Source organism: Microbacterium sp. LWH12-1.2 (assembly GCF_040675825.1).
Taxonomy (GTDB): Bacteria; Actinomycetota; Actinomycetes; order Actinomycetales; family Microbacteriaceae; genus Microbacterium.
Genome location: NZ_JBEGIJ010000001.1, coordinates 2539610 through 3440958, shown reverse-complemented (window position 1 = coordinate 3440958; position 901349 = coordinate 2539610). Strand labels below are relative to the sequence as shown.

Here is a 901349-nt window from a genome sequence, read left to right as displayed (position 1 = left end):
CGGGGATCATCGCGCAGGAGGTGCTCCGCCAGCCGTTCGTCGCGCTCGTCACGCATGTCGTCGCAGCTCTCATCGCAAGCGCGTTCAACCCGGCGTGGACGCTGCGCTTCCTCGGCACCGCACTCCTGTTCGGCGCCATCCAGGAGGGTGTCGCCGCCCTCACGCGGTACCGGTCCTGGGGCCCGTGGCGCTTCTTCATCTCCGCGGCGGTGATCGGCGTGCTCGTCGCCGTCGTCGTCTACTTCGCCGCGCACCTGTCTGTGATGGCGCCGTGGGCGCAGATCCTGTACCTGACGATCTCGGTCCTCGGTCCGATCGCCTGGACGGCCGTCGGCCTGGGGATCGGCTCGGCGCTGCGCCGCGCCGGCGTGGCACGGCGATGACGAACGCGGAGCGGCGAACGCCGGCATCCACCACCGGATGGCGAATCAGGTAAGGCTAGGCTAAGTTAAGAGGGTATTCGACCGCCTACCCGAGGTTCCGCCGTGCGCTCATCCGCGCCTCTGCTTCGCGTGCGTGACCTCACCCTCACTCACGTGGATGCGGCGTTCCCCTCCCCCCGTGAGGTGAACCTCGACATCCACCCTGGCGAGGTCGTCCTGCTGCTCGGCCCATCCGGCTCGGGCAAATCGACATTCACGCTCGCGCTGAACGGACTCATCCCGCACGCGCTGCCGACGAGCATGTCCGGCACGGTCGAGGCCGGCGGGCTCGACACCGCGACCACACCGACGGCGATGCTCAGCACCCGGGTCGGTATGGTCTTCCAGGACCCCGACGCGCAGATCGTCACCGGAAGCGTCTACGACGAGGTGGCCTTTGGCCCGGAGAACCTGCTGCTGCCGGTCGCAGAGGTGCATCGGCGATCCGAGGAGGCCCTGCGCCGGGTGGGTCTCTGGGATCGTCGCGCGGACAACCCCGACCGGCTCTCCGGCGGCGGTCGCCAACGCCTCGCGATCGCCTGCGCACTCGCTCTGGGTTCGCCGTTGATCGTGCTCGACGAGCCGACGGCCAACCTCGACACGCAGGGCATCGACGACGTCTACGCCGCTCTCGCCGACGTCGTGGCCGAGGGCGATCGGGCCATCCTGCTCGTCGAGCACAACCTGGATGCGGCGATGGAGCTCGTCACCCGGACGATCGTCCTCGATCGCACGGGCCGCGTCGCTTTCGACGGCCCCGCGGCCGAGATCATCCGCGCGCATACCGACGAGCTGATCGAGATGGGCGTGTGGCTGCCGGCCGCGACCCTCGCCGCGCGGCGGCTGGAAGCGGACGGCATCCGCCTCGACCCGCTCCCGGTGACGCCGGAACAGCTGGCCGAGGCGCTGGGCACGGTACAGATGCATGCCCAAAGTACGGATGCAGGTCGAAAAGCGCCCGATTCGACCGACATCCGTACTTTCGCCCGACAGGTGCACTCCGGCGATGCGGGCGAGGGCGACTCGATCGTCCGAGCCCGCGGGCTCACCGTCCGGCGGCACCGCACCGAGATCCTCCACGGCATCGATCTCGACATCGCCGTCGGCAGTCTCACTGCGATCGTCGGTGCGAACGGTGCCGGCAAGACGACGCTGATCCAGGCGCTGGCAGGCGTCGTCCCGCCGCCGAGGCATCAGGTCGTCGTCGACGGTCTCGACGCGGGCTCCGCCTCCCCGCGGGATCTCGCCGCCCGCATCGGCTTCGTCTTCCAGAATCCCGAACATCAGTTCATCGCGCACACGGTGTTCGACGAGCTCGCCCACGGCCTGCGGCTGCGGCACACGCCGGATGCCGAGGTCGCAGAGCGCGTCCACGAGATGCTCGAGCGCTTCGGACTCGAAGCCAAGACCGACGTGCATCCGTTCCTCCTCTCCGGAGGCGAGAAGCGCCGGCTCTCGGTGGGCACGGCCCTGATCGCCCGGCCGCGTGTGCTCGCCCTCGACGAGCCGACCTTCGGCCAGGACAGGGCTCGGGCATCCGAGATGCTCACGCTCCTGGAGTCCCTCCGCGACGCCGGCACGACAATCGTGCTCGTCACCCATGACCTGCAGCTCGTCGCGGACCACACGACGCACACCGTCGTGCTCGCCGAGGGGCGCGTGCACGCGGCGGGCTCGACAGCAGATCTCTTCCGCGACGAGGCGTTGTTCGCCGAGGCGGGTCTTCGACTGCCCGTGCTGCACCGGATGCTGCCGCCCGCGCTGCGCGGAAGGATCCGCGAGGCATGACGACCACGACCGTCATCGACCCGTACGCCGTCGCGGCGCCCGCATCACGCCGGCAGTTCCTGCACGGCCTGAATCCGCTCTCGAAGGTCATCGGCGTCGCGCCGGCCATGGTGGCGCTGGTCTTCGTCCGAGACATGACCACCCCGACCGCGTTCCTCCTCGTCGCCTACGCACTGATCCTGGTCGGCGCTCGGCTCACTCGGCGCACCGCGGCGCTGCTGCTTCTCGCGCTGCCGGCCGGCGTGACGGCCATCGGCATCGGATTCTCGCTGTGGGTGGATGCGGCACGCGTCGACGACACCGCCCCCGTCCTGCAGCTCGGCGGTTGGACGCTGTTCGCCGGCGCGCTCGACATCGGCTTCGCGACCGGGCTGCGGCTCGGCGCCATCCTCGCACTCGCCCTCATCGGCGGCCTCACCACGACCGGCCCCGACCTGGTGCGCGCGAGCGTGCAGCAGCTGCGCGTGCCGTACCGGATCGGATACACCGCACTGGCGGCGTTCCGATTCGTCCCCCGCTTCGGTCATGAGCTCGCAGTGATCCGTGCCGCGCATCGCGTGCGCGGCCATCACGGTGGGAGCGGCCCCTTCTCGCGCATCGCCCGCGGCTGGGGCTACATCGTGCCGCTGCTTGCCGGCGCGATCCGGCACGCGGAGCGCGTCGCGCTCGCCATGGACTCCCGCGCGTTCGGAGCCCACCCCACCCGCACCGAGCGCCACCTCGTGCCGTTCCGCACACGCGATTGGATCTTCATCGCACTGTGCCTGGCGGCATCCGCCCTCATCTTCATCATCACCTTCCGCTTTTGAGAGAAAGGCGCCCCATGGCGTTCAGCAAGCTCGTCAAGCCCGAGTCGTCGGAGCTCATCCACCTCACCGTGCTGCGCTCGGAACGACTTTCACCGCACTGGATGAGAATCACGTTCGGCGAGGGCGAGATCGCGAAGTTCCGCCCGATGGGCTTCGACCAGTGGTTCCGGCTGTTCCTGCCGATCGCGGGAGAAGCAGGGCTCGAGCGGGTTCCGGCGAAGGCCAACAAGATGTTCGGATACTTGAAGTTCCTGCGCATCCCGGATGACGAGCGCCCGGTGATGCGCAACTACACGGTGCGCGCCTACCGGCCGGCCGTGGGCGAGCAGGGCGCGGAGATCGACGTCGACTTCGTGCTGCACGGATCGGCCGCCGACGGCACTGCCGGCCCGGCATCGCGCTGGGCCGAGACCTGCCAGCCGGGAGAGCACGTGCTGATCATCGACGAGGGCCTGACGTTCAATCCGCAGCGCGGCACGGAGCGGGTTGTACTCGTGGGTGATGAGACCGCACTGCCGGCCATCGCATCCATCTGCGCCTCCCTTCCCGCCGACGCCACCGGAACGGCGATCATCGAGGTGCCCTCCGACGATGACGCGCTCGAATTCCCGCATCCCTCAGGAGTCGAGGTGAGCTGGGTCGTGCGCGCGCATGAGCAGCAGCCCGGCACGGTCGCACTGGCCCGGCTCCGGGAGACCGAACTCCCGGAAGCACCGTTCCACACCTACGGCGCCGGCGAACAGGCTCTCGCCTCCGGCGTGCGCAAGCATCTCGTCGGCGAGCGCGACGTCGACAAGAACCTGGTCAGCTTCTGCGGGTACTGGAAGATCGGGGCCGCATCCCCGGCGTCCAAGGCCGCACGCGAGGCCGCAGCGGAGCCCCTGGCATGAGCGGGACGGATGCGGGGAATGCAACGGCCGACCGCCATGCGGCATCCGAGACGAATCCCAATGTCGGTGCGACGTCAGAAACCCATCCGGCAGACCCGTCCGGGGTGCCTTCTCGACCTCGCACGGGAGCAGCGGGCCGATTCCGCCTGCCGACGGCGATCCTGCTGACCTGCGCAGCGCTCGGGGTGGCCGGCGCGCTGCTGCTCGCCCCGGCGAACTGGATCTCGACCCTGATGTTCGCTGGATTGCCGTTCGTGAGCGTCGCGCTGGCCGGGCTCTGGCTGCTGCCGTCGGTGATCGCCCTCCGGCTGCTCAAGCGCCCGTTGGTCGGACTGCTCGTCGGCCTTCTCGCCGGGCTCATCCTCGTGCCGTTCTCCGGATACGGCTTCAACAGCGTGCTCACGAACCTGTGGTGGGCGGCGTTCACCGAGCTGCCGTTCCTGTTCGTGATCTGGCGCTACTGGGGCACGTGGCTGCACTACCTCGGCGCGGTCATCGTCGGCATCGTCTATCCGGTGCTGGCCTGGGTCTCGTTCGACCTCGGGTCGATGAGCACCGGCGTGCAGGTGGCGTTCTTCGCCATCACGCTGGCGAGCTGCGTCGGCGCGACCGCCCTCGGCATCCTCATCGCCGATCGCCTGCGCACGGCCGGAGTCGGCGGGCGCGCTCGGCGAGCCTGAGTCACCCGCCAGGCCGGGCCCCGCCCTGGTGGATCCTCGCCCGCGCACACCTTCGGGGAGTCTCGGCGACACGCCGCACAGCGGCATCCCTCACTGGGGTATCGCGAAGCGACTCCGAAGGTGTGCACGCATCGAAGGGGCGACTCAGAAGTCGTTCACCACGGCGAAATGAACGAGGGCCCCGGATGCGGCATCCGGGGCCCTCGTGAAACGTGACGTCAGCGCTTGCCGACGATCTGGCGACCGACGAGGTCGCGCATGATCTCATTGGTGCCGCCGTAGATGCGGTGCACGCGGGCATCGGTGAAGGCCCGCGCGATCGGGTACTCCATGATGTAGCCGTAGCCGCCGTGCAGCTGCACGCCGGTGTCGAGCACCTCCCACTCGCGCTCCGTCGCCCAGAACTTGACCTTCGCCGCGTCTTCCGCGGTGAGCTTCTTGTCCTTGTACGCGAGCAGGGCGCGGTCGATGTAGGCCCACATCGCGTCAGTGGTCGCCGACATGTCAGCGAGCCGGAAGCGCGTGTTCTGGAAGTCGGCGATGCGCTCGCCGAACGCCTCGCGGTCCTTCGTGTAGGCCACGGTCCAGTCCAGGGCCGCCTGCGCGGCCGCCGCTGCGGCGACGCCGATCGACAGGCGCTCAAGGGGCAGGTTCAGCATCAGCTGGATGAAACCCTGACCCTCCTTGCCGCTGATCAGGTTCTCGTCGGGGACGAACACGTCGGTGAAGCTGAGCTCGGCGGTGTCCCAGCCGTGGAAGCCCATCTTGCTGAGCTTCTTGCCCTGGTCGAAGCCCTCCATGCCCTTCTCGACGAGCAGCAGGCTGAACGCGTCGGGGCGGTTGCCCTCTCCGGTCTTCACGAAGGTCACGACCACGTCGGCCGTCGTGCCAGACGAGATGAACGTCTTCGCGCCGTTGAGGATGTAGCCGCCGTCGACCTTCTTCGCGTTGGTCTTGATGCCACGGAGGTCGGAACCGGCACCCGGATCGGTCATGGCGAGTGCGCCGAGCACCTCACCGGTCGCCATGCGGGGCAGCCACTTCTCCTTCTGCTCCTGCGTGCCCATGTGCACGAGGTAGGGAACGGCTAGGTCGTCCTGGATGCCGAATGCCCCGGCGAGCGAACCGGCGCCGGCCGCGATGACCTCCTCCATGACGATCGTGCGGAAGCGGTAATCCTGCAGCATTCCCGCGCCGCCGAACTCCTCCGGAACGGAGAGTCCGATCAGGCCGGCTTCGCCGGCTGCGAGCATGGTCGCGCGGTCGATCTCACCCGCAGCATCCCACTTCTCGATCGCCGCGTTGTTCACGTGGCGCTTGACGAAATCCTTGACGAGGTCGCGAAAAGCCTCGTGGTCCTCTTCGTAGATGTCGCGTTCCATGCCGTCCTCCTGAACGTTCGTGCGTCATTGCTCCGGCGATTCTATGTCGGTACGCCGCAGGGAAGACAGCCATTGTGAGAATGCATCCCACAATTCATGAGACTGGGTACCGCGATTGTGGGAAGCCGCCAGCCGCGATCATCGGGCTCCGTATCGCGACTCAGTGCGGGTAGTCGGGAGCAGCCGGCAGGCCGAAGAACTCCTCGAGCGTGTGGAAGCCGCCGTCGTGATAGGCGGCCGCGAGGTCCACCCCGATGTAGCGGATATGCCAGGGCTCGGGCTCGTAGCCCGTCACCCCGGTGCCGACCGTCTCGTACCGGACGATGAATCCGTGCTCCCAGCCGTGCGCCGCCACCCAGTCGCTCTGCGGGGTGCCACCGAAACCGTCGATCCCTCCGCAGCCGCCTCCACAGGCGACGACATCGAGCGCGAGTCCGGTCTGGTGCTCACTGTGTCCGGGGCGAGCCGATCCGGCATCCGCCTCGGCCTGCCCCAGGTCCTCCACGTACGACTCGTACGTGGCCACCTGCAGCCCGTAGGAGCGGTATCCGTTGTTCGCCCCGAGCTGCCCCACTCCGGCAGCATCCGCGGCCTGGGCCAGCTCACCCGCGGCCGCAGCCACTTCTGGCCGCACCTGATTCGCGCTCGTCGTCGTCTGCATCGGCAGCGGCGCCAGCACCGGAGGGGCGTAATCCATCGGCACGAGAGGTCGTGCCTTGTTCACGACGACCCAGCTGTGCGCAGGATCGTCGAGGGCGATGCACGGCGCGTTGCCGGCGACCACAGCGGCGCGGAAGCTCTCGCCGCCGCCGAATCCTGCGACCGTCGCCGCGTCGTCTCCCGCCGCCAGCGCCTGCTGGACCGCCGGGTCCGCGCACGGATCGACCGCCGGTGTCGCTCCGACGTCGACTGCCGGCACCTCCAGCACGGCCAAGGGCTCCGGTTGCACGGCCGCAGACGTCGACGCATCGGAAGCGCCGGCCAAGGAGAGCAGCACGCCGAGCGCGGTGATCGCGAGACCGATGGGCAGAGCAGGTCCGTGGATCGGGGATCGCGACTCCGCATGCTGTGGCTGCGGGGCGGCGTACATCCCTCCATTGTCCCCCATCCTCACTGATCGAACATAAATCCCCTTTCGGCTTGACACTCATTCGTTCATATGTTCGCATAGAGTATGCGGTGGCAGGGACAGAAGGTCGGAGATGTGGATGCCGCCGCCCTGCCAGGAATGGAAGATCGCTCCAGCGTCCTCCGCTCGGTGACCACGCCCGAGTTCGCCGGGATGACGTTCCACGAGGTGCTCAGCAAGTCGGCGCTCAACCGCGTGCCCGGTGCCTCGCGGATGCCGTTCAGCTGGACGATCAATCCCTATCGTGGGTGCAGTCATGCGTGCGTTTATTGCTTCGCCCGCGGCACGCACGAGTACCTCGACCTCGACGGCGGCGGGGACTTCGATTCGCAGATCGTCGTGAAGGTCAACGTCGCCGAAGTGTTGGAGAAGGAGCTCCGTCGCGGCAGCTGGGATCATGAGCTGGTCGCCCTGGGGACGAACACCGACCCGTATCAGCGCGCTGAGGGCCGTTACCAGCTGATGCCCGGGATCATCGAGACGCTCGCCGCCTCGGGCACGCCGTTCTCGGTGTTGACCAAGGGCACCTTGATCCGGCGCGACATCCCCTTGCTCGTAAAGGCCGCGCAGCGCGTACCCGTCGACGTGCAGATGTCCATCGCCATGTACGACGATGAGCTCCAGAAGGCGATCGAGCCCGGCACGCCCAGCACCCAGGCGCGTCTGGACACCGTGCGGGCGCTCGCGGACGCCGGGTTCCGGGTCGGGGTCTTCCTGATGCCGATCCTGCCGCACCTCACCGACTCGGTCGCGGCGATCGACGAGGCACTCCAGCGCATCAAGGCATCCGGTGCCGCCTACGTCATCTACGGCGCCCTCCACCTGCGTCCGGGCGTGAAGCCCTGGTTCATCCAGTGGCTGGGCGAGTTCCGTCCTGACCTCCTCTCGTCGTACCGGGCGCTCTACCCGGGTACGGCATCCGTCGCCCCGAAGGCGTACCGGCAGTGGCTCGCGAAACGCACCCGCCCTCTCATCCGCGCGCATGGCCTGGACGGTCGTGACGAGGATGACGTCACTCCACCGCGACGGATGTCGGCTCGCTCCGCGCCGGTCGCGGCACCCGCTCCTGCGCCGGCGATGCTGTTCTGACGGCTGTGGATTCGCGGAGAGCAGTGAGCGCGTAGGCTCGACGGTTATGGCCATCGGCGCAATGATCCACACCTTCACCGTGCAACTCGCCGATATGGACCGCGGCGTCTACGACGACTTCACGCTCCGCGTGGCACGGCATCCCTCCGAGACGGATGCGTACATGCTCACTCGTGTGCTGGCCTACTGCCTGGAGTACGGCGAGGGGATCACCTTCGGCGACGGCATCTCGTCCACCGAGGAGCCCGCCGTGCTGGTGCGTGATCTCACCGGCCGGATCCTCACCTGGATCGAGGTCGGAGCCCCGGATGCCGAACGGCTGCACTACGGCAGCAAACTCGCCGAGCGCACCACCGTCTACACCCACCGTGATCCGGCGAAGGTGATGGCACCGTGGGTCGGGAAGCGCATCCATCAGTCTGACGCGCTCACCCTGCACAGTTTCGACCCGGGCTTCATCGACTCCGCCGTCGGCGTGCTCGAGCGGCGCAACACCCTCACGCTCTCGGTCACGGAACGAGAGCTGTACCTCGACCTGAACGGGACGACGCTGACCTCTGCGGTCCACGAGCACCGACTCGACTAGAGCGCGGCGACAGGCGTCTTCGGCTCAGCGAGCGACGTCCGCATCCGGAACCAGGTACTGCCGCTGCAGCCAGGCACCGAACTTCCGCACGTTCAGGCAGCTTTCGGCCGTCGAGCACTTCAACACGGAGTCGTGGGAGGCGTACGCAGCAAAGGCCTCGAGCTTGCGCTGCAGCTCGTCGCCCCCGAGGTTCACGCCGTTCCACTCGCTGGGGTACCCGACGGCGTACTGGACCTTCGCGCTCTCGACCACACCCCGATCGACGAGGTTCGCGACCAGGGTGCCGGTGGCGGAGTGGTCAGGGTGGTCGCCATGCGCCAGCGGAGACACAGCAGGCATGTGGGCGAGCACCGCCTGCGGCGCATACGCGGTCACCACTTCGGCGACGGTGGCTTCCAGCGCCGCGAGCGTGACCTGCTGGCCGGTGTCGATCGTCGTTATCGCTTCGATGGCCCCTGAGAGGAGCTGGGGCAGCGCCTGGTTGCCGGTGGCGCTGAAACCACTCGAGTCCAGGCCCCCGTCCGGCAGCCGCACGAACAGCAACGCGACGCGAGCATCACCGACGGGCGAGGTCGTGGTGATCGTCAGACCGCTGCGCAGCCCGACCGTCATATCGGCCCACTCGCCCTCGGCGCCGCGGATGATGTCATACGCCGCCCGGATGCCCCGCTCTCGGTTCGCTGCGTACTCCGGGCCCTTTCCGGCGTCGGAGCCCGTGATGAAGAGCGTCCGGATGCACTGGCCTGCGGCCAGCGCGTTCGGGATCGTCGGGCTGCCGAAGATCAGGTCATCGTCGTAGTGCGCCCACACCGTGACCGTCGCCGCGGAGGCACAGGGCGCCGTGTACTGCAGGGGTGAGACGAAGGTCGCCGGCTGCGCAGGAGCCTGCGTGACCAGAGCGATCAGGCCGCACTGCGCCGTGGCGGCCATGAAATCGATGGCGTTTGCGGCGGACTCGGGGAGTTCGCTCAGCACGTCGGCGGCGACCGTCGCGGGGCACTGCTGCTCGGTGATCTCGGCGATGCGCGCCGCGGTCAAGGAGTTCGCGGGCGGTGTGGGCGTCGGCGTGGAGGTCGCGGTCGATGTCGGTTCCGCCGTCGGCGGCGCGACACACGCAGCGAGCAGCGAGGCGAGGACTGCGGTGATCAGAACGGCTCCGGCAGCGCGCCTCCGCGCGCGTGCACTCGGTCGAAACACGATCATTCATAACCCCCCGGTCGACTGTCACTGCGCACATGATCGACGACGCACGGGAAGGCGATCAACGTTCTGGGGGCAGCCGTCGGCCACCCCCAGAACTCCTAGCCATATTCTTAGCAGATCAGCGCGTCCTGAGAGGTCACGCCGTGAGGTCGGCCGCGCTCGGCGCCCGACCGGTGATCTCCTCGAGGATGTCGTCATCGATGCGCGCGTTCTCGAACGGCGCGTCGATCTCTGCACGATCGAGCAGTTCCGTCATCCGGCGCTGACGCTGGCGTGTGATCAGCGTGACCACTCGGCCGGAGCGGCCAGCGCGGCCAGTACGGCCGGAGCGGTGCAGGTACGTCTTGTACTCGTCCGGAGCATCCGCCTGCACGACGAGGTCGATGTCGTCGACGTGGATGCCGCGAGCCGCGACGTCGGTCGCGACCAGAACATTCACTCGACCCGACGTGAGACGCTCGAGGTTGCGCGTGCGCTTGGCCTGGTTGAGGTCTCCGTGCAGCGAAACCGCGGGAATCCCCGCGTCGTCGAACTGCTCGGCGAGCATGTCGGCGTAGGCGCGAGTACGGGCGAAGACCAGCGTCTTGCCTGCGCGGTCGACGAGCGAGGTGAGGATCTCGGCCTTGTCGCGGTGCTCGATCACGAGCACGCGGTGCTCGATCGTGCTGGAGTCCTGGTCCTCACCGGCGACCTCGAAGACGGCCGGGTCCACCAGGAATTCGTCGACGAGAGCCGCGACCTCACGGTCGAGCGTCGCCGAGAAGAGCAGCTTCTGGCTGCCCTCGGCGGTGTGCCGGAGGATGCGCTGCACAGGCTCGACGAAGCCGAGCTCGCACATGTGGTCGGCCTCGTCGAGCACCGCGATGCGGCAGTCCGAGAGGTCGAGCTTGCCCTGGTTGATGAGGTCCTCGACGCGACCGGGGGTGCCGATGATGATGTCGACGCCCTTCTTCAGTGCGCCCACCTGACGACCCTGCGGCACGCCGCCGTAGATCTGCGTGGTGAACAGGCCGACGCTGCGTGCGATCGGCTGAATGGTGCGGTCGATCTGCAGAGCGAGCTCGCGCGTCGGAGCGAGGATGATCGCGCGCGGGGAGCGACCGAACTCGCGGCGCTTGCCGGCCTGCGACTTCAGGACGTTCTCGACGAGCGGCGCACCGAACGCGATGGTCTTGCCCGAGCCGGTGCGGCCACGGGCGAGCACGTCACGGCCCTCGAGGACCGCGGGAATGCTGGCGGCCTGGATCGCGAACGGCGAGGCGGCGCCCATGTTGTTCAGCGTCTCGACGATGTTCGAGCCGAGGCCGAGGTCTCCGAAGCTCACGCCGTCGACGGCGACAGCCTCGATGGACTGCGCCTCGAGACGCTCGTGCACGACGTCCTCGGTCTGCTCGGTCTTCGCCTTGGACGACTTGTCCCAGTTGTCGCGGGTGGGACGGTCCTCGCGGCGCGGGCGGTCGTTGGAGTCGCGACGCGGGCGGTCGCTCGCGTCACGACGCGGGCGGTCGTCACGGTCGAAGCGCGGGCGCTCGGCGGAGGTGCGATCGAACCGTGGGCGGTCAGAGCCGCGATCGTCGCGGCGCGGACGCTCGTCACGATCGAAGCGCGGACGCTCGCTCGCGTCACGACGCGGACGCTCGTCACGATCGAAACGCGGACGCTCGGTGCGGTAGGCGCCGCCCGTCGACGGGCGGGTGCGCTCGCCACCGCGGTCATCGCGGTTCGGGCGGGCATCGCGGTCGAAGCGCGGACGGCCTGCGGCGTCGCGGTGTGCTCCGGATCCGGTCGACGGGCGGGGACGCTCGTCGCGGCTGTCGTCGAAGGAACGGTTCAGTCGATCACGATCGAAGGCGCGGCGTGCGCGATCGCCGTCGAAGGAACGGTTCGGACGCTCGTCACGATCGGACCGCGGACGCTCGGACGCGTTCCGGTCGAAACGGGGGCGATCGGAGCCGCCGCCGCGGTAGTTCCCGGTTCCGGTCGACGGGCGCTGCCCGCGGTCCTGGCCGGCACGGTCATCGCGGTAGGTGCCTGCACCGGTCGGACGCTCGGTCGAGTTCCGCTCGAAACGCTGGCGGGCATCGCCACTGCTGCGGTACGAACCCGCGCCGCGGTCGTCACGGCGGGGGCGGTCGTCGAAACGACGGGCCGACCCGGCGGCCGGACGGTCGGTGTAACGCGGACGGTCGGCGCCGCCGGACGTGCGCGGACGCTCATCGCGGTGGTGCGGGGCCTCGCGGCGTCCCGACTCGGCGCGATTGCGGATGCCGCGTGCCTCGTCGCGGCCGGCGCGCTCCTGCGCGCTCCAGCGCTGCTTCGGCGCACCCGACTCCGCCTCGACGGGGCGGTGTCCACGGTGGCCGGCGCTGCGGCTGCCCGGACGGCGGTCGTAGCCGCCGGCTGCGGGAGAGGAGCGGCGTTCGGTGGAATCCGCTCGGCCTCCACGCTCGCCGTCCGACGACGGTGCGCCGTGGTGACGGTCGTGGAAGGAAGTCTTCTTCGCGGCGAAACGCGGCTCGAAGTTACGGGCGGGCCGGCCGCCCTGGGGCTTCTTGTTCTTGGGCATTGATGCAGTCCTTCTGGGTTCTCGCACGAGAACAGCGCTGCGCGCACGCGCGAGCACCCAGCGCCTCATCAAAGATCAAGACAAAAGCTCGGGGTCCGGACTGTCAGCGGCCGGGGCCATTCATGTGATGGTTGATTTGCGTCGATCGACGCTCACCATCGGCCCCTGGACTCACACTTCTTACACAAAAACGTCCGCGCTCTGCGCGGGTGTCCGAAGCCGACCGCACAAGTTTAGCGGATGCGCCTGAGAAACCTCCCCGTACGATGACTTGGTGACCACGTACTCCCCCACCGGCACCCAGGTGCACCTCCGCCGCGGCGACGTCACCGCGCAGATCTCGCAGGTCGGAGCATCCCTGCGCTCCTTGGCCATCGGCACCGTCGACCTCGTGCCGCCGTACCCCGCCGACGCGCCGACGCCGGCCTGCTCCGGAGTCGTGCTGACGCCGTGGCCGAACCGTGTGCGCGACGGTCGATGGAACGACGGCGACACCGTGCGGCAGCTCGCCATCACCGAGCCGGCGAAGAACAATGCCAGCCATGGTCTGCTCCGCTTCAGCGCCTACGAGATCGATCAGACGGATGCCGCGGCCACCCTGACGGCGACAATCGTGCCGCAGACCGGCTACCCCTACCTGGTCGAGACCTCGGTCACCTATCTGCTGACCGACGCCGGCATCGAGGTCATCCATGTCCTCGTGAACCGGTCGGCCGAGTCCGCGCCGGTCGCGCTCGGGACGCATCCCTTCGTCACGATCGGCGATGTCGACGCGCACGACCTCGTGCTGCGGGTACCCGCGGAGACGACATTCGACACCGACGAGCGGATGCTGCCCATCGGCACCCGGCCCGCCGACGCGGCGCTCCGCGACGGGGTCAGGCTCGGCGACGTGACGCTCGACACCGGCTTCACCGACCTGAGCCGCGACGCCGACGGCCGCGTACGGCATTCGCTCACCGCTCCCGACGGCCGTCGCGTCACCCTGTGGCAGGGCGAGGGCTTCGACTACGTGCAGGTCTACACGACCACCGGCTATCCCGGGCAGGAGCTCGCGGTCGCCATCGAGCCGATGACCGCTCCCGCCGACGCGTTCAACAGCGGCCTCGGCATCCGCCACCTCGCACCCGGCGAGAGCTGGACCCTGCACTGGGGCATCGAGCTCGGCTGACGTCTCTTCTCGAATGACGCGTTTCGTCTCGCTGCGCTCGCTCAACGACCGGGTTAGTCCATCGGTCGTTGAGCGAAGGAGCGCCAGCGACTGAGACGAAACGCGCCCATCCGACCTCGACGCCGAAGCTACTCCGACGGGTGCTCGCGGAGCTCCCGACGGGTCAGCGGATGCGCGTGCGGCAGCACGGACTCGGATGCCGCGGCATCCGTCCCCGACTCCGAAGCATCGCCGGAACCGCTGCCGACATCGCCGGCACCAGCCCGCTTCGCCCGCCGACGCTCGCGTGCGCCCTCGACGAGGTTGTACAGCGTCGGCAGCACGATGAGCGTCAGGACGGTCGACGAGATGAGCCCGCCGATCACGACGATCGCGAGCGGCTGCGAGATGAACCCGCCGTGCCCGGTGATGCCGAGCGCCATCGGCGTGAGCGCGAAGATCGTCGCCAGTGCGGTCATCAGAATCGGACGCAGACGCTTCTCTCCACCGGCCATCACCGCGTCGGCGGTCGACAGCCCCTTCTCGCGGTACTGGTTGACCAGGTCGATGAGCACGATCGCGTTCGTCACCACGATGCCGATGAGCATCAGCACCCCGATGAGAGAAGCGACACCGAGCGGCACACCGGTGACGATCTGCAGCAGGATCGCACCGGTCGCCGCGAATGGCACAGAGACGAGCAGCAGCAGCGGCTGACGCAACGACTTGAACGTCGCGACCATCACCACGTAGACGATCAGGATCGCGGCGAGCATGGCCAGCCCCAGCTGCGAGAACGAGTCGGCCTGCTGAGTCGCGACGCCGCCGACGGCGGCAGACGCTCCATCCGGCAGCTCGACAGCGGCGAGCGCCTCGTTGACCGAAGCGGTGGCGACGGCGAGGTTGTCGGATGCCGGCGGCACCGTGACCGTCGCCGTGCGACGCCCCTGCTCCGTGGAGATGGAGGTGGGCCCGTTGCGCTCCTCAACGGTGGCGATGTCCTGCAGCTGCACGAGGCCGAGCGGAGTCGGGATCGTGAGCGCACGCAGCGCATCCGCCGTCGCCGGCGGCTCGGATGCGGCGAGGTAGACGGTCAGCGCCGTGTCACCGATCTCGATCGAGCCGAGCTGTTCCGGACGCATCGTGTTCGACACGATGGAGCCGACCGCGACCTCGGAGAGGCCGCGTTCCGCTGCCGCCGCGCGATCGACGACGACCGCGATGTACGGCAATGACGCCGCAAGGTTGTCGGTGACCTGACCGACGCCGTCTCGTCCCTCGAGCTCGTCGACGACCGCTGACGTCGCGGTCTGCAGATCCTCGGAATTCGAAGCGGTGACGGTGATCTCGATATCACTGGATCCGAAGCCGGAGCTCGCCGCGACGGCGATCTCGCCGACATCCGACAGCGAATCGATCGCATCCTGCACGTCGGCGCGCAGCGCCTCCTGGTCGGCGTCGCCGTCGGTCAGGACCGAGTAGGTCACACCGGCGCTTCCGGAGAACGCATCGCGCAGCGCCGACCCGCTCGAGCCGATCGAGGCCTGCACGTGCTCGACACCGTCGACGCCGAGCAGCGCCTCCTCGACGGCGATCGCCGCGTCGGACTTCGCCTCCAGGCTCGCGGTCGGGCCGAGATCCTGCGTGACGCGCATCGTGTTCTGACCGGAGTCGCTGAGGAAGTTCACCTTCATCAACGGCGCTGCCGCGAGGGTGGCACCGAGCACGACGACGGCGAGGATCACCGTGACCGCCGAGTGCTTCAGAGTCCAGCCGAGGATCGGGCGGTACATGCGCTGCAGCGGCGTCGGCGGGGCGTCCGGATGCTCCGGATCGATGGCCTTGCCGTTCTCGTCGAGCAGCTCCTTGCCCGGCCGGAGGAACCAGTACGCGAGCACCGGGACGATCGTCAGCGAGACCAGCAGCGAGGCGATCATCGCGATCGACACCGTCACCGCGAACGGACGGAAGAGCTCGCCGACCATGTCGCCGACGAACACGATCGGCAGGAATACGGCGACCGTGGTGATCGTGGAGGAGGTGACCGCCATGGCGACCTCGCGCACGGCGAGCCGGATCGCATCGCCCTTGTCGGCGTCGCCGACGTAGTGCCGCTTGATGTTCTCGATGACGACGATCGAGTCATCCACGACGCGACCGATCGCGATCGTCAACGCACCGAGCGTGAGGATGTTCAACGAATAGCCGAACGCCTGCAGACCGATGAACGTGATCAGCACCGACGTCGGGATGGAGATCGCCGTCACCAGCGTCGATCGGATCGACAGCAGGAAGACGAGGATGATGATCACCGCGAAAGCGAGCCCGAGCAGACCCTCGGTGGCGAGCGTCTCGATCGACTGCACGATGAACGGCGCCTGATCGAAGATCACCGTGAACTCGGCATCCGGGAACGCCTTGCCGATCTCGTCGAGTGCCGCGAGCACGCCCTGCGAGACCTCGACGGTGTTCGCCGCCGGGAGCTTGGTGATCGAGATCGACAGCGCGTCCTCGCCGTCGACACGGGAGATGGACGAGACCGGGTCGGATTCCTGCGCGACCGTCGCGACGTCGCCGATCGTCGCCGCGGAGCCGACCAGCGGGAGTGCCGCGAGTTCTTCGACGGAGGTGATCTTCGCACCCGTCTGCACCGTGAGCGTCTGGCCGTTCTCGGTGATGTCACCGCCGGGGAAGAGCGTGCCGTTCTGCTGCAGCGCCTGACTGATCGCCTGCGTGCTGAGGCGCTGTTCGGCGAGGGCTGCGGCGTCAGGGGTGATGGTGATCCGCTGGCCGATGCCGCCGACGATCTGTGCGGCGTTGACGCCGTCGACGTCTTCGAGGTCGGGGATCGCGACGCGCTCGAGTTCGGCCTGGGCGTTCTCGGCGTCGTCGAAGCCGGTGACGGCGACCTGGATGACCGGGAAGTCATCGATCGCCACGGCGAGCACCTGCGGGCTCACATCGTCGGGAAGCTGCTGCGCGACCCGGTTGATCGCCTGCTGGATCTTCTGCTCGGCCGTCGCGAGATTCGTGCCGTACGCGAATGTCGCCTGCACGATCGAGGCGTTCGTCGTGCTCGTCGCCGTCGTCGATTCGAGTCCTGGCACGCCCTGGATCGCCGACTCGATGGGCGTGGACACGTCGTTCTCGACGACCTCGGGCGAGGCCCCGGGATACGTGGTCATCACGATCAGGTTGGGCAGCTCCAGCGACGGGATGAGCTCCTGCTTGAGGTTCGTCAGCGCGAGGCCGCCGAACACCGCGGCGACGATCGTGATGAGTGCGATGAGCGCGCGGTTCTTGAGGCTCAGGACGGCGAGGTTCGACACGGCTGTTCTCTCTCGGTCGGATCAGGCGGATGCAGGTGCGGATGCGGTGGATGCGGATGTGAGGATGCCGTTGAGGGCGTCGCGGATGAGGCTCTCGTCGAGCGGCTCGTCGTGGATCTGTGCGTGCCAGAGTACGCCGTCGATGAAGACGGCGGCCGCCCTGGCACGATCGGTTCCGTGAACGGGAGCGATGAAGGCGACGACCTCGTCCGACCAGTGCCTGGCGAGCTCGCGCACGCGAGGATCGTGCACGGCTGCGGTGACGACGGCACGGTCCGCCTGGACGGCACGCGCGTCTTCGAGACCCCCGTGGATGAGACGCGCGAGCCCTGCCGGTGTGACGCCGTCGGCGATCACGGCCTGCCGCGTGATGTCGATACGCAGCTCGACTTCGGCGGCGAGCGCATGCAGAGCGGCGTCGCGGAGGTCGTCGAGCGTGGCGAAGTACTGGGTCGTGGCGCCGAGCGGCACCCCGGCTCGGGCGGCGACCTTGCGGTGCGTGATCGCGTCGACGCCGATCTCGACGATCAGCTCGGAGGCGGCGGCGACGATCTCGCGTCGGCGCGCCTCAGGGTCGCGTCTCCTGCGCGTCACCGCATCCGGCATCGCCCACCCCCTTCTGTACATTTGTACATTCACTGCGCTTGGAGAACGCTGAGAGGCGAAGTTCACGCCTTTCGACCGCCCCGCTCAGGACATTCGTCTCTGTCTCCGCGACACCGTCCTCCGGAGAATGGGAAGGCATGGTCTCGTTCCCCCCAGGAGGCCGGTTCCCGGAGGTCCCCCATGGTCGCAAGGCCTCGTTTCCCGTTCGCACTTCTCGCAGCCGCCATCGTGTTCACCGCGGCGCTGGCAGGGGCCGCACCCGCCGCGAGCGGCACGACCGGCTCGACGGCGCCGACGGCGCCGACGGTCAGCATTCTGGATGACGATCCGACGATGATCCTCGGGTGGGCGTCGCACGACCTGCCCACGATGGCCACGGAAGAAACCGCCTTCGGCAGGAGCAACGGGATGCTCTCCACCTACGTCGATTTCGTGCAGTCTCCTGGATTCCCGCACGACGACGTCGATGCCGCCGAGGCCCGCGGCTCGGCCCTGCTGATCGCCTGGGAACCATGGGACTGGAATCGGCCCGCCGATCAGCAACCCGAGTTCGCCCCGCGCCGGATCGCCGCCGGTGAGTACGACACCCAGCTGACGGCGTGGCTGACCGAGGCCGCGCAGCGCACCGCCGACGCGGAGATCATCGTGCGCTTCGCTCCCGAGATGGACGACTCGAGCCGCCCCTGGTCGAGCGGCACGGCCGCCGGGAGCAGCACACCGGCGGAGTACATCGCGATGTGGCGTCACGTGTACGCGATCAAGCAGGCGGTCGCGCCCGAGGTGGTCTTCCTCTGGAATCCTCTGAACTACGGAGCCGGGCCGCATCCCTTCGAGTCGTACTTCCCCGGATCTGCGCATGTCGACGCTCTCGCGCTCGACGGCTTCAACTGGGGCTACGTCCGGACGGGCTCGGCCGGGTGGCAGAGCCCGGAGGACGTCTTCGGGTTCTCGACTCCGAACGGCCCGGTGCCGAGGCTCAAAGCGCTGGCCGGCGCGAAGCCGTGGGGCATCGCCGAAGTGGCATCCGCCCCCGACGACCCCGCCGATTTCCAACCGGGAGGCCCCGGTTACGGGGCCTGGGGCACGTGGGTGCACCAATGGCCTGCGAACCCGCCGTACGAACAGACGCCACAGGATTGGATCACCCAGGAAGGCTGGTCGCGGATGCTGATCGAGCGGGCGAGCGACGCCGGGGCCTCCTTCGTCGGCTTCTTCCACACTGTGAAGGAGACCGACTGGCGCCTCACGGACACTCTCATCGGCCGCGACGTGTTCAACGACGCCTCGTAGTCGGCGGGCCTACGCGACCTGCCCCCGCGCGAAGTACTCGACCAGCTCGGGATCGAGCGACGGAACGTCGATCGCGGAGCCGTCAGAGCGCAGTGACTGCGTCGCGAGAATTCCGGCCGCCACCGCTTCCCGCGCCGCAACCGGCGAGGTCTCGGTGAGCCCGCCGTCACGGACGAACCGGAGGAATTCAGCGACCAGCAGAGCGTCGGCACCATCGTGCCCCGCGTCCGGGACCTCGGGCACGATGAAGGTCTCGTCGGCCTCGGCCGCGCCACGGTGACGGCGGTTCCAGAGCTTGACCTCGCTCCCCGCGGTGTCGCCGAAGTTCTCGATGCGCCCCGCGGTGCCGATGACGGTGTAGTTGCGCCAGTAGTCCGGCGTGAAGTGGCATTGCTGATACGAGGCCATGATCCCGCCGGTCAGCCGCATGTTCACCATCGAGATGTCCTCGACGTCGATCACCGGGTGCAGACCCGTGAGCGAGGTGGGCGGCCAGTTGTCGACACTGAACCAGTCCGGCATCCGCTCGCCGGTGCGCTCGCGACGATCGGTGATGTCTCCGTAGACGCTGAGCTCACCCATCGCGGCGACCTGCTCGGTGTAGGCGCCGGCCAGCCAATGGATGATGTCGATGTCGTGCGCGCCCTTCTGCAGGAGCAACCCGGTGGTGCGGCGACGGTCGGCGTGCCAGTCCTTGAAGTAGAAGTCCCCGCCGTGGCCGACGAAATGACGCACCCAGACGGCCTTGACGTCACCGATGCGCCCGTCCTGGATGAGGTCGCGCATCAGCGTGATCACGGGCATGTGCCGCATGTTGTGACCGATGTACAACCGACTGCCTGTGCGGCGGGCAGTCTCGAGCATCGCGTCGGCGTCGGCGAGATGGATCGCGAGCGGCTTCTCGCAGAAGACGGCGACGCCCGCTTCGAGGGCGCGGATGCTGAGGGCTGCGTGCGTGTCGTCCGGCGTGAGCACCATCACGGCGTCGACCCCTGAGGCGAGCAGTTCGTCGAGCGAGTCCGTGACGAGTGCGTCCGGCACGAGGCGACGCGCGTCATCGCGGGCGCGCTCTGAGGGGTCGCAGATCGCGGTGATGCGCGATCCCTCGCCCGGTCGCTGCACCTCCTCTCGGAGAGAGGCGCGCGCGCCGAAGCCGATGATGCCGATCTTGAGATCCACGATGGTCCTTCTGGGAGTCGATTGTGAGGGAAAGGGCGAGACCGTCACCGGGAGCGGGACGGGGGTGCGTCGAGATCTGTCGACGCACCGGGGAAGAGCGACCACTCGAACTCGTGAAGCTGCCCGCGCGGCGGGTCCTTCGCGAGAGCGCAGTCGACGAGGATGCGCGCGTGACGCTCATAGAAGTCGGTGGGGCCGACGGTGGTGAGCGTCGGCGCGATGAGACGGGCATCCGGTGTGTTGCCCACACCGATCACCGCGACGTCATGCGGCACGCGCAGGCCGAGCATGTGCGCCGCGTTGATCGCGGCGATCGCAGCGAAGTCGGTGGTGGCGTAGATCGCGGACGGCCGATTCTCGCCCGTGAGCAAGCGGACCGCGGCGGCGAAGGCGCTCGCCTGCGTCTCCGTGTAGGTCTCCGTCCACGACGGAGCCGGGTCGATGCCGGCATCCGCCATCCGCTGCACGTAGGCCGAGTACCGCGTGCGCTGGGTCGCCGAGAGCGTGACGGCGGCCTCGGCGGCGAGGCATCCGATGGCGGTGTGCCGCTCGAGAAGGTGATCCATGGCGATCTCGCACCCGGGAAGGGCATCGGAGCGGACGACATCGAACCCCTCGGGTTCGAGGTGCTCGGAGAAGACGACGAGGCGCTGGCCGCGTTTGACCAGATCGTTGATCCTCGTGCGGGTCTGCTCGTCGGATCCGATGGCGTCCAGAAATGCGACGTCGCTTTCGAGACGGTCGAGGGCCGTGTACCAGTCGCCGTCGGCGAGGATGAGAGTGGTCAGGCCGTGCCGGTTCGCCTCGGCGTTCACGGCGTCAGCCACCGCCAGAGACCACGGGTCGCTGAGCATGTGCAGCGAGAGCTGCACGGTGCCGCTGCGACCGGTCCGGATGGTGCGCGCGGCACTGTTCGGGCGGTAGTTGAGCGCTTCGGCCGAGGCGAGGACGCGGGCCGCGGTCGCCTCGGCGACGCCGGGACCCGCGGCGCCCGCACGTCCCGAGAGAACGTACGACACCGTCGCCGTCGACACCCCGGCATGCTCGGCGACCATCCGAAGCGTCGGACGACGCGATTCCTGTTGTCTCCGCCCCGCCATCGCTCAGCCCTTCGATCCGCTGAACGCGATGCCCTGGATGAACTGTCGCTGCAGGATCATGAACGTCACCAGCATCGGCAGGGTCGCCAGCAGTGCGCCCGCCATCAGCACCGGGTAGTCGGTGCCGTGGATCCCGACGAGCTGGGAGAGCCCGACCGAGAGCGGCATCTTGGCGGGGTCGGTCGTCACGATCAACGGCCAGAGCAAGTCGTTCCACGACCAGAGCACAGTGAACACCACGAGAGCGATGATGCCAGGCTTCGCCAGCGGAACCATGATCTGCCAGAACGTCTGCCACGGATTCGCTCCGTCGATGCGCGCCGCCTCTTCGAGTTCGGCCGGCATCGACATGAAGAACTGACGCATCAGGAACGTCCCGAAGGCGCTGAAGATACCGGGCACGATCAGAGCTTGCAGCGTGTTCAGCCAGCCGAGCGCCTGGATGATCTCGTACTGCGGCAGCAGATACAGCTGCGAGGGGACCATGAGCACCGACAGGAACACGACGAACAGCGCGTTGCGTCCGGGGAACGGAATGCGCGCGAAGGCATAGCCCGCCATCGTGCACAGCACGACCTGGCCGATCGTGCGGCCGACGGTGAGCAGCACCGAGTTCGCGAACATCTGCGCGAACGGCATCGACTCGAACACTTCCGCGAAGTTCGTGAAGACCCATTCGCGGGGCAGGAAGCTCGGGGGCACCTGAACCGAGTCGGACAGCGTCTTGAACGAGGTCAGCAGCTGCCAGATGAAGGGGAAGACCATCAGCACCGCCCCGACGGCGAGCACGACGTGCACGATCCAGATCGCGCGGTTCTTCGGCTTTCCGGCGCGGCGATCCTCGCCGGCGGGGGAGGCGCCGACCACGGCGCGTGTGTCGAGCGAGACGTCACTCATAGTGCACCCACTTCTTCTGCAGGCGGAACTGCACGACCGTGAGCAGCAGGATGATCACGAGCAGCAAGAAGGCGACGGCGGCCGCGTACCCGCGGTCGTTGTCGAGGAAACCCGCTTCGTAGAACAGGTAAACCACCGTGCGGGTGTTCGGCATCGCAGGGTTGCTGCGGCCGAGCATCATGTAGATGAGGTCGAAGACCTGCAGGGCGCCGATCACGCTGATGACGCTCACGAAGAAGATCGACGGCGACAGGAGCGGAATCGTGATGGAGAAGAACTTGCGCACGGGGCCGGCGCCATCCAGGTCCGCGGCCTCCATGATCGTGTCGGGAATGCCCTGGAGTCCGGCGAGGAAGATGACGATGTTCGTGCCGAGCCCCGCCCAGATGCCGACGACGGCGATCGCGATCAGTGCCGTGTTCGGGTCGGTGAGCCAGCTGCGCCCGTCGATCCCGATGGCGCCGAGTCCGGCGTTGAGCACGCCGTAGTCGCCGTTGTAGATCATTCGCCACACCAGCGCGATCGCGGCGGGCATCGTGACGACGGGGATGAAGTAGAGCGTCCGGTACGCGCTTCGCCCCTGGAGTCCTGTGGTGTTCAGGAGCGCGGCGATCGCGACGGCGAGCGGGATGCCGATCAACGCGATCACCGTGTACAGAGCGGTGTTGCGGAGGGCCCCGATCAGCTCGGGGTCCTGGAAGAGCCGCGCGTAGTTCTCGATCCCCACCCATTCGGCGCCGCCGAACGGCCCGGATTTCGTGAAGGAGATGATGAGGGTGCGCACGGTCGGCCAGAGATAGAAGACCGCGATACCCAGCGCTGTGGGGCCGATGAACACCAGTGCCCACCATGGGGAGGCTCCGGGGCTGCGCCGGCGGCGGCGGATGCCGGGGCTGGGGGCCTCCGGCATCCGCTCTGCCGACGTGCCGGCGCGAGACGCGACGACGCTCATATGTCGTTACTCCTGCTCCGCGTCCAGCGCGGCCTGCATCTTCTCGGCGAGGTCCTTGAGTCCGGCCTCAGGGGTGACCGCACCCGACCAGACCTGCGAGAGGATCTCGCTTTCGATGCTCGTCCACGCCGAGGTGTTCTTCGAGACCGGGTACGGGACGGCCGTCTCGAGCGCGTCGATGTAGACCTGCAAGTCGTACTGCGGGAGCGCGTCGACCCAGCCCTGCTGAGTGCCGTTGAAAGCGGGGATCACCGTACCGGTCTCGGCCTGGATCTTCGCCGCTTCCTCACCGCTCGCGAACGCCGCGAACGCCTTCGCCTCGGCCAGGTGCGGGCTCTTCGCGTTGGCGACGTTGCCCACGCCGTGGATCACGCTCTGGTTTCCCTCGGCGCCGGCGGGAAGGGGAGCCACATCGACCTTGTCGGCGATGTCGGCGTTGTCACCGTAGGCGATCGCCGCCCACGAGCCGTTCTGGAACATGGCCACCTTGCCCGAGAGGAAGAAATCCTCCGGGTTCGTGTCGGTCATCTGCTGCGCCGTCGGCGACGATCCGGCCGCGATGAGGTCGGTCCACAGCTCGATGCCGGCGAGAGCCTCCGGCGTGCCGTAGCCCGTCTCGGTGCCATCCGCCGAGACGACCTCGCCGCCGGCCTGGGCGATCGAGTTGTAGAAGTTCTCCTGCCCGTACTGGCTGGCAGCGATGCCGAACTGGCCCTTCGCCGGGTCGGTGAGCTTGCCCGCCGCGGCGGTGAAGTCATCCCAGGTCCAGCCCGCGGTCGGGTACTCGACACCGGCCGCGTCGAAGAGTTCCTTGTTGTACCAGAGGGCGACGGTGTCGAAGTCCTTGGGAGCGCCGAAGAGCTTGCCGTCGTACGTGTAGAGGTCGACCAGACCCTCGGGGTAATCGGCGGTGTCGACGCCGGCGTCGTCGAGAGGCGCGAGCTGGCCGTTCGACGCGTACAGCTGGAAGTTCGGGCCGTTCATCCAGAAGACGTCGGCGGCCGATCCACCGGTAGCTGCGGTCTGCAGCTTGGTGAAGTACTCCTTGTACGGCGTGACCTGGATGTCGATCGTGACGTTCGGGTTCTCCTTGGTGAAAGCGGCGGCGATCTCCTCCATCGCGGGCTTCTGGTTCTCATCCCAGATCGCATAGCTGAGGGTGACGTCGCCGCCCTCGGAGGAGCCTTCACCCCCGGTCGAGGACGAGCATGCGCTGAGCGCGAGGACGGCTGCCGCTGAGGCTGCGAAGGCGCCGAGGGTGCGGCGGGAAAGGCGGGCCATGGGTGTCTCCTTTGACGGGTGCTACGGGTGCGAGGGGGGATCACTCGGGTCTGTGACCGATCGTGTTAAACGATTAGCAAGGAGAGTAGCCCGCGCTGGCGACCTGCGCAAGCGCGGGTTCAGATCAGGGAACCGAGAGCGAGGCCGAGGCCCGCCGCGAGAAGCCCGAGCACGAGCATCCCCACCGCGTTGAAAGCGGATGCCGGGCGCTCGCCGTCGCGCCAGAGGGCGACCGTATCGAGCATCGCCGTGCTGAACGTCGTGTAGCCGCCGAGCAGGCCGGCGCCGAGGAGAAACGCCTGGTCAGGGATAACAGCGGTGACGACACCGAGCGCGAAGGAGCCGGTGAGGTTCACCAGCAGAATCCCCCAGGGGAAGCGCCGCCCTGCCACCTGCGCGACACCGAGATCGACGAGGTAGCGAAGTGTCGCACCGAGGCCTCCGGCGAGCGCGGCGCCGACGAACAGCAACGGACTCATGACGTCGCCTCTGCACGAGGACGTCCGAGTCGCAGCCCGCCCGCCGCCGCAGCGAGGCCGAGCACGAGGGTGCCTCCGGCATAGGCGATCGCGATGAGCGGAGCATCCGCCCACAGCGCCACCGTCCCCGTCATGAACGCGCTATAGGTCGTGAACCCGCCGAGCAGACCGGTGCCGAGGAAGAGCCGCAGTCCGGTCGTGGCGGGAAGCCGAGCAGTGAGGATGCCGATCAGCAGGGCCCCGATGAGGTTCGCCATGAGCACCGCGACCGGGAAACCGCCGGCGTCCGGTACCGCGAGACCCAGCCCGAGTCGGGCCGCCGTTCCCACCGTGCCACCCACGGCGACGAGCAGGACGCGAACGAGGGGGGCAGTGTTCACGCCCGCCACTCTAGCCCGCCGGCCGATCTCGGTACGCCCTGGGTGCGTTCGCCACAGCCTCGAGCGTTCGCCAGATCGATGTCCGCTCCACGCCGGACACGCACACGAGATACTCGGTGACGGTGACCACCGGATCGCTCAGGTCGAGCATCACCAGGCGCGGGTCGTCGAGCATCTCATCTTCTGCGACGATGCCGATGCCCAATCCGGCCGCGACAGCGGCGAGGACGGCCTCTCGCGTATCGGCGACCATGCCGTACGACAGCTCGACCCCTGCGTCCGCGGCTGCTTCCTCCAGCGAGGCCCGTGTGACGCTGCCGCGTTCGCGTCCGATCAGCCGTTCCCCGGCGAGGTCGGCGAGCGCGAGCTTCTTCCCACCGGCCCTCGGGTGATCCGTGCGCACGACAGCCACGAGATCCTGCGCGCGGAGCGCAACGCGGTGCAGCGCCGGATCGTCCGGCACATCGGCCGCGACGCCCGCATCGGCACGACGGCTGCGCACGGCGTCGATCACCGCGGTCGAGTTCCCCGCAGTGACCTCGAACCTGGCGCCCGGATGATCGTGGCGCGCTTCGGCGAGCAACGGCATCAGGTACCCCGGCGCGTCAGCGGCGATCCGGAAGACCTCACCTCCGAGGTGGGCGGCATCGGCGAGGTGGCGCTCCGCGACGTCGGCGAGTTCGAAAAGCGGCCGAGTGATCTCGTGCAGAGCAGCGCCGACCTCGGTGGGAGCGCCCGTACGGCGATCGATGAGCTGCACGTCGCGAGCACGTTCGAGCGCCGCCAGTTGCGCCGAAACGGCCGGCTGGGTGATACCGAGGAACCGCGCAGCGGCCGTGATGCTCCCGGACGCGACGATGGCCTCGAAGACCCGGAGCTGCGCGAGCGACATAAACAAATCTTATGTGCACATAACCTCACTCCGTGGAGTTCTCCGTCGTCGAGTCCTAGTCTGAGCGCATGACGACGATGGGCGGGCACGAGATGACGGCACGGCGGAACCACGTCCTGATCGTCGGGTGGGACGGCGTCCGCGATGACACCCTCCGCGCGGCGCGCACTCCACATCTCGACGAGATCGCCGCTGACGGATTCCTCGCCACCGTGCGCGTGCACGAGAAGAACCCGACGATCTCCGGACCTGTGTGGTCGACGATGGCCACGGGTGTCTACCGCGATCTCCACGGAGTGCACGACAACGACTTCCACGCGAACGCCTTCGACCGGTATCCCGACGTGCTCACCCAGGTCCGCGCCGCGCAGCCCGGCGCCACGACGTTCGCCGCCGGCGCGTGGGCGCCGCTCGTAGAAGAAGCATCGGGCGGACCGCTCTTCGCCGGAGGCGGTTACCGACCAGGGCTGCCCGAGCGATCCGAGGACGGCCCCCTCGAGACTGTCGCGGCCATGGACGAGGCCGTCATCTCGCGAGTCGCGCGGGAACTGCGCCACCGCGACCACTCCGTCGTCTTCGCCTACGCGGCACTCCCGGACATCGTCGGTCATACCGAGGGTGTGACGGAGCGCTACCGCGTCTCGGTCGAGACCTGCGACGAGCAGCTCGGCGTGCTCATGGCAGCGATCGACGCGCGCCCGACTGGCGGACAGGAGGACTGGACGATCATCGTCCTCACCGATCATGGGCACCGCGACGAGGGCGACCACGGCGGCGACAGCGACGAGGAGCGCCTGGCATGGATCGCCGCGCGCGGACCCGGAATCGACAGGGCACCCGTCGGAGTCGATCACGCCGACGTGGTGCCGCACGTGCTCCAGACCCTCGGGCTGGGCGTGCGTGAAGACCTTCCCGGGCGGCCGTTCGGTGCACGTCCGGTATGAGCACGGTCGTGCTCGTCGCCCTGCTCGGCTCGGCGGTCATGCACGCGACATGGAACGCGATGGCGAAGGCGATCACGGATCGGCTCGTCTCGTCCTCGCTGATCGGATGCGTGTACTTCGTGATCGGCGCCATCGGCGTGTTCGTGCTTCCCGCGCCGCACGCCGCAGCCTGGCCGGCCCTGATCGTCTCGGCGCTCCTGCAGACCGCGTACCTCATTCTGCTCACCGCGGTGTACTCGCACCTCGACCTGGGTGTCGCCTACCCGTTCACGCGCGGACTGGCCGTTCTCGGCGTGACGGTGCTTTCGGTGCTGGTGCTCGGGGAACGGCTGAGCACCGTGCAGTACGCGGGCGTCGCGATCGTCATCACCGCTCTGTTCGCGCTGACGCTCGGCCGACGACGACGCTGGCCACGCAGCGGATTGCTCCTGGCCATCGCGGTGGGCGCGTGCGTGACCACGTACTCGTTCGTCGACGGCGTCGGCGTGCGCGCCTCCGGAACACCGCTGGGCTACGCGGCCTGGCTTTTCCTGCTGCAGGGCGCCGCCGTTCCGTTGTGCGCCCTGGCACTGTCACGCGACCGACGGAGGCATCTCGTCGCACTCGGCGAGAACGCGCGGATCGGGATCGTCAGCGGGATACTGTCTCTCGCCGCCTACACGATCGTCCTCTGGGCCCAGGCTGAGGCTCCGCTCGCACTCGTCTCTGCGCTGCGCGAGACCGGGGTGATCGCCGCAGCCCTCATCGGCATACTCGTGTTCAAGGAAAGGCCCGGCCCCATCGGCGTCGCCGCGGCCGTGGCAGCGACGGCCGGGATCATCGCCGTTCGCGTCGGATCGTAGGTTCTGCACCTGTCAGATCCGGCCTCGCGCTGCCCACGAGCACCGATCGCAGCGCACGGCCGCGTTTCGTCTCATCGCTGCGCTCGTCGCTCAACGACCGGGTGCCGACAGCCCCCGGTCGTTGAGCGAGCGAAGCGAGACGAAACGTCCCGCCGACTACAGGTTGGCCTCCGCGTAGATGCGGAGCGCGTCACGGACGAACTCGGCACCCTGGGTGCCGCCGTCCGCCGTCGCGTAGTTCGCGCCGAAGCGCGGATCGGCGACGTACATCTCGCCGAGACCGATCACGTACGCCTTCGCGTCGCCTCCGGGCACGGCGGCCGGGGTGCCAGGGACGTCCGTCAGCCACTCGACGTGGCGACGTGCGACGTCCTGGGCGTCGGCGGATGCCGGATCGATGCCGCTCTCCGCGGCGGCGATCCAGTCGCGTCCGAGGTCGGACACGCGCTGCTGCCATGCGGTGCGCTCGGCATCCGTCATCCCGCGCCACCAGGGGTCGCTGTCGGCGTAGGCCTTCTTGCCCCAGCGCTCTTCGACCTCGTCCTTGTACTGGGTGTGGTCGAAACCGTCGAACATGTTCTCTGCCATGAGGGTTTCACCTCCTTTCAATGCGTTGATTGTGGATTCGACCGACACGATCTGCCGCGTCAGCCGGTTCTGCTCCTCGCGCAGGAGCGCGAGGTGGGTCTCGAGCGCGGATGCCTCACTGCGCTCCTTCTCGAGCACTTCGCGCACCTGCGGCAGACCCAGGCCGAGTTCGCGCAGCAGCAGAATCCTCTGCAGCCGCACGAGGGCATGTTCGTCGTAGTGCCGATACCCGTTGCGCGCGATCCGCGACGGCGCGAGCAGCCCGATGTCGTCGTAGTGACGCAGCGTGCGGCTCGTGGTGCCCGCGAGGCGGGCGATCTCCTGGATCGACCAGTCGCGCCTGTCCATGGCATCCTCCTTCCGTGTCGATATCTCCACCGTAGAAGTTGCCGCTACGTCAATGTCAAGCGCGAACTCTTCACGACTTGTTGATGCGCGCGATACACCCGCTCGCTACCGTCGATACGTGCCAGAGAACCGCGATGCCACCCACCCGCTCGCCCTTGCCCCCGTCACCGCTCCACCGAGCACGGTGGACGGGTTCGTGCAGGAGTTCCTGCGCAACCTCAACTTCCACTGCGGGGTCGCCCTCTCGGCATCCAGCCCGAACGATCGCTATCTCGCGCTTGCCTACACCGTTCGCGACTACCTGATGGCGCGCTGGCTCGAAGACCTGCGCCGCCAGAAGGAGGCACCGTCCAAGAGCGTCTGCTATCTCTCCGCCGAGTACCTCCTGGGGCGCCAGCTCGACAACAATCTGCTGGCGAGCGGTCTGACCGAGATCGCGGCAGAGGCGCTCGCCGCCTGCGGGATCGAGCTCGACGACCTGCGCGCGCAGGAGGTCGAGCCCGGCCTCGGCAACGGCGGCCTCGGTCGTCTTGCCGCGTGCTTCATCGACTCCCTCGCGACCATGGGCGTGCCGAACATCGGCTACGGCATCCGCTACGAGTACGGCATCTTCCGACAGACCTTCATCGACGGCCAGCAGGTCGAGCAGCCGGATGCCTGGCTGACGATGGGCTCCCCCTGGGAGTTCCCGCACCCGGAGGCCGCGCAGACCATCTCGTTCGGCGGTCGCACGGAGCAGTTCGACGACGGCGGCGTGATGCGCAGTCGGTGGATCCCGGCGTGGAACGTGCAGGCGGTGCCCTACAACTACATGGTTCCCGGATTCCAGAACGGGCGCGTGAACACGCTGCGACTCTGGAGCGCGGTCGCCACGGATGCCTTCGACCTGCGCATCTTCAACTCCGGCGACTACGAGGAGGCCGTGCGCGCGCAGACGTACGCCGCAACCATCTCGAAAGTGCTGTACCCCGAGGACTCGACCCCGCAGGGGAAGGAGCTGCGGCTGCAGCAGCAGTACTTCTTCGTCGCAGCATCCATCCACGACTTCCTCGACACCATGATCGCCGACGATTTCGACCTGACGGAGCTGCCTGGGCGGGTGATCTTCCAGCTCAACGACACCCATCCCGTGATCGCGGTGCCCGAGTTCATGCGGGTGCTCGTCGACGAGAAGGGAATGGCGTGGGATGCCGCATGGCAGATCACCCGGCAGTGCTTCGCCTACACCTGTCACACGCTGCTGCCGGAGGCGCTCGAGGTGTGGTCGGTCGAGCTGCTGGGCCGGCTGCTCCCCCGCCACCTGGAGATCATCTACCGCATCAACGAGGAGTTCCTCGCGGCGGTGCGCGAGCGCTTCGGTGACGACGAGATGCGCATCCGCAATATGTCGATCATCGCCGAGCATCCTGAGCGCTCGGTCCGGATGGCGTACCTCGCGACGGTCGCCGGCGCGCAGGTGAACGGCGTCGCCGAGCTGCACTCCCAGCTGCTGCGAGACAACGTGCTGCCCGACTTCAACGAGTTCTACCCCGGCAAGTTCACCAACGTCACGAACGGGGTCACCCCGCGACGGTTCCTGCGTCTGGCGAATCCAGAGCTCTCCGACCTCATCACGGCCGCGATCGGCGACGGCTGGGTCACCGACCTCGAGCGGCTCCGCGACCTCGAGCCGTTCGCAGCGGATGCCGAGTTCCGCACCGCGTTCGCCGGGGTGAAGGCGGCGAACAAGCGCCGCCTGAGCGAGGTCCTTCTGGAGCGGGACGGCTTCGAGGTCAGCGACGGGCACATGCTCGACGTGATGGTGAAGCGGCTGCACGAGTACAAGCGGCAGATGCTCAAGGTGCTGCACATCGTCAGCGCCTACGAGGGCGTCGTGTCGGGGCGGGTGGCCGTCGGCGAGATTCAGCCGCGCACGTTCATCTTCGGCGCGAAGGCCGCCCCCGGCTACGCGATGGCGAAGCGGATCATCCACCTCATCAATGCGGTCGGCGCTGTCGTCAACACCGATCCTCGCCTCGAGGGGCGGCTGAAGGTGATCTTCCCGCCCAACTACAACGTCACCCTCGCCGAGCGGGTCATCCCCGCCGCCGACCTCTCCGAGCAGATCTCACTCGCCGGCAAGGAGGCATCCGGAACCGGAAACATGAAGTTCGCGCTCAACGGGGCTCTCACGATCGGCACCGACGACGGCGCGAACGTCGAGATCCGCGAACTCGTCGGCGACGAGAACTTCTTCCTGTTCGGGATGAGCGAGCCAGAGGTGGAGGCGCTCGCCGTGCGCGGGTACCGCCCCAGCGAGTTCTACCAGGCCGATGAGGGGCTGCGCCGGGCGATCGACCTGATCGCCTCCGGCACCTTCTCCAGCGGCGATCGGTCGGTCTTCGAGCCGATCGTGTCGAATCTGCTCTACGACGACCGCTTCATGGTGCTCGCCGACTACTCCGCGTACATCGCGGCGCAGGCCAGGGTGGATGCCGCCTACGCCGACCAGGATGCCTGGACGCGCTCGGCCATCCTCAACGTCGCCCGCTGCGGCTATTTCTCCTCCGACCGGTCGATCCGCGACTACATCGACCGCATCTGGCACACGCCGCCGGCGTTCTGAGGCGCGCTCCTGTCAGCGTTCAAAGAGCGCAAACGGCTGCATTTTGCCCGCGGATGCAGCCGTTTGCGCTCTTTGAACGGAACAGGGCTTGACAGACTCGCGATATATCGTGTTACTGTGATGACACGCGATATATCGCGAATCCCCAGACACAGGAGAAGGACATGACCGAGAAGTGGCTCATCGCCCCCGGCGAAGAACGCGTCATCGACATCGAATCCGTGACGCGCCTCAAGGTGGGCCTCGTCGGCGGACAGATCGACATCATCGCCCACGACGAGCCGGGCATCCGCATCGAGGTGCACGGCGTCACCATCAAGGACCTCCGCGTGGAGTCCCACGGCGGCGAGGTCGAGATCGACCACCCGCAGCTGGGCTGGGACAACTTCCTCGAGGTCTTCCGCAACTTCGGCTCGGGCGGACCGCGCGCCGAGGTGAGCGTCGCCGTTCCGCGCGCGATCGCCCTCAACATGGGCGTCGTCAGCGCGGGGGCGCTCGTCTCCGGCATCAGCAACGACGCCCGCCTCAGCACCGTCTCCGGCGACATCATCGTCGACACGCTCATCGGCGATCTGACGGTGAACTCGGTCTCCGGCGACGTGCAGGTACGCGGCCTCACCGGCTCGCTCAGCGCCAACAGCGTCTCCGGCGATGTGGCTGTCACCGGCGCCGTGCGCAAGGCGACGATCGACACCGTCTCCGGCGCTGCCCTGGTGGACGCCGTGGGAGACGTGAACACGATCAACCTGAACACGGTCGCCGGATCCAGCACCGTCCGCCTCGACGAGACGCTGCCCGCGAATTACGTCGCGCGCTCGATGAGCGGCCGGATCCTGATCGACGGGATCGAGCGCAACTCCTCCGGTCCGAGCAACTACACGGGCTCGACCGGAGAACTCGCCGGACGCTTCGTCGACGTGCGCGCCAACTCGGTGTCGGGTTCCATCACCGTGCTGCGCCGCGCCACGGCATCCGTCGCCGACGACGCGGAGTGGGAATCATGAGCCCCGCAGTCTTCTCGCACGGCGATCTGCGCCTGTACCTGTTGTCGCTGCTCGCCGAGGCGCCGCAGCACGGGTACGGCATCATCCAGGCTCTCACCGATCGCACCGGCGGCACCTACACGCCCAGCGCCGGCACCATCTATCCGCGGCTCGCGAAGCTCGAGGAAGAAGGCCTGGTGACGAAGACCGTCGACGGCCGCACCACGATCTATTCCATCACGGAAGCCGGTCGCGCAGAGCTCGCCTCCCGCGAAGGGGACCTGGCCGGCATCGAGTCCGGCCTCGCGGACTCGGTGCGGCTGATCGCCAACGAGGTGCGCCAGAGCGTGCAGGATGCGATGAAGAGCCTCCGTGCCGACCTCGCATCGGCCGAGCGCGACGAGCGGAGCGCAGCGAAGGCCCGCCCGCGGACACCGGCGGGCGACGCCCGGGTTTCCAGTCGCGAAGAGCTGCACCGGGCGGATGCTCTGATCAATGCCTTCCGTGCACAGGTGCGCACCGACCTGCGCACGCATGTCGCTCGGGGCGGCGAACTGCCGGCATCCATCGTCACCGACCTCGAGGGCGCCCTGGATACCGCTGCCCGCGGCATCACCGTCGGGCTCAACTCACTGGGCCGCTGACCGCTGACCGCTGACCGCTGACCGCGCAACCCTCACCCGTTCGTTGAGCGAGGAGCGCAGCGACGAGACGAAACGCGTCACTCCGCACTCGACATCGGAGTGACGCGTTTCGTCGCGCTGCGCTCGCTCGACAACCGGCTCCGGCCTAGGACTCCGGCCAGATCTCCTTCTGGTCGTCCGGCACGGATTCGCCGAGCGGGACCACAAGAATCGAACGATGCTGCCGATGCGCGAGGCGCGCGGCGACGGACCCGGTGAAGAACTCTCTGATCGATTCACCGATACCGCGCTTGCGTGTGCCCACGACGATCAACTGAGCATCGACCTTACCCGCGAGCTGCTTGATCGCCAGCGCCGGGTCACCGACGAGTTGCCGCGCCGTCCAGGTGAGGCCGGTGCGGTCGAGGATCTCCCCCGCTTCGGCCTGCACAGCGTCGAACTCGGCCTCACCCGCATCGAGGTTGAGATCGATGGGCGCGGAGTGCACGTAGCCGTCTGGATCCTCGTAGGTGACGAAACGGGTGACGTCGACGTGGACGACGATGAGCGGCGCGTTCAGCAATCGGGCATAGCGGGCGGCCTCATCAAGCACATGCCGGGCCTGGCCCGGTTGCATCCCGACGATCACCGCTTTCTGCAATGCGACGTTCTGTGCGGCTTCGTCGGATGGAGTGGAGGTGTTGTCTGACATGAGAATCGTTCCCTTCACCTGCCTGGCAGCGGCCAGAGGCCCTTACGCGCGTGCTATTCTGAATGCTACTCTTACCGGCCGCACGCCGGTGCCGTGAATGCGTCGGGCCCGAGTTTGCCCGCACCTCAACTCGTGAAGGGGGTCGCGCATGGGCCGTGGCCGTCAGAAGGCGAAACACACCAAGATCGCCCGCGAACTCAAGTCGTACAGTCCGTCGGTGAACTACTCGGCGCTGGAGCGCGAGCTTGCGCATCCGAGCGACGAGAACGAGTACGTCGACAAGTGGGCAGATCAATACGAAGACGAAGACGAGGACGAACTCGAGAAGGCGTAACCGCCGACTCATTCCTCGGTCTCCCCCGCGCTTTGCGCGGGGGATTCTTCGTATCAGCCGGTCACCAGCGACCGTGCCGGCGTTCCCACTCGTCCTCGATCGTGCGACGGCGCCCGGCGATATAGCCGGCCGGCAGCGAGACGATGAGCACTCCGGCCATCACGATCAACGGCACCTGCCACCCACCGGTGACCTCGTGCAGCATGCCGATCAGCAGCGGGAAGACCGCCGCGATCGCGTAGCCGATGCTCTGCACGAACCCGCTCAGCGCGACAGCGCTCTCCGGGGTGCGCGCGCGGATGCTCAGCAGCACCAGACTCAACGGGAACATGATCGCCGACAGTCCGTAGATCATCACCCACACGGCGAGCGCCAGGGTCGGCACGAAGAGCAGACCCGCGAGACCGACGAGTCCCGCGCCGGCCGCGAAGAAGAAGAGCGGCCGCGTCGCCTGGAAGCGCACCACCAGGATCGGCACGACCATCGAGCACGGAAGCGCGACCAGCGCGAACAACGAGAGCAGGAACCCGGCCGTCGCCGGCGTCACGCCGCCGACGTCGACCAGCAGGGTCGGCAACCATGCGAACGACACGTACGCGGTCGTGGAGGAGGCGCCGAAGACGATGGCGAGCGCCCACGCCAGCGGTAGCCGCCAGAGCCGCCCGAAGATCCGAGGGTTGGCCGGCGAGACGGCGATCGGTCCGGTGGCGACCTCGACGGCATCCGGCGCGAAGGGGCGCGCGATCTGGTCCGACTCCTCGACGACGGGCGGGGCGACCACCACGTCGGCCTTTCCTTGCACCAGCAGCGTCAGCCACGGGATCAGGGCGAGCGCGGCGCAGACGCCCCACATCCCCAGTGATACCCGCCAGCCCAGCGTGTCGGCCACCGGGACCGCGAGCATCGGCGGCAGGAAGGTGGAGACGGCCATCGTGGTGGAGTACAGCGTCATCATGACGCCGAGCCGGTCGGGGAAGTACTTCTTGACCAGCGGCGGCAGCAGCACGTTGCCCGACCCGACTCCCGCGAACACGACCACCGTCGCACCGAGCAGGGTGGTGGCATCGACCGCGAAGCCGCGCAGCAGGAGACCTGCAGCCATCACGGCGATGGCCGCGACGGCGACCCGCTCCAGTCCGAAGCGACGCTCGAGCAGCGGGGTGATCAGCCCGAAGATCGCGAAGCACACCGGCGGTGCCGCACCGATCAGCCCGATGACGACCGACGAAAGCGCGAAGTCACGATCGATGTGATCGACCACGGGCGACAACGAGGCGACGGCCGAGCGCAGCGAGAACGCGACCAGCAAGATGCCCAGCAGCGCGAGCGCCCGGCCCTGCCACAGCGGCCGAGTGCTCGACGTCATGACGTCTGCGACCCCTCGACCCACGCCAGATACTCGTCGGTGACGGTGCCGGTGACATAGTGACCGTCGAAGCAACTCATATCGAGCTCGGTCACCGCCGACCCCTCGGTGATCGCGGCCTTCAGGTCGTCGACCTCCTGGTAGACGAGATGGTCGCAGCCGAGTTCCTCGGCGATCTCCGGGATGGTGCGCCCATGCGCGATGAGTTCGTGACGCGACGGCATGTTGATGCCGTAAACGTGCGGATGCCGCACCGGCGGCGCCGCCGAAGCGAAGGTCACCGAGATCGCCCCGGCATCCCGTGCCATCTGGATGATCTGCTTGCTCGTCGTGCCGCGCACGATCGAGTCGTCGATGAGCAGCACGTTCTTGCCCTGGAACTCCGTCGACATCGCATTGAGCTTCTGACGGACGCTCTTCTTGCGCACTGCCTGGCCGGGCATGATGAAGGTTCGTCCGACGTAGCGGTTCTTGTAGAAGCCTTCGCGGTACTCGATCCCGAGCTTGCGCGCGACCTCCATCGCTGCGGGGCGCGACGAGTCGGGGATCGGCATGACGACGTCGATCTTGTCCATCGGCACGTGCTTGGCGATCGTGTCGGCGAGCCGGTCGCCCATCCGCAGCCGCGACTCGTAGACCGAGATGCCGTTCATCACCGAGTCAGGGCGGGCGAGGTAGACGTACTCGAACGCGCAGGGCGTGAGCCGGGGATCCGTCGCGCACTGTTTGCTGTGCAGCTCGCCCTCGCTGGTGATGAACACCGCTTCGCCGGGCTCGATCTCGCGGACGACCTCGTAGTCGGCGTTCTCCAGCACGAGCGACTCACTCGCGACGACCCACTCGTCGCCCTTCGGGTTGCCGTCCTGGTCGCGTCCGATGCGGTGACCGAGGATGAGCGGGCGGATGCCGAAGGGATCGCGGAACGCGAGCAGACCGTATCCGGCGATCACCGCGATCACCGCGTAGGCGCCTTCGATGCGCTCCTGCGTGCGCGCCACGGCCTCGAAGACGCGCTCGGGCTCGAGGTCGACGGCCGAGGTCGTCGACTGCAGTTCGCCGGCCAGGACGTTCAGCAGCAGCTCGGTGTCGCTCGACGAGTTCAGATGGCGACGGTCGCGCTGTGCCATGTCGGCGGTGAGCTCACGGGTGTTGGTGAGGTTGCCGTTGTGGATGAGGATGATGCCGTACGGCGCGTTCACGTAGAACGGCTGCATCTCCTCTTCGCTCGAGGCGGTTCCCTTGGTGGCGTAACGCACATGGCCCAGGCCCACATTGCCGAGAAGCGCACGCATGTCGCGGGTGCGGAACGCCTCACGCACCATCCCCTGCGCTTTGGCGTTGTGCATGATGCCGTTCGGCTCTGCCGTGGCGATGCCCGTCGCATCCTGGCCGCGATGCTGCAGCAGCAGGAGTGCGTCGTAGATGTCCTGATTGACCGGGGCTGTCCCCACCATTCCGACGATGCCGCACATGGGGTGTTATTTCGCTCCGTCCGCGTACGCGCCGACAAGGCGCACCGCTCCGCCGTCGACGCCCTTGGCGCCCTGTTCGAATTCTCCTGCCGGCCGCGCGCCGAAGCCCACGGTTCCGACCTGCCACGCAGGCATGCCCTCTGCGGACAGCGCCGCGATCGCGGCATCCTTCTTGTCTGCGGCGATGACCGCGAGGAAGCCGATGCCGAGATTCCAGGTGCCCTCGGCCGACTCGAGAGTGGAGCCGGCGATGTCGCTGAGCACCCGGAACACCGGGCTCGGCGACCAGGAGTTGCGGTCGACCTCGGCCCAGCTGCCCTGCGGGAGCACGCGCGCGAGGTTCGCCGCGATTCCGCCGCCGGTGACGTGGCTGAGAGCGTGGACGCCGCCGCCGAGCGTCTCGATCAGGCGCAGTAGGGGAAGCGTGTAGAGGCGCGTGGGCTCGAGAAGCGCCTCGCCCCAGGTCGTGCCGAGATCGGCAGCGTTGTCGCCGTAGCCGATACCTGCGCGCGTGACGATGTGGCGCACGAGGGAGAAGCCGTTGGAGTGCAGACCGCTGGAGGCGACCGCGATGACGGCGTCGCCGTCGCGCACACGATCCGCGCCGAGGATGGCATCGGCCTCGACCACGCCCGTCGCAGCTCCCGCCACGTCGTAGTCACGCGGCCCGAGGAGGCCGGGGTGCTCGGCGGTCTCACCACCGACGAGGGCGGTTCCCGTCGCGGAGCAGGCCTGCGCGATGCCGCGGACGATGTCGGCGATGCGCTCTGGCACGACCTTGCCGCAGGCGATGTAGTCGGTCATGAACAGGGGCTTCGCCCCCACCACGACGATGTCATCGACGACCATGCCGACCAGATCCTGGCCGATGGTGTCGTGCTTGTCGATGGCCTGCGCGATCGCGACCTTCGTGCCGACGCCGTCGGTGCTGCTGGCGAGCAACGGGCGCCGATAGCCGAGAAGCGCACTGGCGTCGAAGAGTCCGGCGAATCCGCCGACGCCTCCGAGCACTTCGGGGCCGTGCGTCGCGCGCACGGACGACTTCATCAGCTCGACGGCCAGATCGCCTGCAGCGGTGTCGACACCTGCTGCGGCGTACGTGTTAGTGGGGGAGTCTGCCACCCGTCAAGCCTACCGCCCGCACGGGGGGCGGCACTCCGCCGAAAGATCCTCGAACGCCAGGTCCGGACGCGCCTACGATGGGGCCATGGCCGACAAGCCGCAGTGGCTGATCCGAGAGGACGCGAGCGTCCCTGTGCTCCTCGCGCTCGCACTCCGGCAGACGCTCGGCGTGCGCCTTCCGGAAGATCTGCCCAGTCTTCGCGAGCTGCCGGTCCGCGCGCCGGACGCGGCGGATGCCTCACCTGAAGTCGAGGCCCAATGGCGCGAGTACTGGGACATGACGGTCGAACCGCGCGCGCATCCCTCCGGCGTACCGCTCGAACTCGTCGACGGTTTCGAGACGCTGGTCGCCCTGCCGGCGACGGGCGCCGAGGAGCTCCGCGCGGCGATCGCGCCGCATGCGGCATCCGCTCTGCAGTTCGCGCGAGGAGCGCACGACCGCTACGTGCGTTCGATTCGGAGCACGACGAGCGGCAGAGCCGGCATCAGTCATCCCGGCGGCGACTCGTACCGTGCCTACGCGAGTGCGATCGCCGAATTCGAACGCGACATCGGGCGCCGTGCGCACTCGTTCGAACTGAACGTGCAAGTGCTGCCGTTCTCGCAACGCGGCATCTGGTGGATCGGTGCGCTCACCGTGGCCGTCACCGACGGCATGCGTCGCGACATCGTCGCCTTCGACGCGGCGATCCGTCCGATCATCGCCGAGCTGGCGTGAGTCCGATCAGTCGGACTCGGTGATCGTCTCGCGGTCGACCAGGGCGACGCGATCATGGCGGCGGGCCACCCGCTCGAGGATCAGCGCGACGACCCCGCCGAGGGCGATGCCGATCGGGACCGTCCACAGCAGGGCGAACCCGAACACCTGGCTCGGCGGGTAGACGACATCGAGGGCGACGGACTGCTCGTAACTGCCCGTCACGGTGATGATGCCGGCTGCGATGATGCCGAGCACGACGCCGATTCCCATGAACACGCCGTACCGCGGCACACGGCGCACCGTCACTTCGACGGTCTGGTGAGAATCGGTGGGGGCCATGGAACCATTGTCCCACCGTTCGCCGGTAACGGTACCTCGGCCTGCGCTCGCGCGGGATCACTCTTTCGGCTCGAAGTGCGGAATGTCGGCGAGATCGGCCGATCGGAGCCGGCATCCATGATCCCGAGCCGACAAACTGGTCGGACGGCGGGCGGGCGGATGGCGCGGCGGGGCGAATCCCGGGACTACGGCCGCACCGGCAGCACGTCGCTGAGGTCGGCGCGGATGCCGGAGGCGCTGATGCGCCCCGAGGCTGCGGCGTCAGCCCAGGGCTCGGAGCCTGTCGCGACGGCGATCCAGGTCGCGGCATCCATCTCCACCACGTTCGGCGGCGTGCCGCGCGTGTGCCGGGGACCCTGGATGACCTGCACCGCGCCGAACGGAGGAACGCGCACCTCGACGCTGTTGCCCGGGGCCTTCTCGTCGAGCAGCTGCAGCAGATAGCGGACGGCGGTCGCGAGCGCCGCTCGCGGTGGCTTCACTCCTGAAGCATCCGCGAGGTGCACCGTTTCGAGGGCTGCTCGCCCCTCGCCGGTGTCGATCCTCTTGGCCATCAGTCGGTCGTCCCTTCCCGCGCGCTGCGTCCTGTCGATCCGCCGAGCCTACCTCCGGCATCCTGATCCGCCACCGGACCAGTCCATCCCCGTGCGGATTAGGCTCGGACCATGAGCACGCCGCATCCCGAGGGGGCCCGCGCCCAGTTGCTCGCCGCGACCTCGGACTACGACTGGACGGGCCGGTTTCCGCAGCTCGCTGACACGGATGCAGCCAACGACGCGGCCGTGCTCATCCTGTTCGGCGTGCTCGACGGCATCCCGGCCCCGCACTCCGACACCGCGGTGGCAAAAGATCTCGATGTGCTGCTGCAGCGCCGCGCTTCGACCCTGTCCTCGCACCCGGGACAGGTCTCGTTCCCTGGTGGACGCCGCGATCCGGGCGATGCCGACGCGATCGCCACCGCCTTGCGCGAGGCTCAGGAGGAGACCGGGCTCGACCCGGCCGGTGTCGAGGTGCTCACGCCGCTTCCGGTGATCCCGCTCGCGGTCAGCAACCACCGGGTGACGCCCGTGCTCGCATGGTGGCGCATGCCCTCCCGCGTCGCAGCCGTCGATCACGCCGAGACCGTCGACGTGTTCCGGGTGCCGGTGGCCCAACTGCTCGACCCGGCGACGCGGTACACCTCGGTGCGACAGCACGGCGACCTCACCTTTCGCGCCCCGGCCTTCGACGTCGACGGCACGATCGTCTGGGGCTTCACGGCGATGGTGCTCGACGGGATCTTCGAGGCCGCGGGATGGACCGTGCCCTGGGACGTCGCTGATGAGCGTCCGATCTGAGGCGTGACGCGTTCATAACTCAGGAAGAACCTGACCGACACAACGCAGAGCGGCCCGGATGGGGCTCGAAGGCCCGAAGTTTCCTGAATTGCGAACCGGTGACCGGCGGCCGCGCGTGCCACAACTCCGGAGAAACACCGCGCGGCGGGCGCCTTGGCCCCGAATCCGGCTCATGGGCCGCCCGCTCTCCGGAGTTATGGACGGAAACCCCGGCTGACCCCCTCGGTAGGCTGTACAGGTGAAGATCCTCGTCCTCGGTTCCGGTGCCCGTGAGCACGCGATCATCCTCGCCCTGCGAGCAGAGCAGGCTGAGCACGACATTCTCGTCTCGCCCGGCAATGCCGGCATCGCGCAGGATGCGACCCCCGTCAACGTCGACCCGCTCGACGGCGGCGCGGTGACCGCGTTCGCGAACGAGCACGCCGTCGACCTCGTGGTGATCGGTCCCGAAGCGCCTCTCGTGGCGGGCGTCGCCGACGCGCTGCGCGCCCACGGCATCCCGGTCTTCGGTCCGGGCAAGGCCGCCGCGCAGCTGGAGGGCTCGAAGTCCTTCGCGAAGCGGGTGATGGATGCTGCCGGCGTGCCGACCGGACGCGCCGTGCGCGCCGCCACCGCGTCAGAAGTCGAGGCCGCATTCGATGACCTCGGCGCCCCCTACGTCGTGAAGGCCGACGGACTCGCCGCAGGCAAGGGCGTCATCGTCACCTCCGACCGCGCCGAAGCGCTCGCGCATGCCGCGCATTATCTGCCGGCCGGGCCCCTGCTCATCGAGGAGTTCCTCTCCGGCCCCGAGGTGTCGCTCTTCTTCCTCAGCGACGGCGACACCGTACGGGCGCTCAGCCCGGCGCAGGACTTCAAGCGAGCGCTCGACGGCGACGCCGGTCCCAACACCGGCGGCATGGGCGCATACTCCCCCCTGCCCTGGCTGGCCGAGCAGTTCGGCAGCGAGCAGGAGTTCGTCGACGAGATCACCCGCGATGTCGCGCTTCCGGTCATCCGCCAATTGGATGCCGAGGGCACGCCGTTCATCGGTCTGCTGTACGCCGGACTGATCCTCACCCCTGCCGGGGTACGGGTCATCGAGTTCAACGCGCGCTTCGGCGATCCCGAGACGCAGGTGGTGCTTCCCCGCCTGGTCACACCCCTGTCAGAGCTGCTGTTCGCCGCCGCATCCGGCACCCTCGAAGACCAGCCCGACCCCGTCTTCAGCGACGACGTCGCGATCACCGTGGTTCTCGCCAGCGAGGGTTACCCTGAGGCGCCGCAGACCGGCCGCCCGATCGAAGGGCTGGCGGATGCCGCTGCCGTCGACGGCGTCCGCATCGTGCATGCCGCGACCGCGGGCCCCGATGCTCCTGGCGGCTCGCTCGTCGCGACCGGCGGTCGTGTGCTGAACGTCGTCGCCGTGGCATCCGACTTCCGCACCGCGCGCGAACGCGCCTACGACGCGATCGGCCGTATCGAGCTCGAGGGCTCGCACTTCCGCACCGACATCGCCGCCCGCGTCGCCGAGTAGCGCCGAGCGCTACCACTGACGACCAGCTGGTTCCCGTCGCAAAAAAGCACGGTTCCCGTGCGGAATACCGGGCTCTTTCGCGACGGGAGGGCGTGGAGCCGGTCTCCGCTACAGCTCGATCCAGTACCGACGCAGCAGCGCGTGCCCGCGCGCCGATTGGTCGGTGACGTCCTGCAGAACGCCGCCGGCACGCTCGATGGTGCGAGAGGATCCGACGTTGTCGTCATCGCACGTCAGCAGCACGCGCTCGAGGCCGACCTCCCTGGCACGGTCGAGGCTCAGCGCAAGCGCCGCGGATGCGTACCCCTGGCGACGACGGGATTCCCGGACGGCGTAGCCGATGTGGCCGCCGACCTCGCTGAGATAGTCGTTCAGCGCGTGCCGGAACGACAGCGTGCCGATGACCTCGTGGTCATCGACAATCCAGTACATGTCGTCGCGCACGAACCCCTCAGGCAGCTCCGCGTCCGGGTCGGCGAACAGTGCGGCCTTGGCGATGAGCGCGTCGAGTGTCGCCCGGTCCGGCGTCACCGGAGCCGTCAGCCCCGAGCCGTCGATGTGCGATTCGCCGAACTCGGCCATGGCCGAAGACCAGCTGTCGAACAGTTCGGTAGTGGGGCGCATGAGTGCGATCGTCATCGGTCCAGCCCAGCAGACGGATGCGGCGAACGCAAAACGACGCGGGCGTCTAGCGGAGGTCGACCGCGGAAGACGGTTTGCCGCGCAGGAAGAGCACCGCGACGACCCCGAACAGGATGAGCACCGCCGGCATGAGCATCGTCTGCGCCATCGCATCGGCGAACGGCGCGGCGACCGCCGGCGGCAGCGACCCGCCGCCCATGCCACCCGGCGCATCTCCTGCGCCCGGAAGGTTCGCCTCGATGCGGCTCTGCATGAACGCGGCGATCGCGGCGGAGCCGAGCACCGAGCCGACGGTCCTGGTGGTGTTGTAGATGCCGGCGCCGGCGCCGGCCTGGAGCCGAGGCAGGTTGCGTGTCGCCGTGGTGGCCAGCGGCCCCCACATTCCGGCGTTCCCGATCCCGAGGATCGCCGACGGCACGAGCAGCCATGCGGTATCGACCTCGGTGTTCATCAGGAAGGCGAACAGGAACAGCGCGGCGGAGACGAGCAGCAGTCCGGGCACGAGCATGATGCGAGGGTCGATCCGATCGAGCACCTTCCCGGCGAACGGCGAGAGCACGCCGGCGGCCACGGCCATCGGGATCATCAGCAGCGCCGCCTCGGTGGGCGTGAGCCCCCGGGCCAGCTGCAGGAAGAACATCAACGGCAGCGACATGCTCGTCACGGTGAAGCCGACGGTCGCGATGGCGACGTTCGACCAGGAGAAGTTGCGGTCGCGGAACAGCGCCATCGGCACCAGCGGTTCGTTCTTGGTGCGCGCCTGGTACCAGAGGAAGAACGTGAGCACCACGACACCCGCCGCGATGAGACCCCACACCGAGATCGGCCCCCAGATCATGCCCCAGTCGTGAGCCTCGCCCTCCTGCAGCCCGAAGACGATGAGGAACAGCGCGACCGCACTGAGAAAGACCCCGGGAATGTCGAAGCGGTGCGGATGCGTCTCGAGCTTCGGCACCAGCAACAGAGCGAGCACGAAACCCAGGATGCCGATGGGGAGGTTCACGAAGAAGATCGCCTCCCACCCGAATGCGTCGACCAGCAGTCCACCGGCCAGCGGCCCGACGAGCATCGCCACGCCGGATGTGCCGCCCCACAGTCCCATCGCCGCACCTCGGCGGTCGGGCGGGAACGTGCGGGTGATCACAGCCATCGTCTGCGGGGTCATGCAGGCCGCACCAAGCCCCTGCGCCGCGCGCGCGATGATGAGGCCCTCGAGCGTCGTCGACAGCCCGCACCACAGCGACGCGAGCGTGAAGACGGCGAGGCCGATCAGGTAGATGTTCTTCGGCCCGAAGCGGTCGCCGAGCCGCCCGGTGATCAGCAGCGGCACCGCGTAGGCGAGCAGATAGGCGCTGGTGACCCAGACGACGTTGTCGAGATTGTTCGTGTCCGGATCGAGTGCGGCCTTGATCGCCGGATTCGCCACCGACACGATCGTCGTGTCGACGAGGATCATGAAGAAGCCGATCACCATCGCCCAGAGCGCCGGCCAGGGGCTGCGCGGTTGCAGGATCGAACCGGTCGTGGTGCGCTCAGGGGAAGTCACGGCGCAACGCTACACCCGGGATCCGACATGCGGACGGCATCCCTCCCCCGCGTGCGCAGGTGATATCGAGACCCACACCTGCCGCCGAGACCCACGCTCACAGACGTGGGTCTCGGCGCCGAGTGTGGGTCTCGGCGAACCGCAGGACGACATCCAGGGATCGCTCCCGCACCGGGTCGCTACCGGAGCGTCGCTGCGAGCTGCTCCGCGGTCAGGTCCCGGTCGGCGTAGACGAGCCGCATCACCGAAGGGTCAGGGTTCCCTGCATCCGGCCCGCGGTGCACCAGATGCAGCCCGAGCTTCTCAGCTACTCGAGCGGAGGCGTGATTGTGCTCGACGAGGAAGGCGATCACCGGGCGGTCGGGACGAATCGCCCGCGCGCGCTCGATGGCGGCGCCGGCGATCTCGGTCGCATAGCCGTGACCGTGATGATCGGCCGCGATCCGGTAGCCCACGTTCCACACTTCGCCGCCCAGCAGCGTGCACCCGCCGTTTCCGATCACGTCGCCGGTACTCCGCAGCCGCACCACCGACGATCCCAGCCCGGCCTCGTTCCAGCTGCGCTCCCAGCGCTCCATCATCGCCACGGTCGTGGCGAGCTCCCTGTGCCGCAGGCTCGGGAAGTGCGTCCACACTCTGGGATCCGCGTTGATCGTGTGAACGGCATCCAGATCCGCGGGACTCGGGCGAGACAAGCGCAGGCGCGGGGTGAGCAGGTCGTCGGACACCGTTCCAGGGTAGGCAGTCCCGACGACATCCGGATGCTCGTCGACGCAGTCCGCGCCCGGTATCCGGCCCCACCGCAGAGCGACACCGGCCGAACCGCGATAATGGCAGGGTGAGCACTCCTTCTGAAGGCACGGCACAGAGCGTCCCCGGCTGGCGGCACATCTACTCCGGCAAGGTCCGCGACCTGTTCGCGTCGGCGGATGCTGCGGACACCCGCATCCTCGTCGTCGCCAGCGATCGGGTGAGCGCCTTCGATTTCGTACTTTCACCGGGTATCCCGGAGAAAGGCGCGCTGCTCACGCGGCTCAGCCGCTGGTGGTTCGCCCAGCTCTCCGACGTGCCCAATCACCTCGCCGAGGGCGAGATCCCGGCGTCCGTGGCCGACCGGGCCATGCTCGCGCAGTCGCTCGAAATGCTGCCCATCGAATGCGTGGTGCGCGGGTACATCACCGGCTCGGGGTGGGCCGAGTATCAGGAGAGCGGCACCGTGTGCGGCATTCCGCTGCCGGCGGGGCTGCAGAACGGCGACCGACTGCCGGAACCGCTGTTCACCCCGGCGTACAAGGCCCCGATGGGCGAGCACGACGAGAACATCACCTTCGAGCAGACGGTCGAGCTGGTCGGCGCCGAACGCGCTGCCGAGCTGCGCGATACGTCGCTGGCGATCTACGCGCGGGCCGCAGCCATCGCCGAGGAGAAGGGTCTGATCCTCGCCGACACGAAGTTCGAGTTCGGGACGGATGCCGACGGCACGCTGCGCCTCGCCGACGAGGTGCTCACGAGCGACTCGTCCCGGTACTGGGATGCCGAATCCTGGCGTGCGGGCTCGACTCCGAACGAGCGCATGGCGAGCTTCGACAAGCAGATCGTCCGCGACTGGCTGGCGGCCAACTGGGACAAGCAGGGCGAGCCGCCGCTGCTTCCGAAGGACATCGTCGCCCGCACCGCAGACCGATACCGCGAGCTGATCGACCGCCTGGGGGCCTGACGCTTCTCCGACAGGATCGGCGCTGCCTCTTGCGCATGCCGCGGAACACGCGTTGCATGGGAGGTCCACAGGCCGTCAAGGAGGATCGCCATGTCCGTTGCACGCGTTACCACCATCACCGCCCGCTCGACAGAGAGCTTCGAGGATGCCGTCCGGCTCGGGATCGCGAGGTCGAGCGAGACTCTTCGCAACGTCAGCGGCGCCTGGGTCAAAGAGCACAAGGTCGGCGTCAGCGACGGCGCGATCACCGAGTGGCAGGTGACGCTCGAGGTCACCTTCGTCCTCGACTGACGTCCGGCGTCGGGCCCCGTCCGCACGTGCGATCGGGCGCACGAGCTCATCGACGGCGAGCCGATAGTGTTTCCCCAGTTCTACCCTGACCCTGAGGAGCACGCATGCCGCTGTGGAACCTGCACGGAGACGGTCGCACCGTCGAACCCGGTGCCGTCGTCCGACCCGATGAGCGTCTGAACTGGCCCGCCACGATCGCGATCGGCGTGCAGCACGTCGTCGCGATGTTCGGCGCGACCTTCCTGGTTCCGATCCTCACCGGGTTCCCCGTCTCGACGACACTGCTGTTCTCCGGCCTGGGGACCTTGCTGTTCCTGCTGCTGACCCGCAACCGTCTGCCCAGCTACCTCGGCTCCTCTTTCGCCTTCATCGCCCCGATCACGGCGCTCAATGCAGGTCAGGCCCTCGAGTCCGCCGAACAGATCACGCAGGCGCTACTCGGTGTCGTCGCCGCCGGTGTGCTGCTCGCACTCGTCGGATTCCTCGTACAGGCGGTCGGCACCGGCTGGATCGACCGGCTCATGCCGCCGGTGGTGGCCGGCTCCATCGTCGCTCTGATCGGCTTCAACCTCGCTCCGGCCGCATGGAACAACTTCCAGCAGCAGCCGGAGCTCGCGACCGTGACGCTGACAGCCGTGGTTCTCTTCAGCGTGCTGTTCCGCGGGTTCCTCGGGCGCATCTCGATCTTCCTCGGCGTCATCGTCGGGTACATCGTCGCGCTCTTCACCGGTCAGGTGAAGTTCGACGGCGTCGCCGAGGCGGCCTGGGTCGGACTGCCCGACTTCCACCTCGCCGCGGTCGGCGATCCGGTCGCCTGGGGTCTGGTACCGATGTTCCTGCCCGTCGTACTCGTGCTCATCGCCGAGAACGTCGGACACGTGCGCGGTGTCGCGACCATGACGAACGACCCGTCGATCAACAAGCACACCGGCCGCGCCCTCCTTGCCGACGGCCTGGCGACCACTCTCGCGGGTGGCTTCGGCGGATCGGGAACGACGACCTACGGAGAGAACATCGGCGTGATGGCGGCGACTCGCGTCTACTCGACCGCCGCGTACTGGGTCGCCGGCGTCGTCGCGATCCTGCTCGCGTTCTCGCCGAAGGTCGGCGTCATCTTCAACACGATCCCCGCCGGTGTTCTCGGTGGCGTCACCACGGCGCTCTACGGCCTGATCGGCGTCATCGGCATCAAGATCTGGGTCGACAACCGCGTCGACTTCTCACGCCCGGTGAACCAGTACACCGTGGCCGTGTCGTTCGTCATCGCGATCGCCGGCTTCGCGATGAGCTGGGGCAGCTTCCAGCTCGGCGCGATCGTGCTCGGCACGGTCGCGGCTCTGCTCATCTACCACCTGGGCAACGCGATCGCCCGGTGGCGCAAGAGCGGCGCCGATGACGGCGGCCCGATTCCGGCTGTCGGTCCGCTGGGCGGCGACCCCGCTTAACGGGAGCAGCTGTGGGATCCGGATGCGTCGTCAGGAGCATCCGGATCCACTCGTTCCGATCTCCGAACTTCCGCAACGCACTCACTGCCGTATAGATTTATCGCTGAATGCTCATTCAGCCTATGAAGAGCACCGGATCCCCCTTCAGGAGCGCCCATGCACCCCTCTGCCCGCGTCGACCTCAACGACCTCGGCTCGATCATCGGCTGGCTCATCGGACAGTGGTGGGTCTGGGCGATCGTCGGCGTCGTGGTGCTGTTCTTCCTCGTGGTGTGGATCCTGCCGGACGCCAAGGTGAAGGCATCCGAGCAGTACTCGACGACCGACACCGAGGCCAACGAGATCGCGCTCGGATTCCTGCAGATCACCAACATGCCATCCGGTCCGTGGAACGATCCGACGGCCTCCGACCTCGGTGACCGCGAGAAAGCGGCCCTCGTCGCCCAGTGGGGCGTGGCCACCCGCGAGGACTGGCTGGAGAACATCGAGCGCTTGACGACGGTGCGCCGCCGCCGCGAGATGTGGACCCTCTACCTCGCCGTGCGCGCGACGGCGGCCGAGCGACTGGGACGCACGCCGAAGGCGAAGGAATGGCTCGCCGCCATCGTCGAGGAGGGCGGCGACAAGCGCGACGCCCGCTCCTTCGTCACGGCGATCGAGTACATCGAGCAGGAAGTGCGCAAGCGCGTCGGGAAGGACATCGTCACCCCCGGCCTCTTCGTGAAAACCCTCGACGGCTACGCCATCGGGCAAGCCGTCGCGATGACCACCTGGGGAGTCGCCCTCGGTCACGGTGACGTCGCCGAGGCGCGGTCGATCATCCACCGCATCAACAGCGAGTCCCGAGGAGCCTTCTCGTCGTGGGCGGACTTCGGCCTCAGCTACATCGCCGGCCGTGTCATGCACTGGAGCGACGGAGATGTCGACGAGAAGTCGTTCGAGAAGTTCGGCGACGGCTGGTCGGACTTCAAGGCGGCCGGCACCGAGAAGCGCAACGGTCCGTGGGCGACGCTGTCGTGGAGCCGGTAGCCGTCGATCTGGACCCGCTGCGACGCAGCGCCGGATTCCGCGACATCCTCGCGTACGAGCGCATCTGCGGCACGCCGCTGTACCGGCGCTTCGTCGTCATCCTCATCGCGGTGCTGCTGTTCGCGGCGGCCATGCTCGCCGGGCTCTGGTGGCTCGGTCGCAACGATGTGCTCGCCGTCGCCCCGGTCCTCGGGGCATTCGTCGTCGTCTACCCGCTTCTCGCCGCCGTCGGCTTCATCTGGTACGCCATCGACCTGAGCCGCCGGGTGAAGGTCGCCGCCTTCGCGTGGCAGAACGGCTGGGCCTATGCCGACAGCCTCGAGCGCACTCGACGCCCCGGCGCCGCGTTCGCTCGCGTCGCACGCGGACGGGAACGAGCGGTCGTGGCGTGCGAAGATCCGCGGATGCCGTTCGAGCTCGGCAGGCACTTCTCGATCGCACGCGGTCAGGAAGCCGCGACGATTCAGCGACCGTTCGCCTTCATCGAGCTGCCGCTGCCCACCGCGGTGCCGCACATCGTGCTGGCGAATCGGAAGCGCAGCATCATCCCGACGCTGGGCCTCGGCCGAGGAGCCGCGCGAATGGAACTCGAGGGGGAGTTCGCGAAGATCTTCCGCCTCATCGTCCCGCAGGGGTATCAACAGGACGCGCTCTACATCTTCACCCCTGATCTGATGGCCCGGGTGCTCGACCTCGGCTCGGCCACCGAGATCGAACTCGTCTCCGATCGGCTCTACGTGTATCTGCCGAACAGCACGAGATTCGATCGCCCCGAAACGATGACGGCCGCGCTCGTCCTCGCCGAAGAGTTCCACCGGCGCTTCGCCGCCCGCACCGAGCTGTACCGCGACGACAGCGCGGGTGCACTCGCGGCCCATGCGGGGGTCTCGGTCGGACTGCGCGGTCAGCGGCTCGCCGGTCGCGGCATCTCTGTGATCGCGATCGCCGGCACCGCGGGAGTGCTCCTGCTCTCCGCAGGGATGACCGCGTTCACGTTCTTCGGCGGCGATGTGCTGCGGGTGCTGGGCGTCGGCTGACGCGCGGCGCCGGGCGCGGATTCAGAGGATGACGGCGAGCAGTCCGTCAGCCATGACCGCGGAACCGACATCGGCGCGCGCCGACAGTGTGCCGGCTCGATGGGCGGCGACCGTGGTCTCCATCTTCATCGCGTCGATCACGGCGACGGGGGTTCCCTCGGCGACTTCCGCCCCCTCCCCGACGAGCCAGCGCACGATCGTTCCCGGTGCCGGGGCACGCAGCTCGCGCGGATCCGGGCCGGATGCCTCCGGTCCGACCGTCACGCCCTGCCCGAACCCCGCCAGCAGCGTGAGCGGCAGGCCGAGCATCACCCGTCGACCGTCGATCTCGACCGGGAAGCGCTGCAGCGCGGCATCCGCCGACGGAGCGGGCCGCAGCTGAGGCTCGAGCCGGGGCAGCAGCGTGCTCTCGATCCACTGCGTGTGCACGGCGAAGGTCGCCGTCGCGAACGCCTCTTCGTCGAGTGCGAGCCTGTCGAACGGGATGACGGTCGCCGGGCCCTCGACCGCGAGCTCGCGCAGCGCCCTGTGTGCGCGCACGAGGGCGTCGTCGCGCGTGCCGGCGTGCACGATGAGCTTCGCGATCATCGAGTCGAAGGCGGGCTGGACGACATCGCCCGCCTCGATGCCGCTGTCCCAGCGCACGCCGGGGCCGCCGGGTACGCGCAGCGTCTCGACGAGGCCAGGACTCGGCAGGAACCCGCGACCGGGGTCCTCGGCGTTGATCCGGAACTCGAAGGCGTGCCCGATAGGCGCCGGAGTCGTGGAGATCGACATCCCCTCGCCGAACGCGATGCGGAACTGCTCGCGCACCAGATCGACGCCGGTGACCTCTTCGGTGACCGGATGCTCCACCTGGAGCCGGGTGTTCACCTCGAGAAAGGAGATCGTGCCGTCCGCAGCGAGGAGGAACTCGACGGTCCCCGCCCCGCGGTACTGCACCTCGGCGCAGATCTCCCGCGACGCCTGGTGGATCAGGGAGCGCTGCTCCTCAGTGAGGCCGGGAGCCGGGGCCTCCTCGATGAGCTTCTGATTGCGGCGCTGCATCGAGCAGTCCCGGTCGCCCACGACGACCACCGTGCCGCGACCGTCGCCGAGCACCTGCACCTCGATGTGACGCGGACTCTCCAGGAACCGCTCCACGAAGCACTCGCCACGGCCGAACGCGGCGATCGCCTCACGGGTCGCCGCGTCGAAGGCATCGGCGACCTCTGCCAGCTCGCGGACGACCTTCAGCCCGCGCCCGCCGCCACCGAACGCGGCCTTGATCGCGATCGGGAGTCCGTGCTGCTCGGCGAAGGCGACCGCCTCAGCCGGGCCGGCGAGCGGCTGATCGGTGCCGGCTGCGAGCGGCGCTCCGACGCGCTGCGCGATGCGGCGCGCCGTCATCTTGTCACCCAGGGCCTCGATGCTCGCCGGCGCCGGGCCGATCCAGACGAGTCCGGCGTCCTCGACCGCCCGAGCGAACTCGGCACTCTCGGAGAGGAAGCCGTAGCCGGGGTGCACGGCATCCGCTCCCGTCCGCTTCGCGGCATCCAGCAGCGCGTCGACGGAGAGGTAGGTGGTGGCGGCCGTCGTGCCGCCGAGCCCTGCGGCTTCGTCGGCCAGACGCACGTGCATCGCGTCGGCATCCTGATCGGCGTACACCGCGATCGAGTGGTGACCCGCCTCCGCACACGCCCGGATGACACGGACGGCGATCTCGCCGCGGTTGGCGATCAGGATCTTCTTCATGATGTTCCCTCTGCGGAGTGTGCGACGGGTTCGGCACCGGTCGCAGCGACGAATCGGATGCGAACGCCCGGCGGCAGTTGCCCGGCGAGGTCGAGACTGCGATCGGTGAGTGCGCCGATGATCGGATAGCCACCGGTGAGCGGGTGGTCGGGCAGGAACAGCACCGGCTGACCGTCCGGCGGCACCTGGATCGCGCCGGTGACAGCGCCTTCGCTGGGCAGTTCGCCTGCGACGGCCCGCTCCAGCGGGACTTCTCCCTGCAGCCGGATCCCGACGCGATCGGAGCGCGGAGTCACCTCCCAGTCCTGGCCGAGGAGCGCATCGAGGGCGGGCTCGGTGAACCAGTCGTCGCGCGGACCGAGCGTGATCTCGAGTTCGACCGTCTCCCCCGACGCGGGCAGACGACGCGGGATCGGCTGCGGGGAGACCGCGTGCGGTGCCGTACGGGGGTCGCCCAGGGCGACGACGTCACTGACCGCCAACGGTTCCGGGCCGAGGCCGGCGAGAGTGTCGGTGGACACACTGCCGAGGGAGGGCGGGGCGACGATCCCGCCGCGCACCGCGATCACGAAGCGCAGGCCACGATCGGGATGCCCGAGCTGGAGTTCGTCGCCGTCGGCGAGCGCGAAAGGCACGCCATGCGGGATGCTGCGGCGAACGCCGTCTCGGTCGGTGAGGGTGATCTCCCCCATCGCCCCGGTGACGGCGGCGACGTCCGCACCGTGGAAGCGGAGCACCGCACCGCCCACGCTTTCCAGGACGCCGGCCCCTCGGGCGTTTCCCACCGCGCGATTCGCATCGCGGACCGCGGTGCGGTCGGCCGCGCCGGATGCCGAGACGCCGAGAGCCGCGTGCCCCGGGCGGCCGAGGTCCTGCACGAGCAGCTGCAGCGAGGCGCGGACGATCTCGATGCGCGGGGCTGACGTCGCGCTCGAAGTGTCGCTCAACGACCGCGGGTTGTCATTCTGGTCGTCGGAGGAGAGCGTTTCGTCTCGTCGCTGGCGCTCCTCGCTCAACGACCGCGGGTTGTCATTCTGGTCGTTGAGCGAGGGAGCGGAGCGACCGAGACGAAACGCAGTCTCCGACGTTCGACTCCCCGTCACGACGGCTTCCCGGTCAGCCCGCTCGAAGCGCACCGACGTGCCCGGCGAGAGGAGCGCCGGCGGATCGCGGTCGATGTCCCACATCGCCGCATCCGTGTGTCCGATCAGCTGCCAGCCGCCCGGACTCTCCCTCGGGTACACGCCGGTGAAGTGCCCCGCGAGGGCGACGGAGCCCGCGGGAACCCGCGTGCGGGGCGAGGAACGCCGGGGCACGTCGAACAACGGATCCGACGAGACCGCGTATCCGAATCCGGGCGCGAAGCCGGAGAACGCGACCTGCCATTCGGCCGCGAGGTGCCGGGCGATCACCGCCTCAACGGACTCGCCGAGCAGAGTCGACACGTCCTCCAGGTCTTCACCGTCGTAGCGCACCGGGATGGTCACGTCCCGGACGTGCGGCACGTGGGCGGCGTCGATGCGCGTGGTCCTGAGAACTGTCGCGAGCTCGGATGCCGAGATCCGCAGCGGGTCGAACCGCACCAGGACAGTGCGGGCAGCGGGGATGAGCTCGTCGATCCCCGCAACGTCCGCCCAGGCGAGATTGAGGCGCATGGCCTCGTCGAGGTCGGCCGCTTCGACGAGAAGAGCCCGATCGGATGCCGTGAGGATGCGCATCAGCCGCGGCGCTCCGCGTCGTGAGGGCCTGTGATGGACGGGAGCGTCATCTCAGACTCCGGCGAACGTCGCGATGACGATTCCGGCGCTTTCAAGCAGGCGCCGCGTCTCCGCCGCCATCGCCACGGATCCGCGGCTGTCACCGTGCACGCAGATCGATTGCGCTTCCACCCGCACGTCGGTCCCGTCGATCGCGCGGACGACCCCCTCTTGCGCCAGTCGCAGCATCCGCTCGGCGACGGCGGACGCATCGTGCAGCACCGCGCCCTCCTGCGTTCGCGAGACCAGCTGACCGTCCGGCAGATAGGCCCGGTCGGCGAAGGCCTCGGCCGCGACGGCGAGACCCGCACGTCGGGCGACGTCGAGAACGACTCCGCCGGCGAGACCCAGCAGCACGAGCCGTGGATTCACCGCACGGATCGCCGCGACGACATCCTTCGCCTGACGTTCGTCGCGGGCGATGGTGTTGTAGAGCGCGCCATGGGGCTTGACGTAGGCGACGGTGCCGCCGACCGAGCGGGTGAGCGCCTCCAGCGCGCCGAGCTGGTACTCGACATGCGCCTGCAGCGTCGCGGAGTCGATGTCGACAATCGTGCGACCGAAGTTCTCGTAGTCACGGTAACCCGGGTGCGCGCCGATCGTGACGCCGTTGCGCACCGCTGCGGCGACGGTCGCCCGGATCCCCTCGGGGCTACCGGCGTGGAAGCCGCAGGAGACGTTGGCGCTGGTGACGATTGCGAGCATCGCGTCGTCGTCGCTCACGATCCGGTCGGGAACGTTCTCCCCGAGGTCCGAGTTCAGATCGATGGTCGCCATCAGATCACGCTCCGGTTCCGAGCAGCGCGAAGATGGGGACGATCGAGACGGCGCCCATGTACCAGGTGAGCGCGGTGGCCAGGGTCCCGGCGACCAGGAGCCAGATCGGGTACTTCTTGGCGCCGAGCAGGTCGCGACGGAACCAGCCGATGTACATGAAGACGGTGAGACCGATCGGGAGGATGAGCCCGTTGAATCCGCCGACGAAGACCAGGATCGCTGCCGGGGCGGTGCCGATCGACACGTAGACGATGAACGACACCACGATGAAGGCGACGGTCGCCAACTGCAACGGCCATCCGCCGGCGAGCTTCTTGTTGAACGTGGAGAGGAAGGTCGCCGAGGTGTATGCCGCACCGATGACCGAGCTGATCGCAGCCGCCCAGAAGATCGCTCCGAAGATGCGGATGCCGCCGTCGCCCAGCGCCGCGCCGAAGGCCTGCCCCGCGGGGTTGGCAGCGTTGGTGGTGAGGTCGAGGGTCACGCCGGAGGCCACGACCCCGAGGATCGCGAGGAAGAGCACGTAACGCATCAGGCCGGTGACCAGGATGCCGTTGGCTGCGGCCTTCATCACCGGCCCGGCGTACGCAGGTCCGGTGTGGCCGGAGTCGAGGTAGCGGTGCGCGCCGGAGTACGTGATGTACCCGCCGACGGTGCCGCCGACGATCGTGGTGATCGTGGCGAAGTTCAGCTGGTCCGGCAGGAAGGTCTGCCGAAGCGCATCGCCGACGGGCGGATTGGTGATGAAGGCGACGATCACGGTCATGACGATCATTCCGACGCCGAGGATCAGCACGACGATGTCCATGACCTTGCCGGCGCGCTTCACCAGGAACAGCGCGATCGCGATGCCGCCGGTGATCATGCCGCCGAGCTTCGCGTCGATGCCGAGCAGGGCGTTCAGCCCCAGCCCGCCGCCGGCGATGTTTCCGATGTTGAAGGCGAGGCCTCCGATGACCACGAGCACGGCGATCACATGACCGGAGAACGGGATCGCGGAGTTCGCCAGCTCGCCGGCGCGCTTGCCTGACGAGGTGATCATCCGCCAGATGTTCAGCTGCACCGCGATGTCGACCAGGATCGAGATCAGGATCGCGAACGCGAACGCGGCGCCCATCGTCGCGGTGAACGTGGCGGTCTGGGTGATGAAACCGGGGCCGATGGCGGAGGTCGCCATGAGGAAGATCGCGCCGATGACGGCGCTGCGGCCCACACGCTTCTTCGCGGCGGCCAGTCGCGCATCGTTTTCGGGGGTGGAAGTGGCGGGAGGGGCGGCAGCAGGAGTCTGCTCGGACATGAGGTTCCCATCGTCATTGGCGGGTGCGGGTCGAGTGCGGGTTTCCAAGAGTGTAGAACATTCCCGGCAAGATTGTTCAACAATTTTCACCATAGTGCGGAGGATGCAGCCGGGAACTGCCCTACGCTGATGCCGTGGCACAACAGGCAGTGCTGGCCGACGTCCTTCGCCAGCAGATCATCGACGGCGAGTTCTCACCGGGCGCACGCCTCTCTGAAACGGTTCTCGCCGAGCGCTTCGAGGTCTCCCGGAACACACTCCGCGAGGCTTTCCGCGTCCTCGAGGAGCAGGGGCTGATCGAACACATCCCCCATCGCGGGGTCTCGGTGGCCTCTCCCACGATCGCCGACGTGGTCGACATCTACCGCGCTCGCCGGGTGATCGAATGCACCGCACTGCGGCATTCCGAGCCCGAACATCCTGCCGTCCAGCGCATGCGCGATGCCGTCGAGGCCGCCGAGGCCGGGATCTCCCGCGCCACCCCGCGCGATGAGGCAGCGTGGCGTGAGGTTGGAAGCGCGAACATGGCGTTCCACGTGGCCATCGTCGACCTCGCCGACAGCCCCCGCCTGGCTCGCACCTACCGCGACGTCGCAGCCGAGCTGCGTCTCGCCTTCCTCGAGATCGACGATCCGCGTTCGTTGCACGAGCCCTTCGTACGCAGGAACCGCGCCGTGCTCACGGCCTTTCTCGAACACGGGGCGGATGCGGGTGCTGAGGAATTGGAGCGGTATCTCGTCCAGTCCGAACGCACGGTGCTCGGCGCCTTCGCGCGCATGGGCAAGGGCTGAGCGACACCGAGACTAGTCGGCGACGGCGCCAGCCGCCCGCGGCCGGTGCTCACCGTCGCCTGATCCGGGCGCCAGTGGGAGCGGCTCGGCAGGGGCGGGGAGATCGTAGATCCGGTAGACCCACCGCCGCGCGGCTTCCAGCGGATATGTGGCGCCGTACACCGCGTACTTCACGACGATGCCCTCGAGCGTCGTGCGCAGCATGATCTCTTCGACAGCGGGGTCATCGGCGCCCCGCTCGCGGAACATGTCTCGAACCGCGTCCTCCGCGGCGATGACAGCCGCAGCATGCCGCTCTTCCGCCTCGGCGAACAGCCGGTGCGTCGACGGCTGCTGCTGCATGGCGAGCACGGCGCGCTGCAACGGTAGGGCGAAGGCTGTCGCCATCAACGCCGAATCGATCACGCCGGCCAGTCGCGCATCGGCGTCGCCCTGCGCGCGGGCGAGACCGAAGAGCATGTCGAACCAGCGGTCGATCACGGCAGCGACGAGTTGCTCCTTGCCGCCGAAATAGTAATTGACCAGACCCTGGGCGACGCGCGCGCGACCGGTGATCTCGGCAATGCTCGCTCCGGCGACGCCGCGTTCGCTGAAAAGCTCGACGGCCGCCTGCAGGATGCTCTCGCGCGAGCGTTCGCGGGCGATTCGGTTCTGCTCCTCGGAGCGGGCCATGCGGCATCCTCCTCCCGTGACCACCGGATTTTCCTCACGGGCTCTCTGCCGTATAGATTACTCGTTGAATGCTCATTCAACTTAAGTGATCGAGCATCCTCGTTGCCGCTGCCGTTCGCGCGCAGCCAGCACAGACCACGAGCGCGGGCCCGTTCAGGGGGAGCAGCGGGCCCGCGCCCGTGTGTTGCTCAGCGGCGGATACCCGAGGCCCCGCCCGGCATCGCGGCGCATGAGGAGACGCAGATGGTCGCCATTCGGCGACGGATGCGGCCACGGGCGCCTCCTCCCCACCAGGCGGGGACGCAGATGGTCGCCAAAGGGTCGTGGATGCGGCCACGGACGACCCCTGGCTGGGCGGCCCTGGCCGGGCGAAACCCTGAACCGAGCGACTTAGGCCGAGGCGCGCACCACGAGTTCGGTCGACAGGATCGTCGCGTGCGCGGGCTCGAGGCCCGCGAGCACGTCGAGCAGGACCGAAGCCATCGTCTCGCCCTGCGCGTACATGGGCTGACGGATCGTGGTGAGCGGCGGATCCACCGCGACCGCGACCTGCGAGTCGTCGAAGCCGATGACGGCGACGTCATCCGGAACCCGGACCCCTGCGCCGCGGAGCACCTGCAGCACACCCCTCGCCATCAGGTCGCTGGCCACGAAGATGGCATCGGGCAAGGCTGACCCGGATGCCAGCAGCCGGCGCGCGGCCTCGGCAGCGCCCTCCTCACTGAACCCGCCGTCGATCTCGGCGACCGGCTCGAGACCCGCCCCGGCGAGCGCCTCCCGGAACCCATGAAGACGGTCGACGGCTGCGGGCATCGTCAGTGATCCGGTCACGGTGGCGATCCGACGGTGCCCGCGGTCGATCAGGTACTGGGCTGCGTCGCGGCCGCCCAGCACATTGTCGACGTCGACCATGTAGTCGTTGGGCCGCGCCGTGATCGGCCGGCCGCCGAACACGACCGGCACCGACTCGGCGATGCGGTCCACGAAGGAGTCGCTGGTGTGGTGCGACACGATGATCGCCCCGTCGACGCCCCCGTTGCGCACGAAGCTCGTCGTCTTCTCCCCTGGATCGTCGCTGGCGATCAGGAGGTTCAAGATGTAGTCCGACCGGATCATCCGCGCGCTGATGCCGGCGACGATGGCCGCGAAGAACGGGTCGCCGAAGAAACGCGTGGTGTCTTCGGGAACGATCAGCGCGATGGCGTGCGTCTGCCGACTGGCGAGGGTTCGCGCCGCACGGTTCGGCACGTAGTTCAGACGCTGGATCGCATCCTGCACCGCGGTGAGTGCTTCCGCGCTCACCGCCGTCGAGCCGTTGACGACCCGCGAAACCGTGGAGCGCGACACTCCGGCGGTCGCGGCGACCTCTTCGATCGTCGCCCTCGTCATCGGCATCCTCCTGTGGCGCAACGTTCCGGGCCGGCCCGCCGGGATCGATTCACGGAAGGCTGATCGACCGTGGTCACACGGCGCGCGCTGCGATGATTCGAGCGTACTCCCGGCCGCTGTCCTTGAGGATCCGCTCCTGGGTGTCGTACTCGACGCGGACGATGCCGAAGCGCTTCTCGTAGCCCCACGCCCACTCGTAATTGTCGAGCAGCGACCAGTAGAAGTAGCCGCGCACGTCGATGCCGGCGTCGATCGCATCGACGATCGCCTTGACATGCTCGACGAGGAATGTACGGCGCTCGGCATCCGGAACCGTGTCGCCTTCGCGCACGTCATCGTAGGCGGCGCCGTTCTCGGTGACGTACAGCGGAATGCCGTCGGCGTACTCGTCGGAGACGCGTCGCAGCAGACGGGTCAGCCCTTCCGGCTGCACCTCCCACCCCATGGCGGTGCGCGGCAGCCCGCGCTCGACCCAGTGGATACCGTCGGTCGACGGGAACGGGGAGGCCGTCTTCCGCTCCGTCGGCGCATCGCCGCCTGGCGCCGCCTGCTCCGGAACACTTCCGGCCACCATCTCGCCGTGGTAGTAGTTCACGCCCAGGGCGTCGAGCGGAGTGGAGATCGCATCGAGATCGCCAGGCAGAACCGCCTGTTCCCAACGGGAGACTGCGTCGCTGTCGACCTTGCGGAAGTCGCGGATGACGTCGTCGGGGTAGTTCCCGCGGAAGATCGGGTCGAGGAACCAGCGGTTGAACTGTCCGTCGATGCGACGGGCGGCGTCGATGTCGGCGGGAGCATCCGGGTCAGCGGGATCCGCGACGGTGAGGTTCAGGGTGATGCCGAGTTCGAGCTTCGGGTCGCGCGTACGCAGCTCCTGCACGGTCTTGCCGTGGGCCAGAAGGAGATGATGCGCGGCGAGCATCCCGTCGCCGACGTCCATGCGCCCTGGGGCATGGACGCCCGCGGTGTAGGAGAGGAACGATGAGCACCACGGCTCGTTGAGCGTCGTCCAGTAGTGCACCCGATCGCCCAGGGCGTCGTGCATGGTGTCCGCGTACTCCAGGAAACGGCTCACGGTGTCGCGGTTCGTCCAGCCGCCCTGCAGCTCCAGCGCCTGCGGCATGTCCCAGTGGTAAAGGGTCAGCCACGGCACGATGTCCTTGCCGAGCAACTCGTCGACGAGCCGCTTGTAGAAGTCGACGCCCTTCGCGTTGACGGCTCCGCCGTCAGGACGAACCCGCGACCACGAGGTCGAGAAGCGGTACGTCTGCAGCCCCAGTTCCTTCATCAGCGCGACGTCCTGCGGGTACCGGTGGTAGTGGTCGCAGGCCACGTCGCCGTTGTCGGCGTTGATCACCGCGCCAGGCACACGGGCGAACGCATCCCAGATCGAAGCGGTGCGACCGTCTTCGAAAGCCGCGCCCTCGATCTGGTACGCGGCCGTCGCAGCACCGAAGAGGAAGTTCTCTGGGAAGGGTCGGGTCATGGAGGTCATCCTTTCACTGCGCCCTGCATGATGCCACTGACCAGCTGACGGCCAGCCACGACGAAGAGCAGGAGCAGCGGAATGGTCGACAGCAGCACCCCGGCGAGCACGATCGAGTAGTCGACGAAGTGGTTCGACTGGAGCAGGGAGAGGGCGACGGGGAGCGTCGGGTCCTGGCGATCGAGCACGATGAAGGGCCAGAAGAAGTTGTTCCAGGCCGAGACGAATGTGAAGAGCCCGAGCATCGCTGCTGCGGGCCGCGCCGCCGGTACGCCGATCGTCCAGAAGGTGCGGAACGAGGATGCACCATCCATGCGCGCCGCCTCGATGAGCTCGTCCGGCACCGCCTGCCCCAGGTACTGCGTCATCCAGAAGACGCCGAACGCGCTCGTCAGCGCCGGGATGATGATCGCGCCGGTGCTGCCCGTCCAGCCGAGTTCGCTGAACAGCACGTAGAGCGGCACGACGCCGAGCTGGGTCGGCACCGCCATCGTTCCGACGACGAACGCCAGCAGCCAGCCGCGTCCCTTGAACTTCAGTTTCGCGAACGCCCAGCCCGCGAGCGTGGAGAAGAACACGACGGATGCCGCGATCAGCGCCGACGTGTAGATCGAGTTCCACAGCGCACGCCAGAAGTTCACCGCCGGATCATTCATGACAGCCAGCGCGTTCTGCCAGAAGTTCCCGCCGGGGATCCACGACATGTTCGGATCGCGGAGGGTATAGGCGTCGCCCGAGCCGATGAGGAAGGACCAGTAGAAGGGGAACACACTGCCGAGCAGCACGATGCCGAGCGTCGCGTAGACGATCCACCCAGGACGCGAGCCCCTCACATGGCGGGTCCTCCGACTGCGACCCCCCGCCGAACCGCCCAGGGCCCTCCGACCAGTCCGCGGACTCGTCTCTTCCACGGCGTCCGTCTTGTCGATCACGCTCATGACGGCATCCGTCCCTTTTTCTTGATCGGTGTGCGGACCGAGTTCGCGGCATCGCCACGGACGAGTGCCCGCGTGACGAGAAGGTTGATCATGCCGATCACCAGCACGATGACGAAGAGGATCCACGCGAGCGCCGCGGCGCGGCCGAAGTTCCACTCCCCCCAGCCGATGTTGTAGAGGTACAGCGTGATCGTCAGCCACTGGCTGTTCGCGCCGCCGGTGCCGTACTGGTCGTACATGCGGGGCTCGTCGAAGATCTGCAGGCCGCCGATCGTCGACGTGATGATCACGAAGATGAGCGTCGGCCGCAAACTCGGCAGCGTGATCGCGAAGAACTGGCGCACCTTGCCGGCGCCGTCGACGGTGGCCGCCTCGTAGTAGTCCCGCGGGATGGCCTGCATCGCCGCGAGCAGGATGAGCGTGTTGTACCCGGTCCAGCGGAAGTTCACCATGGTCGCGATCGCGATGTGACTCGCGAAGGCGTTGGAATGCCAGGGGATCGCACCGATGCCGATGTCGGCCAGCAGCGAGTTCACGATGCCGTACTTGTCGCCGAACATGTTGCTGAAGATGAGGGCCACCGCGACGGGCGCCATCACGTACGGCACCAGGACGCCCATCCGCCAGAAGGTCTTCCCCCGGATGTTCTGATCGAGCACGGCGGCGATCGCGACGGCCGCGATCAGCTGGGGGATGCTGGAGAGCAGGAAGATGCTGAATGTATTGCGCAGCGCCACCCAGAACTTCGGCTGGCCGAGGATGTAGGCGTACTGCTCGAAGCCGATGAACTCGCCGTTCCCGCGGACCTGGTCCCAGTCCATGAACGAGATGACGGCGGTATAGGCGATCGGGAACATCCCGACCACGAGGAAGAGCAGGAAGAACGGCGAGATGTAGAGGTACGGCGAAAGCTTCAGATCCCAGCGCGCACGGCGCTGACTGAAGCCGACTCGCCTCGGCGGTGCGGCGGATGCGACGGATGCGACGGTCATGAGGATCCTTGGGTTCGTCGATGGCTCGACCGGTTCCGGTCGTTGAGCGAGGGAGCGCAGCGACCGAGACGAAACGCGGTGATTGCGTAGCCGCGTTTCGTCTCGCTCCGCTCGCTCAACGACCGGAGGGCGCTTGCTACTTGATGGCCTCGACTTCGGAGACCCACTGGTCCCAGCTGGTCGTGGCATCCTGCGTGCCGTCCTCGACGCGGGTGAGCGCCTTCTGCATGGCGTCGTTGATCTGGAAGTAGAACTCGCCCTTGAACGGCGCGACCGTCACGGCCTTCGCGCGCTCGGAGAGGATCTGACCGACCGGCGCCCCGCCGAAGTATTCGTTGGTGCTGTCGAGCAGCGTCGAGTCGGTGAGGGCGTCGTTCTGGCTCGGGAAGGTCCCCGCGTTCGCGAATGCCTTGACCTGCTGCTCGGGTGCGGTCAGCCAGTCTGCGAGCTCCTGGGCAGCGGCCACGTTCTTGCCGGTGGACGGGACGGTCAAGTACGAGCCGCCCCAGTTGCCGCCGCCGTTCGGGAAGACGTCGGCGATGTCCCAGGTGGTGACGTCCTTCGCGTTGCCCTCGATGACACCGAGCATCCAGCCGGGGCAGAGCATGGTCGCGAACGCGCCGTTGGAGACGCCGGCGAACCAGTCGTCGGACCACTGGCCGAGGTGCGCCGACTGGCTCTTGCTGGCCGCGAGCAGCTGGTCGTAGATGTCCTTGACCTCGCCGTTCTCGGTGGCGACGATGTCACCGGACTTCGGGTCCTCGTAGGCGGCCTCGATCTGGTTGATCATGCCCTGGTAGGTGCCGCCGGCCGAATCGAAGAAGGCCTTGCCCGTGGCATCCGTGTACTTCTGGCCGACCTCGAAGTACTTCGCCCAGTCCCCCTCGAGGAGAGCGGCGACTTCCTCGCGGTCGGTCGGCAGCCCGGCTGCGGCGAACAGGTCGGTGCGGTAGCAGACGCCTTCGGGGCCGATGTCGGTGCCGTAGCCGATGAGGTTGCCCTCGGCATCCGTCGCCGCCTCGGTCTTCCAGTCCAGCCAGCGGTCCTTCAGGTCGTCGCCGACCGGAGCGAGCAGGTCGGAGTACTTCATGACCTCGGGGAGCCAGTCGACCTCGATGGCCTCGATGTCGGCGAGACCGGTCTTGCCGAGCTTCTGGAAGTAGTTCTCGCGTGCGTCGTTGCTGGTCGCGGCGCGGTTGTGCACGATCTTCACGTTCGGGTGCTCGTCCATGTACTCCTGGAGGAGCTCGTCGGTGTAGCCGAAGTCGTTGAACGTGGCGACGGTCAGCGTCACCTCGGCGTTCGGGTCGCTGCTGCCGCCCTCCGCGCCGGATGCGCAGCCGGCGAGGGCGAGAGCAGAGATGGAGGCGACGGCGGCCGTCGTGAGGATCCGCCGTTGGGCGCGTGTATTCACAGGTCACTCCTTTGTGTGTGGATGGGATGCAGTGGTGCAGGTCGTGGGCGCTCGGCGTTGATCTTCAATACCGTGGGAGCGCTCCCACGAGGTGTCAGCCACTGTATGGGAGCGCTCCCACGAAAGTCAAGCGATGCCGATCGACGGGGCTCGCAGACCCTCAGCGGGGTAACCTTGCCCGGTGCCTCCCGCCGAACTGTCGCCTTCCCTCGTCCGCGCCGAAACGCTGATCCGCTCTGTGCCGGACTACCCGCAGCCGGGCATCGTGTTCCGCGACATCACGCCGTTGCTGGCGGATGCCGAGGCGCTGCGCGTCACGACCGAGGCCATCATCGAGCCGTTCGCCGGCCAGTTCGATGTAGTCGCCGGCGTCGAGGCGCGCGGGTTCATCCTGGCCGGAGCCGCCGCGATCGCCGCCGGAGTCGGGTTCATCCCGATCCGCAAGGCGGGCAAACTGCCCCGGCCGGCGGCATCCGTCGACTATGCCCTCGAGTACGGCACCGCGACGATCGAGATGCACGATGATCTGCCGGCGGGTTCACGCGTTCTGCTCATCGACGACGTGCTCGCCACCGGCGGCACTCTCGCGGCCGGTCGCCAGATCCTCGAGCGCCTCGGCTGCCAGGTCGCCGGCATCTCGGTGCTCTTCGAGATCCAGGGCCTCGGCGGCCGCGACGTCATCGGCGACGTGCACACGGTCTTCCACTCCTGACCGCCGCGTGGGGGGATGCCGCGGGCCGGTAGACTGAGGCGGCCAGCCTTCCCGCGACTTCTGGAGCCGTTCATGCCCATCATCGTCGTCGACGTCATGCCCAAGCCCGAACTGCTCGACCCGCAGGGGAAGGCCGTCTCCGGAGCGTTCGCACGCCTGGGCGTCGAGGGCTTCACCGATGTCCGCATCGGAAAGCGCTTCGAACTCACCGTCGAGGGCGAGGTCACCGACGAGATTCTCGCCGAGGCCAAGCGCATCGCAGACGAGGTGCTCTCCAACTCCGTGATCGAAGACGTCGTCGGCATCGAGGTCGCCGAGTGACCGTCCGCATCGGTGTCATCACCTTCCCCGGCTCGCTCGACGACCGCGACGCGCAGCGCGCCGTCCGCATCGCGGGGGCCGAGCCCGTCGCGCTCTGGCACGGTTCGCACGACCTCGACGGTGTCGACGCCCTCGTGCTTCCCGGTGGCTTCAGCTACGGCGACTACCTGCGCGCCGGCGCGATCGCCGCTCTCTCGCCGATCATGGCCGAGGTGAAGGACGCCGCAGCCAAGGGCATGCCCGTCCTCGGCATCTGCAACGGCTTCCAGATGCTCGTCGAGGCGCATCTGCTGCCCGGCGGCCTGATCCGCAACGGCCACCAGCACTTCGTGCGCCGCGACCAGCGACTGACGGTCGAGAACTCCGACACCGCGTGGACCAACTCCTTCCGCACCGGCCAGGAGATCGTGATCCCGCTCAAGAACGCCGATGGCGGCTACATCGCCGACGAGCAGACACTCGACCGCATCGAAGGCGAGGGCCTCGTCGCCTTCCGCTACGCGGGCGTGAACCCGAACGGCTCGCTCCGCGACATCGCCGGCCTCACGAACGAGGCCGGGAACGTCGTCGGTCTGATGCCGCATCCGGAGCACGCGACCGAGGCCGGCTTCGGCCCCGACACGGCAGCAGCGATGCGATCCGGCATCGATGGCATCGGCTTCTTCGCGAGCGCGATCGCCGCGGTCGCCCGCGTCGCAGCTTAAGGCGTCGCGGAAGCATCCGTCCGTCGCGGCATCCGTCCGTTCCGGCATCCGTCGTCCGCGGCATCCGTCCGTCCGCGGCATCCGTCCGTCGCGTTCCACATGCAGGACGAACGTACGGATGCAGGACCGATCAACGGCGTTTCATCCTGCATCCGTGATTCGGCCCTGCACGTGGCACAGCAGGCGGGGACGGATGCTCGGTGCTATCCGAGGGCCGGCGGCCACACCCCGATCAGCACGGCCATCACGAGGACCGTGACGAGTTCGTGTGCGATGTTCATCGTGGTCAGCGCCGTCGGGCGCCCTTCGAACGCGTCGTGCGTGATGAAACGCGCCGCGGTGAATCCGGCCCACAGCGTGACCCCGGTGATGAGGGCCGCACCGAAGAACGACCCGTCGTAGAAGTGCCAGGCGATCGCCGTTGCACCGGCGAGCACCCATGCGGTGATGAAGCTCACGATCACGGTCGTGATGATGGCCATCGTCGCGCTGGCAGCCGGCTTGTCCATGTCGACGTTCGCCAGTTTCGACCAGCGCGTGCCGAAGACCTTCGGCGCGTACCAGATCGATCCGACGAGCATGCTCGACGCCGTCGCCAGCAGCACCGCCCAGTAGTTGATCTCAGGAACCATGATGTCTCCTCGCCGTCAGGGCGGATCCGGAAGACCCGTCTTGCGCTGAGCGTAGCCCTGCGCCTGCAAGCGCGGCAGAGGCACGCAGGCGCAAAACCTCACCGAACCGATTCGATCCCGCATCTACCAAGACTGTAAGCGTTTGCACTATTCTGATCGCATGGCACAGCTTGAGCAGATCGCAGCCCCCGGTTCCGAGTGGTGGCGCAGCGCGGTCATCTACCAGATCTACCCCCGCTCCTTCGCGGACGCGTCCGGCGACGGCATCGGCGATCTTCCCGGTATCACCTCGCGCCTCGATGACCTCCAGGAGTTGGGCATCGACGCGATCTGGCTGAGCCCGTTCATGACGAGCCCGCAGAAGGATGCGGGTTACGACGTCGCCGACTACCGCGACGTCGACCCGATCTTCGGCACGCTCGCCGACTTCGACGAGATGCTCGCGCAGGCGCACGCCCGCAGCATCCGCGTCATCGTCGACCTCGTCCCCAACCACTCCTCGGATCAGCACGTCTGGTTCCAGGAGGCCCTGAAGGCCGCCCCCGGCAGCCGCGAGCGCGGGCGCTACGTGTTCCGCGACGGTCGCGGCAAGAACGGCGAGCTTCCTCCGAACAACTGGGAATCCGTGTTCGGCGGCGGGATGTGGGAGCGCGTGATCGAGGCCGACGGCACTCCCGGCCAGTGGTACCTGCACATCTTCGACCCCAGCCAGCCGGATTTCGACTGGACCAACGCCGAGGTCCGCGAGGAGTTCCGCTCGATCCTGCGCTTCTGGCTCGACCGCGGAGTCGACGGCTTCCGCGTCGACGTCGCGCACGGCATGGTCAAGGAGGCGGGTCTTCCCGACTACGCACCGGTCGCGGATGCCGACTCGATGGGTGGCGGCGAGGAGAACGTCCCCTACTGGGGCCAGGACGAGGTGCACGACATCTACCGCGACTGGCACCAGCTGCTCGCGGAGTACGACGGCGATCGCGCCCTGTGCGGCGAGGCCTGGCTGCCGACTCTGAAGAAGACGGCGCTCTGGGTGCGACCGGATGAGATGCACCAGACGTTCAACTTCCCGTATCTGATGACTGCCTGGGACGCTGAGGCTCTCGGCGCGGTGATCCGCGAATCGCTGGACGAGTTCGGCAAGGTCGGCGCGCCCAGCACCTGGGTGCTCTCGAATCACGATGTCGTGCGGCACGCCTCGCGTCTTGCCCTGACGGCAGAGAACCCGCAGGGCGAGGGCATCGGACCGGAGACTCCCGACAAGCCGGACACCGCCATCGGGCTGGCCCGCGCCCGCGCGGCGACCACGCTGATGCTCGCCCTCCCCGGCTCGTCGTACCTGTATCAGGGTGAAGAGCTCGGCCTGCCCGAGGCGATGGAGATCCCCGACGAGTTCCGTCAGGACCCGACCTGGTTCCGCACGAACGGTGAGCGCTACGGCCGCGACGGCTGCCGCGTTCCGCTGCCGTGGGAGGCGGATGCTCCGGCCTTCGGCTTCAACGACACCGGAGACTCCTGGCTCCCGCAGCCGGCCGAGTGGACGCAGTACGCGCGCGACACCGAGAGCGCGGACCCCACCTCGACCCTGTCCCTGTACAAGGAGCTGCTGGCCGAGCGCCGCGCGCGCGGCCTCGGCAGCGGCTCGCTGGTCTGGGAGGACGCCGGAGCGGATGCTGTGGCCTTCCGCCGTGGCGACATCCACGTCGCGGCGAACCTGGGCACCGAACCGCTCGAGCTCGGCGAGGATGTCACGTTCGTGCTGCAGAGCCAGCCGTTCGATGGCACGGCGCTGCCCGTCGACACCGCCGCCTGGTACACCAAGGGCTGAACGCCTGTCATGGCGAGCATCGATGAGGTCGCGCGACTGGCCGGAGTCTCCACGGCGACGGTGTCGCGCGCCCTCAGCGGACGCGGGCACGTCTCCGAATCATCTCGGGAACGAGTGCGCGCGGCGGCTCACCAGCTCGGCTACGTCGTCTCATCACGGGCATCGAGCCTGGCCTCCGGGCGCACGAAGAACATCGGCGTCGTCGTCCCGTTCCTGGATCGATGGTTCTTCAGCGCGGTACTGTCGGGGGTTTCCAGCGCTCTGATGCGTCAGGGCTACGACATCACGCTGTACAACATCACCGCCGACCGCGACGTCCGCAGCGAGGTGTTCGACACCTTCCTGCGGCGTCAGCGGGTGGATGCCGTCATCGCGGTGTCGATCGAGCTCGACGAGAACGAGACACGTCAACTGATCGACCTCGGACTCCCCGTCATCGCGATCGGCGGTCCGAATCCGAACCTCGACACCCTGACGGTCGACGATGTGGCCGTGGCGCAACTCGCCACCGAGCATCTGATCGGGCTCGGCCACCGCGACATCGCGCACATCGGCGCGAACCCGGAGTTCGACCTCGACTTCCACATCCCGACGAACCGGCGCCTCGGATTCGAGAAGGGGTTGGCGGCGGCCGGCATCCCGTTGAATCCGGCCTTCCTGGAGCCGGCCGACTTCACCGTCGGCGGTGGCTATCGAGCGGCCAAGCAACTGCTCGGCCGCCCCGGCCCCCGGCCGACGGCGGTGTTCGCAGCATCCGACGAGATGGCGATCGGCGCGATCCTCGCCGCACGGGACCTGGGCTTCCGGGTGCCGGAGGACCTCTCGATCGTCGGCATCGACGGCCACGAGCTCGGGGAGTTCTTCCAGCTCACGACGGTCGATCAGTTCCCCCTCGGGCAGGGCGAGCGGGCCGCGGACGCCGTCCTCGCCAAGCTCGAGGACGGCACCGCCGCTCCGGCGAGGAAGCACGCCGATCTCCCGTTCGAGCTCATCGTTCGAGGAACCACTTCCCGCGTCTGAGCCCCGAACAAAAGATGGACACCGTCCACGCAACCGGCATACTGGGGCGATGGACGCTATCAACGACCTTGTGACCTCGCTCGGCGGACAGCTGTGGACCTGGATCGTTCTTCCGATCCTCGTCGTGCTCGGGCTGTACTTCACCGTCCGCTCCGGCGTCGTGCAGTTCCGGATGATCCCCGAGATGTTCCGCACGCTCACGAACAAGACTCCGTTGGGCAACGACGGCAAGCCGCAATCGGTGTCGGCATTCCAGGCGTTCACGATCTCCGCGGCATCCCGCGTCGGTGTCGGCAACATCGCCGGCGTCGGTACCGCGATCGCGATCGGCGGCCCCGGGGCCGTGTTCTGGATGTGGACGATGGCCTTCATCGGCGGAGCGTCGAGCTTCATCGAGTCGACGCTCGGACAGACGTTCAAGGTGCGCGACAAGGACGGCTTCCGCGGCGGACCCGCCTATTACATGCAGAACGGCCTGAAGGCGCGGTGGATGGGCATCACGTTCGCCATTGTGCTCATCCTGTGCTTCCCGATGGCGTTCAACTCTTTGCAGGCGAACACGATCAGTGCCACCGTCTCCGGGAGCTTCGGCGGCGAGGTCGGCTGGATTCCGTGGCTGGTCGGCGGTGTCCTCGCTGTTCTCACGTCGCTCGTGATCTTCGGCGGCGTCCGCCGCATCGCCTCGGTCTCACAGGCGGTCGTCCCGCTGATGGCCCTGCTGTACCTGATCCTCGGCCTCGTCATCGTCGGCATCCACATCGAGCGGCTCCCTGAGGTGTTCCTCTCGATCTACACGCAGGCCTGGGGCACACAGGAGGTCGTCGGCGGCACGATCGGGGCGATCATCATGGTCGGCGCGCAGCGCGGCATGTTCTCCAACGAGGCCGGTCTCGGATCGGCGCCGAACGCGGGCGCCACCGCGGCCGTCACCCACCCGGTCAAGCAGGGCCTGGTTCAGACGCTCGGCGTGTACTTCGACACGTTCCTGGTGTGCTCGATCACGGCGTTCATCGTGCTCATCGCGACGCCTGATCTGGCGAATGCCGAGCGCGGCATCGTGCTGACGCAGAACGCCCTGGTGAGTTCGCTCGGATCGTGGTCGAACATCCTGCTGAGCATCATCATCTTCCTGCTCGCCTTCAGCTCGATCCTCGGCAACTACTACTACGGCGAGTCCAACATCGAGTTCATCAACTCCAAGCCCGCGGTGCTCACCGCGTTCCGGGTAGTCGTCGTCGCCGTCGTGTTCCTCGGGTCGATCGCCTCGGCCGACCTCATCTGGAACACGGCCGACGGGATCATGGGGGTCATGGCGATCATCAACCTCATCGCCATCGCTCTACTGTCCGGCATCGCGTTCAAGCTCCTGAAGGATTACTCCGATCAGCGCCGTGCGGGACTCGATCCGGTGTTCACGCGGGCTCGGCTGCCGGAGGTGACCGGCATCGAGTGCTGGGAGGACGAGCTCAGCGTCACCGGGCCGATTCCGGTCTCCGGGAGCGCGCGCCGGCCCTGACACCGGAGCCCCTTCCGCCGGGCTGAACAACTGTTTATACTCCTGAACATGCGTTCAGCACCGGACGATCTAACGACACGCGCGCGTATCCGCGACGCGGCGATCGGATGCTTCGCTCGACGCGGGTTCGGCGGCACGACACTGCGCCAGATCGCGACCGAGGCCGATGTGAGCGCTGCGCTGATCCTGCACCACTTCGGCAGCAAGGACGGCCTGCGTGACGCGTGCGACGCCTTCGTGGTCGGGTCATTCATAGACGACAGGGACGGGATCACCGGGACAGCCGCGGCCGACATGATGCGCGCCGCTCTCGACACCCCGGAGAAGTACACGCCCCTGCTGGAGTACATGGCCCGGATGCTCGTGGACTCCTCTGCGGCATCCGATCGCCTGTTCGACGCGTTTCTCGCGGGGACTCGCGAGATGCTCGAGCGTCAGATCGAGGTGGGGATCATGCGCCCGCAACCTGATCTCGATGCCACGGCCGCGTACATGACGCTCTACGGACTCGGCCCTGTGCTCCTGCAGCGCCACTTGGCGCGGAGCCTCGGCGAGGACAGGCTGACGACGCAGCTGCTCGAACGGTCCACTCTCCCCGTGCTCGAGATCTTCACGCACGGGCTCTATACGGATGACCGGCTGCTCGTGGCCGCCCATGAGGCGCTGAACCGCAAAACCGGCCCCCGCTCGGACAAGGGTGAGAACGACCCGAATCAGGATCCCGATCCGCCTCGGTGAGGCGTGCTCTCCGTGACCCTGATCGTCTCCACCTGAAAGGAGCAGGGACAATGAACCCTGCCATCGACCTCTCCGACCTGCACAAGAAATACGGCCGCCACACGGCGGTCGACGGCCTGAACCTCTCCATCGAGCCAGGATCGGTCTTCGGCTTGATCGGCCCGAACGGCGCCGGCAAGACCACCACCCTGCGGATGATCCTGGACATCATCCGCCCGACCTCCGGCGCCATCCGCGTGCTCGGCGAGGATCCCCGCACCGCCGGCCCGTCGCTCCGCCGTCGCATCGGCTTCATCCCCGGAGAGCTCCGACTGGAGGGCCGGACGACCGGCCGGCGGATGCTGGATTTCTATGCCGAGGTGTCCGGGCCGGTGCGCTCCGGCGCCATCGACCAGCTCTCCTCCAGGCTCGGGCTTGATCTGACGCGCCCCGTCCACACCCTGTCGAAGGGCAACAAGCAGAAGCTCGGGATCGTGCAGGCGTTCATGCACGAGCCTGAGCTGCTGGTGCTCGATGAGCCGACGAGCGGGCTGGACCCGCTGGTGCAGCGGGAGTTCCTCCAACTCGTGCGTGAGGCGCGCGGACGAGGCCAGACGGTGCTGCTGAGCTCGCACGTGCTCAGCGAGATTCAGCAGACGGCTGATGCCGTGGCCGTGCTGAGCGCGGGTCGCATCGTCGCCGAGGGCGACGTCGCATCCCTTCGCCTCGGCGCCATCCGCCGGGTGCGAGCCGGGTTCAGTGAGACCGACCCTGAGGTGCTGCGCGTCGCACTCACGCGCATCCCGCACATCGCCGATCTGGAGATCACGAGCGGGGATGGATCGGTGCGGCTCTCCGCCACCGTCGACGGCGACATCGATCCGTTCATCAAGGCGATCGCCCGTCATCACCTCGTCGACCTCGCGGTCGAGGAACCGGATCTCGAGGAGTCCGTCCTGCGGCTCTACGGCAGTCCGGGCTCGACGACAGAGGGAGGCGACCATGCGTAAGCCGCTGCCTGTCTTCCGGCGGGCGCTGCGCGAATCATGGCGTGGCCTGCTGGGGTGGACCATCGGCATCGCCGGAGTCCTTTTCATGTACCTGCCGCTGTTCCCGAGCATCGGCGGCAACGGGCAGATGCAGCAGATCATCGACAGCATGCCCCCCGAATTGGTGAACGCTCTCGGCTACGACCAGATCGGCACCGGCGCCGGATATGCGCAGGGCACGTTCTACGGGCTCATCGGATTCCTGCTGGTGACGATCGCCGCCGTCAGCTGGGGAGGCGAGGCTATCGGCGGGGCGGAGGAATCCGGCCGCCTGGAGCTGGATCTCACCCACGGCGTCAGCAGGGCGGCGTATGCGCTGCAGGCCGCTGCGGCGATTCTGATCAGAGTGATCTGGCTCGGCCTCTTCGCCGCGATCGTCGTTCTCGCCCTGAACGATTCCGCGTCACTCGGCATCGAGCCGGGGCGCATCGTCGACGCGACCGTCGTGTTCGTCGGTGTCACGATGCTGTCCGGCGCCATCGCCCTGTTCATCGGTGCGTTGACCGGTCGTCGCAGCCGCGGGGTCGCCGCGGGCGCCGGGATCGCCGTGCTCGGATACGCGTTCAACGCGATCGCGAATCAGACCGCGGATGCGGAATGGCTGCGCATCCTCTCGCCGTACTCCTGGGCCTTCCACCAACCGCCGCTCGTCGACGGACTGGATCCCGCCGGATGCGCAGCACTGTGGATCACGACGGCCGTGCTCATCGCGGGCAGCGCCTGGGCCTTGCGGCGGCGCGACGTCGTGGGGTGACCGTTCGCGGCGTCTGAGGCGCCAAAAAGTGGGGCTGCGGACGCCTGAGTACGCAGATTCTTGACGCCTCCGCTGCAGCGCTCGGCCTCACGTTAGAGTCGGTGTCGAGTGCTTTTCTCGGCGCTCGACACCCGATTCTTCTGCGTCGGCCGACCGACGCCTGCGCAGCAGCGCGCACTCCGACGATCGCTCGCCGCGAGCCGCACCCCCAGGAGGGTTCATGACTGCCGTCAGTCCGACGCGCGACGGCGCGTCCCGTTACCGAATCGAGCCGACGGTCATGCAGGCGCTGCGGAGCCCGCGCCTGCTGACCCGTGAGGTGCTGGCCGGCCTGGTCGTCGCGCTCGCGCTCATCCCGGAGGCGATCGCTTTCTCGATCATCGCCGGTGTCGACCCTCGGCTCGGCCTGTTCTCCTCGTTCATCATGGCCGTCGCGATCGCTTTCCTCGGCGGCCGCCCGGCGATGATCACGGCCGCGACCGGAGCGATTGCCCTGGTCATCGCCCCGGTCGTCCGCGAGTACGGCATGGACTACTTCATCGCCACCGTGCTGCTCGGTGGCGTCATCCAGATCGTGCTGGCGCTGCTCGGCGTCGCGAAGCTGATGCGCTTCATTCCCCGCTCGGTAATGGTCGGATTCGTCAACGCGCTGGCGATCCTGATCTTCCTCGCCCAGCTCCCCCAGCTCTTCGATGTGCCGTGGCTCGTCTACCCGCTCGTCGCCGCGGGCCTGCTCATCCTCTTCCTGATGCCACGCATCACGAAAGTGATCCCCGCACCGCTGGTGGCCATCGTCTTCCTCACCGCTGCTGTCGTCGTCTTCGGATGGAACGTGCCGAACGTCGGTGACCAGGGCGAGCTCCCGCAGAGCCTGCCGGAGTTGTTCATCCCGAACGTGCCGCTGAATCTCGAGACGCTCGGCATCATCGCGCCCTACGCCCTGGCGATGGCCGCCGTCGGCCTGCTGGAGTCCCTGATGACCGCCAAGCTCGTCGACGACATCACCGACACGCACTCACGCAAGACCCGCGAGGCCTGGGGCCAGGGCGTGGCGAACATCCTCTCGGGTGCCTTCGGCGGCATGGGCGGCTGCGCGATGATCGGTCAGACGATGATCAACGTCAAGGCATCCGGTGCCAGGACGCGCATCTCGACCTTCCTCGCCGGCGTCTTCCTGCTCGTACTGATCCTCGCTCTCGGCGACGTCGTCGAGATCATCCCGATGGCCGCGCTCGTCGCAGTGATGTTCCTGGTCTCCTTCGCGACGTTCGACTGGCACAGCATCCGCCCCGCGACTTTGAAGCGGATGCCGAAGAGCGAGACCGCCGTCATGCTCATCACCGTGATCGCCACCGTCTGGACCCACAACCTCGCGATCGGAGTGATCCTCGGCGTTCTCGCCGCGATGGTCATGTTCGCCCGGCGCGTCGCCCATTTCGTCACGGTGACGCGCGCAGTCACCGAGTCGACAGCCCACTACGCGGTCGACGGCGAACTGTTCTTCGCCTCCAGCAACGACCTCACCACCCAGTTCGAGTACACCGACGACCCCGAGCGCATCATCATCGACATGAGCGGCTCCCACATCTGGGATGCGTCGACCGTCGCCGCACTCGACGCCGTCGTCACCAAGTACGAGCAGCGGGGCAAGACGGTCGAGATCCGTGGCCTCAACGACACCGCGGCGGCCCTCCACCGGCGCCTGACAGGCAACCTCGGCGGAGGTCACTGAGAACGCAGCGAGCATCGTGTGACGCGGCGGCCGATTTCGTGGAGTAGTGTCCTTGCTCGTGGCTTCACACACTTCCGTCCGCCGCCGGCTCGCGAAGAGCCGCCCCCTGGCGCCCGCTCAGACGATCGCCGTCGGGTTCGGGGTGGCGATCCTCGTGGGGGCGGTCATCCTGATGCTGCCTGCCTCCTCGGCCGCGGGCACCTGGACGGGACCGATCGAAGCCCTGTTCACGTCGACATCGGCGGTGTGCGTCACCGGACTGATCGTGGTCGACACAGCTGTGCACTGGAGCCCGTTCGGGAAGATCGTGATCCTGGCGCTGATCCAACTCGGCGGTCTCGGCATCATGCTCTTCGCCGCGTTGGTGGGCTTGGCGTTGGCCCGCCGGTTCACGGTGCGCTCGCGCTTGATCACCAGTACCGAGACCAAGACCGCTGGCGCCGGAGACCTGAAGAGGATCGCCACCGGCATCCTCGTCACGACTGTTGCGATCGAGGTGATGGTGGCTCTGGTGCTCTTCGTCCGATTCACCACGGGATACGGATACGACGTCGGCCGTGCAACCTGGCATGCTGTCTTCCACTCCGTGTCCTCGTTCAACAACGCCGGCTTCGCGCTCTACACCGACAGCCTGATGGGATTCGTCTCGGACCCCTGGATCTGCCTGCCGATCTGCATCGCGATCATCCTGGGAGGTCTCGGTTTCCCCGTGCTTCGCCAGCTGCGCCGAGAGTTCCGACGCCCGCTGCACTGGACGATGAACACGCGGATCGTCCTCGCCACGACGGGTGCCCTCCTAGCACTCAGCACCGCCTATGTGCTGCTCATGGAGTGGAACAACCCGGGCACGCTGGGCACGCTCACACCGGGTTCTCGAGTGCTCGCCGGCTTCTTCCACGCCGTGCAGGCGCGGACGGCCGGCTTCAACTCGGTCGACGTCGCGCAGATGCACGACGAGACATGGCTGGGCACGGACGTCTTGATGTTCATCGGCGGCGGTCCCGCCGGTACCGCCGGTGGCATCAAGGTGACGACATTCGCGGTGCTGTTCTTCATCATGTGGACAGAGTTGCGCGGAGGCACCGCCGTGAACGTCTTCGGCAAGCGGCTCTCTCGCGCCGTGCACCGAGAGGCCATCACCGTCGTCATCGTCGCACTGGGAGCGATCATGGCAGCGGTGATCGCCATCCTCGCGATGACCGACCTCGACCTCGATCAGGTGCTGTTCGAAGTCGTCTCTGCCTTCGGCACGGTCGGCATGTCCACCGGAATCACCGCACAGCTGCCGCAGGCCGCGCAGATCATCCTCATCCTGCTCATGTTCCTCGGCCGACTCGGCCCGCTCACCCTCGGGTCGGCGCTCGCTCTCCGGGAGCGCAGGACTGCCTACGAACTCCCCAAGGAGCGGCCCGCGATCGGCTGAACGCCCCGACGCCGAGCATTTCTCACCCCTCGAAAGGACTCACGTGCCCAAGTTTCTCTCGTTCGGCCAGGACGCCCGGCGGATCGCCGAGGCCGACTCGGTCGCCGTCATCGGCCTCGGCCGGTTCGGCACCTCGCTCGCGCTCGAGCTGATGGCATCCGGCACCGAGGTGCTCGGAATCGACGCCGACGAAGACATCGTCCAGGCGTTGAATGGCGAACTCACCCAGGTCGTCCGCGCCGATTCGACGCGTCTCGACGTTCTGGAACAGCTCGCGATCGGCGAGTTCGACCGGGTCGTGGTGTCCATCGGCTCCGACATCACCGCATCGATCCTCACGGCTTCACTTCTGCTGCAGCTCAAGGTGCCTGTGATCTGGGCGAAGGCCGTTGACGAACGCCACGGCGCGGTGCTCGAGCAGCTCGGCGTGCACAAGGTCGTGTATCCGGAGAAGGACATGGGCCGCCGGGTGGCGCACCTCGTGCGCGGCGCAGCGGCCGACTACCTCGAGATCGACAAGGGCTACGCGATCGTGAAGACGGTCGCACCCCAGCATCTGCACGGCATCACTCTCACCGAAGGACAGGTGCGCGGCACCCATGGCGTCACGATCGCCGCGTACCGTTCATCGACCCACGGAGAGTGGCGAAACGCTCAGGCCGACACCATCCTCCGCGACGGCGACACGGTGCTCGTGGTGGGACCGACGATCGACGTCGAGAAGTTCGCGCAGCTGCGCTGAGGTCAGACGGAGCGGAGCGCGTCGGCGGCGGCATCCAGCGCGCCCTCGGTGAGCGCGAAATACGCCCACTTGCCGCGCTGCTCGCGCGTGACGAAGCCGGCGTCGGCGAGCAGTTTCATGTGGTGGGAGACGGTGCCCTGCGACAGGCCGACCGGATCGATGAGGTCGCAGATGCAGGCCTCGCCGCCATCGGCCGCGGCGATGAGCGAGAGCAACCGGATGCGCGTCGGATCGCCCAGCGCCTTGAAGACGTGCGCGATGCGCTCGGCGTCTTCCGCAGTGAGCGAAGACGTGATCGGCGGCACGCAGCACGACGGCGCTTCGATGGTCATTGGCAGGCTCACCCCTCCAGTCTGCCACGTATTGACATTCTTCGATAGATGCGTAACAGTCGTCATATTGAAGAATCTCGATTTGAGGAGATGTGATGTCTGAGCTTCCTGTCGTCGTCATCGGAGCAGGCCCGCAGGGCCTCGCCGCCGCAGCGCACCTCGTCGAACGCGGCCTCGACGTCGTCGTCGTCGAACGCGGGGATGGGCCTGCGGCCGCGGTTTCGGACTGGGGACATGTGCGCCTCTTCTCCGCGTGGGCCGAACTCACCGACACGGCGGGAAGGCGGCTTCTCGAACCGACCGGATGGAGCGCGCCTGCGTCAGGCTTCCCGACCGGCGCTGAGTGGGTGAGCGGATACCTCGCTCCCCTCGCGGATGCCCTCGGCGAGCGCATCCGGTATGCGACCACGGTGACCGGCGTGTCCCGCCAGGGCCGAGACAAGGTCGTCGACGCCGGTCGCAAGAGCCAGCCCTTCGCGGTGCACACCGTCGATGCGAACGGCAACGACGCCCGGCTCCTCGCCCGAGCGGTCATCGACGCGAGCGGCACCTGGTCACTCCCCAATCCCGCCGGCGCCGACGGCTTCCCGGCACTCGGCGAGGCCGGCGCCGCTGAACGGATCTCCTATCGCATCCCGAATGATGTCGCCGCTCTCGCTGGCCAGCACATCGTCGTCGTGGGCGCCGGGCACTCCGCCACGCACGCCGTCCTGCGGCTGAGCGAGCTCGCACGCCGCTCGCCGGGAACGCGTGTGACCTGGCTGCTGCGCCGAGGCAGCGCGACGAATGTCTTCGGCGGAGGTGCGGGAGACGATCTTCCGGAACGCGCAGCACTGGGGTCGCGCGCGCGCAAAGTGATCGAATCCGGTGTCGTCGACCTGGTGACCGGATTCCGCGTCGCCGAGCTCCAGACGGATGCCGATGCCCTCACGGTCATCGCCGAGGACGGCAGGGAGATCACCGACGTCGCGCATGTCTACGCCCTCACCGGATTCCGGCCGGACACCGGCATCCTGCGCGAACTGCGCATCGATCTGGATCCGGTGCTCGACGCCGTCGCCGGAATCGCAGCCGACATCGACCCCAACATCCACTCCTGCGGCTCGGTGTCGGCGACGGGCGCACGCCAGCTCGCTCAACCCGAACCCGGCCTCTTCATCGTCGGCGTGAAGTCCTACGGGCGCGCGCCGACCTTCCTCGCCCTGACCGGGTACGAGCAGGTGCGCAGTGTGGTCGCCCATCTCGCCGGCGATCATGAGGCGGCGGCGCGCAACGAGCTCGCCCTTCCGGAGACCGGGGTCTGCGGCGGCTCCGGCGACTTCGATGAGGCGGCGGCGGGCGGATGCTGCGCCGCTCCGGCGGTGCTGCAGATCGGCCGGCCGGTGGGAGCATCCGTCTGACGTGATTCGCGGAGCCGGGGCGGCGCGTGTCGGCGGCCCGGTTCCGGTACTCAGGTGTGGGCGTCCTCGAGCTCTTCGAGCACCTCGAACGGTGATTCGACGTCGCCGCGCCACGCCTCGATGCCCTCCCGGATCGCGAGGGCCGCCACGATGAGAGCGGCGGCCGAATCCGCCCACCACCAGCCGAGCAGGCTGTTCAGGAGGAGACCGAGGAAGACGGCGCCGGAGAGATAGACGCACAGGATGAGTTGCTTCGCATCTGCGACAACGCTCTTCGAGTCCAGCTCGCGACCGGTACGCACCTCGAGCCATGCCAGCAGCGGCATGACGATGAGGCTGAGCGCCGTGATCCCCAATCCGAGCGGAGTATGCGTTGGACCTTCCTGTCCGAACAGGGCCAGTACCGCGTCGATCGTGACGTAGGCGGCGAGGAGGAAGAAGGCGAGGCCGACGACGCGGACGGTGCGCTTCTCCCAGCGCTCGGGGTTCTTCCGGGTGAACTGCCACGCGATCGCGGCAGCCGAGAGCACCTCTACTGCCGAATCAAGGCCGAACCCGATCAGTGCCGCCGACGAGGCGACGACTCCGGCCCACACCGCGATGAGGCCCTCGATCACGTTGTAGGTGATCGTGAAGGCGACGATGAACCGGACCCGTCGGTGCAGCCGGACGCGCCTTTCCACGGTGAGCTCGGTCACGCGCCGGCATCCGTTCCGCAGCATCCGGGCACCGCGCAGGCGGCATCCATGCAGGGGGCGTTCTCATCGACCGCGAGGGTCACGTCCACGAGTGCCGTCAGCGCTGCAGCAAGATGCGGGTCGGCGATCTCGTATCGCGTCTGGCGGCCCTCCGGCTCGGCGACCACGATGCCGCAGTCGCGGAGGCACGTCAGGTGGTTCGAGACGTTCGAGCGGGTGAGATCGAGAGTGCGCGACAGCACCGCAGGGTAGCTGGGCCCGGCAATGAGCGTCATCAGGATGCGGGATCTCGTCGGATCGGCCATCGCACGGCCGAGCCGGTTCATCACGTCGAGCCGTGAGGCAATAGTCAGCATGCAATGACTATACAGTCACCACTGACTAATTGAATTGCATCGGAATCCTCTTAGGTCAAGTGCGTCTCTGCCGCCAGGAGCCGTCTTACGCCACGAAGAGCAGGACGAACGACAGCACCAGTCCCGCTCCCCCGGCGCTGGCAAGGGCGATCGCAACGACCTGGATCGCGTGGAGGGCAGGTCGCCGGGGTTCGAAACTCATCACGCGCGGGTGCTTCTCGCTGATGAAGGCCGGGGCTTCTTCGCGCCCGCGCCAGTGCTCGGCTTCGGATGCGCGGAGGGGACGTTCCCAGAAGTCACCGGCGGTGTACCAGCGCGCGCGCGCTCGCTCGGCTTCCTCCAGGATGACGACCTCGATGGGATGCCACCGGCCGTCGTGAGCCCTGCCGATGGCGACAACCAGGAGCAGCGGGATCCCGATGCCGAGCCCGATCCACGCGATGATGTCGGCGATACTGCCGAGAACGTCCAGCGCGTCCATGGTCTTCCTGTCTGATGAGAGCATTCCAACCACCGCGGCTGTCGCTCATATAGAGAGGAGAGTATCGGCCTCCCGTGCGAGGCGAGCGCGGGAGCAGGACGAAACCCGGCTTCGAGCCGCCAGATGACCAGCAAGTGAACTCTTCCAGGGCAGCTTGCGGCTTGAATTGATATCCGTCAATATAGATACATATCGATTCACGCTGCTCATCTTCTGGCGCTCACCACCGCCCCGTTCACTGGTGAAAGGACCCCGTCATGAACGCGACATCCATGGCTGCAGACTTCTGCAGTCCCGTCGCCACCCATGCGATCGGGCAGGATGCCGCAGCATCCGTCGCCACGACGCTCAAGGCGCTCGCCGATCCGTTGCGACTGCGGATGCTGTCGGCCATCGCCTCCGACCCGCGGGGCGAGTCCTGCGTCTGCGACCTGGCAGAGCTCGCAGAGGTCGCCCAGCCGACCGTCTCGCATCACCTCAAGGTCCTCAAGGACGTCGGCGTCCTGACTTCCGAGCGGCGCGGCACCTGGGTCTGGTACCGCATCAATCCGGACCGCCGCCGTGCCGTCACCGCGCTCCTGGACTCGTTCGCGCCCGCCACGGTCGCCGCTCCATGGCGCAACGACTCAGTGGACGATGGGCTGCGGCCGGACTTCGACGCGCGCGTCACACGCCTCGCCGGCGAGCTCGCCGCTGAGGTGCCGCAACTCGACGCGGGGGTCGTGTTCGCGATCGTGCGCGAGTCGTACACCGGCCTCGCCCGCACGGCGCGGGTCAGCTCGGCGCTGATCCCCCTCACCGAGCGCTTCGCCCGTCAGCGCCTGAGCGACCTCACCCGCGACCGCGACGCGGGCGTGCCTCAGGTACTGTTCGTCTGCGTCGCCAACGCCGGCCGGTCGCAGCTCGCCGCGGCCCTTGTGAATCAGATCGCCGGCGGCAAGGTCGTCGCCCGCTCGGCCGGGTCCAGCCCGGCCGACGTCATCCACCCGCACGTGCGGTCGCTCCTTGCGGAGATCGAGGGGGACGCGGCATCCGAGCGCTTCCCGAAGCCGCTCACCGACGACGCCGTCCGCGCAGCCGACGTCGTCGTCACGATGGGATGCGGCGACGTCTGCCCCATCATCCCCGGCGTCCGCTACGAGGACTGGGCCGTGGGTGACCCGGCCCTCGCCTCTGTGGAGGGCGTCGAAGCCATCCGTGACGACATCGCCGCCCGCGTCCGCATCCTCGTCGACGACGTTCTCAACTGACCACTCACTCGGGAGACACCATGACTGACACCACCACCAAGCCCTCTGTTCTCTTCGTCTGCGTGCACAACGCCGGCCGCTCGCAGATGGCCGCAGGATTCCTCCGCGACATCGCCGGCGACCGCGTCGAGGTGCGCTCTGCCGGTTCCATGCCAGCCGACCAGATCAACCCGATCGCCGTCGAGGCGATGGCCGAGCTCGGAATCGACATCACCGCCGAAGCTCCGAAGGTGCTGACGACCGAGGCCGTGCAGGCATCCGACGTCGTCATCACGATGGGCTGCGGCGATGCCTGCCCGTTCTTCCCCGGCAAGCGCTACGAAGACTGGAAGCTCGATGATCCGGCAGGCCAGGGCATCGACTCCGTGCGTCCGATCCGCGACGAGATCCGCGACCGCATCGAGGCGCTCGTGGGCGAACTGCTGGGCTGAGGGCGAGCGGACCCGGTGCCACGAGGACGTCGGGGATCCGTCGGCGCGCCCGGCAACCGTCTGGCGCGCCGCCGGTCAGCGAAGGTCGGCACCGGGTACGAAGAAGCAACCGGTGGCGTCCGTCGTGGTGTGACGGATCAGGTCGTCGAGCTCGTCGAGCCTGCGCTGCGTGGCGATGAAGGTCTGCGGGTCGTTCATGAACGCGACGAACAGGACGCCGGCCGCGCCGTCGACGTCGAAGCTGTAGCTGCGTCGCAGCATCAGCGGGCGACCGATGTTCGCGGGGTGCGCACGACGCGCATGTGATGCATTCGGGGTGAGCGTCTGCCCGTCGACGGTCTTCGCGAACAGGTCGACCTCAGCCATGGTGTCGCCGCCAGACAGCGGAGCACCGGTGTCGCGTCGACGACCGATCGCCCGCTCCTGCTCGTCGACGGAGGCACTGAGAAATGCGCCGCCGACAGTCATCCGACGCAGCACGACGAACGTGTCGTCAGAGCCATGGATCCACACACCCGAGGCCTGCTCGTCCGCGCTCCGTGGATTGATGATGCCGTCGACGAACCCGATTCCGGTGCGCATCGTGCCCTCCGGCGTCGGCGCGTCGCGGTACCCGGTTCTCGACCACACGACGTCAACGGCACCGAGCACATCGAGAAGTGTCGCGTGAACCTCTGCCACCGCGAACGACGTCTCGGCGCAGATCTGCAGCATGATGTCGCCGTCGGCGAGCAGGTCAGCGCGGTCGCCGGCGAACGCGGGCAGGTCGGCCGCCAGCGCCGCACGGTCCGGCCACAGCTCGCGGGCGATCGGCGCGGAGAAGCCGATCGTGACCGTGACGTCACCGGCGTCTGTCGGCACATCACGGGGCACGTCCGCGAGCTGTCTCGCGCTGTCCAGGATGTCTGCGGCGCCCCGGCCAGGGAGGCGAAGCACGCTGACCAGCACGTGGCGCTGTGGGACGGCCGGGTATGTGATGCCGGCGATCCCGGAAACCGGCGTCGCCGAGGAACCGCCCGACGGCAACGGGGTCGGCCGGCCAGGCGGCAGCACTGACGACGGTGGGTCTCCGCCGGCAGCGACACCGTGCAACAGCCACCCCGCAGCACCGGCGACCGCCGCGGCACCGGCGACGGTGAACAGATCCCTGCGGCTGTGTGCTGTGGACCGCCGCCGAGCCTCGTGCTCAGGCTCGTGCTCAGTCATCCGTGCCGACCAGCTCGCTGAGCTCGCTCGGTACCGGCTCGGGCGTGGCTTCGCGATCGACGGTGAAGACCAGTGCGTCGCCGCCGTCATCGAATCTGGCGAGCAGGCCGCCATCGAGCCACAGTCGAGTGGTGCCGCCGGCACCATCCGGCGAAGGCAGCCGATAGACGTCGAGTCCGTCCTCGCTGCCGAGGTAGCGCGCGTCGGACTGCCGCAGCAGCTGCGCGTTCTCCGGGCGGTCGGTGGCGAGGGAGAACACCACGAGCAGCAGACCGAGATCGCCCTCGCTCCACGACACGCTCTGCCAGCGGCCGGCGGACTCCAGCGCGTACCCGTCCTCGTGCAGCAGCACACGCTGTTCGACGGCGAGCTCGGCGGGGCCACGCCGAATGGTGCCCCACGCCAGATGGTCGCCGGTGTCGACGGTGAGCGCTGCCGTGACGTGATCTGTCGCCGCGGGATCGCCGATCGTCGCATCGACGACGAGCTCACCGGCCGTCGAGAGCTGGAAGCGTGTCTGGGCGAGCTGCTCCGACTGCTCGACGGTGAGCGGCTCACCGGTGTCGGACAGCCCGCCGCAGCCGCCGAGCAGCAGCGTCCCGGCGATGAGCGCGGCGACGATGCCAGCCCGTCTCACGACGCGTCCTCGAGCAGAGCGGCGTCGGGGACGGGGATGGCATCGGTGTCGGGGAGGTTGACGGTTGTCGGCAGTCTGCGCGGCGTCTCGTCCACATCGTCGAGGCCGGGGCGTGTCGGAGGCAGATCGACCGCTGCGAAACTGACGCCGGCAGGAGCCGCGGGCTGCGTGTAGCCGCCAGGCGCGACATCCGGCTCGGCACAGCCACCGGCGAGCAGCGTGGAGGGGTCTGCAGTGGCCCCGGCGCTGAGCGCGAAGCAATTGTCGGCGCCGAGTGCATGCGCGGTCGCGGTGTATGCGACGTCCAGGCCGTTGCCCGCCCACGCGTTGTCAGCGATGCGGTTGTCCGTCGGCGCGAAGTCCTCCGACGACGTCAACCAGACGCCGACGTTCGCGTTACCGGTGATCAGATTCGCACGCACCTCCGCAGCCACGGTGCCACCGAGGCCGATGCCGGTTCCGAATGCGCCGCTCGCCTGCGTCGGCGTCCGCTCCTCGACGTTGTCGGCGATCACATTGCCGACAATGCGGACGCCCTCGGTCGGCCCGTGTGCTTCGAGGTAGTTGGACAGCACGCTGATACCGATGCGATTCTCGACGATGCGATTGCCGGTGATCACGACGTTCGACGCATTGGCGAGCTCGAGCCCGACCGCATTCCACTGCATCACGTTGTCGGCGACGAGTGCGGTGCAGTCTGCACACTGACCGATGTAGATGCCGGAGTCCGAGCCGCCGCTGGCCAGGTTGTCACGGATGACACCGTCGGTTCTGTTGAACGCGTAGATGCCGTACAGACCATTGTTCTGTGCAGTGACGAACTGTACGAGGTAGCCGGGCACGGGATCCGGCGCGGCCTCCGGGACGTAGCCGTCCGGACCGCGCGCGATACCCGCGCCGTTCTCGTCGGTGACGCCGGTGATGAGCACGCCGTTCTGCAGGTAGTTCCGCACGGTGAGGTTCTCGACCGTCACGCGCTCACCGGTGCCGACCACGCCGTGGCTGAGCGTGAGCTCGCCGTCCAGCACGACCTCGTTGCGGTCCTCGCCGCGCACCGTGACGTCATCGGCGGTCACTGCGAGTGTCCCGTGATAAGTGCCGGGCGCGATGAGGATGATGCCACCGTCAGCGACGAGCCCGCCCGCCTCGTCCAGCGTCGCGTCAGCCGGCACATGGACGACCTCCAGCGCGGACGGCGCAGCCTCCGGGCTACTGCACGCGACGAGTGCCGAAACGACACCCGATACGGCGAGCACACCGACGAGCACACGCAGGGCACCCGCATAGGGCTTCACGGAAGAACGCATGGGCACGGAACTCCTTCAGATCGACACCGAGTCTTGCAGACGAAACCGGGCCCGCCGCTGTTCGCGACGGGCCCGGTTTGATGGGTGTTACTGCTGAGCGGCTCGGCGGCGTGCGATGAAGATCACAGCACCACCGATCATCAGCGCGAGCGCCAGCCCGCCGATCGGCAGGAGGTTGGCTCCACCGGTCGCCGGGAGCCCGCCCCCGGCCGGCGTGGGTGTCGGCTCGACCGGCGAGAGAACGTAGCCCACGTCGTAGGTCGGTTCGTCTGCCTCGCCGGGCGCTCCGGAGTTGTTGCCCTCGGCCGGGGTGGTGACCGGCACGCGTCCGGTCGCCGGGTCGGCGTTCGAGTCAGCAGCACGGTCGCTGCCCTGACCCGGCTGGGTCAGTGTGAACCACTCACCGTCGAGTTCGACCGAGGTCGGGAACTCGAGGAAGTAGTCCGTGCTCGGCTGCAGATCGGTGAACGCGTAGTAGCCGTTCTCATCCGTCGTCGTCTCGGCGACGAGCTCACCGTCCTCGTCGAACAGCTTGACGGTCACGCCAGGAAGCGGGCGCTCACCGGCGTCCTGGATCCCATCGCGGTCGTCATCGAGCCAGACATAGTCGCCGATGGATACGAGGTCCGGCACGAAACCGAAGTCGAGCGTGGCATCGCGTGCACCATCGACGGTCAGGTCGCCCGAGGCCGCGCTTCCGGTCGACGAGTCCGTCTCGCCTTCGCCGACGCCCGGCGTGGTGGGCTTGTAGCCCGCCGGAGGCGTCACGGTGACGGTGTACGACTGACCGGGCTCAAGCGCGGGCAGATCGTCGAACGAGTACTTCCCGTCCGAATCGGTCTTCGTTGCAGGGACCGGATCGCCGAACACATTGGTCACCGGCTCGCCGTCAGGACCGGTCAGCGTCAGCACCGCATCCGGGATACCGGGCTCACCCGCATCCTGCACGCCATCGCCGTCCGTGTCGATCCACACGAAGTCACCGACCGACACGCTCGGAATCACGTACCCCGCATCGATCGTCGGGTCATCAGCCTGACCGGGCTCACCCGAGTTGTCACCCGATGCCGGAGCGGTGAACGAGTATCGTCCATCCGCACCGGGGTTCGAGTCAGCGCCACGATCCGACCCTGCGCCCGGCTGCGTCAGCGGGAGCTGTTCGCCGTCGACGGTCACCGTGGTCGGGAACTGGATCGTGTACTCACCCGACGGAGTCAGGTCCGTGAACACGTAGTATCCGTCCGAGTCGGTCGTGGTGCGAGCAACCTCGACACCCTCACCGTCGTACAGGATCACCTCGACACCCGGCAGCGGACGCTCGCCCGCCTCCTGGATGCCATCGCGGTCCGTGTCAAGCCACACATAGTCACCGACGGAGACCAGTACCGGCAGGACGTACCCGGCGTCGATGGTCGGGTCATCAGCCAGACCTGGCTCAGCCGAGTTCTCACCGTCGACGGGTGTCGTGAACGTCACGCGACCCGTCTCGGGGTCGGCGTCCGAGTCCGCCGCGTCGTCATCACCGGCGTTCGGCCGCGTCAGTGCCACAGTCTCACCATCGATGGTCGCCGTCATCGGGAACTGGATCGAGTACTCCGAGCTCGCGACGAGATCGGTGAACACGTAGTACCCGTCCGCATCCGTCGTCGTCCGCGCGACCTCGACACCGTTGCGGTCGTGGAGGATCACCTCGACACCCGCAACCGGCGTCTCATCGGCGTCCTGGATGCCGTCACGGTCCTCGTCGAACCAGACATAGTCACCGACCGACACCAGCGTCGGCACGAACCCGAAGTCGATGGAGTGATCGTTGACACCAGCCGCCGGGGTGGTCACCGACGCGAACACGATGTCCGCATCAGACACCTCACCGTTGCTGTCGATTCCCCGGTTCGGACCCGCGCCGAACTCGGTCGGCGAGTACCCCGCGAGCGGTCCACCAGCCTCGAAGTCACTCGCACGGTCCAGACGGACCTCGTACTCTGTGTCCGGAAGCAGACCGTCAGCGGTATCGAACCAGTACTCACCGTTGGCATCGGTCTCCGTCGTCGCAACCACGTTGCCATCAACGTCATACAGGCTCACCTGAATACCGGCGATACCGCCCTCAGTCGGACCCTGGACACCATCCTGATCAGTGTCAGACCAGATCCGGTTGCCGATCTGCTGCGTCTGCTCGAGCACCAGCGCCTCGAGGTCAGCGAGACCCATGCCCTTGAAGAACGCGGTGGTCACCAGTGCATTGCCGCGGTTCTGGCCGGTATTCACGTCGTAGGCGCGCAGCCCGTTGGAGTTGATAGCGCCGGTCGCGTCCATGGTGTTGCTGACGATCGTCCCGCTGCCGGGAACCGTCGCCACACCCGAGAACGCTGCCTGGGCGTGGAACGCGCCGGTGTCGCTGAAGTCGTGTGCGGGGTTGGCGAAGTCGAGGGCGGTGACATCCTCGGCGAACGCGACGAGGTCACCCGTCGCGACGACGTTCCCGTAGGACGGGGTGTCGCCCTCCTTCTGGCCCACGTACATGCCGAGTCCGTACTGGTCGCCGCTGCGGTCGCGGAAGCTCAGCACCATCTCGCCGTTCTCAACGAACTCGACGTCACCGAGCATCGGCTGCGGCACGACGAACTGCGGCCACCAACCGACCGCCGGAGCGTTCAGTCCACCGTTGATGCACAGCTGCGGAACGTCATCCGTCCAGACACGCCAGTCCACCGGGTCGCAGCTGGAGTGCAACGAGCCGCCGAACGGGCCGTTCTGGCCGGCGCGGGGCACGGTCTCCGAGACCTGGCCCTGCACCACGCTGATCGGCGTGGCACCGACCGTGCCGTCCTCCGCGCGCTCGTACTCGAGGACGTAGCTCTCCATGTCACTGCCGCAGACCGCCCCGACGAACAGGTTCCCCTCACGCTGTCCGAGGCCCATAGGCGCCCAGTCGCTCTCGCAGGTGTCCGGTGCCGCGATCTGCAGCGTCTGCAGCGGCGCCGGGTTGAGGGCCTCCTGCACCGGGTAGACCACCAGCTCCTCGGTGTTCAGGTTGATCGTGGTGAGGAAGCGGTTGTCCGGGGTGACGTCGACATCACCCAGCGCCTCACGGCCGACGGCCGTACGGAAGTCGAAGTCGTGGTGCACGAAGCCGTCTGCAGGGTTCATCGGCCCGAGGTCGTGCTCGGTGCCTCCCGCGTCAGCGACCGTGGTGTAGATCTCCCAGTCACCGGTGACGGTGTTCACACGGTAAATGGCGCCGGACCCGCCGGGGCCGTACAGCGATCCACGCTTGGCGTATGCGCCCGCGTAGAGGTCGAGGTTCTCGCTGTCGATGCCGATGCCGTAGACGGCGCCGATGGTGTTCGTCGATGTGATCTGCGACGCACTCCCATTCAGCTTGTAGTCGATCCCGTAGACCTCGACGCCGTTGTTCTGCTCGGGCCAGATGTCGTTGGGGAGGACAGCCGAGTACAGACGTGCACCGTCGACACCGAGCGTGGTGTAGTCCACGTATCCGACCGAGAAGGCGGTATCCGCGCCGTTGCGCACGTCGACGAAGGACACGGCGGGTGCGAACTCCGCACCGGAGTGGCCATCGGCGATCTGCGCCTCGCTGTAGATCGAGGCGTTCGGGTTGACCACTTCGATGCGATACCGACCACCGACCAGAGTGTTCTCGGCTGCAGCGAGTGTGGCGACGCCGTCGCCATCCGTCTCAACGGTGATGAACTCGCCGTCGATGTCGTGGATACGGACTTGCACGCCCGACAGCGCGACGTCCAGCCCGTCATGCGTCCGATTGACGTTGGCGTCCTGCACCACGGTCACGGAGATGGTCCCGTCACCCGTCGCTGCGACGGCTGAACTCGCACCTCCCACAGAGAGGAGCGTCACCGCCAACGCGCCGACTGCACCTCCAGCAACAAATCTCTTCACAGAACACTCCCATTCGAGGCGGCACGTCGACGCGCCGGAAATCGCGCTCGTGGGGGCACCGCAGATCGTGAAGCCGAGCAGGTGCACTCGGCGACCTCAAAGATAGCCGGATCCAGCAAATGGAAAGCGATACTTCATGAAGTCACGCGAGCGTCAGGTGTCGGTTTTTGCCCAGGTCACATGCGAAAATCCAAACACCGACGGTGTCGTCTCGAGCTCGCACTCCCCGGAAACGTGACCCCCGATGGGGGTCACGTTTGGGGCGAACTGGTGGGCTGATCAGGAGAGCGTCACGCCGATGGCGGTGGCATGTAGCTGAGCCTGTCGAAGCACAGCCGGATATCGGTGATTCGCCCATCCTCCACACGGAAGAGTTCACTGGCCAGTGTGGTGTCGGTGACGGCGGTTTGCGGGAAGTACCAGAGCGCCACCCGGTCGCCGTCCGTCATACGAGTGAGTTCGGGAGCCCCGGTGAGCATGGGGACGAATCTGGAGAGGTACTCCCGCCAGTGGGCCTTCGTCGTGATCGCGGGATCCGGCGCTGCACATACGACGGAGTCCGACAGGTACGTCAGCGCGAGCTCGACGTCTCCTCCGGTCCAGGCTCGGTGATACGCCTCCACGGTGGCAACAGGCGTCGGTACGTTCGTCATCTCTTGCACTCCTTCGGTATCGGTCATTGCGACGGCGTCCAGGTGTCAGGCGGAAGCCGCTGCCCGGTGGCGGCGAGGGCGAGCCGGGCAACGAAGTGGTCCCATCCGTCGACGTGTCCTGGCACCGCGCTCTCCGGCAGGTCTGTGTGCACGACCTCGACTCGCGTGCCGCCGTCGGTCGCACTCAGCTCGAACGACACCGTCGACGATCCGGGTGGCAGCTCCTCGCTCCCCTCGAAACCCCATGACACCGTCACCCGACGCGGCCGGTCGACTTCGAGGAAGATCCCCCGGGCGCCGTACCCGGCGATGTTCACGGAGAACTCTCCGCCCGGAGTCGGCTCGACCTGAGCCCAGTCGCCCATCCATGCCGTGATCCCCTTTGCGGTCACCAGGTACTCGAAGACCCGTTCCGGGGGCGCGGCGATGTCGATGCTCGAGCGGTGCTCAGCCATCGTCCTCACCCACCCCGGCTCCCTCGATCGCATTCTTGAGCCGCGTCAGCCGCTCCGGCCAGAAGTCGTCGAAGAACGCCTTGCCCACCACAAGACCCTCCACCCGGACTGCGTACAGGTGCCGGGTGCCCGATCGTGTGCCCGACACCAGGCCCGCTTCGCGAAGCACCTTCAGGTGATGCGACACGATCTGCTGCGACAGGCCGAGCTCGCTCGCGATCTCGCCGACCGGTCGATGACCGGTGCGCACCAGCGCGAGGATGGCCCGACGGTTGCCATCCGACAGGGCGTGAAACGCGTGGTCAAGACTCAGAGCTTCCATGAGCACCTCCGCGCTCATCATGCTCCACAAACAGCCACTTGTACAAGTGTTTGTTTGTGACGACCCCGCGCCGAATCAGCGCGCGGCGATGAGTCCGCGCGTCGCCGTCTGCGCCCTGCTGAACCGCTCCTGAACGTCGGCCCAGTTCACGATCTCCCAGAACGCCTTGACGTAATCGGCGCGCACATTGCGGTAGTCCAGGTAGTACGCGTGCTCCCAGACGTCGAGCTGCAGCAGCGGGATCACGCCGAGCGGCGCGTTCCCCTGCTGATCGAACAGCTGGAAGATCACGGGCCTGGCCCCGATGCTGTCCCAGGCGAGCACAGCCCACCCGGAGCCCTGCACACCGAGCGCAGTGGCGGTGAAGTGCGCACGGAAAGCGTCGATCGATCCGAACGAGTCGGCGAGCGCAGCGGCGAGCTCGCCCTCGGGCACCCCACCGCCGTTCGGCGAGAGGTTCTGCCAGAACACCGAGTGGTTGATGTGACCACCCAGATTGAAGGCGAGATCCTTCTCGAGCTTGTTCACGTTCGAGAGATCCCCCGCATCTCGCGCGGCCGCGAGCTGCTCCAGAGCCGTGTTGGCACCGGTGACGTAGGCCTGGTGGTGCTTGGTGTGGTGCAGCTCCATGATCGTGCCGGAGATGTGCGGTTCGAGGGCGGAGAAGTCGTACGGCAGTTCGGGAAGCGTGTACAGGGCAGACATGGGGGGGGTTCCTTTCGAGCGTGGTTCAGGGTGGTTCAGGTCAGAGGTGCGACGAGTGGCGCAGGGTGCGCGAGCGAGTGGAACCCGCGGTCCAGGTAGACGACCGGTCGACCCTGCGGGCCGTGGAGCACGTCGAGCACTTCGGCGATGACGACCGTCGACGAGCCGACGGCTACCGTGTGCAGCGACCGGCAGCGCAGTGCGGCGCGTGCGGAAGCGAGAAACGGTTCGCCGGTCTCGAGTGCCGTCCAGCCCTGTTCCGCAGTGAAGCGATCAGCACCGCTCGTCGCGAAGCTCTGGGCGAGGGCGGCGTGCTCATCGTCGATGAGATGCACGACGAAGGTGTCGGCGCCGAGGATCGCGCCGGCGGAGCCTGTCGCCCGCGTCACCGAGAAGACGATCGCGGCCGGGTCAACGGCGACGGAGGCGACGCTCGATGCTGTGAGGCCGACCGGGCCGTCGTCGGTCATCGCGGTGATGATGGCGACGCCGGCCGGATGGGTGCGGAAGGCCGCCTTGAGTCCTTCGCCGACGGGCGTCGGAACGGGATTCGCCGTCATCGGACCGCCTCCCCGATCGGGAGCGCGTGACCGAGCATCTCTTCTCTGGCCACGAGCTTGGTCCGCTCCCGCCCACGCTCGGCGCCTGCGCGGCGTTCTGCGTCGTCGATGCGCAGCCAGCCGGCGAAGTCGACGGCACCGGCGAGCGCGTCGAGCGGATCGGCCGCACGCTCAGCAGGCTCCTCGACCAGATCACCGAGGTCATCGAGCACGTGCCGCACGGTCTGGGCGGCGTCCGACTTGGTCGAACCGATGAGCCCGACCGGTCCTCTCTTGATCCAGCCGGTGGCGTACAGGCGGGGGATGCGGGCGCCGTCGGCGTCGGTGACGCGTCCCTCGACGTGCGGCACCACACCGCGCTCGGCATCGAACGGCATGCCGGGAACCGGAGTGGATCGGTATCCGATCGCGCGGTAGACGGCCGCGACGTCGTAGCGGAGCATCTCTCCGGTGCCGACCATCCGCCCGAGTTCGTCGGAGGCGGTCCGTTCCATCTCGATCCCGGTCACGGCCCCTGTGCCGAGCAACCGCACCGGTCGCTGCCGCAGGTGCAGGTGGATACGACGCGACGCGGTCTTCGTCGACGGAGTGCGACTCGCCCACTCGGTGAGTGTGCGAACGATGATCCTGCGCTGCGAGAACTGTTCGATCATCCGTTCGGCATGCGCGTCGAGCACCAGCTCATCCGGGTCGACGATGACGTCGACATCGTGCTGATCGGCGAGCTCGCGCAGCTCGAGCGCCGAGAAGCGCACGTCGGCGGGGCCACGCCGCGCGAACAGATGCACATCGCGCACGGGGCTGGCCGCGAGCTGCTCGAGGACGATGTCGGGAGTATCGGTGTGCGCGAGCGCTGCGGCGTGCTTGGCGAGGATCCGGGTGACGTCGAGCGCGACGTTGCCCGCTCCGAGCACGGCGACGGACTCGGCGGTGAGCGGCCAGCTGCGCGGCACATCGGGATGCCCGTCGTACCAGGCGACGAAGTCGGCGGCTCCGAAGGAACCGGGCAGATCGATGCCGGGGATGTCGAGCGGCACGTCGAGGTCGGCGCCGGTCGCGACGATCACGCCGTCGTAGGCGGCTCGGAGCTCGGCGATGCCGATGTCGGCACCGACTTCGACATTGCAGCGCAGCCGGATCCGCGGGTTCGTGAGCACCTCGTGCAGGGCGTCGGTGATTTTCCGGATCCGCGGGTGATCAGGGGCGACCCCGTATCGCACCAGACCGTAAGGGGCGGGGAGCTTCTCGAACAGGTCGACGGTTGCGGTGGGCGAGAGCCCGAGCAGGATGTCGGCGGTGTAGATGCCGGCGGGGCCGGCTCCGACGATGGCGACTCGCGGTTCAGCGACGTTCATTCGGGTTCTTGTCACGTTCTCCACGGTAAAACCTCAAGTAGGCTTGAGGTCAAATCGAGCAGCGGGAGGGTCCGGATTGACGCCTGAAGACATCACGGACGCACCACCGCACGCGCCGGACGAATTGCTCAGCATCGGTGAGATGAGCCGACGGACAGGCGTGGCCGTGTCAGCACTGCACTTCTACGAGAAGCTCGGCCTGATCGCTTCGACGCGCACTCCGGGCAATCAGCGCCGATACGCGCGCCACATGCTGCGCCGGGTCTCCCTCATCACCGTGGCCAAGCGGCTCGGCATTCCGCTCGCGGACGTGCAGGATGCCTTCGCCGACGTCCCGCTCGCCGTCACCCCCAGCCATGAGGACTGGCAGCGCGCATCGCGTCGCTGGAAGCGCGCGCTGGAACGACGCCGAGAAGGCATCGAACGCCTGGAGAAGGAGCTGACCGGATGCATCGGCTGCGGCTGCCTGTCCATGAAGGCCTGCGGCCTGCTCAACCCTGACGATGCACTCGCCAGCCGAGGTGCGGGTCCACAGCGATTGCAGGGTTCGGATGACCCCGCACCCCGCCACTGACCCGGACGCCGCCTGGCCACTGATGCGAGATGGCGGCGCACTAGGGTGATGGCATGACGATCGACCTCGAGGCCCTGTACATCGACCTGCACCAGCATCCGGAGCTGTCCTTCCAGGAGACGCGCACGGCCGGCGTCGCCGCCGGCCACCTGCGTGACCTGGGGCTCGAGGTGGAGGAGGGCGTCGGGATCACCGGCGTCGTCGGGCTGCTGCGCAACGGCGACGGGCCTGTCGTCTGGCTCCGCGCCGACATGGACGGACTGCCCGTCGAGGAGCAGACCGGGCTCGCGTATGCGAGCACGGCGAAGGGCATCGACCCGACGGGAACCGCCGTCCCCGTCATGCACGCCTGCGGCCACGACATGCACGTCACCGCCATGATCGGCGCCGTCGAGAAGCTCGTCGCCGAACGCGACGACTGGTCGGGAACGCTGGTCGTCATCATCCAGCCCGCTGAGGAATACGGAGCAGGCGCACGAGCGATGCTCGACGACGGCATTCTGGCCCGCTACCCGAAACCGGACATCGTGCTCGGTCAGCACGTCACCCCGCTGCCTGCCGGCATCATCGGAGTGCGCAGCGGCACCCAGATGGCCGCATCCGACGGCCTCACCGTGACCCTGCATGGTCGCGGCGGACACGGTTCGCGCCCGCACGCCACGATCGACCCCGTCGTGATGGCGGCGGCGACCGTGATGCGCCTGCAGACCATCACCTCTCGCGAGATCGATCCGCAGGGCGTCGCCGTCGTGACGGTCGGTTCGATCCACGCCGGGCTGAAGAACAACATCATCCCCGCCGAGGCGAAGCTCGAGCTCAGCCTCCGGTACCCGAACGACGAGATGCGCGACAAGGTGCTCGCGAGCGTCGAGCGCATCGTGCGGGCCGAGGCCGCGGCATCCGGCGCAGAGCGCGAACCCGAGATCCGCACCGACCACACTCTGCCGGCCACCATCAACGACGAAGACGCCACGGCGCGGGTCACCAGTGCGCTGCAGCGCGCCCTCGGTGAAGCATCCGTCATGGACCCCGGCATGTTCACCGGCAGCGAGGACGTGTCCTGGTTCGCCCGCGATGCCGGTGCTCCCCTGGTGTTCTGGTTCTGGGGCGGAGCGGATCCGGTGAAGTTCGCCGAGGCGACGGCAGCGGGCCGGCAGGCCGAGGACATCCCGACGAACCACTCGCCGTACTACGCGCCGGAGATCCACCCCACCATCGAGGTCGGCGTCACGGCGCTGTCCGCGGCGGCGCGGGAGTTCCTCGGCTGAGTCGCGGCTGCCACGCTCCGTGCACAACTCAGGAAGATCCGCTCCGGTACTCACCGTCCGCGCCCGAATAGGCCCGGTCGCTGGAGTTCTTCCTGAGTTGTGAACCGCGAAGCACCAGCCTGAGCGGCCGACTACACCGCGATCACACGCGGCGGAGCGAGCTCGCGCGGCCGCACGCCGTGCGCCTCGCGGTGCAGGCGCTCCATGCGCACGTCGAGCTCGCTCGCTGCATCGGCCGCATCGGTGAGGCTGTCGACGAGGTGGCCGGGAACCTGGCCCTGGAACTTGTAATGGATCTTGTGCTCGAGGCTGGCCCAGAAGTCCATCGCGATGGTGCGGAACTGCACCTCGACCGGCACCGCGATCGGGCCGGTCGAGAGGAACACGGGAACCTCGATGATCGTGTGCAGACTCTTGTAGCCGTTCGGCTTCGGGTCGGCGATGTAGTCCTTGACCAGTCGGATGCTGACGTCGTCCTGCTGGGTGAGCAGATCGAAGAGGCGGTACACGTCGGCGACGAAACTGCAGGTCACCCGGATGCCCGCGATGTCGGTGATCTCCGCACGGATGGTGTCGAAGTCGGGCTCGATCCCCTTGCGGGCGACCTTCTCGACGATGCTGTCCGGAGTCTTGATCCGGCTCTTGACGTGCTCGATCGGGTTGTACGCGTGGTTGTGCGTGAACTCGTCACGGAGGATCGAGATCTTGGTCTCGACCTCCCGCATCCCGAACTCGTACTCCCGGAGGAAGCGCTGGAACTGATCGCGGAGATCCTTCGCCTCGGCGATGGCCTGCTCGTCGACGGAAACCGTGCTCATGATCCTGACGTTACGCATCCGTGATCGGAATCGCCTGGGTGTTCGCCCGCAGCGGATGCCCTCACACGCCGATCGTCAGTGCGGCCGTGTATCCCTGGGAGACGCCGCCGGTCATGGTCGCGATCTGGTGGATGCCGTCGTCGTCGCCGAAGACGTTGTCACCGGCCAGCGTCACCCTGGATGCGTTGGTCACGCTCTTCTCGTAGCCGCCGGTCGCGTACACCGCCGCGTTGCTCTCCTCGGGGAGGGCGATCTGCGATGTCTTCACGATCGGGCCGGTCGCGACCGCCGATGCGACATCCCGGTAGACCTCGAAGTGGATATGCGGCCAGCGGCCGTCGTAGCAGGCCGGGTAGATCGAGGTGAATCGCACAGTGCCGGTGTCGTCGGTCTCCTGGACTCCGCGGAGATAGTTCTCGTCTTTCGCAGCATCCGAGTACAGCGAGTAGTTCCCGTCCCGGTCGCAGTGCCAGAGGTAGACGCCGGCCCCGACGAGGGCGCTGCCAGTCGCGGCGTCGCGCACCGTGAGCACGATCTCCAGCGGGACGCCCTCGGCGGTCGTCGTCGAGGATCCGAAGCTGGAGCGGATGTCCCGGCGCACGATCCCGGAATCATCGAGGACGTTCACGCCGTTCGATCCGTCGGCGGGGTAAGGCCCGGCCGTCTCGTCCGGCACTTCGCCTTCCACCGTCACACCGTCGCCCTCCGCCTCTGGTGCTCCGCCGGGTCCGCCGGATCCGCTCGGCGCACCGGAACCGCTGGCCTCTCCGGACGAGTTCCCTGCCGAGGATGCCACCGGCGCGCACGCGGCGAGCAGCGCCGTCGCGGCCACTCCGCCGAAGATGCCCAGGGCCCGTCGCCGGTTCACCAGCGTGCGGATGTCGTAGACCAGCCCGCGGTGGTCCTCGTCGATCTCGTTGCCATCCTTATCGATCCAGCGCGGATCGGTCGTCATCTCGCTCATGATCTCTCCCGTCGTCTGGAGCCAGAGAATCAAGGCACGCTGTGCGAACGATAGGTCGGGGCGGAGCGGATGCTGTGGCTCAACGATGCGAATCCTATGAGCGCAGATCCAGAGAACCCGTCCCGAGGGCCGGCGTCGCCGAAGCGTAAGAATTCCGTAAGGGCGTCCGCACACCCCGTAGGGATTCCGTAAGGATGTCGTGAGGATCGCCACCGCAGGCGTATCGTCGCCGCTCGTGGCAAATGAATCCCGGAGCCTGCCGGACACCCCGCAGCTCGCGAAGCGCATCCTCATCGGGGATCCGCTGACCAACGAGCACCTCGAGGGTCAGCTGCTGCCGAAGCGCATGGCGCTGCCGATCTTCGCCTCCGACGCGCTGAGCTCCGTGGCGTACGCCCCGCAGGAACTGGTGATGATCCTGCTGATCGGCGGACTCACCTTTCTGTCATTCACGCCGATCGTGGCCGTATGCGTCATCGTGCTGCTGCTCGTGGTCGTGCTCAGCTATCGCCAGCTCATCAAGGCGTACCCCTCCGGCGGCGGCGACTACGAGGTGGCGTCGAAGAATCTCGGCGAGATCCCCGGCGTCGTCGTGGCGGCTGCCCTCCTCGTGGATTACGTACTGACGGTCGCTGTGTCGGTGGCATCCGGCGTCGACAACATCATCTCGGCCGTTCCGGCGCTCGACCCGTTCCGGGTATGGCTCGCCGTCGGCTTCGTCATCCTGATCATCGTCGTGAATCTGCGCGGTGTGCGTGAGGCGTCCCTCGTGTTCGCGATCCCGACCTACGTCTTCATCGCCTCGGTCGGCTTCATGATCGTCACCGGTCTGGTCCGCACGTTCCTCGGCGATGCACCGGTCGCTTCCAGCGCCGAGTTCGCCGTGCACGCCGAAGACCTCAGCCAGGCGGCAGCGATCCTGCTCGTTCTGCGGGCCTTCTCGAGCGGATGCTCCGCCCTCACCGGCGTCGAAGCCGTCTCGAACGGCGTTCCCGCCTTCCGCGCGCCCAAGGTGCGAAACGCGCAGTCCACCCTCGTATTGATGGGCACGATCGCAATCGGCCTGTTCGCCGGTCTGACCGCGCTCGCCCTGATCACCGGCGTGCACTACGCCGAGAACCCCTGCGACCTGGTCGGCTTCGACTGCACGAACCCGCAGCCGAGCCTGATGGCACAGGTGGCGAGCGCCACGTTCGGTGGCGGCAGCATCCTCTTCTTCATCGTGCAGGCGGCGACCGCCTGCGTGCTGCTGCTCGCCGCGAACACCGCGTTCAACGGCTTCCCGTTGCTCGGCTCGGTGCTCGCCCGCGACGGCTATGCCCCGAAGGCTCTGAACACCCGCGGCGACCGGCTCGTCTTCTCGAACGGCATGATCGCCCTGGGCATCGTCGCGATGATCGTGCTCATCGTGTTCCAGGCGAAGTTGACTACGCTCATCCAGCTGTACATCATCGGCGTCTTCGTGTCGTTCTCGCTCGGCCAGCTCGGCATGGTGCGGCACTGGCGACGCATCCTGCGCCGGCCGGCCGAAGGAAGCACCGGCGTGCAGGCCACGGCATCCGATCGCCGCTCTGCGCGCGTCGGCCTGATCATCAACTCCGTCGGCGCGAGCCTCACGATCCTCGTGCTCGTCATCGTCACGATCACGAAATTCACCCACGGCGCGTATCTGGTGTTCTTCGCCATCCCGGTGCTCGCGTTCCTGATGATGGGCGTGAAGCGGTACTACCGCGATGTCGAGCACGAGATCGCGATCGATGACGTCACGCATTTCGGCGCCAACGGAGACCTCGCCCTCGTGCTGGTCAACCGGCTGCAGAAGCCGGTCGTGAAAGCCGTCGAGTATGCCGTCGCGGCGAAGCACGGCAAGACTCTCGCTGTGCACGTGGGGGTTGCCGCCGATGACGCCACCGAGCTGCAGCAGCAGTGGGCCGATCATCTGATGCCGGTCCCCCTGGTGATCATCGAATCGCCGTACCGGTCGTTCGCGCAGCCGGTGGCGCAGTTCATCAACCAGTACCGCGAGAAGCACGGCTCGTCCGTCGTGACGGTCTATCTTCCGCAGTACATCGTCGGGCACTGGTGGGAGACGTTCCTGCACAACCGACGCGCCCGTCGGTTGGCGAACCAGCTGATGCTCGTGCACGGCGTCTCGATCACGCTCGTGCCGTGGCTGCTGGACTCCTCCGAGCTCATCTACGGACGTCGCTCCCGCCCGCTGCCGGGCCAGGAGCGTGCCGGCCGCCCCGTCGTCGTGAACGGCCGGCGTGCGCACCGGCCTGCCGGTCCGCCGCAGGACTGATGCCGCGCGTCACCCGGCGACGAGGGCGAGCACCAGAGTGGCTGCGACGACCGTCGGTACCGCGACGGCGAGGCCCCACAGCATGAAGCGGGGCCAGCTGATCGTCACGCCGAGCGCCACGATCCGGTGATGCCACAACAGCGTCGCGAGCGATGCCCACGGCGTGACGAGGGGGCCGAGGTTGACGCCGATCAGCAACGCCATCAACGCCACCGGGTCTCCTGCGGCAGGCTCCAGGATCAGGTACGCCGGGAGGTTGTTCACGCCGTTGGCGGCGAGGGCGCCGATTCCCGCGAGTTGCAGGAGCGCCGCCGGCCCGTGATCGTCGGGGGCCAGCGCCGTCAGGAAATCGAGGATGCCGTTGGCGTGCGCGGTCTCCACCAGGACGAACAGCGCAGCCGCGAGTCCGACCGCGGACCACGGCACCAGACCGAGCCGCAGCACATGTCGACGCCGCACCGCGAACAGCACGACCAGGAGCAGGGCGGCGGCCGTGGCGGGGATCCACACGTCGTGCGTCACCGTGAGCAACGGAAGCAGCGCGATCAGCACCGCGGCTGCGCCCCAGAAGAGCACACGGTCAGAGGGTGTCCCCGGCGGCGGCACGCGGTAGCCGCCGAACAGAGTGCGCCGGTGCACGATGGTGAGGATCGCGACCGGGATGAGGACCCCGATCAGCGTCGGCGCCCAGCTGAGCGCGATGAACGCTGCCGGGTCACCGCCCACCGCTGGCGCGGCGAGCAGGTTCGCGAGGTTCGAGACCGGCAGCGCGAGGGATGCCGTGTTCGCCAGCCACACCGTCGCGAGCGCGAACGGGAGCGGTGAGACGCCGATGCTCTGCGCCAGCACCACGACGACCGGGGTCACGATCACTGCCGTCGTGTCGAGCGAGAGGAACACCGTGCTGACCACGGCGAGCGCGACGACCGATGCCCAGAGCGCCAGAACCTGCCCCCGCCCCCAGCGGGCGAGCCTCTGCGCGAGCACATCGAAGACACCGGCATCGCGGGCGAGTTCGGCGACGATCGTGATCGCGACCACGAATCCCAGCACGGGCACGATGCGCAGCCCGAGCGCACCGGCATCCGGTGCAGGAAGGATGCCGGTGACGACGACGATCGCGGCGACGCCGGCCAGCACGAGGACGATGATCGACCCCCTGCTGAGCGTTCGTCGTGCCGCAGTCACTCCGAGAGCATACGACGGCTTCCCCTTGGACACCTGCCGTGAGCAAGCCGCATGCGTCACGGCGAAGGGCGTAGGGGAACCGTGAGGATCGTCGTCGACACGCGTCAGCCGGAGTTGTATCGACTCCGTGCTCGACATCCTCTACCTCGCGCTGACTCTCGCGCTCTTCGCCCTCGTCTCGCTGACCGCAAAGGGGGTGGAGCGGCTGTGATCGTCTTCGAGATCATCGCTGCAGCTCTCGCACTCGCAGCGATCGCCTACCTCGTGGTCGCCCTCGTCGCCCCGGAGAAGTTCTGATGGGCGCGGGCATCTGGTTCGGCATCCTGCAGGCGGCGACGCTCATCATCGCGCTCGTGCTCCTGTACCGGCCCCTCGGCGACTACATCGCCCACGTGTACACCTCGGCACGCGATCTGCGCGTCGAACGCGGCTTCTACCGCCTCATCGGCGTGAACCCTTCGTCCGAGCAGACCTGGCGCGCGTACGCCCGCAGCGTGCTCGTGTTCTCCGCGGCCGGGCTCCTCCTCGTCTACGGCCTGCAGCGGCTCCAGGCGTTCCTTCCGGAATCCCTGGGCCTCCCGGCCGTCCCCGCGGGCCTCGCATTCAACACCGCGGCATCCTTCGTCGCCAACACGAACTGGCAGTCCTACTCCCCCGAGCAGACGATGGGCTACACGGTGCAGCTCGCCGGCCTCACCGTGCAGAACTTCGTCTCCGCCGCCGTCGGCCTCACCGTCGCCATCGCACTGACCCGTGGGCTCGCCCGCCGGGGCTCGGCGACGATCGGCAACTTCTGGGTCGACCTGATCCGCGGGCTCGGCCGGCTGCTGCTGCCGATCGCGTTCATCGGCGCAGTCGCGCTCATCATCGGCGGCGTCGTGCAGAACTTCGCCGGCTTCACCGAGGTGCAGACCATCGGCGGCACGGCGCAGTCGATTCCGGGCGGACCGGTCGCGTCGCAGGAGGCGATCAAGCTGCTCGGCACGAACGGCGGCGGCTTCTTCAACGCCAACTCGGCGCACCCGTTCGAGAACCCGACCGGGTGGACCAACCTGCTGCAGATCCTGCTCATCCTCGCCATCCCGTTCGCGCTCCCCCGCGCCTTCGGACGCATGATCGGCGACAACCGCCAGGGGTACGCGATCGCCGCCGTCATGGGCACGATCTTCCTGGTCTCGACCTTCGCGCTCTCGGCACTCGAACTGGCAGGACGCGGCTCGGCGCCGGAACTCGCCGGAGCGGCGATGGAGGGCAAGGAACAGCGCTTCGGCATCCTGGGATCCACCCTCTTCGGCAGCGCGAGCACGCTCACCTCGACCGGAGCGGTCAACTCGATGCACGACTCGTACACCGCTCTCGGTGGCATGATGCCGATGCTGAACATGATGCTCGGAGAGGTCGCTCCCGGCGGTGTGGGCTCCGGCCTGTACGGGATGCTCGTACTCGCGATCATCGCCGTCTTCGTGGGCGGGCTGCTCGTCGGACGCTCCCCGGAATACCTCGGCAAGCGGATCGGCCCGCGCGAGATCAAGCTCGCGAGCCTCTACATCCTCGTCGTCCCTGCGCTCGTGCTCGGCGGTACCGCCCTGAGCTTCGCGATTCCCGGGATCCGGGAAGACGTCGAGTCGACCAGCATCCTGAACCCGGGCGTCCATGGGATGAGCGAGGTGCTCTATGCGTTCACCTCGGCGGCGAACAACAACGGCTCGGCCTTCGCCGGACTCACGGCGAACACCCCGTGGTTCAACACGGCGCTGGGCGTGGCGATGCTGCTCGGGCGATTCCTCCCGATCGTGCTCGTGCTCGCACTGGCCGGTTCGTTCGCCGCGCAGGAGCGAGTACCGGCCACCGCGGGCACCCTCCCCACCCATCGGCCGCAGTTCGTCGGCCTCCTCCTCGCCGTGACGGTCATCGTCACCGCACTCACCTATTTCCCGGTCCTCACTCTGGGGCCGCTCGCTGAAGGACTCGTCTGACATGACCATCGTCACCTCCACCCCCGAGATGCAGGATGCCGCGGCATCCGCCTCCGCTTCATCCGAGACCGCGAAGCCTCGCGCGTTCGGCTGGGCGCAACTCGTCCAGGCCCTGCCCGGCGCCCTGCGCAAGCTCGATCCCCGAGCCCTCGTGCGCAACCCCGTCATGCTTCTCGTCTGGGCCGGCGCCGTGTTCACGACCGTTCTCGCGATCGCCGAACCCTTCCTCGGCGGCCCCGGGGAATCCGGCGGCACTGCCGTGCCGCCGATGTTCACCTGGGGCATCGCGGTCTGGCTGTGGTTGACCGTGCTCTTCGCGAACGTCGCCGAGTCCGTGGCCGAGGGCCGCGGCAAGGCGCAGGCGGCGAGTCTGCGCGAGACGCGCACCAGCACCCTCGCCCGTCGGGTCACCGGCTACGACGCGGCGCAGGACGCCGCCGCCGTACGCACCGAGACGGAGCAGGTCTCCTCGGCCGACCTGCAGCGCGACGACATCGTGATCGTGGAGGCCGGCGAACTGATCCCCGGTGACGGCGACATCGTCTCCGGTATCGCGACCGTCGACGAATCGGCGATCACGGGCGAGAGCGCCCCCGTCATCCGCGAGTCCGGCGGCGACCGCAGCGCCGTCACCGGTGGCACCCGCGTGCTGTCCGACCGGATCGTGATGCGCATCACGTCGAAACCGGGCGAGACCTTCGTCGACCGGATGATCGCCCTCGTCGAGGGTGCGAGCCGCCAGCGCACGCCGAACGAGATCGCCCTCAACATCCTGCTGGCGAGCCTGTCCATCGTGTTCCTGATCGTGGTCCTCGCCCTCAACCCGATCGCCGCCTACGCCGCGTCGCCCGTGAGCATCCCGGTGCTCATCGCCCTGCTCGTCTGCCTCATCCCGACGACGATCGGCGCCCTGCTGTCGGCCATCGGCATCGCCGGCATGGACCGACTGGTGCAGCGCAACGTGCTGGCGATGTCCGGGCGCGCGGTCGAGGCCGCCGGAGACGTGACGACGCTTCTGCTCGACAAGACCGGAACCATCACCTACGGAAACCGCCGTGCACACGAGGTGCTGCCGCTTCCGGGCGTCGACGCCGACGAGCTGCTCCGCACGGCCGCTCTCTCCTCGCTGGCAGACCCGACACCGGAGGGCGCATCGATCGTCGAACTGGCTGCGGCACGCGGCATCCGGGTCGCGGAACCGGCGGATGCGATCGTCGTGCCGTTCACCGCGCAGACCCGGATGAGCGGACTGGATCTCGCCGACGGCACCCAGATCCGCAAGGGCGCCGGATCAGCGGTTCGCGCCTGGCTCGAGATCACCGGAGACGACGTCGAGCTGACGAGCCGTACCGATGCCGTCGCGCAGAGCGGCGGCACGCCCCTCGTCGTCGCCGTGAAAGCGCCTGCAGGCGCCGGCCGCGTGCTCGGCGTCGTCCACCTCAAGGACATCGTGAAGGAGGGCCTGAGGGAGCGCTTCGAGGAACTGCGCAGCATGGGAATCCGCACGGTCATGATCACCGGCGACAACCCGCTCACGGCGAAGGCGATCGCCGCCGAGGCCGGCGTCGACGACTTCCTCGCGGAGGCCACTCCCGAGGACAAGCTCGCGCTCATCCGCCGGGAGCAGGATGGCGGCCGGCTCGTCGCGATGACCGGCGACGGCACCAACGATGCCCCGGCCCTCGCCCAGGCGGACGTCGGGGTGGCGATGAACACCGGCACCTCCGCCGCGAAGGAGGCCGGCAACATGGTCGACCTCGATTCCGATCCCACGAAGCTCATCGACATCGTGCGCATCGGCAAGCAGCTGCTGATCACCAGGGGAGCTCTCACGACCTTCTCCCTGGCGAACGACATCGCGAAGTACTTCGCGATCATCCCGGCGATGTTCATGGGGGTCTTCCCCGGACTGGCAGCGCTCAACATCATGCAGCTGCACTCGCCGGCATCCGCCGTGACGAGCGCGATCATCTTCAACGCGATCGTGATCGTCTTCCTCATCCCGCTCGCCCTGCGCGGGGTGAAGTACCGGCCGGCGAGCGCCTCGCAGATCCTGCAGCGCAACCTGCTCATCTACGGCCTGGGCGGTGTGATCGCGCCGTTCATCGGGATCAAGCTCATCGACCTCGTCGTCAGCCTGATCCCCGGCTTCTGACCCTCCCCGATCCGACAAGGAAGAGACATGTCTTCATTCCGCACCACCGTGCGCACCACCGGCGTCGCGGTCCGCGCGATGCTCGTCCTCACGCTGATCCTTGGCGTCGGCTACACCCTCGTCGTCACCGGCGCCGGGCAGCTCCTCCTCCCCTGGCAGGCGAATGGCTCTCCCCTCGCCGACGGAAAAGGCACCGTGGTCGGCAGTGCGCTGATCGGCCAGTCCTTCACCGATGCCGACGGCGAGGCGCTGCCGGAGTACTTCCAGTCACGACCGTCGGCGGCCGGCGACGGCTATGACGGAGCCAGCTCCAGCGGCAGCAACCTCGGGCCGGAGAACCCCGATCTCGTCGCCGCGATCGAGGAGCGTCGCACGACGATCGCCGAGCGCGAGGGCGTCGCGCCCGCGCAGGTTCCGGCGGATGCCGTCACGGCATCCGCATCCGGACTCGACCCGCACATCAGCGTCGCCTATGCGTTGCTCCAGGTCCCCAGGGTGGCAGCGGAGCGAGGCCTCTCCGAAGCAGAGGTGCTCTCGCTCGTGGAGTCTAGGATTCAAGGGCGGGATCTGGGATTCCTCGGCGAAGAGCGCGTCAACGTCGCAGAACTCAATCTCGCTCTTGACGAGCGGGAGGGCGCATGACCGGAGAGCGGATGCAGCGACGTGGTCGCCTCCGCGTGCTGCTCGGTGCAGCCCCTGGGGTCGGGAAGACCTACGAGATGCTCGCCGAGGGCCGTCGGCTTCACGACGAGGGCCGGGATGTCGTCATCGCGATCGTCGAGACCCATGAACGCGAGGCGACGCTGGCGCAGACCGTCGGCCTGCCCGAGGTGGCCCGACGGATCGACAGCCACCGCGGCGTCGAGCTCTCCGAACTCGACCTCGATGCGGTCATCGCCCGCGCCCCGGAGATCGCCCTCGTCGACGAGCTCGCGCACACGAACATCCCCGGTTCGCAGCATTCGAAGCGCTGGCAGGACGTCGAAGTGCTGCTGGATGCCGGCATCGACGTCATCACGACGGTCAACGTCCAGCACATCGAGTCGTTGAACGCGGTCGTGGAGAAGATCACCGGCATCGCCCAGCAGGAGACGATCCCCGATGCCGTCGTCCGTGCCGCCGACGAGATCGAAGTCGTGGACCTCGCCCCGCAGTCGCTGCGGGACAGGCTCTCGGCGGGGCTCGTCTACCCGGCCGAGCGCATCGATGCGGCGCTGTCGAACTACTTCCGTCTCGGCAACCTGACCGCACTCCGCGAGCTCGCCCTGCTGTGGCTGGCCGATGAAGTCGACAGTGCCCTGCGCAGCTATCGGGCCGACCACGGCATCGAGGGCACGTGGCAGGCCAGGGAACGCGTGGTCGTCGCATTGACCGGTGGCCCTGAGGGCGAGACCCTGCTTCGCCGCGGTGCCAGGATCGCTGCCCGATCCGCGGGCGGGGTGCTCCTCGCCGTGCACGTATCGGCGCAGGACGGGTTGCGAAACGACTCACCCGGGGCGTTGACGGCCCAGCGCACCCTGGTCGAGTCGCTGGGTGGCAGCTATCACCAGATCGTCGGCAACGACATCCCGGAGACCCTGGTGGAGTTCGCCCAGTCCGTCGATGCCACTCAGGTGGTGATCGGCGTGAGCCGACGCGGTCGTCTGATGACAGCACTGACGGGCCCGGGGATCGGTGCGGAGATCATCCGTCACTCCGGCGACATCGACGTGCACATCGTCACCCACGCGGCGGCCGGCGGACGCGCCTCGCTCCCGAAGATCACGGGTGGGGCGCTCGGATGGCGCCGCCAGGTGCTCGGATTCGCCGTCGCGCTCGCCTTCGGGCCGCTGCTGTCCTGGCTGATGTTCACGTTCCGCAGCCCCGAGTCGATCACCGCCGAGGTTCTCGCATATCAGCTGCTCGTCGTGGTGGTCGCGCTCATCGGAGGGCTGCGCCCTGCGGTGTTCGCCGCCGTGCTCTCCGGCATCACCCTGGACTTCCTCTTCGTCGCGCCGCAGTTCACGATCACGATCGCTCATCCCCTGCATGTGCTCGCGCTCGCCCTGTACGTCACGATCGCGATCCTGGTGAGCATCATCGTCGATCAGGCCGCGCGTCGGGCTCGCACCGCCAAGCGCGCCACGGCTGAGGCCGAGTTGCTGGCCGCGGTCGCGGGCAACGTGCTCCGCGGTGACAACGCCGTGCTCGCGCTCGTGAGTCGTACCCGTGAGGCGTTCGGGCTGAGCGGGGTGCGCCTGCTCGACGCCGACGGCGAGGTGCTCGCGCGCGACGGGGAGCCGTTGCGGGACGGAAGAGCGATCACGGTGCCGGTCGGATCCGGCGATGCCCCGCGCGCGATGCTCGAACTGCATGGCGGGCCGCTGGACGGTCCGGCCCGGCGACTGCTCGACGCGATCGTCGCCCAGTTGTCGGCAGCGATCGAGCACACCGACCTCCGTGCGACGGCGCGCGAGGCGGTCACCCTCGCCGAGACCGATCAGGTGCGAAGCGCCCTGCTCTCGGCGCTGAGTCACGACCTCCGCCGCCCGCTCGCATCAGCGGTCGCCGCCATCGGCGGTCTGCGGGGGGCCGGTGCACTGTCCGCCGCCGATCGGGACGAGCTCCTCGCCACCGCCGATGAAAGCCTGGGCACGCTGTCGACGCTCATCACCGATCTGCTCGACGTGAGTCGAGTGCAGGCGGGTGTGCTCGCCGTGTCCGCGACGCGGATGGATGCCGCCGGCAGCATCCTCGCCGCCATCGACGAGCTGTCTTTCGGCCCGTCCGATGTCGAACTCGCGCTCGACCCCTCGCTGCCGCCGCTGCAGGCCGATCCGGTGCTGCTGCAGCGGGTGCTGGTGAACGTCCTCGCCAACGCGCACCGGCATTCCCCGGATGGACGACAGGTGATCGTGTCGACGAGCCGGCTCGGTGCGCGCGCGGAGATCCGGATCATCGACCGCGGAGAGGGCGTGCCCGCGAACCGGCGCGACAGCATGTTCCAGCCGTTCCAACGCTATGGCGACACCGACAACACCACCGGACTCGGTCTGGGACTCGCGCTGTCTCGCGGGTTCACCGAGGGCATGGGCGGTAGCCTGACTCCGGAGGATACGCCGGGAGGCGGCCTCACCATGGTCATCTCTCTGCCCCTGGCCGCAGAACAGTCCGACACGGAGGAAGCGCAGCAGTGAAGCTCCTCATCGCCGACGACGACCCCCAGATGGTGAGGGCCCTGCGCATCACCCTGGCGGCGCACGGCTACGAGGTGATCACCGCCGCCGACGGCGCCGCCGCCATCACCACCGCGGCGCAGACGCATCCGGACATCATCCTGCTCGATCTGGGGATGCCGAAGATGAACGGCATCGAGGTCATCCAGGCTCTGCGCGGCTGGACGAGCGCACCGATCATCGTCGTCTCTGGCCGCACCGGCTCTGCCGACAAGGTCGATGCGCTGGATGCCGGAGCCGACGACTTCGTCACCAAGCCCTTCCAGGTCGACGAGCTGCTCGCGCGGCTGCGCGCGCTCGCCCGACGCACGGCTCCCGCGGCCGGAGAGTCGACGGTGAGCTTCGGCGACGTCGTCGTCGACCTGTCAGCGAAGGCGGTGACCCGAGCGGGCGCACGCGTGCACCTGACTCCGACGGAGTGGCGGATGCTGGAGCATCTGTGCCGGCATCCGGGCGCCCTCGTCACACGGCAGGACCTGCTGAAGGAGATCTGGGGCAGCGAACAGGTGTCCGACTCCGGCTATCTGCGCCTGTACATGTCCCAGCTGCGCAAGAAGCTCGAGCTCTCGCCCGCCGCACCCGTGCACCTGCTGACCGAGTCAGGGATGGGCTACCGCCTCGTGCTGTGAGCACGCTCGTGCGCCTCAGATCTGCGGCGGCGGTGCCGCCAGCGCCCTAAGCGGCAACAGGCGCCGGGATCTCCGCTGGAGCGGGAACCTGCGACCAGCGGAAGCGGTCGACGAGACCGGACACCTGAGGAACGCGCGACAGGATCAGCAGCAGACCGTAGCCCAGCATCCCTCCCGCGATGTTGGAGAGGAGGTCATTGACGTCTGCGATGTGCCCTCCGGCGAAGAATTTCTGCGCCGCCAACTGAGCCACCTCGATGCCGAGGCTGGTTCCGGCCACGGCGATGAGGACCTTCCACCAGGATGGCTTCGCCAGCAGCAGCGCACTGAGGATGCCGAGCGGCACGAACACCAGGATGTTCGTCACAGCGTCGCCCCACTCGTAGTCGGCGAAGGGGATGATCGTCAGCCCGGGAATCCAGTTGGTGCCGCCGGTGATGGGGTTGAGATAGATCGGGAAGATCGTGTTCCCCACGATGCCGGCGGCGTACACGGCGAGAGCTGCGGCCACCATGGCGCGCGGAACGGAGAAGATCCGCTCGGCATTGAGGCGCCAGAGCAGCAGCGCGAAGATCACGGCGCCGAGGGGGATGACCACCGGCAGCACCGGGATCTGCTGAAAGGGGTCGTTCATAGGGAAACAGGTTACCGAGCGCTGTTATGGATGCTCTGCACCAGCGCAGCGTCGATGAGCACCTCGGCGGCCGCCCTGGCCTGCGCGGCGACCTGCGGGTCGGCGGAGATCGCCGCGGTGCTCTGCGCCCCTTCGGCGAGGATGGACAGCTGAGCTGCGAGCGTCGCGGGCGCGCCCGACTCTGCGGCGAGCGAGGCCATGTACTTCTGGAACGACGCCTTGTGTTCGCGCACGATCTGCGCGACCTCAGGGTTGGTGCCGCCGAGCTCGCCGAACGCGTTGATGAAGGCGCAGCCGCGGAAGCCGTCCGTGCAGAACCATCCCTCGAGGTATCGATAGACCGCGAGCAGTCGGGTGCGCGGGTCGGTGCCGGCATCCGCCACCGCGGCCGTGAGCGACGTCTCCCACTCGTGGTGCTTGCGTTGCAGGACCGCGGCGACGATGTCCGTCTTGGCGGGGAACAGCGCATACAGCCGGCGCAGCGACACGCCGGCCGCCGTGCGCAGCTCATCCATCCCGACGGCCGCGTATCCCTTGCGGTAGTAGAGCTCCTCGGCGGCGGCGAGGATGCGCTCGCGAGCCTCTTCTTCGGTCATACCAAGAGTTTACTTGACAAGAGAACGTTCGTTCTCTAGATTGATGACATCAAGTGAGAACGATCGTTCTCGCAGACAGAGAGGAAACGATCATGGGTTACATCACCGTCGGCACGGAGAACAGCACGTCCATCGAGCTCTACTACGAGGACCAGGGCGCCGGCCAGCCCGTCGTGCTGATCCACGGCTACCCGCTGAACGGCCACAGCTGGGAGCGCCAGACCCGCGAACTCCTCGACCAGGGCTACCGCGTCATCACCTACGACCGTCGCGGCTTCGGCCAGTCGTCGAAGGTGGGCACCGGCTATGACTACGACACCTTCGCCGCCGATCTGAACACCGTGCTCGAGACCCTGGATCTGCGCGATGTCGTCCTCGTCGGCTTCTCGATGGGCACCGGCGAACTCGCCCGCTATGTCGCCCGCTATGGACACGAGCGTGTCGCGAAGCTGGCGTTCCTCGCCTCGCTCGAGCCCTTCCTCGTGCAGCGCGATGACAACCCCGAAGGCGTTCCGCAGGAGGTCTTCGACGGGATCGCCGCGGCCGCGAAGGGCGATCGCTACGCCTGGTTCACGCAGTTCTACAACGACTTCTACAACCTCGACGAGAACCTCGGCTCGCGCATCAGCCAGGAGGTCGTCACCGCCAACTGGAACCTCTCCGTCACCAGCGCTCCGGTCGCGGCCTACGCCGTCGTGCCGGCCTGGATCGAGGACTTCCGCGGCGACGTCGAGGCGGTGCGCGCGGCGGGCAAGCCCACGCTGATCCTGCACGGCACGAAGGACAACATCCTCCCCATCGACGCCACCGCCCGCCGCTTCCACCAGGCGGTGCCTGAGGCCGACTACGTCGAGGTCGAGGGCGCGCCGCACGGCCTCCTCTGGACCCACGCCGACGAGGTCAACGCCGCGCTGAAGGAGTTCCTCACGAAGTAGCGCCTCGCCGTGGCATCCGCTCTTCCAGATCTGGGGAGCGGATGCCGCGTCATCCGGCGTCCCGAGATCAGGAGGACCGCCCGAGATCAGGAGAATCCCGCGAAGATTCTCCTGATCTCGGGCGGTCCTCCTGTTTTCGGCGATGGCGCCACCGCAGCAATGAGACGGCGGCCGGTGCGCCTAGGCGTCGCGCGAGCGCCAGAGCAGCCAGACGAAGTACGGCGCTCCGAGCAGTGCCACGATGAGCCCGGCAGGCAGCTGGGCCGGCTGGATGACCGTGCGTCCGAGGGTGTCGGCGAGGGCGACGAGCACGGCCCCGAGCAGCACGGATACCGGGATCACGCGCGCGTGCCGTGAGCCGACCAGCGCGCGGGCGGCATGCGGGGCGACCAGCCCGACGAAGCCGATTACGCCGACAGCCGCGACGCTGAACGATGCCAGCACGGCGGCAAGGAGCAGCAGGCCGAGCCGGGTGCGCTCCAGGCTGATGCCGACCAGGCGCGGGGTGTCCTCATCGAGAGACATCACATCGAGCTCCCGCCGGGCCATGAAGACCAGCGGCAGGGCGATGGCGAGCACGACGGCGACCGGCACGACCTGCTCCCAGATCCGCCCGTACGTCGTACCGGAGAGCCAGGTGTACACCTTCGGGGTGTCCCACGGATTCGCGCGCAGGAGGAAGAACGTCGTCAATGCGGTCGTGCCGTAGGACACCCCGATGCCGATGAGGATGAACCGGTCGGCGTTCAGCCCGCGCCGCCAGGCCAGGCCGTAGACGAGGGCGAACGCGAGGAGCGAACCGACCAGCGCAGCGGCGATCATGCCGGCGGTCGAGGCGACGGCGCTGGTCACCACCAGGACCGCGCCGAGACCGGCGCCGCCGGTGACACCGAGGATGCCGGGATCGGCCAGCGGATTGCGGCTGACGGCCTGGAAGATGCCGCCCGACAGTGCGAGTGCTCCCCCGGCCACGACCGCGGCGATCACCCGCGGCGCGCGCTCGTCGAGCGAGAACGAGATCAGCGGCGGAGCCTCGCCGCGCAGCCACAGGGCGATGTCTCCGGTGAGCAGCCAGGTGCTCCCTGCCAGCAGGCCGAGCAGCACAGCCCCGATCACGGCGGCCACCGTCACGACGAGAACAAGGCGGAACCGCCGCGTGCTACGGACACCGAACCGCACCTTCGGCGGCTCGCGCGTCGGTCCGGAGTCGCGCAGTCGGCGCGCCATCAAGACGAGCACGACGGCGCCGAGCAGCGTCGTGGCGACACCGGTTGGCACCGCGATCGCCGCCTCCGCGCCGATGATGGCCCGCAGCAGCGCGTCGGAGAGGATCACCACGATCGCACCGAGCAGTCCGGAGACCGGGATGAGCAGCACGTGACGGTGCAGGATCGGCACGACACGGGCGAGCAGTCGCGCGAGTACCGGAGCGCACAGTCCGACGAATCCCATCGGGCCGGCGAGCGTGACCGATACAGCGATCAGCACGACGGCGAGCAGGATGCCGACGACCCGGGTCGACCGGATCGGAACCCCGAGCGACGACGCCGTATCATCGCCGAGAGCGAGAACGTCGAAGCGCCGGGAGAGCAGGAGCGCCAGAATCGTGGCCACCACGACGACGGGCGCTGCTTGCAGGAACGCATCCAACCCGAGCTGCGACAGACTGCCACTGCCCCAGGCGAACAACCCCTCGGTCTCCTCGTCGAAGAGCACCAGCAGCGTCGATGTGCACGCCTGGAAGGCGAGCGCGAGGGCGGAGCCGGCGAGGATGAGGCGGGTCGTCGAAGAGCCTGCGCCCCCGGCGAGGCCCAGGACGATACCGGCGGCGATGATACCGCCGGCGAACGCGACGGCACCCGATGCCCACACCGGAATCGCGATGCCGAACGCGGCGACGGCTGTCACGGCCAGGTAGGAACCAGCGGTGACACCCAGGGTGTCGGGTGAGGCCAGCGCGTTACGCGCGAGGGACTGCAGGATGAGGCCGGCGACGCCGAGCGCGATGCCGACCGCAGCCCCCGCGGCGAGGCGCGGAAGGCGCGATCCGACGAGGATCGCCCCATCTGTGAACGAGGCGTCGCTGGTTCCCTGCGTGAGGTGCCAGAACCCGACCGCGGCGAGCGCGACCACGAGAGCGCCGAGAACGACGATCCCCCGGACGACGCTTGATCCGCCGGTCCGGGCGTCTCCAGCCCCGTCCGTGCCGGGCGAGACGACCGACGACCCGGACGACGCCTGCGCGACGCCTGACCCGGAGGCCGTCTGTTCATCCGACGCGGACGGGAGCTGGAGGCGGGTCACTTCGAGAGGACCTCAAGGTAGGCGTCGATGATCTGCTCGGTCGAGCGCGGTCCGCCGAACATCCACACACCCGCCGGGAACGCGTGGATGCGCTTGTCCTGCACTGCGGGCAGCGACTTCCAGACCGCGTTGTCGGCGACGGCATCGATGAAGATGCTGCCGTCGGTCTCCCTGGTGCCTGCGTAGAAGAGGCTCGCGTCACCCGCTGCCGTCATGCCTTCGATGTCGGTCTGGCCGAGACCGTACGCTGCGTCGACCTCACCAGTCCATGCGTTGGTCAGGCCGAGCGCCTCGCCGACCTCGCCGACCAGCGAGCCCTGACCGTAGGGGCGCAGTCGCACGTTGCTGCCATCGACCCAGCCGTCGAAGAAGACGAACTCGTCGGTGTCGGCAACGCGGTCGGCGACCTCCGCCTTCGCGGAGGCCAGGTGTGCTTCGAACTCGTCGGTCACGACCGCAGCTCGATCTTCGCGACCGGTCGCCTGGGCGATCAGGTCGAACGTGGTGAGCATCTGGGCGAGCGGGTCGGCGGTGTCGGCACCGAGGGTCGCGAGTACCGGGATGCCGTATGCCTCGAGCTGAGCGATGATCGCGTCATCGCGCACGAAGGCCTCGACGATGACGAGGTCGGGATCCGCGGCGACCAGCGCATCGAGGTTCGGCTCCTGCCGGGTGCCGACATCCTTCACATCTGCTGGGAGTTCCTCCGCCTTGACCCACGTGTTGTATCCCTCGACGTCTGCGACGGCGACCGGGGTGACGCAGAGCGTGAGAGCGTCCTCGATCTGCTGCCACTCGAGCACCGCGATCCGCTCGGCGGGCTTGTCGAGCTCGATCTTGCGGTCGAACGCATCGGTGAGCGTCACCGCACCGGTCGAGGTCTCCGTGGAGTCGGCGGAGCAGTCCTCGCTGGCCGCGGAGACCGGCTTGTCCGTGCCGGCCGAAGTCGGCTGAGTCGTACCGCACGCGGTGAGCGCGAGTAGCAGGGCGCTGCCGAGAGCGAGCGCGGTCAAGGGAGTCTTCTTCATGGTTCCTCTATCGGGGTCGGGGACGAGGGAGATCTATCGGGATGCCGGGACGGCACGGTGCCGCTCGTGGTGACGGCCACGGGGGATGACGCGGACGAGGCCGGTCTCGGCATCCACCACGGTGTCGATGCGCAGCCCGTACACGAGAGAGAGGTTCTCGCCGGTCAGTACGTCGGCGGGGAGCCCGGACGCGTGCACTCGGCCCTGGTGCAGCAGCACGATCTCATCGGCGACCGATGCGGCATGGTCGAGGTCGTGCAGCACAACACCGAGGGCCGTGCCGTGGTTGTCAGCGAGGTCGCGCACCAGGTCGAGCGTTTCGATCTGGTAGCGCAGATCGAGGTGGTTGGTCGGCTCGTCCAGAAGCAGCACTCCGGTGTCCTGCGCCAGCGCCGTGGCGAGCCACACCCGCTGCAGCTCGCCGCCGGAGAGCTGATCGACGGCGCGATGCGCCATCTCGCTCAACCCGGTGAGAGCGAGCGCGTGCGCGATGGCCGCCCGGTCAGCGTCGGTCGTTCCGGAAAACCTCCCGCGGTGCGGGTGGCGGCCGTACGCGACGACGTCTGCGACCTCGATGCCCGACGGATGCGGACGCGACTGCGAGAGCATCGCGACCGTGCGAGCGAACTCCTTCGCGGAGAGCGTCGACACGTCGCGCGCATCTGCCCCTTCTCCGACCTGCACCGTTCCGCCGCCGATGCGATGCAGGCGGGCGAGGGCACGGAGCGCCGTCGACTTGCCACTGCCGTTCGGACCGATCAGGGCGGTCACGCGCCCCGGCGTGAGTCGCAGCGACACGTCGTGCACGACACGGGTTCGTCCGTAGCTCAGCGCGAGCGCATCGCCACGCAGAGCGGCGGATGCCGGGAGCTCGTTGGTGGTCACGTTAGGAGAGCCTAACCTATTGCGCTGCCGCCCGTGAAGCCCTGTGCAGCAGGTACTCGCGCTCCGAGGGGCGCGGATCGGGCGGAGCAAGCCAGGAGAGCGTGCGTACGAGCACAGTCATCCACCCCAGTCCCAGCCCGACGACGATCACCTCCAGCACGGTGAGCGAGTACACCCGCAGCGGATCACGGAGCACGACCGCGACGACGAGCAGCACGCAGACGCCGATGGTGAAGAGGACCAGCATGCGCGGCGGGCCGGGCATGACCGCCGTCGTCAGCGCCGCTGCGGCGAGGAACAGGACCAGGGTGCTGATCGTCGCGACGTTGTGCGCGATCTCGCCACGATGCACCGGGAGCGCGCCCACGGCGGCGAGCGCGACGCCGGTGGACGACCACAGCACGACCACAGCGCCGATCCGGCCGAGCGCGCTGTCGCCCCGCAACCTGTGCAGATCGCGTCCGATGTACGCTCCGACGGTCGCGACCAGAAGCCCCGCCACCACGAGTGTGCCGTTGAACGCCCAGGAACCCGCGCCGACGCCGAGCTGCGAGAAGTTCAGTTCCCACCACCGCGGGTCGGTGGCCGTGAGCATGGCGAGAAGAGTGCCGATCACGACGTATCCGAGCAGCAGGGTTGCGAGATCGGAGGTGCGCAACCCCGCCACGGCGTCGAATGCCAGGCGCCCGCCGACAGCGCTCGCGATGCCGATCACGATCCCGCCCCCGAAGGGCGGCAGCTCGAGCCCTTTCAGCGCGACGCCGAGGATCTCGCTCGCTAGAAGCACGCCGAGAGCCGTGACCCCGGCGAACGCGACGGTGAGGGCCGCGGCCGACCCCGCCGAGATGATCCGCTGCCACCGCGGCATCACCGCCTGCTCGACACGTCGACGCAGCAACGTGCCGAGGATGAAGGTCGCGGCTGCGATGACGCCGGCGACCACCGCAGCCGGGATGCCGACAGAGCCGGCGCCGGCGACCGGGCGCGGGTTGCCCCAGAGCACGAGAGTGCCCACGCCGATTCCGACGAGGAAGCAGATCGCCGTCGCCCGGATCGCGCGGAACTCCTGCCTCATCTGTCGGCTCTGGTCCACGCATCCATCGAACCATGAACCGACCACGCCTCTTGGCGCCAGAGACAGGAGCGAGCTCCCACCACCGGTCAGGAAACGGCCTGTCGGCATCCGCGAAAGGGGGAGGCCCTACCCATGCGAGGGACTTCGGGGCGCCATCAGACGCCGATCGTGGAGACCAGCACGCCACCCTCGGTCGGCAACACCCGCCAGACGCTGCCTTTGCCTTCGACCCGGAGCTCGCCATGGCCCACGATCAGGGCGGTGCGCTCGTCGATGCCGAGCCCGCCCTGGACCAGCCCGGACTCGACCGCGGCGACCAGTCGGGAAAGCATGCCGCGCTGAGCCACATGTACCTCGATGGCCACGTCGACGAGGCCGATGCCGGTCTCGATCTCCAACTCGTCGCCCGCTTCGTCGGGGTCCTCGGGTGAGACGACCGTGCCACCGATGCGCGAGCCGCTTCCGAGCGAGCCCTCCGCGGCGATCATCGCTCCGGCCGACACGCCGAGGTAGGGCACGCCCTCGGCAACCAGCCGGCGCAACTCACCGAACACCGGCTCGAGCCCTGCGCGCACATCCTCGACGACGCCGCCCCCCACCGCGATGCCATCGACGTCGGCGATCGCGCCGAGCCCGATCGGCTCGCCGGGTCGCCCCGCGGTGAGGTGCACCTCGATCGCGGTTCCCGTTGCGGACTCGGCGAGAAGCTCGCCCAGCGCCGCCGCCTTCTCCTCGGCCTCGGGGTGCAGTGAGATCACGGCGATCCGCGGCCGCGCGTGGCCCGCTCGCAGCGCCGCTTCGGCGACGAACGGCGCGTAGAGCGCGGCATCCGCAGCCGTGGTCGCGCCGCCGCCGATGAGGTGCACGCTCATGCGACACCGTCCCCCGCTGCGACGGCACGCGATGGTGCCGCCTCACGGAACTGGTCCCCGGTGAGGATCTCGCGGCGCATTCCGTCGATGCGGGTGCCCGCATCGTTCGCATCGAACGTCATCCGAAGAGCCTACTGGGCGTCAAGGCGGCCCCTCAGCCCCGCATCGCGACGCCGCGACGCCAGTAGCCCATGAATGCGACCTGGGACCGGTCGATACCGAGATCCTTGACGAGGTGGCGACGCAGCGTCGTCACGACTCCGCTCTCTCCGGCGATCCAGAAGTAGCGCTCGGCCGGGCCATCGCCGGAGGCGATCTCCTCACCGAGGCCGGAGTAGTCCGGCGTCTCCCACACCAGATCTTCACCCTCGATGTCCTTCACGGTGATCTCGGCGCTGGCATCGGAATCGCCGAGATAGTCGAGCACCGTCGGGATCAGCCGCAGCCCGTGCAGCGCGTCGCCGCGGGGCAACCAGTGCACCTCGACGCCAGCCGGGGCATCGATCTGCAGGATGTCCTCGGCCAGCGGCACCTCGATGAACGCGATGCCGCGAAGATCTCGTGGGGCATCCTCCAGGACGCGGGCGATCGCGGGAGCGGCCGTCTCATCGCCGGCGAGCACGACGGACCGCGCGGCGCCGGGGTCGTACTCGATGCCGCCTCGGTCCTCGCGTCCGCGCCGCGGGCCGACGATCATCAGCGCGTCGCCCACGGCCGCGGTGCTCGCCCAGCTCGATGCCGGACCGGTGAGCCCGGGCTGCAGGTGCAGCACGAAATCGACGACCACCTCGGTGCCGGCGTCCGAGACTCGCAGTTCCCGCACGGAATACGTGCGCATCGACCCGCGCTCGTCCTCCGGCACTGCCAGATACGCGCCCCACCAATCGTCGTCCGTGCGGTCGAGCGGCGGGAGGATGCCGGATGCCGGCGGGAAGATGATCTTGATCCTGACGTCGAACATCTCCCCCGGCATGCCGAACTCGTGGAGCTCATCGCCGCCGAACGTGATCCGCACGAAGTTCGGCGAGACCCGCTCGACGGCGCGCACCTCGGCGCGAGCGAGGATGTACGACGGACGCGTGCGCGTGGTTGCCTCAGCGGACATGGTGCCTCCCGATTGGTGTGACCAGCGGCTTTCCGGAAACCGGGTCTGTGGTGATCTGATTCGCCAGGCCGAAGACCTCTTCGACGAGCGCACTGGTGAGGACGTCGTGTGGTGCGCCGACCGCGTGGACCCGGCCGTCCTTCATCGCGACGAGCTCGTCCGCGTATCGCGCGGCGAGATTGAGGTCGTGCAGGACCATGACGATCGTGGTGCCGCGCGAGACGCTGAGATCGGTGAGCAGGTCGAGCACCTCGACCTGATGCGCGACATCGAGAAAGGTGGTCGGCTCGTCGAGCAGGAGAATATCGGTCTCCTGCGCCAGGGCCATCGCGATCCAGACGCGCTGGCGCTGTCCGCCGGAGAGCTCGTCGACACTGCGGTCGGCGAGGTCGGCGGTGCCGGTGGCCGCGAGCGCGTCGGCCACGATCTCGTAGTCGTGCATGCTCCAGCGCGAGAGCACCTTCTGGTGCGGATGCCGCCCCCGGCCGACCAGATCGGCGACGGCGATGCCCTCGGGCGCGATCGGCGATTGCGGTAGGAGACCTAGGATCCTGGCGACTTCCTTCGTCGGGCGGGCGTGCACGGACTTGCCGTCGAGGATCACGTGACCCGCGCTCGGCGACTGCAGGCGCGCCAGCGATCGCAGCAGCGTCGACTTGCCGCATCCGTTCGCTCCGACGATCGTGGTGATCTTGCCCGGCGCGATCGCCAGGTCGAGCGCGTCGATGACGGTCCGATCGCCATAGGCGAGGGTGACCCCCTCGGCGGAGAGTGTGTGCGACTGCGTCATAGCGAGCCTCCCGAGCGGTTGGTGCGGATGAGGAGGTAGATGAGATACGGGGCACCGAGGACGCCGGTGATGACGCCGACGGGGTAGCGCGCGTCGAACAGGTTCTGACCGATCAGATCGCCGGCGAGCACCAGGGCGGCGCCGACGAGCGCCGACGGCAGCAGGAGGTTCGCACCCGGTCCCGTGATGCGCGCCGCAATGGGTCCGGCCATGAACGCGACGAACGCGATCGGGCCGGTTGCCGCCGTCGCGAAGGCGAGCAGCGCGACAGCACCCAGGATGAACAGCAGTCGAGTGCCGTTCACCCGCAGACCGAGCCCGGCAGCGGAATCGTCGCCGAGTTGCAGCATCCCCAGCGCCCTCCCCTGGGAGAACATCAACGGCAGGATCACCAGGCACGCGATGGCGAGCGGGGCGATGCGATCCCAGGAAGCACTGTTGAGGCTGCCGGTCAACCACAGCATCGCCGTCTGAATGTCCCATTGGGCGGCGCGCGAGAGCACGTACGAGACGATGCTCTGCAGCATCGCCGCGACGCCGATCCCGATGAGGATCAGCCTGGTGCCCGCGAACCCGCCCTTGTTGGAGAGCAGGTAGATCGCGATCGCCGTGAGGAGGGCACCGGCCAGTGCCATCACCGACACGAGCGGGCCGCTGACCGAGAGCACCACGATACCGACCACCGCCGCGGCGCTGGCGCCTTCGGCGATGCCGATGATGTCGGGGGAGGCCAGTGGATTGCGCAGCAGCGTCTGGAACGCGACGCCCGCGATGCCGAAGCAGGCGCCGGCGAGCACGGCGAGCACAGTGCGCGGAAGGCGCAGTTCACCGATGGAGTATGAGGCTCCAGGCACCGTCTCGCCGAGGATGACACGGATCACTTCGCCAGGCCCGTAGAACGTGTTGCCGACCATGAGCGCCACCGCGGCGAGGACGAGAAGCAGCACGCCGAGCACCACGCTGGCAGTGGCGTGGCGGCGGTGGCGGGCACGGCGCCCGGCGATGATCGCGGCGGTCACAGTTCGCGCACCTTCTGGCGGCGGACGATCCAGATGAAGAACGGAGCGCCGATCACCGCGGTGATGATGCCGACCTGGATCTCTTCGGAGGAAGGAGCGATGACGCGTCCGATGACATCGCTGGCGACGAGCAGCGCCGAGCCGGCGAGAGCGGAGAAGGGCAGCAACCACCGGTGGTCGGTGCCGATGAGCATCCGGCAGATGTGCGGAACGACCAGGCCGACGAAGCCGATGGGTCCGGCGATGGCCGTCGCGGCTCCGGCGAGGATCACCGCGCCGAGGGCGGAGACGAGGCGGGTGCGGAAGACGTGCTCACCGAGGCCGGCGGCGAGGTCGTCACCGAGGGCGAGCGAGTTCATGCCGCGTGCACACGCGAAGCAGATGAGAGCGCCGAGGGCGAGCACGGGCGCGGTGATGGCGAGGCGTGTCCAGTCCGCGCCGCCGACGCCGCCGATCTGCCAGGACTGGAACACCTGAAGCAGATCGACCCGGGGGAGCATGATGGCGCTGATGAGCGAACCGAGGGCGGCGGATGTCGCCGCCCCGGCGAGAGCCAGCTTGAGAGGCGTCGCCCCGCCGCGGCCGAGGGCGCCGACCGCGTAGACGAAGGTCGCCGCGATGGCCGCGCCGACGATCGCCACGATCATGTAGCCGTACTGGCTCGAGAGTCCGAAGAACGCGATGCCGATGACGACGGCGAGAGAGGCGCCGTTGGAGACACCGAGGATGCCGGGGTCGGCGATCGGGTTGCGGGTGACGGCCTGCATGGTCGCCCCGGAGAGCGCGAGTGCCGCCCCGATCGCGATGGCCAGGACCGTGCGCGGGATCCGTTTGATGACCGCCGCCTGCGCGACGGTGTCGTCATGACCCGTAAGCGCGGCGGCGATGTCACCGGCGCTCACGGATCGCGTCCCGAAGGAGATGGAGAGGATGCTGAGGACGAGGATGACTCCGACCCCGGCGAGCAGCCAGAGGGTACGCACCAGCGCCGGGCGCCGCAGTGCAGCGGCGCCCGGCGTGAGGATCCGAGTCGCGGTGGTCACTCCGCCGCGAGGAGAGGTGCCTCGAGGACGGCGAAGTAGTCGTCAAGGCCCCACGGGATCGACAGCGGCGACGGGTTGGCCGACGCGGCGAGCGGTGTGGCGTCGCCGAGCACGGCGATGCGCCCTTCAGCGATCGCGGGGATCTTCGACAGCAGCGGGTCGGCCTGCAGCAAAGGGATGATCGACTCGTCGCCGTAGGTGACGAACACGTCGACATCGTCGAACAGCTCGGCTTCTTCGGAGCTGACCGTCAGGTAGAACTGGTCGCTGTCGGCGTTGTCCTCGACGATCGAGGGCATCGGGAAGCCGATTCCGTGCAGGTAGCCGGGGCGCGTGTCGATCGCGGTGTAGTAGCCGATCTGGCTGAGGTCGGTCGGATCGATGTAGGAGAACAGGAGCTTCTTGTCCTTCAAGCCGTTGTGCGCATCGATCGCCGCATCCGCGTCGGCGTGCAGCTGCTCGATGAGTGCCGCGCCCTCGTCGGCGAGGCCGATCGCTTCGGAGTTCATCGTGATCATGTCATCGACCGAGGTGCCCCAGGCGACCTCGGGGTAGGCGACGACCGGCGCGATCTTCGTGAGCTGGTCGTACTCCTCCTGCGTCAGGCCGGAGTAGGAGGCGAGGATGACGTCGGGCTGGGTGTCGGCGATCGCCTCGTAGTCGAGACCGTCGTCGTTGTTGAACAGGACGGGGGTCTCGGCCCCCAGCTCTTCGAGCTTGTCTTCGACCCAGGGCAGCACGCCGTCACCGTCGTCATCGCCCCACGTGGCCGCGGCCATTCCGACGGGAACGACGCCGAGCGCCAGCGGCACCTCGTGGTTCGCCCATGCGATGGTCGCGATGCGTTCGGGCTTCTCGGTGATGGTGGTCTCACCGTAGACATGCTCGATGGTCACGGGGAAAGCACCGGCGGACGCCGGGTTGCCGGAGCCGGCAGCAGAGTCGCTGGTCGGTGCGGTCGCGCAGGCCGCGAGGCCGAGAGAGAGGACCACGGCGGAGCCGAGGCCGATGAGTCGAGAAGTGCGCACGGGCATTCCCTTCGGGTATGGAACGGGGGGAGGCGCGAATGCGCGGAGGCTTTGGTAAGCCTGTCCTAACTTATCAGATGGTTAGGGTTGCCTCAGTTCCCGCCCGCCATGCCGCGAGCCCGCGCCCGGACATGCGAAAAGCCGGCCGCGCCCGAAGGCAGCGACCGGCTTGAAGCGCTCAGAGATCAAACTCGGAGCGGTTCTCGCATTCAGAGCGGGCGAATGTTCGCAGCCTGCATGCCCTTGGGGCCACGCTCAGCGTCGAATTCGACCTTCTGGTTCTCGCGAAGCTCCTTGAAGCCAGAGCCGGAGATAGCCGAGAAGTGGGCGAAAAGATCGTCCGAGCCGTCATCGGGAGCGATGAAGCCGAAGCCCTTTTCCGAGTTGAACCATTTCACAGTGCCAGTGGCCATGTGTTTCTTCTTTCTGTTGATCGGGCCGTTTGCACGGCCTTGAGCGCCGCGCCGGAACCTCCGGCGGGCACGTGCGGGGACGCTCTCATGAAGAGAGGCCACGGAATGGGGGGCGCTGAGGACGTGTCCTTCAGCGCCGGCGGGACGGGCTGCGACGAGCCCGATGATGGCGGATGCCGCGACGGCGGCCTCGGCGTCGTGCGCCGAGTCGTGATGACCGAGGTCCTGGCCGCGCGCGCCGAAAGCGGCGGCGCCGTCGAATTCAACGACGACGTAGCCGGCGTATTCGCCGGCACGGGTGGCCACTCGGACGTCGACGTCGGCGTCGCGCCAGTGGAGTTCTTGGCTGGGTGCGCATGCACCGCAGCCGACTGCGTTTGACAAGTGAAGAAGCTTTCGGTGGGATCCGTGCCGAACCGATCGGGGCACAGAGATTCGGATCCTGGTATTAGGGCCACACACGTCGCACAATGCGTTCGCGGGCCGGTGATGAATGATGCCTCCGGTAGGAGGGACGTTCCCACCGTACCATGCCCACCCGGAATTGGACCTGGCAGTTCTCCCCACGGTCAACGGGCCACCAGTTCGACCGCGTCGATCTGCCGCGCGGCCAGCGCCGCTTCGGTGCGCGTACTGACTCCGAGTTTGCGAAGCACAGCCGACACATGCACGCTGACGGTCTTCACACTGATGTAGAGACGTTCGCCGATCTGCCGGTTGCTGAGCCCCTCGGCGACGAGCGCGAGCACCTGACGCTCCCTCGCCGTGAGGTGCTCGGCCTCCCCGGAGTCGACGCCGGCACTGGCATCCGCGCGCAGCCCGGCGGCATCGGCGAAGGTGCTGACGGCGGTCTGGAGCTGCACGTGGCCGAGCTTCTCGGCGACGGTCGACGCTTCGGCGAGCAAGACGGCGGCAGCCGCGCGGTCGCCGCTGTCGACCAGCATCCGTCCCAGCTCCAACCGGGTGATCACCCGGAAAGTGACGGGCATGTCGTCGCCATCGGCGACGGACACCGCGTGCTGCAGGGCGGGAATGGTCGGCGCGAGCAACGCGTCGAGAATCGACCACCATGCCCCGGCGCGCAACTGCTCGGGCTGAGCCTGCCAGGCCGCACGTACGGCGTCGACGGCGGGAGCGACGACACCGCCGTCGGCACGCAGCGCGGCGATGATCCATCCGGCTTGCAGCAGCAACCGTCGCTGGTGCAGAAGGACCGGGCCCTCGTCGTTCAGCATCGCGAGAATCGCGTCGAGAGCGCCGGTGAGGTCGCCACTGCTCTCGGCCACCGCCACCTTCATGACCACACCGTCGTACCAGATCTGGCGCTCCACCTGTCCGGTCTCTTCGAACGCCGGCATCAGCCCCCGCAGCAGTTCGGCGGCTTCCTCGGACCGCCCACGCCAAGCGAGCAATCGCACCTGCGACATGGTCGTGTACAGGCGGAACACCCGCAGCGTGCTCTTCTCCAGATCGCGTGCGAGAAGCTGCTCCGCCCTCTCGATGTATCCGAGTTCGAGAAGCGGCGACACCATGTTCTGCGTGAGGATCGACCCCGACGTGCGCTCGACACCGAGCGAGCGCGCGCGCCCGAACCCCTCTTCCGCGACCTGCACCGCCTCGCGATAGCGACCGAGCAGGGTCAGCGTGTCCGAGAAGTTCACCCGGTAGCGCAGCTCGGCGTTCGACTCCACGGCGCGCACCCGCGCGGTCTCGTAGGCGGTGAAGCCACCGACGAGGTCGCCGAGATGCACCAGGCTCCCCCCGCGAACGTTGGCCGCAACGGAGATCTCGGTGTCGGAACCGGCGCGCTCGGCGAATTCCTGTGCGCGCGCCGCGAAATCGATCGCCTTCTGCCGGTGACCTGCGACCATGTGCCGGCTGGCGAGGTAGTTCAGGATCGAGGCGCGCAGGCGATCGTCATCGACCCCGGCATCGAGCACGTCAAGCGCCTCGCTCAGCAGTTCGATCGGCCCAGGGCGGCCCAGATTGGTCAGGTACAGCGCCTTGTCGCGCAGCAGGCGCACATGGGTCCGGGGGTCGACCACCGCCGGATCGATCTCGCCGAGGGCGACGTTCACCACCGCCAGCGCACGCTCGCCGTCGCCGGCGTTGCGCAGCACGGAGCCGAGCAGCGCGAGCAACGGGATGCGTTCGATGCCGGCCGCATCCGCCGCATCTGAAACCCGCGGCCAGAGTTCGAGCGCCAACTCGCCGAAACGGGCAGCGCTCGCGAAGGCATAGCGGGTCTTGGCGTGCAGCATCGCGGCGACGGATGCCGTGAGCGTCCGCCGATCGTCCTGCGCGAGTTGCCAGTGATACGCGAGCGCGGCCGCATCGCCGCTGCCGGTTCCCGCGCAGTTCTCTTCGAGCATCTCCGCATACGCGCGGTGCAGCCGAGCACGCTCACCGGGGAGAAGATCGCCGTGCACGGCCTCGCGCAGCAGCGCATGCCGGAAGCGGTAGCCGTCGTCGACGACGATGAGAATGCCGCTGCGCGCAGCCTCGCGCAGCGCATCGTCGAGCTGAGTCTCGGAGATGTCGACCAGCCGCGAGAGCAGCGAATGCGACAGCGGCCGCTCGGAGCCCGACGTCACCTGGACCACACGGCGGGCATCGGCGCCGAGTCGGTCGAAGCGGCCGAGCAGAAGGTCGCGAAGCCCCTCGGGCAACGGACCGGACGCGCAGCAGGCGATCTCCTCGATGAAGAACGGCACGCCCTCGGCGCGCTCCTGCATCCGCTCCAGCGCACCCTCGGTGAGAGGCCGTCCGACGAGCTGCTCCGCGAGCTGGCGCACCGCGCCCTCATCGAGACGCTTCAATGCGATGCGTTCCAGCAGTCGCGCCCTGCTCGCCTCACCGATGAAGCCGCTCACGGCGTCGCCGCGGCGCACGTCATCGCTGCGGCAGCTGATCACCAGCAGGATGCGCCCGCGGGTGAGCGTGCGCAGGAGGAACGACAGCATCGCCAGGGTCGAATCATCCGCCCAGTGCACGTCCTCGACGATCAGTACCTGCGGCGCACGCTCTGCCGCCACTTCGATGAGGGTGGCGATCGCATCACGCAGCCGCTCCGGGCTGGTGTGCGCACGGTCGGTGGGAACGTCGACGAGTTCGGGCAACAGCATCCCGAGTGCCTCGGCGCCGACGCCGACCGCCGCCCGCGTCTGCTCGATGCCCAGCAGAGCGACGAGCGAGCGCAGGATGCCGGTGAGGGGGCCGTACGGCGTGCGCGCCGATCCCAGATCGAGGCACCAGCCGACGTGCACGTCGGCACGGGTGGCGATCTCTTCGCCGAACTCGCGCAGCAGCCGGGACTTGCCGATGCCCGCCTCGCCCTCGACGAGCACGGCGGCGGGTGTTCCTTCGGTGGTGCGCTCGAACATCCCGCGCAGCAGGGCGAGGTCGGCGTCGCGGCCGACCATCGCCGCGATCGGGACGGATGGGAGCATGAAGACATCGTCCCACTCTCCACGGACATCAGGGGCGTCCGGGGCGGCTGTCTTCATGGCATTCACCGTCACCGCAGGGATCACCGGGCTGCAGCGGGCTCGCACGGCGCCGCGGCACGACGCGATGCGGATGCGGATGCGGATGCGGAATCCGACGCCACCCGGCGGGAGGCGACATCCGGGGCCGTCCCCGTCGTCGCCGATACGGGCGCCGCGGTCGCCCGCGGTGCGCGGCCCACCATGCGGCGGATCGCCCGACGCAGAACGCCCTCAGGACGGAGGACGACCTGGTCGGCGTGCTCCTTGATGAAGCGACGGCGTGCGAGCGCCCGCTCCAGCTGCTCGAGTTCGAGCTCGGTCGTACGTTGGCTGAGATAGGGGTGTTCGAACATGAGGTTCTCCTGACGGTTTGCTGTACCCCTACATTCCGCTCTGAGGCCCCCTGCCGACATCGGACGGATGCCCTATCTTCGGCGCGGATCTGAGGCGGCATCCGTCTAGGGTGGCCTCATGCCCGTCAGTCGCAGCCGCCGTGCCCGCGTGGATCGTCGGCGACGCCGGCGGGTGGCGGCAGCCGACAACGACCTGACGCCGGCGGAATGGGACGCGCTGCGGCGGGAGTGGGGCGGATGCGCGTACTGCGGCATCGGCGACGTCCCGTTGCAGAAGGACTGCGTGCAGCCGATCTCACGCGGCGGCCGCTACACGGTGACGAACGTGGTCCCCGCGTGCGGCTCCTGCAACGCCAGCAAGTCGAACGGCGAGGTGACGAGCTGGCTGCGGCGCCGCGGGCTCGATGAGAGCGCGTTCCTGCTGCGCCACCATGCCGTGCAGCTGTCCTTCGTGACGGACGACCAGCCGGACTGAGCCGCGGACCGGTCAGGCGCGCAGGAGCGTGGCGCGCAGCGACGGCCGAGATTCCGGCGGGACGACGATGGCGAGCATCCGCACGAGTGTCGTCATCCACACCAGGCCGAGCCCGATCACGATCGCTTCCAATGCCGTGACCGAGTAGAGCCCGAAGAACACCCACAGCAGCACCGCGAGCACGACGAGGGCGACCACCCCGATCGTGGTCACCACGAGAGCACGCGGCGGCTTCGAGATCACGAATGTGGTGGATGCAGCGGCTGCCCCGAACAGCACCAGCGCGCCGAACGCGACGATGTTGTGCACGACGGGCGCCGCGTGCAGCGGGAACAGCCCGACCGCGGCGAGCGCGACCCCGGTCGCCGCCCAGAGCGCGACCACTCCGCCGATGCGGGGCAGTGGAGCATCACCGCGCAGCCGATGCAGGTCGCGTCCGATGTACGAGCCGACCGTCGCCACCAGGAGCCCGGCGACGACGAGCGTGCCGTTGAAGGCCCAGGAGCCGGTCCCGAGGCCGAGCTGCGAGAAGTTGCGCTCCCACCAGCGCGGGTCGGTGGCGGTGAGCATCGCGAAGAGCGTGCCGATGATGAGGAATCCGAAGAGGAGACCGGCGAGGTCTCCGGTGCGCAGGGTGATCCCGGCGTCGAACGCGAATCGGCCGGCGAACGCACTCGCCGCACCGGTGAGCAGACCGCCGCCGAGAGCGGAGAGCTCCAGCCCCTGCAGACCGACGCCGAGGATCTCGCCGGCGAGGAGCACCCCCATCGCGGCGACGGCGCCGAACGCGATGGTGAGCGCGATCGCAGAGACGTCGGAGATCACCGCCTGCCAGCGCGGCATCGGCGCGGTCTCACCGCGTCGGTGCAGAACGGTGCTGGCCACGAACGCGGTCGCCGCACAGATCGCGGCGACGCCTGCCGCGGGGAACACGACGGAGCCGTCCCCGGCCAGCGGACGCGGAACCCCCTGAAGCAGCAGCATCCCCGCGCCGGTGCCAACGGCGAAGCACAGCACCATGGCCCAGATCGCCTGGGTCTCCTGCCGAAGCCGCCGCGCCGTGTCCATGACTCCATCGAAGCACGGGTCGCCGACGCGGCGTCCAACCCCGCCGAGATCGCGCCGGTCACCCCCGCAACCATCGCTGCCGGAGCCATGCTCCGATCACGAATCGCGTGTCGTCGGCATCGATGTCGACACCGATCGATGCAGCGGCGCGGCGCAGGCGATAGTGCACGGTCGCCCGATGCACACCGAGTTGATCTGCCACCTCGGCGATCCGGCCGCCGTGCGTCACGTACGCCTCGAACAGCTCGATCGTCTCGGCTGGGGCCTCGGCCAGACGACGAAGCGGCTCCGGGAGCAGGTGCTCCGGCGGCTCGTCCGCGAGGAGAGTCGCAATCGACGCGGCGATCGGGTCGGCGCTCCAGGATGCCGATCGACTGCCCCGCGACCGCGCGACGCGCACCGCGATCAGCGCCTGCTCGTACGACTCCCACGACGCGACCAGTTCGTCGACCGGCGCCCCGATGCCGAGGACGGCGCCGAGCGGCTCCTGCGCGTCGGAGGCGTCCGTCTCGCGAATGATCGCGGCAACGACACTGCCGATCGCTTCCGGAGTCGGCTCATTCCGGAAACCGATCAGGATGAACGTCTCCGGCATGGTCGGCACGAAGCTGTAAGCGTCGATCATCGGGGTGGTGATCGCGCGCAGCAGCGCGTGCGAGATCACCTCGCGTGGGGGTGGCCCTCCCCACGGCGCCCACTCGGCATTCAGCGAGAGGCAGAGCGCCACGAATCGACGCGATCGCGTGAACATGCCGAGCTCGATGAGCTCGTTCGCTGCATTTTCTCTGCTCGGTGCATCAGAGGTGAGCAGACCGAGCATCTCGGATTCGACCTCGGCGTTCACCGCTTCGATCGACTGTGAGATGTTCACCAGCACGGCGCGCAGCGTCTCGACCGTCTCCGTGATGAGGACGACCTCGCCGGGGGTGAGCGGCTCGACGAGAGTGACCCACAGAAACCCGAGCACGCCGTAGCGCGAGCGCAGCGTGATCGAGAGTCGCGCGTACTCGATCCCGAAAGCGGGATCGGGCTCGATCACACGGGGCGCGCGTTGTGCGTGCAGCCGTCGGTTGCGCAGCTCGGCGGCGAGGGCATCCGTCGGGCGCCGCTCCGACAACGTCTGCAGCCGCGCCGGGTCGAGATCGCCGTAGTGAGCGCTACTGGCGAGCAGCACGAACTCGGCATCTTCGAGCACCACGGACCGGCGCAGCGACATCGCGAGCCGATCGACGGTCTCCTGCACGGTGTCGAACATCGGGCCTCCGCTACCTGACCGGCGAGACGCCTCTGATCCTACGCCGCGGACCGCACGAGGACCCGTCACACGACGAGCTCTCCACCCTTCACGACTGCCGAAACATCGCAGAAACGCTCGATCGCCCCAAGGTGCGCTCCACGGACCGCAACGAGGTCGGCGTACCGCCCGGGAGCGATCGCTCCGATATCGGCCGATCGCCCGAGGCAGTCGGCCGCGACGGTCGTCGCCGATTGCAGCGCCTGCATGGGAGTCATTCCCCACTCGACGAACTCCGCCAACTGGCCGGCGTTCCTGCCATGGGGGAACACGATCGCGTCGGTGCCGTACGCGATGCGCACGCCGGCCTCGATGGCGAGCCGCACGGCGGCACGCGCCGAGGCACCCACCGCAGCCGTCTTCGCCCGGACGCCGGCCGGATGATTCTCCCGCTCGGCGTGCTCCTCGACCCACTGCAGCAGATAGGTGGTCGGCACGTAATAGGTGCCGTGCTCGATCATCGCCGACATGGCGGCCTCGCCGAGCAGGGTGCCGTGCTCGATGGTCCGGGCACCGGCGCGGATCGCCCGCAGCGCGCCCTCTTCACCGTGCGCGTGGGCCGCGACGTAGAGACCGTAGAGAGCCGCCTCTTCGACACAGGCCCGCAGCTCGGCCTCGGTGTACTCGGGCGCGCCGGGGTTCGTGCCCGAGGCGTAGACGGCCCCGGTGGTGATGACCTTGATCACATCTGCTCCGCGGTGCGCGATCCGACGCACCGCCGAGCGCACCTCGTCGACCGAATCGGCCACGCCGAAGCGGTAGGACTTCGGAAGTTCGATGTCGACGGCGAGGTCGGTGATCTCTCCTCCGCCGGACGAGCAGGTGACGTAGGCGCCGGCGCACACCATGCGCGGACCTTCGCAGATGCCGGAGTCGATGGCATCACGCAAGTCGCAGTCGACGAAGGCGCGGAAGCTGCCGACGTCACGAACGGTCGTGAATCCCGCGCGCAGCGTGGCACGAGCGTGGCGCACTCCCAGGAGCGCGTCGCGGGCCGGCGAGCCGGTCAGGAATGGACTGTAGCTGCCTCGTTCGAGCTCGCCGATGAGGTGCGTGTGCAGATCAATCAGCCCGGGGGCGACGAGGTGCTCGCTCAGGTCGAGTACGTCGTCACCGCCGTGCCGCGAGATGGACCATGGCTCGACGGCGGCGATGCGCTCACCCTCGAGAACGATGGCATGGTCGGTCAGCACCTCTCCGGTGAGCACATCGGCGATTGCTCCGGCACGGATGGTCCTGACGGTGTTCGTTGCAGTGGTCATCGAACGACCTCTCTTTCCTCGGTGGTGACCAGGCGTCTACCGACGACGACCCGCACGATGATCATGGCGACGGCGACGACAGCGCCGACGATGGCGAAGCCGGCGAAATAGCCGGTCTCGTTCTCTCCCGGGATGAACCCTTCGCCGGCGACGCCGGCCGCGGCGATGCCGATCGCGACGGAGAGGTAGTGCACCGAGAGCATGCGCGTCTCGAATCCCTCGGGAGCGACGGCTGTGGCAAGGGAAATACCGGATGGCGAGACGACGACGTCGGAGGCGCCGAAGACGAACACGATGAAGACGAGCACGATGATCGGAGTGAGTCCGCCGACTCCGGAGGCCGCGGCGAGCCACCCCATCCCGAGCGCGCATCCGGCGAACGCGACGGCGAACTTCACAGGCAGCGACGGCTGCCGCTCCCCCAGCGCTCCCCAGACTGCTGCGAGGATCGGCGCGACGATGATCGTGCACAGCGGCGCGATGCCGAGCACCATCGACGGCGGGAGTTCGACACCGAAGATGACCCGGTCGGTGCTCGCCTCGGAGTGGATCGCCACGGTCGTGTACAGCTGCTGATAGAGCATCGCGAATACACCCGTCGCGCAGAAGAAAGGCAGATAGCGCAGCACCCGTCGCTTGTGCTCGCGGTCGAGGTCGTGGCGGGTGAGCAGCTTGGCCAGCACCCCGACGGCGACGACGAGCGCTCCGATACCGACGAACGTCGCCGGGTTCCAGCCGGCTGACACCGTGCCGATGACAACCGCAACAGCCATGACGACGCCGAGGATCGGCCAGGCGAGCGCCCAGCCGTGAACGCCGCGGCCCACGAGGACGGGGGCTGTGGCCTCGGTCCCGCGGCGGAACGGCAGGTACACGAGCAGACCGACCAGGATCGCGATCGCGGACGTGAGGAACCCGATCCGGAAGCCGTACTCCGTCTGCAGCACGCCGGTGAGAGTGATGCCGACCATGGCGCCGCCCGCGCTTCCGAGGTAGTAGATGGTGAAGCCCGACTCGCGCTTGGACTCGTGCGTGTTGAGCGTTCCTCCCAGCAACGTGCCCTCGCTGACCCACATCGACGCGGCCCCGAATGCGATCGCGAGGAGCCCGATCGTCAGACCGATATGACCCGGTACGAGCGCGAGCACGAGGTAGCCGATGAACGCGAGCACCGCGCCCCATCGCAACCCACGGCCGGCACCGAGCACATTGTCGGCCAACCAGCCGGCGAAGATCGTCGCGAGGAAGGTCGAGGCGCTGTACGTCGACACGATCGCGATCGCCACAGAGGGGGACAATTCGAGTCCCCCCTCACTGCTGGCGAAGTACACGTAATACACGAGGATCGTCTGCATGCCGTAGTAGGCGAGGGCATCGAATCCCGCAAAGCCGGCCACGGGATACATCGTCCGGGGCAGGCCGAAGAACGTACGCGCTGTCGGTGGAGCGCTGGTCGAGCTGCTGACGGTCATTGCGCCTCCATTGGTGCATGGGGTGCCGCGATGCGGCTTCGGGTTGTCGAGAGTCAATCCGATCGCGGACTCCGGCGGTTTCGACAGCGGTGGAAATCTGAGACGAGAAATACGACGAGTGTCGCAGACGCGATCCTCGTCGGAGCGGTGACGATGGTCGAGTGAGCAACGACGCAGATCTCCCCTTCTCCCGAGACGAGTACACCGACCGCCTTCGACGCATGCGACGAGCGATGGCAGACGCCGACGTCACGGTCGCCATCCTCACCGCCCCCGACACGATGGCGTGGCTGACCGGCTATCGCGTCCGCTGGTATCGCCAGCACACGTCGACGTCGATGCCGCCGGCGCAGTGCATCGTCGTGCACGTCGAGGAGGGAAGCCCGTTCATCATCGATGCCGGCTACCACGAGGAGCTCGCTCGCACCGGGACTGTGCTCGACGACGTCCGCACGCTCCCCACGTCCTCGGAGATGCACGAGGCGTCACTCGCCGACTATGTCGCCTTCCTCGCCGACCAGATACGCCCATGGGCGGGCACACGGGTGGGGATGGAACGGTGGAGCTGCATCCCGAGCCCCGCCGTCGCCGACGTCGTCGACGCCATGCTCGAGGGTCTCGGATGCCGCATCGTCGATGTCACGCTGCCGTTCCGCGGCATCCGGCGTCTGAAGAGCCCCGCCGAGATCAGCAAGGTCGAACAGGCGCAGGCGGCGACGGATGCCGGCATCCGCGCGATCCTGGCAGAGGCCACTCCCCAGACGACCGAGCTCGAGGCGTGGGGCATCTATTCACTGGGCATGGTGCGCGCGGGCGGGGAGCCGGCGGCGCTGCACGAGACGGTAGCCGCAGGCGCCACGGTCTCCGCCTTGCACCGACTCAGCGGGCGTACAGCCCTCGGCTCCGGCCCGGTCGTGCATCCTGACATGGCCTCGTCTGTCGACGGATACCACGCCAGGGCCACCCGACCCTTGATGTTCGACGGGGTCTCCGATGAGAGCCGGCGACAGGTCGCCATCGCCGCCGGGGCGTACGACCTGGTCCTGCAGTACGGGAAGGTCGGCGCACCGTGGGGACAGCTGATCGGCGCCCTTCGCTCCTACTTCGCGGACAGCGGGGCGCCAGGTGCCGGCTCAGCCGCGTACGAACTCGGGCTCTCCGTCGCACCCACCGACTTCGTCGGTGAATTCACCTGGGGGATGGACGACGAAAGAGACGACGTCATCGAAGCGGGACTTGTGACGAACTTCGAGTCCTGGACGTCGCTGATCCTCGTCGACACCGTCGTCTTCGAGGAGGCCGGTCCTCGATTCCTCTCGTCACTGCCGCGCGACGTCCTGGAGTTCGCATGACCGCGGCGCCCTGGAATGAGCAGTTCGTGCTGCACACGGCGGCAGGTTCGATCCGCGTGCGCGAGTGGGGTGATCCCGACGGCCCTCTCGTCGTCTTCCATCACGGCACGCCGAGCAGTTCGATCGCCGTTCCTGGCGGCTGGGACGGTCCCTCTGCGGCCGGCGTCAGGCTGTGCTCGTACGACAGGCCAGGCTATGGCGGCTCACCTTCGACACCAGGGCGAACGGTCGCCGATGCTGCGGAGTGGAGCGCACGCATCGCAGACGCTTGCGGTGCGGATCTTTTCGCGGTGATGGGCACATCGGGTGGGGGGCCGCACGCCGTCGCGGCCGCCGCGCTTCTGCCGGAGCGGGTCACTGCGCTCTGCGTCGACGTGGGTCTCGGCCCCGCCCGTCTCGGCTTCGACGCCGCGAGCGGGATGGTGGACGAGACGGTCGCCGAGATCGATGCCGCGCGCCGAGGCGAGAACGCGCTGCGCGAGCATCTGGGATCGCTCGGCCCCGGCACGGATGCCTTGAACGACTGGATGGCTCGACTGCCCGAGAGCGATCGCGAGGTGCTCGGCCGTGCCGATGTGCAACACGAGGAAGCGGTCGAGGCGACGGAGTGGGCCGTGCACGGCATCGACGGCTGGGTGGAGGACGACCTCGCATTGTTCAACAGGGAGTGGGCATTCGACACAGACGACGTGCGGATGCCGACAAGGCTCATCTACGGCTGTGCCGATGTGCTCGTTCCTGCGTCGCACGGCGAAGCCTGGCTCGAGTTGATCCCGCACGCGGAGATGCACCTCGTGCCCGGCGGCGGGCACTGGCTGCGCGACCACGAGGTGGAGGCGCTCCGCTGGTGCCGCGGTAAGGCCCGGGCTGCCGCGCGGTCATCCGGTCACGTGCGCCACTGACACGACGGCGTTCGTCCGCCGCGCCTCCTCGGCGAGCCAGACCACTCGGTGCGTCGCGAGGCTCTCCTCCGGCCCGGACAGCAGGACCGATCGGTCCCCGGTGCGCACCGCGTGGAGGAACGCCTGGACGAGCGCGTCATCCGCACCGCCATGGCCGTCGGCGGCACTGGCGTTGCCCCGCGACTCGGGAACGACCTCGTACTTGCGGTCCTCCACGAAGTCATGGACCACCAGCGTGCGCCCATCCCCCTCGATGCTCCCGGCTGTTCCGAACAGCCTGGTCTTGCGGAAGTCCAGCTCCGTGAATGCCGTGACGGTGAAGGATGCGGTGACGCCGCCCTGGTACTCGATGTTCACGACTTGATGATCGACGACATCGTTCTGTCCGTCGAAGACGCAGCGGCCGTACGGCCCGTCCCGAAGAGCGCGATCGATGCCGGATGCCGTGACATCGGTGGTGAGCACGGCGAGGGGCCACCGCTCGAACGTCTCGTCGCCGAGGAAGCCACGATAGATCTTCGTCGCGGAGTAGGCGCAGGTGTTCTGCAGCGGGCAATCCAGGCAGCGTGCCGTCGCGTTGGCCGGCTTGCTCTCCGGCCGGAAGTGCAGGAGGCTCCCGAAGGACGACACCCTCTCGACGGGAAGCCCCACGATGTACGACAGCCAGTCGATGTCGTGACTGCTCTTGGTGAGCAGCATCGGTCCGGAGTCCTCCTCGCGAGCCCAGTTGCCTCGCACGTAGGAGTGGGCGAAATGCCACCAGCCGATCGGCTCGAGGTGCTCGACCGAGACCAGACGGCCGATCGCCCCCTCGTCGAGCAGGTTCTTGAGGGTCTGCGAGTAGCTCGAATACCGCATCACATGGCAGACCGCGAGCATCACTCCGGCCTCTTCGGCCGCCGCCACGATGCGCGCCGATTCCTCCTCGGTCGGAGCCATCGGCTTCTCCAGCAGCAAGTGGTAGCCGGCACGAGCGAGGCCGATCGCCGGCTCGGCATGCAGCCGGTCGGGGGTCGAGACGACGACCGCGTCCGCGATCATCGTCGGCAGTGCGGCGATCTCCTGCCACGTGTCGTAGACGATCACGGGCTGCGCGGAGAGCTCCGCGAGGAATGCCCGCAGCCGCGCTTCGTCCGGTTCGACGACGGCGGTGATCAGCGCACCCTCGGCGACCGCGCGTCGCGCATAACCGGTTCCTCGTGAGCCCGCGCCGATGATGGCGAGACGGGTGGGGACGACGGCGGTCATTTAAGAGCTCCTTGAACGAGCCCAGCGACGAATTTGCGCTGGAAGATGAAGTAGAGGACGACGATCGGCAGGATGACGATGAGGGTTCCGGCGGCGAGCAGCGGAATGTTCTCGCCGTACTGCTGGACGAAGGTGCCCAGGCCCGACGGCGCGGTGCGGCGGGCAGGATCGCGGATCAGGATGAGCGCGAGCAGGAACTGGTTCCAGGCCCACATGAACGTCAGCAAGGCGTACGTGATGATGGCCGGCCGCGCACCGGGGATGAGGATCTGCACGAGCGTGCGGAAGCGGCCGGCGCCGTCGAGCTGCGCAGCCTCGATGATCTCGGCAGGCACGGACTCGAAGTGCGTCCGCATCCAGAAGATCCCGAACGGCATGAACGCGCCGACCAGAGGCAGGATGACCGCCCAATAGGTGTCGATGAGTCCGGTCGACCTCATCGCGAAGTACAGCGGGATCACGATCGCTTCGTAGGGCAGGGTGAGACCGGCGATGAAGAAGGCGAAGAGCGCCCCCTTCGCGGGCATCCGCATCATCCCCATCGCGTAGCCGGCGAGCGTGGAGCAGATCACCGCGATCGGCACGACCACCACGGCGATGATCGCGCTGGATGCGAGGAGGGATCCGAAGCCGGCCATGCTCCACGCCGTGAGGAAGTTTCCCCACTGCGGGTCGGTGGGCCAGGTCAGCCGCGGGACCAGAGTGTCGGCGGGCTGCAGAGCGGCCGAGACCAGCGCGAGGAAAGGGAGCACGACGCTGAGTGCCGCGACCAGGAGGAACGCCGCGGAAAGGATGCGGGAGGCGGGGGATCTCATGCGTTGCGCCTTCCGGCTCGGCCGATGAGCGCGACGAAGACGAGGATGATCGCGCTGAGGACGGTGGCCAGCGCGCACGCGAGACCGACCTCGTTGGACGTGAAGACGAGCTTGTAGATGAGCACCCCAGGGACGATGGTCTGGTATCCGGGACCTCCACCGGTGGTGACGTAGACGATGTCGAAACTCGCGAGCGCAGAGATGAGGGTGACCGTGGCCGCGACGACGATCTCGGCCCGCACGCCTGGCACGGTCACGTGCCAGAACTGCCGGATCGGTCCGCAGCGATCCAGGCGCGCGGCTTCGTAGAGCGAGGGATCGATCTTCTGGATGCCGGCGAGCAGAAGCATCATGCAGAGCCCGGTCGTCACCCAGGTGCCGATCACGCCGACGGCGGGATAGGCCCAGGTGAAGTCGCCGAGCCACGCACGCGCCACGTCGCCGAGGCCGATCGCGGTGAGGCCCTGGTTGATGGGCCCGTCGGCTGCATAGAGATACCGCCAGATGACGCCGACGGCGACGAGCGGAAGGATCTGCGGAAGGAAGAGGATGGTCCGCACCAGTCCCGATCCGCGCCGAGGGCGGGCGGCGATCACCGCGGCGATGATCAGGCCCAGGATGACGGGGAACACCGTATAGAACACGATGAACCCGAGGCCGTTGCGGAGCGCGGTGAGCAGGCGCTCGTCGGTGACGACCTTGACGTAGTTCTCGACACCGGCCCATGTGGCCGCGCCGATGCCGTCCCAGTTCCAGAACGAGAGCCAGATGCTCTGCACCCAGGGCGCGACGATGAAAGTTCCGTAGAACACGAACGCCGGAAGGATGTAGAGGAGTGCGCTCCAGCCGCGGCGGGGGCGGCGAGGGGAGCCGGCGATGTGCGCCGACTCCCCCCGCGTGCGGGACAACGATGTCGTCATGGTCAGCCCGCGTGCGCCTTCGCCCAGTCATCCTGGATCGATGCCAGGAAGTCGTCCACCGAGAGCTGCCCGGCGATGAGCTGCTGGGTGCCCGCCTTCAGCGTGTCGTTCATCGTGGCCGTGGCGTTGTTGTTGAACGCGACCAGTCCGTCTGCCTCGGCGACCTTCGCCCAGGAGGCGACGATGTCGCCCTGGAGGGTCCCCTCCTCGGCGACGGCGACGGTCGGGTCGTTCGGCATGAACCCCTGAGCGAACTGCTGCTCGCTCGCCTCTGAGGATCGCAGGAAGTCGAGGAACGCGGCCGCTTCATTCGGGTGCTCGCTCTGCGCCGAGATGGCGTAGGCGACGGACGTGCCGATTCCGGTGACGTTCGCACCGGGGAAGGGCAGGAAGCCCGCACTGTCACCCAGCCCGTCGCCGATCTTGCCCGCATCCCAGATGCCGTCGACGAGGAACAGCCCCTTACCCGCGATGAAGTTGTCCACCGCGCCCTGCAGATCCGTGCCGTTGGCTGTCGTGGCATCGCCGAGGTACCCGGCCTTCTGCCAGGCGGCGAGCGTCTCGGCGGCGGTGCGGTTGGCCGCCGTGTCGAAGGTCTCCCCCTCGTGACCGAAGGCCCAGGCGTTGGCGTCGTCGGCGCCTGCTTCACCCTGCCCGAGGAGCTGGACGATGAAGGCCGCATGTCCCTCGGCATTGCCGAGCTGGACGGGCAGCGCACCGGCGCTGCTCGCCTTCTCCAGAGAGGCCTCGAGCTCCGCCAGCGACGTCGGCGCCGTGATGCCGAGCTGTGCGGCGAGAGCCTTGTTGTAGTAGACGCCGACGAGCGAGAAGCCCGCCGGCGCTGCGACGAGAGCGCCGCCATCGCCGAGGGTTGATCCGTCCTCGGCCACGCGCCACTGGTTGAGCTGATTGGCGGGGAAGAAGTCGTCCCATCCGTACAGGCCGGCGTAGTCGTCGAGGGGCAGCACGAGCTTGTTCTTGACGGTGTTGGCGACGGCGTTGAGCAGCACGATGTCCGGGGACTGATCTCCGGACAGGTTCAGGTTGACGCTCTGGTTGTAGTCGTCGTAGTTCGTCTGCGAGTACTCGATGGCGATGTTCGGGTGTTCGGCTTCGAAAGCCGCGATCGTCGCCTCGGTGGCTGCGCCGGACTCGGGGGTGGACATCAGGGTGAGGGTGATCTCGTCGGTGGTCAGCTCGGTGCTGGCCTCGATGTCGGCTGCGCTGTCGTTGGTCGTCGCGCCGGGAGCGCAGGCAGTGAGAGCGATGCCGAGAAGCGTGCTCGCCGCGAGGGGCGCGAGCACGAGTCGGGTGCGTCGTTGCATGTGATTGTCGCTTTCCAGGTGAGGGGAGTCTTTATTTTGCAACTCTCCGTGGTAATTCCCCAAGATAGGTCACCACCTGCAGGCTGTCAAGCCGCATGACGCGCGGATGTGATAGTCAGGAGACGTGACATCCCCCGCGCTCGGAACCGACCTCGCAGCAATGCGGCGCCTCAACGACCAGGCCGTGCTGACCACACTCTGGGACACGACCGAACCGATGACGGCCACCCACCTGGCCGCATCGACAGGACTTTCCCGCACCACCGTCGAGGCTGTGCTCTCCGGGATGCTCGAGAACGAGCTGATCCGCGCCGAGCAGCTGCGACCGACACGCGCCGGCCGTCCGGCACGCGGATATCGGCTCGCCGCTGATCGCGGCATCGTCATCGGGATCGACATCGGCCCCCACGGCATCGCCGGCATCGCCGGTGATCTGCGCGGCACGGTCACCGCTCCCCACCGCCGCATCGAACAGGACCTCTCCGGCGGCGAAGACGCGGTGACCGCGATCCTCGGGGTCGTGGACGCACTGCTCGCGGAAGCGGGAAAGTCGGCCGACGATCTCGCCGCACTCACCGTCGGCATCCCGGGCATCGTCGACGCCAACGGCCACCCGGTGAAGACGACCGTCGTTCCGGATTGGCTCGTGATCGACATCGATGCGCACCTCCGGCGGGCCTACCCGCAGACGACGATCTTCTTCGACAACGACACCAAGCTCGCCGCGCTCGCCGAGATCGAGAACGGCACGATCGGCTCCGACGAGACCGCCGTGGTTCTGCGTATCGGCAATCGGATCTCGGCCGCGTCCGTCGTGGACGGGCGAGTCGCACGTGGCGCGCACGGCGCGGCCGGCGAGATCGGCGCTCTCGGTCGCGTGGCGTGGCCGCAGGCTCAGGAACGACTTTCCGCCCGAGCCGAGGGAGGCATCGAGACCCTGTTCACCGGCGGCAACGATGACGCCGTGGCCGAGTTCGCCGCCGGGATCGCCGACGGCCTCGGCGCGCTCGTGCTCGCGATAGACCCCCATGCGGTCGTGGTCAGCAGCAGCATCCCCGAAGGGTCCGGTCGGATCGCCGATGCCCTGCGGGTCGAGCTCTCGGAGCGCGCCCTGTTCATCCCCGAGCTCCGCGCGTCGACGCTCGGGGCAGCGGCACCGTGCCTCGGAGCTCTCGCAGTGAGCAGTGCCTCCGGTCGCGAGCAGCTCTTCGCACACACGTCTTGACAATTACGTAAGAGTCCGGGTTAATTGTCCTCGTCGGACCGGCGCACCCCCGCGACCCTCCGATCTATCGATCAAAGTCGATCCTTGAGGAGCAAGATGATCCGCCGAACATTCCCCCGCAGACTCGCGGCGGCTGCCGTCACCGCGACCGCCCTGAGCGCCCTCGTGCTCGCAGCCCCGCCGGCATGGGCCGCCGATACGCCCCCGAATCCGGTCGACAAGCCGGGCTACACCCTGGACTTCAGCGAAGAGTTCAGCGGGACGACGCTCAACACCGACAAGTGGCTGCCCAATTACCTCCCGCACTGGGTACCGGCCTCCGACATCGCCGACACAGCGGCGCGGTACACGATCTCGAACGGCACCATCAAACTCCGCGTCGATCAGGACCAGCCGCCGTGGAACCCCGACCAGGACGGCACCGTCGTGTCTTCGGCGATCCAGACGTACAACCAGAACAACTGGCATCCGTTCAACGGCAGTGCCGTGAACCGGAACAACCTTCCCACCTTCAACGGCTACTCGACCAAGTACGGGTACTTCGAGGTCAGGGCGAAGAAGTCGAACGCGGGCGGCGGCGGCCATCAGGCCGTGTGGCTCGTCGGCACCAACACGACGGGCGGCCAGGCCGAGATCGACTTCATCGAGACGTTCTTCAGCACCCCGACCAATTGGCGCATCGCGGCCTACGGCTGGGGCGACCCGAACTTCCTGAGCTCGTGGCACCTGTCCAACGTCCCGGTCTCCGGCTCGCCCACGACCGAGTTCCACATCTACTCGATGGACTGGACGCCCACCGAACTGAAGTTCTACTACGACGGCCAGCTGGTGAAGACGATCAACGACGCCCCGAACACGGCCATGGGCATCATCATGAACATCTACACCGGCGCCGGCTCCGGCCAGCCGAACGACGTGTGGCCGAAGCAGTGGGAAGTCGACTACCTGCGCGTCTACAAGGACAACGCCGGGTACACCGAGGCAGTGTCTCCCACCTGGAAACTCATCAACAACCGGCACAGGGCAGGAGCCGTCAACGTCGAGCCGAACGACGGCCTCGTCCGGTTCGGTGAAGTGCCCAGCACCTACTGGAGCGCGCAATGGGTTCCGGAGACGACGGCATCAGGTGCGATCAAGTACCGCAACCGATGGACGAACCAGTACCTCTACGTGAACGGCACGACCGTGCGTCACGGCACCGCCGCAACGGCGGGAACGGCGGCCGAGTGGTCGGCGCCGTCTGCGGGCAGCGGCTACGTCCGCATCCAGAATGCGTCCGGCGCCCTGCACGTCGAGAACGGCAACGGCAAAGTCGAGTTCGGCAGCGTGCCCAGCACGTGGTGGTCCTCCCACTGGCAGCTGAACGCCGCACCCGCCAACTGACGATCCGCGAACCGGGAGGAGGGCTGACGGCCCTCCTCCCGTGAGGAGCACATCATGAAGAGCATCCGTTCGAGCAGACTCGTCTCGATCGCCATCGCCCTCGCGGTCGCCTCGGTCAGCGCCGCAGGACTGTCGGGGTGCACCGATACGCCGCCGGCGGCATCCCCCCAGGCCGATGCGAGTCCCACCCCGCGATTCGACCCCGACGCCACGCTGTGGACCATCGCATCGACGGGGGAGCAACTGGACCTCGAGGATGCCGACGTGCAGGCGTTGCAGAAGGTCGTCGCGCTCCACTCCGGAGCATCCGACAATCGGTCGCCGGGTACCGCCACCGCGTCGGTCGCGGCCGAGACGTCGTACTTCACCCCCGCGTTCGCCGAGAGGCTCTCCGTACAGGGATACAACGATGCCGTCGTCGCGCTGTACGTCGACAACGATCTGACGATCGAGCAGACAGGGGTCGCGTGGATGCCGTCGAGCATCGATGCCGACCGCGCGCACGCGACGGTCGGATTCGAATCGCTCTTCCAGATCGTCGGCGCATCGGAGGGATATCTTCATGAGCTCGACGTCGCAGCCGGAACCCAGCTCGCCCAGCCGCGCGAGTACACGCTGACGAAGGTCGACGGGCAATGGCTCATCGACGACATCGCGAAGGGGCCTCTTCGAAAGACGACGGGCGCGCCCTAGCGATCCCGGGGGATGCAGCATGCACGGCTAGCGTTATCGGCATGCGCATCCCTGCCACGATCCGCGCTGCGAAGCGGGCCCCACTGCTGCAGGTCGTGAAATCCGCCGCGGCGACGATCGCCGCGTGGTTGCTGGCGGGCTGGGCGTTTCCCGGGCAGCTTCCGGTCTTCGCCGCGATCGCGGCGCTGCTGGTCGTGCAGCCGAGCGTGAACCAGTCGCTGTCGAAGGCACTCGAGCGCAGCATCGGTGTCATCGTGGGCGTCGTCATCGCCGTCGCCCTCGGTCTGCTCCTCGGATCCCCGAGCTGGATCGTGCTCCTGGCGATCGTGGTCGCGATGCTCGTCGCGTGGGTGCTCAGAGCGACTCCTGGGACCGGCAATCAGGTGGCGATCTCGGCGATGCTCGTCCTCGCCCTGGGGTCATCCAGTCCGGAGTACGCCATCGCGCGCATCGCGGAGACGCTCATCGGCGTCGTCATCGGCATCGTCGTCAATGCGCTCATCGTCCCGCCCGTGCTCATCGCTCCCGCCCGGCGCGACCTGGGGCTTCTCGGCGCCGAGCTCGCCGCAAGCCTCGACCGCCTCGCCGATGCCCTGCCGGAACCGCAGGCGCCGGCGGCTCTGCAGGAGCTGATGCTGGAGGTGCGACTGCTGCGGCCGATGAAGAATGCCGCCGAAGCATCCATCGCCGCCGGCGAGGAGTCCCTGACGCTGAACCCGCGCCGCTCCACGCACCGCGCCGACCTGCAGGAGATGCGCGCTCTTCTGCAGAAGATGTCACCGATCGTCACCCAGGTGATCGGGATGACGCGCGCCTACTTCGATCACTACGACGATGCGCTCGGCGAGGAGCCGGCCGTCGCGGCGATCGCGGAACAGCTGCGGCGCGCGGGGCACGATGTGCGCCTCGCCGTGCAGATCGCCGAGGTGTCGCCCGACCCCGAGACTCTGACCTCGTCGATCCCCGCGCTGACCGCGCCGCTCGTCATCCGCCCACCGTCATCGGCGCACTGGATTCTCGTCGGCTCGCTGATGGAGGATCTCCGGCGCATCCGCGGGCAGCTCGTCGGGGAGGACTGACCTCGAGTTCAGAGAGCGCGAACGGCTGGATCTCAGCCCGAAATGGAGCCGTTTGCGCTCTGCGAACGCCGGCGACCCGTCGTCAGAGGAGCGGATCGGCGTCGTTGCGCTTGTCGTCGTACATCGCCTGATCGGCGCGGACCAGAGCGGTGTCGACGGTATCGCCGGGTTTCATCTGCGCGACTCCCCATGACCACGGGTGCGTCGCGAACTCACGGAGCCGATGCATCAACAACCTGGCCTCTTCGGCGTCCGTCTCCGGCAGCAGCATCGCGAACTCGTCACCGCCGAGCCGGCCCACGATGTCGGACGAGCGCGAGAGCGACATCCACTGTGCAGAGAGCGATCTGAGCACGAAATCCCCTGCCGCGTGCCCGGCCCCGTCGTTGACCGACTTGAACTTGTCGAGATCGAGGACCGCGATGCTGACGGGGCGATCATGACGCGCGGCGCGCCGGAACTCCATCCCGGATTTCGCCACGAAGCCGCGACGATTGAGCGCGCCGGTGAGCTCGTCGGTGTGCGATTCGAGCCGGATGCGGTGACGGACGAAAAGCCCCGCTTCCAGGCAGAGCCAGGTGAACAGGGCCGCACCGAAGAGATTCACCGGCCCCAGAAGGGCATTGGTCCCTTCGACGGCTGTCGTGTACGGCCCGTAGACGATCGCGCCGCCCACGAATGCAAGGATCGCGAGTTCGCCGAGCCGCGCGATACGGGCGCCGTAGAACCAGGAGAAGTACATGGCCATGAGCGGAAGCTCCTGCAGCGCGGCGATGGCGTTCTGCCGTTCGTCGGAGAACCCGAGGTAATAGGCCGAGACGACCGCGTGCGCGACGACGAGGGCGATTCCGGTCCAACGCGCGAGTTCCACCCCGAAGAGGGCGACCATCACGACGAGCGCAAGACAGATGCCGAGAATACCGATCGAGAGCACCTGCTCGAACAGGGTGAGATCTTTCTCGAACAACTCGAAAGCGCCCAGGGCGGCGAACAAGAGGGCGATGGCGGCTGTCACCACGGAATAGGTCGACGTGCGCTCGCGCACATGCCGCAACCATCCCGTCCGCAGCCAGCGGAGATCCTCCGCGTCAGCAGCGCGGATGTCCTGGACGACCATGTTCCTACTCCCCCCGGCGCGTTCTGACACCGTCCCGACATCCAGGCTAGACGCTCCTCCGGTGAAGACGCTGTCCGGAGCTACACTGAATCGTGCCAAACCACGCCAGCCTCGACGCCGAGGGTGCCACGACGCGCATGACGATCGTTTTCCAGCCGATCGTCGACCTCCATCTCTGGCGCGTCGTCGGTTTCGAAGCACTCGCCCGCTTCGCAGACGGCGCTCCGCCGCCCGCCCACCTCGCCAGGGCAGAGGCCGCCGGTTCCCGGGAGGAACTGGAGCTCGACCTGATCCGCAACGCCGTGAGCGCTGCGGTCGCCTTGCCCTCTGACGCGTTCGTCACGCTCAACGCCTCCGGTTCCACCATCCTTCGGCCAGAGATGGCCGAGATCCTCGAACCCTGTGCGCGACCCTGGGGACTCGAGATCTATGAGGGGGCGACCACCGCGAGCCTCGCCGCCGTGCGAGAGCGGGTCACCGGTCTCGGCGGACAACTCCTCGTCGATGACGCCGGTGCAGCCAGCGCCGACGAGGCGAGGATCACGACGCTGCGCCCCGAAGTCGTCAAGATCGATCGCACCCTGTTCTGGCAGGTGGCCGCCGACGACACAGCGCGGGGCGTGCTCGAAGGCCTGCTCGCCGCGGCGCGCGAAAGCGGCGCGAAAATCCTCGTCGAAGGCGTCTCCGACGACGCCGAGGTCGAACGGGCGCGCGCTCTCGGCTCGGATCTCGCGCAGGGCTTCCATCTCGGGGTCCCCACCCCGGCCGAGGGCGTCCCCGAGATGCTCGCCGAGCTACACCGGCGCGTCGGGGTGGATGCTCCGGGTCTCTGACCGTCGGCTCGCGCCGCGATGGCGACGCAGCCGCACCTTCGGGAAGATCTTGATGCTGCCGAGCACCACGTAGATCACCGTGTTGATCGCGACGAACGTCGCCAGTACGCCGAACCAGTCGGAATACAGAACCGACTCCGGCAGCAGGAATCCGGCGGGTGCGATCATGCGACGACCGCCTTCTCGGCTCCGTGGTCGACGTGCTTCCAGGTGGCGCTTCGCCCGAAGGCGATCTCGAACACGCCCCGGAGGAAGGCGAGGTTCAGGAAGCAGTCGTACACGAGCTCGGGGAACACGAGCATCGCGATGATCCTCGCCCGCCACCCTCCGCGCCAGACCGTGACGGTGCGCTCGATCGAGAAGAGCACTCCGATGCCGATCCAGAACGGGAACCACACCCATGTGTCCATCGCGACGATCATCAGGATGATCAGCGCGAAGTACGTGAACAGCGCGAGCACGCCGTAGCCGATGCCGATCTGCTGCGCCCAGTAGCGGAGGGTCTGCGGCGTCACCCCGTATGCTCCGAGGTTCTCGAGGGCCCCGCGCTGCCAGCGCAGACGCTGCGCCCACAGCATCCGCCAACTCGGCATGAGCTCGGTCACCACCGAGCAGGCGGTCGGTGAGATGGTGAGGCCGCCGAGCGACTTGATCGCGATCGTGAGCTCGTTGTCCTCGGTGAGGGCGAAGGTGTCGTAGACCTCGCCGTGAGTGCCGGGCAGCTCCGTGCCGCGGGCGTCCGCGACGGCGCGCAGCGCTGCCGAGCGGAACACGGATGCCGTGCCGGTGAGCACGAAGACGCGACCATCCCGGCGGCGGATCTCGCGCTGGTAGCGGGTGTACTCGTTGCGCTGGAACTGACCGAGGAGGCCGTGGCCTTCCTCCCCTTCGAAGAGGCCCCCGACAGCCATCAGGGCACGATCGTCGCTGAAGCGGCGCATCGCCTCGGCGAGGAAGTCATCGCCGATCTGGCTGTCGGCATCCATCACCATCACGGTGTCGTTGTCACCCAGATCCGGCAGCAGATCCTGCAGCGCCTGATTGAGGGCGCCGCCCTTCTTGTGCGTGTTCCCGACGGTCTCGAAGACCTCGGCACCGTGCTCTCTGGCGACGGCGACGGTGCGATCCGTGCAGTTGTCGGCGACCACGACGACTCGGGCAGGAGGCGACGTCTGCTGCTGCAGCGACCGCAGCGTGAGCGGCAGCGAGGCCTCTTCGTTGTGCGCGGGGATCAGCACCGTCACCGTCACATCGCCGGCGAACACCCCGCGGGTGCGTTCCATCACCGCGCGCGGCGCGAGCAGGAGCCCGGTCACCTCGGTGTCGGCACGGCGATAGCGGCCGGCGACCACCCGTTCGCTGATCACGACGAAGAGCACGAGCAGCAGGGCGATACCGACAGCAGCGGCCAGCACGCCGAGGTGAGGCAGCTCGGTGCTGTAGAGGATCTTCCACGCACCGGCGAGGGTCAACTGCGCCGGCTCCCAGAGGACGGGCGGATCGGTCACCGCGATCCCCCACCACAGCAGCCCGGCGGCGAGCAGCACGATCACGATCACCGCCAGACCGACGGTTCGTTGGAAGAACCTGTTCACGACGTCACCCCTCACTGTGAGCGCGAGCGCTCACCCTCCCCCCGCCACGATGTCATGGACCGACGCCGCCTGCCAGTCGACGGATGCTGTTACCGCGATCATTCGTCGTTGACTCTCTGGTGCCGCCGCGCACACAATGAGGATCATGACTTCCCCGGCGTCGACGACGACCATGACCGACGACCCCAAGCTGCTCGACTACAACGCCTGGCTCTTCCAGTCTCAGGCGACAGACGAGCAGCGCGCCGGCCAGGCAGAGCGCCAGGCGGCGATCCTGGCCGCGGCCGAGGGCACGATCGCCTCGGAATGCTTCATCTCGGAGCTGGCCATGGTGCAACCCACCCGGTTCCGCCTCGGCGACCGCAGCTATATCGCAGCCCACGCCTATGTCACCGGCAGCATCGCCATCGGCGCGGACTGCACCGTCAACGCCTTCACCGTGGTGCGCGGAACCGTGACGCTCGGTGACGGCGTGCGGATCGGCGCCCACACCTCGATCCTGGGCTTCAATCATTCGATGGCCCCTGACCGGCCAGTGCACAAGCAGCCGGGAACCGAGATCGGCATCACGATCGGAGACGACGTCTGGATCGGCTCCAACGCGGTCATCGTCGACGGTGTGATGATCGGGAGTCACGCCGTGATCGGTGCCGGATCCGTGGTGACCAAGGACGTCGCCGAGTGGGCCGTCGTCGCGGGCAACCCGGCGCGGTTCATCCGGGATCGTCGCCAGACGAAGCCCGCCCGGGGCGCAGCGCGCGCGGAGACGGCTGCTCTCCTGGCCGAGTTCTCGGCCCGGGCGCGAGATCAGCGCGAGCAGGTGCTCGACCACTATTGGCAACCGGGGGCGCTGGCGCCCGACGGCACCCCGACCGGTCGCTTCTTCGACCCGCAGGCGGGTCAGCCGACTCTTCGGGCGCATGCGGATGCTGTCGAGATCTCCTTCCTGCTGAGCGATGAACCTCCCGCTCAGCTCAGCGCGCACGACCACGTCGAGCGCCTCCGGCAGAACCAGGATCCGCTGACCGGGCTCATCCCGCTGCTCACTGGCGACGGTCTGCATGGACCCGCTCCCACCGGATGGGAGCAAGGCGAAACGCACTATCACGTGCTCAGCCAGGGCTACGCGCTCGATCTGCTCGGCGCCCGATTCGAGCATCCGATCCGCACGATCCAGACGATGAGCACGACCGACCTGATCGATTCCTTGAACACCCTGCCATGGCGCGATCATGGGTGGAGCGCCGGAGCCACGGTCGATGCCCTGGGCACCGCGATGCTGCGCAACTTCCTCGCCGAAGGCGAGCGCTCGGCCCGGTCCACGGCCCACTTCGATGCGCTGATCGGCTGGCTGGTCACACACGCGCACCGCGAAACGGGCATGTGGTCGCGCCCCCGGCAATCCGACGGGATGCTGCAGCCGGTCAACGGTTATTACCGGGCCACCCGGGGCACGTTCGCGCAGTTCGGCATCCCGCTGCCGCATCCCGACCAGGCCATCGATGCGGTCCTCGAGCACGCCGAGGACCGCCGTCATTTCGGGCCCGGCCGGACCACTGCCTGCAACGTGCTCGACGTGGCGCATCCGCTCTGGCTGACCAGCCGCCAGTCGGGACATCGCCGCGCCGAGATCGAGGCCTGGGCCCTGAGCCAAATCGGCACGGTCATCGACCAATGGCGCGACGGGCAGGGATTCTCGTTCGCCCATGCACCGACGAGCGGCCCGACTCGGGCATCACACCGACCGGGACTGCAGGGGACGGAGATGTGGCTGGCCACCCTCTGGTACCTCGCCGACCTGTGCGATCTGGCGGAATCCCTGGACTATCGCCCTCGCGGCGTGCACCGCCCGGAGCCGGCCATCGACCTCTACACCTGAGGCGTTCCCGGCGACCATCACCTTCGAAGAGCGCAAAGGGTTGCATCTGCGGCGCAGATCAAGCCCTTTGCGCTCTGCGAACCGGCCTACCCTGGTCCCATGGCCGAAATGACCCTGCCGAAGGCCCTCGCCGAACTCGCCGCCCTCGAAGACCCGAAGATGCGCGCCGCGAACGAGAAGCGCGGCGACGATCATGGCATCAACCTCAGCAGGATGCGTGCGCTCGCGAAGCGCGTCAAGATCGATCAGCCGCTTGCACACGAGTTGTGGGCGACCGGTGAGACCCCGGCCCGACTGCTGGCCCTCCTGATCTGCAAGCCCCGCGAATTCACCGCCGACGAACTCGACGCGATGCTCCGCGAGACGGCGGCCCCGAAGGTGAACGACTGGTTCGTGAACTACGTCGCGAAGAAGACGCCGCTCGCCGAGGAGCTGCGACGGCGCTGGTTCGAGGACGCCGACCCGACTGTCGCCGCTGCCGCATGGTCACTCACCACCGACCGCGTCGTCAAGAAACCCGAAGGGCTCGACCTCGAGCGTCTGCTCGACCTCATCGAACGCGATCTGAAGGACGCGCCTGCCCGCCTGCAGTGGTCGATGAACGAGTCCCTTGCCCAGATCGGCATCCACCATCCGGAGCACCGCGCCAGGGCGCTCGAGATCGGTGAGCGCCTGCAGGTACTGGCCGACTACCCCACTCCGCCCGGATGCACGTCTCCGTTCGCCCCGCTCTGGATCGGCGAGATGGTGCGCCGCCAGGAGCGCTGAGTTCCGGCATCCGCGCGGGTCTTGGCCCGGAGAACCACCTTGCTTCGGCCTTTCACGGCCGCGGTGCGCCGGCATGATGCGTCCCGTCGACGTTCTACGGAGGCCACAGGACGTCTTCGCACCTCCGACGCCCGCGTGGTTGCGATAACAGTAAGCCACATTCACGATTGATTTCCCGGCCCCGCAGCCTTGTTTTCGCAAACATTTCCTGCAACGATCAGTGACGATCCGACTTCCGGATGCTGATTCGAAGGAGAGCCAGTGATGAATCCCCCGAACCGCCCGAGGCGGCGACTGACCGGAATCGGAGTGGGCTGCGCGCTCGTCGCCGCCGGCCTCTCGCCGTTCGCCGCGTCCCCGGCCTGGAGCGCTGAGGCCTCGGCCGATCTCGTGCTCCGCACGGGCACCCTGGAAGTACGTGCATCCAGCGGCTTCCCCCAGGTGATCACGTACACCGACCGCGACAGCGGCGCCGTGATGAACGGCAACGACACCGCCCTCACCTCACTCGAGATCAACGGCACCGCACACGCGGTCGAGGTCACATCGGAGAAGACGAGCAAGAACAGTGCGCGGTACCAGATCACTCCCGGTGACCTGCCGGGTGTCCGGCTCACCGCCGAAATCAGCGTGAAGAAGAACGTCGTCACGCTCGCGATCACCGAGATCATCGATCCCGACGGCGTGGTCAAGAGCCTGCGCATCCCGGGGCACAACCTCGTCACCGTCTCGTCCGCCGAGCCGGGGGCCGCCGTCGCCGCGGCCAATCTCTCCGTCGACCGCAACGCCTCCGGTGACGTCTTCCTGCCGGTCACGGCCGAGACACCGCTCGATGCCGCACCGAAGTCGTCGAACACGATCATCGCGAACACCGGACAGCTGGCCGCCGCCTTCACGACGAACGCTCTGTACGACACCTCCTCCGGCCCTTCCCAGAAGGACTCGGGGAACTTCTGGCGCCAGGCCACGGCGGCCGACGGCCAGGTCGAGGTCGGAATCTCCAGCGGACAGTGGCTCTATCGCGCCGCAGAGTCCGAAGCGACGGAGGAGCTTCCCTGGGTCAAGGTCGCCATCACACCCGACGCCAACGCGGACGGCGCTGTGGACTGGCAGGACGGCGCCATCGCGCTCCGCGGCATCCGCATCGCCCCGAACAAGGGCGACCAGACGCCGGACAACGTCATCACTCACATCCCGTTCAACTTCGCCTCGCAGGCGACGCATCCGTTCCTGCGCACTCTCGACGACGTCAAGCGGATCTCGCTGGCGACCGACGGGCTCGGACAGGTCGCGATGCTCAAGGGGTACACGAGCGAGGGCCACGACTCGGCGAACACCGACTACGGCGACAACTTCAACGAGCGCGCGGGCGGCCTGGAGGAACTCAACGAGGCCCTCGCCACAGGGAAGAAGTGGAACGCATCGTTCGGCGTGCACATCAACGCCACGGAGATCTACCCGGAGGCGAACTCCTTCAGCGATGAGATCGCCGACGAGGGCGCGAAGGGCTGGAACTGGCTCGATCAGTCGTTCTACATCGATCAGCGCTACGACCGGGTTTCCGGCGAGCTGGACAAGCGGATCGGCGAACTCGCGGATGCCACCAACGACAACCTGGACTTCGCCTACGTCGACGTCTACTACGAGCACGGGTGGCTGGCACAGACGCTGCAGGACTCCCTCATCGATCACGGGTTCCGCGTCGGTTCCGAGTGGGCCGACAAGCTCGCCGAGAACAACACCTGGTCGCACTGGGCCAATGACGAGAAATACGGCGGCTCGAGCAACAAGGGCGTCAACTCGCAGATCCTGCGCTTCGTGAACAACACCCAGGCCGATGTCTGGAACCCCGACGCGCGCCTGGGCACGAGCCACATCATCGAGTTCGAGGGCTGGACGGGGCAGAACGACTACACCGCGTTCACCCGGAATGTGTGGCAGGCGAACCTGCCGACGAAGTTCCTCCAGCACCACGAGATCACCCGGTGGACGGACGAGGCGATCGAGCTCGAGGACGACGTGCGCGTCACCGGGACCACCGCCGCCGATCGCTCGATCACCGACGGAGGCGCAGAGGTGCTTCGAGGCGACACGTACCTGCTGCCGTGGTCGTCGAAGGACAAGGACACTCGCGACAAGCTCTACCACTACAACCCGAGCGGCGGCAGCACCACGTGGCAGCTGACCTCGGAGTTCAGCGGAAACAGCTCGCTGCAGCTTTTCGCGCTGGGTGACAACGGCCGCACCAAGGTCGCCGATCTGCCTGTCACCGGTGGCGCTGTCACGATCGACGCGCAGCCCGGGCAGCCGTACGTGCTCGCGGCTGGCACGAAGATTGATGCCGCGAGCGCGCTTCCGCAGACCGCGAAGTTCGGGCAGCACACGCCGGTGCAGGATCCCGGCTTCAATGAGACCGACCTCGCCTCGTGGAACCCGCAAGGCGCGGCATCCGTCGACCTCGATGGCCTCGGCCGACGTTCGGCCCTGCTCGGAGCCGGCGAGGCGTCGATCAGCCAGAAGCTGCGCGCACTCGATGCCGGTACCTACACCGTGAGCGCGTGGGTCGGCATCGACCCTGGTGCGACGCGCCCCACCACGCTCAGCGTGAAGGTGCCTGGAGGCGAGAACGGGTCGGTGACCGTCGACGCCTCGACGATCACGAACACGGTGGCCGCCGACGAGTGGCACAGCACGAACCTGCAGCGTCTGAAGGCCACGGTCACGATCCCGGAGGACGGCACGAAGCCGACCCTCACGATCGCGGCCGGCGCTGGTGACGCTTCGGTGCGCATCGACAACGTGCGCGTGATCAAGACCACGGGTTCCGAGCTCGGTGACGGTGTGATCGTCTCCGAGGACTTCGAGAACGTGGATGCCGGTTGGGGTCCGTTCTTCAAGGGAGATGCCGGCGGTGTCACCGACCCGCGCACGCACATCTCCGAGCGGAACGAGCCGTATACGCAAGCCGGGTGGAACGATCGTCCCATCGACACGATCCTGAACGGCGACTGGTCGCTGATGGCGCACGAGGAGAACTCCGGGCTCGTCTACCGGACGTCCGACTACACCGTGCCCTTCGAGCAGGGCCACCGTTACCGGGTGAGCTTCGACTACCAGTCGACCCTCGCCGACGAGTACGCCTGGGTGAACGGATACGACTCGACGACCGGGCCGGTGGTGACGCAGACGACGCCGTTCGACACCGTGCGCGAAACGACTCGCTTCGAGCAGATCATCGACGCGAGCCCCTGTGGCGCGACGTTCGTCGGTCTGCAGCGGACCGGAGGCGGCGTCGCCGACCTGATCCTCGACGACTTCGTCGTGGAGGACCTGGGCCCGGCCGACTCCATCCCCGCATGCGCCCAGTTGAGCGGCGACCTCGGACCGGACGTCGTGCAGCAGGGCGTTCCGCAGGAGTTCGTCACGACGTTCACCTCTGACGAGCCCGCTCCCATCTCGGATGTGGCGGTGACGCTGGAGCTGCCTGAGGGCTGGACGGCAGAGGCGAAGACCGCCGCTACCGCGGCCGAGCTCGCTCCGACCGAACGACTCGTCACGACCTGGAGCATCACCGCTCCGGCATCCGCAGACGGGGCATATCCGGTGATCGCGAACGCGTCGTACCGCACGACGGTCGATCCGATCGGTGAGCGGAGCATCAGCGCGACCACCACCGTACGCACCCTGCCCAAGCCACCGCAGAGCGACGTGTTCGCGAGCGACCACGACTGGGTGCGGGCGACGAACGGGTGGGGGCCGGTCGAACGCGACCTCTCCAACGGAGAGCAGGGAACCGGCGACGGCTCGCCGCTCACACTCAACGGGGTCGTCTACGAGAAGGGACTCGGAGCGCACGCGGCGAGCACCGTCCGGTACTACCTCGGCGGCTACTGCACGGCGTTCACCAGCTCCGTCGGCATCGACGACAAGCAGGCGACGCGCGGATCCGTGACCTTCTCGGTGATCGCCGACGGCCGCACCGTCGTCACCTCCCCGGTGATGAAGGCGACCAGCACGACCTTCGAGCTCAGCGCCGACGTCACGGGTGCACAGTTCGTCGACCTCGTTCTGGGCGATGCGGGCGATGGCGTCGGCAACGACCATGGCGACTGGGCCGATGCGAAGTTCCGCTGCTCGGACACTCCCGTCGACGGCGGGGATCCTGTCGCACCGAAGGGAACCGCATACGTCAGCGACCTCCCCTTCCTGAGCGAGGCCAACGGGTGGGGGCCGATCGAACGGGACCTGTCGAACGGCGAGGACGCGGCCGGCGACGGCACAGCCCTCACCATCGGCGGAGTCGCTTTCGCCAAGGGTCTCGGCACGCACGCCGATTCCTCGGTGAAGGTCTACCTCGGCGGGGCGTGCACGACCTTCACCGCCGTGCTCGGACTCGACGACTCGAAGGACGAGAAGGGAGAGGGCAACGTGATCTACAAGGTCTCGGGCGATGACGCTCTCCTGCATCAGTCGGCGGCCGTGCTGTGGAGCGATCCCGGCACGCCGATCGAGATCGACGTCACCGGCGTCGACGTGCTCGAGCTCGTCGTCGACCGCAACGGCGTGGACTTCAGGGACCACGCGAACTGGGCGGACGCGAAGGTGGTCTGCGCGCCGTAGTCGCTGAGCAGACGGAAGGGCGGATGCTTCGGCATCCGCCCTTCTTCGTACCGTGAGCAACCAGCGCTCACGCGACGCGGGCGACCGGCCCGCACATGAGAACCGCCCCGAGGCTTTGACCTCGGGGCGGTTCGCTGTATCGCCTGCGCTCAGGAGCCGATGAACTCCTCGACCTCGCCGAAACCGGGCTGCTCCCGGATCTCGACGACATCGCCGAGGCGATCCGTGTCGAGCACATGAATCTCATTCCGGCCCTCGCGCCACAGCGGTGCCGGGGCGTACAGCGTCTCCTGCGGGCCGATCTCCCAGTAGCGGCCGAGCAGGAAGCCGTTCAGCCACACCATCCCCTTCGCTCCGCCGGGGAACGCGAGCCAGGCGTCGGCAGGCTCGGCGATGTCGAACACCGCCGTCGCGACACCCGCGACCGACGCCGCGCCGGACGTCGTCGGCGCATCCTGCGGGAGGATGCGGTGCGTCCAGCCGTGCACGAAGCGCCGGCCGATCATCACTCCGTTCATGATGCCCTTGTCCTCGCCAGTGCGAGGACCGTAGTTGATGCGGCCGAGGCTCTCGACGACGATGGTCAGCCGTCCGCTGCCACCCGCTGCCGGGAGGGCGAGCGAGGTCGAGCCGTCGCGCTCGAGCACGCCGAGGCGCTGCTCGTCGAGGAACACGATCGCGCGGTCGTGCAGCACGGGCACGCTGAGCATCGCGTCGACATCGAAGGTGCAGTCGGCCTGATACGCGACGAACCCGTCCTCCGCCCCGATCTGATCGAACGTGAGCGGCGCGGGCGCTTCGGCGACGACGGATGCCGCGCCGACCGCATCCAGAAGCGAGGCCCGAGCGACCAGGGCGGCACGAGCCGCGGACTGCCGACGGGGCGGCTCCGGGATCGCCGGGAGCGGCTCGGTGTGGAACGGCGCGAACGCCGCACGCAGCGCATGGAACTTCGCGTTCAGCGAGCCGTCCTCGCCGATGGGGGCGTCCGAGTCGTAGCTGGTGACGGTGGGCTGGAGGACGCCGTCGTGGTTCGCGCCGTTCCACAGACCGAAGTTCGTGCCGCCGTGAGCCATGTAGAGGCTCACGGAACCCCCGGCGTCCAGCAGCTCGTCCACGGTGCCGATCATGCCGTCGGCCGAACGAACGTGGTGACGCTCACCCCAGTGATCGAACCAGCCGCCCCAGAGTTCGCTGCACATGAGTGCGACGTCGTCGGGCTTCAGCTCCTGGGCCTGGGCGACTCCGGTTCCGAACGTGAACGTGGGCATGGCACCTGCGACGCTGCCGTTGCGGACCATGTCCGCGGTGATCCCGTCTGCCGTGGTCAGCAGCTCGACGATGCCGCGCGCACGCAGTCCATCGCGCAGGTGCGTGAGGTAGGCGGCATCGCTCCCGAAGGATCCGTACTCGTTCTCGACCTGCACGGCGACGATCGGCCCGCCGTGAGCGGCCTGGAGCGGCACGAGCCGCGGCAGCAGCTCGTCGTACCAGGCGTCGACGCCGGCGAGGAAGATCGGATCGCCCGTCCGGACGGCCGGCGTCTGACCGCTGAGCCAGAACGGGATGCCGCCGTTCGACCATTCGGCACAGATGTAGGGGCTCGGCCGGACGAAGACGTCGAGCCCGACCTCGCCGGCGATGCGGATGAACCGCTCGATATCGCGCCAGCCATCGAAGCGGACATCGCCCTGGATGCGCTCGTGGAAGTTCCAGGCGATGTAGGTGTCGACGGTGTTCGCCCCCATCGCGGCAAGTCGGCGCAGCCGGTCCTCCCACTGGTCGGGGTGCACACGGAAGTAGTGGATCGCTCCGGAGAGGATGCGATGCGGACGTCCGTCACGCAGCATCTCCCCGTTGCGCCACGTCAGCGTCGACGTGGTGCGGGCGGCCGCGTGTGCAGCCGGCATGAGGGTGTCGGTCATGAAACTCCTGAGGCAGTGTTTGCGTTCACATTATCGCACCGCTGTCACTGCAGCATCCCGTGTCTGCGCCGAATGATCGCTACCATGGGCCCATGTCTCCGCGCCGCGCCCCTGAGGATCGTGCCCCCAGCCAGGTGGATGTCGCTCGCCTGGCCGGAGTCTCGGCCCAGACCGTCTCCCGGGTGATGTCGGGACTGGACAACGTCCGTCCTGACACGGCCCGCCGCGTGCATTCCGCTGTCGAGCAGCTCGGCTACCGCGTGCACGCCGCAGCCGCCTCGCTCGCGTCCGGGCGCACCCGCATCCTCGGTGTGATCGTCGTCTCGACCGATCGGTATTCTTCGGCGGCCCTCGGCGTCGGCATCGAGCAGGCCGCGGCCGCGAACGGCTATACCGTCACCACAGCGGCCGTCGCCGATCACGCTTCCACCGACGCCTTCCTCGACGCCTTCGACCGCTTGGAGCGCCAGGGGGCCGAAGGCATCGTGCTCGGCGTGCCTATCGAGCTCGACAGCCCCTCGATGAGAACGCGAACACAGCGCACCCCGGCGACCCGCACCGATCGCGTCACCCTGGAGACCGGCGCACCGCTGGCCGTGGACCAGAACGAGATCGCCCGGCTCGCCGTCGAGCACCTCCTCGATCTCGGACATCAGACGGTGTGGCACGTCTCCGGCGACGAGTACTGGGCCGAAACCGTACAGCGCCGCCAGGTCTGGGAGCAGGTGCTCATCGAGCGCGGCATCACGCCGCCGCCGGTCATCCCCGGCGATTGGACACCGGAATCCGGTTATCGCGCCGGCCGGACGATCGCCGCGATCCCGGGCGCCACCGCCGTATTCGTCAGCAGCGACGAGATGGCTTTCGGCGTCATCCGGGCCCTGCACGAGGCCGGTCGGAACGTGCCGGAGGAGGTCTCGGTGGTCAGCGTCGACGACATCGCCCTCGCCGCCTACGCCTCCCCGGCGCTCACCACGGTGCGTCAGCCCTTCGAGGCGCTCGGCCGGGCCGCCGCGCTGCGTCTGATCGCCGAGATCGAGGGCACGGATCCCGTCGGCGACATCCCGCCGATCACCCCCACGCTCGTCGTGCGGTCATCGACGGCGCCGCCGCCCGCCTGAGCATCCGCCCCCTCCCGCCCCCTGAGCATCCGTCCGACCCTGAGCATCCGCCCCGCCCCGCGGAACACGTGCATGCCCAAAACACAGATGCAGGTCGAAACCGTGCTTCTCGACCTGCATCCGAGATCTGAGCAGACAGGTGTACCGTCGCCGTCCTACGGGGATGTCGCCGACCGCGTGCGGTCGCGGCAGCGCCATCACGCCGGTGCAGCATCCGCCCTCACTACGCTGATCACATGAGCACCCACATCGCCGCAGAGCCCGGCCAGATCGCCCCCGTCGTCCTCTTCCCCGGGGACCCGCTGCGGGCGAAGTGGATCGCGGAGACCTTCCTCGAGGACGCCGAGCTGTACTCGCAGACCCGCGGGATGCTCGGCTTCACCGGAACGTGGGAGGGCCACCGCGTCTCGGTTCAGGGCTCCGGCATGGGCCAGCCGTCGATGGCGATCTACGCGAACGAGCTGTTCGACTCGTACGACGTGCAGACCGTGGTCCGCGTGGGCTCATGCGGCGCGCTCACCGAGCGCCTGGCGGTGCGAGACATCATCATCGCCAACGGCGCCTGCACCGACTCCGGGATCAACCGGGTGCGCTTCCACGGATTGGACTACGCGCCGGTTGCCGACTTCGGCCTGCTGCGCGCTGCCGTCGAGGCGAGCGAGCAGATGACCCTCGACAGCGCGGCGCACGTCGGCCTGCTGCTCTCGAGCGATCAGTTCTACAGCACCCGCCCCGAGCTCAACGATCCGTTCGTGAAGCACGGGGTACTCGGAGTCGAGATGGAGACGAGCGGGCTGTACACACTGGCTGCGTACTACGGTCGGCGTGCACTCAGCATCTGCACCGTCTCCGATCACATCGTCACCGGCGAAGAGACGACGGCGCAGGAGCGCGAGCAGACGTTCGGCGACATGATCCGCATCGCGCTGCGTGCGGCGACCTCGGGCTGAGCCCCGCCAGCTCAGCGGACAGGCGCGTCCTCCGTCGCACGGGAGGCGAGGTAGTCCTCCCACGTCGACTCGCCTCGGACAGCGGCATCACCGGCGAGGTTGTCGCCGGCTCGGTAGGCACGACCGACGGCACCGGGGATCCCGAATCGCAGAAGCCGATGCCCGCGCCCGCGTGCACTGTCGAAGGAGCGCACCATGTCGGCGATCTCCTGCACGCGCGGCCCGACGAGATCCGCTGCGCGACCGACCGGGTCTCCGAGAGTGAGCTCAGCGAGTCGCGCTGCGACTTCCGTCACAGCGACGGACTCGAAGCACAACCCACGCGGAGCCGACCGCATCCGGGACAGGACCTTCACCATCGGCAGGGCGAAGTCATGCAGTTGCGCCACGCGCAGGATGGTCCAGGGGATTCCCGATGTCTGGAACGCGGCCTCGGCGGCTGCCTTGGCCCGGAAGTAGCCGATGGGCATGCGGTCAGCGCCGGTCACGGAGATGAGCACGAGGTGCCGCGCACCGGCTCGCCGGGCGGCCGCCACGAGGTTCTGCGCCGCAATGTCGTCGCCCTTGGCTCCACCGGCGAGGTGGAGCACGGTCTCGACTCCGTCGAGCGCAAGATCAAGCCCAGTGCCCTGCACCGTGTCGCCTTCGACGTACTCGATGCCGGGCTCAGCCTGCCGGGAGTGTCTGCTGAGAATGCGGACCTCTCGCCCTGCCGCACGCAGGAGCGGAACGGTGTGCCGTCCGATGTTTCCGGTGCCCCCTGTGACCAGAATGGGAGTGCTCATGATGTCGTCCTTTCGTTTCGTCGTGCCGACCTGTCACATCTCGGTCAGTTCATCCGTCGAGATCATGACGATCGACGATGAGGAGATGTGACATGAATGACGAAGAACTTGCCCGGCGGTTCGAGTGCACCCGCCCGCGGCTCAGGTCCATCGCGACACGACTCCTCGGATCGAGCGCCGATGCCGAGGACGCGGTTCAGGAGACGTGGCTGCGCCTGGCGCGATCGAATGCTGCCGAGATCGACAACCTCGACGCCTGGTGCACGACCGTCGTCTCCCGCATCAGCCTCGACATGCTCCGTGCCCCCCGGTCGAGCCGAGAGAGGTCGTGGCACGTCGAGCCGTGGCGCGATGAGCCCGTGGATCCTGCCCCGGATCTTGCCGACCTCGTCGATCAGTCGGACCGCGTCAACGTGGCGCTGCTCGTGGTGCTGGACGCCCTGACGCCCGCCGAGCGGATCGCCTTCGTCCTGCACGACATCTTCGGCCAACCGTTCGATGAGGTGGCCGAGGCGGTGGGGCGTTCCCCGGAGGCTGCCAGGCAACTGGCTTCTCGCGCGCGGCGCCGCCTGCGCGATACATCAGCACCCGCCCGCGCTGACCGCCGCCGAGGGCGCGCTCTCGTCGAGGCGTGGCTCGCGGCAGTGCAGAACGGCGACCTCGGCGGACTGCTCGGCTTACTGCACGACGACGCCACCCTGCACGCCGACTACGGGACGAGCACGCAGACGTTGACAGGTGCCGATGAGATCGCCGCTCAAGCCGTGCTCGCCGCCCGGCTCGCCGCTCACTCCACGCCCGTCTTGATCGATGGTCACCCCGGAGTCGCCGCTGCCTTCGACGATCGCGTCGTGTCGCTGATGTGGTTCGAGATCTCCGACGACGATCGCGTCGTCGCTCTGCACGTCCTCGCTGATCCGACCCGACTGCAGGGAATCTCGGTCTGACGCTCGGGTGAGGGATGATCGAAGGACCATGACTTCCCCTTCGCGGCTCGATCCCGCCGCCGTTCCCGATGCCGCCGACCCGGATGCCGTGTACCTGGCCTTCGCGGAGTGGGTCGAGTCGACCGGCATCAGCATGTACCCGGCACAGGACGAGGCGGTCATCGAGATCGTGTCGGGGAACAACCTGATCCTCAGCACGCCGACCGGCACCGGCAAGTCTCTCGTCGCGGTCGGCGCGCACTTCGCGGCCCTCGCAGCCGGGCGTCGCAGCTACTACACCGCGCCGATCAAGGCCCTGGTGAGCGAGAAGTTCTTCGCCCTGGTCGATGTCTTCGGTGCAGAGAACGTCGGCATGGTGACGGGCGACTCGGCCGTCAACGCCGATGCGCCGATCATCTGCTGCACGGCAGAGATCCTCGCGAACCTCGCACTGCGTCAGGGGCCGACGGCGAATGTCGGCCAGGTCGTCATGGACGAGTTCCACTTCTACGCCGACCCCGATCGCGGCTGGGCATGGCAGGTGCCGCTGCTGACGCTTCCGCAGGCGCAGTTCATCCTGATGTCGGCGACGCTCGGTGATGTGACCGTGCTGGCGGAGGATCTGACCCGGCGCACCGGCCGTGAGACGGCCACAGTCACCGGCGTGGAGCGTCCGGTGCCGCTGCACTTCTTCTATGAGATGACGCCGATCCACGAGACGATCGACGATCTGCTGAACACCGGCCAGGCGCCGATCTACATCGTGCACTTCTCGCAGGCCGCGGCGATGGAGCGCGCCCAGTCCCTGTCCAGCACGAAGATCGCGACCCGGGAGCAACGCGACGTGATCGCTGAGCTGATCGGCGGGTTCCGGTTCACCACGGCATTCGGCAAGACGCTGTCGCGGTTCCTGCGCGCCGGCATCGGCGTGCACCACGCTGGCATGCTGCCGAAGTACCGCCGCCTCGTCGAACAGCTCGCCCAGCGCGGCCTGCTGCGCGTGATCTGCGGCACCGACACTCTCGGCGTCGGCATCAACGTGCCGATCCGCACCGTGCTGCTCACCGCACTCACGAAGTTCGACGGCACCCGGATGCGCCAGCTCAACGCCCGCGAGTTCCACCAGATCGCCGGGCGAGCGGGACGCGCGGGGTACGACACCTCTGGCACCGTCGTCGCCGAGGCACCCGATCACGAGACCGAGAATGCCGCTGCGATCCGCAAGGCGGGCGATGATCCGAAGAAGAAGCGCAAGCTCATCCGCAAGAAGGCACCGGACGGATTCGTGTCGTGGGGCGAGCCGTCGTTCCGCAAGCTGATCGACGCCACCCCCGAAACACTTACCTCGCACATGCAGATCACGAGCAGCATGATGCTGAACGTGATCGGCCGCGGTGGCGACGTATTCGCCAATATGCGCTCACTGGTATACGACAACCACGAACCGCGTTCCCGCCAGCGCGAGCTCGCCATCCGTGCCATTGGCATCTACCGCACGCTCCGCGAATCCGGCATCGTCGAACGCACCGCCGACGGGGAGATCCGCCTCACCGTCGACTTGCAGCCGAACTTCGCCCTGAACCAGCCGCTGTCGCCGTTCGCCCTGGCGGCGTTCGAGCTACTCGACCCCGAGGCGCCCGGCTTCGCGCTGGACATGGTCTCGATCGTGGAGTCGACACTGGATGACCCGCGTGCCGTGCTGAGCCAGCAGGAGTTCCTCGCTCGCGGCGAGGCTGTCGCCACGATGAAGCGCGAGGGCATCGAGTACGACGAGCGGATGGAACTGCTCGAGGAGATCACCTACCCGAAGCCCCTCGACGAGCTGCTCACCGCCGCCTTCGAGACGTTCAGCGCCGCGCAGCCGTGGATCCGCGACTTCGAACTGCATCCGAAGGCCGTGGTCCGCGACATGTACGAACGAGCCATGTCGTTCGGGGAATATGTCGCCTACTACAAGATCGCCCGTTCCGAGGGTGTGGTGCTGCGCTACCTCTCCGATGCGTACCGTGCGGCATCGCAGACCATCCCGGAGGAACTGAAGACCGAGGATCTGCGCGATCTCATCGAGTGGCTCGGCGAACTGGTGCGCCAGGTCGACTCCAGCCTGCTCGACGAGTGGGAGGAGCTGATCGCCGGGCACATCCCGCCGCACGGCTCCGACGAACCGATCGTCCCGCCCGCGCCGAAGCGCCTCACCAGCAACACCCGCGCCTTCCGCATCCTGGTGCGCAACGAGCTGTTCCGTCGCGTGCAGCTGGCCGCCCGCGAAGACGTCGACGCGCTGGCCGAGTTGGACACCGACTTCGGAGCGGCCGGGTGGGATGCCGCCCTCGACGCCTACTTCGCCGAGCACGACGAGATCCTCACCGGCGCGGATGCCCGCAGCTCCAAGCTGCTGCTGCTCGACGAGGGCACGACCGTGTGGACCGCGCATCAGATCATCGACGACCCGGCCGGCGATCATGACTGGCGCATCACCGCGACCGTCGACCTCGCGGCATCCGATGAGGCCGGCGAAGCCGTCGTCACCGTGACCGCGGTCGATCGGCTCTAGCTCGACGGACGGGTGCGGCCGTCCGCCGCACCCGCCTCCGGTTCCGAATCACGCGAAGGCGTCGGGGTACAGCGCCTGCGCGATCTGGTGCACGACCGAGATGTTCCCCAGCGTGCCCGGGAATGTGTCCGCGGTCGAGATGGCGATCAGGCGATCGTCGCGAACCGCTGGCATGTCGGGGAAGGTGGCCGTGAGGTACGCACGGGTGGCGGCCTCGTGCGCCGGATCCGTCACGGCGAACACGAGAGCGTCAGGCGATTCCGCCGCGAGCGATTCCGGGGTGATCTCTGCGGCGAAGAAGTCGCCGAACGCGGCATCCTCCGGGCTGAACACGTTGTCGGCGCCGGCCCGTCGAAGAATGTCGTACTCGATTCCCGCGCCGACCGCCGTCAGCGACGTTCCGTCGACGTAGATCTGCGCCACACGCAGCTTGTCGTCGACCTGCTCCACGGCGGCGTCGACCACGGCGAGGTCGGCCTTCGATTCATCGATGAGGGACTCCGCCTTGTCTTCGACGTCGAAGATCGTCCCGAGGTTCTCGAGGTCGATGAAGAGATCGTCGACCGTTCCTTCCATGCGTCGCTCGAAGCATCCGCCGGTGGCGACGTACGCGGCGACGCCGGCCTCCTGCAGCTGTTCGATGCTGGCGAAGCCCTGCTCGGCGGTGAACTCGTAGGTCGTCGGCGAGTAGACGAAATCGGGTTCGACTGCGAGGAGCGCTTCGCGGTTCGGCGGCGAGTCCGCCCCGAGCACGGGGACATCGGCTGCCAGTGCGGCGACGTCGGCGGGAAGCGCCTGCGCTGTGGCCTGCGCCTGACCGACGAGCCGGTCGGCGAGCCCCAGGCGCAGCAGCAGCTCGGTCTGCGAGGGGTGCAGGCCGACCACGGCGGTCGGTGTCTCGGGCACCACGACAGTGCGGCCGCAGTTCTCGATCGTGACCGAGCCCGCCGATGAGGAGGGCGGCTGGGCGGAGGCGACTCCCGCCCCGCATCCGGTCAGACCGAGGATGCTCAACCCTCCCAGTGCAGTCATCAGGATGCTGGCGGATCGCGTGCGGGGTTTCATTCGGTTCTCCTTGGTGATGAGGGCGGGTGGTTCCCGCCCGAGGGGGTGAGAGGGTGGAAAGTCATCGCCCGGGCGCCCGTGCCCTCTTCCACCGCGACGCGTGCCGTCACGCGGAACACGTCGCTCACACGCGCCGGTGTGAGCACCACGTCGGGTCGCCCGAAGGCCACCAGGTTCCCGGCGTCGAGAACGGCGATGTCGTCGCAGAATGACGCCGCGATGTTCAGGTCGTGGAGAGCGGCGATGACGGTCTTGCCGAGACCGGTGACGACGCGCATCAGGTCGAGTTGATGAGAGATGTCGAGGTGGTTGGTGGGTTCATCGAGCACGAGGATCTCGCCGTCCTGCGCGAGGGCACGGGCCAGCATCACGCGCTGCCGCTGTCCGCCGGAGAGCTGACGCATCAGGCGGTCTCCGAGATCGGCGACGTCGGCGGCGCGCAGCGACTCGTCGGCGATCCGCAGATCCTCCGGAGAGTCTCGCGTGAAGGGCGGCCGGTGCGGCGCGCGGCCGACGAGCACCGTCTCCCGCACTGTGAGATCGAAATCGGACGGCGCATCCTGCAGCATCACCGACACCGTCCGTGCGAGCACCCGGGGTGCGAGTTCTGCGACGTCATCGCCGTCGACGCAGACCCGGCCACGGAGAGGCCGACGGCCGGTGAACAATGTGCGCAGGAGGGTCGATTTGCCGCTGCCGTTCGGACCGACGAGTCCGACGATCCGGCCGCGGCCGATCGTCAGGTCGATTCCGCGGAGTACGACGCGACCGCCGAGCGCGACGTCGACGCCTTCGAAGGAGATGGTCATCTGTCGATTCCCGCTTTCTCGCCGCCCCGGCGCATCAGCCAGAGGAAGAACGGGGCCCCGACGAAGGCGGTGAGGATGCCGAGGGGGATCTCGGATGGAGCGGCGACCGTGCGCGCGAGCAGGTCGGCGACCATCAGGAAGAGTGTGCCGGCGAGCACGGTGATGGGGAGCATCCGCCGGTGATCGGAGCCGACGAAGATGCGCGCGACATGGGGGATCACGAGCCCGACGAAACCGATGCCTCCGCTGACGGCGACGATCGCCCCGGTGAGGAGCGACGCGATGACGAGGAGCGCTCCGCGCAGTCGCGTCGTGCGCACCCCGACGGCGAGCGCGGATTCATCGCCGGCCAGCAGCGCGTTCATCGACCTGGCGAGGCCGAACACGGCGACGGATGCGATCAGGAGAGCCACCGTCGGGATGAGAAGCGACGACATCGTCGCTGCCGACACGCTTCCCAGCAGGAAGAACATCACGCTCACGACGTTCTGAGCGTCTGTCGTGATCGTGAGATAGCTCGTCACCGCACTCAGCAGTGACCCCAGCGCCACACCGGCGAGGATCATTCTGGTCGGCGACAGCTCACCGCGGCGCCGTGCGAGAAGCGCCACCAGGATGCAAGCGATCACGGCGCCGGCGAAGGCCGCGCCGCTCATGGTGAGCCCGGCGAACGCCGCCCCACCCGAGACGATGACGAGCACCGCTCCGACACTCGCTCCCGAGGAGACGCCGAGGATGTACGGCTCGGCGAGCGGGTTTCGAACGACGACCTGCATGATCGCCCCGGCGAGGGCGAGGCCGGCTCCGGAGAGCCCGGCGAGGAGCGCGCGCGGCAGCCGGAACTGCCACACCGCCTGGTCCTGCAGCGTCGACAGGCTGCCGTCCGACATCCACGGCATGTCGGCCACCAGATGACCGATCACGATCTTCGCGGCGTCGATCCCACTGACCTCGACCTGCCCCGTTGCTCCGGATACGACGAGCACGGCGAGAATCGACGCCACCAGCGCAGAGATCGGGATCGCCAGCGAGAGCCTGCGCCGGCTTCCTCGTTCTCGGCCTTTCTTGTGGATGGTCGGCTGTGCCGCGCTGGTCATTCGCTGTGTTCCATCGTGAGGCGGGCGGCGAAGTCCAGCGCGGTCAGTCCCAGTTCGTGGAGACTCGTCAGATCATTGGAACCGTGCCCCGCGGCCGGAGCGGTCCACATGCGCGCGGAGCCCCCTGCCCGCAGGAGCGCCTCCACCGTGCGCACGGTGTCCCGAGCGATGACGCGCGTGTCCTTCTCCAGCACGATTCCGAGAAACTCCGGGGTCGCGGACCCACGCGGCAACGCCTCGGCCTGCGAGAGCGGTGAGATCCGTCGCACCCGCTCGCGCCCTTCCGGAGTGCCGTCATCGCCGAACTCCGACTTCCAGAGCCTTCCCAAAGGGTGACCATCAAGGCCGAGGAGATCGAGCGGAGCTCCGGTCGTCACCACCCCGGCGCACAGGCCGGGATGCTCGAGCGCGCAGCTCGCGACGATGACGCCGCCGAGCGATGCCCCCACCAGGACGAGCAGCTCGGGTCGGGTGATCCCCCGATCGACAAGGGCTCGTGCCACGGCGGCCAGATCTGCGATCGTGCGGTGCTTGTTCGACCCGCTCCCGGCATCCCGCCACTGCACGCCGTGCTCGCCACCCCCTCGGAGCTGCGCTGTCGCGTACGCGCCGCCGTGTGCGAGCCATGCCGGGATCGTCGGCTCGAATGCGGGCAGGTACGCAACACCGAACCCGCCGTAGCAGGTGAGGATGAGAGGCCTCGGGATGGACGGATCCGGATCGGACGTGACGTGCACCACGAGATCCGCTCCGTCATCGGTGCGGATCTCGTGCCGAACCGTGGTTGCCCCGGAGGGCGCCGGCGCCGCGCGTCGATCCAGGGTCGCGATCCTGTCACACTCGACGATCTGCGGCGGAGTCAATGGTCCTTCCACAGCGACGTGGAGTACTCCAGCGTCCACGCTGATTCCGGTCGCCGACACGGCGTCGTGGCCGGCGGTCACTTCCTGTGTGCGCACGATCTGTCCGTCGCGGAGAGTGACGATGACGCTCCGCCCGCCGCGCACCACCAGCACGACGACCTGCTCGCCCTGCACCGCGACGTCGACGATCTGCTCGGTGGAGTCCCATCTCCACCGGATGCCGCCGTCGATGTCGACGGCGTCCAGGCCCGCATCGCGCCAGACGAGGATGCCGTCTGCGAGGGGCATCGCCCGGAACAGCGCGGCGAAGGTACCCAGGCAGGTGTCCGACGCGCGGTCGATGAGCACCGTGCCCCCGTCTGTCGCACGTCGAGCCAGCAGCCCGCCGCGACCGCCGCGGAAGAAACGTACGCGGGTGCCCTGGGCGGTGGCGGTCGCCTCCCACTCGCCGCTCTCGACGTCGAGGCTGACGATCTGGTCGTCCCTGCTCGCGACGACCTCGAGCCGCCGCGAGTCCGCCTTCCAGAGGACCGTGTCGTAACGAATACGGATGTGCGGATGCACGCGCATCTCTCCGGTATGCGCGTCGATGATGGCGAGTACGGCGTTCTCGTCGGCATCCGCGGCCCATTCGGCAGCGATCAGCCGACCGTCCGGCGATGGCGCGATCCGGTGGAGGTGCCCTTCGGGCTCGGCGACGCACCGCCCATCGCTCCGATACACACCGCGGCGGACCCGCCCCGCCTTGCGCCCGAGTGAGAATCCCGCGTTCGGCAGGCCGGGACGCCCGTACTCCTCCCCCTGCGAGAGCGCGGCGGAGAGCGAATCCGTGAGCGCGCTCATCGGCCGACCAGGTCGTTCAGCGGTCGGTCGGATGCCGCCCAGAAGAGGTGTCCGCCCTCGTTCAGCGGCGTGGGGAACTCCACGATCTCCGTATCGCCGTCGCGGATGAGGAGGAGGCGGGAATCGCCACCGCTGGTCACCGCGATCGTGTCACCGGACGGGTCGAGAGCGATCGACCGGCGCTGCGCGGGCAGGCCGTCGACGGAATCCCACGGCAGGTGACCGGGGCGCGGCGGGTGTGTCATCGCCGGGATCGGGAGGTGCTGCGCCACGCGATCTTCGGCCCTGTCGACGGTGACCACGGCATCGCCGTCGGGGTGGATGACCGCCACGGCAGCCGTTCCGGCCCCGAGCGCGAAGCGGAAGGCGAGACCCGGCGGCAACGGCACCGATCTTGTGGCACCGGTGTCGAGATCGATGTCGACGAAGGTGTTGGTCCACACCGCCCAGGCGCCGGCCGCAGGAGAACCCCCTCGAACGATGCCCGTCGCATGCCCGCTGTCCGGGTCGAGCCGTAGGTAGTACGGCCTGCCGTCTCCCGGCCAGGGGATCACTCCGAGAGCGCGGGGCTCACCGCGATCGACGACGAATCGTTCGAGCCCTCGACCGGTCGCCACGGCCATGATCCCCGTCTGCGGATGCACGACATCGCCGTGACCGTCTGCCGCGAGGTCATCCAGGATCCGTCCCCGAAGCACCGGCACATGCGGGCCGACTTCGAGGGCCGACCCCAGCGGCACCGCTTCGATCGCGCCGGGTTCGCGGTGGCGCAGCAGGATCGTCGGCTCCCCGGTGGTCTGATCCGCGGCGACGACCACGCCGGGCTCACCGGTCCTCGCTCGGAAGCGCACGGAACTCTCGCGCACCAGATCGACGACGGTGACGACATCGCTCCACGGAGCCTCGTTCATCCCCGTCCCCGAGGTGACGACCACGTGTCGACCGTCGTGGTCGCAGGCGATGTGCTCGGCGGGGATCGCGATCGGGATCCGCCGCACCGAGGAATCGTCGCCGACCACGAGAGCGCCGTCGGCGTCATCCGCGAACGCCCAGCGACCGCTCGCGCCCTTCGGCAGTGCGAGGAATCCGGCGTGCTCGGCGAGCGTCGCCTCGACGACGACACGCGGGAGCGAACCGTCGACCGCGTAGACGACATCTGCGCGGTAATCAGCGACGAGGAGAGGGGGCGAAGAGGGCATGTCTGAAACAATAGTAGATATTGAGAATCATTATCATTTAGAGTCGGAGCCGTTCACCTCGTGAACCCGCTCGGCGAGACCGCCGAGCGGAATTCCCCACAGAAGGAGCAACTCATGGACAAGCAGATCCTCTCCGAGATCGAAGAGACCGAGCAGCTGGCCCACCTCTCGGCAACGCACTCCAACGCGCTGGTCGAGAACCCCTTCGACTGATCGCAGTGCTGCCCCGCGTCGTCTGACGTGACCACCCCCGGCCGGGCGCCACGCGCGTCCGGCCGGGCTATGAAGGAAGAGTCGAATGAGTCGAGAACGCCGGGTCATCCCCCTCGCCGGCCACGGGGCGCACCTCATCGCGAGCGATGACGGTCGAAGCGTCGTCCGGATGCGCACCGGTCGTTATGCCGTTCTGAGCGCGCAGCCCGAAGGCCTTGAGGGTGCTCTCACCCGGGCGCCCGAGCGGGCTCGAGAGGACCAGCGCGCCTACCTCGAACGCCTATCCGCGGAACTCGGTGCACGAGACGCCGCCGACGACGCCACGAGGTGGCCCCCGCATCGCCGCTCCGTATGCCTGCTCGGCGAAGGCCGAGTCCTCGATGATCTGACGATCGCGCTCGACGCGTGGGGCATCCGCACGACCCGACTGGGAGCCGACGAAGCTCCACCCCGCGATGCGACTCTCGTGCTCGCATACGCCGACCACGGTGGCGAACGCTCCCGCTGGACGCGGTTCGATGAGCTCCCCGGCCGCGGCGTCGCCTGGCTCCGCGTGTACCGCGAGGGAGAGTGCGTGCTCATCGACCCCCTCGCCGTGACAGCAGGCGACGCCACGTCGGAGCAGGTCTCTCGACGGCGGGTCGCCGCAAGCCTCGTTCCAGACGAGGTCGATGCCTGGCAGCGCAACATCGCCGACGCCGGCACGCCCATCGACGCCGCAGCCTCAGCTCTCGCCGTCGCCCGGGTCCTGCAGATCCTGCTTGCCTGGGCGCAGGGCAGTGATGCCCTCGAATCGTTCCGCCGCACCCTGTGGAAGCTCGTCCCGGCGACCGGGACCGTGACCGAGCACACCGTCGTCGCTTACCCCGAAGCACCCCGATCGGTCCTGGCGTGACGCCGCCCCGGGGCGCGCACCCCCACCATTGCCTGGCCGAGGACGGGGCAACGCTGCGCGGGTGGCGCTGGGATCCGCCCTCGATCCGCGGCGTCGTCCTCATCCGGACGCCCTACGGCGCCTGGCGCCATGCCGAGACGGCGCTCGCCTGGACTCGTCGAGGTTTCCGCTGCATCATCCAGGACGTCCGCGGCCGGCATTCCTCAGACGGCTCGTGGAACCCCTACCTCACCGAACGACGCGACGGCTGCGCGACGGCGGATGCTGTCGCCGCCGAGAACCCCGGGCTCCCCCTCGTCTTCTCGGGCGGATCGTACGCCGCGCACACCGCCCTCGAAGCAGCGCACTCCGGGCACGCCCAGGCGCTTGCGCTCCAGGTCCCGGCGCTCGGCCTCGCCGAGACCGCGTGGGACGAGCAGGGCGAGCCGCAGCTCTGGCACCGCATCGGCTGGTGGCATCAGCATGCGCGCGGACCGCGCTCCCTGCCCGCACTCTCCGCCGCCGAACTCGCCGACCGGGTCGAACGCGCGGCCACGATCGGCGTGCAGAAGGCCGCTGAGGAATGGGGCTGGCCCGACGGCACTCTCGCCGGATGGCGACGACTCTGGTCGGCCTCGCGCCTCGATCTGCACCACGAATACGGCTCTGTCTCTGTTCCTCTGATGCTGGTCCGCGGTGACGACGACTTCTTCTTCTCGGATGCCGGGCTCCTGGCGAGTGCATGGCAAGGACCGGTGCACGTCGTCGATGGGCCATGGGGGCATCGCCTGAGCGCCGGCATCACCGACGAAACGCTCCGCGCTCGGCTGAAGGCGGCCGGTGGGCTCGGCGGTGTTCTCGACGCGTGGCTGGCGAAGAACGGACTCGTCGCCGGCGACATCGCGGATGCCGTCATCGATCTCCCCGACAGTCGACGATCGCGTTCGGTGTTCGACACCGATCTCGGCGACTGGCGCCACGAAAGGACACCATGATGCCGCGCATCGACGCACCGGCCCCACCGACAGCGCTGTCTGCAGATTCGCTCGTCGACGCCGAATGCGGAATCATCCGTTCGGTTCGCGCCGTGGAGCACCCCGAGGGCGCCCCGCACGCCTATCTCGCGTTGACCGCGTCGGTGTCGGATGCGCGGCGCCTGGGTGAATGGCCGGCCGATCGGGTCTCGCTCGGCACATCGTTCGGCGATGTCGCCCAGGCGCGCATCGCCGCCATCGGCGAGGGCGTCGAGCGGTACTGCGGAAACTGGCTTCCCGCCGACCTCCCCCCGACGGAGCTGCGCGTGGGCACCTCGGCAGACCTGACGGCCGACGGCCTGCCCTGCGCCACAGCCGAGGACCTCCCCCGGTTCTCGTCCTGGCAGCTCGCGCGACCGAGGTTTCCTTATGAGCCCCTGCGGGCGGATACACCGACGCTCTGGTCCCGGTGCGTGGATCTCGACGGCGAGCCCCTGTGGCTCCCGGCATCCCTCGTGTACCTGAACTGGCGGCAGTCGAGATTCCGTTCGCTCCCGCGCACGCACCATCTCAACTACGCCGGCATCGCCACCGGGGCGGGTGTCGACGATGCGCGCGACCGGGGCGTGCTCGAGATCGTCGAACGCGACGCTCTCGAAGTGTGGTGGCACCTGGACGGCCCCACTTTCGGCATCGATCCGGCGACCGTTCCCGGTCTCATGGACGACCTCCGCGGAAGTGACCTCCAGGTGTGGCTGGTGGCGATGCCCTCCGAGTTCGCTCCGGCCGTCGCCGCGCTCGTCTACGACGAGAAGAGAGGAATCTACGCGGCGGGGTTCTCGGCGGCTCTCGATCCCGCGCGAGCGGCGCGCAAGGCCGTGCTGGAAGCGGTGCACACCTGGATCTACACCCAGGGATGCACGAGTGCCGACGGCTGGGTCTTCCGCGCGGTCGCCGAGGGCCTGATGGCGAAGGGACTCACCCTCGACTTCCGACCGGACGCCGACTACGCCGCAGCCGCCGGGCCGCAGTTCGAGAAGGTCATCGATCTCGGCGCGCACGTGCAGGTCTGGCTCGACCCGGCGACCCATCAGGAGGCGCGCCGATTCCGATCGCCGAGCCTCGGCATCCGTCCCCTGAGTGCTCTACAACCGGCAACGATGGCCGATGTCTACGAGCGGCTTCGGCTTCGCGGCCATCGGGTCCTGACCCGCGACCTCACCACCTCGGATGTGCGGCAGACCGCTCTGCGCGTCGTGCGCACCTTCATCACCGGGCTCGTCCCCAATGCTCCTGCCGCGTTCTCCTACCTGGGGATGCCGCGGTTCCGCGAGGCCGCGGAAGAGCGCGGCTGGCGCTCGTCGTGGACCGGAGGGCCCGACGACTTCACTCTCGTTCCCCCTCCCCACATGTGAGCGTCCGATGCCTCTCTCTCCGCACGGAACGACGAACGGCGATCACCTGCCCGCGCCGCTCGACGCGGCGTTCTCCGGCGCCGTCCCCGGAACGACGCTGCCTCCTGGCCCCCGCATGAACGCCTGGGCTGCGGCCGGCGCCGTGCAGGGGCACGTTCACGGACCACTCGGTGACCTGCTACCGGCGCTCTGGCGTGCCGGTGAGCTCCATCAGAACACCGACGGAACACCCACGAAGATTCGTCGGCGCCCGGTACCGTCGGCCGGCGCCTGCTACGGCGTGCAGACCCACATCGTTTCGGCCGATGGCACGCGGCGCATCCTCGACACGGAGAGCGTCACGCTGTGGCGACGAGACGCGGCGCGCGATCTCGCGGCCGGGTGGCCGGTCGGCACGGACACGAATCCGAACGATCATCTGGTGTTCACCGTGCTGCCAGGGCGCACCTTCGGCCGCTACCGTCACCGCGCCTGGCCGCTGTGGATCGCTGATGTCGCCTACGCCGTCGCGGCGGTGAGATTTCTGCTGACCGGTCGGGCCGGCGCCGAACACTTCGGTCCATCCACGCGCCTGCGCGCCCTTCTCGGTGTGCCTCCTGCCGCCGATACCGAGGCCTGGATGCGCCGCGGGCTCGTTCCGGAGATTCCGCTCGCGGCCGTGGAGCTCAGTGGTGAGCGCGAGGTGCATCCGGAGCGTGTGCGGGCGCTGCGGGCGCGCCGTTCCCCCTCTCTCATCGAGTTCCTCGAGCGCGCCGAGCTCGCACCGCCACCCGCTGCTGTCGAGACTGTGGCACGAGCATCCGGCCAGACATGGGTGCGGGGCGCATCTTCGGTGCGGTCGTGGTCGATCCCGCGCACCGCGTCGACATCAGAGATCGGGACCGCCCTGTGGAGCGCCCACCTCTCCGCCGCCGGCCAGTGCTACACGGCCGCGCTCTCCGGGACTCTCCGCACCCGTCCTGTCTCAGGATTCACCCCCGTTCGCGATCGCTGGATCCTGCACGCCCTCGCCACCATCCCGACCTCCGGAGGCCACCCATGATGATCGTGCCCGAACTGTGGCGAGAAGCCCGCGCCTTCCCGCGTGAGCTCACGATGAGCGTCGTCCTGCTCCTGCTCGTCTTCGGCACTCACCTGCTGCAGGCCTGGGCGCTCGCCTGGTCGCTGGCCGCATTCGTCGACGGCGATATGACCGATGCTCTTGTCGGAATCGGTGGGATCCTCGGCATCGGAGTGTCGCGGATCCTGCTGTCGCTCGCTCAGGCGAGTGCCGCCGCCGCGCTCGGCGGAAGAGTGCGCGAGGGGCTGCGCCGGCGAGCCGTCACCGCCGCGCTCGACCCCGCGCGCCTGCACGATGCTTCGCTGCGTGATGGCTCGGTCCAGGCGACGCTCGGGGATGGGATCGACGGCACCGATGCCTACGTCTCGAGGTACATCCCCGCCGTCGTGCAACTCGCCGTCGGCAGTCTTGTCGCCGTCGTCCTACTGGGGTCGATATCACCGGTCGCCGCGCTCTGCGTGGGGGTGGGAGTGCTCCTGGCAATCGTCGGTCCCCTGGCATGGAAGCGGATGCTCGCGCGGCGCGGCTTCGAGCACTGGGACAGTTACGAGGCGCTCGGCGGCGACATGCTGGAATCGCTCCGGGGCATGGCGACGCTGCGGGTGCTGGGCGATGTCGCTGGAACCCGGGCGCTGCTGCACTCGAGGTCGGAGGCGCTGCGCCGCGCGACGGAGCGCGTGATGCGTTCGTCTTTGGCCGAGACCGCCGTGACCGACGTCGCCGTCCAGGCGGGATCTGTCTCGGCCGCCTTCGTCGCCGTCATCGATGTCGTGACGGGCGCGCCGCCCCGCGTCGAGGTGTACGCGATTCTGCTCCTCTCGTCCGAGGTGTTCCGCCCCGTGCGTGAGCTCTCGCGGCACTGGCACGCCGGGTTCCTCGGTTTGACCGCGGTGCCGGGTCTCGCCGCGCTCGGTGCCTTCCGCATTCCCGAGGCCGGCACCGAGGCGGGCACCGCAGCCGGTACTGAGGCGATCCGCGACGCCTCGACCCCTTCCGCCGGCGGCGAGGTGTTGCGGGTCTCGGGCCTCACCTATCGATACCCCGGTGCGTCTGAAGACGTCCTCCGTGGTGTCGATCTCCGCGCGGAGAAGGGCACCGTGCACGCGATCGTCGGGGCATCCGGATCCGGAAAGTCGACGCTGTTCGACCTCCTCCTCGGTTTCCTCACGCCGACAGCGGGCACCATCGAGATCGACGGTCGCGCTCTCCGCGCGGCCGACATCGCCGTCGTCTCGCAGCGCCCCGTGCTCTTCGCCGGGACGATCCGCGAAAACGTCGACCTCTTCGGAGCCGACGACCTCGATGTCGAAGCCGCGTGCGCAGCCGCAGGCATCCTGGACGAGATCCGAGCGATTCCGGGAGGATTCGACGCGGCCGTGAGCGAAGCCGGCACGAGCCTGTCAGGCGGGCAGCGCCAACGGCTCGCCCTCGCCCGTGCGCTTCTCGCGCGCCGGCCGGTGCTGCTCGTCGATGAACCGACGAGCGCGCTCGATGACCGCAGCGCGCTGACCGTCGCGGACACCCTGGAACGGGTCGCCGCGGAGCGCATCGTCATCATGATCAGCCACCGGCCAGAGGCGCTGGAGCGCGTGACCGACGTGCGGCTTCTCGATCAGGGCGTCCTCGTGAAGGCGGCATCATGACCGAGGCCACGACCGCGACCGTTTTCGCACGCCTGCTCCCGCCGCTGAGACCGGAGTGGCGGGGGATCATCGGGAGCTACCTGATCGGAACGGCGAGCACCGTCGCGCTGACCGCGATCGCCGTGCTCGCCGCGCTCGGCGTCGGACACGCGGTCGTGAGCGGCGATTGGCCACCCACCGCGTGGTGGGTCAGCCTTTCGGCACTCGTGCTGTTGCGCGCGATCCTCACCTGGCGGGAGATGGATGTCTCCCACGCGCTCGCCTACCGGGTGCTCGCACGCCTGCGGGTCACCCTCTTCGACGCCTACTCGCGCAGTGTTCCCGGTCGCAGGCGGGAGCACTCCGGCCGTGCGGCCGCCGTGGTGATGACCGATATCGAGAAGCTCGAGTTCTTCTACGCGCACACGCTTGCGCAGATCGGCGCATCCGTCACGCTCTTCCTGCTGTCCCTGATCGGAGCGGCAGTGATCATGCCGGCGGCCGCCCTGGTCGTGCTCTTCGGTGGCGCCATCGTCGCCCTCACTGCGCTTCTCGGGGCTGCGCCCGCGCGACGGATCGGCGCCCAGGAGCAGCGAGAGCGCGAGGATCAGTCGGAGAAGCTCGTCGACGCTCTCGGTGCGATGCGGGAGATCCTCGCGTACGGACTGCAGGACAGGATCGTACGGGAAGCCGTGGACGGCACCCGGCGCGCGGCGCGCACCTCACGACGGCGCGCTCTGATCGCCGAAGCCGTCAACGGCACGCGCGAGCTCATCCTGACCGCGGTCGTCATCAGCATCATCCTGCTCGCACTCGTCACGTCCGGTCCCGGCGGGATCGGAGCGCAGGGAGGCGGGGTAGCCGCGCTGCTTCCCGCCCTCGTCACGCTGTCCGTCGCCGGGGTGGCCGCGATCGCTGAGGCCAGCCACACCGTCACGGAACTCCATCCCCTCGCGGCGAGCGCACGGCGCGTCGCCGCGGCGATCTCTCGCCCGGCGGTGGTGGCCGATGTCGCCGATCCGATCCACCTCCCCCAAGGCCCGCTCGGCGTTCGCTTCGACGACGTCTCGTTCTCGTACGACGATCAGACTCGGGCGCTGCACAGATGGTCGATGGAGATCGCGCCGCGGGAGCACGTCGGCCTCGCCGGAGCTTCCGGTGCCGGCAAGAGCACGGTCATCGCGTTGGCCGCGCGCCTCTGGGATCCGGAGCACGGCACCATCGCGCTCGTCGACGATGCAGGCAGGGTCTACCCACTCGATGCCATCGCGGAAGAAGACCTCCGCACCGCGGTCGCCGTGGTCGAGCAGGACGCCCGCCTGTTCCACGGCACCGTGCGTGAGAACCTCCTGCGCGGAGCATCGCCTCGTGACGATGGCGCCCTCCACGCTGTGCTCGAACGTGTCGGCGCCGACACCTGGATCACGCTCGATGATCAGATCGGCGAACACGGCGTCCGGCTCTCGGGAGGTCAGCGGGCCCGGCTGGCGCTGGCCCGCGCCCTCGTGCGGGAGCCGCGGGTGCTCATCGTCGACGAGATCACCGCGAGTCTCGACCCGGCGACCGAGCGCCGCATCTCCGACGTGCTCGCGGGCTTCGACGGCACGGTGATCGCCGCCTCGCATCGCCGGGAGACGCTAGAACGCCTCGAGCGCGTGATCCGCATCGCGCCCGACCGAGTGCCTGCGACGGTGATCGGGGAACGCTGAGCGCCGATCAAACGTTCGCCGAGCTCGCGGTCGTCGTCGGTCAGGCCGACCGCAGCTGCTCCCACTGCTCGCGGGTCAGGAACGCCAGCTGGCCGGTCTTATCGGGAAGCTCGACCTCTGGGCCGAAGGTGAATCCCGATCTCCGGATCCTGTCGACGGCGCGCTCGTTGCGGATGTCCGGTTCGACCACGATGCGATCGACCTCGGGACGCGCGAACAGGAACTCGGCGATCACGCCGCCGACCCGCGCGGTGTAACCGGGAACCCGCTCCCCTCGACCACCGAGGAGGAAGTGGATTCCCGCGTCACCCGGTTGCACGTCGTAGACCTCGCCGAGCGGGTCGTGCTCGGGCTCGTAGGTCTGGAGCAGCACGATCGGCACCCCATCACGCCGCACGAGGAACGCATGGTGGCTGGGCAGCCCGTCGACAAAGAGGTACAGATCACGCAGGTCGTCGCGGGACAGCTCAGCCAGACCCCAGAACCGGGAATCAGGACGGGTCACCCATTCGTGGATGACGTCGAGATCGGCCACCGGGTCGAGCACCGTGAAGGTGATGCTCCCCAGCACCGGGGAATCCGTGGTGTAGACGGTGGTGCCGGCCGGGCCGGACACCAGCCGGGCGCTTCGTGTGGCGGTCATGCTGCTCCCGTTGATCGATCGAGTCGGAGGATGCTCCAGTCGGTGACGACCCGCGTCGGGCGGACGCCGACCCAGGGATCGAACTGGTTGCTGAAGTGCGGTGAGTCGGGGGCTCCGGAGGCGCCGAAGGGCACACTCCAGAGGCTCGCGTCGCGGTCGGCGAGGTCCCACGCCCACCGGGCGACGGATCCGCGCCAACTGCGGTCGGTGAGGCCGGGCGTCGAGCCGGTGCAGCGCACCGAGTCTCCGTCTCCGGAGAGTTCCGCGTCGAAAGACGGCCCCGACGAGTTGATACCGGGCACGTCCGCAAGAACGTGCAGGGGGAGCATCCGATGCCTGGTACCCCACGCGGATGCCGATGCGGCTCGGGTCAGTGCGGCCGCGGCGATCTCGTCGGCATCCGCTTGCAGCAGCGGGTGGCGCAGCAGTCGAGGAAGCGCCGCAGCCACCTGCCCTTCGATACGCAGCCAGGGATCGAAGACCGCCCCGAACCCGTGCGCTGCGTGCAGCGGGGCGAGAGCCGGATGCGCCGCGACCGCCTGCACCAGAGCGCTGCGCCAGGCGGCGAAGATCCCGGCGGCGAGAGATCCGGCGTCCATGCGCCCGTCCCAGTCGGCGAGCAGATCGCGAGCCGCAGCGACCGGTGCGGCGAGCTCTCCCGCGGGGAGCAGCGCCCGCAATGCGAACCACGAGCCGCTCACGGTGTCACCCCAGATCTCGGGGAAGTCGGTCGCGCGGCGCGGGCGCACCGCGTCGAGCAGCAGCGTGATCCGCTCGGCGCGATGCGCAGAGGGGTACGCCCAGCCCAGGTCGATCTGCTCGGTCGACGGACGTTCGTTGGCGTCGACGGCGACATCGGTGACCGCGACGGCAGCGGGCATCGTCCGGTCGGGAGCGGATACGGCGACCACCGCATCCAGTGCCAGACGACGCTCATTCCTCCCCCGCTGCGGCACGGTGCCCACCGTTGCCGACAGCACCGTCCCCTCACGGTCGGCGGCGAGGAGGCGGTTGACGGGATCGACCCACGACGCGAACGCGGCAACCACGTCGCCCGCAGTGCGGGCGCGCAGCAGCGGAAGCAGCGCGTCGGCTCCGAGGTCGGCGTTCGTCCGAGCCGGGTGGCGGATGCTCCATGCCCGCAGTTCGTCACCGTGCGGGCGCAGGTCGGTGACGACGCATCCGCGCGCCGTCTCCAGCGCCTCGACCTCGACGTCGGCGCCGCCGCGCACCCGGACCACGGATCGCTGCACGTCGACCACGTCCCAGCCGTCGGGCCCGAGCGCCTCGTACCCGTCGCCGCGCACGCGGATCCGCTCCTGGAAGATGTCGACGCTGTGCGCGATCGCATTCGTGATGCCCCATGCCGCCGATCCGGTGTGGCCGAAGTGCGGCACGCCTGGCACGCCGGGAAAGGCCAGGCCGATCACGTCGAACTCGTCGCAGGCGAGGCGGATCTGCTGATAGACGCCGGGGAGCTCGAAGATCCGATGCGGGTCGCCGGCGAGCAGCGGCATCCCACTCTCCGTGCGCGAACCGTGCAGTGCCCACGCGTTGCTCCCCGACGTGGGGGTGGTCTCGTCGGCGGCATCACCGGCGAAGACATCGACCCAGTCGTCGCCCAGCGCCGCGGCGACGTGCTCGCGCCACAGCACCGTCGGGAATGTCGAGAACAGCACGTGCGCGACGTGCAGCACCCCGAGCGGATCGTGGTCGCTCCACGGCGTCAGCGGGCGAGCGTCGCCGAACGCCTGATCCAGGGCGCGGAACTCGGCAGCATGCTGCCCGACGGCGTCCATGCCGCGCCGAACCCCCGTCGCGTAGTCGCCGATGAACCGCCACGTCTCCCCGTCGAGCCGCTCGAAGGCGCGGCGCGCGGTGTCGTCCAGCCGAGCCCGGCGCGCGAAGACGTCCCACGGGACGCCCGCCGCGCCGATGAGCTCGGAGAGCTGCCCCGAGGAGCGCAGCCGATCGACCTCGATCTGCCATCCGCGGTCACGAGCCGTGACCTCGCCCTGCGCGACGGCGAGGTCACGCAGGTCGGTCGCGCGGATGTGCGGGATGCCGAGTTCATCGCGGTAGACCTCTGCCATCCCGTCAGCTTCCCACGGGCGCGAGCTGCGGGATCCGTGCCCGCCCGATCGGGTTCACCAGGGTGCCGGCGTACATCAACGATGCCGACTGGTCCGCGAGGTCGACCATCCGCAGGGTGTTGCGCAGCTGGAGCCGGTTGAGGCACGAGTGCGCGAAGGAATCCGCCCGCAGGTCGACGAGGGAGTCCAGCCCAGGATGCTCGGCGGCATGCTCGTCGACGGTCTCGGCCACGATCCGCCAGAACTCCGTCTCGGGCAGCGTCCCGTCGATGTGCAGGATGCCGGCGAGGTGGCGCAGCACGCCGTCGAAGACGTCGGTGAAGATCGCGAGCGCCTTCTCCTGATCGTCGACCGGCGACACGGTCCGGCGGATGTCCTCCGGAACGTCGCGCTCGGCGAGCAGGGCGATCTCCTCGCCGATGTCCTTCATGAAGACGCCGGTGGGCACATGGTTCTCGAGGATGAGGATGAGGTTCTCGCCGTGCGGCATGAATGCGAGGTCGTGCGCGAGCAGGCAGTGCACGATCGGGCGCAGGTACACCCGCAGGTAGGCACGCACCCACTCGGCGGCAGAGCGACCGGATGCGCGGATGAGAGACGTGGCCATCGACGCACCGTCGTGGTCGCGGTGCAGCAGCGACGCCATCGTGGCGAGCTGCTGTGATCCGGTGATCAGTGGCATCGGGCTCTCCCGCCAGAGCGCCGCGAGCATCTTGCGGTGCGCCGACGGCTCAGGGGTGCGGTGGTACGCGTCGCCGGTGTACCCGATCGATGCGCGTTCCCGCAGCACGCGGAACCCGGATTCGCGCAGCGTCGCGTCCCCCGCGACGAGGTCGGCGACCCAGTCGTTGATGGCCGGAGTGACGCGCATGTAGGCCGGCGAGAGGCCGCGGAGGAACCCCATGTTCTGCACGGCCAGCGCGGTCTTCACGTAGTGCCGCTGCGGATGCGAGACGTTGAACATCGTCCGCACAGACTGCTGGGCGCGGTACTCGTCGTCGCTCTCACCGATCAGCACCAGATCACGACGGGCCAGGTCGGGGGCGAAGGTGATCGCGACCCGGTTCTCCCACTGCCACGGATGCACCGGCAGCAGGTGGAAGTCGGCGGGATCCTCGCCGACGTCGGCGAGTCGAGAGGCGAAGCGCTCGCGCTCGGCGGGGTTCAGTTCGCCGGCGAGCAGCGTCTCCTCATCGAGCCCGGCGCCGAGCGCCAGGTGCGATGCCGATCGGCGAGCGGCCACCCAGACCAGGCGGAACGGGCGGCCGGCCTCCGGCGCGAAGGCGGCGTGGTCGGCGACGCCGAAGCCGATGCGTCCGTTGTTCGCGACGAACCCGGGGTGCCCCTCGGTCATCGCCCCCTCGATCGTCTGGAAGTCGGCATCGGCGAGAGCATCCGCCGTCGGCCCGCCCTGCGCGATCTTGAACATCGCCCCGGCCAGGGTGGAGGCGATCTCTTCGAGGTAGAGCGGCAACAACTCGTCCGACAGGCCGAGAAGCGGCTGCAGTTCGAGGATGAGCGCCTGCGCATCGAGGGGCGCCGTGCGTCCGTCGACGAAGCGATGGATGCTGTCCTCGTCGATGATCCAGTGCGCCAGCGCCGTGCGAACGGCGTCGAACCGGTACTCGGCGTCGCCGGACGGAACCGCGAGGCGCCATCCTCCGTCGGCGAGCGGCTCGGGGGTGATGAGTCGCTCGTGGCTGAACTCTGCGATCGCCTTGGCGACGAGGTGGCGCTGAGCGCGCTCGAGCGCGACGGGGGTCAGGTGGGTGGCGGGGGCGGTCATGCGCGTCCTCCTCGGACGGGATCGTGCGTCTCAGCGAGTTCGGATGCCGCGAACGCGGCGCGCGCGCACACCGACAGCATCGCGGTCTTGGTGTGGCCGCCATCGTCGACGGCGACTTCGCGCAGCTCTGTGAAGCCGGCCCGCACGTTCTTCGTGCGGATGCGGTCGTTGCGCACATCGGGCTCGACGACGACCCGCTGTGCGCCGAGTCCCTCGAAGCACCAGGCCATCACGGCGCCGAAGACGGCGTCGGTGAGTCCGTGCCTGGGCTCGCCGATCGGGGGTGAGATCAGCACGTGCATGCCGAGGTCGCCGGGGATCGCGTCGTGGATGCCGGTCAGCAGCACGCGAGACGGGTCGTAGGTCTCGGCGTAGAAGGTGGGGATACCGTCGACCAGGCCGAGCCAGGCGTCCTGTGCCGGATGCGCCAGGATGCCGTCGAGATAGGCCACGACGCCGGCCGTGTCCACGTCGCCCATGCCCCAGAACGCCGCGTGCGGATCGGCGAGCCATGCCCGCAGCACGGCCGCGTCGCGTTGCGGATCGGCGGCGATGAGCGCGATGGCGAGGTCGGTGGAGACGATCATCGGACCGCCTCCGTCGCCGGCTGCTCCGGACGCACGGCGCCCTGTGGTACCCCGAACTCCTGGAACGCGATGCGGCGCTCGATGGGATAGACCTCGCGGCCGAGGATCGACGCGAGGATCGACGAGTTGCGCCAGGCCCCGAAGCCGAGGTCCGGCGCGGTCAGCCCGTGGGTGTGCTCCTCGCCGTTCTGCACGAAGATCCGGCCACGGCCGCCGTCGACGCTGTAATCGCGGGCGACGTCGAGCCTGCCGAGTGCATCCCAGTCGAGTCGGTCGGCGACGCCGGCGAGGAACGGCGGCGTCTCGGCGGCGTACCCGGTGGCGAGGATCAGCGATGCGGTCTCGCGCTCGTGGTCCTGGCCGAGTTGCCCGTGCCGCAGTCCGAGCCGGTAGGTGCTGCCGTCCCACTCGGCCGAGGTCACCTCGGTGTCGGTCAGCAGCGTTGTGCGCACCGGGCCGTCGGCGCTGAGCCGGTAGAGGGTGTCGTAGATGTCGTCGATGAGGTCGGCGGAGATGCCCTTGTACAGGCTCCGCTGCTCGCGGCCGAGGTGCTGGCGCTGGCCGATCGGAAGCGCATGGAAGTGGTCGGTGTACTCGGGAGAGGTCATCTCGAGAGTGAGCTTGGTGTACTCCATCGGGAAGAACCGCGGCGATCGCGTGATCCAGTCGAGGCGGTATCCGCCGTCGCGGGCGCCGTCGAGGAGGTCGCGGTAGATCTCCGCCGCCGACTGCCCGCTGCCGACGACGGTGATCGAATCCGTCGCGCGCAGCTCGTCACGGCGCTCCATGTACTCCGAGCTGTGCACGGCCTGGCCGGCGACGTCGCGCAGTTCGCGGGGCACGGACGGGCGGGTGCCGACGCCGACGACGACATGACGCGCGCGGATCTCGCGCTCCTCGCCGGTGTCGGTGCGCATCGCCCGCACCGTGTACACGCCTTCGGCTTCGTCGTGCTCGATCGAGACGACTTCGTGATTCCACCGCAGGTTGGGGAGCCGGCTCGCCGCCCAGCGGCAGTAGGAGTCGTATTCGGCGCGCAGTGCGTAGAAGCTCTCCCGGATGTAGAAGGGGTAGAGCCGGCCGGTGTGCTTCAACCAGTTGAGGAACGAGAACTCCGAGGTCGGATCGGCCATCGTCACGAGATCGGCGAGGAACGGCACCTGGATGGTCGCGCCCTCGATCATCATTCCGTGGTGCCACCGGAATCCGTCTTCCCGATCGAGGAAGACCGCATCGAGCCCGGTCGGATGCGCGAGGCAGGCGAGCCCCAGATTGAACGGCCCGATTCCGACGCCGACCAGGTCGTGGATGTGGCCGCTCATGCGTCGGCCCCGACCAGTTCGAGTTCGTCATCGATGCTGGCCAGCGTCGAGGCGGCATCCTTCACCATCGCGAGGATCTCGCGCACGTCATCGAGCGTGGTCTCGGGGTTGAGCAGCGTGAACTTGAGGCACGGCCGCCCCGCGATGACCGTCTTCGCGACGAGCGCGCGCCCCGACTCGAAGAGCACCCGACGCACACCGGCGACGAGCGCGTCCTGCTCGGCAGCAGAGGCGCCGTCCGGACGCACGCGGAACAGCACGGTGCTGAGCTGGGTGCGGCCGACGAGTTCGAGTTCTGGGTCGTCGTCGACGACGTCGCCGACCTCGACGGCCAGGTCGATCACGGCGTCGAACATCTCACCGATGTGGTCGGCTCCGATCGCCCGCAGCGACACCCACAGCTTCAGTGCGTCGAAGCGACGAGTCGTCTGCAGCGACTTGTCGACCTGATTCGGCTCGTCGTTCTCGAGCGGGTTGAGGTAGTCGGCGTGCCACGCTCCGGCCGCGAGGTCGCGGCGCTCGCGCACCAGGATCGCGCTCGACGAGACCGGCTGGAAGAAGCTCTTGTGGAAGTCGACCGTTACCGACCGCGCTCGCTCGATGCCCGTCAGCAGGTGCCGGCGACGGCGCGACACCAGGAGCCCGCACCCGTAGGCGGCATCGACGTGCAGCCAGACGCTATGCGCGTCGCACACGTCGGCGATCCGCATGATCGGGTCGATCACGCCGCGATCGGTCGTGCCGCCGGTGGCGACGACCGCCATCGGCACGCGCCCTTCTGCGGTTGCCGCGTCGATCGCCGCGTCGAGTGCGGACGGCAGCATCCGTCCTTCGCCGTCGTCGGCGACCTCGATGACCGCGTCGTCGGCGAGGCCGAGCAGCAGCGCCGACTTCCCCACGCTGAAGTGACTCGACGCCGTCGCGAACACGACCATGCGCGAGAGCGCGATCGATCGCGGCTCCTCGATCGTCGACACGGCCGCCTCCCTGGCGAGGAACAGGGCGTGGAAGTTCGACTGCGTGCCCCCGGAGGTGAAGACACCGTCACCCGAGTCGAATCCGACCCATCCGGTCGCCGTCTCGATGAGGCGGCGCTCCATCAAGGTGCCCACCGTGGACTGGTCATAGGTGTCGACCGAGGTGTTCACCGCGGCGAGGATGCTCTCTGCGGCGACAGCGGGAATCACGACCGGGCAGTTGAGATGCGCGGCGTAGCCCGGGTGGTGGAACCACACGGCGTTCGCGAGGAAGAGCTCGTCGATCTCCTGGATGGCCGCCGCCCCGCCGACTCCCGATCCGGCGAGATCGACGCCGTCGACGAGCCGCTGCAGTTCGGCGCGCGACGCGCCGGACGAGGGTTGGGTCACTTCGGCGAAACGCGCGGCGACCCGAGCAGAGCTCTCATCGACCAACGAGCGATAGTCATCCGTCGTGGACGCGGTCAGCAGCTCAGACATTCAACCAGACTCCTCAAGTTAGGTATGCCTACCCTACATAGTGAGAAGTTCCGGCGCGAAACCGAGCGTCATGTTTCAGTGCCCTCCCGGTCGTTGCGTGGGTCCCCGCGAGACGAAACGGGTCGATCTGACCGCCCACGTCAGAACAACGCGTTTCGTCTCGGTCGCTGCGCTCCCTCGCTCAACGACCGGGGCGAGCTCGCTCAGCGGACGACGGGGGCGAGTGCCGGCACCATGGCACTGTGCACCAGGCGCGCGACGAGCTCGGGATAGGCGACCCCCGCAGCCTGGAACATCCGCGGGACCTGCGACGCCGCGGTCATGCCCGGCATGGTGTTGACCTCGTTCAGCACCGGCCCGTCTTCGGTGAGGAAGAAGTCCATCCGGGCGACGCCCGAGCACCCGAGCGCGTCGAACATGGTCAGCGCAGCCTCCGTCAGAGCGCGCCGATCCGCGTCGCTCAGCTCCGCCGGCACCGTGAAACGTGCAGAGCCGTCGTACTTCGCCGCGGTGTCGAACAGGCCCTCGGCGTGGATCTCCAGCGGCGGCGGCGCCCAGACGGTCCCGTCCGCATCGCGCATCACGGCCACGTCGATCTCGCGGCCGCGCATCACCCGCTCGACGAGGATGCGGCGGTCGTACTCCGCCGCGGTGCGCAGCGCCGAACGCAGCTGCGCGGCGTCGCGCACCAGTGTCACGCCGTAGCTGGATCCGGCCGAGACCGGTTTGACCACCACGTCCTCATCGAACTCGAGGTCGTCGATCTCGTCGACGGAGATGGCGATTCCCGGCGCGGTGCGGACGCCGACCGCATCCGCCACGAGCTTCGTCACCCACTTGTCCATGCCGATCGCCCCGGCACCCGACCCGGACCCGACCACCGGCGTGTGCGCGAGAGCGCACAGCGCGGCGAGCGCACCGTCCTCGCCGAGTGCACCGTGCACCGCGGGGAACACCACGTCGGCCCGGTCGATCAGCGCCACCGCAGCCGCGAGCGATCCCGCCGCACCCGCGCCCAGCGCGATGCCCTCCTGGATCCAGGTGCCGTCCCGCGCGATCGTCACGGCGGTGACGGCGAAACCGCCCGATCGCAGCGCGCTTCCGACGGCAGCGGCGGACGCCAGAGAGACCTCGTGCTCGGCGTTCTGCCCCCCGCCGATGACCAGGACGTTCGTGCTCATGTGGTGCTCCTCTTCACTCGCGGCCCGATGCCGGCGACGATCGTATGCGGGATGGTTGCGGCCCAATCGGCCCATTCATGGATGCTCGGAACGGCTCCCCCGTCGGGGCCGAACACGGTCGCGACCGTGCCGTGCGGGAAGGCCTCGGCACCGGTGTCGATCACGATCTGGTCCATCGACACGTGGCCGACGATGCGATGCCGCCGGCCGCCGATCTCGACGGCGGCGTTCGCCGACAGTCCGCGGGGGATGCCGTCGGCGTAGCCGAGTCCGATGACGCTCAGGTGCGTGTCGCGGTCGGTGACGTGGAACCCTCCGTAGCCGACGGGCGTGCCCCTCGACGCTCGGGCGGTGTGCACGATCGGCGCGGTCAGCCGCGAGGCGCCGTTCAGGGCGATGGTGCCGGACGGATCGATGCCGACGAGTCCTGCACCGATCCTGACCATGTCGAAATGCGTCGCGCGATCGGTCAGCGCCCCCGATGTCGCGGCGAGATGGACGAACAGCCGTCCGAGTCCTGAGCGGTGTGCCGCGGTGACGGCGGCATCCATCCGTAGGACGGCGGCGGCGTTCTGCGCGGGATCGGCGTAGTCGGCCAGTGGCAGATGCCCCATGAGGGCCACGACGTCGATCCTGCCGAGGCCGTGGCCCGCACGCGCCAGACGGAAGAGCTCCTCCCAGTGCTCACTCGGGCATCCGCCGCGAGCCATCCCGGTGTCGACGTTCAGGTGCACACGGATCGCGGGGTCACCCAGCGGCCCGGCATCCACGATCAACTGCCGCAGCTCGTCGACCGAGGCCACCGCGACGTCGATCCGGTCGGCGGCCGCGCGCGCGGCGTCGATGCCGGAAGGATGCAGCCAGGCGAGGATCGGCACGGTCAGCCCTGCCGCCCTCAGCGCAGACCCCTCGGTGATATCGGTGACCCCGAGCTGCTCGGCGCCGGCCGCGACCGCCGCCTGGGCCACCGCGATCGCCCCGTGCCCGTAACCGTCGGCCTTCACGACGGCCATGATCCGCGCGTCGGTCCGCGCCTGCACGCGGCGGACATTGGCTGCAACCGCGACCGGCAGCACCTGCAACGTGGGGCCCTGCAGGTGCGGCCCTGCTGAGGTCATCGTGGCAGCAGACCGGAAGAGCGTCATCGGGTCATCCGCGGGTCGACGCTGGCATCGCTGTACATCTCCGGGCAACCGTCGTCGATCGCCTCCGGACGCAGTTCGTAGTGCCAGGACTCATTGGCGTAGATCTGGCAGAGGCCGTACTGCGCGCCGTTCTGCATCAGCCAGTCGAGCGCGGTGAGCGGCCCCAGATCGACCGCTTGGCCGCTCACGTGCGCCGATGCCGTGGGCGGCGCCACCCAGCGCGACGCCTCTTCGATCGAGCCGTAGTCGGCGACGGCATCCGTCAGCAGTTTCTCCTGCAGCGCCGTCGAACGCCACCCGCCGTTGACCTCGAACTCGACGCCGTCGACAGCGGCATCCGTCGCCGCACGCCGCAGAGCCTCGAGGAGTGCGGGATCGAGCTTGCTCACCGCGGGAAGGTGATCGTCGAACACCGAGGGCCGAGCATCGTCGCGGATCACGCCGTCGGCTTCGCTCGGGGCAAGGGTGGTGCCAGCGGGGGCATGACCAGGATCGCCGGACGTCGCGGTGGAAGTCGGCGTGTTGGCGGATGCCGCCTCCAGCGCCTGCTGGGTGACGATCACTCCAGCGGCGACGAGGCCGATCGCGATGCCGGCCGCGGCGAGACGCCGGCCGAGGAAGCGGGGAGCAGAGGTGTCGTTCATGTTCCCCAGTCAAGGGGGCCGCGTGTTGCCCTGCCGTATGCACATTTGCATATGCTCGCGATATGTCGGGGTGCGTAGGATCTGAGCCATGCGTGTGCTGATCGTCGAGGACGAGCTCTATCTCGCCGAGGCCATCCGCGACGGTCTGCGGCTCGAGGCGATCGCGTCCGACATCGCCGGCGACGGCGACACCGCCCTCGAGCAATTGAGCATCAACGCGTATGACATCGCCGTGCTCGACCGCGACATCCCCGGCCCCTCCGGCGATGAGGTGGCGCAGTGGATCGTGGCGTCGGGCAGCGGCATCCCCATCCTGATGCTCACGGCCGCCGACCGTCTCGACGATAAGGCGACGGGGTTCGAGCTGGGCGCCGACGACTACCTCACCAAGCCCTTCGAGATGCGCGAGCTCGTGCTGCGGCTGCGTGCTCTCGACCGTCGGCGCGTGCGTACGCGGCCACCCGTGCACGAGATCGCGGGGCTCCGCCTGGATCCGTTCCGGCGCGAGGTCTTTCGAGACGGCCGCTATGTCGCGCTGACCCGCAAGCAGTTCGCCGTGCTCGAGGTGCTCGTCGATGCGGCCGGCGGTGTCGTCAGCGCCGAGGAGCTGCTCGAACGCGCATGGGACGAGAATGCCGACCCGTTCACGAACGCCGTGCGGATCACGGTGTCGTCGCTGCGCAAGCGGCTGGGCGAGCCCTGGCTGATCCTCACGGTTCCCGGGGTGGGCTACCGGATCGAGACGGAAGCGGATGCCGAAGGGGCGGATGCCGGTGCCTAGGCGTCGGGGGATGAGCGCCCGGATGAAGCTCACGCTGAGCTACGCGCTCGTCGTCGTGCTGGCCGGAGCCGCTCTCCTCACTGCCGTGGGGCTGTTCCTGCTGCGATACGTGCCTGATGTGCAGATTCCGCAGATGCTCCCCGGTGAATTCATCCCCAACCGCTCCGATCTGCTGCGTGCCTTCGCGCCTGTGGCGGTTAAGGTGATGCTCCTCCTGGTCGTGTGCGGGTTCGTGGGCGGCTGGATCCTCGCGGGACGCATGCTCGCTCCCCTCGCCCGCATCGGCGATGCTGCGACGCTGGCCGCACAGGGATCGCTCTCGCACCGGATCGCGCTCCCCGGCCCGCGTGACGAGTTCCGCGACCTGGCCGACGTGTTCGACTCGATGCTCGAGCAGCTCGAGGCGCATGTCGCAGAACAGCAGCGCTTCGCCGCGAACGCCTCGCACGAACTCCGAACCCCGCTCGCGATCTCCCAGGCCCTGCTGGAGGTCGCTCGGTCTGATCCGGGTCGCGATGTGGATGCTCTCATCGATCGCCTGCAGGAGGTCAACACCAGGGCGATCGATCTGACCGAGGCGTTGCTGCTGCTGAGCCGTGCCGACGGTCGCGCATTCGTCCGTGAGGTCGTCGATCTCTCGCTCTCCTCCGAAGAGGCGGTCGAGACGCTGGCCCCGCTCGCCGATCGGCGCCGTGTCTCCCTGGACGTCGGCGGCGACGCCGCCCGCACCCTCGGATCGCCGGCGCTCCTGCAGCAGCTGGTCACGAACCTCGTGCACAACGCCATCGTGCACAACCTTGCCGAGGGCGGCACCGTGACGGTGCGCACCTATGCGCGCCCCGAGGCGATCGCGCTCGTCGTGGAGAACACCGGAGCCGTGCTTCCGCCGCACCTGGTCGCGATCCTCGCCGAGCCGTTCCAGCGCGGCGCCTCGCGCACCCGTGGCGACGATCATGCCGGCATCGGGCTGGGCCTCGCCATCGCGCAACGGATCACCGAGGCTCACGACGGCTCCCTGCACCTCACTCCCCGCGTCGGCGGCGGGTTGAACGTGACGGTGTGGCTGCCGCATCCGTATCCCGGGCCCCTGGTCTGACCTTCCGGCCTCCGCGTTCGGGTCCTTTTCGTGGTCTCGCGTGTGCCACCTGTCGGACGAAGTTGCATCTGCAGGACGATCCGTCGGGATCGGTCCGACATCTGCAACATGGTCCGACAAGTGGCATCCGATCGAGCCTCGTGATCTACTCGGCCACCCCGGCAGCCCTGGTGAACCTCGCCGCCATGTCGACGAGAGCCCGTCGGACGTCCTCCCCCTCCAGTAGCTCGAACTCGATCCCGGACATCCCGAGGTACAAGGCGAACTCCTCGGGTGAGCGCGAGCCGGCGGTGAGGATGCTGGTGCCGCCGCCCTCGTCGACGACCTCGGCGACCGTGACATCGAAGTGGCGGGAGACGACAGCGGCCGGTGCGTGCATCCGCAGTCGGGCGCGGTACGGATAGGGCGCGGTGGTGATGCTCCGCGTCGTGAACTGACGGAGGGCGTCGTCGGGGATGTCACGCTCCGGGAACTCGTCGCGCAGGATGAGCGGATGCCGCATCCGATCGACCCGCAGGGTGCGCCAGCCTTCGCGCTCCGGATCCCAGGCGACGAGGTACCAACGCTCCGCCGTGTGCACGATGCGGTGCGGTTCGACCGCTCGCCGCACCTCGACGCCGTCGTGGCGCGTGTAGTCGATCTGCATCCGCCGTCGCTCGGCGATCGCGGATGCGACGGTCGTGACCACGTCGAGGTCGACGTCGTCACGGCGCGACGACAGTGACACCATCGCCCGCTCGACGTCGATGATCTGGCGGCGGGTCGCCGGCGACAGCGATTGCTCCAGCTTCGCCAGTGCGCGCGCCGAGGCGTCTTCGATGCCGGTGACGACGCTGGTCGCGGCGGCGCGCAGCCCGACGGCGATCGCGACGGACTCGTCAGCGGAGAGGGTCAGTGGAGGGACAGCCGCTCCGGCGCCGAGCCGGTAGCCGCCGTGACGCCCTCGGGTCGCCTCGATCCCGTAGCCGAGTTCACGCAGATCGTCGATGTCGCGCCGGAGGGTGCGCCCGCTCACTTCGAGGCGGTCGCGCAGTTCCGCCCCGCTCCATTCCCGTCGTGCCTGCAGAAGCGAGAGCAGTTCGAGAGTGCGTCCGGTCGTCCGTGTCATGCTCCGAGTCTCTTTCGTTATCAGGACATATTATGGCCGGTTATGGCGAGAGCCTGAAGATATGAACACGAACCAGACCGACAGCCGCATCCGCCCCTTCCGCATCGAGATCCCCGAGACGGGGGTCGACGACCTCCGCTCGCGGCTGCAGAACGCGCGCTTCGCCGACCCGCTCCCGGTGGATGACCGGAGCACCGGCATCCCCTCCGCCGAACTGCGTGACCTCGTGACTCGATGGGCGCAGCACGACTGGCGCGCGACCGAGGAGCGGCTGAACGCGCTGCCGCAGATCATCACGAACATCGACGGCCAGAACATCCACGCCGTACACGTGCGCTCCCCGCACCCCGATGCGACACCCCTGCTGCTGATGCACGGCTGGCCGGGATCCTTCCTGGAGTTCGAAGGACTCATCGGCCCGCTCACCGATCCGGTCGCCCATGGCGGAGACGCCTCCGACGCCTTCGACATCGTCATCCCCTCGCATCCGGGGTTCGGGTTCTCGATGCCCCTGGTCGGCACGGACTGGGGGCGCGGCGACATCGCCGTCGTGATGCTCGAGCTGATGACCAGACTCGGATACGAGCGCTTCGTGGTGCAGGGCGGCGACGTGGGCGCGGGTGTCGCTCCGGAGATGGCGCGCCTCGCTCCGGAACGGGTGATCGGGGTGCACGCGAACGGCTCGCTCGGAACGTTCCTGGGCGAACTCGACGAGGAGACCGCTGCATCGCTGAAGCCCGTGGAACACGACCGCCTGCGCCGGGTCTCGGAGTTCATGCAGAAGGAGTTCGGCTACATCGCGATCCAGTCGACGCGCCCTGGCCTGATCGGCGCGATGCTCGCAGACAGTCCGGTCGCGCAGTTCGCCTGGATCCTCGACAAGTTCCAGGAGTGGACGCATCCGGCCGAGAAGCCCGCGGCCGAGATCGTCGGCGAGCGCTTCCTGTTCGAGAACGCCTCGCTGTACTGGTTCACATCCTCAGGCGGCACGTCCGCCTATGTCGCCTATGCGCAGGATGCCGAGTGGGGCGCGCAGCCCGAGAGCTCGGGTGTCCCCACCGCCGTCATCGTCTTCGCGCACGACGTCGGTCTGCGCTTCGCCGAGGAGAAGACGAACAACATCGTCCGCTGGACCGACGTCGAAGGGCGCGGCGGACACTTCGCCGCTCTCGAGGAGCCCGAGATGCTCGTGTCCGACGTGCGGGCGTTCATTCGCGAACTCCGCTGAGTCTCTCGCCGACACAGTGATCTGCGCCACTTGTCGGACCACGTTGCACCTGCAGGACGATTCCTCGAGATCGGTCCGACAACTGCAACATGGTCCGACAAGTGGCACGAGATGATCAGCCGACCAGCGGGAGCAGGATCTCGGTGACCGAGTCATTCGGCGCGGTGACCGCCGGGTCGGTGAGGTACGCCTCGAACACCGGATGATCCCGAGGCTCTTCGCCGGATGCGGGCAGCCACTGACCGTACAGCCAGAGGTAGGCCCGGTGCATCGACGCGTACGGCCCGACATAGCGCATGACCGCGTGGCGCCCGGCCGGGATCGTCCTTCGTTCCAGGGGCGCCGGAACTGCGGCATCCTCGGTGAGGACGACTCCCGCCGCCGAACGCAGTGCGGAGACGGGAACGGCCTCGGGATCATCCTCGTAGATCGCGATCATCCGTCGACCGTCACCCATCCGATCCCGCACGCGCGCGAACGCCTGGCCGATGTCGATGTACGCCCCTCGATGCGGGGAGACGGCGAGAACGAACTCCTCCGTCTCGCGGATCTCCACCGGATGCGCATCGAGGCGCTCCGGCTGGGCGGTTCGAAAGACCGCATGCGCACCGTCTTCGCGAAAGCGGCCGGGCGGCATGCCGTAGCCGCGCGACAGAGCACGAGTGAACGTCTCCACCCCGGAGAAGCCGGCCCGACGTGCGATCCGCGGGATCGACAGGTCCGTCTCGACCAGCATCGAGGCTGCGCGTTCGAGCCGAAGCCGCTGCACGGCTTGAGCCGCGGTCTCTCCACGCACCGCACGGTAGACGCGATGCCAGTGATACGGCGAGAACCTCGCCACCTCCGCGAGGATCCCGAGGTCCAGATCGTCATCGAGATGCTCGTAGATGTACGCAGTCACCTCATCGAGTTGCTGGTGGTACTGCGCGGCTCTCACGATGCCGAGCGTAGACCCAGCGAGATCTCGATGCCGCCATCCGCCGCGTACCGCTCGAAGTCGGCGAGATAGCTGAGATCGAGGCCTTCTCGTGCCCAGATCCGTTGCCATGCCTCGCCGACGAGGTCGGGGCGGCCTGCTTCCAGTTCGACGACCTCGCGCTCGGATCGCGGCACGACCACGGAGGCCAACCCCTCCGGAACGGCGGCCCCATCGGCGACACGGTGGCCGATGATGAGCGTGTAGTCCCCGAGGTTGTCGACACCCGCATTCTCGTGATCGGCGTACACGGCGTAAACGTCTCCTCCGGCATCCGTCCTGCCCGCGACATCCGCCTGCACGAATGCCGCCCAGTGCGGCGGGATCGTCGCCGCAGCCTCCCGGTTGTTCGTGCGCAGGGGAAGGCCGACGACGGTGAACTGCTCCTGTGTGATTGTCATGGCTTCAGCCTGCCCGCCCCGGTTTGACGATTCTTGCGGTGTTCGCCGACAAATCGCGCCCGAAGCAGCGACACTCACCAGGGACTGGGCTCGTAGTCCTTCAGGAACACGCCGTGGATGTCTTCGCCGGCCTCGCCGCGCACGATCGGGTCGTACACCCGGGCCGCGCCGTCGACGAGATCGAGCGGGGCGTGGAAACCCTCTTCGGCGAGGCGGACCTTCGTGTAGTGCGGGCGCTCGTCGGTGATCCAGCCGGTGTCGACGGCGGTCATCAGGATGCCGTCGGTCTCGAGCATCTCGCCGGCACTGGTGCGGGTGAGCATGTTCAGCGCGGCCTTCGCCATGTTCGTGTGCGGATGCCCCGGGCCCTTGTAGCGGCGCGAGAACTGCCCCTCCATCGCCGAGACGTTGACGACGTACTTCCGGTGCGAAGCGGATGCTGCCATCGAGGGCCGCAGTCGGCTGATCAGCAGGAACGGCGCCGTGGTGTTGCAGAGCTGCACCTCGAGCATCTCGAGCGGATCGACCTGGTCGATCGACTGCACCCAGCTGTTCACGCGGTTCACGTCGGGAACGAGTCCGCCTGCGTCGATCGCCGTGCCGTCCGCGTGCTTCGCCAGCGACGACGACCCAGGAGCCATCGCGAGCCGCGCGAGGTCCTCGGCGGTGAGCGACTGGCCGCCCTGCTCGGCGACGGTGCCGCCGAGGGCGGCGACAGACAGCAGCGGATGCGCATCGACGGACGCCTGCAGCGCCTGAGGATGCTGATCGTTCGTGTGCCCGAAGGTCTCCATCTCGGGCAGGGGACCGTCGGGAAGCGGCTGCAGCTCGGCATCCGCCAGCAGCGAGTACGAACCCGGCGAGCGCCGCACGGTCTGCGCCGCGTTGTTGATGAGGATGTCGAGCGGCCCCTGGGCGGCGACGGAGTCGGCCAGGCCGATCACCTGAGCGGGATCGCGCAGGTCGATGCCCACGACGCGCAGGCGGTGCAGCCACTCGCCCGAATCGGGCAGGGCCGAGAAGCGGCGAACGGCGTCGCGGGGGAAGCGCGTCGTGATCGTGGTGTGCGCGCCGTCGCGGAGCAGCCGCAGCGCGATGTGCATGCCGATCTTCGCGCGGCCGCCGGTGAGCAGCGCGCGCTTGCCTGTCAGGTCGGCGTGGGCGTTGCGCTTGCCGTGGCTGAAGCGCGCACAATCGGGGCACAGCTGGTGATAGAAGGCGTCGACGAGCGTGTACGGCTGCTTGCAGATGTAGCAGTTGCGGGGCTTCAGCAGCTCGCCGGCGATCGGTGCGTCGATGACACTGGTCGCGAGGTCGTTGCCGCGCGTCTCGTCGTCGATGCGGTCCGGAGCGCCGGTCGCGGTGCGTGCGACCACCGCCTTGTCGGCCTCGGCGATGGCATCCCGGATCTGCTTGCGCCGGACGCGCTTGACGGCCTTGAACATCGCGGCCGTCGCGCGGCGCATGGTGACGAAGTCCGGATGCTCCTCGTCGAGCTGGTCCATCTGCGTGAGGACGCGCAACGCGGTGGCGAGGTCTTCGGGGTCGATGCCGGCGCCGTCGTCAGCGGGAGCAGTCGGGGCGTCGGTCATTGTGCCGATTTTACGCGACTGAGCTGGGCGTTCGGTCCGTCCGAGAGCGCCGCCTGCCAGCGCGGATCTCGGAGATCAGCAGCTTCTTCGCACGATGTGGCCGAATTCGTCCGAAGAACGTGCAGATCTGCGAAGAACGCGCAGCGCGCAGCAGGCCGCTCAGCCCAGCGCGCGCTGCCGACGAAGCGCGGTGAGGACGGTCCCGTTCGCGCCGGCCCATTCCCCGAGGGATGCCGGGATGATCGGCGGCACGCGATGGAACGTCGCGCGCTCCGCGACGTAGCGTTCCGCGAGCGTGACCAGGTGGTGCGGCGCCTGAGCGAGACCGCCGCCGATGACGATGCCTCCCGGGTCCACGAGAGCGCACAGCGTGAGGATCGCCTCGGCGAGCGCCGACGAGGCATGCTGCACGATCGTCGTCGCGGCCGTGTCGCCCGCACTGAACGCGGTGAAGAGCGACTCCGTTCCGCCCGAGCCGCCGGCTGCCGTCCAGGCGGTATGCAGCGCCGGAGCACCGATGATCGTCTCCAGGCAGCCGAGCCTTCCGCACGAGCACATGCTTCCGGCCGGGTCGATCGTGATGTGCCCGAGTTCGCCGGCTGACCCGTGAGCGCCGGGCACGACCCGGCCGTCGACCACGTGCGCACCGGCGATACCGGTGCCGAGCGCGAGCACGAAGATGTCCTCGACGCCCTTGCCCGCGCCCCACGACGCTTCGGCGATGGCGGCGGCGTGGCCGTCGTTGATGACATCCACCGGGATTCCGAGTTCTGCTCCGAGCCGCTCGCCGAGGGCGCACCCGTCGAGGGCGGGGATGTTCGTGGACCGCACGACGACGCCGTTGCGTTCGTCGACGATCCCCGGGATCGAGAGGACGAGCCGGGTCAGCGTCCGTTCGCCTCGCACCGCCTCGGCGATCGCGGCGAGCCCGTCCACCGGCGCCCGCTTCGGCGTCGCGTTCCGTCCACGGGCCAGCGGTACGGGAGGCTCGGCGATCGAAGCATCCGCCCTGGCGAGCAGATGCTTGACGCTCGATCCGCCGACGTCGATGCCGAGCACGGCGGACCCGCCGTGCTCGGCAGCCGTTCGTCCCTCCGGGCCCTTTGTCGCGTCGGTGGCAGCGCCGATCACGACGCCATCGCCCGGGCTGCGGCCCGGGCCTCCCGCCGGAGCGCCTGTTTGTCCGGGTCGGGAACGGGGACGGATGCCAGCAGTCGACGACTGTACGGATGCTGCGGCGCGAGGAGCACGTCGTCGGCAGAGCCCGTCTCGACGATCTCTCCCTTCAGCATCACGGCGACGCGATCGGAGATCTCGTGCACGACGGCGAGGTCATGGCTGATGAAGAGGCAGGCGAAGTGCATCTTCTCCTGCAGCGTGCGCAGGACCTCGAGCACCGCCGCCTGCACGGAGACATCGAGAGCGGAGGTCGGCTCGTCGGCGATGATGAGTTCCGGCTCCAGCGCGATCGCCCTGGCGAGGCCGATGCGCTGACGCTGGCCGCCGGAGAGTTCATGCGGGTACCGGGTCGCGTAGTTTGTCGGCAGCTCGACCGCGTCGAGCAGCTCGGCCACTCTGATTCGGCGCTGCGCAGCCGTCGTGGGGAACTTCCGTCGCTGCACCAGCATCGGCTCCGCGATCGCTTCGCCGACGGTCATCCGCGGGTCCAGGCTCGAACCGGGGTCCTGGAAGATCGCTCCGACGCGTCCGCGGAGCTCGCGCTCGCGGCGACGCGATGCTCCGCCGCGGCCGACCTTCTCGCCGAACAGCGTGATCTCGCCACCGGACAGCGGCAGCAGGCCGAGGGCAGCGCGTCCGAGCGTCGATTTCCCGGACCCGGATTCACCGACGAGACCGAGGATCTCTCCCGGTTGGATGCGCAGGCTCACGCCGTCGAGCGCGAGGAACGGGCGTCCCGCGCGGCGATACGTCACGCTCGCGTCGACCAGCTCGAGCACGGCCGCCGTCTGGGGGACTTCGACGCTCCGCTCGACGACGGAGGCGAGATCGGGAAGCGACGGCACGGCGCTCAGCAGTTTCTTCGTGTACTCCTCGCGCGGTGCAGTGAGGACAGTGCGGGTGTCGCCCACCTCGACCATCGTGCCGCGGAACATCACGGCGACGCGATCGGCGATGTCGGCGACGACGCCCATGTTGTGCGTGACGAGGAGGAACGCCGTTCCCGATTCCGCCGCGAGGCGCCGGATGAGGTCGAGGATCTCGGCCTGCACGGTGACGTCGAGCGCGGTCGTCGGTTCGTCGGCGATGATCAACTGGGGCTCGCACGCGAGGGCGATCGCGATGACGACGCGCTGACGCTGTCCCCCAGACAGCTCATGCGGGTAGCTCTTGGCCCGACGGACCGGCTCGGGGATTCCGACCCGCTGCAGGAGCTCGACGGCGCTCTCCCACGCGGCGGCCTTCGAGACGGGACTGTGGTTGAGGATCGCCTCGGTGATCTGGTCACCGATCCGCATGCTGGGATTCAGCGCGGTCATCGGCTCCTGGAACACCATCGAGATCTCGGCGCCGCGCACGGCGTTCATCTCGGACTCGCCGAGAGGCAGCAGTTCGCGCCCGCCGAGACGGATCGAACCGGTGACGGTGGCCGAGCGCGGCAGCAGCTTCAGCACAGCCATGGCCGTGACCGACTTGCCGGAACCCGACTCGCCGACGAGAGCGAGGACCTCGCCCGGATGAACCTCGAGATCGATCCCCTTCACGGCCTGGACGGGACCGTCCTCGGTGCGGAAGGTGACCTCGAGGTCGGTGATCGACAGCAGTGCGTCGCTCATGCGGCACGCCCCTTCACGTCGAAGAAGTCACGGAGCCCGTCACCGATGCTGTTGAACGCGCACACGGTGAGGACGATGCAGAAACCGGCGGGGAAGATCAGCCACCATGCGCCGGCGTAGGTGTACGTGATGCCGCTGGTGAGCATGGCACCCCAGTCGGTGGCCGGCTTCTGCAGGCCCATGCCGAGGAACGAGATGTACGCGACGAGCAGGATGGCGTCGGCGACCTGGAACGTCGCATTGACGACGATCGTGCCGACCGTGTTCGGCACGATGTGCTTGAGAACCGCGCGGGGGTGGGTGCCGCCCATCGCGCGCAGAGCCAGCACGTACTCCCGCGACTTCAGCGAGATCGACTCTGCACGCACGAGACGCGCAGGCACGAGCCAGGAGACGAGTCCGATGACGCAGATCATCAGCGGCACGCTCGGTCGCAGGATCGCGGAGAGGATGAGCAGCAGGAATGTCGCCGGGATCGCGATGCCGGCGTCGACGACGCGCATCATCACGGTGTCGACCGCACCGCCGACGTATCCGGCGATGGCTCCCCACAGCGTTCCGATGACCGTGGCGAGCACACCGGCGGCGAGACCGATGAGGATCGATACCTGCCCGCCCATCATCAGGCGACCGAGCACGTCGTAGCCGACGTCGTCGGTGCCCAGCGGGTGACCGGCCGTTCCTGGGGGAAGCATCGTGCTGCGCAGGTCCGTGTGGATCTGATCGGTCGGGTGCACGAGCGGGCCCAGGAAGCAGAAGAGCAGGAACAGCACGATGGTCACGATGCCGAAGACCGCGAGCTTGTTCTGCAGGAAGCGCCGCATGCCGCGCTGACGCGGGGTCAACGTGCGGGTCAGGATGGTCGTCGTGCTCACGAGAGCTCCTCACGGGTGCGCGGGTCGAGCAGCGCCTGGATGATGTCGGCGAGCAGCGAGCCGATGACGGTCGCGAGCGCGATGACCAGGATGCAGCCGAGCAGGACGGGGTAGTCGGATGTCTGGGCCGATGTCCAGAACAGCAGACCCATGCCGGGGTAGTTGAAGAGCGACTCGACGACGATCATGCCGCCGAACATCACGGGCAGGTAATAGCCCAGCATCGCGATCACCGGCGTCAGGGAGTTGCGCACGACGTGACGGGTGATCACGACGCGCACCGAGGTGCCCTTCGCCCGCGCCGTGCGGACGTAGTCTTCGGAGAGGTTGTCGATCGTGGCCGATCGCATGTATCGCGAGAACGTGGCGATGATGCCGAGCGCGGCGGTGAGCACTGGAAGCACCAGACCGGCCGGATTCGCCAGCACGTCGCCGACGGTCTCTCCCTGCGGTGCCTGCGCGGGCACGAGCCGCAGCCACTGCGCGAACACGATCACGAGGATCAGCCCGAGGAAGAACGACGGCGTCGAGTAGACGATGAAGTTCCAGGTCGTCAGCACGTAGTCCGCGGTCTTGCCGCGGCGAACCGCCTGGAAGATGCCCATCGGGATCGCGACGATGAGCGCGACCAGCATCGAGATGAGGGCGAGGATCAGCGTCTTCGGGAGCCGCTGGCCGATGGCATCCGCCACCGGCCGATTGAGCTTGAACGAATCGCCGAGATCGCCCTGGACCAGCTGCCCGAGGAAGTTGAAGTACTGCTGCCAGAGCGGCAGGTCGAACCCGTTCTCACGGTTGAACGCGTCGATCTGCTCCTGCGACGCCTGCATCCCGAGGATGCCGGCCGCAGGCCCTTGCGGCATGGCGAGGTGGAGCAGCGCGAACACGATCAGCGTCACGATGAGGATGACGATCCCGCCCTGGCCGACCCGTCGCAACAGGTACCACCAGAACCGAGAGCCGCCGGCCCTCTCCTTCTTCTGCGCGCTCTGCGCTGCTTCCACCACGCTCATGTCACCTACCTGTTACTTGGTCCAGGACCAGCGCTGCGGCAGGAACGACGCACCCGGGTCCTGGTGGGCGATGTCGAGTCCGTCACGGACGACCGAGACCTGGTAGACCGGGTTCGGCATCCACATGACCGGAAGGTCGGTGGCGAGGAACTCCGAGTACTTCTTGGCGATCTCCGGGTCGGTCGAGAACGCCATCGCCTGGACGAGCTCCTCGGCCTCGGCGTTGTCGTACTGTCCCGCGTTCCACTTGGTGTCCTTCGCGAAGACGCGCTCACCGGTGGCGTAGGGCGGGAAGTACCAGCTGCCTGCCGTGCCGAAGAAGACGAGCTCCCACGTGCAGGTGGTGCCGGTCTTGCACTCCTGGGCCTGGGTGAGAACGCTGTCCAGCGGCTTCGAGTCGATCGTCATCTTGACGCCGACCTTGCCGAGCGAGGACTGGATCTCCGCCATCATGTTGTCGGTCTCCTGCGAGCCGCTCTGGGTGGTGACGACGATCTCCGCCTTCTCACCGGCAGCGATGCCCTCGCCGCACTGTCCGGCGCCGGCTCCGGCATCCACGCACTCGAGCGTGCCTTCGGAGTTCTTCTTCCAGCCGTTGTCCGTGAAGAGCTTCGCGGCCGCCTTCACATCGAAGGGGTACGGGTTGTTCTTCTGCACGTCGGACAGACCGATGGAGTCCGCCGTCTGCGGGATGGGGCCGTAGTCGGGGGTGGCCGCACCGTGCCACACGACCTCGGAGATGGTCTCCTGGTCGATGGCCTGCTGCAGCGCCTGACGCACGTAGAGCTGCTTGTAGAAGGCGCCCTTGGTCGGGTTGGCGAAGTTGTACGGCATGTACGTGATCGACCAACCGGCCCACGGCTCGATGCTGTAACCCAGGTCAGTGAACTGCTTCTCGTTCGTCAGCTGCGAGCTGGTGACGTAGCCGTAGTCGACATCGCCGGAGCGCACGACGTTCATCTCGGCGTCTGCCGAGGTGAACGGCAGGAACTCCACGTTCTCGATGCTGGGCTTGTCTTCACCCGTGTACTTCTTGTTCGCGGTGAGCTCGACGAGGCCGGAGTCCGACCAGCTCTTCACCGTGTAGGGGCCGGCGACGGTCTTCCACAGCTCATTGGTGGCGTAGGTCTTCATGTCCTCGGCCTCGGAGAAGAGGTAGTCGAGCACCTGCGTCGAACCGGCGGCGTCGCGGTCGTGGTCACCGATCTCGCCGTCGGCGCTCGTCTTGTCCCAGACGTGCTGCGGCATCGGGTAGATGAGGCTGAGCTGGTTGCCGAGGAGGAACTCCTCGTTGTAGACCTTGTCCATCGTCAGCGAGAAGGTCTTCTCGTCGATGGTCGTGAACGCGACGATGTTGTCGGGCATGAGACCGGCCGAATACCCGCCGGTCCGCTCGCCGTTGAAGCGCACGAGGTTGTACCAGAACTCCACGTCACGAGAGGTGACGGGCTCGCCATCGGACCAGTCGAGGTCGTTGAGCGTGATGGTGATCGTCTTCTGGTCCTCGGAGAATTCGTAGGACTTCGCGGCGGAGGCGAGCTCGTCCCAGCCCATCTCTCCGTCGACGCCGTTGTATTCGAACAGGCGCGGCCACATCGTCGCCTTGATGGCGCTGTTGTGCGTGGCCATCTTGTCCGGCGACGAGATCGGCAGGATCCAGTTCGGTCCGGTGCCCACCTGGAGCGCGAAGCTGACCGAGTCCTTCTCGGACTCTGCTCCGTTGCCGCCCTGCGTGCCCGCCTGACAGGCGGTCAGGGCGAGGGTCGCGACGGCAAGCGCGCCCAGCGGGGCGAGCAACCGGCGACGCAGCGACTGAGTTCGCATAGAAACCTCCTTGTTCAACGCCTCACCGGGGAGACGTTCGTCCGAAATGTGACGTACTTTGCATCATGCCCGAAGTAAGTACGGGAAAATGGTCAGCCTTGTTACGTTTGAGTAACTTACTTAGTTCGCAATCGAAGAAACTCGACGGCTTCGCTCAGCGAACGATCTCGGCCTTCAGGTCCGGAGACTCCGCGAAAGCATCGAAGGGGTGCATCGGGCGCTCGATCCGGTGATGACCGAGTCGATCCAGATCCTGATCGACGCCACCGGGGGTGAGCGCCAGCGTCCAGCCGCGCATGATGGCGTAGAGCTCTGGCTCGAGGTAGCCGATCTTCGTCACCACGATCTGCGCGGATGCCGGGTCGAGTCCGATCGACGTGAAATCCGAGACGTCGTGGTAGGCCTTGCGGAACTCCGTCACGATCACGTGGAGGCCGCCCACCCGGATCACGGCGATGCCACCGGCATCCACATCCCCCTCCTGCAGACTGTGCAGGATCCCGTCGACGACCACGGGACCATGCGGCCCGCTGTCGATGCGCGCGCCGACCTCGACCGAGACCCGATCCCCGATCGCATGAGCGCGCAGGACGTCGATGGCGCCCTTGTCGAACACGGATGCGCAGAGCGTCACCGGCGCATCGTCGGAGGTGAGCTCTGGCTTCTGCAGCAGCTGCGCGAGCGTCCAGGTGACGTCGCCGGTGCCACCGGCGCCGGGGTTGTCGCCCGAGTCGCTGATGAAGTACGGGGTGTCGGATGCCGCCAGACCCGCGGCGACTCCCTCATCGAGGGTTCCCGGAGGGCCGACGAACTCGAAGTCGTCGCGCACATCCCAGAACGCCCGCCCGAGTTCCTCGGCAGCACTCGCGGTCGCCGTCTCGTCGTCGCCGGTGACCACCACGGTGGCGTGGCAGCGCGGCTCGTCCGCCCAGGCGTAGCCGATCCAGATCGCGGCATCCGTGATGCCGGGACGCGCCTCGATCTCCGGGATGCGGGCGTACAGGCTCTTGGCCGGCTCGACGCGGGTGCTGGTCTTCTCGCCGGGAAGAAGGATCGGCACACGCACCCAGGCGCGGTGCCGAGTGACGCCGTCCTCCAGGGCGTGCACGAGGTTGCGGATCGCGCGGTCGCGGGTCTCCCAGGTGTCCTCGTGCGGGGCGAGGCGGTAGCAGGTGATGATGTCGACGTTCTCGACGAGAGTCCGCGAGACATTGCCGTGCAGGTCCATCGATGCGGAGACGACGACGTCGGGTCCGATCACCGCGCGGATGGCGCTGATGAGGTCGCCCTCGGCGTCATCCATCCCGACGACGCTCATCGCGCCGTGGATGTCGAAGAACAGTCCGTCGAGCGTCGCACCGTCGGCGACGAGGTCGGCAAGACCGTCGCAGATCCGCGCCTTGATGCTGTCGTAGACCTCGCGGAGCACGGCGCCGCCGGGAATCGATCGCGCGTAGTAGACGGGCAGCCAATCGGCACGGTCCGTGAGCTCGCCGTCGCGCAGGGCGTCGTAGCGATTCACCAGATCGTCGCCCTCGACGCGCTGGAAGTCCCGTTCGCCGGCTCGATGCGGCGAGAAGGTGCTGGACTCGATCGCCATGCCGGCGATCGCGATGCGGGGGCGCGAGGGGGTTTCCGTCATGCCTACGAGTTTAGGGCTCCACTCGAAGCCAAACGCAATACTTGATCCGAATCCGCGAAAACTTAGATCGATTGCCGCACTTTATGCCGGTGTGCGCAGTTCCTCATCGATGCGCGCCGGGTCGAGCATCCGCTCCAGCAGCTCCCAGCCGACGCCACGCGCGCCGGCAAGCGCACCGGCTCGGCTCACGCCGATCTCGAGCGAATCGGTCGACATCGGCAGGCAGAGCGTGAACAGCGCCTGCCGGACTCCCGCGACGAAGGCGTCGGCCGTGGCGAGGCGCCCGCCGAGCGCCAACGCCTGCGGGTTGAAGAAGTTGATGATGGTGGCGAGCACCTCACCCGTTCGCGCACCGGCCTCTCGCAGCAGCGACGTGGCCTTGGGGTGCGCATCCTGCGCGAGGGCGAGGACGTCGTCGAGCGTCTCCACCGACACGCCCGCTTCCTTCAGCGCATCGACGATCGCCGCCCCGCTCGCGACCACGTCGAGGCAGCCCACCCGACCGCAGGAGCAGATGATCGGTGGGGCGTTGTGCAACGCCACGTGGCTGATGTCGCCGGCGACCCCGCGGAACCCCCGGTACACCGCGCCATCGAGAATGATCCCGCAGCCGATTCCGCTGCCGGCTTTGACGAAGACCAGCTGCTTCTCGTCGCCGCCGCGCTCGATGTACTCGCCGACGGCCATGGCGTTGGCGTCGTTGTCGATGAGGTACGGCAGACCGGTGACGGATCCGAGGACCTCGCCCACGTCGACGCCGTTCCAACCCGGCATCCGGGTGGGCGCGAGCAGCCGCGAGGTGCGCGAATCCACCGGCCCTGGCAGGCTCATCGCGATCCCCTCGATGCGCAGGCCATCGTGCTCAGCCGCCAACTGCTGCGCGAACTCCCAGACCTGGCTGACGACGCTCTCGACACCGTCGAACAGCGAGACCTGCACGACGGTGGATGCGACGATGTCCGCCCGGCGGTCGAGGAGTGCGATCGTCGCGTGGCGCTCACCGAGGTCGACGCCGGCGACGACACTGCCGCCGCCCTTCACCGCCAGCACGCGCGGACGACGCCCTCCCCGGGATTCGCCCTGGCCGTTCTCCTCGATGAAGCCGTGGGAGATGAGCTCCTCGACCCGGAGCGCGACCGTCGACGCCGACAGTCCGGTCAGGCGCGCCAGATCAGCGCGGGATTGGGCACGGCCGGTGCGCACCAGCCGAAAGAGCTCGCCCTCGGAATGCAGGGTCTGTGTCGCCGGGGTCACGGTGTCCTCGAATCATCTTGTTCCGTTGATCAAACAAAGATACTCATAAGACTGGAGTAATGTCACGGATCCGGCCCACCCGCGCATCCCCACCGCATCCGCCGCGCCCCGCTCCGGTCGCACGTGACGTCGCCCGGCCGGCCCCACACCCGCACGAACTGCGACCGGAACGAGCGAAGGGAGACTCAGACCGACGCGCCGAGCGGACTGACCTCACGAGCGTCGGCCCGCGCCACGGACCGGACGCTGATCAGGTGCAGCACCAGGGTCAGCGCGACGATTCCGGCAGACAGCAGCGGCAGCCGGTCGGCGGCGACTCCGACGGTCAGCGCCAGACCGCCGAGGGCACTGCCCAACGCGCTGCCCATCGACATCGCACTGCCGTTGAGCGCGAGCACGAACGCCGCCGATTCGGGCGCCATCGCGCCCAGACGCGCCTGCAGCGGCACCCCGGATCCGCCGTTGAAGAACGCGCAGGCGACGAACCACAGCACCGCGGCGGTCGCTCCGAGCACACCGGGAAGGAGGAGTCCGGCCGCGCCCAGGAGCGCCGCGACGATGAGCGAGCCGATGATCAGGGTGATCACGCGGGTCGGCGAGATGCGGTCGGTGAGGTGCCCCGAGATGATGTTGCCGGCCAGGCTCACGATCCCGTACCCGAACATCACGGCGATCATCCCGAATCCGTCTCCCACCCGGGGGACGAAGATCAGCGTCGCGTAGGTGAAGCAGAAGTAGCTCGCGCACATGAGGCCGGCCGGGATCAGCAGGGCGAAGAGAATGTTCCCCTGCGTCAACGGCCGAAGGGATTCCCGCAGCTTCAGCGGCGGAAGGTGCAGGCGCGGCACTCTCAGGATGATCCCGACGAGTGCTGCGGTTCCGGCACCCACGACCATGAACAATGGAACGCGCCAGTCCTGCTGGCCGACCACGAGCCCGATCGGCACACCCAGTGCGGTGGCCGCCAGCCATCCGCCCATGACGAGCGACAACGCGCGCCCGCGGCGCTCGGGCCGCGCCTTCGCGATCACGTAGGCGGCGATCACGGCGTTCAGCAGCCCGCCGCCCAGGGCGGAGATCACGCGACCGGTCATCGCCCACGCGTAGGAAGGCGCGAGGGCGACGATGAGGTTGCCGACGACGAACACGGCCAGCGAACCGATGATGGTGGCCTTGCGCTCCCAGCGCCCGGTCAGCGCGCCGAGCAGAGGTCCGGCGACGGCACCGGTGAACGCGAACACCGTCATGAGCTGCCCGGCGGCCGCCTCGGTGACCTCGAAGTCGTCGGCGATCTGCGGCAGGAGCCCGGCGAGCACATACCCGTCGATCCCCATCGAGAAGGTCGCCACGGCCAACCACAGCAACGCCCCGACACCCGCGCTCCGGGTCTCATCCATCTTCTGCACCCGATCATCTAAGCAGAGGCCTGGGACCCGAGGGCCCGTTTTAGTAAATCGTCCTGCTATATATAGGCACCCCAGACTCTGCCCCGGCATCCGTCTCGGCATCCGCCCCGTTCACAGAGCGCAAAGGGTTCGATTCCAGACCAAGATCGAGCCCTTTGCGCTCCGTGAACGCGGGAGGAGGGCTACCGCGACAGCCCCACCGCGAGGTCGATGAACAGTGCGGCCGACCAGCCGAAGGCGGTGGTCGCACGGTCGGCCTTCTGGCCGGTGCGCGGATTGAAGTACTCGTGCGGACCGCCGCCGTGGACGACGAGCGCCACTTTACAAAACGCAGAGGTTGTCAAGAGGTGCCTCGTTGGCTCACCCACCGACGCTGGCGCAGAATGTCTCCATGAGCGCATCCGACCCGCACCTGATCGGCCCCGGCCTGCTTCCTACTCCCTTCACCGCCGCCGCGATCCGCGACGCCACCGGCGCGGGAAAGACGATCAGACTGCGTGTCGAACTGCCGGACGGATCGTCTTTCGAGCGGGTGAACCGGTTTCGGGAGACGGATGCCGAGGGCGCGACGCTCGACCGCTGGAACAGCGAAACACCGGATGACGTCGCCTCCGGGCGGGTCACCTGGGTCGAGCTCCAGGGCCACGCTGCTTTCCCTGCCGAGCGCACCACCCTGTCGACCGAGACCCTGGAGCTGCCGATCGGACGAGTGGAGTGCCTGCGCTACGTCACGCGCGATGCGCCGGACACTGAGCCGGAGACGTTCTGGTTCTCGATCGCCCACCCGGGGATGCCGGTGCGCTACGAGGCGCCGGCCGATGGCGGCGTGATCCGGACCATCGTCGTGAGCATCGAGCGGGACTGACGACGGTTCACTCGAGCACACAAAAGGGCGGGCCCGGTTCCCCGGCGCCCGCCCTCTCGATTCAGCGTCGACCTCAGTGACCGGCACCGCCGACCACGACGAACTCGTTCGGCACGACGTCCAGATCGGCCGTGGCCACCGACTCACCGGTGTGCAGGTCGATCGCGTGGATCTTCTTCGCCGCCGGCTCGGTCACGTACGCGATGTCGCCGACCACGCGCAGGCCGGGGTGCGGCTGCTGCCACTCCCCCGGGCTCTCCCAGGGCTCGATGACGCTCCACGAATCCTGAACCGCGCCGGCTTCGTCGAGCAGGTACAGCGAACCGTCCGCGCCCAGCACGACGATGTTGTCATGGCCGTCGCGGCCGACACCACGCCAGGTGTACTCGACGCCGTCCGGCAGTTCGACGACGGACAGCGCGTTCGCCTTCGTGTCGACGATGGCGAGTTCGGAGAGCAGGTACCCCTCCTGGTCGGGATCGGACTTGTAGTCGCCGACCGCGATGGAGCTCGTCTCGGTGACGTAGGCGTTGCCGGTGCGGCCGAACTCATCGGGCGCGTCGAGCTTCGTGAAGGCGCCGTCGGCGAAGAGCAGCACGCCGTCCTCGCAGCCGAACATGATGACCTCACCCTTCAGCGCACCTTCGCCGTGCACGGACGGGCACTGCTCGTTGCGGGCGAGCTCGGAGCCGTCAGCGGCGAGGTGGCGCACACCGCTGCGGGTGTCGGGCGTCCCGATCGTCGAGAGCACGGAGCCGTCGGACAACTCGATCGCGACCCCGTGGTGAGCGGACTCCGAGGAGAGCGTGTCGGCCTCGGGCAGCGTACCGCTGCCGATGTCGTCGGTGTCGAAGATGCGCACCTCGCCGGTGCCGTCGTCGAAGAGCGCCGTGCGCCCGGCGTGCGGAACGACGTGGCCGGCCGCGATGGCATCGAACACCTCTCCGGTGAACTCCACCCCTCCGGAGGCGAGGCCGGTGCCGAGCACATGGAAACCGTCCTCCGCCGTGACGAAGACGTGTCCGTCGTGGTCGCCGGCGCTGTTGACGCGAAGGAATCCATCGCGTTCCACGCCGCCGACGGTTTCGAGGGTCTCGCCGTCGAGCACGAGGATGCCGCCGTCATAGGAGACCGCGACGCGGGTGTCGCCTTCGTGCTGGTGCTCGGCGGAGGCGTCGGGATCGCCGGATCCGGATGCCGATGGCGCCGGAGTCGCGCATCCGGCGAGCGCGACGACGGCGAAGGCCGCGAGGGCCCCGGCCGCGAAGCGGGTGCGGGCAGGTCGGAACATGGTGTTCTCTCTTTCTTCTGTGGTGTGGGGGCGCGGCGTCTCAGCCGACCTGCTGGAGGAACCAGGGCTGCAGGTCGGCGAAGGTCCGGGTGACGACCGCGCCGTCGCGATGATCGATCTCATGGACCGCTCCCGCCGCGGGGTCGGTGAGGTAGGCGTGGTCGGCGTCGACGATCAATCGCACGCGTTCGCGAAGGGCGGGGTCGCTGACGGATGCGGCGACCAGCGGTTCGGTGCGGGCGAGCACGGCGCCGTCGGCGGCGAGCACGCGTACGCGTCCGCCGGCGTCGACCACGACCGTCCGATCGGCGTCGTCGCCGATGGCCACGGCGCGCACCAGAGGTTCGTCCGAGGGAAGCAGCGTCCAGGTGCGCTGCCGCACGTCCAGGAGCCAGGCGCCCTGCGTACCGGCGACGCCGGCGAGATCGGGCCGATCGGGGCGGCCGGACAGCTCGGCGACCGGAGTCGCCCCCTCGGGATACGGGATGGCTTCAGCGACGACCTCGCCCCCGGTCTCGCGAGTGAAGAGCACGGCGCCGGTGGTGCAGGCGAAGACCGCGCCCACACGGGTGGTGTCGGCATCCGTCACTCCCGGGCACGGCATCCCCCGATCCGGCTGGAGGGCCCCGGAGTCGTCGACGACCTCGATCGCGGCGGAATCGGATGCCACGAGCAGATGTCCGGCGAAGGGAAGAACCGGGCCAGCGGGTGCGAGCGGGGCAGCGCTGCGCGGCGGGTCGACGAGATCACCGTCGAGGTCGTCGTGGGTGAGATCGACGAGGTCTCCGTCTTCGCCGAACAACGCGATACGACGGTCACCCACGCCGACGGTGACCGCGCCGGCACCGTCGATCGCCCCGAGGGTGCGCGCCTCGGTCTGGAACGAGTGCGAGTGGTCTCCGTGAGGCATGGTCCAGCGACCGGTGTCGACGACGTCGACGGCAGTGCGCGCGCCGTCCTGGCGGGTGACGGCGATGAAGCGCCCATCGCCCTGGACGCTCGCGACGCCTGCTCGAGCCTTCGCGAGCACCGAACGGTCCTGAGTCGCCAGGTCGATGAGAGTCAGTTCGCCGTTCTCGTCGCCGACGACCAGGGCACGTGCCGGCTCTGCGATCTCGCCGACCCCTTCGATGTCACTGGTGCGCGGCGCGGCGTCGGGCGTCGGTGCAGCAGACGGCGCACACGCCGAGACGGCGAACGCCGTGAGGAGCGCGGCGGGCAGGAGAACGAGGCGGCGGTGAGCGATGCGATGCATAGAATGCCCACCTTATTGAGAAGGGTTATCAATATCAATTCGGTGAGGGTGGCGTCGTCGCTTTCGACCGCCGACCCGACGACTCGCGGATGACCGAGCGGCGAAGTCGGAGGCCCGGCGTAGGGTCGGAGCATGAGCAGCTCAGCATCTGCAGAACGTCACGGGGTCGTCCCGTCCTACCTGCTCGCGCGTCTCGCCGAATCCGGCCGATTCCCCCGCGCCGCCGCTGCGGCGCGACAGACGCTGACCAGCGGGCGCCCTCCTTTCCGGGCACGCATCGACCTGTCGATCGACGAGAACGGCGACCTCGTCGCACAGCTCTCCGACGCCCCGAACCGCACGATCAGCGATGCCGGCAACACGCAGCAGCTTCCGGGCGCCGTGGTGCGCAACGAAGACGATCCGCCGGTGGCCGACACCTCGGTGAACGAGGCGTTCGATGGCCTCGGTGCGACCTTCGAGCTGTTGCTGTCAGCCTTCGGCCGCAACTCGCTCAACGACGCCGGAGCCCCGCTCGACGCCACGGTGCACTACGGCGTCGACTACGACAACGCGTTCTGGGACGGCGAGCGCATGGTCTTCGGCGACGGCGACGGCGAGGTGTTCCGCGGGTTCACCGGTTCGATCACGGTCATCGGGCACGAGCTGGCGCACGGCGTCATCCAGCACACCGCGAACCTCGAGTACCAGGGCCAGCCCGGCGCTCTGAACGAGTCGATCGCCGACGTCCTCGGCGCCCTGACCGAGCAGTTCCTCCTCGACCAGACGGCTGATGCGGCGACATGGCTGATCGGCGCCGAGATCTTCACCGACGCCGTCGAGGGCAAGGCACTGCGTTCCATGCTCGAGCCGGGCACCGCCTACGACGACGATGAGCTGGGCAAGGATCCGCAGCCGGCGCATATGAGCGACTTCGTGCAGACCACGGAAGACAACGGCGGCGTGCACATCAACTCCGGCATCCCGAATCGCGCCTTCGCCCTGTTCGCGCGCGACCTCGGCGGCAACGCCTGGGAGCGGGCCGGAACCGTCTGGTACCGCGCGCTGACCGGAGGGTTGTCGAGCACCGCCACCTTCACGGAGTTCGCCGACGCCACGGTCGCCGCCGCCTCCGCGCTCGATTCTGCGCACAGCAGCGATCCCGCTGGGCGTGCGAAGACCGCGGATGCCGCTCGACGCGCGTGGCGCGCCGTGGGAGTCTATGAGGATGAGCGAGTCCCCTCCACTCGGTGAGGAGCGCGAGCCGACTGCGGAGCGCGAGCCGACTGCGGAGCGCGAGCCGACTGCGGAGCGCGAGCCGACTGCGGAGCGCGAACCGGACGACCTGGGACCGGCGCGCGGTCGGAAGCCGTCCGGCCAGGGCGGCACGGTCGTCATCGCGGTCGTGCGCATGGGCGGCATCGCGGGCATCTCTCGTCGCTGGCAGGTCGAAGCCGAGCCCGCCGAGGCCCCCCAGTGGATCGCGCTCATCGACCAGTGCCCCTGGGATCAGACCTCGAACGACCAGCCCGGCGCCGATCGATTCGTCTGGAGCATCCGCGCCAGGACGCCGTCGGAGCGCAGGGAGCAGGACGTCCCGGATTCGGAGCTCTCCGGCCCGTGGCGCGAGCTCGTCGATGCGGTGCGCAAGGCGAAGGGCTGAGCGGCCTACGCTGTTCCTGGAATCCGTGACGGACCAGGAAAGAGAGATCGAATGCTCACCGCCGACGAAGCCACCCGCCTCCTCCAGCATGCGACAGACGCCCGCACCCGAGGCGATCTGCTCCTCCACCTGCAGGTCGAGGTCAGCCGCCTCACCGGCGAGGCGTCATCGTGGGGCTCCGCCGAGAACGCCCTCGCGAGCAACGAGAGCATCGGCTACTTCCTCAGCCAGGTCGAGGGGATCGGCTGGCGTCTCGAGCACACCGGATACACCTTCGTCGAAGCAGGAGCCACGACCTCGGCCCGGATGCTGAGCACCGGAACGGGTGTCGTCAACCACGGCGCCGTGGCGGGCTACTTCACCTTCCGCCGGGTCTGACGACACCGTCGCCGACCCCGGCACTGCGGTGCTCATCCGCGCACGTAGACATTTCGGTTAATGATCAGTAATCTAAATTCCGTCCGATCATTGCCGATGGAGGGTCACCGTGCCGAACGCGTCTGCCTACCGTGAGCTCGTCGACGAGCTCCGCGAACGGACGGCCACGGCCCGCCTCGGCGGGCCCGCGAAGTCCCGCGAGAAGCATGTCGCCCGCGGCAAACTGCTCGCGCGCGACCGCGTCGACCAGCTCCTCGACGTCGGCAGCCCCTTCCTCGAAGTCGCCCCGCTCGCCGGCTACGACCTCTACGGTGGCGACTGCCCATCCGGCGGCGTGGTCGCCGGCGTCGGACTGATCCACGGCCGGCACGTGATGGTCGTCGCCAACGACGCCACGGTGAAGGGCGGCACCTACTACCCGATCACGGTCAAGAAGCACCTGCGCGCGCAGGAGATCGCCGCCGAGAACCGGCTCCCCTGCGTCTACCTGGTCGATTCCGGCGGCGCCTTCCTGCCGATGCAGGACGAGGTCTTCCCCGACCGCGATCACTTCGGGCGCATCTTCTACAACCAGGCGCGGATGTCGCGCGACGGCATCCCGCAGATCGCGGCGGTCCTCGGCTCGAGCACCGCCGGCGGCGCCTACGTCCCCGCGATGAGCGACGAGACGGTGATCGTCCGCGGCCAGGGCACGATCTTCCTCGGCGGACCGCCCCTGGTGAAGGCCGCGACCGGTGAGGTCGTTACGGCGGAAGAACTCGGCGGAGGCGAGGTGCACACCCGCGTCTCCGGCGTCGCCGATCACCTCGCCGAGAACGACGCCCATGCGCTGCAGATCGTCCGCGACATCGTTGCGACGCTCCCGCCGTCGCCCGCCTACGTCGTTGCCCCCGAAGAAGAGGTCGCTGCACCGGCATCCGTCGACCTGCTCGATGTGGTCCCGGTCGAGCTGACCGTGCCCTACGACGCCCGCGAGATCATCCGCGCGGTCGTCGACGGCGGCGAGTTCGCCGAGTTCAAGCGCGAATACGGCACGACCCTGATCACCGCGTTCGCGCGGATCCACGGGCACCGGGTCGGCATCATCGCGAACAACGGCGTGCTCTTCGGCGAATCGGCCGAGAAGGGTGCGCACTTCATCCAGCTTTGCGACCAGCGCCGCACCCCGCTGGTGTTCCTGCAGAACATCACCGGCTTCATGGTCGGCCGCGAGTACGAGGCCGGCGGCATCGCCAAGCACGGCGCCAAGATGGTCAACGCCGTCGCCTGCGCCACCGTGCCGAAGCTCACCGTCGTCGTGGGCGGATCCTTCGGTGCCGGCACGTACTCGATGTGCGGCCGCGCCTACTCGCCGCGCTTCCTCTGGCTCTGGCCAGGCGCGCGCGTCTCGGTGATGGGCGGACCGCAGGCGGCATCCGTGCTCTCGACCGTCCGTCGCGACCAGATCGAAGCCGCCGGCGGCACCTGGTCGGCCGAGGACGAGGCTGACTTCCAGGCTCCGATCCGCGCCGCCTACGACACGCAGGGCAGCCCATACTACTCCACCGCTCGCCTGTGGGATGACGGCATCATCGAGCCGGACCAGACCAGAGACGTGCTCGGCCTCGCGCTCGACGTCATCATGCGGGCCCCCTTCGACCAGCCGGGCTACGGCGTCTTCAGGATGTGAGTGAAGTGTTCGATACCGTCCTCATCGCCAATCGCGGCGAGATCGCCTGCCGCATCATCGCGACGCTGCGCCGTCTCGGCATCCGTTCGGTCGCCGTCTACAGCGATGCGGATGCCGGCGCTCGCCATGTCGCGCTGGCCGACGTCGCCATCCGGATCGGTCCGGCGCCTGCGGCGCAGAGCTACCTGAGCATCGACGCCGTGATCGCCGCCGCCCGCGAGACCGGGGCGCAGGCGATCCATCCGGGCTACGGTTTCCTCGCCGAGAACGCCGAGTTCGCGCAGTCGTGCGCCGATGCCGGCATCGTCTTCATCGGGCCGACGCCCGAGGCGATCCGCACGATGGGCGACAAGATCACCGCGAAGAACACGGTCTCCGCCCGCGATGTGCCGACAGTCCCCGGCATCGCGCGCGTCGGGTTGGCGGACGCCGACCTCATCGACGCGGCGCCGGGCATCGGCTACCCGCTGCTCATCAAGCCTTCGGCCGGCGGCGGCGGCAAGGGCATGCACGTCGTCTCCGAAGCCGGCGAACTGGCGGCGGCGATCGCCGCCGCGCGCCGTGAGGCACAGGCCAGCTTCGGCGATGACTCGCTGTTCCTGGAGCGCTACCTCACGACACCCCGGCACATCGAGGTGCAGGTGCTCGCCGACCGGCACGGCAATGTGATCCACCTCGGCGAGCGCGAGTGCTCGTTGCAGCGACGCCATCAGAAGGTCATCGAAGAGGCGCCGTCGCCGCTGCTCGACGAGACGACCCGCGCCGCGATCGGTCTCGCCGCGTGCGAGACCGCCCGCAGTGTCGCCTACGAGGGCGCCGGCACAGTCGAGTTCATCGTCGAGGCGACTCGGCCGGACGAGTTCTTCTTCATGGAGATGAACACCCGGCTGCAGGTGGAGCATCCGGTCACCGAGCAGATCAGCGGCATCGATCTCGTCGAGCAGCAGCTGCGTATCGCGGCGGGCGAGGTCCTGGCCATCGCCCAGGACGATGTCGTGCTGAACGGCCACAGCATCGAGGCACGCGTCTACGCCGAGGACCCGACGGCGGGCTTCCTGCCCACCGGCGGTCACGTCGACCTGGTCTCGCATCCGGCCGGGCCCGGCATCAGGGTGGACACCGCCATCGACACCGGACTCGACGTCTCGATCGACTACGACCCGATGCTGGCCAAGGTCATCGCCTGGGGCGCGACCCGCGATGAGGCCCGGCGCCGCCTGGTGCGCGCACTCGACGAGACGGCCGTCTTCGGGTTCCCGGTGAACGTGGAGTTCATGCGCCTGCTGCTCGAGCTGCCCGAGGTGGTCGCCGGCGATCTCGACACCGGCCTGATCGCCCGACGGCTCGACGACATCGCGTTCGCCGAGGCCGACGACCGGGTCTTCGCCGAGGCGGCATTGCTGCTCGACTCTGCGGCACCGGTCGGCGGTGACCCATGGCGACGGCATGACGGCTGGCGTCTCGGGGATGCGGCGCCGCGGCGCTATGCGCTGCACTCCGGCGTGCACCGTCGCGTGGCCTTCGTGTCCGGATCGGGTACCGGACTCTCGGTGCGGGTCGAGCAGGTCGGCGACGAGCCTGCGGAGGACGCCGCCCCTGTCGCGGCATCCGTCCGCCCGCGCGGCGACCACCGGTACACGATCGACATCGCCGGCGAGGCGCGCACGATCTCGGCGATGACATCGACCGGTCGGGTCGCCGTCGCACACGGCGGCGCGGTCTTCGACGTCGCCGTCGAGCGCCTCGCACACGGCGCCGGCGACGATGCGGCGAGCGTCCCCCAGCTCGATTCACCGATGCCGGGCACCGTCGTGCTGGTGTCAGTCGAGAACGGCGCGCACGTCGAGGAGGGCGATCCGGTGATCGTCGTCGAGGCCATGAAGATGGAGCATGTGCTGCGCGCCGGCGTCTCCGGCACCGTGTCGTTGCGCGCCGCTCAGGGCGATACCGTGTCGCGAGGGCAGACACTCGCCGTCATCACCCCCGCGGCTTCCGCCGACGACGGTGACGCCGACGACAGTGACGAGAAGGAGCAGCGATGAGTGGCCAGCGCATCGAGCAGCGCGGACTCTACTTCGAGGAGTTCGAAGAGGGATCGGTGTACCTGCACCGCCCCGGTCGCACGGTCACCGAGGCCGACAATGTCCTCTTCACGACGCTCACGATGAACACGCAGGCGCTGCATCTGGATGCCGCCTGGAGCGCCGGCACCGAGTTCGGCGAGCGCGTGGTGAACAGCATGTTCACCCTGTCGACCCTGGTCGGGCTCTCGGTGTCGCAGCTGACCATGGGCACGATCGTCGCGAACCTCGGCTTCAGCGACGTATCGTTCCCCGCGCCCGTCCGCGTCGGCGACACCCTGTACGCCGAGACGCTGATCGTGTCGAAGCGGCGCTCGTCGTCGCGGCCCACCCAGGGCATCGTGCAGTTCGCGCACACCATGCGCAACCAGGACGGCGCGGTCGTCGCCGTCGCGACCAGGTCGACGCTGATGCAGTGCCTGCCCGCGGCATCCGAGGCCGAGCCGGCATCCGAGGAGTCCTGATGAACGGTCCCGCTCTCCTGTTCTGCCCCGGCGACCGCGGCGACCGGTACGAGAAGGCGCTCGCGGCGGCCGACTCGGTCATCCTCGACCTCGAAGACGCCGTGGCGCCCGACGACAAGCCCGCCGCGCGGGAGCAGGTGGCGGCATCCACTCTCGATCCCGCCCGTGTGATCGTGCGGGTGAATCCGGCGACCACCGCCGAGCATCCGCTCGACCTCGAGGCACTGGCCCGCACCGAGTACCGCACCGTGATGCTCGCCAAGACCGAGAGCACCACCGACCTCGATGCTCTGCACGCCGGCGGCTACCGGGTGCTCGCGCTCTGCGAGACGGCGACCGGCGTCGAGCGCGCGGGCGAGATCGCTGCGCATCCGGCCGTAATCGGCCTGATGTGGGGCGCGGAGGACCTGATCGCGAGCATGGGCGGGCGCTCGAGCCGCTACGACGACGGCCGCTACCGCGACGTCGCCCGCTACGCGCGTTCACGGGTGCTCGTCGCCGCGAAGGCCGCCGGGAAGCTCGCCATCGACGCAGTGCACGTCGACATCGCGGACACCGCTGGTCTTCAGGACGAGGTGTCGGATGCCGCCGCCAGCGGCTTCGACGCCACGGCCTGCATCCACCCGTCGCAGGCCGCCGTCATCCGCGACGGATTCGCCGCGACGCCGGAAGAGGCCGCATGGGCCGAGCGCGTGCTCGCCGAAGCCGACGTGCAGCCCGGGGTATTCCGCTTCGAGGGGAAGATGGTCGACGAGCCCGTGCTGCGCCAGGCCCGCGCGATCCTCGGGCGTTAGTCCCGCCGTTCCACCCGGCGTACGTCAGCCTGCCTGCCTGCTCGCCTGCCTGCCCGCCTGCCCGCCTGCCTGCCTGCCTGCCTGCCCGAACCTCGCAGAACAGCAGCAATCTCGCAGACATCCGCCGCATCTCTGCGAAGTTCGCGCAGATCTGCGAAGTTCGCGTCGCACCCGAAGCCAGCAGGGGACGCAGATTGCCGCTTCCCATCGGACGACGCGGCAATGTGTGCCCCTTCCCCGCGCGAAAGGCACCGCCCGAAGCCAACAGGGGACGCAGATTGCCGCTTCTGGTCGCGTGAGGCGGCAGTACGCGACCCCTCCCGAGGAGAGAGAGCCCAGAGACCTCAGGAGGCGGCGAGCACGCGCAGCGCCGACGACGCGAGGATGTCACGCACGTCGTCAGACTCGGCATTGTCGGGATTGTGCGAGGTTGAGTTGAGCAGGCCGAAGACCGCGTGCATGACGATCTGCAGGTGCGCGGTCGGCACGGCGGGGCGGATGCGGCTGACGACGTCGACCCAGAGGTTGAGGTACTGGCGCTGCAGCATCCGCACGCGCCGGTTCGCCTCGTCGGGAAGAGTGCCGAGCTCGCGATCCTGCACGCGGATGATGTCGCGATGCGCGAGCGCGAATTCGAGATGGAAGTCCACCAGGTCGCGCAGCAGCACCTCGTCGGAATCGTGGGGCTTCTCGACGATGTCTTTGCCCCCTTGCAGGAGGTACTCGCTGATGCCGAGCAGGATCTCCTCGAGCATCGCCTCCTTGCTCGGGAAGTGCCGGTAGAGCGCCGGTCCGCTGACGCCGATCGCCGCTCCGAGTTCACCGATGGAGACGGCGTGGAATCCGCGCTCGGCGAAGAGCCGCGCGGCGGCGTCGAGGAACCGCCGGCGCGTCCGCGCCTTGCCCGTTGCTCGCGCCGTTGCCATCACGTCCTGATGCTACCGCCCCCTGGACATTCCGGTAAACGGTCGATAACCTATATTTCAGTTATCGATCGTTTACCAAGCGTGCCCGAGGGAAAGTGGGTCCCCATGTCCGAGTCGCTGCAGTCCGAGCTTCCCGACGAGTACCGCCAGCTGTCGGCCGCCGTGCGCGACTTCACGAACGAGGTCGTCGCTCCCGTCTCGGCGAAGCACGACCGGGAGCACTCGTTCCCCTACGAGGTCGTGGCCGGGATGGCCGAGATGGGCCTGTTCGGTCTGCCGTTCCCCGAGGAGTACGGCGGCATGGGTGGCGACTACTTCGCCCTCTGCCTCGCCCTCGAAGAGATCGCGAAGGTCGACCAGAGCGTGGCGATCACCCTTGAGGCCGGAGTCTCGCTCGGTGCGATGCCGGTGTACCGCTTCGGCACCGAGGAGCAGAAGCAGCAGTGGCTCCCCCAGCTCGCCTCGGGTGAGGCGCTCGGCGCCTTCGGTCTGACCGAACCGGATGCCGGCAGCGACGCCAGCGGCACCCGCACCACCGCGAAGGAAGACGGCGACGAGTGGGTGATCAACGGCAGCAAGCAGTTCATCACGAACTCCGGCACCGACATCACCTCTCTCATCACACTCACCGCGGTCACCGGCGAGACGGCCAAGGGCAAGGAGATCTCCACGTTCCTGGTTCCCGCCGGCACCCCGGGGCTGACGGTCGCGCCGCCCTACGACAAGGTCGGCTGGAACGCCTCCGACACGCACGGCCTCGCCTTCGACGACCTGCGGATCCCGAGCGAGAACCTCCTCGGCGAGCGCGGCCGCGGCTACGCGAACTTCCTGCGCATCCTCGACGAGGGGCGCATCGCGATCGCCGCGCTCGCGGTCGGGGCGGCACAGGGATGCGTCGACGAGAGCGTCCGCTATGCGAAGGAGCGCCACGCCTTCGGCACGAACATCGGCAGCCACCAGGCGATCGCCTTCAAGATCGCTCGGATGGAGGCGCGCGCCCACGTCGCCCGTCGTGCCTACTACCAGGCGGCTGCTCTGCTGCTGGCCGGCAAGCCGTTCAAGCAGGAGGCGGCGATCGCGAAGCTCGTCGCGAGCGAGGCCGCGATGGACAACTCCCGCGACGCGACGCAGATCTTCGGCGGCAACGGCTTCATGAACGAGTACCCGGTCGCTCGGCACTACCGCGACTCGAAGATCCTCGAGATCGGCGAGGGCACGACCGAGGTCCAGCTGATGCTGATCGCGCGCGGCCTCGGACTCTGAACGGGCGAGTAGGCTCGCCCCCATGAGCACGAATGACGCGGTCATCGTCGCCGCGAAACGTACCGCGGTCGGCGTCGGCAAGCCCGAGAAGGGCGCCCTGTCCGGCATCCATTCGGTCGATCTCTCCACCTACCCGATCCGCGCGGTCCTCGCCGAGACCGGGATCGATCCGGCGCTGATCGACGACGTCATCTGGGGGTGCGTGTCGCAGGTCGGCGAGCAGTCCTTCAACGTCGGGCGCAACGCCGTGCTCGCGGCCGGGCTTCCGGAGTCGGTGCCGGGCCGGACGGTCGACCGACAGTGCGGATCCTCACAGCAGGCGATCCAGGATGCCGCGGCATCGCTCATCGCCGGGTACGCCGACGTCGTGATCGCCGGCGGCGTCGAGGTGATGTCCCGTACGCCGATGTTCTCCAGCACCGGCGGCCTCGACCCCTTCGGCACGCTCATGCACGAGCGGTACCCGAACCTGGGGAACCAGGGCGTCGGCGCCGAGCTGATCGCCGCGAAGTGGGGTCTCAGCCGCACCGATCTCGACAGCATCGCGGTCGAGTCGCATGCGCGGGCGGCGGATGCCGTGCAGCGCGGACTCTTCGCAGAGGAGATCGTTCCGGTCGGTGACGTGGTCACGGATCAGGGCATCCGCCCCGGGAGCACGCTCGAGAAGCTGGCGACGTTGCCGAGCCCGTTCGTCGAGAACGGGCTCGTGACGGCGGGCAACGCCTCGCAGATCTCCGACGGTGCGGCGGCCGTGCTCATGATGACGAGCGCGAAGGCCGCGTCTCTGGGACTGACGCCGATCGCCCGGGTGCACAGCGTCGCCGTGGTCGGATCGGACCCGATCATGATGCTGACCGGTCCGATCGCGGCGACCGCGAAGGTGCTGCAACGGGCCGGGCTCTCGGTCGACGACATCGGAGCGTTCGAGGTGAACGAGGCGTTCGCGTCCGTGCTCGGCGCCTGGCTGCAGGAAACCGGCGCGGACCCGGCGAAGGTCAATCCGCGCGGCGGTGCGATCGCACTGGGGCATCCGCTCGGAGCATCCGGCGCACGACTCACCACGACGCTGCTGCACCACATGCGCGCGAACGGCATCCGCTACGGACTGCAAACGATGTGCGAGGGCGGCGGCATGGCCAACGCCACCATCTACGAACTGCTCTGAGTCAGCGGCCGGCGCAGCGACGGTCGCAGATGGTCGTCTCTCGGCGAATGATGCGACCAAGTACGTCCTCTCCCGGTGCGCTTCCTCCATGCGCGGGTCGCAGATGGTCGCCTCTCGACCGCCGACGCGACCAAGTGCGTCCCCTCACGGCGCGCACCCTCCACACGAGGGTCGCAGATGGTCACCACTGGGCGAACGATGCGACCATGTGCGTCCCCTCACGGTGCCGGCGCGGGAGTTCGGCCCCGCAAAGTCGCCGACGGCGCACGATGGACTCATGGGACTGTTCCAGAACCGACCGGAAGAACAAGAGAACGTGTGGGCCGGCCTGCCCGCGGAGCCGCGCGGCGACGAGGACCAGGTCGATACGCTCTCGACCTCGTCGGTCGACCCGCTGACCGTGGGGCTCGGCGCCTCGGTCAGCTCGATCGTGTTCCCCGTCGCGCCGCCGGCGCCGGAGGCGGTCGTGATCGAGGATGCCGAGCCGAAGGACCCCGAGGACTGAGCTGAGCGCGCAGCGCGCTCTGCGCTCTGCCGGACTTCTGCGCCTTCTTCGCACGAATCCGAGGAATTCCTGCGAAGTTGGTGCGATTCTGCGTGGGAAGCGCACGCCCGGACGCGCCGGAGCACCCACCCGGCCACCGTTACGGTGGAGGGATGACGATCACCGCCGCCGCAGACGGCTCCGCCCTGGGCAATCCGGGCCCGAACGGCTGGGCCTGGTACATCGACGACGCGAACTGGGCGGCGGGCGGATCGCCGCACGGCACGAACAATCAGGGCGAGCTGCAGGCCGTCCTCGAGCTGCTGCGGGCAACAGCCGGCAGTGACGAGAAGCTCGTGATCGAGTGCGACAGCCGCTACGTGATCGACTCGGTGACCAAGTGGATGCCGGGCTGGAAGCGTCGCGGATGGCGCAAGGCCGATGGCGGACCGGTGCTCAACCGCGAGCTGATCGAGGGTATCGACGAGGCGATGCGCGGGCGCGACATCCGTTTCGAGTGGGTGAAGGGGCACGCCGGGCACCCGCTGAACGAGGCCGCCGATGAGCGGGCGAACGCCGCCGCGAAGGCGTACCAGCAGAAGCAGGAACCCCGCCGCGGACCCGGGTTCGTCGGCGCCGGAGGCGCGGGTGCTGCGGTCGCGGCATCGGCGCCCGTCGCGGCCGGGGCAGCCTCCGCACGATCGGATGCCGAGACTTCGGCCGATCGCGGCGCGGATTCCGAGCAGCGCCCGGCCGCATCCGCATCGGTTGCGGCAGCAGCACCGCTCTGGGCGGAGATGTCCGATCTCCTCGACGGCCTCGATGCCCCCCTCGCGGATCCGATCGAGTTGCACCTCACGCTCTCCGGCCCCGAGCACGCCCGCCTGCAGGATCGCGCTGCCGCCCAGGGCGTCTCCCTCGAAGAGGCACTGCGCCGCCTGATCTGAGCCTCGGGTTCATCCCGAGCACACCCTCGTCACCACGGGCACCGTCGGCGACCCCTTCGGCGCGCCCGGAAAGCCGACGGCATCCGATGGGCAGGCGGCCCTTCTTGACAAGATAACTGAGTTGACTCATAATTGAGTACACTCGTTATCTTGATCGAACCCGCGTCCGCGGAGCCGAAGGAGCATCAGCCATGAGAGCGTTCATCCTCTCGAAGTACAAGACCCCACTGCGTGAGGCGGATGTGCCGGAACCCGTTGTCGGCGAGCACGACATCCTCGTTCGGGTGCAGGCCGCCGGCCTCAACCCGCTTGACGAGAAGATCCGCCTGGGTGAGTTCACGGCGATCCTGCCCTACCGGCTGCCGATCACTCTCGGCCACGACGTGGCCGGCGTCGTCATTCGAGTGGGTGCCGCCGTCCGCCGGTTCACGCCCGGCGATGAGGTCTATGCGAGGCCCCGCGACGGACGCATCGGAGGCTTCGCCGAACGGATCGCCATCCACGAAGACGATGCCGCGCTCAAGCCGGCATCGAGCACCATGGACGAGGCCGGCTCGCTACCCCTGGTCGCACTCACCGCATGGCAGGCGCTGGTCGAGCTCGGCGACGTGCACGCGGAGCAGAAGGTGCTCGTGCACGCCGGGGCAGGCGGCGTCGGCTCCATCGCGATCCAGCTCGCGAAGCATCTGGGTGCGTACGTGGCGACCACGGCCAGCGCGTCGAACGCGTCGTTCGTCCGGGAACTCGGCGCCGACCGGGTCATCGACTATCGCAATGAGGACTTCGAGCAGGCACTCAGCGGCTATGACCTCGTCATCGACAGCCTCGGCGGCGAGAACCTCGAGAAGTCGCTCCGCGTCGTGCGCCCCGGCGGAATGGCCATCAGCATCGCCGGGCCACCCACACCCGACTTCGCCAGAGCATCCGGACTCAACCCGCTGCTGCGGATCGCCGTCGCCGGAATGAGCAGCAGGATCCGGAAGCAGGCGAAGCGACTCGGCGTCAGCTATCAGTTCCTCCTCATGCGCGCGAGCGGCGACCAGCTGCGCGAGATCACGGCTCTCCTCGACGGTGGCGTCATCCGTCCCGTCGTCGGACGCGTCTTCCCCTTCGACGAGACCGTCCAGGCCCTCGAGTCTTTAACGGCCGGCGGCATCCGCGGCAAGGCCGTGATCAGCAACCCCTGATCGCGCCTCTGCAGCGCCCGCACCCCACACCATCCCACGAACAAGGAGCACCATCATGAACAGCACATCGAACGAACCCGTCATCACGTCGTACGCCCAGGCGCCGGCCAAGACCATCACCGCGGGAGGCGTCACCTACGCCTACCGCGAGCTCGGCCCGAAGGGCGGCATCCCCGTCGTGTTCTTCGTCCACCTCGCCGCGACGCTCGACAACTGGGATCCTCGGATCATCGACCCCATCGCCCAGCACCGGCACATCATCACCTTCGACCAGCGCGGCGTCGGCGCCTCGAGCGGCACAGTGCCGAGCACGCTGGAGGCGGCAGCCGACGACGCCTACGCGTTCATCACGGCGCTGGGCCACGACACGATCGACGTGTTCTCGTTCTCGATGGGCGGCATGATCGCTCAGGATCTCGTCATCAAGCATCCGAATCTCGTGCGAAGGCTGATCCTGACCGGCACCGGCCCTCGGGGTGGCAAGGACATGGACAAGGTCGTCCGCACAACGTACGGGGATATCGTCCGGGCGACGCTGACCCGCTCGGACCCGAAGGAGTTCCTCTTCTTCAACCGCGATGCCCTGGGCAAGCGTGCCGGCAAGGCGTTCATCCGGCGTCTCTCCGAGCGCACGGTGGATCGGGATGCGGCGATCGGCACGAAGGCATTCCAGACTCAGCTCAAGGCGATCCAGCGTTTCGGTCGCTCGGGTCCCTCCGATCTGTCGCGGATCACGCAGCCGACGCTCATCGCCAACGGCGACAACGACCGGATGGTCCCCTCGGTGCTGTCCGAGGATCTGCACCGGCGCATCGCCGGTTCCGAACTCGTCATCTACCCGAATTCCGGCCACGGCGGCATCTTCCAGTACCACGAGCAGTTCGCGCCGACGGCAGTCGAGTTCCTCACCCGATGACTCGCGCATCCCACGACGCGAGAGCCGAGTTCGGCCCGCTCGACCGCCGTGGGAGAATCGTCAGACGCTATCGATATCGTTCTCGAGGACACCAATGACTGTCGACACCCCCGCACTGGGTCGGCGCGAGCGCAACAAGCTCGACAAGCTCGAGCGCATCACCGCGGCGGCGAGCGAACTCTTCGCAGACCGCGGGGTCGACGATGTCACGACGCAGGAGATCGCCGACCGCGCCGACATCGGCACCGGAACGCTCTTCCTCTACGCGAAGACGAAGGGCGAGCTCCTGCTGCTCGTGCAGAACTCGATGTACGCCGCGGCGCTCGAGCAGGGTCGCACCGATGCCGCGGCCACGCAGACCGTGCATGACGGCGCCCTGGCCGTCATCCGTCCGGTCGTCGAGTGCAACCGCAAGCAGATCGACAATGGGCGCACGTACCTCCGCGAGATGGTCTTCGGCGATCCGGAGGAACCGCACCACAGCCAGGCGCTCGACCTCACGAATCAGACCGAGGAGCTCCTCGCCGAGGTCATCGTGCGTGACGGACGAGTGATCCCCGAAGCGGCTCGCACGCTCGCTCATGTCGTCTCGGCGATCATGTTCGTCAGCATGGCTGCGACCGTCAACGCCGAGCGTTCGGTCGCTGAAATCGTCGAAGAGATCGCGGTGCAGATCCGCGAGATCCTGCCGGGCTGACAGGCATCCGCCCTCGCGGTTCACAACCTCAAGAATCTGGCGGACGCAGAAATCCGGCCGATTCCCGAGGGAACCGGCCGGATTCTGAGGAGTTGTGAACGGTCAGACCGTAAGCAGCTCCCGCTCGAGGCGAGCGTACGAGGCCTCCATGCCGTCGGCCATGCCGGTGGCGAGGATCATGTCGCGCGTCTCCTTGTCGGGGTACTCGATGAGGGCGGTGATGAGCGTCGCGCCGTCCTCCTCGTAGAGGTTGAGGTCGTTCAGCGTCTCGGGGCTCGCCATGCCCTGCATCCGCTCGGTCGTGACGGCCCGGCGCGGGGCGTCGATGAGCAGTACTTCACCTTCGAACCCGAAGGGCTGCCCCTCGGTGTCGCCCACGGGTGCCCAGGAATTGCGGTAGCTCTGGCCCGGCTCGGTACCGATGACGCACTCGGTCATCTCCCATCCGTCCGGCCCGAGCATCCACCTGCGCATCAGCTCCTCCTCGTTGAACGCGCGCCAGACCAGCTCACGCGGACCATCGACGAGACGCGTGATGCGCACGTGGGTGTCGTCGAGCAGCTCGACCCGGGTGCCCTTGCCCTGCGCGTAGTCGCGGAGGTCCTGCAGTACGGTGTCGAGCTGAGCCATCGACATCTTCAGACCCTCGACCATGCCCATGCCGACGAGCTGTTCGATCGCTTCGACAGAGGGGAAGTGGCTCGTCGAGACCATGCGGGTGCCCTCAGCAGTCGGCTCGAAGTCGAACGTCATGCGCGTTGCGGGGAAGTCCGCGAGCGGCTTGCCTTCTTCGTCGGCGAAGGTGTCGATCACCTCGAAACGGCTCGGCGCCTCGATCGCGAGGAACTCCCACGACGCCGAGGAGCGCTCGCCCCGGGGCCCGTTCATCGTGTAGTTCGCGCGGCCGCCGACCGTGTGGTCCCAGGAGGTGAACGTCGCCGGCCATCCGGGAGGACCCCAGAAGCGCTCGAGCTGGCGCGGGTCGCTGTAGGCGCTCCAGACCCGCTCGACGGGTGCTGCGAAATCCGCCGTGACCGTCATGGTCAGGTTCTCGGTGTCGGTGGTGACATCGGTGACAGGCATTTCACTCTCCTTGTTCGGTTCGTGCGATGGGGGATGCCGGCGGTTCGGCCAGCAGATCGTCAAGGCGGGCAATACGCGCCCGCCAGAGCTCTTCGTAGCGGGCGAGGAGCGCTTTGGCTCGGGCGATCATCTCGGGATTCGCGCGGACGAGCCGCTCGCGTCCTTCGGCGCGCTTGACGATGAGATTCGCTGCTTCGAGCACGGCCACGTGCTTCTGCACCGCCGCGAACGACATCTCGTAGTCGACCGCGAGGGTCGACACCGACTGCTCTCGCTCGATCGTCCGGCGGAGGATGTCCCGTCGGGTCGAGGCCGCCAATGCGTGGAACACACGGTCGATCTCCGCTTCGCTGAGTTCTCTTTGTACAACCATTTGGTTGTAGGTTACGACGGAGCGGATGCCGTGTCAAGAGGTTCTTCGGCGGGAGCGGGTTGAGGTGAGACAAACACGCATTGCGCGGCACGCGGGCCGATTGAGGTGACTCCCAGCTATTCAGCGAGGGCGATTGCCAGTCGGGGAAGCTCGCGGCCGGGAATGGAACCACTAGGCGAGGCACCAATCCGTCGAGCGCCAAAGCGCAGATAGAACGACTCCGCGCCTGGATCAGCGTCGAGTTCCAGGCGCGTGAACCCTGCGGCCCGCGCGGCGTGCAGCGTGTGCTCGAGCAGCATTCGGCCGCAGCCGGTGCCGATCGCAGACGGATCAATGAACAACGCCGATAGTTCGCCGTCGTTCGGGTCACCTTTCAGAAGGCTGAAGCCAAGAACCGTACCGTCTTGCTCCACGACCCACATCAGCCCTGACCCACAGACCGTCGCATCGAAAGTCAACTCAGCTCGGCACGCTTCAAGAAACTCGGCTGAATACCCCCAGTGACCCTTCGAGCGCAGAGCCAACGCTGAGATCTCTTCATGCTCCTCGGGCCGCGCCTCCCGTATGTGCAAATCACTCACGATTCTCACTATGCACGCCACGGCGTCCAAGACGCCAGCCGCCGGGGATGACGTGCCGCGAACGATGAGCTCGCGCCCCACCTTCGAGCGAGTCGACAAATCTCGATATTCTAGCGCTAGAATAGCCCTCATGACCCTCACCCCGACCGAACTGACGATCCTCGGTCTCATCGCAGAGCAGCCGAGGCACGGCTACGACCTCGAACAGGTGATCGAACAGCGCGGGATCCGCCGCTGGGCAGAGATCGGCTTCTCGTCGATCTACTACGTGCTCACGAAGCTCGAAGGTCGAGGACTCATCGCATCCGACGACACGCAGACCAGCGCCAAGTCCAAGCGGGTGTTCCACGCCACCGCCGCCGGGCTGCAGGCCGCCGAAGAAGGCGCCGTCGCATGCATCGCCGACCAGCGAACCGTCGCGCATCCCATGCTCGTCGGGCTCGCCAACCTGCCGCTGATCTCCGACAAGGACTACCTCGACGCCCTGCAACGACGCCTGACCTGGATCGATGCGCGGATCAGCGCCGTCACGGCCGCCGAGCACTCTCAGGCCCCACTCCCTCACGCCGCCCGCGAAGTCTTCTCCTACTCGCTGAGCCTCCTCCAGGCAGAAAGGGCGTGGCTCGCGACGCGAGTCCAGGTGCCCCATGAATGAATCACGGCCTCGAACGAGCAGTGCCAGGCAGGTCATCGACGGCATCCCCACCTCCGGCGGATTGCATTGCGAGACAACGGCGCTCGGCGTTCTCCTGACGCATGCCGGACTCTCGCTGTCCGAGCCGATGCTGTTCGGCCTGGGCGCAGGACTGTCGTTCATCTATTGGGATTCCAAGCAGCAGGCCCTGCCGTTCCTCGGCGGACGGGTCAAGCCGTTCGCGCTCACCCAGGCCCTGACATCCCGCCTGGGAGTGACCTTGCGTGCGGAGGAGACGACCTCGGCACGGAAGGCATGGGATCACCTGCGCATGACGATCGACCGCGGCATCCCCGTCGGCCTGCAGCTCGACAGCCACGATCTGGAGTACTTCGGATCCCGGGTGCATTTCGCCGGCCACGTCGTCGCCATGTACGGGTACGACGATGACACGGCTTACCTCGTCGACACGGCCCAGCAGGGTGGCGAGGTCTCGACGAGCTTGGAGAGCCTGGCGCGGGCTCGAGCAGCACGCGGGCCGATGTCAGCGCACCACCGCGCCTTCACCGTTGACGTGCCCGTCGCAGCGACACGGCCCGAGCGGATCCGCGAATCGATCGCCCCTGCGATCACTGCCTGCGCGAAGGAGTTCCTCGCACCCCCGATTGCCAACATCGGCAACCGGGGCATCCTCACGACGGCGAAGCGCATTCCGCTGTGGTTCGACCGAGTCGCTGACCCTGCTCGTGATCTCCCCGTCATCGCGATGCTGATGGAGCGGGCGGGCACAGGAGGAGCGCTGTTCCGAAACCTGTATCGGGACTTCCTGACCGAGAGCGTGGAACTCGTCGAACACAGATCCCACGCGGACATCATCGGTGAGGGCGCAGCCCGGTTCGCGGAATCCGCTCTGCTCTGGACACGCGTCTCAGAACTGATCGCCCGCGCCGGCAGCGCGGGCGATGCGGACCACCTGACCGAGGCGGCCGAAGTGCTCCGAGAGATCGCAGCGATCGAGACCGCGGCGATGACGTCACTCGCCTCGCTGGAGAAAGCCTGACGTACGTCGAGGCAGAACAGACACCTTCGGCCAGCCCACACCTCGCGGAATTCTGACCTGAGTGCAGAAAGTGCTCGGCGCGCCACGAGGAGTCTTGACCTCGCCGAAGCGACGCCAATACCTTGAGCGAGCTTGGACGCGTCGATGAGGCAAAGAAGCCGATCCCGACCTTCCACGGCCTGCTCGCCGACCAGACGAGCAGAATCGCTCAGATCAAAAAGGATCATTGTATGCGACTCACGAGAAAACTCGCGCTCGCCGCCACCGCGGCAGCCGTACTCACCATCGGCGCGGTCATCCCCGCTGCCGGCGCGACCTCGGTCGATGACGACGCCGACGTTCCCTCCTTCCAGGAGTTCGCGGCGTCGACCTACCGAGACATCGACGGCAGCTACATCGTCAACGGCGACGAAGTCCTCTCGGATCGAGGGGAGTTGCGGGAGTTCTACGACCTTCTCATCGGCCCCGAGACACCGACCGACGGCCTCATCGTCAACACGGTGGGCGGCATCGACGACAAGTGGTCGGCCTCGCAGGTGAGCAATCTCACCTACTGCGTCAGTACGAAGTTCGGCACGCGTCACGCCGATGTCGTGAGCGCGATGGCCAGCGGTGCGGCGCTCTGGGAGTCCGCATCCCCGAGGATCAACTTCGTGTACGTCGGCAGCGCTGACGGCAACTGCACCACGCGCAACAAGTCGGTCGTGTTCTCGGTCGAGCCCGTGCAGACGTCGCAGTACATCGCTCGCGCGTTCTTCCCGAGCACCGCGGACCGTCAGCAGAACGTGCTCATCGACGACTCGATCTGGTCCTCCGGCTCGTGGACGCCGACGAACATCCTCGGCCACGAGCTCGGCCACGTTCTCGGCTTCCGCCACGAGCACACCCGCCCCGAATCGGGCACGTGCTTCGAGGACACCAACTGGCGTCCGCTGACGCCGTACGACTCGTCGTCGATCATGCACTACCCGCAGTGCAACGGCACGTCCGACGACCTGTCGATGACGAGCGCCGACCGCACCGGTGTCGTCAGCCTCTACGGCGGCTGAGACCCCCTCACCGCAGAATCCGCTGGGCCCGGTCGTTCTCGACCGGGCCCAGCGTCCGTCTCTGACGATGCTGCCGGCTACGCCCGAGCCACCTTCCGGCGCGCGACCACCAGCGCAGCGGCACCGGCGGTGAGCAGAAGCACACCGATCCCCCCGGTGAACGCATCCATTTCGACACCCGTCGCGGCGAGCTCCGACCCCGGCACGGTGTCATCGATCGGAGTCGTGTCCCCGATCAGCGGGCTCTCGGCCATCGCCACCCCCGTGAGGCAGCGCTTGAGCTCGGTGAGCTTGACCCAGTGCGAGCCGTCGGCGACCGGACGGCAGCCCTCGGCGAAAGCGATCTCGCGCTCGTTGTAGAGCATCCGCACGAGCGGGGTGAAGGCGGTCCCCGTCGCCGGATCGATACCCTCGCGGGCCACGACATCCCACTGCACGTTCGCTCCCATCGGCGTCACCTCGGCACCGCGCCACGGGTTCGTCGCGTAGTCGTAGATGTCGGCGGCGGAAGCCGGTGCGGCATTGTCGGGCGCGGCGACGGTCGAGCCGGGCAGCCCCAGCAGGGCAGCGAAGGGAACGATCGTCTCGGCATGCGCGAAGCGGAAGGTCGCGGCCACGTCACCACCTGCGACGCGCGCGTCGATCGTCGCGAAGAAGTCGTCGAGCAGCGGCTGGGCGATGGCGAAGGTCTCGGTGTGGCCGGCGAGGCTCGGACCCTTCTCGTAGAAGTCCTCGGAGTCGAGGAGATAGGCGAACCATTCGGCATCCGCCTCGTGGCCCTCGAAGTAGGCGTTGAAGTCGAAAGTGTGGGGCTCGACGTTCTCCTCGGCCATGTCGACGGCGATGATGTACAGGTTGTACAGCGTCATCGCCGCGTCGACGGTGCTCTCGATCGACTTCTCCGGGTCGCCGCAGGCGTCGGGGTCGGCCGCCGGGTCCGCGCCGGGTGCGCAGGCGACGGCACCGTGTTCTGTGCCATCCACGGTGTTGAACCAGATGTGCGCATCATCCGTGCCGATCGCGGCGATGAACTCGGGCGTGAAGATTCCGGACAGCAGGTCTTCGGCGACCTCCACCGAGCGTGGCAGGTCTTCGATGTAGTCCGTCGCAGCGGCGATGGTGCCGCCGTCATCGGTCTGGGCTTCGATGTACGCCTCGTACGCCTCCGCGCGCTCGCGCTCGGGGCTGCCCTCCGCCTTGTCCGTGCCGTCGGGGTTCTCGACCTTGTGGAAGTAGAGCAGGTCGGGGCGCGGTTCCAGCGGCACGGCGAGGTCAGGGGCGGATGCTCCGGCATCCGCCCCCGCGTCACCGAAGCCGAGCAGGAAGTTCTCTCCCGACTCGGTCGCCCGCGCTTCGCCCGAGGTCTCGGCGATGATGCGATCGCCGCCGACAGCGGCATCCGCGAAGAGACCCGTGTTGCGTTCGAAGGCGCGCGCGCCGATGCCCTGGTGCTGAGTCTCACCCTGACCGGTCAGCATGCCGTAGCCGTTCTCGACATTCGCTGCGGTGATGGCGTCGAGGTTGGCGACGAACTGCGCGCCGATCTCGGGTGTGAGGAACCCGTTCTCGGCCTCGGCCGTCGCTGCGACGAGGTGCAGGAGAGCGTCGTACTTGTATCCGGAGAGTCCGCGCGATCCGTGCCGGGCGACGGACTCCGTGGCGATCGGCGCATATCCGGCGGGAGCCGCCTGATAGGCGTCGATGTCGGCCTGCGTCGGGGCGATGTAGGGCTGCTTGCTGCTGTAGAAGCCGTCGTCGGATGACTGCTCCTCGGCGTGCGCGGGAGCAGCGAAGGCGAGCGCGGCGACGACACCGAATGCGACGGCCGCGGAGGCGATCGTTCGTGAGCGGGGCGGGTGGGGCTGGGGAATCACGGCGATCTCCGATGAGCAGGGCCGCGGACGTTCGGGCCGAGGGATAGAGATACCGGGCGCGAATGAACAGAATGTGGCGCGCAGGCGACCGATCGTCATCTCACGCCGCGAGCATCCGCCCGATTCGCGTCACTCTGTAACCGAGCGCACCACCCGGGCCGGCGACCCGACAGCGACCGACCCGGCGGGAACGTCCTTGGTCACGACGGATGCCGCTCCGATGACCGCGTCATCGCCGATGGTCACACCCGGGAGAATCGTGGCATTGGAGCCGACCCAGACATTGCGACCGATCACCACCGGACGCGGATGCATGTCGCCTCGCCTGTTCGGCGCGAGGTCGTGGTTGAGCGTGGCGATCACGACGTTGTGGCCGATCAGAGAGTCATCGCCGATGGTCACACCGCCCTGATCCTGGAAAGTGCAGCCCGCGTTGATGAAGATGCGCCTGCCGAAGGTGATGTTCTTGCCGAAGTCGGCCGTGAACGGCGGGAACACGGTGACCGTCTCGTCGACCGGTCGCCCCGTCAGCTCGGAAAGCAGTTCGCGCACGCGAGCGGGCTCGTGGTAGCCGCTGTTCAGCTCACCCGTGATGCGCATCGCGTTCTGACTCGTCTGGAGCATCACCGCATGCAGAGGCGAATCGCCCAGGATGGACTCGCCCGCGTTCAGCGCGTCCAGAAGATCTCGGAGTTCCATGGAGGCCTCTCATCCGTCAACCGTCCGGTCAGACTACGCGAGCGGATCGCTCCCATGGGAAGCGGATGACTGCCGACGCGAGCATCCGCCCCTCAGCGCCGCCCGATGCCGGCGAACATCGCGTACAGCAGCGGCACGGCGGATGCCGCGATGAGCACCGTACCGAGAACGGGATTGGGTGTGAGAAGGACGCCGCCACCGACCAGCATCCCGGCGAAGAGCACGGCCGCAACAGCACGACGCCCGATGCGCACGAGCGAATCCAGCCGTCGTTCGAGCCGCGACGTGTCGAACGACACCGTGCCGTCGTCGATGCGCGTGATGACATCGTCGATCCGCTTCGGGAGACGCATCGTGACGGCGACAGTCTCCATCGCCTGTTGCGCCAATGTCATGGCCAGGTTGCCGCTCTCGTCGCGCAGTAGTCGCCCGGCGTACGGCTCGGCCGCATCCCAGACGTTGAACGCCGGATTGAGGCCGCTGCACATGCCTGACGTCAGCGACACCGCACGGATGAGCAGCAGCATGTTCTCCGGAAGCTGCAGCGGGAGCGAGCGCACCATGTCGCCGAACTCATCGGCGAAGTCGCTGAACTCGCGCGGGTCCACCTTGCTCAGCTCGGCGAATCCCATGCCGCCGAAGCGGGCGAACAGCGCGGTGAGGGCGCGCTCGAGTTCGACGGTGTCGGCCGACGGCAGCAGCACGCCGATCTCGCGTGCGGCCACGACGAGCCCCTTGCTGTCGCGTCCAGCGACCGCGATGAGGAGCGTGCGCAGGCCGTCGCGCAGGTTCGGTGCGACCTCGGCCATCATGCCGAAATCGATGAACGTCAGTCGGAAGTTCTGGGCGCCCGGGGCGGCCTCTGGAACCGGTGTCACGAAGATGTTCCCCGGGTGCGGATCGGCGTGCACGAAGCTGTGCGTGAACACCTGATCGAACATGACCTCGGCGAACACGTCGGCCACCTCGGACGGGTCGATGCCGGCCGCACGCAGTGCCGTCTTGTCGTTGATCTTGATCGCCGTGACATCCGACAGCGTGAGCACCCGGCGGGTGATCCGCTCCCAGACGAGCTGGGGAGTGTCGACGCGCGGATCGTCGGCGAAGTTCGCGGCGAACCGCTCGGCGTTGGCCGCCTCGTGCAGGTAGTCGATCTCTTCGCGGCTCGTCTGCGCGAACTCCTCGACGAGGGCGGGGGCGTCGACCCGGTCGGCGACGATGCGCACCCGCCGCAGCCAGCCGGCCACCCGACGGAGCGCGGCGAGGTCGACCGCGACGATCTCGTCGATGCCGGGGCGCTGCACCTTCACGACGACGTTCCCGAGCCCGGTGTCGGCGGCGTCGAGGGCGGAGAGCCGGGCACGGTGCACCTGACCGAGGGATGCCGCAGCGACCGGCACCTCGTCGAACCAGGCGTAGGCACGCTCCAGCGGCACGCCCAGCTCGGCCTCAGCGAGCTGCTTGATGGCCGCGAACGGCACCGCGGGCACCTCGTCCTGCAGACCCTCGAGCTCGGCGGTGATCTCCGGCGGGAGCACATCGAGCCGGGAGGACATGAACTGCCCGACCTTGATCATCAAGCCCCCGAGACTCACGGCGAGCGTGTGGAAGCGCCGCGCGAAGCGCTGCATCCGCGCCGGGCGAGTGCGCTCGGACACCGAGCTCAGGCCGAAGCGCGGCAGCACGAGCTCGAACCACCAGATCTTGATGAACTCGCGGGCCGCGAACGAGAGGATGCGGCGATAGCGGGCGCGGTGGGCGGATGCCGGCGGCAGCGAGCCGGCAGAAATGCGGCGAGGGGCCGGCATGCCGGGAATCGAACGCGGCGGATCGGCGGCCGCCGGGGCCGGACGCGCCTCCCCTGCCGGAAGCCGGGTGTCATCCCGGCCGCCGGGGACCTGCTCGCTCAGCGACTGGGAAGGCTCGGGCATGCCTGCGGCATCCGTCATCGACCCACCCCCTGCTCGCCGGTCCTCAACGCGGGAACCTGACTCCGCCATCCCCGATCAGTCCTGAGCGAGGATCGAGTACAGCCTACGGCGGGCCTCGTCGAGCACCTCGATCGCCTGCTGTACCTGCTCCGGGCTTCCGCTTCGGCCGATCTGCGCGGCGGCAGCGGCGAGATCGACGCCCGCCTTGGGCAGTGCGCTGAAGCGAGCGCTGTCGCGCCCGCCGTCCTTCTCCGCCGACGACACCCAGGGTGCCGGGGTGTCGCTCGACTCATCCGCGACCGCGCGGCCGGCTTCGGTGAGCGAGTAGGTCTTGCGACCGTTCTGCTCCTCCGCCTCGATGAGTCCCTCGTCGGCGAGCAGCTGCAGCGTCGGGTAGACCGAGCCGGCGCTGGGCTTCCACGATCCACCGCTGCGCTCGGCGATCTCGTTGATGATCTGGTAGCCGTGCATCGGCTTCTCGGCGAGGAGCGTGAGCACTGCCGTGCGCACATCGCCGCGGGCCATGCGGGAGCCGCCGCCGGGCCGCTGATCGAATGTCTTGCGCAGCTGGTCCATGGCTTCGAAGAGAGCGGATGCCGGACCGCCGGCGCCGCCGAATCCCGACCCGCCGAACGGGTTCGAGGGGAATGAGTTGTTCATGGTGACCTCCCGTGAGTGGTTCGAACGATACTCAACGATATATCGCTCACCCTGGAGATGGGCTTTGAATCTCTCGGGTCGATCGGGAGGGAAGTCACACGGCCCGGGCGCCTGCCTCGGAGAAGTACGCTTCCCTCGGCCAGAATCCGGGAATACGGCCGAGGCAAGCGCACAAGGCCGAGACAGGCGCACGGCCAGGCAGGCGGATGCTGCCGGCTACCGCCCCGCCAGCAGCTCCTGCATCCGTTCAACCTCGGCCGCCGGCATTCCGTACCCGTGCTCCGGCGCCGGGTACACGCCTTCGCGCACCTCGGCGGTGTACTGCTCGACGCCGGCGATAGCGGCCGTGCGCAGGTCGGCATATCGCTTCACGAAGCGAGCCGCGCCGCCGTCGTAGATGCCGAGCAGGTCGTGGAACACGAGCACCTGGCCGTCGGTGGCGGCACCGGCGCCGATCCCGATCACCGGGATCTCCATGAGCGGCATGATCGCCGCGGTCACGTCACTCGGAATCGCCTCGAGGACAATCGCGGAGCATCCGGCCTCCTGCAGCGCGACGGCGCTGTCGCGCAGGCGCAGCGCCTCCTCGGCCGTGCGGCCCTGTGCGCGATAGCCGCCGAGCGAGGTGGCGGTCTGCGGGGTCAAGCCGACGTGCCCCACCACCGGGATGCCAGCCGCGACGATCGCCCTGGCCCGATCGACCGAGGTGCCGCCGCGCTCGATCTTCACCAGGTCGCAGCCGGTCTCCTTGACGAAGCGCTGGGCTGTCGCGACGGCGATGGCATCAGAGGCCTCGTACGAGCCGAAGGGCAGATCCGCGATGAGCAACGGTGCCTGCAAGCCGCGCCGCACCGCGGCGGTCAGCATGATCATCTCGTCGACCGTGACCGGCACGGTGCTGTCGTATCCGAGAACGGTCATCGCAGCCGAGTCGCCGACGAGCACGACGTCGACGCCGGCGGCATCGACGATCTGCGCACTCGGGTAGTCGTAGGCGGTGACCATCACGATCGGCTCGCCCGCTGCCTTCTTCGCCGCGAGGTCGCCGAGAGTGATGCGCTTCTTCGGAGCGGCGTGGGCGCTCATGCCCGACCGGCCGTCAGGAGCTGATCGACCGCGGCGTCGACCTGGATGATCGCGTTGCCGCGGTCGACGTGCACGACGACAGGCTCGTAGGTCTCGAGATCTTCCGGCGAGTAGTCGCCGTAGGAGACGACGATGATCGTGTCGCCGGAGTGCACGAGCCGGGCCGCGGCACCGTTGACCTGCATCACGCCCGAGCCGCGCGCGCCGGCGATCGTGTACGTCTCGAAGCGGGCACCGTTGTCGACGTCGAGCACGTGGACCTGCTCGTGCGCGAGGATGTCGGCGGCCTCGAGCAGGTCGGGGTCGATCGTGATCGAGCCGACGTAGTTCAGGTCGCTGCCGGTGATCGTGGCGCGGTGGATCTTCGACTTCAGCATGACGCGACGCATCAGGCGTCCCCTCTCAAGATGTGGTTGTCGATCAGTCGTGCGGCGCCGACGCGAGCGGCGACGGCGAGGAGGGCATCGTTCTCGACACGGGTGATCTCGTGCAGATCGTCGGCGTCGCGTAACTCGAGGTATTCAGGGCTGATGCCCGCGTCGGCGAGCACGCGGCGCGCGGCATCCAGAATCGGCTCGCTCTGGCGCTCGCCCTGCTGATACAGAGCGGATGCCGCATCGAGCGCCCGATTGAGCGCGGCCGCCTGCTGCCGCGCGGCCGGGTCGAGGTAGACGTTGCGCGAGCTCATGGCGAGCCCGTCGGCCTCGCGCACGATCGGGCACGCTTCGATGCGCACGTCGAGGTCGAGGTCACGCACGACACGACGCACGACGAGCACCTGCTGCGCATCCTTCTGCCCGAAGTAGGCGACGTCGGGCCGCACGATGCCGAACAGCTTCGTGACGACCGTGGCGACACCGTCGAAGTGGTGCGTTCCACGGCTGGCGCCGTCGAGCACCTCGGTGAGGCCCGCGACGTGGATCGTCGTGGCGAAGCCGTCGGGATAGACCTCTTCGACGGCAGGAGCGAAGAGGATGTCGGCGCCCTCCGCCTCAGCGAGAGCGGCGTCGCCTGCTTCGTCGCGCGGGTAGGCGCCGAGGTCTTCGTTGGCACCGAACTGGGTCGGGTTCACGAAGAGCGAGACGACGACGAGGTCGGATGCTTCGCGCGCACGCCGCATGAGCGAGAGGTGCCCCTCGTGGAACGCGCCCATGGTCGGCACCAGCCCGACGGATGCGCCGGTGTCGCGCGCGACGCGGACGGCGTCGCGTATCTCGGCGATCGTGCGGATGATCCTCATGCCCGGTGCTCCTCTTCACGGACGGCGACGGCGTCGCGGCTGGCGGCGATGACGCGCGTGCGGTCGCACAGTTCGTCGAACAGTGCGAGCAACTCAGGCTGCGTCTCGGCGATGGCGGCGCGCTGGCGATCCACGGTCGCTTCGTCGCCCCGGGCGATCGGGCCGGTGAGAGCCCCCGCTGCGCCGGCATCGGCCCAGTTCTCGATGCTCCGGCGGACGAGCGGAGCGAGCAGCATCCTGGCGTCGCTCGCCGGGATGCCGGATGCGTTCGCAACCTGCTCGGCGGCGTCGAGCACGGCGAGCACGAGGTTCGAGGCGAGAGACGCGGAGGCGTGGTAGCCCGCACGTCCGCTGTCCTCGACACGGAACGGACGGGCGCCGAGCATCTCTGTAAGCGCGCTGGCCGCGGCCAGCGCCTCGTCGGTACGCCCATCGACAGCGCAGCCGACGCCGCGGAACACGTCCGGCGCCTCGGCACCCGTGAAGGTCTGCAGCGGGTGCAGGCTGAAGTCCACGTCGTCGAGCGGCGTCGCTCCGGAGACATGGCCAATGAGACCGGCGTGCGGCCGCGCCGCGAGAGCGGCGTCGGCGATCGCCGAGTCAGGAACACAGAGCAGGGCGATGTCGACGTCGGGGATCCGCTCCTCGCGCCGGATCGGCCCGTACACCTCGATGTCCGCCGCACGGAGAGCCCGCGCGAGTACGCCGCCGAGGCGACCGGCACCGAGGACGGCGACGGTCGTTGCAGGCGCGAGGGAGGGGGCGAGTGTGCTCATCGGTGTGCGACGAGTATCCTGCGTTGCGAGGCCACGGGACAAATCATACAGAAATGTGCACACTCTGGCTCGCAATGAGCTTTACATTTTGGTCAACAGTACAAGACATAAATTGTCATTCTGCATTTCAGGCCGAAGCGCGCGAAAGGGCGCGGGCCGGAGCGAATCCGACCCGCGCCCTCTCGGTGCGGTTGCTAGGCGGTGCGGCGGCGCCAGGCGAACATCGCGGCGCCAGACAGCATCAGAAGCAGCGCGACCCCTGCAATGCCGAGCGGAAGCGCGCCACCGGTCTGCGGCAGCTCGTTCACCCCGGGAGTGCCGGGATGAGCCGGGTCAACGGGCACCACCGGGTCGACCGGCTCAACCGGATCAACCGGATCAACAGGCTCCACCGGCTCGCGAACGATCACACCCGCATCCCAGGTGGGATCGATGCCCTCTGTCGCGCGAACGTCGAACCACTCGTAGTCATGCGTGAGATGGATGTTGTCATCCCCCAGCACGATCGTCTGGGTGATTCCGGTCGACGGGTCGGCGTCCGAATCGATCGCGTCGTCCGAGCCGGCATCCTGCTGCGTGAAGACGTAGACCTTCTGCTGCGTCTCGGTCAGCGTGAACGTGACCTCGTACTCACCTGCAGGCAGCTCGTCGAACACGTAGCGGCCGCGATCGTCGGTCGTCGTGGTCGCGATGACCCCGCCGTCCTTGATCAGCTCGACCGTGACACCTGGCAGCACCTGCTCGGAATCATCCTGCCGGCCGTCCTTGTCTGCGTCGATCCAGACGACGTCGCCGATGGCGTACGTCTTGTCCGGTTCGACGGTCTCGCCCGGGGTGTTGAAGAGCACGACGTCCTCGGATGCTCCGCTCACCTCGACCGTGATGGGGCTCAACTGGTCGGTCTTCTCGTAGCCGGTCGGAGCGACATCCTCGCGCAGCCAGTAGGTTCCGATCTCGGCGACGACCGGCGTCTTCCCCTCGGCGGTCACGATCTTGCCGTCGACGACGCGCAGGTCACTCAGCACCACGGTCTGCTGGTCGTCCGCCAACACGGAGAACCGCGCGCCGGAGTCGGTGATCAGCTTGGCGGCATCCGTGCTGTCGCGCTTGAGCAGGCTCAGCGGGTAGTCGTTGGTCGGGGTGATCGTGGCGCCGACGGCCCCGATCATGTTGGTGACACCGACGTTCGCCTTGTAGTCGACGAGTCGAACCTTGAAGTAGACCGCGAGCGTCTCACCGCTGACCAGTCGACCCTTCTCGACGGTGACGGTGTCCGTATCCGCGTCGTAGACGGCCGTGATGGCCGAGCCGGGCACCATGTAGCTCGCGCCGTCGACGGTCTGGCCGGATGCGATGTCACCCGGTGCGACGAATCCGACGAACTCCACACCCGCGGGCAGGAAGTCGACGACGTCTTCGACCATGTTGGTGAACGTGCCATGCGGCATCAGCTCGACGCGGTAGACGAATTCGCTCTGTGCGAGGTTTCCCTCCGCATCCGTCTTGACCCGAAGGTTTCCGGTGAAGGCGTCGTTCGCCGCGTCGTAGACGCGCTTGCGGACCTCCATCTCGTTACCGAAGCTGGTGGCCTTCGTGCTGGAGCTCGACGTGTAGACGATCTCCTGCCCCTCGCCCTCGTAGCGCGCGGTATTGGCGATCTCGATGGTCTGCTTGCCCTGCAGCACGTGCGTCGGCAGCTTGAGTGTGATCGTCCATGTGCCCGTCAGAGGCTCTGCCGCAGAGGCGCCCCACGCGGCATCCTTCGGGAACGCCGCGTTGGGGGCGATCACGAGATTGCCGTCGGCATCGAGCGACAGGTCGAACGTGTCGCCGTCGAGCGGGTAGTTCCACTCGTACATCCCGGTGATGGATGCCCGGATCGCCGGCAGCGTCTCCTCGGTCACGTCGAAGACGGAGTGGTCGACGACATCGATGATGCGCGAGGACGCCGCATCTCCGACATCCCGACCGATCGTGAACGTGTACGGGACGGTGATGGACGTGCCGCTCGTCGCCGTGATGGTGCCGCCTGCGGTGGACTTGTCGAACCGCTGCGGGTCGTCGACGCCCCCTGTGGTGTCTTTGGGGGCGGTGATCGTCGTGGATGCACCCTTCCACTCGTACCGTCCGTCGGCGTATTCGAAGAAGGCACTGTTGTCGACCCGGTACTGGGTCTCGTACTGCGTCTCGTGGCTGGCGTTCTGCGGCAGCGAGTCGATGGTCGCCTCGGCCTTCAGCGTGTACGTCTTGGTGACATCCTGGCCGACGTTGATGAACAGGTTCTGCCCGTCGATGACGTAGGTGTGCACGTACTCGTCTGCGGCGATCGTGGTCCTGATGTCTCCCGAGAGTCCGTCTGCCGGAGTCAGGGTGATCTCGTCGCCGTTCTGGTCGGTGACGACGAGGAAGGTGTCGGCGTCGGTGTTCCAGGATGCTTCGGCCGGCAGCGCGTCGAGGATGACGACGTTGCGCGACAGCGCGAACGGGCCGTCGGCGAAGTCGGCGAAGACGGTCAGGTCGGCGCGAAGCGTGTAGGTGACCTCGATGCCCTCACCGAGGGTGGCCCCGGCTGCGAGGGGCTTGTCGAGCGCGACGGATGACGGGTCGACGCTCTTGCCGAACGCGGTTCCGGTGCCGGGGCGCTGCTGCCCCTGAACGTTGCCCCGGATCGTCGTGGTCGCGGAGTGCTTCTGACCGTTGACGTCGACCTGGTTGGTGAGCGAGACGGAGTAGCCTCCGCCGTTGACCTTGTCGACACCGTCGTAGGCCTGCTGCAGCTGGGCGCGCACATCATCGAGTGCCGCGGCATCCGCGATGGTGGCCTTGTAGGTGAAGGCGTAGACCGAGTTCGCCTCGGCTGCGAACGAATGAGTGAAGCTCGTGCCCGAGATCACCGGGAGGCCGTCGAGGGCGGTACTGACCGGGTTGAGGTCGTCGGCATCGCGTACGACCTTGGTGCCGGCGAGCGAGCCGTCGACGAACGCGAGGTTCGCGCCGAGGGTGTCGCTGACGGTGACGTCGCGGGCATCCTTGCTCGACACGGTGACCGTGTAGGCGAGTTCGATGTCGAGCACGCTCGGGTCGATGACGACCTCGCCGTTGACGACCGTGTGCGGGATAGAGGCCCAGCCGACCGTCTTGTTCGACCAGGTGCCGGTCTCCTGCGGGGTGTTGCCCGGCTCGGTCACGATGACGCGCTGAGTGGTGGTTTCGCCATCCACGTTCCAGACCAGGTCGCGCACCTCGGAGTTCTCGACCTCGTCGACGGTGAAGCTCAGGTCGAGGACGCCCTGGTTCACATCGGTGGGGAACGGGTCCTTGAAGGTGACGATGAGCTGACCCGCATCGTTGACCACGAGTGATTCGACGGCGGTGTTGCCGCCCGACACGACCAGCGCGGCGTCGGGGATCGTGATCCCCTCCGGAAGCGTGATGGTGGCCACGGCACCGTCATCCATGCTGCCGTAGCCCACCTGGAACGCGTAGGTCCCTCCCTCGGTGAGGACGGGCGAGCCATTGTGACTGCTACCGGATTCGACCGGGATCACGGTGACCTTGCCACCCGCGGCGAACGCCGGGGTACTGAGGCCCCCAACAGCGAGCAAAGCGACCAGGATTCCGGCCAACCAGTGCATGAAAGTGCGCGCGCGCGAGTGCGGCGCGATGTACTCAGACATCAAATTCTCCCCAGAGAACAACAAAAAGGGACACGTGTGAAAACACGCGTCCCTGCGTCAACACCGCAATCGCGGCGCCCGATCATCAACCCCGGCTCAGGGCATGGATGACCAGGCGGGGGACAATCCCCTGCACTGAGAGAGACGCTGATGGATCGCGTTCATTACGCGGTTCTCGGAAATTGATGGGAGCGTTTCCAACCCGGGTCCGAAGCGTGCGCTCCGCACCCCTGCGACGCCGCCTACAGACCTTCCGCGATCTCCTTGATCGCGGCGAGACGGCGATCCCAGTCACGGCCGATCCTGTCGAGCTTCTGCGCGGTCGCACTGAGTTCGGCGCCGATCACCCGGAACCGCACCTCCCGGCCGACGCGAACGGGCTCGACCAGACCGACTTCCTGCAGCACTGCGAGGTGCTTCGCGATGGCCTGGCGGGTGACCGGGAGGCGCCCGGCAAGGGCGGATGCCGAAGCATCCCCCTCGCCGAGCGCCGCCAGGATGCTCCACCGGGTCTCGTCGCCGAGTGCCGCGAACATCGGAACCAGGGTGCCTGTGGTCACGAGGCACCTTCGAGCAGGGCGACGAGCTTGTCGAGCTCTTCGTCCCATCCGGTGCGGTGGCTCTCGAGGTTCGCGATCGGGTCGGAGGTGCGGTCGAAGCCGGTCTCGACGACGGTCAGCTGCGTGCCGCCCTCGACCGCTTCGAGCGTGAAGGTGAAGACGGTAGAGCCACCCTCGAGGTCGGCGGTCGGGCCGCCGAGCGCGTCGTCGTTGCCCCAACGGTAGGCGATGAGGGTCGGCTCTTCACGTGCTTCGATCCGCAGCGGGATCGACCCGTATTCGGGGAACGTCAGCGTGCCAGTGGCACCGACGCCGGCACCGTCGAGCACGGCCTGGCCGAACCAGCGGGAGATGTACTCCGGCTCGGTCACGGCCTGCCACACCTTGTCGGGAGTGGCGGCGATGCGGATCGTCCGGCGCACCGAGAAGGTGCTCTCATCGACGACGGATGCCTCGTTTTCAGTCATGTTCACCATGATGGATCCTTTCGAGCGTTACGTGCGGGTGTTTGACGGCCGGTCGACCATCTGCAACTCCAGAGTTGCACAGCATCCCTCTTATTGCAACCATCAAGTTGCACTGAGTTACGGCTCCCCGTACCCGCAAGCACGCCTATCCGCAAGGGACCTGGCGCGGGAGAAGATCCCTCATACGCTCGGGGCATGACCGAGCTCACACAGCCCACCGGCCACGAACCCGCCCTTCGCGCTGCACCCCGACCAGACGGATCCGCTCCGCGCGCACTCGTGCTGGGAGCGACCGGCTACATCGGCGGGCGGCTCACGCCCCGCCTGCTGTCGGCCGGATACCGCGTGCGGGTGCTCGCGCGAGACGCGGCGCGCGTGGCGTCATTTCCGTGGGGCGCCGAGTGCGAGGTGGTCGAGGGAGAGGCGGCCGATGCGGATGCTGTCGCGACGGCCATGGCCGATGTCGACGTCGTCTTCTATCTGATCCATTCGATGAGCGCCGGCAAGGGGTTCGAGGAGGCCGACGATCTCGCCGCGCATACGATCGCGACGGCGGCGGCCGAGGCGGGCGTGGGCCGGATCGTGTACCTCGGCGGCCTGCATCCCGATGACGTGAAGCTGTCGCCGCACCTGCAGTCACGCGTGCGGGTGGGTGAGATCTTCCTCGAGTCGGGAGTGCCGACGCTCGTGCTCCAGGCAGGCGTCGTGATCGGTTCGGGGTCGGCGTCGTTCGAGATGATCCGGCACCTCACCGATGTGCTGCCGTACATGCCGGCGCCGAAGTGGGTGCGCAACCGTATCCAGCCGATCGCCGTGCGCGACGTGCTGCACTATCTGCTCGGTGCCGCCCGTGTCGATCCCGAGGTGAATCGGGCCGTCGACATCGGCGGGCCCGACGTGCTGCGCTACGGCCAGATGATGAACGGCTACGCGGTCGAGGCCGGACTCCCCCAGCGCGCCATCGCCGCGCTGCCCGTGCTGACGCCGGGGCTCGCATCGCACTGGGTGAACCTGGTGACGCCGGTGCCGCGGTCGATCGCCCGCCCGCTCGTCGCGTCGCTGCAGAACGAGTGCGTCGTGAAGGATCGCGCCGTCGACGAGTTGATCCCGCCGCCTTCCGGGGGCCTCACCCCCTACCGTCGGGCGGTGTCGCTCGCGCTCGGACGCGTGGGCGCCGACAGTGTGGAGACGAGCTGGCAGGATTCCGAAGTGTCCGGCGCTCCGAGCGACCCGCTGCCGAGCGATCCGGACTGGGCAGGGCGCACGGTCTTCACCGATGTGCGGTCGGTGAAGACGGCGGCATCCGTTGAGGATCTGTGGCGGGTGATCGTCGGGATCGGCGGCGAGAACGGCTGGTACTCATCGCCGCTGCTGTGGGCGGTGCGCGGCTGGATGGACCGGCTCGTCGGCGGGATCGGATTGCAGCGCGGACGCCGCAGTCGGGCGATGGCGCGGGTCGGCGATGCGATCGACTTCTGGCGCGTCGAGGCCGTGGAGGTTCCGGGAACCGGGCCGACGGCCGAAGAGCGACGCGGCGGGCTGCTGCGGTTGCGCGCCGAGATGAAAGTGCCCGGATCGGCGTGGCTCGAGCTGCGCGCGGTGCCCGATGGTGGCGGCGCTCGGTATGAGCAGCGCGCGGTCTTCTTTCCGCGCGGGTTGGGCGGCCGCCTCTACTGGCTCGCGGTACTGCCGTTCCACGGGTTCATCTTCGCGGGGATGGCGGCGCGGATCGTGGGGGCGGCGGAGGGTGCTGATCTGTCGAAGTGATTCACGGCTCGAGCGAGCCGTGAATGACACCCCAGGTCTTCGTCGACTCGTTCAGCAGCACGGGCACCTCTGAGTCCGGTGCGGTGCGGGCTGCAGCCACGCACCCGGGCTGGCCACAGGCGTGCGTGACGAACTCATCAGACGGCACCCGCAGTTGAAGTTGGTAGCGAATGCTCTCATCGGTCGTCTCGTACGCCGCGACCACGGGCAACGAGACCGTGGTTCCGACCTCTTTGAGCTTCGCGGCCGCCACGGCGTTGACGTCTGCGTTGAGCCAAAGACCGACGCCGAGCGCCACGATGATCAGGCAGCCGAGCAACACCAGCACGACCCCCCACCAGTCGAAGATCATCCGGACAGTCAGTGCGAACCCGCCGATACCCAACAGCGCCACGAGGATCGCAGTCACCCGCTGCGCCGTCACCTCGCTGCGACGGGCCAGGTCGACCTGCGTCCATTCGAGCGTCGCTGCACGGTTCATGGCACACACTCTAGGCGCGGGTGCGGCCGAAAGGGAGGGCTGATCGCGCGCGCATCGGATCACTGGTGCGGATGTACTCTGGTGTCGTGCATTGGCAGCAGCGATTTTTGCACCCCCGGCCGGGTTATGGCCGCGGGGTCCTAGACGTGCGCTCGTAGCGCAGTCGGTCTCCGCAGGTGCGGCCGGGGGAATCCCCACTCTTTCGCCACCTGCAATCGTTTCGGAGACCTCCATGTCGCACGACTATCTGACCCCTGCCCAGCTCCACCGCGCACTGAACCTGCGCGACCTCACCAACCCCGCGCAAGGTGCGCACGCCATCCAGGCCCTTCTCGGATCGGTGGCGACCGCCTTGCAGTCCGAGTGGGGCAACACCGTCCGCTACGTGAGGTCGACCCCGATCGTGCCGGTGAGCGAGAACTACGACCGCCTCGGCTACGACGCCGGAGACGTCACTCGCGCTCGTCGCTACACCCGCTACATCAGCCCCACCGTGATGCTGCGCAGTCACACGAGCGCCGACCTCCCGCGTGCCCTCGAAGACTACGCGGGACGAAGCGAGGTCGATGAGCTGATCGTGACCCCTGGTCTCGCCTACCGGCGTGACCAGGTCGACCGCAGCCACGTGGGCGAGCCGCACCAGGTGGATCTCTGGCGCATCCGCAGTACTCCCGAGACCGATGACGCAGACATGATCACGATGATCGAGCGCCTGGTTCAGGCGGTGCTTCCGGGCGCCGAGTGGAAGACGACCGATGCCACCCACCCGTACACCGTCGGCGGGCGGCAGATCGACGTGCTCCACGACGGCGAATGGCTCGAGCTCGCCGAATGCGGACGCATTCATCCCGAGGTGCTGCGCGGGTCTGGCCTCGACCCCGAACGGTGGTCCGGCCTTGCGCTCGGCATGGGGCTGGAACGAGCGCTCATGCTGCGCAAGGGCATCCCCGACATCCGCTACCTCCGGTCGGAAGACCCGCGCATCGCCACCCAGATGCTCACCCTGGAACCGTGGCAGCACGTCTCCCCGCTCCCCGCATCTCGACGCGACATCTCGGTCGTGATGCCGTCAGCGGAAGACGAGGAGACGCTCGGCGACCGCATCCGCACCGCACTGGGAGACGACGCGGATGTCATCGAATCCGTCGATGTGCTCAGCCGTACCACGCACGAGGAACTTCCGGTGGCGGCGCGATCCCGCCTGGGCACTCGAGACGGTCAGGTCAATCTTCTGCTGCGGATCGTTCTGCGTCCCATCGACCGCACACTCACCTCCGACCAGGCCAACGCGATCCGCAACACGATCTATCGGGCCGTGCACGAAGGGCCGGTGCTGGAACTGGTCTGAGCTCCGATGGATGCCGGCGCCGAGGTCCGTGTCACCTCCACAGGGTCAGGATCTCGGCGCCGTCATCGGTGATGGCGATGGTGTGCTCGCTGTGTGCGGTCCGGCATCCTGTCGCGCTTCGCAGCGTCCAGCCGTCGGCGTCGGTGACGAGCCGGTCGGTGTCGGCCATGAGCCAGGGTTCGAGGGCGAGCAGCAGCCCGGCGCGCAACCGGTATCCGCGACCGGGGCGCCCGTCGTTGGCGACGTGCGGATCCTGGTGCATCGTCGTTCCGATGCCGTGGCCGCCGAACTCCATGTTGATCGGATACCCCGCCGAGCTCAGCACCGACCCGATCGCGTGCGAGATGTCTCCGATGCGCGCGCCCGGCCGCGCGACGGCGATTCCCACGGCGAGCGCACGCTCGGTCGCATCGATCATGGCGAGATCGGCCGGTGCCGACGCGGAGCCGACGACGAAGCTGACGGCCGAGTCGGCGGCGATCCCTCGCAACGAGACGGCGAGGTCGAGCGTGAGCAGATCGCCGTCACGGAGCGCGTAGTCGTGCGGCATCCCGTGCAGCACCGCATCGTTGACCGCCGTGCAGATGTAGTGGCCGAACGGCCCGCGGCCGAACGAGGGCGCGTAGTCGACGTAGCAGGATTCCGCGCCGGCAGCGCCGATCATCTCCTTCGCCCATCGGTCGAGATCGAGGAGGTTCGTGCCGGCGGTACTGCGACTCTTCAGCGTCTGCAGGATGTCGGCGACGAGGGCACCGGCGTCGCGCGCCCGGGTGAGCTCTGCCGCATTGAGGATCTCGATCATGATTGCCTTCTCGTCGCACCAATAACTATCCCGGTAATACTATCCCGGGATTACAATAGGCATCATGATGGTCAGGCTTCCCCTCACGCCCGCCGAGGTCGAGCGCGGCGAGCGCCTCGGCGCAGTACTGCGCCAGGCCCGCGGCGAGCGCTCCATGCTCACGGTCGCCCTCGATGCCGGCGTATCGCCCGAGACGCTGCGCAAGATCGAGTCGGGCCGCGTGGCCACGCCCGCGTTCTCGACCGTTGCAGCGATCGCCGGGGTGCTGGGCCTGTCGCTCGATGAGGTGTGGGCGGAGATCGGGACGGATGCCGCCGGCGCGGAGCGCCGCGACCGCATCGCCTCCTGACGCGGGGCTCCGAAAGACCTTCGGATCAGGCCCGCTTGCGGCTCGCGATCCTGTCGGTGAGCAGCTGCACCTCGGCCGGATCCGCGTCGCGGGCAAGGGCGACGTAGTGGTCCATGACGGCCGGCCGGTAGCGCACGGGCATCGTCTGTCCTGGGGCGAGTCGGGTGAGCCCGGTGATCGTGAAGGCTTCGTCTGCGATACCGCGGAACGAGAGGCCGTCGGCGGTCTCGACGTCGAGCATCAGGACCAGGCGTGGGTTGCTGTTGACCTCGCGCCAGTCGACGAGAACGCCGAGCGCAAGCGTCCCCGCGCGCAGTTCGGCATTGCGCGCGCGGGCATCGCTGCTCATGACGGGATTCGGGGTGACGCCCGGAAAGTCGGGCCCGACGCCGAGCGAGTCCCGACTCAGGTCGGGCCTGAGCTGCTCCATCACGCCCTTGTCGTTGTTCACCGAGTCGAACAACTTGTCCAACTTCCCGCCGAACATTTTGCCGATCGTCTTGCCGATCATCCTGAGCCCTCCTTCAGCACTCGGGCCGGATCTCCGCCTAGCGCCCTTCGTTCCCGCGATTGTATGTCACGGCATTTCGGGCCCGTCTTCGTCGAACTCGCGGAGCTGCGCCGTCATGTCGCCGCCGGCATCGCCGGTGTTGACGGTGCCCTTCGGCTCGAACAGGATCGCGTGCACCTCTTCGGCCGCCTTCGGGCAGTGCTCGACGCCCTTCGGAACGACGAAGATGTCGTTCGGACCAAGCACGACGTCGCGATCACGGAGCTGGATCGTCAGCTCGCCGCGGATCACCATGAACAGTTCGTCGGTGTCGGGGTGGGTGTGCCAGACGAACTCCCCCTGCAGTTTCACAACCTTGACGTCGTAGTCGTTGACGCTGGTGAGGCGGTGCGGCTGCCAGTGCTCGGAGATCGTGGACAGGGCGGTCTCTACATTGCGGACGTCATCGCTCATGTCTCGAGCCTAAGAGAGCGTGCGCGGTCAGCGGCTCTCGATCGCCAGGCGGCCCGCGAGAAGAACGTAGGTCGCGGCGAAGGTGCGACGAAGCCACGTCATCACCTTGGGGCGGCTGATGACCTGGGCGCGCATCGTCGCGGCGAACACTCCGTAGATGGCGAACACGATGAAGGTGAGCGCCATGAATACCAGGCTGAGCCCCACCATCTGCCAGGTTCCGTTCGCGGCACCGGCCGGCACGAACTGGGGCAGGAACGCGAAGAAGAAGATCGTCAGCTTCGGGTTCAGCAGGTTGATGAGCACAGCGGTGCGGATGACTCGCCAGAACGAGACCGGAGCAGCATCCTCGTCGACCTGGATGGCCGACGTGTCGCGCAGCGTCTGCCAGGCGAGGAACAGCAGGTACGCGACGCCGAGCCACTTGATGGTCTCGAACGCGACGGCGGATGCGTTCAGGATCGCGGCGAGTCCCGTGATGGCGGCGACCATGTGCGGGATCACTCCGAGCGTGCAACCGAATGCAGCAACGATGCCCGCCTTCGTGCCGCGCGAGAGACCTGCGGCGATCGAATAGACGGCGCCCGTGCCGGGAGTGGCGACGACCACGAGAGTGGTGATCAGGAATGCAATGCTCATGAACCCGCCTTCAGAGTCGTTGCTTCCGCACAGTACCGGGGCGCACCGACAGGCGTCCAGTAGACACCGAAACGAAGACGCGGGGCCCGGCGTGATGCCGAGACCCCGCGTCGAGTTCTGCCGGTTGGCTCACGCCATCCGGCTCAGACCCACTGCACGAGCTGGATCAGCACGCCGTTCGGGTCGAGCACCTGGAAGTAGCGCTCGCCCCACGGCTCCGTCTCGATCGGGGTCGCGACGGGCACGAGGTTCTGCAGGCGCTCCCACTCCGCGTCGATGTCGTCGACGACGAACACGACGAGCAGCCCGGCGCCCGCCGCGGCGGCATGCGTTTCGGGCTTGAAGGTCGCGAGCCCGGTGCGCAGATAGATGACGTTGAACCCGGCGTCGTCGCGCCGCAGCGAGACGAAACCGTCGGCCGCCATGGCGATCTCGAAGCCGAAGTGCTCGGTCAGGAAGGCGCCGGACGCCTCCGGGTCGGCGACGTTGAGGGAGATTGCGGATTCGGTGATGTTCATGGGAAGCATCCTCTCATAGATCTACGTACGCTGTACGTAGTTAGATACAATGAGAACATGACCGAAGATATTCCCGGCTTGATCGCCCTGCTCTGGCGGCATGAGCGCACGGCAGCGCCGAGACGAGGGCCGAAGCCCCGGTTAACGGTCGACGGCCTGGTTTCGGCCGCGATCGAACTCGCGGATGCCGAGGGGGCGGATGCCGTCTCGATGCGCGGCGTGGCGACGGCGCTGGGAAGTTCGGCGATGTCGCTCTACTCGTACGTCCCCGACAAGTCCACGCTGGTCGCGCTCATGGCGGATCAGGTCACTGCGGCGATGCGCCACGGAGACTACGACGACCCGGATTGGCGGGCGCGGCTCGATCGCCTCGCCCACGACAACCTCGACCTGCATCTCGCCCATCCCTGGCTCGGCGCGATCCGCGCCGAGACGCCGCCGCTCGGCCCCGGCGTCATCGGCAAGTACGAACGAGAGCTCGCCGCGATCACACCGCTGGGTCTTTCTGCAGTCGACACCGATGCGAGCCTCAGCCTCATCATCGGCTTCGCCCGTTCGTCGGCCGCCGACCTCGCGGCGGCTGTGGCGCCGGATCCCGAGTGGTGGCAGGTCGCCGGCCCCGCGCTCGCCGCGCATGTGACGCCGCAGCGCTTTCCGCTCGCCGACGCGATTGGCAGCGCGGCCGGCGCTGAGCACAACGCCGCCTACGATGCGCGGCACGCATGGCGGTTCGGCCTCGATCGCATCCTGGACGGCATCGCGAGCATGACCGGCGCCGCGAAGGCGTGAACGGCCGGCAAGAGCATCCTCGCCGGCCGTTCCGTGATTACTTGTTGGCGGCGATGGTCTCGGTGATCCAGCCCGCGTATGCGGTCACGTCGGTGTACAGGCCGGGGCCCTTTTCGCATGACGGGCTCTGCGCGCCGGGCCCGGAGGTGACGCCGATCAGCTCCCAGCGGCCGGCGCTGCCGCGCTGAATCTGGGGACCACCCGAGTCGCCGTTGCAGGCCATCGCGTCGGGGGTCTGGCTGAGCGTGCACAGGCGGGTGTCTCCCGCGTATCCGGGCCCGCAGTCGGCGATGTCGCCGCGGACGGTGTCGAGCTCACGGAGCTTCTTCGACATCTTCCACTTCGAAGGATCCTCGTTGGTCTTGGTGATGCCGAAGCCGAGGATGCGCGTGTCTGTCCCCGGTGCACCTGCGGCCTCTGCGATCGCGATCGGCTTGTTCTTGACCGGGCGGTCGAGCCTGACCAGCGCGATGTCGTTCTGGTTGGGCTGGCCCTGCGCGTAGTCCGGCGACATGAACACCTGAGCGATGTCGCGGACGGTTCCGCCGGAGGTGCGCTTCTCGCTTCCGATGCGGACAGTCCCCTCGGCGAACGATCCGATCTCCCCGTCGAGGCAGTGCGCGGCGGTCACCACCCATTCCGCGTCGATCAGCGCTGCGCCGCAATTGCCGCCCTTGAGGCCGGCGAGCGGAGCCTCGATGGGGATGCTGGCCATGAACGGGTACTTCTCGGTGGGCTGGGAGCCGTTGATGATGGACTTGACGCCGCCACGGTCGGCGCTCACACCGCCGGGCAGACCGCCGGCGGTGAGGGCGAGGCAACAGGCCGCGCCAGCGATGACGGCGACCGCCGAGCGGGTGACGATGCGGCGAACTGAGGTGATTCCAGACAAGAGTGAGTCCTTCTTTTGGTGCATTCTGCAACGGGCAGGTGAGGCGAGTTCGAATCGATGAGTCCGGCTTCATCGGCGGGTTTCTCGACCTGCACGTGGGGGCGCTCTGCTCATAGTTCGACGCTACGAAGTGTGGAGGGGCGGGCCCAGCCTGCTGGCTACCGGGTTAGGGGTGGGGCTGGCTATATGGAGGTGTCGGCTGAATGCCGCACCGCCGGTGTCGCCTCGGCACTTCGCATCCGCCATGATCGGACCATGCAAGAAGCGTTGGCGCACCAACTCGACCACCGCGCGGTGCGCGATGATCGCATCTCAGTCCGCAGCTTGACCGTCACAAACACATTTGTGAATTGCACAGCTCAACGAGCCGCGGAGGCGCCGTCGTCATGATTAGTCGGCCACCTATCACTGTCGTCGGTGCAGTGATAATCCGCGATGGAAGCGTTCTTGCGGCGCAACGCGCATCCGGCCGGCATCTCGCGGGCCTCTGGGAGTTCCCCGGCGGAAAGATCGAGAGCGGCGAATCCGCGAGTGACGCTTTACGTCGCGAGATTGTTGAAGAGCTCGGTTGCCAAATCGACGTCGGGGTCGAGATCGTGACGACGCCTCACGCGTATGAAACGGTCTCGATTGAGTTGACGACCTTCTACGTGACCATCCGCTCGGGACAACCACACGCTTCAGAGCACGCTGAACTCCGATGGGTGCCCTTCCGAGACCTCAGCCATTTGGCTTGGGCTCCGGCGGACGTGCCAACGGTCGAAGCAATCCTTCTACAACACGGCGACTAACTACGCGGCAAACAACGCATACTTCTGCGCCAGCCTGTCCTTGGACGGATGCTCAGCTTTGCGCTTCGGCAACATCAGAGACCGCCCATGCATGTCTTGCAGTCCGTGACGGAGCATCGGTCCGTCGACCTCCTCAAGAAGATCGCGGTCGATCCGTACTTCGTAGTCAGGAGTGATGCCTAACAGGTTCTGGTCGTAGGAAGCATGATGAATCTTGCACAAGGCGAGCCCGTTCGTCACCTCTGCGACCCCCTCCAGATTGGAGTCGGGGATGATGTGCGCAGCATCGAGGAGCTCTGCATGCTTGAGTTCGCAGATCGCGCACGCCGTTTCATACGCACGAAGTACGCGGGCACGGAACATCGGTTGGTGCAGCCGCGCTTTGACCAGTCTCTCGGCATACCGCCGTTCGGTCTCTTTGAGATTCAGCGGATCATCGAAGAACCGAAGTGACTCATCCAACGCAACGTGCACCTCGCGTCGAGAAGGATCGTCGTGCACGACGTAGGCCGGATAGAAGGCGACAAAGTAGCCTGCCCGCACCCCAAGAAAATAGACCAGGGGATCGGCATCGTTGTAGGCATTTCGCAGCTTCACGTTGTCGCCACCGTCACGCGACTGATACGAATAGCGAACGAGTCCTTCGGGGCTGATGCCGTCCGAGTATTCTGTCTTCTTCGAACTCGTCATGATGGTGAGAGTCGAATCAAAGTCGGCCGGATTTCGAATGCCGCGGCCGGTGTCGAGCAGCGGGATGCGCTCGCCGTTGAACGAGTAATTGATCAGCTCGGCGCGGCTGAACTCGTACGCGCCCGCATTCCGTCGCAGGTCAAGCCAGCGGAAAATGTCTTCACGGATAGCTTGTTGTTCCGAGCGCGCGCGGGTCATGAGCTCAAGGTATCGCCTGGGGCAGACGCAATGGCGTGGGCCTCAAGCACCCTGAACGGGGATGAGGTCATTCTTTGATTTCACCACGCCATCCGAGCCGCCATCAGGCCCCACGTCGTTACTTCGAGTTCGGAAGGGGGTCCTGATTGTTCGCTGGGCGTTGAGGACCTTCGTTCCGCTCCGAGTGTTCTCCCTGATCGTGACGTCACTCGTCGCTGCTAACGTCACTCACATGCCGTCTCCCACAACTCTCGCCGCCCTCCGCGCCTTCGTCGCCGAGCGGGACTGGGACCAGTTTCACTCGCCGGAGAACCTGGCGAAGAGCATCTCGATCGAGGCATCCGAACTACTTGAGTGCTTCCAGTGGTCCCCCGATTTCAACCAGCAGCGCGTCGAGGAAGAGCTGGCGGACGTCGTCACCTATTGCATCCACCTGGCGAACAAGATCGGTGTCGATCTCGACGAGATCGTCATGCGCAAGCTCGAGTCCACCGGAAAGAAGTACCCCGTCGATCTCGCGAGAGGGCGCATGACGAAGTACACAGAACTCGTCGAGGACCAGGAGTGACTGGCTTCAGCATCCATCGTCTACCGTTCCGGCGCGGCCACGTCGACGAATGGGCGAAGACGAATCCGCAGCACAGCGACTGGCCCGTCGTCTACGTCATCGATGGCGTTGCCCGGCCCAAGACGCCCCGACTCTACGTCGGTGAGACCACCAGCGCGCAGAAGCGCATGCGTCAGCACCTCGCCGGTTCGAAGAAGAACGAAGGACTTGAGTCCGTCCGGGTCGTCATCGACCAGAAGTTCAACAAGTCAGTGTGCCTCGACCTCGAGGCCCATCTCATCCGCTGGTTCCACGGCGACGGCCGGTACGAAATCCTCAACGGCAATGACGGGCTCAGCAACGCGCAGTACTACGACCGCGACCTCTACCGCGAATCGTTCCGCGACGTCTTCGAGGCGCTCCGCGCTGAGGGTCTCTTCTCGCGCAGCATCCCGCAGATCGAGAATTCTGATCTGTTCAAGCTCTCGCCCTTCAAAGCGCTGACAGACGACCAGGCAGTTGCGATCACCGATATCGTGGAGGGCCTACTCGAGGACCTGCAGCATCCGAATGCGAGATCGACGCTTGTCGTCCAGGGCAATCCGGGAACTGGCAAGACGATCATCGCGATCTTCCTCATGAAGCTGCTCGCCGACATCCGCGACTACCAGGATCACGAGGACGTCGAACCGGACTCGATGTTCTCGGAGTTCTTCGTGCCTGAGAACCGCGAGTTATTGAAGAACCTGCGGATGGCTCTGGTCATCCCGCAGCAATCGCTGCGCGAGTCGGTGCGGAAGGTATTCCGAAAGACCCCGAAGCTGGACCCGAAAATGGTGCTCACGCCGTTCCAGATCGGTGAGTCTTCTGAGACGTTCGACCTAGTGCTCGTCGATGAGACGCACCGGCTCGGACAGCGCGCGAACCAGGCGTCGGGTGTGCAGAACAAGAAGTTCCGCGACATCAACACCGCGCTTTACGGAGCGGATGATCAGCGCTACACCCAGCTCGACTGGATCAAGGCGCGTTCCAAGCATCAGCTGTTGCTCGTCGACGGTGAGCAGAGTGTGCGTCCGCATGACCTGTCGCCGACGCTGCTCGCCGCCGAACTACGGGCGGCGAAGGATGCTCATCGCCACTATCGCCTGACCACGCAGATGCGAGTACAGGCCGGCGCGGACTACGTGGAGTTCGTTCGCGCCTTGCTCCGGGGCGAGGACGCCGCTCGGCCTGATCTCGGCGAGTATGACCTGCGCTTCTTCGACGACCTGGGCGAGATGCGAGCGGCGATCCGTGAGAAGGATGCCGAGGTCGGGCTTTCACGGCTCGTCGCCGGGTATGCGTGGGATTGGGTATCTCGACGAGACCCCGCGGCGTTCGACATCGAGCTCGACGGTGAGCAGATGCGCTGGAACAGCACGGACAAGGACTGGATCAACTCTCCCGGGGCGCTGGAGGAGGTCGGTTCAATCCACACCGTGCAGGGGTACGACCTGAACTACGCGGGTGTGATCGTCGGCGCGGATTTGCGCGTGGATCCCTCGTCCGGCCTGATAGTTGCCGATTGGGAGAACTACCGCGACAAGAAGGGCAAGGAGAATACCGGGCACCTCAAGGGCGCATTCTCCGACGAAGACCTGCTCATTTTCATCCGGAACATCTACGGGGTGCTGCTGACGCGCGGGATGCTCGGAACCTACGTGTACGTGTGCGATCTGGGGTTGCGTGAACGGTTGCGTACGCTCCTAAGCTGAGCGCGTCGCAGCTGTTGGGTCCATTTCTGAAGACTCGCGCTTGTCAGGGGACACTCGAAGCGATAGACACAGCAGAGGCGCACTGCCGCGCTTGCGATTCGTCGCCTCGACCCGAGAGGTGCACCACATGTCCCAGCCGCCTGCCGCCTGGCATCCCGATCCGCAGAATCCGGGCCAGTTGCGGTGGTGGGACGGCACTCAGTGGACGAGCACAACGGCACCGGCACCAGCTGTCGCCGTGTCTTCGCCGCTCCAGCAGGCCGCGCCAGAAGTACCTACGAAGCCTCGAACCGGCTGGCGCACCGCCGGAATCATCGTCGGATCGCTCGTCGTCGGAGGGCTCCTCGCACGCTTGTCTCCGGTCGCGATCGGGCTCGCAGCCATCGCGGTTATCGGCGTCGCCTTGTTCGTACTGTTTTCACGACCAGTGCCAGCACTTGGGCTTCGATCTCGAGCATCAGGCCTTGCTGCGCTAGGAGTTGCGGCGTTGCTCGTCACGGGCGGTGGCATCGCCAGCGCCAACACCGGCAGTACCGACGGGCCAACCGCATCCGATCCTCAGACCTTCGTGAGCGTTCCGACATCGACCTCGAAGCCCACTCCGACGCCGACTCCCACGACATTCGGGGTGGCAACCGAGGAAGTGCCCCTGCCGTTCGAATTGACGACCGTCGATGACCCTCTGCTTGACCAGGGTACGAACGCTCTGGTCACTGCCGGAGTGAACGGCCTCAAAGTCATCACCTATCGAGTGACGATGGTCGACGGCACCGAAATCTCCCGCGAAGTCATCAAAGAGGTCGTGCAAACGGCGCCAGTGAACGAAGTGACCGCCATCGGCAGCAAGGCACCCGTCGCGGCGCCCGTGCCATTCGCGCAACAGGGCGGCGGAGACTGCGATTCAAACTACGCGGACGCGTGTGTTCCAATATCCAGCGACGTGGACTGCGCTGGTGGCAGCGGCAACGGCCCCGATTACGTTCAGGGCCCGGTTCGCATCGTCGGCAGCGACATCTATGATCTCGACCGGGATGGAGATGGCATCGCCTGCGACTGACCGGTACGGCCCTGTGGGAGGCAGTCAGCGAGAGTCGTCCGGACGGCGATCACGCGCCTCGAAAGCACGGCGTCCAAAGCGCCACGGAGACGGAGGCGCTGAAATGCTGCCATCGATTGGCGTGCATTTGTTCACGAAACGAGAACGTCAGAACGTAGATGTTGATTGCTCCGCCCAAAGCCAAGGCCGGCCCTCGCGAGTGGTCGCCGGGGCTCCGGCGCTAGCCGATCGTTATCGCGGCGAGCGCAGCGCCGCCCTCGACCAGTCCGCCGCTCGTGACGCCAACGAAGATCTGCTGGACCAGGCCCCGCCAACCGCGCTTTCGCTCGGACGTCGATGCCTCCGCCGCTGCCTGAAATGCAACACGGAGGCGCTCGACTGCGGCCGTGTAATCAAACGTTCGGCCCGCGACGTCGTCGTCAAGCGCATACCTGATCTCAGCGATCAGTCGCCGAAGGTACGACATCAATGCCGAATCCATCTCGGTGTCACCCGTGAGCAAGACGTCAGCTTGATCCATGAGGCTCCGTAGCGACGGAATCCGCGAATCATCGAAAGCAAGTACCTTGTCATCGAGGAACGAGCTGAGGCTTTCGAGTTGGTCAAGTGCGGCCTCAGCCAGCACATGGTCGGGATGACTCACTTGGGTACCCCAACCAAACTGCAGCATCAGCGGAACCCGCGCCCAGACCCTCAGGTGACGTTGATGCACCGCGACGCGGTAGTTCCGACTGGCCAAGAAGCGCAGTTGTCCAGACAGGATCTCGATCAGGGCGAATGCCCTACGGATCTCCTCGATCCCCTCGTCGGCGGGGGTGAGAACGGCAGACATTGTCACTCCGGGCTGCTCAGCAACCCTTTGCCTCCAGGATGAAAACAGCGTGTGCAGTTCCTCGGCGGCGTTGCTCATTCGCACATGCTATCGGCCTCCTGCCGTCCGTGACCGCGTCCAGGTGACGCACAATCGAGGTGAACCATGGGCCAAGGTCGACTGGTCGAAGCTGACGTACGTGTGCGCGCGCTTCAACTCATCGGTTCAGGGCATCAAGGGCGAGGACATCGCGCAAGATCGCTGACCACTCGCTCGACGGCGGACGCTACGGCGTCACCTGCACCGAGAGCATCTGGCGCAGGTACTCCATGCTCGCCGCATAGAGGGAACAACCGAGGCTGTCGCCACAACTCGGCCCCTTCATCCGAACACCGGGTCTGCTGCATTATGCATAGCCAGCGGCATCCAGTTCAGCGACGCCGCAGCGCCGCCCCCATAGCCGCAACCGCCTCTTCCAGAATCGGCCGCGGCGTAGCAAACACGACCCTCACATAGTCCTCATACCCGCGCCCGAGCAGCCGTCCTTCGGTGAGCACGACGCCCGCCTGCTCGCGGAAGAACTCCGCCGGCGGTCCATCGATCCCGAGCGCCTTCGTATCGATCCACCCGATATAGGTCGCCTCCGGCGCTCGATACACCGCACCCGGGAGATGCTCCGAGACCAGCGATCCGAGCAGCGACCGCGATCCATCTAGGTACGCAAGAACCCCGTCGAGCCACGGCTTGCCCAGCCGGTACGCGGCGGTCGACGCCACCACGCCCAGCGTCGCCGCCCCATGCTGCACCGAGAATCCAAACCCGCGGTAGAGCTCCTGGTCGGCGTCGTTCGAGGTGATCAGCTGCGCGGTCTTGAGCCCCGGGATGTTCCACGCCTTCGACGCACTCGTGCCGGTCACGGTGTGCGCAGCGGTCGCATCCGACACCGACGCGTACGGGATGAACGGCCGCCCGTCGAACCGCAGCGGCGCGTGGATCTCGTCGGCGAACACCCGGCCGCCGTGCCGCTCGACGATCTTGGCGATGGCTTCCAGCTCGGCCCGTGACGCAACGGTGCCGGTGGGGTTGTGCGGGTTGCACAGCACGAGGGTGCGCGCACCGGCGGCGAACGCCTCATCGATGCGCTGCAGGTCGTGCTGCCAGCGTCCGTCGACCTCGACACCGGGAACCTCGATCACCGGATGCCCGATCGCGGGCAGGTACGAGAGGAACGGCATGTACGCCGGCGTCGGCACGATCACCGGAGACCCGGCCGGCGCGTACTCCTCGACGGCCACGCGGAGCACTGCCATCACATCGGAGACGGGGTGCACACGCTCGGGATCGACCGTCCAGCCGTACTCGTCGCGCATCCAGTCGGACGTCGCGACACCGAGCTCCGCCGCCACCGAGGGCGAGAGGTAGCCGAGGTTCTCCTCGTCGATCGCGCGGTGCATGGCCGCGGCGATCTCGGGGGCGACGCCGAAGTCCATCTCCGCCACCCAGGCGCCGATGCGTCCGGGGTGCAGACTCCACTTGCGGCTCTCCGGGCGGTCGAGATGGAACCGGGTCCGGGAGTCGAATGGATGCTGGGCTGTGCGCGTGCCGTCGTCGATCACGGTGGGCGGCTCTCAGCTCACTCGCCGACATCGACAGGCGGCGCTCACACGAGACGAGCCGGCCTCCGCGCGCTGGCCGAGACAGGACGAGCGACGCGGCTGATCGCCGGCGGTCGTGGTCTGGATCTCGGGCACGGGGCACTCCTTCGTCGCGGAACACCCAATCTAGGGATGCCCCCGCGCTGCCGCACGTCTCATTTCCGTCCGTGACGTCAGGCGGGCTTGGAGTCGATACCTATGTCGCGCTGGATGTGGCTGCGGGCGTGGGCGATCGCGGGCGCGAGGTCGGTGTAGAGGTGGTTGTGGTGACGGAGGGACGCGATCACGCCGATGCGGGTGGCGAGCTGCAGATGTTCGGGCGGGATCCCTTTGATGAGGACTGTGATCCCGCGGCGCTCGAGGGTGTGGACGAGTTCGGTGAGGACCTGGGCGCCCGTGGCATCGAGGACCTGCAGGCCGGAGAGGCGCAGGATCACCACGGACACGTTCTGGATGGTCCCGATGCCGGTGACGATGCGCTCGGCCGCGCCGAAGAACAGGGCCCCGTCGAGGCGGAACACAGCGATGCGTTCATCCCCAGGCTCCGCGGGCGGGGGAAGTTCTTCCCGGTGGACGCCAGCGGAGTTCGCGAGGCGGCGCAAGGTGAAGAACGCAGCGGCGAGGATGCCGATCCCAACGGCGTAGATGAGGTCGACGCTTACGGTGATCACCGCGGTGATCACGAATACAGCCGCGTCGGAGCGAGTGGAGCGGAGGATCGTGCGGACGGTGGTGAGGGAGATCATCCGGATTGCGGTCACCATCAGCACCCCCGACAGGGCAGCAAGGGGAATGATCGAGACAACGGTGCTGGCGACGTAGACGACGATCAACAGGATCAGGGAGTGGACGATGGCCGCGAGGCGGGTGCGGGCGCCGGAGCGGATGTTCACCGCCGTGCGAGCGATCGCGCCCGTTGCAGGCATCCCCCCGAACAGCCCGGATCCGAGGGAGGCGAGGCCCTGGCCGACGAGTTCCCGGTCGGCGTCATACGGGCCGGTGTCGGAGATCGAGGCGGCGACTCGTGCGGACAGAAGCGACTCGATCGCCGCGAGAGCCGCGATCGTGAATGCCGGCCCCACCAGCGCCAGCACCGTCGCTGGATCCCCGATCGGGAGGATCGGGGCGGGCAGCGATGTGGGGAGTTCCCCGATCGTCGGCACCGGAACCCGGAACATCACAACCAGCACGGTGACCACGATGATCGCGATGATCGAACCGGGGAGAGCCCTGTGCAGTTTCGGGGCCAGCACCATGATCGCCGCGACCCCAGCTGCGACGGCCAGCGACCACCACATCGGGCCCAGATCGACCGTCCCGGCTGCTTCGATGGCTGCGATAGCGGCGTTACTGCTGTGGCCGGCGACCACCCCGAGAGCGGCAGGGATCTGCTGCAGGAAGATGATGACCGCGATCCCCAGCGTGAAGCCCTCGATGACAGGCCACGGGATGAAAGTCACCGCGTTCCCCAGGCGCAGCATCCCCGCGAGGAGCACGATAGCCCCAGCCATCACGCACACCAGGGGGAGAACGGTGATCCCGTGAGTCGCGATCACCGGGCCGAGAACGACGACCATCGCCCCAGTGGGGCCGGAGACCTGCACGTTGGACCCACCGAAGACGGCCGCAATGACCCCGGCGATGATTGCGGTCACCAGACCGGAGGCGGCACCAGCACCCGAGGACACCCCGAATGCCAAAGCGAGCGGCAGCGCCACGACGCCGACCGTCACGCCGGCGAGCAGATCTCGCCGCCACGACCGCGGGACCTCCCGGTAGTCCGCCCACCGGGGCAGCAGCCCGGCCAGTCCTCGAGTCATCGGTGCGACCCTGGGATCTGTTACGCCGTGCCGGGGCGCGAAATGTCGGGAAGGGACGCGGCGGATACCAGCTGCTGCTGCGTCGAATACAGCACCTCGGTCAGCAAAGCGCGGGCGGCGCCGAGAAGATCCACGACCTGTGGATGCGCCACCCGGTAGAACACCAGGCTTCCTCGACGTTCGGCTGAAACAAGGTGATGCTTACGGAGCACCGACAGGTGCTGCGACAGATGCGACGCCTCCAGCCCCGTATCAGCCAGCAGGTCGGCCACCGAGGTCTCCGGTTGTGAAGACAGCACCTCCAGCACCCGCACCCGCACCGGATGCGAGAGCCCCTTGAACAGGTTCGCCTTCACTTCGTACAACGGACGCTGCGCACCCCACGTCTCCGCCACAAGAACACCTCCAGTTTGATGAATCCATCATATGATGGAAATACACATTTCTTGTTCGCACCGCTGCATGATTGGACTTGCGATGAAGAACGCCTTCGCTCTCACCCTCACCCTAGGGTTGCTGCTGTTCGGGATCTGGCTCCTCGGCACCGCGTTCTCCGCCGCAACCGGGCAGGCACTTGTCTTCATCGGCGGCCTGCTCTGCATTGCCCTGGCCTGGATGATCCCCCTGCTCATCCTTCCCTCCCGTGAACGACGCTAACCCCACCACACTGCACCGCGAGCTTCCGCACGTGCGCCGCGCCACCCTGACCTGCACATATCAGTCACCGACTGGGAAACCCATCCAGCTCCGCCGCGGGGACCATGTCCACGTCGGCTCCGCCGATCACCCACGCCAAGGATTCGAGTTCGTCCTCACCGCCGACGGGCACGGATGGGTACCCGCACGCCACCTCACGAACGACCGCCCCACGGCCGTCATCCGCTTCGCCTACGACACCAGCGAACTCGATGCCACCGAGGGTGACCGCGTCACCGTCGTCGTCGACGACCCGCACACCGGGCAATCCTGGTGCCGCACCCGTGACGGACGCGAAGGATGGCTCCCCCGCCACATCCTCGGCTGACCTCACCCGCCTCGCGGTGTGATGAGTTCATCATGCCGCGGTATCGTGGAGAGCATGGTCGACGCCCTTCCTCTCTGCCCTTCCTGCTCCGGTGAGCACACCTACGAAATGAGCACGCTCTACGTCTGCCCGCTGTGCGGATTCGAATGGGCCGCGTCCACGCCGTCAGACAACGAGACTGCCCCGCAAGGCCTCGTCGTGAAAGACGCGGTCGGCAACGTGCTCGCCGACGGAGACACAGTCGTGGTCACGTCCTCGATCAAAGTGAAAGGCTCTCCGCAGGGCATCAAGGCCGGAACGAAAATCCGCAACATCCGCCTCATCGACCCCGTGAACGGGCACGATATCGACTGCAAGGTTGATGGATTCGGAGCCATGCTGCTGAAATCGAGCCTCGTGAAGAAGGCCTGACCAGGCCGAGGCCGCGAGGCTCGATCCCCCGCACCGCACCGGTCCCGCCCGAGGAGGACGCCTCTAAGCTGGCCGCATGCAAATCGAGGATGCCTTCACAGCTGTGGCCATCGGGTTCGAGGCGCTGGGCGCAGGCGCCATCGTGGTCGGGCTCGCGATCGCGGTCGTGCTTGGCGTGCGCTCGCTTCGGCGCGGCGAGAGTGGCCGGAAGGCGTTCGCGGTGGTGCGCAATGCCCTGGGCTCAGCGATTCTGCTCGGACTGGAGATCCTCGTCGCCGCCGACCTCATCCGCACGATCACGTCGAAGCCATCCATCGAGAGTGCGCTGGTCCTCGGCCTGATCGTCCTGATCCGGACCGTCCTGTCGATCTCCATCCAGATCGAGATCGAGGGCGTCGTACCGTGGCGACGTGCCCTGCTGCGCAGTGGTGGGAGCATGCTCGCGGACGCCATCGATCGCGACCGGCAGGCTACCGACCAACACGCTGAAGACTCTCCGAAATAGGGCCGACCGCATTGTCTGACGAGAAAGCCGCGTCTGCCCTCGAGTAGGCGGGGAGTCAGGGTCACCGCAGCGCTGATGGGAAGATGGTGACATGACCCCGTCGAGGATGCCTGCCGTTCTGCGCGGCTTCTCGGCGGCGTCGCTGGCGACGTTCGCCGCACTGGCTGGTCACGTGACGGGTGGCGGGCAGATGCCCGGCCCGTTGGGCATCGTGGTGCCCTGGATCTTCTCGTTCATGGTGTGCGTGCTGCTCGCGGGACGGAAGCTCTCCGTCATCCGTTTGAGCATCTCTGTCGCGATCAGCCAGCTCCTGTTCCACGTCCTGTTCGTTCTCGGCATGATCGAGCCCTCCGGAATCGCAGTCGGTCACGTGCACGGCGCTCCCATCGTCCTGCCCGGCGGTGCCGGCATGACGGAGGCCGTTGTCGCGGATGGCACGATGTGGTTCGGGCACCTGCTGGCTGCAATCGCCACTGTTGCCATCGCGCATCGTGGGGAGCGGATGCTGCTCGCTCTTCGTGAGCTCGCCATCCAGGCCGTTCTCTGGGTGCGCCGTCGCGTGGATGCTGTGCTGGGCTCGCCCGAGCTCCTCGACGTGCGCGATCTCGGCCTGGCGCTGGACCGCACGCGCCCTCTCGAGTCGCGGATACTGGCGACTCTTCGGGGTCGCGCCCCGCCTGCGGCTCACGCGATCTGATCCGCACCGGTTCTCGTCTGACACCGGTGTGTTCCCGCCCGGGCGCTCTGCGTGCCCTGGGCTTCTGAACAACCGTTGGCGTCGCCCGTCGGCGCCCGACGAGAGGCTTTCTCATGTCCTTATTGCGCCGAATCGGTGCCGGGTTGGCGGTGGTCCTGATCGCCGTGCTGGCGACGGCGGTACCGGCATCCGCCCACGACCAATTGGCCTCCAGCACGCCGGCAGAAGGCGAAGCATTGGAGACCGCTCCCGACGAGGTCGTGATGACGTTCACGGGCGATCTCATCGTCCTCGATGCGTCGATGACGGGGGCGGTGGTCATGGTCGTCGATGCATCAGGACGCGACTGGGTCTCGGGAGAGATCGTCGTCGATGGACGCACGGTGACCGCGCAGCTCGAAGCCGGCATGCCGGTCGCGGGCTATCAGGTGCGGTGGCAGGTCGTCTCCGAAGACGGGCATCCCATCTCGGGGGCGATCCCGTTCACGATCGGCGACGCTGCTCCGATGGTCACCGCCGGGAACAGCGACAGCGCGACGAACAGTGACGTCGCCGCAACAGATCAGATCGCAGACGAATCGAGCAGCGTCGTTCGGATGCTGCTCGTCGGGGCAGGCGGCGCAGCGATCGCTGCCGCCGGCTTCGCCCTCTATCGATTCCTCCGTCGCCGGAAGGCGACAGCCGCACCGCCGGAACCCGGCGATGACGCGGCAGAACATATCTGAAAGGCACTACACGATGAACACTTCCCAGACCCTCCCTCGCGCCGCGGCGCTGCTGGCCGTCTCGTTGCTCGCTCTGACCGGTTGCGCCACAACGGCTGCGCCGGCATCCGAGGATTCGAAACCTGCCGGTGATGTCGTGACGATCGAGGACGCGTGGGTGAAGTCCGCCCCTGACGGCATGTCCGCCGCCTTCGGGGTGCTCGAGAACACCGGTGACGAGGATGTGACGGTCGTCTCCGTCGAATCCGACTCCTCGTCGATGATCGAGCTGCACGAGACGGTGGAGAACGAGGCCGGAGAGATGGTGATGCGACAGATCGAGGGGGGATTCGTCATTCCCGCCGGGGGTGAGCTGGCCCTTGAGCCGGGTGCGAACCACATCATGCTGATGGACCTCGCGCGGCCGCTCGTCGCGGGCAGCGAGGCCACCTTCACCCTGACGTTCTCTGATGACTCGACCTACGAATTCACCGCTCCGGTGAAGGACTACTCGGGTGCCAACGAGAACTACGAGGAGAGCGACGACCACGAAGGCATGGATCACTGATGCCTGCGCCCGCTGAGGGCGCGCCCACCGGTCTCGGTCGGTCGACCCGGCGGCAGTTCCTCCTCGGAGGAGCTGTCGCCGGGATCGGCGCGGCCGCGGCGATCGGTGTGGACTTCGCGCTCAACCGTCCAGACACGAACGAGAGCACAGCACCCTCGACACCCATGAACGGTGATGAGAAGGTGCCCTTCTTCGGAACCCACCAGGCTGGTGTCGACACCGCCGCCCAGGCTCACGGGATCTTCGTCGGGCTGGATCTGCACGAGGGCGTCGACGCGGCGTCTCTCGTCCGTCTGATGCGGATCCTCACCGATGATGCGGCGCGGCTCACCCAGGGGACACCGGCGTTGGCCGACTCCGAACCCGAGCTCGCGCTGTCGCCCGCGCGTCTGACGGTCACCTTCGGGTTCGGCCCCGGGTTCGTCGCCCGGGCTGCCGTTCCGGGGCCGGGCTGGCTCGCCCCTCTTCCTGCGTTCGGGGTCGACCGGTTGCAGCCGGAGTTCTCCGATGGTGACCTGCTGCTGCAGGTGAACGGCGACGACCCGCTCACGGTGGCGCACGCGATGCGCATGCTCCTGAAAGATGCGCGCGGATTCGCGACGATCCGTTGGACGCAGCACGGATTCCGGCGTGCATACGGCACCGAGCGACCCGGGACGACGATGCGCAACCTCTTCGGGCAGGTCGACGGCACGACCAACCCGCAACCGGGGACGAAGGACTTCGACCAGGTCGTCTGGGCAGAGGATGGCTGGCTCGCCGGCGGCACCGGAGTAGTGATCCGACGCATCCGGATGGACCTGGACAAGTGGGACCGCCTCGACCGGAGCGGACGCGACGCGTCGGTGGGAAGGAGCATCGCGAATGGGGCGCCGCTGACGGGGACGGATGAGTTCGACGAACCGGACTTCGAAGCGAAGACCGCCATCGGGTTCCCGGTGATCCCGCAGTTCGCCCATATCCGCCGAGCGCGCGGTGACGACGGAGAGCGCATCTTCCGCCGCGGCTACAACTACGACGAACGTCCCCTCGGAGCAGAGGTCTCCGAATCAGGGCTCATCTTCGTCTCCTACCAGGCCGACATCGAAAGCCAGTTCATCCCGATGCAGCGACGACTCGATGAGCTCGACCTGCTCAACGAGTGGACCGTGCCCATCGGCTCCGCCGTCTTCGCGATCCCGCCCGGATGCGCCGAAGACGGCTTCATCGGAGACTCCCTTCTCTCCTGAGAGGGCCACGCTCGCTTACGGCAGGTCAGGGTCTTTGCGCTCCGCGTCGGCCGGCAAGTGGTTCGGGAAGTCTGTCTCTCCGATACCGCCGGGCCCATAGAACGCTTCGACGAACCGACGCGCCTGTGTGACGAGTTCCGGCGCAGCGATCTGACCAGAAGACGGAGCCACGGTGAACCCATATGTGCCGCCGGCCGGGCCGTTGAGCCATGAAAAGTCGTAACTCATGGTGCCGTCAGGTTGGATTCGTTCGCTGACTCGAAATCGCTCTCCGTGCACAACAACCTCGAACGGATCCATCCCGCGATTCTAGGGTTGGCCGCCGCGAGCCCTGCCGGGCTTGACGAGGGCGTCCCTCCTCCGGTCAAACACTCGACATAGAGATTTCATCCGCAAACCGATTGTCTTACCCCAAGCGAGTTGACAAACTGGGGGCTTGCGCCGATTCCGTCGGGATTCTCCCGGCCGGGTGGCAGGCGCCGATACCTGAAATGGGGATCCATGGGCCTCTTCGATCGCATGAAGGACAAAGCCACCGGCGGGCAGGACTGGGCCGCACAGGCTGCAGCGGCGCAGGAACTCGCCAATCAACATCTGCGCGATGCCGGCTACACCGACGGTTCTCCCGTCACCATGGCGAACGCCGGAAGCGTCGGCGCCGACATGTATGCCGACCGCGAGGTGCTCACCGCCTACGGCAATGAACTGAACCGGATCATCGCCATCGGTCACAGCGGCACCTCGGTCATCCGCTCAGCCGTCGACACCGGTGAACGCATTTCCGGCAACCCGTGGTTCCAGCTCGAGGTGGAAGTGACGCTCGCCGGCGGTGCGCCGTACGTCGTATCGAAGCGCGAGATGGTGGCACCGATGTTCATCGCCAACTACGCGGTGGGAAGCACGCACGACGTCAAGGTCGATCCGGCCGACGCCCAGAACATCGCCTTCACGAGCTGAGCATGGGCATCTTCGGCGACATCGGTCGTTTGATGAAGGCCGGTGCGAAGCAGACCATGAACACCGACTATGCGGCGAACCTCAAGCACTCGGCCGACCTCGCCGAGCAGTACACGGCCTACGACCCGAACGCCCCGCACGGCACGCACGGAGCCGCCACGGCCAACCCCTTCGCGAACATGGCCGCGTTCGAGACCATGCTGCGAGGCTCCGGCACCGTGGTGAGCCTTGCGCCCACCGGCGCAGTTGTCGAGACCACGCCGATCTATGCCGTGGAGCTCGATCTCAAGCTCGAGGGCCAGGACGCCTACCGCACGAGCTACCAGACGCTGATCGCCGACGGCGCTCTGTCGAACTGGCAGCCGGGGTCGGTTCTGCCGTTTCGCGTTTCGCCCACGGACCCGCACTCGCTCATGCTCGGCTGATCCTCTCCATCGCAAAGAGCAGGTCACCCTCGCCGAGAACGGACGAGGGTGACCACGCTCGACTGCATCGGGCGTCGCCGAGTCAAGGGATCACGATGACCTTGCCAGGGATCCGCCCCTGCGCCGCCTCGGCGTGGAGCGCCCTCAGCTCGGTAAGCGGAATCCGACGCGTGACCTCCACGCGCAGATCGCCGCTGTCAACGAGCGACACCAGCTCGGCGAGCTTCTCGACGTCACTGCGCACGTAGACGACGACAGAGCGCACGTTGCGCTCGGCATCGTCGGGAGCGGGCATCCAGGCGGTGGTGCTCACGACGACTCCCCCGGATCGGACGAGGCTCACCAAGGCGGTGAACTCGGCCGGCTCGATGGGCGCGAGGTTGAGCAGAAGATCCACGGGTTCGGCGACCGTGTCGAGCACGTCGACCTCGGTGTGGTCGATGATCTCGTCGGCACCGGCTGCACGGACGGCATCCGCACTCCGGGGACTCGCTGTGGCGATGACGTACGCGCCGGCGCGCTTGGCGAGAGCGATCGCGTACTTGCCCACGACACCACCGGCGCCGACGATGAGTACGCGCTGACCGGCCTCGAGTCCGCCGTCGTCGAACAGCGCCTGCCGGGCGGTCAGTGCGACGGACGGGAACGCGGCGGCATCCGCGAGCGGGACGCGGGTGGGCGCCGGCACGAGTGCATTCGCCGGTGCGAGCACATGCTCGGCCGCTCCGCCGTCTTCGCCCATCGGCAGGAAGCCGATCACCGCGTCACCCAGCGCGAAGCCCTCGACGCCCTCGCCGATCGCGTCGACGGTGCCGGAGACGTCGTACCCCGGCACGTGCGGCAGCGTCAGCGGAATCGGCAGGAACCCTGCGCGCATGCCGTTGTCGGCGGCACTGAACGCGGATGCTGCGACGCGCACTCGCACCTGCCCTGACGCCGGGACCGGCTGCTCGATCTCCTCGTACTGGAGCACCTCGGGGCCGCCCACTTCGTGGAACCGTACTGCCTTCATGTCTTTTCCTCTCATCGGGTGCTTCGAATTCGAAGCATTAACCCGAAGGTAGCACTGCTTCGAATTTGAAGCAACACGTATACTGGACTCATGACGACACCCGCCCCGCAGCTCACCCCGCAGGAGCTCGCCGCCTACTTCGCGTTCACCGAGGTGAGCAGCCTGCTGCGGCACGCGGTCGAGACGCAGCTGCGCGAGGTCGGAAAGCTCAGCTACGTGCAGTTCCAGCTGCTCGCGCGACTCGGCGACGCTGCGGACGGCAGCCAGCGGATGACCGACCTGGCGGACGGCGTCGTCTACAGCCGCAGCGGCCTGACGTATCAGGCGCAGCTGCTCGAGGGGCGCGGGCTGATCACGCGCGCACCCTCGCCTGACGACGAACGCAGCACCATCGTGACGATCACCGACGAGGGCCGCGCGGTTCTTGCAGCTGTGTTCCCCGGGCACATCGAGGTCGTCAGCAGCATGCTTTTCGCGTCGCTGGAGGAGGGCGATGTCGACACGCTCGCGCGGGTGATGACACAGGTGAGCGGGCATCTGCGCGCCAACCCGCCGCGATCTGCGGCGCCGAGGCGCACGAAGAAGGACTGAGTCCGCCGGCGCCGAGGCGCTCGCTTCTGTTGGCTACCGCGTTGCTTACCAACACTTATCCCCTTAAGTGTTGGTAACATGGGTTTGTGCCCACACCTACGGCCGACATTCGCATTCCGGTCGATCAGATCTCGTATGAGACGTTCGACTGGAAGCCTGGCGCGCCCGCGATGCACTCGCGCGCGGAGGTGGACCGCCAGACGGGCTCGTATGAGGCGGCGATCACGGCGCCCATTGCGGACTGGACTCCCCGCATCAACGCTGAGGATTCCGCCGATATCGAAGATGCCACCCGTCAAGTGGTGGAGTTCGACACGCACGCACAACGCGTTCTCGGCACCGACAATCCGGCCCTCGGCCCGATGACGGCGATCCTGCTGCGCACCGAGTCGGCATCCAGCTCCCAGATCGAGCAGCTCACGACATCCGCGAAGCAGCTCGCCCTCGCCGAGATCGACGAGGGCGACAAGGCCAACGCCCTCACGGTCATCGGCAACGTCCGAGCGATGGAGGCGGCACTCCAGCTGGCTGACGACATCAGCGAGGAGTCGATCCTCGCCATGCATAAGGCGCTGATGCTCCACCAGCGCAACTTCGCCAAGGATGATGCCGGCCGATTCCGCGCCGAGCAGGTGTGGATCGGCCCCGGTGAGGCCGGCCCTCGGATGGCCGATTTCGTCGCACCGCATCACGACCGCATCCCCGGTGCGATTGCCGACCTCGTGCGCTTCGTCAAGCGTCACGACGTTCCGGTACTCGTCCAGGTCGCCGCCGCGCACGCCCAGTTCGAAACCATCCACCCGTTCACGGATGGAAACGGCCGCACTGGCAGGGCGCTCGCGCAATCGATCCTGCGCAACAAGGGTCTCGTCGACTCCACCGCGGTACCCATCTCAGCGGGGCTCCTGGTCAACACCGAGCGTTACTTCGCGGCGCTCACCGCCTACCGCGCCGGCGACGCCGGTCCGATCATCCGGGAGTTCGCTTCAGCGAGTCGAGTCGCCGCGTCCACGGGCACGAAACTCGTCGACGACCTCGTGGTCCAGCTTGAGGATGCCCGCGCGAAGATGCAGAGCATTCGAGCGGATGCAGCAGCGTGGAGAGTCCTTCCTGCTCTCGTCGGCCAGCCTGCGGTGAACACGAAGTACCTGATGAGCGAGCTCGGCTTCGGGGAGATGGCAGCGTTGCGCGCGCTGGACACTCTCACCGCGCGCGGCGTCCTCACCGAGACCACGGGGAGGGCTCGCAGCCGAGTCTGGGAGCATCGCGGCATCTTCGAGGTGCTCGATTCGTACGCTGCCGAAATCCGTCGGCTTTCGGCGCGCTGACACCGGGCGGCTCAGCCCACCGGCATCCGCCCCATGGCCACGCTGTCGGATGCTGTCCGCCCGTCGGGCAGCGTCAGGGAGTCAGGCGTCGTCGGCGTCACGCGTCGCGCCCCGCCCGACCAGCATCCGCACCACCGTTCCCACGACCCCGATCACGAGCGCGACCACCGTCGGCAACCAGATCTCCTGCAGCACCAACGGGAACACCTCCATCGACGCCTTCGCCATCTCGACGACATCGCCCTTCAGCACACGCATCCCGAGTCCGTACTGGATCGCCGTGAACAGCGCCGGCACGACCCACAGCGCCAGCAGCGCCACGGCCCACACGATGATCCGCCAGAGCGGACGCACGCCGCCCCACACGAGCGCCGCACCGACGATCACGGCCGGCAGCCAGTAGACCAGGGTCGACAGGAACTCCGGTGGACTGACCTCACCAGTGAACGCGACGACCCACCGGGCGACCCAGCTCGCGAACGGCACCGCGGCGAGCGCGACGCCGAGCGAGACCACGCCCACCGAACGCCTCGACGTCATCACGAACCCCAGCTGCGCCATGAGCATGGCGGCGATGCTGCCGGCGAGCATCCCGGCGAAGTAGAGCCACGCCCGCGCATCCCCACCGTCGGCGATCCCCAGACCCTCGGCGAGAACCCCGAAGGACTGCACGACGGCGATCAGATGCACCAGCAAGACTCCCAGCGCGCCCGGCCACGCCGCGAGACCTCGACCCCGCGCCAGGAAGTGCACCGCGAGCCCGGAGAACACCCCGCCGAGCAGCACGAGCGAGAACAGCAGGGTCGCGTAGTACTGACTGAGCGGCAGCAGGGCGAACGGCATGTCTTCGGGCCGCGTCGTCGTCGCCCAGAGGTTCTGCAACGGCAGCTGTCCGCCGCCGACCAGCCATGGCAGCAGGCCCAGGATGCCGCCGGCGATACCGATCACGAACGACAGGATGCCCGGTCGGCGCTTCGTGGCCACGACAGCGGATTCGTCAGTCATGGGGACACCGTGTCACAGGATGCCGGATGCCGCCGGATGGCGCGGCGAAAAGCGGTCTCAGGCGTTTACGCCGCCGAACCTCTCCGCCGACGCGACCTGCTGCGCCACGCGTCGTAGGGCCAGCAGCAGGGGCTCGACGAGCACCGAACCGAGCACCACGTACCGCACTGCGGCCTCGGCCGACTCGGTCGGCACCCCGGCGACCTCCGCGTCGGCGATCTGGCGGATGCTCTTCAGGTGCACCGGCATCACGTCGACCGGCACCTCGAACCCGGCACCCTCGAGCGCCTGCAGCGCGCGAGCGACGGCATACAGCACAGCGTCGTCGCACATCCCCGGCTTCCACCCCAGCCCGGCCACCAGCCGCTGCGTCTCGGTGAGATCCAGGCTCTCGTCGACGGGCGGAGTGATGGCGGCGTGGGCCGTGCCCAGCAGATCGTGCGCGTTCGCCGGCGGGTTGTCGAGAGCATCCAGCACACGCCGGGTCTCGGCGATGCTCACTCCGGAATCGAGCAGCGCGCGGATGACGCGCAGCCGCTGCGCGTGCACCTCGCCGTACGCGGCTTGTGTGGGCGCGCTCCGCTCGCCTTCAGGCAGCAACCCCTCGCGCAGGTAGTACTTGATCGTCGGCACCGTCACACCGGTCTGCGCCGACAGTTCGGAAATTCTCATCGCCACCTCTTGACATCGATAGTAGCGCTATCCATTATGGATAGTGGAACTATCCATTTGAGAGAAGGATCCCATGTCCCGAGTCATCACCGGACGCATGACCCATCGCTACGACGGCGAGCTGGTCGTGTTCCACATCGGAATGCAGATCAACCGCTGGTGGCGTCCGGATCTGTGGATGCCCGCATTCCTTGCCATGCCCCGGATGCTGCGCGAGCTCGCCACCGACAAGGAGTCAGGCTTCCTCGGCTACGAACTGCTGCTCGGTGGCGGCGGGCCGTACGTCGTGCAGTACTGGTCATCGATCGACAAGCTCTACGCCTACGCTTCGAGCCCCTCGCAGGAGCACCGCCCGGCATGGACCCGCTTCAACAAGGCGGCCCGCAAGGCCCCTGGCGCCGTCGGCATCTGGCACGAGACGTTTCTCGTCGAGCGCGCTGAGAGCATCTACGTCTCGACGAAGCCGATGGGTCTGCCCAAGGCGACCGAGCTCGTCGAAGTCGGTCGCAAGCAGGATCGTGCGCGGGCCCGCTTCGACAGTGGACGCACGGCGGTTACACCTCGGGAACCCGTCGCGCGCCAGGCATCCGTCTCTCCGTAGGACCTGTACGCCCCGCTCGGACTTGCGCGCTTGCCTCGGCCATTTTCCGGGAATCTGGCCGAGGGAAGCGCACTTGGCCGAGCCAAGCGCACGCCCGACCAGGCCGCGATCCGGCACAGGCGGCGGATGCTACGGCGCGGCGATCCCGCGCAGCAGCACGTCGACGGTGGCATCGACGCGCTCCGCCGTGAACGGCCGACCGAGGAGCGCAGCGTACGACGCCATCGCGACGAACTGGTCGGCGATGACCTCGGCATCCGCATCCGCCCGCACGTCGCCCGCCACCTTCGCGCGCTCGATGCGCTCGACGATCCAGGCGATGATCGGGCCGGCGAGCCGCTGGTTCAGCACCTCGCCCAGCTGCGGATCGGTCGCCGTAATCGCGATCAGCGCCCGCGCGAGCGCCGTATTCTCGGCGCTGCCCACGTGGGTCGTCATCTGCTTCACCCAGGCACGCAGGTCGCCGGCCAGGTCATCCGTCGTCGGCAGCGAGACGTCGGCTCCCGGCAGCTCGCCCTCGAGCAGCGCCTCACCGAGGATCGCCGCCTTCGACGGCCACCACCGGTAGATGGTCTGCTTCGAGACATCCGCCTCCGCAGCGAGCCCCTCGATCGTCACCGCGTCGTACCCTTCGGCACTGAGCGCGCGCCGCATCGCCGCCAGCACCGACTGGCGTGCTTTCTCACTGCGAGGACGAGGCACCCTCTGAGCGTATCGAGGCGTACACTCGAACATAAGTAGACGCACCGTTGCGAAATGCCAGAAGGAGAGATCATGGCCCTCACTGCACAGTCCACTATCGGCGAATGGCTCGACGACGAGGTCGGCGGACCGATCGTCCGCGCCCTCTTCGCGCAGACCGGCGCCGACCCCGAACTCCTCACGCCGGTCCTCGGACTGCCGCTGCAGCAGCTCGTGGTCCTGAGCCAGGGCGCCATGCCGCAGTCGGTCGTCGACGACCTCGTGCGCGCGGCGAACGGCGGCGAGATTCCCACCGAATCCGGCACGACCGGATGGGCCGAGCAGATCACGCCAGGGCGCTTCACCGGCAAGACGGTCATCGTCACCGGTGCCGCCTCCGGAATCGGCAGGGCCACGGCATCGCGCATCGCCCGCGAAGGCGGACGTGTGATCGCCGCAGACATCTCGGCCGAGAAGCTCGATGCCCTGAAGGCAGAGCTCCCCCAGATCACCGTTGTCGCCGGAGACCTCACCAAGCAGGACGCGATCGATGCGGTCGTCGCCACCGCCGGGGGGCAGATCGATGCCCTCGCGAACGTCGCCGGCATCAACGACGACTTCTCACCCGCCGGCGAGACGCCGGATGCCGTGTGGGACCGTGTCATCGCGATCAACCTCACGGCGCCGTTCAAGCTCATGCGGGCTGTGCTCCCGATCATGGAAGCAGCGGGTCGCGGGGCGATCCTCAACGTCTCCAGCGAGGCGGGCCTGCGCGGTAATGCCTCCGGCAACGCCTACACGGCCAGCAAGCACGGCATCGTCGGCGTCACGAAGTCCGCCGCATTCATGTACGGCCCCCGAGGCATCCGCGTGAACTCCGTCGCCCCCGGCGGCGTCGCCACCGGCATCCCGATGCCGCCGAACATGTCGGAGTACGGCTCCGGCCGCCTCGCCCCATTCCAGCAGGCGATCCCGAGCGTCGCGACGGCCGAGCACCTCGCCGCATCGATCACGTTCCTGCTGTCGGATGACGCCGATTCTGATAGTTGGCGATATCGCGCCGACACGAGTGGAAGTCCTGGCTCTGGTAGTAACCCGGGTAGTTGTAGTGCTGGTACTGGGTGCCCGCCCAGCCGGTGCCCCCGGCGGACTGCCCCGACATGTGGTTGATCACCGCGTCGACGATCACCTTCACGCCAGCGTCATTACAGGTGTCGATCATGCTCTGGAACTCGGCCTCGGAACCGAGCCGTGAGTCGAGCTTGTACGAAACCGGCTGGTAGTGGGTCCACCACTGCGCACCGAGCACGTGCTCCTGCGGAGGCGACGTCTGCACGAATCCGTACCCGGCGGGACCGAGTGTGTCGGTGCACTCGCTGGCGATGGCGTTCCAGGTGTACGAGAACATCACGGCGGTGGTGTCGTTCGGCCCGGGGGCGGCCGCGGCAGCAGGGGCGGGTGGTGCGGTGATAGCGAAGGCGGGAACGGCGAGCATGACAGCAGCCGCGATGGCGAGCGCCGTTCTCCCCCGTGTCCTCTTCGGTGATCGAGTGTGCAGAGCGTTCGGGAACATCGACAGTCCTTCCGATGGGATCACCCACGCGGCGTCATCGCCACGCGATCGAACGCACGTCAGCGTGCGCTGTGACGACCGTAGCGACGTTGATGGACGGAGTGCAAGCGTTTACAGAAGTACGTCGGATGGGATTGCCGATCGTTCGAGATGGCTTGTTTTTTGGGGTCTTCTGCGAGATCGGGATAAGGAAGCGCTTACATAACGGAGTGTTCCGCGCGTCGGATCGCGTGCCGCAAACCCCGCCGATCGGCGCCAGCATCCGCTCCCGTCGCCTCCGCTGGGAGATGGGTTTCGCTGGTTCCGGCGCCTTCTCACCAGCGAAACCCATCCCTCGAAGCGGGGCCTGGCGCGGCCGGTAGACTGGTCATGCCCCGCTCGGCCCCTTCCTTTGGAGTGCGCGTGACCACCGCCCCCGCAGCATCTGCCCACAAGCACGTCCCCGACTCCGTTTCGAACGCTGTCGCGACGCCCGAGAAGGAGCAGCCGTACGGCGCCCTCGGACTCAAGGACGACGAGTACGCCCGCATCAAGGAGATCCTCGGTCGCCGCCCCACGTCGGGCGAGCTGGCGATGTACTCGGTGATGTGGAGCGAGCACTGCTCCTACAAGTCGTCGAAGAACTACCTGCGCCGCTTCGGCCAGAAGGTCTCCGACGAGATGAAGGAACGCCTGATGGTGGGCATGGGCCAGAACGCGGGCGTCATCGACGTCGGCGAGGGCTGGGCCGTCACGTTCAAGGCCGAGTCGCACAACCACCCCTCCTTCATCGAGCCGTTCCAGGGCGCGGCCACGGGTGTCGGCGGCATCGTCCGCGACATCATCTCGATGGGCGCACGCCCGGTCGCCGTGATGGATGCTCTCCGCTTCGGCGCGATCGACCACCCCGACACCGCCCGCGTCGTGCACGGCGTCACCAGCGGCATCAGCTTCTACGGCAACTGCCTCGGCCTGCCGAACATCGGCGGCGAGACCGTCTTCGACTCGGTCTACCAGGCCAACCCGCTCGTCAACGCGCTCGCGGTCGGCGTGCTCCGCCACGAAGACCTCAAGCTCGCGAACGCCACGGGCGTCGGCAACAAGGTCGTGCTCTTCGGCGCCCGCACCGGCGGCGACGGCATCGGCGGCGCCAGCATCCTGGCATCCGACTCCTTCGACGACGGCGGCCCGACCAAGCGCCCCGCCGTGCAGGTCGGCGACCCCTTCGCCGAGAAGGTGCTCATCGAGTGCTGTCTCGAGCTCTACAAGGCCGAGCTCGTCGAGGCCATCCAGGACCTCGGTGCCGCGGGTATCTCCTGCGCGACCAGCGAGCTCGCCGCCAACGGCAACAGCGGCATGAAGGTCTCGCTCGACAACGTGCTGCTGCGCGACCCCTCGCTCACGGCCGAGGAGATCCTCATGTCGGAGTCGCAGGAGCGCATGATGGCGATCGTGGCGCCCGAGAAGCTCGACGCGTTCTTCGAGGTCGTGAACAAGTGGGAGGTCGAGACCTCCGTGCTCGGCGAGGTCACCGGAGACGGCCGCCTCATCATCGACTGGCAGGGCGAGCGCATCGTCGACGTCGACCCCTCGACCGTCGCGGTCGACGGCCCGGTCTACGACCGTCCGGTCGCCTACCCGACGTGGATCGACGCGCTCCAGGCGGATGCTGCCGAGAACCTGCCCCGCTCGAACGACCCGGCCGAGCTGCGGACGCAGTTCCTGAACCTCGTGGGCTCCCCGAACCTCGCCGACACGTCGTGGATCACCAACCAGTACGACTACTTCGTGCTCGGCAACACGGCCCTCGCCTTCCCCGATGACGCCGGCATGATCCGCGTCGACGAGGAGTCCGGCCTCGGCTTCGCGATCTCCACCGACGCCAACGGCCGCTACTGCCAGCTCGACCCGTACGCGGGTGCACAGCTGGCCCTCGCCGAGGCGTACCGCAACGTCGCCGTCACCGGCGCCACCCCGACGGCGATCACCGACTGCCTGAACTTCGGCTCGCCGGAGAACCCCGAGGTCATGTGGCAGTTCGGGCAGACGGTCGACGGCCTCGCCGACGGATGCTTCGAACTGGGCACCCCGGTCACCGGCGGCAACGTCTCGTTCTACAACCAGACCGGCGACGTGCCGATCCACCCGACCCCGCTGGTCGGCGTGCTCGGCATCATCGACGACGTCTCGCGCCGCATCCCCTCCGGATGGCAGGACGAGGGCCAGAACATCTACCTCCTCGGCACCACCGCCACCGAACTCTCGGGTTCGGCATGGGCCGACGTCGTGCACAACCACCTCGGCGGACTCCCGCCGAAGGTCGACCTCCCCGGAGAGAAGCGCCTCGCCGGCCTGCTCGCCGCCGCCCGCGACGAGTGGCTGATCTCGTCGGCCCACGATGTCTCCGAGGGCGGCCTTGCGCAGACCCTCGCCGAGGGCGTCATGCGCTTCGGCGTCGGCGCACGCGTCTGGCTGAACGAGATCATCGAGCGCGACGGAGTGGATGCCGCATCCGCTCTGTTCTCCGAGTCGACCGGCCGCGTGATCGTGACCGTGCCCCGCGAAGACGACGTGAAGTTCCAGGGCCTCTGCGCCGGTCGCAACTACCCGGTGCTGCGCATCGGTGTGACGGACAACCACCCGGATGGCGCCTCGCTCGAGGTGCAGGACGTCTTCACAGTGCCGGTCGCCGAGCTGCGCGAGCGTTCGCGCGCGACGCTGCCGTCGTACTTCGGGCCGACGGTGTCGGAGCCGGTCAAGGCATGAGCGATCTCAGCACGCAGGACCGGGGCGAGGACTACGGCGATCTCGGCGAGCGCCGCAACCGCCGCATCCGCATCGTCGCGTGGACGACGATCATCGCGCTGATCCTCGGCGGCGGCGGCGCGACCGTGCTGACGCTGCTGTTCGGCTGAGCCACCGCCACCCGAGACCGCTCAGAGCACCTCGGCTCCCTCGAACATCGAGAAGTCGAGTTCGCGCGGGGGCTTCTCACCGAAGGTGCGCTGCCACAGCATCGCGATGCGGTCTTCTCCCTCACGGAAGTTCGCAGGAAGGATGCCGCCGCCACGGAGCAGGGCGGCCGCGGACTCGCGGTCGCCGACCTCCAGTTCCGCCTCGACGAGAGCAAGGCGCACGCGAGCGGTGACCGATCCGGTCAGCACTTCGTCGCGGAGTGCCGTGATCGCCAAGCCCCGAACCTGTTCGAAGTCCTCCGCGCGCCGCAGGACGTCGAGCGTTTCCAGGATCAGCGCCGCCCGTTCCGGTGAACCGGCAGAGGTGAGGGCGATCGCATCGCGGAGGCGCCGCGCAGCATCCGCCGCGTCCCCCTGCTGCAGAGCGACGAAACCGAGCGCACGCGTCGCGGCCGCTGACGGCGCTGCGACGTTCGATGCCCGCAGATGCACCCGAGCCGCCTCGGCATCACCGGTGACGTGCGCGAGGACGCCGAGGTGGTACTGCGCGAAGGCATCGGTATCGGCCCCAGGGATGCTCCGGAGTTGGCGCTCCCACCGGTCACCGCGGACGTGGGATCCCACGAACGCGGTCGGCGGAATCACCCCGTGCACGACCAGGTCGTTCCACGGCGCAGAGTCGTCGCCCTCGACCACGGGGAACGGCGTGGGCGTCTCGTCGATCCACTCGTCGGCGCGACGCAGCGTCCGCTCGACAGCGCCCCAGCCCGACCCGCGATTCAGGATGCTCAGCGGGGCACGCCGCGCGAAGTCGGAGAGCTCGCCGTGGAGGGCGTCGATGTCGTGCGTGGAAAGCCGAGACTGCACGTCTCGGTCGGCCGCCTGGATCGCGTCCGGGGTGGCGTGCTCGGGCCCGGCGCCGTCGACCCGGACCTTCCCGAACACCTCGGTCCAGCTCCACTCCGCGCGTGCGGGCATCTCGAGGTACTCGAACTGTGTGGGCGCGAGCCCCGCCTGGATCTCGGCGTAGCGCCCGCCCTCCGGCGAGAGCCACTCCTGCCAGCGACGCGCGCCCTGGCCGTTGCCCCAGCAGAACAGCTTCCTGCCCACGAGTCGTGCGGTCGACGCGTGCAGAAGCCCGGTGCCGTCTTCGCCGATGGCGGTGATCCAGGGAACGTCGATCCCGGTGCCGTCGAAGAAGTAGTCGGCGGCGCCCGGATGCTGTCCCGGCAGGGTGATGTCGATGTCGCCACGGTACGGTGCATCGATCCCGACCAGCCGGCCGCTGTAGTCCGAGGCGTACGTCGTGCGAGATGCCGCGATCACACGAGTGCCGTCCGTCTCGGGGACCGCGATGTTCGTCCACCAGTACATCGATGCCGAGGCGGTGTCCGGATTCACCACTCGCACGTGCACGGCCAGCAGATCGGAGTCGTGCGCGAGGTGCACGTCGATCGCGAAGACCAGTCCGCGAGCCCGCTCGAACTCCCACATGCGCAGGCCCGGCGCGCCGCCAGGCCCGTCCACGACGGCGGCATGGAGCGGGTCGCAGGTGGTGGGCGAGTGCCCGCGCATGCCGATGTTGAACTCGACCCCTCCGGCGAACCACGCGTCGCGGAGGGCCAGGTTCGCCGGCTGGAAGGCCTTGTTGGCAGAGAGCAGCTCGGCGCCGCTGGCCACATCGACGAGCGACCAGATGCGCCCGCCGAGGCTCGGCACGATCGTCGCCCGGAGGTGCTCGTTCTCGAGAACGACGACGTCGATGTCGCGCGTGCGCCGTTCCCGGTCGTACTCCGACTGCGGGTGGTAGGGGAACGACCACGGCGGCGGCGCTGCAGCCACGCGCGCGGCGATGTCGTCGGGCACGCTCGTGGCGTCGGCGCGCAAGCGAGTGACGGCCTCCGCTTCGAGCGGCGGGAACGGCCCCGGTCGGCCGATCTCGCCCGCAGACAGGGTGAGTACGGACTGTCGGATCGTGGTGGTCATCTCGCAGCTTCCGGGGTCGTTTCTTCGTTGAAATCCTCGACGGCGTCAGCCGGGATCGGGGAGTCTGCGGACGCGCATTCTGCGAAACAATACCCCGATGCCGCCGCGCCGCAGAAGGGGCGGCGAACCTCTCGTCGGGGGTCGCGAGTAGCATCCCTGCCATGACCATCAGACTTGAGAACATCGGCATCGCCGTCCGCGACCTCGAAGAGACGATCTCGTTCTTCTCCGACCTCGGTCTCACCGTGCTCGGGCGTGACGAGGTCAGCGGAGAATGGGCCGACACCGCCGTCGGTCTCGACGGCAACCACGCCAAGATCGCGGTGCTCCAGACGCCCGACGGCCAGGGCCAGATCGAGCTCTTCGAGTACATCCACCCCGAGGCGATCGAGACCGATCCGACGATGCCGAACGAGATCGGGATGCACCGCATCGCCTTCTCCGTCGACGATATCGACGCTTCTCTGGCCATCGCCGCGCGGCACGGGTATCACCCGCTCCGCGGGGTCGCGAACTACCAGGACGTCTACACGCTCACCTATCTTCGCGGTCCCAGCGGCATCCTCGTGATGTTCGCGCAGGATCTCACGAAGAGCTGACGAGCGCGCGGATCGCGTCGTCCGGCATCCGTTCACCTGGCCGCCATCCACCGGCCATCACGGTGTCACTGCGGCGGCGCGCGCCACCGATTGACTCATCGATATGAGAAGAGTCTCCCGCGCCATCGCCGCCGCGACCGTCGCCGCGACCGCAGTCACCTTGCTCCTCGCCGCTCCGGCGCAGGCATCGAATCAGACCACTCCGACCTCGAAGATGCACGCGTTCGAGCCGACGCTCGTCGCGTGGGCCGAGCTCTCGGCCGACTTCCTCGCCGAAGGCCCCGCATCCGGTGCGCAGGCATCGCCGGGCAACGGCCGGCGGGGGCCCTGGGACGGCCAGGTGATCCCCGGCTTCTCGGCGGTGATCGACAACGGCGACGGCACCTTCTGGGCGCAGCCCGACAACGGCTTCGGCGCGAAAGGCAACTCGGCCGACTTCCTGCTGCGCAGCTACCTCGTGCGTCCGGACTGGCAGACCGCCGAGGGCGGGTCCGGCGAGATCGCCGTCGAGCGCTTCATCTCGTACAACGACCGCAACGGGGTGCTCGACTTCCCGATCGTGAACGACGGCACCGCGGAGCGCCTGCTCACCGGTGCGGACTTCGACATCGAATCGGTCGTCCGGGCGAAGGACGGCAGCTTCTGGGTCGGCGAGGAGTTCGGTCCGTTCCTGCTGCACTTCGACGCCGAGGGCACGCTCCTCGAGACGCCCTTCTCGATCGACGGTGCGAAGTCGCCGCAGAACCCGTACCTGCAGCTCGGCGAGACCCCGCGGGTGCGCGCGAGCCGCGGGTTCGAAGCACTCGCCAGCTCGGTCAACGGGCGCTACCTCTACCCGATCGTCGAAGGCTCATACGCCGACGACACCGACCTCCGCCGCCGCGAGATCCTCGAGTTCGACACGAAGAAGGGCGCCTACACCGGGCGCACCTGGAGCTACCAGACCGACCAGGAGCCGAACGTCATCGGCGACGCCTTCACGGTCAAGAACAACGTGCTGCTCGTCGTCGAGCGCGACGACTTCGAGGGCGACCAGGCGGTGACCAAGCGCATCTACGAGATCAACCTGAAGAAGACGGATGCCGACGGCTACCTCGAGAAGACCCTGGTGCTCGACGCCCTCCGCATCGCCAACCCCGACGGTCTCAGCGCCGGCAACGGCTACGGCAGCGGCGAGGTGTTCTCGATGCCCGTGCAGTCCCTCGAGACGATCGTGCAGCTGCGCGACGGCCGCCTGCTGATCGCCAACGACAACAACTTCCCCGGTAACGACGCCCGCGTGCCCGGCACCCCCGACGACACCGAGTTCGCCGTCATCGACCTCGAGCGCACGAAGGTCGAGCCCGAGCTCGTCACCGTCATCGGCCACCGGGGCGCGAGCGGCTACCGCCCCGAGCACACCCTCGCCGCCTACGAGCAGGCGATCGTGCAGTGCGCCGACTACATCGAGCCCGACGTGGTCTCGACCAAGGACGGCGTTCTCGTCGCCCGCCACGAGAACGAGATCAGCGGCACCACCGATGTCTCGGCCCGGCCCGAGTTCGCCGACCGCAAGACGACGAAGATCATCGACGGGGCGAGCATCACGGGCTGGTTCACCGAAGACTTCACCTTCGCCGAGCTGCGCACACTGCGGGCGAAGGAGCGCCTGCCGCAGGTGCGCCCGGGAAACACTGCCTTCGACGGTCTGTATCTCATTCCGACGCTCGACGAGGTCATCGACCTCGCGCGCCACTCGGTCAGCTGCGACGGCCGCCAGATCGGCGTCTACCCCGAGACGAAGCATCCGTCCTACTTCGACTCGATCGGCCTCTCGCTCGAGGAGCCGCTCGTCGACGCCCTCGAGAGCAACGGGGTCAACGACGCGGATGCGCCCGTGATCGTGCAGAGCTTCGAGGTGTCGAATCTGCAGGACCTCGACGAGCGGACCGACGTACGACTGGCCCAGCTGGTGAGCTCGTCGGGACGCCCGTACGACTTCACGGTCGCGGGTGACTCGCGCACATACGCCGACCTGGTGACGCCGACCGGCCTCGCCGAGATCGCGGGCTATGCCGACGGGGTGGGCGTCGAGAAGTCGGTGCTGATCCCGCGCACGCCGGCGGGCACTCTCGCCGCGCCGTCACCCGTAATCGCGGATGCGCACGCGGCCGGCCTCTCGGTGCACGGCTGGACGTTCCGTCTTGAGAACCAGTACCTGCCCGCCGAGTTCCGCTCCTCGAGCGACCCGTTCGCGGCGGGTGACCTCGCCGGCGAGATCCAGGTCTTCCTCGATGCGGGAATGGACGGCATCTTCAGCGACCAGCCCGACATCGCGGCGACCGTCGGCTAGCCCGAAGCATCCGCTTCACTGATGCCCCGGCCCTGGCGCCGGGGCATCAGTGTGTTCACAACCGGCGCCCGCAGGCGTATCGTCTGGCGGAGAACGGAGGACGCCCATGACCATCCAGCCCTTCGACGTGAGCCTCGACGACAACATCGAGGGTTACCTGATCGGGTCGCCGGTGAGCATCATCCGCGAGTTCGCCTCGGCTCCCGGAACAGGGCCGCGCCTGCACCGGCATCCGTACGTCGAGACGTTCGTCATCCACCGCGGCCGGGCCCTATTCACCGTCGGCGACGAGCAGGTCATCGGCGCGGGCGGTCAGATCCTCGTCGTGCCGGCGCTCGTCTCGCACCGCTTCGAGGTGCTCGACGGCGGCACGTACGAGGCGACGCACGTGCACGCGAACGATCGCTTCGTGACGGAGTGGCTCGAGTAGCGGTGCTGGGCGGGATCAGCTCGCCGGGTCGTACCCGAACTCTCTTAGCTCCTGCGCGCATCGGCAAGCTGCCGCGATCTTCCCTGCCCACTCGATCGCGTCCTCTCGGGTCGGCAACTCGAGCACGGTGAACCCGCCGGTGAGCTCGGAGCCCGGATGGATCTCGGTGCTCACCGAGCCGCTGGCGGAGACCAGCACCGGACCGACCTCCTCGTTGATACCGCCGCCGAACACGTAGACGCCGGCAGCCTTCGCCTCCTCAATCACGGCGTGCGACTCGGCGACGACGATCGGGAACTCCTCGGCGGTGAGCACCATGGCTTCGCTCGGAAACGAGATGAGGTACTTGGTCATGGCTCGATGGTACGACTGCGCCTCGAGTGAGGGAATGCCGTGCTGAGTCGCCCGACCCAGCCCTGTGCGGATGCGAGGATGAGGCATGCGTGCTGTTGAGGGGCCCAACCGGACCGCACTGCGCGTTGTCCGCTTCGTGTTGGTCGCGGCCGGCTCTCTTCTGTTGTTCCGCTGGCAGTGGCTCGCCTGTGCGAGCGCGTACAACGAGGCGTACGAAGAGGGCCAACGGATGCCCGGGTCGATGGACGGGTTCGGGTTCGTGTTCGGGGTCGTTCCCGTGATCGCGCTGTCCGTCGTGGTCGTCGCCGCCTTCACCTGGACGCTTTTCGGCCGGGTCGAGTCCTTCCGGTCAGGCGTGTGGGCGATCCTGATCGGGGTCCTGCGCGCCGCGGCATTGGCGCTTCTCGTCACGGCTCTGACGTGTGGGGCGGCGTTCCTCTTCGTCGAGGCGGAACTCGGGGGACAGATATTCGACCCTGTCAGTTATCGAGAGGCGTACGTGCCGTGATCCACTCGTCTCGACGCGGCGCGGAGGTGCGAGGGACTGCCCAGCCACCCGGCCGAACCGCCCTGCATGTCGTCCTCTTCACCGCGACCGCCTTCAGTTCCGTGCTGTTGTTCATGAAGGGCTGGGACGAGTGCGCGACGAAGTACCGACGGGAATTCGATGAGTACGAGCCCGTGGCGGGGTTCGGTTTCACGTTCGGGATCATCCCCCTGATCGTGATGCTCATCTTCGTCGCCGCCGCCCTCACCTGGACGCTGCTCGCCCTGCTCGACGTCCGCCGCGCAGCGGGGCTCGCACTTCTCGCCGCCGCCCTGATGTGCGGCGCGGCGCTCCTCATCGTTCATGCACAATACGGCGGCTCGATCTTCGACCCCGCGACGTACGTGATCCGCCCACTGGCATCGATCGGTCTGTGAGGCGCCCGGTCTGTCAGCGACTCAGGCTCGATTCCAGGGCGGCGTCGGGAACTCGCTCGGCGGCTCCGGCCACCCGATGGTCAGAACGCAGAGCACCACGACGCCGATGATGCTGATCGCCGTGAGGACCACCGACGTCACGCGCACCCCACGTGACGGCCGCTGCTGGCCACCACGCATCACCGCGAATGAGCCGCCCAGCAGCCCGAGCCAGACGATCAGGGAGAAGATCGCGAAACCGACGCCGATCCCGCTCTCCGATTCGTCCCAGTAGACGCGCTCGATGAAGCCGCCGTCCCAGCCGACGCCGGCGAGCCCGAGCCAGCCTGCGCCGAAGACGCCGCTCACCGTCGCGACGAGCCACAGCAGGATCCCCGTCACCTGCCTCATCGAGGCTCATGCCACTCGGTCATTCGGTCACTGTAGCGGCTGACCGGCCGCGTCCTCGCTGCATCACCAGTGTCAGACGGTCCACCTAGGGTGAGGGGATGCCTCAGGATGCGCGAGCGCGACTGGACGAACTGCGAGCGGATGCCGCAGCCAGGGTCACCGCTGTCGCAGACGCGCTCGACGCGCTCACGCACGACCGGAGCAGCCTGAACGATGATGACGAACATGACCCGGAAGGTGTCCCGCTGTCGGCGGAGTGGTCACGGCTGCAGGGCCTCGCCGAGGCGGCACGTTCCGAGCTGACACAGGTCCACGCGGCGCTCGCGCGCCTCGACGACGGCACCTACGGCATCTGCACCCGATGCGGTCAGCCGATTCCCGCGGCACGCCTCGAGGTACGGCCGTTCGCCGAACTGTGCGTGCCGTGCGCCGAGAAGCAGCGCTGAGACAGGCGCGTCGGGCGCCTCAGCGCTGCGGCGTGCGCAGTTCTCCGCCGACGGGCCAGCGCCCGTTCAACCGGTGGAACTCGATGTGCGCGAGCAACGGCGACACGTCGTAGGCCGCAAGGTTGACGCTGAACTTCGTCCCTGTCGAGGACTTCACGAACAGCATCCGCTGTCCTCCTCGGTCGACCATCCGATAGTCGGCGATGTCGCTGTAGCGGATCACCTTGGCGACGCCGAAGATGGTCGCGAAGGCGATCTCGTCGCGTCCGGGCGCGATGTACCAGTTGTTGTACATCAGCAGGAACAGCAGCCCGCCGGCGACCATCACGACCGAGGCGATGCGGAACGGAACCGGGTCGCGCATGTTGCCGCTGCCGAACGCCAGCAGCGACATGAACAACCCCAGACCGAGCAGCACCCAGGCGGTGATCAGGACGAACTTCGGCATCCGGATGCGGTCCGGCTGGCTCTTCGCACGATTCGGCTTCTTGAACGCCCGGCGCACGAGGACCACCACCAGGATCAGCGCCGCCGCGAAGAGCAGGAACTTCAGCACGACGGCGGTGATCATCTACTGACGGTACCAAGGGTTCGCCCGTCGCTCGCGCCCCTCCCCGGTCGTTGAGCGAGGGAGCGCAGCGACCGAGACGAAACGCGTCGATCCCACGGTCGACGTCAGATGACGCGTTTCGTCTCGCTGCGCTCGCTCAACGAGCAGGAGGTATCAGCGCCGCGTCTTTCGTCCCGTGCGCGCCGGCGTTGTCACGTCGAACAGCTCCGGATGACGCGCCCGCACCGCCTCGAGGTCGTCGAAGACGAAACGGAGATGCTCGCGCAGCGCGCCGATGGCGGCATCCGCATCGCCTGCGGCGAGCGCGTCGAGCACCCGCTCATGGTCGTCGACGTAGTCCTGAACGGCGCGGGTGGCACTCATACCCACGTAGCGGGCACGGTCGAGATGACCCTTCGCCGCACTGACCGCCGCCCAGGCGTTGGCGTGTCCGGCGAGCCCCAGCAGCGCGCGATGGAACTCTTCATCCAGCGGGTAGAACGCGTCCCGATCGGACGCGGAGCGCTGACGGGCGATGATGTCGCGCAGCATCCGCTCGTCGTCCTCCGACGGCGCAGAGCATGCCGCGAGGGAAGCGAGCTCGATGGCCTCGCGGATGAACTGCGCTTCTCGCACCCGGTCGGGATCGATGCGGGTGACGTAGGTGCCGCTCTGCGGCCGCACCTCGACGAGGCCCTCCTGCGCGATGAGCAGCAGCGCCTCGCGGACCGGCTGCCGGCTGAGGCCGAGAGCCGCAGCGAGCTCGTTCTCGGACAGCAGCGCCCCGGGGGCGAACACGCCATGAACGATGTCGTCGCGGATCCGGCCGTAGGCGAGCGCACGCGCGGTGGGGCGGATCACGGGCTCGGGCATACGGTCACGATAGCTTGACGCAACTGGTATGGCAGTGACACGATGGTGATTGCCATACCAGTTTCGCGGCGCATGCGTCGCAACGAGCGCAGGAGCAAAGATGCCCATCGACAAGGCCGAAGTCATCGTCACGAGCCCTGATCGCAACTTCGTCACCCTCAAGATCACGACCGCCGACGGAGTGACCGGCCTCGGCGATGCGACTCTGAACGGCCGCGAACTCGCCGTCGTCGCCTATCTCACCGAGCACGTCGTCCCGCTGCTGATCGGCGCCGACGAGGACCGCATCGAAGACACCTGGCAGTTCCTCTACCGCAGCTGCTACTGGCGCCGCGGACCCGTGACGATGGCCGCCATCGCCGCCGTGGACATGGCTCTGTGGGACATCAAGGGCAAGAAGGCCGGCATGCCCGTCTACCAGCTGCTCGGCGGAGCATCCCGCACCGGACTCCTCGCCTACGGCCACGCGTCCGGCAAGGAGATCCCCGAGCTCTTCGACTCGGTGCGCTCGCACCTCGAGCAGGGCTACCGTGCGATCCGCATCCAGACCGGCGTGCCGGGGCTGAAGGCCATCTACGGCATCGCCTCGCAGTCGGCGGATGCCGGGGGCGGCGAGTCCCGCTACGACCACGAGCCCGCCCGGCGCGGTGCGAAGCCGGTCGAGGAGGACTGGGACACCCGCTCGTACCTGCACCACCTTCCCGGCGTCTTCGAAGCCGTGCGCAACGAGTTCGGACCCGATATCCCCCTGCTGCACGACGGTCACCACCGGATGACGCCGATCCAGGCCGCGAAGCTCGGCAAGTCGCTCGAGCCCTACGACCTGTTCTGGCTCGAGGACTGCACTCCGGCCGAGAACCAGGAGGCGCTGCGGCTCGTCCGCCAGCACACCACCACTCCGCTCGCGATCGGCGAGATCTTCAACACGGTCTGGGACTTCAAGGACATCATCCGCGACCAGCTCATCGACTACGTGCGCGGCGCCGTCACCCACATGGGCGGAATCACGGCTCTCAAGAAGACTCTCGACTATGCCGCGATGTACCAGATCAAGTCGGGCATGCACGGCCCGACCGACATCTCGCCCGTCGGCATGGCCGCGGCGATGCACCTGGGCCTCGCGATCCACAACTTCGGCATCCAGGAGTACATGCAGCACGGCAGCCGCACGAACGAGGTGTTCCAGCAGTCGTTCACCTGGCAGAACGGCCTGCTGCACCCGGGCGACAACCCGGGTCTCGGCGTCGAACTCGAACTCGACGAGGCAGGCAAGTACCCGTACGAGCAGGCCTACCTGCCGTACAACCGCCTCGCCGACGGCACCGTTCACGATTGGTGAGAGTGGCGGACCGTCTGGGCGGGGGTTCTGCGTAGGCTGACGCCATGAGCGAGACGATGAGGTCCGACCGCATCCGCCAGGTGATCGTCGCCGTCACGGTGCTGGCGGCCGTGGTGCTCGCGTTCGTGGGATCGGGTGTGCTCGGAGGCACCCCGATCAAGGATGCCGCTGGCGGCGCGTTCGCCTCGGATGCGACCGTGCTCGCGCCCACCGGGGCAGCGTTCGGAATCTGGTCGGTCATCTACCTCGGTCTGTTCGGTTACGCCGTCTGGCAGGCGTTCCCGGCGCAGGCGGCCAAGCCCATCCATCGCGCAGTCGGCTACGGGATCGCCGCATCGTCGCTGCTCAACGCGGTATGGATCGCCTGCGTGCAGGCGTCGCGCATCGCCGAGTCGACGGTGATCATCGTCGTGCTGCTCGTGGTGCTGCTGGCGACGTTCGCCCGGCTGCGCCGCCGCCCCCGCCGTGGGACCGTCGCCGAGATCGTCCTCGTCGACGGCACCGTCGGGCTCTATCTCGGATGGGTCACCGTTGCGACGGCGGCGAACCTCGCCGCCTGGCTCACGGCGATCGGCGTCGACGGATGGGCGGAGGCACCGGCGTGGCCGGCCATCGTCGCGCTCTGCGTCGTGGGTCTGCTGGCGATCGCCACAGCATGGAGCGGCGGACGCTGGGCACCCGCCGTCGCGACCTACTGGGGGCTCGCCTGGATCGCCGTCGAACGCTGGACCGGTGCCCCCGCGGAACCCACCGTCGCCTGGACGGCGATCATCCTCGCGGTCGTGGTTCTCGGCGTCAGCGCCTGGTCGTTCTTCCGCCGAATCCGCAGAACCTGACGATCGGCGCGCGAAGTAGGCTGAGGCCATCATGCAACCGCTCTTCGACTTTCTCGGGCACTACTGGTGGCTGGCGTTCCCGCTCCTCGGGATGGCCGGCGGTGCCGCGAAGGCATGGGAACAGGGCGCGAAGCGCCGGCACGAGCGTCGCATCGAGACGCTGCGCGTGAAGGCACAGCTGAAGACGGCCGAGTTCGAAGCCCGCACGCTCACTCAGCAGCAGAAGCGCGGCGGACCGCAGATCGTCGACACGACGGCATCCGTCGCCCCGAACGAACTCCTCGGCAGGCTCTTCACCGAGCACGACGAGATCACCGCCCGCTGGCTCGACTACGAGCTCGACGTGGCCAAGCTCATCGCCTTCCCGGCGATGAGCGACGGACGTCAGCCGCTGACGGCCGCGTTCCTGCGCGCGAAGAAGACGGCGGATGCTCTGCGCCCGACGTCAGCCGGCGCCAAGGTGACCGAGCAGCAGGTCTCCGAGTACCTCGACGCGGTCGGCAACTACGCCGTCGCGTTCGAGATCGCCGAGAAGGACGCCCGGCGCCTGCGCGACTCGACCTTCACCGCACCCGAGCGCAAGCGCCTTGAGCGCGCGCAGCAGCTACTCAAGGTCGCCATCGATGATTCGGCCACGCAGGCCGAGCGCAACGTCGCGTACAAGCGCGTGCGTGAAGAGCTCGACGGCCTGATCCTGCTCTCCGACGATGCCGTGACTGTGCTGGAGAAGCAGGTCGCCCGGGAGATCGCGGCACCGGCCCCGAAACCGGCGCCCGAGCCCGAGCGGATGCCGCAGGCCGACCCGCGTCGCCTTCCCGATGCGAACGGCTGATCGGTGACCGACCCTGTGGACGACGCGTCTCCGCTGCGCGTGGGAATCGTCGGCGCCGGTGGCATCGCGCCACCGCACATCACGGCCCTCCTCGCTCTCGGCGTTCAGGTCAGCATCCTCGCCCGCAGCGGCGCTCGCGCACTCGCCGATCGCCACGGCCTCACTCTCGTCGACTCCCTCGACGACCTGATCGACCAGGTCGACGTCATCGACATCCTCACGCCGACGACCACGCATGCCGACATCGCGCTGCGTGCGATCGCCCGCGGAAGGCATGTCATCTGCGAGAAGCCGCTCGCCGCAGACGCCGACGAGGCGGCCGGCCTGGTGCGTGCGGCTGCGGAAGCCGGCACCCGGCTGTTCCCCGCTCATGTCGTGCGGTACTTCAGCGACTACGCCTGGGCGAAGCAGGAGATCGACGCGGGGCGCATCGGCGACCTCGTGGAGCAGAATCTGCTGCGCAGGGTCGCCGCGCCTCCCAGCGGATGGTTCTTCGACGAGGATGCCGGGGGCGGACTGATTCGCGATCTGATGATCCACGACCTCGACCAGGCCGTCTGGGTCGCCGGCCCTGCGACGACGGTGTCGGCCACCCAGGATCCGCCGTCGGGCGCTGGCCGAGTCACTCCGCCGGTGCGTGCCGAGGTCGTGCTCACGCATCGAAACGGCGTCGTCAGCCGGGTCTGCGCCGAGTGGGCCGAGGCGGGTACGCCGTTCCGCACCCGAGCCAAGTTCGTCGGTACCGGTGGAGTGCTGCGGATCGGGAACAACGACGACTCCGAAGATTCGGCACCCCTGCTGCATGTGCCGCCGGCATCCGACACCGATCCCTATCTCGCCCAGCTCGCTGACTTCGTCGAGGCGCTCCGCGAGCGACGCGATGCCCGAGTATCTCCGGCGGACGGCGTCGCGGCCGTGGCGTTGGTGGATGCGGCGTATGCGTCCCTCGCATCCGGGCAGCCCGTCTCGCTCGCACCGTGAGCGGAGGCTCGCGGCGATCAGCGGCGACGGGGCGAACATCCTCGCGGTCGCGGTTCTCGGCGTCAGAGCCTGGTCATCTTTCCGCCGAATCCGCAGCTCAACCCCAGCCGGCGCGTTACACGAAGAGCCGGGTACCCGAATCTTCGGGTACCCGGCTCTTCGCGGTCTGACGAGCGTCAGTCCTGGATCAGCTTGCGACGACGCATAATCATCAGCATGATGCCTGCCGCAACAAGGAGCAGGGCACCGGCTGACGCGCTGAGCGGCACCAGCATGTCGCCACCTGTCACGGCGAGGCCGCCGTCACCGGTTCCGCCGTTGCCACCCGTTCCGGGACGCGGAGTCGGAGTCGGGGTCGGGGTCGGGGTCGTTCCGGCGGCAGTGACCTCGAGCTCCGCGCTCACGACCGTCGTCGAGGTGTCATCCTTGACGACAACCTGGTGTGTGCCCAAAGCGGCACCAGCGGGAATGAGCAACTGCGTCTCCAGCGTGCCCTCAGCGTTGATGACCGCGTCGGCCAACTTCTCATCATCCAGCCAGATCGACACGGCCACACCCGGACCGAATCCGCTCAGCGCCGCGTCCAGCGACCCTCCCGCCTCGACGGACGTCGCACTCAGCGTCAGCTTCGGATCAACGACCGGCTGACAGCCAGCCTGATTCAACTGCGTCACTTGAGCCTGGCTCAGAGCACGGTCGAATACACAAACGTCATCCAGCAGTCCGTTGTAAGCCTCTCCCCATGGAGCAGCTCCCAGCATCATTTTGGTCGTCGTGTCAGGAAGCGGCCCGAGATTCGTTGCATCGCTTGCCACCAGGTCACCGTCGACATAGACCTTCATACCCAACGTGTGATCATAGGAAGCCACATAGTGGTGCCAACTGTCGTCTGCGTAGGTCCATGGGAACACCAGCGACTTGGCACTGGACGAGCCATTGAGCCAATAGGCCACCTGAGCTTTACCTCCGCCAATAAACTGCAGTGGCGTGAAACGCTGATCGTGACGGACAACGCCGACGTAGCCTGTTGACGCCTGTGAAGTCTTGAACCACAGCGACACGGTCTCGTCTCCTCTGGGAGTCAGAGTTGCCGAAGGGCTGACCTCGACCCGTGAGCCGCCGTTGAAGGCGAGCGCACCATCGTACTTGCCCGAATCGGTCCACGTCGGGTTGCCGATCAGTGCTCCGGCATTGTCCTTACCTGAGGAATCGCCGACGATTTCGCCGGAGCCTTCATCGAACTTCCAGTGCGCCACCAATTCGGCGGACTTCGTCGTTACGCGAATGCTTGCCGTCAGGGCAACGCCGTTCGGATTGTCGACTCCGATCGGCATCGTTGCAACGCCCGTAACCATAAAAGTCTGCGGAGTCGTAGCAGTCGGGTCGTAGCTGGCACCACTAGGGTCCCAATTCACAAACGCGTCCACGTCACCGGAGGACGTTGCAAGCGATACCTTGCCGGGCAGATCAAGAGCTTCTGGTGTCTTCGCTGCTCCGATATGCGCTACCGCATCTGCCGACGGATTGATGCCGACAAGGCTCGCAGTGGGCTGAGGGTCGCCGGCGTACAGTCGGACACCAACCGCATACTCCCCCACGGACAAATTCGCATCTTGAATATTCGAGGCGGTACGCCCATCGATGACCAGATTGTGGATCTGCACACCGTCGACGGTATGGGTCGAATCAATTCCGGTGATCAGTGAAGGTTCTTCGTTCGGCCCGGTTGTGTAATAAATATCCTGGAAGGTCAAATTTCTAATATTGCCGCTCGTCGAGTTCCATGGCGCAAATGGTGTGACCTTGAACAGACTTCCCATGGAGTTACGTTCCACAACAATGTTCTTGAAGACCATGTTCCTCATGAGCCCCTCTTGCCCCGCGGCAACTCCGATCACACCGTTCTGCACTACTTCCGCTTCGTAGTGATTGATGATGTAGATGTTGGTGGCGGAGAAATCATCGAGCGGCGTTCCATAGAGGTTGCCGACGCCGGTCATCATGCTGTGCGCCTTCTGGCCGAAGATCACGACGTTGTCCCATGAAATGTGATCGTTCGAAGCATCGCTGACGAGAGCGTCATCGGAAGTCCTGAGATAGGAGTTCTTGACGGTCACGTAACTGTTGCCGCCGGTGCTGACGATGCCATCTCCCTCCAGCATCGCGGTGAACCCCTTGAAGTTATCGACCGTTACATGGGTTGATTTGTGGATGTTGATCTGCTGTCTTTCCGGGTTGACCACTACGACGCCCTCAACGGTGACATTGTCCGAGTTGAAGATCACGATGCCAGGCATCTCAGGGTTTCTCGAGCGATCCGCGTTGGTGAAATCGCCGCACCACCTTGAAACATCGATCACACCCCGGCCCCTGATCGTGATGTCGGTCGTTCGCGGCGCCTGCTCCCAGCCCGGCTGGGTACCGAAAGGGTTGGTCTTGATCTGAGCCTGCACGACTGCACCACCTTGGAGATAGACAGTCGTTCCGCTAGGCACGTAGATGACATCCTGAGTAGCTGTACCGCCTCCGTAGTGCGTAGGGAGGGTCTCCCGTGTGATCCTCGGATCGTTGCCGTAGGCATGAAGACCCGCCTCGAAGAACATCACATTCGGATCATCCCGAGAAGGGATGTCGGTTTCGATCGGGTTAGCGAAGACCTGCAGCGCTTCATACATATCGCCGTTGACTTCCAGCACGACGTTCATCGGCTCGGTGAGCGAGATCGTGATCACGTTGCCGTCGATTGAGGGCTCGATACCGTAGGACTGGGGCCAGACCTTTGCCGAATCGACGGGTCCGCCGGTGTAGGTGATCTGCAATTCCACAGGACCCGAGCAGTCGAACATGACAAACCCGACAGGTGTTGTCACATCGGATTCTCCGCTCTTCATCACCCGGGCAGAGTACGGGAATAGGTTCGAGAACGCCCCATCAGGAGCTCGCACGCGTGCTGTGAAATTCGAAACACTTGGCGTTCCCTCAGGCGGGTCGGGATAGGTGACAAGTTCGCTTGCGGCGCTGGCTTCGCTTGCAGTACGCGCATCACTTGCAGCACTACCTTCGCTCGCTTGAAGCACGAGAGCACCAGACAGAATCGACGCACTGATCATCACACTGAGCATTGTTCTCAGAACGGTTCTTGCTTTTTTCGTGTTGGGCATGTTCACGCCTCCTTGCGTGTTTTGGATTGCGGTGCGCTTCAGCGTTAGCGCGACGGCGAACTCCGCCCGCGTGGTCAGGATCGTCGAACCTGATTTATGAAGCGGGTTTTCATTATCTCGATCTGAACCTATCTGATGCCTGCATTTGGGTCAAGCACCGTCTGGGACCTGCTCAGTCTCCGCCGTGCAGGAAATTTAAAAACTTAGACACAAAACGGTGATCATCGGCGTGCTCACACTCGCGGACAGACGGAGCTTCTTTGGGGGGACGCCCTTGGGTCTAGTCGTGCCTGCGGTCGGTGTTCGTAGGCAGCGCGGCGGCGATCCGCGCCAGGAGACCACCATCGACACGAAGCTCTGCACCGGTGACGAAGCTGGCGGCATCGCTGGCGAGGAACGAGACCGCGGTGCCGATCTCGCTCGGCCGGGCGACTCTTCCGAGTGCGTGGGCGGCGCCCCAGTCCGCAATCGTCTGCTCGACCCCTTGCCCGGTTCCGTCGGACCACATCGCCGCCGCGGAGCGGAGCATCGGCGTGTCGACCGAACCTGGGGCGACCGAGTTGACTCGCACGCCGTATTTGGCTTCGTCGACAGCCATTGCGCGGCAGAGTGCATTGAGCGCGCCTTTACTGGCTGCGTACGCGACCACGGAGGCCTGCGTCGCCGTTGCCTGAACCGACGAGACGATCGTCACAGTTCCGACGTTCCGTCGAATCTCCAGCAGCGCCGCGCGGGTGGCGAGGAAGACGCCCCGCACATTCACGTCGAACACCTCTCCCCAAGTTTCAAGCGAGGTGGAGATCGTGTCGCCGTACCGCTGGATGCCCGCCGCGGTAACCAGGTGGTCGAGCCGACCGAACGCCTCAAGAGCTGCTCCGACGGCATTCTTCGCCGTCCGCTCCTCTTCGATCGGGCCGAAAGTTCCGAGAGCGGTCCCGCCCACGGCACGGATGTGTTCAACGGTCTCGTCGACGTAGTCCTCGGTGAGCCCGTGCACGACGACGGAGGCGCCTTCACGTGCAAGAGTCTCCGCGATTCCGCGGCCGATGCCCTGAGAGCCTCCGGTTACGAGCACGACCCGTCCTCCGTGCCTGCGAGGAATGAAACCTGTCACAATCTTCACCGCACCTCGTCGATGGCGGATGCCTCGTTCGCTGATACCGCCCTCGACCCCTTGCGCACACCCTTGCGTCGGCTCGAGTCCCGCGCACGGACCTCGCCCCGCATCGAGACAGTGTCGAGATCACCGTCGTTGGTGTCGGTTCCCATTGTGCGCAGGTCCTCCTTTTTCAGGCGGTGGGTTGGCGGGGCGAACGCCGATCGACGCGAAGATCGCAAGGTACTCACGTCCCGCCGCAATCGTGCGTTCGCCCACGAGAGTTGCGCACTGAGCCTGAGACCGGTCACACCGGATGGATTTCTCAGTGAGGCAAAGAGGCGCTCGGGAACTCCAACCGGAACTCGTATGTTTGATCTTCCTCGAACCACATCCGGTAGTTCGTACCCCACACGTTGTTGTGGAGCAAGAAGTGGAACCCCTCTCGAAGGTTGCCGTACGCGTTGCCGTAGTGGAGCAGATTCTGTTCGCCGATCGCAACCACAGCCGCGTCGAGGCTGGTGATCATCACGTCTTCCGCCGCGTGCTCGAGCGCTTCCACGGCATGCATCCGACGGTTTCCGTCACGCACGACATCGCTTGGGTCGATGAGCATTCCGAGCTTGCGCATGCGCCAACCTTCTGTCTCGGCGACCGACGGCGCCAATGAGAACCAACTCGCCTCAGGGAGCCGATTCGCATCCTTCTGGCTGACGCGCAGTTCGATCGAAAGCCCCGAGCAGTCGTCTGACGCCCGGTAGTCGATCTCGACGATGCGAGGCGCACCCAGGCGTTCCGCAGCATCCACTGACATCGCGGCGGTCACACGCAACACGTCTGCAGTTCCCTCCCGCCAGGTCCGGGCGTCGAGAACGAAAGGCCGGAACACCTCTCTTCGAGGGGCGGGCGTGCCGGACTCGAAGCCCGGCTTTCCGAAGTCGGCAACCGCCCAACCGGCGTGCAGGTCGAGGCGGCGGCAGTAGTTGTCGAACCACACCTGGTAGTCCTCTGGCGCGAAACTCTCGTAGCGGTACTGCCCGATGGGCTGCTGCGCCGCCCAGTCGTGGCCCGAACGGTCTCGGAGCAGGCTCAACGCGCCGTCCTCGGCGATTGCGACCTCGAACGCGCCGAGCTTCGTGTCTCCGAGAACCGGTACAGAATCCGCGGGCTCAGCCGACCTCACCGGAGGAGCGATCGCCGCCTGAACGGCGGATCGAGCCGCTTCAGGTAGACGCTCAATTGCGTGCTCCAGGAAGTCTCGCTTGTCCTGCCACGACTGTTCATACGCCGAGTACGACCAGCCCTGTTGCGGCCGAACCTTGAGGGCCGCCTCGAGTTGCGGTGCGTAGCGCTCGGGGTTCGCCGAGATGTCGATCTCGTCGCGTTTTCTGGCTGCTTGGAAGGCCGACTTCTCGTAGTTCACGAAGTCCGGCAGGAACACCTGTCCGGATTCTCCCCACGTGTGCTCGGCGACAAGCAGCAGTCCCTCGCCGAGATCTGCCATCTGATCGGCGGAGAGTGGTGCGGGGGACCCGTGTGTCCATGCATCGTGTGCGCGTGACAGACGACGGTATCGCGACAGCACCTGCGGGTCGCTCGCGACGCCGTGGATCCAGGTGTCGCCGATCTCGCTTTCGATGCAGGGCAGGTCATCGCGGAACTCGTTGATCGCCACTGCGAACTGGTCGAGCGTGGAACTCATGATCTCGGCGTCCGGGTAGTTGGTCCGGAGTTCGTCATAGACAGCCATGACCGACGACTCCGTCGGAGGACCATAGTTGTCGTTCGTGAAGGCAATGTAGAGCGCTTGATCCCCGACCATCGTGAGTTTCTCGGGGTCGATGCGGGAGGTTCCATAGTCCCCCTCATAGATGACGACGATCTCCGATCCGTCAGGTGCTCGCCAGCGGAATGCGTCCGGAACGTCAGGTACCGCACTGACCGGGTTCACGCCGAGATGCAGGAGTTCCACGCCCCCTGCACGGAGCAGCGGAACCACGCCGACGGTGTGGCCTGGCACGTCCGTCATCTTCGCCGCCACCGTCGAGCGCCCATATATGCGATCAAGCTCCTGCGAGATGCCGAGACCGAACTCGAAGAGGCTGCGATCGGTGAGCTCGCTCTGGATCGTCATCGGCATTGCGTGCCATGCGATCTTGCCTTCCCGGATGGCTCGGTCGACGTTGCTGCGTTGCTGCTCGGTTCCGTTGCGCAGCGCGTGACTGACAAGCCACGAACCGGTAGTCCAGGTGAATTGCTCTTGACTGCCCCCCTCGGCGAGACGGTCTGCAAGGGCGATCGCTGCCGGAATGAACTCGTCGACATATCGTGCGATCACGGTCGCCGGATAATCCGTGTATCCGATGTCGAGGTGGGTCTTCTGCAGAACGTGGATGGTGCGAGGCGAAGCCACGGACAGTCCTTTCGATGGTGTGGCGGGGGCGGAGACAGCGATGTTCATTCCTTGACGGCTCCCTGCAGGAACCCGCGGATCAGTTGGCGCTGGAAGATGAGGAACACGATGAGCACCGGGATCATGACGATGATCGTTCCGGCCGCCAGAAGCGGGACATCCTTGCCGTGCTGCGTGATGAACTGCCCGAGTCCGGCAGGCGCGGTGCGATGGCTCGCGTCCTGGATGAGGATCAGTGCCAGCAGATACTGGTTCCAGCTCCACAGGAAGAAGAGGAGCGCGAGCGTTCCAATTGCTGGGCGCGCGGTCGGCATCAGGATGCGCCAGAACACCTGCCAATGGTTCGCTCCGTCGATCTCGCCGGCCTCCAGCAGTGATTTCGGCACGGAGTCGAAGTGCGTGCGCATCCAGAAGACGCCGAAGGGCATGAAAAGTCCGAGGAGCGGCAAGATCAGTGCGAAGTAGGTGTCGAGGATCCCGAGCGGCCGGAACATGTAGAACAGCGGCACGACGACGACCTCGTACGGGAGGGTAAGCCCGGCGAGAAACACGGCGAGCACCGCCGCCCGGCCCCGGAAAGTCATGGTTCCCATGGCGTATCCCGCGAGGCTCGCCATGATCACGCCGATGATCACCACGGCGACCGCAACGATGGCACTCGACATGAAGAGGCTGAGGAACCCACCGTCGGTCCACGCCCTCGCAAAGTTCCCCCACGCCGGTTGGGCAGGCCAGCTCACTCCCCGAACGATGGAGCCTGCAGGTTGCAGCGCCGCCGCGAAGATCGCGACGAACGGCACCATGATGGCTGCGGCGACGGCGATCAGGAAGGCCGGCGCAATGACGACCTCGAGACGTGAGCGGATCATTTCTTCTCCCGTACCAGGCCGTTGATAAGGATGACGACGAGGTAGACCAACAGGCTCAACACGATGGCAAGGGCGGATGCCTGCCCCACACGGCCGTTCGTGAACGCCTGGTTGTAGATCTCGACGCCGGGAACCATCGTCTGCGTTCCCGGGCCACCCCGAGTCATGATGTAGACGACGTCAAAACTCGCCAGGGCGGAGATCACCGTTAGCGTCGCCGCTACCGCGATCTCGCCGCGGAGCTGCGGCAGGGTCACCGTGAAGAACTCCGTGATGGCGCCGCCACCGTCGAGTCGGACCGCTTCATACAGGCCCGGGTCGATCTTCTGGATCCCCGAGAGCAGCAGCACGAGGCAGAGCCCAGTGCTGACCCACGTGCCGACGAGGCCGACGGCGGGGAACGCCCAGGTGTAGTCGCCCAGCCAGGCCCGGGCGAACACGCCGAGTCCGACCGTTTCGAGGGCCTGATTCAACAGCCCATCCTCGGAGTAGATCCAGCGCCACGCCACTCCGACTGCGACGAGCGGGACGATCTGCGGGAGGAACACGATCGCCCGGACTGCACCCCAGCTGTGGCGGCGCCGTGCGAAGACCGCCGCCAGGATCAGCGCGAAGGTGATCGGCAACACCGTGAAGAAGAAGATGAGGAGCACGGCGTTGAGGAGTGCGGCGAACTGCTCAGGCTCCGTAAAGACCCTGACGTAGTTCTCGAGGCCGACCCAGGTCGCCAGGCCGACACCGTTCCATTCAAAGAACGAGTACCAGAGGCTGTTGACATAGGGGTAGATGACGAACGCGAGGTAGAAGGCGGCCGCCGGGGCGAGGTAGAGCCATGCGACTCCACCTCGCGTCCGCCGCCCGGATCGGGGCAAGGACATGTTTTATCCGTGCACCGAGTCCCAGTCCTGTTGGACTGCCTCGATCAGTTCACTCGCCGTGGTCCGCCCCGCGATGAGATCCTGGGTTTCACGAATGAACGTGTCGTTCATGCTCACGGTCGCTCCGGCGAATGCTGTGACGGAGCCGTCCGCCGCGCTCGTGGCAGCAAAGCTGTTCACGATGTCGTCAATGACGCCAGCCTTCGGGCTGAGCTTGCTCGTATCCTGCGGGAGGAACCCCGCGGCGAAGATCGCTGCAGAGGCTTCAGAAGAGTGGAAGAAATCCAGGAATGCCGCAGCCGCATTCTTGTGCTTGCTCTTCTCGGAGATCGCATAGGCGATGCTGCCGCCCGCGCCGGTCGGTTTGGTGCCCGGGAAGCTGAAGAAGCCGGCGTTCTCTCCCATCGCGTCGTCGATAGCAGCGGAGTCCCAGTTCCCGTCGATGAAGAACATTCCCTCACCGGCAGTGAACTTACCGACCGCTTCGCCGAGGTCGGTCCCATTCACCTCCGTCGAAGAGGGGAAGTAGCCGCTCTCATTCCACTCGACAAGCTTGTCGACGGCCGTGCGGTTGGCGGGTGTGTCGAACGTGTTGCCGGGCTTTCCCCACACCCAATCGCGCCATTCGGAAGCGCCGCCTGTGGACTGCCCGATCTCCTGGATCGTGAATCCGGCGTGCCCCTGTGCATTGCCGAACTGGATCGGGAGGACGCCAGCATTCTTCGCCTTCGCAAGAGCCGCTTCGAATTCTTCGAGCGACTGCGGGAGTTCGGTGACGCCAGCCTTCGCGAGGAGTTCCTTGTTGTAATACACGCCGACGTGGAAGAACCCCGTGGGCAATGCGATCTGGTTGGCGCCACCGGCGCTCACGAGGTCCTCGCCGACCGCGTAGTCCCCCAGCTGGCCCGCGGAGTACACGTCATCCCAGCCGTATGCATCTACGTAGTCGTTCAAGTTGAGGATCAGGCCGTCCTTCGCCAGATTCCCGGTGATGTTGACGAGCACGATGTCGGGTGAGCTGTTCGACGCGAGCTGCAGCGGAAGCTGCTTGTTGTACTCGTCGAAAGTGGTCTCCTGGTGCTCGACCGTGATGTTCGGGTACTTCTCGTTGAACGCCTCGATGATCGCGGGCAGCGGTGCACCGGACTCGGGCGTGGAGACGATCTTAATCGTGACTTTCTCGGAGCCGACATCGGTCGAAACCGCCTGCGCCTCGCTCGCACTCTGGCCGCCTGAGCCGGGTGCGCAGCCGACGAGTGTGAGTCCGAGCGCAAGCGCGATTGCGCTGGCGGCGGCCGCCGTGTGCTGTGCCTTCATGGGAGATCCCTTCGTGATCTTGGAGCAACTTCGTCGTTGTCGCATCGCGGCGAGGAGCCTGATATCTGGATGCGCCCGCACTCTGGTCGCTGGTGCAGCCAGAGAACGGTTCACGGATCAATATACACAAATATGAATCCGACTTCCATTATTTCTAGCTCGACTGCTCACACCGGGAAAACCGTGTATCTGCGGGTTCAGAAGTCGGCGACCAGCCCGAGCACGCGAGACTCGACGTGGTCAAGCGCGAGGCGCGCAGCACCTACCGCTACTGCTCGGTCACCGAGCTCCGAGATCTCGACACGCGGGTGAAGGACGGCCGCATGCACAGCGAGCCGGCGCCTGATAGCAGCTGCCAGGGACGGACCGGCCTTGGAGATACCACCACCGACAACGATGAGTTCTGGGTCGATTGCGAGAGACAACGCGGCGAGACCCACCGCGACCGCATTCGCATAGCGCTCAACCGCGGCGATCGCTCCGGGATTACCGTCACGCGCGGCCTCGAACACTTCGAGCGCCGTCCCCTCCTGAGCGCCGGTCGCCGCGGCGTAGTCGGAGATCAAGCGCGCGAAGGAGTCCGCCCACTCGAGGATCCTCATCTCACCGACGGCACCGGCGGCACCGGACGTCCCTCTGTGAATACGACCTCCGATTACTGACCCGGCTGCTGTTCGGAAGCCTGCGAGCAGATACACGAAATCATTCGTTCCCCTGCCTGCGCCGTATCGGAACTCGCCGAGGGTGGCGACCAACGTGTCGCTCTCGACAAGGACCTCGCAATTCAGCATCCTGCTGACCTGCGGACCGAGATCGATCCCCTCCCATTCCGGGAGCGCGGGCGAGAACGTGATCCGCCCGGAGGCATCGCTGAGGCCCGGCGCGCCGAGGCCAACAGCGAGCAACTTCGCATGATGGCCGTTCGCATCGACCGCCTGGGCAATCGCATCGACGACGGCCCTGACTCTCACCGATCCTGTCAGACTCGCCGAGGTCTCGACTCGTTGCTCACCCACCGTTTCGCCGTTGAGATCTTGCAACAGCACGACGATCTTGTGCACACCGATGTCCACCCCGGCGATCACGGCAGCGTCCGCAGCGAATCCGAAGCGCACGGCTGGCCGCCCAGCCCCCATGGGAACTGCTGGGCTCAATCGCTTGACCAAGCCGTGGCGCTCCAGATCCGTCGCCGCCGCCAGCACTGTCGGACGCGACAAGCCGGTCAACCCCGCTATCTCGGAAACCGTCAGCGATTCACGCCCACGCAGGGCGGCGAGCGTTGCGACCGACAAAGGGTCTGTCACAGGGGCAATCTGAGGCCGCTTATGCATCGAGTCCCTCCAAATTTTTGAATGTCATTTCACATTATCCCGGCAAGCTCGACGGTTAGGCATTTCTCCTCAGCTGTCGGGTGATCGACCGGACGGCGAGGACCACAACTGCCGCGACGTCGTGGAAGCCTGAATTGACACCTACCGCGGCGAATCCGGCCTCCGAGCCATCACCCTCTGGCTCGAGCAGCGAGGAGACAACGCGCCAGGGCCGAAGCCCTGGTGGGTCAGTATTCCTGGAATGCCGGCGCCTGCGCGCGCTGAGTGGCGGTCGCCTGACGGTTCAGTCCCTCGCACCAGCTCGGATACAGACGGAATCCGCGCTTGCCGGGGCCTCGCACCGATGTGATGCCCAGCTCCGCAAGATGCTCGGCGGTGAACCGGAACAGTCCGCGGCCGCCTCCCTGCTCCACGAAGACGAGCAGACCGGCGGCGGTATCGCTGCTGCCGAACGGCACGGTCTTGCCGTCATCGTCCCGTCGCCAGAACGCGACGAACGCCCCCGGCTTGGTCGGCGTGTTCCGCGCCGTGCGGATGTGCCACGCAGCGCCGTCGATCTCGATCCGACCCGATTCGTAGTCGCTGTTCTGCGGCTCAGGGAGGACCGACGCCGAGATCCCCTTCTCGGCCGCGTACGTCTCGAATGCGCTGAAGGTCATCCGAGCCACGCTACAGCGACGCGCCTCCCGCGGTCGTCAGACCCCGCTCGATGCGGTCCGCCGCGGCGTCACCCACATCGTGATGTCGGCGTGCACCACGACCGCGCCACCGGGATCGGTGACATCGACGGAGACGATCACGTCACGCGCCTCATCCGCGGCCAGCGTCTCCAGTCCCTCGATCGTGCCGACGGCGGTGAGCGTGCCCTTCGCCTTCAGGAGGTACCCGACGTTCATGCCCTTGGGGATCCAGCGGTGCGTCTCCGGCAGCGAGAAGTCGATGGTGGTGCCGGCCACGAGCTCGGCCAGGTTGCAGCACGCGATGGCGTGCACGGTGCCGATGTGATTGTGCACTCCCCACCGGTCGCGGATGCGCGCTTCGCCGCGCCCCGGCTCGAGCGAGACGATCATGGGGCGGATGGTGCGGAAGTACGGAGCCTTCATGCTCACGATCGCGCTGAAGATCCGCATGCCGAGCGGGCGGGTACGCAATGCCTGGTACGTCTTCTTGATGGGGGAGGTCGTCATTGTTCTCCTTGTCGCGGCCTCCCGGCATCCTGGCATCCTGCGCTCGATTCGCAGGAGTAAGCTGTCGAATCGGGCCAAAGGCCCCCGAGAGTCCGAAAGGCGGTGATGGCGATGTCCGACGATAGTTACGGCGCCGCCCTCGCTGCGTCGCGACTCCCTGCGCTTGCGCGTTGAGCATCCGCTCCGCATTCGCACGTCCTTCTCTGCAGCCGTCGGCGGCGTCATCCCCGCACCCCTGACGAAAACTGCGCACTCAGCCTGAAGCTGCCGTGCGCCTGCGAGAACGGAAGCGCATCATGGCGCTCATCGACAACGGCGTATACGTCTACGGACGTCGCGTGGAGACCCTGACCAACCTCGACGACACATCGCGCACTCTCGGTGCGCTCGGCGGCATCGCGTGGATCGGCCTGTACCGGCCGAGCCCGCAGGAGGTCGCGTCGGTCGCACGCGAATTCGACCTGCATCCGCTCGCCGTGGAGGACGCTCTCTCCGGTCACCAGCGCTCGAAGGTGGAGCGCTACGGCGACACCCTCTTCGCGGTGCTGCGCCCCGCCCGCTACCGCGACGAGCAGGAGTCGATCGAGTTCGGCGAGCTGCACCTGTTCATCGGCCCCGACTTCGTCGTGACGATCCGGCACGCCGAGTCGCCGAATCTCGCGGCCGTGCGCCGACGCATGGAGGCGAACCCCGAGCTGCTCGCGATGGGCCCCGAGGCCGTGCTCTACGCGATCCTCGACGAGGTCGTCGACGAGTACGAGCCGATCGTCGCCGGTCTCGAGAACGACATCGACGAGATCGAGGACCAGCTGTTCGGCGACAGCGACGACGACGCTCTCTCCCGGCGCATCTACCAGCTCTCGCGCGAGGTCATCAACTTCCAGCGGGCGGTGCATCCGCTGAGCGGGATGCTCGAGTGGCTGCGCCGAGGATCCGACAAGTACCGCATCGACGAAGAGCTGCAGCGGTCGCTGCGCGATGTGCTCGACCACGTCATCCGGGTCAACGAGCGGGTGGACTCGTTCCGCGCGATCCTGGAGAACGCGCTCACCGTGCACTCCGCCCTGGTCTCGCGCCGGCAGTCCGACGCGAGCCTGGCGCAGAACGACGAGATCAAGAAGATCTCCTCGTGGGCGGCGATCATCTTCGCGCCGACGCTGGTCGGCACCGTGTACGGCATGAACTTCGACGTGATGCCGGAGCTGCACTGGAGCTTCGGCTACCCGCTCGCGATCGGTGGGATGGCGGCGTTCGCGGTCGCGCTGTACGGGGTGTTCAAGTACAAGAGATGGCTCTGAGCCGGGACGGAGGCGGCGCCGCGGTAGGGTGATCACCGACGGAGGGATGCCGCGTGATCACTCGGTTCGAGGAACTTGACTGGCAGCAGACCCCGATCGGGGACCTCATGCTGCGGCGCCGCACGGAGCCGGCGGTCGGCCAGGAGATCTACGAGGTCAAGCTCGGTGACGAGTACCTGATGTCGAGCCTGTTCACCGTCGCAGAGGAAGAACTCGCGAACCTCGGCCTCGCCGCCGTCGATGGCGACGATCTGTCGGTGCTGGTCGGTGGCCTCGGCCTCGGGTACACGGCGGTCGCCGCGTTGCGCGACGACCGGGTGCGTGCGCTCACGGTGATCGACCGGCTCGGCGCGGTGATCGGCTGGCACGAACGGATGCTGCTGCCGGCGTCGACCGAACTCGTCGGCGACCCGCGCACGACCCTGGTCGAGGACGATTTCTTCGCCGTCATGCGCGCGGAACCCGCGGAGGGGCATCCGGGTTACTCGGCCATCCTGCTCGACGTGGATCACTCGCCGCGCCATCAGCTGGATCCCACGCACGCCGACCTCTACGACGCTGCCGGTCTACGCCGACTCGACCGACACCTCGCTTCTGGCGGCGTCTTCGCACTCTGGTCGGATGACCCGCCCGACGACGTCTTCATGGTCGAACTCGACGCGGTGTTCGACGACACCGCTGCCCACATCGTCGACTTCGACAACCCCGTCACCGGCGGCGTCTCTTCCAACACGGTCTACGTCGCGCGCAGTCGACGCTGAGACGGGAAGACCTCGAGGGTCGGCGCGGTTGCACGTACAGTCATCCTGATCCGCCTCGAAAGGACGCCATGCGCATCGATCTGACCGGCAAGACCGCCCTCGTCACCGGCTCCACCCAGGGAATCGGGCGCGCGATCGCCGCGACATTGGCGGATGCCGGAGCGCGCGTCGCCGTGAACGGACGAAAGCCCGACGTCGTGGCATCCGTCATCGCCGACCTCACGGCGGAGTCCGCCGATCGCGACCTCATCGCCGCTCCTGGTGATGTGACGACCGAGGCCGGCGCGACGGCGGTGCTCGAGGCGACCGGTGACGTCGACGTACTCGTGAACAACCTCGGCATCTTCGGAGCGACACCGGCGCTCGAGATCACCGACGAGGAGTGGCGCCGTTATTTCGAGGTGAACGTTCTCTCGGCGGTGCGGCTGACCCGCGAGACGCTGCCCGGCATGACGCAGCGGGGCTGGGGACGCGTGCTGAACATCGCGAGCGACTCGGCCGTGGTCACCCCGACCGAGATGATCCACTACGGAATGTCGAAGACGGCCCTTCTCGCCGTCTCCCGCGGGTTCGCGAAGGATGCCGCCGGCACCGGCGTCACCGTCAACTCGGTGCTCGCCGGACCCACGCACACCGGTGGCGTGGAGGACTTCGTCTACGAACTCGTCGACCGCTCGCTGCCGTGGGACGAAGCACAGCGCGAGTTCATGAAGGTGCACCGCCCGCAGTCGCTGCTGCAGCGGCTCATCGAGCCGGAGGAGATCGCGAACATGGTCGCCTACCTCTCCTCTCCGCTGGCATCGGCCACGACCGGCGCCGCGGTGCGCGTCGACGGCGGGTACATCGACTCGATCGTGCCCTGACGCTCGCTCCGGTTGCGGCGTCGAGCACTCGCTCCGGTCGCAGAAAGTCCCGGAATTCGGCTCGAATACCAGGACTTCTTGCGACGGGAGTGCGCGGTCACCGACGCTGAGGAGGCCCGCTCTCCGGTCTGTCGATGCGTGAGATGACGTGGAGTGGGGCGTCGATCGGGTTGTCCGGTTCCATGTCCCCTTCACCGACCCGTCGGAAACCGGCCTTCTCGAGCGCCCGCCAGGATGCGACGTTGCCCGCGACGACGCCGACGATGATCGCAGGGCAGTCCGGATAGCTCGACCACGTATCGGCGACCACGGCCCGGATGATCGCCGAGCCGAGCCCCTGACCCGTGCGGGACAGATCGGCGATGAGATAGTCGATCGTCACCGCACCCGGCGGCACCTCGACGATCTCGCCGAGCTCCGCGAAGTCCTCGGCGTAGTCGGCGATGCGGGATCGCTGCATGAGCGCGGTCGGCTGACCGTCGACGAAGACGAGGAGATCTTCGCCCGCCTCCTCACCGCGGGTACCGGGGCCGAAGTCTCTCGCCACCCCTTCCGGCGTGAAGTCGTGATGCCAGTAGCGGTGAACATGGGGCCTCGCGAGCCAGTCGCTGAGCAGCGGGAAGTCCGCCTCTACGACCGTTCTCCATTCGATGGTCGGCGCGCGTTCGTCGTCCCGCATGATCGAAGTCTCGCACGCAGCGGACGACGTGCGGCGAGGACGAACCTCACCGAGTTGAGCGAAAGAGCCCGCTCCGGTCGCAAGAAGTCCCGGAATTCGGCTCGAATACCGGGACTTTTTGCGACGAGAGGCTCTTGTCACCTCGTAGGACGGAACTGCCGTACCGGCGCGAGCGCCCAGATGCCGAGCAGAGCGGCGGCGAGCGTGGCGGCGACCGCTGCCCATGGCACGCTTGCGGCACCTCCCTGCTCGTACGCGACGCCCGCGACGATGGGCCCGACGAAGGCTCCGAGGTTCAGGGCGACGGTCGCATACGCCCCACCGAGAACAGGGGCATCCGTGGCCTCCCGGACGATGCGTCCGATCAGGGCGGATCCGACGGCGAACGACAGCGCCCCGCAGAGCACCGCGAGAAGCGACAGCATCACGGGTGACGAGATCAGGACCGCGAATGCCGACCATGCGCCGGCGAGAGCGACCGTTCCGACCGAGATCCAGGACCGCTCTCGCCGTGCCGCCCACCGACCGGTCGCGGCGACGCCGAGAAACGCGCCGATCCCGAACCCGGCGAGGAGCAGAGGAATCAGAGCGGCATCAATGCCGGCATCCGCCCCGATCACGCCGAGGAAGGTGAAGACCCCGAAGGTCGCGGCGTTGACGAGAACAGCGAGCACGATCGCGCCGAGCACCGGGCGCCGACGGAGCTCTGCGAGTTCACCGACGAGACGGATGCGCGGTGTCACCGCGTTCTGCGTGAGCGAACGATCCAGGAGCAGGGCGATCAATGCCGGCAGACAGAGCAGCACCACACCCCAGAACGTCGCCCGCCACCCGAACGCGTTCGCGACGAGGGCTCCCGCCGGCACACCGACGATCGTGGCCAGCGTGGTGCCGGCGAGAAGTGTCGCGACGGCCCGGGTCGTCTGACCTGCCGGAACCAGACGGCCCACCGTCGCGAGAGCGATGGCGAGGAAACCGGCGTTCGCGAGAGCCGCAATCACTCGCGTGGTCAACAGCACCTCGAACGACGGGGCGATCGCGCCGACGACGTGCGCGAGCACGAACACCAGGAGAAACGAGATGAGCGCGCGGCGTGGACTCCAGCGCGCGCCGATCAGCGCCATCGCCGGAGCGCCGACGACCATGCCGATGGCGAAGGCCGAGGTGAGAGTCCCGACGGTCGCGGGCGATACCGCCAGCTCGTCGGAGATCGGAAGGAGGAGGCCGGCGAGCATGAACTCGCTGGTGCCCTGAGCGAAGATCGCCAGAGCAAGGACATAGAGCAAAAAGGGCATGAAGCATCCAGACGTGCGAGGTCGCGTCATCCCGCAGGAGAGCGACTGAGCGAAGAGGGGTCGACAGGATGCGGGGAGCGCACGACGTGCGACTCGACCCGCGACCTAGCGTCTGTCTGCTTCAGGACTCACAACGAGAAGCCTACGCCTCGAAAGCGTTCAGGAAGCGGTGTCGAGCTCTCTGACCTCGACACCGTCGACCTCGAGCTCGTCATCGAGCTGCACCAAGATCCGCGACGTGGGGAACTGCTTCGGCGCGAGGAAGGAGAGCAGCACGGCGTCGGCGAACACGACGACCGAGGTGGCCTCCAGATCGTCGCGCAGGTCGATCTGCTCGATCACCGGCTCGTCATCGACCGCATCCTCGATGTCCTCGGCGACCTCGTCGATCACAGCCCGCCAGCGGGATTCACCCACAGAGAGGATGCGCGAGACGGCCTCGATGAGCGCGTCCTGATCGAGCTCGTCCTCGTCGTCCTCGTCCTGGAGTTCCGGGTCGACGTTGACCGTCACGACGGCGCCGGCGGCGTCGATGCTCGCCCGCCCGTAGATCAACCCGTTCTCGGCGACCGGTTCATCGAGCAGACCGCTGTCGACGATGCGTGCGAGGAGAGAATCGAGCTGAGCGGAAGACATGAGACCAGTCTTTCGCATCCGGCCCCGGCATGGGGCGCGGCGTTCCCAACGGCGCAAAGTGGGGCCGGATCCCTGCGGATCCGGCCCCACCCCGCGCAGTTCGCGCGTTACTGTCGCGAACCGATCTCCTCGACCGGTCGACCTCGCATCGCCGAGCGCGTCGCCACGGCCAGCGCAGCCAGCGCAAGAGCGCACATCGAACCGATCACGACCAGCGACTGCAGGAGCGGCAGCGTCGGGATCGGCTGCCCGCTGATCCCCATGCTCATTCCGATGAGCGGCGGGATGGCGATCGCGACGCCGAACACCATCGCGATCAGCGCGAGCATCACCGCCTCGGTGCGCATCATGCCGCGCACCTGACGGCGGGAGGCACCGATCAGCTGCAGGAGCGCGAACTCCCGCGACCGCTCACCGGTCGCCATCATCAGTGTGTTCACCACGGCGATCGCGATGTAGCCGAGGATGACGATCAGAGCGACCGCGTTCACCCAGCCCTGCTGCGAGCGCCCGTCGGCACCGGCCGCCTGGGCTCCGCTGCCACCGCCGACCACGAATCCGGCATCCGTCAGTGCGGTGCGCACGTTCTCGACGTCGTCACCCGCGTTGACCAGGGCGAATCCGCTCAGCGCACTGGTGGTGTGCTGTCGAACCACCTCGCCCGACATCGTGATGTCGCCGAATCCCAGTCCACGTCCGTAGATCGCGACGACCTCCGCCTCGAAAGGCACCCCGTCGCCGAAGCGTCCGACGAGGGGGTCGCCGACATCGAGACCGAGGGTCTGCCTGGCATCCGTGCTGAGCGCGACCTCACCGGCGCCGGCGAGGGCGTCCAGAGAGCCCTCCTTGACCTGAAGATCCATCGTGCTCTCCGCGGCATCCGTATCGATGCCCTGCAGCACGAGCGCAGTGCGGGTGATCTCCTCTTTTCCGAGTTCGTGATGATCGAGAACGGCCTGACTCACCGTGACCGGGTTGACCGCGACGACTCCGGACTGCTCCTCGATCAGCTGGATGCCCTCATCCGACAGCCCGCCGGGCGCGCTCACCCGCAGCTGGGAGATCACACCCGCCTGCGTCTGGGCGTTCGCCTCGCTGGCGATCATGGCGGGGGCGCCGAGCTGCACGAGCCCCAGCGAGATCCCCAAGGCGATCGGGGTGATCGCACTGGCCAGTCGGCGCGCGTTCGCCGTGCCGTTCGCAGAGGCGAGGAACCCCGCCGCCGACGTCTTCCGGAGCACCGCTCCGAGGAAACGCACGGTGAAGCTCACCAGCACGGGCCCCAGCAGCGCGAGCGCGATGATCAGGATGATCGATGCTCCCGCCGCCGCACCCGCTGCGCTCTGACCGCGCACGACGAGCGGCACCGTCGAGATCGAGAGCCCGGCAGCGGCGAAGACGATCCCGGTGATCATGCGTCCGAGGCTGACCGATGTCGGGCCGGTGGCCGATTCGCGCAGCGCTTCGATCGGGTCGATCTTCGCCGGACGGCTGGCGGCGATCCGAGCCGCACCCCACGCAGCGCCGAGCACGAGCAGCGCTGCGACGGCGGCCGGAATCGGGCTCGCAGCGAGTGCGAAGTCACCGGGGATCACTCCGGCCTGGACGAACGCGCCCTGCAGCACGGTGGCGAGGAAGTATCCGGGAACGATGCCGATCGCCGCGGCGATCGCCGAGACCGTCAGCACCTCTCGTGCGACCAGGCGGCGCACCTGTGCGGAGCTCGCCCCGACCGCACGGAGCAGAGCGAAGTCGCGGCGGCGCGACTGCACCGACAGCGAGAGCGTACCCGAGACGATGAACATCGCCACGAGAAGGCAGGTGCCGGCGAAGGCGGAGCCGATGGAGACGAGCGATGCCCGCGCCGCCCCGGAATCGAGGAACTCGACATCGCCCCGGCCGGCGCCCGTCTGCGCGGTGACCTCGGGGAAGCGTTCGGAGATGGCGTCGGCCAGAGCCTGCGACGTCGTGCCGTCGGCGGCGAAGACGCCGAGGATCTGGGCGTCGCCGTTTCCGGAGTCGAGCTGCGCGATGCGGGCCTCACTGAGGAACACGTGCCCGATTCGCACCGGTTCGGTCGCGGCATCCGCGATGCCGACGACGCGGTACTCGGCGCGGTCGCCGCCGTGCGACAGGGTCAGCACATCGCCGAGACCGGCGGTCGATGAGGCGGTGACGACGACCTCGTCACGCCCCGATGGTGCGTTGCCCGAACTGATCTCGAAGCCGCTCAGAGCGGATGCCGACCACGGATGCGCCTCGATGGGACCTGCATCCGAGGCGAGCGTGACCGTGACGTCGGCGACGACGGCCTCGACGCCGGGGAGCGCGGCGATGACGTCGGCCGCGTCGTCCGGCAGCGATGCCCGCTCGACGAGCGGTACCGGGAGGTCTTCCGGAACATCGACGGCCTGGCTGCCGCCGACGATGACATCGGCGTTCGTGTAACGCTCGGGGGCGAGTCCGCCGCGCATGCCGGATTCGACGAGAACGCCGAGACCCGTGATGAGGGCCGTGGCCACGAGCACAGACACGGCGACGCCGACGAAGCTGCCCGGGTTGTGGCGCAGATCGGCGCGGACGAGTCGGCCGAAGCCGAGGTGAGTGGTCGCCATCACCACTCCCCGAGCGCGCTCATGCGGTCGGTGATCTGCGCGGGGCTCGCTCCGTCGAGGTGACCGGCGAAGGCGCCGTCTGCGAGGAAGATCACCCGATCGGCGTGCGAGGCGACCACCGGGTCGTGGGTGACGACGACGACCGTCTGATCCAGTTCGCGTGCGGTGTGCGCGAGAAGGTCGAGCACCTGCTTGCCGGAGCGCGAGTCGAGGGCGCCAGTGGGTTCATCGCCGAAGACGACGTAGGGACGGGTGACGAGCGCGCGGGCGATCGCGACCCGCTGCTGCTGACCGCCGGAGAGCTCGGAGGGCCGACGGTCACGGCGATCGGCGAGGCCGACGGATTCGAGGAGGAAGTCCAGCCATGATCGCTCGACGGAACGGCCGGCGAGCAGCAGCGGCAGTGTGATGTTCTCCTCCACCGACAGCGCCGGAAGAAGGTTGTACGCCTGGAAGACGAAGCCCACGTGGTCCCGTCGGAACACGGTGAGCGCCTTGCGCCGCATCCCCGAGATCTCGGTTCCGCCGAGACGGACCGTTCCCGTGCTGGGAGTGTCGAGACCGGCCGCGCAGTGCAACAGCGTGCTCTTGCCGGAGCCGGACGGTCCCATGATCGCGGTGAAGGTGCCGCGCCCGAGAGTGAGGTTGACGCCGCGGAGTGCGGTGACGGCGTTGGCGCCGGAACCGTACTTCTTGACGACGGATTCAAGGCGCAGGGCCTCGGTGGATTGCGGCATCGCTGGGGCGGCACCGGGAAGAAGTGAAGTCATGCTTCGACGATAGAAAGGTTCGAACGGCGGCCCCATCCAGCAGAACACCGCATCGATGGTGGTGCTGGCTATACCGTGCGAACTCGTCCGCTGCGGCAGACTTGCAAGATGGGTGAACGGATGCGGCGCTGGCTGCGCGACTGGCGATTCGTCGCCGTCGAGGCGGGGACGTCCGTCGTCTCCGTCATCCTGTTCTGCGTGGGTCTCGTGCTGCTGCCGCTCATGCTCATCACGGGCGGGGTGCTGTTGATGCCGGAGGCCGTGAAGGCACTGCAGCGATGGAGTGACGTTGCCAGGCGCCGCATCGGCCGGTATCGGGGAGAGACGATCCTCGGATCGAACGCCTCCCTTCCACCGGGGTCGAACCTTGATCAGCGGCTGAGGTATGCGTTCTCGCGTTCTTCGGGGCGCGATGCGCTCTGGCTCACAGTGCACGCACTCCCTGTGATGTTCGTCTCGCTGCCGGTCGCCATGATCCCGCTGGGCGTCATCAGCTCGCTCGCTGTTCCGTTCTACTGGCAGTCCGCCCCCGCCGATGACCCACTCACGGCACCGTATCCGATCACCTCGTGGGAACTCGCTGCGACCATGCCGCTCATCGCGATCGCGTATGCGCTCGTCTCATGGTGGTTGATCCCCGCAGTGGCCCGGCTGCTGTCGTGGATCTCGGCACGCCTGCTCGCCGCTCCCCCGAAGACGCTCCTCGCTGAACGAGTGGATGCGCTGACCCTCAGCCGCGCCGCGGCTCTCGACGCGCACGCGTCAGAACTGCGTCGCATCGAACGCGACCTGCACGACGGCGCACAGAACCGGCTGGTCAGCGTGGTGATGATGCTGGGCCTCGCGGAGCGCGCACTCGAGACCGGCGCGGGCGACGCCCTCGCTCCGCTCCGACGAGCGCAGGATGCCGCGACCGACGCGCTGGCCGGGCTGCGCCGCACCGTGCACGACATCTACCCCCCGATCCTCGACGAACTGGGGCTCGAAGGCGCATTGGCGTCATTGGCCGGGCGGAGCGTCGTTCCGTGCACCCTCGAGATCGATGATGTGCGTCGGGTACCGGCCGCGGTCGAGTCGGCGAGCTACTTCGTCGTCGCCGAAGCGCTCACCAATGTGAACAAGTACAGTGAGGCCGCCCACGTGGTGGTGCGGGTCTCGCGCGACGACGACCGTCTGCTGATCGACGTCGAAGACGACGGGGGCGGCGGTGCCACCGAGCGCCCCGGTGGGGGGATCGCCGGCATTCGACGGCGCGTCGAGGCCTTCGAGGGCACCCTGACAGTGACGAGTCCGGCCGGCGGCCCGACTCAGATGAGAGCGGAGCTGCTGTGCGGATCGTGATCGCCGAAGACGACACCCTGCTGCGCGAGGGGCTCGCTCTCCTGCTGCGCAGCGAAGGTTTCGATGTCATCGCCACCGTCGACAACGGGATCGACTTCCTCACCCACCTCGACGACGCGGATGCCGCGGTGCTCGACGTGCGGATGCCGCCGACGTTCACCAGCGAGGGCCTGAAGGCTGCTGCCGAGGCACGATCCCGTCGCCCCGGGTTCCCCGTGCTGGTGCTCTCTGCGTATGTCGAGGACCGGTACGCCGGGGAGCTGCTCGCGGCCGGGGCCGACGGGCTCGGCTACCTGCTCAAGGAACGCGTCGGCAAGGTGGCGTCGTTCGTGGATGCGCTGCGCCGGGTGGCCGCCGGCGGCACCGTGATGGACCCGGAGGTGATCTCTCAGCTGATGAGCCGGCGCCGCGCCGACGACCCGGTGCAGAGCCTCACCCCGCGTGAACGCGAAGTGCTCGACCTCATGGCCGAAGGCCTCGACAACACCACGATCGCCGGGCGCCTCTTCGTCACCGAGACCGCGGTGAGCAAGCACATCGGCAACATCTTCGCGAAGCTCGGCCTCGCCTCCAGCGACAGCGGGCATCGCCGGGTGCTCGCCGTGCTGGCGTATCTGCGCAGCTGACCCTCGGCATCCACCACCTGTCGTCGGGCACGACGAAACGCTCCGCCCGGTGTTCCCCCTCCGGCGGAGCGTTTCGTCGCGCCCGTCACACGGTGCGCAGCGCAGCCGTCGGCGACAGCCGTGCCGCACTGACTGCCGGGTACAGCCCGGCGATCACACCGACCGCGAGCGCGACGATCGGTCCGCCGACCAGCACGGCGACCGGAATCGTCGCGACCTGCGACTGGATCGCCGCATAGACGAAGACCCCGATACCTCCCAGCAGGACCCCGGCGAGGCCGCCGAGGCCCCCCAGCACGATCGCCTCCGCCACGAACTGTCCGGCGATCTGGCCCGATCGCGCACCCAGCGCACGCCGGAGTCCGATCTCACCTCGGCGCTCCAGCACTGCCACCACCATGGTGTTCGCGATGCCGATGCCGCCGACGAGCAGTGCGATCGCCGCGAGGCCGACCGCGAGTCCTGAGAGCGAATCGTTCGCCGTCTCGCGCGCACCGGCGAGGTCACCGAGCCCACTCACCTGAACGTATTCAGAGGAGGGGTTGGCGGCACGGGCGACCGCTTCCCGCACGGCCTCGCTGGTCTTGCCGTCGGCCATGCGCACATAGATGGACGCGATGGTGTCGTCATCCTTGCCGGATACGTGCTCGGCTGCCCAGCGATCGCCGAGGAACGCGCTCGCGTCGATGCTCTCCGCGAGCCCGGCAGCATCGAGGATGCCGATGACGGTGTACCACTGCTCGCCGATCCAGACCCGCACCCCCGGCGCCGTGACGCCCATGCGCGCCGCGGCGGATGCTCCGAGCACTGTCACCGGCAGCGAGCGGTTGGCCTCGTCGAACCAGGAGCCCTGCGCCACGGAACCCTCGACCGAAGACAGGAAGTCCGGGCTGGCTGCGTACGCGGTCAATCCGTTTCCCTGGCTTTCCGGGATGAGGTCGTTGCGGTAGACGCCGGTGCCCTCCGGCACCTTCTCGAGCACCCCGACCTCTTCCACACCGTCGACGCGGCCGATCATTCCCGGAGAGGTGTCCGGCAACGGGACCGGCTTGTTGTCCGGCCCATAGCCCGGCTCGACGACGAGCATGTTGGCTCCGAGCGAGTCGAGTTCGGCGAGCAGTTCGGCCTGGTTGGATGCTGCGATGCCCGTGATCGCGGTGAGCGCGGCGATCCCGACCGCGACTCCGAGCGCCGAGAGCGCCGTCCGCATCTTGCGGCTGCGCGGGCCGATCAGGGCCGTGCGGATGCTGTCGGCGACGCTCAGTCGCGGCATCCGATCACCTCTGCGCCTCATCGTCCGCTCCCCGCCAGATCGACCAGCGCCGTGTCGCTCACCAGTCGTCCGTCGTGGATGTTCAGCTGACGCTGCGTGCGCGACGCGATATGAGAGTCGTGAGTGATGATCACGACAGCCGTGCCCGAGTCCGAGATGGAGGTGAGCAGCTCGAGGATGCGTTCCCCGGTGCTCGAGTCGAGAGCTCCCGTCGGTTCATCGGCGAACAGCACCGACGGTTCTCCGACCACCGCTCTGGCGATCGCCACGCGTTGCTGCTCACCGCCGGACAGCTGCCCAGGGCGGTGCTTCATGCGAGCGCCGAGACCCACCCGCTCGAGAGCGAGGGCGGCCCGCGAGAGCCGCTCTGCGGCGGGCACGCCCGAGTACAGCAGACCGAGGGCGACGTTCTCCAGCGCGCTGAGCGCCGGCAGCAGGAAGAACTGCTGGAACACGAAACCGATCCGGCGAGCGCGCAAGGCGGCCCGCTCCCGTTCGCCGAGGGCGGCGACATCGGTCCCGTCGATCAGCACCGTGCCGCTGGTGGGATCGTCGAGGGTGCCCATGATCGAGAGCATGGTGCTCTTTCCCGATCCCGATGCCCCGACCACCGAGACCAGCTCGCCGCTCCCGATGGCCAGGCTCACATCGTGCAGCACGCGAAGCGGCGGGCTGCCCGGGTACTCCTTGACCACGTCGATGAGCTCCACCACGGTGTCGGTGTCGACCCTGTCCGACTCGAGGCCGGCGGGGATCACGATGTCCGCGAGCGCTGCCTCCGACATCACTGTGCCCGACCCCGCCGGAGTCGACACGGTGGTGCCCGGCATCACTGCGCCACCACCACGGCATCGCCTTCGGCGAGGTCTCCACCGACGATCTGCACCCGGGAGTCGGCGATGAGGCCGACCTCCACGGCCACGCGCTCGACCTTCCACTTCTTGCGCAGCACGTCCACGGCGTAGCCGCCGTCTGTGGTCGCCACGAGAGCGGTGACCGGAACGACGAGGGCATCCTTCACCTCCGAGGTCGCGAACACGACCTTCACCGCGCGCAGACCGATCCCCTGCCCCGCCGCCGGGTCGGTGAAGTCGACGGTTGCCGTCGGCGGGGTGGTCTCGCCCTCCTTCTCGGTCGGCTGACCACCGGGGTCGACGACGGTGATCGTCGACGGCACCTCTGTGCCGTCCGGGAGGATGACCGTCACCGGAGTACCGGGCAGGATCTCTCGTGCCTGCGCATCGGTGAGCTTGGCGATCACGCGAAGACCGGTGCTCGTGTAGGTGAGAGGGCTCGAACTCGCCGGATCCCCCAGCTTCGCCTTGACCGCTTCGACGCGCACCGACGCGGCCGTGATGGCCACGATGTCACCCAGCGCGACGACCCCGGTCTGAGGAACGCCGAGCGACTTCTGCCACGCTTTGATCGACGCTGTCGTGACCTTCGTGAACTCGTCGTCGACGGTGAGATCGGTGCCGAATCCGAGGTCGGCGAGGGCCTGCTCCAGCTGGCGGACATCGGGGCCGTCCTCCACCTCGGCACCCAGGTCGCGCCAGAAGGGCCGCTCACCCCGAACGGCGATCACCGGCCTGCCGTCGACTTCGTAGACCGCTTGGCCGACGCCGATGACATCCCCGGCCTTCGGCAGCCTCGTGATCGTTCCGCCACGACCGGGGAGAGGAATGGATGCGCCGTAGCTGAGGCTGCCGTTGAGACGCAGGTCGGAGGTGAGAGTGGTGAGCTCGGCGAGCGCCGTGACGGGGCCGTCATCACCCTTGTCCGCGGCCTCGGCGGCCGATTGCCACGGCTGCAATACGGCGAGCGCTATTCCCGCCGCCACCAGCACGAGTGCGATCGGGGAGAGGATCCAGGCTGCTCGGCGACTCATTTCTCACCCTCGGGGATCACGGTCGCCTGCATGAAGCCGCCTTCGAAGAACTCGCCGATCACCGCGAACCAGTCGAAGTCGAGCGATTCGATGCTCTTCTGATCGATGAACGGCGGCATCTCCCCCAGCTCGTCCTCGCAGGCCGTGAGCAGAGCGCGGGCTTCGTCTTCGGTGATCCCTGCGGGCAGCTGAAGCGTTCCCTCGGCGTCGGGATCGGCGAAGTCGGCGAAGCCGTTCTCGCGTGCACAGCCGGCGAACGCCAGACTCGCCTTGATCATGGCCTCCGCATCGAACTTGAGCGCCTCCGTCGCCTCCGCACCCGACATGTCGGGTTCGGGCTGTTCGAACTCGGGGACCTTCTCCTCGCAGGTCGCCCATGCCTCGCGCTGACCGCCCTCCTCGGGGTAGCCGTTGGCGGTGGTCGAAGCCATCCACGTGCCGTCGTCGTCCGTCGAGATCATGGTCATGCCCATGTCTTCGCCGCCCCCTTCGCCGAACGCCATGGAACCGCCATCCACAGTTCCCAGGGGACTGTCTTCCGGGGCGTCCGGCATGAGCATGCCGACCTGACCGCCTTCGATGATCTTCGCCGTCTGACCTTCGCCGGTCAGGCAGGTCACGAATCGGGCGGCAGCGGCGTCGTTGGCCGCGTCGTCCTTCTTGTCTGCTGCCGGTGCCGCGCAGGCGGCGAGTGCGACGACCGTCAGGATGACGGGGATCGCTGCTAGCGAGCGGCGTGCTTTCACGGTGAACATGTCATTCCCTCTCTCGCGGTCGCAGCTCGTCCGCAACCCTGCAGTCAGTTCTATGGAGGCGGTGGTTTGCTAGCGGTATGAGCCCGCCTAACCGGAAACTAACCGCGGCGCATGCACCCTCGGATGAGGGAGGTGCCATGCGGCTGCTGCTGGTGGAGGATGAGGCCGATCTGGCCGACACGCTGGCCGATGGCCTGCGCCGCGAGGGGTACCTCGTGGATGTCGCACGCGACGGATCGAGCGCGTTGAGCGCGGCCGCGTCGTCCGACATCGACGTGATCGTGCTCGACCGCGATCTGCCGGTGCTGAACGGCGATGCGGTGTGCCGCACGCTGGTCGCGCAGCAGTATCCGGCGCGCATCCTGATGCTCACCGCCGCCGGCACGCTCAATGACCGGGTCGAGGGGCTCGATCTCGGTGCGGATGACTACCTCGCCAAGCCGTTCGCCTATGTGGAGCTGCTCGCCCGGATCCGAGCACTCAGCCGCCGCAGCAACTCGGCCAGGCCGAACGCGGTCCTCGAATTCGCCGGAGTACGTCTCGATGTGATGAGACGCGTCGTCGAGCGAGACGGTGTGCCGATGAGGCTCACCCTCAAGGAGTTCGGTGTGCTGGAGGCGCTGCTCGCGGCCGAGGGCGGCTACGTGAGCTCGGATGACCTGCTCGACGACGTGTGGGACGAGCCGCTGGAGCGCACCCGCGGCGTGGTCAAGATCGTGGTGCACACGCTGCGCCGCAAACTCGGGGCACCAGCGGTGATCCAATCCGCCGCCGGCCACGGCTATCGGATGGGGACGACATGAGACGCATGAGTTTTCGCACGCGGCTGGTGATCATCATCACCGGGGTGTTCATCGCGGCCGGAGCCGCTCTGCTCGCCGTGCAGTACCTGGTCGTGCAGGGGTTGTTCGCCTCGGCGATCACGTTCACCGCCCAGAGCTGCGTACCGGCGACCTCGATCTCCGGCACCCCGGGGTTCACCGACATGAACGGTCTCGTCGAGAACACAGCGATCCCGGATGCCTCGGCGACGATCGACGGCACGACCGCGACCGGCTGCACCTACTTCGACACGGTGTCGATCGCAGCGGAGACGGCGGCTCCCCTCGAGGGCGCGCAGATCGACACGGTCGGCGGCGCGGTGCTGCAGCAGTCGACGTTCCTCGCCGACGAGGTCGGCGGCGGACTGCTGCTGTGGTCGATCGTGACGCTCGTGGCCTTCACCGGGGTCGCCGCCGCCATCGCGTTCTGGCTCGCCCAGCGTTCGCTCGATCGCATCGGAGAGGTCACCGCCACCGCGCGCGACATCTCCGAGCGCGATCTGGGCCGTCGCCTCGACCTGCCAGGACCGGACGACGAGATCAAAGAACTCGGCGACACGATCGACGGCATGCTCGACCGACTGCAGACGGCCTTCACCGCACAGGACCGATTCGTCGCGAACGCCTCGCACGAGCTGCGCACGCCCCTCACCACGACGCGCACCGCCCTGGAGATCCCCCTGGAGCAGGGCAGCGTGCCCGCCGAGCTCGAACCCAACATGCGCCGCGCGCTCCGCGCCACCGAACAGAGCGAGCGCCTCATCACCGCACTCCTCACACTCGCCCGTTCACGGACAGGTCTGGAGAGCACCGAGACCGTCGAACTCGGCGAGGTGATCGAGGCCGAGGTCGACGAGCTCGCCCGGCAGGACGTGGTCGTGCACACGGACATCGCACCGATATCGGTCGAGGGCGACGGCGTGCTGCTGGCGCGAGCCGTGCGCAATCTTCTCGAGAACGGCGTACGTCACAACGTGCCCGACGGCGAATTGTGGGTGCGGTGCCGCCGTGACGGCGACCACGCAGTGATCGAGGTGGAGAACACCGGAGCGCCCATCGCCGCATCGACGCTGTCGCTGCTCACCGAGCCGTTCTACCGCGGTGATGCGAGCCGCACCTCCGCGGGGCCGGACGGCACCGGCCTCGGCCTCGCCATCGTGCAGAGCATCGCGACGACCCACGGCGGCGAGGTGCACCTGACCGCTCGGGAGGGCGGCGGACTGATCGCCGCCCTCCACGTACCTGCGGCGACCGTCTGAAGACACCGCCGCAGGCCTCGGCCGCTAGATCAGGACTGCGGCCAGTCCTCGACCTTGACGAGCGTGCGGCCGCGGAGCGTGTAGATGACACCCTCCTCGTCGACGTTGAGGTGCGGGCCGCTGTACCAGCCGCCGTTGATGTCCGCCACGACGACTGTCACCGCGAACGTCTTCGGGTCGATCCGGAACAGGGTCGAGTCGGACACGCCATAGATCACTCCGCGTGCCGCCTTGAGCGCCGCGAAGCCCTTGACCAGCGCGCCGTGGTCGGCGGTGTGCACGATCTTCTGGCGTGGCCCGTCGATCACGACGAGCCCACCCTTGATCGTGAGCGCGAAGACGTAGCGCCCGTGACTCTCCAGCGCGGCGATCCCGTTCGGCAACCCGGTCTCGATGCGCCAGAGTTCACGGCCCGCCACCGGATCCCACGCCACGACCGTGCCGCGAGGACCGGTCTTCTGCGCGTTGTCGCCGCCGAGGTACGCGATGCCACCCGACGTCGTCACCGCACGGACCATCTGGATGTCGTCGATCGGATTGATCACGGAGGTGCTCGTCCCCGTCACCGGGTCGAACGTCCAGATCGATCCGCCGCCCTCGGTGTCCGACTGCGCAGCGACCAGGAGCAGTTCGTTCACGTCGTCCCAGCGGGTGTCGAGCGGGCGGTTCTGCGCCGTCGGCGCCTCCATCGCCTGCTGCATCGGCTGCCCCGATGCCGGGTCGTACCGCCAGATGCCCTGCGAGCTGTACTGCCCCGTGTAGAGGACACCGCCGAGCACTTCGGCATCTTTCGCCTCCCCCGGTGAGCGCAGGTTGATCACGCCTCCACCACGGAGGTCGTGCCGCGCAACACCGCCGTTTCCGCCGACATATGCATAGCCGGCACCCACCGCGATGCCCATGCAGGTCTGTGGGCTGACCGGTGCACCGGCCTCGCCGAGATCGATCGTCCTCGATACCGTGCCGTCGCCTCGCACAGTGGCGACGTAGCCGTATCCCGACACGGCAAGAAGCTCACCGTCGAGCGGGTCGAGGCCCCACATCTCACCGAGGTCGACCCCGACGTCGAAGAGGCCGAGTGCGCCGCTGGTGGGAGTCCAGCGGATCAAGCGGGTCTCATTGGCGAAGAAGACGTCGTCCCCCAGCACTGCGAAGTTCTTCGCGGTCTTTCCGATGGAGGTCGCCAGCAGGTACGTCGAGGGGTCGGCGAGGCTTATCGCCGCAACCTTGGTCGGTTCGGCCCCTCCCGCCGTGGAGGCGAGCAATCGGTCGCCATCGATCATCAATTCGCGGATGCTCGGGTCGGCCTTCATCTCGGCCGGGGTGATGTCCGAGTACACGCGCGTCGCGCGGTCGTACGCGTACAGCGTGGCGCGGCTCGATCCTGATCCGCCCCCGAATGTCGTTCCCGCGCCGTAGTAGACGGTGGTGTCGGTGGCCGCGACGGCACGTGCCAGTGTCGCCGACGGGTCGGGGACACCCAGGTCCGTGATCTGCTCGGTGGCGGGGTCGTACTGCCAGAGTTTCGGGGCGATGCCCGCGCCGGACGTTCCGCCGGCGGCGAAAAGGACGCCGTCTGGCGCCACGGCGAGGTCGCGCACGTCGCGATCGCCGAGCTCACCGAGGGCGACCGCCGGGTTCTGAGGCTGGTTCAGATCCCAGCGGTACAGGTTCGGAGTTCCCGCCGCTTTCTGCAGGACACCGGCGTAGAGGATCCGGCGTTCGCGGTCCAGCGCCAGCGCCTGGATGCTGTGCCCGCTGGTGAGGTTCGTGGTGTGCAGGACCTTGCCTGATGCGACATCGAGTGCCAGGATGCTGACCGGCTCGAGGTTGCGCGAGCCGATATAGCAGACGCCGTCGAGCAGCACGCCGCTCATCAGCGAATACTGCATCATGCCGGGACCGATGTCGGTGATACGCGTGGTCTTGCGGCCAGCGGGACGCTTCGGCCCGGCAGGGCGCGGCGCGGCCGCGAACGCCGGTGAGACGGTGGCCGCCGTCATACCTGCGGCGAGGATGCCGGACAGCCCGAGCTGCAGCGCGGTGCGGCGGGAGACGTTCTGTGAGGGGGACATGTGAACTCCTTCGGTCTTCATTGAACGGGGATGATTACGGTTCTTCCGGCCTTCAGGCCGTGATGGAGAGGAGACCCGCTTCGACTTCGTATTCGAGCGGCTCTCCGGCGGCGAGGCGGCGGAGCTCGTCGAGCACAGCGCCCGAGAGTCTGCCCAGTTCTCGCCCCAGCGACCCCGCGATGTGCGGAGTCAGCAGGGCGTTGTCGGAGTGGTAGAGCGGATGCTCCGGATCCAGGACCCACGGAACAGTGACGTCGAGGATCGCGAACAGCTCTCCGGCGAGGACCCGGCGGGTGAGCGCATCCTGGTCGAGGAGCTCGCCGCGCGCGGTGTTCACCAGCGTCGAGCCTCGGCGCATCAGGCCGATGCCCCGCGCGTCGACGAGGTTCAGCGTCGACGGCAGGGACGGCGCGTGGATCGAGACGACGTCGCTGGTGGAGAGGAGCTCATCGAGCGAGACGGACGAGACGCCCAGTTCTCCTGCCTCGGCGGCGGAGAGGTAGGGATCGTAGACGACCACCTCGTAGGCGTAGCCGTGGAGCATCTCGATGACGATGCGGCCGATCTTCGACGCACCGACGATCCCGATCCGCAGGCCGTAGTTCCCCATGCCGGGGAACGCGGCCTCCACATCGAACTCCTGCTGCTCGGCCTGGTAGCGCGCCGCGATCGGCAGCACCCGCTTGCCGGCCAGGACGATCATCGCGACGGTGTATTCCGCAACGGGCACGGCGTTCACCGCGGCGGCACTGCTCACGGCGATGCCGCGATCGATGACCTCCGGCCCGAGATAGCCCTTCACCGACCCGGCCGCGTGCAGGATCGCCTCCAGCTTCGGGGCGGCAGCCAGGACATCGGCGTCGACGCGAGGTGCGCCCCACCCGGTGACGAGCACCTCGACGTCCGACAGCACGTCGCGCGCGGCATCCGACCCGAACTCCGTGAGGTACCCGGCGATGTCGGCGACCTGCTCGAAATCGACGATGCGATGCGGGGGGAACACGCGCTGACGGACGGATGCTCCCATCGCGAATGCGATGCGGGGACGACGGCTCACTTGACGCTCCCTGCGGACAGGCCGGAGCGCCAGAAGCGCTGCAGCATCACGAAGGCGAGGATGAGGGGGAGCACCGAGATGAATGATCCGGCGATGACGAGGGTGGAGAACTCGGGGTTCTGCTGCACCTGGCTCTGCCACAGGGCGATGCCGACGCTCGACGGGAACAGATCGCGGTTCTGCAGCATGATCAGCGGCAGCATGAAGTTGTTCCAGATGCCGACGAACTGGAAGAGGGCGATCGTGACGAATCCGGGCATCAGCATCGGCATCCCGACCTGGAGGAAGCTGCGTATCGGCCCCGCACCGTCGACCCGGGCGGCCTCGAGCGTCTCCGCGGGGAGGTATCCGGAGGAGAACACCCGGGCGAGGTACACGCTGAACGGGTTGCACAGCGTCGGGATCAGCACCGCCCAGATCGTGTTGGTCAGTCCGACGGACGCCGCGAGGAGGTACAGCGGGATGACGGTCGCCGTGTTCGGGATGAGCACGCCGATGAGCACGGCGGAGTACAGTCCGCCCTTGCCGCGGAACTCGAATTTGTCGAAGGCATAGCCGGCCATCAGGGAGATGAAGCCGCCGATGATCGCGCCTCCGCCGGCGTAGAGGATGCTGTTGCCGAGCCACCGCAGGAAGATGCCGTCGTCCTGGACGAGCAGCCGCTGGATGTTGACGACGAAGTCGCTGCCGAAGGCGAAGGCATCGCCCGAATAGAGCTCACCCGCGTTCTTGGTCGACGCGAAGACGAGCCACAGCAGCGGCAGCACCATGTAGGCGGAGCCGATGATCAGGAGCGCGTTGACTCCGAAGACGGAGGGCAGGTGCCGAGAACTGCGCGATCGGCGCGGACTCCGCGCTGTGTTCGCGGATGCCGCGGCACGCGTCTTCGGACGGTCGGTCACGGTTGTCATCGCGTCGGCTCCTTCGAGGTGAATCGGGTGACGACCCAGGACAGGACGCCGGCGAGCAGGGCGAGCAAGATGGATGCCGCCGCCGCCTGGGGCAGGTCGTTCCGGTTGAACGCCGCGTCGTAGGCCCACATGTTGGGCACCCAGGTACTGGTGACGGCGGTCGTCGCGGACGACAGGATCTTCGGCTCGGTGAACAGTTGCAGCGAGCCGATGACGGTGAACAGCAGGGCGACGCCGATGGCCGGCCAGACGAGAGGGGTCTTGATCGAGAGCGCGGTGCGGATCTCGCCGGCGCCGTCGACCTTCGCGGCCTCGAGCACTTCGCGGGGAACCGCCTGCAGGGCGGTGAACAGGATGATCACGTTATAGCCGGCCCACTCCCACACCGCGATGTTGACCATCGAGGGGAGGACCAGCTGCACCGAGAGGAAATCGAGGGCGATGCCGCCGGATTCCAGTGCCTTCACGATCGGGCTCACGCCCGGCGTGTACAGGTAGGCCCAGATGAGGGCGGCGATCACGCCGGGTACGGCGTGCGGGAGGAACAGGAGCAGCTGGAAGGCCCGCTTGGCGTAGGCGACGGTCGCGTCGAGCAGCAGGGCGAGCACGAGGGCGACGGCGAGCAGCGAGGGAACGTAGAGGATGCAGTAGATCGCGAGCCGGCCGAAGCCATCCGTGAAGGTGCGGTCGGCGAGGACGTCGAGGTAGTTCCCGATACCGACGAACTCGACGGTGGCGCCGCCGAAGCCGAGGCCGCTGCGCTTCTCGGCGAACAGGCTCATCCCGATCGCGTAGATCACCGGGGCGATCATCGTCAGGGCGAACAGGGCGAAGAACGGAATCAGGAAGATCGAGGCGGTGCGCCCTCCCGTGCCCGGGATCGTCTTTCGCATTGTGCGCCGCGGCGCACGGATCTGGCTGGTCATCGTCGATGCCCTTCGATCGGGATCGTGGGGTGGGTGCGTCAAGAGGCCCACCCCACGATCGATCCGGTTACTCCGTGATGTCGAGGCCGAGCTTCTCGAGCCCGTCCACGGTGCTGGTCTGCGTCGCGGCCAGCGCGTCACTCAGGGTGGCGGCGCTCGTGACGGAGTCCTTGAGCGCGGTGCTGGTGAGGTCGTACTTCGGACCCCAGGCCCACGAGCCCAGGTTCGCGGAGGCCTCGTCGAACACCTCGTAGATGTCGTTCGCGTAGTAGTCGGTCGGGGCGACTGCTGCTGCGGTCTCGTTCAAGCCCGGGTACGCGAGGTACGCGGTGCCGACGGCGCCACGCGCCTCGACCGCATCCTTGGAGGTGGTGAGCCACGTGAGGAACACCGCTGCGGCTGCCTCGTTGTCGGAGTCGGCGGGGATGGCGAAGCCGGTGCCGCCGCTCAGCGCGCCGCTGGGCTTGCCGTCCCAGGTGGGAGGGGCCGCTGCGATCCACTTTCCGGCCTGGCCGGCCGCCTCGGTGCGGGTCTTCAGACCGGAGGCGCTCCAGGAGCCGCCGACCCACGCGTTGACCACGCCGCTGTTGAGGTCAGCGGTCCACTCGTCGCTGAATCCGAGCTGCTTCTTGACGAGGCCCTCGTCGATGAGGCGCTGCCAGTACTCGGCGACCTTGTTCGACTTCTTGTCGTCGATCGCGACGTTCCAGTGATCGCTGTCGACGCCGAACCATTCGGCACCGGCCTGCCACGACATCGGAGCCAGCTGCGGCTCGTTGGTGAAGAAGCTGGTGAGGTAGGCGTTCGGGTTCACGGCCTTGACGGCGCGTGCAGCATCCTCGAACTCGTCCCAGGTGGTGGGGACCTCGACACCGGCGGCTTCGAGGACGTCCTGGCGATACCAGATGACCATGGGCGGCGCGTCGTACGGCAGCGCGTAGGCCGCGTCGCCGAAGGAGACGAGCGAGCGGACCTGCTCGTCGTACTCGCCGAGGATGTCAGACGAGACGAGCTCGTCGACCGGCTTCAGCTGCTCTGCCGCGACGAAGCCGGGGAGGCGGTCGTACTCGATGCCGACGACGTCGGGGCCGCTGCCGGACTCGATGGCGGCGGAGAGCTTGGTGTAACCTCCGTTGGCGCCGTTGGGGATCTCCTCGAAGTTGACCGTGATGTCATCCTGACTCGCGTTGAACGCGGCGGCGACATCGGCCATGCCGCTCAGCGAGGACCAGAAGGTCACCTCACCGGTGGCGGGAGGAGCGCTCTCGGTCTTCTCGGGCTCGACCGGGGTGGCGCTGCCGGCGCAGCCGGCAAGCAGGGCGGAGGCGACCACAAGGGCGCCAGTGGCGGTAAGGGTGCGACGCAGGGACATCGGCGGGTTCTCCTTTGAATCGTTGACCGTGCCCTTCGATCATTCGACACCCGCGGAGATTAACCTAGACGATTGCTAACTTTCTAACAAAACCTAACATTCAGATGGCGCGGACAGTGGATTCCCTGACCACGAGCGAGGGAAGCAAGGCCATGCGCACGATCGTGTGCGGCGTGCCGGCAACCTGCTTCAGACGGTCGACGCAGAGTCGCAGAGCCGCGTGGCCGAGTTCGTGCTTCGGTGGGGCGACGGCCGTCAGCGGCACAGCCGCGAACGCCGAGACCTCGTCGTCGTACGCGATGACCGCGAAGTCCTCTGGCACGCGGAGACCACGCTCCAGCACCAGATCCACGAACGCCATGGCATCGGAGTCACCGAGGAGGATGGCCGCCGTCACACCCTGCTCGACGCACGTGCTGAGAAGAGCGTCCAACTCCGCGATCTCGGCGCTCTCACCGAAGGGCGGTCGCGCCAGGTCATGACGCAGCGCAACGGCGGACTCCTGATCGATCTCGCCCATGGCACGCCGGAATCCCGCGTCGAGGCCCGCGACCGTGGCCGAAGGTCTCGCCGCGAGCGCGATGCCCGTGTGCCCCTGTTCGGCGAGATGCCGAACCGCCACTTCGGCGCCGTGCGCGTGATCCGTGCGCACCCACTCGAGCCGGCCCGCGATGTGTTCATCCACCGACCGCTCGACCATGACGACGGGCACATCGGCCTGTTCGAGTATCCGCTGCAGCGGCGATCGGTCGACGATCACATCATGCGGAGTGATCATGAGCGCGTCGACGCCGCTGGCGATGAGACGCTCGGCCTGGCGGTACTCCTCTTCCGGCGAGTAGTTCGTCGCGCCCACGACGAGGCGGCAGTTCAATTCCCTGGCGGCCTGGCTCGCTCCGCGGATCACTTCGGGGAAGTAGTAATTCGTCGTCGGGACGATCATGCCGATGGTCGCGACGGGCCGCGCCCTGGCCACCGAGCCCTGCGTATGCGCCGCCTGCTGCTGGGCCACGGCGAGCGAGATCGCTCCGCCGTGCACGCGCGCCAGCAGACCTCGTTCCTCCAGCACGACCAGATCGCGCCAGAGCGTCATGGGCGTGACGCCGAGGCGTGGCGCCAGCGACGAACTCTGCACCGAGCCACGGAGTTCGAGTTCTCGGAGGATCGCATCGTGGCGTGCAGCTGCGGTCATCCGCTCCTCCGTCAGGATCTTTCGATTACAACAGAACCCAACATAGCCCGGTGCGAGTCACCGCGCCTCGCGCGTCACCCAGCGGCAGCTCTCAGTCGCTGACGACCCAGTCGAACTGGTCACCGTGCTCTTCGAGCCAGGCGTCGACGGCATCCGCTTCCTTGCCCTCGCCGAACTCGTTGACCACGAGATCCTCGAGCGCACCGTACTGCTCGTCGTCGAGCTTGATCTGCTCGATCAGTTCGGCCGCCTCGGGGAACTCTGCCGCGAAGCCCTTGGCGCCGAGGAAGTGCAGCCCCTCGGCCTCACCCATCGCGCCCTTCGGGTCTTCGAGGTCCTTCACCGGGAAGGCATCGTTGGCCCAGAACGGCCGCCACAGTGTGACGACGATGTCCTCCTGCTTCTCCGTCGCCGCCTTCAGCTCGGTGAGCATGGCCGCGGTCGACGACGTCACCAGGGTGTACTCGCCGTCGAGGCCGTACGCCGAGAGCATCTCGCCTGCCTGCGCCGTCAGCCCGGCCCCCGGTTCGATCCCGATGACCTTGCCGCCGACGTCGCCCCCGCGGCCGGCGAGATCATCGATCGAGTCGATGTCCGAGTACTCCGGAACCGCGATCGTGAGCTTGGCGTTGGCGTAGTACGTGCCGAGATCCTCGATGTCGTCACCGTACTTCTCGATGTACTCGGCATGGGTGAGCTCTGGCCACGCCGAAGGGTAGAGGTCGACGTCGCCCTGCGCCAGCCCCGCGTACAGGGGGCCGGCTTCGGTGAGCGTCTTCATCTCGACGTCGTAGCCGAGCTTCTCGAGCTGATCCTGCATCAGGTAGGCCGTACTGAGACCATCGGTCCAGCTCGGCAGATAGCCCAGGGTGATCGTGCCCTTGTCGCCGGTCGCACCACTGGTGCCGCCTCCGGTCAGGTCGCTGGTACCGCCCGCCCCGTCGGTCGCGCAGCCGGCGAGAGCGAGGGATGCGACGGCGCCGAGCGCCGCGATGCTCATGAGTCTGTTCTTACGCATTCTGCAGCTCCTTCTCTTCGACGTGCACCGGGGTCGCATCCGCCAGCAGAGCGGATGCCGCGGCCGCGCGCTGCGCCGAGCGACGCCGTGCGAGCATTCCGAGCAGCGACGCCGGGTTCTTGCCCAGCGATCCGAGTGCCGCCGTGACGCGATCGAGGAAGACGGCGATGAGCACGACACCCAGCCCCGCCTCGACGCCCTTGGCGATGTTCACGGTCGAGATCGCCTCGACGACCATCTTCCCGAGGCCGTCGGCGCCGGCCATGCCGGCGATCACGGCCATCGACAGGGCGAGCATGATGACCTGGTTGACGCCGGCGAGGATCGTCGGCATCGCGAGCGGGAGCTGAATGCCCCGCAGGATCTGACCCGGCTTCGCGCCGAACGCCTGACCTGCTTCGACGGTCTCCGAGTCCACTCCGCGGATGCCGAGTTCGGTGAGGCGGACGCCAGGAGGCAGCGCGAAGATGACCGTCGCGACGAGCCCGGGAACCACGCCGATACTGAAGAACACGATCGCGGGAATCAGATACACGAAGGCGGGCATCGTCTGCATGAAGTCGAGGATCGGCTTCAGCACGGTGCGCACCGTCGAATTGCGCGCGGACCAGATGCCGAGCGGTATCACGATGAGTACCGCGACCACCGCGGCGACGAGCACCAGGGCGAGCGTCTGCATCGCCGGAACCCAGAGGCCCATCGCGACGATCAGTCCGAAGGAGATCACCGTGCCGATGGCGAGCTGCCACGATCGCACCAGCCACGCGATCAGCGCCGCGGCGACGATGACGACGTAGAAGTACGGCAGCAGGAGCAGGAAGGTGAGGCCCTCGACGAGGAAGGTCACGACGAAGGAGATGACGTCGAGCAGGCCGTCCAGGTTGTCCTTGATCCAGTCGACGCCGGATTCGACCCACGTTCCGATGGGGAGATGGAAGTTCATCGCGTCGCCCCCTCGTTCGCGGCCTGGGCCCCGGAGGCGGTCGCCGCCTCAGCAGTCCAGCCGTCATCGAGCACGGCGTCGATCTCGGCCTGCGGCATCGGGAAGAGCGGGAGCGTGAGCTCGCCGGTCGCACCGGGCCCGGGGCCGAGGGCTGCGAGCAGGGTGACGCGAGGAATGACACCCACCAGGCGTCCATCGGCGTTCGTCACCGCCAGCGGCACGGGCGACTCGACCGACGGGACGAACAGATTCATCAGCACCTCGTCCTCGTTCACCGCCTGCGGAACAGGCTTGATGATCGATTCGAGCGTCGTCACTCCCTTACGGACGAGCTTGACGGCATCCCGATCGGTGACGATGCCGACCAGCTGACGGTCGCGATCCACGACGTACGTCGCCGACATGTAGGCGTCCCGCATCTGACGCAGCGCCGTACGCGGGCCTGCGGTCGCGGCGACGACAGGGCGAGGGCGCTCCATGACGTTCGCGGCGGTGAGCACACGGGCACGATCGACGTCCTGCACGAACTGCTCGACGTAGTCGTTCGCCGGGTCGGTCAGGATGTCTTCCGGGGTGCCGATCTGCACGATGCGGCCATCGCGCATCACGGCGATCCGGTCGCCGAGGAACATCGCCTCGTTGAGGTCGTGCGTGATGAACACGATCGTCTTCTGCAATTTCTGCTGCAGTTCGAGCAGCTGCTCCTGCATCTCACGACGGATGAGCGGGTCGAGAGCGCTGAACGCCTCGTCCATGAGCAGGATGTCGCTGTCGGCCGCGAGAGCGCGGGCGATGCCGACGCGCTGCTGCATGCCGCCGGAGAGCTCACTGGGCAGTTTGTCGCCCTGGCCGGCGAGTCCGACGAGAGTCAGGATCTCCTCGGCCTCGGCGAGCCGCTCGGCTCGGGGCGTGCCCTTGAGCTCGAGCGGATAGGCGACGTTGGCTGCCACGGTGCGATGGGGCAGCAGGGCGAAGTGCTGGAAGACCATCGAGATGCGGTCGCGACGGATCTCGCGCAGGCGCGATGTCGGGATGCCGGTGATGGTGTCGCCGTTCACGGTGACGGATCCGTCGGTGGCCTCATGCAGGCCGTTGAGCATGCGGATGATGGTGGACTTGCCGGAGCCGGACAGTCCCATGATCACGAAGATCTCACCGCGATTCACGGTGAAACTCGCGTCGATGACGGCTGCGGTTCCGGCATCCGCGATGTCGGTTCGGCTCTCGCCGGATTTCAGCCGACGGACGGCTTGGTTCGGATTCCTCCCGAACACTTTGTACAGATGGCGCGCTTCAAGTGCGGTTTCGGACACGTTTCCCCTGCGGCGCGCAGTGATGCGCGCCTGCTTCGGTCACGCCCGGGTGACGTTCACGTGGCCGTCTCGACATGCTGCACTGACGGCGCGGGCGGCGGATTTCGGATCCACCGCAAAGAACATCGACCGTACGCCCGCGCCTCTTCGTAGTGCAGATTTCGAAGGAAGGACGCGGCCGCGGACTGGTCTCGGGCCTTCCGGCCCGCATTCCAACGTAACTAAATGGCCGATCAGGGGCAAATCCGCATATCGACGGAGTGCCGGGTTTCGTCGGCTGACCGGGGGATTGGACGGATGTGCGAAACGAGGTCGCCTGCGCGCGCCGAGCCGCCCCGACGCTCATGCGCGAATCGTGAGCAGAGGATTCCTCAGCCGTGAACGCTCCGCGTGACCGTGAACTTCGGAGTGCGGTGCACCTGCTCGGTCGGGCCGACGATCCTCGTCAGCTCGGCCTTGTATCCGAGGGACGAGTTGTAGACCGTCCAGAGTTCGCCACCGGGCCGGAGCAGGCGAGCGGATGCCTCGAACAGGCGGGTCGCTGCACCGGTGTGGACGCTGTTGCCGAGGTGGAACGGCGGGTTGAGCAGCACGATGTCGGCGCTCGCGTCTGCGAGGTCGGACCCGGCGTCGTCGTGGGTCACCGTGACGCGATCGGCGACTCCGTTCGCGGCGACGGTCGCGCGCGCCGACGCAACGGCCGCGGCAGAGCGGTCGGTCGCGACTACGCGGGCGTCGGGGTGCGCGAGGGCATAGGCCACGGCGAGCGCGCCGGTGCCGCAGCCGAGGTCGATGACGGTTTCCCCGGTCGTTGAGCGAGCGGAGCGAGACGAAACGCCCGATGCAAACGTCGCCGGATGGATGGTGCGTTTCGTCTCGTCGCGAAGACCCGCACTGAGCGAGCGCATGCGAGTCGAAGTGTCCTCGCTCAACGACCGAGAAGGCGGGACGCCCAGCCCGAGCACCTCAAGCAGCACCCGGGTGCCGATGTCGAGGCGCGCCCCGGCGAAGGCGCCGCCATGCGCAACGAGGATGAGCCCGTCATGCTCCGCACGCACCGGGAACGGCGGTTCGGCCGGAACCTCGCGCGGCTCGCTCGCCACGATCAGCCGAGACTTCCGCTCCGCACGCTCGGCCTGCACCCGCGCGAAAGTGCGACCGAGCACCTCGTTCTGCGCGAGGGTCATGTGCTTGACGCGCCCGCCGGCGACGAGCACGACGTCGGACGCAGCCCAACGGGCGACAGCGTCTGCGATCTCCTCGAGTTCGGCGAGCGCCTTCGGCAGCTGCAGCAGCACGAGCCGGGCACCGGGGAGCAGGTCGCGCTCGAGTTCGTGTTCGGCGAAACCTTCGAGGCCCATCTCTTCCGCGTTGCGCGCGAGCGCACGCCGACCGGTGGCCAGATCCTGGTGCACGCGGATGCCTCGGAATCCGGCATCCGTCAGCGCCAGGGTGATCGCCCCGTACTCGTCGCCGATCACCGCGATCTCAGGGCCGGCGATGTCCCGCTCTTCGGCGAGCGCGAGCGCTCTCCTGACGAGCAACTCATCGGTGGCATCCCATGCCTGCAGATTGTCGGCCTCGACGTCGGGCCAGCGGCGCAAGCGACTGTAGGGGAACTCCGGCACCAGCCCACTGTACGCGCCGCCGATACGACCTACCTGTCGACGGACGGAGAGCGCGTGGACTCCCGGATCACGAGTCCGGTCGTGAGCACCTGAGAACCAGGCGTGGACTCGTTCCGCATCATCGCGAGCAGGGCGGCCGCCGCTGCTTCGCCTTTCGCGTCGATGTCCTGACGGACCGTTGTCAGCGCGGGCGAAACGCGGGCGGCCAGCGGGCTGTCATCGAATCCGACGACCGACAGGTCCTCGGGCACACGGATGCCTCTGGCTCTGGCCTGCTCGATCACTTCCAGCGCGGCGAGGTCGGACCACGCCAGGACAGCGGTCGGCGGAGCGTCGAGCATCCGGCCGATCCGCGTCTTCAGGATCTCGTCGATCGCCAGGCCCGGCGTTCCGACGATGCGCGGCACGATGCCGCTCTCCGTCAGCGCCCGAATCCAGCCGCCCAGACGCTCGGCGGTGGTCGATGTCGCAGAGGCCAGCACGCTCTCGGAGGGCGGCTCGTCGTCCGCATCGACCGTCGGCACGACGAGCGCGATATCGGAATGCCCCAGGTCGATCAGGTGCTGCGCCGCTTCATGGGCGCCTGTGCTGTTGTCGAGCGAGATGCTCGGCATTCCGGGAATCGGCGCACCTTCGACCGTCACGACCGGCAGACGGCGCGCCGTCAACGCCGTGACGGCCTTGGTCCGCGGCGTGCAGGAGTAGATGATCGCGCCGTCCATCGCGACGTCGCGCGCAGGAACGACCCCGTCGTGAGACGAGGAGTGCAGGAGGACGAGCGAGTAGCCCGCATCGGCGAGTGATCCCGCCACTGCGCGGACGAACCCGACCGCGACTTCGTCTGTGAACGCATCGCGAGGCGAGTTCGTCAGCACCATGCCGACGACTCCCGTGCGGCCCGAGGCCAGCGCGCGCGCTGCAGGGTCGGGGCCGGAGTAGCCCAACGCCTGCGCGGCATCCATGATCCTGGTCCGAAGATCGGCGGACAGCTGATCCGGGCGCGAGAACGCATTCGAAACCGTCATCCGGCTCACACCGACATGCTCGGCTATGGTCTGCAGCGTCACGCGCGCCATCCCGTCCACCTCCATCATCATTCTGCCCGACCGAGTCCTATGCGCGTTCGGAGGCGACGGCGGCGCACCTCGGGCGAGGCGGCTCGATGACCTCGGCGGCACGTCGCAGTCCGCGAGCGAGCGCCTCTCGGACTCGCCGTATCGCGACCGCGCGGCGCTGCGCCGCGTAGTGGCGATCGCGGGCGCTCAATGCCTCCCGTCGCCGCTGATCGTGGGGGTCGAGTGTCCCCGCGATGTACTCCGCCGAGACAAGCGCGGAGATCGTCGAGTGGTCCATGATGCTTCCTTTCTGTATCGGTACAGAAAGACATTACTGTACCGGTACAGACGAGTCAAGAGAAAACTCGATCTCGAATCGGGTTGACACGCTCCCGGGTTCTATGGTTACTTAGTCGAGTAACTAACCCACTAACCGCGGAGGACACGTGATCGAAGAAGGCAAACCCCTCTTCCTCCAGATCGCCGAGCAGATCGAGGACTCGATCCTCGAGGGTTCGCTCGCCGAGGAGGCCCAGGCGCCCTCGACCAACGAGCTCGCCGCGTTCTACCGCATCAACCCCGCAACCGCAGCGAAGGGAGTCGCCGTGCTCACCGACAAGGGAGTGATCTACAAGCGCCGAGGCATCGGCATGTTCGTCTCCGAGGGAGCACGAACTCTGCTGCTCGGCGAACGGCGCGAGGTCTTCGCCGACCGCTACATCGACCCGCTCCTCGCCGAAGCCCGCACGCTCGGCCTCGACGCCTCCGACCTTGCGGCGCTGCTCACCGAGCGCGCCGCCCAGATCACCAACGCAGAAGGGAAGAACCCCGCATGACCACCGTCATCGAGGTGCACAACCTCACCAAGCGCTACAAGAACAAGCGCGCGCTCGACAACGTCTCGCTCACCGTCGAGGGCGGCGCCATCTACGGCCTCCTGGGTCGCAACGGCGCCGGCAAGACGACTCTGATGTCGATCCTCACCGCGCAGAACTTCGCCAGCGAAGGTTCGGTACGGGTGTTCGGCGAGCACCCGTACGAGAACACCCACGTTCTGAGCCGGCTGTGCTTCGTGAGGGAAAGCCAGAAGTACCCCGAGGATGCGACTCCCAAGGTCGCGCTCCGTTCGGCGGCGCTGTTCTTCCCGAACTGGGATCAGGACCTCGCCGACCAGCTCATCGAGGACTTCCAGCTGCCGATGAAGCAGCGGATCAAGAAGCTCTCTCGGGGGCAGCTCTCCGCCGTCGGCGTGATCATCGGCCTCGCTTCCCGCGCCGAGATCACCTTCTTCGACGAGCCCTACCTCGGCCTCGACGCGGTCGCTCGGCAGATCTTCTACGATCGCCTGCTGGCGGATTACTCCGAGCATCCGCGCACGATCATCCTGTCGTCGCATCTGATCGACGAGGTCTCCAACCTCATCGAGAAGGTGATCGTCATCGACAACGGACGCATCATCCTCGACGAGGACACGGATGCCGTGCGCGACCGCGCCGTCACGATCGTCGGCGAGGCCGCGAAGGTCGACGCCTGGACGACCGGGCGCGAAGTGCTGCACCGCGAATCGCTCGGCCGGGTGGCATCCGTCACCATCCTCGGCACGCTGTCGGCCGAAGACCGCACAGCGCTGAACGCCGAGGGTCTCGATCTCGCACCCGTCTCGCTCCAGCAACTGATCGTGCGCCTGACCCAGAAGGAATCGGGCGCGAACATCCTCGAGGAGGTCCGCTGATGCTTCGCACTCTGAAGGTCATCCGTCTGCAGCTCATCAACAAGCAGACATACATCTGGGTTCCGCTGATGATCGTCGGCGGCTCTCTGCTCATCTCGATCCTCATCTCCGCGATGATCCCGATCGATGAGCCCAAGTACGGTGGCGGCAGCCAGGCTCCGCTGTGGTACTTCCTGTTCGTCGGCATCCAAGCGCTGACGATGACGTTCCCGTTCTCGCAGGCGCTGAGCGTCACGCGCCGGGAGTTCTATCTCGGGACCCTCATCACGGCGGCGCTGACCAGCGCAATCCTGGGCGCGATCTTCATCGTCGGCGGGCTGATCGAGCTGGCGACGAACGGGTGGGGCGTGAACGGGTGGTTCTTCCACCTGCCTTGGGTCTGGGAGGCGGGGCCGCTCGCGGCCGGGTTCGTGTACTTCACCCTGGCCCTGTTCATCTTCATCATCGGATTCACCTGCGCCACGATCTACAAGAGCTGGGGAACGATGGTGCTCACCATCATCGGGCTGGGCCTCGGACTGGTCATGGTCGGCCTGGTGTACCTGGCAACCAGCCTCGAGCTCTGGGGGAATGTCTGGACCGGCATCCTCGACCTCGGTGCCCTCGGCCTCGCGCTGTGGGGGCTCGTCGCCATCGCGATCATGGCCGGGGTCTCGTTCCTCGCCTTCCGGAGGGCGATTCCCTGAGCGCAGGCTCAGCCCGGCCCGGATGCCGCGATCGCACGCTCGTGCGGTCGCGGCATCCTCGTCTGGATTCCCGCGCCGCCCGTCGGTCGCGGTCAGATGCGGTCGTCGGCCGCAAGCAGGTCGAGATCCCAGAAGCGGGCCTCCGGATCGCTGCCGTCATGCGACTCGGCAGCCTCGTCCATCGCCTCGTTGATCCGCTCGAGCAGGGCGTCGAACTCGGCCACGCTCAGCCGCAGCGTCCGCTGAGTGAACGCGCCGTGCACATCGGTGTCCCGGCCCGAGACATACTCCGGCGTCCAGGCGATGACCCGCTGCATCATCGCGTGATGCTCCTCGGCGAGCGCCCGGATCATGACCCCGCTGAGCTCCTCATCGGGCACGGGGCTCTCCGGGCCGCCGACGTTGAGCGCGAGCTTCTTCGCCGCCCACACCCGGTCGCGTCGGTCGCGGGCGTGCTCCGGGGCCTCTGCGATGAGACCGGCGTCGGCCAGGACGCGCAGGTGAAAGCTCACGCTGTTGGCCGGAACCGACAGGTCGGCGGCGATGTCGGCAGCACGCAGGTGCTCGCGGCGGCCGAACAACCGGATGATCTGCCGACGGAGCGGGTGACTGTACGCCTTCATCATGGCCGACGTCATCCAGACAGGATCCGGCTTGATTCGCTGCTCCGACATATCGAGAGTGTACCCGCAACGGAAATCGCGCAATAAGCATTGCGCAATTTCTCTTGCGGATCTACTCTCGAACCATGACGATCGCGCCGCCCCTGCACCGCCTCTCCCGTAACCGGCGCTACCTCGTCTGGCTGATCAGCGACACGAGCAAGGGTTTAGCGGCCTCCCTGTTCGGCTTCGCCATCCCGCTGCTGGCGCTCATCGTGACCGGAGACCCGGCGCAAGCGGGCATCATCGCCGGCGCCGGCATGGTCACCCGCCTGCTCACCACGCTTGCGGGCGGCGTGCTCGCCGACCGGCATCGGCGGATCGCGCTGATGCTGCTCGGATCACTCATCGGCATCGTTCTCGCCGCGGCCTTCACGGTGATCGCGCTCGGTGGAGGGCTCACCTTCTTCACGCTGCTGCTCGCCGACGTACTGCTCGCCGCGCGCAGCGGGCTCTTCGACGTCGCCGGCGAGAGTGCAATCAAGGAGATCGTTCCGGATGCGGCGATGGGGCGTGCGCAGGCGGCCAATCAGGGTCGGGATGCGGCCCTCCAGCTCGCGGGCGGCCCGTTGGGCGGTCTGCTGCTCGGTATCGGCGGGTGGGCGGTCGGCGCCGCGATGACGCTGTGCCACCTCGTCGCCGCGGGGACGGCATGGATGCTGCAGCGCGCGATCCGCCGCGAGAGCGACGCGGGATCCATCACCGACGACACGCCCCCGATCGCCGAGAAGGATGACACCGCGCCGGTCAGACCCAGCGCGTGGGCCGAGATCCGGGAGGGATTCGGGTGGCTGATGTCGCGCCCGGACCTCGGTGGTGTGCTGCTCATCATCACCATCGTGAACCTCGGGTTCAACGCCGCGACCACCACCGTCGTCTACGCGCTGCAGCAGGCAGGACACTCGGAAGCACTGATCGGCGCGCTTTCGGCGGTGTTCGGTGCGGTGATGCTGGTAGGAGCAGTGATCGCGCCGATGCTCGTTCCGCGCATCGGAGCCGGCACGCTGGCCGTCTTCGGGATCATCGGCATCACCGCCGGCGCCGCCGTGGTCTCGATGGTCACAGAGCCGTGGACGATCGCCGTCGTCCTCGGTGCCGCCGTGTTCCTGCTTCCCGCCTTGAACGCGTCGATGATGGGGTACTTCATGGTCGCCACCCCGACGCACCTGCTGGGCCGGGCGAACAGCGCGGCCGGCATCCTCGGCATGGGGGCGATGCCCCTCGCCCCGCTCATCGCCGGATTCGGTCTCACCTGGCTCGGCCGCGAGATGACGCTTCTGGTGTGTGCGGCGCTGTGCGCCGCAGCCGTCGTCCTCGCGGTCTCCAACAAGGCACTGCGCGCCCTTCCCGTCGAGTCACGGTGGGTCGAGCACGCGAAGCAGTACGAGACACTCCCCTAGGGTGGCGTGAGAGCAGATCTCGGGAGGGGCTCGATGCGCAGGTCGAAGTGGTCGAGCACGGCACTGGAGGTCTTCTGTGCTCTGGTGACGGCGCTCATCCTGACCTGGACCGTCGCACACGTCGTCCCGACGACTGTGCACACTCCTGCGCAGCTGCGCAACGTGGCATTCGGGTGGCCGTTCCCCTGGTATCACCAGGATCTCAGCCGCTACGAGCCCGCCACATTCCCCGACGACATGTACATCGTCGGGGACAGGGTCGATCCGCTTCCCACGACGGTCGACGTGTTCGCCCTGACCGGCGATGTCCTCGTCACGGCGGTCATCCTCTGGCTCGTCGTCGGCGCTCTCATCGCGCTGCTCCGACCGAGGATCGCGCGTGCACTCGATGCCAGACGCAAGGCTCATTCACGCGAGACTTGACTCTGACACTGTGGAAGACGGGAGAACTGAGACATGTTGTCAATCGGAGCCTTCGCGCAGATCGGACAGGTGACCCACCGGATGCTCCGGCACTGGGACACCGCCGGCCTGCTCGTTCCGGTCCATGTCGACGAGTTCACCGGCTACCGCTCTTACGACCCCTCGCAGCTGGAAAGACTGCACCGGATCGTCGCGCTGCGTCACCTGGGCTTCGGCCTCGACGACATCGCGCTGATCCTCGAGCAGGGGATCGACGCCGACCGGATCGCGGTGCTGCTGCGCGTCCGTCAGGCGGAGGTCGAGGAGGAGCACAGGGTCGCCGCGAACCGGCTCATCGACGTGGAACGCAGGCTCCACCTCATCGAGAAGGAGAAACGCATGTCACCCATCGAGATCATCGAGAAGCCGCTGCCCGCAGTGCAGCTCGCCGCGCACACGGCATCCGTCCCGCAGGCCGAGGTCGGAGACGCGGTCGGCCCGCTGTTCGCAAGCATCGAGGACGTGCTCGGCGACGAGTATGGAGCACTGTCGACCCCGATCGCCCAGTACCGGCTCACCGAGGACGGCATGGAGATCACCGCCGGATACGCGTACAACGGCGACCGTCGCGCGGACTTCGAGTTCGTTGATCTGCCTGCGGTCGAGGTCGCGATCTGCGGCGTGCACCTCGGCTCCATGGACGGCATCCGGGAGAGCTGGGATGCCGTGCACTCCGAGATCCTCGCGCGCGGCTACGTGCCCAACGGCCCGTGCCGCGAGCTCTATGTGCGCGCGGTGTCGGAGGACCAATCCGACTGGGTCACCGAACTGCAGCAACCCGTCGCGCGGCCCTGACCCGGCATCCGCATTCCGGTGCGACCTGCAGGACCGATGCACACCTGCAGGACGACACGCCATCGGATGCTCCGACAACTGTGACATCGTCCTGCAGAACGCACCGTCCCGCCGGCGCGCAGCCCGTTTGTGAAAGAAGGAACCCCCGATGACTCGGGGGTTCCTTCCTGGGGTGAGGCCTGTGCGGTTTACGGCACGCGCGAGCCTGAGGTCTTCTCGCTCAGGAACTCCGAGGAGAGCGAGGTGTTCACGTAAGTCGGGGTCAGCGCACCGCCCGCAGACGGGTAGAGCCAGACGACGGGCAGCGGGACGAGGTTCGCCGCTCCGTTGAGGATGCCGACGTAGGTGTACTGCACCGATCCGCTTGCGGTCTCCGCGGGGGCGGGGCCGACCCGGACCCAGCCGTTGAGGGTGCGCTCTTCGAGCCGGTAGCTCGTCGGGTCGGCGACGCCGTTGCCTGCGCCCCACTGGACCGTCACGGTCACCACGCCGGAGCGGAAAGCGCCTGCGGGCTGCGCGTCGCCGGTGTCAGGGTTGAAGGACTCGAAGCCGACGTTCTGCCCCGTGTTGACCTGCACGCGGTTCGGCTGCGTCAGCGTCCAGGTCTGCAGCGACGTGCCGCCCTGCCACACGGAGAGACCGCCACCGGGCGCCGGCTGCGGCTCCGGCGGAGTGACGCTGGCCGCGGCGAGCGGCGTCGCGACGGCCACCGCGATCACCGGCACCGACCATGCCGCCGCCTTGATCAGGGTTCGTCGGGTCGGCTTGGAGATCGAAGTGGATGCAGAGGGGTAGTGATCGTTCACGTGTGGCTTTCTTGTTCAGGGCGAGGCATCAGGGCGTGTCCTCACGGGAAACGGCACGACAGGAGCCGGCCCAAGAGCCGCGCGACGTTCTGCGCGCAGCTCGCGGACTGCGATGACGTGTCGTGCTCACGTTCGGGCACGGCGTCGTGTCGCCATCGACATCGGGGATCTGCCACGGCATGGCAGACGACCGACCGGGCGCGATGAGCCTATGGCGGACGGGATCGCCGCTCCTGGCCCCCTCGTTTTCTTCACCCCGGACCTTCACCCCGCACGCCGCCGTAAGCTCGACGGGTGTCCGCCGCCCCTCGTCCCGCCCTCGCGGCATCCACGCCGACGAGGGCACTTCTCGTCTCGGCAGCTCTCGCCGCGGTGCAGACCGGCATCTTCTTGGCGCTGCTTCCGGTGATGGCCGCCGCGGCTCCGGCGGCGCCTCCCCTCTATGCCGTTCTCGCCTCGGCGAACACGGCACTGCCTCTGCTCGCCCGCATCGTGACCCGCGCCGCCGGTACGGCGACGATCACCGCGGGAATCACAGCGATCATGATCGTCGCCTTCTCACCCATCGGTTTGCTGTCAGCGATACCGCTGCTGACAGCCGGCATCGTCTTCGATCTCGTGACGTGGAAGGGGCCGGTGACGACGCTCCGCCTCACCGTCGGCGCCGCCGCCGTGGCAGTGGCTCTTTTCGGGATCTCGTTGGCGGCGTTCTCGCCCGAGCACCTCACGCCCTTCGTGCTGACGGCGACCCTGGCCGGAAGACTGATCGGCGAAAGCGTGGTCGCCGTGCTCGTGAGCACGATTGCGCGGATGCTGCGAAGGGCCGGCGTCGGCCGCTAGGCGCTCAGCCGTCGCTGTCGAGGAGTCGCAGTTCGTGGCTCCGGGAGATCGCCGAGGCCCGATCCGGCACGTCGAGCTTCCGGTAGAGGCTGCGCAGTTGCGTCTTGATCGTGTTCACCGAGACTCCGAGCTCATCGGCGATACCCGGAAGCGGTTCGCTGGAATGCAGCGCTCGGAGAACCACGCGCTCGCGCCCCGAGAGACGGGGACGCCGACGTCTCGGCGGAAAGATGCTCGACTCGGGCGCGATCCCGCCTTCGCGCTTTCCGAGCAACTCCCGGACAACCATCAGGTCGCTCGGCGGAAGATGCGTGAGCGGTGTGCGAAGCCGTCGGTCGGCGAGCACGGCGTCGAGCACGCGAAGGGGCCGGGATGCCGCGCCGACTCCCGCTGTCTTGATCGTCGCCGCCACGGTGATGGCCGCGGCCTCGGCGCGCAGCCGCGCGTTCGGTGCCACGGAATCCGTACGCGAGAGCAGATGCAGAGCATCGAACGGGCGACCGTCCGTCAGCGCGATGCGGGCCGCCAGCACGACGCGCTCGAAGCCGTCGCCGGCAGCATCCTGTTCCAGGATCTGCTTCGCACGGGGGTCGGAGCCGCGTGCGAGATGCAGGTGGACGCGGGAGGCAGCCAATCGCTGCCGCGCCACCGTTCGCGACGCCTCCTTCCCTCGTGCGGCGACCAGCGACTCCAGCCGTTCGAGCCCGGCCTCGGGCGCATGCGCCTCCAGGAGCACCCGCGTCTCGACCGATGCTATGACCAGCCAATGCTCGCTGGTCTCGCGGTGCGGATCGAAAGCGCTCACGTGTGCCGACGCCGCCGCGACATCTCCGCCTTCGAGAGCGAGAAGCGCTTCGGCGACGCGGTAGAAGGTGCCCTGGTAGCCGTCCAGGAGCGGCGCGGCCCAGTCGCCCTCGCGGATGAGTCCCGCGTAGTGCTCCGCCTCGGGCATGTTCCCGTCGAGTGCGTGCGCGCCGGCGAGCAGGGCGACACTGTGGAAAGCGCTCGGCGAGTTCCGTGCGGACGCGAGAGCAGCGGCGAACGCCCACGCCTCAATCGCGGACCGTCCGTGCCCCGCGTAGAAAAGGCAGAGCCCCAGCTGCGTGCAGACCCGTGGGATCGCGTTCCGGTAGGGCTCCCAGTCGCTCTCGGGCATCTCAGTGAGAAGCCGCAGCGCCCGCACGGCGACCTCGCTGGAGCGTCGGTTCCACCCGACGAGCCGGAGAGCGACGCTCTGCGCGGTCCAGATGTACAGGCGCTCCAAGGTGGAAACCGCGCGGCGCGGCGAGTCCGCTGACGCGATCGCGGTCCGTAGCAGCTGCAGCCCCCGCAGGCGCCTCACCTTGGTGCCCAGGTAACAGATCGCCAGCAGCATCACGAGCAGAGGCTGGTCCTTGAGTCGCGCCGTGGGCAACGACCCCAGCGTGTCGATCACTGCTCGACCATGCCGTTCGAGCAGTTCGTACCAGCCGACGAGCACGACGTGGGCCGCCAGCGCGAGGTCGTCCGCATCGATGGCGAGACGCAGCGCATCGAGAGGGGCACCTCGTCGTAGTGCCTCCCGCGCCGCCGTCGAGCGCAGCTCCGGCAATTCCGTCGAGAACGAACGGCGCTTCTCGTGCTGCAGGAACGACCGCAGTGGAGGCGTGAAGGAGAACAGACCGGCATCGGACCAGGTGCCGAACCCGAGGGAGGCTGCCTCATCGAGAATCGCCTCGCCGCGAGGATCGCTGCTGAGCACCACGGACGTGCCGTGATCGATGGCGTCGGCGGTACTCATCCGCGCCAGTGCGGCCAGGAATCCGTCGCCACGAGCGGCATCCTCGAACTGCAGATGGAGATAGTCGTCCACGACAGCCATCGCGGCGGTGGAGAACGCGATCCGCTGCTTCGGGCGGTGCGACTCGGCGATCGCTCGGAGCGCCACCGGTAGTCCGCCGGTCGCACGATGCAGACGTTCAGCCGCGCCGTGGTCCACCTCGAGGAAACGCGCGACCTCCCCGAGATCGAACATCAGCTCCTTCGGACCGATGATCGTCCTGTCGACATACAGAGCCGCAGCGGGGCTCTCGAAGAACGTCACTCGATCGACGGCGATGACGAGCCTGATGTGCGGTGCGTGCACGACGGCTCTCACGAGCTCCTGCGCATCGCGCGACGAGATCCCGCCGGCGTCGTCGAGGACGATCACACAGGTGGGCGCGTTCGCCAGTACCTCGGAGAGGGCGGGCCAGGTTCTTGCCTCGGTGTCGGCGGCGTCGGCGTCGACACCGGCGTCGCCCGAGCGGATGCCGGCACCAGCCATCTGCCGCGAGATGCGCGCGGCCAGATCCGAGGCGCCCGTGTCGCGGGCGCGTGCACGAATCCACACGGCGTCACCGTCACGGTGCCGGTCCCACGCGGCGATGGCAGTGGCCTTGCCTGCGCCGTGCACCGCACGAACGACGGTGAGCTGTGCCGGCGTGTCGAAGAGCGCGTGAATCCTCGGCCGATCCAGCGCGGCTGCCGAGAGATGCGGCCTGCCCCCGCCTTCCAGCACGTCGATCGTCACGATCGCCCCCTTCCCCGAACCCCGTAGCCAGAGTATTGCCATCCCTGGGTACCGCGGCGTTCTGCGGCGAGCGGCTACTCCGCGAGCAGCACCTCGTAGCCGGCGGCGCGCAGCGCCGCGACCTCCGCCGCATCCGCTCCGACATCCGTGATCACGGTGGGGAACAGGTCAGCCCCGCCGACCGCCGTGAAGGCCGTGATGCCGAGTTTGCTGCCGTCGGTGACGACCACGGCGCGGCGCGCGCGCTCGGCCATCAGCCGGTTCACCGCGGCTTCGCGCTCGTCCTGCGTGGTCGCTCCGCCCTCGGCATCCAGCCCGTTGACCCCGATGAACGCGATATCGAGCCGCACTCCGCGCAGCAGCTGCTCGACGAACGGGCCGACGAGTTCGTAGCTTCGCGAGTGGATGACGCCGCCGGTGACGACGACCTTGATGTCGGGACGGGTGGCGAGCTGAGCGGCGATGTTCACCGCGTTCGTCACCACGGTGATGCCGCGGACCGCAAGGTCGTCTCTCGCGGCGAGCGCTGCGGCGATCGCGGTGGTGGTCGTGCCCCCGGACAGGCCGACCACGGTGCCTGGCGCGACGAGAGCGGCCGCGGCCTGGGCGATGCTCTCCTTCTCATGTGTGCGCAAGTGGCTCTTGTACCGGATCGGCAGCTCGTAGGCGACGGTCTGCGCCACCGCTCCGCCATGCGTGCGGGTGAGCAGGCGCTGCTCGGCGAGGCTGTCGAGGTCGCGTCGCGTCGTCGCCGGAGAGGCCCCGAACTGCTCGACGAGGTCGTCCACCGTGACCTCGCCGGCGACCGCCAGCAGGTCGAGGATGCCGTTCAGGCGGGCTGCCCGCTTCATGCCGACGCTCCACGGAACGGGTGCGCAGCGCGGGTCATGAGCGCACCGCCACGTCTTGCAGCGCGAACAGCTGCAGCATCCGGCTCGCCTCTGCCGCCAAGGCGTCCCGCGCGGGTGCGAGGTACTTGCGCGAGTCGACGAGACGCTCATCGGCCGAGAGCCGTTCTCTGACCGCCCTGGTGAAGAAACCGTTCAGGTGCGTCGACACGTTGATCTTCGTCATTCCGGCGCGCACGGCGTCGGCGATCACGGCATCCGCGACCCCGGAGGAACCGTGCAGCACCAGGGGCACCGCCAACGCGGCATGCAATCGCGCGATGAGCTCGAGGTCGAGAGAGGCCGTCCTCGCCGTCATCGCGTGCGAGGAGCCGACCGCCACGGCGAGGGCATCCACGCCGGTGGCCGCGACGAACGCGCGGGCCTCGTCCGGGTCGGTGCGCACACCCGGTGCATGCGCGCCGTCCTTGCCGCCGACCTCGCCCAGTTCACCCTCGATGTAGACGCCGGCGGCATGCGCTCGCTCGGCGACCGCGGCGGTCAGGGCGACGTTGTCGTCGTACGGCAGGGCTCCGCCGTCGAACATCACCGACCCGAAGCCGAGGGCGATCGCCTCGTCGACGAGCTCGGGCCGCTCTGCATGGTCGAGATGCACCGCCACCGGAGTCGTGGCTCGGCGCGCGACAGCGAGCGTCGCCAGTGCGATCGGCTCGAGTCCGCCGTGATAGTCGGCGCAGTTCTGCGAGATCTGCAGGATCACCGGCAGCTGCGATCGCTCCGATGCCCGCACCAGCCCCTCCGCGGTCTCGAGATGGATGACGTTGAACGCGCCGATCCCGGTGCCGGCGGCGGATGCGGCGGCGATGAGGTCGCGGGCGCTGGCAAGAGTCATTCGGGGTCCTTCGGGTCGTAGTCGTGCGAGGGAGACGCGGGCTCGGCAGGCAGTGGACGGATCTCGACCGCGCGCTCCAGGTCGGGCCAGCTGCTGTGGATCTCGCCGGCGAGCGGCATCAGCACGGCCGCCGCCGACCACGCCGTCGCCCGGCGGAGGATCTGCTCGGGGTCGTCCACTCCTGCATCCAGCAGCACCGCACACGCGGCGACGGCTGCGTCGCCGGCTCCGGTCGGATTGCCCGCGAGCGATGCGGGGAGGCGAGCGTGGAGGATATGCAGCGTACCGAGAGGATCAACGCGTTTCGTCTCGCTTCGCTCGCTCAACGACCGGGGGGCGGCCGCGCTGATCGCCAGCATCCCGTCGGCTCCTCGAGACAGCAGCACCAGGGATGCTCCGCGATCCAGCAGCACCCTGGCGCCCTCGATCGGGTCGTCGAGGCCGGTGGCCTCGGCGAGTTCGGCGGCATTGGGCTTGAGGACGGATGCTCCGGCATCCGCTGCCTGTAGCAGGGCAGGGCCGGAGGTATCGACGATGACCGGAACGCCGGCATCGCGGCCGATTCCGATCAGGAGGGGCAGCAGAGTGTCAGGGGCACCGGGCGGGAGGCTGCCCGAGATCACGAGCACCCCGGCACCAGGCAGCCCGTCGGCGACCTCGCCGACGAGCATCGCCCACTCGGCGTCCGTGGGGTTGATTCCGCGCTCGTTGACGACCGTCGTGTCGCCGAGACTCTCGTCCACGAGCGCGATACTGCGCCTGGTGGAGCCGGCGACCGGCACCAGCCGATGCGGAACGCCACTCGCCTGCAGCTCGGCCGCGAACTCCTCGCCGGTGCGCCCGCCGACGGTGGTGATCGCTCGCGCACCGGCGCCCTGCGCATGCGCGACCCTGGCGACGTTGAGGCCCTTGCCGCCGGCGCGGGCCACTGCGGCATCCGCACGGTGCGTCTCGGCTACCCGGATGCTGTCGAGGTGCCAGGTGAGATCGAGCGCCGGGTTCGGTGTGACTGTGAGGATCATGCGATCTCCCGCGCGCGGAGGGCGGCTCCGAGGATGCCGGCGTTGCCGGAGAGTTCGGCCGGTACCAGTTCGGGGATGCGATGGAAACTGAGACGCGCGGCGAGACGGGCCCGCAGTTCGTCGAACAGCGCGCCCCCGGCCCGGGAAAGGCCTCCGCCGATCACGACCGCTTCCGGTGCGACGACCGCCGTGATCTGCGCGAGCGACATCGTGAGGGCATCCAACGCGGAACTCCAGATCTCGGCGGCGACCTCATCACCGGCCGCCGCGCGCGCGATGACGTCCTTCGCACCGTCCGGCGTGACGCCGGTGGCTTCCCGGTAGCGCCGCGCGATGGCACCGGCCGACGCGACCGCCTCCAGGCAGCCGCGCGCACCGCATGCGCACAGCGGCCCGTCGGCGATCGGCGAATGCCCGATCTCGCCCGCATAACCGCCGGCGGTGTACGGCACTCCGCCCACGAGCAGCGCACCGGCGATCCCGGTGCCGATGACGAGCACGACCGAGTTCTGGTACGCACGCGCTCCGCCGAGCCGGTGCTCGGCCCAGCTGGCGGCGCGCACATCGTGATCGAACGCGACCGGGAGTCCGAGCCGCGCTGCGGCCAGGTCACGCAGCGGTGAATCATGCCAGCCGAGATTGCTCGCGAAGACGCCGAGCCCGGCATCCGCATCGACGATGCCCGGAACGACCAGCCCCGCCGCCTGCGGCACCACATTCGGATACGCGGCGCGCAGCTCGGCCGCGAGCACGCCGAGTCGCTCGATCAGAACCTCGGTGCGGTCGCCCCGAGCCACCGGGGTCGGAGTGCGCCGCAGACCCCACGCGGTGCCGTCGGCGTCGAACAGCGCCGACTTGATGTCGGTGCCGCCCACGTCGAAGGCCAGCACGGGGGCGCCGGCGCCGAGCGAACGCACCTCGGCGAGGGTCTCGCCGGAGGCGTCGCGCTCGACGTCCGGCACCGCCGCATCCTCAGGCGTGGCCATCACCGATCCGTTCAGGCGTCCAGGATGACGGAACGGCTGAGGTTCCGCGGCTGGTCGGGGTCGAGGCCGCGGGCGACGGCGCGATCGAGTGCGACCCGGTGCAGCCGAACGAGGTCGGCCATCGGGTCGATCGAACTCTGCTCGAAGCGCGCGCCGGTGGCTTCGACCTGCGCGGCGAGACCCTCAGGCGCCTCTCCGAACTGCCAGGTCACACGGCCGGGCGCGGCGATCGCGATCGGACCGTGGCGGTACTCCATCGAGGGGTACGACTCGGTCCAGGACTGCGAGGATTCGCGCATCTTCAGCGCGGCCTCGTGCGCGAGACCGACGGTCCAGCCACGGCCGAGGAACGAGTACTGCTCGGCATCGAGGAGCGCGGCGTCATCCGTCGAATCCAGAACGGCGCGAGCGTCGGCGATCGCCTGACTGAGGTCTTCTCCGAGCGAGGCGCGGAAGAGAGCCAGCGCGGTGGTCGCGAACCGCGTCTGCACGACCGACTTCTCGTCGGCGAACGGCAGCAGCACGGCGTCGTCGACGAGCGAGACGAGCGGCGACTCCGGATCTCCGATCACGCCGATCGTCCGGACGCGTCCTCGGAGGCCTTCGACGAGCTCGAGCACCTCGGTCGTCGTGCCGGAGCGGGTGAGCGCGACGACGGCGTCGTAGCCGCGGTCGACGAACGACTCGGATGCCGCGAACGCATCGGTCTCGCCGAAGCCGGCGGTCTCGCGCAGCACGGCGTAGGACTGCGCCATGAACCAGGAGGTGCCGCATCCGACGACCGCGACGCGTGCGCCCTTGGCGGGAAGGGCTTGCTGCCCCTCACGCAGATCGGCGGCCTGCGCCCACATATCGGGCTGCGAAGTGAGCTCTTCACGCATGTGTGCGCCAGGCAGGGAATCGGTCATCGATGGGACCCTTTCATCAAAGATGCATATTTGTGATTGTTTTAAGCCGGTTTCGATCATAGAGTATCGCTCGATGAGAACAACATGGGGTTCGAGATTCGCCGGGCGTCACCGAAAGCGGGCGAGCGTCGCGGTGAGCGTCGCGAGCGTTTCGTCCGTCGTCGGCACCCCGCCGGCGCGCAGCGCGAGCACGCCCGCTCCGATGACCCCGTCGACGACCGGACGCAGATCCAGGCCGACCGCGGCAGCTCCGAGGCGCCTCATGAAAGCATCCCGCACCGCTCCAGGGCGCGACAGCACGCCACCTCCCGCGACGAGCGGCCCCGGTCCGGTCAGGACGGCGATCAGCGAGTCGGCGAGATGCTCGCCCGCCCGGCGCAGGATGCGCTCGGCCACCGGATCACCTTCGGTCGCGAACGCGAGCGGCGCCAGCGAGGCGAGCTCGATCGGCGGCCGGGCGTACAGCGCGTCGACGATCCGCTCCAGCATGACCGAGCGGCCGTCGCCGCGCGTGGGCTCCGAGGGGATGCCGAGATGATCGAGCACCCCGCGCGTCAGCGCCGTCTCCGGTCCCGTGGCGTCGAGATCCTGCACTACGGCCCTGGCGACGCGGCGCCCGATCCAGAAGCCGCTGCCGCGGTCGCCGAGCAGCCAGCCCAGACCGTCGCTCGCCACGTCGATCCGACCGCCCGAGATGCGGATGACGCTCGCCCCGGTGCCGGACACGATCGCGTACCCGAACTCCTCCGCAGTCCCGCTGAAGTACGTCGCCAGCAGGTCGGACTCGAAGGCGAGCCGTCCGGTGAAGCCGGCAGCGGTCAGCCGGTCGCGAAGCCGGTCCGCCCCGGCACCGGACGCCCGCTGTCCGGCCATGGCCGCGGTGATCACGGCGATGTCGCCCACCGCACAGCCGGCCGACGCGACCGCCCCCTGAACGGCCTCCAGCACGCCGTCCGCCGCCCGCTCAGGACCCGCAGAGATCGGGTTGCCGCGCCCGCCGACGCCGTAGCCGAGACACGCCCCGCCGGCGTTCGTCAGCACCGCCCTGGTCGACGTTCCACCGGCGTCCACGCCCAACATCAACATGTCGTGACCCATTTGTTATGCGTCCTAACTTGACCTTGATGCGCCGTGAGCATAGCTTCAACCCAAGGGAAATCCCGGGGTCGGATTCTGGAGGCAATGGTGCCACGCAGCATGGGCCTCGGCAATGGCGAGGCCGGCAACCCGACGACCTGTCAGTGAAGCAGTTCCAGCAAGGAGACCCGCGATGACCGATGCGTCAGACCTGTTCCGCGAGGCGCAGACCCGACTCGCGGAGCTGACCGCTCGAGCCGAATCCGGTGCCTTCGACGGTGCGATCGGACTGCTGGTCGGCGCTCTCGACGGCGGCGGCGTCATCCACGCCTTCGGCACCGGACACTCCGAAGCCTTCGCGATGGAGATCTCCGGGCGCGCAGGCGGACTCATCCCGACCAACCGCTTCGCGCTCCGCGACATCGTGATGCACGGAGATCGCGACGTCGAGGTGCTCACCGGCGCGTTGGAGCGCGAACCGTGGGTCGTCGACGAGCTCATGGCAACCGTCCCGGTAGGCGAGAACGACATCTTCGTGATCGCCTCGAACTCCGGCGTGAACGGATCCATCGTCGGCGCAGCGCTGTGGGCGAAAGAGCACGGGCACAGCGTGATCGCGGTGACCAGCCTGGAGCACACCGCACGCGTGCAGCCGAAGCATCCGTCCGGCACGCGTCTCAGCGAGGTCGCCGACATCGTCATCGACAACCTCGCCCCCTACGGCGACACGACTCTCGAGGTCGCCGACGGCATCGGAGCCGGCGCGATCTCGTCGATCACCGCCGCATACATCGCTCAGCTGCTCACGCTCGGGGTGGCGCGCACGATCGCCGACCGCGGCGAGACGCCCCCGATGTACATCTCCGCCAACATTCCCGGCGGCGACGACCACAACTCAGTCCTCGAAGACCGCTACCGCGGCCGCATCCGACGGGGCGCCTGAGCGCACCCGACACACCCTCACCGATCACACCACAACGAAAGGTACGAAGATGGAACTCAACAACCAGTCCATCAGCCGCCGCAACCTGCTGCGCGGTGCAGCCGCGACGGCGCTGCTGCTGCCCTTTGGCATGTCCCTCGCATCCTGCGCCGCACCCGGCGGCGGCGGAAGCACCGGACCCAAGGGCGAGGTGACATCCGACAACCCGTTCGGTGTCGCAGCCAACACGACCGTCGACGCGGTCATCTTCAACGGCGGCTACGGCGTCGACTACGTCGAGAACGCCGCGAAGCTGATGGAGAAGAGCAAGGGCCTCGACGGCGTCACCGTCAAGGTCTCGCCCTCGACCAAGATCGCCACCGAACTGCAGCCGCGCTTCGTCGGCGGCAACCCGCCGGACCTCATCGACAACTCCGGCGCGAACTCGATCGGCTGGAACACGATCATCGACCAGCTCGAAGACCTCACCTCGGTGATCGACTCCGAGAACCTCGAGGGCGAGAAGATCCGCGACACGCTGTACGGCGGCGTCGAGGCTCCCGGTACGTTCGACGGCAAGTTCGTCGCACTGAACTACGTCATGACCGTGTACGGCCTGTGGTACTCGTCGAGCCTGTTCGAGGAGAACGGCTGGAAGGTGCCGACGAGCTGGCAGGACCTCAAGGCTCTCGGCGAGGCCGCAAAGGCACAGGGCAAGTTCCTGTTCCTCTGGGGCAAGGAAGCGGCGACCTACTACCAGACGATGGTCGTCGACTCGGCCGTCATCCAGGGTGGCGACGACGTGCGCCTGCCGCTCGAGAACCTCGAAGAGGGATGCTGGTCCAACCCGGTCATCCAGGACATCCTGACGATCTTCCACGACCTGATCGCGTCGGGTTACGTGAAGCCGGGCGGTTCGGGCACGCAGTTCACCGAGGCGCAGGCGCAGTGGAGCAACAAGCAGGAGGCGCTGCTGTACCCGTCGGGCTCGTGGATCGAGAACGAGATGAAGTCGCAGACGAAGGAGGGCTTCGCGATGAAGGGCCTCGCTGAGCTGCCCCTCAACACCAGCCAGACGACCCCGGCCGGCACGATGCGCGCCGAGGCCGGCGAGCCGTTCGTCGTTCCGACCAAGGCGAAGAACCCGGCCGGTGGCAAGGAGCTGCTGCGCACGATGCTCTCGAAGGAGTCGGCGACCGCCTTCGCGAAGGAGAAGCTCGCTCCGACGATCGTCAAGGGCACCGTTCCCGAAGACGGCTTCGGCTCGACCGCACTCGTGTCGCAGTCGGAACTGCTGGCGACCGCCGGTGAGAACGTCTTCACCATCAAGTCGTTCAACCTGTACGGCATGAACAGCGACCAGCTGCCGATCTGGAACTCGTTCCTCGACGGCAAGATGACGGTCGCTGAGATCACGCAGCAGCTGCAGGCCCTCACCGACAAGGTCCGCGACGACGACTCGGTCAACAAGATCGAGATCAAGTGACCTCACTTCCCGGTCTTGACTCGGCGACGAACACCGCCGCAGTCATCACTCCCAAGACGGGGCGGCGCAAGCCGCCCCGTCTTGGGCAGCGCCCGCTGACCTTCGATTACGTCTCCTTCCTGCTGGTGTTCCTCGTCCTGCCGGTGGCGATCTTCCTGATCTTCGTGATCTCGCCGTTCGTGCAGGCCGTGTATTACTCGATGACGAACTGGACCGGCTTCTCGCCGGAGATGGACTTCGTCGGGCTCAAGAACTTCGGTCGACTCTTCTCCGACTCGACGTTCCTCCAGGCCATGGGCAACAACATCCTTCTGGCGATCGCCGTGCCGCTGATCACCCTGTCGATCGCGCTCGTCTTCGCGAGCATGATCACGGTCGGCGGCCCGAGCAGCGGTCAGGTTCGCGGCCTCGGCGGATCGAGTTTCTACCGCGTCGTCTCGTTCTTCCCGTACGTCATCCCCGCGATCGTGATCGGCATCCTCTGGGCGCTGATCTACTCGCCGGAGGGGCTGCTCAACGGCATCCTCGATGCCGCCGGACTGGACGTGAAGGGCTTCGCCTGGCTCGGTGACGAACGCACCGCGATGGGCGCTTCCATCTTCGTGATCGTCTGGGGCATGGTCGGCTTCTACATGGTGCTGTTCATCGCCGCGATCAAGGGCATCCCTGCCGAGACCTATGAGGCCGCCCGCATCGACGGTGCCGGCCGATTCCGCACGACGATCTCGATCACCCTCCCGCTGATCCGCGACAACGTGCAGACCGCGTACATCTATATCGGCATCATGGCACTCGACGCGTTCGTCTACATGGCGGCCCTGAACGCCACCGGCGGCCCCGGTAACACCACCCTCGTGATGTCGCAGTACCTGTACCGCACCGCATTCGAGAAGAGCCAGTTCGGCCTGGCGAGCGCCATGGGCGTCGTGCTCGCGGTGATCACGCTGCTGTTCGCCGCGCTCGTGTTCCTGGTCAACAGACTCACCGGCGGCAAAGACGATGGGGGACGCATATGAGCGACAAGACGCAGACCCTGATCTCGATCGATCCGAAGCGCGCCCGCAAGAATCCGGTTCTGGTCCGCAAGACCAGGACGACGACCGGCGACAAGGTCGTCGGCACCATCTCGCACATCGTGCTGGCCATCTGGTCGATCGTGGTGATCCTGCCGCTGCTGTGGACGCTGTTCAGCTCGTTCAAGTCCACCTCGGAGATCTTCGAATCGCCGTTCACGCTGCCGTCGTCGTGGGACTTCACGAACTACATCAACGCCTGGACGAAGCACAACTTCGGCCAGATGTTCCTGAACACGATCATCGTGGTCGGCGTCTCGCTGGTCCTGGTGATGCTGCTCGGCGCGATGTGCGCCTACGTGCTCGCGCGGTTCTCGGTGCCCGGCAGCAGGGTGATCTACTACCTGATGCTCGCGGGCCTCACCTTCCCGGTGTTCCTCGCGATCGTTCCGCTGTTCTTCGTCCTGCAGGGGATCGGATTGCTCGGCACCCTGCCGGGTCTGATCATCACCTATGTGGCGTTCGCCCTGCCGTTCACGGTGTTCTTCCTCTACTCGTTCTTCAAGTCGTTGCCGTACGAGATCCAGGAAGCCGCCTATGTCGACGGCGCGAGCGAATGGCGCACCTTCTTCCAGGTGATGCTTCCGATGGCCAAGCCCGGCCTGGCCGCGGTCGGCATCCTGAACTTCCTCGGCCTGTGGAATCAGTTCCTGCTGCCCGTCGCGTTGAACCCGAACTCATCGCAGTACGTGCTGTCGCAGGGAATGGCGGCGTTCGCGTCGGCCGCAGGGTACGAGGTCGACCAGGGCGCTCTGTTCGCCGCGGTGATCATCACGATCGTGCCGGTGCTCCTGGTGTACATCTTCTTCCAGCGTCAGCTGCAGGGATCGGTGTCGCAGGGCACCTCGAAGTAGCCTCACGCTGAAGGCCCCGGAACGCCGTTGCGTTCCGGGGCCTTCAGCATTCTCAGGCGGATGCCACGACCCGGTAGGTCATTCCGACATGACCGCTCGGGTGCGAGACGACACGGACCAGGTCGAGTCGACGCTGGCCGAGCGACGTCGGCGTGAACGAGCGCCCCTCGCCGATGAGCACCGGTACGACGCGGAGGCGCAGCTCATCGATCAGACCCGCCTCGAACAGCGCGTCGGCGAGCTCGAGGCTGCCCCAGACGACGATCCGGCCGTACCGCTTCTTGAGATCGGCGACTGCACGTGTGGCGTCACCTCGGAGAATCTCGATCGCCCCGTCGCCCCAGGGCGCCTCGGTGAGCGTGTTCGAGATGACGAACTTCGGCAGGCGGTTGATCGGCTCTGCGACGACCTCGACCTCGGGGTCGGCCGTCGGCCAGTACCCCGCGAACATCCGGTAGGTGTTCGCGCCCAGCAGGATCGCGTCGACGCCCTGAAGGAACGCGAGCTGGTCGTCGTCATTGGCGTTGCCGACATCGGCGGCATCCATGAAGCCGATGCCGCCGTCGGGTTCTGCGGCGTATCCGTCGACGCTCACGATCTGCTCGACCGTGAGGAGGCCCATCAGGATGCCTCCCCGCCGAGATGCTCGACGAGGATGTCGAACGCCGAGTCCCAGCCGTCGTAGACGAACTCATCGCCGGGTGCACCGTCGAAACCCTGCAGATGGAACGTCATCAGCGTCTCATCGCCGGCATCGCCGTGCGTCGCGAAGTCGACGGTGATGACCGGGGCGGATTCGTCAGGATCGCCCTGAGATCCCCAGGTGAAGACGAGCCGCTCCGGCGGCGTGATCTCGCGGTACACCCCGGTGGTGGGATATTCCGTGCCGTCCGGCGCGATCATCGTGTAGCGGTACCGGCCGCCTGGCCGCGCGTCGATCTCGACGCTCTCCCGGGGGAGATTCACACCTCGCGGATGCCACCAGAAGATGGCCTCGTCGGGATCGGTCCAGGCGCGCCACACCAGGTCGCGGGGCGCGTCGAAGACACGGGTGATGGTGAACTGCTTCTGGCTCGTCGCCGTCTGGTCAGGCATCGGTCGTTCCTTTCAGCTCCTGGAGTCGCTCACTGAGCACGTCGAAGCGCGCGTTCCACTCGGCACGGTGCCGCTCGACCCAGGCCGCGGCCTCGTCGAGGGGTTCCGTGCGGAGCGTGCACCGTCGCCATTGCGCGTCGACGGTCCGCTCGACGAGACCGGCGCGCTCGAGCACCTTGAGGTGCTGCGAGATCGCGGGGCGGCTCATCGCGAACGGCTCGGCCAGTTCTCCGACGGTCGTCGAGCCGCTGCTGAGGCGCGAGATCATCGCACGCCTGGTCGGATCGGCGAGTGCCTGGAAGACGAGGCTGAGTTCGTCCGCTGCATCCATGTAAGCAAATCCTTAATTAGTGGATGGCTTAACTATGCGCGCGTGCGAGGGCGCCGTCAAGCCTTCCGTGCGGCATCGGTGATATCCGCCGAGCGCAGCGGACCCTCGTCAGCGGCCTTCGGCCGCCTCGGTGTGATGGCGGATGACCTCGGCCACGACGAAGTTGAACCACTTCTCGGCGAACTCGGGGTCGAGGTGAGCCTCTTCGGCGAGCGCCCGAAGGCGGGCTGTCTGCTGCTCTTCGCGCCGCGGGTCGGATGCCGGCATCTCATGCTCGGCCTTGAGGTGCCCGACCTGCTGGGTGGCGCGGAAACGCTCGGCCAGCATGAAGATGAGGGCGGCATCGATGTTGTCGATCGTGGCACGCAGCCGTAGCAGTTCTTCCCGGGGGTCCATGGCTGCTGTCATGCCCCTACTCTAGGAGGTTCCGCCGCCGTCGATCCCAGCTGTGACACCGATATCGTGAGGGCATGAGCAACGACGAATCGACGACACCCGACGTCATCGACGACACCCCGCCCGTCGAGGTGCCGCCGTCGCCCGCCCCCTCCCTCGCATCAGTGCCGCGCGCCGTGGTCATCGAGCCGATGACGCCGAGCCGCTCGTTCTGGACGCGCATCGACCGGCCCTTCGTCTTCGGGTTCCTGGTCACGCTCGGGGGACTCGCGGCTGTTCTGCTGGGTCTTGCCCTGTCGAACCTCGCGACCGTGCTCATCTATATCGCGCTGGCGCTCTTCGCGGCTCTCGGCCTCGACCCCGCCGTCCGGTTCCTCGAGCGGCGCGGCCTCTCCCGCGCCGTGGCCGTGGCCGTCGTGATCCTCGGACTCATCGTGGTCGTCGCGCTGATCCTGTGGATGGTGCTTCCGATCGTGATCGAGCAGATCGCCAGCTTCGTCCGCTCGGTGCCGGCGATGATCCAGGAGTTCACCGCGACCGATCTCTACGCCACCCTCGACAGGCAGTTCGGCGACCAGTTCCAGACCCTCGTCGCCGATATTCAGAAGTTCCTCTCCGACCCGGGCAACATCGCCGCGATCGGCGGCGGCGCCCTGCAGGTGGGTGCCTCGATCGCGACGGGCATCTCCGGCGCCATCGTCGTACTCGTGCTCACGATCTATTTCGTCGCCACGCTTCCCGGGATGAAGAAGGGGATGCTCAGCCTCGCCCCGGCCCGCGACCGCGCCCGCACCGCAGACATCACCGATCTGATCACCGATGCGGTCGGCGGCTACGTGATGGGGATGGTCGTACTGGCCTTCTTCAACGCGATGATCGCTCTCGTGCTGTACACAGCGCTCGGCCTGCCCTTCCCGCCGCTGATGGCGACCGTCGCGTTCTGCGTCACCCTGATCCCGCTGGTCGGCTCCGTGATGTTCTGGGTCATCGGCACCGGACTCGCCCTGTTCACCGACCCGGTGGCCGCGCTCATCTTCGGGATCATCTACCTCGTCTACATGCAGGTCGAGGCGTATGTGATCACCCCCCGCGTGATGAACAGGGCGATCTCGATCCCTGGCTCACTCGTGGTGATCGGCGCTCTCGCCGGAGGCACACTGCTCGGGCTCCTCGGCGCGCTGGTGGCCGTGCCGGTTGCGGCATCCATCCTGATCATCATCAAGCAGGTGTGGGTGCCGCGTCAGGACGCCAGGGTCTAGAGCTCCTGATCGACGATGCCGACGAATCGGCTTCCGACGCCCTCGAACTGGCCGCGATGGTGCCCATCAGCCGCCTTCGGAAGTTCGCCGAGTGCGTGGTGGCGGCAACTGACGTACGTGAAATCGGGCCACCACTTCTTGGGCCTGGTCGTCTCGCTGTAGCCGCACACTTCGCAGGTCAGGGTGACCCACACGGGGCGGGCGCCCTTCTTGCGGTTCGACCGCGACTGGACGAGCCACGTGGGCGGGTCCTGTTCGAGCGCCACGAGCTCGGCTTCGCTCGCCCCGTCGCCGAATCCGTGCCGGTCGGCCATCTCCAGGGAGATGTCGAGCCGTTGGGCGAGATCTCGCTTCGAGATCATGCCGATCTATCCGTTGCCATGGGCTCCATTGTCTCAGGCCGCACGCCCGCACGCAGAGGGGGCCTTCCGATGGTCATCGGAAAGCCCCCTCTCTGTCCGGTCAGAGCAGGCCGTTCTTCTCCAGCCAGGACTTCGCGATGTCGGCCGCCGACTTCTGGTCGACCGTGCTCTGCACGTTGAGGCCCACCAGTTCCTCGGCGGTGAGCTTCGCGCTGATGGCGTTGATGACGTCGGCGATCTCGTCGGCGACGTCGCTCGAGGCGATCGGCACGACGTTCGAGGCCAGGATGATGTTCTCCGGGTCTTCGAGTGCGACGATCTCCTCCGTCTGGAAAGCCGGGTCTGCCGAGTAGATGTCGGCGACCTGGATCTCGCCGGCCAGCAGCGACTCCAGCGTGGTCGGCCCGGTCGCGGAGAACGCCAGGTCGACGCCGTAGACCTCCTTGGCCGCGGCCGGCCCATACGGACGCTCCTCGAACTCGGGAGCGGCGCCGATCGTGACCGGAGTGGTGACCTTCGACAGGTCGGAGATGCTCGTCAGCTTGTTCGCGTCGGCGAAGCTCTTCAGCACCGTGTAGGTGTCCTGATCGGATGCCTCGGCGTACTCGAGTGCGGTGAGGCCATCGGGCAGTGCATCCTGCAGAGCCGCATACACGTCGTCGGGGCTGGTCGCGGTGGCGCTGTCGTCGAGATACTCGAGCAGGTTGCCCGTGTACTCGGGGAACAGGTCGATCGCGCCGGACTCCACGTCGGGCATGTACACGTCGCGCTGGCCGATGGTGAACTGGCGGTCGACCGTGAAGTCGGCCGCCTCGAGGGCCTGGGCGTAGATCTCGGCGATGATCTCGTTCGAGTAGTACGCCTGCGATCCGATGACGATGGTGTCGTCACCGCCGCCGCCTGCGCCGGTCTCCTCGGACGGCGCGTCGAGCGGGTTGCTGCTCGCACAGCCGGCGAGAACGAGGGATGCGGCAAGGGCGAGGCCCCCCGCGAGAGCGAGTCGAGACTTACGTGCTGTGAACATGGGGCTTCTCTTTCTCTGGAGCTTTCTGGGGTCTTGAGGTCGGGGACGCATGCGGTCAGGCGGGCGCCGGTGAGGCGTGGGCAGATGAGGATCGCGCGCGGCGGCGCTCCCGCGCGGGCACCGCGCGCACCCCCGCCGGGACAGCGGCGTGCTGGGCGAGGGCGAGCAGCAGGTCGACGAGCAGAGCGAGCAGCGCGACGAGGATCGCACCGCCGAGGACCTGGTCGAACTTCTGCAGCGGAATGCCCTGGATGATCGGCCAGCCGAGGCCGCCCAGGTTCACGTAGGCGGCGATGGTGACCGTAGCGATGACCTGGAGCAGCGCCGACCGCAGCCCGCCGACCAGCAGCGGCAACCCCAGTGGCACCTCCACTTTCCAGAACACCTGCCACTCGGTCATCCCCATCGCCCGTGCGGCATCCAGCACGCGGCGATCGATCGCCTCCAACCCGGTGTAGGCGCCCGCGAGGAGTGACGGGATGGCGAGGAGCACGAAGGTGATGATCGCGGCCTCCGGCACGCGCAGCACGCCCAGCAGCAGGACCATCAGCACCATCAGGCCGAACGACGGGATCGCCCTGGCGGCCCCCGAGATCGCGACGGCGATCTCTCGACCGCGACCGGTGTGCCCGATGAGCCATCCCGCGGGCAGGGCGATGAGCGCGGCGATCAGGACCGAGATGAGCGTGTAGGCGATGTGCTGGCCGAACAGGACCGGAAGAGCGTAGGTGCCCTGCCACCGATCAGGCGAGAACAGCCAGGCGAAAGCATCGGCGAAAAGGTTCATGCGGCCGCCCTCATCGTCGCCGCCGGGCTCGGCGCGGTCTTCGCGGTCTTCGCCACTGCACGAGTCCAGGGCATCAGCGCCCGCCCCGCGAGCAGCAGCAGGAAGTCGACGATCAGCGCGATCACCACGACGGCGATCACTCCGGCGAGGACCTCCGCGATGATGCGGCGCTGCAGACCGTCGGTGAACAGGTATCCGAGGTTTCGGACGCCGATCAGGATGCCCACCGTGGCGAGGGAGATCGTGCTGACGGCGGTCACCCGGAGACCCGCGAGGATCACGGGCCCGGCGAGCGGGAACTCGACCGCCCAGAATCGCCGGAACGGCGCGAAACCGGTGGCGGTGGCGGCCTGGCGCACACCGTCGTCCACCGAATCGAGCCCGTCTGCGACGGCCCGCACCAGGATCGCGACGGCGTAGATCGTCAGCGCGATGATGAGGTTGGCCTCGCTCCTCGCCGAATAGCCGACGACGGAGGGCAGGAGGATCAGCAGCGCCAACGAGGGGATCGTGTACAGCAGCCCGGTGAGCGCGATGATCGGACCGCGGACGAGGCGGTAGCGCCACGCCACCCATCCGAGCGGCAGCGACAGCAGGAAGCCGAGCACGATCGGCACGACGCTCTGCCGGAGGTGCGCCGCGGTCAGCTCGAGGATGAGCCCGAGGTTGTCGAGGACCCAGGTCACAGCGAGCCGTCCTGCGCACGACTTCCGGCGACGGCATCCGCCGTGTCGGCGACTTCGGCCTGCTCGACGATCGCGCCCTGCGTGCGCCCCTCTGAGTCGACGACGACGGTGCCGCGTGGCGTCTGCTTGAGGTGCAGTGCACGTCGGCCGCGCTCGACGCCGATGAACGCCGAGACGAAATCATTCGCCGGATTCTCGATGATCTCGCTCGGGCTGCCCACCTGCACGATGCGCGCGCCCTTGTCGAGGATCACGACCTGGTCGCCGAGCAGGAATGCCTCGTCGATGTCGTGGGTCACGAAGACGACCGTCTTGTCGAGCTCGTGCTGCAGCCGGATGGTCTCCTGCTGCAGATCGGCGCGGACGATCGGATCGACGGCTCCGAACGGCTCGTCCATGAGCAGGATGTTCGGGTCGGCGGCGAGTCCGCGGGCGACGCCGACGCGCTGCTGCTGTCCGCCGGACAGCTGACTCGGGTACCGATCGGCGAGACTCTGGGCGAGGCCCACGGTGTCGAGAAGTTCCCGTGCCCGCTGATGCGCGGCCGACCGGCTCACCCCGTTCAGCCGCAGCACGGTCGCCACGTTGTCGATCACCGTGAAGTGCGGCATGAGTCCGGAGTTCTGCATGACGTAACCGATGCTCCGGCGAAGCGCGACCGGATCGCCGCCGAGCACGCTCTCGCCGTCGATCTCGACGTCACCGGACGTCGGCTCGACCATGCGGTTGATCATCCGCAGGAGCGTGGTCTTGCCGCATCCCGATGACCCGACGAACACGGTCGTCTTTCGCGAGGGCAGCACGAGGCTGAAATCGTCGACGGCCACGGTGCCATCGGGGAACTGCTTCGTGACGGAACGGAACTCGATCATGGGCTGGTCTCCAGACGGTCGATCGACTCGATTTCGAGCGTATAAGAGGTCACGGACATCCTGGGCAGGGTTGTGCCGACCGGGTTCGATGTGCACACAGATGCACCGCTGACCCGGACGCGCGGCCTACCGCGGAGATCCTTGGTCTGTTCGGAGCCGAAGCACGGACGGATTGGACCGTGCACCGCGCTCGGAGGTGCGAGGTGAGCGAGTCACGCGGAGTCCCGTCCGTACGCCTCGAGCAGCCGGAGCCAGACCTCGCTCATCGTCGGATACGCGGGCACCGCATGCCAGAGGCGGGAGATCGGCACTTCGCCGACGACGGCGACGGTGGCCGCCTGAAGGAGCTCGGCGACGCCGGGGCCGACGAACGTCGCCCCGAGGATCACGTCGCGCTCGGTGTCGACGACGAGTCGCGCCTGGCCTTCGAAGCCGTCCTCGTACAGTCGCGCGCCGTCCACGTGCCCCAGGTCGTAGTCGACAACCCGCACGGCGTTTCCCGCTTCCCGCGCGGCATGCTCGGTGAGTCCGACCGATGCGGCCTCCGGCTCGGAGAACGTGACCTGAGGCACGGCCGCGTGGTCGGCGGTGGCGGCATGACGGCCCCATCCTGCGGCATCCACGGTCTCCCCCTTGGCCCTCGCCGCGATGACATCGCCGGCGGCCCGCGCCTGGTACTTGCCCTGGTGGGTGAGCAGCGCACGGCCGTTGACGTCGCCGACCGCGTAGAGCCAATCCATCCCGGGTACGCGCAGCGTGTCATCCGTCTGGATCCATCGGCCGGGGGTGAGGCCGACGGCCTCCAGGCCGATGTCGTCACTGCGGGCCCGACGCCCGGTCGCGACCAGCACCTCGTTCGCCGTGATCTCACTGCCGTCGTCGAGCGCGATGGTCACTCCGGATGGGTCTCGACGCACCGATGTCGTGCCGGTGCTGGTACGGAGGTCGACGCCGAGCCCGCGAAGGCCTGCGGCGACCCGCTCCCCCGCGAACGGCTCCATCGATCCGAGCAGCTCCCCGCGGGCGATCAGCGTCACCGTCGAGCCGAGGCTCGCGTAGGCGGTCGCCATCTCCACCGCGACAACGCCACCCCCGATGATCGCGAGCGCGTCGGGCACCTCCTGGGCGCTCGTCGCCTCTCGGCTCGTCCAGGGCGACGCGTCACGCAATCCATCGATCGGCGGGATGACCGCATCCGATCCGGTGCTGATCGCGACCGCGTGCCGCGCCTTCAGCACCCGGGTCGCCCCGTCCGCGTCGGTGACGGTGACTTCGCGTTCCCCGGTGAGACGGCCGTGCCCGCGCGCGAGATCGATGCCGGCGGAGTTCAGCCACTGCACCTGTCCGTCATCCGACCAGTTGCTGGCGAACCCGTCGCGGCGGGCGAGCACCGCGCGCACGTCGAGCGCTCCGGTCACGGCCTCGGCCGCACCACCGACGCGCTGAGCCGCGCGGAGCGCCTGCGCCGGACGCAGCAAAGCCTTCGACGGCATGCACGCCCAGTAGGAGCATTCGCCGCCCACGAGTTCGCTCTCCACGATGATCGCGCTGAGCCCCGCCTGCACGGCGCGATCGGCGACGTTCTCACCGACCGGCCCTCCGCCCAGGATGATCAGGTCAAACTCTTCGGTCGCCATCGTCGCCTCTTCCTCCGGGTCTGGCCGCAGAGCCCAGTCTCACCGAAGTGCAACGTCGAGTCACGGACTTTGTTCCGCATCCGACGCGCTCAGGGAATCAGCACGACCTTTCCGCGCTGACGACGCTCCTCGATGGCCGCGTGCGCGGCGGCGGCATCCTCCAGCGGGAACTCGTCGACCGGAGGCGCCGTTCGCCCCTCCGCGACCGCATCGAGCGCACGGCGCTCCAGCACGCGCAGCTGCGTGACCGGACGCCCGAGCGGAACCGTGACCGTGAGGGAGCGTTCGACGATGTCGTCGGTGTCGAGCCGCACGGGCGCACCGCTCGACCATCCGATGATCACGATGCGTGCGCCGCGCCCGAGTGTCTCGACAGCGGCCCTGCCGATCGCGCCGCCGACGCCGTCGAGCAGCAGTGACGGCGTCTTCCCGCCGAGTGCCGCGATCATGCGTTCGGGCCATGTCTCGTCCGTGGCATCCAGTGGCAGAAAACGACCGCGATCAGCCGCAGACACGGCATCGAGCCGCTCGACGACGGCCCGCTTCGCCTCGCCCCCGAAGAGCGCGACCACCGTGGACCCCGCCGACAGCGCCAGCTGGACGAGCTGGCTGCCGAGCCCGCCGGATGCGCCGGGGACGATGACGACGTCGCCCTCCTGCATCCCCGCGTGCTCGAGCACGAGCTGCGCCGTGCGCCCCGTGCCGATCGCGGCGACCGCTTGCGCAAAGGGCACGGCGTCCGGGATGACGTGAAGGGCGGTCGCCGGAGCGAGTGCGAACTCGGCGTACCCGCCGTTCAGGAATCCGACGTGTGCGACGACGCGCGCGCCGAGGAGATTCTCGTCGACGTCGGCCGCCACGGCATCCACGATGCCGGCGACTTCACGGCCGGGCGTCATCGGAAGAAGTGTCTGCGGCATCGCCGCGGGGCCTTCGCCGCGGCGGATGTCGGTATCCACGGCGTGCACGCCCGCCGCGCCGACCCGGATGCGCACCTGACCCTCGCCGGGCTCCGGCATCGGCACGTCTTCAACGGTGAGTACTTCCGGCCCGCCGAGTTCACGCTGAACGACCGCTCTCATGGTTCCCGCTCTCCCGATATCCGTGGTCATGCTTTCGCCTCCGTGCTCGTCGAGGCGCTGCTGATATCCGCCCGTACCCGGGGCGCCAGGACGGCAGCCGCGACGGCGAGGGCACCGGCGAGGGCGAAGACGGCCGTGAAGGGATCCCCGGTGGTCGCCACAGCGGCGAACAACGCCCCGGTGATGGCGAGAGCCAGAGCGCTCCCGAAGGAGTCGGCGACCGTCATCGCCGCGCTGTTGAACCCCTGGGTCTCCGGGGTCGACATTCCGAGCGTCAGCGCACTCGACCTCGGGCTCATCAGCCCCATCCCGGTGCCCGCGATGATCCACGCGACGGCGATCGTCGCGGCATCCCAGCGGAACGCCGCCGTCAGCACCGTCAGAAGGATGCCCGCCAGCACCAGCAGGGTGCCGACCCGCACCGCCGTCACGCTGGACAAGCGCGCACCCATCCGCCCCTGCACCGTCGCAGCGGTGGACCATGCCAGCGCACCACCGGTCAGCGCGAGCCCCGCGAGCGTGGGTGACAGGGCGTACCGATCGGTCAGCAAGTACGGCAGGTAGACCTGCGTGCCGAAGAAGGCGGCGGCACCGAGTCCGCGGACCAGGATGACCGCCGGAAGACCGCGGCCTGCGCGCAGGGTACCCGGCGGAACCAGTGCCCGCACCGCGACGAGCGCGATGATCACCGCGCCGATCGCGAGTACGGGCCCGAGGCCGGGCACATCGCTCAGGAGGTCTAGTGCGAGCACGGCCAGCGCCGCGAGCACCGACCAGCCGAGGCGACCGTAGGCCCACGGCGTCGACGGGTCGCCGGCGTCATCGGACAGTCCTCGGAGCGCGGGAATCACCATGAGCAGTGCCGCCAGGACGAGGATGACGACGCCGAGGAACACCCAGTGCCAGCTCCAGAGCTCCGTCACCGCGCCAGCGAGCGTCGGTCCGATCAACGAGGGCACGACCCAGGCTGCCGCGAACCCGGCGAAGATCGCCGGGTGGAGGTCGGGCGGGTACACCCGGGCGACGACGACATACAGGGCCACCATCAGCGCTCCGCTTCCCAGCCCCTGGGCGAAGCGTCCCGCGACCAGGACCTCCATACTGGGCGCGAGTCCGGCGATCAGCAGGCCGACGACGAAGACGGTGACAGCCGTGTACAGCGGTCCCTTCGGCCCGCGCCGATCCGCCCAGTTGCCCGCTGCGACCATCCCGATCACGCCGGTGGCGAGCGGGCCTGCGAACGCCAGCGCGTACAGACTCTCGCCGTTCAGATCGGCACTCACAACGGGCATCACGGTGGTCACGGCCAGCGATTCGAATGCGCCGAGGAACACGAGCGCGCACGCGCCGATGGTGATCCAGAGATACCCGCTGCTCATGATCCCGGGCGCGGAGGTCTTCGCCGTCCGCACTTCTTCGGTGTTCGTTGTCATGAGGACGACGCTAAGACTTCAACTATGGTTGAGGTCAAGTGACCGGCGTGGCGAGGAGAAGAGCATGCCCCAATTGGTCGGCGACAAGAACCGCCAGCTCACGATCGGCGAGCTCTCCGCCCGCAGCGGGGTGGCCGCATCCGCCCTTCATTTCTACGAAAGAAACGGCCTGATCTTCTCCGAGCGCACCGCGGGCAACCAGCGCCGCTACGGCCGCGACACTCTGCGTCGCGTCGCGTTCATCAGGGTCTCGCAGCGCGTCGGCATCCCGCTCAAGGACATCCGCACGGCGCTCGAGTCGCTTCCCGAAGGCCGCACACCCACGAAGCGGGACTGGGCGCGGCTCTCGCAGCGCTGGCGCGATGAACTCGACGCGCGCATCCGACAGCTGGAGCATCTGCGGCGCGACCTCGACGGATGCATCGGGTGCGGTTGCCTGAGCCTGAACTCCTGCGCGCTGCAGAACCCCGGCGATGTGCTCGGACGCAACGGCGCCGGCCCGATCCGCTGGCTCGCGAAGGGCGGACACCCCGTCGCGGAGTGACGGCTCCCCCGCCGAGTGTTCACAATTCAGGAAGAACAGCAGCGACACCCGGTGCAGCCGGGTGTTTCGGACTGATTCGCCGCAACTTTCCTGAGTTGTGAACGTACCGAGCGGGTGACGGGCCCGCGTGAGAGGGCGGGAGGGCGCCTCAGCGCACCGGCAGGAAGTGCGTCGGCGTCGGGGCGGGTGCCTGATGGCGGATGCCCAGGGGCGCGCCCGTGCGCTCGTCGAGGTCGAGCAGGCTGATCGTGTCGGACCGCTGCCCGGCGACGAGCAGCTTGCCCTCGTGCACGAGGTGGTGCCGCGGCCAGTCCACGCCGGAGTCGGCGAGGGCGATCGGTTCCAGGGCCGCACCGCCGTCACGGACCCGTAGCGCCGCGATCGTGTTGCTGCCGCGCAGCGCCGTGTACAGGAAGGCGCCATCGCGGGTGCGGGCGAGCTCGGCGGGGAAGTCGAATCCGACCTGGGCGATGGGGGCCGACAACGTGGACGACACCACACCCCACTGGCCTTCGCGGGACGCCGCAAGCGTGAACACCTCGCACGAGTACTCGGTGACGACGTGCAGGTGTCCGCTCGGATGCATCACCATGTGCCGCGGCCCCGTGCCCTGCGGCAGCACGACCTCGTGGTCGAGGATGAGACCGCTCGCGGAGGCACGCCAGATGCGCACCAGATCGAAGCCGAGGTCGGTGGTCGCGATGCGGCCGTCCGGAAGGAACGCGGCGGCGTGCGCGTGCGATTCGCGTTCCATGCCGCTTTCGGCATACGGGTCGGATGCGGCGATGCCTGTGCCCGCGGGGGCGGCGTCATCCGGGTCGGGTTCGCCGAAGAATGCGGCACGCAGCGCGGCCGCACGGTTGTCGGTATCCGGGATCAGCCGGCCGGCGGCGTCGACACCGATGCGCACCACGCGGCCGTCGCCGTAGCAGCTGGCGATCAGCGAGGAGCCGCTCGGCGAGACGGCGACGTGGCAGACGTACTTCCCGACCGGCACCGGCTCTCCGAGTGGCGACAGCGACGACTCGCCGGTGCGCGCGAAGGCCTGCACCGCGGCATCACCCTCCAGCGCCGCGTAGACGACATCGAGGGTCGGATGCTGCGCCAGCCACGACGGCGACGGCGTATCGGTGACCGCACCGCGATAGGCGAGCGACGTGGCCTCACGCCCTTCGTCTCCCGCCAGCATCCCGATGCCCGCGGCCGAACCATCCATGCCGGGGCCGTAGCCGCCGATCCAGAAACGTGTCACGAGTGCGAGGCTCAGTCGACCAGGTCGTGACGGACGATGACCTGATCGCGCTCGGGCCCGACGCCGATCACCGAGATGCGGGTGCCGCTCATCGCCTCGAGTGCCAGAACGTAGTCCTGCGCGTTCTTCGGCATGTCCTCGAACGTGCGCGCGGTCGAGATGTCCTCGCTCCAGCCCGGGTAGTACTCCAGGATCGGCTTCGCGTGGTGGAAGTCGGTCTGGTTCACCGGCACCTCGTCGAAGCGCACGCCGTCGACGTCGTAGGCGACGCAGACCGGGATCTGCTCAAGGCCGGTGAGGATGTCGAGCTTGGTGAGCACAAGATCCGTGATGCCGTTCACCCTGGTCGCGTAGCGCGTGATCGGGGCGTCGTACCAGCCCACCCGGCGGGGACGCCCGGTGGTGGTGCCGAACTCGAAGCCGCGCGAGCGCAGCCATTCGCCCTGCTCATCGAAGAGCTCGGTGGGGAAGGGACCGGAGCCGACGCGGGTCGTGTACGCCTTGACGATGCCGACGATGCGGTCGAGGCTGCCGGGGCCGACACCCGATCCGGTCGAGGCGCCACCGGCGGTCGCGGACGACGAGGTCACGAACGGGTAGGTGCCGTGGTCGACGTCGAGCATGGTCGCCTGGCCGCCTTCGAAGACGACGACCTCATTGCGATCGAGGGCCTCGGCGAGGAGGTAGCCGGTGTCGGCGACCATCGGACGCAGCCGCTCGGCGTAGGAGAGCAGGTCTTCGACGACCTCGTCGGCGGTGATCGCGCGACGGTTGAAGATCTTCACCAGCAGGTGGTTCTTCTGGTCGAGTGCGCCCTCCACCTTCTGGCGCAGGATGTTCTCGTCGAAGAGATCCTGCACGCGGATGCCGACGCGGTTGATCTTGTCGGCGTAGGCCGGGCCGATGCCGCGGCCGGTAGTGCCGATCATGCGCTTGCCGAGGAAGCGTTCGGTGACCTTGTCGAGCGTGCGGTGGTACTGCGTGATGATGTGCGCGTTCGCGCTGACGCGCAGCCGGGAGACGTCGATGCCACGGGCCGAGAGCGCCTCGAGCTCGAAGAAGAGCACTTCGAGGTCGATGACCACGCCGTTGCCGATCACCGGGGTCACTCCGGGCGAGAGGATGCCGGAAGGCAGCAGGTGCAGCGCGTACTTCTCGTCGCCGACGACGACGGTGTGCCCGGCGTTGTTGCCGCCGTTGAACTTCACCACCCAGTCGGTGCGCTCACCGAGCAGATCGGTGGCCTTGCCCTTTCCTTCGTCGCCCCACTGCACGCCGATGATCACGATTCCTGGCATGGGTAACCCCCCTGCTTTCGCCGGGCTTGCACCGGCCGATGAGCTGGCCCTATTCGGGCGGTCCCCATCCTACCGAAGGGCTGTACAGATGCCGTTGGGCCGGTGCCTCACGCCGAAACGAGGGTTCCCTCAGGAGACGGAGTCAGCCTCACTCTGCTTCATGCCGGAAAGGCTGGCTCGGCAGACCTGGCGGGAAATGGACGACGGATGGCGTTCCAGCCGGTCGCCCGATGTCGGTGGCCGCTGGGAGTATCGGTAGATGCCAGAAGTCACCGGCCGCACCCCGGCCCTGTCGAGCGCCGCCGTCGACAAGTCGCGCGCCCCGCTCGTTCTCGTCGCTGCGCTCGTCACGGTCGTGCTGTGGGCGTCGGCATTCATCGGCATCCGCGGAGCCGGCCCGCACTACGACCCTGGCGCCTTGGCGCTGCTGCGGATGGCCGTCGGCTCCGTCGCGCTGGGGATCATCGCGCTGCGGCACGGCATCCGCATGCCCGAGCGCCGCCACTGGCTGCTCGTGGTCGTCTGGGGCGTCGGCTGGTTCTGCGTCTACAACCTGGCTCTCAACAGCGCAGAGCTCACGCTCGATGCCGGCACCGCGGCGATGGTCGTGAATCTCGCGCCTCTCATGGTCGTCGTCTTCAGTGGCCTGTTCCTGCGCGAGGGCTTCCCCAAACCGCTGCTGATCGGGGCGCCGATCGCTTTCCTCGGCGTGGTGCTGATCGGCATGAACTCCTCGACGAGCGCCGGTCTCGACATCACCGGTCTGCTGCTCGCCCTGCTCGCGGCCGTGATGTACGCGGGCTGCACGCTGGTGCAGAAGCACCTGCTGACCTCGGGGGTCGACGCGACGACGCTGACCTGGCTCGGAGCGATCGTCGGCACCATCGCGCTGCTCCCGTGGGTGGGCCGTCTCGTCGCCGACCTGCAGACGGCGCCGCTCGATGCCACCCTGTGGGTCGTCTATCTGGGCATCTTCCCCACCGCGATCGCCTTCACGACCTGGGCCTACGTTCTGCAGCGCAGCACCGCAGGGCAGACCTCGGCGACGACGTATGTCGTGCCCGCGATCGCAATCCTGATGTCGTGGATGATCCTCGGCGAGGTCCCCACGCTGATGATGTTCATCGGCGGGGCGCTCTGCCTGCTGGGCGTTCTCGTCACGCGGATGCGACGGCGCGCTCGAACCTGACCGCGCGCGGCGTTCAGCGCGAGGAGAGCGTGTTCGCCGAGACCCCGGAGCGCGCCAGAGCCTCCTCTGCCTGCGACCGCTTCAGTTCGAGCGACGCCCCTATCTCCGCGGCGAGCCGTGGTCGCACGCGCACGAGGTCGTCCACGACGGCGAGTGGCAGCACCAGCACCGTGAGGATCTCACTCGCGGTCGTCGCGACCCTGGTGCGCTCGCGGGTGAGTGCACTCTGACCGATGAGCTCGCCGGGCTCGCTGACGCCGACGTCGATGCGTGCGTCGCCGATCTCCACGCGCAATGACGCACGACCCGAGACGATGATCCGCACCTCGTCGGGAACGACTCCCGCCGGCAGCACGACCTCCGCGACGCCGTAGCGCTCGAGCCTCGCCCCCTCGAGAACGCCCTCGCGATCCTCCTCACGCAGGTGCAGCGTGGGACCGACGGCATCCAGAGCCTGAGCCAGTCGAGCCGGATCGGCGACCGGATCGGTGGCATCTCCATCCAGGGCGAGCCCCCGGCGCCGCGCCGCGTACCAGAGCCAGGAGAGGTACACGGTCAGCGCCTGTGGAGCGTCGGGCGGTGCAGTGACCGGAACGGAGACCGTGTATGCCGCAGCACCCGAGTACTCGACGCTGGCCCGCTCGCCGACCGCTCGCATCGGCAGCCCGTCGGCGAGTTCGACCAGCAGCGACATCACCTCGTGCGGAGGGTCGTCCGTGGAGAACTTCAACGACGCCGTCGCCCAGTACGGTCCTGCCGGTTCGCTCATGTTCGTGAACGAGGCACCGGACAGGGTCGCGTTGGGCACGATCTGGATGCCGCCGCCGGTCTCGATGTGCACGGCGCGCCAGTTCACCTCGACCACCCGGCCTTTGACACCGCCGGTGTCGAGCCAGTCCCCGATCTTGAACGGCTGTTCGAACAGGAGGAGGAGCCCGGAGATCACACCGCCGACGGCATTCTGAAGCGCCAGACCGATGACGAGCGACCCGACGCCGAGGGCGGCGAAGAGGCCTCCGACGTCGGCCCCCCAGACCCAGGAGAACAGGATGGCGAGACCCACCACGACGAGGATGAGGCGGGCGATCTCGACGAAGATCGTGGGGATGCGCTGCTGCCAGGTGCCCACTCGCGCATTGGCGAAGAGGGCGACGTTGAAGGATGACAGCACGAGCAGGATCACCAGGAACCCGAACACCGTCGCGACGACCCTGACCCATACGGCGTCGGCCGGGGACTGGATGGCGAAGGCGAGCAGGGCGAAGAGGGCGCCGACCGGGACCACCCAGTTGCGCATGAGCGTCAGCGGACCTGCGAGCGGATGCTGACGACGACTGAGGAATCCGATCAACTCGGTCAGGACGACGAGCAGGGTCGGAACCCCCACGGCGAGTGCGATCACCCACCAGCCCCAGCCGTCTGCGAACGCCTCCTCGATCATCTCAGGCCACCTTCCAGACGGTCTCGGTGCGTCCCTGAGACTCGACGGTCCCCGCCTCGACGTAGGTGTAGCCCTCGCGGGTGCGGTCGTAGACGGTCTGGCTGACGTAGACCCCTGGCTCACCGGTCACCGATCTGACCCGGTAGGCCAGGCTCACGGCATCCCCCCACAGGTCGTAGGCGAGACTCGTGCGGCCGACGAGGCCGCTGGTGACGGTGCCGGTGTCGACGCCGGCGCGCAATCCGATCGACGTGCCGTTCTGCGCGTTGAACCGCTCGATCACGTCGACCAGGCTTCTCGCGAACTCCACGCTGCGGCGCACGTTGTCGACCCGCGGCACGGAAAGACCCGAAGACGCCAGGTAGCCGCCGCGAAGGGTGCGGACTTTCTCGACGCCGGTCTTCTGCGCTGCTTCGTCGAATCCGCGCATGAGCGCGTTCAGGTAACCGATCTCCTCTTCGCCGTTGAGATTGCTGGCGAGTTCGTCGAATCCGGTGAGCTCCGCGAAGACGACCGATACGTTCTCGTGCGCCTCGGCGATCGCCTCGTCGCCCTGCTTGTACCGTGCGGCGACGCTCTCGGGCATCAGGGTGTGCAGCAGCTTCTCGTTCTCGATGCGCTGCTCGTCGATGAGCTCCTGCTTGATCCGCAGGCTCGACGCCATGTCGTTGAATGCGTTACCGAGGTCGCCGAATTCGTCTCGTGATCCCTGCGGCACCTGCACCGCGAGATCACCGGCGGCCACGCGACGCACCGCCTCGACGAGTCGGTGGATCGGCCGCGTGAACACCTGGGCGAGTACCAGCGAGAGCAGAGAGACTCCGAGGAGGATGCCGAGCAAGGAGAGCAGCACATTGCGCGTGAAATCGGCGACCGGCGCGAACGCCTCAGCGGTGTCGATGCGCGCGATGATCACCCAGTCGAGGCCGTCGATCTCCAGGGGGGCATAGGCGGTGACGCTGTCGCCGCCGATGTAGTCGCGCCCCACGATCGTTCCACTGCGTCCGGCCTGGGCCTCCTGCACCGCTGTCGTCTGCACGGGCTGCAGAAGAACCGTCCCCTTGATCTCGCCGATGCGCTCCGCGATCGTCGGGGCGATCCCGCCGGCGATGAGCTGTTTGACGTAGGCCTCCGGGTCTTCCTCGAGGCGGCGAGAGGTGCTGCGCATGAGATCGTCACGACCGACCAGGTAGACCTCTCCGGTGTCGCCGAGTCCCTGGCTCTTCCACCCCTCATTGCCGGTCATCACGTTGTTGACGGCATCGAGGGAGACCTGGAAGGCGATGGCACCCGTGATGCCGCTGTCGTTGCCGACCGGGGAGATCACCCACATCGTGGGGATGTTCATGGAGGGGATCCAGCGCATGAAGTCGGTGATGCCGAGCGCGTCGACCGAGTTCGTCGCGATGGTGTCGCGATAGGTCTGCGCGAAGGCGGTATCGCGGTACGGGCCGGTGTTGAGATTCGTGCCGAGGTCGACGCCCTTGTACGCCGAGAAGACGACGTCTCCCTCGAGGTTGAGCAGCAGAGCATCTTCGTAACCGGCCTCCTCGATCAGCCGTGAGAAGTAGTCGCCGTAGCGCTCGGCCCCCGCGGAATAGGACGATCCGTCGCCGGAGTCATTCGCGCGCAGCAGGGTGTCGTAGTCCGCGTCGAAGTCGAGGTTGCGCGTCGTGTACTGGAGCTGGAGGTAGCGGCCGGCATTCGACTCGGGGATGAATGCCTCGGTCCCGTACTCTTCGCCGGTGCGATCCTCGAGCGCGGGAACGAAGGTGTTCGAGTAGTACGCCTCGAGCTGGTCCTGCTGCTCGTCGGTGATCACCGTCTGCTGCAGCTCGTCGAAGGCCGCGTTCAACGTCGTCGAAAGCGTCTGCGCGCTGAGGTTTCGCGAGTGCAGCGACGCCGCCTCTTTGGCGTCCTCAACGGCCTCGAGCACTTCGGAGGCGCGCATGGACCGGATCGTGATGAGCTGGTCGATGGCCGCGTCATGCAGCGCCTGACGCCCGTTGACGAAGCCGACGGCGCCGATGACGATCGACGACAGCAGGCTCACCGCAAGCAGCATGATGAGGAGTTTCGACTGGATGCTGAGCCCGCCGCGCCGGCGCCGCACCCTGTCTCCGATGCCTGTGCCGACCATTCCCGTGCCGGTGTCGCTCATGTGCCCTCCGCTGTGCCTGATCCGCCCGTTGTCTCCCCGCCCCGGCCCCCAGGTCAGACACTAGCCACATATCGGCGTGCCAGCCACGAAACGGGGCGGATCAGCCCTGCCCCCGGCCTCGAACGCGCCGAAGCCGCGCGGCTCGGCAGAGCGGTCGGTATTCTGACGCGCGGAGGAAACATGACGACCTGGTGGCCCTACGCACGATTCGCAGCATCCGCACTCGCACTCGCCGCGATCATCGCGCAGCTGTCCCGCTCACTTCAGAACGCCCTCGCTGCAACGACCGACTGGGGTGGGCATCTGCTCACCGTCGGCACGAACTTCCTCAGTTTCTTCACGATCGAGTCGAACCTCCTGGTGGCGATCGTGCTGGCCATCGGCGGCATCTGGGCGCTGCGCCATCGAGGCGACACAGACTCCGAACCGCAGTGGTTCGCGGTGCTGCTCGTCTGTGTGAGCACGTACATGATCGTGACCGGCATCGTCTACAACCTGCTGCTCAGGAATGTGGAACTGCCCCAGGGCGTGACCGTCGTCTGGGCGAACGAGGTGCTGCACGTCGTCATCCCGCTGTTCCTGCTCGCCGATGTGCTGTTCGCCCCGCGGCGCCGCATGGTCGGCTGGAGCACGGTGCTCGTCGCCGCGATCTATCCGATCGTCTGGGTCGTGTACACACTCGTCCGCGCGAACCTCATCGTCGCTCCGGCGACGGGAGAAGCCTGGTGGTATCCGTATCCGTTCCTGAATCCGCACTCCGTTCCGGGAGGGTACCTGGGTGTCAGCGGCTACGTCGTCGGCATCGCGGCAGCCATCATCGCCGTCGCCTGCTTCGTGGTGTGGGTGGGACGACGTCGCGATCGACGAAATCCACGATCGTCCGAGTGAACAGCTCCGGGTCCTGGATGCTCCAGACGTGCGGCATGCGCGGCGCGATCCAGGTGCGCGTCTGCGGCATCGCCGCCTCGAGCGCGGGGAACGCCGCCCGCACACTCTTCGGCTCCCGTTCCCCGGCGATCGCGAGCATCGGCCCGGTGTAGTCGAACCTCCCCGCCTGCATCGATCCGGCGAAGACCTCGCCGTACATGCCGTGCGCCGTCTCCTTGCTCACGCCGGTCCCTGCCGCGATGAACCGCTCTCGGGAGTCCGCCGGAATGCGGAACATCGCGGCCTGCATCCGCCAGAACCATCGCCGTTCCCAGACGGCCAGCTGCAGTTCGGCGACGCGACGCTCGATCCCGCCGAGGCCGAGCATCATCGCCCCGGTCACCATGCAGGAGCGCACGACGTCAGGGTGACGGGCCGCAAGATGGACGCCGATCACTCCGCCCATCGAGAGTCCGACGACGTGCGCGCGTCCGCCAACGGCGCGCTCACGGATGATCGCCGCGATGTCGTCGGCCGCTCCACCGAGTCCTGGCCAGCGCTCCGCGGCGCGCGTGTCGAAGCCGATCACGTCGGGGGTGATCAGATGCCGGCCCATGAGGGCCTCGACCTGCGGCTCCCACATCCAGCTGCCGACGTTCCCGCCGTGCAGCAGGATGATCGACTCCCCCGACCGCGGCCCGTGCTCGATCGGGTACTCGGCATTCATCGAGCCACCTGCGCTTCCAGCATCCGCCGGGTCGAGCGGAGCCAGTCGAGCTCTGCCTCTCCCTGCTGCAGTCCCGAGTCGAGCGTCGCGACACGGAGCAGGGCGTCGAGATCGCCGCTCGGCCGGGGCAGCGCTCGCAGCTGATCGAGTCCGGCGCGCACCATCGCCTCTCGTTCATCGAGGAGCGCGAGGATGCCGTCGACGCCGAGAGGGGCGGCGAAGAAGAGCCGCGCGAGGAACGGCTCCTTGGGCTGCAGGTCCTCCAGCGGTGCACGGAGCCATCCCGCCAGCTCTGCTCTCCCCGTCTCTGTCAGCGCGTGCACCCGACGATCGGGCCTGCCCTGCTGCGGAATCGTACGGGTGGTGATCGCCCCGTCCGCCTCGAGGCGGTCCAGCGTGCGATAGATCTGCGATTGGTCGGCGTGCCAGAAGTGCGCGACGGAGCGCTCGAAGGCGCGACCGAGGTCGTACCCGCTCTGCGGGGCGAGATCGAGGAGCCCGAGGATGGCATGACGGAGCTGCATGTTTATAGGATTACACATATATAGGACAATGCAAGTATTAAGTGGCTCGTCAGCCCCTCGCAGATGGGGATTTGTGCCCACGGCCGGATGGTTCTCGCACAAACGCCAGCGGTTACGCTGTCTGTCTGGGGGAGATGACCGCATCGCGCCTCCCCTGCGTCAGCGAGGAGACAAATCATGATCGATCCATACCCCGCAGCAGGTGCGGCCTCCGCTCCTCCGCCTCCGCCCGCGCCACCGGCGCCGGCCCCGCCCGCACCGTCGGCACCGCCGACTCCCGCCCCCTCGGTCGCTGCGGGAGCCAAGGCAGCCCCCACGGACTCTGAGATCGCGCGTGCCGGCGACATCCTCAAGATCATCTCCGACGCGTACTCGGCGAAGATGGTGGGTCAGGAACGTCTGCGGATGAGCTTGCTCGTCGCCCTCATCGCCGGCGGCCACATCCTGCTCGAGAGCGTCCCCGGGCTTGCCAAGACCACGGCCGCGAGCACCCTCGCCGACACCGTGAAGGCACAGTTCAAGCGCATCCAGTGCACACCGGATCTGCTGCCGAGCGACATCACCGGAAACCAGATCTACGACGCCGCCACCGGGTCGTTCCGCACGGTCCTCGGCCCCGTGCACGCGAACTTCGTGCTGCTCGATGAGATCAACCGCTCCAGCGCGAAGACGCAGAGCGCGATGCTCGAAGCGATGCAGGAGCACCAGACCACCATCGGCGGTGAAGTGCACCACCTGCCCAAGCCGTTCCTCGTGATCGCCACGCAGAACCCGATCGAGCAGGAGGGCACGTACGAGCTGCCCGAGGCGCAGATGGACCGTTTCCTGCTCAAGGAGATCGTCGAGTACCCGAGCCCGGCCGACGAGCTCGAGATCCTCACCCGCATCGACTCCGGCGTGCTCGACCCCGAGCGCCATGTGACGAGCGCCGTCACCCTCGACGACGTGCATCTGCTGCAGGACGTCGCCAGCCGCATCTACGTCGATCCGGCGATCCGCAACTACATCGTGTCGATCGCGTACGTCACCAGGAACCCGGCACCGTACATCGGCGAGGAGCGCGCCCGCTACATCAAGTACGGCGCCAGCCCCCGCGCGAGCATCGCGTTCCTGCAGGCGTCCCGCGCTCTTGCGCTGCTGAACGGCCGTGCGCATGTACTCCCCGAGGACATCAGGGAGCTGCGGCACCTCATCCTCCGGCACCGCGTACTCCTCACCTTCGAGGCCGACGCCGAAGGCATCCGCAGCGAGGAGATCATCGACCAGATCTTCGCGGCTGTACCGACCCCCTGACCCTTCGACCCATGGCCAGCCTGATCACCCAGGTGAAGAGCAAGCTCTTCATCCACTCCTCGCGCAAGTCGATGCATGCGTTGGACGGCGCCTATGCGTCGCTGCTGCACGGCCGCAGCCTCGACTTCGAGGATCTGCGCAAGTACGAGTACGGCGATCAGGTGCGCGACATCGATTGGCGGGCGACGGCCAAGCAGGGCACGCCCCTGGTGAAGCGTCATCGAGCGTTGCGGATGCACACGGTGCTGTTCATCGTGGACACCGGCCGTTCCATGCAGGCGCTGGCATATGACGAGAAACCCATGAAGGACCTCGCCATCATCGCGACCGGCGCCCTGGGCGTCCTGGCCCTCCGGCATGGCGACGACTTCACCGTGGTCTACGGCGATGCCGGTGGGGTACGGCGGCGCGCTCCCGGTCGCAGCGAGGGTGCGCTCGAGCATGCCCTGCGCACGATCGACACCGCGATCCGCGAGAGCGCGGCACCCAGCGCCCGAGACGACCTGCTCTCGTTCGTGACCCGCACGATCTCCCGGCGGATGATCGTGGTCGTGGTGACGGACGAAGCACCGATCACGGATGAGACGGAGCGCACGCTTCGCCGGATGCGCGTGCAGCACGACGTGCTGTGGCTCACGCTCCGTGACGCCGACCCGGTTCTCGACCATGCCACCGGACGCATACGTTCCGATGTGGACAGCCGATGGGAGGTTCCCGAGTTCGTGCAGGGCGACCTCGACATCGTGCGGGAGCTCACCGCGCAGAGCGAGGCGGATGCTGCGCGCCTGGTTGAGGTGCTGAAACGTCTCGAGATCAGCCATGCCTCCCTGGACGGGCAGGACGACGCCGTGCCGCAGCTGCTACGGCTGCTGGCATCGCGATCAGGATCCGTGCGGGGTGCCAATGCCCGGCTCTGACGAGTTCTACCCTCCCGCCCAGTACGGCTGGGGATGGATGCTGCTCGCGATCGGCGTGCTCTCGCTGCTGGTTCTCGCCGCCTGGCTGGTGATCTTCCTCACTCGGCCGCGCCGCAGCGTCACGATCGCCGGGGCATCCGAGGCGCCTCCGCTGCTGACGGTCGACGTCCTCTCCCAGCTGCGCGTCGAGTACTTCGATCGCATCCAGCGGGTCGAGACCGATTATCGCGAGGGACGCCTGTCGGCGCGGCACGCGAATCTCGAACTCAGTCGAGTGGTGCGCACCTTCGTGAACGAGTACAGCGGCCTCGAAGCACCGGTGCTCGCGCTCGACGACCTCATCGCCCGCGGCGTGCACCCCGCGCTCATCGACGCGATGGGCCGGCACTACTATCCGAGCATCTTCCGCCAGGGTCCGGCGATCGATCCCCTCGCCGGCGCCGAGGCGGCACGGACGGTGGTGCGCACATGGCACTAGCGAACTTCTGGATGATCATCGTCGCGATCGCGGTCATCGTCGTGGCCATCGCGATCGGACTCGTGCTCGGCCTGCGCCGCGGTTCGCGTGGTGGCACCGAGGAGACGGCCCGGATCGCCCGCGCCGAGCGACTGCGCGCGCTGCCGACCTATCGGCAGGCGCTCCGCCGCCGCGTGCTCGCGCTCTCGGGGATCCTGATCCTCGGCACGATCGCGACGGTCGCCGCCGGGGTCGTTGCCGCGCGCCCCATGTCGTCGCAGACGATCCAGCCCGTGAACACCAGCCGCGACATCATGCTCTGCCTCGACGTCTCCGGCTCGATGAGCGAGGTCGACGTCGAGGTGCTGTCCGTCTTCGAAGAGCTGCTCGCGGACTTCGAGGGCGAACGGATCGGACTGACGATCTTCAACAGCTCGCCGGTGCAGATCTTCCCCCTCACCGACGACTACGACTTCATCCGTGAGCACCTCGCCGATATCCGGGAGAGCTTCGACTACATCGACGAGGTGCCGGAGCACTGGGTCGGCACGCTCAACGGTGCCGGAGCATCGCTCATCGGCGACGGTCTCGCCGCGTGCGCGCTGGGCTTCGACCACCCCGACCAGGAGCGCTCGCGCTCGGTCATCCTGGCCACCGACAACGAGGTGAACGGAGCCTCCATCGTCACACTCGAAGAAGCGGCTGCGTACGCCAAGTCGAAAGGCGTGCGGGTCTTCGGCCTGAATCCGGTGCAGGGAAAGGATGCGGAGGTCAGCGCTCAACTGACGGAGGCCGCCGAGATGACGGGCGGCACCGCGTACGGGCTGCGCGACACGACGACCGTCGCCGACATCGTCGCCCAGGTGCAGGAGCAGGAGGCGACCGAGCTGCGCGGTCAGGCCCAGGTGGTGTGGACCGACACCCCGAACCTCTGGATCGTGGTGCTCATGATCGCTGCGCTGTCGTTCATCGTGATGCTGTGGAGGGTGCGACTGTGATCTTCCAGCCTGTTCTGCATCCGCTGCTGCTCCTGCTGCTGTGCGCCCCTGTCGCCGCTGTCGCGGTGATGGCCATGGTGCGTTCCAAGGACAAGGCTCTCTGGGCGCTGCGTCTGGTGCTGCTGCTCGCCTGCTTCGTGATGTTCCTGCGCCCAGGGATCCCGGGCGGCGCGACCCAGACTCTCGCCACCGACACCGACATCGTGCTGGTCGTCGACACCACGGCGAGCATCGTCGCCGAGGACTGGAATGGCGAAGAGCCGCGCCTGGACGGCGTGCGCGACGACATCCAGGCGATCGTCGACGAGTACCCCGGTGCGCGCTTCGCCCTGATCACCTTCGATGCGTCGGCGCAGCTGCGGTTGCCGTTGACCACCGACACCACGGCGCTCATCTCGTCGCTGGAGGTTCTCCGGCCGGAGGTCACCAGTCAGTCCCGCGGCAGCTCGATCGGCATCGCCAATCGGCTCCTCACCGACACGCTGAAGGGGGCATCCGAACGCGCGTCCGACCGTTCGCGGATGGTGTTCTACTTCGGCGACGGCGAGCAGACGGCCAGCTCCTCTCCCGAATCCTTCCGCTCCAGCGCGAAGTATGCCGATGCCGGCATGGTCTTCGGCTACGGCACCAGCGAGGGCGGACCGATGAGATTGACCACCGGTTCGGTCGGCGACGGCGACGCGGAGTACATCGAGAATCAGGGCGAGCCCGCGATGTCGGTCATCGACGAGCAGACCCTGCAGACCCTCGCCGGCGAACTGGGGCTCGAGTACCAGCACCGCACGGCGGATGCCGAGCCGGAGCTGCCAGAGGCACCGACGACCACGACCAGCTACTCCGAGTCCGGCTCGGTCGGCAACGTCATCGAGCTGTACTGGATCGCAGCCCTTGCCGTCGTCGCCCTCCTCGGCTTCGAGTTGGCACGCGCGACGATGCTGATCGCCCGGCTCCGGCAGCAGGGCGCGCCGGCATCGACATCGGCTGCGGGCGTTTCGTCTCGCTCCGCTCGCTCAACGACCGGGGGAGAAAGCTCCGCTCGCTCAACAACCGGGGGAGAAAGCCCCGCTCGCTCAACGACCGGGGAATCCACCCCCCGGTCGTTGAGCGACGAGCGCAGCGAGGAGACGAAACGCGCCTCTCCGGCGTCGACGCCGAATGAGGGAGGTGCCTCATGAGCGAGACCCCCCACGCCGAGGCGGCATCCGCCCTGCTGGCATCGAATCGCAGGCGCCGCCGCATCCGGTTCTGGATCGCGATCGGCACCCTCCCGCTCACGCTCGCCGCGCTGCTGTTCGTCGGCAAGCTGCTGAGCATGTACGCATTCGCGCACCAGTCGATCACCTCCTATGTGGTCGGCGACTATTCGTCGTCGGAGTCCGCGGCCCGCGGCCAGGAGTTCCTCAACTGGTTCGAGCCGTACAAGGCTCCGTACAACGTCGGGACGGCACTCGGCGCCGCCGAACAGTTGCCGCAGGCGCAGGTGAAGCTCGAGGAGGCACTCCGACTCGCGCAGGGCCTTGAAGTGTGCGCCGTCCGCATCAACCTGGCGCTGGTCGTCGAGCGGAGAGGCGACGCGGCCAGAGCGGAGGGCGACGGTGTCTCGGCGGCCGAGTTCTACGGCGAGGCGCTGACGGTGACGCTGGAGACTCCGGAGGAGTGCAACAGCGAGGACGCGCAGAACCAGTCGCCGGATCCGAACCGCGACATGAGCGAGTCTCTCGAGCAGCTCAAGGATCGCCTGCAGCAGAAGCAGCAGGAGCAGCAGGAGCAGCAGTCACCCGAGGAGCAGGAGCAGCCCGAGGAGCAGCAACCGGAACCGCAGCCCTCGGAGGAGAAACTCGAGGACCTGCAGGAGAAACTGGAGCAGGGCACCGAGGAGCGCGACCAGCAGCAGAACGGCGACGACCCCGGGGGATCGGGAACGGACAAGCCATGGTGACGGATCACGAGAAGCAGCGCGCCCGGTACGTGGCGGGTACCGAGGGCGCTCCGCCGCTGCCTCCGCCCGGCGGCTATGCCGGTGCGCGGCGAGCGCAGTCTCCGTCATGGCCTCTCCCTGCGACACCCGCGCAGCCGACAGTGGTGACCGCCGAGTCCACCACGCAGCCGTCGAGCGCCCTCGGCTGGATCGCCCTGGTCAGTGGCATCCTCTTCGCGCTCATCCTGCTCGGCACCCTCGTCGCCGGTGGCACCGACCTGCTGTACGGCGTGACGATGCTCGCGCTGCAGCTCGTCGTCGTGGCCGTCATCATCGCCGCGCTGGTGACGAAGAGAGGACGGATGCTGGGCGCCGTCGCGCTGGCGATCACCCTGGTGCTGAATGTCGCGACCGTCGGCGCAATGAGTGCGGTGCAGACCTCCGCCTCCGGCAACTACGACGGAATGAAGTCCGACGAGCAGAAGCACGAGGAGGCGTACCCGGGGATCAAGGACACCGACCCGGGGGACATCCTCGGTCAGTCCTCGCTGGAAGAGGTGCGCGCCGCGTCGGAGAGCCTCCTCACCGAGATCCGCGAGCGCCTCAGTGAGGAGTTCGGGTACACCTGGGTCGAGGCGGGTGCCGAGGATCTCCGTCCCGAACGCAACGGTTACGGTGGCGAATCCATGCTGGTCGAGTTCACCTCGCCCGGCTGGGCGACGAACGAGCCGATCCAGGACTACGACGAGAAGCTCGAGGTGATGGCCGTCATCAACGAGGTCGTCACCGCGCACGGGCTGTGGGAGCTGTACTCGTTCAACGACCCGTCCTCGGGTCTCGAGCCTTCGATGCTCGCGAAGCTCTACGGCACCGACGACCCGCGCACGCAACACACCTGGGAGTACTACACCGAGAACTATCCGGAGCCGCTGCGGTTCTACGCGAATGTCTTTGACCTCTCGAACGACTCCACCGGAGACTTCCTGAAGACCCGTGAGGCACAGAACACCCGCACTGGCGAGCCGCTCGAGGGATTGCAGATCGCCGTCCTGGCCAGTCAACTGCTCAGCGAGTCCGATCGTGCGGAGTTCGAGAAGAAGCTCGGCGAGTATCCCGGGTTCTGATCGCCGAATGTCGTCGATGGACATTCGGTCGGACATCCCGCACTTCTGAACCATCCGAGAGGGCGCGCCCGGCCTCGGAATCCCCCTGATTCACAGGCATCTGACGCCCCAGACAACTTCGGACAACGGCCGCCGATCCGGCTCGCGTCGAGGCCCCGGTTGTCTTACGCTGTCATTCGATCAGCCGCCTGCCCCGATGCCGTTCGGGGCCGCAGACGAGAGATTCACGCCGATGCCGCACTCCCCTCACCAGCGGGCCGCACTCCGATGAGCGCGCTCGACCTTCTCGCGATGGATGCGGGGCAGACCGGCACCAAGGTGCGTCTGCGCTGGGACGACGGGACCTCCCGTGATGATCTGCTCCCCGGCGTGCTGACCGATCGCCCGCTGCTGCCGCAGCTGGCGGACATCGCCGAGCGGATCGCGCACGTCGCCGGCGATGCCCCCGCGACACTGGCGATCGGTGTCTCCGGCGTGACCGACGTCCACGCGGAGGCCGAAGGACTGATCCGTCGACCTGGCCTCGCCGGCGTGCAGCGGGTGATCGTCGCCCACGACTCGGTGACCTCGTTCCTCGGCGTCCTCGGCGATCGGCACGGAGCGGTTCTCGCCGTCGGCACTGGTGTGGTGACGCTCGGCGTCGGCCCTCGGTCGGCTGTCCGCGTGGACGGCTGGGGCAACATCATGGGCGACGCGGGCAGTGGGTACTGGATCGGACGCAAAGCTCTGGATGCGGTGATGCGCGCGCATGACGGGCGTGGGGCCGCGACCGCTCTCACCGCCGTTGTGCAGGAGCGCTGGCCCGACCTGGAGGCGGCGTACACCCAGTTGCAGGCGGCCCCCGATCGGGTGCGGCTCGTGGCCTCGTTCGCGGCGCCGACTGCCGAGCTCGCGGCGAACGGCGACGCGGTGGCCCTGGCGATCTGCCGCGCCGCCGCGGAGGAGCTGGCGCTCTCGGTCACGTCGGCGCTGCGGTCGACGGATGCTCCCGCGGATGCTCCGGTCGGCGCCATCGGAGGCGTGCTGCAGTCGGATCTCATCCGCGAGGCTTTCGAAGTGAATGTGCGCGTCGTGCGCCCAGAGGTGCGCTTCGTGCCGCCGCTGGGCACCGGGCTCGACGGGGCAGCCGCGCTCGCAGACCTCGCGCCGCGGCATCCGCTTCGCGAGCAGTTGGCACAGGCGGTTCGGACGTCGAGCGAGGTGGCCGCATGAGCGCACTGTTCTGGGAGATCGACAACACGCCCCGCGACTACGCCTGGGGCCAGATCGACGGAGTCGCGCGCGTGCGCGGCACCGCAGGGCATGGGAACCGCGAGGCCGAGCTCTGGCTCGGCGCGCACCCGTCGGCCCCGAGCATCTTCGTCGGGGATGCGCCATGGCCGGCGCTCGACGAGTGGGAGCGGGCCAGTGGTGGCCGCCTGCCGTTCCTGCTGAAGATCCTGTGCGCGGCCGAGCCGCTGTCGCTGCAGGCGCATCCCAGCACCGCGCAGGCCCAGGAGGGCTTCGCGCGGGAGAACGAACTCGGCATCCCGCTGGATGCCGCGCATCGCAACTACCGCGACCCGCACGCCAAGCCGGAACTGATCGTGGCATTGCACGATGGCTTCGAGGCGTTGTGCGGATTCCGCGCGGTGGTCGACGTGCAGGCGGATCTTGACGCACTGGCCGCGCTGACCGCAACGGACGAACTGCCGGGGCTGCAGACCTGGCGCGACCTGCTCGCCGGGGAAGACGGCATCCGCCGCGCGTTCCTCTGGCTGCTCTCCGGTGACGATGCGATCCCGCCGCTGGTATCGGCTGCGGTTTCCGCCGGTGCGCACGACGCCCGGTTCACCGTGCTCACACCCATCGCCACGGCTCACCCTGGCGACCCGGGCATCCTCGGCGCGCTGATGCTGCAGCACGTGACGCTGCGGGCCGGTGAGGCGCTCTGGCTGCCCGCGGGCAACATCCACGCGTACCTGCTCGGCGCGGGGATCGAGTTGATGGGCCCGAGCGACAATGTTCTGCGCGGCGGTCTCACGCCGAAGCACATCGACACCGAGGAGCTCGGGCGGGTGCTGGATGCCCGCGAGGGCGGCGACCCGCGGCTCGTTCCGGAGGAACGGGGTGACGGCGTGCGCCTGTTCCACCCCGGTGGAGATGAGGGCAATCCCGGGTTCGAGCTCTATGCGAGCGAGGGTTCCGGTGAGATCAGCATCCCCGGTCCGGGCATCGCGCTGGTGACGGATGGTTCCTTCACCCTCGAATCCGAAGGGGAGCACATCGAGGTTCCGCGTGGTCGAGCCGTGTTCATCGCGCGCAGTGCGGCGATCCGCGTCGAGGGTGCAGGCCGGCTGTTCCTCGCGACCGGGGCCTGAGGCCGGGCACCTGCGGCGGTGCTCGATTCGGATACCTGGGCCGGGTCCCGAGTCGGTGCTGAGTCGAGTGTCCGAGCCGAGGCTGAGCGGGCGCCGGGCCAAGCACCCGCGGCGAACCGTCTGAGCCGTTGAACCGTTGAACCGTTGAACCGTTGAACCGTTGAACCGAGTCGATCAACCGCGTCGGAGACGCCGGTCGCGCGTGGCATTCGCGACCGTCGCGCGCCGGGCCGAGCCACGCGACCGGCTCGACGGCCCCGCCGCGCATGACATCCGCGGGCGGTCACGCGCCGCGTCGCGATCACCGAGCTCCGTCGCTCAGACTCGGAGCGGCGTCCGGGATGCACGCGGGGTGCGCCACGCCTGGGCGGGGTCCCACCAGGCGGGCCCACGGATCTGGGGCACACCGTTCGCCATGCGGATCTCCCACCCGGAGTGGTCGAGAGATCGGTGATGCCACCAGCACAACGGGACGCCGTTGTCGGTGTGCGTCGGGCCACCGCGGGCGTGTTCGGTCACGTGGTGGATCTCGCACCAGGACGCGGACACGTGGCATCCGGGGATGAGGCACTCCTTGTCGCGGGCGATGATCGCGCGGCGCTGATGGACGGTGAAGACCCGGTCGGTGACGGTGATCCCGATGATGCGACCTTCGTCGAACAGCACCCGCTGGATGGTGCCGGTGCAACCCGTGTGCGCGGCGACGCTGAGCGGAACGGAGGTGTCGCCGCCGGGGATGGTGGCCCATCCGGTGCCGGCGGCGTAGTCCTTGGCGTCGACGTGCACGACGAGCGTCGGGGCAGCACCGGCCAGCGTCGGCATGTCGTGGTGGCGAGCGGCGATCCCGAGGGCAGCGGCGAGCGCGTCGTGGCGCTTCTGTCCGGCCGTACGGGGGTCGATGACGTTCCGCGGGTCGGAGTTGAACGGGTCCTCGTCGGCGTCGTCGCCGAGTGCCTCCTCGGTGGGCCGGAACGCGACACCAGGTGCGGGTGCCCCGCCCACCTTCGGATTGTTCTGCGCGTCCATGATCAACTGCAGTTGCGCGGCGGTATCGGGAAGGATGTTCCCGCGGAGCGGGTGCACCCCGTTGCGGATACGACCGATGGTCAGATACCGCTGGTGCTGGGCGTCGCGGTCGGTGGGCTCGGCCCCATCGGGGTCGAGCACCATCGCAAGGTACTGCGAGGCCTGCCTCAGATCGTCAGGTGTGGCCGGCGGTGCCAGGTCCTGTGGTTCGGAACCCGCGTCAGACGCTTCTGCGCTGAAACCCCGGGCGTACTCGGCGAGGTGCGTGTCGGCGCGAAGCCTGTCCTCTACCCCGATCCGGTCTGCTGCCTGATCGAGTGCCCCGGTCGCGGCCAGCAACCCCGCGACACCGATTCCGCCGTCCAGCATCGCATCGCGCAGCGCGGGCCACCGAGCTGGCAGACGCTCACCGGACACAAGGCTGATCTCGCGCTCCACCGCCCTTGCAGCCTTCACGACGCGGCTCGCTCCTGAGGCATCCGTGAGGAGCGCACGCTGAAGAAGCTCGTTCATGCTGCGGCATCCGAAAGCGACTTCGAACCCGGGTTCGACCGACGACACCGTCTCCACGACCACCGCTTCCAGGAGCCGCAGCGCCTCGCCGGCTCTACGGAGAACGGCTAGCTTCTCGGCATCCGACAGCCCCGCGATGGAGTCCGCGCGCAGCAGCCCGAAGAGGTCGGAGACGACCTCTTCCAGGACTTCGTCGGGGCTGTTCATACCTCCCATTCAACACGGGGCCACCGACATTCCGGCCTCGATTTCAGGCTGATGAGAGAATGATTTTGAGCGATCACGAACCCCGGCTATGGCGCGCGGCGGCAGGGTCGCAACTACGCTGAAATCTATGTCGACGCCCCCAGTGATCGTGATCGGCGCTGGAATCCTGGGCGCATCGATCACCTATCACCTTGCCGCCCGCGGCGCGGATGTCGCCCTCGTCGATGCGGGCCTGCCGGGCGCCGGCGCAACGAGACATTCCTTCGGCTGGATCGGCCGCTCGCCCAGCGATCTCAGCCCTGCAGGGGAATTGCGCGCGCTCGGCCGTCTTCATTGGGAACGCCTCGCACGAGAAGTCCCCGGTCTCGATGTCCATTGGTCAGGCGCCCTCGTCTGGGGCGACCATTTCGCCAGTGTGGCAACCCGGGATGGCCAGGCGGCGATGCGCGAGCCGCACCTGACGGCACCGCCGGCGCTCTCGGAATTTCGTCCGGACGACGGGTGGCTGAATCCCACCCGCGCCACTGAGGCGTTGATCAGTGCCGCACAGGCGAATGGCGCTTCTGTGAGGTTCGGCACTCCCGTCACTCGACTGGTCAGCTCTCGAGGTGGCGTGATCGACGGTATCGAGCTTGGCTCGGAGAAGCTGAATGCTTCAACGGTGGTCGTGGCGGCAGGCATCGGGTCATCGGCCCTCTGCGCGACAGCCGGACTGGAGCTGCCGATGGTCTCGAGCCCCGCCATCATGGTGAGACTCCGGGCTCCCTCGGGCATCGTCCGGGGCATCGTCGCCAACGACCTGTTCGAAGCGCGCCAGGACGTCGACGGGACCGTGCTCATGCCACTCGACTACAACAAGGAGTCTTCGACGGAAGAGCTGATGCAGGCTGGCGAGGACGCGCGCCGTCTGTTCGGGGAGTCGTTCACAGGCGCACAGGAAGCGGCCCTGCTGAGCGCGGAGATCGGGTGGCGACCGATGACCGCGGACGGCGAGCCAAGAGTCGGCTACGCCGGAACGCCCGGCGTGTACGTCGCCGTGGCGCATCCCGGGATCACGCTCGCCTCCGTCATCGGAGATGCGGCGGCCGAGGAGATTCTGACGCGGACCGCCCGAGACGAGCTGGCTCGCTACCGACCCTCCGCGGAACATCTGGACAACACCTGATCAATCCTCGGTGGTGCGCAGGTCCTCCACTTTCTCGCTCTCGCGCGCCGCCAGCCTCCGTTCGATCCGAAGGACGTTGTCCCGCGTCCGTCGGATGGCGTCCGTCGTGAATTGCATCAGGGGCGTGTGGACGACAGCGGTAGCCGCCTCCGCGTCTGCGTGCAGCAGGAGTTCCACCGCAGCCGCGGCCTCATCGACGGTGGCCGTGTTCGTGACGAGACGTGCGATCTCTTCGAGCACGCCGGCACTCTCGACGAGCGCCTTCTGGTGACGGTGGTTCTGGCGGAGGTCCTCGACTTCTTCAGCCGGCGTGCGGGCGCGCGAATGGAATCGCGTTCTGTGCTGTTCGATCTGTTCCTGAGTGAGCTCGAGCGGCAGGGGTGTGGTCGTCACGACGGGCAGCATCGCGAGCATCGCGTGCAGTTCATAGCGACCAGGTTGAAGCGGTCGCCATTGCGACTCGTCGATGCTGACGTGGACTCGCGCGTATTCTCCCGGGTCCAGCGGAACGGCCGGGTTCTGCCCGCCGAAGTAACCGAAGCTCGTCCCCGTGTCTGCGATTCCAGGTCCCTTGATGGTGCCGATGACGAGGAAGGGATCGCCGTCCGGCCTCCATCTCGCCTCGCCCGTGTTCACGATGTCGATCACGAACACGCCGTTGGCTGCTTCGTCCTGGCTGAGCGGCGCCCACCGGAGAACGAGTCCCCGCGCACGCTCCACCCGGCTTCGACGGACTGGGAGCGATTCGGGGTAGACGCTCACGGGGGGAGCTGGTGCCCCGAACTGGTCGACGCCGATCTGCGCCACACGCCAGTTTGCCGCCGAGGCCCCCTCGGGCGCACCTATCACCACGCCGCCGGAATCCTGCCGGCGGAGCACACGCCATCCGTCAGCCGGCACGTCGCCACGGGAACCGTCTTCGAACTCCACGCCGAGCTGAGCGAGCAGCGATACAAAGCTCTCACCGGTGCCGAGGAGCGCCTCGGAATCGACATCGAGCGAACCGATTTGAGGATCGTCAGCGTTCGGACTCACCTCTTGATCGTGACATAAGAGGGTGGGATGCACAGCCGGTATCTGCCTTGCAGGTTTCTCCAGCCGACGGGGATGCCCGCGGAACGTATCCCGCGGGCATCCCCGGATCGTCTACCTCACCACGCAGGAACGCGAGTTCTCCCAGCCCCAGCCATCACCGTCCGGGTCGGATGCTGCGCTCACGCAGTACGGGTACCCGTTCGGAGCAGTGCCCCCGCTTGCGCGCACGACGCAGGAACGCGAGTCCTCCCAGCCCCAGCCGTCACCGTCGGGGTCGGATGCCGCGCTCACGCAGTACGGGTAGCCGTTCGGAGCGGTGTCACCGCCGGTACCACCACCCGTGCCGAAAACACTGGCGACCTGCGGCGAGCGCGCCTTCAAGCCGTCGGCGCCGTTGATGAAGCGCTCGCCCCATGGTGTCAGCGACGATGCGTTGAAGCCGCTCGCCATGTCGAGGTACTCGACCCCGCCGCTGTTGCCCGACCACGACCACCCGAGCATCCCGATGCCCGTGCTGCGGGTGTAGCTCATGATGGTCGCCTCGTCGGGGTTGCCGTCGGAGTGATCGATGCCGAACTCGCCGACCATGAGCGGCAGCCCGCGGCTGCGGAACGAGTCGATGTACGAGCGCACCTCGGCCGCGGTGTCGAAGACGCCGTACATGTGCACGCTGAACACCGTGTTGCCGTCGGCCGCGGCGACCGTCGTCGCGTTATCGCGCATCGTGAACGACCAGTCCTGCCCCCAGTTCGGAGCGTCCGCGATGAGGGTGTGCGTGAGACCGGCCGTGCGCAGCGTCTGGATCGCCGAGATCGTCGCCGACGTCCAGTTCTGATAGCCCGCGTTGCCGAAGGGCTCATTGCCGAGGTTGATCATCACGTACTTCTCCTGGCCGATCAGCGCCTGCTTGATGCTGGTCCAGTACTGCGCCGCCGCGGCGAGCGTTCCGGCGGCGGCATCCTCTCCGTAGCCGGTGGTGTCGTGGTTCTCCAGAATGCAGACGAGCTGGTTCTCCTTGCACTGGGAGATGACGCTGGTCACCTCCGCGGCCGATGTGGTTCCGTAACGGCCGCCACTGATGACGACGCGAACGGAATTGGCTCCCGCGGCGCGGATCGCCGCGAACGAGCCGGTCTGGCTCGGATACCAGACGTGCGCGTGATTGATCCCCTGTGGGACGAACTCCGTGCCGTTGGCGTCGAGGATGCGACCGCCGCTCACCGAGAATCCGGGGGTTGCAGCGGTGGCCGCCGTGGGGGCGGTGCACAGCGCTGCGAGCGCGATCACCGCGCCGATCAGCAGTGCGAAAAGGCGTTTCATCATTGATCTCCTTCGCTGCGAGCGTCGGCGCTCGCGTTGTGGGGTGCAGCAACTGCGGCCGCGTGATGAGGCAGCCGCAGCCCGGTCAGCGGGGGCTGACGAGGTCGACAGACGCCGCTCCGGTGTGGTGCGGGGTCAGAAACGCATCCCGTTCGGCGTTCTGCGATGTCTTTTCGACCTCGCGTCAGGGGGCGGGACGGGGCGGAGGGGGCGGGATGCGGTCAGCGACGAGTCTTGGCCAGGTACCTCTCGCGCAGGTACCGGCCAGCGGGCTTGCCGTAGGGGCAGTAGCCGTCATTGGCGTCGGCATCACCCTGCGCATAGAGCGCGGGCGGCCAGTCCCACAGCATGAAACCGCGCATCCATGGCCGCGCATCGCACGCGTCGAACAAGGCCCGGTAGTAGCGCAATTGCTCTTCGCCCGAGGGCGCGCCGACGAGGTTCCAGTCGTTCGGCTTCTCCGGTGAGCCGACGCGCGACGGGCAGCCGGCCTCCATGAAGAAGAACGGCTTCCCGGATGCCGCGACGACCGATTCGATACGGTCGAGCTCGGCCTCCCAGCTGTCGATCGGGTAGTACCCGCTCGAGGTGATCACGTCGACGGCATCCCACCACGTGACGTGGTCCTCCTGGTACTTGTCGCAGTTGTAGGTGACGATGCCGGAGTACACCTCGCGCACGGCCGCGATCAGTGCCCGCCACTCGCTCTCACGGGCGTCTGCCCGCACCATCTCGCAGCCGATGCAGAGCATCTCGCAGCCCTCGGCCTCGGCGATCCCGGCCGCGTGCAGGATGAACTCCGTGTACGCGGCGAACCACTCGCTCCAACTCGGCTCACCGGGGACATCCCAGTCGAAGAACCCGATGTAGGCACGCCAGGTGCCGTCGCTGACGTTCACGACCGGCTTCAGGCACACCTTCAATCCGTGCGCCTTGGCTTCGCGAATGGCACCGACGATCTCCTTCACGGTGACGGTGGGAGCCTGGTCCCAGGGCATCTCGGTCGACTGCGCCGTGGTCTGTTCGACCGCGTACGCGATGGCGGTCCAGTTCACTCCGTGATCCACCATCGCCGCCATCGATGCGGATGCTGCGGGAGCGGCCCACGTGCCGCGGATGCCGGTCCATCCCCACGTCATCCCCGCGACGTAGGGCGCGAGAGCCTCGTCAGCGCGTTTCGTCTCGCGGAGACCCGCACTGAGCGAGCGCCAGCGAGTCGAAGTGTCGCTCAACGAACGGGGATCGGCATTCATCGAGCGACCAGATCATTCGCTGTCCGGACCACGCGCTCGGAGGTGAACTCTTCGGCGCTGGCCTCGGCGGGATGCCGCACCAGGAACGTCGCCGCCTCGCCGGGCAGCAGCGTCACGAGTCCCTGCTCGGTGTAGGCCGCCGGATCGACCTTGTCGACGAGCAGCGAGAGATCACGCACCAGGGTGGCAGCGCTCACCCGCACCTCGGTGCCGCCCTCGACCGGTGTCGTCTGGAACGACAGCGAAGCCGCGGCGAGCGCCGAGTCGCGCGGCTCGGCGTAGAACCAGAACCCGCGCTCACCGGCATCGACCACCAATACCTCGGCGGCGGCATCCGACGGCGTCGTCACCGCGGCATCGAGAGCGATCGTCACCGCGCCCCACGCCTCGACGGCGAACGGCACATCGACGCTCGCCAGTGCGGCGCCGTCAAACGTCAGCCGCCGCACCGACAGCATTCCCGACCACTCATCAGCCGTGTCATTGCTCAGCACGGCGGCGAGCCCCTCGCCTCGCGGCTGCACCGAGACCACCCGCGGCGCGAACGCGATCTTGAGCGCATGCCAGAGGGGCTTCAAGCGCTCATCGCCGTCGATCGCGGCCCACGACGTGACCGGCCAGCAGTCGTTGAGCTGCCAGACGACGGCACCCATCGTGTGCGGCGCCCACGAGCGGAAGTGCTCCAGGGCGAAGCGCACAGCGTTCGCCTGATTCAGCTGCATGGCCCAGTGCCAGCTCTCCATGTCGGCGGGCATCCGGAAGTGCGGGAGCAACCCGTGGGTCAGCTTGACGTTGCCCTCCATCGCCTTCTGATGCACGATCATGCCCGGCGATTCGGGAGTGAGCGGTGCGTCACTGACCGAGCGCACCAGGGTCGACCACGCCGGCGGCCCCTGCCAGCCGAACTCGGCCACGAATCTCGGGCGCTGGTCGCGGTATGTCGGGTAGTCGAGGCGATTCCACTGCTCCCAGAGGTGCATGGTGCCGTGCGGTTCGGCGTTCGGATGCTCTCCGCCAGGACTGAACGGGCTGCCGGGGCTGTACGGCACGTGCGGGGCGAGTTCAGCGACGAGGTTCGGGAAGAGCTCGTGGTAGTAGTAGGCGCCCCAGGTCTTGCCGTCGAGAGAGGTCTTCCACCCCCAGTCCTCGAACCCCCACAGGTTCTCGTTGTTGCCGGTGAGCAGCACCAGCGAGGGGTGCACCGCGAGCCGCGGGATCTGCTGGCGTGCCTCCGCCTCGATCTCGCTGCGCAGCGGCTCTTCCTCCGGGTACGCCGCGCAGGCGAACAGGAAGTCCTGCCAGGTCAGCAGTCCCAGCTCGTCGCAGAGTTCGTAGAAGTCCTCGGATTCATAGATGCCGCCGCCCCACACCCGCACGAGGTTGAGGTTCGCGGCTACAGCCTGACGCAGTCGGCGCTCGTACCGAGCGCGATCGACCCGCACGGGCAGCGCGTCGTCGGGAATCCAGTTGACGCCCTTCACGAAGATCGGTCGGCCGTTCACGACCAGTGTGAACGGGGTGCCCTCGGCATCCGGCGTCGTGTTCCATTCGACCGTGCGGAAGCCGACCCGTCGGGTCGTCTCATCGCGCACGCCGTCGTCGCTGCGAAGCGAGACGGATGCCTCGTACAGCGGCTGATCGCCGTGACCGACCGGCCACCAGCGCTCGACGTCGGCGGCCTCGACCGCGACCGAGGCCGTGTCACCGACGACCTGCGCCGAGACACTCGATCCGCCGAGCGACGCCACGACCGTGAGCGGCGTGGTGGCCGCATCCGCCCGCTCGATGTCGATGTCGATGTCGACCCGACCTCCGGCTGACGTGGGAGCGGCCGCGAACCGGGCCTCCGCGATGCGCGCGACAGACCAGGATTCCAGGCGCACCGGGCGCCAGATGCCGGAGGTGTAGGTCGCGATGCCCCAGTCCCAACCGAAGTTCGACGCGGATTTGCGGATCGCCTCGTACGGCAGCGGATACGGGCGGGGGCGGGCGCCGAGCTCGAGACTCTGCGCATTCGCGTACCGGATCGGCGAACGGAAGGCGACCTCGAGCGTGTTCGCGCCCTCGACCAGCAGCGCACGCACGTCGACGCGGAAGGAGCGGTGCTGGTTCGCCGACTCGAGCACGACCTGCCCGTTCAGGCGGACCGTCGCCACGGTGTCGAGGCCGTCGAACACCAGGTCGTGCCGCTCGTGAGCATCGGGTACCCACTCGAAGCTCGTCGCGTATGTCCAGTCGACCAACCCGATCCAGGCGAGGAGCGCCTCGTTGTCATCGAGGTACGGGTCGGGGATGAGACCGGCGGCGAGCAGGTCGGTGTGCACACAGCCCGGCACAGCGGCCGGCACGGCATCGGGGAGCGCGAACGTCTGGGGCGCCGGCCCGGATGCGGCGGTCAGGCTCCATCCGGAGTGCAGGTCCCGGCGGACCGGGGCGATGAGCGTGGCGGGGATGTCGAGGGTCATTTGACTGCTCCGGAGGTGAGGCCCTTGTAGATCCACCGCTGAAGCAGGAGGAACGCGATGAGGGTCGGGACGATGACGATGAGTGCGCCGGCGGAGATGATCTCCCACTGCGAGCCGAACGGGCCCTTGAACCGGAACAAGGAGGTCGAGATGAGATCTTCTGAGGGGAGATAGAGGAACGGTGAGTAGAACTCGTTGTACACCGCGATGCCCTTGATGATCACGACGGTTGCGATCGCCGGCTTGAGCAGCGGCAGGATGATGCGCCAGTAGATCGTCCACCTGTTCGCGCCGTCGATCATCGCCGCCTCGTCGAGCGAGACGGGGATCGACGCCATGAACTGGATGAACAGGTAGATCGCGATGATGTCGGTGCCCATGAAGAGCAGGATCAGCGCGGCCTTGGTGTCGTAGAGCCCCAGGCCGTTGATCACCTGGAACGTCGCCACCTGACTCGTCACGCTCGGAATGAGCGTCGCCACCAGGAACAGGCCCATCACGAGCTTGCGCCCACGGAACTCGAATCGGTCGAGCGCATACGCCGTCATGGTGCCCAGGATGATCGTGCCGACCAGGGATACCCCGAGCACGATCAGCGTGTTCACGAAGCCCATGAACATGTCGCCGCGGGTGAACGCGGTGACGAAGTTGTCGAAGTTGAACCAGTTCTGCGGCGGTTCGAGCGCGCCCGTTGCGCCGTACTCCTGCGCCGTCTTGAGGCTGGCGAACACCACGGAGACCAGAGGCAGCAGGGTGCACAACGCGGCGATGATCAGGCTGAGGTACTTCGCCGTGCTCGCGGAGATGCCTCGTGCGCGTATTGCGATCAGGTCGGGTCCGCGGCGCGTGCGACCCCGCGGATTGACGGCGGGGTTCGTGGTCGTGGCGGTCATGTCAGATCCACCTTCTCGTCGGGGAAGAGCCTGCGCTGGATCCAGGTGACCGCCAGCACGATGAGGAGTAGGACCACGGCCATCGCGGAGGCGAGACCGACCTGGCGGAAGTTGAATGCGGACTGGATCGTCTGGATCACGAAGGTCGAAGTGCCGTTCGCGCCGCCGGTCATGATGAACGGGATCTCGAAGACGCTGAGCGAGCCGGCGACCGCGAGGATGAACGAGAGCCCGATCACACGGCGGATGCCGGGGAACACGATCGCCCAGAACTGCTGCCATTTGCTCGCACCGTCGAGCTCCGCCGCCTCGTACAGTTCGCTGGGCAGCGATTGGATCGCACCGAGGAACAGCACGAAGTTCATGCCCATGTAGCGCCAGACGCTGGTGCCCGCGAGCGACCAGTTCGCGATGTCGGGGTCGCCCAGCCACTGCGGGGGCTCGGCGACGCCGAACCACGACAGCATCGTGTCGAGCGTGCCGCCCGGCTGGAAGAGGTAGAGGAAGACGAAGCCGATCGCGACGCCGTTGATCAGGTAGGGGAAGAACAGGATTCCGCGGAAGAGGTTCTGGAATCGTGTCGAGAAGCTGAGGATCGTGGCGAAGTAGAGAGCGAGGCCCATCTGCACGAACGAGGCGGCGAAGTAGTACAGGCTGACCCCGAACACCTGGAGGATGCGCGGGTCGGTGAACACCTGGACGTAGTTGTCGAACCCGATGAAGTTCTTCTCGAGATCGAGCCCGTCCCAGTCCGTGAAGCTGTACCAGATCAGGTTCACGGCGGGCCAATAGGTCAGCAGCAGCAGCAGGCTGACGGCCACGGCGATGAACAGGTACGGCGTGAGCCGCCGCATCATCTTTCCGCGCGCCGCCCGGCTCGAAGCGGGCCCGGAGGGCCGCTCGATGCGGCCCTCCGGTGCGCTGCCGACGACCGTCTCCGGTGTCGTTATCGCCATGTCACACTCTCCGTCGCGTCGATTCAGTCCGTCAGCCGGCGAGGGTTTCGACCGAGGTCGCCCAGCGCTCGTTGAGCTCGGCGAAGTAGCTCTCCTTGTCGCCGTCGGCAGCGCCGCGGGCGACGTCGACGAGCTTCTGCCGGTAGATCTGACCCCACAGGTCGATCTGGGAGTCGTTGGACACGTCGCTGAGCAGGCTCTCCTCGCCGGCCGGTGCCGGGTTGGTCTCCATGAGCTCGACCTTCTCCACGGTGAAGTCGCCCAGGTTGGCCGGGAGCTCCTTCTCGGTGACGGTCGAGATCATGCCCTGGGTCTCGGTGAAGCCCGAGTCCTCGATGAGCCACTGGATGAACGCCCAGGCGGCCGCCTTGTTCTTCGAGTGCTTGCTGACACCGAGGTTGTAGTCGCCGCCGATGATGGAGTACTGCGTGCCGTCGACGCTCGTGGGGAATGCCATGTAGCCGATGTCGTCGGCTGACGCCCCGTTGTCCTCCGCAGCAGCCTGCATCTGCGAGATCGCCCACGAGCCGAGCGTCATCGCAGCGATCTTGCCGGTGCCGATGTCGATCTTGGACTGCTCCCAGTTGGTCGTCAGCGGGTCGGGCTCGGTGAGTCCGGCCTCGACGGCGTCGTAGAGGAGGGAGTCGATCGCGTAGATGTCGGTGCCCTCCGTCCACGGAGCGTCGTCCTTGGCCATGTGGATGCCGGCGTCGGGGTCGTTCGTGATGGAGCCGAGGTTGCTGAACGCCTGCGACAGCGGCCATCCGTCCTTGTAGTTGGTGTACAGCGGAATCGCGTCGGTGCCGTCCTTGACCTTCTTCAGAGCGTCGAGGAACTCGTCGGGCGTCTTGGGGAGTTCGGCGACTCCGGCCGCTTCGAAGACCTTCTTGTTGTAGAGCACGCCCTGCGCGTTCCCGCCGATGGCGAGGCCGTACTGGGTGCCGTCGTAGGTGTGCGTGTTCAGGAACCGGTAGGTCTCTGCGAATTCGCTCGTCTCGCCGAGCGGCTCGAGGAACTGCTCGAACTGACTGGGCTGCATGGTCGGGATGCCGATCACGTCGCCGTAGTTCTTCGTGGAGAGACGCGTCTTCATCTCCCCCTCGTAGTCGGTGATGCCCTCGAACGTGAGCTTCACGTCGGGGTACTCCTTGTTGAACTCCTCGGCGTACGCCTCGAACGTGCCGTCTTCGACGAGGTCGGTGCGCCAGGTCACGACCTTGACGTCACCCTTCACCTCGCCGTCGATCGTGTTGTCTGGATTGCTCGACGCGCCTGCCGAGCACCCGCTCAATGCGATCGCCGCCACGGCGAGCGCTGCTGCTGCCACCACTGTCTTCTTTGCCATGTGAGGACTCCTTGTCAGGTTCACCCTTGAACTGGGGCCGCCCCGGTGTGCGGTGGGGCTGCTCGGGACAGATTAGGCCGCTGAGCCCGCGATCTGCAACTAAATGTCAGCGCTGTCTAGCATCATTTCTTTGCAATTTTGGCCGGTCTAAATCGCTTTGAACGGGGCTTTCTTTGAATGCCTCATCGACGGAGAATGAACTAATGTCTCATAAATGTCCTTCGATAGACACGGTCAGGGGTGTTTGCTAGGCTCTCCCTGCCGATCGGTGTCGCGAAGGAGCAGAAGATGGCAGTGCAGCCCAGGGCGACACTCGACGACGTCGCCCGCCTCGCCGGGGTCAGTTCGAAGACCGTCTCCCGCGTCTATGCCGATCGTGAGCTGGTCTCGCCCGAGACCGTCGAGCGCGTGCTCAGCGCCGCGAAACGGCTGCGCTTCCGCCCGAACACGCTGGCACGCAGCCTTCGCCGCGGAGGCGCCACGAACGCGATCGGCTTCATCATGGGCGATCTCGGCAACCCCTTCTACTACAAGGTGGCCTCCGGCATCGAGGAAGAACTGCGCAGCAGCGGCCACGCCCTGATCGTCGCGACGACCGATGACACCCCTGATGGCGAGGAACGGGTAGCCGACGCCCTGCTCGCCCAGCGCATCGGCGCTCTCCTGCTCATTCCGGTGGCCGACGATCAGTCGTATCTCGAAGGAGAGCGGCAACTGGGCACGCCGGTCATCGCGCTCGATCGCCCCGCCCGCAATCTCGTCGCCGACTCGATCGTCCTGGAGAACCGACGTGGCGCCCATGGTGCGACCGTGAAGCTGCTCGAGCGGGGCCATCGGAAGATCGCGTACGTCTGCAATCCGGCCGATGTCTACACCCAAGCCGAACGACTGCGCGGCTATCGCGAGGCCATGGCCGCGTACGGCGTGCACGACACCGCCGCACTCGAGCGGCTGGTCGATGACCGCGCGATCGGCGGCGAGGAGATCGTCGGCGCACTCCTCGACGAATCCGATCCTCCGACCGCGATCATCACCGGCAACAACCGAATGACGGTCGGCGCCCTGCGTGCTCTGCGTGCACGCCCCGACCGCGCCGAACCGGCGCTCATCGGCTTCGACGACTTCGACACGGCCGACGTGCTCGGCGTCACCGTGGTGTCATATGATCCCGTCGAGCTCGGCCGTCAGGCCGCGAAGCTCGCCATCGCACGCATGGCCGAGCCGACCGGGTTCACGAGCCAGATCGAGCTGCCGACCTGGCTGATCGAGCGCGGTTCGGGCGAACGTCCCCCCATCGTCGAAGGAGAATCCCGTTGACCGCTCCGCTCGTGCACCTCGAATCTCACGGTACGTCCGTCATCATCGACCTCTCGACGGTCGGCCTTCCCAGCGTGCTGCACTGGGGAGCGCCGCTCCGCACCGGACTCGAAGGTCACGATGACGCCCTCCGGGCAGCGCTATCGCGCCAGAGCGTGCCCCGCACACTCGACGCACCGTGGCAGGTATCGCTCTCTCCGCAGGAGGCCGACGCATGGAGCGGCCGACCCGGCCTGCAGCTGCGTTCCGAAGGTGTCCTGCTGCACCCGCGATGGCAGGTGAGCTCAACGGATGCCACGCCGGACCGCTGCGCCTTCACGGCCAGGGACGAAGCCGGCGGCGTGGAGCTGACGATCGAGCTCGCGATCGAGGCGGGCGGCGGCGTGCGCGTCGACCAGCGACTGCGGCACATCGGCGTCACCGGCTCCCCGTCGGTCGAGGTGGATTGGCTGGAGAGCATCCTCCCCGTGCCGACGACGACGGACCACCTGCTCACCTTCGATGGGCGGTGGGCGCGGGAGAAGCGCCCCGTCGTGACGGCGATGCCGGTCGGATCCACCGTGCGGCAGTCGCGGCGCGGACGCCCCGGCCACGATTCGCCCACCCTGCTGGTGGCGTCGGAGGGTGCGCCGCGGTGGAACGAAGGAAGGCTGTGGGCCACCCACGTCGCCTGGTCGTCGGACGCCACCTATCGCATCGACCGGATCACCGACTCGGTGACGCAGTTCGGCGGAGGCGAGGTCCTGCGCCCGGGAGAGATCGTGCTCGCGCCCGGTGATGAACTGGCCGCACCCTCGGTGCTCTTCGCGCACTCCGAGGAGGGGCTCGACGGCATCGCAGCCGCCTTCCACTCCCTTCTGCGTGCCCGCCGACAGCATCCGTCCTCTCCCCGGCCGTTCGTGCTCAACACCTGGGAAGCCGTGTACTTCGATCACGACCCCGAGAAGGTCGCCGCGCTCGCCGAGCGTGCGGCCGCGGTCGGCGTGGAGCGGTTCGTTCTCGACGACGGCTGGTTCGCCGGCAGACGCGACGACACCACGAGTCTCGGCGACTGGATCGTGGACCGCCGTGTCTGGCCGGATGGACTCGGCCCGCTGGCCGCGCGCGTCCATGAGCTCGGAATGGAGTTCGGGCTGTGGTTCGAACCCGAAATGGTGAGCCTCGACTCCGACGTCGCGCGGGCGCATCCTGATTGGCTGCTGCACGACCCCCGCCATCTCGATCACGACCCGTCTCTGTCCTGGCGCACGCAGTTCGTTCTCGACCTCGCGAACCCCGGCGCGTACGCGCACGTGTACGGCCAGATCGACGCCCTCGTCGCCGAGCTCGGCATCGACTTCATCAAATGGGACCACAACCGCGATCTCGTCGACAGCGTCCACGACGGCCGCCCCGGCGAGCACGCGCAGACCCTCGCGGTCTATCGCATGTTCGATGAGCTGAAGGCCGCACATCCCGGCCTCGAGATCGAGTCGTGCTCGTCCGGCGGGGCGCGCACCGACCTCGGTATGCTCGCCCACGCCGACCGCGTCTGGGCGAGCGACTCCAACGATCCGGTCGAGCGTCAGGACATCCAGCGCTGGACCGGGATGCTGCTGCCACCGGAACTCGTCGGCGCCCACGTCGGACCGGCAGAGACGCACAGCAACGGTCGGGTCACGCCCCTGTCCTACCGGATGGCGACGAGCCTGATGGGATCGTCCGGGCTGGAGTGGGACATCCTCGGCTGCTCACCGGAGGAGACGGAGGCCATCTCCCACTTCGCCGCGCTCTACAAGGAGCTGCGCCCCATCGTCCACGGCGGCCGCACCGTGCATCCGGACCTGCGGGATCCGGCGTGGCGCGTCACGGGATTCGTCACGGATGCCGCGTCCGTCTACGTCGTCGCGACCGTCGCGAGCCTGGAAGACGCCAGAGCCGAGCGCCTGCGGTTCGCCGGCCTCGACCCGACGCGCCGCTACCGGGTGCGGGTGCGCCGGGAGATCGGCGAGGCCCGCTGCGGGTGGGTCGCTCCGGAATGGTTCACCGGGGAGGGGATCGAACTCCCGGGCGGCGTACTCACCGAGGTGGGAATCCAGCTGCCGACGCTGTGGCCGCTGCAGGCTTTCGTGCTGCACGCAGAAGCGGTCTAGGGTACGACGGTGGGAACCAGCGCGCACGCGAAGCAGACGGTGACGATCGCCGAGATCGCCGAGCGCGCCGGTGTGTCTCCCGGTGCGGTCTCCTTCGCTCTCAACGGACGCAAGGGGGTCTCGGAGAGCACCAGGGCGCGGATCCTCCTGGTGGCCGATGAGCTGGGCTGGGCGCCGGGTGCCGCGGCCAAGGCGCTGACGGCGAAGAAGACGAACAGCTTCGGCCTGGTGCTGGCACGTGACCCGCGAAGCCTCGGCGCCGAATCGTTCTTCATGCAGTTCCTCGCGGGGATGGAGAGCGAGCTGTCGCCACGCGGATACGGCCTGTTGCTGCAGGTGGCGCCTGATTCCGCGAGTGAGCTGAAGACGCTTCGTCGCTGGCGCACGACCAGGCGCGTCGACGGGGTGCTCCTCGTCGATCTGCATGTCGACGATCCGCGCGCCGAGTACTTCGCCAAGCATCCGGAGTTCCCGGCTGTCGCCGTCGCGGATCCTTCCGCGGCGCCGGGACTCACCACGGTGTGGACCGACGACGCCGAGGCGATGCGCGAGGCGGTCAGGGCCCTCGCCGGGCTCGGGCACCGCCGGATCGCGCGCATCGCCGGTCTCTCCGACCTCGCCCACACGCAGATCCGCAATGCGGCGTTCGATGACGAGATCCATGCCCTCGGGTGCGAGGGCACGCTGCTGCGCACCGACTACTCCCCGGAAGAGGGCGCGCGTGCGACGGAGCAGGCGCTGGCGTCTGAGCATCCGCCGACCGCCTTCGTGTACGACAACGACATCATGGCGATCGCCTCGCTCGCGGTCTTCTCCCGCGCCGGCCTGCGCGTACCCGAGGACGCCTCGGTCATCGCCTGGGACGACTCTCTGATCTGCCGGTACATGGCACCGGCGCTCACGACGCTGAGCCACGACGTGGTCGCCTTCGGCGCGCACGCCACCCGGCGGCTGTTCGACGTGCTCGGCGGTGCTGCGCCGAACGCCTTCCTCGATTCGACACCGCGGTTGGAGACGCGCGGGTCGACCGGGGCCGCCATCGGGATGTGAGCAGGACTCAACTGGCGAGCGTCAGCGGCAGCATCGGTCTCAGGTGAGATCCCCCGGCACGAAGAAGCAGCCGGAGGCATCGGTGCGGGTGTGCGCGATCAGGTCATCGTCTTCGTCGAGCCGTCGCTGGGTCGCGATGAAGGTCTGCGGATCAGCCAGGTAGGCGATGAACAGAAGCCCCGCGCCCTCGGCCGGATCGAAGCTGTAGCTGCGTCGAAGCATCAACGCGCGACCGAGGTTCGCCGGATGGGCGCGACGGGCATGGCTGGTGCGCGGCGTGAGCGGATGCCCATCGGCCGCCTTGCTGAACAGATCGACGTCGTCGAGCGGTCCCCCGCCGGACAGCGGTTCGCCGGTGTCCTTGCGTCGCCCGATCGCGCGCTCCTGATCGGCATCCGAGAGCGCGATGAAGGAGGGGACGATCCGCATGCGCCGCAGCACCAGATGGGTGTCGCGGTGCTTCGCATCGGTCCAGACGCCCGCCGCGAGCAGCTCGGCGGTTCTCGGGTTCACGATCCCGTCGACGAATCCGGTCGATGTCCGGGCCGTGCCGTGCGGAGTCGGTGCGTCCCGATACCCGCTTCGCTCCCACTCGAGGACGTGATCGCCCAGCATTCTGCGGATGCCGACGACGATCTGCGTGACCGCCGCCGCCGTCTCCGCACAGACCTGCAGCGCGAGATCTCCGCCGGTGGCGACGCTCTCTTCATCGTGGGCGAAGGCCGGCAGCTCGATCGTGGCCGAGGCCCGTTCGCCCCAGAGCGACCGGGCCACCGCAGGAGCGAACCCGACCGTGACGGTGGGCTCGCCTGCGTCCTCGGGGAGCGCAGGCAACTCCTGCGAAACGCGGATCGCGAGCTCACGAATCGCCGATGCGTCCCGGCCCGGGACACTCACGACGCCGACCCAGACGTACCGCTGTGGAATCGCCGGCCAGGTGATTCCTGGACGCCGCTCCGCCGACGGCAGGGGGCTCGCCGATGGAGACGCCGCCGCACCGCCCGGTTGCTCTCCCGGCTGGGTGTCGGCGGGTGCATCGGATTCGCCGGACCGGCCCAGCGCCCATCCGGCGGCTCCGGCGACCAGCGCGGTTCCGGCTGCGGCGAACAGTCCTCGGCGGGTGGGCGGCGCGGGGCTGGATGCCTCCTCCGGGATGGCGGCATTCGCTTCGTCTGTACCGCTCACCCGTTCCCCTCGGCGAGCAGGTCGACGGCGGGCGGGACGATTCCGGAAAGGTCGGGAAGCTCGACACGATCCGGCAGGGAGCGCGGCTCCTCTGTCACGTCTTTCAGGCCGGTGCGCTCGGGAGGCAGTGGCACGTCCGAGAACACCACACCGTCCGGGGCCGGCGGCTGCCGGAAGACGCCGGCGGGGAGAGGATCCGCACACCCGGCTGAGGTGAGCTCAGCCGGATCGGCTGTCGCTCCTGCCCCCAGTTCGAAGCAGTTGTTCGAGCCGAGGGCGGCCGAGGCGGGCGTGAACGCCGCATCAAGGGCGTTGCCGCCCCAGGCGTTCCCCGACACGCGAGTGCCCATCGGCGCGAAATCCTCTGACGAGGTGACCCAGATCCCCACCGAAGCATTGCCGGAGATCGTGTTCGCGCGCACCTCCGCGTCGACGGTGCCCGCGAGTCCGACGCCGATGCCGAACGCGCCGCCGGCATGCACCGGCGTCTCGTGCTCGTTGTTGTCCGCGATGAGATTGCCCACGATCTGGACCGACGCGGTGGGACCGTGCGCCTCCAGATAGTTGCTCAGGACGCTGATGCCGATGCGATTGCCGACGATGCGATTGCCCTGCACGACGACCTGCGAAGCGTTCGCCAGCTCGAGGCCGGCGGCGTTGGAGACGAGCACGTTGCCCTGCACCAGGGCGTTGCAGTCTTCGCACTGCCCGACATAGATGCCGGAATCGGAGCCGCCACTCGCCAGATTGTCGCGGATGACCCCGCCGGTGCGGTTGAACGCGTAGATCCCGTACAACCCGTTGTTCTCGGCCGTCACGGCCTGCACGAGGTACCCCGGCACCGGCGGCGGCGTCTTGCCTGGCAGGTATCCGTCGGGACCGCGTGCGACGCCCGCGCCGCTCTCGTCGGTGACGCCCGTGATCAGCACGCCGTTCTGCAGGAAGTTGCGCACCGTGAGGTTCTCCACGGTCACCCGCTCTCCGGTGCCGACCACGCCGTTGCTGCGCGTGCGTTCTCCGTCGAGAACAACGCCATTCCGATCGAGCCCTCGAACTGTCACGTCGTCGGCGTGGACCTCGAGCGACTCGGTGTACGTACCGGGCGAGATCAGGATGATCCCGCCATCGGCGATGAGGGCGCCCGCCTCGGCCAGCGTCGAATCCTCGGGAACGCGCACGAGGTCCCGGACGGCAGGCTCGGGTGCGCTCGCGGCGCAACCGGACAGGGATGCGGCGATCACCGCCACGGCAGCCACCACCGAGGAGCGAATGAATCGTGTTCTCACGCTGCCCACCAATGTTCCTGAGTCGATCGGTCAATCATCGCAGAGCTCATCACCGCCCTCAGCGGCGCTGCCGCCTCTCGAGGACGGCGCTTCGAGTGGTACCGGCTGGAGACGCGAACAAGACAGGCGGGCCGGCCATCGAATGATGACCGGCCCACCTGCTCGCTGGTGCCTTACAGGACCGACGATGCCGTCCGGCGCCGTCGGAGCGCCACGAGCCCACCACCGATGAGGAGGAGCATCAGGCCAGCGACGATGGACATCGTCATGGGCCCACCACCGGTGATGGCCAGCGGCGGCTGAGCCTTGACCACACCGGCATCGATCGTCAGATCTTCCTGATTCTCGGGGGTGACCTCGAACTCCGGGGTCACGCCGATCAGCGGGTTCCCCGTCGTCGGCGTCGGGTTGGAGTCGACCGTCTCATCGTCGCCCGCGTTCGGCGGCGTGAAGGTGTTGCCCTCGGGGAGCGTGAACCGCACCCGGTAGGTGCCGCACTCGACGCCCTCGAACAGGTACGAACCATCCGCACCCGTCGTCACAGTGGCGACGACGTCGCCCGCTGCGTTCAGGAGCTCGACCTTGACGCCCGCGATGCCGGCCTCGCCCGCATCTTGGATCCCATCCCTGTCCTCGTCCAACCAGACGAAGTCACCGATGGTGCACACCGGCGCCTCGGGAACCACACCGGCGTCGATCGTGAGATCCTTCGGGTCCACGGGGGTGACCTCGAACTCCGGAGTCACACCGATAAGCGGGTTCTCCTGCGTCGGAACCGGGTTCGAGTCCACCGCAGTGTCATCACCCGCATCCGGCGTCGTGAACGTGTTTCCCTCAGGGAGCGTGAACCGCACCCGGTAGGTGCCGCACTCGACGTCCTCGAACAGGTACGAACCATCCGCACCCGTCGTGGCCGTCTCGACGACGTTGCCTTCAGCATCGAGCAGCTCGACGGTGACACCGGCGATACCCACTTCGCTGTCGTCCTGGATGCCATCAGCATCCACATCGACCCAGACGAAGTTGCCGATGGTGCAGAGAACCGGAACGATACCCGCGTCGATCGTGAGATCCTCCGGGTTCTCCGGGGTGACCTCGAACTCCGGAGTCACACCGACCAGCGGGTTCTCGTCCGACGGCGTCGGGTTCGAGTCCACCTCGGTGTCGTCGCCCGCCGTCGGCGTGGTGAAGGTGTTGCCCTCGGGGATCGTGAACCGCACCCGGTACGTGCCGCACTCGATGTCGTCGAACAGGTACGCGCCTGCAGCATCGGTCGTCACAGTGGCGACCACTGCACCCTCAGCGTTCAGCAGCTCGACCGTGACACCGGCGACCGGGGCTTCGCCCTGGTCCTGAATGCCGTCGCGATCCGCATCGAGCCAGACGAAGTCACCCACGGTGCACAGCACCTCGGGGACGATGCCCGCATCGATCGTGAGGTCCTCGTTGTTCTCCTCGGTGACGGTGAACTCCGGGGTCACACCGACCAGCGGGTTCTCCTGCGTCGGCGTCGGGTTCGAGTCCACCTCCGTGTCGTCGCCCGCCGTCGGCGTGGTGAAGGTGTTGCCCTCGGGGATCGTGAACCGCACCCGGTAGGTGCCGCACTCGATGTCGTCGAACAGGTACCCGCCGTTGGCGTCGGTCGTGGCCGTCTCGATCACGTTGCCTTCAGCGTCGAGCAGCTCGACCGTGACACCGGCAACGCCGGCCTCAGCAGCATCCTGCACGCCATCAGCATCCGCATCGACCCACACGAAGTCACCCACGGTGCACAGCACCTCGGGAACCGGGACGATACCGGCATCGATCGTGAGATCCTCCGGGTTCTCCGGGGTGACCTCGAACTCCGGGGTCACACCGATCAGCGGGTTCTCCTGCGTCGGCGTCGGGTTCGAGTCCACCGCAGTGTCATCACCCGCATCCGGCGTCGTGAAGGTGTTGCCCTCAGGGATCGTGAACCGCACCCGGTAGGTCGCGCACTCCACACCGGAGAACACGTATCCGCCGTTCGCGTCCGTCTGGACGGTCGCGACGACGTCGCCTTCTGCGTTCAGCAGCTCGACGGTGACACCGGCAACGCCGGCCTCCCCGGCATCCTGCACGCCATCAGCATCTGCATCGACCCAGACGAAGTCGCCGACGGTGCACAACGGCGCCTCCGGGACCACACCGGCGTCGATGGTCAGGTCCTCGCGGTTCTGCGGGGTGACCTCGAACTGCGGAGTCACGCCGACGAGCGGGTTCTCCTGCGTGGGAGTGGGGTTCGAGTCGACAGCACGGTCATCGCCGGTCGCGGTCGAGGTGAACGTGTGGCCCTCGGGGATCGTGAAGCGCACGCTGTAGGTCGTGCACTCGACGTCCTCGAAGAGGTAAGCGCCTGCAGCGTCGGTCGTGGTGGTGTCCACAACGTTGCCTTCAGCATCCAGCAGCTCGACGGTCGCACCCTCGACACCGGCCTCGCCGGCATCCTGGATTCCGTTCTCGTTCGCATCGACCCAGACGAAGTCGCCCACGGTGCAGAGCTCAGATTCCGGGACGATACCCGCGTCGATCGTGAGATCCTCCGGGTTCTCCGGCGTGACCTCGAACTCCGGGGTCACACCGACCAGCGGGTTCTCCTGCGTGGGCGTCGGGTTGGAGTCCACCGCAGTGTCATCGCCCGCCCCAGGCGTCGTGAACGTGTTGCCCTCGGCGATCGTGAACCGCACCCGGTAGGTGCCGCAGTCGATGCCCTCGAAGAGATAGGCGCCATTGGCGTCTGTCGTCGTCGTGTCCACGACATTGCCCTCGGCGTCAAGCAGCTCCACGGTCGCTCCGGCGACGCCGGCCTCGCCCTGGTCCTGAAGCCCGTTCTCGTTCGCGTCGACCCAGACGAAGTCACCCACGGTGCACTCCGTCGGCGGGACGATCAGGCCGGCGTCGATCGTGTGATCGTTGTGGCCGGGGCCACCCACCGTGACCGGAGCCCGTCCGTTCGCTGGATCGACGTTGGAGTCGATCTCCCGCGTGGCGGCAGCGGCGTCGTCACCACGGCCGGTCCAGGACAGCTGCGACGGTTCGGTGACACCGAACTCCGCAAGGCCTGAAACGTCGGCGGTCGAGGAGTCGAACGCCACCGTGTAGATGAGGTCGGGCGCGATGTCGGAGAAGTAGTACTCGCCGCTCGCGTCGGTCACGACCGGGTCGACGCCGGCGACCGGCTGGCCGCCCTCGTCGAGCAGGGTCACGGTGACACCGGGGACGGCCGGCTCGCCGGCATCCTGGATGCCGTCACGGTCGGCGTCGAACCACACGCGGTTGCCGATCTCGACCGGTGCCGCGTTCACGAGCGCCTGCAGGTCACCGAGACCGCCAGACTTCTCGAAGCTGCCCTCGTGACCCGACTGGGTCACCTGGTAGCCGTTGGAGTTGCTGCCGTCGGTCGCGCTGCTCCAGCGGATGCCGGTGCGCGATGCACCCTCGGTCGGGTCCATGGCCGTCGTCACGACGTCCTCGAAACCGGCGATGGAAGCCAGGCCGCCGAGCGTGATCTCGTTGTGCTGGCGCTGGTCGTTGCTCGCGTTGATAAAGGAGTCGTCGATGAACTCGCGTCCACCAGGGCCCTGGTTCGGGAGCGTGCCCGAGGTCTCGAGGTCTCCGACGACGCCGTCGTTCTCGAGCACGTAGGAACCGTCGCCCTGCACGCCGGCGACGAGCGTATCGCCCGCCGAGACGCCCTGTGTGAGATCGGTCTGGCCGTCCAGCGGGCCGTAGTTCTCGTTGCCGAGCTGCCATCCGGAGCGGTCTGCCAGGCCGAGAACAAGGTTGCCCTCGGTCGTGAACGTGAGGTCGGTGAGCATGGCCTGCGACCAGTTCATCATCGGCGCCGGGTCGCTGAGGTTCGCGAAGGAGTACAGGTCGCGGTCGTAGTCGGCCGCGGTCGTCCAGCTCTTCCACGTGAAGAAGCGCGAGTCGATGCCGTCTGATCCGGGCGAGCCCTTGACGTAGTCGAGCCCGGTCGCGAAGATCTGCGATCCGGCGGTGCCGAGCGGGGTGAGATCGGCATCAGATGCCGCACGCACGAACAGCTGCTGGTCCGTCACTGCGGCGTTCCCGTTGCCCTCGCCCGTCTGCACGTAGCCGATGTAGACCTGACCGTGGTGCACCTCGATGGCCCACGGACGCTCGCCCTCGGCGAGGTTCAGCGGAATGCGGGTGGCCTCGGTCGGGTTCGCGATGTCGATCGCGTAGAGGTTCTTGTCGAACAGGTTGACGAAGTACAGCGTCTTCTGGTCAGAGCTGACCTCGATGTCGCCGATGCCGATCTTGCCGATCGCGTCATAGGCCTGCGTGTCGTGAGCCGGGTTCGTCGGGCCGTTCAGGCCACGGGCGTCCCAGTCGATCGTGCTCTCGCCGAGGTCGACGGTGCCGCCGCCCGCGATGGGCAGGCCCTGCACGTCGAGCCATTCCTCGACGGCTCCGGGCGTGCCGAGGGTGCCGTCTTCGTTCAGGGCGTTCGGGACGAGGTAGATGCCGCCGAGGCCGAGGGGACCGAGGTCGGAGTGACGCTGCAGCGTCGCCGAGCTGAAGAGGTCGCCCGTGGTGCGCCGGTAGGCAGTACCCCACAGCGATCCGGTCTCGCTGTACTCGGCGAGGGTGGTGCGCTGGTCGTACTCGCCGTTGCCGTTGAGAGTCGCATCCCACGGCACGCTCACGATGGAGGGGCGCTCGGCGGTGGAGAAACCATCACGCAGACCGGTCCAGCGGATCGGCAGAGCAAGCGGCACGCTGCCGCCCTGCGAGTAGTCGTCGGGCGCGTTGACGCCGTAGTCGACGTCGGTGGCGCCGATGGTGACGAACTGCACGCTGGTGCCGTTTCCGGCTCCGTGCGAAGCGGGCTCGTACCCTGCCGGCACACCGGTGAACTGGACGCGCACGTCATCCGTCGCGGCGTCCACGACGTCAAGGGTGTAGGTGCCGTCGGCTGCGGACTGCGCCGTTCCGACTGCCGCCCCCGCGGAGTCGTACGCCGTGACCGTCACGCCGGCGAGCGGCTGATCGGCGAGGGGGTCGGAATCGAACACCCCGTTGCTCGCCAGGTCTCGGAAGACCATGCCGGTGACCGTCCCGGATGCTGCACTCGCTGGTGCGCTCATGAACAGGATGCTGCTGGCCGCGAGTGCGACAGTGGCTATTCCCGCGGTGGCCGCGCGCAACGGTGTGCGCGCGTGTGGACTGAATCTCTCGAACATGGGGCTCCCCATCCCAGGGTGAGCAGGTCCGACCGACGGTCTCCCCTGCCCACGACAACCAACGGGCCGCAGCGCGGCCCGTTCTTCGTAACGAAAATTACCGAGAAGGCGGGAAGCGCCACAACGTGGGGAAAAAACGATGCGTCAGGGGAAAATATGCGGCTAGTACGATCGGGGCGTGCGGTGTCGCAGATCGACTTCCTTCCGCGTCATCCTCGCCTCGGTTCTCCTGCTGGGCTCGATGGCCGGCTGCGCGGCGACGCCATCGGAGCCCGACCCGCAACCGCTGAGCGTGGAGGAAGCGGAGCTCTTCGCCGTCACGCGCTTCCACAACTTCGATCTCGGAACGCGGTCGTTCACCTTGTCATCTCCGGATGCTGCGGGCGAGGTCGCCGTGAGCGGCTACGTCGACTTTCCCGAAGGCTTCGTCTACGGGGCCGTCACCCAGGACGACAACCCCGTCGGCCTGTTGAAGGCATCGGCCCAGACGCTATCGATCCGCGAGCAGCCGACGCCGACCGAGCCCATCCTGCCGATCCCGGAAGACGGGTGGCTGAGTCAGGAGTTCGATCCGTCGGATTCCGCCCTTGCGGGGGCCATCGCGGTACTGGTCTCCCTCGGGTCCGACCGACCCGAGAACCCGCAACTACTGCGGCAGTCCGATGCGGTGTCACTCGGCACAGAAGACGTCAGCACCGAATCCGGGAGCGTCACGGCGCACGTGCTCGTCGGCCCGAGCGCCTCAGGCGGGTCTGCCCAGCCGATTGAGGATCGCGCACACTACTGGGTGCTGAGCGACGGCACGCTCCTCCGCGTCGAGCTTCCCCGCGGCGACGACGCGTCACCGGTCGTCATCGAGTTCGCCGACGCCGAGGGCGTCGATCTCGGAGATGGTCTCGCTTCGGACTAGCGTTCCCGCTCACAATTGGCAAACGGTTGCCAATTCTCCGATTCGGGTGTTAGCCTGTGCCGGAAAGCCTGGGGATGGCTGGAAAACTGCACGTTCGGCGCGCACTCGGTGCATCGTCAGCGCAGAGTTCCGATGGAGGTGCTCGTGTACTCGGTTGAGACGCTGACCACGCGCGACCCCTCGCAACGGATCCAGGGTGAGTGGTGGATGAGTCAGGTGTCGTCGCTCCTCGCGCCGCATCGGGTCGATCTCTCCACGGACTGGTCCGCCGACGTCGTGCGCCAGCGATCCACCCGGTATCAGGTCGTCGGATGGCGTGAGGAGTGCCCGGGAGTGGTGCGTTCACCGCACAAGGCCCATCACGTTCCGCCCGAGGTGGCGTCCTTCTACATACCCTTCGTCAACGACACCGGAGCTCTATCGGTCAGCGGCGCTCGCGATTCGGGGAGGCCCTGGGGCGCCCTGGTCTGTGCGGATTCCGAGCTTCTCGAGCTTCGCGACGGAAATGGCTTCGCCTATATGGCACTGATCATCCATCGCGACCGGGTCCGGATGCCTCCACCGGACAACGCCGGAGATCCCGCCCCTCTCCACCTCGATCTCAGTCGAGGCATCGGGCGAATCCTGAAGGACCAGCTCCGGCTCGTCCATCAGGAACGCGATCATCTGGATGTCACCTCATTCGACCTCATGCTCGACCATGTCGTCGACCTCCTGGTGATGCTCGCCAATCCCGCGTCGACGGAGCCCCCCACAGAGTTGTCCTGGGCACTGCTCGCGTCGCTCCGGCAGATCATCCGGGAACGCGCCCATGACCCCGCGCTCGACGGCTTCGCGCTGGCCGCGCGCCTCGGGTGGTCCTTGCGACACGTCCAGGCGCAACTTCGCCTGCACGGAACCACACCATCCGACCTCATCCGGGAGGAGCGTCTCAAGGTCGCTCGGCGCCTCCTGAAGGACCCCGAGTCACGAGCACTGAGCATCGGGCAGATCTCAACCGCATCCGGGTTCCGCGACCTGAGCACCTTCAGCAACTCCTATCAACGACGCTATGGCGAACGGCCATCGGCCACGCGCGTGCGGCGGATCACCACTCCGGTACCGACGCGCGCGATCGCCGAGAAGTCGGAACCCTTGTCGATTCTCTCGATCCCGGCCCCATGACGAAAACTGCACTGGCACCGCCGACAGCGAAGTGAGCAGGCTTCAGCCGGCGAGCGTCAACAGCATCCGTGCGAGCGCGTAGCGGGTGTGCCCGCGGGAAGTGCGCGGGTCGTACCCGAGGGTCTCGACGAGCGAGGCCAGACGTTCTTGCACGCTGGAATGATGCCTTCCCAGACGGATGGCGGCCGCGCGCACACTGTGCTCGTCGATGACAGCATCCAGCAGTTCGAGACTGCGCTCATCCAGGCGGGCCAGGGCAGTCACGTCGGGATGCGGGGGTTCGCCGTCCGCCGCCTGGGCGACGATGAGCCCGAGACCGAGCTCATCGGCGTGGATCACCCGCTCCGCCGGACTGGAAAGTCGCGCGGCGACCAGAGCAGCCGACCAGGATGCCGGGATCTGTGCGCCGGAGACGGCAAGTCCCACGCCGAGACGCAGGCCTGAGGCGTCACCCCACGCCTGCAGCGCGTCACTGGCGGCATCCACAATCGTCGCGCGGGTGAGGCCGTGGCGGGTCGCGACCACGGCGGACGGATGCTGCGGCAGCGGTGCCGGCTCCGGCGGCGAGGCGACGACACGCACCGGACCGGCGGGCAGGCGAAGCCTCGACACGGCCGCTGCCCGCTCCTCCGTGTTCGCGTACGTGCTGATCGCGAGCTCGACGGCGCTCTCCGCCCCGACGGAGCGACGCGCGCGGATGATGCCGAGCGCCAGCGCGAGCCGCTCGAGGATCATCGCGTCGTTCGTGTGGGGCGCGCCCTCGCGCTCGATCCAGGCGACGGCATCGGTTCCGACCTCCCGCAGCGTCCAGGCACCGCCGGGATCGACGGGATCGATGCGCACGCCGTCGGCCCGGATTCGGACGAGCTGCCGGCCGTCGCGCTGCCCGACCGTGGCTCCGCTGAGCACGGCTGCCCCCCGCAGCATGCTCTCGACGCCGACGGAGTGCTGGACGAGCGCATCGAAGTAGGAGACGACTTTGAGCGTCTCGCTCGCATCCGGGTCGAGGGCGGTGAGCCGCCCCAGCAGATCTTGCATGTCGGGCTCCATCGCGCGGGAGTTCCACCCTATGGGGTCGCGCGCCGCGACCCCATAGGGTGCGAGTTCAACCGAGCAGGCGGTTCACCCAGTTGTCGCGCGCGGCGGCGGTCGCCTGCGACACGGCGGCGTGGGGTGCGAACATGTCGAACCCGTGGAAACCGCCGGCCCAGACGTGCAGTTCGGCCTGCACCCCGTCTTTCCAGAGCTTCGTCGCGTAGGCCACATCCTCATCGCGGAAGACCTCGGCGCTGCCGCAGTCGATGAACGCAGGTGGAAGCCCGGAGAGATCGGTGGCCCTCGCCGGCGAGGCGTACACCGAGACGTCGGCGGAGCCGCGGCGGTCTCCGAGCAGTGCGGTCCAGCCCGTGAGATTCGACCCTCGGTCCCAGACACCGATGCCGTCGATCTGCTGCGCCGATACTGTCGAGTCGCGGTCGTCGAGCATCGGGCAGATGAGCAGCTGCCCGATCAGCGCCGGCCCCTTCCGGTCCCGAGCGAGCAGGGCCGTGCCGGCGGCCAGCCCACCGCCCGCGCTTGCGCCGCCGATCAGCAACCGGTTCGGATCGACTCCCAGCTCCTGCGCGTTCTCCGCGGTCCAGACCAATCCGGCATAGCAGTCCTCGACCGGGTAGGGATCGGGGAACTCCGGTGCGAGCCGGTACTCGACCGTCACGATCGCCCCGTTGTACCGCTCCGCCCAATCGAGGAAGCCGACGACTCCGAGCCAACGGTTGCCGATGATCATGCCGCCGCCGTGCGTGTGGAAGAAGCCGGGACCGGTCCCCGTGCGCCCCTCCTTCTCGATCACCGTGACGATGATCTCTCCACCCTCATGACCGGCGATGGTGACATCGCGCCAGGTGAAGCCGCGATCGGCGAGCACCTGCAGCGTCTCGTCCGAACCGCCGACGGGCGCCTGCCGGAGCAGCGGGATCATCTCCGCCGTCAGGGTGGGAGGGATCTGGTCGCCGATGAGCGCGAGAGCCGCCTCGAGTTCGGGATCGAAGGGCGGGCGAAGAGTGACGTCAGTCATCAGAACTCCTTTGTTCTCGGCCGCCAGCGCAGCGGCGCTCCGCCAGCCTCCTGCACGTCGCACACGAGCGTAACCCGCCGAGCGCGGCCGATCCGTCGACGATCGACCGCCGAGTGGCGGGTCCTGGGCCTGCTCGAGTCGCCTTCTCTCCGTACGCCGTTCAATCGATCGGGACGCGATGGATGCCGAGGTCGGTGCGACCGGGAAGCAGATCCGCTCGGAGTGTTCGGGTGCCGTGGTACTCGCCGTCGCGGAGCCGGCGAAACGGGGCGCTCGGCGACTCTTCGCGGATCCCGGAGAGCCGTTCGACCAGCCGCGCGCTCTCGTGATCGACCCCCGTCGACTCCAACCCGTCGGCGTCGTGGACGACGTGCAGTTCGAGCGGCTCGATCCCCGTGTACCAGAGGGTGCCATGGGTGAGCGGGAACAGCAACGAGTCCACGTCGCCGCTCACGCCCCGCTCTCCGAGGGAACGGTCGTCCTCACCGGCGGTCACGATCACGAGGGCACGGCGCCCGGCGAGCAGGCCGTCGCCGTAGCGCAGAGGCAGACCGGTGTGCGGGTCGAGCGGACCGTAGGCGAACCCGTTGGTCAGCACGCGATCGAACCACCCTTTGAGGATCGCCGGGGGTCCGTACCACCACAGCGGGAACTGGAGCACGACGAGATCGGCTGCCTGGAGCTTGCGCTGCTCCTCGCTCACATCGGACGGCACCTGCCCCTCGGCATACGCCTCGCCCATGAGGTCGACGACGTTGCCTTCCCTCCCCTGCGGGTCGCCCAGATCCGGGGCCGCGAGCACAGGGTCGAACTGCTGGCGATAGAGGTCGGTCGTCTGCACGTCGTAGTCGCGCGACAGCGCCTCCCGCCCGTCACGGAACAGCCGGGCGTTGAACGAGTTCTCCTGGGGGTGTGCGTAGATCCAGTGGACGGTCGGGCGCGTTGCGGACACGGGCGGCCTTTCTTCAGCGGGATTCGCGGACAGAGGTCTTGGGCGCGCGCCTCCAGAGCGGCAGGAGCGCTGCGGCGACGACCATCCCGGTCGCAAGGAGGAGCGCGACGATGAAGCCGCGATGCCCGACGATCGAGGCGATCGTGCCGAGCACGGCGATTCCGAGGCCGCCGCCGAGGGCGAAGCCGACCTCCTGGATCGCCCCGACCTGGCCGGCGTCGTCGTCGGTCGTCACGTCGAAGAGGGTCGTCGCGGCGAGCGTGGCCGCGATCCCGAACCCCACCCCGACCAGCACGAGCGGGATCGCAACGAGATCGACCCCTGTCGCGAGCCAGGCGAGTCCCGCCCCCTGCACCATGAGCGCCAGCACTGTCAGCGCTGGTGACGTCAGCCATCGGAGGAACAAGGGTGCGAGCACCCCGCCGAGCGCGATCGCCACCGCCTGCGGAAGGATCGCGATCCCGGCTTCGGCCGCGCTGTACCCCCTGGCATCCTGCAGGTGCAGACTCACCAGGAGCACGGATGCCGTCGACACACCGCCGCTCGCCACGATGCGCACGATGGCAGGGCTGAACCCGGGCACTCGGAAGAGTCGCATGTCGATGAGGGGTTCGCGCAGGGTGCGCTGGCGGCGGATGAAGAACACGAGCGTCACGACGGCGACGAGTCCGGCGATGCCCGCGGCGAGCGGAGCCGCGAGCACCTCGTGCAGGGCGAAGACGAGAGCCCCGAGGGCGACGATCGACGACACGATGCTGAGGATGTCCCACGACGGTGCCCGCGAGCTGCGCGAATCAGGAACGAGCCAGATCGCGAGCACGCCGGCGACGACCGCGAGCGGCACGCTGCCCAGCAATAGCCAGCGCCACCCTGGGCCCTCCGTGACGAGTCCGCCGAGCACCGGACCCAGAGCGCTGCCTGCGCCGAAGGTCGCGGTCCACAGCCCGTATGCCAGCACGCGCTGGCGTGCGTGATAGTGCGCTCCGATCGTGGCCACTACGCCGGCCACGACGAAGGCCTCGGCGACGCCGAGCAGAGCCCGCACCACGACCAGCAGCATCCCGTCCTGAGCGAACCCGCCCACGGCGTTGAGCACTGCGAAGCCGGCGAGCCCGAGGAGCACGATCCGTTTGCGCCCGAACGCGTCGCCGATCCGCGCGGCGATGATCAGCGTCGCGGCGAGAGAGAGCGCATAGACGTCGACGAGCCAGAGAGCGCCGCTGTCACTGAGGGTAAGGTCGCCTCGGATCGCCGGAAGCGCTGTCGACATGCTGCTGATCGCGAGCGCGCCGATCAGGATGCCGAGAAGCAGCGGGATCATGGCGAGCCACGGGTGGAGGGCCGAGCGGGGGCGAGCGGCTATTACGGGTGTCGGGAAGGTCACCATCTCAGTCTCAGGGGCGAGTACACTTCTGACAAGTACGGTCATTGAGGGTACATAGTGACCTTTTGGATACTATGGCGTGAATGGAAGGCAGACCGATGAGGGAGAAAACGGAGCGCATCATCCGGGACTGGGCAGACGCGTGCGACGCCGAGGTCTCGATCGCGGTGCTCGGCGGGGCCTGGAAGCCCAGCATCCTCAGCCTTCTCGGCCAGCACGAGGTGCTGCGGTTCGGCGAGCTCAGCAGGCTGCTCGACGAGCCGACCGCTCGCGTGCTGACCCGACAGCTGCGCGAGCTGGAAGACGACGGGCTCGTCATCCGCACTGTCTATCGGCAGGTCCCACCCAAGGTCGAGTACCGGCTGAGCGACCTCGGCCGGGGGGCGATGCCGCTCGTCGACGCGCTGACGAGCTGGGGCGGTCGCTACGCCGCGCACCAGCGACGCGAGCTGGCACGGACGGCAGCCGAGCCCGAGCTGCTCGTCGAACTCGAGGCCGCCGACGCGCGCTGACCTCGAGGGTCCTGTTGCGGGTCGGCGGCGGAATGCTCGTCGCCCGCCGAAACAGCCGACAGCCCGCCGATAGACTGGGAACCATGTCCAAGGTCCTCCAGTCCCTGCCCGTCGGCGAGCGCGTCGGCATCGCTTTCTCGGGGGGCCTCGACACCTCCGTGGCCGTCGCGTGGATGCGCGAGAAGGGCGCGGTGCCCTTCACCTATACGGGCGACCTCGGCCAGCCCGACGAGGGCGACATCGAATCGATCCCCGGTCGTGCGCTCGAGTACGGCGCCGAGGCCGCGCGCCTGATCGACTGCAAGACCGCTCTGGTCGAGGAGGGCTTCGTCGCCCTCGCCTGCGGCGCCTTCCACATTCGCTCCGGCGGCAAGACGTACTTCAACACGACGCCCCTCGGCCGCGCGGTCACCGGCACGCTGCTGGTGCGCGCGATGAAGGAGGACGGCGTCGACATCTGGGGCGACGGTTCGACCTACAAGGGCAACGACATCGAGCGGTTCTACCGCTACGGACTGCTCGCGAACCCGCGTCTGCGCATCTACAAGCCGTGGCTCGACGCCGACTTCGTCACCGAACTCGGCGGCCGCAAGGAGATGAGCGACTGGCTCGTCGCCCACGACTTCCCGTACCGCGACTCCGCCGAGAAGGCGTACTCCACCGACGCGAACATCTGGGGCGCGACGCACGAGGCGAAGACGCTCGAGCACCTCGACGTCTCGCTCGAGACGGTCGACCCGATCATGGGCGTGAAGTTCTGGGACCCCTCCGTCGCGATCGAGACCGAAGACGTCACCGTCACCTTCGAGAAGGGGCGCCCGGTCGCGCTCAACGGCGTCGAGTACTCCGACCCGGTCGCGCTGGTGCTGGAGGCGAACACGATCGGCGGCCGCCACGGCCTCGGCATGAGCGACCAGATCGAGAACCGCATCATCGAGGCGAAGTCTCGCGGCATCTACGAGGCGCCCGCGATGGCACTGCTGTTCATCGCCTACGAGCGCCTGGTCAACGGCATCCTCAACGAAGACACCCTCGCCACGTACCACGAGCAGGGACGCCGTCTCGGGCGCCTGATGTACGAGGGCCGCTGGCTCGAGCCGCAGTCGCTGATGCTGCGCGAGTCGATCCAGCGCTGGGTCGGGTCCACGATCTCCGGCTCCGTCACGATCCGCCTGCGTCGCGGTGATGACTGGACCATCCTCGACACGGTCTCCCCGAACCTTTCGTACGGCCCGGAGAAGCTCTCGATGGAGCGGGTCGGCGACGCCGCGTTCGGCCCGGTGGACCGCATCGGGCAGCTCACGATGCGCAACCTCGACATCGCGGACTCGCGTGCCCGCCTCGAGCAGTACGCGGGGCTGGGGCTCGTGGGCGGTGCGACCGCCGAACTGGTCGGACGCGTGACCGCCGGCGAATCCGGCGAGATCACGGAAGCCGTTCACGGCTCGATCTCCGAGGCCGACGAGTCCCTCGCGGATGCGGTGGACACGGCATCCGAGGGCGCGGCCTTCGACTCCGGCACCGACTGACGCTTCTCCTCGATGGGGGCGGATGCTGCGGCATCCGCCCCCATCGTCGTTCGGCACGAGCGCTCTCGCTGTGAGTCCGCCGAACTATCTTGCACACGACTGTGCATGTTAGCTACGATGGACGCATGTCCACCCGTGCACCCCGCAGCGATGCCAGAGCGAATCGCGCCGGCATCCTCGCCGCCGCGAGCGAGACGCTCGCCCACGACCCCCATGCTTCGGTCGATGTGATCGCCCGAAGCGCCGGTCTCTCGCGTCGCACCCTGTACGGACACTTCGACGACCGCGACGCTCTCATCCGAGAGCTCATCGCCAACGGAGCCCAGCGCTTCAACGCCATCGCCGAGTCCGTCACCGACGCCGACTCCCGGCTCGCCCTCGCGCGCCTCGCCGCACGCCTCTGGCAGGAGGCCGCGCACGTGCAGGTCGCCGCCGCGCTCGCACTCGACGAGGCCCATGTCGAGCACACCGCCGCGGCGCTCGCCCCGCTGCGGCGCGCCGTCGCCGCTCTGGTCACCCGTGGGCAGGATGACGGCAGCTTCCGCACCGACCTGGCCGCCCCGACGCTCGCGCGGCTCATCGAAGAGATGGCCCGTACCGTCGTCGCTCGCACCGATGCGGCGAGCGCGGGCGCCGCAAGCCTCGCCGTCCGCGTCGTGCTCTCGATCGCCGGGCTGTCCTGGCACGAGGCCGACGAGCTCCTCGCCGCACACCCCGACATCAGCGTCGACGCATGATGCCGCCGATCGACGGCCACCTGCCCAACGCCTGGAGCGTCTTCCGGCGCGACGTGCGCCGGCTGGCCCGCGTGAGCAAGGCGTGGATCATCATCATCGGCGTCATCGTGACGCCCTCCCTCTACGCGTGGTTCAACATCGTCGCCTTCTGGGACCCGTACGCGAACACCCAGAACGTCAGCGTCGCGATCGTGAACCAGGACGACGGAGCGACATCGGATCTGACCGGTGACATCGACGTGGGCGGCGAACTCGTCAGCCAGCTCAAGGAGAACGACCAGCTCGGCTGGGAGTTCATGGACGAGGACGAAGCGATGGACGCCGTCCGGAGCGGGCGGAGCTACGCGGCGATCGTCATCCCCGAGGATTTCAGCCGCGACTTCATCAGCATCACGAGCGGCGAGTTCACGCGCCCCGTCCTGCGGTACTTCGTCAACGAGAAGGCGAACGCCATCGCCCCGAAGATCACCGATGTCGGCGCCTCGACGCTCGACACCCAGATCAACAGCACCTTCGTGTCGGTGGTCGCCGAGGCCGTCACCGGGCAGCTGAAGGATGCCGGAGAAGACGCAGAAGGCCGACTGGGCGATGCCCGCGACACCACCGTCACGGCCCTCGATGACGCCGTCGGCAAGGTCAGCACCGCACGCCAGGGCATCACCAGGCTGCAGACCGGGCTCACCGATGCGCAGACCAGGCTCGACGGCGCCGTGTCGACGCTGGGCGAGGTCGACAACACGCTCGGCGAGGTGCAGAGCGCCGTCGCCCAGGCCCAGACCATCGCCGCCGAGGCGCAGCAGGAACTGCTCACCTTCACCGACAAGGTGACATCCGCCTACGTCTCGGGGGCCACCCTGCTCGCCGACGCGTCCTCGAAGATGAACGCCTCGATCGCGACCCTGTCGACCAGCCTGCGACAGGCGAACGTCGCGGTGGGTTCTGCGATCGATGACCTCTCCGCCGTGATCAAGGCCAACGGCACGGCGCTCGGCGAGCTGCAGGCCGTCCTCGACAAGACCGATCCCGGCTCCGCGGCAGCCCAACAGCTCAGCAAGGCGATCGACGACCTGAAAGAACGCAACGCCGCCGACCAGCAGGTGCTCGACCAACTGAAGCAGTTGAACAGCGACGTCTCGAGCACGATCGATTCGGTCAAGGCGGCCGCGAACACGGTCAATTCCGCCGTGGGCACCGCCGCGACCTCGGCGGGCACCATCCGCGATGCGCTCATGCAGAGCGTCCCCGAACTCAACCGTGCGATGTCGGCGCTGTCCTCCAGTGCGGATGCGTTCTCGTCGGCCCTGGGCGCACAGCGCACCCAGGTGACGCAGGCACAGAACCTGCTGACCGGCATGAGGACTCAGCTCGCGGCGACCGCCGAGGCACTCACTGCGCTCGACGGCAACCTCGTCACCGCGCAGTCCGGACTGGGCGGTGTGCGCACCGATGTGCTGGCGCTCAGCGCCGCCGACATCTGGAATCGGCTCAGCACGATCAGCGGATTGGATGCCGAACAGATCGCCCAGTTCATGGCCTCGCCTGTCGAGGTGCACGAGAACGTCCTGTTCCCCACGAAGGCCTACGGCTCGGCGATGGCCGCCCTGTTCACCAACCTGTCGCTGTGGATCGGCGCGTTCGTGCTGATGGTCATCATGCGTCTCGAGGTCGACACCGAGGGTGTGGAAGGCGTCTCCGTGCGGCAGGCGTATTTGGGACGCTGGATGCTGCTGGCATCGATCGCCGTGTTCCAGGCCGTGCTCGTCTGCGTGGGCAACCTGGTCATCGGCGTCCAGACGGCGAACCCGTTCGCGTTCGTCGGGACCGGTGTGCTCATCGGCCTGGCCTATCTCAGCATCATCTACGCGCTGTCGGTGTGCTTCGGCTACGTCGGCAAGGGGCTCTGCATCCTGCTGGTGATCTTCCAGATCCCGGGAGCATCCGGGCTCTACCCGATCGAGATGATGCCGGACTTCTTCCGCGGGCTGTACCCGTTCCTGCCGTTCACCTACGGCATCGACGCACTCCGTGAGACCATCAGCGGCTTCTACGACGGCCACTACTGGCAGTTCATGGGAGCGCTCGCCGTCTTCGTCGTGCTGGCATTCACACTCGGGCTGTTCCTGCGTCGACGGCTGGGGAACTTCGCGCTTCTGTTCAACAGTCGGCTGGCGGAGAGCCAACTGCTGGTGAGCGAGGACGTGCAGATCACCGGTCGCCGCCGGACGCCGGAGATCATCCGCGCACTGACCGACGGCGACGGCTACCGCGCCGAGGTCGACCAACGCGTTCGACGGTTCTCCGACCGGTACCCGACCCTGCTGCGACTCACGCTGATCGTGGGGGTCGCCGTCATGGCGCTGCTCGGCCTCGTCGCCTGGCTGCTCCCGGAAGCGAAGGTCACGATGCTCGGCTTGTGGGCACTGTGGTGCCTGATCCTCATCGCCGTCCTGGTCGCGCTCGAGTACGTCAAGCAGAGCATCCAGCAAGCCGCCGAAGTGGGGGAGATGCCGGAGGCTGATCTGCGCGATGCGCTGGCCGTCGAGATCGGGCGCGATGCGCTTCTTCTCCCCGTGTCTCACGACGCAACCGACGCCGAGACCTCGACCGCGCGCACCGCCGTGCTCGAGCGGCCGCACGCGGTCGCCGACGACACCGCCGTTCTGGAAGATCTCTTCGCGGACGATCCCGACCCGACACCGGACAAGGACGACGCCGAGGAGCGTGCGACCCAACCGGTCGCGGAACAGGCGGAGTCGGATGCCGGGCTCCCCGGCGAATCCGCCGACGATGGGCCCTCCGGACACGAAGGCGCCGATCTCGACGACACGGAAGACGACACGAAGCGGCCGGACGATGGCCCCGATCAGGAACGGCAGGAGCGCGAATGAAGAACATCCTGCAGGTGTTCCGGCACGACCTGCGCCGGGCGACGAGCAACGTCATGGCCGTCATCGTGCTGTTCGGGCTGGTCATCATCCCTTCGCTGTTCACCTGGTTCAACGTCATGGCCAGCTGGAATCCGTTCGAGAACACCAAGAATCTGACCGTCGCGGTCGCCAACACCGACGAGGGATATCAGAGCGATCTTGTTCCGATCCGTCTGAACGTCGGCGAGCAGGTGCAGTCGGCGCTGCGCGCGAACGACGATCTGCACTGGGTGTTCACCTCGAAGGAGGAGGCGATCGATGGCACGAAATCCGGCGAGTACTACGCCGCGATCGTGCTTCCGCCGACCTTCAGCGCCGACATGATGACCTTCTACTCGAACGGCGCCGAGCGCACCGAGATCGAGTACTACACCAACGAGAAGAAGAACGCCCTCGCTCCGAAGATCACCGAGCAGGGTGCGGGCGAGGTCTCCACCACGATCAACGAGGTGTTCACGGAGAAGCTCAGCGAGGCCGGCCTGAACATCATCACCTCACTGTCCACATATCTCGACGACGCCGACACGCAGGCGACGCTGTCGCGCCTGCAGGCACACGTCAGCGAAGTGGCCGCGCAACTGCGCGCGGGCTCGGCGACGGCCGACATGTTCACGTCTCTGATCGCCTCGAGCAGACCCCTGGTCGACAGCGCCTCCGAACTCGCAACGGCTTCCGGCGACGCACTGCGCGACGCCACCGGCGCACTCGGTAACGGGAAAGATGCCGCCCAGTCGCTGAAGGACATTCTTGCCTCGACGGCGGCGACGCTCGGCGGCGCCCTGTCCGGCACGGCCGACAGCTATCAGGCCGTCGCCGACAGCGTCGACGACGTGTTCTCGTCGATGAGCGCGCAGTCGCAGAGCTCGGCCGACACGATCCGAGCCGTGGCGGCCCGGGTGCAGACGCAGATCGACCAGCAACAGGAGCTGCGCGACACCCTGGTGAACGACGTTCGCCCGCTCCTGCCCGAGTCGGCGCTGGACTCGTTCGATCGGGCCGTGTCGCGGATCGATGGCGCGATCGCGCGACAGCAGGAGCTGCACGATCGCCTCGACGAAGCAGCGACGCACATCACCGACACCGATGCCGACGTGCAGGCCACGCACGCCGAGATCACCGGCCTGATCGCCGAGGCGAAGGCTGCCGTGAAGGATGCTCAGAACGCCTACACCGGCAGCCTGCAGCCGAAACTCGATGCGCTCGCCGAGACTCTCGCCGTCATCGGCGGCAACATCGACTCGATCGGCAGCGATCTCTCTTCCGTGGCGGAGTCGCTCTCCGGATCCGACTCCCTGAGCACTGCCCTGGCGGACGCCGAGTCGCTGACGACCGACATCTCGGGCTCGCTCACCGAGACAGCAGATCGTTTCGATGCCCTCGCGGCCGCGCTGACGAAGGCCATCGATACCGGTGACCTCAGCGAACTCACGAAGGTCATCGGTGCGGATCCGCAGGCGCTGGCAACCCATCTCGCGGAACCCGTGTCGCTCGAGCGGGTCCCGGTCTTCTCGGTCGTCAGCTTCGGCGCGGCGATGACTCCGCTCTACACTGTGCTCGCGCTCTGGGTGGGAGCACTCCTGATCTCGGTGTCGATCCGGGTCGACCCTCCGCAAAGCGGGGCCTCCGAGCTCCCTCTCCTCTCCCCCACTCAGACGTACCTCGGCCGGTTCGGCATCTTCGCGCTCGTCGGGCTCCTGCAGAGCACGCTCGTGTGTCTCGGCAGCGTGCTGTTCACCCAGGTGCAGCCAGAGCATCCGTTCCTGCTCATCCTGACCGGGTGGGTGATGTCGCTGGTGTTCACACTGATCATCTACACGTTCGTGGTGACATTCGGAAACGCGGGAAAGGCGTTGGCCGTGCTGATGCTCGTCGTGCAGATCTCCAGTTCCGGTGGCGCCTACCCGCTGCAGGTGCTTCCGCAGTGGTTCCAGAACGTCAGTCCGTTCCTGCCTGCCACGCACGCGGTCAACGCGATGCGCTCCGCGATCGCCGGCATCTACAACAACGACTTCTGGGTCTCGCTGGGCTTGCTGTCCGCGTTCATCCTGCCCGCCCTGCTGCTCGGCCTGGTGCTGCGCCTGCCGCTCATCGGCTTCAACCAGAAGCTGCTGCGCGCCCTGGCTTCCACGAAACTCATGTGACGGGCGTGCCGTCGCCGCCTCGGTAGGTATGATTCGAGGGCGCGCCACCTGAAACGCGCACCGGGGCTTGTTGGTACTGGGTCCCAGCACGCTACCCGAAAGAGCTCTCAACGATGACGACTGATTCGCAGGCGACAGCTGCACCCTCCCGGCCCCCGCTAGGGGTGCGCGTCGGCCGCATCGCGTTCCTCGTGATCGCATCCATCGTCGTGCTCGCCGTCGGTGCCGCGTTCTTCGTCACCTGGACCATCCAGCGCTCGTTCCCGCAGACCGCCGGCGAGGTCGCGCTCGAGGGGCTGAAGGCCGAGGTCACCGTCCAGCGCGACGAACGTGGTGTGCCGACCATCACCGCCGACTCGACCGATGACCTGTTCTACGCCCAGGGGTTCGTGCACGCGCAGGACCGCTTCTTCGAGATGGACTTCCGCCGCCACGTGACCAGCGGGCGCGTCGCCGAGATGTTCGGCGAATCGCAGGCGGGAACGGATGCCTTCCTCCGCACGCTCGGCTGGCGCGACGTCGCCGAGCAGGAGGTCGAGGCGATGGACGAGACGACCCTCAGTTACTACGAGTCCTATGCAGACGGCGTGAATGCGTACCTCTCCTCCCGCTCGGGTGCCGAGCTCTCCCTCGAATATGCCGTCATCGGCATGCAGAACCCGGACTATGCCCCGGAGCCGTGGGAACCCGCGGATTCCGTGGCCTGGCTGAAGGCGATGGCCTGGGACCTCCGAGGCAACGTCGAAGACGAGACCGATCGTGCGCTCCTCGCGGCGACGCTCGACGAGGACACGGCGCAGGCCACTCTCGAGCAGCTCTACCCGGCGTACCCGTTCGGCGAGAACCCGGTGATCGTCCCCAAGATCTCCACGCTGCCGGTTCTCGACACCGGCGCCGAGGCGGCCTCCGCCGGCCCGATACGCGACGGAGAACTGCAGCAGGCGTCGACGACCGTCCAGTGGCAGGAGACGTCCGGCGTCATCGAGGCGGCGAGCGTGCTGGTCGGCGATATCGGCGAGGGCATCGGCTCCAACTCGTGGGTCGTCTCCGGCGCACTCACCGAGACCGGGATGCCGCTGCTCGCGAACGACCCGCACCTCGGCGCATCCCTGCCCTCGGTCTGGTACCAGGTGCAGCTCAAGTGCTCCGAAGTGAACGAGGCCTGCCCCTTCGATGCCGGCGGCTTCTCGTTCTCCGGCCTCCCGGGCATCGTCATCGGCCACAACGCGCAGATCGCCTGGGGGTTCACGAACCTCACCACCGATGTCACCGACCTCTACGTCGAGCGGATCGAGGGCGACCAGTACTGGCGCGACGGCGCTCTCGTCCCGCTCGAGGAGCGGACCGAGACCATCAAGGTCGCCGGCGGCGACGACATCGAGCTCACCATCCGCTCCACCGTCCACGGTCCGATCATCTCGGGTCTCGCGGATGACTTCACGGCGATCGCGGACGACCCCGTACCCGCTCTCGGAACCGCCGGAGCGACTTCCCCGGCGGGCGGGGACGACGCGGAGTACGCGGTGAGTCTTCGCTGGACCGCGCTCGACCCCGGCACGGCATCGACCGCCGTCTTCGCACTCTCCACGGCGCAGAACTTCGACGACTTCCGCCGCGCGGCGTCGCTGTTCGACGTGCCGGCCCAGAACCTGATCTACGCCGACGCCGAGGGGAACATCGGTTATCAGACACCAGGGCGCCTGCCGATCCGCGGGGCGGGAGACGGATGGATGCCGCAGCCCGGCTGGGACAGCAGCTACGACTGGATCGGATTCATCCCGTTCGACGAACTGCCGGTGTCGTACAACCCGAGCTCGGGATACATCGTCACCGCGAACAACGCGATCGTGACAGACGACTACGACTACTTCCTCTCCCGGGACTGGGACTACGGTTACCGAGCGGCCCGGATCGCGCATCTGATCGAGCGTCGCGCAGCGACCGCCCCTCTGACCGCTCAGGACATGCGCGCCATCCAGATGGACAACGAGATGTGGGTCGGCAAGCAACTGGCCATCGCGATGTCGGATGTCGACGTCGACGGCGCGGGTACCGCAGCAGCCGTGGACCTGCTCCTCACCTGGGATGCCCAGAACTCGGCGTCGTCGGCGGCCGCGGCCTATGCGAACGTCCTGTGGTCGAACCTCGCGCAGAACCTGTTCGCCGAGCGGGAGACCCCCCTGCCCCTCGGAGACCAGGGGCGCATGTCCACCGTGCTCGCCGCGCTCCTCGACGATCCGTCGGACCCGCTCTGGACCAACCAGGAGATCGGGGTGAAGGGCATGGAAGAGATGCTCGCCCTCTCCGCCGAGGAGGCCTACCGTGAACTCGTCGCCCTGCAGGGCGATGCGATGACGCGATGGAACTGGGGTGATCTGCACGCGATCACCCTCACCAGTGACACGCTCGGGTCGTCCGGCATCGCACCCATCGAGGCGCTCTTCAACCGCGGTCCGTTCCCGGTGGGCGGAGGCTCGTCGATCGTGAACGCGACCGGTTGGGAGCTGGGAACGTCCTACGCCACGACCACGGTTCCGTCCATGCGCATGGTGGTCGACCTGTCCGACTTCGACGCGTCCACGTGGAACCACTTCACCGGTGCCTCCGGGCACGCGTTCCACGCGAACTACACCGATCAGACCACGGACTGGGCAGCCGGCATCCAGAACCCCTGGCCGTTCACGGCGAAGGCCGTGGCCACGGCGACCGTCGAAACCCTGGTGCTGACTCCGGCCGGTTAGATCGCGGATCCGACGGGGGATGCCGCGGCTGCCCGTCGGGCGATGAGCCAGATGCCGACGGCCGCGGCGAGGAAGATCCCGCCGAGGATGACCCAGCCGATGAGGCCGAGGCTGATCGCGGTGGCGTTCACGATGATCGGAGCGGCCAGCGCGCCGAGCGAGAAGCCCATGCCGAACACGCCCTGGTAGGCGCCGGCGCGCACCGGGTCGGCGAGTTCGAAGCTCAGGCCCCACGACCCGGCCTGCGACAGGATCTCAGCGAAGGTGTGGGCGACGGCGGCGACGAGGATCACGGCGATCGCGAACCACGTCGGCAACCCTGCGGCGAGCGCGTACACGACGCAGGCGACGAGCATCAGCCATCCCGCGATCAGCGTGACCTTGCCGGCGACTCTCAGATCGTGGGTGCCGCGCGAGGCCGGCACCTGGAAGATCACGACGAGCGTCGTGTTCACGATCAGGATCACCGAGACGAGCACCTCCGGCGCGGTGGTGCTCTGCGTGATCCACAGCGGCACTCCGAGCTCGGCGACACCGAACTGCATCCCGAAGATCGCCGAGAGGGCGCACATGAGCAGGTACCGCTGATCGCGCCACGGCGAGCGCCGACGCCAGTCGCTGTGCTCCGCCGCTGCCGAGGCGGCCGCCTCGACGTCGATCGAGCCGGTCTCCGTGCGCACCGGCGCGAGGCGGGAGCGCGACGGCGCGTCGACCGCTGCGGTCAGCCGGAGCAGCGGCAACGACCCGAAAGCGCACAGCAGTCCTGCTGCCGCGATCACCAGGCGATACGCCTCCGCGGTGCCGAGTGCGAGCGCGATCGCCGCGAATCCGGAGCCCACCGCGATCGAGACGTTGGTGACGGTCCGGAGCACGGCACGGGCGTGCACTCGGCGCTCGGAGGCGAATCCGCGCGCGATGATCGCTGCGCGCGCCGAGTATGCGATCGAATCGAAGAAGCCGGACAGGCTGGCGAGCACGAGCGCGGAGACGAAGTCGCCGACGAACGCGTACGCCGCCAGCATCAGTCCGGCCAGCACCTCGAAGCCGAAGGTCAGGCGCCTCGCGCTCCAGTGGTCGGCGAGCCAGCCGCCGAGGAAGGAGGCCACGGCGCCGCACCCGCTCGACACCGCGAGCACCACGGCCGCTTCACCGCCGGAGAGCCCGATGATCTGCGTGAAGAACAGCACGGTGACGGCGAGGAAGACACCTCGGCCGATCCGCGAGACGGCGGTCGCCGATACCAGCGCTCGGAGCACGGGGTCGCTCAGGTCGTCGGCGATCCGGGCGAACAGGCCCTTCTTCGGCTCCACCACCGGGATCTCGTCGGTTGCGGATTCTGAAGAGAGCACCCTTCATCCTCGCACGCGGCGGTCAGCCCGGTCGGATAGCGTGGTCGGATGCCGCAACGCCTGCTCGCGCCTCAGGACGCTCCCGCCTCCGTCGTCGAGTTCGAGCACGGCGGTGCCACGCTGATCGCCGAGACCTTCGGCCGCGGGGAGCACACCTTCATCCTGCTGCACGGCATCGGCATGGGGCGCAGCGTGTATCTCGACGTCGTGCGGAGACTCGACGGCCACGGCCGCGTGATCGCGTTCGACCTTCCGGGCTTCGGCGAGGCCCCGGAGCCGACGCGCACCCTCACCATGGAACGTCACGCCGATCTTGTCGCGGCGTATCTGCGCAGCATCGGCGAAACCGGGATCGTCGTGATCGGACACTCGATGGGCAGCCAGATCGCCGCGGAACTGGCGAACCGGCATCCCGAGCTCGTCGCCGGTGTCGTGCTCGCGGGGCCCACCGTGAACAGTGCCGCGCGCAGCATCCGCGCCCAAGCCTCCTACCTGTTGTGGGACCTGATCGGCGAACGACCGATCGTGCTCTGGCGGGGTGCACGGGAGTACCTCCGCGGCGGACCGCATCTGATCAGGAAGATCCGCGCGACCGTCGTCCACGACGCCGAGCGTGCGTACGGGCGCATCGTGCAGCCGACGCTGGTGCTGCGGGGCGAGACCGATCCGCTCGCGCCGATCGACTGGTGCCGCGACATCGTCGCCGCGATCCCCGAAGCCGAGCTGCGGGAGATCGACGGACACGGCCACAGCACGCTGATCAGCGACTCCGGGCCTGCGGCCGAGTTCATCCGGCGCTTCGCAGACCGGATCTGAGAGAGACCGACCCCTGCCTACCCCGCGGCGGGCGGGGTGCGCTTCGACTCGGCGAGCTCGTCGACCACGAGGTTTCGCTGCTCGATGGTGCCGTTGCGATAGGCCTGCCGACCGACCATATGGGCGGAGAGCGGGGCGGTGGCGAACTGCATGAGCACGATCGGGGCCACGAGCACGAGCCCGATCAGGATGCCGCCGATGCTGCGCTGCGACAGCGCGACCGCCGCACAGATCAGCACGAGCCCGAGCACCTGCGGTTTGGTCGCGGCGTGCAGGCGCGACGGCACGTCGCGGAAGTGCAGCAGACCCACAGCGGCAGACAGGCAGAGCAGTGCTCCGATGAGGATGAGGACGAGCACCGTGACGTCGACGATGGCGTCGGGGATCTCGAGACCGAAGACGTTCATGAGGTCGTGTTATCCCTTCTCGCCACGAACCGGGCGACCGCGATCGACCCGAAGACGCCGACGGCGGCGATCGTGAGGAGCACCGGGATGGAGCGCGTGTGGCCGTTGATCGCCATCTCGGCACCGAGCACACACATCACCTCCGTGAGCAGCACGTCGGATGCCACGGCACGGTCGAGAATCGACGGGCCGCGCACGATCCGGATCACGGTGAGGATCGCCGCAAGCCCGAACACGACCATGATCGCCGTCAGCACGATGTTCATCGGACGCCTCCCGTTCGCTCGTCGGCTTTGAGTGCACGGTACTGCGCCGGGTCGCCGAGCGCCCGGACGATCCGCTGCTCCCAGCGCAGCACGCCGGCGCGCTGCTTCTCCACGTCATCGTGGCTGCGGACACCGATCACATGCAGGTACAGGATGCGACGATCGCGATCGGCCTCCACCACGAGCGACCCGGGGATCAGCGACGAGACGACCGCGACGTGCGCCATCATCAGGTCGTCGGCGTACCGCAGCGGGACGGCGATGATCGCGGCTCCCGGCTGACGACGGAAGTCGAACACCTGCACCGTGACGCTGAGTGCGCCCTGCACGACGGCGAACAGGAACTGCACGACGAACAGTGCGGCGTACCAGAAGTTGATCCGCCCTGACAGCTCGACGGTCGGCAGCCGGAAGACGCGGGTGACGAAGATCGCGACGACCAGCCCACTGACGAAGGAGAGCACGGTGAACTGCGCCCACAGCAGCATCCAGAGCACGACCAGCCAAGCCAGGAACGGAAGCTGCGCACGGATGCCGTGCAGAACGCTGCGACGGTTGTCCGGAGTCATGACCCCACCTCGTCTTCGAGCTGCACGAGGCTGATCGGTTCGAGAAGCGCTGCGCCGATCCGGTCGCAGAGCGCATAGAGAGGCCCGGCGAAGATCGACAGCGATACGGTGACGGCGACCATGCCGGCCGTCGCGACGGTCATGATCGCGGGGATGCGGCGCCGCTCCTGCTGCTCGTCGGCCGCCGGTGCATTGCCGAGGTGCGAGATGCGTCCCTCGGTCTCGGTGGAGTCCTCCTCCTCGCGCCAGAACGCCAGATTCCACGCGCGCATCAGCGCGTACAGCGTCAGCAGGGAGGTGAGGATGCCGCCGAAGATGAGCACGATCATCAGGGGGGTGCCGACGGATGCCGCTGCCTCGAACAGCGCGAACTTGCCGATGAAACCGGAGAACGGCGGGAGGCCCCCGAGGTTGATAGCCGGAACGAAGTAAAGCAGGGCGATGACCGGTGCGACCTTCAGCAGGCCTTTCACCCGCAGGATCGAGGTACTGCCCGCCCGACGCTCGATGAGTCCGACCGCGAGGAACAGGGTCGTCTGCACCACGATGTGGTGGACGATGTAGTACACCGTCGCGCCGATGGCCGCGGGGGTCGCGATCGCCAGACCGAAGATCATGTAGCCGACGTGGCTGACGAGCGTGAACGAGAGGATCCTCTTCAGCTCGGCCTGCGCGACAGCGCCGAGCACCCCGACGATCATCGTCGCCAGAGCCACGATGAGCAGGACGGTATCGATGCTGTTCTCTGCGAACAGCTGGGTCTCGGTGCGGATCAGCGCATAGACGCCGACCTTCGTCAGCAATCCGGCGAAGACCGCGGTGACCGGGGCGGGAGCGGTCGGGTAGGAGTCCGGCAACCAGAACGACACCGGGAAGACGGCCGCCTTGATGCCGAACGCGATCACGAGGATGACGTGCAGCACGAGCTGGGTCTCCTGCGGCAGCTCGGCCATCCGTTCGGCGATCTGCGCCATGTTCACGGTGCCGAGCGCTCCGTAGATCATCGCGATCGCGGCGAGGAAGAGGATCGACGACACCAGGGAGACGACGATGTAGACGGCGCCGGCGCGGATGCGGGATTCGGTGCTGCCGAGAGTGATCAGCACGTACGAGGCGACGAGCAGGATCTCGAATCCGACGTAGAGATTGAAGAGGTCGCCGGCGATGAAGGCGTCGAACACTCCGGCCGCGAGGATGAGGTACGACGGGTTGAAGATCGAGATCGGCGTCTCGTCTGCGCCGTCCGCGACGCCCTGGCCGATCGAGAACAGCAGCACCGCGAGCAGCACGATGCTGGAGACCAGAACCAGCAGGGCCGAGAGCCGGTCGACGTAGAGCACGATGCCGAACGGCACCGGCCAGCCGCCGACCGAGACGGCCAGCGCCGAGCCGCCGTCGACGGCGATCAGCAGGATCGTGGCGATCACCGAGACGGCGGCGAGGGTGGCCACCGTGACGATGACCTGCAGGCGTGCGTTCCGCCCGAACACGAGGGTGATCGCGGCGCCGAGCAGGGGAAGGGCGACGAGAAGAGGGACGAGCGCACTCATGGGCGGTCCTCCTCTTCATCGGTGGATGCCGGGGGCTGAGCGTCCTGGGCTGGATCGATGCGTTTCGTCTCGCTTCGCTCGCTCAACGACCGGGAAGAAGCCTCCGACTCGCGCGACGACCGAGGGGACGCGGGCTTCGACCGCTCGACCCGGTCCATGGGTCGATCCATCGGCGCATCATCGTGGATGGCCGGATGGTCGCGCATGTGCAGGACGGTGATCGGCGATGTCTGCACTCCGACGAAGTCGGTCGTGGCATCCTCGTCGCTCTCGTCGCCCTCGTCCTCCATGACGTCCTCGTCGGCATCGGTACGGGCGCGAAGAGCGATGTCGACCTCGTCGTCCTCGACGGTGTCGGCCTGACCCAGCTGCCAGGAACGATAGATGAGCGCGAGCAGGAACGCCGAGACGGCGAACGTGATCACGATGGCGGTGAGGGTGAGCGCCTGGGGCAGCGGGTCGCTCACACGTCCGTCGGCCCCGTGGAACGGCGCTTCCCCTGGCACCCCCATCACGATCAGCAGCAGCAGGTTCGTCGCGTTGCCCAGCAGCAGGAATCCGATCAGCACCCGGGTGAGGCTGCGTTCCAACATCGCGTAGACACCGCAGGCGAAGAGCACCGCCATGATCACGATCAGGGTGAGCGAGACATCCATCAGATGTTCACCCCCCGCGCACGCATGTCCTGCGCCTGCCGGTCGACTTCGGCGCCAAGGCTGCGGAGTACGTCGAGCACCAGTCCGATCACGACGAGATAGACGCCGATGTCGAAGATCGTCGAGGTGACGAACTCCATATGGCCCAGCACCGGGATCTCCCACTCCCAGAACGAACTCGTGAGCGGCGACAGGCCGAAGAAGAGCGGCACGACCGCGGCGCCGACGGCGAGAATGAGGCCGGCTCCGAGGAGGCGACCGGCGTCAGTGGGAGCAGCCGCACCCAACTCCCAGCGGCCACCCGCGATGTAGCGCATCACGAGCGCCATCCCGGCGACGAGCCCGCCGGCGAAGCCGCCGCCCGGCAGATTGTGGCCGGCGAAGAGCAGGAAAATCGACACCACGATGATGGTGTGGAAGAGGATGCGGACGATCACCTCGAGCAGGATCGACCGGTTCTCGGGCTTCATGTTGGGCCCGCCGACAAGCCACGCCCTCGGGCTGCTGCGGTTCTCCGACGTCTGGATGCGGATGCCCCTGGTCGTCTCGACCAGTGGCCGATGGCGTGCTCCTCGGCGACTGCCCTTGGGCAGCGTCTTGGTCGCCGCGAGCAGATCGGCCCGGTGCGTGACGAACACGAGAGAGGCGACACCGGTCGCCGCCAGCACGAGGACCGACAGCTCGCCCATGGTGTCCCAGCCGCGCAGGTCGACGAGCGCGACGTTGACCACGTTCTTGCCGTGACCGAGATCGTAGGCGAGTTCGGGGAAGGCGAGCGAGATCGGGTCGGCAATGCGGGACTGCGTGGCGACGACGGCGACCAGAGCCATCGTCACTCCGACGCCGACGCCGAGGAGGGCGCGCGGGATGCGCCCGACGGACGCATTGTGCTCGCCCATCCGAGCGGGCAGCCGCCGCAGAACCAGGGCGAACGTCACCATGGTGACCGTCTCGACGAGGATCTGAGTGAGGGCGAGATCGGGTGCGCCGCTCGTCGCGAACAGCGCGACCATGCCGAGTCCGGTCACCGAGACGAGCACCACGCCGGTGTAGCGCTTCTGTGCGCGCACGGCGAAGACGCCGGCGACGGCCATGATCGGCGCGACGACCAGTTGCGCCGGAGTGTGCCACGCCGACAGCTGGAAGCGATCGACGTCGCTGGCGATGAGCGCTGTCGCCTCCGCCGCGACGAAGACCACGAAGATCGTTCCGACGTACACCGGCAGTGAACCGCGCTGCGTGAACGTGGTGCTGAGCACCGAGAGTCGATCCACCCCGCGCATGACGAGGTAGTAGGCGTCGGCGGCGGTGAAAGGCAGCACTCGAGCCTTGCGATCCCAGCCGCTGCGCCGCGTGAGCACGAAGACGCCGATGCCGAGCAGGATGGAGAGGATCGAGATGCCCAGCGCCGGTTCGAACCCGTGCCAGAGCGCGAGATGACCCGGATCGGATTCCCGGGAGAGGAGGGCTTCGGCGGTGATCGCGTAGCCACGGAGGGCGACGTCGAGCGCGGGGGCGCCGATCCCCGCGGCGAGCGTCGCAGCAGCGAGCACGATCGGGGCAGAGAGGAAGCCGACCGGCGGATCGGGCCAGACTGTCTCCGGCACCCGGTCGCCGCGCTCGTCGCGCTTGGTCCAGAAAGCGCCCCACAGGAACCTGGCGCCATATGCCGCAGTGAGCATGGATCCGAGAACGACGCCGATGATGGCGACCAGGCCCCACGGTTCGCCGGCGACAGCGGCATCGAGCAGGGCGGTGAGCGTGGACTCCTTGGCCACGAAACCCACGGTCGGGGCGATTCCGACCATCGAGGCGACGGAGATGAATGCCGCGGTCGCCATGACCGGTGCCTGCCGCCCGACTCCGGAGAGTTCGTCGATGTCGCGCGTCGACAGCTGACGGTCGATGACTCCGACGATGAGGAAGAGCGCCGACTTGAACAGCGCGTGCCCGATCACGAGGGCGAGTCCGGCGAGTGCAGTGGCTTTGCTGCCGTAGCCGACCACGATGGCCAGCAAGCCGAGCTGACTGACGGTCCCGAAGGCGAGGATGCGTTTGAGGTCGGTCTCGCGGAGCGCCTGGATGCCGCCGAGCAGCATCGTCAGCACGCCGAGGGAGATGACGATCGGTCGCCAGGGACCGGTGAAGGCGAAGATCGGCGCGAATCGGGCGATGAGGTAGATGCCGGCCTTGACCATCGCGGCCGCGTGCAGATACGCGCTCACCGGGGTGGGCGCTGCCATGGCCCCCGGCAGCCAGAAGTGGAACGGGAACAGCGCCGACTTGCTGATCGCTCCGATGAGAAGCATCACGATCGCGGCATCCACCACCGGGCCGGTCGGCGCGAGCGCGAGGATCTCGGTGATGCTCGTCGTGCCGGCATCCACCACCAGCAGAACCACGCCGACGAACATGATGAGCCCGCCGAGCGTCGTCACCAGCAGCGCCTGCAGGGCGGCACGGCGGCTGGCCGCACGTCGGCGGTAATGGCCGATGAGCAGGTACGAGAGGATGCTCGTGACTTCCCAGAACATCACGAGCATGACCAGGTCGTCGGTGAGCACGAGACCGTACATCGCCCCGGCGAAGCCGAGGAGGACACCCGCGAACTGACCGAGGCCGGTGGCGTCGTCGTGGAAGTACCAGCGGCAGTACAGCAGTACGAGGGCTCCGACGCCGGTGACGATCAGGGTGAGCACCCAACCCAGAACGTCCATGTGCATCGAGAGCTCGAGTCCCAGCTGGGGGATCCACGGCACTGTCTCGAACGGCGTGGCCCGCGGATCGAGCACCTGCGGGGTGACCACGAGGGCCTGAACGAAGGCTGCGGCAGGCACGAGTGCGGCGATCGCGAACGCGCGGGCGCCGAGCCAGCGGACGAGAACGGGCATGAGCAGCGATCCGAGGAGGAACGCGGCGAGGAGCATCAGCATCGTGCGACTCCTCGGGGCTCGTCGGCCATACGGCACAGGCGGGCGGATCTGGTTCCAGTTTACGGGGCGCATGTTGCCTCTGGGTTTCGGAGCACTCACCGGAGCGTGCTACAGGCACGGCACAGTTGCAGGGCGGATGCACGGATGCAGGACCACACACCTCGGATTCACCCGGCATCCGTGGTGCGGTCATGCAGGTGGACCGAGACGAACCGGTTGCCGTCCCGTGCGAGAGTTGACGCATGCGCGGGGGATGGATGCGGGAAGCGGCCGGCTGGCTCGGCGCGGTCGCGGTCGCACTGCTCGTGTCGGCGCAGGTGGCGGCATCCGCCCGTTCGGAGCTGCTGTTCCGCGACGGGGACTCGCTCGTGGTGGCGATGATCGCGCGCTCTCTTCTGGACGGGCAGCCTCTCGACTGGGCGATGTCGAGCGTGTTGTTCCTGCCGGAGACCGCCGTCTTCGCGGCGCTCTCGGTCGTGCTGCCCTTCGATGTGAACGGGGTGCTGGCGGCGAACGGCGTTCTCAACCTCGTCGCTCTCTACGGTGCGCTGCGGCTTGTTGCTGGCCGTCGGCGAGACGGCGCAGCACCGGCGGCCTGGTCATTGCTCGCGCTCCTCGTCTTCGGCATCGTCGCCATGACGGAGGCGTCCGCGTCGCGTGATGCGCTCGAGCTCGCCTCGCTGCAGCTCACGACGACCTATTACTCTGCGACCGTGGTCGCGGTGGTGGCGACGGTCGGCATGCTGCGCCGCGCCCTCGACCACGAGCGCCTGCGCCCGTGGCTGCTGTTCGCGCTGTTCGCCACTGCTGTCGTCTCGACGACCTCGAATCCGCTCTACGCGGCCTGGGCGACGGTGCCGTTCACCCTGGTGCTCGCGATCTTCGCGCTCCGGCGACCCGGCCGCGGTCACATTCTGGTGCTCTCGGCGACGTTGATCGTCGGGACGGCCGTGGGCTTCCTCGGCCGTATTCCATTCTCAGCATGGATCGCGAACACCGGTGCTTCGTACGCACAGCCCGCGGAGTGGATGCAGTCGCTGGGCTACTACGCAGGCCTCGCCGGTGAGCGGCTGACCACACCCGGAGGGTGGCTCGCGGCCCTGGTGCTCCTGGCGCTGATCGCCCTGGCGGCGGGGCTGAGCGCCCGCTCCGTCCCGGAACCCTTCGGCGAGCGCGGTGCACATCTCGTCGCCGCGATCGCCTGGGTGACACCGGTTCTGGTGATCGTGGGCGCGATCGCGCTAGGCACGCACGCGGCCCGGTACCTGCAGCCGCTCGCCTTCGCGCCGGTACTGGCTCTGGTCGCGGCCCCACGTGCCCTTCGCATCCCGTTCGCGCGCCCTCTGCTCGTGCCGCAGGCCGTTCTCGGTTCCGCCGCCGTGCTCCTCCTGCTCAGTGCGGCGATCGGGATCCCCCGACTCGCCTCGGCCGCCGCGCGTCCGGACGCGGATCTCGTCTGCGTCACCGACTGGGTGAACGAGGCGGGTCGCCCCGGTGCCGGACAGTTCTGGACCGTGCGACTGCCGAAACTGCATCTGGAAGATCCCACGCAGCTCGTGCAGGTCGATCATCGGCTGAACGGGTACGCGTGGTTGGTGAATCGCACCGACTTCGCCGTCTCCGGGGTCTCGTTCCTCATCGAGGACTCGCGCACCGTGCAGTGGGAACTGCCGGTGGCCGCGATCCCCGGCGAGGTCGTGCAGTGCGGGCGCTATTCGATCCTCGACTTCGGGGAGACGAGCCTTCCTCTCGGGACCCCGCACAGCTAGGTTCCGCCCGATCAGGCAACACCTTCTTCGCGCTCGGGACCGAGTGCGGTTCCGAGCGCGAGGAAGGCAGATATCAGCCGGCTGCGTCGAGTTGACGGCGCGCTTCGTCGAGCGTCTCGAGGATCGAGATCGTCTCATCGAGGGTGTGCACCGGCGATTCCGTCCGCCCCTCACCCACGAAGCGGGCGAGTGCCGACGCCTCCCACGACAACCCAGCCATCGATGTCACTCCGGTCGGGTCGTTCCACACGAGGGATCCTTGCTCATCGTTGCCCACGACGCGGAAACTCGTCGGCATGTAGAAGGATCCGTCCATCTCGATCCTCGCCTCGGTTCCTGCGATCACCGCGGTTGACGGAGTACGTACCAGCAGGGTGGTCGTGAGAGTCGACTGCACCATTCCTCCGTGTCCGAGGACGAGTGTCGAGTACGCGTCGACTCCGGTGTCCAGGAGTCCACCGATCGCTGTGACCGAGGTAGGTGCTCCCAGCACCATCGAATCCAGCTGGACCGGGTAGATACCCAGATCGAGGAGTGCTCCGCCGCCGAGATCGCGCCGATGAAGCCGATGCCGCGGGTAGTCGGGAATCGCCTGACCGTGATCGGCGGCCACCCCGCGGATCTCCCCGAGGACGCCGTCATCGAGGAGCGCGCGAACCACAGCGGCCTGCGGGAGATACCGGCTCCACAGTGCCTCCATCAGCAGAACACCGGCGCTGCGTGCAGCTGCGACGAGAATTCGAGCCTCATCGGGGGTGGTCGCGATCGGCTTCTCGATCAGGGTGTGCTTGCCCGCGGCGATCGCCAGCTGTCCCAGGGCGAGATGCTCGCTCTGCGGGGCGGCGATGTACACGACGTCGACATCGGGATCATCGACGAGTTGCTCGTATGAATCGTAGGAGCGCGCAATCCCGTGCTTGCTGGCGAAAGCGCTGGCACGCTCGGCCGAACGGGATGCCACTGCGACGAATCGCTGGTCGGTGTGCGCATGGGCGGCAGACACGAACAGATCCGCAATCCATCCCGGAGCCAGAAGGCCCCAGCGCAGGCCCGGCGTGTCTACGCCCGGGCTGAACAGGCGGGGCTCGGGGAATGTCGTCGGAAACATCAGAGAGACTCCTTCATCAATGCCGTGACGGCGGGTGAATTCGATGGGGCGGGCGTCGAGCGGCGGCCGACGCCCGTGACGTCACATCGACTATACCCAAAACCAGTGCAGGTGCATTGTTTTTATTTCGGATACGCTGTTCCCATGGCGGAGCAGTCCCAGCCCGCACGGCGCGGCCCCTACGCGAAGACCACTCCGCGCAAGGCGGAGATCGTCGCCGCCGCCACCGCGACATTCGCTGCCCACGGGTATCAGAGCGGATCTCTCCGACAGATCGCCAAGCAACTCGAGCTGAGTCTGGGCGCAGTGATGCACCACTTTCCGACCAAGGTGTCCCTCCTGGCCGCCGTCCTCGAGCAGGAGGACGCGTCCGACCCCGACGTGGCCAAGCGGTCGCGAGCAGACGGTTTCATCCCGACGATTCTCGAGATGGTCGCGCGCAACAAGCGCCGACAGGAGTTGGTCCGGATGTTCTCGATCGTCAGCTCGGAGGCCACCAATTCCGATCATGAGGCGCACGCGTGGCTGGTGCGCCGGTACACGCGCGTCACCGCGATGTACGCCGATCTCATCGACTACGACCGCGAGCTCGGACGCCTCGCGCACGGTCGCGATTCCGAGGTGCTCGCCGCTGTCGTGATCGGCGGATGGGAAGGCATTCAGGTTCGATGGCTGGCCGACGGCAGCGATCCCGTCGAGATGATGCGCGTGTTCCTGGTCGACCTGCTGCATCCCCTCTCCCCCTGACGGGACGAGGGAAACGCCGCGGCACGCGTCAACGAACGGCGGAAGGCGGCGCTGTGGTGGTGCCTGCGCGGAAGCGGCAGGTGAGATTCTGCGTGACCGCAGGCTCGCCGCGAAGCATCCGTGCCACCTGCTCCCCCGCGGCCCGCCCCTTCTCGACGGCCGGCTGCACGCTCGTGGTGAGCGTGTGCGCCCCGAGCCCGTCGACGCTGATGCCGTCGAAACCGGCGACGCTGACGTCGTGAGGCACGCTCAGCCCGAGTTCCTCGGCGGCGCGGATGACGCCGGCGGCGAGCAGGTCGCTCTGCGCGATCACCGCGGTCGGACGTCGCAGCGGATCGGCGAGCAGCATGCGCCCGACGAGAAGCCCCTCGTCGATGAAGCTCCCGGCTGCCGCGAAGGCTGGAGCGTTCGGGAAGACCTCACGCGCACCGAGGAGCCGGTGGATCGTGACGTCGACGGTGGCAGTGGCCAGCCGTTCGGCCGTGACCTGTCCGCGCTCGCGGGCGCTGTCGAGGGGCAGGGTGACCAGGGCGACATTCTCATGACCGAGCTCGCGCACGTGCCGGGCGACATCGGCGGCCGCGGTGGTGTTGTCCAGGGTGATGCGCGGGATGCCCTCACCGGCATCCCCCTCGATGACGACCACCGGCAACCCACGGCTGCGGACGACCTCCAACGAATCCCGAGTGCGGCCGGAGCATCCGATCAGCACGACGGCGTCGACGGGGGCGCTCGACAGCGCCGAGCTGCCGCCCTCACCCGGCTCGTCGCGCATCAGCAGGATGCCCGCGCTGAGTTCGGCGAGGCCGTCGGTGAGGCCGTCCATCATCGCCGTGGTGACCGGATCGAGAAAGGCGGTGCGCAGGTGCCCCTCGAGGACGACGCCGACGATTCCGCTGCGCCCGCGCCGCAGTGAGGCCGCGCGGGGATCGGGGCCGGCATAGCCGAGTTCCGCGGCAGCGGCGAGCACGCGCTCCTTCGTGGATGGGGCGACCTTGGCCTTGCCGCTGAAGACGACCGATGCCGTCGAAGTCGCCACTCCCGCTTTACGCGCGACATCGGCGATCGTTGCGCGGCGCGGGCTGTCCAAGCTGCTCATACTCCGAGGATACCCCCGGTTTCGCTGAGGTCGAATCGATTCGATAGGCTTCCGGGATGGATACCGTTCTCACTCGTTCGCAGTTCGTGCGCTGGCGCGCCGCCATCTTCGCCATCTTCCTCGCCAGCGGACTGTCGATCGCGACGTGGGCGTCGCGGGTTCCCAGCATCAAGATGGATCTCGGGCTCGACAACGCGCAGGTCGGCATGATCCTCCTCGGCATGGGCATCGCGTCGATCATCGGCATCTCGACGAGCCCCGCCGTGATGGCGCGCACCGGCGCGCGGCGCGGAATGCTCATGGCGATGCTCACCTTCGCCGCCGGCATCGCCCTCATCGGCCTGGGCGCGACGGTCTTCACCTCGGTCCCCGTCGTGCTCCTCGGCATGGCGCTGTTCGGATTCGGCAACGGCTGCGTCGACGTGATGATGAACGTCGAGGCCACGGCGATCGAGCAGCAGATGGGCAAGACGATCCTGCCGGTGTTCCACGCCTTCTTCAGCTTCGGCACGGTTCTCGGCGCCGGGGCTGGCGCTCTCGCCGCCGGTTCGGGCATCGATGTCGCGACCCACGCGTCGATCATGGCTGCGGCCATCGCCGTCATCGCCGTCGTCTGCTTCTTCCAGGTCCCGGCGCGCGAAGCCGCTCTCGATCCCGAGGGCCACGAGAAGCCGGCGTGGCGCCAGCGGATGCACGTCGCCCTCGAGGCGTGGCGCGAGCCGCGCACCTACCTGCTCGGCATGGTCATGCTCGGCATGTCGTTCGCCGAGGGTGGGGCCAACGACTGGATCGCGCTCGGCGCCGAACAGGGCCACGGCTTCGACGAGGGCACCGGCGCGATCGCGCTGGCGGTGTTCTCGGTCGGCATGACGGTGCTGCGCCTGTTCGGCGGACCGCTCGTCGATCGCTTCGGCCGCGTCGCTGTGCTGCGCGTGCTCGCGGTGGCAGCGGCGTCCGGCATCCTGCTGTTCATCCTCGGCTCCTCCCTGCCGATCGTCCTCGTCGGCGCAGCGCTCTGGGGTGTCGGGGCCTCGCTCGGCTTCCCCCTCGGCATGTCGGCGGCAGCGGATGACCCGGCGAAGGCGGCCGCGCGGGTGAGCGCGGCCGCGACCATCGGCTATGTCGCCTTCCTCGGCGGCCCTCCGGTGCTCGGCGTGATCAGCGAGCACATCGGGCTGCTGAACACCCTGTTCATCCTGGTCGCGCTCGTCGTGGCATCCGGATTGTTCTCCGGAGCCGCACGCCCGCTCCGCGACGACGAGAAGACCTCAGCGAACTGATCGGCGGGACGCTCGTCAGCGATCGCGCTGACGAGCCAGGGCCGCCGCATGCGAGCGACTCCTGGCCCCGAGCTTGGCGAGCACGTTCGACACGTGCGTCTTGACCGTCGGCACCGAGATCCCCAGGCGATGCGAGAGCTGGGCGTTCGACCACCCGCGCAGGATGCCGTCGAGCACCTCCTGCTCCCTGGCCGTGAGGTCGGCACGGGTCACGCCTTCGCCCGTCGCGTCGACGTCGGTCGCGGAGGGCGAGTTCGATATGGCGGCGAGCGCACGCCGGGTCACCCGAGAGTCGAGCACTCCCTCACCTGCGGCGACGGTCCGCACCGCCTGAACGAGGGTCTGGGCATCCGCCGTCTTGAGCAGGAATCCCGCGGCGCCCGCCCGGATCGCGCCGAACACGAGCTCGTCCTCATCGAAGCTGGTGAGCACGAGCACTTCGCCGAGGCCGCGCTCGACGATCTCCCTGGTTGCAGAGACACCATCGCGCCCCGGCATCCGCAGGTCCATCAGCACGACGTCCGGGCGCAGCGCGGCGGCATTGCGCACGGCGACATCGCCGTCGGCCGCTTCGCCGACCACGGTCAGTCCGTGCGCTTCGAGCATGATGCGCAAGGCCTCCCGAATGGCGCCATGGTCGTCGGCGAGCAGCACGCGCGGCGATGCGGCGGAAGTCATGCCCTCACCTCGATGGGGAGCACGGCTCGCACCGACCAGCCGCTGTCCGTCGGCCCGGCGCTGAAGGTTCCTCCGAGCGCGCGAACCCGCTCGGTGAGCAGGCTCAGACCCCAGCCGCTGCCCGAGTAGTCGTGCTGCGAAACCGGCGACCCTCCTCGCGATGCCACCTCCACCCGCATGGTTTCTCCGCCGTGCGCGACCACCCGCACCTCCACGTCTGCGCCCGACGCATGTCGCACGCAGTTCGCCAAGGCCTCCCGCACGACGCGGACGATCGCCTGTTCGGCCGCGGCCCCGACCGCTCCGTCGCCCTCACGCGCGAGCCGGATGCTCAAGCCGGCCCGCCGAGACGCTTCGACGATTCCCTCGAGGTCGTCGAGCCGCAGCATGGGTCGCAGCTCGTCACCGCCCTGCCGGAGCACGGCGATCATCGAGCGGAGCTCGGCGTGGGCGGCGAGCCCGGCATCGCGGACCGCACGGAGAGCAGACCGATCGGCGGTTTCGTCGGGTGGAGTCGAGAGCGCCGCCTCCGAACGGATGGCCATCGCCATCACGTGCCCGGCGACGGCGTCGTGCAGCTCGCGAGCCATCTGCTCGCGTTCGCGTCGCACGGCTTCGGCGCGGTCGCGATCGGCGGCGAGCACCGCATCCTCCGCACGCTGCCGGTGCAGCTCGGTGAGTTCATTCGCCTGCGACACCGCGACCGCCCACCAATAGTCGGTTCCGAGCAACGCGCCCATCTGCACCGCCAGCAGGAAGGCGATGGCCGGCGTCGCGACCGTGAAGAGAAGCGCGGCGGCGAAGGTCAGCACCACGGAGACGGCGAGCGCAATCAGCAGCATGCTCCGGGCGCGGGGAGTCGCGAGGAACACTGCCGTCCAGAGCACGTCGAGCAGCACGATCAGCGGGCCGAGCCCACCGACCGTCATCACGTCGATGAGGAACAGGGCGGAGGCGGCGAGCAGCGTGAGCATCGGCGCCCGCCGCTTGAAGAGAATCAGCACGGTGCCGGGAAGGGCCGTCGCGAGCGTCCACCAGGGCGACACCTCTTCCGGCATCACCGAGAACACGTCCCACACGCCGTTGAATCCGAACGCCGCCGCGACAACGCAGAAGAGGGCGATGCCGGTGGCGGTGAGGCCGTCTCCGTGTCGTCGGCACCACGCGCCCAGACGTGCAGCCGTGTGGTCGTCCATGTCTTCATGCAACCACGCGGATCCCACCGCTGCATCCGACGAAGGGATGAGAGCGGGATCGCGACCTTCGCCCGATCCGGTTCTGCGCGCTGCGCCACACAGTGGAGTCATGGAACTCTTCGCCGGGGCGCCGCTCGCCCTCTCGCTGGTCGTGCTCGCGCTGCTCGACGGACTGAGCGTGGGCACGCTGCTGATCCCCGTCTTCCTCCTGCTGAGCCCAGGGCGCGTCCGAGGAGGGCGCATCGTGCTCTACCTGGCGACGATCGCCGGGTTCTATCTCGTCATCGGCTTGCTGTTCCTCTGGGGACTCGTGAACGTCGTCGATGTCGCGAACGAGTTCCTGGGCTCCCCCACCGGTCTCTTCTGCCGACTCGTCGTCGGCGTCGGACTGGTGATCGCCGCGTTCGCGGTGCCTTCGTCGAAGCCGAAGGAGCGGGCGGATGCTGCGCACGCGGCGCAGCACGAACTGGTGGAGGCATCCGCCGAGTCCCCGGCGCGTTCCGCGGTGGCGGCCACGGATACCACTCCCCGCCCCGGCCGGATCGTGCGCTGGCGGGATCGGATGCTCGATCCGAAGACGTCGCGGGGAATGGTGATGGGCGTCGCGATCGCCGCGGGCGTCGTCGAGGTCGCGACGATGCTCCCCTACATCCTGGCGATGACGATGCTCGCCGACGCCGACGCCGGCGTCGAGGTGAGCGTGCGGATCCTGGCTCTGGCCGGCTACTGCCTGCTGATGATCCTGCCCGCGCTCGTACTGCTCGCGCTGCGGATCGTCGCCGCTCCCCTCGTGGCGCGCCCGTTGCAGCGTTTCGCCGCCTGGATGGAACGCACCGGCGCCGAGAACACGGCCTGGATCATCGGCATTATCGGCTTCCTCGTCGCGCGCACGGCGGCGAGCGAACTCGGCATCTTCGATGCACTGGCGAAGCTCGGCGGCTGAGACGGTTAGGCTCGACGGGTGCGTCTTGTCATCGCCCGCTGCTCCGTCGACTACACAGGTCGACTCAACGCCCATCTGCCGCTCGCCACGCGCCTGCTCGTGCACAAGGGCGACGGGAGTCTGCTCGTGCACTCCGACGGCGGCAGCTACAAGCCGCTGAACTGGATGAGCCCGCCCTGCTCCCTCTCGACCGAGGAACCAGGTGAGGAAGAGGCCATCGCCGGGGTGACCGAGGTGTGGCGGGTCACGCACAAGAAGACCGGAGATGCGCTGCGCGTGCAGATCTACGAGGTCATCCACGACTCCTCGCACGAACTGGGCATCGACCCCGGCCTGCAGAAGGACGGCGTCGAAGCCGACCTGCAGCGACTGCTCGCCGAACAGGTCGACCTCATCAGCGAGGGCGCGACGCTGGTGCGCCGCGAATTCCCGACGGCGATCGGTCCGGTCGATCTCATGGTGCGGGATGCCGCCGGCATGGCGATCGCCGTCGAGGTGAAGCGCCGCGGCGACATCGACGGCGTCGAACAGCTCACGCGTTACCTCGAACTGCTCGGGCGTGACCCTCACCTCTCCCCCGTGCAGGGCGTGTTCGCCGCACAGGAGATCAAGCCGCAGGCGCGCGTGCTCGCCGAGGACCGCGGCATCCGCTGCCTGGTCCTCGACTATGACGACATGAAGGGCATCGAGTCCGGAGTACCCCGGCTGTTCTGAGGCTCTGCCTCGCCGCCATAGGCTGGATCCATGCCTCACTCCCCCTATTCCTGCGTGCTGTGGGATGTCGACGGCACGATCGTCGACGCCTCCGTCGGCATCCTCCGTCGGCTGAACATCGCCCTCACCCACTTCGGCCACCCGGCACCGACGCGGGAGGACCTCGTGCACTGGATCGGTCCGCCGATGTTCCAGTCCTTCCAGGACCAGGTGGGAATGACGCCGGCCGAGGCGGCCGAGGGTGTCAAGTTCTACCGCACGCTCGGCAAGGCCGACGGCTACACGACCGACGTCGCCACCTACCCGGGCGTGACCGATCTCATCCACGACCTGCTCGCGGCGGGCGTGCCGCAGGCGACGGCGAGCTCGAAGCCCGAGCTGCAGGTCGATGCGCTGGTCGACCACTTCGGGTTGCGGCCGGCGTTCCTGGCGACCGTCGGCTCGACACCCGACGAGGCGACGCTCGCGTCGAAGACCGATATCGTCGCCGAGGCGCTGCGCCGGCTTCGCGAGCGCGGGGCAGACACCTCGCGGCCCGTGTTGATCGGCGATCGGCACCACGATGTCGAAGGCGGCAATGCGAACGGCGTGCCGGTGATCTTCGTCGAGTGGGGGTTCAGCGATCTGCACGAGGGCGATGAGGCGGCGTTCCGCGCGGCCACCGTCGAGGAGCTTCGCGCGCTGCTGTTGACCTGATCCCGATCACCTGTTCGAGGCCGTGACACACCACTGATCCCCGAAAAGCACAGAACTCCCTGCCGGAAGACGCAAGCGTCTCCGGTCAGGGAGTTCTGTATTGCCCGCCCTTAGAGGGGGCGGATGTTCTCTGCCTGCAGGCCCTTGGGGCCCTGCGCGACATCGAACTCGACTCGCTGGTTCTCATCGAGAGACCGGTAGCCGGATGATTCGATGGCGGAGTAGTGCGCGAAAACGTCAGCGCCGCCGTCGTCGGGGGAGATGAAGCCGAAGCCCTTCTCCGAGTTGAACCACTTGACCGTGCCTTGGGTGCTCATGTACTGCCTGTTCTGCTGATGAAGAAGCCGACGCAGGTATGCCCCGACATCGCTAACGGTAGTGGAGCGAGGGCCGAGGGCAATAGCCGCTGCCAGAAGGTGATCCAAATGTTGCAAGAGCGGTGTGGCTCCGGCGCTGAGCCGCGTGGAGGATCGGGCGTTTCTCGCCCGGAAAATTGTGTGGCCCTCACCGCGGGGGGAGCGATGAGGGCCGAAGACGACCGGAGGGTGCGTCAGAATCAGCATATCGCACGTTCTGGAGATTTGTCCCCCATATGGGGGACAAAATCGAAAATTCGTGGGAGGATGAACTGGAGCGGCCCCCTCGAATAGTCCATTGGGGATTGAACTACTCGAGTGGGCCCGATCGCATGCACGGATCGTCGGCCATCTGGGGAAGGCCACCCGCCATCTGGGGAACGACGGAGACGATCGAGTCCCCTCGTGCATGCGCCTTCACCATAGGTGCGAAGGATGATCAGGTCCTCGGGGGTTGACAACGCGCAGCGATCGCCAACCCCCAGGGACATGGTCAGCACGACCGCAGGTTTCGGGGATGACGGACGCACAGCACGGGTGATTCACCCGGCGCCCGATGCCCCCGAGACCGCGGTGGTCACCGTCGCGACAGCGTCGTGAGCGTGGCGAGATGGTCGCTTTCACCGGCGCGCATCGTCGAGGCCGACCCGACGTCGAAGCCGCGCTGGAACACGTGGTCGATCTTGACGAGCGGAAGCGCAGCCGGCCAGCTGAAGCCGGTGGTCCCGATGTTCGGTCGCACGAGATCCAGTTCGGCGCCCAGGAACCGGAGCGCGGGATCAGTGGTCGCCGCGTTGAAGTCTCCCAGGGCGATGACCTGGGGAGACGGATCGTCGCGCACGGTCGCGGCCAGTGCGGCGAGCATGTCATCCCGGGCCGTCTGCGCTCCCGGCCGCAGCGACGCGGCATGGATGAGGTACACGCTCGTGTCCCCGCCAGGGGTCTGCACCGTCACGTGAAGCGCGCGCTTCCATCCGAGCCCGAGGTCCAGCGGCTCCTCCGCCACCAGGGGGTTCATGCTCCAGATGCCGACAGTGCCGACACCATAGGAGTAGGGATACTTCGCCGCGAAGACGCGATTCGCCGCTTCCCGACTGGAGTCGTCCAGCTCGGTGAGCGTGATGAGATCCGGGTGGTGGGACAGGATGTCCGTCGCCGAGCCCTCGCCGCCGCCGGACTGCGCGCGCACGTTCTGACTCGCGATCGTCAGGGGGGTCGCCGTAGGTGTCCCAGGGAAGGCCGGAAGAGCGGGGGCTATGGCGACGAGCCAGAGGAGCACCGCTGCCGAAGCCGGAATGGCCGCGCGACGAAAGATGATGAAGATGGCGAGTGCGACGGCGATCGAGACCACGCCGAGCAGCGGCAGGATGACCGACACCGCCGTACCGATCGGTCCGGGGATCCATCCGCAGGCGATGATGACGGCGATGACGACGTTGACCCCGACCAGCCTGCGCGCCGTACGACGACGAGCGGCCTGGCCTGTTCGCCGCATCGTGGTCTGGTCGTCGTTTCGCATGCACCACCATCATGTCCGTATCCTCCTGTGACGTCTCTGGACGGGGCGACTCGCGGTGCCTCAGATCGGTAATCTGGGGAGATGCCGATGCTGAACAAGGACATGACGCTGTGCATCTCGCTGTCAGCTCGGCCGAGCAACAACGGGACACGCTTCCATAACTTCCTCTACGAAGCGCTCGACCTCAACTGGATCTACAAGGCCTTCGCGCCCACCGACCTCGGTCAGGCCATCGCCGGCGTGCGGGGTCTCGGCATCCGGGGCTGCGCCGTCTCGATGCCGTACAAGGAAGACGTGATCGCGCTCGTCGACCGGATGGATCCCTCTGCGACGGCGATCGACTCCGTGAACACGATCGTGAACGACGACGGCGTACTCACGGCCTACAACACCGATTACTCGGCGATCGCGCAGCTGATCGAACGAAACCGACTCGACTCCACAGCATCGGTGCTGCTTCGCGGCTCCGGCGGCATGGCGAAGGCGACCGCCGCCGCGTTCCGCGACGCGGGCTTCGTGAACGTGACGATCGTCGCGCGGAACGAGGGCGCCGGGCGTGCTCTGGCAGATCTGTACGGCTTCGGATGGATGCCGGATGCCGGCGACTCCACCGCCGACATCCTGGTGAACATCACCCCCATCGGCATGGCCGGAGGCCCGGACGAGCACGCCCTGTCGTTCACCGAAGAGGCGATCGCCGCCGCATCCGTGGTGTTCGACGTGGTCGCGCTGCCGGCCGAGACCCCGCTGGTCGTCGCGGGGCGCGCAGCGGGGAAGACGGTGATCAGCGGCGCCGAGGTCGCCACCCTGCAGGCGCTCGAGCAGTTCGTGCTGTACACCGGCATCCGCCCCAGTACCGAGCAGGTGCGCGCGGCCGAGGAGTTCATGCGGGCGTCCTCGGTCTGACCTCAGGTGATGGCCGCGATCACCGGGCATCGCGGGTGCGTGGGCCCGGTCTCGATCAGCAGGGCAAGAGCGTCTCGCACGCGCTGCAGGTCGACGATCTTCTGATCGAGTTCGACGAGCTTCTCGGCGACCTGGTCGCCGACGTCGCCGAAGGTGATGAGCTCAGGCCTGTCGGAGAGACGGAGCACGTCACCCACCTCGCGCAGGGTGAACCCGAGGCGCTGGGCACGGCGGATGAACCGCACGCGCTGCACCGCGTCGGCCGTGTACGAGCGGTAGCCCGCGGCGGATCGTTCGTCGGGCTCGACGAGCCCCTGCCGCTCGTAGAAGCGGACGGTGCTCACCGCCACGCCGGCGGAGCCGGCGAGGCGTCCGATGCTCAGCGCCGGCGCAGGCGCAGCAATCCGCTCAGCTGCAGAACCAGCCACAGGACCTCCCCGATCAGGAACACGACGACGGTCGTGCTCTGCCCATTCAACAGCGCCCAGATCATCCACAGCGAGAATGCCGCCCTGCCGGCGGTGTCGATCGCGATGAACCGCGGCTCAGGGCGGAGCACTCGAGCCAGAGCCCACATCGTCACGGCCGTGCCGAACATGCTCACGAACATGAGCCCAGCGGCGTCGAAGGCTGGGAGCTGAGCGCCCGGGAGGTCGAACGCATCATGGATCCAGCGTGTGGCGTCGAAGAGGAGCGAGGCCGTGAAGGGTGTGGCGAATCCGACGGTCACGATGAGGTCGTAGACCGCTCCGGCGCGGCCCCAGCGCGGTCGGTCGAAGTCGGCGGTCAGGGGGCGTGTGATGGTGCTGGATTGGGTCATGTCGCCATCGTCGACCCTGAACCATGGTGCAGGGTCAAATCCGGGTCGTCGCCGGGCTCGACCTCGGGTAGATCGCAGTCCCCTCACGATCGTGAGCTCACAGCTCGATACCTGGGTACCCTAGGCCCATGACCGCGCCTCGCTCCGCTCGACCGTCCATCGCCCGGCGGATGTCCGGGGTGATCGCCCTGGCGACCGTGGTCGCTCTCTCGCTCGCCGCCTGCACCGGTGGCGATGACCCCGGCGTCACCGAGGGCGGCCAGGGCTTCCCCGACGACGGATGCACGCACATCACCGTCGCGACCTCCTCCGAGAAGGTCAACATGCTCGACGAGCTGGCGAAGGCCTTCAAGGACTCGCCGGAGCACAAGGGCCTCGACACCTGCGCGACGGTGCGCCCGACCAACGTGTCGTCCGGCAACGCCACGCGCTTCCTGACCTCCGGCGAGGACTGGCCGAGCGACGACCAGACGCTGTGGCCCACGCTGTGGTCTCCGGCATCCACCGTCTGGACCGATCGCGTCGCCGCCGCGGCATCCCAGAACCTGGTGGGAGACCCGAAGTCGTTCACCCGCACCCCGATCGTCTTCGGGATGCCGGAGCCGATGGCCGAGGCGCTGGGCTGGCCCGGCAAGCCGATCAGCATCACCGACCTCTCCCGCCTGTGCCAGGATCCCGCCGGCTGGGGCGCGGTGGGCAAGGACATCTGGGGCGCCTTCAAGATCTCGAAGACCAACCCCAACACCTCCACCACCGGGCTCTCGACGATCTTGATGCAGTCCTATGAGGCATCGGGCAAGGCCGAGGGACTCACCGCTGCCGACGTCGATGCCTCCGCCGACTTCTCCCGCGTGTTCGAGGAGTGCGTGATCCACTACGGAGACACCACCGGCAACGTGCTCACGACGCTGTACGACGAGACGCAGAACGGTGCGAACGGGTCTGCGTACGTGTCGGCCGTCGCCTTGGAGGAGACGTCGCTGATCAACTACAACACCGGAAACCCCGACTCGCACACGGTGCAGCCGGGCGAGACGCTCACGCCGCCGAAGACGAAGCTGGTCGCGGTGTACCCGGCGGGCGGTTCGTTGTGGTCGGACAACCCGATCACGGTGCTCGGCGCGGACTGGGTGACGGCCGAGCAGCGCACGGCGGGCGAGGCCTTCGCCGCGTTCGTGCAGACCGCGGCGGCGCAGAAGGTGCTGCCGGAATACGGCTTCCGCCCTCTCGACGAGTCGGTTCCGCTCGGTGATCTGTTCACCGCCGAGTACGGCATCGACCCCGCGCAGCCCGCAGTGACGCTGCCGAAGCCGGATGTCGACGTGATCTCGTCGGCGATCGATCAGTGGACCCAGGTGCGCAAGCCTTCGTCTGTGCTGGAACTGATCGACATCTCGGGGTCGATGGATGACCCGATCGGCGACGGCCGCTCCCGTCTGGACGGCGCGATCCAGGGTGCGCAGAAGACCCTCGACCACTTCCGCTCCACCGATGAGATCGGCGTGTGGGCGTTCACCACGGGCATCACCTCCGACGAGGGCGACGGCATCCAGGTGCTGCGCGACGTCTCGGCGCTCGGCTCCGATGGCGAGAAGCTCGACTCGTCCCTCGAGGACCTGCACTATGCGCAGCGCAACGGCACACCCCTCTACGATTCGGTGCTCCTGGCGTACGAGGACATGCGCGAGCGCGCGGAGCCGGGGCGCATCAACGCGATCGTGGTGCTCTCGGATGGTGAGGACACCGATTCCTCGATCTCACTCGATTCGCTGATCGCGAAGATCGGCAAGAGCACGAAGGAGGGCGGCGATGACGCTCCGGTGCGCATCTTCACGATCGTGTACGGCGAGGGCGCGGATCCCACAGCGCTGCAGCGGATCGCGGACGCCACAGGCGGACAGCTCTTCGATGCGTCGGATGCCGCGCGGATCGACCTCGTGTTCGCCTCCGTGATCAACAACTTCTGAGATGGCAATGTTCATCGCCACGTCTTCGTCGGGATGGGTCGACGACGCCATCGCCGGAATCCAGGCCGGTGACGTGTACGTCGATCCTGCCGTTTCGGGGGCTTCCGATCTGCAGTCCGCGCTGACGGAGGTGATCCCGGGCGACGGCTCGATAGCCGTCGTGGTGCTGCCAGCGGATGCCGCGATCGAGAACCAGCAATACGACACCTACATCCTCGATCAGCTCACGAAGGCTGCAGATCAGCAGACGGTGATCCTGGCAATCGGTGACGATCTGATGGCAGATTCCGTCGCGATCGACGGGGTCGACGCGCTGCGGATCGCCAACGAGAATCAGACGTCGGCCGCAAGCACCCAGGCGGCGCTCGTCGAAACCGTGCAGGAGATCTCGGCCGAGACACCGACCTCACCCGGGGGCGGCGGAGGCGGAGGCGTCGACCTGTTGCTCCCGGTGGTGATCGGCGGAGTCGTGCTCGCCGCCGCCGCCGGCACGGCGATCGCGCTGATCGCTCGCCGCCGTCGCAAGCCCGCCGTCTCGACAGACCCGGTGCCGGCCGGCATCCGTCTTCGGGTGAACCGCCTGCGCGAATTGCGCGCCGACTACGCGGCTCTTCCCGGCAATCCGGTCGCCGCCGAGACCGCCGCGGGCATCGACGCGCTCGCCTCGCACGTCGAGCAGCTCTTCGCTCGACTCGATGCCAAGGCGGGCGAGGATCAGACCACCATCGCCGAGGCGGAGTACTCCGACAAACTCGCCAGGCTCGTCGCCGCGCTCGACCGCGACTACCTGCTCGACCTGTTGACGCGCCCTGACCTGTGGGATGACCCCGACGAGCGAGTGGGTGAGGTCCGCGAGGCCCTCTCCGCCGTCTCGACGCAGATCGTCGACAACATCAAGCAGGTGAACGCCCGCAAGGGACTGTTGTTCCAGGTCTCGCTCGACTCGCTGATCGGCCGGTCGGAGCTGCGCGACTGGGAGCGTCAGTTCAAGAAGAACTCGGGGGAATGACCGAGGTCAGGCCGCCGGTGCCGCTGTGGAGGCGCGGACGATCAGCTGCGAACCCAGCGTCGCGATGTCGCCGATGACAGCGCCCGACATCGCCTGCAGGAGCAGATCGACCCCGAGTGCGCCGCTGCGCTCGATCGGCATCCGGACGGTCGTGAGCGCTGGGGTCACCGCGCCGGCGAGATCGATGTCGTCGATGCCGACGATGCTGACGTCGGCGGGGCAGCGACGCCCGAGTTCCAGCATCCCGGCCTCGAGGCCGAGCGCGACGAGGTCGTTGTAGGCGACGACGGCCGTGGCGCCGCTCGCCACGGCCGGGGCAGCGGCAGCGCGCCCGCCCTGGATGGATGCGGCGTGGTGGCTCAGCTGCGTGAGACGGATGCCGTGACGCTCACAGGCCCGCGCGATCGTGTCCGCCCGGCGCACGTCGGCCCACGAACCACGGGGCCCTGCGGCGTAGGCGATGTGGGTGTGCCCGAGCGCTGCAAGGTGTTCGATCGCCTGGCCGGGGCCGTGCTCGGTGTCCATCAGCACGCACGGCGCGCCGTCGATCTGACGGTTGATCACCACATAGGGAGTGTCGCCGACCAGCTCGAGGAGCTCGTCGTCCGGCAGACGCGGCGAGCACAGCAGCATCCCGTCGAGCTTGCGCGCCTGCTCGATCTGCTCGCGCTCTCGGCGAAGGTCTTCATCGGCGTCGAACAGCACGATGCGGTGACGGCCATGCCAGGCCTGCCCCTGAATCGCCTTGAGGAGAGTCGCGTACACCGGGTTCGCGACGTCCGGCACGACGACTCCGAAGGTGCGGGTGACGGTGGCGGATTGCGGCGTGGCGTAGCCGAGCTCCCCTGCGGCCTCGAGCACGCGCCCGAGAGTGTTCGGCGCGAGACGATCCGGTTCTCCGAAGGCTCGAGAAGCGGTCGCGATCGACACACCTGCACGCCGCGCCACGTCTGTCAGCGTCGCTGCCATGTGCACCTCCCACCCTCGCAGCAATCCTACGATCCTTCCCCTCGATGTAAAACGGGTTGACAATGTTTGTACAACTGATACACACTTGTTTGCATGACGATCATCGCCGATCACCCTGAGTGGTACCCGGCCCACAGCGAAGGAGCTGCCGCGTGAGCAACGAAGCGCAGTCCCTGCACCGCTCCGCCTCCACGACAGTCGCTCCGCTGGTCACCCCCGCCGGGGCCGGCATCCTGCACCTCGGGCTCGGGAGCTTCCACCGTGCGCACCAGGCGGTCTACACGGCCGCCGCCCTGCAGTCCGCCGGCGGCGACTGGGGCATCATCGGCGTCGCCTCGCGCTCGCGCTCGATCGTCGACGCCCTGCACGCCCAGGACTTCCTCTACTCGGTCGCGACGATCGCTCCCGGCAGCACATCCCTCAGCATCCCCGGCGTGCACACTGACGCCTTCGTGGGCGCTGAGCAGCCCGAGCGCGTCGTCGCCCAGATCGCCGACCCCCGCATCCGCATCGTGACCCTCACCGTCACCGAGAACGGCTACAGCTACTCCCCTGCCACGCAGCACCTGGACCTCGACGACGACACGGTGCGCGCCGACCTGCGCGGCGGTGCCGCGCGCTCGACGATCGGGCAGCTCGCCCGCGGGCTCCAGGCCCGCGCGGCCGCCGGCGGCGCGCCGATCTCGATCCTCAGCTGCGACAACCTCGCCGCCAACGGTGCCCACACCGAAGGACTCGTCCGCGAATTCCTGCACGAGCTCCCCGGATCCGAGGCCCTCGACGCCCTCGCGTTCCTCGATCGCGCCGTCTCGTTCCCGTCGAGCATGGTCGACCGCATCGTGCCGTCGACGACCGCCGAACTGCGCGTCCGCGTCAGCGCCCTGCTCGGCGCCCGCGACGAGGTCCCCGTGCCCGCCGAGCCGTTCACGATGTGGGCGATCGAAGATCGTTTCGCCGGCGGTCGCCCCGCCTGGGAGGCGGGCGGCGCGGTCTTCACTGACGAGGTCGGACGCTATGAGCAGATGAAGGTGCGGCTGCTCAACGGCACGCACTCCCTCATCGCCTACCTCGGCGCCCTGAGCGGAGTCGGCACGATCCCCGAGGCGATCGGGCTCGACGGCATCGAGAGCGCCGCCCGCGCGGTTCTGCGTGACGAGTACGAACCGTCCATCGCCGTGCCCACCGGTGTCGACATCCGCGCGTACGAGAGCGAGCTGTTCGAGCGCTGGGCCAACAGCGCCCTCGGTCACCGCACCAGCCAGGTCGGCACCGACGGCTCGGTCAAGCTCCGCCAGCGCATCCCGGAGCCGGCACTTCTCAGCCTCCGCGGCGGCGAGATGCCGCACCTGATCGCCCTGACCGTCGCCGGGTACCTCTCCTGCATCGCTCCACTTCCGGGCTTCGACCCCGGCCCGCACGCCGCGGCGATGACCGATGGCGCACGGGAGCGTCTCGCCGGATACGCGGCGTCGGCGCGCAACGGCCGCGAGCTGGCGCAGCGCGTCATCGGCGAACTCCACCTGTTCGGCGAGGAGCTCGGGGCACAGGATGCCTTCATCACCCGCGTCGGCGAGCTGATCGACACCATCCAGAGGCGGGGCGTCGATCACGCGATCGCCGATGCCGTCTCGGCATCCCGAACCACCACGAAGGAGATGCAGCCATGAAGGCACTCGCCATCCACGGCAAGGAAGACATCCGCTGGGAGGATCGCGATGCTCCGACCCCCGGCGACGGAGAGGTCCGCCTCCGCGTGCACTATGTGGGCATCTGCGGGTCAGACCTGCACTACTACTTCCACGGCGCCAACGGCGAGTACACGATCCGCGAGCCGCTGACCCCCGGCCACGAACTCTCCGGTGTCGTCGACCTCGACCCGTCCGGCCGCCTGGCCCCGGGTACGCCCGTCACCGTGCACCCCGCGCGCTACGGCCCCGTCGTGCCGGGCCTCGAAGACCGCCCGCACCTGCGCCCCGGTGGCGACTACTTCGGCAGCGCGGCGGCGAACCCGCACCGTCAGGGCGGAGCATCCGAGCTGCTGATCGTCGAGGACCACATGGTCCGCGTGCTCCCCGCCTCGCTGCCCCTCGAGCGCGCGGCCCTGGCCGAGCCGCTGGCCGTCGCGATCCACGCCGTCAACCTCGCCGGTGACGTCGCCGGCCGTCGCGTGCTCGTGATCGGCGCCGGCCCGATCGGTCTGCTCGTCGTGGCTGCAGCAGTCAACGCCGGGGCCGCCGTCGTCGGCGCGAGCGACGTGCGCGCCGAACCGCTCGAGCGTGCGCAGTCCCTCGGCGCGACCGAACTGTCGCTCGTCCGCCGCGACACGATCGAGAACGAGTCCTACGACATCGTCTTCGAGTGCTCCGGCGTCGGGGTCGCCCTCACGCAGGCCGTGCGCGCTGCGCGCCGGGCCGGAACCATCGTGCAGGTCGGGATGCTCCCCAACGCCGACATCGGGGTGAACCTCGCTCCGATGCTCGCGAAGGAGCTGACCATCCGCGGCGCCTTCCGATTCTCCACCGAGATCGACGACGCGGTCGCCCTGCTGGCCGAGTCCGACGCCCTCGATTCCGTCATCTCCCACGTTCTCCCGGCATCCGACGCCGTCCAGGCGTTCGAGCTCGCTCGCGACTCGTCCGCTTCGGCCAAGGTCCTGCTTTCCCTCTAGCGACACCTCGCTGCCCCGCGCCCCCCGCGCACATCACTACAAAGGAGTATTCCGATGAGCAGTTCCTTCGTCCCCGGTGTGGAGGCCCCCGCGGCGCCGCCCACCGCCAAGCGCTCGATGGGCGACCTCGTTCGAGCCGCCGTCTCCGGCTGGCTCGGCACCGCCCTGGAGTTCATGGACTTCCAGCTGTACTCGCTCGCTGCAGCCCTCGTGTTCAGCCAGCTGTTCTTCGCGGGTGAAGACCCCGGCATGGCGGTCGTGCTCGCGATGGCCACGTACGGCGTCGGCTACGTCGCCCGCCCGATCGGCGCATTCGTGTTCGCTCGCATCGGTGATCGCGTCGGCCGCCGCAAGGTGCTGTTCTACACGATCCTCCTCATGGGTGCGGCGACCACGCTGATCGGCTTCCTGCCCACGTATGAGCAGGTCGGCATCCTCGCTCCGATCCTCCTCGTGATCCTGCGTCTCGCTCAGGGCTTCGGCGCCGGTGCCGAGATCTCGGGCGCCGGAGTCATGCTGTCGGAGTACGCGCCCGCCAACCGCCGCGGCGTCATCGCCTCGCTGGTCGCCCTCGGCACCAACTGCGGCACGCTGTTCGCCTCGGCGATCTGGGCCATCCTGCTCGCCGTCATGCTCGAGAGCGATGTCATCGCCTGGGGCTGGCGCATCCCGTTCATCGGCAGCGCCGTCATCATGCTCTTCGCGCTGTGGGTGCGGTTCAACCTCAAGGAGAGCCCGGTCTTCGAGGAGCGCAGCGACGTCGTCGACGGCAAGGCCCTTTCGCGCGACGAGGTCGTCAAGCTCGCCACCGAGACCAACGACATCCGCACGCTGGAGTCGCTCGAACGCAAGCCGCTCAAGGCGATCATCGTCTCGTTCTTCCTGCGCTTCGGCCAGGCCGGCAACTCGGGCATGGTGCAGACGTACCTCATCTCGTTCATCACGATCACCCTCGCGATGTCGAAGGAGGTCGGCCCGGAGGTCGTCATCGTCTCGTCACTGATCGGCTTCCTCACGATCCCGCTCATGGGCCTTCTCGGCGACAAGTTCGGCCGTCGCCGGATGTACATCATCATGACGTCGCTGTCTCTCGTGCTGATCGTGCCCACCCTGCTCATGATCAACACCGCCGAGCTCGTGTGGGTCTTCGTCGGCTACGCGCTGATCCACAACATCTCGGTCCTCGGCCTCGCGTCGATGGAGAACATCTCGATCCCTGAGATCTTCGGCGCCCGCAACCGCTACACGCTCACCGCCATGGTGCGCGAGATCGCGGCCATCATCGCCACCGGCGTCGGCCCGATCGTCGTCGCGGCGTGGGTCTCGGCGACCACGGGCAGCATCGTCCCGGTCATGATCCTGATGGGCGTCTTCACGGCATCCGCTCTCGTGGCCGCCATCTGGGCTCCCGAGTGGACGGGGCGCGATCTCACCGATCCGCGCGCCGCCATGTGACCCACCGTCCCACCTGAGAACCCGGGGTGCGGCCGCCCGAACGGCCGCACCCCCACACCACGAGGAAAACGACATGACCATCGAGCTCGTCGACGTCAACATCACCAGCCCAGGACGCAACTTCGTCACGCTCAAGATCACGACCTCCGACGGGATCGTCGGCTGGGGTGACGCCACGCTCAACGGACGCGAGCTCGCCGTCGCCTCCTACCTCTCCGACCATGTCGCCTCGATGCTCATCGGCCGCGATGAGGACCGGATCGAAGACACCTGGCAGTACCTCTACCGCGGGCCGTACTGGCGTCGCGGCCCGGTCACGATGGCGGCGATCGCCGCGGTCGACATGGCGCTGTGGGACATCAAGGCCAAGAAGGCCGGGATGCCGCTGTACCAGCTGCTGGGCGGCGCCAGCCGCGAGGGCGTCCGCGTCTACGCGCACGCCTCCGGCACCGACTACGCGGCCCTGAAGAACGCGATCACCGGCTACGAGGAGCTCGGCTACACCGCCGTACGCGTGCAGACCGGCGTGCCCGGCCTCGGCCAGATCTACGGCGTCTCGTCGACCGGCCCTGGAGTGCGCTACGACTACGAGCCGGCCAAGCGCTCGGGCGACCGTCCCAGCGAGGAGACGTGGGACACCCGCAACTACCTCAATCACATGCCCGGAATCTTCGCCCAGATCCGCGAGGACTTCGGCACCGACCTGCGCATCCTGCACGACGGACACCACCGGATGTCGCCGATCGAGGCCGCACGCTTCGCGAAGGACATCGAGCCGTACGATCTGTTCTGGCTCGAGGACTGCACCCCCGGTGAGGACCAGACCGCCCTGCGCCTCGTGCGCCAGCACTCGACGACGCCGCTCGCGATCGGCGAGGTGTTCAACTCCGTCTTCGACTATCAGACCCTCATCACCGAGCGGCTGATCGACTACGTGCGCTCGGCCGTCACGCACACCGGTGGCATCACGGCGATGAAGAAGCTGCTCGATTTCGCCGCGATCTACGGCATCAAGTCCGGCATCCACGGGCCGACCGACATCTCGCCGGTCGGCATGGCCGCGGCGCTGCATCTGGATCTCGCGATCCACAACTTCGGCATCCAGGAGTACATGCCGCACAACGAGAAGACGCTCGAGGTGTTCCAGACCTCGTTCACCTTCGACAAGGGCTTCCTGCACCCCGGTGACCAGCCCGGTCTCGGCGTGGAGCTCGACGAAGAAGCCGCGGCCGGACACGAGTACACGAAGGCGTACCTGCCGGTGAACCGTCTGCTCGACGGGACCGTGCATGACTGGTGAGCTCGGTCGGGTCGCGCTGCCCGATCGCACGGTCGAATCGCGCCTGATCGTCGTGGCGCGCGCACAGCGGGCGACGGACTACGACGCCGTCCTCGACGTGCTCGTCGACGCCGGCATCCGCAGCGTCGAGCTCACGCTCACGACGCCTGGCACATTCGGGCATCTCCCCCGGCTGCTCGAACGATTCGGCGACGCGATCGATCTCGGCGTCGGCACCGTCACGAACTCGGACGACCTGGCGCGTGCGATCGATGCCGGGGCCGATTACATCGTGACGCCGATCACCTCGACCGCGTTCGTCACGCAGGCGAAGGGTGCCGGTGTGCCGATCGTTCCGGGCGGGCTGACGCCGACCGAGCTGTTCGCCTCGTGGTCCGCCGGTGCGTCGGCGGTGAAGATCTTCCCGGCCGGACAGGTCGGACCCTCCTATCTGAAAGATCTGCGCGGACCCTTCCCCGACCTCGTCGCCGTGCCCTCCGGAGGCGTCGACCTTGCCGGCGCCGAGGCCTGGCTTCGCTCCGGCGCGGTCGCAGTGAGCATCGGCGGCCCGCTGCTCGGCGATGCCTTCGGCGGCGGCGATCTGCAGGCTCTGCGCGAGCGCGCCGCCGCGTTCGTCGAGGTCTGCGCTCGGAGCGCGGAGTGACCTCTGCGTCTGTCGTCACCCTCGGCGAGACCATGGCGCTCGTGCGCACGACCGAGATCGGCTCGCTGCGTCACGCGAACTCCCTGGCCTTCGGCATCGGTGGTGCAGAGAGCAACGTCGCGATCGGTCTCGCCCGCCTCGGCGTCGCCACGTCGTGGCTCGGCCGCGTCGGAGACGACTCCCTCGGCGAACGGGTGGCGCGGGAGATCCGCGGCGAAGGCATCGACGTACGCGTGATCGTCGATCCGGATGCCGCGACCGGCCTGATGGTGAAGGAGCGCCCCTCGGCCGCATCCACCGCCGTGCACTATTACCGTGCGGGGTCGGCGGGGTCGCGACTGCATCCGGATGACCTTCCGCAGGGGTGGATCGAAGAGGCGTCGCTGCTGCACATCACCGGCATCACTCCCCTGCTCTCCGACACGGCGCTGGCGACGTTGCACACGGCGATCGACCGCGCGCGAGCCGCCGGCGCGATCGTGAGCTTCGACATCAACTACCGTTCGTCCCTGGCGAGCGCCGAGGCCGCTTCGCCCCTTCTGCGCGAGCTCGCCGAGCGGGCCGACATCGTCTTCGGCGGCGCCGAGGAGTTCGCGATCCTGTACCCGGGATCGTCCGGGGCGGATGCCGCTGCAAGGTTGCGGGATGCCGGATGCGCGACGACCGTGCTCAAGCAGGGCCCGGACGGCGCGACGGCGTTCTCGGGTGATGCCGTCGTCGTGTCACCAGGATCCACGATCGACGTCGTCGACACCGTCGGTGCAGGTGATGCGTTCGTCGCCGGCTACCTGAGCGCGCTGCTCGACGGCCTCGATCTCGATGCGACGCTGCGGCGCGCGAACGCGTGCGGCGCGATGGCCTGCCTGGTGCCCGGTGACTGGGAGGCCGCGCCGACGCTGCGCGAGCTCGAACGATTCCTCGACGGCGCCGGCGACCCCGTACGGCGCTGATGACGTCGGGGCGGCCCGGCGTCAGTTGATGATCTCGGCGCGATCGTCGGCGTGCAGGGCGGCGAGTCGCTCTCTCCACGCGGCGAGTGCGTCGGGAGTGAGCCGCGTCCAGTCCGTGACCTCGCGCACGACGCGTATCGGCGCGCTGCTGCGGTACGACCGCGTCGGATTTCCGGGGAACTTCTTGTCGGTCACGTTCGGGTCGTTCTCGAACTCGCCGGTCGGCTCGACCTCGTAGACGCGTGGTTCACGGTCGCCGGGTGCGAGTTCGGCCGCGAGCCCCGCTCCATCGGGCAGAGCCGTGAAGTAGATGTGGTTCATCACGATCTCGGGCCGGTAGTTCGACCGGAAGCCGGCCGTCAACAGATCGCCGCGGCCGAGATCCGCCTTCGTGCCGTGAAAGAACGGACCGTCATCCCGTGCATCGCTCACCGGAACAGCCTATGACGATGACGGGCTGAGCCGAAGGGCTGTCCGTCATCGGATTTCGTCTCTGAGGTCTCGCGGCTCGTCGCGGACGGCCTCCGGTTCGTCACCCGGAGCGAGATCACCCCGTCCGTCCTCGCCCAGCTCGGCGTCGAGCGGCTCCTCGCCCTGCGTCTCTGGCTGCTGCTGATCGGTCGGGAACGAGTCATCCGTGACGTCGTCGACCGGGGGAATGCCCGGCATCTCCGGCGGCAGGCTGTTCGCGAATGCGTCGATGTTCGACATGGTGCGCTCCTTGGGTCGTGATCGAGCGTCCATCGTCCGTCCGATCCGCGGCGAGCGCAGGACGGTTGACAAGGGGGCGATTCATCCCCGCTGCAGACCCCGCCAGAAGATGTCACCCGCGGTGTCGACGAGCACGTCGACCGGCACACCGTCCAGCAGACCCCCGGATGCGAGCGATGCGATGCCGTGGAACGCCGAGAACGCGGCAAGCGCGATCCGGTGCGGATCCCCCGGCCCGATCGCTCCCACCTCCTGGGCTGCGACGACCACCCGAATGGTGAGTTCCATCGACGCCTGGCCCGCGGCGAGGAGCTCCGCGCGAGCGTCAGGAGCGTGCTTCATCCCGAACATCAAGGTGAGAAGAGTGGGCTGCGCGAGCGCGAAGGCGACATACGCGCGGGCGAGCTCGTCGAACCTGTTCCGGGCTGCGGCCGGGGTCGTCGCATCACGGCGGGTAGCCTCTTCGAGCGCCGCCGCCAGACGGTGGAAGCCGTCTTCGGCGAGCGCGTCGAGCAGCGCCTGCTTGTCGCGGAAGTGCCGGCTCGGCGCGGCATGGCTGACCCCGGCTTGCCGGGCCAGCTGACGCAACGACAGCGCGTCGACACCGTCGTTCTCGATGCTGGATGCAGCGGCCTCAAGGAGGGTCCGGCGCAGATCGCCGTGATGGTAGGGCTGCGGGGGCACCCGACGAGTCTATCTCGATGTTGTCATTGACAACAAGAGCGGATGCCGACACAATGATGTCACTGTCTACATTGCTGAATCGACTGAAGGACTGCACCATGACGCTTGACCTCCGCGGGGGAACCGCACTCATCACCGGCGCGAGCTCAGGGCTCGGCGTCGAGTTCGCCCGACGGTTCGCCGCGCGCGGATCTGATCTGGTGCTCGTCGCCCGTCGGGTCGACCGCCTCGAGAAGCTCGCCGCCGAGTTGCGGGCCGCCACGCGCGCGAAGGTCGAGGTCGTTCCCGCCGACCTCGGAGTCACCGGTGCCGCGAGCGCCCTGCACGAAGGGCTCGACCGCCGCGGGATCCGCGTCACCTCGCTGGTCAACAACGCGGGTTTCGGCACCCACGGCGCGTTCGATGAGGCCGATCCGGAGCGGATGCTGAGCGAGATCCAGCTGAACGTGGCCACGCTCGTCGAGCTGTCGCGTGCATTCATGCCGCAGCTGCTCGAAGGGCACGGGGCGCTCGTCACGGTCGCGAGCACGGCGGCGTATCAGCCGACACCCGGCATGGCCGTGTACGGCGCGACCAAGGCGTTCGTGCTGAGCTTCACCGAGGCGCTGTGGGCCGAGGCGCGAGGAACCGGACTGCGCGTCCTCGCCGTGAGTCCTGGATCGACGAAGACGGAGTTCTTCGACGTCGTCGGCACCGACGATGCCTCCGTCGGCCGCCAGCAGACCGCGAGTCAGGTCATCGATGCGGCGTTCCACGAGCTCGACCGCGCGAACGGCGGGCCCAGCGTCATCTCCGGCCGCGTCAACCACCTCACGGCATTGGGCACGCGGTTGCTCTCGCGTCGCGCGCTGGCGCAGACGAGCGCCCGCGTCCTGGGCGAGGTGCGGATGTCGAAAAGGTCGCGGCGCGCGGACGCCAAGTAGCCTCGTCGGCGCGGCGCGACGGGGAGCGTCAGTTCAGGAAGAGCTCGGGAAAACGGGGCGCGGCTCGTAACTGTTGCGCGCGGCCATGACGATCAGACTGCCGAGCACCATGCCCACGGTGTTCGCGATGAGGTCGCTCACGTCCGTGACGCGGCCGGGCAGGAAGAGCTGGGTCGCCTCGACAGCGGCCGACACGGCGAAGCCGATCGTGGCGAGCACGAGCCAGCTGGCGTGCCGGAACCAGAGGGCGGCCAGCATCCCGAAGGGCACGAACATCAGCACGTTGGCGGCGACCTGGAAGTCGAGACTCGGGACGCTCAAGGACAGAGAGAGGAAGGGGGAGATGGGCAGGAACGGAAAGGGCACGCTCCCGACGACGCGCTCGATGATCTCCCGGAAGGACCCGACCGCACCTTGCGGGCCGAGGGTGATTGCTGCGACGAGCGCTGTGTAGGCGATGGTCGCGGCCGCGAGCGGCACGCGCGAGCGGGGCGGGGCGACTTCCTGCTCGGTTCTTTCGATCGTGAGAATGCTCATCGTCTCTCCTGGGCTCGTTGAGGTGATTCCTTCCATCTGACCGGGACGCCTGTTGCCTTGGCGTCTGCGTTTTTCAATACGCTCCGCATATGTCGATGCCCGGCTTGACAGCTTTCCCGCACACAGAAAAAGCCCCTGACCGGGAAACCCAGGTCAGGGGCTCTTCTTCTCGCTGTGCGCGAGGGGGGACTTGAACCCCCACGTCCATAAGGACACTGGCACCTGAAGCCAGCGCGTCTACCATTCCGCCACTCGCGCGAGTGTCTCGTTCCGAAGAACTCAACTTCACGACAATATCACGCGATTCCGCGCTCGCCCAACGCGCGCGGACCCCTGACGCGGCGGCGAGACGCACCGTGAATGCTGTTCTCACGGTGTTCACGCCGTCACGAGAGGCGTTCACCCAGGACACCTGGCTACGATGTCCCTACCGGTCGGCATGCCAGAGGAGCCCAGTGGGACTACTTGACAGCTTTGAGAAGGGTCTCGAGCGCGCTGTGAACAGCGCGTTCGCGAAGACCTTCCGCAGCGGCATCCAGCCAGTGGAGATCGCTTCGGCCCTTCGGCGTGAGGCCGACACCAAGGCAGCGGTCGTCAGCCGCGACCGCATCATCGCGCCGAACAACTATGTGGTGCGCCTGAGCAGCGACGACGCCGAACGGATGCGGGGACTCGGCCGCGCCCTGACCGACGAACTGCACGCGCTGCTGAGCAAGCACGCCACCTCCCAGGGATACAGCTTCGCCGGCGCTCTCTCGATCAATCTCGAACCCGATGAGAAGGTCGCGACCGGCACCGTCCGCGTGACCTCTGGCACCGTCGAGGGCCGCGTCAGCTGGCAGGCGGTCATCGACGTCGACGGACGCCGCCATTCCCTCAACAAGGCGCGCACCGTGATCGGCCGCGGCACGGACGCGGAGATCACCATCGCCGACGCCGGGTCCAGCCGCAAGCACGCCGAAGTCCTCTGGGACGGTGAGCGCGCCATGATGCGCGACCTCGGGTCCACCAATGGCACGAAGGTGAACGGGCAGAAGGTGCGCGAGGCCGCGCTCCCCACCGACACCACCATCACCATCGGCCGCACCGACCTCGTCTTCCGCATCGTCCCGATCGCGTCGCCCTCCCGCCCGATGGATGACTCGACCCGCGCGTTCGGGGTGATGCCGTGAGTACTCCGAGTGAACTGGTCCTCCTCCTGCTGCGCGTGGGTTTCCTCGTGCTGCTGTGGTTCTTCGTGTTCGGCGTCGTCTATTCGCTGCGGGCCGATCTGTTCGGCGTGCGCGTGCGCAAGCTTCCCGCCGACGGCGCGGCGGCTGCACCATCCGCCGCGGCGGCACCCATCTCGAAGCCCGCCACGACGAAACCGGCATCCGCGAAGCCCAGCACCGGGCCTGCGACAATCGCGACCGCCAAGAGGCTCGTGATCACCTCGGGACCCAAGGCGGGTCTCGAACTCCCCCTCGGCACCGAGGCCATGACGATCGGCCGCTCGAGCGAGTCGGCCCTCGTCATCCGCGACGACTACACCTCGAGCCATCATGCGCGTCTGATGCTGCGCGGCGACGCCTGGGTCATCCAGGACCTCGACTCCACCAACGGCACCTTCTTCGCCGGCAACCGGGTCACCGGCTCGCCTGTCGCGCTCACCCTCGGCACGCCCGTCAAGGTGGGCGCCACGACTTTCGAGCTGCGAGCCTGACGCCGGCATGGTCTTCGAGGGCTCGAGCGCCGCGATCTCCCATACCGGGAAGATCCGCTCCAACAACCAGGACTCCGGTTACGCCGGCGCGAACCTGTTCGTCGTCGCCGACGGCATGGGCGGCCACGCCGGCGGCGACGTCGCCTCGAGCATCGCCATCCACCGCATGGAACCCCTCGACCAGGGCTACGCGACCACCGACGATGCCCAGGCCTCTCTGCAGGCCGCCGCGACCACCGCTGCCGGGGACCTCATCCGCGCCGCCAGGGAGCGCCCGGAGCTCGCCGGGCTCGGCACCACCCTCAGCGCGATCATCATGGTCGACGAGTACGCGGTCATCGGCCACATCGGCGACTCCCGCATCTATCTCTACCGCGACGACGCGCTGACGCAGATCACTGCCGACCACACCTTCGTGCAGCGCCTGGTCGATTCGGGTCGCATCACGCCGGAGGAGGCCAGGTACCACCCGCGCCGCTCGGTGCTGATGCGGGTGCTCAGCGACATGGACTCCGACCCCGAGCTCGACATGTTCGTCATGCCGACCCTGCCGGGCGACCGCTGGCTGCTCTGCTCGGACGGCCTCTCCGGGGTCGTCGACGAGGCCCACATGCTCAAGGCGATGCGCCTCGGGATGGCACCGGGTCGCACGGCCGACAACCTTCTGAAGCAGGCACTCGACGGCGGCGCCCCGGATAACGTCACGATCGTGCTGGTCGACGTCGGCGGGCACCACCCCCTGTCGTCCGGCACACCGACCATCGTCGGCTCGGCGGCGAACCCCTCCGGCCTCATCGCGCCGTCCGCACGGCCGGCGCGCACGAACTGGCTGCATCCGGTGCGCCAGGCCGCCAACGAGCCGAGCCACTTCGAGCCGGCGGCCGAGTACCTCGAGGAGCTCATCGAGGAAGATCGGCGTCGCGCACGGCGCCGTCGCGTCGGGTGGATCGCCGGACTCCTCGTCGTGCTGGTGATGCTCGGCGTCGCGGCCTTCGCCGCGTACAGCTGGACGCAGACCCGCTACTTCATCGGTGCCGATGACGACAGCGTCGTCATCTTCCAGGGCGTGCAGCAGAACCTCGGCCCGATCGTGCTCTCCACGCCGCTCGACGACACCGACATCCTGCTCGCAGACCTTCCCGAGTACCAGCGCGCCCGGGTGGAGAGCACGATCACGGCGCGCTCGCTCGCCGACGCGATGGCGATCGTCGACCGGCTCCGGGCCGGCGCCGAGGCCAACGTCATCGAAGAGACCCCGCTGCCGACGCCGATGCCGACGACGAGCCCGACGGCAGGCACCCCATGAGCGTCGACGTCACGGCCGACACCAGCGTCATCAAGGCCCTCAAGCGGATTCGGATGCCGCAGACGCAGCGCAACCGGGAGTTCTGGCTGCTGCTGTTCGCCTGCGCCCTCAGCGGTGCCGCACTCACCCTGGTGCAGCTGGGTGCTCTCGGCCTGATCGACCCGATGATCCTCTTCATCGGCGGCGGGCTCGCGGTGCTGGCGTTCGCGCTGCACGTGGTCCTGCGCCTCGTGGCCCGCGACGCCGACCCGTTCGTGCTGCCGATCGCGACCCTGCTCACCGGTCTCGGTATCGCGATGATCTACCGGATCGACCTGGCGAAGGATCTCACCGGCTGGGACGCGTACTCCGCGAAGCAACTCGCGTGGACGGCCATCTCGCTCATCGGCGCCATCGTGTTGGTGATCCTGCTCCGCAATTACCGCATCCTCTTCAACTACACCTACATCTTCGGCCTGTCCGGCATCGTGCTGCTGCTCCTGCCGTTCGTCCCCGGACTGCGCATCCCGGACGCGAATGCCGCCGTCTGGGTGTCGCTCGGCGGCATGTTCGCGTTCCAGCCCGGCGAGCTGGCGAAGATCTGCCTGGCGATCTTCTTCGCCGGCTACCTCGTGCGCACTCGGGAGAGTCTCACCTCTGTCGGCACGCGCTTCCTCGGAATCACCTGGCCGCGCATGCGCGAACTGGGACCGGTGATCGTGGTGTGGTTGATCTCGCTGGGGATCATCGTCTTCCAGCGCGACCTCGGCACCGGAACGCTGATCTTCGGCATGTTCGTCGCGATGCTCTACATCGCGACCGGGAAGACCAGCTGGGTGCTCATCGGCCTGACGCTCGTCGTCGCCGGCGTCGCCCTCGCAACACAGATCCTCTCCTACGTGCGCGGCCGCTTCATCAACTGGCTGTTCCTGTTCGATCCCACTCAGGTCGACCCGGAAGACGCGGGCTTCCAACCGATGCAGGGCCTGTTCGGGCTGGCACACGGCGGACTCATCGGCACCGGCTGGGGCCAAGGCCGCCCGTACGTCACGCCTCTCGCGCACAGCGACTACATCATCACCAGCCTCGGCGAGGAGCTCGGGCTGATCGGCCTGTTCGCGATCCTCGTGCTGTACATGGTGTTCGTGAGCCGCGGGATGCGGATCGGCCTCGCCGGTCAGGATGACTTCGGCAAGCTGCTCGCGACCGGCCTGTCGTTCACCATCGCGCTGCAGGTGTTCATCATGGTCGGCGGCGTGACGCGCGTCATCCCCCTCACCGGCCTCACCACTCCGTTCCTCGCCGCCGGCGGGTCGTCGCTGATCGCGAACTGGCTCATCGTGGCCATCCTGCTGCGGATCTCCGACGCCGTCCGCTCTCAGCCACGGGTGGTGATCGGATGACGAAAGAAATCCGCCGTCTCAGCATCGTGATGCTGTTCATGTTCCTGTCGCTGTTCGCAGCGACGAGCTGGATCCAGGTCGTCGACGCCGAGACCCTCGCACAGAACAGCCACAACCGCCGCACGCAGCTCGACAGCTACGAGATTCAGCGCGGATCGATCATCGTCGACGGCGTCAACATCGCCACCTCGGTGCCCAGCGACGACAAGTACCAGTTCCAGCGGGTGTACACGGATGCCGCGATGTGGGCCCCGGTGACCGGTTACTACAACCCCGCTCTCGGCTCGGCCACGGGCATCGAGCGCGCGATGAACGCGGATCTCTCCGGTACCGGATCGAACGCGTTCTTCGCCGAGATTGAACGCCTCCTCTCCGGCCAGCCGCAGACCGGTTTCAGCGTCGAACTTTCGTTGAACACGGCGGCCCAGCGTGCGGCCTATGAGGCGCTGCAGGGGCTGCAGGGCGCGGTCATCGCGATCGAACCCAAGACGGGTCGCATCCTCGCCATGGCCTCGACCCCCGGCTTCGACACGAACCAGCTGGCCACGCACGACGCGACGGCCGCGAACACGATCTACGAATCCCTGGACGATGACCCGGCGAACCCGCTGTACAACCGCGCGATCGCCGGCGGGCTCAACCCCCCAGGATCGACCTTCAAGATCCTCGTCGCGGCCGCGGCATACGCGAGCGGCGACTGGACTCCGGAGTCGACGCTTCCGAACCCGGCGCGCTACCAGCTGCCCGGATCGTCGAACACCGTGTCGAACGCCTGGGGCGGCGCCTGCGGCGCCGGCGAGACCGTCACCATCGCCGAGGCGCTCCGGCTGAGCTGCAACATCCCGATGGCGGAACTCGCCGTCGAACTCGGCGACAAGAAGATCTTCGAGATGGCCGAGAAGTTCGGATTCAACCGCAGCTTCGAGACGCCGCTCTCCTCGACGCCGTCCAGCTACCCGCGCACCCTCGACGACGCGCAGACCGCCCTCACCGGATTCGGGCAGGGACAGGTCACTGCGACTCCGCTGCAGATCGCGATGGTCGCCGCAGGTATTGCGAATGACGGCGTCGTGATGAACCCGCACATGGTGGATGCCGTGATCGGCAACGACCTGTCGGTGCTGCGCGCCTTCGAGAACACCGAGTTCGGCCGCGCGATCGATGCTGACGTGGCCGACGAGGTGACGGCAGCGATGGTCGCCGGCGTCTCAACCGGAGCAGCGCAGGGTGCAAGAATAGACGGGATCGACGTAGCCGGGAAGACCGGAACGGCCGAGAACGGCAACAAGCCGCACACGTTGTGGTTCACCGGTTTCGCACCGGCGGACGACCCCGCGGTCGCAGTAGCGGTCGTCGTCGAAGACGGCGGCGGACAGGGACAATCAGGATCCGGCGACTCCATCGCCGCTCCGATTGCTAAGAAGGTCATAGAGGCGGTGCTGGGCAGATGAGGCCGACGCAAGGTGTGTCGTTCGGTGGTCGCTACGAGCTGCAATCGCGGATCGCGATCGGCGGCATGGGCGAGGTATGGGAGGCGACGGATCACGTCATCGGACGTACCGTCGCGATCAAGATCCTCAAGGACGAGTACATGGGGGACCCCGGGTTCCTCGAGCGTTTCCGCGCTGAGGCGCGGCACGCGGCACTCGTCAACCACGAGGGCATCGCCAGCGTCTTCGACTATGGCGAGGAGAACGGCAGCGCGTACCTGGTTATGGAACTCGTGCCCGGTGAGGCACTCTCCACGATCCTCGAGCGCGACGGGGCGATGAGCGCCGACAAGACGCTCGACATCGTCGCCCAGACGGCATCCGCACTGCAGGCGGCGCACGCCGCCGGTCTCGTGCACCGCGACATCAAGCCGGGCAACCTGCTGATCACGCCCGACGGCCGTGTGAAGATCACCGACTTCGGCATCGCGCGCATCGCCGACCAGGTTCCGCTGACCGCGACCGGACAGGTGATGGGGACGGTGCAGTACCTGTCGCCCGAGCAGGCATCCGGCCACCCCGCTTCGCCCGCCACCGACACCTACTCCCTCGGCATCGTCGCGTACGAATGCCTGGCCGGCAGACGCCCCTTCACCGGCGAGTCGCAGGTCGCCATCGCGATGGCCCAGATCAACGAGCAGGCTCCGCCGCTGCCGCCGACGGTGCCGATCCCGGTGCAGAACCTCGTGATGGCGATGATCGCGAAGAAGCCCAGCGATCGACCGTCGTCGTCTGCCACCGTCGCCCGCGCCGCTCAGGCGTTGCGTCGCGGTGACCTGAACTCCGCGGCGATCGCTGTTCCCGCCATCGCCGGCGGCGCCGCCGGTGACGATGACGCCACCCGCATGTTGACCGGCGTCGCGGGCGCAGACTCCACCCGCCTCCTTCCGACTACGGCATCCCTCCCCGTCGAGGGTGCCGAGGCGGAGAAGGAGAAGAAGAAGCGCAGCCCGTGGACGTGGCCGCTCATCGCTCTGATCGTCCTTCTTCTCGTCGTGCTCGGCGGAACAGTCTGGATGCTGATGAATCCCGCGAAGGACGGCGCAGATCCGACGACGCCTCCGCCGACGACTGCAAGCTCCACGCCGACTCCGAAACCGACTCCGACGAAAGCGCCCGAGGTGCCTCCGGTCAACGTCGACGGGCTCAACCTCGTCGGGATGACCTGTGATGAGGCCCTGGCGGCGGCGACGGCCGCCGGACTCGTGCCGACCTGCCAGGACGGCGGCACGCCCGCGCCGTCCGAAGATCTCGCCGGCACCGTCGAGGCGGTGAGCCCCCGCGGCTCGGTCAAGACGGGCACGCCGATCACCCTCACGCTCTACATCGGCGCGGTGCAGGTGGGCGGGCCGACTTCGGCTCCGACGCTCAGCGGCCCGGCGATGGCAGGCCAGAAGATCACCCTGAACTGGACGAACTTCGAGTGCCCGTCCGGCCTGCCGGTGCGCAGCGCCTACGAGGTCACCCTCACGAACGCCACGTTCGACGGGACCGCAACAACGCAGAGTTTCGCCGCCAGTGTCCGCAACGCGCAGATCACGATCAATCCGGACACCGCCGGCCAGAACGTGACCGCGACGTACCGCGCCTTCTGCGGCGAGAGTCGTCCGTCCGACAACTCTCCGCAGATGGAGGAGCCGATCCTTCCCGGCCTTCCGGATGGCGAGGAATCAGGCAATTAACGTAGTCCGCGCCGTAGTCTGAGAACAGCTTCACCAGTCGTACCAGGGGGTCAATCCGTGTCCATAGAGCAACGCGTTCTCGCGGGTCGATACCGCGTCGACGAGCTCATCGGGTACGGCGGCATGGCGAAGGTCTATCGCGGTCAGGATCTGACGCTCGGCCGCGAGGTGGCGATCAAGATCCTCGACCCCGATCTCGCCCGTGACACGGCCTTCCGCACCCGGTTCCGCCTCGAGGCGCAGGCGGCGTCGCGGATGTCGCATCCATCGATCGTGCGCGTCTACGACGCCGGCGACTCGACGACGACCTCGGGGGCTGCCGGGTCCGAGGACCCCCCGTACATCGTGATGGAGCTGGTCAAGGGCACGCTGCTGAAGGACATCATCGCAGGGGGTCCGGTACCGGTCGCCGACGCCGTGCGCTATATCGACGGCATCCTCGAGGCTCTGGACTACTCGCATCGCGCCGGGGTCATCCACCGCGACATCAAGCCGGGCAACGTGATGGTGACCGACAAGGGCCAGGTCAAGGTCATGGACTTCGGTATCGCACGCGCGGTGTCCGACTCGTCGTCGACCGTTGCCGAGACCACGCAGATCATCGGCACCGCCGCGTACTTCTCACCGGAGCAGGCGAAGGGTGAACCGGTCGACGCCCGCGCCGACCTGTACTCCACCGGCGTCGTGCTCTACGAACTGCTCACCGGACGGCAACCGTTCCGTGGCGAATCGCCGGTCGCCGTCGCGTACCAGCACGTCAGCGAGACCCCGGTGCCGCCGACCGAGGTCAACGACGAGTCTCCGGGCGCCCTCGACCCGATCGTGCTGCGAGCACTCGCGAAAGACCCGTACCAGCGCTTCCCGGATGCCTCGAATTTCCGTGCCGCTCTCGACGCCGCCACAACTGGACACGCGCCGAGCCGCAAACAGCTCGGCGCGCTGACCAGCGAACTGTACGGCCCGAGTCCGCGCCACGCGCAGGAGACGGCACGTTCCCTCCGGCAGCTCAGCACGGACACGACGATGGCCCGCACCCAGTCGGGGCCGCCGGTGGCGTGGATCTGGGCCGGGGTCGCACTACTCGCGGTGCTGCTCGTCTCCGTGCTCTTCTGGGTTCTCACTATCAGCATGCGCCCGCCGGAGGTGCCGAGTTCGGCGGTCACCGTTCCCGATCTCGTGAACGTCTCCGCCGAGCGCGCGCAGGAAGACCTGGGCAAACTCGACCTCACCGCCAAACTCGTGCTCGAGTCGAGTACCGACATCGTCGAAGGCAACGTGATCCGCACGGATCCCGAGCCGGGCGTCACCGTGGCCGAGGGCGATTCGATCACCGTCTATGTCTCGACGGGAGTCAAGACATCCGTCGTGCCATCGCTGGAGGGCTTGTCCCGCACGGCTGCCGAGGCGGCTCTCACCGCCGCCGGTCTGGAGATCGGCTCCGTGATCCAACGCAACGACAAGAGTCTCGCGGCCGACACCGTGATCGAGGCGAGCGAGGCGGCAGATTCCGAGGTCGCGCCTGGCACCGCGATTAATCTCGTCGTCGCCAGCGGCAAGGTCACGCTCGATGACGTCACGGGCTGGACGCTGACCTCTGCAACGACCGCTCTCGAAGATCTCGGCCTGGTCGCGACGCACGTACCGCTCACGGACTGCGCGGCGACGAACCCGAACACCGTGGCCTCGATGTCGGTGGCTCCGGGCGACGTGGCCGTCGGATCGCCGATCGAGCTGCGCTACTGCACGGGCAAATGAACATCTCCGACGTGCCATTCGGCACCATCGACTGGGCGTCGATCGAGCCCACCGTCCACCCGGGAACCAGCGGAGAGGCGCACTGGCGCACGCAGGAGTTCGGGGGAATCCGTGTCCGGATGGTCGACTACACCCCCGGCTACCTCGCTGATCATTGGTGCACCAAGGGACATGTGCTGCTGTGCCTCGAGGGAACCCTCGAGACCGAACTCGACGACGGCCGGAAGCTGACCCTGTCACCGGGGACCTCGTACCAGGTCGCCGACATGGCAGAAGCGCACCGTTCCTCCACGGCCACGGGTGCGAAGCTCTTCATCGTCGACTAGGCAGCCCGGGAAGCCGCTTCGCCGACGACTAATGCTCCGACGCGTTCCTGATCTCGACGGCGGTTCCGGAAACCGTGATCCCGCCCGACTCGGGGATCTCGACGGTCAGGATACTGGGCCGTCCGACGTGCTCGCCCTGGTGGATGACGAGGGACGCGGGTGGAGACACCAAGCCGTGCGCGCGTACGAAGGCGCCAATCGCGGCGGCGGCTGAGCCGGTCGCCGGGTCTTCCGTGATCCGGCCGACGGGGAAGATGTTCCTGGCGGTGATGCCACCATCGACCGTGCCGTGAATGATCACTATCGTCGCCGGCCAGCCATTGCGATCCATCAGCGATCGCGCCGCAACAGGGTCGAAGGCGAACGAGTCGAACACCGTCCGATCGGAGAGCGCGAGCAGCGGATGAATGTTGCCGGCGAACACGAGGGCAGGCGGCATCACCCGGCTCACGTCACCCGCGCCCACACCGATCAGGTCCGTCAGCTGCGCGAGCGTTTCGTCGGCCATCGGCTCGACAACGGGTTCGACGCTCGTGAACGAGGCGCTCACTGCTCCGTCTGAGCGCGCGGTGCGGATGATGATCGGTCCCACAGGGGTGCGGAACGTGAGTTCCCCCACCTGCACGTGATCGTGCTCGACCAGGGCCACCGCGGTGGCTATCGTCGCGTGCCCGCAGAACGGGACTTCAGCGATGGGCGAGAAGTACCGAATCGACGGGTTGGATTCGCCGACTCCCGTGACGAAGGCCGTCTCTGCGTAGTCCACTTCGGCCGCGATACGTTGCATGGCAGCGTCATCGAGTCCTTCGGCGTGCAGGACGACACCCGCCGGGTTCCCCCCTGCCGGGTCCGAGGTGAACGCCGCCGACCTGATAACAGTGACCATCAGCCCACGCTAACTCACTCCGCGGAGAGGGGGTGCAGGGACGCCGAGCGCCGCACGGCATCCCGATCGCCGCAGAGCTCGAGCCAGTTCGCGAGCAGCCGGTAGCCGCCTTCGGTGAGCACGCTCTCGGGGTGGAACTGCACCCCGAGAATCGGGAGGTCGGCGTGTGCGATCGCCATGACGGTTCCGCTGTCGGTTCGCGCGGTCACGACGAGCTCCGGCGGTAGGTCGGATGCCGCCAGGGCGAGGGAGTGGTAGCGCCCGACCTCGAATCGCGAGGGGATGCCGGTGAACAGCGTCGAGCCATCATGGACGACCGTCGACACCATGCCGTGCATCAGCTCGGGCGCCTCCGTCACTGCGGCACCGAACGCCTCGCCGATCGCCTGATGGCCGAGGCACACGCCGAGCAGCGGCATCCGCATCCGCGCCGCGATCCGCACCGCCTCGAGCGAGGCTCCGGCGTCGGAGGGGGTCCCGGGTCCGGGGGAGAGCATGACCGCCTCATACTGCGGGAGCAGCCGCTCGAGACCATCGGCATCGACCGCATCCGCTTCGATCATCGCGACGTCAGCACCCAGCTCACGCAGGTAGCCGACCAGGGTGTGCACGAAGCTGTCGTGGTTGTCGACCACGAGCACGCTGGTCATTCGAGGTCGACCTCGCCGGGGGTCACGAACGGACTCACCCAGGGGAAGACGTAGAAGAACAGCCCGTACAGGACCGCGGCGATCACGACGAGCAGGATGAGCAACCGCAGCCACCACGGACCGGGCAGCAGGCGCCAGAGTGCGGCGTACATCAGTCGTCTCCTTCGTCGGTGTCCATACTCACCCTCACACCGACGGCGCGGCCGGTGCCGGCGGCGGATCGGTCAGTGCTTTCGGCGGTCCCTCGGCCCGGGGCTGGAAGCTCTCGAAGACACCGTAGGCGACGATCCGCTCGGCGAGAGAGTACAGCGGTGAACAGGCGGTGAGAGTGATGTACCGCTCCCCGGTCTGCGCGCCCGGCATCTGCGGAACGTCGAGCAGCACATCGACAGCGCTCGGCTGCACATACTCCAGCGTGCGGAACCGGTAGGTGTACCAGCCGTCGGGCGTCTCGACGACGATCGCGTCGTTCAACTGCAGCTTGTCGATCTGATTGAACGGCTTGCCCCAGGTGGTGCGGTGGCCCGCCATCGAGAAGTTCCCGACCTCGCCGGGCATCTTCGAGTCCTTGTAGACGCCGATGCCGAGGTCGTCGAGGGTGCGCGCGCGCGAGGTGCCGCCGTAGATCCCGAAGTTGTAGTCGGCCCCGAACCGCGGAATGATCATCTGCCCGAACCACTCGGCGTCCGCAGGCGCCGCCGGGATCACCGGCTCGTAGAAGGTGGTGCCGTCTTCGGCCTTGACGAGCGGCGGCGGGGGCGGAGCCGGAGCCTCGGCCAGCTGCTGCGAGATGGCTGCGCCTTCGTCGTTCTTCTGCGCCGCGATGATGATGTCACCGATCCACATCTGCCAGGCGACGAACAGCATCACCAGCACGCCGGCCGTGAGCAGCAGCTCGCCGAGAACACTCGTGAACGTCGCACGGCGGCGGGCCGCACCGCGACGCGTTCGTCGTGTCCCGGACACGGCGGATGCAGTCATGGCGCGATCCTATCCCGCGGCGGTGAACAGAACCCCGAGAGGCACAGGGACGCCGGTGACGCTCGAATCGGCTGCGGGGCTCTTCGGTGGATACGCGGACACATGGGTAGAATGTCGGCATGGCACGAGACCGCAATTCCGAAGAACCCGTTGTCGAGCGCGCCGAGGGCGATGCCGCTCCCAACGCGGTGTGGTTCAAGCCGGTGATGATCGGCTTCATGCTGCTCGGACTCGCCTGGATCCTCGTCTTCTACATCTCCGGCACGACGTTGCCGATCCCCGGCATCGGCAACTGGAACCTCGGCATCGGCCTCGGCATCGCCCTGATCGGCTTCCTGATGACGACGCGCTGGCGCTGAACCCCACCTCTGCTTTTCCGAAAGGACTCCTCGCGCAGCGAGGGGTCCTTTCGCTTGTCCACGGAGTTACCGACTCGCGGCGTAAGGGCGGAGGGATGTTCTCGGAGTGAGCATCGGGAGGGGCCCGCGAAGCGGGAAGGAACCCGCTCTGCGAACGAAGAGAACATCCCGGAGCCCGCCACCAAAAGCGGCGATCCACGGAGTTATCCACAGGCTTGTGCACAGGGTGGGGAGAATTACACGGTTGTTATTCACAGGTGTTAACAAACCTGTTAAGAACCTCTGACCAGGCCTGATCAGGCGAGAAGGATCAGCGGTGGGATGAAGGCGACGATCACGAGCAGGATCACGGCGACGGCCGTGAGCAGGATGATCTGCAGGGTGCGCTGCTCGCGACGGCGGGTTCTGGTCAAGATGAAGGCGATCAGTGCCCCCACAATGGCGCCACCGAGGTGGGCCTGCCAGGCGATGCCCCCGACGAAGAAGCCGAACGCGAAGTTGATGCCGAGGATCACGAGGATCCCGGTGACATTGGCGCCGAGATGACGCCCGATGATCAGCAAGGACGCCATCAGGCCGAAGATCGCGCCGGATGCTCCCACCGTCGCCGTGGTCGGAGCGATGACGGCGACGGCCACCGATCCGCCCAGGCCGCTGATCAGGTAGAGCGCGAGGTAGCGGGCGCGGCCGAGCATCGGCTCGAGGGTCTGCCCGAGCATCCACAGCGCCAACATGTTCAGGGCGAGATGGACGAAGCCGCCGTGCACGAGCATCGCAGTCAACAGACGCCACGGCTCGAACGGGTAGGGCGAGAGGCTTGGGTACAGGTAGGGGGCCGCGAACAGCAACGCGTCCGTGATCTGGCCACCGACGCCGGGAATCATCTGGAGCAGGCTGATGAAGGAGGTCACCGCGAGCAGTGCGTAGGTGACGACGGGTTTGCCGCTGCGGACGGCGGTGATGGTGCCGCCGCCTCCCCAGCGACGCTGTGCGCGCTTCTGGGCGGGGGTGCGATTCTTGCGCTCTGCCGTCATGCACTCCGGGCAGATGACGCCGACCGGCGCCTGCGTCTGGCACTCGGGGCAGACGGTGCGCATGCAGCGCTGGCAGAGCACGAAGCTCTGCCGATCCGGATGCCGGTAGCAGAAGTTGTCACGATTGCCCGTGAACTCGGAGCTCGTCATCCGGATCGGCAGCGCGGGTCAGGCCGCGACGATGTCGACCGACTGCAGCACGACCGGCTCGATCGGGCGGTCGCCGGCAGCGGTGGGCACAGCGGCGATCGCGTCGACGACAGCCTTCGAGGCGTCATCGGCGACGGCGCCGAAGATGGTGTGCTTGCCCATGAGCCACGGGGTCGGGTCGGTGGTGATGAAGAACTGCGAGCCGTTGGTGCCCTCGAGGTCGCCAGTGGCGGGGTTGCGGCGCAGGCCGGCGTTCGCCATCGCGAGGATGTAGGGCGCGTCGAAGTTGAGCTCGGCGTTGATCTCGTCGTTGAAGTTGTAGCCGGGGCCGCCGACGCCCTGACCGAGCGGGTCGCCGCCCTGGATCATGAAGTTCGGGATGATGCGGTGGAAGACGACGTCCTTGTAGAGAGGACCCTCACCGGGCTTGCCGGTGGCGGGGTGCGTCCAGTCCTGGGTGCCGTCGGCGAGGCCGACGAAGTTCTTCACGGTCTTCGGGGCCTGGTCGCCGAAGAGGTTGATGACGATGTCACCGTGGTTGGTGTGCAGGGTCGCGACGTGGGAAGCATGAGGCATGTCCCTATTCTCGCAGAGCTTGTGGTGAGTTCGCCCGGTCCAGGGCGATCGGGGCGCAGAAGGTAGCGCGCCGCATCCGATCTGGCAAGGGTCGGGTGATTCCCTCCCCACTTCCAGACTCGTCTGGCAAGATGGGGAACCCGTACTCCAATGGACAGGAGAGCATCGTGAGCCTCAGCCGCAAGCGCAAGAAGGAACTGCGACGTCTGCAGCACGACGCCACCGAGCTGTGGGAGTCGCAGCAGGTGCTCGTCGGACACGCAGCCGACGTCGCCCGTGAGGCGAGCCGACAGCTCGCCGGCCTCGGCCGCGAGCAGGTGCTCCCCGTCGTGCAGGACACCTACAACCGCCGCGTCGCACCGGTCGTCGACCGTAGCGTGAAGATCGGTCGTCACGTCGTCGACGACAAGGTCGTCCCGATCGTCGGCGGCGTCGTCGGAAGTGCCCTCACGGCATGGGACTTCGCGAACGCCAAGCGTCACGGCGTCGCAGTTCCTGCACCTCGTGGAGCCTTCGGCAAGAAGCAGAAGTCGGGACCCGGCCTCGGCTCCGTCGTGGCGATCATCCTCGGTGCAGCCGCAGCTGTCGGCGTGCTCTACGCCGCATGGCAGGCGCTGCGCGCCGACGACGAGCTCTGGGTGGCGGACGACCCGCTGTCCGCGCCTGACGCGTGAGCACAGCCGACCTGGTCGGCGAAGAGTCGGTACCTGCTGACAGCGGTGATCGTCATGCCCGGGTGCAGGATGCGGCCACCGCGCATGGCCTCGCCATCGAGATCCGCGAACGCCCGAAGGCGAACAGCCTTGCGGAGGCGGCCGAGCTTCTCGGCATCCTGCCATCGGGAATCGTGAAGACCCTCGTCGTCAAGCGCGCCGACGACACGTATCTGTTCGCGCTGATCCCAGGCGGCCGATCCATCTCGTGGCCCAAGCTGCGCGCCGTGGTCGGCGTCAACAAGCTGCGGCTGCCAGAGCCGGAACTCGCCCTCGCCGCAACCGGCTATGAGCGCGGCACGATCGTGCCGATCGGCAGCAGCACGGAGTGGCCGATCTTCGCCGACGAGTCGATCGTGGGGCGACGGATCGCGATGGGGGCGGGATCGCACGGCTACAGCCTGTTCGTCGAGGCCGACGATCTCATCGCCGCCTACGGCGCGACGGTCGCCGACATCTCGGTGCCCGAGACCACACGCGATTGACGCGGTCGACTACAGGATCTTCGCCATCCGCAAAGCGATGTCGACGAGCTTGACGCGCTGAAGCTCGGCGACCGCCGGCAGCGTGAACCAGTCGGCCATGTCCGTCGATCCGTCGGTCTCGAAACGGAGTTTTCCGCCCGTGACCCGCGCCCGATAGACGATGCGCAGGGTGTGCAGGGGAGCGTCGGCCCGCTGCTGGCCTGGGCGGTTCACCCGTTGCGTCGCCGGGATGACGCGGGAGTGGATGCCGAGCAACTCGCCGACCTGCACGCTGTAACCGGTCTCCTCACGGAGCTCACGACGGACCGCTTCCTCGGGGTCTTCGCCGGGTTCCAGTCCTCCGCCCGGCATGGTCCACGCGACGCGGCGTCCCTCGATCCAGCGCGCCAGCAGGATCCGGTCATCGTCATCGGTGACGACCGCGTATGCCGCGACCCGCATATCCATGGCTCTCACCATAGTCGTCCGATGGAATCAGACGACGCGGCTGCCCGCCAGATAGGTGGCCCGCACCACGGTCATCGCGAGATCCTCCGGTGGCACTGCGACCGGGTCGCGGTCGATGACGATGAAGTCGGCGAAGAGTCCCGGCGCGAGCGCGCCGACCTCGTGCTCGCTGAACAGCTGCCACGCCGCGTTCGTGGTGTGTGCGCGGAGGGCCTGATCGCGCGTCACCGGGGTTCCCCCGGGCATCCGGTAGCCGTTGCGGGTCGTACGGGTCTCGGCGACCGCCATATTGCGGAATGGCTCGTTGGGGGTGACCCAGCCGTCATTGTGGAAGGTCGCCCGGTGACCGGCGGCGAAGGCTGCTCCGGCGTCGGCCCATGCGCCGCCGCGCTCCGCACCGAAGAGATCATCGACGAGCACCTCTCCCCAGTAGGTGATGTGGTCGACGAAAAGGCTGACGGTGACGCCGAGGGACGCCGCGCGCCGGAACTGCGCGGCGGTCATCGCCCCGCAATGCTCGAGGCGGAAGCGGTGATCGCTGAGTCCGTGCCGGGTGATGATCTGCTCGTACACGTCGAGGGTCGCTTCGATGGCACGGTCGCCGTGCGCATGGCAGGCCAGTTGCCAGGCGCCGGCCGCGTACGGCTCCGCGATCGCGAGCAACTGGTCGGCTGTGTAGTTCGCGCGACCGACATGGTGCGGCTCGAGCCCCAGGTCACGGGTGGACTCGGTGTCGAGGTAGGGGAAAGAGGTGGCGATGTTCCCGATCCAGGGCGAACCGTCGGACCACGTCTTCACTCCGACCTGACGGATCACGGAGTCGCCCTGGCCCCGCGGGGCTGCTGTGCCTCCAGGATGGGACATCTCGTACCAGCGCAGCCGCACCGGGAGCGCACGGTTCGCGCGCAGGGCCTCGATGAGGGGGTTGAGATCGGGATTCCAGGAGAGGTCGGACACGGTCGTGATCCCGCGCGCAGCCAGATCTCGCAGATGCGCGCTGAGCAGGCGGGGGAGATGCTGCTGCGCACTCGCGAGCATCGGCGCGACGAGCTTCTCGACGGCTGCTTCCTCCAATGCGACGCCGGTGAGGGCGCCGTCGGAGTCGCGCCCGAACGAGGCGCCGGCGGGGTCCGGAGTACGACCGTCCACACCGGCAGCGCGGGCGGCGGCGCTGTTGAAGTAGGCGGAGTGGCCGGAGTTGTGGATGATGACAAGAGGCACGGATCCTGCGAGTTCATCGAGGAAGCGGATATCGGGGTCTGGGAGACCCCGCTGCAGCAGGGCATCCCACCCGTTCGCGAAGACCGCCTCACTGCCGGCATCCGCCACCGCCGCCCTGAGAGCGGCGAGCACGCCGTCTGCATCGGGGATCGTGACGGGGCGGATGTCGACGACGAGATCAGAGAGCAGAATCGACGAGTACGCCGGGTGGCCGTGCGGTTCGATGAGTCCTGGCATGATCCAGCCGTCGAGCGCGACGATCTCGGCATCCGGGAATCGAGCGGCCATCTCCTCGGCGGTGCCGATGGCCACCACTCGTCCGACCTCGACAGCCATCGCCTCCGCCTCGGCATCGGTCACGGGTGAGAGGGGACGGATGCGGCCGGTGAAGACTGTCGTCATGGCGACAGTCTCTCGGATGCTCCGCCCGGCGCGCCAGGACGGCACCGGCCACTGCCGGAAGCGATCAGAAATCGAGAAGCATCGATGAGCGCACGCGCGTATCCTCGGATCCATCAGGCGTCACCGAACGAGAGGATCCGCTGATGACCGAGGAAACGAAGAACTTCACCGACGAAGAGCGTGAAGCCATGCAGGCCGCCGCCAAGGAATCCAAGGCGCGGCGCTCACGGGCGAAGAAGTCTCCGGAGGAACAGCGGGCGGAGGGTGAAGCGGATCTCAAGGAGGCCATCGCCAAACTCCCGGACACCGCGGACCAGAAGCTCGCGTTGAAGCTGCACGATCTGGTCTCGAAGGTCGCGCCAGAGCTCGTCCCGCGCACGTACTACGGCATGCCCGCCTGGGGCAAGGACGGCAAGGTCCTGTGCTTCTTCCAGCCGGCGAGCAAGTTCAAGGTGCGCTACGGCACCTTCGGCTTCGAACCGATCTCGAACCTCGACGACGGCACCGTCTGGCCCACCGCTTACGCCGTCACCGATCTCACCGACGCAGACCTGGAGTTCTTCGCGGAGCGCATCCGTCTCGCCGTGAGCTGATGCGCCGTGCGGAGTAGCGTGGGGCGGGTGAGCACCCTTCCCTTCGCAACCTCCGTGTACGCCGCCCGTCTCGACCGTGCCGCTGACCTCGCCGCCGAGGCGGGCTTCGATGGGATGATCATCGGCCCAGGACCCGATCTGCAGTATCTGGCCGGCGTCGAAGGCGACACGATCGAGCGCCTGACGGCGCTGATCGTCCGCCCCGGCCGACCGGCCACCGTGGTGGTTCCGCATATGGAGCTCGCCAAGGTGCGCGACACCGCGATCGGTGAACTCGGCCTCACCATCGCCGACTGGGTCGACGGTGAGAATCCGTACGACCTCGTCGCCGAGGCCCTGGGATCGGCATCGCGCGTGGGTATCTCGGACGCGCTCACGGCCCTGCACGTGATCCCGATCGGGGAACGCCTCGGGGTGCGCCTGGAACTCGCCACGCCGGTGCTGCGCGAGGGGCGGATGATCAAGGATGCCGCCGAGATCGCCGAACTGCGCCGGGCCGGCGCCGCCATCGACGCCGTGCATCGCCGGGTGCCGGAATGGTTGCGCGCCGGCCGGACCGAACGCGAAGTGGCTGCAGACATCGCCGAGGCCATCGTCGCCGAGGGGCACCGCACGGTCGAGTTCGTCATCGTCGGATCAGGACCGAACGGAGCCGACCCGCACCACGAGGTGTCGGATCGCATCATCGAGAACGGCGACATCGTCGTGGTCGACATCGGGGGAGCGGTTCCCAGCGGATACAACTCCGACAGCACGCGGACATACGTGGTCGGAACACCGACGCCCGAGGCATCCGATCGCATCGCTGTGCTCGTGCGTGCGCAGCAGGCTGCGGTAGACGCAGCCCGACCCGGAGCGACGGCTTCGGAGGTGGATGCTGCCGCACGAGAGGTGCTCTCCGACGCCGGTCTCGGCGACGCCTTCGTGCACCGCACCGGTCACGGGATCGGCGTCTCGGTGCACGAAGAGCCGTACATCGCTCCGGGCAACGACCTGGTGCTGCGGGAGGGGATGGCGTTCAGCATCGAGCCCGGAATCTACTTCGCAGGCGAGTGGGGTGCGCGCATCGAGGACATCGTCGTCGTGACCGCCGACGGCAGCGAGCGACTGAACGTCGTCGAGCATGGGCTGATCCCCGTTCCCTGACACGCACGAACTGCTCTCACTTCATCGGAGTGAGAGCAGTTCGTACGTCGCCGTGCGGGGAGGGTCAGGCGACGCCGCGGCGGCGGATCAGAATGAGTCCGCCGGCGGCCATCAGTGCGAGCGCGACACCCGCGACGCCCGCCCAGAGCCCCGCATCCGCTCCGGTCGTGGCAAGCCCACCGCCGTCAGAGTCTCCTGGCTGCGTCGGGTTACCGGGGGTGCCGGGGTTGCCGGGCTCCGCGGCCGCCTTCACGGTGAGAGTCACTTCGCTGCTGCGGTCGCCTTGCACGAGAGCGACCGGGTGGGCGCCCGGTGCGGCGTTCGCAACCCTCAGCGTGTATGACACGTGGCCCGCCGCGTTCGCGGTGACGACGCCGACCTCTTGTCCGTCGAAGAACACGGACACATCCTGACCGGGCGTGAACCCGGTTCCGGTGAGCAGCACACCGGTCGTCGCGAGGGCGTCCGGCGCGATCGAGGACAGGCTCAGCACCAGCTGCGGGTCACCGGGGAGCGGGTCTTCGGTGACGGTCAGAACCGCCTCACCGAGGACGTCGCCGGGGGCAAACCCAGGGCCCTGGACGAGCCGCACGGTGTGCGCGCCCGGAACAGCGTCGGCGATCGTGAACGAGGCAGACCCCGTACCGGTGGCGGAGGCCGTGAACGCGGCCACCTCGACTCCGTCGAACAGCACGCGCACCGGAACGTCCGCGGGGAGCCCTTCGGCCGTGACGTCGACACCGTCGGTCTCGAGAGCACCGGTGGCGATCGTGGTCGGCGAGAGGGTCACCTCGGCCGGATCGATCGGGTCTGCGGTCACGACGATCGTGTCAGATGCCTCCCACTGTCCGCTGCGCAGCAGCACCGTCGACGTTCCGACACCGACGCCGGCGCGGGTGATCGTGGTTGCGACCGATCCGTCGGCGCTGCTCGTCGCCGTCGAGACGACGGCGCCGTCGAACAGCACCTCGATCTCGGCGTTCTCCGGGAAACCCGTTCCCTCGACCTGCACACCGGTGTCGGCGAGCGCCGACTGCGTGAGCGTCTCGGGGAGCACGGCCACCGTCGGGTCGTACACGATCGGGTCGGCGGTCACCTCGAACGAGCTGCTCGCGCTCCACTGACCACTGGTCAGGACGACCGGATACTGCGCAACCGCGGCCCCCGACTTCACGTACGTGTACGACACGTCGCCGGTACCGGAGGAGTCCACCGTCGCAACGGGCTCACCGGCGACCTGGATCGAAACCGGCGCATTGGGCGGGAACTCGGCGCCGGAGATCTGCACGCCGCCCGCGGCCATCGCGGAAACCGTGAGCTTGTCCGGCGAGACCGCCGCCGTCGGGTCGTAGACGATCGGGTCCGCTTCGACGGTCAGCGTCGCGGATGCCGCCCACTGACCGTTCGTCAGCGTGATGCTGTGGGCCCCGACGGCCGCGCCGGCGTGAACCAGGGTGTAGCTGAGCGATCCGTCGGTGCCGCTCGTCACGGTCGAGACGACCGATCCATCGAAGGCGATGTCGACAGGAACCGAGGCGGGGAATCCGGCGCCGGTGACAGTCACGCCCGCCCCGCCGAGCCGGGAGACCGTCGCGGTCGCAGGATCGACCGCCGCGGTGGGATTGTAGGTCGGGTCTTCGATGATGGTCAGGGTCGTTTCGGCCGAGCGGATGCCGCTGACCAACCGCATCGTGTGATCGCCGACCGTCGCGTTCGGCCAGGAGAGGAGCACCTCGACGTCACCCTCGGCGTCGGCGGTGCGCGCGGCAGCCTGCTGTCCGTCGATGACGAGGTTGACCGTGCTCCCCGGCGCGAAGCCCGCACCGGTGATGCGCACAGCGCCCGCAGGATCGGTGATCTGGGAGAGCGTCGCCGGGTTCGGCGACACCGAGATGGTCGGCGCCGCGGCATCGATCGCCGCTTCGTAGGTGAATTGCTGGCCGCTGCAGAACAGGCCGGTACCGATCATGTCCGCGGCGTTCGAGCCCGCGCTCGTGACGGTGCCGTCCGCGTGGAAGACACCGCCCAGCCAGTACTCCGCGCTGTAGTCCGCATCGATCTGGTACGTCCAGTTCGCCGAGAATGAGCCGTCAGCCGCGATGGCGGTGTCCGGAATCGCGTTGAAGGCGAGAGGGGTCTGGATCGGAGGAACGCCGCACGCGATCCATGCGGTCGTGGCGACGTCGGTGACCATCCCGCCCTCGACGGTGATCGAGAAGTCGTAGCCGTGGCTGTTCTCACCGACGTAGACGCCGTCTTCCGTGGCGGCGTGGGCGGGAGCCGCGATCGCGACGGCACTGAAACCGACGGCGAGGGCGACGCTTGTCACGGCACCGAGAAGACGGGAGGCGCGGGAGCGTGGATGCGATGTCATCGAGCTGTTCCTGACGAGAAGGGGGGCGAACACAATCAGGCTCAGGCTATGAAGGCCGCGATGCGTGCCGCATCCGTAGAAATACGGGAGTTCTTCGAATGACTCGAGAAACTGGTCCTGACCAGCGTCATCCCGATATCCTTCATGTGTTCGAGAAGAGGGGGCCGCATGTTCATCGGGCGTATGGCCGAACTCACCCGACTTCGCTCGCACCTCACCGACCCGGACGACAGCGCGCACCGCGTCGTGCTGCTGGAGGGTCCGATCGGGATCGGCAAGACAGCCGTGGTGAACGAGTTCCTGCGGTCCGGCCTCACCGAGCGCGTGCTCTTCAGCCGCCCGGCCGAACTCGCCACGAACATCCCTCTTGATGGCATCCGCTCGATCATCGAAGAGCTCCTCGATGAGGACCTCCCGGTCCTCCTGGCGGAGCAGCGACCGGCGCGCGTCCTCCTGCGCAGCATTCGCGAAGGCCTCGCCGCCGAACCGACCGTCATCGTGATCGACGACGCCCATTGGCTCGACGCGCCGGCGCGCGACATCATCGAGCGCCTCCTGTCGGAACCTTCGCCCACCCCCCTCTCCTTCCTCTTCGTCTTTCGCACCGGAGCAGCACCCGAAACCCTGATCCGTGCGGCCACGCGTGGAGGATCCGCCGTGCACCGCGTCATACTCGGGCCGCTCGACGAAGCGGATTCGGCGGCGCTGCTGGCAGCTCACGGCGCCCAGGGGAAGGGGTACATCGAGCTCGCCGCCGGAAACCCTCTCTTCCTCCGCCTGCTCGCGGAATCCGGCCGCGGTGACCACGCCGACGACGTCTCGCATCAGGAGATCGGTGACACGCTGCGCGGCGAACTCCTCACTCTGGGCGAGGAATCACGTCGTGTGATGCAGGCGCTGTCACTCACGCCCCCCGTCGCACCGGAGACGCTCGGCGCCATCGCGGATCTGGGCGTCGGGGACATCGCCCAGGCGGCTGACCGCCTGGCGCAGCGCGGCCTGATCGAGGCCGAGAGCCTGCGGGTCGTGCATCCCTTCATCCGCGCAGCCGCCTACCGCAGCATGACGCCCCAGGAACGGCGACTGGCCCATCGCACGGCGGCTCGCAGCGCTTCCAACGTCCTTCAGCAGGCATCGCACCTGCAGCATCTCGGCTCCCATCTCACCTCGGATGAGCTGGAGACCGTCCTCGAAGCGGCGGGGATCGTCTTGGCGACGTCGCCGCAGAGCTGCATCGCCATGCTTCACCGCAGTCGTCGCATTCCGCACCGTGCGCGCGATCTGATGCTGGCCCGCGCCCTCCTCATCGACGGGCAGCCCGTCGAAGCCGAGTCATTGCTGCGCGAAGTGCATTCCACGAAGGAGTCGACCGGGGAGTCCTTTGCCCTGCTGATCCAGTCCCTCCGCATCCAGAGCCGCCCCGATGAGGCGGTCGAACTGGTGCGGGAGGCACGAGCGATGACACTCGATCCGGAGGTCGCCCTCGAACTCGTGACGCTCGAAGTGATGCACGACAGTGATTCCGAGGTGGCCTCACGCACCTGGCTGGAGCAGAACGACGGCGACGTACCCGCTTACGCCGCCGCACTCGCCGGCCTGCGCGCCCTCGCGTCCCTCCGGGAAGGCGACCTTGCGCGCGCGAGGACCTCGTACCAGGTGGCGAAGGACGGCTTCTCGGACCTGCCAGCATCCGAGATGCTGCTGGTGATCGATGTGACCACGGCGATGGGGTGGTGCGCGCACTTCCTCGCCGACTTCGCAGAGGGTGCCCGTTTTCTCGAGCGCGCGATCCGCCTGGCGGAGACGCACGGACGCTTCCATGTGCTCCCTCACCTCTATCTGATTCTGGGCTTCATCTACATTCCCCTCGATCGATGCGAGGAGGCCGAGGAGCTCATCGAGCTCGCGATCGACGCGGCAGAGAAGTACAACTGGCCGGATGCCGTTCCCCTCGCCCTCACGGCATCGATCGTCGCAGCACCGGGCAGGGTCGGACCGGAGGAGATCGTCGCCCGATATCAACGTCTCGCCGCAGCAGGACTCCCGCAGGTCGGCTGGTGGCGCCGCATCGTACGACTGATGCGGTCTCGGGCAGAGATTCTGCTCGGGATCCCGGTGGATGCCTCGGAGCTCGACGTCGCCGACGGGGACATCTTCGCCTCGCAGAAGCACATCGGTCTGGGAGAACTCGCGTTGAAGCGCGGGGATGCTGCCGCCGCTCTTCGTCATGCAGACGCGGCGATCGCGTGGGGTGTCGAGGCGGAGCATCCGTCGCAGGCGGGCCACGGCACCCTGTTCCGCGCCCAGGTCCTGGTGACTCTTGACCGCGCCGAGGAGGCTCTGGGGGAAGCCCAGCGGGCCGCGGAACTCTTCGACGAGGCCGGCGCTCTCCTCTATCGCCGCCTCGCGCGCGCGTGGCTGGCTCAGCTGTCCGATCGCATCGAGACGGCGGGCCTCCGCCTCGACCAGCTCACACCACGGGAGCGCGATGTCGCGGACCTGGTCGCGGACGGCCACAGCAATCGGGCGATCGCCGAAAGGCTGCACCTGAGTCCCCGGACCGTGGAGAGCCATGTCGCCCGGATCCTGCAGAAGACAGGGCTGCGCTCGCGGGCCGGCCTTGCCCGGCACCTGGACGCCGGACGACAGACCGCCCCGCTCGAGCAGGCGCCCTGATCAGCCGACGGCTGTGCCCTCCAGTTCCACCAGCTGACCGGGGATCGCCAGTCGACTGACCCCGAGCATCGTCGTGGTCGGCGCGATCTGTGCCGCTCCCAGCCGAGCGGCGAGGACGCCGTAGTGGGGGAACAGCAGGTCGACGTCGGTCGTGTACACGTTGAGGCGGATGAGGTTCGCCAGCGTCATGCCCGCGCCGTCGAGCACGGCTTCCAGGTTGTCGACGGCGAGGGCCAGCTGTGCAGCCATATCGCCGTCATGCTGGGGAACGCCCTCCGCGCTCATCGCAGTCTGTCCCGAGATGTACAGGGTGCGGGTGTGCCCGGAGACGATCTCACCCTGGTTGAATCCCAGTTCCTGCGACCACGTCACCGGGTTGACCGCTGTTCGTTCGATTGCCACTTCAGCTCCATTCGATTCGTTGCGAGCGCAGATACCGGCCGGATGACGCTGTTCTGCCCTCTCCAACGAGCCTTTCAATGATTCACGACACCCTGTGTCATGTATTCGAAATAGAGTTCTCACATGCGCGCCGACCGCCTCGTCTCTTTGGTGCTGCTCCTGCGCCAACGCGGCCGGCTGTCCGCCACTGCGCTCGCACGCGAGCTGGAGGTGTCGACCCGCACCGTGCTGCGCGACATCGAAGCCCTCTCCGCCGCCGGCGTGCCGGTGTACGCGGAGCGCGGTCGGCACGGCGGGTTCGAGCTTCTCCCGGGATTCCGCACCGAACTCACCGGACTGAACCACGACGAAGCGTTGGCTCTGCTCACCGCCGGATCAGGAAGGGGGGAGCAGGTCTTCGGCCTGGGATCGGCGCTCGCCTCGGCCATGCGCAAGGTCGTCGACGCCCTGCCCGACGGCCATCGCGCGGCAGCCGATAACGCCGCCCAGCGCATCCTCATCGAGCCTTCGACAGATCTGCTCGCCCGTCGCCAATCGAGCGAGGACATCTCCGCCACGGTCATGAGCGCGGTCCGCCGCGCCGTTCTCGCCGGACGCAAGCTGCGCATCCACTACTCGGCCGCAGATCGCGACGCGGTCTGGCGCACCGTCGACCCGATCGGTCTGGTCACCGTGCGCGACAAGGGCTACCTCCTCGCCGCCGTCTCCGGGGCAGACCGCACCTATCGACTCTCGCGAATCCTCGAGGCAGAAGAACTCACCGAGACCGCTGACCGACCAGCGCAGGTCGATCTCGACCGGATCTGGCAGGAGCGCAGCATCCGATTCCGCACCGGCGGCGACCAGCTGATCGTACGCGCACGGGTGGAACCGTCACGGCGCGAGGAGCTCGTCGGCACCGCACTCGCGGTGCTCTCCGAATCGGCAGATCCTGCGGGAGGGCTGCTCCTCGAGGTGAGCTTCCAGGACCTCCGGCATGCCGAGTGGGCGTTCTGGCAGCTCAGCACGAATGCCGAGGTGCTGGCGCCGCACTCCCTGCGCGCGGCTCTTCGCGACCGCGCGAGCGCGCTCGCGACGCAGTACGACGACGAGGAATGAACGAAGAAACCCCGGGTCTGCGTGACGCAGAACCGGGGTTCGTATGTGGAGCCTAGGAGATTCGAACTCCTGACATCCTGCTTGCAAAGCAGGCGCTCTACCAACTGAGCTAAGGCCCCGAAAGGGTGTTCAATTTGAGTTACAGAGTGGGGATACCAGGACTTGAACCTGGGACCTCTTCATTATCAGTGAAGCGCTCTAACCGCCTGAGCTATATCCCCGTCAACCTCCAAGACTTTACCCGATTCTGACGGAGAATCCGAATCGAGCGGACGGAGGGGCCGCGACTCGATGCCGCGGCCCCTCCGTCGTGTCCCTGCGTCGAACGCGACCGATCAATCCTCGGGGCGCAGAGTCACGCTGCCGGCCGAGAGTGAGACGTCGATCGTGCGCCTCGAGCTCGACGATTCTTCGACTCTGCTGTCCAGTGTTCCGGCGCTGACGTCCTGCACGATGTTGTAGTCGACGTTCGGGAGCGCCAGGTTCACCGAACCCGCGCTCACGTCGATCGTCACGGTGTCCGGCGCTGTTCCGGTGAGTTCGACCATCAGGTCGCCGGCGGAGACGGCGAGGTCTGCTTCCGTCACTCCGTCCAGTTCGATGGAGGCACGACCCGCGCTCATGTCGATGTCGAGCACATGGGCGCTGCCTTCGATGGAGAAGAATCCGGCCCCCACCTCGACGTCGAGATCACCGAAATCACCCACGGCCTCGAGGCTCCCGGCGCTGAGAGTGAACTCGGCATCGAGCTTGGTCGCGCGCAGGCTCTCCGGAAGGGTCAGGACGACGGTCTCGGGTCCACTGAACCAGTTTCCGCCGAACCACCAGCCGAAGCCCGTATCAGGGCTGCGCACGATCAGGTCGTCTTCGTTGCGCTCCATCGTCCAGTTGCCGCGTCCGCCCGTGACCGTCAGTTCCGCCTCTTCGACGTCGTCGAACTGCACCGTGACGTCGCTCGCGCTGGCGTCGAGATCGATGCCCTCGATGCCGTCGACGTCGAGACTCTGCTCGGAGTCGGTGCGCGAGAGGTCGCTCGCTGCGGCGAAGGCGGCCGATCCCCCGGTTCCGAGGAGGGCGACACCGCCGATCACGGCGGTCACGATCACGATCGCTCTGGCACCGGAGGCCCGGCGCACGTCCTGCCCGCCATCTGCCGCCGATCCTGTGGTCGCGCCGGCATCCGCCGACGGAGGAGTCAGGGGAGTGGTTCCGCTCTGCAGGTTCCGATCTTCGGTACTCATCGTGCCGCTCCTGTCTGGGTGGTCGGGGGGTTGGCCCCGCCGTGATTCTCAATGTGTGCAAGGGCGGCGAGTACGCGTCGGTTTCCCGACTCGGGCTCGAGGCCCAACTTCTGGAAGATGGCCGTGATGTGCTTCTCCACGCTCGCCTCGGAGAGGAAGAGCAGCCCGGCGATCGACTGATTCGACTTGCCTTCGGCGATCAGTGCGAGCACCGTGCGCTCACGCTCGGTGAGCCGCAGCATCCGGTCATCCCGGTTTCGCCGTGTCAGCAGCTGAGCGACGACCTCGGGATCGAGCACCGTGGCACCGTCCGAGATCCGCTCGACCGAAGCCAGGAACTCCGAGACGTCGGCGACCCGGTCTTTGAGGAGGTACCCGAGCGGGCCTCCCTGAGCGGCGATCAGATCGCTGGCGTAGCGCTCCTCGACGTACTGCGAGAGAACGAGTAGCGGGAGCGACGGATGCGTCGACCTCAGGCCGAGTGCGGCCCTGATGCCTTCATCGGTGAACGTCGGAGGGAGGCGCACATCGAGGATGCAGAGCTCCGGGTCGGTCTCGGCCACGCTCTCGGTGAGAGCGGTCGTGTCGGGAAGCGCGGCGACCACGGTGTGACCGGCGTCTTCCAGAAGTCGTACGAGGCCCTCGCGCAGCAGGACCGAATCCTCACAGATCAGGATGCGCATGGCACATTCACCTCCAGCGACGTCGGTCCACCCTGAGGGCTGTCCAGACGGAAGGTTCCGCCGGCAGCGAGGATGCGGTTGGCGATGCCATCGAGGCCACCGCCCGGCTGCACCTGTGCTCCACCCATCCCGTTGTCCTCGACCCGAGCCCAGAGCGTTCCGCCCTCTCGGATCCGGACGATCACCCTCGCGTCACTGGCACGGGAGTGCTTGGCCGCATTGGTCAGAGACTCCGCGATGGCGAAGTAGACAGCGGCTTCCGCGTCGCGGCTGCACCGCCCTTCCATCCGCACGTCCAGGTTCACCGGAATGTGCGAGCGTCCGGCGAGCGCCGAGAGCGCCGCATCCAGCCCGCGATCGTCCAGCACCGAGGCGTGGATGCCGCGAGCGAGCTGGCGCAGTTCGGTGATCGCGGCCTTCGTCGAGGTGTGCGCCTCTTCGACGAGAGCCTTGGCCGTCGCCGGGTCTTCGTCGATCTTCTGCTGGGCGAGGCCCAAGGTCATTCCGACCGACACGAGGCGTGGCTGAACTCCGTCATGCAGGTCGCGCTCGATGCGAGTGCGCTCGAGGTCGGCAGCCCGCACCGCCCCCTCGCGCTGCGCGGTGGTCGTCCTGACTCGTTCCGTGAGTTCTGCCTCGCGGCTGCGCACGACGATCGAGAAGGCGAGCACACGGTGCAGAAGCGCGAGGCCGATGATGCCGGCGGCGGAGAAGAGCACTCCGATGATGCCGAACAGCGGCGCCCACATGGCCGGGATGCTGCCGAACGGACCGTTGACGGAGTCCACGTCGGTGAATGGAGCGAACGCTATGAACACCGACCAGATCAGGCCGGAGAACAGACGGAGCACGATCACTCCGGCGATGCAGGCGAGTGTGAAGTTCACAATGGAACGCCACATCCGCCCATCGATCGACTGTCGCCCGAGCGAGCGGATCCATCCGCTGAATCCGGTTCGTTCATTGGTCCGCCAGCGCAGGGGAGCGATATCGACGCTGTACAGCGTGCCGATACGGGCCACCTCGAACCAGCCGAGGCCGAACAGGGCGTAGACCAGGCCGACGAGGAGGATGATCCCGATGCCCGCGGCGAAGAGAAGCCCGAGTCCGGCGCCGAGGAGGCCGGTGAGCATCGTGAGAATTACTGATCCCAGCACGCCGAGTGCTGCCAGATGCAGCGTGGTGATGAACACCCGCAGCGGGAGTTTCGCCGCCTTCACCTGCGGTGGGGTCGAAGTCTGTGTCGTCATGGTTCCCAAGGTACGGCGACAGCTGACGCCGCAACACCGAGCAGACCGGAGATCAGAGTTCGGGTTATCCGGAAGGAACGACAAAGGGGCGGATGCCGCAGCATCCGCCCCTTCGCTGAAAAGAGATCAGTTCGACATGAACCCGACGAGCAGTCCGCCCGTCACCTTCACGGCGAGGTTGTAGATTCCGGCGATCACGGCGCCGAGCACGGTGAAGACGATCAGGTTCAGGATCGAGACGACGGCGGCGAAGGCCATCACCTGGGGCAGACCCACGACTTCGGAGAGCTGGATGCTGCCGTCGGTGAAGCTCGCGACGAACTCATCGGCCTTGGGCAGGACAGTCGCCTGGACCACCAGGTAGATGAGGAAGAACGACACCATCGTGACGATCGCCAAGGCAACCGCGCCGAGGAACGACAACTTCACGGCCGACCAGAAGTCGACGTAGACCAGGCGCAGGCGAACCTGCTTGCCGCCGGTCTTGCGCGTCGACTTCTTCGCCAGCTTGTCAGCTACTGTGCTCATGCGTCTTGGCTTTCCTCAGGGGTCTGTGTGGTCTCGGTCGCGGCTGCCGCAGCATCCGCTGCTTCCTCGACTTCTTCAGCGAGGCCCCGCTCGATGTTGCGGGCAATGGCGAGGATCCGGTCGGCTTCCGTCGTCCGGGCGAAAACCACTCCCATGGTGTCTCGGCCCTTGGCGGGCACCTCGGCCACGGCAGAGCGTACCACCTTGCCGCTGGACAGAACCACCAAGACCTCGTCGTCCTCAGCGACGATCAGACCACCCGCGAGAGTGCCCCGATCATCGTGGAGTTTGGCGACCTTGATGCCGAATCCACCGCGTCCCTGCACGCGGTATTCCTCCACCGCGGTGCGCTTGGCGTAGCCGCCGTCCGTCACCACGAACACGAACTGCCCGGGCGCTGCGACGGATGCCGAGAGCAGGCTGTCGCCTTCACGGAACTTCATTCCCTTGACGCCGGCAGTCGCACGACCCATCGGGCGCAGCGCCTCGTCGGTCGCCTGGAAGCGCACCGACATGCCGCGACGGCTGATCAGGAGGATGTCATCCTCCTTGTTCACCATCAGCGCGCTGACGAGTTCGTCCTCCTCGTTCAGGCGGATCGCGATCACCCCGCCCTGACGGTTGGTGTCGTAGTCACCGAGGCGGCTCTTCTTGACGAGACCGTCGCGGGTGGCCAGCACCAGGTAATCGGCGACCTGATAGTCGCGGATGTCGAGGACCTGGGCGATACTCTCGCCGGGCTGCAGCGCGAGCAGGTTCGCGACGTGCGTGCCCTTCGCGTCGCGTCCGGACTCGGGCACCTCGTAGGTCTTGGACCGGTAGACGCGTCCCTTGTCGGTGAAGAACAGCAGCCAGTGGTGCGTCGTCGTCACGAAGAAGTGCTCGACGATGTCATCCGCCCGCAACTGCGCGCCCTTGATGCCCTTGCCGCCGCGGTGCTGCGAACGGTAGTTATCGCTGCGCGTGCGCTTGATGTACCCGTCACGCGTGACGGTGACCACCATCTCCTCTTCGGCGATGAGATCTTCCATCGACACGTCGCCGTCGAACCCGTGCAGGATGTGCGTGCGACGCTCGTCGCCGAAACGCTCGACGATGCCCGTGAGCTCTTCGCGGATGATGGTGCGCTGGCGCAGCTCATCGGCGAGGATCGCCTTGTACTCGGTGATCTGCGCCTCGAGCTCGGTGGCCTGATCGATGATCTTCTGGCGTTCCAGGGCGGCGAGTCGGCGCAACTGCATCTGCAGGATGGCGTCGGCCTGGATGTCGTCGATGTCGAGGAGCTTCTGCAGTCCCTCGTTCGCCTCCTGCGTGGTCTGCGATCGGCGGATGAGCGCGATGACCTCGTCGAGAGCATCCAGCGCCTTGAGGTAGCCGCGCAGGATGTGCATGCGCTTCTCGGCCTCGTTGAGCCGGTACTGCGTGCGCCGCACGATCACTTCGATCTGGTGGGCGATCCAGTGCGTGATGAAGCCGTCGATCGCGAGCGTGCGAGGCACGCCATCGACGATCGCCAGCATGTTCGCGCCGAAGTTCTCCTGGAGCTGCGTGTGCTTGTACAGGTTGTTCAGCACGACCTTGGCGACGGCGTCGCGCTTGAGCACGACGACCAGGCGCTGGCCGGTGCGGTCGGACGACTCGTCACGGATGTCGGCGATGCCGGTGATCTTGCCGTCGCGAGCGAGGTCGCCGATCTTCACCGCGACGTTGTCGGGGTTGACCTGGTACGGCAGCTCGGTGACGACCAGGCAGGTCCGGCCCTGGATCTCCTCGACGTTGACGACCGCACGCATCGTGATCGAGCCGCGACCGGTGCGGTACGCCTCGTGGATGCCCTTAGTGCCGAGAATCTGCGCGCCGGTGGGGAAGTCCGGACCGGGGACGCGCTGGATGAGGCCGTCGAGAAGCTCCTCGCGCGGGATGCCGGGATTGTCCAGCGCCCACAGTGCGGCGTCCGACACCTCGCGCAGGTTGTGCGGCGGGATGTTGGTCGCCATGCCGACCGCGATGCCGACCGAACCGTTCACGAGCAGGTTCGGGAACCGGGCCGGGAGCACCGTCGGTTCCTGGGTCTGCCCGTCGTAGTTGTCGGTGAAGTTGACCGTGTCCTCTTCGATGTCCCGCACCATCTCGAGGGCAAGCGGAGCCATCTTGGTCTCGGTGTACCGAGGGGCGGCGGCGCCCATGTTGCCGGGGGACCCGAAGTTGCCCTGTCCGAGCGCCAGCGGATACCGCAGCGACCACGGCTGCACGAGACGGACGAGGGCGTCGTAGATCGCCGAGTCGCCGTGCGGGTGGTACTGCCCCATGACCTCGCCGACGATGCGGGCGCACTTCGAGAACGACTTGTCGGGGCGGAAGCCGCCGTCGTACATGCCGTAGATGACGCGGCGATGCACGGGCTTCAGCCCATCACGGACGTCGGGAAGGGCGCGGCCGACGATGACGGCCATCGCGTAGTCGAGATAACTGCGCTGCATCTCGAACTGCAGGTCGACCTGATCGATCTTGCCGTGGTCGTGCGCCGGCTCTGGGCGGTTTTCGTCAGTCATGTGTGTGTTTCAATTCCGGTCGTTGAGCGAGCGTGGCGAGATGGACACTCGCACTCAGATGTCGAGGAAGCGGACGTCCTTGGCGTTGCGCTGGATGAAGCTACGGCGAGATTCGACGTCCTCACCCATCAGCACACTGAAGATCTCATCAGCGGCAGCAGCATCCTCGATCGTGATCTGCTGCAGGGTGCGGGTGGAGTGATCCATCGTGGTCTCCCACAGCTCCTTCGGGTTCATCTCACCGAGACCCTTGTAGCGCTGGATACCGGCATCCTTCGGGATCCGCTTGCCGTTGTCGAGGCCGTGCTTCAGCAGAGCATCGCGCTCGGCATCGCTGAAGACGTACTCGTGTGCCGAGTTCGACCACTTCAAGCGGTACAGCGGCGGCATCGCCAGGTAGACGAAGCCCGCTTCGATCAGGCCGCGCATGTAGCGGAACAGCAGTGTCAGCAGCAGCGTCGTGATGTGCTGGCCATCGACATCGGCATCGGCCATCAGCACGATCTTGTGATACCGCGCCTTCTCGATATCGAACTCCTCGCCGATACCGGTGCCGAAGGCCTGGATCATCGCCTGGACCTCTTTGTTGCCCAGCGCCTTGTCGAGGCGGGCACGCTCGACGTTCAGGATCTTGCCGCGCAGCGCCAGGATCGCCTGGGTGTGCGGATCGCGGCCCTGCACTGCGGAGCCACCTGCCGAGTCACCCTCGACGAGGAAGATCTCGCTGATCGACGGGTCCTTGCTGGTGCAGTCCTTGAGCTTGTCCGGCATCGCGGCCGACTCGAAGACGCTCTTGCGACGCGCCGTCTCGCGGGCCTTGCGCGCGGCGAGACGGGCGGTGGCCGCGTCGATCGCCTTGCGGATGACGTTCTTCGCCTGCACCGGGTTGCGCTCGAACCAGTCTCCGAGCTGATCTCCGACGACCTTCTGCACGAACGCTTTGGCCTCGGTGTTGCCGAGCTTGGTCTTCGTCTGGCCCTCGAACTGCGGCTCGCCGAGCTTGATCGAGATGACCGCGGTCAGGCCCTCACGGACATCGTCACCGGAGAGATTCTCGTCCTTCTCCTTGATGATGTTGTTCGCGCGAGCGTACTTGTTCACCAGAGTGGTCAACGCCGCGCGGAATCCCTCTTCGTGCGTACCGCCCTCGTGGGTGTTGATCGTGTTCGCGTAGGTGAACACGTTCTCGGTGTACGACGTCGTCCACTGCATCGCGACCTCGAGAGAGATCTTGCGCTCGGTGTCCTCGGTCTCGAACGCGATGATCTCGTCGTTGACGACCTCGGCGTGGCGCACCTTGTTCAGATACTCGACGTAGTCGACGAGGCCGCGCTCGTAGAGGAACACATCGCTTGGCTGCTTCTCGACGGTCGCGCCGTTCTCCTCCACCTCATAGGCGGATGCCGGGCGCTCGTCCTGCAGCTCGATACGCAGGCCCTTGTTCAGGAACGCCATCTGCTGGAAGCGGGTGCGCAGCGTGTCGTAATCGAACTCGATGGTCTCGGTGAAGATCGCAGCGTCAGGCCAGAAGGTGATGACCGTTCCGGTCTCGTCGGTCTCCTCGCCCTTCTCCAGAGCCTGCTGCGGGACGCCGCCGTTCGCGAAGCTGTGGCGCCAGACGTGACCCTGGCGTTTGATCTCGACCTCGAAGCGGGTCGACAGCGCGTTCACGACCGAGGAACCGACGCCGTGCAGACCGCCGGAGACCGCGTAACCGCCGCCACCGAACTTGCCACCGGCGTGGAGGATCGTGAGCACGACCTCGACCGTCGATTTCGTCGGGTCGGAGGAGTGCGGGTCGACAGGGATGCCACGACCGTTGTCGACGACGCGCACGCCGCCGTCTTCGAGAAGGGTCACCAGGATCGAGTCGGCGTGACCGGCCATCGCCTCATCGACGGAGTTGTCGACGATCTCCTGCACGAGGTGGTGCAGACCGCGTGGTCCGGTGGAACCGATGTACATGCCGGGGCGCTTGCGGACGGCCTCAAGTCCCTCGAGGACCTGGATCTCGTCGGCACCGTATTCGCCGGGCTGCTTGGCTGGGCGCGAAGAGGCTGTGCTCGCGGATACGGGGGTTCCCCCGGTGGTCGATTCCGTCTCGTCAGCAGGGGATTCAGGCGTCATCAGAGGGCGTTCTCCACATCGATATCACGAACTCCCATTCTAGCGGGATTTTCGTGCCTCATGCGGCTCAGCGGCCATGTGCGGCCCTGTAATCGATCCGAACCCCCTCGATGATGCCCTACCCGTAGGTATCGCGCGGGCCCCGCCCTGGAACGACTCTGGGACCCCATTTCCAGGAGGGAACGTCCGGTCCGATGAAACGGAGGTTCTCGACACCTGCGTCCGGGTACCGTCTGCCGATCTCGGTGAGGATCGTCGCGCGCATGAATTGGAGGTTCTTCGCCCAGGCCGTCGAGTCGCATTTGACGGTCAGGACGCCGTTCTCCAGCGACACGGGCTCCGAGTGCTGGGCCGTGCCGGCGCCGGCGAGATCCGCCCACTGCCGCACGAGGTCTTCTCTTGCGAGCGTGATCTGCCAGCCGGAATCCCGGCTGAGCTTGTCGAGCACCGAACCGAGGGCTCCCGGATCACGGCCGGGAGTGAACGGGGCGTTGTCATCATCGTCCGCGATGCGGCGCTTGCGCTTCCACGACTTCGAGCTCGGCTTCAGTCCCCGCAGGCGCAGATACGTGGCGACGGTCTCCGGAGTTTCGGCTGCCGATGTATCAGTCATCTACTCCTCCCGGCTGGATCTCTGCGTCCATCGCAGGACGTTCATCGCTGATGGTGCCCGCGTCGATCCGCACCACGTGTGCGTGCAGCACCGCAGGGATATCCTCCTCCACCGCTGCTGTCACCACCACCTGCTCATAACCCGCGGTCAGCGCGGCCAGCCGCTGGCGACGGTCCGCATCGAGTTCGGCGAAGACATCATCGAGGATCAGCACCGGGTCCCCGGCCGGCGACTCGCTGCGCAGCAGCTCGGCCGACGCCAGTCGCAATGCGAGCGCCACCGACCAGGACTCGCCGTGCGAGGCATAGCCCTTCACTGGGAGACCCCGCACGCGCAGGATCAGGTCGTCGCGATGAGGGCCGACCAGGGTGAGTCCTCGGTCGAGTTCCTGAGTGCGCTTCGCCTGCAGCGCGGCGCGGAACAGATCGGCGATCTCGCCTCGGGTGTCGGATGCGGCCTCCTCGCCCTCTTCAGGATCGCCACCGCGTACGGAGAGCGCCCATTCCAATTGCGGCTGGTGATCAGCACCGGCGATCGCCGCATAGGCGGTCGCGACCGGACCCTGCATATCGGTCGCGAGTCGCTGCCTGGCATCGATGATCTCGGAGCCGAGGGCGACGAGCTTGTCATCCCACACGTCGAGCGTGGTCAGTCCTTCACCGCGGACGCCGCGGGCGCGCGCCGACTTCAGCAGTGCGGTGCGCTGCTTGAGCACCCGGTCGTAGTCACCGAGCACGGCTGCCATGCGAGGTGTGCGCTGGATGAGCAGCTGATCGGCGAAGCGGCGTCGGGATGAAGGGTCGCCGCGGACGATCTGCAGATCCTCTGGAGCGAAGAGGACGACGTGCGCATAGCGGGGGAGCTCATTGATCTTCGACGGTGAGCCGTTGATGCGCGCCTTGTTCGAGCCCTGGCGATTGACCTGCACCTCGGCGAGCACCTTGCGTTCGCCGTGCGACAGACGGGCCCGGATGATCGCGAACTCCTGGCCGTCTCGCACCATCGGAGCATCCGACGACACCCGATGCGAACCGAGTGTGGCGAGGAAGACGACCGCCTCGGCGAGATTCGTCTTGCCTTGGCCGTTGCGACCGACGAGCACGTTCGGCCCCGGGTGGAGGGAGAGTTCGGCGGTCGCGTAATTGCGGAAATCGACCAAGCTCAGATGTTCCACAATCACGGGGGTCAGCCTAGTCGTTGGGTCGGACAGTCTTGGTTTGTCTGGGGACCGGTTGCCGGGAGGCTCCCCTTCGCTCGCAGAGCGGGTTCCCTCCCGCTTCGCGGGCCCCTCCCGATGCTCGCTCCGGGGACCTCCCGGCACCCTGACGTTTCTTGTTGATACGCACTGAGTTGCGCGTTTCGAGGGAGTAGGGGGTGGCAGCGTCTCGCTTCGCTCGACGACTGCGTCGGATGCTGCGACTGACGAGGCCTGTTTCAGGAGGTTCATTGCGCCACACCCCGGTTCGCACCATCCCCGGTCGTTGAGCGAGGGAGCGCCAGCGACCGAGACGAAACGCGTTGATCCTGCGGAATCTCGCGAGACGCGAGGCCGATCAGCGGAGAAGAAGGTTGGGCTGCAGCAGGTACTTGAACGAATCCAGGCCGGCCTGCTCCACCGACGTCTGGCTGGTGATCAGCACCGGGCTCAGCTTGTTCGCGTTGTCGCTCGACGTGAACGTCACGCGGACGAACTCGCTCTTCACGGCACCGAGCGCTTCGATCAGGTACTGCGGGTTGAGCCCGAGAGCGACGTCGTCGCCACCGGAGAGGATCGCATCGACCGACTCCGATGCACGAGCGTGCTCATTGCCGGACGCGTCCATCGTGACGCTTTCGCTGGTGAACGTGAACCGCAGCGGAGCGGCTCGGTCCAGCACCAGCGACACACGACGAACGGCCTCGACGAGGTCGGCCGTGTTCACAACCGCGTAGTGATCGGTCTGCTCGGGGAACAACCGGCGTACGGGCGGGAAGTTGCCCTTGATGAGCAGCGACGTGACAGTCTTGTTCCCCGCCGTGAAGGCGATGATCTCGCGCTCACCTGCTCCGGAGAACGCGATCTGGATGGTGCCGGCGTGACCGAAGGTCTTTCCGACCTCGAGCAACGTGCGCGCCGGAACGAGAGCGGCCTGTTCGACGGCGGCGCCGTCCCACGGGATGTCGCGCAGCGACACCCGGTAGCGGTCCGTCGCGACCAGGCTCAGGCTCTGACCCGTGACTTCGAGCTGCACACCGGTGAGCACGGGAGTCACATCATCGCGCGATGCGGCGAAGCCGACCTGAGCGATCGCCGTGCCGAAATCATCAGCCGGAACGACGCCGGTGGATCCGGCGACCTCGGGAATCGACGGGTATTCCTCGACCGGCATGGCCGCGAGAGTGAATCGGGCGGATCCGCAGCTGACGGTGATGCTGCCGTCGTCCTCGACCGCGATCTCGATCGGGGCGTTCGGCAGCCGGCTCGCGATGTCGGAGAGCAGACGGCCGTGAACGAGGATCGTGCCCGGAGTCTCGACCGTTGCTTCGATGGTCGTCCGTGCGGATGCTTCGTAGTCGAAAGCCGAAAGTGTGAGTCCGGAACCATCCGCCTCGATCAGCACACCGGCCAGGATCGGCTGCGGATTGCGCTGGGGCAGAAGCTTGACGACGAACGACACAGCCTCGCTGAAGACATCGCGGTTGACCTGAAACCTCACGGGTGCTCCCTTGTCGTCGTGCTCTGATGTGTCGTCATCATCCGGTCCCTGTGCAGGGCTTCCCATGCTAGCCCCACAGTCCGGCGGTTCCCTACGCCGGGGTTCCGCCGACTTCTGGTGATCGGATCGCGCTCATGAAGGGTTAACTCCTTAACGGTGTTAACCGCTGTGGATTCTGTGGATAACTCGGTGGATAGTAGTCGCGAGTAGGGAACTACACGGCTGTGACTTGTGGAATCCCTGAGGAATCCGCGGTTGGGGGTGATCCACAGCGACTGGACCAACCCCATAGTTATCCACAGGTTCTCCGTATTCACCCACATTCGTCCCGACTTGAGTCCGTCTCATCCACAAGTTATCCACATGTGCATAGAGGCATTTATCGGCGTGGCGCGGCCGTGTCGACCGACAGAAAAGGGGGACACAGCATCCATGGGATGTCCGTGCCCCCTCGCAGGAGTGTCATCGGGCCGTTGAGACGCGTCAGCGACGGCCGAGCTGCGTGGTGATCTCGGTGACTTGGTTGTAGATCGAGCGCCGCTCCTTCATGAGCTCGCTGATCTTCTTGTACGCGTACATCACCGTCGTGTGATCGCGGTTGCCGAACAGCTGACCGATCTTCGGCAGGGAGAGACTCGTGCGCTCCCGGCACAGGTACATGGCGATCTGACGGGCGGTGGCGATCTGCTGAGAGCGGCTCGAGCCGTAGAGGTCGTCGACGGTGAGCTTGAAGTACCCCGCCGTCGCAGTGATGATGTCGGTCGGCGAGATGATGTTGTCTTCGGCCGTGTCGATGATGTCGCGGAGGACCGTCTGGGCCAGAGAGATGTCGAGCGCAGACCGGTTCAGGCTCGCGAACGCAGACACCCGGATGAGCGCCCCCTCGAGTTCGCGGATGTTCGAGGAGACGACCGTCGCGATGTACTCCAGCACCTCGTCCGGGATATGCAGCGATTCGCTCTGCGCCTTCTTGCGGAGGATCGCGATGCGGGTCTCGAGGTCAGGAGCCTGCACGTCGGTGATCAGACCCCACTCGAAGCGACTGCGCATCCGATCCTCGAAACCGGTGAGGTGCTTGGGCGCGACATCACTCGTGATCACGACCTGCTTGTTGTGATCGTGGAGAGTGTTGAAGGTGTGGAAGAACGCCTCCTGCGTCTCGGCGCGGCCCTGCAGGAACTGGATGTCATCGATCAGGAGGATGTCGACGTCGCGGTATCGCGCCTGGAAGGCGGCTCCACGGTTGTTCGCGATCGAGTTGATGAAGTCGTTGGTGAACTCCTCGCTGGAGACGTATCTCACCTTCACCCCGGTGTACAGCGACTGCGCGTAGTCGCCGATGGCGTGCAAAAGGTGCGTCTTGCCCAGTCCGGAGTCGCCGTAGATGAAGAGAGGGTTGTACGCCTTCGCCGGTGCCTCTGCCACAGCGACCGCGGCCGCGTGCGAGAAACGGTTCGATTGGCCGATGACGAAGTTGTCGAAGGTGTACTTGGGGTTGAGTCGTGACTCGTGCCGGATGGGTGTCGGCTGCTCCATCGGCGATTCGGGGCGAGGCTGCTCCGGACGTCCGTAGTCCGCGACGGCGATCGGGGCCGTCGCCTGCTCGACGAGCTCGTGATTCACGACCACCCGGTATGAGGTGACTTCCTCGCCGATGAGGGAGAGGGCTTCCATGATCGGCAGGCGCAGGCGCTTGTTGATCTGTGCGGCGGTCAGATCATTGGGGACGTCGAGGTAGAGCGTTGCGCCCATGACTCCAGCCGGAACCGCGAGGCTGAGGAACCCCTGCAGCTGCGGTGTGACTCGATCGTCATCTGCCAGGAGCTCCTGCACTGTCGTCCAGATCGGCACATCGGGCAGGGCAGGTGAGGACATGGTGCTCCGGACGCGGATCGCGGGTGGTCAAAAACGTACGGCCCCCCTGTGGATAACTTCGGATGCCACGGTAGTCACCGCAGCTGTGAACGGCAACCTGCCCAGGAGATTCCGCGCGCGTGTTGCACGCACGCGGGCGGCCCGGTTGTGGATAATGGCTGTGCGCATCGTGTCGGATGCGGTCACTCGTTGTGCGCAGATTTGCTCTGGGCGCCGTCAAGACGTACCCTTAGTCGGTTGACTTATGCCATTTTTGGCAGTTCCCCATGTCTCCGGTCGCAGTGAACCCGGTGGCAGTATTCCCGGAGTGATTCCATGAGCAAGCGCACCTTCCAGCCCAACAACCGTCGTCGCGCCAAGAAGCACGGTTTCCGTGCCCGCATGCGCACGCGTGCCGGCCGCGGCATCCTCGCGGCTCGCCGCGCGAAGGGCCGCACCGAGCTCTCCGCGTAGCCCGCTGTGCTCGCCCGCCCGTATCGATTGACCCGCGGGAGCGACTACCGACTGGTCGTTCGACGTGGGTCACGCTGTGGCGGGGCGCGCGTCGTCACCTCCATGTTGTCGACGGGCGAGAGCAGAGCCGCGCGATTCGGCTTCATCATCAGCAAGCAAGTGGGTACCGCTGTGGTGCGCAACACCGTTCGTCGACGGCTCAAAGCCGTCTGCGCGGAGGCGCTCGAGCGCGTCCCTGAGGGCACGGATGTCGTCATCCGTGCCCTTCCTGCGTCTGCCGCGGCGAGTTTCGCCGAACTGCGCGCTGATGTGGACCGCTGCCTGGGTCGACTCGCCACCGATCGGACCCTGCCATGACGGCTCTTCCCGGTTCGTCGGTCGGGACGGCGCAGTTTCACGCGCACGACGCTGTTCGCAGCATCCCGCTCATCCCCCGCAATCTGGTGCTGGGGTTCCTGGCCGGCTATCGCAAGCTGATATCCCCGCTGTATGGAGATGTCTGTGCGTACTACCCGTCATGTTCCGCCTACGCTGTAGGTGCGGTGCAGCAGCATGGCGCCGGACGGGGAGCGTTGCTCTCGGCCTGGCGCATCCTGCGATGCAATCCCTGGACTCGCGGTGGCGTCGACGACGTACCGCCGCACGAACACTTCCGCCACGACTTGACCTCGAACGGTTTCGTCGTCCCTGCTCGAAAGGACTGATCGGTGGGTCTCGACCTTCTGTTCGCTAGTACCTCGCCCCCGCCGGCCGCGGGCGGGTTCGATCTGCTCAGCACCATCCTCTGGCCCCTGAAGTGGGTCGTCGAGTTGGTCCTCGTCGCGTGGCACGCCCTGTTCACTGCTGTCGGGCTGCCCGCGGCATCCGGCATCACCTGGGTGCTCTCGATCGTCGGTCTTGTCATCGTCGTCCGTGCCGCTCTGATCCCGCTCTTCGTGAAGCAGATCAAGAGTCAGCGAAAGATGATGGAAATCGCTCCTGAACTGCGGAAAGTCCAGGAGAAGTACCGCGGCAAGAAGGATCAGCTCTCTCGTGAGGCCATGAGCCGCGAGACGATGGCGCTGTACAAGAAGCACGGCACGACGCCGATGTCGAGCTGTCTGCCTCTCCTGATGCAGATGCCGATCTTCTTCGCCCTGTTCAGCGTGCTGAACGATGTGACCAAGCACGCCGGCTGGGGTGTCGGCGGTGTCGGGCTCTTGAATGCCGATCTCACGCGAGAGTTCTACGACGCCAAGGTCTTCGGCGCATCTCTGCATGAGACGCTCGGCAACGCGGTGGACGCACAGAACGTCACCGCGATCATCATCCTCGCCACCCTGGTCGTCCTCATGATCGGGTCGCAGTTCTTCACGCAGCTGCAGATCATCTCGAAGAACCTCTCCCCGGAAGCCAAGACCGGGCAGGCGTACCAGATGCAGAAGATCATGCTCTACGTGCTTCCGCTGGGCTTCATCTTCTCTGGCGTCTTCTTCCCCCTCGGCGTCGTCGTGTACTGGTTCATCTCGAACCTGTGGACCATGGGCCAGCAGTTCCTCGTCATCCGTGAGATGCCCACCCCCGGTTCTGAGGCGGCGAAGGCCCGCGAAGAGCGGCTGGCTCGCAAGGGCAAGGCGATCGATTCCTCGGGCAAGGTCGTTCCGATGTCGGTCTACGAGGCTGAGCAGCAGCGTCTGCTGGACGCGGTCGAGAAGGCGAAGGCCGAAGCACCGAAGCGTCAGCAGCCGGTGGGTAAGAAGCGTGCGAAGAAGAAGGGGACCGGCTCATGACGACCGAGAGCGTGACCGAGCGGACCGAGCCGACAGTGGCCGAGCTGGAGAACGAGGGCGACATCGCCGCGGACTTCCTCGAGGAGCTGCTGGACATCGCTGACATCGACGGAGACCTCAACCTCGATGTCCGTCAGGCCCGCGCGTATGTCTCGGTAGAGGCGGAAGGAAACGGCCTCGCGCTGCTCTCCGCACCGGACACCGTCCAGGCGCTCCAGGAGATCACCCGCCTCGCCGTGCAGAACAAGACGGGGCAGTTCTCCCGGCTCATCCTCGATGTCGGCGGTTCCCGCGATGCTCGTCGTCGTCAGCTGGAGACCTTGGTGGATGCTGCGGCTGTGAAGCTCGACGAGGGAGCGTCGCAGGCGTCCCTTCCGGCGATGTCGAGCTACGAGCGCAAGCTGGTGCACGACGTCGCGGCCGAACGCGGACTCGTATCCGAGTCGTACGGCGAGGGTGCGGACCGGCACACGGTTCTTCGTCGTCGTTGATGTTTCACGTGAAACATTCACGCGGAGATCGTTCATGAGTGCAGTAGAGGTCGAGCCTGCCGTCGCAGCCGATCTCTTCGGGGATCGGCTCGACCTTGCTCGCGCCTTCACCGAGGCGCTGGCACGCGAGGGCGAGGAGCGCGGCCTCATCGGTCCGCTGGAACTGCCACGGCTGTGGACGCGACACATCCTCAACAGTGCGGTCGCGGCCCCACTGTTCTCAGGGTCTGTGGCGGACATCGGGTCTGGCGCCGGCCTGCCCGGAGTGGTGCTCGCCATTGCGCGTCCTGATGTGCAGTGGACTCTCGTCGAGCCGATGGAGCGCCGCGTGACCTGGCTCAATGAGCAGGTGACAGCTCTCGGACTAGACAACGTCGAAGTTCTGCGTGCTCGTGCCGAAGAAGTACGCCGCCCTCAGGGCTTCGACGTCGTCACCGCACGTGCCGTCAGTGCGTTGCGTACGCTGATCCCGATCACGGCCCCGCTGGTCCGCAGTGGGGGAGAGCTCATTCTCCTCAAGGGGATGAACGTGGCCAACGAGATCGACGCAGCGGAGAAGCAGATCAAGAAGTTCCGGCTTTCCGGGGTGCGCGTGGAGATCCTTGGTGAAGGTGTGCTCGAGGAGACGACGCGCGTTGTGCGAGCGGTTGTTCGCGGCTGAAGTCGGTTTGTCGGTGTTTCACGTGAAACATTGAGGTGCTGGGTCGGTTGGTTTCGTTCGTTTCGTTGGCTTCGTCGGTGCGTGGGGCATCTTGGAGGCCGGGCTCCGGGATGCTCCCCCTCGTTCGCAGAGCGGGTTCCTTCCCGCTTCGCGGGCCCCTCCCGATGCTCACTCGGGGGACATCCCTGCGCCCTTCGTCGTGTGGATGATGATGGCATCCCATCATGAGGTTGGTAGTAGGGGTGGGGCAGCGTCTCGCTTCGCTCGACGACTGCGTGCGGGGGTCATCGTATGGTTACGGTGGGGTGGTGGGTTGGGCTCTGTGTGTGGACGTTTCACGTGAAACATCGACATGATGAGCGGGTGGAGTACTTGTCGATCGATGTGCCGGTGTGGCTGTGGCAACGCGTCGATGGTTGCGTCGATAACAGCATGGCGGTCGATGTCGTGGAATCGGTCCTGGAGTCGGTGAGCATCGGATCGTGCGTGCGTGACGAAGGTTGGCGAGTCGCAGCCTCGTTTGTCGGTGAAACCGATGAGCACGGGTGGCCACCTCAAGATCATCCCTTGCCTGTAGTGCTTCAGTGTGCCCATTGGGAGTGGGTACTCACCCAACTCGACAGGTGGATGCCGTACGAGGACGACGACGCGATCGCACAGGCGCGCGATCTGATCCAGGAATCGCTCCACTCACCCTGATGTTTCGCGTGAAACGGGCCAAAAAGGGACAGTTTCACCATGTACTCCCCACCCTCACAACTACCCATACATTGGCCCAGTGTCGCGACGTTGTTTCACGTGAAACATAGACGTACTTCCTCCGGCGCAGTCGTCGAGCGCAGCGAGACGCTGATACCCAGTGCCGCAACATCCCACTGATTGCTCGCGGAAACCATCTTCGGCACGATGCCAAGGGCGCAGGGATGCCCCCAGAGTGAGCATCGGGAGGGGCCCGCGAAGCGGGAAGGAACCCGCTCTGCGAACGAGGGGGAGCATCCCGGAGCCCGGTCTCCAAGAAACCCGAGCCGTCTGACCAGACAAGGCGACAAGTAACGTCCCCCGTTGCGATTAGAGTGGAATGCGGCCCCGAAAGGAGTGGATGTTTCACGTGAAACAATCCGAAAAGGCATCACCGAAGAGTTCTTTCGGGATGGATACGCCGCTTGCGCGGGAACTTGCCGACCTCACTGCCCGCCGCCGTGCGTTGGAAGCTGTGAAGGTCGAGTTCACGGGGGAGACGCGTGTTCTCACCGTTTCCAACCAGAAGGGCGGGGTCGGAAAGACCACGACCGCGGTGAATATCGCGTCGGCTCTTGTGAGCCTGGGCGCGAAGGTGCTCGTCATCGACTTAGACCCGCAGGGCAACGCATCGACCGCCCTTGGCGTCCCGCACAGCGCGGATGTTCCGAGTGTCTACGACGTCCTGATCGAGGAATTTCCGCTGGCAGACATCGTGCAGGTCAGCCCAGAGAATCCCAACCTCTTCTGCGCGCCGAGCACCATCCACCTGGCCGGGGCTGAGATCGAACTCGTCGCACAGGTCGCCCGCGAGCACCGCCTTCGTCGTGCGCTCCAGGAGTATCTCCGCGACAGCCCCGTCGACTTCGTGATCATCGACTGCCCGCCGTCGCTGGGCTTGTTGACGATCAACGCATTCACCGCGGCATCCGAGGTGTTCATCCCCATCCAGTGCGAGTACTACGCCCTGGAGGGGTTGAGTCAGCTTCTCGGCAGCATCCAGATGATCCAGAAGCACCTGAATCCGGAACTTCACCTGTCCACCATCCTGCTGACGATGTTCGATGGACGGACTCGGCTCGCGCAGCAGGTGGCTGAAGAGGTCCGCAATCACTTCCCGAGCCAGGTGCTGAACACCGTGATCCCGCGCTCGGTGCGGGTGTCGGAGGCGCCGAGCTTCGGCCAGACCGTGATCGCCTACGATGGGCAGTCCGTCGGCGCAATCGCCTATCGCGAGGCAGCCGTCGAGATCGCGTCGCGTACCGCGTCGCAGAGCAAGGAGAAATGATGGCCAAGCGCACTGGACTGGGCCGGGGGATCGGCGCACTGATCCCCACTGCAGATCAGGTGGAGCGTCCGGTGGACGTGTTCTTCCCCGGCGCGAACCTCCGACCGTCGCAAGGGATCGAGGTCAACGGTCCTGACGTTCAGCCGAAGGCGGAGCTCGCGGAAGTCCCTGGCATTCACCTGGTGCAGATCGATCCCCACAAGATCGTTCCGAACCCGCGTCAGCCGCGCACGCACTTCGACACCGAAGATCTCGCCGAGCTGGTGCACAGCGTCCGTGAGTTCGGTGTGCTGCAGCCGGTGGTCGTTCGCAAGAACTCCGACGGTGAGTACGAGCTCATCATGGGGGAGCGGCGCACCCGGGCTGCGCGCGAAGCGGGGCTCGAGGCGATCCCTGCCATCGTGCGCGAGACTGCGGATGAAGATCTGCTTCGCGACGCCCTGCTCGAGAACCTGCATCGTTCTGAACTCAACCCTCTGGAAGAGGCATCGGCTTATCAGCAGCTCCTCGAGGACTTCGGAATCACGCAGGAACAGCTGGCCACCCGCATCGGGCGCTCGCGTCCGCAGATCAGCAACACGATCCGCCTCCTGAAGCTGCCCGTACCGGTGCAGCAGCGGGTTGCCGCGGGTGTGCTGACGGCCGGACATGCCCGAGCCATCCTCAGTCTCCAGACACCGGAGGCGATGCAGCGACTGGCCGACAAAGTCGTGAATGAAGATCTTTCCGTGCGCGCCACGGAGGAGGCTGCCAAGTCCCAGCCGGCCGCCGCAGGTAAGGCTCCCAAGCCCACACCGGGAGCGCGCCGTGCGTACCTCGACGAGGTGTCCGGCAAGCTCGGAGACCGCCTGAACACCCGAGTGAAGATCTCACTCGGTGCACGCAAAGGCCAGGTCACGATCGATTTCGCCTCGATTCAGGATCTCAACCGAATCCTGAACGAGATCGGCGAAGAGGGCTACGGCAGCAGTTGAACTGCGTCTGAAATAGCGAAGCAGGGGAAGCCACCGAACGGATCGTCTCGAACGGTGGCTTCCTCTGTTGCGGTATGGCAAGGTGTTCCCCACCGGCAATGATGTCGGTGTTCTCGATCGCGGATGGAGTTGCCATGGCCGGCCACGGAGGAGCATCACCGACAGAGGAATCGATCTTCGACGATGACGATTCCTCGAAGAGCGCCGGAGTGATCCGGATCGCGATCGTCGCCGCCTTGGGTGGCTTCCTGTTCGGCTACGACAGCGCGGTGATCAACGGCGCAGTATCAGCGGTCGAGAAATCCTTCAACGCCGATCCGGTCGCCCTGGGCTTCGCTGTCGCATCGGCTCTCATCGGGGCGGCTGTGGGTGCGTTGCTCGCCGGGCGGATCGCCGATGCGATCGGACGCCTCGCGGTGATGAAGATCGCCGCCGTCCTGTTCCTGGTCTCCGCGATCGTGACCGGGTTCGCGCCCGCTCCTGATGGGCTCTGGGTCTTCGTCGTCGGACGCGTGATCGGCGGCCTCGGCGTTGGCATGGCCTCGGTCATCGCCCCGGCCTACATCGCGGAGATCGCCCCGGCCCGCATCCGCGGCCGTCTCGCATCCCTGCAGCAGCTCGCCATCGTCACCGGTATCTTCATCTCACTGCTCGTCGACTTCCTCATCGCGACCGCGGCGGGCGGCTCCTCTGAGCCGTTCTGGTTCGGCCTGGACGCCTGGCGGTGGATGTTCCTGGCCATGGCGATCCCCTCGGTCATCTACGGCGGCCTCGCCTTGACCATCCCCGAATCGCCTCGGTACCTCGTCGCGCAGCACCGCGTCGACGATGCCAAGGTCGTGCTCGCGCAGATGCTCGGCCCCGACAAGATCGAGACCACGATCATCCGCATCCAGCAGACCATGGAGCGCACGACGAAGCCGTCCTGGGCCGATCTGCGGACTCCTTCGGGCAAGGTCGCCGCGATTGTCTGGGTCGGACTCCTGCTGTCAGTTTTCCAGCAGTTCGTCGGAATCAACGTGATCTTCTACTACTCGAACATCCTCTGGGAGGCCGTCGGTTTCGACGAGTCGCAGGCGTTCGTGATCACGGTGATCGGTGCGATCATCAACATCCTGACGACACTGATCGCGATCGCCACGATCGACAAGTTCGGTCGCAAGCCGCTGCTGATCATCGGATCGATCGGCATGACGATCACACTGACGACGATGGCATTCATCTTCGGGACCGCACCCGTCATCGACGGATCTCCGCACCTTGAAGGAATGGCAGGACCGATCGCGCTCGTCGCGGCGAACCTGTTCGTCGTGTCCTTCGGCATGTCGTGGGGTCCGGTGGTCTGGGTGCTCCTGGGGGAGATGTTCCCGAACCGGATGCGTGCGGCGGCGCTGTCCCTCGCCGCTGCCGGCCAATGGGTCGCGAACTGGATCATCACGGTGTCGTTCCCCGGACTCAAGGACATCTCGCTGGGCCTCGCGTACGGTCTGTACGCGACCTTCGCGCTCCTCTCGCTGCTGTTCGTCTGGAGATTCGTGCAGGAGACGAAGGGCAAGTCGCTGGAGGACATGACCGAAGGGGCGGCGGCGCCGAGAAAGCGCTGAGAATCGGGCCGGATGCTGCAAACCGCGGCATCCGCGCCCGCCCCGTTTCCGGGAGCGTTTAGGCTGGAATCGTGTCCGAATCCATCCCCCGCCGCGCCAGCCTCGAAGTGCTGCGCGCGGAGGCGGCGGATGAACTTGCGGTGCTGATTCAGGAGCGTCTGCTCGGAGGTGAGGACCCGTGGGAGTTCATGGAGGACCTCCCCAGCGTGGACGAGCTCGTCGTGTATCTGCTCCGCGCCGACAACATCAATGCCAATGACGGGCTGCGCCCGAATGCCGCTCGCCACTACCGAGTGCTCCGCCAGATCGCCCTGGAATACCCCGAGTTGACCCCGGCGGTGTGGGGGCTTCTCGACGAGAAGCGGAAGCACCGGCGTTGGGACCCGACGGTCGCCTCCTGAGCCTTGACCCGCGGGCGGGATCGCCGTGACGGCACTCGCGGGATCAGCCCCGGATCAGCCGGCTTGGCCCCAGAGTGTTGCGAAGAACCCGACGACGGGCACAGCACCCAGAATGAATCCGACAATCCCGAGGATTCTCGGCCGAGAGACGATGACTGCGGCGATACCGACAAGAACGGCCGCCGCGCCGACGACGACGGACGCGTAGAACGACAGGACCGCGAGAACGGCGCCGTTCGAGAGGCCCTGTCCGTCCAAGGCGCCGCCGATGAGCCAATAACCGAGGATCATCAGCGTAGCCACCGCCCCCAGAACGACGGAGGTGATCGCGAGGCCGCGGCGGGAGCTGCTCGGTGCATTTGGCGTCATACGGAGGACACTAGCGGGCACGAGGTGGGTGCGATGACCCTGCTGACCATGTTTCACGTGAAACTCCGCCATGAACCTTCCGCTCCGAACGACGAAGCCCGTCACCTCCGTAGGGAGGTGACGGGCTTCGATGCGTCGATGGGTCAGCCGATGAACGCTTCGAGATCCTTCTCGAGGGCGAACTTCGGCTTCGCGCCGATGATGGTCTGCTTGACCTCGCCGCCCTGGAAGACCTTCATCGCCGGGATCGACGTGATCTGGTACTTCATGGCGAGCTCGGGGTTCTCATCGACGTTGAGCTTGAGGATCGTGATCTTCTCGGGATGCTCCGACTGGATTTCGTCGAGCACGGGGGAGACCATGCGACACGGGCCGCACCATTCCGCCCAGAAGTCGACCAGAACGGGACCATCGGCCTGCAGAACGTCCTGCTCCCAGGTCGCCTGGCTCGTCGCCTGTGCACTCATCAGAAACTCTCCTTGATCGTGGGATTCGCCTGCTACAACAGCGGGCGACCGGTATGTGTTCCCGCCTGGTCAGGCGACGATGATCTCCGCGGCCTCCGCAGCGGGTACTTCCACCGACGCATCCTCGAGGTCGGCGAGGAAGTGCTCCGCGTCGAGAGCGGCGACCGTTCCGGTGCCGGCAGCGGTGATCGCCTGACGGTAGGTGGGGTCGATGACGTCACCGGCAGCGAACACCCCGGGTACCGAGGTGCGCGAAGAGCGACCGTCGACCCAGATCGTGCCTTCGGCGGTGAGGTCGAGCTTGCCGTGCACGAGGTGCGTGCGCGGGTCGTTTCCGATCGCGACGAACAGGCCGTCCAGGGGCAGCTCCGACAGCGAGCCGTCGACGGTCGAGCGCAGCTGCACACCCGAGACCGCGCTCTCGCCACGGATCTCTGCGACCTCGGCGTTCCAGATGAACTCGATCTTCTCGTTCGCGAACGCGCGTTCCTGCATGATCTTCGATGCGCGCAGGGAGTCCTTGCGGTGGATGATGTACACCTTCGAGGCGAAGCGGGTGAGGAAGGTCGCCTCCTCCATCGCCGAGTCGCCGCCCCCGACGACCGCGATCGTCTTCTCGCGGAAGAAGAAGCCGTCGCAGGTCGCGCACCACGACACGCCATATCCGGAGAGGCGCTCCTCGCCGGCGACGTCGAGCTTGCGATAGGCCGAGCCGGTCGCGTAGATGACGGTGGACGCCTCATGCACTGCGCCGCTGCCCAGAGTGACCGTCTTGACCGGACCGTTCAGGTCGAGCGATGTGACGTCGTCGTAGAGCACCTCGGTGCCGAACTTCTCGGCCTGCTCCTGGAACTTGGCCATCAGTTCGGGGCCCTGGATGCCCTCGGGGAAGCCCGGGTAGTTCTCGACCTCGGTGGTGTTCATCAGCTCGCCGCCGACCTCGACCGAGCTGGCGATGAGAAGCGGCTGCAGGCTCGCACGCGCCGCGTAGATGGCAGCTGTGAAACCGGCCGGGCCGGACCCGATGATGATGACCTGACGCATGTGCTCTCCGTTGCTGAAAGTCTGTTCCCCTGCTTCAACCCATGGTAACCGCGGGTCATTCCCTGAGACAGCGCCGACGGACGCTGCAAGGTGAACAGTCTGCGGATGACGCGGGTTCGTCGAGCTCCTGGTCGATCAGCGCTTCGGCAGGAAACGCTGCAGGATCACGGTGGCGACCTTGAGTTCCGGGGCGCGCAGCACGATCAGGACGACGGCGTAGACGATGACGGTGACCCCGCCGATCACACTGGTACCAAGGGCGCCGAGTAGTTTGTCGGCGGCGGACCAGCCGTCGACGCCGCCGAGAAGCAGGAACGTTCCCCAGCCGGCGAAGCCGGCCGGGACGGCCGCGATGACGAAACGGCCGATCGAGAGCAGCGTCTGTCTCAGCTCGAGGCCGCCTAGGCGACGCCGTAGTACCCAGACCGAGATGATCATCTGCACGGTGCCGGCAGCGGATTGGCTGAGTGCGACCGCCGCTGCGAGGTGCGAGAGCGGAACGAACAGCGGGATCACGAGTGCCGTGCCGACGATGATCGCGCACTGCACGATCGTGATCCAGAACGGGGTGCGGGTGTCGCCGTATGCGTAGAACGTGCGCTGCACGATGAAGAGCACGGAGAGCGGCAGGAGACCGACGAGGTAGCCGACGAGCACCGGGGCCCCGAGAGCGGCGCCCTCCGCACTGTTGGTGAAGATGCGGGTCGCCGGGACCGAGGCCGCCACCAGAGCGGCGATCGAGACCACGATGAAGAGCGAGACGGCTCGGATGCAGCGCGCGACGTCTCCGCGGACCTCTTCGTCGCGGCCTTCCGCCGCGTGCTCGGAGATCTGCGTGAAGTAGGGAGTACCGATCGAGACGGCGAAGATCGAGTACGGCAGCATGAACAGCAGCCAGGCGTTGCCCATCATGAAGCCGGCGGGGAACTGCCCGGACGCAGCCGAGACGACCATCGACTGCACGAGCCCGGCCAGCTGACCGGCGATCACCATGATGAAGGTCCAGCCGGCGAGCCGGCCGATGTCGCGCAGGCCCACACCGCGCCAATGGAAGTCCGGTCGCAGGTGCAGACCGGTGCGCCGCCAGGCAGCGAGAAGGATCAGTGCCTGGACGGCGATGCCGAGGGTCGCGGTGCCGCCGAGGACGGCGATCATGGTCGGATCCCACATGTCGACGTGCCTGCGGTCTCCGCCGAACAGGGCGATGAACACGAGGAAACCGGCGATGGAGATGACGTTGTTCGCAATCGGCGCCCAGGTGTACGGACCGAAGATGCGTTTCGCGTTGAGGGTCTCGCCGATGAGGGCATAGAGACCGTAGAACAGGATCTGCGGCAGGCACCAATACGCGAACGCCGTGCCGAGGGCGAGCTGTGCGGGGGTGAACTCGGGCCCGTAGAGATGGACGAGCCACGGCGCCGCGATGACGGCCAGGGTTGTCGCGGCGAGGAAGACGATGGTGCCGAGCGTGAAGACCTTCGAGATGAAGGCCTGACCGCCGTCCTTGTGAGCCGCGGACTTGATGATCTGAGGAATGATCACCGCGGTCAGGATGCCGGTCTGAATGAGCGTGAAGACATTGTTCGGAAGCTGGTTCGCGATGCCGAAGGCGTCCGGCGCACGACCGATCTCGCCGATCGCCGCCACCAGCACGATCGTGCGCAGCAGCCCGGTCAGGCGTGAGACGAGCGTTCCCGCGCCGAGAATCGCGCTCGCTCGGCCGAGACTGCTCAACGTTCCTCCTCGAGCGGGGCCGCCTCGGCCTCCGCATCCGCTTCCTCAACGTCTGTATCGGCATCCGATGCATCCGACGTCTCAGCCGCCTCATGCCGCCGTCGGCGACGCACCGTGCGCACAACGCCCACGACGATCAGCAGTGCGGCCAGCCCGCCGAAGATGATCAGGCCGATGCTCTCCCATTCGGCGCGCACCGAGACGTCCGCGTACCGCGTCGTTCCGATGTCGACCCCGGTCGGGCTCTTCAGGCTCAGTTCCACGTCGAGGTCGCCGCTGCCGAGGCGCGCGGCCACCGGAACCTTGACGCGGGTGTTGCTGGCGGCGTCCGCGGTGACCTCGGTCTCGCGTTGCACGTCGAGGCGCAGGTCGGAGGGCTCCGCGAAGAGGCGCACGTTCACCGGCCACGGCAGGTCGTTGCGCACCCAGAAGCCGAACTCGGCATTCGCGCCGTACAGCTGGATCAGGCTCGACGGCTCGATGCCGACGGCGTCGAGAGTGGTCTGCGTGGCCGCGCGATGGGTGGTGATCGCCTCCGCGAACTCCTCGGCCGTCGAGCCGACCCCGATCACGCGGAGGATCCGGATGCGTTCAGGACTGAGGAGCACCTGCGGGTCGGTGAGGATCGACGAGAACTCGTTCAGGGTCGCCTCGTCAGCGAGCAGGTTCTGCAGCGCCGTGGCTCGGGACGCATCAGGTTCCGCCGTCAGAGTGACGGATGCCGGCGGTGCGGCCCGCAGCGCGGAGAGCTCGAAGGCCGGGGTGTCGACGGCCGAGATGGCGGCGCGCAGCGCTTCGGCGGTGCGCGTCTCGTTCCGCTCCAGCGCGACGAGAAGCGGAACGCCCGGCGCGCTCTGCGCCGCCAGGACGAGATGCGCATTCGCCGCCGCGAGGGAGCGCGCCCGCGCGTCGGCGTCGGGCTCGGTCGCGGCAGAGGAGAGGGCGGCCGAGACGGCGGCGTCCGTGATGAGGAGGTCGTTCTCTCCCACGGCGGCGTGCCCGCTGAACTTCTCGCCGATGGAGGTGGAGGGCAGGATCGTCGTTCCCGGCCCGCCCAGGTATCCGGCGAACGTGGCGAGGTCGTCGCCGGTGACGTCGCCACGCGGCCACAGGATGCCGGGCATCGCCCCGGGAACCGTCGTCAGTTCGGCATCGTCGGGCAGGCTCGGCTCAGCGGTCGGTTCCGGTGTGGGTGTCGGCGTCGCCGTGCTCGGGATGCTCGGGAACATCTTCGGGTCGAGGAAGGTGCGCAGACTGGTCGGCTCGAGCAGCGCGGGGAGTGCGGCGTGCGCCTGCGTGGCGGCATCCGCGTCGCCGAACTGCAGGGCGAAGCGTTCGTTGGGGAGCTCCTCGAGACGAGTGAGCCATTCGACGACACTCGTCGGCGCTGCCGTACCCAGGGCACGGATGGCGGCGAGGATGGCCGGGTCGATCGCGAGCGCCGCGGCGGTGCCGACGACGCCGTCGAGTTGAGCGGTGAGCGCGCCGTCCGGGGCGGTCAGAGTGGTCAGTTCGTCGAGGGTGAGCAGCGCCCCACCAGTGGGAGTCGCGGTGATCGGCACGAGCACGCCCACCTGCGGGGCCGTTGCGGCGGTGATGACGAGGACGCTCGTCGACGAGACCTCGGTCAGGATGGCCGTGTCGGAATCGAGGTCGTCGGTGGTGGCCCCGTCGAGTCCGGCGCGCAGGGGATAGATGCCGGGGGCGAGGTCGGCGAGCGACTCCTGCGGAACGACCACGTTCGCCGTCGTCGACCCACGGGGATCGACGGATGCCGTGTCATCGGCGCCCAGCGGCGCGAACACGGCGTCGGTCGTTCCTTCATCCAGCCAGGCCGTCAGGGCCGCGCTGTCGGCAAGAGGAGTGCGGCCCAGTTCGAGCACCACGCGCCCCGCGGAGACCTCGGCATCGGTGCTGTTCTGCACGGTGAGCGCAGCCGTGGTCGCGGTTCCCGGCGCCACCGATCCGTGCACGCCGATGGAGATGAACAGTTCCACCGATCCGTCTTCGACCTGCTTGTCGGTTGCGGCGTAGCTCGCAGACGCCCCCCCACCGCAGACGCCCAGAACGATCGCGAATGCGACCGCGCCGCGCGCGAGCCGCAGCAGTTGCGCGCGAAGGCCGGTTTCGGGAGTGTTCACGGTCATAGGGTCTTCCTCGAACGCCGGCGACGCTGGCTGCTCGTGAGTACTGACCTTGTGATTCTAGGTGGGCGACTGAAGGAGAACCCTGAACACGCGTAGAGTGACGGCCGTGTCCGACACCTCTGCACCCGTTCCGGAGCCCCTGCACTGCGCGGCTCTCGCCGCCGACCTCGATGCCGCGGACTTCCGCTCCGAACCGCTCCGACGGTTGTGGGGAGAGGACGCCGACGACGCTCTCGGGCGAGGGATGCGCGAGCCGATCCTGCGCGCGATCGCGGGCGACGAGGGAGTGCTCGCGACGCTCGGGCGTCTGTTCGTGCTCGGGATGCCGCAGCCGTCGCACCTCGTAGAGGCCGCTGTTCCACGGCTCGGCGTGGCAGGTCTGGCCGCTCTCGGGCTGGCGGAGGTCAGCGCGGAGACAGTAGTGCCGACCGCGCTGCTGCGGCCGCAGTCGTTCGTCGACGCCGACGGCGTCGGGGAGTGGTGGATCGCGAGCGATCTCGACGAGGTCGCGCTCGGAACGGCTCTTCCTGCCGATCACGTGCTCGGCGTCGGCGGTGCCTCGCGCACCCTTGCCGAGATCATCTTGCCGATCGAGGTCGATCGTGCCCTCGATCTGGGCACCGGATGCGGCATCCAGGCCCTTCTGGTCGCCCGATACGCGGGCACGGTCATCGCGACCGACATCTCGGCACGCGCCCTGGCCTACGCGGAGATCAATGCCCGGATCAACGGCGTCTCGAACATCACGTTCCGCCAGGGCAGCATGTTCGAACCGGTCGAAGGCGAGGCGTTCGATCTGGTGGTGTCGAACCCGCCGTTCGTGATCACCCCGCGCGGCGACGGTGTGCCGGAGTACGAGTACCGTGACGGCGGACTCATCGGCGATGCACTCGTCGAGCAGTTCATCCGTGACGTGCCGGCGTACCTGACGCCCGGCGGGGTCGCTCAACTGCTCGGCAACTGGGAGTCGCGAAACGGTGCGTCCGGGCTGGATCGGCTGTCCTCGTGGGTTCGGGATGATCTCGACCTATGGGTGATCCAGCGGGAGGAACTCACTCCACTGGGCTACGCGGAGCTGTGGATCCGCGACGGAGGCACGACGCCGAGGGACGCCGCATTCACGCCGTTGCTCACCGCGTGGCTCGACGATTTCGCGGAGCGTGGCGTGACGTCGATCGGATTCGGGTACGTGCTGCTGCGGCGTCGTCCTGTCGATGGTTCGCCGCTTCGGCGGATCGAGACCGTGTCGCAGCCGGTGTCGGGTGTCGGGGTGGCGCTGCGCAACGGCCTTGCCGCGCATGATCTGCTCAGCTCCGGGCTGCCGGTGACTCTCGTCACGGCTGCTGACGTCACGGAGGCGCGGCACCTGCTCCCCGGAGACGATGATCCGAGCGTGATCGAACTGCGTCAGGGCGGCGGCTTCGCCCGCACGCTGTCGGTCGATCCGGCGCTCGCCGCGTTCGTCGGCGCCTGCGACGGCGAACTGACCGTCATGCAGATCGCCGCGGCGCTCGCCGATCTGTTCGAGGTGCCGTTCGCCGACCTGTGGGCCGATCTCGAGCCCCGCATACGTTCGCTCGTGTTCGACGGATTCCTGGCCCCTGCCGCATCGTGAGCGTCCGTTCACGGGAATAGTCGACCGCATCCATTCGTTCGCATAGATCATGAAGGCTTTCGGATTCCTCTCGTTCGGGCACTACGCCGACGTGCCCGGTTCGGCGACCCGCACCGCCGGGGACATGCTGAAGCAGACCATCGAGATCGCCGAGGGTGCCGACGAGATCGGCGTGAACGGCGCCTACGTGCGCGTGCACCACTGGGCTCGTCAGGCGGCGTCCCCGATGCCGCTGCTCAGCGCGATGGCTGCGCGGACGAAGCGCATCGAGGTCGGCACCGGCGTCATCGACATGCGGTACGAGAACCCTCTGCAGTTCGCCGAGGAGGCGGCCGCTCTCGACTTCATCGCCGACGGGCGCATCGCGCTCGGCGTGAGCCGCGGGTCACCCGAGACGGCGCTGCGCGGGTACGAGACGTTCGGGTACGTCGATGAAGAGGATGCCGAGCGTGGCAGCGTGCTCGCCCGCGAGAAGTTCGACCTGTTCCTCGCCGCCATCGAGGGTGAGCGCATCGCTCCCGGCGACCCGAGGATGGTCGGCGCCGGGCATTACCTGGCGATCGAGCCGCAGTCACCGACCCTGCGCGATCACATCTGGTGGGGATCCGGTTCGCGGGCGACCGCCGAGGACACCGGGCGCCGCGGCCTCAACATGATGAGCTCGACACTCCTCACCGAAGCGACGGGCGTGCCGTTCCACGAACTGCAGCGCGAGCAGATCGACCTGTACCGCGCCGCCTACAAGGCGGCGGGTCACACCGGCACTCCCCGGGTCTCGGTCAGCCGAAGTGTCTTCCCCCTCATATCCGACATGGACCGCGCCTACTTCGGCCTTCGTTCCGAGGAGAGCAGCGATCAGGTCGGCATCATCGACGGCTTCCGCTCGACGTTCGGCAAGACGTATGCCGCGGAGCCGGACGTGCTCATCTCGCAGCTTCTCGCTGATGAGGCGGTGATGGCCGCCGACACCCTCATGCTGACCATCCCGAACCAGCTTGGCGTCGACTACAACCTGCACGTGCTGGAGTCGTTCGCGAAGCACGTCGCGCCGGCACTGGGCTGGAAGCCGAACACGGAAGGACCCGTCGAGGGGTACGCGATCTAGGTCGACGAACCGCCAGTGGGATACTGGCGCCATGACCGATTGGGAGCACACACCCACACCAGGAGCGGGCGGACCGATTCTCGGCGGTGCGCTCTGCCTCATCGGTGGAGGCGCGGGCCTTGTGGTCCTGGTACCCGGGTCCGGATGGGATGTCGTCGCCTGGTTCAGTGCCGGGGTCGTTCTGCTCGGCGCAGTGCTTCTGACCGTCGGAGGCATCAAGCTCCTCCGCGCGCGTCGCGCTGCAACGAAAGACCGCGCATGACAGGCCGCCTGAGCAAGGTCGATATCCGTGAGGCCTCCTTCCCAGAGGACGAAGCATCCGTGTCTGCTCTGCTCGGGGACTATCTCCGGCAGACGGAGGCGGAGAAGGGGGATCACGGCCTCACCCCACGAGCAGCTGTACTCCCGGATCGCTACGCGGGCGAGATCTCCGACCCCGAGAAATCGCTGGCCGGGATGCGCGTGCTCGTCGCATCGGTCGACAGTGCGGATTGCGGGATCATCGTCGTCACGAGGACGGCGGGCGCGTCAGAGGTCAAGCGCTTCTGGACGACACCGCCAGCGAGAGGTCACGGCGTGGGAAGCGCACTGATCCGTGAAGCACTTCGGGATGCTTCTCGACCGGTGAGACTTTCGGTGTGGGATTGGCGCGAGCCGGCGATCCTCTTGTATCGAAAGTTGGGATTCTCTCCCGCCGCTCCCTGGGACGCGCGTGACAGGCTTCTGTTCTTCGAGCTCGCCTGAGCACCGCTGGACGCACATCCGTCCCGACCGAGGAACCGCCTTCGCTACGGTGGGACGCATGAGCTACGCAGGGGACTCGTCGGTCGGTGGACGCGTGAGAGATGTCGAGAAGGACTACGCACAGCGCCAGACGAAGCTGTTCCGCAACTTCGCCCTCGTCGAGGGAACCGTGCTGCTGATCGTGGTGGTGGCCGTCTACGTGCTCGGACTCGTCGACTCCGAGGTGGGAGTCTGGATCCTCGCCGGTGTCGCGTTGATCGGAGGCGTGGCGCTCAGCACGCTCCTCATGCGGCACCTGAAGAACCGCGCCGCGGCCCTCGCGCAGGCCAGGGGCGAGAACCCGCTGTTCTGACCACGCCGACGCCCCCGCCGCGCGCCGACGGCAGCCGGCCTCAGCCCTGCTCGACGCCGAAGAGGCCTCGTCCGTGCTGGTGCAGCAGGTTGTAGGCATCTTCGTAGGTCTGCGGCTCTTCGTCGTCCGGCAGGCCGTAGCGCGCGAGCAGCAGACCGAGGAGCCCGTGCGCCGGCGGCGTGAGCGGCTTGTCCTTGTGCGCGTGCGCCGGATGCGGCGGGGTCGCCTCGGGGTTCTCCGGAGTGAACGACGGCGTCGTCTCGGGCCAGTCCGCCGGATGCCGCGGCTTGTCGAGGTTGATGACGTTGAACATGGTGTTCGCCGTGGCATCGCGTCGGGTGAGCGGCTTGAGGCCGTGCAGCCTGCTCAGCGTCGCGATGACCGAGCCGTGGTGCATCTCGTCATTGATGACAGTGCCGCGCCGGGTGTACGCGGATACGGCGATGGCGGGAACACGGCAGCCGAGCCGGTCGAACTCGAACCCCATCTCGCCGGGATCATCTGCCGGGCTCGGCGAAGTCGCCTCCGGCGGCGGCACGTGGTCGTAGCATCCGCCGTGCTCGTCGAACGTGATCAACAGCATCGTGTTGACCGCGTTGGAGCCCTTGGCGGACTTGCTCTGCCGGATCGCCGTGTAGATGTCGTGGATGAGCTCGTCACCGGCGCGTACGTCGGAGTGTGCGCTGTTGATCACGTCGGAACCGAACACGTCGCTCTCGTGCAGCGCTCCGAACGGCGGGTGGAAGTCGTTGTGGTTGTAGACCATGCGCGGCTCGATGAACGCGTACGCCGGCAGCTCGCCATGCTCGGCATCCGCGTAGAAATCGTCCATCGTGCCGAAGTGCTCGGTCTTCCAGAACTTCTCCAGCACCGGCGCGTGCAGCACCCCGGTGAAGGACACCATCTGCAGTTCGTCGAAGTAGATCTTCCAGCTCAGGCCGGCGTCTTCGAGGCGGTTGAAGATCGTCGGTGCCGCGGGGGCGTCGAGCCACTTGTCGTAGCCGCCGCCGTGCTTGTTCGTGACGAAGCCATGCGAGGTGGAGGCGTGGAAGAACGACCGGTTGCAGAACGTCTGCGACGGAACGGCGCAGAACCAGCTGTCGAAGACGGCGAACTCCTTCGCCAGCGTCGAGAGAGTCGGCAGCATCTGCGGCGAGAACGAACCCATGATCTGACTGGCTTCGTCGGCGGTGGGAGCGGTGCCCTTCTTCAGACGCATGTAGTTGATGATGTAGTCGGTGAGGAAGCCGCTCATCGTCGGCTGCTCACCGTTCTGCGGTGTGTTGAACGGCGGCTGCATCTGCTCCACGAACAGGGCCGAGTTCGATTCCGGCACGACCGTGTTGAAGATCTGGGTGTTGACGTGCGGGAACTCCTCACCGGGATCAGGGTTGGGATAGCCCATGATCTTGTCGGTGTCGCCCTGGTAGATGTGCGCGGGAACCCACGTCGTGCCGTCGACCGAGAAGTTGCCGTAGTCGCCGAAGTTGAGGCCGTCGAAGGTCTGCCCCTCCGGCAGATCCTCCTTCGAATACAGATAGCCGAGCAGGTTGTCGAACGAGCGGTTCTCGCCCATCACGACGACGAGGTGATCGAACCCGGGCGCGTGGCGCGGAGCGAGAGCGCCGAAGTCGGTCGACCCCTCGAGGAATCCCTGCCGTTCACCGATCGCATTCCCGATCACTGCCCCGCCGACGCCGCCCGCCACCGCGCCCGCGACGGCCGCGCCGCCGATCTTGAAGAAGTCGCGCCGAGAGGTGGCGCGCTGGGCCGCCGCGAGCTCTTCGGGGGACGGCTCGTCGTTGTCGGTCATGACGCCGATCCTATATATCGCCGTCGGAACTCGGGAGGAAGGACTCGGCGTATGCCGGCGGGGCAGGGGCACCCCGCACCGGCCCCGGTACGCTGGAACCCATGCTCAACATGGCCGACGGCCTGGCCCGCCTCGGCGCGCTCGCCGCGCATCCCGTCGTCGCGACGCTCGCGCGTGCCTTCGCCGACGCCGGCTTCGACCTCGCCGTCGTCGGTGGTCCGGTGCGCGATGCACTGCTGGGACGCCCGACGAATGACCTCGACTTCACCACCGACGCGTTGCCGGACGACATCCTCCGCATCGTGAAGCCCATCGCCACTGCGCACTGGGACATCGGCCGCGCCTTCGGCACGATCGGCGCCCGCGTGCAGGGCGAGCAGGTCGAGATCACCACCTATCGGGCCGACAGCTACGACGGCGTCACCCGCAAGCCGACCGTCGAGTTCGGCGACACGATCGACGGCGACCTCGCCCGCCGGGACTTCACCGTCAACGCGATGGCGCTGCAGGTTCCCGCGGTCAAGCTGGTCGACCCGACCGGCGGCGTCGAAGACCTCGTCGCCCGCATCTTGCGCACGCCGGCCGACCCGGCCGTGAGCTTCGGCGATGACCCGCTGCGGATGCTCCGTGCCGCTCGGTTCAGCGCCCAGCTCGGCTTCGACATCGAAGAGGGCACCCGCGCCGCGATCGAGCGTCTTCGCGCGACCCTGAAGATCGTCAGTCCCGAACGCATCCAATCCGAGCTGGTGCGCCTCATGCAGACCGACGATCCGGTGCGCGGCATCCGCGTGCTCGTCGATACCGGTCTCATCGAAGAGTTCCTCCCCGAGGTCAGCGCGCTGCGCCTCGAGGTCGATGAGCACCACCACCACAAAGACGTCTACGAGCACTCGCTGACGGTTCTGACCCAGGCCATCGAGCTCGAACACACCCGCAACCCGGGCGCCGAGCCCGATGTCGCGCTGCGCATCGCCGCGCTGTTGCACGACATCGGCAAGCCGCGCACGCGCAAGCTCGAAGACGGCGGCGTCGTCACCTTCCACCACCACGACATCGTCGGGGCGCGGATGGCGCGCAAGCGGATGCAGTCCCTGCGCTTCGACGGTGACACGACGGATGCCGTCGCGACCCTGATCGAACTGCATCTGCGTTTCTTCGGCTACGCCGAAGGTGCATGGACGGATGCCGCGGTGCGCCGGTATGTACGCGACGCCGGCGATCTGCTGGAGCGGCTGCACATCCTCACCCGCGCCGACGTGACCACCCGGAACAAGCGCAAGGCTTCGCGTCTCGCCAGCGCCTATGACGACATCGAGTCGCGCATCGCGGCCCTCCGCGAGCAGGAGGAGCTCGACTCGATCCGCCCCGAGGTCGACGGCAACCGCATCCAAGAGGTGCTCGGGATCAAACCGGGCCGCGAGGTCGGCGAGGCCTACCGCTTCCTGCTGGATCTGCGCCTCGACGAGGGTGTGCTGGGGGCGGATGCCGCCGAGCAGCGCCTGCGCGAGTGGTGGGCCGCCCGAAGCTGACCGTTCGAGAGCCTGTTCCGCGCGGATGGGAACGCTCCTATGCTGGGGTGCGGGGCAGGTCGGAGAGGATCGGAGGCCCGTTGGCGGCATCATGGTCTTCCTCGCGTGACGGCGAACCCGCCGCGTCGCGCCTCCTCATCGAGCGTGCGCACGAAGAACTGCTCGCCGGCAACCTCGACGATCAGCGGCTGCAGCATGTCCGGCCGCTCATCCGAGCATCCTGGGAGCGCTCCTGGCGTGGCCGTGTCGGCCCAGAGGGCGCCCCGCTGCTGGAATTCGTCCCCGAGGAACTGGAGGCGTACCGGCTGTCACACCCGCTCGCTTCGGTGATGGACATGATCCGCGCCCTGCTGCTTCCCGGCACCGCCGAGGATTCCGGTGTGATCGTCGCCGTCGGCGATCAGGCGGGACGACTGCTCTGGGTGGAGGGTGACCGGCAGCTGCGGTCGCTCACAGGCGACATGGGCTTCGTGGCCGGCGCGAACTGGTCGGAGGATGCCGTCGGAACGGCAGCCCCCGGCACTGCGCTCGCCCTCGGGCAGACGGTGCAGATCCATGGCGCGGAGCACTACAACAGGCTCGTGCATCCGTGGTCCTGCACGGCCGCGCCGGTGCGCGACCCCGAGACGATGCGGGTGCTGGGTGTGATCGATGTCACGGGCGGGGCGGAGGCGGTCACGCTGCAGGCGCGCATGCTGGTGGATGCCACGGCGCGCGCGGTCGAGTCGGAGATCATGGTCGCCCGTCTGCGTGCGCGGAGCGAGGCGCCGCGGGCGCGCACGCCGAAGCACCAGGCGCCGAGCGCGGCCCGCGCGACGCTGCGAGTACTCGGACGGGATCGCGCGCGACTGGAGGCGATGTCGGCGCACGAGGAGATCGTCACCGAACTCAGCGCCCGGCACGCGGCGATTCTGCTGATGCTCGCCGTGCACCGTCAAGGTCTGTCGGCTGAGCGTCTGTGCGAACTCGTCTACGGCGGCGACGTCTCGCCGGATACGTTGCGCCCCGAGATGGTGCGCCTGCGCAAGGTGCTCGAGCGCAGCGCACCTGAACTCGTGCCGGAGTCTCGTCCGTATCGGCTCACCGCCGTATTGGAGACCGATGCGCATGACGTGCTCTCGCTCCTCGATCGCGGCGCGCACCGAGTCGCTCTGACGGCCTATCGGGGTCCGGTCCTGCCCGAATCGACCTCCCCCGGCGTGGAGGAGTTCCGGGAAACCGTGAGATCGGCGCTGCGGGAGGCGATGCGGTCCGAGGCGAGCCTCGACGTGCTCCTGGCATACGCGGAGATCCCGGAGGGACAGGTGGATGCCGAGGCGCTCCGGCTCGCGCTGGAGATGCTTCCGGCGCGTTCGCCGAAGCGGGCCAGCCTCGTCGCGAGGATCGAACGCCTCGAGAGCGCCTGAGCCGACAGGACCTGCAACCCGGCGCAACGTTGCGCACCGGGGTGCAACCTCCGCCGACCTACCGTCGAGGGACAGCCACGCAGCATCGACGCTGCGGCCCGTCGAAGGAGTCACGATGACCATCGTCGAAGAGAACGTGTCCACCGCCTATGCGGCCCCGGGTCGGCCCGGAGCGCTTGCCGACTACCGCCCCCGCTACGGCCACTACATCGGCGGCGAGTTCGTCGCCCCGGTCAAGGGCCAGTATTTCGAGAACATCAGCCCGGTCAACGGCAAGCCGTTCACCGAGGTCGGCCGCGGCACCAGTGAGGACATCGACCGCGCGGTCGATGTCGCCTGGAAGGCGTTCGCGGGCTGGGGCAAGACCAGCCCGGCGGAGCGCGCTGTCGTCCTCAACAGAATCGCGGATCGCATCGAGGAGAACCTGGAGCGCATCGCGATCGCCGAGACCTGGGAGAACGGAAAGCCGATCCGCGAGACCCTCGCGGCCGACATCCCTCTCGCCGTCGATCATTTCCGCTACTTCGCGGGGGTGCTTCGGGCCCAGGAGGGCGGGATCAGTCAGTTGGATGAGAACACCGTCGCGTACCACTTCCACGAACCGCTCGGCGTGGTCGGACAGATCATCCCCTGGAACTTCCCGATCCTGATGGCCGTCTGGAAACTCGCGCCGGCGCTCGCCGCTGGCAACTGCGTCGTCATCAAGCCCGCCGAGCAGACACCGGCATCCCTGCTCTTCCTGTTCGAGATCATCGGCGACCTGCTTCCGGCCGGCGTCGTCAACATCGTCAACGGCTTCGGTATCGAGGCGGGGGCGCCGCTCGCCCAGCACAAGCGCATTCGCAAGGTGGCGTTCACGGGAGAGACGACGACCGGGCGCCTCATCATGCAGTACGCCTCGCAGAACCTCATCCCGGTCACCCTCGAGCTCGGGGGGAAGAGTCCGAACGTCTTCTTCGAGGACGTCGCCCGTTCGACATCCGACCCGTACTACGACAAGGCCCTGGAGGGTTTCACGATGTTCGCCCTCAACCAGGGTGAGGTGTGCACGTGCCCGTCCCGAGCATTGATCCAGCGGTCGATCTACGACGGCTTCCTCGCCGACGGACTCGAGCGCGTCGGCAAGGTCATCCAGGGCAACCCACTCGACCCTGCCACGATGATCGGTGCGCAGGCGTCGAACGACCAGCTCGAGAAGATCCTCAGCTACATCGACATCGGCACGCAGGGCGGGGCGCGGCTGCTGACCGGCGGAGAACGCGTCGACCTCGGTGGTGATCTCAGCGACGGCTATTACGTCGCCCCCACCGTCTTCGAGGGTACGAACGACATGCGCATCTTCCAGGAGGAGATCTTCGGTCCGGTGCTGTCGGTGACCTCGTTCGATGGCTTCGACGACGCGATCGGCATCGCGAACGACACTCTCTACGGCCTCGGTGCCGGCGTCTGGAGCCGCAGCGGTGACATCGCCTATCGCGCGGGGCGGGCGATCGAGGCCGGGCGAGTGTGGACGAACACCTACCACCAGTACCCGGCGCATGCCGCGTTCGGCGGGTACAAGCAGTCGGGCATCGGCCGCGAGAATCACAAGATGATGCTCGATCACTATCAGCAGACGAAGAATCTGCTCGTCTCGTACGCCGAAGGGCCGATGGGCTTCTTCTGAGCTGCCAACAGATCCGGGCGGGTGTCGGGGGACACCCGCCCGGCACCACGCAGGAAGGAGCACGATCATGGTCAGTACCGACACGTGCCGACGGGTTGCGGTCACGGATGCCGCGGCATCCCTCGTCCGTGAGCTCTCGGCGCAGCACGGGCCGCTCATGTTCCATCAGTCCGGCGGATGCTGCGATGGTTCGTCACCGATGTGCTATCCCGTGGGGATGTTCATCACCGGGCCGAGTGACGTTCTTCTCGGTTCACTGGACGTGGGCCTGGATGCCGAGATCGACGTGTTCATGTCGGAGTCGCAGTTCGAGTACTGGAAGTACACCCATCTCACCATTGATGTCGTAGCGGGACGTGGCGCCGGCTTCAGCGTTGAGGGTCCGACGGGCATGCGGTTCCTCATCCGTTCCCGCATGCTGAACGACGCAGAGCTGGAGCACTTCGGCCTCGCGCAGTCCTCGACCTGAGGTCACGCCGCATTCAGACGCATGGACGCAACCGCCCGCAACCTACGCGGGTATACCCTTTCCCGCATACGCCGTGCAGCGTCAGTCCCCAGCTGACCGCAGGCGTGGGCGGCTTTGCCGTCGTACGGAGGGGGAGTCGATCTTCTTCCGATCCCGAGGGGGGATGGGGTGGACGCTGGTTCCCCAACAGGCGCCCACCCCGACACCCGCTTCTCATCCGGTAGCGCTCAGCGCAGCTGCATCCAGAACCAGAGCACGCCGAACCCGATCATGACCACGATCGGCAGCCAGGTGAAGCGGCGCTTGAGACGACGCCCCTGCTGCGCGACGCCCGGCGGGGGAGTGAGCATTCCGGCAGGCGCCGCGAAGGGCAGCGCCTGGTGGGTTCCCGCCACGGATGCTGCGGTGGGGTTCTCTTCGAGCAGTCGTTCGTCGCGCCAGCGCGCCCACTGGTCGAACTTGGTGATCAGTGCGCCGACGGTGCCGAACAACCACGCCCAGGTCGCTGCATCGAGGGTCGAGACCTGGCGCTTCGTGTAGAGGAACAACCAGTCGTCGACGATCTCGACATCGAGCTGCGCGGCGTTGTCGATGAATCGCGCCATGATGTCGGGCGTGAACAGGTACAGAGCATCGCGCTCGTAGCCGGCCGGGCAGTACAGCGCGAAGTACTTGTCGAAATCGCCCTCGAGAGAGAGGCGCTGCTCCTTCTGGAACGCCGCCGGCAGGTTCGACCCGAACATCGAGTTGTTGCCTTCGGCGTCGAGGACGATGTTCGGCAGCGGCACGTCGAGCTTCACGGCGACGTAGCCCCAGCTGTAGGTGGTCGAGTTCTTCCCGGATTTCACCGTGTACTGGTAGTTCCCGAACTCGACGAACCGCGGTGAGGTTCCGCGCACCAGGTCTTTCGCGACACGTCCGCCACCGATGCTGAAGATCATGCCGGGCAGCGGTGGATCAGAAACCTTCGCCTCGTAACTCATCCCGTTCGCCTGTGCGAAGCGATGCAGGCGGTAGCGGCGTTCGCGTGCTCCGCGAACACCGACCCACGCCAGCGCACCGCCGCCGACGAGGATCACGGCGAGGATGACCAGCGGGATGGCGGCGGTCCAGGGCGACCTGCTCGACGAGGCGATCGCGACGACGACCGTCGCGGTCACCGGAATGAACACCATCGCAGCGATGACGAGCGAGACGATGGCGATGATCGTCGACACGGAGGGTCCAGACGTGCCCCGCGCCCGCAGCTCCGCGGCGAAAGCGCTCACTCCTCGAGGATCGACCGCATCCGTGAGCGGGCGGGCGTCGAATGTGAACTCCGGTCGGGTGGATGTCATCGGTTCACCTCGTCGGCATCGTTGGTGAGGTCGGCGCCCTCGGGGATCTGCAGAGCCTCGAGCCGTTCGTCGGCGCAGATCGTCGCGATCAGTGCTTCCGATCCGGCGACGATCGTCGAATCGAAGTCGACCTCGCTGACCAGCACCCAGGCGTGGTCGTCGGGCCAGAGGATGCTGGGACTCTGCGCCGCGGGCGGGAAGCCGTGCTCCTCGGCCAGGCGGTCGCGCCACGGCGCGTCGAGGATCCAATCGGGGTGCGCGAAGGTCCGCGGTGCTGCAGAGAACAAGACATGTCGACGGTCGGGGAGTTCGAGTCTCGGGCCCTCGGAGATCTCTCGGGAGAGGATTCCCTCCTGCCACGTCTTCTTCCGGAACACGCTGTTGAAGGGGTCGCGACCGCTGCGGCCGAGCATCGCCTGATGGTTCGGATCGTCACTGAACGTGAGGAATGCTCGTGACGGGCCGTGACCACGGAATCCGAGGAGGCCGCCCCATCCCTCCCAGACCGCCGCCCACCCGGCATCCGGGGTCGACGTGTGCGCGACGAGGTGCTCGGCGACGGCGGCGAGCGACTCGATCTCCAGCCCGCCGATCGGCGGATCCTGGTAACGCCACCCGGCGCTGTCGCGCGGGCCGTCCTCGTTCTCGACGATGCGCCCTGGCGCGACGAGGTGCTGCCACTGCGCTTCGCGATGCATCTTCGTGCCCATCGCGGCGGCGGTGTCTGCCCAGCTCACCTGTTCACCGATGATCTCCGGGTCGCGTGCCTGGAAGGCATCCCACGCGTGGCGGTGCGCATCGTAGGGGAGTCCCGGCCACTCGTCTCCGACCGGGCGGTCGCGGCGCGCGGGGTGGAACACGCGCGCGTACGCCGGGTAGCCGCGCGGCACCACGACGTGCATGGTCCAGGCGTCCGTGCCCGTCGAAACGCCGTCGTCGAGTCGCTCGCGCAGCCAGCTCCCGGCCGACGGATCCGCTGTCCACTCCATGGGGACCACGCTACCCGGGCGCTGCGGACCGGCCGCGCCTACCCGCCGCGCCCCCGGCTACGGTGGAAGCCGTTCGGGTCCGCACCACCAGGAGGAAGAATGCACGCACCGGAGTATCCGATCCGCACTGAACGGCTGCTGTTGCGCCCGCTCACGCTGGATGACGCCGCGCCGATGCTCGTCTACAAATCGGATGCCGATGCGGTGCGCTACGTCCCGTACGGGCAGCTCTCCCTCCCCGACATCGAGGAGAGGATTCAGACTCGGTGGTCGACCACCCGCTTCGAGAAGCAGGACGACGCCGTCTGCCTGGGCATCGAGGAACGGGAGACCGGCCGGCTGGTCGGGGACGTGGTGCTGTTCTGGCGGAGCGAGAGAGATCGTGAGGGCGAGGTCGGCTACATCCTCGACCCCGCACAATCCGGCAAGGGCTATGCGACGGAAGCCGTGGCCGCCCTTCTCGAGCTCGGGTTCGAGGGGCTCGGGCTGCACCGGATCGCGGCACGCATCGACGAACGGAACACCTCATCCGCGCGGGTCGTGGATCGGCTGGGGTTTCGTCAGGAGGCGCGCCTGGTGGAGAGCTCCTGGTTCAAGGAGGAGTGGACGACGCTGCTGATCTACGGCCTGCTCGACAGGGAGTGGCGCGCCGGACGCGCGGCTGGTGTCGGAGTGCATCCCTCATAATCGAGGGGTGAACCCGACTGCAACCATCCCCTCCCTCGACGGCCGCCGATTCCGGATGGTGTCCTCCACGACGTCGGCTGTCGACCCTGACGCGCCGAGCGAGTTCGTCTACTGGGAGCGGGACGGTGCGATCTGGGGCGAGTACTCCGGCGACACCGTGACGTTCGGCCGATTCGTCGGCACGCGCACGGCCGACTCGATCTGGGTGTCGTTCGTGCACGTGCTGGTGTCAGACGGCACGGTGGTCACCGGCGACGGCGAGAGCGAGCTCGAACTCACCGCGGACGGACTCATCCGCCTCGTGGAGCACTACGAGATGCACGGCGCACCGCAGCTCAGCGTGTGCGAAGAGGTTGCCGCGATCTGACCGCAGGGGCGGGCATCAGCGCGGCGGCAGCGTGTCCCGGCCGGGCGATGCCGGCGTCCAGCGGGTCATTCCCAACGGGATCTCGGTGTTGCGCTCGGGAAGATCCGACGGCAGCAGGTAGGCACGGCGGATCACCTCGTCGAGAACGACGACGCTGACCACCGTGCGCACCTCCGGAAGTTGCGCGATCACACCGGTGGAGAATTCATGCACGCCGCCGACATCGACGGCGCGGATCAGGAGCATCGCGTCGTGCTCGCCCGTGGTGATGGCGCACCACTCCACATCCGGCATCTCCGTCACGCGCTCGCGGAACGACGCCCAGGACTGCGGCATGACCGTCACGAATACGAGGGCGGCGATCGACAGTCCTGCCTTCGCCGGATCCACTCGGGCGCTGAACCCGGTGATCACGCCATCGTGCACGAGGGATTCGACCCGCGTGTACGCACTCGCCCGCGAGATGCCGACCCGCTCGGCGAGAGCCGCGATCGAGACGCGGCCGTTCTCGCGCAGCGCGTCCAGAATTCTGTACGACACATCATCCAGTGGCATGGCACTTCGTCCAGATTGCTTCGGGACTTCCGTGTCTCTACTGGACATACTGCTCCTCAATAAGGGGTTTGGCATCAGAACTTCACAGCGTTACGCATTCTTGATAGACGGATCGTCGCATATCGTGGGAATCTGATCCCGGTCGTCCACAACGGTGCCGACTTACCCGAATGTACTCCTCGCCCTTGGAGGTCGCCATGGTGTCGCCCCGAAGCACATCGTTCATCGCCCTGGGAGCCGTCGCGCTCCTGGCCCTCGCCGGCTGCTCCGGCGGAAACTCCGCGAACAACGGCGGCGGAGACTCCGACGGTGGCGGCTCGCTCGTCATCGACACGGCGTTCTCCATCGAGACGGGTGACCCCGGTCACACCTACGACCCGACGGGCAACATGATCGCGAAGGCGCTCTACGAGACCCTCGTCGACTTCGAGGGCTCGGATGTCTCGACCCCGGTCGCCGGTCTCGCCTCGTGGGAGCAGAACGACACCGCGACCGAGTTCACCTTCACGCTGGAGGGAGACCGCGTCTTCTCCGACGGCTCGGCGATCGAGGCGAAGGACGTGGTCTTCACGCTGCAGCGCGTCCAGGGCATGGTCGACGCGAAGCCCAACTTCCTCCTCGGCGGTCTCACGATCACCGAGGTCGACGAGAAGACGATCTCGATCACGTCCGAGACCCCGCTCCTGCAGCTGCCCGCGATCCTCGCGAACCCCGCGCTCGGCATCGTCAACTCCGACGTCGTGATCGAGAACGGCGGTGCGATCGACGGCACCGACAGCGCGCAGAAGTTCCTCGACGGCGAGTCCGCCGGATCCGGTCCGTTCACGCTCGACACGCTCGATCTCTCCTCGCAGGTCGTCCTGGCGAAGAACGATGAGTACAACGGCGACGAAGAGGCCGGGTACGACCGCGTCGTCGTGCGGAACGTCTCCGAGAGCGCCACGCAGCTCGCCAACCTCAAGGGCGGCGACTCCATGGTCGCGATGGACCTCAACGGCGACCAGGTCGCGGGACTCGGCGACGGACTCGAGGTCGAATCGGTGCCGTCCGGCCAGACGATCTTCCTGCTCCTCAACCAGTCGGATGCCGTCGCAGGAGAGCTCGCGAACGTGAAGATCGCCGAGGCGATCCGCTACGCGCTCGACTACGACGCGCTGCTCGAACTGGCCGGTGCCGGCGCCGTGCAGGCCACCGGCGTCATCCCGCCCGGATTCGAGGGCGCCCTGGACAGCGGTGTCGAGCAGGATCTCGACAAGGCAGAGGCCGCGCTCGCCGAGGCAGGCTACGCAGGCCAGACCCTGAAGCTGCAGTTCCCGAACGACTACCCGGTCGGCGGCGTGGAGTTCACTCCGCTCGCCGAGCGCGTTCAGGCCCAGCTGGGCGACGCCGGCATCAAGGTCGAGCTCGCCCCGCAGCCGTTCGCCACGGAGCTCGACGCCTACGTCAACGGCACCGAAGGCTTCGGCCTGTGGTTCTGGGGTCCGGACTACGCCGACTCGGCGAACTTCCTCCCCTTCGGGCCGGGCCTGAAGGTCGGCCTGCGCTCAGGTTGGGCCGCAGAGGCGACCCCGGAGATCGCGGGCATCGCTGCGGATGCCGCCAGCGCCACGGATGCTGCGCAGCGCACCTCCGCGTTCACGGCATTCGCCGAGGCGATGCAGGCCGAAGGCCCCTTCGTGCCGCTGATCGTCCCCGGTCGCAACATCGCCACGGCGGACGCCGTCACCGGCGCCGTGTACAACTCGGTGTGGGAGATGGACATTGCCGAGATCAACCCCGCCGGCTGAGCGGGCCGCTCTCATGACGACAGTTGCGGTGAGGCAGCAGGCGACGCGGCGCAGGTCGCCGCTCGCCGGCTACCTGCTGCGCCGCATCGGCACCTCGCTGCTCCTGCTCGTTGGCGTCACCATCGTCACGTTCGCGCTGACCAACCTGGTGCCCGGAGACCCCGTCTCCGCGGCGCTGGGTGAGGGGGCATCGCAGAACCCGGCGACGCGCGAGGCGTTCATCAAGGAGCACGGCCTCGACCAGCCGCTGATCGTGCAGTACTTCATCTATATGGGGAACCTGCTCCGCGGAGACCTCGGTACGTCGCTGGTGACCGGTCGCCCGGTCGCCAGCGACCTCGCCACCGCCGTGCCGGCCACGATCGAGATCGCGATCGCCGCGATCATCCTCAGCCTCGCGGTGAGCACCGTGCTCGGAACCCTCGCCGCGTACCGCCGTGGCCTCGTCACCGACCAGGTGATCCGCGTGGTGACCCTGATCGGGCTGAGCGTGCCGACCTTCTGGCTGGCTCTGGTCAGCTTCTACATCTTCTTCCTGCAGCTGCACATCGCACCGGGATCCGGACGCATCTCGCCATCGATCACTCCGCCGCCGAAGGTGACGGGCATGTACACGATCGACTACCTCCTGAACGGGGACGGCGTCGGGTACTTCGACGCACTGGCACACCTCGGTCTGCCGGTGATGGTGCTGTCGCTGGTCACCATCGGCCTGCTCACGCGCTTCATCCGCACCTCGGTGCTCGAAGTGCTCGGCAGCGACTACGTCAGGGCGGCGAGGGCAAAGGGCTTGCCCGCCATGCGCGTGATCCTCGGCTACGTGCTCCGTGGTGCATCCCTTCCGATCCTCACCGTCGTCGGCGTCGCGTTCGGATCGCTGCTGTCGGGCACCGTGCTCGTCGAGTCGGTGTTCGCCTGGCCGGGCCTGGGTACCTACGCCTACAACTCGGCGGCGAACCTCGACCTCCCGGGCATCATGGGCGTCGGCCTCGTCGTCGGACTCATCTACCTCCTCATCAACTTCGTCGTCGATCTGCTCTACGGCGTCCTCGACCCGAGAGTGAGGATCGCATGAGCCGCATCGACGCAGCATCCGGACCCTGGCGGTTCCGCTTCCGCTGGCCGCGCGCCTGGCGCACTCCGCTCGGCGTGATCGGCACGCTGATCGCGGCCGCCTGGATCGTCGTCGCCTTCACCGCGCAGTGGTGGGTGCCGTTCGGCCCGAACGCGCAGGTGCTGCCGCGCCTGCAGCCGCCGGGCATCGACACGCTTCTCGGCACCGACGGCAACGGCCGTGACATCTTCTCGCGGCTGATGACCGGCGCGACCGTGAGCCTTCCGCTCGCACTCATGCTCGTGATCGCCGCGATGGTGATCGGCACCGTCATCGGCGCCGTTGCCGGATACTTCGGCGGCTGGGTCGACGAGACCCTCATGCGCATCACCGATCTCTTCATGGCGTTCCCCACCGTCATCCTCGCGATGGTCGTCGCCGCATCCCTCGGCCCCTCGCTGTTCAATGCGGTGATCGCCGCGGTCGTGGTGTCATGGCCGCAGTACTCCCGTGTCACCAGAAGCATCGTGCTAGGGCTCCGCGGGCAGAACTACGTGATCGCCGGGCGCCTGCTCGGCCACTCGCCGCTGCGGACGCTCTTCGTCGACATCCTCCCGAACATCGCCGGTCCCGTGCTGGTGCTCGCCACCCTCGACATCGGCGCGGCGATCCTGCTGCTGTCCGGGCTGTCCTTCCTCGGGCTCGGTGCACAACCGCCGACCGCCGAGTGGGGGTCGATGATCTCGGCCGCGATCCAGAACTTCGATGCCTGGTGGCTGGGCGTGTTCCCCGGACTCGCGATCCTCACGGTCGTCCTCGCGTTCAACTTCCTCGGGGACGCGATGCGCGATGTCCTCGACCCGACGGCTGAGGTGACGCACGAGAAGCAGGCGGAGCGCGTCGCGGATGCGAAGGGGGTGGCCGCATGAGCGCCGCGAGCGTCCTCAGTATCCGGGACCTGACCATCGACATCGGTCGTCCTCTCGTCCGCGGTGTCTCCCTGGAACTCGAGCCGGGTCGCATCCACGGCCTGGCGGGTGAATCCGGTTCTGGCAAGACACTGACCGCACTGGCCGTGCTCGGCCTGCTGCCGCGGCAGGCGCGCGCCGGCGGTTCCATCACGCTCGGTGGTGAAGAACTGCTCGGCATGCCCCGTCGCGCGCTGAATCGCATCCGCGGCCGACGGGTCGCGATGGTCTTCCAGGACCCATCGGCATCTCTGCATCCGCAACTCCCGGTCGGCCGCCAGCTCACCGACCACATGCGGGTGCACCTCGGACTCCGCGGCGACGCGGCGCGGAACCGCGCGGTGGAACTGCTCGAGACCGTGCAGGTGCCGAATCCCGCCGAGGCCCTCAAACGCTATCCGCACCAGTTCTCGGGAGGTCAGCGCCAGCGCATCGCGATCGCGTGCGCCCTCGCCTGCGACCCCGAGGTGCTCCTCGCCGACGAGCCGACGACGGCGCTCGATGTCACCGTGCAGGCGGGGATCCTGCGCCTGCTGCGCGACCTCGCGTCCGAGCGCGAACTCGCGGTGCTGCTCGTCACGCACGATCTGGGCGTCATGAGCGCCATCGCCGACGAAGTGATGGTGATGAAGGACGGCCAGGTCGTCGAGCGTGCCGACAGAGAGACGCTGTTCCGTTCACCGCAGCACGAGTACACCAGGAAGCTTCTCGCGGCACTGCCCGGGTCACGGATCGAGGAGGACGGGAATGAGTGAGGTCGCTGTCCTCGATGCGAGGGACGTCGTGGTGCGATACCCCGGCAATCCTCCGGTGATCGCCGTCGACGGGGTGTCCCTGCAGGTGGCCGCGGGTGAGACCGTGGCGCTGGTCGGCGAATCCGGCAGCGGCAAGTCGAGCCTCGCCCGCGCCGTGGTCGGCATCGAGAAGATCGCGGCCGGGAGCGTGCGATTCCGCGATGCCGAGGTCGCGCCGCTCGGCATCCGCCGTCGCCCGACCGCCCTCACCGGCATCCAGATGGTGTTCCAGGACCCGTCGACCTCGCTCAACCCGCGTCGCCGGGTCGGCGACCAGATCGCCGACGGCATCGCCACCGCGAGACACCGCGGCGAAGCAGGGTCACGGGTCGAGGAGTGGCTGGAGCGCGTCGGTCTGCCCACCCAGGTCGCGACGCGCTTCCCGCACCAGTTCTCCGGCGGTCAGAAGCAGCGCATCGCCATCGCCAGGGCGCTCGCCGCACGACCTGCTCTGCTGGTCGCCGACGAGCCGATCTCGGCGCTGGACGCGTCCACCCAGACGAGCGTCGCTGCCCTGATGCGCGACCTCGTCGCGGAAGCGGGGGCGGGGATGCTGTTCATCTCGCACGACCTCGCGGTGGTGCAGCGCATCGCCGACCGCACGCTCGTCATGTACGGCGGCCAGGTGCTGGAATCCGGCCCCACTGCCGAGTTGTGGGCTGAGCCGCAGCATCCGTACACCCGATCGCTGCTGGCCGCGATCCCGGAGCCGGATGGGGCAGGGCGAATTCCCGATGCGCCGACGGCCGAGGACCGGCTGAACTGGATCGAGGTCGCGCCGATCGTGCGCTGAGCGGGCCGACACCGGTCACTCGCTGTTCACCGGGGCGTCGCTCGCCGGAAAGCGGGGAGTGCCACCATGCCGGATACCGTCCAGCCCCGGGGAGTTCTGTGCGCACGCCATCCGTCACCGTCATCCTTCCCGCGAAGGACGCCGGAGCGTTCATCGGCACGACGCTGGAGACGCTGCTGCGGCAGTTCGATGATCCGGCCGCGCTGAAGCTCGTGGCGATCGACGACGGATCGAGCGACGACACCGGAGCGCAGATGCGTCGCTACGCGGAGCGCTTCGCGCACGCGGAGGTGCTCGTCAATCCTCGCCCGGTCGGTCTCGCGACCGCCCGCAACCAGGGGCTGGCGCACGTCGAGGGCGAGGCCTTCTGCTTCGTCGACGGGGATGACTGGATGCAGCCGCGTCGCCTGCAGGTGCTCGCCGATCGGCTGCGCGCGCTGGACTGCGATTTCGTGCGCACCGACCACGTGCGCGTGACCGGCACCGAGCGCACGCTCGTGCGCGCTCCGTTCGCCTGGCGCGGTGTGGTGGCCTCGCCGCGCGAGGCGATCCTCCCCGCCGACGACACGACGATGGTCGACTACCCGTACGCCTGGGCAGGGATCTTCCACCGGAGCCTCATCGATCGCGGCCTCGCCGCATTCCCGGATGGGCTGTTCACCGCCGAGGACCGGCCGTGGATCTGGCGTCTGCACCTGAACGCCGATACCTTCGCCGTGGTCGACGCACCCGCACTCCTCTATCGCCGAGGCGTCTCGACCTCGCTCACCCGCGTCCACGATCGCCGTCAGCTCGATTTCGCCCGTTCGCTCAGCCAGGTGATCGACATCGTGGAACAGGATGCCGAGGCGCAGCGCTTCCTGCCCAAAGCGGTCTGGACGGCGCTCGCTCTGAGCTCGCACCACCTCGTCCGTTCCCGGCAGATGACGCCTCGGCTTCGTGCGGAGATGCGCGGTGGCATCCGCGACCTGCTTCGCCGCCTGCCCGCCGCCGAGGTCGCCGCGGTTCTCGATGACTTCTCCGGAGCGCGGCGAAGAGTCCTCGCACGGTCCCTCCGAGGAGCGGGGCGCGCAGCATGACGCAGCTCTTCGCCCTGCACAGCGCCTATGGCCTGGCCACCGCCGCCGCGGCCATCGACGAGGGTGTCTTCGACGCCGGCGGCCCGCGCATCCTCGTGCCCTTCAACTCCGCCCGGGTACCGGAGACGACGCACGGCATCGATGAGCTCCCGAACCTCGCCCCGCTGCGCGCCCGGTTCGACCGGGTCGAGTCGCTGGATGCGCTGCTCACGCCGCTGCATCCGAGTTCCTGGGACCCCTCTGACGGTGACCTGGTCGTGCTGCGGCGCCTGCTCACCCGCGCCTGGGAACTCGACGACGACCTGGAGCTGTGCGTGCAGAGCCCGCAGGTCGCGCCGGCGCGCACCCTGCTGTCGCTGTTCCCTGACGCGCGACTGACGATCATCGGCGACGGGTTGATGACCTATTCGCCGATCCGCGTCGCGCTGCCGCGCACGGTCGTCGAGCGCATCGGCCGGGTCGTCTACGCCGATGTCGTGCCCGGTGTCGAGCCGCTCGTTTTCACCGAGACCGGCGCGGCACGAGTGCCGGTGCCGCCGAGCCGGTTCGGTGCCGTGCTCGCCGAGACGGCGGCATCCGACCCCGACCTGGATGCTCTCGCCGATGGCACGCCGACGGCGCTCGTGCTCGGTCAGTACCTCGCCGCTCTCGGCCTCGTCGCCCCCGCCGAGGAGATCGCGATGCAGCAGGCGATGGTCGACCACGCGGCGCAGTGGGCACCGGGGCGCATCGTCTTCAAGCCGCACCCGGCCGCCCCGCCGCAGGTCGTCGAGGCACTGCGCGAGCAAGCGCGCAGCCACGACATGGAGTTCGCCGTGTACGACGGACCGGAATCGGCCGAGCTCGTCGCCGACCGATTGGAGGCCGTCGGCGTGGTCGCCGGCTTCTCGACGGCGCTGCCCACCGTGCAGGCGCTCTCCGGCCGCCCGATCGCCGCGGCGGGAACGGCGACCGTGCTGCGCAGGCTGACACCGTGCGAGAACAGCAATCGGGTGCCGGCGACGATCGTGGATGCGCTGACCCGGCCGGGATCCCCGTACCGAGACCCCGAGCGGCTGCAGCTGCTCATCGACGCCGTCGGCTATGCCATGCAGCCGGTCATCGCCGCGCATCTGCGGCCGCGTGCGGAGGAACTGCTCGGGTCTCTGAACGCCGCCGAGCGGGCCCGGTATTTCTCCCCGGAGCGCCTCATCGAGCTGCGCCTGCCCGGCGCACCGCACGAGGGAATCGTCCGCCGGGCGCTGCGGTCCACCGGCGGCGTCGGACGCGCCGAGGAACTTCGATTGACGATCGCCGGAGCGCGGACGCGCGCCGCACGAGCATGGAAGGTGGTGCGTGGCCGATGATCCGAGTGGCAGCGATCATTCCCGCACGAGGCGGATCCAAGCAGGTCCCGCGGAAGAACCTCAGCAGGGTCGGCGGCGTTCCGCTGATCGTGCGCGCCGTGCGTGCTGCTGCCGCTGCCGAGGGGGTGGACATCGTCGTCGTCACCACCGACGACGATGAGATCGCCGCGGTGAGCGCCGCCGCCGGTGCGCACGTCGTCCGGCGCCCGCCCGAGCTCTCCGGAGATACGGCGTCGTCGGAGAGTGCAGTGCTGCATGCCCTCGACGATCTGGAGCGCGAGGGGATACCGGTCGACATCGTCGTCTTCGTGCAGGCCACCTCGCCGTTCATCCCGAGCGAGGGGATCGACGAGGCCATCGAGCAGGTGCGCTCCGGAAGCTACGACAGCGTCTTCTCGGCGCATGAGACGTACGGGTTCCTGTGGGCACGCTGCGAGGACGGCACCGCTGTCGCCGTCAACCATGATGCCGCGCACCGCCCGCGGCGCCAGGACCGCGAACCGCACTACCTCGAGACCGGAGCCTTCTACGCCTTCGGCACCGAGGGGTTCCACCGCGCGGGGCACCGGTTCTTCGGCAGGATCGGGGTCGTCGAAGTGCCGGAGTGGACGGCGGTCGAGATCGACGATGCTCAGCACCTCGCCGTGGCATCCGCCGTGGCCGGTCTCGTGATCGAGACCGAGGCGATCGACGTGCGGGCAGTCGTGACCGACTTCGACGGCGTGCACACCGACGACACCGCCCTCATCGACAGCGACGGCCGCGAGTTCGTGCGCGTGAGCCGGGAGGACGGCATGGGGGTGTCGCTGCTGCGGCGTGCCGGCATCCCGATGCTCATCCTCTCCACCGAGACGAACCCCGTCGTGCGCGCCCGCGCTGACAAGCTGCGCGTACCGGTGCTGCACGGCATCGATGACAAGCAGGCGGCGCTGGCCGACTGGGCCGCCGAGAACGGCATCGCACTCTCGGACATCGCCTACCTCGGCAACGACGTCAACGACCTGGCCGCGATGCGGTCGGTGGGCTGGCCGGTGGCCGTTGCGAACGCGCATCCGCTGGTGCGATCCGAAGCGCGCGTGGTGCTCAGCGCCGCCGGCGGACAGGGTGCCGTCCGCGAGCTGATCGAGCGCGTTCTGCAGGTCGACCGACCCCGGTAACCCGCGATTCGCGCGATGTTCACCCCCGGCGCGTACCCAGGAAGCTAAGGCTACGACTGGAGGACGACATGACCGTCACAATCGGATCGCGTGTGATCGGAGGGGGCCGTCCCGCATATGTCATCGCGGAGATCGGCCTGAACCACAACGGCGACGTGGACATCGCCAAGCAGCTCATCGACGTCGCGGCGCGCGCGGGTGCCGATGCGGTGAAGTTCCAGAAGCGCACTCCGGAGATCTCGACGCCGGAACACATGCGCAACGTGCCGCGCGAGACGCCCTGGGGCACCATGACCTACCTCGACTACCGCCGCCGCGTGGAGTTCGGCCGCGACGAGTACGTCGAGATCGGCGACCACGCCACCCTGCAGGGCCTGGACTGGTTCGCCTCCCCGTGGGACGTGCCCAGCGTGGCATTCCTGGAAGACCTCAACGTCGTGGCGCACAAGGTCGCCTCGGCCAGCCTCACCGACATCGAGCTGCTCGAGGCGCTCCGCGCGACCGGCAAGCCGATCATCCTCTCCACCGGCATGTCGACGATCGAGCAGATCGACCGGGCTCTGGACACCCTCGGCACCGATCGGGTCGTTCTCATGCATGCCACCTCGACGTATCCGATGGAGCCGGAGGAGGCGAACCTGCGGGTCATCAGCACGCTTCGCGACCGCTACCCCGGCGTACCGGTCGGATACTCCGGGCACGAGCGCGGGCTGCAGATCTCCCTTGCGGCCGCTGCGCTCGGCGCCGTGGCCGTCGAGCGGCACATCACCCTCGACCGCACCATGTGGGGTTCGGATCATGCCGCGTCGCTGGAGCCGGCCGGTCTCGCCCATCTGGTGCGCGACATCCGTGTCATCGAGACCGCTCTCGGCGACGGAGTGAAGCGGGTCTTCCCCGGCGAGCAGGCTCCGATGGCGAAGCTGCGTCGCGTTCCGGCATGAGCGCCTCCGCGTCGTTCCGGGATCCGCTGCGGGTCGTCGCGATCGCCGACGCCGATTCGTTCGTGAAGTGGTCGGCGTCGCTGCTCGACACGGTGCCGGGCATCCGTCGTCACCTGCTGATCGTGCGCACGCCGCTGACCGTGAGCCCGTCGCAGCAACGGGCGGCGCTCGCCGGCACGTCCTTCGCCGATGGCGGAGTGACGCGCATCGGATTCGACGAGCTCGACGGCTGGCTGGGCGGTCACAGCCCTGACGTCGTCGTGCTGGCGGGGCGCGGGCCGTTCGTGCGGCTCGTGGCGCGTCGCATCGACCGGCTGCGACGTCGCCCTGTGGTCGTCAGCGGGCTGCCGGGAATGTCGATCCCGGCGCAGCGCGGAGCCCTCGAGTACCGCCGCGAGAGCGACCTCCTCGTGCTGCACTCGCATCGGGAGGAGCGCGCGTTCGCGGAGCTCGGGCGCCGGATCGGTGTGGTGATGCCGACGGCACTGGCCACGCTGCCGTTCGCGCGGCCGGATTCCGCGGGGATCGCGCGGGCGGATGGCTCGACGCACGCCGGATCAGCGGGTCACCGCACGGCGAGCGGCGCCGTCGGCCACGGCAGCACGCGCGCCTTCTCGGCGCGGGCGGTCGCTCTCGCCGAACGCCCCGCGCCTCGGGTGCTCGGTACGGACCTCGTGTTCGCCGCGCAGGCCCTGGTGCCGGCCGAACGGCACGACCGGGCGGCCCTCGCCCAGGTGCTGCGCCAGGCGGCTGAGGCCGATCCGACCCGGCGTGTGGTCGTGAAGCTGCGCTCGCGGCCGGGCGAGGCCGAGACGCATCTCGAGCGCGACGCCTATGCGGATCTGCTCGGTGCGCGACCCGCGAACCTGGTGTTCTCCCATCAGCCGATGGCGACCGCCCTGGAGAGCGCAGAAGGACTGGTCACGGTCAGCTCCACCGCGATCGTCGAGGCGATCGCGCGCGACATCCCGGTGATCGCGCTCGACATGTTCGGCGTGAGCAAGCCGCTGCTGAACACCGTCTTCGTCGGCAGCGGACTTCTGGGCGGCGCGGAGGAGGTCATCGGTCGCCGGTTCCGGCATCCGCATCCGCAGTGGTTGCGCGACAACTACTTCCATCGGGCTGCGGAATCGACCTGGTGGGAGCAGGTCGAGCAGCTGGTCGTGCTGCGTCGCGAGGGCGGACTGCGCGCCAGGCCCGTGCCCGTCGGGCGCGGTGGTGCGTTGCACGCCGCCTGGCACCGCGCGAGCGTGCTCGGTGCCGAGGACCGCACGCTCGTCGGACGCGTCGCGCTCGGAATCGGCAGTCCGCTGGTGCGCGGCATCGTCGCGCTGCGGCAGGCCCGCGGGCGTGCCGCGGAGGACACCTGGGCGGATGCCGGGACCGACTACACCCTCGAGCCGACCCCGCACCGCGATCCGATCCGCCGCTGACCACGGGCGCAGCGTTCGCGACACGCCCGGATCTCCGCTAGACTGCCAAGGTTGTCTGCTCGATTCCGGGATCTCCGGAAAACGGCCGACACGTTCACACACCCTCCTGCTTTCGGGAAATTCCCGGAAGCCGTTCTAGTCCGAAGGAGGTGGGTAAGTGACGCACCAGTACGAACTCATGGTCATTCTGACCCCCGAGATCGACGAGCGCCAGGTAGCCCCTACGCTCGACAAGTTCCTGAAGGTCATCACCAACGATGGTGGCTCGATTGACAAGGTCGACATCTGGGGCAAGCGCCGTCTTGCATACGAGATCCAGAAGAAGAACGAGGGCATCTACGCCGTCGTCAACTTCACCGCGACCAGCGAGGCCACGCAGGAGCTCGACCGTCAGCTGAAGCTGAACGAGCAGATCATGCGCACCAAGGTGCTGCGGTCTGAAGAGGCTCAGGCGATGGTCATCGCAGAGGCGAAGCGCTCCGACGAGAAGGCTGCCCGCAAGGCTGCCAAGGCTGCGAAGGCCTAAGTCTCATGGCCGGCGAAACCGTCATCACCGTTGTGGGAAACCTCACGGCCGACCCCGAGCTGCGGTACACGCAGAACGGGCTGCCGGTGGCGAACTTCACCATCGCATCGACGCCGCGCAACTTCGACCGTGCTGCGAATGAGTGGAAGGACGGCGACGCGCTGTTCCTCCGCGCATCCGTCTGGCGCGAGTTCGCGGAGCACGTGGCGGGTTCGCTGACGAAGGGCATGCGCGTCATCGCGCAGGGTCGCCTCCGTCAGCGCTCCTACCAGGACCGCGAGGGCAACCAGCGCACCGCGATCGAGCTGGAGGTCGACGAGATCGGCCCCTCGCTGCGATACGCAACGGCGCAGGTCACCCGTGCGGCCTCGACCGGCGGTGCCGGCGGTGGCGGTGGCGGTGGACAGTCTCGTCCCGCGCAGCAGCAGGTGTCGGAGGAGCCGTGGTCGACGCCCGGTTCTTCGACCAGCGCAGATGCCTGGAGCACTCCGGGCAGCTTCGGCGACGACACCCCGTTTTAACAGGATTCCGGATGCCTCGGCATCCGCTCATCAATAAGGAATAACTATGGCTGGAAAGTCGAGCGGCGACCGCCGCAAGCCGCGGAAGGGTGGCAAGCCCACCGCTCCCGCGAAGTCCATCCGGGTTGGCGTCATTGATTACAAGGACGTCGCAACCCTTCGCAAGTTCGTCTCGGAGCGCGGCAAGATCCGTGCCCGTCGTATCACCGGTGTCTCGGTGCAGGAGCAGCGTCTGATCGCCACGGCGGTCAAGAACGCACGCGAAATGGCACTCCTGCCTTACGCCGGCGCCGGACGCTGAGGGGTAGGGACATGGCAAAGCTGATTCTCAAGAACGAGGTCGCCGGGCTCGGTAGCGCCGGTGACGTGGTCGAGGTCAAGAACGGGTTCGCCCGTAACTACCTCATCCCCCAGGGCTTCGCTACGGCGTGGACCCGTGGTGGCGAAAAGCAGGTCGCATCGATCCAGGCCGCGCGTCAGGCACGCGCGATCCACGACCGTGACGACGCTGTGGCGCTGAAGAACGCTCTGGAGGGCACCAAGGTTCGCCTCGCCGTCAAGGCGGGCGGCGAAGGCCGTCTCTTCGGTTCCGTCAAGACCGAGCACATCGCGGATGCAGTCGCAGCCGCGGGCCTCGGTGCGATCGACAAGCGCAAGGTGCACATCACGTCGCCGATCAAGGTGACCGGTGAGCACGAGGCCACGGTTCGTCTGCACGACGACGTGACCGCAGTCATCACGCTGCAGGTCGTCGCCGCCAAGTAAGGCGCGATACCCGTACGAATGCCCCTGTCCTTCGGGACGGGGGCATTCGTCGTTCGTGGCGTCCGAGGTGCGCCGCGGTGCGAGGTCTGAAACGCATCGGACTGGGCCTGCGCGGATGCGGAATCGACCTCGCATCGGCGCTTCTGCCACTACCGTGGTTCCAGACGAAATCGTCGCACTTCGTCGCGCAGACGCTCTCGTGGCGGCTGATCAGCAAGCGGCGAACAAGGAGACGGAGGCCAGTCGTGGCAGAGCAGATGACCCCCTCGGGATGGCGACGTTTCTGGGAGCGCGGCGGCTGGTGGCGTTCGCTGCTCGCCGTCGGGGCGTATTTCGTGCTGTATCAGCTCGGGTCGCTGCTGTTCCTTCCGCTTCTCACCTCGACCCGTGATCCGGCGCTGCAAGTGCTCGTCGGCACCGGACTGCCCATCGCGCTCGGCGCGGTGATCCTCCTGGCGTTCGGTTGGTCCCTGGGGTGGTTGCGAGAACTCTTCGGTCCGCAGCCGATCGCGGGGCGCCGTTGGATGTGGATCGCGGTCGCGGTCGTCATCCTGTTCAACGTGCTGCGTTTCGCGACGATCGACTACGGCAAGGCCGGCGTCGGCATCGTGGTCGCCTGGCTTGTGGCCGGTCTCTTCATCGGCATTGCCGAAGAACTGCTCACCCGCGGGTTCGTCGTGAAGCTGATGCGCAAGCACGGCTATACAGAGATCGTGGTCGCTCTGGTGTCGGCAGCGCTCTTCGCCGCGATGCACGCCGGCAACCTGTTGAACGGGCAATCGGTGTTCGTGACCCTGCTGCAGCTCGTCTACACGTTCGCGTTCGGGCTGTGCATGTATCTGACGTTGCGGGTCACCGGCAACCTGATCTGGCCGATCCTGCTGCACGCCATGACCGACCCGTCGATCTTCCTGCAGACATTGTTCCCAGCCGGCGGGACGCTCACCGGCATCGCCGGTTTGGGCAACATCGCCGTCATCGTGGTCGGTGTCGTGCTGCTCTTCTTCATCCGTGGCCGTGTGGGGCAAGCAGAACACGGACGAGAGGGTGAGCCTCAGTTCGAGACGCGATGACGTCCTGATCTCCGGGGCCGTCACTCTCGACCGGCGGCGCGCGACAGACGATCGGCGAGCCGGCGGGCTTCGGCGGCAAGCGCTGGTGTGTCGGCGACCGAGAAGTCGAGGTCGAGCATGCTGAGGTGACGCAGCAGCGCGGCCGGGTCGTCTGAGCCGCTTTCCAGCACACAGCTCTCGTCATCCCGCTGCGTCAGACGACCCGCCGACGAGGGCAGGCGTTCGGCGACGACAGACAGGGGTGCGAGGATCACGATGCGCGCACGGTACTCCCACGGCGCCGAGGCCACGCCGCGGTCGACGTGGTCGGCCGGGCCTTCTGGCGGCAGCTCGCGAGGGGTGAATCGCCGGCCCGTGGGAAGACGGGGGGAGAGCCGGTCGACGCGGAAGGTGCGCCAATCGTCGCGCTCGAGATCGAAGGCGAGCAGATACCAGCGTCCGGCGCGCAGAGCGAGTCGGTACGGTTCGACGATGCGGCGCGACGCCGAGTCGGAGTGCGATCGGTAGTCGAACCTGAGCTGCACTGCATCCCGGCACGCGGTCGCCAGGGTGAGGAGCAAGTCGGAGCCGACCGAGGGTCCATGGAACGGCACGGCGACCATCGTCGACTGCATGGTGCGGATGCGATGGCGGAGGTGCGACGGCAGTACCTGGTGCAGCTTCGCGAGGGCGCGGACGGACGCTTCCTCGAGATCGGCGATCGACCCGTCTGCGGCGGTGCTCAGACCCACAGCCACCGCGATCGCCTCCTCATCGTCGAGGAGCAGCGGGGGCAGGGCGGCTCCCGCGCCGAGCCGGTACCCGCCCGCGACGCCTGGGGTGCTCTGGATGGGGTAGCCCAGCTCGCGCAGACGCTCGATATCGGTGCGGATCGTCCGTGTGGTCACCTCGAAGCGCTCGGCGAGCTCGTGCCCTGGCCAGTACGGTCTGACCTGCAAGAGGGACAGCAGCTGCAGCAGGCGCTCGGAGGTTCTCAACATGGTTCCAGTTTCTTTTACATTGCGGAAGCAAACCTTCCGCAACTACTTCTACTTTGGCATCATGACAAACACATCGAGCAGCATCCAGCCCTTCCGCATCGACATCTACGACAGCGTCCTCGACGATCTGCGTGATCGGATCTCGCAGGCCCGGTGGCCGCGCGACCTCGAGGAGACCGCGTGGGAGCGCGGCGTTCCGGTCAGCTACCTCCGCCCGCTCGCCGAGTACTGGCGCGACCGGTTCGACTGGAGAGCTCAGGAGGCGCAATTGAACGAGCTGCCTCACTTCATCACCGACGTGGACGGCCAGACGATCCACTTCGTGCACGTGCGCTCCGCGGTGCCAGGGGCACGGCCGCTGCTGCTTCTGCACGGCTGGCCGAGCTCGTTCGTCGAGTTCCTCGACGTGATCGGACCGCTCACCGACCCGGTCGCGCACGGTGGGCGAGAAGAGGATGCCGTGCACGTTGTCATCCCGTCACTGCCCGGTTTCGGGTTCTCGCCGCTGGCAGGTGCGGGGTGGGGAGATCTGTTCCGTGTCGCCGGCGCCATGGTCGAGGTGATGACGAGACTCGGCTACGACCGATTCCTCGCGCAGGGCACCGATGTCGGATCGGGCATCGTGGGGATGCTGCCGATGGTGGCGCCAGGACGGATCATCGCCACGCACGTCAACGGCCCGAGCCCGTTCCCGCTGGGCCCGGCGATCCCGGTCGAGGGCCTCGACGAGGCTGATCGGGAACGCGCGGAGCGGTTCAACACCTTCCGTGAAGACGGCGCGGGCTACCTGCACATCCAGGCCACCCGCCCGCAGACCATCGCCTACGGTCTCAACGATTCGCCCGTCGCCCAGCTGGCGTGGATCGTGGAGAAGTTCAAGGAGTGGAGCGATCCGACGGCCGCCCTGCCCGAGGATGCCGTCGACATCGACCGCCTGCTGACGACCGTCAGCCTGTACTGGTTCACGGAGGGCGGCTGGTCGTCTGCGCATGCGCTCTACGAGGGAGCGACTCCGGCGACGGGGAGACGGGGGACTCCGGTGGTTGGCAGGGAGGCGACTCCGGCGGCTGGGAGGCCCCGGCGATGCCCCCGGCTGCGGTCTCGGTCTTCGCCGCCGACTTCTCGGTCCGCCCCGTCGTCGATCCGGCATCCGCATTCGAGTCCTGGACCGAGCACGATATCGCCGGCCACTTCCCGGCGATGGAAGCACCCGAAGTCCTCGTCACGGATCTTCGCCGCTTCTTCGGCGAGCACCGCTGATCATGCCGGAGCACATTCTCAGCGACCGGGCGCTGAACAGGGCGCTGCTCTCCCGGCAGTTGTTGATCGAGCGGGGTGCCAGTCCGTGACCGATGCGGTCCACCTGCTCGTCGGCATGCAGGGGCAAGCGCCGCTGGCTCCCTATGTCGGACTGTGGACACGGCTCGGCGACTTCGCGCCTCGTGCGCTCGCGGATGCGCTCGAGGAGCGCTCTCTCGTCCGCGCGACCCTGATGCGCGGCACGGTGCATCTGGTGACGGCCGACGATGCGCTGCAGCTGCGGCCGCTGGTGGAACCGGCGATCGCCCGCGGGTTCAAGGGCGGATTCAGCAGTCAGCTCACGCACGACGACGAACGGAAGGTCGTGGAGCTCGGTCGCGAACTGCTGGCGCAGGGGCCTCGATCGCGGGTCGAACTGCGCCGGCTCTTCCTGGAGCGGTGGCCGGAGCTGGATGCCGATGCCATGGCGTATGCCGTCAGTTATCTGCTGCCGACGGTCCAGCCGACACCGAGGGGTGTGTGGGGGCAACCGCAGGGCGCGGCACGACTCGCCCTGATGGACGCCTGGATTGGAAGGCCCCTCGTCCCCGCGCCGTCGATCGACGATGTCGTGCTGCGGTACATCGGTGCCTTCGGACCCGCCAGTGTTGGTGACGTGCAGGCGTGGTCGGGACTGACCGGGCTGCGCGAGGTTCTCGATCGCCTGGCGCCGCAGCTGCGGGTGTTCACCTCGGAGCATGGAGACGCGCTGTACGACCTCCCCGACGCACCGCGGCCGGATGCGGACATCCCGGTGCCGCCACGGTTCCTCCCCGAGTACGACAACGTCCTCTTCTCGCATCGGGATCGACGGCGGATCATCGACACGTCCCGCCGCGTGCCGTTGCCGCCCGGCAACGGAGCACGCGCCGGCACGTTCCTTCTGGACGGTCTCTTCCGCGGCACCTGGAGTCGCGACGGAGATGCCTTGCGCATCACTCCGTTCACGGCACTCGACGACGCCGCTGCGGGGGAGTTGGTCACGGAGGGAAAGCTGCTCGCCACGTTCCTCGGGGTGGCGAGGGTCGAACTTCTGGGGAGTTGATCGAGCGTCCGGGATGCGAAGACGCTGAGGATCGCCCACGCGAGAACACAGAAACCGCCCCAGATGGCAACCTCAGGAGTGCTGCGCCGGGTGGCTCGATCGCCCACGCCGACCTCCCCCTGAAGGCAAACTTCGTCACAACGCGCCATGCATCGTGCCGCCGAGAGTACTCCTGGGCCCGGTCGTTGTCCAGGAGAATTCGGTGCGGCAGGACGGGGCGTCCCCGATGGCGCGCCCGGGAGAGATCCGGCTTGACTTTCCCCAGGTTCTGCACATCCCCCTCTTGAAGGCAAAACCTTCAATCAAACCTTTAGGTTGATTCCCATCCACAGGCTGGGGAAACGTGAAACTCCTGGTCGTAGGGAAAAAGAAACTTCAGATGTGGGGGAGTCCACGGGGTTATCCACAGGCGTTGTGCACAGACACTCCGACTTTGTCCGCACGCTTTCCACATAGTTATCCACAGCCTGTGTTGCGTGTGGATTCGGCCGCTCCTAGCGTGGTCGAGCGACCGAATGTCGGGGGGTCCTGATTACCCTGTCTGCGTGGGCCCACCTCACCGCCCACCGCACCGAATCGGGCTCGAGCAGCATCCGAAGCAATCACGTCGCGTCGAAGGGAGCAGTGTGTCGATCGCCGACATCTCGGAGGAGCGTCTCGGGGGAAAGCGCACGCCGGAGCGCGTGCCGCCTCATGATCTTCTCGCGGAGCAGAGCGCGCTCGGCGGCATGCTGTTGTCGAAGGACGCGGTCGCCGATGTGATCGAGACGCTCAAGGGCGCCGACTTCTACATCCCCAAGCACGAGCTCATCTTCGAGGCGATCCTCTCGCTCTACTCGCACGGCGAGCCGACAGACGTCGTCGCGGTCACCGACGAGCTGATCAAGACCGGCGAGCTCGGCCGGGCCGGCGGCGCCGACTATCTGCACACGCTGACGTCGATCGTGCCGACGGCCGCCAATGCCGGCTACTACGCCGGCATCGTGTCCGAGCGCTCGATCCTGCGTCGGCTCGTCGACGCCGGCACGCGCATCGTGCAGCTCGGATACGACGGTCAGGGCGACGCGACCGACATCGTCAACAACGCGCAGGCCGAGATCTACTCGATCACCGGGTCCGAGACGGCAGAGGACTACGTTCCCCTGCAGGTCGCGGTCGACGCCGCGCTCGAGGAGATCGAAGCTGCGAGCGGCCGCGACGGATCGATGACAGGCGTACCGACGGGCTTCAAAGAGCTCGACGAACTGACCAACGGTCTTCACGGTGGGCAGATGATCGTCGTCGCCGCGCGTCCTGCCATGGGTAAGTCGACGCTCGCACTCGACTTCGCGCGCTCGGCATCCATCGGCAACAACATCCCCTCCGTCTTCTTCTCGCTCGAGATGGGCAAGAGCGAGATCGCGATGCGTCTGCTCAGTGCCGAGGGTGCGATCCCCCTGCAGAACCTGCGCAAGGGAAACCTCGACCCTCGGGACTGGACCACGGTCGCCGCGACCCGAGGGCGCATCAATGATGCTCCGCTCTACATCGACGACAGCCCCAACATGACGCTCGTCGAGATCCGCGCGAAGTGCCGTCGACTCAAGCAGCGCGAGGGCCTGCGCATGGTCATCATCGACTACCTCCAGCTGATGACCTCGGGCAAGCGCGTCGAGTCGCGTCAGCAGGAAGTCTCGGAGTTCTCACGTAGCCTCAAGCTCATTGCGAAGGAGCTGCAGGTTCCGGTCATCGCACTGTCGCAGTTGAACCGTGGTCCCGAGCAGCGCACCGACAAGAAGCCCGCGATCAGCGACCTTCGTGAGTCGGGCTCGATCGAGCAGGACGCCGACATGGTGATCCTGCTGCACCGCGATTCGGTCTACGACAAGGACATCCGCCCCGGCGAGGCCGACCTCATCGTGGCCAAGCACCGTAACGGCCCGACCGCGACGATCACCGTCGCCTTCCAGGGTCACTACTCGCGCTTCCGCGACATGGCGCCGGGTGGGGACTTCGCCTAGTGATCGGACGCGCCGTATCGTTCGCGAACAGTGCGTTGCATCCACCAGTGCGAGGTGTTCCTACTCGTCGGCTGCGCCGAACAGCGGAGTCAGGAACCGACGTTCGTAGCGTCGGATGCACCCGGTGCGCTTCGCGTAGAGATACGCCTCCACGCAGTCCGGATCGTTCGCAGAATCCTGACGGTAACGCTCGTATGCCGCGAGGGAATCGAAGGTGAAGAGCGCGAATGCCTCGTCGCTGTCTCCTTCGCTGGGGAGGAAATAACCGTGATGACGTCCGCCGAAACGCTCGACGAGAGGGATCCAGAGGCGCCCGTACTCACGGAATTCGTCAAGCTTGTCCGGATCGATTTCGTATCGGAGATGGATGGAGATCATGGTGCCCCTTCGAGTGGCTCGAGTTCTTTCGCAAGGAAGTGATCGGCATAAGGCGACGTCGAGAACGCCTCGACCGGCTCATACCCTGAACGCCGATAGAGCCCATGAGCCTCCACCAGGTCCTGGCGCACGGTCAGCCGCAGAGTCCGGATTCCCCGACGGATGCTGATCGCCTCGAGTTCGCTCAGCAAGGCTCGTCCCGCACCGCGGCCGCGGACAACGGGATCGAGGTAGATCCGCGTGAGTTCGCCGACGTGCTGCTCGACGATGCGGACACCGCCGCACCCGACCGCATCCGCTCCATCTCGAACGAGTACGAGGAACCCTCCGTCACCGCGCAGGTGGTCACTGGGCTCGTCGAGCATCGCATTCTCGGTCTCGGCCGGCGTCGCCGCGCGCCCCCAGTACCGGCCGACGATGTCCGTGTAGTACTGCACGAGCACCCTCGCCCCATCCTCGCTGTGGGGGTCGACGATCTCGAAGGTGAGCGGTCGCGGGCTGGGCATTACCTCAGTGTAGGTAGTGGCGGCGTCACCCCAGGGGAGCCGAGGTCAGCGGCGAACGCGAACCGTGCGCCCCTCGAACGTGACCAGGTCGCCGTCCTGCAGCTGCCGCCCCCGGCGACGCTCTTCCTCACCGTTCACGTTGACGTACCCATCGATGACGACCTCCTTGGCGTTGCCGCCGGAGTCGAGCAGACCGGAGAACTTGAGGAACTGTCCGAGGCGGATGACCTCGCCTCCGGTGGGAACGTCTTCGATCGGATCCGTGCTCGTCATTCCTGAATGCTAACCGTCCTCGAGGCGGAGCATGCCGCACTCGGGTGCTCATCCATGCAGGTCGGCCTGGATGACGCGGATGACCTCTGCGAGAACGCCGGAACCGAGAAGCCCAGGTCCGAGTGGGCCGGCAGAGTCTTCGCCCAGGAGAGGGAGGCGCTGAAGCGCGGCCCTTGCCTCGGCGGACAGATGACCCAGCTGCCAGTGGATCTCGTCACGCATGGCATCTGGGCGATTCGGGGCTGCCAAACCTGCGGCCTTCGCAGCGTATGCCGCTGCACCGAGAGCATGAGCGCCCATGTGAGCGACGCCAGAGGCCTGCGCGGCTGCCCTGGCGGCTGCCACAGCGGCCGGAGCAGTCACGGCTTTCGCGGCGCGACCCGCGACGAAGCGGCGACGGATCTCCCCGGCGGTATCGAGGTCGCCGCCGGCAAAGGCGCGAGCTCGAGCGATCGCATCCCGTGGGCGCGGATCTGCGGGCTCTTCGGCTTCGAACAACGCCAGTACTCGTTCCGCGCAGTCCGCTGCCCAGGCGGCGGCGACTCGGCGATCGGTCTCACTCAATGCCTGCGGAGATCCCATCAGGGACCCACCGGATAGTGGCTGCTGACCGCGATGCGATTCCAGCTGTTGATCGCGACGGCGAGCCAGGTCACGGCCGCGATCTGCTTCTCGTTCAGGATGCTCTCCACGTCGACGCCACGATCCGCGAGCCGGCCATGGTCGCCGATCATGGTCACCCGCTCGGTGATCTTCAGCGCCGCCTGCTCCTCGGCGCTGAAGTACTGCGACTCCCACCACGCAGCGAGCACCGCCAGTCGTTCGGGCGTCTCGCCGTGCGTGACCGCATCGGCGCAGTGCATCCTCAGGCAGTAGGCGCAACCGTTGAGCTGGGAGGCCCGCACCTTGACCAGTTCGACGAGCAACGGCGAGAGTCCGGCATCCACTCCGGCCTCAGCGGCCTTGGCGCTGAACTCCAGCATCGCCCGGTATGGGGCAGCGTAGATCTTGCCGATGTTCACATGCGACACGGTGTCTCCTTCGTTCCGACGCGGATGCGCCTTCCACAGTAGAGACTGCGTCAAGCGGCCCGCCCTAGGCTGGACCCATGACCAAGAACTCTCTCTGGACTGTCGTCGGCGTCGTCATCGCCGTGGTCATCGCCTGGTGGGTCGTCGGCGCGCTGTTCTCGCTGCTCTGGTTCATCGCGAAGCTGGCGATCGTCGCCGTGGTGGCGGTCGTGGTGTTCTTCGTGCTGCGAAACCTGTTCCGCTCCGACGGCAACTGACGGCTCAGGACGCACCGCATGGTGCCTTGCCCGGTGCGTCTACGCTGAACGAGTGACCGAAGCGACCGCCACTGCTGAGCGTCTTGTGCGCCGTTTCGCCCGCGAGGCGAACCTGCTCGTCGCCGGTCGCGAGTTCTCGGTGGTCGGGACGGATGCTGTCGCTGACGCACTGCGCGAACTCCTCCCGGCGCTCGGCGCCCGCTTCGGTGACGGCGGTGTCGTCTTCGCTCCGAGCGAGTCGCCGGAGATTCGGCTCAATGGACGCCCGCTGCCTCCGCGAGACACCGCAGCGGCGCGGGTCGACGCCGCGGGTGCGCACATGCCGGTCTCGACCGACCTCGCTCGGCGACTGCGTGATGCCGGAACAGTGCGAGGGGTTCGGATCGGCATCGCCATGGTGCTCGAGCCGAAGACGGCGCAGCTCGCATTGCTGTTGCGCGACGCGGGTGCCACGGTCGCGGTCTACGCTCACCCCGACGAGATCGACGTATCCGTCGCCGACGTTCTGCGTGCCCGCGGCATCCCCGTCGACGGTGACCCCGAGATCTCCGGTGCCGTCGAGCGGGCCGCTGCCGTCTCCTTCCTGCGCCGCGGCTTCGACCTGCTGCTCGACGACGGATCGCACCTCATCCGCCTCGCTCACGAGGAGGGTCTCGCTTCGTCACTGCGCGGTGCCGCCGAGGAGACCACGAGTGGGCTCACGCCGCTCCGTTTGATGGAGCGCGAGGGCGTACTCGACATCGCGGTGATCGCCGTCAACGACGCTCCGATGAAGACATCCTTCGACAACCGATACGGCACGGGGCAGTCGTGCGTGTTCGCGATCGCCGACGCCTTGGATGCTGTCGGCATCGGGATCCGCGACCAGCCGGCCGTCGTCATCGGCTACGGCCCCGTCGGAGAAGGCGTGGCTGCGCACCTGAGTGCCCTCGGCGCGCGTGTTCGCGTCACGGAGACCGATCCGGTCCGGGCACTCCGCGCCGCGCACGACGGCTACGACATCGGACGGCTCGAAGACCTTGCGCCGGGTGCGCTCGTCGTCTCGGCGACCGGAGTTCCACACACGATCGGCGCCGCAGCGCTGCGCGCCGCGCGAATCGTCGCCGTCGCGGGCGGTGTGCCCCATGAGGTCGACGTCGATCTGTCGAGCCTGCGCCCCTACGTGACCGAGGGCGGCGCGACCTCGCCCTTCCTCGAGCGCGCGGGTGAAGGGGCAGTGCTGATCGCTCGCGGCGGGTGCGTGAACCTCGCTGCGGCCGAGGGCAATCCGATCGAGATCATGGACCTCTCGTTCGCGGTGCAGCTCGCCGCTGTCGAACAGCTCCTTACATCGGCGTTGCCGCCGGGCGTGCATTCGTTCCCGGCTGCCGCCGACACGGCGATCGCGGTCGCCGCCCTCGCGGTCAGTGGTGAGCGGATCGACGAACGCAGCCCGGCACAGGTCGAGGCGCAGCGCGAATGGCGCTCGCCGCGATTCCGCGGAGCGATGGCATGAGTGCGGTCACGGTGTTCTCGGCCGGGCTCGTGGTGCCGATCACGGCGCCCCCGATCGTCGACGGCGCCGTCGCTGTCCGCGACGGACGCATCATGCACGTCGGTGAGCGGGCGTGGGTTCTGGGCTCTCTGGCTGATCGCGGAATCGTCGCGGAGGAGGTGCACTGGCTCGGTGTTCTCACTCCGGGGCTCGTGAACGCGCATACGCACCTGCAGTACACCGGCATGGCGCAGGTGGGACGAGGACAGTACGACGGCTTCGACGACTGGGTCCGGGCGTTCGATCCCGTCTACGAAGGCGGACGTGATTGGGGGGTGGATGCGGCAGCCGGCGCCGAGATGGCGCTGCGCTCCGGAACCACTGCCATCGCCGATGTGGTGACCGATGACGTCGCCGCGACGGCGCTCCACGATGCGGGCCTGCACGGCATCACCTACTGGGAGGTGATGAGCTGGACCAACACGGAATGGGCACGCACGGGACGGGCTCAGGTCGAGCAGGCGTTGGACGCCCTGCCCACCCCTCCAGGAACCGGGCTTTCTCCCCACGCGCCCTACTCCCTCGACATCGAGCCGCTGCTGGAGATCCCCGACATCGTGCGCGAGCGCGGCGGGCGCATCCACATCCACCTCGGTGAGGCCGCGTTCGAGAGCGAGTTCGCGCACGAGCATCCGCAGGCCTGGCACACCGCAGGGCTCGCGAGCTTCCAGGAGCTGCGGGATGCCGGATTCGGCACGAGCGCGACCGAGTTCGTCGACCAGCTCGGCGTCCTGGGACCCGACTGCCACATCGCGCACGGCGTCTACATGAGTGCACGAGACCGGGCGATCCTTCGCGAGCGCCGCACCACCGTCGCGCTGTGCCCGCGTTCCAACGCCGTCATCGGACTCGAGGAACCACCGATCGCCGCGTACCTGCGCGAGGGCAGCCCGATCGCGGTCGGCACCGACTCCCTTTCGTCCAGTCCCTCGCTCGATGTGCTCGCCGACGTCGCCGAACTCGCCCGCATCGCCCGCGCGCAGGGGTACACCGACCGCGACCTGCACGCACGTCTGCTGGGAGCTGCGACCATCGGCGGCGCTCACGCGATGGGGATCGACGTCGGCCCCGACCGCACCGGTTACCTCGCCGTCGGCGCACTCGCCGATCTGACGTTCTTCGACGTGCCGGCTGGGGGCGATTCGATCGCCGAGCTCGTCGAGACGGGCGCGGGCCGAGCCGCGGCCACCGTCGTGTCGGGCGTGCTCCGCTATGCCGCACCGTCGTTCCCCGTGATCCCTGGGTCGATCTCATGACCGCCATCGAGACGCCGAACGACTTCGTGTCGCCAGGTTTCGATGCCGCTGATTCACGGCGGGGGCACTCGCCTACGCTGGTACCAAAACCGAACTCTATTCAGGAGTAGCCGTGCCCCTTGCCACCACCCTTCGCCGCGCCGCGGCCGCAGCCGTCGCCGTCTTCGCCGCTGCCTCTCTCGCCGCCTGCGCCGGTGCGCCGGCAGACTCGTCCGCCGGCACTGATGACGGCTCGCTGCAGACCGTCACCGCCGGCAAGCTCACGATCGCGACGGGTGAGCCCAACTACGAACCGTGGTTCGTCGACGACGACCCGTCCAACGGTGAAGGATTCGAAGGCGCCGTGGCGCTCGCCGTCGCCGAGCAGCTCGGCTTCGACGCCGACGATATCGTCTGGGTGCGCACCGGCTTCGACGCAGCGATCGCACCGGGCCCCAAGGACTGGGACATCAACATCCAGCAGTTCTCGGTGACCGACGAGCGCAAGAAGGCCGTCGACTTCTCCTCGCCGTACTACACGACCACTCAGGCCGTCGTCGCGCTGAACGACTCGCCTGCCGCATCCTCGACCTCGATCGCCGACCTCAAGAAGGCCACGGTCGGTGTCGCATCCGGCACCACCAGCTACACCGTCGCCAAGGAGCAGCTCGGCGAGGCGAACCTCAGCGTCTTCAACACTGTCGATGACGTCGTGCTCGCCCTCAAGGGCGGCCAGATCGATGCCATGATCACCGACCTGCCCGGCGCGTTCTACGTCACCGGCGCTCTGGTCGACAACGCCACCGTGACCGGCCAGTTCGCGAGCACCGACGGCGGCGACCAGTTCGCGTTCGTGCTGCCGAAGGGCTCGGCGCTCACGGCAGCGGTCACCGATGCGGTCGACGCCCTGCGCGAGGCCGGCACGCTCGACGAGCTGCAGCAGGAATGGCTCAGCGACGCGGTCGACGTTCCCGTCCTGAAGTGACCAGCACCTCCGCCGACACGGCGTGGCAGCCGAGCGACCTCGAGCTGTCACGCCGTGCTCTGCGGCGTCGGGCGACGACCCGTTCGGTCCTGATCGCCCTCGTCAGCAGCGTCGTGCTCGTCGCGGTGCTCGCTGTCATCATCGTCAACACCCCGGGCTGGGCCGTCGTCCGTCAAACGTTCTTCGACCCCGAGATCGCGGTGAAGAGCATCGGACCGATCTTCCAGGGGCTGCTGACGAACCTCCTGGTGCTGGTCATCGCCGCGGTCGGCGTCGCCATCCTCGGCACGCTCCTCGCCACGACGAGATCGCTGCGGGGCCCGGTGTTCTTCCCGCTGCGTGCGCTCGCCGCGGCGTACACCGACTTCTTCCGCGGCATCCCGCTTCTGATCGTGCTCTACCTGATCGGCTTCGGCATCCCGGCCCTGATGATCTTCCCGCGGATGCCCCCGGCGTTCTGGGGAACGATCGCGATCATCCTCACCTATTCGGCGTACGTCGCCGAGGTGCTGCGCGCCGGGATGGAGGCCGTGCACCCCTCGCAGCGCGTCGCCGCCCGATCGCTGGGACTCAGCCACGCGCAGACGTTGCGGATCGTCGTCATCCCGCAGGGCGTCCGCAAGGTGGTCCCTGCGCTCATGAACGACTTCGTGTCCATGCAGAAGGACGTCGGCCTGATCTCGGTGCTCGGCGTCATCGATGCGGTGCGCGCGGCGCAGCTGCAGGTCGCCGACACATACAACTACACGCCGTACATCGTCGCCGGTCTGTTCTTCATCGCCCTCAGCTGGCCGATGATCCGGCTCACGGACGCTCTCACGGCGCGACTGAACAAGCGCGAGCAGGCCGGAGGCGTCGTATGACCGTTCCCGAGGGTCAAACTCCTCCCGTCATCGAGACCCGGGGCGTGCGCAAGCGCTTCGGCGACCACGAGGTGCTCCGTGGCGTCGACCTCGCGGTCGGTGCACACGAGGTGGTCGTGCTCATCGGCGCATCGGGGTCGGGCAAATCCACTCTGCTGAAGACGATGAACCTCATCGAGCGCGTCGACGACGGTCAGATCTTCCTCACGGACGAGGACATCACCGACCCCCGGGTGGATGCCGACGCCGTGCGTGCCCGCATCGGCGTGGTCTTCCAGCACTTCAACCTGTTCCCGCACCTCAGCGTGCTCGACAACGTCACGCTGGCGGCGCGCAAGGTGCACCGGATGCCGACGGCAGAGGCGCACGCCCGCGGCCGCGAACTTCTCGAGGCCCTCGGGCTCGGCGCCAAGGCCGATGAGTACCCCGACCGGCTCTCCGGCGGCCAGCAGCAGCGCGTGGCCATCGTGCGGGCCATCCTCACGAACCCCGCCGTTCTGCTTCTCGACGAGATCACGAGCGCGCTCGATCCGCAGCTGGTCGGCGAGGTTCTCGATCTGGTGCGCGAGCTCAAGCGCCGCGGCACCACGATCGTGATGGCGACGCACGAGATGTCGTTCGCGCGGGAGGTCGCCGACCGCGTCGTCTTCCTCAAGGAGGGTGTGCTGATCGAGCAGGGTCCACCCGAGCAGATCTTCGACGCGCCGCAGCATCCGGACACCGCCGAGTTCCTCGCGCACGTGCGGCGCTGACGCACGAAGAGCAGATGTCAGAGGCCGCCGCTAGCGTGGTCACGTGACTGACGTGCGCCTCGAGGGAATCACCGTTCTGGCCGACGACGTGGCGGCGCTGACGGCGTTCTTCCGTGACGCACTCGGGCTGCAACCGGCCGTCGTCGAGAACGACTATGCGGCGTTCGAGGGGGAGGGCGTGCGGTTCGCCGTGTTCTCCCGCCCCGGCATGGGGCCGAACACGCACGATCACCCCGACTACCGGATGCCGAGATCGGGCCAAGCGTTCGAGCTGAACTTCGAGTGCGCCGATGCTCCGGCAGTCGATCAGCAGCTCGCGAAGATCACGAGGCTCGGTGGCCTCGTGGTCGCGGCACCGGTGCAGACGACCTGGGGGCACTACTCCGCGTTCTTCGCGGACCCCGAGGGGAACATCCACTCGCTGTTCGCGGTGCTTCGCGACTGACTGCCGCGACGGCGACCGCCGATTCCGGCCTCAGGACTCGGACGGTTTCAACGGCAGGCGCGGACCGTGGTTCCACGCGAGGATCGCTGGTTGTTCACGGTCGAAGCCCAGCACCGAGACGGAGCCGGCATCCAGGGTGATCTGCGCGCCGAAACGAGGAGCCTCACGCAGGAATACCGCCGCGAGGATGCGCAGGTAGTGCCCGTGTGCGATCAACGCGACGTCGCCGTCGGCCATCGCCGGCAGCACGCGGGTGAGGACCCGCGAGGCGCGCGCGGCGACCTCTTCGACCGTCTCGCCCGGGGTCTCGCCCCTGATCACGCCGTGGGCGAAGGCGGTCCAGTTGTAGCCGAGTTCCGCGCGGATCTCCTTGGTCGTGCGCCCTTCGTACCCGCCGTAGTCCCACTCGATCAGCAGCGGGTCGATCTGGGCATCCAGCCCGGCCAGCTCGGCCGTTCGTCGTGCTCGCTGCAGCGGTGAGCTCAGGACGAGCTGGAAGTCGTAATCCCGCACGAGCTCGCCGGCCGCTCTGGCCAGGTCCTCCCCGCGCGGGGTGAGCGGGATGTCGGTGCGCCCGGTGTGCTTGCCGGTTCTGGACCATTCCGTCTCGCCGTGCCGGAGCAGCACGAGCTTGCCCTGCGGATTGTCGGGGGCCGGGTGATCAGGCAGTTGGTCGGATTCATCCACACCGCCACCGTACTCCGCCGGTTCGGCTCCTGGCTCAGCGCCGTACGCGAATGCACGCCCGTGCAATTTGTCACGGAAAGGGATGACACGAGGTCACTTCTGCAGCGCGCTCGCTCTTGATGGCATGGATGCATGACCAGGTCATCTCCCCTCGCAATCGGATCCGCCGTCGTGGCAGCGGGTGTCGCCGTCGCCGTCGGCCTCTTCGCCACTCCACCCTCTCCGAGCCTTCAGCCGCATACGAGCGGTGACGCCGCCCTCGCTCGGACGGTCGAACAGGACGCCCGTTCGGCTGGCGCGCTCGATCGCGTGAGCGTCGCTTTCATCGATCTGGACTCCGACGACGAGACGGTGACCGCCGGCTTCGGAGCCGACGACGACACCGAATACGAGATCGGCTCCGTCACGAAGACCTTCACCGGCAACCTGTTCGCGATCGCGATCGACCGCGGTGAGGTGACACCGACGGAGACCCTGGCCGCGGTCTTCCCCGAGTTGGACGGAACCCCGGCCGGCGGGGTCACGTTGGAGAGTCTGTCGAATCATCACTCGGGGATGCCGGGTCTGGATGAGGCCTCCACCCCGCAGGTTCTCCTCGACACCGTCACCAATCGCAATCCGTATCGCGGCACCGTAGATGAGCTGCTCGAACAGGCGGGGCGTCAGCAACTCGTCGCCCCCGGACACTTCCTCTACTCGAACCTGGGGATGTCGCTGCTCGGGCAGGCCCTGGCTCAGCGCGCAGGTCTCTCGTACCCCGAACTCGTGCAGGAGAGGATCTTCGATCCGCTGCAGATGACGCACAGCAGAATCGTCCTCGACGGGGCCGACCAGCCGGATCTCACCACCGGATACTCGGCCACGGGGATCCCGCAGGAGGCGTGGTCGATCGGACCGTTCGCGCCGGCCGGCGGCATCCGCTCGACGATCGGCGACATGGCCAGCTACGTGCAGGCGCTTCTCGACGGCACCGCCCCAGGGGCATCCGCGATGGACCGCCACCTCGACGGCGAAGACGGGGCGGAAGGGTACGCCTGGCTCATCCTCGACCAGGACGACGGCTCGACACTGACGCTTCACAACGGGCAGACCGGGGGCTTCGCCTCGTTCCTCGTCCTCGATCGCGAAAGCGGCAAAGGAGCGGTGGTGCTGTCCAACTCGGCGGCTCAGCTTCCGGATGTCGTCCTGAACCTCGTCAAGAAAGGCATCACCGAATGAGCCTGTCGCCCTCCTCCCTGCTCGCTTTCGTCCTCGTCATCTTCTCGGCGCTCTACGCGCTCAGGGCCTGGAAACGGAAGCGATTCGGCATCGCGGATCGGATCGGCGCCATCGCGGAGTCGACCGGACTGCTCGCTCTGTTCACGGTGCTGCATTTCGCGACGGGGTGGGCCGGGGTTCCGGTGGTGCTGTGGGTGGTGTCCGTCGTGCTCGCAGCCGGCGGAGTCGCGGGTCTCGTACTCCGCGTCCCGACTCTCCCGTGGCTGCACGAGCGCCGCCGGCTGGGACTGCGCATCGTCAGGCTCGCGATCGCGGGACTCTTCTGCGTCGTCGTGTTCGTGCTGGGAGCGATCTCGGCCTGGGGGTAGGGGAGCGCCCTCAGAGCACGATGTCGGAGGGCTCACGGAGAGTGAGCCAGCTGCCCGGGCGCGCGGATCGTCCGGGCAGCACGTCGGCATCCGGCAACGCACCCAGGTCGATATCGATGATGCCGGCGAGGTCGGCCACCGGCACCTGGAATGTGCGGAACGCCCCCAGTGGTGGTGCGGCCAGAAGTCCTTCGGGGGTGTCGACGAGTTCGGACTGGTCCAGCAGGAAACCGGCGGCGGCGAGGCCGGTGGGACCCTGCCAGGCCGCGACCTTCCAGAAGCGGAGCGGGATGCGGATGCCGCGGTAGGCCGGATCTTCGGCGCCGAGAACCGGGGCGGTGAACACCGACAGACGCTGATCCGTCGTCTCGGCGTAGCCGAGCACGTGATCCTCGAGGCCCAGCCAGAGTTCTTTGGACTGGTTGAAGCCGGCCGCCTGGGGAGCGGCGTTCGGGTAGAAGAACGTCGCCTCCGTGGCGTCGCGTGCCTCGTCGGTGTCTCCCCAACCGGGATCGCGTCGGCGCACCAGGTGGCCGCGGTCGAGGTCGTTGCGGGCGTAGACCTCGGGGCCGGTCTGCTCGCCTGCATCGGCGCGCGGGTCAAGGCGCCACTCGCCGGTGCGGGGGAGTTCGCGCAGTCGCGCGCCGTCGATGTTCACCGCGGTGACGGCCGCGAGTCTGCGTGCAGGGTCGAGCAGCACGGAGAACCGCGGGTAGGGGAGCAACCGCGTCGGGCGCTCGAGACTCGGCAGGGGCAGCGGGGTGGCGAGGAACTGTGCGTCGTAGCCATCGGTCATGTCATCCATCGTGGCCGATGCCACCGACGTCGATGCTCGTCGCGGCCGGATCGCGTCGAGGCGCGTCAGCCCTGCGGTCGGTGACTCGTTCTGCACACAGCTGATGTCGCCCGAGTTCTCCACAGATCTTGATGATGAAGCGGATCGGCGGTGCGGTTCGATCGCCGCTTCGAGAAGATCGGCACATGGACACCGGCTCCGCACTCGACGCCTCCGAACGCACTATCCACCTGCCTCCAGTCGACCCGGAGGAACGGGACAAGGTGTGGGAGCACCTGATGGTGGTTCGGGACGGTCTGCCGGAGGTGACGATCGTGATGTCCTCCAATGAGGCGTGGCGTGCTCTGGACGATCTGGAGAGCAATGGCGGCTCCGGGGCGCTGACGCACGCCGAAACTCTCGGGCTGATCGTGCCTGTCGTCGAGTCGCTGTTCGACGACGACGTTCGCGAGCTCGGGCTGGAATTCCACGCCCAACTGATCCTCATGTGCGCCTTCCCCAGCATCCCCGAATCGCTTGCGCTGCAGGTCGCGTTCGGTCGCAAGATCGGTGAGGAGCAGTTTCGAAAGATCGCTCGTTTCGCGGTTCGCGCGCACAATCGCGGAATCACAGTCGACGAGTACGTCGAAGACCTCAGGGTCGCGGATGCTATCCCGCACGATCGCCCGGTTCGGCTCTTCCGAGGCGAGTCTCGCCGGGTTCCGTCGTGTGTCCGGATGCAGCGCGCCATCGCGCTGCTCCGCCGCACTTCGGCGCTCGCACCGGAACCGTTCCGTCCTCCTCTCCTCTGCGTCATCGCCTGGCTGCAATGGGCGCAGGGGCGCCGCGCCGTCGCGATCGCCTACCTCGAGGAAGCCCTGCGCATCGAACCCGCAAGTATCTTGGCCTACGGCTTGAACGTGACATTCGCGGCGCGGCTACCGGAATGGATGGGATTGTATCGTGATGCGATACGCGATACGGTGGAATTGTGATCGTCAGCTTCAGGCATAAGGGTCTGGAGGCGCTCTACCAGGACGACTCGAAGCGGGGCATCCAACCCGACCACGCGGCCAAGTTGCTCCGAATCCTGGCTGCTCTGGACGTTGCGCAGACCTCCACGGACCTTGCGATTCCGTCCTTTCGTACTCATGAGCTCAAGGGCGAACTCGCGGGGCACTGGTCGATCTGGGTGAACGGAAACTGGCGCGTGACGTTTCGTTTCATCGGGCTGGATGTCGAACTCGTCGACTATCGGGATTATCACTGAGGGAGTGGGACATGATGAAGAATCCGCCGCATCCCGGCTCGATCATCCGCGAGGACGTTCTCGCCGAACTGGGTCTCAGCGTCGCCGAAGCGGCATCGCGACTTGGGGTCGCCCGTGTCACGCTCAGCCGAGTGATCCACGGTCACGCCGGGATCAGTCCGAATCTCGCCGTGCGCCTGGAGCGATCCGGCGTGGGGACTGCGCGGGCATGGCTCGCGATGCAGACCAACTACGATCTCGCGCGCGAATTGGCCGGAAGAGCGCACGAGGTGCGTCCTCTGGTCGTCGCCTGATCGGGATAATGAACGTCAGTCCCGCTCGCCCTGGGCGTGCCGCGGGCTCGGATCGGGCGGGGTGATGTTCACCGGCGGAGCGGATGCCGCGTGCGCCCGCCACCAGACCACGAAGCCGATCGCGGTGAAGATGCCGTAGAACACGTACATGAACCCGGTGGCGTAGTAGCCGGCGCCGAAGAGCAGCGGCACCCCCACCACATCGACCGCGATCCAGATCAGCCAGAACTCCGTCCAGCCCTTGGCCATGCCGTAGGTGGCCAGCAGGGATCCGACGAAGGTCCAGGCATCCGCCCATACCGGCTCCCAGGAGCCGAGTGCTCGGAACAGCGGCGTGAGGGCGACGGTGCCGACGATCATCCCGAGGACGAGACCGATCCGCGCGCCCGTCGGTGCCCAGCGCGGAGTCAAGCGACCGCCCCCGGCCGCGGCCTGTCGCCACCGCATCCATCCATAGATCGCGACCGCGATGAACATCACCTGACGTCCGGCCTGCCCGAGCAGATGCGGAAGCGAGTGGTCAGGGCTGAGGACCGAACCGAGGAACACGGTGAGCAGCAGCAGGTTTCCGATGATTCCGACCGGCCAGGCCCAGATCTTGCGACGCATGCCCCCGAGCGCACTCGCGAGGCCGAAGGCGTTGCCGACCACCTCTCGCACGAGGAGGACCTGTCCGCCGGGGAGGGTCCAGTACGAGTTGAAGCTGTCGACCAGCCAGTGCAGCGCGTTCATCGTTTCCTGCATCCGCGCTTTCGGGAGCGCATCGCCGACGTTAGCAGGAGCCGGGCGGCGTCAGCCGCCGATGTAGCTCATCTCGATGCGCTGGCGCGCTTCGCGCAGTTCCGGCGTGAGGCTCGCGCGCACCTCGGAGTAGCGATCGTCTCTGGCGCCCCAGATCGAGGCCATCGCCGTCGCCAATTCCTCGTCATCGGCACCGCCGCGCAGCAGTGCCCGCAGATCGTGGCCTTCGGTGGCGAACAGGCAGGTGAACAGCTTGCCCTCCGTCGAGATCCTTGCCCGATTGCACGTGCCGCAGAACGTGTTCGTCACCGACGAGATCACGCCGATCTCTCCGGAGCCGTCGGTGTACCGCCATCGCTGCGCCGTCTCACCCGGCACCGCCGCACCGACCGGTTCGAGGGGGAAGAGCGCACCGATGCGCTCGACGATCTCGGCCGAGGGCACGACCTCGTCGAGCGACCAGCCGTTGGAGGTGCCGACGTCCATGTATTCGATGAACCGCAGCACGTACGGGGTTCCCTTGAACCGCGCCGCCATCCCCTCGATCTCACCGTCGTTCAGCCCGCGCTTGACGACCATGTTCAGCTTGATCGGCCCGAGCCCGGCGGCGTGCGCGGCATCGATGCCGTCGAGTACCCGGGCGACCGGGAAGCGCACATCGTTCATCCGCTGGAACAGTTCGTCGTCGAGCGAGTCGATCGAGACGGTCAGCCGGTCGAGTCCGGCATCCTTCAGCGCCTGCGCTTTGAGAGTCAGCGCCGAGCCGTTCGTGGTCAGAGCGATCTCGAGTCGCTCGCCTTCGGGGGTGCGCAGAGCGGCGAGCCGTGCGATGAGGTCTTCGATGCCGCGGCGCAGCAGCGGTTCGCCGCCGGTCAGCCGCAGTTTGCGCACGCCGTGGGCGGCGGCGACCCGCGCGATCCTCTCGATCTCCTCGAAGCTGAGCAACTCCTCCCGATCGAGGAACGCATAGTCCCGACCGAACACCGATCGAGGCATGCAGTAGACGCAGCGGAAGTTGCAGCGGTCGGTCACCGAGATGCGCAGGTCGCGCAGCGAGCGGTCGAATCGGTCGGTCAGGCCGCCGGTCGAGGGCAGGCGCATGACCCCTGTGGCCCGCGAATGCGCAGCGGGATCTGGAGTGATCGACATCGCGTCCCCTTTGAGTGGCTACGGTAGCACCGCTCAGGACGAGCGGCGCATCGAGACGTCGTGGTCGGAAATGGAGAACCGGAGGTGCGCGCCCGGTCGCGCCCCTGCGGTGAGGGCGGTGGACGACGGGCAATCGACGGCGATATCCGGATGCTCCGCCGTGAAAAGCCGCACCCCGCCGGGGACCGGCTCCATCAGCGCGACCGTGCCGGTCCAGGTATTGGCAGCCGTGTCGGCGAGAGTCTCGGGGGACTGGATTCGCACCGAGCCGGGGGCGAACACCGCGGTTCCGGCATCCCCTGAGTGCAGCCGGTCGCCCTGCCCTGCCCAGCGCAAGCCGGAACCCGTCTGCAGGATGCCGTCGGCATCGGCCGAGCCTGCCACGAGATTCACGCCGGCCACGGCCGCCACGAAGGGCGAGTTCGGGTGCCCCAGCACTTCAGCGGTCGTGCCCTGCTGCACCACGCGTCCGTCCTGCAGCACCGCGGTCTGCGCAGCGAGCACGACCGCATCCAGGGGGTCGTGGGTGACCAGGACGATCGGGATGCCGGCCCGGTCACGCAGTTCTGAGACGAGTCGTCTGGCCTGGCCCGCCGTCTGCGCGTCGAGGGCGGCGAACGGCTCGTCCAGCAGCAGCGCGTCGGGCGCAGCCGCCAGGGCGCGAGCCAGAGCGACGCGTTGCTGCTGCCCGCCGGACAGTTGCGCCGGGCGCCGCTGCGCCAGTTCGTCGAGTCCCACATCGGCGAGCTGTGCGTGCGCGACATCGCGGGCCTCGGTGCGCGGCATCCCCTGTGAGCGTGGCCCGAATGCGACGTTCTCCAGTGCGGTCAGGTGCGGAAACAGCATCGGGCGCTGCCCGAGCAGACCGATCCGGCGGCGCTCCGGCGGCACTGAGCGATCCAGCGTCCGCCCGCCGAGGGTGATCCGGCCTTCGACGGCACTGTGGTGACCGGCGATCGCGCCGAGGAGCGTCGACTTGCCCGAGCCGTTCGGTCCGATCACGGCGAGCACCTCGCCCGCGTTCGCCGTGATCGCGGCCTCCAGCAGGAACACTCCGACGCGGGCACGGATGTCGACATCGAGCGTCATCGGATCGCATCCGCTCGCCAGCCGCGCATGAGCACGAGCACGCTGATGGCCACGATGATGAGCATGAGCGACAGGGCGATCGCGGTGTCCTCGCGCACGCCGGCGCCGTTGAACGCGGTGTAGATCGCGAGCGGCATCGTGCGGGTGACACCGGGCGCGTTTCCCGCGAACAGGGCCGTCGCGCCGAACTCGCCGAGTGCGCGGGCGAAGCAGAGCACAGAGCCGGCGACCAGCCCTGGTGCGACGAGTGGCAGCGTCACCCGGCGGAACACGGTGAACCGGCCGGCCCCGAGCGTCGAGGCGACCAGCTCGTGCCCGGTGCCGGCGGTGCGCAATGCACCCTCGACCGAGATGACCAGGAACGGCAGCGCCACGAACACCTGGGCGATCACGACGGCGGCGGTGGTGAACGGGATCTGCACGCCTGCTGCCGTCAGGGCGCCGCCCAGGATGCCGCCGCGGCCGAGCAGCGAGAGCAGCGCGATGCCCCCGACGAGCGGAGGAAGGACGAGCGGGAGAGTCGCCAGGGTGCGCAGGATCGACGCCAGCCAGGCGGGGCTGCGAGCGATCACGACCGCCAGCGGGATGCCGAGGACGGCGCAGATCAGCGTGGCGATCGTCGCCGTCGACATCGACAGCCCGAGTGCCTGCAGAGCCTCGGGCGAGGCGATCGTCGCGGGCACGCCTGCCCAATCCAGGCGAAGGAGCAAGGCGATGAACGGCAGCACGAGCAGCAGCGTCGCCAGCGTCGCGGGAATCACGATCCAGAACGGCGGACGCGGTGCCCTGGTGCTGCGTGGCGACGACGCGAGCAGGGTCATGGCGCTCCGAAACCGTACTCGGCGAGCACGCGCTGGCCGGACTCGGACAGCACGAACGCGACGAACGCCGTTGCCGCGGTCGGATTCGCGGCGCCCCGCAGTGCGGACAGCGGGTACACGTTGGTGGCGCGCTCGGCGCCGGCGATGTCGACTCCGGTCACATCACCGGCGGCCGCCGCGACATCGGTGCGGTAGACCAGGCCCGCGTCGGCCTCGCCCGACTTCACCTTGCTGAGCACAGCGGTGACGTTCTGCTCCTCACTGGCCGGCGTGAGCTCGATGCCGGCGTCGTGGAGGAGCGCTTGCGCGGCCGTGCCGCACGGCACCTCGGGGGCGCACAGCACCACCGCGAGCCCGTCGCTCGCGAGGGCGGCGAGCGAGTCGATGCCCTCGGGGTTGCCCGGTGCCACCGCGATCTGCAGGACGTTGCTCGCGAACGACTCCGGTTCGACGACGAGCCCTGCATCGACCACCTTCGTCATGTTCTTCTCGTCCGCCGCGGCGAAGACGTCGGCCGCCGCCCCCTCGATCAGCTGGACGGCCAGCACCGAGGAGCCGTCGTAGCTGATCGGGCGGACATCGACCCCCGGATGCTGCTCCTCGAAGTCCGCTGCCAACTGATCGAACGCTCCGGAGAGGGAAGCGGCCGCGAAGATCGTGAGTTCGCCGCTCAGCCCCGCTCCGCCCTGGTGGTCCGGTGAGCTCGCGGCATCCGTCTCACCCGAAGGGCCGGATGCCGAGCATCCGACGATCCCGAGACAGCCGACCAGGGTGACGGCGGCGACCAGGCGCCGAAGGGACAGGGCAGTCACTGCGCAGCATCCCGTTCCGTCTCGAGGATGACCATGGTCGCCTTGACCACGGCGACGGCCTTCGATCCGACGTGGAGATTCATCTCGCGCGCGGCTTCCGATGACATCAGCGTGATCACGCGGTGCGGACCGCATTGCAGCTCGACCTGGGCCATCAGGCCGTCGATCTCGACGTGCGTGACCAGCCCGGTGAAGCGGTTCCGCGCACTGCGGCGGACGTCGCCGACATCGGAGGCCGCTGTCGCCAGCGCTTGAGCGCGCGCGGCGAGTTCGGCACCGTCGACGACCTGGCGTCCGGAAGAGTCGTGCCCCAGTGCGAGCACGCCGTCGGCGACCCACCGGCGCACGGTGTCGTCGCTCACGCCGAGGAGGGAGGCAGCCTCACTAATCCGGAAATGCGTCATGAAACGTACACTAGTGGCGCATTTGCGGAAGCGCAATCAACAATACCGTATGGTGGAATAGGAATTCCAAAAAAACTGGACGGACAGCCGTTTCGCTGTTACTGTCGGAGAGTCCCGCCGGAGCCCTCTCGAGGGTCGCGGTCAGGCACGAAATCACAGTCAGCGGATCGACGAGGATCACGCACGAAACCCGTGAGTCCTCGAGCATCCGATCGAACGCAAGGAAGCTCTTCACCATGGACTCCACCGGCATCACCACGTCCATCGTCACGACGCACGCAGACGTTCAGCCGTCACCGGCCGAGTACCTGGCTCGCGCCGTCGACCTCGCCACCGAGAACGTCCGCAATGAAGGCGGTCCCTTCGGAGCCATCGTCGTCTCGGCCGACGGCCGCGTGTTCGAGGGCGTGAATCGCGTCACCGCGAATCTCGACCCCTCAGCACACGCCGAGGTCACCGCGATTCGTAACGCCTGCCAGGGCCTCGGCACCTTCGACCTCAGCGGCGCGGTGCTCTACACCAGCTGCGAGCCGTGCCCGATGTGTCTCGCGACCTCGCTGTGGGCGCGGATCGAGAAGGTCTACTTCGCCGCGAACCGCGACGACGCCGCAGACGCCGGCTTCGACGACGCGGTCTTCTATCGCTACTTCGAAGGCGGCGACGAAGACCGGGCGATCATGCCCGTCGTGCAGGAGCCCCTTCCGCCGGCGCAGCGCGTCGCCGCCTTCACCGAGTGGAGCCAGACGGCCACTCGCATCGACTACTGATCTCCCCGACTTCCTCAGCCTCACCCCACCCGAGCAGGAGAGTACTTTCATGTCTCAGACCGCCGAAGTCCGCAAAGGCGCGGACGCCCCGGATGAACAGCCGCCTGTGAGCGCGCTCGACCGCTTCTTCGAGATCACCAAACGCGGATCGAGCATCCCGCAGGAGATCCGCGGCGGGCTCGTCACCTTCTTCGCGATGGCCTACATCGTCATCCTCAACCCGATCATCCTCAGCAGCGGCGAGGACGTCACCGGCACCGCGCTCGACTTCGCACAGGTCGGCGCCGTCACCGGACTCACCGCCGGTGTGATGACGGTGCTGATGGGACTGTTCGCCAGGGTTCCGTTCGCGCTCGCCGCAGGCCTCGGCATCAACTCCTTCCTCGCCGTCTCGGTGGTCGGCGATGTCAGCTGGCCGGAGGCCATGGGCCTGGTGATGATCAACGGCGTGCTCATCGTGCTGCTCGGTGCCACCGGCATCCGGACCGCGATCTTCCACGCCGTCCCACAGGCCCTGAAGGCGGCGATCACCGTCGGCATCGGCCTGTTCATCGCCTTCATCGGATTCGTCGACGCCGGATTCGTCAATCGGACGCCCGCCGGTCCTCCGGTGCAGCTGGGCGACAACGGTTCGCTGACGTCGATCCCGACCCTCATCTTCGTCGGGACGCTGGTGCTGATGGGCATCCTCATCGCCCGCAAGGTGCCCGGTGCGATCCTCATCGGCATCGTCGCCGGCACGATCGGGTCGATCATCGTCGAAGCGACGATGAAGCTCGGACCACTGTTCGGCGCCGACGGCGAGAACCCCGGTGGCTGGCACATGTCCGTGCCGGGGCTACCGACCCAGTGGCTGAGCATCCCCGACTTCTCCCTGATCGGACAGTTCGACCTGTTCGGATCCTTCGGCCGGATCGGTGTCCTGTCGGCGGTCATGCTCGTCTTCACGCTGCTGTTCACGAACTTCTTCGACGCCATGGGCGCGATGACGGGTCTCGCCAGAGAGGCCGGTATCGCCCGCAAGGACTCGACCTTCCCCCGCCTGCGCAGCGCTTTCGTGGTGGAGGGCGCCGGTGCGGTGATGGGGGGCGGCACGTCGAGCTCGTCGGCCACCGTCTTCATCGACAGCGCGGCGGGTATCGCCGAGGGGGCTCGCACCGGCCTCGCCGCCCTGATCACCGGCGGGCTCTTCCTGCTGTCGATGTTCTTCACTCCGCTGACGGCGATCGTGCCGATCGAGGTGGGCGCCGCGGCGCTGGTCATCGTCGGCGCGCTGATGATGTCGCAGATCCGCGAGATCAAGTTCGACAAGTTCGCCGTCGCGATGCCGGCGTTCCTCACGATCGTGACGATGCCGCTGACCTACTCGATCGCGAACGGCATCGGCGCCGGTTTCATCGCCTGGGCCGTCGTCAACACACTCGCCGGTCGGGCCCGCAAGGTGCACTGGCTGCTGTGGATCGTCGCCATCGGCTTCGCCGTGTACTTCGTGCGCGGGCCGATCGAGACTTTACTCGCCGGCTGAGCCGCACACCACGAGATGAGGCTGCCCCGAACGGGGGCAGCCTCATCTGCGTGTGCGGGTGGAACGCGCGACGCGGATCACGATCACTTCGTCGGCTCAGAACTCCGGATGCCGGTCGGATCCGGCCGTTTCGGCCGACGGAACGCACGTCGCGCCGACAAAGTGATCGGGCGCGGGGAGTGATCGGGCGCGCGGCAGGCCGGGGCGGGCGGCGGATGCCGCGGGGTCAGTCGCGCGAGACATCGACGGGTGCTGCCTCGTCGATGAGTTGCAGCATCCGGGCGGCGACACTGACGGCGATGGCCGCCGGCTGTTTGCCCGGCACCTCGGGGATGCCGATGGGAGTGGTCACCCGCGCGAGATCGCTCTCGGTCTGGCCGAGCTCGAGCAGCTTCTTCCGGAAGCGCGACCATTTCGACGACGATCCGATGAGACCGATCGACGCGATGCCGTCGGTGCGCAGCGACTGATCGACGACGGCGAGGTCTTCGACGTGGTCATGCGTCATCACGAGCACGTGTGCGCCAGGCGGGAGTCCGGTCAGGGCGGCTTCCGGCACCGGCGCGTGTGTGATGTGCACCCGCGCGACACTGTCCGCGAAGACGCCGGAGGCACCGGGTACGCCGACCCGATCGGGCGCGAGCATCTCGCGTCGTGAGTCGATCAGGTGCAGGTCCAGCTCGTGTCTGGCGAGGATGCGGGAGAGCTCGAGCCCGACATGGCCGACACCGAAGATCGCGATCGTCGGCGTTACGCGCATCGGCTCGAGCAACATGGTGACCTCTCCTCCGCAGCACTGCACACCGTACTCGGTGACGGCCTTGTCGCTGAGCGTGAGCGCCAGGAGCTCGGGCTCGGCGGCTCCTGCCGCGAGCATCTCCCTGGCCTTCTCGATCGCCGTCGCTTCGAGGTTGCCCCCGCCGACGGTTCCGAAGACACCGTCGGGGGAGACCACCATCTTCGCGCCGCCATTGCGGGGCGCGTGGCCGCGCACGACGGCCAGGGTCACGATGACGGCTGGCACGCGCTGTGAGCGCAGGTCCTGCAGAGCGTCGAGCCAGTCCATCGATGACTCCGCTCAGCGAGCGGCCGCGAGCTCGCGCTCGGTGTGATCGGATGCCGGGTCGGCCGCCTGCTGCGCCGCGCGGACCGCCCAGAAGACGGCCTCCGGGGTGGCGGGCGAACCGAGCTCGACCGTGCGTCCGGCCGGGCCGAAGGCGGCGACCGCTTCACGGAGCGCCTCACGCGCGCTGAAAGCGAGCATGAACGGCGGTTCGCCGACGGCTTTGGACCCGTACACGGCGCCGTCCTCGCGGGCGTTCTCGAACAGGCGCACGTGGAACTGCTCCGGCATCTCCGAGAAGCTGGGCAGTTTGTACGTCGACGCGGACTGGGTCTGCAGCCGACCGCGGTTCGGGCCGTCGCCGGTGTCCCAGCGCAGTTCCTCGAGCGTGAGCCAGCCGGCGCCCTGCACGTATGCGCCCTCGATCTGGCCGATGTCGAGCATCGGAGAGAGCGAGTCGCCGACATCGTGGACGATGTCGACCCGGCGCAGCGTGTAACCGCCCGTGAATCCGTCGACTTCGACTTCGGTCGCCGCAGCCCCGTAGGCGAAGTACTTGAAGGGCGAACCCTGCATGATCTCTGGATTCCAGTGCAGGCCCTCGGTGCGGTAGTACCCCGCAGCGAAGAGCTGCACGCGCTGCAGGTAGGCGGCGTTGGCGACCTCGCCGAAGGTCAGGCGCTGGTCGCGGTTGCCGAGGCCGGTCACGTAACCGCCCTCGAACTGCACGTCGCGTTCGTTGACGTTGAGCATGCGCCCGGCGACGCTCGCCATCCGCTCGCGGATCTGCTCGCACGCGTTCTTCACCGCACCGCCGTTGAGGTCGGCGCCCGACGACGCCGCGGTCGCCGAGGTGTTGGGAACCTTGTCGGTGCGGGTGGGAGCCAGCCGCACCTGGTGCAGCTCCAGCCCGAGCGCGGTCGCCGCCACCTGCATCATCTTCGTGTGCAGGCCCTGGCCCATCTCGGTGCCGCCGTGATTGATGAGAACCGAACCGTCCTTGTACACGTGCACGAGGGCGCCGGCCTGGTTGAAGGCGGCGAAGTTGAAGGAGATGCCGAACTTCACCGGAGTCATCGCCAGCGCCCGCTTCACGTGCGGGCTGGTGGCGTTGAAGGCTTCGATCTCGGCGCGACGGGCATCGATGTCGGCCTCGCCGTGCAGCTGGTCCCAGATCGTCACCATCCGGTCGGCGTCCTTGACGAGCTGGCCGTAGGGGGTGGACTGACCCGGTCGATAGAAGTTCTTGCGGCGCAGTTCGAGCGGGTCGATGCCGAGCGCGGGGGCGACTCGGCCCAGGATGTCTTCGATGAGGAACACGCCCTGCGGGCCGCCGAAGCCACGGAACGCGGTGTTCGAGGCCTTGTTGGTCCTCACGATCCGCCCGTGCGCGTGCACGTTCGGGATCCAGTAGGCGTTGTCGAGGTGGCAGAGCGCGCGCCCGAGCACCGGCTCCGAGAGATCGAGGCTCCACCCGCCGTCGCACGTGAGCACGGCATCCAGCGCCTGCAGGTGGCCGTCGGCGTCGAAGCCGACCTTCCACTCGATGAGGAACGGATGCCGCTTGCCGGTCATCGTGATGTCCTGTGTGCGGTTCAACCGCAGACGCACCGGGCGACCGGTGAGTTTGGCCCCCAGCGCCGCGATGGCGGCGAAACCGTGAGGCTGCATCTCCTTGCCGCCGAAAGCGCCGCCCATGCGCAGGGACTGCACGGTGACCTCGCTGGCGGAGATTCCGAGCACGTGGGCGACGATGTCCTGCGTCTCGGAGGGATGCTGCGTCGAGCACTGCACGAAGTACTGACCCTCGGAGTCGCGCAGCGCGAGTGAGGCGTTCGTCTCGAGGTAGAAGTGCTCCTGGCCGCCGAATTCGGTGCTGCCCTCGAAGACGTGCGCCGCGGAGGTCAGCGCCGATGCCGCATCCCCGCGCTGCACCGTTCGGGCGATGCCCTGGAACGAACCGGCCGCGATGGCCTCCTGCACGGTGATCAGTGACGGCAGCGGCTCGTAGTCGACCGTGACGCGTTCGGCGCCGAGACGGGCGGCCTCCTGCGTCTCGCCGAGCACCCACACCAGCGCGTGCCCGTAGAACATCGCCTCGCTGGGGAAGAGAGGCTCATCGTGCTTGATGCCGGCGTCGTTGACCCCCGGCACATCGTCGGCGGTGAGAACCCGGACGACACCGGGAACCTCGTAGGCCCCGGAGACGTCGATGGTGACTTTCGCGTGCGCGCTGGTGGACTGCACCGGCCACGCGGTGAGCACCCCCGCGGTCTGGGCGGCGAGGTCATCGGTGTACATGGCCGCCCCGGTGACGTGGAGCACCGCGCTCTCATGCGGTGCACGGGTTCCGACGACGGGGTGGGCCGGACGATCGGCGAGAGCGCTCATGCCGACACCTCCTTCGATTCGATGACCGTCGTGCTGTACAGCTTCAGCAGTGCGGTGTTGAGCATGAGCGAGCGGTAGTCCGCGCTCGCACGGTGGTCCGACATCGGGGTGCCTTCACTGCCGAGGACTTCGGATGCCGCCCGCACGGTCGCGATGTTCCACGGCCGTCCGATCAGGACGTCCTCGGTGGCACGGGCGCGCAGGGGCGTGGCGGCGACGCCGCCCAGGCCGATCCTGGCCGCGGTGACGATCCCGTCTTCGATGTCGAGAGCGAAGGCGATGGCGACGCTGGAGATGTCGTCGAAGCGCCGCTTGGCGATCTTCTGGAAGGCCGTGACCTGCGCCAATGGCCGCGGGATGCGGATCGCGCGGATCAGTTCGTCGGCACGCCTGACGGTCTGGCGGTACCCGGTGAAGTACTCGGCGAGGTCGACCTCGCGCTCGACGACCCCGGAGCCGTCTTCGGCGGCGGATGCCAGCACGAGGCGCGCCCCGAGGGCGAGGAGCGCCGGCGGCGTATCGCCGATCGGCGAGCCGGTGCCCAGGTTTCCGCCGAGCGTTCCCCGGTTGCGGATCAGGCGGGAGGCGAACTGGGGGAACAACTGGGCCAGCAGCGGCACCGTGCCGTCCAGGCGCTTCTCGATCTCGGACAGCGAAAGGGCTGCGCCGATCTCGATGTCGCCTTCTGCGCCAGAGGCGACGTCGTCGGTGACGCGCAGGGTGCGCAGCTCCTCGAGCTGTTCGATCGCGATGACGAGCGGGGCGCGACGGCCGCGGATGTTCACCTCGACACCCCAGTCGGTGGAACCGGCGACCAGGAGCGCATCCGGCTCATCGCGCAGCAACCGCAGCGCTTCGTCGAGGGAGGCCGGGCGGATGAAGCGTGCCCCCTCGACCTCGGCATCCGTCGGGATGGCGCGGGGTGCGGGTTGTGTCAGCCGCTGCTGCAGTGGATCGCTCTGCTCGGGGGACCCCAGGGTGTACGCGGCATCGCGAATGGGGCGGTAGCCGGTGCAGCGGCACAGGTTGCCGCTGAGGGCGTGCAGGTCGAAGCCGTTCGGTCCGTGCTCGGCGTCGTGCTCGGGGCATCCGTCGGCGTGCTCATCGGCAGCCTGGGGCGCGCGGTCGCTGCGGTAGAACTCGCCCGCCATGCTGCACGCGAAACCGGGCGTGCAGTAGCCGCACTGAGATCCTCCCGCCTCGGCCAGCTTCTCCTGGACCGGATGCATGGCCTCGGTCGATCCCAGTCCCTCAGCGGTGACGATCTCCTGACCGTTGAGGGCGTAGACGGGCACGAGGCACGCGTTCACCGGTGTCCAGGCCGTGCCGCCATCCGGCGTCGGCGTGGCCAGCAGCATCGCACACGCACCGCATTCGCCTTCGGCGCAGCCCTCTTTGCTTCCGGTCAGTCCGGTGTCGCGCAGCCAGTCGAGCGCGGTCGCATGAGCTGCGGTGCCGGCGAGTGGGCGGCGCTTGCCATTGACGTTGACGGCGATGTCATTCATGGAGATCTCCTCAGATCCGGCGGTGGTGCGGGGAGCGGTGCCGGTTCCGACTCGAGTGATGCGAGTCTATGCTCCGGGCCGTCCCTTTTCCATCGAGAGTCCGTTTTGCCTTATTCCATGATTCGGAAATGCAATTTTGAACTATGGAAAGGGTATGCCGGTCTGAGGATGTGGTCAAGTGGCGAGGGAGGAGATCTCCGCGACGATCTCACGCAGCACCGGGACGGAGCGCTCGGCGAAGCCTTCGTCGACGCGCGCGACCGGGCCGGATACCGAGACCGCAGTGAGCACCGGCATGTCGGGCACGGACATCGCGTAGCAGCGCACGCCGATCTCCTGCTCGCCGTCGTCGATCGCATATCCCCGCTCCCGCGTCAGCGCGAGATCGGCCAGGAGCGCGTCGATGGAGTCGAGAGAGCGCTCAGTGGCGCGGGGCATTCCGGTACGGGCGATGATCTCGCGCACGGCATTGTCGTCGAGCTGGGCGAGGATCGCCTTGCCGACGCCGGTCGAGTGCAGGAACGAGCGCCGCCCGACCTCCGTGAACATTCGCATCGCATGCGGTGACGGAGCCTGTGACACGTAGATCACCCGGTCGCCGTCGATGGTGGCGAGGTTCGCCGTTTCGCCGAGGCGCTCGACGAGGTCTTTCAGCTGAGGCATGGCGATCTGCCCGAACTTGCGGTTCGCCACCTCGCCCAGGCGCACCAGCTTCGGGCCGAGTGCGTAGCGACGGTTCGCGAGCTGGCGTGCGTATCCGAGCGAGACGAGTGTGCGGAGCAGTCGATGGATCGTCGGCAGCGGCAGGTTCGCTGAGGTCGACAGCTCGCTCAGGGTGACGTCACCGCCGGCATCGGCGATGAGCTCAAGCAAGTCGAAGACTCGGGCGACGGACTTGACGCCGTCGGTTGCGCCTGCAGGCATTCGCGAACCTCTTGTCTGCGGCAAAGTATCCGCATCGTGGAAATGATCTGTCGAACAGGCTATCCCATCGGCACGGGGCGGGGCAGGATGGCCAGGAGTGCCTGATCAGCCACTCGCCGCTCTTGAAATTCCGTATAGTGGAGGTTAATATCCACATAACGAACAACGGACCCGGAGCTCGCGCCGACGAAGGAGGAGCGGTCGCATGACCATCCAGATCACCCGTGAATGCCGCATCGACGGCGCAGAAGACATTCTCACCGCCGATGCGCTCGCCTTCGTCGAAGAGCTGCATCGCCGGTTCGATGCGCGTCGGCTCGAGCTGCTCGACGCACGTCGCGAGCGCCGAGCAGAGGTCGCCCGCACTGGACGCCTCGACTTTCTGCCGGAGACCGCGCACATCCGCGAATCCGAGTGGCAGGTGGCTCCTGCGCCCGAAGCCCTGCGGGACCGGCGGGTCGAGATCACCGGACCCGCGGCGCCGCCGAAGATGGCGATCAACGCGCTCAACTCGCAGGCACGGATCTGGCTGGCAGACCTCGAGGATGCCGCGAGCCCCACCTGGGAGAACGTCGTCGCCGGAGTGAAGAACCTCCGTGACGCCGCACGCGGGACGCTCGCGTACACGTCACCGGCCGGCAAGGCGTACGCGCTGCGCACCGACGTGCATCGCCCCACCGTGGTCGCCCGGCCTCGCGGCTGGCACCTGCCCGAGCGGCATGTGCTCGTCGACGGTGAGCCGACGGCGGGAGCGCTCGTCGACTTCGGACTGCACTTCTTCCACACCGCACGCCAGCTGATCGCCAACGGGCACGGGCCCTACTACTACCTGCCGAAGATGGAGAGCCACCTCGAGGCGCGGCTCTGGAACGACATCTTCGTGCACGCGCAGAACGCGCTCGGCATCCCGCAGGGCACGGTCCGAGCCACCGTGCTGATCGAGACGATTCCGGCGGCATTCGAGATGGACGAGATCCTCTACGAGCTCCGCGACCATGCCTCGGGTCTCAACGCGGGCCGCTGGGACTATCTGTTCAGTCTCATCAAGGTGTTCCGCGATCAGGGCGAGGCCTTCACGCTGCCCGACCGTGCCGACGTCGCGATGACCGCCCCCTTCATGCGCGCCTACACGGAGCTCCTCGTCAAGACCTGTCATCGACGAGGCGCGTTCGCGATGGGCGGGATGGCTGCCTTCGTGCCCAACCGCAACGACCTCGACGCGACCAGGGCGGCGTTCGAGAAGGTGCGGGCCGACAAGACCCGTGAGGCGAACGACGGTTTCGACGGATCATGGGTCGCGCATCCCGATCTCGTGCCGGTGTGCCGTGAGGTCTTCGATGCGGTCCTCGGCGAGCGGCCCAATCAGCTCGATCGCCAGCGGCCGGAGGTGTCGGTCACCGCGGATCAGCTGCTGGATGTGGCTTCCGCTTCGGGGAGTGCGACCGAGGTCGGCCTGCGAACCAATCTCGCTGTGGCGGTCACCTACACAGCCGTGTGGCTCTCCGGAAACGGCGCCGTCGCGATCAACAACCTGATGGAGGATGCGGCCACTGCCGAGATCTCTCGCTCGCAGGTCTGGCAGCAGCTCCGCAACGGTACCCGTCTCGCCGATACGGGCGAGCAGGTGACCCCGGCACTCGTCGAGAGGCTCCTCACCGAAGAGGTCGCGAAGCTCCGCGCGCAGGTTCCGGATGCCGACTTCGCCGCGTTCTATCAGCCGGCAGCCCGCCTCATCTCGACGATCTGCCTCGACGACGACTACGTCGACTTCCTCACCCTGCCTGCATACGAGCTGCTCATCCACTCCGTGAACGCCGGGGAACCCGCGTGAGCACCGCACTCGGCGATGCGGACATGCTGCGGATCGAGAATCGCCTCGCGGCGACCGACGAACTGCTCGAGAGCGCCTACCCCGGTGACAGCGGCGCGCGCCAACCGGTGCACACCGTCTACGTGCCGGCCGACCGATTCACCCCCGCGCTCGCCGCGGAGTGGGGAGCACAGGCGCTCGCCGCGGTCGAGAGCGCCGGGGGCATGGCGCGGCTCGCTGAACTCATCGGCATCTCGCCGTCGCTCATCGATAGCATCGCGGACCGAGTGGCGGCGAAACTCCGTGCAGAACCCATCGAAGACCTCCGATTGGATTTCGAGGACGGCTACGGCGACCGCGGCCCTGTCGAGGATGCGGATGCCGTGCAGGCAGCCGCACTGGTGTCGGCTGCCGTCACGGCCGGAACGGCGCCGCCGTTCATCGGCATCCGCTTCAAGTGCTTCGAGAAGCCGACACGAGCGCGGGCATTGCGCACCCTCGACCTCTTCGTCGGTGGGCTGATCGACGCCGGGGGCCTGCCGGAAGGACTCGTGCTCACGCTGCCCAAGGTGACCACGGTGGCGCAGGTCGAGGCGATGGCCGACGTCGCGGAGACGCTCGAAAAGGCGCACGGTCTGGCGCCCGGTCGCATCCGCTTCGAAGTGCAGGTGGAGACCCCGCAACTCGTGCTCGGACCCGACGGGCGCTCGCCGCTGGCGCAGCTGCCCCTGGCCGCTCCCGGGCGGATCTCGGGGCTGCACTACGGCACCTACGACTACAGCGCTTCGCTCGGCATCGCCGCGCAGTGCCAATCCATGGAGCATCCGGTCGCCGACCTCGCCAAGGAGATCATGCAGCTCGCCGTCGCCGGCACCGGGATCCGCGTCTCCGACGGATCCACCAACATCCTGCCGCTCGGTGAGCGCGCCGAGGAAGCATGGCAGCTGCACGCGCGGCTCGTCCGGCGATCGCTGGAGCGCGGCTTCTATCAGGGCTGGGATCTGCACCCGCATCAGCTGCCGACGCGCTACCTGGCCACCTACGCCTTCTACCGCGAGGGGTATCCCGAAGCCGCATCGCGGCTGCGCGTCTACCTCGAGCAGGCGACGGGAGCCGTGCTCGATGAACCGGCGACGGCTCGCGCGCTGGCGTGGTTCGTGCTGCGGGGTGCGCAGTGCGGCGCGATCGACGGTGATGAGATCTTCGCCGACATCGGCATCGACATCGACGGCCTCACCGCCCTCGCCCACCCCCGGCTCGTGCACGTCTGACGGCCGAACAACCCCACACCGAGGAGAAACATGGGCTACTACACGCCGGCCGGAGGACTACCGGGCCAGAGCGAACTGCTCACCGATCGCGCCATCGTCAAAGAGGCGTACACCGTCATTCCGAAAGGGGTGCTGCGCGATATCGTCACCAGCAACCTGCCGGGGTTCACGAAGACGCGCTCGTGGATCATCGCCCGGCCGATCGCGGGATTCGCGACGACGTTCTCACAGCTGATCGTCGAGATCCAACCGGGTGGCGGTGCTGCGCACCCCGAACCTGAGGCTGCGGTCGAAGGCGTGATCTTCGTCACCGCCGGGGAGCTGACGGTCACCATCGCGGGGGCGCCGCACGTGCTCGGCGAAGGCGGCTACGCGTATCTCGCGGCGGGCGAGAGCTGGTCGCTGTCCAACGACGGGTCGGTGCTGACCTCGTTCCACTGGGTGCGCAAGGCGTATGAGAAGGTGCAGGGCATCGACGCGCCGTCATCGTTCGTCACGCGTGACCAGGATGTCGAGCCCCGACCGATGCCGGACACCGGCGGTGCGTGGGCGACGACACGATTCGTCGACCCTGACGACCTCGCGCACGACATGCACGTGAACATCGTCACCTTCCAGCCGGGCGGGTCGATCCCGTTCGCGGAGACGCACGTGATGGAGCACGGACTCTTCGTGCTCGAAGGCAAGGCCGTGTACCGACTCAACGACGACTGGGTCGAGGTCGAGGCGGGGGACTTCATGTGGCTTCGCGCCTTCTGCCCGCAGGCCTGCTACGCCGGGGGCCCCGGCCCGTTCCGGTACCTGCTGTACAAGGACGTCAACCGCCAGGTGCTGCTGACCCCCGGCGGCACCCGGTAGCAGCGGGTCAGTCCCGAGAGCCCTCGAACGCCTCGCACTCCTCGGAGTGCGAGGCGTTCGTGCGTGTCCGACGGAGTCCGGATCGAGCCTGGATCGGATGGTTGACGCGATCCTGCCCTTCGCCTATAGTTTCATCTAGTAGAAATCTTCTTCCGTATCGTGGAACCGAAAACGTGAAAGCGAGTGAACGATGACGTACACGGTGAACTGCTCGATCCTCCTCACGGAGCTGCCCCTGCTCGAGCGTCCGGCGGCTGCGAAGGCGGCCGGATTCGACGCGGTCGAGTTCTGGTGGCCCTTCTCCACGTCGGTGCCCCTGGATGCCGAGGTCGACGCCTTCATCGCTGCGGTCCGCGACGCCGGAGTGCGGCTGACGGGCCTGAACTTCAACGCGGGCGACATGCCGGGCGGAGACCGCGGCCTGTTGTCCTGGCCGGCGCGCGGCGCCGAGTTCCGTGACAACCTCGCGGTCGTCGCGGGAATCGGTGACATGCTCGGCACCAAGGGCTTCAACGCCCTGTACGGCAACCGCATCTCCGGCATAGACCCCGCGGCGCAGGATGCCGTCGCGGTCGAGAACCTCGCCGCAGCGGCCGCGGCCGTCGCCCCGATCGGGGGCACCGTGCTGGTCGAGCCGGTCAGCGGCGCCGACCGCTACCCGCTGCGCACCGCGGCTCAGGTGCTCGACGTCATCGACCACGTGCGCACCTCGACCGGCGAACGCAACCTCGCCCTCCTCGCGGACTTCTACCACCTCGCCGTCAACGGCGACGATGTGGCGGCCGTGATCGAGGAGCACGCCCCGTCGTTCGGTCACATCCAGATCGCGGACAACCCGGGCCGGGGCGCTCCCGGCACCGGAACGCTCCCGATCGACGCCTGGATCGCCCGCAGTCAAGAACTCGGCTACTCCGGCTACATCGGGCTCGAGTACAAGGCACCCATCGAGACCGCCTTCACCTGGGCGACCGCGAGCATCAGCGGGACCCGCTGAACCACCCCGACTCTGCGGCAGCATCGTCTGCCGCATCCCGTACAGAAGGAAACATCATGAGCAGCATCGCAGTCATCGGCCTCGGAATCATGGGCCTGCCCATGGCCAAGAACCTCCTCGCCGCCGGCCACTCCGTCATCGGATTCAACCTCACTCAGGACCGCATCGACGCTCTCGTCGAGGCCGGAGGCCAGGGCGCGAGCGGTATCGCGGATGCCGTCGCCGACGCCGACATCATCATCACGATGGTCCCGGACTCGCCGGATGTCGCGGCCGCCGTCCGCGGTGAAGACGGCGTCTTCGCCAACGCCCGCCAGGGTGCGCTGTGGATCGATGCCTCCAGCATCCGTCCCGACGTGGCCAAGGAGCTCGCCGAAGAGGCGATCGCCGGCGGCCTGCGTGCCGTCGACGCCCCCGTCTCGGGCGGCGAACAGGGCGCGATCGACGTTGCACTGTCGATCATGGTCGGCGGTACCGACGAGGACTTCGCCGCCGCGCTCCCGATCCTGGAATCCGTCGGCAAGACCATCGTCCACGTCGGCCCCGCCGGCGCCGGACAGACGGTCAAGGCCGCCAATCAACTCATCGTCGCAGTGAACATCCAGGCGCTCGCCGAGGCGATCATCTTCCTCGAGGCGTACGGCGTCGACACGGACGCCGCGCTCAAGGTCCTCGGCGGCGGCCTCGCCGGCTCCAAGGTCCTCGACCAGAAGGGGCAGAAGATGCTCGATCGCGACTTCGCCCCCGGCTTCCGCCTCGCCCTGCACAACAAGGACATGGGCATCATCACCGCCGCCGCACGACAGGCCGGCATCACCATCCCGCTCGGCGCCCACGTGGCCCAGCTCGTCGGTTCGACCGTGCAGCAGGGCGACGGCGGCCTCGACCACTCCGGACTCTTTAAGCTGACCGCCGCATTCGCCGGCCGCAGCTGACGTCCAGAAAACAGGAGACTCTCATGACTCGTATGCGTGCGGTGGATGCCGCCGTGGCCATCCTGGTGAAGGAGGGCGCCACCGAGGCGTTCGGCCTTCCCGGGGCGGCGATCAACCCGTTCTACTCCGCGATGCGCGCCAACGGCGGCATCCGGCACACCCTGGCCCGTCACGTCGAGGGCGCAGCCCACATGGCCGACGGCTACACCCGTGCCGCCGACGGCAACATCGGCCTCTGCATCGGCACGTCCGGCCCGGCCGGCACCGACATGATCACCGGCCTCTACGCCGCGTGGGCCGATTCGCTGCCGATCCTCTGCATCACCGGCCAGGCGCCGGTGGCGAAGCTGCACAAGGAGGACTTCCAGGCGGTCGACATCGAGACCATCGCGAAGCCGCTCACGAAGATGGCGATGACCGTCCTCGAGGCGGCCCAGGTTCCCGGCGCCTTCCAGAAGGCCTTCCAGCTGATGCGCGAGGGGCGGCCGGGGCCGGTGCTCATCGACCTGCCGATCGACGTGCAGCAGACCGAGATCGAGTTCGACATCGACACGTACGAGCCGCTTCCGGTGGCCAGGCCCGCGGCATCCCGCCGTCAGGCCGAGAAGGCGATCGACATGCTCACCGCGAGCGCACACCCGCTGATCGTCGCGGGTGGCGGCATCATCAACGCCGGTGCGTCGGAGCAGCTCGTGGAGCTGGCCGAGATCCTCGGCGTCCCGGTGATCCCGACCCTGATGGGCTGGGGCACGATCCCCGACGACCACGAGCTGAACGCCGGCATGGTGGGTCTGCAGACGTCGCACCGCTACGGCAACCAGACCATGCTCGCGGCCGACTTCGTGATCGGCATCGGCAACCGGTGGGCGAACCGGCACACCGGCAGCGTCGAGAAGTACACCGAGGGCCGCACGTTCGTGCACGTCGACATCGAGCCGACGCAGATCGGCCGCGTGTTCGCTCCCGACTTCGGCATCGTCTCGGATGCCGGGTCCGCCCTCGACGCCTTCATCGAGATCGCTCGGGAGCGTCGTGCCGCTGGCACCCTGCCGGACTACTCGGCATGGGCGGCGGAGAGCCGCGCGCGCAAGGCGACGCTGCAGCGCAAGACGCACTTCGACAACGTGCCGATGAAGCCGCAGCGCGTCTACGAGGAGATGAACCGCGCCTTCGGCAAGGACGTCACCTACGTCACGACCATCGGCCTCTCGCAGATCGCCGGCGCACAGCTGCTGCACGTGTTCGGTCCTCGCCGGTGGATCAACGCCGCGCAGGCCGGGCCCCTCGGCTGGACCGGCCCTGCGGCCCTCGGCGTGGTCCGCGGCAAGCCGGGGGAGACCGTGGTCGCGCTGTCCGGCGACTACGACTTCCAGTTCATGATCGAAGAGCTCGCGGTCGGTGCGCAGCACAAGCTGCCTTACATCCACGTCGTGGTGAACAACAGTTATCTGGGGCTCATCCGCCAGTCGCAGCGCCCGTTCGACATGGATTACCACGTCTCGCTCGCCTTCGACAACGTCAACTCGCCCCACGTCGAGGGCAGCACGGCGAACGGCTACGGCGTCGACCACGTCAAGGTGGCCGAGGGCCTGGGCTGCAAGGCGATCCGTGTGGAGCGCCCCGAGGATCTGGCCGCAGCGTTCACCGAGGCCCAGTCGCTCATCGAGCGGTTCCAGGTGCCCGTCGTGGTCGAGGCGATCCTGGAGCGCGTGACCAACGTGCCGATGGGCGCCGAGATCGACAACATCAACGAGTTCGAAGATCTCGCGATCACGCCGGAGGATGCTCCGACGGCGATCCTCTCTCTCGCCAGGGTCTGACATGCGGCTGGTCATGGCTCCGGACAAGTTCAAGGGGTCGCTCACGGCTCCCGAGGTGGCCGAACGGGTCGCCTCGGGGGCTCGTCGAGCCGACTCCTCGATCGAAGTCCTCACCGTCCCCGTCGCCGATGGCGGCGAGGGAACGCTCGACGCCGTGCTCGCAGCCGGGTTCGAGCAGCGCACCGCGGTGGTGGCCGGTCCCACGGGCGAGCAGGTCGAGGCGGCGTTCGCCGTGCGCGATGATGAGGCGGTCGTCGAGATGGCGCGGGCATCAGGACTCGATCTGCTTCCCGAGGGCCGCAAAGACGCCCTCGGCGCGACGAGTCTGGGCACCGGTCAGCTCGTGCGGGCGGCGCTGGATGCCGGATGCCGGCGGATCGTGCTCGGAATCGGCGGCAGTGCGTCCACCGACGGCGGCGCCGGCCTGCTGCAAGGGCTCGGCGCGCGCTTCCTCGACGATGCGGGTCGCGAGCTTCCGCTCGGTGGTGCCGCTCTTGCGCGCCTGGCCGAGGTCGACCTGACGGGCCTCGATCCGCGCATCGCCGAGGCGGAGATCGTTCTCGCCAGCGACGTCGACAACGTGCTCGTCGGGCCGTCGGGCGCCGCAGCGGTGTTCGGCCCGCAGAAGGGCGCCTCGCCGGACGATGTCGCTGTGCTGGATGCTGCACTCGCGCATCTGGTCGCGGTGCTCGGCGCGGCCGGTGGCGCGCTTTCGGTCCCGGCCGCTGAGGCGGCGTCGCGTGCCGGTGCCGGAGCGGCGGGCGGCGTCGGTTTCGCGGCCATCGCTCTGGGCGCCGTCCGGCGAGCGGGCATCGACGTCGTCCTGGAGATGACGGGTCTGGCCGAGCGTCTGCGCGGGGCCGACGCCGTCATCACCGGCGAGGGCAGCCTCGACGAGCAGAGCCTGATGGGCAAGACTCCGATCGGGGTCGCCCGTGCCGCAGCCGCTGCCGGGGTTCCCGTGTACGCCGTGTGCGGGCGCAGCACGCTCTCCGCAGAGGTCGTCGCCGATGCCGGTTTCGCCGGGGTGCGCGCACTCTCGGAGCTGGAGCCGGATCCCGAGCGGAGCATGAAGAACGCCGGAGTGCTGCTCGAAGAGCTCGCAGAGAGTATGGTGCGGGCCATGCCGGTGCCCCGCTACGACGTCGTCCTTCGCGGCCGCGCGCTCATCGACGGCGCATTCGCGGATGCCGAGATCGGCGTGCGCGCTGGCCGCATCGCTCGGATCACTCCTGCCGGGGCCGAACTGGATGCCGACCACATCGTCGAACTCGCCGACGACGAGGTGCTGCTCCCCGGCCTCGTCGACACGCACGTGCACGTCAACGAGCCAGGCCGCACCGAGTGGGAGGGCTTCGAGTCCGCGACGCGCGCCGCCGCAGCCGGCGGCGTCACCACCATCGTCGACATGCCGCTGAACAGCATCCCGCCGACCGTGTCGGTCGCAGCCCTCGACGAGAAGCGTGCCGTCGCCGATGGCCGCGTCTTCGTCGACGTCGGATTCTGGGGCGGTGCCGTTCCGGGCAATCTCGCCGACCTGGCGCCGTTGCACGACGAAGGCGTCTTCGGTTTCAAGTGCTTCCTGCTGCCGTCGGGCGTCGACGAGTTCCCCGACCTGTCGGTGAAAGAGATGCGTCAGGCGATGGCGGTGCTCGCCGGCCTCGGATCGATGCTGATCGTGCACGCCGAAGACGCGCACATCATCGAGGAATCCGTGCAGCCGGGCAGCCGCGAGTACGCGCCGTTCCTCGCTTCGCGCCCTCGGTCCGCCGAGGACGCGGCGATCGCCGAAGTCATCCGCGGGGCCGTCGACACCGGCGTGCGGGCGCACATCCTGCACTTGTCCAACGCCGATTCACTGGGCCGCATCGCCGCTGCCCGCGCCGACGGCGTCGACCTGACCGTCGAGACGTGTCCGCACTACCTGACGCTCGCCGCCGAAGACATTCCGGCCGGAAACACCGCGTTCAAGTGCTGCCCGCCGATCCGCGAGGAGGGCAACCGCGACGAGCTGTGGCGAGGAATCGCCGACGGTGTGATCGACTTCATCGTCTCGGACCACTCGCCCTCCACGCCCGAGATGAAGTTCGCCGGCGACGGAGACTTCGCGGTCGCGTGGGGTGGCATCGCCTCACTGCAGCTGGGTCTTCCGCTGGTGTGGACGGAGGCCCGCCGACGCGGTCTCACGCTCGAGCACGTCGTCGCGCTCATGTCCGAGAAGCCGGCGGATCGCGTCGGATTGTCCGACAAGGGCCGCATCCGCGAAGGCAACGCGGCGGACTTCGCCGTCTTCGCTCCCGACGAGACGTTCACCGTGGATGCCGCGGCGCTGGCGCACCGGCATCCGATCACCCCCTACGACGGCCGCGAGCTGAGCGGTGTCGTGCGGTCGACCTACCTGGCCGGTATTCCGGTCGAGAAGGACGTTCCGCGCGGACGGCTGCTGCGTCGCGCCGGTATCGAGAATGGAGCATGCTCATGATCAATTCCTCAGAAGAACTGGAGGTCGGTCAGTCCGCCCCCGACTTCTCCCTCACCGACGCGACCGGCACGGTGCGCACCCTCGCAGAGCGGCGCGGCACGCCGGTGATCGTCTACTTCTACCCGGCCGCCTTCACCCCGGGCTGCACGACCGAAGCATGCGACTTCCGTGACAATCTCGGCTCCTTCCAGGGGGCGGGCTACGCGGTCATCGGGATCTCGCCCGACCCGGTCGCGAAGCTCGCCGAGTTCGCGGCGGCGGAGCAGCTGAGCTTCCCGCTGCTCTCCGACGAGAGCGCGGACGTCGCCAAGGCGTGGGGAGCGTGGGGGCAGAAGACCCGCAACGGGCGAACCTTCGACGGACTGATCCGCACGACGGCCGTCATCGACGCAGCGGGTGTGGTCACCTCGATCGAATACAACGTCGACCCGGCAGGGCACGTCGCCCGGCTCCGGGAGTCGCTTGCGATGCAGAGCGGAGAGTGACGGATGCTGCTCGATGAGTTCAACCGCGCGGATCGGAGCGACGCCATCGCCGTGCTCCGGCCCTGCGTCGACGTGACGCGATGGTGTCAGGAGATCGCCGATCACCGGCCGTATGCCACCGTCGACGACTTCTTGGCTGAGGCCGCTCGAGCCGCCGACCCCTTCACGGCCCAGGAGATCGAGGCGGCTCTGGCGCACCATCCGCGGATCGGTGAGCGTGCCGACGGCCAAAGCCGTGAGGCGACGATGTCGCGTTCGGAGCAGGCGGGCATCGACCCCGCGGACGGTGAGATCCAGCAGGCGCTTCAGGCGGGGAACCGGCGCTACGAAGAGCAGTTCGGTCGGGTCTTCCTGATCCGTGCTGCCGGCCGCAGTGCCGACCAGATCCTGTCGATTCTGCAGGATCGCCTGCAGAATGATGCCGTCGCCGAGGAACGCGTCGTCGCAGGTCAACTGCGCGAGATCGCGCTGCTCCGATTGAAAGGAACCGTGACCGCATGAGTGCATCGCCTTCCGTCTCGCACATCACGACGCACGTGCTCGATGCCGTGCAGGGGCTTCCCGCCTCTGGTGTGGCGGTCCAGTTGTCCGCTCTCCGTGACGGGGAGTGGCAGCTCCTCGCCGAAGCCGTGACCGATGCCGATGGCCGAGCGAAGCAGCTCGGCCCGGAGACTGTCCCCGCCGGCGCCTATCGCCTCCGGTTCGACACCGGAGCGTACTTCGCGACCCGGAGCATTCCTACCTTCTTTCCGGAGGCCCAGCTCACCTTCGTCATCGATGACGAAGCACGCCACTATCACGTGCCGTTGCTGCTGAGCCCCTTCGCCTATTCGACCTACCGAGGAAGCTGAACCATCATGACCGACACCCTGACTCGCTCGACGGAGACCGAGAACATGACCGAGACTGACCGCATCGTCCTGGGCCACAACCAATACGGCAAAGCGGAGGTCCGCGTCGTCAAGGTGACCCGCGACAGCGAACGACACGAGATCGAAGATCTGAACGTCACCTCGCAGTTGCGAGGCGACTTCCAGGCCGCGCACTTGGCGGGCGACAACGCGCACGTCGTGGCCACCGATACCCAGAAGAACACCATCTTCGCCTTCGCCCGCGATGGCATCGGCTCGCCCGAGAAGTTCCTGCTGCGCCTGTCCGACCACTTCACGGGTGAGTTCGCCTGGGTCGACGGCGGACGTTGGCTCGCCGAGAGCTACACCTGGGACCGCATCCAGGTCGACGGCGCAGACCACGATCACTCGTTCGTCCGCAACGGCCAGGTCACACGCACCGCGGTCGTCGTCGCCGAGGGACAGAGGCGGCACATCATCGCGGGGCTCAAGGGCCTCACCGTGCTGAAGACCACGCAGTCGGGCTTCGTCGGGTACCCGAAGGATCGGTACACCTCGCTGCAGGAGACGACCGACCGTATCCTCGCGACCGACGTCACGGCCCGCTGGCGGTATGCCGAGGGTGAAGGTGCACGAGACCTCGACTTCACCGCGATCTACGACGACGTCAAGCGCCTGCTCCTGGAGGAGTTCACCCGTCGCTATTCGGCAGCTCTGCAGACGACTCTGTTCGACATGGGGCGCCTCGTGCTCGAAGCGCACCCCGAGATCGCCGAGATCCGCCTGTCGATGCCGAACAAGCACCACTTCGTCGTCGATCTCTCCCCGTTCGGACTCGACAACCCGAACGAGGTCTTCTTCGCCTCGGATCGCTCCTACGGTCTGATCGAGGCGACGGTGACCCGCGAGGGACAGGCCGAGGTTCCGCAGGCGTGGGAGGCGGCGACCTCCTTCTGCTGAAACTCAGGCGTGCGTCGGTGCTTTGCGTGACCGGGCGATGATGATCACGGCGATGATGGCGAGCACCGCGCTCACGAGAGGACCGACGCCCACGAGGAGATAGGGCGACTTATCCTCGATGATGGGGTCGACTAAAGGGCGCAAGGAAATAGGCGCGAGAAACAACGGGATGAGCACCTGCAGGGCGGCGGAGATGGTCGACCAGACCAGAGCAATGCGGGATCCGCGGTGAGCGAGGACGCCGATGTAGATCGTGGCAGCGACAAGGATGACGGCGAGCGCGCCGAGTGCAAGGGGGACGTGAGCGAATGCTCCGCTCATGCCCTCTGCGCCGAGCATCGAGAAACCAGCGGTCAGCGAGGACCACGCAAGGACGGCCGGCCCGAGGGCTGAAACCCAGACGAAGACCGCAGCGCCCAGGTTGGTCGACTTTGCCGAAGGAGCGGGGTGCACAGCATTCGTCACGGCAGACTCCTTCGATCGTGAGGCCTGTCAGACGTGAACGTCTGCCGGGGACACCTCGCCCTCGTGGAAGTTCGGCTTCTTGCCCAGCATCCGCACGACCAGCAGTACCAGCCCGACGATTGCGAGGCCCAACGCCAGGCCAGCGATCGCGGAGAAGAGCGTGTCGCCGATCCAGACGATGACGGGCCCGAGAGGTTCGAGGGCGTGCTCGATGCCGTGCAGGATGTCGGCACCGAAGTGCACACCCACCTCGGCGAGGTTCACGAGCACGAGGTGGCCGCCGACCCAGAGCATCGCGACGGTCCCGAGGATGCTGATGAAGCGGAACACGGCGGGCATCGAGTTCACGATGCGGTTGCCGGTGCGGACGACGTGCGCGGTGCCGCTCTGGGCCATCCGCAAGCCGATGTCGTCGATCTTCACCAGCAGCGCCACTGCACCGTAGACGACACCGGTCATCAGCAGGGCGATGACCGAGAGCACGGCGAGGGTCATCCAGATGCCCATGTCCGCGTCGAGGCCGGCGAGCGAGATGAGCATGATCTCGGTGGAGAGGATCAGGTCGGTGCGCACGGCGCCGAGGACGAGGCGCTTCTCATCGCGGGACTCCTCCTCGCCGTGTCCGTGCTGCACTCCGAACCACTCCAGCACCTTCTCGGCGCCTTCGAAGCACAGATACGCGCCACCGATGATGAGCAGGTACGGCAGCACGAACGGCGCGAAAGCCGTCAGCAGAAGTGCGGCCGGGATGATGACGAGGAACTTGTTCGCCAGCGATCCGAGGGCGATCTTGCCGACGACCGGCAGCTCTCGTGCGGGCGTGATGCCCTGGACATATTGCGGGGTCACGGCGGCATCGTCGATGACGACGCCCGCGGCTTTCGCGGATGCCTTGAGCGCTGCGCTCAGGATGTCGTCGACGACGGCGAGCAGACCAACCGACATGTGTCCCCCTGTGTGTGGATTCGGTTAGCAACTCTATCCACGTCGGATGGCGCGGCGAACGCCGGAGCGTGCGCTCCGAAGCGGGACGCGCAAGACTGGTGACATCGCGGGACCAAAACGAAGCATCCGTGCGTTGTACCCGGTGGTGCCACGAGCCGGCGGCACCAGACTCATCAGCATCGAGGAGCAGACACCATGAGCGACACCGGAAACATCACCCGCACCCCAGGCGCTGAGACGGCGGTCCTCGCCGGCGGATGCTTCTGGGGCATGGAAGACCTGATCCGCCGCCAGCCCGGCGTGCTCGGTACGCGCGTCGGCTACACCGGCGGATCGAACGATCACGCCACCTACCGGAACCACCCGGGGCACGCCGAGGCCGTCGAGATCGTCTTCGATCCGACCAAGACGACGTACCGCGACATCCTCGCCTTCTTCTTCCAGATCCACGACCCGTCGACCCTGGACCGCCAGGGCAACGACGTCGGCTCGAGCTACCGCTCGGCGATCTTCCCGCTCTCGCCCGAGCAGGAGCAGGTCGCACGCAACACCATCGCCGACGTGGATGCGTCCGGCCTCTGGCCGGCGAAGGCCGTCACCGCGATCGAGCCGGAAGGGCCGTTCTGGGAGGCCGAGCCCGAGCACCAGGACTACCTGATCCGCTACCCGAACGGTTACACGTGCCACTTCCCGCGCGCCGGCTGGGTGCTGCCGCGGCGCGAGGCCTGACCCCGCGCATCGCCGGCGTCAGGCCTCTGCGAAGAACGCCAGCGCCGTCTCGCGGAACGCCCGTGAACCCGGAGCGTTGAAGTGGTTCCGGTCCGGGATCTCGAAGAAGCGTCCCTGCGGGGCCGCGGAGGCGAGATTCCGGGAGCCCTCGATGATGGCGTCCTTCGAGCCGGTGGCGAACAGGATCGGCTGAGGCGGAGCATCCGCCGGATCCGGGTCGATTGTCCGTGACCGCCGCATCCCCTCGGCCAGAGCGACGAGGGCCTGCAGGTCGTTGCCGGCAACCCGTTCGGTGAGGGCGATGTAGTTCTGCGTCGTGGGATCCTGCACCGGCGTGCCGTCGGCGACGAATGCCCGCACCTGGTCGAGATCGAGTCGGGCGAGGGGGATGCCGTCCGGCACACCGCCGAGCACCGCGCGCCCGATCCGCTGCGGCAGATCGCGGACCACTTCCCAGCCGACCCGCGCGCCGAGCGAGTAGCCGACGTAGAACGCGTCATCCACGAGGTACGCGTCCATCACCGCCTCGACGTCGGTCGCCAGGGTGCGGATGGCGTAGTCCGGCGGCAGGTGCGGCTTCTGGCTCAGGCCGTGTCCGCGCTGATCCAGGGCGAGCACGCGGTAACCCGCACGGGTGAGGTCACGCACCCAGCCCGTGAGCACCCAGTTGTCGCGGGCGTTGGACGCGAAGCCGTGCACGGCCACGATCACGGGGGCATCGACATCGCCCCAGGTGTACGTCGCGAGCCTGATGCCATCAGCCGTGTACACATGCTGCGGCTCCGGCATCGTCGTCAGATCGGAGAGAGGAAGGGCCACGTCATCCATCATGGCCCCATCCGGCGGGTACGGCTCAGAGGATGACGAGGAAGCCCAGCACCGCGCTTGTCACACCCAGCAGGGCCAGAACCAGTGCGGGAGTGAACGGCTCTCTGCGGCGCAGGTGCACGACGGTTGCGCCGATCATGATGATCGCGAGGCCGGCGCCGGCCATCGGCGTGAGGATCGGCGTGACGCCGGTGAGCAGAGGCAGGATCAGTCCGAGCGCTCCGACGACCTCGAGCGCCGCGATCGCCTTGACCGCACCGGCCGAGAAGTCCTCGGTCCACGCCATGCCTCGTGCGGCAAGTGTCTCCTTCGGGGTGATCAGCTTCATGGCGCCGCCGCCGAGCATCGCGAGGGCGAGCAGTCCGTTGACGATCCACAGGGCGATGAGCATGATCCTCCTAGGTTCCTTCTTGTGCGCTTGTTACGATCAGTAACAAGAATGGAGCACAGCCATGACCGATACAAAAGGCACATCGGTGTCACTGACGCACATGGATGAGAGCGCCCTCGCGGGATTCCCCGACTACGAGAGCTCGTGCTCGGTGGATGAAGACGCCGGACGCGCCATCCGCGAGGTGCTCGATCGGGTCGGAGACAAATGGTCGCTGCTGCTCATCGCGACCCTGCAGGGCGATCGGCTTCGTTTCAGTGAGCTGCTTCGGCACATCCCCGGGATCTCGCAGCGGATGCTGACGCTCACGCTTCGCCAGCTCGAACGCGACGGGCTGATCACCCGCACCGCTCACGCCGAAGTGCCGCCACGGGTCGAGTACGAATTGACCGAACTCGGCGGCACGCTGATCCTGATCGCTCGGACCATCGGCGACTGGGCCATGGAGAACCACCCGGCCATCGAGAAGTCCCGTGCGCGGTACGACGCGAGGAAGAATCGATGACGTCGACCTCGATCATCCTTCCCCGCGCCGGCAACCGCGTCGCCGGCGTCACGCTGTGGATGATGATGGTGCTGACCTTCGTGACCGGGGTCGTCGACGCCGTCGGCTTTCTCGGACTCGACCGGGTCTTCGTCGGCAACATGACCGGAAACATCGTGATCCTCGGCATGGCTGTCGCCGGCGCCGATGATCTGCCGGTGCTCGGGCCGGCGATCGCACTCGGTACGTTCACGCTCGGCGCGTTCATCGGCGGGATGCTGCTGCGCCGGCGCCGCAAGGTGTGGGGCGGCGCCGTGTCGACCTTGCTGATCGCCGGAGCCGTCGTGCTGATGCTGCTCGGAGTCGCGTACGTCGTGCCCGGCTGGGAGGACGCGCCGGCGCTCGAGCTCATCGCCTCGTCGTGCACTGCGGCGGCGATGGGCGCGCAGGCCGCGGTCGCGCGCAGCCTCGCCGTAGCGGACGTGACGACGGTGGTGGTCACCTCCACGCTGACGTCGCTCGCCAGTGAGTCACTCGTCAACGGCGGGGTGAGGGGGCTGTGGAACCGGCGCTTCGCCGCGATCGCGGTCATCTTCTCGGGCGCGCTCGTCGGTGCGCTGCTGCTGCGCTTCTTCGGGTTGGCCGTGCCGCTGCTGCTCGCCGCGTTGCTCACCGTCGTCGTCGTCGCGCTCGGCCATCGGCTGCTCTACGCGCCCTCGAAAACCGCCGTTGCCGACTGAGACGGCTCAGTCCGCCTTCTTCCCGCCGGCCTCGAGGACGTCGCCGGCTGGAAGCTCCTGATGTCCGCCGAACTGCTGGCGCATCGCGGAGAGCACCTGGTTGGCGAAGCGGTCCTCATCGCGTGATGCGAAGCGCTCGAAGAGCGACGCGGCGAGCACCGGCACGGGCACGCCGATGTCGACGGCGGCCTTGACGGTCCACCGGCCCTCGCCGGAATCGGAGACGCGGCCGGCGAGTCCGTCCAGGGTGGGGTTCGCGTGCAGCGCGGCCGCGGTGAGATCGAGCAGCCAGGAGGAGATGACCGAACCGCGTCGCCACAGTTCCGACACCTTCGCGGTGTCGATGTCGAACTGGTAGAACTCCGGCTCCTCCAGCGGCGCCACCTCGGCGGAGTGCTCCGCCTCGCGGATGCCGGCATCCGCGTTCTCCAGAATGTTGAGTCCCTCCGCGAACGCGGCCATGATGCCGTACTCGATGCCGTTGTGCACCATTTTCACGAAGTGCCCGGCGCCCGCGGGTCCGCAGTGCAGGTACCCGCGCTCTTCGGGGGCGAGCTCGCCGTCGCGGCCGGGTGTGCGGGGGATCTCTCCCGATCCGGGGGCGATCGTCTGCAGGAGCGGGTCGATCGTCGCGACGGCTGCGTCCGGACCGCCGACCATGAGGCAGTAGCCCCGTTCGAGACCGAAGACGCCGCCGCTGGTTCCGACGTCGACGTAGTCGATGCCGCGCTTCCGCAGCGCCGCCGCCCGACGGACATCGTCACGGTAGTTGGAGTTGCCGCCGTCGATGAGGATGTCACCGGGGTCGAGGAGCGCGGCGAGTTCGTCGACGACCCCGCCGGTGAATCCTGCCGGGATCATCAGCCAGATCGCGCGGGGTGCGCTCATCGAGGCGACGAGGTCGGCCAGGCTCGTGGCACCGGTCGCTCCGTCGGCGACGAGGGCCGCGACCGATTCGGGATTGACGTCGTAGGCGACGCAGTCGTGGCCATCGCGCATGATGCGCCGCGCGATGTTGGCGCCCATTCGGCCGAGGCCGACCATTCCGAGTTGCATGCCTGCTCCTTCGTCTCAGTCGGCCAGGAGGCCGTCCTCGTTGTATTCGGGTGCCGGGAGCGCTTCGAGGCGCAGCCGGCGCATGATCTCTTTGACTTCGTCCTTCGGCCCGCGGCCGAGCTGGATGACGACACCATTCTCGTCCTCTTCTAGCGGCTCCAACGTCGCGAACTGAGAGCCGAGCAGATTCTGCGGCATGAAGTGGTCGAGCCGGTTGCTCAGCCTGGTCGCGATCGCTTCGCGCGTGCCGTCCAGATGCACGAACGCCACACCGGGTCCGCTCAGCCGGTCGCGGTAGACGCGGCGCAGCGCGGAGCAGGTGATGATGGCCGGGGTGCCCGATGCGGTGTGCAGGTGGATCCAGGCGGCGATCTTGTCGAGCCAGGGCCATCGGTCCTCATCGGTGAGAGGCACACCCGACGCCATCTTGGCGACGTTCTCCGCAGGGTGAAGGTCATCGCCCTCCTCGAGGTCCCAGCCGAGGCGGCCGGCGAGCATGCCGGCGACGGTGGACTTGCCTGAGCCGGAGACGCCCATCACCACCAGCACGATCGGCGGGTCGGGCCTGACAGCGGTCTCAGATGCTGATTCGTTCGTCGTCATGATCACACCACCAGGTCGAGAAGGAGCACGCCGACCAGGCCGACGACCGAGATGAGGCACTCCAGCACCGTCCAGGTCTTGAACGTCTGGGGGAGGCTCGTGCCGAGATACTGCTTGACGAGCCAGAATCCGGCGTCGTTCACGTGCGAGAGGAACACCGATCCCGAGCCGATCGCGAGCACGAGGAGCGCGACCTCAGGGCTGGGAAGCGTCGCGGCGACCGGCGTCATCAGTCCTGCCGCCGTGATGGTGGCGATGGTGGCGGAACCGGTCGCGATCCGGACCAGCACTGCAACGAGCCAGCCGAGCAGCAGCACCGAGATGCCGCTCTCGAGGACGGCCCGGGTGATGACCTCGCCGATCCCGGTGTCGATCAGCACCTGCTTGAAAGCGCCGCCGGCTCCCACGACGAGCAGGATCGCCGCGATGGGCGGGAGGCTGCTCTCGAGCGAGTGCGCGACCGACGTGCGGTTCATCTTGCCACCGGCGCCCAGCACGAAGATTCCGAAGACGAGCGTGATGAGCAGCGCGATCGTGGGTGTTCCGATGAAGTCGATGAAGCCCTTCCACGCGTCGGTGGAGTCGGGCGCGAAGACCGCTGCGAGCGCTTTGGCCATCATCAGCACGACGGGGAGGAGGATGCTGGCGAGTGCCGCGATGAACGAGGGGCGCGGACGCCGGGTGACGTCTTCACCCTGATCTTCGGCGGTGACGAACATGTCCGGCACCGGCACCGGGGCCCACTTCGCGGCGAACCCGCTGAACAGCGGGCCGGCGACGATGATGGTCGGAATGGCGATGATCACGCCGAACGCGAGGGTGAGTCCGAGGTTCGCCCCGAGGGCGTCGATCGCGATGAGGGGACCCGGATGCGGCGGTACCAGGCCGTGCATCGCGGAGAGTCCGGCGAGAGTGGGGATCGCGATCTTCATGAGTGCGACACCGGAACGGCGGGCGACGAGGATGATCACCGGGATCAGGAGGACGAGCCCGATCTCGAAGAACATCGGCAGGCCGATAACGGCGCCGACGACACCCATCGTCCACGGAAGCGCGCGGGGGCTCGATCGCGCGACCAGGGTGTCGACGACACGATCCGCACCGCCGGAGTCGGCGAGCAGCTTGCCGAACATCGCGCCGAGGGCGATGAGGACGCCGACCCCGCCCATCGTCGAGCCGAAGCCGGTCGCGAAGCTGGTCAGAGCCTGGTCGGTCGCCATTCCCGCACCGATGCCGACGCCGAGTGCGCCGACCGTCAGGGCGAGGAACGGATTCACCTTCAGCCAGGTGATCAGCACGATGATGACGGTGAAGCCGATGAGCGCGGCCGTGATCAGCTGCGCATCTGAGCCGACGGGGACGATCGGCGCAGGATCGGCCATCGGCAGAAGTGACAAGGGAACCATAGTGTTCCTCTCCATTGAGGGATGTGCAGCGAGAGCGACTGCGCTTCTGTCAGATATTTGAAGCCACGATAGCCAAATAGTACGACTATTGCAAGGATCGGTCTAAAATAACGTGGTTATCGATCGATCAGCTGGGGAAAGATCGGTCTCGTCCCGTACCCTGGCGGCATGGGCCAGACTCCGTTGCACGACGTGATCGTAGAGCGCTGGGGTGCCGACATCGGCGCGGCGCGGCGCCCCGCAGGCAGCCGCATCGTCATGGACCAGGCCGTGCTCGAGTTCGGGGCCTCCCGGAGTGCGATCCGCGAGGCGGTGCGCGTGCTCGAATCGCTGGGCATGGTGGAGTCCCGTCAGCGCGTGGGCATCACCGTGCTCCCACCCGACTCGTGGAGTCCCTATGACTCGCGCGTGCTGCGCTGGCGCCTGGACGGGCCCGATCGCGTCGAACTGCTGCGCAGTCTCAGCGAACTGCGCGGTGCCGTCGAGCCCGTGGCTGCGCGACTCGCGGCCGAGCGCGCCACTCCGGAGCAGTGCGGAGCGCTCGCCGCGGCAGTGATCGGAATGGCTTCGACCGCGCGTGCGGCCAACGCCGACGACTACCTCCGCCATGACATCGACTTCCATACCGTGATGCTGCAGGCATCCGGCAACGTGATGCTCGCCAGCCTCGGGTCCATCGTCATCGCGGTGCTCGAAGGGCGTACGCATCACGCGCTGATGCCGTCCGTCGCCGAGGCGGCGGCACTCCAGCTGCATGCGGATGTCGCTGCTGCCGTGCAGTCCGGGGATGCGGCGGGGGCAGAGCGGGCGATGCAGGCGATCGTCGCCGAGTCGACAGAGGCCATGGTCGAGATGGCGGTCTCCTCACCGGAGAGCTGACCGGCGGGGCGGAGCGGCTCGAAGTCCCGGCCTGAACGCCGAGAACGCCGGGGGATGTGGATCCCGCCGGCGTTCCCGATCTCGCGAAGGTCAGACCCGCGTGCGCAGTTCCTCGCCGAGCGATGCGTCCACGCTCGTCCAGTACTGGAAGAAGCGCTCACGGATCTCGGGGATCGTGATCGACCGGCCCTGACCGGTGAGCGTCTCGATGAAGCGAGCGCGCTGCTCGTCATCGAAGACCACGCGGTACAGCGTTCCCGCCTGCCCGAAGTCGTCGTCGTCCAGGTGCAGAGTCGCGGCCGAGCGGATCAGCTCGCCGTCCGATTCCCAGCTGGCCTCGACTCCGGCGGCGGGGTCGGCGACCGGGCCGCCGGCCGCGCCGAACGAGTTCGGCGTGTAGACCCGGTGCTCGGGCCCGTTGAACTTGTACTGCATCTGGCCCTCGTGCATGTAGTTGCGCACTTCGGCCGCATGCGGCTGGTTGACCGGCAGCTGGTTGTAGTTCGCGCCGATGCGGTAGCGCTGCGCATCCGCGTAGGCGAAGACGCGCGCCATCAGCATCTTGTCCGGCGAGATGCCGGTGCCGGGCACCTGGTTGCCGGGGGAGAAGGCAGCCTGCTCGATCTCGGCGAAGAAGTTCTGCGGGTTGCGGTCCAGCGTGAACGTGCCGACCTTGATGCGCGGGTAGTCCTTCTTCGACCAGGTCTTGGTGAGGTCGAACGGGTTGAACCGGTACTCCTTGGCCTCCTCGTAGGGCATGACCTGCACGAAGACATCCCAGGACGGGTGCTCGCCACGATCGATCGCGTCGAACAGGTCGCGACGGTAGAAGTCGGCATCCGAGCCGGCGAGCTGCTGCGCCTCGTCGGCCCCCATGCTCTCCACGCCCTGGTGGGAGAGGAAGTGGTACTGCACCCAGAACCGCTCGCCTTCGGCGTTCACCCACTGGTAGGTGTGCGAGCCGTAGCCGTTCATGTGGCGCCAGCTGCGGGGGAGGCCCCGGTCGCCCATCAGGTAGGTGACCTGGTGCGCGGTCTCCGGCGACAGGGTCCAGAAGTCCCACTGCATGTCGGAGTTGCGCAGCCCGGAGTCGCCGAGGCGCTTCTGCGAGTGGATGAAGTCGGGGAACTTCATCGCATCGCGCAGGAAGAACGTCGGGGTGTTGTTGCCGACGATGTCGAGGTTGCCCTCCGGCGTGTAGAACCGTAGCGCGAAGCCGCGCACGTCGCGCCAGGTGTCCGGGGAGCCCTGCTCGCCGGCGACCGATGAGAAGCGCAGCAGCGTCTCGCTCACCGCTCCGGGCTGGAAGGCTGCGGCGCGGGTGTACGCCGAGACGTCCTCCGTGACGGTGAACGTTCCGAAGGCGCCGCCGCCCTTGGCGTGCGGGTTGCGCTCCGGCACCCGCTCGCGGTTGAACGAGGCGAGCTTCTCGACGAGGTAGCGGTCGTGCAGGACGGTGGGGCCGTCGGCCCCGACGGTCAGCGAGTGTGCGTCGCTGGCGACCGGGGTTCCGGTCTGGGTGGTCGTGGACGGGTCGGTCATATTCTTCTCCTTCTGCGCGCGAGCGCGACGAACAGCCATGTCAGCAGACACAGATGAACGGGGGATGCTACTGCGCGGCGTTCTGGCAACTGGGGCAGACGCCCCAGAAGGTGACTTCGGCTGTCTGGACGGTGAACCCCGCCGCAGAGGACGGGGTGAGGCACGGCGCTTCGCCGATGACGCAGTCCACATCGGCGACCGCACCGCATTCGGTGCAGACGACGTGGTGGTGGTTGTCATCGATGCGCCGCTCGTAGAGCGCTGCGGACCCTGCCGGTTCGATCCGACGGAGCAGACCCGCCGTCGTCAGGTCCGCGAGGATGTTGTGCACCGACTGGATCGACGTGGTCGGAAGCACGTCGGACACGGTGCGGTAGACCCGCTCCGCATCCGTGTGAGCCATGGAATCCAAGGCTTCCAGAACCGCGATGCGGCCCGCAGTCGCCCTCAGCCCGACGCTGCGCAACGCCGTGTCGAGATCGGTTTCCATGCCTTCACGCTACACGAGTTGTTTTGAATTGCTAAAAATACCAGGCGGGCCGCGAGTCTGCTCAGACGAACCGGACGGTCTGCTGCAGGCGGGTGCGGACGTCGAACAGCTCGTTCCCGCCGATCGCCCGTGCCCCCGGTACGCCCTGGCGCAGCACCATCGCCAGTGCGCTGCGGCGAACGACGACCACCGGCACGCCGCGGATGCTTCCCAGTGGCGTGACCGCGAGTGCGAGGTCGTCATCGGGCAGCACGATGATCGCACCGCCGAAGCGCGCCTTGGCCGCGCGCGACAAGGATCGCATGCGGGCGAGCAGCGTGGTGACCGGCGCGCGATGCCCGAGGCTGGGGCCGGTGATCTCGCCCCTGCGGAATCCGACGACGCCGCCGAAGTCCTCCGACATCACGCCATACAAGCCTGAGGGGCTCAGCACGACGTGGTCGAGCTTGTCTTCGGGATCCGTGCCGACGGCGACGTCGTGCCACACGGTGAAGCCCATGCCGAGGTCGGCGACCGTGCGTGCCGTCGTCTCTTCGGCAAGGGCGTCGGCGAGCAGGCGGCGCAGTTCGCGCGGCGCCTGCCGTACGAGTGCCGGGTCGTACGGGTCGGGAACCTCGACGCCGTGACCGGCCCATTCCCGGATGAGCAGCAGGTAGCGCTCCCGGCGCCATCCGCCCGGATGACCATACGATCGGGCTCTTGGGCGCGTATCCGTCCGAGCGGCCGGTGGGCGCCATCCGCTCCACTCGCTCTGCGCGGCGAATCCATGACCACGGTCGTACGCGGCCCGCCCCTCCGGGGTGCCGACGAGCTCCCAGGCGTACTGCACCTGAATGAACACCGCCGCATCGCCCCCGGTGTCCGGATGCGTCTGACGCATCCGGAGTCGGTATGCGCGTCGCAACTCGTCGTGGTCGACCGTGGGCGCGACGCCGAGTACCTCGTACGCCGAGGCGGAGAGCGGACTGTCGAACATCGCTCTCCCTCCGACCGCGGCATCCAGGATATCCCGGCTGCTTGTCGGGCCTGTCTCAGGAGGCGCGAGAAGGGCCGGCGGGCCTCCGGCCCGGCCGATGACCGTCAGCGATCGACGAAGGACATCTGCTGCGCGTTGTACCGGTCGCCGCTCACGCCGACCCGGGCGGCGAGGAGGTCGAGGTCGGCGACCTCGTCTGCGGAGAGCGCGACGGCGGCGGCACCGGCGTTCTCGGCGATGCGAGACGTGCGGCGGGTGCCGGGGATCGGCACGATCCAGGGCTGGCGGGCGAGCAGCCAGGCGAGGGCGATCTGCCCGGCGGTGGCCTGCTTGGCCGCGGCCAGTCCTGCGATCTGACCGACCAGCGCCTGATTGGCTGCTCTGTTCTCCTCGGAGAAGCGCGGGATCGTGCCGCGGATATCTCCGGCGGCGAAGTCGGTGTTCTGGTCGACCGTCCCGGTGAGGAATCCCTTGCCGAGCGGGCTGAACGGTACGAAGCCGATGCCGAGCTCGCCGAGGACGGGCAGGATCTCCGCCTCCGGATCGCGGGTCCACAGCGAGTACTCGCTCTGGAGAGCAGTCACCGGGTGCACGGCGTGGGCGCGGCGGATCGTGTCGGCGGATGCCTCGGAGAGCCCGAAGTGCCGCACCTTGCCCTCGGCGATGAGCTCGCCCACGGCTCCGGCGACGTCCTCGATCGGAACGGCGGGGTCGACGCGGTGCTGGTAGAAGAGGTCGATGACGTCGGTGCGCAGGCGTCGCAGCGAATCCTCGGCCACGCGACGGATCTGCTCCGGCCGGCTGTCGAGTCCGACGCTCTTGCCGTCCACGATGTCCCAGCCGAACTTCGTGGCGATGACGACCTCGTCGCGGATCGGCGCGAGCGCCTCGCCGACGAGTTCCTCGTTCACGTACGGTCCGTAGACCTCCGCCGTGTCGAAGAAGGTGACGCCGAGATCGAGTGCAGAGCGCAGCACCCCGATCATCTCCTCGCGCGTGCCGGGGTTCGGTCCGTAGCTCTGCGACATGCCCATGCAGCCGAGTCCGATGGCCGAGACCTCGAGGCCCTGTCCGAGTGTGCGCGTGTGCATGAGCGGTCCTTTCATCGTGGAGATCGTGTGATCCCGACGCTACGCCCGGTCCGTACCGACGCGGGAGGGTCCGCTGGTACCCCTCTATACGGGAACGTCGACGATGCGCTCGCCGCCGAACACCGGGAGGACCGCCCCACCGGATGCCGCGGCGAGATCCGCCGAGAGCCGGTCGAGTTCCTCGGCCGGAACCCACGCCTCGAGCACCGCGGTGGCGCCGTAGAGCGGCGAGCCGAGGGTCGATCCGTGCTGTGCGACCCACTCCCGCAGCAGGTTGTCGAATCGCCCGGCATCCGCGTGCGCGACCTCGATCGTCACCTGCGTCAGCGATTCCCGGCGCAGAAGCGACGCGCCACCGAGGGCTTCCGAGACGGCCGACGAGTAGGCGCGCACCAGTCCGCCGGCGCCGAGCTTCACGCCGCCCCAGTACCGCGTCACGACGGCGACCACGTCGGTCAGTTCGCGGCGGAGAAGCACCTCCAGCATCGGTACGCCGGCGGTACCCGACGGCTCGCCGTCGTCCGAGGAGCGTGCCTGATCTCCGCGCAACCCGGTGATCATCGCGCTGCAGTTGTGCCCGGCATCCCACGCCCGCTTGCGGATGCCGGCGATCACGGCCTCTGCCTCCGAGACCGAACGGACCGGTTCGATGCGCGCGATGAATCGGGACTTCTTGATGACGATCTCCTTCTCCACGGCGGCGGCGATCGTCGCCGGATAGGAGCTGCCGGAGGTCATCGACGCAACGATACCGGTGCGTGATGCGCGAAGGCGGGCCCACATCGTCTGAAAGGTGGAGATCGGGTTCCGCCTTCTCCTCGATCCCCGCCCGCGATGCTCCCGCTGGACTGGGGGAATGCTCCGTGCACTCCGCTCCCTGCCCGAACGTCTCACCTCCCGTCGCGGCGCCTGGATCGCGCTGGCGATCGGGATCCTCGCTCTCGTCGCCGTGATCGGTGCGCTCGGCAGGGCCTCCGTGCCGGCGGGGAACGCCGCAGCGCCCGCCGCATCCGAATCCTCCCTGGTCGCCGCGGAGGCGGAGACCTTTCCCGATGCCGATGAGCAGACCGTCCTGCTCGTGGCGAGCAGAGCGGACGGGGCCGAGCTGACCGCCGATGATCTCGAAGCCTTCGCCGGGCTGCTCCCCGCGATCGAGGCGGTGACCGGGGCCGCCGCATCCGGGCCGATCCCGAGCGAAGACGGCGAGGCGGCAGTCCTCCCGGTGACCGTCGAGATCGGCGGCGACGACGAGGGCGCCGAGAGCGCGGTGCACGGACTTCGTGCCTTGCTCGAGGAGCATCCGATCGACGGCCTGACCGTGCAGGTCACCGGCGGGCCCGCATTCGGCGTCGATGTCGCCGCCGCCTTCGATGGCGCCGACTTCACCCTGCTGCTCGTGACGCTCGGCATCGTGGCGCTCCTGCTCATCCTCACCTACCGATCGCCGGTGCTCTGGATCGTGCCGCTCGTCGTCGTCGCGCTCGCCGACCAGGCCGCGAACAAGGCGACCGCGGCGATCGGCACCGCGATGGGGCTGCAGTTCGACTCCGGGATCGTCAGCGTGCTGGTGTTCGGGGCCGGAACCAACTACGCCCTGCTGCTCGTCTCGCGGTATCGGGACGAGCTGACCAGGGAGAGCGACCATCGCCGCGCACTCGTCACCGCGTGGCGTCGCACGGGGCCCGCGGTCCTCGCCTCGAACGCGACGGTCGTGCTCTCGCTGCTGACTCTCGTGCTCGCGGTCATCCCCGGAACCCGCGGACTCGGCATCGCCTCGGCGGTCGGGCTGATCATCGCGCTCGCAGCCGTCCTGCTGGTGCTGCCGCCCGCGCTCGCTGTATGCGGACGCGGCGTGTTCTGGCCTTTCGTGCCACGGGTGAGCGAGGACGGCTCGTCGTCGCCGGCCGGGGGTCGGGGCTGGCGGGCGGTGGCGACCGGAGTGGCGCGCCGCCCCTGGCTGCCGCTGCTCGGCGGAGTCGCCCTGCTCGGCGTGCTCGCGACCGGCGTGCTCGGCGCTTCCGTCGGGTTGAGCCAGGCGGAGAAGTTCCGGGTGCCGTCCGAGTCGGCGGTCGGACTCGAGGTGCTCGGGGAGCACTTCCCACCCGGCGAGGCGCAGCCCATGATCGTGCTCGTCGACAGCGCGGAAGCGGATGCCGCGACCGAGGCGATCGAGGGTGTCGCCGGCATCATCCGGGTCACGCCGGCCGGCGAGAGCTCCGACGGGGACCGGACCCGGCTGGTCGTCACCGGAGAGCCCGCACCCGGCACCGATGAGAGCCTGCGTCTCGTGGAAGATGTTCGGAAGGCTGCGCACGGCGTCGCCGGAGCAGGCGCCCTGGTCGGCGGACCCGTCGCCGTCGATGTCGACGCGCGTGCCGGCAACCTGCAGGACTTCCTGCTGATCGTGCCCCTCGTTCTGGCCGTCTGCCTGCTCGTGCTCATGATGCTTTTGCGCGCCGTGGTCGCGCCGGTCGTTCTCCTCGTCGTGAACACCCTGAGCGCCGTCGCGGCGATCGGCGCGGGAACCTGGATCAGCCGCACGGTGTTCGGATGGGACTCCCTCGACCTGCAGGTGCCGCTGCTGTCGTTCCTGTTCCTGGTCGCCCTCGGTATCGATTACACGATCTTCCTCGTGCACCGGGCGCGCGCCGAAGCCGGATCCGTCGGGACGACGGCTGGCATGGTGAATGCCGTCGCTTCGACGGGCGGCGTGATCACCAGCGCGGGCATCGTGCTGGCCGCTGTGTTCGCCGCTCTTGGGCTGCTGCCGCTGGTCACGCTCGGCCAGATCGGGCTCATCGTCGGCATCGGCGTGATCGTCGACACGTTCGTCGTGCGTACGGTGGTCGTTCCGGCCTTGTTCGCGGTGATCGGCGACGCGATGTGGTGGCCTTCTCGGGCACCGCGGCCGCCCCGCCAGAGGGAGCAGAGCGAAGCGGGAGCGCAGGGGGAAGAATGTGAGGATGCCCAGACGCACTCCTTCCCCTCAGCAGTCCGCTGAGGACGCGGCCATTGTGGCGGAGTCGGGAACGCGGACCTGGGCCGGGCTGGTCGGCGCGATCCGCATCGGGCAGGCCGCGATCGCTCTCGTGCTCACGGCCGTCGGCGCCGTGCGTGCGGCCGGTGACGGCGTCCCGCTGCCGTGGATCCTCGCGGTATCGTTCGTCTTCCTCGGCTGGTACGCCGGCGGCCTGCTGCTGGCCGAGCGCACCGGCGACCGCCGGCTCGCCACGTGGTGGCTGCTGGGGCTGACGGTCATCTGGCTCGGCGCCGTGGCCGTCTCCCCGGAGTACATCTGGCTCGCCTTCCCGCTCTGGCTGCTGGCCGGCTTCGTGATGCGGATGCCGTGGGCCGTGCTGCTGAGCGCGATCGTTCTCGCCGTCGTGATCGCGGCGCCGGTGCTCCATCACGGCGCAACGAGCTACGCGAATGTGATCGGTCCCCTTGTCGGCGGGGTCTTCGCGCTGGGAATCTCGCGCGGTTATCTCGAACTCGTTCGGGACGGCCGCGAACGGCGGCGTCTGATCGCCTCGCTCGTCGCCACGCAGGAGGAGATGGCGGCGCTGCAGGACGAGCTCGCCCGCACGCAGCGCGAGTCCGGGGCGAGCGCCGAGCGCACCCGGGTGTCGCGTGATATCCACGACACCGTGGCGCAGAGCGTGTCCTCGATCGGGATGCTGTCCCGTTCGGCCCTGGAATCTGATTCGGACGCCGACCGCGCCCGCGCGCTTGAGCAGATCGGCGCGCTCGCCGCGGAGGGGCTCGCCGATGCACGGCGCATCGTGAACGACCTCATGCCGGCGGAACTCGACGGCACGGCCCTCGGTGATGCACTGCGGCGGATGCTGCAGCGGTTCACCGCCGAGACCGGGATCGCCGCGACGCTGCACAGCGACGACGATCTGCCGTCTCTGGGACTCGATGTCGAGGTCGCGCTGCTGCGCACGGCGCAGTCGGGGTTGGCGAACGTCCGCACGCACTCCGGTGCCGCGCTCGTGGTGGTGACACTGGCGGATGCCGGTGACGCGGTGCGCCTCGACGTGGTCGACGATGGGCGCGGCTTCGATCCGGCGCGGCTGGACGCGCCCGGTTCCGGCGGCGGCTACGGCCTGCGCGCCATGCGGGCGCGGCTGCGAGAACTCGGCGGAGGCCTCGATGTGGAGAGCGCCCCCGGGGACGGCACCGCACTCTCGGCTCACGTGCCGCTCGGAGGCCGGTCATGACCGCGGTACGGGTGCTTCTCGTCGACGACCATCCGATCGTGCGCGCCGGCGTGCGTTCGCTGTTCGACCGCCGTGATGACGTCGACGTCGTCGGCGAGGCGGCTTCCGGCGAGGAGGCGGTGGTGCTCGCCCGACATCTGCATCCCGACGTCGTGCTGTGCGATCTGCGTCTCGGCGACGGCATGGACGGCGTGCAGACGACGGCAGCGCTACGGTCGCAGCATCCGGCCCCCGCCGTGATCATCCTGACGACCTTTGACCGGGATGCCGAGATCCTCGGCGCGATCGAGGCGGGAGCCGCCGGATACCTGCTCAAGGACGTCGCGCCCGACGACATCGTGCACGCGATCCGCCGCGCTGCCGCCGGCCAGCTGATACTCAGTCCCGAACTCACCGAACGTGTCGTGCAAGTGATGCGTGCCCCGCGGGTGCGGCTGACCGAGCGTGAACTCGACGTGCTGCGGCTGCTCGACACCGGTGCGTCGAACCGCGAGATCGCGAAGACGCTGTTCGTCAGCGAGGCCACCGTGAAGACGCATCTGGTGCACATCTTCGACAAGCTCGGTGCCGACAGCCGGGCCCGTGCGATTGCGATCGCCCGCGACACCGGCGTGCTCTGACCGGATCTCAACCGTTCGATGGATTCACGGGACAGGCGTCAGCGCGAGGCTGGATGCAGTCTCGAAAGGATCCCCTTGCGCAAGCTCTTCTATGCCGCGTTCGCCTACATGTTGATCGGCGTCGCCTCCGGCCTCTTCTACCGTGAGTTCACCAAGCTCAACGACTTCCCCGAGGGGCAGGCCACGCAACTCGGCCTCGTGCACACGCACCTGCTCGTGCTCGGCTTCGTCGTGCTGCTGATCGTGCTGCTGCTGGAGAAGGCGTTCGGGCTGTCCGAGAGCCGCCTGTTCGGCTGGTTCTTCTGGGTCTACAACGCCGGACTCGTGCTGACTTCGGCGATGCTCGTGTGGCACGGCTGCCTCACGGTGCTCGGTCAGGAGTCGTCGAAGATGATCGCCGGCATCGCGGGTGTCGGCCACATGCTGTTGACAGCCGGGATGGTGCTGCTGTTCCTCGCGCTGCGCACGCGCCTGTTCGCAGTGAAGCCCGCAGTCGCCGCTGGCTGAACGATCCGCACGCGGAGCGGAGAAAAAACGGATGCGGAGCACCGAATCGATTCGATAAGCTGACGGGAATGCACCCAGTGACGGGTGCATTCCACGATCCGCCCCCGAGTTCTGCGAGCCGCTTCTCTCATGGCCACCCCCCTCACCACGGGCAAACCGTGGCGCGTCATCCTCGCCTTCTCCGTGCCGCTTCTCATCGGCAACGTCGTGCAGCAGCTGTACCAGTTCGTCGACGCGGTCGTCGTCGGCCGCCACCTCGGCGTGGACTCGCTCGCCGCCGTCGGGGCGACCGGCAGCCTGCTCTTCCTGCTCCTCGGCTTCGCCTGGGGTCTGACGAGCGGCTTCGCGATTCCGATCGCACAGGCATACGGAGCGCGTGACGCCGCCGCCGTACGCCGTTCGGTTGCGGCCGGGGTCATCCTCACCGGCATCGCGAGCGTCGTCCTCACCATCGGTGCGCCGCTGATCGCCGCGCCGACGCTGGCGCTGCTGCAGACACCGCCCGAGCTGATGGACGAGGCCGTCGTGTTCACCCAGATCAGTTTCATCGGCGCCGGCGCGACGATGTTCTTCAACTACCTGTCGGCGATCATCCGCGCGATCGGCGACTCGCGCACTCCGCTGGTCTTCCTCACGGTCTCCTGCGCGCTCAACGTCGGTCTGGTCATCCTGATGGTCGGCCCCCTCGCCTGGGGCGTGGGCGGGGCGGCGCTCGCGACGGTCGTCGCCCAGGCCGTCTCGGTTCTGCTCTGTCTCGAACTCGTCCGGCGCCGGCTGCCGACGCTGCATCTGAGCACGCAGGACTGGCGCGTCGATCGTGCCGAGCTCGCCGAGCACCTGCGGCTCGGCCTGCCGATGGGTTTCCAGGCATCGATCATCGCGATCGGGACCCTCACCGTGCAGGTGGCGCTGAACACGCTGGGTGCAGACGCCGTGGCCGCCTACACGACAGCGTCTCGAATCGACGGTCTGGCCGTCGCACTCCTCGGCTCGCTGGGGCTCGCCGTCTCGATGTACGCGGCGCAGAATCACGGCGGGCAGCGGCCGGATCGCATCCGCCGTGGCGTCGTCCAGGCCACATGGATGGCGGTGGTCGCAGCCCTCGTGCTCGGCGGGCTGCTCATCGCCTTCGGCGTTCCGATGGTGCGGTTGTTCATCGGAGACGGTTCCGACGAGGTCGTCGAGCTCGCCCACCTCATGCTCATCGTCAACGGATGCGGCTACTGGGCGCTCGGCGTGCTGTTCGTGCTCCGCGGCGCGCTGCAGGGCCTCGGCCACACCCTCGTTCCGACGGTGACCGGTGTGATCGAACTGGTGATGCGGGTGGGCGCAGCGGTGGTGCTGGGCGGGATCATCGGGTTCACCGGCGTCGCCCTGAGCAACCCGCTGGCCTGGGTCGGGGCGATCCTGATGCTCGTGCCGGCGTACGTGAGCGCGCACCGCGCACTCGGGCGGATGCCCGTGTCGCCGGCCGAGCCGACGGCGACGTCGGCGATCGCGATCGTCGGCCCGACAGACGGGTCGATGGTCGTCGATGCCGTCTTCACGCAGCCGGTGCCGATCGTGCGACCTTCGCGCCGCCGTCCCCTGAAGCGACGCTGACCCGCACTCCGATCCGGAATGTCCTCCTACGGGATGACCCTGATCGGCCTTGAGGTGGATGTCTTCGTCACGTACATTTCATAGTGTCGAATGGTGCGGAAGTTCCGCAGACCGGGGGGTCATCATGACAACAACGCTGAGCGTGGCTAACGGACTTTCGGCGATCATGGTGCCGATCGGAATCGTGGGGGCGGCACTCGCCGTGATCTGCGCGATCGTCGCCGGTATCGCGATCATGCGCGGGGCGGCAGGCCTGTGCGGAGGAGCGGTCGGGCTGTGGATCCCGTGCGCGATCGTGAGCGCTTCGGCCTCCTTCGGAAGTCAGTGGATGCCACTGCAGGTGTCCGCAGCAGCGCTGATCGGGATGCTCGTGATCGGCGCCGTCGTGCGTGCGATCGTGAATACGGCGCAGGCCCCGGCGACCGGCAGTGCCGCGACGCCGGTGGTGGCGCCGAAGGCTGCTCGCGCGGCGACCCGCACGGTGGCACCGGTGACCGGAACGCTCGCGGTCCAGAAGTCCGCTCACGCGGCGTAGGGCGCCGCAGGTCACCGCGGCAGCAGCCCGCTGCCGTCGCGCAGCTCGAACACGAGCTGGGTCTCGGTGCCGCGCACGACCGGATGGATCGTGATGTGCTCGAGCACGATGTCGCGCAGCGCCGTGGCGTCCTGCACCGCCACGTGCACCAGGAAATCGTCGACCCCCGCGACATGGAACACCTGGAGGACCCGCGGGATGCCGACGAGGGCATCGAACAGGGCGATGACCTTCGGTCCGGTGTGATTCGCCAGCCGCACCTTGATGATCGCCTGCAGCGGGAATCCCAGCGCGGCCTCGTCGACGCGGATGCGGGTGTCGCGGATGATCCCGCGAGCGCGCAGCGCACGCACCCGGTGCGCGCACGTGGATTCGGCGAGTCCGAGCCGGGTGGCCAGCGCCTTGTTCGTGACGTCGGCATCGCGGGTGAGGACGGCGAGCAGCTCCAGGTCGATCTCGTCGAGAGGGCTCGGGCCTTCTTGTGCTTTCATCAACTCACGCCTCCTCGATACCGCAGATGTTGCACAGAATAGCGGTAATCGTCCTGATTCCAGCGGACTCTGTCGATTCTCACTACTGGCATTGCGTTTCCGGCAATGTGGAGGGATGACTGCACCGCTGCATCCTGACACCGTCGCCGTGCACAGCGGCCGTTCCGACCTCGAGGGACTCGGCGTGCACGCGCTGCCGATCGACCTATCCACGACGAACCCGCTTCCGGACATCGAGCGCGGTGGCGACTCCTATGAGGCGATGGCGACCGGCGGCCGGCCACCCGCCGACGGCAGCATGGTCTACGCCAGGTTGTGGAACCCCACGGTCGCCCGCTTCGAGGAGGCGCTCGCGGAGCTCGAGCACGCCGAGGCGGCCGTCGCGTTCTCCTCCGGCATGGCCGCGATGACCGCGGTGATCCTCGCCCACTGCGCGGCGGCGGGCAAGCCTCACGTCGTCGCGGTGCGTCCGCTCTACGGCGGCACCGACCACCTCCTCGGCTCTGGATTGCTCGGCGTCGAGACCACGTACTGTCACCCGGACGAAGTTGCGGCATCCGTCCGCCTGGACACCGGTCTCGTCGTCGTGGAGACGCCGGCCAACCCCACCCTCGAGCTCACCGACATCGCCGAGATCGTCCGGCAGGCGGGAGGCGTGCCGGTGGTCGTCGACAACACCTTCGCGACGCCGGTCCTGCAGAATCCGATCGACCTGGGTGCGGCGATGTCGCTGCACAGCGCGACGAAGTACCTCGGCGGGCACGGTGACGTCATCGCCGGAGTCGTGGCCTGCAGCGAGGAGACGGCCGAGGCGCTGCGCCGCGTGCGTGCCGTCACGGGCGGGCTGCTGCATCCGCTCGGTGCGTACCTGCTGCACCGCGGACTGACCACGCTCCCGGTGCGGATGCGCCAGCAGCAGGAGAACGCACGGCAGATCGTGCAGTGGCTGATCGACCGCCCCGAGGTCGCCGAGGTGTACTACCCGGGCCTCGACGGCGACCCGCACGGAATCGTCGCCCGGCAGATGCGCGGCACCGGAGCGATGATCGCGATGCGTCTCAGTGGCGGTTACGCGGCGGCGAGCTCCATCGCGTCGGCGGTGGGACTGTTCACCCACGCGGTCTCGCTCGGCGGGGTCGATTCGCTGATCCAGCATCCGGCCGCCCTCACCCACCGCCCGGTTCCCCCCGAGGCTCGGCCGGCCGCCGACGTGCTCCGCCTCTCGATCGGTCTGGAGAACGTCGACGATCTGATCGCCGATCTGCGCCAGGCGTTCGAGGCGGCGCCGGCGGGGCAGGATGCTGCCGCATCCGTCCTCACGGAGGCCCTGCACCCGATTCGCTGAGCTGGGCCGCATTCCGCGGCGTTTGTGCACTCCAGACAAGAAACTCAGTTCCAGGTGCAGTGAAACTTGATGCCGACGGGCAAGGTTCTCACAACCACGAGGACGGCCCATACGCTCGCCGGTGGCAACGACGCCACTGACCCCTGGAGTCCTCAATGACGAGTACAAGACCCCACGCGCACGGCCTCGGCATGCGCATCACCGTGATCGTGCTCAGCCTGCTGCTGGCTGCAATGGTGATCCTCTATTTCGCCACTACCGGCCGGATCGCCGCCGGCGCTGCCGAACTCGCCGATGGCACGACCTCGGCGCAGGAGGGTTCCGCCCAGCTCGCGGCCGGTGCCGACGACCTCGCCGACGGTGCGGGCGACCTCGCCGAGGGCACCGAGAAGCTCTCGACCGGGGCGACCAACGCCCACGTCGGATCGGAGAAGCTCAGCGCAGGCGCGGCGAACGCCGCGGCCGGGGCGGTGAACCTTGCTGCGGGGGCGGACACTCTCTCGATCGGCGCATCGAACGCCCTCGCCGGGGCGGGGCGGCTCAGCGCTGGCGCGCAGGCTGCCCTGTCGGGTGCGCAGCAGTTGTCATCGGGCATGGCCCGAGCGGATGCCGGTGCAGCCACGGCGCTCTCGGGCGCTCAGCAGTTGTCAACGGGCATGATCACCGCAGACGCCGGGGCGCAGTCAGTGCTCGACGGTGCGACCAGGCTCGCCGCCGGCGTCACCGGGGCTCACCAGTACTCGTCCGGCGTGCTCGCCAAGGCGTCAGAGTTCAGCACCGCGCTGTCGTCGAAGGTGACACCGCAACTCCAAGGGCTCGCCGCTGAAGAGACCAGGGTCGCGCTCTCGAACGTCGCCGCAACGGCGCCGGGAAATGCGCAGACGCTGGCGGATTCGATCGCCGCGCTCGCTGCGGCCGATCCGAGCAACGCCCAGCTTCAGGAGCTCGCCAGGCTCGCCGCCGGCGTCGACCAGCAGGTCGACGCGCTGGCGGCGCCGGCCGCGACAGCACCCGTGCTCGCTCAGGGCGTGATCGCGGCCTCGCAGGGCGCGCAGCAGCTGGTGGGTGGCGTGAACGCGATCATCGCAGGAGACCCGACAAAGGGATGGCCCGGCACCGTGGCGCTCGTCGATCCGGCAGCGGCGCCGGCGCTCGTGCAGGGCGCGCAAGCGCTGAAGGACGGCACATCGAAGCTCTCCGCCGGTGCGTCCACGCTCGCATCCGGATTGCAGCCGCTGAAGGATGGCACCGCGGGCCTGGCGGGCGGTGCCTCCTCGCTTGCCGCCGGCTTGGAGACGCTCTCGACCGGCGCGATCTCGTTGCACGATGGCACCGCGAACCTCAGCTCCGGGGCAAGCCGACTCAACGACGGTGCGGCGTCCCTCGCAGAGGGCACTGCGACGCTGCACTCCGGCGCAGCCGGTCTCGTGTCCGGCCTCGATGCGCTGTCCGAGGGCGCGACGACGGTCGCGAAGGGAACCGACACCCTGGCTGCCGGGGGCGACAAACTCGCCACCGGTGCGACCGGCCTCGCCGAGGGCAACGGTCTGATCGCCGAAGGAACCGGAACGCTCGCCACTGCGACCGCTGGTGCCGCCCCGACGGTTCTCCCTTGGGCGCTCGGGATCGGACTCGTCGGACTCATCGCGCTCGGATTCTGGATCGGGCACCGCGTCAGTCATCGCAACCGTCTCGCCGCGGCGTGACGGCAGCCGGAGCATCCGGGTTCCTGCCAGCCGCACTGCCGTTCCGAACCTTCTCGGGACGGCAGTGCGGTCTCAGCTCCGACGCGCGCGCACCAGGCGCTTTCCGATCACTCCCTGCCGCGGACTGAACAAGTAGACGAGGCCGAAAACGACACCCTGCACGACGACGACGAGCCCGCCGGAGGCGGCGTCGATCCAGTAGCTGAGGTAGATGCCGATGACGCTGGACACCGCCGACATGATCGGCGCGATCACCAGCATCCGCCCGAACCTGTCGGTGAGCAGATATGCCGTCGCTCCGGGGATGATGAGCATCGCCACGACCAGCACCACGCCGACGACCTGCAGAGCGACGACGGCGGTGAGCGCCAGGACGCCGAGGAGGAGGGCGCCGAGCATGCGCGGGGAGAGACCGATCGCGAACGCGTGCGTGGGGTCGAACGCGTAGAGCGTCAGGTCGCGTCGCTTCACGATGAGCACGGTGAACGCGATCGCCGCCAGGATGCTGATCTGCACGAGGTCCGAGACCGAGACGCCGAGGATGTTCCCGAAGATGATGTGGTTCAGATCGGTCTGGCTCGGCGTGACCGAGATCAGGACCAGCCCCAGGGCGAACAGGGTCGTGAAGACGATGCCGATCGCGGCATCCTCCTTGATCCTGCTCGTGCCGCGGATGAGTCCGATCAGGGCGACCGCGAGGAACCCGAAGACGAGGGCGCCGAGCGCGAACGGCGCACCGAAGATGTAGGCGAGCACGACGCCGGGCAGCACCGAGTGCGAGACGGCGTCACCCATCAGCGACCAGCCGACGAGAACCAGCCAGCACGAGAGGAGCGCGCACACGATAGCGGCGATCACCGTGGTGGCCAGGGCGCGCACCATGAAGTCGTACTGCAGCGGTTCGAAGATGAGATCGAGGATGCTCATGCGGACCCCTCCTCGGGCGTAGGGTCCTCGAGCCCGAAGGCGCGAGCGAGATTCGCGGGCCGAAGGGCCTCCTCGACGGGGCCGTGCATGATCACGCGATGCAGCAGCAGCACCGCCTCATCGGCGAGAGACGGAAGCGCGTGCAGGTCGTGCGTCGAGACGAAGACCGTCTGCCCGGAAGCGGCGAGCTCGCGCAGGAGTCGCACGATCGTCGCCTCCGACCTCTTGTCGACGCCGGCGAACGGTTCGTCGAGCAGCAGGATGTCCGCCCCCTGGGCGATGCCGCGGGCGACGAACGCGCGCTTGCGCTGCCCGCCGGAGAGCTGACCGATCTGGCGATCCGCTAACGCCGTCAACTCGACCCTCTCGAGAGCCTCATCCACCGCGACGCGGTCGGAAGGCCTCGTTCGGCGCGTGAATCCCTGGCGTCCGTACCGTCCCATCATCACCACGTCGCGGACGGAGACGGGGAAGGCCCAGTCGACGTCTTCGCTCTGCGGAACGTATCCGATCAGTCCGCGCCGGCGTGCGGCGGCGGCGTCGACCCCGTCGAGAAGGACGCTCCCGGTGCTCGGCCGGACCATGCCGACGATCGTCTTGAAGAGCGTGGACTTGCCCGATCCGTTCATGCCGATGAGACCGGTGACGCGTCCGGCCTCGACGGTCAGCGACACGTCGTCGAGGGCGAGGACATCGCCGTAGCGGACGGTCGTGCCGCGCACCTCGATCGCCGCGGTCATGGGGTGCGTCCCGTCAGGGCGTCGATGATGGTCTTCGCGTCGTGCCGGATCAGATCGAGGTAGGTCGGAACCGGGCCGTCCGGCTCGGAGAGCGAATCGACGTAGAGCGTGCCGCCGAATTCGGCGCCGGTGGCTTCGACCACCTGTCGCATCGGCTTGTCGGACACCGTGGACTCGCAGAACACCGCCGGGACGTCGTTCTTCTTCACGAACTCGATCGTTCCGGCGATCTGCTGCGGCGTCGCCTGCTGCTCGGCGTTCACCGCCCAGATGTACGCCTCGGTCAGTCCGGCATCGCGGGCGAGGTAGGAGAATGCCCCCTCGCAGGTCACCAGCGCGCGCTCTTTCTCCGGGAGCGCCGAGAGCTCACTGACCAGCTGGTCCTGAACCTCCTGCACCTGCGCCTTGTACTTCTCGGCGTTGGCGGCGAAGTCCTCGGCGTGCGCTGGATCGAGTTCGCTGAACGCCTCGGCCATGTTGTCGGCGTAGAGCTGCACATTCACCGGGCTCATCCACGCGTGCGGGTTGGGCTTTCCTTCGTAGGTGTCCTCGGCGATGTCGATCACGTCGACACCGTCCGACACGACGACGTGCGGCACGTCGACGGACTCGACGAACTGACCGAACCACACCTCGAGATTCAGCCCGTTGTCGAGGATCAGGTCGGCGTCGGTGGCCTTGCGGATATCGCCGGGCGTCGGCTCGTATCCGTGGATCTCCGCGCCCGGCTTGGTGATCGACTCCACGACCAGGTGATCACCGGCGACGTTCTCGGCGATGTCGGCGAGCACGGTGAACGTCGTCAGGACGACAGGCCGCCCATCGCCTTCGTCGGGTTGGCTGGTTCCGCAGCCCGTCAGGCCGAGAGCGCTCAACGCAGCGACGACGGCAGTCACACGACGGACCAAATTTTTAGGCACACCGAAAACATACCAGTGGTTGCCCTGCTCGAGGTCGGACTGCTCAGGGCAGAACAGCTCAGAGCAGATTCCGCCCCGCGCCTCGGCATGGGCGCGCACGATGGGGGCATGAGCGAAGAGAATCCCATCCCGCAGTTCGGCCCCGAAGCGCGCCGCGCCCTGTTCCACGAACGCGTGCTCGTGCTCGACGGCGTGCTCGACGACGACAACGGCACGCTGCTGATGACGCAGTTGCTCGCGCTCGCCGCAGAGGATGCCGTCACCGACATCGCCCTCTGGATCCACTCGCCCGGCGGCTCGGTGCCGTCGATGCTCGCGATCCGCGACATCATGCGGCTCATCCCCAACGACGTCGCCACCCTCGCCCTCGGCCTCGCCTGCAGCGCGGGGCAGTTCCTGCTCTCGGCGGGAACCCCGGGCAAGCGGCGGGCGCTGCCGCACGCGCGGATCCTCATGCACCAGGGATCGGCGGGCATCGGTGGATCCGCGGTCGAGATCGAGGCCCAGGCCGACGATCTGCGGCACATGCGCGACACCGTGCTCGGCCTGATCGCCGGCGACACGGGTCAGCCGCTCGAGCGCATCTTCGAGGACTCCCTGCACGACCGCTGGTACACCGCCGGCCAGGCGCAGGAGTACGGCTTCATCGACGAGATCGTCACGTCGATCGGAGACGTCATGCCGCGCCGACGTGCGCGGGTCGGACTGGGAACGGATGCCGCGGCATCCGCCCCGAAAGGAGCGAAGTCATGAGCAGTTACACGATCCCGAACGTCATCGCGCAGCATCCGCGTGGTGAGCGCATCATGGACGTGTACTCGCACCTCCTCGCCGAGCGGGTCATCTATCTCGGCACCGGCATCGACGCCGGGGTCGCGAACGCGCTGATCGCCCAACTGCTGCACCTCGATGCCGACAGTCCCGAGTCCGGCATCCAGTTCTACATCAACAGCGAGGGCGGCGATCCCGGCGCGGCTCTCGCGATCTACGACACGATGCAGCACATCCGCCCGGCGATCGCGACGACGTGCGTGGGGCAGGCGATCGGGCCGGCGGCGCTGCTCGTGGCGTCGGGCGCGCCCGGTCAACGAGCGGCTCTCGCCCACGCCAGGATCGTGCTGCACCAGCCGGCCGGTCAGTCGCGGGGCGCGATCCCCGACCTCATCCTCGCGGCCGACGAGGTGGTGCGGGTGCGCGCCGACATGGAGGAGATCCTGGCCAGGCACAGTGGTCGCTCGCTCGCAGAATTGCGCGCCGACACCGATCGCGACCGGGTGTTCGCGGCATCCGCGGCCCTCGACTACGGACTGATCGACAGCGTGCTGGGGGAGCGGACCGTGCCCTGAACCGCGCGGCAGCGGTGCCATCTGCATGACCGGATCACGGATGCAGGACGAAAACCCGTGATTCGGTCTGCCCCGGGTGCATCGGTCCTGCAAGTCGTACGGCGGCGAGCGGATGCTCGACCCAGGTGCCGCGGCCTGAAGTCAGGCGGCGAGGGCGAAAGCCGCGCGGCCGGCCGAGACGGCGACGGATGCCGTCGTCGAGCGCAGCTCGTCGGCCACGGCACTGGTCAGCTCGATGAGCGAGGTCTCCAGCGCCCCGCTGATCGCGGCGATCATCTCGCTCGACGGCTCCTTGAGTCCGCGCTCGACCTCGGAGAGGTACTGCGGCGAGACGCCGGCCTTCTCGGCGGTCTCGGTGAGGGTCTCTTCGCGGTCGTGGCGACGGCGGCGCAGCTGGTCGCCGAGCAGTTGGCGCCAGAGCGGCTCGGGATCGGTCGCCTTCGGGCGGGGATTGCGCGGGAGATGCAGGAGCTCGGCCATGCCCCACGGTAACTCCGCGCCCGCCGTCGGCTCCAGCGGTTCTGCTCAGAGCAGAACGCCGGCGTCTCGTGTTCACACCTCAGGAGATTCCTCTGGTTCTGCTGTCGTCCCGGCCGGAGACCCGTGGATTTCCGCGGGCGGTCGGATGCACCGCGCCGAAGATTCCTGAATTGTGAACCGCTCAGCGGCGCGCACCAGCCAGACGAACAGCCTCAGGCTTCGGTCTTCGCCGATGCCTGGTCGGCATCCGTTGCCGCCCAGCTGGCGAGCATCTTCAGCTTCTCCTCCGAGGGCGTTCCCGGCTCGGCCGTGTACGTCGACAGGTGCAAGCCCGGGTCGGCGGGGAGCTCGAACGCCTCGTACACGATCTCGAGTTCACCGACGATCGGATGCCGGAGCCGCTTCACCCCGCTGCGGTGATAGCGCACATTGTGCGCGGCCCACAGCGTCCGGAATCGCTCGCTGCGCGTCGAGAGCTCTCCGACGAGGTCGCTGAACTTCCGGTCGTAGGGGTTGCGCCCGGCTTCGCCGCGCATCGCCGCGACGAGGTCCTGGGTGACCTGCTCCCAGTCGACGTAGAAGTCGTGCGCGGCCGGATTCAAGAAGGCGAAACGCGCACTGTTCGGCACCGGCTCGGTGAAAACCGGGGCGTACAGCGCGCGGCCGAGAGTATTCGCGCCGAGGTACTCGAAGTAGTTGTTGCGCACCAGCGCAGGAGCACCGGTCATCGCGTCCAGCAGCCGCTGGATGCTGGGGCGGATCGACTGAGCCTTCTTCCGCGGCTTCCGTGCGATCGGCGAGGCGTTCGCGGCGCGGGAGAGATCGAACAGGTGCGCCGTCTCGGCGTCGTCGAGCTGCAGAGCTCTGGCGAGGGCCTCCAGCACGCTGTCGGACACTCCGGAGAGATCGCCGCGCTCAAGGCGGGTGTAGTAGTCCACGCTGACCCCGGCGAGCAGTGAGACTTCTTCGCGGCGCAGGCCCGGCACGCGACGGTTGCCGCCGTATGCGGGAAGTCCGGCCTGATCGGGAGTGAGCCGTGCGCGCCTCGTGGAGAGGAATTCGCGCACCTCGCTGCGGGTGTCCATGCCCCGACGCTACGCCGTTGCGACGTAAGAAGGGAGGTTCTGCCGGTACCAGGGTCTGCGGAGGCTGAAGCCCGGCCGGACAGGGGTTCCGACAGGCCCTCCCTTCTCGGCCAGGGCGCACCCACACTGAAGATGACGATCTCGGCGAGCACCGACCCGACGATCGAGAAAGAACAACAGAAGGAGCACACATGCGCGGAGTAGTCATGCACGGACCCGGTGATGTCCGGGTTGAAGAACGCGAGAAGCCGAAGATCACCAGGCCGACGGATGCCGTCATCAAGATCGCCGCAACCTGCATCTGCGGGTCCGACCTCTGGCCCTACCGCGGTGCTGACGCCGTCGACGCGACGCCGATGGGGCACGAGTACGTCGGAGTCGTCGAGGAGGTCGGCGCGGAGGTGAAGAACGTGAAGGTCGGCGATTTCGTCGTGGGGTCGTTCATGGCATCCGACAACACGTGTGAGATCTGCCAGGCGGGCTATCAGTCCCGTTGCGTACATGTCGTGCCGATGGGGAAGTACGGGACGCAGGCCGAGTACACCCTCGTTCCGCACGCCGACGGCACGCTCGTCGCGACGCCCGGTCAGCCCGATGCCGATCTGATCCCGGCGCTGCTCGCGGCATCCGATGTGCTCGGCACCGGCTGGTTCGCCGCCGTCGCGGCCGAGGCCGGTCCCGGCAAGACCGTCGCCGTCGTGGGTGACGGAGCGGTCGGCCTGCTCGGTGTCCTCGCGGCCAAACAGCTCGGCGCCGAGCGCATCATCGCCATGAGCCGTCACGCCGACCGCCAGGAGCTGGCGCGGACGTTCGGGGCCACGGACATCGTCGAAGAGCGCGGAGACGAGGGCGTCGCGAGGATCAAAGAGCTCACGAACGGGCTCGGCGCCCACTCGGTGATCGAGGCCGTCGGCACCCAGGAGTCGATGATGCAGGCCATCCGTTCGACCCGCGCCGGCGGACATGTCGGATACGTGGGCGTCGCGCACGAGGTCGCTCTGCCGGGCGAGGAGTTGTTCTTCTCCGGCGTGCACCTGCATGGTGGTCCCGCGCCGGTGCGGCGGTTCCTGCCGGAACTCATTCAGCTCATCTGGGATCGGAAGATCGACCCTGGCACGGTGTTCGACCTGACGCTGCCGCTCGAGGACGCAGCCGAGGGTTATCGGGCCATGGACGAGCGTCGCGCCACGAAGGTGCTGCTCAGGGTGTGACCTGGAGTGCTCGCCACCGCCGGTAGCCTCGCATCATGAGGAACTTCCTGAGTGTCGAAGAGCTGACTGCTCTGCTCGCCCAGGGCGCCCCGGTGCGCCTGATCGATGTGCGCTGGCGGTTGGATCGGCCGGACGGCCGCGCCGATTATCTCGCCGGGCATATCCCCGGTGCGGTCTATGTTCCCCTCGACACCGAGCTCTCCACACACGGCCGGGCGGACGAGGGGCGGCATCCGCTGCCGTCGACCGCGACGTTGCAGGAGGCGGCACGCCGTTGGGGCGTCCGCGAAGGCGATGTCGTCGTCGCGTACGACGATGCGAAGGGAATCTCCGCGGCACGCGCGTGGTGGCTGCTCCGCCAGGCCGGGGTCGATGTGCGGGTGCTCGACGGCGGACTCGGCGCCTGGACGGCGGCGGGACACGCGCTCACCACAGACGATGTGACCACAGAGCAGGGAGACGTCGTCCTCGAGGAGATCGGCGCGGACGCGCTCACGATCGATGAGGCCGCCGCGTTCCCTGCATCCGGCGTGCTCCTCGACGTGCGCGCCCCGGAACGCTACCGCGGTGAGACCGAGCCGCTCGACCCGGTCGCCGGACACATCCCGGGCGCGCTGAACCTGCCGACGCTGCGTCATCTGGATGCCGATGGCACGATCCTCGACCCCGACAGCATCCGTGCGACCATCGCAGAGCTCGGCGTGACCGCGGGCACCCCGGTGGCCGCCTACTGCGGTTCCGGCGTCACTGCCGCGCACACGGCAATGGTCCTCGCCGAGGCCGGTGTCGACGCGAAGGTGTTCCCCGGCTCGTGGAGTCAGTGGTCGAACACGTCTGGTCGCCCCGTCGCGATCGGGTCGGAACCGGGCTGAGCGGCCGGGCTCATTCCCGCGGGCCGTACCCCCAGCGCAGCTCTACCGCTCCCGGTCCGAACGCGCGATGCACCAGATGAACCGCGCGCCCGTGCTTCACGGACACCGGAGTGATGACGGACCCTTCCGGCGTCTCCACTCGTTCCTCACACCAGTCGGGCAGCGCATCGGGGTGGAACCGGATCCACAGCACAAGCTCGCGGCACTGCCTGCTGACGGCGTAGCCGGATTCGCGGGTCGGCGGATACCCCTGCGGATAGGCGATCGACCACTCGACCATCGTGGTGTCGGGCGCCGTGAGCGGCGCGTCCAGGTCGAAGCGCCCGCCGTGTACCTCGCCGTTCGGGTGCGAGTAGAGCGCGTTGAGGCGCCCACCCGCCACAGCGGTGAAGGTCGGAGCCGGCGCGTCGATGCCCGGCGTCATCTCCAGAAAGGGGATCGCATCGACGGTGCCGGTGGTCGCCTGCACGATGCTCCGGATGCTGCACAGCGCGACGTTCCCGTCGGGTCCGACGTCGGTGACGGAATGGGTGGTGACTTCGCGAGACGTGCTCGGGTAGGGGACCCCGAGCGCGGCGTACGCGTCCGTCACCGCTCGTTCGATGTCGTTGGCATCCAGCGGAAAGTGGGCAGATCCCACCGGACCCGTCCGGTGGCTGCGTCCGAGGAGACGGGTGAGTGCGCCGACTTCGAGGTCGAGCAGCGCCTCGATGTCGGTCAGCGCGGCCACGGACTGCGCGCCTTCCGGGCGCCGGGCACCGGAACGCCAATAGCTCAGCGTTGCCATCGAGACGGTGTTGCCACGTTCTCTGAGCCGCTCGTGCAGCCAGGCCAGCGTCACTCTGCGGGCGTTGATGGCGTCACGCAGCGCCGGTGCGATCTGCGCCGATTCCGGGTCGTGCTGATCCTCTTCGATCTTCATCACAGACCCCCTCCGGTATGTGAAGAACTCCCGTTTACAGTGAGCATACGACCGTACGGGCGTCTCAAGGGGAGGAGGCGCTGATGTGGGGTCAACAGGCGGTATCCGACGTAGGTAGGGGCCCGACCCTGCGCAGGGATTCAGCCTGACGCAGCGGACACCCACGCTGCGAAACTGAATGAGGCCCGGCGGCGATTCTGGGGAGACCCGCCGGGCCTCATCATGTGCCGCCTCGAGTCTGCGTGTTGCCGCGTGGGCGCCCCGGGCACGGCGATCCGGCCGCGAACGCCCGCGTAGACTGGGAGGAACACCCCGGAGGACTCTGGATCGTCATGTCTGCCCCTGCTCGCACGTTCACGGTACGCAACGTACAGCTGATTCGTGCACTGTTCGCGGCGGCTGCGGCCGTGATGATCACCTTCTCGCCGGACCACTCGGCGGCCGTCGGGCTTTCGGTCTTCAGCGGCTTCGCCTTCGTCAGCGCGTTCGTCCTCGTGCTCGCCGCCTGGCTCGTCCTTCCTGCGGGTTCCCGCTGGTCGTACCTGCTGCTGGCGGCACTCGGTTTCGCGGCCGGAATGGTCAGCGGGATCCCACCGTGGCGCAATGACGATCTGTTCTTCGGCGTCGTCTGCACATGGGCGCTGGTCTCCGGTGGCGTCGAGCTGCTCGCCGGCATCCGTGCCCGCCGCTCCGACGACCCGACTGCCCGTGACGCCATCGCGGTCGGCGCCTTCGGCGTCCTGCTCGGCATCCTGCTCCTGCTGATCCCGGCCGGCCTCGTGCAGGAGTACTCGATCGAGAGCGCCGGCACATTCGAACTCACCGGGATCATCCTCGGCGTCGGGATGTTCGGCGCCTATGCGGCGATCGTCGCGGTGTTCCTCGGCATCGCCGGGCTCACGCCCCGAGCCAAGGCCGCAGCAGAGGATGCCGGAATCACCGAACCCGACCAGAGCGCGGCGCCGGAAGCGGCGGACCGTGGAGGAGAGCGATGAGCGACGAGAAACCGACCCGTCGGGACATCCTGCGACCGCTGCACCTGCTCGGCATCGCGCTCGTCTGCGGTGTCTTCGCGATGGTCGTGACGCTGGTTTCGACCGGTGCCTTCACCGCGCGGGTGAACGCGGCGATCGCCGCCGGCACCTATGAAGGGCTGACGCCCATCGCGCTGGGACTCGTCGTCGGCGGTGGCGCGTTCATCGCCACCCTGCTGATCCTGGCGATGCTGATCCTCGCCGTGGATCCCGCCGACGTCACCAAGAGGGTCGATCGCCCGGTGCTCTTCGACAAGGAGCCGGCCGATGACGCGGATGACGTGAATCCCGGGGGCGCTCCGCGCGCGTAGTCTTCCGCAGCTCTGCGGCCGAGTGGGCCTGCCTGGTCGAAAACGCACGGGCCGAGGCCGATTCGGATGCTTTTCCGACCACCCACCGGTGATGGAGATGCATTACGCCAGTTCGGGTACCCCTGAACCGGCGTAATGCATCCCGCAGAGCGGAAACCTACTGCGCGAGACGCTCCGCGATACCGATGTAGGTCGCGGGGGTGAGGGCGAGCAGACGCTGCTTCGCCGCATCGCCGATCTCGAGGCCCTCGACGAACTCCGCCAGCTCCGGCCCGCCGACGCGGTGACCGCGGGTGAGCTCCTTCAGCAGCGCGTACGGGTCGCTGATCGTGGAGCGGCCGGCGACGACCTCGGCACGGATGACGGTCTGGATCGCCTCGGCGAGCACTTCCCAGTTCACGTCGAGGTCGGCGAGCAGCACATCGCGCGCCAGTGAGATCTCGTTCAGGCCGCGGCGCAGATTATCGAGAGCGAGCAGCGAGTGCCCGAAAGCGACGCCGATGTTGCGCTGCGTCGTCGAGTCGGTGAGGTCCCGCTGCAGGCGGCTGGTGACGAGCGTCTGTGACAGCGAGCCGAGCAGGGCCGCCGACAGCTCGAGGTTCGCCTCGGCGTTCTCGAAGCGGATCGGGTTGATCTTGTGCGGCATCGTCGACGAGCCGGTGGCTCCGGCGACCGGGATCTGCGCGAAGTATCCGAGCGAGATGTAGGTCCAGATATCGGTGGCGAGGTTGTGCAGGATGCCGCCGGCGTGACGCACCCGGTCGTAGAGCTCGACCTGCCAGTCGTGCGACTCGATCTGCGTGGTGAGGACGTTGAAGCCGAGACCCAGCCCCTCCACGTACTCGCGGGCGACCTCGGGCCAGTCGACGGCCGGGTCGGCGGCGAGGTGGGCCGACCAGGTGCCGGTCGCGCCGGAGAACTTCGCCAGGTAGTCGGATGCCGCGATCTGCGCGCGCACCCGCTCGAGACGCCACGCGAAGACGGCGATCTCCTTGCCCATCGTCGACGGGGTCGCGGGCTGGCCGTGCGTGCGGGACAGCATGGCGGCATCCGCGTGCTCCACCGACAGCTCGCGGAGCTTGGCGATCACCGAGTCCAGGGCGGGCAGCCAGACGTTCTCGACCGCGCGCTTCACGGTGAGCGCGTAGGAGACCGAGTTGATGTCTTCGCTGGTGCAGGCGAAGTGGGTGAGCTCGGAGATCGAGTCGAGGCCCAGCGTCGACAGCCGGTCGCGCACGAGATACTCGATGGCCTTCACGTCGTGGCGGGTGACGGCTTCCTTCTCGGCGAGCCAGTCGATCTCGGTCTGCCCGAAGTCGCGGTAGAGGGCGCGCAGGCGCTCCTTGTCGGCATCCGGCAGCGGCGAGGTCTCGAACAGTGAGCGGTCGGTGAGGGCGATCAGCCACTCGACCTCGACCTCGACCCTGGCGCGGTTGAGGCCCGCCTCGGAGAGGAAATCGGCGAGGCCGGCGACGGCGGCACGGTAGCGTCCGTCGAGCGGGCTCAGGGGCTGCGGCGGAAGCGAAGGCTGGAAAGTCAGGGGAGTCCTCCTGATCGGGCCCGTCAAACGCGGGGCGTGCGGGGGAGACGCAGGGCGGGTTCGAGCTGAAGAAAGAGGCCCCTGGTCGCGGTCTCAATCATACCGAGGACGGAATCGAACATATCCGCGCCCGCGTAGTACGGGTCGGGGACGTCGAGCCCGTCGGCGTTCGCGTCGAAGGAGAGCAGCAGGGTGACCTTGCCCTCCTGGTCCTCGTTGTTCGCCCACTCGCGGAGGACGCGCTCGTGCGTGCGGTCGAGGGCGACGATCAGGTCGTTGTCGGCGAAGGATGCACTGGTGAACTGCCGCGCCCGGTGCTGGGAGCCGTCGTAGCCGCGCCGGGCGAGGGAGTCGATCGTCCGGTGGTCTGCGCGTTCGCCGAGGTGCCAATCGCCGGTGCTGGCACTGCGGGACACGATCCGTGAGCCCAGGCCCTGTCGTTCTGCCAGATCGCGGAACACGACCTCTGCCATCGGCGAGCGGCAGATGTTCCCCGTGCAGACGAAGATCACGCGAAAGGGATCCGGGGATGTCACAGAGTCCATTGTGCCCGCCGGTGGCGCTTCTGCACAGTCGACTGCGTGCACTCGTTCTGCACCGAACCGATTCCCCGCGGACTCTGCACCGGTCGTGCGGATCGGGAGGCCGGTCACGGTGGCGAACAAGGATGCTGGGCGCATGTACTCATTCGCAATCGCAGGGGCCGGGTCTTCGGAAGCCCTGTGGGCCTGGTTCGCGGCCCGGCGTGAGATCGAGTCGGCGATCGCCGCTCTCGACGAAGCCGCAGCCGCCCTCGTGGCACTGGCCGCGGACAGCGACTGGCAGTCCGACGGCCTGCGCGCACTGCACGCGTTGCTCTCCGATCTCCGGTCGCGTGCGTCCGCGCAGATCGCGAGCCTGTCCGAACGGGCGCGGGAATTGGAGAGGGTCGGGTTCGCATGAGTGATGACCTGGACATCACGCACGGCGGGGCGATCGCCGTCGACACCGAGGTGCTGCGCGATGTCGGCGTACGCATCGCGGTCGTTGCAGAGCGCCTCGCGGACACCCAGGGATCGATCCGCCGAGCGCACGGGATCATCGTCGACGCACCGGGGCTCGGTGCTCAGCTCGATACGGTCGCGCTGTGGGCGAGCGCCGATCGGGTGGACGAACTGCAGCGTCGATGCGAAGAGGCGAGCGTCGGCACCCTGTTGATGGCCGACGCCTACGAACTCGTCGAACTCCGCGCGCAGGCGGAGGCTCTTGCGCTCACCGATGCGGCCGCCGCGGATGCGCTGCACGCGCGGATCGAGCAGCTCGAGGCATCCGATGACCGCGTGGGCGGCATGGCCGACATGCTCATCGCCGGCTGGAAGGACCGGCGTTTCGAAGGGCTGGATTCGCAGTTCGACCTCAGCGGCGCGATGGCGCACTTGTTCGTGGGCGGCGGCCTGATCGGATCGACGCTGGGTCTCGGGAAGGTGCACGCAGGGAAGACACTGATCGGGAAGGCTGATCCGGTGACGGTGCGGCCGGTCGCGGCGTCCACTCCGGTGGGAACGCCCGCGAGCCTCGCCGATGCCTTCCGCCGCTTCCCGGAAGCGCCAGGAGCGCAGATCAGAGTCGATCGCCTCACCATGAGCGACGGCTCGACGCAGTTCATCGCGTACATCAAGGGAACACAGTCGCCGTTCTTCGGCGCAGGTGAGCCGTGGGACATGAAGTCGAACATCGAGCTCTACGCCGGCAAGACCTCGGCCTCCTATCAGGCCACGCTCGACGCGCTCGCGGCCGCGGGTGCGCAGCCTGGTGATCGCGTCGATCTGTTCGCGCACTCGCAGGCGGGAATGATCGCGTCTCGCCTCGCCATGGAGAGCGAGTTCGAGGTGCAGGTGGTGGCGACGGCAGGCAGCCCCACCGAGCCGACACTGCGTGAAGATCAGCTGCTCGTTCAGCTGATCCATTCCGACGACATCGTGTCTTCGCTCGCGGGCGGAGGGTCTCCCGGCGGTACCGGATCGCCCGACAGCTTCACGGCGACCCGTGAAGGAGACTCGTCAGACGGTGTGCAAGACGTCTGGTTGGACACCCACTGGATGCACTCGTACATCGAGACCGCCGAGATGGTCGACAGGTCCGACGATCCTCGGGCTGTGGCACTCGACGAGTACTGGAGGACGCTCGACGCTGCCGAGGTGATCGAGTCGACGGAGTACCGCGCCGAGCGGACCGGGTGGTCCGGCTGAGCGGATATCGCTCAGTCGCGGCGGGACTTCTTGCGCTGCGGACGCAGGATGAAGCCGAAGATGCCGTTGATGATCGAGATGATGATCGCGGCGACCACGCCCCACCAGAAGTGACCGACGGTGAGGCCCCAGCCGAAGCCGCTCGTGATCCAGGCGGTCAGCCACAGCAGGAAGCCGTTGATGACGAAGCCGATGAGGCCGATGGTGAGGATGTAGAGCGGGAAGGCGACGATCTTCACGACGGTGCCGATGATCGTGTTCACCAGGGCGAAGATCGCACCGACGGCGAGCAGCGTGAGGACCAGCTGCAGCGTCTCGGCGGGCGGGAAGGCGGTGATCGCCACCTGCAGCACGGGGATCAACGTCACCACCCAGAGGGCGAAGGCGTTCACGATGACTCGAATGATGAAGCGCATGGTCGTTTCAGTGTGGCACGATCGGCGCCGGATGTCAGCGGTTCACCGGGCGGACGCTCGCCAGAGCTCGACGCCCGCTCCTAGACTCGACTCGTGACCGAGCCGATTCTGCCCCGCATCCGCCCCGCCATCGCCGCGCTCGCGCCGTACCGGCAAGGCAAGCAGGCAGGACCCGACGCGTTCAAGCTGTCCAGCAACGAGAACCCCTTCGATCCGCTGCCCTCGGTCGTCGCCGCTCTGCAGCACACGACCCCGATCAACCGCTACCCGGATGCATCGGCCGGCCGCCTGCGTGAGCGCCTCGCCGTCCGTTACGGCGTCGACTCCGACCAGGTGCACGTCGCCGCAGGTTCCGTCTCGATCCTGCACCAGCTGATCCTCGCCACCTCCTCCGTGGGCGATGAGGTCGTCTACGCGTGGCGCTCGTTCGAGGCCTACCCGAGCCTTCCTCTCGTCGCCGGGGCCACGGGTGTGCAGGTGCCGCTGACGGCCGAGTCGCGCCACGACCTCGACGCGATGGCGGATGCCGTCACCGAACGCACCAGCGCCATCATCCTGTGCACTCCCAACAACCCGACCGGCCCGATCATCACGAGCGCCGAGTTCGCGTCCTTCGTCGGCCGTGTTCCGGCCGATGTGCTGATCGTCCTCGATGAGGCCTACGCCGAGTTCGTGACTGCGCCGGACGCCGTCGACGGGCTGAAGGAACGCGCATTCGAAGCGCATCCCAACGTGGTCGTCCTGCGCACGTTCTCCAAGGCCTACGGACTCGCCGGGCTTCGCATCGGCTACGCGATCGGCAACAGCAAGGTGCTGGATGCCGCGCGCGCCACCGGCATCCCCCTGTCGGTCACGTCCGCCGCTGAGAACGCGGCGATCGCCAGCCTCGACGCCGAAGCCGAGCTGCTCGATCGGGTCGCCGTGATCGTCGAGCGGCGCACGCTCCTTCGCGACGGTCTGCGCGCTCAGGGGTGGGATGTCCCGGACGCTCAGGGCAACTTCGTCTGGTTGCCCGCAGCAGAGCGCACCGATGAGGTGGCCGCCGCCTTCACTGCGGCCGACGTGGTCGTGCGCCCGTTCAGCGGCGACGGCATCCGCATCTCCGTCGGCGAGGAGGCGTCCATCGCCCGCGTGCTCGAGGTGGCCGCCGCTACCCGCTGATCGGCGCATTCCTCCGGGTTCCCGACAGATACAAGGGCGTCCTAGGTATGCGTGCCCGGGAATGCCGGCGCGGGTAGCGTAAGAGCCGTGACTACCTCCGAGACCCCCCTCGTGCGCGTGCTCGATGCGACCGGACGGTTCACTCCGTCGGACGCCGCCGAGCCGTACCTGCCCCTGATCGACGCGATCACGGACGCAGAGCTCGAGCAGTTCTACCGCGACATGGTCGTCATCCGCGCGATCGACGTCCAGGCCACCAATCTGCAGCGGCAGGGACAGCTCGCCCTCTGGCCGCCGAGCCGTGGTCAGGAGGCCGCGCAGGTCGGCTCGGCTCGCGCCGCCCGTCCGCAGGACACGATCTTCCCCTCCTACCGCGAGCACGCGGTCACCCGCATCCGCGGCGTCGACCCTCTCGACATCATCAAGCTGATGCGCGGCGTCTCGCACGGCGGCTGGGATCCGAGCGATCCGAAGAACGGCAACACCCGCCTGTACACGCTGGTGCTCGGCTCACAGGCGCTGCACGCCACGGGCTATGCGATGGGCCTCGCCTTCGACGGAAAGTCCGGCACCGGCGACGTCGAGGCCGACCAGGCCGTCATCGTCTACTACGGCGACGGCGCCTCCAGCCAGGGCGACGTGCACGAGGCCATGGTCTTCGCGGCCAGCTACAAGACGCCAGAGGTCTTCTTCCTGCAGAACAACCACTGGGCGATCTCGGTCCCGGTCTCCACCCAGTCACCGGTGCCGCTGGTTCAGCGCAGCGCCGGCTACGGCATCCCGAGCGTCCGGGTCGACGGCAACGACGTGCTCGCCAGCTACGCGGTCTCCCGTGTCGCTCTCGACGAGGCGCGCAGCGGGCTCGGCCCCCGCGCGATCGAGGCCGTCACCTACCGCCTCGGTGCGCACACCACGAGCGATGACCCGACGAAGTACCGCGGTTCCGACGAGGAGCAGTCCTGGGCCGAGCGCGATCCGATCATCCGGATGCGCGCCTTCCTCGAAGGCCGCGGGGCATCGGCCGCGTTCTTCGACGACGTCGAGACAGAGGGGGCGGATGCCGCAGAGGGTCTGCGCTCCCGCACCGTGGAGCTCGGCCCGCCGCCGGCATCCAAGGTCTTCGACCATGTCTACAGCGAGCCGCATCCGCTGATCGACGAACAGCGCGCCTGGCGCGACAGTTATGAGTCGTCGTTCGAAGGGGGCGCGAAGTGACCCTCGAGACGATGCCGTTCAGCAAGGCCCTCAACGCCGGGCTGCGCAAGGCCATGGAAGACGACCCCCGCGTTCTGATGATGGGCGAGGACATCGGCAAGCTCGGCGGCGTGTTCCGCGTCACCGAGCACCTGCAGCGCGACTTCGGCGAGCGGCGCGTGCTGGACACCCCGCTCGCGGAATCCGGAATCGTCGGCACCGCCATCGGTCTGGCGATGACCGGCTTCCGTCCGGTCTGCGAGATCCAGTTCGACGGATTCGTGTTCCCCGCGTTCGACCAGATCACCACCCAGCTCGCCAAGCTGACCAACCGGCATGAGGGTCGGCTCTCGATGCCGATCGTCATCCGCATCCCCTACGGCGGTCACATCGGCGCCGTCGAGCACCACCAGGAGAGCCCGGAGGCGTACTTCACGCACACCCCCGGACTGCGGGTGGTGTCGCCGTCGACACCGAACGACGCGTATTGGATGATCCAAGAGGCGATCCGTTCCAACGATCCGGTGATCTTCATGGAGCCGAAGAGCCGGTACTGGCAGAAGGGCGAGGTCGACGTCGAGTCATCCGCCGTTCCCCTGCATTCCTCGCGCGTGGTGCGCACGGGCTCCGACGTCACTCTCGTCGGTCACGGCGCGATCGTCACCACGCTGCTGCAGGCAGCAGCGCTCGCCGAGTCCGAGGGCACCAGCTGCGAGGTCGTCGATGTGCGTTCGCTGTCGCCGATCGACTACGAGCCGATCCTCGACTCGGTGCGCAAGACCGGTCGCATGGTCTACGCGCAGGAGGCGCAGGGCTTCACCAGCCTCGGCAGCGAGGTCGCCGCGACCGTCATGGAGCGCGCCTTCTATGCGCTCGAAGCGCCGGTGCTGCGTGTGTCCGGCTACGACACCCCGTTCCCGCCCGCGAAGCTCGAGGGCACGTATCTCCCTGATGCCGACCGCATCCTCGAGGCCGTCGATCGCTCGCTGGCCTACTGACTCCACCGTCCGGAAGGACTCGCTATGAGCACGCAGAACTTCAACCTCCCCGATGTCGGCGAAGGCCTCACCGAGGCCGAGATCGTGACGTGGAAGGTCGCCCCCGGCGACACGGTCGCGATCAACGACGTGATCTGCGAGATCGAGACCGCCAAATCGCTGGTCGAGCTGCCGTCGCCGCATGCCGGTATCGTCGGTGAGCTGCTCGTCGGTGAGGGCACCACGGTCGAGGTCGGGTCGCCGATCATCACCTTCCTGACGGATGCCGTGGATGCTGCACCCGCCGCTCCGGCACCTGCTGTCGAGGAGGCCGGCGGCTCGGTGCTCGTCGGCTACGGCACCGGAGGAGGCGCCACCTCGCGCCGACGCAAGCCGCCGGAGCGCTCGGTGCTCTCCTCGGTCGGCGTCATCGCGAAGCCGCCGATCCGCAAGCTCGCCCGCGACCTCGGGGTCGACCTCACCGCGGTCACCGCCACCGGCGGCGACGGCGAGGTCACGCGCGACGATGTCGTGAATCACGCATCTCAGGCCAGCGTCTTCCGCAACATCCAGACTCCGGAGTGGGGAGACGTGCGCGAGGAGACCGTTCCGGCCCCGCACACGGCACCGGGCGGGATCGCCCGCGGCATCGCGGCGTCTGCGGCATCCGAGGACCGCACCGAATCCATTCCGGTCAAGGGCGTGCGCAAGGCGACGTCGTCGGCCATGGTGCAGAGCGCCTACTCCGCGCCGCACGTCACGGTGTGGAAGGAGATCGACGCCTCCCGCACGATGGAGCTCGTCAAGCGGCTCAAGGCATCGCCGGACTACGCCGAGATCCGCGTCTCGCCGCTGCTGATCATGGCCCGCGCCGTGATCTGGGCCGCCCGCCGGACGCCGATGGTGAACGCGGCCTGGGTCGACAAGGATGGCGGCGCCGAGATCGCCGTCCGCCACTACGTGAACCTCGGCATCGCCGCGGCGACCCCGCGCGGTCTGCTCGTCCCGAACATCAAGGACGCGCAGGACCTCGGGATGAAGGATCTCGCCCGTGCCTTGAACCGCCTGACGCTGACCGCCCGCGAAGGAAAGACGACGCCGGCCGACCAGCAGGGCGGCACGATCACGATCACGAACATCGGTGTGTTCGGGATGGATGCCGGCACGCCGATCATCAACCCCGGCGAGGCCGGAATCGTCGCGCTGGGAACCATCAGCCAGAAGCCCTGGGTCGTCGACGGCGAGGTGCGCCCGCGCTGGGTGACGACGGTCGCCGGTTCGTTCGATCACCGTGTGGTCGACGGCGACGGCATGAGTCGGTTCATCGCCGACGTCGCGTCCATTCTCGAGGAGCCAGCGCTGCTCGTCGACTGACGGTCCGTTGGCCAGGTTCGTGGCCGGTGCGCGTGCCGTGTCGCAGAAGCTGCGGGTGCTCGGCATCCGCACTGACGATTTGTGTGACGCACAGTCGACCCGCGGCACAGAAGATGCGGGTTTGCCAGCAACGCACCCGCCGCTTCTGTGACATGGCTGCGGTTCTGACAGACGCCGGACGGATGCAGACCCGGGCGGATGCCGCGGCCTACGCCCGCGCGCTCAGTCGCCGCTCGGCGAGCAGCGGCACGGCCTGCTCCCGCGCCGCGCGGCGAGCGGTCGCGACGGCACCGATCGACACCACCTCGCCGCCGAGCGTCGAGGCAAGCAGTTCGGGGGCCGGAAGGTGCAGCTGCTCCGGGAGGATCCGGCGAGCGGCGGCGAGCACGGGTTCGATGCTCTCGGCGACGGCGCCGCAGACGATCACGCGCGCCGGGTCGTACATGCTGCCGAGCACGCCGACCACGCGTGCCAGGGTCTCGCCGACCCGGGAGCTGACGAGAAGGGCATCCGGATCTCCCGCCGCGGCTGCGGTGAGAACCGCGCGAGGGTCGATACGGCGGGCGTCGGTGAGCCGGCCTATCGCGCTGCCGCGATCGATCTCGCCGCTCTCGACACCGGCGCGCACTTGATCCTGCAGCGCATAGCGGAGCCCGAACGCCGAGCCGACGCCGATGACGTGGTCGAAGACGACGCCCTCGCCGACCCCGCCATGAGCGCCGTGCAGCACGTGGCCGTCGACCACGACACCCCCGCCGAAGCGTTCGCTGGAGAGAAGTGCCACGTAGTCGCGGCATCCGATCGCAGCTCCGGACGAGCCCTCCGCTATCGCGGCGAGCTGTGCGTCGTTCTTGATCTCCACGACGGGTGCCCAGTCGCGCAGGGCCTCGGCGAGGCCGGGGTTGGTGCGTTCCCAGAAGCCGTCCGGATGCGGCGGTGAGACGCCGTCGCGGTCGACGGGCGCGGCGACGCCGATGCACATCGCGAGAATGTCGCTTTGCGAGCGATCAGCCTCATCGAGAGCGAGCTGCAACTGCCCGATGATCGTCCGGAGTCGCTCGGTCGCCGACTGAGACGGATCCAGATCTGTGCGGTGGTGCACGAGGGTGCGATCCAGCGGATCGGCGACCGTCACCGCGAGGTGGGTGTCGCCGGCGTCCACGCCGATCACGATGCCGATGTCGGGCGAGAGCGCGAAGCGCCGCGCGGGACGGCCGGAGCGGTAGCTGCCGGCGGCTCGCGCATTGGGCAGCTCTTGAAGCACCTCGGCACCGACGAGCGTGTCGATGGCATCGATCGCCGTCGATCGGGTCAGCGAAGTGCTCGCCATCGCCTCCGTGGCGGTGAATTCTCCCGCGGTCCAGGCGAAGTCGAGAACAGCGCCGACGCTCGCGCGGCCGGTGCCGAGGTCTGCGGAAACATCTGCCACAGCTCTTGACCTCGCTCTCCCTCAGATGAGAGAGTACCCTTCATCAGTAGATTTGCTCACTAGATTTAATCCATGAATCTACGCATGAAAGGACAACGGTGTCTCTGAAACGCACACGCCCGATCCGGCTCGCCGCCGGCGCGACCGCCCTCGGGCTGCTCGCCGCATCGCTCACCGCCTGCGCGGCCGGATCGGATCGCGAAACCATCCGCTTCACGTTCAGCAAGCGAGAGGCGATCCAGTTCATGACTGAACTCGTCGCCGAGTACAACTCCGCGCAGGATGAGGTCCGCGTCGAGATCGACACCTCCGGCGTGGATGTCGTCTCGGCGAGCTTCGTGCGAGGCAGCCCGCCCGACATCATGCTGGCCAACTACAACATGGAGATCGCGCGCTTCGTGCAGCGCTGCACGCTGTCCGATCTCGCCGGCACCGATGCCGCAGCCAGTACCCGCGAGGACCTGCAGCCGCTGCTCGACCAGTACGGATTCTGCGAGGGGCGCACCAGCGCCCTGCCGTACTCGGTGATGGCGGCATCCGTCATCTACAACAAGGACATCTTCGCGGCCAACGGCCTCGAGGTCCCGCAGACCTGGGACGAGCTGATCGCCGTGTGCGAGCAGCTGAAGGCGGCCGGCATCACGCCGTTCTACGCGACATTCAAGGACGACTGGACGGCCGGCCAGGGCTGGTACGACTACGCGCTGGGCGGTTCGATCGACGTCATCGACTTCTTCGAGCAGCTGGCCGCGGAGGGCGCCGACGTCGGCCCGGATTCGGCCGTCTCGTTCCAGAACGACTTCGCCGAGCCGATCGACAGGATGCTCCAGCTCACGGAGAACTATGTCAACGAGGATGCCTCGAGCCGCGGCTACGGCGACGGCAACCTCGCCTTCTCGAAGGGCGAGGCCGCCATGTACCTGCAGGGGCCGTGGGCGTTCAGCGAGATCGCGAAGACCGCGCCGGACCTTGAGCTCGGCACCTTCCCTCTGCCGATGACGGACGACCCGTCCGACCTCGCGGTGCGCGTCAACATGGATCTCGCCGCGATGATCCCGGAGGGCTCGCGTCATCAGGATGCCGCCCGCGACTTCCTGGAGTTCCTCTATGAGCCCGAGAACATCGAGGCGTACAACGCGTCCCAGCTCGGGTTCACGCCCACGAAGGATGCCGCGGCTCCCGACGATCCGCGGATCGAGGGGATGATCGAGTACTACGACGACGCCCAGGTGTATCAAGGCCCCTCGGTGCTCGTGCCGAAGACGATCCCGGTCTTCAACTACGTGCAGGCGATCGTGCTCGGCGCCGACCCCGCCGCCACCCTGCGCACCATGGACGCGGACTGGGCGCGTGTCGCCTTCCGCGCCCCCGCCGTGTCGAGCGAGACAGAGGAGTCCGCGAAATGACCACGACAACGACCATCGTCACCGGGGGCGCGCGCCGGTTGCGCCGCCCCACGAAGCGCGTCGAGCCGATCTACTACCTGTTCCTGGTGCCGACACTGGTGCTATTCACCCTGGCGATCACCGTGCCGGCGGTGATGGGCATCTTCTTCAGCTTCACCGACTCCATCGGCATCGGGGACTGGAGCTTCAACGGGCTGACCAACTACATCGCGCTTTTCAGTGACCCCGCCATCCTGCAGAGCTACCTGTTCACGTTCGGGTTCTCGATCGCGACGGTGCTCGCCGTCAACGTGGTGGCATTCCTGCTCGCGGTCGGGCTGACCTCCCGCATCCGTTTCAAGACGGGGCTGCGGACGATCTTCGTGATCCCGATGGTGATCTCCGGCATCATCATCGCCTACGTCTTCAACTTCCTGTTCTCCAACTCCCTCCCCGCAGCGGGGGCCGCGACCGGCATCCCGTGGCTCGAGACGAGCATGCTGGCGAACCCCGATCTGGCCTGGGTCGCGATCGTGATCGTGACCGCATGGCAGGCCGTCCCTGGCACGCTCCTGATCTACATCGCAGGGCTGCTTTCGGTGCCGGGCGAGGTGTACGAGGCCGCCGACATCGACGGCGCCAACAAGCTCCAGCAACTGACCCGCATCACGCTGCCGCTGGTGGCCGGCTACGTCGTGATCAACGTCATCCTCGGATTCAAGGGCTTCCTCGGGGCATACGACATCATCGTCGGCCTCACCAACGGCGGGCCGGGCACCGCGACGAGGAGTATCTCGATGACAGTGATCGCCGGCTTCAACGGCGGCGACTACGCCTACCAGATGGCGAACGCGACGATCTTCTTCATCGTCGCGATCATCGTCTCCCTCTTCCAGCTCTCGCTGACACGCGGAAGGAACGCACTCTGATGTCGACGCAGACGCTCACCACCGTCACCGCCTCCGGCCGCAAGCCCCGCGTCAGGATGGAGCGGGTGAACTGGTCGGGAACGATCATCCTGATCCTGTGCGCCGTCACCGTGCTGCTGCCGCTGTACGTCACGCTCTCGATGGCGTTCAAGACGCAGGCGCAGGCTGTCGACGGCAACGCCTTCTCGTTCCCGGCGCCCTTCAGCATCGAGGGCTTCGTTCAGGCCTGGACCCTCACGAAGTTCCCGGTGGGTGCCGGAATCTCGCTGCTGGTCACCGCCGGCACCGTCTTCGCCACGATCGTGCTGGCGGCGTTCGCCTCCTACGCCATCGTGCGCAATTGGGATCGGAAGCTCTTCCGGTACTCGTTCTTCTACCTGCTGGCCGCGATGTTCATCCCGTTCCCCGTGGTCGCGCTGCCGCAGATCCAGCTCACCGGCCAGGTGGGGCTGGACAACCCCTTCGGCGTCATCATCCTCGCGACGATGTTCCAGATGAGCTTCAGCGTCCTGCTGTTCACCGCGTTCCTGCGGTCGATACCGCTCGAGCTCGAGGAGAGCGCGCGCATCGACGGCGCGACGACCTGGCAGACCTTCTGGAAGCTGATCTTCCCGCTGCTCGCTCCGATGAGCGCCACCGTCGGGATCTTCGCCTTCCTGTACGCCTGGAACGACTTCATGATGCCGTCGCTGATCATCTCCGACCCTGCGTTGCAGACGCTCCCCGTGCGACAGAACCTCTTCCAGACGCAGTTCAGCAACAACTACCACGTGTCCTTCGCCTCGTACCTGATGGCGATGGCGCCTGCCATCGTGGCCTACCTGTTCACGCAGCGCTGGGTCATGGAAGGCGTCACTCAGGGCGCTGTCAAGGGCTGAGCCGGTCCGGCGAGAACAAGGCACACTCGAACCCCCACAAGAAGGAGCAGTCCCACTCATGACCGACGCGCTACTCGTCGAGACCCGCAAGGCCGATCCCGCCACCTGGTGGCGACAGGCCGCCGTCTATCAGATCTACCCGCGGAGCTTCGCCGATGCGAACGGTGACGGGCTCGGAGACATCCCCGGCATCGTCTCCCGTGTCGACTATCTCGACGACCTCGGCATCGACGCCGTGTGGCTGAGCCCGTTCTATCCGTCGGCGCTCGCCGACGGCGGATATGACGTCGCCGACTACCGCGACGTCGATCCGCGCCTCGGAACGCTGGAGGACTTCGACGCGATGGTCGCGGCCCTCCACGCCCGCGGCATCCGCGTCGTGGTCGACATCGTCCCCAACCACACCTCGGACCTGCACGAGTGGTTCCAGGAGGCGCTCGCCGCCGGGCGCGGGTCGGTCGCACGTGACCGTTACATCTTCCGCGAGGGCAGTGGCGAGAACGGCGAGCTGCCGCCGACCGACTGGGTGTCGGTGTTCGGCGGGCCCGCATGGGAGCGCGTCGAGGACGGCCAGTGGTACTTCCACAACTTCGCCACCGAGCAGCCGGATCTGAACTGGGACAACCCGGAGGTCCGCGAGGACTTCCTGACGACCCTGCGCTTCTGGTCGGACCGCGGCGTCGACGGGTTCCGCATCGACGTCGCGCACATGCTGACGAAGGATCTCACCGAGCCGCTGCCGTCACGCGCCGAGCTCGAGCTCATCCCGCAGGACGGCAAGCATCCGCTGATCGACCGGGATGACGTGCACGAGATCTACGCCGAGTGGCGGAGGGTGTTCGACGAGTACGACCCGCCCCGCACCGCGGTCGCCGAGGCCTGGGTCGCAACTCCCGAGCGCCGCGCGAAGTACGCCTCCGCGGAGGGTCTCGGCCAGGCGTTCAACTTCGATCTGCTGGTCGCGGACTTCGACGCCGGGCAGTTCCGCTCGATCATCGCCGAGAATCTGGCGCAGTCGCAGATGAGCGGATCATCGACGACCTGGGTGCTCTCGAACCACGACGTCACCAGGCACGCCACCCGCTACGGGCTGCCGGCACTGAACGGGCGCCCGGTCAAGCAGGGCACCGAATGGGTGGCCGCGGGCGGGCCCGAGGACCGGCTCGATCGCGAACGGGGGCGGCGCAGGGCGCGTGCGGCGACGCTGCTCCTGCTCGGCCTGCCCGGCAGCACCTATCTCTACCAGGGCGAGGAACTCGGGCTGCACGAGGTCGCCGAGATCGCACCGCAGGAGCGACAGGACCCTGCCTTCTTCCGCGGCGGAGAGTTCGACGGGCTTGGCAGGGACGGATGCCGTGTGCCACTGCCGTGGACGGCGACCGGGGCGTCGTTCGGATTCGGGTCCGGCGATGCGCACCTGCCGCAGCCGGCCTGGTTCGCCGAGTACGCGGTGGATGCCGAGGCGGCGGACCCGGCTTCGACGCTGTCGCTCTACCGCGAGGCCCTGTCGCTGCGGCACCGCCTGCAGACGGACGAACGTCTGGAATGGATTCCCACTGGCCGCGATGACGTGCTGCGGTTCGAGCGCCCAAACGGCTGGCAGATCGTGGCGAACTTCGGCACCGAGCCGTTCGAGATCGGTGCGGATGCCGAGGGCATCGTGCTCTCGAGCGGCACTGTCGACGGACGCTCGGTCCCCGGCGAGACGACGGTCTGGATCGCCCCGGCGGGGCTCGTCGGCTGAGCCGCATATTTCTGGGGGCGGGGGAGCAGGGCAACAACGCGCGTTTGATAATGGTTCTCATTAGCGTTTAGAGTGGGAGCATGAAGAAGCCCGCTCTCGCCCTCTCCCTCGTCTCCGTCGCAGTTCTCGCGCTCGCCGGATGCTCAGCTGCACCGGCCGCGGGCGGAGCGGATGACGGCAAGATCCAGGTCGTTGCGAGCACGAACGTCTACGGCTCGCTCGCCGCGCAGATCGGCGGCGACCGGGTCGAGGTCACGTCGATCATCACGTCGGCTGCGCAGGACCCGCACTCCTACGAGTCGAGCGCCCGCGATCGGCTGACGCTGCAGAAGGCTGAACTGGTGATCGAGAACGGCGGCGGTTACGACTCGTTCATCGACGAGCTCCTCGAGGGCGCTGACCCCGAAGTCGTCACGGCCGTCGAGTTCTCGCACGACTTCCCCGGCAACGAGGGACACGAAGCAGAGGCCGAGCACGACCACGCGGACGAAGCGGAAGGCGACGCCCACGCCGAAGAGGGGCACGACCATGAGGGCCACGATCACATCGAAGGGTTCAACGAGCACGTCTGGTTCGACCCGCACACGATGGTCCACGTCGTCGAGGCGATCGCTGACGAGCTGACCGCGCTCGACCCCGAGGGCGAAGCCGACTTCACGGCAGCGGCCGCCGAGATCGTCGCCGACTTGGAGGGCTTCGAGGCCGATCTCGACACGCTCAAGACCGAAGCCGCAGGCGCACCCGTCTTCATCACCGAACCGCTTCCGGGGTACATCGCCGCGGCGGCCGGACTCACCGACGTCACCCCGGAAGGGTTCGCCGAGGCCGTCGAAGAAGGCGCCGATGTCGCACCGGCCACACTGCTCGAGGCGCTCGCGGTGATCGAGAACGGTCAGGCGAAGGTGCTGCTCACCAACGCGCAGACCGGCGGATCCGAGACGGAGCGCGTCGAGGATGCGGCCGAAGCGGCCGGCATCCCGATTGTCGCCTTCAGTGAACTTCTCGAGGACGGATCGTCGTACTCTGAGTGGATGCGCGACGCGATCCAGAACCTCGCCGACGCACTCCACTCGTGAGCGGCGGCGCTGACGCGCGCGCCCATGCACCAGGACCCATCCTCGAGATCACTGGGGCAGCCCTTCATCGCAGCAACCATGAGCTCTGGGCAGGCCTCGACCTGACCGTCGAGCCCGGGGAGTTCATCGCCGTGCTCGGTCCGTCCGGCTCCGGCAAGACCACGCTGCTGCGCAGCATCCTGGGCCTGCAGCCGCTGTCGGCCGGGAACATTCTCGTCGGCGGCGAGAAGGTGCATCGGGGGAATCCGCGCATCGGGTACATCCCTCAGCAGCGACCGATGGCCCCCGACACCAGCATGCGTGCGCGCGATGTGGTCGCTCTCGGCGTGCAGGGCACCCGATTCGGATTCCCGATTCCGCGGCGCGGTGATCGAGCGCGCGTCGACGCCCTGCTCGACGGCGTCGGTGCGGCGCACTACGCCGAACGACCGGTGGGACTGCTCTCCGGAGGCGAGCAGCAGCGCCTCCGTGTCGGCCAGGCTCTCGCCGATGCGCCGAGCCTGCTGCTGTGCGACGAGCCGCTGTCGAACCTCGACCTGGCCAACCAGCGCGGCATCACCGACATCATCGACCGGGAGCGTCGTGAGCGCGGCGCCGCGGTGCTGTTCGTGACCCACGACATCAATCCGATCCTCGGCCGCGTCGACCGCATCCTCTACATCGCCGGCGGCCGCTTCGTGCTCGGCACCCCCGACGAAGTCCTGCAGAGCCGCGTCCTCACCGACCTCTACGGAACCCCCGTCTTCGTGCTCCGTGCCGGTGACCGCCTGGTCGTGGTCGGAGTGCCGGATGCCGAGCCGCACCACGACCACGGGGAGATCGCATGAGGCCCCTCGTGGACTGGTCGGACGTGTTCTCGTTCCAGGACTACGGCGCGCTCGTCGCGCTGCTCGCCAACTCGATCCTCGCCGGCGCCGTGCTCGGCATCGTCGGCGGGCTCATCGGCGTCTTCGTCATGCAGCGCGATCTCGCCTTCGCTGTGCACGGGGTGAGCGAGCTCTCGTTCGCCGGCGCCGCCGCCGCGCTGCTGTTCGGCGGGAGCGTGGTCGCCGGCTCGTTGGGCGGTGCGCTCATCGCGGCGATCCTGATCGGGATCCTCGGCGCGAAGGCCAGGGACCGCAACTCAATCGTCGGCGTGCTGATGCCGTTCGGCCTCGGCCTCGGCATCCTGTTCCTGTCGCTCTACGAGGGCCGAAGCGCGAACCGGTTCAGCCTGCTCACCGGGCAGATCGTCTCGGTGTCCAGTCCTGACCTCGGCTGGCTGCTCGGCATCAGCATCGTCGTCCTGCTCGGACTGCTGCTGATGTGGAACCCGCTGCGCTTCGACTCGCTCGACCCCGAGTCGGCCGCGGCGCGCGGCGTGCCGACCAGGGCCGTGAGCCTCGTGTTCATGGTGCTGCTCGGTCTCATCGTCGCCGTCAGCGTGCACATCATCGGCGCCCTGCTGGTGATGGCGCTGCTGGTGACCCCTGCGGCCGCAGCGATGCGCGTCAGCGCCGGCCCGGTCGCGGTACCGCTGCTCGCCGCGCTGTTCGGTTTCGTCTCGGCCGTCGGCGGCATCCTGCTCGCGCTCGCCGGCACGCTGCCGGTGAGTCCGTACATCACGACCCTGTCGTTCCTGATCTACGCCGTGTGCTGGCTGGTGCAGCGGGCCAGGGCGCGCGTGCGTCGCGCGCCGCGTTCCTGAATCCGGTTACACCCGCGCGAGCGCCTCGATGTCTTCCAGGAACTCGGCGGCGGTCTCTGCCGACACGGTCGTGCGGGTTCCGGCGACGGCCTCCAGATAGTCCTCGGTGCCGGGTCCTGTGACGTCGGATGCCGCATCCCCGGCGCCGACCGCCGCCTCGAACGCACGCTGCGAGGCGCTGCGTGCGGCGAACTCGATGTCGGCCGGTGAGAACCCGGCCGTGCGCTCGACGAGAAGGTCGATGTCGACGGCATCCGCGACCAGCTCCGGGATGTACCGGCGCCAGATCGATCGCCGCGCGGCCTGATCGGGGAGCCCGATCGGGATCACATAGTCGAAGCGGCCATGCCGGAGGAAGGCGCTGTCGAGCGCGCGGATGAAGTTCGTCGCGCACACGAGCAGGCGTCCTGGCTGCTCTCGGAACGCCGGGATGATCTTCAGCAGCTCGTTCGTCACGCCCTGCAGCGGCGACGGCGGCTCGCCCGACCGCTGTGCAGCGATCTCCTCGACCTCGTCGATGAACACCACCGCGTGCTCGAGCTCGGAGATCTTGTTGAACGTCTCCCGCAGGGCGCCGGCCAGTCCCTTCGGATCGGCGGCGAGTCGCGAGGGGAAGACCTCGACGAACGACCACTCCAGGCGCGACGCGATCGCCTTCGCGAATGTCGTCTTGCCGGTGCCTGGGGGACCGAACAGCACCACCGCGCGGGGCGGAACGACGCCGAAGCTCTCGGCCAGGTCGGGCTCAGCGAGCGGCAGCACCAGCCGCTGCTCGAGAATCTCCTTCTCCCGCCGCATCCCCGAAACCGACCCCCACAGGTCGCGCGGCATCAGGCGCCCACCGAGTTCGGCGAGCGAGGAGAGCTCCTGCCGCTGCACCGGGATGCGCCGCTCGAAGTACCGCAGATGCTGCTTGAGTTCGAAGCCCTGGGCGTCGAACGCGGCGAGGCGCGTCTCCACCTCCGGCATCAGGGCCGACAGCTTGGTGAGACCGTGCTGCGCCATGCTCTTCTCCAGCGCGGCCAGGAGCGCCGATCCGATTCCGCGACCGCGCCAGTCGTCGTCGATGGCGAAGAACACGATCCAGCCCTGGTCATGGGCCGCCCGACCGACGATGGCCCCGACGATGTCATCGCCATGCACCGCGACGATCGCGTGATCCTTCTGGCAGGAAGCCACCACCTCGCTGAGGTCGTAGACCGGTTCGCTGCCGGCGCGCTTGAGCTCCTCCCACAGGTGCAGGATGCCGCCCAGGTCATCGTTGTGGAACTCGCGCAGTCGCCAGCCGGTCATGAGGCTCCTTCGTCTCGATGCGGCAACCATACCGGCGCGGGGCGGAGGAGACCCATTCGGTCGGCATCCACCGTAATGATCCGCCGTGATCGCCCTCCCAGCCGCGGGCAAGCCACGCCGCTTAGACTCTCGGTATGGCTCAGCGCAATACCTGGCAGCGTGAACGAGTGCGCGAAGCACTCGGCGACGCGCGCGGATTCGTGAGCGCGCAGAGCCTGCACGCCACCCTCCGCGGAGAGAACACCGGCATCGGCCTGGCAACCGTCTATCGTGCACTCGCCGGCCTCGCCGCCACGGGCGATGCCGACTCGCTGCAGAGCCCTGAGGGCGAGGCGCTGTATCGTGCCTGTTCGACCCAGGAGCATCATCACCACCTCATCTGCCGATCCTGCGGGCTGACCGTGGAGATCGAGGCGAAAGACGTCGAGCAGTGGGCGCATCGCACAGCGGCGCTGCACGGCTTCACCGAAGCCGCGCACGTCGTCGACATCTTCGGCCTCTGCACGCCGTGTGCGAACAAGCGAGACGCCGAGGGAGCGCCGACCGCGTGAGCGTGCTCACCCCGTCACGGCATGCACACCAGACGTCGCGCTCGCCGCGGTCGGCGTGGGTCGGGCTGGGCATCGGCGTCGGCATCCTCGCCGCGCTCTTCCTCATCGACCGGTTCCTGCCGACGCTGTTCACCGCGTCGCTGCCGACGCGGGCCGAAGATGGCCTGACGCTCGCGCTGAGCGTGCTCATCGAGGCGCTGCCGTTCGTGATCCTCGGGGTGATCCTGTCGATCGTGGTGCAGGTCTGGCTTCCGGCCGATGTCATCCATCGCTGGCTGCCGAAGCGGGCATGGGCCCGGCGCGCGGTGCTGTCGCTGCTCGGGATGCTGATCCCGGTCTGTGAATGCGGCAACGTGCCGTTCGCTCGCGGCCTGATGATGCGCGGCCTCGCACCGGCTGAGGCGCTGACGTTCCTGATCGCGGCTCCCATCGTCAACCCGATCGTGATCCTCACCACGCACGCCGCGTTCGGCTGGGACGGCGGCATCCTCGTCGCCCGTCTCGTCGGCGGCTACCTGATCGCCAACCTCATCGGCTGGCTCTACAGCCGGCACCCCTCGCCGAACGCGCTCCTGACCGAACGCTTCGTCGACACCTGCGAACGCGTGACGCACGAACCCGGCACACCGGTGCGGCGCAGCCTGACGCAGTTCCTCGTCGAACTGCGGGCGGTGATGCCGGCGCTGGTGATCGGATCGGCGCTCGCCGGAGCGGTGCAGGTGCTCATCCCGCAGGACGTGCTGATCGCGATCGGATCGAACCCGGTGCTGTCGATCGTGGCGATGATGGTGCTGGCGATGACGGTTGCCATCTGCTCCAACGTCGATGCGTTCTTCGCGCTGTCCTTCCTCTCGACCTTCTCCTCAGGAGCGATCATCGCCTTCCTGCTGGTCGGCCCGCTCGTCGACATCAAGATGCTCGCGATCATGCGCACCACCTTCACCACCCGCACTCTTGCCGGCATCGTGGGCGTGGTCGTGCTCGCGGCGTTCGCGATCGGGATCGGGGTGAACGTCTTTGTCTGATCACGCTCCCTCTCGCGCGCAGGCGCTCGGCTCCCGCTGGCTCGGCGTCGGGCTCGCGGCCGTCATCGCGGTGGTCACTCTCGGACTCGGCATCTCCGGTCGGCTGACGCTGTACATCAGCCCGGAGACGGTGTGGTTCGCGTGCGCGGCCGCCGTCCTCACCCTCGCCGGGGCGATCTGGTCGTGCACGCTCCCGCTCGGCAGCGAGGGAGATCACGGGCACGATCACGGGCATGACGCGGATGCTCCCGCCGGCGCCCCGCGTCGCACCCTCGCCCGCGTCGGCACGGTCTCGGCCGGCATCGTGGCGACCGGAGTCGTCGCCGCGGCTCTCGTGCTGCCGCCCGCATCTCTCTCGGTCGACCTCGCGATGTCTCGTGCGAGGGTGGACACCACGCTGTTCGCCGGTGCGGATGACGTCACGCTCGGCGTCGCCGACACCACCACCTTCGGGGTGGGGGACTGGGCGAGCGTGTTCGCGACAGCGACCAGGCCCGAGGCGTACGACGGGTCGTCCGTCACCCTCACCGGATTCGTGACGCCGGCCGACTCCCGCTCGGACGAGGTGCGGCTCACCCGCATGGTGATCACTCACTGCGTCATCGACGCGCAGCCGGCCGCGGTGTCGGTCAGCGCCGACGCCGGCACCTACGCGACTGGGCAGTGGGTGGAGGTCACCGGGACGGTCAAGGCGGATGCCGACGGCACACTGCGTATCGTGCCGACATCGGTGGTCGAGATCGACGAGCCGGGTGACCCGTATGAGTACTGACGAGGAGCGTCCGGAGGAGACGCCGGCCATCCCCCGAACGCGCGCCGAGATGCGCGCGGCGCGGGAAGCCGCCGAGGCGGCTGCGGCGGGCGAGACCCCAGCCGGCACTCCGGCCCCGGCATCCGACCCCGACCCGGCGCAGGCATCCGTCCCCGCGGCGGCACCGGAACCCGTCTCGGCATCCGACCCGGTCCCGGCATCCGACCCCGACCCCGTCCTCGTCCCGGCATCCGACCCGGTGCTGGCCACCTTGTCGGCTGAAAGCACGGTTGTCGGCCGAAACGCCGAGGTTCCGACCGACATTCGTGATCTGAGCCGACAAAGTGACGATGCTCGCCCCGAGGGCATCCCACCCGAGAGCGCTCCGCCCGAAGGCAGCCCGCCCGCGAAAGCATCCGGCGCGCGCCCGAACCGTCGGTTCCTGGTCGCGCTCGCCGCCGTCGTCGGCGCCCTGGTGCTCGTCGGCGCCGGCCTGGGAGCCGCGAGCCTGGTGCAGGGGCCACGGCTGACCAGTACCCAGGTCGACCCGGCAGAAGCCATCGACTCGTCCGGCAGCAGGATCATCCTCACCGCGAACCAGGCGCTCGCCGACATCGACCCCGCGCAGGTCACGGTCGAACCGGCCGTGCCCTTCACCGTCGATGCGGCTGGTCGCGGTGTCGGCATCCGATTCACGGTTCCCCTGGACGACTCGACGAAGTACACCGTGACGGTCAATGATGCGGTCGGTGTCGGCGGCGGCCCGAGCGCCGATCTGACCACGAGCTTCAAGACCCCGGCATCCAGCATCTATCTGCTGCGCCGCGACGCCGACGGCAAGGACAAGATCTTCCGCACCGACTTGAGCGGCGAGAAGGCCGTGCCGGTGTTCTCGCATGAGCGCATCAACGACTTCCGGGCGACGTCGACGCAGCTCGTCGTGTCGGTCGCCGAAGGCAAGGACGATCTCTCCCGGTTGCTCGTGATGGATCGCAACGGCAAGAACGAGCGCGAGCTGTCGCTTCCGGGCGAGGGGTACGTCGGCGCGATCCAGGTGTCCGAACGGGGTGGCCTCGTCGGCTACAGCTACTCCGATCGTAAGCTCAGCGACACCTCCGGCCGCGCCAGTGTGCTGGTGACGCAGTCTCTGAACAGCGACGACAAGCCGCAGGTCGTCGAGGTCGGGGGCAAGGAGGCGAGCATCTTCTCCTGGCAGTTCGTGCCGGACAGCGCGGCTGTGCTGTTCATCGACTTCGACGGAGCGCTCGCTCTCGTCGACCATTCCAGCGATGCGGGTGTGCAGTCGCTCGGTCTCGCCGCGACGATCCAGGGGATCTCGCGCGGCACCTACACGGCGATCGTGGAACGCGTCGACGGTGCCGTCGTCGAATTGAACCTCGCCGACGGGTCGGAGGAGCCGCTCGAGGCATCCGATCCCGACTACGGCATCGCAACGACGATCACGCCGTTCCCGGGTGGCACCCTGCGTCACATCGTCGCCAGGAACGACGTCGGGATGCCCACCGGTCAGGCGATCATCCGCGTCGACGATAAGGGCGCGGCCGAGCCGCTCGTCGAAGTCGGATCCACGGACTCGATCCTGCAGGCATGCGCCTCACCGAGCGGTCAGTACGCGGCGGTCGTGATCGCGCCGGAACTCGTCGACAATCCCTACGACGACATGCTGCTGCCGCTTCCGCGGACCCTGGAGACCCACCTCATCGACCTCGCCTCCGGCAAGGAACTCGTCGCACTCACCGGGTTCGACGCCTCCTGGTGCCAGACGGCCCCGCGGTTCTGATGGACGCAGGTGCGCTCCGGCGCGCCACCCGCGCCGAACTGAGCGGCCTCCCGCTCGAGGTCGCGCCGCGGTTGCTCGGGGGGCAGCTGCGCACCGTCGTGACTGCGGGGGATGAGCGCGTGGAGATGCACCTGCGCATCACCGAGGTCGAGGCCTACCACGGGCACGGAACGGGCTCCGAGCCGGATCCGGGATCGCACGCGCGGATGGGGCGCACCGCACGCAACGCGACCATGTGGGCGGAGCCCGGTCATCTGTACGTCTATCTCAGCCACGGCATCCACTCCTGCGTCAATGTCGTGTGCGGGCCGGAAGGGCAGGCGGGCGGTGTGCTGCTGCGCGCGGGGGAGGTCGTCTTCGGGGCGGATGCCGCGGCCGCGCGCCGCGGAGTCGCCACGCCGCTGAGCCGCACGGCCTTGCGTGACCTCGCGCGCGGCCCCGGCCGACTCGGCCAAGCGGTGGGGCTCCGGCATCCGTTGCACGACGGCATCGACGCGATCTCGGGCATCGAGCTGCACGGGGCTCAGGCAGAGCTCTGGATGCCGGGACAGCCCGTGGAGCAGAAGTCGGGTCCGCGGGTCGGCGTCGCCGGTGTCGCCGGAACCGCCGCTTTCCCGTGGCGGTTCTGGATCGCCGACGACCCGACGGTATCGCCATTCCGATGGGGCCGCGGCGCCGCCGAAGCGGCCGGGCTGCAGGGCGAATCACCGGGCGCGGCATCCGTGCTAAACTGACTCTTTGTCTGCGCACACTCCTGTGCGCAGTTCGTGTGCCGGCCCGCAAGGGCGGCGCGCAGACAAGGGATCTTGGGTGAGGCCGTCCGGTCTCACGGTAATGAAGGAGTCACATCATGGCAGCAGTGTGCCAGGTGACCGGAGCTGTTCCCGGCTTCGGACACAACATCTCGCACTCGCACCGCCGGACGAAGCGTCGCTTCGACCCGAACGTGCAGAAGAAGACCTATTTCGTCGCGTCGCTCGGCCGTAAGGTCACGCTGAACGTGTCCGCCAAGGGCATCAAGGTGATCGACGTGCGCGGCATCGAGAACGTCGTCAAGGACCTCCAGGCGAAGGGTGTGAAGCTCTAATGGCCAAGAAGGCTCAGGACGTTCGTCCGATCATCAAGATGCGTTCGACTGCAGGCACCGGTTACACCTACGTGACCAAGAAGAACCGTCGCAACACCCCCGACCGCCTGGTTCTGAAGAAGTACGACCCGGTCATCCGTCGGCACGTCGAATTCCGCGAGGAGCGTTAATCATGGCGAAGAAGAGCAAGATCGCTCGTAACGAGCAGCGCAAGGTCATCGTCGAGCGTTACGCAGAGCGTCGCGCCGAGCTGAAGAAGACCCTCGTCGACCCGAACGCGACCGATGAGGCCCGCGAGGCCGCTCGTGTCGGACTGCAGAAGCTGCCGCGCAACGCGTCGCCGGCTCGCGTCCGTTCGCGCGACGTCATCGACGGCCGCCCCCGCGGTGTCCTCACGAAGTTCGGCATCTCGCGTGTCCGCTTCCGTGACATGGCGCACCGTGGCGAGCTGCCCGGCGTGACCAAGTCGAGCTGGTAAGCATCGCTTTCTGAAAGGGGCGAGGATCTTCGGATCCTCGCCCCTTTTGCGTGCCCGCATCAGGCCACGGTCACGCCGACGTGCGACACCGCCCAGTTCAGGGCGTAGTCCGCGATCTCCTCCCAGCCGTCCTGGCTGACGAGCCGGTGAGTGCGGCCGGCGTACTCCTTGTAGTCGACGGTCGCCGGGCTCCCCGAGGAGCGGTACTTCTTCACGATCGCGCGACCGATCGCCGGCGGCACGACATGGTCGATCTCGCCGGTGATCACGAGCAGGGGTGCGCGGTCCTTGCGCGCGTAGTCGACGTGCGTGACGCCGCCCTTCTCGTTGAGCACCGAGCTGACGCCCTCGAAGAACACGCGGTTGTAGGAGTTCACGGCGTACTCCTCCCACAGGGCATCGGATGCTGCGCGGGAGAGGTCGTTGCCGAAGGTGAAGTGGAAGTGCCGCTTGGACAGCGGCTTCGCTCCATTGATGCCGAACGGGTTCGACAGGATCGGCGTGCCGGTCCACAGGGTCGGGAGCGGGAGCGTCGTGATGCCGGCGGTCTGTCCCGGTGCGACGCCGACGTAGGCGGCGCCGAGTCCTCGATCGGCGAGCATCTGGGTGAGCACGCCGCCGAACGAGTGCCCCATGATGATCGGCTTCACCGGGAGGGCGCGGATGATGCGCTCGTAGTTGTCGGCGATCTGCTTCAGTCCGATGCCCTTGAGGGCCTCCGGGTTGCGGCGGATGTCTGCGACCGACCGGTCGTCGATCCCAGGCCACCCCGGGGAGATGACCTCGTGACCCTGTGCACGGAAGCGCTCGGCCCAGGTGTTCCAGCTGGCCGTGGTCATCCATAGGCCATGGATGAGGACGATGGGGGTCTTCTCGGTGCTGCTCATGGTTCTTCTCCTCTTTCGGATCCCGGGTGTCGGGATTGCGTTACGCTGATAGTAGACCGAACGTTCTATCTACCGCAACCTATTCCCGAAATCGTGAAGATCCGGGAAACGGATGCCACGATGAGGGAGGACCATCATGAGCACCAGCATCCAGAAACCACCGAGCCCTGCCCGCACACGGCTGATCGATGCCGCCACGCGTCTCTTCTACGCCGAGGGCATTCATTCCGTCGGCGTGGACAGAGTGATCGAAGAAGCGGGCGTCACCAGGGCGACTCTGTACAAGCAGTTCGGCGGCAAGGAGAACCTCGTCCTCGCGTACCTGCGCAGTGAGGACGAGCTGCTGCGCGGGATGTTCGCCGCGGCGAGTGCCACGATCGCGGATCCGGGGCACCTGATGGATGCCGTGATCGACGGCATCGTCGCGGATATCCGTCAGCGTCACACGCGTGGGTGCCCGTTCATCAACGCGGCCGCAGAGTTCCCCGACGCGACAGGCGCCGTCCGGCAGCTCATCACCGAGCATCGAGAGTGGTTTCGCGCGACGCTGACGGAGGCCGCGGCTCTGGCCGGTCTCGACGACGCGGCCGCGGTCGCGGCATCCCTCGTCCTGCTCCGTGACGCCGCCCTCGTCGGCGGCTACCTCGACGGCGAGGAAGCGACGACCGCGTTCGAGCGCACCGCCCGATCGCTGATCGAGAACCACACGCTCTGAGGGTGCGGTCGCCCGCAGAGGACCTCCCGACTGCCGCGCGAAGCCTGCCCACGCGCCCCGCCAGGCCCCCGATCGGCCCCGAAATCTGTTGCCAGAGTGACGAATGTGGCGCGACACGCCACGGAATTGGCCAAAACCCGCGAAATGACGCGGAAATGTGGGTTGTCGTTGATACATTCAAGGCGGTCACTCGACCAGGAGCACCCGCTCCGACACCAACAACGATGCGACGGGAACCTCGTCGCTGGAGGATGACATGGCTGACAAGTCCATCACCAAGACCGAGCTCGTCGCGAGCATCGCTTCCGCCACCGGCCAGAGCCAGGCCACCGTCTCGGGTGTCCTCGACGCGCTCTTCGGCACTGTCTCCGACGCTGTTGCCAAGGGCAGCAAGGTCTCGATCCCGGGCTGGATCTCCTTCGAGCAGGTCGACACCGCCGCTCGTACGGGCCGCAACCCGCAGACCGGCGCCGAGATCAAGATCCCGGCCGGCAAGCGCGTCAAGGTGACCGCTGGTTCCAAGCTCAAGGCTGCCGTCAAGTAAGACTGCTCCTCTTCGAAGGCCGTCTCCGATTCGTCGGGGACGGCCTTCGGCGTTCCCGGCATCGATAGTGGGCGCCGCCGGCGGTCGTCGACGGCCGGAACGCGACGCCGACCGCGCGGCTTAGGCTTGACAGGTGAGTTCCCCTGCGAAGTCGACCCGAAGCAGTTCGGCGTATCGCGTCGCCGGGATCATGGTTCTGGCGGCGGCAGCTCTCGCGGCGCTCGTCATCGGGCTGCTGGTGGGCGGCGGTGCGGCTCCTCTCCTGCTCGGCGACCCTGGGCCGTTCGTGCGCTGGGCGACGCCGCTCGCGAAAACGGTCATGAACGTCGGCGCAGCCGTGATGCTGGGCTCCCTCGTGCTGGCGCTCTTCGGCCTGCGCAGCGAGGAGAAGCCGTTCGATTTCGCGCTGAACATCGCGTCGATCGGTGCCGCGGTCTTCACCATCGCGTCCGGCCTCGCCGGCTTCCTCGCGTTCATGGCGGCGTTCAACCCGAAGCTCAGCATCGAGCGCGAGTTCGGCAGCCAGCTCGGTCGCTTCCTGCTGGAGCTGCCGCTGGGCCAGTCGTGGCTCATCACGACGATCCTCGGCAGCGTGATCACGGTGCTCGCCTTCGCGTGGCGCACCTGGACGCCCACCCTCCTCACAGCGCTTCTGGCCGCGGCGTCCTTCCTCCCGCTCGCCACGCAGGGGCACGCCGGAGACCTCGCCGGACACAACGTCGCGGTCAACTCGATCCTGCTGCACACGATCGGCGCCGCGGTCTGGCTCGGTGGTCTGCTGCTGGTCGTGCTGCTGCGCGGGCGCCGTGACGTCGACCTCCCGGCGCTGGTGAGCCGCTACTCGACTCTCGCGATCGCCGCCTTCGCCGTCGTCGCCGTCTCGGGCGTGGCGCGCTCCGTCGTGGCGCTCGGCGACTGGAACCAGCTCTGGACGCCGTACGGCACCATCCTGCTCGCGAAGGTCGTGCTGCTCGTCGCCATGGGCGCGCTCGGCGCCTGGTACCGCGCCCGGCTCATCCCGAAGCTCACGGCCGAGCGTGCCGCCCGCTGGTTCTGGATGCTGGTGCTCTGCGAAGTCGGGCTGATGGGCCTCGCCTCGGGTGCCGCTGCAGCCCTCGCGCGCACTCCGCCACCGACGGGGGAGGAGTCGTTCGCGCAGACGCCCGCCGAGATCCTCACCCGCTCGCCGCTGCCGCCGGAGTTCACCCTCGACCGCTGGTTCACATCCTGGGATCTCGACGTCCTCTGGCTCGTCGTCGCCGGATTCGGGCTGTTCTTCTATCTCGCCGGCGCCTGGCGACTCCACCGGCGCGGCGATCGGTGGCCGATCCACCGCACCGTCTTCTGGGTGCTCGGGATGCTGATGCTGGTGTGGGTCACGGGTGGGCCGATCAACGCCTATCAGGAGTACCTGTTCAGCGTGCACATGCTCGGCCACATGATGCTCTCGATGGCGATCCCGCTGCTGCTCGTATCCGGCGCCCCGATCACACTCGCACTGCGCGCGGTCCGCAAGCGCGACGACGGCACCCGCGGCGGCCGGGAGTGGATCATGTGGGCGGTGCACTCGCCCTTCGCCCGCGTCGTCACCCATCCCTTCGTCGCCGCCGCGGTCTTCATCGTGTCGCTCTGGGCCTTCTATTTCACCGACCTCGTCCGCTGGTCGATGTTCGAGCACCTCGGCCACGAGTGGATGGTCATCCACTTCCTGACATCCGGCTACCTGTTCGTGATGAGCCTCATCGGCGCCGACCCGGTTCCGTACCGGCTGCCCTACCCCGGGCGCCTCATCACGCTCATCGCCGTGATGGCGATGCACGCCTTCTTCGGCGTCGCGATCATGATGCAGGAGGGCCTGATGGTCGCCGACTGGTTCGGCGCGATGGGTCGTGACTGGGGCCCGACGCCGCTGCAGGATCAGTACATCGGGGGCGGCATCGCCTGGTCGATCGGTGAGATCCCCACGTTGATCCTGGCGATCACCGTCGCGATCCAATGGAGCCGCAGCGATACGAAACTGCAGCGCCGCCGGGACCGCCATGCCGACCGCACGGGCGAAGCCGAGCTCGAGGAGTACAACGCGAACCTGGTGGCGCTCGCCGAGCGCGAGCGACGTCGCGAGGAGCGCGCGGGGCGCTGAGCGCCGGTCAGTCCGGTTCGGGCACGTCGCTCGGGGATCCGACCTTGATCGAGGCCGACCCGTCAGGGAGGATCACGATCGTGCCGTTCACCTGGAAGGGCACATCCTCGGAGATCGGGTCCACAGAGCCGTCGAACAGTGACTTGACGTCGACGTCGATGTGGGCGACGGCATCCGCCGCGGGGATCATCCAGTGCGCGCCGTCCGGAGCGACGGTGACCTCCGGCTGCGCGGTGATCGTCCACTTCGGGGCGGATGCGATCCGGTTCGCCACCTCCATGCCGAACGGGCAGGCCGTGGGCTGCAGCACTTCCTGAGCCGTGCACTCGACGAGGAACTCCTCGACCCGTTCCTGCACGACGGCGACGAACTCCGCGGTCGGTTCGGTCTGCAGCTCGATGGGGGTCGTCGCCAGGGGGGCGTCCGCGAGCACGCTCACTCCGGGTGACGTCGAGATCGGCGTGTCGACAGTGACCGAGTACAGGCCGGGGGTGAACACCAGGAGCGGGAGCGGGTCGAGCGGCGCCGCCTCCGTACCCGCCACCGAGACCTGACGTCGGTCGATCTCGAAGCCGTTCACGGCGAACTGGTCGGCGCCGCGCACGGTCAACTCGATGGCCGCGAGCGGGCTGGTGGAGAAGCGCCAGTTCGGCGTGACGCCCACCCATCCGTCCTGTTCGACGGTGAAGGTGGTGGATCCCTCGTGCTTGCCCGCGCGGTAGGACACGGCCACGGATGTGATGCCATCGACGGTCTCCTCGGAGACGATCTCGGCTGCGGTGAGCGGCGCGAGCGCGGTCTGGCGCAGGAGGGCCTCGGAGGCCGCGGGGTCGATGCCGGCCGTCGCCAGCGTCTCGCGGTCGAGTGCGACACCGGGCACGTGGAGCGCATCTGCGGCGCGTCCGGACGAGAGGAGGTCGAGATAGCGCTCCACGAAGGCGGCAGGCCCGTAGAACTGCTGGTAGAGCGTTGCCCCGCCGGCGCCGATGGCGGCGACGAGCATCACGCCGACGAGGGCGAGGAGCGCGAGGTCGACGCCGAGACGGGAGCGCCGAGGCGCTTTCGTCTCTACCGGCTTCATGGCGCCAGTCTAAGAGGGCGTCCTGAGACGATGCCGAGCGTCGCGGGTGTCGAGCGGATACCGAGGTGCCGTCGCGCCGTAGCATGGATGGGCATCCGCATCCGCCCGCTCCCCGTGAGAGATCCGTGTCCCTTCCCGCCCTGTCCGAGGAACAGCAAGAGCTGTTCCGTCTCATCGAGGACACCAGCGAGCACGTCTTCATCACCGGACGCGCCGGCACCGGCAAGTCGACGCTGCTGCAGCATTTCGCGTGGAACACCAAGAAGCAGATCGCGATCTGCGCGCCGACCGGAGTGGCGGCGCTCAACGTCGAGGGGCAGACGATCCACTCGCTGTTCCGTCTGCCGATCGGGCTCATCGCCGGCGGCGACATCGATCAGAACGACGCCACCCGACGCATCTTGAACGCGATCGAGACGCTCGTCATCGATGAGATCTCGATGGTGAACGCTGACCTCATGGACGCGATCGACCGTTCGCTGCGACAGGCTCGAGGCCGTCGCGGAGAACCGTTCGGGGGCGTGCAGGTCGTGATGTTCGGAGACCCGTACCAGCTGGCTCCGGTGCCGCCCCGTGGCGACGAACTGCGCTACATCCAAGATCACTACCGCTCGTTCTGGTTCTTCGACGCGAAGGTGTGGGCCGGGTCGTCGGATGCCGAGGGCGGACTCTTCGACCTGGGTCGACATGGTGCCGAGCTGCACGTCCGCGAACTCGTGCAGATCCACCGCCAGTCCGACGACGGATTCAAGGCGATGCTCAACGCCGTGCGCTACGGGCGGGTCACCGCCGAGATCGCCGGTGTGCTGAACACGCAGGGCGCGCGGATTCCGCCGGATCCCGACCCGGGCGAGACGCCGATGATCACCCTCGCCACGCGCAACGACATCGTCAACAACATCAACGGGCGCCACCTCACCGCGCTGCCGGGCAAGGAGCAGACCGCACGCGCCGAGGTCTCCGGCGACTTCGGCCGCGGCGAAGCGGCGCTGCCCGCTGAGGCCGAGCTGAAGCTGAAGGTCGGCGCGCAGGTGATGTTCCTGCGCAACGACACATCGATGTCCGGGGAGCCGCCGCGCTGGGTCAACGGCACGATCGGCACGGTGACCCGCATCCTGGGCGGCGCGGTGTGCGTCGACATCGACGGCGAGGAGGTCGACGTCGAACCGGCCGTCTGGGAGCGGTATCGCTACGCCTACGAGCCGTCGACCAAGAAGCTGAGCCGCGATGTGGTCGCCGAGTTCACGCAGTTCCCGCTTCGGCTGGCCTGGGCGGTCACCATCCACAAGTCGCAGGGCAAGACCTATGAGCGCGCGATCATCGATCTCGGCTCGGGGGCGTTCGCGCCGGGGCAGACCTACGTGGCGCTGAGCCGGCTCACGTCCCTGGACGGCCTCTACCTGTCACGGGCGCTGCGGCCGAGCGACATCCGCGTCGACGAAGACGTGCGCCGCTTCATGCGGGAGGCGTATCTCGCCGCATCCACTCCGGAGATCCCGAAGTCCTGACCTTCCCGCGCGTCGATGAGGCGAGCGTCAAGCGGCTGCGCGGGCGCGGTCGAGGTCCTCGAACAGCTCGGTGTTGAAGCGGTAGGCGAGGAGCACCTCGTCGATCACACGTTCGCGCTCGGCCTCGTCCCACGGGGCGGCGTCGAGCTGCTCGCGGTAGACGTCCTTGAAAGCGGACGGGTCGGCGATGTCGTCGAAGAGATAGAACCCGACGCCGTTGGTCTGGAACCCGAATCGACGTGCCATCACTCGGCCGATGAAGACGCCGCCCGAGAGATCGCCGAGGTAGCGCGTGTAGTGGTGGGCGACGAAGCCGCCCGGCCACGTCGCGCCGACCTGACGGATCCGATCGACGTAGCGCCGCGTGGTCGGGAGGACCGTGATCCGTTCGCGCCAGTCCGGGCCGACGAGGAACTCGAGGTCGGCCTCGAGTGCGGGCAGGCGGGTGAGCTTGTCGCTGAGGAAGACGGATGCCACGGCATCGTGGCGCATCCGCTCGGCGGCGCTCTCCAGAGCCTCATAGATGAAGTAGTGCTGCGCGACGAGCGCGGTGTAGTCGTCACGCGATGCGTCGCCGCTCAGGAGGCTGGCCATGAAGCCGGCGTGCTCGCTGGAGGAGTGCGATCCGGAGGAGCGCTCGCGCAGGGCCGCGGAGAAGGAGAGGAGCTCGGACATGGCCCCAGTGTAAGGCTCACCTAACTTCCAGCCAACCCTTTGGCTGGACTGAGACTTCAGGCGTGCGGGCGGGGCTCGAGGCCCAGCCGTGCGCACGCGGCGTCATAGATCGCGACGACCTCGCGCCGCACGGCCGGTCGATCCGAGATCCGGCCGCCCGGCCATGCCACCCGCAACTCGCTCACTGCTGCGTCGCGCGTGACTTCCCAGACGCCGCCGTCGCCATCGAACCCGGTCATCACGGCATCCGTCACGGCGTCGGCTTCGGAATCCGCGAACGCGCGAGCGATGAGAAGGTTGTCGTCGGCATGATCGCCGTTCATGTGGCGAAGGACGGCGGTCACCACGTCGGCATCGAAGATGTGCGGCACGAACTCACTGTACGGGTGCGCGGGAGACCCCTTCCGATGTGATCTCTCAGGATCCGCGTTCTAGACTCGGGGAACACGTCTCCGGGGGTTTCATCCATGCAGCTTCTCTCGTCGCGCAAATGGCGCGCGGCCGCGGCCGGTGCCGCCGCACTCGCGCTCATCCTCACGGGCTGCGCGCCCGGCGACAGCACATTCAGCTACACGCCACCCGCGCAGGTCGACGGCGACCTGCCCGAGCAGATTCTCGTGCCCCTGCAGGATGCTGTCACGGCAGCGATGGCGGCGGCAGGAGCCTCTGGTGCCATCGTCGGCGTCTGGGTTCCCTGGAGCGGCAGCTGGGTCGCTGCATTGGGAACGCAGGAGCCGGGCGGCGCCGAGATCAGCACCGACATGTCATTCCGGATCGCGGACGTTACCCGCCTGATGACCTGCGACGTGTTCTACGGGCTCGTCGACGACGGTGTCGTGAAGGTGGACGCCAAGGTGCCGGACTACGTTTCCGGCGTGGCCGACATGAAAGACGTCACCCTCGTCGACCTCTGCAACGGAACCAGCGGGGCTGGGTCGTCAGAGGAAATCGTGAAGGCCTCGTGGCTGAACACACCGGAGCGCGAATGGGGGCCGCTCGAGCTCGCCAGTTACGGACTCGGCCGCACTCGGGTTCCGGCGCACACCACCTACCGGGACTCCGATGCGGGCTATCTCCTGCTGGGCCTCGCCCTCGAGCGCGCCTCCGGGATGAGCGCATCGGCGCTGATCGCCAAGTACGTCACCGGGCCCCTCGATCTCAAGAACACGTCGCTGCCCGGCAGGACGGCGGCGCCGCCGTCGACGGGACCCGTGCTGAACGGCCACTATCTGAACCCCGTCGAGGGCGGCTACGACTGCGCCGCGCCGGTGGACATCACCAAGTTGTCTGCGAGCTCCGGCTTCACCGACTCGGGAGCCGTCTCTACGATCACGGACCTCGGTCGCTACATGCAGGCAGAGGCGGAGCAGGCGCTCCGCTCGAAGAAGCAGCCGGATCGCTTCGCCGCTCCACTCGCCGCATACCAGGATGCGCCGTCTTGGCTGCAGGTGACAGGCGGCGCCTACCTCGTAGGATCGATGGTAGGGCAGCACGGCTGGACGCCCGGTTACGCCACCGCGGCCTACTCGGATCCGACCACAGGCTTCACTGTGGCCGTCGTCCTGAACGATTCCACTGCTGGCAATGCTGTCGTGACTGCTCTTGCCTGGGAGCTCGCGGCGATCGCGTCGAAGGCCCCTGCTGCCTCGGGGCAGACGGCCCCGGAGTTCGGCCTCCCGTTCACTGCTGAGCAGTATCACGAGCAGATCGCAGCCGCGGCGCTGCCCTGTGTCGCACCGCCGGCGGAGGAGCCCGCAGAAGAGCCCGAGGGCTGAGCCGTCTGAGCCGAGCCGCCCGCTGGGCGGAATGTGAAGGGGTGGCGCGATGGCGATCATCGATAACGCGATCTACGTCAACGGCATCCGCACGGAGAATCCGCAGAGCCTGAGTGAGACGTTCGAGCGGATGCGCGAACGCGGCGGCATGAGCTGGATCGGCCTGTACCGCCCGAGCGCGCAGGAGATCCGCGAGGTCGCCGATGAATTCGGCATCCACCAGCTGGTCGTGGAGGATGCGCTGGCCGGCCATCAGCGGGCGAAGCTGGAGCGCTACGGCGAAGTGCTCTTCATGGTGCTCCGCCCCGCCCGCTACCTCGATGCCGTCGAGGAGGTGGAGTTCGGCGAGGTGCATGTGCTCGTCGGACCCGACTTCGTCGTCACCATCCGGCATGCGGAGTCGCCCGACCTCGGGCGGGTGCGCCAGCGGTTGGAGGGCGACCCTGAGCTTCTCGCCCGAGGACCGGAGGCGGTGCTCTATGCGATCCTGGATGAGGTCGTCGACGAGTACTCGCCGGTGCTCGCCGGACTCGAGAACGATATCGACGAGATCGAGAGCCAACTTTTCGAGGATGACGTCGACGCCACGCAGCGCATCTATGAGCTGGGCCGCGAAGTGATCGACTTCCAGCGTGCGACGCAGCCTTTGTCCGGGATGCTCGATGCGCTGCTGCGCGGATCCGCGAAATACCAGGTCGACGTGGAACTGCAGCGCTACCTGCGGGACGTGCTCGACCACACCTTGCGGGTCACCGACCGCGCCACGACCTTCCGCACGGTGCTGGACAACGCGCTCACCGTCGAATCGACGATCGTGGCGCGCCGGCAGAACGAGGAGATGCGACGGATGACGGAGCTGAGCATCCGTCAGAACGACGAGGTCAAGAAGATCTCGGGCTGGGCGGCGATCCTGTTCGCGCCGACCCTGATCGGCGGCATCTACGGCATGAACTTCGACGTCATGCCCGAGCTGCACTGGGCGTGGGGGTATCCGATGGCCATCGGCCTCATGCTCGCCATGGGGATCGGACTGTACGCGGTGTTCAAGCGCAAGGGCTGGCTGTAGAGCTTTCGTGTCAGAAGAGCGGCGCCGGGAGTGCGCCCTCGAGTTCGAGCAGGGCGCGCTTCGTCTCGAGGCCGGCGCCGGTGTCGCCGCCTGAGTACCCGCCCAGGCCGTCGCTTGCCAGCACTCGGTGGCACGGAACGATGATCGGGATCGGGTTCGCGCCCATGATCGCGCCGATGCCGCGGGCCGGCACGCCGGTGCTGCTCAGCGCCGCGAGCTCGCCGTACGTGACTGCTTCGCCGTAGTCGACGCCCTCGAACAGCGTCGTCAGCACCGCGTGCGTCGTGGCGGACTGCTCTCCGAGATCGACCGGCACCGTGAAGTGCTGCAGTTCGCCGGCGAAGTAGGCCGTCAGCTGCCGCAGTGCCTCAACCAGCAACGGGTCGGGTTCATCGGAGGCGTCGTTGGGCCGCGTCGGCCGCCAGCTGACGCGGGTGATCGCCGCGCCGTCGGACACCACGCCGATCGTGCCGACCGGCGTCTGCAGCGTGCCGAAGTATCGCATGTGCTGAGCCTACGGTCCGTCTCCGACATCCGCGGAGCTGCCGCTCGTCCGCGCGGCGCACCAGCAGCCCCGCGAACTTGCCGATATATTGTCGACGCGTCGGAGGCGGGTGTGCCGGCCGAGGCACGAGGGCGGCGGTGCGACCGTCCTCATCATCACCTGACAAGAAACGAGCATTCTCATGACCGGTACAGCACGAAAGGTGGTCGCGGAAGCGGTCGCCACGTTCCTCTTCGTCTTTAGCATCATCGGGGCGATCAACAGCGGAAGCCCTCTGACGACCCTCGCGATCGGTCTCGCGCTCGCGGTACTCATCTACTCGGTCGGTCACATCTCGGGTGCGCATCTGAACCCGGCCGTCTCGTTCGGCGTCTTCCTGCGCGGCGGCATGAGCGTGGTCGACCTGATCGCGTACGTCATCGCACAGTTCGTCGCTGGCGCGCTCGCGGCCCTGGTCAGCAGCGTCGTGTGGCCGGCAGGCGAGAAGGCGATGGTCATCGAGGTCGGGCCGGCGTTCCTGGTCGAGGCGCTGTTCACTTTCGTGCTCGTCTGGGTGGTGCTGAACGTCGCGACCACCAAGGCGAACGACGGAAACTCCTTCTACGGGCTCGCCATCGGCGGCACGGTCTTCGTCGGCGCGACCACGGTCGGAGCCATCTCGGGCGGCGGCTTCAACCCCGCGGTCGCTCTCGGTCTGTCCGTCAGCGGACACTTCGCGTGGAGCTCGCTGTGGCTGTACATCGTCGCGCCGCTCGTCGGTGCTGCGTTGGCTGCGCTGCTCTTCCGCGTGATCAACGCCGACGACGCGAAGAAGATCGCCGGCGAGTAAGACCTGCAACGAAGAACGCCGCGTGCTCTCACGAGTACGCGGCGTTCTTCGTTGCGGCGCTGTCGCGGTCTCAGGACCGTCGCTCGTCAGGCGGCCTCGCCCGTCCCCTCGGTGACGATGACGATCTTGCCGGTGGCGTGGCCGGCGATCGAGCGGACGTAGGCGTCGCGCACTCGCTCGAGCGGGTGCACGGAGTCGATCGGCAGGTCGAGGTTGCCGTCGGCCAGCATCTGCCCCACGATCGCGAGTTCAGCCGCTCCTGCCGCTGCGCCGCCGACTCCGCCGACGGGATGCCGATGTCTGGCGTCGTAGTCGGCGACCGTGTTGATCCGCTCCGGGCTCACACCGAGTCCGAGCGCGATGTCGACCGTGCCGTGGCCGACCGTGTCGAGGACGGTCGTGAACCCTTCGGGTGCGGCCGCTCGCAAAGCTGCGGGGAGGTCCGCGCCGTAGGCGACGGGGGCGATCCCCAACGAGCGGAGCCTGTCGTGATTGCCCGGACTCGCGGTGCCGATCACGCGCGCTCCACGGAGGACGCAGAGCTGAGCCGTGAGGATGCCGACGCCGCCGGCGGCTCCGCTGACAAGCACGGTGTCGCCCGCGCCGATGGACTGGGACTCCACGCTCGCGAAGGCGGTGCGCCCGACCACGTTCAACGCCCCGGCGATGATGAGCGACAGGTCGTCCGGAACGCGGACCAGCAACGAGGGATCGATCACGAGGTGGTCGGCCTGCGCGTGGAAGCGCAGCCCGCCGAACACGCGTTCCCCCACGCTCCAGTCAGTGACATCTGCGCCGATCCCGGCGATGGTTCCCGCGAAGTCGTAGCCGTTGCCCGAGGGCAGGCTGCGCTCGTAGGGATCGTGCATGGGCTTGCCGCTGAAAAGCTTCCAGTCGACGGGGTTCACCCCGGCAGCGGCGACGCGCACGAGAACCTCGTTCGGTGCCGGAACAGGTGTCGGGCGCCGCTCGATCTCCAGCACTTCGGGTCCGCCGAAGCGTTGGAAGACCACGCGTCGCGAGCTGTCGCTGAGGGGCATGGCTCCACCCTAGGATCCGCAGAGGTCATCGGGGCGGTTCGAACGTTTGCTGTGACGATAAATGTGGTAATTCTTATCGTCGACTTCCGGAACACTGACCGCACTTCTTTCTTAGGCTCGACCTAGATCCCGTTCCCGAAGTGAGGTTCGCCCGCTGTGTCTCTGACGAATCCCGTGCAGCCCATCGGCGTGGCCATCGAGACCCGCGACGCCTACTTCGTGTCCGACAGCACGGGTATCACTGCGGAAACCCTCGGCAACGCGCTGCTCGCGAACTTCCCGGGCGTGCGGTTCCGTCGGCACACCGTGCCGTTCGTCGACACGGTCGAAGGCGCGCAGAACGTCGTCGGCAGCATCCGCTCGAGCGATTCGGCTGGCGGCGTCCCGATCGTCTTCACCACCGTGAAGTCGGCGAAGATCCTCACGGAACTGGGCGAGTCCGGCGCGGTGATGATCGATCTCCTCGGCGGGCACCTGCGCGAGCTCGAAACGAGCCTGGGCAGCGCAGCATCCGAGCAACTGGGGCAGTACCACGGCGTGGGCGACATCGAACGCTACTTCGCCAGGATGCGCGCCGTCGAGTACGCGATCGAGCACGACGACGGGCAGAGCATGCGTGCCCTCGACATCGCCGACGTGATCATCATCGCGCCGTCCCGCTGCGGCAAGACCCCGACGACCATGTATCTGGCCCTGCAGTACGGGCTCCTCGTCGCGAACTACCCGCTCACCGACGACGACTTCCCCGCCGATGCGCTGCCTCGTACCGTCGCGAAGTTCGCCGCCAAGTGCTTCGGTCTGACCACCACGCCGCTCCGGCTCAGTCAGGTACGTCACGAGCGACGCCCGGACAGCACCTACTCGAGCCTCGCCCAGTGCACGCTCGAGATCCGTCGCGCCGAAGATCTCTACCGCCGCAACCGCGTTCCGTTCCTCAACTCCTCGACGAAGTCGGTCGAGGAGATGTCCGCCGTGATCATGCAGTCCATGCGACTGCGCAGCTGACCAGCCCACGCAGCATCCACGTTTCATCCTCGACCCGCGCACAACGCACACCTCTCAGGAGTCCTCATGACCAACATCCTCTGGTTCACGCAGATCGGTATGGCCGACGTCGCCCAGGTCGGCGGCAAGAACGCCTCGCTGGGCGAGATGGTCTCCAACCTCTCGGGGGCGGGAGTGAGTGTGCCCGGCGGCTTCGCCACCACCGCAGACGCGTACCGCGAATTCCTCGCAGCGAACGGCCTGTACGACCGCATCCGCACAACCGTCGAGGCCCTCGATGTCGATGACGTCGCCGAGCTCGCTCGTGTGGGGGCGACCGTGCGCGAATGGATCGAGAACCAGCCGCTCCCGGCCGGATTCGAGACCGACATCCGCGAGGCGTACGCCACCCTGGTCGCCGCCGACCCGCAGCCGGAATCCGTCTCCTGGGCCGTCCGCTCCAGCGCGACAGCCGAGGATCTTCCCGACGCCTCGTTCGCCGGGCAGCAGGAGACGTTCCTGAACATCAGCGGAATCGACCACATCCTCGCCGCGATCCGCAGCGTCTTCGCCTCCCTCTACAACGACAGGGCGATCGCGTACCGGGTGCACCACGGGTTCGATCACCACGACGTCGCGCTGTCCGCCGGCATCCAGCGCATGGTGAGGTCGGATGTCGGTGCGTCCGGCGTCCTCTTCACGGTCGACACCGAGTCGGGTTTCGACCGGGCCGTGTTCATCACCAGCTCCTACGGTCTCGGTGAGGCCGTCGTGCAAGGCGCGGTGAACCCTGACGAGTTCTACGCCTACAAGCCGGCCCTGCGCGAGGGGCGCCCGGCGATCCTGAAGCGGTCGGTCGGCGAGAAGGCCGTGAAAATGGTCTACGCCGACGGCACCCACGCGGGCGCCAGCACGGTCTTCACCGATGTCGCGCCGGCCGAGCGTGCGCGCTTCAGCATCACGGATGCCGAGGTCGAAGAACTCGGGCGGCAGGCGTTGACCATCGAGGCGCACTACGGACGTCCGATGGACATCGAGTGGGGCAAGGACGGCGTCGACGGGAAGCTCTACATCCTGCAGGCACGCCCCGAGACGGTCGTCTCACGCACCGATGGCAACGTCACGCGCCGCTTCGTGCTCGAGGAGCCGGGTTCGGTGATCACCGTGGGGCGCGCGATCGGGCAGAAGATCGGCGCGGGTCCGGTACGGGTGATGACCTCGCTGGAGCAGATGGACGCGTTCCGGCCCGGCGACGTGCTCGTCGCCGACATGACCGACCCTGACTGGGAGCCGATCATGAAGCGCGCCTCGGCGATCGTCACGAACCGCGGCGGACGCACCTGCCACGCGGCGATCATCGCGCGCGAGCTCGGCATCCCTGCCGTCGTCGGCACCGGCGATGCCACCGCCGTACTGCGCGACGGACAGGATGTGACCGTCTCCTGCGCCGAGGGCGACAACGGCTTCGTCTACGAGGGCATCCTCGGGTTCGAAGAGGTCATCACCCGGCTCGACGAGATGCCGGAGAGCCCGACGAAGATCATGCTCAACGTCGGAACCCCCGATCAGGCGTTCGCGTTCTCGAAACTCCCGAACAAGGGCGTCGGCCTCGCGCGCCTGGAGTTCGTGATCAACCGCCAGATCGGCATCCACCCCCGTGCGCTGCTCGACCACGCGACCCTGCCCGCCGAGCTGCGTGCTGACATCTCCGAGCGGATCGCCGCGTACGACTCGCCGCGCGAGTACTTCGTCAAGCGCGTCGCCGAAGGCGTCTCGATGATCGCCGCGGCCTTCGCGCCGGAGCCGGTGATCGTCAGGCTCAGCGACTTCAAGTCCAACGAGTACGCGAATCTCATCGGCGGCGACATCTACGAGCCGCACGAGGAGAACCCGATGCTCGGGTACCGCGGCGCGTCCAGGTACATCTCCGCCGACTTCCGCGAGTGCTTCGACATGGAGTGCGAGGCGCTGCGGTTCGTACGCGAGGAGATGGGTCTCACCAACGTCGAGATCATGGTGCCGTTCGTACGCACGGTCGGCGAGGCGCACGCGGTCACCGAGCTGCTCGGCGAGAACGGGCTGCGCCGCGGCGAGAACGGCCTGCGCGTCATCATGATGTGCGAGCTGCCGTCGAACGCCGTGCTGGCCGACGAGTTCCTCGAGTACTTCGATGGCTTCTCGATCGGCTCCAACGACATGACCCAGCTCACTCTGGGCCTGGACCGGGACTCCGGTCTGGTCGCGGCGACCTTCGACGAGCGCGATCCCGCCGTGCTGAAGATGCTGTCGATGGCGATCGAGGCCTGCCGCCGTGCGGGCAAGTACGTCGGCATCTGCGGTCAGGGCCCGAGCGACCACCCCGACCTCGCCGAGTGGCTGGTCGGCCAGGGTATCGAGTCGATGTCGCTGAACCCCGACACCGTCGTGGAGACCTGGCTGCGGCTCGCGAAGCTCGGGGTGCCTGCGGCCTGAGCTGGCGTTCACAGAGCGCAAACGGCTCTATCCGAGGTGTGGATAGAGCCGTTTGCGCTCTGCGAACAGGAGGTGCGGCGTCAGCTGATCTTCTTGCGGTAGATCGCGATGGCGAAGGCGTAGGCGACCACGAGGATGCCGACGCACCAGGCGAGGGCGATCCAGAGCTCGTTGCCGACCGGCTGCTGGGCGAACAGCGCCCTGATCGAGTTCACGATCGAGGTCACCGGCTGGTTCTCGGCGAACCAGGCCACCGGTCCAGGCATCGTGTCGGTGGGCACGAACGCCGAACTGATGAACGGCAGGAAGATGAGCGGGTAGCTGAATGCGCTCGCGCCGTCGACCGTCTTCGCGGAGAGTCCGGCGATCACTGCGAGCCAGGTCAGGGCGAGGGTGAACAGGACCAGGATCCCGGTCACGCCGAGCCAGGCGCCGACGGATGCTCCGGTGCGGAACCCCATCAGCAGGGCAACGCCGATGACGATCGCAACCGACACCAGGTTCGACACGAGCGACGTGATCACGTGCGCCCAGAGGACGCTGGACCGGGCGATCGGCATCGACTGGAACCGCTCGAAGATGCCGCCCTGCATGTCGAGGAACAGCCGGTACGCGGTGTACGCGATGCCGGAGGCGATCGTGATCAACAGGATGCCGGGAAGCATGTAGTTGATGTACGACTCGTCGGATCCGGTGTTGATCGCGCCTCCGAGCACGTACACGAACAGGAGCATCAGGGCGATCGGGGTGACCGCCGTGGTGATGATCGTGTCAGGGCTGCGGAGGATGTGGCGCAGCGACCGGCCGGTAAGGACGCGGGTGTCGCTGAGGACGTGGGAGGTCATGTCATTTCCCTTCTACTGCTGCAGGCTCGCCGACGCCGGTCTCGCCGACGAGGGCCAGGAAGACATCCTCGAGGGAGGGCTGCTTCTCGACGTACTCGACCTTGGCGGACGGGAGGAGCTTCTTCAGCTCGGCGAGGGTTCCGTTCTGGATGATGGTGCCCTTGTGCAGGATCGCGATGCGGTCGGCGAGCTGTTCGGCCTCATCGAGGTACTGCGTGGTCAGCAGCACGGTGGTGCCGCCGTTCGCGAGCTCCTTGACGGTCTGCCACACCTCGATGCGCGCCTGCGGGTCGAGTCCGGTGGTGGGCTCGTCGAGGAAGATGATCGGCGGGTTGCCGATCAGGCTCATCGCGATGTCGAGACGGCGGCGCATGCCGCCGGAGTAGGTGCCGGCCTTGCGGCTGCCGGCATCCGTCAGCGAGAAGCGGGCGAGCATGTCATCGGCGATCGCACCCGGATTCTTCAGGTGCCGGAGTTTCGCGACCAGTACGAGGTTCTCCCGACCGCTGAGCACCTCGTCGACGGCCGCGAACTGTCCTGTGAGGCTGATCGACTGACGAACGTCGTTCGGAGCCGCAGCGACATCGAAGCCGTGGACGACGGCGGTGCCGGCATCCGCCTTCAGCAGGGTGGAGAGGATGCGGACGAGCGTGGTCTTACCGGCACCGTTCGACCCGAGGAGGGCGAAGATGCTGCCGCGCTTGACCTCGAAGTCGACGCCGCGCAGCACCTCCAGCTCCTTGAAGGCCTTCGTGATGCCCTGGACGCGGATGGCGGGTGTGGTGGTCATCGCTGCTCACCCCGCTTCGCGTCGCCGATGTCCTTGAGCAGACGGGCGCGCTCCTTGTCGATCCAGTGCTTGCCTCCGTAGGACTGCGCGAAGGTCTCGGCGAATTCGACGGGGTCGTCGCCCACGATGTCGCCGACCGGAGTGCCGTCGACCGCGGCGCGCTCCCAGAGGTCCGCCAGATCGGTGAACATCTTCATGAGCGTCTCGCCGTCGGTGATGCCGCCGAAGTACATGAAGTACCGGTGCATCGCCTTGGCTGCCGTGGCGTACGGCTCGGGGAGGCCGTCGATGCGGGCCTTGTCCTGCTTGTACTGCTTCTTCTGTTCGAGTGAGCCGGTGAGGGCTTCGATCCATTTCGCGGCCATGATTACTCTCCTTCGTCCTGCGAGTTGTCGTGTGTGCGTGCGATGTGCTGGTGGAGCTGTTCGATCCGTTCCGAGAGGAAGCGCCATGTCTTCCAGAACTCGTCGAGCTGTTCTCGCCCCTGTGTGTTGAGCGAGTAGACCTTTCGTGGGGGGCCCTTCTCGGACGGGACCTTCTCCACATCGACGAGACCGCGCTGCTCGATCCGTACGAGCAGGGCGTAGATCGTGCCCTCGGCGATCTCGGCGAATCCTTCGTCGCGAAGCCGTGCTGTGATCTCGTACCCGTATGCCGGGTGTTCGGACAGGGTCGCGAGGACGATGCCCTCCAGAGTGCCTTTCAGCATCTCCGTCATCTGGTTGCCCATTCGGATCACCTCCTTCTACTTAGTGTTGCTGGCTACTGGTAGACGGTAACACTAAGTACCGGTAGTTAGCAACACTGAATAGCAAAAAACTTCTGGAGGTCCCGGGCGTGCGGAAGTCGCGCCGCTACGGTGAGAGCATGCCCGCCGAAACATCCATCTCCGTGCCCGCACTCCGCGAGGGTGAGTTCATCCGCTTCGTCAGCACGCCGCAGGAGCAGTCCGGCGCGGCCAGCCGACACCTGCGCATCCTCATCGCTTCGATCGTGATCCTGGTGCTCGCCGGACTCGCGTTCCCGTTCTTCCCTGGCCAGCGTCCGCTCCTGATCGTGGTCGCGGTTCTGGCCGTCGTGAGCGCACTGCTCTTCACGCTTCTCTTCGTCGGCGCCCGCAAGGCCGCTGGCCTGACCGGCGACGACCTCATCGACCTGATCGTGGTGCCTCAGGGATTCATCACACAGGGCGGGTTCGTGATCCCGTGGCAAGAAGTGAGCAAGCTCGAGGTCGTCACCTTCGTACCGAAGTCGGTGCGCGGAAGCGTTCCTGCTCAGGCGGGAGCTTTCCTCGCTTCGCGGCTCGCTCAGCACGAGGGCGCGGACATCGCGGTGCGGATCCACCTGCATGACTGCAAGGCCGCCATCGCCCGTGCGACCAAGATGCAGAAGCTCGCCCTCATCGATGACATCGGCGGTAAGGCGGGCTATGCCCAGTGCGCGCTGGGATTGAAGCCGGCGGCAGAGATCAGCCCGCTGCTGCCGATACTGGAACGCGAAGCCGCGTCACACCGAGTTCCCCTGGAGTTCACGACGGTCTGATCTGATGATCTGACCCCGGGCTCGGGACGGATGGAGGCGGTCGTGGACGAAGAAGCACCGGTCGGGCACGTCGTGCACCTGGTTCGGGCATTCGACGAGACCGGGGCGCCGGCTCGTGCGGGATTCGGTACGCGGTTGCGTCCGGGAGCGCGAAGCGTGCTGTGGATGCTCATCACGCTGGCTGCCCTCGGGACGGTGTGGCTGGTGGTCGCGCTGTGGACGGATGGCCCGCCCTGGTGGTTCGGCGTGATCTTCACCCTGATGCCCGCATTCTTCGTCTTCGGGTGCGCGGTCGCGCTGGGGGAATCGGGGCGTCTCTCTCGTCGCGAAGGGCGGCTCGCCGAACGGTGGGCGCTGACGCGAGAGCGCGCGACCTCGACCGGAGGACGCGTCAGCGATCGTGAAGTGTCTCTCATGGAGCACGGCGGGGTGTCGGCCTTCACGTTGACTGTCGCAGGCGATGCCGGCTGGTCGATCCGCGCGCGCTGGCATCGCAGCAATCCGGACAATCGCGATGAGGCCCTGCTGCAGACGCAAATCCCCGCGATCGGTTCCCGAGTGCGGATCTGGAGCGTCGGGATGCCGGACGACGACGCTCCCGTCATCGTGCAGGCGCTCGACGCGAGCGTGGTGGCGTGATCTTGGAAATGCGACTGTAACGAACCGGACCTGGTCACGAAACGACGGTGCGCCACTCTGAGACTCACCCGACGCCTCCGTGCGTCCTCGGAGAGAGGCTCGACCGTCATGGATCAAGGCAATACCGCGTTCATTCTCATAGCTGCCGCACTCGTGCTGTTGATGACGCCAGGACTGGCGTTCTTCTACGGCGGCCTCGTGAAAGCCAAGAGTGTCATCAGCATGATGATGCTCAGCTTCGGTGCGCTGGGGCTCATCGGAGTTCTGTGGGTGCTGTACGGATACGCGATCGCGTTCCCCGGCGCCGAGGGCACCGTGGCGCCGTGGTCGATCGACGCGGCGGCAGTGGGGCTCAACAGCCTCCTCGAGACGCCGGAGGGCGCCGCCTACCCGCCGCTGGCGTTCGTCGCATTCCAGGCGACCTTCGCGATCATCACCGTCGCACTCATCTCGGGAGCGATCGCCGACCGCGCGAAGTTCGGCTCCTGGATGATCTTCGCCGCCATCTGGGCGACGATCGTGTACTTCCCGGTCGCGAGCTGGGTGTTCAACTTCGGTCTCGCAGACGACGGCAGCTTCGCGTACGGCGGCTGGATCACGCACGGACTCCAGGAGACCTTCGGGCTCGGCGCGATCGACTTCGCCGGTGGTACGGCCGTCCACATCAACGCCGGTGCCGCGGCTCTCGCTCTGGCGCTCGTGCTCGGCCGCCGCGTCGGCTTCCAAAAGGGCGCGCACGTGCCGCACAACCCGCCGTTCGTCCTGCTCGGTGCTGGTCTGCTCTGGTTCGGCTGGTTCGGTTTCAACGCCGGTTCCGAGCTCGCCGCCGACGGCACTGCGGCTCTGGCCTTCGTCAACACGATCGCCGCTCCCGCTGCGGCGCTCCTCGCCTGGCTCGTCGTCGAGAAGTTCAAAGACGGCAAGCCGACCTCGGTGGGTGCTGCGTCTGGAGCTGTCGCCGGACTCGTCGCGATCACACCCGCGTGCGCGTCGCTGCACCCGGTGTGGGCGATCCTCCTCGGCTTCATCGCCGGTGCCGCCTGCGCCCTCGCCGTCGAGCTGAAGTACAAGCTGGGCTTCGATGACTCGCTCGACGTCGTCGGCATCCACCTCATCGGCGGCCTCATCGGAACCCTGTACCTCGGCTTCTTCGCCAACGGCACCGGCCTGTTCATGGGCGGCGACGGAACCCAGCTGCTGGTCCAGGCGATCGCCGCATTCAGCGTGATGATCTACTCGTTCGTACTGGCCTTGGCCATCGGCTTCGCCATCCAGAAGACGATCGGATTCCGGGTGAAGAACGAAGACGAGGTCGCGGGAATCGACACCGTCGTGCACGGAGAAGAGGGCTACGTCCTCGACCCGATCCGCGCATAGCTCGCTCGCGGTGTCACTGTGCTGGACGCCGCCGCGCGTCCAGCACAGTGACACTCTGTATTTGACGAGGCATCGTGACACACGGATCCATTCGCGGCGGGAGTGACTTCGCGATGTCATCGGCGGGGGTTCAACGGTTCGCAGAGTCTCCACGGCACGCGCTCGCCGCCGGGGCAGGCGGTGTCCGCGACCTGTGGGTCGAGCGGGATGACGTTCGGGGCCTGCAATGGCAGCTGCAACTGGTCGAACTGCGAGGGCCGCACGGACTCATACAGTTGCCGGAGAACACGGACCAGCTCATCGTCGGAATCTCCGGCGCTCAGGTGAATGTTCAGGCCGACAACACAAGACCTGCTCCGCTCCGGCGCGACCAGGCTCTTCTCAGCCATGCCTCGTTCGTCGACTTCCATCGACCGGGCATTCGCGGCATCGGTCTCAGCCGGGTGCTGGTTCTCAGTTCCGCCGCCTCCTTGGCTGACGCGACGTTCGACGCCACCGCGGCCGACGGCGACTTCCGGGTGTCGCCGAGCACACTCGCTCTCGTCGTTCTGCGCGGCGGCGTCAAGGTCGGGTCGGTGGCTGCGGGCAGGGAGTCCGCGATCATCTTCGACTCGGCAGAGCCCCTGAGTGCAGTCGCCACGTCTGCGCAGGTGCTCAGGTTCGCGAGGCCCTCGTGAGATCGCTGGCCCGTGTCAGTCCGATCCCCCGTTGGTTTCAGCGAAGGTCGCGCCGCAGGGGAGCGGCGATGGCAACGATGATGGCGACGGCGGCGTAGGCCAGGAGCACGATGCCCCCGCCCAGGGGCGTGAGGCCTGCGGGCGGCGCCGCGGCCGGGAGCTCCGCCGAGAGGGCATCGCGGAGGAATGTGAAATCGGTGAGCGCGGCCGTCGCGCCGCCTGGGAGGAAGGGGTAGACCGTGTTCACTCCCGGGATGAGCATCAGCACGTACTCGAGCACGTAGAAGTACCCGAGAGTCACGCCGATCGCGATCAGCTGGTGGCGGGCGAGGGCGCCGATCGCGACGCCGATGATCATGTAGATCGCCGCCGCGAGAGCGAGTCGGACGAGGAGGGGGACGAGCTCGCTCCACGGCATTCCGAGCGTCTCGCCGTGGAGTGCGGCGCCACCGGCGACGGCCGCCGCCGCGGAAGCGGATGCGATCACGCCGTAGGCCAGGCCGAACAGCGCGTAGACCACCAGTTTGGCGAGCACGACGCCGACGCGGCGAGGCGCGAGGAGGAAGGTCGTGCCGACGGTGCGATGCCGATACTCGGAGGTGATCGCGACCGTGCCGATCAGGGCAGGAACGAACAGGAGGACGGAGGTGAGGCTGAGCAGCATCTCCACGCCCGCGCCCGTGTCGAGTCCTGGTAGCGGAGGGTTGGCGTTCTCGGGTCCGATGACGGCGATGAGTCCGGGCAGGAGCCCACCGCACAGGGCTGCGGTGAGCAGAGACCACCAGACGAGACGTGTGGCGAACAGCCGGCGGAACTCTCCGCGGACGAAGGGGATCATGACGTGTGCTCCAGCGTGGGGGCGACGGGTTCGAGGTTCTGAGTGGCGCGCAGGAAGGCTTCTTCGAGAGTTCCGCCCTCTGCGATGAATTCGGGGAGGGATCCCGCCCACGTGATGCGGCCGCTGTCGATGAGCGCGAGGTCGTCGATGCACTGCTCCAGCTCGGACAGCACATGACTCGAGAGCACGACGGTGCCTCCACGGGTGGCGAAATCACGGAGGAAGGATCGCAGCCAGGCGATTCCCGCGGGGTCGAGCCCGTTCGACGGTTCATCGAGGACCAGCACCTTCGGATCGCCGATCAGGGCGTTCGCGATTGCGAGTCGTTGCCGCATGCCCGTCGAGAAGCCGCGAATACGACGATCGAGGAACTCGGTGATGCCTGCTGTCTCCGCCACCTCTTCGATGCGACGATCGCGGACGCCGGCGAGGGCTGCGCTCACGCCGAGATGTGCTCTGGCCGTCATCGCGGGGTGCGCTCCGACGATGTCGAGGACGGCGCCGACCGTGCGCGCCGGCGCGGGCAGATCGCGGTAGCGGACCCCGCCGATGAGGGCGGCTCCGGCGTCCGGGCGGGTGAGTCCGAGCAGGATGCGCAGGGTTGTCGATTTGCCGGCGCCGTTCGGGCCGAGGAATCCGGTGACCCGACCGGGCTCGGCTGTGAAGGTGATGTCGTCCACCGCGGTGACCCCGGCGAACCTCTTCGAGATCCCGCGGACTTCGATCCGCACGGCTTTCGCCTCGACGGGGATAGTGGCCATGTTGCCTCCTCGGTTAGTCTTCAGATATGAGAACAATGCGAATGTTCTCATGATGAGAATAATGAAACGAGAGCAGATGCGCAAGACGACACCGATCGCCGACGTGATCATGCACCCCCTGCGGATGCGGATCATCCAGCACATCAGAACGCACGAAGTCACGACGACCGCGCTGCGCGAGGCTCTCCCCGATGTCGCGACGGCGACCCTCTACCGCCACGTCGCCGCGCTCGTCGACGCGGGCATCGTCGCGGTGGTCGGCGAAAGGAAGATCCGCGGCGCGGTCGAGCGGACGCTCGCGCTCGGTGAGCGGATGGCGCACGTGGACCGCGACGAGCTGCAGGCGATGGGCGCCGAGCAGTTGCGCCACGCTTTCCTCACCTACCTGGGGCGGGTGGCTGAGCGCTTCGACGCCTCGCTGGCATCAGGCGAGGCGCAGGCGCGAGATTATCTCGGCTTCGGGATGACTCAGCTCCACGTCACCACGGATGACCTCGCCGAGTTGCAGACGCGCCTCGGGGAACTGCTCGCGCCCTACGCCGATGCCGACAGGAAGGATGCTCGAGCCGTGACGCTCGCCACGATCCTGTTGCCCTGAGCGGAGCGATGCAGGGAGGATGCTTCGCGGAACTCTGCGACCGGGGCTCTTGCGGGAGCTTATGATCGTCGTCAATCGACAAGCGCGCCGGCGGAGAGGTTGATCACGGTTCCGGTCACCGAACTCGCTCGATCCGACGCTAGGAAGACCGCCATCTCCGCGACCTCCGCGAGAGTGGGGAGACGCTTCAGGAGGGTTCCCTGCGCGAGCGCGTCCGCGAGGAATCCCTGGACCGACGTCCCGCTCGCCTCGGCGAACTGGTAGAAGAGCTCACGAGTGTAGGAGCCCGCGGCCGGAGCATCGACGATCGCGTGCGGACGGATGTCCACGACCCGGATGTTGCTCGGCGCCAGCTCAGCTGCGAGCAGCCGCGAGAACGCCTCCTTGCCTGCTGCGCTGACGCCGTGCCCGAGGATTCCGGGCGCCGCGAGCTTGGCGCCCGGCTCGGAAAGCGTGAGGATGACGCCTGGGCGTTCACGACCCATGAACGGCGCGACAGCCTTGCTGGTGATGAACAGCGCCCGCAGGAAGCCGTCGATCGGCTCCATGAACGCTTCCACCGAGAGATCTGCCAAGACCGTGCCCTGATCGTGCGGGATGCTCACCGCATTCATGGCGATGTCGATGCCCCCTGCGGTCGATGCGACCTGCTCGGCATGCCGCTCGACCGCGCGCTGATCGTGCACGTCCAACTGCGCGGTCACAACCGTTCCGCCTTCGGCTGCGATGGCGCTCGCGAGGGCGTCGAGACGCGCCGGCGTCCGTCCGGCGATGAACACCCTCGCACCCTCTCGGGCGAACACCCGTGCGGTGGCGCCGCCGATGGCACCACCTCCGTAGATCACGGCGGTCCTGTCGGTGAGCAGTCGATCATTCATGTGCGTTCCTTCCTGCAGTGGTGTTCGAGTTCGTGGGCCGGTCGATCGTCACGTCGTACGATCCGTCTCGGCCACCTGCTGCTCGCGCGGTCAGCGCGAGCCCGATGAGGATGATTGCGAGCGCAACGACCTCCGTCGGCCGGGACTCGACGACCCTGGCCACACCCATGAGTGAGGCGCCGGCCACGAGCATCCATCCCGGCACCCGCTGCAGGCGCGGGCGAAGGACCAGGAGGATGCCGAAGACCGCGAGTCCTGTGAACAGCAGCGCGGGGCCGACGGTGTAGAAGATCAGATCCAGCGGCGCAGCACTCTGGATCCGATCGAACAGGCGATCGACAGCCTCGGCATCACCGTCACCGAGGCGGATGACGACGAAGTCGATGACGAACTGGCCGGCCAGCGCCAACGCGCCCGCCGCGGTCAGTGCGAGTGCTGTCCGGCCGGGCCAGGCCGAACGCCTGTCGGCACACAGACCGATCAGCGCGAGGCCGGTCAACAGCATCGCGAGACTGCCGGCGAGGAAGACCAGGTGGGACAGCGTCCAGAACCCCGGGAGGATCATGAGCACCACGCCGACGAGGAGCAGGGCGGGCCCGGTGACCAGGGCAGCCGCCCGTGTCGCACGGGACGGTTCCTGGCGAGGCGATGATGACGTTGTGGACAGGTGATTCGATGACATGACGACTCCTCCGCTGGATGGGACACCGCCCACAGTGCTCGTTCCGAGGGGAGAGCGGATCGCCGGTGCGACCGATCTCCTCCCTCCCTCGCACGAGTGAGGACGGCAGGTCGCCACGGGAGTAGCGTCGGTCGCAGGCGCGATCCGAGGAGGAGTCGATGTCCGACGGTTCAGCGATACGACGTGCGTTGCACGGGTGGTCTGCGCGCCTGCGTACGCTTCCCCCCGCCGGTGTCGACGCGGCGCTCACGGTGCTGGCTCTGGCCGGGCAGGTCACGCCGTTCCTGGCCACTACCCGCAGCGACGGCCGCCCGTGGACCGCCGCTGAGTTCCTCCCGGTCCTGCTCGTCTCGCTTCCTGTCCTCGGTCGACGCTACGCACCGATCGTGTGTCTGCTGATCTCCGCGGCGGGGATCGGCGTCTACGCCGTCGTCGGAAGCGAGGGGCCGGAGCAGCCGATCTGGTACGGCGCGCTCACGCTGATGTATGCGGTGGCGGATCGGGCGCCGCAGCGCCAGCGACGGATCACCCTCATCCTGGCGGCGGTCGGCATCACGGTCATCGGCGGCGTGTTCGGATCGCTGGCGGTCGGGATCCGGGAGGCGATCCTGTGGGGAGCCGCCTACGCGCTGGGCCGAAGCGCGGAGCTGCACCGGGAGAACACGACGATGCTCGAGGAACGGGCGGCGCGGGTGGCGCGCGAGCGTGCGGTGGAGACGGAGCGCGCGGCCGAGCGGGAGCGCGCCAGGATCGCCAGGGATATGCACGACATCCTCGCCCACGCAGTCAGCCTGATGGTCGTGCAGGCGGAAGCCGGCGCGGCGGCCGGGGCCGCTGTCGCCGGGCGCACCGAAGCCATCTTCGACGCGATCGCAGAGGCAGGCCGCGACGCGATGACGCAGTTGCGAAGAACACTGGGACTGCTCGCCGAGCCGGACCTCGCCCGCGCGCCGCAACCGACCCTCGCCCGGCTCCCCGACCTCGTCGCCGGCGTCGGCCTGCACGGGACCCTCCAGTCGAGCGGCACCCCACGTGCCCTGCCGCCCGACGTCGAGGTGGCGGTGTACCGAATCGTCCAGGAGGCGCTCACCAACGTGATCAAGCACGCCGACGCCGAGAGCGTCGTGGTCGGGCTGCGATGGGAGGATGCCGAGCTCAGGATCTCGGTCGTCGATGATGGCGCCCATGCCGCCGTGCCTGGAGAGGACATCGGCAGCGGGGCTGGACTGATCGGCATCCGGGAACGAGCGGCGGCGTGCGGCGGATCGGCGCGGTTCGGTCCGCGAGTGGGTGCGAACGGGTTCGAGGTCGTAGCCAGGATTCCCACCCCATGAGCATCCGGGTGGTCGTAGCCGATGATCAGGAGCTGGTCAGGACGGGCTTCGTCATGATCCTCGACGCCCAGCCGGACATCGACGTCGTCGGAGAAGCGAGCGACGGGTTGCAGGCGATCGCGGCCGCCCACGTGCACCGGCCCGATGTGATGCTGATGGACATCCGGATGCCGCAGCTCGACGGCATCGCGGCGACGAAGGCCATCTGCGCCGCCACGCCGACCCGGGTCATCATGCTGACCACCTTCGACCAGGACGACTACGTCTTCGACGCCCTCCGCTCCGGAGCCAGCGGCTACCTGCTCAAGGATCTGCGCCGCGACGACCTCGTGCATGCCGTACGAGTGGTCGCCGCCGGTGACGCGCTGATCGCGCCCTCGGTGACCAGGCGCCTCATCGAAGCGGTGGTGCAGGGGCGGACTCTTCCCGATATCCCCGTGCGGTACCGAGACGTGCTGACCGCGCGAGAGCTGGAGATCCTCGTCCTGCTCGGCCGCGCCCTCTCGAACGCGGAGATGGCCGCAGAGCTCGTGGTGAGCGAGCACACTGTCAAGACGCACGTGAGCAACGTGCTGACCAAGCTCCATCTGCGCGATCGGGCCCAGGCGGCCATCAGCGCGTACGAGATGGGACTGATCGTTCCCGGCTCCGCCGGTGATGCGCCGTCGGCCGGGGCCTTCGACCGGCCCAGCTGACGGTCGCTGCGACAGGAAACATCTCGTGGAGGGACTGACGGGAATCGAACCCGCGCTATCTGCTTGGGAAGCAGAAGTTCTGCCATTGAACTACAGTCCCGGACCCGGTCCCGAGGGATCAGGTGAAGGCAAGCCTACCTGCCGCGTCGCGGATGGCAAAAGCGCCGGGCGCCATCTGCCCGTAGGCTGGGGCCGTGCTTCTCAGCGACCGCGACATCAGGGCAGAACTCGCATCAGGCCGCATCGGCCTGGACCCGCACGAGCCGGAGATGATCCAGCCGTCGAGCATCGACGTGCGCCTGGACCGCTACTTCCGCCTGTTCGACAACCACAAGTACCCGTTCATCGATCCTTCCGAGGATCAGCCCGAACTCACGCGGCTGATCGAGGTCGATCCGGACGAGCCGTTCATCCTGCACCCGGGGGAGTTCGCGCTCGGCGCGACATTCGAGCAGGTGACGCTGTCGGATGACATCGCCGCGCGCCTCGAGGGCAAGTCGTCACTCGGCCGTCTCGGCCTCATCACGCACTCCACGGCCGGATTCATCGACCCGGGCTTCACGGGGCATGTCACGCTCGAACTGGCGAACGTCGCGACGCTGCCGATCAAGCTGTGGCCAGGGATGAAGATCGGTCAGCTCTGCTTCTTCCGCCTCACGTCGCCGTCTGAGAACCCCTACGGTTCCGGCCCCTACGGCAACCGCTACCAGGGGCAGCGCGGGCCGACGGCATCCCGCTCCTTCCAGAATTTCCACCGCACCGACGTCGGCACCACCGATGTCGGCTCCCTCGGAGGCTGACATGAGCGGCGACAGTACGGATGCTCCGCAGGACTCGAATCCGGATGCTGCCGCCGCACCTCCGATGCCGGTGGGCGAGCCGGCTCTGACGGCCGCGAACCCGCCCGTGGTCGAGCCGGACCTCGCCGACCCGAATTCGGTCGTGCCCGACTTCGAGGTGCCGGCTCCGCCGACGTTCGGCAGCGCAACGTCTGCTCCGGGCGCGGAGACGGTCGTCCCGGATCCGATCATCCCGGAGCCGGTGCTCCCCGCATCGGCTCTGCCGGAGCGAGTCGTATCGCCCGCACCCGCGGCACCGCCGGCCCCGCCCGCTCCTGCGCCAGTGACCCGCGAGGCCATCGCAGACTCCCCGGGTGAAGCCGTCTCGAGCGGCTACACCGACGCGAATCCGTACCTCGAGCCGGGGACGGCGGCCCCCAACAGCTACCGCGGCTGGACGATCGGCATCTTCACGGGGCTCGTCGTGCTGCTCATCGGCGCGATCATCGCGCTCGTCTATCTCTTCAACAACGCTCCCTGGGAGTTCGCGGCCCAGGAGCCCTCGGTGATCGAATCGTCGACGGCGGAGCCGAGCGCTGCACGCCCCGTCGAGACCACGGCTGCCGAACCCGTACCCGTCGCGCAGCCGGTTTCAGACCGGTGCGGCGAGCTCTGCGTCGAGGTCTCGTCCGTGGTCGGTGAGAGCGTGACCGGTGCCGATGGAGCGGTCACCTGGCAGCTCTCCGACGCATGGGAGACCGCCGACGTCGCCGTGGTCCCGGCCTCGGAGACAGCTGGAGCGAAGTACGAGTCGTCGGTCGGCACGATCAGCTTCACCGTCTGGGGTTTCGACAACGATGCGGGAGCCGATGCGGCGTACGCGACGCTCGCCGGCGAGCGCGGCGAACCCGACGTCACCGACGAAGTCTTCGAGGGCAAGGGAATCCGGAACGACTATCTCGGGGCCGGGTCATTGAGCATTCTGTGGTCCGTCACTGGTGACGAGTCGCAGCCCTGGGTGCTGTTCGTCGAAGGTCCCGACGATGAGGCCGTCCGGCAGTTCTACTATTCGCTGCCGATCTGAGCAGGGCACGGGGCATGTGGAGCCTGCGGCCGAGTGCAGCTGCGGATGCCGGGTGGATCGCTGAGCTCCGTGCCGTCGTCCTCCTGGACGACCTGCAGAGGCTGGGGCGCTACGACGCGGCCCGGGTCCGGCAGCGGTTCATCGACGCTTTCATTCCTGCGCGGACGCGCGTGATCGTCGTGGACGGCACGGACGCCGGCTCGATCTCGATGCGCCCCGACGGCGACAGCGTCTGGCTGGAGCACTTCTACCTCCGACCCGAACTGCAGGGGCGCGGGATCGGGGCTGCGATTCTCGCGGCCGTGCTGGCGGAGAACGCCGGGCAGTGCGTTCGCCTCAATGTTCTCGCCGGGAGTCCGGCGCGTCGGCTCTACGAACGGCACGGTTTCGTCGTCGACGCGGAAGACCCCGTCGATGTCTTCATGAGCGCGGTCGCACCGGCATCTGTCGGCGAAAACACCAGGGGGACGGATGCCGCAGCATCCGTCCCCCTGGATTCGTGAGTGCCCGTCAGGCGTCGCGCCCGCGGGTGAAGCCGGCGTCGAAGCCTCGCTCGTAGGCACCCTGCGCGACGTGCGCGAACGGGGGCCGACCGTGGCGGCGACGGTCGCCGTGGCCGTGGCCGTGGCCGTGGTCGCCCTCGGAGGCCTGGTCGCAGTGGCCGTGGCCGTGGGGTCCGAATCCGTGACGGTCGAAGCCGTGCGGGCCGAAGCCGTGCCGTCCGAAACCGCGAGGACCGAATCCGAACCGGCGGCCGCGACCGCGAGGAATCTCCGTCTCCTCGTCCCAGCCGAAAGCCTTGGCGATCTTCTCGAGCGAGGCGAGGGTGATCGCCAAGTCCTCGGGGGAGACAGCATTCGAGACGCGAGCGCGGATCTCGTCGACGGTCACGCCGAGGCGCTCCTTGGCCGCGCGGCCGTCATCGGTGAGTGTCCAGCCATCGCCATCGGCGACGACCCACTCGCGCTCCACGAGTCGGTGCAGCTTGTGCTCGTTCACGGGGCGCCGCGACGGAACCGTGCCGTCGATGATGTTCAGCATCCGCCAGTCGCGCCGGGTGATGCCCTCGGACTCGAAAGCAGTGACGAACTCGGCGGCCATGAGCCGGTCAGCGGCCTTCAGCCAGTAGCCGAAGGGACGGGACGTGTTGTCGGGGTTGCGTGTGTCAGTGGTGTTCATGGGTGAAATCCTTTGATCTCGATAGTGAATGTCAATGTGCATGTGGTTGTCACCATGCATGTATATGTAGTGTGACATGCGATGTGAATGCATGTCAAGTCGCATGTAAAGTCAGAGGGTGAGTTCCGAAGAGATCGACCCCGCTGAAGCAATCGCCCAGGCGTTGTCTCGTCTGCGCGGCCGCCGCCCGCCGGGGCGCGGCCACGGTGGTCCGCACGGCTGGCATGGCGGCCCGCACGGGCATGACGGTCCGCACGGCGAGAAGTTCGGCCGGCATGGGCACCCGGGGATGCCGCCGTGGATGGCCGAGGGGCCGGGACGACTCGGCGCGCCTGCGCGGCTGCGGATGCTGGAGGCGCTCGCCGCAGCATCCGCCCCGCTCAGCGTCAGCGCGCTGGGAGAGGCGATCGGCGTCGATCAGCCGCGTGCCTCACGCCTCGTGCAGCAGGGCGTCGAACTCGGCTACGTGCGTCGCGAGGCCGACCCCGACGACGCCCGTCGAACGCGCATCGCGCTCACCGATGAGGGGCGCAAGCTCGCCAGAGGGATGCGGGGAGAACGGCGCGAACTGCTCGGCCGCGCGCTCGCGGCGTTCACCGACGACGAGCAGCGCGACCTCGCCCGCCTTCTCGGCAAGCTCGCCGACAACTGGGAGAACTGAGACTCAGCGGGCCGCCTTGACCGGGAGCAGCAGGAGGAATCCGGCCAGGAGCACGATCACGATGCCGAGGATGCCGAACGAGGTCTGGTGGGTGAGGGCGATCAGCACCGTCCAGGCTCCCGACGCCATCCAGCTCGCGGCCCGTCCCGTCGTCGCGTAGAGGCCGAAGATCTCGCCCTCGCGTCCGGCCGGAGTCACTCGGGCGAGGAAGGAGCGAGACGCCGCCTGCGCGGGGCCGACGAAGGCGCACAGGATCAGGCCTCCGATCCAGAACACCGTGGTGCCGGCATCCACCAGGAAGAACACGGCGAGCCCGGCCACGACCATCGACGCGAGCGACACCAGGATGATGGGCTTCGGCCCGAACCGATCGTCGAACCGGCCGGCGATGATCGTCGAGACGCCGGCGATGAGGTTGGCGGCGATGCCGAAGATCACCAGCTGCTGGAACTCGAACCCGAACACGGTGCCGGCGATGACCGCGCCGAACGCGAACACGCCGCCCAGGCCGTCGCGGAAGACGGCGCTCGACAGCAGGAACCAGAAGGTCGGCCGCGTCTCGGGGTCGCGGTACAAGCCGACCACATCGCGCACGAGCAGCCGGTACGACGCGAAGAATCCCACCTTCCGGTCGGGGCGCCCGAGCGACGGCTCCGGCACATTCAGGAAGATCGGGATGCTGAACACGATCGCCCACACCGCGCAACCGACGGCGATGAGCCGGAACGGCAGGCCGTTGTCGGTCGACATCCCGAGCCAGTCGACGGCGTCGAGCACGACGACGATCACGAGCGCGACGATGCCGCCGAGGTAGCCGAAGCCCCAGCCGAGGCCCGAGATGCGTCCCACGGTCTTCGGATTGGCGATGCCGATCAGCATGGCGTTCGAGTTCACCGCTGCGATCTCACCGAACACCGATCCTGCCGAGATCAGGGCAACGCCCACCCAGAACAGGCTCGGCACGGGTTCGACGAACCACAGGCCGAACATGCACAGCACGAGGGCCCCGGTGCCGATGCCGAGCCAGAGCTTCTGCCGCCCGGCGGCATCCGCCCGCTGGCCGAGCACCGGAGCGACGAGCAGGATCGCGAAAGCGGCGATGGTCGACCCGAGCCCCAGGCCCGAGGTGAGTTCGGCGATCGCTGCTTCCTTCACCGGGTCGTTCTTGCCGAGCGCCGCGATATCGGCCGGCAGGAACGCATCGGTGACGAGGTAGAGCGCGGTGAAGATGAACGTGAGGATGACGGTGTTGAACGGCTGCGTCGCCCAGTCCCACAGAGCCCAGGAGTAGACCTGCTTCTTCGGCGCCGGTGTCTCGCCGCGCAGGTCCAGCCCGATCACGCCGACGGCTCCGCTGTTCGCGGGCGCCTGCGGCTTCGGGATCATCGCATCGTCGCTCATGATCGAAGTCTGGCGCTGCCCGGTGAACGGCCGGTGACGGCGCGCCGCGCGCAATCCGGCCGGCATCGGGCTCAAGTAGTGTCGACGCATGCCGAAGACGGATGCTGCGTCGCACACGGTCGTGCTGTTCGAAGGGGAGAGCGACCTGCTCGCCTTCGAGGCGCTCGGGCGCCGGTTCGACGCGGTGATCGATCCGAAGGCGGTCAGTCTCGTCAACATGGGCGGCATCACGAACCTGCGTCGCCGACTCGCCGAGATGCGCCCTGCCGCCGGTTCGGCAGGGGAGTCCGGTTCGACACGGGTGCTCGGTCTCTACGACACCGCTGAGCGGCGATACGTGGTCGGGGTCCTCGTCGACTCGGGGATCCTCGAGGAGGGTGGCGAGCCGGATGCCGCAGGCTTCTTCGGCTGTGAGCGTGACCTCGAGGAAGAGGTGATCGCGGCCGCAGGGTCGGACCTCGTGCTGGACACCCTCGCCGAGCGTGGCGAGCTCGCGCGATTTCGTGTCTTCCAGGATCAGCCGGCGCAGCGTGCCCGCACGATCCAGGCGCAGTTGCATCGCTTCGCCGGCACGGCCGCGGGGCGCAAGGCACGGTTCGCGGCCGACATCGTCGATGCGCTACCGATCGAGCGGATGCCGCCGCCCCTGGTCGCTCTGCTCGATGCGGTGCTGCAGCATCCGGAATCCGTCGAGAACGCGCGAACTGCTCTCAACCGACGGGAATGAGAGCAGTTCCTGCGTTCTCGGCGCCGGACGACCCCGTGAACGGGTCGCGGAGCGTGCTTCCCTTCGTTCCCGTCGCAGAACAGCCCGGTATGGCAGCCGAATACCGGGCTATTTCGCGACGGGAGCGGTAGGGAATGGGTGGATGCCGAGCCTCACGTGTACGAGGCCGCGAGCAGTTCGGCGAACAGCTCTTCGGCATCGCACTCCACGCGGCGGCGGGTGAACCAGTCGCAGACGTTCACGCAGTCGCGGTGCAACAGGTCGAGCCCCTGCGGATTCGCGATGATGTCGACGATCTGCGGCAGATCGATGACCCGCACCCGGCCCTCGTGCACGAGCAGGTTGTACGCGGACAGGTCGCCGTGTGCGAAGCCGGCAGCGGCGAAGATCCGCATGAGGTCGACGATCTGCGCGAAGAAGTCGGCGAGCTCGGCGCGGTCGCTTCGCACCTGCGCGAGGCGCGGAGCGGCGGTGCCGGTCGCATCGCCGAGGAACTCCATCAGCACCTCGGTGCCGCTGACCTGCACCGGATAAGGCACCGGGGCGCCCAGCTCCCACATCCGGCAGAGCGCCTCGAACTCGGCGAACGACCAGGCGCCGGCTGCGACCTCGCGGCCGTGACTCGACTTCTTGGCGAGCGCTCGGGTGTCGCGGGTGTTGCGAGTGCTCCGTCCCTCCGTGTAGACGGCCGAGCGGTGAAAGCTCGAATGGTCGCTGCTCCGGTACCGCTTCGCCGCCAGCAGGGTGCGTTGGGTGGGGTCATCCGGCACCGCACGCTCGAGCAGGAAGACATCCGCTTCCTTGCCCGTCTTGAGGATGCCGAGCTCGGTGTCGAGTGCGCCGGCCGACGTCACGACCCATGACGGGCGCGGCTCCGGTCCGCGCTCGGACGGGGTGACCGCCGGCCAGGTGGTCCAGCGTTGGCCCTCGCCGGGTTCGACGTCGGCGAAGGCGAGGGTGGTTTCGAAAGGGGATGCGTCGAAAGACGCGAATAGTTCTGACAAGGTGTGGCTCCAGGAGAAGGGCCACACCGCGGAACAGGAGCGGGCGGCCTCAGGGAAGGATGTCGGCGAGGGGCGCGACAAAGACGGTGTTCATGTCTTCGGCTCCTCTCGCTCTGGCCTTCCGGGCTCATCCCGGTGCGTCGTCGAGCCTAGGCCCTGACGAGGTCGGGTGTCCAGAGTCAGTCTGCCGGCGGGGTCAGTCGCACGAGCACGCCGTCGCCCTCGCCGCCGATCGCCACCACCCACGACGATCCGGTCCAGATTGCTGCGTTCGCACCGCAGAGGAAGGGCAGCGGATGCTCCGCCATCCCGTCCGTCATCCGTAGGGCATCCGCGCGGTACAGAGGGGGTTCGGCGCATCCTTCGCGGAGCTCGATCGAGGCGCGGGCTTCGCCCGAACCGCCCACGATCACTCCGTTCGCGGCGGGTGGACCCGGGGCCCCGCCCCACCACAGGGCCACTCCATCCGGGCGGGCGGCGACCCGGGCGAGATCGGCGTCCTGCCGTTCGACACTCCGCTCAGTGCCGTCCGGCTCGAGTACGATCCGGGCCGTGGGGGTCGCGAGATAGATGCGCCCCGAAGCGTCGACATCGACGTCGATCGGAGGAACGGCGGGAGGTGCGGCATCCGCTTCCGACAGCGCGAGCGGCCGGCTGTACAGCAGCTCGCGCTCGCCGTCGTCCAGGTCGATGCGGAGCACCTCGTAGTCCATGTACGCGGGCGGCCGGGGCTGGTAGCGCACGACGATCGCGTCGCGGTCGTGCACGGCCACATCGCCGAAGACGAAGTCGCCGAAGTCGGGGAACTCGGTGGGCGGCACGCCGGGCAGGTCGCGCATCGTCATCGTCGTGGTGTCGAGCACGGCCAGCACGGGGTGCCCGTCGTCGCGGACCACCGCGAGCTCGGTGGAGGAGAGCGCCGAGATCGCCTTGATGCGCGTGAGCGGATCGTCGAACTCGGTGTTGAAGCGTGCCAGCTTCTCGCCATCAGCGCCGAGGTGCAGCCACGAGCCGGCCGACATCGCCCAGAACCCGCCGGTGCCGTCTGCCGCGAGCATCGACATGCCGAAGGCGACGTCGATCCGAGGCTCGTTCGCGAACGGGGTGTCGCCGAAGAACGTGTCGCCAGGGCGTCCGGTCATCTGGTTGTGGAAGCCGATCGGCTCCAGCGTCCAGTCATCGTCCCCGACCTGGGGAGCGCACGCCGAGAGGGCGAGGCCGGCGGTCGCGAGCGCGGCGAGGTGCAGCATCCGTCGCCTCCACCCGGTCATGCGCACCCGCTCACTCTTGCGGCCCCGCCTGCGAGCCTCCTGAAGGCGGCGCCGGACGAATGGTCGGATGCCGTGGACGACCGGTCGGGTGGAGGCATCCGTTCGGTGCGAACGTGGAACCATGACGATCACCGCTCCTGTTCCCACCGCCCCCGCCTCCCGTGCGGAGAGAATCCGCTACGGCGGGCTCATCGTCGTCATGCTGATGAGCTTCCTGCTGGTGACCGCCGAGTTCCTCCCCAACGGCATGCTCACCGAGATGGCGGAAGCCCTCGGCGTCACGCCAGGACAGGCGGGCCAGACGGTGACGGTCACCGCGCTCGTCGGCTTCATCGTCGCGCCGACGGTCGGACTGATGTTCCCGCGGCTCGATCGCCGTTCGCTGCTCGTCTGGATGGCGCTCGCCGCGGCTGTCTCCAATCTCATCGTCGCCATCGCGCCGAGCCTGCTGATCGTGCTGCTCGCGCGATTCCTGCTGGGTGCGGCGATCAGCGCCTTCTGGTCGATGTCGATCACGGTCGCGGTCCGGATCGCCGGTCCCGAGCGCCTCGGCCGAGCGGTCATGTTCACCTCGGCCGGTGCGTCACTGGCAACCGTCGCCGGCGTCCCGCTCGGTGTGATGCTGTCAGAGCTTGCCGACTGGCGCGTGGTCTTCGCGGTTGCCGGCGTCGCGACCGGGCTGCTGGCCATCGGCCTGCGCACGCTTCTGCCCTCGGTGCCGGCCGCTCAGGCGTCCAGCATCCGCCTGCTCGTCGACACCGTGCGCCGGCCGGGCGTCGGTCTCGGCCTCATCGGCCACGTCCTCGTCGTGCTCGGCCACTTCCTCGCCTACACCTACGTGCGCCTCGCGCTGGAGCGCATTCCCGACGTCGATGCCTCCACGATCGTGGTGCTGCTGGCGCTCTTCGGCGCCGGCGGACTCGTGGGCAACATCATCATCGGCATCGTGATCGACCGTTCCTTCGAGTTCTTCGCGGTGCTCGCGCCGGTGGTCATCGCGGTGGCCGTCGCAGCGATGATTCTGCTCTCCGGAACGGTGGTCGGGCTCGGGATCGTCGTGACCGTCTGGGGCTTCTTCTTCGCCTCGTGGCTCATCGTCGTGAACACCTGGGTGGGACACCGGATGCCGGACCGGCTCGAGGCCGGAGGCAGCCTCGTGGTGGTCGGCTTCCAGGGAGCGATCATGGTCGCCGCCGGCGTCGGCGGGCTGCTCGTCGACACTCTCGGTGTGGAGCTCGTGTACATCGCCGGTGCAGCAGCGCTCATGGTCGGTGCGGTGCTGTTCGGGCTGTCGAACCGGATCCGGGCCTGAGGGGCGCGGGGCGGATGCCGCGGGCCCTTGCCGCTACGCCGGAACGGCGGTGCGGTGCGCCATCCGCCAGGCGGAGGGCGTCAGCCCGGTGCGACGGCGGAAGGCGCGGCTGAAGCCCTCATCCGAGGCGTAACCGAGGTCGCGCGAGATCGTCGAGACGGGGTGGCCGGCGTCGAGCATCCGCTTCGCAGCGTCGACACGCACCTCGGTGACGTAGTCCGCCGGGGAGCGACCGAGGGCGCTGCGGAAGCGCTCGGCGAACACCGAGCGAGACATGGCCCCGACGCTCGCGAGGCGTTCGACGGTCCAGTCCCGACCCGGTTCGTCGTGGATCGCGTCGACGACGCGGTCGAGGAACGGATCCTTTGACAGGGAGGGCCAGCCCTCGGGAGCGCATCCGTTCTCCGCCCATGCGCGGATCACCGAGAGCAGCACGGTCGTCGCCATCATCCGGCAGATGACGGGGTCGCCTTGGCGCACCGGGCACGCGCCGGCATCGACCTGGCCCATGTTCTCGGCGAGGGCCGCGGCGGCGGGCTCGAGAGCATCGAACCCGGTCACGGTGATGTTCTGCGGCAGCACGGAGCCCAACTGCGCCATGGCGTCCGAGAGCTCGAGGTCGACGATCATCAGGGCCGCATCGGCGTCGGCTTCCAGCGCGAAGGGCCGTTCGCCCAGGGTCAGGAACGCGTCACCGGCGACGAGGTGCTCGCGGTCGCCCCGCAGGTCGACGGCGACGTGCTGCGATGCGCGGTCGACATCGAGATGGCACCCGGTGCTCAGGGGCGGATGCCCGTGCACGCTGCCGGCGGCGACGTAGATCAGAGTGGCTGCACCGGGCGCGAGCGGCAGGAGCGAGCCGGTGGACAGGCTCACGCGGCGAGCCACGCCGACGCGGAGGTCGACGGAGCCGAGCACCTGGGAGAGGGCATCCGAGTCGACTGTCGCCATGACGTGAGGAACGTCGGCGGACGGCAGGTTATTCCGCCCGAGCTGACGCATAGCTCCGCTCCTCTACGCTGACAGAAACCACCCGAGGAGTGCCGTGTTCCGTACGCCCGACCGTCTGTTCCGTGTTCTTGCGATCGCGGAGGCGATCACCTGGACGATCTTGATCTCGGCGATCATCGCCCGCGCGCTCGGCGCCCCCGGTGTCGTGGTCACGATCGGCGGCGGCATCCACGGTTTCGTCTTCCTTGCCTACGCCGCGACGGCAGTCCTCGTCGCCATCAATCAGCGCTGGAAACTGAGTGTCGCCGTCCTCGCCGTCGCGAGTGCGATCGTGCCCTACGCGACGATCCCCGTCGAGATGTGGCTGCACCGCACCGGGCGTCTGCGCGGCGCATGGCGCCTGGAGGAGACCGACGATTCGCGCGACCGCCGCTGGTTCGACCGGCTGATGCGCTGGTTCCTGCGCCGCCCGTGGATGCTCGCGGCCCTCCTCGTCGTCGGGATCGTCGCGCTCTACGTCATCCTGCTGCTGGTCGGTCCGCCCGGCGGGAAATGACCGAACGGCGTCGGGTCAGGGAGTGACGACGATCGCGTTCTTCTCGACGACCTCCGCGAGCACGGCGTTCGGGTCGCCGCCGGTGCAGTCGACGATGAGATACAGCCCGACGCCGGTGGCGGTGAACGCGCGAGCGGCCATGATCCAGGACCGATCGCCCTCCATGCCGAGCACCTGACGGTTCTCGACGCCACCGTCTCCACCGGGCTGGTAACCGAACTCGCCGGTGGTCGCGGCGGGCGTGATGGTGGCGGTATCGGTCTTCAGGAGCACACCGAGGATCGCATCCGACGACGCGCTGTCGTCGCCGGCGACGACAGGAACGTCGGCGATGAAGCCCTGCCAGAACTGGGCGGTGCAGGTGCCGTCGCCCGTGCCGTACTTCCAACCGCCGTCGCCGTTGTCGGGTGACACGACGGTCCAGCCATCGTCGGTCATGAGGCCGTCGCCCCACTCGATGTACGCGGTCGAGGGGAGTTCCTGGCCCTGGGCGAACGACAGAGCGGCGGGGAGATCCCCGGCCGGATCTTCGGCCGGCTCGTCGCTGGGCTCCGGCTCGTCGACAGGCTTGTCGACACCCGGATCGTTCGGGGGGATCTGACCGAACATGCACCCGCTGAGCGGCAGAGCCAGGGCGATCACCGCAGCCACGGCCATGAGACGGAACGTCGTCGGGACCTCGTCGGTGCGTGTCATGCCGGTCAGCCTATCCCTCGGCCTCGGCGAGCAGGGCCGCGTCAGTGCGCCGTCGCGACGCCGATCGTGTCGTGCACGATCACCGCGGCGACCCGCGCGCCGGCGCCGGCCGCGACGATGAGCTGCTGAGGTCCGGGAGCTGCGACATCGCCGGCGGCGTACAACCCAGCAACCCCGGTGCGCCCGGAGCGGTCGGTCAGCAGATGCCCCGCGTCGTCGAGCGGTGGCGTGATGCCGTCGAGGAACGACAGATCCGCCTCCCAGACGGGGCGCACGAATCCGCCGTCGAGGATGACCTCGCTGCCATCGGCGAGGCGCACGGCCTCGAGCCGGCCTCGGTCGCCGACGAGTTCGGTGATCGGATGCCGCTGCACGGCCACTCCGGCCGCGGCCAGCTCGGCCTCCTCGGTCGTCGTGACCGTGTCGGCGCCGTTCGTGAACACCGTGAGGCTCTCGGTCCAGCGTCCGATGAGCCGGGCGCGATCGGCGAGATCCGCGGATTCTCCGATCAGGGCCAGCCGCCGCCCCCGCAGCTCCCAGGCATCGCAGGCCGCGCAACTGAACAGGCTCATGCCGTAGAAGCCGCGCAGATTCGGCACATCCGGCAGCGTCTCGCGAAGCCCGGTGGCCAGCAGCACCGACCGCGCCGAGATCACTTCGGTGGGCTCGCGCCGGCCGATGGCGGCCGTGAAGCCGGCATCCGTCTTCGCCAGCGACGCGACCCGCACCCGGGTCCGCACCTCGACGTTGGGGTAGGCGGCGAGTTCTTCCCGCGCGAGTCGGCGCAGCTCGTGCGGGGGCACGCCGTCGCGGGTGAGGAAGCCGTGCGAGTTCAGGGTGGCGGCGTTCCGCGGGCGATCCGCGTCGATGACGAGCACGCGCACCAGAGAGCGTCCGAGGTTGAGGGCGGCGGAGAGTCCTGCCGGTCCGCCGCCGACGATGAGAACGTCGTACTCTGTCGGCGGGTCGGCGGCGGGGCCGGGTGGCACCTCCGCCGCGGCCGTCTCAGCCATGCTCGCCGTCCTGGGGCGGGAGGGCCGCGATGACGGGGTGGTCGAAGGCGAGGACGCCGGTCTTGGCCGCGCCACCAGGGGAACCGATCTCGTCGAAGAACTCGACGTTCGCCTTGTAGTAGTCGGCCCACTCCTCGGGGAGGTCGTCCTCGTAGTAGATCGCCTCGACCGGGCACACCGGTTCACAGGCACCGCAGTCCACGCATTCATCCGGGTGGATGTACAGCGAACGCTCGCCCTCGTAGATGCAGTCCACGGGGCACTCGTCGATGCAGGCACGATCCTTCACATCGACACACGGCAGAGCGATCACATATGTCATTGCACCAGCGCTCCGTCGCGGGACACCGCCACCTGCTCATCGCGGGGCACGACCTTGACGCGCTCGCGGGTGTGCTCGTGGTTCTCGCCGAGGTGACGCTCGTGCGCGTCGAGGGCGAGCCAGCCGTCCCACGTCGTGAACTCGGTCTCGCGCTCCTCCAGAACCGTGAGGACGTCTTCGGAGTCGTCGGGCGCGGTCAGCAGCCCCGCTTCGGCATCCGCGACGACGTTCGAGATCGTCTCCAGGGCATCCGACTTCGTGTGCCCGATGAGGCCGACCGGTCCGCGCTTGATCCAGCCGGTCGCGTACAGCCCCGGCTCGCCGTCGACCCGGCCGCCGTCGTTCGGCACGACACCGCGCTTCTCGTCGAAGGGCGCTCCTGCGACGCGGGTGCCGTAGTAGCCGACAGCCCGGTATACGGCCTGGATCGGGTAGTCACGGAACTCGCCCGTCGTGACGAGGGTGCCATCGGCGCCGGGAGCAGTGCGCGCGAAGCGGATGCCGGTGACGCGATCGTCACCGGTGATCTCCACCGGAGCGTGCCAGAAGTGCAGGTGCAGACGGCGGGATGCTCCGGACTGGGGGCGGTCGCGCCAGCCGTTCAGGGTGCGCAGCATCACCTTCAGCTGGTTGGTCGAAGCGGATGCCGGGTCGACACCGTCGAAGTCCTCGTCGTAGAGCACGATGTCGACGTCGTTCACCTCGCCGAGTTCACGCAACTCGATCGGCGTGAACTTGATGTCGGCGGGGCCGCGGCGGCCGAACACGTGCACGTCGGTGACCGCCGACGACGCGAGGCCTTCGAGCACGTTGTCCGGCACCTCGGTGGTGCGCAGGTCGACCGCGTGCTTCGCGAGCACGCGGGCCACGTCGAGGGCGACGTTGCCGTTGCCGATGACCGCGACCGATTCGGCATCCAGGGGCCAGGTGCGCGCCACATCGGGGTGCCCGTCGAACCAGGCGACGAAATCGGCGGCGCCGTAGGAGCCGGGAAGGTCGACGCCTGGCACGTTGAGCGCGGCATCGCGGATCGCGCCGGTGGCGAGGATCACGGCGTGGTAGCGCTCGCGCAGCTCGTCGATGGAGATGTCGCGGCCGACCTCGACGTTGCCGATGAAGCGGATGGTGCGTCGCGTCGCCGCCGGCTCGTCATCGGATGCCACGGGGAAGGCGTCGAGCATCTCGTGCAGCGAGTTGACGATGCCCTTGATGCGGGGGTGATCGGGAGCGACGCCGTAGCGGATGAGGCCGTACGGGGCCGGAAGCGACTCGAACAGATCGATCTCGACGCGACGCCCGCGTTCGGCGACGGCTCCGGCGAGCAGATTGCCCGCGTAGATGCCGGCGGGGCCGGCGCCGACGATCGCGACGCGCAGGGTGGGAGAGGAAGAGGTCATGACGAAGGAGGCCTTTCGGGCTGCAGGCTCAACGGGTGCGCGAGAAGAGGGAGGGGGAAGAAGAACGGGGCTGGCGATCAGACGGCGGATCGAGCGTGTCGACGGCCTGGATCAGGCCGGTGTCGGCCGCGAGGCCGGCGTCGAGGGCATCGGTCCAGCGCGAACGAGCAGGGCGCGCAGCATCCGCGGCCACCGGAAGAGCCTCGGGGGCCGCGAAGTCCGCATCCGGGCTGAGACGGACCACATCGCCGATGACGACTACCGCGGGGGAGCGCACCTGTCGTGCGGCTGCGAGGTGCGCGATCGTGCCGAGTGTTCCGAGGGTGATCCGTTGCCCATCACCGAACCCGTCCTCGATGATCGCGACCGGGCAGTCGGCGCCACGTGGTCCTGAGGCGAGCACATGCGCGGAATGCGCGAGGCTGCCGACGCCCATCAGCAGCACGACGGTGTGTTCGCCGCCACCGCGGACCTGCTCGATCTGGTCGTGGCCGCTCACCACGGTGAAGGATGCGGCGATGCCGCGGTGGGTGAGTGGGATGCCGGCGACGGCCGGCACCGAGACGGCGCTGGTGACGCCGGGCACGACGTCGACCGGGATGCCGGCGGCCTCGCAGAACAACTGCTCCTCGCGGCCGCGGCCGAACACGAACGGATCGCCGCCCTTCAGACGGACGACACGCTTCCCGGCGACCGCGAGCTCGACGAGCAGGGCGTTGATGCCGTCCTGCGGAATCGGGTGGTGGCCAGGGAGCTTGCCGACGTCGATCACCTCGGCGTCGATCTGCTCGCCCTCGTCCACGAGCTGCTCCAGCACCGTGCGCGCGCCGAGTCGGTCGGCGACGATGACGTCGGCCTCCTGCAGAGCGCGGAGCCCGCGCAGCGTCAGCAGCCCGGCATCGCCCGGCCCGGCACCGACGAGAGTGACGCGGCCGGTCATCGCGAACCGCCCAGCATCAGGCCGCGGTTGCGGAGCATCCGCCGCTCGATCGGGCCGAACAGTGCCAGTTCGATCAGAATGCCGATCGCGAGGATGAGCAGGATCGTGGCGAGCACGCCGGCGAGATCCGCGAGTTCGCGCGACTGGTTGAGCATCGTGCCGAGGCCGAAGCCGATCGTTCCGCCGCTGGTGATGATCTCAGCCGCCATCAGTGACCGCCAGGAGAAAGCCCAGCCCTGCTTGAGGCCGGCGAAATAGCCGGGGAGAGCCGCGGGGAGAGTGACGGAGGTCGCGAGTTGCCAGCGGCTCGCGCCGAGTACGATGCCGACTCGGCGCAACTGCGGCGGCACCTGATCGATGCCGGAGAGGAGGCCGTTCACGATCGAGGGGATGGCGCCCATCAGGATGACGAAGTATGCGGTGGCATCGCTGAGCCCGAACCAGATGATCGCCGCGGGCACCCAGGCGACCGAGGGAAGCACCGTGAGGCCGGAGATCAGCGGACCGGCGGCGCGACGGAGCAGCTTCCACTCGGCGAGCAGCATCCCGAGCACAGTGCCGACGAGGATCGCGATCAGGAACCCGATGACGCCGCGCTCGAGGCTGGTGGTCACCGCCTCCTGCAGGCGGCCGGACTCCCAGGAATCGCCGAGGGCGCCGGCGACTGCCGCAGGGCTCGGCGCCTTGTCGGGGCGCGGGTTCGCGATGACGATGTAGAGCTGCCACACGGCGAGCAGGGCGAGCAGCAACCCCACCGGCGGCAGGGTCTTGCTCAGCACCTCACGCCAGAGCGACCTCTGCGGTGCAGTGTCGGACTGCAGGCGGTCCAGGCCGGCGGAGAGGGTGGCCAGGTCGTCGTTCTCTGTCTGAACGGCGGCCTCGCTCTGCACGACGGATGCGGCTTCAGGAGGCATTGCGGCGGATCTCCTTCCGGAGCTCGGCGGTGATCTCGGTGGCCAGCGCCGCCACTTCGGGCGACTCGATGCGCCGGCCGCGGGTCGAGGCGACCTTCCACTCGCCGGCCACACGGCCGGGGCGACTGGAGAGCAGGATGACGCGCTGGCCGAGCCGGGCAGCCTCGCGCACGTTGTGGGTGACGAACACGATCGTTCGGCCGGTCGCACGCCAGACGCGCTCGAGCTCCTCGTGCAGGAGGTCGCGGGTGATCGCGTCGAGCGCCGCGAAGGGCTCGTCCATCAGGAGCACGGAGCGGTCCTGGGCGAGGGCGCGGGCCAGGGCGACGCGCTGCCGCATGCCGCCGGAGAGTTCGTGCGGGCGCTTGTCCGCAGCCTCCGACAGGTTCACGGTTCCGAGCAGGCGCTCGGCCTCCTCGCGGCGCTCGCGGCGCGGGACGCCGCGAAGGCGCAGCGCGAGTTCGACGTTGTGGCGCGCAGTGAGCCAGGGCATCAGCGCGGACTCCTGGAACATCACCGCGGCACCGCCGGCGGGAGTGCCGATCGAGCCGGAGGTCACCGGCTCGAGTCCGGCGATGAGGTTCAGCAGCGTCGACTTGCCGCAGCCGGAGGCGCCGAGCAGGCAGACGAACTCGCCAGGGGCGATGTCGAGCGAGACGTCGTCGAGGACGACCGGCCCGGATCCGTAGCGCTTGGTGACGTTCGAGATGCGCACCGCGGGGTCGACGGGGGGTGCCGGTGCCGTGACGGGCGTGACGCTGTCGAAGCTCGGCGTCAGCCTGGTCACGGGCGCCTCCGCACCCACCGTCTTCCCCGCGGGCGCAGTCATCATTCCTCCCCGAGGTCGGCGGCGGAGACCGGCTCCGCGCCGTCCTTCTCGAGGAGGGCGTTCAGCGCGCGCAGGTCGAAGAGGCCCTTGATCGAGCCCTCCTTCTGCGTGCCGGCGGCCAGTCCGTTCTCGACGAGCGTCTCGAAGGTCTCCGCATGCGGGTCCACCGTGAAGGTCACGTTCTCCAGTGCCCTGGTGAGCACTTCGTCGGCGAGCCTCTTGCCGGTGGCCTCCTCGAGCGCGTCGTTGATGACGGTCGGTGCCTCTTCCTTGTTCTCATCGAGCCACTGCACGGCGGCGATGTGTCCCTCGAGCAGTTCTTCGACGACAGCAGGGTGCTCCGCGGCGAACTCCGCGCGGACGAGCAGCACCGTGGTCGGGAAGTTCCCGTCAGGCCAGAGGTCCTGCTCATCGACGAGCACGTGCGCCCCGGCCTCGACGACCAGTCGCGAGACCCAGGGCTCCGGCAGCCAGGCGCCGTCGAGCTGCCCGTCCTGGAACAGGGTCAGGGTCTGCGCGTTCTCGGTCGGCGTGATGGTCACATCGCCGCCACCCGAAGTCGATGTCTCGAAGCCCTCCTCGGCGAGCCAGCTGCGCAGCGCCACATCCTGCGTGTTGCCGAGCTGCGGCGTCGCGATGTTCTTGCCCGCCAGGTCTTCCGGAGTATCGATGCCATCGCGGACCACCAGGGCCGCTCCGCCGGACGTCGCGCCGGCGATGATGTGTGCGGACTCACCGCCCGACTGGATGAAGGTGTTGATCGACGGGTTCGGTCCGATGTACGTCGCGTCGATCGCCCCGGCGGAGAGCGCCTCGATCGCCGCGGGGCCGGCGTTGAACACCTCCGTCTTCAGGTCGACGTCGCCCAGAGCATCCTGGAACAGGCCCTCCGAGAGGCCGACCAGCGCCGGAGCGTGCGTCACGTTCGCGAAGTAGCCGAGGCGGACCTCGGTCAGATCGTCGCCCGTGGCCTCGCCGGAGCCGGGGTCTGCGGATGCGGAGGCACAACCGGCCAGCATCATTGCGGTGATTCCTAGAGCGGTGAGTGTCGTTGCGGTGCGGTTGATCTTCACGGTTTCGCCTCCTTCAGGGTGGGTGTTTCAGTGGGGGATTGAGCAGGTCAGGGTGCGTCGATGACGGTCGCCGCAGCGAGGGTCGCGCCGTCGGCGGGGTGGATGAGCAGCAGAGCGCCGCCCTCGCGGCCCCGTGCATAGGGCTCCAGCGGCAGCTCGGATGCGAGACGGAGCCGTACTCGGCCGATCTCGTTCACGGCGAGGGCGTCGGCATCGTGGTGCGCCAGCGTCTCCAGGTCGTACCGGGAGAGCACCTCGGCGATGACGGCCTGCACCGTGGAGGTGCCGTGCTTGACGAGCACCCGGGTACCGGTGGTGACGGCGCGCGGGTCGAGCTGGAACAGCTCGACCACGGCTTCCTTCTGCCCGGTCGGTGCCGTGCCGGCTCCGACGATGAGGGCGCCGCGCGCGGCGTCCACGTCGTCGGCGAGCGTCAGTGTCACCGACTGCGAGGTCGTCGCGGCATCCGTCTCGTCGCCGGCGACATGGATGCCGGTGACCGTGGTCGCGAGTCGCCCGGGGAGCACCTCGACGCGATCGCCGATGCGGACCGTGCCGGAGCTGATCCGGCCGGCGAAGCCGCGGAAGTCGCGATACTGCTCGGCCTGCTCGGCGGGGATCGTCGGCGACAGGCCGCCCTGCGGCCGCAGCACCAGCTGCACCGGCAGCCGGAACTCGGCGGCGTGCGAGACCGTCTCCTGCTGGCTGGGGAGCGTCTCCAGCAGCTCCAGCAGGGTGAGGCCGTCGTACCAGGGGGTGCGCGAGGAACGGTCGACGATGTTGTCGCCCTCCAGCGCCGAGACGGGCAGCACCCGGATGCCGGAGAGACCGAGCTCTGTCGCGACGCGACCCGCTTCGCGTTCGATCTCGTCGTATCGTGCCTCGTCGAAGTCGATCAGGTCGATCTTGTTCACCGCGATGATCACGTGTGCGACGCGCAGCAGCGACACCACGGCGAGGTGGCGCCTGGTCTGTTCGACGATTCCCTTGCGTGCGTCGACGAGCACGATCACCGCGTCGGCGGTCGCAGCGCCGGTGACCATGTTGCGGGTGTACTGCACGTGGCCGGGGCAGTCCGCGAGGATGAAGCTGCGGCGGCCGGTGGCGAAGTAGCGGTAGGCGACGTCGATCGTGATGCCCTGCTCGCGCTCGGCACGGAGTCCGTCGGTGAGCAGCGCGAAGTCGAAGTCGCCATGGGCGAAGCCCCGGTCGCGGGAGGTCGCGGCGACCTGCTCGAGCTGATCGGCGAGGATCGCCTTCGCATCGTGCAGCAGTCGGCCGACGAGCGTCGACTTGCCGTCGTCGACGGAGCCGGCGGTCGCGAAGCGGAACAGCGTGGAGCCGTCGGTGAGCAGGGCGGACGCCTCGCCTGGTGCGTCGAGAATCGAGGTCTCGGTCATCAGAAGTACCCGTCCTTCTTGCGATCTTCCATGGCGGCTTCGCTGATGCGGTCATCCGCCCTGGTGGCGCCGCGTTCGGTCAGCGTCGAGCGGGCGACCTCGGCGACGACGGATGCCGTGTCCACAGCATCCGATTCGACCGCGCCCGTGCAGCTCGAGTCGCCGACCGTGCGGTAGCGCACGACCCGGCGTTCGGTCTGCTCGTCTGCCCGCGGCTGCGAGAACTCGCCGACCGCCCACCACATGCCGTCGCGACGGAACACCTCGCGCTCGTGCGCGTAGTACAGCGGAGGCAGGGCGATGTCCTCGCGGGCGATGTAGCTCCAGATGTCGAGCTCGGTCCAGTTCGAGATCGGGAACGCGCGCACGTGCTGCCCGGGGAGATGGCGGCCGTTGTACAGGCTCCACAGTTCGGGGCGCTGATTGCGCGGATCCCACTGCCCGAACTCGTCGCGCAGCGAGATGATGCGCTCTTTGGCGCGCGCCTTGTCCTCGTCGCGTCGTGCGCCGCCGAACACCGCGTCGTGCTTGCCCGCGGCGATCGCGTCGAGCAGGGGCTGCGTCTGCAGGGTGTTGCGGGTGCCGTCCGGTCGCTCGGCGAGGCGGCCGTCATCGATGTAGTCCTGGACGTTGGCGACTTCGAGCCGGATGCCCAGACGTGCGACGGTCTCATCGCGGAACGCGATGACCTCGGGGAAGTTGTGGCCGGTGTCGACGTGCAGCACCGGGAAAGGCACCTTGCCCGGTGCGAATGCCTTGGCAGCGAGGTGAAGCACGACGACGGAGTCCTTGCCGCCGGAGAACAGTAGCACGGGCCGCTCGAATTCGGCGACGACCTCGCGGATGATGTGGATCGCCTCGGCCTCGAGCAGGTCGAGGGTGCTCAGCGACGTGATGGTGCTCATAGGTGCAGCCCGCATTCTGTCTTCGAGAGTCCCGCCCAGCGGCCGGATCGCGGATCCTCGCCGGGGGCGACCGCCTTCGTGCACGGCGCGCAGCCGATGGAGGGGTAGCCGTTCGCGACGAGGGGGTTCACCGGCACTTCGTGCACGGTGGCGTAGTCGATGAGGTCGTCGAAGCTCCAGGCGGCGACCGGGTTGACCTTGACCAGTCCGTTGCGCTCGTCCCAGACGATCAGTGGAGTGTCGGCGCGGGTCGGGCCCTCTTCGCGGCGCACGCCGGTGAACCACAGCTCGTAGCCGCCGAGCGCCCGCTGCAGCGGCTCGACCTTGCGGCGTGCGCAGCACAGGCCGGGGTCGCGGGCGAACAGTTCGGCGCCGAACTCGGCATCCTGCTCGCGCACCGTCTGCTCGGGCTTCACATCGACGATGCGCACGTCGAGCGCGGCGGCGACGTCGTTGCGCGTGAACGTGGTCTCGGCGAAGTGGTAGCCGGTCTCGAGGAAGAGAACGTCGACGCCCGGCAGGCTCTGCGCGACGAGGTGCGGCAGCGCGGCATCCGCCATCGAGCACGCGACGGCAGCCTGCGCGACGGCGAAGTTCTCGGCCACCCACGCGACGACCTCGGCAGGGCTCGCCTCATCGGCCGCGCGGCTGCGCAGCTCGATCGCGCCGCGCTCGGCGAGGGCCTTGAGCTCTTCGGTGGAGCGGCGTGCAGGACGGATGTCGACGAGGGTGCTCACTGCAGGGCCTCCTCGTCCGCTCGGTGCGCCCACTGCGCGAAGCTCTCCGCGTTCTCGCGGTCGGCGAGATAGCGGCGGATGACCCGCTCGGCGTAGTCGGCGATGCCGTCGGCCGCGACCTTCAAGCCGCGCACGGTGCGGCCGAGACCGGCTTCTTCGCGGTCGACGCCGGCGAGACCGCCGCCGAGGTGCACCTGATAGCCGGGCACCTGCTCGCCGTCGATCAGGACGAGCTGGCCCTTCAGGCCGATGTCGGCCGTCTGGATGCGGGCGCAGGAGTTCGGGCATCCGTTCACGTGCAGGGTGATCGGGCGGCCGATCTCGGGCTCGAGGGCTCCGAGGCGCTCTTCGAGTTGGAGGATGGCCTGGGCGGCGTTCGCCTTGGTCTCGACGATCGCGAGCTTGCAGTACTCGATGCCGGTGCAGGCGATGGTGCCGCGGCGGAACAGGCTGGGCCGGGCTGACAGTCCGATTTCGTCGAGGCCCTTCACGAGGCTTTCGACGTTCTCTTCGGGGATGTCGAGGACGATGAGCTTCTGGTACGGCGTGGTGCGAACCCGCTGCGAGCCGTGCGCCTCGGCGAGGTCGGCGAGTGCGGTGAGCGTGGTGCCGGAGACGCGGCCGACGAGGGGAGCGGCGCCGACGAAGAAGCGGCCGTCCTTCTGCGCGTGCACGCCGACGTGGTCGCCGATGCTGGTCGGCTTGGGCGCGGCCGGTCCGTCGGGGAGAGGGCTCTCGAGGTACTCGGTCTCGAGCACCTCGCGGAACTTCTCGGTGCCCCAATCGGCGAGGAGGAACTTCAGGCGGGCCTTGTTGCGGAGGCGCCGGTAGCCGTAGTCGCGGAAGATCTGGGTGATGCCGTGCCAGACCTCGGCGACCCGCTCGGGGGCGACGAAGGCGCCGAGGCGCTCGCCGAGACGCGGGACCACCGAGAGGGCGCCGCCGACCCACAGGTCATAGCCGATGCCGAGCTCGGGATGCACGACGGCGACGAAGGCGCAGTCGTTGATCTCGTGGACGACGTCCTGGCTGGGGTGGCCGGTGATCGCGGTCTTGTACTTGCGGGGGAGGTTCGCAAGCGTCGGGTCGCCGATGAAGCGCTCGGCGATCTCATGGATCTGCGGGGTCGGGTCGATGATCTCGTCGGCCGCGATGCCGGCGACCGGGGAGCCGAGGATGACGCGGGGCACGTCGCCGCAGGCCTCGGTGGTGCTCAGGCCGATCCCCTCGAGACGGCGCCAGATCTCGGGCACATCCTCGACACGGATCCAGTGCAGCTGCACGTTCTGGCGGTCGGTCATGTCGGCGCTGTCGCGGGCGAACTCGGTGGAGATCTCGCCGATCACGCGGAGCTGCTCGGTGGTGAGCTGGCCGCCGTCGATGCGGACCCGCAGCATGAAGTACTCGTCCTCGAGCTCGTGCGGCTCGAGCTGCGCGGTGCGGCCGCCGTCGATCCCGGGCTTGCGCTGCGTGTAGAGGCCCCACCAGCGGAAGCGTCCGTGCAGGTCGGTCGGATCGATCGACGCGAAGCCGCCCTTGGCGTATTCGTTCTCGATGCGCTCGCGCACGTTGAGCCCGTTGTCGTCGAGCTTGAACTGCTCGTTCGCGTTGAGGGGCTCGGTGCCGTCGACGAGCCACTGCCCGTGCGGCTTCGTTGGTACGCGGGCAGTGCGCGTGCGGGCACCGCGGACTGGCGTCGGCTGCTCGATGGTCATGGGTCTGCTCCCTGGATGGCTGTCTCTCAACCTAAGGAGTTGGACCTTGTTCATTAACAGGGGGTGACTCAGTGCGTCAAGCAACGTCACATGGCGTCATGCAGCGCGAAATATGACGCCGAACACTGGTGCTGAAGCGTTGTCATGTGCTTCGGCTGCGGGGTCGCGGGTGTTCCGGTCTCACTTTGTGCCGCTTCTCGGCGTCCGGAGCCACACGAACTGCGACCGGAACGGGCGGGAGTCAGTCGTCGAGACGCGCTTCGGCGTCGACGTAGCGGGCCACGACGAGGTCGATCAGGGCCTGGGGAACGGGGCCGCCGTCGAGGAGGGGGAGTGTGATCGTGCGACCGGGGGCTTGACGCTCGGCAAGGTCGAAGAAATAGCCGCGCGCGAGCAGGTAGATCGACACGACCGCGTCCGGGTAGTTCTCGAGCGCCGTCGGCAGGTCGGGTTGGCGCGCGGCGAGATACGCGAGTTCGACGGCTCGCCCGAGGTGCTGCTGCAGCAGAGCGGCCATGCCCTCGGCATCCGTCAGCGAGCGCGGATCGCGGGAGCCCGCGACGGCGAGGATGACGGGGCCGTCGGATGCCGGGGGCAGGTGCGCAGCGAGCCGCTCAGCGAGAACTTCGGCGAGGCGGGGGTCTGGCCCCATCGGGTCGGCGACGACGGCATCCGCTCGCTTGCCGGCGATGCCGTGCAGGTCGTGGTGCACGTGGAATCCGCTCGACAGCAGGAGGGGCACGATGACGACCGGTCCTTCGATCGCGGGTACCGCGTCCTTGGCGTCGGGTTGCTGCACGTCGACGAAGGCGGCTCTGACGGCCACGTCGGGCAGCGCATCGGCGACGCGGTCGACGAGCTCGGCGATCGTGCGTGCGCCTTCGGCATCCGACGTCCCGTGAGAGACGGCGAGCAGGGTGGGGCGGGGCATGCGGTCAGCCTAAGCGGTGCGTGTGACGGCGGTGTTTCCGGGGTGGGGGATGGGTAGGCCCGCGGCGTGGAGGGCGACGCGCAGAGTATGGACGTCGGTGAAGGCGTGCGTTTTGATTCCGAGCTCATTGGCGCCGACAAGCTTCGCGGGGGAGTCGTCGGTGAAGAAGATCCTTTCGGCCGATAAGTGCAGAGACTCCATCACGTGCACGAACGCGCGGCGGTCTGGCTTGGCGTGGCCGATGTCGGCGGAGTTGAAGATCCGGTCGAAATGCGTGGTCAAGCCGCTCTGCGCCGCCTCGGCGTCGATCGTGTCGGTGCCATTGGTGAGGATGGCGCAGATCACGCCGGCAGCGCGGAGTTCGTCCGCCAGTTCGGTCATCTCGGCGTCGACTCGGAACGGGGTTCGCCCCCATTCCTCGGCGGCAGATGTACTGGTGCGTGCGCCGATGCGTGCGATCCATTCGGCGCGCGTGATGCGCCCCGTCGTGACTTCGTCTATGAGGGGAGAAGCGAAGGCGATCTGAGCGAGCAGGCCCTGCTCCAAGCCATGCCTGTTCTCGAGGTCCGGGTCGTGATCGAAGTGGCGGACGACGCCATCGAGGTCGAAGAGTACGGCGCGGATCATGGGTCCATCTTGCCTCTCGCCGCTCGTTGAGCGAGCGTGGCTCAGTGAAACGGAGTGCTCATTTCGTTGCCGATGACACCCGGTGCCGAGTCGTTATCCAGGTGTGATTCTCGGGGCGGTTATGACCCCTGATCTGGGGTTGGAATGTCGGTGGCCCCTGGTGTACTGGGGTTATGACGGCGTTGATGGATGCGACAGTGGAGCAGGTGGCGACGCTGGGCGCGCTCACTGACTCTGTCGTGGAGATCGAGCGCACGATCAGTTCGTTGCAGGCCGCGCGGGATGGTCTTCTCGCTCTCGGGTCCCGGTTCGCGCTCGACGTCGCTCAGCAGGGCGGGCATGAGGATTTCGGGGACATGGCGTTGCGGGCGGTCGCAGCGGAGATGGGTGCCGCGCTGCGGGTCAGTGACCGGACGGTGCAACGACGGATGACGGAAGCCTCGTTTCTGGTGGAGCAGTTCCCGTCGGTGTGGCAGGCGCAGGGCGCCGGGCGGATCAGCGCCTCACACGCCCGAGTGATCGTCGATGCCGGTGCGCACCTGGACGATGCCGCCGATCGGGATGCGTATGCGGAGCAGATGATCGGGTTCGCGGACACGGAGTCCCCGAACCGGGTGGCCCGGATGGCCCGCCGGGTCGCGGAACGATTCCAACCGCGATCGATCGATGAGCGCCACCAGGATGCCCGCGACCGGCGCGGCGCGTGGATGAAAGACCGGGCGGACGGGCAGGCGGAGTTCGGGCTGGTTGGTCCGGCCGCTCTCGTGCACGGCGCGTTCGACCGGCTCACCGGCATGGCCAAAGACGTGCAAGGTGCTCCCGGCGGCGACGGTGAGGGCGTCGGAAACAATGCGGGTGCCGCCGATCCGCGCACGATCGATCAACTCCGTTGCGACCTCGCCCTTGACCTGCTGCTCACCGGGACACCCGCAGGTCACGACACCCCCGACGGGCTCCTCGCCACCATCACCGCGCACGTATCCGTGACCGTCCCCGTCACGACACTGATCGGCACCGGGACCACCCCGGCCGAGTTGGACGGGCGGATCCCGATCGACACCGCCACCGCGAAAGAACTTGCCGGGGCGGCATCCGGGTGGGATCGCATCCTCACCCACCCGATCACCGGGAACCTCCTCGCCGTCGACCGCTACCGGCCCAGTGCGCACCTCAAACGACACCTGAAAGCACGCGATCAACGCTGCCGATTCCCGACCTGCGGACTCCCCACCCGAGACTGCGACATCGACCACCATCAAGACGCCGCCCTCGGCGGCGCGACCACCGTGAACAATCTCGGCGACCTGTGCCGCCGACACCACGTCCTCAAACACCACTCCCCGTGGCACATCGAACAACTCGACACCGGGGTCTACGCCTGGACCAGCCCCACCGGCAAGGTCTACCTCGACCGACCCCCACCCCAGAACACCGTCACCTTCACCCAAGACGACACCCCACCACCGTTTTAGGGATGGGGTCGGGAGCGAGACCGGCGGGGCGATAGAACCGGGCGGCATGCCGCCCGACGCCCGAGCCTCATCCGGTCACCCAGGCGCCGAGGCCGTCTCTCAGCCGCGCGCCGGCTTCACGTCGTAGACGAGCTTGAGGACTCCGTTGGAGTACGACTCCGATTCGCGCAGGGAAAGCGCGCGACGGTCGGCACCGCCCGCTCCGAAGATGGTCTTACCTCCGGGGAGGAGGTACGGGAACATGAGCAGGTTGTAGCGGTCGATCAGCCCTGCCTCGCCGAGGTGGAGCGCCAGGTCGGCGCTGCCGTGGATGAAGATGGCGCCGCCTTCCGTCTGCTTGAGGTCGGCGATGTCCTGGGTGCTACGGAGGATCGTCGTCGGGCCCCAGTTGTCGACGATCGCGTCCTCGCTCAGCGTCGACGACGCCACGTACTTCGGCAGATCGCGATAGTCGGCGTGGTCCTCTGACCCGGGCCAGAAGGCCGAGAACGCCTCGTAGCTGCGGCGGCCGAAAAGCAGGGCGCTCGTCTCGGCGAGCTCCTCGCCCTTGAGCGCGAACGCCTCTGGCACGAAGTCGGTGTCGAAGACCCAGCCGCCGCCAGGGTGGCCCTCAGCGGTGCCGCCGGGGGAGTCGACGACGCCGTCGAGGGTGATGAATCCGGTGTAGACCAATTCACGAGTCATCTGCTTATCTCCTTGTCGCGGCCCCGCGAATGCGCGGCCTTCATACAGACGTCGAACGGCGACGCCGTGGATCGACAATGCCCTCAATCTTTTCCGAGTATCCCGGATCTCGCCATGTCGGCGGTCTCGGCAAGGATGAAGTGATGGCGACGCGACGATTGACGAAGACGTTCCATTGGCGGGGCCGCGAGGTGGCGTACGACAGCTGGGGCTCGGGGCCCGACGTCGTCTTTCTGCACGGAACGCCGTGGTCCTCGGCCCTCTGGCGGCCGATCGCGGACGCCTTGTCGGTGCGGTACACGGTGCACGTCTGGGACATGCCCGGATACGGCCAGTCCTCGAAGGACCCCGGCCACGACGTCGACCTCGGAGTTCAGGGCGAACTGTTCGCGGGTCTGCTCGACGAATGGGGCCTCGATCGCCCGCACATCATCGCGCATGACTTCGGCGGAGCCGTTGCGCTGCGCGCACGACTGCTGCACGGCGCGCGCTACCGATCGCTCTGTCTCGTCGACGTCGTCGCACTGAGCCCATGGGGCTCGCCCTTCTTCACCCTCGTGCAGCAGCACTCAGACGTCTTCACGAGACTGCCCGCCGCGGTGCATCAGGGTGCCGTCGAGGCCTATGTGCGAGGAGCGAGTCACCGCGGCATTCGCGACGACGATCTCGCAATGCTCGTCGATCCGTGGACGGGCGTCCTCGGACAGCCGGCGTTCTACCGGCAGATCGCGCAGGCAGATGAGCGGTACACGACGGAGATGGAGCCCTTGTACTCGACGATCGACGAACCGGTTCACATCATCTGGGGCGCGGATGACACCTGGATTCCCGTGGATCGGGCGCACCGGCTGAACTCGATGATCCCAGGATCGACGTTGACGGTCGTCGAGCGAGCGGGTCATCTCATCCAGCTCGATGCGCCTGCTCAATTGGGCGCCGAACTCGGCCACTGGGTCGATTCCCAGCAAACTTGAGCCGCATCATATCAACTTTGTTTTGACACGCATCGAGTGTGCGAGTACGGTTGAGTCATCGCGACTCAGGTTTGCTGAGCCGCCGCAGATTTCCGAACCACACAACCTCAGCAACAAAGGAGAAACACATGGCACGTGCTGTTGGAATCGACCTCGGTACGACGAACTCCGTCGTCAGCGTCCTCGAGGGTGGCGAGCCGAAGGTCATCGCCAATGCCGAGGGCTTCCGCACGACCCCGTCGGTGGTCGCCTACACGAAGGACGGGGAGGTGCTGGTCGGTGAGACCGCGAAGCGCCAGGCCGTCACCAACGTCGACCGCACCCAGGCGAGCGTCAAGCGCCACATGGGCACCGACTGGACCGTCGAGATCGACGGCAAGAAGTGGACGCCGCAGGAGATCTCCGCGCGTATCCTCATGAAGCTGAAGCGCGACGCCGAGTCCTACCTGGGCGACACGGTGACGGATGCCGTCATCACCGTTCCCGCATACTTCAACGACGCCGAGCGTCAGGCCACCAAGGAGGCCGGTGAGATCTCCGGTCTCAACGTGCTCCGCATCATCAACGAGCCCACCGCCGCGGCACTCGCCTACGGCCTCGACAAGGGCAAGGAAGACGAGCTCATCCTGGTCTTCGACCTCGGTGGCGGAACGTTCGACGTCTCCCTCCTCGAGGTGGGCAAGGACGACGACTTCTCCACGATCCAGGTGCGCTCGACCGCCGGTGACAACCGCCTCGGTGGCGACGACTGGGACCAGCGTCTCGTCGACTACCTGATCAAGCAGTTCAAGGACACCTCGGGTGTCGACGTCTCGGGCGACAAGATCGCCCTGCAGCGTCTGAAGGAGGCCGCGGAGCAGGCGAAGAAGGAGCTCTCCTCCTCGACCAGCACCTCGATCAACCTCCCGTACCTCTCGCTCACCGACTCGGGCCCGGTCTCCCTCAGTGAGACCATCACCCGCGCGAAGTTCGAGGACCTCACCAAGGACCTGCTCGACCGCACCAAGAAGCCGTTCGAGGATGTCATCCGCGAAGCAGGCATCAAGGTCGCCGACATCGACCACATCGTGCTCGTCGGTGGATCGACCCGCATGCCCGCCGTCGCCGAACTCGTCAAGCGCGAGACCGGCAAGGAAGCGAACAAGGGTGTCAACCCGGATGAGGTCGTCGCCGTCGGCGCCGCCCTGCAGGCCGGTGTCCTCAAGGGTGAGCGCAAGGACGTGCTGCTCATCGACGTCACCCCCCTGAGCCTCGGTATCGAGACCAAGGGCGGTATGATGACCAAGCTCATCGAGCGCAACACGGCCATCCCGACCAAGCGCAGCGAGACCTTCACCACCGCAGACGACAACCAGCCGTCCGTGGCGATCCAGGTCTTCCAGGGCGAGCGCGACTTCACCCGCGACAACAAGCCGCTGGGCACCTTCGAGCTCACCGGCATCGCCCCGGCTCCCCGTGGCATACCGCAGGTCGAGGTCACCTTCGACATCGACGCGAACGGCATCGTGCACGTGTCCGCCAAGGACAAGGGCACCGGCAAGGAGCAGTCGATGACGATCACCGGCGGCTCGTCGCTGTCGAAGGACGACATCGAGCGCATGGTGCGCGAAGCCGAGGAGAACGCGGCCGACGACAAGAAGCGCCGTGAGGCCGCCGAGGTCCGCAACCAGGCCGAGACTCTCGCGTACTCGATCGACAAGCTGATCAAGGACAACGACGACAAGCTTCCCGCTGACGTCAAGGAGTCGGTCCAGGCTGACGTCGACGCCCTCAAGACGGCGCTTGCCGGCGAGGACGACGACGCGGTCAAGACGGCGTTCGACAAGCTCAACGAGTCGCAGACCAAGCTCGGCGAAGCCATCTACGCCCAGTCGCAGGCGGACGCCGCAGCCGGCGCCCCCGCCGACGGCGAGGCCCCCGCGGCCGATGACACCTCCTCCGACGAGGACGTCATCGACGCAGAGGTCGTCGACGACGAGGACGAGAAGAAGTAGTCATGACGGACAAGAACTTCGACGACAACGCCGAGGTTCCCGGTGAGGGGTCGGATGCTCAGGCATCCGGCCCCGCGCCGCAGAACCCGGACTCCACCGAAGCGATGGGCGCCGAAGGCTCTGACGACGACCTCACGGTCGACGACATCCTGAACGCCGAGCAGACCGGTGAAGCCGCTGCGGAGGACGCGGTGCTGGCCGACCTCGAGTCGACCCTGCTGAACGACCTCAAGCGGCTGCAGGCCGAGTACGCGAACTACCGTCGCCGCACCGAAGAGCAGCGTCAGGTCGAGATCGAGCGCGCGAAGGGCGAGGCCGCCAAGGGTCTCATCCCCGTACTCGACGATCTCGATCGCGCAGCTCAGCACGGAGACCTCACCGACGGCACGCCCTTCTTCGCGATCGCGGAGAAGGTGCGCCTCGTCGCCGAGCGCATGGGCATGGTCTCCTACGGCGAGAAGGGCGAGGAGTTCGACCCCCAGCGCCACGAGGCGATCTTCCAGCAGCCGACCCCCGGCGCCGAGAAGACCACGGTGCTCGAGGTCGTCGAGGTGGGCTACCGTCTCGGTGACGTCGAGCTGCGCCCGGCGAAGGTCGTCGTCGCGGTGCCGGCCGAGTAGGCGCCGATGGCTAGCCAGGACTGGTTCGACAAGGACTTCTACAAGACCCTCGGGGTCTCGAAAGAGGTCACTGAGGCCGAACTGAAGAAGGCGTATCGCAAGCTCGCGCGCAAGTATCACCCGGATTCCAATCAGGGGGATGCGAAGGCCGAGGCGACGTTCAAGGAGATCAGCGAAGCGTACTCGGTGCTCTCCGATCCTGAGCAGCGCAAGGAGTACGACGAGATCCGCGCGATGGGCTCCGGCGCCCGCTTCACCGCAGGCGGCGCCGGCGCCGGCGGCTTCGAGGACGTGTTCAGCCGGTTCGGTCAGCAGGGGCGCGGCCAGTCGGCCGACTTCGAGGACATCTTCGCGATGTTCAACCAGGGCCAGGGCGCCTCCTTCGGAAACGGGCGGTTCGGGCAGACCTCGGGCGGCTTCCGCGGTTACGGCGGTCCGCAGCGCGGCGCCGACGTCACCGCACGGACCACCCTGGACTTCGCGACCGCGGTCCAGGGCGAGACGATCAGCCTGCAGGGTGAGGACGGCAAGCCGTTCAAGGTCAAGATCCCGGCCGGCGTCGCCGACGGTCAGAAGATCCGGCTGCGCGGTCGAGGCCGGCCATCGCCGGACGGCGGAGAGAACGGCGACATCGTCGTGCAGATCGCCGTGCGACCGCATCCGGTGTTCACGCGCGACGGGCTCAACCTCCGCATCACGGTGCCGGTGACCTTCACCGAGGCTGCGCTCGGCGCCACCATCGAGGTCCCCACGCTCGGCGGCGACGTCGTGAAGCTGCGCGTCGCGCCTGGCACCCCCTCCGGGCGGGTGCTGCGCGTCAAGGGCCGCGGCGTGGCGACGACGAAGGGCACGGGCGACCTGCTCGCCGAGCTGCAGGTCGCGGTGCCGACGCACCTCGATGAGGCCGCTCGCGAGGCGCTGCTCGCCTTCCAGGAGGCCGAGCCCAAGGAGAACCCGCGCACCGAGATGATGGCCAAGGCGCGACGATGAACATCGCGACGGCGACGACGGAACACCGGGGGCAGAGGTGAGGGATCATGGCTGAACGGCGCATGGATGCCGACACCCCGGTGTTCGCGATCGCCGTCGCGGCCGAGCTCGCGGGCATGCACCCGCAGACGCTGCGGCAGTACGACCGCATCGGCCTGGTCGTCCCCGGCCGCACCTCCGGCGGCTCCCGCCGCTACTCGACGCGCAACCTCGAACAGCTGCGAGAGGTCGCGCAGCTCTCCTCAGAGGGCATGAGCCTTCCCGCGATCGCGCGGGTGCTCGCCCTGGAGAACGAGAATCGGATGCTGCGTCGCCGCGTCGCCGAGCTCGAGAACGCGCTCCGCACCGAGCGCGAGAACCGTCCGGGCATGCGCGTGTTCGCTGCAGGATCGGCCGGCGTCACACCGATGCTCGGCGGCCGCCGCATCCGTCGTTCCACCGAGGTGATGCTGTGGAGTCCGCGCGCACAACGCAACGCCGACGAGAGCGACGGAGATGAGCGGGCGCGATAGTGTGGCGACACGATGAGGATGACCCGTCGAACGCTGCTCGCCGGCGCCGGAGCCGGCGCCCTCTCCGTGCTGCTCGCCTCGTGCACACCGGGACCTGATCCGACACCCGGGCCGACGAAGACCACTGCGCCCACACCAGGGCCGACCCCGTCGAACGGCGTTCCGCTGCCGATCGGCGTCGTGCGAAGCGCGTGGTCGACCGATCCTTTCGCGCGCGGAGCTGCGAGCTACATGCCTGTGGGCGCGCAACCGGGAGTTCGGGAAACGCTGGCGGGCCCCGTCGGAGGTCGAATCTTCTTCGCGGGTGAGGCGACGAGTGCGGATGCTCCGGGCACGATGCGCGGTGCGCTCCGCTCCGGCCAGCGCGCCGCAGCCGAGCTGCTGGAGGTCGGCGGCGGAGGCGAGCGGATCGCGGTGATCGGTGCCGGGCTGGCCGGTGCCGGCGCCGCGGCGCGACTGCGGGACGTGGGTCTCGACGTCACCGTTCTGGAGGCCCGGCCTCGTGTCGGCGGCCGGGTCGAGTCATGGTCCGACGATGCGTGGCCGGTGCCCGTGCAGTTCGGCGGATGGCTGCTCGACGGTGCGGACACGAACCTCCGTGGAGATCTGGAAGCATCCGGCATCCCGATCGCTGATCTCGTGCCGGCCGGATGGTTCTCCGCCGAGGGCGAGATCGAGCCCGTCGAGGTGCAGCCGGTGCGGTCGGCCCTCGACGCCGCGAGCAGTCTGCTCGCCGACGTCCCCCTCGCCGATGCCCTCTCGGAAGCCGGAGTGGACCCCGCCGATCCCGGTATCGCCGCGCTGCTCGCGTTCGTCGCTGCGACGTCAGGTGCTGACGCCGCCGAGGTGTCCGCATGGTTCCCGCCCGCACTGATCAGCGGTGACCTCGCCGCACCGACCGGCGATGTCTCCGCGCTCTTCGACGGTCTGCTGGATGGGTCGCAGGTTCGGCTGTCCTCCCCGGTCAGCCACGTCGCCTACGACGACACCGGCGTCAGCCTCCGCCTCGGAACCGGGGAGTCGCTGTCGTTCGATCGCGTCATCCTCACTGTGCCGCTGGGCGTGCTGCAGCAACAGGCGATCGAGTTCGATCCTGCTCTGCCGCTCGCGCACCGAGGTGCGATCACCGCGCTCGCCATGGGCCACATCGAAACGGTCTGGCTGCAGTTCGAGGAGCCGTTCTGGGACGCCGAGGCGAGCATCTGGCACGTCGTCGGCGGTGAAGCGACGATCCGCACCTGGATCAACCTCTTCCCGACGACCGGCGAAGCCGTGCTGGTGGGCATCGTCGGCGGAGCGGCCGCCCAGGAGTTCGCGGCGCTCAAGCCGGATGAGGCGATCGCCGCCGCGGCCGAGTCACTCGGCTCCTTCGTGCGCGCGGACAGCCCCTGAGTGCATCCGCACGCTCCATGACCAGCTGAGCGGCCGTACTCGACTGATGATCACGAGCACGGTCGCGACGAGGGCGAAGATCGCCAGTGCGATGCCGGCGGTGACGACGAACTCCCCGAACCCGCTGACCTGCCGCGGGTCGAGGAAGTAGTACGGGTACCAGCCGATGAGCGGGCCCCGCCACATCGTCACCGCCCCCCACAGCAGCGGATACGCCAGTGAAGCCGGAACCACCCACCACGGCACCCGGCGGTGGCCGGGCGTCAAGATCCACGCGAGCGCCGTGCAGGCCGGCAGCCAGAAATGCATCAGCTGGTCTGACCAGGGGACGTCGACGCGGATGCCCCGGACATCCGCCTGCCAGACGATCAGGGCGAAGGCGAGGCCGGCTGTGATCGTCCACGTGAGCACCATCGCGAGGGCGACGGTGAGCCACCGAGGATCGGCCGGGTGGCGGTAGGCGATGACGCCGGCGACGATGAACAGCAGGACGAATGCGCAGTTCGACTGGACGGTCAGGTAGGCGAAGAAGTTCTGCCCCGCGATCGTCTGCGAGCTGAGACCCCATGCCAGTCGATGGATCAGCGCGGCCAGACACACCGCCGCCGCGGCGAGACGGGTCAGCGCAAAGGTACTTCGTGCCGTCACCGTCCTGTTGCCTCCTGTCGCGTCGCGGTTCTCGCGCTCTCTGGCGAGTCTACGGAGCGTTCACCCGCCGGATTCGACGGGATCACCGTCGAATCGGCAGCGCACGCGTCACTATTCGCAGCGAACGCACACCTTCTCTGTATGACGGATCTTCCTCGGCGCGCAACGACGGCTGACGGCACGAGAACTTCTCGGACATCGGGCGACGCGCGGTGCTGAGCACGCCCGCGGATGCACACCGTATGCGTCGCGCCTTGATCGTCGATGAGTTCGTCATGCAGCGCGCCCGCATCGAACAGCTGCTGACGGGGATTGCGGGCCTGGAAGTCGTGGGAGTCTGCAACACGATCCGCGAGTTCGTGGAGTGGCTGCGTCATGCCGAGAGGACGCGATGGCCGCATCTGCTCGTTCTCGGGATCCCGTTCGATTCCTGGTCGCCGAACGACATCTCGGCACTCACAGCCTTGCGAGAGGCGGGCATCCGTGTCCTCGCCCTCACGACACCGACCGCGCGGATGACAGCGCGTCGTGTCGCCGACGCCGGCGCTGAGGGGTTCATAACCACCGCCGATTCGGAAGACGACCTCGTCGCTGCTGCCGAGATCGTGCTGAGGGGAGGAACGATCATGACCGCGCGCGCACACGCCATCATCCGTGTCGCATCCGAGGGCACGCGTCTGAGCGCGCAAGAGGCACGGGTGCTCGCGCTCTATGCGGGTGGTCTGACCATCGGTCGAGCGGCTGATGTCATGGGCATACGCCACGACACGGCGCGAAAGTACCTGAACCGCGTCCGCGACAAATTCACGTCCGCGGGTCGCCCGGCCCGATCGAAGCTCGAACTCGCGCAGATCGCGTGGGCCGACGGCTACGCCGAGCCCTCGCTGCGACAAGGACCCGGCATCCAACAACACCTTGTGTCGACGCGAATGCCGAAAAGCGGAGGCCGGTCTGCCGATTCCGTGTGACGACGAAACACGGCGACACCTATTCAGCGGAATGAAAAGTGAAGTTCCTACGGTGAGAGCAGGGAACCTCCCTGCTCCGCGCTTGGCGCGTGTCCTGCCACGAAGGAACCACTCCTCATGACGAACACCTCCGCCCCCTCCGCTGCTGCGTCGCTGGGACTTCTCGTCCTCCGCGTCGTGGTCGGCGCCATCTTCATCGCCCACGGTGCCCAGAAGATCTTCGAATTCACCCTCCCCGGCACGATCGAGAGCTTCACCGCGATGGGCGTACCACTGCCCGCCATCGCCGCGACTGTCGTCGCCTTCGTCGAGTTCGGCGGGGGCATCCTCCTCGTGCTCGGCTTCTTCACCCGCCTCGTCGGGATCCTCCTGGCGATCAACATGGTCGTCGCGCTCGTCCTCGTGCACCTTCCCGCCGGACTCTGGGTCGGCAACGGAGGCTACGAGTTCGTGGCCGTGCTCGGAGCCGCCGCTCTGGCACTGGCGCTCATCGGTGCCGGCCGGCTCTCGCTCGACAGGGCGCTGCTCCGCGGGCGCGTTCCCGCCTGGCTGACCTGATCGCGCAGCGCGCATGAAGGAAGCAGGGGATCGGCGTCGAGCCGGTCCCCTGCTTCGTCCCCGATAGCTACAGTTGGGGAATGTCCAAACCGAAGCGCGTGACCATCACGGATATCGCGCGTCTGGCCGGGGTGTCGCCGGGTGCGGTGTCCTTCGCTCTGAACGGTCGCCCCGGGGTCAGCGAGCAGACGCGGCAGCGCATCCTCGAGATCGCCGAGGCGCACCAATGGCTGCCGAGCTCGGCGGCACGAGCGCTGGTCGGTTCGCGAGCCGGGGTCATCGGCTTCGCCGTGAATCGCTCGGCAGGGACCCTCGGGGCCGAGGCCTTCTTCACCGACCTCATCGCGGGTGTGCAATCGGCGCTCGCCGAGAACCGCATCGCGATGCAGATGGTGCTGGTCGCCTCGATCGAGGAAGAGGTGGCGACCTACCGTCGCTGGAGCAGTGCCAATCAGGTCGACGGCGTGATCGTGATCGATCCGCGAGACGACGACCCGCGTCTCACTGTGCTCCGCGATCTCGCCCTACCAGCCGTCGTCATCGGAAGCCATGCGTCCGATGACGCCCATCCGGCGTCGATCTGGTTGGACGACAGCCAGGTCGCACACGCCCTCTTCGACTACCTGGTCGCGCTCAGGCACCGTTCGATCGTGTACGTCGCGGGTCCGGCCGAGTTCCAGCACACCCGGATGCGCACCGAGGTGCTCCTGGGCCAGCAGGATCGCGGCGTGGTCGGAGAAGTGATCGCCACCGACTTCTCGCCGGGGGAGGCATCGACCGCGATGCGCCGCCTGCTCAGCCGTCGGGAGCGGCCGTCGGCGGTCGTCTTCGACAACGACGTCATGGCGATCGCCGGCATGCGGGTCGCGCAGGAGATGCGGATCTCGGTGCCGGATGAACTCTCCATCGCATCGTTCGACGATTCCGTCGTGGCGGGGCTCGTGCACCCGTCGATCACCTGCATCACCCGCGACACCTTCGGTCTCGGTGCGGATGCCGCCGAATTCCTGCTCGATCAGATCGACTCGGCCGAGATCCTTCCCGATCGGATCGGGCCTCTGCCAAGCCTCACCGTGCGCGAGAGCACCGCGGCGCCGCGCTGACCCTGCTCGCGACCGGACCCGGCCGGATGCTCAGACGACGGTGTTCTGCGACGTGTAATCCTCGCCGCTGAGCGCGGGGCGGACGAGCTCGGTGATGCCGCGCGACGCGAGGACCTCGGGCTTGTCGGCATCCAGAGACGTGACGATGGCCGGGTCGACCCCGGCCGTGCAGGCATCCACCCACGCCTGGAAGATCGAACCGCCGGGGCTCATCGCCGCGCGACTGATCGGCGTCTCGTTCTCATCGACCTCGACGACGATCCCGAGCGAACGGGGCGGTGCAGGCTGCCGTTCGCGCAGTTCGGGGATGATCTCGGCGAAGCGACGGCCGATCGGCTTCGCCGCGCCGTCCTGATCGACGAGGCCGAGCGTGTACTCCAGCTCCGGGAAGTCGGCCAGGGATCGGCTGACGTCGTGCGAGCACCACCAGGTGACGCCCCAGAGATTCTCGGTGCGGGCTGCCGAGCGCACGGTGGCCTCGAGGAAGTCCGGCGTCTCTTCGGGCGTCAGGCAGTTCGAAGGGGCGCCGACCTCCTGCAGCCAGATCGCGCGATCGGGATCGGTGGCGAAGCCCCGCGCCAGCTCGATCATGTACTCGGCGTGCCGATCCGACGCCACCGAGCGTCCGCCGTAGCGCTGCGCTGTGCCGTTGAAGATCCACGAGTGCACCGTGCTCATCGCGCCGAGGCGGGAGGCGAGTGCCGGCGTGAAGCCGTGCCCGTCCATGTACCAGGCGGCGTCGTATTCGCTGTGCACGTGCTGCTGTGCGGGTGCGGCCTTCTGTGCCGCATCCAGAAGCGTCGTGATCCAGTTCGCGGCCTCGGCCTCGGTGACCGGCCACGGAGACGGGTGCGTCTTCGCCGAGAACTGGTTCGTCTCGTTGCCGAGAGTGAAGCCGAGGAAGTTCCCGGCATCCCCGAGCCGTGCTCCCAGCCGCTCGACGAGGGCGACCTGCCCGCTGAGGGCGTCGGGGTGCGTGAACATGTTCTTGTCGTGCCAGGTGAACAGCCAGGACGGGACGAAGTCGAAGCTCGAGAGGTGACCCTGGATGACGTCGACGCTCGCGTCGAGTCCGAACTCCGCGGCGATGTCGACCACGGCACGGACGTCCTCGACGGCTTCGGCGCGGATCAGCGTTCGGTTCGGCTGCAGGACCGTCCACAGCGGGAAGATCCGCACGTGGTCGAGGCCCAGGTCGGCGAGGGCGGCGAAGTCGCGACGCACCTCATCGAGATCCAGCGACATCCACGCGTGCATCCACTCGGAGCGTGGCGTGTAGTTGGCGCCGAAGCGCAGTGGGGCGATCGCGGTCGACATGGCGATCCTTTCGTGGAGTCTGGTGCCGGTCGGCGGCGACGGTGTGGGCGAATCGGCGGTGCTTATGGCATGCTATGGTCACTATATCGTTTTAGTAGAGGCTGTGATGGCGACTCGGACGAGGCGCAGCGGCCGGACCACTTCGAAGGAGAACGTCCATGAAGATTCGTACGACGGCCGCCGCGGGCATTGCGGTTGCGGCATCCCTCGTTCTCGCCGGATGCGCCGGAGGCGCTCCGGCGCCTGCGGGCGGCGATGGCGAGATCAAGGGTGAGATCGACTTCCAGACCTGGTCTCTGAAGAACGACAAGTTCACTCCCTACTTCGAGGACGTCATCGACGCGTTCGAGAAGGAGAACCCCGGCACGACGGTGAACTGGATCGACCAGCCGGCCGACGGCTACGAGGACAAGATCCTGCAGCAGGCCGAATCCGGCGAGCTGCCCGACGTCATCAACCTTCCGCCGGAGTACGCGTACGCTCTCGCCGAGGCCGGCCAGCTGCTCGACCTCGGCGGCGCATCCGACGTGATCGACGACTACGTCGACGGCGGTGTCGCGGCGTACACCTACGACGGCATCGACGGTTCGTTCGGGTTTCCGTGGTACCTGGGCACCGAGCTCAACTACTGGAACAAGGCGCTGCTCGCGAAGGGCGGCGTCGACGCGACGCCGACCACTTTCGAGGAGACCCTCGATGCTGCCGAGAAGCTCGCCGCAGTCGGCATCCAGACGATCTCGGATGTGCCGAGCCCGAAGTCGCTGCAGATCATGGTCACCGATGGCGGAGGCACTCAGAGCGTCTACAAGGACGGGGAGTTCGGCTTCGACACTCCCGAGGCTGAGGCGATCATCGAGCGCTATGCCGAGCTCTACAAGGCGGGAGCGATCTCGCCGGAGGCCCTGCAGAACGCCGGCACGGCGAACGCCAACATCAACAACTTCAACAAGGGCACCGTCGCTTGGGCGACCGCCGGGCCGAACTACATCGACAAGGACATCGCCGTGAACGCGCCGACGCTCCTGCCTGACGTCGACGTCACCAACGGCTTCGGCAACCCGCCGCTGTTCGTGCAGGGGATCAGCGTGTCGGCGAACTCCACCAACTCCGCAACAGCCCTTGCCTTCGCCGAGTTCCTCACGAACACCTCGAACCAGATCGAGTTCGTCAAGCTCGCCACCGGCTTCTTCCCCGGAACCAAGGCGGCGAACGAGGACCCGTCTGCGTTCGCTGAGACGGCTCAGAACGAGATGCAGGCCGTTGCGAACGAGCTCGCCGCCTCGCAGATGAACGATGCCCAGCTCATCGGCGCCCCGCAGTTCACTGAGGCGATGGAGACCTTCGCCAAACAGCAGATCGCCCTGGCGGTCAAGGGTGAAATCTCCGCCAAGGAGGCGCTGCAGAAGTCCGTCGAGTACGCGGAGCAGAACGTCGTCGGCTGATCCGACGACGACGAACGAAGGGGCCGGGACTCACCATGAGACATCAACGCTGGTACACGCCGTATCTGCTCATCCTCCCCGGTGTGATCTGGGTATTCGTGTTCGCCCTGTGGCCGTTCGTGAACACGATCGGACTCGCGTTCACGGATGCCCGGCCCCTTCGTCCCGCGGAGTTCGTCGGGCTCGCGAACTTTGCGAAGCTGTTCGAGGATGAGCGATTCGCGTACGCGCTGACGACGTCGCTGGTCTACGTCGTCGTGTGCGTGCCGCTGCTCACCTTCATCCCGCTCCTGCTGGCACTGCTGGTGCACGCCAAGATCCCGGCGATCGGGTTCTTCCGCACGACGTTCTACTTCCCGGTGATCGCCTCAGCGGTCGTCGTCGCGATCGTGTGGGAGTTCCTCTTCTCGGGCAGCGGAACCGTCAACTCGGCGCTGAGCTTCTTCGGCCTCATCGATCGACCGATCGAGTTCCTCTCCGATCGCTGGCTGCTGATCGGATGTGCGATCGGGCTGACCGTCTGGAAGGGCCTGGGTTACTACATGGTGGTCTACCTCGCCGCCCTCGGGAATGTCGGCCGCGAGCTGCACGAGGCAGCCGCGATGGACGGGGCAGGGCGGTGGCGCCGGTTCTGGTCGGTCACTGTTCCCGGCGTGCGCGGGCCGATGATGCTCGTCTCCGTGCTGGTATGCGTCGGCGCGATGCGGGTCTTCACGGAGCTCTACGTGCTCTCCAACGGTTCCGGCGGTCCCGGCGGTAGGGCCATGAGCATGGTGATGCTCATCCAATCGATGGGCAAGGGGCTCAACGGGCAGGTGGGCTATGCATCTGCGATCTCGCTCGTGCTGTTCCTGTTCACGCTGGTGCCGCTGGCGATCGTCGGCATCCTGAACAACAGCGATGCGATCAAAGAAGCGCTGTCGTCCAGGCGGGCAGGGAAGGCCGCGAAGGCCGCTCGCCTCTCGGTCGCAGAGGGAGCCGTCCGATGAGCGTCACGAAGGCCGCCGGCGACGTGAAGCTGCCGCGGGACAAGCCGTACCGCACACGGGGCTCCGCCGACATCATGAAGCCGTCGCTTCCCGGGCTCATCGGCAAGTACGCGTTGCTGCTCGTCGTGCTCGCCGTCATGGTGTTCCCGTTCCTCTGGCAGATGTCGACCTCTTTCAAGGGCGCGACGGAGAACATCTACGACTTCCCGCCATCGCTGATCCCGACGGCTCCCACTCTGGACAACTACGCCGAGGTGTTCCGCACCATTCCGGTGCTCGACTACGCGTGGCACTCCCTGCTCGTCGGCGTCGGAACCGTGATCACCAACGTCGTCTTCGCGACGATCGGCGGCTATGCGCTGGGCACCATGAAGTTCCGATTCAAATGGGTCTTCCTGGCGGTCTTCTTCTCGACGCTGCTGCTTCCCGGCGAGGTCACGCTGACCAGCCAGTACCTCACGGTGAAGTCGCTCGGGCTCGCCAACACCCTCTGGGGCGTGTTCCTGCCCGGTGCGATCGCGGCGATCAACATCCTGCTGATGATGGCGGCCTGCCGGATGATCCCGGCGGACACCCTGGCCGCGGCCACGATCGACGGCGCCAACACGATGCAGCGACTGCGCCACATCGTCTGGCCGAACGTGCGTGGCATGGTGTCCGTCGTTGCGCTGTTCGCCTTCATCGGCGCATGGGACGACTTCCTGTGGCCGCTGGTCGTGCTCTCGGATCCGGCGAACTACACCCTCACCGTCGGCATGCAGTATCTCAGCTCGAACTTCGCCGCCAATCCTCGAGTGATCGCGGCAGGAACGATGATCGCTCTGGTGCCGATCATCGTGCTGTTCGCGGTGCTGCAGAAGCAGTTCTTCAAGGGCGTCGAGGAAGGAAGCGTCAAGGGATGACGGATCCGACGGATGCCGAGGCGGGCGGTCTTGAATGGCTCGCCCTCCCGCAGCCGACGACAGCCGCTCTGACCGGAGGGGAATGGCGGCCCTCGTCGGTCCTCGTCGCCACCGACGTGCCGGAGTTCGCCGCGGAGGCGGCGCGTCTGGAGCGCGAACTCGTGGCGCTCGGTATTCCGCGGGGCGACGGGGCAGTCATCCGACTGCGCACAGGCGAGCCCATCGGTGAGGCGTTCCGGCTCACCGTTGGCGACGACATCGAGGTTGTCGCGGGGGCCCCGGTCGGGGTGTTCCGAGCGACGCGCCAGCTGCTGCACAACCTGCGCGCCCAAGGTGCCGTGCCGCACGGTCGTGTGCAATCGGCGCCGGCGGTCGAGGAGCGGGGCTTCCACCTCGACGCGGCGCGGAAGTACTTTCCAGCGGACTGGATGGTCGACCTGCTGCATGCCCTCGCGGATGTGGGGATCAACAGCTTCCAGTGGCATCTCTCCGAGAACGAGGGCTTCAGGATCGGCTCCGACGCCTTCCCGGAGATCGTGTCGGCGCAGCATGTCACGCGCGACGAGGCGCGGCGGGTGGCGGACGCTGCCGCTGACCTCCACATCGATCTCGTGCCATCGCTCGACATGCCGGGGCATCTCCGGCATGCCCTGGCCGCGCACCCGGAGTTCCGGTTGGCGGCCGCAGGTGGACTCGAGACCGACCACGGGCTGGATATCGCCAACGAGGATGCGGTGCGTTTCGCCCAGGCGCTGATCGACGACATCGCCCCGCTCTTCCCGCGCAGTACCAGCTGGAACCTCGGTGGCGACGAGTTCGTCGACTTCGCCCGGATCCACGAGTATCCGGCTCTGGTGACGGCCGCGCGCGAGCGGTATGGGGCGGACGCCACCGGGTTCGATCTGCTCACCGCGTTCGTGAATCGCATCAGCGCGCATCTGCGCTCGCGCGGGTTCGACCCTCGCGTGTGGAATGACGGGATGCTGCGCAGCAGCGCCGTGGAACTCGACTGTGAGACCGTCCTCACGTGGTGGACGAACTGGCACGCTGAGATGCGACCGCTCGCGGACGCCATCGCTTCCGCGCGCGGGCTCGTGAACTTCAACGATTCCCTCTTCTACTACGTGCTCGGCGAGAAGGCCGGGTACGAGTATCCGACGAGCGAACGGATCTGGGGCGCCGACTGGCATCCGGGGCTCTTCCCGTCCCTTCCCGGTGGCGTGGTGCAGGAGATCCCCGCTCCGTACCCTGCGCAGCTGATCGGGGTAGCCTTCTCGGTCTGGTCCGATGCCGAGGAGGCGCAGACGCCGCAGGAGGTCGCCGCAGGCATCCGCCGGCCCCTCCGTGCGATGGCCGAGCGGGCGTGGAATGGCGGGAGTAGTGTGACGCACGACGCATTTTGCACAATCGATGTGCAAATTGGTCTTTACGCGTGACTCGACGACTTCCGGCGGGTAGCGTCGACCGCGACGCACTGTCCTAGACTCATCTACTAGATCGTTTTAGTTACCGTCCAGCTCGGAGACCGAATCACACATGCATGACGACACCTCGCTCACAGTCGGCCGCGTCAAGCGAGTGCTCGACGAGCGCATCCGCCCGGCCATCCACTCGGCATCGACGCCGCTGACGGTCGAGATCCACGAGCTGCCCGGCGAGCCGATCAGTCCCGTCGACGGCCTCGCGCTCGACTTCGCGCCGACGACGGTGCCGGCACAGTGGGGACCGGCCTGGGGGACGACGTGGTTCAGGCTCACCGGTCGGGTGCCCGCAGAATGGGCCGGACGCCGGGTCGAGGCGGTCATCGACCTCGGCTTCGACATCAACATGCCCGGCTTCCAGTGCGAGGCGCTCGTCTACCGGGCCGACGGGACACCGGTGAAGAGCATCAATCCGCGCAACCAGTGGCTTCCGGTCGCCGCGGACGCGCACGGTGACGAGCCGGTCGAGCTGTACCTCGAGGCGGCGGCCAACCCGGTGCTCCTCGATTACCACCCCTTCCTGCCGACGCAGGAGGGTGACATCCTCACCTCATCGCCCGAGCCGCTCTACCGCACCCGGCGCATGGACCTCGCGGTCTTCGAGCAGGACGTCTTCGAGCTCTCCCTCGACCTCGAGGTGCTCTTCGAGCTGCAGGCCGAGCTGCCGCCGACCTCGCCCCGCCGGATGCAGATCCTGCAGGCGATGGACGACGCCCTCGACGTGCTCGACCTGCAGCGCATCGCCGCGACGGCATCCGACGCGCGGGTGAAGCTCGAAGGCGTGCTCGCCGCCCCGGCCGAAGCGAGCGCCCACCGCATCTCGGCGATCGGCCACGCGCACATCGACTCCGCCTGGCTGTGGCCGGTGCGCGAGACGATCCGCAAGGTCGCCCGTACATCGTCGTCGATGACGGCGCTGCTCGAGGAACAGCCGGAGTTCCAGTACGGCATGTCCAGCGCACAGCAGTACGCCTGGCTCAAGGAGCATCGACCCGAGGTGTTCGAGCGGGTCAAGGCCGCCGTAGCCGAAGGCCGGTTCCTGCCGCTCGGTGGCATGTGGGTCGAGTCCGACACGGTGATGCCGACGGGGGAGTCGCTGGTGCGCCAGTTCTCGTACGGCCAGCGCTTCTTCGAACGCGAGTTCGGGATCCGCTCCAAGGGCGTCTGGCTGCCCGACAGCTTCGGCTACTCGCCGGCGCTGCCGCAGCTGATGCGCCGGGCCGGATTCGAATGGTTCTTCACGCAGAAGATCTCCTGGAACCAGCAGAACGTCTTCCCGCACCACACGTTCCTGTGGGAGGGCATCGACGGTTCGCAGATGTTCACGCACTTCCCGTCGATGGACACCTACAACTCGCAGCTGAGCGGCATGGAGGTCGCCAAGGCGTCGCGACAGTTCAAGGAGAACCGGCTCTCGTCGCGCTCGATCGCCCCGGTGGGCTGGGGTGACGGTGGTGGCGGCACGACGCGGGAGATGACCGGACGCGCACGGCGCCTCAAGGACCTCGAGGGCAGTGCGCGGGTGGAGTGGGAGCACCCCGACACGTTCTTCGACGCGGCGAAGGCGGAGCTGCCGCATCCGGCCGTCTGGGTCGGCGAGCTGTATCTCGAACTGCATCGCGGAACCCTCACCAGCCAGCACGGCACGAAGTCGCGCCACCGCTGGGCCGAGCATGCGCTCGTCGAGGCCGAGCTGTGGGCGGCGACGGATGCCGTCCGCACCGGCGCCGCGTACCCCGCGGCCGAGTTCGACACGCTGTGGGAGCAGGTGCTGCTGCACGAGTTCCACGACATCCTGCCCGGCACTTCGATCGCCTGGGTTCACCGCGAGGCGGTCACCGTCCTCGAGGACGTCATCACGAGGGCGCGCGCCATCTCGGATACGGCGCGTCGCTCGCTCGCCGGCGAGGGCGAGCGCGAGCTCGTCTTCTCGCCGTCCTCCGTCGCGGGGCCGGCACCGCTGGGCGCTGCCGTCGCACTCCCGGTCACGGATCGGGTGGCCGTCGACGACAGTGGTGACGGCATCCTGCTCGAGAACGCGCTCGTGCGTGTGCGGATCTCGGACGAGGGGCTCATCGTCTCGGCCGTCGATCTCGCATCCGGCCGCGATGCCGTGGCATCCGGTCGCGAGGCGAACCTGCTGCAGCTGCACCAGGACTTCCCGAACATGTGGGACGCCTGGGACATCGACCGGTACTACCGCAACAGCGTGACCGACCTGCGCGATGTCACGTCGTTGACGGCACGACTGACGGATGCCGGCGCCGAGGTCGTGATCGTGCGCGAGTTCTCGCAGTCGACGATCACTCAGACGCTCACGCTCGCACCGGATTCGCGGACCGTGAAGATCGTGAACGACATCGATTGGCGGGAGACCGAGAAGCTGCTCAAGCTCGCCTTCCCCCTCGATGTGCAGGCCACGCACTCCGAGGCCGAGACGCAGTTCGGTTACCAGGCTCGCGTCACGCACACGAACACGAGCTGGGAGGCGGCGAAGTTCGAGACCTCGATGCACCGTTTCGTGCTGGTGCGCGAGGCTGACTTCGGCGTCGCGCTCGTGAACGACTCGATCTACGGCTACGACACCTCGCGTGAGGTCTCGGATGACGCGGTCACGACGACGGTGCGCCTGTCGCTGCTGCGTGCGCCGCGGTTCCCCGACCCCGACACCGACCACGGCAGGCACGTCATCACGACGGGCCTGGTCATCGGCGCCGGTCCCGCCGAGGCGACGCGCGCCGGCATCGAGCTGAACGCGCCCGCCGCGGTGCTGCGAGGCGCACGCGATGTCGCACCGCTCGTCTCCGTGCAGGGCGGCGGCATCGTCGTGTCCGGTGTGAAGCTGGCCGACGACGGGTCCGGCGACGTGATCGTGCGCGTGTACGAGTCGCTCGGACGACGCGTGTCCGGGGCGCTGGCCGTCGACTTCGAGCATCGTGAGGTGCGCGAGATCTCGCTGATCGAGGATGCACTCGACGACGCCCGCGTCGGCACCGAGCTGCACCTGCGTCCGTTCGAGGTGCGCACGCTCCGCATCGTGCGCTGAGGTCGGAAGCATTTCTGACCTCGCACGGGCCGGGAGGTGCTTGTGACGGTCGCCGGCCTGCGGGACGATGGCGGGATGGCGACGATCGAGGACGTGCGCGAGATCGCACTCGCGCTTCCCGGCGTCGAGGAGCGGATCAACGGCCACACCGGTGAGCCCGCCTGGCGTGCGGTGAAGGGCGACATCGCCTGGATGCGCGGACCGAGCGCCCGGGATCTCGACCAGCTGGCCGACCTCGGTCATGACTGGCCGAAAGGCCCGGTGCTCGGTGTCCGCGTCGCGAGTGCGGAGGAGAAGGAGGCCCTGCTCGCCGCCGAGCCGGCGGTCTTCTTCACGATCCCGCACTTCGACGGCTACCCCGCCCTGCTCGTGCGCCTCGAGGACGTCGACCGGGAGCGGCTGGCCGAGATCATCGACGACGCCTGGCTGGTGCGCGCTCCGGTCAAGGCGGCGAAGGCCTGGCTCGCGGAGCGCGGGCTGGAGTGAGGGTCAGTCCGCGATCAGGAAGGGCCGGGCGGCATCGAGGAAGGCGCGCGGGTCGTCGGCCCACAGGCGGATGCTCGTGACCTGGTGCTCTCCGCCCTTCGGCGCCAGCCCGGGGAGGCGTACGACGAAAGGACGCTCGAGTTCGATCTCGAGATTCGTCTCGTTCTGCATCCGCTCTGCGTACTCGGCGCCGGCCTCCGTCTCGGTGATCCGAGGCTGCTTCGGCTCGTCGACCCGGCGACTGATCGCGACCGAGGCGATCACCTCCCAGGGGACAGGCACATCGATCTCGAGTCCGCTGCGCACCCGAATGCCGTCCGGTCCGACCGTGTGCGGACGCATCAGCATCGCGAAGAGGTAGCCGAGCATCCAGGTGACGCCCCAGATACCCAGGATCAGCATCGTGATCCGCACGACAGGCCACTGGTGCACGATCAGGTCGAAGATCGGGATCTCGACCGCGGAGAGGCCGATGAAGATGAACAGGATGGTGAGCACGGGGCGGTGATAGCCGATGCCGGTGGCGCCGGCGGGGATCGCGGGGCGCCGCACGATCGCGCGACCGATGCTCGAGTAAACGCGCAGCTCGGCGATGAGGGCGCGATGCAGCATGTTCAGCACGCGCGCGGTGCGAGAGGGGGCGGCGGTGCGCATCTCGGTCGTCATGGCGCTGTCTTCTCGGTGCCCGCCTGCGCCGCGGCATCCGTCACCAGGGTCTGCAGATGCGTCGCGATCGCGATGATCCCGCGCTCCACCGCGTCGCGATCCGCCGGCGCGACTGCGGTGACCAGGGTCGCGTTGAGCTCGTCGTGCTCCTGCTGCATCCGGGTCATGGTCTCGGTGGCATCCGCCGTCAGCTCCACCAGCACGGCACGACGGTCGGTCGGATGCGGTGCCCGGCGCACGTGTCCGGTCGCCTCGAGCGCATCGACGAGACCCGTGATGTTGCGGGGGCTGACCTCGAGGAGTTGCGCGAGGGCCTGCTGCGTCGACGGCCCGGCGTGCTGCAGCACCCAGAGCAGGTGCACCCGGGCCGGGGTGAGTCCGGTGCCGTCGAACGCGCGCGCCATGTCCTTCTGGAACAGGTCGGCGATCTGGAGCAGGCGGTCCAGCAGCAGGGGCGTCATATTGTTACCCTACTACATGATTACCCATCTTCATCAAATGCTCAGGCCGGGTCGAGCCTCAGGATGTCGGGGGATTCCCCGCCGGTCACGTCGTCGGCGACCCGGATGCTGCGGGCGAGGTCATCCAGAGCGCCCATCAGGGTGCCGAAGCGCTCGCGATCGCTGCAGATCGCGGTCAATGTGACGAGATGCGTGCCGGTGTCCCAGGTGTACGAGGCGAACGGCGGCGACGCCGGCGTCTGCGGCACTGGCACGACCAGCTTCTCGCCGACGCCGAGGCCGCTGCTGCGGAACGATTCGGTGTCGTCGTAGTCCATCGGCATCGACGCCCGCGCGATCCGCAGATCCGGAGTCAGGGCCTGCGCGGTCGCCATCGCGACGATCAGGTCGGGCTCCGCCTTCCACGTCCACACCAGCACCCGGCCATCGGCCCGCTTCATGAGCAGCGGCGCCGCCTGGCTCATCGCCCACGCGCCGAACTTCGACCCGGGTCGCTCGACCGCACCCATCGCGCCGTTCATCTGGCTCAGCAGCATCCGGATCGCCGCCTTGCGATGCCGGCGTCCCTTCCAGCCCAACGAATCGGTCACGGGGATCCACAGCGCGGCATCGGCGTCGGAGGTCAGTCGCATACCCCCACGGTACGCGGAGAACGGATGCGGAGGCTGGGGGCGCCGGAATGGCGGGGCGGCGCGAACAGGCCCCTCGGGTAGAGTGGCCAGCGCCCCGACCAGGGCTTCCCTTGGCCGCCGTACCGTAAGGCAGCATGTCTGTGACCTCCTCCGACGATCCGATCGACTCGATCGACCCGTCGAGTGCCCCCACCCCCGGACGCCCTCTGAAGATCGTGCTCGGCTGTGACACCTTCGCTCCCGACATCAACGGTGCCGCCCGCTTCGCCGAGCGTCTCGCCGCCGGTCTCGTCCAGCGCGGCCACGAGGTGCACGTCGCCGCCCCCAACCAGGCGTATCGCCGCGCCCAGCCGCGCACCGAGGTGGTCGAAGGTGAGCCGATGACCCTGCACCGGTTGCCGTCGGTGCGTTGGCCTCCTCATGACTGGCTGCGTTTCGTCTGGCCGTGGCGCGCGAAGCACTATGCGCGCAAGGTGCTCGATCGGGTGCAGCCCGACGTCGTGCACATCCAGTCGCACATCATCATCGGCCGCGGTCTTGCGAGGATCGCGCAGGAGCGCGGCATCCCGGTGATCGCGACGAACCACGTGATGGCCGAGAATCTCCTCGACCACTCGATCTTCCCCGACGTCGTCGACCGCAACATCGTGAAGTTCGCCTGGGCCGATGGACGTCGCACCTTCGGCGGCGCCCGCGCCGTCACCACGCCGACCCGCCGTGCCGCGGACTTCCTCGAGCGCACGATCGGCATCGAAGGCGTGATCCCGATCAGCTGCGGCATCGATCGCAATCAGTACACGCCGGTGATCGGCGTGCGCGAGAAGAATCGCGTGGTCTTCGTCGGGCGACTCACTGCGGAGAAGCAGATCGACGTCATCCTCAAGGCGATCGCATCGCTCGACCCGACTCTCGAGGTCACCTTCGACATCGTCGGCGGTGGCGATCAGCGCAAGGCTCTCGAACACCTCGCCGCTCAGCTCGGGCTCGCCGACCGCGTCGTCTTCCACGGGCGCATCGATGACGCCGAACTGCGGGCGCTGCTGTCCAGGGCGTCCGTGTTCGCGATCGCGTCGATCGCGGAACTGCAGTCGATCGCCACGATGGAGGCGATGGCCTCGGCGCTCCCGATCGTCGCCGCCGATGCGGTCGCTCTCCCGCACCTCGTGCACGACGGCGAGAACGGGTACCTCTTCCAGCCGGGCGACGTCGCAGAGCTGACCGCTCGCCTGACCGACGTGATGACGGCAGAGCCGGCTGAGTACGAGCGGATGCAGCAGGCATCGCTCGACGGTGTCGCGATCCACGACATCAACCGCACCCTCGACACCTTCGAGGCGCTGTACCGCGACGAGCCGCTGCCCGCGTAATCATGCACATCGTCTTCTTCGGCGATCAGCACCTGGAGTCGCTCGGCGGTGCGCAGGTGTCGATGCGGCTGCAGCGCGAGTTCCTCGAGCGTGCCGGTCACACGGTGACGGTCGTCGCGCCGCGGATGCACGGACCGCGATCCGGTGCCGTCGATGCGGCGTATCTGGATCTGCCGTCGGTGCCGATCACGCTGGACCGCGAATACTCGATGAGCTGGCCAGGACGCCGCACCGACCGATTCCTCGATCGTGCGCTCAGGCATCGCCCGCCCGTCGATCTCGTGCACGTCCAGGCCGACTTCTGGGGCGCCTTCGTCGGTCATCGCTACGCCCACCGGCACGGCATCCCGGTGGTGCACACGATGCACAACCGCGTCGATGTCGGCATCGCCGCGGTCACGCCGCTGCATCGCCCGGTGCTCGCGGCGCTGAACGCCTGGCGGCGCCGCGCCCTGCGCGGAATCGGCGCACCGGTCTCCGGCAGCGACGGCTGGGCGTACCTGCGCGGTCTCGCGGTCGGTGCCGCCGCGGTGACCGCACCCTCGACGCATTTCGCCCACCGCCTCGAGCGCAACGGCGTCTTCGAATCGGTCGACATCGTCTGGAACGGAATCGATGACGACGTGCGGGCCGCCACCCTCACTGCGGCCCCCGCCGAGCGAGCGCCGGGACGGCCGCGCTTCATCTGGCTGGGACGGATGAGCCCGGAGAAGCGCCTGCTCCCGTTCCTGGAGGCCTTCGTGGCCTCGGGGGTGGATGCGGAGCTGGAGATCATCGGCGGTGGCGCGCAGCGGACGGCCGCCGAGAAGATCGTCGCCGGGCTGCCGAACGTGCGCTTCGCCGGTCGGCTCACCTACCCGCAGACGTTGGCACGCATCGCCGCGGCCGACGCGCTGGTGCAGACGTCGATCGGCTTCGAGACGCAGGGGATGACGCCGTTCGAGGCCGCGACCCTGGGAACGCCTTCGGTGATCAGCGACCCCGACATCGCCGCGGAGCTGGGCGGCGGCCTCTGGGCCGTTCCGGATGCCTCGTCGAGTTCAGCAGCCGAGCGGGAAGCTCGGCGTGCGGCAGCGCTCGCCGAGACGCTGCGTCACGCGGCATCCGACATCGCCGAAGGCACTGCGCCCACGCCCCTGCCGGAAGTGGCCGAGGCATTCCTGCAATCGTCCCGCACGGCGGCGATGATCGAGATCTACGAGCGAGTGCTCGCCGCTCAGATGAAGCGGTAGAAGAACGTCGCGATCCAGGCGACGGCGGTGCCGACGACGCCGCTGCCGGCGATGCCGATGGCGATCCCGGCGAGGATGTGCGGAGCGGGACGACGTAGGGCCACGATCCCGAGGACCAGTGCGGCGGCATATCCGATCACCGAGATCAGGCCGCTGGCGCTCGTGATGATCTCGACGAAGACGGTGCCGATGCCGACGGTGTACACGAGCGGTATCGCCAGTGTTCCCAGGAGCCCGATGCCGAAGGTGATCAGCGCGATGAGGAACGCGGCCCTGCCGAGCGCATTGCCGGACGCCGCGGGCGGCTGCGCGCCATAGGTCGGGTGGGTCGGATAGGTCGGGTGAGCGGGCTGGGGCTGGCCGGCCAGGGGAGAGCCCGGCTGCGGAGGGGCCGGCGGATAGGCGGGCTGCGGTGTCGCGGGCGGGTACCTGTGGTCGCCCGAGGCGTACGGGGAAACGGGGGGTTGCTGAGGGTCGCTCATGCGACGAGCGTAGTCCGCTGTCCTGGCCGGTGGGCCTTCATCAGCTCTTCGCACCGGTCAGCGCGAGGGTGCCGCCGAGTCCGATCATCATCACGCCGCCGGTCCCGGACAGCGCAGAGATTCGGCGGGGCGACCGGGCGAACCAGGTGCGCGCGGTTCCGGCAGCGAGCGCCCAGACGCTGTCGCAGACGAGTGCGAGCGCTTGGAAGGTCAGCCCGAGCAGCAGCAACTGCATCCATACCGGCCCGGCGGCGGCGTCGACGAACTGCGGAAGGACGGCGACGAAGAACGCGATCGTCTTCGGGTTCGTCAGGCCGACGATGAACCCCTGCAGGAGCAGCTTCACGGCCGACGTCGGAGCGCTTCCGATCGCACCGGTCGAGTGGTCGTTGCGGTGCCTGATCGCCTGGATGCCGAGCCAGACCAGGTAGAGCGCTCCGACAATCTTGATCACCGTGAACGCGACGACGGACGACGCCACGATGGCGCCGACCCCGAATGCCACGGCGAGGACGGCCGGAACGGTGCCGAGCGCGTTCCCGATCACGCTGAGCACTCCCGCTCGGCGGCCGAGGGCGATCGATCGGCCGATGACGAACAGCACGCTCGGGCCGGGGATCACGATGATCACGACAGCGGTGACGAGGAACGCCAGCAGGTTGTCGAGCGGGATCATGAATCGACGATATACCCGAGGTTTCACCCGTGCGTTCGGGCATCCTCCCCGAACAGGGACGAGATCGAGCGTGCGAGGCGCGCGGCGGTCGCGTGCGCATCGATCGGGATGGGATGCCCGCCGATGATCACGCGGCGCACGTCCGATGCCGTCGCCGTGAGGGGAAGCTGCTCCGCTCGACTGCCTGACGTGCGAAGGGACATCGTGTCGAGCTCGACGAGGTCGAGGGGTCCGCCCACGCGCGCTGCGGGTGCCAGGCCGAGTGAGGAATAGCCACCCGCCGACCCGATGCTCCACAGGGTGGCCGGCGCGATGCGACCGCGCTGGAGCGACCGCAGGCGCTCGCCGGCCTCCAAGCCGCGCAGCTCCAGGAGGGGGTCGACGACGGCGTTCTGATCCGAGCCGACCGCGAGTTTCGCTCCGGCGACGGTGAGTTCGGTCGCCGGCCCGATGCCGTCGCCGAGGTCGGCCTCGGTGGTGGGACAGAAGACGGCGTGAACGCCCGCGTCGCCGAGCAGCCGGATGTCGTTCTCGGTGAGGTGCGTCGCGTGAACCGCGGAGAGGCGCGGCGCCAGGAGTCCCTTGGCGGCGAGCAGCTCTGTGGGCGTGCGACCGTACGCCGCCACGCAGGCCTCGTTCTCGGCCGGCTGCTCCGAGAGATGGATGTGCAATGGCACGTCGGCGGGGAGCTCGCGCGCGATGCGGGCGATCTCCTCCCGGGGGACTGCCCGCACGGAATGCACGGCTGCTCCCAGGGTGACCAACGGCGCGCGGTCGGCCAGCGCGTCGCGCAACGCGTGCCAGCGACGCAGCCACGACGCGGCATCCCCATCGCCGAAGCGCGCCTGCTCCGGAGAGAGCGGGGTGCCGATCCCGCCGGTCAGGTAGCACGTGTCCAGCAGCACGAGGCGGATGCCGGCATCCGTCGCCGCATCCGCGAGAGCGAGCTCCATCGCATGGTTCTCATAGGGGGTGCCGTCCGGCCGATGGTGGACGTAGTGGAATTCGCCGACCGCGGTCCACCCCGACGCCACCATCTCGGCGAAGACGCCGGTGGCGAGTTCGCGGTAGTTGCCGGGGTCGAGCCGTCCGGCGGCCCGGTACATGAGCTCGCGCCACGTCCAGAACGAACCGGACTCGTGCGTGCGACCGCGCAACGCACGGTGGAACGCGTGCGAATGCGCGTTCGCGAAGCCCGGGGCGGCGAGATCGAGCCGGAGAGCGTCGGCCGGCGCTTCGGTCGTCGTCTCGGAGAGCACCGTGCCCGCGTCATCCGCCTCGAACAGCACCCCGCGCTCGAGGACGCCGTCGCGGATCAGTCGATCGACCCAGACCCTCACGCCAACTCCTCGATCGTGCGCACGAGCGCGTCGACTCCTGCCTCCACGGCCGCGTCGTCCGCGCCCTCCTCCGGTGCGTGCGAGACGCCGGAGGGATTGCGCACGAACAGCATCGCGGTCGGCACGTGAGCGGCGAGAACGCCGGCGTCGTGACCGGCGCCGGTCGGCAGCACTGGAACGTTCCCGAGCGTCGCGGCGATGCGATCGCGCAGCGCGGGATCGAATCGCACCTCGCCGCTGTACGACTCCTCGACGACGCTGGCAGTGCAGCCCTCGGCCGCGGCCGCGTCGATGACGGCCTGCTCGACCTCGGCGATGATGTCGCGCGTGTCGCGCTCGGAATCGGCGCGCACGTCCAGCCAGGCTGATACCAGAGAAGCGATGACGTTCGTGCCGCCGGGGACGGGCTCGATGCGCCCGATCGTGGCGCGTGATCCCGCGCGTCGTGAAGCGGCCCGGCGGGCCGCGAGCACGGCTTCGGCGGCGGCGAGCATCGGGTCGCGTCGATCGGTGATCTCGGTGGTGCCGGCATGGTTGCCCTGGCCACGCACGTCGATCCGCCATCTGCCGTGCTCCAGGATCGAGGAGCCGACGGCCACCGGAGCATCCATGTCGATGAGCCCCTTGCCTTGTTCGACGTGCAGCTCGACGAACATGCCGATCCGGCTGAGCGCCTCGGTGTCTCGTCCTGGGGTCGGCAGGCCGGCTGCGCGGGCGACATCGGCGAAGCGGTTGCCGCCGGCGTCCTTCAGGTCTCCCGCCCGCTCGGCCGAGATCGCGCCGCTGAGCAGCCGCGAGCCGAGGCACGCGATACCGAAGCGCGAGCCCTCCTCTTCGGCGAAGACGGTGACCGCGAACGGTCGGTTCGGCACGAAGCCCCGCTGCTGCAGTCGTTCGACGGCGGCGAGAGCGCTCACCACACCGAGGGGGCCGTCGTGCGCGCCGCCACCGGGCACGGAGTCGAGATGGCTGCCCGTCACGAAGGCATCGGGGCCGGGCTCACCCCACCACGCCCACAGGTTGCCGTTGCGATCGGGGATCACGTTCAGTCCGAGACGCTGTGCGCGCTCGATGAACCAGTCGCGCAGGTCGTGCTCGGCAGCATCGAAGACGTGACGGGAGTAGCCGCCGCGGTGGGGGTCGCGACCGGTGTCCTCGATCTCGCCGAGGAGCCGGAGTGCGCCGAAATCGTTCGTCATCAGTTTCTCCTACTGCTTCTCGAGGGTGGTGCCGTTGGTGAGCCCGGCCGAGAGTCGGTGGGCGGCCGACGCCAGCAGCAGTCCGCACTGCTCTGCCGATTGCGGCGTCACACGGTAGCTGGGCACCAGGATGCTGAGTGCGGCGATGATGCGGTCGGAGGCCATCACCGGTGCGGCGATCGCTGTCACGTCGCGTTCGATGCCCCGCTCGACGATCACGTATCCGGATCCCGGCGTCTGCCCGCGAAGGGCGAGCCCGGCCGCCGACCCGTCGAGCGGAATGGTGCGGCCCACCCAGGTCGTGTGCCGAACGGAATGCGACCCCTCGACGATGCTGATGTAGAGGGCGGATGCCGCGTGACCCTCCACGCTCAGGTACACGGATTCGCCGGTGGCCTCTTCGAGACCGACCATCTCGTCGTGGCAGATGGTGATGAGCGACTCGTGGCCGAGCGCCTGCGCGCCGAGCTGCATCAGCCGTGATCCCGCTCGGTAGGTCGCCTCGTCATCGCGCCGTACGAATCCGGTCGCCTCCAGAGTGCGCAGCAGACGCAGCGCGGTACTTGGGGAGAGGTCCACGGCGCGTGATGCCTCGGCGAGGGTGGCGCTGCCCCGGTCGCAGACGATCGCGAGCAGTGAGAGTGCGCGTTCGACGGTGCGCGTGGACTGTTCGCTCATGTGTCTCCGGATCGACTTCTTCGACGATGAGAACGGGGGACGTCTCCGCAGTGTTCTCGAAGTATTGCCATTAGACAAAATACACGTGCCACTAGATGAAATCAAAGATCATGCTTAGAGTGTGTGCGTGAGCACGACGGCCTGGCGAGTGATCCACCCGAGTGGGGTGGTGTCGACGCGTTGGGCGAACGGGCTCGGTACGACCAGGGAACTCGCCGGCAGCGGCGACGGAGCGTGGCGGCTCAGCCTGGCGGACATCGGCGCCGCGGCCGAGTTCTCATCTCTGCCGGGGATCGACCGGCTGCTCATCGTGCTCTCGGGTGGTGTCGCCCTGCGGGTGGCCGGCGTTGAGAGCGAGCTCGGGCCAGGCGATTACGTGGAGTTCCCTGGCGAAGCGTCGGTCTCGGGGTGGGCGCTCGCCGCCGAGGGCTCGGTAATCAACCTGATGGTGTCGCGCGATGCTGTGCGTTACGAATTCTGGATGGAGGGGCCCGAGCGGGAGATCGGTCTGCCCGCTCTGCCCGACGAGTTCGTCGTGCTGCTCGGCGATGCTCGGACCGCGGCGGGCGATCGTCTGGAGCGGGGGACCGTGCTGCTACCGGGAGCGGCGACGGCCGACGCGGCTCCCGTCGTCTTCACCGAGGGCATCCGGATCTGCCGGGTGCGCCTCAGCGCATCGGCCGGGAGCGTTCAGCGGTAGACATGTCCGGACTCGGCCTGGTGCAGTGAGTCGCGACCGGCGACGCGGCTCCAGTCGGTGGCTGTCGGACGGTAACCGTCGCGGCGGACTTCGAGGACGGTCGCGACGGTCGCCCAGGCGGCGATGGCGATGAGTGCGATGAGGAGTATCATGGCAGTAACGCTACGGTCGAAGCCGTTCCGCCACGAGTGGCGGAAATGACTATGATCGTTCGAAAACTGCCAAGCATGGGAGAACGCATGAAAACGGTTGCCTGCGTAGTCCAAGACGGCTTCGCCCCGTTCGAGTTCGGTGTCGCCTGCGAGGCTTTCGGTCTGGACCGTTCGGATGACGGCGTGCCGAACTTCGACTTCCGGATCGTCACGCCGCGGCCGGGCGTCGTGCAGTCGAAGATCGGCTTCTCGATCAATGTCGAGCACGACCTCTCGTTCGCATATGAAGCAGACCTCGTCGTCTTCTGCCCGATCCCGCGGGACTACTGGGGCAAGATCGACCCGCTCCTTCTCGATCTCGCTCGCGACGCGGTCGCCCGCGAGGCCTGGGTGCTCACCGTGTGCAGCGGCTCGTTCATCCTCGCGGCCGCCGGGGTGCTGGACGGCCGCCGGGCGACGACGCACTGGATGTACGCCGACGTCATGGCATCGATGTACCCGCAGATCGACGTCGATCCTGACGTGCTGTTCGTGCAGGACGGCCGCATCATCACCAGCGCCGGCACCGCCGCCGGCCTCGACGCCTGTCTCCACCTGCTGCGCCAGGAGCTCGGTGCCGAGGTGACGAACCGGATCGCCCGCCGCATGGTGGTGCCCCCGCAGCGCGACGGTGGTCAGGCGCAGTACATCGACCGGCCGATCCCCGTCGTCGAGAGCGACTCGCTCGCGAGCGTTGCCGACTGGGCCGTCGAGCATCTCAAGGATGACCTCGCCGTCGACCTGCTCGCCGCCAAGGCGCTCATGTCGCCGCGCACCTTCGCCCGGCGGTTCAAGGCGGAGTACGGTGCGACACCGGCGGCCTGGCTCGCGCGGCAGCGCATCATCCACGCGCAGCGGATGCTGGAGCGCACCGACTTCGGCCTCGATCAGATCGCCGAGGAGTGCGGCTTCGGTTCGGCCGCGGTGCTGCGGCAGAACTTCGCCCGTGTGCTCGCCGTGACGCCGACCGCTTACCGCGCCCGCTTCTCGTGTGCAGACGAAGAACGGATGCCGGCGGCCTGATCGCCCGCCGGCATCCGTTCTGGTCGTCGGTTCTCTAGCTGCAGTTCATCGACCCGGCGCGCAGCGCGTGACCGTCGGTCTCGCCGTCATCCGCCCACACGACGACACGCGAGCCGCCGACGCACTGCGGGGCGAGCGCGAAGCCCTCGTTGTTGAGGTTCGGCATGCCGGAGGGGCGATCGTTGTGCGCGATCACCGTGAAGGCGCCGGCGGTGACCTTGAGAGCGGCGAGTTCGCCGTCGCAGGTGTCATCGCAGACACTCCACAGCGTCTTCGTGCTCGGGTCGTACTCCAGCTCCATCACGCTCGCCAGGCCCGACGTGAACTTCGCGATGCGGGTGAAGCTCGAGCTGCCCTGGTTGAGCGCGTAGGCGTACACGTCACTGGTCTCCTCGACGCCGACGAAGAACAGGCCGGTGCCGTGGTTCGCGTAGTTCGCGGGGTTGTACGCCGAGCCGGTGCTCTGGTCGACCAATCCGGCGGCGGTGAGGTCGGCATCCGGAATCCAGGCGATGGACTCCAAGCCGTCGTTCGATCCCACCGACGGAATGTCGCTCGTGAGGTTCCACTCGCGGCTGGCCGTGATCGTGCCGGTGCCGGTCGTCGCGTACTTCAGCACCGACAGGCGACTGGTGCCACTGCTGGCGCCATTGCGCTCTGAGGCGACGAACACGTCGCTGCCGACGACGGCGACGCCCTCGGCATCCACCGTTCCGGAGCCGGTGGGGAAGCGCAGCGTGCGTCCGCCGGACCATCCGGAGGAGGGCGCCCAGTTCGACCCCTGCTTCGTGAGGCGGTGGAGTGTGCCGCTGCCGTTGTTGACCGCCCAGAGCACCGTGCCGTCGGCGGAGAACGCGAGCCCGCTCATATCGCTGCCGAAGGTGCCGGAGGCGTCGACGGTCGAGATCGATGAGCTGCCGGGCCAGGGGCCGTCCGTCGGCTCGGTGGGGTTGCCGCCGCCGGGTGTGCCGGCGGTGCCGTAGGCCTCGAGCTCGAAGAGCGAGTAGCCGTAGGCGGTGCCCCGCTCGGTGGCGTTGATGCGGAGGTAGCGGCCGGTGCCGTTGAGGGCGGTGTGCTCGTCGGTGGCGCCGTTGCCGGCGGTCTCGGCCTTGAGCGGCGTCCAGGTGGTGCCGTCATTCGACATCTCGATGGTGTACTTCTTCGCGTACGCGGCCTCCCACTTGAGGACGACCTTGTTCACCTTCGCGCCGGTGCCGAGGTCGACTCGGATCCACTGCGGTGCGGCGCCCTCGACGCTGGCCCAGCGGGTCGTCGCGTTCGCATCGACCGCCTTGCCGGCCTCGTGGCCTGCGGCCTCAACCGAGGAGGCTGTGACCGGCTTGCCCGTGGTGATCAGCGTGTCGGTGGGGTTCGAGGTCGGCGTCGGGGTGGGGGTTGGTGTCGGGGTCGGCGTGCTGATGACGCCGGCGGTGCCGTACGCCTCGACCTCGAAGAGCGAGTAGCCGTAGCTGGTGGCGCGCTCGGTGCCGTAGACGCGCAGGTAGCGGCCGGTGCCGTTCAGTCCGGTGTGCTCGTCGGTTCCGCCGTCGCTCGCGGCCTCGTGCGTGAGGGTCGTCCAGGTGGAGCCGTCGGCGGACATCTGCACGTCGTAGTCGGAGGCGAACGCGGCTTCCCAGTTCAGTACGACCCGGTCGACCGTGGAGCCCGCGCCGAGGTCGACCTGCACCCACTGGTTGTCGACGCCCTCGGTGCTCGCCCAGCGTGTGGTCGCGTTGCCGTCGAACGCCCGGGATGCCTCGAAGCCCGCTCCTTCGGTGGTGGAGGACGATGACGGACGATTCTTCGAGATCAGGGTGGGCGTATCGGCCTGGGCGGACATGGCCACGATGCCGGTGAGGGGGATGGCGATGGCGGCGGCCAGAAGGCCGAGAAGTGGTCTACGTTGACGCATGATTCCTCCGGTGAAGGTTATTAGGAAATCTTCTTTACAAAGATCATGCATCGAGGCGCACGGTATGCGCAATGGTGAAGAACGGAGGAGCCGCGGTTCTTCCGGGTCAGGAAGAGGCTGCCCAGTGCCCGGGCGAGGGCAGGGTGACGTCGCGCACGTCGATTCCGTCAGGCGTCACGGATGCGGTGCAGTACAGCAGAGACTGCGTCGGATAGCCGTGCGGTCGGTTGTCGCGGATGATCGCCCTGTCATCCTCCGGTGGCAGCTGCGCAGTCCTGGCGAGCAGCTCGATCCACGGCCGGGCCCAGTCGGTAACGCTCCCCGGGCGGCTCAGAGCCTGGAACTCCGGGAGCCATGCGGCGATCCGCGGGGTCGCGTCGTCGTCGAGATCGTCGTGCGCGATCATGTGCACGCCGGCGGAAACCGGGGTCTCACGAAGATCCGCACCGTCCCAGGAGAGGACGCGGGCGGCATCGGGGCCGACCTCGAGCAGGTTGAAGCCGTGCATCGGCAGGGGCGCGGCCGGTGAGCGTCCGACCACGGACTCGAGCGCCAGCGATCCGCGGGAGAGCACCTGATCCTCCGGAAGACCGAGGACGTCGGCCCGATTGAGCAGCACAGCCAGTCGGCGTTCCGCGGGGTTCGCGGCGAGCCAGGCACCGCCGGCGCGGCGATCCCGGATGCCGATGACGCCCGGGTACCGCTCGGGCCACCAGGCGCCGAGCGAATCCCACTCCCGCTGCGGGTCCTCATCGCGCACGGCGAGGAGTCTCACCTGTCCGGCATTCTCGACATCGATCACGACCGTGCACACGACCGTCAGTCTAAGTGTGTCCCTGGGTGCCGCGGCTGGGGCAGAATCGAACCGTGAACATCGTCGTCGGAGTCACCGGTGGCATCGCCGCCTACAAGACGGTGCACCTGGTGCGCCTCCTCACCAAAGCCGGGCACGAGGTGACGGTGATCCCCACGGAGGATGCGCTGCGCTTCGTCGGCCTCCCCACCTGGGAGGCGATCAGTCGGCATCCGGTGACGACGAGCGTGCACGAGGACGTCGCCAAGGTGCGGCACGTCGCCCTCGGCCAGGCAGCCGAGCTGGTGATCGTCGCGCCGGCGACGGCGAACACGATCGCGAAGATGACGGCCGGGCTCGCCGACGACCTGCTGGGCACCACGCTGCTGGCGACCGTCGCGCCCGTCGTGATCGCCCCGGCGATGCATGCCGAGATGTGGCAGCATCCGGCGACGCAGGCGAACATCGCGACCCTGCGTGAGCGCGGTGTGCGCATCGTCGGACCTGCCGACGGCGAGCTGGCCGGCGGCGACAGCGGACCGGGGCGGATGTCGGAGCCGGAGGAGATCTTCGCGGCGGCGCTCGCCGCGATCACGCCGGGTGATCTCGACGGTCGCCGCATCGCCGTCTCTGCGGGCGGTACCAGGGAGCCGATCGATCCGGTGCGCTATCTCGGCAACCGTTCCAGCGGCCGGCAGGGGGTCGCCCTCGCGGTGGAAGCCGCCGAGCGCGGTGCCGAGGTGGTGCTGGTCGCGGCGAACGTCTCACGCGATGTGCTCGCGGCGGCGCAGCATCCCCGTATCCGGGTCGTGGATGTCGGTGCGGCGGTCGAACTCGGTGCCGCCATGCGCGAAGCGGCTGCGGAGGCGGATGCCGTTGTGATGGCGGCGGCGGTCGCGGACTATCGTCCCGCCGAGGTCGCCGCGCACAAGCTCACCAAGGAATCGGGGCCGCTGACCTCGATCGAACTCGTCGAGAACGAGGACATCGTGGCCGGGCTCGTGCGTGACCGTCGAGCAGGTCAGGTGATCGTCGGGTTCGCGGCTGAGACCCCAGAGGCAGGCGGCGGGGTCGACGACGCCGAGCTGATGGAGCGCGCGCGTCGCAAGCAACAGCGCAAAGGGGTCGATCTCCTGGTGGTGAACGAGGTCGGCTGGGACCGCGGTTTCGAGGCAGCGGAGAACGCCGTACGCATTCTCGGGTCAGGCGGTGCGGTCGTCGGTTCCGCTGCCGGGTCGAAGAGAGAGGTCGCCCGAGCGATCTGGGACGCCGTGGTAAAGTTGAGTCAATAAGACTCAACTTTTAAGGAGACTCCGCAGGAGGAAGAAATGGCCAACCCCGCACAGGACGATCAGCGGTCCGCGCTCGAGCAGTTCGGAATCAATCTCACCGACCGCGCCCGTCAGGGCAAGCTCGACCCGGTCATCGGACGAGACAGCGAGATCCGTCGGGTGAGCCAGGTGCTCACACGGCGAACCAAGAACAACCCCGTTCTCATCGGTGAGCCGGGCGTCGGCAAGACCGCCGTCGTCGAGGGGCTCGCCCAGCGCATCGTCGCCGGCGACGTCGCCGAATCGCTCAAGGACAAAGAGCTCGTCTCGCTCGACATCTCCGCTCTCGTCGCCGGCGCCATGTACCGCGGCCAGTTCGAGGAGCGCCTCAAGAGCGTGCTCAAGGAGATCACCGAGTCCGAGGGCAAGGTCATCACCTTCATCGACGAGCTGCACGTGCTGATGGGGGCGGGCGGCGGCGAAGGGTCGGTCGCGGCATCCAACATGCTCAAGCCGATGCTCGCCCGCGGTGAGCTGCGCATGATCGGCGCCACGACCCTCAACGAGTACCGGGAGTTCATCGAGAAGGATGCCGCGCTCGAGCGCCGCTTCCAGCAGGTGTACGTCGGCGAGCCCAGCGTCGAAGACACGATCGCGATCCTGCGCGGGCTCAAGGGGCGCTATGAGGCACACCATGGTGTGACGATCTCGGACAGCGCGCTCGTCGCGTCGGCGGCGTTGTCGAACCGGTATCTTCCGAGTCGCCAGCTGCCGGACAAGGCCATCGACCTGATCGACGAATCCATGTCGCGGCTGAAGATGGAGATTGACTCCTCACCCGTCGAGATCGACCAGCTCAAGCGGCAGGTCGACCGGATGCGCCTGGAAGAGCTCGCTCTGAAGAGGGAGAAGGATGCCGCGTCGAAGGAGCGGCTGAGCGCTCTGCGTGAGCAGCTCTCCACGATGGAGAAGGAACTGGCCGCGCTGGAGGAGCGCTGGGCGCGCGAGCGTCAGGGCCTCAACCGGGTCGGCGATCTGAAGAAGCAGCTCGACGATGCGATCACGCAGCGCGACCTTGCGATGCGCGAGGCCGACTACACGCGCGCGTCGAAGCTCGAGTACGAGACGATCAAGCGCCTCGAGCGCGACATCGCCGAGGCCGAGCAGGCGGAGGCTGCGACTTCGACCGAGGGCCGGATGGTCAACGAGCAGGTCACCGACGAAGACATCGCCGCGGTCATCGCGGCGTGGACCGGCATCCCGGTCGGCCGGCTGCTGCAGGGCGAGAGCGAGAAGCTGCTGCACCTGGAGTCCGAGCTCGGCAAGCGCCTCATCGGGCAGAAAGAGGCCGTGAAGGCGGTGGCCGATGCGGTGCGCCGCTCGCGCGCCGGCATCAGCGACCCCGGTCGTCCGACCGGCTCGTTCCTGTTCCTCGGCCCCACCGGCGTCGGAAAGACCGAGCTCGCCAAGGCTTTGGCAGAGTTCCTCTTCGATGACGAGCACGCCATGGTGCGCATCGACATGTCGGAGTACGGCGAGAAGCACTCGGTCTCGCGCCTGGTCGGGGCTCCTCCCGGGTACGTCGGCTACGAGCAGGGCGGTCAGCTCACCGAGGCCGTGCGGCGTCGTCCATACAGCGTGATCCTGCTCGATGAGGTCGAGAAGGCGCATCCGGAGGTCTTCGACGTCCTGCTGCAGGTGCTCGACGACGGGCGCCTGACCGACGGTCAGGGGCGCACGGTGGACTTCTCGAACGTCATCCTGATCCTCACCAGCAACATCGGGTCTCCCATCCTCATCGACCCGGCGCTGTCACTGGAGGTGAAGCGCGACGCTGTCATGACGCTCGTGCGGCAGTCGTTCCGGCCCGAGTTCCTGAACCGGCTGGATGACATCGTCATGTTCCAGGCGCTGTCAGAGGATGACCTCGCCCAGATCGTCGAGCTCTCCGTCGACCAGCTGCAGAAGCGGTTGCACGACCGCCGCCTCGCGCTGGCGGTCACGCCCGATGCGCGGACGTGGCTCGCCGAGCGCGGCTATGACCCGATGTTCGGTGCGCGTCCGCTGCGTCGCCTCATCCAGTCCGAAGTGCAGAACAAGCTCGCGACGGCGCTGCTGTCCGGGAGTGTGCACGACGGCGACACGGTGCGGGTGGACATCGCGGCGGACGGTTCGGGCCTCGTGCTCACGGCGGCCCCCGCGCCGGTGGAAGACGCGGGGGACGACGACGTGATCGAGGCCGAGCTGCTCGACGACTGAAACGACGGATGCCGCGGCATTTCTGCCGCGGCATCCGAAGTCGTGCTGCCGGGAGGACCCGGCGGTGGTGTCAGGCGCTGAGGATGACGGTCTCGTCGATCGCGCGACGCACGCGCGGGGCGGTCTCGCCCTGCTGGATGCCCTCGGGAAGAGCCTCGGCGTCGCCCAGTTCACCGATGGCGATGACCGTGGTGGCGGCGAAGCGCGGGGGGAGGTCGGCGAACTCGCGGACGACCTCGGGGTCGAAGCCGCTCATCTGGTGCACGAGCAGACCGTCGTGGTGGGCCTGCACCGAAAGGTGAGCGACAGCCTGGCCGAGGTCGTAGACCGCGTGGCTGATCGCCGTGCCGTCTTCAGCTTCGGTCTCGGCGACGGCGACGATGAGCACAGCGGCGTGAGGAGCCCACAGCTGGTTGAACTCGACGAGAGAGTCGACGACCTGCGCGTGCAGCGCGGTGCCACGGCGGGCGATGATGAAGCGCCACGGCTGCAGGTTGTAGGCGGAGGGGCTCCAGCGGGCTGCCTCGAGGGCTGCGGAGAGCTTGGTCTCGTCGATCGTCGAGTCGGCGTCGAAGGCGCGCGGGCTCCAGCGCCCGGCGAGGACGTCGAGGACGTCGTGCTCGGTCGGGGCGGTGCGGTCGATGATGGGAGTGCTCACAGAAGTGCCTTTCGGATGGAGTCGATCGGACTCCATCGTCCGGGTACCTCAGGGCCAACCGATTCATTCGCATGCATATTCCCGCGAATTCGGATCGGCCGATCAGGCGTGCGTCGGGCACCCCAGCTGCTCGGCGACCGCGCGCATCGCTGCTGCTGCCTTCGGTACCGTCATCAGCGCGTTGCCGCCGACGATGTGCAGGCCATAGGCGTCTTCGAGGGCGACGAAAGTCATCGCGAGCTGCTCGTCGTCGAGTCGCGGGGCGAAGACACCCGTCGAGCGTCCGTGGGCGATCACGCCGCGGTAGGTCTCGAGCTGTCGCAGGTACAGCTTCTGCACCAGCTCGTCGTGCAGGGCCGAGTTGCCGGCGAGCACGTCGAACTCGTAGAGCAGGCTCATCAGGGCGTCATCCGGCCCGTCCGGCAGGCCGGCGTCGATGGCGGCGCCGAACTGCTCCCGAGGGTCTTCGATCTCCGCCAGCACCGCGTCTCGCTCATCGCAGAATCTCTGGATACCGGCGGCATGCGCCTCGACGAGGAGGGCGTCGAGGTCCTCGTAGTAGTACAGGATCGCGCCGCGGGTGAGTCCGGCGGCCGCAGCGACATCCGTCAGTGACAGCGACCGGAGCCCGTGCTCTCGGCCTGCGGCGTAGGTCGCGTCGATGAGGGCTGCGCGGCGTTCTTCCTGTCGTCGTGGTCGCGCCATTCCTTGACACTACCCGAGGAGGGTGTCACACTCGGGTAATTCTTTGACATTGGAGTCAAAGAATTACCCGACTCGGATCCACGACGAAGAGAGCCCGATGATGTCCCACCCGAACCCTGCGGCGAGCGCCGCTCCGCCGGCCCTCGACACCGCGGCGACGACGACGCACGGGGGTCAGCTCTCCCGCTCGCTCGGCGTCGGCGGCAACGTGCTCATCACCCTCTCCGGCATCTCGCCCGCGTCGAGCGTGTTCATCCTCGGCGGTGCGGCATTCGCCGGTTACGGCACCGGCGTCTTCTGGGGATTCATCCTCGCCGGTGTCATCAGCCTGCTCATCGCCCTCTGCTACGCGGAACTCGGCTCGCGGCATCCACTCGCCGGCGGCGACTACACCCTGGTGAGCCGCGTTCTCGGTCCCGCCCCCGGCGCTGCCGTGTTCTTCATCAGCCTGATCTCGCTTCCGCTGATCATCGCGATCTTCGCCCTCGGCGTCGCCGACTATCTCGGCGTCGCGATCGCCGGACTCGACCCGCTGTGGACCGCGGTGATCGTGATCGTCCTCGCGACCATCACGGCGTGCTTCAACATCCGCACCAACGCCTGGGTCACTGGTGCGTTCCTCTTCATCGAGATGGCGGCCCTCGTCTACCTCGCGTTCCTCGGCATCATCCAGATCGAGCGCCCGATCACAGATCTCTTCGACCCGCAGGCGCTGGATGCCGCTGGCGGCCTCGCACCCCTCGGCATCGCCGGCCTCGTGCTCGCCGTCACGCAGGGCATCTTCGCTTACAACGGCTACGGCGGGGCGATCTACTTCGCCGAGGAGACGAAGGACGCCCGCCGCACGATCGCCAAGGCCCTGCTGTGGAGCGCCCTGATCGCCGTGATCGCCGAGATCGTCCCGCTGACCGCGATCCTGCTCGGCGCCGAATCCCTGGAAGAGCTCTTCGGTGCCGACCTTCCGGTGGAGTCCTTCCTCTCGGCGCACGCCGGCGACACCGTGTCGACGATCATCCTGATCGCCATCGCGCTCGCGATCATCAACGCGATCATCGCGATCGCGCTGCAGGCAGGACGCCTGCTGTTCGCCGCAGCGCGCGACCAGGCGCTGCCCGCCGCGCTCGCCCGGCCTCTCGCGCGCATCTCGCCCAGAACGAAGATGCCCGTCGCCGCCACCATCACGATGGGCGTGATCGCACTCATCGCCTGCTTCGTCCCCTTCGACGTCCTGTTGAACGCGACCGGCTCCACGCTCGCGTTCTCCTACGGGTTCATCGCGCTCGCCGCCCTGGTGGTCCGCAAGCAGTCCGGCGCCGCCCCCGGCAGCTACCGGATGCCCGTCTGGCCGGTGCCGCCGGTGGTCGCACTGCTCGCCATCGCGACGATCTTCGTCATCGGCATCCTCGACCCGGCGCAATGGCTCAGTCTCGGAATCGCCGGAACCATCGTGGCGGCTGGATTCCTGTACTACGCGCTGTACCTGCGGACGCACCCCGGCGCGATCCATCTGCTCGACGCGGATGCAGAAGCAGAGGAGGTCGCTGCATGACCGTCGACACGCTCATCACCGGTGCGCGCGTGCGCACCTTCGATCCGGAGCAGCCGTGGGCGGAGGCCGTCGGCATCGACGGCGACCGGATCGCCTTCGTCGGATCCACCGAGGATGCTCCGGCCGCGCGCCGCACGATCAACGCCGAAGGGCGGCTGCTCACACCGGGGATCATCGACAGTCACAATCACCTGCTGCTCGGTTTCGACGAGGATGCGGTGTCCCTGGAAGGCGCGACCACGCTCGCGGAGGTGCGCCGTCGCATCGCCGAGTTCGCCGACCGGCGCCCAGAGCTGTCGTGGATCTGCGCGGAGAACGCGGTCTACTCCGTCGTCGAGGGGCGCCGGCCTCGAGCATCCGACCTCGACGGGCTCACCGACCGGCCGGTGTTCGTCACCACCTACGACCAGCACTCGGTGTGGCTCAACCGGGCGGCGCTGAGCGTGCTCGGCATCGCCACCGGGGTCGACGTCGCCTGGGGGCGTCCGGAACGCGATGAGCGCTCCGGCGAGGCGACCGGCTGGGTCACCGACTTCTACACCAGCGCGATGACGACCGCCGGTCTCGCCGAACTGCAACGGGACATCCCGATGTATTCGCCGGAGCGGCGCTACCGCAAGCTTCTCTCCAGCATCCGGATGGCCACCGCCAGCGGCATCACGACCGCGGTCGAACCGCAGGTGCCGCTCGCCGAGATCGGGCTGTTCCAGCGTGCGCTCGCCGCAGGAGAGCTGTCATCGCGGGTCATCACGGCGCTGTTCCATCCGGTCGGCGCCGACGGCGCCTTCCGTCAGGCGTTGCGGCAGGCGGTGAGCGATGCGAGCGCCCATGCCGATGCCGATGGCCTGTTGCGGCTCGGGCCGCTCAAGCTCTACGCCGACGATGTCATCGAACCGCACACCGCGCTGATGCTCGACGACTACGCCAACCGGCCGGGCGTCCGCGGGCGCGCGAGCTATCCGGGGCGTGAGCTCGTCGAGGTGATCAGCGAGCTCGATCGGCTCGGCTTCCAGACGCACACCCATGCCACGGGAGATGCGGGAATCCGCCTCGCTCTCGACGCGATCGAGGAGGCTGGCCGCCGCAACGGTACGCAGGATCGGCGTCACGGCATCGTGCACGTCGAGTGCCTGCATCCGGATGATCTGCCGCGTTTCCGGCAGCTCGGGGTCACCGCGGCGATGCAGCCGCGGCACTGCTCGCCCGACCTCGTCGCAGGGACCTGGACGGAGAACGTCGGGGAGGAGCGCTGGGGTCGAGCCTGGCGGTTCCGGAGTCTGCTCGACAGCGGCGCAACCGTCGCGTTCTCGAGCGACTGGCAGGTGGGCGAGATGGATCCGCTCATCGGCCTGTACTCCGCGGCGACGCGGGCCGGCCTGGACGGCACGGATGCCTGGACGTCCGCGGAGCGGGTCGGTATCGATCGTTCACTGGAGGCCTACACCGTGCACGGCGCGCGTGCCTGGCATGCGGAGGGTGATCGCGGCCGGGTGCGCCGAGGGATGCTCGCCGACCTCGTCGTCTGGTCGGGCGATCTCTACCGGCACGAGTCGGAGCCATCGGGATTGCTCGACGAGCACGCGGAGATCACCGTCGTGGGTGGGCGCTTCGCACACTCGGCCGGCGCCCTCGTCGACGCGACCGCGGATCGGGCGGACGACCCGGTCGCCGCAGGCCACGGCGCGGAGCACGTGCACGTGCACTGAGTGAGGGGTCTGGAGGGTGCGGCGAGTGGAGGGGTCGCAGATGGCCGCTTCCTTGGTGGAATGGCGACCATGTTCGACCCCTCGTAAGGAGGTGGGGTCGCAGATGGCCGCTACCTTCACGAAATTGCGACCATGTTCGACCCCTCCTGCGGGCGGCTGGTTGACGCCTGGGCGGGGGTCGCAGATGGCCGCTTCCCTCAGGAAATGACGACCATGTTCGACCCCTCGTAAGGAGGTGGGGTCGCAGATGGCCGCTACCTTCAGGAAATTGCGACCATGTTCGACCCCTCCTGCGCTGAGCATGAAGGGGTGGGTCATCAGTCGGGGAGGATGCGGGCGGCCGCATCCTCCAGAGCCCGCCGCACGGCACGGATCGAGGGGGCGGCGGCGGAGACGCGTCGGGCGGAGGAGAAGATCTCCCGCCGCGGCGTCTCCGGCAGGGCATCGAGATCGACCGACGGGCTGTCGCCGCCCCAGACGAGTTCCGGCAGCAGTCCGACCGCGAGACCGGCGTTGATCAGTCGGACGTGGGCGGTGAGGTCGGCGATCTCGTAACGGACGTCGGGCTCGAATCCGGCCGTGCGGCAGAGCTGCTCGGCCCAGGCGCGGGATGCCGTGCCGGCCGGCTCCAGCACCCAGGGCTCATCACGGGTCGACCACAGGGCGGCCACCGCATCCGCGTCCCCGGCGCTGCCGGCTCGACGGGCAAGAGCGATCGCGTCGTGGGCGAGGACCACCCGATCGAGGTCGGCGTGGATCGGCCGGGTTCGCCCCGGGTACTGCTCGGCGAGGATGAGGTCGAAGTCGCGGCTGGAGACGCCGACGAGTCCGGTCTCCGGGTCGCACTCGGTCACCTCGACGCGCAGGGCCGGATGCTGCTCCTTCAACGACTTCAGGGAGCTCGGCAGCAGCGAGTGCGCTGCGGATTGGAACACCGCGACGCGCACCGTGCCGGTGACCTCGATCAGCGATTCGGCGACGGCGATCCGCGCGTGCTCGAGCTGATCCAGGATGCCGATCGCCTCCGCGACGAGCACGTTGCCCTGCGGAGTGAACTGCACCCCGCGGCCGACCCGGCGCAGCAGCGGCACCCCCACTTCGCGCTCCAGAGCACTCAGCTGCTGCGACACCGAGGCCTTGCTGTACGACAGGGCGTCGGCCACGGCTGAGAGGGTTCCGCGGCGGCTGAGCTCCACCAGCATCCGCAGTCGATTGACGTCCAGCATCCGCGTCCCCATTGTTCAGCAAACATGAACAGAATTCATGCAAATCGGTTGATAGACGGAGCCTACCGAGCGGGATGAGAATGATCCAGCCGCACACGACCCGGGTGTGCGATCCCTGGAAGGTTCCCGCCAATGACCGTCGTCGACACCACCCCCCGTACCGAGGACGTCGCTGCCCTCGTCCAGCGCTGGCTCACCGAGAGTGAGACGCACCCCGTCGAGCCCGCAGCGCAGCGTCTTTCCGAGGTTCTCAAGGACCCGAACGGCCTCGCATTCACCGTCGGATTCGTCGACGGCGTGATGCGCCCCGAAGATCTCTCGGTCGCCGGCCGCCAGCTCGCCGAACTCGCCACGATCACCCCGAAGCTGCTGCCCTGGTACCTGCAGTCCGCGATCCGCGTCGGCGGCGTCATGGCACCGAAGCTTCCCGGAATCGTCGTGCCGATCTCCCGTCGCGTGCTGCGCGCGATGGTCGGCCACCTCGTGCTGGACGCGACGCCGTCGAAGTTGGGTCCGGCGATCGCGAAGCTGCGCAAGAGCGGCAACCGCCTCAACCTCAACCTGCTCGGCGAGGCCGTGCTCGGTGAGCGCGAAGCCGGTCACCGTCTGAAGGGAACCTACGACTTCCTGGCGCGCGACGACGTCGACTACGTGTCGATCAAGGTCTCCAGCGTCGTCAGCCAGCTCTCGATGTGGTCGTTCGACGAGGCCGTCGCCGACGTCGTCACGAAGCTCACCCCGCTCTACGAGCTCGCCGCTAAGGCAGAGGCCGCGGGCAAGGCGAAGTTCATCAACCTCGACATGGAGGAGTACCGCGACCTCGATCTGACGATCGCGGCCTTCACGACCATCCTCGACCAGCCGCAGTTCCAGGACCTCGAGGCCGGGATCGTGCTGCAGACCTACCTGCCGGACGCGCTCGCCGCGATGCAGCACCTGCAGGAGTGGGCGACCGCGCGTCGCGCGAAGGGCGGGGCGCCGATCAAGGTCCGCGTCGTCAAGGGCGCGAACCTCGCGATGGAAGAGGTCGACGCCGCGATCCACGGCTGGCCGCTCGCCACGTACTCGACCAAGCAGGACTCCGACACGAACTACAAGCGCGTGCTCGACTGGGCGATGACACCGGAGCGCCTGGATGCTGTCCGCATCGGCGTCGCCGGCCACAACCTCTTCGACATCGCCTACACCTGGCTGCTCGCGCAGGCGCGCGGCGTGACCGGCGGGGTCGAGTACGAGATGCTCCTCGGCATGGCGACCGGCCAGGCCGAGGCCGTCCGCAAGGACGTCGGGCGCCTGCTGCTGTACACGCCCGTCGTGAACCCGGCCGAGTTCGACGTCGCGATCGCCTATCTGGTGCGACGCCTCGAGGAGAACGCCAGCCAGGAGAACTTCATGTCGGCGGTGTTCGAGCTGGCGACCGACAGCACGCTGCTGCGTCGTGAGCGCGAGCGCTTCGAGCGTTCCCTGGCGGCGCTCGAGGTCGACCGCTCTGTGCCGCAGTCGAACCGCATCCAGGACCGTGCCGCCGAGGCGGTCGCGCAGACATCCACCACCGAGGGCTTCGAGAACCAGCCGGACACCGATCCCGCCATCGCCGGGAACCGCGCGTGGGGCCGCGACATCCTCCGTCGCTCGGTGGCCACGACGCTCGGGCAGGATGCCATCGCCGATGCGCGCGTCGAGACCGGCGCGCAGCTCGACGAGGTGTTCGCCGCCGCTGAGGCCGCCGCCGCGAAGTGGGCGGCCCTGCCGGCACGCGATCGCGCCGCGGTGCTGCACCGTGCCGGTGACGAGCTCGAGGCCCGCCGCGGCCAGCTGCTGGAGATCATGGCCAACGAGGCCGGCAAGACGATCGCCGAGGGCGATCCAGAGGTCAGCGAAGCGATCGACTTCGCGCACTACTACGCCGAGCGCGCCCTCGACCTGGAGAACATCGCCGGCGCCGAGTTCGTGCCGTCGAAGGTGACCGTGGTCACCCCGCCGTGGAACTTCCCGGTGGCGATCCCCGCCGGTGGCGTGCTCGCCGGTCTCGCCTCGGGTTCGGCAGTCATCATCAAGCCGGCCAAGCTCACCCAGCGCTGCGGTGCCGTGATGGTCGACGCGCTGTGGGCTGCCGGTGTGCCGCGCGACCTGCTCGCGCTGGTCGACCTCGCCTCGCGCGACCTCGGTACCAGCCTGGTCTCGAACCCGGTCGTCGACCGGGTCATCCTCACCGGTGCCTACGAGACCGCGCAGCTGTTCCGCTCGTTCCGGCACGACCTGCCGCTGCTCGCCGAGACCAGCGGCAAGAACGCGATCATCGTCACGCCTTCGGCAGACCTCGATCTCGCCGCCGCCGATGTCGCGCGCAGCGCCTTCGGGCACGCCGGGCAGAAGTGCTCCGCGGCATCTCTCGCGATCCTCGTCGGCTCCGTCGGAGACTCGCAGCGCTTCGAGCGCCAGCTCGTCGACGCGGTGACGTCGCTGAGCGTCGGGGTGCCGTCCGACCCGACGACGCAGATGGGGCCGATCATCGAGCCCGCATCCGGCAAGCTGCTGAAGGCGCTCACCACGCTCGACAAGGGCGAGCGCTGGCTGGTGAAGCCCGAGAAGCTCGACGCCGACGGTAAGCAGTGGACGCCGGGTGTGAAGACCGGCGTCGTCGCGGGCTCGACCACGCACCTCACCGAGTTCTTCGGTCCGGTGCTGGGCATCATGCGAGCGAAGAACCTCGACGAGGCCATCCGCCTGCAGAACGCGGTCGACTACGGCCTGACCGCCGGCATCCACTCCCTCGACTCCGAAGAGGTCTCCACCTGGCTCGACCGTGTCGAGGCCGGCAACCTCTATGTGAACCGCGGGATCACCGGTGCCGTCGTGCAGCGCCAGCCGTTCGGCGGCTGGAAGCGCTCCGCCGTCGGTGCGGGCGCGAAGGCCGGCGGCCCGAACTACCTGTTCGGACTCGGCGACTGGGCGCCGGCCGAGCTGCCGGCCGCCGCCGCGGGTGCGGCGGTCGTTCCGGCCGTGCAGTCGTTGGTGCAGGCGGCCTCCGGTGATCTGGATGCGGTCGAGAACGAGTGGCTGCAGCGGGCAACAGCATCGGATGAGCGTGCCTGGGTCGACGAGTTCGGCGCCGTGACCGACAAGTCGCAGCTCGGCGTCGAGCGCAATGTGTTCCGCTACTGCCCGGTTGACGTCGATGTGCGCATCGCTGAGCACGCACCGCTCGTCGAGACGGTGCGCGTGCTCGCCGCCGCTCTGCGCAGCGGCAGCTCCTTCACGGTGTCGGCGCCGGCACTGCCCGGTCGGGTCGAGAAGGCGCTGCGTGCAGAGGGCGTCACCGTGAAGCACGAGTCGGATGCCGCCTGGGTCAAGCGTTACGCGAAGGGCGAGCGCAGCTGGCAGCGGGTGCGTCTGGTCGGCGGCGACGCCGGCGCCCTGCACACCGCCCTCGGCGGTTCGCCGGACGTGGCCGTCTGGTCGCACGCCGTCACCGGCGCCGGCCGGGTCGAGCTGCTGCCGTTCCTGCACGAGCAGGCCGTCTCCATCACGAACCACCGTTTCGGCAACCCGACGACGCTCGCCGATGGCGTGATCTGAGCGGAGCCTCAGCTCGTCGAGACCCCCACTTCGCGCCGAGACCCCCTGCTGCAGACGTCTGCAACAGGGGGTCTCGGCGATAACAGGGGGTCTCGCGAAAGGCCATCAGCCGCGCAGCGCCTCTGTGAGCTTCACGCGCGCCCCCATGCGCAGCAGGGAATTCTCGTAGATCTTCGCGCCGACCGCGATCGCTGCGACGCAGCTCACGATCAGGATGAGCAGCGACAGGATCGGCTCCCACCACTGCGCCTCGCCGACGAAGAGGCGCATCGGCATCCCGACCGGTGCCGAGAACGGCACGTACGACATGATCGTCAGCACCACAGGATCGTTGTTGAAGAAGATCACGAGGAAGTACGGCGCCATCACGAGCATCGTGATCGGCGTCGTCGTCGCTCCGATGTCCTCCTGTCGAGACACCATCGATGCCGCAGCGGCGAACAGCGATGCCAGCAGGATGAAGCCGAACAGGAAGAAGACGGCGAACCAGATGATCGGTGATCCGAGGGTCGCGAGCACCTCCGTCTGTCCGGTGACGATGAGGCCGACAGTGGCGATCGCCGCCAGCGCCAGAATCTGAGCCATGGCGAGAACGGTGTTGCCGACGACCTTGCCGGCGAGCAGCGTGCGAGCCGGGATCGCCGAGATGAGCAGCTCCACCACTCTCGTCTGCTTCTCCTCGACGACGCTCTGAGCGATCGTGCCGCCGAAGGTCGAGGCCGCCATCAGGAACACGATCCCGAAGCCCAGGGCGATGAGGTATCGCAGGGCGGGGTTCGTCGTCGCCGGTTCGAGGATCTCCACTTCCGGTGCCTCCGCGAGACCCATCACGATCGAGTCCGGAGCATTCTCCAGCGCGATCACCGTGTATCCGAGGGGACCGTCGCCGGGGAGGACCGCGGCTTCGACCTTCTCGGAGCGCAGGAGCTTTTCGGCATCCGCCCGATCCGCGACCTCGGTGATCGCGACGTTGGGCAGGGCCTCGACGACGGATGCCGTCTCCGAGGTCACAGCGATCTTCGTGGCCTCCGGGTTCTTGCTCGCGAAGCCGCCGATCAGGATGCCGGCCAGTGCGATCAGCAGCAGGATGCCGGTGGAGATCATGAAGGTCTTGCTGCGCAGCTTCGAGCCGATCTCGCGCTCGGCGACGAGCCAGATGGCGTTGGTCTCGCGGACGGGGGCAGGAGTACTCACTGGATGACCTCCTTGAAGATCTGGGCGAGGGATGGATGCTGCGGGGCGAAGCTGGCGACGTCACCGCGTTCGACGGCAGAGCGCAGTACCCGCTGCGCCGTCTCGGCACCATCGGCGTCGAACAGCGCGTATCCGCCCTCGAAGTCGACGACGGTCACGCCGGGCTCCGCGCGCAACCAGCCGGCATCCCCGGCGGAGACGAGCTCGTAGCGGTCGTTCGCATGCTCGGCGCGCAGGGCATCACGGGAGCCGGATGCCCGGATGGTGCCGCCGGCGAGGATGATCAGGTCATCGCAGAGCCGCTCGACCACATCGAGCTGGTGCGAGGAGAACAGGATGGCGGCGCCGTCGGCTGCGCGGGCCTGCAGCACGCCGGCGACGACGTCGACGGCAAGCGGGTCGAGGCCGGAGAACGGCTCGTCGAGGATGAGCACCTTCGGGTCGTGCACCAGGGCGGCGGCGATCTGCGCGCGCTGCTGATTGCCGAGCGAGAGCGACTCGATCGTGTCGTTCAGGCGCTCGCCGAGACCGAGTTCGGTGAGCAGCTCGGTTCCCCGGGCCGTGGCATCCGCCTTGCTGAACCCGTGCAGGCGGGCGAGGTAGACGATCTGCTCGAGCACCTTCATCTTCGGGTAGAGCCCGCGCTCTTCCGGCATGTAGCCGAAGCGGCGGCGGTCGTCGGTGGTGACGGGCGAGCCGCCGAGATCCACGCGCCCGGCATCCGTGGCGAGCACGCCGAGGATGATGCGCATCGTGGTGGTCTTGCCGGCTCCGTTGCCGCCGACGAAGCCGGTGAGTCGCCCTGGGGCGACGGGGAACGAGACGTCATCGAGCACGCGCCGCGAGCCGTAGCTCTTGGTGATGCCGTGGAGTTCGAGCTGTCCTGTGGTCATGTCTCCACGCTAGGGATGCGGGGTGTCGCCGGCATCCCCCACGCGGTTGATCGTGTGGCGTCCCCCGTGCGGTGGACAGCACCTGATCGGATCGGATTCAGCGGCGGCCGGCGTGCAGCACGGTGCGCACGATGAGCCCGGCGATCAGAGCCCAGAACGCGGCGCTGACCCCGAGGATCGCGACGCCGGATGCGGCGACCAGGAACGTCACGACGGCGGGGATGCGCTCACCGGGGTCGTCGATCGCCTGCTGCACCGAGGAGCCGAACGCACCGAACAGCGCGAGACCGGCGACGGCCGGGATCACGGCCTCCGGCGCGAGCAGCACGAGCGCGGCGAACGCCGCCGAGAACCCGCCGAATACGAGGTACGACGCTCCGGTCGAGACGCCGGCCACCCAGCGTCGCGCAGGATCGGGGTCGGCATCGGGCGATGCCGCGAGTGCGGCGCTGATCGCCGCGAGGTTGATCGCGTGTCCTCCGGCCGGTGCGCCGATCGCGGTGCCGAGGCCCGTGACGAGCATCGCCGGTCGCCACGGAACCTCGTAGCCGTAGCTGCGCATGATGGCGATACCAGGGACGTTCTGCGAGGCCATTGTGACGATGAACAGCGGCAGCGCGAGGCCGACGAGGGCTCCGACGGTGAACGTGGGCGCGGTCAGTTCGACGTGCGGCAGCAGCAGCCCGAGCTCGACGGGCGCGCCCTTCTGGACGAGCGAGATTGCGACGACCGCCGCGGCGGCGACGAAGGCGAGCGGCACAGCCCAGCGTGGTGCGAGCCGAGCGAAGATCAGCCAGGTCAGCACCACCGGCACCACGCCCCAGGGGTTCGCGACGATCCCGGTGATCGGTGCGAGGCACAACGGCAGCAGCACACCGGCGAGCATCGCCTGCGCGATCGACGGAGGGATGCGCGCGATGAGCCCTCCGAGCGCCGGCCACAGTGCGGTGAGGAGGATGAGCACCGAGGTGACGAGGAACGCGCCGACGGCAGCCGGCCAGCCGCCATCGACCGTGCCGGTGGCGGCGAGGAGCGCGGCGCCCGGTGTCGACCAGGCGACTGTGATCGGCATCCGGTACCGCCAGGCGAGCACGATGCACGCGAGTCCCATGGTCAGGCAGACCGCGAGGAGGCCGCTCGCGGCTTGGCCTGCGGTCGCTCCGACCGCGCTGAGTCCGGTGAGAACTACCGCGAACGCGCTCGTGAAGCCAACGAGCGCGGTGACGATCCCCGCGAGGATGGGGCGGGAAAGCGGAGCTGTGGTGATGGTCATGGGTGCCTCGGACGGGAACGGATGCTCCGAGGCTATCGGTCGTTCCGGCAGGCTCCGCGTCGAGCCCGGTCGCCGCTAACGGAAAGCGCTCAGGCCATTCCCCGCCGGTGCGCGAGGACGACGGCCTGCACGCGATCGCGGGCGCCGAGCTTCTGCAGGACGCGCGACACGTGCGTCTTCACGGTGGCTTCGCCGATGAACAGCACGGCTGCGATCTCGGCATTGCTGCGGGCGTCGGCCAGAAGCGTGAGCACTTCGGCTTCGCGGTCGGTGAGCGGCTCCGGAAGCGGATCGGGAAGCATCCGGGCCGTGCCCGCTCCGGTCGCACTCTGTGCGGGTTCCCGGGGTGTTGAAGCCGCAGGAACTGCGACCGGAACGGATGCGGGGCTGGCCCCGGCCGCGGCGAATCTCGCCAGCACCCGACGCGTGACCTCGGGCGCCAGCATCCCATCACCGGCGGCCAGCGCGCGCACGGCCGTGATCAGATCCTCAGCTCCGGCGTTCTTCAGCAGGAAGCCGCTCGCTCCGGCATCCAGTGCCTGATAGAGGTAGTCGTCGCGGTCGAAGGTGGTGACGATCGCGATCGCCGCAGAGACCTCGGGGTCGCGGACGATCAGCCGGGTGGCTTCGATGCCGTCCATGTCGGGCATCTGCACGTCCATCGTGATGACGTCGGGGCGGAGGGCGGATGCCTGGGCGACGGCCTCGGCGCCGGTCGACGCCTCGCCGACGACGGTGATGTCCGGCTGGCTGTCGAGGATCGTGCGGAAGCCGGCGCGCAGCATCGCGTGGTCGTCGACGAGGAGCACACGGATGGGGGAGTCGGACATGCGGGTGGTCCTCACGCGGTGGTGGTCGTGGTCGGGCGGGCCGGTAGCGGGACGGTCGCCCGCACCCGGAAACCGCCGAGTGGGCGCGGGGCGAGGTCGATCGTGCCGCCGGAGGCGATGGCGCGCTCGCGCATGCCGAGCTGACCCAGGCCGGGGCGGAGCGCCGTCACTGCTCGCCCGGTGTTGACGATCTCGACTTCCACGTTGTCGTCCGCGTACCGCACGCGGACGTCGGCGGTCGCCCCGGCGCCGGCATGGCGGCGGGCGTTGGTCAGCGACTCCTGCGCGATGCGGTACAGGTTGACGGCGACGAGCGAGGGTACCGGAATCGGTTCGCCGATCACGGTGTAGTCGGTCGGGAGCCCGGCTTCGGTGGATGCCTCAGCCAGATCGCCGATGTCATCGAGGCCGAGTGTGGAGGCGGCATCCGTCGTCTCTCCGCCGGGCGTGCGGAGGGTTTCGAGAAGCTGTCGGAGTTCGTGGATCGCGTCGCGGGCCGACGATTCGATGCCGGTGAGGATGCGACGCGACTGCTCCGGGTCCTGGTCGAGCACGATCCGCGCGGCCCCGGCCTGCACCCCCATCACCGAGACGTGGTGGGCGACGACGTCGTGCAGTTCGCGGGCGATCTTTACCCGGTCGAGTGCGACGGCCTGCGCGGCGGTCACCTCGCGCTCGCGTTCGAGCTCGATCGTGCGGTGCTCGAGCGCCGTGCGCTCGGAGGCAGCGATCCAGGAGCGCTCGCCGAAGTAATAGGCACCGCCGAAGTAGAGCACGTTCAGAAGGATCTGGATGAGCATGAACGCGACGTAAGGCGAGAATGCACCGGCGGCGATCTCCGCCTTGTTCGCCTCGTCAATCGCGTCGCGGTACATGACGATGATCAGCCAGACGAACATGCCGAGGATGATGGCGATCCGCACGATGAAGGCGCGACGTCTGTTGTTCATCCAGGCGCCGACTGTGTAGAGCGAGACGAACATTGCGATGTTGCCGACGTAGATCTCCGGCACCTTGAACGTGATCGCGAAGAAGTAGGCCAGCACCACGACGACGGCGACGATTCCGGGCCAGCGGCGACGCACGGCGAGCGGGGCGGTGACCGCGACAGCGTAGACGAGCGCCGTCCACGGCTCGGCTTGTTCCTTGCCGTACATCTCGGCGATGGTCGACAGCGCAGCGCTGAGGATCGCCCCGATGAACATCACCGTCGCGAGCACGAGGTCGCTGCGCAGCTCTCGCGGGGTCGGGGTGCGGGTGAACGGGGCGGTGGGCATCCTTCCACCGTATGCGGGGTGGATGCCGCCGACATCCCCCGCGCGATGGATTCGCGCAGAACTTGCTATTGACAAGCTTGGTTGCTTTTTGCAAGTATCGATCCTGTCCGGACCGGACATCACCGACAGAGGAGTCATCGTGACCAAGATCTTCGTCAACCTGCCCACCGCCGACCTCGAGCGCAGCAAGGCCTTCTACACGGCGCTCGGATGCGACATCAACCCGCTCTTCACCGACGAGAACGCGGCCTGCATCGTCTGGAGCGAGGACGTGTTCTTCATGGTCCTCACTCGTGAGTTCTTCGGCACCTTCACGGAGAAGACGGTCGTCGACGCGAAGGAGAGCGCCCAGGTGCTCGTCGCCCTCAGCCGCGAATCCCGCGACGACGTCGACGCCGTTCTCGCGGCTGGCCTCGCCGCGGGTGGGACCGAGCCGAAGGACGCGCAGGACTACGGCTTCATGTACTCCCGCGACCTGGAGGACCCGGACGGCAACGTGCTCGAGTTCATGTACATGAGCGAGCAGGCCGCAGAGCAGGGGCCTGAGGCCTACTTGGCCGAACAGAGCGCCACCGAATCGGTCTGACATGGCCGCGCGCAGTTACGGCCAGTACTGCGGTGTGACGACGGCCGTCGAGCTGATCGGGGAGCGGTGGGCGCTGCTCATCGTCCGCGATCTGCTCGTCGGTCCCCGTCGCTACACCGATCTCAAGCAGGGCCTGCCGCGCATCCCCACCAACATCCTGTCCACGCGTCTGAAGGAGCTGCAGGAGGGCGGGGTGGTGCGCCGCGTTCCGCTGATGAACTGCGGTCTCGTCTACGAGCTCACTCCCTACGGACGTGCGCTCGAACCGGTCGTCCTCGCGCTCGGCCGGTGGGGTTTCCAGACGATGGGAGACCCGTCGCCCGATGACGTGGTCACCGCTGACTCGCTGACGATGGCGTTGCGCACGGCGTTCCAGCCGGATGAGGCGACGGATGCCGAATACGAACTGCACGTCGGCGAGGTCGCGTTGCGCGCTTCGGTGCGCGACGGTGCGCTGCGCGTGTATCAGCTCGCTCCGCCCGCCCCGCCGGTCGGTGGAGCATTGCCGTCGAGCGAGGCGGATGCCGTGATCGTCGCCGGTCCCGGCATCCGTCACCTGATCGGCGGCGACGTGACGCCGGCCGAGGCGATCGCCCAGGACCTCCTCGCCGTGGTGCGCGGCGAGGTCTCGTGGCTGGAGTCGTTCGCCCGTACCTTCCACATCGCACCGCTGATCGCGCAGAGGAGCGTGGCATGAGCACTGCAGAATCCGGACGGATCATCATCGACCTGTTCACCACCCTCGACGGTGTCGCCCAAGGACCGGGTGGCACCGACGAGGACATTTCGGGCGGCTTCCGCTTCAGCGGCTGGCAGGCAGGGCACCCGAGTTCGGGCGTCGGCGACCAGGTGATGAAGGGGATGGCCGGCCTCGACGCGTTGCTGTTGGGGCGGCGCACCTACGACATCTTCGCCTCGTACTGGCCGCACCACGCGGACGGCGAGTCGGGCGACATCGGCAAGCTCTTCAACCGTGTGCCGAAGTACGTCGCGTCGAGGGACGCCGGCATAGGGCTCGAGTGGGAGGGATCCTCACGCGTCGGGGCCGACCTGGCCTCCGAGATCGCCGACATGCGTGCCCGTCATCGGGAGGTGCACGTGATCGGCAGTGTCGACTTCGTGCACACGCTGCTCGGCGAAGGGCTGTTCGACGAACTCAATCTGTGGGTGTATCCGATCCTGCTCGGCGCAGGCAAGAAGGTCTTCGACGACGGCGCGATGCCCTCGGTTCTCGAACTGCTCGAGCCGCCCGTCGCCGATGACGGGGGAGTCACGCTGCTGCGCTTCGGGCGGACCGACCGGGTGCCGGGAGTGGGGACGTTCGAGTGACTGTCGGGTGACCTCACGAGCACATAGAAACCGATGGGGACTTCTCCCCATCGGTGCGGACGACCACGTCGGGTAGCGTCATCAATGACGACGCGCGGGGGGTGCGGGAATGAGTGCAGACAAGGTCATCATCGATTACGACCTCTTGACGGGCGTTCGTGATTCCATCAAGACGGCGATCGCCGAGCTGGAGGATGCGCCCGAGCGCAGCGCCGACATCGCGGGCGCGATCGACCTGCCGTTCGACAAGGCAGAGCTGAGCGGCCTGGCCGGTGACTTCTGCGGCTCGTGGGAGCCGAAGCGCGAAGATCTGATCTCGACGCTCGAAGACATCTCGGCCTACATCGGCGATGTCGTCGACTCGTACTACGGACTGGACAGGTGGTTCTGACCGTGGCTGCAAACGTCGAACCAGGTACCGCAGGCGAGGCCGCGGGCACGGGCGAGCAGATCCGCTCGATGAAGGGCGAGCCCGACACCGTGTCGTCGAGCGGCCGCAAGATGGCCGATCACGGCAACGTGATGACCCAGCTCGCCTCGCAGCTGCGCACGATCAAGGACTCCGAGATGTCCGACTGGCGCATCACCGGGAAAGCCGCCGAGAAGCTGCGATCCTCGATCGGCGACGCCGCCGAACGGATCGCCGTCGCCGGCGCCATCTACGGACCCATCGGGAACGCGCTGCACACCTACGGCTCGGATACGGTCGGGTGTCAGGAGGGCTTGAACGCCCTCGCGGTGCAGTGTCAAGAGCGCTGGACGACGTTGAAGGACCTGCGGAGCGAGTACGCCGAGGGTGAGATTCTCATCGAGGGCGACCCCGATTACGACGATCAGGTGGAGAAGCGTCAGCAACTCGAAGCAGACATCTGGGATGCCCAAGCAGCGTGGGACGAGGTCGCCGCGAAGTGGAACAACATGTTCGTGGACTGGCGATCGGTCTACGACCAGGCGGTTTCCTGCCTCTCGGACCCTGATCTCGAAGCCATCCGGTCGGGAGAGAAGCTCCCGGGCGCGTCGGGCCTGTATCCGAACGGCGACCCCGACCCCGAAGACGTCCACCAGGGCGGCGCGGGAGACTGCTACCTGTTGTCGGTGCTCGCCGGCCTCGCCGATGGCGACCCGCAGAAGATCAAGGACATGATCACCGTCAACCCTGACGGCACGTACACCGTGCACTTCGCCGATGGCGACATCACGGTCAGCAGCGATCAGCTCCTGGACAACGACCAGGCCGACTGGGTGCGCGTCATCGAAGCCGCATACGTGGTCCACGAGGGCAGCTACGACGAGTTCAACAACGGCGGATGGCCCCACGACGTCATGGAAGACATCTTCGGCCACGGTGCCGACAAGAAGGACGATGAATCCGGCTTCTGGGACTTCGCGACCGGCGGAAACGACATCGAAGACAGTTACGACGCGGTGCAGGACGCCCTCGACGGCGGACGCCCGGTCGTCGCCACCGCATCGAACGGCCAGCTCGGGTTCGAGGGTGGCGGCCATGCGCTGACCGTGACCAAGACATACGAGGTCGACGGCGAGCAGTACGTCGTGATCCGCAATCCGTGGGGCCACAACAACAATCACCAATCCCAGATCGCCGACGCCGGTGGTGTGCTGAACAACCCCGACGACGGATACTTCACTATGACCATGGAGGAGTTCGCGAACTCGTTCTCCGACGTCGCGATCGCGAACCGATGAAAACGTCCAAGTGGCAGGGCCCCGCGGCGATCGTCGCCGCACTGATGGTTCTCACCGCGTGCAGTCCCGTTCCTGAGGAGGACGCAATGCCCACCCCGCAGCCATCGACGACACAGGGTGTCTCCGCTCCGAATCCCTCCGAACCCATCAGCGAACTTGTCACCGGCGCCGACGTGATCGCCTTCGGCACGGTCGAGTCGGTCGATCCGATTGTGGAGGATCCCGATGCCGACGAATTCCCCGCGCAGACGGCCATCGTGCGAGTCGACGACATCCTGAAGGGCGACGCTGCGGCGACGATCACCGTGTCGAAGCCCGCCGGCACCGCGTACTACCTCACCGACCAGTCGACGTTCTCCTACGACTCCCGGCACGAGGGGATATTCGTCCTCAAGGGCGCCGATGACGCCGGGTACGAGCTGTTCGGCAACCTCGGAGTGCATGACGATTGGGGCAACTGGCAGAAGTTCGAACGTGTGCTCGCAGGACTCCCGGAACACGCGCCCGGCGCGACGAAGGACGAGTTGGCGGCATGGACCGCGCAGGCAGACATCATCGTCTTCGCCAGCGCACGCGGCGCCGACGACGACATCGTGGTGCACACTCCGCCGGCGGACTACGCAGCATCGGCGACCCTGAAACCGATCGAGGTGCTCAAGGGAGAGATGCCCGAACCGCTCGATGTGGTGCAGGGGCCGCAGCCGGATGTGGCCGGCGGCACGTGGGCGTTCCCGGTGAAGGACGACGGGCAGACCGGCGTCTTCTTCATCGATACGTCCAGCGGCACCCCCACGGTGATCAACACGGTCAATCCGAGTTCGATCAGCACCAACAAGGTTCCGGTGGGCTGACCGGAGCCGCGGTCACTGCCCGCCGGGCATGCGCCACGAGCCCGAGGCGATGATGCCGTCGTACAACGTCTCGAGCGGCTGAAGCTTCTCGTCCCGGAGCTTCGGGAACGCGACGAGGAACTCCACGCCGCGTCGGCGCCCGGAACCGGGAGTCGCGAGCAGGTAACGCACGACGTAGCCCTCGGTGCCGGCGCTCGCCTCGAGCGTGCGGTGTCTCAGGATCGCTGTGTCGCCGAGGGCCGCCTGGGCGCCGGCAGCGATGCGCTCGTCGACCAGCGCGTCGAGCGTGCCGAACCTCTCACCGCGGACATGCCGTTCGATGATCGGGAAGGCCAGGGGCGACTCGCGGTTCACCGGCATCATGATTGCCACGATCGAGTCAACGCGCAGCGAGCCCACGCCCGTCGGCCATCGTTCGGCCAGTCGCGGGTCGTCTGCGGTCATCCGCTCCCAACCGTCGTGAAGGGGCATCTCGTAGCTCGGCTCGACGCTCGTGAGCTGCTGGCGCAGTGAGGCGGTCATGCCGTGGCCTCGGCGCCGGCCAACTGCGGCCAGCTCTCCTTCGCCACGATCACATCGGAGGCGAGTGCGGGGTCGGAGCGCCAGAGCTCGGAGCCCTCCGCGATCACCAGCGAGGGGAGCACCATGCTCTCGACGAACGAGCGTCGCATCACGAGATCCGAGAACGACGGTGCGCTCAGGGTCGGGTGGACGAAGAGATCGTCGTCGGCGAAGACCGCCGACCATCTGGATGCCGCATCCTCATCGGTTGCCGGTGAGAACCACTCGAGTCCCTGGCCGATCAGCGCGGCCTGCAGAGGCCCGATCCAGCCGTCCGCATCGCCGCGGACGAAATCGCGGGCGAGTCGAATGTTCGAGATCGACGTGATCTGGATCCACAGCCCGAACGGGGCGACCCCCTCCGGCCAGACGAGCACCACGGTCGCGTCCGTGCCAGCAGCCTCCTGCGCCATCGAGGTCGCCACGCGGAGGCGCTCCGCCTCCGGCACGTCTTCGGGGAGGTGTGACACCCACTCCTCGGGAGCGGCCGCCCCCGAGACGATGAGCACACCGCGCGGCGGGTCGAACAGCAGAGCCTGCGCCGGCATGATCAGTCTCTCTTCCGCCTGCGAGCGATGCGCTCCGCCTCACGACGAAGTTCCTCGGTCTCGTCGGCCGTCGGGTAGTCGACGTCGCCGCCTGACGGCTGGTCGGGCTTGGGCACCCGCGAACCTGCGCCGGCCTTGACCTGCTGTTCGAGGAACGCCGCCAACGAGTCCTTGATCCGCTCATCGCTGAGGCCCTCGGTCCGGACTGCATGACCGTACTGCCGCTTCCACTTGTCCACCAGCGCCCGGAGCGCGGCGTCATCGACGTCGAGGCCCTTGCCTCCTGCTCGGACGAGCTGCTCGGCCACCCCGGGGATCTTCGCGATGTCCTTCAGCAGGGCGATGTCGGTGACCGGGATGACGTCGATGCCGTCAGTGACGACGTCCCCCCACGTCCCGGTGCCGTCGATGGCCTGGTCGATGGAGATGTAGAGCGCGACGCCGCCGGCTGTCAGTGCGATGCCGCCGAAGACCTCTTGGACGCCGGGCACCGGCACGAGCGAGACGATTCCCGCATACTTGGCGATCCACTTGGCCACCGAGTAGATCTTGTCGGACGTCTCGTTGATGACGTCATCCCACCTGAGATCGTCGAGGCCCGTGCTGACGGCGTTGTTGGCCACCTGGTGGAGGTCGATCCACGAGGCCCAGAGCGTGTCGATCCGCTCGCCCTTCGCGTCCCAGTTCGCCACAGCCTTGTCGAGAGCTGCTTGAGCGGCGTAGATCTCCTTGCCCTGTTCGGATTCAGGGTCGAAAGGGCCGTACTGGCCGTCGTTCTTCTCCTTGACCGTCTCGCGTTCTTCGTTGGCTTGCCAGATCGGTGGCCACAGTTCCGGCATGCGCTCGGAGAGGCGAACGCACTGCGGGATCATCCATTCGAGTCCGTAGGCGTAGATGAGAAGGGCGGAACCGATCGAGATCAGATTGTCGCTGAGCGGTGTGAACTGCTCGGAGAACTGCCCGGCGTACTTGCGCAGATCGTCGAGGGAGTCGCCGTCTCCCAGCTCCGTCGCTTCGCTGATCCTCTTCAGCGTGACGACGGCTGTCTGCAGTTGAGTGCCGATGACGACGATCTCGCCGGCCTTCTTCGCCAAGTAGGTCGCATCATCGAGGTTGAATGTGCCGCCGACGGTCCTGTCGTTGTCGGGGACGGGAGAGCCCGCCTCGGTCTCGGTCGGACGATAGTCGGGAACGGTGACGACTCGTGTGCCGTTCTTGACGATGCCGTACTCACTCATACGTCAGTCGTTCCCCTCGAGCTGGGCGAGCGCGGCATCGAGTTCGGCCCATGAGTCTCGTACGTGATCGACCTTGTTGAAGAACGCGCCCAGATCGAGGGCGATGGTCTCGGCCAGATCCTTGGTGGTGTCGGTGAGGGCCTCGAGGGTCTGATCGAGGTTGCCGCTCGTGTCATCGATCGGGCCGAGGTTGCTCCAGTACGGCACGTTGAATGCCATGTTCGAGAATTTGGTCTCGAAGTTCGCGAACAGATCCATCGTCTGAGCCAACGTGATGAGCGTGGCTGCCAGCTCTTCCTGGCTGATTTTGACGCCGTCGTCTCCGCTGCCCATATGGTCCTCCCCGGGGTGCATGGGTGTAGTTCTGCGTCGTCAGTGTATGCGCGCGACGGGGAAGGGGCGATGGGCAGAATTGCCCATCGAGCGGGGTCAGCCCAGCAGCCGTTCCACGACTCGGGCGAGCCCGTCGTCGTCGTTCGATGCCGCGATCTCGTCGGCGGCATCCTGTACGACCAGATCGGCACCGGCCATCGCGACGCCGTGACCTGCCCAGCGCAGCATCTCGACGTCATTGAGCGCGTCTCCGAAGGCGACGACATCCGCGCGTGAGATCCCGAGATGCTCGCACAGGCGCGCGAGTCCCGTGGCCTTGGTGACGCCCTCGGCCATCACCTCGACGAACGGCGCACCCGACAGGGTGGCCTCGAAGCCGACCAGGCCGAGAGAGCGCAGCTTGTCGAAGAGCGCCGACGGCGCCAGCTCGGGATGGCGGATGACCAGCTTCAGGCTGGGAGCGGCCAATACCTGATCGAGCGGCACGCCGCCCATCGTGCGCGGATCGCGCTTGTGATCGGTCAGCTGCGCGATCTCGGCGTAACCGTGCTGGGCGACGAACGTCTCGCCGCCTTCGCGCACGCTCGCGAAGAGGAGACCGGGGATGCTGGCGCGCAGCGCTTCGGCCAGCGTGCGGATCGTCTCGGGAGGCAGCTCCTCGGCGAACAGCATCCGCCCGCTCGTCAGGTGCACTCCGTAGGCGCCGTTACCGCACAGGGCCCAGCCCTCGAAGCCGGCATCGGCGGCGATCGCGCGCAGGCCGATCGGCTGCCGGGCGGTGACCGGAATCACATGGATGCCGCGAGACCGCGCCGCATCGAGAGCATTACGCGTGCGGGGCGTGACCGTGGATGCCGAGTCGAGGAGAGTCCCGTCGAGATCGGTGGCGATCAGCCGCACAGTCACAGGCAGCGGCTCACGAGAAGATCATCGGCAGATCGTCGTCTTCCGCGGATCCGAACGAGAGGTCGGCGACGACGGGCACATGATCACTAGGCTGTTCGCCCTTGCGCTCGTTGCGGTGGATGGATGCGCCGGTGACCGCATCCGCCAGCGTGCGCGAACCGAGGATGAAGTCGATCCGGATGCCCTCGTTGCGCGGGAACTTCAGTCGCTGGTAGTCCCAGTACGTGAAGCCCTCGGGGAGGAGGGGGCGCACGACGTCGGAGACGCCGGCATCTGCGAGCGCGAAGAACGCATCGCGCTCGAGCGGCGACACGTGCGTGGACACGCCTTCGACGATGTCGGGGTCGCCGTTGTCGTGCGGGAACGGGATGATGTTGAAGTCACCGACCAGCGCCAAGGGCAGCTCGGGGTTCACCGAGAGCTCGGCCGCCGTCGAGGTGCGAAGCGCCTCGAGCCAGTGCAGCTTGTAGGCGTAATGCGGGTCGTCCAGAGAGCGGCCGTTCGGCACGTACAGGCTCCACACCCGCACGCCGTCGACCATCACACCGAGCGCGCGGGCCTCGAGCGGAGCGTCTGGGCCCTCATGCCCCTTCGCGAAACCGGGCATTCCGGCGAACGCGGTCTGCACATCGGTGATCGGGAGGCGGCTCGCGATGGCGACGCCGTTCCACTGATTCAGGCCGTGCACCTCGACGTGGTACCCGGCCTCTTCGAACTGCGCGTACGGGAACTGCTCCGGCTTGCACTTGATCTCCTGCATCGCCAGCACGTCGATGTCTTCGCGCACGGCGAATTCGACGGTGCGGGTGACACGGGTGCGGATGGAGTTGACGTTCCAGGTGGCCAAGCGCATGCGTCCAGCCTAGTTGCGGGGTCTGACCTTCTCGCCTTCTACACTGGATGCCGTGACCGCACTCGACGCAGACCGCCAGTCCCTCCTCGACCTCATCAAGGCGGAGGCGGTGTTCCACGGCGACTTCACCCTCTCCAGTGGCAAGCAGGCGACCTACTACGTCGACATGCGCAAGCTCACGCTCGACCATCGAGCCGCCCCGGCCATCGGCCGCATCATGCTCGAGCTCGTCGGCGACCTCGACATCGCAGCCGTCGGAGGTCTGACGCTCGGCGCCGACCCGATCGCGAACTCGGTGATGCACGCATCCGTCGAGACCGAGCGCCCGCTCGACGCCTTCGTCGTGCGCAAGGAGCCGAAGGATCACGGCCGCGGACGCCAGATCGAGGGCGCCGACATCGCGGGCAAGCGCGTCGTCGTGCTGGAAGACACCTCCACTACGGGCCAGTCCGCGCTCAAGGCCGTCGAGGTCCTGCGTCGCGAAGGGGCCGAAGTCATCGCCGTCGCGGTGATCGTCGACCGCAAGACCGGCGCGCAGGCCGCGATCGAGGCCGAAGGCCTGGAGTGGCGCGCCGCCTTCGACCTCGACGACCTCGGGCTCGACCCGCAGTGACGCGCTTCGCGCTCGCTGTCGACGTCGGCGGCACCAAGATGGAAGCCGCGCTCGTCGCCGACGACGGCACGCTCGTGCCGGGCAGCCGCATTCGGCAGCCGACGGGACGCGAGGCGACAGTCGAGACGCTCGACGCCGCGGTGGCGGCGATCGTCGGGCATGCGCTGGCGCACCTGCCGGACGATGCCGAACTGGTCGGCGCTGGCGTCGGCAGTGCCGGCCCGATCGATCGGGACAATGGCCGGATCCTCCCGGTGAACATGCCTTTGGCCGACGGCTACGGCCTGGCCGGCGCGGTGCGGGATGCCGCATCCACCGTGCTCGGACGTGAGATCCCGGTCGTGTTCGGACATGACGGCGGTGCACTCGCGCTCGCCGAATCCTGGCTCGGTGCGACGACCGAGGCGCGCGCGTCGCTGTCGATCGTCGTGTCCACCGGCGTCGGCGGAGGGTTCGTCGTCGACGGCGCGTACATTCCTGGAGCATCCGGCAACGCGGGGCATCTCGGGCAGGTTCGCCGCGAAGGCGGGTTGACTCTCGAGCAGATCGCTTCGGGTCCCGCGAGCGCGGCCTGGGCGCGCCAGCAGGGGTGGACCGGCGAGACAGGGGAAGACCTCGCCAGGGATGCGGCCGCCGGCGACACCGTCGCGCGCGCCGCGATCGAGCGCTCGGCGAAGGCCGTCGGTGAGGCGCTGGCGGATGCCGCCACCCTCGTCGACCTCGATGTCGTCGCGATCGGCGGAGGCTTCTCGCGAGTATCCGATGACTACATCGAACTCGTGCAGCGGGCACTGACCGCCAGCGCGGCCCACGACTACTCACGCCGGACACGCGTCGTGCGCTCCGGCCTCGGTGACGAGGGGCCGCTCATCGGCGCCGCGGCGCTGGTGCTGCGGTAGCCGGATGCGCATTCTCGGCCTGCTCTCCGGCACCTCGCACGATGGGATCGACGTGACCGTCGTCGATTTCGAAGAGCGCGACGGCGCACTGCGTGGAACCGTGCTGCACGAGGACAGCGTCCCGTACGCCCCCGAGCTGCGGGCGCGTCTCGTCGCCGCGCTCCCGCCAACGCAGACCACGCTGGCCGAGGTCTGCGAGCTGGACACCCTGATCGGCCAGGCCTTCGCCGAGGTCGCCGCTGACGCCGCGGCATCCGTCGGTGGAGTCGATGCAGTCTGCACCCACGGCCAGACCGTCTACCACTGGGTCGACGGGGGCCACGCGCGCGGCACACTGCAGATCGGCCAGCCGGCGTGGATCGCCGAACGCGTCGGCGCTCCGGTGATCTCCGACGTGCGCATTCGCGACATCACCGTCGGCGGGCACGGCGCACCGCTGGTGTCGTTCCTCGACGAACTGCTCCTGCGCGGACGCGCGGGAGTCTCGGCGGCGCTCAATCTCGGCGGCATCGCGAACATCACCGTCGTCGGCCCCGAAGGTGTCTCGGCCTATGACGTCGGCCCGGCCAACGCTCTCGTCGATGCGGTGGTCGTCGCGGAGGGGCTGAACGACGTCGGCTACGACGATGACGCGCGGATCGCGCGCGGTGGTGCCGTCGACGAGATACTGCTCGCCCGCCTCCTGGCCGACCCGTACTACGCGCTCGCCGCCCCCAAGAGCACCGGCAAAGAGCACTTCCATCTCGGCTACGTGCGCGAGAACCTCGTGGGACGGGAGATTCCCGTCGCCGATCTCGTGCGCACCCTCACTGAGCTGACGGTGCGCACCGTGGCGCAGGATGTACGGGCTGCCGGCATCGGATTCCTCGCCGTCTCCGGCGGCGGCTGCCACAATCCGCTGATCATGGAGGGACTGCGTGCGGCCCTCCCTGACGTGGCCGTCGTCCTCGCCGACGAGCTCGGAGCATCCGCAGACAGCAAAGAGGCGATCCTCTTCGCCCTGATCGGCTGGTGCACGCTCCATGGTGTGCCGGCGGTGGTCCCGGGTGGAACCGGAGCCCGCGAACCGCGGATCCTCGGAACGATCACCCCCGGCGCGGGCCCGCTGCGGATGCCGGAGCCGGTCGCGGAAGTGAGGAGTCTCACCCTGACCTGAACCAGGGTGGTGCGCGGCGCCGCTCAGTGCGAGAGCGGCGCCGCGAGCAGTTCGGCCAGACGGGGCGGGTCGGCACCCGGCCGCGAGACGGTGATCGCCGCGGCGCGCGCTCCCAGCGCGAGAAGGCCGGTGACGGCATCCGTATCGATACCGCGGAGACGATCGCGCGTGGTGACTCCGGAGAAGCCGGTCTCGATGAGGCCGTGGATCAGGGCGCTCATGAACGTGTCGCCGGCGCCGACGGTGTCGACGACGTCGACGCGGTGCCCGCGAACGCGGGAGACGCCGTCGCGAGAGACGGCGAACGCGCCGCCGGCGCCGATGGTCACCACGACCACCGCCGGTCCGGTCTCCAGCCACGCCCGCGCGACATCGAGCGGATCGGCGCCGGGGTACAGCCAAGCAAGATCCTCGTCGCTGGCCTTGACGAGATCGGCGAGCGCGACGAAGGATTCCACGTCGCGCCGCGCGCCGTCCTGGTCGGAGAGCAGGGCCGGACGGACGTTGGGATCGTACGTGATCAGCGCCGTCGCGCGCAGGGCGGTGAGGATGCTGCGCACAGCATCCGCCCCCGGAGCGAGCAGCGCCGCGATCGAACCGGTGTGCACGATCGAGGTGTCGTCCGCGGGTAGTTCGGTGGCGCGCCCGTCCAGAGTCCAGGTGATGTCGAAGTCGTAGCGGGCGGAACCGTTCTCGTCGAGGTGGGCGGTCGCCGTAGCGGTGCGCGGAGCCGGTGCCGCGATGATCTCGACATCGGACCCGTCCAGCCATTCCCGGATCCGCCGGCCGTGCGCGTCGTGGCCGAGCTGCGTCAGCAGCCGCGGGGAATCGCCCAGCCTGCCCAGCGCGAGGGCGACGTTGGCCGGGCTCCCGCCGGGAGCCTCGTCGAACCGCCCACCGGAGCGGTGGACGATGTCGACGAGAGCCTCACCGATGACGAGCACGCGCGCGCGGCTCACGACCCTGCGCTCGGCGTCAGGAACGACAGCGCGCTCTGCGGTTCGACGATCATCGGCGTGAGCGTCGCGTTGAACGCCCGTCCCGCCTCCCCGCCGAGGTGATCGTCGAAGGCGGCGCGGTCGCGGTACACCTCGAACACGAAGAACCGTTCCGGTGCCTCGACCCGGCGGTAGACGTCGAACACGACGTTTCCGGGTTCTGAGCGAACGACCTGCGCGTACCCCAGGACCAGCGCCTCGACGGCGTCCGCCGAGCCCGGAACCGCGGTGAACTCCGCATACAGCACCACCCGATCGGAAGTCACGCCTGCGCCGCTCCCGTCATGATCGCCACTGCATCGGTCATGTTGTGCGACTGCGGCGTGATGGTGGCTGCACGCTTGCCCAGACGCTGCACGTGGATCCGGTCGGCGACCTGGAACACGTGCGGCATGTTGTGCGAGATGAGGATGACGGGCACGCCGTTTCCGCGCAGGTTCTCGATCAGTTCGAGCACCTGGTTGGACTCGCGCACACCGAGCGCCGCCGTGGGCTCGTCGAGGACGACGACCTTCGAGCCGAACGCTGCGGCTCGTGCCACCGCGACGGCCTGGCGCTGACCACCGGACAGGTTCTCCACCGAGACGGTGACGTCCTGCAGGGTGGAGATGCCGAGCTTCAGCACCTGTTCGCGCGCTTCCTTCCGCATCCCCGAGGTGTCGAGGGCGCGGAACACCGAGCCGAGGATGCCGGGCTTGCGACGCTCGCGCCCGAGGAACAGGTTCGAGGCGACATCGAGCGCCGGAGAGACGGCGAGGTTCTGGTACACCGTCTCGATGCCGGCGTTCCGCGCGTCCTGCGGACCCTTGAAATGCACTTCATGACCGTCGAGGAGGAGCTGCCCCTCGTCCGGGATGTAGGCGCCCGTGAGGCACTTGATGAGTGTCGACTTGCCCGCGCCGTTGTCGCCGATGACGGCGAGCACCTCGCCGGCGTGCAGCTGGAGGCTCACACCGTCGAGGCCGACGACGCGGCCGAACGTCTTCACGAGGCGTTTGGCCTCGAGCACCGGGACGCCGGTGCGAACCGGAGCCGAGGCTGATTCCTGAGCCGTCCGGGTCACTTTCTTACCTTTCTGATCCACTGGTCGATGGCGACCGCGACGATGACGAGGATGCCGATGGCGAGGGTCTGGTACAGACCGTCCACCCCGGCGAGGAAGAGGCCGTTGCGGAAGACTCCGACGATGATCGCGCCGAGCAGCGTGCCCCAGATGATTCCGCGGCCGCCGAAGAGCGAGGTGCCGCCGATGACGACGGCGGTGATCGAGTCGAGGTTCAGATCGGCACCCGCGTTGGGGCTGGCAGCGCCGGAGCGCCCGATCTGGATCCATGCGGCGACCGCGAGGATGGCGCCGGCGGCGATGTAGACGCTCAGGAGCACCTTCTTGGTCGAGATGCCGGCGAGGCGGGCCGCGTCTTCGTCGTCACCGACGGCGTAGACGTGGCGACCCCATGCGGTGCGCCCGAGGATGTAGGCGACGATCGCGTACAGCACGAGCATGATGATGACGCCGACGGTGAGGCGCACATCGCCGAGCGGAAGAGCGGTGGCCGTCCAGGTCATCAGTTCGGGCATATCGGTCTTGCGGATCGTCTGACCGCCGCTGTACAGCAGGGTCAGAGCGATGAAGACGTTGAAGGTTCCGAGCGTCGCGATGAACGGCGGGAGCTTCACCCGGGTGACGAGCAGGCCGTTGAGCGCGCCGGCGGCGAGTGCCGCGACGAGACCGAGGAAGAGGGCGACGGGAGCAGGGAGGCCGTTGTTCGCGGCCGTCTGCGCCATCACCATCGACGTGCCGATCATCAGCGCGCCGACCGAGAGGTCGATTCCCGCGGTGAGGATGATCAGCGTCTGGGCGATCGCGACCGTGCCGACGACCGAGACCTGGTCGAGCACGAGAGAGAGGTTCGCCGCGGCGAAGAAGCGCGGGTTGATCACGCCGAAGACGATGACGGCGATCACCAGAACGACGGCGGGGCTGATGGCGGGGTAGCGGTGGAGGACCCCGCGAAGGCGGTCGACCGGCGTACGCCGATCGAGGAACTCGGCGGCGAGATCCAAGGTTGATGTAGCTGGTTGCGTCACGGTTTCACTTCCGTCAGTAGGTCCGGGGATGCCGCGGCCGGGCGAGATCGCTCAGCCGCGGCATCCGCAGGTCAGGTGCTTACTTGCCGCCCCAGCAGATGCTGGAGGCTTCGGCGGTGTCGATCGATTCGACGCCATCGACCGGCTGGTCGGTGACGAGCTTGACGCCGGTGTTGAAGAAGTCGAGCCCCTCGGAGACCTCGGGCTTCTTGTCGTCCTTGACCAGCTCGACGATCGCCTTCACGCCGAGCTCGGCCATCGCGACCGGGTACTGCTGGCTGGTGGCGTCGATGATGCCTTCTTCGACCTGGCCGACGCCGGCGCAACCGCCGTCGATCGAGACGATGATCACGTCGTCCTTGGTCTTGCCCGCAGCCTCGAGCGCCTGGTAGGCGCCGTATGCTGCCGGCTCGTTGATCGTGTAGACGACGTTGATGTCGGCGTTCTTGGCGAGGAGGTTCTCCATCGCGGTGCGTCCGCCGTCCTCGGCGCCCTGAGACGCCTCGCTGCCGACGATCGTGTATTCGCCCCCCTTGCCTCCGGCGTACGAGCCGCTCGGCTTCTCGTCGCCGTTGACCTCATCGTCGCCGAGCTCGATGCCGAGACCGTCGAGGAAGCCCTGGTCGCGGTTGTAGTCGACGCTGACGGCCTTGTCGTCGAACAGGTCGATGAGCCCGATGACGGCTTCGGTGCCGTCGAGCTTCTGGGCGGTCCACTGGCCGATGTACTGGCCGGCGAGGTAGTTGTCGGTCGCGTAGGTGATGTCGACGGCATCGGCGGGGTCCGGCACGGTGTCCAGTGCGATGACGAAGATGCCGGCGTCGCGGGCCTTCTCGATCGCGTCGAGCACGGCGGGGCCGTTCGGGGTGATCAGGATGCCCTTGTCGCCCTTGGAGATCGCCGCCTCGATGGCCTGGATCTGGGTGTCCTCGTCGCCGTCCTCTTTGCCGGCGGCGAGGGTCAGCGTGACGCCGTCCTTTTCTGCGGCGGCCTTGGCGCCGTCCTGCATCGCGATGAAGAACGGGTTGGAGTTGGTCTTCACGATCAGCGAGACGCCGATCGTGTCGCCGGCGGGCTGGTCGCCGGATCCGGCGTTGGTGCCGCCCGCGCAGCCGGTCAGCGTGAGCGCGAGCGCTGCGGAGGTGGAAACGGCAGCCAGAAGAACGCGGCTGCGTCGGGTGATGTTCTTCATTGAATTCCTCTCGGCGGTCGTCGCCTGGTTGACAACGATGTCAAAGGTAGTTCTAGTCGAAGGTTGAACTAGAGTCAAGGTGACTTTCGAGGAATGAGATCTAACCGTGACATCGATGTCGGCGCCCATCCCGCCGCGTGGCCGAGCCACGATGAAAGACGTAGCCGCGCTGGCGGGCGCGGGAGTGAAGACCGTCTCCCGGGTGATCAACAACGAGCCGAACGTCACGCCGGCGATGGCCGAGCGGGTGTGGGATGCCGTGCGCGAACTCGACTACCAGGTCGATCTGCAGGCAGGCAGCCTGCGCCGCGCCGACGGTCGCACCCGCACTCTCGGACTGCTCGTCGGCAGCGTGGACAACCCGTTCGCCGGTGTCATCCATCGGACCGTCGAGGATGCTGCGGCCGAACGCGGTGTCGCGGTCTTCGCCGCGAGCATGGATGACGATGCCCGGCGGGAATCGGATGCCGTGCGGACATTCCTGCAGCGCCGCGTCGACGGACTGATCCTGACGACGGCGGTCAGTCACCCCGAGTACCTGGGACTGATCCGTGATCGCGGGGTGCCGGTCGTGTACGTGGACCGCGAGCCGGAGGAATCCGACCTCGACACCGTCGCCAGCGCCAACCGGGAGGGCGCGGAGATCGGCACGGCCCACCTCATCGCGCACGGGCACCGTCGTATCGCGCTGCTCACGGATCGCCTAGAACTCGTCACCGCGAGCCAGCGCCGCGACGGCTACCTCGACGCGCTCGCCGCAGCCGGAATCCCCGTCGCCGAGGACATCATCGTCACCGAGCTGGCGGATGCCGAGGCGGCAGCGACGGCGCTCGCCGTACTGCTTGCGCAGCCGGACCCGCCCACGGCGGTCTTCAGTGCGCAGAACATCATCACGATCGGCGCGCTCCATGCGCTTCGGGGCGCCGGGCTCTCGCAATCGGTCGCTCTCGTCGGGTTCGACGATCTTCCGCTCGCCGACCTCGTCGAGCCGGGTGTCACCGTCGTCGCCCAGGATCCGAACCGGATCGGGATGCTCGCGGCGGAGCGGATCTTCGCTCGCCTCGAGGGCGACGACAGCGCCCCGAACCGGATGCGAGTGCCGACCACCCTCATCCCGCGCGGCACCGGCGAGATCGCGCCCTACGAGCGATCGCTGCCCTGACGCCCGTGTGAACTGACACGGTTGCGCTTTCGTGCGGAGAGCGCATATGCTCTCGCGTTGATGGTTGACATCGATGTCAACCATCGGATCCTCCCCGACGACGCAGTAGGACCGCACAAAGGAGCGCGCATGGTGCCCGAAGCAATCCGCACACGACCGATCAGATCCCGCCGGCCGGCCCAGATCATCCTCGGCGGTGCGATCAGCGCAGCGCTGATGCTGAGCTGCACGATCCCGGCGATGGCTGTCGAGGTGACGCCCGGCGACGAGCAGTATCGTCCGCTGGCGCACTTCACGCCGGAGAAGAACTGGATGAACGACCCGAACGGCATGGTCTATGCGGGCGGCAAATACCATCTGTTCTTCCAGCACAATCCCGCAGGGAACACGTGGGGGAACATGAGCTGGGGTCATGCGACATCGACCGATCTGCTGCACTGGGAGGAGCAGCCGCTGGCGATTCCGCAGACCTTCAACGACGCCGGTCAGTCGATCGAGGACATCTTCTCCGGCTCCATCGTGGTCGATGAGAACAACACGGCCGGATTCGGGCCTGACGGCTCCAGCCCACTCGTGGCGATCTACACCTCCGCTTACACACCGCAGCATCCCGAGCATCCGGGAATCCAGGCGCAGTCACTCGCCTACAGCCTCGACGAGGGCCAGACCTGGGTGAAGCACGACGGAAACCCGGTTCTCAACCGCGACTCGGGCAACTTCCGCGACCCGAAGGTGTTCTGGTACGACGGGCCCGCCGGTGCGTACTGGGTGATGACCGCGGTCGAGGCGACAGACCACAAGGTGGTCCTGTACAAGAGCACCGACCTCAAGTCCTGGGAGCATCTCTCCGACTTCGGCCCGGCCAATTCGACCGGCGGCATCTGGGAATGCCCAGACCTCTTCGAGCTCCCTGTCGACGGCGACCCCGGCAACACCAAATGGGTCATGGTCGTCAACCTCAACCCGGGCGCCGTCAACGGCGGAAGCGGCGGGCAGTATTTCGTCGGCGAGTTCGACGGGGTGGCCTTCACCTCGGAGTCCACCGACGGGCAGGCCGCACCGCCGGCGGGCACCACCTTCGCGGGGTTCGACAACGGCGACTACGAGGGGTGGACGGTGTCCAACGAGCCGGGGAACTGGGCGGGCGGGCCCTGGGGCACCGTACCGGCCGCCGGTGCGCTCGAGGGGCAGAGCCCGGTCACCGGCTTCGTCGGGTCGGGTCTGGTGAACAGCTTCCTCGACCGCGACTGGGCCATCGGCCAGCTGGAGTCGCCGGCGTTCACGATCGATGACGAGTACATCAACTTCCTCGTCGGCGGCGGAAAGCATCCGCACGTCCCCGGTGGTCAGCTGGAGAACAACCCTCCCGCCGGCCGGACGGTCTTCGATTTCGAGCTCCCGGACGGCGAGACGCTCGCCGGTGCCGGTTGGGAGATCACCGGTGACTTCGCCACGGATCCCGGACGGAATCCGTCGACGAGCGGCGGCGACTACTACCTCGGCGCCAAGCGGGTGAACACCTGGGAGGGCGGACCGAACGGTGACGACAACGTCGGCACGTTGACCTCGCCGGAGTTCACCATCGACGGCGACTACGTCTCGTTCCTGATCGGCGGAGGGCGACGAGACGATGGCACCCTTCAGGCCGAGCTCGTCGTCGACGGTCAGGTGGTCCAGACGCAGAGTGGGCGCAACGACGGGGCGCTGGACTGGGCGTCCTGGGATGTCTCTGCATACGACGGCCAGCAGGCGCGGATTCAGATCCGCGACGAGGCGACCGGCGGGTGGGGCCATCTCACCTTCGATCACGTCGTGGTCGGCGACGAGCCGGCGCAGGTGCGCTCCGACGAGACCAGTGTGAACCTCATGGTCGACGGGCAGGTGGTGCGTACGGCCACCGGATCGAACAGCGAGAACCTCGACTGGACGTCATGGAACGTCGACGAGTTCCACGGACAGGAGGCGACGATCCGCGTCGTCGACAACAACCGCGCTGGATGGGGGCACGTACTGTTCGACCAGGTGATGTTCTCGGATGCTCCGGCCACAACGGCGCTGGAAGGATACGACTGGCTCGACTGGGGTCGTGACTACTACGCCGCAGTCTCGTACTTCGGAACCCCGTCGGGTTCGAAGATCATGCAGGGGTGGATGAACAACTGGGACTACGCCAACGACATTCCCACGTCGCCGTGGCGCAGCTCGATGTCGCTGCCTCGTGAGGTCACGCTCGTCAGTACGCCGGACGGCCCTCGACTGAAGCAGGAGGTCGTCGCGCAGATCGACGGCCAGCTCGACACCGCGGCGTCAGAGTCGCTCACCGATGTCGCGGTGAACGGCGAGACCACGCTGGGATTGTCGGGCGATGTCGCGAAGGTCGACGTCGTGCTGCGCCCCGGCGATGCGACGAAGGCCGGCATCACCGTCTTCTCGAACGGTTCGACAGGGACCAGGATCGGCTACGACAGCGAGCTCAAGCGCGTCTTCCTCGACCGGACCAACTCCGGCAACGTCGGTTTCCATCCGTCGTTCCCGTCTGTCGAGGATGCCCCCCTCGTGCTCGAGGAGGACGGCACGATCACCCTCGAGCTCTACCTCGATCGTGCGTCGGTCGAGCTGTTCACGAAGGACGGGCAACTGACGATCACCGATCAGGTCTTCCCTGAGGCGGGCGCGGACACGATCTCGGCGTGGTCCGAAGGTGGCGAGGCGACGATCGAGAGCATCACGGTCACCCCACTGGTGCCGACGATGTGGAAGGTACCCGCGCCGGCCGTCGAGGTCAGCGCGGAGCCGGTTCGTGCGGGCGGCGTCATCACGGTCTCCGGCACAGGCTTCGATCCGTCCGAGAAGGTGACGATCGAGTTGCGTTCCGACCGGAGCAAGGCCAAATCCGCGACGGCCGACGAGGACGGCGCCTTCAGCCGCACGGTACCGGTGACGGGTAACACCGCGCCGGGCGAGTACACGCTCGCCGTGGTCCGGGCCGACGGCACCGAGGTGACGGTGCAGGTGACCGTCATCCCCCGGGGTCGGGGCTGAGATCGGCTGCAGATCCACGCGTTTCGTCTCGCTTCGCTCGCTCAACGACCGGATACAACGCTCCGGTCGTTGAGCGAGGAGCGCCAGCGACGAGACGAAACGCGTTCTCCGACCGCAGGGTCAGCGCTTGTCGTCGTCCCAGGGGCCTTCCCACCAGTTGCCGGATCGGCCGTCGTCGTCGTCGCGGCGGCGGCGCGAACGCACGAGCTGCACGATGAACACCGAAAGCGCCGATGCGCTGATGGCGATCATCACGATGAAGAAGACGTCGCGTTCGGTCACGGTCGCTTCCCCTCTGCGGCATCCGCCACGATCTTCGCGATGCGGCTGCTCCGGGTCTCGGGGCGCTTCGCCGTCGCGATGAGTGTGAGGCCGAGCTTCTTCACCGATTTCGGGAACGCGTCCCACGCGGCACGGGCGGCGGGGACGGCATCGAGCGCGGCGGCGAACTCGGCCGGTTCGATGCCTGCCTCAGGTCCGTCGAGCACCTCCCAGGCGCCGTTCGCCTTCGCGACCTCGATCGCCCGGATGCCGGCCGGCGCGAGCAACCCCGCGGACTCCAGCTCCGCGAGCCGCGCTTTGTTGGTCGCGGCCCAGCCGCTCGACGCGCGGCGCGGGGAGAACCACTGCCCGACGGTCTCGTCGTCGAAGGTGCGGACGGGGCCGTCGATCCATCCGAAGCACAGCGCCTGACGCACCGCGTCCTCGTAACCGACGCCGACCGCGCTGTTGCCTCGCACGCTCAGCAGCCACACTCCGGCAGCGCGCGCGTGGTTCTCGTCGAGCCAGGAGCGCCAGGTGTCGGCATCCGCGGCCCTGACCCTTTCGCCTTCGTCAAGAACACCCATGCGTCACTTCTTCGTCTTGACGGTCGTGATCGTCTCGGTGATGCGCGGAAGCAGGTCGGCAACCGACTGCACGATCTCGTCCGGGCGGAACGGGTACTTCTGGATCTCGGCGTCGTCGCTGATGCCGGTGAGGACGAGCACCGTGTGCAGGCCCGCCTCGATGCCGGCGACGACGTCGGTGTCCATGCGGTCGCCGATCATGCCGGTGCGCTTCGAGTGCGCGCCGATCTTGTTCAGTGCCGAGCGGAACATCATCGGGTTCGGCTTGCCGACGACGTACGGTTCCTTGCCGGTCGCCTTCGTGATGAGGGCGGCGATCGCCCCGGTAGCCGGAAGGGGTCCGTCGGCGCTCGGGCCGGTGGCGTCGGGGTTCGTGACGATGAAACGCGCGCCGCCGAGGATCAGGCGGATCGCCTTGGTGATCGCCTCGAACGAGTAGTTGCGTGTCTCGCCGACCACGACGAAGTCCGGATCGGTCTCGGTCATGATATAACCGGCGTCGTGCAGGGCCGTGAGGATGCCGGCCTCGCCGATCACGAAGGCGGACCCGCCAGGCAGCTGCGAGTGCAGGAAGTCGGCCGTGGCCAGCGCGGAGGTCCAGATGCGATCCTCCGGCACGTGCAGGCCGCTCGTGCGGAGACGGGCCGAGAGGTCGCGCGCGGTGAAGATCGAGTTGTTGGTGAGCACGAGGTAGGGGATGCCCGCGCTCTCCCAGCCGGCGAGGAGCTCGGATGCGCCGGGAATGGCGACGTTCTCATGGACGAGCACGCCGTCCATGTCGGTGAGCCAGCATTCGATGTCATCACGTTGTGCCATGCGCACAGCCTAGAGCGCGCGGGTTACGGGCGTGCGTCGAGTGGTCGATTGTGCACGTCGACCGCGCTGCGGGGTCAGAAGTGCGCCGGAATCTCGCTGTGCAGATGCGAAATCGACCTCGCGGTGGCGAGGGGAGTCCGATCGTGACTCAGGTGCTGAGCCAGACCGAGCGCGCGGCGCCGTCGACGTCGATCTCGTTGCCGTCGACAGCGATGCCGCCGGCCACGACCTCGATCTCGGCACCGACGGTGACTCCCGCCGCTTCCAGCGCGCGCAGCAGCGCCGGGTCGCGATCGTCGACACGGAGCACGCGGCCGCTGTGCCCCGGCGCGGCATCGGCGAGCAGCACGAAGAGCTCGCGTTCGACGTTGCCGTCGGCATCCGGGATCGCATCCCCGTGCGGGTCGAATCGCGGACGGCCCAGACGCGTGTCGATGCCTTCCAGCAACCGGTCGCTGATGGTGTGCTCGAGCACCTCGGCCTCGTCATGCACCTCGTCCCAGGCGTAGCCGAACTCGCGCACCAGCCAGGTCTCGATGAGTCGGTGCCGCCGCAGCATCGCGAGGGCGCGCCGGGTTCCGGCATCCGTCAACCGCACCGCCCCGTACGGCACATGTGAGACGAGCCCTGCGGCGGCGAGCTTCTTCACCATCTCGGTGACGCTCGACGGTGCGATGCCGAGTTTCGCCGCCAGGACAGACGGGGTGATCGGCGCATCCTGCCATTCGGTGTGCGCGTACACCGTCTTCAGGTAGTCGTCGGCTGCGGGGGATTCCACGATTGGGGCCTGCGTCTCAGGAGCCGGCGGACATCAGGATGCCGAAGGCGACCTGACCTGCGAAGAACACCACGGCGAAGCCGAGGAGGGCGGCGAGGAGCGACAGGCGGCCGTCGAAGTCCGGGACCTCGGCGATGCCCGCCTTGCGCGCGCGGAACGCGAGGACCAGCGTCGCGATGCCGAGGGCGAGTTGCACCCAGGGGCCCCCGAAGGCCAGCGCCTTCGGGAACGCGATGAGCAGACCACCGATCACGCCGGTCGCGAGCCCGGCCCACGTGAGGATCCGGACGGAGCGGCGTGCGGTTTCTGCAGACATGATGTCGAGCCTAATCGCCTGTCACGCCCGGATCAGCCCAGCCGGAGCACCCGCTCGGCAGGTTCGCGTGCTACAAGAGAGGTGACCGCACGAGGGGGAGGCCGACATGCCGGTGAAGCGAGCGAGTGCGACCTGGTGGGTGCTCCTGCTGCTGGCGGTGCTGTGCGTGTTCCCGGTGGCGACGGCCGCGATCTCCCAGGCCGGGGATGCCGGTGCGGATGTCGTGGACTCCTGCCGCGACAGCAGCGATACGCACGACCGTGAAGTCAGCAGCGCAGAGATCACGGCGATGCCCGCAGGACGCCACTGCGAGTGGAGGAGCGGGGTCGAGACGCAGACCGGCTGGCCGGTGACCGTCGCCGCGCTGATCGGATCCGCGATCTGCCTCATCGTCACCGCGTTCGCACTGCGTCAAGGCGGGTGGGGGAGAAGGGTCATGTCTCTCCTGCCGCTCATCGCGATCGGCGCGATCTGGTTCGTGATCTGGTCGAGCACGCTCTTCGTGATCGTCGACTGACCTGGCGCCGCGCTTCTGCCGGATAGCCTGGCGGGATGGATGAGCAGACGCCCGAGCGCACCACCCACGGCGTCGGCCCCTGGCCCGGCGGACCTTCGGAATGGCCGGACGGCGAGCAGTACGACCCGGAGATGCTCGCCAACGGCGACACCCGCAACGTCATCGACCGGTATCGGTACTGGCGGATGGAGGCGATCGTCGCCGACCTCGACACGAAGCGGCATCCGTTCCACGTCGCGATCGAGAACTGGCAGCACGACATGAACATCGGCTCGATCGTGCGCAGTGCGAACGCGTTCCTCGCCGACACCGTGCACATCATCGGCCGCCGTCGCTGGAACAAGCGCGGCGCGATGGTCACCGACCGCTATCAGCACGTCGTGCACCACGAGGACATCGCGACGTTCGCCGCGTGGGCCGCCGCCGAGGGTCTTCCGGTCATCGCCGTCGACAACGTCGACGGCGCCGTGCCCGTCGATCGCGCGGACCTGCCGCAGAGCTGCGTGCTGCTGTTCGGGCAGGAGGGGCCGGGGTTGTCCGAAGAGGCGCTCGCCGCGGCATCCGGGCACATCGAGATCACCCAGTACGGTTCCACCCGCTCGATCAACGCGAGCGCTGCGGCGGCCGTGATCATGTACGAGTGGTGCCGCCGCTACGCCGATGGAGTTCACCCGAACGGGTGATCCGCGTCTCGAGGCCGCGTGAGAGCATGAGCAGGATGCACGCGGAATCGGATGCTGCGCGGTCGACGCGCGGGTGGCGCGCCTGGCTGCGCGTCGATGTCCTCGTGGCGCTCGTGGGTCTGGTCGTACTGCTGCCGGCGAGCATCGCCGTCCTCACCCAGCCGGAGACGCGCCCCGACGTCCCGATGACAGCGCTGGCGATCGGACTCTTCTCCGGCCTGCACCTCCTGTCCCTGCTGGCCGTTCGATACCCGCTCGCCGCACTCGCGGGGGCGAGCGCGATCATGAGCGCACTCGCCCTGGTGCCGGGGCTGCGCGACGTCTCCGGTGCACTGTTCCCGTCGAGTTTCGTCTACCTGCTCGTCCTCGGTCAGGTCGCTCTCCAGTGCCGTCCGCTCATCGGGCTGCTCGGACTCGGGAGCGGTGTGTTCGGGGCGGCGCTGATCGCCTCCACCGAGCTGGAGTTCCACGATGGCCCGCGCTTCGGTGCGTTCATCGGCCTGACCGGTGCCGTCAGCGCCGCGTGGGCGGTCGGGCGGCTGCTCCGGCTGCGCCGGACGCAATCGGAAGAGCGGATGCAGGCGGGTGTCGAGCGCGCGATCGCCGACGAGCGGATGCGGATCAACCGCGATCTGCACGACATCGTCGCCCACTCGATGACTGTGATGATCGCCCAGGCCGAAGTGGCACGAGCGTTGATCGACGACGATCCGATTCGCAGCGAACGTGCGCTGGGAATCGTGGTGGACACCGGGCGGGACGCTCTGCGCGGCATGAGATCCGTTGTCGCGGTCGATGGCGACGCACCGCTGCGGCCGCTGCCGACCGTCGACTCTCTCTCCGAGTTGGTCGAGGCGGTGCGCCGGCCGGGCAGCGAGGTCGACTTCGTCGAGGTCGGCGACCGCGCGCCTCTCAGCCCTGGGGCCGCGCTGGCGCTCCATCACGCTGTGCGCGAGGCGCTCACCAATGCGGTGCGGCACACGGAGCCGCCTGTGCGCATCGACGTGCGGCTGGCGTGGTCGCCCACAGGGGTGCGGGCGACGGTGACCGATGACGGAGGAGCGGGGCCCGCGCGCGGCGACCTCGGCGGTGAGCTCGGAACCGGAACCGGGCTGATCGGCGTCGCCGAACGCGTGCGCCAGGCCGGCGGCGCACTGGCGACCGAGGAACTCGCCCCGCGGGGCTGGATCGCGCGGATCGACCTGCCCGTTTCACTGCAGAAGGGGGAATCATGAGCATCCGCGTCCTGCTCGTCGACGACCAGGAGCTGTTCCGCGATGCGGTCGCCGTGATGCTCGCGCGCGACGAGCGGATCGCCGAGGTCGCCACGGTCGGATCCGGCGAGGAGGCCATCGAGCACGTCCGCGCGCACACCGTGGACGTGGTGCTGATGGACATCCGGATGCCGGGGATCGACGGAATCGCCGCGACCCGTGAAGTGCTGCGCATCCGCCCCGGTCTTCGGGTTCTGGTGCTGACGACGTTCGACCTGGACGAATACGTGTACGCCGCGATCCGGGAAGGAGCCAGCGGCTTTCTCACCAAGGATGCGAGCGCCGCCGAGCTCGCGGATGCCGCGGTCGCGGTCGCCGCCGGCGAGCAGGTGCTGTCGCCGCGCGCGACGGCTGCGGTGATCGGCTTCGTCCGCGGCGGGAGCCCGAAGGCCGACCCCGACGTCGCTCTGGCGGGGCTCAGCGCGCGCGAGCAGGACGTCGCGCTCGCGCTCGCGACCGGAGCGTCGAACGAGGAGATCGCGAGGTCCCTGTTCCTCTCGGTCAACACCGTGAAGACCCATGTGAAGGCCGTGCTCGCCCGGCTCGGGGTGCCCGACCGGGTGCATGTCGTGATCTGGGCGTATGAGAACGGCGTGCTGCGACCGAGGGCCTGAACTCGGTTCAGAAGGCGCGAATGGCTCGATCTCGGGCCGAAATGCAGCCTTTTGCGCTCTGTGAAGGCTCACCCGCGCGGGTGAGCAGGTCGACCCGCACGGGGGATGGCGGCGCTCAAGCCGGTTCCTAGCGTGGAAGCATGTCAGATCGGTCTCGTGTTCTCGTCCTTCTCGCGACAGTCGCGGCAGCATCCGCGGTCGCCGTGCTCTCGCTGCTGCGGATGCTCATCCCCACGTTCTTCAGCACCCTCCCCGTCAGCCTGCTGGGCCGTCTCGGCAGCGGGGTCGAATTCGCCGTCGCGCTCAGTGGAGCGCTCGGCGCTGTCGTCGTGGCGGTCGTCGCTCTGGCCACCCGACGCTCCGCCGACAGGCGAGTGCGCGTTCGAGGTGTGCGCGTCGTAGCCCTTCTGGTCGCCGCCCTCCTGGCGGCGACCACCCCGGGAGGCGTGATCCCCGCCGCCGGATACTCCTTCATGCTCGCCGTGCTCATCGGGATCACCGCGTTCGTCACCCTGACCGTGCTGCGCAGGCCATGGCTCGGCCTCGTGCCCGCCGCCGTGCTCGTCGGTCTGGGCGCCTACGCCGTTCTCCACCTCGAAGCAGCCGTGCTGCTGCCGAAGATCGTGGTCTCGTTCGGGTCGGTGCTGCCTCTGGCCTCGATCGCGCTCGCTCACGTCATCGCGGCGGCAGGGCTCGTGGTCTGGGCCATCACCGCGGCCGCGACCCCCGGTGCGTTCGCACGTGGTGTGCTGCGGCACCGGGTGGCGATCACCGTCGTGGCCGCGGCCTGCGCGCTGCCGTACGCGGTGGCGCGGGCCTCATGGCTGACGCCGTGGCCGCTGCTCGGCGGCGGTGCCGAGGTACTCGCCGCCGAGCCGGCGACGCGGCTCACCGGGCTTCTGCTCGGCTTGGCGATGCTCACCGGGGGCGTGCTCACCCTTGGCCTGATCCTGCCGTGGGGTGAGCGTTTTCCTCGGTTCCTCGCGGGTATCGGTGGCCGCGCGGTGCCTGTGGGGCTCGCGGTGATCCCCGCGACCATGGTGAGCGTGCTGTTCACGGCGGCCGGGATCGAGTTCGCCATCGAGGGGGTGGGGCCCGCCACCGGCGAGACTCTGCTGCTCTTGGCCACGTTCCCGTTCTGGCTGTGGGGCCCGCTGCTCGGACTGTCCGCCTGGGGCTACGTCATGCATCGCCGGGTGGTCGACGTCTTCGAATCCCCTCGACAGGCCGAGGCGGCGAGCGTAGCGTGAGTGCCGATCAAGGAGGCCGTCATGGCAGATCTCACCCCCATCCGTCCGTATCTCTGGTTCGAGACCAACGCGCAGGAGGCGATGGAGTACTACGTCTCCGTCTTCCCGAACTCCTCCATCGACCAGGTCGTCACCTATCCGGATGAAGCGCTCAGTGAGCACTTCGAGGGGATGAGTGGCAAGGTCATCAACGGTGAGTTCACGCTCAACGGAGCGCCGTTCGGCTGCATCGACGGCGGACCTGCGTTCACCTTCAACGAGGCGGTCTCCTTCGTGATCACGTGCGCGGACCAGGCCGAGATCGACTACTACTGGAGCGCGCTCTCGGCCGTTCCGGAGTCGGAGGCGTGCGGCTGGTGCAAGGACCGGTTCGGTGTCAGCTGGCAGGTGATCCCGCACGATCTCGGCCGGCTCATGGAACGCCCGGAGCAGACGCAGGCCCTGATGCAGATGAAGAAGATCGTGATCGCTGAACTCGAGAACGCCTGAGTCAGCCGCCCGCGGTCACCCAGCGGCCGGAGCGCACCCGCCAGCCAAGCGTCGCGAGGCGTGCCAGCAGATAGACGCCGAAGAATGCCACGGACAGCCAGATGAGTCCGACGCTGCCGGCGACCTCGGTCGCGGCGATGATCCACAGCGCGGGCAGGAACGGCACCAGATTCAAGCCGCCCGCGATCGCGAGATAGCGGGCGTCGTTCGCCCCCATCAGCACCCCGTCGAGAACGAACACGACACCCGCGATCGGTTGGGCGACGGCCAGTACGAGAAGCGCCGGCTGGACGAGAGCGGCGATCTCCGCATCTCCGGTGAAGACGATGCCGAGCACCCCGGACAGCGCCGCGATCAGCGCGCCGACGATGACGCCGAACCATGCGCCCCAGGCCACGGTTCGTCGCAGCACGCGGTGCACCTGCCGCTCGTCGCCGGCGCCGAGCTCCTTGCCGATGAGGGCCTGAGCAGCGATCGCGAGAGCATCCAGCGCGAACGCCGCCGCCGAGAAGATCGTGAAGACGATCTGCCATCCGGCGAGTTCCGTGGTGCCGATTCCGGTGGCGATGCCCACAGTGACGAGGAGCGCGACGCGCAGACTGACGGTGCGCAGGAACAGCCAGCCGCCGGAGCGCGCCGAGCTGCGGATGCCGCCGCCATTCGCCCGCATCGAGGCCTTGTGCTTCGTGGCGAGGCGCCGGATCACGATGACGTAGGCGGCGACCATTCCCCACTGTGCCGCCACGGTGCCGAACGCGGAACCGGCGATGCCCCACCCGAAGCCGTAAATGAACAGGACGTTCAGCACGGCGTTCGCGCCGAAGCCGAGGCCCGCGATCCACAGGGGTGTCACGGTGTCCTGCATGCCGCGCAGCAGGCCGGTGGCGGCGAAGACGATGAGCATCGCGGGCAGGCCCCACATCGACACCACCAGGTAGGCGTTCGCCTGGGCGGCGACCGCGTCGCTCGCCCCGAAGAGCGAGACCAGCCAGGGTGACGACACCGCGCCGACGATCGCCAGCACGGCGCCGAGGCCGAGCGCCAGCCACATCCCGTCGATGCCCGCCGAGACGGCATCCCCGGGCTTTCCGGCTCCGAAGCGCCGCGCGACGGCCGGCGTGGTCGAGTATGCGAGGAAGACCATCAGGCCGACGATCGTCTGCAGCACGGCGCCGGCGATGCCGAGGCCGGCGAGCGGGGTCGTGCCGAGGTGACCGACCAGAGCCGCGTCGACGATGAGGAAGGCCGGTTCGGCGACCAGAGCGCCGAGCGCGGGGACGGCGAGGCGCAGGATCTCTCGATTCAGGGAGGAGCGCGTGGTCACCCGACGAGCCTAGGGGCTGGCGGAGACACCGCCGTCGCGGACGACACGGACGGATGCCGGACCCGTCGTCGTATTCTGAAGGGACACCGGACGCAGCCGGAGGTGCCCGTGTCAGATGCCATGAACAATGCCGCCCGTTACCGCGCGCAGCGACAGGCCGGCGAGGATCCCACGTCGGAAGCCGAGGAAGAGCAGACGGCGTCCATGACGCTGAACGCCGAGAACAAGGCGGCCTTCATCGAGACGGCGATCCAGCTCGCGATCCGCCGAGGCGAGTTCGATGATCTCCCCGGCGCGGGCAAGCCGCTCGAGGGGCTCGGTACGCACCACGACCCGGACTGGTGGATCCGCCGCAAGATCGAGCGGGAGAATCTCACCGGTCTCGGCCCGCCGGCGATCCTGCTCCGCACCGAGGACCGCGAGTTGAACGATCAGCTCGACCTGCTCGGCCGTGAGTCCGACGTACGTGAAGTCCTGGAGGATTTCAACCGCCGGGTGATCGAGGCGCGGCGGCAGCTCCAAGGTGGACCGCCGGTCGTCACATCGCCTCGTGATGTGGAAGCCGAAGTCGTTTCGTGGGCCGCGCGTCGAGCGGCCAGACGTGCATCCGTCCCGGAACCCGTCCCGTCCGCTCCTCGCCGCCGCTTCGGCATCCGTCGCCGTCGCTGACTGTTTCGAGCGCGGGTGCGTCGCTCGGTGAAATGCGCTTCCCTCGGCCAGATTCTCGGAATTCGGCCGAGCGAAGCGCACATCTCCGAGCCAGGTGCTCGTCCGTACATCCGTCCGGCCGCGTGTCCGCCTCGGGCCATAGGCTGGGACGCATGACAGATGTGCTCCCCTCCGGCCTCGCCACTGAAGAGTTCAACGCCGACATCCGCCCGCAGGACGACCTGTACCGCTACGTCAACGGGGCGTGGCTGGATCGCACCGAGATTCCGGGGGACAAGGCCCGCTGGGGCTCGTTCCACCTTCTGGCCGAGCAGGCAGAGGCCGACGTCCGCACGATCATCGAGGAGTCGCAGGGAGCCGAGCCCGGCACCCTGGCACGTAAGATCGGCGACCTGTTCGCCAGCTTCATGGACACCGGGCGCATCGACGCGGCCGGCACCACCCCGCTCGCGGAGACGTTCGCCGAGATCGACGCCATCGACAGCATCCCGGCGTTCCTGCGCACCGTCGGCGCCTACGACCGAGACGGCCGCGCGCACCTGATCGGCCTGTACGTCGATGGCGACCCCGGCAACCCCGAGCGCTACATCCCCGTTCTCGTGCAGTCCGGCCTCTCGCTGCCCGATGAGAGCTACTACCGCCTCGACACGTTCGAAGAGACCAGGGCCGCGTACCGCGCGCACCTGGAGCGCCTGTTCGCGCTCGCCGGAGTCGCGGATGCCGTCACCGAGGCCGACCGCGCGATCGCCATCGAAGCCGAACTCGCGGCCCACCACTGGGACAACGTGCGCAGCCGCGATGCGGTCGAGACCTACAACCTGAAGACGTGGGCCGAGATCCTCGAGCTCGCCGGAGTCGACCTCGCGCCGTGGCGCGAGGCGGTCTCGCCCTCGAACCCCGATGCGTTCGATGAGGTCGTCGTCTCGCAGCCGAGCTTCTTCGAGGGCCTCGGCACGCTGTTGACCGCCGAGCGACTCGGTGAATGGAAGTCGTGGTTGCGGGCCCAGGTCGTGCACGCCGCCGCCCCCTACCTCACCGACGACATCGTGCAGGAGAACTTCTCGTTCTACGGCACCGAGCTCTCCGGAGTCCCGACGATCCGCGAGCGCTGGAAGCGCGGTGTCTCGTTCACCGAGGGTGCGCTGGGTGAGGCGATCGGCAAGGTCTACGTCGAGCGCCACTATCCGCCGACGGCGAAGGCAGCGATGGACGAGCTCGTCGCGAACCTCATCGAGGCGTACCGGCAGAGCATCACCGACCTCGAGTGGATGAGCCCGGAGACGCGCGAGCGCGCGCTCGCCAAGCTCGATGCCTTCACCCCGAAGATTGGCCACCCCGATGTGTGGCGCGACTACTCGACGCTCGACATCGACCGCGCCGACCTGTTCGGCAACGTGCGTCGCGCCGCGATGTTCGAGCACGACCGTCACGTCGACAAGGTGGGCAAGCCCATCGACCGCACCGAGTGGCACATGCCGCCGCAGATGGTCAACGCGTACTACAACCCGTCGATGAACGAGATCGTGTTCCCGGCGGCGATCCTGCAGTACCCGTTCTTCGACGCCGCGCGTGATGCGGCCGCGAACTACGGTGGCATCGGTGCCGTCATCGGCCACGAGATCGGCCACGGCTTCGATGATCAGGGCAGCCGCTACGACGGTGCCGGCAAGCTCGAGGACTGGTGGACGGATGCCGACCGCTCGGCGTTCGAAGAGCGCACGAAGGCGCTTATCGCGCAGTACGACGCGCTCGTTCCGCTGGGTCTGGACGCCGAGCACCACGTCAACGGGGCGCTGACCATCGGTGAGAACATCGGCGACCTGGGTGGGCTCGGGATCGCCCTGAAGGCGTACGAGCTCTCCCTCGACGGGGCAGAAGCGCCGGTGATCGACGGGCTGACCGGTGTGCAGCGCCTGCTGCTTTCGTGGGCGCAGGTGTGGCAGCAGAAGAGCCGTGACGCCGAGACGCTGCGGTTGCTGACCATCGACCCGCACTCGCCGAACGAGTTCCGTTGCAACCAGATCGTGCGCAACATCGGCGCGTTCTACGAGGCTTTCGACGTGGCCGAGTCCGACGCGCTGTGGCTTCCGCAGAGCTCGCGTGTGACGATCTGGTGACCATCTCCTGAGTTCGTGAAGGTTCCTCACCCGGTGGGGGTTACGATAGCCGTGCCGCCGGGGGATGAGCCCCGCGGTATCCCGCTATCCACCCCCCTCGGTAAGGATCACGCGTGGGCACTCCCCCCGAGCCTTCGCACGCCATGCTGCGCCGTTCCCAGCGGACCAGCAGGCGTCTGCCGCGTCGTGCCGCCATCGGCCGCCGGTCGTTCACCTCGACGCTGCGTGCGCTCGAGATGCTGGCGGATGCCGGCGCCCAGGTGTCCGTCCACGTCGTCGATCTCGACAGCGGCGAGCCAGTTCTCTCCGGTGACGACCACGTCACGATGCCGATCGCCGGTCTGGGCGTGGTGCCGCTGCTGATCGAGGTCGCGGCGGGCTTCGAGAGCGGGTCGCTGGATCCCCTGGAGATCATCGAGCGGAACTCGGTCGATCCGGTGTCCTCTTCCGGGCTGTGGCGTCATCTGCGAGCACCGGCGCTCCCGCTCTCCGATCTGGCTGTTCTCGCGGCGACCGCCGGCGACCCGATCGCCGTGAACGCGCTGTTGCAGCGCGTCGGTCACGAACGAGTGCGTGAGCGCAGTGATGCCCTCGGGCTCGTCAGCACGGCGCTGCTCGACCGCTTCCGCGACAAACGCGGCCCCGACGACGCCCCGCAGGTGGCGGTGGGTTCGGCGCGGGAGATCTCCGGCCTGTTCTCCGCCCTGGTCAACTCGGCCGTCGTCGACGCGGCGGTCAGCGCACAGGTGTCGGAATGGCTGAGCCTGAATCAGGATCTCAGTCTCGTCGCGGCATCCACGGGCCTTGACCCGTTCGCCCATGATCACGACGCGCACGGCCTGCTGTTCATCAACAAGACCGGGCGTGACCGCGGGGTACGGGCGGAATCAGGTGTGCTCGCGGGCCCCCGCTCCGGCGTCGCCTACACGCTGATCGTCTGCTTCGACGATCTCTCCATCACGCACCGCTTGCGCGCCCACGACGCATTCCGAGTGCTCGGCGTCGAGCTCATGGAATACACGCACTGAGGTCCGCTCGCGTGCCCCGATTAGGCTCGTGAGATGACCCGCGCAGACTGGACCCCGCATCGCCGCGATGACGGCGAGCTGCTCGGGTGGATCCATCCGGAGGGCGACGACTGGGCGGCGGTCGACGTGCTCGGGCGCCCGGCTTCGGCGGCGACCGAGTGGCTGGATGCCGAGGCGGCGCTCGAGGAGCACGGCATCGCATGGCTCGCCGACGCCTGGATGCTGGAGGGGGAGAGCGAGCGTCCGTTGCGCGTGCGCATCGTCGAAGTGACACCCGACGACGACGGTGCTCCCGGCCGCATCGTGGTGAAGGTCGACGACTTCGGCGATGTCACACGGCCGCCCACGCAGCAGTTCGTGCTGCCGTGGCCGATTCCGGATCTGCTGCGCCCGCCACGTGACGGCGATCCGGACGCGTTCACGATCTCGCGTTGACGGCGAGTCTCAGCGCACGCCCTTAATGAGCGCGAGCACGGGTTTCACCGACACGAGAAGTCCCGCGCCGACGACGATCGCGATGCCGCCGAGGATCGAGAAGTACGGCACCTCGTTCTTCGGGTCGTAGAACTGCACGAGCCACCCCGAGATCGCGGTGCCGAGTGCGATCGACAGGAAGAACAGGGCGACCATCTGCGTGCGGAACGCCGCCGGTGCGAGCTTGGTCGCCACGGAGAGGCCGACCGGCGAGATCAGCAGCTCGGCGATCGTGAAGACCAACAGGATGCCGACGATGGCGAGCAGCGGCGTCGAGTTCGCACCTCCTCCGGCGAACGGCAGGAACAGCAGGAACGCCGCGCCCATGATGATCGTGCCGAGGGCGAACTTCACTGGCGTCGCGGGCTGACGCGTGCCGAGACGTGTCCAGATCGCGGCGAAGACGCCGGAGAGCACGATGATGAACACCGGGTTGATCGACTGCACCCACGAGACGGGCATCTCCCAGCCGAACAGGTTCCGGTCGAGCTGCTTGTCGGAGTAGACGGTGAGCACGGTGAACTGCTGCTGGTACAGCGACCAGAAGGCCACGCTCGTGACGAACAGCGGCAGGAACGCCCACACCCGCGAGCGTTCCGTCGCATCGATGCGTCGACTGCTGAGGATCACCGCGAAGTAGGCGATGGTCGCCACCAGGGTGCCGAGGATCACGATGGTCGCGAGGTTGTCGGCGCGGATCACGCCCAGCAGCACCAGGAGGACGATCAGCGCGATCCCGGCTACGGCGATGATCGCGATGAGCGGGTAGCGCGCGGCGGGAAGCGGGTTCGGCACCTGCCTCGCCGCCTCCGGCAGTGCCTTCCTGCCGAAGGAGTACTGCACGAGCCCGAGGGTCATTCCGATCGCGGCGAGCCCGAAGCCGAAGTGGAAGCCGAGCGAGGACTGCAGAAGTCCAGTGAGGATCGGACCCATGAAGGCACCGAGGTTGATGCCGAGGTAGAACAGCGAGAAGCCGGCATCGCGACGTGTGTCCTCGGGGTCGTACAGGCTCCCCACCACCGAGGTCGCGTTCGCCTTGAGCCCGCCGGAACCGAGGGCGACGAGGACGAGTCCGACGCCGACCCCGATGAATCCGGGAAGAACGGCGAGAGCGATGTGCCCGGCGACGATGACGATCGCGCTGAGGAACAGAACGCGCTCGGAGCCGAGAAGGCGGTCTGCGACCCACGCGCCGAGGATCGTCGACAGGTACACCGAACCGCCGTAGGCGCCGACGATGCCGCCGGCCACCGCCTCCGGCAGCCCGAGTCCGCCCTGGGTGACGGAGAAGTACAGGTAGATGAGCAGGATCCCCTGCATGCCGTAGAAGCTGAACCGCTCCCACATCTCGACCCCGAACACGTGCACCAGGGCCCAGGGCTGACCGAAGAAGCGGGTGTCTTCCGAGGTCTGCGGCGACCCGGCTTTCGATGAAGGCATGCCACCACCGTACGCCCGCTCGGATAGCCTGGGTGGGTGCGAACCATCCGCGATCTCGACACCGTTGAACTCATCATCGACGCCCAAGGGCTGCTGGATTCCATCCGGGGCCGGGAGCGCGTCATCGACGCCGGCACGCTGCGGGCGCTGCAGCAGTCCGGCAACTATGTCGTCGGACTGTTCGACGGTGACGGTGATGATGCGCGCATGGTCGGTGCATCGATCGCGTTCTTCGGCGAACCGGGCAACCGTGCGATGCACTCGCACATCACGGCCCTGCTGCCGGAATACCGCGGCCGAGGCTGGGGGCGCGAGCTCAAGGAGCACCAGCGCCAGTGGGCCTTCTCGCGCGACGTCGGCCGCATCACCTGGACGTTCGATCCGCTCGTCGCCCGCAACGCGCACTTCTTCCTGACGGTGCTCGGCGCCCGCGTCACTGGCTACGCCGTGAACCGCTACGGCATCTTCGGTGGCGGTGACGCCGGAGACGAGAGCGACCGGCTCGACGTCGCGTGGGGGCTGGCGGACATCGCGAAGCCGCCGGCGCCCGACACCGTCGTCGCCACACTGGAGATCCCCGCAGACGTCGAATCCATGCGTGCCACCGACCCGGATGCCGCCCACGAGTGGCGGCTGCGGCTGCGCTCCGAGATGGAGGAGCTGCTCGGCCGTGGCCTGCGCATCGCCGGATTCGACGTCGAGCGCGGTTACCTGTTCACAGAGTGAGGGCGTTGCGTTTCCGCTGTCGCGGATAGAATCGGGGATGCCCGTGATCACGGGTATTTCCCCGCAGCATCCGACCATTGGAGCCACCATGGCCGAACAGTCCCGCCTCGACAAGGTCATCGCCCTCGCCCGCCACCGCGGGTTCGTGTTCCAAGCGGGTGAGATCTACGGCGGTTCGCGTTCAGCCTGGGACTACGGCCCCCTCGGCACCGAGCTCAAGGAGAACATCCGCCGGCAGTGGTGGCAGTCCTTCGTCCGCGGTCGCGGTGACATGGTCGGCCTCGACTCCTCGATCATCCTCCCCAAGCGCGTGTGGGAGGCATCCGGTCACGTCGCGACCTTCACCGACCCCCTCGTGGAGTGCCTCAGCTGCCACAAGCGCTTCCGCGCCGACAACCTCATCGAGGACTTCGAGGCACGCAAGGGCCGCAAGGCCGAGAACGGCCTCGCCGACATCCCCTGCCCGAACTGCGGCAACAAGGGGCAGTACACCGAGCCGAAGGCGTTCTCCGGCCTGGTGAAGACCTACCTCGGCGTCGTCGACGACGAATCGGGCCTGTACTTCCTGCGCCCCGAGACGGCGCAGGGCATCTTCGTGAACTTCGCCAACGTGCTCACCGCGAGCCGCAAGAAGCCGCCGTTCGGCATCGGCCAGGTCGGCAAGGCCTTCCGCAACGAGATCACCCCCGGCAACTTCATCTTCCGCACCCGCGAGTTCGAGCAGATGGAGATCGAGTACTTCACCCCGCCCGCCGAGGCGCAGGAGTGGTTCGAGCACTGGGTCGAGGTCTGCTGGGCGTGGTTCATCGATCTCGGCATCAACCCCGAGAACATGCGCCAGTTCGACGTCCCCGAGCACGAGCGGGCGCACTACTCCGCCGGCACGATCGACTTCGAATACCGCTTCGGCTTCCCCGGCAAGGAGTGGGGCGAGCTGATGGGCGTCGCCAACCGCACCGATTACGACCTCTCCAGCCACGCCGAGGCGTCGGGCCAGAGCCTGTCGTACTTCGATCAGGCATCCGGCGAGCGTTACACGCCGTACGTGATCGAGCCGTCGTTCGGCCTCACCCGCTCGATGATGGCGTTCCTCGTCGACGCCTACCGCGAGGAAGAGGTGCCGAACGCCAAGGGCGGCACCGACATCCGCACGGTGCTCAAGCTCGACCCGCGGATCGCGCCGGTGAAGGTCGCCGTGCTTCCGTTGTCGCGCAACGAGAAGCTGTCACCGCTGGCCCGCGAGGTCGCCGACGGACTCCGTGGCCGCTGGGCGATCGACTTCGATGACGCGGGTGCCATCGGACGCCGTTACCGTCGTCAGGATGAGATCGGCACGCCGTTCTGCGTCACGGTCGACTTCGACTCGCTCGATGACCGGGCCGTCACCGTGCGCGACCGCGACACGATGGCGCAGGAGCGCATCTCGATCGACGACCTGCACGAGTACCTCGCGGAACGCCTCAAGGGCGCCTGAACGGGCGCCCGCGCCGGTCAGGGCGAGGGGGCAGGGCTCGGCGAGGCGGATGCCGCGCCCGGCGCCGTCGCTGCGACGGCATCGGCGATGAGCGCCTGCACCTGGGCGTCGTCGTCCAGCATCCCCGCCGACGGTGAGACGGTCTCGAAGATCTTGTCCGCATATTCGTCGGAGAGGTCGGCGAGAGCGTCGTACTGATCGTCCTCGTCCGGATTGGCCTCGAGGGCGTCGGCGACGTCTTCGTTCGCCTCGGCGAGGAGCGCGAGCAGTGCATCAAAGTCTGCGGCGACCTCGGGGAGCAGTGGATAGGTGCGAATGCGCTCGCCGTAGGCGACGATCTCCTTCAGCAGCGCGAGCGTCCGTTCGTTCTCGGTGGCGTCGAACCCCGGTTCGAACGCACCGGTGTACTCCTCGACGACCAGCAGCATCCGGGTCGCTCCGGGGCGGAAGTCCTCGCCTTCGCCCTCCTCGATGCTGCGGTTGAACTCCTCGAGCACGGCGGAGCGCGCCTGTGCGTACGCGGCATCCGGCGTGCTCTCGAGTTCGCGGATGCGCCACAGCAGCCAGAGCCGATCAGCGGTGCGCTCCTGGGTTTCGGCGGGGTCGCCCCAGGGGAGGTACCCGTCGATCAGCGCCTGCCGGTACGGATCGCCGATCGATGCGAGATCCGGGGGAGTGCTCGGGGCCGGCGAGGCCTTCGTCGCATCGGCCAGGGTGGCGGACAGGTCGGCGACCTGCGCGGCGAATGCCGGGCGGAGCGAGGACGCGTACTGCAGCGGTGCCTCGAAGACCGAATTCAGATTGCCGTAGTTCCAGTACGAGTTGTAAGGGTCTCCGATCGCCTTCCACGATTCGAGTTCCTCGACAGCATCCTTCTGGAACGCCTCCTCCTCGTGCAGCCAATCGAGGATGAACGCGCCGACGGATACTCCGAGCGCGGACTCGGGGATGATCTTGGTCTCCTCGTCGCCCAGAGCCACACCTTCGAGGGCCGTGACCGCGACGCCGAGGAGGTCGAGCCGTTCCTCGGCGAACGCCGCGCCAGCCGTTCTGTTGATCTCGTAGTACTTCGCCGGGTCGTCTGACACGTAGTCCAGGGAGTCCGTCGATGCGTTGACCCGGTCGGCAGCGGGCCCGCCGAGGGTGTTGTAGTAGAGGTCGGCCAGCGGCCAGTAGCTGTGGAAAGAAGCGAGGCGCAGCGTCAGGAGCGACTCCGGCTCCAAACCGGCGAGCTCCTCGACGATCACCCCCACCTGCTCCTCGACGGCTGCGGCGGCGAGATATGTCGGCGTGTTCTCCACGGCCCCTTTGTCGAACTCTTTCAGCGCGGGTACGTTCTTCAGGGCTTCGCCGATCCCGACCTCCGCAAACGGAAGTTCCTCCACTCCGTCGGGCAGGGCGGCCCACTCTTCGCTGGTGCCGGTCCTGGCCTTCGCCGTAGCCGCCGTGAGCTCTTCCGCCCACGCGGTGAGCTCTTCGCTGTACTCCGCCGCCGCTTTCGCCGCTTCCTGGTTCGGCCCGCTGGTGCAGCCGGTCAGCAGCCCCACCGCCAGTGCCACGACCGCAGCGGACGTCATCATCCTGCGCATCTCGGCCTCCCCCGGTATCGCCTAACGAAATACTAGGTCGTGCCCGCTGAGCCGGCCACGGCGCGGCTGTATCTCTCCGACAACAACTGGAGCCTTGGAATCAGCTCGGCCGGTGACTCGACGGTGAAGTCCATCATCAGCATCCCGATGTAGGCGGCGACCGTGTCGAGGCTGTCGGCTCCGGTGACCAGGATGCAGTGGTCGTCGTCGATCGGTTCCACCACTCCGACTGCCGCGTGGATCCGGTCGAGCACGGCCTGGGCTGGAGCGTCGATGCGCAAGCGGGCGTGCACGACCCAGCCGCTCACGGCAATGGTCCGCATGGCGAACGCCGTGTAGTCGCCACCGGGGAGTGGTTGCGGTTCGAACCGGCGGTGGGTCGCCATCCGCAGTTCCATCCAGTCGACTCGGTGCGTTCCCCATTCCCCGGTCTGGGGGTCGCGAGCCACCAGGTACCAGCGCCGGTGCCAGGTGAGGAGCCGGTACGGCTCGACCAGTACGGGCCGCCCCTCGTAGTCGAAGCGCAGCCATTCCTGGTTGCGGATGGCGTTCGCGACGGCCTGCAGGACTGCGGCATCGACTTCGGGATCCGGAGCATCGGTGTCGTTGTTCTCCGGGGCGCGGTCGACGCTCGATCGGAGAGCCTCGACCGTCGGACGCAGGTGCGATGGCAGTACCTGCTCGAGCTTTGCGAGCGCCCTGGCGCCCGACTCCGCGACCCCGGCGATGCCGGCGGCGGCGCGGAGTCCCACGGTGACGGCGACCGCTTCCTCGTCATCGAGCAGCAGCGGGGGCAGCTTTCCGCCGGCGCCGAGGCGGTATCCGCCGATCGCGCCGCGCGTCGCGTCGACGGGATATCCCAACTCGCGGAGCCGGTCGATGTCGTGCCGCACTGTGCGTGTCGAGACCCCGAGACGCTCGGACAGTTCGCGCCCTGAGCGCTCAGGGCCGGCCTGCAGCAGGGACAGCAGTGCCAGCAGGCGTGCGGTCGGATCGGCCATGGTTTCCTCCCGGGAAACGTGTACTAGAGGAGCGTATCCACCGGGCGCTCTCACGATCCGCCACGTCATCCGTCCGGCGATGTCTTCGGGGCGGCCGGGCGTGCCCTGCGCGCCGCGCCGATGGAGGCGATGACGACGCACGCCACAGCCAGCCATTGCGACCAGAGCAGCGCCTCCTGCAGCACCACGAGGCCGATCACCGCCGCCATCGCGGGCTCGAGACTCATCAGGATGCCGAAGACCCGAGGCGGCATCCGTCGAAGGGCCTCCAGGTCGAATGATGACGGAATCACCGAAGACAACAGCGCCACCCCGACTCCGGCCGCCAGTACCCACGGCTGGATCAAGGCGAGCCCGCTCTCTGCGACGCCGACGGGAAACGCCACGCACGCGGCGACGACCGCCCCGAGAGCGAGGCCGTTGCCTTCGTGGGTGTGACGACCCAGAGCCGCGCTGACCAGAATGTAGAGCGACCAGCACACTCCCGCTCCCAGCGCGAACAGCACGCCGGCGAGCTCGAGGTCGCCGACCCCTCCCATGAGCAGCACCACACCACCGGTCGCCAGGAGCGCCCAGAAGGCATCCGACCATCGTCTGGAACCGGCGAGAGCGACGGCGAGCGGCCCCAGGAACTCGATGGTCACCGCGATTCCCAGCGGTATGAGATTCAGGGCCAGATAGAAGAACAGGTTCATCAGGCCGAGGATCACGCCGTACGCCAGCACGATCGCCCAGGCGCGACGATTCATGCGCAGAGGAGGGCGCCACAGCACGACCAGCACGATAGCCGCGAAGAACAACCGCAGGGCGACGGTGCCGAAGCTCCCTACGGTCTCGAACAACCCTTTAGCGAGGGCAGACCCCAGCTGGACGCTGAGGATGCCGAGCAGAACAAGGGCTGTCGGCGGGACGGCGTCGACAAGCCGCCCGCCCTCCCGCGTCAGGGGTCATCACGTCGGCATGCGCCGCGTATGGTCCTGTCGATATCCATCCAAGCCATCGCCCCAGTCTGCACGGCTGCGCCTCATGTCACCACCCCCTCCGATTCGGACGCTCGACGGCATCCGGAAATCGGATGAGATTCTTTTTTCTATTAGGAAGATATCCCGCCTATTAGGCTCATATCGTCGTAGACATGAACAACACCAACCTCACCTTCCGCCCCTTCTCCGTCTCCGTCTCCGCTGCCGAGGTCGCCGACCTCCAGGACCGACTCGCCCGTACCCGCCTGCCCCAGCCGTCGCCGGTCGACGACTGGGATGCCGGCACGCCGAACTCGTACCTCCGCGAAGCCATCGACGCGTGGCGCTCCTTCGACTGGGCCGCCGCCGAGGCACGGATCAACGCGGTGCCGCACTTCACCACCGAGATCGACGGTCAGAGCATCCACTTCATCCACGTGCGTTCGGCGCACGAGGGTGCGACCCCGCTGCTGCTCGCGCACACCTACCCGGGTTCGTCGATCGACTACCTCGACATGATCGACCAGCTCGTCGACCCGGTGGCGCACGGCGGCCGCGCAGAAGACGCATTCGATGTGGTGATCCCGGATGCTCCGGGCTACGGCTACTCGCAGCCGCTCGCCTCTGCCGGCTGGACCACGGCACGGGTCGCCGCCGCGTACGACGAGCTGATGCGCGGCCTCGGCTACGACAGCTACGGCATCCACGGCTCTGACAACGGCGCGATGGTCGCCCGCGAGCTCGGTCTGCTCAACCCTGCAGGCTTCCTCGGTCTGCACGTGATGCAGCTGTTCTCGTTCCCCTCCGGCGACCCTGCCGAGTTCGAGAAGCTGGAGCCGGCGGACTACGCCGGTCTCGAGCACATGCAGTGGTTCCAGTCGGTCGGTGGCTACAACACGATGAACTCGTCCCGTCCGCAGACCGTGTCGGTCGGCATCAGCGACTCGCCGATCGGGCTTCTCGCTTACAGCGAGCTGTTCAACAACTTCGGCAACGGCACCTCGCTGGTCTCGCTCGACAAGATCCTGCTCGAGGTGAGCGTGAACTGGTTCGCCAACGCCGCCTCTGGCATGAGCCGCAGCTACCTGGAGAACGCTCGGGCTGACGGCGGGGAGGACGCTGCTCCGCAGATCAACGCCGCGCCGACCGGTGTGGCCGTCTTCAAGGACGACTTCCAGACGATCCGGGTCTTCGCCGAGCGCGACAACTCGAACATCGTGCACTGGAGCCGCTTCGACGAGGGCGGGCACTTCGCCGCACTGGAGCGGCCCGACGTGCTCGTCGGCGACATCCGGGCGTTCTTCGCCGGGCTGCGCTGAGTCTTTACCGCGGTTCGAAACCCCCTGATACCGCCGAGACCCCCTCGTACAGACGTCTGTACGAGGGGGTCTCGGCGCTGGACGGGGGTCTCGGTGTCAGGTTGCAGGTGTCAGTTCTCGCGCAGATCGAGCCACATGATCCGCAGGCCCACATCGCCTTCGGACGGATGCCGGAACGCGCCCGGCGCGATGCCGATCGTGCGGAAGCCGAGGTTCTCGTACAACTGGACCGCGGCCGTGTTCGTCTCGACCACGGCGTTGAACTGGACCGCAACGAATTCGCGGCGGCGGGCCCAGGCGATCATGTCCTCCACGAGGGTGCGGCCCACGCGGCGCCCTCGTGCGGCGGAGTCCACCATGAAGCTCGCCGATGCCACATGCGATCCGGGCCCTGCGCGATTCGGGTACATGTTCGCCGTTCCGAGCACCTGGTCGTCCGCGACGGCGACAACAGTGCGGGCGGGCTCGCCGCGCAACCACGTCCGGCGCGCTTCGTCCTCGCTCATCCCGGGGTCGTAGGCGAAGGTCGTCTGCTCCCGGACGATGTCGCGGAAGATCGGCCAGATCTGCGGCCAGTCGTTCTCGGTGGCCTCGCGCACCGTCACGGCGCTCAGCTGCGCACCTCGATCTGCATGCCCTCGGCGCCACCGGATTCCGCCCAGGCGAGGGATCGCTCCAGGATGCCGCGGAGCACATCGAGGTCGATCTCCTCGAGGTCTTTGATGTAGAGGCAGCCGGCGCCGGCCGTGTGCGGGCCGAGCTTCGCGATCGCCGCCGCGTGAGCATCCACGCCGTCGAGCAGGTACACCGTGGTCGCAGCCTTGCGGGGTGCGAAGCCGATCAGGCCGGTGTCGCCTTCGGTGCCGGTCGGGTAACGGTAGTGGCACGATCCGAAGCCGATGATGGTGCCCCAGACCACGGGCTCGCGGCCGGAGACCTCCTGCATGAGGGCGGTCAGCGTCTCGGCATCCCGCCGGCGCTTCTCCGGCGTCGACCGCGCGATCAGACCTGCGACATCGTCACCGGTCGGCTTCATTTTGCGGCCTTGGCTGCGGCCTTCATGGCCTTCTTGTGCTCGCGCACCTGCGTGAGCGACTCCGGCGAGACGATGTCTGCGACGCTGCGGAATGAGCCTTCTTCGCCGTAGGGTGCGGCCGCCTCGCGCCAGCCCGCGCCGGTGAAGCCGTACTGCTTGCCCAGCAGCGCGAGGAAGATCTTCGCCTTCTGCTCGCCGAAACCGGGGAGTGTCTTGAGCCGCTTCAGTACCTCGGCGCCGCTCGGGTCGCCCTCGGTCCACAGCGCGGCGGCGTCAGCGCCCCAGTGATCGACGAGCTCCTGGCAGAGTGTCTGCACGCGGGCGGCCATGGAACCGGGGAAACGATGCACGGCCGGCGTCTGCTTGAACGCCTCGAGGAACTCGTCGGGGTTCATCCGGGCGATCGTGGCGGCGTCGGCCGCCCCGGTCCGCTGCTCGATCTTCAGAGGTCCGGCGAATGCCGTCTCCATCGGCACCTGCTGGTCGAGGAGCATCCCGACCAGAAGCGCGAGCGGATTGTCGGTGAGGAGCGCGTCGGCGGCGGTGTCTCCGGTGATGTGAAGGGCCATGCGACCAGTCTCGCACCGACGAGGATGCCGCGGGATGCGGGCTTCAGGCGGATTCGGATGCCGCGGCGGCGTCTGCCTCGGGCGCGATCCCGTACAGCGTCTCGAGGGCGGCTGCGAAGTCGTCGGCACGACCGGTGGCGGCGAGTTCATGCGCACGCGTGGTCGGTGCGTGCAGGAGAACGCCGGCGAGGTGACGCAGGGACTGCTCGATGCGTCCGTCCTCGTCGCCGCGGGCGCGGGCCCGCCCGATCTCGTTCTCGAGGAGCCCGAAGATGTGCGTGCGCAACGCGACGATCGAGGGGGTCACGCTCTGTCGTGCACCCACGACGTGGAAGGTGTCGGCGGCATCGCGGACGACGCTGCGCGCGGCATCCGTCGCCTGCAGTTCCTCAAGAGGTGCGTGCAGCCGGATGGTCTCCAGATCGAGGAGAGCCGTTGCCGCGAGGTGCGCGACCGCGGGGTCGACGTTGCGCGGCATGCCGAGGTCGATGATGAGGCGGTTGTGATCGCCGAACGGGCATCCCGCCGGCGCGATCCCGAGGGGAGCGCTCAGGTGCTCCGGTCCGAGGACGGGCTCGGTCGCCGTGGTGCAGGTGATCAGCAGGCTCGAGCGCGACGCGGTGTACGCGTATTCGTCGGCGGTGATCGGGCGGATGCCGTGCTTCGCGGCGAACGCCGCTTCGCGGCCGGACGGCGAGAAGACCGAGATGTTCACGGCGCCGCGCTCACGGAGCGTGGCGAGGGTGACGGCCGCGTAGGCACCGGTGCCGACGAGCAGCACACGCTCGGCGGACCAGTCGGCGATGCGGCTGTCGGCGAGCTCGAGCGCGAGTCGGACCAGCGAACGGCCGGCGCGGCCGAGCGCGGTGACGTTCTTGACCTTGCGCTGCGCCTGGCTCGCGCGCTGGAAGAGTCGTTCGAGCTCGGGCGAAGTGGTGCCGTCCGTGCGCGCCGTCTTCAACGCGCGACGCACCTGGCCGGCGATCTCGCCCTCGCCGGAGACCACGGACTCGAGGCCGGCGGCGACCGAGAACAGGTGTTCGGCGACGCGCCTGCCGGAATGCACGGCGTACGCGCCCTCGAGGTCCTTGGCGGCCACGCCAGTGGTTGCCTCGACGGCCTCGAGCACGGCTTCGACGCCGATGGCGCCGGCTGCGGTGACCGGCTCGTCGATCTCGATGTAGGCCTCGAACCGGTTGCAGGTCGCCAGGACGACCGCACCCTGCACGACCGGCGCCATGCTCACCAGGGTCGGAGCGACGTCATCGGGGGTGCGGCTCAGACGTTCGAGCAGATCGAAGGAGGCGGTCTTGTGACTCGCCGAGACGCAGAGCAGCACAGTTCGATTGTACCGGCCCTCGTCGAGTGCGTCGGCGGGGCCGATATCCGGAGACTTGCATGCACCTCAGCACGCCCATAGGCCCGGCTGGGAGAATGGTGCCATGCCTCTCTCCGACGCGCCGTTGCTGCGCGCCCTCGCCGGTGATCGCCCCGCGCAGACCCCGGTCTGGTTCATGCGCCAGGCGGGCCGGTCGCTGCCCGAATACCGGGAACTGCGGGTCGGGACGCGGATGCTGGACGCCTGCCTCACGCCGGACCTCGCCGCCGAGATCACGCTGCAGCCGGTTCGCCGGCACGGAGTGGACGCGGCCGTGTTCTTCAGTGACATCGTCATCCCGCTGCGCCTCGCCGGCGTCGACGTGGTCATCGAACCGGGACGCGGTCCGGTGTTCGCCAACCCGGTCCGCACCGCGGACGACGTCGATCGGATCACCGCGATCGACCCCGCCTCGCTGGACGCGACCGCGATCGCCGAAGCCGTGCGCCTCGTGGTCGCCGAGCTCGGCGACACTCCGCTGATCGGCTTCGCCGGTGCGCCGTTCACCCTCGCCGCCTATCTCGTCGAGGGCGGCCCATCGAAGGAGCACATGCGTGCCCGGGCGATGATGCACGCCGACCCCGCATCGTGGGACAAGCTGGCCGGCTGGCTGGCGCAGATCTCACGGGCGTTCCTCGAGGCGCAGCGCGACGCCGGAGCATCCGTCGTGCAGCTCTTCGACTCCTGGGCGGGTTCCCTCAGCACCGCCGACTACCGCACCTTCGTCGCACCGCACTCCCGCGCCGCCCTCGACGGCATCGGCATCCCGACGATCCACTTCGGCGTCGGCACCGGGCCGTTCCTCGGCGACATGCGGCTCGGCGGCATCGCCGACGGTGTCGGCGTCGACTGGCGTCAACCGCTCGACGAGGCCGCGGCCATCCTCGGGCCCGACGTCACCGTGCAGGGCAACATCGATCCCGCGCTCCTCTCCGCGCCTTGGTCGGTGCTGGAGGCGCACGTGCTCGACGTGCTCGAGCGCGGTCGCGCCGCTCGTGCGCACATCCTCAACCTCGGACACGGCGTGCCGCCGGAGACCGATCCCGATCAGCTCACGCGCATCGTCGAGCTGGTGCACTCGCGCTGAGTCCGTCAGGCGGTGGTGCGACGCCGACGCCACCAGCGCACGACGCGCAGATCATCGGCGCCGAAGCGCCCCTCGGGGAGGGCGGCGCGGATGCGCTCGTCGCTGAATGGCCGTGACGGACGGAGGTCCGTCGGTGGCTGCGGCACCCACGGTTCCGGCTGGCTGACCCCCTCGGCGAGCATCTTCGCCTGAGCCTTCGCGACCAGCGGTACGACCATCGCCCATTCGGTCAGCTGAGCGAGTACGCGGATCGTCCACGCCGGAACGGGGATGAATGCGGGGCGGCGCCCGGCGACGCGGGCGATGCGACGGATGGCCTCGCCGAGCGTCATCTCATCGACGCCCATCACGGCGACGGTGGGGTCCGGGATGCGGCCCTCGATGGCCGCCATCAGCACGTCGACCGCATCATCGATCGGCACAGGGCGGGCCGTCCGCTCCCGGTAGCCCACGGTCGCGAAGAACGGCAGGGTCCGCACCGCACGCGTCACGTGGTCGACCATGTGGTCTCCTGGGCCGTAGATCATTCCGGACTTGAGGATCGTGTGGTCGATTCCGGAGTGGCGGACGATCTCCTCGGCGGCCCATTTCGACTCGTGGTAGCCGGACCCGCAGTCCGGGCGTGCGCGAAGGAAGCTCACCATGACGATGCGCCGGACGCCGGCTCGCCTGGCAGCCTCGACGACTGCGCGGGTGCCGTCGATGTGCACTCGGCGGAATGTCTGGTCGCCGATCTCCCGGTTGATGCCGGCGCAGTGCGCGACGACGTCGCATCCTTGGAACGCCGCCGTTAGCGCATCGACATCGTTGATGGACACGCCGTTGCGACGCGAGATGGTCACGGCCTGCGCCGTCGTCAGACGTTCTGCGAGGTGGCGGCCGACGAATCCGGTGCCGCCTGTGATCGCGACTCTCATGTGATGCTCCTTCGCTTATTAGCGTTGCAGCTAAAGAGTATCTAGCAAGACTGCTATATTGCAAACATGGCAGATAGCGCGACCGACATCTTCGCCGCGTTGGCGCACCCGACCAGGCGACAGATTCTGCAGGACCTCAAGAGCGGCGAACTGGCTGCAGGAGAGATCGCCTCGCGGTTCTCATCGAGCGGGCCGACGATCTCTCGTCACCTGAGCGTGCTGAAGCAGGCAGGCCTCGTCAGCGAGCGCCGTGATGCCAATCGCATCCTGTATTCGCTCGTCGGCGAGCGGCTCGCGCTCTCGGTCGGCGACTTCCTCTCCACTGTCTGCCCCGAGCAGATCGTCCTGCGCGAGGTGCGCAAGCGCGGCGCCGACCGCCGCGATGTCCCGGCGGTCGAGGGCTGACCTGCCCGGTGGAAGAATCGAAGGCATGACCTCAGAGCCTTCCGAAATCGCAGCCCGCGCCGCCGCGACGCGCGTCGTCGTGATCGGCGGGGGGATAGGCGGGTTGATCGCCGCCCGCGAATGCGTGAAGGTCGGCATGCGGGTCACCGTGCTGGAAGCCGCGGATGCTCTGGGCGGAGCGATCCGCCGGACCGACCTCGACGGCGTCCGTGTCGACATCGGAGCGGAGAGCTTCGCCACCCGGGGCGGTCATGTGCGCGGCCTGCTCACCGAACTCGGTCTTGCGGATCGGATCGTGGCACCCGCCGCCGGTGGGGCCTGGCTGGCCGGTATCCCCGGCGTGGGGGCCGCGCCGCTGCCCGTCGGCGGCATTCTCGGCATCCCGGCGAACCCGTTCCAGGACGACGTGCGCCGCATCATCGGCTGGTCGGGCGCCTGGCGGGCCTACCTCGACCGCGTGCGTCCGCCGCTGACGATCGGGCATCAGCACAGCCTGGGCAGGCTCGTGTCGTCTCGGATGGGCACGAAGGTGCGCGATCGACTGGTCGCCCCGGTGACCACCGGGGTCTACTCCGCATCGCCCGAAGATGTCGATGTCGACGTCGCAGCTCCTGGGCTCAACGCCGCTCTCACCCGCGCCGGCTCACTGGCAGGCGCGGTGCAGGTGCTGCGCGACGAGGGCGCGGCACGCGCGGCCAAGGCGCCGGGAGCTGCCGTGGAGGGCATCGAGGGCGGCATGTCGGTGCTCGTCGATGCGCTGGAAGCCGAGCTGCTGCGTCTCGGCGCGATCGTGCGCACGAATGCGCGCGCGCGGTCGGTCTCCCGAGCGGGGGAGGCGTGGCTGGTCGAGGCAGATGTGGAGCCGGATGACACAGCCGACGTCGCCACCGACGATGAACTCGCTGAGGCGGTGGCACCGACCGAGGAGATCGCGGCCGACGCCGTCATCCTCGCCACCGACGAGGCTGTCGCACGACTGCTCCTCGATCCCCTCGTGCCCGGACTCGCCGCCTCGGCGGCGGCATCGTCGGCGCCGGAGATCGAGATCGTCACCCTGCTGCTCGACGCGCCGGCGCTCGACGCCGCGCCGCGCGGCACCGGCGTGCTCACGGTTCCCGGCAGTCACACGGCCAAGGCGCTCACGCATTCGACCGCGAAATGGGGCTGGCTGCGCGAGGCCGCAGGCGTGCGTCACCTCGTGCGGGTCTCCTTCGGCGCGCAGGGCGAGCCGCCGACGACCGCCACCCTGGACGACGAGGCTGCCGCGGTGCTCGCGCTGAGCGAGGCATCCGTGCTCCTCGGTGTGACCATTCCGCGGACCGCGCTCGTCGCCGCGCACCGCTCCCGCTTCGTGCAGTCGCAGCCGGCGTCGATCATCGGAGTGGGCGACCGACGTGCTGCCGCGCGTGCCGCAGTGCGGGCGGTCCCCGGTCTCGCCGTCGTGGGGGCGTGGGTGGCCGGAACGGGGCTCGCCCAGGTCATCCCGGATGCCAAGGACGAGGCCGACCGGCTGCGCCGCGCCCTGATCTGGGACTGAATGGCGGCGTGTGTCAACCCCCATCAAGAATTGATGCCGAAATCGGCATACAGGGTTACGCTGGTATCTGGCCGGCGGGGATCGAAGCCTGCGGCTCGACCGGAACAACGTGAGGAGCACCCTATGAAGGGGAAGATCGGACTCGTCGTCGGACTCGGCGCCGGATACGTCCTCGGTACGCGCGCCGGGCGCGAGCGCTATGAGCAGATCAAGAAGCAGTGGCTGAAGGTGTGGAACCTCGACCCTGTGCAGGACCAGGTCGACAAGGTCAAGACCTTCGCGAAGTCTCAGGCCGCGGCCGTTCCGGGCGCGCTGTGGAACGGTGCCGTCAAGGTCGTCCAGTCCGTGGGCGGATCCGGCACCCCGGGTCAGAAGCTCGACTCGGTGATCGCGACCGGCAAGGATGCCGTCGAAGACGTCGCCCGCGCAGCGGAGGACACCGAGGCCGAGGTGAAGAAGCCGGCCGCCAAGAAGCCGGCAGCCAAGAACTCCACGACAGGCTCAGGGTCCGCGAAGAGCGGCAGCTGAGATGCTGCGAGGAAAGCGCGACAGGGCTGATGACAGCCTGCTGACATTGCTCGGCGACTTGCCCGAGTTGGTCACCAACCTGGTGAAGGCGGAGGTCGACGCGGCGAAGGCGTGGATCTCACGCACCGCCAAGGACGCCGGAATCGGATCGGTCTGGTTCCTGGTCGCGTTGTTCTTCCTGTTCTGGGCGGTTCCGGTGATTCTCGTCTTCGCGATCGCCGGACTGTCATCCTGGTGGCCGGTCTGGCTTTCGGCGCTGGCGGTGTTCGGCATCCTCCTGCTCGCGGTCCTGCTCTTCGCGCTGCTGGGCATCCTGAAGTTCCGCAAGGTACTTGCCCGCAAGAATCCCGCGCAGGCCGTGGCTGAAGACATCCGACTCGTGAAGGACGCCGGCGATGACCGTATCTGAGAACACGCCCCGCACCGTCGTGCCCGCGGGGATCGTCGATCCCGTCGCCTCGGCCCGTGCCGAGCTCAAGGCGGCTCTCGCGGCGATCGAGGTGAAGGGCAACTTCCCTCGCCGGATCGAGAAGGCCTCACAGCGCGCCGCGGCGAAGGCTCGGGTGTTCGCCGATCGCAATCCGGTGGGCGCCATCGCTGCAACGATCGGTATCGCGGCAGCCGTCGGCGGTGCGATCTGGGTGATCGCCAGGGCGCTCTCGCGCTGAGGGTCCGGTCATCCGGTCGCCGCCCCCGCGTAAAGGAGGCAGACTGGAAGCATGTCCGAAGAGCTCGAAGAGAACCCGTCCGGCTTCACCCTCTGGGCCGTCTGGCGACGCCATCCCGAGATGCCGGTCACCGAGACCGACGCGACCGAACTCGAGACGATCGTCGGGTACATCGAGGACTCGGGAGTCACCGTCCGCGGCTTCTACGACGTCTCCGGGCTCAAGGCCGACGCTGACCTGATGGTCTGGCTGCACGGCGACACCGCCGAGGAGCTGCAGCGGGCATTGCGTCGCCTGCGCCGCACCGAGCTGCTGCGCACCCTCTTGCCGGTGTGGAACGTGATGGGCGTGCACCGCGACGCCGAATTCAACCGTCAGCACGTGCCCGGCTTCCTGCGGGGCGTCGAGCCGAAGCAGTGGCTGTGCCTGTACCCGTTCGTCCGCACGCCAGAGTGGTATCTCGCACCCGAAGAGGAGCGCCGCAAGATGCTCGCCGATCACGGGCGCAAGGGCGCGGCATTCACCGGGGTCATCGCGAACACCGTGGCCGCCTTCGCCCTCGGAGACTACGAGTGGCTGCTGCCGCTCGAGGCCGACGACGTGACCGAGCTCGTCGACCTGATGCGTGACCTCCGCTACACCGATGCGCGCCGTTACGTGAAGGAGGAGGTGCCCTTCTACACGGGGCGCCGACTTCGATTCGACGAGATCGCCGACGTTCTTCAGTAGTCGTGATGAACACCTCGAGCCGAGAGCGCCCGATCCTCCTGGGCACCCGCCGCAGCGCCCTGGCGCTGGCGCAGTCCGGCCATGTCGCCACCGCCATCGAGAAGCTCTCCGGGCGCCCGGTCGAGCTCGTTCCGATCGTCTCCGAAGGCGACACCAATCGCGCCTCACTGTCGGAGATCGGCGGCCAGGGCATCTTCGCGACGCGACTGCGCGAGGCGCTCTTCGCGGGGGAGTGCGACATCCTCGTGCACTCGCTCAAGGATCTGCCCACGGCGATCCCCGACGGCCTGATGATCGCAGCGACCCCCAGCCGGGAAGACGCCCGCGACGTCGTCCTGACCCGCGGGGGCACACCGCTGCATGAGCTGCGTCCCGGCAGCACCATCGGCACCGGTTCCCCGCGGCGCATCGCCCAGGTGCGGCGCCGGGCTCCGCACGCCGCCGTCGTCGACATCCGCGGCAACGTCGACTCCCGCCTCGCGCGGGTGAGTTCCGGCGAGCTGGATGCCGTGATCCTCGCCGCCGCCGGTCTCTCCCGTCTCGAGTCCGACACAGATCTGAGGCGCGAGGAGCTCGGCCTCGCCGAATGGCCGACCGCGCCGGGGCAGGGTTCGCTGGCCGTCGAGACCACGACGGGAGCTCCGGCGGAACTGCTCGACGCACTCGCCGCGCTGGACGACGAGGCGACGCGTATCGCAGTCACCGTGGAGCGCGCGATCCTGGAGGGACTCGACGCCGGCTGCCAGGCGCCGATGGCCGCTCATGCCGTCGTGACGGGGGCATCCGTCCGCGTTCGGACGGTCGTCTACTCGCCGGATGACGGCCGCCGGATCGGGCTCGACGTCACGGAGACGCTGAACGGGGAGTATATTCGTCGAAACGGCAGTGGCAATGGAGCGGATGCTGCCGATGGTGCAGACCCGATGCACGCGGCACGCTTGCTCGGGTTGACTGTTGCCCGTCGGCTGCTCGAACAAGGGGCGGCTGACCTCGTCTCCCGAGAGCTTTCCTCATGACATCATCCGATTCGAAGCAAGACCGACCGCTGGACGGCTGGCGCGTACTCGTGCCCCGTGGCGGGCCGTGGGGCGACGGCGTCGCCGCGAGTCTGCGCGCCCAGGGCGCGATTCCCGTCGTCGCGCCGCTCATCAACTTCGCGCCGACCACGGACCAGGCGACGCTCGACCACGCCCTGGCGCAACTGGCGGCCGGCGAGTTCGACTGGCTCACGATCACCAGCGCGACGACGGTCGACGTGTTGTTCGCGCACCGGGCTGTCGTTCCGCGCTCCACGCGGATCGCCGCCGTCGGCGAGACCACTGCTGCCGCTCTTCAGGCGGTCGGCTACGAGGTCGACCTGGTGCCGGAGGACGACAACTCCGCCGAGGGCATGGCCGCGCAGCTCATCGCCCTCGAGTCCGCGCCGCGCCGCATCCTCACCCTCCGCAGCGAGATCGCGAAGCCGGTGCTCAGCCGGTCGCTGATCGAGGCCGGGCACGACGTGCAGAGCGTCGTCGCCTATCGCACGGTGGGCGTCCCGGTCACGGAGCGCATCATGCGCGATGTCGAGAACGGGCGCATCAACGCGATCCTGATTACCAGCGGCTCTGTGGCGGCGCAGGTTCGGGAGCAGTTCCCGGAGATCCCGGACAGCACGCTGCTCGCCGCGATCGGCCCTCGCACGGCGAACGACGCGCGCAAAGCGGGACTGCCCATCTCGGTCGTCGCCGACCGGCAGACCGTCGACGCTCTCATCGACGCCGTCTCGCAGTTCACGCTTCCGCACGCGGCGGACGAGTTCGCGCCGTGAGCTTTCCGGATGTTCGCCTGAGGCGGCTGCGACAGTCGCCCGCGGTTCGTTCCCTCGTTCGGGAGACGTCGCTCCGGCCGGGGCACCTCGTGCTTCCGATGTTCGTACGCGAGGGGCTTCGCGAGCCGTCTCCGATCGGCTCGATGCCCGGTGTCCTGCAGCACTCGCTGGACTCGTTGCGCGCCGCCTCCGTCGAGGCTGCCGAAGCCGGTGTGGGCGGGGTCATGCTCTTCGGAGTGCCCGCCTCGCGTGATGCGATCGGCTCCGGGGCGGATGACCCGGACGGCATCCTGAACATCGCGACCGCGGCTGTCGCTGCCGAGGTCGGAGACGCGCTCGTCGTGCAGACCGACCTGTGCCTCGACGAGTTCACCGATCACGGGCACTGCGGGGTTCTCGCATCCGACGGCTCGGTCGACAACGACGCGACGCTGGAGCGGTACACGGCGATGGCGATTGCCCAGGCTCGCGCGGGATCGCACCTGCTGGGCCTGTCCGGGATGATGGACGGCCAGGTCGCCGTCATCCGCGCCGCTCTGGATGCCGAAGGCTTCACGCAGACGTTGCTCCTGGCCTATGCCGCCAAGTACGCGAGCGCCTTCTACGGGCCGTTCCGGGAGGCCGTCGATTCGCAGCTGACGGGTGATCGTCGCACGTACCAGCTCGACCCGGGCAACCGCCGGGAGGGCGTACGCGAGGCTGTCGTCGACGAGGCAGAGGGCGCAGACATCGTGATGGTCAAGCCGGCCATGGCGTTCCTCGATGTGCTGCGCGAGGTGCGTGACACGGTGAGTATCCCCGTCTGGGCGTACCAGGTCTCCGGCGAGTACGCCATGATCGAGGCGGCTGCGGCCAACGGCTGGATCGACCGCCGCGCGGCCGTGCTCGAGTCGTTGCTGTCGATCCGTCGCGCCGGCGCCGACGCCGTCCTCACCTACTGGGCGACCGAGGCCGCGCGCTGGCTGCGCGACGACGCTCGTTGAACGCTGCGGGGCCCCGGTCGTTGAGCGACACTTCGACTCGCTTCGCTCGCTCAGCACAGGTCTCGCGAGACGAAACGCGGCACACGAACATGAGGAAAATCAAATGACCGACCGTAATGACGACCTGTTCTCCGCTGCCCGCGCTGTGATCCCCGGCGGTGTGAACTCGCCGGTTCGCGCGTACGGCTCGGTCGGCGGCACGCCGCGGTTCCTCGCCTCGGCGCGCGGGGCGACGGTGACGGATGCCGCGGGCAACGAGTACGTCGACCTCGTCGCGTCCTGGGGGCCGGCGCTCCTCGGCCACGCACATCCCGAGGTCGTCGCCGCCGTTCAGGATGCCGCGACGCGCGGTCTCTCCTTCGGCGCGCCGACCGAGGGCGAGGTCGAACTCGCCGAGCTGATCGCCGGGCGCGTGCGGGTGGGCGATACTCGGCCCGTGGAGCGGGTGCGTCTCGTGTCGACCGGCACCGAGGCGACGATGACCGCGATCCGCCTGGCGCGCGGCGCCACCGGGCGCGATCTGCTGGTGAAGTTCGCTGGGCACTATCACGGCCACTCCGACGGGTTGCTCGCCGAAGCGGGTTCGGGTGTCGCGACGCTGGCGCTCCCGGGGTCGGCCGGTGTTCCCGCGCCGATCGCCGCGCAGACGCTCGTCATCTCCTATAACGACCCCGCTGCTCTTGAGGCTGTCTTCGCCGAGCATGGGCCGCGGATCGCCGCCGTGATCGTCGAGGCGTCTGCCGCGAACATGGGCGTCGTCGCTCCGCTTCCCGGGTTCAACCGGCTCATCGCCGATACCGTGCACGCACACGGAGCCCTGATGATCCTCGACGAGGTGCTCACCGGGTTCCGGGTGCACCCCGCGGGATTCTGGGGACTGCAGGTCGAGGGCGGCGAAGAGTTCGTCCCCGACATCATCACGTTCGGCAAGGTCGTCGGCGGCGGGATGCCGTTGGCCGCCCTCGGCGGTCGGGCGGAGATCATGGATCTGCTTGCACCTCTCGGCCCGGTGTATCAGGCAGGCACGCTCTCCGGGAACCCGCTGTCGGTCGCCGCGGGGCTTGCGACGCTGCGGCTCGCGACTCCCGAGGTGTACGCGACGGTGGACGCCGCGGCCGCGCGCGTGGCGACGGCACTGGATGCCGCGTTGCGCGACGCCGGTGTGACGCACGCCGTCGCGAACGCGGGAAGCCTGTTCAACGCCGCGTTCCGGGCATCCGCGCCACGCGATTACGCCGAGGCGCAGGCGCAGGAGTCGTTCCGCTACGCGCCGTTCTTCCACGCGATGCGCGAGCAGGGGGTGGCTCTGCCGCCGAGCGTCTTCGAAGCCTGGTTCCTGACGGCCGCGCATGGCGACGAGGAGCTCCAGCGGATCGAGGCCGCGCTACCGATCGCGGCGGCCGCGGCGGCGTCCGCCTCGCGCTGAGACGAAAGCACCCCTGCGGCGATGCCGCAGGGGTGCTTCGTGCAACAGCGGGTCAGCCGCCGAGGCCGCCCAGCAGGGCGAGGAGCGTGTTGAGGAGAGAGGTGATGAGGCCGAGTACAGCGTCCATTTTTCATTCCTTCTTCTGGGGTGGGCCGAAGCCCGTTGGGGATAGCGTCCGGTGGACGCGACTCCACTTTGACCGTTTGGTATACCAGAGTGCAAGAGTGACGTTCGGCCAAAACGAAGAGGACTTTCGTCTAGGCGGGGTCTTCGACCGCCTCCACGCGAGGATGGGTCAATCCGACAACCGGATCGTTGCCTTCCTGTGAACAAGTTGCAGCCAACTCGCGGGAAGGCGCTGGCAGACTGGACTCATGGTGACGTTGCTGCTGGATTCGACGCAACTGGAAGTTGTGCTCTCGCCGATCGAGCGCGCCGCGACCTTCCACAAGAAGAGTCTCCTCATTGCGCGGGACACCATCACCAAGGTGCAGCTCACCGATGACGCCTGGACGTGGTTGCGTGGCGTGCCCAACCCCGGGACGCACATCCCCGGTGTTCTCGCGGCCGGAAGCTGGAAAACCGCCGGCGCTGTCGACTTCGTTCTCATCCGCCGACGTCGACCGAGCGTCGTGATCGATCTCGAGGGTGATGAGCAGTACGGCAGGCTCATCCTCACGACGAGCCACGGACTCGCGCTGACCCAGGCGCTCCGACTGGATGTCTCGTCCGAACCTGCCGACGTCGAAGAGATCGTCTTGACCGCGCCCACGCCGACCAGCTCGGGTCGCCGGCGTCCGGTCATCCGCCCCCGGCCCGCCTGAACGGCGCCACCCCTGACGGAAACGCCCTCCGGCACCCGGAAGGTGCGGAGGGCGTTGTCACGTGACGTGAGGACGCTCAGCCGTGGTGGTGGTGCTCGTCCCCGTGGTGGTCGTGGTTCTGCTCGTGCTCGTCCCCATGGTGGTCGTGGTTCTGCTCGTGCTCGTGGCCGTGCTCGCTGTGATGCTCATCGCCCTGCTGAGCAGCATCAACGTCATGATCGTTGTCGCCGGACTCATGCGTGTCGTCCGCGGTCGGTTCGGCTTCCTGATCGGTCGGCGACGAGGGCTCGTCGCCGGACGGCTCGCCCTCTGCTGTCGCGAGGGGAACCGTGTCGATGACGCCGGTCGGGGCGACCGCCCAGTGCGCGCGCTCGTCCTCGGATGATCCGTCGTCGACGGATTCGTCCTCGGAGCTCGCGATCGCCTGATTCAGGGGGTAGTCCTTCGGCTCGTCCTCGAAGTACGCCCGTGCGGCTGCGGCGAGCATCGAGGACACGGCGGCGGAGCGCGGGTCGTCATCGTCGTGCTCTTCGGAGGTCGCTTCGTGGTCATCGCCGAGCGCCGCGAAGATCTCGATGCCCTCATGGTCGTCGTCGTCGCTGTCGGCGGCGTCGCCCTCGGTCTCGGCGTCGCTCTCGGCATCGCTCTCGGAGATCGTCTCCGGGGCCGGCGCGGCGTCTGCATCCTCGGTCGCGGCGTCTTCCTGTGCCGACTCTGCGTCGCCGTCCGCGGCAGTATCGGTCGCTTCGGGGGTCGACTCATCGGACTCGATGACCGGAGAGAAGGCGGCCGTTGCCGCCGTCGCGGAGACCGGAGCCGCACCGAACAGGATGTCGTCGAAGGAGGGCTTCGGCGTCGAGGATTCCTCGTCGTCCGACGCGTCGGTCTCAGTCCATCCGGCGATGCCGCCCTCGGCGGCAGCGGTCACAGGCTCGCCGTCGGACGCGACGGGCTCAGCGGCGGGTGCCGCGTGCCAATCGATGCCCGTCCCCGACGTGGGCTCGGGCTCGGTCGCATCGGAGTCATCGGAGTCCGCGTCGGTCGAAGCAACGTGCGCGTCGTCCTCGACCTCGGCTTCATCCGGACCGGCCTCGAACTCGACCTCGTCTGAAGCTGGGTCCTCAGAAGCGAGGTCCTCTGAAGGGACATCAACCGGGGTGACAGCATCCCCGAACAGTCCGAGCGCGCCTTCCGGAGCCTCAGCGGCCGCGGTGTCCTCGGATGCGGAGTCGTCGGCAGGGGCCTCATCCGCGACGGTCGCCCCGAACAAGCCGGCAACGCCGGCAGTGACAACTCCGGCCGCGACGGGTGACGGCACCGGAGCGGAATCGGCGGCGGATTCGGCGTCCGCAGCATCGGCATCGGCATCGGCATCAGCATCAGCATCAGTGCCAGCATCGGCATCCGCGTCGACCGCGTCCAAACGCGGGTCCGCGCTCGCGGGCCCGGCGACCGGTGCGACCGGCACCGCGCCGTTGCGCTCCGGATCCACCAGTTGCGAGGCCACCGCCTCGGCGCGCGGCTCGAGAGTGCCGCCGCGAACCAGGTCGATGAAGACGTCTTCGAGGGTCGGGCCGCGCTGCACGAGGGTGCTCAGTGCGATGCCGGCCGATGCGGCGACCGCGCCGACGGTGGCGGCATCGCCGCCGCGTACGGTCAGGCCGGAACGGAGTACCTCGACGTCGAATCCGGCGGCGGAGAGCGCCGTGGTCAGGGCTGCGCGGTCATCGGCATCCACAACGACCGACCCGGCGGCAGGGTCTGCGAGCTTCTCGATGCCGCTCGCCAGAACCAGCTGGCCCTTCGAGAGCACGAGTACGTTGTCGGCGACCTGCTCGACCTCGCTGAGCACATGCGAGGAGACCAGCACGGTGCGGCCCTCGTCGGCGAGGCGGCGCATCAGCAGGCGCATCCAGCGGATTCCCTCGGGGTCGAGGCCGTTCGCGGGCTCGTCGAACACGAGCGCTCCCGGGTCGCCGAGCAGAGCGGTCGCGACGTTCAGGCGCTGACGCATGCCGAGCGAGTAGCCGCCGAGGCGGGTTTCGCCCTCGCCAGCGAGCCCGACCATCGTGAGCACCTCGTCGATGCGGGACAGCGGAATGCCGTTCGCCTTGGCGGCGATCGTGAGCTGGCGGTTCGCCGTGCGGCGCGGACGATACGGAGTCTCCTCCAGGACCGCGCCGATCGTGCGCAGCGGCTGGCGCAGCTCGGCGTAGGAGACCCCGCCGATCGTCGCGGTTCCGGAGGTCGCCCGCAGCTGACCCAGCAGGATCCGCAGCGTGGTCGTCTTCCCGGCGCCGTTCGGGCCGAGGAACGCGGTGACGACACCGGGCTCGACACGCGCGGAGAAGTCGGAGACCGCCGTCACATCATTGAAGCGCTTCGTCACGCGCGTGAACTCGAGCACCTGTCCTTCGGGCATCCGCGACCTCTCCTTGCGTGAGCAGTTCCTCCCTATCCTGCCGGAAAATGCCGTCATTCCCTGCATTTTGCGCGCGAACCGACGGCCTGCGATCGGAGTAGCCTGGCACGCGTGACCGAATCCGCAGCCGCCCCCCGTGTCCTCGCCTGCACGGAAGGAGCACTCGGACGCCTCACTCTCAACCGCCCCGAGGCGATCAACGCGCTCGATCTCGGCATGATCGACCTCCTCACCGACGCCCTGAACGCCTGGCGCGACGACACCGACGTGCAGATCGTCCTCATCGACGGTGCGGGTGAGCGCGGCCTGTGCGCAGGGGGCGATGTGCGCACCCTGCACGCGCAGATCGTGGCGGGGCACCCAGAGCGCACCGCGGAGTTCTTCCGTTCCGAGTACGCCCTCAACGCGCTGATCGCGGAGTACCCGAAACCGGTGGTCGCCGTGGCCGACGGCGTCACCATGGGCGGCGGGATCGGCCTCGCCGGGCACGCCGCCATCCGCATCGTCACCGAGCGGTCGAAGCTGGCGATGCCGGAGACGCGGATCGGCTTCACACCGGACGTCGGCGGCACCTGGCTGCTCGGCAGGGCGCCGGGGCGATTCGGCGAGTACCTCGGACTCACCGGCAGCACCATGACCGGTGCGGACGCCATCTATCTGGGGTTCGCCGACCACTACGTGCCGTCGGAGAACCTCGACGCGCTCCGTGAGGCGCTGGCGTACCGCGCCGATCCGACCGGTCCGAGCGAGATCGTCCTGCTGTTCGACGAGACGCCGGAACCCTCGACGCTTCCCGCCGACCGCGATTGGATCGACGAGGCGTTCTCGGCGCCGACCGTCGCCGACATCATCGAGCGGCTGCGCGCACAGGGGACTCCGGATGCTGCGGCCATCGCCGACCTCCTCGAGGATCTCTCACCGACCGCACTCACGGTGACCCTCGAAGCCGTACGGGAGGCGCGCGAACTGCCGGGCCTTCGCGCGGCACTCGAGGGGGAGTACCGCCGTGTGCTCTGGTTCGCCGAGCATCACCCCGACCTCGTCGAGGGCATCCGTGCGCAGCTGGTCGACAAGGACCGCAACCCGCGCTGGCAGCCCGCGTCGATCGCCGAGCTCGAAGCGGATGCCGGCGCCGGCGCCCGCGCCCACGTTCCGGCGCAGCCGCTGTTCTGACCACGGTCACCGCTTGCGCGGCCCGCCGCCTCGATCGGGCGTACAGGGCGTACGACTTGCATGACCACAGTGTCGAAACGGCCGCGGATCCGGCTGTTCGGCCCTGCAACCGTGCTTCGGTCATGCAAGTGGTACGCGGTTAGTGATCGGGAGCGGATGCCGCGGCATCCGCTTCTTCGTCTCGGTGCAGAAAATGAGCACCGGCCAGGGATTCGTTCGCTGTCAGCGAAGGTCCGCCTTAAGGGGGATACGAATGTCCGACCTTCGTGGCAATCTTTGTTGTGGCCGATTGTCGGTCGGCATCCGCCTGCCGAGAAATCCGCCGTTCAACCCTCTCAAGGAAGTCCGCCTGTGCTGGGAAAACTCCTCGTCCGCTATCTCTCTCGATATCGATGGCTGCTGCTCGGCGTGCTGGTGTTCCAGTTCCTCAGCGCCCTCGCAGCCCTGTACCTCCCGCGTCTGAATGCCGACATCATCGACAAGGGCGTGGCACAGGCCGACACCGGCTACATCTGGCGCACCGGCCTGTTCATGCTGGCCGTGTCGTTCGGCCAGATCGTCGCATCCGTCATCGCAACCTACTTCGCCGCGCGTGCCGCCATGGGTGCCGGCCGTGACATCCGCGCCGACGTCTTCGCCAAGGTGAGCGGCTTCTCCGAGCGCGAGGTCTCGCAGTTCGGCGCCGGCTCCCTGATCACCCGCAACACGAACGACGTGCAGCAGGTGCAGATGCTCGCCATGATGGGCGCGACGATGTTCGTGACCGCACCGCTGCTCGCGATCGGCGGCATCATCATGGCAGTCACGACGAACGTCGGCCTGAGCTGGCTGATCGCGGTGTCGGTGCCAGTGCTGCTCATCGTCGCCGTGCTCATCATCAGCCGCATGGTGCCGCTGTTCCGCAGCATGCAGACGAAGATCGACACGATCAACCGGATCATGCGCGAGCAGCTGACCGGCGTCCGCGTCGTGCGTGCGTTCGTGCGCGAGGGCATCGAGGAAGAGCGCTTCCGTGGAGCGAACACCGACATCATGGTGGTCGGCCGCAAGATCGGCTCGCTCTTCGTTCTGCTGTTCCCGCTGTTCATGCTGATCCTCAACGTCACCGTCGTCGCGGTGATCTGGTTCGGTGGCATCGAGGTCAACGAGGGCACCGTCGAGGTCGGCACCCTGTTCGCCTTCATGCAGTACATCGGTCAGATCATGATGGGCGTCATCATGTCGAGCTTCATGGCGATGATGATCCCGCGTGCGGCAGTCTCCGCCGAGCGCGTCGGCGAGGTCCTCGACGCTGAGGCGGGTATGAGCCGCCCCGAGAACGGCGTCGTCGACTTCCCGACACCGGGCTCGGTGGCCCTCGACAACGTCGAATTCACCTACCCCGGAGCCGAATCGCCGGTGCTGAGCGGCATCAGCTTCGCCGCGGAACCGGGTGAGACCGTCGCCATCGTCGGCTCCACCGGTGCCGGAAAGACGACGCTCATCTCGCTCATCCCCCGCCTGTTCGACGTGACTGGCGGTGCCGCGTTCGTCGGCGGCACAGACGTGCGTGAGGCCGACGTCGAAGCCCTCTGGAAGAGCATCGGCCTGGTACCGCAGCGTCCCTTCCTGTTCACCGGCACTGTGGCATCCAACCTCCGCTACGGCCGGGAGGAGGCGACGGACGAAGATCTCTGGCACGCGCTCGAGATCGCGCAGGGGCGCGACTTCGTCGAGGAGATGCCGGATGGTCTGGAGTCACGCATCTCCCAGGGCGGCACGAACGTCTCGGGCGGACAGCGCCAGCGCCTGGCGATCGCCCGCGCGATCGTGCACCAGCCGCAGATCCTCGTCTTCGACGACTCGTTCTCGGCGCTCGACCTCACCACGGATGCGCGCCTGAGGCAGGCGCTGTGGCGAGAACTGCCGCATGTCACCAAAATCGTCGTCGCCCAGCGCGTGTCGACGATCACGGATGCTGATCGCATCGTCGTCCTTGAAGGAGGAACAATGGTCGGTGTCGGCACCCACGAGGAGCTGCTCGAGACCAGCGAGACCTACCGCGAGATCGTCGAGTCGCAGCTGGGGGTGGACGCATGAGCGAGCAGAAGCCGAAGAACCGCCGCGAGCGCCCAGCGGCCGCCGGGGCCGTCGCTACCGTCGAACCGGAACTCACCGACGAGGAGAAGTACGAGGCAGAGCTCGCTGAGCAAGCCCGCCAGAACTCGGGCGACTGGGACAGCGTGGCGCCGGGCAAGGCCGACAACTTCGGCAAGAGCTTCGGGCGGATGATCGGGCTGCTGAAGCCCTCCGCCGTCTGGTTCGTGTTCGTGTCGATCCTCGGCGCCATCGGCGTCGTGCTCACAGTGGCCGCGCCCAAGGTGCTCGGCGAAGCGACGAACCTCGTCTACGCCGGGTTCATGTCGAACCAGCTGGCACAGCCGCAGGGCGACTTCCCCGGGTTCCCGGTCGGAACCCCGAAGGACGAGGTCGTCGAGCAACTGCGCCAGTTCGGACAGACCGACTTCGCCAACCAAGTAGCGGCACTGCGGGACTTCACCGTCGGCGCCGGCATCGACTTCGAGGCGATGCGCTGGATCATCACGGCGGTACTGGCGATCTACGTCGTCGCGGCGCTGCTGAGCTGGATCCAGGGCTACGTCATCAACGTCATCATGGTGCGCACCATGTGGCGCCTGCGTGAAGAGGTCGAGGCGAAGATCAACCGTCTGCCACTGTCGTACTTCGACAAGGTGCAGCGCGGCGAGCTGATCTCGCGCGTCACGAACGACATCGACAACATCACCCAGACGATGCAGCAGTCGCTCTCCGGAGCGCTCACCTCGGTGCTCACCGTCATCGGCGTGCTGGTGATGATGTTCTCCATCTCGTGGCAGCTCGCGCTCGTCGCCCTGATCGCGCTGCCGCTGATGGGCGTGATCTTCGGTGTCATCGGGCCGCGTTCGCAGAAGGCCTTCGGCACCCAGTGGCGCAAGGTCGGCCGCCTGAACGCGCGCGTCGAGGAGGCCTTCTCCGGTCACGCGCTGGTCAAGGTCTTCGGTCGCGAGCAGGACGCCCTGGACAAGTTCCAGGTCGAGAACGAAGAGCTGTACCAGGCCGCGTTCAAGGCGCAGTTCCTCTCCGGCATCATCATGCCGGCGATGACCTTCGTCGGCAGTCTCAGCTACGCCGCACTCGCCGTGCTCGGCGGCCTCATGGTGGCCAACGGCCAGCTGCGGCTCGGTGACGTGCAGGCGTTCATCCAGTACTCGCAGCAGTTCTCCCAGCCGCTGGCGGAGCTCGGCGGTATGGCCGCGGTCGTGCAGTCGGGTACCGCATCCGCAGAGCGTGTGTTCGAGCTGCTCGACGAGGATGAGCAGGAGCCGGATGCCGATGACGCACCGGAGCTCGTCGACGGCAAGGGCGTCATCGAGTTCGAGAACGTCCAGTTCTCGTACACGCCGGAGCGTCCGCTGATCAAGGACCTCTCGTTCCGGGTGAAGCCGGGGCAGACGGTGGCGATCGTCGGACCGACGGGTGCCGGCAAGACGACGCTCGTCAACCTGATCATGCGCTTCTACGAGCTCAGCGGTGGCCGGATCACCTTGGACGGGCAGGACATCGCGGAGATCACGCGCGACGACCTGCGCTCCCGCACCGGTATGGTCCTGCAGGATCCGTGGCTCTTCGCGGGCAGCATCCGCGAGAACATCCGCTACGGGCGTTCGACGGCCACCGATGAAGAGGTGCTCGCCGCGGCGAAGGCGACGTACGTCGACCGCTTCGTGCACGCGCTGCCCGAGGGCTACGACACCGTGCTCGACGAGGACGCCTCCAACGTCTCGGCGGGTGAGCGTCAGCTCATCACCATCGCGAGAGCGTTCGTCGCTCAGCCGTCGATCCTCATCCTCGATGAGGCGACCTCGGCGGTCGACACGCGCACCGAATTGCTGCTGCAGCACGCGATGGCGGCGCTTCGCGAAGGACGCACATCGTTCGTCATCGCGCACCGCCTGTCCACCATCCGCGACGCCGACCTCATCCTGGTGATGGAGCACGGCGACATCGTGGAGAAGGGCACGCACGACGAGCTCATCGCTGCGCAGGGGGCCTACTGGCGCCTGTACCAGTCGCAGTTCGAGCAGGCTGCGACCGACATCGACGCTGAGGAAGCCCTCACCGCGTCGACTCCGGTCGTCGTCACGGGTGACGCTGAGGAAGCAGAAACAGAAGCCGCGCGGATCGGTGCCTCGGTCGGCGTCGGGATGCCGGCGGCCGAGGTTGCAGCCGCAGAGGCGATCCTCGAAAGCCCGGAGGCTCCTGACCGCAAGGCCTGACCTCCATCACGCAGACGCCCCACTCCGCATCGCGCGGGGTGGGGCGTCTCGCGTTGTGCGGGTCCCTGGGCGTGTTGGGTGGCTGCCTCGTGCAGCTCCCTCAGGTGGCGCCTCGTTCGTGTGTCAGATGAAGGGGCGGGGGAAACGGATGCTGCAGGCGAGACCGGTCAGCGTTGAGCGGACTCGGCGATCCCGAACAGTTCGAGCGGATGCGTCAGCCGCCACCACGGGCTCGGGCCCGCGAGTTCATCGGCGAGGGTGAGCTTCGTCTCGGCGGTGTTCAGCGGCCCGGTCGCCGTGAGCGTTCCGACCACGTCGCCGGCCGCCTGGGTGTTGCCCAGGTCGAACTCGGGGGTCACTTTTGCGGTGCCGGCATTCCAGAGGATGACGGCGGCATCGGCATCCGTCACGATCTTCGCCGACTCGCCCCACACCGTCTGCACCTCGCCGACGACAGTGCCCGCGGGCACCGTCGGCTTCTGCGTCTGCAGAGCTGCTTCGGCCTCGGCGAAGAGCGTGCGGGTCACGGCGAGGCGTTCGTCGTCGCCGTTCTGACCGAGGACGGCGGCATAGAGCCGGACGGTGGTGTCTCCGACCGCGACGTCCTTCGCCGTGAGGAGGTTGTAGTACTCGAGGGTGCCTGTCTTAATGCCGACGACGCCCGCATCCGCGAGCATCCCGTTGCCGTTGGTCACCACGCCGACACCAGGAATATCGACCGACTTCGTGCCGACGATGCTCGCGAACACCGGGTTCTCCATGGCGAGCTGCGCGAGCTTGACCAGCGCCTCCGGCGTCGCGGTGTTGCCCTCATCGAAACCAGAAGGGGTCACCACGGTGATGCCTTCGAGTCCGCGCTCGCGCAGCCACACCTCAGCGGCATCGGCGAAGGCGCGTTCCGAGCCCCAGATCTCGTCGGACAGCCGGTCGATGTAGTTGTTGGCAGAGCCCAGCAGAATGCCCTGCAGCATCTGGAACTCCGTCAACGTGCCACCGACGGGAACATCCAGCGAGGACTGATCCGCGATCCGGTAATCCCAGTAGTCCTCGCTGTCCTGGAGAGTGAACGAGTACTCCGGGCCCTGCTCGCCGACGGCGAGCGGGAGCCTGTCCAGCACCATCAGGGTGCTGACGACCTTCGTGATGCTGGCGATGCCCGCTTCGTCCAGAGCGGAGGCGACCGCGCCGACGCCCTCGACGCCGACGGCCGCGCTGCCCTGCGTCGGCCAGGTGAGCGATGCGGGCGGTGCGGATGCCGCTTCGAACTCGACTGCCTGCACTGTCGGCGCGATCTCGTGCAGGGGCCACAGCAACGTCGTTCCGGCATAGGCGGCGACGAGCCCTGCGAGGATCCCGAGCGGCACCAGCGTCTGCGGCTGGGCGAAACCGCTGCGCAGTCGGGCACCTTTCAAAAGGCTCGCGCCGTTCGCCGTTGCGATCGGGCCGTCGAGCGTCCCTGGCCGCGTCTCGTTCGCGATCGTCGCCGGATCGACCCAGGTCAGCGCGGTCGCGCCGCGTCCGGCATCGGCCCAGCGAGCGGGGGCTGTGGATTCGACTGCTCCGGATCCGGCAATCGCAGCGACATCCGGCAGTGCAGCATCAGACAGTGCGGTCTCGGCCACCGCCGCGTCATCGATCGACGCGGGTGCGGCCGCCGCATCCGATCCCGTATCCGGGCGCGCGTCACGAAGGGTCACCTGCACACGCTACCGAATCATTCAAGGAATTCGCGGCGTATCCCGCCTCCGCGCCTGTGAAAGTCGTCCGCCGCGAGAGGGGAATCGCGCGGGCAGCGGCGAGAGTAAGATCGACAGCACAACCACGGGAGTCCGGCGAGCCGGGCTGAGAGGGAGCGATCGCGCTTCGACCGTCGAACCTGATCTGGGTCATGCCAGCGCAGGGAGGAGTTCAGATGAGTACATCCACGCCCACATCGGTGGCCACGTCCGAGGCAAAGGGCCTGCGTCGTCCTGAGATCTGGCGCTGGCGCATCGTCGACATCGTCGTCGCCAGTGTCATCGGCGTCGCCGCCGGCCTGATCTTCCTGGCCTGGAACGTCGGTTATCTCGGCCCCGCAGCACTGCTCGAACCGCTGCTTCCCGGCGTGCAGGGCCTGCTCGACGGGCCGTGGCTGTTCGCCGGCGTGCTCGGCGGCCTGATCATCCGCAAGGCGGGCGCTGCGATCTACACCGAGGTGCTCGCTGCGGTCGTGTCCGCACTCGTCGGCAACCAGTGGGGCGGATTCCTCACCATCGAGGCCGGACTCGTGCAGGGGTTGGGCGCCGAACTCATCTTCCTGCTCTTCTTCTACAAGCGCTGGTCGTTGCCGGTCGCGGCGCTCGCCGGCGCGGGTGCGGCTCTTGCCGGAGGAATCAACAACCTGATCCTCTGGTACGCAGGATCCGGCCCGACCTTCACCGTCGTCTACCTGATCAGCGCCGTGATCTCGGGCGCCATCATCGCCGGCATCCTGTCCTGGGTGCTGGCGCGAGGCATCGCCGCCACCGGAGCCCTCGACAGATTCGGTTCCGGGCGCGAGGCGCGCGTCCGGGTCTGATGAGCGCGAGTACCACCGGCCCCGCCGCCGTCGAGGCGCGCGGCTGGGGCTGGCGGCACGCGAGCCGTCTCGCCTGGGCGCTGGAGGAGATCTCCTTCCGCATCGAGCCGGGGGAGCGGGTGCTCGTGCTCGGTGCTTCGGGGTCGGGGAAATCGACCCTGATGCACGGACTCGCCGGCGTCCTCGGCGGCGACGAAGAGGGCGAGAGCACCGGTGAACTGCTCGTCGACGGGGCGCCCGCGTCGGCCACGCGAGGTCGCAGCGGCCTGGTGCTGCAGGACCCGGATTCGCAGGTCATCCTCGCGAGGGTGGGCGACGATGTCGCCTTCGGATGCGAGAACCTCGGTGTGCCGCGGCCGGAGATCTGGTCGCGCGTCGGCGCCGCACTGAACGCGGTCGGCCTCGACGTGCCCCTCGACCGGCAGACGAAGGCGCTCTCCGGCGGGCAGAAGCAACGCCTCGCGCTCGCCGGCATCCTCGCGATGCAACCGGGGCTCGTGCTCCTCGACGAGCCGACGGCGAACCTCGATCCGCAGGGCGTCATCGAGGTGCGCGACGCGGTCGAGCGGATGCTGCAGGCGCAGCCGGCCACGCTGATCGTCGTCGAGCATCGCCTCGACGTCTGGTTGCCGCTGATCACCCGGGTCATCGTGATCGGCCAGGGAGGCGTCGTGGCTGACGGCTCGCCGGACCGCGTGCTCGGCGTCGAGGGCGCTCGGCTCGCAGCCGACGGCGTCTGGGTGCCAGGATTCGCCCCCGTACCGCCGTCGCCCCCGCGCCGCGGACCTGGGGAACCGCTGCTATCGGCCCGAGACCTTGCGGTCGCACGGGTGAAGGGCCGACCGGTCGCCTCGGGCATCGACCTCGACGTGCGCGCCGGGGAGGTGCTGGCCATCACCGGGCCGAACGGTGCCGGAAAGTCGACGCTCGGGCTCACGCTCGCTGGACTCCTGCCACCGGCCGCCGGCCGGCTCACGGCATCCGTCGCCCTGGCCTCCGACATCGGCGAGGAACCCATCCACTGGGCATCGCGCGACCTGCTGACGCGTATCGGCTTGGTCTTCCAGGAGCCGGAGCATCAGCTGCTCGCCAAGACCGTACGCGACGAGCTCGCCGTCGGACCGCGCGCGCTCGGCATGGCGGAGGACGAGATCGCGGAACGCAGGGACGAACTGCTCACGCGGCTGCGGCTCGACCGCCTCGCGCTGGCCAATCCGTATACGCTCTCCGGCGGCGAGAAGCGACGGCTGACGGTCGCGGCGGCTTTGGCGACCCGACCGCGCGTGCTCGTCCTCGACGAGCCCACCTTCGGGCAGGATGCCCGCACCTGGGCGGAACTCGTCGCCATGCTCGCCGCCCTTCGCGATGACGGGACGGCGATCGTGACGATCACCCATGACGTCGATGTCGCGAGGGCGCTGCACGCCGAGCGCTTCGAACTGGGCGGTGCGGGATGACGGTCCTCGACTCGCATGCGCGCACGGGTGGGCTCGCGCAGATCAACCCGGTCGCCAAACTCGGCGTGAGCGCACTGGTCGCGATCCCGCTGATCCTCACGCTCGACCCGGTATCGGCATCCACTGCGCTCGTGCTGGAGTGCGTGCTGTTCCTCTTCGCGGGGATCGGCTGGCGCGAGTTCTGGGTGCGCACCTGGCCGGTGTGGCTCGCGGCTCCGCTCACGGGGCTCACGATCGCCCTCTACGGCGAGACGAGCGGAACGGTCTACGTCGATTGGTTCGTGCTGCGCATCAGCGACGGCTCCCTCGCCCTGGCGCTGGCGACGATGCTGCGGGTGCTCGCGATCGCTCTGCCGTCGGTCGTGTTGTTCATCACGGTGGATCCGACCGACCTCGCCGATGGGCTGGCGCAGATCGTCCGCCTGCCCGCGCGTTTCGTGCTCGGCGCCCTGGCGGGGCTGCGTATGGTCGGGCTCTTCATCGACGATTGGCGTGCGCTCGAGCTCGCCCGCCGGGCGCGCGGCGTCGCCGACCGAGGCAGGATCCGCCGCTTCTTCGGCATGGCGTTCGCGCTCCTGGTGCTGTCGATCCGCCGGGGAGCGAAACTCGCGACGGCGATGGAAGCGCGCGGATTCGGCGCACCGGTCGCCCGCACGTGGGCGCGCGAATCGCGTTTCGGCTGGCGGGAATGGATGCTGCTGGCAGTCGGTGCCGCGATCTCCGCGCTCGCGATCGCCGCGGCCGTCGTCACCGGCGCCTGGAACTTCATCCTCGGGCCGAGCTGACGCGAGCCACATCGGCACCGATTCGGGAACATGTTCCCGAATCGCTCTGAGGGACCTGCGTCAGATCGTCAGATCCACTGGTGCAGCACCAGAACGCCGATGAGGATGCACGTCAGTGCGAGTCCCACCGAGCCGAGCACGACTCCCGCGTCGGCGAGTCGGCGCCCGCCCTGGCGGCGCGCGGTGATCTGGCGACGAGAGGCATAGCCGGCCGCGATTGCGACCAGCGGACCGAGAACGGGCACGAGGAAGGCGACCCCGGCGAGGCCGCTGATCAACGCCACGATGGCGAGTGTGTTCGTCTGAGCCGGTACGACCGTCTGCGAAGCGATATGGGTCGAGCGAGCCGGTTGCGGCCGGGGCGCACGTTCTTCGCCCCGGCGGCGGGCGGTATCTGCCCCCATGCGCGGGCCGGTCATCGTTCGAGCACGGGGCGCGGCTGCGCACCGTGCAGGGACGAGACCACGAGTACCGGTACCGGCGTCGGTGCCGGTTCTCGCTTCATCCGGGGGAACGTTGTTGTCGGTCGAGCGAGCGCCGATCGGATGCGCCTCCACACTGCTCTTCTCCTCGCGGATCGCCAGGCGGCTCCGACCCCCACGGCGAGCAGCAGTGCGAAGCCGGAGGCGAGTGGCGTCATCCCGTCACCGGAGTGCCACAGCGCAAGGCCGAGGATGCCTCCCGTCAGCCAGATTGCCGCTGCACCGCCCGCGAGCCCGGCTGCGTCGAATGCGATCGCCACGCTTAGCGCCACCGCACCGAGGACAGCCGTCCAGACTCCGACCTGGCCGATCGCGGTGAGCAGTTCGGATACGACGGGGGCGATGGGAAGGGGTGCCATGGTTTTCGGATTCTCGGGGTGTAGTAGACGGTTCTCCATATGAGGAGAGTCCGCCACGGCGATTCCATTACGCGGAACTCCGACGCCAGCGGGCACCGGAGATGGAGTGTCGCGTAATGGAATCAGCAGCCGGCCATCTCTATAGATGGGTGACGGTTGCCCCTGCAGCCGCGCCCGCGGTGAGTGATCTGGGGTCGCTCACTCTCCTCACCGACGCTCCCACGCCGGGGAGGATCCGGGTCTCGGCCCGGCAGGGGAGGACGGGTGGCTACCTCCTCCCCTGTTCCTGATCCATGCATGGGGCTCATCCACGCATGGCGAGACCGTTGACAGAGTCAGAGCGAGGAAGGCCCGAACATGGTGAATCAGGTCGTGATCCATGTGCACGCGCTGGAGCGCTTTCGCCGCCGCAACGGGAAGTCGGTGACTCAGGTCCTCGGCGAGGCGGGGATGACCGCCGCGGATCTGAACGCAGGCATCCGTGGCGGAGGTTTCACGCTGGCTGATCTGGCACGCATCGCCGAGGCACTCGACACCACTCCGCGTGACCTCGCAACCGCCAGCACCGTGCTCACGGCGGCGGAGAACCTTCGGCAGGCGCCCTGAGAGCCCCGAGGCTAGTGGAACGGTCCCCGAGACGACACTCCGCCGTCGATGACGATCTGCTGTCCGGTCATGTAGCGGGATTCCGATGAGCAGAGGTAGGCCACGGCCGCTGCCACCTCGTCCGGGGTTCCGGTGCGACCCATCGGTATCTCATCGATCCAATCGGCGGCGTCGCTGTTCGCCACGGGGGTGCTGATCGCGCCGCCGGCGACGACGTTCATCCGGATGCCGTCGGCCGCGTACTCGGCGCCCACGGTTCGCGCCAGGCTGGCGAGTCCGGCCTTCATCACTCCGTAGGCGCCTTGACCCGGCGCGCCCATGAAGCCGGTGACCGACCCGACGCTGACGATCACCCCGTGTTTCTGAGCGAGGAAGTGCGGCAGGACGAGTCGGATGAGGCGGGCGACGTAGCGCAGGTTGATCTCGTACATCGTGTCCCAGTCCTCGTCGCGCATCTCGTGCAGGCGCGCTGATGGCACGAAAGCCACTTGTCCGCCGACGACGGTGACCACGGCGTCGATTCCTCCGAAGGCCGCGACGGTCTCGGCGACGAGCTGGGTCAACTGTGCTGCGTCGCGGACGTCGACGGGAAAGCCTGCAGCCGTGCCCCCGGCCGCGGCGACTTCCGCAGCCGCGTCCGATACGCGCGTGGAGTCGATGTCGGCGATCGCCAGGCGTGCGCCGAGGCTCGCGAGATGCCTCGTGATCGCAGACCCGATACCGCCACCGCCTCCGCCGACGATGAGGATGCGCATACCGGCGAGGGATCTGGACGGCGGGGTCATCGCGTCATTCTAAGCGTCACGCTTCTGAGTTTCGGAGCCCGAGGGGCGGCTCAGGTCGCATTCCACAGGTCGCGGTAGTACGCGAGTCGTTCGCGGTCGGGTTCGACGCCGTAGGCCTCGATGAGCGCGTCTTCCCATCCGAGGCCGCAGTTCCACTCGGTGCTCATCGAGGCGACCGCGATGTCGGCCCAGCGGTCGGCGGTGCCGAGGGCCGCGAGGTCGACGTGCGCGGTCCAGCGGCCGTCGGCGGCGAGCAGGGTGTTCGGCATGCACGCGTCCCCGTGGGCGACGACCAGTCGATCGATCTCCGGCGCATCGCGGAAGGCATCGGGAATCTCGATGCCGCGCCGCTCGGCGATCGCGATTCGAGTCGGCACGCTCCATTCCCATGGGCAGTCCGCGACGGGCAGCGTGTCGTGCATCGCGCGCAGCGCCTCGCCGACCGCGCGCACGGCGGTTCCGGGATCCTCAGCCCACCTCGGGTCGACGGCGCTGCGAGCGTCGAGCGCGATCGTGACGAGCCACTCGTGCTCGGCATCCTGCCCCTGTTCGAGCACCTCCGGAACCGTGATCCAACGCCGCGCCCACCGCATCCGCTCGGCTTCATCGTGCATGTTCGCTTCGGGATCCAGCGGCCCCCACTTGATGAACCGGCCGTCGTCGGTGCGGAAGGTCAGGCCGCCGATGCCGTTCCGCCACACCGGAGTGAGCGCGGCACCGCGCGCCAGAGCACTGACCTGTGCGGGGATCGCAACGGGTTCGGCGGGGATCGACATCCCTCCATCTTGCCGTTCCCGCCTCGGGTCACGGCCGGATACGGTTCACAACTCAGGAGAATCGGCACGGGTCGAAGGGCGGGACCCCGGAAAGCCGGGGCTGAACGTCGAGATCCGCGCCAAGAGCTGAAGAACTTCCTGAGTTATGAACCGCGAGCACTCGAGCTCGCTCCGGCAGCACGTTCCGCTGCGTCGTCGGCAGTGGCGGTGTCGTAGGCTCTTTGCCGACGCAGTTCCATGCTCTCAGCCCACACCCTTCGTGGGGTGCCAACAAGATCTCGTGGTGAAACCAAGAACCACGTAAGCTGAGACTCAGTCGCACAATGACGTTCGAGGGAGAACAGAATGCAGATCACCGGACAGGGTGCGCTCATCACCGGCGGAGCCTCAGGGCTCGGCCTCGCGACAGCCCGACGGTTCGCCGCTGCCGGCGCCCACGTCACGATCGTCGACCTCGCCTCCTCCCATGGGGTCGAGCTCGCCGCCGAGATCGGTGGCGCATTCGCCCCGGCCGACGTCACCAGCGTCGAAGAGGTGCAAGCCGCCGTCGCCACGGCGCAGGCAGCGGCCCCGCTGCGCATCGTCGTCAACTGCGCCGGCATCGCGCCGCCGGCGAAGGTGCTCGACCGCGAAGGCAACCCTGCCGTCCTCGGCGATTTCGAGCGCATCATCCGCATCAACCTGGTCGGCACGTTCAACGTCATCTCGCAGGCATCCGCCGTCATCGCGAAGAACGAACTCATCGACGGCGACCGCGGAGTGATCGTGAGCACCGCATCCGTCGCCGCATTCGACGGCCAGATCGGCCAGCCGGCGTACTCGGCGTCGAAGGGCGGCGTGCACGCCATGACGCTGCCGATCGCCCGCGAACTCGCTCGCTACGGCATCCGCGTCTGCACCATCGCCCCCGGCATCATGGAGACCCCGATGCTGATGGGTCTGCCGCAGGCGGCCCAGGACTCTCTCGGCCAGCAGGTGCCGCATCCGTCCCGTCTCGGTCGGCCCGATGAGTACGCGGCGCTCGTGCAGCACATCGTCGAGAACAGCTACCTCAACGGTGAGACGATCCGCCTCGACGGCGCGATCCGCATGGCACCGAAGTAATCCGCTCCCGTCGCAGAAGAGCACGGAAAGATCCACCGATACCGGGCTTCTCTGCGACGGGAACGACCGGTTGGACGAAGGAGAGACATGAGCACACTGGCTGGAAAGACGATTCTGATGTCCGGCGGCAGCCGCGGGATCGGGCTGGCAATCGCACTGCGCGCAGCGCGTGACGGGGCGAACATCGCCATGCTCGCGAAGACCGACACTCCGCACCCGAAGCTCGAGGGCACGGTCCACTCCGCCGCAGAGCAGATCCGCGCGGCCGGCGGCAACGCGCTGCCGATCGTCGGCGACGTGCGCGATGACGATGACATCACCGAGGCCGTGCTGAAGACGCAGGGTGAGTTCGGCGGCATCGACATCGTCATCAACAACGCCAGTGTCATCGACCTGTCGCGCTCGCTGGAACTCGGCGCGAAGAAGTACGACCTGATGCAGGACGTCAACGTCCGTGGCACGTTCATGCTGTCGCGCGCCGCGGTGCCGATCCTCAAGGATGCTGCGAACCCCCACATCCTCTCGCTGTCTCCGCCGCTGAACCCGTCGCCGAAGTGGCTCGGCGCGCACACCGGCTACACGCTCGCGAAGTTCGGCATGACGATGGTGACGCTCGGCCTCGCGGCCGAGTTCGCGCGCGACGGCATCGCCGCGAACACGCTGTGGCCGCGCACCACGATCGCGACCGCGGCGGTGCAGAACCTCCTCGGCGGCGACAAGGTCATGGCGGCGAGCCGCACGGCCGACATCTATGCGGATGCCGCCTACGCGGTGCTCCTCAAGCCTGCGCGCGAGTACACCGGTCAGAATCTGATCGTGGAGGACGTGCTCGAGGCGGACGGCGTGACGGACTTCTCGAAGTACGCGGCGATTCCCGGCACTCCCGACAACGCGCTGTTCCCGGACATCTTCCTCGACTGAGGGCGCGTTCGTCCGGGAGCCTTCGCTCAGATCAGCAGGTACACCGCGCCGACGACCGTCAGCACGATCACGATCCTGTCGAACAACTGCTGGGGGATGCGGCGCGCGATGCGCAGCCCCACAAGGGCGCTGATCACGACGAGTGGAGCGAGCACCAGATCCATCAGCAGCACCTGAGCGTCGATCAGTCCGAGGCCGGCGAGAAACGGCACCTTCACCAGGTTGATGATCGCGAAGAACCACGCCGAGGTGCCGAGGAACACCTGCACCGGCGTGCGCGTCGCGAGGAAGTACATCGCCATCACCGGTCCGCCCGCGTTGGCGACCATCGTGGTGAAGCCGCCGAGGGTGCCGTAGGTGGTGGACAGCAGGATCCCGGATGCCGCGGCATCCGCCGTCGACTGTCGATGCCGGCGCCAGAGCGTCACCGCGATCATCAGCAGCAGGATGACGCCGACCGCCCGCCGCACGATGGCGTCGTCGGCGAAGGCGAGGAACGCGAAACCGACCAGGAGGCCGGCGATCACCGCTGGAGCCAGACGGATCAGCGTCGACCAGTGCGCGTGCCGCCGGTAGGCGATGAGCGCGAACACGTCGCCGACCATGAAGAGCAGCAGCATCGCCGCGGTCGAGGTGCGTGCGGGCAGCACCGCAGTGAACAGCACGACGGCGAGGGTCGAGCCGCCGGGGATCGCCGACTTCGAGATTCCGGTGACGACCGCGGCGAGTCCGAGTGCCGCCCACGCCCACGCGCTGAGTTCGATCACCGATCGAGCTCGGCGATGATGGCGTCGTACCCTCGGGAGGCGGCGAGCTGGCGGGGGAGCACGCCATCGCCGTCAGGGATCGTGATGTCCGCACCGCCGTCGATGAGAGCACGCACCACCTGCGCGTAGCGCGCCGAGCCGTCGCCGAGCACGATCGCCTCGTGCAGGGCGGTCCAGTGCAGGTTGTTGATGTGGTTCGGATCGACGCCCGCTTCGAGCAGCATCCGCACGGTGCTGAGCAAGCCGCGCTCGGATGCCGGGATGAGAGCTGTGCCGCCGTAGCGGTTGGTGCTCTTCAGATCGGCGCCGTTGTCGAGGGTGAGACGCAGGATCTCGTCGTGACCGCGAGCGCCCGCGTAGAGGTAGGCGGAGTCCTGGATGTCGTCCTTGGTGTTGACGTCGGCGCCGGCCTCGATCAGCGCCCGCGCCGCGTCGACGTGGTTCGCCTTCTTGGCCGCGACCAGCGCCGTCATGCCGCCGTCGCCACGCGCGTCGATGTCGGCACCGGCATCGAGCGCATTGCGAACAGCGCCGGCATCGCCCTGGGCGGCTGCGGCGAGCAGGTCACGGGTGGCGTGCGACATGGCGGATTCCTCGGTGGATGAAGTGGCGGATGCTGAGGGCTCGAGCGCGGTACACGCTGACAGCGCCGGCGCGCTCGCCGCGATCGCTGCCGCGAAGAGCGCCGGTCCTGTGCGCATCCCGCGCGCCCGGGCCCGTGTGATGCTCAGCCCCGGACGGCCGCGAGGGAGGCCGCGAAGCGTGCCGAACGCTGCTCGATATCGGCCCAGTCGGATGCGGCGATCGACGCACCGTTCGCGAGGTCGCCGCCTGCGCCGACCGCGACAACGCCGACCGCGAACCAGGCGGCGAGATTGTCGGGCGTGACCCCACCGGTCGGCATGAGCGGAGCATCCGGGAACGGTCCGCGCAGCGACCCGAGGTAGGAGGGACCGCCGAGCGACGCCGGGAAGATCTTGACGACGTCGACGCCCAGTGCGAGCGCCGTCATCACCTCGGTCGGCGTCATCGCGCCGGTCATCACCGCGCGTCCGGTGTCGAGCATCGCGCGGGTGAGGTCGGGGAGGGTGCCCGGGCTGACGAGGAACTCCGCACCGGCGTCTGCGGCAAGGGTCGCCTGCTCGGGAGTGGTGACGGTGCCGGCGCCGATGTAGGCGGATTCGCCGTGTCGAGCGATCAGCTCACGGATCACGGCCGGAGCATCGGGAGTGGAGAAGGTCACCTCGATCCCGGTGACGCCGCCCCGGATGATCGCCTCGGATGCCTCCAGTGCGAGTTCGGGGGTGGAGGCGCGGAGCACGGCGAGGACCCCGGTGCTGCGGGCGCGGTCGAGGCGGTCGGACATGTGTCTCCTTCGGGAACGGACGTCAGCCCATTCTCTCCGCGCCGGCGCCCGATCGCGAGCCGGAGTCAGCGCGAGCGGCCAGGAACCCAAGCCTCGACGATGTCCTTGGCCTCCTTGAGGCCCAGGCCGGTGTGCTCGCGCACCAGCTTGATCGCGTGGATCTTCTGGTTCCCGGCGATGAGTCTGTCGATATCGGCGACGACGGAAGCGGGAAGCGCGGACCGACCGGAACCGGACGAGTGGGGCGCGGCGTTCGACGAGTAGGCCGTCGGAATCGACGACCGCGTGGGGGAGGTGTTCGAGACGGCGGCGATGTGCGCAGCGGTGGTGCTGATCGACCAGTGATCGATCCGGTCCTTCGCCTCCTTGAGGCTGAGCTTCGCATGGTCGCGGAGCACCTTGATCGCTTGGACCTTCTTGCCGGCCGCCATGAGTCGATCGATCTGCGCGATCACTTCGGGCGAGGTCCCCGCGGGGGTCGCGGTCTTCGGGCTCGCCGTCGACGACCTCATGACCGGTACCGGCGCGAACGTCTGCGCTTCCGGAATCTTCGGCCGCATTCCGCGGAGGGCGGCGGCGAGGATGGCGACGACGGCGATCAAGCCGACGACGATGCCGATGATCCAGAAGATCTCCATCGGCTCAGTCTAGAGAGACGGGCATCCGCGCCCCAGGTGCTTCTCATCCGACAGCGCGTACCCTGGGAGAATGACCGAGAATCCCCGCGCGCGCGACACGCGACCAGCATCCGCGTCCCCGCAGGGCAAGGTCCGCTCCACGAAGCCCGCCCAGGTGCGCCCCGCGACAGAGGGCTGGACGCAGAAGAAGGATGCCGAGGGGCGTCCGCTCCTGCAGTTCGCCAGCCCGAAGCGTGGCAAGCCGCCGGTGCACCTGGCCGACCTCACCCCGGCGGAGCGCACCGAGAAGGTCAAGGAGCTCGGCCTTCCCGGGTTCCGCGCGAAGCAGCTCGCGACCCACTACTTCAAGCACTACACCTCCGACCCGGAGCAGATGACCGACCTGCCGGCCGACATCCGTGAGCAGCTCGTCGCGGGGCTCCTGCCGCCGCTGCTCACCGAGGTGCGGCGCCTCGAGACCGACCGCGGAGACACGATCAAGTTCCTCTGGCGGCTGCACGACGGCGCGCTCGTCGAGTCCGTGCTCATGCGGTACCCCGGGCGCATCACGCTGTGCGTGTCGAGCCAGGCCGGATGCGGCATGAACTGCCCGTTCTGCGCCACCGGACAGGCGGGGCTCACCCGCAACATGTCGTCGGCGGAGATCATCGAGCAGATCGTCCGCGCGAACCGCCTCATCGCCGAGGGCGGTCTCGGCGGCAAGAAGGCCGATGACCATTCGATGGAGCGGGTGAGCAACATCGTGTTCATGGGCATGGGGGAGCCGCTCGCCAACTACAACCGGGTGATGCATGCCGTGCGCACGATGGTCGCCGAGCAGCCCGACGGCCTCGGCATGAGCGCTCGCGGCATCACGGTATCGACCGTGGGACTCGTGCCGGCCATCAAGAAGCTCTCGGACGAAGGCATCCCGGTCACGTTCGCCCTGTCGCTGCACGCTCCGGATGACCACCTGCGCGATGAGCTCATCCCGGTGAACTCGAAGTGGAAGGTCGACGAGGCCCTCGACGCCGCACGCGAGTACTACGAGAAGACCGGCCGCCGGGTCTCGATCGAATACGCGCTGATCAAGGACATGAACGACCACGCCTGGCGCGCCGACCTCCTCGCGGAGAAGCTCAACGCCCGCGGTCGCGGCTGGGTGCACGTGAACCCGATCCCGCTGAACCCGACGCCCGGCTCGATCTGGACCTCGTCGACCCGCGACGTGCAGAACGAATTCGTGCGCCGCCTCAACGACGCCGGCATCCCGACGACCCTCCGCGACACCCGCGGCAAGGAGATCGACGGGGCCTGCGGCCAGCTCGTCGCGACGACAGAGGACGAAGCCGCCTCGGCAGCGATGGCCTGACTCGGCCCTCCCGCCGATGAAAGCGGGGCTACTCCTTCACCGCGCCGGCCGTCAGGCCCTGCACGATCCAGCGGCTGGCGACGGCGAACATCACCATCGTGGGCAGGATCGTCAGCACGGCGGCCGCTGACATCGAGCCCCAGTCGATGTTGAACGTCGAGATGAAGCCGTTCAGTGCCGACGGCACCGTGCGATTCGAGTCGGTGTTCATGAGCACCACCGACAGGAACAGCTCGTTCCAGCAGTTGACGAAGTTGAAGATGAACGCGGCGACGATGCCGGGCGTCATCACCGGGACGAGCACGCGGAACAGCGCTCCGATGCGCGAGCATCCGTCGATCATCGCCGCCTCCTCGAGCGCGTTCGGGACGTTCTCGAAGAACCCGCGCAGCATGACCGTCGAGAACGGGATGCAGACGGCGACGTAGACGAGGATGAGGCCGAACTTGCTGTCGACGAGACCGAGATCGCTCATCATCGAGTACAGCGGTCCGAGTGCGATGAACGTCGGGATCATCTGCGTGAGCAGGAACGCGATGAGCACCATTCCCTTGCCGCGGAACTCGAAGCGGGCGATCACGTAAGCGCCGAGCAGTGCGATGAGCGTGGAGGTGAGCCCTGCAGCCAGCGAGATCAACGCGGAGTTCGCGAGGAAGACGCCGAAGCTGCTGTTCTCGAACAGGCTCACGTAGTTGGCGAGCGAGGGCTCGCTGGGCCAGTACTCGATCGGGAACCGGCTGATCGTGGCCGGCGCCTTGAACGAGGTCAGGGCGATCCAGTACAGCGGGAACAGGGTGAGGAGCAGCCAGAGCGCGAGCCCGCCCGCCTTCAGCACCCCGCCGATGGTGAGGTGTCGCTCCGTTCGAGGAGCCTTGGCGGCATCGGGCACCGTGATGCGCCTGGTCTGCGTGATGGTCATCGGTTCACCTTCCTCATGGTCATGAGGTAGAACGCGCAGAAGATGAACAGGAACGCCACGACGATCAGTCCGATCGCACTGGCGATGCCGTAGTTTCCCTGCTGGGTGTAGTTGATCATCCAGGTCGTGATGATGTGCGTCTGATTCGCGGGCCCGCCGCCGGTCATCGCGTAGATGATGTCGGGGAAGTTGAAGATCCAGATCACTCGCAGCAGGATCGTCAGGAGCAACGTCATCGAGATGTACGGGATGACGATCGAGAACAACTGCCGCACCCGCCCTGCGCCGTCCAGGCTCGCCGCCTCCAGCACCTCGTCCGGAACGGACTGGAGGGCGGCGAGGATCATGATCGCGAAGAACGTCACGCCATACCAGATGTTCGCGATGATCACGGCGAACATCGCGAGCTTCGGATCAGCGAGCCAGGGCAGCGGGGCCTCGATGAGGCCCGCTTTCATGAGCAGGTCGTTGACGACCCCGAACTCGGCGTTGAACATCCAACGGAACAGCATCCCGATCAGGAATCCCGACACGGCCCAGGGGAAGAAGATCAGCGCCTGGTACAAGCCGCGGAAGCGGAAGCGCTTGCGGAGGGCCAGCGCGATGAGGAAGCCGATCACGAACTGCGGTACGAGTGAGCCGACGACCCACAGCACCGTGTTCAGCGCGACCGTCGGGAACGCCGGGTCGCGGAAGATCGTCAGGAAGTTGTCGAAGCCGACGAAGGGAGTCGAGGTGAGATCCCACAGGTTCCAGTCGTGGAACGCCATCCTCGCGCCCTGCAGCATCGGGTAGTAGATGAACCAGCCGACGAACACGATCGCCGGGGCCAGGAACGCGAGGATCGTCCACGCATGACGGCCGCGGAACGGCCGTTTCCTCGCGCCGGGGGAGGCCCCGCCGGTCGAACCGGCGGGACCTCTCGTGCTCGTCGCCGTGCTCACCGGGTCAGCCCTTCTCCGCGGCGTACTTCTCGGTCCAGAACGTGTCCCACGAAGCCAGCAGCTCCTCATGGGTCATGTTTCCGAGCAGCACGCTCTGCACTTCCTGGTCGGCCTTCTGGATCCACTCGGTCCACCAGCTCACGCCGCGCGGCTGCTGCACGTTGACGTAGGTCTCCGGGTCCTCGGTCATCGTGACGTAGCTGGTCCACGGACCGGAGGAGTAGAAGTCGTCCTCGGCCGCGTCGGCGATGATCGGCACCAGGCTGTTGGCCTGGGCGAACTCGGTGGCGGGCTCCGCGGAGGAGAGGAACTCCACCAGCTTGACCGCCGCCTCCTTCTGGGTGCTCCCCTCGGCGACTCCCCAGCCGGCGACGGCCAGCGGCTGCGCCGCCTTGCCGGTCGGGCCGACCAGGAGCGGTGCGGTGTTCCACTGGTCTTCGGTCAACGAGGAGTCCTGAACGGTGGCGATGACTTCGGGGTCCTGCAGCAGGAACGCCGTCGTGCCGTTGGTGAACCCGGCGACCATCTCCGGGTAGCCCCACGACACCGCTGACGGCGGGGATGCCTTCTCGAACAGTGCGAAGTAGTCGGCCAGCGCGTCCTTCGCCTCGGGGGCGGCGAAGATCGTCGATCCGTCCTCGAGGAGGAACGCGTCATCGACATCGAGGTCGTCGATCACGTAGGCCTCGATCGCGGCGACGACGTTGCTGTTGGCGTTCGGACCGCCGCGGAAGGCGTAGCCGTAGATGTTGTTCGCCGGATCCTGGATCGCGGATGCCTGCTCGAGCAGTTCCTCCCAGCTGTGCGGCGGCTCATCGAAGCCCGCCTCCTTGATGAGGTCGGTGCGATAGAAGAGCGACAGGCCGTAGAAGCCGTAGGGGACGAAATAGCTCTTTCCGTCTCCCTCGGCCACCGCCTTCGCGTTGTCGGTGAGCGCATCCCAGCCGTCCCAGTCGGACAGGTCCTTGTTCATGTCGTACAGCCAGCCGTTGTTCGCGAAGGGCCCGACGGTGATGTCGCGCACTTCGAGCACATCGACGCCCTTGCCGGACTGCAGCATCTGCTGGATCTTCTGGTCGGCCTGTTCGGTGGGCGGCGAGATCAAGGAGACCTTGATCTTGGGGTTCTCCTCCTCGAACGTGTCGAGCAGCCCGCGGATGAGATCGGTGCGGGCCGGATTGGTCAGACTCTCGACCATCTGCAGGGTGACGGTGCCGTCGGCGGATTCGCCGTTCGACGATCCGCCGGTACAACCGGACAGGACGAGGGCGGCGACGGTGCCGATCCCCGCGGCCAGTGCCAAACGCTTGTGCTTCACGGTGTGCCTCGTTTCTTGATGGGGGTGGGTGGGTCAGAGCACGACGGAGTCCGGCGAACGTCGGATGCCGGCTCGCGCCAGGATGGCGGGAACGCAGCGTTCGACGAACGCTTCGAAGTCACCGATCTCGGTGTACAGATGCGTCGAGAGACGGAAGTAGCCGGCGCCTTCGAAACTGGTGAACGCCGTTTCGACGCGCGTCTCGTCGAGCAGCTGCATCCTGAGCTCGTCGGCGTCCTCGCGTGTCGCGCCGAGGCCGTCCGGAAGACGGACCAGCCGCATCGACGGGACAGGGGACGGCAGCGGCGTGAGCGCGCGCTGGCTCGTGTACGGCTGCAGCGCCGCAGCGATGATCTCCGCCCCCTGATCGGCGAGATCGGCCATCGTGCGGCGGGTGGCGTCCCAGCCGTACTCACGGCCGATGAACTCGATCGCGGCCGGTGTGCTCAGGTACGTCGTGGCGTCGATCGTGCCCTGGGTGTCGAATCGGTCCGGATACGGCTGCTCCGCAGCCCAGGAGTCGATGAGGGGCCAGAGGTCATCGCGATCGGACGCGGCCGTCACCAGCAGGGCCGAACCGCGCGGCGCACACGGCCACTTGTGCATGTTCCCGAACCACCAGTCGCCTCCGCCGACCGCCGATGCATCGGGGACCAGCCCCGGTGCATGCGCCCCGTCGACGAGGGTGCGCACTCCGCGCTCGGCAGCCGCGTCCGCCACACGACGTGTCGGGAGCGTCCGGGCGGTCGGCGAGGTGATCTGATCGATCACGATGAGTCGGGTGCGTGCAGAGAGCGCGGAGAGGAAGATGCTGACGACCTCCTCGTCGGTGGCCTGCAGCGGCAGGTTCACCGTGCGAACGCGCGCTCCGAAGCGTCGGGCGAGACGCGCCGCGCCCATCGTGACGGCACCGTACCCGTGGTTGGTGACGAGGATCTCGTCGCCGGGCTCGAGGCGGAGGCTGTTGTAGACGACGGTCGCTGCGGCGGAGGCGTTCGGGACGAAGGCGCTCGCTTCTGCGCTCGCCCCGACGAACGGCGCGGTCTGCTCCCGCGCCTGGCGGACGAGGTCACCCAGTCGCGGATACCAGGCGACCGGGCTGAGGTCGGCCTGCCGCCGCAGCTCCTCCTGAGCGGTGATGACCTCGGTCGGCACCGCGCCGAACGATCCGTGGTTGAGGTGGATCACCTCGGGGTCCAGCGGCCAGGCATCGCGGGCCGGTCCGCCGGATGCCAAACGCACCGGGGCGGTCGCGATCTCGGGCTGTGCCATGCATCCTCACAATGTCGTGAACCAAGTTGTTGCACAACCTTGCCATGAAGTCGCCGTATTCGCCACCCAAAACGAGAAAATCACGAAAGTCGTTATACAACTCGGGATGCGGCGCTGATCGTGACCGCCATCCGGCCGTGGCACAATTGCTGAGAAGGAGGGCCAATGACTGCGCTCGACACTGCTCTGCACGGACTGCGGGCCCTCATCGCCGACGGCACGCTGCGCCCGGGTGATCGCCTGCCGAGCGAAGGAGATCTCTGCGAGCAGCTCGGCGTCTCTCGTGGCTCTTTGCGTGAGGCGATCAGGATGCTCGCAGCCCTTGGCGTTCTCGACACCCGTCATGGGTCGGGAAGCTACGTCAGCGAGCTGCACGCCGCTGACCTCATCACCGTGCTGTCGCTGACGGTCGGCCTGTTGCCGATGGACGGCGTACTCGAGCTGATCGAGCTCCGACGCGCCTTGGAGTCGCACTCCGCGGCGCTGGCGGCGGCGCGGGTGAATCCGCAGATCATCGGTGAGCTCGACGCCCTGCTCGGGAAGATCGAGTCGAGCTCGGACTTCGATGAGCACTCAGAGCTCGACCACGCCTTCCATATGACGATCGCCGCCATGGCCGGCAATGATGCACTCACCAGCCTGGTCGATGTGCTGCGCTCGCGGTCTCGAGAGTTCCGCATCGCCGACCCCGTCGATGCCGCCCAGCTCAAGCTCCACTCCGACGCCGGTCACCGCGCCATTCTGCGGGGGCTCGAAGCGCGAGACCCGGTGGCCGCCTCTGCAGCGGCGGCCGCCCACGTCGCGCAGACCGAGTACTGGCTCCGTCAGCTTCAGCCGAGCACCAGCGATGCGGCCGACGAGGGAACCGGCTCGACGGGGCCCGCCTGATCGCGAACCGATGCGGCAGGCGTCGGGACGCCCGACCGGCCGGCGTCTGAATCGGAGTGATCGCGTCGGGCATCAGTCGCTCCCAGCTGCTCTGCACGCGTGAGCCAGCGAGCAATCTTCGCCTCGTCGGCACCCTTGACGCCGAGCATCCGGTGCGTGCGGACGGAGCGGATGCCGCACAGGCGCATCGTGTTGCGGGCGACCTGCGTCTGCGCAGGCAGGCCGGTGAATGGCGCCGCGTACCAGGGGGTGTCGGCGAGCAGGAGCAGTCGACCGCGCCGAGCGGGGAGCAGCCCCTGGGGCAGGCCGAGACTCGTGTAGCGGTACTCCTGCTGCGGAAGCAGTGCGCGGTCGAAGAAACCTTTGAGCACTGCCGGAACCGAGCCCCACCAGAGCGGGGTCGCGATCACGATCGTCTTCGCCGCCTGCAGGGCGAGCTTGGCATCGGCGAGGTCGTCTTCGAGTGGCATCCGCTCGCGGTAGCCGAACCGCAGATGCGGGTCGAAGTCGAGGTCGCGCAGCGCGAGCACGCGGGCATCGCCGTGCGCCGCGGCGTAGCGACGGGCGAGTTCTGCGGTGAGGGAACGTGCGTCAGGGTGGCCGTCGATGACGAGTGCGGTTGCCATGATTTCTCCGATCTGGACAGTGTCAACTTGCTGGACAGTGTCAACATAGGAGAGAATGTTGCTCGTGTCAAGTTCCCGATCTGGCTATCACCACGGCGATCTCGCGCATGCGCTGGAGGCCGCGGCGATGCAGCTGCTCGCCGAGAAACCCGCCCAGGAGATCAGCCTTCGAGAGGTGGCACGGGCCGCAGACGTGAGTCACAACGCCCCGTATCATCACTTCGCCGACCGGCGGGGGCTGCTCAAGGTCCTCGCCGAACGCAGCATGGCGGACCTCGTCGATGTCGTGCGCACGGCGATCGCGGATGCCGCCGACCCGGTCGCTGCGCTGGTCGACGGCGGGGCCGCGTACCTGCGTTTCGCGGTGGAGCATCCGCACGGCTTCGACGTCATCTACGACCCCACGGTGTGCGTCCCCGGTGAGCCCAGCGAGACCATGGCTCCACTGATCGCCGAGCTCGAACAGGTCTTGGGATCGGCAGCCGTCGCCGCCGGTCTCCCCGACGCGCAGGATGCGTTGGGCGTCTGGGGGCTCGTGCACGGCCTCGGTCTGCTGTGCGGGGCCGGGCATCTCCCTTTGGATGCGGCGCTGCTGGTCAGCGACTCGACGCTGCGGCGGATGCTGCGGGGGTGATGTCCGCACTCCCTGATGCGCTCAGGGTGTGTGGATCCTCAGCAGCCGTCCGCTGCCCTCGATGAGCTCGCTCCACGATCCGACGTCGACAGCGCATTCCGCGACGGCGCAGGTCGGCAACTGCACGAACTCGCCGGTGAGCTCGGCCACGGCGTCGCTCATGCCGGGGTTGTGGCCGACGAGCATGGCGACGCTGCTCTGCTCGGGAAGGGCTGCCGCGATCGCAAGGATCGAACGGGCGGATGCCGCGTACAACTGCGCCTCCTCGACCACCGTGATGCCGAACGCCGCGGCGTACTCGTCGGCGGTGCTCCGGGCGCGCGTCGCAGTGCTCGAGACGATGTGATCGACGCCGACTCCGTCGTCCGTGAGGCGCCGCGCCATCGCAGGGGCATCGCGACGCCCTCGAGTGTTGAGCGGCCGATCATGGTCGGAGAGGTGCGGAAAAGCCCAGTCCGACTTCGCGTGGCGGGCCAGCAGCAGGGTCTTCATGCGACAAGCCTGGCATCGGCGGAGCGCATGCGCATCCCCAACCTGTGAGCCGCTCGCAGGGATCTTCCGGGGTTCGCCCAGGCGTGGGTTCCTACTCTCGAAGGATGGCTTATTCCGCGCATCGCCCCGGCCAGATGGATTCGCAGGGGCGGATCTCCTTCGAATCCGGCGCCCCCGACGGCACGGTTTCCGACGAGGACCTCGACTTCCTGCGCAGTTTCGAACCCACCGGCAGCGACTCCCCGACGACTCCGGTGCCGGATGCTCCCGACACCACCACGCGCCCGACAGCCGTGATCGACCCGGCCGATGTGCCAGCGTCTGCAGCGCCGGCGCCCGCTCCGCGTCCCCCGCGCGCACCCCGCCAGAAGCGTGTGAAGAAGACCCGGGTACCCGGATCTCGGGCCCGTACCCTCGCGATCCTCGGCGGTGCCGAGGGCGAGATCCTCGACAAGGTGCCCGGCGAGACCCCGCGCTTCGTGCAGATGTTCTTCGTGCTCGCCGGCACCGCGCTGGTCTCGGCGATCTCGATGCTGTTCGCCCTGACCACCGGCGTGCAGGCAGCGATCTGGCTGGCCGTGCCGCTCGCGATGGTCTGGGCGCTCATCATCTTCAACCTGGACCGCTTCCTCACGTCGACCATGACCTCGACCAGGAACGTCTGGAAGCTCATCGGCCTCGCCATTCCGCGCGTCATCATGGCGGCGATCATCGGCTTCGTCGTGGCCGAGCCGCTCGTGCTGCAGGTGTTCCACAATGACATCGCGCGTGAGGTGGCATCGACCAACATCACCCAGTCGCAGTCCGACCAGGATGCGCTGGAGAGCGGCCCCGAGAAGAAGGCGCTGGACGAGGCATCCGCCCGTCTCGCCGAACTCGAGAACCAGGCGGCGACGGGTATCGTCGCCGGCACCGGGTCGGCCTCGGCGAGCGAGTCGGCGGCGCAGGCGACCGTCGACGACCTGACCGCGAAGATGACGACCCAGCAGGGTGTCATCGATCAGGCACGTGCGCTCTACCAGTGCGAGCTGACCGGTGAAGGCGTGGGCACAGTGCCCGGCTGCACCGGTGTGAACGGGGAGGGCGCGAGCTCCGACGCCGCGCAGGCGCAACTCGCGCAGACGCAGCAGACCTACGACGCGCTCGCCGAGCAGCTGCGGGTCGCGAACGAGGAGCTCGCCGCCGCCGGCAGCGCCGCGAAGGAGAACACCTCGGCCTCGGAGTCGCAGAACCGCCAGCAGGCGAACGACCAGCTGCCGGCCGCTCAGGAGTCGTACGATCAGGCGCTCGCCGCATACAACGGCAGAGCGGATGCCGTGGCGCAGGGCAACGCGGGAGCGATCGGCCTGCTCAGCCAGATCAGCGGCCTGAACAGGCTCTCCGAGAAGGAGCCGACGATCCTGTGGGCGCACCTCCTGATCGCGGCGCTGTTCTTCATGATCGAGCTGCTGCCCGTGCTGGTGAAGGTTCTCACCTCGTACGGAGAGCCGACGCTGTACGAGAAGGCAGCGGCGATCCGCAAGCAGGTCGCCCTCGACCGGGTCACCGCTGAGGGCTTCCGCGATCGAGCCGAGATCGTCGCATCCGGGGCGAGCGCGACGGATGCTGCGGTCTCGGTTGCGGAGCCCGTTGAGCCCGTTGAGCCGGCCGCCACGCGTCGCGTTCCTGTTCAGGCCACCTGAGCGTTGCGTTCCGTGTGCTGAGGCGTTCGCTCCGCTCGGCCGAATGCGCTTGCCTCGGCCGGATTCGCGGAGAGCGGCCGAGGCAAGCGCACTTCGCCGAGGCGGGCGTCCGGCGCGAGGGGCGACGGGTCGGAGCGGCGGTGCTGGGCGAGGCTGCTGATCCGGATCCTGCGGAACGAGGGGGTCCTGCGCGCTGCGTCGGCGATCGAGCGGATCAGTGCGACGGTCGAGGGGGTGGCGCTCCAGGGTGCGCCCGTGAGCGCAGCCTCGATCACGGCAAGGCGATGCCGGAGGGCGTCATCGTGCTGACGGGAGTCGTCGCCGAGCCAGTCGAGCAGCTGGGCAATGGTCCATTCCGGGTCGATTGGATCAAGAAGCATCCCTGTTCTGGTGGTCACCGTGTCCATTGGTCCAGAATCGGATGTCATGAGCGTTGAAGACAGGGCCAATGGTCGGCCAGTGGACCAGCAATCGGCCACCGGTGTGCCGCTGGTGCGTGCCAGCGAGGTGTCGTCCGACCAACTCTCGGCTCGGCTCGGCCGTTGGACGCATGGCGACGGCACACTCGCGGCGCGTCTCTCCCGAGGAATCGCCGCGTTGATCGCGAGCGGCGAGCTGCGACCCGGTGACCGCCTGCCAGCCGAACGCGCGCTCGCGGCGGCGGGTTCGGTCTCGCGGGGCACCGTCGTCTCGGCCTATGCCGATCTCGCCGAGCGAGGACTCGTCGAGCGGCGGCAGGGGAGCGGCACCCGGATCGCCGGCGTCGCGGCATCCGCGGCTCTCGTTCAGCGCCCCGGCCGTGGTGAGGTGCTCTTCTCCGCCCTGCCCAACTCGATCGATCTGCTCCGCACCGTGCCGCGGATCCCCGATCTGGGCGTCCAGCTGATCCGCGATCATCAACCACGGCTCGATCTCGCGCTGCTGCCGGAGACCGACCCGGCCGGCCTCCCTGCGCTGCGAGAACAGATCGCCGCGCTGTTCTCGGCGGAGGGCACGCCGACGACGCCGGAGCAGATCCTGGTGACGCACGGTGCGCAGCAGGCGATCAGCCTCGTCGTCAACGCCCTCGTCGGGCCCGGTGACGTGGTGCTCGCCGAGGAGGTGACCTGGCCTGGTGTCACCGACTCGGTGGGTCTGCGGGGCGGCACGGTAAACGGCATTCCGATGGGCGATGACGGCCTCGACGTCGAGGCGCTCGAGGTCGCGATGTCCCGGATGCGGCCGGTGCTCGTCGCGATCAATCCGCACCACCACAACCCGACCGGAACGCGATTGCCTGCCGCTGCCCGCCACCGCGTCGCCGAGCTCGCCGCGCAGTACGGCGTGCCCATCATCGAAGATCGCGTCGTCGCCGACATCTCGTTCGACGGAGTCGTACCCCCGTCACTCGCCGCCGAGCGGGCGGACGCTCCCGTCATCGTCGCGGAGTCGGTATCGAAGTGGGCATGGGCCGGTCTTCGGATCGGCTGGCTGCGCGCCGATCCGGTCCTCGTGCGACGCCTGCGCGGAGCCCGGCAGCTCGCCGACCAATCCACGAGCGTTCCTGGTCAGCTCCTCGCGCTCGATCTTCTCGCGCATGCCGACGAGCTGCGCCGGGACACGAGTCGCACCCATCACAGGAGACTGGGCCTCCTGCAGGAGCTGATGGCTGAGCACCTGCCGGATTGGACCTACGTTCCGCCGCGCGGTGGGCTGTCGCTCTGGGCGGCGCTTCCGATCGGGTCTGCCGATGCGCTCGCGCGGGTCGCCGCCATGCACGGGGTTTCTGTCGCCGGGAGCGCGTCGTTCGCAGCGTCGGTTTCGCCGGACGACCACATCCGCCTTCCGTTCACTGCTCCAGACGAGGTTCTGACCGAGGGGATCCGGCGCCTCGGTGCGGCATGGCGGGAGTACCGGGGCAGTCTCTGAGACCGGTCACGGAAAATCAGCCCCGCTGTCGGTTCCGGCCAGTAGCGTTGGAACATGGTCAACTATCGCTATCTCGGCAACAGCGGTCTCAAGGTCTCTGAGATCACCTACGGCAACTGGGTCACGCACGCCTCGCAGGTCGAGGACGACGCCGCCCTCAAGACGGTCCACGCCGCTCTGGATGCCGGCATCACCACGTTCGACACCGCGGACACCTACGCCAACACAGCCGCGGAGGTCGTGCTCGGCAAGGCGCTCTCCGGCCAGCGGCGCGAGGGACTGGAGATCTTCACGAAGGTCTACTTCCCGACCGGCGCGAAGGGCCCGAACGACACCGGCCTCAGCCGCAAGCACATCCTCGAATCGATCAACGGCTCGCTGAAGCGTCTCGGCACCGACTACGTCGACCTGTACCAGGCGCACCGCTTCGACTACGAGACCCCTCTCGAGGAGACTTTCCAGGCGTTCGCCGACATCGTGCGGCAGGGCAAGGTGCTCTACATCGGCGTCTCCGAGTGGACGGCGGAGCAGCTGCGTGAAGGCCACGCGCTCGCGAAGCAGCTCGGGGTGCAGCTCATCTCGAACCAGCCGCAGTACTCGATGCTGCACCGCGTGATCGAGGGCAAGGTCGTGCCGGCTTCCGAAGAGCTGGGCATCTCGCAGATCGTCTGGTCGCCGATGGCCCAGGGCGTGTTGAGCGGCAAGTACCTCCCGGGTCAGCCGGTACCTGAGGGATCGCGCGCCACCGACGAGAAGAGCGGTGCCCACTTCATCAAGAGCTTCCTGAACGATGACGTGCTCACCGCCGTGCAGCGGCTGAAGCCGATCGCAGCCGAGGCCGGGCTCTCGATGCCGCAGCTCGCGATCGCCTGGGTGCTGCAGAACCCGAACATCGCCGCAGCCCTGGTCGGAGCCTCCCGTCCCGAGCAGCTCGCCGACACGGTGAAGGCATCCGGCGTGAAGCTCGACGCCGATACGATGGCTGCGATCGACGTCGCCCTCGGTGATGCGGTCAACCGGGACGCCGAGGACACCTACACGGTGTCGCCGAAGGAGCGCCTGGTCTGACGCGAACCCCGCGAGAGGGGAAGGGCGAGGATGCCGATCGACACGACGACGTGCTGGCAGCTGACTGCCGCTGCGTGCCGGGGTGACGTCGCGCTCGTCGCGGCCCTCGGTACGGGCAGCGGCAGGCACAATGTCGATCCGGCCCTCGCCCTCGCCCTTCTCGGAGCGGCGGAGTTCGCCGCCGGCGAGTTCGAGCGGGCCGTCATCACCACCGAGCGGGCGCGGCTCACCGCCCTCGAGGCCGGGGACACCGAGGTGCTGCACTTCGCCCTGTCCTTCCGCGTCCTCGCCTCCGCCGGCGTGGTCTGGGAAGATCCGACCGCCGACGACGGCTTTCCGGACCTGTGGGCGCGTCGTGGTGTGCTGGACTCGTTCGACCCGAGCATCCTTCCGCTTGCCCGGTTCGCCTTCGTCGAGGCCGCATTCGCGACCGGGCGGTTCGACGAGGCGGCGGAGGTGCTCGGTCCGATCGGCGAAGTCGTCGGCGTCGACGCCGGGCTCAGCGGCATCCATGCCTTTCCTGCTCTCGTGCTGCAACCCGCTCGACTGCTGATGTTCCGCGGCGATGCGTCGAGCGCTGCGCCCCATCTCGAAGCGGCAGCGGCGATCGCCCGGGAGCAGGGCGACGAGGTCTGGGTGCGCGCGATCGCCTCCGCAGCCGCGTTCGCCGCGGTGCTGGGAGGGGAGAGCGGACATCTCGATCAGGCTGAACGCGACCTCATCGACCCCACGCAGGCACCTCGCGGGTACATCGAAGCAGCGGTCTTCGCCTTCATCGCCTATGCGCGAGCCGGCCTCGGGCAGTGGGCCAGGGCGGAGGCCATTCTGCTCGCCGCCGGTGGTCCGGCGTTCCCGTTCATGCAGGTCGCGGATCGCGCGATGTGCACCGACATCCTCATCGCCGCAGCGATCGAGCGAGGCGACCTCGAAGGCGCCGAGCGGATCGCGACCGAACTGCTGCCGCTGATCGTGCACCCCGGTGCGCAGGTTCTCGTCGAGCAGGCCTTCGCGCGTATCGACGTCGCACGCGGCCGCATGACGGAGGCGGCAGAGCGCGCGGCCATCGCGGGCGCGCGCGCCGAACTCGCCGGGCGTTACCGCGACGCCGCCCACGTGCGGATGCTGCGGGCCCGTGCCCTCGCTGCGCTCGGACAAGCGGAGGAGGCGGTCCATGAGAACCTGTCGACCCTGCGCGATCCGGGTATCACGGGCGATCGCGGCATCGAACGCCAGGTACGGCGCCAGCTCCGCCAGCTCGGTCATCGGCCGCGGCCCACGCCCGGATCCGGCTGGGGTGCGCTCAGTGCGCGTGAACGCGAGGTCGCCACCCTCGTCGCCGGTGGGGCGAGCAACAGGGTGATCGCATCGACGCTGTTCCTCTCCGAGCGCACCGTCGAGGGGCATGTCTCCCGTATCCTCGCGGCGCTCGCCATCACCTCACGCAGCGGCATCCCGGCGTTGACCCTGGGCCACCTCGGCGCCCCGATCGTCCCCGTGCCGGCGCTCACCCCGCGTCAGCAGGCCACGGCGGAGCTCGTCGCCACCGGTCTCGGCAACGCCGAGATCGCCCGACGACTCGACGTCAGCGTGAAGACCGTCGAGAAGAACGTGAGCGAGATCCTGCGTCGATGCGGGTTGACCTCACGCACGGGGATCGCGCGGATGATCATCGATGCCCCGGTGCTCGAAATCGAAACCTGACCGGGTCTGGCGCGAGGTTTCCCTACTCACGCCGGTCGGCGTCGCGGTGCGATCATCGGTGACATGAGGCATTCGAAGAGCGTTGGCGCGTTGGCACTGCTGCTGCTGCTGACCGGATGCACTCAGGCGGCGCCGCCCGCGGAGGATGGCGGGAGTGCGCCGAGCACGGTGGAGGGTGACGGCGAGGGCGACGGTGCGGCGACTGGGGCCTGCGCCGGCGACCTCGACGAAGACCTCAAGCCGTTCAGCAGCGATCTGGTCACTGAGCCGATTCCCGATCACGCGGTGTACGGGGACGGCAGCGAGATCGCATTCACCACCTCGATCGGGGCGGGGCTGTACCCCACGTTCGAGTTGCTGAAGTTCGTCGACGGCGTGCCCGCCGATTACTCGGCAGGCAACTGGGAGGACGCCGGAGACGGACGCTATACCACCGCGCTCAGCGTGTTCGACAGCGATCTCGACGGGCAGGAGGGCCTCGTCAAGGTCATGGCATTCCCGGAGGGTGTCACGTTCGACGGCGAGAAATACGAAGGGGATCAGGTGGTGCTCGGCATCTACTGCATCACCTACGCGGTCGAGTAGAGGACGTCGCTCGCGGCCGCTCCCGCGGCGAGCGTCTCAGGCGAGAGTGATGTCGACCTGGATCTCGGCCGCGAGGCGTTCGAGATCGGCGCGCAGCGTCTCGAGGTCCACGGATGCAGGCACCTTCGCCACCACGGTCGCCTCGAACAGGCGCCCACCCGACATCGCCGCGTCGCGGGTCGTCGTCGTCAGGTCCTCGATGCTGAGGTCGTGCGCGCTGAGTGCGGCGGACACCTCGCGGACGATTCCGGGCCGATCGTTGCCGAGCACCTGGATGGTCAGCCGCCGATCGTCGTCGGCGGTGGCCGCCGCATCCGTGCCGGTGACCACCGCGATCGTCAGCAGCCCGTCGAGCGTTCGCAATGCGACGTCCAATTCGGCCGCGCGCTCGGCCGAGACCGAGACCTCGATCACACCGGCGAAGGTGCCGGCGAGCTCGGCGAGCTGGCTGTTCTCCCAGTTGCCTCCGTGCGCATCGACGACATCGGCGACGGCGGCCACGAGGCCCGGACGATCTGCGCCCGCGACAGTGAGGATCAGAGTTGTCATGGGGTCAGCGTATCGAGATGCCGTCGCCGGTGAACATCGGGTCGGGGTCACTCCACCCAGGTGCCGGTCGCCAGGAACAGCTCCAGCCGTGCACGGTGCGGGGTGAGGTCCCAGCCCTGCTCGGCGACCCAGGCGTCGGAGTAGTAGGTGCCGGCGTAACGGATGCCGCTGTCGCAGATGAGCGTGACGACGCTGCCGGCCTCGCCCGCGGCGCGCATCCGCGCGATGAGCTGGAACGCTCCGTAGAGGTTGGTGCCGGTCGATCCGCCGGCCCAGTGCAGCGTGCGCTCCTTGAGCAGCCGGATCGCCGCGATGGAACCCGCGTCGGGGACGCGGATCATCTCGTCGATCACGCTCGGGACGAAGGAGAGCTCGACGCGAGGACGACCGATCCCTTCGATGCGGCTCGGGCGTCCGGCCGGAGCATCCGGGGTCCCTGCCCATCCGTCGTAGAACGCCGAGCCCTCGGGGTCGACGACGGCGACCTGCGTCTCGTGGCGGCGGTACTTGACGTAGCGCCCGAACGTCGCGCTGGTGCCGCCGGTACCGGCCCCGACCACGATCCAGCGGGGGATCGGGTGCCGCTCCTGGGCGAGCTGGCTGAACACGCTCTCGGCGATGTTGTTGTTGCCGCGCCAGTCGGTGGCGCGCTCGGCGTAGGTGAACTGGTCGAGATAGTGGCCGCGGCAATCCGAGGCGAGGCGCTGCGCGGTGGGCGACATGTCTTCGGCCCGGTCGACGAAGTGGCAGCGTCCGCCGTAGAACTCGATGAGATCGATCTTCTCCTGGCTGGTCGAGCGCGGCACGACGGTGACGAAGGGCAGCCCCAGCATCCGGGCGAAGTAGGCCTCGGAGACGGCCGTGGACCCGCTCGACGATTCCACGAGCGTGCTGTCCTCATGGATGCGGCCGTTGACCAGGCCGTACAGGATGAGCGAGCGGGCGAGGCGGTGCTTGAGGGAGCCGGTCGGATGCACCGACTCATCCTTCAGGTACAGGTCGATGCCCCACTCCGACGGCAACGGGAACAGGTGCAGGTGCGTGTCTGCGCTGCGATTGGCGTCGGCCTCCAGCAGGGCGATCGCGGTGCTGGTCCAGGTGGTCATTGTTCGAGGGTATCGGCCGGGCGATTCCGGGCGGGACCCGTCCGTCAGGCGGATGCGGCCTGACGCAGCCACCGCTCGATGCCGGCGATGTGCGCGGTGGCCAGCGACGTTGCGAGAGCGGGGTCGCGCTGTGCGATGGCATCTGCGATCGCGCGGTGCTCGGAGAGCGTGCGCTCGACAGCGCCTTCCTCGGTGAGACCGCGCCAGACGCGGGCGCGCACCGTCTGACTGCTGAGGTGATCGATGAGGCTCGAGAGGTACGCGTTGCCGGCCATGCGCACGATATCGCGGTGGAAACGGATGTCGTGCTCCACGAGCTCCTCGACGGTGACGGAGGCGTCGACCCCGCCGACCTCCCGTTCGAGCTCGGCGATCTCGTCACCGCTGCCGAGGGTGGCGGCGAGGCCGGTGGCCTGCGACTCCAGCATCCGTCGCACGGCGAAGATCTCCAGCATCGAGTCGTCGCCGTGCATGTCGACGACGAATGAGATGGCTTCGAGGAGCAGGTTCGGCTCGAGGCTCGTCACGTAGGTTCCGTCGCCACGGCGCACATCGAGCACGCGGATGACCTCGAGCGCCTTCACCGCTTCGCGCATCGAGTTCCGGGACAGGCCGAGCCGCTCGGACAGCTCTTTCTCCGGCGGGAGCCGGTCGCCGGGGCCGAGCTCGCCGGACACGATCATCGCCTTGATCTTCTCGATCGCCTCGTCAGTCACAGCCATGGCGTCATCCTCGCACATTCATCGGATGTCTGGGGCAGGATGGAGCCATGCGCGTCCTCGACTCACACCTGCACCTGTGGAGACCCGACCTTCTGGAGTACACCTGGCTGGAAGGGCCGCTCGCTTTCGAATTCGCGGCTCTCGAGTTGGAGCACGCCCGGATCGAGGGCGCCACCGAAGTGGGTGCCGTCTTCGTCCAGGCAGAATGCGTCGAGTCGCAGTTCCTCGACGAGGTGCGCTGGGTGACGGGTCTTGCCCGTGAGGCCGGTGTGAAGGCCATCGTCGCCGGTGCGCGGCTCGACGAGGGGGCTTCGACGACGGCGCACCTCGAGGCGCTCGCGGAGTTCGGGCTGGTCGTCGGGGTACGCCACCTGTTGCAGGGGGAGCACGACGGCCTCGCGGCGACACCCGCGTTCATCGCCGGTGTCCGCGCCCTCGCCGCGCGCGAGTGGACATTCGACGCCTGTGTTCGAGCCGCGCAGCTGCCCGACATCACGGCGCTCGCCGCGGCCGTGCCGGAACTGCGAGTGGTGCTCGACCATGTCGGCAAGCCCGCGGTGGGCACGGCATCCGCACCGCTCGCGCCATCGGCCCAGTGGGTGTCGGACCTGACCGCTCTGGCGCAGCATCCGAATGTCTACTGCAAGCTGTCCGGGCTCCCTGGCGAGGCCGGCGGAGATTGGGATGCTGCGCAGGTCACGCCCTTCCTGGACGCCGCCGCGGCGGCGTTCGGCCCGGAGCGGTTGATGTGGGGCAGCGACTGGCCGGTCTCGGTCATCGGGCCGGCCGAGCCCGGTGATCCGTACGCACCCGCCGACGGTGCTCCGACGTATCAGCCGACCGCTCGCACCCGCTGGGCGCAGACGGTCGCAGCGTGGGCGACGAGTCGCGGCCACGACGTCGATGCGATCCTGTGGGCCAACGCCGCACGCTTCTACGGCATCGACAGCGCGCCCCGCCGCGGCGGCATCCTGGGCTGGCTGCGGGGCGACCGGAGCTAGCGCCCTGCAACCGTTCGGCCCCACGTCGTTCCCGTCGCAAAATGTCCCGGTATTCCTCGCGAATACCGGGACATTTCGCGACCGGAAGGGTCAGGACGACCGGCGTAGCTTCCTGGTGATGAGTTCGAAGCACACGTGCCAGACGTACTCGAGGGGGCCCCGAGGGAATGCTCGCAGCCAGAGCTCGGCGAAGAGGACGAGCAGCAGGGTGATCACGACGAACATCGCCAGTGTGCCGAGCACCGGGTCGATCAGACCGGAGAGCGGCGAGTTGCCGATCACGTACTGTCCCACGCGCCCGAGGATGTTCTGCAGCACGTAGCAGGTGAGAGCCATCTGGCCGACCATCGAGAGTCGACGTCCGACGAATCCGATGGAGCGACGTTGATAGAACTCGGCCATGAGCGCGAGCACGCCGAAGGCGACCATGGGTGCCGTGACGTATCTGCCGAAGTTGAAAGTGTCGCCGGTGACGAACGCGAGGAGGTCCAGTGGCAGGCCGACGCCGAAGCCGATCACCATGAGCCACTTCCTGAGCCGGGCCCCGCGGCTCTCGAAAATGCCGTTTCGGTACAGCACAGCCCCGAGGGTGAAGACGGCGAGACCAAGGGTGATGATCGTGCCGGCGTCGGTGCCGAGAGTGATGTCGGAGAACACCGTCAGGACGTTCTCGTGGACGGTCTGCCAGTAGGTGGGCCGGGCTTCGTACACGGGGAATTCGCCGGGAAGCACGATCCCCGGGAGGCTCACACCGCCTGGAGCGAAGATGCCGATGGTGAGGATGGTGAGGTGCGTTGCGAGCGCCGCCCCGATGAAAACCCACTGCCGCTTCTCCGGCAGCAGGAGGACGAATGCGACGATGAAGCCGACGATGGCGTACGCGCGCAGGACGTCGAACTGCACGACGAAGATGTAGTTCAATGCGCCGTCGAGGAAGAGCAGGCCGGCTCGGATGGGGTACGTGCCGGGCCAGCGCAGGCCCCGCCGCAGGGCCGCTTGGCGTTGGATCTCGAGACCGATGCCGAACATGATGGTCAGCAGACCCAGGAACTTGCCATCCGGGATCCACCCCAGAAAATCGTGCCACCAGATGTCCACGGCGCGGTCGCCGGTGAAAGCCACGAACAGCCAGATGTTGCTCGCCAGGGTGCCGATGATGGCGACTCCGCGGATCACGTCGAGCGAAGGAATGCGGCGCGGGGACCGAGCCGACTCGATCGGCCGTGAGCTCGTCGATCCTGTGTGATCGGTGGCGTCGGCTGCGGCTGACTCGGCAGGCGGCGTAGGTGGTGCGGGCGGCGCAGGTAGTGCGGGCGGAGAATGACGGCGGTGCGGGGTCAGCGGGGACGGTGAGACGAGATCGGTCATCGACCCAGTCAATGCGTCGAGCTGTTGTGGTCTCGTATGCAGATCTCGATACGCGGACGATAGCCGGTCGCAGCAGGGAGGCATCGATCCGGATGGGATCGATGCCTCCCGCGACCGGCGGTGGCTCGGGCGGCGCCCGTCAGCCGATCGGACGAGCGTCGAACGCGATGTATTCGATCGTGTGGGTCTCGGGCTGTCCGGAGCCGAGCGCATGCGTGCGGACGGTCGCCGCTCCCGCGGGAATCGTCAGCCCGTCGGCGACGAACGTGCGCGTCTGGGTCTCGCCAGGGGCGAGGCGCTTGATCCGATCTGACCCGAGCGTCGTCTCGATGCGCACGTCGGTGTCGCGGTCACCCGCACCCTGCACCGTCACGGTGAGGGCGGCTCTGCCGTCGGTTCGCGTGGCTTGGACGGACACCGCGCCCGAGGTCGCCACCGGCCCGGCGTCGAGGCCGTCGAGGAGCAGCCCTCGGTAGATCCGAGGCGCACCGTCGAGGGTCAGCTGCACCTGCCCGCCCGACGAGGGCAGTGCGCTCGTTCGGCCGAAGGAGTCCGTCTCTGTGACCGTCGCCGTGGCCGGAAGCGTCACCTGGGTCTTCGTCGACCAACCGTCCTGCCAGATCTCCGGCGCGGGGAAGCGCCAGTCCGTGCGGGCGCCGCCGGTGTTGAGCAGGTATCCGTCGCTGCGGTTCCAGAGCACGGCGAGCGGGCCCTCCGGCGTGGTGAAGAGCAGGCCGTGGGTGGTTCCGTCATCGAGGTGCACCCAGCGGACGAACTCGGCCTGATCGAACGCGCGGGCTGCCGTCGCATAGGCCAGGAGCGACGGCTTGGGCCCGAGGTCTCGATTCACCAGCCCGAAGTGGTACTCCGTGTCCTCAGGATCGGCGCCCATCGGGCTGATCGTGTACGAGTCGAAGAACTGGTACCAGCACACGGCCCGCACCCCCTCGGCTTTGGCGAGCGCGAGGGAGAGCAGTACGTTCTCGGCTGCGTGCCGATAGGTGTCGTTCCACCAGGCGTTGGGCCGGGTGCAGGCATAGGCCTCGGTGAGCCAGATCTCCTTCTCGCCGTAGTCGGACATCATCGCCTTCAGCTGGCGAAGGCCGCCGAGGAAGTTCCAGTAGGTTCCGGTGGCCCCGGGGCTCCATTCGCCGCCGTCGCCGTCCGGGACGAAGTCGGGCGTGAAGTTCCCGCGCCCGGGGTGGAAGGCCACGCCGTCGACGAGGTCCCACCCGCCGGCAGCGTGGAACGCCTCGAACCACGGACGATCCATTCCCGCGAGTCCGTTGTTCATGATCTGGAAGTCGGCGCCCTGGGCAGCGCGCGCCGCATGCACCGGCTTGAGCACACGCTCCACATATGCGGGGGCGGCATCGCCCGTATTGAACGGACGGTTGAGCTCGTTGCCCACCTCGAACCAGGTTGCCCCTGCTGCGATGGCCGTGGCCGTGCTGGACCCGGCCCAGGTGACCAGAGCGGCATCGGTCGCCGTGAGGTCGGGCTGCAGTTCGAGGTTGTGATCCATCCCTCGAGCGTCGTACGCCGATGGCGGCAGCCCCGGCCCGCCGTCGTAGGCGATCCGGACCCACTGGATGCCGATCTTCTGCCAGAGGTCGAGGGTCGCCTGCTCGCCGGCGTTCAGCAGCCACGGGTAGTTCGCGATCCCGAACATGCTGGCCGAACCCGCGGTGTAGCCGAACGGGGTTAGCGCGGCGAGTGTGGTGCGCGCGAATGCGCTGTCGCTCGTCGTCGTGGCGGTCGCCTCGAGCAGCACCATCCCCTCCGCTTCCAGGGGGACCGTGATCGCCGCATCCGCCGTGGACAGAGCGGGGATCGTGATCGATTGCGTGCCGGAGGTGACGACGACCCCGTTGTCGTCACGCGCCCACCAGTCCAGCGCGAAGGTGTCGTCGACCGCGCGGGCATTGGTGACCGTGACGGTCGCCGTCACGTCGCCGGCCGCATCCCACACGTTGTACGGCCGCTGCGTGGAGAGTTCGATGCCCACTCCGTCTCCGCGCCCGATGGCGGCACCCGAGGCCGGACGTGCATCGGTGAGGATCAGGCTCGCGCGGGTCACGGCGGTCGCGGCATCCACCGAGGTGCCGGGGGCGTGCACCCAGGTGGATGTGGTCCAGGCCTTGCGAGACGAGTCCAGCAGCAGCAGCCCGTGGCCGGCGGCCCACGCGGACCGGTAGACGACGCCCGTCGGAACCTCGTAGGGCACGCCGCCCGCGCTGTCGCGCTGCCACTCCGACGTCGGGATGTACTCGTCGGCGGCCGTGGGCAGGTTGACCGCCCTGCTGAACATGAAGCCGGCCGGGTTGAGGGTCGTCGATCCCGACACCGTCCATTCGACGTGCATCTGCGCGGTCTGCACGCGGATGACAGCAGACACGGTCTGCCCGCCCGCCGCGACGGGCATCGTGTAGTCCATCCGGATCGCCTGCTCACCGCCCAGAGTCACGAGAGACGGGGTGCCGCCGGTGGAGGTCTGGATGCCGTAGACCGTGTCCTTCGTCTGGAAGCGGGAGCCGGCCATCAGCAGCGTTCCGGTCGCGTTGTGCACGGCGATGCGCCCGCCGACGGATGCCACGACGCGGATGCCGGTGGCCGTGAGCGTGACGTCGGTTCCCGCGGCTGAAGCGGTGACGGTGCTCGGAGGAAGCGCGATCAGGGCGCCCGCGAGCAGACCGGCGCCGAGGAAGTGCCGACGGGACAGCGTGAGGTGCAGGGGATCGGGGGACATCATTGTCCTTTCCTTGATGATAGGGATTATCAAGGAACTATGCACCGAGTAACGATTCCAGCACAAGAGTTTGACAAGGATCCGATCCGGTCTGTTATGGTCATCTTCGAGTTCTGATAATCCGAACTATCAGGAGAACTCGATCAGGAGAGGTCAATGACGACGAACAAGAATGGGCGCATCACCCAGCGCGAGATCGCGAAGATCGCCGGGGTGAGCCAGGCGACCGTGTCGATGGTGCTCAATGACAAGGACTACTCCAACGTCCGCATCCCCGAGGCCACTCGTGAGCGGGTGCTGCGAGCGATCGAGCAGACGACCTACGTCGTCGACCCGGCAGCGCGTCGCCTCGCCGGACTCGACAACAAGATCCTCGGCATCTTCACCTACGAGCCGGCACTGTCGGCCGAGAGCATGGACTTCTACGGTCCCCTCCTCAACGGCATCGAGCGGGCTGCTGAACGGCTCAGCTGCGACCTCCTCTTCTTCACGGCTTCTCCGCTCGTCGAGGGCTCGCGCAGCCTGTTCCACAAGAACACCCGATTCCGTCTCGCCGACGGCTGCCTGCTCCTCGGGCAGCAGATGAACAGCGCAGAGCTTGCCCGACTGGTCGCCGAGGGTTTCCCGTTCGTCGCCGTCGGACGTCGAGACGAGCCGGATGTGCCGTACGTCGGAATCGACTACCTGTCGCTCACCGGCGAGATCATCCGCCGCCTCGCGGCTCTCGGTCACGAGCGCGCGGTCTACCTCCACCACGGCACGGTCGCCCCCGCCGCGGCCGACCGCCGTTCTGGAATCGCCCAGGCGGCCTCCGGGCTGCGCATCGCGGTCACCTCGATCGATGTGACCGGCCTCGATCGCGCGGCGATCGCTCGTCGCGTACTCGAGCTGGACTCCACCGCCGTGATCGCCGAGGACGCGTTCCTCGCCGAGTCCGCAGCGTCCGCGCTCGCCGCAGAGGCGCCGGATGCCGCCCTCAGCTACGTCGCGCTCGCCGACGTCGCCGGTCACGCCATCGACGGCGCACCGCTCAGCGGATTCGATCTGCGCCGCGAGGCCGTAGCGTCGCGGGCGCTGTCGCTGCTGCAGGACATCATCCTCACCGACGTGGCCGAACGCGGTGACCTGCAGAAGCAGGTGCTGTTGACCGGCGAGATCGTCGACGGCGCGACCCTTCACGCGGTGAGTGGATGACGTCGTTGCAGACCGACGTTCTCATCGTCGGCGGAGGACTCGGCGGGGTCGCGGCTGCGCTGGCTGCGCTCCGGCGGGGTCGCCAGGTGATCCTCACCGAGCAGTACCCCTGGCTGGGAGGGCAGCTGACCTCGCAGATCGTTCCGCCCGACGAGTCGTACTGGGTCGAGCAGTTCGGGATCACCGCGTCCTATCGCGCGCTCCGCGACGGCATCCGCGACTACTACCGCCAGAACTATCCGCTCACCGAGCGCGCTCGTTCGACGAAGGAGCTGAACCCCGGACTCGGCCGGGTCAGTCGGCTGTGTCACGAGCCGCGCGTCGCCGTCGCAGTGCTCGATGCGTTGCTCGCGCCCTACCGTGCCAGCGGGCTGCTCACCGTTCTACAGCCGGCGCTGCCTGTCGCGGCGACCGTCGATGGCGACCTCGTGACGTCGGTCACTGTCGAGCACGACGGGCAGCGGCGCGAGATCACCGCGTCCTTCGTCCTCGACGCCACCGAAACCGGTGACCTCCTCCCTCTCGTCAATGCCGAGTACGTCATCGGCGCCGAATCGCGCGCCGAGACAGGGGAACCGAACGCCGCCGAGGTGTCCGACCCGCAGAACGTCCAGGCGATCACCTGGTGCTTCGCGTTCGACCACGAGGAGGGCGCCGATCACACGATCGAGCGACCTGCGGAGTACGACCGTTTTCGGGCGGCCCATCCGGAGTTCTGGGGCGCCCCGCTGCTCTCGTTCACCGCACCGGATCCGCGCACGTTGGAACCCGTGACGCGCACCATGAACGTCAACCCGCCGATCGTCGAGCGCGGAGCATCCGATCAGAGAACCGACGCGGGAGACCGAGACCTCTGGGAGTTCCGTCGCATTCTCGCCCGTGAGAACTTCGTCCCCGGTTTCCTCGACAGCGACGTGGTCGTGGCCAACTGGCCGATGCTCGACTACCTCGACGGCTCCGTCATCGACACCGCGGATGCCGCGGACCACCTGGCCGGCGCCAAGGAACTCGCTCGCTCCTACGTGTACTGGCTGCAGACCGAGGCACCGCGCCCCGACGGCGGCTTCGGTTTTCCGGGGCTCCGCCTGCGGGGTGACGTCGCCGGTACCGAAGACGGATTCGCTCAGGCGCCCTACATCCGTGAGTCACGGCGGATCGTCGCGCGACGCACGGTCGTCGAGCAGGACATCTCGGTGGCGCTCCGCGGACACGGCGGGCCCGCGACCTTCGACGACTCCGTCGGCGTCGGAATGTACCGGATCGACATTCACCCCTCCACGGGTGGTGACAATTACATCGATGTCGAGTGCGCGCCGTTCGAGATCCCCCTGGGTGCGCTCGTTCCCGTGCGGCTGCGCAACTTCCTGCCGGCGGCGAAGAACATCGGCACCACTCACATCACGAACGGCGCCTACCGCCTGCACCCCGTCGAGTGGAACATCGGCGAGTCGGCCGGCGAGCTCGCTGCCTTCTGTCTGGAAGGCGCGCTCGATCCCGGCGCCGTTCTGGCGGACCGGGCACTCATCATCGCTTTCCAGGCCCGCCTCGTCGAGGCGGGCATCGAGATCCACTGGCCCGAGATCATCGGCTACTAGAGAAGAGAAGGAAGATGTCAACAGCAAAGAAGCTGGGTGCGGCGACCGCAATCGCCGCGTTGGGCCTGGCACTGGCGGGATGCGCGGCAGCCGCGCCGACTCCCGTCGAGACCACTGCCGCCCCGGGAAGCGTGGACCTGCGCATGTCGGTGTGGACGTCGAACGAGGATCAGCTCGCCCTTTTCGATGAGATCGCCGAGGCGTACAAGACGGACCACCCGGAGATCGGCGAGATCACTTACGAATCGCTGCCCTTCGCCGATTACAACACCACCCTCACGACGCAGATCGCCGGCGGCAACGCGCCGGACCTGGCCTGGATGGGTGATCTGTCTCGCGACCTCATCGAGGCGGACGCTCTTGTGCCGCTGACCGATGCTCTGAAGGCCACCAAGGGCTGGGACTACGACGATCTCGTCGGCAGTGTCACCGCGGAGTTCGCGGTCGAGGACGAGCTGTACGCCTACCCGTTCTCGAACTCGCCCTTCGCCCTCTACGTCAACAAGGATCTCCTCGGACAGGCCGGAGCCGCTATCGACGGCGACGTCACGTGGGAGCAGATCAGCGAACTCGGCGCCACGGTGCACCAGGCCACCGGCAAGGCCGGTTTCGTCGTCCGCGACTTCGACTACGCGAACTGGGGCCAGCTCGCGACGGTGTGGACCGGCTGGGGCGCCAGCGCCTGGAGCGCAGACGGCAAGACCTGCACCTTCGACAGTCCGGAGATGGTCGACGCCTTCACGTTCCTGCACGACGCGGCCTTCGTCGACCAGTCGATGCCAGGGCCGGGGACCACCGCGGACTTCTTCGCCGGCGACGCGGCCTTCACGGTCGCCCAGGTGTCGCGCGCGGCGCTGCTCGATGGATCTTTCGCGTACGACGTGATCCCGCTGCCGAACGGGCCCGAGGGCGAATACTCCGTCATCGGTCAGGCCGGTGTGGGCGTGCTCGCCACGAGCCCGCACGTGCAGGAGGCGACAGGCTTCCTCGCATTCCTCACGAACCCGGAGAACGCGGAGAAGCTCGCCGCGTACTTCCCGCCGCCCCGCGAGTCGCTGCTGACCGGTGAGCAGCTCGCCGCGAACAACCCGAAGCTCACGGCCGACCAGCTCGAGAGCGTCGTCATCGACCAGCTTCCCGACGCGGTGACGCTGCCCAACCACACGGGACCCGCGGAGATCAAGGCGGCGGGCAAGACTGCTCTGGATGCGATGTGGGCGGCGGATGCCGACGTCGAGGCCGTGCTCGCTGCGACCTGCGAAGCCATCGAGCCGCTGCTGTCGAAGTGACCGCTCTCGACACGGTGATCGAGTCCCGGGGCGCGGTGGCGCCCCGGGACCCGCACCGCCCGTTCTGGACGATGCGGCGGCGCGACCACCTCACCGGCTATCTCTTCATCGCGCCGCAGCTGGCGGGCGTCGTACTGTTCGTGCTCGTGCCGGTGGGGCTGGGCATCTGGTACAGCCTCAACGAGTGGAACATCTTCCGCGGAGAACTCACGTTCGTCGGCGGCGACAACTACGCCGCTCTGCTGACGGACCCGCAGTTGCCGGCGGTGCTCGGTGCGACCGCGATTTTTTCACTCGGCATCGTGGTGCTCAACATCGCGGCGGGCCTCGGCCTCGCGGTTCTCCTCAACCGCCGCTTCCGCGGCGTGACGATCTTCCGCACGATCTTCTTCTCGCCCGTGATCGTCTCGGTGGTCGCGTGGACGCTGGTCTGGGGATTCCTGCTGCAGGACAACGGGGGCATCAACGCGCTCCTCGCGGTCTTCGGTATCGACGGGCCGAACTGGCTGCTCTCCGGCGACACGGCGATGATCTCGGTCATCGTCACCCAGGTCATCCGCAGCGTCGGGGTGAACATGGTGCTCTTCCTCGCTGCGCTCCAAGGCGTGCCGTCGGAGCTCTACGAGGCGGCCCGGATCGACGGTGCAGGACCGGGGCGGATCTTCCTCCGGATCACCCTGCCCCTGATCTCACCGACGCTCATGCTGACCGCCGTCATCACCATCGTCGGGTCGCTGCAGGCATTCGCCAACGTCGCGGTGCTCACCGGCGGCGGCCCCGGCCTGTCGACCACCGTGCTCGTCTACTACGTCTTCCAGCAGGCGTTCGAGTTCAACGACATCGGCTACGGGTCGACGCTCGCCCTGATGCTGCTGACCTTCGTGATGCTGCTGACCATGCTGCAGTGGCAGCTCCGCCGGAAGTGGGTGTTCTATGAGGAATGAGGGATCCCGCATCCGCCGAGTGATCCTCGTCGCAGCGCTGATCGTCCTCGCCGTGCCGTTCGCGGTGCCGACGATCTGGATGATCACGTCATCGTTCAAACCGCTGGCAGAGATCTTCCGCTCGCCGCCCGCGCTGTTCGCGGAGAACCCGACGGTCGCCGCCTATGTTGAGGCATTCACCTTCCAGCCGTTCGCGAGGCAGTACTTCAACAGCGTGTACATCGCGGTGCTCGTCACGGCGATCGTGATGGTGGTGTCGAGTCTCGCCGGCTACGCCTTCGCCCGAATCCGCTTTCCCTTTGCGAATGCGCTGTTCCTCGTGGTGCTGGTCGGGTTGCTCGTGCCCGGCGAGGTGACGATCGTGCCGCTGTTCCAGATGTTCAAGCAGTGGGGGATGATCAATACCCACTGGCCGTTGATACTGGTGACGGCGCTCGCCGCCCCGTGCGTCCTCGCGACGTTCATCATGCGGCAGTTCTTCCTGTCGCTGCCCGTCGAGCTGGAGGAGGCGGCGCGCATCGACGGGTTGGGCAGGCCGGCGATCTGGTGGCGGATCAGCCTTCCGCTGTCCAAGCCGGCGCTGTCGGCGGTCGCGATCCTCACCTTCCTCTCGTCGTGGAACCTGTATCTCGAACCGACGGTGTACCTCACGTCGCCGGAACTGTTCACGCTGCCGCAGGCGCTGACCCGTTTCACGGATGCGTATGGCGGACAGATGTGGAACACGCAGCTCGCCGCCGCGACCATGACGGTGGTGCCGATGCTGATCGTGTTCATCGTGGCCCAGCGTCAGTTCGTGGAAGGGCTCGCGCACTCCGGTCTCAAAGGCTGAGGTCCGCCGGGGGCTGGTGCTCCAGGCGCCGGCTCCCGGTGTTCCGGTCGCAAGAATGCCCGGCATTCGTTCGGAATTCCGGGCATTCTCGCGACGGGAGCGGAAGAGACGAGCGTCGAAGCTACTCGGAGCGGAGCCGCAGCTGCGCCATGCCGCCGTCGACCTCGATGAAGGTGCCGGTCGTCGATCCGGCCGCGGGGCTGACGAGGTAGGCCACGGCTGCAGCGACCTCGCCGGCGGAGACGAGGCGGCCATGCGGCTGACGCGCCTCGAGTGCCGCACGTTCGGCGGCGGGGTCCGCAGCCGAATCGAGCAGGCGCTGCACCCAGGGGGTGTCGGCGGTGCCCGGGTTCACGGCGTTCACGCGGATGCCCTCACGGAGGTGGTCGGCGGCCATCGCCCGCGTCAGGGCCGATACCGCGCCCTTCGACGCGCTGTAGAGCGCGCGCTGCGGGAGCCCGGTGGTGGAGGCGATGGATGCCGTGTTGCAGACTGCCGCCGCTGGAGACTTCCGCAGCCATGGCAGCGCTGCCGCGGTGACACGGGCGATTCCGGTGACGTTGATCGACAGCACTCGTGCCCACTCGTCATCGTCGTTCGCGGCGATATCGCCCTGGGCGCCGATACCGGCGTTGTTCACGACGATGTCGATGCGGCCGAACTTCTCAGCCACCGCGGCGACCGCAGCATCCACCGACGCGCGGTCCGAGACATCGGCCGTGAAGGCGGCGAACGCGGCATCCGCGCCGGCCGTGTCGCGATCGAGCACGGCGATCCGCGCACCGTCGGCGTGCAGTCGTTCGGCGATGGCTGCGCCGATGCCGGAGGCGCCACCGGTGACGATCGCCACCAGTCCCTCAAGTGAGCGGGTCATTTCTGTGCCTCCCATGCGACGAATTCCTGGCGCTGGTGGCCCAGTCCATCGATCTCCACCTCGACGATGTCACCGGGTGCGATGTAGGGGTACTTGCCGGAGAGGGCGACGCCCTGCGGTGTTCCGGTGAGGATCAGGTCGCCCGGCTCGAGGGTCACGTACTGCGAGAGGTGGTGCACGATGTGCTCGATCGAGAAGATCATGTCGGCGGTGTTCGAGTCCTGACGCGGCTCGCCGTTGACGAAGCTGCGCAACCCGAGCGCCTGGTGGTCGACCTCGTCGCGGGTGACCAGCCACGGACCGGTCGGATTGAAGCCGAAGGCGATCTTGCCCTTCGACCACTGACCGCCGGAGACGGCCATCTGGAAGTCGCGCTCGGACACGTCGTTCGCGACGACGAATCCGGCGACATGGTCGAGCGACTCCTCGGGGGAGTCGAGGTAGGCCGCTCGGCGTCCGATGACGATGCCGAGCTCGACCTCCCAGTCGGTCTTCTCGCTGCCACGGGGGATCATCACGGTGTCGTTCGGGCCGACCACGGTGTTCGGCGTCTTCAGGAACAGGATCGGGATGGTCGGGGGCTCGGAGCCCGACTCCGCGGCATGCGCCGCGTAGTTCATGCCGATGCAGATGACCGCACTCGGGCGGGCGATCGGCGCACCGATGCGCATCGCCGCCGCGTCCTCGAGCACGGGGAGCTGGTCCGCCTCCCTGGCCGCCGCGATGCGCGCACGGAAGTCACCGGCGAGAAAATCACCGTTCACATCGGATGTCACGGCCCGAAGGTCGAGGTAGTGGTCGCCCTCTACGAGAACGGGGATCTCGGTCCCCGGGTCGCCAAGCCGTGCGAACTTCATGGTTCTCCTGCTTCGTCTGGATGATTCGATCGGTGGGTCGCTTTCTCAGCCGCCCTCGTTGACAGTATAGACATCCGATGTTTACACTCCAAGAGATCCGCATGAGTCATTCGCTCATGCCAGGGAGAGGAACCCGTGAGCCGTATCGTCGCACTCGACACCACCGACATCCGTTTTCCGACGTCGCTCAGTCTCGACGGCTCGGACGCGATGAACCCCGACCCCGACTACTCGGCTGCCTACGTGATCGTGCGCACCGACGCCGGGGACGACATCGAGGGTCACGCCTTCGTGTTCACGATCGGACGCGGCAACGACGTGCAGGTCGCCGCGATCGACGCGCTCGCCGGTCACCTCGTCGGGCGAGAGCTCGAGCCGCTCCTCGATGACATGGGCGGCACGTTCCGCGAGATCATCGGCGACTCGCAGCTGCGCTGGCTCGGCCCCGAGAAGGGCGTGATGCACATGGCGATCGGTGCGGTGATCAACGCGCTGTGGGACATCAAGGCGAAGCGCGCCGGGCTCCCGCTCTGGCAGCTCCTGGCGAGGATGACGCCGGAAGAGCTCGTCGATCTCGTGGACTTCCGATACCTCACCAACGCGCTCACCCCCGAGGACGCCCTGAAGATCCTGCGGGACGCGGAACCCGGGCGGGCCGCTCGCGAGCAGGAGCTGCTCGCCACCGGGTACCCCGGGTACACGACCAGCCCCGGCTGGCTTGGCTACTCCGACGAGAAGCTGGAGCGCCTCGCCCGCGAGGCGATGGCCGATGGCTTCACTCAGATCAAGCTCAAGGTCGGCGCCGATCTGGATGACGACATCCGTCGCTTCCGCAAGGCGCGCGAGGTGTGCGGCCCCGACTTCCCGATCGCGATCGACGCCAACCAGCGCTGGGAGGTCTCCGAGGCGATCGAGTGGGTGAACGCCCTCGCCGAGTTCCACCCCGCGTGGATCGAGGAGCCCACCAGCCCCGACGACATCCTCGGTCACGCCGAGATCGCCCGCGGCGTCGCGCCCATCCGCGTGGCCACCGGTGAGCACGCGCAGAACCGGATGATCTTCAAGCAGCTGCTGCAGGCGGATGCCATCGCGGTGATGCAGATCGACGCCGTCCGCGTCGGCGGCGTCAACGAGAACATCGCCAACCTTCTTCTCGCCGCGAAGTTCGCAGTGCCCGTGTGCCCGCACGCCGGCGGCGTCGGCCTCTGCGAGGCCGTTCAGCACCTGTCGATGTTCGACTTCGTGGCGGTGAGCGGCAGCCGTGACGGCCGCATGATCGAATACGTGGACCACCTGCACGAGCACTTCGTCGTGCCGACGAACATCCAGGGCGGTTCCTACATGGTGCCGACGGCGCCAGGAACGAGCATGGAGATGAAAGCGTCCAGCATCGCGGCCTACACCTGGAAGGGCGAGCATGTCGTCGTCGCCTGATCTCCGCACGGGCTTCCCCCGCCTCGGCTACGGTGCCGCCAACGTCGGCAACCTCTTCCGCGAACTCAGTGACGATGAATCCTGGGCGGTGCTGGATGCCGCGTGGGAGAGCGGCATCCGCTACTTCGACACCGCGCCGCACTACGGCCTCGGGCTCTCCGAGCGTCGCCTCGGTGCGTTCCTGCAGACGAAGCCGCGCGACGAGTACGTGCTCTCGACCAAGGTCGGTCGCCTTCTGCGGCCGAACCCCGACCACGACGGCGGGCTCGACACGGCCAACGATTTCCACGTGCCGGCCGATCTCCGGCGCGTCTGGGACTTCTCGGAGGCGGGCGTTCGCACCAGCCTCGAGGAATCGCGCGAGCGGCTCGGCATCGAGCGCATCGACCTCGTCTACCTGCACGACCCGGAACGGCACGATCTCGAGCTTGCGCTCGCCGAAGCGCTGCCCGCGCTCGAACAGCTCCGCGAGGAGGGGGAGGCCCCCATGATCGGCATCGGCTCGATGGTGTCGGATGCTCTCGCTGCCGCCGTGCGCGGAGCCGACCTCGACCTCATCATGGTCGCCGGGAGGTACACGTTGCTCGAGCAGCCCGCGGCGGCCGAGGTGCTTCCTGCGTGCCGGGAGACCGGAACCGGCATCGTCGCGGCATCCGTATTCAATTCGGGCCTGCTGGCATCCAGCGTGCCGCGGCGCGACGGGCGTTACGAATACGGGCAGCTGCCGGATGCGCTGTGGGAACGGCTCGTGCGGATCGCCGCCGTCTGCGACGATCACGACGTGCCGCTTCCGGCGGCCGCCATCCAGTTTCCGCTCCAGGCTGCCGAGGTGCGCTCCGTGGTCGTGGGCGGCAGCCGCCCGGCGCAGCTGCAGCAGAACGCCGACTACGCTGCCCTGGAGATTCCCGAAGCACTCTGGCAGAACCTCGCCGCCGAAGGCCTCATCCCGGCTTCCGTCGCAACGATCTGAAGGAGAAACACGTGCTGGAAGGCATCCACCCGCTGCTCACCGGAGAGCTGCTGCTGCACCTCGATCGGATGGGTCACTCCGACTCGGTCGTCATCGCCGACGCGCACTTCCCGGCGTGGGCGCTGGGGCGCCACGTGATCGACCTGCCCGGCACGACCACCCCCGAGGTGCTCGCTGCAATCCGCACCGTGATTCCGCTGGATGACGCGCCCGGCATCGACCTGATGACCTCGGCCGACGGCGAGGTGCTCGACGTGCAGAGCGAGCTGATGGATGCCGCCGGCACGACGCTGGACACCACCCGCTTCGTCGAGCGTTTCGCGTACTACGAGGTGGCCCGCGAGGCGTACCTGATGGTGCGCACCGGCGAGACCCGCAAGTACGGCAACGCCCTGCTGCGCAAGGGTGTGGTCGGGCACGCCTCCGCCTGAGCAACGGCGGCCCGGCCGCGTCGAAACATCCAGACATTACTTGCATCAAGGGAGATGTAGAGTGACAATTGATCCGATGTTTGCAGTGAACATCACGACCCGTACTTACGCGAGACCTTCAAGGAAGCAGGCGCGCGGATGAGCGATCCGATCCTCAAAGTGGACGGCATCAGCAAGGGCTTCCCCGGCGTGCAGGCGCTGAAGGACGTGCATCTCGAGGTGCGTTCCGGTGAGGTGCTCGTGCTCGTCGGGGAGAACGGCGCCGGCAAGTCGACGCTCATGAAGATCCTTTCCGGGATCTACACCAAGGACGAGGGCACGATCACCTTCGAGGGCCAGGAGGTCGAGCTGACGAGCCCGCTCCAAGCACAGGAGCTGGGGGTGACGATCATCCACCAGGAGTTGAACCTGATGGCCGATCTCACCGTCGCACAGAACATATTCGTAGGCAGGGAACCGACCAGCGGCCCCTTCCTCTCCGAGCGCAAGCTCAATGCCCAGACCTCGGAACTGCTCCAGCGGCTGGGCATCCGGCTCAACCCGCGCCAGCTCGTCGGAGAGCTGACCGTGGCCGAGCAGCAGATGGTCGAGATCGCGAAGGCGCTCTCCTTCAACGCCAAGGTCCTGATCATGGACGAGCCGACGTCGGCACTCACCGACTCCGAGGTCGAGACGCTGTTCGTGTTGATCGAGCAGCTCAAGGCTCGTGGCACCGGCATCGTCTACATCTCGCATCGGATGGACGAACTGCGTCGTCTTGCCGACCGTGTGACGGTACTGCGCGACGGGGCATACATCGGATCACTCGACCGATCAGAGGTCACGATCCCGAAGATCATCGAGATGATGGTCGGTCGTCCGATCGATGAGGGAACGCGTCCGCAGGCACGCGACCACCTGAACGACCCGATCGTGCTCGAGGTTCAGGGGCTGTCCACGAAGGCGCTCCTGAAAGATGTCTCGTTCCAGCTGCACCGAGGCGAGATCCTCGGTTTCGCAGGGCTCATGGGAGCCGGTCGCACCGAGACCGCCCGAGCCGTCATCGGCGCCGATCACCGTGACAGCGGGACCATCGCCGTCGGAGGCCGGCAGGTGCGGATCGGTCAGCCGTCGGATGCCGTGAAACACGGTGTCGGATACCTCTCCGAGGACCGCAAGCTCCTCGGCCTCATGCTCGAACAGGACGTCACCTTCAACACCGTCCTCGCCTCGCTCGGCTCGTACGCCAACGCGATCGGCTGGATGGGCGACGGGGCGGCGAAGAACCGCACCAAGGATTACGTCCAGCAGCTCCGGGTGAAGACGCCGTCGGTCAATCAGGTCGTCAAGCTCCTCTCCGGAGGAAACCAGCAGAAGGTCGTCATCGCCCGTTGGCTGATGCGCGACTGCGACGTCCTCATCTTCGACGAACCGACCCGAGGAATCGACGTCGGTGCGAAGGAGGAGATCTACCGCCTCATGCAGCAGCTCGCCGAGCTGGGCAAGTCCATCATCGTCATCTCATCGGAGCTGCCGGAGATCCTTCGCGTGGCGAACCGCATCGCCGTCTTCGCGAACGGACGGATCACCGGCACTCTCCGCAACGAGGACGCCAGCCAGGAGAAGATCATGCAACTCGCAGCACACGGAGAGGACGACTGATGAGCACGCCGCAGCAGCCTGGATCGTCGACGACGACGATCATCCGCACAGCCGTGAACGAGAACACCGACCGGCGGGACTTCCGTGGTCTGCTCCGCCGGCAGCTCCAGCAGTCGCTGGCCTTCGGCACTCTGATCGTCCTCGTGCTGTTCTTCTCCATCTTCGGGAGGAACTTCCTCACCTGGAACAACATCTCCGGCATCCTGCTGGCGACGGCGGTGATCGGGATCCTCGCCCTCGGCACCACATTCGTGATCATCACAGGCGGCATCGATCTCTCGATCGGTACCGGTATGGCATTGTGCGCCGTGATGACCGGTGTGTTCATCACCAACTTCGGGCTGCCGCTCTTCGTCGGTGTGATCGGAGGCATCCTCACCGGCGTGCTGATGGGGTTCATCAACGGAGTGAACATCACCTTCCTGCGGCTGCCACCGTTCATCGCGACACTTGCGATGATGATGATCGCAGGCGGCCTGGCGCTGGTGGTCTCGGGCGTCGCACCGATCTACTTCTCGGAAACCCCCGACTTCCAGAAGATCGCGCTCGGGACGCTGATCCCTGGTCTGCCGAACGCCGTGCTCATCACGCTCGTGCTCGCCATCGTCGCCTATGTGGTGCTGTCGAAGACCCTGCTGGGGCGCTACACCTTCGCGATCGGTTCGAACGAGGAAGCCGCACGGCTCTCCGGCGTGAACACGCGGCGCTGGACGATCCTCGTCTACATGTTCGCCGGAGCCTTCACCGGGGTCGCCGGCGTCATCATCGCTTCTCGCCTCGGATCGGCACAGCCTCAGACCGGCAGCGGCTACGAGCTGCAGGCGATCGCAGCGGTGATCATCGGCGGAACCTCCCTCCTCGGAGGGCGGGGCTCCATCCTCGGCACGGTGATCGGCGCCCTGATCATGAGCGTGCTGGTCAACGGCCTTCGCATCCTCAGCATCCAGCCCGAATGGCAGAACATCGTCGTCGGCGTCGTCATCCTCATCGCCGTGTTCTTCGACTCGTTGCGAAACCGATCTCGAACCTGAGCGACTTCGATGGGCGATCCGTGCCGCCGTCCATCGATCGACGCGAGTCGACGGCGGAGTGATCCGCACCAGGCGCAATCACAGAGTGTCCCCTTCACAGTGTCGGCCGGAAGGTCGATGCCACCGAACAATGGAGTTTCAGATGAAGACAGGCAAGAAGGCGGCCCTCGCCGCGATCGTCGCGGGGGCAGCGCTCGCCCTCGCCGGATGCAACAGCGGAATCGGCACGTCGAGCGGCGGCGAAAGCGGCGGCGAAGGCGGAGGCGAGGAGATGACGATCGCACTCATCGCGAAGGGTTATCAGCACCAGTTCTGGCAGGCGGTCAAGCAGGGTGCCGAGCAGCGCGCAGAAGAGCTCGGAGTTACCGTCACCTTCGACGCGCCCGCGACGGAGACCGAGATCGACAAGCAGCTCTCGATCTTCCAGGACGCGATCAACGCCAAGCCGGCTGCGATCGGGTTCGCTGCGCTGGACTCCAAGGCCTGCATCCCGCTGGTGGAGGACGCGACTGCGCAGGACATCCCCGTCGTCTACTTCGATGCGCCGTGCGACAGCGATGCGGGCCTGAGCCTCGCTGCGACCGACAACACGGTCGCCGGAGCGCTGGCCGCCGAGCACATGGCAGAGCTCATCGGTGGTTCCGGTCAGGTCGCGATCATCGGCCACCAGCAAACCGCTGGTACGGGTGCCGACCGTCGTGACGGCTTCGAAGAGAAGATCAAGGCTGACTACCCCGATGTCGAGATCGTCGACATCCAGTACGGCGACGGCGACCAGCTCAAGTCCGCTGACATCGCGAAAGCACTCATCGCTGCACACCCTGATCTCAAAGGCATCTACGGCACCAACGAAGGCTCCGCGATCGGCGTCGTGAACGCCGCCAACGAGCTGGGACTCAAGGCCGGAGCGCTCACCATCATCGGCTTCGACTCGGGCAAGGCGCAGATCGATGCGATCAACAACGGCCTCGAGGCAGGCGCGATCACGCAGGACCCGATCGGCATCGGCGAGATGGTCGTGCAGGCCGCCTACGACGCGGCCAAGGGCAAGACGGTGGAGAAGTTCATCGACACCGGTTCGCACTGGTACGACAAGAGCAACATCGAAGACCCGGAGATCGCTGCGGTCCTCTACGAGTGACTCGCTGAGATCCACGGGAGCCCCTCGCCTTCGGGCGGGGGGCTCCTTCCGTTCTCTCAGGCTCGTGAACCTCTTGTCCCTGCGCACGGAGAGAGCGAGACTGTCTCCGTCGGTTCGACGGGGACTCGACGAGAACTCGGTGGAAGGGAGCATCATGGCGCACGGTGACATCACGCACATCGACATCCCGGTGGGCGACATGGAGAGGGCGAAGTCGTTCTATTCGGGCCTGTTCGGCTGGGATATCGCGGAGATGCCCGGGTTCGAGGGTTATCCGATGTGGCGAGCCCCGAACGGCATCTCCGGCGGCGGGCTCGCGCCGCGGAGCGACGACTTCACGCATCCGCGCTCATACGTCGAGGTCGACTCCATCGACGACACGGTTGCGGCGGCGCTCGCCGCGGGCGGTTCTGTCGCGATGGAGAAGCAGCCGATCGACGAGAACAGTTCCTGGGCGGTGATCGTCGACCCCGACGGCAACCACGTCGGACTGTTCGAGGGGGTCGTGGGGGAGGGGTGAGTCTCCCGATAGGGTGATCGGAGTTCGACGAAGGAGCACTCATGGATCACCTCGACCGCATCGTCTTCATCGGGGACTCGATCACGGATGCCGGACGCGATCGCGCGGACCCGGCCTCGCTGGGCGACGGCTACGTCTCGCTGCTGGCTGACGGGTTCGCCGCCCAGGGCGCGACCGTGCGAAACCTCGGGATCAGCGGCAATCGGGCGAAGGATCTCGCCGCACGGTGGGACGCCGAGCTGATGCCGACAGGGCCCGACCTGCTGACCGTGTACGTGGGTGTGAACGACATGTGGCGGCGCTTCGACAGCGACGACCCGACGTCTGCAGCCGATTTCGAGTCGACGTTGCGTGCACTGCTCACTCAGGTGGTCGAGGCGCACCGACCAGGGCTCATCCTCATGGAGCCGTTCTTCCTGCCGGTTCTCGCGGAGCAGCAGGAATGGCTGCCCGATCTCGATGAGAAGCGCGCCGTGGTCCGCTCGCTCGCGGCCGAGTTCGGCGCGGAGCTGGTGCCGCTGCACGACATCTTCACGGCGGCGGCATCCGAGCATCCGATCGCCGACCTCGCGCCCGACGGCGTGCACCCGACCAGGCTCGGGTCCGAGATCATCGCCGATGCCTGGCGGGAGGCCGCGCTCGCCCGCGACGCCCGCTGACGCGCGGCACTGGGTGCTCAGGATCGGCATATTGCCTGGGTGCCGAGATCGCGCAGTGGCGGTCAGGTGCGCGCCGGCGTGAACGATCCCGGCAAAGGTCGTGGTGTGCGCCATCGCTGGGTGGGGTCCCACCATGCGGGTCCGCGGATCTGGGGGATGCCGCCGATCATGCGGATCTCCCATCCGGATCTGTCGAGGGTGCGGTGGTGATGCCAGCACAAGGGCACCCCGTTGTCGGTATGGGTGGGTCCGCCGCGGGCGTGTTCGGTCACGTGGTGGATCTCGCACCAGGATGCCGGGACGTGGCAGCCCGGGATGAGGCATTCCTTGTCGCGGAGCACGATCGCGCGGCGTTGGTGGACGGTGAAGACCCGGTCGGTGACGCTGATGCCGATGATGCGGCCTTCGTCGAACAGGACGCGTTGGATGGTGCCGGTGCAGGCGGTGTGGGCGGCGACGGATGCCGAGACCGGGGCCTCGATGCCGGGGATGGTCGCCCATCCGGCGGCGAATCCCGCTCCGGTTCCGGTGTCGGTGTCGGCGATGAGGCCCGCGTCGGCGTTGGCGTTGTTGACTGATCCACGCCCAGCCCCGGTGCCCGCGGCGAAGTCTGAAGCGTCGATGTGCACGACCAAGGTCGGTGCCGCACCACCCAAACTGGGCATCTCGTCGTGTCGGGCCGCGATGCCCAGTGCTGCGGCGAGGGCGTCGTGCTGCTTCTGGGCGCGGGTGCGGGGGTCGATCACGTTCCGCGGGTCCGAGTTGAACGGATCCGTGCCAGCCTCGCCGTCACTGGCGCCGTCGATCTCGTCGGAAGGGCGGAACGTCACGCCGAGGTCTGCGGGTCCGTCGGTTTTCGGGTTCAGTTGGGCGTCGAAGATCAGCTGCATCTGGGCGTAGACCTCGGGCAGCATGTTCCCGCGGACCGGGTAGGTGCCGTTGCGGAGCCTCCCGACGGTGAACGACCGGGACTGCGATGCCTCCGCCTCCGACGGCGCGGACCCGTCCGGATCCAGATACAGGGCGATCAATTGCGCGAACTGCTTCAGATCTTCTGGCGTCGCCTGCGGCGCCACATCGGCGGGCGCAGCTTCGACATCCGCCCGCTCGGTGTCGTCGGCATCGGCGGCGGCGTCGGCGAGGACGTATCCGCGGGCCTGGCCGGCGAGTTCGGCATCCGCACGCAGCCGGTCGGCTGCCCCGATCCGGACCCCCGCCCGTTCGATCGGACCGGTCGCCGCCAGCAGCCCGGCGATCCCGATCGTCCCGTCGAGCATCGCGCCGCGCAACGACGGCCACTGGGCCGGCAGTCGTGCGCCGGAGGTGAGTTCGACATCTCGGTGCAGCAGATCCGCGGCCTTCACGACCCGGGCAGCCCCCGGTGCGTCGACCCGCAGCACCCGCTGCAGCAGTTCGTTCATGTTCCGGCATCCGAGCTCGTCCGGGAACCCGGGTTCTGCTCCGGCCGTCGTCTCGACCACGACCGCCTCGATGCGGCGGAACGCCTCCCCTGCGATGCGAAGAACATGCATCCGGTCGGCATCCGACAGCGCCCCGAGAGCATCTGCGCCCAGCACCCGATCCAGGTCTGAGACGACCTGATCGAGGAGAGATGCGGGGTTGTTCATACCTCCATTCTGCCGAGGGCCACCGACATTGAGACCCCGAAAAGAGGCCGATCAGAGAAACTTTTTCAACCTGTTTCCCCTCGACGCATTTCTCGGCATCCGAGCCAGCTCAGTCGTCGCCAGCGCGCCGTGCGCGGTAGGCCGCGACGGCGTTTCGATTCGCGCAGGTGGCCGAGCAGTAGCGTTTCGAGCGGTTGCGGGAGAGGTCCAGGGCGAGGGCATTGCATGTGTCGTCGTCGCAGACGGAGATGCGTGACCCCTCATCGGCGCGGATGACGTCGATCAGCGCCATGGTGGTCTCGATGAGCACGCGCTCGGCGAGCGGCTGCTCGTCGGCGACCGCGTGCAGGTGCCAGTCGGCGTTGACATGCCTGACGAGCTGGGGGGCGAGATTCGACTCCCCGAGCGCGGCGTTGACGTGCGCCGCCATCTCGTCGCGCGGGGCGAGCAGCATGGCGCGCAGGCGGGGGCGGAGCGCGCGCAATGAGGCGAGCTCTTCCTCATCGCGGTCCAGTCGGCCGTTGTACGGGAACGCCGAGAGGAAGGTGCCCTCGTCGTCGAGGCTGTCGAGAGTGTCCGGATCCTCTGCGGAGTTCACCAGCCAGACGGCCGCGCGCAAGCCCTCGGCGGTGTCATCGGTGAAGAGCATATTGACATGTTACATCGGCGGAGCGTAACGTCACATGTCATGGACGCAATGGCAAATGACAAGGCGCGAGGGGTTCGTCTGGGCCTGCCGTTGGCGATCGGTGCCGCGTTCGCCTTCGGGATGTCGGGAGGGTGGGCGCGTGGTCTGATCGACGCGGGGTGGACACCAGGGGCCGCGGTCACTGCACGGGTCTGGGTGGCCGCCTTGGTTCTCCTCGTGCCGACGCTCATCGCCATGCGCGGCCGATGGGGCGTCCTTCGGCGCAATGCCGGAATGATCGCCGCCTACGGATTGCTCGCGGTCGCCGCGACTCAGGTCTGCTACTTCCAGGCCGTGGCCGTGATGGACGTCGGGCTGGCGCTCCTCATCGAGTACACGGCACCCGTCGCCGTGGTGCTCTGGCTCTGGCTGCGCCGCGGTGAGCGCCCCAGCCGTCGCAGCGTCTTCGGCGCCGCCATCGCTTTCGTCGGTCTCGTGCTGATGCTCGACATCCTCACCGGTGCACAGGTCGACGGGGGCGGCATCCTCTGGGCGCTGGGCGCCATGGTCGGCGCCGCGATGTACTTCGTGCTCTCCGGGCGGGCGGACACCGGCGTGCCCCCTGTCGCGATGGCGGGTCTCGGCCTGTTGCTGGGAGCCATCGGCCTCACCATTGCGGGAGCCATCGGTGTGCTGCCCCTCGCGTGGACCACACAGGACATCGCGTACCGCTTCGGCACGGTGCCATGGTTCGTTCCCGTGCTCGCGATCGGCATTCTGGCGACGGCGGTCGCGTATCTGCTCGGCATCGCCTCGACGCGGATGCTCGGGTCTCGCCTCGCCTCGTTCGTCGCGCTCGCCGAGGTGGTCGCCGCGCTGTTGTTCGGCTGGCTGCTGCTCGGTCAGCTGCCCAACCTGCTGCAGGCGTTCGGCGGGGCTCTGGTGCTCATCGGGGTCGTGGTGGTGAAGCTGGGGGAGCCGGTGGCCCCCGAGTTCGTCGAGCCGATTCCCGAAGTCGTGCCGGAGAGCATCGCTGAGCGCTGAGCGCTGACGCTGGTGCAGGTGCGGGGATCGCCTCTGCTGCCGTGACAGCCTGACAGATCGACGAATGTATACCAGAGATCCAGTCTTGGATGCGCGGATGCCGTAGCGAGCTGTTTATGTATACACTAATCTCATGACTCTCGCCGCCGATCGCACCACGGCGAGCGATCGCGCCTACGCCGATCTGCTGGAGGGCATCCAGTCGGGCGCCCTGCCCTCTGGGCTCGTGCTCGGCGAGGTCGAACAGGCGGCGCGCCTCGGAATCAGCCGCACGCCGATGCGCGAGGCCCTCCGCCGGCTCGCCGCCGACGGCCTCGTCGTGCAGCAGTCGCCGCGCGTGACGGTCGTGGCGGATCTGGATGCCGACGACATCCGCGCCCTGTTCGAGATCCGCCGGGCGCTCGAGGAGACCTCTGCTCGGCTCGCGGCCGCCCGCGGCGATGCCGCCTTGTTCCAGGACCTCGCCGGCGAGTTCGCACACGTCGACCTCGCCGCCGCAGAGGGCCGGGATGCGTACTACGCGCTCATCGCACGCTTCGACGCCGCACTGGACGCGGCCGTCGCCAATGACTACATCTCCTCGGCACTGCGCACGGTGCGCACCCACCTGGTGCGGGTGCGGCGCATGGCCCGCGACAAGCCGGCGCGACTCGCAGCCTCCGCCTCCGAGCATCGCACCATCGCCGAGGCGCTCGCCGCCCGCGACGGCGATCTCGCCGCCCACGCCACGCATGTGCACCTGCACAACGCGCTCACGAGCATCCTCGAATCCCTTCCGGAAGGATCAGCATGACCATCAACCACCACGTCCGCGTCTACCCCAGCTCCGAGACGCTCGAGCGCGAAGACCAGCTCGCCTGGAAGATCGCCGAGGTCGCCGCCGACCAGGTCGAGGTCGAGCAGGACGTCGTCGACATGATCATCAACCGGATCATCGACAACGCCTCGGTCGCCGCGGCATCCCTCACCCGCGCCCCGATCAACGCCGCCCGCGCGCAGGCGTTCAGCCACCCGGTATCGAGGGGCGGGGCCGGCGCGACCGTGTTCGGAGCCGCGCTCGACGACCGGACCAGCCCCGAGTGGGCGGCCTGGGTGAACGGCGTCGCGGTGCGTGAGCTCGACTACCACGACACCTTCCTCGCGGCCGAGTACTCGCACCCCGGTGACAACATCCCGCCGATCCTCGCGGTGGCCCAGCACGTCGGGGCAGACGGCCGGGCACTGGTGCGCGGCATCGCGACCGGGTACGAGATCCAGATGGACCTGGTGCGGGCGATCTGCCTGCACAAGCACAAGATCGACCACGTCGCACACCTCGGTCCCTCGGCTGCCGCCGGCATCGGCACCCTGCTCGGACTCGACGTGGAGACCATCTACCAGGCGGTCGGTCAAGGGCTGCACACCACCACCGCCACCCGGCAGAGCCGCAAGGGCGAGATCTCCACCTGGAAGGCGCACGCTCCGGCATTCGCCGGCAAGATGGCGGTCGAAGCCGTGGATCGGGCGATGCGCGGACAGACTTCGCCGTCTCCGATCTATGAAGGCGAGGACGGCGTGATCGCCTGGATGCTCGACGGCAAGGATGCGTCCTACCAGGTGCCACTGCCCGCCCCCGGCGAGCCGAAGCGCGCGATCCTCGACTCGTACACGAAAGAGCATTCGGCCGAGTACCAGGCGCAGGCGCTGATCGACCTCGCACGCAAGCTCGGTATCGAGAACCCGGCGCTGCGCGACCCGGCGAACATCGAGTCCATCGTCATCCACACCAGCCACCACACCCACAACGTGATCGGCTCCGGCGCGAACGACCCGCAGAAGTACGATCCGACCGCGTCGCGCGAGACCCTCGACCACTCGGTGCCGTACATCTTCGCGGTCGCCCTGCAGGATGGCGGCTGGCACCACGTCGACTCGTACACCCCGGAGCGGGCCGGCCGCGACGACACGGTCGCACTGTGGCACAAGATCACCACGGCAGAGGATGCCGAGTGGACGCGCCGGTACCACTCCGAAGACCCCGACGAGAAGGCGTTCGGCGGCCGCGTCGAGATCCGCCTCACCGATGGCACCACCGTGGTCGACGAGATCGCGGTCGCGGACGCCCACCCGCTGGGGGCTCGGCCGTTCGTGCGCGAGAACTACGTCGCGAAGTTCCGGCTGCTGGCAGAGCCGGTGCTCGAGCCCGCCGAGATCGAGCGCTTCCTCGCGCTGGTGCAGCGCCTGCCCGAGCTCACGGTCGCCGAGGTCGGCGAGCTGTCGATCATCGCGAAGCCCGGCCTGCTCGAGGCAGCGGATGCTCCGAAGGGGCTGTTCTGATGCTGTACTCCACCGTCACACCCGCGGAGAAGCGGCGGCTGTTCCGAGAGCGGCTCGCCGGCGGGGAGCTGCTGCAGTTCCCCGGCGCTTTCAACCCGCTCTCTGCGCGCCTCATCGAGCAGAAGGGCTTCGACGGGGTCTACATCTCGGGCGCGGTGCTCGCCGCTGATCTCGGCCTGCCCGACATCGGCCTGACCACCCTCACCGAGGTCGCCGGACGCGCGAAGCAGATCGCCCGGATGACGGACCTCCCGGCCATCGTCGACGCCGACACCGGATTCGGCGAGCCGATGAACGTCGCCCGGACGATCCAGGAGCTCGAGGATGCCGGCCTCGCCGGCGCCCACATCGAGGACCAGGTCAACCCGAAGCGCTGCGGTCATCTCGACGGCAAGAGCGTCGTCGACGAGAGCACGGCGGTCAAGCGCATCCGTGCCGCCGCCGACGCCCGCCGGGACCCGAACTTCCTGATCATGGCCCGCACCGACATCCGCGCCGTCGAGGGGCTGGACGCCGCGATCGACCGCGCGAAGGCGCTGGTGGATGCCGGCGCCGACGCGATCTTCCCGGAGGCCATGCGCGACCTCGCCGAGTTCGAGGCGATGGCCGAGGCGCTGGACGTGCCGATCCTCGCGAACATGACGGAGTTCGGCAAGAGCGAGCTGTTCTCCACCGCGCAGCTGCAGGATGCGGGCGTCCGCATCGTGATCTGGCCGGTGTCGCTGCTGAGGATCGCGATGGGCGCGGCCGGCCGTGCACTCGATACGCTGAACGACGAAGGGCACCTGACCAGCAAGCTCGGCGAGATGCAGCACCGCGCCGACCTCTACGATCTCATCGACTACGAGTCGTACAACCACTTCGACTCCGGCGTCTTCAACTTCACCATCTCGAAGGAGTGACCATGACCGACCCGGACATCAAGAAGGGCCTCGCCGGCGTCGTCGTCGACACGACGGCGATCTCGAAGGTCAACCCCGACACGAACAGCCTGCTCTACCGTGGCTACCCGGTGCAGGAACTCGCTGCGACCCAGCCGTTCGAGGCCGTCGCCTACCTGCTGTGGCACGGCGAACTGCCCTCCGGCGAGCAGCTCGCGGCATTCCGTGCGGAAGAGCGCGAGCACCGCGAACTCGTCGACCAGGTCAAGGCCGTGATCGACCTGGTGCCGATCGAGGCGCATCCGATGGACGAGGTCCGCACCGCCGTCAGCCTGCTCGGAGCGACAGACCCGGCAGCCGGTGGATCCGTGCTCGATGCCGGCGGGAGTCCGGAGGACAACCTGGCGCGCAGCATCCGCCTGTTCGCCGCCCTGCCGGCGATCGTCGCCTACGGCCAGCGCCGCCGCCGCGGGCAGGAGCCGATCGCTCCGCGCGACGATCTCGACTACTCCGCCAACTTCCTGTGGATGACTTTCGGCGAGGTGCCGGACCCCGTTGTCGTCGACGCGTTCAACCGGTCGATGATCCTCTACGCGGAGCATTCCTTCAACGCGTCGACCTTCACCGCCCGGGTGATCACCTCGACGCTCAGCGATCTGTACTCGGCTGTCGTCGGTGCGATCGGCGCACTCAAGGGTCCGCTGCACGGCGGCGCCAACGAGGCCGTGCTGCACATCTTCGACGAGATCGGCTCGGCCGAGAACGTCAAGCCGTGGCTCGACACGGCGCTCGCCGAGAAGCGCAAGATCATGGGATTCGGGCACCGGGTCTACAAGAAGGGCGACTCGCGGGTGCCCACGATGAAGTCCGCGCTGGACACCCTCGTCGAGCACTTCGACCGCACCGACGTCGCCGAGCTCTACGACACCCTCGAGCAGGAGTTCGTCGCCCGCAAGGGCATCTACCCGAACCTCGACTACCCCTCGGGTCCCGCGTACAACCTCATCGGCTTCGACACCCTCACCTTCACGCCGCTGTTCGTCGCGGCGCGGGTGACCGGGTGGACGGCGCACATCATCGAGCAGGCCGGGGCCAACGCGCTCATCCGCCCGCTTTCCGCCTATAACGGCCTCGACGAGCGGCACATCGCGGTCTGAGGCTCATCGCCGTCTGACGCGCCGCCCGGCTCGAAGCCGGACGGCGCGTCAGCGGATCAGCCGATGCGCTCCCACGCGCTGCGCTTCGCACCCGGCAGGTCGCCGCGCGACCACCACTTGGCGCGCCAGAGGTGGCCGTCGTGCTCGGCGATGTCGCCTGCCACGAAGGTGCGCGTCAGCGTCCACTTCGCGACGCCGGTCGGCGCCGTGACGATCTCCTGCCAGGGACCCCGCTTCGCGCCGGGCACGTCCTTGCGGCTCCACCACGAGGCGAGCCACGTCGAACCGTCGAAGGAGACCAGGTCTCCCTCGGCGTACGTCGCCGAGGAGCTCCACGGGGCGGGCTCGGTGGCCGCTGCGTCATTCCCGACCACGATGCCTCGGCCGTTCGTCGCGACGTAGACCCGGCCGAACACGTCGGGATCCCCTTCGATGTCGGCGCCGAGATAACCCCACTGGTGGTCGTCGTCGTTGATGCGGATCCAGGTGTCGCCACCGTCGGTCGACCGGAAGACGCCGCGCACGCCGTCTCGGCGCGCGGCGGAGTAGATCGCGGGACGTGTCTCGCCCGGTGCGGCCTTGCCGAAGCCGATCGTGTCCGCCTCGTCGAATCCATCGACCTGTTGCCAGGTGCCGCCGCGGTCCGTCGAACGCCACATGCCGTAGGCGCCGTCCGGATCTCCGCCGGCCAGCCAGACATCCCCGATGTGCCCCGGCATCGCGCCCAAGCGCACGTTGCCCTCGGCGGGGAGGGTCCCCGCGTTCACGGCCGCGAAGCTCGATCCGCCATCCTCGGAGCGGTAGAACGTGCCCGCTGCGAAACCGTAGACGATGTCGCGATCGACGCGATCCGCTTCGACCCTCGCTCCGGCAGGCAGCCCCGCGACCGGGACCCAGGTCGCGCCGGCATCCCGGGTGACCTGCGGTGCGGCACTCGCCGGCGCCCAGACCGCTCCGCCGCCATCGGCCGTCACCGCGACGCTGCCGCCGCCGGTCGAGCCGGGGACCGCGGGAGAGGAGAACCAGGTGTCGCCGCCGTCGCTCGAGAACGCGGCGAGGTGCGCGCCGGTGCCGTCGGTGCCGGCACGGGCGATGACGCCGTCGGCCAGACCCGCCGCGTCCACAGACGTTCCGCCCCCGAAATACGGGGCTTGGAACGTGTTCGTGATGGTGTCGATGTCGTCGTGCACGAAGCCGCCGAGGTCGCCCATCGCCGAGACGAGGTCGACGTCGCCGAGCGGGGCGGCGAGCCCCTGGATGGACGTCTCCTCGATGCCGTCGGCGGATGGAGCGAGGTGGATCCGACCGCCGGGCTCATCCCAGGCGGTGAGGTCGTCGGCGCGGTAGATCGTCGCGCCGGTGCCGTACATGAGCTCGTCGGAGTTGTGCGGGTCGATCTCGAGGGACGACACCATCCAGCCGAGCTTCGGCGTCGGCTCGCTCCACGGGACCGGTTCGCCGACGTCCTTGCCGAAAGCGAGCCACGGCACGCCGTCGATGGACTGCTCGTAGCGGCGATCGAGCGAAACGGCGCCGTCGCTGCCGGTGACGTAATCCCAGATCGGCGACCAGGTCTCGCCGCGATCCGTGCTGCGGAAGATCAGGATGTCGGGCCACCACTGGATCTGCGACGCGACCATGATCGTGTCCGGGTCGTTCCGGTCGACGGTCAGGCCGCCGAAGCCGAAGTCGCCGCCGGCTGGACGCTGCGTGGGCGTGATGTCGGTCCACGTGCCGGTGTCGATCCCGTATCGCCACACCTCGCCGTCGGACCCGTCGTAGGGACCGCTGGTGTCGGTGGTCGTGATGTACAGGAATCGACCGCTCTCGTCGATCACGCCGCGCTGGGGGAGGAACCCGGTCGGGGCGCCCGCGACCTCGGCCCAGGTCGCGCCGGCGTCGTCGGAGCGGTAGAGGATGTGCTCCTTGTCGGCGACGGCCGTGAAGATCGTCGAGGTCGCGGTGCCCGCGGGGGACGACGCCGCGTCGAACGCGGTCCACAGCACGCCGAGCTCGGAGGTGAGGTACGAGTTCTCGGAGGCAGGATCGGGAGCGAAATCGCCCACGTTCGGGAAGCTCGCCACGCGCTGGAAGCTCACGCCGGCATCGGTCGAGCGCCAGAGTCCCTGTCGCTGTTCGGCGCCGAAGTAGAGCACGTCGTTGTCGTTCGGGTCGATCTGCAGGCGTTCGCTGATGCCGCGTCCCGGCATGTTGCCGCCGACCTTGAACGGCAGCGGCGTCGCCTGCCAGGTCTCCCCGGCGTCGGAGGACCGAAGCACCGCTCCGTTGCTCGGGTCCCAGTCGTTCGTGTACATGCCGACTGCGGCATACACCCGTGCGGTGTCGACCGGGTCGGTGGCGAGGCTCAGCACGCCGAGCCGGTTCCAATCGTCCCAGCCGACGTGGTCGAGGAGGGGCACCCAGCGGTCGGCCTCCCGATCGAGCCGGTACGCGCCGCCGATGTCGGTGCGCGCGTACACCAACCCCTCTTCCGTCGGGTTGTAGATGATGCCTGGCACATATCCGCCGCCGGATATCTCGACGTTCGACCAGTCGTACTCGGGACCGGTCTGTTCCGGCGTGCTCGCAGAAGCGGGCCCGCTCGCCACCACCGCCCCCGAGGCGATCATCGCCCCCGCGGCGAGGACCGCCGTCGTGGTTCTCATCCTGACCTGCAACATTCGCACTCCTTCGTGTCGATGGCGGACCGCACGGTCCGCCGCGACTTTATCGAAGCGCTTCGAATCGCACAAGAGTCGAGTCGTGACAAGCGACCACCGACGTGATCAGGCGCGCGAGGCGAGCCACTCCGCCTGGCGCAGCCACTGCACGGTCTGGCCGCCTTCATGGCCGTTGAACTCGTAGACCTCGATCTCGGCATCCGCAGAGCCGCAGTGGTTGAACGCCGCGAACACGCTCGAGGGCAGTACGACGGCATCCATCAGCGCGACGGAGAACAGCACCGGCGCCGAGATGCGGCGGGCGAAGTTCACCCCGTCGAAGTACGACAGGGTGCCGAAGACCTCTTTCGTCACTCCGCGGTGCACGGCGAGGTAGCGCTCGATCTCTTTGAAGGGATGCTCCGGCGTCAGCTCCACCGAACGGCGGAAGTGGCAGAGGAACGGGACGTCGGGCATCGCCGCGACGACACGCGGATGCAGTGCAGCGGCGGCCAGGCTGATCCCACCGCCCTGGCTGCCACCGGTCACGCTGATCCGGCTCGCATCGACGGCCGGCAGCTGTGCCACCGCGTCGATCAGCAGCGCGGCGTCGGTGAACACGCGGCGATAGAAGTAGGTCTCGGGGCTGCGGATGCCGCGGGTCATGAACCCGGGAACCGAGCCGTCCGAGCCGTGCGGGTCGGGGGTGTCGCCCCCGGTTCCCCATCCGCTGCCCTGGCCCCGGGTGTCCATCAGCACGTGCACGTAGCCGGCCGCCGCCCACTGCAGACGCTCGCCCGGAACGCCCCGTCCTCCGTTGTAGCCGATGTACTCGACGACCGTCGGCAGGGGGGAATCCGAGTGCGGGCGGGTGATCCATGCACGGATCGGTTCGCCGCCGAAGCCGCTGAAGGTGAGGTCCTCGACGATCAGTTGGGTGATCGGAGTCGTCACCGCCTGCAGCCGCGGCGCGGTCGCGAGCGCTCGCGATTCCGTAAGGGTGCGCGCCCAGAAGTTGTCGAAATCCGCGGGTTCGGCCACATCGGGGCGGAAGGAGCGGAGCTGGTCGAGGGGGAGATCGGTGAAGGTCACCGGCGTCACATTAGCGCAAGATTTTTCGGCAAGGCGAAGCGTTTCGATTTTCGGCCTTGTGCTTGCGGCGGTTCCGCTTTACTCTCTAAGTCGAAGCGTTTCGACAGATCTCACCCGAGGATCGACAGGGGCGCGCGAGCGATCCAACCCAAAGGCGAGTGGAGCCCCGATGACCGATGCCGTGAACTCCGCGGAGCATCCTGTAGTCCCCGGGTTCCACCCGGACCCGACGATCTGCCGGGCCGGGGACACGTACTACCTCGCGCACTCGTCGTTCGAGTATTCGCCGGGTGTTCCCCTCTGGCGGAGCACGGATCTCACCACGTGGGAGCAGGTCGGTCACGCCCTCGACGGTGATGAGAACCTGCGCCCGGGCATCGCCGGACCCGGTGGAGGCGTGTATGCGCCGACGCTCCGTCATCACGCCGGACGATTCTGGATGATCACCACGAACGTCTCAGGAAAGGTCGGCCAGTTGGTCACCTCGGCCCCGAGCATCGAGGGTCCGTGGTCGCCGGGCATCGTGATCGAGGGCGCCGTCGGCATCGATCCCGACCTCGCCTGGGACGACGAGGGCACCTGCTACATGACGTTCAGCTCGAACATGTCATCGGCTCCGGGAATCGCCCAGGTGCGAGTGGACCTGGAGACGGGCACAGTGCTCGACGAGCCGCGGACCGTCTCGCGCGGCACCGGACTGGCGTACCCCGAAGCTCCGCATGTCTTCCGGCGCGGCGACTGGTGGTACCTGCTCTACGCCGAGGGCGGCACGGAGCGCGGGCACACGGTGGGCATCGCCAGGGCGAAGACCCCAGCAGGGCCGTTCGAACTTCATCCGCGCAATCCGATCTTCACCCGCCGCAGCACCACCTTCCCGGTGCAGAACGCCGGCCATGCCGACCTGATCGAGCGCCTCGACGGCTCCTGGGCGATGGTCTATCTCGGCGTCCGTCCGCGCGGAGCCACCCCTCAGTTCCACGTGAACGGTCGTGAGACGTTCCTCGCCGGCATCGACTGGGTCGACGACTGGCCTGTGGTCGTCCCGGACCGCTTCACCTTCACCCCCGCACCGACCGGGTTCACCGACCGCTTCGACGGACCGCTGCACCCCCGATGGACCTCTCCGGGCTTCGCCCCCGCCGAGATCGCCGAGAGCACACCGGGCGGCATCCGGATCGCCGTCGAGGATGACGCGCCCAACGGGGCACCGTCGATGCTCGCGACCCGCACCCTCGACGCGCACTGGCGATTCTCGGCGACGACCGAGGCCTCCGAGGCGGCCGCGGTGCGCGTGCGCATGGACGATCGGCACTGGGGCGAGGTCCGCATCGACTCCGGTCGCGCGCGGGCCGAACTTCACATCGGCGGGCTGACCCGCACCATCGACGACGACCGCACCGCGGCGTCCGGTGCGCGGTCGCTGATCATCGAATCCCGACCAGCGACGTCCGGGGGCCCGGACGACCTCGTCTTCGCCATCGCCGACGCCGACGGGGAGCGGGAACTCGCGCGCCTGGACGGACGGTATCTGTCGACCGAGGTCGCCGGTGGGTTCGTGGGGCGCACGGTCGGTCTGCGCGCGGCGAGCACAGCGGCGCTGTTCACGGACGTGGCGTACGAGCCACGGGAAGCCGCCAACGAGAACGCGGAGGTTCACTCATGACCTTGACGATCGGGAACACGACCGCGGTCCAATCCGTGGTGATCAAGGACTCGCCCACCTCGCGCCGACGCCGTGGGCGCCGCCAGCGACAGCAGGCCGGCGGCCGCCGTTCGATGGGGATGTTCCTGTGCATCCTGCCCTTCCTGGTGCTGGTCTTCCTCTTCTCCTACTTCCCGCTCTACGGCTGGATCTATTCGCTGTTCGACTACCGGCCGGCCCTCGGGCTCGCCGGCAGCGAGTTCGTCGGACTGCAGTGGTTCGAGCTCCTCGTCAGCTCACCGACGCAGGTGGCCCAGATCGGGCAGGTGCTGCTGAACACGCTCGCCATCAGCTTCCTCGGCATCGCGACCTCGATCCTCCCGCTGTTCTTCGCGATCTTCCTCAACGAGGTGCGTGCTCCGTGGTTCCGCAACGCCGTGCAGACGCTGACCACACTCCCGAACTTCATCTCGTGGGTGCTCGTCTACATGATCGCGTTCTCGCTGTTCTCCAGCTCGGGCCTCGTCAACAACGTGCTCAACGACGCGGGGCTCATCACGCAGCCGCTCAAGTTCCTCGACAGCGATCAGAACGTCTGGCTCACGATGACGTTGTGGAGCGTCTGGAAGGGCCTCGGCTGGGGCGCGATCATCTACCTCGCCGCGATCGCCGGCATCGACCAGTCGCTGTACGAGTCGGCCAAGATCGACGGCGCCGGACGCTTCCAGCTGATGCGGTACATCACCATTCCGCAGCTGATGCCGACCTACCTCGTGCTGCTGCTCCTGTCGGTCGCGAACATGCTGAACAACGGCATGGAGCAGTACTTCGTGTTCCAGAACGCCTTCAACAAGGAGACCATCCAGGTCCTCGATCTGTACGTCTACAACATCGGCATCACGGGCAACAGCCTGTCGATGGCGACCGCGATCGGCATGCTGAAGAGCATCATCTCGGTCGCTCTCCTGCTCACCGTCAACTGGATCGCCAAGCGCGTCCGCGGCCAGTCCATCGTCTGAGAAGGAGACACCCATGAGCAGCACGACCTTCGGGGTCCGCCGTCGCAGCAGTGGCGACATCATCTTCGCGATGACGAACTACACGGTCTTCATCGCGCTCGCGTTCCTGTGCGCGTACCCGTTCTACTTCCTGATCATCAACTCGATCAGCGCCAACGACGTCTCGGCCCTCGGGCAGGTGCGCTGGTTCCCTGTCGATCTCCACCTCGAGAACTACTCGCAGGTGCTGCAGTTGAACGGCCTCCCGATGGCGGCCGTGGTCAGCATCGGGCGCACGGCGATCGGTACCTTCGCCGCCGTCCTCGCCTCCGCCTTCCTCGGGTTCATGTTCTCGCAGAGCAAGATGTGGGGCCGCCAGTTCTGGTACCGCTCCGTCATCATCACCATGTACTTCAGCGCCGGACTCATCCCGGTGTTCATCGTGATGAAGACGCTCGGCCTCACCAACAACTTCTGGGTCTACGTGCTGCCGTTCATCGTGCAGCCGTTCTTCATCATCCTGGTGAAGACGTACGTCGAGGCGATGCCCGAGTCGCTCCAGGAAGCGGCCGAGATGGACGGCGCGAACATCGTGCAGATCTTCCTCCGCATCTTCCTGCCGAACATGACCCCGATCCTCGCGACGGTCGCGATCTTCTCGGCGGTCGCCCAGTGGAACTCGTTCCAGGACACGTTGATCTACATCACCGATCAGAGTCTGTACACCCTGCAGTACCTGCTCTACATGTTCATCAATCAGGCCAACAGCCTGGCTCAAGCCGCTCAGAACTCCGGCGGCAACCTGACTGGCATCATCACGGCGGCGACCACCCAGACGCCGACGTCGATCAGGATGACCGTCTCCGTGCTGGTCGTGCTGCCGATCATCTTCATCTATCCCCTGTTCCAGCGCTTCTTCGTGAAGGGCATCATGCTGGGCGCCGTCAAGGGCTGACGACGTCACTGCATCCAAGAAAGGAAATGCAATGAAACTCAAGCGCAAGGTGGCGCTCACCGCGGTGGCGCTCGTTGCCGCGGGCCTGCTCACGTCCTGCACCGGAGGTGACGCGCAGCAACAGGAGTCCATCTCCTCCTTCCCCGACAAGTGGGATGAGGAGATCACGATCGACGTCTTCGACGGGCTCGCGAATTACATGGGGATCCAGGAGGGCTGGTTCGCCGACATCGTGAAGAAGAAGTTCAACATGAAGCTGAACATCATCGCCCCGAACGTCGCCGGCGGCGGTGACACCCTCTACAACACGCGGGTCTCGGCGGGTGATCTCGGCGACATGATCATCACCGAGAAGGGCGAGAAGCTCGATGAGCTGGTCCAGGGCGGGCTGGTGATGGACAGCGCGCCGTTCTACCCCGCGATGAGCAACTTCGAGGAGTTCGACACGGCCGTCGAGCACCTCAACGACGGAAAGGACGGCGTCTACGCCTTCCCGACCTCCGTCTCCTCGCTGAAGCCGACCCAGCCGTCCGAGGGGCTCGACCCGACCTTCGGCCCGTACGTCCGCTGGGATCTCTACAAGGCCCTCGGCTATCCGGAACTCAACACCCTCGAGGATCTCGTTCCGGTGCTGAAGGACATGCAGGATCTCGAGCCGACCGCCCCCAACGGCGGCAAGGTGTACGCGCTGTCGCTGTTCAAGGACTGGGACGGCAACATGATGGTCACCGCCAAGCAGCCGACCACCTTCTACGGCTACGACGAGCTCGGCTTCGTGCTGGCGAAGGCCGACGGTTCGGACTACCAGGGCATCCTCGACGATGACGGCGAGTACATGCGCACGCTGAAGTTCTACCACGAGGCCAACAAGCTCGGCCTCGTCGACCCCGAGTCGACCACCCAGAACTACGACACCATGTGGTCGAAGGTGCAGAACGGACAGGTCCTCTTCTCGTGGTGGCCGTGGCTCGGTCAGGCCGCCTACAACACCGATGTGAACACCGCGGCGGGCAAGGGCTTCGAGCTCGCGCCGGTCAAGGACATCAACATCTTCTCGTACGGAGCAGAGGCCTATGGCGGCAAGCCGGTGATCGCGATCGGCTCGAAGGCCGAGGACCCGGAGCGCATCGCGGCGTTCATCGACTGGCTGTACTCGGCCGAAGGCACCTACGCCAACAACAGCCAGACCATGGGCGCAGCCGGCCCGCAGGGCATGACCTGGGAGCTCGACGACGCCGGTCAGCCGGTGCTGACCGAACTCGGCAAGCAGGCCTTCATCAGCGGTGAGGCGCAGGTTCCGGCTGAGCTGGGCGGCGGCACGTACACCGACGGCGCCTCCGCGCTCAACGTCACCGCCGTCCTTCCCGTCGACATCGACGAGGAGACCGGGCTGCCGTTCAGCTACAAGGCATGGCCGTCGTACCAGGAGCTCGTGAAGACGCCGCTCTCGGAGGACTGGTCGGCCAAGATGGGCGGGGCCGCCACCACGATGGAGTACCTGGAGACCAACGACCAGCTGCTGGTCGCCCCTGGCGCGAGCTATGCGGCCCCCGCCGACCCGTCGGAGATCGAGACGCTCCGCAACCAGGTCAAGGCCATCGTCATCCAGTACTCGTGGCAGATGGCATTCGCTGCCAGCGACGACGAGTTCGAGACGCTGAAGGCCCAGCTGCAGGAGCAGGCAGCAGGTCTCGGATACGACAAGGTGCTCGAGTTCGACATGGAGAATGCCGAGTCGCAGAACAAGCAACGTGAGGCGGTCGCGGCCGACGCCGGCTGACCCTCCTCGGAGAACGCCCCCGGGACCATGCGGTCCCGGGGGCGTTCTGCGTCGGGTTGCGGGTTACCGGCGGTGCCGTGCGAAGACGCTGCGGAACACGAAGGCAGCAGCGTAGGCGCCGACCGAGAAGCCCACTGTTCCCATGATCACCAGGAACGGCGGGAAGAGGATGCTGATGCACACCAGCGTCACCGGGATCATCAGCAGGCCGAAGGTGCGTGCCGGCTCGGCGGCCGCGAGCAGCACGGCGTTCTTCAGGGTGCGTCGGATGCCGTCGTCGAACGTCGCCACGAGCGCCATCGCATAAAGGAAAGCGGTGAAGAGGAAGACGGCGGCAAGTGCGGCGACCACGCCGCCGGTCGTTCCCAGCACGCTCGGCGTGGACAACCAGAACACGGCGCTGAAGACGAGCAGCGCGACCGGCACCAGCAGTGCGAGGCCGGTGAGCGCACCGCGGCGGAAGTTCTTCGCGAACGCGGGGAGGAAATCGGCGACCGGCCGCCCGGTCTCGTCATCGGAATAGCGGATGGTGACCTGGAACAGCGCGCTCGTCGCGGCGCCGATCGTGACGATCGGAAGGCACGTGACCAGATACATCACGTTCAGCGCGACGAACTCGATGAACGTCGACAGCCCCTGCACGGACCGGCTGTTCGGGTCGATCCTCATCGGGCCATGATTTCGGCCTGCTCGAGGGCTGACTCTTGTCGCGACGAGGCGAGAACGGGCGGCAGCAGCCGCACCTTCGGCGTGCTCTCGCCGGCGAGCAGGGCCATGAGCGCCTGCGTGGCGGCGATGCCGAGGCCTTCCGCCGGCAGGTCGATGCTGTCGGCCAGGGTCGGCACGGTGCGTGCCGTATCCGCCGGGCAGAGCGCGATCGCCTGGAGCCCTTCGGCCGTCGCGGCACGTGCCGCGAGGTGGGCCAGCGCACCTTCGTTGTGGATGAAGAGGCCTGTCACATCAGGATGCTCGGCGAGGACCGCGTCCAGGACCTCGACGGATTCGTGCGTGGTCGGGCACGGGTGCACCGTCGCCGGAACACCGCGCTCCGCACACACGGCGAGGAAGCCGGTGGAGAGCCGTTCGGCATACGAGGTGCGCCGGTCGATCACCTCGCGCGGCGAGCCGAGCAGCGCCACCCGGCGGTGACCGAGGGCGATCAGCCGCTCCGCAGCCGCGCGGCCCGCGCTCTCGAAGTCGAAGTCGACGCAGGTCAGTTCTTCGGCTCCGCGCGGCAGGCCGATCAGCACGCTGGGGGCGGAGAGGTCGCGCAGGGTGGCGATGCGCGGATCGTCCGACTCGACATCCATCAACAGCAGGGCGTCGACCATCGATGCGCCGGTCGCGCGGCGCAGCCCCTCGCCGTCGTCACTGGTGAGCAGCAGGATGTCGTACTGGTGCACCCGCGCCTCGCGCACGATGCCGGCGACGATCTCCATGACGACGTGCACGTCGACACCCGAGCGCAGCGGTGCCTGCAGGCCGATCACGCTCGTGGATCGCGAGGCGAGCGAGCGGGCACTCGCGTGCGGTCGGTACTCCAGCGCATCGATGGCGCTCTCGACGCGCTCCTTCGTGTCCTGCGAGATCGTCCTCTTGCCGCTCATCACGTATGAGACGGTCGAGATGGAGACGCCGGCTGCCCGTGCGACGTCTGCGATGGTCACCATCGGTTCTCCCTCGGCTCGATGAGAGCGGGCTGCCCTGCAGTGAGGACGACGGATCGGATGCCGATCCCCGGCCCGCTCATCTCTATTGTGGTGTTCCCATCGCTGCGCAGTCGTACTTTCACGATTTCGCCGTGTTCCCAGTCGATGTCGACGGTCACACCCCCTCGTGCGCGCAACCCGCGCACGCTTCCGACCGGCCAGTCCGGTGGCAGTGCCGGCAGCAGCAGCATCCGCTCGTCATGGGACTGCAGCAGCGCCTCGGCGACACCGGCGGTGAGGCCGATGTTCCCGTCGATCTGGAACGGCGGATGCGCGCTGAATCCATTCGCATAGAGACCGCCGCGGTGGCCCCCGCCGTCGGAGACCGCAGGACGCAGCGCCATCGTGATCTGGTCGAGCACCTGCGCGCCATCCCCGAGGCGTGCCCACATCGCGGTGCGCCAGGCCAGTGCCCACCCCGTCGACTCCCGTCCACGGGAGATGATCGAGGCCGCCGCAGCGGCGGCGAGCTCAGGCGACCGCGTCGGCGAGATCCGCGCAAGCGGGAACAGGCCGACGAGATGCGACAGGTGCCGGTGGTCGGGCTCGGTGTCCTCGCGGGGGCGGTCCCATTCCCGCAGGGTGCCGTCGGCATCGACCTCGGCGTCGGGAAGGGCGGTGGTCAGGGTGAGCAGCTCGGCGATCCACGGCTCCTCGATGCCGAGTGCCATCGAGGCCTGCACGCACGCCGTCGCGAGGGTCCGCAGCAGTGCGACGTCCATCGTCGAGGATTCGCCCACGCCGGTCGCGGTGCCGTCATCGGCGAGGAAGTGGTTCTCCGGCGACGTCGAGGGGCTCGTGTACGTGCGGGTGCCGTCATCCCGGATCCATGACAGCGCGAACTGCGCGGCGGAGGCGAGCGCCGGCCACGACTGCATGCGCAGCTCATCGATGTCGCCGGTGAACGCGTAGCGCTCCCAGAGGTGCAGGCTCAGCCAGACCCCGCCCATCGGCCAGAACGCCCAGGCAGGGTCGCCGTGACCGGCCCCGACCGGCGCAGCGTGCCCCCAGGCGTCGGAATTGTGGTGCGCCACCCAGCCGTTCGCACCGTGCAGCTCACGTGCGACGGTGCTGCCGGATCCAGCAGCGAGCCGCCGGATGAAGCGCAGCAAGGGGGTGTGGCATTCGCTGAGCGCGGTGGTCTCGGCAGCCCAGTACGCCATCTGCAGGTTGATGTTCGTCGTGTACGCGCTCGACCACGGACCGGGAAGCTCGGCGTTCCACAGGCCCTGCAGCGTGAGGGGCAGTCCGGTGTGCCGTGACGACGACAGCAGCAGGTAGCGACCGTAGTGGAAGAGCAGGGCCGCGAGGCCGGGGTCCGGCCGCTCCTGGGCGACCGCGATCCGCTCCTCGGTGCTGAGTTCCACCGCGCCGTCCGCAGAGGGCAGGGTCAGAGCGCAGCGCAGGTACAGCTCCTGATGCGCGGCGACGTGCGTTCCGTGCCGCCGGTCGGACTCGGCGGCGGCATCCGATCCGACCTGCCCCAGCACGGCGACCGCCCGTGTCGGTGCATCGGCATCCGATTCCGGCTCTCCGGGGATCGACGGCGCGGTCGCGGTGCCGATGACGAAGGTGTGGGTGTGCGCGAGCTCGGTGACCAGCGTTCCGGCCTGGACGGTCGCCGGGCCAGCCGACCGCACGGCGATCGCGCCGGTGCGTCCGTCGCCGTACCGGACCGGCTCCGGCGGGGTCTCGTGCCCCGGAGCCACATCGATCGGCAGCAGCAGCTCGCGGACGATTCCGTCGGGGATGCCGGTATCCGGCCCGGCGGAGCGGAGCAGGCTCCCGACGCGCAGCCGCACGCGCACCGGGGCATCCGCCTCGATCCGGTGCACGATCGCCCCGCCGGCCGAGTCCGCCCATGTCGTGTGGCGCACGCCGGCGTACTCGAGATGGGCGGTCGCCGTCGTGAGGTCGAGACGGCGACGGCATCCGTCGTCGAAGGTTCCGTCGATCTCGACGTCGATCCAGCCGAGCGGCAGGAAGGCCTGCACCCACGGCGTCTGCTGTTGCTGGAGGAGACGTTCGGCTGCGGCGGCATCGCCCCCGGCGATGGCATCGCGCACCGCGTGGAGGGCATCCGGACCGCGATCGACCACGCCGGCGAGCGGGTCCTGGTCGGGGAGGCCGGACCAGGCGGTGATGTCGTTCAGCCACAAGCGCTCAGCGCCGGGGCCGCCCTGACAGGTCGCTCCGCGTACCCCGTTGCCGACCGGGAAGGCATCGGTCCATCGCGCGGCCGCGCGATCGGAGCGCAGCACGTGAAGCGCTTCGCGAAGCATCGTGGACATCGGCACCCGGCTAGTATATGGTCTCGTTGTTGAAGCGCTTCGACAATCGCAGAGATGAGAGAGAAAATGTCGACGGAGACATCCGCCACCGGTTCGTTCGGTGCCGTGACGGCCGAACGAGGAATCTGTTTCGGAGGCGACTACAACCCCGAGCAGTGGGACTCCTCGGTCTGGCGTGAAGATGTCGAACTGATGCAACGGGCCGGCGTGAATCTCGTGACCGTCGGGGTGTTCAGCTGGGCCCGCATCGAGCCGTCTCCTGGCGTCCGCGACTTCGCCTGGCTCGATGAGGTGCTCGATCTGTTGCACGCCGCCGGCATCGCCGTCGACCTGGCCACACCTACGGCATCGCCGCCGCCGTGGCTCGGCATCCGCTACCCGGAGACGCTTCCTGTCGATCAGGACGGCGTTCGGCTGGTGCCGGGTTCACGCAACCAGTTCTCTCCTGCGTCACGCGTCTACCGCGAGCACGCGCTGGCGATCTCGCGTGACCTCGCAGCGCGCTACGCCACCCACCCTGCGGTGCGCATGTGGCACGTCGGCAACGAGTTCGGTCAGGTCGACTTCGGCGACGAGGCGGCACGCGAGTTCCGGCGCTGGCTGCACACGAGGTACGGCGGCGTCGACGGAGTCAACACGGCCTGGGGGACGGCGTTCTGGTCGCAGCACTACGCCGACTTCGATGAGATCCTGCCGCCGCGCCGGGCGCCCTACCTGATCAACCCGACGCAGTCGCTGGACTTCCGCCGCTTCACCTCCGACCTGCTGCGTGAGTGCTACCGCGAGCTCCGCGACGCGATCCGCGAGGCCGGAGCGACGCAGCCCATCACCACCAACTTCATGGGGTTCTTCGCGCTCGTCGACTACCGGTCATGGGCAGACGACGTCGATGTCATCGCTGACGACCAGTACCCCGATCCCGCCGACCCGCAGTCGGCCGTCGACATCGCACTCACCCAGGATCTGATGCGCTCGCTCGGCGGCGGGCGACCATGGATCCTGATGGAGCAGGCCACGACGGCGATCTCGTGGCGCTCCCACAATCTGCCGAAGAGCCCGCAGAAGGCGCGCCTCGATTCCCTGCAGGCCGTCGCCCGCGGCGCGGACGGGGTCTGCTACTTCCAGTGGCGGGCCTCCAGTGCGGGGGCCGAGCGCTTCCATGCGGCGATGCTCCCGCACGCCGGTGCCGACACCGACCTGTTCCGCGGCGTGTGCCGGCAGGGTGCGGATCTGCGGCTCCTGCGTCCTGTGGTCGGGTCGACGGTCGAGGCCGAGGTGGCGATCGTGTTCGACTGGTCGTCGTGGTGGGCCGCGGAAGAGCCGGCCCGCCCCACGGAACGGCTCGTCGCGATGGAGCAGCTCGGCCGCTGGTACCGCCAACTCTGGCGGCGGGGTATCGCCGTCGACGTGGTGGCGCCCGACGCGGATCTGGACCGCTACCGGCTCGTACTCGCACCGCAGCTGTACATCACCGAACCGGATGCCGCTGCGGCTCTGGAGCGCGCGGTGGAGCGTGGCGCGCACCTCGTCGTCGGCCCGTTCAGCGGCGTCGCCGATCGCAATGCCCACGTCCTCATCGGCCGCTCGCCTGCGCTCCTGCGCGAGGTGATGGGCGTGAGCGGCGAGGAATGGTGCGCACTTCCCGATGACGATGTCGTACTCGTCGGCGACTGGTGGCAGCAGGCGGACGGTGCTGCCGAAGCATCGATTCTCGGCGAGCGGCTGCGGACGGACGGCGCCGAAGTGCTGCTGTCCTACGCCGACGGTCCTCTCGCGGGTCTGCCGGCAGTCGCGCGGAACTCCCGCGGGGCCGGCACTGCCTGGCACCTGGGCGCTGTCGTCTCGGATGCTGTCCTGTCGAAGATCCTCGGCGAGGCCGCCGCCGCCGCCGGAGTGCGCGGCGTCGTGCCGGAGCTCGATGTCCTGCCCGACCTCCTGGAGGCCGTGCAGCGCGGACCGGTGCTCTTCCTGCTCAACCACGGGACCGAGGAGCAGCGCATTCCGGTGCGCCCCGGACTCGTGGATCTCCTGACCTCGGAGGCGACGGATCACGTCGTCACTGTGCCTCCCGGCGAAGTCCGGGCCTTGATCGAAAGGGCGGACTCGTGAAGTTCACCGACGGCTACTGGCTGACCAGGCCGGGTTTCACTCCGCTCTTCGGGGTCGAAGTCGATGACATCCGTGTCGACGAACAGGCGGGCACGCTCACCGTGTACGCCGCCACCGCCGGCATCCGTCACCGCGGCGACACCCTCAATCGTCCGATGCTGACCATCACGTTCTCGGCACCGTCGCCCGGCGTCGTGCGTACCAGGGTGCAGCGCCATGCGGGTGGTGTGCACCCTCGCCCCGACTTCGCGATCGCCGCCCAGCCGGGGTTCCTCCCGGTCGTGAGCCTCGACGACGAGTACGGCGTGCTCGACGCCGACGGACTCCGCGTTCGGGTGCGTCGCACCGGTCAGTGGCAGATCGACTTCGAGCAGGGCGACACCGTGATCACCCGCGCCCTGCCCCGGTCGAGCGGTCACATCTCGGGGCCGGACGGCGCCTGGGTGCATCAGCAGCTGACGCTCGAGCCGGGGGAGCGCATCTACGGTCTCGGCGAGCGGTTCGGCGCGCTCATCAAGAACGGTCAGACCGTCGACACCTGGAACGCCGATGGTGGCACCTCCAGCGAGCAGTCGTACAAGTCGATCCCGTTCTACCTGTCGAGCCGGGGCTACGGCGTCCTCGTCGACAGCCCCGACAACGTCTCCTTCGAGGTCGGTTCCGAGGTCAACACCCGCGTGCAGTTCTCCGTGCCGGGCGAGACGATCGACTACTTCGTGATCGCCGGGCCGACCCCGAAAGACGTGCTGCGCCGCTACACCGGACTCACCGGACGCCCGGCCAGGGTGCCGGCCTGGTCGTTCGGGTTGTGGCTGACCACGTCGTTCACCGCCGACTACGACGAGGCGAGCGTCAACGCGTTCATCGACGGCATGGCCGAGCGCGATCTGCCGCTGAGCGTGTTCCATTTCGACTGCTTCTGGATGCGCGAGTACCAGTGGACGGACTTCGAGTGGGACCCGCGGACGTTCCCCGACCCCGAGGGGCAGCTCGCGCGTCTGCACGACCGCGGGCTCAAGGTCTCGGCGTGGATCAATCCCTACATCGCGCAGCGCTCGCGGTTGTTCGAGGAGGCGCGCGAGCGCGGCTTCCTGCTGACCCGCACCGACGGCAGCGTCTGGCAGTGGGACCTGTGGCAGGCGGGCATGGGCATCATCGACTTCACGAACCCGGAGGCCACCGACTGGTACGTCGAGCACCTCGAGCGACTGATGTCGCAGGGCGTCGACACGTTCAAGACCGACTTCGGCGAGCGGATCCCGTCCGAGGACGTCGTGTGGCATGACGGCTCCGACCCCGCCCGCATGCACAACTACTATCCGTACCTCTACAACGAGGCCGTATTCCGCGCGCTCGAGCGGCGCTACGGCGAGGGGCAGGCCATCGTGTTCGCGCGCTCGGCGACGGTGGGCACGCAGCAGTTCCCCGTGCACTGGGGCGGAGACAGCGACTCGACGTTCCTGTCGATGGCGGAGTCGCTGCGCGGCGGGCTGTCGCTGGCGATGAGCGGCTTCGGCTACTGGAGCCATGACATCGGCGGCTTCGAGGGCACTCCGGACGCCGGCGTCTTCAAGCGCTGGCTCGCGTTCGGCCTGCTCTCCTCGCACTCGCGGCTGCACGGCTCCTCGTCGCTGCGGGTGCCGTGGGCGTTCGACGACGAGGCGGTGGAGATCACCCGGCAGTTCACGCGGCTGAAGATGCGGCTGATGCCTTACCTGATCGGCGCCGCCGAAGAGGCGCACCAGACCGGCACCCCGATGATGCGTCCCATGGTGCTCGAGTTCCCCGAGGACCGGAGCGGCTTCGACGCCGATGCGCAGTACATGCTCGGCGATTCGTTGCTCGTCGCGCCGGTCTTCAGCGAGCAGGGCGACGTCGAGTACTACCTCCCCGAGGGCGACTGGACGTCGTTGCTCGACGGCGGGCTGCAGGACGGGCGTCGCTGGCTGCGCGAACGCCACGGCTTCGACTCGCTGCCCGTGCGCGTGCGCCCCGGCACCGTGCTGCCGTGGGGCGCACGCGATGATCGCCCGGACTACGACTGGGCAGACGGTGTCACTCTGCGGTGCTTCGCCCTGCCGGACGGCTTCGACCGCACGGTCACCGTACTCGGTGCCGATGGTGCCTCGACCGCGTTCCGTGTGCGGCGCGAGGGCGACCGGATCACCGCCGGCTCCACCGACGCCCGCGCGCCGTGGTCGCTGCAGGCCGGCGACGTCTCGGCCGATGCGGCGGGCGCCGGAGACATCACCATCACGATCGAGGAGACCCGATGACCGCCGAGCCGTTCCGCGACACGTCGTTGACGGTCGCCCAGCGCGCACAGGACCTGCTGAGCCGGCTCACCGCCGACGAGCGCATCGCCATGCTGCACCAGGCGGCTCCGGCGGTCGAACGGCTGCAGGTGTCGGCATTCCACACGGGCTGCGAGGCGCTACATGGGGCGGCGTGGCTCGGGACGGCGACCGTCTTCCCGCAGCCGGTCGGCATGGCGGCGACGTGGGACGTCGACCTCATCGAGCGCATCGGCGAGGTGGCCGCGACCGAGGTGCGCGCGAAGCGCGCGGAGAACCCGCTGGTCAGCCTGAACGTGTGGGCGCCGGTCGTCAACACGCTGCGCCATCCTGCCTGGGGACGCAACGAGGAGGGGTACTCCGAGGACCCGCACGTGACCGGTCATTTCGGGGCCGCATATTCGCAGGGGCTGCGCGGAAGGCACGAACGCGTCTGGCGCACGGTTCCCGCGCTCAAGCACTTCCTCGGGTACAGCAACGAGACGGACCGCTCGGCGACCTCATCGGAGATGTCGCTGCGCACCCTGCACGAGGAGGAGCTGCCGGCCTTCCGCGACGCGATCGAGCGCGGTGTCGCCGGAGGCATGATGCTCGCCTACAACCAGGTCAACGGCACGCCAGCCCACACTCAACCCGAACTCGTCGACGAGGCGCGCTCATGGGCGCCCGGTTCGCTCGCCGTGGTGTCGGATGCCGGCGCGCCCACCTTCGTGGTGAAGGTGCAGCGCGCGCAGCCGGACCACGAGCACGCCGCCGCGGCCCTGGTGCGCAGCGGCATGGACTCGTTCACCGATGACGGCGCCGACGCCGAGCCGACGATCGCGCACGTCCGCGGTGCGCTCGAGGCAGGACTGCTGACCCAGGAGGACGTCGACCGCGCGGTCGCCCGCGTGCTCGAGATGCGGGTGCGAAGCGGTGAGTTCGACGGTGCGGACGACCCCTATGCCGGCATCACCGCCGACGACATCGACGCGCCGGCATCCCGCGCCCTCGCCAGAGAGGCCGTCGCCAGCTCGGTCGTGGTGCTGCGGAACGACGCTGCCCTGCTGCCGCTCGCTGCTCCCGCATCCGTGGCCGTCGTCGGACCGCTCGCCGATCTGGTGCTCACCGACTGGTACGCCGGGACGCCGCCCTATGCCGTGGGCATCGCACAGGGACTCGGTGCCCGTTACCCCTCGGCCGCCGTGCGCGTCGAGACCGGCGCCGACACGATCGCCCTGCGTGACCTCGCGTCCGGGCGCTACGTCGCCGCCGGCCACGGCGGCGCGGCTGTGGACGCGTCGGCGGATGCTGCCGGCGAAGCCGCGCTGTGGGACCTCACCGACTGGGGCGACGGCATCCTGACCCTGCGCTCGCATGCGAGCGGGCGGCTGCTCACCGGCGGCGCGTGGCCGATGCGGGCCGACGCCGATCGCGTCGGGGGCTGGGTCGTGCAGGAGACCTTCCGGAAGCACGTGCACGCGGACGGGTCGTGGTCGCTGCTGCACCTCGGCTCAGGGCGCTGGGTCAAGGTGTCGCGCGAGGTCGGGCTTCTGGTGGCTGAGGGCGTCACCGTCGGCGATGCGTCGCGCTTCGCCGCGCGAGTGATTCGCTCAGGGCAGGCCGCGGTCGCAGAGGCTGCCGCCGAGGCTGATGTCGTGATCGTCGCGGTCGGCAACGACCCGCACCTCTCGGGGCGCGAGACCGAGGATCGCCCGCATCTGATGCTGCCGGAGTCGGCGGTCGCCGTATGGCGCGCCGCACGCGAGCAGAACGCCAACGCGGTGCTCGCGATCGTGTCGAGCTACCCGTACGTGCTCGGGGAGGGCATGGCGGATGCCGGCACCATCGTCTGGTCGAGTCATGGCGGACAGGAGCTGGGCAACGGCGTCGCCGACGTGCTCAGCGGCGATGTGCCGCCGAGCGGTCGGCTCGCGCAGTCGTGGCCGACGGATGCCGCACAAGCGGGTGACCTGTTCGACTACGACACGCTGCGCCAGCGGGCGACCTATCGGCACCAGCCGTCGCCGTACGCCTTCGCGTTCGGGCACGGGCTGACGCTGAGCGAGGTCGCCTACCTCGGAGTGACGCTCGACGACTCCGCGGTCGAGGCGCCGGCTCCGTCGCATCGGCATGCACCGCTGGTCGCGACAGACCCGTCGGACGCATCGGTTCGGACCACCGTTCGCGTCGCGAACCGCGGCGCGCGCGTCGCGGAGGAACTCGTGCAGCTGTACGCGCTCGCTCCCTCGGATCTGCCGATTCCGACGCCGCGCCGCGTGCTGGTCGGCTACCGTCGCGTCAGGCTCGAACCGGGGGAGGAGCGCGACGTCGAGATCGGGTTCGACCCGGCGCGGCTCGCGGTCTGGGACGACGGAATCCGCGTGGAGGGCGCGGTCGACGACTGGCTGCACCAGGGCGCGTTGCGCGTGCAGGCGGGGGCGTATCGGGTGGCGGCGGGGCCGTCGGCTGACGACCTCGCGGTGGGGGCGGTGCTCCAGGTGACCGAGGGCGGTGTCTGAGGGCGCACGGGCGCGGCTGTAGGGTGATCTCGTCGTAATGACACGATTCTGCAACGTTGTAGAATGATGTCGGAACAGGGGGATCGGATGGCGGTGACGTTGCACGACGTGGCGGGGCTCGCCGGCGTCTCGATCAAGACGGTCTCGAACGTCATCAACGATTACCCGCATATCCGCCCGGCGACCAGGGAGAAGGTCGAAGCGGCGATCGCCGAACTCGGCTATACGCCCAACCTCACCGCGCGGAACCTCCGTTCCGGTCGCACCGGCGCGATCGCTCTCGCACTGCCCGATCTGAGCCTCGCCTACTTCGCTGAGCTCGCCGCCCAGGTCATCCACGAGGCCGAAGCCGCCGGCGTCGTCGTGCTCGTCGAGCAGACCGGCGCCGACCGCACCAGGGAACTCGAACTGCTGCGCAGCTCGCGTCTCAAGCTCACCGACGGACTGATCTTCAGTCCGCTGGGCATGGGGCAGGAGGATGCCGCCGCGCTCGACGTGGGCTTCCCGCTGGTGCTGCTCGGCGAGCGCATCTTCGACGGCCCTACGGACCACGTCACGATGCGCAACGTCGAAGCGGCCCGCGCGGCCACCGAGTACCTCATCGCCCATGGGCGGCGGCGGATCGCCGTGGTCGGTGCTCACGAGGGCGAAGTCATCGGTTCGGCGGCGCTGCGCCTTCGGGGCTACCGGGAGGCGCTCGAAGCGGCCGGCATCCCCTACGACGACGACATCGTCGGGTACACGACGCTCTGGCATCGTGCGAACGGCGCCCATTCGATGCGCGAGATCCTCGCCAGGGGCGGCGAGTTCGATGCCGTCTTCGGGCTGAACGACACGCTCGCGCTCGGCGCGATGCGCGTGCTGCAGGAAGCGGGGCGCAAGGTCCCGGAAGACGTCGCAGTGGTCGGCTTCGACGGCCTGGATGAGGCCGAGTACTCCATTCCGAGCCTCACCACCGTCGACCCCGGACGCGAGTGGATCGCGAAGACCGCCGTGGCGACGCTGCTGGCGCGCATCGCCGGAGATGCGGATGCGCCGCCGCGCACGCTCCTGGCCGACTTCCGCATCCTCGACCGAGAGTCCGCTCCCGCCACCTGACCTCGCCCGTCGCCCGACCCGCCACCCTCTAGCCGTCGCGAGTCTTCGGAGAGGCTTTTCGCTGGTCCCCAGGTCTCTGGACCAGCCGATTCCATCTCTGTGAGCGACGAGAGCGGCAGGCGCTGACGAATCGCGATTGACAGGGCGGGGCGTTCGGGTCACAATGTCTCTACAACGTTTACTACAACGTTGTAGAACGAGAGAGATCGCTCCTGCGGCCCAGCCCGAGCGACGACATCGAAGTCAGCTCCCGAGAGGAAACACAGCACAATGAAGTCACGGATCCTGGCGGTCACGGCCGTCTCAGCGGTCGCCCTGGCGACAATCACCGGATGCTCGAGCGGCGCTGCGGGCAGCGACGGCGACACCATCACGTTCATGTTCCGCGGCAACGACGCGGAGAAGGCGGCGTACACCGCGGCCATCGAGCAGTTCGAGAAGGATCACGACGTCGACGTCAAGATCATCATGACGACGGCGGACGAGTACTCCACCAAGCTCAAGGCCGCTATCACCGGCAAGCAGATCCCGGATGTCTTCTACATCGACCCGGGCAGCGTCCAGGCCTACGTGAAGTCCGGCATCGTCAAGGACATCACCGACAAGGTCGAGGAGTCCGTCGACCTCGACAACATCTGGGAGTACGGCGTCGACAGCTACCGCTTCGACGGCAAGCTGATGGGACAGGGCGCGATCTACGCGATGCCCAAGGACATCGGCCCGTTCTCCTTCGGCTACAACAAGACCATGTTCGATGCGGCCGGCATCCCGCTGCCCGACCCGGAGACTCCGTACACCTGGGCCGAGTTCGTCGACGTCGCCAAGAAGCTGACCCTCGACACGAACGCCGACGGAACGCTCGACCAGTGGGGCACCGGACTCAATGTGCAGTGGAATCTGCAGCCGTTCGTCTGGTCCAACGGCGGCGACTGGCTGAACGAGGATCGCACCAAGGTCACGGTGGACACTCCGGAGTTCGCCGAGGCGCTGCAGTTCTTCGCCGACATGTCCAACGTCGAGAAGGTCACGCCGTCCACCTCCGACGCGCAGACGCTGGACACCTACCAGCGCTGGATGCAGGGACAGATCGGCTTCTTCCCGGTCGGTCCGTGGGACGTGCCCACCTACGAGAAGCTGGATTTCGAGTGGGATCTGATCCCCTACCCGGTCGGCGCCACCGGCGAGACCGCGACGTGGACGGGCACGCTCGGCATCGCCGTCGCCGAGACGACGAAGAACGCCGACATCGCGACCGAACTCGCGATCTACCTGTCCACGGATCCGACGGCGCAGCAGTCCCTCGTCGATGCGGGCGTGCAGGTGCCGAACCTGAAGGACATGGCCGACGAGTGGGTCGCATCCGCGACGCTGCCGCCGGCGAACAAGCAGGAGTTCCTCGACATCGCGAACGAGTACGGCAGGGCGCTTCCGGCCAACACCACCTACAGCGCCGAGTGGTACGACGAGCTCTTCAAGAACATCCAGCCCGTCCTCGACGGCGAGCAGTCCGCCGAGGACTACCTCGCCGAGGTGCAGCCGCGCATGCAGCAGCTGCTCGACAAGGCGAACGCCGACGCGGGCATCGGCTAGCGGATACCCCGGGGCCGGCCCCCACGGCCGGCCCCGGCACCATCCGTACGTCTCACAGAAGAGGTGACCATGTCCACGACGACCATTCGTCGCTCCCGGCTGCACCGGCGCGAGCATCTCGCCGCCGCCGCCTTCATCGCCGTCCCGGTGCTCGGGTTCCTGATCTTCATCGCCTACCCGCTGCTGTTCGCCGTGTACGCGTCGTTCACCAAGTGGAACGGTCTCGGCGAGCCGGTGCTCAACGGCCTCGACAACTACGTCGAGATGTGGAACGACCCGTACTTCTGGCAGGCGATGGGCAACACGGTGTTCATGATGATCGGCATCCCGATCGGACTGGTCATCTCGCTGCTGCTCGCGCTCGCCCTCAACCGCAAGATGCGCGGCACCACGTTCTTCCGCACCGTGTACTACGTGCCCGTCATCTCCTCGCTCGCCGCGGTCGCCATCCTCTGGCAGTGGGCGTACAACGGCGACTTCGGCCTGGTCAACCAGGTGCTGGCGTTCTTCGGGATCGACGGCCCGAACTGGCTGCAGAACGCCGACACCGCGAAGCCGGCGATCGTGATCATGGCCGTGTGGAAGGGCCTCGGGTTCTCGATGCTCCTCTATCTGGCGGCGCTGCAGTCGGTGCCGCGGCACCTGTACGAGGCCGCGGCCATCGACGGTGCGGGCGCGTTCGCGCAGTTCCGCCACATCACGATCCCGATGCTGCGCCCGGTGACCTTCTTCCTCGTCGTCACCAGCATCATCGGCGGCGCCCAGATCTTCATCGAGATCAACATCATGACCCCCACCGGAGGACCCGAGTTCTCCACGGCATCCATCGTCTGGTACATCTGGCAGAAGGCGTTCAACTACCTCCAGATGGGCTACGCGACAGCGATGTCGGTCGTGCTGGGACTGCTGGTCTTCGTCATCACGGCGATCCAGTTCCAGGTCAACCGTCGGTCCCAGTTCTCCATCGAGTGAGGCAGCCATGACTCTTTCAGCCCCTGGAATGCAGGCAGTCCGCGAGACGGAGACAGCGCCTGGAACGATGACCACCGTGTTACCGGTGACCGCCCGCCGCCGGCTCCCGCGCCGCGTCTCCGGCGGATCGGATGCCCCGGTCGGCACGCGCTCCCGCTCCTACCGTGCGATGAACGTCATCGTCACGATCATCCTCTCCATCGGCGGCATCGTGATGATCGCTCCGCTGCTGTGGACCTTCAGCACTTCGCTGAAGACCAAAGAGGCCGTATTCGCCCTTCCGCCGCAGTGGATCCCCGATCCGGTGCAGTGGGAGACCTACATCCGCGTCTGGACCGCCGGCCCGCTCGCCAGTGGCATCTGGAACAGCATCATCGTCTCGGTGAGCGTCACCGTCGTCGGCACCGTGACCTCGGCGGTCGCGGCCTTCGCCTTCGCGAAGATGCGGCTCCCGTTCAAGAACATCGTGTTCCTGGCGATGCTCTCGGCGATCATGATCCCGTTCCCGACGATCATGATCCCGCAGTTCAAGATGTTCGCGGATGCCGGAATGGTCGACACCCTGTGGCCGCTGATCCTGCCCGGCCTGTTCGGCAACATCGTGATGATCTTCTTCCTCCGGCAGTTCCTCGACTCGGTTCCCGACTCGATCATCGAGGCGGCGAAGCTCGACGGCGCCGGCTACCTGCGGATCTTCTTCACCTTGATCTTCCCGGCGATCCGTCCGGCGATCGCGGCGCAGTTCATCCTCTGGTTCATGGCGATGTGGAACGACTACCTCGCGCCGATCATCTACCTGAACTCGCCCGAGAAGCAGACCCTGCAGCTCGTGATCGCGAGCTTCAACGCCACCTATGCCAGCCAGACTGACTACCCGCTGATCATGGCGGCGTCCTTCATCGCGCTGGTGCCGGTGCTCGTCGTATTCGTCGTCTTCCAGCGGCAGATCATCGAATCGGTCGCTCTGAGCGGATCGAAGGCCTGAGATGTCGACCATGACGAACGACCCGAGCACCTGGGGCGCGCGCAACGCGCATGACCCGACCGTGGTGCGCGGCGACGACGGGCTCTGGTACATGTTCTCGACGGATGCCGCCGCCGGCGTCTCGGACTTCCCGATCGGTGCGCACATCCGCACCTCGACAGATCTCGTCACCTGGTCGTTCCACGGCACCGCGCTCGGCGAGGTGCCGGCCGCGGCGAAGGAATGGAGCGGTGCCGAAGGGCTGTGGGCCCCCGAGGTGGTGCGCTGGCCGACAGCGGACGGCACGTCGCGCTGGCACATGTACTACTCGGCCTCGACGTTCGGCTCCCGCACCTCGGCGATCGGCCTGGCCACGGCGAGCAGCCCGGCCGGTCCCTGGGCCGATCAGGGCATCGTGATCGCGACGAGTCATGACCGCGACGCGTACAACGCGATCGACGCCGCCATCGCGTTCGATCGCGCAGGACGTCCGTGGATGATCTACGGATCGTTCTTCGGAGGCATCCATATCGTCGAGCTCTCGGCGGAGACGGGGACGCGGCTGCGCGACGAACCCGGTGCACTCATCGCCCGGCGTCCGACCAGCGTCGACGGGGCGATCGAGGGCGCGTACATCCAGTACCGCCCGGAGGACGATCGCTTCGTGCTGTTCGTCTCCTACGACTCGCTCGTCGACACCTACAGCGTGCGCGTCGGAGTCGCCGACGAGATCACCGGTCCGTATCGGGATGTGGCGGGGAACGACCTGACCTCGCCGACGGATGAGCGCGCTGTCGCGGTCGGCACCAAGGTGCTCGGCGGCCACCGCTTTCCTGGCGGTACGGGGTTCATCGCGCCTGGGCACAACTCGATCTTCACCGACGGCGATGCGACGTTCATGGTGCACCACGTGCGGCTGGCCGATGCGCCGACGAAGCACGAGGCGCAGATCCGCCGGGTGCACTGGAACCGCAGCGGCTGGCCCGTAGTGTCGCCGCATCCGTTCGCGGGCGCCGGGACGGAGCGCCTGACCGCGCCCGAGCAGGTCGCAGGGGGGTGGGATGCCGTGCGCTTCGCGCCCGAGGTGTCGGCTCTGGTGGAGGCGCAGCGCGTGACCATCGTGGCGGATGCCGTGTCCGACGGCGAGCCCGTCGCGGTGACGATCCTCGTGAAGGGCGTTTCATCTCGTCGCTTCGCTCCTCGCTCAACGACCGGGGTCACGCACCCGGTCATTGAGCGAGCGGAGCGAGACGAAACGCGTGGCGGGGTCGAGCTCGACGCGGTCGTGTTCGGCGCCTGGGATCCGGTCACCTCGCGAACCGTCCTCGCCTTCAGCGGCATCGACCCGAACGGTGTCGTCTGGAGCGGCTCGAAGGCGGTGACGTCGTGACCGCCCCCGCGCTGGGCGGTCTCGGCTGGACCGGCCGCGTGATGCAGGTACTGCAGGTGGTGACCTCCCTGATCGCCGTGAACGTGATGTTCCTGCTCGGCACGCTGCTCGGGCTCGGCATCCTCGGCCTCATGCCGGCTGCGGTCGCGGCATCCGCAGTGCTCCGGCAGGGCGACCTGCTCTCCGGTACCGCGGAAGGCGGCGTGGTCCGCACCTTCTGGATTCGCTACCGGGCGGAGTTCGCCCGTGCCAACCTCGCCGGCATCCCGTTCGGGATCGCCGGCCTGCTGCTCGCTGCCGACGCCGCGCTCCTGCCAACGCTGCAGGGCCCGCTCTCCGCCGCATTGCTCATGCTCACCGGCGTCGTCGTGATCGGCACCGCGATCATCGCGATCACCGCGGTCGTGCTGCTCTCCCGCTATGACGACCGCCCGGTTCCGGTGCTGCGTTTCGCGCTGCTTCTGCCGCTCACGTCCGTTCCCATGTCGCTCGGTGTACTCGTCGTCATCGCGGCGTGGGCGGCGATCGTCGGAGCCTTCCCCGTGCTCCTGCCGCTGCTCGGAGTCTCGATTCCGCTGGCGATCGCGGTCCGGCTCATCGACCGCCGACTCGACCGCATCGACCACGCCGGCTGACCGGCATCCCCATCCGTTTCCCATAGCCCGAGTACCTCGCCGTGCTGCGCGTGCAGCCGGCCTGTCCCAGAGAAGGAAAAACCGTGACCAAGGCACGCATCTCCATCGACCGCGAGGCGGTCGTCGCGCCCCTCGACCGACGCATCTTCGGCTCGTTCGTCGAGCACCTCGGCCGCTGCGTCTACGACGGCATCTACGAACCCGGCCACCCCACGGCGAACGAGGACGGGTTCCGCCTCGACGTCGTCGACCTCGTCCGCGAACTCGGCTCCAGCACGATTCGCTACCCCGGAGGTAACTTCGTCTCGGGTTTCCGCTGGGAGGACTCGGTCGGCCCGCGCGAGCAGCGCCCGGTGCGGCGCGACCTGGCCTGGCACTCGATCGAGACGAACCAGGTCGGCGTCGACGAGTTCTCGCGCTGGCTCGCGCTCACCGGCTCCGAACTGATGATGGCGGTGAACCTCGGCACGCGCGGCATCGAGGCAGCCCTCGACCTGCTCGAGTACTGCAACCACCCCTCCGGTACGGCGCTGAGCGACCAGCGCATCGCCAACGGCTCCGTCGAGCCGCATGGCATCAAGATGTGGTGCCTGGGCAACGAGATGGACGGCCCGTGGCAGACCGGCTACATGACGGCCGAGGACTACGGCAAGATCGCCGCCCGCACGGCGCAGGCGATGAAGACCGCGGACAAGACGCTCGAGCTCGTCGTGTGCGGGTCGTCGAGCTCGTCGATGCCGACCTTCGGCGACTGGGAGCGCACGGTGCTCGAGCACGCCTACGAGCACGTGGACTACATCTCCTGCCACGCCTACTACCAGGAGCGCGGCGGCGACCTGGCCTCGTACCTCGCATCGTCGGTCGACATGCAGTATTTCATCGAGACGGTCGTCGCGACGGCCGACCACGTCGGCAACAAGCTGAAGTCGTCGAAGAAGATCAAGCTCTCCTTCGATGAGTGGAACATCTGGTACCTCGACGAGCACCAGGCATCCGACGAGGTCAACGACGAATGGCGCGTCGCGCCCCGCCAGCTCGAGGACGTGTACTGCGTGGCGGATGCCGTGGTGCTCGGCAACCTGCTGATCACGCTGCTGAAGAACCACGACCGCGTGGCATCCGCCTCGCTCGCCCAGCTGGTCAACGTGATCGCGCCGATCATGACCGAACCGGGCGGCGACGCCTGGCGTCAGACCACGTTCTTCCCGTTCTCGGTGACCTCGCGCCTCGCGAAGGGCGAGATCGTGAAGCCGCGGATCGACGTCGGCACGTATGAGACGAAGGTGTACGGCGAGGCACCCCTGGTCGACTCGGTGGTCACCACCGACGGTCCGCAGTCGGCGGTCTTCCTGGTGAACCGCAGCCAGACCGAATCCATCGAGGTGCAGATCGCCGTCACCGAGCTCGGCGCGACGTCGATCGACGAGGCCGTGACGATCTGGGACGACGACGTGTACGCCAAGAACACGCTCGAGAACCAGACCCGCGTCGGACTGAAGACGCTCGAGGGCGCCGCGCTCGCCGACGGCGTGCTCACCGTCATGCTGCCGCCGGTGTCATGGTCGGCCATCGCGCTGAGCTGATCCGATGAATCCTCTCTTGCGTCTGGCCGGCGCCGTCGCAGTCGTCGCGGTGACGGCGGCGCTGGCCGGATGCGGAACCGCGGCCGCGGCCGCGCCCCAACTGTCCGGCGACATCTTCGTGCACGACCCGGCCTACGTGCAGACGGCCGATGGCGAGTACGTGTACTCGACGGGGAACGGGCAGATCGGTGACGGCAACATCCAGATCCGCCGATCCGACGACGGCGCGAGCTGGGAGTACGTCGGCGAGGTCTGGGCGTCCAAGCCCGATTGGTTGGCGGATGCCGTGCCCGGCGTCGACAACCTCTGGGCTCCTGAGCTCTACGAACACGACGGCGTCTGGTACCTCTATTACTCGGCGTCGACCTTCGGCAGCAGTGATTCGGTGATCGCACTCGCCACCAACACGACTCTCGACCCGGAGGATCCGTCGTATGAGTGGGTCGATCGAGGCGAGGTGATCTCCTCTGCCGGCGCCGACTTCAATGCGATCGATCCGGGCATCGTCGAGGATGCGGACGGGGTGCCGTGGATGGCATTCGGCTCATTCTTCTCCGGCATCCACATGGTGCAGCTGGAGTGGCCGAGCGGACTGCGTGCATCCGCGGACGATGAGCCGATCCGCATCGCCGATCGCGGACTCGTCGAGAACGCGATCGAGGCGCCGTACATCGTGCCGCACGACGGCTGGTACTACCTCTTCCTCTCCCGGAACTTCTGCTGCAAGGGCGTCGACAGCACGTACGAGATCATCGTCGGGCGATCGAAGTCGGTGACGGGGCCGTATCTGGATGCCGACGGCGGCGAGCTCCTCGACGACGGCGGCACCGAGGTGCTGACGACCGATGGCTCGCACGTGGGGCCGGGTGGGCAGTCCGTGTTCGAGGACATGCTCGCCTTCCACTTCTACGACGGTGCCGCCGATGGCATCCCGACTCTGGGCCTCCGACCGCTCACCTGGCGCGACGGCTGGCCTGAGGTCGCCGACTGAGCTACGCGCGAGTCGCCTCCAGCTCGATCACCGACCAGGAGAGCGCCGGGAGAGTTGCGCGGACGGCACCGTCGACGATCTCGGCCGCGGCGAGCGGGACCATGTGCACGGCATCCGGAGTGGTCTCGAGGTTGGTGGTCAGGCGGTCGCCGCCCTCCGGGATCGTGAGCGTCTCGGCCCCGACGACCCGAAGCCCGCCCATCCCGCGCAGGTCGATCGTCAGGTCGCTCTCCTCGCTCAGCGAGCGGTTCGCGACGAACACCACGACGCGTCCGGTCTCCTCATCCCAGGTCGCGGCGGCGTCGACCGCATCGACGCCGCCGTAGCGCTTCGTCTCGATCTGCGGCGCGGACACCGCGAGCCGCAGGATGCGCCCCTGTGCGAGACGCGCCATCCGCTCGAACGGCCAGAAGCTCGTCTGTCGCCAGGCCGGTCCGTTCTCCTCCGAGCGGATGGGCGCGATCACGTTCACAAGCTGCGCCTGGTTCGCGATCTTCACGCGGTCGCCGTGGCGCAGGAGGCTGTTCAACAGGGTGCCGACGACGACGGCATCCGTCACGTTGTAGGTGTCCTCGATCAGACGCGGATGCTCTCGCCACCCCGCCTTCGCGATCTCGCCGGCCTCGACGTCGTTGTACTTCACCTGGTCCCAGACGTTCCATTCGTCGAACGAGATGTCGACCTGCTTGGTGTGCTTGCCCGCCGCCTTGACCGCGTCGACCGTCGCGATGACACCCTCGATGAAGGCATCCATGTCGACCGACTCGGCGAGGAACGACTCGGCGTCACCGTCGTGCTCCTGGTAGTAGGCGTGCATCGAGACGTAGTCGACCTCGTCGTACGCGTGGGTGAGCACTGTGTGCTCCCAGGTCCCGAAGGTCGGCATCGAACGAGAGGACGAGCCCACCGCCACCAGCTCGATCGACGGGTCGACCAGTTTCATCGCCTTGGCCGACTCCTGGGCCAGTCGCCCGTACTCACCGGCTGTCTTGCCGCCGATCTGCCACGGGCCGTCGAGCTCGTTGCCCAGGCACCACAGCTTGATGTCGAACGGCTGCTCGGCGCCGTTCTTGCGACGCAGGTCCGACGAGTAGGTTCCGCCGGGGTGGTTGGCGTATTCGACGAGCGACCGGGCCTCTTCGACGCCGCGAGTGCCGAGGTTGATCGCCTCCATGACCTCGACCTCGGCCTCCTTCGCCCAGTCCATGAACTCGTGCAGACCGAAAGCGTTGGTCTCGATCGTGTGCCAGGCGCCGTCGATGCGCACGGGACGATCCTCCACGGGACCCACGCCGTCCTCCCACCGATAGCCCGAGACGAAGTTCCCGCCCGGATAGCGGATGACGGTCGGACCCATCTCCCGCACCAGCGCGAGCACGTCCGTGCGGAAGCCGCGCTCGTCGGCCTGCGGGTGCCCCGGCTCGTAGATGCCGGTGTAGACGCAGCGCCCCATGTGCTCGACGAACGATCCGAAGAGTCTCCGGGGGACGTCGGCGATCGTGAAGTCGCGGTCGATGGTGATGCGGGCGCTACTCATTGCTCTCCAATTGAGGGGTTCACTGACCGCCGAAGCCGCTGGTCGCGACGCCCTTGACGATCTGCTTCTGGAAGATGATGAACACGATGATGAGGGGGAGCGCGGCGAGGACCGCCTGCGCCATGACCTGTGCGTACTGGACGCCGTAGGCGCTGATGACGGTCTGCAGTCCCACCGGAAGAGTCATCAGCGTGGTGTCGTTGATGACCAGGAACGGCCAGAGGAAGTTGTTCCACGCGCCGATGAACACGAAGATCGCCACCGATGCCAGGATCGGCCGTGACAGCGGCAGCACGATCGACCAGAAGATCCGGAACCGGCTGGCGCCGTCCACGCGTGCCGCCTCTTCGAGCTCGATCGGGACCGCGTCGAAGAACCGCTTGAGGATGAACACCATCGCCGGCGCCACCACCTGCGGCAGGATCAGGCCCCAGTAGGTGTCGATCATGTTGAAGGTGAGCATCTGGTAGAACAGCGGGATGATCAGCACCTGCGGCGGCACCACGATCGACGCGATGATGACGGCGAACAGCCACTTGCGGCCGGTGAAGTCGAGCCGCGAGAACGCGTAGGCTGCCAGGGCCGAGATGGCCAGGGTGATCAGGGTCACCGCGGCCGACGTCCACAGGCTGTTGAACGCCCAGGTGTAGACGTTCCCCTGCGAGAGGATCGCCGTGAACGCCTCGATCGTCGGACCGGAGGCGCCGATCCATCCGGGGTCGCCGGATGCGGCATCCGTCTCCGTCTTGAACGCGGTGGCGACCGCCCAGAGGAAGGGCAGCAGCCAGCCGATCGCGAGCAGCGCGAGCACGGCGAACGCGACGATGCGCAGCGGGCCGAACGGCTTCTGGCCGGGGACGTGCGGGCGACGCCGCGCGCGCGCCTGCGGAGCGACGATCGTCTGGGTCGTGGGTGCGAGAGTGGTGGCAGACATCACAGCTGCTCCTTCCGGCGGCGCGAGACCACGGCCTGCGCGACGCCGACGATGACGATGAGGGCGAAGAAGACGTACGAGATCGCGGCCGAGTAGCCGAATCGGTAGCTGGTGAAACCGGCTTCGTAGATGTACTGGACGATCGAACGGGTGGTGTCGCTCGCGACGCCGCCGAGCATCTGGTACGCCTGGTCGAACAGCTTCAACGAGGCGAGGATCTGCAGGAGCAGGATGAGCACGGTGGCCGGACCGAGCTGCGGCAGCGTGATCGACCAGAACTGACGCCAGGTGCTCGCGCCGTCCAGCGACGCCGCCTCGTACTGCTGCGGCGGGATGTTCTGCATCGCGGCGAGATAGAGCAGGAAGTTGAATCCGACCGTCCACCAGACCGTGGCGATCACGATCGACATCATGTTGGTCTCGGGGTTCTGCAGCCATGCGAGCGGCTCGAGCCCGAAGGCCTCGA

At 67.8% G+C, this 901349-nt stretch carries 865 protein-coding genes, 4 tRNA genes, 1 pseudogene and 1 riboswitch (2 of these 871 running past the window's edge); of the genes and pseudogenes, 440 read left to right on the top strand and 430 right to left on the bottom strand.

Going from position 1 to position 901349, the window contains the following annotated elements:
- From MRBLWH12_RS16405 to MRBLWH12_RS16385, 5 genes are all read left to right on the top strand, one after another.
- On the top strand, nt 1–383 hold the 3' portion of the coding sequence (locus tag MRBLWH12_RS16405) for an ECF transporter S component (RefSeq protein WP_363550771.1). 160 nt of this gene lie to the left of the window's left edge; 383 of the gene's 543 nt are visible here — the last part of the coding sequence; the start codon falls outside the window, past its left edge; the stop codon is at nt 381–383.
- Between the two features lie 102 nt (nt 384–485).
- Nucleotides 486–2210, top strand: coding sequence for an ABC transporter ATP-binding protein (locus MRBLWH12_RS16400; protein WP_363550770.1), 1725 nt, complete (start codon nt 486–488; stop codon nt 2208–2210).
- Nucleotides 2207–3019, top strand: a complete 813-nt coding sequence (locus tag MRBLWH12_RS16395; RefSeq protein ID WP_363550769.1) for an energy-coupling factor transporter transmembrane component T — start codon at nt 2207–2209, stop codon at nt 3017–3019. Before MRBLWH12_RS16400 ends, MRBLWH12_RS16395 begins: the two co-directional genes overlap by 4 nt.
- 14 nt (nt 3020–3033) lie before the next feature.
- Nucleotides 3034–3909, top strand: a complete 876-nt coding sequence (locus MRBLWH12_RS16390; protein WP_363550768.1) for a siderophore-interacting protein — start codon at nt 3034–3036, stop codon at nt 3907–3909.
- Nucleotides 3906–4589 (top strand): ECF transporter S component, encoded by a 684-nt coding sequence (locus MRBLWH12_RS16385; protein WP_363550766.1) that lies wholly within the window; start codon nt 3906–3908, stop codon nt 4587–4589. The genes MRBLWH12_RS16390 and MRBLWH12_RS16385 overlap by 4 nt, the downstream gene beginning before the upstream one ends.
- A gap of 218 nt (nt 4590–4807) precedes the next feature.
- On the opposite strand, the gene MRBLWH12_RS16380 is transcribed toward MRBLWH12_RS16385, so the two are convergent.
- Nucleotides 4808–5971, bottom strand: a complete 1164-nt coding sequence (locus MRBLWH12_RS16380) for an acyl-CoA dehydrogenase family protein (protein ID WP_341976185.1) — start codon at nt 5969–5971, stop codon at nt 4808–4810.
- 160 nt (nt 5972–6131) lie between these two features.
- On the bottom strand, nt 6132–7061 hold the full coding sequence (locus MRBLWH12_RS16375) for a M15 family metallopeptidase (protein WP_363550764.1): 930 nt from the start codon (nt 7059–7061) through the stop codon (nt 6132–6134).
- An 84-nt stretch (nt 7062–7145) separates the two neighbouring features.
- Here MRBLWH12_RS16375 and MRBLWH12_RS16370 point away from each other — a divergent pair, with 84 nt between their 5' ends.
- Complete coding sequence (locus MRBLWH12_RS16370; RefSeq protein ID WP_363550763.1) at nt 7146–8189, top strand: Rv2578c family radical SAM protein; 1044 nt, start codon at nt 7146–7148, stop codon at nt 8187–8189.
- 46 nt (nt 8190–8235) lie between these two features.
- Nucleotides 8236–8775, top strand: coding sequence for a YaeQ family protein (locus MRBLWH12_RS16365; RefSeq protein ID WP_341976188.1), 540 nt, complete (start codon nt 8236–8238; stop codon nt 8773–8775).
- A 24-nt stretch (nt 8776–8799) separates the two neighbouring features.
- Here the strand turns inward: MRBLWH12_RS16365 and MRBLWH12_RS16360 are convergent, their stop codons facing one another.
- Complete coding sequence (locus tag MRBLWH12_RS16360; protein ID WP_363550761.1) at nt 8800–9978, bottom strand: PIG-L family deacetylase; 1179 nt, start codon at nt 9976–9978, stop codon at nt 8800–8802.
- A gap of 136 nt (nt 9979–10114) precedes the next feature.
- A complete protein-coding gene (locus MRBLWH12_RS16355) occupies nt 10115–12544 on the bottom strand; it encodes a DEAD/DEAH box helicase (protein WP_363550760.1) in 2430 nt (809 codons plus the stop codon).
- A gap of 274 nt (nt 12545–12818) precedes the next feature.
- On the opposite strand from MRBLWH12_RS16355, the gene MRBLWH12_RS16350 reads away from it, so the two are divergent.
- The gene (locus tag MRBLWH12_RS16350) at nt 12819–13715 is read left to right on the top strand and encodes an aldose 1-epimerase family protein (protein WP_363550758.1); all 897 of its coding nucleotides are present in this window, start codon (nt 12819–12821) and stop codon (nt 13713–13715) included.
- A gap of 128 nt (nt 13716–13843) precedes the next feature.
- On the opposite strand, the gene MRBLWH12_RS16345 is transcribed toward MRBLWH12_RS16350, so the two are convergent.
- On the bottom strand, nt 13844–17023 hold the full coding sequence (locus MRBLWH12_RS16345) for an efflux RND transporter permease subunit (RefSeq protein ID WP_363550756.1): 3180 nt from the start codon (nt 17021–17023) through the stop codon (nt 13844–13846).
- Between the two features lie 21 nt (nt 17024–17044).
- Entirely contained in the window at nt 17045–17650 is a 606-nt protein-coding gene (locus MRBLWH12_RS16340) for a TetR/AcrR family transcriptional regulator (RefSeq protein WP_363550755.1), read from the bottom strand.
- A 159-nt stretch (nt 17651–17809) separates the two neighbouring features.
- Here MRBLWH12_RS16340 and MRBLWH12_RS16335 point away from each other — a divergent pair, with 159 nt between their 5' ends.
- On the top strand, nt 17810–18919 hold the full coding sequence (locus tag MRBLWH12_RS16335) for a hypothetical protein (protein WP_363550753.1): 1110 nt from the start codon (nt 17810–17812) through the stop codon (nt 18917–18919).
- Between the two features lie 9 nt (nt 18920–18928).
- Here the strand turns inward: MRBLWH12_RS16335 and MRBLWH12_RS16330 are convergent, their stop codons facing one another.
- The 8 genes from MRBLWH12_RS16330 to MRBLWH12_RS16295 form a co-directional block, all read right to left on the bottom strand.
- The gene (locus MRBLWH12_RS16330; protein ID WP_341976200.1) at nt 18929–20098 is read right to left on the bottom strand and encodes a Gfo/Idh/MocA family protein; all 1170 of its coding nucleotides are present in this window, start codon (nt 20096–20098) and stop codon (nt 18929–18931) included.
- 44 nt (nt 20099–20142) lie between these two features.
- A complete protein-coding gene (locus MRBLWH12_RS16325; RefSeq protein WP_363550751.1) occupies nt 20143–21153 on the bottom strand; it encodes a LacI family DNA-binding transcriptional regulator in 1011 nt (336 codons plus the stop codon).
- 48 nt (nt 21154–21201) lie between these two features.
- A complete protein-coding gene (locus tag MRBLWH12_RS16320) occupies nt 21202–22095 on the bottom strand; it encodes a carbohydrate ABC transporter permease (protein ID WP_341976202.1) in 894 nt (297 codons plus the stop codon).
- Nucleotides 22088–23047: a carbohydrate ABC transporter permease gene (locus MRBLWH12_RS16315; RefSeq protein WP_363550749.1), complete on the bottom strand. Its 960-nt coding sequence runs from the start codon at nt 23045–23047 to the stop codon at nt 22088–22090. The genes MRBLWH12_RS16320 and MRBLWH12_RS16315 overlap by 8 nt, the downstream gene beginning before the upstream one ends.
- A gap of 6 nt (nt 23048–23053) precedes the next feature.
- Nucleotides 23054–24328 carry an ABC transporter substrate-binding protein gene (locus MRBLWH12_RS16310; protein WP_363550748.1) on the bottom strand — a complete coding sequence of 425 codons (1275 nt, stop codon included), beginning with the start codon at nt 24326–24328 and terminating at the stop codon, nt 23054–23056.
- 119 nt (nt 24329–24447) lie between these two features.
- On the bottom strand, nt 24448–24807 hold the full coding sequence (locus tag MRBLWH12_RS16305; protein WP_363550747.1) for a fluoride efflux transporter FluC: 360 nt from the start codon (nt 24805–24807) through the stop codon (nt 24448–24450).
- Nucleotides 24804–25187, bottom strand: coding sequence for a CrcB family protein (locus tag MRBLWH12_RS16300; RefSeq protein ID WP_363550746.1), 384 nt, complete (start codon nt 25185–25187; stop codon nt 24804–24806). Before MRBLWH12_RS16300 ends, MRBLWH12_RS16305 begins: the two co-directional genes overlap by 4 nt.
- Before the next feature lie 10 nt (nt 25188–25197).
- Nucleotides 25198–26079: a LysR family transcriptional regulator gene (locus tag MRBLWH12_RS16295; RefSeq protein ID WP_363550744.1), complete on the bottom strand. Its 882-nt coding sequence runs from the start codon at nt 26077–26079 to the stop codon at nt 25198–25200.
- A gap of 68 nt (nt 26080–26147) precedes the next feature.
- Between MRBLWH12_RS16295 and MRBLWH12_RS16290 the strand changes: the two genes are divergently transcribed.
- Together MRBLWH12_RS16290 and MRBLWH12_RS16285 are read left to right on the top strand one after the other, a co-directional pair.
- Nucleotides 26148–27023, top strand: a complete 876-nt coding sequence (locus MRBLWH12_RS16290; RefSeq protein WP_363550743.1) for an alkaline phosphatase family protein — start codon at nt 26148–26150, stop codon at nt 27021–27023.
- Nucleotides 27020–27865: an EamA family transporter gene (locus MRBLWH12_RS16285; RefSeq protein WP_363550742.1), complete on the top strand. Its 846-nt coding sequence runs from the start codon at nt 27020–27022 to the stop codon at nt 27863–27865. Before MRBLWH12_RS16290 ends, MRBLWH12_RS16285 begins: the two co-directional genes overlap by 4 nt.
- A 156-nt stretch (nt 27866–28021) precedes the next feature.
- Here the strand turns inward: MRBLWH12_RS16285 and MRBLWH12_RS16280 are convergent, their stop codons facing one another.
- On the bottom strand, nt 28022–28801 hold the full coding sequence (locus tag MRBLWH12_RS16280) for a MerR family transcriptional regulator (RefSeq protein WP_363550741.1): 780 nt from the start codon (nt 28799–28801) through the stop codon (nt 28022–28024).
- A 118-nt stretch (nt 28802–28919) separates the two neighbouring features.
- Here MRBLWH12_RS16280 and MRBLWH12_RS16275 point away from each other — a divergent pair, with 118 nt between their 5' ends.
- The 3 genes from MRBLWH12_RS16275 to MRBLWH12_RS16265 all read left to right on the top strand — a co-directional run bounded on the left by MRBLWH12_RS16275 (nt 28920) and on the right by MRBLWH12_RS16265 (nt 33033).
- Nucleotides 28920–31406 (top strand): glycogen/starch/alpha-glucan phosphorylase, encoded by a 2487-nt coding sequence (locus MRBLWH12_RS16275; RefSeq protein ID WP_363550740.1) that lies wholly within the window; start codon nt 28920–28922, stop codon nt 31404–31406.
- A gap of 164 nt (nt 31407–31570) precedes the next feature.
- Nucleotides 31571–32410, top strand: coding sequence for a DUF4097 family beta strand repeat-containing protein (locus tag MRBLWH12_RS16270; protein ID WP_363550739.1), 840 nt, complete (start codon nt 31571–31573; stop codon nt 32408–32410).
- Nucleotides 32407–33033, top strand: a complete 627-nt coding sequence (locus MRBLWH12_RS16265; RefSeq protein ID WP_363550738.1) for a PadR family transcriptional regulator — start codon at nt 32407–32409, stop codon at nt 33031–33033. The genes MRBLWH12_RS16270 and MRBLWH12_RS16265 overlap by 4 nt, the downstream gene beginning before the upstream one ends.
- A 145-nt stretch (nt 33034–33178) precedes the next feature.
- On the opposite strand, the gene MRBLWH12_RS16260 is transcribed toward MRBLWH12_RS16265, so the two are convergent.
- A complete protein-coding gene (locus MRBLWH12_RS16260) occupies nt 33179–33724 on the bottom strand; it encodes a universal stress protein (protein ID WP_341976214.1) in 546 nt (181 codons plus the stop codon).
- 148 nt (nt 33725–33872) lie between these two features.
- On the opposite strand from MRBLWH12_RS16260, the gene MRBLWH12_RS16255 reads away from it, so the two are divergent.
- Nucleotides 33873–34058, top strand: coding sequence for a DUF3073 domain-containing protein (locus tag MRBLWH12_RS16255; protein WP_102193934.1), 186 nt, complete (start codon nt 33873–33875; stop codon nt 34056–34058).
- Between the two features lie 61 nt (nt 34059–34119).
- Here the strand turns inward: MRBLWH12_RS16255 and MRBLWH12_RS16250 are convergent, their stop codons facing one another.
- Genes MRBLWH12_RS16250 through purM form a run of 3 tightly spaced genes read right to left on the bottom strand, consistent with a single transcriptional unit; the run spans nt 34120 to nt 38018 of the window.
- Nucleotides 34120–35424 carry an MFS transporter gene (locus tag MRBLWH12_RS16250; protein WP_363550737.1) on the bottom strand — a complete coding sequence of 435 codons (1305 nt, stop codon included), beginning with the start codon at nt 35422–35424 and terminating at the stop codon, nt 34120–34122.
- Nucleotides 35421–36896, bottom strand: coding sequence for an amidophosphoribosyltransferase (gene purF / locus MRBLWH12_RS16245; protein ID WP_341976216.1), 1476 nt, complete (start codon nt 36894–36896; stop codon nt 35421–35423). Before purF ends, MRBLWH12_RS16250 begins: the two co-directional genes overlap by 4 nt.
- A gap of 6 nt (nt 36897–36902) precedes the next feature.
- A complete protein-coding gene (purM, locus tag MRBLWH12_RS16240; protein ID WP_341976217.1) occupies nt 36903–38018 on the bottom strand; it encodes a phosphoribosylformylglycinamidine cyclo-ligase in 1116 nt (371 codons plus the stop codon).
- 85 nt (nt 38019–38103) lie between these two features.
- On the opposite strand from purM, the gene MRBLWH12_RS16235 reads away from it, so the two are divergent.
- Nucleotides 38104–38736, top strand: coding sequence for a zinc-binding alcohol dehydrogenase (locus MRBLWH12_RS16235; RefSeq protein WP_341976218.1), 633 nt, complete (start codon nt 38104–38106; stop codon nt 38734–38736).
- A 6-nt stretch (nt 38737–38742) separates the two neighbouring features.
- Here the strand turns inward: MRBLWH12_RS16235 and MRBLWH12_RS16230 are convergent, their stop codons facing one another.
- Together MRBLWH12_RS16230 and MRBLWH12_RS16225 are read right to left on the bottom strand one after the other, a co-directional pair.
- Nucleotides 38743–39057 carry a potassium transporter Trk gene (locus tag MRBLWH12_RS16230; protein ID WP_363550736.1) on the bottom strand — a complete coding sequence of 105 codons (315 nt, stop codon included), beginning with the start codon at nt 39055–39057 and terminating at the stop codon, nt 38743–38745.
- Between the two features lie 185 nt (nt 39058–39242).
- A complete protein-coding gene (locus MRBLWH12_RS16225; protein ID WP_363550735.1) occupies nt 39243–39611 on the bottom strand; it encodes a sterol carrier family protein in 369 nt (122 codons plus the stop codon).
- A 111-nt stretch (nt 39612–39722) separates the two neighbouring features.
- On the opposite strand from MRBLWH12_RS16225, the gene MRBLWH12_RS16220 reads away from it, so the two are divergent.
- Both MRBLWH12_RS16220 and purD read left to right on the top strand, forming a co-directional pair.
- The gene (locus MRBLWH12_RS16220) at nt 39723–40394 is read left to right on the top strand and encodes an NUDIX hydrolase (RefSeq protein WP_363550733.1); all 672 of its coding nucleotides are present in this window, start codon (nt 39723–39725) and stop codon (nt 40392–40394) included.
- A 238-nt stretch (nt 40395–40632) separates the two neighbouring features.
- On the top strand, nt 40633–41910 hold the full coding sequence (gene purD / locus MRBLWH12_RS16215) for a phosphoribosylamine--glycine ligase (protein ID WP_341976222.1): 1278 nt from the start codon (nt 40633–40635) through the stop codon (nt 41908–41910).
- Nucleotides 41911–42018: 108 nt separating this feature from the next.
- Here purD and MRBLWH12_RS16210 read toward each other — a convergent pair whose 3' ends face one another.
- From MRBLWH12_RS16210 to MRBLWH12_RS16200, 3 genes are all read right to left on the bottom strand, one after another.
- Nucleotides 42019–42549, bottom strand: coding sequence for a GNAT family N-acetyltransferase (locus MRBLWH12_RS16210; RefSeq protein ID WP_363550731.1), 531 nt, complete (start codon nt 42547–42549; stop codon nt 42019–42021).
- A 49-nt stretch (nt 42550–42598) separates the two neighbouring features.
- Nucleotides 42599–44026, bottom strand: coding sequence for a DHA2 family efflux MFS transporter permease subunit (locus tag MRBLWH12_RS16205; RefSeq protein ID WP_341978264.1), 1428 nt, complete (start codon nt 44024–44026; stop codon nt 42599–42601).
- A 251-nt stretch (nt 44027–44277) separates the two neighbouring features.
- On the bottom strand, nt 44278–44826 hold the full coding sequence (locus tag MRBLWH12_RS16200) for a GNAT family N-acetyltransferase (protein ID WP_363550730.1): 549 nt from the start codon (nt 44824–44826) through the stop codon (nt 44278–44280).
- A gap of 110 nt (nt 44827–44936) precedes the next feature.
- On the opposite strand from MRBLWH12_RS16200, the gene MRBLWH12_RS16195 reads away from it, so the two are divergent.
- The 5 genes from MRBLWH12_RS16195 to MRBLWH12_RS16175 all read left to right on the top strand — a co-directional run bounded on the left by MRBLWH12_RS16195 (nt 44937) and on the right by MRBLWH12_RS16175 (nt 49617).
- Nucleotides 44937–45815 (top strand): phosphoribosylaminoimidazolesuccinocarboxamide synthase, encoded by an 879-nt coding sequence (locus tag MRBLWH12_RS16195; protein ID WP_363550728.1) that lies wholly within the window; start codon nt 44937–44939, stop codon nt 45813–45815.
- A 90-nt stretch (nt 45816–45905) separates the two neighbouring features.
- Nucleotides 45906–46106, top strand: coding sequence for a dodecin family protein (locus tag MRBLWH12_RS16190; RefSeq protein WP_341976228.1), 201 nt, complete (start codon nt 45906–45908; stop codon nt 46104–46106).
- A gap of 104 nt (nt 46107–46210) precedes the next feature.
- Nucleotides 46211–47551 (top strand): uracil-xanthine permease family protein, encoded by a 1341-nt coding sequence (locus MRBLWH12_RS16185; RefSeq protein WP_363550726.1) that lies wholly within the window; start codon nt 46211–46213, stop codon nt 47549–47551.
- A gap of 156 nt (nt 47552–47707) precedes the next feature.
- Nucleotides 47708–48580, top strand: coding sequence for a DUF1266 domain-containing protein (locus MRBLWH12_RS16180; RefSeq protein ID WP_341976230.1), 873 nt, complete (start codon nt 47708–47710; stop codon nt 48578–48580).
- Nucleotides 48553–49617 carry a hypothetical protein gene (locus MRBLWH12_RS16175; RefSeq protein WP_363550724.1) on the top strand — a complete coding sequence of 355 codons (1065 nt, stop codon included), beginning with the start codon at nt 48553–48555 and terminating at the stop codon, nt 49615–49617. Before MRBLWH12_RS16180 ends, MRBLWH12_RS16175 begins: the two co-directional genes overlap by 28 nt.
- Before the next feature lie 21 nt (nt 49618–49638).
- On the opposite strand, the gene MRBLWH12_RS16170 is transcribed toward MRBLWH12_RS16175, so the two are convergent.
- The 4 genes from MRBLWH12_RS16170 to MRBLWH12_RS16155 are packed head-to-tail and all read right to left on the bottom strand — an operon-like array spanning nt 49639 to nt 55182.
- Entirely contained in the window at nt 49639–51351 is a 1713-nt protein-coding gene (locus MRBLWH12_RS16170; protein ID WP_363550722.1) for an acetyl/propionyl/methylcrotonyl-CoA carboxylase subunit alpha, read from the bottom strand.
- Entirely contained in the window at nt 51348–53069 is a 1722-nt protein-coding gene (locus MRBLWH12_RS16165; RefSeq protein ID WP_363550721.1) for an urea amidolyase family protein, read from the bottom strand. Before MRBLWH12_RS16165 ends, MRBLWH12_RS16170 begins: the two co-directional genes overlap by 4 nt.
- A 51-nt stretch (nt 53070–53120) precedes the next feature.
- Complete coding sequence (locus tag MRBLWH12_RS16160) at nt 53121–53885, bottom strand: LamB/YcsF family protein (RefSeq protein WP_363550720.1); 765 nt, start codon at nt 53883–53885, stop codon at nt 53121–53123.
- Between the two features lie 4 nt (nt 53886–53889).
- Nucleotides 53890–55182, bottom strand: coding sequence for an NRAMP family divalent metal transporter (locus MRBLWH12_RS16155; protein WP_363550718.1), 1293 nt, complete (start codon nt 55180–55182; stop codon nt 53890–53892).
- 134 nt (nt 55183–55316) lie between these two features.
- On the opposite strand from MRBLWH12_RS16155, the gene MRBLWH12_RS16150 reads away from it, so the two are divergent.
- On the top strand, nt 55317–55973 hold the full coding sequence (locus MRBLWH12_RS16150; protein WP_341976236.1) for a GntR family transcriptional regulator: 657 nt from the start codon (nt 55317–55319) through the stop codon (nt 55971–55973).
- A 12-nt stretch (nt 55974–55985) separates the two neighbouring features.
- On the opposite strand, the gene MRBLWH12_RS16145 is transcribed toward MRBLWH12_RS16150, so the two are convergent.
- From MRBLWH12_RS16145 to MRBLWH12_RS16120, 6 genes are all read right to left on the bottom strand, one after another.
- Complete coding sequence (locus MRBLWH12_RS16145) at nt 55986–56645, bottom strand: TetR/AcrR family transcriptional regulator (RefSeq protein ID WP_363550717.1); 660 nt, start codon at nt 56643–56645, stop codon at nt 55986–55988.
- A 390-nt stretch (nt 56646–57035) separates the two neighbouring features.
- The gene (locus MRBLWH12_RS16140; RefSeq protein ID WP_341976238.1) at nt 57036–58034 is read right to left on the bottom strand and encodes a LacI family DNA-binding transcriptional regulator; all 999 of its coding nucleotides are present in this window, start codon (nt 58032–58034) and stop codon (nt 57036–57038) included.
- 73 nt (nt 58035–58107) lie between these two features.
- A complete protein-coding gene (locus MRBLWH12_RS16135; RefSeq protein WP_363550716.1) occupies nt 58108–59529 on the bottom strand; it encodes a GH1 family beta-glucosidase in 1422 nt (473 codons plus the stop codon).
- On the bottom strand, nt 59526–60458 hold the full coding sequence (locus MRBLWH12_RS16130; protein WP_363550714.1) for a carbohydrate ABC transporter permease: 933 nt from the start codon (nt 60456–60458) through the stop codon (nt 59526–59528). Before MRBLWH12_RS16130 ends, MRBLWH12_RS16135 begins: the two co-directional genes overlap by 4 nt.
- Nucleotides 60455–61450 carry a carbohydrate ABC transporter permease gene (locus tag MRBLWH12_RS16125; RefSeq protein ID WP_363550713.1) on the bottom strand — a complete coding sequence of 332 codons (996 nt, stop codon included), beginning with the start codon at nt 61448–61450 and terminating at the stop codon, nt 60455–60457. Before MRBLWH12_RS16125 ends, MRBLWH12_RS16130 begins: the two co-directional genes overlap by 4 nt.
- A gap of 136 nt (nt 61451–61586) precedes the next feature.
- Nucleotides 61587–62864, bottom strand: a complete 1278-nt coding sequence (locus tag MRBLWH12_RS16120) for an ABC transporter substrate-binding protein (protein WP_363550711.1) — start codon at nt 62862–62864, stop codon at nt 61587–61589.
- Nucleotides 62865–63045: 181 nt separating this feature from the next.
- Here MRBLWH12_RS16120 and MRBLWH12_RS16115 point away from each other — a divergent pair, with 181 nt between their 5' ends.
- From MRBLWH12_RS16115 to purQ, 3 genes are all read left to right on the top strand, one after another.
- A complete protein-coding gene (locus MRBLWH12_RS16115) occupies nt 63046–63576 on the top strand; it encodes an adenine phosphoribosyltransferase (protein WP_363550709.1) in 531 nt (176 codons plus the stop codon).
- A gap of 72 nt (nt 63577–63648) precedes the next feature.
- The gene (purS, locus tag MRBLWH12_RS16110; RefSeq protein ID WP_341976245.1) at nt 63649–63897 is read left to right on the top strand and encodes a phosphoribosylformylglycinamidine synthase subunit PurS; all 249 of its coding nucleotides are present in this window, start codon (nt 63649–63651) and stop codon (nt 63895–63897) included.
- Nucleotides 63894–64601 (top strand): phosphoribosylformylglycinamidine synthase subunit PurQ, encoded by a 708-nt coding sequence (gene purQ, locus MRBLWH12_RS16105; RefSeq protein WP_363550707.1) that lies wholly within the window; start codon nt 63894–63896, stop codon nt 64599–64601. The genes purS and purQ overlap by 4 nt, the downstream gene beginning before the upstream one ends.
- A gap of 203 nt (nt 64602–64804) precedes the next feature.
- Here purQ and MRBLWH12_RS16100 read toward each other — a convergent pair whose 3' ends face one another.
- Nucleotides 64805–65233 (bottom strand): DUF1761 domain-containing protein, encoded by a 429-nt coding sequence (locus MRBLWH12_RS16100; RefSeq protein WP_363550705.1) that lies wholly within the window; start codon nt 65231–65233, stop codon nt 64805–64807.
- A gap of 160 nt (nt 65234–65393) precedes the next feature.
- Between MRBLWH12_RS16100 and MRBLWH12_RS16095 the strand changes: the two genes are divergently transcribed.
- The 9 genes from MRBLWH12_RS16095 to MRBLWH12_RS16055 all read left to right on the top strand — a co-directional run bounded on the left by MRBLWH12_RS16095 (nt 65394) and on the right by MRBLWH12_RS16055 (nt 76008).
- A complete protein-coding gene (locus MRBLWH12_RS16095) occupies nt 65394–67055 on the top strand; it encodes a glycoside hydrolase family 13 protein (RefSeq protein ID WP_363550703.1) in 1662 nt (553 codons plus the stop codon).
- Nucleotides 67056–67064: 9 nt separating this feature from the next.
- A complete protein-coding gene (locus tag MRBLWH12_RS16090; RefSeq protein WP_363550701.1) occupies nt 67065–68075 on the top strand; it encodes a LacI family DNA-binding transcriptional regulator in 1011 nt (336 codons plus the stop codon).
- Nucleotides 68076–68124: 49 nt separating this feature from the next.
- The gene (locus MRBLWH12_RS16085) at nt 68125–69591 is read left to right on the top strand and encodes an alanine/glycine:cation symporter family protein (protein WP_363550699.1); all 1467 of its coding nucleotides are present in this window, start codon (nt 68125–68127) and stop codon (nt 69589–69591) included.
- 48 nt (nt 69592–69639) lie between these two features.
- Nucleotides 69640–70329 (top strand): TetR family transcriptional regulator, encoded by a 690-nt coding sequence (locus MRBLWH12_RS16080; RefSeq protein ID WP_363550698.1) that lies wholly within the window; start codon nt 69640–69642, stop codon nt 70327–70329.
- A 50-nt stretch (nt 70330–70379) separates the two neighbouring features.
- On the top strand, nt 70380–71318 hold the full coding sequence (locus MRBLWH12_RS16075; protein ID WP_363550696.1) for an ABC transporter ATP-binding protein: 939 nt from the start codon (nt 70380–70382) through the stop codon (nt 71316–71318).
- Nucleotides 71311–72111, top strand: coding sequence for an ABC transporter permease subunit (locus tag MRBLWH12_RS16070; RefSeq protein WP_363550694.1), 801 nt, complete (start codon nt 71311–71313; stop codon nt 72109–72111). The genes MRBLWH12_RS16075 and MRBLWH12_RS16070 overlap by 8 nt, the downstream gene beginning before the upstream one ends.
- 220 nt (nt 72112–72331) lie before the next feature.
- Nucleotides 72332–73843: a SulP family inorganic anion transporter gene (locus MRBLWH12_RS16065; RefSeq protein ID WP_363550693.1), complete on the top strand. Its 1512-nt coding sequence runs from the start codon at nt 72332–72334 to the stop codon at nt 73841–73843.
- A 58-nt stretch (nt 73844–73901) separates the two neighbouring features.
- Nucleotides 73902–75266, top strand: a complete 1365-nt coding sequence (locus MRBLWH12_RS16060; RefSeq protein WP_363550691.1) for a TrkH family potassium uptake protein — start codon at nt 73902–73904, stop codon at nt 75264–75266.
- A 43-nt stretch (nt 75267–75309) separates the two neighbouring features.
- Nucleotides 75310–76008 carry a potassium channel family protein gene (locus MRBLWH12_RS16055; RefSeq protein ID WP_363550690.1) on the top strand — a complete coding sequence of 233 codons (699 nt, stop codon included), beginning with the start codon at nt 75310–75312 and terminating at the stop codon, nt 76006–76008.
- Between the two features lie 2 nt (nt 76009–76010).
- Here the strand turns inward: MRBLWH12_RS16055 and MRBLWH12_RS16050 are convergent, their stop codons facing one another.
- On the bottom strand, nt 76011–76352 hold the full coding sequence (locus MRBLWH12_RS16050; protein ID WP_341976254.1) for an ArsR/SmtB family transcription factor: 342 nt from the start codon (nt 76350–76352) through the stop codon (nt 76011–76013).
- A gap of 83 nt (nt 76353–76435) precedes the next feature.
- Between MRBLWH12_RS16050 and MRBLWH12_RS16045 the strand changes: the two genes are divergently transcribed.
- Nucleotides 76436–77740 carry an FAD-dependent oxidoreductase gene (locus MRBLWH12_RS16045; RefSeq protein WP_363550688.1) on the top strand — a complete coding sequence of 435 codons (1305 nt, stop codon included), beginning with the start codon at nt 76436–76438 and terminating at the stop codon, nt 77738–77740.
- 50 nt (nt 77741–77790) lie between these two features.
- Here the strand turns inward: MRBLWH12_RS16045 and MRBLWH12_RS16040 are convergent, their stop codons facing one another.
- The 3 genes from MRBLWH12_RS16040 to MRBLWH12_RS16030 form a co-directional block, all read right to left on the bottom strand.
- A complete protein-coding gene (locus MRBLWH12_RS16040; RefSeq protein WP_363550687.1) occupies nt 77791–78462 on the bottom strand; it encodes a cation transporter in 672 nt (223 codons plus the stop codon).
- The gene (gene cmtR / locus MRBLWH12_RS16035; RefSeq protein ID WP_363550685.1) at nt 78435–78794 is read right to left on the bottom strand and encodes a Cd(II)/Pb(II)-sensing metalloregulatory transcriptional regulator CmtR; all 360 of its coding nucleotides are present in this window, start codon (nt 78792–78794) and stop codon (nt 78435–78437) included. Before cmtR ends, MRBLWH12_RS16040 begins: the two co-directional genes overlap by 28 nt.
- 85 nt (nt 78795–78879) lie before the next feature.
- Complete coding sequence (locus MRBLWH12_RS16030; RefSeq protein ID WP_363550683.1) at nt 78880–79299, bottom strand: hypothetical protein; 420 nt, start codon at nt 79297–79299, stop codon at nt 78880–78882.
- Nucleotides 79300–79532: 233 nt separating this feature from the next.
- Between MRBLWH12_RS16030 and MRBLWH12_RS16025 the strand changes: the two genes are divergently transcribed.
- Together MRBLWH12_RS16025 and MRBLWH12_RS16020 are read left to right on the top strand one after the other, a co-directional pair.
- Nucleotides 79533–80525 carry a metalloregulator ArsR/SmtB family transcription factor gene (locus MRBLWH12_RS16025; protein ID WP_363550682.1) on the top strand — a complete coding sequence of 331 codons (993 nt, stop codon included), beginning with the start codon at nt 79533–79535 and terminating at the stop codon, nt 80523–80525.
- A 20-nt stretch (nt 80526–80545) separates the two neighbouring features.
- Nucleotides 80546–80956 (top strand): arsenate reductase ArsC, encoded by a 411-nt coding sequence (locus tag MRBLWH12_RS16020; protein ID WP_363550681.1) that lies wholly within the window; start codon nt 80546–80548, stop codon nt 80954–80956.
- A gap of 75 nt (nt 80957–81031) precedes the next feature.
- Here MRBLWH12_RS16020 and MRBLWH12_RS16015 read toward each other — a convergent pair whose 3' ends face one another.
- From MRBLWH12_RS16015 to MRBLWH12_RS15970, 10 genes are all read right to left on the bottom strand, one after another.
- Entirely contained in the window at nt 81032–82162 is a 1131-nt protein-coding gene (locus MRBLWH12_RS16015; protein WP_363550680.1) for a Dyp-type peroxidase, read from the bottom strand.
- The gene (locus tag MRBLWH12_RS16010) at nt 82155–82799 is read right to left on the bottom strand and encodes a hypothetical protein (RefSeq protein ID WP_363550679.1); all 645 of its coding nucleotides are present in this window, start codon (nt 82797–82799) and stop codon (nt 82155–82157) included. The genes MRBLWH12_RS16015 and MRBLWH12_RS16010 overlap by 8 nt, the downstream gene beginning before the upstream one ends.
- Nucleotides 82796–84106: a right-handed parallel beta-helix repeat-containing protein gene (locus MRBLWH12_RS16005; RefSeq protein ID WP_363550678.1), complete on the bottom strand. Its 1311-nt coding sequence runs from the start codon at nt 84104–84106 to the stop codon at nt 82796–82798. Before MRBLWH12_RS16005 ends, MRBLWH12_RS16010 begins: the two co-directional genes overlap by 4 nt.
- Before the next feature lie 87 nt (nt 84107–84193).
- Nucleotides 84194–87970, bottom strand: a complete 3777-nt coding sequence (locus tag MRBLWH12_RS16000; protein WP_363550677.1) for an SdrD B-like domain-containing protein — start codon at nt 87968–87970, stop codon at nt 84194–84196.
- Nucleotides 87971–88317: 347 nt separating this feature from the next.
- The gene (locus MRBLWH12_RS15995) at nt 88318–88680 is read right to left on the bottom strand and encodes a nuclear transport factor 2 family protein (RefSeq protein ID WP_363550676.1); all 363 of its coding nucleotides are present in this window, start codon (nt 88678–88680) and stop codon (nt 88318–88320) included.
- Between the two features lie 23 nt (nt 88681–88703).
- Nucleotides 88704–89135 (bottom strand): SRPBCC family protein, encoded by a 432-nt coding sequence (locus MRBLWH12_RS15990; RefSeq protein ID WP_363550675.1) that lies wholly within the window; start codon nt 89133–89135, stop codon nt 88704–88706.
- The gene (locus MRBLWH12_RS15985) at nt 89128–89475 is read right to left on the bottom strand and encodes an ArsR/SmtB family transcription factor (protein ID WP_363550674.1); all 348 of its coding nucleotides are present in this window, start codon (nt 89473–89475) and stop codon (nt 89128–89130) included. The genes MRBLWH12_RS15990 and MRBLWH12_RS15985 overlap by 8 nt, the downstream gene beginning before the upstream one ends.
- A 57-nt stretch (nt 89476–89532) precedes the next feature.
- On the bottom strand, nt 89533–90162 hold the full coding sequence (locus MRBLWH12_RS15980) for a superoxide dismutase (RefSeq protein ID WP_363550673.1): 630 nt from the start codon (nt 90160–90162) through the stop codon (nt 89533–89535).
- Between the two features lie 35 nt (nt 90163–90197).
- A complete protein-coding gene (locus MRBLWH12_RS15975; protein ID WP_363550672.1) occupies nt 90198–90722 on the bottom strand; it encodes a flavin reductase family protein in 525 nt (174 codons plus the stop codon).
- On the bottom strand, nt 90719–92092 hold the full coding sequence (locus MRBLWH12_RS15970) for an FAD-dependent oxidoreductase (protein ID WP_363550671.1): 1374 nt from the start codon (nt 92090–92092) through the stop codon (nt 90719–90721). Before MRBLWH12_RS15970 ends, MRBLWH12_RS15975 begins: the two co-directional genes overlap by 4 nt.
- 76 nt (nt 92093–92168) lie before the next feature.
- On the opposite strand from MRBLWH12_RS15970, the gene soxR (MRBLWH12_RS15965) reads away from it, so the two are divergent.
- Entirely contained in the window at nt 92169–92651 is a 483-nt protein-coding gene (soxR, locus tag MRBLWH12_RS15965) for a redox-sensitive transcriptional activator SoxR (protein WP_363551393.1), read from the top strand.
- A gap of 53 nt (nt 92652–92704) precedes the next feature.
- Complete coding sequence (locus MRBLWH12_RS15960; RefSeq protein ID WP_363550670.1) at nt 92705–93919, top strand: amidohydrolase; 1215 nt, start codon at nt 92705–92707, stop codon at nt 93917–93919.
- Between the two features lie 131 nt (nt 93920–94050).
- Here MRBLWH12_RS15960 and MRBLWH12_RS15955 read toward each other — a convergent pair whose 3' ends face one another.
- Complete coding sequence (locus tag MRBLWH12_RS15955; RefSeq protein WP_341976268.1) at nt 94051–94737, bottom strand: GTP pyrophosphokinase; 687 nt, start codon at nt 94735–94737, stop codon at nt 94051–94053.
- Nucleotides 94738–94798: 61 nt separating this feature from the next.
- Nucleotides 94799–95701, bottom strand: a complete 903-nt coding sequence (locus MRBLWH12_RS15950; RefSeq protein ID WP_363550669.1) for an intradiol ring-cleavage dioxygenase — start codon at nt 95699–95701, stop codon at nt 94799–94801.
- 346 nt (nt 95702–96047) lie between these two features.
- Between MRBLWH12_RS15950 and MRBLWH12_RS15945 the strand changes: the two genes are divergently transcribed.
- Nucleotides 96048–98003 carry an APC family permease gene (locus MRBLWH12_RS15945; RefSeq protein WP_363551392.1) on the top strand — a complete coding sequence of 652 codons (1956 nt, stop codon included), beginning with the start codon at nt 96048–96050 and terminating at the stop codon, nt 98001–98003.
- 9 nt (nt 98004–98012) lie between these two features.
- Here MRBLWH12_RS15945 and MRBLWH12_RS15940 read toward each other — a convergent pair whose 3' ends face one another.
- Nucleotides 98013–99191 carry an SLC13 family permease gene (locus MRBLWH12_RS15940; protein ID WP_363550668.1) on the bottom strand — a complete coding sequence of 393 codons (1179 nt, stop codon included), beginning with the start codon at nt 99189–99191 and terminating at the stop codon, nt 98013–98015.
- Nucleotides 99192–99398: 207 nt separating this feature from the next.
- On the opposite strand from MRBLWH12_RS15940, the gene MRBLWH12_RS15935 reads away from it, so the two are divergent.
- Genes MRBLWH12_RS15935 through MRBLWH12_RS15910 form a run of 6 tightly spaced genes read left to right on the top strand, consistent with a single transcriptional unit; the run spans nt 99399 to nt 107166 of the window.
- Nucleotides 99399–99488 carry a potassium-transporting ATPase subunit F gene (locus tag MRBLWH12_RS15935; protein WP_341976271.1) on the top strand — a complete coding sequence of 30 codons (90 nt, stop codon included), beginning with the start codon at nt 99399–99401 and terminating at the stop codon, nt 99486–99488.
- Nucleotides 99488–101167 (top strand): potassium-transporting ATPase subunit KdpA, encoded by a 1680-nt coding sequence (kdpA, locus tag MRBLWH12_RS15930; RefSeq protein ID WP_363550667.1) that lies wholly within the window; start codon nt 99488–99490, stop codon nt 101165–101167. Before MRBLWH12_RS15935 ends, kdpA begins: the two co-directional genes overlap by 1 nt.
- 1 nt (nt 101168) lies before the next feature.
- Nucleotides 101169–103322, top strand: a complete 2154-nt coding sequence (kdpB, locus tag MRBLWH12_RS15925; RefSeq protein WP_363550666.1) for a potassium-transporting ATPase subunit KdpB — start codon at nt 101169–101171, stop codon at nt 103320–103322.
- 27 nt (nt 103323–103349) lie between these two features.
- Nucleotides 103350–103964, top strand: coding sequence for a K(+)-transporting ATPase subunit C (gene kdpC / locus MRBLWH12_RS15920; protein WP_363550665.1), 615 nt, complete (start codon nt 103350–103352; stop codon nt 103962–103964).
- Entirely contained in the window at nt 103961–106498 is a 2538-nt protein-coding gene (locus tag MRBLWH12_RS15915; RefSeq protein ID WP_363550664.1) for an ATP-binding protein, read from the top strand. The genes kdpC and MRBLWH12_RS15915 overlap by 4 nt, the downstream gene beginning before the upstream one ends.
- Nucleotides 106495–107166: a response regulator gene (locus MRBLWH12_RS15910; protein ID WP_363550663.1), complete on the top strand. Its 672-nt coding sequence runs from the start codon at nt 106495–106497 to the stop codon at nt 107164–107166. The genes MRBLWH12_RS15915 and MRBLWH12_RS15910 overlap by 4 nt, the downstream gene beginning before the upstream one ends.
- A gap of 46 nt (nt 107167–107212) precedes the next feature.
- On the opposite strand, the gene MRBLWH12_RS15905 is transcribed toward MRBLWH12_RS15910, so the two are convergent.
- Complete coding sequence (locus MRBLWH12_RS15905; protein WP_363550662.1) at nt 107213–107800, bottom strand: VanZ family protein; 588 nt, start codon at nt 107798–107800, stop codon at nt 107213–107215.
- A gap of 11 nt (nt 107801–107811) precedes the next feature.
- Nucleotides 107812–108396, bottom strand: a complete 585-nt coding sequence (locus MRBLWH12_RS15900; RefSeq protein ID WP_341976278.1) for a TetR/AcrR family transcriptional regulator — start codon at nt 108394–108396, stop codon at nt 107812–107814.
- 92 nt (nt 108397–108488) lie between these two features.
- Here MRBLWH12_RS15900 and MRBLWH12_RS15895 point away from each other — a divergent pair, with 92 nt between their 5' ends.
- Nucleotides 108489–109331 (top strand): alpha/beta fold hydrolase, encoded by an 843-nt coding sequence (locus tag MRBLWH12_RS15895; protein WP_363550661.1) that lies wholly within the window; start codon nt 108489–108491, stop codon nt 109329–109331.
- A 180-nt stretch (nt 109332–109511) separates the two neighbouring features.
- Here MRBLWH12_RS15895 and MRBLWH12_RS15890 read toward each other — a convergent pair whose 3' ends face one another.
- The 14 genes from MRBLWH12_RS15890 to MRBLWH12_RS15825 all read right to left on the bottom strand — a co-directional run bounded on the left by MRBLWH12_RS15890 (nt 109512) and on the right by MRBLWH12_RS15825 (nt 124734).
- The gene (locus MRBLWH12_RS15890; RefSeq protein WP_363550659.1) at nt 109512–111635 is read right to left on the bottom strand and encodes an iron ABC transporter permease; all 2124 of its coding nucleotides are present in this window, start codon (nt 111633–111635) and stop codon (nt 109512–109514) included.
- Nucleotides 111632–112663 carry an iron-siderophore ABC transporter substrate-binding protein gene (locus tag MRBLWH12_RS15885; protein WP_363550657.1) on the bottom strand — a complete coding sequence of 344 codons (1032 nt, stop codon included), beginning with the start codon at nt 112661–112663 and terminating at the stop codon, nt 111632–111634. The genes MRBLWH12_RS15890 and MRBLWH12_RS15885 overlap by 4 nt, the downstream gene beginning before the upstream one ends.
- Before the next feature lie 33 nt (nt 112664–112696).
- The gene (locus MRBLWH12_RS15880) at nt 112697–113548 is read right to left on the bottom strand and encodes an ABC transporter ATP-binding protein (protein ID WP_363550656.1); all 852 of its coding nucleotides are present in this window, start codon (nt 113546–113548) and stop codon (nt 112697–112699) included.
- 16 nt (nt 113549–113564) lie between these two features.
- The gene (locus MRBLWH12_RS15875; RefSeq protein ID WP_363550654.1) at nt 113565–114623 is read right to left on the bottom strand and encodes a DUF998 domain-containing protein; all 1059 of its coding nucleotides are present in this window, start codon (nt 114621–114623) and stop codon (nt 113565–113567) included.
- 155 nt (nt 114624–114778) lie between these two features.
- A complete protein-coding gene (locus MRBLWH12_RS15870; protein WP_363550652.1) occupies nt 114779–115495 on the bottom strand; it encodes a Type 1 glutamine amidotransferase-like domain-containing protein in 717 nt (238 codons plus the stop codon).
- Complete coding sequence (locus MRBLWH12_RS15865) at nt 115492–115617, bottom strand: hypothetical protein (RefSeq protein ID WP_363550651.1); 126 nt, start codon at nt 115615–115617, stop codon at nt 115492–115494. Before MRBLWH12_RS15865 ends, MRBLWH12_RS15870 begins: the two co-directional genes overlap by 4 nt.
- Nucleotides 115618–115649: 32 nt before the next feature.
- Entirely contained in the window at nt 115650–116600 is a 951-nt protein-coding gene (locus MRBLWH12_RS15860) for a siderophore-interacting protein (RefSeq protein ID WP_341976286.1), read from the bottom strand.
- Nucleotides 116590–117390, bottom strand: a complete 801-nt coding sequence (locus MRBLWH12_RS15855) for an ABC transporter ATP-binding protein (protein ID WP_363550649.1) — start codon at nt 117388–117390, stop codon at nt 116590–116592. Before MRBLWH12_RS15855 ends, MRBLWH12_RS15860 begins: the two co-directional genes overlap by 11 nt.
- On the bottom strand, nt 117387–118409 hold the full coding sequence (locus tag MRBLWH12_RS15850; protein ID WP_363550647.1) for a FecCD family ABC transporter permease: 1023 nt from the start codon (nt 118407–118409) through the stop codon (nt 117387–117389). The genes MRBLWH12_RS15855 and MRBLWH12_RS15850 overlap by 4 nt, the downstream gene beginning before the upstream one ends.
- Complete coding sequence (locus MRBLWH12_RS15845; RefSeq protein ID WP_341976289.1) at nt 118406–119452, bottom strand: FecCD family ABC transporter permease; 1047 nt, start codon at nt 119450–119452, stop codon at nt 118406–118408. Before MRBLWH12_RS15845 ends, MRBLWH12_RS15850 begins: the two co-directional genes overlap by 4 nt.
- Nucleotides 119449–120480, bottom strand: a complete 1032-nt coding sequence (locus MRBLWH12_RS15840) for an iron-siderophore ABC transporter substrate-binding protein (RefSeq protein ID WP_363550645.1) — start codon at nt 120478–120480, stop codon at nt 119449–119451. Before MRBLWH12_RS15840 ends, MRBLWH12_RS15845 begins: the two co-directional genes overlap by 4 nt.
- A 209-nt stretch (nt 120481–120689) precedes the next feature.
- A complete protein-coding gene (locus MRBLWH12_RS15835; protein WP_102193879.1) occupies nt 120690–120893 on the bottom strand; it encodes a cold-shock protein in 204 nt (67 codons plus the stop codon).
- 569 nt (nt 120894–121462) lie between these two features.
- Nucleotides 121463–124399, bottom strand: a complete 2937-nt coding sequence (locus MRBLWH12_RS15830) for a helix-turn-helix transcriptional regulator (protein ID WP_363550643.1) — start codon at nt 124397–124399, stop codon at nt 121463–121465.
- A 23-nt stretch (nt 124400–124422) separates the two neighbouring features.
- Nucleotides 124423–124734, bottom strand: a complete 312-nt coding sequence (locus MRBLWH12_RS15825; protein ID WP_363550641.1) for a hypothetical protein — start codon at nt 124732–124734, stop codon at nt 124423–124425.
- Nucleotides 124735–124852: 118 nt separating this feature from the next.
- Between MRBLWH12_RS15825 and MRBLWH12_RS15820 the strand changes: the two genes are divergently transcribed.
- Nucleotides 124853–125209, top strand: coding sequence for an HNH endonuclease (locus MRBLWH12_RS15820; protein ID WP_363550639.1), 357 nt, complete (start codon nt 124853–124855; stop codon nt 125207–125209).
- Nucleotides 125210–125221: 12 nt separating this feature from the next.
- Here MRBLWH12_RS15820 and MRBLWH12_RS15815 read toward each other — a convergent pair whose 3' ends face one another.
- From MRBLWH12_RS15815 to MRBLWH12_RS15800, 4 genes are all read right to left on the bottom strand, one after another.
- Nucleotides 125222–126277: a DUF998 domain-containing protein gene (locus MRBLWH12_RS15815; RefSeq protein WP_363550637.1), complete on the bottom strand. Its 1056-nt coding sequence runs from the start codon at nt 126275–126277 to the stop codon at nt 125222–125224.
- 58 nt (nt 126278–126335) lie between these two features.
- Nucleotides 126336–127532 (bottom strand): PucR family transcriptional regulator, encoded by a 1197-nt coding sequence (locus MRBLWH12_RS15810; protein WP_363550635.1) that lies wholly within the window; start codon nt 127530–127532, stop codon nt 126336–126338.
- 65 nt (nt 127533–127597) lie between these two features.
- A complete protein-coding gene (locus tag MRBLWH12_RS15805) occupies nt 127598–128833 on the bottom strand; it encodes a metal-dependent hydrolase family protein (protein WP_341976296.1) in 1236 nt (411 codons plus the stop codon).
- Complete coding sequence (locus MRBLWH12_RS15800; protein WP_341976297.1) at nt 128830–130305, bottom strand: peptide MFS transporter; 1476 nt, start codon at nt 130303–130305, stop codon at nt 128830–128832. The genes MRBLWH12_RS15805 and MRBLWH12_RS15800 overlap by 4 nt, the downstream gene beginning before the upstream one ends.
- A 161-nt stretch (nt 130306–130466) precedes the next feature.
- On the opposite strand from MRBLWH12_RS15800, the gene MRBLWH12_RS15795 reads away from it, so the two are divergent.
- Nucleotides 130467–131657 (top strand): M24 family metallopeptidase, encoded by a 1191-nt coding sequence (locus MRBLWH12_RS15795; RefSeq protein WP_363550633.1) that lies wholly within the window; start codon nt 130467–130469, stop codon nt 131655–131657.
- The gene (locus tag MRBLWH12_RS15790; protein ID WP_363550631.1) at nt 131654–132559 is read left to right on the top strand and encodes an alpha/beta fold hydrolase; all 906 of its coding nucleotides are present in this window, start codon (nt 131654–131656) and stop codon (nt 132557–132559) included. The genes MRBLWH12_RS15795 and MRBLWH12_RS15790 overlap by 4 nt, the downstream gene beginning before the upstream one ends.
- On the opposite strand, the gene MRBLWH12_RS15785 is transcribed toward MRBLWH12_RS15790, so the two are convergent.
- From MRBLWH12_RS15785 to MRBLWH12_RS15770, 4 genes are read right to left on the bottom strand one after another with little or no spacing between them, the layout of a single operon-like run.
- On the bottom strand, nt 132536–133807 hold the full coding sequence (locus MRBLWH12_RS15785) for a Gfo/Idh/MocA family protein (protein ID WP_363550629.1): 1272 nt from the start codon (nt 133805–133807) through the stop codon (nt 132536–132538). The two genes, MRBLWH12_RS15790 and MRBLWH12_RS15785, sit on opposite strands and share 24 nt — an antisense overlap.
- Entirely contained in the window at nt 133804–134622 is an 819-nt protein-coding gene (locus tag MRBLWH12_RS15780; protein ID WP_363550627.1) for a carbohydrate ABC transporter permease, read from the bottom strand. Before MRBLWH12_RS15780 ends, MRBLWH12_RS15785 begins: the two co-directional genes overlap by 4 nt.
- A complete protein-coding gene (locus tag MRBLWH12_RS15775; RefSeq protein WP_341976302.1) occupies nt 134619–135542 on the bottom strand; it encodes a carbohydrate ABC transporter permease in 924 nt (307 codons plus the stop codon). The genes MRBLWH12_RS15780 and MRBLWH12_RS15775 overlap by 4 nt, the downstream gene beginning before the upstream one ends.
- Before the next feature lie 2 nt (nt 135543–135544).
- Complete coding sequence (locus MRBLWH12_RS15770; protein ID WP_363550625.1) at nt 135545–136867, bottom strand: ABC transporter substrate-binding protein; 1323 nt, start codon at nt 136865–136867, stop codon at nt 135545–135547.
- A gap of 124 nt (nt 136868–136991) precedes the next feature.
- Here MRBLWH12_RS15770 and MRBLWH12_RS15765 point away from each other — a divergent pair, with 124 nt between their 5' ends.
- The 4 genes from MRBLWH12_RS15765 to MRBLWH12_RS15750 all read left to right on the top strand — a co-directional run bounded on the left by MRBLWH12_RS15765 (nt 136992) and on the right by MRBLWH12_RS15750 (nt 141247).
- The gene (locus MRBLWH12_RS15765) at nt 136992–138092 is read left to right on the top strand and encodes an ROK family transcriptional regulator (protein ID WP_363550623.1); all 1101 of its coding nucleotides are present in this window, start codon (nt 136992–136994) and stop codon (nt 138090–138092) included.
- Nucleotides 138093–138188: 96 nt separating this feature from the next.
- Entirely contained in the window at nt 138189–139475 is a 1287-nt protein-coding gene (locus MRBLWH12_RS15760) for a glycoside hydrolase family 16 protein (protein WP_363550622.1), read from the top strand.
- 54 nt (nt 139476–139529) lie between these two features.
- Nucleotides 139530–140168 (top strand): hypothetical protein, encoded by a 639-nt coding sequence (locus tag MRBLWH12_RS15755; protein ID WP_363550620.1) that lies wholly within the window; start codon nt 139530–139532, stop codon nt 140166–140168.
- A 41-nt stretch (nt 140169–140209) separates the two neighbouring features.
- On the top strand, nt 140210–141247 hold the full coding sequence (locus MRBLWH12_RS15750) for an FUSC family protein (protein ID WP_363550618.1): 1038 nt from the start codon (nt 140210–140212) through the stop codon (nt 141245–141247).
- Nucleotides 141248–141329: 82 nt separating this feature from the next.
- Here the strand turns inward: MRBLWH12_RS15750 and MRBLWH12_RS15745 are convergent, their stop codons facing one another.
- Nucleotides 141330–142364: a GGDEF domain-containing protein gene (locus MRBLWH12_RS15745; RefSeq protein ID WP_363550616.1), complete on the bottom strand. Its 1035-nt coding sequence runs from the start codon at nt 142362–142364 to the stop codon at nt 141330–141332.
- Nucleotides 142365–142456: 92 nt separating this feature from the next.
- Here MRBLWH12_RS15745 and MRBLWH12_RS15740 point away from each other — a divergent pair, with 92 nt between their 5' ends.
- Nucleotides 142457–143197 (top strand): EAL domain-containing protein, encoded by a 741-nt coding sequence (locus MRBLWH12_RS15740; RefSeq protein WP_363550614.1) that lies wholly within the window; start codon nt 142457–142459, stop codon nt 143195–143197.
- Here MRBLWH12_RS15740 and MRBLWH12_RS15735 read toward each other — a convergent pair.
- Nucleotides 143159–143365 (bottom strand): hypothetical protein, encoded by a 207-nt coding sequence (locus tag MRBLWH12_RS15735; RefSeq protein WP_341976310.1) that lies wholly within the window; start codon nt 143363–143365, stop codon nt 143159–143161. The genes MRBLWH12_RS15740 and MRBLWH12_RS15735 overlap by 39 nt on opposite strands.
- A complete protein-coding gene (locus MRBLWH12_RS15730) occupies nt 143362–144792 on the bottom strand; it encodes a glycosyltransferase family 2 protein (protein WP_363550612.1) in 1431 nt (476 codons plus the stop codon). The genes MRBLWH12_RS15735 and MRBLWH12_RS15730 overlap by 4 nt, the downstream gene beginning before the upstream one ends.
- Nucleotides 144793–144937: 145 nt before the next feature.
- Here MRBLWH12_RS15730 and MRBLWH12_RS15725 point away from each other — a divergent pair, with 145 nt between their 5' ends.
- The 3 genes from MRBLWH12_RS15725 to MRBLWH12_RS15715 all read left to right on the top strand — a co-directional run bounded on the left by MRBLWH12_RS15725 (nt 144938) and on the right by MRBLWH12_RS15715 (nt 152059).
- On the top strand, nt 144938–146671 hold the full coding sequence (locus tag MRBLWH12_RS15725) for an acyltransferase (protein WP_363550610.1): 1734 nt from the start codon (nt 144938–144940) through the stop codon (nt 146669–146671).
- A 99-nt stretch (nt 146672–146770) separates the two neighbouring features.
- Nucleotides 146771–147439 (top strand): DNA alkylation repair protein, encoded by a 669-nt coding sequence (locus tag MRBLWH12_RS15720; protein WP_363550608.1) that lies wholly within the window; start codon nt 146771–146773, stop codon nt 147437–147439.
- 264 nt (nt 147440–147703) lie between these two features.
- Complete coding sequence (locus MRBLWH12_RS15715) at nt 147704–152059, top strand: endo-alpha-N-acetylgalactosaminidase family protein (protein ID WP_363550606.1); 4356 nt, start codon at nt 147704–147706, stop codon at nt 152057–152059.
- A 149-nt stretch (nt 152060–152208) separates the two neighbouring features.
- On the opposite strand, the gene MRBLWH12_RS15710 is transcribed toward MRBLWH12_RS15715, so the two are convergent.
- Nucleotides 152209–153984, bottom strand: coding sequence for a glycoside hydrolase family 35 protein (locus MRBLWH12_RS15710; RefSeq protein WP_363550604.1), 1776 nt, complete (start codon nt 153982–153984; stop codon nt 152209–152211).
- A gap of 92 nt (nt 153985–154076) precedes the next feature.
- On the opposite strand from MRBLWH12_RS15710, the gene MRBLWH12_RS15705 reads away from it, so the two are divergent.
- Together MRBLWH12_RS15705 and deoD are read left to right on the top strand one after the other, a co-directional pair.
- Nucleotides 154077–155105 (top strand): LacI family DNA-binding transcriptional regulator, encoded by a 1029-nt coding sequence (locus tag MRBLWH12_RS15705; protein WP_363550602.1) that lies wholly within the window; start codon nt 154077–154079, stop codon nt 155103–155105.
- A gap of 236 nt (nt 155106–155341) precedes the next feature.
- A complete protein-coding gene (deoD, locus tag MRBLWH12_RS15700; protein ID WP_363550601.1) occupies nt 155342–156055 on the top strand; it encodes a purine-nucleoside phosphorylase in 714 nt (237 codons plus the stop codon).
- An 11-nt stretch (nt 156056–156066) separates the two neighbouring features.
- Here deoD and MRBLWH12_RS15695 read toward each other — a convergent pair whose 3' ends face one another.
- Nucleotides 156067–156840 (bottom strand): SDR family oxidoreductase, encoded by a 774-nt coding sequence (locus tag MRBLWH12_RS15695; protein WP_363550600.1) that lies wholly within the window; start codon nt 156838–156840, stop codon nt 156067–156069.
- A gap of 92 nt (nt 156841–156932) precedes the next feature.
- On the opposite strand from MRBLWH12_RS15695, the gene MRBLWH12_RS15690 reads away from it, so the two are divergent.
- Together MRBLWH12_RS15690 and MRBLWH12_RS15685 are read left to right on the top strand one after the other, a co-directional pair.
- Nucleotides 156933–157787, top strand: a complete 855-nt coding sequence (locus tag MRBLWH12_RS15690) for a sigma-70 family RNA polymerase sigma factor (RefSeq protein WP_363550598.1) — start codon at nt 156933–156935, stop codon at nt 157785–157787.
- Nucleotides 157788–157815: 28 nt separating this feature from the next.
- Complete coding sequence (locus tag MRBLWH12_RS15685; RefSeq protein WP_363550597.1) at nt 157816–160320, top strand: DEAD/DEAH box helicase; 2505 nt, start codon at nt 157816–157818, stop codon at nt 160318–160320.
- 48 nt (nt 160321–160368) lie between these two features.
- Here the strand turns inward: MRBLWH12_RS15685 and MRBLWH12_RS15680 are convergent, their stop codons facing one another.
- Genes MRBLWH12_RS15680 through MRBLWH12_RS15660 form a run of 5 tightly spaced genes read right to left on the bottom strand, consistent with a single transcriptional unit; the run spans nt 160369 to nt 166196 of the window.
- On the bottom strand, nt 160369–161385 hold the full coding sequence (locus MRBLWH12_RS15680; RefSeq protein ID WP_363550595.1) for an ABC transporter substrate-binding protein: 1017 nt from the start codon (nt 161383–161385) through the stop codon (nt 160369–160371).
- Complete coding sequence (locus MRBLWH12_RS15675; RefSeq protein ID WP_363550593.1) at nt 161382–162194, bottom strand: ABC transporter ATP-binding protein; 813 nt, start codon at nt 162192–162194, stop codon at nt 161382–161384. Before MRBLWH12_RS15675 ends, MRBLWH12_RS15680 begins: the two co-directional genes overlap by 4 nt.
- Nucleotides 162191–163291: a FecCD family ABC transporter permease gene (locus MRBLWH12_RS15670; RefSeq protein WP_363550591.1), complete on the bottom strand. Its 1101-nt coding sequence runs from the start codon at nt 163289–163291 to the stop codon at nt 162191–162193. The genes MRBLWH12_RS15675 and MRBLWH12_RS15670 overlap by 4 nt, the downstream gene beginning before the upstream one ends.
- Nucleotides 163288–164997: a prolyl oligopeptidase family serine peptidase gene (locus tag MRBLWH12_RS15665; protein WP_363550590.1), complete on the bottom strand. Its 1710-nt coding sequence runs from the start codon at nt 164995–164997 to the stop codon at nt 163288–163290. The genes MRBLWH12_RS15670 and MRBLWH12_RS15665 overlap by 4 nt, the downstream gene beginning before the upstream one ends.
- Nucleotides 164994–166196: a hypothetical protein gene (locus MRBLWH12_RS15660; protein WP_363550588.1), complete on the bottom strand. Its 1203-nt coding sequence runs from the start codon at nt 166194–166196 to the stop codon at nt 164994–164996. Before MRBLWH12_RS15660 ends, MRBLWH12_RS15665 begins: the two co-directional genes overlap by 4 nt.
- Before the next feature lie 114 nt (nt 166197–166310).
- Here MRBLWH12_RS15660 and amiA point away from each other — a divergent pair, with 114 nt between their 5' ends.
- From amiA to MRBLWH12_RS15625, 7 genes are all read left to right on the top strand, one after another.
- Nucleotides 166311–166409 (top strand): streptamidine family RiPP, encoded by a 99-nt coding sequence (amiA, locus tag MRBLWH12_RS15655; protein ID WP_341976324.1) that lies wholly within the window; start codon nt 166311–166313, stop codon nt 166407–166409.
- Nucleotides 166410–166494: 85 nt separating this feature from the next.
- Complete coding sequence (locus tag MRBLWH12_RS15650) at nt 166495–167304, top strand: hypothetical protein (RefSeq protein WP_363550587.1); 810 nt, start codon at nt 166495–166497, stop codon at nt 167302–167304.
- Nucleotides 167301–168278, top strand: a complete 978-nt coding sequence (locus MRBLWH12_RS15645; protein ID WP_363550585.1) for a CocE/NonD family hydrolase — start codon at nt 167301–167303, stop codon at nt 168276–168278. The genes MRBLWH12_RS15650 and MRBLWH12_RS15645 overlap by 4 nt, the downstream gene beginning before the upstream one ends.
- The gene (locus MRBLWH12_RS15640; RefSeq protein WP_363550584.1) at nt 168278–169672 is read left to right on the top strand and encodes a YcaO-like family protein; all 1395 of its coding nucleotides are present in this window, start codon (nt 168278–168280) and stop codon (nt 169670–169672) included. The genes MRBLWH12_RS15645 and MRBLWH12_RS15640 overlap by 1 nt, the downstream gene beginning before the upstream one ends.
- A 7-nt stretch (nt 169673–169679) precedes the next feature.
- Nucleotides 169680–170714, top strand: a complete 1035-nt coding sequence (locus tag MRBLWH12_RS15635) for a hypothetical protein (RefSeq protein ID WP_363550582.1) — start codon at nt 169680–169682, stop codon at nt 170712–170714.
- Complete coding sequence (locus tag MRBLWH12_RS15630) at nt 170711–172375, top strand: ATP-binding cassette domain-containing protein (protein WP_363550580.1); 1665 nt, start codon at nt 170711–170713, stop codon at nt 172373–172375. The genes MRBLWH12_RS15635 and MRBLWH12_RS15630 overlap by 4 nt, the downstream gene beginning before the upstream one ends.
- Nucleotides 172372–174063, top strand: coding sequence for an ABC transporter ATP-binding protein (locus MRBLWH12_RS15625; RefSeq protein WP_363550579.1), 1692 nt, complete (start codon nt 172372–172374; stop codon nt 174061–174063). Before MRBLWH12_RS15630 ends, MRBLWH12_RS15625 begins: the two co-directional genes overlap by 4 nt.
- A 40-nt stretch (nt 174064–174103) precedes the next feature.
- On the opposite strand, the gene MRBLWH12_RS15620 is transcribed toward MRBLWH12_RS15625, so the two are convergent.
- The 9 genes from MRBLWH12_RS15620 to MRBLWH12_RS15580 form a co-directional block, all read right to left on the bottom strand.
- Complete coding sequence (locus MRBLWH12_RS15620; RefSeq protein ID WP_363550577.1) at nt 174104–174706, bottom strand: GNAT family N-acetyltransferase; 603 nt, start codon at nt 174704–174706, stop codon at nt 174104–174106.
- Nucleotides 174703–176799, bottom strand: a complete 2097-nt coding sequence (locus MRBLWH12_RS15615; RefSeq protein WP_363550575.1) for a penicillin acylase family protein — start codon at nt 176797–176799, stop codon at nt 174703–174705. The genes MRBLWH12_RS15620 and MRBLWH12_RS15615 overlap by 4 nt, the downstream gene beginning before the upstream one ends.
- Before the next feature lie 4 nt (nt 176800–176803).
- Nucleotides 176804–178585, bottom strand: a complete 1782-nt coding sequence (locus MRBLWH12_RS15610; RefSeq protein ID WP_363550573.1) for an IucA/IucC family protein — start codon at nt 178583–178585, stop codon at nt 176804–176806.
- Nucleotides 178582–179172, bottom strand: a complete 591-nt coding sequence (locus MRBLWH12_RS15605) for a GNAT family N-acetyltransferase (protein WP_363550572.1) — start codon at nt 179170–179172, stop codon at nt 178582–178584. Before MRBLWH12_RS15605 ends, MRBLWH12_RS15610 begins: the two co-directional genes overlap by 4 nt.
- Nucleotides 179169–180494 carry a lysine N(6)-hydroxylase/L-ornithine N(5)-oxygenase family protein gene (locus MRBLWH12_RS15600; protein ID WP_363550571.1) on the bottom strand — a complete coding sequence of 442 codons (1326 nt, stop codon included), beginning with the start codon at nt 180492–180494 and terminating at the stop codon, nt 179169–179171. Before MRBLWH12_RS15600 ends, MRBLWH12_RS15605 begins: the two co-directional genes overlap by 4 nt.
- Nucleotides 180491–181951, bottom strand: a complete 1461-nt coding sequence (locus MRBLWH12_RS15595; RefSeq protein WP_363550570.1) for a pyridoxal phosphate-dependent decarboxylase family protein — start codon at nt 181949–181951, stop codon at nt 180491–180493. Before MRBLWH12_RS15595 ends, MRBLWH12_RS15600 begins: the two co-directional genes overlap by 4 nt.
- Nucleotides 181952–182154: 203 nt before the next feature.
- Complete coding sequence (locus MRBLWH12_RS15590; RefSeq protein ID WP_363550568.1) at nt 182155–183132, bottom strand: D-alanine--D-alanine ligase family protein; 978 nt, start codon at nt 183130–183132, stop codon at nt 182155–182157.
- A complete protein-coding gene (gene alr / locus MRBLWH12_RS15585; RefSeq protein WP_363550567.1) occupies nt 183129–184250 on the bottom strand; it encodes an alanine racemase in 1122 nt (373 codons plus the stop codon). Before alr ends, MRBLWH12_RS15590 begins: the two co-directional genes overlap by 4 nt.
- A 23-nt stretch (nt 184251–184273) precedes the next feature.
- Nucleotides 184274–184921, bottom strand: a complete 648-nt coding sequence (locus MRBLWH12_RS15580) for a M15 family metallopeptidase (protein ID WP_363550565.1) — start codon at nt 184919–184921, stop codon at nt 184274–184276.
- Nucleotides 184922–185009: 88 nt separating this feature from the next.
- Between MRBLWH12_RS15580 and MRBLWH12_RS15575 the strand changes: the two genes are divergently transcribed.
- A complete protein-coding gene (locus MRBLWH12_RS15575; RefSeq protein ID WP_341976340.1) occupies nt 185010–185702 on the top strand; it encodes a response regulator transcription factor in 693 nt (230 codons plus the stop codon).
- Nucleotides 185703–185712: 10 nt separating this feature from the next.
- Nucleotides 185713–186798 (top strand): sensor histidine kinase, encoded by a 1086-nt coding sequence (locus tag MRBLWH12_RS15570; RefSeq protein ID WP_363550563.1) that lies wholly within the window; start codon nt 185713–185715, stop codon nt 186796–186798.
- A 145-nt stretch (nt 186799–186943) separates the two neighbouring features.
- Here the strand turns inward: MRBLWH12_RS15570 and MRBLWH12_RS15565 are convergent, their stop codons facing one another.
- Entirely contained in the window at nt 186944–187906 is a 963-nt protein-coding gene (locus MRBLWH12_RS15565; protein ID WP_363550561.1) for a helix-turn-helix transcriptional regulator, read from the bottom strand.
- 61 nt (nt 187907–187967) lie between these two features.
- Here MRBLWH12_RS15565 and MRBLWH12_RS15560 point away from each other — a divergent pair, with 61 nt between their 5' ends.
- Entirely contained in the window at nt 187968–189134 is a 1167-nt protein-coding gene (locus MRBLWH12_RS15560) for an epoxide hydrolase family protein (protein WP_363550559.1), read from the top strand.
- Between the two features lie 115 nt (nt 189135–189249).
- On the opposite strand, the gene MRBLWH12_RS15555 is transcribed toward MRBLWH12_RS15560, so the two are convergent.
- The 12 genes from MRBLWH12_RS15555 to MRBLWH12_RS15500 all read right to left on the bottom strand — a co-directional run bounded on the left by MRBLWH12_RS15555 (nt 189250) and on the right by MRBLWH12_RS15500 (nt 203256).
- Nucleotides 189250–190071 carry an AraC family transcriptional regulator gene (locus tag MRBLWH12_RS15555; RefSeq protein ID WP_363550558.1) on the bottom strand — a complete coding sequence of 274 codons (822 nt, stop codon included), beginning with the start codon at nt 190069–190071 and terminating at the stop codon, nt 189250–189252.
- Nucleotides 190068–190511 (bottom strand): GyrI-like domain-containing protein, encoded by a 444-nt coding sequence (locus MRBLWH12_RS15550; RefSeq protein ID WP_363550556.1) that lies wholly within the window; start codon nt 190509–190511, stop codon nt 190068–190070. The genes MRBLWH12_RS15555 and MRBLWH12_RS15550 overlap by 4 nt, the downstream gene beginning before the upstream one ends.
- A gap of 74 nt (nt 190512–190585) precedes the next feature.
- Complete coding sequence (locus MRBLWH12_RS15545) at nt 190586–192103, bottom strand: SDR family NAD(P)-dependent oxidoreductase (protein WP_363550555.1); 1518 nt, start codon at nt 192101–192103, stop codon at nt 190586–190588.
- Between the two features lie 159 nt (nt 192104–192262).
- Entirely contained in the window at nt 192263–193234 is a 972-nt protein-coding gene (locus tag MRBLWH12_RS15540) for an ROK family protein (protein ID WP_363550553.1), read from the bottom strand.
- On the bottom strand, nt 193231–194898 hold the full coding sequence (locus MRBLWH12_RS15535) for an ABC transporter ATP-binding protein (RefSeq protein ID WP_341976348.1): 1668 nt from the start codon (nt 194896–194898) through the stop codon (nt 193231–193233). Before MRBLWH12_RS15535 ends, MRBLWH12_RS15540 begins: the two co-directional genes overlap by 4 nt.
- Nucleotides 194895–195773, bottom strand: a complete 879-nt coding sequence (locus tag MRBLWH12_RS15530) for an ABC transporter permease (protein WP_341976349.1) — start codon at nt 195771–195773, stop codon at nt 194895–194897. The genes MRBLWH12_RS15535 and MRBLWH12_RS15530 overlap by 4 nt, the downstream gene beginning before the upstream one ends.
- Nucleotides 195770–196786, bottom strand: coding sequence for an ABC transporter permease (locus MRBLWH12_RS15525; RefSeq protein ID WP_363550551.1), 1017 nt, complete (start codon nt 196784–196786; stop codon nt 195770–195772). Before MRBLWH12_RS15525 ends, MRBLWH12_RS15530 begins: the two co-directional genes overlap by 4 nt.
- Nucleotides 196787–196798: 12 nt before the next feature.
- Nucleotides 196799–198610, bottom strand: a complete 1812-nt coding sequence (locus tag MRBLWH12_RS15520; RefSeq protein ID WP_341976351.1) for a peptide ABC transporter substrate-binding protein — start codon at nt 198608–198610, stop codon at nt 196799–196801.
- Nucleotides 198611–198764: 154 nt separating this feature from the next.
- Nucleotides 198765–200252, bottom strand: a complete 1488-nt coding sequence (locus MRBLWH12_RS15515; RefSeq protein ID WP_363550549.1) for a M81 family metallopeptidase — start codon at nt 200250–200252, stop codon at nt 198765–198767.
- An 81-nt stretch (nt 200253–200333) separates the two neighbouring features.
- Nucleotides 200334–201506, bottom strand: a complete 1173-nt coding sequence (locus MRBLWH12_RS15510) for an ROK family transcriptional regulator (protein ID WP_341976353.1) — start codon at nt 201504–201506, stop codon at nt 200334–200336.
- A 185-nt stretch (nt 201507–201691) separates the two neighbouring features.
- Entirely contained in the window at nt 201692–202903 is a 1212-nt protein-coding gene (locus tag MRBLWH12_RS15505) for an MFS transporter (protein WP_363550547.1), read from the bottom strand.
- A gap of 191 nt (nt 202904–203094) precedes the next feature.
- A complete protein-coding gene (locus MRBLWH12_RS15500; RefSeq protein ID WP_363550546.1) occupies nt 203095–203256 on the bottom strand; it encodes a hypothetical protein in 162 nt (53 codons plus the stop codon).
- Between the two features lie 47 nt (nt 203257–203303).
- On the opposite strand from MRBLWH12_RS15500, the gene MRBLWH12_RS15495 reads away from it, so the two are divergent.
- Nucleotides 203304–203777: a hypothetical protein gene (locus MRBLWH12_RS15495; protein ID WP_363550544.1), complete on the top strand. Its 474-nt coding sequence runs from the start codon at nt 203304–203306 to the stop codon at nt 203775–203777.
- A gap of 73 nt (nt 203778–203850) precedes the next feature.
- Here the strand turns inward: MRBLWH12_RS15495 and MRBLWH12_RS15490 are convergent, their stop codons facing one another.
- Nucleotides 203851–205068: a hypothetical protein gene (locus MRBLWH12_RS15490; protein ID WP_363550542.1), complete on the bottom strand. Its 1218-nt coding sequence runs from the start codon at nt 205066–205068 to the stop codon at nt 203851–203853.
- Between the two features lie 40 nt (nt 205069–205108).
- Nucleotides 205109–206323, bottom strand: coding sequence for a hypothetical protein (locus MRBLWH12_RS15485; RefSeq protein WP_363550541.1), 1215 nt, complete (start codon nt 206321–206323; stop codon nt 205109–205111).
- A 132-nt stretch (nt 206324–206455) separates the two neighbouring features.
- Here MRBLWH12_RS15485 and MRBLWH12_RS15480 point away from each other — a divergent pair, with 132 nt between their 5' ends.
- From MRBLWH12_RS15480 to MRBLWH12_RS15450, 7 genes are all read left to right on the top strand, one after another.
- Nucleotides 206456–207556 (top strand): M4 family metallopeptidase, encoded by a 1101-nt coding sequence (locus tag MRBLWH12_RS15480; RefSeq protein ID WP_363550539.1) that lies wholly within the window; start codon nt 206456–206458, stop codon nt 207554–207556.
- A complete protein-coding gene (locus tag MRBLWH12_RS15475; RefSeq protein WP_363550537.1) occupies nt 207531–207965 on the top strand; it encodes a protealysin inhibitor emfourin in 435 nt (144 codons plus the stop codon). Before MRBLWH12_RS15480 ends, MRBLWH12_RS15475 begins: the two co-directional genes overlap by 26 nt.
- 51 nt (nt 207966–208016) lie before the next feature.
- Complete coding sequence (locus tag MRBLWH12_RS15470; RefSeq protein ID WP_341976371.1) at nt 208017–208343, top strand: hypothetical protein; 327 nt, start codon at nt 208017–208019, stop codon at nt 208341–208343.
- Between the two features lie 109 nt (nt 208344–208452).
- Nucleotides 208453–210012 carry a carboxyl transferase domain-containing protein gene (locus MRBLWH12_RS15465; RefSeq protein ID WP_363550536.1) on the top strand — a complete coding sequence of 520 codons (1560 nt, stop codon included), beginning with the start codon at nt 208453–208455 and terminating at the stop codon, nt 210010–210012.
- Between the two features lie 5 nt (nt 210013–210017).
- Entirely contained in the window at nt 210018–212054 is a 2037-nt protein-coding gene (locus MRBLWH12_RS15460) for a biotin carboxylase N-terminal domain-containing protein (protein ID WP_363550534.1), read from the top strand.
- Nucleotides 212051–212557, top strand: a complete 507-nt coding sequence (locus MRBLWH12_RS15455; protein ID WP_363550533.1) for a MaoC family dehydratase — start codon at nt 212051–212053, stop codon at nt 212555–212557. Before MRBLWH12_RS15460 ends, MRBLWH12_RS15455 begins: the two co-directional genes overlap by 4 nt.
- Nucleotides 212557–213351, top strand: a complete 795-nt coding sequence (locus MRBLWH12_RS15450) for an HpcH/HpaI aldolase/citrate lyase family protein (RefSeq protein ID WP_363550532.1) — start codon at nt 212557–212559, stop codon at nt 213349–213351. The genes MRBLWH12_RS15455 and MRBLWH12_RS15450 overlap by 1 nt, the downstream gene beginning before the upstream one ends.
- Before the next feature lie 344 nt (nt 213352–213695).
- Here the strand turns inward: MRBLWH12_RS15450 and MRBLWH12_RS15445 are convergent, their stop codons facing one another.
- A complete protein-coding gene (locus MRBLWH12_RS15445) occupies nt 213696–214277 on the bottom strand; it encodes a TetR/AcrR family transcriptional regulator (RefSeq protein WP_363550530.1) in 582 nt (193 codons plus the stop codon).
- A gap of 105 nt (nt 214278–214382) precedes the next feature.
- Between MRBLWH12_RS15445 and MRBLWH12_RS15440 the strand changes: the two genes are divergently transcribed.
- The 7 genes from MRBLWH12_RS15440 to MRBLWH12_RS15410 all read left to right on the top strand — a co-directional run bounded on the left by MRBLWH12_RS15440 (nt 214383) and on the right by MRBLWH12_RS15410 (nt 220936).
- Nucleotides 214383–215540, top strand: a complete 1158-nt coding sequence (locus MRBLWH12_RS15440) for an acyl-CoA dehydrogenase family protein (protein WP_363550527.1) — start codon at nt 214383–214385, stop codon at nt 215538–215540.
- Between the two features lie 22 nt (nt 215541–215562).
- Complete coding sequence (locus MRBLWH12_RS15435) at nt 215563–216705, top strand: thiolase family protein (RefSeq protein ID WP_341976378.1); 1143 nt, start codon at nt 215563–215565, stop codon at nt 216703–216705.
- Nucleotides 216706–216982: 277 nt separating this feature from the next.
- Nucleotides 216983–217210 carry a hypothetical protein gene (locus MRBLWH12_RS15430; protein ID WP_341976379.1) on the top strand — a complete coding sequence of 76 codons (228 nt, stop codon included), beginning with the start codon at nt 216983–216985 and terminating at the stop codon, nt 217208–217210.
- Nucleotides 217211–217362: 152 nt separating this feature from the next.
- Nucleotides 217363–218136: a ribonuclease H family protein gene (locus tag MRBLWH12_RS15425; RefSeq protein WP_363550524.1), complete on the top strand. Its 774-nt coding sequence runs from the start codon at nt 217363–217365 to the stop codon at nt 218134–218136.
- A gap of 191 nt (nt 218137–218327) precedes the next feature.
- Nucleotides 218328–219323 carry an NADP-dependent oxidoreductase gene (locus tag MRBLWH12_RS15420; RefSeq protein ID WP_363550522.1) on the top strand — a complete coding sequence of 332 codons (996 nt, stop codon included), beginning with the start codon at nt 218328–218330 and terminating at the stop codon, nt 219321–219323.
- Between the two features lie 55 nt (nt 219324–219378).
- Nucleotides 219379–220239: an alpha/beta fold hydrolase gene (locus MRBLWH12_RS15415; RefSeq protein ID WP_363550519.1), complete on the top strand. Its 861-nt coding sequence runs from the start codon at nt 219379–219381 to the stop codon at nt 220237–220239.
- 94 nt (nt 220240–220333) lie between these two features.
- Nucleotides 220334–220936: a TetR/AcrR family transcriptional regulator gene (locus MRBLWH12_RS15410; protein WP_363550516.1), complete on the top strand. Its 603-nt coding sequence runs from the start codon at nt 220334–220336 to the stop codon at nt 220934–220936.
- A 102-nt stretch (nt 220937–221038) separates the two neighbouring features.
- On the opposite strand, the gene MRBLWH12_RS15405 is transcribed toward MRBLWH12_RS15410, so the two are convergent.
- From MRBLWH12_RS15405 to MRBLWH12_RS15395, 3 genes are all read right to left on the bottom strand, one after another.
- The gene (locus tag MRBLWH12_RS15405) at nt 221039–222019 is read right to left on the bottom strand and encodes an SRPBCC family protein (protein ID WP_363550513.1); all 981 of its coding nucleotides are present in this window, start codon (nt 222017–222019) and stop codon (nt 221039–221041) included.
- A gap of 1 nt (nt 222020) precedes the next feature.
- Complete coding sequence (locus MRBLWH12_RS15400) at nt 222021–222392, bottom strand: ArsR/SmtB family transcription factor (protein WP_363550510.1); 372 nt, start codon at nt 222390–222392, stop codon at nt 222021–222023.
- A 116-nt stretch (nt 222393–222508) separates the two neighbouring features.
- Nucleotides 222509–222973 carry a GNAT family N-acetyltransferase gene (locus tag MRBLWH12_RS15395; RefSeq protein WP_363550508.1) on the bottom strand — a complete coding sequence of 155 codons (465 nt, stop codon included), beginning with the start codon at nt 222971–222973 and terminating at the stop codon, nt 222509–222511.
- 130 nt (nt 222974–223103) lie between these two features.
- Here MRBLWH12_RS15395 and MRBLWH12_RS15390 point away from each other — a divergent pair, with 130 nt between their 5' ends.
- The 3 genes from MRBLWH12_RS15390 to MRBLWH12_RS15380 all read left to right on the top strand — a co-directional run bounded on the left by MRBLWH12_RS15390 (nt 223104) and on the right by MRBLWH12_RS15380 (nt 225716).
- Nucleotides 223104–223628, top strand: a complete 525-nt coding sequence (locus MRBLWH12_RS15390; RefSeq protein WP_363550505.1) for a PadR family transcriptional regulator — start codon at nt 223104–223106, stop codon at nt 223626–223628.
- A complete protein-coding gene (locus tag MRBLWH12_RS15385; protein WP_363550503.1) occupies nt 223621–224667 on the top strand; it encodes a BtrH N-terminal domain-containing protein in 1047 nt (348 codons plus the stop codon). The genes MRBLWH12_RS15390 and MRBLWH12_RS15385 overlap by 8 nt, the downstream gene beginning before the upstream one ends.
- A 230-nt stretch (nt 224668–224897) precedes the next feature.
- Nucleotides 224898–225716, top strand: coding sequence for a M57 family metalloprotease (locus MRBLWH12_RS15380; RefSeq protein ID WP_363550501.1), 819 nt, complete (start codon nt 224898–224900; stop codon nt 225714–225716).
- Nucleotides 225717–225793: 77 nt separating this feature from the next.
- Here the strand turns inward: MRBLWH12_RS15380 and MRBLWH12_RS15375 are convergent, their stop codons facing one another.
- The 11 genes from MRBLWH12_RS15375 to MRBLWH12_RS15325 form a co-directional block, all read right to left on the bottom strand.
- On the bottom strand, nt 225794–227590 hold the full coding sequence (locus tag MRBLWH12_RS15375) for a histidine-type phosphatase (RefSeq protein ID WP_363550499.1): 1797 nt from the start codon (nt 227588–227590) through the stop codon (nt 225794–225796).
- Between the two features lie 129 nt (nt 227591–227719).
- Nucleotides 227720–228289, bottom strand: a complete 570-nt coding sequence (locus tag MRBLWH12_RS15370; protein ID WP_363550497.1) for a sugar O-acetyltransferase — start codon at nt 228287–228289, stop codon at nt 227720–227722.
- 92 nt (nt 228290–228381) lie between these two features.
- Entirely contained in the window at nt 228382–230097 is a 1716-nt protein-coding gene (locus tag MRBLWH12_RS15365) for an ABC1 kinase family protein (protein WP_363551390.1), read from the bottom strand.
- Between the two features lie 198 nt (nt 230098–230295).
- A complete protein-coding gene (locus MRBLWH12_RS15360; RefSeq protein WP_341976419.1) occupies nt 230296–230880 on the bottom strand; it encodes a PadR family transcriptional regulator in 585 nt (194 codons plus the stop codon).
- A gap of 216 nt (nt 230881–231096) precedes the next feature.
- Nucleotides 231097–231966, bottom strand: a complete 870-nt coding sequence (gene panB, locus MRBLWH12_RS15355; protein ID WP_363550495.1) for a 3-methyl-2-oxobutanoate hydroxymethyltransferase — start codon at nt 231964–231966, stop codon at nt 231097–231099.
- Nucleotides 231963–232355 carry an aspartate 1-decarboxylase gene (gene panD, locus MRBLWH12_RS15350; protein WP_363550493.1) on the bottom strand — a complete coding sequence of 131 codons (393 nt, stop codon included), beginning with the start codon at nt 232353–232355 and terminating at the stop codon, nt 231963–231965. Before panD ends, panB begins: the two co-directional genes overlap by 4 nt.
- Nucleotides 232355–233206, bottom strand: a complete 852-nt coding sequence (panC, locus tag MRBLWH12_RS15345) for a pantoate--beta-alanine ligase (RefSeq protein WP_363550491.1) — start codon at nt 233204–233206, stop codon at nt 232355–232357. Before panC ends, panD begins: the two co-directional genes overlap by 1 nt.
- Nucleotides 233203–233982 carry a DUF2520 domain-containing protein gene (locus MRBLWH12_RS15340; RefSeq protein WP_363550488.1) on the bottom strand — a complete coding sequence of 260 codons (780 nt, stop codon included), beginning with the start codon at nt 233980–233982 and terminating at the stop codon, nt 233203–233205. The genes panC and MRBLWH12_RS15340 overlap by 4 nt, the downstream gene beginning before the upstream one ends.
- Before the next feature lie 194 nt (nt 233983–234176).
- Nucleotides 234177–237659 carry an SdrD B-like domain-containing protein gene (locus MRBLWH12_RS15335; protein ID WP_363550486.1) on the bottom strand — a complete coding sequence of 1161 codons (3483 nt, stop codon included), beginning with the start codon at nt 237657–237659 and terminating at the stop codon, nt 234177–234179.
- 242 nt (nt 237660–237901) lie between these two features.
- Nucleotides 237902–238219 (bottom strand): ArsR/SmtB family transcription factor, encoded by a 318-nt coding sequence (locus MRBLWH12_RS15330; protein ID WP_363550483.1) that lies wholly within the window; start codon nt 238217–238219, stop codon nt 237902–237904.
- Nucleotides 238216–238686 carry an SRPBCC domain-containing protein gene (locus MRBLWH12_RS15325; RefSeq protein WP_363550480.1) on the bottom strand — a complete coding sequence of 157 codons (471 nt, stop codon included), beginning with the start codon at nt 238684–238686 and terminating at the stop codon, nt 238216–238218. The genes MRBLWH12_RS15330 and MRBLWH12_RS15325 overlap by 4 nt, the downstream gene beginning before the upstream one ends.
- Before the next feature lie 195 nt (nt 238687–238881).
- Here MRBLWH12_RS15325 and MRBLWH12_RS15320 point away from each other — a divergent pair, with 195 nt between their 5' ends.
- A complete protein-coding gene (locus MRBLWH12_RS15320; protein ID WP_363550477.1) occupies nt 238882–240453 on the top strand; it encodes an SDR family oxidoreductase in 1572 nt (523 codons plus the stop codon).
- Nucleotide 240454: 1 nt separating this feature from the next.
- Here MRBLWH12_RS15320 and MRBLWH12_RS15315 read toward each other — a convergent pair whose 3' ends face one another.
- Nucleotides 240455–240934, bottom strand: coding sequence for a hypothetical protein (locus MRBLWH12_RS15315; protein ID WP_363550474.1), 480 nt, complete (start codon nt 240932–240934; stop codon nt 240455–240457).
- A gap of 232 nt (nt 240935–241166) precedes the next feature.
- On the opposite strand from MRBLWH12_RS15315, the gene MRBLWH12_RS15310 reads away from it, so the two are divergent.
- The gene (locus MRBLWH12_RS15310; RefSeq protein WP_363550471.1) at nt 241167–242282 is read left to right on the top strand and encodes a hypothetical protein; all 1116 of its coding nucleotides are present in this window, start codon (nt 241167–241169) and stop codon (nt 242280–242282) included.
- Between the two features lie 31 nt (nt 242283–242313).
- On the opposite strand, the gene map is transcribed toward MRBLWH12_RS15310, so the two are convergent.
- A complete protein-coding gene (gene map / locus MRBLWH12_RS15305; protein WP_363550469.1) occupies nt 242314–243084 on the bottom strand; it encodes a type I methionyl aminopeptidase in 771 nt (256 codons plus the stop codon).
- Between the two features lie 67 nt (nt 243085–243151).
- Between map and MRBLWH12_RS15300 the strand changes: the two genes are divergently transcribed.
- A complete protein-coding gene (locus MRBLWH12_RS15300) occupies nt 243152–243433 on the top strand; it encodes a helix-turn-helix domain-containing protein (RefSeq protein ID WP_363551388.1) in 282 nt (93 codons plus the stop codon).
- Between the two features lie 25 nt (nt 243434–243458).
- Here the strand turns inward: MRBLWH12_RS15300 and MRBLWH12_RS15295 are convergent, their stop codons facing one another.
- From MRBLWH12_RS15295 to MRBLWH12_RS15280, 4 genes are all read right to left on the bottom strand, one after another.
- The gene (locus MRBLWH12_RS15295; RefSeq protein WP_363550467.1) at nt 243459–243944 is read right to left on the bottom strand and encodes a hypothetical protein; all 486 of its coding nucleotides are present in this window, start codon (nt 243942–243944) and stop codon (nt 243459–243461) included.
- 66 nt (nt 243945–244010) lie between these two features.
- A complete protein-coding gene (locus MRBLWH12_RS15290; protein ID WP_363550465.1) occupies nt 244011–244397 on the bottom strand; it encodes a cupin domain-containing protein in 387 nt (128 codons plus the stop codon).
- 27 nt (nt 244398–244424) lie between these two features.
- Nucleotides 244425–245036 (bottom strand): LysE family translocator, encoded by a 612-nt coding sequence (locus MRBLWH12_RS15285; RefSeq protein ID WP_363550463.1) that lies wholly within the window; start codon nt 245034–245036, stop codon nt 244425–244427.
- 143 nt (nt 245037–245179) lie between these two features.
- A complete protein-coding gene (locus MRBLWH12_RS15280) occupies nt 245180–245554 on the bottom strand; it encodes a VOC family protein (RefSeq protein ID WP_341976432.1) in 375 nt (124 codons plus the stop codon).
- Nucleotides 245555–245611: 57 nt separating this feature from the next.
- Between MRBLWH12_RS15280 and MRBLWH12_RS15275 the strand changes: the two genes are divergently transcribed.
- Entirely contained in the window at nt 245612–246343 is a 732-nt protein-coding gene (locus tag MRBLWH12_RS15275) for a TetR/AcrR family transcriptional regulator (RefSeq protein WP_363550461.1), read from the top strand.
- A 37-nt stretch (nt 246344–246380) separates the two neighbouring features.
- On the opposite strand, the gene MRBLWH12_RS15270 is transcribed toward MRBLWH12_RS15275, so the two are convergent.
- Nucleotides 246381–247235 (bottom strand): S1 family peptidase, encoded by an 855-nt coding sequence (locus MRBLWH12_RS15270; RefSeq protein WP_363550459.1) that lies wholly within the window; start codon nt 247233–247235, stop codon nt 246381–246383.
- Between the two features lie 386 nt (nt 247236–247621).
- On the opposite strand from MRBLWH12_RS15270, the gene MRBLWH12_RS15265 reads away from it, so the two are divergent.
- Nucleotides 247622–248026 carry a (deoxy)nucleoside triphosphate pyrophosphohydrolase gene (locus MRBLWH12_RS15265; protein WP_363551386.1) on the top strand — a complete coding sequence of 135 codons (405 nt, stop codon included), beginning with the start codon at nt 247622–247624 and terminating at the stop codon, nt 248024–248026.
- Here MRBLWH12_RS15265 and MRBLWH12_RS15260 read toward each other — a convergent pair whose 3' ends face one another.
- Nucleotides 248027–248914, bottom strand: a complete 888-nt coding sequence (locus MRBLWH12_RS15260; RefSeq protein ID WP_363550456.1) for an HNH endonuclease — start codon at nt 248912–248914, stop codon at nt 248027–248029.
- A 232-nt stretch (nt 248915–249146) separates the two neighbouring features.
- Here MRBLWH12_RS15260 and MRBLWH12_RS15255 point away from each other — a divergent pair, with 232 nt between their 5' ends.
- From MRBLWH12_RS15255 to MRBLWH12_RS15240, 4 genes and pseudogenes are all read left to right on the top strand, one after another.
- Complete coding sequence (locus tag MRBLWH12_RS15255) at nt 249147–249482, top strand: nucleotide pyrophosphohydrolase (RefSeq protein WP_363550454.1); 336 nt, start codon at nt 249147–249149, stop codon at nt 249480–249482.
- Entirely contained in the window at nt 249479–251215 is a 1737-nt protein-coding gene (locus MRBLWH12_RS15250) for a DNA/RNA helicase domain-containing protein (RefSeq protein ID WP_363550452.1), read from the top strand. The genes MRBLWH12_RS15255 and MRBLWH12_RS15250 overlap by 4 nt, the downstream gene beginning before the upstream one ends.
- A 127-nt stretch (nt 251216–251342) precedes the next feature.
- Nucleotides 251343–251441 (top strand): annotated as a pseudogene (locus MRBLWH12_RS15245) (DUF2510 domain-containing protein); the annotation flags it as partial.
- Between the two features lie 12 nt (nt 251442–251453).
- The gene (locus tag MRBLWH12_RS15240) at nt 251454–252272 is read left to right on the top strand and encodes a G5 domain-containing protein (protein ID WP_363551384.1); all 819 of its coding nucleotides are present in this window, start codon (nt 251454–251456) and stop codon (nt 252270–252272) included.
- Nucleotides 252273–252492: 220 nt separating this feature from the next.
- Here MRBLWH12_RS15240 and MRBLWH12_RS15235 read toward each other — a convergent pair whose 3' ends face one another.
- From MRBLWH12_RS15235 to MRBLWH12_RS15220, 4 genes are all read right to left on the bottom strand, one after another.
- Nucleotides 252493–253182 (bottom strand): hypothetical protein, encoded by a 690-nt coding sequence (locus MRBLWH12_RS15235; RefSeq protein ID WP_363550449.1) that lies wholly within the window; start codon nt 253180–253182, stop codon nt 252493–252495.
- A gap of 332 nt (nt 253183–253514) precedes the next feature.
- On the bottom strand, nt 253515–254699 hold the full coding sequence (locus tag MRBLWH12_RS15230) for a MalY/PatB family protein (protein ID WP_363550447.1): 1185 nt from the start codon (nt 254697–254699) through the stop codon (nt 253515–253517).
- A gap of 212 nt (nt 254700–254911) precedes the next feature.
- Nucleotides 254912–256558: a SulP family inorganic anion transporter gene (locus MRBLWH12_RS15225; protein ID WP_363550445.1), complete on the bottom strand. Its 1647-nt coding sequence runs from the start codon at nt 256556–256558 to the stop codon at nt 254912–254914.
- Nucleotides 256559–256578: 20 nt separating this feature from the next.
- Nucleotides 256579–256953: an ArsR/SmtB family transcription factor gene (locus MRBLWH12_RS15220; RefSeq protein WP_363550443.1), complete on the bottom strand. Its 375-nt coding sequence runs from the start codon at nt 256951–256953 to the stop codon at nt 256579–256581.
- 82 nt (nt 256954–257035) lie between these two features.
- Here MRBLWH12_RS15220 and MRBLWH12_RS15215 point away from each other — a divergent pair, with 82 nt between their 5' ends.
- From MRBLWH12_RS15215 to MRBLWH12_RS15180, 8 genes are all read left to right on the top strand, one after another.
- Nucleotides 257036–257215 (top strand): hypothetical protein, encoded by a 180-nt coding sequence (locus tag MRBLWH12_RS15215; protein ID WP_341976441.1) that lies wholly within the window; start codon nt 257036–257038, stop codon nt 257213–257215.
- On the top strand, nt 257202–257582 hold the full coding sequence (locus MRBLWH12_RS15210; RefSeq protein WP_363550441.1) for a hypothetical protein: 381 nt from the start codon (nt 257202–257204) through the stop codon (nt 257580–257582). The genes MRBLWH12_RS15215 and MRBLWH12_RS15210 overlap by 14 nt, the downstream gene beginning before the upstream one ends.
- A 54-nt stretch (nt 257583–257636) precedes the next feature.
- Nucleotides 257637–257993 (top strand): zinc ribbon domain-containing protein YjdM, encoded by a 357-nt coding sequence (locus MRBLWH12_RS15205; RefSeq protein ID WP_363550439.1) that lies wholly within the window; start codon nt 257637–257639, stop codon nt 257991–257993.
- A gap of 76 nt (nt 257994–258069) precedes the next feature.
- Nucleotides 258070–258498, top strand: a complete 429-nt coding sequence (locus tag MRBLWH12_RS15200; protein WP_363550437.1) for a DUF1622 domain-containing protein — start codon at nt 258070–258072, stop codon at nt 258496–258498.
- 91 nt (nt 258499–258589) lie between these two features.
- Nucleotides 258590–259195 (top strand): hypothetical protein, encoded by a 606-nt coding sequence (locus MRBLWH12_RS15195; RefSeq protein ID WP_363550435.1) that lies wholly within the window; start codon nt 258590–258592, stop codon nt 259193–259195.
- A gap of 113 nt (nt 259196–259308) precedes the next feature.
- Nucleotides 259309–259920: a copper resistance CopC family protein gene (locus MRBLWH12_RS15190; RefSeq protein WP_363550432.1), complete on the top strand. Its 612-nt coding sequence runs from the start codon at nt 259309–259311 to the stop codon at nt 259918–259920.
- A 13-nt stretch (nt 259921–259933) separates the two neighbouring features.
- On the top strand, nt 259934–260467 hold the full coding sequence (locus MRBLWH12_RS15185; protein ID WP_363550430.1) for a copper chaperone PCu(A)C: 534 nt from the start codon (nt 259934–259936) through the stop codon (nt 260465–260467).
- Nucleotides 260467–261696, top strand: a complete 1230-nt coding sequence (locus tag MRBLWH12_RS15180; RefSeq protein ID WP_363550427.1) for a Dyp-type peroxidase — start codon at nt 260467–260469, stop codon at nt 261694–261696. The genes MRBLWH12_RS15185 and MRBLWH12_RS15180 overlap by 1 nt, the downstream gene beginning before the upstream one ends.
- A 15-nt stretch (nt 261697–261711) precedes the next feature.
- On the opposite strand, the gene MRBLWH12_RS15175 is transcribed toward MRBLWH12_RS15180, so the two are convergent.
- The gene (locus MRBLWH12_RS15175; protein WP_363550425.1) at nt 261712–261996 is read right to left on the bottom strand and encodes a hypothetical protein; all 285 of its coding nucleotides are present in this window, start codon (nt 261994–261996) and stop codon (nt 261712–261714) included.
- Nucleotides 261997–262197: 201 nt separating this feature from the next.
- Between MRBLWH12_RS15175 and MRBLWH12_RS15170 the strand changes: the two genes are divergently transcribed.
- Both MRBLWH12_RS15170 and MRBLWH12_RS15165 read left to right on the top strand, forming a co-directional pair.
- Entirely contained in the window at nt 262198–262653 is a 456-nt protein-coding gene (locus MRBLWH12_RS15170; RefSeq protein ID WP_363550422.1) for a hypothetical protein, read from the top strand.
- A 2-nt stretch (nt 262654–262655) separates the two neighbouring features.
- Nucleotides 262656–263078 carry a hypothetical protein gene (locus MRBLWH12_RS15165; protein ID WP_363550420.1) on the top strand — a complete coding sequence of 141 codons (423 nt, stop codon included), beginning with the start codon at nt 262656–262658 and terminating at the stop codon, nt 263076–263078.
- A gap of 82 nt (nt 263079–263160) precedes the next feature.
- Here the strand turns inward: MRBLWH12_RS15165 and MRBLWH12_RS15160 are convergent, their stop codons facing one another.
- Nucleotides 263161–264090 carry an NADP-dependent oxidoreductase gene (locus MRBLWH12_RS15160; RefSeq protein ID WP_363550418.1) on the bottom strand — a complete coding sequence of 310 codons (930 nt, stop codon included), beginning with the start codon at nt 264088–264090 and terminating at the stop codon, nt 263161–263163.
- 90 nt (nt 264091–264180) lie between these two features.
- Between MRBLWH12_RS15160 and MRBLWH12_RS15155 the strand changes: the two genes are divergently transcribed.
- Both MRBLWH12_RS15155 and MRBLWH12_RS15150 read left to right on the top strand, forming a co-directional pair.
- Nucleotides 264181–264681 (top strand): MarR family winged helix-turn-helix transcriptional regulator, encoded by a 501-nt coding sequence (locus MRBLWH12_RS15155; RefSeq protein WP_363550416.1) that lies wholly within the window; start codon nt 264181–264183, stop codon nt 264679–264681.
- A gap of 86 nt (nt 264682–264767) precedes the next feature.
- Nucleotides 264768–266009: a Fic family protein gene (locus MRBLWH12_RS15150; RefSeq protein ID WP_363550413.1), complete on the top strand. Its 1242-nt coding sequence runs from the start codon at nt 264768–264770 to the stop codon at nt 266007–266009.
- Nucleotides 266010–266090: 81 nt separating this feature from the next.
- Here MRBLWH12_RS15150 and MRBLWH12_RS15145 read toward each other — a convergent pair whose 3' ends face one another.
- Both MRBLWH12_RS15145 and MRBLWH12_RS15140 read right to left on the bottom strand, forming a co-directional pair.
- Nucleotides 266091–267014 (bottom strand): hypothetical protein, encoded by a 924-nt coding sequence (locus tag MRBLWH12_RS15145; RefSeq protein ID WP_363550410.1) that lies wholly within the window; start codon nt 267012–267014, stop codon nt 266091–266093.
- 57 nt (nt 267015–267071) lie between these two features.
- On the bottom strand, nt 267072–267686 hold the full coding sequence (locus tag MRBLWH12_RS15140; RefSeq protein ID WP_363550409.1) for a MerR family transcriptional regulator: 615 nt from the start codon (nt 267684–267686) through the stop codon (nt 267072–267074).
- Between the two features lie 73 nt (nt 267687–267759).
- Between MRBLWH12_RS15140 and MRBLWH12_RS15135 the strand changes: the two genes are divergently transcribed.
- Nucleotides 267760–268287, top strand: coding sequence for a DUF4188 domain-containing protein (locus MRBLWH12_RS15135; RefSeq protein ID WP_363550406.1), 528 nt, complete (start codon nt 267760–267762; stop codon nt 268285–268287).
- Nucleotides 268288–268416: 129 nt separating this feature from the next.
- Here the strand turns inward: MRBLWH12_RS15135 and MRBLWH12_RS15130 are convergent, their stop codons facing one another.
- Nucleotides 268417–268989, bottom strand: a complete 573-nt coding sequence (locus tag MRBLWH12_RS15130) for a TetR/AcrR family transcriptional regulator (protein WP_363550404.1) — start codon at nt 268987–268989, stop codon at nt 268417–268419.
- Nucleotides 268990–269061: 72 nt separating this feature from the next.
- On the opposite strand from MRBLWH12_RS15130, the gene MRBLWH12_RS15125 reads away from it, so the two are divergent.
- The 3 genes from MRBLWH12_RS15125 to MRBLWH12_RS15115 all read left to right on the top strand — a co-directional run bounded on the left by MRBLWH12_RS15125 (nt 269062) and on the right by MRBLWH12_RS15115 (nt 273435).
- The gene (locus tag MRBLWH12_RS15125; protein ID WP_363550401.1) at nt 269062–270138 is read left to right on the top strand and encodes an SDR family NAD(P)-dependent oxidoreductase; all 1077 of its coding nucleotides are present in this window, start codon (nt 269062–269064) and stop codon (nt 270136–270138) included.
- A gap of 805 nt (nt 270139–270943) precedes the next feature.
- A complete protein-coding gene (gene purL, locus MRBLWH12_RS15120) occupies nt 270944–273286 on the top strand; it encodes a phosphoribosylformylglycinamidine synthase subunit PurL (protein WP_363550398.1) in 2343 nt (780 codons plus the stop codon).
- On the top strand, nt 273283–273435 hold the full coding sequence (locus tag MRBLWH12_RS15115; protein WP_363550395.1) for a hypothetical protein: 153 nt from the start codon (nt 273283–273285) through the stop codon (nt 273433–273435). Before purL ends, MRBLWH12_RS15115 begins: the two co-directional genes overlap by 4 nt.
- Before the next feature lie 21 nt (nt 273436–273456).
- Here MRBLWH12_RS15115 and MRBLWH12_RS15110 read toward each other — a convergent pair whose 3' ends face one another.
- Nucleotides 273457–275421 (bottom strand): DUF5107 domain-containing protein, encoded by a 1965-nt coding sequence (locus MRBLWH12_RS15110; RefSeq protein WP_363550392.1) that lies wholly within the window; start codon nt 275419–275421, stop codon nt 273457–273459.
- Between the two features lie 161 nt (nt 275422–275582).
- Here MRBLWH12_RS15110 and MRBLWH12_RS15105 point away from each other — a divergent pair, with 161 nt between their 5' ends.
- The 3 genes from MRBLWH12_RS15105 (at nt 275583) to MRBLWH12_RS15095 (ending at nt 278782) form a co-directional block, all read left to right on the top strand.
- Entirely contained in the window at nt 275583–276020 is a 438-nt protein-coding gene (locus tag MRBLWH12_RS15105; RefSeq protein WP_363550390.1) for a VOC family protein, read from the top strand.
- A 103-nt stretch (nt 276021–276123) separates the two neighbouring features.
- On the top strand, nt 276124–278352 hold the full coding sequence (locus MRBLWH12_RS15100; RefSeq protein WP_363550387.1) for an esterase-like activity of phytase family protein: 2229 nt from the start codon (nt 276124–276126) through the stop codon (nt 278350–278352).
- Nucleotides 278353–278458: 106 nt separating this feature from the next.
- Nucleotides 278459–278782 (top strand): cupin domain-containing protein, encoded by a 324-nt coding sequence (locus MRBLWH12_RS15095; RefSeq protein WP_363550384.1) that lies wholly within the window; start codon nt 278459–278461, stop codon nt 278780–278782.
- 15 nt (nt 278783–278797) lie between these two features.
- Here the strand turns inward: MRBLWH12_RS15095 and MRBLWH12_RS15090 are convergent, their stop codons facing one another.
- On the bottom strand, nt 278798–279136 hold the full coding sequence (locus tag MRBLWH12_RS15090; RefSeq protein ID WP_363550381.1) for a YciI family protein: 339 nt from the start codon (nt 279134–279136) through the stop codon (nt 278798–278800).
- 85 nt (nt 279137–279221) lie between these two features.
- On the opposite strand from MRBLWH12_RS15090, the gene MRBLWH12_RS15085 reads away from it, so the two are divergent.
- Both MRBLWH12_RS15085 and MRBLWH12_RS15080 read left to right on the top strand, forming a co-directional pair.
- Nucleotides 279222–279644: a hypothetical protein gene (locus MRBLWH12_RS15085; RefSeq protein ID WP_363550378.1), complete on the top strand. Its 423-nt coding sequence runs from the start codon at nt 279222–279224 to the stop codon at nt 279642–279644.
- Between the two features lie 26 nt (nt 279645–279670).
- The gene (locus MRBLWH12_RS15080) at nt 279671–280060 is read left to right on the top strand and encodes a hypothetical protein (RefSeq protein ID WP_363550375.1); all 390 of its coding nucleotides are present in this window, start codon (nt 279671–279673) and stop codon (nt 280058–280060) included.
- 21 nt (nt 280061–280081) lie between these two features.
- Here the strand turns inward: MRBLWH12_RS15080 and MRBLWH12_RS15075 are convergent, their stop codons facing one another.
- Entirely contained in the window at nt 280082–280450 is a 369-nt protein-coding gene (locus tag MRBLWH12_RS15075) for a hypothetical protein (RefSeq protein ID WP_363550372.1), read from the bottom strand.
- A gap of 98 nt (nt 280451–280548) precedes the next feature.
- Here MRBLWH12_RS15075 and MRBLWH12_RS15070 point away from each other — a divergent pair, with 98 nt between their 5' ends.
- Nucleotides 280549–280896, top strand: coding sequence for a TraR/DksA family transcriptional regulator (locus tag MRBLWH12_RS15070; RefSeq protein WP_363550369.1), 348 nt, complete (start codon nt 280549–280551; stop codon nt 280894–280896).
- A gap of 19 nt (nt 280897–280915) precedes the next feature.
- Here the strand turns inward: MRBLWH12_RS15070 and MRBLWH12_RS15065 are convergent, their stop codons facing one another.
- Nucleotides 280916–281467: a hypothetical protein gene (locus MRBLWH12_RS15065; RefSeq protein ID WP_341976475.1), complete on the bottom strand. Its 552-nt coding sequence runs from the start codon at nt 281465–281467 to the stop codon at nt 280916–280918.
- Between the two features lie 153 nt (nt 281468–281620).
- Complete coding sequence (locus tag MRBLWH12_RS15060; protein ID WP_341976476.1) at nt 281621–282319, bottom strand: GntR family transcriptional regulator; 699 nt, start codon at nt 282317–282319, stop codon at nt 281621–281623.
- A gap of 100 nt (nt 282320–282419) precedes the next feature.
- Here MRBLWH12_RS15060 and manD (MRBLWH12_RS15055) point away from each other — a divergent pair, with 100 nt between their 5' ends.
- Genes manD (MRBLWH12_RS15055) through MRBLWH12_RS15040 form a run of 4 tightly spaced genes read left to right on the top strand, consistent with a single transcriptional unit; the run spans nt 282420 to nt 286307 of the window.
- Entirely contained in the window at nt 282420–283658 is a 1239-nt protein-coding gene (gene manD, locus MRBLWH12_RS15055; RefSeq protein ID WP_341976477.1) for a D-mannonate dehydratase ManD, read from the top strand.
- Nucleotides 283659–283702: 44 nt separating this feature from the next.
- Entirely contained in the window at nt 283703–284494 is a 792-nt protein-coding gene (locus tag MRBLWH12_RS15050; RefSeq protein WP_363550364.1) for a tryptophan-rich sensory protein, read from the top strand.
- A 31-nt stretch (nt 284495–284525) separates the two neighbouring features.
- Nucleotides 284526–285326, top strand: coding sequence for a hypothetical protein (locus tag MRBLWH12_RS15045; RefSeq protein ID WP_363550361.1), 801 nt, complete (start codon nt 284526–284528; stop codon nt 285324–285326).
- Nucleotides 285327–285329: 3 nt separating this feature from the next.
- Nucleotides 285330–286307 (top strand): Gfo/Idh/MocA family protein, encoded by a 978-nt coding sequence (locus tag MRBLWH12_RS15040; RefSeq protein ID WP_363550358.1) that lies wholly within the window; start codon nt 285330–285332, stop codon nt 286305–286307.
- Nucleotides 286308–286483: 176 nt separating this feature from the next.
- On the opposite strand, the gene MRBLWH12_RS15035 is transcribed toward MRBLWH12_RS15040, so the two are convergent.
- From MRBLWH12_RS15035 to MRBLWH12_RS14990, 10 genes are all read right to left on the bottom strand, one after another.
- The gene (locus tag MRBLWH12_RS15035) at nt 286484–289468 is read right to left on the bottom strand and encodes a LamG domain-containing protein (RefSeq protein ID WP_363550355.1); all 2985 of its coding nucleotides are present in this window, start codon (nt 289466–289468) and stop codon (nt 286484–286486) included.
- A 280-nt stretch (nt 289469–289748) separates the two neighbouring features.
- Nucleotides 289749–290543, bottom strand: coding sequence for an SDR family NAD(P)-dependent oxidoreductase (locus MRBLWH12_RS15030; protein WP_363550352.1), 795 nt, complete (start codon nt 290541–290543; stop codon nt 289749–289751).
- A gap of 44 nt (nt 290544–290587) precedes the next feature.
- On the bottom strand, nt 290588–290737 hold the full coding sequence (locus MRBLWH12_RS15025; protein ID WP_363550349.1) for a hypothetical protein: 150 nt from the start codon (nt 290735–290737) through the stop codon (nt 290588–290590).
- Nucleotides 290738–290889: 152 nt separating this feature from the next.
- Nucleotides 290890–292977, bottom strand: coding sequence for a DUF5054 domain-containing protein (locus MRBLWH12_RS15020; RefSeq protein ID WP_363550346.1), 2088 nt, complete (start codon nt 292975–292977; stop codon nt 290890–290892).
- 44 nt (nt 292978–293021) lie between these two features.
- Nucleotides 293022–293846: a carbohydrate ABC transporter permease gene (locus MRBLWH12_RS15015; protein WP_363550343.1), complete on the bottom strand. Its 825-nt coding sequence runs from the start codon at nt 293844–293846 to the stop codon at nt 293022–293024.
- Nucleotides 293843–294724, bottom strand: a complete 882-nt coding sequence (locus MRBLWH12_RS15010; protein WP_363550340.1) for a carbohydrate ABC transporter permease — start codon at nt 294722–294724, stop codon at nt 293843–293845. The genes MRBLWH12_RS15015 and MRBLWH12_RS15010 overlap by 4 nt, the downstream gene beginning before the upstream one ends.
- 3 nt (nt 294725–294727) lie before the next feature.
- Nucleotides 294728–296041: an ABC transporter substrate-binding protein gene (locus MRBLWH12_RS15005; protein ID WP_363550337.1), complete on the bottom strand. Its 1314-nt coding sequence runs from the start codon at nt 296039–296041 to the stop codon at nt 294728–294730.
- A gap of 197 nt (nt 296042–296238) precedes the next feature.
- Nucleotides 296239–297345: an ROK family transcriptional regulator gene (locus MRBLWH12_RS15000; RefSeq protein WP_363550334.1), complete on the bottom strand. Its 1107-nt coding sequence runs from the start codon at nt 297343–297345 to the stop codon at nt 296239–296241.
- Nucleotides 297346–297599: 254 nt separating this feature from the next.
- Nucleotides 297600–298031, bottom strand: coding sequence for a MepB family protein (locus MRBLWH12_RS14995; RefSeq protein ID WP_363550331.1), 432 nt, complete (start codon nt 298029–298031; stop codon nt 297600–297602).
- 36 nt (nt 298032–298067) lie between these two features.
- Complete coding sequence (locus MRBLWH12_RS14990; protein WP_341976482.1) at nt 298068–298559, bottom strand: hotdog fold domain-containing protein; 492 nt, start codon at nt 298557–298559, stop codon at nt 298068–298070.
- Between the two features lie 296 nt (nt 298560–298855).
- On the opposite strand from MRBLWH12_RS14990, the gene corA (MRBLWH12_RS14985) reads away from it, so the two are divergent.
- The 3 genes from corA (MRBLWH12_RS14985) to MRBLWH12_RS14975 all read left to right on the top strand — a co-directional run bounded on the left by corA (MRBLWH12_RS14985) (nt 298856) and on the right by MRBLWH12_RS14975 (nt 301481).
- On the top strand, nt 298856–299857 hold the full coding sequence (gene corA / locus MRBLWH12_RS14985; RefSeq protein ID WP_363550328.1) for a magnesium/cobalt transporter CorA: 1002 nt from the start codon (nt 298856–298858) through the stop codon (nt 299855–299857).
- 53 nt (nt 299858–299910) lie between these two features.
- Nucleotides 299911–300618 (top strand): spermidine synthase, encoded by a 708-nt coding sequence (locus tag MRBLWH12_RS14980; RefSeq protein ID WP_363550326.1) that lies wholly within the window; start codon nt 299911–299913, stop codon nt 300616–300618.
- Nucleotides 300619–300686: 68 nt separating this feature from the next.
- On the top strand, nt 300687–301481 hold the full coding sequence (locus MRBLWH12_RS14975; protein ID WP_363550323.1) for an SDR family NAD(P)-dependent oxidoreductase: 795 nt from the start codon (nt 300687–300689) through the stop codon (nt 301479–301481).
- 97 nt (nt 301482–301578) lie between these two features.
- Here MRBLWH12_RS14975 and MRBLWH12_RS14970 read toward each other — a convergent pair whose 3' ends face one another.
- From MRBLWH12_RS14970 to MRBLWH12_RS14950, 5 genes are all read right to left on the bottom strand, one after another.
- Nucleotides 301579–302160 (bottom strand): GNAT family N-acetyltransferase, encoded by a 582-nt coding sequence (locus tag MRBLWH12_RS14970; RefSeq protein ID WP_363550320.1) that lies wholly within the window; start codon nt 302158–302160, stop codon nt 301579–301581.
- Nucleotides 302161–302297: 137 nt separating this feature from the next.
- On the bottom strand, nt 302298–303455 hold the full coding sequence (locus MRBLWH12_RS14965; RefSeq protein ID WP_363550317.1) for an MFS transporter: 1158 nt from the start codon (nt 303453–303455) through the stop codon (nt 302298–302300).
- A 159-nt stretch (nt 303456–303614) separates the two neighbouring features.
- On the bottom strand, nt 303615–304091 hold the full coding sequence (locus MRBLWH12_RS14960) for a cytochrome C5 (protein WP_363550315.1): 477 nt from the start codon (nt 304089–304091) through the stop codon (nt 303615–303617).
- Nucleotides 304092–304198: 107 nt separating this feature from the next.
- On the bottom strand, nt 304199–306706 hold the full coding sequence (locus MRBLWH12_RS14955) for an FtsX-like permease family protein (RefSeq protein WP_363550312.1): 2508 nt from the start codon (nt 306704–306706) through the stop codon (nt 304199–304201).
- Nucleotides 306706–307476, bottom strand: a complete 771-nt coding sequence (locus MRBLWH12_RS14950) for an ABC transporter ATP-binding protein (protein WP_363550309.1) — start codon at nt 307474–307476, stop codon at nt 306706–306708. Before MRBLWH12_RS14950 ends, MRBLWH12_RS14955 begins: the two co-directional genes overlap by 1 nt.
- Nucleotides 307477–307584: 108 nt before the next feature.
- Here MRBLWH12_RS14950 and MRBLWH12_RS14945 point away from each other — a divergent pair, with 108 nt between their 5' ends.
- Nucleotides 307585–308817: a sensor histidine kinase gene (locus tag MRBLWH12_RS14945; protein WP_363550307.1), complete on the top strand. Its 1233-nt coding sequence runs from the start codon at nt 307585–307587 to the stop codon at nt 308815–308817.
- Entirely contained in the window at nt 308805–309443 is a 639-nt protein-coding gene (locus tag MRBLWH12_RS14940; protein ID WP_341976508.1) for a response regulator transcription factor, read from the top strand. Before MRBLWH12_RS14945 ends, MRBLWH12_RS14940 begins: the two co-directional genes overlap by 13 nt.
- A gap of 85 nt (nt 309444–309528) precedes the next feature.
- Here the strand turns inward: MRBLWH12_RS14940 and MRBLWH12_RS14935 are convergent, their stop codons facing one another.
- The 4 genes from MRBLWH12_RS14935 to MRBLWH12_RS14920 are packed head-to-tail and all read right to left on the bottom strand — an operon-like array spanning nt 309529 to nt 313359.
- A complete protein-coding gene (locus MRBLWH12_RS14935; protein WP_363550304.1) occupies nt 309529–310716 on the bottom strand; it encodes an ABC transporter permease in 1188 nt (395 codons plus the stop codon).
- A gap of 17 nt (nt 310717–310733) precedes the next feature.
- Nucleotides 310734–311546, bottom strand: a complete 813-nt coding sequence (locus tag MRBLWH12_RS14930; protein WP_363550301.1) for an ABC transporter ATP-binding protein — start codon at nt 311544–311546, stop codon at nt 310734–310736.
- On the bottom strand, nt 311546–312604 hold the full coding sequence (locus tag MRBLWH12_RS14925; RefSeq protein WP_363550298.1) for a peptidoglycan-binding protein: 1059 nt from the start codon (nt 312602–312604) through the stop codon (nt 311546–311548). The genes MRBLWH12_RS14930 and MRBLWH12_RS14925 overlap by 1 nt, the downstream gene beginning before the upstream one ends.
- Complete coding sequence (locus MRBLWH12_RS14920; RefSeq protein WP_363550296.1) at nt 312601–313359, bottom strand: hypothetical protein; 759 nt, start codon at nt 313357–313359, stop codon at nt 312601–312603. The genes MRBLWH12_RS14925 and MRBLWH12_RS14920 overlap by 4 nt, the downstream gene beginning before the upstream one ends.
- A 137-nt stretch (nt 313360–313496) precedes the next feature.
- Between MRBLWH12_RS14920 and MRBLWH12_RS14915 the strand changes: the two genes are divergently transcribed.
- A complete protein-coding gene (locus tag MRBLWH12_RS14915; RefSeq protein WP_341976514.1) occupies nt 313497–314162 on the top strand; it encodes a response regulator transcription factor in 666 nt (221 codons plus the stop codon).
- A 5-nt stretch (nt 314163–314167) separates the two neighbouring features.
- Entirely contained in the window at nt 314168–315439 is a 1272-nt protein-coding gene (locus MRBLWH12_RS14910) for a sensor histidine kinase (RefSeq protein ID WP_363550293.1), read from the top strand.
- Nucleotides 315440–315468: 29 nt separating this feature from the next.
- Here MRBLWH12_RS14910 and MRBLWH12_RS14905 read toward each other — a convergent pair whose 3' ends face one another.
- The 12 genes from MRBLWH12_RS14905 to MRBLWH12_RS14850 all read right to left on the bottom strand — a co-directional run bounded on the left by MRBLWH12_RS14905 (nt 315469) and on the right by MRBLWH12_RS14850 (nt 329227).
- Nucleotides 315469–317514: a PQQ-binding-like beta-propeller repeat protein gene (locus MRBLWH12_RS14905; protein WP_363550290.1), complete on the bottom strand. Its 2046-nt coding sequence runs from the start codon at nt 317512–317514 to the stop codon at nt 315469–315471.
- A gap of 52 nt (nt 317515–317566) precedes the next feature.
- Nucleotides 317567–318571, bottom strand: coding sequence for a hydroxyacid dehydrogenase (locus tag MRBLWH12_RS14900; protein WP_363550288.1), 1005 nt, complete (start codon nt 318569–318571; stop codon nt 317567–317569).
- Nucleotides 318568–319482, bottom strand: coding sequence for a carbohydrate ABC transporter permease (locus tag MRBLWH12_RS14895; protein ID WP_363550286.1), 915 nt, complete (start codon nt 319480–319482; stop codon nt 318568–318570). Before MRBLWH12_RS14895 ends, MRBLWH12_RS14900 begins: the two co-directional genes overlap by 4 nt.
- A complete protein-coding gene (locus MRBLWH12_RS14890) occupies nt 319479–320408 on the bottom strand; it encodes a carbohydrate ABC transporter permease (protein WP_341976519.1) in 930 nt (309 codons plus the stop codon). Before MRBLWH12_RS14890 ends, MRBLWH12_RS14895 begins: the two co-directional genes overlap by 4 nt.
- A gap of 67 nt (nt 320409–320475) precedes the next feature.
- A complete protein-coding gene (locus tag MRBLWH12_RS14885; RefSeq protein WP_363550282.1) occupies nt 320476–321780 on the bottom strand; it encodes an ABC transporter substrate-binding protein in 1305 nt (434 codons plus the stop codon).
- A 100-nt stretch (nt 321781–321880) separates the two neighbouring features.
- Nucleotides 321881–322972: a substrate-binding domain-containing protein gene (locus tag MRBLWH12_RS14880; RefSeq protein WP_341976522.1), complete on the bottom strand. Its 1092-nt coding sequence runs from the start codon at nt 322970–322972 to the stop codon at nt 321881–321883.
- Nucleotides 322973–323063: 91 nt separating this feature from the next.
- Nucleotides 323064–323990: a glycine betaine ABC transporter substrate-binding protein gene (locus MRBLWH12_RS14875; protein ID WP_363550278.1), complete on the bottom strand. Its 927-nt coding sequence runs from the start codon at nt 323988–323990 to the stop codon at nt 323064–323066.
- Nucleotides 323983–324933, bottom strand: a complete 951-nt coding sequence (locus MRBLWH12_RS14870; RefSeq protein WP_363550275.1) for an ABC transporter permease — start codon at nt 324931–324933, stop codon at nt 323983–323985. The genes MRBLWH12_RS14875 and MRBLWH12_RS14870 overlap by 8 nt, the downstream gene beginning before the upstream one ends.
- Nucleotides 324930–326246, bottom strand: coding sequence for a quaternary amine ABC transporter ATP-binding protein (locus MRBLWH12_RS14865; RefSeq protein ID WP_363550273.1), 1317 nt, complete (start codon nt 326244–326246; stop codon nt 324930–324932). The genes MRBLWH12_RS14870 and MRBLWH12_RS14865 overlap by 4 nt, the downstream gene beginning before the upstream one ends.
- Nucleotides 326247–326617: 371 nt before the next feature.
- Nucleotides 326618–327874, bottom strand: coding sequence for a methyltransferase (locus MRBLWH12_RS14860; RefSeq protein ID WP_363550271.1), 1257 nt, complete (start codon nt 327872–327874; stop codon nt 326618–326620).
- Between the two features lie 29 nt (nt 327875–327903).
- Nucleotides 327904–328950 carry a LacI family DNA-binding transcriptional regulator gene (locus MRBLWH12_RS14855; RefSeq protein WP_363550268.1) on the bottom strand — a complete coding sequence of 349 codons (1047 nt, stop codon included), beginning with the start codon at nt 328948–328950 and terminating at the stop codon, nt 327904–327906.
- A 37-nt stretch (nt 328951–328987) separates the two neighbouring features.
- Nucleotides 328988–329227: a hypothetical protein gene (locus MRBLWH12_RS14850; protein ID WP_341976536.1), complete on the bottom strand. Its 240-nt coding sequence runs from the start codon at nt 329225–329227 to the stop codon at nt 328988–328990.
- Between the two features lie 148 nt (nt 329228–329375).
- Here MRBLWH12_RS14850 and MRBLWH12_RS14845 point away from each other — a divergent pair, with 148 nt between their 5' ends.
- Genes MRBLWH12_RS14845 through MRBLWH12_RS14835 form a run of 3 tightly spaced genes read left to right on the top strand, consistent with a single transcriptional unit; the run spans nt 329376 to nt 331347 of the window.
- Nucleotides 329376–329765 (top strand): GntR family transcriptional regulator, encoded by a 390-nt coding sequence (locus tag MRBLWH12_RS14845; RefSeq protein ID WP_341976537.1) that lies wholly within the window; start codon nt 329376–329378, stop codon nt 329763–329765.
- Nucleotides 329762–330661, top strand: a complete 900-nt coding sequence (locus MRBLWH12_RS14840; RefSeq protein ID WP_363550264.1) for an ABC transporter ATP-binding protein — start codon at nt 329762–329764, stop codon at nt 330659–330661. The genes MRBLWH12_RS14845 and MRBLWH12_RS14840 overlap by 4 nt, the downstream gene beginning before the upstream one ends.
- A complete protein-coding gene (locus MRBLWH12_RS14835) occupies nt 330661–331347 on the top strand; it encodes a hypothetical protein (protein ID WP_341976539.1) in 687 nt (228 codons plus the stop codon). Before MRBLWH12_RS14840 ends, MRBLWH12_RS14835 begins: the two co-directional genes overlap by 1 nt.
- Before the next feature lie 92 nt (nt 331348–331439).
- Here MRBLWH12_RS14835 and MRBLWH12_RS14830 read toward each other — a convergent pair whose 3' ends face one another.
- A complete protein-coding gene (locus tag MRBLWH12_RS14830; RefSeq protein ID WP_363550261.1) occupies nt 331440–332021 on the bottom strand; it encodes a winged helix-turn-helix domain-containing protein in 582 nt (193 codons plus the stop codon).
- A 74-nt stretch (nt 332022–332095) separates the two neighbouring features.
- On the opposite strand from MRBLWH12_RS14830, the gene MRBLWH12_RS14825 reads away from it, so the two are divergent.
- Genes MRBLWH12_RS14825 through MRBLWH12_RS14815 form a run of 3 tightly spaced genes read left to right on the top strand, consistent with a single transcriptional unit; the run spans nt 332096 to nt 334666 of the window.
- Nucleotides 332096–333409, top strand: a complete 1314-nt coding sequence (locus tag MRBLWH12_RS14825) for an MFS transporter (RefSeq protein WP_363550259.1) — start codon at nt 332096–332098, stop codon at nt 333407–333409.
- Between the two features lie 33 nt (nt 333410–333442).
- Nucleotides 333443–333832 carry a hypothetical protein gene (locus tag MRBLWH12_RS14820; protein ID WP_363550256.1) on the top strand — a complete coding sequence of 130 codons (390 nt, stop codon included), beginning with the start codon at nt 333443–333445 and terminating at the stop codon, nt 333830–333832.
- A 33-nt stretch (nt 333833–333865) separates the two neighbouring features.
- Nucleotides 333866–334666 (top strand): MerR family transcriptional regulator, encoded by an 801-nt coding sequence (locus MRBLWH12_RS14815; protein ID WP_363550253.1) that lies wholly within the window; start codon nt 333866–333868, stop codon nt 334664–334666.
- Nucleotides 334667–334854: 188 nt separating this feature from the next.
- Here MRBLWH12_RS14815 and MRBLWH12_RS14810 read toward each other — a convergent pair whose 3' ends face one another.
- The gene (locus MRBLWH12_RS14810; protein WP_363550250.1) at nt 334855–335472 is read right to left on the bottom strand and encodes a hypothetical protein; all 618 of its coding nucleotides are present in this window, start codon (nt 335470–335472) and stop codon (nt 334855–334857) included.
- A gap of 294 nt (nt 335473–335766) precedes the next feature.
- Between MRBLWH12_RS14810 and MRBLWH12_RS14805 the strand changes: the two genes are divergently transcribed.
- On the top strand, nt 335767–336312 hold the full coding sequence (locus MRBLWH12_RS14805) for a hypothetical protein (protein WP_363550248.1): 546 nt from the start codon (nt 335767–335769) through the stop codon (nt 336310–336312).
- Nucleotides 336313–336316: 4 nt separating this feature from the next.
- On the opposite strand, the gene MRBLWH12_RS14800 is transcribed toward MRBLWH12_RS14805, so the two are convergent.
- The 7 genes from MRBLWH12_RS14800 to MRBLWH12_RS14770 form a co-directional block, all read right to left on the bottom strand.
- Nucleotides 336317–338863: a LuxR C-terminal-related transcriptional regulator gene (locus tag MRBLWH12_RS14800; protein WP_363550245.1), complete on the bottom strand. Its 2547-nt coding sequence runs from the start codon at nt 338861–338863 to the stop codon at nt 336317–336319.
- 74 nt (nt 338864–338937) lie between these two features.
- Complete coding sequence (locus tag MRBLWH12_RS14795; protein ID WP_341976544.1) at nt 338938–339714, bottom strand: DeoR/GlpR family DNA-binding transcription regulator; 777 nt, start codon at nt 339712–339714, stop codon at nt 338938–338940.
- A 34-nt stretch (nt 339715–339748) separates the two neighbouring features.
- Nucleotides 339749–340603, bottom strand: coding sequence for a class II fructose-bisphosphate aldolase (locus MRBLWH12_RS14790; RefSeq protein ID WP_363550242.1), 855 nt, complete (start codon nt 340601–340603; stop codon nt 339749–339751).
- Nucleotides 340600–341625: a 1-phosphofructokinase family hexose kinase gene (locus MRBLWH12_RS14785; protein ID WP_363550240.1), complete on the bottom strand. Its 1026-nt coding sequence runs from the start codon at nt 341623–341625 to the stop codon at nt 340600–340602. The genes MRBLWH12_RS14790 and MRBLWH12_RS14785 overlap by 4 nt, the downstream gene beginning before the upstream one ends.
- Nucleotides 341622–342611, bottom strand: a complete 990-nt coding sequence (locus tag MRBLWH12_RS14780) for an ROK family protein (protein WP_363550238.1) — start codon at nt 342609–342611, stop codon at nt 341622–341624. The genes MRBLWH12_RS14785 and MRBLWH12_RS14780 overlap by 4 nt, the downstream gene beginning before the upstream one ends.
- Nucleotides 342612–342622: 11 nt before the next feature.
- Nucleotides 342623–343519: an SIS domain-containing protein gene (locus MRBLWH12_RS14775; RefSeq protein ID WP_363550235.1), complete on the bottom strand. Its 897-nt coding sequence runs from the start codon at nt 343517–343519 to the stop codon at nt 342623–342625.
- Nucleotides 343520–343627: 108 nt separating this feature from the next.
- A complete protein-coding gene (locus tag MRBLWH12_RS14770; RefSeq protein WP_363550232.1) occupies nt 343628–344605 on the bottom strand; it encodes an N-acetylglucosamine kinase in 978 nt (325 codons plus the stop codon).
- Between the two features lie 184 nt (nt 344606–344789).
- On the opposite strand from MRBLWH12_RS14770, the gene MRBLWH12_RS14765 reads away from it, so the two are divergent.
- From MRBLWH12_RS14765 to MRBLWH12_RS14750, 4 genes are read left to right on the top strand one after another with little or no spacing between them, the layout of a single operon-like run.
- Nucleotides 344790–345539, top strand: a complete 750-nt coding sequence (locus tag MRBLWH12_RS14765; protein ID WP_363550229.1) for an SIS domain-containing protein — start codon at nt 344790–344792, stop codon at nt 345537–345539.
- Nucleotides 345540–345588: 49 nt separating this feature from the next.
- Nucleotides 345589–347004 (top strand): N-acetylglucosamine/diacetylchitobiose ABC transporter substrate-binding protein, encoded by a 1416-nt coding sequence (gene ngcE, locus MRBLWH12_RS14760; RefSeq protein WP_341976551.1) that lies wholly within the window; start codon nt 345589–345591, stop codon nt 347002–347004.
- A complete protein-coding gene (locus MRBLWH12_RS14755; RefSeq protein WP_363550226.1) occupies nt 347001–348020 on the top strand; it encodes a carbohydrate ABC transporter permease in 1020 nt (339 codons plus the stop codon). Before ngcE ends, MRBLWH12_RS14755 begins: the two co-directional genes overlap by 4 nt.
- Nucleotides 348017–348931, top strand: coding sequence for a carbohydrate ABC transporter permease (locus tag MRBLWH12_RS14750; protein WP_341976553.1), 915 nt, complete (start codon nt 348017–348019; stop codon nt 348929–348931). Before MRBLWH12_RS14755 ends, MRBLWH12_RS14750 begins: the two co-directional genes overlap by 4 nt.
- A 52-nt stretch (nt 348932–348983) precedes the next feature.
- Here the strand turns inward: MRBLWH12_RS14750 and MRBLWH12_RS14745 are convergent, their stop codons facing one another.
- From MRBLWH12_RS14745 to MRBLWH12_RS14730, 4 genes are all read right to left on the bottom strand, one after another.
- A complete protein-coding gene (locus MRBLWH12_RS14745; RefSeq protein WP_363550223.1) occupies nt 348984–349553 on the bottom strand; it encodes a dihydrofolate reductase family protein in 570 nt (189 codons plus the stop codon).
- Nucleotides 349553–350026, bottom strand: coding sequence for an SRPBCC family protein (locus MRBLWH12_RS14740; RefSeq protein WP_363550220.1), 474 nt, complete (start codon nt 350024–350026; stop codon nt 349553–349555). Before MRBLWH12_RS14740 ends, MRBLWH12_RS14745 begins: the two co-directional genes overlap by 1 nt.
- Nucleotides 350019–350357, bottom strand: a complete 339-nt coding sequence (locus MRBLWH12_RS14735) for an ArsR/SmtB family transcription factor (protein ID WP_363550217.1) — start codon at nt 350355–350357, stop codon at nt 350019–350021. Before MRBLWH12_RS14735 ends, MRBLWH12_RS14740 begins: the two co-directional genes overlap by 8 nt.
- A gap of 108 nt (nt 350358–350465) precedes the next feature.
- Nucleotides 350466–350765: a chorismate mutase gene (locus MRBLWH12_RS14730; RefSeq protein ID WP_341976557.1), complete on the bottom strand. Its 300-nt coding sequence runs from the start codon at nt 350763–350765 to the stop codon at nt 350466–350468.
- Nucleotides 350766–350827: 62 nt separating this feature from the next.
- On the opposite strand from MRBLWH12_RS14730, the gene MRBLWH12_RS14725 reads away from it, so the two are divergent.
- The gene (locus MRBLWH12_RS14725) at nt 350828–352012 is read left to right on the top strand and encodes an AI-2E family transporter (protein ID WP_363550213.1); all 1185 of its coding nucleotides are present in this window, start codon (nt 350828–350830) and stop codon (nt 352010–352012) included.
- On the opposite strand, the gene MRBLWH12_RS14720 is transcribed toward MRBLWH12_RS14725, so the two are convergent.
- The 8 genes from MRBLWH12_RS14720 to MRBLWH12_RS14685 form a co-directional block, all read right to left on the bottom strand.
- Complete coding sequence (locus MRBLWH12_RS14720) at nt 352009–352374, bottom strand: hypothetical protein (protein ID WP_363550211.1); 366 nt, start codon at nt 352372–352374, stop codon at nt 352009–352011. The genes MRBLWH12_RS14725 and MRBLWH12_RS14720 overlap by 4 nt on opposite strands.
- A 100-nt stretch (nt 352375–352474) precedes the next feature.
- A complete protein-coding gene (locus MRBLWH12_RS14715; protein WP_363550209.1) occupies nt 352475–353398 on the bottom strand; it encodes an ABC transporter substrate-binding protein in 924 nt (307 codons plus the stop codon).
- A gap of 55 nt (nt 353399–353453) precedes the next feature.
- The gene (locus MRBLWH12_RS14710) at nt 353454–354185 is read right to left on the bottom strand and encodes an ABC transporter permease (RefSeq protein ID WP_341976561.1); all 732 of its coding nucleotides are present in this window, start codon (nt 354183–354185) and stop codon (nt 353454–353456) included.
- Complete coding sequence (locus tag MRBLWH12_RS14705; protein WP_341976562.1) at nt 354182–354871, bottom strand: ABC transporter permease; 690 nt, start codon at nt 354869–354871, stop codon at nt 354182–354184. Before MRBLWH12_RS14705 ends, MRBLWH12_RS14710 begins: the two co-directional genes overlap by 4 nt.
- Complete coding sequence (locus tag MRBLWH12_RS14700; RefSeq protein ID WP_341976563.1) at nt 354868–355743, bottom strand: ABC transporter ATP-binding protein; 876 nt, start codon at nt 355741–355743, stop codon at nt 354868–354870. Before MRBLWH12_RS14700 ends, MRBLWH12_RS14705 begins: the two co-directional genes overlap by 4 nt.
- 212 nt (nt 355744–355955) lie before the next feature.
- Nucleotides 355956–357380 carry a dihydrolipoyl dehydrogenase family protein gene (locus MRBLWH12_RS14695; RefSeq protein ID WP_363550205.1) on the bottom strand — a complete coding sequence of 475 codons (1425 nt, stop codon included), beginning with the start codon at nt 357378–357380 and terminating at the stop codon, nt 355956–355958.
- Between the two features lie 89 nt (nt 357381–357469).
- The gene (locus MRBLWH12_RS14690; RefSeq protein WP_363550202.1) at nt 357470–358492 is read right to left on the bottom strand and encodes a zinc-binding dehydrogenase; all 1023 of its coding nucleotides are present in this window, start codon (nt 358490–358492) and stop codon (nt 357470–357472) included.
- Nucleotides 358489–359895: an MFS transporter gene (locus MRBLWH12_RS14685; protein ID WP_414685007.1), complete on the bottom strand. Its 1407-nt coding sequence runs from the start codon at nt 359893–359895 to the stop codon at nt 358489–358491. Before MRBLWH12_RS14685 ends, MRBLWH12_RS14690 begins: the two co-directional genes overlap by 4 nt.
- Between MRBLWH12_RS14685 and soxR (MRBLWH12_RS14680) the strand changes: the two genes are divergently transcribed.
- Nucleotides 359894–360439 (top strand): redox-sensitive transcriptional activator SoxR, encoded by a 546-nt coding sequence (gene soxR, locus MRBLWH12_RS14680; RefSeq protein WP_341978274.1) that lies wholly within the window; start codon nt 359894–359896, stop codon nt 360437–360439. The genes MRBLWH12_RS14685 and soxR (MRBLWH12_RS14680) overlap by 2 nt on opposite strands.
- A gap of 148 nt (nt 360440–360587) precedes the next feature.
- On the opposite strand, the gene MRBLWH12_RS14675 is transcribed toward soxR (MRBLWH12_RS14680), so the two are convergent.
- Both MRBLWH12_RS14675 and MRBLWH12_RS14670 read right to left on the bottom strand, forming a co-directional pair.
- The gene (locus tag MRBLWH12_RS14675; RefSeq protein WP_363550197.1) at nt 360588–361691 is read right to left on the bottom strand and encodes a lactonase family protein; all 1104 of its coding nucleotides are present in this window, start codon (nt 361689–361691) and stop codon (nt 360588–360590) included.
- An 11-nt stretch (nt 361692–361702) separates the two neighbouring features.
- Nucleotides 361703–362989 (bottom strand): adenylosuccinate synthase, encoded by a 1287-nt coding sequence (locus tag MRBLWH12_RS14670; RefSeq protein ID WP_341976567.1) that lies wholly within the window; start codon nt 362987–362989, stop codon nt 361703–361705.
- Nucleotides 362990–363248: 259 nt separating this feature from the next.
- On the opposite strand from MRBLWH12_RS14670, the gene MRBLWH12_RS14665 reads away from it, so the two are divergent.
- Nucleotides 363249–364178 (top strand): DMT family transporter, encoded by a 930-nt coding sequence (locus tag MRBLWH12_RS14665; RefSeq protein ID WP_363550195.1) that lies wholly within the window; start codon nt 363249–363251, stop codon nt 364176–364178.
- 13 nt (nt 364179–364191) lie between these two features.
- On the opposite strand, the gene MRBLWH12_RS14660 is transcribed toward MRBLWH12_RS14665, so the two are convergent.
- Complete coding sequence (locus MRBLWH12_RS14660; RefSeq protein ID WP_363550192.1) at nt 364192–365619, bottom strand: mechanosensitive ion channel family protein; 1428 nt, start codon at nt 365617–365619, stop codon at nt 364192–364194.
- 1 nt (nt 365620) lies between these two features.
- Nucleotides 365621–367780, bottom strand: coding sequence for an adenylate/guanylate cyclase domain-containing protein (locus tag MRBLWH12_RS14655; protein WP_363550190.1), 2160 nt, complete (start codon nt 367778–367780; stop codon nt 365621–365623).
- A 180-nt stretch (nt 367781–367960) separates the two neighbouring features.
- Here MRBLWH12_RS14655 and MRBLWH12_RS14650 point away from each other — a divergent pair, with 180 nt between their 5' ends.
- Complete coding sequence (locus MRBLWH12_RS14650) at nt 367961–368668, top strand: Pr6Pr family membrane protein (protein ID WP_363550187.1); 708 nt, start codon at nt 367961–367963, stop codon at nt 368666–368668.
- On the opposite strand, the gene MRBLWH12_RS14645 is transcribed toward MRBLWH12_RS14650, so the two are convergent.
- Both MRBLWH12_RS14645 and MRBLWH12_RS14640 read right to left on the bottom strand, forming a co-directional pair.
- Nucleotides 368595–369374, bottom strand: a complete 780-nt coding sequence (locus tag MRBLWH12_RS14645) for an alpha/beta fold hydrolase (protein ID WP_363550185.1) — start codon at nt 369372–369374, stop codon at nt 368595–368597. The genes MRBLWH12_RS14650 and MRBLWH12_RS14645 overlap by 74 nt on opposite strands.
- Nucleotides 369371–369898, bottom strand: a complete 528-nt coding sequence (locus tag MRBLWH12_RS14640; protein ID WP_363550183.1) for a PadR family transcriptional regulator — start codon at nt 369896–369898, stop codon at nt 369371–369373. The genes MRBLWH12_RS14645 and MRBLWH12_RS14640 overlap by 4 nt, the downstream gene beginning before the upstream one ends.
- A 177-nt stretch (nt 369899–370075) precedes the next feature.
- On the opposite strand from MRBLWH12_RS14640, the gene MRBLWH12_RS14635 reads away from it, so the two are divergent.
- The 9 genes from MRBLWH12_RS14635 (at nt 370076) to manA (ending at nt 378965) form a co-directional block, all read left to right on the top strand.
- Nucleotides 370076–371191, top strand: a complete 1116-nt coding sequence (locus MRBLWH12_RS14635) for an AAA family ATPase (protein ID WP_363550181.1) — start codon at nt 370076–370078, stop codon at nt 371189–371191.
- Between the two features lie 11 nt (nt 371192–371202).
- Nucleotides 371203–372108 (top strand): DUF58 domain-containing protein, encoded by a 906-nt coding sequence (locus tag MRBLWH12_RS14630; RefSeq protein WP_363550179.1) that lies wholly within the window; start codon nt 371203–371205, stop codon nt 372106–372108.
- On the top strand, nt 372095–372586 hold the full coding sequence (locus tag MRBLWH12_RS14625) for a hypothetical protein (RefSeq protein WP_363550176.1): 492 nt from the start codon (nt 372095–372097) through the stop codon (nt 372584–372586). Before MRBLWH12_RS14630 ends, MRBLWH12_RS14625 begins: the two co-directional genes overlap by 14 nt.
- Nucleotides 372577–373563, top strand: coding sequence for a VWA domain-containing protein (locus tag MRBLWH12_RS14620; RefSeq protein ID WP_363550174.1), 987 nt, complete (start codon nt 372577–372579; stop codon nt 373561–373563). Before MRBLWH12_RS14625 ends, MRBLWH12_RS14620 begins: the two co-directional genes overlap by 10 nt.
- Nucleotides 373560–374738, top strand: a complete 1179-nt coding sequence (locus tag MRBLWH12_RS14615; RefSeq protein WP_363550172.1) for a vWA domain-containing protein — start codon at nt 373560–373562, stop codon at nt 374736–374738. Before MRBLWH12_RS14620 ends, MRBLWH12_RS14615 begins: the two co-directional genes overlap by 4 nt.
- Nucleotides 374735–375502: a hypothetical protein gene (locus tag MRBLWH12_RS14610; RefSeq protein WP_363550170.1), complete on the top strand. Its 768-nt coding sequence runs from the start codon at nt 374735–374737 to the stop codon at nt 375500–375502. The genes MRBLWH12_RS14615 and MRBLWH12_RS14610 overlap by 4 nt, the downstream gene beginning before the upstream one ends.
- Nucleotides 375496–376605, top strand: coding sequence for a hypothetical protein (locus MRBLWH12_RS14605; RefSeq protein WP_363550167.1), 1110 nt, complete (start codon nt 375496–375498; stop codon nt 376603–376605). Before MRBLWH12_RS14610 ends, MRBLWH12_RS14605 begins: the two co-directional genes overlap by 7 nt.
- A 267-nt stretch (nt 376606–376872) precedes the next feature.
- Nucleotides 376873–377817, top strand: coding sequence for an N-acetylglucosamine kinase (locus MRBLWH12_RS14600; protein ID WP_363550165.1), 945 nt, complete (start codon nt 376873–376875; stop codon nt 377815–377817).
- Nucleotides 377814–378965, top strand: a complete 1152-nt coding sequence (manA, locus tag MRBLWH12_RS14595) for a mannose-6-phosphate isomerase, class I (RefSeq protein WP_363550162.1) — start codon at nt 377814–377816, stop codon at nt 378963–378965. Before MRBLWH12_RS14600 ends, manA begins: the two co-directional genes overlap by 4 nt.
- Nucleotides 378966–379283: 318 nt before the next feature.
- On the opposite strand, the gene MRBLWH12_RS14590 is transcribed toward manA, so the two are convergent.
- Nucleotides 379284–380711: an HNH endonuclease signature motif containing protein gene (locus MRBLWH12_RS14590; RefSeq protein ID WP_363550160.1), complete on the bottom strand. Its 1428-nt coding sequence runs from the start codon at nt 380709–380711 to the stop codon at nt 379284–379286.
- 127 nt (nt 380712–380838) lie between these two features.
- On the opposite strand from MRBLWH12_RS14590, the gene MRBLWH12_RS14585 reads away from it, so the two are divergent.
- Nucleotides 380839–381876 carry an NAD(P)/FAD-dependent oxidoreductase gene (locus tag MRBLWH12_RS14585; protein ID WP_363550158.1) on the top strand — a complete coding sequence of 346 codons (1038 nt, stop codon included), beginning with the start codon at nt 380839–380841 and terminating at the stop codon, nt 381874–381876.
- On the opposite strand, the gene MRBLWH12_RS14580 is transcribed toward MRBLWH12_RS14585, so the two are convergent.
- From MRBLWH12_RS14580 to MRBLWH12_RS14550, 7 genes are all read right to left on the bottom strand, one after another.
- Nucleotides 381877–382911, bottom strand: a complete 1035-nt coding sequence (locus MRBLWH12_RS14580; protein WP_363550156.1) for a hypothetical protein — start codon at nt 382909–382911, stop codon at nt 381877–381879.
- Between the two features lie 111 nt (nt 382912–383022).
- Complete coding sequence (locus MRBLWH12_RS14575) at nt 383023–384234, bottom strand: cellulase family glycosylhydrolase (RefSeq protein ID WP_363550154.1); 1212 nt, start codon at nt 384232–384234, stop codon at nt 383023–383025.
- A 218-nt stretch (nt 384235–384452) separates the two neighbouring features.
- Nucleotides 384453–385484 carry a glycoside hydrolase family 113 gene (locus MRBLWH12_RS14570; protein WP_414685005.1) on the bottom strand — a complete coding sequence of 344 codons (1032 nt, stop codon included), beginning with the start codon at nt 385482–385484 and terminating at the stop codon, nt 384453–384455.
- The gene (locus MRBLWH12_RS14565) at nt 385481–387949 is read right to left on the bottom strand and encodes a glycoside hydrolase family 2 protein (protein ID WP_363550152.1); all 2469 of its coding nucleotides are present in this window, start codon (nt 387947–387949) and stop codon (nt 385481–385483) included. Before MRBLWH12_RS14565 ends, MRBLWH12_RS14570 begins: the two co-directional genes overlap by 4 nt.
- Nucleotides 387946–388842, bottom strand: a complete 897-nt coding sequence (locus MRBLWH12_RS14560; protein WP_363550151.1) for a carbohydrate ABC transporter permease — start codon at nt 388840–388842, stop codon at nt 387946–387948. Before MRBLWH12_RS14560 ends, MRBLWH12_RS14565 begins: the two co-directional genes overlap by 4 nt.
- Nucleotides 388839–389798, bottom strand: coding sequence for a carbohydrate ABC transporter permease (locus MRBLWH12_RS14555; RefSeq protein WP_363550148.1), 960 nt, complete (start codon nt 389796–389798; stop codon nt 388839–388841). The genes MRBLWH12_RS14560 and MRBLWH12_RS14555 overlap by 4 nt, the downstream gene beginning before the upstream one ends.
- Before the next feature lie 31 nt (nt 389799–389829).
- Nucleotides 389830–391143, bottom strand: coding sequence for an ABC transporter substrate-binding protein (locus MRBLWH12_RS14550; protein WP_341976590.1), 1314 nt, complete (start codon nt 391141–391143; stop codon nt 389830–389832).
- Between the two features lie 288 nt (nt 391144–391431).
- On the opposite strand from MRBLWH12_RS14550, the gene MRBLWH12_RS14545 reads away from it, so the two are divergent.
- Genes MRBLWH12_RS14545 through MRBLWH12_RS14535 form a run of 3 tightly spaced genes read left to right on the top strand, consistent with a single transcriptional unit; the run spans nt 391432 to nt 395642 of the window.
- Nucleotides 391432–392460 carry a LacI family DNA-binding transcriptional regulator gene (locus MRBLWH12_RS14545; protein ID WP_341976591.1) on the top strand — a complete coding sequence of 343 codons (1029 nt, stop codon included), beginning with the start codon at nt 391432–391434 and terminating at the stop codon, nt 392458–392460.
- Nucleotides 392457–394592: an alpha-galactosidase gene (locus MRBLWH12_RS14540; RefSeq protein ID WP_363550146.1), complete on the top strand. Its 2136-nt coding sequence runs from the start codon at nt 392457–392459 to the stop codon at nt 394590–394592. Before MRBLWH12_RS14545 ends, MRBLWH12_RS14540 begins: the two co-directional genes overlap by 4 nt.
- 9 nt (nt 394593–394601) lie before the next feature.
- Nucleotides 394602–395642, top strand: coding sequence for a LacI family DNA-binding transcriptional regulator (locus MRBLWH12_RS14535; protein WP_363550143.1), 1041 nt, complete (start codon nt 394602–394604; stop codon nt 395640–395642).
- A 39-nt stretch (nt 395643–395681) separates the two neighbouring features.
- On the opposite strand, the gene MRBLWH12_RS14530 is transcribed toward MRBLWH12_RS14535, so the two are convergent.
- The 3 genes from MRBLWH12_RS14530 to MRBLWH12_RS14520 all read right to left on the bottom strand — a co-directional run bounded on the left by MRBLWH12_RS14530 (nt 395682) and on the right by MRBLWH12_RS14520 (nt 403248).
- Nucleotides 395682–396827, bottom strand: coding sequence for a Dyp-type peroxidase (locus MRBLWH12_RS14530; RefSeq protein ID WP_363550140.1), 1146 nt, complete (start codon nt 396825–396827; stop codon nt 395682–395684).
- Nucleotides 396824–398113, bottom strand: coding sequence for a NosD domain-containing protein (locus MRBLWH12_RS14525; RefSeq protein WP_363550137.1), 1290 nt, complete (start codon nt 398111–398113; stop codon nt 396824–396826). Before MRBLWH12_RS14525 ends, MRBLWH12_RS14530 begins: the two co-directional genes overlap by 4 nt.
- Before the next feature lie 173 nt (nt 398114–398286).
- Nucleotides 398287–403248, bottom strand: coding sequence for an SdrD B-like domain-containing protein (locus tag MRBLWH12_RS14520; RefSeq protein ID WP_363550134.1), 4962 nt, complete (start codon nt 403246–403248; stop codon nt 398287–398289).
- 274 nt (nt 403249–403522) lie between these two features.
- Between MRBLWH12_RS14520 and MRBLWH12_RS14515 the strand changes: the two genes are divergently transcribed.
- Together MRBLWH12_RS14515 and MRBLWH12_RS14510 are read left to right on the top strand one after the other, a co-directional pair.
- Nucleotides 403523–404254 carry a hypothetical protein gene (locus MRBLWH12_RS14515; protein WP_363550132.1) on the top strand — a complete coding sequence of 244 codons (732 nt, stop codon included), beginning with the start codon at nt 403523–403525 and terminating at the stop codon, nt 404252–404254.
- Nucleotides 404255–404386: 132 nt separating this feature from the next.
- Entirely contained in the window at nt 404387–405418 is a 1032-nt protein-coding gene (locus tag MRBLWH12_RS14510) for an AraC family transcriptional regulator (RefSeq protein WP_363550129.1), read from the top strand.
- Between the two features lie 42 nt (nt 405419–405460).
- Here MRBLWH12_RS14510 and MRBLWH12_RS14505 read toward each other — a convergent pair whose 3' ends face one another.
- From MRBLWH12_RS14505 to MRBLWH12_RS14490, 4 genes are all read right to left on the bottom strand, one after another.
- Entirely contained in the window at nt 405461–406456 is a 996-nt protein-coding gene (locus MRBLWH12_RS14505) for a hypothetical protein (protein ID WP_363550126.1), read from the bottom strand.
- Nucleotides 406457–406523: 67 nt separating this feature from the next.
- The gene (locus MRBLWH12_RS14500; protein WP_363550123.1) at nt 406524–407492 is read right to left on the bottom strand and encodes an alpha/beta hydrolase; all 969 of its coding nucleotides are present in this window, start codon (nt 407490–407492) and stop codon (nt 406524–406526) included.
- Nucleotides 407493–407652: 160 nt separating this feature from the next.
- Nucleotides 407653–408444 (bottom strand): NAD(P)H-dependent oxidoreductase, encoded by a 792-nt coding sequence (locus tag MRBLWH12_RS14495; RefSeq protein WP_363550120.1) that lies wholly within the window; start codon nt 408442–408444, stop codon nt 407653–407655.
- A 13-nt stretch (nt 408445–408457) separates the two neighbouring features.
- Nucleotides 408458–409828 carry an MFS transporter gene (locus tag MRBLWH12_RS14490; RefSeq protein ID WP_363550117.1) on the bottom strand — a complete coding sequence of 457 codons (1371 nt, stop codon included), beginning with the start codon at nt 409826–409828 and terminating at the stop codon, nt 408458–408460.
- A gap of 98 nt (nt 409829–409926) precedes the next feature.
- Between MRBLWH12_RS14490 and MRBLWH12_RS14485 the strand changes: the two genes are divergently transcribed.
- The 6 genes from MRBLWH12_RS14485 to MRBLWH12_RS14460 all read left to right on the top strand — a co-directional run bounded on the left by MRBLWH12_RS14485 (nt 409927) and on the right by MRBLWH12_RS14460 (nt 420415).
- Nucleotides 409927–410340, top strand: coding sequence for a winged helix-turn-helix transcriptional regulator (locus MRBLWH12_RS14485; protein ID WP_341976603.1), 414 nt, complete (start codon nt 409927–409929; stop codon nt 410338–410340).
- A gap of 83 nt (nt 410341–410423) precedes the next feature.
- On the top strand, nt 410424–411869 hold the full coding sequence (argG, locus tag MRBLWH12_RS14480) for an argininosuccinate synthase (protein ID WP_363550114.1): 1446 nt from the start codon (nt 410424–410426) through the stop codon (nt 411867–411869).
- A gap of 125 nt (nt 411870–411994) precedes the next feature.
- Nucleotides 411995–412606 (top strand): TetR/AcrR family transcriptional regulator, encoded by a 612-nt coding sequence (locus tag MRBLWH12_RS14475; RefSeq protein ID WP_363550111.1) that lies wholly within the window; start codon nt 411995–411997, stop codon nt 412604–412606.
- A complete protein-coding gene (locus MRBLWH12_RS14470; RefSeq protein WP_363550108.1) occupies nt 412603–415494 on the top strand; it encodes a YhgE/Pip domain-containing protein in 2892 nt (963 codons plus the stop codon). Before MRBLWH12_RS14475 ends, MRBLWH12_RS14470 begins: the two co-directional genes overlap by 4 nt.
- On the top strand, nt 415491–417674 hold the full coding sequence (locus MRBLWH12_RS14465) for a YhgE/Pip domain-containing protein (RefSeq protein WP_363550105.1): 2184 nt from the start codon (nt 415491–415493) through the stop codon (nt 417672–417674). The genes MRBLWH12_RS14470 and MRBLWH12_RS14465 overlap by 4 nt, the downstream gene beginning before the upstream one ends.
- Nucleotides 417675–417787: 113 nt before the next feature.
- Nucleotides 417788–420415: a penicillin acylase family protein gene (locus MRBLWH12_RS14460; RefSeq protein WP_363550102.1), complete on the top strand. Its 2628-nt coding sequence runs from the start codon at nt 417788–417790 to the stop codon at nt 420413–420415.
- Here the strand turns inward: MRBLWH12_RS14460 and MRBLWH12_RS14455 are convergent.
- Nucleotides 420412–421764: an MFS transporter gene (locus tag MRBLWH12_RS14455; protein WP_363550099.1), complete on the bottom strand. Its 1353-nt coding sequence runs from the start codon at nt 421762–421764 to the stop codon at nt 420412–420414. The genes MRBLWH12_RS14460 and MRBLWH12_RS14455 overlap by 4 nt on opposite strands.
- Nucleotides 421765–421812: 48 nt before the next feature.
- On the opposite strand from MRBLWH12_RS14455, the gene MRBLWH12_RS14450 reads away from it, so the two are divergent.
- Nucleotides 421813–422580 (top strand): alpha/beta fold hydrolase, encoded by a 768-nt coding sequence (locus tag MRBLWH12_RS14450; RefSeq protein WP_363550096.1) that lies wholly within the window; start codon nt 421813–421815, stop codon nt 422578–422580.
- Between the two features lie 17 nt (nt 422581–422597).
- Here the strand turns inward: MRBLWH12_RS14450 and mnhG are convergent, their stop codons facing one another.
- From mnhG to MRBLWH12_RS14420, 6 genes are read right to left on the bottom strand one after another with little or no spacing between them, the layout of a single operon-like run.
- Nucleotides 422598–422987: a monovalent cation/H(+) antiporter subunit G gene (gene mnhG, locus MRBLWH12_RS14445; RefSeq protein WP_341976612.1), complete on the bottom strand. Its 390-nt coding sequence runs from the start codon at nt 422985–422987 to the stop codon at nt 422598–422600.
- Nucleotides 422984–423253, bottom strand: coding sequence for a monovalent cation/H+ antiporter complex subunit F (locus MRBLWH12_RS14440; RefSeq protein WP_341976613.1), 270 nt, complete (start codon nt 423251–423253; stop codon nt 422984–422986). The genes mnhG and MRBLWH12_RS14440 overlap by 4 nt, the downstream gene beginning before the upstream one ends.
- Nucleotides 423250–423822, bottom strand: a complete 573-nt coding sequence (locus MRBLWH12_RS14435) for a Na+/H+ antiporter subunit E (RefSeq protein ID WP_341976614.1) — start codon at nt 423820–423822, stop codon at nt 423250–423252. Before MRBLWH12_RS14435 ends, MRBLWH12_RS14440 begins: the two co-directional genes overlap by 4 nt.
- Entirely contained in the window at nt 423819–425372 is a 1554-nt protein-coding gene (locus MRBLWH12_RS14430; RefSeq protein WP_341976615.1) for a Na+/H+ antiporter subunit D, read from the bottom strand. Before MRBLWH12_RS14430 ends, MRBLWH12_RS14435 begins: the two co-directional genes overlap by 4 nt.
- Entirely contained in the window at nt 425369–426028 is a 660-nt protein-coding gene (locus MRBLWH12_RS14425; RefSeq protein ID WP_363550091.1) for a Na(+)/H(+) antiporter subunit C, read from the bottom strand. The genes MRBLWH12_RS14430 and MRBLWH12_RS14425 overlap by 4 nt, the downstream gene beginning before the upstream one ends.
- On the bottom strand, nt 426028–428961 hold the full coding sequence (locus tag MRBLWH12_RS14420; protein WP_363550088.1) for a Na+/H+ antiporter subunit A: 2934 nt from the start codon (nt 428959–428961) through the stop codon (nt 426028–426030). The genes MRBLWH12_RS14425 and MRBLWH12_RS14420 overlap by 1 nt, the downstream gene beginning before the upstream one ends.
- 242 nt (nt 428962–429203) lie before the next feature.
- On the opposite strand from MRBLWH12_RS14420, the gene MRBLWH12_RS14415 reads away from it, so the two are divergent.
- Nucleotides 429204–430730 (top strand): hypothetical protein, encoded by a 1527-nt coding sequence (locus MRBLWH12_RS14415; protein ID WP_363550085.1) that lies wholly within the window; start codon nt 429204–429206, stop codon nt 430728–430730.
- Nucleotides 430731–430803: 73 nt separating this feature from the next.
- Here MRBLWH12_RS14415 and MRBLWH12_RS14410 read toward each other — a convergent pair whose 3' ends face one another.
- On the bottom strand, nt 430804–431838 hold the full coding sequence (locus tag MRBLWH12_RS14410; RefSeq protein WP_363550082.1) for a Gfo/Idh/MocA family protein: 1035 nt from the start codon (nt 431836–431838) through the stop codon (nt 430804–430806).
- 144 nt (nt 431839–431982) lie between these two features.
- On the opposite strand from MRBLWH12_RS14410, the gene MRBLWH12_RS14405 reads away from it, so the two are divergent.
- Nucleotides 431983–432585, top strand: a complete 603-nt coding sequence (locus MRBLWH12_RS14405) for a TetR/AcrR family transcriptional regulator (protein WP_363550079.1) — start codon at nt 431983–431985, stop codon at nt 432583–432585.
- A gap of 28 nt (nt 432586–432613) precedes the next feature.
- Here MRBLWH12_RS14405 and MRBLWH12_RS14400 read toward each other — a convergent pair whose 3' ends face one another.
- Complete coding sequence (locus tag MRBLWH12_RS14400; protein ID WP_363550076.1) at nt 432614–433684, bottom strand: LacI family DNA-binding transcriptional regulator; 1071 nt, start codon at nt 433682–433684, stop codon at nt 432614–432616.
- Nucleotides 433685–433740: 56 nt separating this feature from the next.
- Between MRBLWH12_RS14400 and MRBLWH12_RS14395 the strand changes: the two genes are divergently transcribed.
- Entirely contained in the window at nt 433741–434964 is a 1224-nt protein-coding gene (locus MRBLWH12_RS14395) for an MFS transporter (RefSeq protein ID WP_363550073.1), read from the top strand.
- Between the two features lie 15 nt (nt 434965–434979).
- Here MRBLWH12_RS14395 and MRBLWH12_RS14390 read toward each other — a convergent pair whose 3' ends face one another.
- Nucleotides 434980–435642 (bottom strand): response regulator transcription factor, encoded by a 663-nt coding sequence (locus tag MRBLWH12_RS14390; RefSeq protein ID WP_363550070.1) that lies wholly within the window; start codon nt 435640–435642, stop codon nt 434980–434982.
- Complete coding sequence (locus tag MRBLWH12_RS14385) at nt 435639–436838, bottom strand: sensor histidine kinase (protein ID WP_363550067.1); 1200 nt, start codon at nt 436836–436838, stop codon at nt 435639–435641. Before MRBLWH12_RS14385 ends, MRBLWH12_RS14390 begins: the two co-directional genes overlap by 4 nt.
- A gap of 109 nt (nt 436839–436947) precedes the next feature.
- Here MRBLWH12_RS14385 and MRBLWH12_RS14380 point away from each other — a divergent pair, with 109 nt between their 5' ends.
- Genes MRBLWH12_RS14380 through MRBLWH12_RS14370 form a run of 3 tightly spaced genes read left to right on the top strand, consistent with a single transcriptional unit; the run spans nt 436948 to nt 439191 of the window.
- Nucleotides 436948–437781 carry a GAP family protein gene (locus tag MRBLWH12_RS14380; protein WP_363550064.1) on the top strand — a complete coding sequence of 278 codons (834 nt, stop codon included), beginning with the start codon at nt 436948–436950 and terminating at the stop codon, nt 437779–437781.
- Between the two features lie 18 nt (nt 437782–437799).
- Nucleotides 437800–438495, top strand: a complete 696-nt coding sequence (gene nucS, locus MRBLWH12_RS14375; RefSeq protein ID WP_363550061.1) for an endonuclease NucS — start codon at nt 437800–437802, stop codon at nt 438493–438495.
- Nucleotides 438496–438525: 30 nt separating this feature from the next.
- The gene (locus tag MRBLWH12_RS14370) at nt 438526–439191 is read left to right on the top strand and encodes an HAD hydrolase-like protein (protein ID WP_363550058.1); all 666 of its coding nucleotides are present in this window, start codon (nt 438526–438528) and stop codon (nt 439189–439191) included.
- Nucleotides 439192–439301: 110 nt separating this feature from the next.
- On the opposite strand, the gene MRBLWH12_RS14365 is transcribed toward MRBLWH12_RS14370, so the two are convergent.
- The gene (locus MRBLWH12_RS14365; RefSeq protein WP_046014597.1) at nt 439302–439508 is read right to left on the bottom strand and encodes a cold-shock protein; all 207 of its coding nucleotides are present in this window, start codon (nt 439506–439508) and stop codon (nt 439302–439304) included.
- Between the two features lie 616 nt (nt 439509–440124).
- Complete coding sequence (locus MRBLWH12_RS14360) at nt 440125–441066, bottom strand: endonuclease/exonuclease/phosphatase family protein (protein ID WP_363550055.1); 942 nt, start codon at nt 441064–441066, stop codon at nt 440125–440127.
- Nucleotides 441067–441147: 81 nt separating this feature from the next.
- On the opposite strand from MRBLWH12_RS14360, the gene MRBLWH12_RS14355 reads away from it, so the two are divergent.
- On the top strand, nt 441148–441972 hold the full coding sequence (locus tag MRBLWH12_RS14355; RefSeq protein ID WP_363550052.1) for a shikimate 5-dehydrogenase: 825 nt from the start codon (nt 441148–441150) through the stop codon (nt 441970–441972).
- Between the two features lie 2 nt (nt 441973–441974).
- Here MRBLWH12_RS14355 and MRBLWH12_RS14350 read toward each other — a convergent pair whose 3' ends face one another.
- Nucleotides 441975–442400, bottom strand: coding sequence for a MerR family transcriptional regulator (locus MRBLWH12_RS14350; protein WP_363550049.1), 426 nt, complete (start codon nt 442398–442400; stop codon nt 441975–441977).
- Nucleotides 442352–442792, bottom strand: coding sequence for a hypothetical protein (locus MRBLWH12_RS14345; protein ID WP_363550046.1), 441 nt, complete (start codon nt 442790–442792; stop codon nt 442352–442354). Before MRBLWH12_RS14345 ends, MRBLWH12_RS14350 begins: the two co-directional genes overlap by 49 nt.
- Before the next feature lie 128 nt (nt 442793–442920).
- Here MRBLWH12_RS14345 and MRBLWH12_RS14340 point away from each other — a divergent pair, with 128 nt between their 5' ends.
- Both MRBLWH12_RS14340 and MRBLWH12_RS14335 read left to right on the top strand, forming a co-directional pair.
- Nucleotides 442921–444759, top strand: a complete 1839-nt coding sequence (locus MRBLWH12_RS14340; protein WP_363550043.1) for a substrate-binding and vWA domain-containing protein — start codon at nt 442921–442923, stop codon at nt 444757–444759.
- Between the two features lies 1 nt (nt 444760).
- On the top strand, nt 444761–445768 hold the full coding sequence (locus tag MRBLWH12_RS14335; RefSeq protein WP_363550040.1) for a hypothetical protein: 1008 nt from the start codon (nt 444761–444763) through the stop codon (nt 445766–445768).
- A 6-nt stretch (nt 445769–445774) separates the two neighbouring features.
- On the opposite strand, the gene MRBLWH12_RS14330 is transcribed toward MRBLWH12_RS14335, so the two are convergent.
- Nucleotides 445775–446737, bottom strand: a complete 963-nt coding sequence (locus MRBLWH12_RS14330; RefSeq protein ID WP_363550037.1) for a LacI family DNA-binding transcriptional regulator — start codon at nt 446735–446737, stop codon at nt 445775–445777.
- 152 nt (nt 446738–446889) lie between these two features.
- Between MRBLWH12_RS14330 and MRBLWH12_RS14325 the strand changes: the two genes are divergently transcribed.
- The 6 genes from MRBLWH12_RS14325 (at nt 446890) to MRBLWH12_RS14300 (ending at nt 453753) form a co-directional block, all read left to right on the top strand.
- Nucleotides 446890–448404 (top strand): mannitol dehydrogenase family protein, encoded by a 1515-nt coding sequence (locus tag MRBLWH12_RS14325; protein WP_363550034.1) that lies wholly within the window; start codon nt 446890–446892, stop codon nt 448402–448404.
- A complete protein-coding gene (locus MRBLWH12_RS14320) occupies nt 448401–449405 on the top strand; it encodes an L-idonate 5-dehydrogenase (RefSeq protein WP_363550031.1) in 1005 nt (334 codons plus the stop codon). The genes MRBLWH12_RS14325 and MRBLWH12_RS14320 overlap by 4 nt, the downstream gene beginning before the upstream one ends.
- A 54-nt stretch (nt 449406–449459) precedes the next feature.
- The gene (locus tag MRBLWH12_RS14315) at nt 449460–450860 is read left to right on the top strand and encodes an MFS transporter (protein ID WP_363550029.1); all 1401 of its coding nucleotides are present in this window, start codon (nt 449460–449462) and stop codon (nt 450858–450860) included.
- A 73-nt stretch (nt 450861–450933) separates the two neighbouring features.
- On the top strand, nt 450934–452160 hold the full coding sequence (gene manD, locus MRBLWH12_RS14310) for a D-mannonate dehydratase ManD (RefSeq protein ID WP_341976637.1): 1227 nt from the start codon (nt 450934–450936) through the stop codon (nt 452158–452160).
- Nucleotides 452150–452803: a bifunctional 4-hydroxy-2-oxoglutarate aldolase/2-dehydro-3-deoxy-phosphogluconate aldolase gene (locus tag MRBLWH12_RS14305; RefSeq protein WP_363550026.1), complete on the top strand. Its 654-nt coding sequence runs from the start codon at nt 452150–452152 to the stop codon at nt 452801–452803. The genes manD (MRBLWH12_RS14310) and MRBLWH12_RS14305 overlap by 11 nt, the downstream gene beginning before the upstream one ends.
- Nucleotides 452800–453753, top strand: coding sequence for a sugar kinase (locus MRBLWH12_RS14300; protein WP_363550023.1), 954 nt, complete (start codon nt 452800–452802; stop codon nt 453751–453753). The genes MRBLWH12_RS14305 and MRBLWH12_RS14300 overlap by 4 nt, the downstream gene beginning before the upstream one ends.
- 21 nt (nt 453754–453774) lie before the next feature.
- Here MRBLWH12_RS14300 and arr read toward each other — a convergent pair whose 3' ends face one another.
- From arr to MRBLWH12_RS14285, 3 genes are all read right to left on the bottom strand, one after another.
- Nucleotides 453775–454185, bottom strand: a complete 411-nt coding sequence (gene arr, locus MRBLWH12_RS14295) for an NAD(+)--rifampin ADP-ribosyltransferase (RefSeq protein ID WP_363550021.1) — start codon at nt 454183–454185, stop codon at nt 453775–453777.
- Between the two features lie 45 nt (nt 454186–454230).
- Entirely contained in the window at nt 454231–454464 is a 234-nt protein-coding gene (locus MRBLWH12_RS14290; RefSeq protein ID WP_363550018.1) for a hypothetical protein, read from the bottom strand.
- 81 nt (nt 454465–454545) lie between these two features.
- Nucleotides 454546–455148 (bottom strand): TetR/AcrR family transcriptional regulator, encoded by a 603-nt coding sequence (locus tag MRBLWH12_RS14285; protein WP_363550015.1) that lies wholly within the window; start codon nt 455146–455148, stop codon nt 454546–454548.
- A 98-nt stretch (nt 455149–455246) separates the two neighbouring features.
- On the opposite strand from MRBLWH12_RS14285, the gene MRBLWH12_RS14280 reads away from it, so the two are divergent.
- Complete coding sequence (locus MRBLWH12_RS14280) at nt 455247–456071, top strand: SDR family NAD(P)-dependent oxidoreductase (RefSeq protein WP_363550013.1); 825 nt, start codon at nt 455247–455249, stop codon at nt 456069–456071.
- A gap of 33 nt (nt 456072–456104) precedes the next feature.
- Here the strand turns inward: MRBLWH12_RS14280 and MRBLWH12_RS14275 are convergent, their stop codons facing one another.
- Both MRBLWH12_RS14275 and MRBLWH12_RS14270 read right to left on the bottom strand, forming a co-directional pair.
- Nucleotides 456105–456608: a VanZ family protein gene (locus MRBLWH12_RS14275; RefSeq protein WP_363550010.1), complete on the bottom strand. Its 504-nt coding sequence runs from the start codon at nt 456606–456608 to the stop codon at nt 456105–456107.
- 175 nt (nt 456609–456783) lie between these two features.
- A tRNA-Leu gene (locus MRBLWH12_RS14270) sits at nt 456784–456866 on the bottom strand.
- A 197-nt stretch (nt 456867–457063) separates the two neighbouring features.
- On the opposite strand from MRBLWH12_RS14270, the gene MRBLWH12_RS14265 reads away from it, so the two are divergent.
- The 8 genes from MRBLWH12_RS14265 to MRBLWH12_RS14230 are packed head-to-tail and all read left to right on the top strand — an operon-like array spanning nt 457064 to nt 466251.
- Nucleotides 457064–457780, top strand: coding sequence for a DUF3662 and FHA domain-containing protein (locus MRBLWH12_RS14265; protein ID WP_363550008.1), 717 nt, complete (start codon nt 457064–457066; stop codon nt 457778–457780).
- Nucleotides 457777–458310, top strand: a complete 534-nt coding sequence (locus MRBLWH12_RS14260; protein WP_363550005.1) for an FHA domain-containing protein FhaB/FipA — start codon at nt 457777–457779, stop codon at nt 458308–458310. The genes MRBLWH12_RS14265 and MRBLWH12_RS14260 overlap by 4 nt, the downstream gene beginning before the upstream one ends.
- A gap of 7 nt (nt 458311–458317) precedes the next feature.
- Nucleotides 458318–459616, top strand: a complete 1299-nt coding sequence (locus tag MRBLWH12_RS14255) for a PP2C family protein-serine/threonine phosphatase (RefSeq protein WP_363550003.1) — start codon at nt 458318–458320, stop codon at nt 459614–459616.
- Nucleotides 459613–460998 (top strand): FtsW/RodA/SpoVE family cell cycle protein, encoded by a 1386-nt coding sequence (locus MRBLWH12_RS14250; protein ID WP_363550001.1) that lies wholly within the window; start codon nt 459613–459615, stop codon nt 460996–460998. Before MRBLWH12_RS14255 ends, MRBLWH12_RS14250 begins: the two co-directional genes overlap by 4 nt.
- On the top strand, nt 460995–462449 hold the full coding sequence (locus tag MRBLWH12_RS14245; protein ID WP_363549999.1) for a peptidoglycan D,D-transpeptidase FtsI family protein: 1455 nt from the start codon (nt 460995–460997) through the stop codon (nt 462447–462449). The genes MRBLWH12_RS14250 and MRBLWH12_RS14245 overlap by 4 nt, the downstream gene beginning before the upstream one ends.
- Nucleotides 462446–464170, top strand: coding sequence for a serine/threonine-protein kinase (locus MRBLWH12_RS14240; protein WP_363549997.1), 1725 nt, complete (start codon nt 462446–462448; stop codon nt 464168–464170). The genes MRBLWH12_RS14245 and MRBLWH12_RS14240 overlap by 4 nt, the downstream gene beginning before the upstream one ends.
- 57 nt (nt 464171–464227) lie before the next feature.
- Nucleotides 464228–465925: a Stk1 family PASTA domain-containing Ser/Thr kinase gene (gene pknB / locus MRBLWH12_RS14235; RefSeq protein WP_363549995.1), complete on the top strand. Its 1698-nt coding sequence runs from the start codon at nt 464228–464230 to the stop codon at nt 465923–465925.
- Nucleotides 465922–466251 carry a DHCW motif cupin fold protein gene (locus MRBLWH12_RS14230; protein WP_363549993.1) on the top strand — a complete coding sequence of 110 codons (330 nt, stop codon included), beginning with the start codon at nt 465922–465924 and terminating at the stop codon, nt 466249–466251. Before pknB ends, MRBLWH12_RS14230 begins: the two co-directional genes overlap by 4 nt.
- Nucleotides 466252–466279: 28 nt before the next feature.
- Here the strand turns inward: MRBLWH12_RS14230 and MRBLWH12_RS14225 are convergent, their stop codons facing one another.
- The 4 genes from MRBLWH12_RS14225 to MRBLWH12_RS14210 are packed head-to-tail and all read right to left on the bottom strand — an operon-like array spanning nt 466280 to nt 468768.
- Nucleotides 466280–467137, bottom strand: coding sequence for a PhzF family phenazine biosynthesis protein (locus MRBLWH12_RS14225; protein WP_363549990.1), 858 nt, complete (start codon nt 467135–467137; stop codon nt 466280–466282).
- 14 nt (nt 467138–467151) lie between these two features.
- Complete coding sequence (locus MRBLWH12_RS14220; RefSeq protein ID WP_363549988.1) at nt 467152–467787, bottom strand: anthranilate synthase component II; 636 nt, start codon at nt 467785–467787, stop codon at nt 467152–467154.
- The gene (locus tag MRBLWH12_RS14215; protein WP_341976654.1) at nt 467784–467939 is read right to left on the bottom strand and encodes a hypothetical protein; all 156 of its coding nucleotides are present in this window, start codon (nt 467937–467939) and stop codon (nt 467784–467786) included. Before MRBLWH12_RS14215 ends, MRBLWH12_RS14220 begins: the two co-directional genes overlap by 4 nt.
- Nucleotides 467940–467973: 34 nt before the next feature.
- Nucleotides 467974–468768, bottom strand: a complete 795-nt coding sequence (locus MRBLWH12_RS14210) for a class E sortase (RefSeq protein WP_363549986.1) — start codon at nt 468766–468768, stop codon at nt 467974–467976.
- 119 nt (nt 468769–468887) lie between these two features.
- Here MRBLWH12_RS14210 and MRBLWH12_RS14205 point away from each other — a divergent pair, with 119 nt between their 5' ends.
- Entirely contained in the window at nt 468888–469127 is a 240-nt protein-coding gene (locus MRBLWH12_RS14205; protein ID WP_341976656.1) for a cell division protein CrgA, read from the top strand.
- Between the two features lie 296 nt (nt 469128–469423).
- Here MRBLWH12_RS14205 and MRBLWH12_RS14200 read toward each other — a convergent pair whose 3' ends face one another.
- On the bottom strand, nt 469424–470311 hold the full coding sequence (locus MRBLWH12_RS14200; RefSeq protein ID WP_363549983.1) for a rhomboid family intramembrane serine protease: 888 nt from the start codon (nt 470309–470311) through the stop codon (nt 469424–469426).
- Nucleotides 470312–470329: 18 nt separating this feature from the next.
- Nucleotides 470330–470887: a peptidylprolyl isomerase gene (locus tag MRBLWH12_RS14195; RefSeq protein ID WP_341976658.1), complete on the bottom strand. Its 558-nt coding sequence runs from the start codon at nt 470885–470887 to the stop codon at nt 470330–470332.
- Nucleotides 470888–471054: 167 nt separating this feature from the next.
- On the opposite strand from MRBLWH12_RS14195, the gene MRBLWH12_RS14190 reads away from it, so the two are divergent.
- A complete protein-coding gene (locus MRBLWH12_RS14190) occupies nt 471055–471561 on the top strand; it encodes a DNA helicase (protein ID WP_341976659.1) in 507 nt (168 codons plus the stop codon).
- 62 nt (nt 471562–471623) lie between these two features.
- Nucleotides 471624–472085: an aminoacyl-tRNA deacylase gene (locus MRBLWH12_RS14185; RefSeq protein ID WP_363551380.1), complete on the top strand. Its 462-nt coding sequence runs from the start codon at nt 471624–471626 to the stop codon at nt 472083–472085.
- A gap of 9 nt (nt 472086–472094) precedes the next feature.
- Here the strand turns inward: MRBLWH12_RS14185 and MRBLWH12_RS14180 are convergent, their stop codons facing one another.
- Nucleotides 472095–472532, bottom strand: a complete 438-nt coding sequence (locus tag MRBLWH12_RS14180) for an NUDIX hydrolase (protein ID WP_363549979.1) — start codon at nt 472530–472532, stop codon at nt 472095–472097.
- 27 nt (nt 472533–472559) lie between these two features.
- Nucleotides 472560–474155 carry an amidohydrolase gene (locus MRBLWH12_RS14175; protein WP_363549976.1) on the bottom strand — a complete coding sequence of 532 codons (1596 nt, stop codon included), beginning with the start codon at nt 474153–474155 and terminating at the stop codon, nt 472560–472562.
- Nucleotides 474156–474298: 143 nt separating this feature from the next.
- Here MRBLWH12_RS14175 and MRBLWH12_RS14170 point away from each other — a divergent pair, with 143 nt between their 5' ends.
- Together MRBLWH12_RS14170 and MRBLWH12_RS14165 are read left to right on the top strand one after the other, a co-directional pair.
- The gene (locus tag MRBLWH12_RS14170; protein ID WP_341976662.1) at nt 474299–474748 is read left to right on the top strand and encodes a DUF1801 domain-containing protein; all 450 of its coding nucleotides are present in this window, start codon (nt 474299–474301) and stop codon (nt 474746–474748) included.
- Between the two features lie 27 nt (nt 474749–474775).
- Nucleotides 474776–475894 (top strand): M24 family metallopeptidase, encoded by a 1119-nt coding sequence (locus MRBLWH12_RS14165; protein ID WP_363549973.1) that lies wholly within the window; start codon nt 474776–474778, stop codon nt 475892–475894.
- Between the two features lie 64 nt (nt 475895–475958).
- On the opposite strand, the gene MRBLWH12_RS14160 is transcribed toward MRBLWH12_RS14165, so the two are convergent.
- The gene (locus MRBLWH12_RS14160; protein ID WP_363549970.1) at nt 475959–478268 is read right to left on the bottom strand and encodes a hypothetical protein; all 2310 of its coding nucleotides are present in this window, start codon (nt 478266–478268) and stop codon (nt 475959–475961) included.
- Nucleotides 478269–478436: 168 nt separating this feature from the next.
- Here MRBLWH12_RS14160 and MRBLWH12_RS14155 point away from each other — a divergent pair, with 168 nt between their 5' ends.
- A complete protein-coding gene (locus MRBLWH12_RS14155) occupies nt 478437–480944 on the top strand; it encodes an AAA family ATPase (protein ID WP_363549968.1) in 2508 nt (835 codons plus the stop codon).
- Here the strand turns inward: MRBLWH12_RS14155 and MRBLWH12_RS14150 are convergent, their stop codons facing one another.
- Nucleotides 480945–481340, bottom strand: a complete 396-nt coding sequence (locus tag MRBLWH12_RS14150; RefSeq protein WP_363551378.1) for a RidA family protein — start codon at nt 481338–481340, stop codon at nt 480945–480947.
- Between the two features lie 129 nt (nt 481341–481469).
- Here MRBLWH12_RS14150 and MRBLWH12_RS14145 point away from each other — a divergent pair, with 129 nt between their 5' ends.
- A complete protein-coding gene (locus MRBLWH12_RS14145; RefSeq protein WP_363549966.1) occupies nt 481470–482444 on the top strand; it encodes a helix-turn-helix transcriptional regulator in 975 nt (324 codons plus the stop codon).
- Between the two features lie 46 nt (nt 482445–482490).
- On the opposite strand, the gene MRBLWH12_RS14140 is transcribed toward MRBLWH12_RS14145, so the two are convergent.
- From MRBLWH12_RS14140 to dnaA, 12 genes are all read right to left on the bottom strand, one after another.
- A tRNA-Ala gene (locus tag MRBLWH12_RS14140) sits at nt 482491–482563 on the bottom strand.
- Between the two features lie 28 nt (nt 482564–482591).
- A tRNA-Ile gene (locus tag MRBLWH12_RS14135) sits at nt 482592–482665 on the bottom strand.
- Nucleotides 482666–482779: 114 nt separating this feature from the next.
- Entirely contained in the window at nt 482780–483685 is a 906-nt protein-coding gene (locus MRBLWH12_RS14130) for a DUF4097 family beta strand repeat-containing protein (protein WP_363549963.1), read from the bottom strand.
- Entirely contained in the window at nt 483682–484368 is a 687-nt protein-coding gene (locus MRBLWH12_RS14125) for a response regulator transcription factor (protein ID WP_341976669.1), read from the bottom strand. The genes MRBLWH12_RS14130 and MRBLWH12_RS14125 overlap by 4 nt, the downstream gene beginning before the upstream one ends.
- Nucleotides 484356–485618 (bottom strand): sensor histidine kinase, encoded by a 1263-nt coding sequence (locus MRBLWH12_RS14120; RefSeq protein WP_363549960.1) that lies wholly within the window; start codon nt 485616–485618, stop codon nt 484356–484358. The genes MRBLWH12_RS14125 and MRBLWH12_RS14120 overlap by 13 nt, the downstream gene beginning before the upstream one ends.
- Before the next feature lie 126 nt (nt 485619–485744).
- Nucleotides 485745–486146 carry a DUF3566 domain-containing protein gene (locus MRBLWH12_RS14115; RefSeq protein WP_341976671.1) on the bottom strand — a complete coding sequence of 134 codons (402 nt, stop codon included), beginning with the start codon at nt 486144–486146 and terminating at the stop codon, nt 485745–485747.
- Complete coding sequence (gyrA, locus tag MRBLWH12_RS14110) at nt 486143–488698, bottom strand: DNA gyrase subunit A (RefSeq protein WP_363549957.1); 2556 nt, start codon at nt 488696–488698, stop codon at nt 486143–486145. Before gyrA ends, MRBLWH12_RS14115 begins: the two co-directional genes overlap by 4 nt.
- A 54-nt stretch (nt 488699–488752) precedes the next feature.
- The gene (gyrB, locus tag MRBLWH12_RS14105; protein WP_363549955.1) at nt 488753–490825 is read right to left on the bottom strand and encodes a DNA topoisomerase (ATP-hydrolyzing) subunit B; all 2073 of its coding nucleotides are present in this window, start codon (nt 490823–490825) and stop codon (nt 488753–488755) included.
- 118 nt (nt 490826–490943) lie between these two features.
- The gene (locus tag MRBLWH12_RS14100) at nt 490944–491438 is read right to left on the bottom strand and encodes a DUF721 domain-containing protein (RefSeq protein ID WP_341976674.1); all 495 of its coding nucleotides are present in this window, start codon (nt 491436–491438) and stop codon (nt 490944–490946) included.
- On the bottom strand, nt 491431–492618 hold the full coding sequence (recF, locus tag MRBLWH12_RS14095; protein WP_341976675.1) for a DNA replication/repair protein RecF: 1188 nt from the start codon (nt 492616–492618) through the stop codon (nt 491431–491433). The genes MRBLWH12_RS14100 and recF overlap by 8 nt, the downstream gene beginning before the upstream one ends.
- Before the next feature lie 373 nt (nt 492619–492991).
- Nucleotides 492992–494134, bottom strand: a complete 1143-nt coding sequence (gene dnaN, locus MRBLWH12_RS14090) for a DNA polymerase III subunit beta (protein WP_363549952.1) — start codon at nt 494132–494134, stop codon at nt 492992–492994.
- A gap of 483 nt (nt 494135–494617) precedes the next feature.
- The gene (gene dnaA / locus MRBLWH12_RS14085; RefSeq protein WP_341976679.1) at nt 494618–496009 is read right to left on the bottom strand and encodes a chromosomal replication initiator protein DnaA; all 1392 of its coding nucleotides are present in this window, start codon (nt 496007–496009) and stop codon (nt 494618–494620) included.
- A gap of 315 nt (nt 496010–496324) precedes the next feature.
- Here dnaA and rpmH point away from each other — a divergent pair, with 315 nt between their 5' ends.
- The 11 genes from rpmH (at nt 496325) to MRBLWH12_RS14030 (ending at nt 504388) form a co-directional block, all read left to right on the top strand.
- A complete protein-coding gene (gene rpmH, locus MRBLWH12_RS14080) occupies nt 496325–496462 on the top strand; it encodes a 50S ribosomal protein L34 (RefSeq protein WP_013584598.1) in 138 nt (45 codons plus the stop codon).
- Between the two features lie 6 nt (nt 496463–496468).
- The gene (gene rnpA / locus MRBLWH12_RS14075) at nt 496469–496819 is read left to right on the top strand and encodes a ribonuclease P protein component (RefSeq protein WP_363549950.1); all 351 of its coding nucleotides are present in this window, start codon (nt 496469–496471) and stop codon (nt 496817–496819) included.
- Nucleotides 496816–497166: a membrane protein insertion efficiency factor YidD gene (gene yidD, locus MRBLWH12_RS14070; RefSeq protein WP_363549948.1), complete on the top strand. Its 351-nt coding sequence runs from the start codon at nt 496816–496818 to the stop codon at nt 497164–497166. The genes rnpA and yidD overlap by 4 nt, the downstream gene beginning before the upstream one ends.
- Before the next feature lie 3 nt (nt 497167–497169).
- Nucleotides 497170–498231: a membrane protein insertase YidC gene (gene yidC, locus MRBLWH12_RS14065; protein WP_363549946.1), complete on the top strand. Its 1062-nt coding sequence runs from the start codon at nt 497170–497172 to the stop codon at nt 498229–498231.
- On the top strand, nt 498228–498722 hold the full coding sequence (locus tag MRBLWH12_RS14060) for a protein jag (protein ID WP_341976683.1): 495 nt from the start codon (nt 498228–498230) through the stop codon (nt 498720–498722). The genes yidC and MRBLWH12_RS14060 overlap by 4 nt, the downstream gene beginning before the upstream one ends.
- A gap of 34 nt (nt 498723–498756) precedes the next feature.
- Nucleotides 498757–499383: a 16S rRNA (guanine(527)-N(7))-methyltransferase RsmG gene (rsmG, locus tag MRBLWH12_RS14055; protein WP_363549943.1), complete on the top strand. Its 627-nt coding sequence runs from the start codon at nt 498757–498759 to the stop codon at nt 499381–499383.
- A gap of 363 nt (nt 499384–499746) precedes the next feature.
- Nucleotides 499747–500082, top strand: a complete 336-nt coding sequence (locus tag MRBLWH12_RS14050; protein WP_363549941.1) for a hypothetical protein — start codon at nt 499747–499749, stop codon at nt 500080–500082.
- Between the two features lie 400 nt (nt 500083–500482).
- Complete coding sequence (locus MRBLWH12_RS14045; RefSeq protein ID WP_407358947.1) at nt 500483–501409, top strand: ParA family protein; 927 nt, start codon at nt 500483–500485, stop codon at nt 501407–501409.
- Entirely contained in the window at nt 501409–502383 is a 975-nt protein-coding gene (locus tag MRBLWH12_RS14040) for a ParB/RepB/Spo0J family partition protein (RefSeq protein WP_363549939.1), read from the top strand. The genes MRBLWH12_RS14045 and MRBLWH12_RS14040 overlap by 1 nt, the downstream gene beginning before the upstream one ends.
- Nucleotides 502384–502517: 134 nt before the next feature.
- Nucleotides 502518–503987, top strand: a complete 1470-nt coding sequence (locus MRBLWH12_RS14035) for a sugar porter family MFS transporter (RefSeq protein ID WP_341976688.1) — start codon at nt 502518–502520, stop codon at nt 503985–503987.
- A 71-nt stretch (nt 503988–504058) separates the two neighbouring features.
- The gene (locus MRBLWH12_RS14030; RefSeq protein ID WP_341976689.1) at nt 504059–504388 is read left to right on the top strand and encodes a tryptophan synthase subunit alpha; all 330 of its coding nucleotides are present in this window, start codon (nt 504059–504061) and stop codon (nt 504386–504388) included.
- Between the two features lie 54 nt (nt 504389–504442).
- Here the strand turns inward: MRBLWH12_RS14030 and MRBLWH12_RS14025 are convergent, their stop codons facing one another.
- The 5 genes from MRBLWH12_RS14025 to MRBLWH12_RS14005 all read right to left on the bottom strand — a co-directional run bounded on the left by MRBLWH12_RS14025 (nt 504443) and on the right by MRBLWH12_RS14005 (nt 510149).
- Nucleotides 504443–504757 carry a hypothetical protein gene (locus tag MRBLWH12_RS14025; RefSeq protein ID WP_363549936.1) on the bottom strand — a complete coding sequence of 105 codons (315 nt, stop codon included), beginning with the start codon at nt 504755–504757 and terminating at the stop codon, nt 504443–504445.
- Nucleotides 504758–504900: 143 nt separating this feature from the next.
- The gene (gene trxA / locus MRBLWH12_RS14020) at nt 504901–505224 is read right to left on the bottom strand and encodes a thioredoxin (RefSeq protein ID WP_102193608.1); all 324 of its coding nucleotides are present in this window, start codon (nt 505222–505224) and stop codon (nt 504901–504903) included.
- A gap of 69 nt (nt 505225–505293) precedes the next feature.
- Nucleotides 505294–506268, bottom strand: a complete 975-nt coding sequence (trxB, locus tag MRBLWH12_RS14015; protein WP_363549932.1) for a thioredoxin-disulfide reductase — start codon at nt 506266–506268, stop codon at nt 505294–505296.
- 135 nt (nt 506269–506403) lie between these two features.
- Nucleotides 506404–508002: a murein biosynthesis integral membrane protein MurJ gene (gene murJ / locus MRBLWH12_RS14010; protein ID WP_363549929.1), complete on the bottom strand. Its 1599-nt coding sequence runs from the start codon at nt 508000–508002 to the stop codon at nt 506404–506406.
- Complete coding sequence (locus tag MRBLWH12_RS14005) at nt 507999–510149, bottom strand: DUF6049 family protein (RefSeq protein WP_414685000.1); 2151 nt, start codon at nt 510147–510149, stop codon at nt 507999–508001. The genes murJ and MRBLWH12_RS14005 overlap by 4 nt, the downstream gene beginning before the upstream one ends.
- 97 nt (nt 510150–510246) lie before the next feature.
- On the opposite strand from MRBLWH12_RS14005, the gene MRBLWH12_RS14000 reads away from it, so the two are divergent.
- Genes MRBLWH12_RS14000 through MRBLWH12_RS13980 form a run of 5 tightly spaced genes read left to right on the top strand, consistent with a single transcriptional unit; the run spans nt 510247 to nt 513965 of the window.
- Complete coding sequence (locus MRBLWH12_RS14000; protein ID WP_414684999.1) at nt 510247–511764, top strand: class I SAM-dependent methyltransferase; 1518 nt, start codon at nt 510247–510249, stop codon at nt 511762–511764.
- A gap of 49 nt (nt 511765–511813) precedes the next feature.
- Nucleotides 511814–512869 carry an LLM class flavin-dependent oxidoreductase gene (locus tag MRBLWH12_RS13995; RefSeq protein ID WP_363549922.1) on the top strand — a complete coding sequence of 352 codons (1056 nt, stop codon included), beginning with the start codon at nt 511814–511816 and terminating at the stop codon, nt 512867–512869.
- Nucleotides 512870–512900: 31 nt separating this feature from the next.
- Nucleotides 512901–513131: a hypothetical protein gene (locus MRBLWH12_RS13990; protein WP_363549919.1), complete on the top strand. Its 231-nt coding sequence runs from the start codon at nt 512901–512903 to the stop codon at nt 513129–513131.
- Nucleotides 513128–513613 (top strand): GNAT family N-acetyltransferase, encoded by a 486-nt coding sequence (locus tag MRBLWH12_RS13985; RefSeq protein ID WP_363549916.1) that lies wholly within the window; start codon nt 513128–513130, stop codon nt 513611–513613. The genes MRBLWH12_RS13990 and MRBLWH12_RS13985 overlap by 4 nt, the downstream gene beginning before the upstream one ends.
- A 58-nt stretch (nt 513614–513671) precedes the next feature.
- The gene (locus MRBLWH12_RS13980) at nt 513672–513965 is read left to right on the top strand and encodes a hypothetical protein (RefSeq protein WP_363549914.1); all 294 of its coding nucleotides are present in this window, start codon (nt 513672–513674) and stop codon (nt 513963–513965) included.
- Between the two features lie 40 nt (nt 513966–514005).
- Here the strand turns inward: MRBLWH12_RS13980 and MRBLWH12_RS13975 are convergent, their stop codons facing one another.
- Entirely contained in the window at nt 514006–515778 is a 1773-nt protein-coding gene (locus MRBLWH12_RS13975) for an alkaline phosphatase family protein (protein ID WP_363549912.1), read from the bottom strand.
- Nucleotides 515779–515879: 101 nt separating this feature from the next.
- Between MRBLWH12_RS13975 and MRBLWH12_RS13970 the strand changes: the two genes are divergently transcribed.
- The 4 genes from MRBLWH12_RS13970 (at nt 515880) to MRBLWH12_RS13955 (ending at nt 520848) form a co-directional block, all read left to right on the top strand.
- Nucleotides 515880–517307: a CCA tRNA nucleotidyltransferase gene (locus MRBLWH12_RS13970; protein WP_363549910.1), complete on the top strand. Its 1428-nt coding sequence runs from the start codon at nt 515880–515882 to the stop codon at nt 517305–517307.
- Nucleotides 517308–517387: 80 nt separating this feature from the next.
- Entirely contained in the window at nt 517388–518713 is a 1326-nt protein-coding gene (locus MRBLWH12_RS13965) for a GAF domain-containing protein (protein WP_363549907.1), read from the top strand.
- Nucleotides 518714–518828: 115 nt separating this feature from the next.
- Nucleotides 518829–520379, top strand: coding sequence for an aldehyde dehydrogenase family protein (locus tag MRBLWH12_RS13960; protein ID WP_341976703.1), 1551 nt, complete (start codon nt 518829–518831; stop codon nt 520377–520379).
- A 67-nt stretch (nt 520380–520446) separates the two neighbouring features.
- The gene (locus MRBLWH12_RS13955; RefSeq protein WP_363549904.1) at nt 520447–520848 is read left to right on the top strand and encodes a DUF779 domain-containing protein; all 402 of its coding nucleotides are present in this window, start codon (nt 520447–520449) and stop codon (nt 520846–520848) included.
- Between the two features lie 227 nt (nt 520849–521075).
- On the opposite strand, the gene MRBLWH12_RS13950 is transcribed toward MRBLWH12_RS13955, so the two are convergent.
- Nucleotides 521076–522185: a hypothetical protein gene (locus MRBLWH12_RS13950; RefSeq protein WP_363549901.1), complete on the bottom strand. Its 1110-nt coding sequence runs from the start codon at nt 522183–522185 to the stop codon at nt 521076–521078.
- Complete coding sequence (locus MRBLWH12_RS13945) at nt 522182–523174, bottom strand: hypothetical protein (protein ID WP_363549899.1); 993 nt, start codon at nt 523172–523174, stop codon at nt 522182–522184. The genes MRBLWH12_RS13950 and MRBLWH12_RS13945 overlap by 4 nt, the downstream gene beginning before the upstream one ends.
- A 99-nt stretch (nt 523175–523273) precedes the next feature.
- On the opposite strand from MRBLWH12_RS13945, the gene MRBLWH12_RS13940 reads away from it, so the two are divergent.
- Both MRBLWH12_RS13940 and MRBLWH12_RS13935 read left to right on the top strand, forming a co-directional pair.
- Nucleotides 523274–523861 (top strand): GNAT family N-acetyltransferase, encoded by a 588-nt coding sequence (locus MRBLWH12_RS13940; protein WP_363549896.1) that lies wholly within the window; start codon nt 523274–523276, stop codon nt 523859–523861.
- A 7-nt stretch (nt 523862–523868) separates the two neighbouring features.
- The gene (locus MRBLWH12_RS13935; RefSeq protein ID WP_341976708.1) at nt 523869–524228 is read left to right on the top strand and encodes a hypothetical protein; all 360 of its coding nucleotides are present in this window, start codon (nt 523869–523871) and stop codon (nt 524226–524228) included.
- A gap of 15 nt (nt 524229–524243) precedes the next feature.
- Here MRBLWH12_RS13935 and MRBLWH12_RS13930 read toward each other — a convergent pair whose 3' ends face one another.
- Nucleotides 524244–524783, bottom strand: coding sequence for an Lrp/AsnC family transcriptional regulator (locus MRBLWH12_RS13930; RefSeq protein ID WP_363549894.1), 540 nt, complete (start codon nt 524781–524783; stop codon nt 524244–524246).
- A gap of 197 nt (nt 524784–524980) precedes the next feature.
- Between MRBLWH12_RS13930 and MRBLWH12_RS13925 the strand changes: the two genes are divergently transcribed.
- From MRBLWH12_RS13925 to MRBLWH12_RS13855, 15 genes are all read left to right on the top strand, one after another.
- Nucleotides 524981–526570 (top strand): ABC transporter substrate-binding protein, encoded by a 1590-nt coding sequence (locus tag MRBLWH12_RS13925; protein WP_363549892.1) that lies wholly within the window; start codon nt 524981–524983, stop codon nt 526568–526570.
- Nucleotides 526571–526583: 13 nt separating this feature from the next.
- Nucleotides 526584–527645, top strand: a complete 1062-nt coding sequence (locus tag MRBLWH12_RS13920; RefSeq protein WP_341976711.1) for an ABC transporter permease — start codon at nt 526584–526586, stop codon at nt 527643–527645.
- Nucleotides 527642–528553 carry an ABC transporter permease gene (locus MRBLWH12_RS13915; RefSeq protein WP_363549889.1) on the top strand — a complete coding sequence of 304 codons (912 nt, stop codon included), beginning with the start codon at nt 527642–527644 and terminating at the stop codon, nt 528551–528553. The genes MRBLWH12_RS13920 and MRBLWH12_RS13915 overlap by 4 nt, the downstream gene beginning before the upstream one ends.
- On the top strand, nt 528550–529347 hold the full coding sequence (locus MRBLWH12_RS13910) for an ABC transporter ATP-binding protein (protein ID WP_363549887.1): 798 nt from the start codon (nt 528550–528552) through the stop codon (nt 529345–529347). Before MRBLWH12_RS13915 ends, MRBLWH12_RS13910 begins: the two co-directional genes overlap by 4 nt.
- Nucleotides 529340–530179: an ABC transporter ATP-binding protein gene (locus MRBLWH12_RS13905; RefSeq protein ID WP_363549885.1), complete on the top strand. Its 840-nt coding sequence runs from the start codon at nt 529340–529342 to the stop codon at nt 530177–530179. Before MRBLWH12_RS13910 ends, MRBLWH12_RS13905 begins: the two co-directional genes overlap by 8 nt.
- A gap of 98 nt (nt 530180–530277) precedes the next feature.
- Complete coding sequence (locus MRBLWH12_RS13900) at nt 530278–531258, top strand: glycosyltransferase family 2 protein (RefSeq protein WP_363549883.1); 981 nt, start codon at nt 530278–530280, stop codon at nt 531256–531258.
- Nucleotides 531255–532604, top strand: a complete 1350-nt coding sequence (locus tag MRBLWH12_RS13895) for a polysialyltransferase family glycosyltransferase (protein ID WP_363549881.1) — start codon at nt 531255–531257, stop codon at nt 532602–532604. Before MRBLWH12_RS13900 ends, MRBLWH12_RS13895 begins: the two co-directional genes overlap by 4 nt.
- Nucleotides 532601–533761 carry an acylneuraminate cytidylyltransferase gene (locus MRBLWH12_RS13890; RefSeq protein ID WP_363549879.1) on the top strand — a complete coding sequence of 387 codons (1161 nt, stop codon included), beginning with the start codon at nt 532601–532603 and terminating at the stop codon, nt 533759–533761. The genes MRBLWH12_RS13895 and MRBLWH12_RS13890 overlap by 4 nt, the downstream gene beginning before the upstream one ends.
- 68 nt (nt 533762–533829) lie before the next feature.
- Nucleotides 533830–534702, top strand: a complete 873-nt coding sequence (locus tag MRBLWH12_RS13885; RefSeq protein ID WP_363549877.1) for an N-acetylneuraminate synthase family protein — start codon at nt 533830–533832, stop codon at nt 534700–534702.
- Nucleotides 534699–536135 carry a DUF6716 putative glycosyltransferase gene (locus tag MRBLWH12_RS13880; protein ID WP_363549874.1) on the top strand — a complete coding sequence of 479 codons (1437 nt, stop codon included), beginning with the start codon at nt 534699–534701 and terminating at the stop codon, nt 536133–536135. The genes MRBLWH12_RS13885 and MRBLWH12_RS13880 overlap by 4 nt, the downstream gene beginning before the upstream one ends.
- 157 nt (nt 536136–536292) lie before the next feature.
- Nucleotides 536293–536661, top strand: a complete 369-nt coding sequence (gene rpsF / locus MRBLWH12_RS13875; protein WP_102193584.1) for a 30S ribosomal protein S6 — start codon at nt 536293–536295, stop codon at nt 536659–536661.
- 5 nt (nt 536662–536666) lie between these two features.
- On the top strand, nt 536667–537182 hold the full coding sequence (locus tag MRBLWH12_RS13870) for a single-stranded DNA-binding protein (RefSeq protein ID WP_341976720.1): 516 nt from the start codon (nt 536667–536669) through the stop codon (nt 537180–537182).
- A 46-nt stretch (nt 537183–537228) separates the two neighbouring features.
- Nucleotides 537229–537483, top strand: coding sequence for a 30S ribosomal protein S18 (rpsR, locus tag MRBLWH12_RS13865; protein WP_102193582.1), 255 nt, complete (start codon nt 537229–537231; stop codon nt 537481–537483).
- A gap of 11 nt (nt 537484–537494) precedes the next feature.
- Nucleotides 537495–537947 (top strand): 50S ribosomal protein L9, encoded by a 453-nt coding sequence (rplI, locus tag MRBLWH12_RS13860; RefSeq protein WP_341976721.1) that lies wholly within the window; start codon nt 537495–537497, stop codon nt 537945–537947.
- A gap of 245 nt (nt 537948–538192) precedes the next feature.
- A complete protein-coding gene (locus tag MRBLWH12_RS13855) occupies nt 538193–539020 on the top strand; it encodes a CPBP family intramembrane glutamic endopeptidase (RefSeq protein WP_363549870.1) in 828 nt (275 codons plus the stop codon).
- Nucleotides 539021–539040: 20 nt separating this feature from the next.
- Here MRBLWH12_RS13855 and MRBLWH12_RS13850 read toward each other — a convergent pair whose 3' ends face one another.
- The gene (locus tag MRBLWH12_RS13850) at nt 539041–540000 is read right to left on the bottom strand and encodes a helix-turn-helix transcriptional regulator (RefSeq protein ID WP_341976723.1); all 960 of its coding nucleotides are present in this window, start codon (nt 539998–540000) and stop codon (nt 539041–539043) included.
- Between the two features lie 61 nt (nt 540001–540061).
- On the opposite strand from MRBLWH12_RS13850, the gene MRBLWH12_RS13845 reads away from it, so the two are divergent.
- Nucleotides 540062–542344 carry a DNA glycosylase AlkZ-like family protein gene (locus MRBLWH12_RS13845; RefSeq protein ID WP_363549867.1) on the top strand — a complete coding sequence of 761 codons (2283 nt, stop codon included), beginning with the start codon at nt 540062–540064 and terminating at the stop codon, nt 542342–542344.
- Between the two features lie 626 nt (nt 542345–542970).
- Complete coding sequence (dnaB, locus tag MRBLWH12_RS13840) at nt 542971–544344, top strand: replicative DNA helicase (protein ID WP_341976726.1); 1374 nt, start codon at nt 542971–542973, stop codon at nt 544342–544344.
- A 60-nt stretch (nt 544345–544404) separates the two neighbouring features.
- On the opposite strand, the gene MRBLWH12_RS13835 is transcribed toward dnaB, so the two are convergent.
- The 5 genes from MRBLWH12_RS13835 to MRBLWH12_RS13815 are packed head-to-tail and all read right to left on the bottom strand — an operon-like array spanning nt 544405 to nt 546532.
- Entirely contained in the window at nt 544405–544722 is a 318-nt protein-coding gene (locus MRBLWH12_RS13835; protein ID WP_363549865.1) for an NIPSNAP family protein, read from the bottom strand.
- Nucleotides 544719–545228: a GNAT family N-acetyltransferase gene (locus MRBLWH12_RS13830; protein ID WP_363549862.1), complete on the bottom strand. Its 510-nt coding sequence runs from the start codon at nt 545226–545228 to the stop codon at nt 544719–544721. Before MRBLWH12_RS13830 ends, MRBLWH12_RS13835 begins: the two co-directional genes overlap by 4 nt.
- A 45-nt stretch (nt 545229–545273) precedes the next feature.
- The gene (locus MRBLWH12_RS13825) at nt 545274–545501 is read right to left on the bottom strand and encodes an RNA-binding S4 domain-containing protein (RefSeq protein WP_341976741.1); all 228 of its coding nucleotides are present in this window, start codon (nt 545499–545501) and stop codon (nt 545274–545276) included.
- Between the two features lie 48 nt (nt 545502–545549).
- Nucleotides 545550–546083 (bottom strand): putative immunity protein, encoded by a 534-nt coding sequence (locus MRBLWH12_RS13820; protein WP_363549860.1) that lies wholly within the window; start codon nt 546081–546083, stop codon nt 545550–545552.
- Nucleotides 546083–546532, bottom strand: coding sequence for a carboxymuconolactone decarboxylase family protein (locus MRBLWH12_RS13815; protein WP_363549857.1), 450 nt, complete (start codon nt 546530–546532; stop codon nt 546083–546085). The genes MRBLWH12_RS13820 and MRBLWH12_RS13815 overlap by 1 nt, the downstream gene beginning before the upstream one ends.
- Nucleotides 546533–546609: 77 nt before the next feature.
- Between MRBLWH12_RS13815 and MRBLWH12_RS13810 the strand changes: the two genes are divergently transcribed.
- From MRBLWH12_RS13810 to MRBLWH12_RS13780, 7 genes are all read left to right on the top strand, one after another.
- Nucleotides 546610–546789 carry a hypothetical protein gene (locus tag MRBLWH12_RS13810; RefSeq protein ID WP_363549855.1) on the top strand — a complete coding sequence of 60 codons (180 nt, stop codon included), beginning with the start codon at nt 546610–546612 and terminating at the stop codon, nt 546787–546789.
- A gap of 52 nt (nt 546790–546841) precedes the next feature.
- Complete coding sequence (locus MRBLWH12_RS13805) at nt 546842–548284, top strand: adenosylhomocysteinase (protein WP_363549853.1); 1443 nt, start codon at nt 546842–546844, stop codon at nt 548282–548284.
- Complete coding sequence (locus MRBLWH12_RS13800) at nt 548281–549579, top strand: amidohydrolase family protein (RefSeq protein WP_363549851.1); 1299 nt, start codon at nt 548281–548283, stop codon at nt 549577–549579. Before MRBLWH12_RS13805 ends, MRBLWH12_RS13800 begins: the two co-directional genes overlap by 4 nt.
- Before the next feature lie 112 nt (nt 549580–549691).
- Nucleotides 549692–550543 (top strand): ABC transporter substrate-binding protein, encoded by an 852-nt coding sequence (locus tag MRBLWH12_RS13795; protein WP_363549848.1) that lies wholly within the window; start codon nt 549692–549694, stop codon nt 550541–550543.
- Nucleotides 550540–551406: an amino acid ABC transporter permease gene (locus MRBLWH12_RS13790; RefSeq protein WP_363549845.1), complete on the top strand. Its 867-nt coding sequence runs from the start codon at nt 550540–550542 to the stop codon at nt 551404–551406. The genes MRBLWH12_RS13795 and MRBLWH12_RS13790 overlap by 4 nt, the downstream gene beginning before the upstream one ends.
- Nucleotides 551403–552158, top strand: coding sequence for an amino acid ABC transporter ATP-binding protein (locus tag MRBLWH12_RS13785; RefSeq protein WP_363549843.1), 756 nt, complete (start codon nt 551403–551405; stop codon nt 552156–552158). Before MRBLWH12_RS13790 ends, MRBLWH12_RS13785 begins: the two co-directional genes overlap by 4 nt.
- A gap of 43 nt (nt 552159–552201) precedes the next feature.
- Nucleotides 552202–552603, top strand: a complete 402-nt coding sequence (locus MRBLWH12_RS13780; RefSeq protein WP_363549840.1) for a VOC family protein — start codon at nt 552202–552204, stop codon at nt 552601–552603.
- Between the two features lie 30 nt (nt 552604–552633).
- Here the strand turns inward: MRBLWH12_RS13780 and MRBLWH12_RS13775 are convergent, their stop codons facing one another.
- A complete protein-coding gene (locus MRBLWH12_RS13775) occupies nt 552634–553290 on the bottom strand; it encodes a histidine phosphatase family protein (RefSeq protein WP_363549837.1) in 657 nt (218 codons plus the stop codon).
- 132 nt (nt 553291–553422) lie between these two features.
- On the opposite strand from MRBLWH12_RS13775, the gene MRBLWH12_RS13770 reads away from it, so the two are divergent.
- The gene (locus MRBLWH12_RS13770) at nt 553423–554508 is read left to right on the top strand and encodes a serine hydrolase domain-containing protein (protein ID WP_363549834.1); all 1086 of its coding nucleotides are present in this window, start codon (nt 553423–553425) and stop codon (nt 554506–554508) included.
- On the top strand, nt 554505–554876 hold the full coding sequence (locus MRBLWH12_RS13765; protein WP_363549832.1) for a hypothetical protein: 372 nt from the start codon (nt 554505–554507) through the stop codon (nt 554874–554876). Before MRBLWH12_RS13770 ends, MRBLWH12_RS13765 begins: the two co-directional genes overlap by 4 nt.
- A 10-nt stretch (nt 554877–554886) precedes the next feature.
- Here MRBLWH12_RS13765 and MRBLWH12_RS13760 read toward each other — a convergent pair whose 3' ends face one another.
- Nucleotides 554887–555795, bottom strand: coding sequence for a DNA/RNA non-specific endonuclease (locus tag MRBLWH12_RS13760; protein ID WP_414684996.1), 909 nt, complete (start codon nt 555793–555795; stop codon nt 554887–554889).
- A gap of 62 nt (nt 555796–555857) precedes the next feature.
- Here MRBLWH12_RS13760 and MRBLWH12_RS13755 point away from each other — a divergent pair, with 62 nt between their 5' ends.
- From MRBLWH12_RS13755 to MRBLWH12_RS13745, 3 genes are read left to right on the top strand one after another with little or no spacing between them, the layout of a single operon-like run.
- Complete coding sequence (locus tag MRBLWH12_RS13755) at nt 555858–556646, top strand: hypothetical protein (protein ID WP_363549829.1); 789 nt, start codon at nt 555858–555860, stop codon at nt 556644–556646.
- Entirely contained in the window at nt 556643–556921 is a 279-nt protein-coding gene (locus MRBLWH12_RS13750; protein ID WP_341976755.1) for a type II toxin-antitoxin system RelE/ParE family toxin, read from the top strand. Before MRBLWH12_RS13755 ends, MRBLWH12_RS13750 begins: the two co-directional genes overlap by 4 nt.
- Before the next feature lie 11 nt (nt 556922–556932).
- The gene (locus MRBLWH12_RS13745; RefSeq protein ID WP_341976756.1) at nt 556933–557214 is read left to right on the top strand and encodes a HigA family addiction module antitoxin; all 282 of its coding nucleotides are present in this window, start codon (nt 556933–556935) and stop codon (nt 557212–557214) included.
- A 15-nt stretch (nt 557215–557229) separates the two neighbouring features.
- On the opposite strand, the gene pnuC is transcribed toward MRBLWH12_RS13745, so the two are convergent.
- The 6 genes from pnuC to MRBLWH12_RS13715 form a co-directional block, all read right to left on the bottom strand.
- The gene (gene pnuC, locus MRBLWH12_RS13740) at nt 557230–557946 is read right to left on the bottom strand and encodes a nicotinamide riboside transporter PnuC (protein ID WP_363549826.1); all 717 of its coding nucleotides are present in this window, start codon (nt 557944–557946) and stop codon (nt 557230–557232) included.
- Nucleotides 557947–558006: 60 nt separating this feature from the next.
- The gene (gene moaA, locus MRBLWH12_RS13735) at nt 558007–559056 is read right to left on the bottom strand and encodes a GTP 3',8-cyclase MoaA (RefSeq protein ID WP_363551376.1); all 1050 of its coding nucleotides are present in this window, start codon (nt 559054–559056) and stop codon (nt 558007–558009) included.
- 81 nt (nt 559057–559137) lie between these two features.
- Nucleotides 559138–560193, bottom strand: a complete 1056-nt coding sequence (locus MRBLWH12_RS13730) for a sulfate/molybdate ABC transporter ATP-binding protein (RefSeq protein ID WP_363549823.1) — start codon at nt 560191–560193, stop codon at nt 559138–559140.
- Nucleotides 560190–561014: an ABC transporter permease gene (locus tag MRBLWH12_RS13725; protein ID WP_363549821.1), complete on the bottom strand. Its 825-nt coding sequence runs from the start codon at nt 561012–561014 to the stop codon at nt 560190–560192. Before MRBLWH12_RS13725 ends, MRBLWH12_RS13730 begins: the two co-directional genes overlap by 4 nt.
- On the bottom strand, nt 561011–561826 hold the full coding sequence (gene modA, locus MRBLWH12_RS13720; protein ID WP_363549819.1) for a molybdate ABC transporter substrate-binding protein: 816 nt from the start codon (nt 561824–561826) through the stop codon (nt 561011–561013). The genes MRBLWH12_RS13725 and modA overlap by 4 nt, the downstream gene beginning before the upstream one ends.
- Nucleotides 561823–562230 carry a TOBE domain-containing protein gene (locus MRBLWH12_RS13715; protein WP_341976762.1) on the bottom strand — a complete coding sequence of 136 codons (408 nt, stop codon included), beginning with the start codon at nt 562228–562230 and terminating at the stop codon, nt 561823–561825. The genes modA and MRBLWH12_RS13715 overlap by 4 nt, the downstream gene beginning before the upstream one ends.
- Nucleotides 562231–562466: 236 nt before the next feature.
- Here MRBLWH12_RS13715 and MRBLWH12_RS13710 point away from each other — a divergent pair, with 236 nt between their 5' ends.
- Both MRBLWH12_RS13710 and MRBLWH12_RS13705 read left to right on the top strand, forming a co-directional pair.
- Nucleotides 562467–562997 (top strand): nucleoside deaminase, encoded by a 531-nt coding sequence (locus tag MRBLWH12_RS13710; RefSeq protein ID WP_363549816.1) that lies wholly within the window; start codon nt 562467–562469, stop codon nt 562995–562997.
- 49 nt (nt 562998–563046) lie between these two features.
- Nucleotides 563047–564522 carry an NCS2 family permease gene (locus MRBLWH12_RS13705; RefSeq protein ID WP_363549813.1) on the top strand — a complete coding sequence of 492 codons (1476 nt, stop codon included), beginning with the start codon at nt 563047–563049 and terminating at the stop codon, nt 564520–564522.
- A gap of 226 nt (nt 564523–564748) precedes the next feature.
- Here MRBLWH12_RS13705 and xdhC read toward each other — a convergent pair whose 3' ends face one another.
- The 4 genes from xdhC to MRBLWH12_RS13685 all read right to left on the bottom strand — a co-directional run bounded on the left by xdhC (nt 564749) and on the right by MRBLWH12_RS13685 (nt 570405).
- Nucleotides 564749–565588, bottom strand: a complete 840-nt coding sequence (gene xdhC, locus MRBLWH12_RS13700) for a xanthine dehydrogenase accessory protein XdhC (RefSeq protein WP_363549811.1) — start codon at nt 565586–565588, stop codon at nt 564749–564751.
- 12 nt (nt 565589–565600) lie between these two features.
- Nucleotides 565601–567976 carry a xanthine dehydrogenase molybdopterin binding subunit gene (gene xdhB, locus MRBLWH12_RS13695; protein WP_363549808.1) on the bottom strand — a complete coding sequence of 792 codons (2376 nt, stop codon included), beginning with the start codon at nt 567974–567976 and terminating at the stop codon, nt 565601–565603.
- A complete protein-coding gene (locus tag MRBLWH12_RS13690; RefSeq protein WP_363549806.1) occupies nt 567973–569481 on the bottom strand; it encodes a xanthine dehydrogenase small subunit in 1509 nt (502 codons plus the stop codon). Before MRBLWH12_RS13690 ends, xdhB begins: the two co-directional genes overlap by 4 nt.
- Before the next feature lie 174 nt (nt 569482–569655).
- Complete coding sequence (locus tag MRBLWH12_RS13685) at nt 569656–570405, bottom strand: IclR family transcriptional regulator (RefSeq protein WP_341976768.1); 750 nt, start codon at nt 570403–570405, stop codon at nt 569656–569658.
- 205 nt (nt 570406–570610) lie between these two features.
- Between MRBLWH12_RS13685 and aceB the strand changes: the two genes are divergently transcribed.
- From aceB to pucL, 11 genes are all read left to right on the top strand, one after another.
- A complete protein-coding gene (gene aceB / locus MRBLWH12_RS13680; RefSeq protein WP_363549804.1) occupies nt 570611–572236 on the top strand; it encodes a malate synthase A in 1626 nt (541 codons plus the stop codon).
- Between the two features lie 23 nt (nt 572237–572259).
- Nucleotides 572260–573486 (top strand): DUF6986 family protein, encoded by a 1227-nt coding sequence (locus MRBLWH12_RS13675; protein WP_363551375.1) that lies wholly within the window; start codon nt 572260–572262, stop codon nt 573484–573486.
- Nucleotides 573487–573516: 30 nt separating this feature from the next.
- Nucleotides 573517–574344, top strand: a complete 828-nt coding sequence (locus MRBLWH12_RS13670; protein WP_363549802.1) for a bifunctional allantoicase/(S)-ureidoglycine aminohydrolase — start codon at nt 573517–573519, stop codon at nt 574342–574344.
- Nucleotides 574345–574534: 190 nt separating this feature from the next.
- The gene (locus tag MRBLWH12_RS13665) at nt 574535–575338 is read left to right on the top strand and encodes a hydroxypyruvate isomerase family protein (protein WP_363549801.1); all 804 of its coding nucleotides are present in this window, start codon (nt 574535–574537) and stop codon (nt 575336–575338) included.
- Nucleotides 575339–575394: 56 nt separating this feature from the next.
- The gene (locus MRBLWH12_RS13660; RefSeq protein ID WP_363549799.1) at nt 575395–576273 is read left to right on the top strand and encodes a 2-hydroxy-3-oxopropionate reductase; all 879 of its coding nucleotides are present in this window, start codon (nt 575395–575397) and stop codon (nt 576271–576273) included.
- Nucleotides 576274–576296: 23 nt separating this feature from the next.
- Nucleotides 576297–578093, top strand: a complete 1797-nt coding sequence (gene gcl, locus MRBLWH12_RS13655; protein ID WP_363549798.1) for a glyoxylate carboligase — start codon at nt 576297–576299, stop codon at nt 578091–578093.
- On the top strand, nt 578056–580575 hold the full coding sequence (allB, locus tag MRBLWH12_RS13650; RefSeq protein WP_363549796.1) for an allantoinase AllB: 2520 nt from the start codon (nt 578056–578058) through the stop codon (nt 580573–580575). The genes gcl and allB overlap by 38 nt, the downstream gene beginning before the upstream one ends.
- On the top strand, nt 580572–581060 hold the full coding sequence (locus MRBLWH12_RS13645) for a peroxiredoxin (RefSeq protein WP_363549794.1): 489 nt from the start codon (nt 580572–580574) through the stop codon (nt 581058–581060). Before allB ends, MRBLWH12_RS13645 begins: the two co-directional genes overlap by 4 nt.
- 3 nt (nt 581061–581063) lie before the next feature.
- Nucleotides 581064–581561 carry a 2-oxo-4-hydroxy-4-carboxy-5-ureidoimidazoline decarboxylase gene (gene uraD, locus MRBLWH12_RS13640; protein WP_363549792.1) on the top strand — a complete coding sequence of 166 codons (498 nt, stop codon included), beginning with the start codon at nt 581064–581066 and terminating at the stop codon, nt 581559–581561.
- Entirely contained in the window at nt 581558–581911 is a 354-nt protein-coding gene (gene uraH / locus MRBLWH12_RS13635) for a hydroxyisourate hydrolase (protein WP_363549789.1), read from the top strand. Before uraD ends, uraH begins: the two co-directional genes overlap by 4 nt.
- 45 nt (nt 581912–581956) lie before the next feature.
- Nucleotides 581957–582871, top strand: a complete 915-nt coding sequence (pucL, locus tag MRBLWH12_RS13630; RefSeq protein ID WP_341978282.1) for a factor-independent urate hydroxylase — start codon at nt 581957–581959, stop codon at nt 582869–582871.
- 3 nt (nt 582872–582874) lie between these two features.
- Here the strand turns inward: pucL and MRBLWH12_RS13625 are convergent, their stop codons facing one another.
- Nucleotides 582875–583336 carry a hypothetical protein gene (locus tag MRBLWH12_RS13625; RefSeq protein WP_363549787.1) on the bottom strand — a complete coding sequence of 154 codons (462 nt, stop codon included), beginning with the start codon at nt 583334–583336 and terminating at the stop codon, nt 582875–582877.
- A 27-nt stretch (nt 583337–583363) separates the two neighbouring features.
- Nucleotides 583364–584281 (bottom strand): DUF808 domain-containing protein, encoded by a 918-nt coding sequence (locus MRBLWH12_RS13620; protein WP_341976780.1) that lies wholly within the window; start codon nt 584279–584281, stop codon nt 583364–583366.
- A 195-nt stretch (nt 584282–584476) separates the two neighbouring features.
- Between MRBLWH12_RS13620 and msrA the strand changes: the two genes are divergently transcribed.
- Entirely contained in the window at nt 584477–585010 is a 534-nt protein-coding gene (gene msrA / locus MRBLWH12_RS13615; protein WP_363549785.1) for a peptide-methionine (S)-S-oxide reductase MsrA, read from the top strand.
- An 18-nt stretch (nt 585011–585028) separates the two neighbouring features.
- Here the strand turns inward: msrA and MRBLWH12_RS13610 are convergent, their stop codons facing one another.
- A complete protein-coding gene (locus MRBLWH12_RS13610) occupies nt 585029–585838 on the bottom strand; it encodes an alpha/beta fold hydrolase (protein ID WP_341978284.1) in 810 nt (269 codons plus the stop codon).
- A gap of 25 nt (nt 585839–585863) precedes the next feature.
- Entirely contained in the window at nt 585864–586229 is a 366-nt protein-coding gene (locus tag MRBLWH12_RS13605; protein ID WP_363549779.1) for a DoxX family protein, read from the bottom strand.
- 61 nt (nt 586230–586290) lie between these two features.
- Between MRBLWH12_RS13605 and MRBLWH12_RS13600 the strand changes: the two genes are divergently transcribed.
- On the top strand, nt 586291–586734 hold the full coding sequence (locus MRBLWH12_RS13600) for a winged helix-turn-helix transcriptional regulator (protein ID WP_363549777.1): 444 nt from the start codon (nt 586291–586293) through the stop codon (nt 586732–586734).
- Nucleotides 586731–587453: a YoaK family protein gene (locus MRBLWH12_RS13595; RefSeq protein ID WP_363549774.1), complete on the top strand. Its 723-nt coding sequence runs from the start codon at nt 586731–586733 to the stop codon at nt 587451–587453. Before MRBLWH12_RS13600 ends, MRBLWH12_RS13595 begins: the two co-directional genes overlap by 4 nt.
- Nucleotides 587454–587459: 6 nt before the next feature.
- Here MRBLWH12_RS13595 and gnd read toward each other — a convergent pair whose 3' ends face one another.
- From gnd to MRBLWH12_RS13580, 3 genes are read right to left on the bottom strand one after another with little or no spacing between them, the layout of a single operon-like run.
- Entirely contained in the window at nt 587460–588509 is a 1050-nt protein-coding gene (gene gnd, locus MRBLWH12_RS13590) for a phosphogluconate dehydrogenase (NAD(+)-dependent, decarboxylating) (RefSeq protein WP_363549772.1), read from the bottom strand.
- 15 nt (nt 588510–588524) lie between these two features.
- The gene (locus tag MRBLWH12_RS13585) at nt 588525–589112 is read right to left on the bottom strand and encodes a gluconokinase (RefSeq protein ID WP_341976785.1); all 588 of its coding nucleotides are present in this window, start codon (nt 589110–589112) and stop codon (nt 588525–588527) included.
- A 2-nt stretch (nt 589113–589114) separates the two neighbouring features.
- Entirely contained in the window at nt 589115–590518 is a 1404-nt protein-coding gene (locus MRBLWH12_RS13580) for a GntP family permease (RefSeq protein ID WP_414684995.1), read from the bottom strand.
- Between the two features lie 168 nt (nt 590519–590686).
- Here MRBLWH12_RS13580 and MRBLWH12_RS13575 point away from each other — a divergent pair, with 168 nt between their 5' ends.
- Nucleotides 590687–591397 (top strand): FadR/GntR family transcriptional regulator, encoded by a 711-nt coding sequence (locus tag MRBLWH12_RS13575; RefSeq protein ID WP_363549769.1) that lies wholly within the window; start codon nt 590687–590689, stop codon nt 591395–591397.
- A 90-nt stretch (nt 591398–591487) separates the two neighbouring features.
- On the opposite strand, the gene MRBLWH12_RS13570 is transcribed toward MRBLWH12_RS13575, so the two are convergent.
- The 5 genes from MRBLWH12_RS13570 to MRBLWH12_RS13550 form a co-directional block, all read right to left on the bottom strand.
- Complete coding sequence (locus tag MRBLWH12_RS13570) at nt 591488–592939, bottom strand: catalase (protein WP_341976788.1); 1452 nt, start codon at nt 592937–592939, stop codon at nt 591488–591490.
- A gap of 67 nt (nt 592940–593006) precedes the next feature.
- Entirely contained in the window at nt 593007–593429 is a 423-nt protein-coding gene (locus MRBLWH12_RS13565) for a Fur family transcriptional regulator (protein WP_341976789.1), read from the bottom strand.
- 61 nt (nt 593430–593490) lie between these two features.
- Nucleotides 593491–594405, bottom strand: coding sequence for a DnaJ domain-containing protein (locus tag MRBLWH12_RS13560; RefSeq protein ID WP_363549767.1), 915 nt, complete (start codon nt 594403–594405; stop codon nt 593491–593493).
- A 104-nt stretch (nt 594406–594509) separates the two neighbouring features.
- Complete coding sequence (locus MRBLWH12_RS13555; RefSeq protein WP_363549765.1) at nt 594510–595496, bottom strand: aldo/keto reductase; 987 nt, start codon at nt 595494–595496, stop codon at nt 594510–594512.
- An 84-nt stretch (nt 595497–595580) separates the two neighbouring features.
- Entirely contained in the window at nt 595581–596234 is a 654-nt protein-coding gene (locus MRBLWH12_RS13550; RefSeq protein ID WP_363549762.1) for an IMPACT family protein, read from the bottom strand.
- 118 nt (nt 596235–596352) lie between these two features.
- Between MRBLWH12_RS13550 and MRBLWH12_RS13545 the strand changes: the two genes are divergently transcribed.
- From MRBLWH12_RS13545 to MRBLWH12_RS13520, 6 genes are all read left to right on the top strand, one after another.
- A complete protein-coding gene (locus MRBLWH12_RS13545; RefSeq protein ID WP_363549760.1) occupies nt 596353–598497 on the top strand; it encodes an MMPL family transporter in 2145 nt (714 codons plus the stop codon).
- A complete protein-coding gene (locus MRBLWH12_RS13540) occupies nt 598460–599719 on the top strand; it encodes a sensor histidine kinase (protein ID WP_363549758.1) in 1260 nt (419 codons plus the stop codon). The genes MRBLWH12_RS13545 and MRBLWH12_RS13540 overlap by 38 nt, the downstream gene beginning before the upstream one ends.
- Nucleotides 599716–600339 carry a response regulator transcription factor gene (locus tag MRBLWH12_RS13535; protein ID WP_363549756.1) on the top strand — a complete coding sequence of 208 codons (624 nt, stop codon included), beginning with the start codon at nt 599716–599718 and terminating at the stop codon, nt 600337–600339. Before MRBLWH12_RS13540 ends, MRBLWH12_RS13535 begins: the two co-directional genes overlap by 4 nt.
- Before the next feature lie 75 nt (nt 600340–600414).
- Complete coding sequence (locus MRBLWH12_RS13530; protein WP_363549754.1) at nt 600415–600846, top strand: DUF2871 domain-containing protein; 432 nt, start codon at nt 600415–600417, stop codon at nt 600844–600846.
- 129 nt (nt 600847–600975) lie between these two features.
- Nucleotides 600976–602448, top strand: coding sequence for an MATE family efflux transporter (locus MRBLWH12_RS13525; RefSeq protein WP_363549752.1), 1473 nt, complete (start codon nt 600976–600978; stop codon nt 602446–602448).
- 142 nt (nt 602449–602590) lie between these two features.
- Nucleotides 602591–602983: a hypothetical protein gene (locus tag MRBLWH12_RS13520; RefSeq protein WP_363549749.1), complete on the top strand. Its 393-nt coding sequence runs from the start codon at nt 602591–602593 to the stop codon at nt 602981–602983.
- Nucleotides 602984–602994: 11 nt separating this feature from the next.
- On the opposite strand, the gene MRBLWH12_RS13515 is transcribed toward MRBLWH12_RS13520, so the two are convergent.
- Entirely contained in the window at nt 602995–603474 is a 480-nt protein-coding gene (locus MRBLWH12_RS13515) for an Lrp/AsnC family transcriptional regulator (RefSeq protein ID WP_363549747.1), read from the bottom strand.
- A gap of 115 nt (nt 603475–603589) precedes the next feature.
- Here MRBLWH12_RS13515 and MRBLWH12_RS13510 point away from each other — a divergent pair, with 115 nt between their 5' ends.
- Together MRBLWH12_RS13510 and MRBLWH12_RS13505 are read left to right on the top strand one after the other, a co-directional pair.
- Nucleotides 603590–604819: a trans-sulfuration enzyme family protein gene (locus MRBLWH12_RS13510; protein WP_363549745.1), complete on the top strand. Its 1230-nt coding sequence runs from the start codon at nt 603590–603592 to the stop codon at nt 604817–604819.
- Between the two features lie 155 nt (nt 604820–604974).
- Nucleotides 604975–606525 carry a hypothetical protein gene (locus MRBLWH12_RS13505; RefSeq protein ID WP_363549742.1) on the top strand — a complete coding sequence of 517 codons (1551 nt, stop codon included), beginning with the start codon at nt 604975–604977 and terminating at the stop codon, nt 606523–606525.
- A 72-nt stretch (nt 606526–606597) separates the two neighbouring features.
- On the opposite strand, the gene MRBLWH12_RS13500 is transcribed toward MRBLWH12_RS13505, so the two are convergent.
- The 3 genes from MRBLWH12_RS13500 to MRBLWH12_RS13490 are packed head-to-tail and all read right to left on the bottom strand — an operon-like array spanning nt 606598 to nt 609112.
- Nucleotides 606598–607452, bottom strand: a complete 855-nt coding sequence (locus MRBLWH12_RS13500) for a metal ABC transporter permease (protein WP_363549740.1) — start codon at nt 607450–607452, stop codon at nt 606598–606600.
- The gene (locus MRBLWH12_RS13495; RefSeq protein ID WP_341976809.1) at nt 607449–608192 is read right to left on the bottom strand and encodes a metal ABC transporter ATP-binding protein; all 744 of its coding nucleotides are present in this window, start codon (nt 608190–608192) and stop codon (nt 607449–607451) included. The genes MRBLWH12_RS13500 and MRBLWH12_RS13495 overlap by 4 nt, the downstream gene beginning before the upstream one ends.
- Nucleotides 608189–609112: a metal ABC transporter substrate-binding protein gene (locus MRBLWH12_RS13490; protein WP_341978286.1), complete on the bottom strand. Its 924-nt coding sequence runs from the start codon at nt 609110–609112 to the stop codon at nt 608189–608191. Before MRBLWH12_RS13490 ends, MRBLWH12_RS13495 begins: the two co-directional genes overlap by 4 nt.
- Nucleotides 609113–609220: 108 nt before the next feature.
- Here MRBLWH12_RS13490 and MRBLWH12_RS13485 point away from each other — a divergent pair, with 108 nt between their 5' ends.
- Together MRBLWH12_RS13485 and MRBLWH12_RS13480 are read left to right on the top strand one after the other, a co-directional pair.
- Nucleotides 609221–609865, top strand: coding sequence for a ClpP family protease (locus tag MRBLWH12_RS13485; protein WP_341976811.1), 645 nt, complete (start codon nt 609221–609223; stop codon nt 609863–609865).
- A complete protein-coding gene (locus MRBLWH12_RS13480) occupies nt 609862–610458 on the top strand; it encodes a ClpP family protease (RefSeq protein WP_363549738.1) in 597 nt (198 codons plus the stop codon). Before MRBLWH12_RS13485 ends, MRBLWH12_RS13480 begins: the two co-directional genes overlap by 4 nt.
- Before the next feature lie 141 nt (nt 610459–610599).
- On the opposite strand, the gene MRBLWH12_RS13475 is transcribed toward MRBLWH12_RS13480, so the two are convergent.
- A complete protein-coding gene (locus MRBLWH12_RS13475; protein ID WP_341976815.1) occupies nt 610600–610938 on the bottom strand; it encodes a helix-turn-helix domain-containing protein in 339 nt (112 codons plus the stop codon).
- Between the two features lie 212 nt (nt 610939–611150).
- Nucleotides 611151–612023 (bottom strand): helix-turn-helix transcriptional regulator, encoded by an 873-nt coding sequence (locus MRBLWH12_RS13470; protein WP_363549736.1) that lies wholly within the window; start codon nt 612021–612023, stop codon nt 611151–611153.
- A gap of 191 nt (nt 612024–612214) precedes the next feature.
- Between MRBLWH12_RS13470 and MRBLWH12_RS13465 the strand changes: the two genes are divergently transcribed.
- Entirely contained in the window at nt 612215–613234 is a 1020-nt protein-coding gene (locus MRBLWH12_RS13465) for a zinc-dependent alcohol dehydrogenase family protein (protein ID WP_363549734.1), read from the top strand.
- A 35-nt stretch (nt 613235–613269) separates the two neighbouring features.
- Nucleotides 613270–614106, top strand: a complete 837-nt coding sequence (locus MRBLWH12_RS13460; protein WP_363549732.1) for a sulfurtransferase — start codon at nt 613270–613272, stop codon at nt 614104–614106.
- Between the two features lie 10 nt (nt 614107–614116).
- Here MRBLWH12_RS13460 and MRBLWH12_RS13455 read toward each other — a convergent pair whose 3' ends face one another.
- Complete coding sequence (locus MRBLWH12_RS13455; protein WP_363549730.1) at nt 614117–615028, bottom strand: hypothetical protein; 912 nt, start codon at nt 615026–615028, stop codon at nt 614117–614119.
- 332 nt (nt 615029–615360) lie between these two features.
- Here MRBLWH12_RS13455 and MRBLWH12_RS13450 point away from each other — a divergent pair, with 332 nt between their 5' ends.
- Together MRBLWH12_RS13450 and MRBLWH12_RS13445 are read left to right on the top strand one after the other, a co-directional pair.
- Nucleotides 615361–616023, top strand: a complete 663-nt coding sequence (locus tag MRBLWH12_RS13450; RefSeq protein ID WP_341976824.1) for an acyl-CoA synthetase — start codon at nt 615361–615363, stop codon at nt 616021–616023.
- A complete protein-coding gene (locus MRBLWH12_RS13445; RefSeq protein ID WP_341976826.1) occupies nt 616020–616373 on the top strand; it encodes a hypothetical protein in 354 nt (117 codons plus the stop codon). The genes MRBLWH12_RS13450 and MRBLWH12_RS13445 overlap by 4 nt, the downstream gene beginning before the upstream one ends.
- A gap of 157 nt (nt 616374–616530) precedes the next feature.
- Here the strand turns inward: MRBLWH12_RS13445 and purB are convergent, their stop codons facing one another.
- On the bottom strand, nt 616531–617940 hold the full coding sequence (gene purB, locus MRBLWH12_RS13440; RefSeq protein ID WP_363549728.1) for an adenylosuccinate lyase: 1410 nt from the start codon (nt 617938–617940) through the stop codon (nt 616531–616533).
- A complete protein-coding gene (locus tag MRBLWH12_RS13435) occupies nt 617937–618449 on the bottom strand; it encodes a low molecular weight protein-tyrosine-phosphatase (protein ID WP_414684993.1) in 513 nt (170 codons plus the stop codon). Before MRBLWH12_RS13435 ends, purB begins: the two co-directional genes overlap by 4 nt.
- A 142-nt stretch (nt 618450–618591) precedes the next feature.
- Between MRBLWH12_RS13435 and MRBLWH12_RS13430 the strand changes: the two genes are divergently transcribed.
- Both MRBLWH12_RS13430 and MRBLWH12_RS13425 read left to right on the top strand, forming a co-directional pair.
- Entirely contained in the window at nt 618592–618855 is a 264-nt protein-coding gene (locus tag MRBLWH12_RS13430; RefSeq protein WP_363549725.1) for a hypothetical protein, read from the top strand.
- Nucleotides 618852–620141, top strand: coding sequence for a hypothetical protein (locus MRBLWH12_RS13425; protein ID WP_363549723.1), 1290 nt, complete (start codon nt 618852–618854; stop codon nt 620139–620141). Before MRBLWH12_RS13430 ends, MRBLWH12_RS13425 begins: the two co-directional genes overlap by 4 nt.
- Before the next feature lie 11 nt (nt 620142–620152).
- Here MRBLWH12_RS13425 and MRBLWH12_RS13420 read toward each other — a convergent pair whose 3' ends face one another.
- Entirely contained in the window at nt 620153–620557 is a 405-nt protein-coding gene (locus MRBLWH12_RS13420) for a phage holin family protein (protein ID WP_341976835.1), read from the bottom strand.
- A 93-nt stretch (nt 620558–620650) separates the two neighbouring features.
- Between MRBLWH12_RS13420 and MRBLWH12_RS13415 the strand changes: the two genes are divergently transcribed.
- The 4 genes from MRBLWH12_RS13415 to MRBLWH12_RS13400 all read left to right on the top strand — a co-directional run bounded on the left by MRBLWH12_RS13415 (nt 620651) and on the right by MRBLWH12_RS13400 (nt 625263).
- A complete protein-coding gene (locus tag MRBLWH12_RS13415; protein ID WP_363549720.1) occupies nt 620651–621718 on the top strand; it encodes a histidinol-phosphate transaminase in 1068 nt (355 codons plus the stop codon).
- 87 nt (nt 621719–621805) lie between these two features.
- Nucleotides 621806–622933, top strand: a complete 1128-nt coding sequence (locus MRBLWH12_RS13410; protein ID WP_363549717.1) for a thiamine pyrophosphate-dependent dehydrogenase E1 component subunit alpha — start codon at nt 621806–621808, stop codon at nt 622931–622933.
- Nucleotides 622934–622944: 11 nt separating this feature from the next.
- On the top strand, nt 622945–623910 hold the full coding sequence (locus tag MRBLWH12_RS13405) for an alpha-ketoacid dehydrogenase subunit beta (RefSeq protein WP_363551371.1): 966 nt from the start codon (nt 622945–622947) through the stop codon (nt 623908–623910).
- Between the two features lie 24 nt (nt 623911–623934).
- On the top strand, nt 623935–625263 hold the full coding sequence (locus MRBLWH12_RS13400) for a dihydrolipoamide acetyltransferase family protein (protein WP_363549715.1): 1329 nt from the start codon (nt 623935–623937) through the stop codon (nt 625261–625263).
- 208 nt (nt 625264–625471) lie between these two features.
- Here MRBLWH12_RS13400 and MRBLWH12_RS13395 read toward each other — a convergent pair whose 3' ends face one another.
- Complete coding sequence (locus tag MRBLWH12_RS13395; RefSeq protein ID WP_363549713.1) at nt 625472–626692, bottom strand: ROK family protein; 1221 nt, start codon at nt 626690–626692, stop codon at nt 625472–625474.
- 98 nt (nt 626693–626790) lie between these two features.
- Here MRBLWH12_RS13395 and MRBLWH12_RS13390 point away from each other — a divergent pair, with 98 nt between their 5' ends.
- The 7 genes from MRBLWH12_RS13390 (at nt 626791) to MRBLWH12_RS13360 (ending at nt 634391) form a co-directional block, all read left to right on the top strand.
- A complete protein-coding gene (locus MRBLWH12_RS13390) occupies nt 626791–628098 on the top strand; it encodes an ABC transporter substrate-binding protein (protein WP_414684991.1) in 1308 nt (435 codons plus the stop codon).
- A complete protein-coding gene (locus MRBLWH12_RS13385) occupies nt 628095–629006 on the top strand; it encodes a carbohydrate ABC transporter permease (RefSeq protein WP_363549711.1) in 912 nt (303 codons plus the stop codon). Before MRBLWH12_RS13390 ends, MRBLWH12_RS13385 begins: the two co-directional genes overlap by 4 nt.
- Entirely contained in the window at nt 629006–629884 is an 879-nt protein-coding gene (locus tag MRBLWH12_RS13380) for a carbohydrate ABC transporter permease (protein WP_363549709.1), read from the top strand. The genes MRBLWH12_RS13385 and MRBLWH12_RS13380 overlap by 1 nt, the downstream gene beginning before the upstream one ends.
- Nucleotides 629885–629942: 58 nt before the next feature.
- Entirely contained in the window at nt 629943–631628 is a 1686-nt protein-coding gene (locus MRBLWH12_RS13375) for an alpha-amylase family glycosyl hydrolase (protein WP_363549707.1), read from the top strand.
- Between the two features lie 80 nt (nt 631629–631708).
- Entirely contained in the window at nt 631709–632704 is a 996-nt protein-coding gene (locus MRBLWH12_RS13370) for a metal ABC transporter solute-binding protein, Zn/Mn family (RefSeq protein WP_363549705.1), read from the top strand.
- Nucleotides 632701–633531 carry a metal ABC transporter ATP-binding protein gene (locus MRBLWH12_RS13365; protein ID WP_363549702.1) on the top strand — a complete coding sequence of 277 codons (831 nt, stop codon included), beginning with the start codon at nt 632701–632703 and terminating at the stop codon, nt 633529–633531. The genes MRBLWH12_RS13370 and MRBLWH12_RS13365 overlap by 4 nt, the downstream gene beginning before the upstream one ends.
- Nucleotides 633528–634391: a metal ABC transporter permease gene (locus tag MRBLWH12_RS13360; RefSeq protein WP_363549699.1), complete on the top strand. Its 864-nt coding sequence runs from the start codon at nt 633528–633530 to the stop codon at nt 634389–634391. The genes MRBLWH12_RS13365 and MRBLWH12_RS13360 overlap by 4 nt, the downstream gene beginning before the upstream one ends.
- A gap of 6 nt (nt 634392–634397) precedes the next feature.
- Here the strand turns inward: MRBLWH12_RS13360 and MRBLWH12_RS13355 are convergent, their stop codons facing one another.
- Nucleotides 634398–635684, bottom strand: coding sequence for an ATP-binding protein (locus MRBLWH12_RS13355; RefSeq protein WP_363549697.1), 1287 nt, complete (start codon nt 635682–635684; stop codon nt 634398–634400).
- A 134-nt stretch (nt 635685–635818) separates the two neighbouring features.
- Here MRBLWH12_RS13355 and MRBLWH12_RS13350 point away from each other — a divergent pair, with 134 nt between their 5' ends.
- The 8 genes from MRBLWH12_RS13350 (at nt 635819) to rpsN (ending at nt 641377) form a co-directional block, all read left to right on the top strand.
- A complete protein-coding gene (locus tag MRBLWH12_RS13350; RefSeq protein ID WP_341976879.1) occupies nt 635819–636235 on the top strand; it encodes a Fur family transcriptional regulator in 417 nt (138 codons plus the stop codon).
- On the top strand, nt 636232–637260 hold the full coding sequence (locus tag MRBLWH12_RS13345) for a permease (protein ID WP_414684990.1): 1029 nt from the start codon (nt 636232–636234) through the stop codon (nt 637258–637260). Before MRBLWH12_RS13350 ends, MRBLWH12_RS13345 begins: the two co-directional genes overlap by 4 nt.
- On the top strand, nt 637253–638032 hold the full coding sequence (locus MRBLWH12_RS13340; protein ID WP_341976881.1) for a TIGR03943 family putative permease subunit: 780 nt from the start codon (nt 637253–637255) through the stop codon (nt 638030–638032). Before MRBLWH12_RS13345 ends, MRBLWH12_RS13340 begins: the two co-directional genes overlap by 8 nt.
- Nucleotides 638022–639812 carry an Ig-like domain-containing protein gene (locus tag MRBLWH12_RS13335; RefSeq protein ID WP_363549693.1) on the top strand — a complete coding sequence of 597 codons (1791 nt, stop codon included), beginning with the start codon at nt 638022–638024 and terminating at the stop codon, nt 639810–639812. The genes MRBLWH12_RS13340 and MRBLWH12_RS13335 overlap by 11 nt, the downstream gene beginning before the upstream one ends.
- Nucleotides 639812–640546 carry a DNA-3-methyladenine glycosylase gene (locus MRBLWH12_RS13330; protein ID WP_363549690.1) on the top strand — a complete coding sequence of 245 codons (735 nt, stop codon included), beginning with the start codon at nt 639812–639814 and terminating at the stop codon, nt 640544–640546. Before MRBLWH12_RS13335 ends, MRBLWH12_RS13330 begins: the two co-directional genes overlap by 1 nt.
- A 116-nt stretch (nt 640547–640662) precedes the next feature.
- Entirely contained in the window at nt 640663–640899 is a 237-nt protein-coding gene (rpmB, locus tag MRBLWH12_RS13325) for a 50S ribosomal protein L28 (RefSeq protein WP_341976884.1), read from the top strand.
- Nucleotides 640899–641069, top strand: coding sequence for a 50S ribosomal protein L33 (gene rpmG, locus MRBLWH12_RS13320; RefSeq protein ID WP_102193483.1), 171 nt, complete (start codon nt 640899–640901; stop codon nt 641067–641069). The genes rpmB and rpmG overlap by 1 nt, the downstream gene beginning before the upstream one ends.
- A 2-nt stretch (nt 641070–641071) precedes the next feature.
- Complete coding sequence (gene rpsN, locus MRBLWH12_RS13315) at nt 641072–641377, top strand: 30S ribosomal protein S14 (RefSeq protein WP_017829734.1); 306 nt, start codon at nt 641072–641074, stop codon at nt 641375–641377.
- 59 nt (nt 641378–641436) lie between these two features.
- Here the strand turns inward: rpsN and MRBLWH12_RS13310 are convergent, their stop codons facing one another.
- On the bottom strand, nt 641437–642264 hold the full coding sequence (locus MRBLWH12_RS13310; protein WP_363549686.1) for an alpha/beta hydrolase: 828 nt from the start codon (nt 642262–642264) through the stop codon (nt 641437–641439).
- 136 nt (nt 642265–642400) lie between these two features.
- Between MRBLWH12_RS13310 and MRBLWH12_RS13305 the strand changes: the two genes are divergently transcribed.
- The 3 genes from MRBLWH12_RS13305 (at nt 642401) to MRBLWH12_RS13295 (ending at nt 645663) form a co-directional block, all read left to right on the top strand.
- Complete coding sequence (locus MRBLWH12_RS13305; protein WP_363549683.1) at nt 642401–642979, top strand: TetR/AcrR family transcriptional regulator; 579 nt, start codon at nt 642401–642403, stop codon at nt 642977–642979.
- Between the two features lie 256 nt (nt 642980–643235).
- Entirely contained in the window at nt 643236–643523 is a 288-nt protein-coding gene (locus MRBLWH12_RS13300; protein WP_033105720.1) for an HU family DNA-binding protein, read from the top strand.
- Between the two features lie 190 nt (nt 643524–643713).
- The gene (locus MRBLWH12_RS13295; RefSeq protein ID WP_363551366.1) at nt 643714–645663 is read left to right on the top strand and encodes a cytochrome c oxidase assembly protein; all 1950 of its coding nucleotides are present in this window, start codon (nt 643714–643716) and stop codon (nt 645661–645663) included.
- A gap of 7 nt (nt 645664–645670) precedes the next feature.
- Here MRBLWH12_RS13295 and MRBLWH12_RS13290 read toward each other — a convergent pair whose 3' ends face one another.
- Nucleotides 645671–646744, bottom strand: coding sequence for a hypothetical protein (locus MRBLWH12_RS13290; RefSeq protein WP_363549680.1), 1074 nt, complete (start codon nt 646742–646744; stop codon nt 645671–645673).
- Between the two features lie 125 nt (nt 646745–646869).
- Here MRBLWH12_RS13290 and MRBLWH12_RS13285 point away from each other — a divergent pair, with 125 nt between their 5' ends.
- Nucleotides 646870–648252 carry an ATP-dependent DNA helicase gene (locus tag MRBLWH12_RS13285; RefSeq protein WP_363549678.1) on the top strand — a complete coding sequence of 461 codons (1383 nt, stop codon included), beginning with the start codon at nt 646870–646872 and terminating at the stop codon, nt 648250–648252.
- Nucleotides 648253–648279: 27 nt separating this feature from the next.
- On the opposite strand, the gene MRBLWH12_RS13280 is transcribed toward MRBLWH12_RS13285, so the two are convergent.
- Entirely contained in the window at nt 648280–648927 is a 648-nt protein-coding gene (locus MRBLWH12_RS13280) for a heme oxygenase (biliverdin-producing) (RefSeq protein WP_363549676.1), read from the bottom strand.
- A 56-nt stretch (nt 648928–648983) separates the two neighbouring features.
- The gene (locus MRBLWH12_RS13275; protein WP_363549673.1) at nt 648984–649298 is read right to left on the bottom strand and encodes a DUF2470 domain-containing protein; all 315 of its coding nucleotides are present in this window, start codon (nt 649296–649298) and stop codon (nt 648984–648986) included.
- A 96-nt stretch (nt 649299–649394) separates the two neighbouring features.
- Between MRBLWH12_RS13275 and MRBLWH12_RS13270 the strand changes: the two genes are divergently transcribed.
- Together MRBLWH12_RS13270 and corA (MRBLWH12_RS13265) are read left to right on the top strand one after the other, a co-directional pair.
- Nucleotides 649395–650702, top strand: coding sequence for a serine hydrolase domain-containing protein (locus tag MRBLWH12_RS13270; RefSeq protein WP_363549671.1), 1308 nt, complete (start codon nt 649395–649397; stop codon nt 650700–650702).
- 49 nt (nt 650703–650751) lie between these two features.
- Nucleotides 650752–651768: a magnesium/cobalt transporter CorA gene (corA, locus tag MRBLWH12_RS13265; protein WP_363549669.1), complete on the top strand. Its 1017-nt coding sequence runs from the start codon at nt 650752–650754 to the stop codon at nt 651766–651768.
- Nucleotides 651769–651778: 10 nt separating this feature from the next.
- On the opposite strand, the gene MRBLWH12_RS13260 is transcribed toward corA (MRBLWH12_RS13265), so the two are convergent.
- Nucleotides 651779–652273, bottom strand: a complete 495-nt coding sequence (locus tag MRBLWH12_RS13260) for a methylated-DNA--[protein]-cysteine S-methyltransferase (RefSeq protein ID WP_363549667.1) — start codon at nt 652271–652273, stop codon at nt 651779–651781.
- 181 nt (nt 652274–652454) lie between these two features.
- On the opposite strand from MRBLWH12_RS13260, the gene MRBLWH12_RS13255 reads away from it, so the two are divergent.
- Entirely contained in the window at nt 652455–653102 is a 648-nt protein-coding gene (locus MRBLWH12_RS13255; protein ID WP_363549665.1) for an MIP/aquaporin family protein, read from the top strand.
- 86 nt (nt 653103–653188) lie between these two features.
- Here the strand turns inward: MRBLWH12_RS13255 and MRBLWH12_RS13250 are convergent, their stop codons facing one another.
- Nucleotides 653189–654142 carry an NADP-dependent oxidoreductase gene (locus tag MRBLWH12_RS13250; protein WP_363549663.1) on the bottom strand — a complete coding sequence of 318 codons (954 nt, stop codon included), beginning with the start codon at nt 654140–654142 and terminating at the stop codon, nt 653189–653191.
- Between the two features lie 156 nt (nt 654143–654298).
- On the opposite strand from MRBLWH12_RS13250, the gene MRBLWH12_RS13245 reads away from it, so the two are divergent.
- Both MRBLWH12_RS13245 and ppsA read left to right on the top strand, forming a co-directional pair.
- Complete coding sequence (locus MRBLWH12_RS13245; RefSeq protein WP_363549661.1) at nt 654299–655147, top strand: pyruvate, water dikinase regulatory protein; 849 nt, start codon at nt 654299–654301, stop codon at nt 655145–655147.
- Between the two features lie 66 nt (nt 655148–655213).
- Entirely contained in the window at nt 655214–657598 is a 2385-nt protein-coding gene (ppsA, locus tag MRBLWH12_RS13240) for a phosphoenolpyruvate synthase (protein WP_363549659.1), read from the top strand.
- Between the two features lie 80 nt (nt 657599–657678).
- On the opposite strand, the gene MRBLWH12_RS13235 is transcribed toward ppsA, so the two are convergent.
- The 4 genes from MRBLWH12_RS13235 to MRBLWH12_RS13220 are packed head-to-tail and all read right to left on the bottom strand — an operon-like array spanning nt 657679 to nt 659963.
- Nucleotides 657679–658443 carry an ABC transporter permease gene (locus MRBLWH12_RS13235; protein WP_363549657.1) on the bottom strand — a complete coding sequence of 255 codons (765 nt, stop codon included), beginning with the start codon at nt 658441–658443 and terminating at the stop codon, nt 657679–657681.
- Between the two features lies 1 nt (nt 658444).
- Entirely contained in the window at nt 658445–659233 is a 789-nt protein-coding gene (locus MRBLWH12_RS13230) for an ABC transporter ATP-binding protein (RefSeq protein ID WP_341976920.1), read from the bottom strand.
- Nucleotides 659230–659598: a DUF1048 domain-containing protein gene (locus tag MRBLWH12_RS13225; protein WP_341976922.1), complete on the bottom strand. Its 369-nt coding sequence runs from the start codon at nt 659596–659598 to the stop codon at nt 659230–659232. The genes MRBLWH12_RS13230 and MRBLWH12_RS13225 overlap by 4 nt, the downstream gene beginning before the upstream one ends.
- 2 nt (nt 659599–659600) lie before the next feature.
- Nucleotides 659601–659963, bottom strand: coding sequence for a PadR family transcriptional regulator (locus tag MRBLWH12_RS13220; protein WP_341976924.1), 363 nt, complete (start codon nt 659961–659963; stop codon nt 659601–659603).
- Nucleotides 659964–660100: 137 nt separating this feature from the next.
- Here MRBLWH12_RS13220 and MRBLWH12_RS13215 point away from each other — a divergent pair, with 137 nt between their 5' ends.
- From MRBLWH12_RS13215 to MRBLWH12_RS13200, 4 genes are all read left to right on the top strand, one after another.
- Nucleotides 660101–660775, top strand: a complete 675-nt coding sequence (locus MRBLWH12_RS13215) for a hypothetical protein (RefSeq protein ID WP_363549653.1) — start codon at nt 660101–660103, stop codon at nt 660773–660775.
- A gap of 42 nt (nt 660776–660817) precedes the next feature.
- On the top strand, nt 660818–661414 hold the full coding sequence (locus tag MRBLWH12_RS13210) for a hypothetical protein (RefSeq protein ID WP_363549651.1): 597 nt from the start codon (nt 660818–660820) through the stop codon (nt 661412–661414).
- 108 nt (nt 661415–661522) lie between these two features.
- On the top strand, nt 661523–662791 hold the full coding sequence (locus MRBLWH12_RS13205) for an ammonium transporter (protein ID WP_341976930.1): 1269 nt from the start codon (nt 661523–661525) through the stop codon (nt 662789–662791).
- 74 nt (nt 662792–662865) lie between these two features.
- On the top strand, nt 662866–663468 hold the full coding sequence (locus tag MRBLWH12_RS13200) for a hypothetical protein (RefSeq protein ID WP_363549648.1): 603 nt from the start codon (nt 662866–662868) through the stop codon (nt 663466–663468).
- A gap of 37 nt (nt 663469–663505) precedes the next feature.
- Here MRBLWH12_RS13200 and MRBLWH12_RS13195 read toward each other — a convergent pair whose 3' ends face one another.
- Together MRBLWH12_RS13195 and MRBLWH12_RS13190 are read right to left on the bottom strand one after the other, a co-directional pair.
- Nucleotides 663506–664306, bottom strand: a complete 801-nt coding sequence (locus MRBLWH12_RS13195) for an ABC transporter permease (RefSeq protein WP_363549645.1) — start codon at nt 664304–664306, stop codon at nt 663506–663508.
- Nucleotides 664303–665067, bottom strand: a complete 765-nt coding sequence (locus MRBLWH12_RS13190; RefSeq protein ID WP_363549643.1) for an ABC transporter ATP-binding protein — start codon at nt 665065–665067, stop codon at nt 664303–664305. The genes MRBLWH12_RS13195 and MRBLWH12_RS13190 overlap by 4 nt, the downstream gene beginning before the upstream one ends.
- A gap of 76 nt (nt 665068–665143) precedes the next feature.
- Between MRBLWH12_RS13190 and MRBLWH12_RS13185 the strand changes: the two genes are divergently transcribed.
- Nucleotides 665144–665665 (top strand): helix-turn-helix domain-containing protein, encoded by a 522-nt coding sequence (locus tag MRBLWH12_RS13185; protein WP_363549641.1) that lies wholly within the window; start codon nt 665144–665146, stop codon nt 665663–665665.
- A gap of 71 nt (nt 665666–665736) precedes the next feature.
- Here MRBLWH12_RS13185 and MRBLWH12_RS13180 read toward each other — a convergent pair whose 3' ends face one another.
- Both MRBLWH12_RS13180 and MRBLWH12_RS13175 read right to left on the bottom strand, forming a co-directional pair.
- A complete protein-coding gene (locus MRBLWH12_RS13180; RefSeq protein ID WP_363549639.1) occupies nt 665737–666543 on the bottom strand; it encodes an SDR family NAD(P)-dependent oxidoreductase in 807 nt (268 codons plus the stop codon).
- Nucleotides 666536–667225 (bottom strand): hypothetical protein, encoded by a 690-nt coding sequence (locus tag MRBLWH12_RS13175; RefSeq protein WP_363549636.1) that lies wholly within the window; start codon nt 667223–667225, stop codon nt 666536–666538. Before MRBLWH12_RS13175 ends, MRBLWH12_RS13180 begins: the two co-directional genes overlap by 8 nt.
- 158 nt (nt 667226–667383) lie before the next feature.
- On the opposite strand from MRBLWH12_RS13175, the gene MRBLWH12_RS13170 reads away from it, so the two are divergent.
- Entirely contained in the window at nt 667384–668559 is a 1176-nt protein-coding gene (locus MRBLWH12_RS13170) for a sensor histidine kinase (protein WP_363549634.1), read from the top strand.
- On the top strand, nt 668556–669254 hold the full coding sequence (locus MRBLWH12_RS13165) for a response regulator transcription factor (RefSeq protein WP_363549631.1): 699 nt from the start codon (nt 668556–668558) through the stop codon (nt 669252–669254). The genes MRBLWH12_RS13170 and MRBLWH12_RS13165 overlap by 4 nt, the downstream gene beginning before the upstream one ends.
- A 26-nt stretch (nt 669255–669280) precedes the next feature.
- Here the strand turns inward: MRBLWH12_RS13165 and MRBLWH12_RS13160 are convergent.
- Nucleotides 669281–669354 (bottom strand) — tRNA-Gly (locus MRBLWH12_RS13160).
- A 94-nt stretch (nt 669355–669448) separates the two neighbouring features.
- Between MRBLWH12_RS13160 and dcd the strand changes: the two genes are divergently transcribed.
- From dcd to MRBLWH12_RS13145, 3 genes are read left to right on the top strand one after another with little or no spacing between them, the layout of a single operon-like run.
- Nucleotides 669449–670054 carry a dCTP deaminase gene (gene dcd, locus MRBLWH12_RS13155; protein ID WP_341976954.1) on the top strand — a complete coding sequence of 202 codons (606 nt, stop codon included), beginning with the start codon at nt 669449–669451 and terminating at the stop codon, nt 670052–670054.
- Nucleotide 670055: 1 nt separating this feature from the next.
- Nucleotides 670056–671117 (top strand): hypothetical protein, encoded by a 1062-nt coding sequence (locus MRBLWH12_RS13150; protein WP_363549628.1) that lies wholly within the window; start codon nt 670056–670058, stop codon nt 671115–671117.
- 14 nt (nt 671118–671131) lie between these two features.
- Complete coding sequence (locus MRBLWH12_RS13145) at nt 671132–671620, top strand: GNAT family N-acetyltransferase (RefSeq protein ID WP_363549625.1); 489 nt, start codon at nt 671132–671134, stop codon at nt 671618–671620.
- A 7-nt stretch (nt 671621–671627) separates the two neighbouring features.
- Here the strand turns inward: MRBLWH12_RS13145 and MRBLWH12_RS13140 are convergent, their stop codons facing one another.
- Nucleotides 671628–672296 carry a hypothetical protein gene (locus MRBLWH12_RS13140; protein ID WP_363549622.1) on the bottom strand — a complete coding sequence of 223 codons (669 nt, stop codon included), beginning with the start codon at nt 672294–672296 and terminating at the stop codon, nt 671628–671630.
- Nucleotides 672297–672414: 118 nt separating this feature from the next.
- Between MRBLWH12_RS13140 and MRBLWH12_RS13135 the strand changes: the two genes are divergently transcribed.
- On the top strand, nt 672415–672957 hold the full coding sequence (locus tag MRBLWH12_RS13135; protein ID WP_363549620.1) for a MarR family winged helix-turn-helix transcriptional regulator: 543 nt from the start codon (nt 672415–672417) through the stop codon (nt 672955–672957).
- Nucleotides 672958–672960: 3 nt separating this feature from the next.
- Here MRBLWH12_RS13135 and MRBLWH12_RS13130 read toward each other — a convergent pair whose 3' ends face one another.
- Nucleotides 672961–674358, bottom strand: coding sequence for an MFS transporter (locus MRBLWH12_RS13130; RefSeq protein WP_363549617.1), 1398 nt, complete (start codon nt 674356–674358; stop codon nt 672961–672963).
- Nucleotides 674359–674446: 88 nt separating this feature from the next.
- On the opposite strand from MRBLWH12_RS13130, the gene MRBLWH12_RS13125 reads away from it, so the two are divergent.
- Nucleotides 674447–675085 carry a TOPRIM nucleotidyl transferase/hydrolase domain-containing protein gene (locus MRBLWH12_RS13125; protein ID WP_363549614.1) on the top strand — a complete coding sequence of 213 codons (639 nt, stop codon included), beginning with the start codon at nt 674447–674449 and terminating at the stop codon, nt 675083–675085.
- 152 nt (nt 675086–675237) lie between these two features.
- On the opposite strand, the gene MRBLWH12_RS13120 is transcribed toward MRBLWH12_RS13125, so the two are convergent.
- Together MRBLWH12_RS13120 and MRBLWH12_RS13115 are read right to left on the bottom strand one after the other, a co-directional pair.
- Complete coding sequence (locus MRBLWH12_RS13120) at nt 675238–676089, bottom strand: serine protein kinase RIO (RefSeq protein WP_363549611.1); 852 nt, start codon at nt 676087–676089, stop codon at nt 675238–675240.
- Nucleotides 676090–676268: 179 nt separating this feature from the next.
- Nucleotides 676269–677366, bottom strand: a complete 1098-nt coding sequence (locus MRBLWH12_RS13115; RefSeq protein ID WP_363549608.1) for a hypothetical protein — start codon at nt 677364–677366, stop codon at nt 676269–676271.
- A 115-nt stretch (nt 677367–677481) separates the two neighbouring features.
- On the opposite strand from MRBLWH12_RS13115, the gene MRBLWH12_RS13110 reads away from it, so the two are divergent.
- Nucleotides 677482–678672, top strand: a complete 1191-nt coding sequence (locus MRBLWH12_RS13110) for an MFS transporter (RefSeq protein ID WP_341976969.1) — start codon at nt 677482–677484, stop codon at nt 678670–678672.
- Between the two features lie 33 nt (nt 678673–678705).
- On the opposite strand, the gene MRBLWH12_RS13105 is transcribed toward MRBLWH12_RS13110, so the two are convergent.
- Nucleotides 678706–679623 (bottom strand): AraC family transcriptional regulator, encoded by a 918-nt coding sequence (locus tag MRBLWH12_RS13105; RefSeq protein ID WP_363549605.1) that lies wholly within the window; start codon nt 679621–679623, stop codon nt 678706–678708.
- 94 nt (nt 679624–679717) lie between these two features.
- On the opposite strand from MRBLWH12_RS13105, the gene MRBLWH12_RS13100 reads away from it, so the two are divergent.
- Nucleotides 679718–680179, top strand: coding sequence for a DUF3817 domain-containing protein (locus tag MRBLWH12_RS13100; RefSeq protein ID WP_341976974.1), 462 nt, complete (start codon nt 679718–679720; stop codon nt 680177–680179).
- Nucleotides 680180–680194: 15 nt separating this feature from the next.
- On the opposite strand, the gene MRBLWH12_RS13095 is transcribed toward MRBLWH12_RS13100, so the two are convergent.
- The 14 genes from MRBLWH12_RS13095 to MRBLWH12_RS13030 all read right to left on the bottom strand — a co-directional run bounded on the left by MRBLWH12_RS13095 (nt 680195) and on the right by MRBLWH12_RS13030 (nt 693678).
- On the bottom strand, nt 680195–680875 hold the full coding sequence (locus MRBLWH12_RS13095) for a hypothetical protein (RefSeq protein WP_363549602.1): 681 nt from the start codon (nt 680873–680875) through the stop codon (nt 680195–680197).
- Nucleotides 680876–680916: 41 nt separating this feature from the next.
- Nucleotides 680917–681888 carry an NAD(P)/FAD-dependent oxidoreductase gene (locus MRBLWH12_RS13090; RefSeq protein WP_363549600.1) on the bottom strand — a complete coding sequence of 324 codons (972 nt, stop codon included), beginning with the start codon at nt 681886–681888 and terminating at the stop codon, nt 680917–680919.
- Nucleotides 681881–682210, bottom strand: a complete 330-nt coding sequence (gene fdxA, locus MRBLWH12_RS13085; protein ID WP_363549598.1) for a ferredoxin — start codon at nt 682208–682210, stop codon at nt 681881–681883. The genes MRBLWH12_RS13090 and fdxA overlap by 8 nt, the downstream gene beginning before the upstream one ends.
- Nucleotides 682207–683607 carry an FAD-dependent oxidoreductase gene (locus MRBLWH12_RS13080; RefSeq protein ID WP_363549595.1) on the bottom strand — a complete coding sequence of 467 codons (1401 nt, stop codon included), beginning with the start codon at nt 683605–683607 and terminating at the stop codon, nt 682207–682209. The genes fdxA and MRBLWH12_RS13080 overlap by 4 nt, the downstream gene beginning before the upstream one ends.
- A 28-nt stretch (nt 683608–683635) precedes the next feature.
- Nucleotides 683636–684547 carry a uroporphyrinogen-III C-methyltransferase gene (cobA, locus tag MRBLWH12_RS13075; RefSeq protein ID WP_363549592.1) on the bottom strand — a complete coding sequence of 304 codons (912 nt, stop codon included), beginning with the start codon at nt 684545–684547 and terminating at the stop codon, nt 683636–683638.
- Nucleotides 684544–685461, bottom strand: coding sequence for an ABC transporter permease (locus tag MRBLWH12_RS13070; protein WP_341976984.1), 918 nt, complete (start codon nt 685459–685461; stop codon nt 684544–684546). The genes cobA and MRBLWH12_RS13070 overlap by 4 nt, the downstream gene beginning before the upstream one ends.
- Nucleotides 685451–686290, bottom strand: coding sequence for an ABC transporter ATP-binding protein (locus MRBLWH12_RS13065; RefSeq protein WP_341976986.1), 840 nt, complete (start codon nt 686288–686290; stop codon nt 685451–685453). The genes MRBLWH12_RS13070 and MRBLWH12_RS13065 overlap by 11 nt, the downstream gene beginning before the upstream one ends.
- A complete protein-coding gene (locus MRBLWH12_RS13060) occupies nt 686290–687363 on the bottom strand; it encodes an ABC transporter substrate-binding protein (protein WP_341976988.1) in 1074 nt (357 codons plus the stop codon). Before MRBLWH12_RS13060 ends, MRBLWH12_RS13065 begins: the two co-directional genes overlap by 1 nt.
- 47 nt (nt 687364–687410) lie before the next feature.
- Nucleotides 687411–688763 carry a sulfate adenylyltransferase subunit 1 gene (locus MRBLWH12_RS13055; RefSeq protein ID WP_341976990.1) on the bottom strand — a complete coding sequence of 451 codons (1353 nt, stop codon included), beginning with the start codon at nt 688761–688763 and terminating at the stop codon, nt 687411–687413.
- Entirely contained in the window at nt 688763–689668 is a 906-nt protein-coding gene (cysD, locus tag MRBLWH12_RS13050; protein WP_363549587.1) for a sulfate adenylyltransferase subunit CysD, read from the bottom strand. The genes MRBLWH12_RS13055 and cysD overlap by 1 nt, the downstream gene beginning before the upstream one ends.
- Nucleotides 689665–690405 carry a phosphoadenylyl-sulfate reductase gene (locus tag MRBLWH12_RS13045; RefSeq protein ID WP_363549584.1) on the bottom strand — a complete coding sequence of 247 codons (741 nt, stop codon included), beginning with the start codon at nt 690403–690405 and terminating at the stop codon, nt 689665–689667. The genes cysD and MRBLWH12_RS13045 overlap by 4 nt, the downstream gene beginning before the upstream one ends.
- The gene (locus MRBLWH12_RS13040) at nt 690402–692120 is read right to left on the bottom strand and encodes a nitrite/sulfite reductase (RefSeq protein ID WP_363549582.1); all 1719 of its coding nucleotides are present in this window, start codon (nt 692118–692120) and stop codon (nt 690402–690404) included. The genes MRBLWH12_RS13045 and MRBLWH12_RS13040 overlap by 4 nt, the downstream gene beginning before the upstream one ends.
- A gap of 241 nt (nt 692121–692361) precedes the next feature.
- On the bottom strand, nt 692362–693051 hold the full coding sequence (locus MRBLWH12_RS13035) for a sirohydrochlorin chelatase (protein WP_363549579.1): 690 nt from the start codon (nt 693049–693051) through the stop codon (nt 692362–692364).
- A gap of 9 nt (nt 693052–693060) precedes the next feature.
- Complete coding sequence (locus tag MRBLWH12_RS13030; protein WP_363549576.1) at nt 693061–693678, bottom strand: HAD-IA family hydrolase; 618 nt, start codon at nt 693676–693678, stop codon at nt 693061–693063.
- 173 nt (nt 693679–693851) lie between these two features.
- Between MRBLWH12_RS13030 and MRBLWH12_RS13025 the strand changes: the two genes are divergently transcribed.
- On the top strand, nt 693852–695150 hold the full coding sequence (locus tag MRBLWH12_RS13025) for an HNH endonuclease signature motif containing protein (RefSeq protein ID WP_363549573.1): 1299 nt from the start codon (nt 693852–693854) through the stop codon (nt 695148–695150).
- 99 nt (nt 695151–695249) lie between these two features.
- On the opposite strand, the gene MRBLWH12_RS13020 is transcribed toward MRBLWH12_RS13025, so the two are convergent.
- Nucleotides 695250–695834 carry a dihydrofolate reductase family protein gene (locus MRBLWH12_RS13020; protein ID WP_363549570.1) on the bottom strand — a complete coding sequence of 195 codons (585 nt, stop codon included), beginning with the start codon at nt 695832–695834 and terminating at the stop codon, nt 695250–695252.
- A 143-nt stretch (nt 695835–695977) separates the two neighbouring features.
- Here MRBLWH12_RS13020 and MRBLWH12_RS13015 point away from each other — a divergent pair, with 143 nt between their 5' ends.
- From MRBLWH12_RS13015 to MRBLWH12_RS12990, 6 genes are all read left to right on the top strand, one after another.
- Nucleotides 695978–696808 carry an alpha/beta fold hydrolase gene (locus tag MRBLWH12_RS13015; RefSeq protein WP_363549567.1) on the top strand — a complete coding sequence of 277 codons (831 nt, stop codon included), beginning with the start codon at nt 695978–695980 and terminating at the stop codon, nt 696806–696808.
- A gap of 128 nt (nt 696809–696936) precedes the next feature.
- The gene (gene dnaK, locus MRBLWH12_RS13010) at nt 696937–698802 is read left to right on the top strand and encodes a molecular chaperone DnaK (RefSeq protein ID WP_363549565.1); all 1866 of its coding nucleotides are present in this window, start codon (nt 696937–696939) and stop codon (nt 698800–698802) included.
- Nucleotides 698803–698804: 2 nt separating this feature from the next.
- Entirely contained in the window at nt 698805–699422 is a 618-nt protein-coding gene (locus MRBLWH12_RS13005) for a nucleotide exchange factor GrpE (RefSeq protein WP_341977012.1), read from the top strand.
- Nucleotides 699423–699428: 6 nt separating this feature from the next.
- Nucleotides 699429–700412 (top strand): DnaJ C-terminal domain-containing protein, encoded by a 984-nt coding sequence (locus MRBLWH12_RS13000; protein WP_341977014.1) that lies wholly within the window; start codon nt 699429–699431, stop codon nt 700410–700412.
- Nucleotides 700413–700459: 47 nt separating this feature from the next.
- Nucleotides 700460–700924: a heat shock protein transcriptional repressor HspR gene (locus MRBLWH12_RS12995; RefSeq protein WP_363549560.1), complete on the top strand. Its 465-nt coding sequence runs from the start codon at nt 700460–700462 to the stop codon at nt 700922–700924.
- A gap of 18 nt (nt 700925–700942) precedes the next feature.
- Nucleotides 700943–702316 carry a flavin monoamine oxidase family protein gene (locus tag MRBLWH12_RS12990; protein WP_363549558.1) on the top strand — a complete coding sequence of 458 codons (1374 nt, stop codon included), beginning with the start codon at nt 700943–700945 and terminating at the stop codon, nt 702314–702316.
- On the opposite strand, the gene MRBLWH12_RS12985 is transcribed toward MRBLWH12_RS12990, so the two are convergent.
- The gene (locus tag MRBLWH12_RS12985; protein ID WP_363549555.1) at nt 702281–702964 is read right to left on the bottom strand and encodes a Pr6Pr family membrane protein; all 684 of its coding nucleotides are present in this window, start codon (nt 702962–702964) and stop codon (nt 702281–702283) included. The genes MRBLWH12_RS12990 and MRBLWH12_RS12985 overlap by 36 nt on opposite strands.
- 242 nt (nt 702965–703206) lie before the next feature.
- Here MRBLWH12_RS12985 and MRBLWH12_RS12980 point away from each other — a divergent pair, with 242 nt between their 5' ends.
- The 3 genes from MRBLWH12_RS12980 to MRBLWH12_RS12970 all read left to right on the top strand — a co-directional run bounded on the left by MRBLWH12_RS12980 (nt 703207) and on the right by MRBLWH12_RS12970 (nt 705593).
- Nucleotides 703207–703932 (top strand): DNA-binding response regulator, encoded by a 726-nt coding sequence (locus MRBLWH12_RS12980; protein ID WP_363549552.1) that lies wholly within the window; start codon nt 703207–703209, stop codon nt 703930–703932.
- A gap of 117 nt (nt 703933–704049) precedes the next feature.
- Nucleotides 704050–704490, top strand: a complete 441-nt coding sequence (locus tag MRBLWH12_RS12975) for a DoxX family protein (RefSeq protein ID WP_363549549.1) — start codon at nt 704050–704052, stop codon at nt 704488–704490.
- Nucleotides 704491–704570: 80 nt separating this feature from the next.
- On the top strand, nt 704571–705593 hold the full coding sequence (locus MRBLWH12_RS12970) for a LacI family DNA-binding transcriptional regulator (protein WP_341977026.1): 1023 nt from the start codon (nt 704571–704573) through the stop codon (nt 705591–705593).
- 30 nt (nt 705594–705623) lie between these two features.
- Here MRBLWH12_RS12970 and MRBLWH12_RS12965 read toward each other — a convergent pair whose 3' ends face one another.
- Nucleotides 705624–706910 (bottom strand): glycoside hydrolase 5 family protein, encoded by a 1287-nt coding sequence (locus MRBLWH12_RS12965; RefSeq protein ID WP_363549545.1) that lies wholly within the window; start codon nt 706908–706910, stop codon nt 705624–705626.
- 158 nt (nt 706911–707068) lie between these two features.
- On the opposite strand from MRBLWH12_RS12965, the gene MRBLWH12_RS12960 reads away from it, so the two are divergent.
- The 6 genes from MRBLWH12_RS12960 (at nt 707069) to MRBLWH12_RS12935 (ending at nt 715256) form a co-directional block, all read left to right on the top strand.
- Nucleotides 707069–708352 carry an ABC transporter substrate-binding protein gene (locus MRBLWH12_RS12960; protein WP_363549542.1) on the top strand — a complete coding sequence of 428 codons (1284 nt, stop codon included), beginning with the start codon at nt 707069–707071 and terminating at the stop codon, nt 708350–708352.
- A 35-nt stretch (nt 708353–708387) separates the two neighbouring features.
- On the top strand, nt 708388–709341 hold the full coding sequence (locus MRBLWH12_RS12955; protein ID WP_341977032.1) for a carbohydrate ABC transporter permease: 954 nt from the start codon (nt 708388–708390) through the stop codon (nt 709339–709341).
- A complete protein-coding gene (locus tag MRBLWH12_RS12950; RefSeq protein ID WP_363549538.1) occupies nt 709338–710243 on the top strand; it encodes a carbohydrate ABC transporter permease in 906 nt (301 codons plus the stop codon). The genes MRBLWH12_RS12955 and MRBLWH12_RS12950 overlap by 4 nt, the downstream gene beginning before the upstream one ends.
- Nucleotides 710240–711679 carry a family 20 glycosylhydrolase gene (locus tag MRBLWH12_RS12945; protein ID WP_363549535.1) on the top strand — a complete coding sequence of 480 codons (1440 nt, stop codon included), beginning with the start codon at nt 710240–710242 and terminating at the stop codon, nt 711677–711679. The genes MRBLWH12_RS12950 and MRBLWH12_RS12945 overlap by 4 nt, the downstream gene beginning before the upstream one ends.
- Before the next feature lie 100 nt (nt 711680–711779).
- A complete protein-coding gene (locus MRBLWH12_RS12940; protein ID WP_363549532.1) occupies nt 711780–714770 on the top strand; it encodes an alpha-mannosidase in 2991 nt (996 codons plus the stop codon).
- 75 nt (nt 714771–714845) lie between these two features.
- Nucleotides 714846–715256, top strand: a complete 411-nt coding sequence (locus tag MRBLWH12_RS12935; protein ID WP_363549529.1) for an MmcQ/YjbR family DNA-binding protein — start codon at nt 714846–714848, stop codon at nt 715254–715256.
- A gap of 3 nt (nt 715257–715259) precedes the next feature.
- On the opposite strand, the gene MRBLWH12_RS12930 is transcribed toward MRBLWH12_RS12935, so the two are convergent.
- The 3 genes from MRBLWH12_RS12930 to MRBLWH12_RS12920 are packed head-to-tail and all read right to left on the bottom strand — an operon-like array spanning nt 715260 to nt 717015.
- Entirely contained in the window at nt 715260–715922 is a 663-nt protein-coding gene (locus MRBLWH12_RS12930) for a hypothetical protein (RefSeq protein ID WP_363549526.1), read from the bottom strand.
- Nucleotides 715919–716383: a MarR family winged helix-turn-helix transcriptional regulator gene (locus MRBLWH12_RS12925; protein WP_363549523.1), complete on the bottom strand. Its 465-nt coding sequence runs from the start codon at nt 716381–716383 to the stop codon at nt 715919–715921. Before MRBLWH12_RS12925 ends, MRBLWH12_RS12930 begins: the two co-directional genes overlap by 4 nt.
- A gap of 41 nt (nt 716384–716424) precedes the next feature.
- A complete protein-coding gene (locus MRBLWH12_RS12920) occupies nt 716425–717015 on the bottom strand; it encodes a hypothetical protein (protein WP_363549520.1) in 591 nt (196 codons plus the stop codon).
- 134 nt (nt 717016–717149) lie between these two features.
- Between MRBLWH12_RS12920 and MRBLWH12_RS12915 the strand changes: the two genes are divergently transcribed.
- Both MRBLWH12_RS12915 and MRBLWH12_RS12910 read left to right on the top strand, forming a co-directional pair.
- Nucleotides 717150–718382, top strand: a complete 1233-nt coding sequence (locus MRBLWH12_RS12915) for a glycosyltransferase (protein ID WP_363549517.1) — start codon at nt 717150–717152, stop codon at nt 718380–718382.
- A gap of 2 nt (nt 718383–718384) precedes the next feature.
- Entirely contained in the window at nt 718385–719614 is a 1230-nt protein-coding gene (locus MRBLWH12_RS12910) for a glycosyltransferase family 4 protein (protein ID WP_363549514.1), read from the top strand.
- On the opposite strand, the gene MRBLWH12_RS12905 is transcribed toward MRBLWH12_RS12910, so the two are convergent.
- Genes MRBLWH12_RS12905 through MRBLWH12_RS12885 form a run of 5 tightly spaced genes read right to left on the bottom strand, consistent with a single transcriptional unit; the run spans nt 719599 to nt 723989 of the window.
- Nucleotides 719599–720096 carry a hypothetical protein gene (locus tag MRBLWH12_RS12905; RefSeq protein ID WP_363549513.1) on the bottom strand — a complete coding sequence of 166 codons (498 nt, stop codon included), beginning with the start codon at nt 720094–720096 and terminating at the stop codon, nt 719599–719601. The two genes, MRBLWH12_RS12910 and MRBLWH12_RS12905, sit on opposite strands and share 16 nt — an antisense overlap.
- 40 nt (nt 720097–720136) lie before the next feature.
- A complete protein-coding gene (locus tag MRBLWH12_RS12900) occupies nt 720137–720772 on the bottom strand; it encodes a LysE family translocator (protein ID WP_363549511.1) in 636 nt (211 codons plus the stop codon).
- A 23-nt stretch (nt 720773–720795) separates the two neighbouring features.
- On the bottom strand, nt 720796–722112 hold the full coding sequence (locus tag MRBLWH12_RS12895; protein WP_363549509.1) for a formimidoylglutamate deiminase: 1317 nt from the start codon (nt 722110–722112) through the stop codon (nt 720796–720798).
- Nucleotides 722109–723311 carry an allantoate amidohydrolase gene (locus MRBLWH12_RS12890; RefSeq protein WP_363549506.1) on the bottom strand — a complete coding sequence of 401 codons (1203 nt, stop codon included), beginning with the start codon at nt 723309–723311 and terminating at the stop codon, nt 722109–722111. The genes MRBLWH12_RS12895 and MRBLWH12_RS12890 overlap by 4 nt, the downstream gene beginning before the upstream one ends.
- A 9-nt stretch (nt 723312–723320) precedes the next feature.
- On the bottom strand, nt 723321–723989 hold the full coding sequence (locus MRBLWH12_RS12885) for an IclR family transcriptional regulator (RefSeq protein ID WP_363549503.1): 669 nt from the start codon (nt 723987–723989) through the stop codon (nt 723321–723323).
- A gap of 127 nt (nt 723990–724116) precedes the next feature.
- Between MRBLWH12_RS12885 and MRBLWH12_RS12880 the strand changes: the two genes are divergently transcribed.
- Complete coding sequence (locus MRBLWH12_RS12880) at nt 724117–724689, top strand: HutD family protein (RefSeq protein ID WP_363549500.1); 573 nt, start codon at nt 724117–724119, stop codon at nt 724687–724689.
- Here MRBLWH12_RS12880 and MRBLWH12_RS12875 read toward each other — a convergent pair.
- Entirely contained in the window at nt 724680–724841 is a 162-nt protein-coding gene (locus MRBLWH12_RS12875) for a hypothetical protein (RefSeq protein ID WP_341977063.1), read from the bottom strand. The two genes, MRBLWH12_RS12880 and MRBLWH12_RS12875, sit on opposite strands and share 10 nt — an antisense overlap.
- 87 nt (nt 724842–724928) lie before the next feature.
- On the opposite strand from MRBLWH12_RS12875, the gene MRBLWH12_RS12870 reads away from it, so the two are divergent.
- Complete coding sequence (locus MRBLWH12_RS12870) at nt 724929–725903, top strand: GlxA family transcriptional regulator (RefSeq protein ID WP_341977065.1); 975 nt, start codon at nt 724929–724931, stop codon at nt 725901–725903.
- Nucleotides 725904–725937: 34 nt separating this feature from the next.
- Here MRBLWH12_RS12870 and MRBLWH12_RS12865 read toward each other — a convergent pair whose 3' ends face one another.
- Nucleotides 725938–727815, bottom strand: coding sequence for a discoidin domain-containing protein (locus MRBLWH12_RS12865; RefSeq protein ID WP_363549497.1), 1878 nt, complete (start codon nt 727813–727815; stop codon nt 725938–725940).
- 106 nt (nt 727816–727921) lie between these two features.
- Nucleotides 727922–728629, bottom strand: a complete 708-nt coding sequence (locus tag MRBLWH12_RS12860; protein ID WP_363549494.1) for an NRDE family protein — start codon at nt 728627–728629, stop codon at nt 727922–727924.
- A 53-nt stretch (nt 728630–728682) separates the two neighbouring features.
- Between MRBLWH12_RS12860 and coaBC the strand changes: the two genes are divergently transcribed.
- Together coaBC and MRBLWH12_RS12850 are read left to right on the top strand one after the other, a co-directional pair.
- Nucleotides 728683–729900 carry a bifunctional phosphopantothenoylcysteine decarboxylase/phosphopantothenate--cysteine ligase CoaBC gene (coaBC, locus tag MRBLWH12_RS12855; RefSeq protein ID WP_363549492.1) on the top strand — a complete coding sequence of 406 codons (1218 nt, stop codon included), beginning with the start codon at nt 728683–728685 and terminating at the stop codon, nt 729898–729900.
- 36 nt (nt 729901–729936) lie between these two features.
- Nucleotides 729937–732138 carry an ATP-dependent Clp protease ATP-binding subunit gene (locus MRBLWH12_RS12850; RefSeq protein WP_363549490.1) on the top strand — a complete coding sequence of 734 codons (2202 nt, stop codon included), beginning with the start codon at nt 729937–729939 and terminating at the stop codon, nt 732136–732138.
- 70 nt (nt 732139–732208) lie between these two features.
- On the opposite strand, the gene MRBLWH12_RS12845 is transcribed toward MRBLWH12_RS12850, so the two are convergent.
- Both MRBLWH12_RS12845 and MRBLWH12_RS12840 read right to left on the bottom strand, forming a co-directional pair.
- Nucleotides 732209–732796 (bottom strand): nitroreductase family protein, encoded by a 588-nt coding sequence (locus MRBLWH12_RS12845; protein WP_341977075.1) that lies wholly within the window; start codon nt 732794–732796, stop codon nt 732209–732211.
- 102 nt (nt 732797–732898) lie between these two features.
- The gene (locus MRBLWH12_RS12840) at nt 732899–733501 is read right to left on the bottom strand and encodes a TetR/AcrR family transcriptional regulator (RefSeq protein WP_341977076.1); all 603 of its coding nucleotides are present in this window, start codon (nt 733499–733501) and stop codon (nt 732899–732901) included.
- A gap of 97 nt (nt 733502–733598) precedes the next feature.
- Between MRBLWH12_RS12840 and MRBLWH12_RS12835 the strand changes: the two genes are divergently transcribed.
- Both MRBLWH12_RS12835 and MRBLWH12_RS12830 read left to right on the top strand, forming a co-directional pair.
- On the top strand, nt 733599–735050 hold the full coding sequence (locus MRBLWH12_RS12835) for an APC family permease (RefSeq protein WP_363549487.1): 1452 nt from the start codon (nt 733599–733601) through the stop codon (nt 735048–735050).
- Nucleotides 735047–736756: an amidohydrolase gene (locus MRBLWH12_RS12830; RefSeq protein WP_363549486.1), complete on the top strand. Its 1710-nt coding sequence runs from the start codon at nt 735047–735049 to the stop codon at nt 736754–736756. The genes MRBLWH12_RS12835 and MRBLWH12_RS12830 overlap by 4 nt, the downstream gene beginning before the upstream one ends.
- 317 nt (nt 736757–737073) lie before the next feature.
- Here MRBLWH12_RS12830 and MRBLWH12_RS12825 read toward each other — a convergent pair whose 3' ends face one another.
- Entirely contained in the window at nt 737074–737982 is a 909-nt protein-coding gene (locus MRBLWH12_RS12825; protein ID WP_341977081.1) for a LysR family transcriptional regulator, read from the bottom strand.
- A 132-nt stretch (nt 737983–738114) separates the two neighbouring features.
- Between MRBLWH12_RS12825 and MRBLWH12_RS12820 the strand changes: the two genes are divergently transcribed.
- Nucleotides 738115–741561 carry a bifunctional proline dehydrogenase/L-glutamate gamma-semialdehyde dehydrogenase gene (locus tag MRBLWH12_RS12820; protein WP_363549483.1) on the top strand — a complete coding sequence of 1149 codons (3447 nt, stop codon included), beginning with the start codon at nt 738115–738117 and terminating at the stop codon, nt 741559–741561.
- A 105-nt stretch (nt 741562–741666) separates the two neighbouring features.
- Here the strand turns inward: MRBLWH12_RS12820 and MRBLWH12_RS12815 are convergent, their stop codons facing one another.
- From MRBLWH12_RS12815 to MRBLWH12_RS12795, 5 genes are all read right to left on the bottom strand, one after another.
- Nucleotides 741667–742755, bottom strand: a complete 1089-nt coding sequence (locus MRBLWH12_RS12815; RefSeq protein WP_341977085.1) for an ABC transporter permease — start codon at nt 742753–742755, stop codon at nt 741667–741669.
- Nucleotides 742752–743648: an ABC transporter ATP-binding protein gene (locus tag MRBLWH12_RS12810; protein ID WP_341977087.1), complete on the bottom strand. Its 897-nt coding sequence runs from the start codon at nt 743646–743648 to the stop codon at nt 742752–742754. Before MRBLWH12_RS12810 ends, MRBLWH12_RS12815 begins: the two co-directional genes overlap by 4 nt.
- Nucleotides 743649–743745: 97 nt before the next feature.
- A complete protein-coding gene (locus MRBLWH12_RS12805; RefSeq protein ID WP_363549481.1) occupies nt 743746–744921 on the bottom strand; it encodes a benzoate/H(+) symporter BenE family transporter in 1176 nt (391 codons plus the stop codon).
- 89 nt (nt 744922–745010) lie between these two features.
- Nucleotides 745011–745751, bottom strand: a complete 741-nt coding sequence (locus MRBLWH12_RS12800) for a response regulator transcription factor (protein ID WP_363549478.1) — start codon at nt 745749–745751, stop codon at nt 745011–745013.
- Between the two features lie 11 nt (nt 745752–745762).
- Complete coding sequence (locus MRBLWH12_RS12795; protein ID WP_341977093.1) at nt 745763–747028, bottom strand: sensor histidine kinase; 1266 nt, start codon at nt 747026–747028, stop codon at nt 745763–745765.
- A 136-nt stretch (nt 747029–747164) separates the two neighbouring features.
- Here MRBLWH12_RS12795 and MRBLWH12_RS12790 point away from each other — a divergent pair, with 136 nt between their 5' ends.
- The 6 genes from MRBLWH12_RS12790 to MRBLWH12_RS12765 all read left to right on the top strand — a co-directional run bounded on the left by MRBLWH12_RS12790 (nt 747165) and on the right by MRBLWH12_RS12765 (nt 751501).
- Nucleotides 747165–747614 carry a VOC family protein gene (locus MRBLWH12_RS12790; RefSeq protein ID WP_363551365.1) on the top strand — a complete coding sequence of 150 codons (450 nt, stop codon included), beginning with the start codon at nt 747165–747167 and terminating at the stop codon, nt 747612–747614.
- A 1-nt stretch (nt 747615) separates the two neighbouring features.
- Nucleotides 747616–748311, top strand: a complete 696-nt coding sequence (locus MRBLWH12_RS12785) for a winged helix-turn-helix transcriptional regulator (protein ID WP_363549475.1) — start codon at nt 747616–747618, stop codon at nt 748309–748311.
- The gene (locus MRBLWH12_RS12780) at nt 748308–748943 is read left to right on the top strand and encodes a dihydrofolate reductase family protein (RefSeq protein WP_363549472.1); all 636 of its coding nucleotides are present in this window, start codon (nt 748308–748310) and stop codon (nt 748941–748943) included. The genes MRBLWH12_RS12785 and MRBLWH12_RS12780 overlap by 4 nt, the downstream gene beginning before the upstream one ends.
- Before the next feature lie 109 nt (nt 748944–749052).
- Nucleotides 749053–749334: a hypothetical protein gene (locus MRBLWH12_RS12775; RefSeq protein ID WP_363549469.1), complete on the top strand. Its 282-nt coding sequence runs from the start codon at nt 749053–749055 to the stop codon at nt 749332–749334.
- 2 nt (nt 749335–749336) lie between these two features.
- Nucleotides 749337–750650 carry a C2 family cysteine protease gene (locus tag MRBLWH12_RS12770; RefSeq protein WP_363549466.1) on the top strand — a complete coding sequence of 438 codons (1314 nt, stop codon included), beginning with the start codon at nt 749337–749339 and terminating at the stop codon, nt 750648–750650.
- 86 nt (nt 750651–750736) lie between these two features.
- Complete coding sequence (locus MRBLWH12_RS12765) at nt 750737–751501, top strand: hypothetical protein (RefSeq protein WP_363549463.1); 765 nt, start codon at nt 750737–750739, stop codon at nt 751499–751501.
- 12 nt (nt 751502–751513) lie between these two features.
- On the opposite strand, the gene MRBLWH12_RS12760 is transcribed toward MRBLWH12_RS12765, so the two are convergent.
- From MRBLWH12_RS12760 to MRBLWH12_RS12735, 6 genes are all read right to left on the bottom strand, one after another.
- A complete protein-coding gene (locus MRBLWH12_RS12760; protein ID WP_363549460.1) occupies nt 751514–752023 on the bottom strand; it encodes a hypothetical protein in 510 nt (169 codons plus the stop codon).
- Entirely contained in the window at nt 752020–752610 is a 591-nt protein-coding gene (locus tag MRBLWH12_RS12755; protein ID WP_363549457.1) for a hypothetical protein, read from the bottom strand. The genes MRBLWH12_RS12760 and MRBLWH12_RS12755 overlap by 4 nt, the downstream gene beginning before the upstream one ends.
- 2 nt (nt 752611–752612) lie before the next feature.
- A complete protein-coding gene (locus MRBLWH12_RS12750; RefSeq protein ID WP_363549454.1) occupies nt 752613–753848 on the bottom strand; it encodes a hypothetical protein in 1236 nt (411 codons plus the stop codon).
- 3 nt (nt 753849–753851) lie between these two features.
- Complete coding sequence (locus MRBLWH12_RS12745; RefSeq protein WP_341977114.1) at nt 753852–754181, bottom strand: hypothetical protein; 330 nt, start codon at nt 754179–754181, stop codon at nt 753852–753854.
- A 96-nt stretch (nt 754182–754277) separates the two neighbouring features.
- Entirely contained in the window at nt 754278–755087 is an 810-nt protein-coding gene (locus MRBLWH12_RS12740; protein WP_341977116.1) for a Cof-type HAD-IIB family hydrolase, read from the bottom strand.
- Between the two features lie 10 nt (nt 755088–755097).
- Nucleotides 755098–755940, bottom strand: a complete 843-nt coding sequence (locus tag MRBLWH12_RS12735) for an exodeoxyribonuclease III (protein ID WP_363549450.1) — start codon at nt 755938–755940, stop codon at nt 755098–755100.
- Between the two features lie 52 nt (nt 755941–755992).
- Here MRBLWH12_RS12735 and pyrE point away from each other — a divergent pair, with 52 nt between their 5' ends.
- The 3 genes from pyrE to MRBLWH12_RS12720 are packed head-to-tail and all read left to right on the top strand — an operon-like array spanning nt 755993 to nt 758608.
- Nucleotides 755993–756553 carry an orotate phosphoribosyltransferase gene (gene pyrE, locus MRBLWH12_RS12730; RefSeq protein ID WP_341977122.1) on the top strand — a complete coding sequence of 187 codons (561 nt, stop codon included), beginning with the start codon at nt 755993–755995 and terminating at the stop codon, nt 756551–756553.
- Nucleotides 756550–757452: an ROK family protein gene (locus MRBLWH12_RS12725; RefSeq protein WP_363549446.1), complete on the top strand. Its 903-nt coding sequence runs from the start codon at nt 756550–756552 to the stop codon at nt 757450–757452. The genes pyrE and MRBLWH12_RS12725 overlap by 4 nt, the downstream gene beginning before the upstream one ends.
- Nucleotides 757453–757456: 4 nt before the next feature.
- Nucleotides 757457–758608 carry an anhydro-N-acetylmuramic acid kinase gene (locus MRBLWH12_RS12720; protein ID WP_363549443.1) on the top strand — a complete coding sequence of 384 codons (1152 nt, stop codon included), beginning with the start codon at nt 757457–757459 and terminating at the stop codon, nt 758606–758608.
- A 23-nt stretch (nt 758609–758631) separates the two neighbouring features.
- Here MRBLWH12_RS12720 and MRBLWH12_RS12715 read toward each other — a convergent pair whose 3' ends face one another.
- The 5 genes from MRBLWH12_RS12715 to MRBLWH12_RS12695 form a co-directional block, all read right to left on the bottom strand.
- Nucleotides 758632–759567 carry a carbohydrate kinase family protein gene (locus MRBLWH12_RS12715; protein ID WP_363549440.1) on the bottom strand — a complete coding sequence of 312 codons (936 nt, stop codon included), beginning with the start codon at nt 759565–759567 and terminating at the stop codon, nt 758632–758634.
- Entirely contained in the window at nt 759564–759872 is a 309-nt protein-coding gene (locus MRBLWH12_RS12710) for a putative quinol monooxygenase (protein WP_363549437.1), read from the bottom strand. Before MRBLWH12_RS12710 ends, MRBLWH12_RS12715 begins: the two co-directional genes overlap by 4 nt.
- A complete protein-coding gene (locus tag MRBLWH12_RS12705; RefSeq protein WP_363549435.1) occupies nt 759869–760669 on the bottom strand; it encodes an ATP-binding cassette domain-containing protein in 801 nt (266 codons plus the stop codon). Before MRBLWH12_RS12705 ends, MRBLWH12_RS12710 begins: the two co-directional genes overlap by 4 nt.
- On the bottom strand, nt 760666–761694 hold the full coding sequence (locus MRBLWH12_RS12700; RefSeq protein WP_245861205.1) for an ABC transporter permease: 1029 nt from the start codon (nt 761692–761694) through the stop codon (nt 760666–760668). The genes MRBLWH12_RS12705 and MRBLWH12_RS12700 overlap by 4 nt, the downstream gene beginning before the upstream one ends.
- Nucleotides 761695–761773: 79 nt before the next feature.
- On the bottom strand, nt 761774–762886 hold the full coding sequence (locus MRBLWH12_RS12695; RefSeq protein WP_363549432.1) for a substrate-binding domain-containing protein: 1113 nt from the start codon (nt 762884–762886) through the stop codon (nt 761774–761776).
- A 115-nt stretch (nt 762887–763001) separates the two neighbouring features.
- On the opposite strand from MRBLWH12_RS12695, the gene MRBLWH12_RS12690 reads away from it, so the two are divergent.
- Nucleotides 763002–764048 (top strand): LacI family DNA-binding transcriptional regulator, encoded by a 1047-nt coding sequence (locus MRBLWH12_RS12690; protein ID WP_363549429.1) that lies wholly within the window; start codon nt 763002–763004, stop codon nt 764046–764048.
- A 216-nt stretch (nt 764049–764264) separates the two neighbouring features.
- Nucleotides 764265–767090 carry a GH32 C-terminal domain-containing protein gene (locus MRBLWH12_RS12685; protein ID WP_363551364.1) on the top strand — a complete coding sequence of 942 codons (2826 nt, stop codon included), beginning with the start codon at nt 764265–764267 and terminating at the stop codon, nt 767088–767090.
- 120 nt (nt 767091–767210) lie between these two features.
- Here the strand turns inward: MRBLWH12_RS12685 and MRBLWH12_RS12680 are convergent, their stop codons facing one another.
- From MRBLWH12_RS12680 to MRBLWH12_RS12660, 5 genes are all read right to left on the bottom strand, one after another.
- Nucleotides 767211–767372, bottom strand: a complete 162-nt coding sequence (locus MRBLWH12_RS12680; RefSeq protein ID WP_341977141.1) for a hypothetical protein — start codon at nt 767370–767372, stop codon at nt 767211–767213.
- On the bottom strand, nt 767369–767938 hold the full coding sequence (locus MRBLWH12_RS12675) for a YdeI/OmpD-associated family protein (RefSeq protein ID WP_341977143.1): 570 nt from the start codon (nt 767936–767938) through the stop codon (nt 767369–767371). The genes MRBLWH12_RS12680 and MRBLWH12_RS12675 overlap by 4 nt, the downstream gene beginning before the upstream one ends.
- A 3-nt stretch (nt 767939–767941) precedes the next feature.
- Complete coding sequence (locus MRBLWH12_RS12670; RefSeq protein WP_341977145.1) at nt 767942–768754, bottom strand: HAD-IIA family hydrolase; 813 nt, start codon at nt 768752–768754, stop codon at nt 767942–767944.
- Between the two features lie 148 nt (nt 768755–768902).
- The gene (locus tag MRBLWH12_RS12665; RefSeq protein ID WP_363549424.1) at nt 768903–769532 is read right to left on the bottom strand and encodes a metal-dependent transcriptional regulator; all 630 of its coding nucleotides are present in this window, start codon (nt 769530–769532) and stop codon (nt 768903–768905) included.
- 16 nt (nt 769533–769548) lie between these two features.
- The gene (locus MRBLWH12_RS12660; RefSeq protein WP_363549422.1) at nt 769549–769848 is read right to left on the bottom strand and encodes a hypothetical protein; all 300 of its coding nucleotides are present in this window, start codon (nt 769846–769848) and stop codon (nt 769549–769551) included.
- Between the two features lie 106 nt (nt 769849–769954).
- On the opposite strand from MRBLWH12_RS12660, the gene MRBLWH12_RS12655 reads away from it, so the two are divergent.
- The 6 genes from MRBLWH12_RS12655 (at nt 769955) to MRBLWH12_RS12630 (ending at nt 774675) form a co-directional block, all read left to right on the top strand.
- Entirely contained in the window at nt 769955–770365 is a 411-nt protein-coding gene (locus tag MRBLWH12_RS12655; RefSeq protein WP_363549419.1) for a hypothetical protein, read from the top strand.
- 35 nt (nt 770366–770400) lie between these two features.
- A complete protein-coding gene (locus MRBLWH12_RS12650; RefSeq protein WP_363549417.1) occupies nt 770401–771048 on the top strand; it encodes a TrmH family RNA methyltransferase in 648 nt (215 codons plus the stop codon).
- A 35-nt stretch (nt 771049–771083) separates the two neighbouring features.
- Nucleotides 771084–772283 carry a sensor histidine kinase gene (locus MRBLWH12_RS12645; RefSeq protein ID WP_363549414.1) on the top strand — a complete coding sequence of 400 codons (1200 nt, stop codon included), beginning with the start codon at nt 771084–771086 and terminating at the stop codon, nt 772281–772283.
- Nucleotides 772280–772936, top strand: coding sequence for a response regulator transcription factor (locus MRBLWH12_RS12640; RefSeq protein ID WP_363549411.1), 657 nt, complete (start codon nt 772280–772282; stop codon nt 772934–772936). The genes MRBLWH12_RS12645 and MRBLWH12_RS12640 overlap by 4 nt, the downstream gene beginning before the upstream one ends.
- A 140-nt stretch (nt 772937–773076) precedes the next feature.
- Nucleotides 773077–774186 carry a hypothetical protein gene (locus tag MRBLWH12_RS12635; protein ID WP_363549409.1) on the top strand — a complete coding sequence of 370 codons (1110 nt, stop codon included), beginning with the start codon at nt 773077–773079 and terminating at the stop codon, nt 774184–774186.
- Nucleotides 774187–774207: 21 nt separating this feature from the next.
- Nucleotides 774208–774675: a VOC family protein gene (locus MRBLWH12_RS12630; protein WP_363549407.1), complete on the top strand. Its 468-nt coding sequence runs from the start codon at nt 774208–774210 to the stop codon at nt 774673–774675.
- A gap of 1 nt (nt 774676) precedes the next feature.
- Here MRBLWH12_RS12630 and MRBLWH12_RS12625 read toward each other — a convergent pair whose 3' ends face one another.
- Complete coding sequence (locus MRBLWH12_RS12625; protein ID WP_363549405.1) at nt 774677–775999, bottom strand: MATE family efflux transporter; 1323 nt, start codon at nt 775997–775999, stop codon at nt 774677–774679.
- Between the two features lie 120 nt (nt 776000–776119).
- Here MRBLWH12_RS12625 and MRBLWH12_RS12620 point away from each other — a divergent pair, with 120 nt between their 5' ends.
- The 4 genes from MRBLWH12_RS12620 (at nt 776120) to MRBLWH12_RS12605 (ending at nt 780248) form a co-directional block, all read left to right on the top strand.
- Nucleotides 776120–776668 (top strand): DUF1992 domain-containing protein, encoded by a 549-nt coding sequence (locus tag MRBLWH12_RS12620; RefSeq protein WP_363551363.1) that lies wholly within the window; start codon nt 776120–776122, stop codon nt 776666–776668.
- Nucleotides 776669–776820: 152 nt separating this feature from the next.
- Nucleotides 776821–778785, top strand: a complete 1965-nt coding sequence (locus tag MRBLWH12_RS12615) for a M13 family metallopeptidase (protein WP_363549403.1) — start codon at nt 776821–776823, stop codon at nt 778783–778785.
- Nucleotides 778786–778928: 143 nt separating this feature from the next.
- On the top strand, nt 778929–779813 hold the full coding sequence (locus tag MRBLWH12_RS12610) for a serine hydrolase (protein WP_363551362.1): 885 nt from the start codon (nt 778929–778931) through the stop codon (nt 779811–779813).
- Nucleotides 779814–779846: 33 nt separating this feature from the next.
- Complete coding sequence (locus tag MRBLWH12_RS12605; RefSeq protein WP_363549401.1) at nt 779847–780248, top strand: hypothetical protein; 402 nt, start codon at nt 779847–779849, stop codon at nt 780246–780248.
- A 9-nt stretch (nt 780249–780257) separates the two neighbouring features.
- On the opposite strand, the gene MRBLWH12_RS12600 is transcribed toward MRBLWH12_RS12605, so the two are convergent.
- On the bottom strand, nt 780258–781727 hold the full coding sequence (locus MRBLWH12_RS12600; RefSeq protein WP_363549399.1) for a peptide MFS transporter: 1470 nt from the start codon (nt 781725–781727) through the stop codon (nt 780258–780260).
- Between the two features lie 36 nt (nt 781728–781763).
- Between MRBLWH12_RS12600 and MRBLWH12_RS12595 the strand changes: the two genes are divergently transcribed.
- Nucleotides 781764–782453, top strand: coding sequence for a GNAT family N-acetyltransferase (locus tag MRBLWH12_RS12595; protein WP_363549396.1), 690 nt, complete (start codon nt 781764–781766; stop codon nt 782451–782453).
- Nucleotides 782454–782541: 88 nt separating this feature from the next.
- Nucleotides 782542–783927, top strand: coding sequence for a glycine--tRNA ligase (locus MRBLWH12_RS12590; protein WP_341977172.1), 1386 nt, complete (start codon nt 782542–782544; stop codon nt 783925–783927).
- A gap of 17 nt (nt 783928–783944) precedes the next feature.
- On the opposite strand, the gene MRBLWH12_RS12585 is transcribed toward MRBLWH12_RS12590, so the two are convergent.
- The 3 genes from MRBLWH12_RS12585 to MRBLWH12_RS12575 form a co-directional block, all read right to left on the bottom strand.
- Complete coding sequence (locus MRBLWH12_RS12585) at nt 783945–785507, bottom strand: hypothetical protein (RefSeq protein ID WP_363549393.1); 1563 nt, start codon at nt 785505–785507, stop codon at nt 783945–783947.
- A gap of 41 nt (nt 785508–785548) precedes the next feature.
- Entirely contained in the window at nt 785549–786517 is a 969-nt protein-coding gene (locus MRBLWH12_RS12580) for a helix-turn-helix transcriptional regulator (RefSeq protein ID WP_363549391.1), read from the bottom strand.
- 65 nt (nt 786518–786582) lie between these two features.
- Nucleotides 786583–787359: an EamA family transporter gene (locus tag MRBLWH12_RS12575; RefSeq protein ID WP_363549389.1), complete on the bottom strand. Its 777-nt coding sequence runs from the start codon at nt 787357–787359 to the stop codon at nt 786583–786585.
- A 293-nt stretch (nt 787360–787652) separates the two neighbouring features.
- Here MRBLWH12_RS12575 and MRBLWH12_RS12570 point away from each other — a divergent pair, with 293 nt between their 5' ends.
- A complete protein-coding gene (locus tag MRBLWH12_RS12570; protein WP_363549386.1) occupies nt 787653–788798 on the top strand; it encodes an epoxide hydrolase family protein in 1146 nt (381 codons plus the stop codon).
- 110 nt (nt 788799–788908) lie between these two features.
- Here the strand turns inward: MRBLWH12_RS12570 and MRBLWH12_RS12565 are convergent, their stop codons facing one another.
- The 4 genes from MRBLWH12_RS12565 to MRBLWH12_RS12550 are packed head-to-tail and all read right to left on the bottom strand — an operon-like array spanning nt 788909 to nt 791742.
- Nucleotides 788909–789403, bottom strand: coding sequence for a GNAT family N-acetyltransferase (locus MRBLWH12_RS12565; RefSeq protein ID WP_363549383.1), 495 nt, complete (start codon nt 789401–789403; stop codon nt 788909–788911).
- A 5-nt stretch (nt 789404–789408) separates the two neighbouring features.
- Complete coding sequence (locus MRBLWH12_RS12560) at nt 789409–789834, bottom strand: DUF1801 domain-containing protein (RefSeq protein WP_363549380.1); 426 nt, start codon at nt 789832–789834, stop codon at nt 789409–789411.
- Nucleotides 789831–790403: an HhH-GPD-type base excision DNA repair protein gene (locus MRBLWH12_RS12555; RefSeq protein ID WP_363549378.1), complete on the bottom strand. Its 573-nt coding sequence runs from the start codon at nt 790401–790403 to the stop codon at nt 789831–789833. The genes MRBLWH12_RS12560 and MRBLWH12_RS12555 overlap by 4 nt, the downstream gene beginning before the upstream one ends.
- Nucleotides 790404–790446: 43 nt before the next feature.
- Nucleotides 790447–791742, bottom strand: coding sequence for a glutamyl-tRNA reductase (locus MRBLWH12_RS12550; RefSeq protein WP_363549376.1), 1296 nt, complete (start codon nt 791740–791742; stop codon nt 790447–790449).
- 103 nt (nt 791743–791845) lie between these two features.
- On the opposite strand from MRBLWH12_RS12550, the gene hemE reads away from it, so the two are divergent.
- Nucleotides 791846–792868 carry a uroporphyrinogen decarboxylase gene (gene hemE, locus MRBLWH12_RS12545; protein ID WP_363549374.1) on the top strand — a complete coding sequence of 341 codons (1023 nt, stop codon included), beginning with the start codon at nt 791846–791848 and terminating at the stop codon, nt 792866–792868.
- Nucleotides 792869–792873: 5 nt separating this feature from the next.
- Here the strand turns inward: hemE and MRBLWH12_RS12540 are convergent, their stop codons facing one another.
- Nucleotides 792874–793785 carry an NAD(P)H-binding protein gene (locus MRBLWH12_RS12540; protein WP_363549372.1) on the bottom strand — a complete coding sequence of 304 codons (912 nt, stop codon included), beginning with the start codon at nt 793783–793785 and terminating at the stop codon, nt 792874–792876.
- A gap of 66 nt (nt 793786–793851) precedes the next feature.
- Between MRBLWH12_RS12540 and MRBLWH12_RS12535 the strand changes: the two genes are divergently transcribed.
- The 11 genes from MRBLWH12_RS12535 to MRBLWH12_RS12485 all read left to right on the top strand — a co-directional run bounded on the left by MRBLWH12_RS12535 (nt 793852) and on the right by MRBLWH12_RS12485 (nt 802695).
- Entirely contained in the window at nt 793852–794190 is a 339-nt protein-coding gene (locus MRBLWH12_RS12535; protein ID WP_363549369.1) for a metalloregulator ArsR/SmtB family transcription factor, read from the top strand.
- 25 nt (nt 794191–794215) lie between these two features.
- Nucleotides 794216–795727 (top strand): protoporphyrinogen/coproporphyrinogen oxidase, encoded by a 1512-nt coding sequence (locus MRBLWH12_RS12530; RefSeq protein ID WP_363549367.1) that lies wholly within the window; start codon nt 794216–794218, stop codon nt 795725–795727.
- Between the two features lie 123 nt (nt 795728–795850).
- Nucleotides 795851–796255, top strand: a complete 405-nt coding sequence (locus MRBLWH12_RS12525) for a hypothetical protein (RefSeq protein WP_341977193.1) — start codon at nt 795851–795853, stop codon at nt 796253–796255.
- 1 nt (nt 796256) lies between these two features.
- Complete coding sequence (locus tag MRBLWH12_RS12520; RefSeq protein ID WP_363549365.1) at nt 796257–796664, top strand: phage holin family protein; 408 nt, start codon at nt 796257–796259, stop codon at nt 796662–796664.
- Nucleotides 796651–796923, top strand: coding sequence for a hypothetical protein (locus tag MRBLWH12_RS12515; protein WP_341977196.1), 273 nt, complete (start codon nt 796651–796653; stop codon nt 796921–796923). Before MRBLWH12_RS12520 ends, MRBLWH12_RS12515 begins: the two co-directional genes overlap by 14 nt.
- Before the next feature lie 51 nt (nt 796924–796974).
- Nucleotides 796975–797652, top strand: a complete 678-nt coding sequence (hemQ, locus tag MRBLWH12_RS12510) for a hydrogen peroxide-dependent heme synthase (protein WP_341977198.1) — start codon at nt 796975–796977, stop codon at nt 797650–797652.
- 5 nt (nt 797653–797657) lie between these two features.
- Nucleotides 797658–798668, top strand: coding sequence for a hydroxymethylbilane synthase (hemC, locus tag MRBLWH12_RS12505; RefSeq protein WP_363549361.1), 1011 nt, complete (start codon nt 797658–797660; stop codon nt 798666–798668).
- Nucleotides 798665–799462, top strand: coding sequence for a uroporphyrinogen-III synthase (locus MRBLWH12_RS12500; RefSeq protein WP_341977202.1), 798 nt, complete (start codon nt 798665–798667; stop codon nt 799460–799462). Before hemC ends, MRBLWH12_RS12500 begins: the two co-directional genes overlap by 4 nt.
- A complete protein-coding gene (gene hemB, locus MRBLWH12_RS12495; RefSeq protein WP_363549357.1) occupies nt 799459–800445 on the top strand; it encodes a porphobilinogen synthase in 987 nt (328 codons plus the stop codon). Before MRBLWH12_RS12500 ends, hemB begins: the two co-directional genes overlap by 4 nt.
- Nucleotides 800446–800548: 103 nt before the next feature.
- Entirely contained in the window at nt 800549–801871 is a 1323-nt protein-coding gene (gene hemL / locus MRBLWH12_RS12490; protein WP_363549355.1) for a glutamate-1-semialdehyde 2,1-aminomutase, read from the top strand.
- 374 nt (nt 801872–802245) lie between these two features.
- Nucleotides 802246–802695, top strand: coding sequence for a hypothetical protein (locus tag MRBLWH12_RS12485; RefSeq protein WP_341977207.1), 450 nt, complete (start codon nt 802246–802248; stop codon nt 802693–802695).
- A gap of 76 nt (nt 802696–802771) precedes the next feature.
- Here MRBLWH12_RS12485 and MRBLWH12_RS12480 read toward each other — a convergent pair whose 3' ends face one another.
- On the bottom strand, nt 802772–805117 hold the full coding sequence (locus tag MRBLWH12_RS12480) for an ATP-binding cassette domain-containing protein (protein WP_363549353.1): 2346 nt from the start codon (nt 805115–805117) through the stop codon (nt 802772–802774).
- Between the two features lie 111 nt (nt 805118–805228).
- On the opposite strand from MRBLWH12_RS12480, the gene MRBLWH12_RS12475 reads away from it, so the two are divergent.
- From MRBLWH12_RS12475 to MRBLWH12_RS12465, 3 genes are all read left to right on the top strand, one after another.
- Nucleotides 805229–806290, top strand: coding sequence for an enoyl-CoA hydratase/isomerase family protein (locus MRBLWH12_RS12475; protein WP_363549351.1), 1062 nt, complete (start codon nt 805229–805231; stop codon nt 806288–806290).
- Between the two features lie 351 nt (nt 806291–806641).
- Nucleotides 806642–808369, top strand: a complete 1728-nt coding sequence (locus MRBLWH12_RS12470; RefSeq protein WP_341977213.1) for an ABC transporter ATP-binding protein — start codon at nt 806642–806644, stop codon at nt 808367–808369.
- Nucleotides 808366–810606, top strand: a complete 2241-nt coding sequence (locus MRBLWH12_RS12465) for an ABC transporter ATP-binding protein (protein ID WP_363549349.1) — start codon at nt 808366–808368, stop codon at nt 810604–810606. Before MRBLWH12_RS12470 ends, MRBLWH12_RS12465 begins: the two co-directional genes overlap by 4 nt.
- Before the next feature lie 167 nt (nt 810607–810773).
- On the opposite strand, the gene MRBLWH12_RS12460 is transcribed toward MRBLWH12_RS12465, so the two are convergent.
- The gene (locus MRBLWH12_RS12460) at nt 810774–812303 is read right to left on the bottom strand and encodes a D-alanyl-D-alanine carboxypeptidase family protein (protein ID WP_363549347.1); all 1530 of its coding nucleotides are present in this window, start codon (nt 812301–812303) and stop codon (nt 810774–810776) included.
- A gap of 114 nt (nt 812304–812417) precedes the next feature.
- Nucleotides 812418–812528, top strand: a riboswitch (TPP riboswitch).
- Here MRBLWH12_RS12460 and MRBLWH12_RS12455 point away from each other — a divergent pair.
- From MRBLWH12_RS12455 to MRBLWH12_RS12445, 3 genes are all read left to right on the top strand, one after another.
- Complete coding sequence (locus MRBLWH12_RS12455) at nt 812519–813163, top strand: ECF transporter S component (protein ID WP_363549344.1); 645 nt, start codon at nt 812519–812521, stop codon at nt 813161–813163. Its footprint overlaps the riboswitch before it by 10 nt.
- On the top strand, nt 813163–814620 hold the full coding sequence (locus MRBLWH12_RS12450; RefSeq protein ID WP_363549343.1) for an ABC transporter ATP-binding protein: 1458 nt from the start codon (nt 813163–813165) through the stop codon (nt 814618–814620). Before MRBLWH12_RS12455 ends, MRBLWH12_RS12450 begins: the two co-directional genes overlap by 1 nt.
- Nucleotides 814617–815405 (top strand): energy-coupling factor transporter transmembrane component T family protein, encoded by a 789-nt coding sequence (locus MRBLWH12_RS12445; protein ID WP_363549341.1) that lies wholly within the window; start codon nt 814617–814619, stop codon nt 815403–815405. Before MRBLWH12_RS12450 ends, MRBLWH12_RS12445 begins: the two co-directional genes overlap by 4 nt.
- Before the next feature lie 68 nt (nt 815406–815473).
- Here MRBLWH12_RS12445 and MRBLWH12_RS12440 read toward each other — a convergent pair whose 3' ends face one another.
- The gene (locus MRBLWH12_RS12440) at nt 815474–815689 is read right to left on the bottom strand and encodes a DUF4190 domain-containing protein (RefSeq protein ID WP_363549339.1); all 216 of its coding nucleotides are present in this window, start codon (nt 815687–815689) and stop codon (nt 815474–815476) included.
- 131 nt (nt 815690–815820) lie between these two features.
- Nucleotides 815821–816246 (bottom strand): hypothetical protein, encoded by a 426-nt coding sequence (locus MRBLWH12_RS12435; protein ID WP_363549338.1) that lies wholly within the window; start codon nt 816244–816246, stop codon nt 815821–815823.
- 357 nt (nt 816247–816603) lie between these two features.
- Here MRBLWH12_RS12435 and MRBLWH12_RS12430 point away from each other — a divergent pair, with 357 nt between their 5' ends.
- Entirely contained in the window at nt 816604–816852 is a 249-nt protein-coding gene (locus tag MRBLWH12_RS12430; protein ID WP_363549336.1) for a hypothetical protein, read from the top strand.
- An 11-nt stretch (nt 816853–816863) separates the two neighbouring features.
- Here MRBLWH12_RS12430 and MRBLWH12_RS12425 read toward each other — a convergent pair whose 3' ends face one another.
- Together MRBLWH12_RS12425 and MRBLWH12_RS12420 are read right to left on the bottom strand one after the other, a co-directional pair.
- Nucleotides 816864–817637, bottom strand: a complete 774-nt coding sequence (locus tag MRBLWH12_RS12425; RefSeq protein WP_363549334.1) for an SDR family NAD(P)-dependent oxidoreductase — start codon at nt 817635–817637, stop codon at nt 816864–816866.
- A 50-nt stretch (nt 817638–817687) separates the two neighbouring features.
- Entirely contained in the window at nt 817688–818413 is a 726-nt protein-coding gene (locus MRBLWH12_RS12420) for an aminoglycoside 3'-phosphotransferase (protein ID WP_363549332.1), read from the bottom strand.
- Nucleotides 818414–818758: 345 nt separating this feature from the next.
- Between MRBLWH12_RS12420 and MRBLWH12_RS12415 the strand changes: the two genes are divergently transcribed.
- Both MRBLWH12_RS12415 and MRBLWH12_RS12410 read left to right on the top strand, forming a co-directional pair.
- On the top strand, nt 818759–819517 hold the full coding sequence (locus MRBLWH12_RS12415; protein ID WP_363549329.1) for an SDR family NAD(P)-dependent oxidoreductase: 759 nt from the start codon (nt 818759–818761) through the stop codon (nt 819515–819517).
- A gap of 87 nt (nt 819518–819604) precedes the next feature.
- The gene (locus tag MRBLWH12_RS12410) at nt 819605–820438 is read left to right on the top strand and encodes an SDR family oxidoreductase (RefSeq protein ID WP_363549327.1); all 834 of its coding nucleotides are present in this window, start codon (nt 819605–819607) and stop codon (nt 820436–820438) included.
- Nucleotides 820439–820464: 26 nt separating this feature from the next.
- Here the strand turns inward: MRBLWH12_RS12410 and MRBLWH12_RS12405 are convergent, their stop codons facing one another.
- The 4 genes from MRBLWH12_RS12405 to MRBLWH12_RS18820 all read right to left on the bottom strand — a co-directional run bounded on the left by MRBLWH12_RS12405 (nt 820465) and on the right by MRBLWH12_RS18820 (nt 823209).
- A complete protein-coding gene (locus MRBLWH12_RS12405; protein ID WP_363549325.1) occupies nt 820465–821205 on the bottom strand; it encodes a sulfite exporter TauE/SafE family protein in 741 nt (246 codons plus the stop codon).
- Nucleotides 821202–821789 carry an ankyrin repeat domain-containing protein gene (locus MRBLWH12_RS12400; protein WP_363549322.1) on the bottom strand — a complete coding sequence of 196 codons (588 nt, stop codon included), beginning with the start codon at nt 821787–821789 and terminating at the stop codon, nt 821202–821204. Before MRBLWH12_RS12400 ends, MRBLWH12_RS12405 begins: the two co-directional genes overlap by 4 nt.
- Nucleotides 821790–821932: 143 nt before the next feature.
- On the bottom strand, nt 821933–822571 hold the full coding sequence (locus MRBLWH12_RS12395) for a bifunctional 4-hydroxy-2-oxoglutarate aldolase/2-dehydro-3-deoxy-phosphogluconate aldolase (RefSeq protein WP_363549319.1): 639 nt from the start codon (nt 822569–822571) through the stop codon (nt 821933–821935).
- A 65-nt stretch (nt 822572–822636) separates the two neighbouring features.
- On the bottom strand, nt 822637–823209 hold the full coding sequence (locus tag MRBLWH12_RS18820; RefSeq protein ID WP_363549317.1) for a ribosomal protein L7/L12: 573 nt from the start codon (nt 823207–823209) through the stop codon (nt 822637–822639).
- A 70-nt stretch (nt 823210–823279) separates the two neighbouring features.
- Between MRBLWH12_RS18820 and rlmN the strand changes: the two genes are divergently transcribed.
- On the top strand, nt 823280–824560 hold the full coding sequence (gene rlmN, locus MRBLWH12_RS12385; RefSeq protein WP_363549315.1) for a 23S rRNA (adenine(2503)-C(2))-methyltransferase RlmN: 1281 nt from the start codon (nt 823280–823282) through the stop codon (nt 824558–824560).
- A 28-nt stretch (nt 824561–824588) separates the two neighbouring features.
- On the opposite strand, the gene MRBLWH12_RS12380 is transcribed toward rlmN, so the two are convergent.
- The 4 genes from MRBLWH12_RS12380 to MRBLWH12_RS12365 are packed head-to-tail and all read right to left on the bottom strand — an operon-like array spanning nt 824589 to nt 829013.
- A complete protein-coding gene (locus MRBLWH12_RS12380) occupies nt 824589–825479 on the bottom strand; it encodes a carbohydrate ABC transporter permease (protein ID WP_363549312.1) in 891 nt (296 codons plus the stop codon).
- On the bottom strand, nt 825476–826423 hold the full coding sequence (locus tag MRBLWH12_RS12375; RefSeq protein WP_363549310.1) for a carbohydrate ABC transporter permease: 948 nt from the start codon (nt 826421–826423) through the stop codon (nt 825476–825478). The genes MRBLWH12_RS12380 and MRBLWH12_RS12375 overlap by 4 nt, the downstream gene beginning before the upstream one ends.
- A 4-nt stretch (nt 826424–826427) precedes the next feature.
- Nucleotides 826428–827741, bottom strand: a complete 1314-nt coding sequence (locus MRBLWH12_RS12370) for an ABC transporter substrate-binding protein (RefSeq protein WP_363549308.1) — start codon at nt 827739–827741, stop codon at nt 826428–826430.
- Nucleotides 827742–827774: 33 nt separating this feature from the next.
- Nucleotides 827775–829013: an aminotransferase class V-fold PLP-dependent enzyme gene (locus MRBLWH12_RS12365; RefSeq protein ID WP_363549306.1), complete on the bottom strand. Its 1239-nt coding sequence runs from the start codon at nt 829011–829013 to the stop codon at nt 827775–827777.
- Nucleotides 829014–829178: 165 nt separating this feature from the next.
- Here MRBLWH12_RS12365 and MRBLWH12_RS12360 point away from each other — a divergent pair, with 165 nt between their 5' ends.
- The gene (locus tag MRBLWH12_RS12360) at nt 829179–829901 is read left to right on the top strand and encodes a FadR/GntR family transcriptional regulator (RefSeq protein ID WP_363549304.1); all 723 of its coding nucleotides are present in this window, start codon (nt 829179–829181) and stop codon (nt 829899–829901) included.
- Here the strand turns inward: MRBLWH12_RS12360 and MRBLWH12_RS12355 are convergent.
- Nucleotides 829844–830527 (bottom strand): NAD(P)H-dependent oxidoreductase, encoded by a 684-nt coding sequence (locus tag MRBLWH12_RS12355; protein ID WP_363549301.1) that lies wholly within the window; start codon nt 830525–830527, stop codon nt 829844–829846. The two genes, MRBLWH12_RS12360 and MRBLWH12_RS12355, sit on opposite strands and share 58 nt — an antisense overlap.
- 64 nt (nt 830528–830591) lie before the next feature.
- Between MRBLWH12_RS12355 and MRBLWH12_RS12350 the strand changes: the two genes are divergently transcribed.
- Nucleotides 830592–831161 (top strand): TetR/AcrR family transcriptional regulator, encoded by a 570-nt coding sequence (locus MRBLWH12_RS12350; protein WP_341977262.1) that lies wholly within the window; start codon nt 830592–830594, stop codon nt 831159–831161.
- 21 nt (nt 831162–831182) lie between these two features.
- Here MRBLWH12_RS12350 and MRBLWH12_RS12345 read toward each other — a convergent pair whose 3' ends face one another.
- A complete protein-coding gene (locus MRBLWH12_RS12345) occupies nt 831183–831653 on the bottom strand; it encodes a SixA phosphatase family protein (RefSeq protein ID WP_341977264.1) in 471 nt (156 codons plus the stop codon).
- 104 nt (nt 831654–831757) lie between these two features.
- Here MRBLWH12_RS12345 and MRBLWH12_RS12340 point away from each other — a divergent pair, with 104 nt between their 5' ends.
- Complete coding sequence (locus tag MRBLWH12_RS12340) at nt 831758–833335, top strand: DUF4407 domain-containing protein (protein ID WP_363549299.1); 1578 nt, start codon at nt 831758–831760, stop codon at nt 833333–833335.
- Here the strand turns inward: MRBLWH12_RS12340 and MRBLWH12_RS12335 are convergent.
- A complete protein-coding gene (locus MRBLWH12_RS12335) occupies nt 833323–833715 on the bottom strand; it encodes a hypothetical protein (protein ID WP_363549297.1) in 393 nt (130 codons plus the stop codon). The genes MRBLWH12_RS12340 and MRBLWH12_RS12335 overlap by 13 nt on opposite strands.
- Nucleotides 833716–833761: 46 nt before the next feature.
- Here MRBLWH12_RS12335 and MRBLWH12_RS12330 point away from each other — a divergent pair, with 46 nt between their 5' ends.
- The 4 genes from MRBLWH12_RS12330 to MRBLWH12_RS12315 all read left to right on the top strand — a co-directional run bounded on the left by MRBLWH12_RS12330 (nt 833762) and on the right by MRBLWH12_RS12315 (nt 838597).
- Nucleotides 833762–835243 carry a PLP-dependent aminotransferase family protein gene (locus tag MRBLWH12_RS12330; RefSeq protein WP_363549295.1) on the top strand — a complete coding sequence of 494 codons (1482 nt, stop codon included), beginning with the start codon at nt 833762–833764 and terminating at the stop codon, nt 835241–835243.
- Nucleotides 835244–835297: 54 nt separating this feature from the next.
- Nucleotides 835298–836311 (top strand): aldo/keto reductase family protein, encoded by a 1014-nt coding sequence (locus tag MRBLWH12_RS12325; RefSeq protein WP_363549293.1) that lies wholly within the window; start codon nt 835298–835300, stop codon nt 836309–836311.
- A gap of 30 nt (nt 836312–836341) precedes the next feature.
- On the top strand, nt 836342–838012 hold the full coding sequence (locus MRBLWH12_RS12320; protein WP_363549291.1) for a LuxR C-terminal-related transcriptional regulator: 1671 nt from the start codon (nt 836342–836344) through the stop codon (nt 838010–838012).
- Nucleotides 838013–838075: 63 nt separating this feature from the next.
- A complete protein-coding gene (locus MRBLWH12_RS12315) occupies nt 838076–838597 on the top strand; it encodes a hypothetical protein (protein ID WP_363549289.1) in 522 nt (173 codons plus the stop codon).
- A gap of 36 nt (nt 838598–838633) precedes the next feature.
- Here MRBLWH12_RS12315 and MRBLWH12_RS12310 read toward each other — a convergent pair whose 3' ends face one another.
- From MRBLWH12_RS12310 to MRBLWH12_RS12300, 3 genes are read right to left on the bottom strand one after another with little or no spacing between them, the layout of a single operon-like run.
- Nucleotides 838634–839146 carry a glycine cleavage system protein R gene (locus MRBLWH12_RS12310; RefSeq protein WP_363549286.1) on the bottom strand — a complete coding sequence of 171 codons (513 nt, stop codon included), beginning with the start codon at nt 839144–839146 and terminating at the stop codon, nt 838634–838636.
- A gap of 47 nt (nt 839147–839193) precedes the next feature.
- Entirely contained in the window at nt 839194–840252 is a 1059-nt protein-coding gene (locus MRBLWH12_RS12305) for a PLP-dependent cysteine synthase family protein (RefSeq protein ID WP_363549283.1), read from the bottom strand.
- 44 nt (nt 840253–840296) lie between these two features.
- Nucleotides 840297–840974, bottom strand: coding sequence for a FadR/GntR family transcriptional regulator (locus tag MRBLWH12_RS12300; RefSeq protein ID WP_341977281.1), 678 nt, complete (start codon nt 840972–840974; stop codon nt 840297–840299).
- 47 nt (nt 840975–841021) lie between these two features.
- On the opposite strand from MRBLWH12_RS12300, the gene MRBLWH12_RS12295 reads away from it, so the two are divergent.
- The gene (locus MRBLWH12_RS12295) at nt 841022–841975 is read left to right on the top strand and encodes an amidohydrolase family protein (protein WP_363549281.1); all 954 of its coding nucleotides are present in this window, start codon (nt 841022–841024) and stop codon (nt 841973–841975) included.
- A gap of 90 nt (nt 841976–842065) precedes the next feature.
- On the opposite strand, the gene MRBLWH12_RS12290 is transcribed toward MRBLWH12_RS12295, so the two are convergent.
- Nucleotides 842066–843343 (bottom strand): DUF418 domain-containing protein, encoded by a 1278-nt coding sequence (locus MRBLWH12_RS12290; RefSeq protein ID WP_363549279.1) that lies wholly within the window; start codon nt 843341–843343, stop codon nt 842066–842068.
- A 139-nt stretch (nt 843344–843482) separates the two neighbouring features.
- The gene (locus MRBLWH12_RS12285; RefSeq protein ID WP_363549277.1) at nt 843483–846095 is read right to left on the bottom strand and encodes a hypothetical protein; all 2613 of its coding nucleotides are present in this window, start codon (nt 846093–846095) and stop codon (nt 843483–843485) included.
- Between the two features lie 153 nt (nt 846096–846248).
- Between MRBLWH12_RS12285 and MRBLWH12_RS12280 the strand changes: the two genes are divergently transcribed.
- The 5 genes from MRBLWH12_RS12280 to MRBLWH12_RS12260 are packed head-to-tail and all read left to right on the top strand — an operon-like array spanning nt 846249 to nt 851946.
- Nucleotides 846249–847286 carry a LacI family DNA-binding transcriptional regulator gene (locus MRBLWH12_RS12280; protein ID WP_363549275.1) on the top strand — a complete coding sequence of 346 codons (1038 nt, stop codon included), beginning with the start codon at nt 846249–846251 and terminating at the stop codon, nt 847284–847286.
- Nucleotides 847283–848881, top strand: a complete 1599-nt coding sequence (locus MRBLWH12_RS12275) for an FAD-dependent oxidoreductase (RefSeq protein WP_363549273.1) — start codon at nt 847283–847285, stop codon at nt 848879–848881. The genes MRBLWH12_RS12280 and MRBLWH12_RS12275 overlap by 4 nt, the downstream gene beginning before the upstream one ends.
- Before the next feature lie 14 nt (nt 848882–848895).
- Nucleotides 848896–850170, top strand: coding sequence for an ABC transporter substrate-binding protein (locus MRBLWH12_RS12270; protein WP_363549271.1), 1275 nt, complete (start codon nt 848896–848898; stop codon nt 850168–850170).
- Nucleotides 850167–851114 (top strand): carbohydrate ABC transporter permease, encoded by a 948-nt coding sequence (locus MRBLWH12_RS12265; RefSeq protein ID WP_363549270.1) that lies wholly within the window; start codon nt 850167–850169, stop codon nt 851112–851114. The genes MRBLWH12_RS12270 and MRBLWH12_RS12265 overlap by 4 nt, the downstream gene beginning before the upstream one ends.
- The gene (locus MRBLWH12_RS12260) at nt 851104–851946 is read left to right on the top strand and encodes a carbohydrate ABC transporter permease (protein WP_363549268.1); all 843 of its coding nucleotides are present in this window, start codon (nt 851104–851106) and stop codon (nt 851944–851946) included. Before MRBLWH12_RS12265 ends, MRBLWH12_RS12260 begins: the two co-directional genes overlap by 11 nt.
- 121 nt (nt 851947–852067) lie before the next feature.
- Here MRBLWH12_RS12260 and MRBLWH12_RS12255 read toward each other — a convergent pair whose 3' ends face one another.
- Nucleotides 852068–852820 (bottom strand): SDR family NAD(P)-dependent oxidoreductase, encoded by a 753-nt coding sequence (locus MRBLWH12_RS12255; RefSeq protein ID WP_363549266.1) that lies wholly within the window; start codon nt 852818–852820, stop codon nt 852068–852070.
- A complete protein-coding gene (locus tag MRBLWH12_RS12250; RefSeq protein ID WP_363549264.1) occupies nt 852817–853677 on the bottom strand; it encodes a fumarylacetoacetate hydrolase family protein in 861 nt (286 codons plus the stop codon). The genes MRBLWH12_RS12255 and MRBLWH12_RS12250 overlap by 4 nt, the downstream gene beginning before the upstream one ends.
- A gap of 135 nt (nt 853678–853812) precedes the next feature.
- Here MRBLWH12_RS12250 and MRBLWH12_RS12245 point away from each other — a divergent pair, with 135 nt between their 5' ends.
- The 8 genes from MRBLWH12_RS12245 to MRBLWH12_RS12210 all read left to right on the top strand — a co-directional run bounded on the left by MRBLWH12_RS12245 (nt 853813) and on the right by MRBLWH12_RS12210 (nt 861504).
- Nucleotides 853813–855111, top strand: a complete 1299-nt coding sequence (locus MRBLWH12_RS12245) for an L-fuconate dehydratase (protein WP_363549262.1) — start codon at nt 853813–853815, stop codon at nt 855109–855111.
- Nucleotides 855095–856081: an aldo/keto reductase gene (locus MRBLWH12_RS12240; protein WP_363549260.1), complete on the top strand. Its 987-nt coding sequence runs from the start codon at nt 855095–855097 to the stop codon at nt 856079–856081. Before MRBLWH12_RS12245 ends, MRBLWH12_RS12240 begins: the two co-directional genes overlap by 17 nt.
- 11 nt (nt 856082–856092) lie before the next feature.
- Nucleotides 856093–856512, top strand: a complete 420-nt coding sequence (locus MRBLWH12_RS12235; RefSeq protein WP_363549257.1) for an RbsD/FucU family protein — start codon at nt 856093–856095, stop codon at nt 856510–856512.
- 138 nt (nt 856513–856650) lie between these two features.
- Nucleotides 856651–858153: a sugar ABC transporter ATP-binding protein gene (locus MRBLWH12_RS12230; protein WP_363549255.1), complete on the top strand. Its 1503-nt coding sequence runs from the start codon at nt 856651–856653 to the stop codon at nt 858151–858153.
- Complete coding sequence (locus MRBLWH12_RS12225) at nt 858153–859184, top strand: ABC transporter permease (protein ID WP_363549252.1); 1032 nt, start codon at nt 858153–858155, stop codon at nt 859182–859184. Before MRBLWH12_RS12230 ends, MRBLWH12_RS12225 begins: the two co-directional genes overlap by 1 nt.
- A 142-nt stretch (nt 859185–859326) precedes the next feature.
- The gene (locus MRBLWH12_RS12220; RefSeq protein ID WP_363549249.1) at nt 859327–860325 is read left to right on the top strand and encodes an ABC transporter substrate-binding protein; all 999 of its coding nucleotides are present in this window, start codon (nt 859327–859329) and stop codon (nt 860323–860325) included.
- Between the two features lie 154 nt (nt 860326–860479).
- The gene (locus MRBLWH12_RS12215) at nt 860480–860845 is read left to right on the top strand and encodes a VOC family protein (RefSeq protein ID WP_341978309.1); all 366 of its coding nucleotides are present in this window, start codon (nt 860480–860482) and stop codon (nt 860843–860845) included.
- A gap of 41 nt (nt 860846–860886) precedes the next feature.
- Nucleotides 860887–861504 (top strand): SGNH/GDSL hydrolase family protein, encoded by a 618-nt coding sequence (locus tag MRBLWH12_RS12210; RefSeq protein ID WP_363549246.1) that lies wholly within the window; start codon nt 860887–860889, stop codon nt 861502–861504.
- A gap of 62 nt (nt 861505–861566) precedes the next feature.
- On the opposite strand, the gene MRBLWH12_RS12205 is transcribed toward MRBLWH12_RS12210, so the two are convergent.
- Nucleotides 861567–863132: an HNH endonuclease signature motif containing protein gene (locus MRBLWH12_RS12205; RefSeq protein WP_363549244.1), complete on the bottom strand. Its 1566-nt coding sequence runs from the start codon at nt 863130–863132 to the stop codon at nt 861567–861569.
- Nucleotides 863133–863241: 109 nt separating this feature from the next.
- On the bottom strand, nt 863242–863781 hold the full coding sequence (locus tag MRBLWH12_RS12200; RefSeq protein ID WP_363549242.1) for a CGNR zinc finger domain-containing protein: 540 nt from the start codon (nt 863779–863781) through the stop codon (nt 863242–863244).
- A 48-nt stretch (nt 863782–863829) separates the two neighbouring features.
- Between MRBLWH12_RS12200 and MRBLWH12_RS12195 the strand changes: the two genes are divergently transcribed.
- The 5 genes from MRBLWH12_RS12195 (at nt 863830) to MRBLWH12_RS12175 (ending at nt 869158) form a co-directional block, all read left to right on the top strand.
- Nucleotides 863830–864804, top strand: a complete 975-nt coding sequence (locus tag MRBLWH12_RS12195) for an EamA family transporter (protein ID WP_363549239.1) — start codon at nt 863830–863832, stop codon at nt 864802–864804.
- 133 nt (nt 864805–864937) lie between these two features.
- Nucleotides 864938–865597 carry a GntR family transcriptional regulator gene (locus MRBLWH12_RS12190; protein WP_363549236.1) on the top strand — a complete coding sequence of 220 codons (660 nt, stop codon included), beginning with the start codon at nt 864938–864940 and terminating at the stop codon, nt 865595–865597.
- On the top strand, nt 865594–867120 hold the full coding sequence (locus MRBLWH12_RS12185; RefSeq protein WP_363549234.1) for an MmgE/PrpD family protein: 1527 nt from the start codon (nt 865594–865596) through the stop codon (nt 867118–867120). Before MRBLWH12_RS12190 ends, MRBLWH12_RS12185 begins: the two co-directional genes overlap by 4 nt.
- On the top strand, nt 867120–868022 hold the full coding sequence (prpB, locus tag MRBLWH12_RS12180; RefSeq protein WP_363549231.1) for a methylisocitrate lyase: 903 nt from the start codon (nt 867120–867122) through the stop codon (nt 868020–868022). Before MRBLWH12_RS12185 ends, prpB begins: the two co-directional genes overlap by 1 nt.
- A 2-nt stretch (nt 868023–868024) precedes the next feature.
- Complete coding sequence (locus MRBLWH12_RS12175; RefSeq protein ID WP_363549228.1) at nt 868025–869158, top strand: bifunctional 2-methylcitrate synthase/citrate synthase; 1134 nt, start codon at nt 868025–868027, stop codon at nt 869156–869158.
- Nucleotides 869159–869214: 56 nt separating this feature from the next.
- On the opposite strand, the gene MRBLWH12_RS12170 is transcribed toward MRBLWH12_RS12175, so the two are convergent.
- The gene (locus tag MRBLWH12_RS12170; protein WP_363549225.1) at nt 869215–871839 is read right to left on the bottom strand and encodes a carbohydrate-binding protein; all 2625 of its coding nucleotides are present in this window, start codon (nt 871837–871839) and stop codon (nt 869215–869217) included.
- A 105-nt stretch (nt 871840–871944) separates the two neighbouring features.
- The gene (locus MRBLWH12_RS12165) at nt 871945–872910 is read right to left on the bottom strand and encodes an acetylxylan esterase (protein WP_363549223.1); all 966 of its coding nucleotides are present in this window, start codon (nt 872908–872910) and stop codon (nt 871945–871947) included.
- 169 nt (nt 872911–873079) lie between these two features.
- On the opposite strand from MRBLWH12_RS12165, the gene MRBLWH12_RS12160 reads away from it, so the two are divergent.
- The 4 genes from MRBLWH12_RS12160 to MRBLWH12_RS12145 are packed head-to-tail and all read left to right on the top strand — an operon-like array spanning nt 873080 to nt 878285.
- A complete protein-coding gene (locus tag MRBLWH12_RS12160) occupies nt 873080–874573 on the top strand; it encodes a glycoside hydrolase family 43 protein (protein ID WP_363549220.1) in 1494 nt (497 codons plus the stop codon).
- The gene (locus MRBLWH12_RS12155; protein ID WP_341977328.1) at nt 874570–875571 is read left to right on the top strand and encodes an ABC transporter permease; all 1002 of its coding nucleotides are present in this window, start codon (nt 874570–874572) and stop codon (nt 875569–875571) included. The genes MRBLWH12_RS12160 and MRBLWH12_RS12155 overlap by 4 nt, the downstream gene beginning before the upstream one ends.
- Before the next feature lie 13 nt (nt 875572–875584).
- A complete protein-coding gene (locus tag MRBLWH12_RS12150) occupies nt 875585–876505 on the top strand; it encodes a carbohydrate ABC transporter permease (protein ID WP_363549218.1) in 921 nt (306 codons plus the stop codon).
- Nucleotides 876506–876536: 31 nt separating this feature from the next.
- On the top strand, nt 876537–878285 hold the full coding sequence (locus MRBLWH12_RS12145; protein ID WP_363549215.1) for an ABC transporter substrate-binding protein: 1749 nt from the start codon (nt 876537–876539) through the stop codon (nt 878283–878285).
- Nucleotides 878286–878348: 63 nt separating this feature from the next.
- On the opposite strand, the gene MRBLWH12_RS12140 is transcribed toward MRBLWH12_RS12145, so the two are convergent.
- Genes MRBLWH12_RS12140 through MRBLWH12_RS12130 form a run of 3 tightly spaced genes read right to left on the bottom strand, consistent with a single transcriptional unit; the run spans nt 878349 to nt 882285 of the window.
- On the bottom strand, nt 878349–878954 hold the full coding sequence (locus MRBLWH12_RS12140) for a YesL family protein (RefSeq protein WP_363549213.1): 606 nt from the start codon (nt 878952–878954) through the stop codon (nt 878349–878351).
- A complete protein-coding gene (locus MRBLWH12_RS12135) occupies nt 878951–879955 on the bottom strand; it encodes a LacI family DNA-binding transcriptional regulator (RefSeq protein WP_363549211.1) in 1005 nt (334 codons plus the stop codon). Before MRBLWH12_RS12135 ends, MRBLWH12_RS12140 begins: the two co-directional genes overlap by 4 nt.
- Nucleotides 879949–882285, bottom strand: coding sequence for a glycosyl hydrolase family 95 catalytic domain-containing protein (locus tag MRBLWH12_RS12130; RefSeq protein WP_363551361.1), 2337 nt, complete (start codon nt 882283–882285; stop codon nt 879949–879951). Before MRBLWH12_RS12130 ends, MRBLWH12_RS12135 begins: the two co-directional genes overlap by 7 nt.
- A 54-nt stretch (nt 882286–882339) precedes the next feature.
- On the opposite strand from MRBLWH12_RS12130, the gene MRBLWH12_RS12125 reads away from it, so the two are divergent.
- The 11 genes from MRBLWH12_RS12125 to MRBLWH12_RS12075 all read left to right on the top strand — a co-directional run bounded on the left by MRBLWH12_RS12125 (nt 882340) and on the right by MRBLWH12_RS12075 (nt 898412).
- Nucleotides 882340–884394, top strand: a complete 2055-nt coding sequence (locus MRBLWH12_RS12125) for a beta-galactosidase (RefSeq protein WP_363549208.1) — start codon at nt 882340–882342, stop codon at nt 884392–884394.
- Nucleotides 884391–886670, top strand: a complete 2280-nt coding sequence (gene yicI / locus MRBLWH12_RS12120) for an alpha-xylosidase (protein ID WP_363549206.1) — start codon at nt 884391–884393, stop codon at nt 886668–886670. Before MRBLWH12_RS12125 ends, yicI begins: the two co-directional genes overlap by 4 nt.
- A complete protein-coding gene (locus MRBLWH12_RS12115; RefSeq protein WP_363549204.1) occupies nt 886667–889189 on the top strand; it encodes a beta-glucosidase family protein in 2523 nt (840 codons plus the stop codon). Before yicI ends, MRBLWH12_RS12115 begins: the two co-directional genes overlap by 4 nt.
- Nucleotides 889190–889276: 87 nt before the next feature.
- Nucleotides 889277–890287, top strand: a complete 1011-nt coding sequence (locus MRBLWH12_RS12110) for a LacI family DNA-binding transcriptional regulator (protein ID WP_341978313.1) — start codon at nt 889277–889279, stop codon at nt 890285–890287.
- 270 nt (nt 890288–890557) lie between these two features.
- Complete coding sequence (locus MRBLWH12_RS12105) at nt 890558–891877, top strand: ABC transporter substrate-binding protein (protein WP_363549201.1); 1320 nt, start codon at nt 890558–890560, stop codon at nt 891875–891877.
- Between the two features lie 69 nt (nt 891878–891946).
- Entirely contained in the window at nt 891947–892849 is a 903-nt protein-coding gene (locus MRBLWH12_RS12100; protein WP_363549199.1) for a carbohydrate ABC transporter permease, read from the top strand.
- Between the two features lie 67 nt (nt 892850–892916).
- A complete protein-coding gene (locus tag MRBLWH12_RS12095; RefSeq protein ID WP_363549197.1) occupies nt 892917–893834 on the top strand; it encodes a carbohydrate ABC transporter permease in 918 nt (305 codons plus the stop codon).
- A 10-nt stretch (nt 893835–893844) separates the two neighbouring features.
- The gene (locus MRBLWH12_RS12090; RefSeq protein ID WP_363549194.1) at nt 893845–895203 is read left to right on the top strand and encodes an arabinan endo-1,5-alpha-L-arabinosidase; all 1359 of its coding nucleotides are present in this window, start codon (nt 893845–893847) and stop codon (nt 895201–895203) included.
- On the top strand, nt 895200–895838 hold the full coding sequence (locus MRBLWH12_RS12085) for a YesL family protein (RefSeq protein ID WP_363549191.1): 639 nt from the start codon (nt 895200–895202) through the stop codon (nt 895836–895838). Before MRBLWH12_RS12090 ends, MRBLWH12_RS12085 begins: the two co-directional genes overlap by 4 nt.
- Nucleotides 895839–895921: 83 nt before the next feature.
- Entirely contained in the window at nt 895922–897421 is a 1500-nt protein-coding gene (locus tag MRBLWH12_RS12080; RefSeq protein ID WP_363549188.1) for an alpha-N-arabinofuranosidase, read from the top strand.
- Nucleotides 897422–897425: 4 nt separating this feature from the next.
- Nucleotides 897426–898412 (top strand): arabinan endo-1,5-alpha-L-arabinosidase, encoded by a 987-nt coding sequence (locus MRBLWH12_RS12075; protein WP_363549186.1) that lies wholly within the window; start codon nt 897426–897428, stop codon nt 898410–898412.
- Between the two features lies 1 nt (nt 898413).
- Here the strand turns inward: MRBLWH12_RS12075 and MRBLWH12_RS12070 are convergent, their stop codons facing one another.
- The 3 genes in view from MRBLWH12_RS12070 to MRBLWH12_RS12060 are tightly spaced (at most 19 nt apart) and all read right to left on the bottom strand, a layout consistent with a single transcriptional unit that may run on beyond the window.
- Nucleotides 898414–899949: an alpha-N-arabinofuranosidase gene (locus MRBLWH12_RS12070; RefSeq protein ID WP_363549184.1), complete on the bottom strand. Its 1536-nt coding sequence runs from the start codon at nt 899947–899949 to the stop codon at nt 898414–898416.
- A 19-nt stretch (nt 899950–899968) separates the two neighbouring features.
- On the bottom strand, nt 899969–900883 hold the full coding sequence (locus tag MRBLWH12_RS12065; protein ID WP_363549181.1) for a carbohydrate ABC transporter permease: 915 nt from the start codon (nt 900881–900883) through the stop codon (nt 899969–899971).
- Nucleotides 900883–901349, bottom strand: the 3' end of a protein-coding gene (locus MRBLWH12_RS12060) for a carbohydrate ABC transporter permease (protein WP_341977361.1). Its footprint extends 481 nt past the window's final position; 467 of the gene's 948 nt are visible here — the last part of the coding sequence; the start codon falls outside the window, past its right edge; its stop codon occupies nt 900883–900885. Before MRBLWH12_RS12060 ends, MRBLWH12_RS12065 begins: the two co-directional genes overlap by 1 nt.

Bases quoted from the DNA above. Each gene is read 5' to 3' on its own strand.
- MRBLWH12_RS16395 (WP_363550769.1), top strand. From the start codon at position 2,207: ATGACGACCACGACCGTCATCGACCCGTACGCCGTCGCGGCGCCCGCA.
- MRBLWH12_RS16390 (WP_363550768.1), top strand. From the start codon at position 3,034: ATGGCGTTCAGCAAGCTCGTCAAGCCCGAGTCGTCGGAGCTCATCCAC.
- MRBLWH12_RS16385 (WP_363550766.1), top strand. From the start codon at position 3,906: ATGAGCGGGACGGATGCGGGGAATGCAACGGCCGACCGCCATGCGGCA.
- MRBLWH12_RS16380 (WP_341976185.1), bottom strand. From the start codon at position 5,971: ATGGAACGCGACATCTACGAAGAGGACCACGAGGCTTTTCGCGACCTC.
- MRBLWH12_RS16375 (WP_363550764.1), bottom strand. From the start codon at position 7,061: ATGTACGCCGCCCCGCAGCCACAGCATGCGGAGTCGCGATCCCCGATC.
- MRBLWH12_RS16370 (WP_363550763.1), top strand. From the start codon at position 7,146: ATGCGGTGGCAGGGACAGAAGGTCGGAGATGTGGATGCCGCCGCCCTG.
- MRBLWH12_RS16365 (WP_341976188.1), top strand. From the start codon at position 8,236: ATGGCCATCGGCGCAATGATCCACACCTTCACCGTGCAACTCGCCGAT.
- MRBLWH12_RS16360 (WP_363550761.1), bottom strand. From the start codon at position 9,978: ATGATCGTGTTTCGACCGAGTGCACGCGCGCGGAGGCGCGCTGCCGGA.
- MRBLWH12_RS16355 (WP_363550760.1), bottom strand. From the start codon at position 12,544: ATGCCCAAGAACAAGAAGCCCCAGGGCGGCCGGCCCGCCCGTAACTTC.
- MRBLWH12_RS16340 (WP_363550755.1), bottom strand. From the start codon at position 17,650: ATGTACAGAAGGGGGTGGGCGATGCCGGATGCGGTGACGCGCAGGAGA.
- MRBLWH12_RS16335 (WP_363550753.1), top strand. From the start codon at position 17,810: ATGGTCGCAAGGCCTCGTTTCCCGTTCGCACTTCTCGCAGCCGCCATC.
- MRBLWH12_RS16325 (WP_363550751.1), bottom strand. From the start codon at position 21,153: ATGGTCGCCGAGCATGCCGGGGTGTCGACGGCGACGGTGTCGTACGTT.
- MRBLWH12_RS16320 (WP_341976202.1), bottom strand. From the start codon at position 22,095: ATGAGTGACGTCTCGCTCGACACACGCGCCGTGGTCGGCGCCTCCCCC.
- MRBLWH12_RS16315 (WP_363550749.1), bottom strand. From the start codon at position 23,047: ATGAGCGTCGTCGCGTCTCGCGCCGGCACGTCGGCAGAGCGGATGCCG.
- MRBLWH12_RS16310 (WP_363550748.1), bottom strand. From the start codon at position 24,328: ATGGCCCGCCTTTCCCGCCGCACCCTCGGCGCCTTCGCAGCCTCAGCG.
- MRBLWH12_RS16305 (WP_363550747.1), bottom strand. From the start codon at position 24,807: ATGAGTCCGTTGCTGTTCGTCGGCGCCGCGCTCGCCGGAGGCCTCGGT.
- MRBLWH12_RS16295 (WP_363550744.1), bottom strand. From the start codon at position 26,079: ATGTCGCTCGCGCAGCTCCGGGTCTTCGAGGCCATCGTCGCGTCCGGG.
- MRBLWH12_RS16290 (WP_363550743.1), top strand. From the start codon at position 26,148: ATGACGACGATGGGCGGGCACGAGATGACGGCACGGCGGAACCACGTC.
- MRBLWH12_RS16285 (WP_363550742.1), top strand. From the start codon at position 27,020: ATGAGCACGGTCGTGCTCGTCGCCCTGCTCGGCTCGGCGGTCATGCAC.
- MRBLWH12_RS16280 (WP_363550741.1), bottom strand. From the start codon at position 28,801: ATGGACAGGCGCGACTGGTCGATCCAGGAGATCGCCCGCCTCGCGGGC.
- MRBLWH12_RS16270 (WP_363550739.1), top strand. From the start codon at position 31,571: ATGACCGAGAAGTGGCTCATCGCCCCCGGCGAAGAACGCGTCATCGAC.
- MRBLWH12_RS16265 (WP_363550738.1), top strand. From the start codon at position 32,407: ATGAGCCCCGCAGTCTTCTCGCACGGCGATCTGCGCCTGTACCTGTTG.
- MRBLWH12_RS16260 (WP_341976214.1), bottom strand. From the start codon at position 33,724: ATGTCAGACAACACCTCCACTCCATCCGACGAAGCCGCACAGAACGTC.
- MRBLWH12_RS16255 (WP_102193934.1), top strand. From the start codon at position 33,873: ATGGGCCGTGGCCGTCAGAAGGCGAAACACACCAAGATCGCCCGCGAA.
- MRBLWH12_RS16250 (WP_363550737.1), bottom strand. From the start codon at position 35,424: ATGACGTCGAGCACTCGGCCGCTGTGGCAGGGCCGGGCGCTCGCGCTG.
- purF (WP_341976216.1), bottom strand. From the start codon at position 36,896: ATGTGCGGCATCGTCGGAATGGTGGGGACAGCCCCGGTCAATCAGGAC.
- MRBLWH12_RS16235 (WP_341976218.1), top strand. From the start codon at position 38,104: ATGGCCGACAAGCCGCAGTGGCTGATCCGAGAGGACGCGAGCGTCCCT.
- MRBLWH12_RS16230 (WP_363550736.1), bottom strand. From the start codon at position 39,057: ATGGCCCCCACCGATTCTCACCAGACCGTCGAAGTGACGGTGCGCCGT.
- MRBLWH12_RS16225 (WP_363550735.1), bottom strand. From the start codon at position 39,611: ATGGCCAAGAGGATCGACACCGGCGAGGGGCGAGCAGCCCTCGAAACG.
- MRBLWH12_RS16220 (WP_363550733.1), top strand. From the start codon at position 39,723: ATGAGCACGCCGCATCCCGAGGGGGCCCGCGCCCAGTTGCTCGCCGCG.
- MRBLWH12_RS16210 (WP_363550731.1), bottom strand. From the start codon at position 42,549: ATGACGATCGCACTCATGCGCCCCACTACCGAACTGTTCGACAGCTGG.
- MRBLWH12_RS16205 (WP_341978264.1), bottom strand. From the start codon at position 44,026: ATGGTGATCGGCTTCTTCATGATCCTCGTCGACACGACGATCGTGTCG.
- MRBLWH12_RS16190 (WP_341976228.1), top strand. From the start codon at position 45,906: ATGTCCGTTGCACGCGTTACCACCATCACCGCCCGCTCGACAGAGAGC.
- MRBLWH12_RS16185 (WP_363550726.1), top strand. From the start codon at position 46,211: ATGCCGCTGTGGAACCTGCACGGAGACGGTCGCACCGTCGAACCCGGT.
- MRBLWH12_RS16180 (WP_341976230.1), top strand. From the start codon at position 47,708: ATGCACCCCTCTGCCCGCGTCGACCTCAACGACCTCGGCTCGATCATC.
- MRBLWH12_RS16170 (WP_363550722.1), bottom strand. From the start codon at position 51,351: ATGAAGAAGATCCTGATCGCCAACCGCGGCGAGATCGCCGTCCGTGTC.
- MRBLWH12_RS16165 (WP_363550721.1), bottom strand. From the start codon at position 53,069: ATGCGCATCCTCACGGCATCCGATCGGGCTCTTCTCGTCGAAGCGGCC.
- MRBLWH12_RS16160 (WP_363550720.1), bottom strand. From the start codon at position 53,885: ATGGCGACCATCGATCTGAACTCGGACCTCGGGGAGAACGTTCCCGAC.
- MRBLWH12_RS16155 (WP_363550718.1), bottom strand. From the start codon at position 55,182: ATGTCCGAGCAGACTCCTGCTGCCGCCCCTCCCGCCACTTCCACCCCC.
- MRBLWH12_RS16145 (WP_363550717.1), bottom strand. From the start codon at position 56,645: ATGGCCCGCTCCGAGGAGCAGAACCGAATCGCCCGCGAACGCTCGCGC.
- MRBLWH12_RS16140 (WP_341976238.1), bottom strand. From the start codon at position 58,034: ATGACGAGGGCGACGATCGAAGAGGTCGCCGCGACCGCCGGAGTGTCG.
- MRBLWH12_RS16135 (WP_363550716.1), bottom strand. From the start codon at position 59,529: ATGACCTCCATGACCCGACCCTTCCCAGAGAACTTCCTCTTCGGTGCT.
- MRBLWH12_RS16130 (WP_363550714.1), bottom strand. From the start codon at position 60,458: ATGAGCGTGATCGACAAGACGGACGCCGTGGAAGAGACGAGTCCGCGG.
- MRBLWH12_RS16125 (WP_363550713.1), bottom strand. From the start codon at position 61,450: ATGACCGTCGCATCCGTCGCATCCGCCGCACCGCCGAGGCGAGTCGGC.
- purS (WP_341976245.1), top strand. From the start codon at position 63,649: ATGCCCATCATCGTCGTCGACGTCATGCCCAAGCCCGAACTGCTCGAC.
- MRBLWH12_RS16100 (WP_363550705.1), bottom strand. From the start codon at position 65,233: ATGGTTCCTGAGATCAACTACTGGGCGGTGCTGCTGGCGACGGCGTCG.
- MRBLWH12_RS16095 (WP_363550703.1), top strand. From the start codon at position 65,394: ATGGCACAGCTTGAGCAGATCGCAGCCCCCGGTTCCGAGTGGTGGCGC.
- MRBLWH12_RS16090 (WP_363550701.1), top strand. From the start codon at position 67,065: ATGGCGAGCATCGATGAGGTCGCGCGACTGGCCGGAGTCTCCACGGCG.
- MRBLWH12_RS16085 (WP_363550699.1), top strand. From the start codon at position 68,125: ATGGACGCTATCAACGACCTTGTGACCTCGCTCGGCGGACAGCTGTGG.
- MRBLWH12_RS16080 (WP_363550698.1), top strand. From the start codon at position 69,640: ATGCGTTCAGCACCGGACGATCTAACGACACGCGCGCGTATCCGCGAC.
- MRBLWH12_RS16075 (WP_363550696.1), top strand. From the start codon at position 70,380: ATGAACCCTGCCATCGACCTCTCCGACCTGCACAAGAAATACGGCCGC.
- MRBLWH12_RS16070 (WP_363550694.1), top strand. From the start codon at position 71,311: ATGCGTAAGCCGCTGCCTGTCTTCCGGCGGGCGCTGCGCGAATCATGG.
- MRBLWH12_RS16065 (WP_363550693.1), top strand. From the start codon at position 72,332: ATGACTGCCGTCAGTCCGACGCGCGACGGCGCGTCCCGTTACCGAATC.
- MRBLWH12_RS16045 (WP_363550688.1), top strand. From the start codon at position 76,436: ATGTCTGAGCTTCCTGTCGTCGTCATCGGAGCAGGCCCGCAGGGCCTC.
- MRBLWH12_RS16040 (WP_363550687.1), bottom strand. From the start codon at position 78,462: ATGCTGCGGAACGGATGCCGGCGCGTGACCGAGCTCACCGTGGAAAGG.
- cmtR (WP_363550685.1), bottom strand. From the start codon at position 78,794: ATGCTGACTATTGCCTCACGGCTCGACGTGATGAACCGGCTCGGCCGT.
- MRBLWH12_RS16030 (WP_363550683.1), bottom strand. From the start codon at position 79,299: ATGCTCTCATCAGACAGGAAGACCATGGACGCGCTGGACGTTCTCGGC.
- MRBLWH12_RS16025 (WP_363550682.1), top strand. From the start codon at position 79,533: ATGAACGCGACATCCATGGCTGCAGACTTCTGCAGTCCCGTCGCCACC.
- MRBLWH12_RS16020 (WP_363550681.1), top strand. From the start codon at position 80,546: ATGACTGACACCACCACCAAGCCCTCTGTTCTCTTCGTCTGCGTGCAC.
- MRBLWH12_RS16015 (WP_363550680.1), bottom strand. From the start codon at position 82,162: ATGACTGAGCACGAGCCTGAGCACGAGGCTCGGCGGCGGTCCACAGCA.
- MRBLWH12_RS16005 (WP_363550678.1), bottom strand. From the start codon at position 84,106: ATGCGTTCTTCCGTGAAGCCCTATGCGGGTGCCCTGCGTGTGCTCGTC.
- MRBLWH12_RS15995 (WP_363550676.1), bottom strand. From the start codon at position 88,680: ATGACGAACGTACCGACGCCTGTTGCCACCGTGGAGGCGTATCACCGA.
- MRBLWH12_RS15990 (WP_363550675.1), bottom strand. From the start codon at position 89,135: ATGGCTGAGCACCGCTCGAGCATCGACATCGCCGCGCCCCCGGAACGG.
- MRBLWH12_RS15985 (WP_363550674.1), bottom strand. From the start codon at position 89,475: ATGAGCGCGGAGGTGCTCATGGAAGCTCTGAGTCTTGACCACGCGTTT.
- MRBLWH12_RS15980 (WP_363550673.1), bottom strand. From the start codon at position 90,162: ATGTCTGCCCTGTACACGCTTCCCGAACTGCCGTACGACTTCTCCGCC.
- MRBLWH12_RS15975 (WP_363550672.1), bottom strand. From the start codon at position 90,722: ATGACGGCGAATCCCGTTCCGACGCCCGTCGGCGAAGGACTCAAGGCG.
- MRBLWH12_RS15960 (WP_363550670.1), top strand. From the start codon at position 92,705: ATGACGATCGACCTCGAGGCCCTGTACATCGACCTGCACCAGCATCCG.
- MRBLWH12_RS15955 (WP_341976268.1), bottom strand. From the start codon at position 94,737: ATGAGCACGGTTTCCGTCGACGAGCAGGCCATCGCCGAGGCGAAGGAT.
- MRBLWH12_RS15950 (WP_363550669.1), bottom strand. From the start codon at position 95,701: ATGAGCGAGATGACGACCGATCCGCGCTGGATCGATAAGGATGGCAAC.
- MRBLWH12_RS15945 (WP_363551392.1), top strand. From the start codon at position 96,048: ATGGCGCTGCCGATCTTCGCCTCCGACGCGCTGAGCTCCGTGGCGTAC.
- kdpA (WP_363550667.1), top strand. From the start codon at position 99,488: ATGGGCGCGGGCATCTGGTTCGGCATCCTGCAGGCGGCGACGCTCATC.
- kdpB (WP_363550666.1), top strand. From the start codon at position 101,169: ATGACCATCGTCACCTCCACCCCCGAGATGCAGGATGCCGCGGCATCC.
- kdpC (WP_363550665.1), top strand. From the start codon at position 103,350: ATGTCTTCATTCCGCACCACCGTGCGCACCACCGGCGTCGCGGTCCGC.
- MRBLWH12_RS15915 (WP_363550664.1), top strand. From the start codon at position 103,961: ATGACCGGAGAGCGGATGCAGCGACGTGGTCGCCTCCGCGTGCTGCTC.
- MRBLWH12_RS15905 (WP_363550662.1), bottom strand. From the start codon at position 107,800: ATGAACGACCCCTTTCAGCAGATCCCGGTGCTGCCGGTGGTCATCCCC.
- MRBLWH12_RS15900 (WP_341976278.1), bottom strand. From the start codon at position 108,396: ATGACCGAAGAAGAGGCTCGCGAGCGCATCCTCGCCGCCGCCGAGGAG.
- MRBLWH12_RS15895 (WP_363550661.1), top strand. From the start codon at position 108,489: ATGGGTTACATCACCGTCGGCACGGAGAACAGCACGTCCATCGAGCTC.
- MRBLWH12_RS15885 (WP_363550657.1), bottom strand. From the start codon at position 112,663: ATGAAGAAGACTCCCTTGACCGCGCTCGCTCTCGGCAGCGCCCTGCTA.
- MRBLWH12_RS15875 (WP_363550654.1), bottom strand. From the start codon at position 114,623: ATGAGGCAGGAGTTCCGCGCGATCCGGGCGACGGCGATCTGCTTCCTC.
- MRBLWH12_RS15870 (WP_363550652.1), bottom strand. From the start codon at position 115,495: ATGAGCGTGCACCTCATCGGCGGCGGCGCGACCACGGCTGCGGATGCC.
- MRBLWH12_RS15865 (WP_363550651.1), bottom strand. From the start codon at position 115,617: ATGACGTTCGATGCGAACGATGCGGGCACCCGCATCGACGGAATGCGC.
- MRBLWH12_RS15860 (WP_341976286.1), bottom strand. From the start codon at position 116,600: ATGTCCGCTGAGGCAACCACGCGCACGCGTCCGTCGTACATCCTCGCT.
- MRBLWH12_RS15855 (WP_363550649.1), bottom strand. From the start codon at position 117,390: ATGACGCAGTCGCACACACTCTCCGCCGAGGGGGTCACCCTCGCCTAT.
- MRBLWH12_RS15835 (WP_102193879.1), bottom strand. From the start codon at position 120,893: ATGGCCACTGGCACTGTGAAATGGTTCAACTCGGAAAAGGGCTTCGGC.
- MRBLWH12_RS15830 (WP_363550643.1), bottom strand. From the start codon at position 124,399: ATGAAGACAGCCGCCCCGGACGCCCCTGATGTCCGTGGAGAGTGGGAC.
- MRBLWH12_RS15825 (WP_363550641.1), bottom strand. From the start codon at position 124,734: ATGTTCGAACACCCCTATCTCAGCCAACGTACGACCGAGCTCGAACTC.
- MRBLWH12_RS15820 (WP_363550639.1), top strand. From the start codon at position 124,853: ATGCCCGTCAGTCGCAGCCGCCGTGCCCGCGTGGATCGTCGGCGACGC.
- MRBLWH12_RS15815 (WP_363550637.1), bottom strand. From the start codon at position 126,277: ATGGACACGGCGCGGCGGCTTCGGCAGGAGACCCAGGCGATCTGGGCC.
- MRBLWH12_RS15810 (WP_363550635.1), bottom strand. From the start codon at position 127,532: ATGTTCGACACCGTGCAGGAGACCGTCGATCGGCTCGCGATGTCGCTG.
- MRBLWH12_RS15805 (WP_341976296.1), bottom strand. From the start codon at position 128,833: ATGACCACTGCAACGAACACCGTCAGGACCATCCGTGCCGGAGCAATC.
- MRBLWH12_RS15800 (WP_341976297.1), bottom strand. From the start codon at position 130,305: ATGACCGTCAGCAGCTCGACCAGCGCTCCACCGACAGCGCGTACGTTC.
- MRBLWH12_RS15790 (WP_363550631.1), top strand. From the start codon at position 131,654: ATGACCGCGGCGCCCTGGAATGAGCAGTTCGTGCTGCACACGGCGGCA.
- MRBLWH12_RS15785 (WP_363550629.1), bottom strand. From the start codon at position 133,807: ATGACCGCCGTCGTCCCCACCCGTCTCGCCATCATCGGCGCGGGCTCA.
- MRBLWH12_RS15780 (WP_363550627.1), bottom strand. From the start codon at position 134,622: ATGAGATCCCCCGCCTCCCGCATCCTTTCCGCGGCGTTCCTCCTGGTC.
- MRBLWH12_RS15775 (WP_341976302.1), bottom strand. From the start codon at position 135,542: ATGACGACATCGTTGTCCCGCACGCGGGGGGAGTCGGCGCACATCGCC.
- MRBLWH12_RS15770 (WP_363550625.1), bottom strand. From the start codon at position 136,867: ATGCAACGACGCACCCGACTCGTGCTCGCGCCCCTCGCGGCGAGCACG.
- MRBLWH12_RS15760 (WP_363550622.1), top strand. From the start codon at position 138,189: ATGATCCGCCGAACATTCCCCCGCAGACTCGCGGCGGCTGCCGTCACC.
- MRBLWH12_RS15755 (WP_363550620.1), top strand. From the start codon at position 139,530: ATGAAGAGCATCCGTTCGAGCAGACTCGTCTCGATCGCCATCGCCCTC.
- MRBLWH12_RS15750 (WP_363550618.1), top strand. From the start codon at position 140,210: ATGCGCATCCCTGCCACGATCCGCGCTGCGAAGCGGGCCCCACTGCTG.
- MRBLWH12_RS15745 (WP_363550616.1), bottom strand. From the start codon at position 142,364: ATGGTCGTCCAGGACATCCGCGCTGCTGACGCGGAGGATCTCCGCTGG.
- MRBLWH12_RS15735 (WP_341976310.1), bottom strand. From the start codon at position 143,365: ATGATCGCACCCGCCGGATTCCTGCTGCCGGAGTCGGTTCTGTATTCC.
- MRBLWH12_RS15725 (WP_363550610.1), top strand. From the start codon at position 144,938: ATGACTTCCCCGGCGTCGACGACGACCATGACCGACGACCCCAAGCTG.
- MRBLWH12_RS15720 (WP_363550608.1), top strand. From the start codon at position 146,771: ATGGCCGAAATGACCCTGCCGAAGGCCCTCGCCGAACTCGCCGCCCTC.
- MRBLWH12_RS15715 (WP_363550606.1), top strand. From the start codon at position 147,704: ATGAATCCCCCGAACCGCCCGAGGCGGCGACTGACCGGAATCGGAGTG.
- MRBLWH12_RS15710 (WP_363550604.1), bottom strand. From the start codon at position 153,984: ATGACCGACACCCTCATGCCGGCTGCACACGCGGCCGCCCGCACCACG.
- MRBLWH12_RS15705 (WP_363550602.1), top strand. From the start codon at position 154,077: ATGTCTCCGCGCCGCGCCCCTGAGGATCGTGCCCCCAGCCAGGTGGAT.
- deoD (WP_363550601.1), top strand. From the start codon at position 155,342: ATGAGCACCCACATCGCCGCAGAGCCCGGCCAGATCGCCCCCGTCGTC.
- MRBLWH12_RS15695 (WP_363550600.1), bottom strand. From the start codon at position 156,840: ATGAGCACTCCCATTCTGGTCACAGGGGGCACCGGAAACATCGGACGG.
- MRBLWH12_RS15690 (WP_363550598.1), top strand. From the start codon at position 156,933: ATGAATGACGAAGAACTTGCCCGGCGGTTCGAGTGCACCCGCCCGCGG.
- MRBLWH12_RS15685 (WP_363550597.1), top strand. From the start codon at position 157,816: ATGACTTCCCCTTCGCGGCTCGATCCCGCCGCCGTTCCCGATGCCGCC.
- MRBLWH12_RS15680 (WP_363550595.1), bottom strand. From the start codon at position 161,385: ATGAAACCCCGCACGCGATCCGCCAGCATCCTGATGACTGCACTGGGA.
- MRBLWH12_RS15675 (WP_363550593.1), bottom strand. From the start codon at position 162,194: ATGACCATCTCCTTCGAAGGCGTCGACGTCGCGCTCGGCGGTCGCGTC.
- MRBLWH12_RS15670 (WP_363550591.1), bottom strand. From the start codon at position 163,291: ATGACCAGCGCGGCACAGCCGACCATCCACAAGAAAGGCCGAGAACGA.
- MRBLWH12_RS15665 (WP_363550590.1), bottom strand. From the start codon at position 164,997: ATGAGCGCGCTCACGGATTCGCTCTCCGCCGCGCTCTCGCAGGGGGAG.
- MRBLWH12_RS15660 (WP_363550588.1), bottom strand. From the start codon at position 166,196: ATGCCCTCTTCGCCCCCTCTCCTCGTCGCTGATTACCGCGCAGATGTC.
- amiA (WP_341976324.1), top strand. From the start codon at position 166,311: ATGGACAAGCAGATCCTCTCCGAGATCGAAGAGACCGAGCAGCTGGCC.
- MRBLWH12_RS15650 (WP_363550587.1), top strand. From the start codon at position 166,495: ATGAGTCGAGAACGCCGGGTCATCCCCCTCGCCGGCCACGGGGCGCAC.
- MRBLWH12_RS15640 (WP_363550584.1), top strand. From the start codon at position 168,278: ATGCCGCGCATCGACGCACCGGCCCCACCGACAGCGCTGTCTGCAGAT.
- MRBLWH12_RS15635 (WP_363550582.1), top strand. From the start codon at position 169,680: ATGCCTCTCTCTCCGCACGGAACGACGAACGGCGATCACCTGCCCGCG.
- MRBLWH12_RS15630 (WP_363550580.1), top strand. From the start codon at position 170,711: ATGATGATCGTGCCCGAACTGTGGCGAGAAGCCCGCGCCTTCCCGCGT.
- MRBLWH12_RS15625 (WP_363550579.1), top strand. From the start codon at position 172,372: ATGACCGAGGCCACGACCGCGACCGTTTTCGCACGCCTGCTCCCGCCG.
- MRBLWH12_RS15620 (WP_363550577.1), bottom strand. From the start codon at position 174,706: ATGACCGCCACACGAAGCGCCCGGCTGGTGTCCGGCCCGGCCGGCACC.
- MRBLWH12_RS15615 (WP_363550575.1), bottom strand. From the start codon at position 176,799: ATGGCAGAGGTCTACCGCGATGAACTCGGCATCCCGCACATCCGCGCG.
- MRBLWH12_RS15610 (WP_363550573.1), bottom strand. From the start codon at position 178,585: ATGACCGCCCCCGCCACCCACCTGACCCCCGTCGCGCTCGAGCGCGCT.
- MRBLWH12_RS15605 (WP_363550572.1), bottom strand. From the start codon at position 179,172: ATGATCGTCTCCACCGACCTCGCCATCGCGCTCATCGCCGCCGATCCG.
- MRBLWH12_RS15600 (WP_363550571.1), bottom strand. From the start codon at position 180,494: ATGAGCGGCCACATCCACGACCTGGTCGGCGTCGGAATCGGGCCGTTC.
- MRBLWH12_RS15595 (WP_363550570.1), bottom strand. From the start codon at position 181,951: ATGTCTGAGCTGCTGACCGCGTCCACGACGGATGACTATCGCTCGTTG.
- MRBLWH12_RS15590 (WP_363550568.1), bottom strand. From the start codon at position 183,132: ATGAGCACGAACGTCCTGGTCATCGGCGGGGGGCAGAACGCCGAGCAC.
- alr (WP_363550567.1), bottom strand. From the start codon at position 184,250: ATGACCTCAGCAGGGCCGCACCTGCAGGGCCCCACGTTGCAGGTGCTG.
- MRBLWH12_RS15580 (WP_363550565.1), bottom strand. From the start codon at position 184,921: ATGAACGACACCTCTGCTCCCCGCTTCCTCGGCCGGCGTCTCGCCGCG.
- MRBLWH12_RS15575 (WP_341976340.1), top strand. From the start codon at position 185,010: ATGCGTGTGCTGATCGTCGAGGACGAGCTCTATCTCGCCGAGGCCATC.
- MRBLWH12_RS15570 (WP_363550563.1), top strand. From the start codon at position 185,713: ATGAGCGCCCGGATGAAGCTCACGCTGAGCTACGCGCTCGTCGTCGTG.
- MRBLWH12_RS15565 (WP_363550561.1), bottom strand. From the start codon at position 187,906: ATGACACGGACGACCGGACGCACTCTCGAACTGCTCTCGCTTCTGCAG.
- MRBLWH12_RS15560 (WP_363550559.1), top strand. From the start codon at position 187,968: ATGAACACGAACCAGACCGACAGCCGCATCCGCCCCTTCCGCATCGAG.
- MRBLWH12_RS15550 (WP_363550556.1), bottom strand. From the start codon at position 190,511: ATGACAATCACACAGGAGCAGTTCACCGTCGTCGGCCTTCCCCTGCGC.
- MRBLWH12_RS15545 (WP_363550555.1), bottom strand. From the start codon at position 192,103: ATGACCGACGCCCCGACTGCTCCCGCTGACGACGGCGCCGGCATCGAC.
- MRBLWH12_RS15535 (WP_341976348.1), bottom strand. From the start codon at position 194,898: ATGAGCGACGCACTGCTGTCGATCACCGACCTCGAGGTCACCTTCCGC.
- MRBLWH12_RS15525 (WP_363550551.1), bottom strand. From the start codon at position 196,786: ATGAGCGTGGTGGAAGCAGCGCAGAGCGCGCAGAAGAAGGAGAGGGCC.
- MRBLWH12_RS15520 (WP_341976351.1), bottom strand. From the start codon at position 198,610: ATGCGAACTCAGTCGCTGCGTCGCCGGTTGCTCGCCCCGCTGGGCGCG.
- MRBLWH12_RS15515 (WP_363550549.1), bottom strand. From the start codon at position 200,252: ATGACGGAAACCCCCTCGCGCCCCCGCATCGCGATCGCCGGCATGGCG.
- MRBLWH12_RS15505 (WP_363550547.1), bottom strand. From the start codon at position 202,903: ATGGATGAGACCCGGAGCGCGGGTGTCGGGGCGTTGCTGTGGTTGGCC.
- MRBLWH12_RS15495 (WP_363550544.1), top strand. From the start codon at position 203,304: ATGAGCGCATCCGACCCGCACCTGATCGGCCCCGGCCTGCTTCCTACT.
- MRBLWH12_RS15490 (WP_363550542.1), bottom strand. From the start codon at position 205,068: ATGTTCCGACCTGCCCGCACCCGCTTCGCGGCCGGGGCCCTCGCGGCC.
- MRBLWH12_RS15485 (WP_363550541.1), bottom strand. From the start codon at position 206,323: ATGCATCGCATCGCTCACCGCCGCCTCGTTCTCCTGCCCGCCGCGCTC.
- MRBLWH12_RS15480 (WP_363550539.1), top strand. From the start codon at position 206,456: ATGAGCAGCTCAGCATCTGCAGAACGTCACGGGGTCGTCCCGTCCTAC.
- MRBLWH12_RS15475 (WP_363550537.1), top strand. From the start codon at position 207,531: ATGAGCGAGTCCCCTCCACTCGGTGAGGAGCGCGAGCCGACTGCGGAG.
- MRBLWH12_RS15470 (WP_341976371.1), top strand. From the start codon at position 208,017: ATGCTCACCGCCGACGAAGCCACCCGCCTCCTCCAGCATGCGACAGAC.
- MRBLWH12_RS15455 (WP_363550533.1), top strand. From the start codon at position 212,051: ATGAGTGGCCAGCGCATCGAGCAGCGCGGACTCTACTTCGAGGAGTTC.
- MRBLWH12_RS15450 (WP_363550532.1), top strand. From the start codon at position 212,557: ATGAACGGTCCCGCTCTCCTGTTCTGCCCCGGCGACCGCGGCGACCGG.
- MRBLWH12_RS15445 (WP_363550530.1), bottom strand. From the start codon at position 214,277: ATGGCAACGGCGCGAGCAACGGGCAAGGCGCGGACGCGCCGGCGGTTC.
- MRBLWH12_RS15440 (WP_363550527.1), top strand. From the start codon at position 214,383: ATGTCCGAGTCGCTGCAGTCCGAGCTTCCCGACGAGTACCGCCAGCTG.
- MRBLWH12_RS15435 (WP_341976378.1), top strand. From the start codon at position 215,563: ATGAGCACGAATGACGCGGTCATCGTCGCCGCGAAACGTACCGCGGTC.
- MRBLWH12_RS15430 (WP_341976379.1), top strand. From the start codon at position 216,983: ATGGGACTGTTCCAGAACCGACCGGAAGAACAAGAGAACGTGTGGGCC.
- MRBLWH12_RS15425 (WP_363550524.1), top strand. From the start codon at position 217,363: ATGACGATCACCGCCGCCGCAGACGGCTCCGCCCTGGGCAATCCGGGC.
- MRBLWH12_RS15420 (WP_363550522.1), top strand. From the start codon at position 218,328: ATGAGAGCGTTCATCCTCTCGAAGTACAAGACCCCACTGCGTGAGGCG.
- MRBLWH12_RS15415 (WP_363550519.1), top strand. From the start codon at position 219,379: ATGAACAGCACATCGAACGAACCCGTCATCACGTCGTACGCCCAGGCG.
- MRBLWH12_RS15410 (WP_363550516.1), top strand. From the start codon at position 220,334: ATGACTGTCGACACCCCCGCACTGGGTCGGCGCGAGCGCAACAAGCTC.
- MRBLWH12_RS15405 (WP_363550513.1), bottom strand. From the start codon at position 222,019: ATGCCTGTCACCGATGTCACCACCGACACCGAGAACCTGACCATGACG.
- MRBLWH12_RS15400 (WP_363550510.1), bottom strand. From the start codon at position 222,392: ATGGTTGTACAAAGAGAACTCAGCGAAGCGGAGATCGACCGTGTGTTC.
- MRBLWH12_RS15390 (WP_363550505.1), top strand. From the start codon at position 223,104: ATGACCCTCACCCCGACCGAACTGACGATCCTCGGTCTCATCGCAGAG.
- MRBLWH12_RS15385 (WP_363550503.1), top strand. From the start codon at position 223,621: ATGAATGAATCACGGCCTCGAACGAGCAGTGCCAGGCAGGTCATCGAC.
- MRBLWH12_RS15380 (WP_363550501.1), top strand. From the start codon at position 224,898: ATGCGACTCACGAGAAAACTCGCGCTCGCCGCCACCGCGGCAGCCGTA.
- MRBLWH12_RS15370 (WP_363550497.1), bottom strand. From the start codon at position 228,289: ATGGAACTCCGAGATCTTCTGGACGCGCTGAACGCGGGCGAGTCCATC.
- MRBLWH12_RS15365 (WP_363551390.1), bottom strand. From the start codon at position 230,097: ATGCCGGCCCCTCGCCGCATTTCTGCCGGCTCGCTGCCGCCGGCATCC.
- MRBLWH12_RS15360 (WP_341976419.1), bottom strand. From the start codon at position 230,880: ATGAACAACTCATTCCCCTCGAACCCGTTCGGCGGGTCGGGATTCGGC.
- panB (WP_363550495.1), bottom strand. From the start codon at position 231,966: ATGAGCGCCCACGCCGCTCCGAAGAAGCGCATCACTCTCGGCGACCTC.
- panD (WP_363550493.1), bottom strand. From the start codon at position 232,355: ATGCGTCGCGTCATGCTGAAGTCGAAGATCCACCGCGCCACGATCACC.
- panC (WP_363550491.1), bottom strand. From the start codon at position 233,206: ATGAGGATCATCCGCACGATCGCCGAGATACGCGACGCCGTCCGCGTC.
- MRBLWH12_RS15340 (WP_363550488.1), bottom strand. From the start codon at position 233,982: ATGAGCACACTCGCCCCCTCCCTCGCGCCTGCAACGACCGTCGCCGTC.
- MRBLWH12_RS15335 (WP_363550486.1), bottom strand. From the start codon at position 237,659: ATGTCTGAGTACATCGCGCCGCACTCGCGCGCGCGCACTTTCATGCAC.
- MRBLWH12_RS15325 (WP_363550480.1), bottom strand. From the start codon at position 238,686: ATGACTGAAAACGAGGCATCCGTCGTCGATGAGAGCACCTTCTCGGTG.
- MRBLWH12_RS15320 (WP_363550477.1), top strand. From the start codon at position 238,882: ATGACCGAGCTCACACAGCCCACCGGCCACGAACCCGCCCTTCGCGCT.
- MRBLWH12_RS15315 (WP_363550474.1), bottom strand. From the start codon at position 240,934: ATGAACCGTGCAGCGACGCTCGAATGGACGCAGGTCGACCTGGCCCGT.
- MRBLWH12_RS15310 (WP_363550471.1), top strand. From the start codon at position 241,167: ATGTCGCACGACTATCTGACCCCTGCCCAGCTCCACCGCGCACTGAAC.
- map (WP_363550469.1), bottom strand. From the start codon at position 243,084: ATGATCGAGATCCTCAATGCGGCAGAGCTCACCCGGGCGCGCGACGCC.
- MRBLWH12_RS15300 (WP_363551388.1), top strand. From the start codon at position 243,152: ATGGTCAGGCTTCCCCTCACGCCCGCCGAGGTCGAGCGCGGCGAGCGC.
- MRBLWH12_RS15295 (WP_363550467.1), bottom strand. From the start codon at position 243,944: ATGATCGGCAAGACGATCGGCAAAATGTTCGGCGGGAAGTTGGACAAG.
- MRBLWH12_RS15290 (WP_363550465.1), bottom strand. From the start codon at position 244,397: ATGAGCGATGACGTCCGCAATGTAGAGACCGCCCTGTCCACGATCTCC.
- MRBLWH12_RS15285 (WP_363550463.1), bottom strand. From the start codon at position 245,036: ATGAGCATTGCATTCCTGATCACCACTCTCGTGGTCGTCGCCACTCCC.
- MRBLWH12_RS15280 (WP_341976432.1), bottom strand. From the start codon at position 245,554: ATGAACATCACCGAATCCGCAATCTCCCTCAACGTCGCCGACCCGGAG.
- MRBLWH12_RS15275 (WP_363550461.1), top strand. From the start codon at position 245,612: ATGACCGAAGATATTCCCGGCTTGATCGCCCTGCTCTGGCGGCATGAG.
- MRBLWH12_RS15265 (WP_363551386.1), top strand. From the start codon at position 247,622: ATGATTAGTCGGCCACCTATCACTGTCGTCGGTGCAGTGATAATCCGC.
- MRBLWH12_RS15260 (WP_363550456.1), bottom strand. From the start codon at position 248,914: ATGACCCGCGCGCGCTCGGAACAACAAGCTATCCGTGAAGACATTTTC.
- MRBLWH12_RS15255 (WP_363550454.1), top strand. From the start codon at position 249,147: ATGCCGTCTCCCACAACTCTCGCCGCCCTCCGCGCCTTCGTCGCCGAG.
- MRBLWH12_RS15235 (WP_363550449.1), bottom strand. From the start codon at position 253,182: ATGAGCAACGCCGCCGAGGAACTGCACACGCTGTTTTCATCCTGGAGG.
- MRBLWH12_RS15225 (WP_363550445.1), bottom strand. From the start codon at position 256,558: ATGACTCGAGGACTGGCCGGGCTGCTGCCCCGGTGGGCGGACTACCGG.
- MRBLWH12_RS15215 (WP_341976441.1), top strand. From the start codon at position 257,036: ATGAAGAACGCCTTCGCTCTCACCCTCACCCTAGGGTTGCTGCTGTTC.
- MRBLWH12_RS15205 (WP_363550439.1), top strand. From the start codon at position 257,637: ATGGTCGACGCCCTTCCTCTCTGCCCTTCCTGCTCCGGTGAGCACACC.
- MRBLWH12_RS15200 (WP_363550437.1), top strand. From the start codon at position 258,070: ATGCAAATCGAGGATGCCTTCACAGCTGTGGCCATCGGGTTCGAGGCG.
- MRBLWH12_RS15195 (WP_363550435.1), top strand. From the start codon at position 258,590: ATGACCCCGTCGAGGATGCCTGCCGTTCTGCGCGGCTTCTCGGCGGCG.
- MRBLWH12_RS15190 (WP_363550432.1), top strand. From the start codon at position 259,309: ATGTCCTTATTGCGCCGAATCGGTGCCGGGTTGGCGGTGGTCCTGATC.
- MRBLWH12_RS15185 (WP_363550430.1), top strand. From the start codon at position 259,934: ATGAACACTTCCCAGACCCTCCCTCGCGCCGCGGCGCTGCTGGCCGTC.
- MRBLWH12_RS15180 (WP_363550427.1), top strand. From the start codon at position 260,467: ATGCCTGCGCCCGCTGAGGGCGCGCCCACCGGTCTCGGTCGGTCGACC.
- MRBLWH12_RS15175 (WP_363550425.1), bottom strand. From the start codon at position 261,996: ATGGATCCGTTCGAGGTTGTTGTGCACGGAGAGCGATTTCGAGTCAGC.
- MRBLWH12_RS15170 (WP_363550422.1), top strand. From the start codon at position 262,198: ATGGGCCTCTTCGATCGCATGAAGGACAAAGCCACCGGCGGGCAGGAC.
- MRBLWH12_RS15165 (WP_363550420.1), top strand. From the start codon at position 262,656: ATGGGCATCTTCGGCGACATCGGTCGTTTGATGAAGGCCGGTGCGAAG.
- MRBLWH12_RS15160 (WP_363550418.1), bottom strand. From the start codon at position 264,090: ATGAAGGCAGTACGGTTCCACGAAGTGGGCGGCCCCGAGGTGCTCCAG.
- MRBLWH12_RS15155 (WP_363550416.1), top strand. From the start codon at position 264,181: ATGACGACACCCGCCCCGCAGCTCACCCCGCAGGAGCTCGCCGCCTAC.
- MRBLWH12_RS15145 (WP_363550410.1), bottom strand. From the start codon at position 267,014: ATGACTGACGAATCCGCTGTCGTGGCCACGAAGCGCCGACCGGGCATC.
- MRBLWH12_RS15140 (WP_363550409.1), bottom strand. From the start codon at position 267,686: ATGAGAATTTCCGAACTGTCGGCGCAGACCGGTGTGACGGTGCCGACG.
- MRBLWH12_RS15135 (WP_363550406.1), top strand. From the start codon at position 267,760: ATGTCCCGAGTCATCACCGGACGCATGACCCATCGCTACGACGGCGAG.
- MRBLWH12_RS15125 (WP_363550401.1), top strand. From the start codon at position 269,062: ATGGCCCTCACTGCACAGTCCACTATCGGCGAATGGCTCGACGACGAG.
- MRBLWH12_RS15115 (WP_363550395.1), top strand. From the start codon at position 273,283: ATGAGCGATCTCAGCACGCAGGACCGGGGCGAGGACTACGGCGATCTC.
- MRBLWH12_RS15110 (WP_363550392.1), bottom strand. From the start codon at position 275,421: ATGACCACCACGATCCGACAGTCCGTACTCACCCTGTCTGCGGGCGAG.
- MRBLWH12_RS15105 (WP_363550390.1), top strand. From the start codon at position 275,583: ATGACCATCAGACTTGAGAACATCGGCATCGCCGTCCGCGACCTCGAA.
- MRBLWH12_RS15100 (WP_363550387.1), top strand. From the start codon at position 276,124: ATGAGAAGAGTCTCCCGCGCCATCGCCGCCGCGACCGTCGCCGCGACC.
- MRBLWH12_RS15095 (WP_363550384.1), top strand. From the start codon at position 278,459: ATGACCATCCAGCCCTTCGACGTGAGCCTCGACGACAACATCGAGGGT.
- MRBLWH12_RS15090 (WP_363550381.1), bottom strand. From the start codon at position 279,136: ATGACCAAGTACCTCATCTCGTTTCCGAGCGAAGCCATGGTGCTCACC.
- MRBLWH12_RS15085 (WP_363550378.1), top strand. From the start codon at position 279,222: ATGCGTGCTGTTGAGGGGCCCAACCGGACCGCACTGCGCGTTGTCCGC.
- MRBLWH12_RS15075 (WP_363550372.1), bottom strand. From the start codon at position 280,450: ATGAGGCAGGTGACGGGGATCCTGCTGTGGCTCGTCGCGACGGTGAGC.
- MRBLWH12_RS15070 (WP_363550369.1), top strand. From the start codon at position 280,549: ATGCCTCAGGATGCGCGAGCGCGACTGGACGAACTGCGAGCGGATGCC.
- MRBLWH12_RS15065 (WP_341976475.1), bottom strand. From the start codon at position 281,467: ATGATCACCGCCGTCGTGCTGAAGTTCCTGCTCTTCGCGGCGGCGCTG.
- MRBLWH12_RS15060 (WP_341976476.1), bottom strand. From the start codon at position 282,319: ATGCCCGAGCCCGTGATCCGCCCCACCGCGCGTGCGCTCGCCTACGGC.
- manD (WP_341976477.1), top strand. From the start codon at position 282,420: ATGCCCATCGACAAGGCCGAAGTCATCGTCACGAGCCCTGATCGCAAC.
- MRBLWH12_RS15050 (WP_363550364.1), top strand. From the start codon at position 283,703: ATGAGCGAGACGATGAGGTCCGACCGCATCCGCCAGGTGATCGTCGCC.
- MRBLWH12_RS15045 (WP_363550361.1), top strand. From the start codon at position 284,526: ATGCAACCGCTCTTCGACTTTCTCGGGCACTACTGGTGGCTGGCGTTC.
- MRBLWH12_RS15035 (WP_363550355.1), bottom strand. From the start codon at position 289,468: ATGCCCAACACGAAAAAAGCAAGAACCGTTCTGAGAACAATGCTCAGT.
- MRBLWH12_RS15025 (WP_363550349.1), bottom strand. From the start codon at position 290,737: ATGGGAACCGACACCAACGACGGTGATCTCGACACTGTCTCGATGCGG.
- MRBLWH12_RS15015 (WP_363550343.1), bottom strand. From the start codon at position 293,846: ATGATCCGCTCACGTCTCGAGGTCGTCATTGCGCCGGCCTTCCTGATC.
- MRBLWH12_RS15010 (WP_363550340.1), bottom strand. From the start codon at position 294,724: ATGTCCTTGCCCCGATCCGGGCGGCGGACGCGAGGTGGAGTCGCATGG.
- MRBLWH12_RS15005 (WP_363550337.1), bottom strand. From the start codon at position 296,041: ATGAAGGCACAGCACACGGCGGCCGCCGCCAGCGCAATCGCGCTTGCG.
- MRBLWH12_RS14995 (WP_363550331.1), bottom strand. From the start codon at position 298,031: ATGACCTTCAGCGCATTCGAGACGTACGCGGCCGAGAAGGGGATCTCG.
- MRBLWH12_RS14990 (WP_341976482.1), bottom strand. From the start codon at position 298,559: ATGACGACCTCCCCCATCAAGAAGACGTACCAGGCATTGCGTACCCGC.
- corA (WP_363550328.1), top strand. From the start codon at position 298,856: ATGGCGCTCATCGACAACGGCGTATACGTCTACGGACGTCGCGTGGAG.
- MRBLWH12_RS14975 (WP_363550323.1), top strand. From the start codon at position 300,687: ATGCGCATCGATCTGACCGGCAAGACCGCCCTCGTCACCGGCTCCACC.
- MRBLWH12_RS14970 (WP_363550320.1), bottom strand. From the start codon at position 302,160: ATGCGGGACGACGAACGCGCGCCGACCATCGAATGGAGAACGGTCGTA.
- MRBLWH12_RS14965 (WP_363550317.1), bottom strand. From the start codon at position 303,455: ATGCCCTTTTTGCTCTATGTCCTTGCTCTGGCGATCTTCGCTCAGGGC.
- MRBLWH12_RS14960 (WP_363550315.1), bottom strand. From the start codon at position 304,091: ATGTCTTCCGCTCAGCTCGATTCTCTCCTCGCACGCATCGTCGACAGC.
- MRBLWH12_RS14955 (WP_363550312.1), bottom strand. From the start codon at position 306,706: ATGGCGACCACTCACCTCGGCTTCGGCCGACTCGTCCGCGCCGATCTG.
- MRBLWH12_RS14950 (WP_363550309.1), bottom strand. From the start codon at position 307,476: ATGACTTCACTTCTTCCCGGTGCCGCCCCAGCGATGCCGCAATCCACC.
- MRBLWH12_RS14945 (WP_363550307.1), top strand. From the start codon at position 307,585: ATGGGTGAACGGATGCGGCGCTGGCTGCGCGACTGGCGATTCGTCGCC.
- MRBLWH12_RS14935 (WP_363550304.1), bottom strand. From the start codon at position 310,716: ATGCCGCGACTGAGCGTCGCCGACAGCATCCGCACGGCCCTGATCGGC.
- MRBLWH12_RS14930 (WP_363550301.1), bottom strand. From the start codon at position 311,546: ATGCCGGGCACCACCGTGTCGACTCCGGCGGGGTCGGGCACAGTGATG.
- MRBLWH12_RS14925 (WP_363550298.1), bottom strand. From the start codon at position 312,604: ATGAGTCGCCGAGCAGCCTGGATCCTCTCCCCGATCGCACTCGTGCTG.
- MRBLWH12_RS14920 (WP_363550296.1), bottom strand. From the start codon at position 313,359: ATGTTCACCGTGAAAGCACGCCGCTCGCTAGCAGCGATCCCCGTCATC.
- MRBLWH12_RS14915 (WP_341976514.1), top strand. From the start codon at position 313,497: ATGCGGCTGCTGCTGGTGGAGGATGAGGCCGATCTGGCCGACACGCTG.
- MRBLWH12_RS14910 (WP_363550293.1), top strand. From the start codon at position 314,168: ATGAGTTTTCGCACGCGGCTGGTGATCATCATCACCGGGGTGTTCATC.
- MRBLWH12_RS14905 (WP_363550290.1), bottom strand. From the start codon at position 317,514: ATGTCCCCCTCACAGAACGTCTCCCGCCGCACCGCGCTGCAGCTCGGG.
- MRBLWH12_RS14895 (WP_363550286.1), bottom strand. From the start codon at position 319,482: ATGACAACCGTGACCGACCGTCCGAAGACGCGTGCCGCGGCATCCGCG.
- MRBLWH12_RS14890 (WP_341976519.1), bottom strand. From the start codon at position 320,408: ATGACCAGCCAGATCCGTGCGCCGCGGCGCACAATGCGAAAGACGATC.
- MRBLWH12_RS14885 (WP_363550282.1), bottom strand. From the start codon at position 321,780: ATGTCCCTGCGTCGCACCCTTACCGCCACTGGCGCCCTTGTGGTCGCC.
- MRBLWH12_RS14880 (WP_341976522.1), bottom strand. From the start codon at position 322,972: ATGACCGCAGCTGCACGCCACGATGCGATCCTCCGAGAACTCGAACTC.
- MRBLWH12_RS14875 (WP_363550278.1), bottom strand. From the start codon at position 323,990: ATGCGTAAGAACAGACTCATGAGCATCGCGGCGCTCGGCGCCGTCGCA.
- MRBLWH12_RS14870 (WP_363550275.1), bottom strand. From the start codon at position 324,933: ATGAACTTCCATCTCCCCATCGGAACGTGGGTCGAATCCGGCGTCGAC.
- MRBLWH12_RS14855 (WP_363550268.1), bottom strand. From the start codon at position 328,950: ATGGCGCGCGTGACGCTGCAGACCATAGCCGAGCATGTCGGTGTGAGC.
- MRBLWH12_RS14850 (WP_341976536.1), bottom strand. From the start codon at position 329,227: ATGGACCACTCGACGATCTCCGCGCTTGTCTCGGCGGAGTACATCGCG.
- MRBLWH12_RS14840 (WP_363550264.1), top strand. From the start codon at position 329,762: ATGACCACCGTCATCGAGGTGCACAACCTCACCAAGCGCTACAAGAAC.
- MRBLWH12_RS14835 (WP_341976539.1), top strand. From the start codon at position 330,661: ATGCTTCGCACTCTGAAGGTCATCCGTCTGCAGCTCATCAACAAGCAG.
- MRBLWH12_RS14830 (WP_363550261.1), bottom strand. From the start codon at position 332,021: ATGTCGGAGCAGCGAATCAAGCCGGATCCTGTCTGGATGACGTCGGCC.
- MRBLWH12_RS14825 (WP_363550259.1), top strand. From the start codon at position 332,096: ATGACGATCGCGCCGCCCCTGCACCGCCTCTCCCGTAACCGGCGCTAC.
- MRBLWH12_RS14820 (WP_363550256.1), top strand. From the start codon at position 333,443: ATGCGCAGGTCGAAGTGGTCGAGCACGGCACTGGAGGTCTTCTGTGCT.
- MRBLWH12_RS14815 (WP_363550253.1), top strand. From the start codon at position 333,866: ATGTTGTCAATCGGAGCCTTCGCGCAGATCGGACAGGTGACCCACCGG.
- MRBLWH12_RS14795 (WP_341976544.1), bottom strand. From the start codon at position 339,714: ATGAAGCGGGCAGCCCGCCTGAACGGCATCCTCGACCTGCTGGCGGTC.
- MRBLWH12_RS14790 (WP_363550242.1), bottom strand. From the start codon at position 340,603: ATGACTCTTGCCAGCGCCCGCGACCTCATCGCCGCCGCATCCGCCGCC.
- MRBLWH12_RS14785 (WP_363550240.1), bottom strand. From the start codon at position 341,625: ATGATCCTCACAGTCACACCGAACCCGGCGCTCGATCTCACCTGGCAC.
- MRBLWH12_RS14780 (WP_363550238.1), bottom strand. From the start codon at position 342,611: ATGGCCACGCCTGAGGATGCGGCGGTGCCGGACGTCGAGCGCGACGCC.
- MRBLWH12_RS14775 (WP_363550235.1), bottom strand. From the start codon at position 343,519: ATGACCGATTCCCTGCCTGGCGCACACATGCGTGAAGAGCTCACTTCG.
- MRBLWH12_RS14770 (WP_363550232.1), bottom strand. From the start codon at position 344,605: ATGTTGATGTTGGGCGTGGACGCCGGTGGAACGTCGACCAGGGCGGTG.
- MRBLWH12_RS14765 (WP_363550229.1), top strand. From the start codon at position 344,790: ATGACCGATGCGTCAGACCTGTTCCGCGAGGCGCAGACCCGACTCGCG.
- ngcE (WP_341976551.1), top strand. From the start codon at position 345,589: ATGGAACTCAACAACCAGTCCATCAGCCGCCGCAACCTGCTGCGCGGT.
- MRBLWH12_RS14750 (WP_341976553.1), top strand. From the start codon at position 348,017: ATGAGCGACAAGACGCAGACCCTGATCTCGATCGATCCGAAGCGCGCC.
- MRBLWH12_RS14745 (WP_363550223.1), bottom strand. From the start codon at position 349,553: ATGGGCCTCCTCACGGTCGAGCAGATCGTGAGCGTCGACGGATACGCC.
- MRBLWH12_RS14740 (WP_363550220.1), bottom strand. From the start codon at position 350,026: ATGCCTGACCAGACGGCGACGAGCCAGAAGCAGTTCACCATCACCCGT.
- MRBLWH12_RS14735 (WP_363550217.1), bottom strand. From the start codon at position 350,357: ATGGATGCAGCGGACGAACTCAGCCTCGTCTTCCAGGCACTCGCCGAT.
- MRBLWH12_RS14730 (WP_341976557.1), bottom strand. From the start codon at position 350,765: ATGACAGCAGCCATGGACCCCCGGGAAGAACTGCTACGGCTGCGTGCC.
- MRBLWH12_RS14725 (WP_363550213.1), top strand. From the start codon at position 350,828: ATGAGCAACGACGAATCGACGACACCCGACGTCATCGACGACACCCCG.
- MRBLWH12_RS14720 (WP_363550211.1), bottom strand. From the start codon at position 352,374: ATGATCTCGAAGCGAGATCTCGCCCAACGGCTCGACATCTCCCTGGAG.
- MRBLWH12_RS14715 (WP_363550209.1), bottom strand. From the start codon at position 353,398: ATGTTCACAGCACGTAAGTCTCGACTCGCTCTCGCGGGGGGCCTCGCC.
- MRBLWH12_RS14710 (WP_341976561.1), bottom strand. From the start codon at position 354,185: ATGAACCTTTTCGCCGATGCTTTCGCCTGGCTGTTCTCGCCTGATCGG.
- MRBLWH12_RS14700 (WP_341976563.1), bottom strand. From the start codon at position 355,743: ATGATCGAGTTCCGTTCCGTCACGAAGCAGTTCCCCGATGGCACCGTG.
- MRBLWH12_RS14695 (WP_363550205.1), bottom strand. From the start codon at position 357,380: ATGGCGACCGAAGAGTTTGACCTGATCATCCTGGGCGGAGGGCCGGTC.
- MRBLWH12_RS14690 (WP_363550202.1), bottom strand. From the start codon at position 358,492: ATGACCACGGATATCGGGAGAGCGGGAACCATGAGAGCGGTCGTTCAG.
- soxR (WP_341978274.1), top strand. From the start codon at position 359,894: ATGAGGACGACGCTAAGACTTCAACTATGGTTGAGGTCAAGTGACCGG.
- MRBLWH12_RS14685 (WP_414685007.1), bottom strand. From the start codon at position 359,895: ATGACAACGAACACCGAAGAAGTGCGGACGGCGAAGACCTCCGCGCCC.
- MRBLWH12_RS14670 (WP_341976567.1), bottom strand. From the start codon at position 362,989: ATGCCAGGAATCGTGATCATCGGCGTGCAGTGGGGCGACGAAGGAAAG.
- MRBLWH12_RS14665 (WP_363550195.1), top strand. From the start codon at position 363,249: ATGCCAGAAGTCACCGGCCGCACCCCGGCCCTGTCGAGCGCCGCCGTC.
- MRBLWH12_RS14660 (WP_363550192.1), bottom strand. From the start codon at position 365,619: ATGATCGAGGAGGCGTTCGCAGACGGCTGGGGCTGGTGGGTGATCGCA.
- MRBLWH12_RS14655 (WP_363550190.1), bottom strand. From the start codon at position 367,780: ATGAGCGACACCGGCACGGGAATGGTCGGCACAGGCATCGGAGACAGG.
- MRBLWH12_RS14650 (WP_363550187.1), top strand. From the start codon at position 367,961: ATGACGACCTGGTGGCCCTACGCACGATTCGCAGCATCCGCACTCGCA.
- MRBLWH12_RS14645 (WP_363550185.1), bottom strand. From the start codon at position 369,374: ATGAATGCCGAGTACCCGATCGAGCACGGGCCGCGGTCGGGGGAGTCG.
- MRBLWH12_RS14640 (WP_363550183.1), bottom strand. From the start codon at position 369,898: ATGCAGCTCCGTCATGCCATCCTCGGGCTCCTCGATCTCGCCCCGCAG.
- MRBLWH12_RS14635 (WP_363550181.1), top strand. From the start codon at position 370,076: ATGATCGATCCATACCCCGCAGCAGGTGCGGCCTCCGCTCCTCCGCCT.
- MRBLWH12_RS14630 (WP_363550179.1), top strand. From the start codon at position 371,203: ATGGCCAGCCTGATCACCCAGGTGAAGAGCAAGCTCTTCATCCACTCC.
- MRBLWH12_RS14625 (WP_363550176.1), top strand. From the start codon at position 372,095: ATGCCCGGCTCTGACGAGTTCTACCCTCCCGCCCAGTACGGCTGGGGA.
- MRBLWH12_RS14620 (WP_363550174.1), top strand. From the start codon at position 372,577: ATGGCACTAGCGAACTTCTGGATGATCATCGTCGCGATCGCGGTCATC.
- MRBLWH12_RS14610 (WP_363550170.1), top strand. From the start codon at position 374,735: ATGAGCGAGACCCCCCACGCCGAGGCGGCATCCGCCCTGCTGGCATCG.
- MRBLWH12_RS14605 (WP_363550167.1), top strand. From the start codon at position 375,496: ATGGTGACGGATCACGAGAAGCAGCGCGCCCGGTACGTGGCGGGTACC.
- MRBLWH12_RS14600 (WP_363550165.1), top strand. From the start codon at position 376,873: ATGAGCGCGCTCGACCTTCTCGCGATGGATGCGGGGCAGACCGGCACC.
- manA (WP_363550162.1), top strand. From the start codon at position 377,814: ATGAGCGCACTGTTCTGGGAGATCGACAACACGCCCCGCGACTACGCC.
- MRBLWH12_RS14590 (WP_363550160.1), bottom strand. From the start codon at position 380,711: ATGAACAGCCCCGACGAAGTCCTGGAAGAGGTCGTCTCCGACCTCTTC.
- MRBLWH12_RS14585 (WP_363550158.1), top strand. From the start codon at position 380,839: ATGTCGACGCCCCCAGTGATCGTGATCGGCGCTGGAATCCTGGGCGCA.
- MRBLWH12_RS14575 (WP_363550154.1), bottom strand. From the start codon at position 384,234: ATGATGAAACGCCTTTTCGCACTGCTGATCGGCGCGGTGATCGCGCTC.
- MRBLWH12_RS14570 (WP_414685005.1), bottom strand. From the start codon at position 385,484: ATGAATGCCGATCCCCGTTCGTTGAGCGACACTTCGACTCGCTGGCGC.
- MRBLWH12_RS14565 (WP_363550152.1), bottom strand. From the start codon at position 387,949: ATGACCCTCGACATCCCCGCCACGCTCATCGCCCCGGTCCGCCGGGAC.
- MRBLWH12_RS14560 (WP_363550151.1), bottom strand. From the start codon at position 388,842: ATGACCGCCACGACCACGAACCCCGCCGTCAATCCGCGGGGTCGCACG.
- MRBLWH12_RS14555 (WP_363550148.1), bottom strand. From the start codon at position 389,798: ATGGCGATAACGACACCGGAGACGGTCGTCGGCAGCGCACCGGAGGGC.
- MRBLWH12_RS14550 (WP_341976590.1), bottom strand. From the start codon at position 391,143: ATGGCAAAGAAGACAGTGGTGGCAGCAGCAGCGCTCGCCGTGGCGGCG.
- MRBLWH12_RS14545 (WP_341976591.1), top strand. From the start codon at position 391,432: ATGGCAGTGCAGCCCAGGGCGACACTCGACGACGTCGCCCGCCTCGCC.
- MRBLWH12_RS14520 (WP_363550134.1), bottom strand. From the start codon at position 403,248: ATGAGCGCACCAGCGAGTGCAGCATCCGGGACGGTCACCGGCATGGTC.
- MRBLWH12_RS14510 (WP_363550129.1), top strand. From the start codon at position 404,387: ATGGAGGTGCTCGTGTACTCGGTTGAGACGCTGACCACGCGCGACCCC.
- MRBLWH12_RS14505 (WP_363550126.1), bottom strand. From the start codon at position 406,456: ATGCAAGATCTGCTGGGGCGGCTCACCGCCCTCGACCCGGATGCGAGC.
- MRBLWH12_RS14500 (WP_363550123.1), bottom strand. From the start codon at position 407,492: ATGACTGACGTCACTCTTCGCCCGCCCTTCGATCCCGAACTCGAGGCG.
- MRBLWH12_RS14485 (WP_341976603.1), top strand. From the start codon at position 409,927: ATGAGGGAGAAAACGGAGCGCATCATCCGGGACTGGGCAGACGCGTGC.
- argG (WP_363550114.1), top strand. From the start codon at position 410,424: ATGTCCAAGGTCCTCCAGTCCCTGCCCGTCGGCGAGCGCGTCGGCATC.
- MRBLWH12_RS14475 (WP_363550111.1), top strand. From the start codon at position 411,995: ATGTCCACCCGTGCACCCCGCAGCGATGCCAGAGCGAATCGCGCCGGC.
- MRBLWH12_RS14470 (WP_363550108.1), top strand. From the start codon at position 412,603: ATGATGCCGCCGATCGACGGCCACCTGCCCAACGCCTGGAGCGTCTTC.
- MRBLWH12_RS14465 (WP_363550105.1), top strand. From the start codon at position 415,491: ATGAAGAACATCCTGCAGGTGTTCCGGCACGACCTGCGCCGGGCGACG.
- MRBLWH12_RS14460 (WP_363550102.1), top strand. From the start codon at position 417,788: ATGACGACTGATTCGCAGGCGACAGCTGCACCCTCCCGGCCCCCGCTA.
- MRBLWH12_RS14450 (WP_363550096.1), top strand. From the start codon at position 421,813: ATGCCGCAACGCCTGCTCGCGCCTCAGGACGCTCCCGCCTCCGTCGTC.
- mnhG (WP_341976612.1), bottom strand. From the start codon at position 422,987: ATGAACGTCTTCGGTCTCGAGATCCCCGACGCCATCGTCGACGTCACG.
- MRBLWH12_RS14440 (WP_341976613.1), bottom strand. From the start codon at position 423,253: ATGAACATCGTGCTGACGGCGATCATGGTCGTGTTCGGGCTTGCGGCG.
- MRBLWH12_RS14435 (WP_341976614.1), bottom strand. From the start codon at position 423,822: ATGACTCCGGACAACCGTCGCAGCGTTCTGCACGGCATCCGTGCGCAG.
- MRBLWH12_RS14430 (WP_341976615.1), bottom strand. From the start codon at position 425,372: ATGAGTGCGCTCGTCCCTCTTCTCGTCGCCCTTCCCCTGCTCGGCGCC.
- MRBLWH12_RS14425 (WP_363550091.1), bottom strand. From the start codon at position 426,028: ATGGATGTCTCGCTCACCCTGATCGTGATCATGGCGGTGCTCTTCGCC.
- MRBLWH12_RS14420 (WP_363550088.1), bottom strand. From the start codon at position 428,961: ATGCTGATGCTCCTCGCCGCGTTCCTCCTCGGATCGCTGCTCATGCCC.
- MRBLWH12_RS14415 (WP_363550085.1), top strand. From the start codon at position 429,204: ATGCGCGGGGGATGGATGCGGGAAGCGGCCGGCTGGCTCGGCGCGGTC.
- MRBLWH12_RS14410 (WP_363550082.1), bottom strand. From the start codon at position 431,838: ATGTTTCCGACGACATTCCCCGAGCCCCGCCTGTTCAGCCCGGGCGTA.
- MRBLWH12_RS14405 (WP_363550079.1), top strand. From the start codon at position 431,983: ATGGCGGAGCAGTCCCAGCCCGCACGGCGCGGCCCCTACGCGAAGACC.
- MRBLWH12_RS14400 (WP_363550076.1), bottom strand. From the start codon at position 433,684: ATGAGCAGCTTGGACAGCCCGCGCCGCGCAACGATCGCCGATGTCGCG.
- MRBLWH12_RS14395 (WP_363550073.1), top strand. From the start codon at position 433,741: ATGGATACCGTTCTCACTCGTTCGCAGTTCGTGCGCTGGCGCGCCGCC.
- MRBLWH12_RS14390 (WP_363550070.1), bottom strand. From the start codon at position 435,642: ATGACTTCCGCCGCATCGCCGCGCGTGCTGCTCGCCGACGACCATGGC.
- MRBLWH12_RS14385 (WP_363550067.1), bottom strand. From the start codon at position 436,838: ATGGACGACCACACGGCTGCACGTCTGGGCGCGTGGTGCCGACGACAC.
- MRBLWH12_RS14380 (WP_363550064.1), top strand. From the start codon at position 436,948: ATGGAACTCTTCGCCGGGGCGCCGCTCGCCCTCTCGCTGGTCGTGCTC.
- MRBLWH12_RS14370 (WP_363550058.1), top strand. From the start codon at position 438,526: ATGCCTCACTCCCCCTATTCCTGCGTGCTGTGGGATGTCGACGGCACG.
- MRBLWH12_RS14365 (WP_046014597.1), bottom strand. From the start codon at position 439,508: ATGAGCACCCAAGGCACGGTCAAGTGGTTCAACTCGGAGAAGGGCTTC.
- MRBLWH12_RS14360 (WP_363550055.1), bottom strand. From the start codon at position 441,066: ATGCGAAACGACGACCAGACCACGATGCGGCGAACAGGCCAGGCCGCT.
- MRBLWH12_RS14355 (WP_363550052.1), top strand. From the start codon at position 441,148: ATGCCGATGCTGAACAAGGACATGACGCTGTGCATCTCGCTGTCAGCT.
- MRBLWH12_RS14345 (WP_363550046.1), bottom strand. From the start codon at position 442,792: ATGACCCAATCCAGCACCATCACACGCCCCCTGACCGCCGACTTCGAC.
- MRBLWH12_RS14340 (WP_363550043.1), top strand. From the start codon at position 442,921: ATGACCGCGCCTCGCTCCGCTCGACCGTCCATCGCCCGGCGGATGTCC.
- MRBLWH12_RS14335 (WP_363550040.1), top strand. From the start codon at position 444,761: ATGGCAATGTTCATCGCCACGTCTTCGTCGGGATGGGTCGACGACGCC.
- MRBLWH12_RS14330 (WP_363550037.1), bottom strand. From the start codon at position 446,737: ATGGCAGCGACGCTGACAGACGTGGCGCGGCGTGCAGGTGTGTCGATC.
- MRBLWH12_RS14320 (WP_363550031.1), top strand. From the start codon at position 448,401: ATGAAGGCACTCGCCATCCACGGCAAGGAAGACATCCGCTGGGAGGAT.
- MRBLWH12_RS14315 (WP_363550029.1), top strand. From the start codon at position 449,460: ATGAGCAGTTCCTTCGTCCCCGGTGTGGAGGCCCCCGCGGCGCCGCCC.
- manD (WP_341976637.1), top strand. From the start codon at position 450,934: ATGACCATCGAGCTCGTCGACGTCAACATCACCAGCCCAGGACGCAAC.
- MRBLWH12_RS14305 (WP_363550026.1), top strand. From the start codon at position 452,150: ATGACTGGTGAGCTCGGTCGGGTCGCGCTGCCCGATCGCACGGTCGAA.
- MRBLWH12_RS14290 (WP_363550018.1), bottom strand. From the start codon at position 454,464: ATGTCGAACATCGACGCATTCGCGAACAGCCTGCCGCCGGAGATGCCG.
- MRBLWH12_RS14280 (WP_363550013.1), top strand. From the start codon at position 455,247: ATGACGCTTGACCTCCGCGGGGGAACCGCACTCATCACCGGCGCGAGC.
- MRBLWH12_RS14275 (WP_363550010.1), bottom strand. From the start codon at position 456,608: ATGAGCATTCTCACGATCGAAAGAACCGAGCAGGAAGTCGCCCCGCCC.
- MRBLWH12_RS14255 (WP_363550003.1), top strand. From the start codon at position 458,318: ATGGTCTTCGAGGGCTCGAGCGCCGCGATCTCCCATACCGGGAAGATC.
- MRBLWH12_RS14250 (WP_363550001.1), top strand. From the start codon at position 459,613: ATGAGCGTCGACGTCACGGCCGACACCAGCGTCATCAAGGCCCTCAAG.
- MRBLWH12_RS14245 (WP_363549999.1), top strand. From the start codon at position 460,995: ATGACGAAAGAAATCCGCCGTCTCAGCATCGTGATGCTGTTCATGTTC.
- MRBLWH12_RS14240 (WP_363549997.1), top strand. From the start codon at position 462,446: ATGAGGCCGACGCAAGGTGTGTCGTTCGGTGGTCGCTACGAGCTGCAA.
- MRBLWH12_RS14230 (WP_363549993.1), top strand. From the start codon at position 465,922: ATGAACATCTCCGACGTGCCATTCGGCACCATCGACTGGGCGTCGATC.
- MRBLWH12_RS14225 (WP_363549990.1), bottom strand. From the start codon at position 467,137: ATGGTCACTGTTATCAGGTCGGCGGCGTTCACCTCGGACCCGGCAGGG.
- MRBLWH12_RS14220 (WP_363549988.1), bottom strand. From the start codon at position 467,787: ATGACCAGCGTGCTCGTGGTCGACAACCACGACAGCTTCGTGCACACC.
- MRBLWH12_RS14215 (WP_341976654.1), bottom strand. From the start codon at position 467,939: ATGTACGCCGCACTCTGGCGCCTGCTGCCCGGTCCGTGGTGGCTGCGG.
- MRBLWH12_RS14210 (WP_363549986.1), bottom strand. From the start codon at position 468,768: ATGACTGCATCCGCCGTGTCCGGGACACGACGAACGCGTCGCGGTGCG.
- MRBLWH12_RS14205 (WP_341976656.1), top strand. From the start codon at position 468,888: ATGGCACGAGACCGCAATTCCGAAGAACCCGTTGTCGAGCGCGCCGAG.
- MRBLWH12_RS14200 (WP_363549983.1), bottom strand. From the start codon at position 470,311: ATGACGAGCTCCGAGTTCACGGGCAATCGTGACAACTTCTGCTACCGG.
- MRBLWH12_RS14195 (WP_341976658.1), bottom strand. From the start codon at position 470,887: ATGCCTCATGCTTCCCACGTCGCGACCCTGCACACCAACCACGGTGAC.
- MRBLWH12_RS14180 (WP_363549979.1), bottom strand. From the start codon at position 472,532: ATGGATATGCGGGTCGCGGCATACGCGGTCGTCACCGATGACGATGAC.
- MRBLWH12_RS14175 (WP_363549976.1), bottom strand. From the start codon at position 474,155: ATGACGACAGTCTTCACCGGCCGCATCCGTCCCCTCTCACCCGTGACC.
- MRBLWH12_RS14170 (WP_341976662.1), top strand. From the start codon at position 474,299: ATGACCGAGGAAACGAAGAACTTCACCGACGAAGAGCGTGAAGCCATG.
- MRBLWH12_RS14160 (WP_363549970.1), bottom strand. From the start codon at position 478,268: ATGACATCGCATCCACGCTCCCGCGCCTCCCGTCTTCTCGGTGCCGTG.
- MRBLWH12_RS14155 (WP_363549968.1), top strand. From the start codon at position 478,437: ATGTTCATCGGGCGTATGGCCGAACTCACCCGACTTCGCTCGCACCTC.
- MRBLWH12_RS14145 (WP_363549966.1), top strand. From the start codon at position 481,470: ATGCGCGCCGACCGCCTCGTCTCTTTGGTGCTGCTCCTGCGCCAACGC.
- MRBLWH12_RS14130 (WP_363549963.1), bottom strand. From the start codon at position 483,685: ATGAGTACCGAAGATCGGAACCTGCAGAGCGGAACCACTCCCCTGACT.
- MRBLWH12_RS14125 (WP_341976669.1), bottom strand. From the start codon at position 484,368: ATGCGCATCCTGATCTGTGAGGATTCGGTCCTGCTGCGCGAGGGCCTC.
- MRBLWH12_RS14120 (WP_363549960.1), bottom strand. From the start codon at position 485,618: ATGACGACACAGACTTCGACCCCACCGCAGGTGAAGGCGGCGAAACTC.
- MRBLWH12_RS14115 (WP_341976671.1), bottom strand. From the start codon at position 486,146: ATGAGCACAGTAGCTGACAAGCTGGCGAAGAAGTCGACGCGCAAGACC.
- gyrA (WP_363549957.1), bottom strand. From the start codon at position 488,698: ATGACTGACGAAAACCGCCCAGAGCCGGCGCACGACCACGGCAAGATC.
- gyrB (WP_363549955.1), bottom strand. From the start codon at position 490,825: ATGACGCCTGAATCCCCTGCTGACGAGACGGAATCGACCACCGGGGGA.
- MRBLWH12_RS14100 (WP_341976674.1), bottom strand. From the start codon at position 491,438: ATGACTGATACATCGGCAGCCGAAACTCCGGAGACCGTCGCCACGTAT.
- dnaA (WP_341976679.1), bottom strand. From the start codon at position 496,009: ATGTCCTCACCTGCCCTGCCCGATGTGCCGATCTGGACGACAGTGCAG.
- rpmH (WP_013584598.1), top strand. From the start codon at position 496,325: ATGAGCAAGCGCACCTTCCAGCCCAACAACCGTCGTCGCGCCAAGAAG.
- yidD (WP_363549948.1), top strand. From the start codon at position 496,816: ATGACGGCTCTTCCCGGTTCGTCGGTCGGGACGGCGCAGTTTCACGCG.
- MRBLWH12_RS14060 (WP_341976683.1), top strand. From the start codon at position 498,228: ATGACGACCGAGAGCGTGACCGAGCGGACCGAGCCGACAGTGGCCGAG.
- rsmG (WP_363549943.1), top strand. From the start codon at position 498,757: ATGAGTGCAGTAGAGGTCGAGCCTGCCGTCGCAGCCGATCTCTTCGGG.
- MRBLWH12_RS14045 (WP_407358947.1), top strand. From the start codon at position 500,483: ATGTTTCACGTGAAACAATCCGAAAAGGCATCACCGAAGAGTTCTTTC.
- MRBLWH12_RS14040 (WP_363549939.1), top strand. From the start codon at position 501,409: ATGGCCAAGCGCACTGGACTGGGCCGGGGGATCGGCGCACTGATCCCC.
- MRBLWH12_RS14035 (WP_341976688.1), top strand. From the start codon at position 502,518: ATGGCCGGCCACGGAGGAGCATCACCGACAGAGGAATCGATCTTCGAC.
- MRBLWH12_RS14025 (WP_363549936.1), bottom strand. From the start codon at position 504,757: ATGACGCCAAATGCACCGAGCAGCTCCCGCCGCGGCCTCGCGATCACC.
- trxA (WP_102193608.1), bottom strand. From the start codon at position 505,224: ATGAGTGCACAGGCGACGAGCCAGGCGACCTGGGAGCAGGACGTTCTG.
- trxB (WP_363549932.1), bottom strand. From the start codon at position 506,268: ATGCGTCAGGTCATCATCATCGGGTCCGGCCCGGCCGGTTTCACAGCT.
- MRBLWH12_RS14005 (WP_414685000.1), bottom strand. From the start codon at position 510,149: ATGACCGTGAACACTCCCGAAACCGGCCTTCGCGCGCAACTGCTGCGG.
- MRBLWH12_RS13995 (WP_363549922.1), top strand. From the start codon at position 511,814: ATGAAGGCTTTCGGATTCCTCTCGTTCGGGCACTACGCCGACGTGCCC.
- MRBLWH12_RS13990 (WP_363549919.1), top strand. From the start codon at position 512,901: ATGACCGATTGGGAGCACACACCCACACCAGGAGCGGGCGGACCGATT.
- MRBLWH12_RS13985 (WP_363549916.1), top strand. From the start codon at position 513,128: ATGACAGGCCGCCTGAGCAAGGTCGATATCCGTGAGGCCTCCTTCCCA.
- MRBLWH12_RS13980 (WP_363549914.1), top strand. From the start codon at position 513,672: ATGAGCTACGCAGGGGACTCGTCGGTCGGTGGACGCGTGAGAGATGTC.
- MRBLWH12_RS13975 (WP_363549912.1), bottom strand. From the start codon at position 515,778: ATGACCGACAACGACGAGCCGTCCCCCGAAGAGCTCGCGGCGGCCCAG.
- MRBLWH12_RS13970 (WP_363549910.1), top strand. From the start codon at position 515,880: ATGCTCAACATGGCCGACGGCCTGGCCCGCCTCGGCGCGCTCGCCGCG.
- MRBLWH12_RS13960 (WP_341976703.1), top strand. From the start codon at position 518,829: ATGACCATCGTCGAAGAGAACGTGTCCACCGCCTATGCGGCCCCGGGT.
- MRBLWH12_RS13955 (WP_363549904.1), top strand. From the start codon at position 520,447: ATGGTCAGTACCGACACGTGCCGACGGGTTGCGGTCACGGATGCCGCG.
- MRBLWH12_RS13950 (WP_363549901.1), bottom strand. From the start codon at position 522,185: ATGACATCCACCCGACCGGAGTTCACATTCGACGCCCGCCCGCTCACG.
- MRBLWH12_RS13945 (WP_363549899.1), bottom strand. From the start codon at position 523,174: ATGGAGTGGACAGCGGATCCGTCGGCCGGGAGCTGGCTGCGCGAGCGA.
- MRBLWH12_RS13940 (WP_363549896.1), top strand. From the start codon at position 523,274: ATGCACGCACCGGAGTATCCGATCCGCACTGAACGGCTGCTGTTGCGC.
- MRBLWH12_RS13930 (WP_363549894.1), bottom strand. From the start codon at position 524,783: ATGCCACTGGATGATGTGTCGTACAGAATTCTGGACGCGCTGCGCGAG.
- MRBLWH12_RS13925 (WP_363549892.1), top strand. From the start codon at position 524,981: ATGGTGTCGCCCCGAAGCACATCGTTCATCGCCCTGGGAGCCGTCGCG.
- MRBLWH12_RS13920 (WP_341976711.1), top strand. From the start codon at position 526,584: ATGACGACAGTTGCGGTGAGGCAGCAGGCGACGCGGCGCAGGTCGCCG.
- MRBLWH12_RS13915 (WP_363549889.1), top strand. From the start codon at position 527,642: ATGAGCCGCATCGACGCAGCATCCGGACCCTGGCGGTTCCGCTTCCGC.
- MRBLWH12_RS13910 (WP_363549887.1), top strand. From the start codon at position 528,550: ATGAGCGCCGCGAGCGTCCTCAGTATCCGGGACCTGACCATCGACATC.
- MRBLWH12_RS13905 (WP_363549885.1), top strand. From the start codon at position 529,340: ATGAGTGAGGTCGCTGTCCTCGATGCGAGGGACGTCGTGGTGCGATAC.
- MRBLWH12_RS13895 (WP_363549881.1), top strand. From the start codon at position 531,255: ATGACGCAGCTCTTCGCCCTGCACAGCGCCTATGGCCTGGCCACCGCC.
- MRBLWH12_RS13890 (WP_363549879.1), top strand. From the start codon at position 532,601: ATGATCCGAGTGGCAGCGATCATTCCCGCACGAGGCGGATCCAAGCAG.
- MRBLWH12_RS13885 (WP_363549877.1), top strand. From the start codon at position 533,830: ATGACCGTCACAATCGGATCGCGTGTGATCGGAGGGGGCCGTCCCGCA.
- MRBLWH12_RS13880 (WP_363549874.1), top strand. From the start codon at position 534,699: ATGAGCGCCTCCGCGTCGTTCCGGGATCCGCTGCGGGTCGTCGCGATC.
- MRBLWH12_RS13870 (WP_341976720.1), top strand. From the start codon at position 536,667: ATGGCCGGCGAAACCGTCATCACCGTTGTGGGAAACCTCACGGCCGAC.
- rpsR (WP_102193582.1), top strand. From the start codon at position 537,229: ATGGCTGGAAAGTCGAGCGGCGACCGCCGCAAGCCGCGGAAGGGTGGC.
- rplI (WP_341976721.1), top strand. From the start codon at position 537,495: ATGGCAAAGCTGATTCTCAAGAACGAGGTCGCCGGGCTCGGTAGCGCC.
- MRBLWH12_RS13850 (WP_341976723.1), bottom strand. From the start codon at position 540,000: ATGTTGAGAACCTCCGAGCGCCTGCTGCAGCTGCTGTCCCTCTTGCAG.
- MRBLWH12_RS13845 (WP_363549867.1), top strand. From the start codon at position 540,062: ATGACAAACACATCGAGCAGCATCCAGCCCTTCCGCATCGACATCTAC.
- MRBLWH12_RS13835 (WP_363549865.1), bottom strand. From the start codon at position 544,722: ATGATCTCCATCCATCTCCGATACGAAATCGATCCGGACAAGCTTGAC.
- MRBLWH12_RS13830 (WP_363549862.1), bottom strand. From the start codon at position 545,228: ATGCCCAGCCCGCGACCGCTCACCTTCGAGATCGTCGACCCCCACAGC.
- MRBLWH12_RS13825 (WP_341976741.1), bottom strand. From the start codon at position 545,501: ATGACGAGCACGGATCCGATCGAAGACGTTCCCACCGGAGGCGAGGTC.
- MRBLWH12_RS13820 (WP_363549860.1), bottom strand. From the start codon at position 546,083: ATGGGATCTCCGCAGGCATTGAGTGAGACCGATCGCCGAGTCGCCGCC.
- MRBLWH12_RS13810 (WP_363549855.1), top strand. From the start codon at position 546,610: ATGACCAAGAACTCTCTCTGGACTGTCGTCGGCGTCGTCATCGCCGTG.
- MRBLWH12_RS13800 (WP_363549851.1), top strand. From the start codon at position 548,281: ATGAGTGCGGTCACGGTGTTCTCGGCCGGGCTCGTGGTGCCGATCACG.
- MRBLWH12_RS13785 (WP_363549843.1), top strand. From the start codon at position 551,403: ATGACCGTTCCCGAGGGTCAAACTCCTCCCGTCATCGAGACCCGGGGC.
- MRBLWH12_RS13770 (WP_363549834.1), top strand. From the start codon at position 553,423: ATGACCAGGTCATCTCCCCTCGCAATCGGATCCGCCGTCGTGGCAGCG.
- MRBLWH12_RS13765 (WP_363549832.1), top strand. From the start codon at position 554,505: ATGAGCCTGTCGCCCTCCTCCCTGCTCGCTTTCGTCCTCGTCATCTTC.
- MRBLWH12_RS13755 (WP_363549829.1), top strand. From the start codon at position 555,858: ATGGACACCGGCTCCGCACTCGACGCCTCCGAACGCACTATCCACCTG.
- MRBLWH12_RS13745 (WP_341976756.1), top strand. From the start codon at position 556,933: ATGATGAAGAATCCGCCGCATCCCGGCTCGATCATCCGCGAGGACGTT.
- pnuC (WP_363549826.1), bottom strand. From the start codon at position 557,946: ATGAACGCGCTGCACTGGCTGGTCGACAGCTTCAACTCGTACTGGACC.
- moaA (WP_363551376.1), bottom strand. From the start codon at position 559,056: ATGCGCCTGCCCTCGACCGGCGGCCTGACCGACCGATTCGACCGCTCG.
- MRBLWH12_RS13730 (WP_363549823.1), bottom strand. From the start codon at position 560,193: ATGACGCTCGATGTCGACATCCGTGCCCGCGTCGGAGTGTTCCTGCTG.
- MRBLWH12_RS13725 (WP_363549821.1), bottom strand. From the start codon at position 561,014: ATGACCCTGCTCGCGTCGTCGCCACGCAGCACCAGGGCACCGCGTCCG.
- MRBLWH12_RS13715 (WP_341976762.1), bottom strand. From the start codon at position 562,230: ATGACGCATTTCCGGATTAGTGAGGCTGCCTCCCTCCTCGGCGTGAGC.
- MRBLWH12_RS13710 (WP_363549816.1), top strand. From the start codon at position 562,467: ATGGACTCCACCGGCATCACCACGTCCATCGTCACGACGCACGCAGAC.
- MRBLWH12_RS13705 (WP_363549813.1), top strand. From the start codon at position 563,047: ATGTCTCAGACCGCCGAAGTCCGCAAAGGCGCGGACGCCCCGGATGAA.
- xdhC (WP_363549811.1), bottom strand. From the start codon at position 565,588: ATGGACTGGCTCGACGCTCTGCAGGACCTGCGCTCACAGCGCGTGCCA.
- xdhB (WP_363549808.1), bottom strand. From the start codon at position 567,976: ATGAGCGCTCTCGCCGATCGTCCGGCCCACCCCGTCGTCGGAACCCGT.
- MRBLWH12_RS13690 (WP_363549806.1), bottom strand. From the start codon at position 569,481: ATGAATGACATCGCCGTCAACGTCAATGGCAAGCGCCGCCCACTCGCC.
- MRBLWH12_RS13685 (WP_341976768.1), bottom strand. From the start codon at position 570,405: ATGCCTGCAGGCGCAACCGACGGCGTCAAGTCCGTCGCCCGAGTCTTC.
- aceB (WP_363549804.1), top strand. From the start codon at position 570,611: ATGACCATCCAGATCACCCGTGAATGCCGCATCGACGGCGCAGAAGAC.
- MRBLWH12_RS13675 (WP_363551375.1), top strand. From the start codon at position 572,260: ATGCTGCGGATCGAGAATCGCCTCGCGGCGACCGACGAACTGCTCGAG.
- MRBLWH12_RS13670 (WP_363549802.1), top strand. From the start codon at position 573,517: ATGGGCTACTACACGCCGGCCGGAGGACTACCGGGCCAGAGCGAACTG.
- MRBLWH12_RS13665 (WP_363549801.1), top strand. From the start codon at position 574,535: ATGACGTACACGGTGAACTGCTCGATCCTCCTCACGGAGCTGCCCCTG.
- MRBLWH12_RS13660 (WP_363549799.1), top strand. From the start codon at position 575,395: ATGAGCAGCATCGCAGTCATCGGCCTCGGAATCATGGGCCTGCCCATG.
- gcl (WP_363549798.1), top strand. From the start codon at position 576,297: ATGACTCGTATGCGTGCGGTGGATGCCGCCGTGGCCATCCTGGTGAAG.
- allB (WP_363549796.1), top strand. From the start codon at position 578,056: ATGCTCCGACGGCGATCCTCTCTCTCGCCAGGGTCTGACATGCGGCTG.
- MRBLWH12_RS13645 (WP_363549794.1), top strand. From the start codon at position 580,572: ATGATCAATTCCTCAGAAGAACTGGAGGTCGGTCAGTCCGCCCCCGAC.
- uraD (WP_363549792.1), top strand. From the start codon at position 581,064: ATGCTGCTCGATGAGTTCAACCGCGCGGATCGGAGCGACGCCATCGCC.
- uraH (WP_363549789.1), top strand. From the start codon at position 581,558: ATGAGTGCATCGCCTTCCGTCTCGCACATCACGACGCACGTGCTCGAT.
- pucL (WP_341978282.1), top strand. From the start codon at position 581,957: ATGACCGAGACTGACCGCATCGTCCTGGGCCACAACCAATACGGCAAA.
- MRBLWH12_RS13620 (WP_341976780.1), bottom strand. From the start codon at position 584,281: ATGTCGGTTGGTCTGCTCGCCGTCGTCGACGACATCCTGAGCGCAGCG.
- msrA (WP_363549785.1), top strand. From the start codon at position 584,477: ATGAGCGACACCGGAAACATCACCCGCACCCCAGGCGCTGAGACGGCG.
- MRBLWH12_RS13610 (WP_341978284.1), bottom strand. From the start codon at position 585,838: ATGGATGACGTGGCCCTTCCTCTCTCCGATCTGACGACGATGCCGGAG.
- MRBLWH12_RS13605 (WP_363549779.1), bottom strand. From the start codon at position 586,229: ATGCTCATCGCCCTGTGGATCGTCAACGGACTGCTCGCCCTCGCGATG.
- MRBLWH12_RS13600 (WP_363549777.1), top strand. From the start codon at position 586,291: ATGACCGATACAAAAGGCACATCGGTGTCACTGACGCACATGGATGAG.
- MRBLWH12_RS13595 (WP_363549774.1), top strand. From the start codon at position 586,731: ATGACGTCGACCTCGATCATCCTTCCCCGCGCCGGCAACCGCGTCGCC.
- gnd (WP_363549772.1), bottom strand. From the start codon at position 588,509: ATGCAACTCGGAATGGTCGGCCTCGGCCGAATGGGCGCCAACATCGCG.
- MRBLWH12_RS13585 (WP_341976785.1), bottom strand. From the start codon at position 589,112: ATGACGACGAACGAATCAGCATCTGAGACCGCTGTCAGGCCCGACCCG.
- MRBLWH12_RS13580 (WP_414684995.1), bottom strand. From the start codon at position 590,518: ATGGTTCCCTTGTCACTTCTGCCGATGGCCGATCCTGCGCCGATCGTC.
- MRBLWH12_RS13575 (WP_363549769.1), top strand. From the start codon at position 590,687: ATGGGCCAGACTCCGTTGCACGACGTGATCGTAGAGCGCTGGGGTGCC.
- MRBLWH12_RS13570 (WP_341976788.1), bottom strand. From the start codon at position 592,939: ATGACCGACCCGTCCACGACCACCCAGACCGGAACCCCGGTCGCCAGC.
- MRBLWH12_RS13565 (WP_341976789.1), bottom strand. From the start codon at position 593,429: ATGGAAACCGATCTCGACACGGCGTTGCGCAGCGTCGGGCTGAGGGCG.
- MRBLWH12_RS13560 (WP_363549767.1), bottom strand. From the start codon at position 594,405: ATGTTCGACAGTCCGCTCTCCGCCTCGGCGTACGAGGTACTCGGCGTC.
- MRBLWH12_RS13555 (WP_363549765.1), bottom strand. From the start codon at position 595,496: ATGCACACGCGCACACTCGGACAGGGCCTCGAGGTCTCGGCCATCGGA.
- MRBLWH12_RS13550 (WP_363549762.1), bottom strand. From the start codon at position 596,234: ATGACCTCCGGCAGCTCCTATCCGGCGACGATCGCCGCCGCCGTGGAG.
- MRBLWH12_RS13545 (WP_363549760.1), top strand. From the start codon at position 596,353: ATGCTCCGTGCACTCCGCTCCCTGCCCGAACGTCTCACCTCCCGTCGC.
- MRBLWH12_RS13540 (WP_363549758.1), top strand. From the start codon at position 598,460: ATGCCCAGACGCACTCCTTCCCCTCAGCAGTCCGCTGAGGACGCGGCC.
- MRBLWH12_RS13535 (WP_363549756.1), top strand. From the start codon at position 599,716: ATGACCGCGGTACGGGTGCTTCTCGTCGACGACCATCCGATCGTGCGC.
- MRBLWH12_RS13525 (WP_363549752.1), top strand. From the start codon at position 600,976: ATGGCCACCCCCCTCACCACGGGCAAACCGTGGCGCGTCATCCTCGCC.
- MRBLWH12_RS13515 (WP_363549747.1), bottom strand. From the start codon at position 603,474: ATGAAAGCACAAGAAGGCCCGAGCCCTCTCGACGAGATCGACCTGGAG.
- MRBLWH12_RS13510 (WP_363549745.1), top strand. From the start codon at position 603,590: ATGACTGCACCGCTGCATCCTGACACCGTCGCCGTGCACAGCGGCCGT.
- MRBLWH12_RS13505 (WP_363549742.1), top strand. From the start codon at position 604,975: ATGACGAGTACAAGACCCCACGCGCACGGCCTCGGCATGCGCATCACC.
- MRBLWH12_RS13500 (WP_363549740.1), bottom strand. From the start codon at position 607,452: ATGAGCATCCTCGATCTCATCTTCGAACCGCTGCAGTACGACTTCATG.
- MRBLWH12_RS13495 (WP_341976809.1), bottom strand. From the start codon at position 608,192: ATGACCGCGGCGATCGAGGTGCGCGGCACGACCGTCCGCTACGGCGAT.
- MRBLWH12_RS13485 (WP_341976811.1), top strand. From the start codon at position 609,221: ATGAGCGAAGAGAATCCCATCCCGCAGTTCGGCCCCGAAGCGCGCCGC.
- MRBLWH12_RS13480 (WP_363549738.1), top strand. From the start codon at position 609,862: ATGAGCAGTTACACGATCCCGAACGTCATCGCGCAGCATCCGCGTGGT.
- MRBLWH12_RS13475 (WP_341976815.1), bottom strand. From the start codon at position 610,938: ATGGCCGAGCTCCTGCATCTCCCGCGCAATCCCCGCCCGAAGGCGACC.
- MRBLWH12_RS13470 (WP_363549736.1), bottom strand. From the start codon at position 612,023: ATGGACACCCGCAGCGAGGTGCGCGAATTCCTCTCCACGAGGCGCGCA.
- MRBLWH12_RS13465 (WP_363549734.1), top strand. From the start codon at position 612,215: ATGCGCGGAGTAGTCATGCACGGACCCGGTGATGTCCGGGTTGAAGAA.
- MRBLWH12_RS13460 (WP_363549732.1), top strand. From the start codon at position 613,270: ATGAGGAACTTCCTGAGTGTCGAAGAGCTGACTGCTCTGCTCGCCCAG.
- MRBLWH12_RS13455 (WP_363549730.1), bottom strand. From the start codon at position 615,028: ATGAAGATCGAAGAGGATCAGCACGACCCGGAATCGGCGCAGATCGCA.
- MRBLWH12_RS13450 (WP_341976824.1), top strand. From the start codon at position 615,361: ATGTCTGCCCCTGCTCGCACGTTCACGGTACGCAACGTACAGCTGATT.
- MRBLWH12_RS13445 (WP_341976826.1), top strand. From the start codon at position 616,020: ATGAGCGACGAGAAACCGACCCGTCGGGACATCCTGCGACCGCTGCAC.
- MRBLWH12_RS13430 (WP_363549725.1), top strand. From the start codon at position 618,592: ATGTACTCATTCGCAATCGCAGGGGCCGGGTCTTCGGAAGCCCTGTGG.
- MRBLWH12_RS13425 (WP_363549723.1), top strand. From the start codon at position 618,852: ATGAGTGATGACCTGGACATCACGCACGGCGGGGCGATCGCCGTCGAC.
- MRBLWH12_RS13420 (WP_341976835.1), bottom strand. From the start codon at position 620,557: ATGCGCTTCATCATTCGAGTCATCGTGAACGCCTTCGCCCTCTGGGTG.
- MRBLWH12_RS13405 (WP_363551371.1), top strand. From the start codon at position 622,945: ATGCCGTTCAGCAAGGCCCTCAACGCCGGGCTGCGCAAGGCCATGGAA.
- MRBLWH12_RS13400 (WP_363549715.1), top strand. From the start codon at position 623,935: ATGAGCACGCAGAACTTCAACCTCCCCGATGTCGGCGAAGGCCTCACC.
- MRBLWH12_RS13385 (WP_363549711.1), top strand. From the start codon at position 628,095: ATGACCACGACAACGACCATCGTCACCGGGGGCGCGCGCCGGTTGCGC.
- MRBLWH12_RS13380 (WP_363549709.1), top strand. From the start codon at position 629,006: ATGTCGACGCAGACGCTCACCACCGTCACCGCCTCCGGCCGCAAGCCC.
- MRBLWH12_RS13375 (WP_363549707.1), top strand. From the start codon at position 629,943: ATGACCGACGCGCTACTCGTCGAGACCCGCAAGGCCGATCCCGCCACC.
- MRBLWH12_RS13370 (WP_363549705.1), top strand. From the start codon at position 631,709: ATGAAGAAGCCCGCTCTCGCCCTCTCCCTCGTCTCCGTCGCAGTTCTC.
- MRBLWH12_RS13360 (WP_363549699.1), top strand. From the start codon at position 633,528: ATGAGGCCCCTCGTGGACTGGTCGGACGTGTTCTCGTTCCAGGACTAC.
- MRBLWH12_RS13355 (WP_363549697.1), bottom strand. From the start codon at position 635,684: ATGACCGGCTGGCGACTGCGCGAGTTCCACAACGATGACCTGGGCGGC.
- MRBLWH12_RS13350 (WP_341976879.1), top strand. From the start codon at position 635,819: ATGGCTCAGCGCAATACCTGGCAGCGTGAACGAGTGCGCGAAGCACTC.
- MRBLWH12_RS13335 (WP_363549693.1), top strand. From the start codon at position 638,022: ATGAGTACTGACGAGGAGCGTCCGGAGGAGACGCCGGCCATCCCCCGA.
- MRBLWH12_RS13330 (WP_363549690.1), top strand. From the start codon at position 639,812: ATGGACGCAGGTGCGCTCCGGCGCGCCACCCGCGCCGAACTGAGCGGC.
- rpmB (WP_341976884.1), top strand. From the start codon at position 640,663: ATGGCAGCAGTGTGCCAGGTGACCGGAGCTGTTCCCGGCTTCGGACAC.
- rpmG (WP_102193483.1), top strand. From the start codon at position 640,899: ATGGCCAAGAAGGCTCAGGACGTTCGTCCGATCATCAAGATGCGTTCG.
- rpsN (WP_017829734.1), top strand. From the start codon at position 641,072: ATGGCGAAGAAGAGCAAGATCGCTCGTAACGAGCAGCGCAAGGTCATC.
- MRBLWH12_RS13310 (WP_363549686.1), bottom strand. From the start codon at position 642,264: ATGAGCAGCACCGAGAAGACCCCCATCGTCCTCATCCATGGCCTATGG.
- MRBLWH12_RS13305 (WP_363549683.1), top strand. From the start codon at position 642,401: ATGAGCACCAGCATCCAGAAACCACCGAGCCCTGCCCGCACACGGCTG.
- MRBLWH12_RS13300 (WP_033105720.1), top strand. From the start codon at position 643,236: ATGGCTGACAAGTCCATCACCAAGACCGAGCTCGTCGCGAGCATCGCT.
- MRBLWH12_RS13295 (WP_363551366.1), top strand. From the start codon at position 643,714: ATGGTTCTGGCGGCGGCAGCTCTCGCGGCGCTCGTCATCGGGCTGCTG.
- MRBLWH12_RS13290 (WP_363549680.1), bottom strand. From the start codon at position 646,744: ATGAAGCCGGTAGAGACGAAAGCGCCTCGGCGCTCCCGTCTCGGCGTC.
- MRBLWH12_RS13280 (WP_363549676.1), bottom strand. From the start codon at position 648,927: ATGTCCGAGCTCCTCTCCTTCTCCGCGGCCCTGCGCGAGCGCTCCTCC.
- MRBLWH12_RS13270 (WP_363549671.1), top strand. From the start codon at position 649,395: ATGCAGCTTCTCTCGTCGCGCAAATGGCGCGCGGCCGCGGCCGGTGCC.
- corA (WP_363549669.1), top strand. From the start codon at position 650,752: ATGGCGATCATCGATAACGCGATCTACGTCAACGGCATCCGCACGGAG.
- MRBLWH12_RS13260 (WP_363549667.1), bottom strand. From the start codon at position 652,273: ATGCGATACTTCGGCACGCTGCAGACGCCGGTCGGCACGATCGGCGTG.
- MRBLWH12_RS13255 (WP_363549665.1), top strand. From the start codon at position 652,455: ATGACCGGTACAGCACGAAAGGTGGTCGCGGAAGCGGTCGCCACGTTC.
- MRBLWH12_RS13250 (WP_363549663.1), bottom strand. From the start codon at position 654,142: ATGCCCCTCAGCGACAGCTCGCGACGCGTGGTCTTCCAACGCTTCGGC.
- ppsA (WP_363549659.1), top strand. From the start codon at position 655,214: ATGACCAACATCCTCTGGTTCACGCAGATCGGTATGGCCGACGTCGCC.
- MRBLWH12_RS13235 (WP_363549657.1), bottom strand. From the start codon at position 658,443: ATGACCTCCCACGTCCTCAGCGACACCCGCGTCCTTACCGGCCGGTCG.
- MRBLWH12_RS13230 (WP_341976920.1), bottom strand. From the start codon at position 659,233: ATGACCACCACACCCGCCATCCGCGTCCAGGGCATCACGAAGGCCTTC.
- MRBLWH12_RS13225 (WP_341976922.1), bottom strand. From the start codon at position 659,598: ATGGCCGCGAAATGGATCGAAGCCCTCACCGGCTCACTCGAACAGAAG.
- MRBLWH12_RS13220 (WP_341976924.1), bottom strand. From the start codon at position 659,963: ATGGGCAACCAGATGACGGAGATGCTGAAAGGCACTCTGGAGGGCATC.
- MRBLWH12_RS13215 (WP_363549653.1), top strand. From the start codon at position 660,101: ATGCCCGCCGAAACATCCATCTCCGTGCCCGCACTCCGCGAGGGTGAG.
- MRBLWH12_RS13205 (WP_341976930.1), top strand. From the start codon at position 661,523: ATGGATCAAGGCAATACCGCGTTCATTCTCATAGCTGCCGCACTCGTG.
- MRBLWH12_RS13195 (WP_363549645.1), bottom strand. From the start codon at position 664,306: ATGATCCCCTTCGTCCGCGGAGAGTTCCGCCGGCTGTTCGCCACACGT.
- MRBLWH12_RS13190 (WP_363549643.1), bottom strand. From the start codon at position 665,067: ATGGCCACTATCCCCGTCGAGGCGAAAGCCGTGCGGATCGAAGTCCGC.
- MRBLWH12_RS13185 (WP_363549641.1), top strand. From the start codon at position 665,144: ATGCGCAAGACGACACCGATCGCCGACGTGATCATGCACCCCCTGCGG.
- MRBLWH12_RS13180 (WP_363549639.1), bottom strand. From the start codon at position 666,543: ATGAATGATCGACTGCTCACCGACAGGACCGCCGTGATCTACGGAGGT.
- MRBLWH12_RS13175 (WP_363549636.1), bottom strand. From the start codon at position 667,225: ATGTCATCGAATCACCTGTCCACAACGTCATCATCGCCTCGCCAGGAA.
- MRBLWH12_RS13170 (WP_363549634.1), top strand. From the start codon at position 667,384: ATGTCCGACGGTTCAGCGATACGACGTGCGTTGCACGGGTGGTCTGCG.
- MRBLWH12_RS13165 (WP_363549631.1), top strand. From the start codon at position 668,556: ATGAGCATCCGGGTGGTCGTAGCCGATGATCAGGAGCTGGTCAGGACG.
- MRBLWH12_RS13150 (WP_363549628.1), top strand. From the start codon at position 670,056: ATGAGCGGCGACAGTACGGATGCTCCGCAGGACTCGAATCCGGATGCT.
- MRBLWH12_RS13145 (WP_363549625.1), top strand. From the start codon at position 671,132: ATGTGGAGCCTGCGGCCGAGTGCAGCTGCGGATGCCGGGTGGATCGCT.
- MRBLWH12_RS13140 (WP_363549622.1), bottom strand. From the start codon at position 672,296: ATGAACACCACTGACACACGCAACCCCGACAACACGTCCCGTCCCTTC.
- MRBLWH12_RS13130 (WP_363549617.1), bottom strand. From the start codon at position 674,358: ATGAGCGACGATGCGATGATCCCGAAGCCGCAGGCGCCCGCGAACAGC.
- MRBLWH12_RS13125 (WP_363549614.1), top strand. From the start codon at position 674,447: ATGCCGAAGACGGATGCTGCGTCGCACACGGTCGTGCTGTTCGAAGGG.
- MRBLWH12_RS13110 (WP_341976969.1), top strand. From the start codon at position 677,482: ATGACGATCACCGCTCCTGTTCCCACCGCCCCCGCCTCCCGTGCGGAG.
- MRBLWH12_RS13105 (WP_363549605.1), bottom strand. From the start codon at position 679,623: ATGGCGACAGTCGACTCGGATGCCCTCTCCCAGGTGCTCGGCTCCGTC.
- MRBLWH12_RS13095 (WP_363549602.1), bottom strand. From the start codon at position 680,875: ATGACACGCACCGACGAGGTCCCGACGACGTTCCGTCTCATGGCCGTG.
- MRBLWH12_RS13090 (WP_363549600.1), bottom strand. From the start codon at position 681,888: ATGGCTGAGACGGCCGCGGCGGAGGTGCCACCCGGCCCCGCCGCCGAC.
- fdxA (WP_363549598.1), bottom strand. From the start codon at position 682,210: ATGACATATGTGATCGCTCTGCCGTGTGTCGATGTGAAGGATCGTGCC.
- MRBLWH12_RS13080 (WP_363549595.1), bottom strand. From the start codon at position 683,607: ATGACCTCTTCCTCTCCCACCCTGCGCGTCGCGATCGTCGGCGCCGGC.
- cobA (WP_363549592.1), bottom strand. From the start codon at position 684,547: ATGACCGGCCGCGTCACTCTCGTCGGTGCCGGGCCGGGCGATGCCGGG.
- MRBLWH12_RS13070 (WP_341976984.1), bottom strand. From the start codon at position 685,461: ATGCCTCCTGAAGCCGCATCCGTCGTGCAGAGCGAGGCCGCCGTTCAG.
- MRBLWH12_RS13065 (WP_341976986.1), bottom strand. From the start codon at position 686,290: ATGACTGCGCCCGCGGGGAAGACGGTGGGTGCGGAGGCGCCCGTGACC.
- MRBLWH12_RS13055 (WP_341976990.1), bottom strand. From the start codon at position 688,763: ATGACCGAGACCTCGATTCTCGACGCACCAGGCGAGGCGTCCGCCCTG.
- cysD (WP_363549587.1), bottom strand. From the start codon at position 689,668: ATGAGCACCATCACGTCGCTGAGCACCCTCGACCTGCTCGAGGCCGAG.
- MRBLWH12_RS13040 (WP_363549582.1), bottom strand. From the start codon at position 692,120: ATGACCATCGAGCAGCCGACGCCAGTCCGCGGTGCCCGCACGCGCACT.
- MRBLWH12_RS13035 (WP_363549579.1), bottom strand. From the start codon at position 693,051: ATGCCCCGCCCCACCCTGCTCGCCGTCTCTCACGGGACGTCGGATGCC.
- MRBLWH12_RS13030 (WP_363549576.1), bottom strand. From the start codon at position 693,678: ATGATCCGCGCCGTACTCTTCGACCTCGATGGCGTCGTCCGCCACTTC.
- MRBLWH12_RS13025 (WP_363549573.1), top strand. From the start codon at position 693,852: ATGACGGCGTTGATGGATGCGACAGTGGAGCAGGTGGCGACGCTGGGC.
- MRBLWH12_RS13020 (WP_363549570.1), bottom strand. From the start codon at position 695,834: ATGACTCGTGAATTGGTCTACACCGGATTCATCACCCTCGACGGCGTC.
- MRBLWH12_RS13015 (WP_363549567.1), top strand. From the start codon at position 695,978: ATGGCGACGCGACGATTGACGAAGACGTTCCATTGGCGGGGCCGCGAG.
- dnaK (WP_363549565.1), top strand. From the start codon at position 696,937: ATGGCACGTGCTGTTGGAATCGACCTCGGTACGACGAACTCCGTCGTC.
- MRBLWH12_RS13005 (WP_341977012.1), top strand. From the start codon at position 698,805: ATGACGGACAAGAACTTCGACGACAACGCCGAGGTTCCCGGTGAGGGG.
- MRBLWH12_RS13000 (WP_341977014.1), top strand. From the start codon at position 699,429: ATGGCTAGCCAGGACTGGTTCGACAAGGACTTCTACAAGACCCTCGGG.
- MRBLWH12_RS12995 (WP_363549560.1), top strand. From the start codon at position 700,460: ATGGCTGAACGGCGCATGGATGCCGACACCCCGGTGTTCGCGATCGCC.
- MRBLWH12_RS12990 (WP_363549558.1), top strand. From the start codon at position 700,943: ATGACCCGTCGAACGCTGCTCGCCGGCGCCGGAGCCGGCGCCCTCTCC.
- MRBLWH12_RS12980 (WP_363549552.1), top strand. From the start codon at position 703,207: ATGCGTCGCGCCTTGATCGTCGATGAGTTCGTCATGCAGCGCGCCCGC.
- MRBLWH12_RS12975 (WP_363549549.1), top strand. From the start codon at position 704,050: ATGACGAACACCTCCGCCCCCTCCGCTGCTGCGTCGCTGGGACTTCTC.
- MRBLWH12_RS12970 (WP_341977026.1), top strand. From the start codon at position 704,571: ATGTCCAAACCGAAGCGCGTGACCATCACGGATATCGCGCGTCTGGCC.
- MRBLWH12_RS12965 (WP_363549545.1), bottom strand. From the start codon at position 706,910: ATGTCGACCGCGATCGCCCCACTGCGCTTCGGCGCCAACTACACGCCA.
- MRBLWH12_RS12960 (WP_363549542.1), top strand. From the start codon at position 707,069: ATGAAGATTCGTACGACGGCCGCCGCGGGCATTGCGGTTGCGGCATCC.
- MRBLWH12_RS12955 (WP_341977032.1), top strand. From the start codon at position 708,388: ATGAGACATCAACGCTGGTACACGCCGTATCTGCTCATCCTCCCCGGT.
- MRBLWH12_RS12950 (WP_363549538.1), top strand. From the start codon at position 709,338: ATGAGCGTCACGAAGGCCGCCGGCGACGTGAAGCTGCCGCGGGACAAG.
- MRBLWH12_RS12945 (WP_363549535.1), top strand. From the start codon at position 710,240: ATGACGGATCCGACGGATGCCGAGGCGGGCGGTCTTGAATGGCTCGCC.
- MRBLWH12_RS12940 (WP_363549532.1), top strand. From the start codon at position 711,780: ATGCATGACGACACCTCGCTCACAGTCGGCCGCGTCAAGCGAGTGCTC.
- MRBLWH12_RS12935 (WP_363549529.1), top strand. From the start codon at position 714,846: ATGGCGACGATCGAGGACGTGCGCGAGATCGCACTCGCGCTTCCCGGC.
- MRBLWH12_RS12930 (WP_363549526.1), bottom strand. From the start codon at position 715,922: ATGACGACCGAGATGCGCACCGCCGCCCCCTCTCGCACCGCGCGCGTG.
- MRBLWH12_RS12925 (WP_363549523.1), bottom strand. From the start codon at position 716,383: ATGACGCCCCTGCTGCTGGACCGCCTGCTCCAGATCGCCGACCTGTTC.
- MRBLWH12_RS12920 (WP_363549520.1), bottom strand. From the start codon at position 717,015: ATGCGACTGACCTCCGACGCCGATGCCGCGCTGTGGATCCCCGTGACC.
- MRBLWH12_RS12915 (WP_363549517.1), top strand. From the start codon at position 717,150: ATGTCTGTGACCTCCTCCGACGATCCGATCGACTCGATCGACCCGTCG.
- MRBLWH12_RS12910 (WP_363549514.1), top strand. From the start codon at position 718,385: ATGCACATCGTCTTCTTCGGCGATCAGCACCTGGAGTCGCTCGGCGGT.
- MRBLWH12_RS12905 (WP_363549513.1), bottom strand. From the start codon at position 720,096: ATGAGCGACCCTCAGCAACCCCCCGTTTCCCCGTACGCCTCGGGCGAC.
- MRBLWH12_RS12900 (WP_363549511.1), bottom strand. From the start codon at position 720,772: ATGATCCCGCTCGACAACCTGCTGGCGTTCCTCGTCACCGCTGTCGTG.
- MRBLWH12_RS12890 (WP_363549506.1), bottom strand. From the start codon at position 723,311: ATGACGAACGATTTCGGCGCACTCCGGCTCCTCGGCGAGATCGAGGAC.
- MRBLWH12_RS12885 (WP_363549503.1), bottom strand. From the start codon at position 723,989: ATGAGCGAACAGTCCACGCGCACCGTCGAACGCGCACTCTCACTGCTC.
- MRBLWH12_RS12875 (WP_341977063.1), bottom strand. From the start codon at position 724,841: ATGATACTCCTCATCGCACTCATCGCCATCGCCGCCTGGGCGACCGTC.
- MRBLWH12_RS12870 (WP_341977065.1), top strand. From the start codon at position 724,929: ATGAAAACGGTTGCCTGCGTAGTCCAAGACGGCTTCGCCCCGTTCGAG.
- MRBLWH12_RS12865 (WP_363549497.1), bottom strand. From the start codon at position 727,815: ATGCGTCAACGTAGACCACTTCTCGGCCTTCTGGCCGCCGCCATCGCC.
- MRBLWH12_RS12850 (WP_363549490.1), top strand. From the start codon at position 729,937: ATGGCCAACCCCGCACAGGACGATCAGCGGTCCGCGCTCGAGCAGTTC.
- MRBLWH12_RS12840 (WP_341977076.1), bottom strand. From the start codon at position 733,501: ATGGCGCGACCACGACGACAGGAAGAACGCCGCGCAGCCCTCATCGAC.
- MRBLWH12_RS12835 (WP_363549487.1), top strand. From the start codon at position 733,599: ATGATGTCCCACCCGAACCCTGCGGCGAGCGCCGCTCCGCCGGCCCTC.
- MRBLWH12_RS12830 (WP_363549486.1), top strand. From the start codon at position 735,047: ATGACCGTCGACACGCTCATCACCGGTGCGCGCGTGCGCACCTTCGAT.
- MRBLWH12_RS12825 (WP_341977081.1), bottom strand. From the start codon at position 737,982: ATGCTGGACGTCAATCGACTGCGGATGCTGGTGGAGCTCAGCCGCCGC.
- MRBLWH12_RS12820 (WP_363549483.1), top strand. From the start codon at position 738,115: ATGACCGTCGTCGACACCACCCCCCGTACCGAGGACGTCGCTGCCCTC.
- MRBLWH12_RS12810 (WP_341977087.1), bottom strand. From the start codon at position 743,648: ATGACCACAGGACAGCTCGAACTCCACGGCATCACCAAGAGCTACGGC.
- MRBLWH12_RS12805 (WP_363549481.1), bottom strand. From the start codon at position 744,921: ATGACCATCACCACAGCTCCGCTTTCCCGCCCCATCCTCGCGGGGATC.
- MRBLWH12_RS12800 (WP_363549478.1), bottom strand. From the start codon at position 745,751: ATGTCCGACTCCCCCATCCGTGTGCTCCTCGTCGACGACCACGCGATG.
- MRBLWH12_RS12795 (WP_341977093.1), bottom strand. From the start codon at position 747,028: ATGCCCACCGCCCCGTTCACCCGCACCCCGACCCCGCGAGAGCTGCGC.
- MRBLWH12_RS12785 (WP_363549475.1), top strand. From the start codon at position 747,616: ATGGCCGCGCGCAGTTACGGCCAGTACTGCGGTGTGACGACGGCCGTC.
- MRBLWH12_RS12780 (WP_363549472.1), top strand. From the start codon at position 748,308: ATGAGCACTGCAGAATCCGGACGGATCATCATCGACCTGTTCACCACC.
- MRBLWH12_RS12775 (WP_363549469.1), top strand. From the start codon at position 749,053: ATGAGTGCAGACAAGGTCATCATCGATTACGACCTCTTGACGGGCGTT.
- MRBLWH12_RS12765 (WP_363549463.1), top strand. From the start codon at position 750,737: ATGCCCACCCCGCAGCCATCGACGACACAGGGTGTCTCCGCTCCGAAT.
- MRBLWH12_RS12760 (WP_363549460.1), bottom strand. From the start codon at position 752,023: ATGACCGCCTCACTGCGCCAGCAGCTCACGAGCGTCGAGCCGAGCTAC.
- MRBLWH12_RS12755 (WP_363549457.1), bottom strand. From the start codon at position 752,610: ATGCCGGCGCAGGCTCTGCTGTTCGACCCGCCGCGCGGTGTGCTCATC.
- MRBLWH12_RS12750 (WP_363549454.1), bottom strand. From the start codon at position 753,848: ATGAGTGAGTACGGCATCGTCAAGAACGGCACACGAGTCGTCACCGTT.
- MRBLWH12_RS12745 (WP_341977114.1), bottom strand. From the start codon at position 754,181: ATGGGCAGCGGAGACGACGGCGTCAAAATCAGCCAGGAAGAGCTGGCA.
- MRBLWH12_RS12735 (WP_363549450.1), bottom strand. From the start codon at position 755,940: ATGCGCTTGGCCACCTGGAACGTCAACTCCATCCGCACCCGTGTCACC.
- MRBLWH12_RS12720 (WP_363549443.1), top strand. From the start codon at position 757,457: ATGCGCATTCTCGGCCTGCTCTCCGGCACCTCGCACGATGGGATCGAC.
- MRBLWH12_RS12695 (WP_363549432.1), bottom strand. From the start codon at position 762,886: ATGAAGAACATCACCCGACGCAGCCGCGTTCTTCTGGCTGCCGTTTCC.
- MRBLWH12_RS12690 (WP_363549429.1), top strand. From the start codon at position 763,002: ATGTCGGCGCCCATCCCGCCGCGTGGCCGAGCCACGATGAAAGACGTA.
- MRBLWH12_RS12685 (WP_363551364.1), top strand. From the start codon at position 764,265: ATGCTGAGCTGCACGATCCCGGCGATGGCTGTCGAGGTGACGCCCGGC.
- MRBLWH12_RS12675 (WP_341977143.1), bottom strand. From the start codon at position 767,938: ATGGGTGTTCTTGACGAAGGCGAAAGGGTCAGGGCCGCGGATGCCGAC.
- MRBLWH12_RS12670 (WP_341977145.1), bottom strand. From the start codon at position 768,754: ATGGCACAACGTGATGACATCGAATGCTGGCTCACCGACATGGACGGC.
- MRBLWH12_RS12660 (WP_363549422.1), bottom strand. From the start codon at position 769,848: ATGTCTGCAGAAACCGCACGCCGCTCCGTCCGGATCCTCACGTGGGCC.
- MRBLWH12_RS12655 (WP_363549419.1), top strand. From the start codon at position 769,955: ATGCCGGTGAAGCGAGCGAGTGCGACCTGGTGGGTGCTCCTGCTGCTG.
- MRBLWH12_RS12650 (WP_363549417.1), top strand. From the start codon at position 770,401: ATGGATGAGCAGACGCCCGAGCGCACCACCCACGGCGTCGGCCCCTGG.
- MRBLWH12_RS12645 (WP_363549414.1), top strand. From the start codon at position 771,084: ATGCACGCGGAATCGGATGCTGCGCGGTCGACGCGCGGGTGGCGCGCC.
- MRBLWH12_RS12640 (WP_363549411.1), top strand. From the start codon at position 772,280: ATGAGCATCCGCGTCCTGCTCGTCGACGACCAGGAGCTGTTCCGCGAT.
- MRBLWH12_RS12635 (WP_363549409.1), top strand. From the start codon at position 773,077: ATGTCAGATCGGTCTCGTGTTCTCGTCCTTCTCGCGACAGTCGCGGCA.
- MRBLWH12_RS12630 (WP_363549407.1), top strand. From the start codon at position 774,208: ATGGCAGATCTCACCCCCATCCGTCCGTATCTCTGGTTCGAGACCAAC.
- MRBLWH12_RS12620 (WP_363551363.1), top strand. From the start codon at position 776,120: ATGAACAATGCCGCCCGTTACCGCGCGCAGCGACAGGCCGGCGAGGAT.
- MRBLWH12_RS12615 (WP_363549403.1), top strand. From the start codon at position 776,821: ATGACAGATGTGCTCCCCTCCGGCCTCGCCACTGAAGAGTTCAACGCC.
- MRBLWH12_RS12610 (WP_363551362.1), top strand. From the start codon at position 778,929: ATGCTGCGCCGTTCCCAGCGGACCAGCAGGCGTCTGCCGCGTCGTGCC.
- MRBLWH12_RS12605 (WP_363549401.1), top strand. From the start codon at position 779,847: ATGACCCGCGCAGACTGGACCCCGCATCGCCGCGATGACGGCGAGCTG.
- MRBLWH12_RS12600 (WP_363549399.1), bottom strand. From the start codon at position 781,727: ATGCCTTCATCGAAAGCCGGGTCGCCGCAGACCTCGGAAGACACCCGC.
- MRBLWH12_RS12590 (WP_341977172.1), top strand. From the start codon at position 782,542: ATGGCCGAACAGTCCCGCCTCGACAAGGTCATCGCCCTCGCCCGCCAC.
- MRBLWH12_RS12585 (WP_363549393.1), bottom strand. From the start codon at position 785,507: ATGATGACGTCCGCTGCGGTCGTGGCACTGGCGGTGGGGCTGCTGACC.
- MRBLWH12_RS12580 (WP_363549391.1), bottom strand. From the start codon at position 786,517: ATGGCCGATCCGACCGCACGCCTGCTGGCACTGCTGTCCCTGCTGCAG.
- MRBLWH12_RS12570 (WP_363549386.1), top strand. From the start codon at position 787,653: ATGAACAACACCAACCTCACCTTCCGCCCCTTCTCCGTCTCCGTCTCC.
- MRBLWH12_RS12560 (WP_363549380.1), bottom strand. From the start codon at position 789,834: ATGAAGCCGACCGGTGACGATGTCGCAGGTCTGATCGCGCGGTCGACG.
- MRBLWH12_RS12555 (WP_363549378.1), bottom strand. From the start codon at position 790,403: ATGGCCCTTCACATCACCGGAGACACCGCCGCCGACGCGCTCCTCACC.
- hemE (WP_363549374.1), top strand. From the start codon at position 791,846: ATGCCTCTCTCCGACGCGCCGTTGCTGCGCGCCCTCGCCGGTGATCGC.
- MRBLWH12_RS12540 (WP_363549372.1), bottom strand. From the start codon at position 793,785: ATGAGAGTCGCGATCACAGGCGGCACCGGATTCGTCGGCCGCCACCTC.
- MRBLWH12_RS12535 (WP_363549369.1), top strand. From the start codon at position 793,852: ATGGCAGATAGCGCGACCGACATCTTCGCCGCGTTGGCGCACCCGACC.
- MRBLWH12_RS12530 (WP_363549367.1), top strand. From the start codon at position 794,216: ATGACCTCAGAGCCTTCCGAAATCGCAGCCCGCGCCGCCGCGACGCGC.
- MRBLWH12_RS12525 (WP_341977193.1), top strand. From the start codon at position 795,851: ATGAAGGGGAAGATCGGACTCGTCGTCGGACTCGGCGCCGGATACGTC.
- MRBLWH12_RS12520 (WP_363549365.1), top strand. From the start codon at position 796,257: ATGCTGCGAGGAAAGCGCGACAGGGCTGATGACAGCCTGCTGACATTG.
- MRBLWH12_RS12515 (WP_341977196.1), top strand. From the start codon at position 796,651: ATGACCGTATCTGAGAACACGCCCCGCACCGTCGTGCCCGCGGGGATC.
- hemQ (WP_341977198.1), top strand. From the start codon at position 796,975: ATGTCCGAAGAGCTCGAAGAGAACCCGTCCGGCTTCACCCTCTGGGCC.
- hemC (WP_363549361.1), top strand. From the start codon at position 797,658: ATGAACACCTCGAGCCGAGAGCGCCCGATCCTCCTGGGCACCCGCCGC.
- MRBLWH12_RS12500 (WP_341977202.1), top strand. From the start codon at position 798,665: ATGACATCATCCGATTCGAAGCAAGACCGACCGCTGGACGGCTGGCGC.
- hemL (WP_363549355.1), top strand. From the start codon at position 800,549: ATGACCGACCGTAATGACGACCTGTTCTCCGCTGCCCGCGCTGTGATC.
- MRBLWH12_RS12485 (WP_341977207.1), top strand. From the start codon at position 802,246: ATGGTGACGTTGCTGCTGGATTCGACGCAACTGGAAGTTGTGCTCTCG.
- MRBLWH12_RS12480 (WP_363549353.1), bottom strand. From the start codon at position 805,117: ATGCCCGAAGGACAGGTGCTCGAGTTCACGCGCGTGACGAAGCGCTTC.
- MRBLWH12_RS12465 (WP_363549349.1), top strand. From the start codon at position 808,366: ATGAGCGAGCAGAAGCCGAAGAACCGCCGCGAGCGCCCAGCGGCCGCC.
- MRBLWH12_RS12455 (WP_363549344.1), top strand. From the start codon at position 812,519: ATGAGTACATCCACGCCCACATCGGTGGCCACGTCCGAGGCAAAGGGC.
- MRBLWH12_RS12450 (WP_363549343.1), top strand. From the start codon at position 813,163: ATGAGCGCGAGTACCACCGGCCCCGCCGCCGTCGAGGCGCGCGGCTGG.
- MRBLWH12_RS12445 (WP_363549341.1), top strand. From the start codon at position 814,617: ATGACGGTCCTCGACTCGCATGCGCGCACGGGTGGGCTCGCGCAGATC.
- MRBLWH12_RS12435 (WP_363549338.1), bottom strand. From the start codon at position 816,246: ATGGCACCCCTTCCCATCGCCCCCGTCGTATCCGAACTGCTCACCGCG.
- MRBLWH12_RS12430 (WP_363549336.1), top strand. From the start codon at position 816,604: ATGGTGAATCAGGTCGTGATCCATGTGCACGCGCTGGAGCGCTTTCGC.
- MRBLWH12_RS12425 (WP_363549334.1), bottom strand. From the start codon at position 817,637: ATGACCCCGCCGTCCAGATCCCTCGCCGGTATGCGCATCCTCATCGTC.
- MRBLWH12_RS12420 (WP_363549332.1), bottom strand. From the start codon at position 818,413: ATGTCGATCCCCGCCGAACCCGTTGCGATCCCCGCACAGGTCAGTGCT.
- MRBLWH12_RS12415 (WP_363549329.1), top strand. From the start codon at position 818,759: ATGCAGATCACCGGACAGGGTGCGCTCATCACCGGCGGAGCCTCAGGG.
- MRBLWH12_RS12410 (WP_363549327.1), top strand. From the start codon at position 819,605: ATGAGCACACTGGCTGGAAAGACGATTCTGATGTCCGGCGGCAGCCGC.
- MRBLWH12_RS12400 (WP_363549322.1), bottom strand. From the start codon at position 821,789: ATGTCGCACGCCACCCGTGACCTGCTCGCCGCAGCCGCCCAGGGCGAT.
- MRBLWH12_RS12395 (WP_363549319.1), bottom strand. From the start codon at position 822,571: ATGTCCGACCGCCTCGACCGCGCCCGCAGCACCGGGGTCCTCGCCGTG.
- MRBLWH12_RS18820 (WP_363549317.1), bottom strand. From the start codon at position 823,209: ATGGAGATCTTCTGGATCATCGGCATCGTCGTCGGCTTGATCGCCGTC.
- rlmN (WP_363549315.1), top strand. From the start codon at position 823,280: ATGACCGAGAATCCCCGCGCGCGCGACACGCGACCAGCATCCGCGTCC.
- MRBLWH12_RS12380 (WP_363549312.1), bottom strand. From the start codon at position 825,479: ATGACCATCACGCAGACCAGGCGCATCACGGTGCCCGATGCCGCCAAG.
- MRBLWH12_RS12365 (WP_363549306.1), bottom strand. From the start codon at position 829,013: ATGGCACAGCCCGAGATCGCGACCGCCCCGGTGCGTTTGGCATCCGGC.
- MRBLWH12_RS12360 (WP_363549304.1), top strand. From the start codon at position 829,179: ATGACTGCGCTCGACACTGCTCTGCACGGACTGCGGGCCCTCATCGCC.
- MRBLWH12_RS12355 (WP_363549301.1), bottom strand. From the start codon at position 830,527: ATGGCAACCGCACTCGTCATCGACGGCCACCCTGACGCACGTTCCCTC.
- MRBLWH12_RS12345 (WP_341977264.1), bottom strand. From the start codon at position 831,653: ATGAAGACCCTGCTGCTGGCCCGCCACGCGAAGTCGGACTGGGCTTTT.
- MRBLWH12_RS12340 (WP_363549299.1), top strand. From the start codon at position 831,758: ATGGCTTATTCCGCGCATCGCCCCGGCCAGATGGATTCGCAGGGGCGG.
- MRBLWH12_RS12335 (WP_363549297.1), bottom strand. From the start codon at position 833,715: ATGCTTCTTGATCCAATCGACCCGGAATGGACCATTGCCCAGCTGCTC.
- MRBLWH12_RS12330 (WP_363549295.1), top strand. From the start codon at position 833,762: ATGAGCGTTGAAGACAGGGCCAATGGTCGGCCAGTGGACCAGCAATCG.
- MRBLWH12_RS12325 (WP_363549293.1), top strand. From the start codon at position 835,298: ATGGTCAACTATCGCTATCTCGGCAACAGCGGTCTCAAGGTCTCTGAG.
- MRBLWH12_RS12320 (WP_363549291.1), top strand. From the start codon at position 836,342: ATGCCGATCGACACGACGACGTGCTGGCAGCTGACTGCCGCTGCGTGC.
- MRBLWH12_RS12315 (WP_363549289.1), top strand. From the start codon at position 838,076: ATGAGGCATTCGAAGAGCGTTGGCGCGTTGGCACTGCTGCTGCTGCTG.
- MRBLWH12_RS12310 (WP_363549286.1), bottom strand. From the start codon at position 839,146: ATGACAACTCTGATCCTCACTGTCGCGGGCGCAGATCGTCCGGGCCTC.
- MRBLWH12_RS12305 (WP_363549283.1), bottom strand. From the start codon at position 840,252: ATGACCACCTGGACCAGCACCGCGATCGCCCTGCTGGAGGCCGACGCC.
- MRBLWH12_RS12300 (WP_341977281.1), bottom strand. From the start codon at position 840,974: ATGGCTGTGACTGACGAGGCGATCGAGAAGATCAAGGCGATGATCGTG.
- MRBLWH12_RS12295 (WP_363549281.1), top strand. From the start codon at position 841,022: ATGCGCGTCCTCGACTCACACCTGCACCTGTGGAGACCCGACCTTCTG.
- MRBLWH12_RS12290 (WP_363549279.1), bottom strand. From the start codon at position 843,343: ATGACCGATCTCGTCTCACCGTCCCCGCTGACCCCGCACCGCCGTCAT.
- MRBLWH12_RS12285 (WP_363549277.1), bottom strand. From the start codon at position 846,095: ATGATGTCCCCCGATCCCCTGCACCTCACGCTGTCCCGTCGGCACTTC.
- MRBLWH12_RS12280 (WP_363549275.1), top strand. From the start codon at position 846,249: ATGACGACGAACAAGAATGGGCGCATCACCCAGCGCGAGATCGCGAAG.
- MRBLWH12_RS12275 (WP_363549273.1), top strand. From the start codon at position 847,283: ATGACGTCGTTGCAGACCGACGTTCTCATCGTCGGCGGAGGACTCGGC.
- MRBLWH12_RS12270 (WP_363549271.1), top strand. From the start codon at position 848,896: ATGTCAACAGCAAAGAAGCTGGGTGCGGCGACCGCAATCGCCGCGTTG.
- MRBLWH12_RS12260 (WP_363549268.1), top strand. From the start codon at position 851,104: ATGAGGAATGAGGGATCCCGCATCCGCCGAGTGATCCTCGTCGCAGCG.
- MRBLWH12_RS12255 (WP_363549266.1), bottom strand. From the start codon at position 852,820: ATGACCCGCTCACTTGAGGGACTGGTGGCGATCGTCACCGGTGGCGCC.
- MRBLWH12_RS12250 (WP_363549264.1), bottom strand. From the start codon at position 853,677: ATGAAGTTCGCACGGCTTGGCGACCCGGGGACCGAGATCCCCGTTCTC.
- MRBLWH12_RS12240 (WP_363549260.1), top strand. From the start codon at position 855,095: ATGTCGTCGTCGCCTGATCTCCGCACGGGCTTCCCCCGCCTCGGCTAC.
- MRBLWH12_RS12230 (WP_363549255.1), top strand. From the start codon at position 856,651: ATGAGCGATCCGATCCTCAAAGTGGACGGCATCAGCAAGGGCTTCCCC.
- MRBLWH12_RS12225 (WP_363549252.1), top strand. From the start codon at position 858,153: ATGAGCACGCCGCAGCAGCCTGGATCGTCGACGACGACGATCATCCGC.
- MRBLWH12_RS12220 (WP_363549249.1), top strand. From the start codon at position 859,327: ATGAAGACAGGCAAGAAGGCGGCCCTCGCCGCGATCGTCGCGGGGGCA.
- MRBLWH12_RS12215 (WP_341978309.1), top strand. From the start codon at position 860,480: ATGGCGCACGGTGACATCACGCACATCGACATCCCGGTGGGCGACATG.
- MRBLWH12_RS12210 (WP_363549246.1), top strand. From the start codon at position 860,887: ATGGATCACCTCGACCGCATCGTCTTCATCGGGGACTCGATCACGGAT.
- MRBLWH12_RS12205 (WP_363549244.1), bottom strand. From the start codon at position 863,132: ATGAACAACCCCGCATCTCTCCTCGATCAGGTCGTCTCAGACCTGGAT.
- MRBLWH12_RS12200 (WP_363549242.1), bottom strand. From the start codon at position 863,781: ATGCTCTTCACCGATGACACCGCCGAGGGCTTGCGCGCGGCCGTCTGG.
- MRBLWH12_RS12195 (WP_363549239.1), top strand. From the start codon at position 863,830: ATGGCAAATGACAAGGCGCGAGGGGTTCGTCTGGGCCTGCCGTTGGCG.
- MRBLWH12_RS12190 (WP_363549236.1), top strand. From the start codon at position 864,938: ATGACTCTCGCCGCCGATCGCACCACGGCGAGCGATCGCGCCTACGCC.
- MRBLWH12_RS12185 (WP_363549234.1), top strand. From the start codon at position 865,594: ATGACCATCAACCACCACGTCCGCGTCTACCCCAGCTCCGAGACGCTC.
- prpB (WP_363549231.1), top strand. From the start codon at position 867,120: ATGCTGTACTCCACCGTCACACCCGCGGAGAAGCGGCGGCTGTTCCGA.
- MRBLWH12_RS12175 (WP_363549228.1), top strand. From the start codon at position 868,025: ATGACCGACCCGGACATCAAGAAGGGCCTCGCCGGCGTCGTCGTCGAC.
- MRBLWH12_RS12170 (WP_363549225.1), bottom strand. From the start codon at position 871,839: ATGTTGCAGGTCAGGATGAGAACCACGACGGCGGTCCTCGCCGCGGGG.
- MRBLWH12_RS12160 (WP_363549220.1), top strand. From the start codon at position 873,080: ATGACCGATGCCGTGAACTCCGCGGAGCATCCTGTAGTCCCCGGGTTC.
- MRBLWH12_RS12155 (WP_341977328.1), top strand. From the start codon at position 874,570: ATGACCTTGACGATCGGGAACACGACCGCGGTCCAATCCGTGGTGATC.
- MRBLWH12_RS12150 (WP_363549218.1), top strand. From the start codon at position 875,585: ATGAGCAGCACGACCTTCGGGGTCCGCCGTCGCAGCAGTGGCGACATC.
- MRBLWH12_RS12145 (WP_363549215.1), top strand. From the start codon at position 876,537: ATGAAACTCAAGCGCAAGGTGGCGCTCACCGCGGTGGCGCTCGTTGCC.
- MRBLWH12_RS12140 (WP_363549213.1), bottom strand. From the start codon at position 878,954: ATGAGGATCGACCCGAACAGCCGGTCCGTGCAGGGGCTGTCGACGTTC.
- MRBLWH12_RS12135 (WP_363549211.1), bottom strand. From the start codon at position 879,955: ATGGTGACCATCGCAGACGTCGCACGGGCAGCCGGCGTCTCCATCTCG.
- MRBLWH12_RS12130 (WP_363551361.1), bottom strand. From the start codon at position 882,285: ATGTCCACGATGCTTCGCGAAGCGCTTCACGTGCTGCGCTCCGATCGC.
- MRBLWH12_RS12125 (WP_363549208.1), top strand. From the start codon at position 882,340: ATGAGAGAGAAAATGTCGACGGAGACATCCGCCACCGGTTCGTTCGGT.
- MRBLWH12_RS12115 (WP_363549204.1), top strand. From the start codon at position 886,667: ATGACCGCCGAGCCGTTCCGCGACACGTCGTTGACGGTCGCCCAGCGC.
- MRBLWH12_RS12110 (WP_341978313.1), top strand. From the start codon at position 889,277: ATGGCGGTGACGTTGCACGACGTGGCGGGGCTCGCCGGCGTCTCGATC.
- MRBLWH12_RS12105 (WP_363549201.1), top strand. From the start codon at position 890,558: ATGAAGTCACGGATCCTGGCGGTCACGGCCGTCTCAGCGGTCGCCCTG.
- MRBLWH12_RS12100 (WP_363549199.1), top strand. From the start codon at position 891,947: ATGTCCACGACGACCATTCGTCGCTCCCGGCTGCACCGGCGCGAGCAT.
- MRBLWH12_RS12095 (WP_363549197.1), top strand. From the start codon at position 892,917: ATGACCACCGTGTTACCGGTGACCGCCCGCCGCCGGCTCCCGCGCCGC.
- MRBLWH12_RS12090 (WP_363549194.1), top strand. From the start codon at position 893,845: ATGACGAACGACCCGAGCACCTGGGGCGCGCGCAACGCGCATGACCCG.
- MRBLWH12_RS12075 (WP_363549186.1), top strand. From the start codon at position 897,426: ATGAATCCTCTCTTGCGTCTGGCCGGCGCCGTCGCAGTCGTCGCGGTG.
- MRBLWH12_RS12070 (WP_363549184.1), bottom strand. From the start codon at position 899,949: ATGAGTAGCGCCCGCATCACCATCGACCGCGACTTCACGATCGCCGAC.
- MRBLWH12_RS12065 (WP_363549181.1), bottom strand. From the start codon at position 900,883: ATGTCTGCCACCACTCTCGCACCCACGACCCAGACGATCGTCGCTCCG.